At 61.0% G+C, this 849,187-nt stretch carries 809 protein-coding genes, 11 tRNA genes, 2 other RNA genes and 4 pseudogenes (1 of these 826 only partly in view); 364 read left to right on the top strand and 462 right to left on the bottom strand.

Going from position 1 to position 849,187, the window contains the following annotated elements; genetic code table 11:
* The first annotated feature begins 132 nt into the window (after positions 1-132).
* Positions 133-1,509 (top strand): annotated as a pseudogene (locus KX928_RS11370) (ISNCY family transposase).
* 18 nt (positions 1,510-1,527) lie between these two features.
* On the top strand, positions 1,528-1,887 hold the full coding sequence (locus KX928_RS11365; protein ID WP_257883666.1) for a 1-deoxy-D-xylulose-5-phosphate synthase: 360 nt from the start codon (positions 1,528-1,530) through the stop codon (positions 1,885-1,887).
* Between the two features lie 152 nt (positions 1,888-2,039).
* Here KX928_RS11365 and KX928_RS11360 read toward each other — a convergent pair whose 3' ends face one another.
* From KX928_RS11360 to KX928_RS11340, 5 genes are all read right to left on the bottom strand, one after another.
* Complete coding sequence (locus tag KX928_RS11360; protein WP_219502019.1) at positions 2,040-3,050, bottom strand: IS30 family transposase; 1,011 nt, start codon at positions 3,048-3,050, stop codon at positions 2,040-2,042.
* Positions 3,051-3,164: 114 nt separating this feature from the next.
* Positions 3,165-4,187, bottom strand: coding sequence for a LacI family DNA-binding transcriptional regulator (locus KX928_RS11355; protein ID WP_257883665.1), 1,023 nt, complete (start codon positions 4,185-4,187; stop codon positions 3,165-3,167).
* Positions 4,188-4,286: 99 nt separating this feature from the next.
* Positions 4,287-5,174, bottom strand: a complete 888-nt coding sequence (locus tag KX928_RS11350) for an NAD(P)-dependent oxidoreductase (RefSeq protein ID WP_219502017.1) — start codon at positions 5,172-5,174, stop codon at positions 4,287-4,289.
* The gene (locus tag KX928_RS11345) at positions 5,171-5,677 is read right to left on the bottom strand and encodes a gluconokinase (RefSeq protein ID WP_308342293.1); all 507 of its coding nucleotides are present in this window, start codon (positions 5,675-5,677) and stop codon (positions 5,171-5,173) included. The genes KX928_RS11350 and KX928_RS11345 overlap by 4 nt, the downstream gene beginning before the upstream one ends.
* Positions 5,674-6,432 (bottom strand): SDR family oxidoreductase, encoded by a 759-nt coding sequence (locus KX928_RS11340; protein WP_219502015.1) that lies wholly within the window; start codon positions 6,430-6,432, stop codon positions 5,674-5,676. Before KX928_RS11340 ends, KX928_RS11345 begins: the two co-directional genes overlap by 4 nt.
* A gap of 140 nt (positions 6,433-6,572) precedes the next feature.
* Here KX928_RS11340 and KX928_RS11335 point away from each other — a divergent pair, with 140 nt between their 5' ends.
* Entirely contained in the window at positions 6,573-7,604 is a 1,032-nt protein-coding gene (locus KX928_RS11335; protein WP_219502013.1) for an L-idonate 5-dehydrogenase, read from the top strand.
* 27 nt (positions 7,605-7,631) lie between these two features.
* Here KX928_RS11335 and KX928_RS11330 read toward each other — a convergent pair whose 3' ends face one another.
* Positions 7,632-8,054, bottom strand: a complete 423-nt coding sequence (locus KX928_RS11330; RefSeq protein ID WP_219502011.1) for a GlcG/HbpS family heme-binding protein — start codon at positions 8,052-8,054, stop codon at positions 7,632-7,634.
* A 74-nt stretch (positions 8,055-8,128) separates the two neighbouring features.
* On the opposite strand from KX928_RS11330, the gene KX928_RS11325 reads away from it, so the two are divergent.
* The 9 genes from KX928_RS11325 (at position 8,129) to KX928_RS11285 (ending at position 18,291) form a co-directional block, all read left to right on the top strand.
* The gene (locus KX928_RS11325) at positions 8,129-9,025 is read left to right on the top strand and encodes an SMP-30/gluconolactonase/LRE family protein (RefSeq protein WP_219502009.1); all 897 of its coding nucleotides are present in this window, start codon (positions 8,129-8,131) and stop codon (positions 9,023-9,025) included.
* Entirely contained in the window at positions 9,022-10,419 is a 1,398-nt protein-coding gene (gene gnd, locus KX928_RS11320; RefSeq protein ID WP_219502006.1) for an NADP-dependent phosphogluconate dehydrogenase, read from the top strand. Before KX928_RS11325 ends, gnd begins: the two co-directional genes overlap by 4 nt.
* 183 nt (positions 10,420-10,602) lie before the next feature.
* Positions 10,603-12,111: a sugar ABC transporter ATP-binding protein gene (locus KX928_RS11315; protein ID WP_219502004.1), complete on the top strand. Its 1,509-nt coding sequence runs from the start codon at positions 10,603-10,605 to the stop codon at positions 12,109-12,111.
* A 13-nt stretch (positions 12,112-12,124) separates the two neighbouring features.
* Positions 12,125-13,147 (top strand): ABC transporter permease, encoded by a 1,023-nt coding sequence (locus KX928_RS11310; protein WP_219502002.1) that lies wholly within the window; start codon positions 12,125-12,127, stop codon positions 13,145-13,147.
* A 29-nt stretch (positions 13,148-13,176) separates the two neighbouring features.
* Positions 13,177-14,265 (top strand): substrate-binding domain-containing protein, encoded by a 1,089-nt coding sequence (locus tag KX928_RS11305; RefSeq protein ID WP_219502000.1) that lies wholly within the window; start codon positions 13,177-13,179, stop codon positions 14,263-14,265.
* 124 nt (positions 14,266-14,389) lie between these two features.
* Entirely contained in the window at positions 14,390-15,028 is a 639-nt protein-coding gene (locus KX928_RS11300; protein ID WP_219501998.1) for a paraquat-inducible protein A, read from the top strand.
* Positions 14,995-15,645 (top strand): paraquat-inducible protein A, encoded by a 651-nt coding sequence (locus tag KX928_RS11295; RefSeq protein WP_219501996.1) that lies wholly within the window; start codon positions 14,995-14,997, stop codon positions 15,643-15,645. The genes KX928_RS11300 and KX928_RS11295 overlap by 34 nt, the downstream gene beginning before the upstream one ends.
* Positions 15,638-17,722 carry an MlaD family protein gene (locus KX928_RS11290; protein WP_219501994.1) on the top strand — a complete coding sequence of 695 codons (2,085 nt, stop codon included), beginning with the start codon at positions 15,638-15,640 and terminating at the stop codon, positions 17,720-17,722. The genes KX928_RS11295 and KX928_RS11290 overlap by 8 nt, the downstream gene beginning before the upstream one ends.
* A 2-nt stretch (positions 17,723-17,724) precedes the next feature.
* Positions 17,725-18,291 carry a PqiC family protein gene (locus KX928_RS11285; protein ID WP_219501992.1) on the top strand — a complete coding sequence of 189 codons (567 nt, stop codon included), beginning with the start codon at positions 17,725-17,727 and terminating at the stop codon, positions 18,289-18,291.
* Here the strand turns inward: KX928_RS11285 and KX928_RS11280 are convergent.
* Positions 18,288-19,421: a pyridoxal phosphate-dependent aminotransferase gene (locus KX928_RS11280; RefSeq protein ID WP_219501991.1), complete on the bottom strand. Its 1,134-nt coding sequence runs from the start codon at positions 19,419-19,421 to the stop codon at positions 18,288-18,290. The genes KX928_RS11285 and KX928_RS11280 overlap by 4 nt on opposite strands.
* Positions 19,422-19,472: 51 nt before the next feature.
* Here KX928_RS11280 and KX928_RS11275 point away from each other — a divergent pair, with 51 nt between their 5' ends.
* Positions 19,473-20,225: an MBL fold metallo-hydrolase gene (locus KX928_RS11275; protein ID WP_219501989.1), complete on the top strand. Its 753-nt coding sequence runs from the start codon at positions 19,473-19,475 to the stop codon at positions 20,223-20,225.
* Here the strand turns inward: KX928_RS11275 and KX928_RS11270 are convergent.
* The 13 genes from KX928_RS11270 to KX928_RS11210 all read right to left on the bottom strand — a co-directional run bounded on the left by KX928_RS11270 (position 20,222) and on the right by KX928_RS11210 (position 37,052).
* A complete protein-coding gene (locus KX928_RS11270) occupies positions 20,222-20,944 on the bottom strand; it encodes an SDR family NAD(P)-dependent oxidoreductase (RefSeq protein WP_219501987.1) in 723 nt (240 codons plus the stop codon). The genes KX928_RS11275 and KX928_RS11270 overlap by 4 nt on opposite strands.
* Before the next feature lie 46 nt (positions 20,945-20,990).
* Positions 20,991-22,244 (bottom strand): flavin-dependent oxidoreductase, encoded by a 1,254-nt coding sequence (locus KX928_RS11265; protein WP_219501985.1) that lies wholly within the window; start codon positions 22,242-22,244, stop codon positions 20,991-20,993.
* Positions 22,241-23,359 (bottom strand): CaiB/BaiF CoA transferase family protein, encoded by a 1,119-nt coding sequence (locus KX928_RS11260; protein ID WP_219501983.1) that lies wholly within the window; start codon positions 23,357-23,359, stop codon positions 22,241-22,243. The genes KX928_RS11265 and KX928_RS11260 overlap by 4 nt, the downstream gene beginning before the upstream one ends.
* On the bottom strand, positions 23,356-24,318 hold the full coding sequence (locus KX928_RS11255; protein ID WP_219501981.1) for an ABC transporter ATP-binding protein: 963 nt from the start codon (positions 24,316-24,318) through the stop codon (positions 23,356-23,358). Before KX928_RS11255 ends, KX928_RS11260 begins: the two co-directional genes overlap by 4 nt.
* The gene (locus KX928_RS11250) at positions 24,318-25,298 is read right to left on the bottom strand and encodes an ABC transporter ATP-binding protein (RefSeq protein WP_219501979.1); all 981 of its coding nucleotides are present in this window, start codon (positions 25,296-25,298) and stop codon (positions 24,318-24,320) included. Before KX928_RS11250 ends, KX928_RS11255 begins: the two co-directional genes overlap by 1 nt.
* Positions 25,298-26,248, bottom strand: a complete 951-nt coding sequence (locus KX928_RS11245; protein ID WP_219501977.1) for an ABC transporter permease — start codon at positions 26,246-26,248, stop codon at positions 25,298-25,300. Before KX928_RS11245 ends, KX928_RS11250 begins: the two co-directional genes overlap by 1 nt.
* Entirely contained in the window at positions 26,248-27,228 is a 981-nt protein-coding gene (locus KX928_RS11240; protein ID WP_219501975.1) for an ABC transporter permease, read from the bottom strand. The genes KX928_RS11245 and KX928_RS11240 overlap by 1 nt, the downstream gene beginning before the upstream one ends.
* 96 nt (positions 27,229-27,324) lie before the next feature.
* Positions 27,325-28,890: an ABC transporter substrate-binding protein gene (locus tag KX928_RS11235; RefSeq protein WP_219501973.1), complete on the bottom strand. Its 1,566-nt coding sequence runs from the start codon at positions 28,888-28,890 to the stop codon at positions 27,325-27,327.
* A 93-nt stretch (positions 28,891-28,983) separates the two neighbouring features.
* Positions 28,984-30,564, bottom strand: coding sequence for an ABC transporter substrate-binding protein (locus KX928_RS11230; protein ID WP_219501971.1), 1,581 nt, complete (start codon positions 30,562-30,564; stop codon positions 28,984-28,986).
* Positions 30,565-30,689: 125 nt separating this feature from the next.
* On the bottom strand, positions 30,690-31,661 hold the full coding sequence (locus KX928_RS11225) for a C45 family autoproteolytic acyltransferase/hydrolase (RefSeq protein ID WP_219501970.1): 972 nt from the start codon (positions 31,659-31,661) through the stop codon (positions 30,690-30,692).
* 21 nt (positions 31,662-31,682) lie between these two features.
* Positions 31,683-33,143 (bottom strand): biotin carboxylase, encoded by a 1,461-nt coding sequence (locus tag KX928_RS11220; RefSeq protein ID WP_219501969.1) that lies wholly within the window; start codon positions 33,141-33,143, stop codon positions 31,683-31,685.
* A 23-nt stretch (positions 33,144-33,166) separates the two neighbouring features.
* Complete coding sequence (locus KX928_RS11215) at positions 33,167-35,917, bottom strand: aminotransferase class I/II-fold pyridoxal phosphate-dependent enzyme (RefSeq protein ID WP_219501967.1); 2,751 nt, start codon at positions 35,915-35,917, stop codon at positions 33,167-33,169.
* 76 nt (positions 35,918-35,993) lie between these two features.
* Positions 35,994-37,052 carry a carbon-nitrogen hydrolase family protein gene (locus tag KX928_RS11210; protein WP_219501965.1) on the bottom strand — a complete coding sequence of 353 codons (1,059 nt, stop codon included), beginning with the start codon at positions 37,050-37,052 and terminating at the stop codon, positions 35,994-35,996.
* Positions 37,053-37,630: 578 nt separating this feature from the next.
* On the opposite strand from KX928_RS11210, the gene KX928_RS11205 reads away from it, so the two are divergent.
* A complete protein-coding gene (locus tag KX928_RS11205; protein ID WP_219501963.1) occupies positions 37,631-39,247 on the top strand; it encodes an FMN-binding glutamate synthase family protein in 1,617 nt (538 codons plus the stop codon).
* Between the two features lie 54 nt (positions 39,248-39,301).
* On the opposite strand, the gene gabT is transcribed toward KX928_RS11205, so the two are convergent.
* Entirely contained in the window at positions 39,302-40,708 is a 1,407-nt protein-coding gene (gene gabT / locus KX928_RS11200) for a 4-aminobutyrate--2-oxoglutarate transaminase (protein ID WP_219501962.1), read from the bottom strand.
* 198 nt (positions 40,709-40,906) lie between these two features.
* Between gabT and KX928_RS11195 the strand changes: the two genes are divergently transcribed.
* Positions 40,907-41,473: a cupin domain-containing protein gene (locus KX928_RS11195; protein WP_219501960.1), complete on the top strand. Its 567-nt coding sequence runs from the start codon at positions 40,907-40,909 to the stop codon at positions 41,471-41,473.
* Positions 41,474-41,781: 308 nt separating this feature from the next.
* Here the strand turns inward: KX928_RS11195 and KX928_RS11190 are convergent, their stop codons facing one another.
* The 3 genes from KX928_RS11190 to KX928_RS11180 are packed head-to-tail and all read right to left on the bottom strand — an operon-like array spanning position 41,782 to position 44,188.
* A complete protein-coding gene (locus tag KX928_RS11190) occupies positions 41,782-43,509 on the bottom strand; it encodes a sensor histidine kinase (RefSeq protein WP_219501959.1) in 1,728 nt (575 codons plus the stop codon).
* A 2-nt stretch (positions 43,510-43,511) separates the two neighbouring features.
* Positions 43,512-44,069, bottom strand: a complete 558-nt coding sequence (locus KX928_RS11185) for an RNA polymerase sigma factor (protein ID WP_219501957.1) — start codon at positions 44,067-44,069, stop codon at positions 43,512-43,514.
* Positions 44,066-44,188, bottom strand: a complete 123-nt coding sequence (locus KX928_RS11180) for a NepR family anti-sigma factor (protein WP_308342292.1) — start codon at positions 44,186-44,188, stop codon at positions 44,066-44,068. Before KX928_RS11180 ends, KX928_RS11185 begins: the two co-directional genes overlap by 4 nt.
* A 142-nt stretch (positions 44,189-44,330) precedes the next feature.
* Here KX928_RS11180 and KX928_RS11175 point away from each other — a divergent pair, with 142 nt between their 5' ends.
* Complete coding sequence (locus tag KX928_RS11175) at positions 44,331-45,140, top strand: response regulator (protein WP_219501953.1); 810 nt, start codon at positions 44,331-44,333, stop codon at positions 45,138-45,140.
* A 48-nt stretch (positions 45,141-45,188) separates the two neighbouring features.
* Here KX928_RS11175 and KX928_RS11170 read toward each other — a convergent pair whose 3' ends face one another.
* From KX928_RS11170 to KX928_RS11155, 4 genes are all read right to left on the bottom strand, one after another.
* Positions 45,189-45,686, bottom strand: a complete 498-nt coding sequence (locus tag KX928_RS11170; RefSeq protein ID WP_219501952.1) for a Dps family protein — start codon at positions 45,684-45,686, stop codon at positions 45,189-45,191.
* Positions 45,687-45,777: 91 nt separating this feature from the next.
* Positions 45,778-46,665 carry a YihY/virulence factor BrkB family protein gene (locus KX928_RS11165; RefSeq protein ID WP_219501951.1) on the bottom strand — a complete coding sequence of 296 codons (888 nt, stop codon included), beginning with the start codon at positions 46,663-46,665 and terminating at the stop codon, positions 45,778-45,780.
* A 17-nt stretch (positions 46,666-46,682) separates the two neighbouring features.
* The gene (locus tag KX928_RS11160) at positions 46,683-46,874 is read right to left on the bottom strand and encodes a PLDc N-terminal domain-containing protein (protein ID WP_219501950.1); all 192 of its coding nucleotides are present in this window, start codon (positions 46,872-46,874) and stop codon (positions 46,683-46,685) included.
* Between the two features lie 57 nt (positions 46,875-46,931).
* Complete coding sequence (locus KX928_RS11155) at positions 46,932-47,768, bottom strand: formate/nitrite transporter family protein (RefSeq protein WP_257883663.1); 837 nt, start codon at positions 47,766-47,768, stop codon at positions 46,932-46,934.
* 97 nt (positions 47,769-47,865) lie between these two features.
* Here KX928_RS11155 and KX928_RS11150 point away from each other — a divergent pair, with 97 nt between their 5' ends.
* Positions 47,866-49,119, top strand: coding sequence for an aminotransferase class V-fold PLP-dependent enzyme (locus KX928_RS11150; RefSeq protein WP_219501948.1), 1,254 nt, complete (start codon positions 47,866-47,868; stop codon positions 49,117-49,119).
* A gap of 66 nt (positions 49,120-49,185) precedes the next feature.
* Positions 49,186-50,466: an acetylornithine deacetylase/succinyl-diaminopimelate desuccinylase family protein gene (locus KX928_RS11145; RefSeq protein ID WP_219501947.1), complete on the top strand. Its 1,281-nt coding sequence runs from the start codon at positions 49,186-49,188 to the stop codon at positions 50,464-50,466.
* On the opposite strand, the gene panC is transcribed toward KX928_RS11145, so the two are convergent.
* Both panC and panB read right to left on the bottom strand, forming a co-directional pair.
* Positions 50,463-51,317: a pantoate--beta-alanine ligase gene (gene panC, locus KX928_RS11140; RefSeq protein WP_219501946.1), complete on the bottom strand. Its 855-nt coding sequence runs from the start codon at positions 51,315-51,317 to the stop codon at positions 50,463-50,465. The genes KX928_RS11145 and panC overlap by 4 nt on opposite strands.
* Positions 51,314-52,153 carry a 3-methyl-2-oxobutanoate hydroxymethyltransferase gene (gene panB / locus KX928_RS11135; protein WP_219501944.1) on the bottom strand — a complete coding sequence of 280 codons (840 nt, stop codon included), beginning with the start codon at positions 52,151-52,153 and terminating at the stop codon, positions 51,314-51,316. Before panB ends, panC begins: the two co-directional genes overlap by 4 nt.
* A gap of 163 nt (positions 52,154-52,316) precedes the next feature.
* Here panB and KX928_RS11130 point away from each other — a divergent pair, with 163 nt between their 5' ends.
* Both KX928_RS11130 and KX928_RS11125 read left to right on the top strand, forming a co-directional pair.
* Entirely contained in the window at positions 52,317-53,792 is a 1,476-nt protein-coding gene (locus KX928_RS11130; RefSeq protein ID WP_219501943.1) for an ABC transporter substrate-binding protein, read from the top strand.
* A 301-nt stretch (positions 53,793-54,093) separates the two neighbouring features.
* Positions 54,094-54,303, top strand: a complete 210-nt coding sequence (locus KX928_RS11125; RefSeq protein WP_219501941.1) for a hypothetical protein — start codon at positions 54,094-54,096, stop codon at positions 54,301-54,303.
* Positions 54,304-54,432: 129 nt separating this feature from the next.
* Here KX928_RS11125 and KX928_RS11120 read toward each other — a convergent pair whose 3' ends face one another.
* Positions 54,433-55,563 carry an acetoin utilization protein AcuC gene (locus tag KX928_RS11120; protein WP_219501939.1) on the bottom strand — a complete coding sequence of 377 codons (1,131 nt, stop codon included), beginning with the start codon at positions 55,561-55,563 and terminating at the stop codon, positions 54,433-54,435.
* 77 nt (positions 55,564-55,640) lie between these two features.
* Between KX928_RS11120 and KX928_RS11115 the strand changes: the two genes are divergently transcribed.
* The 7 genes from KX928_RS11115 to KX928_RS11085 all read left to right on the top strand — a co-directional run bounded on the left by KX928_RS11115 (position 55,641) and on the right by KX928_RS11085 (position 61,723).
* A complete protein-coding gene (locus KX928_RS11115; protein WP_219501934.1) occupies positions 55,641-56,588 on the top strand; it encodes an ABC transporter permease in 948 nt (315 codons plus the stop codon).
* On the top strand, positions 56,585-57,400 hold the full coding sequence (locus KX928_RS11110; protein WP_219501932.1) for an ABC transporter permease: 816 nt from the start codon (positions 56,585-56,587) through the stop codon (positions 57,398-57,400). Before KX928_RS11115 ends, KX928_RS11110 begins: the two co-directional genes overlap by 4 nt.
* Positions 57,397-59,010, top strand: a complete 1,614-nt coding sequence (locus tag KX928_RS11105) for an ABC transporter ATP-binding protein (RefSeq protein WP_219501931.1) — start codon at positions 57,397-57,399, stop codon at positions 59,008-59,010. Before KX928_RS11110 ends, KX928_RS11105 begins: the two co-directional genes overlap by 4 nt.
* A gap of 50 nt (positions 59,011-59,060) precedes the next feature.
* Positions 59,061-59,558, top strand: a complete 498-nt coding sequence (locus KX928_RS11100) for a GNAT family N-acetyltransferase (RefSeq protein WP_219501930.1) — start codon at positions 59,061-59,063, stop codon at positions 59,556-59,558.
* Positions 59,559-59,568: 10 nt separating this feature from the next.
* Positions 59,569-60,315 carry an SDR family oxidoreductase gene (locus KX928_RS11095; protein WP_219501929.1) on the top strand — a complete coding sequence of 249 codons (747 nt, stop codon included), beginning with the start codon at positions 59,569-59,571 and terminating at the stop codon, positions 60,313-60,315.
* Positions 60,312-60,662 (top strand): cupin domain-containing protein, encoded by a 351-nt coding sequence (locus tag KX928_RS11090; protein WP_219501928.1) that lies wholly within the window; start codon positions 60,312-60,314, stop codon positions 60,660-60,662. The genes KX928_RS11095 and KX928_RS11090 overlap by 4 nt, the downstream gene beginning before the upstream one ends.
* Positions 60,663-60,733: 71 nt before the next feature.
* Positions 60,734-61,723 carry a P1 family peptidase gene (locus KX928_RS11085; RefSeq protein WP_219502151.1) on the top strand — a complete coding sequence of 330 codons (990 nt, stop codon included), beginning with the start codon at positions 60,734-60,736 and terminating at the stop codon, positions 61,721-61,723.
* 19 nt (positions 61,724-61,742) lie between these two features.
* On the opposite strand, the gene dxs is transcribed toward KX928_RS11085, so the two are convergent.
* The 13 genes from dxs to KX928_RS11020 all read right to left on the bottom strand — a co-directional run bounded on the left by dxs (position 61,743) and on the right by KX928_RS11020 (position 75,286).
* On the bottom strand, positions 61,743-63,689 hold the full coding sequence (gene dxs, locus KX928_RS11080) for a 1-deoxy-D-xylulose-5-phosphate synthase (RefSeq protein WP_219501926.1): 1,947 nt from the start codon (positions 63,687-63,689) through the stop codon (positions 61,743-61,745).
* Positions 63,690-63,911: 222 nt separating this feature from the next.
* A complete protein-coding gene (pufC, locus tag KX928_RS11075) occupies positions 63,912-65,027 on the bottom strand; it encodes a photosynthetic reaction center cytochrome PufC (protein WP_219501925.1) in 1,116 nt (371 codons plus the stop codon).
* A 2-nt stretch (positions 65,028-65,029) separates the two neighbouring features.
* Positions 65,030-66,022, bottom strand: coding sequence for a photosynthetic reaction center subunit M (gene pufM, locus KX928_RS11070; protein WP_219501923.1), 993 nt, complete (start codon positions 66,020-66,022; stop codon positions 65,030-65,032).
* 2 nt (positions 66,023-66,024) lie between these two features.
* Entirely contained in the window at positions 66,025-66,873 is an 849-nt protein-coding gene (gene pufL / locus KX928_RS11065) for a photosynthetic reaction center subunit L (protein ID WP_219501922.1), read from the bottom strand.
* Between the two features lie 152 nt (positions 66,874-67,025).
* Entirely contained in the window at positions 67,026-67,184 is a 159-nt protein-coding gene (gene pufA, locus KX928_RS11060) for a light-harvesting antenna LH1, alpha subunit (RefSeq protein ID WP_013984575.1), read from the bottom strand.
* A gap of 12 nt (positions 67,185-67,196) precedes the next feature.
* A complete protein-coding gene (pufB, locus tag KX928_RS11055) occupies positions 67,197-67,346 on the bottom strand; it encodes a light-harvesting antenna LH1, beta subunit (RefSeq protein WP_072778079.1) in 150 nt (49 codons plus the stop codon).
* A gap of 221 nt (positions 67,347-67,567) precedes the next feature.
* The gene (pufQ, locus tag KX928_RS11050; protein WP_219501921.1) at positions 67,568-67,813 is read right to left on the bottom strand and encodes a cytochrome PufQ; all 246 of its coding nucleotides are present in this window, start codon (positions 67,811-67,813) and stop codon (positions 67,568-67,570) included.
* On the bottom strand, positions 67,810-69,285 hold the full coding sequence (gene bchZ / locus KX928_RS11045) for a chlorophyllide a reductase subunit Z (RefSeq protein WP_219501920.1): 1,476 nt from the start codon (positions 69,283-69,285) through the stop codon (positions 67,810-67,812). Before bchZ ends, pufQ begins: the two co-directional genes overlap by 4 nt.
* 160 nt (positions 69,286-69,445) lie before the next feature.
* A complete protein-coding gene (gene bchY, locus KX928_RS11040) occupies positions 69,446-71,026 on the bottom strand; it encodes a chlorophyllide a reductase subunit Y (protein WP_219501919.1) in 1,581 nt (526 codons plus the stop codon).
* Between the two features lie 156 nt (positions 71,027-71,182).
* Positions 71,183-72,217 carry a chlorophyllide a reductase iron protein subunit X gene (locus tag KX928_RS11035; protein ID WP_219501918.1) on the bottom strand — a complete coding sequence of 345 codons (1,035 nt, stop codon included), beginning with the start codon at positions 72,215-72,217 and terminating at the stop codon, positions 71,183-71,185.
* Positions 72,214-73,155, bottom strand: a complete 942-nt coding sequence (gene bchC / locus KX928_RS11030) for a chlorophyll synthesis pathway protein BchC (protein ID WP_219501917.1) — start codon at positions 73,153-73,155, stop codon at positions 72,214-72,216. The genes KX928_RS11035 and bchC overlap by 4 nt, the downstream gene beginning before the upstream one ends.
* Positions 73,156-73,284: 129 nt before the next feature.
* Positions 73,285-74,409: a methyltransferase gene (locus tag KX928_RS11025; protein WP_219501916.1), complete on the bottom strand. Its 1,125-nt coding sequence runs from the start codon at positions 74,407-74,409 to the stop codon at positions 73,285-73,287.
* Positions 74,402-75,286 (bottom strand): polyprenyl synthetase family protein, encoded by an 885-nt coding sequence (locus tag KX928_RS11020; RefSeq protein WP_219501915.1) that lies wholly within the window; start codon positions 75,284-75,286, stop codon positions 74,402-74,404. The genes KX928_RS11025 and KX928_RS11020 overlap by 8 nt, the downstream gene beginning before the upstream one ends.
* Before the next feature lie 93 nt (positions 75,287-75,379).
* Between KX928_RS11020 and crtD the strand changes: the two genes are divergently transcribed.
* Together crtD and crtC are read left to right on the top strand one after the other, a co-directional pair.
* Positions 75,380-76,930: a 1-hydroxycarotenoid 3,4-desaturase CrtD gene (gene crtD, locus KX928_RS11015; protein ID WP_219501913.1), complete on the top strand. Its 1,551-nt coding sequence runs from the start codon at positions 75,380-75,382 to the stop codon at positions 76,928-76,930.
* A 26-nt stretch (positions 76,931-76,956) separates the two neighbouring features.
* Positions 76,957-77,799: a carotenoid 1,2-hydratase gene (gene crtC / locus KX928_RS11010; RefSeq protein WP_219501911.1), complete on the top strand. Its 843-nt coding sequence runs from the start codon at positions 76,957-76,959 to the stop codon at positions 77,797-77,799.
* A 4-nt stretch (positions 77,800-77,803) separates the two neighbouring features.
* On the opposite strand, the gene tspO is transcribed toward crtC, so the two are convergent.
* The 3 genes from tspO to KX928_RS10995 are packed head-to-tail and all read right to left on the bottom strand — an operon-like array spanning position 77,804 to position 80,869.
* On the bottom strand, positions 77,804-78,286 hold the full coding sequence (tspO, locus tag KX928_RS11005) for a tryptophan-rich sensory protein TspO (RefSeq protein ID WP_219501910.1): 483 nt from the start codon (positions 78,284-78,286) through the stop codon (positions 77,804-77,806).
* 4 nt (positions 78,287-78,290) lie between these two features.
* Positions 78,291-79,328: a 15-cis-phytoene synthase gene (crtB, locus tag KX928_RS11000; protein WP_219501908.1), complete on the bottom strand. Its 1,038-nt coding sequence runs from the start codon at positions 79,326-79,328 to the stop codon at positions 78,291-78,293.
* A complete protein-coding gene (locus KX928_RS10995; RefSeq protein WP_219501906.1) occupies positions 79,325-80,869 on the bottom strand; it encodes a phytoene desaturase in 1,545 nt (514 codons plus the stop codon). Before KX928_RS10995 ends, crtB begins: the two co-directional genes overlap by 4 nt.
* Before the next feature lie 106 nt (positions 80,870-80,975).
* Here KX928_RS10995 and crtA point away from each other — a divergent pair, with 106 nt between their 5' ends.
* The 4 genes from crtA to bchO are packed head-to-tail and all read left to right on the top strand — an operon-like array spanning position 80,976 to position 85,208.
* Positions 80,976-81,692 (top strand): spheroidene monooxygenase, encoded by a 717-nt coding sequence (gene crtA, locus KX928_RS10990; protein ID WP_219501904.1) that lies wholly within the window; start codon positions 80,976-80,978, stop codon positions 81,690-81,692.
* Positions 81,689-82,693: a magnesium chelatase ATPase subunit I gene (gene bchI, locus KX928_RS10985; protein WP_219501902.1), complete on the top strand. Its 1,005-nt coding sequence runs from the start codon at positions 81,689-81,691 to the stop codon at positions 82,691-82,693. The genes crtA and bchI overlap by 4 nt, the downstream gene beginning before the upstream one ends.
* Positions 82,690-84,345: a magnesium chelatase subunit D gene (locus tag KX928_RS10980; RefSeq protein WP_219501901.1), complete on the top strand. Its 1,656-nt coding sequence runs from the start codon at positions 82,690-82,692 to the stop codon at positions 84,343-84,345. The genes bchI and KX928_RS10980 overlap by 4 nt, the downstream gene beginning before the upstream one ends.
* Positions 84,345-85,208 carry an alpha/beta fold hydrolase BchO gene (gene bchO, locus KX928_RS10975; protein WP_219501899.1) on the top strand — a complete coding sequence of 288 codons (864 nt, stop codon included), beginning with the start codon at positions 84,345-84,347 and terminating at the stop codon, positions 85,206-85,208. Before KX928_RS10980 ends, bchO begins: the two co-directional genes overlap by 1 nt.
* On the opposite strand, the gene KX928_RS10970 is transcribed toward bchO, so the two are convergent.
* Entirely contained in the window at positions 85,205-86,263 is a 1,059-nt protein-coding gene (locus KX928_RS10970; protein WP_219501897.1) for a ParB N-terminal domain-containing protein, read from the bottom strand. The two genes, bchO and KX928_RS10970, sit on opposite strands and share 4 nt — an antisense overlap.
* On the bottom strand, positions 86,260-87,564 hold the full coding sequence (locus KX928_RS10965) for an AAA family ATPase (protein ID WP_219501895.1): 1,305 nt from the start codon (positions 87,562-87,564) through the stop codon (positions 86,260-86,262). The genes KX928_RS10970 and KX928_RS10965 overlap by 4 nt, the downstream gene beginning before the upstream one ends.
* A gap of 518 nt (positions 87,565-88,082) precedes the next feature.
* Between KX928_RS10965 and KX928_RS10960 the strand changes: the two genes are divergently transcribed.
* A complete protein-coding gene (locus KX928_RS10960) occupies positions 88,083-88,763 on the top strand; it encodes a hypothetical protein (RefSeq protein ID WP_219501893.1) in 681 nt (226 codons plus the stop codon).
* A gap of 161 nt (positions 88,764-88,924) precedes the next feature.
* Positions 88,925-90,010 (top strand): Acg family FMN-binding oxidoreductase, encoded by a 1,086-nt coding sequence (locus tag KX928_RS10955; RefSeq protein WP_219501891.1) that lies wholly within the window; start codon positions 88,925-88,927, stop codon positions 90,008-90,010.
* 87 nt (positions 90,011-90,097) lie between these two features.
* On the opposite strand, the gene KX928_RS10950 is transcribed toward KX928_RS10955, so the two are convergent.
* The 15 genes from KX928_RS10950 to bchF all read right to left on the bottom strand — a co-directional run bounded on the left by KX928_RS10950 (position 90,098) and on the right by bchF (position 106,108).
* Entirely contained in the window at positions 90,098-90,523 is a 426-nt protein-coding gene (locus tag KX928_RS10950; protein WP_219501889.1) for a c-type cytochrome, read from the bottom strand.
* A 74-nt stretch (positions 90,524-90,597) separates the two neighbouring features.
* Complete coding sequence (gene hemA / locus KX928_RS10945; RefSeq protein ID WP_219501887.1) at positions 90,598-91,812, bottom strand: 5-aminolevulinate synthase; 1,215 nt, start codon at positions 91,810-91,812, stop codon at positions 90,598-90,600.
* Positions 91,802-92,623 (bottom strand): putative photosynthetic complex assembly protein PuhE, encoded by an 822-nt coding sequence (gene puhE / locus KX928_RS10940; RefSeq protein WP_219501885.1) that lies wholly within the window; start codon positions 92,621-92,623, stop codon positions 91,802-91,804. Before puhE ends, hemA begins: the two co-directional genes overlap by 11 nt.
* A complete protein-coding gene (gene acsF, locus KX928_RS10935; RefSeq protein WP_219501883.1) occupies positions 92,623-93,738 on the bottom strand; it encodes a magnesium-protoporphyrin IX monomethyl ester (oxidative) cyclase in 1,116 nt (371 codons plus the stop codon). The genes puhE and acsF overlap by 1 nt, the downstream gene beginning before the upstream one ends.
* The gene (locus tag KX928_RS10930) at positions 93,735-94,031 is read right to left on the bottom strand and encodes an O2-dependent cyclase accessory protein (protein WP_219501881.1); all 297 of its coding nucleotides are present in this window, start codon (positions 94,029-94,031) and stop codon (positions 93,735-93,737) included. Before KX928_RS10930 ends, acsF begins: the two co-directional genes overlap by 4 nt.
* A 13-nt stretch (positions 94,032-94,044) precedes the next feature.
* Entirely contained in the window at positions 94,045-94,518 is a 474-nt protein-coding gene (gene puhC / locus KX928_RS10925) for a photosynthetic complex assembly protein PuhC (RefSeq protein ID WP_219501880.1), read from the bottom strand.
* 5 nt (positions 94,519-94,523) lie between these two features.
* Entirely contained in the window at positions 94,524-95,159 is a 636-nt protein-coding gene (gene puhB, locus KX928_RS10920) for a photosynthetic complex putative assembly protein PuhB (RefSeq protein ID WP_219501878.1), read from the bottom strand.
* 72 nt (positions 95,160-95,231) lie between these two features.
* A complete protein-coding gene (gene puhA, locus KX928_RS10915) occupies positions 95,232-95,999 on the bottom strand; it encodes a photosynthetic reaction center subunit H (protein WP_219501876.1) in 768 nt (255 codons plus the stop codon).
* 22 nt (positions 96,000-96,021) lie between these two features.
* Positions 96,022-97,452, bottom strand: coding sequence for a PucC family protein (locus KX928_RS10910; RefSeq protein WP_219501874.1), 1,431 nt, complete (start codon positions 97,450-97,452; stop codon positions 96,022-96,024).
* Positions 97,449-98,192 (bottom strand): magnesium protoporphyrin IX methyltransferase, encoded by a 744-nt coding sequence (gene bchM / locus KX928_RS10905; protein ID WP_219501872.1) that lies wholly within the window; start codon positions 98,190-98,192, stop codon positions 97,449-97,451. The genes KX928_RS10910 and bchM overlap by 4 nt, the downstream gene beginning before the upstream one ends.
* The gene (gene bchL / locus KX928_RS10900; protein WP_219501870.1) at positions 98,192-99,091 is read right to left on the bottom strand and encodes a ferredoxin:protochlorophyllide reductase (ATP-dependent) iron-sulfur ATP-binding protein; all 900 of its coding nucleotides are present in this window, start codon (positions 99,089-99,091) and stop codon (positions 98,192-98,194) included. Before bchL ends, bchM begins: the two co-directional genes overlap by 1 nt.
* A 106-nt stretch (positions 99,092-99,197) precedes the next feature.
* Positions 99,198-102,770, bottom strand: a complete 3,573-nt coding sequence (locus KX928_RS10895; protein ID WP_219501868.1) for a magnesium chelatase subunit H — start codon at positions 102,768-102,770, stop codon at positions 99,198-99,200.
* A complete protein-coding gene (gene bchB / locus KX928_RS10890) occupies positions 102,760-104,316 on the bottom strand; it encodes a ferredoxin:protochlorophyllide reductase (ATP-dependent) subunit B (protein ID WP_219501866.1) in 1,557 nt (518 codons plus the stop codon). Before bchB ends, KX928_RS10895 begins: the two co-directional genes overlap by 11 nt.
* Entirely contained in the window at positions 104,313-105,599 is a 1,287-nt protein-coding gene (locus KX928_RS10885) for a ferredoxin:protochlorophyllide reductase (ATP-dependent) subunit N (protein ID WP_219501864.1), read from the bottom strand. The genes bchB and KX928_RS10885 overlap by 4 nt, the downstream gene beginning before the upstream one ends.
* Complete coding sequence (gene bchF, locus KX928_RS10880; protein WP_219501862.1) at positions 105,596-106,108, bottom strand: 2-vinyl bacteriochlorophyllide hydratase; 513 nt, start codon at positions 106,106-106,108, stop codon at positions 105,596-105,598. The genes KX928_RS10885 and bchF overlap by 4 nt, the downstream gene beginning before the upstream one ends.
* 310 nt (positions 106,109-106,418) lie before the next feature.
* On the opposite strand from bchF, the gene KX928_RS10875 reads away from it, so the two are divergent.
* The 6 genes from KX928_RS10875 to idi all read left to right on the top strand — a co-directional run bounded on the left by KX928_RS10875 (position 106,419) and on the right by idi (position 112,590).
* Positions 106,419-107,201, top strand: coding sequence for a cobalamin B12-binding domain-containing protein (locus KX928_RS10875; RefSeq protein WP_219501860.1), 783 nt, complete (start codon positions 106,419-106,421; stop codon positions 107,199-107,201).
* Positions 107,198-108,619 (top strand): transcriptional regulator PpsR, encoded by a 1,422-nt coding sequence (gene ppsR, locus KX928_RS10870; RefSeq protein ID WP_219501858.1) that lies wholly within the window; start codon positions 107,198-107,200, stop codon positions 108,617-108,619. The genes KX928_RS10875 and ppsR overlap by 4 nt, the downstream gene beginning before the upstream one ends.
* Before the next feature lie 61 nt (positions 108,620-108,680).
* Positions 108,681-109,589, top strand: a complete 909-nt coding sequence (gene chlG / locus KX928_RS10865; RefSeq protein ID WP_219501856.1) for a chlorophyll synthase ChlG — start codon at positions 108,681-108,683, stop codon at positions 109,587-109,589.
* Positions 109,586-110,872, top strand: coding sequence for a BCD family MFS transporter (locus KX928_RS10860; protein ID WP_219501854.1), 1,287 nt, complete (start codon positions 109,586-109,588; stop codon positions 110,870-110,872). Before chlG ends, KX928_RS10860 begins: the two co-directional genes overlap by 4 nt.
* Before the next feature lie 3 nt (positions 110,873-110,875).
* Positions 110,876-112,054, top strand: coding sequence for a geranylgeranyl diphosphate reductase (locus tag KX928_RS10855; protein ID WP_219501852.1), 1,179 nt, complete (start codon positions 110,876-110,878; stop codon positions 112,052-112,054).
* On the top strand, positions 112,051-112,590 hold the full coding sequence (gene idi / locus KX928_RS10850; protein WP_219501849.1) for an isopentenyl-diphosphate delta-isomerase: 540 nt from the start codon (positions 112,051-112,053) through the stop codon (positions 112,588-112,590). Before KX928_RS10855 ends, idi begins: the two co-directional genes overlap by 4 nt.
* Before the next feature lie 12 nt (positions 112,591-112,602).
* On the opposite strand, the gene gtdA is transcribed toward idi, so the two are convergent.
* On the bottom strand, positions 112,603-113,649 hold the full coding sequence (gtdA, locus tag KX928_RS10845) for a gentisate 1,2-dioxygenase (protein WP_219501847.1): 1,047 nt from the start codon (positions 113,647-113,649) through the stop codon (positions 112,603-112,605).
* A 727-nt stretch (positions 113,650-114,376) separates the two neighbouring features.
* On the opposite strand from gtdA, the pseudogene KX928_RS10840 reads away from it, so the two are divergent.
* The 3 genes and pseudogenes from KX928_RS10840 (at position 114,377) to aroQ (ending at position 118,084) form a co-directional block, all read left to right on the top strand.
* Positions 114,377-115,726, top strand: a pseudogene (locus KX928_RS10840) (ISNCY family transposase).
* Positions 115,727-116,355: 629 nt separating this feature from the next.
* A pseudogene (locus KX928_RS10835) lies at positions 116,356-117,034 on the top strand (IS30 family transposase); the annotation flags it as partial.
* 612 nt (positions 117,035-117,646) lie between these two features.
* The gene (aroQ, locus tag KX928_RS10830; RefSeq protein WP_219501845.1) at positions 117,647-118,084 is read left to right on the top strand and encodes a type II 3-dehydroquinate dehydratase; all 438 of its coding nucleotides are present in this window, start codon (positions 117,647-117,649) and stop codon (positions 118,082-118,084) included.
* Positions 118,085-118,167: 83 nt separating this feature from the next.
* Here aroQ and tsf read toward each other — a convergent pair whose 3' ends face one another.
* Both tsf and rpsB read right to left on the bottom strand, forming a co-directional pair.
* Positions 118,168-119,043, bottom strand: coding sequence for a translation elongation factor Ts (tsf, locus tag KX928_RS10825; protein ID WP_219501843.1), 876 nt, complete (start codon positions 119,041-119,043; stop codon positions 118,168-118,170).
* Positions 119,044-119,118: 75 nt separating this feature from the next.
* The gene (rpsB, locus tag KX928_RS10820; protein WP_219501841.1) at positions 119,119-119,991 is read right to left on the bottom strand and encodes a 30S ribosomal protein S2; all 873 of its coding nucleotides are present in this window, start codon (positions 119,989-119,991) and stop codon (positions 119,119-119,121) included.
* 295 nt (positions 119,992-120,286) lie between these two features.
* Here rpsB and KX928_RS10815 point away from each other — a divergent pair, with 295 nt between their 5' ends.
* Entirely contained in the window at positions 120,287-120,859 is a 573-nt protein-coding gene (locus tag KX928_RS10815; protein WP_219501839.1) for a PA14 domain-containing protein, read from the top strand.
* 33 nt (positions 120,860-120,892) lie between these two features.
* Here the strand turns inward: KX928_RS10815 and olsA are convergent, their stop codons facing one another.
* The 3 genes from olsA to KX928_RS10800 form a co-directional block, all read right to left on the bottom strand.
* Positions 120,893-121,714 carry a lyso-ornithine lipid O-acyltransferase gene (gene olsA / locus KX928_RS10810; RefSeq protein WP_219501837.1) on the bottom strand — a complete coding sequence of 274 codons (822 nt, stop codon included), beginning with the start codon at positions 121,712-121,714 and terminating at the stop codon, positions 120,893-120,895.
* Positions 121,711-122,475: an L-ornithine N(alpha)-acyltransferase gene (gene olsB, locus KX928_RS10805; RefSeq protein WP_219501834.1), complete on the bottom strand. Its 765-nt coding sequence runs from the start codon at positions 122,473-122,475 to the stop codon at positions 121,711-121,713. Before olsB ends, olsA begins: the two co-directional genes overlap by 4 nt.
* Before the next feature lie 127 nt (positions 122,476-122,602).
* Positions 122,603-122,785: a DUF3553 domain-containing protein gene (locus KX928_RS10800; RefSeq protein ID WP_219501832.1), complete on the bottom strand. Its 183-nt coding sequence runs from the start codon at positions 122,783-122,785 to the stop codon at positions 122,603-122,605.
* Between the two features lie 28 nt (positions 122,786-122,813).
* On the opposite strand from KX928_RS10800, the gene KX928_RS10795 reads away from it, so the two are divergent.
* On the top strand, positions 122,814-123,410 hold the full coding sequence (locus KX928_RS10795; RefSeq protein ID WP_219501830.1) for a histidine phosphotransferase family protein: 597 nt from the start codon (positions 122,814-122,816) through the stop codon (positions 123,408-123,410).
* Here KX928_RS10795 and KX928_RS10790 read toward each other — a convergent pair.
* The 10 genes from KX928_RS10790 to KX928_RS10745 all read right to left on the bottom strand — a co-directional run bounded on the left by KX928_RS10790 (position 123,407) and on the right by KX928_RS10745 (position 131,416).
* Complete coding sequence (locus KX928_RS10790) at positions 123,407-124,672, bottom strand: glutamate-5-semialdehyde dehydrogenase (RefSeq protein WP_219501828.1); 1,266 nt, start codon at positions 124,670-124,672, stop codon at positions 123,407-123,409. The two genes, KX928_RS10795 and KX928_RS10790, sit on opposite strands and share 4 nt — an antisense overlap.
* A 57-nt stretch (positions 124,673-124,729) precedes the next feature.
* Complete coding sequence (proB, locus tag KX928_RS10785; protein ID WP_219501826.1) at positions 124,730-125,836, bottom strand: glutamate 5-kinase; 1,107 nt, start codon at positions 125,834-125,836, stop codon at positions 124,730-124,732.
* Positions 125,824-126,858, bottom strand: coding sequence for a GTPase ObgE (gene obgE / locus KX928_RS10780; RefSeq protein ID WP_219501824.1), 1,035 nt, complete (start codon positions 126,856-126,858; stop codon positions 125,824-125,826). The genes proB and obgE overlap by 13 nt, the downstream gene beginning before the upstream one ends.
* 35 nt (positions 126,859-126,893) lie before the next feature.
* Positions 126,894-127,430: a GNAT family N-acetyltransferase gene (locus tag KX928_RS10775; protein WP_219501823.1), complete on the bottom strand. Its 537-nt coding sequence runs from the start codon at positions 127,428-127,430 to the stop codon at positions 126,894-126,896.
* Positions 127,431-127,432: 2 nt separating this feature from the next.
* The gene (locus KX928_RS10770; protein ID WP_219501821.1) at positions 127,433-128,035 is read right to left on the bottom strand and encodes a LysE family translocator; all 603 of its coding nucleotides are present in this window, start codon (positions 128,033-128,035) and stop codon (positions 127,433-127,435) included.
* A complete protein-coding gene (locus KX928_RS10765) occupies positions 128,032-128,532 on the bottom strand; it encodes a GNAT family N-acetyltransferase (protein WP_219501819.1) in 501 nt (166 codons plus the stop codon). Before KX928_RS10765 ends, KX928_RS10770 begins: the two co-directional genes overlap by 4 nt.
* Before the next feature lie 94 nt (positions 128,533-128,626).
* Positions 128,627-128,896 (bottom strand): 50S ribosomal protein L27, encoded by a 270-nt coding sequence (rpmA, locus tag KX928_RS10760; protein ID WP_195820307.1) that lies wholly within the window; start codon positions 128,894-128,896, stop codon positions 128,627-128,629.
* Between the two features lie 11 nt (positions 128,897-128,907).
* Entirely contained in the window at positions 128,908-129,576 is a 669-nt protein-coding gene (locus tag KX928_RS10755; RefSeq protein ID WP_219501816.1) for a 50S ribosomal protein L21, read from the bottom strand.
* Positions 129,577-129,764: 188 nt separating this feature from the next.
* Positions 129,765-130,574 (bottom strand): DUF2059 domain-containing protein, encoded by an 810-nt coding sequence (locus tag KX928_RS10750; protein ID WP_219501814.1) that lies wholly within the window; start codon positions 130,572-130,574, stop codon positions 129,765-129,767.
* Positions 130,575-130,576: 2 nt separating this feature from the next.
* On the bottom strand, positions 130,577-131,416 hold the full coding sequence (locus KX928_RS10745; RefSeq protein ID WP_219501811.1) for a DUF2059 domain-containing protein: 840 nt from the start codon (positions 131,414-131,416) through the stop codon (positions 130,577-130,579).
* 161 nt (positions 131,417-131,577) lie between these two features.
* Between KX928_RS10745 and KX928_RS10740 the strand changes: the two genes are divergently transcribed.
* From KX928_RS10740 to KX928_RS10730, 3 genes are all read left to right on the top strand, one after another.
* Positions 131,578-131,667: transfer RNA gene (locus KX928_RS10740), tRNA-Ser, on the top strand.
* Between the two features lie 142 nt (positions 131,668-131,809).
* The gene (locus KX928_RS10735; protein WP_219501809.1) at positions 131,810-133,078 is read left to right on the top strand and encodes a DUF6538 domain-containing protein; all 1,269 of its coding nucleotides are present in this window, start codon (positions 131,810-131,812) and stop codon (positions 133,076-133,078) included.
* A gap of 1,028 nt (positions 133,079-134,106) precedes the next feature.
* Complete coding sequence (locus KX928_RS10730) at positions 134,107-135,915, top strand: DUF3363 domain-containing protein (RefSeq protein ID WP_219501807.1); 1,809 nt, start codon at positions 134,107-134,109, stop codon at positions 135,913-135,915.
* Between the two features lie 212 nt (positions 135,916-136,127).
* Here the strand turns inward: KX928_RS10730 and KX928_RS10725 are convergent, their stop codons facing one another.
* The 8 genes from KX928_RS10725 to KX928_RS10690 all read right to left on the bottom strand — a co-directional run bounded on the left by KX928_RS10725 (position 136,128) and on the right by KX928_RS10690 (position 142,083).
* Complete coding sequence (locus KX928_RS10725; RefSeq protein WP_219501805.1) at positions 136,128-136,994, bottom strand: transglutaminase family protein; 867 nt, start codon at positions 136,992-136,994, stop codon at positions 136,128-136,130.
* A gap of 286 nt (positions 136,995-137,280) precedes the next feature.
* Positions 137,281-137,787, bottom strand: a complete 507-nt coding sequence (locus tag KX928_RS10720) for a hypothetical protein (RefSeq protein ID WP_219502150.1) — start codon at positions 137,785-137,787, stop codon at positions 137,281-137,283.
* A gap of 71 nt (positions 137,788-137,858) precedes the next feature.
* Positions 137,859-137,996, bottom strand: a complete 138-nt coding sequence (locus tag KX928_RS10715; RefSeq protein ID WP_219501803.1) for a hypothetical protein — start codon at positions 137,994-137,996, stop codon at positions 137,859-137,861.
* Between the two features lie 173 nt (positions 137,997-138,169).
* Complete coding sequence (locus tag KX928_RS10710) at positions 138,170-139,291, bottom strand: alanine/ornithine racemase family PLP-dependent enzyme (RefSeq protein WP_219501801.1); 1,122 nt, start codon at positions 139,289-139,291, stop codon at positions 138,170-138,172.
* Positions 139,288-140,487, bottom strand: coding sequence for an N-acetyltransferase DgcN family protein (locus tag KX928_RS10705; protein WP_257883661.1), 1,200 nt, complete (start codon positions 140,485-140,487; stop codon positions 139,288-139,290). The genes KX928_RS10710 and KX928_RS10705 overlap by 4 nt, the downstream gene beginning before the upstream one ends.
* A gap of 90 nt (positions 140,488-140,577) precedes the next feature.
* The gene (locus KX928_RS10700) at positions 140,578-141,345 is read right to left on the bottom strand and encodes a hypothetical protein (RefSeq protein WP_219501799.1); all 768 of its coding nucleotides are present in this window, start codon (positions 141,343-141,345) and stop codon (positions 140,578-140,580) included.
* A gap of 73 nt (positions 141,346-141,418) precedes the next feature.
* Positions 141,419-141,772, bottom strand: coding sequence for a hypothetical protein (locus KX928_RS10695; protein WP_219501798.1), 354 nt, complete (start codon positions 141,770-141,772; stop codon positions 141,419-141,421).
* The gene (locus KX928_RS10690; protein ID WP_219501797.1) at positions 141,769-142,083 is read right to left on the bottom strand and encodes a hypothetical protein; all 315 of its coding nucleotides are present in this window, start codon (positions 142,081-142,083) and stop codon (positions 141,769-141,771) included. Before KX928_RS10690 ends, KX928_RS10695 begins: the two co-directional genes overlap by 4 nt.
* 215 nt (positions 142,084-142,298) lie before the next feature.
* On the opposite strand from KX928_RS10690, the gene KX928_RS10685 reads away from it, so the two are divergent.
* A complete protein-coding gene (locus KX928_RS10685) occupies positions 142,299-142,715 on the top strand; it encodes a hypothetical protein (RefSeq protein ID WP_219501794.1) in 417 nt (138 codons plus the stop codon).
* Between the two features lie 170 nt (positions 142,716-142,885).
* Complete coding sequence (locus KX928_RS10680) at positions 142,886-143,086, top strand: hypothetical protein (RefSeq protein WP_219502162.1); 201 nt, start codon at positions 142,886-142,888, stop codon at positions 143,084-143,086.
* A gap of 62 nt (positions 143,087-143,148) precedes the next feature.
* Here KX928_RS10680 and KX928_RS10675 read toward each other — a convergent pair whose 3' ends face one another.
* Positions 143,149-143,883 carry a Crp/Fnr family transcriptional regulator gene (locus KX928_RS10675; RefSeq protein ID WP_219501793.1) on the bottom strand — a complete coding sequence of 245 codons (735 nt, stop codon included), beginning with the start codon at positions 143,881-143,883 and terminating at the stop codon, positions 143,149-143,151.
* 152 nt (positions 143,884-144,035) lie between these two features.
* On the opposite strand from KX928_RS10675, the gene KX928_RS10670 reads away from it, so the two are divergent.
* Positions 144,036-144,272, top strand: coding sequence for a hypothetical protein (locus KX928_RS10670; protein ID WP_219502146.1), 237 nt, complete (start codon positions 144,036-144,038; stop codon positions 144,270-144,272).
* Between the two features lie 54 nt (positions 144,273-144,326).
* Here KX928_RS10670 and KX928_RS10665 read toward each other — a convergent pair whose 3' ends face one another.
* A complete protein-coding gene (locus KX928_RS10665) occupies positions 144,327-144,578 on the bottom strand; it encodes a hypothetical protein (RefSeq protein ID WP_219501791.1) in 252 nt (83 codons plus the stop codon).
* Between the two features lie 145 nt (positions 144,579-144,723).
* Between KX928_RS10665 and KX928_RS10660 the strand changes: the two genes are divergently transcribed.
* From KX928_RS10660 to KX928_RS10645, 4 genes are all read left to right on the top strand, one after another.
* Positions 144,724-144,930 carry a cold-shock protein gene (locus KX928_RS10660; RefSeq protein ID WP_219501789.1) on the top strand — a complete coding sequence of 69 codons (207 nt, stop codon included), beginning with the start codon at positions 144,724-144,726 and terminating at the stop codon, positions 144,928-144,930.
* 201 nt (positions 144,931-145,131) lie between these two features.
* The gene (locus KX928_RS10655; RefSeq protein WP_219501787.1) at positions 145,132-145,800 is read left to right on the top strand and encodes a hypothetical protein; all 669 of its coding nucleotides are present in this window, start codon (positions 145,132-145,134) and stop codon (positions 145,798-145,800) included.
* A gap of 723 nt (positions 145,801-146,523) precedes the next feature.
* Positions 146,524-146,961, top strand: coding sequence for a universal stress protein (locus KX928_RS10650; protein WP_219501785.1), 438 nt, complete (start codon positions 146,524-146,526; stop codon positions 146,959-146,961).
* 14 nt (positions 146,962-146,975) lie between these two features.
* Positions 146,976-148,526, top strand: coding sequence for an alanine/glycine:cation symporter family protein (locus KX928_RS10645; protein ID WP_219501783.1), 1,551 nt, complete (start codon positions 146,976-146,978; stop codon positions 148,524-148,526).
* Positions 148,527-148,610: 84 nt separating this feature from the next.
* Here KX928_RS10645 and KX928_RS10640 read toward each other — a convergent pair whose 3' ends face one another.
* From KX928_RS10640 to KX928_RS10630, 3 genes are all read right to left on the bottom strand, one after another.
* A complete protein-coding gene (locus KX928_RS10640) occupies positions 148,611-151,196 on the bottom strand; it encodes a putative bifunctional diguanylate cyclase/phosphodiesterase (protein WP_219501781.1) in 2,586 nt (861 codons plus the stop codon).
* A complete protein-coding gene (locus KX928_RS10635) occupies positions 151,197-152,441 on the bottom strand; it encodes an ABC transporter substrate-binding protein (protein ID WP_219501780.1) in 1,245 nt (414 codons plus the stop codon). It lies immediately after the preceding gene.
* A gap of 223 nt (positions 152,442-152,664) precedes the next feature.
* Positions 152,665-155,586 (bottom strand): ABC transporter transmembrane domain-containing protein, encoded by a 2,922-nt coding sequence (locus tag KX928_RS10630; RefSeq protein ID WP_308342290.1) that lies wholly within the window; start codon positions 155,584-155,586, stop codon positions 152,665-152,667.
* 405 nt (positions 155,587-155,991) lie between these two features.
* Between KX928_RS10630 and KX928_RS10625 the strand changes: the two genes are divergently transcribed.
* Positions 155,992-156,174, top strand: a complete 183-nt coding sequence (locus KX928_RS10625) for a hypothetical protein (protein ID WP_219501776.1) — start codon at positions 155,992-155,994, stop codon at positions 156,172-156,174.
* 21 nt (positions 156,175-156,195) lie between these two features.
* Here the strand turns inward: KX928_RS10625 and KX928_RS10620 are convergent, their stop codons facing one another.
* From KX928_RS10620 to KX928_RS10610, 3 genes are all read right to left on the bottom strand, one after another.
* The gene (locus KX928_RS10620; RefSeq protein WP_219501774.1) at positions 156,196-156,768 is read right to left on the bottom strand and encodes a cache domain-containing protein; all 573 of its coding nucleotides are present in this window, start codon (positions 156,766-156,768) and stop codon (positions 156,196-156,198) included.
* A 92-nt stretch (positions 156,769-156,860) separates the two neighbouring features.
* Positions 156,861-157,583: an RlmE family RNA methyltransferase gene (locus tag KX928_RS10615; protein WP_219501772.1), complete on the bottom strand. Its 723-nt coding sequence runs from the start codon at positions 157,581-157,583 to the stop codon at positions 156,861-156,863.
* Positions 157,583-158,698 (bottom strand): Ppx/GppA phosphatase family protein, encoded by a 1,116-nt coding sequence (locus KX928_RS10610; RefSeq protein WP_219501771.1) that lies wholly within the window; start codon positions 158,696-158,698, stop codon positions 157,583-157,585. The genes KX928_RS10615 and KX928_RS10610 overlap by 1 nt, the downstream gene beginning before the upstream one ends.
* Before the next feature lie 321 nt (positions 158,699-159,019).
* Between KX928_RS10610 and KX928_RS10605 the strand changes: the two genes are divergently transcribed.
* The 11 genes and pseudogenes from KX928_RS10605 to KX928_RS10555 all read left to right on the top strand — a co-directional run bounded on the left by KX928_RS10605 (position 159,020) and on the right by KX928_RS10555 (position 167,932).
* Positions 159,020-159,316, top strand: coding sequence for a virulence factor (locus KX928_RS10605; protein ID WP_219501769.1), 297 nt, complete (start codon positions 159,020-159,022; stop codon positions 159,314-159,316).
* A gap of 47 nt (positions 159,317-159,363) precedes the next feature.
* Positions 159,364-160,290, top strand: coding sequence for a methylenetetrahydrofolate reductase (locus tag KX928_RS10600; protein WP_219501766.1), 927 nt, complete (start codon positions 159,364-159,366; stop codon positions 160,288-160,290).
* Positions 160,291-160,305: 15 nt separating this feature from the next.
* The gene (locus KX928_RS10595; RefSeq protein WP_219501764.1) at positions 160,306-161,388 is read left to right on the top strand and encodes a methyltetrahydrofolate cobalamin methyltransferase; all 1,083 of its coding nucleotides are present in this window, start codon (positions 160,306-160,308) and stop codon (positions 161,386-161,388) included.
* A gap of 238 nt (positions 161,389-161,626) precedes the next feature.
* The gene (locus KX928_RS10590) at positions 161,627-161,902 is read left to right on the top strand and encodes an STAS domain-containing protein (RefSeq protein ID WP_219501762.1); all 276 of its coding nucleotides are present in this window, start codon (positions 161,627-161,629) and stop codon (positions 161,900-161,902) included.
* Positions 161,899-162,264 carry a response regulator gene (locus KX928_RS10585; RefSeq protein WP_219501760.1) on the top strand — a complete coding sequence of 122 codons (366 nt, stop codon included), beginning with the start codon at positions 161,899-161,901 and terminating at the stop codon, positions 162,262-162,264. Before KX928_RS10590 ends, KX928_RS10585 begins: the two co-directional genes overlap by 4 nt.
* 9 nt (positions 162,265-162,273) lie before the next feature.
* On the top strand, positions 162,274-164,550 hold the full coding sequence (locus tag KX928_RS10580; RefSeq protein ID WP_219501759.1) for a chemotaxis protein CheA: 2,277 nt from the start codon (positions 162,274-162,276) through the stop codon (positions 164,548-164,550).
* Positions 164,547-165,005, top strand: a complete 459-nt coding sequence (locus KX928_RS10575; protein WP_219501758.1) for a chemotaxis protein CheW — start codon at positions 164,547-164,549, stop codon at positions 165,003-165,005. Before KX928_RS10580 ends, KX928_RS10575 begins: the two co-directional genes overlap by 4 nt.
* Positions 165,005-165,886: a CheR family methyltransferase gene (locus tag KX928_RS10570; RefSeq protein WP_219501757.1), complete on the top strand. Its 882-nt coding sequence runs from the start codon at positions 165,005-165,007 to the stop codon at positions 165,884-165,886. Before KX928_RS10575 ends, KX928_RS10570 begins: the two co-directional genes overlap by 1 nt.
* A gap of 1 nt (position 165,887) precedes the next feature.
* Entirely contained in the window at positions 165,888-166,274 is a 387-nt protein-coding gene (locus tag KX928_RS10565; RefSeq protein WP_219501756.1) for a response regulator, read from the top strand.
* On the top strand, positions 166,275-166,649 hold the full coding sequence (locus tag KX928_RS10560) for a DUF8776 family protein (RefSeq protein ID WP_219501755.1): 375 nt from the start codon (positions 166,275-166,277) through the stop codon (positions 166,647-166,649). It abuts the gene before it with no gap.
* A gap of 161 nt (positions 166,650-166,810) precedes the next feature.
* Positions 166,811-167,932, top strand: a pseudogene (locus tag KX928_RS10555) (IS3 family transposase).
* A gap of 420 nt (positions 167,933-168,352) precedes the next feature.
* Here KX928_RS10555 and KX928_RS10550 read toward each other — a convergent pair.
* From KX928_RS10550 to KX928_RS10515, 8 genes are all read right to left on the bottom strand, one after another.
* Positions 168,353-168,730: a chemotaxis protein CheD gene (locus tag KX928_RS10550; protein WP_257883660.1), complete on the bottom strand. Its 378-nt coding sequence runs from the start codon at positions 168,728-168,730 to the stop codon at positions 168,353-168,355.
* A gap of 140 nt (positions 168,731-168,870) precedes the next feature.
* Positions 168,871-170,004, bottom strand: coding sequence for a chemotaxis-specific protein-glutamate methyltransferase CheB (gene cheB, locus KX928_RS10545; RefSeq protein ID WP_308342289.1), 1,134 nt, complete (start codon positions 170,002-170,004; stop codon positions 168,871-168,873).
* 160 nt (positions 170,005-170,164) lie between these two features.
* Positions 170,165-171,313: an acyl-CoA dehydrogenase family protein gene (locus KX928_RS10540; protein ID WP_219501753.1), complete on the bottom strand. Its 1,149-nt coding sequence runs from the start codon at positions 171,311-171,313 to the stop codon at positions 170,165-170,167.
* Between the two features lie 101 nt (positions 171,314-171,414).
* Complete coding sequence (locus KX928_RS10535) at positions 171,415-173,655, bottom strand: xanthine dehydrogenase family protein molybdopterin-binding subunit (protein WP_219501752.1); 2,241 nt, start codon at positions 173,653-173,655, stop codon at positions 171,415-171,417.
* A gap of 104 nt (positions 173,656-173,759) precedes the next feature.
* A complete protein-coding gene (locus KX928_RS10530) occupies positions 173,760-174,809 on the bottom strand; it encodes a lipocalin-like domain-containing protein (protein WP_219501750.1) in 1,050 nt (349 codons plus the stop codon).
* Positions 174,799-177,183, bottom strand: a complete 2,385-nt coding sequence (locus KX928_RS10525) for an ABC transporter permease (RefSeq protein WP_219501748.1) — start codon at positions 177,181-177,183, stop codon at positions 174,799-174,801. Before KX928_RS10525 ends, KX928_RS10530 begins: the two co-directional genes overlap by 11 nt.
* Positions 177,180-177,863: an ABC transporter ATP-binding protein gene (locus KX928_RS10520; RefSeq protein ID WP_219502142.1), complete on the bottom strand. Its 684-nt coding sequence runs from the start codon at positions 177,861-177,863 to the stop codon at positions 177,180-177,182. Before KX928_RS10520 ends, KX928_RS10525 begins: the two co-directional genes overlap by 4 nt.
* A 94-nt stretch (positions 177,864-177,957) precedes the next feature.
* Complete coding sequence (locus tag KX928_RS10515) at positions 177,958-178,848, bottom strand: LysR family transcriptional regulator (RefSeq protein ID WP_219501747.1); 891 nt, start codon at positions 178,846-178,848, stop codon at positions 177,958-177,960.
* Between the two features lie 143 nt (positions 178,849-178,991).
* Between KX928_RS10515 and KX928_RS10510 the strand changes: the two genes are divergently transcribed.
* Entirely contained in the window at positions 178,992-179,612 is a 621-nt protein-coding gene (locus KX928_RS10510; protein ID WP_219501745.1) for a glutathione S-transferase family protein, read from the top strand.
* A 55-nt stretch (positions 179,613-179,667) separates the two neighbouring features.
* Positions 179,668-180,663 carry a pyridoxamine 5'-phosphate oxidase family protein gene (locus KX928_RS10505; protein WP_219501743.1) on the top strand — a complete coding sequence of 332 codons (996 nt, stop codon included), beginning with the start codon at positions 179,668-179,670 and terminating at the stop codon, positions 180,661-180,663.
* A 7-nt stretch (positions 180,664-180,670) separates the two neighbouring features.
* Here the strand turns inward: KX928_RS10505 and KX928_RS10500 are convergent, their stop codons facing one another.
* From KX928_RS10500 to KX928_RS10490, 3 genes are all read right to left on the bottom strand, one after another.
* Positions 180,671-181,648 carry a 2-dehydropantoate 2-reductase gene (locus tag KX928_RS10500; protein WP_219501741.1) on the bottom strand — a complete coding sequence of 326 codons (978 nt, stop codon included), beginning with the start codon at positions 181,646-181,648 and terminating at the stop codon, positions 180,671-180,673.
* 1 nt (position 181,649) lies between these two features.
* Positions 181,650-183,179, bottom strand: coding sequence for an acyl--CoA ligase (locus KX928_RS10495; RefSeq protein WP_219501739.1), 1,530 nt, complete (start codon positions 183,177-183,179; stop codon positions 181,650-181,652).
* 163 nt (positions 183,180-183,342) lie between these two features.
* Positions 183,343-183,525 carry a hypothetical protein gene (locus KX928_RS10490; protein WP_219501737.1) on the bottom strand — a complete coding sequence of 61 codons (183 nt, stop codon included), beginning with the start codon at positions 183,523-183,525 and terminating at the stop codon, positions 183,343-183,345.
* Between the two features lie 164 nt (positions 183,526-183,689).
* On the opposite strand from KX928_RS10490, the gene KX928_RS10485 reads away from it, so the two are divergent.
* Both KX928_RS10485 and KX928_RS10480 read left to right on the top strand, forming a co-directional pair.
* On the top strand, positions 183,690-184,376 hold the full coding sequence (locus KX928_RS10485; RefSeq protein ID WP_219501735.1) for a fumarylacetoacetate hydrolase family protein: 687 nt from the start codon (positions 183,690-183,692) through the stop codon (positions 184,374-184,376).
* A gap of 107 nt (positions 184,377-184,483) precedes the next feature.
* The gene (locus KX928_RS10480; protein ID WP_219501733.1) at positions 184,484-185,245 is read left to right on the top strand and encodes a sulfite exporter TauE/SafE family protein; all 762 of its coding nucleotides are present in this window, start codon (positions 184,484-184,486) and stop codon (positions 185,243-185,245) included.
* 12 nt (positions 185,246-185,257) lie between these two features.
* On the opposite strand, the gene KX928_RS10475 is transcribed toward KX928_RS10480, so the two are convergent.
* Positions 185,258-186,262: an NAD(P)/FAD-dependent oxidoreductase gene (locus KX928_RS10475; RefSeq protein WP_219501731.1), complete on the bottom strand. Its 1,005-nt coding sequence runs from the start codon at positions 186,260-186,262 to the stop codon at positions 185,258-185,260.
* A gap of 231 nt (positions 186,263-186,493) precedes the next feature.
* Between KX928_RS10475 and KX928_RS10470 the strand changes: the two genes are divergently transcribed.
* The 4 genes from KX928_RS10470 (at position 186,494) to KX928_RS10455 (ending at position 193,022) form a co-directional block, all read left to right on the top strand.
* A complete protein-coding gene (locus KX928_RS10470) occupies positions 186,494-188,323 on the top strand; it encodes a glycerophosphodiester phosphodiesterase (protein ID WP_219501728.1) in 1,830 nt (609 codons plus the stop codon).
* Positions 188,310-188,900, top strand: coding sequence for a hypothetical protein (locus tag KX928_RS10465; protein ID WP_257883659.1), 591 nt, complete (start codon positions 188,310-188,312; stop codon positions 188,898-188,900). The genes KX928_RS10470 and KX928_RS10465 overlap by 14 nt, the downstream gene beginning before the upstream one ends.
* A gap of 123 nt (positions 188,901-189,023) precedes the next feature.
* A complete protein-coding gene (locus tag KX928_RS10460) occupies positions 189,024-191,291 on the top strand; it encodes a mechanosensitive ion channel domain-containing protein (RefSeq protein WP_308342288.1) in 2,268 nt (755 codons plus the stop codon).
* 183 nt (positions 191,292-191,474) lie between these two features.
* A complete protein-coding gene (locus KX928_RS10455) occupies positions 191,475-193,022 on the top strand; it encodes an acetolactate synthase large subunit (protein ID WP_219501726.1) in 1,548 nt (515 codons plus the stop codon).
* A gap of 35 nt (positions 193,023-193,057) precedes the next feature.
* Here KX928_RS10455 and KX928_RS10450 read toward each other — a convergent pair whose 3' ends face one another.
* From KX928_RS10450 to KX928_RS10440, 3 genes are all read right to left on the bottom strand, one after another.
* Complete coding sequence (locus KX928_RS10450) at positions 193,058-193,360, bottom strand: DUF1653 domain-containing protein (protein WP_219501724.1); 303 nt, start codon at positions 193,358-193,360, stop codon at positions 193,058-193,060.
* A complete protein-coding gene (locus KX928_RS10445; RefSeq protein ID WP_219501722.1) occupies positions 193,357-195,081 on the bottom strand; it encodes an adenosylcobalamin-dependent ribonucleoside-diphosphate reductase in 1,725 nt (574 codons plus the stop codon). The genes KX928_RS10450 and KX928_RS10445 overlap by 4 nt, the downstream gene beginning before the upstream one ends.
* A gap of 278 nt (positions 195,082-195,359) precedes the next feature.
* Positions 195,360-196,184 (bottom strand): alpha/beta fold hydrolase, encoded by an 825-nt coding sequence (locus KX928_RS10440; protein ID WP_219501720.1) that lies wholly within the window; start codon positions 196,182-196,184, stop codon positions 195,360-195,362.
* A gap of 86 nt (positions 196,185-196,270) precedes the next feature.
* Between KX928_RS10440 and KX928_RS10435 the strand changes: the two genes are divergently transcribed.
* The 12 genes from KX928_RS10435 (at position 196,271) to KX928_RS10380 (ending at position 211,170) form a co-directional block, all read left to right on the top strand.
* On the top strand, positions 196,271-196,891 hold the full coding sequence (locus KX928_RS10435) for a CGNR zinc finger domain-containing protein (protein ID WP_219501718.1): 621 nt from the start codon (positions 196,271-196,273) through the stop codon (positions 196,889-196,891).
* Between the two features lie 82 nt (positions 196,892-196,973).
* Positions 196,974-197,615 (top strand): glutathione S-transferase, encoded by a 642-nt coding sequence (locus tag KX928_RS10430; RefSeq protein WP_219502136.1) that lies wholly within the window; start codon positions 196,974-196,976, stop codon positions 197,613-197,615.
* Positions 197,616-198,049: 434 nt separating this feature from the next.
* A complete protein-coding gene (gene acs / locus KX928_RS10425) occupies positions 198,050-200,029 on the top strand; it encodes an acetate--CoA ligase (RefSeq protein ID WP_219501716.1) in 1,980 nt (659 codons plus the stop codon).
* Positions 200,029-200,715: an adenylate kinase gene (locus tag KX928_RS10420; RefSeq protein ID WP_219501714.1), complete on the top strand. Its 687-nt coding sequence runs from the start codon at positions 200,029-200,031 to the stop codon at positions 200,713-200,715. The genes acs and KX928_RS10420 overlap by 1 nt, the downstream gene beginning before the upstream one ends.
* Before the next feature lie 69 nt (positions 200,716-200,784).
* Complete coding sequence (locus tag KX928_RS10415) at positions 200,785-201,072, top strand: DUF4212 domain-containing protein (RefSeq protein ID WP_219501712.1); 288 nt, start codon at positions 200,785-200,787, stop codon at positions 201,070-201,072.
* 4 nt (positions 201,073-201,076) lie between these two features.
* A complete protein-coding gene (locus KX928_RS10410; protein WP_219501711.1) occupies positions 201,077-202,876 on the top strand; it encodes a sodium:solute symporter family protein in 1,800 nt (599 codons plus the stop codon).
* 96 nt (positions 202,877-202,972) lie between these two features.
* A complete protein-coding gene (locus KX928_RS10405; protein ID WP_219501709.1) occupies positions 202,973-204,799 on the top strand; it encodes a DUF294 nucleotidyltransferase-like domain-containing protein in 1,827 nt (608 codons plus the stop codon).
* Between the two features lie 21 nt (positions 204,800-204,820).
* The gene (locus tag KX928_RS10400) at positions 204,821-205,342 is read left to right on the top strand and encodes a hypothetical protein (RefSeq protein WP_219501698.1); all 522 of its coding nucleotides are present in this window, start codon (positions 204,821-204,823) and stop codon (positions 205,340-205,342) included.
* 1 nt (position 205,343) lies between these two features.
* Positions 205,344-206,741: a 3'-5' exonuclease gene (locus KX928_RS10395; RefSeq protein ID WP_219501694.1), complete on the top strand. Its 1,398-nt coding sequence runs from the start codon at positions 205,344-205,346 to the stop codon at positions 206,739-206,741.
* A 216-nt stretch (positions 206,742-206,957) separates the two neighbouring features.
* Positions 206,958-209,423, top strand: coding sequence for a pyridoxal phosphate-dependent decarboxylase family protein (locus KX928_RS10390; protein WP_219501691.1), 2,466 nt, complete (start codon positions 206,958-206,960; stop codon positions 209,421-209,423).
* Between the two features lie 6 nt (positions 209,424-209,429).
* Positions 209,430-210,356, top strand: coding sequence for a hypothetical protein (locus tag KX928_RS10385; protein ID WP_219501689.1), 927 nt, complete (start codon positions 209,430-209,432; stop codon positions 210,354-210,356).
* A 13-nt stretch (positions 210,357-210,369) separates the two neighbouring features.
* The gene (locus tag KX928_RS10380; RefSeq protein WP_219501687.1) at positions 210,370-211,170 is read left to right on the top strand and encodes an adenylate/guanylate cyclase domain-containing protein; all 801 of its coding nucleotides are present in this window, start codon (positions 210,370-210,372) and stop codon (positions 211,168-211,170) included.
* 258 nt (positions 211,171-211,428) lie between these two features.
* Here the strand turns inward: KX928_RS10380 and urtE (KX928_RS10375) are convergent, their stop codons facing one another.
* The 9 genes from urtE (KX928_RS10375) to KX928_RS10335 all read right to left on the bottom strand — a co-directional run bounded on the left by urtE (KX928_RS10375) (position 211,429) and on the right by KX928_RS10335 (position 223,142).
* Positions 211,429-212,136 carry an urea ABC transporter ATP-binding subunit UrtE gene (gene urtE / locus KX928_RS10375; protein ID WP_219501686.1) on the bottom strand — a complete coding sequence of 236 codons (708 nt, stop codon included), beginning with the start codon at positions 212,134-212,136 and terminating at the stop codon, positions 211,429-211,431.
* Positions 212,126-212,866: an urea ABC transporter ATP-binding protein UrtD gene (urtD, locus tag KX928_RS10370; RefSeq protein WP_219501684.1), complete on the bottom strand. Its 741-nt coding sequence runs from the start codon at positions 212,864-212,866 to the stop codon at positions 212,126-212,128. The genes urtE (KX928_RS10375) and urtD (KX928_RS10370) overlap by 11 nt, the downstream gene beginning before the upstream one ends.
* Entirely contained in the window at positions 212,863-214,119 is a 1,257-nt protein-coding gene (urtC, locus tag KX928_RS10365) for an urea ABC transporter permease subunit UrtC (RefSeq protein ID WP_219501682.1), read from the bottom strand. Before urtC (KX928_RS10365) ends, urtD (KX928_RS10370) begins: the two co-directional genes overlap by 4 nt.
* A complete protein-coding gene (urtB, locus tag KX928_RS10360; protein WP_219501680.1) occupies positions 214,120-216,081 on the bottom strand; it encodes an urea ABC transporter permease subunit UrtB in 1,962 nt (653 codons plus the stop codon).
* 75 nt (positions 216,082-216,156) lie between these two features.
* Positions 216,157-217,431, bottom strand: a complete 1,275-nt coding sequence (gene urtA / locus KX928_RS10355) for an urea ABC transporter substrate-binding protein (protein WP_219501678.1) — start codon at positions 217,429-217,431, stop codon at positions 216,157-216,159.
* A gap of 289 nt (positions 217,432-217,720) precedes the next feature.
* Positions 217,721-218,104: a hypothetical protein gene (locus KX928_RS10350; protein WP_219501676.1), complete on the bottom strand. Its 384-nt coding sequence runs from the start codon at positions 218,102-218,104 to the stop codon at positions 217,721-217,723.
* A 355-nt stretch (positions 218,105-218,459) separates the two neighbouring features.
* Entirely contained in the window at positions 218,460-218,675 is a 216-nt protein-coding gene (locus KX928_RS24005; protein ID WP_257883658.1) for a cupin domain-containing protein, read from the bottom strand.
* Between the two features lie 224 nt (positions 218,676-218,899).
* On the bottom strand, positions 218,900-219,811 hold the full coding sequence (locus tag KX928_RS10340; protein ID WP_219501674.1) for a response regulator transcription factor: 912 nt from the start codon (positions 219,809-219,811) through the stop codon (positions 218,900-218,902).
* The gene (locus tag KX928_RS10335; protein WP_219501673.1) at positions 219,798-223,142 is read right to left on the bottom strand and encodes a hybrid sensor histidine kinase/response regulator; all 3,345 of its coding nucleotides are present in this window, start codon (positions 223,140-223,142) and stop codon (positions 219,798-219,800) included. Before KX928_RS10335 ends, KX928_RS10340 begins: the two co-directional genes overlap by 14 nt.
* Positions 223,143-223,373: 231 nt before the next feature.
* Here KX928_RS10335 and urtA (KX928_RS10330) point away from each other — a divergent pair, with 231 nt between their 5' ends.
* The 7 genes from urtA (KX928_RS10330) to KX928_RS10300 all read left to right on the top strand — a co-directional run bounded on the left by urtA (KX928_RS10330) (position 223,374) and on the right by KX928_RS10300 (position 229,912).
* Positions 223,374-224,645, top strand: coding sequence for an urea ABC transporter substrate-binding protein (gene urtA, locus KX928_RS10330; RefSeq protein WP_219501672.1), 1,272 nt, complete (start codon positions 223,374-223,376; stop codon positions 224,643-224,645).
* 75 nt (positions 224,646-224,720) lie between these two features.
* On the top strand, positions 224,721-225,647 hold the full coding sequence (urtB, locus tag KX928_RS10325; protein ID WP_219501670.1) for an urea ABC transporter permease subunit UrtB: 927 nt from the start codon (positions 224,721-224,723) through the stop codon (positions 225,645-225,647).
* Between the two features lie 12 nt (positions 225,648-225,659).
* Entirely contained in the window at positions 225,660-226,799 is a 1,140-nt protein-coding gene (gene urtC / locus KX928_RS10320; RefSeq protein ID WP_219501668.1) for an urea ABC transporter permease subunit UrtC, read from the top strand.
* A gap of 11 nt (positions 226,800-226,810) precedes the next feature.
* Positions 226,811-227,560 carry an urea ABC transporter ATP-binding protein UrtD gene (urtD, locus tag KX928_RS10315; protein ID WP_219501666.1) on the top strand — a complete coding sequence of 250 codons (750 nt, stop codon included), beginning with the start codon at positions 226,811-226,813 and terminating at the stop codon, positions 227,558-227,560.
* An 11-nt stretch (positions 227,561-227,571) separates the two neighbouring features.
* Positions 227,572-228,261: an urea ABC transporter ATP-binding subunit UrtE gene (gene urtE, locus KX928_RS10310; protein WP_219501664.1), complete on the top strand. Its 690-nt coding sequence runs from the start codon at positions 227,572-227,574 to the stop codon at positions 228,259-228,261.
* Between the two features lie 33 nt (positions 228,262-228,294).
* Entirely contained in the window at positions 228,295-229,524 is a 1,230-nt protein-coding gene (gene fmdA, locus KX928_RS10305; RefSeq protein WP_219501662.1) for a formamidase, read from the top strand.
* On the top strand, positions 229,460-229,912 hold the full coding sequence (locus KX928_RS10300; RefSeq protein WP_308342287.1) for an FmdB family zinc ribbon protein: 453 nt from the start codon (positions 229,460-229,462) through the stop codon (positions 229,910-229,912). Before fmdA ends, KX928_RS10300 begins: the two co-directional genes overlap by 65 nt.
* A 292-nt stretch (positions 229,913-230,204) precedes the next feature.
* Here KX928_RS10300 and KX928_RS10295 read toward each other — a convergent pair.
* From KX928_RS10295 to KX928_RS10255, 9 genes are all read right to left on the bottom strand, one after another.
* A tRNA-Ser gene (locus tag KX928_RS10295) sits at positions 230,205-230,294 on the bottom strand.
* Positions 230,295-230,364: 70 nt separating this feature from the next.
* Entirely contained in the window at positions 230,365-231,087 is a 723-nt protein-coding gene (locus tag KX928_RS10290) for an alanyl-tRNA editing protein (RefSeq protein WP_308342285.1), read from the bottom strand.
* On the bottom strand, positions 231,084-233,411 hold the full coding sequence (locus tag KX928_RS10285; protein ID WP_219501658.1) for a DUF3772 domain-containing protein: 2,328 nt from the start codon (positions 233,409-233,411) through the stop codon (positions 231,084-231,086). Before KX928_RS10285 ends, KX928_RS10290 begins: the two co-directional genes overlap by 4 nt.
* Positions 233,408-234,445: a cysteine synthase A gene (locus KX928_RS10280; protein ID WP_219501656.1), complete on the bottom strand. Its 1,038-nt coding sequence runs from the start codon at positions 234,443-234,445 to the stop codon at positions 233,408-233,410. Before KX928_RS10280 ends, KX928_RS10285 begins: the two co-directional genes overlap by 4 nt.
* A gap of 54 nt (positions 234,446-234,499) precedes the next feature.
* Entirely contained in the window at positions 234,500-235,612 is a 1,113-nt protein-coding gene (locus KX928_RS10275; protein WP_219501654.1) for an NUDIX domain-containing protein, read from the bottom strand.
* A 7-nt stretch (positions 235,613-235,619) separates the two neighbouring features.
* The gene (locus KX928_RS10270) at positions 235,620-236,060 is read right to left on the bottom strand and encodes a TrgA family protein (protein ID WP_219501652.1); all 441 of its coding nucleotides are present in this window, start codon (positions 236,058-236,060) and stop codon (positions 235,620-235,622) included.
* A gap of 32 nt (positions 236,061-236,092) precedes the next feature.
* Entirely contained in the window at positions 236,093-237,301 is a 1,209-nt protein-coding gene (locus tag KX928_RS10265; protein WP_219501651.1) for an SAM-dependent methyltransferase, read from the bottom strand.
* A gap of 73 nt (positions 237,302-237,374) precedes the next feature.
* Complete coding sequence (locus tag KX928_RS10260) at positions 237,375-238,793, bottom strand: cryptochrome/photolyase family protein (RefSeq protein WP_219501649.1); 1,419 nt, start codon at positions 238,791-238,793, stop codon at positions 237,375-237,377.
* A gap of 68 nt (positions 238,794-238,861) precedes the next feature.
* On the bottom strand, positions 238,862-240,085 hold the full coding sequence (locus KX928_RS10255) for an aminotransferase class V-fold PLP-dependent enzyme (RefSeq protein WP_219501647.1): 1,224 nt from the start codon (positions 240,083-240,085) through the stop codon (positions 238,862-238,864).
* 284 nt (positions 240,086-240,369) lie between these two features.
* Here KX928_RS10255 and KX928_RS10250 point away from each other — a divergent pair, with 284 nt between their 5' ends.
* The gene (locus KX928_RS10250; protein WP_219501644.1) at positions 240,370-242,214 is read left to right on the top strand and encodes a BCCT family transporter; all 1,845 of its coding nucleotides are present in this window, start codon (positions 240,370-240,372) and stop codon (positions 242,212-242,214) included.
* Positions 242,215-242,487: 273 nt separating this feature from the next.
* Here KX928_RS10250 and acuI read toward each other — a convergent pair whose 3' ends face one another.
* The 5 genes from acuI to KX928_RS10225 form a co-directional block, all read right to left on the bottom strand.
* Complete coding sequence (acuI, locus tag KX928_RS10245) at positions 242,488-243,480, bottom strand: acryloyl-CoA reductase (RefSeq protein WP_219501643.1); 993 nt, start codon at positions 243,478-243,480, stop codon at positions 242,488-242,490.
* A gap of 83 nt (positions 243,481-243,563) precedes the next feature.
* Positions 243,564-244,667: a dimethylsulfoniopropionate demethylase gene (locus KX928_RS10240; protein ID WP_219501641.1), complete on the bottom strand. Its 1,104-nt coding sequence runs from the start codon at positions 244,665-244,667 to the stop codon at positions 243,564-243,566.
* A gap of 1 nt (position 244,668) precedes the next feature.
* Complete coding sequence (locus KX928_RS10235; RefSeq protein ID WP_308342284.1) at positions 244,669-245,178, bottom strand: DinB family protein; 510 nt, start codon at positions 245,176-245,178, stop codon at positions 244,669-244,671.
* Positions 245,175-245,882: a DUF1326 domain-containing protein gene (locus KX928_RS10230; protein ID WP_219501639.1), complete on the bottom strand. Its 708-nt coding sequence runs from the start codon at positions 245,880-245,882 to the stop codon at positions 245,175-245,177. Before KX928_RS10230 ends, KX928_RS10235 begins: the two co-directional genes overlap by 4 nt.
* 4 nt (positions 245,883-245,886) lie before the next feature.
* Positions 245,887-246,666 (bottom strand): DUF2182 domain-containing protein, encoded by a 780-nt coding sequence (locus KX928_RS10225; protein ID WP_373274798.1) that lies wholly within the window; start codon positions 246,664-246,666, stop codon positions 245,887-245,889.
* Between the two features lie 86 nt (positions 246,667-246,752).
* Between KX928_RS10225 and KX928_RS10220 the strand changes: the two genes are divergently transcribed.
* Entirely contained in the window at positions 246,753-247,487 is a 735-nt protein-coding gene (locus KX928_RS10220) for a FadR/GntR family transcriptional regulator (RefSeq protein ID WP_219501636.1), read from the top strand.
* Positions 247,488-247,495: 8 nt separating this feature from the next.
* Here KX928_RS10220 and KX928_RS10215 read toward each other — a convergent pair whose 3' ends face one another.
* Together KX928_RS10215 and KX928_RS10210 are read right to left on the bottom strand one after the other, a co-directional pair.
* On the bottom strand, positions 247,496-247,816 hold the full coding sequence (locus KX928_RS10215; RefSeq protein ID WP_219501634.1) for a hypothetical protein: 321 nt from the start codon (positions 247,814-247,816) through the stop codon (positions 247,496-247,498).
* Between the two features lie 126 nt (positions 247,817-247,942).
* Complete coding sequence (locus tag KX928_RS10210) at positions 247,943-248,398, bottom strand: GAF domain-containing protein (RefSeq protein ID WP_219501632.1); 456 nt, start codon at positions 248,396-248,398, stop codon at positions 247,943-247,945.
* A gap of 536 nt (positions 248,399-248,934) precedes the next feature.
* Here KX928_RS10210 and KX928_RS10205 point away from each other — a divergent pair.
* The 5 genes from KX928_RS10205 (at position 248,935) to KX928_RS10185 (ending at position 252,614) form a co-directional block, all read left to right on the top strand.
* The gene (locus tag KX928_RS10205) at positions 248,935-249,288 is read left to right on the top strand and encodes a DUF4345 family protein (protein ID WP_219501630.1); all 354 of its coding nucleotides are present in this window, start codon (positions 248,935-248,937) and stop codon (positions 249,286-249,288) included.
* A 177-nt stretch (positions 249,289-249,465) separates the two neighbouring features.
* Positions 249,466-249,813: a transfer-messenger RNA gene (gene ssrA, locus KX928_RS10200) on the top strand.
* Positions 249,814-249,956: 143 nt separating this feature from the next.
* A complete protein-coding gene (locus tag KX928_RS10195; protein ID WP_219501628.1) occupies positions 249,957-250,763 on the top strand; it encodes a chromate resistance protein ChrB domain-containing protein in 807 nt (268 codons plus the stop codon).
* Entirely contained in the window at positions 250,760-252,007 is a 1,248-nt protein-coding gene (chrA, locus tag KX928_RS10190) for a chromate efflux transporter (RefSeq protein WP_219501626.1), read from the top strand. The genes KX928_RS10195 and chrA overlap by 4 nt, the downstream gene beginning before the upstream one ends.
* 91 nt (positions 252,008-252,098) lie before the next feature.
* Positions 252,099-252,614 carry an SspB family protein gene (locus tag KX928_RS10185; RefSeq protein WP_219501624.1) on the top strand — a complete coding sequence of 172 codons (516 nt, stop codon included), beginning with the start codon at positions 252,099-252,101 and terminating at the stop codon, positions 252,612-252,614.
* A gap of 3 nt (positions 252,615-252,617) precedes the next feature.
* Here KX928_RS10185 and KX928_RS10180 read toward each other — a convergent pair whose 3' ends face one another.
* A complete protein-coding gene (locus KX928_RS10180) occupies positions 252,618-253,172 on the bottom strand; it encodes a hypothetical protein (protein ID WP_219501622.1) in 555 nt (184 codons plus the stop codon).
* Positions 253,173-253,391: 219 nt separating this feature from the next.
* Between KX928_RS10180 and fumC the strand changes: the two genes are divergently transcribed.
* Genes fumC through KX928_RS10165 form a run of 3 tightly spaced genes read left to right on the top strand, consistent with a single transcriptional unit; the run spans position 253,392 to position 255,211 of the window.
* Entirely contained in the window at positions 253,392-254,783 is a 1,392-nt protein-coding gene (gene fumC / locus KX928_RS10175) for a class II fumarate hydratase (RefSeq protein ID WP_219501620.1), read from the top strand.
* Between the two features lie 9 nt (positions 254,784-254,792).
* The gene (locus KX928_RS10170) at positions 254,793-254,969 is read left to right on the top strand and encodes a DUF4169 family protein (protein WP_219501618.1); all 177 of its coding nucleotides are present in this window, start codon (positions 254,793-254,795) and stop codon (positions 254,967-254,969) included.
* The gene (locus tag KX928_RS10165; protein ID WP_219501616.1) at positions 254,966-255,211 is read left to right on the top strand and encodes a ribbon-helix-helix domain-containing protein; all 246 of its coding nucleotides are present in this window, start codon (positions 254,966-254,968) and stop codon (positions 255,209-255,211) included. Before KX928_RS10170 ends, KX928_RS10165 begins: the two co-directional genes overlap by 4 nt.
* Here the strand turns inward: KX928_RS10165 and KX928_RS10160 are convergent.
* The 4 genes from KX928_RS10160 to KX928_RS10145 all read right to left on the bottom strand — a co-directional run bounded on the left by KX928_RS10160 (position 255,190) and on the right by KX928_RS10145 (position 259,571).
* The gene (locus tag KX928_RS10160; protein ID WP_219501614.1) at positions 255,190-256,083 is read right to left on the bottom strand and encodes a fructose bisphosphate aldolase; all 894 of its coding nucleotides are present in this window, start codon (positions 256,081-256,083) and stop codon (positions 255,190-255,192) included. The two genes, KX928_RS10165 and KX928_RS10160, sit on opposite strands and share 22 nt — an antisense overlap.
* 66 nt (positions 256,084-256,149) lie before the next feature.
* The gene (locus KX928_RS10155; protein ID WP_219501613.1) at positions 256,150-257,502 is read right to left on the bottom strand and encodes a cytochrome P450; all 1,353 of its coding nucleotides are present in this window, start codon (positions 257,500-257,502) and stop codon (positions 256,150-256,152) included.
* On the bottom strand, positions 257,499-258,761 hold the full coding sequence (locus KX928_RS10150) for an ABC transporter ATP-binding protein (RefSeq protein WP_219501612.1): 1,263 nt from the start codon (positions 258,759-258,761) through the stop codon (positions 257,499-257,501). The genes KX928_RS10155 and KX928_RS10150 overlap by 4 nt, the downstream gene beginning before the upstream one ends.
* A gap of 57 nt (positions 258,762-258,818) precedes the next feature.
* Positions 258,819-259,571: a cytochrome c biogenesis CcdA family protein gene (locus KX928_RS10145; RefSeq protein WP_219501611.1), complete on the bottom strand. Its 753-nt coding sequence runs from the start codon at positions 259,569-259,571 to the stop codon at positions 258,819-258,821.
* A gap of 92 nt (positions 259,572-259,663) precedes the next feature.
* Here KX928_RS10145 and KX928_RS10140 point away from each other — a divergent pair, with 92 nt between their 5' ends.
* Positions 259,664-259,894 carry a sulfurtransferase TusA family protein gene (locus KX928_RS10140; RefSeq protein ID WP_219501610.1) on the top strand — a complete coding sequence of 77 codons (231 nt, stop codon included), beginning with the start codon at positions 259,664-259,666 and terminating at the stop codon, positions 259,892-259,894.
* Positions 259,895-259,952: 58 nt separating this feature from the next.
* Here KX928_RS10140 and KX928_RS10135 read toward each other — a convergent pair whose 3' ends face one another.
* From KX928_RS10135 to purC, 6 genes are all read right to left on the bottom strand, one after another.
* Entirely contained in the window at positions 259,953-262,673 is a 2,721-nt protein-coding gene (locus tag KX928_RS10135) for an Rne/Rng family ribonuclease (protein WP_219501609.1), read from the bottom strand.
* A 481-nt stretch (positions 262,674-263,154) separates the two neighbouring features.
* Positions 263,155-264,489, bottom strand: a complete 1,335-nt coding sequence (locus tag KX928_RS10130) for a sigma-54-dependent transcriptional regulator (RefSeq protein WP_219501608.1) — start codon at positions 264,487-264,489, stop codon at positions 263,155-263,157.
* A 3-nt stretch (positions 264,490-264,492) separates the two neighbouring features.
* Positions 264,493-266,253 (bottom strand): sensor histidine kinase, encoded by a 1,761-nt coding sequence (locus KX928_RS10125; protein WP_219501604.1) that lies wholly within the window; start codon positions 266,251-266,253, stop codon positions 264,493-264,495.
* A 37-nt stretch (positions 266,254-266,290) separates the two neighbouring features.
* Positions 266,291-266,959: a phosphoribosylformylglycinamidine synthase subunit PurQ gene (gene purQ, locus KX928_RS10120; protein WP_219501603.1), complete on the bottom strand. Its 669-nt coding sequence runs from the start codon at positions 266,957-266,959 to the stop codon at positions 266,291-266,293.
* Positions 266,959-267,189, bottom strand: a complete 231-nt coding sequence (gene purS, locus KX928_RS10115; RefSeq protein WP_219501602.1) for a phosphoribosylformylglycinamidine synthase subunit PurS — start codon at positions 267,187-267,189, stop codon at positions 266,959-266,961. The genes purQ and purS overlap by 1 nt, the downstream gene beginning before the upstream one ends.
* A 45-nt stretch (positions 267,190-267,234) precedes the next feature.
* Positions 267,235-267,996 (bottom strand): phosphoribosylaminoimidazolesuccinocarboxamide synthase, encoded by a 762-nt coding sequence (purC, locus tag KX928_RS10110; RefSeq protein ID WP_219501601.1) that lies wholly within the window; start codon positions 267,994-267,996, stop codon positions 267,235-267,237.
* Between the two features lie 156 nt (positions 267,997-268,152).
* Between purC and KX928_RS10105 the strand changes: the two genes are divergently transcribed.
* Complete coding sequence (locus KX928_RS10105; RefSeq protein WP_219501600.1) at positions 268,153-268,467, top strand: DUF1476 domain-containing protein; 315 nt, start codon at positions 268,153-268,155, stop codon at positions 268,465-268,467.
* Positions 268,468-268,622: 155 nt separating this feature from the next.
* A complete protein-coding gene (bmt, locus tag KX928_RS10100) occupies positions 268,623-269,645 on the top strand; it encodes a betaine--homocysteine S-methyltransferase (RefSeq protein WP_219502129.1) in 1,023 nt (340 codons plus the stop codon).
* A 6-nt stretch (positions 269,646-269,651) separates the two neighbouring features.
* On the opposite strand, the gene KX928_RS10095 is transcribed toward bmt, so the two are convergent.
* On the bottom strand, positions 269,652-270,281 hold the full coding sequence (locus KX928_RS10095) for a TetR/AcrR family transcriptional regulator (RefSeq protein WP_219501598.1): 630 nt from the start codon (positions 270,279-270,281) through the stop codon (positions 269,652-269,654).
* Positions 270,282-270,360: 79 nt separating this feature from the next.
* Here KX928_RS10095 and KX928_RS10090 point away from each other — a divergent pair, with 79 nt between their 5' ends.
* From KX928_RS10090 to KX928_RS10075, 4 genes are all read left to right on the top strand, one after another.
* Positions 270,361-271,521, top strand: a complete 1,161-nt coding sequence (locus KX928_RS10090; protein ID WP_219501597.1) for an efflux RND transporter periplasmic adaptor subunit — start codon at positions 270,361-270,363, stop codon at positions 271,519-271,521.
* Positions 271,521-274,670, top strand: a complete 3,150-nt coding sequence (locus tag KX928_RS10085; protein WP_219501595.1) for an efflux RND transporter permease subunit — start codon at positions 271,521-271,523, stop codon at positions 274,668-274,670. The genes KX928_RS10090 and KX928_RS10085 overlap by 1 nt, the downstream gene beginning before the upstream one ends.
* 213 nt (positions 274,671-274,883) lie before the next feature.
* The gene (locus KX928_RS10080) at positions 274,884-275,582 is read left to right on the top strand and encodes a cobalamin B12-binding domain-containing protein (protein WP_219501593.1); all 699 of its coding nucleotides are present in this window, start codon (positions 274,884-274,886) and stop codon (positions 275,580-275,582) included.
* 68 nt (positions 275,583-275,650) lie between these two features.
* Positions 275,651-276,289, top strand: coding sequence for a DUF1638 domain-containing protein (locus KX928_RS10075; protein ID WP_219501590.1), 639 nt, complete (start codon positions 275,651-275,653; stop codon positions 276,287-276,289).
* Positions 276,290-276,377: 88 nt separating this feature from the next.
* On the opposite strand, the gene KX928_RS10070 is transcribed toward KX928_RS10075, so the two are convergent.
* Positions 276,378-276,791, bottom strand: coding sequence for a SufE family protein (locus KX928_RS10070; RefSeq protein WP_219501588.1), 414 nt, complete (start codon positions 276,789-276,791; stop codon positions 276,378-276,380).
* A 124-nt stretch (positions 276,792-276,915) separates the two neighbouring features.
* Here KX928_RS10070 and KX928_RS10065 point away from each other — a divergent pair, with 124 nt between their 5' ends.
* Complete coding sequence (locus tag KX928_RS10065) at positions 276,916-277,428, top strand: hypothetical protein (RefSeq protein ID WP_219501587.1); 513 nt, start codon at positions 276,916-276,918, stop codon at positions 277,426-277,428.
* 10 nt (positions 277,429-277,438) lie between these two features.
* On the opposite strand, the gene rnd is transcribed toward KX928_RS10065, so the two are convergent.
* From rnd to purM, 3 genes are all read right to left on the bottom strand, one after another.
* Positions 277,439-278,599 (bottom strand): ribonuclease D, encoded by a 1,161-nt coding sequence (rnd, locus tag KX928_RS10060; RefSeq protein ID WP_219501585.1) that lies wholly within the window; start codon positions 278,597-278,599, stop codon positions 277,439-277,441.
* Positions 278,600-278,698: 99 nt separating this feature from the next.
* On the bottom strand, positions 278,699-279,292 hold the full coding sequence (purN, locus tag KX928_RS10055) for a phosphoribosylglycinamide formyltransferase (RefSeq protein ID WP_219501583.1): 594 nt from the start codon (positions 279,290-279,292) through the stop codon (positions 278,699-278,701).
* Positions 279,289-280,335, bottom strand: coding sequence for a phosphoribosylformylglycinamidine cyclo-ligase (gene purM / locus KX928_RS10050; protein WP_219501581.1), 1,047 nt, complete (start codon positions 280,333-280,335; stop codon positions 279,289-279,291). Before purM ends, purN begins: the two co-directional genes overlap by 4 nt.
* A 129-nt stretch (positions 280,336-280,464) precedes the next feature.
* On the opposite strand from purM, the gene KX928_RS10045 reads away from it, so the two are divergent.
* Positions 280,465-280,541: transfer RNA gene (locus KX928_RS10045), tRNA-Ile, on the top strand.
* Positions 280,542-280,643: 102 nt separating this feature from the next.
* On the opposite strand, the gene KX928_RS10040 is transcribed toward KX928_RS10045, so the two are convergent.
* Positions 280,644-281,969, bottom strand: a complete 1,326-nt coding sequence (locus KX928_RS10040; RefSeq protein WP_219501579.1) for an ATP-binding protein — start codon at positions 281,967-281,969, stop codon at positions 280,644-280,646.
* Between the two features lie 48 nt (positions 281,970-282,017).
* On the opposite strand from KX928_RS10040, the gene KX928_RS10035 reads away from it, so the two are divergent.
* From KX928_RS10035 to KX928_RS10025, 3 genes are all read left to right on the top strand, one after another.
* Positions 282,018-282,929 carry an MBL fold metallo-hydrolase gene (locus tag KX928_RS10035; RefSeq protein ID WP_219501577.1) on the top strand — a complete coding sequence of 304 codons (912 nt, stop codon included), beginning with the start codon at positions 282,018-282,020 and terminating at the stop codon, positions 282,927-282,929.
* A gap of 81 nt (positions 282,930-283,010) precedes the next feature.
* Positions 283,011-283,085: transfer RNA gene (locus KX928_RS10030), tRNA-Asn, on the top strand.
* A 228-nt stretch (positions 283,086-283,313) separates the two neighbouring features.
* A complete protein-coding gene (locus KX928_RS10025) occupies positions 283,314-284,315 on the top strand; it encodes an SDH family Clp fold serine proteinase (protein ID WP_219501575.1) in 1,002 nt (333 codons plus the stop codon).
* A gap of 220 nt (positions 284,316-284,535) precedes the next feature.
* On the opposite strand, the gene KX928_RS10020 is transcribed toward KX928_RS10025, so the two are convergent.
* The 10 genes from KX928_RS10020 to KX928_RS09975 all read right to left on the bottom strand — a co-directional run bounded on the left by KX928_RS10020 (position 284,536) and on the right by KX928_RS09975 (position 298,548).
* Positions 284,536-287,499, bottom strand: coding sequence for a type I restriction endonuclease subunit R (locus tag KX928_RS10020; RefSeq protein WP_219501573.1), 2,964 nt, complete (start codon positions 287,497-287,499; stop codon positions 284,536-284,538).
* Complete coding sequence (locus KX928_RS10015; protein WP_219501571.1) at positions 287,496-288,812, bottom strand: anti-phage deoxyguanosine triphosphatase; 1,317 nt, start codon at positions 288,810-288,812, stop codon at positions 287,496-287,498. Before KX928_RS10015 ends, KX928_RS10020 begins: the two co-directional genes overlap by 4 nt.
* Positions 288,813-288,856: 44 nt before the next feature.
* A complete protein-coding gene (locus tag KX928_RS10010) occupies positions 288,857-289,156 on the bottom strand; it encodes a DUF6381 family protein (RefSeq protein WP_219501568.1) in 300 nt (99 codons plus the stop codon).
* Complete coding sequence (locus KX928_RS10005) at positions 289,153-290,490, bottom strand: restriction endonuclease subunit S (protein ID WP_219501566.1); 1,338 nt, start codon at positions 290,488-290,490, stop codon at positions 289,153-289,155. The genes KX928_RS10010 and KX928_RS10005 overlap by 4 nt, the downstream gene beginning before the upstream one ends.
* A complete protein-coding gene (locus KX928_RS10000) occupies positions 290,487-292,505 on the bottom strand; it encodes a type I restriction-modification system subunit M (RefSeq protein WP_219501565.1) in 2,019 nt (672 codons plus the stop codon). Before KX928_RS10000 ends, KX928_RS10005 begins: the two co-directional genes overlap by 4 nt.
* A 541-nt stretch (positions 292,506-293,046) precedes the next feature.
* Positions 293,047-295,350, bottom strand: coding sequence for a VapE domain-containing protein (locus tag KX928_RS09995; protein ID WP_219501564.1), 2,304 nt, complete (start codon positions 295,348-295,350; stop codon positions 293,047-293,049).
* 109 nt (positions 295,351-295,459) lie between these two features.
* Positions 295,460-295,672 carry a helix-turn-helix transcriptional regulator gene (locus KX928_RS09990; protein WP_219501563.1) on the bottom strand — a complete coding sequence of 71 codons (213 nt, stop codon included), beginning with the start codon at positions 295,670-295,672 and terminating at the stop codon, positions 295,460-295,462.
* A gap of 79 nt (positions 295,673-295,751) precedes the next feature.
* The gene (locus tag KX928_RS09985; protein WP_219501562.1) at positions 295,752-296,435 is read right to left on the bottom strand and encodes a hypothetical protein; all 684 of its coding nucleotides are present in this window, start codon (positions 296,433-296,435) and stop codon (positions 295,752-295,754) included.
* Complete coding sequence (locus KX928_RS09980) at positions 296,432-297,796, bottom strand: tyrosine-type recombinase/integrase (protein ID WP_219501561.1); 1,365 nt, start codon at positions 297,794-297,796, stop codon at positions 296,432-296,434. Before KX928_RS09980 ends, KX928_RS09985 begins: the two co-directional genes overlap by 4 nt.
* 275 nt (positions 297,797-298,071) lie before the next feature.
* Complete coding sequence (locus tag KX928_RS09975; RefSeq protein WP_219501560.1) at positions 298,072-298,548, bottom strand: Lrp/AsnC family transcriptional regulator; 477 nt, start codon at positions 298,546-298,548, stop codon at positions 298,072-298,074.
* Positions 298,549-298,631: 83 nt separating this feature from the next.
* Between KX928_RS09975 and KX928_RS09970 the strand changes: the two genes are divergently transcribed.
* Positions 298,632-299,651, top strand: coding sequence for a pyridoxal-phosphate dependent enzyme (locus KX928_RS09970; protein ID WP_219501559.1), 1,020 nt, complete (start codon positions 298,632-298,634; stop codon positions 299,649-299,651).
* 29 nt (positions 299,652-299,680) lie between these two features.
* Here KX928_RS09970 and KX928_RS09965 read toward each other — a convergent pair whose 3' ends face one another.
* On the bottom strand, positions 299,681-300,088 hold the full coding sequence (locus tag KX928_RS09965; RefSeq protein ID WP_219501558.1) for a response regulator: 408 nt from the start codon (positions 300,086-300,088) through the stop codon (positions 299,681-299,683).
* Positions 300,089-300,264: 176 nt separating this feature from the next.
* Between KX928_RS09965 and KX928_RS09960 the strand changes: the two genes are divergently transcribed.
* The 4 genes from KX928_RS09960 (at position 300,265) to KX928_RS09945 (ending at position 306,270) form a co-directional block, all read left to right on the top strand.
* Positions 300,265-302,799, top strand: a complete 2,535-nt coding sequence (locus tag KX928_RS09960; RefSeq protein WP_219501556.1) for an HWE histidine kinase domain-containing protein — start codon at positions 300,265-300,267, stop codon at positions 302,797-302,799.
* The gene (locus tag KX928_RS09955) at positions 302,796-303,398 is read left to right on the top strand and encodes a heme oxygenase-like domain-containing protein (RefSeq protein WP_219501548.1); all 603 of its coding nucleotides are present in this window, start codon (positions 302,796-302,798) and stop codon (positions 303,396-303,398) included. The genes KX928_RS09960 and KX928_RS09955 overlap by 4 nt, the downstream gene beginning before the upstream one ends.
* Positions 303,399-303,563: 165 nt before the next feature.
* Positions 303,564-303,653 (top strand) — tRNA-Ser (locus KX928_RS09950).
* A gap of 2,005 nt (positions 303,654-305,658) precedes the next feature.
* Positions 305,659-306,270: a transglutaminase-like cysteine peptidase gene (locus KX928_RS09945; RefSeq protein ID WP_219501547.1), complete on the top strand. Its 612-nt coding sequence runs from the start codon at positions 305,659-305,661 to the stop codon at positions 306,268-306,270.
* Between the two features lie 172 nt (positions 306,271-306,442).
* Here the strand turns inward: KX928_RS09945 and KX928_RS09940 are convergent, their stop codons facing one another.
* Entirely contained in the window at positions 306,443-306,853 is a 411-nt protein-coding gene (locus KX928_RS09940) for a hypothetical protein (RefSeq protein ID WP_219501546.1), read from the bottom strand.
* Between the two features lie 104 nt (positions 306,854-306,957).
* Positions 306,958-307,716, bottom strand: coding sequence for a VPLPA-CTERM sorting domain-containing protein (locus KX928_RS09935; RefSeq protein WP_219502127.1), 759 nt, complete (start codon positions 307,714-307,716; stop codon positions 306,958-306,960).
* A 598-nt stretch (positions 307,717-308,314) separates the two neighbouring features.
* Here KX928_RS09935 and KX928_RS09930 point away from each other — a divergent pair.
* Positions 308,315-308,704 carry a c-type cytochrome gene (locus KX928_RS09930; RefSeq protein WP_219501545.1) on the top strand — a complete coding sequence of 130 codons (390 nt, stop codon included), beginning with the start codon at positions 308,315-308,317 and terminating at the stop codon, positions 308,702-308,704.
* Positions 308,705-308,712: 8 nt separating this feature from the next.
* Here the strand turns inward: KX928_RS09930 and choV are convergent, their stop codons facing one another.
* From choV to KX928_RS09910, 4 genes are all read right to left on the bottom strand, one after another.
* Entirely contained in the window at positions 308,713-309,744 is a 1,032-nt protein-coding gene (gene choV / locus KX928_RS09925; RefSeq protein WP_219501544.1) for a choline ABC transporter ATP-binding protein, read from the bottom strand.
* Entirely contained in the window at positions 309,741-310,574 is an 834-nt protein-coding gene (gene choW, locus KX928_RS09920; protein WP_219502126.1) for a choline ABC transporter permease subunit, read from the bottom strand. The genes choV and choW overlap by 4 nt, the downstream gene beginning before the upstream one ends.
* A 65-nt stretch (positions 310,575-310,639) precedes the next feature.
* Positions 310,640-311,566: a choline ABC transporter substrate-binding protein gene (locus tag KX928_RS09915; RefSeq protein ID WP_219501543.1), complete on the bottom strand. Its 927-nt coding sequence runs from the start codon at positions 311,564-311,566 to the stop codon at positions 310,640-310,642.
* Positions 311,567-311,681: 115 nt separating this feature from the next.
* A complete protein-coding gene (locus KX928_RS09910) occupies positions 311,682-314,918 on the bottom strand; it encodes a chemotaxis protein CheB (protein ID WP_219501542.1) in 3,237 nt (1,078 codons plus the stop codon).
* A gap of 245 nt (positions 314,919-315,163) precedes the next feature.
* Here KX928_RS09910 and KX928_RS09905 point away from each other — a divergent pair, with 245 nt between their 5' ends.
* From KX928_RS09905 to KX928_RS09895, 3 genes are all read left to right on the top strand, one after another.
* Complete coding sequence (locus tag KX928_RS09905) at positions 315,164-315,841, top strand: hypothetical protein (protein WP_219501541.1); 678 nt, start codon at positions 315,164-315,166, stop codon at positions 315,839-315,841.
* A gap of 80 nt (positions 315,842-315,921) precedes the next feature.
* The gene (locus KX928_RS09900; RefSeq protein ID WP_219501540.1) at positions 315,922-316,869 is read left to right on the top strand and encodes an aldose epimerase family protein; all 948 of its coding nucleotides are present in this window, start codon (positions 315,922-315,924) and stop codon (positions 316,867-316,869) included.
* Between the two features lie 260 nt (positions 316,870-317,129).
* On the top strand, positions 317,130-317,459 hold the full coding sequence (locus KX928_RS09895) for a TfoX/Sxy family DNA transformation protein (RefSeq protein ID WP_219501539.1): 330 nt from the start codon (positions 317,130-317,132) through the stop codon (positions 317,457-317,459).
* A gap of 58 nt (positions 317,460-317,517) precedes the next feature.
* Here KX928_RS09895 and ndk read toward each other — a convergent pair whose 3' ends face one another.
* On the bottom strand, positions 317,518-317,940 hold the full coding sequence (gene ndk, locus KX928_RS09890; RefSeq protein ID WP_219501538.1) for a nucleoside-diphosphate kinase: 423 nt from the start codon (positions 317,938-317,940) through the stop codon (positions 317,518-317,520).
* Between the two features lie 229 nt (positions 317,941-318,169).
* On the opposite strand from ndk, the gene KX928_RS09885 reads away from it, so the two are divergent.
* The 3 genes from KX928_RS09885 to KX928_RS09875 all read left to right on the top strand — a co-directional run bounded on the left by KX928_RS09885 (position 318,170) and on the right by KX928_RS09875 (position 321,359).
* Positions 318,170-320,032 carry an ABC-F family ATP-binding cassette domain-containing protein gene (locus KX928_RS09885; RefSeq protein WP_219501537.1) on the top strand — a complete coding sequence of 621 codons (1,863 nt, stop codon included), beginning with the start codon at positions 318,170-318,172 and terminating at the stop codon, positions 320,030-320,032.
* Positions 320,033-320,138: 106 nt separating this feature from the next.
* Positions 320,139-320,726, top strand: a complete 588-nt coding sequence (locus KX928_RS09880; RefSeq protein WP_373274794.1) for a MarC family protein — start codon at positions 320,139-320,141, stop codon at positions 320,724-320,726.
* A gap of 51 nt (positions 320,727-320,777) precedes the next feature.
* Entirely contained in the window at positions 320,778-321,359 is a 582-nt protein-coding gene (locus KX928_RS09875) for a retropepsin-like aspartic protease family protein (RefSeq protein WP_219501536.1), read from the top strand.
* Positions 321,360-321,404: 45 nt separating this feature from the next.
* Here KX928_RS09875 and KX928_RS09870 read toward each other — a convergent pair whose 3' ends face one another.
* Complete coding sequence (locus KX928_RS09870; protein WP_219501535.1) at positions 321,405-321,863, bottom strand: DNA polymerase III subunit chi; 459 nt, start codon at positions 321,861-321,863, stop codon at positions 321,405-321,407.
* A 141-nt stretch (positions 321,864-322,004) separates the two neighbouring features.
* On the opposite strand from KX928_RS09870, the gene lptF reads away from it, so the two are divergent.
* From lptF to rsmA, 6 genes are read left to right on the top strand one after another with little or no spacing between them, the layout of a single operon-like run.
* Complete coding sequence (lptF, locus tag KX928_RS09865) at positions 322,005-323,141, top strand: LPS export ABC transporter permease LptF (RefSeq protein ID WP_219501534.1); 1,137 nt, start codon at positions 322,005-322,007, stop codon at positions 323,139-323,141.
* The gene (gene lptG / locus KX928_RS09860) at positions 323,138-324,235 is read left to right on the top strand and encodes an LPS export ABC transporter permease LptG (protein ID WP_219501533.1); all 1,098 of its coding nucleotides are present in this window, start codon (positions 323,138-323,140) and stop codon (positions 324,233-324,235) included. The genes lptF and lptG overlap by 4 nt, the downstream gene beginning before the upstream one ends.
* 3 nt (positions 324,236-324,238) lie before the next feature.
* A complete protein-coding gene (locus KX928_RS09855; RefSeq protein WP_308342278.1) occupies positions 324,239-326,362 on the top strand; it encodes an LPS-assembly protein LptD in 2,124 nt (707 codons plus the stop codon).
* 5 nt (positions 326,363-326,367) lie between these two features.
* Entirely contained in the window at positions 326,368-327,588 is a 1,221-nt protein-coding gene (locus KX928_RS09850; protein WP_257883654.1) for a peptidylprolyl isomerase, read from the top strand.
* Entirely contained in the window at positions 327,585-328,559 is a 975-nt protein-coding gene (gene pdxA, locus KX928_RS09845) for a 4-hydroxythreonine-4-phosphate dehydrogenase PdxA (RefSeq protein WP_219501529.1), read from the top strand. The genes KX928_RS09850 and pdxA overlap by 4 nt, the downstream gene beginning before the upstream one ends.
* A gap of 3 nt (positions 328,560-328,562) precedes the next feature.
* Entirely contained in the window at positions 328,563-329,405 is an 843-nt protein-coding gene (gene rsmA / locus KX928_RS09840; RefSeq protein WP_219501528.1) for a 16S rRNA (adenine(1518)-N(6)/adenine(1519)-N(6))-dimethyltransferase RsmA, read from the top strand.
* 37 nt (positions 329,406-329,442) lie between these two features.
* Here rsmA and KX928_RS09835 read toward each other — a convergent pair whose 3' ends face one another.
* The 3 genes from KX928_RS09835 to prfA all read right to left on the bottom strand — a co-directional run bounded on the left by KX928_RS09835 (position 329,443) and on the right by prfA (position 332,102).
* Positions 329,443-329,994, bottom strand: coding sequence for a DUF4167 domain-containing protein (locus KX928_RS09835; protein WP_219501526.1), 552 nt, complete (start codon positions 329,992-329,994; stop codon positions 329,443-329,445).
* A gap of 222 nt (positions 329,995-330,216) precedes the next feature.
* A complete protein-coding gene (gene prmC, locus KX928_RS09830) occupies positions 330,217-331,032 on the bottom strand; it encodes a peptide chain release factor N(5)-glutamine methyltransferase (RefSeq protein WP_219502114.1) in 816 nt (271 codons plus the stop codon).
* A gap of 14 nt (positions 331,033-331,046) precedes the next feature.
* Complete coding sequence (prfA, locus tag KX928_RS09825; protein ID WP_219501524.1) at positions 331,047-332,102, bottom strand: peptide chain release factor 1; 1,056 nt, start codon at positions 332,100-332,102, stop codon at positions 331,047-331,049.
* A 61-nt stretch (positions 332,103-332,163) separates the two neighbouring features.
* On the opposite strand from prfA, the gene KX928_RS09820 reads away from it, so the two are divergent.
* Entirely contained in the window at positions 332,164-332,451 is a 288-nt protein-coding gene (locus KX928_RS09820) for a hypothetical protein (RefSeq protein ID WP_219501522.1), read from the top strand.
* Here the strand turns inward: KX928_RS09820 and KX928_RS09815 are convergent.
* Genes KX928_RS09815 through KX928_RS09800 form a run of 4 tightly spaced genes read right to left on the bottom strand, consistent with a single transcriptional unit; the run spans position 332,389 to position 335,944 of the window.
* A complete protein-coding gene (locus tag KX928_RS09815; RefSeq protein WP_219501520.1) occupies positions 332,389-332,796 on the bottom strand; it encodes a DUF1499 domain-containing protein in 408 nt (135 codons plus the stop codon). The genes KX928_RS09820 and KX928_RS09815 overlap by 63 nt on opposite strands.
* A 53-nt stretch (positions 332,797-332,849) precedes the next feature.
* Complete coding sequence (speB, locus tag KX928_RS09810) at positions 332,850-333,800, bottom strand: agmatinase (RefSeq protein ID WP_219501517.1); 951 nt, start codon at positions 333,798-333,800, stop codon at positions 332,850-332,852.
* The gene (gene speB / locus KX928_RS09805) at positions 333,797-334,771 is read right to left on the bottom strand and encodes an agmatinase (protein ID WP_219501515.1); all 975 of its coding nucleotides are present in this window, start codon (positions 334,769-334,771) and stop codon (positions 333,797-333,799) included. The genes speB (KX928_RS09810) and speB (KX928_RS09805) overlap by 4 nt, the downstream gene beginning before the upstream one ends.
* A 3-nt stretch (positions 334,772-334,774) precedes the next feature.
* A complete protein-coding gene (locus tag KX928_RS09800) occupies positions 334,775-335,944 on the bottom strand; it encodes a M20 aminoacylase family protein (protein WP_219501513.1) in 1,170 nt (389 codons plus the stop codon).
* A 63-nt stretch (positions 335,945-336,007) separates the two neighbouring features.
* Here KX928_RS09800 and mazG point away from each other — a divergent pair, with 63 nt between their 5' ends.
* Positions 336,008-336,826, top strand: a complete 819-nt coding sequence (gene mazG / locus KX928_RS09795) for a nucleoside triphosphate pyrophosphohydrolase (RefSeq protein WP_219501512.1) — start codon at positions 336,008-336,010, stop codon at positions 336,824-336,826.
* Here mazG and KX928_RS09790 read toward each other — a convergent pair.
* A complete protein-coding gene (locus tag KX928_RS09790) occupies positions 336,819-337,229 on the bottom strand; it encodes a hypothetical protein (protein ID WP_219501510.1) in 411 nt (136 codons plus the stop codon). The genes mazG and KX928_RS09790 overlap by 8 nt on opposite strands.
* 85 nt (positions 337,230-337,314) lie before the next feature.
* On the opposite strand from KX928_RS09790, the gene KX928_RS09785 reads away from it, so the two are divergent.
* The 3 genes from KX928_RS09785 (at position 337,315) to KX928_RS09775 (ending at position 340,235) form a co-directional block, all read left to right on the top strand.
* A complete protein-coding gene (locus tag KX928_RS09785; RefSeq protein WP_219501508.1) occupies positions 337,315-338,256 on the top strand; it encodes a nucleoside hydrolase in 942 nt (313 codons plus the stop codon).
* Entirely contained in the window at positions 338,253-338,702 is a 450-nt protein-coding gene (locus tag KX928_RS09780) for a GNAT family N-acetyltransferase (protein WP_219501507.1), read from the top strand. The genes KX928_RS09785 and KX928_RS09780 overlap by 4 nt, the downstream gene beginning before the upstream one ends.
* A 120-nt stretch (positions 338,703-338,822) precedes the next feature.
* The gene (locus tag KX928_RS09775) at positions 338,823-340,235 is read left to right on the top strand and encodes a protein adenylyltransferase SelO (RefSeq protein ID WP_219501504.1); all 1,413 of its coding nucleotides are present in this window, start codon (positions 338,823-338,825) and stop codon (positions 340,233-340,235) included.
* A gap of 3 nt (positions 340,236-340,238) precedes the next feature.
* On the opposite strand, the gene KX928_RS09770 is transcribed toward KX928_RS09775, so the two are convergent.
* Positions 340,239-341,126: a DMT family transporter gene (locus KX928_RS09770; protein ID WP_219501502.1), complete on the bottom strand. Its 888-nt coding sequence runs from the start codon at positions 341,124-341,126 to the stop codon at positions 340,239-340,241.
* Between the two features lie 172 nt (positions 341,127-341,298).
* Between KX928_RS09770 and KX928_RS09765 the strand changes: the two genes are divergently transcribed.
* Positions 341,299-342,111 carry a tellurite resistance TerB family protein gene (locus KX928_RS09765; RefSeq protein WP_257883652.1) on the top strand — a complete coding sequence of 271 codons (813 nt, stop codon included), beginning with the start codon at positions 341,299-341,301 and terminating at the stop codon, positions 342,109-342,111.
* A gap of 47 nt (positions 342,112-342,158) precedes the next feature.
* Here KX928_RS09765 and KX928_RS09760 read toward each other — a convergent pair whose 3' ends face one another.
* Positions 342,159-343,457, bottom strand: coding sequence for a DEAD/DEAH box helicase (locus tag KX928_RS09760; protein ID WP_219501498.1), 1,299 nt, complete (start codon positions 343,455-343,457; stop codon positions 342,159-342,161).
* A gap of 348 nt (positions 343,458-343,805) precedes the next feature.
* Between KX928_RS09760 and KX928_RS09755 the strand changes: the two genes are divergently transcribed.
* The 6 genes from KX928_RS09755 to KX928_RS09730 all read left to right on the top strand — a co-directional run bounded on the left by KX928_RS09755 (position 343,806) and on the right by KX928_RS09730 (position 348,979).
* Complete coding sequence (locus KX928_RS09755) at positions 343,806-344,219, top strand: Fur family transcriptional regulator (RefSeq protein WP_219501497.1); 414 nt, start codon at positions 343,806-343,808, stop codon at positions 344,217-344,219.
* Positions 344,220-344,237: 18 nt separating this feature from the next.
* On the top strand, positions 344,238-344,951 hold the full coding sequence (locus tag KX928_RS09750) for an NYN domain-containing protein (protein WP_219501495.1): 714 nt from the start codon (positions 344,238-344,240) through the stop codon (positions 344,949-344,951).
* 211 nt (positions 344,952-345,162) lie between these two features.
* On the top strand, positions 345,163-346,011 hold the full coding sequence (locus KX928_RS09745; RefSeq protein WP_219501493.1) for a universal stress protein: 849 nt from the start codon (positions 345,163-345,165) through the stop codon (positions 346,009-346,011).
* 247 nt (positions 346,012-346,258) lie between these two features.
* On the top strand, positions 346,259-347,131 hold the full coding sequence (locus KX928_RS09740; RefSeq protein WP_219501491.1) for a DMT family transporter: 873 nt from the start codon (positions 346,259-346,261) through the stop codon (positions 347,129-347,131).
* Between the two features lie 61 nt (positions 347,132-347,192).
* Complete coding sequence (gene eno / locus KX928_RS09735; RefSeq protein ID WP_219501489.1) at positions 347,193-348,467, top strand: phosphopyruvate hydratase; 1,275 nt, start codon at positions 347,193-347,195, stop codon at positions 348,465-348,467.
* The gene (locus tag KX928_RS09730) at positions 348,467-348,979 is read left to right on the top strand and encodes a GNAT family N-acetyltransferase (RefSeq protein WP_219501487.1); all 513 of its coding nucleotides are present in this window, start codon (positions 348,467-348,469) and stop codon (positions 348,977-348,979) included. The genes eno and KX928_RS09730 overlap by 1 nt, the downstream gene beginning before the upstream one ends.
* Here KX928_RS09730 and KX928_RS09725 read toward each other — a convergent pair.
* Positions 348,969-350,048: an NAD(P)/FAD-dependent oxidoreductase gene (locus tag KX928_RS09725; RefSeq protein WP_219501485.1), complete on the bottom strand. Its 1,080-nt coding sequence runs from the start codon at positions 350,046-350,048 to the stop codon at positions 348,969-348,971. The two genes, KX928_RS09730 and KX928_RS09725, sit on opposite strands and share 11 nt — an antisense overlap.
* A 47-nt stretch (positions 350,049-350,095) precedes the next feature.
* On the opposite strand from KX928_RS09725, the gene KX928_RS09720 reads away from it, so the two are divergent.
* Positions 350,096-350,515 carry a cupin domain-containing protein gene (locus tag KX928_RS09720; protein WP_219501483.1) on the top strand — a complete coding sequence of 140 codons (420 nt, stop codon included), beginning with the start codon at positions 350,096-350,098 and terminating at the stop codon, positions 350,513-350,515.
* Here KX928_RS09720 and KX928_RS09715 read toward each other — a convergent pair whose 3' ends face one another.
* Positions 350,516-351,640 carry an anhydro-N-acetylmuramic acid kinase gene (locus tag KX928_RS09715; RefSeq protein WP_219501481.1) on the bottom strand — a complete coding sequence of 375 codons (1,125 nt, stop codon included), beginning with the start codon at positions 351,638-351,640 and terminating at the stop codon, positions 350,516-350,518.
* 64 nt (positions 351,641-351,704) lie between these two features.
* Between KX928_RS09715 and tyrS the strand changes: the two genes are divergently transcribed.
* Complete coding sequence (gene tyrS / locus KX928_RS09710; RefSeq protein ID WP_219501479.1) at positions 351,705-352,955, top strand: tyrosine--tRNA ligase; 1,251 nt, start codon at positions 351,705-351,707, stop codon at positions 352,953-352,955.
* Here tyrS and KX928_RS24000 read toward each other — a convergent pair.
* A complete protein-coding gene (locus KX928_RS24000) occupies positions 352,952-353,083 on the bottom strand; it encodes a hypothetical protein (RefSeq protein WP_257883651.1) in 132 nt (43 codons plus the stop codon). The two genes, tyrS and KX928_RS24000, sit on opposite strands and share 4 nt — an antisense overlap.
* A 46-nt stretch (positions 353,084-353,129) precedes the next feature.
* On the opposite strand from KX928_RS24000, the gene KX928_RS09705 reads away from it, so the two are divergent.
* Together KX928_RS09705 and KX928_RS09700 are read left to right on the top strand one after the other, a co-directional pair.
* Positions 353,130-354,014, top strand: a complete 885-nt coding sequence (locus tag KX928_RS09705) for a GNAT family N-acetyltransferase (protein WP_219501478.1) — start codon at positions 353,130-353,132, stop codon at positions 354,012-354,014.
* 55 nt (positions 354,015-354,069) lie between these two features.
* Positions 354,070-354,825 carry an SDR family NAD(P)-dependent oxidoreductase gene (locus tag KX928_RS09700; RefSeq protein WP_219501476.1) on the top strand — a complete coding sequence of 252 codons (756 nt, stop codon included), beginning with the start codon at positions 354,070-354,072 and terminating at the stop codon, positions 354,823-354,825.
* A 2-nt stretch (positions 354,826-354,827) separates the two neighbouring features.
* Here KX928_RS09700 and KX928_RS09695 read toward each other — a convergent pair whose 3' ends face one another.
* The 3 genes from KX928_RS09695 to KX928_RS09685 form a co-directional block, all read right to left on the bottom strand.
* Positions 354,828-356,636, bottom strand: a complete 1,809-nt coding sequence (locus KX928_RS09695; protein ID WP_219501474.1) for an ABC-F family ATP-binding cassette domain-containing protein — start codon at positions 356,634-356,636, stop codon at positions 354,828-354,830.
* Between the two features lie 85 nt (positions 356,637-356,721).
* Positions 356,722-357,447 (bottom strand): GNAT family N-acetyltransferase, encoded by a 726-nt coding sequence (locus tag KX928_RS09690; RefSeq protein WP_219501472.1) that lies wholly within the window; start codon positions 357,445-357,447, stop codon positions 356,722-356,724.
* Positions 357,448-357,518: 71 nt separating this feature from the next.
* Positions 357,519-358,001, bottom strand: a complete 483-nt coding sequence (locus KX928_RS09685; protein WP_219501470.1) for an outer membrane protein assembly factor BamE — start codon at positions 357,999-358,001, stop codon at positions 357,519-357,521.
* Between the two features lie 87 nt (positions 358,002-358,088).
* Between KX928_RS09685 and KX928_RS09680 the strand changes: the two genes are divergently transcribed.
* From KX928_RS09680 to KX928_RS09645, 8 genes are all read left to right on the top strand, one after another.
* A complete protein-coding gene (locus KX928_RS09680) occupies positions 358,089-358,652 on the top strand; it encodes a YceD family protein (RefSeq protein WP_219501468.1) in 564 nt (187 codons plus the stop codon).
* Positions 358,653-358,858: 206 nt separating this feature from the next.
* On the top strand, positions 358,859-359,065 hold the full coding sequence (gene rpmF / locus KX928_RS09675) for a 50S ribosomal protein L32 (RefSeq protein ID WP_159979744.1): 207 nt from the start codon (positions 358,859-358,861) through the stop codon (positions 359,063-359,065).
* A 48-nt stretch (positions 359,066-359,113) separates the two neighbouring features.
* A complete protein-coding gene (gene plsX, locus KX928_RS09670) occupies positions 359,114-360,187 on the top strand; it encodes a phosphate acyltransferase PlsX (RefSeq protein ID WP_219501466.1) in 1,074 nt (357 codons plus the stop codon).
* Positions 360,184-361,155, top strand: a complete 972-nt coding sequence (locus tag KX928_RS09665) for a beta-ketoacyl-ACP synthase III (protein ID WP_219501463.1) — start codon at positions 360,184-360,186, stop codon at positions 361,153-361,155. Before plsX ends, KX928_RS09665 begins: the two co-directional genes overlap by 4 nt.
* Positions 361,156-361,253: 98 nt before the next feature.
* On the top strand, positions 361,254-361,556 hold the full coding sequence (ihfA, locus tag KX928_RS09660) for an integration host factor subunit alpha (RefSeq protein ID WP_219501461.1): 303 nt from the start codon (positions 361,254-361,256) through the stop codon (positions 361,554-361,556).
* 4 nt (positions 361,557-361,560) lie between these two features.
* The gene (locus tag KX928_RS09655; RefSeq protein WP_219501460.1) at positions 361,561-362,736 is read left to right on the top strand and encodes a MerR family transcriptional regulator; all 1,176 of its coding nucleotides are present in this window, start codon (positions 361,561-361,563) and stop codon (positions 362,734-362,736) included.
* A 57-nt stretch (positions 362,737-362,793) separates the two neighbouring features.
* Positions 362,794-362,870, top strand: a tRNA-Pro gene (locus KX928_RS09650).
* Positions 362,871-362,937: 67 nt separating this feature from the next.
* Entirely contained in the window at positions 362,938-364,014 is a 1,077-nt protein-coding gene (locus KX928_RS09645) for a 2'-deoxycytidine 5'-triphosphate deaminase (protein ID WP_219501458.1), read from the top strand.
* Between the two features lie 3 nt (positions 364,015-364,017).
* On the opposite strand, the gene KX928_RS09640 is transcribed toward KX928_RS09645, so the two are convergent.
* The 7 genes from KX928_RS09640 to KX928_RS09610 all read right to left on the bottom strand — a co-directional run bounded on the left by KX928_RS09640 (position 364,018) and on the right by KX928_RS09610 (position 371,000).
* A complete protein-coding gene (locus KX928_RS09640) occupies positions 364,018-364,242 on the bottom strand; it encodes a hypothetical protein (protein ID WP_219501456.1) in 225 nt (74 codons plus the stop codon).
* Positions 364,243-364,315: 73 nt separating this feature from the next.
* On the bottom strand, positions 364,316-364,903 hold the full coding sequence (scpB, locus tag KX928_RS09635; RefSeq protein WP_219502113.1) for an SMC-Scp complex subunit ScpB: 588 nt from the start codon (positions 364,901-364,903) through the stop codon (positions 364,316-364,318).
* 68 nt (positions 364,904-364,971) lie between these two features.
* Positions 364,972-365,763, bottom strand: a complete 792-nt coding sequence (locus tag KX928_RS09630; RefSeq protein ID WP_219501454.1) for a segregation and condensation protein A — start codon at positions 365,761-365,763, stop codon at positions 364,972-364,974.
* A gap of 14 nt (positions 365,764-365,777) precedes the next feature.
* A complete protein-coding gene (nagZ, locus tag KX928_RS09625) occupies positions 365,778-366,776 on the bottom strand; it encodes a beta-N-acetylhexosaminidase (RefSeq protein WP_219501452.1) in 999 nt (332 codons plus the stop codon).
* Complete coding sequence (locus tag KX928_RS09620; protein WP_219502112.1) at positions 366,773-367,780, bottom strand: SPOR domain-containing protein; 1,008 nt, start codon at positions 367,778-367,780, stop codon at positions 366,773-366,775. The genes nagZ and KX928_RS09620 overlap by 4 nt, the downstream gene beginning before the upstream one ends.
* A gap of 78 nt (positions 367,781-367,858) precedes the next feature.
* Entirely contained in the window at positions 367,859-369,601 is a 1,743-nt protein-coding gene (argS, locus tag KX928_RS09615; RefSeq protein WP_219501450.1) for an arginine--tRNA ligase, read from the bottom strand.
* Between the two features lie 256 nt (positions 369,602-369,857).
* Entirely contained in the window at positions 369,858-371,000 is a 1,143-nt protein-coding gene (locus KX928_RS09610) for a deoxyguanosinetriphosphate triphosphohydrolase (RefSeq protein WP_219501448.1), read from the bottom strand.
* 83 nt (positions 371,001-371,083) lie between these two features.
* Between KX928_RS09610 and KX928_RS09605 the strand changes: the two genes are divergently transcribed.
* Entirely contained in the window at positions 371,084-371,407 is a 324-nt protein-coding gene (locus tag KX928_RS09605; protein ID WP_219501446.1) for a HesB/IscA family protein, read from the top strand.
* A gap of 41 nt (positions 371,408-371,448) precedes the next feature.
* Here KX928_RS09605 and KX928_RS09600 read toward each other — a convergent pair whose 3' ends face one another.
* Entirely contained in the window at positions 371,449-372,498 is a 1,050-nt protein-coding gene (locus KX928_RS09600) for a DUF6902 family protein (protein ID WP_219501444.1), read from the bottom strand.
* Positions 372,499-372,589: 91 nt separating this feature from the next.
* Positions 372,590-372,871 (bottom strand): DUF6749 family protein, encoded by a 282-nt coding sequence (locus KX928_RS09595; protein WP_219501442.1) that lies wholly within the window; start codon positions 372,869-372,871, stop codon positions 372,590-372,592.
* Between the two features lie 353 nt (positions 372,872-373,224).
* Between KX928_RS09595 and xth the strand changes: the two genes are divergently transcribed.
* From xth to KX928_RS09580, 3 genes are all read left to right on the top strand, one after another.
* Positions 373,225-374,007, top strand: a complete 783-nt coding sequence (gene xth / locus KX928_RS09590) for an exodeoxyribonuclease III (RefSeq protein ID WP_219501439.1) — start codon at positions 373,225-373,227, stop codon at positions 374,005-374,007.
* Positions 374,008-374,099: 92 nt separating this feature from the next.
* On the top strand, positions 374,100-374,984 hold the full coding sequence (locus KX928_RS09585) for a hypothetical protein (protein ID WP_219501437.1): 885 nt from the start codon (positions 374,100-374,102) through the stop codon (positions 374,982-374,984).
* A gap of 7 nt (positions 374,985-374,991) precedes the next feature.
* Positions 374,992-375,393, top strand: coding sequence for a hypothetical protein (locus tag KX928_RS09580; RefSeq protein WP_219501435.1), 402 nt, complete (start codon positions 374,992-374,994; stop codon positions 375,391-375,393).
* 23 nt (positions 375,394-375,416) lie between these two features.
* On the opposite strand, the gene KX928_RS09575 is transcribed toward KX928_RS09580, so the two are convergent.
* Together KX928_RS09575 and KX928_RS09570 are read right to left on the bottom strand one after the other, a co-directional pair.
* A complete protein-coding gene (locus tag KX928_RS09575) occupies positions 375,417-376,001 on the bottom strand; it encodes an HNH endonuclease (protein WP_219501433.1) in 585 nt (194 codons plus the stop codon).
* Positions 376,002-376,223: 222 nt separating this feature from the next.
* On the bottom strand, positions 376,224-377,279 hold the full coding sequence (locus KX928_RS09570) for an alpha/beta hydrolase family protein (RefSeq protein ID WP_219501431.1): 1,056 nt from the start codon (positions 377,277-377,279) through the stop codon (positions 376,224-376,226).
* Between the two features lie 128 nt (positions 377,280-377,407).
* Between KX928_RS09570 and KX928_RS24235 the strand changes: the two genes are divergently transcribed.
* The gene (locus KX928_RS24235; protein WP_219501429.1) at positions 377,408-378,412 is read left to right on the top strand and encodes a helix-turn-helix domain-containing protein; all 1,005 of its coding nucleotides are present in this window, start codon (positions 377,408-377,410) and stop codon (positions 378,410-378,412) included.
* On the opposite strand, the gene KX928_RS09560 is transcribed toward KX928_RS24235, so the two are convergent.
* The 3 genes from KX928_RS09560 to KX928_RS09550 are packed head-to-tail and all read right to left on the bottom strand — an operon-like array spanning position 378,409 to position 380,416.
* Complete coding sequence (locus KX928_RS09560; protein ID WP_219501427.1) at positions 378,409-379,074, bottom strand: alpha/beta hydrolase; 666 nt, start codon at positions 379,072-379,074, stop codon at positions 378,409-378,411. The two genes, KX928_RS24235 and KX928_RS09560, sit on opposite strands and share 4 nt — an antisense overlap.
* Positions 379,071-379,718 (bottom strand): DNA-3-methyladenine glycosylase family protein, encoded by a 648-nt coding sequence (locus KX928_RS09555; protein ID WP_219501425.1) that lies wholly within the window; start codon positions 379,716-379,718, stop codon positions 379,071-379,073. Before KX928_RS09555 ends, KX928_RS09560 begins: the two co-directional genes overlap by 4 nt.
* Positions 379,700-380,416, bottom strand: a complete 717-nt coding sequence (locus KX928_RS09550) for a precorrin-6A/cobalt-precorrin-6A reductase (protein WP_257883649.1) — start codon at positions 380,414-380,416, stop codon at positions 379,700-379,702. Before KX928_RS09550 ends, KX928_RS09555 begins: the two co-directional genes overlap by 19 nt.
* A 102-nt stretch (positions 380,417-380,518) precedes the next feature.
* On the opposite strand from KX928_RS09550, the gene KX928_RS09545 reads away from it, so the two are divergent.
* Complete coding sequence (locus KX928_RS09545; protein WP_219501421.1) at positions 380,519-381,742, top strand: MFS transporter; 1,224 nt, start codon at positions 380,519-380,521, stop codon at positions 381,740-381,742.
* Between the two features lie 20 nt (positions 381,743-381,762).
* Here the strand turns inward: KX928_RS09545 and KX928_RS09540 are convergent, their stop codons facing one another.
* The 4 genes from KX928_RS09540 to cysS form a co-directional block, all read right to left on the bottom strand.
* On the bottom strand, positions 381,763-382,551 hold the full coding sequence (locus KX928_RS09540; RefSeq protein ID WP_219501419.1) for a squalene/phytoene synthase family protein: 789 nt from the start codon (positions 382,549-382,551) through the stop codon (positions 381,763-381,765).
* The gene (locus KX928_RS09535) at positions 382,541-383,269 is read right to left on the bottom strand and encodes a class I SAM-dependent methyltransferase (protein WP_219501417.1); all 729 of its coding nucleotides are present in this window, start codon (positions 383,267-383,269) and stop codon (positions 382,541-382,543) included. The genes KX928_RS09540 and KX928_RS09535 overlap by 11 nt, the downstream gene beginning before the upstream one ends.
* The gene (gene cimA, locus KX928_RS09530; RefSeq protein ID WP_219501416.1) at positions 383,266-384,888 is read right to left on the bottom strand and encodes a citramalate synthase; all 1,623 of its coding nucleotides are present in this window, start codon (positions 384,886-384,888) and stop codon (positions 383,266-383,268) included. Before cimA ends, KX928_RS09535 begins: the two co-directional genes overlap by 4 nt.
* A gap of 124 nt (positions 384,889-385,012) precedes the next feature.
* Positions 385,013-386,404: a cysteine--tRNA ligase gene (gene cysS / locus KX928_RS09525; RefSeq protein ID WP_219501407.1), complete on the bottom strand. Its 1,392-nt coding sequence runs from the start codon at positions 386,402-386,404 to the stop codon at positions 385,013-385,015.
* Between the two features lie 221 nt (positions 386,405-386,625).
* On the opposite strand from cysS, the gene KX928_RS09520 reads away from it, so the two are divergent.
* Positions 386,626-387,801: a pyridoxal phosphate-dependent aminotransferase gene (locus tag KX928_RS09520; RefSeq protein ID WP_219501406.1), complete on the top strand. Its 1,176-nt coding sequence runs from the start codon at positions 386,626-386,628 to the stop codon at positions 387,799-387,801.
* A gap of 52 nt (positions 387,802-387,853) precedes the next feature.
* Here the strand turns inward: KX928_RS09520 and KX928_RS09515 are convergent, their stop codons facing one another.
* A complete protein-coding gene (locus tag KX928_RS09515) occupies positions 387,854-388,471 on the bottom strand; it encodes an outer membrane protein (protein ID WP_219501405.1) in 618 nt (205 codons plus the stop codon).
* 403 nt (positions 388,472-388,874) lie between these two features.
* Between KX928_RS09515 and KX928_RS09510 the strand changes: the two genes are divergently transcribed.
* Positions 388,875-390,413, top strand: coding sequence for a trimethylamine methyltransferase family protein (locus tag KX928_RS09510; RefSeq protein WP_219501404.1), 1,539 nt, complete (start codon positions 388,875-388,877; stop codon positions 390,411-390,413).
* Between the two features lie 103 nt (positions 390,414-390,516).
* On the opposite strand, the gene KX928_RS09505 is transcribed toward KX928_RS09510, so the two are convergent.
* The gene (locus tag KX928_RS09505; protein ID WP_219501403.1) at positions 390,517-390,753 is read right to left on the bottom strand and encodes an EF-hand domain-containing protein; all 237 of its coding nucleotides are present in this window, start codon (positions 390,751-390,753) and stop codon (positions 390,517-390,519) included.
* 263 nt (positions 390,754-391,016) lie between these two features.
* On the opposite strand from KX928_RS09505, the gene KX928_RS09500 reads away from it, so the two are divergent.
* Positions 391,017-391,520: an RNA polymerase sigma factor gene (locus KX928_RS09500; RefSeq protein ID WP_219501402.1), complete on the top strand. Its 504-nt coding sequence runs from the start codon at positions 391,017-391,019 to the stop codon at positions 391,518-391,520.
* Positions 391,521-391,779: 259 nt separating this feature from the next.
* On the opposite strand, the gene KX928_RS09495 is transcribed toward KX928_RS09500, so the two are convergent.
* Entirely contained in the window at positions 391,780-395,433 is a 3,654-nt protein-coding gene (locus KX928_RS09495) for a vitamin B12-dependent ribonucleotide reductase (protein ID WP_219501401.1), read from the bottom strand.
* A 789-nt stretch (positions 395,434-396,222) separates the two neighbouring features.
* On the opposite strand from KX928_RS09495, the gene KX928_RS09490 reads away from it, so the two are divergent.
* The gene (locus KX928_RS09490) at positions 396,223-396,747 is read left to right on the top strand and encodes a hypothetical protein (protein WP_219501399.1); all 525 of its coding nucleotides are present in this window, start codon (positions 396,223-396,225) and stop codon (positions 396,745-396,747) included.
* Positions 396,748-396,789: 42 nt separating this feature from the next.
* On the opposite strand, the gene KX928_RS09485 is transcribed toward KX928_RS09490, so the two are convergent.
* From KX928_RS09485 to pdxH, 4 genes are all read right to left on the bottom strand, one after another.
* Positions 396,790-396,866 (bottom strand) — tRNA-Pro (locus tag KX928_RS09485).
* A 41-nt stretch (positions 396,867-396,907) separates the two neighbouring features.
* Complete coding sequence (locus KX928_RS09480; protein WP_219501398.1) at positions 396,908-397,369, bottom strand: DUF192 domain-containing protein; 462 nt, start codon at positions 397,367-397,369, stop codon at positions 396,908-396,910.
* Positions 397,366-397,902, bottom strand: coding sequence for a cold-shock protein (locus KX928_RS09475; protein ID WP_219501396.1), 537 nt, complete (start codon positions 397,900-397,902; stop codon positions 397,366-397,368). Before KX928_RS09475 ends, KX928_RS09480 begins: the two co-directional genes overlap by 4 nt.
* A gap of 281 nt (positions 397,903-398,183) precedes the next feature.
* Positions 398,184-398,789 (bottom strand): pyridoxamine 5'-phosphate oxidase, encoded by a 606-nt coding sequence (pdxH, locus tag KX928_RS09470; RefSeq protein WP_219501393.1) that lies wholly within the window; start codon positions 398,787-398,789, stop codon positions 398,184-398,186.
* 154 nt (positions 398,790-398,943) lie between these two features.
* Between pdxH and fabI the strand changes: the two genes are divergently transcribed.
* The 8 genes from fabI to KX928_RS09430 all read left to right on the top strand — a co-directional run bounded on the left by fabI (position 398,944) and on the right by KX928_RS09430 (position 408,908).
* On the top strand, positions 398,944-399,750 hold the full coding sequence (gene fabI / locus KX928_RS09465; protein ID WP_219501391.1) for an enoyl-ACP reductase FabI: 807 nt from the start codon (positions 398,944-398,946) through the stop codon (positions 399,748-399,750).
* A gap of 3 nt (positions 399,751-399,753) precedes the next feature.
* A complete protein-coding gene (locus tag KX928_RS09460; RefSeq protein WP_308342276.1) occupies positions 399,754-400,359 on the top strand; it encodes a LysE family translocator in 606 nt (201 codons plus the stop codon).
* A gap of 1 nt (position 400,360) precedes the next feature.
* Positions 400,361-400,873 carry a xanthine phosphoribosyltransferase gene (gene gpt, locus KX928_RS09455; protein WP_219501389.1) on the top strand — a complete coding sequence of 171 codons (513 nt, stop codon included), beginning with the start codon at positions 400,361-400,363 and terminating at the stop codon, positions 400,871-400,873.
* Between the two features lie 105 nt (positions 400,874-400,978).
* Complete coding sequence (locus tag KX928_RS09450) at positions 400,979-402,148, top strand: aminotransferase (RefSeq protein WP_219501387.1); 1,170 nt, start codon at positions 400,979-400,981, stop codon at positions 402,146-402,148.
* A gap of 100 nt (positions 402,149-402,248) precedes the next feature.
* On the top strand, positions 402,249-404,075 hold the full coding sequence (locus KX928_RS09445) for a peptidyl-prolyl cis-trans isomerase (protein WP_257883647.1): 1,827 nt from the start codon (positions 402,249-402,251) through the stop codon (positions 404,073-404,075).
* 4 nt (positions 404,076-404,079) lie between these two features.
* Positions 404,080-405,591 (top strand): anthranilate synthase component I, encoded by a 1,512-nt coding sequence (gene trpE, locus KX928_RS09440; RefSeq protein ID WP_219501383.1) that lies wholly within the window; start codon positions 404,080-404,082, stop codon positions 405,589-405,591.
* A 2-nt stretch (positions 405,592-405,593) separates the two neighbouring features.
* Complete coding sequence (locus KX928_RS09435) at positions 405,594-406,631, top strand: succinylglutamate desuccinylase/aspartoacylase family protein (protein WP_219501381.1); 1,038 nt, start codon at positions 405,594-405,596, stop codon at positions 406,629-406,631.
* A 207-nt stretch (positions 406,632-406,838) separates the two neighbouring features.
* Entirely contained in the window at positions 406,839-408,908 is a 2,070-nt protein-coding gene (locus tag KX928_RS09430) for a putative bifunctional diguanylate cyclase/phosphodiesterase (RefSeq protein WP_219501379.1), read from the top strand.
* A 13-nt stretch (positions 408,909-408,921) separates the two neighbouring features.
* Here KX928_RS09430 and KX928_RS23990 read toward each other — a convergent pair whose 3' ends face one another.
* The gene (locus KX928_RS23990) at positions 408,922-410,652 is read right to left on the bottom strand and encodes a divergent polysaccharide deacetylase family protein (protein WP_308342275.1); all 1,731 of its coding nucleotides are present in this window, start codon (positions 410,650-410,652) and stop codon (positions 408,922-408,924) included.
* A gap of 188 nt (positions 410,653-410,840) precedes the next feature.
* Here KX928_RS23990 and KX928_RS09420 point away from each other — a divergent pair, with 188 nt between their 5' ends.
* The 7 genes from KX928_RS09420 to lexA all read left to right on the top strand — a co-directional run bounded on the left by KX928_RS09420 (position 410,841) and on the right by lexA (position 416,346).
* Entirely contained in the window at positions 410,841-411,422 is a 582-nt protein-coding gene (locus KX928_RS09420; protein ID WP_219501377.1) for an anthranilate synthase component II, read from the top strand.
* Positions 411,419-412,438 (top strand): anthranilate phosphoribosyltransferase, encoded by a 1,020-nt coding sequence (trpD, locus tag KX928_RS09415; protein ID WP_219501375.1) that lies wholly within the window; start codon positions 411,419-411,421, stop codon positions 412,436-412,438. The genes KX928_RS09420 and trpD overlap by 4 nt, the downstream gene beginning before the upstream one ends.
* Positions 412,435-413,106, top strand: coding sequence for a uracil-DNA glycosylase (locus KX928_RS09410; RefSeq protein WP_219501374.1), 672 nt, complete (start codon positions 412,435-412,437; stop codon positions 413,104-413,106). The genes trpD and KX928_RS09410 overlap by 4 nt, the downstream gene beginning before the upstream one ends.
* Positions 413,103-413,915: an indole-3-glycerol phosphate synthase TrpC gene (trpC, locus tag KX928_RS09405; RefSeq protein ID WP_219501372.1), complete on the top strand. Its 813-nt coding sequence runs from the start codon at positions 413,103-413,105 to the stop codon at positions 413,913-413,915. Before KX928_RS09410 ends, trpC begins: the two co-directional genes overlap by 4 nt.
* A 1-nt stretch (position 413,916) precedes the next feature.
* On the top strand, positions 413,917-414,396 hold the full coding sequence (moaC, locus tag KX928_RS09400) for a cyclic pyranopterin monophosphate synthase MoaC (protein WP_219501371.1): 480 nt from the start codon (positions 413,917-413,919) through the stop codon (positions 414,394-414,396).
* Complete coding sequence (locus KX928_RS09395) at positions 414,393-415,565, top strand: molybdopterin molybdotransferase MoeA (RefSeq protein ID WP_219501369.1); 1,173 nt, start codon at positions 414,393-414,395, stop codon at positions 415,563-415,565. The genes moaC and KX928_RS09395 overlap by 4 nt, the downstream gene beginning before the upstream one ends.
* Before the next feature lie 79 nt (positions 415,566-415,644).
* Positions 415,645-416,346, top strand: coding sequence for a transcriptional repressor LexA (lexA, locus tag KX928_RS09390; protein ID WP_219501368.1), 702 nt, complete (start codon positions 415,645-415,647; stop codon positions 416,344-416,346).
* Between the two features lie 8 nt (positions 416,347-416,354).
* Here lexA and KX928_RS09385 read toward each other — a convergent pair whose 3' ends face one another.
* Positions 416,355-418,388, bottom strand: coding sequence for a ComEC/Rec2 family competence protein (locus KX928_RS09385; protein ID WP_219501366.1), 2,034 nt, complete (start codon positions 418,386-418,388; stop codon positions 416,355-416,357).
* A 90-nt stretch (positions 418,389-418,478) separates the two neighbouring features.
* On the opposite strand from KX928_RS09385, the gene gltX reads away from it, so the two are divergent.
* The 3 genes from gltX to KX928_RS09370 all read left to right on the top strand — a co-directional run bounded on the left by gltX (position 418,479) and on the right by KX928_RS09370 (position 422,006).
* Entirely contained in the window at positions 418,479-419,891 is a 1,413-nt protein-coding gene (gene gltX, locus KX928_RS09380) for a glutamate--tRNA ligase (protein ID WP_219501364.1), read from the top strand.
* A gap of 85 nt (positions 419,892-419,976) precedes the next feature.
* The gene (gene gltA, locus KX928_RS09375) at positions 419,977-421,272 is read left to right on the top strand and encodes a citrate synthase (protein WP_219501363.1); all 1,296 of its coding nucleotides are present in this window, start codon (positions 419,977-419,979) and stop codon (positions 421,270-421,272) included.
* Between the two features lie 476 nt (positions 421,273-421,748).
* Positions 421,749-422,006, top strand: coding sequence for a hypothetical protein (locus KX928_RS09370; RefSeq protein WP_219501361.1), 258 nt, complete (start codon positions 421,749-421,751; stop codon positions 422,004-422,006).
* Between the two features lie 3 nt (positions 422,007-422,009).
* Here the strand turns inward: KX928_RS09370 and KX928_RS09365 are convergent, their stop codons facing one another.
* The 10 genes from KX928_RS09365 to KX928_RS09320 all read right to left on the bottom strand — a co-directional run bounded on the left by KX928_RS09365 (position 422,010) and on the right by KX928_RS09320 (position 433,320).
* On the bottom strand, positions 422,010-422,786 hold the full coding sequence (locus KX928_RS09365; RefSeq protein WP_219501359.1) for an enoyl-CoA hydratase-related protein: 777 nt from the start codon (positions 422,784-422,786) through the stop codon (positions 422,010-422,012).
* Positions 422,787-422,855: 69 nt separating this feature from the next.
* The gene (locus tag KX928_RS09360) at positions 422,856-423,308 is read right to left on the bottom strand and encodes a cytochrome c-type biogenesis protein (RefSeq protein WP_219501357.1); all 453 of its coding nucleotides are present in this window, start codon (positions 423,306-423,308) and stop codon (positions 422,856-422,858) included.
* Positions 423,305-425,266: a heme lyase CcmF/NrfE family subunit gene (locus KX928_RS09355; RefSeq protein ID WP_219501355.1), complete on the bottom strand. Its 1,962-nt coding sequence runs from the start codon at positions 425,264-425,266 to the stop codon at positions 423,305-423,307. Before KX928_RS09355 ends, KX928_RS09360 begins: the two co-directional genes overlap by 4 nt.
* A 58-nt stretch (positions 425,267-425,324) precedes the next feature.
* Complete coding sequence (locus tag KX928_RS09350; protein ID WP_219501353.1) at positions 425,325-425,912, bottom strand: holin family protein; 588 nt, start codon at positions 425,910-425,912, stop codon at positions 425,325-425,327.
* Positions 425,903-426,514, bottom strand: coding sequence for a holin-associated N-acetylmuramidase (locus KX928_RS09345; RefSeq protein WP_219501351.1), 612 nt, complete (start codon positions 426,512-426,514; stop codon positions 425,903-425,905). Before KX928_RS09345 ends, KX928_RS09350 begins: the two co-directional genes overlap by 10 nt.
* An 80-nt stretch (positions 426,515-426,594) precedes the next feature.
* Positions 426,595-427,038 carry a cytochrome c maturation protein CcmE gene (ccmE, locus tag KX928_RS09340; protein WP_219501349.1) on the bottom strand — a complete coding sequence of 148 codons (444 nt, stop codon included), beginning with the start codon at positions 427,036-427,038 and terminating at the stop codon, positions 426,595-426,597.
* Positions 427,039-427,044: 6 nt separating this feature from the next.
* Positions 427,045-428,073 carry an N-acetyl-gamma-glutamyl-phosphate reductase gene (gene argC / locus KX928_RS09335; protein ID WP_219501348.1) on the bottom strand — a complete coding sequence of 343 codons (1,029 nt, stop codon included), beginning with the start codon at positions 428,071-428,073 and terminating at the stop codon, positions 427,045-427,047.
* 33 nt (positions 428,074-428,106) lie between these two features.
* A complete protein-coding gene (locus tag KX928_RS09330; RefSeq protein WP_219501346.1) occupies positions 428,107-428,916 on the bottom strand; it encodes a glutamate racemase in 810 nt (269 codons plus the stop codon).
* A 27-nt stretch (positions 428,917-428,943) separates the two neighbouring features.
* On the bottom strand, positions 428,944-429,825 hold the full coding sequence (locus KX928_RS09325; protein ID WP_219501343.1) for a lysophospholipid acyltransferase family protein: 882 nt from the start codon (positions 429,823-429,825) through the stop codon (positions 428,944-428,946).
* A gap of 78 nt (positions 429,826-429,903) precedes the next feature.
* Positions 429,904-433,320: an indolepyruvate ferredoxin oxidoreductase family protein gene (locus KX928_RS09320; protein WP_219501342.1), complete on the bottom strand. Its 3,417-nt coding sequence runs from the start codon at positions 433,318-433,320 to the stop codon at positions 429,904-429,906.
* 174 nt (positions 433,321-433,494) lie between these two features.
* Between KX928_RS09320 and KX928_RS09315 the strand changes: the two genes are divergently transcribed.
* A complete protein-coding gene (locus KX928_RS09315) occupies positions 433,495-434,400 on the top strand; it encodes a LysR family transcriptional regulator (RefSeq protein ID WP_219501341.1) in 906 nt (301 codons plus the stop codon).
* A gap of 309 nt (positions 434,401-434,709) precedes the next feature.
* A complete protein-coding gene (purL, locus tag KX928_RS09310) occupies positions 434,710-436,869 on the top strand; it encodes a phosphoribosylformylglycinamidine synthase subunit PurL (protein WP_219501340.1) in 2,160 nt (719 codons plus the stop codon).
* A 4-nt stretch (positions 436,870-436,873) separates the two neighbouring features.
* On the opposite strand, the gene KX928_RS09305 is transcribed toward purL, so the two are convergent.
* A complete protein-coding gene (locus KX928_RS09305) occupies positions 436,874-438,136 on the bottom strand; it encodes a vWA domain-containing protein (RefSeq protein ID WP_219501339.1) in 1,263 nt (420 codons plus the stop codon).
* A 66-nt stretch (positions 438,137-438,202) separates the two neighbouring features.
* Positions 438,203-439,111, bottom strand: a complete 909-nt coding sequence (locus KX928_RS09300; protein ID WP_219501338.1) for an AAA family ATPase — start codon at positions 439,109-439,111, stop codon at positions 438,203-438,205.
* Between the two features lie 223 nt (positions 439,112-439,334).
* Between KX928_RS09300 and KX928_RS09295 the strand changes: the two genes are divergently transcribed.
* The 8 genes from KX928_RS09295 (at position 439,335) to KX928_RS09260 (ending at position 449,011) form a co-directional block, all read left to right on the top strand.
* Entirely contained in the window at positions 439,335-440,366 is a 1,032-nt protein-coding gene (locus KX928_RS09295; protein ID WP_219501337.1) for a glycosyltransferase family 2 protein, read from the top strand.
* Positions 440,363-440,989, top strand: a complete 627-nt coding sequence (locus KX928_RS09290) for a sulfotransferase (RefSeq protein ID WP_219501336.1) — start codon at positions 440,363-440,365, stop codon at positions 440,987-440,989. Before KX928_RS09295 ends, KX928_RS09290 begins: the two co-directional genes overlap by 4 nt.
* A 1-nt stretch (position 440,990) precedes the next feature.
* Positions 440,991-443,330: a glycosyltransferase family 2 protein gene (locus tag KX928_RS09285; protein ID WP_219501334.1), complete on the top strand. Its 2,340-nt coding sequence runs from the start codon at positions 440,991-440,993 to the stop codon at positions 443,328-443,330.
* Positions 443,331-443,361: 31 nt separating this feature from the next.
* Complete coding sequence (locus KX928_RS09280; RefSeq protein ID WP_219501333.1) at positions 443,362-444,411, top strand: glycosyltransferase family 2 protein; 1,050 nt, start codon at positions 443,362-443,364, stop codon at positions 444,409-444,411.
* A 105-nt stretch (positions 444,412-444,516) separates the two neighbouring features.
* Positions 444,517-445,446, top strand: coding sequence for a phosphoadenosine phosphosulfate reductase (locus tag KX928_RS09275; RefSeq protein WP_257883646.1), 930 nt, complete (start codon positions 444,517-444,519; stop codon positions 445,444-445,446).
* A gap of 38 nt (positions 445,447-445,484) precedes the next feature.
* Positions 445,485-446,519 carry a dihydroorotase gene (gene pyrC / locus KX928_RS09270; protein ID WP_219501332.1) on the top strand — a complete coding sequence of 345 codons (1,035 nt, stop codon included), beginning with the start codon at positions 445,485-445,487 and terminating at the stop codon, positions 446,517-446,519.
* A gap of 73 nt (positions 446,520-446,592) precedes the next feature.
* Entirely contained in the window at positions 446,593-447,270 is a 678-nt protein-coding gene (locus tag KX928_RS09265) for an orotate phosphoribosyltransferase (protein ID WP_219501331.1), read from the top strand.
* A 247-nt stretch (positions 447,271-447,517) separates the two neighbouring features.
* Positions 447,518-449,011: a replicative DNA helicase gene (locus tag KX928_RS09260; RefSeq protein ID WP_219501330.1), complete on the top strand. Its 1,494-nt coding sequence runs from the start codon at positions 447,518-447,520 to the stop codon at positions 449,009-449,011.
* Positions 449,012-449,093: 82 nt separating this feature from the next.
* Here the strand turns inward: KX928_RS09260 and KX928_RS09255 are convergent, their stop codons facing one another.
* The 4 genes from KX928_RS09255 to pdxR are packed head-to-tail and all read right to left on the bottom strand — an operon-like array spanning position 449,094 to position 453,390.
* A complete protein-coding gene (locus tag KX928_RS09255; protein ID WP_219501329.1) occupies positions 449,094-450,587 on the bottom strand; it encodes an aldehyde dehydrogenase in 1,494 nt (497 codons plus the stop codon).
* A gap of 18 nt (positions 450,588-450,605) precedes the next feature.
* Positions 450,606-451,778, bottom strand: a complete 1,173-nt coding sequence (locus tag KX928_RS09250; RefSeq protein ID WP_219501328.1) for an epoxide hydrolase family protein — start codon at positions 451,776-451,778, stop codon at positions 450,606-450,608.
* The gene (locus KX928_RS09245; RefSeq protein ID WP_219501327.1) at positions 451,775-451,930 is read right to left on the bottom strand and encodes a hypothetical protein; all 156 of its coding nucleotides are present in this window, start codon (positions 451,928-451,930) and stop codon (positions 451,775-451,777) included. The genes KX928_RS09250 and KX928_RS09245 overlap by 4 nt, the downstream gene beginning before the upstream one ends.
* Positions 451,927-453,390 carry a MocR-like pyridoxine biosynthesis transcription factor PdxR gene (pdxR, locus tag KX928_RS09240; protein ID WP_219501324.1) on the bottom strand — a complete coding sequence of 488 codons (1,464 nt, stop codon included), beginning with the start codon at positions 453,388-453,390 and terminating at the stop codon, positions 451,927-451,929. The genes KX928_RS09245 and pdxR overlap by 4 nt, the downstream gene beginning before the upstream one ends.
* 175 nt (positions 453,391-453,565) lie before the next feature.
* On the opposite strand from pdxR, the gene KX928_RS09235 reads away from it, so the two are divergent.
* From KX928_RS09235 to KX928_RS09225, 3 genes are all read left to right on the top strand, one after another.
* Positions 453,566-454,606: a TRAP transporter substrate-binding protein gene (locus tag KX928_RS09235; RefSeq protein WP_219501323.1), complete on the top strand. Its 1,041-nt coding sequence runs from the start codon at positions 453,566-453,568 to the stop codon at positions 454,604-454,606.
* Positions 454,607-454,710: 104 nt separating this feature from the next.
* Entirely contained in the window at positions 454,711-456,000 is a 1,290-nt protein-coding gene (locus KX928_RS09230; protein ID WP_219501320.1) for a TRAP transporter large permease, read from the top strand.
* Between the two features lie 55 nt (positions 456,001-456,055).
* Positions 456,056-456,634 (top strand): TRAP transporter small permease, encoded by a 579-nt coding sequence (locus KX928_RS09225; RefSeq protein ID WP_219501319.1) that lies wholly within the window; start codon positions 456,056-456,058, stop codon positions 456,632-456,634.
* 95 nt (positions 456,635-456,729) lie between these two features.
* Here the strand turns inward: KX928_RS09225 and KX928_RS09220 are convergent, their stop codons facing one another.
* Positions 456,730-457,167, bottom strand: coding sequence for a MarR family winged helix-turn-helix transcriptional regulator (locus KX928_RS09220; protein ID WP_219501318.1), 438 nt, complete (start codon positions 457,165-457,167; stop codon positions 456,730-456,732).
* Between the two features lie 97 nt (positions 457,168-457,264).
* Here KX928_RS09220 and KX928_RS09215 point away from each other — a divergent pair, with 97 nt between their 5' ends.
* The 6 genes from KX928_RS09215 to KX928_RS09190 all read left to right on the top strand — a co-directional run bounded on the left by KX928_RS09215 (position 457,265) and on the right by KX928_RS09190 (position 461,996).
* Positions 457,265-457,948: a glutathione S-transferase family protein gene (locus KX928_RS09215; RefSeq protein WP_219501317.1), complete on the top strand. Its 684-nt coding sequence runs from the start codon at positions 457,265-457,267 to the stop codon at positions 457,946-457,948.
* Positions 457,949-458,040: 92 nt separating this feature from the next.
* On the top strand, positions 458,041-458,496 hold the full coding sequence (locus tag KX928_RS09210; RefSeq protein ID WP_219501316.1) for a GNAT family N-acetyltransferase: 456 nt from the start codon (positions 458,041-458,043) through the stop codon (positions 458,494-458,496).
* A gap of 82 nt (positions 458,497-458,578) precedes the next feature.
* Entirely contained in the window at positions 458,579-459,379 is an 801-nt protein-coding gene (locus tag KX928_RS09205) for a DUF1194 domain-containing protein (RefSeq protein WP_219501315.1), read from the top strand.
* A gap of 72 nt (positions 459,380-459,451) precedes the next feature.
* A complete protein-coding gene (alr, locus tag KX928_RS09200) occupies positions 459,452-460,483 on the top strand; it encodes an alanine racemase (RefSeq protein ID WP_219501314.1) in 1,032 nt (343 codons plus the stop codon).
* Positions 460,480-461,253, top strand: a complete 774-nt coding sequence (locus KX928_RS09195) for an MlaE family ABC transporter permease (protein ID WP_219501313.1) — start codon at positions 460,480-460,482, stop codon at positions 461,251-461,253. The genes alr and KX928_RS09195 overlap by 4 nt, the downstream gene beginning before the upstream one ends.
* Positions 461,250-461,996 (top strand): ABC transporter ATP-binding protein, encoded by a 747-nt coding sequence (locus KX928_RS09190; protein ID WP_219501311.1) that lies wholly within the window; start codon positions 461,250-461,252, stop codon positions 461,994-461,996. Before KX928_RS09195 ends, KX928_RS09190 begins: the two co-directional genes overlap by 4 nt.
* Before the next feature lie 70 nt (positions 461,997-462,066).
* On the opposite strand, the gene KX928_RS09185 is transcribed toward KX928_RS09190, so the two are convergent.
* Both KX928_RS09185 and KX928_RS09180 read right to left on the bottom strand, forming a co-directional pair.
* Positions 462,067-462,285, bottom strand: a complete 219-nt coding sequence (locus tag KX928_RS09185) for a GDCCVxC domain-containing (seleno)protein (protein WP_219501309.1) — start codon at positions 462,283-462,285, stop codon at positions 462,067-462,069.
* Positions 462,286-462,289: 4 nt separating this feature from the next.
* Entirely contained in the window at positions 462,290-462,613 is a 324-nt protein-coding gene (locus tag KX928_RS09180) for a hypothetical protein (protein WP_219501307.1), read from the bottom strand.
* A gap of 271 nt (positions 462,614-462,884) precedes the next feature.
* Here KX928_RS09180 and KX928_RS09175 point away from each other — a divergent pair, with 271 nt between their 5' ends.
* From KX928_RS09175 to KX928_RS09125, 11 genes are all read left to right on the top strand, one after another.
* Positions 462,885-463,271, top strand: coding sequence for a MerR family transcriptional regulator (locus KX928_RS09175; protein WP_219501305.1), 387 nt, complete (start codon positions 462,885-462,887; stop codon positions 463,269-463,271).
* Between the two features lie 296 nt (positions 463,272-463,567).
* Positions 463,568-464,929 (top strand): DNA repair protein RadA, encoded by a 1,362-nt coding sequence (gene radA / locus KX928_RS09170; protein WP_219501303.1) that lies wholly within the window; start codon positions 463,568-463,570, stop codon positions 464,927-464,929.
* A 27-nt stretch (positions 464,930-464,956) separates the two neighbouring features.
* On the top strand, positions 464,957-465,511 hold the full coding sequence (locus tag KX928_RS09165) for a CvpA family protein (protein ID WP_219501301.1): 555 nt from the start codon (positions 464,957-464,959) through the stop codon (positions 465,509-465,511).
* A gap of 104 nt (positions 465,512-465,615) precedes the next feature.
* Complete coding sequence (locus KX928_RS24230; RefSeq protein WP_219501297.1) at positions 465,616-466,722, top strand: PAS domain-containing sensor histidine kinase; 1,107 nt, start codon at positions 465,616-465,618, stop codon at positions 466,720-466,722.
* Between the two features lie 133 nt (positions 466,723-466,855).
* Positions 466,856-468,337 (top strand): amidophosphoribosyltransferase, encoded by a 1,482-nt coding sequence (gene purF / locus KX928_RS09155; protein ID WP_219502108.1) that lies wholly within the window; start codon positions 466,856-466,858, stop codon positions 468,335-468,337.
* Positions 468,338-468,382: 45 nt separating this feature from the next.
* On the top strand, positions 468,383-468,787 hold the full coding sequence (locus KX928_RS09150) for a DUF1801 domain-containing protein (RefSeq protein WP_219501295.1): 405 nt from the start codon (positions 468,383-468,385) through the stop codon (positions 468,785-468,787).
* A gap of 32 nt (positions 468,788-468,819) precedes the next feature.
* Positions 468,820-469,455 carry an SDR family NAD(P)-dependent oxidoreductase gene (locus KX928_RS09145; protein WP_219501293.1) on the top strand — a complete coding sequence of 212 codons (636 nt, stop codon included), beginning with the start codon at positions 468,820-468,822 and terminating at the stop codon, positions 469,453-469,455.
* 91 nt (positions 469,456-469,546) lie between these two features.
* The gene (gene surE / locus KX928_RS09140; RefSeq protein WP_219501291.1) at positions 469,547-470,332 is read left to right on the top strand and encodes a 5'/3'-nucleotidase SurE; all 786 of its coding nucleotides are present in this window, start codon (positions 469,547-469,549) and stop codon (positions 470,330-470,332) included.
* Positions 470,329-470,973, top strand: a complete 645-nt coding sequence (locus KX928_RS09135) for a protein-L-isoaspartate(D-aspartate) O-methyltransferase (RefSeq protein WP_219501289.1) — start codon at positions 470,329-470,331, stop codon at positions 470,971-470,973. Before surE ends, KX928_RS09135 begins: the two co-directional genes overlap by 4 nt.
* A 68-nt stretch (positions 470,974-471,041) precedes the next feature.
* Positions 471,042-472,238 carry a LysM peptidoglycan-binding domain-containing M23 family metallopeptidase gene (locus KX928_RS09130; protein ID WP_219501287.1) on the top strand — a complete coding sequence of 399 codons (1,197 nt, stop codon included), beginning with the start codon at positions 471,042-471,044 and terminating at the stop codon, positions 472,236-472,238.
* A gap of 155 nt (positions 472,239-472,393) precedes the next feature.
* A complete protein-coding gene (locus KX928_RS09125) occupies positions 472,394-473,422 on the top strand; it encodes a Hint domain-containing protein (RefSeq protein ID WP_219501285.1) in 1,029 nt (342 codons plus the stop codon).
* Between the two features lie 162 nt (positions 473,423-473,584).
* On the opposite strand, the gene KX928_RS09120 is transcribed toward KX928_RS09125, so the two are convergent.
* Genes KX928_RS09120 through tatA form a run of 4 tightly spaced genes read right to left on the bottom strand, consistent with a single transcriptional unit; the run spans position 473,585 to position 475,949 of the window.
* Positions 473,585-474,430 carry an ATP-binding protein gene (locus KX928_RS09120; RefSeq protein ID WP_219501283.1) on the bottom strand — a complete coding sequence of 282 codons (846 nt, stop codon included), beginning with the start codon at positions 474,428-474,430 and terminating at the stop codon, positions 473,585-473,587.
* Positions 474,427-475,275 carry a twin-arginine translocase subunit TatC gene (gene tatC / locus KX928_RS09115; RefSeq protein ID WP_219501281.1) on the bottom strand — a complete coding sequence of 283 codons (849 nt, stop codon included), beginning with the start codon at positions 475,273-475,275 and terminating at the stop codon, positions 474,427-474,429. Before tatC ends, KX928_RS09120 begins: the two co-directional genes overlap by 4 nt.
* On the bottom strand, positions 475,272-475,733 hold the full coding sequence (gene tatB / locus KX928_RS09110; RefSeq protein WP_219501279.1) for a Sec-independent protein translocase protein TatB: 462 nt from the start codon (positions 475,731-475,733) through the stop codon (positions 475,272-475,274). Before tatB ends, tatC begins: the two co-directional genes overlap by 4 nt.
* A gap of 3 nt (positions 475,734-475,736) precedes the next feature.
* A complete protein-coding gene (tatA, locus tag KX928_RS09105) occupies positions 475,737-475,949 on the bottom strand; it encodes a twin-arginine translocase TatA/TatE family subunit (RefSeq protein ID WP_219501277.1) in 213 nt (70 codons plus the stop codon).
* Between the two features lie 220 nt (positions 475,950-476,169).
* On the opposite strand from tatA, the gene KX928_RS09100 reads away from it, so the two are divergent.
* Both KX928_RS09100 and KX928_RS09095 read left to right on the top strand, forming a co-directional pair.
* Positions 476,170-476,544, top strand: a complete 375-nt coding sequence (locus tag KX928_RS09100) for a hypothetical protein (RefSeq protein ID WP_257883644.1) — start codon at positions 476,170-476,172, stop codon at positions 476,542-476,544.
* 27 nt (positions 476,545-476,571) lie between these two features.
* Complete coding sequence (locus KX928_RS09095; RefSeq protein ID WP_219501276.1) at positions 476,572-477,237, top strand: helix-turn-helix transcriptional regulator; 666 nt, start codon at positions 476,572-476,574, stop codon at positions 477,235-477,237.
* A 13-nt stretch (positions 477,238-477,250) separates the two neighbouring features.
* Here KX928_RS09095 and KX928_RS09090 read toward each other — a convergent pair whose 3' ends face one another.
* From KX928_RS09090 to KX928_RS09065, 6 genes are all read right to left on the bottom strand, one after another.
* Entirely contained in the window at positions 477,251-477,610 is a 360-nt protein-coding gene (locus KX928_RS09090) for a Lin0512 family protein (RefSeq protein WP_219501274.1), read from the bottom strand.
* The gene (locus tag KX928_RS09085) at positions 477,603-477,953 is read right to left on the bottom strand and encodes a Lin0512 family protein (protein WP_219501272.1); all 351 of its coding nucleotides are present in this window, start codon (positions 477,951-477,953) and stop codon (positions 477,603-477,605) included. The genes KX928_RS09090 and KX928_RS09085 overlap by 8 nt, the downstream gene beginning before the upstream one ends.
* Before the next feature lie 18 nt (positions 477,954-477,971).
* Positions 477,972-479,015, bottom strand: a complete 1,044-nt coding sequence (locus tag KX928_RS09080) for an ABC transporter ATP-binding protein (RefSeq protein WP_373274797.1) — start codon at positions 479,013-479,015, stop codon at positions 477,972-477,974.
* An 83-nt stretch (positions 479,016-479,098) separates the two neighbouring features.
* A complete protein-coding gene (locus KX928_RS09075) occupies positions 479,099-480,457 on the bottom strand; it encodes an SLC5/6 family protein (RefSeq protein ID WP_219501269.1) in 1,359 nt (452 codons plus the stop codon).
* A gap of 99 nt (positions 480,458-480,556) precedes the next feature.
* Positions 480,557-481,675, bottom strand: a complete 1,119-nt coding sequence (locus tag KX928_RS09070; RefSeq protein WP_219501267.1) for a YhaZ family DNA alkylation repair protein — start codon at positions 481,673-481,675, stop codon at positions 480,557-480,559.
* Between the two features lie 3 nt (positions 481,676-481,678).
* On the bottom strand, positions 481,679-482,458 hold the full coding sequence (locus KX928_RS09065) for an SDR family oxidoreductase (protein WP_219501265.1): 780 nt from the start codon (positions 482,456-482,458) through the stop codon (positions 481,679-481,681).
* A gap of 139 nt (positions 482,459-482,597) precedes the next feature.
* Between KX928_RS09065 and KX928_RS09060 the strand changes: the two genes are divergently transcribed.
* From KX928_RS09060 to KX928_RS09040, 5 genes are all read left to right on the top strand, one after another.
* Positions 482,598-483,602, top strand: coding sequence for a Hint domain-containing protein (locus KX928_RS09060; protein ID WP_219501263.1), 1,005 nt, complete (start codon positions 482,598-482,600; stop codon positions 483,600-483,602).
* A 41-nt stretch (positions 483,603-483,643) separates the two neighbouring features.
* The gene (locus tag KX928_RS09055; RefSeq protein ID WP_219501262.1) at positions 483,644-485,251 is read left to right on the top strand and encodes a peptide chain release factor 3; all 1,608 of its coding nucleotides are present in this window, start codon (positions 483,644-483,646) and stop codon (positions 485,249-485,251) included.
* Between the two features lie 12 nt (positions 485,252-485,263).
* The gene (locus tag KX928_RS09050; protein WP_219501259.1) at positions 485,264-486,004 is read left to right on the top strand and encodes a hypothetical protein; all 741 of its coding nucleotides are present in this window, start codon (positions 485,264-485,266) and stop codon (positions 486,002-486,004) included.
* A complete protein-coding gene (locus KX928_RS09045) occupies positions 486,001-486,963 on the top strand; it encodes a glycosyltransferase family 2 protein (RefSeq protein WP_219501257.1) in 963 nt (320 codons plus the stop codon). The genes KX928_RS09050 and KX928_RS09045 overlap by 4 nt, the downstream gene beginning before the upstream one ends.
* 135 nt (positions 486,964-487,098) lie before the next feature.
* On the top strand, positions 487,099-488,574 hold the full coding sequence (locus tag KX928_RS09040) for a DEAD/DEAH box helicase (RefSeq protein WP_219501253.1): 1,476 nt from the start codon (positions 487,099-487,101) through the stop codon (positions 488,572-488,574).
* Positions 488,575-488,580: 6 nt separating this feature from the next.
* Here the strand turns inward: KX928_RS09040 and KX928_RS09035 are convergent, their stop codons facing one another.
* The 38 genes from KX928_RS09035 to KX928_RS08850 form a co-directional block, all read right to left on the bottom strand.
* The gene (locus KX928_RS09035; RefSeq protein ID WP_219501250.1) at positions 488,581-490,248 is read right to left on the bottom strand and encodes a ribonuclease J; all 1,668 of its coding nucleotides are present in this window, start codon (positions 490,246-490,248) and stop codon (positions 488,581-488,583) included.
* A gap of 4 nt (positions 490,249-490,252) precedes the next feature.
* Complete coding sequence (locus KX928_RS09030) at positions 490,253-491,026, bottom strand: type III pantothenate kinase (RefSeq protein ID WP_219501247.1); 774 nt, start codon at positions 491,024-491,026, stop codon at positions 490,253-490,255.
* 12 nt (positions 491,027-491,038) lie between these two features.
* The gene (locus KX928_RS09025; protein ID WP_219501244.1) at positions 491,039-491,797 is read right to left on the bottom strand and encodes a biotin--[acetyl-CoA-carboxylase] ligase; all 759 of its coding nucleotides are present in this window, start codon (positions 491,795-491,797) and stop codon (positions 491,039-491,041) included.
* A gap of 63 nt (positions 491,798-491,860) precedes the next feature.
* The gene (nuoN, locus tag KX928_RS09020; protein ID WP_219501242.1) at positions 491,861-493,306 is read right to left on the bottom strand and encodes an NADH-quinone oxidoreductase subunit NuoN; all 1,446 of its coding nucleotides are present in this window, start codon (positions 493,304-493,306) and stop codon (positions 491,861-491,863) included.
* A gap of 12 nt (positions 493,307-493,318) precedes the next feature.
* Positions 493,319-494,860, bottom strand: a complete 1,542-nt coding sequence (locus tag KX928_RS09015; protein WP_219501240.1) for an NADH-quinone oxidoreductase subunit M — start codon at positions 494,858-494,860, stop codon at positions 493,319-493,321.
* On the bottom strand, positions 494,860-496,986 hold the full coding sequence (gene nuoL / locus KX928_RS09010; protein ID WP_219501238.1) for an NADH-quinone oxidoreductase subunit L: 2,127 nt from the start codon (positions 496,984-496,986) through the stop codon (positions 494,860-494,862). Before nuoL ends, KX928_RS09015 begins: the two co-directional genes overlap by 1 nt.
* 4 nt (positions 496,987-496,990) lie before the next feature.
* Entirely contained in the window at positions 496,991-497,296 is a 306-nt protein-coding gene (gene nuoK / locus KX928_RS09005; protein WP_011569388.1) for an NADH-quinone oxidoreductase subunit NuoK, read from the bottom strand.
* On the bottom strand, positions 497,293-497,562 hold the full coding sequence (locus tag KX928_RS09000) for a hypothetical protein (protein WP_219501235.1): 270 nt from the start codon (positions 497,560-497,562) through the stop codon (positions 497,293-497,295). Before KX928_RS09000 ends, nuoK begins: the two co-directional genes overlap by 4 nt.
* Position 497,563: 1 nt before the next feature.
* Positions 497,564-498,166 carry an NADH-quinone oxidoreductase subunit J gene (locus tag KX928_RS08995; RefSeq protein ID WP_219501232.1) on the bottom strand — a complete coding sequence of 201 codons (603 nt, stop codon included), beginning with the start codon at positions 498,164-498,166 and terminating at the stop codon, positions 497,564-497,566.
* Positions 498,163-498,582: a carboxymuconolactone decarboxylase family protein gene (locus tag KX928_RS08990; RefSeq protein ID WP_219501229.1), complete on the bottom strand. Its 420-nt coding sequence runs from the start codon at positions 498,580-498,582 to the stop codon at positions 498,163-498,165. The genes KX928_RS08995 and KX928_RS08990 overlap by 4 nt, the downstream gene beginning before the upstream one ends.
* Positions 498,579-498,962, bottom strand: a complete 384-nt coding sequence (locus KX928_RS08985) for a carboxymuconolactone decarboxylase family protein (RefSeq protein WP_219501226.1) — start codon at positions 498,960-498,962, stop codon at positions 498,579-498,581. Before KX928_RS08985 ends, KX928_RS08990 begins: the two co-directional genes overlap by 4 nt.
* On the bottom strand, positions 498,959-499,453 hold the full coding sequence (nuoI, locus tag KX928_RS08980; protein ID WP_219501222.1) for an NADH-quinone oxidoreductase subunit NuoI: 495 nt from the start codon (positions 499,451-499,453) through the stop codon (positions 498,959-498,961). The genes KX928_RS08985 and nuoI overlap by 4 nt, the downstream gene beginning before the upstream one ends.
* A gap of 1 nt (position 499,454) precedes the next feature.
* Positions 499,455-499,658, bottom strand: coding sequence for a hypothetical protein (locus KX928_RS08975; RefSeq protein WP_219501220.1), 204 nt, complete (start codon positions 499,656-499,658; stop codon positions 499,455-499,457).
* Positions 499,655-500,692, bottom strand: a complete 1,038-nt coding sequence (gene nuoH / locus KX928_RS08970) for an NADH-quinone oxidoreductase subunit NuoH (RefSeq protein WP_219501218.1) — start codon at positions 500,690-500,692, stop codon at positions 499,655-499,657. The genes KX928_RS08975 and nuoH overlap by 4 nt, the downstream gene beginning before the upstream one ends.
* 6 nt (positions 500,693-500,698) lie before the next feature.
* Positions 500,699-501,082 carry a YNQ4 family lipoprotein gene (locus KX928_RS08965; protein ID WP_219501216.1) on the bottom strand — a complete coding sequence of 128 codons (384 nt, stop codon included), beginning with the start codon at positions 501,080-501,082 and terminating at the stop codon, positions 500,699-500,701.
* Complete coding sequence (nuoG, locus tag KX928_RS08960) at positions 501,079-503,094, bottom strand: NADH-quinone oxidoreductase subunit NuoG (RefSeq protein WP_219501214.1); 2,016 nt, start codon at positions 503,092-503,094, stop codon at positions 501,079-501,081. Before nuoG ends, KX928_RS08965 begins: the two co-directional genes overlap by 4 nt.
* 66 nt (positions 503,095-503,160) lie before the next feature.
* The gene (locus tag KX928_RS08955) at positions 503,161-503,568 is read right to left on the bottom strand and encodes a DUF5333 domain-containing protein (protein WP_219501212.1); all 408 of its coding nucleotides are present in this window, start codon (positions 503,566-503,568) and stop codon (positions 503,161-503,163) included.
* Positions 503,569-503,687: 119 nt separating this feature from the next.
* On the bottom strand, positions 503,688-504,011 hold the full coding sequence (locus tag KX928_RS08950) for a hypothetical protein (RefSeq protein WP_219501209.1): 324 nt from the start codon (positions 504,009-504,011) through the stop codon (positions 503,688-503,690).
* A 5-nt stretch (positions 504,012-504,016) separates the two neighbouring features.
* Complete coding sequence (locus tag KX928_RS08945; protein ID WP_219501206.1) at positions 504,017-504,511, bottom strand: DUF3291 domain-containing protein; 495 nt, start codon at positions 504,509-504,511, stop codon at positions 504,017-504,019.
* Complete coding sequence (locus KX928_RS08940) at positions 504,508-504,993, bottom strand: DUF3291 domain-containing protein (RefSeq protein WP_219501202.1); 486 nt, start codon at positions 504,991-504,993, stop codon at positions 504,508-504,510. Before KX928_RS08940 ends, KX928_RS08945 begins: the two co-directional genes overlap by 4 nt.
* Positions 504,994-505,273: 280 nt before the next feature.
* Positions 505,274-506,569, bottom strand: a complete 1,296-nt coding sequence (gene nuoF / locus KX928_RS08935) for an NADH-quinone oxidoreductase subunit NuoF (protein WP_219501201.1) — start codon at positions 506,567-506,569, stop codon at positions 505,274-505,276.
* Between the two features lie 13 nt (positions 506,570-506,582).
* Entirely contained in the window at positions 506,583-506,831 is a 249-nt protein-coding gene (locus KX928_RS08930; RefSeq protein ID WP_219501198.1) for a DUF5337 domain-containing protein, read from the bottom strand.
* Positions 506,832-506,883: 52 nt separating this feature from the next.
* On the bottom strand, positions 506,884-507,561 hold the full coding sequence (locus KX928_RS08925; protein WP_219501195.1) for a helix-hairpin-helix domain-containing protein: 678 nt from the start codon (positions 507,559-507,561) through the stop codon (positions 506,884-506,886).
* A gap of 67 nt (positions 507,562-507,628) precedes the next feature.
* The gene (nuoE, locus tag KX928_RS08920; protein ID WP_219501192.1) at positions 507,629-508,663 is read right to left on the bottom strand and encodes an NADH-quinone oxidoreductase subunit NuoE; all 1,035 of its coding nucleotides are present in this window, start codon (positions 508,661-508,663) and stop codon (positions 507,629-507,631) included.
* Positions 508,664-508,742: 79 nt separating this feature from the next.
* On the bottom strand, positions 508,743-509,963 hold the full coding sequence (locus KX928_RS08915; protein ID WP_219502104.1) for an NADH-quinone oxidoreductase subunit D: 1,221 nt from the start codon (positions 509,961-509,963) through the stop codon (positions 508,743-508,745).
* The gene (locus KX928_RS08910; protein WP_219501188.1) at positions 509,963-510,304 is read right to left on the bottom strand and encodes a hypothetical protein; all 342 of its coding nucleotides are present in this window, start codon (positions 510,302-510,304) and stop codon (positions 509,963-509,965) included. Before KX928_RS08910 ends, KX928_RS08915 begins: the two co-directional genes overlap by 1 nt.
* Positions 510,304-510,477: a hypothetical protein gene (locus tag KX928_RS08905; protein WP_219501185.1), complete on the bottom strand. Its 174-nt coding sequence runs from the start codon at positions 510,475-510,477 to the stop codon at positions 510,304-510,306. Before KX928_RS08905 ends, KX928_RS08910 begins: the two co-directional genes overlap by 1 nt.
* On the bottom strand, positions 510,478-511,083 hold the full coding sequence (locus KX928_RS08900) for an NADH-quinone oxidoreductase subunit C (protein WP_219501182.1): 606 nt from the start codon (positions 511,081-511,083) through the stop codon (positions 510,478-510,480).
* Between the two features lie 12 nt (positions 511,084-511,095).
* Positions 511,096-511,629, bottom strand: coding sequence for a NuoB/complex I 20 kDa subunit family protein (locus KX928_RS08895; RefSeq protein WP_195820539.1), 534 nt, complete (start codon positions 511,627-511,629; stop codon positions 511,096-511,098).
* Positions 511,620-511,985, bottom strand: coding sequence for an NADH-quinone oxidoreductase subunit A (locus KX928_RS08890; protein WP_219501179.1), 366 nt, complete (start codon positions 511,983-511,985; stop codon positions 511,620-511,622). Before KX928_RS08890 ends, KX928_RS08895 begins: the two co-directional genes overlap by 10 nt.
* A gap of 326 nt (positions 511,986-512,311) precedes the next feature.
* Positions 512,312-513,094 carry a crotonase/enoyl-CoA hydratase family protein gene (locus tag KX928_RS08885; RefSeq protein ID WP_219501177.1) on the bottom strand — a complete coding sequence of 261 codons (783 nt, stop codon included), beginning with the start codon at positions 513,092-513,094 and terminating at the stop codon, positions 512,312-512,314.
* Positions 513,087-513,602, bottom strand: coding sequence for a DUF6653 family protein (locus KX928_RS08880; RefSeq protein ID WP_219501174.1), 516 nt, complete (start codon positions 513,600-513,602; stop codon positions 513,087-513,089). Before KX928_RS08880 ends, KX928_RS08885 begins: the two co-directional genes overlap by 8 nt.
* 14 nt (positions 513,603-513,616) lie before the next feature.
* The gene (locus KX928_RS08875; protein WP_219501171.1) at positions 513,617-514,474 is read right to left on the bottom strand and encodes a hydroxymethylglutaryl-CoA lyase; all 858 of its coding nucleotides are present in this window, start codon (positions 514,472-514,474) and stop codon (positions 513,617-513,619) included.
* Between the two features lie 31 nt (positions 514,475-514,505).
* Entirely contained in the window at positions 514,506-515,171 is a 666-nt protein-coding gene (locus KX928_RS08870) for a glutathione S-transferase family protein (RefSeq protein ID WP_219501168.1), read from the bottom strand.
* A complete protein-coding gene (locus tag KX928_RS08865) occupies positions 515,168-517,111 on the bottom strand; it encodes an acetyl/propionyl/methylcrotonyl-CoA carboxylase subunit alpha (RefSeq protein WP_219501164.1) in 1,944 nt (647 codons plus the stop codon). The genes KX928_RS08870 and KX928_RS08865 overlap by 4 nt, the downstream gene beginning before the upstream one ends.
* A 314-nt stretch (positions 517,112-517,425) precedes the next feature.
* Positions 517,426-519,030 (bottom strand): carboxyl transferase domain-containing protein, encoded by a 1,605-nt coding sequence (locus KX928_RS08860; protein WP_219501161.1) that lies wholly within the window; start codon positions 519,028-519,030, stop codon positions 517,426-517,428.
* A gap of 40 nt (positions 519,031-519,070) precedes the next feature.
* Entirely contained in the window at positions 519,071-519,418 is a 348-nt protein-coding gene (locus tag KX928_RS08855; RefSeq protein WP_219501158.1) for a hypothetical protein, read from the bottom strand.
* Positions 519,415-519,906, bottom strand: coding sequence for a lysozyme inhibitor LprI family protein (locus KX928_RS08850; RefSeq protein ID WP_219502102.1), 492 nt, complete (start codon positions 519,904-519,906; stop codon positions 519,415-519,417). Before KX928_RS08850 ends, KX928_RS08855 begins: the two co-directional genes overlap by 4 nt.
* Positions 519,907-520,088: 182 nt before the next feature.
* On the opposite strand from KX928_RS08850, the gene KX928_RS08845 reads away from it, so the two are divergent.
* Positions 520,089-520,694: an OmpW/AlkL family protein gene (locus KX928_RS08845; protein ID WP_219501154.1), complete on the top strand. Its 606-nt coding sequence runs from the start codon at positions 520,089-520,091 to the stop codon at positions 520,692-520,694.
* A 58-nt stretch (positions 520,695-520,752) separates the two neighbouring features.
* Here KX928_RS08845 and KX928_RS08840 read toward each other — a convergent pair whose 3' ends face one another.
* The 3 genes from KX928_RS08840 to KX928_RS08830 form a co-directional block, all read right to left on the bottom strand.
* Entirely contained in the window at positions 520,753-521,916 is a 1,164-nt protein-coding gene (locus tag KX928_RS08840; protein ID WP_219501151.1) for an isovaleryl-CoA dehydrogenase, read from the bottom strand.
* Between the two features lie 135 nt (positions 521,917-522,051).
* Positions 522,052-523,260, bottom strand: a complete 1,209-nt coding sequence (locus tag KX928_RS08835; protein WP_219501149.1) for a DegT/DnrJ/EryC1/StrS family aminotransferase — start codon at positions 523,258-523,260, stop codon at positions 522,052-522,054.
* Between the two features lie 46 nt (positions 523,261-523,306).
* Positions 523,307-523,972 (bottom strand): HAD-IA family hydrolase, encoded by a 666-nt coding sequence (locus tag KX928_RS08830; protein ID WP_219501147.1) that lies wholly within the window; start codon positions 523,970-523,972, stop codon positions 523,307-523,309.
* A 139-nt stretch (positions 523,973-524,111) separates the two neighbouring features.
* Between KX928_RS08830 and glmU the strand changes: the two genes are divergently transcribed.
* From glmU to KX928_RS08815, 3 genes are read left to right on the top strand one after another with little or no spacing between them, the layout of a single operon-like run.
* Positions 524,112-525,467, top strand: coding sequence for a bifunctional UDP-N-acetylglucosamine diphosphorylase/glucosamine-1-phosphate N-acetyltransferase GlmU (gene glmU / locus KX928_RS08825; protein ID WP_219501145.1), 1,356 nt, complete (start codon positions 524,112-524,114; stop codon positions 525,465-525,467).
* Position 525,468: 1 nt separating this feature from the next.
* On the top strand, positions 525,469-527,289 hold the full coding sequence (gene glmS, locus KX928_RS08820) for a glutamine--fructose-6-phosphate transaminase (isomerizing) (protein ID WP_219501143.1): 1,821 nt from the start codon (positions 525,469-525,471) through the stop codon (positions 527,287-527,289).
* A gap of 3 nt (positions 527,290-527,292) precedes the next feature.
* Positions 527,293-527,847, top strand: a complete 555-nt coding sequence (locus KX928_RS08815; protein ID WP_219501140.1) for a pyridoxamine 5'-phosphate oxidase family protein — start codon at positions 527,293-527,295, stop codon at positions 527,845-527,847.
* On the opposite strand, the gene KX928_RS08810 is transcribed toward KX928_RS08815, so the two are convergent.
* Entirely contained in the window at positions 527,844-528,314 is a 471-nt protein-coding gene (locus tag KX928_RS08810) for a hypothetical protein (protein WP_219501138.1), read from the bottom strand. The two genes, KX928_RS08815 and KX928_RS08810, sit on opposite strands and share 4 nt — an antisense overlap.
* Positions 528,315-528,398: 84 nt before the next feature.
* Between KX928_RS08810 and moaA the strand changes: the two genes are divergently transcribed.
* From moaA to KX928_RS08795, 3 genes are read left to right on the top strand one after another with little or no spacing between them, the layout of a single operon-like run.
* Complete coding sequence (gene moaA, locus KX928_RS08805; protein WP_219501135.1) at positions 528,399-529,406, top strand: GTP 3',8-cyclase MoaA; 1,008 nt, start codon at positions 528,399-528,401, stop codon at positions 529,404-529,406.
* An 8-nt stretch (positions 529,407-529,414) separates the two neighbouring features.
* Complete coding sequence (locus KX928_RS08800; RefSeq protein WP_219501133.1) at positions 529,415-530,713, top strand: 3-deoxy-D-manno-octulosonic acid transferase; 1,299 nt, start codon at positions 529,415-529,417, stop codon at positions 530,711-530,713.
* Positions 530,710-531,783, top strand: a complete 1,074-nt coding sequence (locus KX928_RS08795) for a glycosyltransferase family 4 protein (RefSeq protein WP_219501131.1) — start codon at positions 530,710-530,712, stop codon at positions 531,781-531,783. Before KX928_RS08800 ends, KX928_RS08795 begins: the two co-directional genes overlap by 4 nt.
* Here KX928_RS08795 and KX928_RS08790 read toward each other — a convergent pair.
* The 4 genes from KX928_RS08790 to KX928_RS08775 all read right to left on the bottom strand — a co-directional run bounded on the left by KX928_RS08790 (position 531,780) and on the right by KX928_RS08775 (position 537,575).
* Complete coding sequence (locus KX928_RS08790) at positions 531,780-532,946, bottom strand: M20 aminoacylase family protein (RefSeq protein WP_219501127.1); 1,167 nt, start codon at positions 532,944-532,946, stop codon at positions 531,780-531,782. The two genes, KX928_RS08795 and KX928_RS08790, sit on opposite strands and share 4 nt — an antisense overlap.
* 198 nt (positions 532,947-533,144) lie before the next feature.
* The gene (locus KX928_RS08785; protein WP_219502099.1) at positions 533,145-534,491 is read right to left on the bottom strand and encodes an NAD(P)/FAD-dependent oxidoreductase; all 1,347 of its coding nucleotides are present in this window, start codon (positions 534,489-534,491) and stop codon (positions 533,145-533,147) included.
* A 69-nt stretch (positions 534,492-534,560) separates the two neighbouring features.
* Complete coding sequence (gene argE / locus KX928_RS08780; protein ID WP_219501124.1) at positions 534,561-535,724, bottom strand: acetylornithine deacetylase; 1,164 nt, start codon at positions 535,722-535,724, stop codon at positions 534,561-534,563.
* A gap of 6 nt (positions 535,725-535,730) precedes the next feature.
* Positions 535,731-537,575 (bottom strand): ABC transporter ATP-binding protein, encoded by a 1,845-nt coding sequence (locus tag KX928_RS08775; protein WP_219501121.1) that lies wholly within the window; start codon positions 537,573-537,575, stop codon positions 535,731-535,733.
* A 276-nt stretch (positions 537,576-537,851) separates the two neighbouring features.
* Here KX928_RS08775 and KX928_RS08770 point away from each other — a divergent pair, with 276 nt between their 5' ends.
* The 3 genes from KX928_RS08770 (at position 537,852) to KX928_RS08760 (ending at position 541,708) form a co-directional block, all read left to right on the top strand.
* Entirely contained in the window at positions 537,852-539,573 is a 1,722-nt protein-coding gene (locus KX928_RS08770) for a peptide ABC transporter substrate-binding protein (protein ID WP_219501118.1), read from the top strand.
* Positions 539,574-539,691: 118 nt separating this feature from the next.
* Complete coding sequence (locus KX928_RS08765) at positions 539,692-540,729, top strand: ABC transporter permease (protein WP_219501115.1); 1,038 nt, start codon at positions 539,692-539,694, stop codon at positions 540,727-540,729.
* Positions 540,722-541,708 carry an ABC transporter permease gene (locus tag KX928_RS08760; protein ID WP_219501112.1) on the top strand — a complete coding sequence of 329 codons (987 nt, stop codon included), beginning with the start codon at positions 540,722-540,724 and terminating at the stop codon, positions 541,706-541,708. The genes KX928_RS08765 and KX928_RS08760 overlap by 8 nt, the downstream gene beginning before the upstream one ends.
* Positions 541,709-541,783: 75 nt before the next feature.
* On the opposite strand, the gene KX928_RS08755 is transcribed toward KX928_RS08760, so the two are convergent.
* Positions 541,784-543,067, bottom strand: a complete 1,284-nt coding sequence (locus KX928_RS08755) for a DUF3422 family protein (RefSeq protein WP_219501109.1) — start codon at positions 543,065-543,067, stop codon at positions 541,784-541,786.
* Positions 543,068-543,289: 222 nt separating this feature from the next.
* Between KX928_RS08755 and KX928_RS08750 the strand changes: the two genes are divergently transcribed.
* Positions 543,290-543,490, top strand: coding sequence for a hypothetical protein (locus KX928_RS08750; RefSeq protein ID WP_219501105.1), 201 nt, complete (start codon positions 543,290-543,292; stop codon positions 543,488-543,490).
* Here KX928_RS08750 and KX928_RS08745 read toward each other — a convergent pair.
* The 4 genes from KX928_RS08745 to KX928_RS08730 form a co-directional block, all read right to left on the bottom strand.
* Positions 543,439-544,872 (bottom strand): NAD(P)(+) transhydrogenase (Re/Si-specific) subunit beta, encoded by a 1,434-nt coding sequence (locus KX928_RS08745; RefSeq protein ID WP_219501101.1) that lies wholly within the window; start codon positions 544,870-544,872, stop codon positions 543,439-543,441. The two genes, KX928_RS08750 and KX928_RS08745, sit on opposite strands and share 52 nt — an antisense overlap.
* A 15-nt stretch (positions 544,873-544,887) precedes the next feature.
* Complete coding sequence (locus KX928_RS08740) at positions 544,888-546,462, bottom strand: Re/Si-specific NAD(P)(+) transhydrogenase subunit alpha (RefSeq protein ID WP_219501099.1); 1,575 nt, start codon at positions 546,460-546,462, stop codon at positions 544,888-544,890.
* A 126-nt stretch (positions 546,463-546,588) separates the two neighbouring features.
* The gene (locus KX928_RS08735; protein ID WP_219501096.1) at positions 546,589-547,038 is read right to left on the bottom strand and encodes a methyltransferase family protein; all 450 of its coding nucleotides are present in this window, start codon (positions 547,036-547,038) and stop codon (positions 546,589-546,591) included.
* Positions 547,035-547,415 carry a VOC family protein gene (locus tag KX928_RS08730; protein WP_219501094.1) on the bottom strand — a complete coding sequence of 127 codons (381 nt, stop codon included), beginning with the start codon at positions 547,413-547,415 and terminating at the stop codon, positions 547,035-547,037. The genes KX928_RS08735 and KX928_RS08730 overlap by 4 nt, the downstream gene beginning before the upstream one ends.
* Before the next feature lie 124 nt (positions 547,416-547,539).
* On the opposite strand from KX928_RS08730, the gene KX928_RS08725 reads away from it, so the two are divergent.
* Both KX928_RS08725 and KX928_RS08720 read left to right on the top strand, forming a co-directional pair.
* Positions 547,540-548,292: an SDR family NAD(P)-dependent oxidoreductase gene (locus KX928_RS08725; protein ID WP_219501092.1), complete on the top strand. Its 753-nt coding sequence runs from the start codon at positions 547,540-547,542 to the stop codon at positions 548,290-548,292.
* Between the two features lie 69 nt (positions 548,293-548,361).
* Complete coding sequence (locus tag KX928_RS08720) at positions 548,362-548,916, top strand: REP-associated tyrosine transposase (protein WP_219501090.1); 555 nt, start codon at positions 548,362-548,364, stop codon at positions 548,914-548,916.
* Between the two features lie 15 nt (positions 548,917-548,931).
* Here KX928_RS08720 and KX928_RS08715 read toward each other — a convergent pair whose 3' ends face one another.
* From KX928_RS08715 to KX928_RS08695, 5 genes are all read right to left on the bottom strand, one after another.
* A complete protein-coding gene (locus tag KX928_RS08715; RefSeq protein ID WP_219501086.1) occupies positions 548,932-549,708 on the bottom strand; it encodes a gamma-glutamyl-gamma-aminobutyrate hydrolase family protein in 777 nt (258 codons plus the stop codon).
* A gap of 128 nt (positions 549,709-549,836) precedes the next feature.
* On the bottom strand, positions 549,837-550,262 hold the full coding sequence (locus KX928_RS08710; protein ID WP_219501084.1) for a GlcG/HbpS family heme-binding protein: 426 nt from the start codon (positions 550,260-550,262) through the stop codon (positions 549,837-549,839).
* Between the two features lie 72 nt (positions 550,263-550,334).
* Positions 550,335-552,476: a malate synthase G gene (locus KX928_RS08705; RefSeq protein WP_219501081.1), complete on the bottom strand. Its 2,142-nt coding sequence runs from the start codon at positions 552,474-552,476 to the stop codon at positions 550,335-550,337.
* 84 nt (positions 552,477-552,560) lie between these two features.
* The gene (locus KX928_RS08700; protein WP_219501078.1) at positions 552,561-552,719 is read right to left on the bottom strand and encodes a DUF2256 domain-containing protein; all 159 of its coding nucleotides are present in this window, start codon (positions 552,717-552,719) and stop codon (positions 552,561-552,563) included.
* Between the two features lie 3 nt (positions 552,720-552,722).
* A complete protein-coding gene (locus tag KX928_RS08695; protein WP_219501075.1) occupies positions 552,723-552,890 on the bottom strand; it encodes a hypothetical protein in 168 nt (55 codons plus the stop codon).
* Between the two features lie 104 nt (positions 552,891-552,994).
* On the opposite strand from KX928_RS08695, the gene pepN reads away from it, so the two are divergent.
* Genes pepN through KX928_RS08680 form a run of 3 tightly spaced genes read left to right on the top strand, consistent with a single transcriptional unit; the run spans position 552,995 to position 556,714 of the window.
* Positions 552,995-555,550: an aminopeptidase N gene (gene pepN / locus KX928_RS08690; RefSeq protein WP_219501073.1), complete on the top strand. Its 2,556-nt coding sequence runs from the start codon at positions 552,995-552,997 to the stop codon at positions 555,548-555,550.
* Positions 555,547-556,287 carry an SDR family oxidoreductase gene (locus KX928_RS08685; protein ID WP_219501070.1) on the top strand — a complete coding sequence of 247 codons (741 nt, stop codon included), beginning with the start codon at positions 555,547-555,549 and terminating at the stop codon, positions 556,285-556,287. Before pepN ends, KX928_RS08685 begins: the two co-directional genes overlap by 4 nt.
* The gene (locus tag KX928_RS08680) at positions 556,277-556,714 is read left to right on the top strand and encodes a hypothetical protein (protein WP_219501067.1); all 438 of its coding nucleotides are present in this window, start codon (positions 556,277-556,279) and stop codon (positions 556,712-556,714) included. Before KX928_RS08685 ends, KX928_RS08680 begins: the two co-directional genes overlap by 11 nt.
* Here KX928_RS08680 and KX928_RS08675 read toward each other — a convergent pair.
* Entirely contained in the window at positions 556,700-557,362 is a 663-nt protein-coding gene (locus tag KX928_RS08675; RefSeq protein ID WP_219501064.1) for a transglycosylase SLT domain-containing protein, read from the bottom strand. The two genes, KX928_RS08680 and KX928_RS08675, sit on opposite strands and share 15 nt — an antisense overlap.
* Positions 557,363-557,742: 380 nt before the next feature.
* Between KX928_RS08675 and KX928_RS08670 the strand changes: the two genes are divergently transcribed.
* The 4 genes from KX928_RS08670 (at position 557,743) to KX928_RS08655 (ending at position 561,556) form a co-directional block, all read left to right on the top strand.
* Positions 557,743-558,882 carry a hypothetical protein gene (locus KX928_RS08670; RefSeq protein ID WP_257883640.1) on the top strand — a complete coding sequence of 380 codons (1,140 nt, stop codon included), beginning with the start codon at positions 557,743-557,745 and terminating at the stop codon, positions 558,880-558,882.
* 21 nt (positions 558,883-558,903) lie between these two features.
* Entirely contained in the window at positions 558,904-559,389 is a 486-nt protein-coding gene (locus tag KX928_RS08665) for a hypothetical protein (protein WP_219501061.1), read from the top strand.
* 85 nt (positions 559,390-559,474) lie between these two features.
* Positions 559,475-560,986 carry an Asp-tRNA(Asn)/Glu-tRNA(Gln) amidotransferase subunit GatB gene (gene gatB / locus KX928_RS08660; protein ID WP_219501058.1) on the top strand — a complete coding sequence of 504 codons (1,512 nt, stop codon included), beginning with the start codon at positions 559,475-559,477 and terminating at the stop codon, positions 560,984-560,986.
* A 117-nt stretch (positions 560,987-561,103) separates the two neighbouring features.
* The gene (locus KX928_RS08655; protein ID WP_219501056.1) at positions 561,104-561,556 is read left to right on the top strand and encodes a DUF4177 domain-containing protein; all 453 of its coding nucleotides are present in this window, start codon (positions 561,104-561,106) and stop codon (positions 561,554-561,556) included.
* Positions 561,557-561,565: 9 nt separating this feature from the next.
* On the opposite strand, the gene KX928_RS08650 is transcribed toward KX928_RS08655, so the two are convergent.
* Complete coding sequence (locus KX928_RS08650; RefSeq protein WP_219501054.1) at positions 561,566-561,823, bottom strand: BolA family protein; 258 nt, start codon at positions 561,821-561,823, stop codon at positions 561,566-561,568.
* A gap of 74 nt (positions 561,824-561,897) precedes the next feature.
* Between KX928_RS08650 and KX928_RS08645 the strand changes: the two genes are divergently transcribed.
* The 6 genes from KX928_RS08645 (at position 561,898) to KX928_RS08620 (ending at position 568,484) form a co-directional block, all read left to right on the top strand.
* Positions 561,898-562,524, top strand: a complete 627-nt coding sequence (locus KX928_RS08645; RefSeq protein WP_219501053.1) for a J domain-containing protein — start codon at positions 561,898-561,900, stop codon at positions 562,522-562,524.
* Between the two features lie 125 nt (positions 562,525-562,649).
* Positions 562,650-563,636, top strand: coding sequence for a cobaltochelatase subunit CobS (cobS, locus tag KX928_RS08640; protein WP_219501051.1), 987 nt, complete (start codon positions 562,650-562,652; stop codon positions 563,634-563,636).
* A 3-nt stretch (positions 563,637-563,639) separates the two neighbouring features.
* The gene (locus tag KX928_RS08635) at positions 563,640-564,338 is read left to right on the top strand and encodes an aspartate/glutamate racemase family protein (RefSeq protein ID WP_219501049.1); all 699 of its coding nucleotides are present in this window, start codon (positions 563,640-563,642) and stop codon (positions 564,336-564,338) included.
* A gap of 3 nt (positions 564,339-564,341) precedes the next feature.
* Complete coding sequence (cobT, locus tag KX928_RS08630) at positions 564,342-566,219, top strand: cobaltochelatase subunit CobT (RefSeq protein WP_219501039.1); 1,878 nt, start codon at positions 564,342-564,344, stop codon at positions 566,217-566,219.
* Between the two features lie 54 nt (positions 566,220-566,273).
* Entirely contained in the window at positions 566,274-568,064 is a 1,791-nt protein-coding gene (locus KX928_RS08625) for an aminopeptidase P family protein (RefSeq protein ID WP_219501038.1), read from the top strand.
* A gap of 75 nt (positions 568,065-568,139) precedes the next feature.
* A complete protein-coding gene (locus KX928_RS08620) occupies positions 568,140-568,484 on the top strand; it encodes a DUF427 domain-containing protein (protein WP_219501036.1) in 345 nt (114 codons plus the stop codon).
* 7 nt (positions 568,485-568,491) lie between these two features.
* Here KX928_RS08620 and KX928_RS08615 read toward each other — a convergent pair whose 3' ends face one another.
* The 14 genes from KX928_RS08615 to ftsW form a co-directional block, all read right to left on the bottom strand.
* On the bottom strand, positions 568,492-570,171 hold the full coding sequence (locus KX928_RS08615; protein ID WP_219501034.1) for a chloride channel protein: 1,680 nt from the start codon (positions 570,169-570,171) through the stop codon (positions 568,492-568,494).
* A 66-nt stretch (positions 570,172-570,237) separates the two neighbouring features.
* Positions 570,238-571,887 carry a DNA repair protein RecN gene (gene recN / locus KX928_RS08610; RefSeq protein ID WP_219501032.1) on the bottom strand — a complete coding sequence of 550 codons (1,650 nt, stop codon included), beginning with the start codon at positions 571,885-571,887 and terminating at the stop codon, positions 570,238-570,240.
* A 26-nt stretch (positions 571,888-571,913) separates the two neighbouring features.
* Entirely contained in the window at positions 571,914-572,783 is an 870-nt protein-coding gene (locus tag KX928_RS08605; protein ID WP_219501031.1) for an outer membrane protein assembly factor BamD, read from the bottom strand.
* Positions 572,784-572,955: 172 nt separating this feature from the next.
* The gene (lpxC, locus tag KX928_RS08600; RefSeq protein ID WP_219501029.1) at positions 572,956-573,879 is read right to left on the bottom strand and encodes a UDP-3-O-acyl-N-acetylglucosamine deacetylase; all 924 of its coding nucleotides are present in this window, start codon (positions 573,877-573,879) and stop codon (positions 572,956-572,958) included.
* Positions 573,880-574,084: 205 nt separating this feature from the next.
* The gene (gene ftsZ / locus KX928_RS08595) at positions 574,085-575,731 is read right to left on the bottom strand and encodes a cell division protein FtsZ (protein ID WP_219501028.1); all 1,647 of its coding nucleotides are present in this window, start codon (positions 575,729-575,731) and stop codon (positions 574,085-574,087) included.
* A gap of 362 nt (positions 575,732-576,093) precedes the next feature.
* Entirely contained in the window at positions 576,094-577,398 is a 1,305-nt protein-coding gene (ftsA, locus tag KX928_RS08590) for a cell division protein FtsA (RefSeq protein WP_219502096.1), read from the bottom strand.
* A gap of 32 nt (positions 577,399-577,430) precedes the next feature.
* A complete protein-coding gene (locus KX928_RS08585) occupies positions 577,431-578,306 on the bottom strand; it encodes a cell division protein FtsQ/DivIB (protein WP_219501027.1) in 876 nt (291 codons plus the stop codon).
* Complete coding sequence (locus KX928_RS08580; protein ID WP_219501017.1) at positions 578,294-579,238, bottom strand: D-alanine--D-alanine ligase; 945 nt, start codon at positions 579,236-579,238, stop codon at positions 578,294-578,296. The genes KX928_RS08585 and KX928_RS08580 overlap by 13 nt, the downstream gene beginning before the upstream one ends.
* 95 nt (positions 579,239-579,333) lie before the next feature.
* The gene (murB, locus tag KX928_RS08575; RefSeq protein WP_219501014.1) at positions 579,334-580,251 is read right to left on the bottom strand and encodes a UDP-N-acetylmuramate dehydrogenase; all 918 of its coding nucleotides are present in this window, start codon (positions 580,249-580,251) and stop codon (positions 579,334-579,336) included.
* A 10-nt stretch (positions 580,252-580,261) separates the two neighbouring features.
* A complete protein-coding gene (locus KX928_RS08570; RefSeq protein ID WP_219501012.1) occupies positions 580,262-580,510 on the bottom strand; it encodes a DUF2484 family protein in 249 nt (82 codons plus the stop codon).
* Complete coding sequence (locus KX928_RS08565) at positions 580,507-580,758, bottom strand: DUF2484 family protein (protein WP_219501010.1); 252 nt, start codon at positions 580,756-580,758, stop codon at positions 580,507-580,509. The genes KX928_RS08570 and KX928_RS08565 overlap by 4 nt, the downstream gene beginning before the upstream one ends.
* The gene (murC, locus tag KX928_RS08560) at positions 580,755-582,161 is read right to left on the bottom strand and encodes a UDP-N-acetylmuramate--L-alanine ligase (RefSeq protein WP_219501008.1); all 1,407 of its coding nucleotides are present in this window, start codon (positions 582,159-582,161) and stop codon (positions 580,755-580,757) included. The genes KX928_RS08565 and murC overlap by 4 nt, the downstream gene beginning before the upstream one ends.
* On the bottom strand, positions 582,158-583,261 hold the full coding sequence (murG, locus tag KX928_RS08555; RefSeq protein ID WP_308342272.1) for an undecaprenyldiphospho-muramoylpentapeptide beta-N-acetylglucosaminyltransferase: 1,104 nt from the start codon (positions 583,259-583,261) through the stop codon (positions 582,158-582,160). The genes murC and murG overlap by 4 nt, the downstream gene beginning before the upstream one ends.
* Positions 583,258-584,427, bottom strand: coding sequence for a putative lipid II flippase FtsW (ftsW, locus tag KX928_RS08550; RefSeq protein ID WP_219501006.1), 1,170 nt, complete (start codon positions 584,425-584,427; stop codon positions 583,258-583,260). The genes murG and ftsW overlap by 4 nt, the downstream gene beginning before the upstream one ends.
* A gap of 136 nt (positions 584,428-584,563) precedes the next feature.
* On the opposite strand from ftsW, the gene KX928_RS08545 reads away from it, so the two are divergent.
* Positions 584,564-585,739: a BaiN/RdsA family NAD(P)/FAD-dependent oxidoreductase gene (locus tag KX928_RS08545; protein WP_219502092.1), complete on the top strand. Its 1,176-nt coding sequence runs from the start codon at positions 584,564-584,566 to the stop codon at positions 585,737-585,739.
* A gap of 27 nt (positions 585,740-585,766) precedes the next feature.
* Here the strand turns inward: KX928_RS08545 and murD are convergent, their stop codons facing one another.
* The 9 genes from murD to mraZ are packed head-to-tail and all read right to left on the bottom strand — an operon-like array spanning position 585,767 to position 595,174.
* Positions 585,767-587,158 carry a UDP-N-acetylmuramoyl-L-alanine--D-glutamate ligase gene (gene murD / locus KX928_RS08540; protein ID WP_219501005.1) on the bottom strand — a complete coding sequence of 464 codons (1,392 nt, stop codon included), beginning with the start codon at positions 587,156-587,158 and terminating at the stop codon, positions 585,767-585,769.
* Between the two features lie 28 nt (positions 587,159-587,186).
* The gene (locus KX928_RS08535; RefSeq protein WP_219501003.1) at positions 587,187-587,516 is read right to left on the bottom strand and encodes a hypothetical protein; all 330 of its coding nucleotides are present in this window, start codon (positions 587,514-587,516) and stop codon (positions 587,187-587,189) included.
* Positions 587,516-588,598, bottom strand: coding sequence for a phospho-N-acetylmuramoyl-pentapeptide-transferase (gene mraY, locus KX928_RS08530; protein ID WP_219501001.1), 1,083 nt, complete (start codon positions 588,596-588,598; stop codon positions 587,516-587,518). The genes KX928_RS08535 and mraY overlap by 1 nt, the downstream gene beginning before the upstream one ends.
* A gap of 3 nt (positions 588,599-588,601) precedes the next feature.
* Complete coding sequence (locus tag KX928_RS08525) at positions 588,602-590,038, bottom strand: UDP-N-acetylmuramoyl-tripeptide--D-alanyl-D-alanine ligase (RefSeq protein WP_219500999.1); 1,437 nt, start codon at positions 590,036-590,038, stop codon at positions 588,602-588,604.
* Positions 590,035-591,516 carry a UDP-N-acetylmuramoyl-L-alanyl-D-glutamate--2,6-diaminopimelate ligase gene (locus KX928_RS08520; RefSeq protein ID WP_219500998.1) on the bottom strand — a complete coding sequence of 494 codons (1,482 nt, stop codon included), beginning with the start codon at positions 591,514-591,516 and terminating at the stop codon, positions 590,035-590,037. The genes KX928_RS08525 and KX928_RS08520 overlap by 4 nt, the downstream gene beginning before the upstream one ends.
* 18 nt (positions 591,517-591,534) lie before the next feature.
* On the bottom strand, positions 591,535-593,316 hold the full coding sequence (locus KX928_RS08515) for a peptidoglycan D,D-transpeptidase FtsI family protein (RefSeq protein WP_219500997.1): 1,782 nt from the start codon (positions 593,314-593,316) through the stop codon (positions 591,535-591,537).
* On the bottom strand, positions 593,313-593,675 hold the full coding sequence (ftsL, locus tag KX928_RS08510) for a cell division protein FtsL (RefSeq protein WP_219500996.1): 363 nt from the start codon (positions 593,673-593,675) through the stop codon (positions 593,313-593,315). Before ftsL ends, KX928_RS08515 begins: the two co-directional genes overlap by 4 nt.
* Positions 593,675-594,667, bottom strand: coding sequence for a 16S rRNA (cytosine(1402)-N(4))-methyltransferase RsmH (gene rsmH, locus KX928_RS08505; RefSeq protein ID WP_219500995.1), 993 nt, complete (start codon positions 594,665-594,667; stop codon positions 593,675-593,677). The genes ftsL and rsmH overlap by 1 nt, the downstream gene beginning before the upstream one ends.
* A gap of 3 nt (positions 594,668-594,670) precedes the next feature.
* Positions 594,671-595,174: a division/cell wall cluster transcriptional repressor MraZ gene (gene mraZ / locus KX928_RS08500; protein WP_219500994.1), complete on the bottom strand. Its 504-nt coding sequence runs from the start codon at positions 595,172-595,174 to the stop codon at positions 594,671-594,673.
* A 739-nt stretch (positions 595,175-595,913) separates the two neighbouring features.
* On the opposite strand from mraZ, the gene KX928_RS08495 reads away from it, so the two are divergent.
* Positions 595,914-596,681 (top strand): hypothetical protein, encoded by a 768-nt coding sequence (locus KX928_RS08495; RefSeq protein ID WP_219500988.1) that lies wholly within the window; start codon positions 595,914-595,916, stop codon positions 596,679-596,681.
* A 16-nt stretch (positions 596,682-596,697) separates the two neighbouring features.
* Here the strand turns inward: KX928_RS08495 and KX928_RS08490 are convergent, their stop codons facing one another.
* A complete protein-coding gene (locus KX928_RS08490; RefSeq protein WP_219500986.1) occupies positions 596,698-597,768 on the bottom strand; it encodes an Mrp/NBP35 family ATP-binding protein in 1,071 nt (356 codons plus the stop codon).
* Between the two features lie 224 nt (positions 597,769-597,992).
* Here KX928_RS08490 and KX928_RS08485 point away from each other — a divergent pair, with 224 nt between their 5' ends.
* Positions 597,993-598,229: a DUF1127 domain-containing protein gene (locus KX928_RS08485; RefSeq protein WP_219500983.1), complete on the top strand. Its 237-nt coding sequence runs from the start codon at positions 597,993-597,995 to the stop codon at positions 598,227-598,229.
* 573 nt (positions 598,230-598,802) lie between these two features.
* Here the strand turns inward: KX928_RS08485 and KX928_RS08480 are convergent.
* Together KX928_RS08480 and KX928_RS08475 are read right to left on the bottom strand one after the other, a co-directional pair.
* Positions 598,803-599,219: a VOC family protein gene (locus KX928_RS08480; RefSeq protein ID WP_219500981.1), complete on the bottom strand. Its 417-nt coding sequence runs from the start codon at positions 599,217-599,219 to the stop codon at positions 598,803-598,805.
* A 278-nt stretch (positions 599,220-599,497) separates the two neighbouring features.
* The gene (locus tag KX928_RS08475; RefSeq protein ID WP_219500978.1) at positions 599,498-601,840 is read right to left on the bottom strand and encodes an ATP-dependent helicase; all 2,343 of its coding nucleotides are present in this window, start codon (positions 601,838-601,840) and stop codon (positions 599,498-599,500) included.
* 309 nt (positions 601,841-602,149) lie between these two features.
* Between KX928_RS08475 and KX928_RS08470 the strand changes: the two genes are divergently transcribed.
* The 3 genes from KX928_RS08470 (at position 602,150) to KX928_RS08460 (ending at position 607,793) form a co-directional block, all read left to right on the top strand.
* Positions 602,150-602,983, top strand: coding sequence for a glycosyltransferase (locus tag KX928_RS08470; RefSeq protein ID WP_219500977.1), 834 nt, complete (start codon positions 602,150-602,152; stop codon positions 602,981-602,983).
* Positions 602,984-603,029: 46 nt separating this feature from the next.
* On the top strand, positions 603,030-604,169 hold the full coding sequence (locus KX928_RS08465) for an alpha-hydroxy acid oxidase (protein WP_219500975.1): 1,140 nt from the start codon (positions 603,030-603,032) through the stop codon (positions 604,167-604,169).
* 183 nt (positions 604,170-604,352) lie between these two features.
* On the top strand, positions 604,353-607,793 hold the full coding sequence (locus KX928_RS08460; RefSeq protein WP_219500973.1) for a pyruvate carboxylase: 3,441 nt from the start codon (positions 604,353-604,355) through the stop codon (positions 607,791-607,793).
* A 58-nt stretch (positions 607,794-607,851) separates the two neighbouring features.
* Here the strand turns inward: KX928_RS08460 and KX928_RS23975 are convergent, their stop codons facing one another.
* Positions 607,852-608,448, bottom strand: coding sequence for a VPLPA-CTERM sorting domain-containing protein (locus tag KX928_RS23975; protein ID WP_257883639.1), 597 nt, complete (start codon positions 608,446-608,448; stop codon positions 607,852-607,854).
* A 352-nt stretch (positions 608,449-608,800) separates the two neighbouring features.
* Between KX928_RS23975 and KX928_RS08450 the strand changes: the two genes are divergently transcribed.
* From KX928_RS08450 to KX928_RS08440, 3 genes are all read left to right on the top strand, one after another.
* A complete protein-coding gene (locus KX928_RS08450) occupies positions 608,801-609,220 on the top strand; it encodes a VOC family protein (protein WP_219500971.1) in 420 nt (139 codons plus the stop codon).
* 76 nt (positions 609,221-609,296) lie between these two features.
* Positions 609,297-609,371, top strand: a tRNA-Gly gene (locus KX928_RS08445).
* A 244-nt stretch (positions 609,372-609,615) separates the two neighbouring features.
* Entirely contained in the window at positions 609,616-610,692 is a 1,077-nt protein-coding gene (locus KX928_RS08440; protein WP_219500969.1) for a hypothetical protein, read from the top strand.
* Between the two features lie 30 nt (positions 610,693-610,722).
* On the opposite strand, the gene KX928_RS08435 is transcribed toward KX928_RS08440, so the two are convergent.
* Positions 610,723-611,322 (bottom strand): fatty acid desaturase CarF family protein, encoded by a 600-nt coding sequence (locus KX928_RS08435; protein WP_219500967.1) that lies wholly within the window; start codon positions 611,320-611,322, stop codon positions 610,723-610,725.
* A 391-nt stretch (positions 611,323-611,713) separates the two neighbouring features.
* Here KX928_RS08435 and KX928_RS08430 point away from each other — a divergent pair, with 391 nt between their 5' ends.
* Positions 611,714-612,340 (top strand): N-acetylmuramoyl-L-alanine amidase, encoded by a 627-nt coding sequence (locus KX928_RS08430; RefSeq protein ID WP_219500965.1) that lies wholly within the window; start codon positions 611,714-611,716, stop codon positions 612,338-612,340.
* A 22-nt stretch (positions 612,341-612,362) separates the two neighbouring features.
* Positions 612,363-612,731 carry a hypothetical protein gene (locus tag KX928_RS08425; RefSeq protein ID WP_219500964.1) on the top strand — a complete coding sequence of 123 codons (369 nt, stop codon included), beginning with the start codon at positions 612,363-612,365 and terminating at the stop codon, positions 612,729-612,731.
* A 24-nt stretch (positions 612,732-612,755) separates the two neighbouring features.
* Here KX928_RS08425 and KX928_RS08420 read toward each other — a convergent pair whose 3' ends face one another.
* The 3 genes from KX928_RS08420 to KX928_RS08410 all read right to left on the bottom strand — a co-directional run bounded on the left by KX928_RS08420 (position 612,756) and on the right by KX928_RS08410 (position 614,218).
* Entirely contained in the window at positions 612,756-613,523 is a 768-nt protein-coding gene (locus tag KX928_RS08420; RefSeq protein WP_219500963.1) for a hypothetical protein, read from the bottom strand.
* Between the two features lie 114 nt (positions 613,524-613,637).
* Positions 613,638-613,946, bottom strand: coding sequence for a hypothetical protein (locus KX928_RS08415; RefSeq protein ID WP_257883638.1), 309 nt, complete (start codon positions 613,944-613,946; stop codon positions 613,638-613,640).
* Between the two features lie 32 nt (positions 613,947-613,978).
* Positions 613,979-614,218, bottom strand: coding sequence for an Lrp/AsnC ligand binding domain-containing protein (locus KX928_RS08410; RefSeq protein WP_219500961.1), 240 nt, complete (start codon positions 614,216-614,218; stop codon positions 613,979-613,981).
* A 140-nt stretch (positions 614,219-614,358) separates the two neighbouring features.
* On the opposite strand from KX928_RS08410, the gene hisB reads away from it, so the two are divergent.
* Both hisB and hisH read left to right on the top strand, forming a co-directional pair.
* Positions 614,359-614,946 (top strand): imidazoleglycerol-phosphate dehydratase HisB, encoded by a 588-nt coding sequence (gene hisB, locus KX928_RS08405; RefSeq protein WP_219500960.1) that lies wholly within the window; start codon positions 614,359-614,361, stop codon positions 614,944-614,946.
* A gap of 1 nt (position 614,947) precedes the next feature.
* Complete coding sequence (gene hisH, locus KX928_RS08400; protein ID WP_219500959.1) at positions 614,948-615,586, top strand: imidazole glycerol phosphate synthase subunit HisH; 639 nt, start codon at positions 614,948-614,950, stop codon at positions 615,584-615,586.
* A 28-nt stretch (positions 615,587-615,614) separates the two neighbouring features.
* On the opposite strand, the gene KX928_RS08395 is transcribed toward hisH, so the two are convergent.
* Positions 615,615-616,088: a hypothetical protein gene (locus KX928_RS08395; RefSeq protein WP_219500958.1), complete on the bottom strand. Its 474-nt coding sequence runs from the start codon at positions 616,086-616,088 to the stop codon at positions 615,615-615,617.
* Between the two features lie 192 nt (positions 616,089-616,280).
* Positions 616,281-616,667 carry a DUF2147 domain-containing protein gene (locus KX928_RS08390; protein WP_219500957.1) on the bottom strand — a complete coding sequence of 129 codons (387 nt, stop codon included), beginning with the start codon at positions 616,665-616,667 and terminating at the stop codon, positions 616,281-616,283.
* Between the two features lie 142 nt (positions 616,668-616,809).
* On the opposite strand from KX928_RS08390, the gene hisA reads away from it, so the two are divergent.
* From hisA to KX928_RS08370, 4 genes are read left to right on the top strand one after another with little or no spacing between them, the layout of a single operon-like run.
* The gene (hisA, locus tag KX928_RS08385; protein ID WP_219500955.1) at positions 616,810-617,532 is read left to right on the top strand and encodes a 1-(5-phosphoribosyl)-5-[(5-phosphoribosylamino)methylideneamino]imidazole-4-carboxamide isomerase; all 723 of its coding nucleotides are present in this window, start codon (positions 616,810-616,812) and stop codon (positions 617,530-617,532) included.
* A gap of 5 nt (positions 617,533-617,537) precedes the next feature.
* Positions 617,538-618,029, top strand: coding sequence for a DUF2867 domain-containing protein (locus KX928_RS08380; RefSeq protein ID WP_219500953.1), 492 nt, complete (start codon positions 617,538-617,540; stop codon positions 618,027-618,029).
* A 7-nt stretch (positions 618,030-618,036) separates the two neighbouring features.
* The gene (gene hisF / locus KX928_RS08375) at positions 618,037-618,798 is read left to right on the top strand and encodes an imidazole glycerol phosphate synthase subunit HisF (RefSeq protein WP_219500951.1); all 762 of its coding nucleotides are present in this window, start codon (positions 618,037-618,039) and stop codon (positions 618,796-618,798) included.
* A complete protein-coding gene (locus KX928_RS08370) occupies positions 618,795-619,103 on the top strand; it encodes a phosphoribosyl-ATP diphosphatase (RefSeq protein ID WP_219500949.1) in 309 nt (102 codons plus the stop codon). Before hisF ends, KX928_RS08370 begins: the two co-directional genes overlap by 4 nt.
* Before the next feature lie 7 nt (positions 619,104-619,110).
* Here KX928_RS08370 and KX928_RS08365 read toward each other — a convergent pair whose 3' ends face one another.
* From KX928_RS08365 to rlmB, 3 genes are all read right to left on the bottom strand, one after another.
* A complete protein-coding gene (locus tag KX928_RS08365) occupies positions 619,111-619,578 on the bottom strand; it encodes a CoA-binding protein (RefSeq protein WP_219500945.1) in 468 nt (155 codons plus the stop codon).
* A 223-nt stretch (positions 619,579-619,801) separates the two neighbouring features.
* A complete protein-coding gene (locus tag KX928_RS08360; protein WP_219500943.1) occupies positions 619,802-620,116 on the bottom strand; it encodes a hypothetical protein in 315 nt (104 codons plus the stop codon).
* A 25-nt stretch (positions 620,117-620,141) separates the two neighbouring features.
* The gene (gene rlmB, locus KX928_RS08355) at positions 620,142-620,918 is read right to left on the bottom strand and encodes a 23S rRNA (guanosine(2251)-2'-O)-methyltransferase RlmB (RefSeq protein ID WP_219500941.1); all 777 of its coding nucleotides are present in this window, start codon (positions 620,916-620,918) and stop codon (positions 620,142-620,144) included.
* 110 nt (positions 620,919-621,028) lie between these two features.
* On the opposite strand from rlmB, the gene KX928_RS08350 reads away from it, so the two are divergent.
* From KX928_RS08350 to KX928_RS08340, 3 genes are all read left to right on the top strand, one after another.
* Positions 621,029-621,112: transfer RNA gene (locus KX928_RS08350), tRNA-Tyr, on the top strand.
* Between the two features lie 242 nt (positions 621,113-621,354).
* Complete coding sequence (locus tag KX928_RS08345) at positions 621,355-622,362, top strand: GT-B fold glycosyltransferase domain-containing protein (protein WP_219500938.1); 1,008 nt, start codon at positions 621,355-621,357, stop codon at positions 622,360-622,362.
* Positions 622,363-622,446: 84 nt separating this feature from the next.
* On the top strand, positions 622,447-623,739 hold the full coding sequence (locus tag KX928_RS08340) for an O-acetylhomoserine aminocarboxypropyltransferase/cysteine synthase family protein (RefSeq protein WP_219500936.1): 1,293 nt from the start codon (positions 622,447-622,449) through the stop codon (positions 623,737-623,739).
* Positions 623,740-623,793: 54 nt separating this feature from the next.
* On the opposite strand, the gene KX928_RS08335 is transcribed toward KX928_RS08340, so the two are convergent.
* The gene (locus KX928_RS08335; RefSeq protein ID WP_219500935.1) at positions 623,794-624,486 is read right to left on the bottom strand and encodes an SIMPL domain-containing protein; all 693 of its coding nucleotides are present in this window, start codon (positions 624,484-624,486) and stop codon (positions 623,794-623,796) included.
* A gap of 157 nt (positions 624,487-624,643) precedes the next feature.
* Between KX928_RS08335 and KX928_RS08330 the strand changes: the two genes are divergently transcribed.
* On the top strand, positions 624,644-626,962 hold the full coding sequence (locus KX928_RS08330) for a hypothetical protein (protein WP_219500933.1): 2,319 nt from the start codon (positions 624,644-624,646) through the stop codon (positions 626,960-626,962).
* 86 nt (positions 626,963-627,048) lie between these two features.
* Here the strand turns inward: KX928_RS08330 and hppD are convergent, their stop codons facing one another.
* Positions 627,049-628,143: a 4-hydroxyphenylpyruvate dioxygenase gene (gene hppD / locus KX928_RS08325; RefSeq protein ID WP_219500931.1), complete on the bottom strand. Its 1,095-nt coding sequence runs from the start codon at positions 628,141-628,143 to the stop codon at positions 627,049-627,051.
* 161 nt (positions 628,144-628,304) lie between these two features.
* Between hppD and KX928_RS08320 the strand changes: the two genes are divergently transcribed.
* Together KX928_RS08320 and KX928_RS08315 are read left to right on the top strand one after the other, a co-directional pair.
* Entirely contained in the window at positions 628,305-628,760 is a 456-nt protein-coding gene (locus tag KX928_RS08320; RefSeq protein WP_219502074.1) for an Lrp/AsnC family transcriptional regulator, read from the top strand.
* A 25-nt stretch (positions 628,761-628,785) separates the two neighbouring features.
* Entirely contained in the window at positions 628,786-630,660 is a 1,875-nt protein-coding gene (locus KX928_RS08315) for a monovalent cation:proton antiporter-2 (CPA2) family protein (protein WP_219500929.1), read from the top strand.
* 57 nt (positions 630,661-630,717) lie between these two features.
* On the opposite strand, the gene cobT (KX928_RS08310) is transcribed toward KX928_RS08315, so the two are convergent.
* On the bottom strand, positions 630,718-631,731 hold the full coding sequence (gene cobT, locus KX928_RS08310) for a nicotinate-nucleotide--dimethylbenzimidazole phosphoribosyltransferase (RefSeq protein ID WP_219500927.1): 1,014 nt from the start codon (positions 631,729-631,731) through the stop codon (positions 630,718-630,720).
* Between the two features lie 83 nt (positions 631,732-631,814).
* Between cobT (KX928_RS08310) and KX928_RS08305 the strand changes: the two genes are divergently transcribed.
* Positions 631,815-632,576: an adenosylcobinamide-GDP ribazoletransferase gene (locus tag KX928_RS08305; protein WP_219500926.1), complete on the top strand. Its 762-nt coding sequence runs from the start codon at positions 631,815-631,817 to the stop codon at positions 632,574-632,576.
* A gap of 51 nt (positions 632,577-632,627) precedes the next feature.
* Here KX928_RS08305 and KX928_RS08300 read toward each other — a convergent pair whose 3' ends face one another.
* The 5 genes from KX928_RS08300 to KX928_RS08280 form a co-directional block, all read right to left on the bottom strand.
* Positions 632,628-633,140: a CarD family transcriptional regulator gene (locus tag KX928_RS08300; RefSeq protein ID WP_195820682.1), complete on the bottom strand. Its 513-nt coding sequence runs from the start codon at positions 633,138-633,140 to the stop codon at positions 632,628-632,630.
* A gap of 293 nt (positions 633,141-633,433) precedes the next feature.
* Positions 633,434-633,772 carry a ferredoxin FdxA gene (gene fdxA, locus KX928_RS08295; protein ID WP_219500924.1) on the bottom strand — a complete coding sequence of 113 codons (339 nt, stop codon included), beginning with the start codon at positions 633,770-633,772 and terminating at the stop codon, positions 633,434-633,436.
* 51 nt (positions 633,773-633,823) lie between these two features.
* Positions 633,824-634,201: an RNA-binding S4 domain-containing protein gene (locus tag KX928_RS08290; protein WP_219500922.1), complete on the bottom strand. Its 378-nt coding sequence runs from the start codon at positions 634,199-634,201 to the stop codon at positions 633,824-633,826.
* The gene (locus tag KX928_RS08285; protein ID WP_308342268.1) at positions 634,202-637,027 is read right to left on the bottom strand and encodes a helicase-related protein; all 2,826 of its coding nucleotides are present in this window, start codon (positions 637,025-637,027) and stop codon (positions 634,202-634,204) included. It abuts the gene before it with no gap.
* Positions 637,028-637,054: 27 nt separating this feature from the next.
* Positions 637,055-637,612, bottom strand: a complete 558-nt coding sequence (locus KX928_RS08280; protein WP_219500920.1) for a tetratricopeptide repeat protein — start codon at positions 637,610-637,612, stop codon at positions 637,055-637,057.
* Between the two features lie 74 nt (positions 637,613-637,686).
* On the opposite strand from KX928_RS08280, the gene KX928_RS08275 reads away from it, so the two are divergent.
* From KX928_RS08275 to KX928_RS08250, 6 genes are all read left to right on the top strand, one after another.
* The gene (locus tag KX928_RS08275; protein WP_219500918.1) at positions 637,687-637,977 is read left to right on the top strand and encodes an SCP2 sterol-binding domain-containing protein; all 291 of its coding nucleotides are present in this window, start codon (positions 637,687-637,689) and stop codon (positions 637,975-637,977) included.
* Positions 637,977-638,924 carry an alpha/beta fold hydrolase gene (locus KX928_RS08270; protein ID WP_219500912.1) on the top strand — a complete coding sequence of 316 codons (948 nt, stop codon included), beginning with the start codon at positions 637,977-637,979 and terminating at the stop codon, positions 638,922-638,924. The genes KX928_RS08275 and KX928_RS08270 overlap by 1 nt, the downstream gene beginning before the upstream one ends.
* A gap of 39 nt (positions 638,925-638,963) precedes the next feature.
* Complete coding sequence (locus KX928_RS08265) at positions 638,964-639,977, top strand: ligase-associated DNA damage response exonuclease (RefSeq protein WP_219500906.1); 1,014 nt, start codon at positions 638,964-638,966, stop codon at positions 639,975-639,977.
* Entirely contained in the window at positions 639,974-641,572 is a 1,599-nt protein-coding gene (locus tag KX928_RS08260; RefSeq protein ID WP_219500904.1) for an ATP-dependent DNA ligase, read from the top strand. Before KX928_RS08265 ends, KX928_RS08260 begins: the two co-directional genes overlap by 4 nt.
* Positions 641,565-642,449 carry an amidohydrolase family protein gene (locus tag KX928_RS08255; protein WP_219500902.1) on the top strand — a complete coding sequence of 295 codons (885 nt, stop codon included), beginning with the start codon at positions 641,565-641,567 and terminating at the stop codon, positions 642,447-642,449. Before KX928_RS08260 ends, KX928_RS08255 begins: the two co-directional genes overlap by 8 nt.
* 69 nt (positions 642,450-642,518) lie before the next feature.
* Positions 642,519-644,339, top strand: a complete 1,821-nt coding sequence (locus KX928_RS08250; RefSeq protein ID WP_219500900.1) for a M3 family oligoendopeptidase — start codon at positions 642,519-642,521, stop codon at positions 644,337-644,339.
* 8 nt (positions 644,340-644,347) lie between these two features.
* Here the strand turns inward: KX928_RS08250 and KX928_RS08245 are convergent, their stop codons facing one another.
* The 3 genes from KX928_RS08245 to KX928_RS08235 form a co-directional block, all read right to left on the bottom strand.
* Positions 644,348-645,649, bottom strand: coding sequence for a methyltransferase family protein (locus tag KX928_RS08245; RefSeq protein WP_219500898.1), 1,302 nt, complete (start codon positions 645,647-645,649; stop codon positions 644,348-644,350).
* 199 nt (positions 645,650-645,848) lie between these two features.
* Complete coding sequence (gene rpoH, locus KX928_RS08240) at positions 645,849-646,745, bottom strand: RNA polymerase sigma factor RpoH (RefSeq protein WP_219500896.1); 897 nt, start codon at positions 646,743-646,745, stop codon at positions 645,849-645,851.
* A 176-nt stretch (positions 646,746-646,921) separates the two neighbouring features.
* Complete coding sequence (locus KX928_RS08235; RefSeq protein WP_219500894.1) at positions 646,922-647,956, bottom strand: RluA family pseudouridine synthase; 1,035 nt, start codon at positions 647,954-647,956, stop codon at positions 646,922-646,924.
* A 13-nt stretch (positions 647,957-647,969) separates the two neighbouring features.
* Here KX928_RS08235 and KX928_RS08230 point away from each other — a divergent pair, with 13 nt between their 5' ends.
* Entirely contained in the window at positions 647,970-648,263 is a 294-nt protein-coding gene (locus tag KX928_RS08230) for a DUF6476 family protein (protein ID WP_257883634.1), read from the top strand.
* Between the two features lie 28 nt (positions 648,264-648,291).
* Here KX928_RS08230 and KX928_RS08225 read toward each other — a convergent pair.
* Together KX928_RS08225 and KX928_RS08220 are read right to left on the bottom strand one after the other, a co-directional pair.
* Positions 648,292-648,368 (bottom strand) — tRNA-His (locus tag KX928_RS08225).
* Between the two features lie 43 nt (positions 648,369-648,411).
* The gene (locus KX928_RS08220; RefSeq protein ID WP_373274793.1) at positions 648,412-648,912 is read right to left on the bottom strand and encodes a GNAT family N-acetyltransferase; all 501 of its coding nucleotides are present in this window, start codon (positions 648,910-648,912) and stop codon (positions 648,412-648,414) included.
* Between the two features lie 62 nt (positions 648,913-648,974).
* On the opposite strand from KX928_RS08220, the gene KX928_RS08215 reads away from it, so the two are divergent.
* The gene (locus KX928_RS08215) at positions 648,975-649,172 is read left to right on the top strand and encodes a DUF6324 family protein (RefSeq protein ID WP_219500890.1); all 198 of its coding nucleotides are present in this window, start codon (positions 648,975-648,977) and stop codon (positions 649,170-649,172) included.
* On the opposite strand, the gene KX928_RS08210 is transcribed toward KX928_RS08215, so the two are convergent.
* Positions 649,169-649,627, bottom strand: a complete 459-nt coding sequence (locus KX928_RS08210) for an MmcB family DNA repair protein (protein WP_219500888.1) — start codon at positions 649,625-649,627, stop codon at positions 649,169-649,171. The two genes, KX928_RS08215 and KX928_RS08210, sit on opposite strands and share 4 nt — an antisense overlap.
* A 105-nt stretch (positions 649,628-649,732) precedes the next feature.
* On the opposite strand from KX928_RS08210, the gene ssrS reads away from it, so the two are divergent.
* A non-coding RNA gene (gene ssrS / locus KX928_RS08205) (6S RNA) lies at positions 649,733-649,887 on the top strand.
* 311 nt (positions 649,888-650,198) lie between these two features.
* On the opposite strand, the gene nusB is transcribed toward ssrS, so the two are convergent.
* The 4 genes from nusB to KX928_RS08185 form a co-directional block, all read right to left on the bottom strand.
* Positions 650,199-650,681, bottom strand: coding sequence for a transcription antitermination factor NusB (gene nusB, locus KX928_RS08200; RefSeq protein ID WP_219500886.1), 483 nt, complete (start codon positions 650,679-650,681; stop codon positions 650,199-650,201).
* On the bottom strand, positions 650,678-651,229 hold the full coding sequence (locus tag KX928_RS08195) for a 6,7-dimethyl-8-ribityllumazine synthase (RefSeq protein WP_219500884.1): 552 nt from the start codon (positions 651,227-651,229) through the stop codon (positions 650,678-650,680). Before KX928_RS08195 ends, nusB begins: the two co-directional genes overlap by 4 nt.
* Positions 651,230-651,232: 3 nt before the next feature.
* Complete coding sequence (gene ribB, locus KX928_RS08190) at positions 651,233-652,357, bottom strand: 3,4-dihydroxy-2-butanone-4-phosphate synthase (RefSeq protein WP_219500882.1); 1,125 nt, start codon at positions 652,355-652,357, stop codon at positions 651,233-651,235.
* A gap of 74 nt (positions 652,358-652,431) precedes the next feature.
* Positions 652,432-653,031: a riboflavin synthase gene (locus KX928_RS08185; protein ID WP_219502071.1), complete on the bottom strand. Its 600-nt coding sequence runs from the start codon at positions 653,029-653,031 to the stop codon at positions 652,432-652,434.
* Between the two features lie 179 nt (positions 653,032-653,210).
* On the opposite strand from KX928_RS08185, the gene KX928_RS08180 reads away from it, so the two are divergent.
* The 3 genes from KX928_RS08180 to KX928_RS08170 all read left to right on the top strand — a co-directional run bounded on the left by KX928_RS08180 (position 653,211) and on the right by KX928_RS08170 (position 657,753).
* Entirely contained in the window at positions 653,211-654,476 is a 1,266-nt protein-coding gene (locus tag KX928_RS08180; protein ID WP_308342267.1) for a capsule polysaccharide biogenesis protein, read from the top strand.
* A 116-nt stretch (positions 654,477-654,592) separates the two neighbouring features.
* The gene (locus tag KX928_RS08175) at positions 654,593-655,726 is read left to right on the top strand and encodes a polysaccharide biosynthesis/export family protein (protein ID WP_308342266.1); all 1,134 of its coding nucleotides are present in this window, start codon (positions 654,593-654,595) and stop codon (positions 655,724-655,726) included.
* An 8-nt stretch (positions 655,727-655,734) separates the two neighbouring features.
* Complete coding sequence (locus KX928_RS08170; protein WP_219500878.1) at positions 655,735-657,753, top strand: capsule polysaccharide biogenesis protein; 2,019 nt, start codon at positions 655,735-655,737, stop codon at positions 657,751-657,753.
* A 9-nt stretch (positions 657,754-657,762) separates the two neighbouring features.
* On the opposite strand, the gene ribD is transcribed toward KX928_RS08170, so the two are convergent.
* From ribD to KX928_RS08105, 13 genes are all read right to left on the bottom strand, one after another.
* The gene (ribD, locus tag KX928_RS08165) at positions 657,763-658,839 is read right to left on the bottom strand and encodes a bifunctional diaminohydroxyphosphoribosylaminopyrimidine deaminase/5-amino-6-(5-phosphoribosylamino)uracil reductase RibD (RefSeq protein WP_219500876.1); all 1,077 of its coding nucleotides are present in this window, start codon (positions 658,837-658,839) and stop codon (positions 657,763-657,765) included.
* A 17-nt stretch (positions 658,840-658,856) separates the two neighbouring features.
* Positions 658,857-659,324 (bottom strand): transcriptional regulator NrdR, encoded by a 468-nt coding sequence (nrdR, locus tag KX928_RS08160; protein WP_219500874.1) that lies wholly within the window; start codon positions 659,322-659,324, stop codon positions 658,857-658,859.
* Positions 659,325-659,457: 133 nt separating this feature from the next.
* Positions 659,458-659,877: a secondary thiamine-phosphate synthase enzyme YjbQ gene (locus KX928_RS08155; protein ID WP_219500872.1), complete on the bottom strand. Its 420-nt coding sequence runs from the start codon at positions 659,875-659,877 to the stop codon at positions 659,458-659,460.
* Positions 659,878-659,921: 44 nt separating this feature from the next.
* Positions 659,922-660,338, bottom strand: a complete 417-nt coding sequence (locus tag KX928_RS08150) for a hypothetical protein (protein WP_219500870.1) — start codon at positions 660,336-660,338, stop codon at positions 659,922-659,924.
* 221 nt (positions 660,339-660,559) lie between these two features.
* Positions 660,560-662,542 (bottom strand): RNA polymerase sigma factor RpoD, encoded by a 1,983-nt coding sequence (rpoD, locus tag KX928_RS08145; RefSeq protein ID WP_219500862.1) that lies wholly within the window; start codon positions 662,540-662,542, stop codon positions 660,560-660,562.
* Positions 662,543-662,665: 123 nt separating this feature from the next.
* On the bottom strand, positions 662,666-664,624 hold the full coding sequence (gene dnaG, locus KX928_RS08140) for a DNA primase (RefSeq protein WP_219500860.1): 1,959 nt from the start codon (positions 664,622-664,624) through the stop codon (positions 662,666-662,668).
* A gap of 99 nt (positions 664,625-664,723) precedes the next feature.
* On the bottom strand, positions 664,724-665,026 hold the full coding sequence (locus tag KX928_RS08135) for a hypothetical protein (RefSeq protein WP_219500858.1): 303 nt from the start codon (positions 665,024-665,026) through the stop codon (positions 664,724-664,726).
* A 34-nt stretch (positions 665,027-665,060) separates the two neighbouring features.
* Entirely contained in the window at positions 665,061-665,606 is a 546-nt protein-coding gene (locus tag KX928_RS08130; RefSeq protein ID WP_219500856.1) for a sarcosine oxidase subunit gamma, read from the bottom strand.
* Complete coding sequence (locus KX928_RS08125) at positions 665,599-668,535, bottom strand: sarcosine oxidase subunit alpha family protein (protein ID WP_219500854.1); 2,937 nt, start codon at positions 668,533-668,535, stop codon at positions 665,599-665,601. Before KX928_RS08125 ends, KX928_RS08130 begins: the two co-directional genes overlap by 8 nt.
* Entirely contained in the window at positions 668,532-668,804 is a 273-nt protein-coding gene (locus tag KX928_RS08120) for a sarcosine oxidase subunit delta (protein WP_219500852.1), read from the bottom strand. The genes KX928_RS08125 and KX928_RS08120 overlap by 4 nt, the downstream gene beginning before the upstream one ends.
* Before the next feature lie 65 nt (positions 668,805-668,869).
* Positions 668,870-670,123 (bottom strand): sarcosine oxidase subunit beta family protein, encoded by a 1,254-nt coding sequence (locus KX928_RS08115; protein ID WP_219500850.1) that lies wholly within the window; start codon positions 670,121-670,123, stop codon positions 668,870-668,872.
* Between the two features lie 109 nt (positions 670,124-670,232).
* Positions 670,233-670,823 (bottom strand): DUF6151 family protein, encoded by a 591-nt coding sequence (locus tag KX928_RS08110; RefSeq protein WP_219500848.1) that lies wholly within the window; start codon positions 670,821-670,823, stop codon positions 670,233-670,235.
* Positions 670,824-670,906: 83 nt separating this feature from the next.
* Positions 670,907-672,292: a Glu/Leu/Phe/Val family dehydrogenase gene (locus KX928_RS08105; protein ID WP_219502069.1), complete on the bottom strand. Its 1,386-nt coding sequence runs from the start codon at positions 672,290-672,292 to the stop codon at positions 670,907-670,909.
* Positions 672,293-672,670: 378 nt separating this feature from the next.
* On the opposite strand from KX928_RS08105, the gene KX928_RS08100 reads away from it, so the two are divergent.
* From KX928_RS08100 to KX928_RS08090, 3 genes are read left to right on the top strand one after another with little or no spacing between them, the layout of a single operon-like run.
* The gene (locus KX928_RS08100) at positions 672,671-674,245 is read left to right on the top strand and encodes a TadE/TadG family type IV pilus assembly protein (RefSeq protein WP_219500847.1); all 1,575 of its coding nucleotides are present in this window, start codon (positions 672,671-672,673) and stop codon (positions 674,243-674,245) included.
* 53 nt (positions 674,246-674,298) lie between these two features.
* Entirely contained in the window at positions 674,299-674,817 is a 519-nt protein-coding gene (locus KX928_RS08095; RefSeq protein WP_257883632.1) for a TadE/TadG family type IV pilus assembly protein, read from the top strand.
* Complete coding sequence (locus KX928_RS08090; protein WP_219500843.1) at positions 674,817-675,395, top strand: TadE/TadG family type IV pilus assembly protein; 579 nt, start codon at positions 674,817-674,819, stop codon at positions 675,393-675,395. The genes KX928_RS08095 and KX928_RS08090 overlap by 1 nt, the downstream gene beginning before the upstream one ends.
* On the opposite strand, the gene KX928_RS08085 is transcribed toward KX928_RS08090, so the two are convergent.
* Together KX928_RS08085 and KX928_RS08080 are read right to left on the bottom strand one after the other, a co-directional pair.
* Complete coding sequence (locus KX928_RS08085) at positions 675,396-675,884, bottom strand: hypothetical protein (protein ID WP_219502067.1); 489 nt, start codon at positions 675,882-675,884, stop codon at positions 675,396-675,398.
* Between the two features lie 81 nt (positions 675,885-675,965).
* Positions 675,966-677,096 (bottom strand): T6SS phospholipase effector Tle1-like catalytic domain-containing protein, encoded by a 1,131-nt coding sequence (locus KX928_RS08080; RefSeq protein WP_219500841.1) that lies wholly within the window; start codon positions 677,094-677,096, stop codon positions 675,966-675,968.
* A 116-nt stretch (positions 677,097-677,212) separates the two neighbouring features.
* Here KX928_RS08080 and KX928_RS08075 point away from each other — a divergent pair, with 116 nt between their 5' ends.
* The gene (locus tag KX928_RS08075; RefSeq protein WP_219500839.1) at positions 677,213-677,917 is read left to right on the top strand and encodes a TspO-related membrane protein; all 705 of its coding nucleotides are present in this window, start codon (positions 677,213-677,215) and stop codon (positions 677,915-677,917) included.
* On the opposite strand, the gene der is transcribed toward KX928_RS08075, so the two are convergent.
* Genes der through KX928_RS08060 form a run of 3 tightly spaced genes read right to left on the bottom strand, consistent with a single transcriptional unit; the run spans position 677,914 to position 681,516 of the window.
* The gene (der, locus tag KX928_RS08070) at positions 677,914-679,377 is read right to left on the bottom strand and encodes a ribosome biogenesis GTPase Der (protein WP_219500837.1); all 1,464 of its coding nucleotides are present in this window, start codon (positions 679,375-679,377) and stop codon (positions 677,914-677,916) included. The two genes, KX928_RS08075 and der, sit on opposite strands and share 4 nt — an antisense overlap.
* 51 nt (positions 679,378-679,428) lie before the next feature.
* Positions 679,429-680,778, bottom strand: a complete 1,350-nt coding sequence (locus tag KX928_RS08065) for a PQQ-like beta-propeller repeat protein (RefSeq protein ID WP_308342265.1) — start codon at positions 680,776-680,778, stop codon at positions 679,429-679,431.
* A gap of 60 nt (positions 680,779-680,838) precedes the next feature.
* Positions 680,839-681,516 (bottom strand): tetratricopeptide repeat protein, encoded by a 678-nt coding sequence (locus tag KX928_RS08060; protein ID WP_219500835.1) that lies wholly within the window; start codon positions 681,514-681,516, stop codon positions 680,839-680,841.
* A 218-nt stretch (positions 681,517-681,734) separates the two neighbouring features.
* Between KX928_RS08060 and KX928_RS08055 the strand changes: the two genes are divergently transcribed.
* The 3 genes from KX928_RS08055 (at position 681,735) to KX928_RS08045 (ending at position 687,357) form a co-directional block, all read left to right on the top strand.
* Positions 681,735-683,009 (top strand): efflux RND transporter periplasmic adaptor subunit, encoded by a 1,275-nt coding sequence (locus KX928_RS08055; protein WP_219500833.1) that lies wholly within the window; start codon positions 681,735-681,737, stop codon positions 683,007-683,009.
* The gene (locus KX928_RS08050) at positions 683,006-686,818 is read left to right on the top strand and encodes an efflux RND transporter permease subunit (protein ID WP_219500831.1); all 3,813 of its coding nucleotides are present in this window, start codon (positions 683,006-683,008) and stop codon (positions 686,816-686,818) included. Before KX928_RS08055 ends, KX928_RS08050 begins: the two co-directional genes overlap by 4 nt.
* An 80-nt stretch (positions 686,819-686,898) precedes the next feature.
* The gene (locus tag KX928_RS08045; protein WP_219500829.1) at positions 686,899-687,357 is read left to right on the top strand and encodes a DUF302 domain-containing protein; all 459 of its coding nucleotides are present in this window, start codon (positions 686,899-686,901) and stop codon (positions 687,355-687,357) included.
* 96 nt (positions 687,358-687,453) lie between these two features.
* Here the strand turns inward: KX928_RS08045 and KX928_RS08040 are convergent, their stop codons facing one another.
* Positions 687,454-689,295 carry an ABCB family ABC transporter ATP-binding protein/permease gene (locus tag KX928_RS08040; RefSeq protein ID WP_219500827.1) on the bottom strand — a complete coding sequence of 614 codons (1,842 nt, stop codon included), beginning with the start codon at positions 689,293-689,295 and terminating at the stop codon, positions 687,454-687,456.
* Positions 689,296-689,436: 141 nt separating this feature from the next.
* Positions 689,437-691,083 (bottom strand): LysM peptidoglycan-binding domain-containing protein, encoded by a 1,647-nt coding sequence (locus KX928_RS08035; RefSeq protein WP_219500825.1) that lies wholly within the window; start codon positions 691,081-691,083, stop codon positions 689,437-689,439.
* Between the two features lie 136 nt (positions 691,084-691,219).
* Between KX928_RS08035 and KX928_RS08030 the strand changes: the two genes are divergently transcribed.
* Positions 691,220-691,771: an LOG family protein gene (locus KX928_RS08030; protein ID WP_219500823.1), complete on the top strand. Its 552-nt coding sequence runs from the start codon at positions 691,220-691,222 to the stop codon at positions 691,769-691,771.
* Here KX928_RS08030 and rarD read toward each other — a convergent pair.
* The 9 genes from rarD to KX928_RS07985 form a co-directional block, all read right to left on the bottom strand.
* Positions 691,711-692,631 (bottom strand): EamA family transporter RarD, encoded by a 921-nt coding sequence (gene rarD / locus KX928_RS08025; RefSeq protein WP_308342264.1) that lies wholly within the window; start codon positions 692,629-692,631, stop codon positions 691,711-691,713. The two genes, KX928_RS08030 and rarD, sit on opposite strands and share 61 nt — an antisense overlap.
* A 102-nt stretch (positions 692,632-692,733) precedes the next feature.
* On the bottom strand, positions 692,734-693,333 hold the full coding sequence (locus tag KX928_RS08020) for a superoxide dismutase (protein WP_219500821.1): 600 nt from the start codon (positions 693,331-693,333) through the stop codon (positions 692,734-692,736).
* A gap of 101 nt (positions 693,334-693,434) precedes the next feature.
* Positions 693,435-693,848: a hypothetical protein gene (locus KX928_RS08015; protein ID WP_219500819.1), complete on the bottom strand. Its 414-nt coding sequence runs from the start codon at positions 693,846-693,848 to the stop codon at positions 693,435-693,437.
* A 51-nt stretch (positions 693,849-693,899) separates the two neighbouring features.
* Complete coding sequence (locus tag KX928_RS08010) at positions 693,900-694,328, bottom strand: hypothetical protein (protein WP_219500817.1); 429 nt, start codon at positions 694,326-694,328, stop codon at positions 693,900-693,902.
* A gap of 131 nt (positions 694,329-694,459) precedes the next feature.
* A complete protein-coding gene (locus KX928_RS08005; protein ID WP_219500816.1) occupies positions 694,460-695,035 on the bottom strand; it encodes a sarcosine oxidase subunit gamma in 576 nt (191 codons plus the stop codon).
* On the bottom strand, positions 695,028-698,042 hold the full coding sequence (locus tag KX928_RS08000; protein WP_219500814.1) for a sarcosine oxidase subunit alpha family protein: 3,015 nt from the start codon (positions 698,040-698,042) through the stop codon (positions 695,028-695,030). Before KX928_RS08000 ends, KX928_RS08005 begins: the two co-directional genes overlap by 8 nt.
* 79 nt (positions 698,043-698,121) lie before the next feature.
* Positions 698,122-698,451 (bottom strand): sarcosine oxidase subunit delta, encoded by a 330-nt coding sequence (locus KX928_RS07995; RefSeq protein ID WP_219500812.1) that lies wholly within the window; start codon positions 698,449-698,451, stop codon positions 698,122-698,124.
* A 90-nt stretch (positions 698,452-698,541) separates the two neighbouring features.
* Positions 698,542-698,745, bottom strand: coding sequence for a hypothetical protein (locus KX928_RS07990; protein WP_219500811.1), 204 nt, complete (start codon positions 698,743-698,745; stop codon positions 698,542-698,544).
* Between the two features lie 216 nt (positions 698,746-698,961).
* The gene (locus KX928_RS07985) at positions 698,962-699,138 is read right to left on the bottom strand and encodes a hypothetical protein (protein WP_219500810.1); all 177 of its coding nucleotides are present in this window, start codon (positions 699,136-699,138) and stop codon (positions 698,962-698,964) included.
* Positions 699,139-699,272: 134 nt separating this feature from the next.
* Between KX928_RS07985 and KX928_RS07980 the strand changes: the two genes are divergently transcribed.
* On the top strand, positions 699,273-699,467 hold the full coding sequence (locus tag KX928_RS07980) for a hypothetical protein (RefSeq protein WP_219500809.1): 195 nt from the start codon (positions 699,273-699,275) through the stop codon (positions 699,465-699,467).
* Positions 699,468-699,613: 146 nt separating this feature from the next.
* Here KX928_RS07980 and KX928_RS07975 read toward each other — a convergent pair whose 3' ends face one another.
* Entirely contained in the window at positions 699,614-700,858 is a 1,245-nt protein-coding gene (locus KX928_RS07975) for a sarcosine oxidase subunit beta family protein (protein WP_219500808.1), read from the bottom strand.
* 220 nt (positions 700,859-701,078) lie between these two features.
* Between KX928_RS07975 and ccmI the strand changes: the two genes are divergently transcribed.
* From ccmI to KX928_RS07955, 4 genes are all read left to right on the top strand, one after another.
* Positions 701,079-702,311 (top strand): c-type cytochrome biogenesis protein CcmI, encoded by a 1,233-nt coding sequence (gene ccmI / locus KX928_RS07970; RefSeq protein ID WP_219500807.1) that lies wholly within the window; start codon positions 701,079-701,081, stop codon positions 702,309-702,311.
* Positions 702,308-702,802, top strand: a complete 495-nt coding sequence (gene ruvX, locus KX928_RS07965; protein WP_219500806.1) for a Holliday junction resolvase RuvX — start codon at positions 702,308-702,310, stop codon at positions 702,800-702,802. Before ccmI ends, ruvX begins: the two co-directional genes overlap by 4 nt.
* Positions 702,799-703,029, top strand: a complete 231-nt coding sequence (locus KX928_RS07960) for a DUF1289 domain-containing protein (RefSeq protein ID WP_219500805.1) — start codon at positions 702,799-702,801, stop codon at positions 703,027-703,029. Before ruvX ends, KX928_RS07960 begins: the two co-directional genes overlap by 4 nt.
* Positions 703,030-703,258: 229 nt before the next feature.
* A complete protein-coding gene (locus KX928_RS07955; RefSeq protein ID WP_219500803.1) occupies positions 703,259-704,347 on the top strand; it encodes a hypothetical protein in 1,089 nt (362 codons plus the stop codon).
* A 148-nt stretch (positions 704,348-704,495) separates the two neighbouring features.
* Here KX928_RS07955 and KX928_RS07950 read toward each other — a convergent pair whose 3' ends face one another.
* The 4 genes from KX928_RS07950 to KX928_RS07935 form a co-directional block, all read right to left on the bottom strand.
* Complete coding sequence (locus KX928_RS07950; protein WP_219500802.1) at positions 704,496-704,741, bottom strand: HP1242/YdcH family protein; 246 nt, start codon at positions 704,739-704,741, stop codon at positions 704,496-704,498.
* A 12-nt stretch (positions 704,742-704,753) separates the two neighbouring features.
* Complete coding sequence (gene ppk2, locus KX928_RS07945; RefSeq protein WP_219500801.1) at positions 704,754-705,647, bottom strand: polyphosphate kinase 2; 894 nt, start codon at positions 705,645-705,647, stop codon at positions 704,754-704,756.
* Between the two features lie 106 nt (positions 705,648-705,753).
* A complete protein-coding gene (locus tag KX928_RS07940) occupies positions 705,754-706,848 on the bottom strand; it encodes a hypothetical protein (RefSeq protein ID WP_219500800.1) in 1,095 nt (364 codons plus the stop codon).
* Between the two features lie 83 nt (positions 706,849-706,931).
* Positions 706,932-707,837 carry a LysR family transcriptional regulator gene (locus KX928_RS07935; RefSeq protein WP_219500798.1) on the bottom strand — a complete coding sequence of 302 codons (906 nt, stop codon included), beginning with the start codon at positions 707,835-707,837 and terminating at the stop codon, positions 706,932-706,934.
* An 87-nt stretch (positions 707,838-707,924) separates the two neighbouring features.
* Here KX928_RS07935 and metF point away from each other — a divergent pair, with 87 nt between their 5' ends.
* The 3 genes from metF to KX928_RS07920 all read left to right on the top strand — a co-directional run bounded on the left by metF (position 707,925) and on the right by KX928_RS07920 (position 710,118).
* The gene (metF, locus tag KX928_RS07930) at positions 707,925-708,794 is read left to right on the top strand and encodes a methylenetetrahydrofolate reductase [NAD(P)H] (protein ID WP_219500796.1); all 870 of its coding nucleotides are present in this window, start codon (positions 707,925-707,927) and stop codon (positions 708,792-708,794) included.
* A 64-nt stretch (positions 708,795-708,858) separates the two neighbouring features.
* Entirely contained in the window at positions 708,859-709,338 is a 480-nt protein-coding gene (locus KX928_RS07925) for a PaaI family thioesterase (RefSeq protein WP_219500795.1), read from the top strand.
* Between the two features lie 126 nt (positions 709,339-709,464).
* The gene (locus KX928_RS07920; protein WP_219500793.1) at positions 709,465-710,118 is read left to right on the top strand and encodes a sulfotransferase family 2 domain-containing protein; all 654 of its coding nucleotides are present in this window, start codon (positions 709,465-709,467) and stop codon (positions 710,116-710,118) included.
* Between the two features lie 4 nt (positions 710,119-710,122).
* Here KX928_RS07920 and KX928_RS07915 read toward each other — a convergent pair whose 3' ends face one another.
* Positions 710,123-711,202 carry a T6SS phospholipase effector Tle1-like catalytic domain-containing protein gene (locus tag KX928_RS07915; protein ID WP_373274792.1) on the bottom strand — a complete coding sequence of 360 codons (1,080 nt, stop codon included), beginning with the start codon at positions 711,200-711,202 and terminating at the stop codon, positions 710,123-710,125.
* Positions 711,180-713,477, bottom strand: coding sequence for a xanthine dehydrogenase family protein molybdopterin-binding subunit (locus KX928_RS07910; RefSeq protein WP_219500788.1), 2,298 nt, complete (start codon positions 713,475-713,477; stop codon positions 711,180-711,182). The genes KX928_RS07915 and KX928_RS07910 overlap by 23 nt, the downstream gene beginning before the upstream one ends.
* 102 nt (positions 713,478-713,579) lie before the next feature.
* Between KX928_RS07910 and KX928_RS07905 the strand changes: the two genes are divergently transcribed.
* The 4 genes from KX928_RS07905 to KX928_RS07890 all read left to right on the top strand — a co-directional run bounded on the left by KX928_RS07905 (position 713,580) and on the right by KX928_RS07890 (position 719,030).
* Positions 713,580-714,722: a phytanoyl-CoA dioxygenase family protein gene (locus KX928_RS07905; RefSeq protein WP_257883631.1), complete on the top strand. Its 1,143-nt coding sequence runs from the start codon at positions 713,580-713,582 to the stop codon at positions 714,720-714,722.
* A gap of 11 nt (positions 714,723-714,733) precedes the next feature.
* A complete protein-coding gene (locus KX928_RS07900; RefSeq protein WP_219502059.1) occupies positions 714,734-715,336 on the top strand; it encodes an HD domain-containing protein in 603 nt (200 codons plus the stop codon).
* A 151-nt stretch (positions 715,337-715,487) separates the two neighbouring features.
* Positions 715,488-718,691 carry a valine--tRNA ligase gene (locus KX928_RS07895; protein WP_219500786.1) on the top strand — a complete coding sequence of 1,068 codons (3,204 nt, stop codon included), beginning with the start codon at positions 715,488-715,490 and terminating at the stop codon, positions 718,689-718,691.
* A 9-nt stretch (positions 718,692-718,700) separates the two neighbouring features.
* The gene (locus tag KX928_RS07890) at positions 718,701-719,030 is read left to right on the top strand and encodes a DnaJ family domain-containing protein (protein ID WP_219500784.1); all 330 of its coding nucleotides are present in this window, start codon (positions 718,701-718,703) and stop codon (positions 719,028-719,030) included.
* Positions 719,031-719,042: 12 nt separating this feature from the next.
* On the opposite strand, the gene KX928_RS07885 is transcribed toward KX928_RS07890, so the two are convergent.
* Entirely contained in the window at positions 719,043-719,831 is a 789-nt protein-coding gene (locus KX928_RS07885) for a crotonase/enoyl-CoA hydratase family protein (protein ID WP_219500782.1), read from the bottom strand.
* A 112-nt stretch (positions 719,832-719,943) separates the two neighbouring features.
* Here KX928_RS07885 and KX928_RS07880 point away from each other — a divergent pair, with 112 nt between their 5' ends.
* Both KX928_RS07880 and KX928_RS07875 read left to right on the top strand, forming a co-directional pair.
* On the top strand, positions 719,944-721,047 hold the full coding sequence (locus KX928_RS07880; RefSeq protein ID WP_219500780.1) for a pyridoxal phosphate-dependent aminotransferase: 1,104 nt from the start codon (positions 719,944-719,946) through the stop codon (positions 721,045-721,047).
* A gap of 54 nt (positions 721,048-721,101) precedes the next feature.
* On the top strand, positions 721,102-721,320 hold the full coding sequence (locus KX928_RS07875; RefSeq protein ID WP_219500778.1) for a hypothetical protein: 219 nt from the start codon (positions 721,102-721,104) through the stop codon (positions 721,318-721,320).
* Here KX928_RS07875 and KX928_RS07870 read toward each other — a convergent pair.
* Both KX928_RS07870 and KX928_RS07865 read right to left on the bottom strand, forming a co-directional pair.
* A complete protein-coding gene (locus KX928_RS07870; RefSeq protein WP_219500776.1) occupies positions 721,317-722,525 on the bottom strand; it encodes a pyridoxal-phosphate-dependent aminotransferase family protein in 1,209 nt (402 codons plus the stop codon). The genes KX928_RS07875 and KX928_RS07870 overlap by 4 nt on opposite strands.
* A 109-nt stretch (positions 722,526-722,634) precedes the next feature.
* Entirely contained in the window at positions 722,635-723,309 is a 675-nt protein-coding gene (locus KX928_RS07865; protein ID WP_219500774.1) for a TIGR04283 family arsenosugar biosynthesis glycosyltransferase, read from the bottom strand.
* Positions 723,310-723,377: 68 nt separating this feature from the next.
* Between KX928_RS07865 and ygfZ the strand changes: the two genes are divergently transcribed.
* Positions 723,378-724,118, top strand: coding sequence for a CAF17-like 4Fe-4S cluster assembly/insertion protein YgfZ (gene ygfZ / locus KX928_RS07860; protein ID WP_219500772.1), 741 nt, complete (start codon positions 723,378-723,380; stop codon positions 724,116-724,118).
* Positions 724,119-724,158: 40 nt separating this feature from the next.
* On the opposite strand, the gene efp is transcribed toward ygfZ, so the two are convergent.
* Positions 724,159-724,722: an elongation factor P gene (gene efp / locus KX928_RS07855; protein ID WP_219500771.1), complete on the bottom strand. Its 564-nt coding sequence runs from the start codon at positions 724,720-724,722 to the stop codon at positions 724,159-724,161.
* A gap of 220 nt (positions 724,723-724,942) precedes the next feature.
* On the opposite strand from efp, the gene KX928_RS07850 reads away from it, so the two are divergent.
* Complete coding sequence (locus KX928_RS07850) at positions 724,943-725,263, top strand: DUF6280 family protein (RefSeq protein WP_114885126.1); 321 nt, start codon at positions 724,943-724,945, stop codon at positions 725,261-725,263.
* Between the two features lie 57 nt (positions 725,264-725,320).
* Here the strand turns inward: KX928_RS07850 and KX928_RS07845 are convergent, their stop codons facing one another.
* The gene (locus tag KX928_RS07845; RefSeq protein ID WP_219500770.1) at positions 725,321-725,899 is read right to left on the bottom strand and encodes a cobalamin biosynthesis protein CobQ; all 579 of its coding nucleotides are present in this window, start codon (positions 725,897-725,899) and stop codon (positions 725,321-725,323) included.
* A gap of 62 nt (positions 725,900-725,961) precedes the next feature.
* On the opposite strand from KX928_RS07845, the gene KX928_RS07840 reads away from it, so the two are divergent.
* Positions 725,962-727,437, top strand: a complete 1,476-nt coding sequence (locus tag KX928_RS07840) for a cobyric acid synthase (RefSeq protein ID WP_308342263.1) — start codon at positions 725,962-725,964, stop codon at positions 727,435-727,437.
* A 31-nt stretch (positions 727,438-727,468) separates the two neighbouring features.
* Here KX928_RS07840 and KX928_RS07835 read toward each other — a convergent pair whose 3' ends face one another.
* The 3 genes from KX928_RS07835 to KX928_RS07825 all read right to left on the bottom strand — a co-directional run bounded on the left by KX928_RS07835 (position 727,469) and on the right by KX928_RS07825 (position 730,504).
* Positions 727,469-728,230, bottom strand: a complete 762-nt coding sequence (locus KX928_RS07835) for a hypothetical protein (RefSeq protein ID WP_219500769.1) — start codon at positions 728,228-728,230, stop codon at positions 727,469-727,471.
* Between the two features lie 130 nt (positions 728,231-728,360).
* Positions 728,361-729,803, bottom strand: coding sequence for a TolC family outer membrane protein (locus KX928_RS07830; protein WP_219502055.1), 1,443 nt, complete (start codon positions 729,801-729,803; stop codon positions 728,361-728,363).
* 47 nt (positions 729,804-729,850) lie between these two features.
* Positions 729,851-730,504, bottom strand: a complete 654-nt coding sequence (locus tag KX928_RS07825) for a protein-L-isoaspartate O-methyltransferase family protein (RefSeq protein WP_219500768.1) — start codon at positions 730,502-730,504, stop codon at positions 729,851-729,853.
* A gap of 146 nt (positions 730,505-730,650) precedes the next feature.
* On the opposite strand from KX928_RS07825, the gene KX928_RS07820 reads away from it, so the two are divergent.
* Positions 730,651-730,724: transfer RNA gene (locus tag KX928_RS07820), tRNA-Cys, on the top strand.
* 76 nt (positions 730,725-730,800) lie between these two features.
* Here KX928_RS07820 and ptsP read toward each other — a convergent pair.
* The 7 genes from ptsP to KX928_RS07785 form a co-directional block, all read right to left on the bottom strand.
* The gene (gene ptsP / locus KX928_RS07815) at positions 730,801-732,987 is read right to left on the bottom strand and encodes a phosphoenolpyruvate--protein phosphotransferase (RefSeq protein ID WP_257883690.1); all 2,187 of its coding nucleotides are present in this window, start codon (positions 732,985-732,987) and stop codon (positions 730,801-730,803) included.
* A gap of 104 nt (positions 732,988-733,091) precedes the next feature.
* Positions 733,092-734,330, bottom strand: a complete 1,239-nt coding sequence (locus tag KX928_RS07810; protein ID WP_219502053.1) for an aspartate kinase — start codon at positions 734,328-734,330, stop codon at positions 733,092-733,094.
* A 177-nt stretch (positions 734,331-734,507) separates the two neighbouring features.
* The gene (locus KX928_RS07805) at positions 734,508-735,146 is read right to left on the bottom strand and encodes an SDR family NAD(P)-dependent oxidoreductase (RefSeq protein WP_219500766.1); all 639 of its coding nucleotides are present in this window, start codon (positions 735,144-735,146) and stop codon (positions 734,508-734,510) included.
* Between the two features lie 4 nt (positions 735,147-735,150).
* Positions 735,151-735,576 (bottom strand): DUF1178 family protein, encoded by a 426-nt coding sequence (locus tag KX928_RS07800; protein ID WP_219502051.1) that lies wholly within the window; start codon positions 735,574-735,576, stop codon positions 735,151-735,153.
* Positions 735,577-735,649: 73 nt separating this feature from the next.
* Positions 735,650-736,111: an NUDIX hydrolase gene (locus KX928_RS07795; RefSeq protein ID WP_219500765.1), complete on the bottom strand. Its 462-nt coding sequence runs from the start codon at positions 736,109-736,111 to the stop codon at positions 735,650-735,652.
* Between the two features lie 141 nt (positions 736,112-736,252).
* Positions 736,253-737,020, bottom strand: a complete 768-nt coding sequence (locus KX928_RS07790) for an EcsC family protein (protein WP_219500764.1) — start codon at positions 737,018-737,020, stop codon at positions 736,253-736,255.
* 42 nt (positions 737,021-737,062) lie between these two features.
* On the bottom strand, positions 737,063-737,569 hold the full coding sequence (locus KX928_RS07785) for a GNAT family N-acetyltransferase (RefSeq protein ID WP_219500762.1): 507 nt from the start codon (positions 737,567-737,569) through the stop codon (positions 737,063-737,065).
* 86 nt (positions 737,570-737,655) lie between these two features.
* On the opposite strand from KX928_RS07785, the gene KX928_RS07780 reads away from it, so the two are divergent.
* Positions 737,656-738,261 carry a flavin reductase family protein gene (locus KX928_RS07780; protein ID WP_219500760.1) on the top strand — a complete coding sequence of 202 codons (606 nt, stop codon included), beginning with the start codon at positions 737,656-737,658 and terminating at the stop codon, positions 738,259-738,261.
* Positions 738,262-738,376: 115 nt separating this feature from the next.
* Complete coding sequence (locus KX928_RS07775; RefSeq protein ID WP_219500759.1) at positions 738,377-739,204, top strand: exonuclease/endonuclease/phosphatase family protein; 828 nt, start codon at positions 738,377-738,379, stop codon at positions 739,202-739,204.
* A 126-nt stretch (positions 739,205-739,330) separates the two neighbouring features.
* On the opposite strand, the gene KX928_RS07770 is transcribed toward KX928_RS07775, so the two are convergent.
* Positions 739,331-740,965, bottom strand: a complete 1,635-nt coding sequence (locus KX928_RS07770) for a SulP family inorganic anion transporter (protein ID WP_219500755.1) — start codon at positions 740,963-740,965, stop codon at positions 739,331-739,333.
* A gap of 386 nt (positions 740,966-741,351) precedes the next feature.
* Between KX928_RS07770 and KX928_RS07765 the strand changes: the two genes are divergently transcribed.
* From KX928_RS07765 to KX928_RS07755, 3 genes are all read left to right on the top strand, one after another.
* On the top strand, positions 741,352-741,654 hold the full coding sequence (locus KX928_RS07765) for a YjhX family toxin (protein ID WP_308342262.1): 303 nt from the start codon (positions 741,352-741,354) through the stop codon (positions 741,652-741,654).
* A 10-nt stretch (positions 741,655-741,664) separates the two neighbouring features.
* Positions 741,665-742,132 (top strand): GNAT family N-acetyltransferase, encoded by a 468-nt coding sequence (locus KX928_RS07760; protein ID WP_219500753.1) that lies wholly within the window; start codon positions 741,665-741,667, stop codon positions 742,130-742,132.
* Positions 742,133-742,982: 850 nt separating this feature from the next.
* Complete coding sequence (locus KX928_RS07755) at positions 742,983-743,858, top strand: S-methyl-5'-thioadenosine phosphorylase (RefSeq protein WP_219500751.1); 876 nt, start codon at positions 742,983-742,985, stop codon at positions 743,856-743,858.
* Between the two features lie 39 nt (positions 743,859-743,897).
* On the opposite strand, the gene KX928_RS07750 is transcribed toward KX928_RS07755, so the two are convergent.
* On the bottom strand, positions 743,898-744,593 hold the full coding sequence (locus tag KX928_RS07750; RefSeq protein ID WP_219500749.1) for a hypothetical protein: 696 nt from the start codon (positions 744,591-744,593) through the stop codon (positions 743,898-743,900).
* Positions 744,594-744,865: 272 nt separating this feature from the next.
* On the opposite strand from KX928_RS07750, the gene KX928_RS07745 reads away from it, so the two are divergent.
* Together KX928_RS07745 and KX928_RS07740 are read left to right on the top strand one after the other, a co-directional pair.
* Positions 744,866-745,486: a LysE family translocator gene (locus KX928_RS07745; RefSeq protein WP_219500747.1), complete on the top strand. Its 621-nt coding sequence runs from the start codon at positions 744,866-744,868 to the stop codon at positions 745,484-745,486.
* Between the two features lie 11 nt (positions 745,487-745,497).
* Positions 745,498-746,028, top strand: coding sequence for an adenine phosphoribosyltransferase (locus KX928_RS07740; RefSeq protein WP_219500746.1), 531 nt, complete (start codon positions 745,498-745,500; stop codon positions 746,026-746,028).
* A gap of 60 nt (positions 746,029-746,088) precedes the next feature.
* Here KX928_RS07740 and KX928_RS07735 read toward each other — a convergent pair whose 3' ends face one another.
* From KX928_RS07735 to coxB, 11 genes are all read right to left on the bottom strand, one after another.
* On the bottom strand, positions 746,089-747,504 hold the full coding sequence (locus KX928_RS07735) for an FAD-binding oxidoreductase (protein ID WP_219500745.1): 1,416 nt from the start codon (positions 747,502-747,504) through the stop codon (positions 746,089-746,091).
* A 41-nt stretch (positions 747,505-747,545) separates the two neighbouring features.
* The gene (locus tag KX928_RS07730; RefSeq protein ID WP_219500744.1) at positions 747,546-748,361 is read right to left on the bottom strand and encodes an MBL fold metallo-hydrolase; all 816 of its coding nucleotides are present in this window, start codon (positions 748,359-748,361) and stop codon (positions 747,546-747,548) included.
* Positions 748,362-748,549: 188 nt separating this feature from the next.
* A complete protein-coding gene (locus KX928_RS07725) occupies positions 748,550-749,134 on the bottom strand; it encodes a GNAT family N-acetyltransferase (RefSeq protein WP_219500743.1) in 585 nt (194 codons plus the stop codon).
* Positions 749,134-750,396 (bottom strand): M16 family metallopeptidase, encoded by a 1,263-nt coding sequence (locus KX928_RS07720; RefSeq protein ID WP_219500742.1) that lies wholly within the window; start codon positions 750,394-750,396, stop codon positions 749,134-749,136. The genes KX928_RS07725 and KX928_RS07720 overlap by 1 nt, the downstream gene beginning before the upstream one ends.
* Entirely contained in the window at positions 750,393-751,781 is a 1,389-nt protein-coding gene (thrC, locus tag KX928_RS07715) for a threonine synthase (protein WP_219500741.1), read from the bottom strand. The genes KX928_RS07720 and thrC overlap by 4 nt, the downstream gene beginning before the upstream one ends.
* Positions 751,782-751,786: 5 nt before the next feature.
* On the bottom strand, positions 751,787-752,467 hold the full coding sequence (locus tag KX928_RS07710) for an SURF1 family protein (RefSeq protein ID WP_219500740.1): 681 nt from the start codon (positions 752,465-752,467) through the stop codon (positions 751,787-751,789).
* A 67-nt stretch (positions 752,468-752,534) separates the two neighbouring features.
* A complete protein-coding gene (locus KX928_RS07705) occupies positions 752,535-753,356 on the bottom strand; it encodes a cytochrome c oxidase subunit 3 (RefSeq protein ID WP_219500739.1) in 822 nt (273 codons plus the stop codon).
* Positions 753,357-753,381: 25 nt separating this feature from the next.
* The gene (locus tag KX928_RS07700) at positions 753,382-753,966 is read right to left on the bottom strand and encodes a cytochrome c oxidase assembly protein (protein ID WP_219500737.1); all 585 of its coding nucleotides are present in this window, start codon (positions 753,964-753,966) and stop codon (positions 753,382-753,384) included.
* Entirely contained in the window at positions 753,966-754,130 is a 165-nt protein-coding gene (locus KX928_RS07695; RefSeq protein WP_219500734.1) for a cytochrome c oxidase system small membrane protein, read from the bottom strand. The genes KX928_RS07700 and KX928_RS07695 overlap by 1 nt, the downstream gene beginning before the upstream one ends.
* 3 nt (positions 754,131-754,133) lie before the next feature.
* Complete coding sequence (cyoE, locus tag KX928_RS07690; protein WP_219500733.1) at positions 754,134-755,072, bottom strand: heme o synthase; 939 nt, start codon at positions 755,070-755,072, stop codon at positions 754,134-754,136.
* Positions 755,073-755,125: 53 nt separating this feature from the next.
* Complete coding sequence (gene coxB / locus KX928_RS07685; protein ID WP_219500730.1) at positions 755,126-756,007, bottom strand: cytochrome c oxidase subunit II; 882 nt, start codon at positions 756,005-756,007, stop codon at positions 755,126-755,128.
* 178 nt (positions 756,008-756,185) lie between these two features.
* On the opposite strand from coxB, the gene tldD reads away from it, so the two are divergent.
* The 6 genes from tldD to KX928_RS07655 all read left to right on the top strand — a co-directional run bounded on the left by tldD (position 756,186) and on the right by KX928_RS07655 (position 763,560).
* Positions 756,186-757,607, top strand: a complete 1,422-nt coding sequence (tldD, locus tag KX928_RS07680) for a metalloprotease TldD (protein WP_219500728.1) — start codon at positions 756,186-756,188, stop codon at positions 757,605-757,607.
* Positions 757,608-757,709: 102 nt separating this feature from the next.
* Positions 757,710-758,873, top strand: coding sequence for a DNA-processing protein DprA (dprA, locus tag KX928_RS07675; protein ID WP_219500727.1), 1,164 nt, complete (start codon positions 757,710-757,712; stop codon positions 758,871-758,873).
* 237 nt (positions 758,874-759,110) lie between these two features.
* The gene (topA, locus tag KX928_RS07670) at positions 759,111-761,696 is read left to right on the top strand and encodes a type I DNA topoisomerase (RefSeq protein ID WP_219500725.1); all 2,586 of its coding nucleotides are present in this window, start codon (positions 759,111-759,113) and stop codon (positions 761,694-761,696) included.
* A gap of 178 nt (positions 761,697-761,874) precedes the next feature.
* A complete protein-coding gene (locus KX928_RS07665) occupies positions 761,875-762,054 on the top strand; it encodes a hypothetical protein (protein WP_219500723.1) in 180 nt (59 codons plus the stop codon).
* Positions 762,055-762,065: 11 nt separating this feature from the next.
* Entirely contained in the window at positions 762,066-763,091 is a 1,026-nt protein-coding gene (locus KX928_RS07660; protein WP_257883630.1) for a PAS domain-containing protein, read from the top strand.
* 175 nt (positions 763,092-763,266) lie between these two features.
* Positions 763,267-763,560 carry a GNAT family N-acetyltransferase gene (locus tag KX928_RS07655; protein ID WP_308342261.1) on the top strand — a complete coding sequence of 98 codons (294 nt, stop codon included), beginning with the start codon at positions 763,267-763,269 and terminating at the stop codon, positions 763,558-763,560.
* On the opposite strand, the gene KX928_RS07650 is transcribed toward KX928_RS07655, so the two are convergent.
* Positions 763,557-764,378: a lytic transglycosylase domain-containing protein gene (locus KX928_RS07650; protein ID WP_257883629.1), complete on the bottom strand. Its 822-nt coding sequence runs from the start codon at positions 764,376-764,378 to the stop codon at positions 763,557-763,559. The genes KX928_RS07655 and KX928_RS07650 overlap by 4 nt on opposite strands.
* Positions 764,379-764,734: 356 nt before the next feature.
* Between KX928_RS07650 and KX928_RS07645 the strand changes: the two genes are divergently transcribed.
* The 16 genes from KX928_RS07645 to KX928_RS07570 all read left to right on the top strand — a co-directional run bounded on the left by KX928_RS07645 (position 764,735) and on the right by KX928_RS07570 (position 781,907).
* A complete protein-coding gene (locus tag KX928_RS07645; protein WP_219502160.1) occupies positions 764,735-764,995 on the top strand; it encodes a Flp family type IVb pilin in 261 nt (86 codons plus the stop codon).
* A gap of 564 nt (positions 764,996-765,559) precedes the next feature.
* Complete coding sequence (cpaB, locus tag KX928_RS07640) at positions 765,560-766,408, top strand: Flp pilus assembly protein CpaB (protein WP_219500719.1); 849 nt, start codon at positions 765,560-765,562, stop codon at positions 766,406-766,408.
* 193 nt (positions 766,409-766,601) lie between these two features.
* Positions 766,602-768,026 carry a type II and III secretion system protein family protein gene (locus tag KX928_RS07635; RefSeq protein WP_219500717.1) on the top strand — a complete coding sequence of 475 codons (1,425 nt, stop codon included), beginning with the start codon at positions 766,602-766,604 and terminating at the stop codon, positions 768,024-768,026.
* A 4-nt stretch (positions 768,027-768,030) separates the two neighbouring features.
* Positions 768,031-768,423 (top strand): hypothetical protein, encoded by a 393-nt coding sequence (locus KX928_RS07630; protein ID WP_219500715.1) that lies wholly within the window; start codon positions 768,031-768,033, stop codon positions 768,421-768,423.
* Positions 768,424-768,663: 240 nt separating this feature from the next.
* On the top strand, positions 768,664-769,896 hold the full coding sequence (locus tag KX928_RS07625) for a CpaE/TadZ family protein (protein ID WP_257883627.1): 1,233 nt from the start codon (positions 768,664-768,666) through the stop codon (positions 769,894-769,896).
* A gap of 20 nt (positions 769,897-769,916) precedes the next feature.
* A complete protein-coding gene (locus KX928_RS07620) occupies positions 769,917-771,338 on the top strand; it encodes a TadA family conjugal transfer-associated ATPase (protein WP_219500714.1) in 1,422 nt (473 codons plus the stop codon).
* Between the two features lie 11 nt (positions 771,339-771,349).
* Positions 771,350-772,312 (top strand): type II secretion system F family protein, encoded by a 963-nt coding sequence (locus tag KX928_RS07615; RefSeq protein ID WP_219500712.1) that lies wholly within the window; start codon positions 771,350-771,352, stop codon positions 772,310-772,312.
* Positions 772,313-772,323: 11 nt separating this feature from the next.
* A complete protein-coding gene (locus KX928_RS07610; protein WP_219500702.1) occupies positions 772,324-773,310 on the top strand; it encodes a type II secretion system F family protein in 987 nt (328 codons plus the stop codon).
* On the top strand, positions 773,307-773,888 hold the full coding sequence (locus KX928_RS07605) for a tetratricopeptide repeat protein (RefSeq protein WP_219500700.1): 582 nt from the start codon (positions 773,307-773,309) through the stop codon (positions 773,886-773,888). The genes KX928_RS07610 and KX928_RS07605 overlap by 4 nt, the downstream gene beginning before the upstream one ends.
* A gap of 31 nt (positions 773,889-773,919) precedes the next feature.
* A complete protein-coding gene (locus KX928_RS07600) occupies positions 773,920-774,774 on the top strand; it encodes a tetratricopeptide repeat protein (RefSeq protein ID WP_219500697.1) in 855 nt (284 codons plus the stop codon).
* Positions 774,775-774,787: 13 nt separating this feature from the next.
* Positions 774,788-775,285: a prepilin peptidase gene (locus tag KX928_RS07595; protein WP_219500695.1), complete on the top strand. Its 498-nt coding sequence runs from the start codon at positions 774,788-774,790 to the stop codon at positions 775,283-775,285.
* Between the two features lie 82 nt (positions 775,286-775,367).
* Positions 775,368-776,675: a DUF8689 domain-containing protein gene (locus tag KX928_RS07590; RefSeq protein WP_219500693.1), complete on the top strand. Its 1,308-nt coding sequence runs from the start codon at positions 775,368-775,370 to the stop codon at positions 776,673-776,675.
* Positions 776,676-777,422: 747 nt separating this feature from the next.
* Positions 777,423-778,064 (top strand): NAD(P)-dependent oxidoreductase, encoded by a 642-nt coding sequence (locus tag KX928_RS07585; protein ID WP_219500692.1) that lies wholly within the window; start codon positions 777,423-777,425, stop codon positions 778,062-778,064.
* A 255-nt stretch (positions 778,065-778,319) separates the two neighbouring features.
* Positions 778,320-780,773 carry a ligase-associated DNA damage response DEXH box helicase gene (locus KX928_RS07580; protein WP_219500690.1) on the top strand — a complete coding sequence of 818 codons (2,454 nt, stop codon included), beginning with the start codon at positions 778,320-778,322 and terminating at the stop codon, positions 780,771-780,773.
* Positions 780,774-780,813: 40 nt separating this feature from the next.
* Entirely contained in the window at positions 780,814-781,482 is a 669-nt protein-coding gene (gene pdeM, locus KX928_RS07575; protein ID WP_219500686.1) for a ligase-associated DNA damage response endonuclease PdeM, read from the top strand.
* 5 nt (positions 781,483-781,487) lie between these two features.
* The gene (locus tag KX928_RS07570) at positions 781,488-781,907 is read left to right on the top strand and encodes a PaaI family thioesterase (protein ID WP_219500685.1); all 420 of its coding nucleotides are present in this window, start codon (positions 781,488-781,490) and stop codon (positions 781,905-781,907) included.
* Between the two features lie 2 nt (positions 781,908-781,909).
* On the opposite strand, the gene folD is transcribed toward KX928_RS07570, so the two are convergent.
* The 17 genes from folD to ruvC form a co-directional block, all read right to left on the bottom strand.
* A complete protein-coding gene (gene folD / locus KX928_RS07565) occupies positions 781,910-782,812 on the bottom strand; it encodes a bifunctional methylenetetrahydrofolate dehydrogenase/methenyltetrahydrofolate cyclohydrolase FolD (RefSeq protein ID WP_219500684.1) in 903 nt (300 codons plus the stop codon).
* A gap of 9 nt (positions 782,813-782,821) precedes the next feature.
* Positions 782,822-783,295, bottom strand: coding sequence for a hypothetical protein (locus tag KX928_RS07560; protein WP_219500683.1), 474 nt, complete (start codon positions 783,293-783,295; stop codon positions 782,822-782,824).
* Between the two features lie 102 nt (positions 783,296-783,397).
* The gene (locus KX928_RS07555) at positions 783,398-785,074 is read right to left on the bottom strand and encodes a formate--tetrahydrofolate ligase (RefSeq protein ID WP_219500680.1); all 1,677 of its coding nucleotides are present in this window, start codon (positions 785,072-785,074) and stop codon (positions 783,398-783,400) included.
* 147 nt (positions 785,075-785,221) lie between these two features.
* Complete coding sequence (locus KX928_RS07550; RefSeq protein WP_219500678.1) at positions 785,222-785,818, bottom strand: MOSC domain-containing protein; 597 nt, start codon at positions 785,816-785,818, stop codon at positions 785,222-785,224.
* 116 nt (positions 785,819-785,934) lie between these two features.
* Entirely contained in the window at positions 785,935-787,866 is a 1,932-nt protein-coding gene (ftsH, locus tag KX928_RS07545) for an ATP-dependent zinc metalloprotease FtsH (protein ID WP_219500676.1), read from the bottom strand.
* Between the two features lie 80 nt (positions 787,867-787,946).
* On the bottom strand, positions 787,947-789,194 hold the full coding sequence (gene tilS / locus KX928_RS07540; RefSeq protein ID WP_219500675.1) for a tRNA lysidine(34) synthetase TilS: 1,248 nt from the start codon (positions 789,192-789,194) through the stop codon (positions 787,947-787,949).
* Positions 789,195-789,198: 4 nt separating this feature from the next.
* Positions 789,199-790,035: a tol-pal system protein YbgF gene (gene ybgF, locus KX928_RS07535; RefSeq protein ID WP_219500666.1), complete on the bottom strand. Its 837-nt coding sequence runs from the start codon at positions 790,033-790,035 to the stop codon at positions 789,199-789,201.
* A gap of 4 nt (positions 790,036-790,039) precedes the next feature.
* On the bottom strand, positions 790,040-790,555 hold the full coding sequence (gene pal, locus KX928_RS07530; RefSeq protein WP_219500665.1) for a peptidoglycan-associated lipoprotein Pal: 516 nt from the start codon (positions 790,553-790,555) through the stop codon (positions 790,040-790,042).
* An 87-nt stretch (positions 790,556-790,642) separates the two neighbouring features.
* On the bottom strand, positions 790,643-791,974 hold the full coding sequence (tolB, locus tag KX928_RS07525; RefSeq protein WP_219500664.1) for a Tol-Pal system beta propeller repeat protein TolB: 1,332 nt from the start codon (positions 791,972-791,974) through the stop codon (positions 790,643-790,645).
* The gene (gene tolA, locus KX928_RS07520; RefSeq protein ID WP_219500663.1) at positions 791,971-793,086 is read right to left on the bottom strand and encodes a cell envelope integrity protein TolA; all 1,116 of its coding nucleotides are present in this window, start codon (positions 793,084-793,086) and stop codon (positions 791,971-791,973) included. The genes tolB and tolA overlap by 4 nt, the downstream gene beginning before the upstream one ends.
* 6 nt (positions 793,087-793,092) lie before the next feature.
* On the bottom strand, positions 793,093-793,590 hold the full coding sequence (gene tolR, locus KX928_RS07515) for a protein TolR (protein WP_219500662.1): 498 nt from the start codon (positions 793,588-793,590) through the stop codon (positions 793,093-793,095).
* A gap of 3 nt (positions 793,591-793,593) precedes the next feature.
* Positions 793,594-794,289 carry a protein TolQ gene (gene tolQ / locus KX928_RS07510; RefSeq protein ID WP_219500661.1) on the bottom strand — a complete coding sequence of 232 codons (696 nt, stop codon included), beginning with the start codon at positions 794,287-794,289 and terminating at the stop codon, positions 793,594-793,596.
* A gap of 99 nt (positions 794,290-794,388) precedes the next feature.
* A complete protein-coding gene (gene ybgC / locus KX928_RS07505; RefSeq protein WP_219502045.1) occupies positions 794,389-794,787 on the bottom strand; it encodes a tol-pal system-associated acyl-CoA thioesterase in 399 nt (132 codons plus the stop codon).
* Between the two features lie 327 nt (positions 794,788-795,114).
* Positions 795,115-795,741: a hypothetical protein gene (locus KX928_RS07495; RefSeq protein ID WP_219500660.1), complete on the bottom strand. Its 627-nt coding sequence runs from the start codon at positions 795,739-795,741 to the stop codon at positions 795,115-795,117.
* 49 nt (positions 795,742-795,790) lie between these two features.
* Positions 795,791-796,813, bottom strand: a complete 1,023-nt coding sequence (ruvB, locus tag KX928_RS07490; RefSeq protein WP_219500659.1) for a Holliday junction branch migration DNA helicase RuvB — start codon at positions 796,811-796,813, stop codon at positions 795,791-795,793.
* A 27-nt stretch (positions 796,814-796,840) separates the two neighbouring features.
* The gene (gene ruvA / locus KX928_RS07485) at positions 796,841-797,500 is read right to left on the bottom strand and encodes a Holliday junction branch migration protein RuvA (RefSeq protein ID WP_219500657.1); all 660 of its coding nucleotides are present in this window, start codon (positions 797,498-797,500) and stop codon (positions 796,841-796,843) included.
* The gene (gene ruvC / locus KX928_RS07480) at positions 797,497-798,003 is read right to left on the bottom strand and encodes a crossover junction endodeoxyribonuclease RuvC (RefSeq protein ID WP_219500655.1); all 507 of its coding nucleotides are present in this window, start codon (positions 798,001-798,003) and stop codon (positions 797,497-797,499) included. The genes ruvA and ruvC overlap by 4 nt, the downstream gene beginning before the upstream one ends.
* A 331-nt stretch (positions 798,004-798,334) precedes the next feature.
* Here ruvC and KX928_RS07475 point away from each other — a divergent pair, with 331 nt between their 5' ends.
* Entirely contained in the window at positions 798,335-798,553 is a 219-nt protein-coding gene (locus KX928_RS07475) for a DUF1127 domain-containing protein (protein WP_219500653.1), read from the top strand.
* Positions 798,554-798,693: 140 nt separating this feature from the next.
* Here the strand turns inward: KX928_RS07475 and KX928_RS07470 are convergent, their stop codons facing one another.
* From KX928_RS07470 to KX928_RS07450, 5 genes are all read right to left on the bottom strand, one after another.
* Positions 798,694-799,038 carry a hypothetical protein gene (locus KX928_RS07470; protein ID WP_219500651.1) on the bottom strand — a complete coding sequence of 115 codons (345 nt, stop codon included), beginning with the start codon at positions 799,036-799,038 and terminating at the stop codon, positions 798,694-798,696.
* A gap of 103 nt (positions 799,039-799,141) precedes the next feature.
* The gene (locus KX928_RS07465) at positions 799,142-800,017 is read right to left on the bottom strand and encodes a 50S ribosomal protein L11 methyltransferase (protein ID WP_219500649.1); all 876 of its coding nucleotides are present in this window, start codon (positions 800,015-800,017) and stop codon (positions 799,142-799,144) included.
* Entirely contained in the window at positions 800,017-801,408 is a 1,392-nt protein-coding gene (locus KX928_RS07460) for an MATE family efflux transporter (RefSeq protein ID WP_257883626.1), read from the bottom strand. Before KX928_RS07460 ends, KX928_RS07465 begins: the two co-directional genes overlap by 1 nt.
* On the bottom strand, positions 801,405-802,646 hold the full coding sequence (locus tag KX928_RS07455) for an MFS transporter (RefSeq protein WP_219500647.1): 1,242 nt from the start codon (positions 802,644-802,646) through the stop codon (positions 801,405-801,407). The genes KX928_RS07460 and KX928_RS07455 overlap by 4 nt, the downstream gene beginning before the upstream one ends.
* A gap of 103 nt (positions 802,647-802,749) precedes the next feature.
* On the bottom strand, positions 802,750-804,945 hold the full coding sequence (locus tag KX928_RS07450) for a primosomal protein N' (protein WP_219500645.1): 2,196 nt from the start codon (positions 804,943-804,945) through the stop codon (positions 802,750-802,752).
* A gap of 121 nt (positions 804,946-805,066) precedes the next feature.
* Between KX928_RS07450 and fsa the strand changes: the two genes are divergently transcribed.
* From fsa to KX928_RS07425, 5 genes are all read left to right on the top strand, one after another.
* Entirely contained in the window at positions 805,067-805,720 is a 654-nt protein-coding gene (gene fsa / locus KX928_RS07445) for a fructose-6-phosphate aldolase (protein WP_219500643.1), read from the top strand.
* A gap of 159 nt (positions 805,721-805,879) precedes the next feature.
* On the top strand, positions 805,880-806,587 hold the full coding sequence (locus tag KX928_RS07440) for a DUF484 family protein (RefSeq protein ID WP_219500642.1): 708 nt from the start codon (positions 805,880-805,882) through the stop codon (positions 806,585-806,587).
* Positions 806,584-807,504 carry a tyrosine recombinase XerC gene (locus KX928_RS07435; RefSeq protein ID WP_219500640.1) on the top strand — a complete coding sequence of 307 codons (921 nt, stop codon included), beginning with the start codon at positions 806,584-806,586 and terminating at the stop codon, positions 807,502-807,504. Before KX928_RS07440 ends, KX928_RS07435 begins: the two co-directional genes overlap by 4 nt.
* A gap of 110 nt (positions 807,505-807,614) precedes the next feature.
* Entirely contained in the window at positions 807,615-808,202 is a 588-nt protein-coding gene (locus KX928_RS07430) for a cytochrome P460 family protein (protein ID WP_219500637.1), read from the top strand.
* Positions 808,203-808,295: 93 nt separating this feature from the next.
* Entirely contained in the window at positions 808,296-808,994 is a 699-nt protein-coding gene (locus KX928_RS07425; RefSeq protein ID WP_219500635.1) for a CDP-alcohol phosphatidyltransferase family protein, read from the top strand.
* Between the two features lie 50 nt (positions 808,995-809,044).
* Here the strand turns inward: KX928_RS07425 and KX928_RS07420 are convergent, their stop codons facing one another.
* Complete coding sequence (locus tag KX928_RS07420; protein WP_219500626.1) at positions 809,045-809,500, bottom strand: methylated-DNA--[protein]-cysteine S-methyltransferase; 456 nt, start codon at positions 809,498-809,500, stop codon at positions 809,045-809,047.
* A gap of 144 nt (positions 809,501-809,644) precedes the next feature.
* Between KX928_RS07420 and KX928_RS07415 the strand changes: the two genes are divergently transcribed.
* Complete coding sequence (locus KX928_RS07415; protein WP_219500624.1) at positions 809,645-810,028, top strand: ester cyclase; 384 nt, start codon at positions 809,645-809,647, stop codon at positions 810,026-810,028.
* Between the two features lie 42 nt (positions 810,029-810,070).
* On the opposite strand, the gene ileS is transcribed toward KX928_RS07415, so the two are convergent.
* The 5 genes from ileS to KX928_RS07390 form a co-directional block, all read right to left on the bottom strand.
* Positions 810,071-812,992, bottom strand: a complete 2,922-nt coding sequence (gene ileS / locus KX928_RS07410) for an isoleucine--tRNA ligase (RefSeq protein WP_219500622.1) — start codon at positions 812,990-812,992, stop codon at positions 810,071-810,073.
* A gap of 199 nt (positions 812,993-813,191) precedes the next feature.
* Positions 813,192-814,808, bottom strand: coding sequence for an FAD-dependent oxidoreductase (locus tag KX928_RS07405; RefSeq protein WP_219500620.1), 1,617 nt, complete (start codon positions 814,806-814,808; stop codon positions 813,192-813,194).
* 42 nt (positions 814,809-814,850) lie between these two features.
* On the bottom strand, positions 814,851-815,855 hold the full coding sequence (locus tag KX928_RS07400) for a YcjF family protein (RefSeq protein WP_219500618.1): 1,005 nt from the start codon (positions 815,853-815,855) through the stop codon (positions 814,851-814,853).
* On the bottom strand, positions 815,855-816,304 hold the full coding sequence (locus KX928_RS07395; protein WP_219500617.1) for a GNAT family N-acetyltransferase: 450 nt from the start codon (positions 816,302-816,304) through the stop codon (positions 815,855-815,857). Before KX928_RS07395 ends, KX928_RS07400 begins: the two co-directional genes overlap by 1 nt.
* Positions 816,301-817,716 (bottom strand): YcjX family GTP-binding protein, encoded by a 1,416-nt coding sequence (locus tag KX928_RS07390; protein WP_219500615.1) that lies wholly within the window; start codon positions 817,714-817,716, stop codon positions 816,301-816,303. The genes KX928_RS07395 and KX928_RS07390 overlap by 4 nt, the downstream gene beginning before the upstream one ends.
* 113 nt (positions 817,717-817,829) lie before the next feature.
* Between KX928_RS07390 and truA the strand changes: the two genes are divergently transcribed.
* Positions 817,830-818,597, top strand: a complete 768-nt coding sequence (gene truA, locus KX928_RS07385) for a tRNA pseudouridine(38-40) synthase TruA (protein ID WP_219500605.1) — start codon at positions 817,830-817,832, stop codon at positions 818,595-818,597.
* A 34-nt stretch (positions 818,598-818,631) separates the two neighbouring features.
* On the opposite strand, the gene KX928_RS07380 is transcribed toward truA, so the two are convergent.
* The 4 genes from KX928_RS07380 to KX928_RS07365 form a co-directional block, all read right to left on the bottom strand.
* Positions 818,632-819,135, bottom strand: a complete 504-nt coding sequence (locus KX928_RS07380; RefSeq protein WP_219500602.1) for a hypothetical protein — start codon at positions 819,133-819,135, stop codon at positions 818,632-818,634.
* Positions 819,132-820,784, bottom strand: a complete 1,653-nt coding sequence (locus KX928_RS07375) for a hypothetical protein (RefSeq protein WP_219500600.1) — start codon at positions 820,782-820,784, stop codon at positions 819,132-819,134. The genes KX928_RS07380 and KX928_RS07375 overlap by 4 nt, the downstream gene beginning before the upstream one ends.
* Complete coding sequence (locus tag KX928_RS07370) at positions 820,781-821,761, bottom strand: membrane dipeptidase (RefSeq protein WP_219500598.1); 981 nt, start codon at positions 821,759-821,761, stop codon at positions 820,781-820,783. Before KX928_RS07370 ends, KX928_RS07375 begins: the two co-directional genes overlap by 4 nt.
* A 475-nt stretch (positions 821,762-822,236) precedes the next feature.
* Positions 822,237-823,472, bottom strand: a complete 1,236-nt coding sequence (locus tag KX928_RS07365; RefSeq protein WP_219500596.1) for an acyl-CoA dehydrogenase family protein — start codon at positions 823,470-823,472, stop codon at positions 822,237-822,239.
* 96 nt (positions 823,473-823,568) lie between these two features.
* On the opposite strand from KX928_RS07365, the gene KX928_RS07360 reads away from it, so the two are divergent.
* From KX928_RS07360 to KX928_RS07345, 4 genes are all read left to right on the top strand, one after another.
* Entirely contained in the window at positions 823,569-824,588 is a 1,020-nt protein-coding gene (locus tag KX928_RS07360) for a phosphotransferase (RefSeq protein WP_219500594.1), read from the top strand.
* A 4-nt stretch (positions 824,589-824,592) separates the two neighbouring features.
* Positions 824,593-825,204: a 2-hydroxychromene-2-carboxylate isomerase gene (locus KX928_RS07355; protein ID WP_219500592.1), complete on the top strand. Its 612-nt coding sequence runs from the start codon at positions 824,593-824,595 to the stop codon at positions 825,202-825,204.
* A gap of 69 nt (positions 825,205-825,273) precedes the next feature.
* A complete protein-coding gene (locus tag KX928_RS07350) occupies positions 825,274-826,467 on the top strand; it encodes an NAD(P)/FAD-dependent oxidoreductase (protein WP_219500590.1) in 1,194 nt (397 codons plus the stop codon).
* Positions 826,468-826,486: 19 nt separating this feature from the next.
* A complete protein-coding gene (locus KX928_RS07345) occupies positions 826,487-827,320 on the top strand; it encodes an NAD-dependent epimerase/dehydratase family protein (protein WP_219500584.1) in 834 nt (277 codons plus the stop codon).
* 4 nt (positions 827,321-827,324) lie between these two features.
* Here the strand turns inward: KX928_RS07345 and hutC are convergent, their stop codons facing one another.
* Both hutC and KX928_RS07335 read right to left on the bottom strand, forming a co-directional pair.
* A complete protein-coding gene (hutC, locus tag KX928_RS07340; protein WP_308342259.1) occupies positions 827,325-828,023 on the bottom strand; it encodes a histidine utilization transcriptional repressor HutC in 699 nt (232 codons plus the stop codon).
* Positions 828,020-829,384 (bottom strand): formimidoylglutamate deiminase, encoded by a 1,365-nt coding sequence (locus tag KX928_RS07335; RefSeq protein WP_257883623.1) that lies wholly within the window; start codon positions 829,382-829,384, stop codon positions 828,020-828,022. Before KX928_RS07335 ends, hutC begins: the two co-directional genes overlap by 4 nt.
* A gap of 105 nt (positions 829,385-829,489) precedes the next feature.
* Here KX928_RS07335 and hutI point away from each other — a divergent pair, with 105 nt between their 5' ends.
* Genes hutI through hutU form a run of 4 tightly spaced genes read left to right on the top strand, consistent with a single transcriptional unit; the run spans position 829,490 to position 834,657 of the window.
* Positions 829,490-830,662, top strand: a complete 1,173-nt coding sequence (gene hutI, locus KX928_RS07330; RefSeq protein WP_373274796.1) for an imidazolonepropionase — start codon at positions 829,490-829,492, stop codon at positions 830,660-830,662.
* Entirely contained in the window at positions 830,659-832,224 is a 1,566-nt protein-coding gene (hutH, locus tag KX928_RS07325; protein ID WP_219500579.1) for a histidine ammonia-lyase, read from the top strand. Before hutI ends, hutH begins: the two co-directional genes overlap by 4 nt.
* A complete protein-coding gene (hutG, locus tag KX928_RS07320) occupies positions 832,214-832,996 on the top strand; it encodes an N-formylglutamate deformylase (protein WP_219500577.1) in 783 nt (260 codons plus the stop codon). Before hutH ends, hutG begins: the two co-directional genes overlap by 11 nt.
* Positions 832,993-834,657, top strand: coding sequence for a urocanate hydratase (gene hutU / locus KX928_RS07315; RefSeq protein WP_219500575.1), 1,665 nt, complete (start codon positions 832,993-832,995; stop codon positions 834,655-834,657). The genes hutG and hutU overlap by 4 nt, the downstream gene beginning before the upstream one ends.
* Positions 834,658-834,660: 3 nt before the next feature.
* On the opposite strand, the gene KX928_RS07310 is transcribed toward hutU, so the two are convergent.
* Positions 834,661-835,926, bottom strand: a complete 1,266-nt coding sequence (locus tag KX928_RS07310) for a tetratricopeptide repeat protein (protein ID WP_219500573.1) — start codon at positions 835,924-835,926, stop codon at positions 834,661-834,663.
* 72 nt (positions 835,927-835,998) lie between these two features.
* On the bottom strand, positions 835,999-837,360 hold the full coding sequence (locus KX928_RS07305) for an MATE family efflux transporter (protein ID WP_219500571.1): 1,362 nt from the start codon (positions 837,358-837,360) through the stop codon (positions 835,999-836,001).
* Between the two features lie 281 nt (positions 837,361-837,641).
* On the opposite strand from KX928_RS07305, the gene KX928_RS07300 reads away from it, so the two are divergent.
* A complete protein-coding gene (locus KX928_RS07300; RefSeq protein ID WP_219500568.1) occupies positions 837,642-838,925 on the top strand; it encodes an alpha/beta hydrolase family protein in 1,284 nt (427 codons plus the stop codon).
* Positions 838,926-839,130: 205 nt separating this feature from the next.
* On the top strand, positions 839,131-839,823 hold the full coding sequence (locus tag KX928_RS07295; RefSeq protein WP_257883622.1) for a VPLPA-CTERM sorting domain-containing protein: 693 nt from the start codon (positions 839,131-839,133) through the stop codon (positions 839,821-839,823).
* Between the two features lie 61 nt (positions 839,824-839,884).
* On the opposite strand, the gene KX928_RS07290 is transcribed toward KX928_RS07295, so the two are convergent.
* Positions 839,885-840,493 (bottom strand): carboxymuconolactone decarboxylase family protein, encoded by a 609-nt coding sequence (locus tag KX928_RS07290; RefSeq protein WP_219500566.1) that lies wholly within the window; start codon positions 840,491-840,493, stop codon positions 839,885-839,887.
* Between the two features lie 722 nt (positions 840,494-841,215).
* On the opposite strand from KX928_RS07290, the gene parE reads away from it, so the two are divergent.
* The 4 genes from parE to KX928_RS07270 all read left to right on the top strand — a co-directional run bounded on the left by parE (position 841,216) and on the right by KX928_RS07270 (position 845,620).
* A complete protein-coding gene (gene parE, locus KX928_RS07285; protein ID WP_219500564.1) occupies positions 841,216-843,174 on the top strand; it encodes a DNA topoisomerase IV subunit B in 1,959 nt (652 codons plus the stop codon).
* A complete protein-coding gene (locus KX928_RS07280) occupies positions 843,167-843,682 on the top strand; it encodes a super-infection exclusion protein B (protein ID WP_219500562.1) in 516 nt (171 codons plus the stop codon). The genes parE and KX928_RS07280 overlap by 8 nt, the downstream gene beginning before the upstream one ends.
* Positions 843,683-844,211: 529 nt before the next feature.
* Complete coding sequence (locus tag KX928_RS07275; protein ID WP_219500561.1) at positions 844,212-844,784, top strand: hypothetical protein; 573 nt, start codon at positions 844,212-844,214, stop codon at positions 844,782-844,784.
* 146 nt (positions 844,785-844,930) lie between these two features.
* Positions 844,931-845,620 carry a hypothetical protein gene (locus KX928_RS07270; protein WP_219500559.1) on the top strand — a complete coding sequence of 230 codons (690 nt, stop codon included), beginning with the start codon at positions 844,931-844,933 and terminating at the stop codon, positions 845,618-845,620.
* Here the strand turns inward: KX928_RS07270 and KX928_RS07265 are convergent, their stop codons facing one another.
* Complete coding sequence (locus KX928_RS07265; protein WP_219500557.1) at positions 845,621-846,031, bottom strand: c-type cytochrome; 411 nt, start codon at positions 846,029-846,031, stop codon at positions 845,621-845,623.
* Between the two features lie 120 nt (positions 846,032-846,151).
* On the opposite strand from KX928_RS07265, the gene KX928_RS07260 reads away from it, so the two are divergent.
* Entirely contained in the window at positions 846,152-846,586 is a 435-nt protein-coding gene (locus tag KX928_RS07260; protein WP_219500556.1) for a DMT family transporter, read from the top strand.
* On the opposite strand, the gene KX928_RS07255 is transcribed toward KX928_RS07260, so the two are convergent.
* The 3 genes from KX928_RS07255 to KX928_RS07245 form a co-directional block, all read right to left on the bottom strand.
* Positions 846,583-847,569, bottom strand: a complete 987-nt coding sequence (locus KX928_RS07255; protein ID WP_219500554.1) for an Ldh family oxidoreductase — start codon at positions 847,567-847,569, stop codon at positions 846,583-846,585. The genes KX928_RS07260 and KX928_RS07255 overlap by 4 nt on opposite strands.
* 71 nt (positions 847,570-847,640) lie before the next feature.
* The gene (locus KX928_RS07250) at positions 847,641-848,324 is read right to left on the bottom strand and encodes an ABC transporter ATP-binding protein (RefSeq protein ID WP_219500552.1); all 684 of its coding nucleotides are present in this window, start codon (positions 848,322-848,324) and stop codon (positions 847,641-847,643) included.
* Positions 848,317-849,187, bottom strand: the 3' portion of a protein-coding gene (locus tag KX928_RS07245; protein ID WP_219500550.1) for a lipoprotein-releasing ABC transporter permease subunit. It continues 416 nt past the right edge of the window; only the last 871 of its 1,287 coding nucleotides appear in the window; its start codon lies beyond the right edge, outside the window; it ends in the stop codon at positions 848,317-848,319. The genes KX928_RS07250 and KX928_RS07245 overlap by 8 nt, the downstream gene beginning before the upstream one ends.

Raw genomic sequence — 849,187 nt, 5'->3', positions numbered from 1 at the left:
GAACCGATTGGAGTAAAAGGACACATCAGAAACTGCACTTCAGCGTGAGCTCACACCGCAACACGATAATGTCACCTATGAGCAAAGCAGAAATGTCACTCTGCCCGCAAAGCGCAATGAGGATGAGCAGACGTGGGATGGCTGATGATGAGCGAGCGCGAGTTGAACCGTATGGAAGTGCTGGCGCAGGTGGACGACGGTCGGCTGAGTGTCGACAACGCCGCCAATATGTTCAACCTGACGCGCAGATAAATCTTCAGGCTGTTGAAGTGCTATCGGCAGGATGGTGCGTCGGCCATCCGGCACAAGTCGCGCAGACGTGCGCCTATCAATCAGTTTCACCAAGCCAAGCGCGACTATGCGCTAGGCCTGATCAAGGAGAACTATCCCGACTTCGGGCCAACATTGGCGGCTGAGAAGCTTAAAGAAGATCACGGGCTGAAGGCCTCGCGCGAGACGCTGCGCAAATGGATGCAGGAAGGCGGCATCTGGTTGTCACGCAAGCAGCGGGCACATTCCATCAGCCGCGCTTGCGCCGGGAGTGCTTTGGCGAACGGATCCAAATCGACGGGTCGGATCACCGCTGGTTCGAGGATCGGGGCGATCCCTGCACCCTGCTCGTCTTCATCGACCAAGCAACCAGCACCTTGATGGAGCTGAGGTTCGTCAAATCGGAAAGCACCTTCAGCTGTTTCGAGGCACTTGAGAGTTACCTGCTCAAACACGGTCGCCCTGTCGCCTTCTATTCCGGCAAACACACGGTGTTTCGGGTGGCGAAAGAAGACGCCAAAGGCGGTGCGCGGATCACCCAGTTCGGGCGCGCGCTGAGCGAGTTGAACATCGAGATACTCTGCGCCAATTCGAGCCAGGCCAAAAGTCGTGTTGAACGCGCCGATAGCACGCTTCAGGACCGTCTGGTCAAAGGAACTACGGATCACAGGCATTTCTGACATGGAGGCTGGAAACGCCTGTTTGGAAGGTATCAAGGATCGACATAACGCGAAGTTCGCTAAGGCCCCGGCCAAGTCGGACAACCTGCACCGTGCCTTGAACATTGAACCGGATCGCCTCGCGGAGGTCTTCTGCCTGCGCGACAAACGCTATGTCACTAAGGACTTGACGCTGAAGTACGACCGCAAGCGCATCCGCTTGGAAGTCAATGATCTGACAGGTGGTTTGGTCGGCAAATACGTGGATACCTTTGCGTTTCCGAACGGGCGGCTGGAGATCAGGTGGAAGGGCATGTCGTTCCCCTACTCCGCTTGCGACATGGATCAGCGCGTCACCCACGCAGCCAACACTGAGAACAAGCGCCTCGGTGCAGTCCTGGCTCATATCAAAGAAGAGCAAGAGAAAGCAACTCAATCACCAGAGGTCAAACCCGAGAGTGCGAGGAACGGATACAAGAAGACCGGGTGCCGACCGAGGGACGCTCGTCAAAGATGGAAGCTTACTACGAGCGCAGGCGCGCGGAGCGAGCGGCTGCGGAGGGCTGACTTTAGAGACTAGTGCAATTATGCAGGCGGTATGAGACACGCCGATCATTGGATGGAAAAGCTTCAACTCGACGAGGAATCGCCCTCGCAATTTCGGCTGTCACGCTCGAAGATTATGTATATCGAGAGCAAGGCAGACGGGCTTGAAGGCCCTGCTGTGATTGGGCGTGTCTATTTTTCGAAGTCCGGAAAGACACTGTATTACAAGGGCCTAAAATTCCAGAGCCTGAAGGGTGCAGGCTTCAAAGCGAACTATTTCGAAACCGAGAGCGGCGATTGCTACTGGATTTCAGGACCTCGAAAAGACCAGAATGATCGACTGTACGGCGGCAACAGCGGCGTACAAATTGACGAAGACGTTCGCGACGAATACGCCAACCTGATCTCCTGATCCTACCCCGCAACGCTTTTCAGCCCTGCGATATTTGAGGTCTCCGGGCTGCTAAGCCTTGCTCTGTTGTGACACTTCTGCTTTGCTCACAGGTGACATTTTAGCTTTGCGGCTGTGAACTCACGCTGAAGTGCAATTTCTGATATGTCTTTTTATTCCGATCGGTGCTGGATTTCCATCAGCTTGGTTTCGAAGACTTCGGCTGGGGTGTAGTAGCCCAAGCACTTGCGCGGCGTTGCGTTGAGGCGATGGCAAATCGACCTCAAATATCGATTTGTCAGCGCCGTCGGTTTGGTTGAGCGAGTCAGATACTTCCGCAGCCGGTTGTTCGTGTTCTCGACAGTGCCTCTTTGGTACGGCGCTTGTGGGTCACAGAACCAGGCATCCGCACCGATCCCAGCTTTGAGGTGCTTCCAGGCCGAGAACTCGGTGCCCCGATCAAAGGTGATCGACTTGCGGGAATCTGCGGGCAGGGGAGACAGGCCTTGGATCAGGGATTCGATGATCGGTTTAGATTGGCGATCTTCGTTGCGCATCACGACTGCATAGCGGCTGGCTCGTTCAACCAGGGACGTGACGTTCACCTTTCCATGCTCCTTGCGGAACATCATCAAATCGCACTCCCAATGACCGAACTCGGATCGTTCTGCGATGCGCTCAGGCCTGTGGGACAGGCTTTGAACGTCGAAGATGTGGGTTCGGTTGTGCCTTCGATAGCCGCGCGGTCTGCGACGACGGCGATGTTCGGGAAGGTGACGGTAGAACTGCTTATCGCGGCCGTCTTTGGAATAGGCAAACCGATAGATCGTCTCGTGGCTCACGCGGATCGGATGGCGTTCAAGCCGCATCCGACCTGCGATCTGTTCGGGCGACCATCCAGCCTTGAGTCGGTCTTCAATGGCAACCTTCAGCTCAGGGTGGACGATCATCTTGCGATGGATTGCCCGACGCTTCTCGGACATGGCTTGAGCCGTTAATGCGTAATAGCCGTTCAGGTTTGGCAGTTCCTCGTCTGAATAGAAGTTCCGCTTCAACTCGCGGTAGATCGTAGATGGCGCGCGACCCAACCGATCTGCAATCTCTGGAACTGGCATTCTGGCTTCACGCCACTTGTCGATCTTACGGCGTTCTTCCAAACTCAGGTGAGGGTAGTAGCGTCCCATTCAAAAGACTCCGTACAACGTTCTGTTTTGATACAGAATTTGCACTTCGAACGTGAATCCACCGGTTGCAACACGCCTGTAGCTATAATGTGAATTATGTAAAATCCATGGTATTTACGTGCGTGTTGTCGACTCGCCGGGTCGCAGCATCGGCGTTATTTCCAGTCGTTGGGAGGCTTGGCCTGCACCGCCCTGTTCCAGCAAGCTGGAGATCAGGTGAGCGGTTTGTGATCCGATGTCTGCGGGGCGCGGGTCGACGGTCGTGATGGTCGGACAGGAAATGGCCGAGAGCTCGTAGCCGCCAAAACCGGCAACGGCCATATCGCCAGGGACGGCCAAACCACGTCGGATGCATTCTGTTGTGGCCCCGAATGCAGCAGGGTCCGACACGCAAACAACCGCCTCGGTGTCGGGATATTGCGCCAGAAGCTCCGCCATTGCGTCCGCGCCCTGACGCATCGATATGGGTGGCTTACCACCGGCGATGAACCGCGCCTGATCCAGCAACCCGTGACGTGTCATGCCGGCCACGAATCCGCGTCGGCGGTCGGCGCCCCGGGTGTCCCACACGGTATCGCCCCCGACAAAGGCAATGCGGCGATATCCTTGTTCGACAAGGTGATCGACCATCATCTCCATCGTTGACGCATTCGAAAACCCGACCACGTGATCGATCGGATCGGTGGGTAAATCCCACATCTCGACAACGGGTATGCCGGCCTGCCCCAACAGACGCCGGGTGCGTTCGGTGTGCCGCCCGCCGGTTACGACAATCGCCTCTGGACGTCGGCGCAGCAATTGCTCGATCAGTTCCTCTTCTTTTTCGATGCTGTAGTTGGAATAGCCCAACAGGATCTGCAGCCCCGCCCCATTGAGTTGCGCGGACAGCGATCCTACGGTGTCCGAAAAGTTGCCATTGTCGATGGTGGGAATCGTCACCGCCACAAAGCCCGATTTCTGGGACCGCAGATTGGCGGCTGTGCTGTCAAAAACATATCCCATCTGCTCGGCGATCTCGCGGACTTTCTCTCGCGTCTGCTGGCTGACGGAGCGATCACTTTTGAAGGCGCGGCTTACAGTCATAACCGACACACCTGCCGTGCGGGCGACATCTTTCATCGTGGGAGGTCTGTCCATCCATTACTCCAGTCACCGGCAACACCCGGCTCTTGTCAAACCATCAGAGCGCCTGCACCGCCGTCTTCTTGCGGGCGTCAAAAAAAGTACCGGCGCGGGTCACGAAAACGGCGCCTCTGTCGGGCCCTTGAAGAATTCCATCAGCGCCGCCTGATCCTCGCCACCCAGTCCGGCGGCCGTCAGCATGCGGTGCACTTCCAGACAGAGCGCCGTCAGGGGCATGGCCGTATTGCTGCGTCTTGCGAGGTCCTGCGCCCCGTTGAGATCCTTCACCATGTTGTCGATGCGCCCGGTGCGGCGATAGTCCCTGGTCGCAAAGCGCGGCATGTATTCCTGCAGGATCGCGCTGTCGGCGCGCCCTCCCCTAAGGGCCACCGGGACCTTTTCGGCGGTGACGCCCGCATCAAGCGCCAGTTGCGTGGCTTCGGCGACGGCCAGAAAGCCCAATCCACAGAGGACCTGATTGATCAGTTTCGTGGTCTGCCCCGCCCCCACGGGGCCCATGTGTGTATAATTGCTGGCCACATGTTTGAGAACGGTGTGGGCGTCATCAAAGTCTTTCTCCGTGCCACCCGCCATCAGGGTCAGTTCACCCATCAGGGCTTTTGGCGCACCTCCCGACAAGGGGCTGTCGACCCAGCGCAGGCCCGCCTCCGCCGCCCTGCTCGCAAGGGTTTTTGTCGCGTCGGGATCAATTGACGACATGTCGATGATCAAGGTTCCCGGGCGGGCTCCCTCGACAACACCGCCTGTCCCGAATACCGCGATATCGACTATTTTGGGACTGTTGAGGCTGGTGATCACATAGTCAGACGCCTGGGCCGCCGCCGCTGCACTGGGTGCCGCAACCGCCCCTTTTGCCACGAGGTCCGCTACCTTGTCAGGGTCCAGATCGAAGACGGTCAACCGGTTACCGGTCTCCAGTAAACGTGTCCCTATGGCGCCTCCCATAGCACCGGCACCGATCAACGCAACCTTGGCCGTCATATCTGCATTCCTTCGGTTTTTCGGACCAGTTCAGCAACAATGGCCGCGATGTCCTGATCAATATTCACGGTGATTGACAGCTCGTCCGATTGTGGCGGCTCAAGCGCGGCAAACTGGCTGTCGAGCAAAGACAGCGGCATGAAGTGGTCCTGCCGCGCCTGCATGCGTTCTGCAATCACCGCGCGGGTTCCGGCAAGATGAAGGAAAACAACCTGACCTCCGGCACCCTCCCGCAACCAGTTCCGATACTTGCGCCTCAGAGCGGAGCATCCGATAACCAGCGCGCCGCCATCCTGGCAAAACTGCGCGGCCACCTGTGACAGCCAGGGTGCCCGGTCGTCATCGTTCAGGGGTTCGCCCCGCGCCATCTTCGCTACATTCGCGGCGGGGTGAAGATCATCGCCGTCAATGAAACGCGCGCCGATTTCGCTGGCAAATGCCATCCCGATGGATGTCTTGCCGCAACCGGATACGCCCATGACGATGAAACGGTCCGGGGTCACAGTGATGCCGTGATGCCACCATCGACGAAGACGGTGGTGCCGTTCACAAAAGAGGATGCGTCAGAGGCAAGGAAGATGCAGGTGCCGACCAGTTCCTCGACTTTGCCCCACCTGCCTGCGGGCGTGCGCTTTTCAAGCCACGCGGAGAACTCGGGGTCAGCGACAAGGGCCGCGTTCAGCGGCGTGTCGAAGTACCCCGGTGCAAGACCGTTGCACTGCAACCCGTATTGCGCCCAATCGGTCGCCATGCCCTTGGTCAGGTTCGCGACCGCGCCCTTGGTCATCGTGTAGGGCGCGATGCCGGGCCGTGCAAGGGCGGTCTGGACAGACGCGATATTGATGATCTTGCCGCGCCCGCGCTTTATCATGTGGCGTGCGCAGGCCTGGCCGACGTGGAACACGCTTGCGATATTGGTCTGCATCAGGCGTTCAAAGGCATCCGCGGGAAAATCTTCGAGCGGCGTGCGGTGTTGCATGCCGGCATTGTTGACCAGAATGTCGATTGCACCCGTTTCGGCCTCGAACCCGTCCACCGCATTGCGCACCGCGTCGTGGTCGGTCGCATCAAACGCCAGAACGTCGACCGGGCCATCGAATTGGGCAGCTGCGGCGTCCAGTTTCGCGGTGTCCCGTCCGTTCAGTACAATCGCGGCTCCTGCGGTCTGCAAGCCTTTGGCCAGTGCGAAACCGATACCTTGCGAAGAGCCCGTAATCAGGGCGCGGCGACCGGTCAGATCAAAAAGGTTCAGGCTCATGGGGACTCTCTTTCCTCTCGACAATCGCGTTAACAACAGTTTATGTTATCGTTAACAAGACTTGTCAAGGGACCTCTAATTCTGCCGTGAATACGCAGTGATCCGGCTTCCGGAGGTGCTTGTTCAAAAAGGAACACGGAATGAAATCCATCGTAATTCATGGTCCACGCGATTTGCGCATCGAAGACGCGCGTGTTGATGCGCCGGGTGCGGGAGAGGTTCAGATCGCAGTTGCTGCCGGCGGCATCTGCGGTTCGGATCTGCATTACTATCAGCACGGCGGCTTTGGCACCATCCGCATCAGGGAGCCGATGATTCTGGGGCATGAGGTTTCAGGGCATATCGTTGCGCTCGGGCCGGATGTGACGGGTTTGCGCGTGGGTCAACTGGTGGCCGTGTCGCCGTCCCGTCCCTGCCTGTCCTGCAGGTATTGCGAGGAAGGATTGCATAATCACTGTCTGAACATGCGGTTCTACGGATCAGCGATGCCGTTCCCTCATATTCAGGGTGCGTTCCGGCAGATGCTGGTGGCTGATCAACGGCAATGCGCGCCCGCAGTCGGATTGAGCCCCGGCGAGGCGGCCATGGCGGAACCACTGGCCGTGTGTCTGCACGGCGCGCGTCAGGCAGGTGAATTGCTGGGCAAAAGAGTCCTGGTGACCGGATGCGGGCCTATCGGACTGCTGTGCATTCTGGCCGCCCGCCGGGCCGGTGCCGCAGAGATCGTCGCGACGGATCTGACGGATTTCACGTTGAAAATGGCGCAGGATAATGGTGCTGACCGGGTGATCAATTCCGGAGCGGACCCCGAGGCGCTCAGGGCTTACGAGGCGGACAAGGGCACGTTTGATGTCTTGTTCGAATGCACCGGAGTGGCCCCCGCCCTGGCAGGTGGTATCACCGCGATGCGCCCGCGCGGCACGATTGTGCAGCTTGGTCTGGGCGGTGACATGCAACTGCCGGTACAGGCGATCACCGCGAAAGAATTGCGCTTGTGCGGCTCTTTCCGCTTTCACGAGGAATTCTTTACCGGTGTCGAACTGATGCAAAAGGGATTGATCGACGTAAAGCCCTTGATCACGCAAACGCTGCCGCTGTCGGATGCTGTCGCGGCTTTTGAGGTGGCCAGCGACCGGACGCAGGCCATGAAGGCGCAAATCTCCTTTGCCTAGCCTCCCACACAACAGGGTCATGCTGACTTACGTATCAGCACCAATCGCTGCCAAAGCGCTCTGCGCGACCTCAATGTCCTGTGGGCCCGAGCCGGAGCCCACGCCAATTCCGCCCAGCAGAACGCCACCACGGCGGATCGGCAGCCCGCCCGGCAGTCCGGTCACATCGCCACCTGTCGCAAGGCCGATGCTCGTGCGCACGGCGTCGGGAACGCTGTCGCTCGGTGCGCCGATCGAGGCTGCTGTCCGCGCCTTGCTGAGGGCGCTCTTGCGGCTGAGGAACTTGGACCCAGTCATGCGGATCTCGCCCAGAACTTCGCCGCTGACATCCACGATGACGATGACCTGCGGCTGCGCCATTGCCTCAGCGGTTGAAATGCCCGCCGACAACATCGCCATCACACCTGCATGGGTCAGAGCTTCGGTGGTGGTGAAATACGGGTTCGCCATGGAACAGACCTTTCGATTTGACGCCTCTGGGTGTTATCGTTAACTCAATAAAAAGAAAAGTGGGAGGAACCCTCATGTCATTTTTCGAAATTCACGACCCGGTGTTTGGACAATACGTGATGGGGAACGCGCCGGTAAAGCAGATCGCCACCGGGTTTGACTGGGTCGAGGGACCGGTCTGGTTCGGGGATGCAGGTTGTCTGTTGTTTTCTGACATTCCAAACAATCGAATCCTGCGCTGGACACCGGAAGCCGGCGTCACGACGTACCGACACCCATCCAATTACGCCAACGGACATACCCGCGACCGGCAGGGGCGTCTGGTGTCCTGCGAGCATGGCTTGCGGCGCGTTACCCGCACGGAGCTTGATGGCCGGGTCACGGTCATTGCTGACAGCTACGATGGCAAGCCGCTGAATTCCCCTAATGATGTGGTCGTCAAGTCAGACGGCAGCATCTGGTTTTCCGACCCACACTACGGGATCATGACCAATTACGAAGGTTTCGCCAGCCCGCAGGAGAACCCCTGCGTGGTGTATCGCGCTGATCCTGAAACCGGGGCTCTCGACGTCATGGTCGGTGATATGAACTGTCCCAACGGACTGGCGTTTTCCCCCGATGAATCGTTGCTTTACGTTGCCGATACCGGGCGCATGTTCTCCGATGACGCGCAACATGTCCGCGTCTACGACGTGATCGGCGACGGTGTGGAGAATGGACGCCTGTTTCATAAGATCGATCCCGGTGTCGCGGATGGCATCCGCGTTGATACTGACGGGAACCTTTGGTCCTCGGCCGCAGATGGTGTGCATTGCATAGCACCTGATGGCCGATTGCTCGGCAAGATACTGGTGCCGGAACTGGTGTCCAACATCTGCTTTGGCGGTCGCGCCAAACACGAGCTTTACATCACGGCGACAACAAGCGTCTATCGCGTGACACTGAACAGAGCGGGAGTTCAATTTCCATGACAAGTGAAATCGGCCTGATTGGCCTGGGAACGATGGGGGCTGCCCTTGCCCTGAACATCGCGGAAAAGGGATTTGATATCGCGGTCTGGAACCGCACCACCCAGGTCACGCGTGATTTTCACGCCGATGCCGGAGACCTTGCCGCGAAAATCACGCCGACAGACAGCCTTGGCGATCTGGTTGCGGCCATCAAGCAACCCCGCGCGATCATCTTGATGGTGCCTGCGGGCGAGGCCGTCGATGCACAGATCGAGGCCTTGCGCCCCTTGCTTGGACCCGATGACCTGATCATCGATGCGGGCAATGCAAACTTTCACGACACCAACCGCCGCGCGCGCGAATCTACCGGCCCCATCATGGGGATCGGCGTGTCGGGTGGAGAAGAAGGTGCGCGCCACGGCCCCTCGATCATGGGGGGTGGCAAGCGGGAATACTGGGACCGGGTGTCCCATATTCTGATGGCCATCAGCGCAAAATATGAAGGCACGCCCTGTGCCACATGGATGGGCGAAGAAGGCGCGGGCCATTTCGTCAAGGCCGTGCACAATGGCATAGAATATGCCGACATGCAGATGATCGCGGAAGTGTACGGCATTCTGCGCGATGGCATGGGTTATGGCGCGCCCGCTATCGCGGATGTGTTTGATCGTTGGAACAACGGGCCGCTGCGCTCTTATCTTGTCGAGATTTCGGGAAAAGTCGCAGGGACAACAGATGCCGCAACGGGCAAGCCGCTGCTGGATGTGATCGTGGATGCGGCTGGCCAGAAAGGCACAGGGCGCTGGACGGTCATCGAGGCACAGCATCTTGCCGCCCCGATCCCGGCCATCGAGGCGGCAGTGGTCGCGCGCAATCTTTCGTCGCAGCGCGATGCGCGGGCGGCGGGCGAGGCGCTTTTCGGACCCGCCCCAAGGGCAATGGCTGACGGCACACTCAGCATCGAAGCGCTCGAACAAGCCATGATCGGCGGCAAGATCCTGTGCTACGCGCAAGGCTTTGCAATGATTTCCGCGGCATCCGACGCCTTTGGCTGGGCCTTGCCGTTGCCGGAGATCGCCCAGGTCTGGCGTGAAGGCTGCATTATCCGGTCTGACATGTTGAATGACATGGCGTCGGCGCTGTCGGATGATCCCGGGCGCAACCTGATGTTTGCGCCGTATTTCGCGGAGCACCTCAAGAATTGCCACGAGGCGTTGCGGCAGGTCGTCGCGCAAGCCGCGTTGCATGGTCTGCCAGCGCCTGCCCTTGGGTCGGGCCTCACCTACTTCGATGCCATGCGGACGCATAGAGGGACCGCGAATATGATCCAGGGCCAGCGTGATTATTTCGGCTGGCACGGATTTGCGCGGCTCGACGATGGCACAACCGGGCAGCACGGTCCCTGGGCGCAATAACTCCGAACACCACCGATGACGCGGTCACTTTCGTCATTATGAGCCGTGCTGAGGCCGGCTTGTAATCCTGTTCATCACAAAAAATGTTATCGTTAACTTTTTTGTTGACTCGCGTTATGCCCCGCCCGATGATCGCAAGTGTTATCGATAACTTCAACTGTCGGTAGCAAGGGGAGGAAACGCATGTCCCAGAGCGCATCATCGCAACCCAAAGGCCTGCGGTTTGATCACATCGTGAAGACTTTTGGCGGCACCCACGCCCTGCGCGGGGTCTCGTTGGATGTCGCGCGTGGTGAAATCGTTGCTCTTCTGGGTGAGAACGGCGCCGGAAAATCGACCTTGATCAAGGTTCTGGGTGGCATCCACACGCCGGACAGCGGCTCGGTCACCATAAACGGGGCACCTTACAAACACGTCGCTGGCGCGGTGAACGAGCGGCAGGCCGTTGCTTTCATTCACCAGGACCTGGGCCTCATCGAATGGATGAGCGTCGCCGAGAACATTGCGCTTGCTGTTGGGTATATCCGCCGGCGCGGGCGCGTTGACTGGCAGGCCACCGACAAAATTGCTTGCGAGGCCCTGTTGTTGGTCGATGCCGATTTCGCGCCGACAACACGGGTGTCCGATCTGTCGCGCACGGAGAAATCGCTGGTGGCCATCGCGCGCGCTCTGGCGGTGGAATGCGACTATCTCGTGCTTGATGAACCCACGGCCTCTCTGCCTGCGGACGAGGTTGAACGGTTGTTCGCCGCGCTCCGCCCGCTGCGCGACAAAGGTGTGGGGATGATCTACGTCTCCCATCGGTTGGACGAGATTTTCCAGATTGCAGATCGGGTGGCCGTCTTGCGAGATGGCGAGATGGTCGGATTGCGCGAGATCTCTGAAACCGACCCGGAGGATCTTGTGGGTCTGATCGTTGGTGGCAAAACGCGGGATATTGCAAGGCCGGACGCGCAGGCGGGGTCGGCGGTTCTCGATGTCAAAGGCCTCAGAACGGCTGCGGCGGGTCCTGCGGATTTCACCGTGCAAAGGGGTGAAATGCTGGGCCTTGTCGGGTTGCGCGGCGCCGGGCACGAGGATATCGGGCGGGCCCTTTTTGGTCTTATGCCGCATCAGGGGGCCGTGACACTGCTGGGTCGCCACCCCGATCTGTCATCGCCGATTGCGGCCGTGCAATCAGGTATCGGGTTCGTCGCGCGCGACAGGGTCGTGGAATCCATAGCCCCTGCCCTGACAATCCGCGAGAACGCCTACCTCAATCCCCTCACCCACGGGCGGAAACTCTTTTCTTTCATGGGCGCGCGCCCGGAAGACGGTCAGGCCCGCAAACTGGGACAGCGCGTTGGTTTGTCTCCCAATGATCCCACCCTTGCCATCGAGGCCTTGTCAGGTGGAAACCAGCAGAAGATCGTGGTGGGCCGATGGCTCGACACCGGTCGCAAATTCCTGATTGCCGAGGATCCGACGGCGGGTGTCGACGTTGGTGCCAAGGCAGAGATTTACCAGTTGCTTTACGAGGCGATGGCCGCGGGCATGGGGGTCCTCGTTGTCTCCACCGATTTCGAAGAGATTGCCAACATCTGTCACCGCGCCCTCGTTTTCAGCCGCGGCGTGCCCGTGACGGAAGTCTCCGGCGAGAAGTTGACAACACAAACACTCATTCAGGCCGCGTCGGCCGGTGAAGCGGCCTGAGGGAGGTCTCCACGTGAACTCGATCGAATCCGATGCATTAGAGCCAACTAAGGATCAATTGGCCGATATGACTCTTGCGCAAAAGCTCATCCGCCTGGCACCGGTCTACGGGCTTGTCATACTGATGTTCGGGCTTATCCTCCTGTTCTCGATCCTGCTGCCGAACACCTTTCCCACGATGCTAAATCTGCGGTCGATCGTATCCGACAAATCGATCATCGCATTGCTGTCCCTTGCGGCCATGATCCCGATGGTTGCGGGCCGCATCGACCTGACCGTGGGCTACGGCATCGTGCTGTGGCACATACTGGCGATCTCGCTGCAAACGCTCTACGGGTTTCCTTGGCCATTGGCGGTGATCACGGTCATCGGCCTTGGTGCGCTGACCGGGCTGGCAAACGGCTTTCTGGTGGAAATCGCGAAAATCGATGCATTCATTGCCACCTTGGGCACCGGCACCGTGCTCTATGCGCTGGCGCTCTGGCACACGGGCGGGCGGCAAGTCGTCGGGGTTCTGCCGGATGGGTTTTACGCGCTGAACGGCACCTTCGTGCTGGGCCTGCCGATCACCGGATTTTACGTTCTGGCGATTACTGTCGTGTTGTGGCTCATCCTGGAATACACGCCCATCGGGCGGTTTTTATACGCCATCGGGGCGAACCAGAAGGCCGCGGCGCTCAACGGTATTCCGACCCGGAAGTATGTTGTCGGGGCGTTCGTTGCATCCGGCACGCTGACCGCTGTCACTGGCGTGCTGCTTGCTTCGAAACTCCGGATTGGCCAGGCTTCTGTCGGTCTTGAGTTCCTGCTGCCGGCACTTGTGGGGGCCTTCCTTGGCTCTACGACCATCAAACCGGGTCGGGTGAACGTCTGGGGGACCATCGTGGGCGTTGTTATTCTGGCGGTGGGTATTTCCGGCATTCAGCAATTTGGCGGGTCGTTCTGGGTGGAGCCGATGTTCAACGGCCTCACTCTGCTCATCGCAATCGGCATCGCGGGCTATGCGCAACGCAAGAAAGGTGCTGGTCCGAAGTAATCAACCATATCTGAGAAAGGGAGGACACCATGCTCAGAAGAACACTAACTGCCTCACTATTGGCACTGGCCGTCGCAGGCCCCTCATTTGCCGATGCCGTGTCGGACGCCATGGCCGCCGTGAAACTGCACGCAGGACAGAAAACCGAGTGGGATGGCCCAACGTCGGGCCCGGTCGCTGCCGGTGCGGGCACCATTGTTGTCCTTGCGGGAGATCTGAAGAACGGCGGCATTTTGGGGGTGACCAATGGTGTTGAAGAGGCGGCAGCTGCCATTGGCTGGGACGTGCGCGTGCTCGATGGAGCCGGTTCCATTCAGGGGCGCACCGCGGCGTTTGGTCAGGCCTTGGCACTCAAACCTGCCGGGATCATCATCAACGGATTTGATTCCGTCGAACAACAGGCGGCATTGGAGCAGGCACAGAATGCCAATATTCCGATGGTGGCATGGCACTCCGGTCCGGTGATCGGATGCAACCCGGGCAACGGCATTTTCGCCAACGTCTCCACCGACGCCATGCAGGTGTCGGAAGCAGCCGCGCAATGGGCATTCGCAGATGCCGGGGGTGAACCCGGTGTGGTGATTTTCACCGACAGCACCTACCAGATTGCCATCGCCAAGGCGGATCGCATCAAGGAGACCATTGAAAAACTGGGCGGTACGGTTCTGGAATATGTCGATACGCCAATCGCGGATACCTCCAGCCGGATGCCAACGCTGACAACCGCACTGCTGCAACGGCATGGGGATAAGTGGACGCACAGCCTTGCGATCAATGACATCTACTTTGACTTCATGGGCCCAAGCCTCGCCTCTGCCGGTCTGGGCGGTGATCAGAAACCTCTGGCGGTTGCGGCAGGCGACGGGTCAGAGAGCGCCTACCAGCGCATCCGCTCCAACCAATATCAGGCCGTAACCGTGGCCGAACCGCTAAACCTGCAGGGATGGCAGCTGGTCGATGAGCTGAACCGGGCGATCCAGGGCGAAGCCTGTTCCGGTTACACGTCGCCGTTGCATGTGGTGACACAGGACAATGTCGCCTTTGACGGAGGTGAGAACAACATCTTCGACCCGGGCAACGGCTACCGTGAGGAATACAAGAAGATCTGGGGCAAGTAATTCCGGCCTGAGCAAATAAGGATGCCGACCGCCATTACCGGTGGTCGGCACCCGCCCGGTCTGGATGTTCCTCAAGGACGCTTGACCCATGTTCGTTTGCATTGAATGCGTTTAAAAGAAACGCATGACTGCAACCGCGCACCCGAATCCCCGCGAAGACCTGATAGTCTGCCCCAAATGCGATGCAGCCTATGCGCTTGTGCGGCCGGGTCCGGGAGAGCGCGCCGTCTGCCACAGGTGCCATACGGTGCTGATCACACCGCGCCGCAAGGCGGGCATGCAGATCATTGCCTTGTCGGTTGCTATTCTCGTGCTGATCGTTGCGGCTGCGATTTTTCCATTCCTGTCCATTTCTGTCGGCGGCGCGAAGAACACCGTGTCGGTTCTTGATGCTGCACTGGCCTTCAGCGACGGGCCAATGATCGTGTTGTCGCTGACCACGGCGGCGCTCATCATCTTCATTCCGCTGACCCGCGTGCTGCTGTCGCTTTACGTGCTTGTTCCTATCGTTCTGGACAAGCCGCCTGCTCGCAATGCGGCGCAGGCCTTCAGATTTGCAGAAGCGTTGCGACCGTGGTCGATGGCCGAAATTTTCGCCATCGGATGCGCCGTTGCACTGGTAAAGATCAGTGATCTGGCCGATGTCGGATTCGGCCCGGCGTTCTGGTTGTTCGTCTGCCTCGTGGTTCTATTCGTGGTGCAGGATAATTTTTTGTGCAGGTGGTCAGTATGGTACGCGCTCGGCAAGCCGGCAAAATCCTGAACGCCAAAGATCTTGGCGTTGTCGCCTGCACGCGCTGTGCACAGGTCTGGCCGCTTGGCGTGACCACCTGTGACCGCTGCGGTCATCGCGTCTACCGCCGTGATGTCAAAAGCCTGCAACGGGTTTGGGCGCTCTGGCTCATGGGGCTGATTTGCTACGTCCCGGCGAACCTCTACCCGATGCTGCGAACCCGCACGCTGCTCAGCGTTCAGGAAAGTACAATTGTCGGGGGCGCCATCGATCTGATCGAATACGGCAGCCTTGGCGTGGCGCTGATCATCCTGATCGCCAGCGTCGCGATTCCGCTGGGCAAATTCATGGCCATCGCCTTTCTTGCGATTTCCGTCACGCGTCCCTCGACGGTCTCGAAAAATCAACGACAGCTGCTCTATGAAGTGGTGGAGTACATAGGGCGCTGGTCCATGATCGACATCTTTGTGGTTGCGATCCTGTCGTCGCTGGTGCAACTCAATATTCTGGTGGCCATAAGCCCCGGTCCCGCCAGCCTGTTTTTTGCGTTATCGGTTATTTTCACTATGCTCTCAGCACAAGCTTTCGACAGTCGGATGATCTGGGACGCGCACCAGTGGCGCGAAGGACAAACCAAAGATGAGTGACGCCCCGGATCCAGTGCCCATTGACCCCGCGCGCGAGAGTTTCCTTGGCCGCGCGTCGATTGTCTGGGCTATCCCATTTATCGCACTTGTGCTGGCCCTCATGGTGGCTTGGCAGTCCTACAACGACCGCGGGCCGTTGATCTCCATCGAATTTGAAAACGGTGCTGGTATCGTTGCAGGCAGTACCGAAGTGCGCTTTCGGGATGTGACCGTGGGCGTGGTTGAGGACGTTACCTTCGCCGAAGGGCTGGAGGGCGTTGTCGTTCAGGTCAGGCTGGAAAAGGAAGTCGCCCGGTTTGTCGACGCGGGCGCATCCTTCTGGGTGGTCCGTCCGGAGTTGACCGTGCAAGGCGTGTCCGGTCTCGACACGGTCTTGAGCGGTATTTTCATCGAAGGCTCGTGGGACAGCGAGATCGGCCCGGCCCGCTTCACCTTCAAAGGGCTGGAAATCCCGCCGCTGTTTCGGCCGGGTCAGGAAGGTTTGCAGATTGCCTTGCGCACGACGTCGGGCGGCGCTCTTACCGACAACAGCCCGATCCTGTTCCGGGGCATCGAAATCGGTCGTGTCGGCCCTGCGCGTATCTCGCCTCAGGGCAATTTCGCCATCGCCGAAGCCATCATCTATGAACCGCATGGCCGCTTGGTCACCCGGAACTCAAGATTCTGGGATACATCGGGTTTCAGCGTATCCATTGGACCGTCCGGTGCGGAGGTTGACTTCTCCTCGCTCGCAACCCTTGTGGGAGGCGGCATAACGTTCAACACTTTCGTATCCGGTGGCGCCCAGGTCGCGGACGGGACAGTGTTCGAGGTTTTCGTGGACGAGGCAACGGCGCGAAACAGCGTCTTCAATACATCCGAAGCCGATTTGCTCGAATTGCGCGTGATCTTTGATGAAAACATCTCCGGTCTGGCGGTTGGTGCGCCGGTGGAACTCAGCGGTCTGCGCATCGGCTCTGTCGAAAGCCTTTCCGGGATCGTGGACCGGGAAGAATTCGGGGATGCGCGGGTGCGCCTGAACGTGATCATTGGTATTCAACCCACCCGGCTGGGGCTGTCCGGCGACATTGAACCGGAGGCGGCGGTGACCTTCCTGAATGCCCGTGTGCAGGAAGGCCTGCGCGCGCGTCTTGCGTCGGCGAGCTTGCTGACCGGCGGGTTGAAGGTGGAACTGGTGGAGATCGAGGACGCGCCTGCCGTTGGCCCGATCGCGCAGGGCGATGGCCCGCCGACGATACCATCCACCGATAGCGAGATTTCGGATGCGACGGCCACGGTCGAAGGGGTGTTCACCCGGATCAACAGCCTGCCGTTCGAAGAGTTGCTCAACAGCGCCATCGGCTTCATGCAAGGAGCGGAGGCATTCATCTCCAGCGACGATTTGCGGCAAACTCCGCAAGAGGTGCGGGCGCTGCTGAATGACGTCCGGATGATCGTGACGTCGCAGGACGTGCAGCAAATCCCCGCCTCGCTCAACGCGGCGATCCTGCGGGCCGAAACGCTGCTCTCTCAGGTCGAAGAAGGCCAGGCGGTAGACCGCGTGGTGGAGGCGATCAGCGCTGCAACCGAGGCTGCCAACTCCGTGAATGCCTCGGTCGCCGGAATTCCGGAGTTGATTGACGGGCTCAGCGGTGTTGCAGCCAAGGCCGAGGCCCTGCCGCTGGAAGAACTGACAGTACAGCTAACGGATCTTCTGGCCTCGGCTGACGCCATTCTCGGCAGGCCCGAAGCACAGGACCTGCCTGCGTCGCTTGGCGCTGCCCTCGATGAACTGAATGCCACGCTGACGGAACTGCGCGAGGGAGGTGCGGTGCGCAATGTCAATGCTACGCTCGATTCCGCCCGTGAAGCCGCCGATGCCGTTGCCTTATCAAGCAGGGATCTGCCGCAACTGGTGGAGCAGATCGCGGATGTTTTCGATCAGGCCAGTCGTACAATCGAGGGGTACAACAAGGGCGACGTGATCAGCCGGGATGCGCAGGCGGCATTGCGAGACATTTCCAAGGCGGCAAACGCGCTCACGGCGCTTGCGCGCCTGTTGGAGCGAAACCCAACAGCGCTCATTAGGGGACGATAGACATGGCACGCATCACATCAGCTTTCTGCGCCGTCGCATTTGGTCTTCTGGCGGCCTGTGCGCCCGCTCCCGACCGCTACGTGATCCCTGCGCCCGACGTCGCGGACCGTCAGCGCATTGCCTTTCAATCGGTCGAAATCCGGGAAATCTCGCTCCCCGCCTATGCGGCGTCGGATGAGATTTCAAGCCAGAGCGCTGACGGAAGGCTCACCAGCGATGGAGGCGTGTTATGGGCTGACACACCTGAGCGCGCCGTCGCCCTGGAGCTTGCGCGCCATCTCTCCCGCCTGAGTGGCGCGCGCGTGGCGTCCGCCCCCTGGCCGTTGGAAGCGCTGCCCGATGCCCGGCTGGAATTGCGGTTCGAGAGCCTTGTTGCACGCGATGACGGTCAGTTCCGGGCAAACGGGCAGTACTTCGTGGCGGTTGCGAACGGCGGGCGCGAAAGGTCCGGCCTTTTCGATCTGTCCCGCACGTTCGATCCGGCGGGTGGCCCGCAGGCAATTGCTGCCGCGCGCGGGCAAATCATTCTCGACCTTGCGCAATACATTGCGATCAATGGATTGCGCTAGATTTCATGTTGCCAGTCGGTGAGCGCTTGCGCCACGCGTGAAAGACCCTTCTCCAGGTTCACGTCGGCGCCACCACCGACCCCAAGCCGGATGTGGTTGGGCTGATCATAGGCACTGCCCGGCAACAGAAATGTCGAATAGGGAGGTTGTAACAACCGGCGGGCAAAATCGTCGCTGTTTATCCTGTCGGGCAGACGGCCAAGGCCGATCAGGCCCGCTTGCGGCGGAACCCAGGTCAAATGCGGCTGATCCTCAAGCCAGTCGGTCATCCGCGCAAGATTGCTGGCCCCTGCCATACGAGCCGTGTTTATCGCCGGGCCCAAACGATCCGGTCGCAGGGCGATTTCGGCAATGACTTCGCCCATGATGTTCATGATTTCAGACGAATTCTCTCGCAGCACCACTGCGTCCATGACCAGATCAGGGTCGGGGCAGATCAGCCAGCCGGTCCGCAACCCCTGTAATCCCAGCGCCTTGGAGACGGAGCCGGTTGTGATCCCCCGCGCGTACAGCCCGGCAACCGATGGGGCTCTGGGGCCATGCCATTCCAACCCGGCATAGACTTCATCGACAATCAGCCATGCGCCGATGCGATCAGCAATTTGCACAACATCCTGCAATTCCGCCCGCCCCAGAACCTGCCCGGTCGGGTTGTTCGGGTTGCTCAGAAAGATAATGCGCGTCTTCGGGGTCACCGCGTCCCGGAGCGCGTCGAGGGGTAACTGCCAGCCATCCCTTTCACAACGCGCAACCTTGACAACCGTTGCCCCTATCGCGCGGGCAAGCACCTCTGCCTGAGGCCATCCCGGCGTTTCGATCACGATCTCGTCGCCGGGCTGCAGCAGCTGCATGATCGCGAGGTAATTCGCTTCAGCAGCGCCCGCCGTGATCAGGACGTCCTGCCGTTTGCAGACACCCTGCAGACCTGCCTGCAACAGCACGTGGTCCCGCAGGTCCGGCAGGCCCTGAAAATCGCGATTGTTCCAGTCCAGCGGAAGCGAGGGGTCAAGCTCCTCCAGAAAGTCACCCAGGGTTGGCGACGCCGACAGGGAAAACCCGACGATTGCTTCGGGCTCTGAATCCGTTGTTTCCAGAAGGTATTGGAACAAGGTGTGTATCTTGACTTTCACAGGTGGCATCCCGTCTAGTTCACCCGCAACAAGAGAGGTCACCGGCAGGTTATGCAACCCCTTCTAAAAGGTCGCCCGCTGCGCATGGCCATTCTCGACTACGGCTTGTTTCAGGTGCATGCGAACAACCGGATCATTGGCATCTGTGGGTTCCTCATCCAGACCGACGCGGGAGAGACAGTGTTGATCGACACAGGGTTTCCAGAGAAATACGCCGAGGATGCCAACGCGGCGACAGCCGAGGATGATCTGGGCAGCTTTGGCCGCGTTCTGTCGATCACGTATCGCAATCTGGCCCCGGCACAATTGGCGCTTCTGGGGATATCCCCGGCGAACGTCGATTTGATGATCCAGAGCCACACACATATCGATCACGTGGGGTTCATGGATGGGTTTCCCGGTGTGCCCATTGTGATTGCGGCGGCGGAACGCGCCCTGCCCCGGCCACTCTACTGGGCCGGTAAGCAGGCAATGGAATGGCCGGACCGCGACTATATCGAAGTGACCGGAGACGTGACACTGGGTCCCGGTTTCGACGTGCTTTTCGTGCCCGGCCACGCGCCCGGCCAGTTGGCGTTCATGCTGGAGCTGCCGGTTACCGGGCCGGTCTTGCTGACGTCGGATGCCATCAGCCGCGCCGATGAAATAGAGGAAGCATTTGCCGGATCATGGGATGAAGAGCTGGCAATAGCACATGGCGCGCGGTTGATGCAGATGGCGGCGGACCGGCAGGCCAAAGTGATCTTTGGCCACTGCCCCGCGCAATGGCCAACGCTGCGCAAGGCGCCCGAATGGTATGATTAGCGCACGTCCCTTCCCTGGTTGAGGATGATCACATTGCCGCTGCAGATGTCACCTGCCGGTGAGATCAGAAATCCGACCCAAGCCGCAACTTCTGATGGTTGCATTGCGCGCCCGTGCGGCATTTGCGCAATCGCCCGGGCAAGAACTTCTTTGGTCACGACCTTGAAAAGCGGCGTTTCGGTCATTGCCGGCGCAAGAGAGTTCACCGCGATCCTGTCGCTTGCGAAGCGGCGCGCAAGATCCTTGGTCAAGGTGTCCATCGCGGCCTTTGACGCCCGATAGTGCGGCGGATCGAAGACATCGAAATTGTAAGCCCCGTTCGAGGAGATGTTCACGATCTTTCGCACGCCGTCCCGCCCCATCATTGCTTTCACGGCCTGTTGGCAGCAATGGAACGCGCTTGAGAAATTCAGCGCCATCTGACGCTCGAATTCATCTGCCGGAATATCCGGAAACTCTGACATCAGGCAGGTGCCGGCGTTGTTTACAAGGGCGTCCACGCCGCCGTGGCCTTCCCTGATGTCATCGAAGGCCGTTGCAATTGCGGTCGGGTCTGTCAGGTCAACGGATATCCCGTCGAAACCGGGGGTCGCCATGTCTGACAAACCTGCGGTATCCACATCAAGACCCATCACGTGAAACCCGTCTTTCAGCAACTGCGCGACGATGGCGCGCCCCATGCCCCCCGCGGCACCGGTCACAACAGCGATTTTCGACATATGATCCCTTCCTGATCCGAATGGTAACAAGCGTTTGCCAGTCCGGCTAGACGGGACCGATCAGTGGCGGCTGTGCATTCAGAGCATCAATATCGAACCCGGCAATGGATTTGTACCTTGCTGAATGCGCCGCCAGTTCGGCGCGCGGAATGACCTCTTCGATGGTCTCGAACGTACCGCCGCTGCGATCCTCCACCATCTGCAAAATCGCGTCCGGCCCGCTTCCCCGGTTGGTGAGGGTGACCTGCGTCGTTGGCGGCCGCAGGATGTTTTCGTAATGCTGCAAGGCGTCAGGCGACGGGCCATGCTCCAGCAGGCTTGCGCCCAGAGTTCGGGCATCCACGATCGCCTGGCTGGCGCCGTTTGACCCGACGGGGTAGGTTGGATGCGCTGCGTCCCCGATGAGCGTCGCGCGACCGAACGTCCATTGCGGGATTGGGTCGCGGTCGACCATGGGGTATTCAAAAACCGCCTCGGCGCCGCGGATCAGCGCCGGCACATCCAGCCAGTCAAACCGCCAGCTTTCGAAGGCGGGCAGGAAATCCGCCAGATCCGCCGCGCGGTTCCAGTCTTCGCGCCGCCATCCCTGGGCAGGGTCAACACGACGCTCGGCGATCCAGTTCAGCGTGGTCTGTCCGGTTGTGGAATCGACGGGCGTGATGGGATAGACAACCATCCGCTGCCTGTCATGCCCGGCCAGCACCATGTCTGCACCACCCAGAAACGGCGCGGCTTGCGTGGTACCGCGCCACAGGATCGCACCACCCCAGATAGGGGCACCTTCGTCAGGATACATCCGAGCCCTCAAGGCGGAATGGATGCCATCGGCGGCAATGACCAACGCGCCTGTGGCCACAGTCGGGCCGTCGGGAGTTTCCAGAGCCAGTTCCGCAGTGTCATCATGCGTTGCAAAGCCTGTGGCGCGGTGCGCTGGAACGACACTCTGCGCCCCTGCGCGCGCGATCAGAGTATCAAACAACAGCATCTGCAACTGCCCACGATGAATTGAGACCTGCGGCCATGCGTAGTCGGCGGCGGTTCCCCTGGGTTCCGTCCAGATTTCCTTACCGGTTTTGGTGTAGAACCCCAGGCTTTGAGTGGAGACGCCGATCTCGCGCAGGTTTTGCTCCAATCCCAGGTCAAACAGCTCCCGCACGGCATTGGGCTGCAGGTTGATCCCTACGCCAAGCGGTTTCAGGCTGCGGACCGATTCATAAATCCGAAAGGGCACACCGATCTGGTGCAATGTGAGACCCAAGGTCAGCCCCGCGATGCCAGCCCCGGCGATCAGCACAGTCATGTGACCTCTCCTTTCCGGCGCAGCTCGGCAATCTGCGCGGCGCTGTACCCAAGGTTTTGCAGAAGGGCATCGCCGTCGCCGCCGATCACTGTCGGGGGCTTGGGTTGCGGCACATGGCTGCGGCTGAAGCGCGGCGCCGGGTTGGCCTGTGTGACATTTTCGTTGTCAAAGAACACCCCCCTGTCCTTGTTTTGACGATGCTGTGGTGCCTCGCTGAAATCCAGGACCGGTGCGACACCGGCGTCCGATCCGTCAAACAGCGCGGCCCATTCATCGCGCGTTTTGGACATGAAGACGGTGGCCCATTCAGCTCGCGTTTCCGGCCAGAGCGATATGTCGTTCTGTGCGCTCAGATCCGCGAAAGGCAAATCTGCCTTTGCGACCAGCTCGGCAAAAAACCGAGGTTCGAGCGCCCCGACGGAGATGAATTTGCCGTCCGCACATTCGTAACAGCGGTAGAACGGCGCGCCGCCATCCAGCCAGTTCGCCTCTCGCTCCGTTCGCCATTTCCCCTGCGCCTGCATCCCGTGTATCATCCCCATCATGGCGGGCACGCCATCCACCATGGCAGTGTCCACGACCTGACCCTTGCCCGACACACCCCGCTCAATGAGAGCCGATAACAGACCCAACAGCAGGAACATCGTGCCACCGCCATAATCCGCAATCAGGTTGAGCGGCACGGGCGGCGGGCGATCTGGCGATCCCATCGCCTGCAATGCGCCGGTCATCGCCAGGTAGTTGATGTCGTGGCCCGCCGTTTGCGACCAGGGTCCTGTTTGCCCCCAGCCGGTCATGCGCGCGTAGACAAGCCTGTCAGGACAATCATCAGGGCCGAGCCCGAACCGCTCCATCACACCCGGCCGGAAGCCTTCGATCAAAACGTCGACCCGGTCAATCAGGGCTTTTGCGATGGCCAGCCCGCCCTGTGACTTGAGGTTGAGTGCGATGCTGCGCTTGCCGCGCCGGTTGATATCGGTTGGATCCGCAGGTCCCGAGGCGCGATCAACCGAGATTACCTCTGCGCCCAGATCGGCCAGCATCTGGCCTGCAAGCGGCGCCGGGCCGAGACCGGCGAACTCAACGACTTTGAGAGACGCCAGAGGCCCGGTCATTCTGCCAGATGACAAGCCACGCGCGCGCCGCGCAGATCACGCATTTCGGGCCGTTCCCGGCTGCATACCGGCTGTGCGATCGAACAGCGTGGATGAAACGCACACCCGGTTGGCGGATTGATCGGATCCGGGATTTCACCCGTGGGCGGCGGCACGTCGCGGCCGAAGTTGTCCAGTTGCGGTGCGGCGGACAGCAGCATCTGTGTATAGGGATGCTTGGGATCATCGAACAATGCGTCGGGGCCGGCCTCCTCCACGAGGCGCCCCAGGTACAGCACGCCGATCCGGTCTGCCATATGCTGCACGACGGTCAGATCATGGCTGATAAAGAGGTAGGTCAGTCCGAATTCATCCTTCAGATCGCTCATCAGATTGAGCACCTGCGCCTGGACGGAGACATCCAGTGCAGAGGTGGGCTCGTCACAAACAATCAGCTTGGGTTCCGAGGCCAGCGCCCGGGCGATACAAATCCGTTGCCGCTGACCGCCGGAAAACTCATGCGGGAACTTGCCCGCATCCCGCGCCGACAGGCCGACCTGTTCGAGCAGACGCTCGGCCATGCCCTCTGTTTCACCGCCGCGCGAGGCGACCGGTTCGACAATGATGTCCCGCACGCGCCAGCGGGGATTGAGCGAGGCGAAGGGGTCCTGAAAGATCATCTGAATATCGCGCCGAACGGCATCGACCTTTGCGGCGTCGGTCTCGCGGGCGAGGTCCGTACCGCGGATCTTCACAGCCCCTTCCGAGGGGGGCAGCAACCCCACCAGCATCTTACCAATTGTCGATTTACCCGAACCGCTCTCGCCCACCAAGGCGTAAACGCTCCGTTCCGCGACATCGAAACTGACGTCGGAAACCGCCGTGAGAAAGGCTTTCTTGCGGCGCTCGACCACGCGGTTCAGCCAGGGTTTCGACACATCAAAGATGCGGGTCAGATTTCGCACAGCCACAAGCGTCATCAGGCCACGGCCTCCCGTGTCATGGGGAACCAGCAGGCAACACCGCCTGCCCCGTCTTCAATGCGCGGACCCGGATTTTCCGCACATCGGTCCTGCGCGTGGGGGCACCGGGGATGAAATGCACATCCGGGCGGCAGAGCGTCGAGCCGGGGCATGGCACCGGGGATCTGATGCAGACGGTCCTTGCCGCGGGATGCCAAAGGGGTCGAACCCATCAACCCGTCCGTGTAGGGATGGCGCGGCCGTGTCAGCACCTCGCGCACCGAGCCCAGTTCCGCCAGCTGGCCTGCATACATCACCGCAACGCGGTCCGCGGCTTCGGCAATCACGCCCATGTCGTGAGTGATCAGCATGACCGCCGTGCCCCGCTCGCGGCAGAGCTTCTTGAGCAGGGAAATGATCTGGGCCTGTACGGATACATCCAGCGCCGTGGTCGGTTCATCCGCGATGATCAGAGAGGGCTCGGCACATAGGGCAAGGGCAATGACAACACGTTGCCGCATGCCGCCGGAAAACTCATGCGGGTAGCTGCCGACACGTTCCGCAGCACCGGGGATGCCAACTTCCTCCAGCGCGGCAACGGCGCGGGCCTCGGCCTCGCTGCGTGAAATATCGAGATGTGCCAGCATTGTTTCAGTCAACTGATCACCGATCCGCAGCAGTGGGTTCAGCGACGTGAGCGGGTCCTGAAACACCATGCCGATTTCCTTGCCCCGCAGGCGGCGCATCTGTTCGCCCGCAAGATGATCGACCCGTGTTCCGCCCACCCAGATTTCGCCCTCCGCGATATGGGCCGGAGGGCTGAGCAATCCGATCACCGCATTGCCCGCCATCGATTTGCCCGCCCCGGATTCGCCAACAACCCCCAGTATTTCACCGCGCCCGATATCATAGCTGACACCTTTGACAGGCGACAGAATACCGTGACGGGTGGGGATCTCGACCGTCAGATCGCGGATCGACAGAATTGGTTCGTTCATTACCGCAGCCTTGGATTTAGCGCATCGCGCAGCCAGTCACCCAGCAGATTGACAGAGAGCGCCAGCGCCAAAAGGGTCACCGCTGGAAACAGTAAAATCCACCACTCGCCCGAGAAGAGGAACCCTTGCCCGATGCGGATCAGGGTACCAAGCGATGGCTGCGTGGGTGGCGCTCCAACGCCGAGAAAGCTGAGCGTGGCCTCCGCGATGATGGCGAGAGCCAGAGAGATCGTTGCAATCACCAGGACCGGCGACAGCACGTTTGGCAGGATATGCTTGATCATGATTGCCCCCGGCCCGCGCCCGATAAGGCGGGCGGCCTGCACGTATTCCTTGTTCTTTTCTACCAGCGTCGCGCCGCGGACGACACGCGCGAACTGAACCCAGTCACTGAGGCCAATGGCAATGATCAGCACCCAGATCGCCATCTGGTCTCGGTATTCGACAGGGGTTATCCCCTTGGCAACGCCGAAGATCAGCATCGCGACGAGGATCGCCGGAAAGGTCAGTTGAACATCGGCGACACGCATGATGATCGTCTCGACCCAACCGCCCACATACCCGGCGATCAACCCCAGCGAAATGCCAAGAACCATCGCAAAAAGCACTGCCGCTGCGCCGACAAACAGAGAAATGCGCATGCCGTAAAGAATGGTGGAAAAGACGTCGCGCCCTTGATCGTCTGTGCCCAGCCAGAAGGTATCACCGGTAAAGGCGTTCGGCTCCATTGGCTTGGAAAACCCGTTCATCAGGTTCAGAGATGCTGGATCAAACGGATTATAGGGCGCGATCAGAGGGGCAAATACGGCGCAAAGGACCATGATCAGCACAGTGACCGCGGAGACGATGGCAACGGGCGATTTGCGGAACTGATAGGCGAAATCACTGTCAAGTGACACGCGCAGGCGTGACCGTTCCGAGGTGGGAGTATTCAAAGAGGTTTCAGCCATTAGTGTGCCGCCGTTCTATCGACGCGCAGACGCGGATCGATTGCAAAGTAAAGCAGATCAACGATCAGGTTGATGCCAACAAACATCACCGAAATCAGCATCAGGTAGGCGGCCATAACCGGGATATCGACGAATTGGATGGCGTTGATGAAAAGCAATCCAACGCCGGGCCATTGAAAAACGGTTTCGGTGATGATGGCAAACGCGATGATGGAGCCCAACTGCAACCCGGTGACCGTGATGACCGGGACCAGCGTGTTTTTCAGCGCATGCCGGAAGTTCACCGCGCGTTCGCGCAGACCCCGGGCGCGTGCAAATCGGATATAGTCTTGCCGGAGAACTTCCAGCATTTCCGATCTCACCAGCCGCATGATCAACGTCATCTGGTACAGGCCAAGGGTGATGGATGGCAGGATCAGCGCCTTGAGACCCGATTCCGTCAGAAAGCCAGTAGACCACCCGCCTATCTTCACCGTGTCGCCACGTCCGAAACTGGGCAGCCACCCCAGCTCCACCGAAAACAAATAGATCAACAGGATCCCGATCAGGAAGGTCGGCAGGGACACACCGATAAGAGAGACAGACATAATCGCATGCGCGGCAAAGCCGTTGCGCCTGATCGCGGTAAAGACGCCAAGGGCAATGCCGATGCTGATCGCCAAGAACCCCGAAACGGCGGCCAATTCCAGCGTTGCAGGCGCTCGTTCCACGAGGATGTCGGAGACAGGGCGCCCCTGCCGGTAGCTGACGCCAAAGTTGCCCTGCGCTGCGCCTGTCAGAAACTTGAAGTACTGCACCGGAAACGGCTGATCGAGTCCTAGCTGGGTGCGCAGCCTTTCGATATCCGCTTGGGTGCGCTCCTGACCGAGCATGTTGTCGACCGGGTCCCCCACGAACCGGAACATGGAGAAGGCGACAAGACCCACAACCAGCAAGACAATCGCCGATTGAAAAACGCGCTGGATCACGTAGGCGAGCATTGTATTCCTTCCTGTGGATCAGGCCATGTTGCAAGGGATCGACAGCGGGTCAAGTAACCTCGCCGCCGGAAAGCTGTGTTCCTGTGCGGCACGGGATCAATTGATCGTCACCCACCGCAGCAGAAAGAAGTTATCCGGGCGCTGGGTCAGGTCGATATTTGCCTGCGCCCCCCAGACCAATGGTTGCACATAAAGCGGTACATATGCCATTTCGTCCTGCAGGATTTTCGCACTTTCATCAAGCATGGCCTGTCGCTTGGCATCGTCGATCTCGGATTGGACCATTGGCAGCAACTCATCCACGCGGGCGTTGGAAAACCCGCCGAAATTCCACGACCCAAGCTTCCTTTCCTCGTTGGGTGTGCTGGCCAGAAAACGGATCGGGTGTTCCGCATCGAATGTGCCTGGCGACCAGCCAAGCAGATACATATCATAGTTGTCCGCGCGCAGCTCGGGCCAGTAATTCTGCACCGGCATGGCGTCCAGCGTTGCCCTGACCCCGACCTGAGCCAGCATGCCGGTGATCGCCTGGCAGACGGATTCGTCGTTCAGGTAGCGGTCATTGGGGCATTTCAGGCCAAAGGAAAACCCCTCGGGGTAACCGGCCTCCGCCAGCAGGGCGCGCGCCTTGTCGGGGTCAAAGGCAGGCCGCGCGGCGAGCGACGCGCTGAACCCGCGCATTGCCGGGCTGACCAATTGGCTGACCTCTTCCGCGTTGCCGCGCATGATGGTCTGCAAAATGGCGGGCACATTGATCGCATGGGCAACCGCCTGCCGGACCCGCACATCGGCAAAGGGATTCCTGTCAGTGGTTTCGGCGGAGTATTTCAGTGCCTCGGCCTCATGTGGAAAGCCCAGCATGATCACCCGCGCTTCGATGCCCTGAATGACCTTCACCTGATCATTCGCGGCCAGCCGGGCGGTGTCCTGAATGGGCACAGGGTTGATGAAATCGACATCGCCCGACAGCAGTGCGGCGACCGCCGTGGCCGGGTTCTGGATCGGGGTCAGCTCGGCCCGGGTGATGTTGTGCTCTGCCTCATCCCACCAGCCACCGAAGGGCTCCAGCACCGTGCGCAATCCCGGCTCTCGCGTCGTCAATTGGAAAGCACCGGTGCCATTGGCATTCAAAGTGGCGAAGTTGCCGTTGTCCTTGTCCGGGCGCGCCGCGTTATTCGCTTCGGCCCAGCCTGAATCCATCATCATCCAGTTGGCAATGCTGTCGGGGAAAATCGGGTTCGGCGCCGTGGTCATGATGTCGACCGTGTAGTCATCGACCACTTTGACGTCGGAGACCGGTGCGAACCAGCTGCGGGTATCGGAGGCTTCATCAGAGGCGCGCTGATACGAAAAGAGCACATCCTGCGCGTCAAACGTACTGCCATCGTGGAAGGTTACGCCCTGCCGGAGGGTGAAGCGCCAGCCTTCCCCGGCCCCGATGGGTTCCCACGCGGTGGCCAACGCCGGCTCGATAGTCATGTCCTTGCCGCGGCGCACCAGCCCTTCGTAAACGTTATTGAGAAACCCCAGGACGGCGGCGGAATTCACCGCATGCGGGTCCATCGTTTGCGGGTCGGTCGTCTCCGCCCATCGAAACTCCTCGGCCACAAGAGCGGAGGCGGAAACCATCAGGGCGGCGGCGAGTGAAATGGGACGAAGCATAAGAGGAACCCTTTCAGCAGGAGATGCGGGAAAGCGGTGGCGACGCGGCCCGGTGATCGGGCCACGCCGTTTTATGTCACAAGCGTCTCAGGCTCAGTTCAGCTTGAAGTACTTGATTTTGGGCGAATCTTCTGCTTCGACAACCGTGTCGACCCCGGATTTCATGCCCCAGTTCAGCACCTGGTGGTGAATGGGGATATAGATCTTCTCATCCTGCACCACCTGCCAGATCGCGGCTATATCGGCATCGCGCGCTTCCAGATCGGTGTTCGACGCGAGGCTCTGAATCTTGTCGTTCAGATCATCATTGGTGAAGCGCGTCGCATTCCACGACCCGTATTTGTCGTCACGACCGTGTACGAGGAAGTTGAAGATATATTCGGAATCGTAGGTCGGCACGCCCCAGCCCAGCATGTAGAAATCCGTCTCCAGGTTGCTGAGCAGCGGGAAGTGTTGCGCCTTGGGCTTGGCATCAAGGTTCACGTTGACCCCGATCTGCGCCAGCATGCCGACAGCCGCCTGACAGATCGCCTCATCGTTGATGTAGCGATCGTTCGGGCAATCAAGCTGGATCGAGAAGCCATCGCCGTACCCTGCGTCAGCCATTAGTGTCTTGGCCTTGTCGAGATCCGTGGTAGAGGACGCATCCATCGTCTGGTCCCAGCCGTTCACGAAGGGCGGCGCGATCATCCCGGCAGGTGCCGACTGGCCCCGCATCACCACCTGCTTGATGGCGTCGCGGTTGATGGCAAGGTTCATCGCTTCGCGTACCCGAACATCCGCCAGCGGGTTGGCGCCTTCAACGCTGTCATTGGCGAGGTCTTCATCGCCCACGTTCATGCCGAAGAAGATCACCCGGTTTTGCGGGGCCGTGCGTACATCAAGGCCATCGGTGCCCGCCACGCGATCAAGGTCCTGCACCGGCACGTCCTGGATGAAGTCAACTTCGCCCGAGAGCAAGGCCGCCACACGGGTCGCGGCGTTCTGGATAGGCGTGTAGATGATCTCGGTCACTTCGAGGGGGAATTCACCGATACCCCAGTAGTTTTCATTGGCCGCCAGTACGGTTTTCACGTCAGGTTCGCGGCTGATCAGCTTGTAAGGGCCCGTGCCGTTTGCGTTTTTAGCAGCGAAAGTGTCTTCGCCACCCTCGTAGTCCTGCACCTTCACGGCGTTGTTCGCCTCGGCCCATTCCTTGTCCATGATGAACATGTTGGTCAGGTTGTTGGGCATGATCGGATTTGGACCATTGGTCACGATTTCGATCGTGTAGGCATCGGGCGCGCGGATTTCCGACACGGAGGCCAGCAGTTCCTTGAAATCGGAGTCTTCCGTCATCGCGCGTTCGAGGCTGAATTTCACGTCCGAGCTGTCAAAGGCGGAGCCGTCGTGGAATGTCACCCCTTCGCGCAGGATGAAGGTCCAGACATTCGGGTCCGCTTCGGATGGCGCCCATTCGGTTGCCAGTGCGGGCACGATGGTGCCGGCATGATCGCGATGCACCAGCGGTTCCATGATCTGATGGTTCAGCGTCGTTGTCGGCCCTTCGTTCTGCGCATGCGGGTCCAGTGTCAGGCTGTCGCCCGCACGGGCCCACCGCAGCGTTTCAGCGCTGGCAAGGCATGTCGTTGACAGCAGCACCGCAGCCGACAGCAAAGTTGTTGTCTTTTTCATGGTAGTCTCCCCTATTTTTTTCTGACGACAATCTTTGGGACGCTGCACAATTTGGCAAGCCCCTTCTGCTATTTAAACGAGAATGAAATTGATTTTGTTGAGAAAAATAGTCATTCGCGCGAACCTCAGGCAGCACCCGGCAGCAGAATCTGACGTCGGCCTTCTTCGAAGGCTTTCATCGACAAGGGCCAGACCGTACCGGGCCAGCGCAGCTCCATCTGGCGACGTCTGGGCCGGTAAACAGCCGTGTAGAGCGTGCCAAACCCGGCGGTAAAAGCGGTTGAATAAAGAGGTGGCTTCAGGAAAGCGCTTATGAATTTCTCTTCCGGGTCACGGTGCAGTCTGAGCCGGTGCAACAGAAACCGCTCGCGTTCGACCGTCGCGGTGAAGCGCGCGTGACTGACCCATTCCACGTTTTCCTGATGGTTCGTCGCCACCGCGGCATGGGTGATCAGCGCGGGCCGATCAGGGGCCATCATCGCCGTCAGATAATGGCGCTTCTTGTCCAGCACGGTCACATTGTAACTCATGTGGGTCGGCACACGGGCCAGCACCTCGCCGGCTTCTTCCGCCGTGTCACAGGTCTGCAGAACATAGCGCAGGATCAGCGGCACACCGAAGCCGTCGCCAACAATTCTGCGCCCGCCGAAGGTCAGGGAAATTGCAAGACCAGCATCGTTCACCCCGTCAACCATGCCCCAGAGCCCGTCGGATGTGCCCATAACCTGCCGCCCCTGCCATTTTGTATTCAGCACGAGACTGTCAAATGCGTTCGGGTTATAGTCATAATTGCGCACCATGACCGGTTCCTTGCCGGTCCATATCGCCTGCGAACAGCCGGCCAGATACGGCGGCGGGCAATAGAACGACAAGAACCGCGCGGCGTGATCGCCACCGCCCGCCAAGGCGCATAATTCCTCGTAGAGCGGCAGGATTTCGGGCATATGTTCTTTCAGCGCCCGGTAGGATTCCGCATAGGTCGGGCGGGCGCTGTCGCCCTCCTTCAACCACCAGCGTTTGTAGTCCGGCCAGTATTCGGCGAAAAGCCCGGACCATTTCGGTCCGGGCGTTTCTTCACTTACGGCGCGCCATAACATTGGATGCGCGATCCTTTCGGGTCAGAGGATTTTGAACGCCGGATCCGCCAGTTCCGGACCAGCCGTGGCCGTTGGCAGCGGTTTGGCGGCCACGGATTGCTTGATGCCGTGAATCCACTTTTTCGCGCGCTCATTCAACTGGAAACTCTTGGTCATCGAACGGCCCCGCGTCACCAGGATGCCGATATCCGCACCTTCATAGCGATAATCGCCCGGCTGCAGGATGCGCAGGAAAAACGCCTCGTTCTCGGATTCGACCGCCCGGCGGTGATAATCGAAGCGGTCATAAACAACGCGGCCGTCCTCCAGCATCCGGTAGATGCCGGTTTCCGGGCTATCCGTACAGATATCGACACTGTCTTCGGTGTGCTTGATCACCATCTGCGACCAGCTGTCGATATTGGCGCTGTCGGCCCAGCGGGCGTTCAACTCGTCTACATCCAGATTGAACTTCTTCTTCGAAAACTCCAGCAGGTGGAACAGGAAGAGCGGCGCATCCGCATGGGCAAAGGCCGCGTGGTTGGTCATCGACGACGCGCCGGTGATGCGCGGGTTCAACTCGCCCAACCACAGATCGCCGGTTTTCTTGTCGATCAGGAAGTCGAGCTCGAAATACCCACGGTAGCCTTCCTTGCGCAGTTGCTCGCCGAACTTGAAGGTCAGATCGCGCGCCTGTTGCCGCACCTTCGGCGGGAAGGCGGTTGACAGGATTTCATTGCCACACCAGCCGCCGCGATAGGGTGTCAGTTCCTTGAACCCGACCAGTTCCGTCATCAGCGGGCCCACGATGGTGCCCTCTTTCGTCGCACAGGCTTCGATCGCCGAGCCCCGGCAATCGATGCGCTTCATGATCTTGATCTCGCCTTCGCCGATGATCTCGTGCTCGTGGCGGCGGAAATCGGCCTCGGACTTAATGAAGAACGTGGTATGACCGGAATCCCCAAAGGCCGATTGCAAAACGAGGTCATGCCCGATCCCGGCCTTCTCGCATGTCTTCTTCAGATCTTCGTAAGACGTCACCTCGGCCAGCACGTTCGGCACCGATGGCACGCCCGCCTTGTTGCCGATCCGCACGGTTTCAATCTTGTTGTCCATCGAGGTGCGCAGCTTGGCCTTGGGGAACCAGACATCCGCGCCCAGCTCCTTGGACAGCCGTTCCGTTTCCTCGTCAAACATCAGAAAGACAAACTTTGGCTTGCCGCCGCGCCGCTTGATGAAGTCGATGACCTCTTTGTGCTGCAACAGGTAGTTGTTGATGTCCTCGATGGATTGAAACTCTGCATGCGGTTGCTCGGAGGGGCAGAACACGTTCGGGTGCTTGCCGCCATAACAGTCGATGTAGCAGATGTATTTGAAGTTCTTCACCCATTCGTCCAACCCCAGCAGGTTGAAATTCGTGGCCGAGATGAAATAGACCGGGTCCTCGTTTCGGTGAAAATACCGGCGGATTTCCGAGATGTTCTTCAGAACCGTTGCGGGCATGTATTATGTCCTCTCTGTTGGGTTTATTCAGCCGCGGGGGCGAGCTTTGTGCCGGGTTTGGCATCGACGAGCGCTTGCAGCGCTTCTTGCGTGAAGACCCTCAGCCCCAGATCGGGCCGGTAGCCGTGAATTTCGCTGACATCCAAGGCCAGCATGAAAGCAAGGATTTCCTCGCTGACCACCTGCCCGGGGACGAGGATCGGAAACCCGGGCGGATAGGGAATGATAAAGCTGGCAGACACCACCTCTTCGCCTGCCTTCAGCGCGTCGCCGAGGGAGCCGTTGATATCAAGGTAGTCGCATTTTTCTTCATTGTAGGCGAGGAAGAAGGCAGAACGGATGTCGCCCTCTCCGGTCACTTCGCACTGGCGGAAGGCATCGTGGAACCGGCTGAAATCAGGCAGCGGCGGCAATTCCTCCATCAACCCTTTGACCCGACGGTCAAAAGACAGACGTTCCATCCGGCTGGCATCATCAAGCCGTTCATCGAGCGATTTGGCGATTTCGACCAGCACCTCGATCAGGTAGGCGACAGAGGATCGCGTCGTGCCGATGTTGGTCATGAACAGAACGGTGTTGCGTGATGTCTTGTTGATCTGGATCCCGTATTTATCCATCAGGATGTCGGTCTTGAAAGTGTCGCCGTCCCAGCCCGTACCGCCCACCGCGAGCGTCACCCGGGTCGCATCCAGCACGAAATCATCCTGCTCCCAGCAGTCCCACATATCGGTCCAGCCCTGTTCCGCGTCATAATAGCTGGTCACACCCGACTGGCGGTGATGATCCGGGATCATATCACCCGCCGTCAGCACCTTGAAATACTTGGACAACAGGGGATGCGTCATGATCGCGCGACGCATCGACATGGCCGCCTCGATCTGGCGCTGCACGAATTCGAACCCTTCCAGCTCAACCTGACGGCGCCCGACATCCAGGCTGGCGATGATCTGGTAATTCGGTGAGGTGGAGGTGTGCGTCATATAGGCTTCGTGAAAGGCCTGCTCGACCTCGCCTTTGAAATCCTGATCGTTGACATGAATCATCGACCCCTGTCGCAAGGATGTCAGCGTCTTATGCGTGGACTGGGTCGCGTAGGCCCTTACCCGCGCGTTGGGGGGCGGTATCAACCTCGTATCCAGAAGCTTTTCGTCGTCACATTCCTCCAGCATGGTTTTCTGCGCCTCATACATGCGCTGGTGCGTGTCCGTGCGGAGCTTTTGGCGCATATTGTTGGCGGCGGACATGGCCGTGCGCTGGCGATAGGTCGGGTTGAAACGGGCGAAAGCGAACCATGCTTCGTCCCACAGGAATATGAGGTCCGGCTTGATCGCCAGACATTCCTCCATAACCCGTTCGACGTTATAGACCAGCCCATCGAAGGTGCAGTTCGTCAAAAGCAGCATGCGCACCCGGTCAAGCTTGCCCTCGGCTTTCAGCTTCAGCAACTGATGCTTGATCTCACGCAGAGGTACGGCGCCGTACATCGAATACTGATTGAGCGGATAGCTGTCGAGGTAACAGACCTGCGCGCCCGCCAGTACCATGCCGTAGTGGTGCGACTTGTGACAATCGCGGTCGACCAGCACGATGTCCCCCGGACGCACAAGTGCCTGCACCACGATCTTGTTGCAGGTCGAGGTGCCATTGGTGGCAAAAAACGTCTGTTTCGATCCAAACGCGCGTGACGCCAGTTCCTGCGATTCCTTGATCGGGCCGTGCGGTTCCAGCAGGCTGTCCAGCCCGCCGGATGTGGCGGAGGTTTCGGCGAGAAAGATATTAGGGCCGTAAAAAGCGCCCATGTCCTGAATCCAGTGGCTCCGCGTAATCGATTTACCACGACTGATGGGCATCGCGTGAAAGACACCCGTCGGCTGCTTGGAATACTCCACCAGTGCCGTGAAAAACGGCGTTTTGTTGCGCGCCTGAACACCCCGCAGGATGTTGAGATGCAGTTCCATGAAATCTTCCTGATTGTAGAAGACGCGCCGGCAGATACCCAGATCCAGCCCAGCTATTTCCTCCACTGACCGCTCGGTAACCAGGTAGGCGTCCAGCTCGGGGCGCACCTTGGCCACCAGCCGGCAAAGTTCTGGCCCATAGTTCTCCGGCAGCATGTTGTCGATCTCTTCCTGGCCGCCTGCCCGGTTGAGATACCTGGCAACAATGCTCTGATCCATCTTGGACTTCAGAACGAGGCCGGGGCGCACGACAATCGCCTGAATATTGTGATTGAACAGCACTGCCACCAGCGCGTCCTCGAGGCTGGGCACGACAACAGCTTCGTAAACAAACGGATCTTCCGGGCGGCGCATGCGGGTCACATTGTTGCGCAGCCACCGTTCCTGATGCTCGTTCACATTATCAACGATCAGGACTTCGAAATACGGTTTGGCCAGTGCCCGTGCTTCCGGCGGCAACATCGCTTCGTCGTCGTGCTCTTCCTGATCGACACTGTCGCGTTCCAGCGGAATGTGCCGCCGCCTGTAGGCCCCGGTTGTCAGCGCACGGGTGACACGGCCCACGGCAAAGGCAAGATCATCGAAGGAGTTGTGTTCGAACTGACGCCGCATGTGATCAAAAGCCGACATGCCCGGAAACGCCCAGTAGGGCTCAATTACCGCCAGTGATTTAAACAGAGCCTCTGTTTTTGCCTGGAGCGCCGCCGCCTGCTTGGGTTTTGGGTCTCGCGTCAGCGCGCTGGTCGCTTCGCGCAGCGCACTCCACCGGTCGGAGCGCAATTGTATTGCCGAGGAGTAATCGTTCATCGCATGCATTAGTCGTTCTCCGCTGCGCGAGAAAACCACATGAATGCCTGCGAACGGAAATCACCGCTCCATCAGAACCAGTGACTTACCCGCTGGATTGTTTTTCGCTCCCCTGCGTTTCGACTTTGAGGGGTTGAGGGGTTGGTTCGGTTGTCGGTGCCAGCTGCGTGTTCATTGCCGGTTGCAGGGACGTGCCACCGGTCAGCGTGTCGAACGCCATGCCCTTGAAAGCGGGCTCTCCCTGAACTTTTTCTGCTGGCACATCCACGTGAAGTCCGGCGCGTGTCCCTTGTTGAGGTATTTCCAGAGGACCCAACGTTTTGAGGTAGTCGTCGGTTCCACTGTTCCGGTCATAAACTGAAAAATCGACCGAACGGTCACGGAAGCTCTTGAGCACCTGGCCAAGGCCCTTCATGCCGGTTTCGCGCTGGCGCCGCACAGTGGACAGATCCACCTCGATCGGGAACATGTCCTCCTGCCCGGCAGATTGGTGCAGCACGTGGGCGGACGGATCCACAACCAAAGACTTGCCGACACCGCCTGCCCCCAGACCATTGACGTCAAACACGTAGCATTGGAACTGCGCCGCCGTTGCGCGGGCAATCGCGAGCTCGGCGTCGCGGTCCGTCGTGCCGGTCAGGACCGGGTGCAACAGGACTTCGACACCCTGTGCCGTGAGTTGCCGCGTGGTTTCGGGGAACCAGATGTCGTAGCAGATCGACAAACCAAAACGACCCACGTCCGGCACATCGAACACACAGAATTCGGTGCCCGCCGCGATGCCTGTTTCATAGGGCCGGAACGGGAACATCTTGGCGTAACGCCGGATGATCTCCCCTTCGGGATTGATCACAACGGAGGTGTTGAAAACCATCCCGGTGTCGGGATCGCGCAGAAACATCGACCCAGGGATAAGCCAGACACGATGCTTGCGCGCCGCCTTGCAAAAGACATCCAGCGCTTCGTTCTGCGGTGCCTGTGCAAAACGGTCAAGCGGGCCATAGGGTGCCAGTTCAGAGAACAGCACCATCTGCGTCCACGGGAAGCGCGCCATCAGCACGTCAAGTCGGTGAATCATCCCTTCGACGTTGGATTGCAACGCATTTACATGCATTTGCACGCCGGCAATTGCGAATGGGGTCATAAAAAATCACTCCGTCGCGACGAAGTGGGCCGGTTTGGTCCAGAAACAGCTTCGCGCCGCACCGCCTTACGCCCATCGGGCGCAGGTTGGAACAGCAGAAAACGGGCTGCGGCGAAAACTTTCGTGATCGTGTTGAAACTGGCGAAAAAACAGGCGGAATTACGCATCTGAGGTGCGTGAGATTCCGCAGCTCATGAAGAGTATATTAAACATTTTCATCTCACCTCCCCTTGTTGATCCGGCGCGGATCGCCTCTTTTTTCGGCAAGGCAATCAACCGTTCCATCGCTCAGCCGCGGAAAAATGGCAGACTCCCATACATCTTGATGCCCTGTGCCAAGCTGTTTTGCGACTTGATTTTATCTATTTCTATTTGTTTTGACATCGATGCGTAAAGCGTACGAAGCTTTTCTGAGTTGATCAAGCACTATACGGGTGCTCGCAATACAATGGTCCGCCGTCAGGACGCTTGCACCGGCCATCACAATAAAAGATCATCAGGGAATGTTTAAAATATCGTGATGCTTTCCGCGCGCGCTCATGACGGATTTCAATCGGTAGAACTACAGGAATTAAGCTATGCCAGATTTCGGGTCCCTGAAACGCTTTACGACGTTCGGTGCTGTCGTTGTAATCAGTGTCATCTGTCTGATTGCCGCCCTTGTGTGGACAAGCTGGATGCTGCTCCCCTTCGCCTTCTTTGCATTTCTGTCGCTACTTGGGCTGCATGACGTGCGCCAGCCCAGCCATTCCATTCTGCGCAACTATCCGGTCCTGGGACATATGCGATTTCTCTTTGAAGGCATCCGTCCCGAAATTCGCCAATATCTTATCGAGTCCGATCAGGATGAAGAGCCGTTTTCGCGCGACGCGCGCAGCCTCGTGTACCAGCGTGCGAAGGGGCAGGAAGACAAACGCCCCTTTGGCACGCGGTTACGCGTATACGACGCGGGATATGCCTGGGTCACGCATTCCGTTATCCCAATACATATTGAAGACACTGATTTCAGAACAAAAATTGGCGGCGACGCCTGCAAGAAGCCCTACAGCGCCTCGCTTTACAATATCTCTGCGATGAGTTTCGGATCGCTGTCGGGAAATGCCATTGAGGCATTGAACACCGGGGCCCGGATCGGCGGGTTTGCACATGATACAGGCGAAGGGTCTGTCAGCCGATACCACAAGGCGGGCGGCGGTGATCTGATTTATCAGGTCGCGTCGGGGTATTTCGGATGTCGGGCTGAGGACGGGACTTTCGACCCCGGGAAATTCGAGGAAACCGCGTCGCTGGATCAGGTAAAGATGATCGAGCTCAAGCTCTCTCAGGGCGCCAAGCCCGGGCATGGCGGTATGTTGCCCGCCTCCAAGATCAGCCCCGAGATCGCAGAAGCACGCGGTGTTCCAATGGGAAAGGATTGCGTCTCTCCGGCGGCCCACTCGGCCTTCTCGACGCCAATCGAAATGATGGAGTTTATCGGTCAGCTGCGTGATCTGTCGGGCGGCAAGCCGGTCGGATTTAAACTTTGCATCGGACACCGGCGCGAATTCATGTGCATGGTCAAGGCGATGCTGGAAACGGGCATCATACCTGATTTCATCGTCGTGGACGGAACAGAAGGTGGCACGGGCGCTGCCCCGGTGGAGTTTTCAAACCATATCGGTATGCCGATGGTCGAGGGTCTTACCTTCGTACACAATACGCTGCGGGGCGCAGGCATTCGCGATCAGGTGAAAATCGGCGCCGCGGGAAAGGTCGTCTCTTCTTTCGACATCGCGCGGGCACTGGCTTTGGGTGCAGATTGGTGCAATTCGGCCCGCGGGTTCATGTTCGCGGTTGGTTGCATTCAGGCGCAGGCCTGCCACACCAATCATTGCCCGGTCGGCGTGGCCACCCAGGACCCGGTGCGGTCCCGTGCGCTCGATGTGGGATCGAAAAGCAAACGGGTGGCGCGTTTCCACGAAAACACCCTGAAAGCACTGGGCGAAATCACCGGCGCGGCGGGTCTCTCCCATCCGGGAGATTTCATGCCGCAGCACCTTATGGTGCGTTTGGGAGACAAGGAAATGGCCGAAGGCAGCGACGCCTATCCTTACCTGCCCGAGGGGTTCTTGCTGACCAAAAAGGGCGATGTCGGGCCCGATTACCGCAAACGCTGGGCACGCGCCAATTCAGCCAGCTTCGCCCCGCCCGCCTGACGCAGAAAGGGCACCCAGTGGATGCCCTTCCCGCTCACAGTCCGTCATTGCTGATCAGGTGGCTGGGTCGGCCAGCGCATCGGCAAGTGCCGCCTCGAAGATGGCAAGACCTTCGTTGATGATCTCATCAGACGCCGTCAGCGGCACCATGATGCGCAAGGCGTTGCCATGCATGCCACAGCCCAAGAGGATCAATCCGCGCTTCAGCGCATGCGCGCAAATGGATTTCACCAGCGCGGCATCCGGGGTTGCGGTGTCAAAATCCGTCACGAATTCCACTGCCAGCATCGCACCAAGGCCGCGGATGTCCCACATTCTGTAGGGGGCGACGCGCGCCCCGATTTCGGCGAAGCGAGTCCGGAAATGCGCACCCAGCGCCAGCGACCGTGCAAGAAGTCCTTCGCTTTCAATGGCTTCAATTGCCGCAAGCGCCGCCGCGCAAGCAACCGGGTTCCCCCCGTAAGTGCCGCCCAGACCGCCCGGTGCCATCGCGTCCATGACATCGGCACGCCCAATCACACCCGCGATCGGATAGCCGCCGGCCATGGATTTTGCGACGGTGATCAGGTCTGGCACAACGCCGGAATGTTCAATGGCGAACCACGTGCCGGTGCGGCCGAACCCCGCCTGAATTTCATCGGAAATCAGCAGGATGCCATGTTGATCGCAGATCTCGCGCAGCGCGCGCATCATCTCGAAGGGCACCGGCGTGTAGCCACCTTCGCCGAGCACAGGCTCGATGATGATGGCGGCGATGCGGTCGGGTTGCGCATCGGTCAGGAAAAGATTTTGCAGGCCGGTCAAGGCGTCTTCGACGGAGATGCCGTCACGCACGCTCGGAAATGGTGCGCGGAAGATATCTGACGGGAAGGGACCGACGTCTTTCTTGTAGGGGCTGATCTTGCCGGTCATGCCCAGCGTCAGCAAGGTACGGCCATGATAGCCCCCGGTGAAGGCGATAACCCCGGGCCGCCCCGTGGCCGCGCGCGCAATCTTGACAGCGTTTTCCACGGCTTCCGCACCGGTGGTCACAAGCAGGGATTTCTTGGCGTGATCGCCCGGGGCAAGGCTGTTCAGCTTTTCGGCCAGCGCCACGTAAGACTCGTAAGGGACCACCTGGAAAGACGTATGTGTAAACTTGTCCTCCTGTGCCTTGGCGGCGGCAATGACCGCCGGGTGACGATGGCCGGTATTCAAGACCGCGATACCGCCCGCGAAATCGATGTAGCGTTTGCCTTCGACGTCCCAGAGTTCGGCATTTTCGGCGTGGTCGGCAAAAACAGGCGCGGCAGAGGCGACGCCACGGGCAACGGCAGCTTCCCGGCGCGCCAGCAGGGCCGCGTTAGACTGCTCTTCTGGTGTCGTCGATACGACGGCGATCTTCCGCGGCTTCGTCGCGCGCGGCTTGCGCGGTTTTTTTGCCGCGGGTTTGGATGCTTTTTCTGTCGCAGGGGTGGCCATGGAGGGAATCCTTCGATTCAGGGACAAGGTGTTTAAAATCTCGATACGCCGTTTAATTTAATTGTCAATCGTGATTCTGCACCTACCAGAGTAACGTCTCGCTCGGGTCATCAGAAAAAGATTGTGACTTCTGTCTGCGTGCTGTCTAAAAACCCGAGTAAAACCAATACGTCACACGAACGACGAGGAAACGACCCCTTGGACATCGGACACAGACTGCGTGCAATTCGCAAAAAACGCGGACTTTCCCAGCGGGAACTTGCCACCCGCGCTGGCCTGACCAATGGCACTATTTCTCTGATCGAACAGAATAAGACAAGCCCATCGGTTGCGTCGCTCAAAAGCCTGCTGGATGCGATCCAGATCTCCATGGCAGAATTTTTTGCCACGATCGAGGAACCAACGCAGAGTAAATACTTCTATACCGCCAGCGAATTCACCGAGATCGCCCCGCCCGAACTGGAGGGCATGCCTGCCCAGCTTTTGTCGCTGCGGCAATTGGGGAATGCGCAGGATCATTCACTGCAGGTTTTGCACGAACGCTATGCTCCGGGGGCCGATACAGGGCCCGAACTGCTGATCCATGAAGCCGAAGAGGCCGGTGTCGTTATCCGGGGCCGGATCGAGATCACGGTCGATGACGAAGTCAGCACGTTGGGACCGGGCGATGGCTACCTGTTCAACAGCCGACTGCCGCACAGGTTTCGCAATATCGGTGACGAAGAATGCGAGATCATCAGCGCCTGCACACCGCCCAGTTTCTGACACCATAACCCCGGCCGCGTTATCGCAACCGGGGTCATGTGTCTCTTGGCTTCCATCCGCCTGGCAAGGCGGTATTCGGGCAACCGAAATGACCAACGATGGTCAGGCGATTACGGGCTTTCGTCAGTCACCATCATCGCCACGTTCGCCGTTGCGCTCCTTCGTCAGAATGAGAACAATCAGCGCAACCACAGTCAGAATGGAGAGCCCGAAAACAAACAGGTCAGTCGACATGCCGGGTTCCTTTCTTCAGTGTTCACGGGGGAAACGCCACCGCGGGGCGCATTGTTCCATAGAATCCTTGCGCTTTAGTAATCGTGAACGGACTTCACGCGGTGCGGCACCGGGAAGACCGTTTTCAGTGTATGCACATGATCATCCGCGCAGACCTCCACCGTGGCGTTCAATTGCCGCGCAAAGGCGTTGATGAGCTGACTGCCCAGTCCGGTGCCCTCTGCCTCGTCCAACGTCTTGCCAATACTGTTGGAAATCGTGAACACGGCCGTTTCCGCATCGCTTTGCTTTAGCGAAATCGACAAGTGCGCCTGGTCTTCAGGGTTTGAAACCCCAATGTATTTCATCGCGTTGGTAACGGTTTCCGACACCAGTAGCGTGAGCGGAGCGGCATCATCCGTATCCAGTTGCACGGCTTCATAGGACTGTTCAATCTTCACCGAGGACCCAGCTGGCAAGCCCACGACCAAAAGCTGCCCGACGATCTCTTCCACGAGAGCGCCGGCGTCCACGCGTTCCACTCCATCACTTTGATAGAGGTTCTTGTGAACGGTTGCGAGGCTGAGGATACGTTCCTGAAGGCGCTTAAGGACGAACCTTGCATCCTCCGACTGGGCGCGGCGGATCTGCATGTTCATGATCGATGAAATCAGTTGCAGGTTGTTCTTGACCCGGTGGTGCACTTCCTTGAGCAGGATGTTCTTTTCGCGCAGGGAGTCTTCGAGCGACGCTTCATCGCGAATGATCGATTCCGCCATACCCATGAAAACCCGCTGTATTTCAACGAACTCGCGCGGCACCCCCTGCCCCATGGTCGACTGTGGTATGGACCGGTTGTAGGCGAATATCCGCATCTGGCGCCCCAGCTTGCGGATGTAGCGGATCGCCAGGCGGTTAATGGCCCAGAAAGCCACGACAAGGCTGGCGAGCCACATCAACACAGGCAGAAAAACACTGAGCGTTCCGGTCTGGTGCACGCTGGCCAGTATTTCCTGCCGCTGCCAGATGCTCATCGCGTAGGCGACCCCCGGCACAATCGGAACCACGGAATAGACGCGCTCTTCTCCTTCCGTGTTCACGTCCTCGAACACAGCCGGTTTCGCGGTCGCCAGTGTTTTAAGACTGCGGTTTTGCGGCAGATCAGACTGCGTGACCAAGCGCGCCCTGTCGGACACGATCACCTCGCCGGCGGAGGTGAAGATCAGCAGATCCGAGGGGGTCAGTTCCACCGGCGGGTCACGTTGATCGCGCAGCACCGACAGGGGCACCGACAGGGTCATGAAACCTGCAAAGATGTCGCCATCGAAAAACGGGTGCGTCATCACCAGCACCGGTTGGCGGCTGACCGGACCTGTCCTGCTGAGCGTAACGGCGCGTTCAGGGGCATCCATGGCGTTGTCAAAATCCGGATAGGCGCTGAAATCGTATCGGCCACCATCGGAGGAGCAGGTCATCACGCCATCTGCAGGCAAAAAACCCACCAGTGAATACCTGTCGGAGGCGGTTTTATAGCTGCGCAAAAAGTTGACGCAGGCTTCTGTATCATCCCCGAACAATCGCACGATCGAACTGAGCGCCTCGGCGGCGCCAAATCCCTCCTGGATAACGGTACGCTCTGCACCCGAGGCTTGCTCGGTCAACCCGATCAGGGACAGTTCGGTCGTGACTTCGGCCTGCCGCGCGATTTCGCGGGTCTGAACAACCGCTATCAGGCCGAACGGCAGCAACGCGAGCGACAAAAAAATCAGGACGCGGAAGGCGAGACCCCGAAAGATGTCGCCGTCCAGAAAACCACCAGTCATGTTTAGAAGGACGCGGCCTTGGACGCTGTCAGCACCGACATGGTTGCATCATCCGTCATTTCCAGCGAATCGTCATCCTCTAGGTGCATCAGTTCAGACAGACGTTGCCGGGCCCTGTTGGTGCGGCTTTTGATCGTGCCAACCGCCACGCCACACATATCCGCAGCTTCCTCGTAGGAAAATCCGGAGGCCCCGACCAGCAAAAGCGCTTCGCGTTGCTCATCGCTCAACTGCGCGAACGCTTCTCGGAAATCCGTCATCTGCAGTCGGCCATCATGCGCCGGTTTTTCCGCGAGCGCCTCGGTATGAGTGCCGTCAACATCGGCCACTTCCCGCTTCGCTTTTCTTCTGGACGAATAATAGGTGTTGCGCAGGATCGTGAACAGCCATGCGCGCATGTTGGTGCCGACCTGGAATTTGTCGATGTTTGTCCAGGCCTTGACGAGGGTGTCCTGCACCATGTCATCCGCCGTCGCACCGTTACGCGTCAGGCTGATGGCGAAGGCACGCATCGCCGGAAGGTGCTCTACGAGGGCATCGCGAGGGTCAGGATCGCTCATTTCTGCGATCCTTTAGACTGCTCTTGCTGTTTCAATGCGTTCAGCAGCTCCTTGAACCGATCCGGGACACCTTCATCCAGCGCTTCCTCGTAAACGCGCTTTAAATTCTCATCAATCACGCTTTCGCGTTTCCTGTTCGCACTTGATTGAGCCATACTGCCGCTAATTCCCCGAGAAGGTTAAAAATATCCCACCTGCGTCGGAACCAAACTCGTAACCGGGGGTTTGGTTCCAAGAAAAGTGAAAAAAGGAAGATTTCTCATGTCGGATGCTACAGCAAACCGTGACATCAGCGCAGAGCTCGGAGACATTCTGCCGTTTCTGCGCCGCTTTGCACGTGCCATGACCGGCAGTCAGGACAGCGGTGACCGGTTCGCCGCTGCCGCATTGGAAGCAATTCTCGCCGACCGCTCCGTCCTGGATGGCGTGTCCGTGAAAACGGGCGTTTTCCGCGTGCTCTACGGTATCTGGTCCAGCGCGGGGGCCCCGATTGACGATGGCGAAAGCGGGCTCAAGGCGCGCGCTCAAAAGCATCTCGCGCGGTTGACTGCCAATAGCCGGGAAGCGCTCTTGCTGCACAGCATCGAGGGTTTCACCTTCGGAGAGATCGCCAGCATCATCGGCATCGATCAGGCCGAGGCGGAAGAGCTGGTGACAATTGCGCGGCGCGAAATGGCAGACGCTGTTTCCGGCTCCGTCATGATTATCGAGGACGAGGCGATCATCGCCATGGACATTGAGAACATCGTCTCCGAGATGGGGCACCGAGTAACCGGCGTCGCGCGCACGCGCGACGAGGCGGTGAAACTGGGCGCGGCGGACACGCCCGATCTAATTCTTGCGGATATTCAACTGGCCGACAATTCTTCGGGCATTGACGCTGTGAATGACCTGATGAGCAAGCTGGGCGACCGTCCGGTAATCTTTATCACCGCTTTCCCGGAGCGCCTTCTGACAGGCGACAAGCACGAACCCGCCTTCCTGATTTCAAAACCCTATACCGAGGATCAGGTCGTCTCCGCGGTTAGTCAGGCGATGTTCTTCTCCTCCACCGAAACGCTGAAGGCGTGATGCTGCAGAACGAAAAACCCCGCCGGATCGGCGGGGTTTGTCTTGCCATCAGGATTTGGCAATTGATCGCAGCATCCATGCCGCTTTTTCGTGGAAGGCGGCGCGCCCTGTCGCCAGATCTTCGGTCACCGGGTCGCCGTGTTCACCTGACAGTTTGATCAGAGCGTGCAGTCGGTGAGCAACGCGCTCGTGATCTGCCGCCAGGTCTTCGCACATCTCGCCCGTGGAGGCGGGCGCTTCTTCATCCTGAACCACGGAATTGGCGACGATGGACGACAGTGTCGACGGGGCCAGTTGACCCAGCGCGCGGATGCGCTCGGCAATCTCGTCAGCCGCTTCGAACAGGTTCTCGTATTGCTCTTCGGTCAGGTTGTGCACCGAGAAGAACAAGGGACCCTCAACATTCCAGTGAGCGGCATGTGTCTTGAAGATCAGGCGGTAGGTATCCGCCAGCGCGTTCTCCAAGCCCTTTGCCATCGCTTCGGCATCCTTGACGCCGGTACTGATGTCACTTGTTTCGGGGACGACATTTAAAGCGCTTGTCATGATATCTCTCCTATTTATTCAGCTGTAGGAGAAACAGCAGAGGCCCCGCATATGTTCCATATGTCACCGGGGGCGTGACGGTCTGCCGCAGTTACTCCGCCACCTCCGCAGTCTGCACATCGGTGATCACCGGGTCGGGCTGGCGCGCAGGCTCTGCGGCGCGCTGCTTTTCGATTTCCGCGTTCAGTGCTGCCCCCAGCAAAACGAGAAACGCGCTGATCCACAGCCAGATCAACATCGCGATGACCGCGCCGATGGATCCGTAGACTTCGTTATAATTCCCGAAATGCGCCACGTAATACGAAAAGGCGATGGAGAGGACGGCCCACGAGGTTCCGGCCATCACGGCGCCCGGGGTCAGCCAACCGATCCTGATGCCCTTGCGATTGGGTCCAAACCGGTAGAGCAAGCCAATACCTGCGAATATCACCACGATTGCAACGCTCCAGCGCAGGAACTCGATGATGATGCTGGTAATGCCACCCAAGGGGATAAACGACAACGCGATGGGCGCAACCACCACGGTCACCAGAGACACGACGCCCACGCCCAGCAGACAGACCGTGAGGATCAGGGCGCGCAGATAGTGTTTGAGCGTCGCCCTCCCCTTCTTGTCATACACCAGGTTAAGCCCGTGCATCATCGAGCCGACACCGGCCCGGGCAGACCATAACGCCACACCCAGCGATACCGCCCCTGCCCAGCCCAGAGTATCCGAACTGGTACTGACAAGACCGACGATCTGGGTATTGAGAATGTTGTAAACCGCGTCCGGCATCAGGCCCCGCACCTCCTCCAGCTGCACAATCACGACCGAAGGGTTGGCAATCAGGCTCAGAACAGCGATCAGCGCGGCCAGTGCCGGGAAAACGGAGAGCATGGAATAAAAAGCAACCCCGGCCGCAATCAGGCCGAGGTTGTTACGCGAAATATGCGCAAATGTTGCGATGCCGATCGATTTAACAGCGGAAAAGTTCATAGACCTTTCCTACCATATCATACGGCCGCTTTCGAGGATCGTGGCCCGATCAGCAACCAGATCACGAAGCCCACGATGGGCAGCACAAGTACGAGCAGAATCCACAGGACCTTCTTACCCGTGGTCACGCTGGCGCCTGCAATCGAAACAATGGCCCAGATATTCAGGGCCAGTACGATCAAGCCCCCGATTCCCGCATACTCAAACATGATGAACTCCTTTTTCTGTGTCAGGGAGCGAACGCGGTTGCCCCGCCATTTGTTCCACTACCCCCGTTGTTTTTCAGGCAGCTCGTCGCGGACCTGACCCCATGCCATCAGTGTGAAGATCGCTGTGCCGCCTATGATATTGCCGGCGAGAACGGGCAGGAAGAAGCCACCAATCGCACCGGTGGCGGTGATATCTCCCATCCATACCAAGACCGCCATTTCGACAGAGCCTGCCACGATGTGAGTAAAATCACCGGCTGCGATCAACCAAGTGAAAACCAGAATAAGAAGGAACTTTGCACTATCAGCCTGCGGCAGCATCCAGACGATAAGGGCCACGATCACTCCTGCCGGGATGGCGCGCCAGAAGGAAGCATTAGCACCCATGCCCGTCGCGTGGTGGGACAGGTCAACAACGGCGACCATCACCTCGGGCGCAATCGCCGGTGTGAACACGAAAAGGGCCGCCACGGCGAAGGCGCCTATCACGTTTGCGGTCATGACAATTGCCCAGAGGCGCATCATGCAGCCGAAAGCGTACCACGTACGCTCCACCATCACCGGCAGAACCGTGGTGATCGTGTTTTCGGTAAAAAGCTGCATACGGCCCATGATGACGGCTAGAAATCCAAGAGAATAGCCAAGATTTTCAATGAGATAACTGCTATTACTCGGGGGCAGATAGGTCCTGAAAATCGCCTCTCCCAATACCGAGAGGCTGATCATCACGCCCGCCGCGATGCCCGACCAGATCAGCGATCGTTTGGGGCGGGCCATCTCCTCCTCGCCTTCACGCCGGATCACCTCGTAGATCAGTTTCGGTGCCAGAGCGGTAGCTTCCTGAACGGAGGCTTCTTCCTTTTGCTCTTCTTGTATCGAAGTGGTCTTGTTCATAGTTCCTCCAGAAAACATCCCGAATGCCGACGCAGCTTGACACTCAACCCGGTTGCGCCTGAATGGGTTCCGAGATCATTTTACGAATGGAACACATATGCCAGCCTTTTCGTCTGACCAGATGTCAGATATCCGCGCCCGGTTTGCTCATGTGGAAAGCTGCCCGTTTCAGGGGCCGCGTATCTTTTTCGAAAACGCTGGTGGTGCCCTGACCCTGAAATCCGTGGTCGAAACCTCGGCGATGTTTGCCGCAATCCCGGATAATCAGGGGCGCGACAACCCCGCCGCCAATGCACTGGTTGACCTGATAAACCGCGCGAAAAAGGATATGGCCACCTTCTTCAACCCCGACGGCGGCCAGTTCTTTGTAGGGGAAAGCGGCACGGAACTGACGTTCAGATTGATCCGGACGGCGGTTATGGGGTCCGATCCGGTCGGCGCGGTCATCGGTTCCACGGTGGAGCATCCCGCCTCGCGCTCTGCCGCCACACACTGGGCCGCGATGGCGGGCAAGGAGTATATCTGCGTCCCGCATGATAATGCGGCAGGTTCTGTCAGCGCGGAGGCCTATGCGGCCCGGATGTCACCGGATGTGCGCGTTGCCACGATCCTGCATACCTCCCCCGTTTCCGGCATCGCGAACGATGTGGCCGCAATTTCCGCCGCCATCAGACTGGTAGCGCCCGACGCCTACATTTTCGTCGACGGAATCCAGCACGCAAGTCATGGGCACATCGACATTGGTGCCTATGATATCGATGGCTACGTCGTGTCACCCTACAAGGTGTTTTCGCGTCATGGCTATGGTGTGGCCTGGGTCTCTGAACGCATGACGGACCTGCCGTTGGAGCAATTGACAGACGGACCCCGCGCCAATTGGGAAATGGGCACACGCGACACCGGCGCTTATGCGACCTTTTCCGATGTGGTGAATTACCTTGACTGGCTTGGCACGCACCACAGCGACAGCCCGGACCCCCGCGCCCGTATCGAAGCCGCTGGCGCCGCAATCCACGCCCATGAACAGGAACTTGCCCAGGCGATGTTGTACGGCACAGGCAACCTGCCCGGTCTAGCGGAGCTGCCGGGTGTGACCATTCTGGGTGGCGCCGACAATCCGGCGCGCGAGGGTTTGGTTTGTTTCGCGCTGGAGCACATCGCCGCCGCTGACATCGTGTCAAGGCTGAACGCACAGTGCATTCGCACACATATTCGCAAGGCAGATCACTACTCCGGGAACATTCTGACACCACTGGGCCTAGGATCGGCCGTGCGCGTTTCCTTATGCCACTATAACAGCCTTGAGGAGGTCGGCGTGTTCCTCGCGGCCATGAAGGAAATTGCTGCCTGACATATAATTGCGCTGAATGCGTGGGGCGGCATTGCCATTCTGCGCATCTGCTTCAACACTGGTGCCATGACGACCTTGCTTCGAACCGCCATTGATGCCAAGCGCGATGACCTTGTCGCCCTTACCTGCGACCTGATCCGCATCCCGACGCTCAACCCGCCGGGTGAAAACTACCGCGACATCTGCGAGTATCTGGACAAGCGGCTGTCGGCGCATGGTTTTGAAACCCGGCTGATCCGGGCTTTCGGCACCCCGGGCGACAGCGATAAGTACCCACGCTGGAACATCGTCGCCCGGAGAGAAGGCCGGGCGCCCGGTGACTGCGTGCACTTCAACAGCCACACGGACGTCGTCGAAGTTGGCCGCGGCTGGACAGTGGACCCGTTCGGGGCCGTCGAGCAGGACGGGAAGATCTACGGGCGTGGGGCCTGCGACATGAAGGGCGGGCTTGCCGCCTCTATCATCGCGGTCGAGGCCTTTATCGAATCCCATGGCGATTTTACCGGCGCCATTGAAATCTCGGGAACCGCGGACGAGGAATCAGGTGGCTATGGCGGTGTCGCCTATCTGGCCGAGCAGGGATATTTCAATCCCGAGCGGGTCCAGCATGTCATCATTCCCGAACCGCTGAACAAGGATCGCATCTGTTTGGGTCACCGGGGCGGATGGTGGGCGGAGATTGAAACCAAGGGTGAAATCGCCCATGGCTCCATGCCTTTTCTCGGCGATTGCGCGGTGCGTCACATGGGCGCTGTTATCGGCGCGTTCGAAGACAAACTCTTCCCGGCGATGGCAGCGCGGCACACGGATATGCCCGTGGTGCCCGAAGGCGCGCGTCAATCCACGATGAACATCAACTCCATCCACGGCGGTCAGCCGGAACAGGCCGAAGACTTCACCGGCCTGCCGGCACATTGTGTGCCCGACAGCTGCCGCATTGTGATTGATCGCCGATTTCTTGTCGAAGAGCCGCTGGAGCAGGTACGAGACGAAGTCACGGCGCTGTTGGAAGAGCTGAAAGCGTCACGCGCCGATTTCGACTACGAGCTGACCGAGCTGAACAGCGTTCTGCCGTCCATGACCGACCGCGATGCACCGATTGTGCAGACGGTCGCCCGCGCGATCGAGGATGTGATGGGCAAAACGCCGGAATATGTCGCCTCGCCCGGTACTTACGACCAAAAGCACATCGACCGGATCGGCAGGCTGAAGAATTGCATCGCCTATGGGCCCGGCATTCTGGAACTGGCGCATAAACCGGATGAATACGTGGGCATCGACGACATGATGGACAGCGCGCAGGTGATGGGCCGCACTCTTGTGACACTGTTGACCGAGCAGGGCTAACCCGAGACCGGGATATCGATATTGTCGATCAGGCGCACCCCGGCCAGCCACGCCGCGGCAAAGAGCCGGGCCGGTTCCGTCGGACGCTCCAGCAGGGACAGCGTTGCACAGGAGCGCAGTTCGAAATAGTCGATATCGGTGAAGCCCGCCGCGTCCAGCGACGCCATTGCCTCCGCCTGCAAAGCTGAAAACTCCGCGCCTTGCCGCAGGCTGTCGGCGACCTGCTGCATGATCTCGTGCAGGCGCTGCGCCTTGATCCGCGCGCGGTCCGAAAGCAGCAGGTTGCGCGACGACATCGCCAGCCCGTCCTCCTCGCGGATTGTCGGGCATCCGACAACATCGACAGGAAGATCCAGATCACGCGCCACCCGGCGCACGACCATCAGTTGCTGGAAATCCTTCTCGCCGAAGAATGCCTTGTCTGCCGATGTCTGCGTGAAAAGCTTGGTGACCACGGTCGCGACACCGTCAAAATGCCCCGGCCGGTGCGCACCGCAGAGCACGTCGGTCATCGCCCCTACCGACACGTTCGTGGCAAACCCATCGGGATAGATTTGCGACACGTCAGGCACATAGATCGCATCGACCTCGAACCGCGCCAGCTTGCGCGCGTCTTCGGTTTCGGTGCGCGGGTAATTGTCGAGATCCGAAACCTGGTTGAACTGCCGGGGGTTCACAAAGATTGTGACGATCACACGATCACACGCGGCCTTGGCGGCGGCCACAAGGCTTAGGTGCCCGTCGTGCAGCGCGCCCATGGTCGGGACGACCCCAATGGTGTCATCCGAGCGGTGCCAGTCGCGTGTTGCCCTGCGCAGTTCCGCGAGTGTGCGCACAAAGGGCGCGGTCATTTGGTCGCTTTGCGCGCGGGTGCCTCATCCGCGAAAACATGCTCTGGCCCCGGAAACCGCCGGGCGCGCACGTCCTCGGCATAGGCCGCAACAGCCTCGGTACCTGCCGCGCCAAGATCGGCATAGCGTTTCACAAATTTGGCTTTGAATGCGGTGAACAGGCCAAGCATGTCATCGACCACCAGAATCTGCCCGTCACATCCGGCCGATGCCCCGATGCCAATGGTCGGGATATCGATCTGTGCCGTGATCCTGTCGGCCAGGCCCTGCGGCACTTTTTCAAGCACTATGGCAAAGGCTCCCGCCGCGGTCACGGCGGTCGCATCCTGCATCAGAATATCCGCCTGCGCGCCGCGGCCCTGAACCGTGTACCCCCCCAGCGTGTTGATCGATTGCGGCGTCAGCCCCACGTGCGCCATCACCGGAATCCCGCGCCTGACAAGAAAGTCGATTGTCGGCGCCATGTGCTGACCACCTTCAAGCTTGACGGCACCGGCGCTGGTCTCGCGCATCAGGCGCGCGGCGTTCTCAAAGGCCTGTGCTGGCCCCTGCTCGTAACTGCCAAACGGCATGTCGATGACCATCATGGCCTGTTGCAGGCCGCGCGCCACCGCCTGCCCGTGCAGGATCATCATGTCCATCGTCACTTCGAGGGTCGAGGGCAGACCGTGCAACACCATTCCCACGCTGTCCCCCACAAGCACGAAGTCACAATGCGCATCCATCATCTGTGCCATCGGTGTGGTGTAGGCTGTCAGACTGACCAGTGGCGCCCCGCCTTTGCGCGCCTTGATGTCGGTGGGCATCGGGGCTTTTTTCCTCGCGGTGGCGCTCATGTTCCACGGTCCTTTGGTCTGGTTTGCCAGCCAGATACCAACCAAACCGGTGAAAATCCATGCCAAACCTTGATCCCCGCCCTTGATTGCCCCGAGGTTTGTTGTGACACTTCCCCGACAGATGGCACCGCGCCGGTGCCGCGTCCGCAGACGGAGGATTTACATGTCGACGTTCAAAAATACCTTTCTGGCAGCTATCCTGACAACGCTTGGTGTCACGGCATCCGCGCAGACCGACATCACAGTCGCACTCCAGCTCGAACCTCCGCACCTCGACCCGACATCGGCGGCAGCCGGCGCAATCGACTCCGTCCTCTACGCAAACGTCTTCGAGGGGCTCACCCGGTTCATGGCTGATGGATCAGTTGTGCCCGGGCTGGCCAAAAGCTGGGAAATATCAGATGACGGGCTGACCTATACCTTCTCTCTGCAGGAGGGGGTCATGTTCCATGATGGCACCACGATGGATGCCGAGGACGTTAAGTTCTCGCTGGACCGAATTATTGCCGAAGACAGCGCGAACGCCCAAAAAGCGCTCTATACAGCCATTTCGAACGTCGAAGTTGTGGACCCCCTGACAGTCAGGATCACCCTGAGCGAACAGAACGGCAATATGCTGTTTAACCTTGCATGGGGTGACGCGGTGATCGTTGCGCCCGAAAGCATCGAAACGATCAAGCAGAAGCCCATCGGTACCGGAGCCTTCAAGTTCGTTGAATGGGTGCAAAGCGACAAGATCGAACTGGTCCGCAACGCCGACTACTGGGGCACACCGGCGAAACTGGAGGCGGCGACTTTCAAGTTCATCTCGGACCCGACCGCGGCCTTTGCGGCGCTGATGGCCGAGGATGTAGACTATTTTGCCTCCTTCCCCGCGCCCGAAAATCTGCCGCAGTTTGAGGCTGATCCGCGTTTTCAGGTGCTGGTCGGATCAACCGAAGGGGAGACGATCCTGTCCACCAACAACAAGCTGCCGCCCTTTGACAATCCGCTTGTCCGGCAGGCCGTGGCCCATGCCATCGATCGTCAGGCCATTATCGACGGTGCGATGTTTGGCTACGGCACCCCCATCGGGACGCATTTCGCGCCGCACAACCCGGCCTACAGGGACCTGACCGGCCAATCGGAGTACAACCCCGATAAGGCCAGGGCGCTGCTGGCGGAAGCGGGGCTTGCAGACGGGTTTGAAACGACCCTTTACCTGCCCCCGCCCTCCTATGCCCGTCGCGGCGGCGAGATTGTCGCGGCACAGCTGGCAGAGGTCGGCATCACCGCGAAAATAAACAACGTCGAATGGGCGCAATGGCTCGAATCGGTGTTTCGCGGCAAGGATTTCGGTCTGACCATCATCAGCCATACCGAGCCGATGGACATCGGCATTTACGCCAATCCGGACTATTACTTCCAATATGACAACCCGGATTTCCAAGCGCTCATCACCAAGCTGAACAGCACAACCGACCCGGACATACGGGGCCGGATGATGGGCGACGCGCAGCAGATGATCGCCGACGACTACGTGAACGGCTACCTGTTCCAGCTTGCATATCTCTCCGTGGCGAGGGCGAATCTGCAAGGCATCTGGACAAACGCACCGACGCAGGCGACGGACCTTACGGCGGTCAGCTGGGCCGAATAGCTGCGAATGAGATGCCTGTCGGAGGCGTCCGCATTTGTATCAGCCCGAGCAATGGCTGACCGGATTTAGACAATTCCGGTCCGGCAATGTGCGATTATATTGATCGCACAGTTTGTTCCCGATTTTCAGAGTGAGACAAAACTCGACCTGAGACGAATTATCGCGAAAGATCTGCTTAATTTCTGTGCAGTGTCTTGCAAACTTTCTACCTGAACGTGTATACTTCTTGGGTCGACCACTGAAATAGGCAAAGCTGCTAATAACTTCTGTCACTCGTTATTCTGCTCGAAAGGAGACTGCCTTGACCAACCTCGAACAGCGCGCCTCTCTACTGGAAAAACAGATCGAAACAGCCTCGCAGAAGGAACGTCTGGAACTCCAGCCTCAAATCGACCGGGTCATCGCAACACTGAGCGCCCATGGCAAGAGCGTTCCGCCACGCCTGCGACGCCTCAACAATGCGCTGAAAGAAGAAGCCTTCGAAGACATGTTCGACAATATGCCGGTGTGATCCGCTGATCGCGCCGGTTCGAAACAGGCGGAACACCTGACCTATCGAGCAGGTAGTGTGCCTCCCACGAGGGGAAAATTGACACGGGATCATGACGCCGTACCCACGTCACCTCAGCCGGTTTTCCCCTCACCTAATTGCGCCCCCGCCACGCCTCTGACGCAGAAGGAATCGCACCCGGTTCCTGATCTCATCGCGCACAGGTCCATCGCGCGGTGGGTCGCGCAGGGTGGTGAACCAATGCTCCGGCGGGTTCTTACCACGCCTATTGCCTTCAAATGTCAGCCCGCGCAGAACAGCCTCCGCCGCGGCCGGCAATCTTTGCGGAATTTCTTGCCGGTTGAGCGTCGCCCAGACACCTGTCCACAGACGTCCGACGGACCAGGGGTTGTACCCGCCGCCGCCCAGCACCAATAACCGTGGCGCAAGCCCCATCAAGGCACGCAGAACAGCCCAATGCGCGTTATTGGACAGGTTCAGATGCGCAAGCGGATCTTCTTCGACACCATCGGCACCGCACAGGAAGACAATCGCCTCCGGCTCGAACGCCGCAGCCTGCGGCACGACCAGCCGGTCGCGGATATAGGCCATTTCGCTATCGTTCAGACCGCGCGGCACGGGCAGGTTGATCGCCGATCCTCCGGCCGTGTCCTCCAGCGGGCCGGTTCGCGGCCACAGCCGTTCCTCATGCGTGGAAATCATCAGGCAATCAGGATCACCGTGAAAAGCGACTGCCACACCGTCACAATGATGTGCGTCGATATCAATGTAGACGATCCGACGAACACCGTTGCGACGCAGGCTCAGCATCGCCAGCACCGGGTCGTTGAGGTAGCAGAACCCGTTTGCCCGGTCCGGCATGCCGTGATGTGTGCCCCCCGGGGGATTGTAGATGACACCGCCGTCGCGCAACAATTCTCCCGCCAGCAACGAGCCCCCCGCCGCCGTGGCGGGGCGACGAAAGATCTCCGGATAAACCGGATTGGTGACCGACCCGAGGTCGTGACGGGTTGTGTCCTGTGGTGTCGCGATCTGGCTGGCTTCGACGCGCTGCAACGCATCGATGTAATCGGGCGTATGCCAGACCGTCAGCGCCTTGGGCTTGGCGCGCGGTGCGGTGATGAACTGGTCGGACGGCAGCCAGCCCAGGGCGCGTGACAGGTCCATGACCGTGCTGACACGGGGCACCCGCAGCGGATGCCAGCGCCCATAACTTGAGTGGCGAAAGATTTCGGCCCCGATGAAACGCGGTTTGTCCATGGCTTCTGACGTAAACCATTGCCCACAATCAACAACCCCTCTGGACCCGGCAGAAGGCACCGCCTAACCTCGCAGCAATGCTGCGTTACATGCTCAAACGTCTGGTCTCGCTTGTTCTCAGCCTTGCTGTTGCTTCGCTGATCATCTTTGCCGTGATCGAGATTGCACCGGGTGATCCCGCCTCCTTCATGCTCGGGATCAATGCCCAGCCCGAGACGCTGGCCGCGCTGCGTGCAGAACTCGGCTTGGATGTCTCCAAGGCTCAGCGCTACGTTGCGTGGGTCGGTGGTATGCTGACAGGCGACTTTGGCACCTCCTACACCTATCGCACGCCGGTTGCCGGGATGGTGGCGGACCGCATCGGCGTGTCCATTCCGCTTGCACTTTATGCCCTGGTCCTGTCTGTCGTGATCGCATTTCCCGCAGGGCTTTATGCGGCGGCGCGGCGCGGTCGCGCCGGTGATCTGGGTGTCATGGGGGCAACACAGCTCGGCGTGGCCGTGCCGAACTTCTGGTTCGCGATGATGCTTGTGCTGACTTTCGCGATCAACCTGCGCTGGTTTTCCGCAGGCGGCTTTCCGGGCTGGGACGATGGTGTTTTCGCCGCGCTCAAATCCCTTACCCTGCCCGCGATCGCACTGGCGCTGCCGCAGGCGGCGATCCTCACCCGGGTGATGCGGTCCGCCCTTCTCGATGTTCTGGGAGAGGATTTCATGCGGACCGCCCGCGCCAAAGGCTTGTCCGAGCGCCAGACACTCTGGCGGCACGGTTTGCGCAATGCGCTGATCCCGGTGCTAACGATCATCGGGCTGCAGTTCTCCTTCCTCTTTGCGGGCACCATTATCATCGAACAGGTGTTCTACCTGCCGGGGCTCGGGCGCCTGATCTTCCAGTCCATTTCGGCGCGCGACCTGATCGTTGTTGAATCGGTGGTGATGCTGGTGGTTTTCGGGGTGATCGTGATCAATTTCCTTGTCGATCTCGCCTATGCCGTCGTAGACCCCCGCCTGCGAGCACGCGCATGAGCAAAACCCTCATTCTCGGCGCCGGACTGTCCGCTCTGTTCATCCTGCTTGCGCTTGTGTCGCTGGTCTGGACGCCCTTTGATCACACGACCCTCGATATTCCCGGCAAACTGCAGACACCGGGCGGCACGCACCTTCTGGGAACCGATCACCTGGGGCGCGACATCTTCAGCATGATCATGGTGGGCGCCCGCACGTCAATTGCCGTGGCGCTCGTCGCGCTTGGCATTGGTTTGTGTTTTGGCATTCCACTGGGGCTGGTGGCCGCGATGCACCGGGGCGGCTGGCTGGATGAACTCATCATGCGCGGCAACGATATCGTGTTTGCCTTCCCCCTGCTGGTCATGGCGATCCTGATCACCGCAGTCTTCGGGCCGTCGGCGACCAACGCGATCATCGCATTCGGTATTTTCAACATCCCCGTATTTGCCCGCGTCACCCGCGGCGGCGCCCTGCCCTTGTGGGAACGCGAATTCATCCTCGCGGCGCGGGTTGCCGGGAAGACACGCGCGCATATCTCGGTCGAACACATCCTGCCCAACGTGCTGAACCTGCTGATCGTGCAGGGCACCATCCAGTTCGCGCTTGGCATTCAGGTCGAGGCCGCGCTGTCCTTCGTAGGTCTCGGTGTGCAGCCGCCGACACCCTCGCTGGGGCGCATGCTGGCGGACGCGCAGACAATGGTGGGATTTGCTCCTCATCTGGCGATCTTTCCGGGCCTGGCGATAATCGGGATCGTGCTGGGACTGAACCTGCTGGGCGACGGCCTGCGCGATGCGCTCGATCCGCGATTGCAGAGACGCCGCGGATGAAACTGCTAGAGGTCGAAAACCTGTCGCTGAAAATCCGCGACGCCGATATTCTCCGGGACGTGACCCTGTCACTCGATCAAAGTGACATCCTCGCCATCACCGGCGAAAGTGGCTCCGGTAAATCCATGACGGCGCTTGCGATCATGCGCCTGTTGCCACATGGGGCACAGGCGACCGGGCGGATACATCTGGCCGGTACGGATCTCGCGAGGCTGTCGGAAACCGACATGTGCGATTTGCGCGGCAATGACATCGGGATGATCTTTCAGGAACCGATGACCGCGCTCAACCCTGTGCACACCATCGGTCGCCAGGTGACCGAGACAATCCGCATTCACACCGGGGCATCGCCCGCCGAAGCAGAAACCCGCGCCAGGGAAGTAATGACCCGCGTCGGGCTTCCGCCCGACCGCTTTCCGCTCAGCCGCCATCCGCACGCGCTTTCCGGCGGACAACGCCAGCGTGTGGTGATCGCCATGGCCATTGCGCTGCGGCCGAAACTGCTGATCGCAGATGAACCGACGACCGCGCTGGATGTCACGACGCAGGCGCAGATCCTCGATCTGCTCAGGGACCTCGTCGCCGATTTCGGGATGGGGCTGATCATGATCACCCATGACCTTGCAGTTGTCGCCGATATGGCCAGCCATATCGCCGTGATGCGCGGCGGCGAAATCGTAGAGACCGGCCGCACCGCGGCTTTGCTGCGTGACATGCGCCACCCCTATACCCGGATGCTGTTCGAGGCGTCTTCGCACGAAGTTGCCTTGCCGGTGCCCCCGGCCCCGCAACCGCTGTTGACGGTGTCGGACGTGCACCGCAGCTACCGCCTGCCCCGCCGCAAACTCTTTGAACGACCCGAGACCTTCAAAGCCGTTGACGGCGTGAGCTTCACGCTGATGCGGGGTGAGCGGCTCGGCCTTGTGGGGGAAAGCGGCTGCGGAAAATCCACCCTGACCCGCACGATCCTGGGCCTTGACCCGCCGCAGGCGGGGACAATCCTGCTGGACGGCGCTCCGGTCACCATGCAGGGCCGCCCAAATCCGGACGTGCGCCGCCGCATACAGGTGGTGTTTCAGGATCCCTTTGGCAGCTTCAACCCGCGCCACCGCGTCGCCCGCCTGATCACCGAGCCGTTTCACCTGTTGGCCGACCCGCCGCAGGGGGCCGCACGACAGGATGCGATTGCGCAAGCTCTCACTGCCGTTGGCCTGCAACCCGACGACGCCACGCGGCACATTCACGAGTTTTCCGGCGGGCAGCGACAACGCATTGCCATTGCGCGGGCGCTGATCATTCGGCCCGAACTGATCCTGTTCGACGAGGCCGTCTCCGCGCTCGATGTCTCTGTCCGGGCGCAAATTCTCGATCTGATCGCCGCGCTGTGCCGCGTCTACGGCCTGACCTACCTTTTTGTATCGCACGACCTGAGCGTGGTACGCTCGGTTACCGATCGGGTCATGGTCATGCAGTCAGGCAGGATCGTTGAGGAGGGCCGCACCGAAGCCGTTTTTTCGGACCCGCAACATCCCTACACCCGGCAGCTTATCGCGGCCGCCCCGAAACTGCCCGACATCGAGGCGCTGCAAAGGGACGTCACCCATGCATGAGATAATGTACACGGCTGACAGGATCAGGCATCTGCCGAAAGAATTGGCCGATGTCTGAGATCGTCCTGCGCCCCATCAACAAAGCCGATCATGCCGAAGACGCCCTTGATCTTGCGCAACGCGCGGCGGATTACGTGATCCTTGAAGTCGGGCATGCCCCGGACGCGGCCTTTATCAACGACTTTTTCGACGCGGTACCGCCGGGACTGACCACGGCGGACCTTATGACCTTCGGCGTCATGCAGGAACAGGCGATGACGGGCATCGTCTGCATCGCCGAAGGCTACGAACTGCCGACCGACTGGTGGATCGGCCTGGTGCTGCTCGATCCCGCCTACCGTGGCAGCGGCATCGGCCGAACTGTGCTACACTTGATCAAGACGAAGGCCCGCAGGGCGCGGATGACGATGCTCAAGCTGGCCGTGTTGGAAGCAAACCCGCGCGCGATGCACTTCTGGACGCGGGAAGGCTTTGTCCCCCATCGTTATGCCCCCGCCACGCCGCAAAGCGATGGGCATAACCGGTGGGTTCTGAAATACCAGCTTTAGGGAGGCCATTGTGAGACTGACAGGTAAAACGGCAATCGTGACAGGCAGTGCTTCCGGCTTTGGCGCGGGTATCGCCCGCAAATTCACATCCGAAGGCGCCCGGGTCATGGTCGCCGATCTGAACGCTGACGGCGCGCAGAGCCTTGCCGAACAACTGGGCGATCACGCCCTTTCACACCATGTCGATGTCGCGGATGGCGCATCCGTGACCGCAATGACGGATGCTGCGCTGAAAAAATGGGGCCATGTCGATATCCTGGTCAACAACGCCGGTGTCACGCATTTGCCGACCGCGCTTGAGGACGTCACGGAAGCCGATTTCGACAGGGTCATGGCCGTGAACATGAAGTCGGTTTACCTGACGGCCCGTGCCCTCGTGCCGCACATGAAAGACGAAGCCGCCGGCGCAATATTGAACATCGCATCGACCGCCGGTGTTTGCCCCCGGCCCCGGCTGAACTGGTACAATGCCTCCAAGGGCTGGATGATCACCGCGACAAAGGCGATGGCGGTCGAGCTGGCCCCGCACGGCATCCGCGTCAACGCGCTGAACCCGGTGGCGGGCGAAACGCCACTGCTGAAATCGTTCATGGGTGAAGACACGCCGGAAATGCGCAAGAAATTCCTCGCCACGATACCGCTGGGGCGCTTTTCGACGCCTCAGGACATCGGCAATGCCGCTTGCTTTCTGTGCTCGGACGAGGCTTCTATGATCACCGGCACAGCTGTGGAAGTCGATGGAGGCCGCTGCATATGATCCCGGTAAACCTTGCTGAGAAGCTGGCTCAGTTCACGACGCATTGGGACCCTCATGTTGTCGCGGATTATAACGACAACGACGTCATGGTGGTACGGTTTCAGGGTGAATTCCCTTATCATCTGCATGACGACACCGATGATTTCTTTCTGGTGCTTGACGGCGAGATGATGATGGACCTCGAAGATGCCTCGCACTGGGTGAAAGCAGGCGAGCTGTTTGTCGTTCCCAAGGGGGTAACCCACAGGCCGCGTGCCTCCGCAGAATGCAAGGTGCTGCTGATTGAACCCAAGGGTGTGCCCAATACCGGCGATCCGGCCACCGCCGCCCCCAAGCCACGGATCTGAACGGTGTTGATCCCGACCGGCAAGGCACACCCCTTCTATCGGCTTTTCCGACCTGATCCGGACATCCGATGATGACACCCGGCCCGCGCAACCTGATCACCGATATTGATGGTCTCAAAGTTGGCAACGCGCAGGATGCGATGTTGAAATCCGGATGTACGGTGGTGACGGCGGACACCCCTTTTGTGGCGTCGGTGCACGTCATGGGCGGGGCCCCGGGCACACGGGAGACAGATTTGCTGGCGCCTGATAAGTCAGTCTCCGAAGTCGACGCGCTGGTGCTGTCCGGCGGGTCCGCCTACGGGCTCGATGCATGCTCTGGCGTGGTAGACGGGTTGCGCAAGCAGGGGCGTGGCTTTCGGGTCGGCTCCGCAATCGTGCCGATTGTTCCGGGCGCGATCCTCTTCGACCTCTTGAACGGTGGCCGGAAAGACTGGACTGACAATCCCTACCCGGCACTGGGCCGGGCAGCGCTGGCGACGGCTTCCGCCGACTTCGCCCTTGGATCGGTTGGCGCGGGCACGGGTGCCTTGACCGCCATGCTCAAGGGCGGTTTGGGGTCAGCCTCTTTGCAACTGGAAGATGGCACCATGGTGGGCGCCTTGGTGGCCGCCAACCCGCTTGGTTCTGTCACCACACCGGGGGATCGCTTCTTTTACGCGGCACCTTATGAAATTGGCAATGAATTTGGCGGGCTGGGACCGGACCCCGCAACCGGGCAGGGGCGCGATCTGACAAGCCGCAAGCGCGAACTCGTCGCCGCCAGCACCAACACCACTCTTGCCATCGTCGCGACCGATGCCCGGCTGACCAAAGCGCAGTGCCACCGGATGTCCGTTGCTGCCCATGATGGCATCGCGCGCGCTTGTGTTCCGGCCCATTCTCCCGGCGATGGCGATCTTGTCTTTGCGCTGTCAACCGGCGCGCAGCCAGTCGCCGATGCGGGCCTCGTGGGCCACGCCGCCGCCCTGTGCCTGACCCGGGCCATCGGGCGCGCCGTCTTTGAGGCAACGCGGGAGCCGGGCGATCTGATGCCAAGCTGGCAAACGCTCAACGGCTGACGACGGGCGCCCGGTCGGCTCAGTCACCCTGTCCGCGCATCGCGCGCAGGTCGATAATCTTGCGATCCTGTTGCAGGGCCGTCAACACGGTCGAGACAATCCCCTCCGCATCAACACCGGCATCGCGGTACATCTGTGCCGGTGCGGCCTGATCAATAAACCGGTCGGGCAGGCACAAAGTGCGAACACGACATCCGTGATCAAGCAGGCCATGTGCCGCCATCTCCTGCAGAACCATCGCGCCGAAACCGCCCCGCGCGCCCTGCTCGACCGTCACCAGCGCGCCGTGCGCCTCTGCCAGTTTCGTGATCAGATCCATGTCAAGCGGCTTGGCGAAGCGGGCGTCCGCAATGGTGGTGCTGATCCCTTCGGCGTCCAGCAGAGTCGCTGCCGCTTCGCATTCGCCCAGATGCGTGCCGAGCGACAGGAGCGCCACATCCCCCGTCCCCTCGCGGATCATCCGGCCCCTGCCGATCTCCAGCACCGTGCCGCGTTCGGGCAGTGCGGCACCGGTGCCGTTGCCACGTGGGTAGCGGAACGCGATGGGTCCGATGTCATGCGCGGCCGCCGTTTCAACCATATGGACAAGTTCCGCCTCATCCGCAGCCGCCATCACCACCATGCCCGGCAAGGCGCCGAGATACCCGATGTCGAAAGCGCCCGCATGGGTCGCCCCGTCCGCGCCGACCAGCCCGGCCCGGTCGATGGCAAAACGCACCGGGAGACCTTGCAGGGCCACATCGTGGACGACCTGGTCGTAGCCACGTTGCAGGAAGGTCGAATAAATGGCGCAGAACGGCTTCAGCCCGCTGGCGGCCATCCCGGCGGCGAATGTCACGCCATGTTGCTCCGCAATGCCCACATCGAAGACACGCGCCGGGAAGCGTTTGGCCATGCGGTCCACGCCGGTGCCGCCCGGCATCGCCGCGGTGACCGCCACGATCCTGGGGTCCCGCGCCGCCGCCTCGGTCAGCGCATCCCCGAAAACGCCGGTGTAGGAGGGTGCATTTGCCTTTGCCTTGGATTGCACCCCGGTGCCGACGTCAAACTTGCTGACACCATGGTATTTGTCGGCGGACCCCTCCGCCGGGGCATAGCCTTTGCCCTTTACCGTGCAGCAGTGGATCACCACCGGCCCGGTTGACCGCGCCCGCGCACTGCGCAGCACACTCAGCAACTGACCGATGTCATGACCATCGATGGGACCGATGTAGTCAAACCCCAGCTCTTCGAAAAACGTGCCCCGGCTTTCCAGCCCGGTGATCATTTCGCGCGCACGGCGGGCACCCTCGCGTACCGGCTTTGGTGCAAGTTGCTCCATGCCTTCGGCAACGGCGACCAAGCCGCCAAAGGGTCCCTTGCGTGACAGATCCGACAGGCTGGACAGATAGGAAGACATGGCGCCCACGGGCGGCGCAATCGACATCTCGTTGTCGTTGAGAATGACAAACATCCTGCGCCCTTCGGCACCGGCGTTGTTCAGCGCCTCATAGGCCATGCCCGCGCTGATGGAGCCGTCCCCGATCACCGCGATCGCATCACCGGTGGGTTCCCCCATGTCGCGCCCGATGGTGAAGCCAAGCGCCGCCGAGATCGACGTGCTGGAATGGGCCGCCCCGAAAGGGTCGTACTCGGATTCGGCTCGCTTGGTGAACCCGCTCAGGCCCCCGCCCTGCCGTAACGTGTGCATGCGATCGCGACGACCCGTCAGGATCTTGTGCGGGTAGCACTGGTGCCCCACGTCCCAGATCAGCTTGTCGCGCGGTGTGTCAAACGCCGCATGGATCGCCACGCTCAACTCGACCACGCCCAGGGAAGACCCCAGATGCCCCCCGGTCTGGCTGACCGCATCGATCACTTCCGCGCGCAATTCATGCGCAACGTCGCGCAGTTCCCGATCCGTCATCTGACGCAGATCGGACGGGCCCGCGACGCGGTCCAAGGTCGGTGTTTCTGGTTTGGTCATAGCGCACATCTCCGTTCTGGAGGGCGGCAGGTCCTTGCCAAAACCTGCAATCCACCCCCGGTAAAAGATAGGCGTCGCATCCGGGTTGAACCGGTTGCGACGCCAGGTTCCTGTAGCCAACAGGAAGGGAACCGGGGTGCTTAAGACCCCGTTGCCCGGACCCAGGAAGCCAAGGGTCCGTGCACGGCTGAGCGGCGGGCGACGACACGGCCGCCCACCGCTTCATTCATAGACAGGCGCCTCAGTCGTCGCGAGCTCGGGCCAGTCTGCAATTACATTCATCCCCTGCATTGGCTGCTGATACCCTTTGTGGCAGGTCTTGCAGGCCGCTTTGGGCGCATCGGCATAGATCGGGCCAAGGCGGTCTTCGGGATAGGTGTCCCGAAGCGGAACCAGATAGTCGGTATTCAGTTCCTGAACCATCAGGATGCCGAGGCTTGCCGTGCTCCACTGCGGTGTCACTTCGGCACCCTCATAGAAGGCACGCGAGTTGTGACAGAACACGCAGTTCACCCCGAGGCTGTTGGAGAAGTAATTCATCAGCGAATAGGTGCGTTCGGTATCCTGAATGGATGCGTATCCGTCGACACCCGGCATCCCGGCTTCGCGGCTTTCCAGTGAATGCACCGCAATGGTTTCACCCTCCAGCAGGTATTTCTCCAACGCATCGGACGGCAGGGAGGTCGACTGGCTGAGCGAGGTCGCCCGGTTCTGGTTGGCCGTCCAGCCTTCGGCCGATGCATTTACCGGCGTGATCCTGAACCAGACCTCCGATGGCACGTTCTGACCCCGGTGACAGGTGTAGCAGTTCACTCCGACCTGCGCATTCGCGTTCACATGGCCGTCCCAGCTTTCGTTGATGTTCTGGGTCATCTGGATCATCCGCCGCGAGACCACCTTGGTGTAAAGCGTGTCTTCGCCATAAGTTTCCAGATCACCGTCCCCATGGCAGTAAGCGCAGCCTGCTTCGGGAGACACCCATTGCGTCATGGCATTCATCACGCGGTTGAAGTTGTCTTCCGTCAGATCGCCCAGCACCTGCACGTTTTCATAGATGTCCTTCGCCAGATCTTCGCCACCCTCCGGAATATAGGGTTCCTCGGTGTAATAATCCTCGATCGTGGGGTCGGCAGCCCTGCGCACCACGTTGAACTCCGGCACCGACATGCCAGTGCCGCGCGGGCCCGTTTGCAGGGAGGCGGTCTGCGCCGGGTTACCCCAGGCGATGATCATGACAGCCGCAAAGACTGCCCCGCCAAGAACACCGATCAGGATCGCCGGCCCGAAGATATTCGTCGGGTTATCCGCGTTCCATTTGTCAAACCACTTAGGCAGCATGATCAGTTCTCCTTCCCGATAAAGGCCTCGTAGGAGCCGTAGTCAGCGTATCCGTAAGAGCCGTCATACATCGGCGCGAAGTTGTGTTCCTGCGCCCAGATGAACCAGTTGTCGACCACCGTGCCGGTCAGCAGAATGCCGATGCCGCCGGTGATCGGGGTCAGCACCGCGAACCACCAGGCCCAGCGGTGAATGCCCTCCATCGTGGCGTTGAAGCCCATGGTCCAGCGCCAGAAAAGCGCGGCGCGTTCGGTGGCGGTCCCGCGGTCATAGATCTGCTCCAGCTCGCGGTCGCCGCCGTATCGGGTGACCGCAAGGATCGTACCGCCGTGCATGCAGAACAGCAGCACAGAGCCATAGAGGAACACGATCGAGAGACAGTGGAACGGGTTGTAGTAGAGGTTGCCGTAGCGGATCGAGAATGCCGTGGTCCAGTCAAGATGCGGGAAAATGCCGTAAGGCACCGCCTCTGACCACGATCCCATCAGGATCGGACGGAAGAGGCCCAGCACGAGGAACAGCCAGACGGCAGCGGCAAAGCCCCAGAAGATATGTTTGCCCATCTTATGCTGCTCGGCCAGAAGGTAGGCCCTGAGCAGCCAGGTCATGACCGATATCAGCAGGAAGAAGCTGGCGATGATGTACCAGCCGCCATCGTTCAGCGGAGGCATGGTCAGGCCGTATTCAGGCGAGGGCGGCTCCAGCGCCAGCCAGAAGAGCTGCCGGATGAACTGCGGGATCGACCAGCCGACCTGCGCCAGCATGTTGAAGCCCACGATGAAGAACCACGCAAGCCCGGTGCCAAAAGCAACCATGCTGGTCCAACCCCAGTAGTAGGGACCGATCTGGCCGTTGCCGAAGAGACCGGCAAGCGTGTTGAAGAAGGGTTTGCCAACCCGTTCGTCCATCATGTTGTTGCCGGCGTCGTCCATGCCCCATTCAGGCGTGCCCTGAACCTGCACTTGCGTGAAAATATTCTGATACTCAGGTAACATGATCACATCCCTCCCACGGCGATGGGTTCACCCCAGATCGGCAGATCGAGCCACCAGTTCCACCACTCGGGCCAACCGGCCGTCCAGACCGGGCCGGAGATGATGATGCAGACCGCCGAGAAGAACACCGCGTTGATCGCCAGCAGATAGCCGAGACGGTGAATGCCCAGCGTGCCGATGGAATAGCCGATGAAATCGCGAAAGAACGTATCCTCGTGATCCGGTGTCTTGGCCTCTTCCCCCTTTTCCGGATTGGCCGCCGACAGGATCAGCCCGCCATGCAGCGCCAGCGCCAGTGTGGTGGTGAAGAAGAGCGTCACCGCAAGCATATGCGCCGGGTTGTAGTGGAAATGCAGGTAGGCGTAGCCGGTGTTGCTGACCCAGTCGAGGTGGCTGAAGATCCCGTAGGGAAAGCCGTGCCCCCAGGCACCCATCAGAAGCGGGCGAAAGATCACCAGCGTCATATAGGCGAGGATCGCGAAGGCGAAGCCCACGGGCACGTGATAGCCCATGCCCAGCTTGCGGCAGATCTCCACCTCGCGCAGCGCCCAGCTGATGAACGCGCCCGTGGCACAGATCGTGATGATCTGCCAGAGCCCGCCTTCCATCAGCGGTGCCAGCCCCAGCCCGTAGCTCAGATCGGGCGGCGCGATATTGATCAGCCAGGGATTGAACGTGCCCTGCTGGCTCGCGCCCCAGAATATCAGAATGGTCCCTAGCAGGGCGAAAAACGTCGTCGTCACTCCGAAGAAGCCCACGTAGAAAGGCCCCACCCAGAAGTCGAACAGATCGCCCCCGATCAGCGTCCCTCCACGGACACGATATTTTCTCTCGAAGCTGAGCAACGCCATCTTCATTCTCCGCGTGTGTGCGGCACGCCTAAGGTCAGGCGGAGGCCGTCAGATTGTTCATCTCGGGTTCGCTACGGGCAGTGGCGCACACAATTCCGCCCGCAGCATTTTCGTCGGTCCGCCCGGGGCGTGCCTTGCCGCACGCGTCCGAGTTACTGACCGCCAGCGGCTGCCGCCGCTTCGAACCAGTTCAGCCCGCTGCTCAGAACCACAAGGTGGATCATCGCAGCCAGCAGGAAGAGGAAAACGCCCTGCGCCACGAAAACGCGACGGGGGTCGAAGATCAGCCAGATCTTGTAGAACTTTGCCATCTCAATCTCTCCCTAGAACCACGGACGCCAGATGAAGGTCGCCAGATGTGCGACCACAGCCACTGCCGAGAACAGCCAGAGGCCGCTCATGTAGACAGAATGCAATTCCTGCGCCTGTTCGTCTGTGAGACCTGTAAAGGACAGGTCGGTATTATCAGCCATAAATATTCCTCCGGAACGTTATGCTGACGCCGCGCACCCCGCGGCGGGGTCTGCACACCTTGTAGAGAGGCGGACAGTCTTGGAACTCGACAGGCGCACGACGGTCGAGCAGTCGGGTCGCGCCGCTGGTCTTGCCAGCCCACTGCAGCGCGAGGTCGTTCATGCCGAAGAGATCATCACACCAACGGTGTGAACCTTCAGGCTTAGAGGGTCCTGGCGGCTCATGCCGAAAAGATCATCGGCGTGATGATACGCGCCTGTGTCCAGGCCCGGGCCATCGGCCCTTTCTCGGTAAAGCTGCGCGTGCGGATCGCCGACAGCGCCCAGGTCAGGGTCGCCAGCGGCAGAGTCGCCAGGAAAATGATGGCGAAATAGACCATGAACTCGGTCTTCACCGCCTTGCGGCTGGGTGCTTCGCTCGGCGTGTCCACCGCGGTTTCAATCATGTCAGATGTCATGTCACTCATGTCTGATCCTCCCGTTTCATACCGGCAAGTGCCGGATCCAGCGCACGGATAGTGTCCAGCACCACCCGTTCATCGCCCGCAGCCAGGGCTGCTTTCTCTGCCGCGTCTCTCAAGGTCTTCGCGGCGGAAATTCGTGTCAGTATCGGATGGGTCTCGACAATCCGGTCGAGCATCGCCTGCGCATCCGCGTCCCATGGGAAATCCCGGCGCAGCGGTGTGAGCGTTGCGTCGGTTGCATCCATGTCAGTGCCAAGCGGCAGAATGTGAAACAGCGCGTCAAAAAGTCCATTACAGACTTCCTGCACCAGGTAGGTCGCGCCCGCGTATCCCATGAAGGGCGTGCCCGTATGGCGCCGGATCGCGGCACCGGGAAAGCTCGCCGGAATGAACGCGGGGCTTGGCCCGTGCCCGCCCTTGAGTTCCGCCAGATACATCTTCTCGTTGATCGAGCCCATCACGATCAAGGGGCGTTTCTGCCCCATTAGGGCGCGCACTTCCTCGTTGTTGGTCTTTTGCCCGGCCACCCGTGCGACCGCAAAGGCGCAGGGCAGCCCCATGTCGTCTTCAAGGAACAGCCGGATACCACGGGCATAGGTTTCATTGGCCACGATCGCAAAACTGGCGGTGGCAAAGAAGTCCTGCGTGACGGAGCGCCAGAGATCCCAGACCGGTTTGATGGTCGAGTGCTTCTCACGGGCGATAAAAGGTTCGGGATCGAGGCCGACCAAGCTTCCCAGTGCGCGCAGAAATTTGGTCGTGCTCTCGATCCCTATCGGGGCTTGCAGATACGGCTTGGCAAGAAGCTCGCTCAACCCGCGCCCGAACTCGCGGTACATGCAGATGTTCACATCCGCATTCACCAGATCTCTCATTTCGGCCACATGGGCGCCCAAAGGCAGCACCATGTTGACCTCGCAGCCGATCCCCTCGACCAGCCTGCGAATTTCGGCCAGATCGGATGGCATGTTGAACGTGCCATACATCGGACCGAGGATATTCACGCGAGGACACGCACCTTCCTCGCGTTTCTTCTCGGGCGGCATCCGCCCCTTTGTCATGCCGAACTCGGTAAAGATCCAGGTCATGGCCCGGTCGGCCGCCTCCCACTGATCCTCGTCAATGGTCCGAGGCAGGAAGCGCTGAATGTTCGTGCCCTGCGGCGTGACGCCCCCGCCGATCATTTCGGCGATCGATCCTGTGACAACCACGGCAGGCAACGCCGGATCCAGCGTATCCCAGGCCCGCTTCATACTCTCTTCGGTGCCCGCGCCCATCTCGCCTTCCCCCAGGCCCGTCACCACGATCGGCAATTCATGCGGCGGCAGCGCATCGGTGTAATGCAGCACGGAGGTCACCGGCAGATTCTCACAGCCCACCGGGCCGTCGATCACCACCTGCAGACCCTTCACGGCGCAAAAGGCATAGACTGCCCCCCAGTAGCCGCCGGCGCGATCATGATCCGTCACCAGCATCAGCAGAGCCTCCCCTGCTTCTCTGGTTCAGAAATATCCCGGGGGAGCGCGCAGCGCGGGGGCAGCGCCCCCATCGCACCCAGCCCCGGGATGCACAGACGCGTCGCTGTCAAAGTGACCCACCGCACATTCGGCGCCAAATGTATCCTTTGCGCCCCGTTCATAGCATCTGCGCGGCCTTTGCCGCCCTTGCCATCTTGTCGAGTTTCTTTTGATGTTGCGCCCGGAAGTCCGGGCGCAGATTCGGACTGCCTTCCCAAACACCCGCGGTATCGCCTTCACCCACTTCTTCGAAGAAGGCTTTCATGCGGGTCATCCGCTCCCGGTTGCCTATCGCGGCATTGATCACCTCCGCCAACGACCCGGCCCCCGCCACGCCCATCAGGGGACGCGCGGAAATCAGGTTTGTGAAATAGAGGCCCGGAATGCCCAGTTGCTTCGCTTTCTGGACAACCGGCGTCGTCCCGATGGCCAGATCGGGCTGAACCGCTTCCATCGCGGCGCAATCGTCTTCGAGCGAGGCTCTGAATTGCACCTTAGTGCCTTTCGAAGCCAGCCACTCCGCGTCTGTTGCGGACCATGGCGACTTGGCACAGGCCGTGCCCACGTAAGGAACTGTCGCGCCGCTTTCGATCAGCAGCCGTGCGACCAGCAGTTCCGACCCTTCATAGCCCGACAGTGTGATCGTGCCTTCAATGGGCTTGGCCGCAAGCGCCCCCTTGATCGCCGGCAGAACTGCGTTTTGCGCCGCCGCAATTTTCTCAGGCGAAACGCCATAGGCCGCACCGATACCCGCCAACCAGGCCGCCGTGCCATCGTGGCCGACCGGGGCCGATCCGACAACCGTCCGGCCCGCCGCCTGGAACTGGCGCACGGCCTCGGTGTAGAACGGATGGATTGCCGCTACGACGCCGCAGTCAAGCGCGGCGTAGAGTTCTCGCCATTCACGGCAGGGCACAACCGGTCCCGCCGCCAACCCCATCGGGGCCAGCATCTGACCAATCATCATCGGATCCGCCGGGAACATCTCGCCCAGCATGGCAACCGTCGGGCGATCATGCTTGCCACCCTGCGGCCGCGCCACGGGTCCGGCCTCGATCTCCTTGCGGGCGTATTCCAGCATCGCGCCGGCCAAAACATCCTTGGCCTCTGCATGGGTCGGCACGCCGAACCCCGGCACATCGATGCCGACGATACGGACGCCGTTGATCTCGTCAGGCAGCAACCGCAGCGGCACCCCCGACGCGGTCGGCACACACAGGTTCGTTACCACGATGGCGTCATAGCGATCCGGGTCCGCCAGTTCATGCACGGCATCGCGGATGTCTTCAAACAGCTTGCCCGTCACCAGCGTTTCTGAATTGAAAGGTACGTAGCCAACAGACCGGCGGGCCCCGTAGAAATGGCTCACGAAGGTCAGCCCATAGACGCAGCAGGCCGAACCGGAGAGCATCGTCGCCACCCGTTTCATCCGCAAACCGACGCGCAGCGATCCGAAGGCCGGGCACATCGACTGCGGCTTGTCATGCGGTCCCATCGGGTAATCCGCCCTGAACTTGTCCAGAAGATCGGACTGGCCGGCACTACGCGCTGCCTCGGCCATCTTGTCGCCGGAATGACACCCCGCGCCATCCTGCGCAAACGCCGGCGCCTCTCCTGCCACACGCGAGATATCGCCATGCGGGTGACCCTTGATCACTTCCACATCGGCGGCATCGTCATATGTGACTTCCTGTTTCACTCAGGTTGATCCTCTGGGTCGGTAGATGGTTCAGACAGGTCGCTGACAAGATCGCGAGACTTGTCTATCGCGGCACGGCTTTCTTCGAACTTTTGCTTTGACTGCTTGCCCTTGTATTGACCACGTTCAATGGCACGCTGTGAGTCCGCGAAATGGCTACGCGTCGTCATAGACAACCTCCAGTGATGGTTTGGGCGCTGCATTCTTGCCGCGCATGTCCTGATCGGTCGCCGGTTCCAAGACGACGTCGCCACCGGTTTCCGAGGCATCGAAAAGCCCCAGCAGCCCATCCTGATCCAGGGGCGATGGCCGCATCGGCGGCGCATCGGCCACGTTCTCTCCCAGTTCCGCAAAGAGCGCGCCCCATTGCGACTGAGCCGTGCCGACAATCTGGTAGTTGGCGGATTTCTTGCGCAGGTCGTCATCCTGCGGGATTGCCGCGAGGATCGGAATATCGACGGCCTTGGCAAAGGCTGCGGCCTCGCCGGTACCATCATCCTTATTGATCACGAGGCCAGCGACCCCGACGTTGCCACCCAGCTTGCGGAAATACTCCACCGCGGAGCAGACGTTGTTTGCCACATACAGCGATTGCAGATCGTTTGAGGCGACCAGGATCACCTTCTGCGCCATGTCGCGGGCAATCGGCAGGCCAAACCCGCCACAGACCACGTCGCCCAGGAAATCCAGCAGCACATAATCGAAATCCCAATCATGGAAACCGAGCTTTTCCAGCAGCTCAAACCCGTGGATAATCCCGCGTCCGCCGCAGCCGCGGCCGACTTCCGGCCCGCCCAGTTCCATCGCGAACACACCACCGCGCTTGAAACACACATCACCGATCTTGACCTCTTCGCCCGCAAGCTTCTTGCGGGTCGAAGTGTCGATAATCGTTGGACAGGCCTTGCCCCCAAAGAGCAGCGACGTGGTATCCGACTTGGGATCGCAGCCGATCAGCAATACCCGCTTGCCCTGCTCTGCCATCATGTGACTGAGGTTTGCCAGGGTGAAGGATTTGCCGATCCCACCCTTGCCGTAAATCGCGATGATCTGGGTCTTGGACGTGGGGGCGCCCTGCGGCACTTCCAGCGATGGTTCCGCCGCGGCTTCGTCGCGCAGGCGTTTGTCGAAGTCCTTCAGGTTCGGCACATCGCCCGAGCCCGGGCGCTTTTCGTCAACACCATCTTTCATGCGGCGTCCCTCCAGTTCAGGATCATTTTCAGGCACGCCGGATCCGTGAATGCCCGCTCGTATGCGGCAGGCGCCGTTCTGGCATCCGCTTCATGGGTAATCAGACCGTCGAGGCTCAGTGTTCCGCTTTCGACCAATGCGCGGGTCGCGGCGAGATCATCATGCGTCCATTCGGCAGCGACCCGAAAACGGGCCTCTTTCATGAAGGCCGGGGGGAAGGCGAAGCTGATGGGCTCCTTGTAGAACCCCGCAAGAACGATCTCTCCACCCTTGCCGATGCAGGTCATCAGATCGCTGATCACCGCCACGCTGCCCGACGCATCATAGGCGGACATGTAATCCCGGCGGAGGTCATCCTCCGGCGCAATCACATCGTATCCCTGCGCACCGCTGCGTCGTGACGGGTCTATTTCCCACACGGTGGGGGCCGGCGCTCCGGCGGCGATGGTCAGCCGCGCCAGCAGGCGACCCAGAACACCGTGGCCGACGATCAGGTCGGGAACCGATTTGTTCAGCCCCGCCATCGTGTGGCGCGCGGTTGCGGCCAGCGCCAGCAAGACGCCGCGCGCACCATGGCTTGCGTCGATTCGCGTAACCCTGTCGGCAGCGGTCACCACCCGGGAAGACGCCCCCCCGAAAAGACCGAAGGCGCCATCATAACAATTGGCACCCGGTACAAAGACGTGATCGCCGGGCCGGTACCCGGTGGACAGCGGTGCCTCGATCACTTCGCCGACCGCTTCGTAGCCCGGAACAAGCGGATAGCCCATGCCGGGAAAGGGTGGCATCTCCCCCGACCAGAACAGTTTTTCGGTTCCCGTGGAAATGCCGGAATGGAGGATATCAACCACCAGATCGTCCGCGCCCGGCGCTGTGAGCGTCAGGTTTCCCACGTCCAGATCCCGGGGACCTTTCAGAAGAACGGCGGTGGTTTCCAAGTGTCTCTCCTTACCTGCGCTGACCGCTTTGATCTCCGTCGAAGACTCATCGCGCAGACTGTCGTCATTCTGTCAGTTTAAACTGACATTCAATTGTGTCAACTCAAATGGACACTTTGGCTGCGCCGGTCAGCCGGGCTTCTGCGCGGTCAGGACGCGCGTCACAAAACTGCGGGCCGGACGCGGGCATTTGATGTTCGTGAACCCGGCCGCCCGGCAGAGTGCGGAAATCTCCGCCGCGGAACGGGCGCGACCGGTTTGCATGGCCATCGTGTAAAAGGCGAAATAGACATCCCCCGCGACATCCGGAGAGGCCCCGCCGCCCATCGGCTCCGAAACAACCAGCCGTCCGCCAGCTGGCAAGGCGTCGAAGACGGCCCGCAACAGGGCCGCGACTGTATCATCCGCATGATCGTAGAGGACCCGGATCAAGGAGATCGCATCAGCTCCTTCCGGCAACGGGTCATCGCGAAAGGAACCGGGGCGAATCGTGACACGCGCCGCCATCCCGGCGGCCGCAAAACGCGTCTGTGCAGGCAACACGACCTGCGGCAGATCGAATAGCGTCATCTGCAACGACGGCGCGGCGCGGCCGACCGCCTCCAGGAAGGCGCCGGTCCCGCCGCCGATATCCAGCAGGTGCCGCGTCTGCCTGAACGACACGGCCCGCAGGGTATCTTCCGCCACCAGCTTCTGGCTTTGCGCCATCAGGTCCGAATAGGTCTCCGCAACGGCCGGGTCGATATCGCCGCGCGCGCCGAACACATAGGGCCAGAACTCCGACAGCTCGGTGCGCTCCGGTCCCCTCAGCAATTCAACCGGGTCTGCAAGATCCGCGTAAAACGCCCGGTGATGGCGGATCATCGCTTCAAGACCGGGCACCCCCATCAGCGCAGCCCCGCGGCGCGCCAGCACATACCGTCCGGTTCTGTCACGCTTCAGCAGCTGCAATGCCGCGGCCGCCTGAAGCAGAACCCGCATGCGGTCGGGTGGGATGTTCGTGGCGCGGCCCAGACCCTCGACCGACTGCGGCCCGCCGCGCAACCTGCGCAGAATGTCCAGCTCCACCAGGGCCATCAGCACCTGGCTTTGCACAAATCCCTGAACGATGTCGAAAAGCGCCGCGCCATCACGATGCGCCTGCCCTCTCGTCAACGGAAACCTGCTGGCCCAGCTTTGAAACCCCGGGCGGGCCACCAGCCGGTTCAGCCATCCGCCGCGCCAGCGCGGCAGGTCGCCACTGGCGTCAGACATTGCTGCGTGTTGCGCTCACGGTCGGCGCCACTGGCGTCAGCCGCTCCGCATAGGTGCGCACCATTGCAGCCAGCTGCGCTTCGCCGGGACAAGAGGGGATCGACGCAATCGCGCCGCCCAGAATATCCTTGAGCCGTGAAATCGCGCCCTGCACCCCGAGCAGGGAGACCGCATTCGGCCGGCCATGCAGGTCGTCCTGGCCCACCGGCTTGCCGAGCGTCTCGGCATCGTAAAGCGCATCGCGCAAATCATCCGCAACCTGAAATGCTTCACCGATCCGCGCGCCCAATTCAAACCATGGTTCGGATTCCTGCCCCGCGGCAACGGCTCCCATCTGCGTGGCCGCGATAAACAAAGCGCCCGTCTTGGCCTGATGGTAAGCGGAGAGGTCGATTTCCGCCTCGCTTTCCCATCCCTGCCCCGCGCAGATGCCGCCCGGCATACCCGTGCGTTGCGCAAGTGTCAGGATCATCTGCGCGACACGGTCCGGGGCCTGTGACGACTGTCGCGCCAAGGTCTCAAAGGCAAGCACGATCAGGCTGTCGCCGGTCAGCACCGCAAGGGGTTCGGAATAGGCCCGATGCACCGATGGCTTCCCGCGCCGCACGTCCGCGTCGTCGAAACACGGCAGGTCGTCATGCACGAGGCTGGCGCAGTGAATCATCTCCAGCGCGGCGGCGCCTGCATCCGTCAGCGCCGGACGGTCATCGCCGCATGCCAGCGCCACCGACGTCAATATCGTTGGCCGGATTCGCGCACCGCCAGGGGCGGTTGCATAGTCCAGCGCAGAGGCCAGCCGGGGTGGTACAGCCCCCTGCCCCTGCCCAACTGCCACTGCCGACGAAATTGCTGCTTCGATTCTGGAAGTCATGCCCATATGGGGTCCTTTCATCGGCAGAGTGTCATTATTATCCGACACTAAAGTGTAAATCATACTGGACACATTGACCCTGTGAGTCAACAATCCCCTATGGCTGTTCAAACCCCGTCGCATATCCCTCGAAAACCGACAGCGCTGGTGATTGGTGCCGGCATCGCTGGTCTCGCCACAGCGATACGGCTGACCGCGGGCGGTATGGCGGTAACCCTTCTGGAGCGCCATGCACATACCGGCGGCAAGATCAGAACCGTACCAAGCGACGCCGGGCCAGTGGACGCCGGCCCCACGGTTCTGACCTTACGACAGGTTTTTGACGAGCTCTTTGCCTCTGTTGGAGAGCAGCTCGAAGACCACGTCACCCTGATCCCGCAGCAGATCCTGGCACGGCACTTCTGGCCTGACGGCAGCCAACTCGACCTGCATGCCGACCCCGAAGCAAGCGCCACCGCCATATCGGAATTTGCCGGGCCCGGATCAGCGGAGGCCTTTCGGCAGTTCAACCAGCGCACCGCCGACCTCTTCAGCGCCTTCGATGCGCCAGTGATTCAGGCGCCTGAACCGACGCTGGCGCAGCTTGTCCCCTATGTCCTTTGCCGCCCTCAGCTGATCCGCGCCATGGCACCGCTGTGGACGCTGGGCCAGATGCTTGCACGTCAGTTCAGCGACCCGCGTCTGGCGCAACTCTTTGGTCGCTACGCCACTTACGTCGGGGGCGCGCCACATCTGAGCCCGGCAATCCTGTCGCTGATCTGGCAGGCCGAAGCCGCCGGTGTCTGGGCCGTCAAAGGGGGCATGCACAGGCTGACAGACGCCCTAACGGCGCTCGCCATCGACCGCGGTGTCGTCCTGCACCGCGCGCAGCACGTGGACCGCATCATCCTGCGAGACGGGGCGGCTGTCGGCGTCGACGTCGATGGCGGACACCAGATCGCGGCCGATGTGATCGTCTACACGGGCGACCCGCGCGCGCTGGCAACAGGTAGCATGGGTGACACCCTGCGCATCGTGGCGCCGCAAACCCTGACGTCGGCGCGTTCCTTCTCTGCCCGCGTGCACAGCTTTGCCGCTACACCCGACGGTCCGCAGCTTGCGCATCACAACATCTTCTTTGCCGACACCCCACAATCGGAATTCGACGACCTCGAAAAAGGCTGCGTTCCGCGCGACCCAACGCTATACATTTGTGCACAAGACCGTGGACAGGGCCTGCCTGTTCCCCCGCTTGAACGTTTTGAAATCATCGCCAACGCCCCGGCAACCGAAACCCTGAACCCTCCTGTGGACCTCGACATATGGCACCAACAGATCATGCAGCGACTGGCGGATTTCAACGTGACCATGTCACCGATGCCTTCCGCCGCGACGATAACGACACCGCAACGCTTCGCCGCGATGTTCCCCGAGACGCTGGGTGCGCTTTACGGGCAAAGCCCGCACGGGATGACAGCGGCGCTGCAGCGCCCCAGAGCGCGCACGAAAATCAGCGGCCTGTGGCTGGCGGGGGGCGGAACCCACCCGGGAGCGGGCGTGCCGATGGCAACCCTCTCCGCCCGGCACGCGGCAGAGGCGATCTTGAGCGCCCAAACTTCGACATCCCCGTCGGGCCAAACGGCTATGCGTGGTGGTATGTCGACGGCCTGAGCGATTGTGGCACCCGTGCTGTCTCCGTGATCGGGTTCATCGGGTCGGTGTTTTCCCCGTGGTACCGCTGGTCGGGGCGACGGCACCCACAGAACCATGTCTGCATCAATGTTGCCACTTATGGCCCCGGCGGGCGTTTCACCATGACCGATCGGGGGGTCTCGGCCCTCCGCCAGACAAACGCGCGTTTTGAAGTCGGCCCGTCGATGATGCGGTGGGAGAACACTCAGCTGATCATCGACATCAACGAAGTCTCGGGCCCGCCGCTGGTCAATCGCATTCGCGGGCAAATTCGCCTGACGCCATCGGCCATAACATCCGTCGAGATGCCGTTGACAGAGGACGGGGCGCATATCTGGCGACCCTTTGCTCCGGTTTCCCGCATCGAGGTCGACATTGACCGTCCGGGCTGGCAATGGGAAGGCGAAGGGTATTTCGACGCGAACTTCGGCAGCCGCGCGCTGGAGGAAGATTTCACCTACTGGACCTGGGGGCGCTTCCCGACACGGCAGGGGGCCACGTGTTTTTACGACGCCACCCGGCTGGACGGGTCGGAACTGGCCGCCGGGTTTCGCTTTGATCGCACCGGTCAGGCGGAGGCAACCCCCCTGCCCCCGAAAACGCATTTGCGGCGCAGTCTCTGGGGGGTCAGACGGGAAACCCGCGCGGATCAGGGCGGCCGCGCCCGGCAGGTTCTGAACATGCTGGACGCCCCGTTTTACTCCCGATCCGCCGTCGAGACCCAACTGAACGGGGAGCGCACCACGGGAGTTCACGAAGCGCTGGATCTGCGGCGCTTTCGCAGCCCGCTGCTCAAGCCGCTTCTGGCTGTGCGGGTGCCACGGCGCAAAACCTGGCAGTTCGACTAGGATATCAGGACGGTGCCGGTGGCGGATTGCGCGCGACCTCGGGGTTCAGCCGCCACACACCGGCATTCAGGGCCGCCGCAATGCTGACCCAGACCAGATAGGGCACAAACAGGACCCCCGCGATCACGTCCAACTGCCAGAGCGCCAGCAATCCGCATAACACGGTCACCCACAGAAGGGAGACCACGACCATACCCAGCCGTATGTTCTTGAGCCCGAAGAAGACCGGCGTCCACAATCCGTTGAACGCGATCTGCAATGCCCAGAAAGCCATGGCGATGCCATTGTTTTCCATCATGGCGGCGCGGGCGCCCGCAACGGCCATGCAGACGTAAAGCACCATCCACGTGACCGGAAACACCCAGTTGGGCGGCGTGAACCAAGGCTTGTTCAGCGCGCGGTACCAGGGCCCCGGCGCAAACAAGCCCCCGGTGATACCGGCCCCGAGACAGGCGGCGAAAAAGATGCAGAACAACAGCCAGAACATCAGGTCATGTTACTCCTGCGGACCGCCCGGTCAACCGCGCGCGTTGCTCCACGCGATGCTGTTCAAGGGTCGCCAGCACGGAAATCAGCGCATCGCTGCGCGACGCGTCACGATCACCCCGCGCGGCCGCATCCACGAGAAACTGCACCTCATCCAGCGGCCGGGCAAAGAGAACCGGCGAATGCGGCATCACCATGCTCACCCCACTCAACAGCATGGATTGCCCAAGCCATCCGATTTTCTGCACCTTGCCGGTGCGGGCTCTTGCAGAGATGGAATCAAACCCCATCGCCGCCAACCGGCCGCCAATACCAGCATAAATGAAACGGGCGCCGTAGATGCCCGGCCGGCAACCGCGCGGCAATGCCCCGATCCCGGCCTCCGACCGCATGTAGAGCCGGTTGGCTTCCATCACCAGACGTTTGACCATCCTTCGGAGTGCATCCGTGGGTTCGGGGTTTCGCAGAAAACCCTCTGGCGAGATACCCGCCTCCGCGAACCAGTCGAGCGGCAGGTAGATGCGGCGCTCCAATGCGTCCTCGCCCACGTCGCGCGCAATGTTGGTCAGCTGCATCGCCACCCCAAGATCGCAGGCGCGCGCCAGCGCATCCGCGTCGCGCACGCCCATCAGCACGCACATCATCGCGCCAACGGCCGACGCCACCCGCGCGGAATAATCCCTGACCCCCGACAAGGTGTTGTACCGCCGACCCGCCGCATCCCAGGCCAGGCCTTCCAGCAGGGCATCCGGCAAGGCGCGCGGCATCTCGAAATCCTCGACGATCGCCGCGAAGGCACGATCAGGTGCCGCATCCCGTGGCCGCCCGGCATAGACATCATCCAACCGGTCCCGCAGGCGCAGCACGGCGTCGACCTTCTCCGCCTTCAGATCAACCTCGTCATCAGCCAGACGGCAGAATGCGTAAAGCGCCAGCGCCGGGTCACGCACCTTTGCAGGCAATAGTTTTGATGCCGCGTGAAACGACAGCGACCCGTGGCGAATGGCCTCCCGGCAATGTTCGAGATCACCGGGCGCGATCACGTCACGACCTCCGCATCAGGCACCAGCTTGCTCAGCACTTCGGCAGTTGAAATCACGCCCGGCACCCCTGCCCCGGGATGCGTCCCGGCACCCACGAGATAGAGGCCCTTGACCTCTTCCGAGACGTTGTGCGGGCGGAACCAGGCGCTTTGCAGAATACGCGGCTCGATGGAGAATCCCGCGCCATGCGGGCTGAGGTAGCGGTCGCGGAATGTTTCCGGCGTGAAGATGACCTCGGTGCTGATCCGCTCGCCCACACCGGGCAAGAGCTGCTCTTCGAGAACCCTGAGCATCTTTGCCTTGTAGCGCGGCTCTTCTGCCGCCCAGTCCACCCCGTTTTCATGCCCCAGATGCGGCACCGGGCTGAGAACATAGAACGTGTCGTCCCCCTCCGGCGCGACGGTGGGGTCAGTCACCGACGGCCGGTGCACGTAAAGGCTCATGTCGTCGCAAAGCTTGCCCTTGACGAAGATGTCCTTGAGCAGACCGGTGTACCTCGGGCCGTTCAGAATGGTGTGGTGGCCAACGTCCTGCCAGTAGCCCACGGTGTCCCGGGTACCGAAATACCACACGAAAAGGCTCATCGAATACCGCGTCCGTGCCAGCCGCTTCGGGGTCCATCGGCGCCGTCGATGAGCGCGCAGGAGGCTGTTGTAGGTGTGCCCGGAATCCGCATTGGACACCACGATATCCGCGCCCATTTCAAGCCCGGAGGCCAGCCGCACCCCTGTAACCGCGTCGTTCCGCACCACGATCTCGTCAACTTCCGTGTCCATCAGCAACGTGCCGCCCTGATCCTCGATCACGTTGCCCATGGCGCGCGCCATCGCGGCCAGACCTCCCACCGCGTAATGCACCCCGAATTCCTTTTCGAGGTAGGCCACGAGGATATACATCGAGGTGACATGCAGCGGGTCTCCACCGATGAAGAGCGGATGAAAACTCAGCGCCATGCGCAGTTTTTCGTCTTTCACGCGACGGGCCGCATGGGCGTAAACCGACCGGTCCGCGCGCAGCCGCGCAAACGTCGGCAAAACCTTGATTAGCTCCCACAGCTGGTGCATCGACCGCCGCCCGAGATCTTCGAAGCCAAACCAGTAACGCTTTGCGCTGTCTTTCAGGAACCTGTCGAACCCCGCCAGATCGCCGGGTGCCAGCTGGGCGACCTCCGCCCGCAGTTTTTCGGTATCCTGCTGGGCAACGAACCGGGTGCCGTCCGGCCAGCGGATTTCGTAAAACGGGTCCAGCGCCTTGAGCGTTACATCCGCATCGAAATCACGCGCGCATGCCCGCCAGAGTTCGCGGTAAAGCTGCGGTACCGTCACGATTGTCGGCCCCAGATCGAACCGGTGCCCGTCCTGCCAGATCGCCGACCCGCGCCCCCCCGGAACGTCCAGCTTGTCGATCACCGTAACGCGATATCCCTTCGCGCCAAGCCGCATCGCCGCCGCCAAACCGCCAAGGCCCGCGCCGATCACGATTGCCCGGTTGCGGCGGCCTTCACGGGCCTCCGCGGATTCGATGGGGTTCACACGTGTCATCAATTTCGTACAGTAGATGTGTCTAGTTCACTTGACAATTGCGTTCTTCCCATCGGCGCGATTGCATGTCAGACTAAGTTGACACCTGGGAACGAAACCGCGCGCGATGACCGACACACCCATTGTATCTTTGAGCTTTTTTCGCTTTGCCCGCCCGACGGCACGGCTATGGGCCTTCGCGATGATGGCCTTTGCCCGGCGGGCGTTGCCGAAGGTGCCGGGGATCGGTTTCTGGAAACTATGCGGATCCGGCACCGGCGAAGGGTTCACACCGGTGCCCAACACGGCTGTCTACGCGATCCTTGCCAGCTGGCCGGACGAGGCGACGGCCCGCCGGCAGACCGCCAGGGCAGGCATTTTCACGCGCTACCGTACCCGCGCCGCCGAAGACTGGACGATCTTCCTTGAGACGACCTCCGCACGCGGCCTCTGGTCGGGAAGAATGCCCTTCGATGCAACCGAAAACGCGCCCGGCGGACCGCTCGCAGCCCTGACCCGCGCCACGATCAAACCCTCCGTCGCCCTGAAGTTCTGGCACCGTGTCCCCGACATCAGCAGGATGATCGGGGCGGATCGCAATGTCGCCTTCAAGATCGGGATCGGCGAAGTGCCCCTGCTGCACCAGATCACCTTTTCCATCTGGCCAGACGCCGCAGCCATGGCGGATTTCGCCCGCACCAACGGACCCCACGCCGCGGCCATTCGCGCGGTACGGGACGGCAACTGGTTCTCAGAAGAACTCTATGCCCGCTTCAGGATCCTGGGAGATGCGGGATCCTGGGATGGAACAAGCCCCCTGGACTCACTGGAACTGCAGGTATGAAGACCCCCTTCCCGTTTTCCGCCATCGTCGGACAATCCGCGATGAAACAGGCGATGATCCTCACGGCGGTGGACCCCGGGATCGGCGGGGTTCTGGTGTTCGGGGATCGTGGCACCGGCAAGTCCACTGCCGTTCGCGCACTGGCGGCACTGCTGCCACCCATCCGTGCCGTGGAAAGCTGCCCGGTCAATTCCCCCAGGTCCGCGGACTGCCCTGAATGGGCTGAATTAGGCTCTAAAAAGGTGGTATCCCGCCCCACGCCGGTCATTGACCTGCCTCTGGGCGCAACCGAAGACCGGGTGGTCGGCGCGCTCGATATCGAACGCGCGCTGACACGCGGCGAAAAAGCCTTCGAACCCGGCCTGCTGGCCCGGGCCAACCGCGGTTATCTCTATATCGACGAGGTCAATCTGCTCGAAGACCACATCGTTGATCTGCTGCTTGACGTCGCGCAATCGGGGGAAAACGTGGTAGAGCGCGAGGGGCTTTCGATCCGGCATCCGGCCCGCTTCGTGCTGGTCGGATCAGGCAACCCCGAAGAAGGTGAACTGCGCCCCCAGCTGCTGGACAGGTTTGGCCTGTCGGTGGAGGTCCGGTCGCCCGCTGACGTGGCCGAGCGGGTGGAGGTAATCAAGCGCCGGGACGCCTTTGAAACCGATCACGCGGCTTTTATGGCCGAATACGGCGCCGAAGATACCAAGATCAGAGAAGCAATCCTGAAGGCGCGCAGGAGAGTGGCAAAGATCATTACACCACCGGACATCATTGAAGATTGCGCCAAGCTTTGCATCGCGCTGGGGTCCGACGGCTTGCGCGGTGAACTGACCCTGCTGCGGGCCGCGCGGGCGCTTGCGGCATACCAGGGCAAACGAAAGCTCACACGGGCGCATTTACGTGACATTGCGCCCTCTGCCCTGTCCCACCGCTTGCGCCGCGACCCGCTTGACGAGGCAGGTTCCGGAACCCGCGTGATGCGCGTTGTCGAGGATGTGCTGGGGTGAGCGCGCAGGCCGACAGCTGGGATCGCGCGGCCCTCTCTGTTGGTCTGTTGTTGTTCGCGCCCAGATACCTTGCCGGTGCCGTCATAAGGATGCGGGCGAGCCCCGACCGCAATACCGTGCTTGACAGCCTTGCCAACCTCTCGACCAGAAGGCTCCACCCCGCCATCTCGGATGAGCAGCTGTTTGGCGGACTCGACCTCTCCGAAACCCTGAAACATGGTCAACTTATTGAAAATAATGGATTTTTCAACAATCCTTGTGCAATAATGCTGACCATGGCGGAACGATGTGGTCCCGAACTGGCCGCGAAACTGGCGCATCAGCTTGACCGCCACGCAGGGCATTGCTTTCTCGCACTCGACGAAGGGGCGGAGCCGGATGAGGCGGCGCCCCCTGCCCTGACCGAGCGGCTGCCCTTTCACATCGCACCCGAAGGCAAGGCCCCGGCAGGTTGGGCCCCTGTCCCCGCGGGGACAGCGCCTGTGCCGCCCCGCGAGGTGGCGTGCACGCAGGGTGATCTTGAAGCCCTCACCATGCTGGCAGCCCGGTTCGGCATTGACAGCCTGCGCGCGCCCCTTCTGGCCCTGCGCGTGGCGCGCGCGCATGCGGGCATGGCCGGTCGGAATAAACTGCATGCCGAGGATCTGGAGGCTGCCGCCTGCCTTGTTTTCCCGCAACGCGCCACCCGCATGCCCGCGCAGGAGGACGCGGAGGAAGATGCGCCCGCGCCGCCGGAGACGGAAACCGGGACGGATGCGGGCATGCAGAACACGTCCGACCTGCCGGATGGCGACATGCTTGTCGATGCGGTCAAGGCCCTGCTCCCGGCGGATCTGTTGGCCGGGCTTGTCCCCGCGGGGACATTGCGCAGTTCGCAGGGCGACGGAGCCGGACAAAAACGCAAGGGGAACCGGCGCGGACGCCCCCTGCCCTCGCGTCCCGGCAGACTGGATGGCCGCAGCCGGATCGATCTTGTCGCAACGCTGCGCGCTGCAGCCCCCTGGCAGCCGATGCGCCGCGCCGCACAGCCTTCGGCGGGCGGATTACTGATCCGCCCTTCCGACATCCGGTTGAAACGCTACCAGGAACAGTCTGACCGGCTGCTCATTTTCGCGGTTGACGCCTCGGGGTCCGCCGCGGTCTCGCGGCTCAACGAAGCCAAGGGCGCGGTGGAGCTGTTACTGGCCCAGGCTTATGCGGCCCGGGATCACGTGGCGCTGGTGTCTTTCCGTGGCACAGAGGGCGAGATTCTGCTGCCACCCACGCGGTCGCTGGTTCAGACCAAGCGCCGTCTGGCGAGCCTGCCGGGCGGCGGCGGCACCCCGTTGGCCACAGGGCTTCAACAAGCAGCGGCGCTGGCCACTCAAAGCCGCGGCAAGGGGCTGACCCCCACCATCGTTGTTCTGACCGACGGGCGCGCCAATATCGCGCTGGATGGCAGCGCCGATCGCACCCACGCAGCGGCAGATGCCGCGCGGATGGCGCGCGTGATATGTGCCCAGGGCATTCAAACTCTGACCATTGATGTGTCGAAGCGCCCGCAACCGGCGCTCAAAGCCCTTGCCGAGCAGCTGGGCGGCCCATACCTCGCGCTTCCAAGGGCAGATGCACGGACGCTCACAGGCGCCGTCAGCGCCGCTCTGGAAGCCTGATGCGGTGGCCACCCCCAGATGACTGGCCGAACGCGGGCTTCTCGCGCCAGGTGTTCAGCGCGCCGCATCGCTGGCATGTTCAGGAGACCGGCGCGGGCGAGACCCTGTTGCTGATCCATGGCGCAGGGGGCAGCACCCAGTCCTTCCGCGCCTTGTTTTCCCACCTGGCCCATACGCATCATGTGGTGGCAATAGACCTTCCCGGACAGGGCTTCACCCAGCTTGGCGCGCGCCACCGCTGCGGGCTGGAAGCGATGGCAGAGGACATTGGGCATCTGTGCGCGCAGCAAGGCTGGCAGCCCGTCGCCCTTGTCGGACATTCCGCGGGGGGAGCGATTGCCTTAAAACTCGCGCAATCGCTTTTGTCCCCGCGGGGACAGCCGCCGGCAGTGATCGGCATCAACCCCGCGCTGGACACGTTCGATGGCATTGCAGGGGTTCTGTTTCCGGCGATTGCCAAGATGCTGGCCGCCATTCCCTTCAGTGCGCGGATCTTCTCCGCAGCGTCCTCAACACCGAGCCGTATTCAGGCTCTGATCAGCGGTACAGGCTCTAAACTAGAGTCTGACGGACTGGCGCTGTATCGCATGCTCGTGGCCGATCGTGACCATGTGGACGCCACGCTTCTGATGATGGCGCAATGGTCGTTGGACCACCTGACGGAAGAGCTGCCAAGCCTGTCCGCGCGGACGCTTTTTATCACCGGCGATCAGGATGGCGCGGTGCCGCCCAAGGTGTCACATGCGGCGGCCGGGCGCATGCAGAACGCAACGGTCGTCGACATGGCGGGCTATGGCCATCTTGTTCACGAGGAAGCACCGGGCGAAGTGGCCCGCAACATCCTGCACTTTCTGGACAGTTAGTCTTTCAATCGATCCAGAAAAGCGCGCGCCGCAGCCTCCAGCCTACGCGGTTCAATCGCTCCGAAATCATGGTCCAACGCAACTTCGAACCGGCCCGATGACGCGGTCACCTTCGCAACACCCTCGGGTCGGTTCAGCTTGATCGTGGTGCGTGCGGATGTTCTCGACACGCTCGGTTTCGACGCCTTCGGTCGGGATTGGCCACCGGTCACGGCGCTCCGCAGCAGCGACAGTTCGAGCACGGCATCCCGGGCCGGCTGGCTGTTCAGTACCGCCCGCACCTGACCGGCAAAACGCGGGTTGTCCTCCAGCAGTTTGACGAGGCTCAGGCCGGTTGCGCGCGGAATCGCCTCGGGGAATTTCAGATCATTCCCGAGCACCGTGAGCAAATGCGCGAAATGGCGGATGTAGCTGCGCTTCTGACGCCCCGCAGAAGCGTAGAGCCCATCAATCGCGGCGGCCACGCTCTGCCCGCTGCGGCCTGCGTAAGACATCGCAAGCTGGGCCATCTCGGCGAAGGAAATATCGCGGCGCACGAGGTTTTCATCCACCATGCGGCGGTAAAGGACATCAAGCTGCGCGCCCCGCGCCTGCAGCGTCGCGGGGATGCTGTTGAAACGCGCCTCACCGGTTTCCGCCCGCAATTCGCGGAACGCGCTCAGCCGACGGAATCCCTGGATCAGCTCATATCCGGATTCGGTTTCTTCCACGTGAATGGGGTTCGACAGACCGACGGCAAGAATGGACGCTTTCAACTCATCAAGATCGGGGTCACGGTCCGCTGCCCGGTCGCGCACCAGCTTTGACATTTTCACATCGTCCAGCGGCACCAGCCCGACAATCTGGCCGTTTTTCTTGAGGGCCACGTATTCATGCGCCAACCGGTCGTTTTCCGCCCGGATTTCCGCCTCGGCGGCCTGCCGCACGCCAAGCGCTTCCGCGTTCTCCGAAATGGCCGCCGCCATCGGACCCCGGCGGGCAGGGGTCTCGTTATCTGTCCCCGCGGGGACAGCGGCTTCGTCGAAGTCGATGTCAAAGACGCGCCTTTTGCTCATGTCTCATCCTCCAGCTGGTCCCAGGCGGTACAGAGGTTCGTGCGAAACTCCGCATAGGCCTGATCAAAACTTGCCCGTGCCCGGCGCCAGGTTTCGCGTGTCATATCGCGGTAATCGATCTCGTAGATGGACGACAAAAAGCGCCCGGATTGTTCAACCGCGCGCGTCATCTCGATCGGATGCTCGGTGACCCTATCGCCAAAGACCTTCACAAAGGCCTGTTGCATCGCGCGGTGCAGGTCGTTGTTGGGTTCGAACCGGGTCAGAAGAAAACGCAGGTCAAGAAACACCTTGGGCAGGTTCATTGTCCCCGCGGGGACAAGCCCGTTGAAGCGGCTGAGATCTTCGAGCGCCTCGGCCAGCTGACCAATGAAGGAGGTGGTGGAATCATATTCCCAGTAGCCGGGCCCGGACGGGATGTAGAGCATATCGGCGGCGAAGACCGCGTTCATCGACTGGTAGCCAATGGCGGGCGGACAGTCGAACAGAATCAGATCATAGGCATCATCGGGCAGTTGATCGAGAAACCGCGACACGGCGGCAAAGAAGGACCATTCGGGGTTCATGTGGCGATACTGGGCGGAGGCAAATTCAACAAAAGCCGCGTTGGCGCAGGACGGCACGATATCGATTGTCGGCCAGTTCGTCGGCTTGATGAAATCCGCCGCACGCAGATCAGCCAGCCCCATGTCGGTGATGCTGCTGGGCAGGCGGCGCCGGGGCAGGGCGGTACCGCTCTCGGCACCCTGGGAGGCGCGGTTCATGCGCTCCGTCTCTGCCGCCAGATCACGCGCCATGATGCCCCACACGGTGTATTCCTCGGCCACGTCGCTGAGCCCCATGGAATGGCTGAGCGTTGCCTGCGGATCAAAATCGACACAGAGCACCCGATAGCCATCCAGCGCCGCCGCATGGGCAAAGTGCAGCGCGACGGTGGACTTACCCGCGCCACCCTTGAAGTTCGCGATCGCGGCGCGCATCGCGCGCTTGCCCGCAGGCCGATAAGGCATCAGCGACCGGCGGTTCACCTTCAGTCGGCGGCGCAGCTCGTTGATCTCCTCAAGGCTGTACCAATGCTGGCGACCATCCGCCTCGACCGTGCCCTGGGGCAGGGTGGGGTCCGCGGCCAACCGGCCCCGCATCGTGGACTGGTTGACCTTGAAGATCAGCTCCGCCACCTCCCAGCTGGAAAAGCGGCGCAGGGTCTTTTCATTCTGCGGGCTGTAGGTCTGCTGCCGAATGAAGCCCTGCATTTTGAGGGATTGCGCCTGAAGCCGCGCGAGATCTGTATGTGTAAACATGGGCCGCCTGTGGTCTGCCATGTCCCCGCGGGGACGCTAATTCTTGTTTTTTCCAGAATTACGCGGATTTGGAGAAAATTGCAAAAGAGAATATGCTTTGGATGCGATTATTCGCCGGAGCCGTTACACGCCACCGGCGTGGCGCAAAAGGGGTCTATGGGTGATTCTTCCCGGACCTGTCCGCGTGGAGACAGGATTTGACAGAGTGGCAAAATATAGGGGGACGATATTTTGCCATCCACATCCTATGGGGTGACAAACGTTGCTGAATAGGGGACATACAGCCTGACCCCCAATACCGTTTAACCGGAATATTTCCTTTTGGATGGGCGTCACGACGCGACCTCATCGACAGAAGACTTGACAGAATCGGGTAACCGGACGCAAATCAGGGTACAGAACTGAAAAACGGCTGGTTTCCAAGAAATCAGTGAAATGAGAGGCTGATCAGTCAGCCCGTTCACGAGGCAGCACCGACCTTTTTTGGCCGGGCATCACATACAACGAGGGCAGAACCAATGCTTTCCACGAAACCAGTTGGTCGTGGAGCGTCTGCGCGCAAATATGATCTGTTGACCGCCTTGGGGGCCTTTGCCCTCGCGCAGGGAAAATATGATCAACGCAGAGCACTACGACTGATCACACTGATAACCGCGCGCTATAACTGGGCGCGCGACGAGCTTGCCGTCGGGCAGCGGGAGATCGCGCGCCTGTGGTCTGTCGACGAGCGGACGGTCAAGCGGGAAATGGCTTTGCTGCGCGCGAAGGGATGGTTGGTTGTGAAGCGGCAGGGCGCGCGGGGCAGGGTGACGCAATACGGTTTGGGCATTGACCGCATTCTGATCGACAGTGAGCCGAACTGGGCCTGTGTCGGCTCTGATTTCGAAGTAAGGATGGGGCAGGGGGATATGCCACCGGCAGTTGTGCCGCTGCCTGTTCGCGGCACGGTTGCCGCGCCGGATGTGTCGGCGGGTACCGAGTGGGCGCTGGCCCGGGCGGTCCTGCATGCGGAGGATGCGGGGACCTACGCCAGTTGGATCGCGGCGCTGGAACGTGTCGACAGGGCAGGGGGGCGGTTGACGTTGCGCGCGCCCTCCAGGTTTCACGCAGCCTACGTGCAGACGCATCTGGAGCGGCGTGTGCTGGCGGCCTGCCAGGATATCGATGCAGAGGTGGCGGAGGTGCGGATCGCAACATAGCTTTGCCCGCCGGAGGGTGACCGGCTGGGCCCGAAGGTGACGCCCGCAGAGCGCTGTCCCGACGCAAGCCGCCAGCGCCTGGCGTGATTGACATTCATCAATGTTGACCGCGGCGATCCAGTGTACCGAAACGCGTTGGTCAACAAAAAGCTGAGACAGACATGGTTTCGCGTCGAACGGCAATTGCATCTGGATTATCGGTCGCAGCACTTGCAGCCATCGGATATGGTTTCTGGCCTCGGATGGATAGCTACCGCGCCGCGTTGGAGAGGCAGCGGCGTTTGATATCCGGCGATCCCACACTGCGCGAACTGGTGCGGCTGTCGACGCTGGCGGCAAACGGTCATAATACGCAGCCTTGGAAGTACCGGCTGGAGGAGGCGCAGGTCAGTATTCTTCCGGACCCTACGCGCAGGACGGAAGTGGTCGATCCTGACGATCACCACCTCTACGTGAGCCTGGGTTGCGCGGCAGAGAACTTGATCATTGCGGCACAGGCCCATGGGCGGCCTGCGGAGGTGATGATCGCGGATGGTCCCGCACCCGGGATAGCGGTTGCCCTTGGCAGTGGCCCGTCCGCGGACGACCCCCTCTACCAGGCGATCCCCCTGCGGCAATCAACCCGGTCGGTCTATGACGGTCAACCGGTCTCGACGACCGATCTTGAGCTGCTCACATCAGCGGCGACGGAAGATGGTGTGTCGGTGCAGCTGTTTACGGAAGCCGCAGACCGCGAAGCCATCCTTGAATTTGTTGTGGCAGGCAACAGCGCGCAGATGGACGACCCGGCCTTTGTGAAGGAGCTGCGCGACTGGCTGCGGTTCAGCCCCGATACGGCCGTGGCGACAGGGGACGGGCTGTTCAGCGCCTGCTCGGGCAACCCGGTCATGCCGGATTGGATAGGCGACCGCTTTTTCGATGCGTTTTTCACCAAGGATGCCGAGAACACCAAATATCGCGATCATATCCGATCCTCCGCCGGGGTTGCGGTCTTTACCGGCGATCGTGCGGACCCGGCGCATTGGATCAGGGTGGGGCGCAGTTATGAGCGGTTTGCCCTGCAGGCAACGGCGCTTGGGATTCGGAACGCACATATCAATCAACCGATCGAGGTGCCCTCGCTACGGTCCGAGTTTGCAGGCTGGCTTGGCACGCCGGATGTCAGGCCTGACCTCATTGTGCGTTTTGGACGTGCACCCGCCCTGCCGATGTCCTTGCGGCGCCCGGTCGAGGCTGTGCTGGCTTGAAGACGATCAGACCCCGGACAGAAGCCCCGCGCAGCAGAAAGCCGCCGCCGTGATGACCGGCGACGGCTTCTTTCGGATCACGATAGCTTAGCTTTGCGGGCCAACCGACGCGAGGTAGGCTGCGACGTCTTCGCCGCCTTTTCTCAGTTTGAACGACATCCGCGACTTGGCTTTGGAATCGTCCAGCGTCGTGCGCAGGAACTCACGTGGATCAGCGATATACTCGGCAAGGTTGGCTTCGTCCCAGACAAGGCCGGCGGCGCCCGCGGCAACAAGGTCGTCACCATATCTGAAATCAGCCGTACCCGCGGTGCGGCCAATCACGCCATAGAGGTTGGGGCCGGTTTTGCCGCCTTTGACGATCTCGGTACCGTCATCGGCGACGATCATGTGGCAGGATTTGCACTTGTTGAAAGTTTTCTCACCTTCTGCTGCATCGCCCGTGGAATGGCCGTCGGCGAAGGCGGGTGCCGCGAAGCTGATCGCAATGATGGCTGCAAAGGTACGTGTCATCGTTATCTCCTGAGTTGCTTGGCTTACAACGTAGGAGATAACTGCGAGAGTCAACAGTCACATTATCGCTATTTTCAGGCCACTGCGTGGGATATTGCGCATTGCTTCCAAAGCTCTTTGAGCGCATGCACCAGATGTTCGATATCCTCGATGCTGTGCAGAGGAGACGGGGTAAAGCGCAGTCGTTCGGTCCCCTTGGGCACGGTAGGATAATTGATCGGCTGCACGTAGATCCCGTATTGCTGCATCAGGTAATCCGCGATCATCCGGCATTTTACCGGGTCCTTGATCATCACGGGAATGATGTGGCTGGGGTTGTCGAGATGCGGGATGCCCTCCTGATCAAGCCGCTTGCGCAGATAGGCCACGCGCTCGCGCTGCAGCTTACGCTCAACGCCGGATGCTTTCAGGTGCTGGATCGAGGTTTGCGCCGCAGCGGCCACGGCAGGGGGCAGGGCGGTGGTGAAGATGAATCCGGAGGCAAAGGAGCGGATGAAGTCGCAAAGCGCCTCAGAACCCGTCACATAGCCCCCTACAACGCCGTAAGCCTTGCCAAGGGTACCTTCGATAAGCGTGATGCGGTCTGCGAGCCCCTCGCGTTCCGAAATGCCGCCGCCGCGCGGGCCGTAGAGGCCCACGGCGTGCACTTCGTCCAGATAGGTCATCGCGCCGTGCTTTTCGGCGACCTCGACGATCTCCTGCATCGGGCAGATGTCGCCATCCATGGAATAGACGCTCTCGAAGGCAACGATCTTCGGCGCGTTGGCGGGCAGGGCTGCAAGTTTGCGGTCGAGGTCTTCGGGGTCGTTGTGCCGCCACAGCACCTTGGTCGCGCGGGAGTGGCGAATGCCTTCGATCATCGAGGCGTGGTTCAGTTCATCGGAGAGGATAACACAGTCGGGGATGCGCGCGCCCAGGGTGCTCAGCGCTGCCCAGTTGGACACATATCCTGAGGTAAAGAGCAGCGCCTGCTCCTTGCCGTGCAGGTCCGCGAGTTCGGCCTCCAGCAGCTTGTGATTGTGATTGGTGCCGGAGATGTTGCGTGTACCGCCTGCACCCGCGCCACAGTTATCGATCGTTTCCTTCATCGAGCGGATCACGTCGGGGTGCTGACCCATGCCGAGATAATCGTTTGAACACCAGACGGTCACCTGGTCCGGGCTGTCATCATCATGGCATTTCGCCGCCGGAAAGGCGCCTGCCTTGCGTTCCAGCTCCGCGAAAATGCGGTAGTTTCCATCGTCCTTCAGCGCGTCGAGCTGGGATTGGAACAGTGCATCAAAGTCCATGATGTCCCCCTTGGTGGTGTTGTGTCGTTTTTTGGGTTGGTTTGGGCGCAGGAAGCATCCAGCGCCAGAGTTTCTCGTCCGGGATCGGCAGCACCATCATCCAGTGCTCCAGCAAGGCCAGAGCGGTGATGGCGCTCAGCAGGGTAAAGCCAACCTGCGCGCCGGCTGTCTCCGCCGCGTAAAGCCGCTCCAGCCAGCAGGCCGCTGCGAAAGTCAGCGCAGAGACCGATACCGGGAACAGCCAGTTCATCGTGCGATACCTGAAATGGCTGGGCAGATGCGACAGTGCTTCGGGCAGAAAATCGATGTTGATCTTCGGTACCCCCAGAAACAGGTTCAGCTTGGCCGAGATGCGCGCGAAAAACAGCACGGCAAAGGTCCAGGTGGCGAATTGATTGGTTGCGGCAAGGTTCCAGTCAATCAGGAACATGGCGATCAGGGTCGCGACAAGCAGCATCTCGTGATAGGCAAGCGTGCCCCATGCGCGGATGAACCGTTCCCATTCCGGTCTGTCCGCGGGGAGGGGAGCGCCATTGGGCCCGGTGATGACACCGGACAGAAACGCCAGTTCGATCCACCCCCAGATGGCCAGCGCCGCGAGGAACCCCGCGTAGGCGCCAACGACAGATGTGTCGTGCAGCGAGGCCCAGAAGCCCCAGATCCCCAGCCCCAGAAAGGGCACACCGAAGAGAACAGCGCGGTAACGCGCCGTCCCCCCGTTCCGGTCGGCCGATTTCACGACCCACAGGATCGCCCCGGTGGAAAACCACCAGACAAACAGGGCGAAAAGGGCAGGGGTCCAGAAGCTCATCAGTAAGCGGGCTCCAGTCTGGTGGAGGCGGGCACCTTATGCTTCCTGGCCGGGATCGTGATCAGCGACACGAAAGCGCTGACAGCCCGCACCTGCGCGCCGATCTTGGCAAGGAAACGCCCCTCCTCGGTGGCCTTCGCCAGATCAGCGTTCGCCTTTTGCATCCTTTCCAGCCCGCTTTGCCAGCGCGGGTGGTCGATATCGAGCGTGATCGGGAAGATCTGTTCGCTCAGCTTGCTGGTCTTGGTGAACACCTCGTGCGCGTACCAGTCCGGATCAACGCCCAGGGCCGCGTGAAAGGCTGGGCGCTGGTGGTCGCGCACATACATCGTGGAATAGACCGCCGTCAGGAAGAACTTGATCCAGTAGACGTTGAACCCGGAAGTCAGCTTGGGGTCGGTCTTCATCAGCAAGGCGAAGGCCTCGCCGTGGCTGAACTCGTCGTTGCACCATTCCTCGAACCATTTGAAAATCGGATGGAAGCGGTGCTCCGGGTGCTCCTGCAGGTGCCGGAAGATCGTGATGTAACGCGCGTAGCCGATCTTTTCGCTCAGATAGGTGGCGTAATAGATGAACTTGGGCCGGAAGTAGGTGTATTTCTTCTTCTGCGTCAGAAAGCCCAGGTTCACCGCCACACCCGCTTCGCGCAGCGCATCGTTGATGAAACCGGCATGCCGGGCCTCGTCCCGCGCCATCAGCTGGAAAAGCTGCGTGATGTCCTTGTTGTTGCCGCGCCGCTTCATCTCCTTGTAGAGCACGCAGCCCGAAAACTCGGCGGTGCAGGAGCTGATCAGGAAATCGATGAATTCCTTCTTCAGGCCGGGTTCCATATTCTCCCAATCCACGTGGTCCCAGTCTTCATTTTTCTTGAAGTGGCCCTTGTTAGGGTCTGATACCATCTGGGCGATCAGCTTGTCCCAGTCTTCGCGGACAGGCGTGACGTCGATGGCGTCCATCTCGTCGAAGTCCGTTGTATAGAAACGCGGCGTCAGCAGGGTGTTCTGCATCGCCACCTCGGTCGCGGATTTGCTGTCGAGGACGGATTGCGCCTCCTGTTGTGCGAGGGATTCCTCGGCATCGGTAATGTCGGATGTGTGTTTCAAAGGGGCATTCATAGCGTGACCTCCTCGGAAAAGGAAAATTCGCAGAGCTCCATGACCTCGAAATCGCCGGTCAGGCGGGTCCAGAGCTGTTCGAGCTTGCTGGCGCGGATGATCGTGGCCTCGCGGTCCTCGATGACAATCTCACCAAAGGGGGCCATGATCTCTTCGCCATGCACCTTGACCTCGTCGCCGGGGTAGATCACGGCGCCGTTGTTGAAGCGCACATGCGCGTGCAGGCTTTCGAATTTGTGGCTGATTTCGACGGTGCAAGGAGCCCGTTCAAAGTCTTTCGTCAGTAGTCCCATAGGTGGCTTCCTCCTAAGGTTTGGGTTGGTCCAGCAATCTGGCGAAGATGCGGGTGTTGGATGCGCCAAAGCCCATGAGCTCGGCGGACCATCCGGTGGCGGGATCGTAAAGCGACAGGCGATTGCCCGCGCGGAGTTGCAAAAGAACAGGGGCGGTCGGGCTGACACCGACCTTGGCGCGTTCGCGGGCAAGCACCCGCTCCACACCGGCGATAAAGCCGCCCTTGTCAGACGGAAAATCGGCAATCATCACGCCGTTCACGTCCAGAACACGGGCCGCGCCAGAGGCGTCCCCGGTCAGAACAATGGCGCGTTCGGCGATGATCCGGGCCATTGCGGGCGTGCTTTCCAGCGGGCGTCCGGTAAGGGTTGCAAGGCTGACGATCACCAGCACGCAGGCGACAAGGCCAAACATGATCCGTACCAGAATGCGCGGGACCAGATCGTCTGGCTTGGCGTGGATGCGGGGCTGAGTTTGCATGGTCATGACCCTTACTCCGCCGCCATTGCGTTCCGGGGCATCGCCCGGCTGACCTGCGGTACTGAGACTCGCGCCTCGGCGGCTTCTGCCAGCAGGGCGGCAACCCGTTCCGCATCCGGGATGCAGCGCAGGGCGGGCTGGGTCCGTTTCATGTGCCACGGGCGGACATGCGGCCAGCAAACAAGGTAGCTGAGCCGGGTATCGCCCATGGTTTCCAGCGCGATGGTGCCGGTGCCCCGTTTGCGCAGGTCCAGCATGGCGTTGCTGACCTGACGGTAGGGCAGGTTCAACGTGATCGTGAGCGCGGCCCCGATGCGCATGACGACACGTGCATCGGTGACCGTGTAGACCGTCGCCCGCGCCTGAACATAGGCGACTAGCATCAGCAGTCCGCAAACCACCATGCCCAGCAGACCGAACGGCACCGCGGACCCGATGGCCTGACCAATGGGCAGTAAATCCACCACCGACAGAAACCGCCACCCGGCGAGCACACCGAAATAGCCCGCCACCCACTTCAGGCTCAACGCCTCGATGCTGAGGGCCCACCAGTCCGGCCGGCCCTGCCACAGGATCTCTTCGCCCTTCGGCGGTTCGGCAGGCAGCCCCTCAACGGGCTCAATCTCGAAATCGTCGTGGTGAGACATGGCGAGTATCTCCTTTAGCGGTTTCAGGCAGTCGCGCGGGGCGGGTCACCGCCCGGCGCAGAGCGGTTCGGTTCAGAGCTTCGGTTCGGCGCGGTTACCGGCATAAAGCTTGCCGCCGCCGTAGTAGCCGGAGATTTTATCTTCCTCGAGCAGGGTCACCTGACGGGGGCTGGCAATGGTCGGGATCGTGGCGAAATGCTTGCCATAAAGCGCATGTACGGTGACCTTGTTCGACCGGATCTTGGCAAAAGTCATCGGCATCAGGCGGGTGCCCGAACCCCATTTGCTGTCCAGCTCCACTTCGAGATAGCGGACCAGCTGTTCGGGTTCATCCAGCCACATGTCGGTGATCTTGCCGACGATCTCTCCGTCGCCTGCCACCACCGGCAACCCGCGCGGGTCACGACCGGCGGCAACATGAAACCCCTCGGCGCCGGACATCGGCACAATTTTCGGATGACCGTGGCCGTCCAGTTCCGGCGCATCGCGGCGCGGCGCCCAGCTGGCGGGGCCGACGCCATCCAGCATCGGATCACCCGTCGGTTCCAGCGGAAAACCGTTTCCGGAACCCACCCGCTTCATCGCGATGTCGTCGCGTTCGGGTGTCTGCCCGCTGGGAACGGTCACTTCGCCGCGCCCGTGCGGCAATTTGAACGTCTTGTCCCGGGGCAGGGGCCACATGCTGGGATTGGAGGACTTGTTGCCCTCGTCATCCTCCAGTGGATAGCCTTCGCGCATGTTCTCGCGCTGGATGTAGATGATCAGGATCGCGAAAAACACATAGAAGAGCCAGAGCGACAGGCTCGCCAGATCAAATTCGCCAAAGAATGTTCCAGTCATGTTGTTTCCTCCTGAAACCGGGTCATGTTGGGAAATCCGCCAGACCCATGGGGCGCTGGCTGGTTTTCGTTGAGGTGAAGGAACCGCTTTGGCGCACGAGCGGTCCAAGGATTACGAGGGTGATGAACAGCAGTCCGATCTCGGAATGATAGACGAAGGAATACCCGGTGGCCGGGCTGTTGAGCGCATCGCCCAGCCGGCCGGAGGTGGCCGCATGGCCGACCCAGTCGCGCAACCCGCCGCCCAGGGCAATGGACAGGCCTGCGGCGGTGGCCTGCGCCGCGCCCCAGGCACCCAGCGCCAAGCCGCGCCCGGCAGTGCCGGTTGCCGGCATCGCCATCGCCGCAGTAAGCGTGGCGACAGCGAACAGCCCGCCGCCGAACCCGATAATGCCTGCCCCCGCGTAAAACAGCAGGTTAGAATGCATCGGCGCGGCAAAAATCACCAGAGAGAAGGCCCAGATGCCCGCCACGATGCCGGCCCCGGCCAGCCTGTAGGGGTTGGAGCCTTTTGACAGCTGTCTACCGGCAAGCGCGAACCCCAGCAGGGCACCGGCGGCCCAGAGAGCGGTCAGAAGAGTTGTGGCGGAAACCGACAACCCGAGTATTTCACCGCCATAGGGTTCCAGCAAAACGTCCTGCATGTTGAAAGCCATGGTGCCGACGAAAACGCAGACCAGAAGGCGACCGGCCCGACCGCCTGCCATGAAATCCCGCCAGGCCTCGGCAAAGGCAGGGCGCGGTTCGGCGCGCTCCTTGCGGCTCATTGGGCGCACATGTTCTTGTTTCCAAAGGGCAATCAGGGTGAGGCCAATGCCGACGACCGCCGCCCCCTGAACCACGCGGATCAGTTTCAGCGGTGTGAAGTCAGTGAGCAGAATGCCCATGATCACGGCAGAGACGCCCATGCCGACAAGGAACATAACATAAAGCAGCGCCACCACGCGCGGCCGGGTTTCATCGGTCGCGCGGTCCGAAGCGAGGGCGAGGCCCGCGGTCTGCGTCATGTGCAACCCCAGGCCCGTCATCAGAAAGGCGAGGGCAGCAAGAACCTCTCCGGCAAAGGGGATATCGTGCACCACGTCGCCCCCCAGCACCAGCAAGGCAAAGGGCATGACGGCGAGGCCGCCGAACTGCCACAACGAGCCGAACCAAAGATAGGGGATACGTTTCCAGCCAATGGCGGATTTATGGGTGTCCGATCGGAACCCCAGCAGCGCCCGGAAGGGGGCAATCAGGACGGGAAGGGCGATCATCAGCGCGACAATCATCGCGGGCACGCTTAACTCGACGATCATTACCCGGTTCAGGGTGCCCAGGAGCAGCACCGACGCCATCCCAACCGAGACCTGAAACAGCGACAGCCGCAAAAGCTGGCCCATCGGCAGCTCTGCGCTTGCGGCATCCGCGAAGGGCATGGCTTTGAGCGACAGGCTTTTGAGGCGCGCGCTCATGGGCGCACCTCCATCGCCTGAGAAATGTAGAAACCGGATGTCACGCGGTCCACCGGACGGAGCACGCCGCGCAGGCCCTGCGCCCTCGCGGCATGGGCAAGCGGCATATGGGCATGCGGGATCATCACGGGGCTGCGGTCCGACCGGGGAAAGAGTTTGCCTGCGTACCACATGGCCATCAGCATCCGGGTGCGTGGTGCAACGGTAAAGACAATGGTCCCGTCGGTGCGTTTTTCGAGCCCTGCAAGGGCCCCGCCGATGTCGCCCGCGCCATAATAGATCAAGCTGTCCATTGCGATCACGTGATTGAAGCGGCCCAACGTCGGGTTCAGCATGTCACCGGAGGTGAATGTCACCTGCGCGCGGTGTTCGGGCGGCAGGCGCAGCTCCGCGATATCCACCAGTTGCGGCGAAATGTCGATGGCCACGACATCGGCGCCACGCGCCGCCAGTTCCACCGTCATCTGCCCCGCGCCGCAGCCCGCGTCCAGCACGCGCTGGCCCGTCAGGTCAGCGGGCAGGCGGCTCAACATCAGCGCGCGCATCCGGTCGCGCCCCCGCCGCACGGTTTCGCGTATGCGGGACACCGGCGCGTCAGATGTCAGCCTTTCCCAGGTCTTCGTCGCGGTCTGGTCGAAATATGTCTCTACCCTGTCCAAGGTCGCGCCATAGCCGGACCGCGCGCTCTGCGCGGTTTCGGGCAGGCCCGCCGATTGCGAAAAGGGAGCGACGTCACGCATCAGTCAAATCCCAGCAGTTCAAAGATATCGCGGTCGGGCAGCGGAGCAGGGGCCAAAGGTTCTGTCCCGTTCCACAGCGTCTCGGCCAGGCGGATGTACTCCTTGCGCACCTGCACGACCTCCTCGTCGTCGGGCATCTCGAAGAGCGTCTTTTTCTTCAGACGCGACCGTCGGATCGCATCGAGATCGGGCATATGCGCAATCCGGTTGAAACCCACGGTGTCGCAATAACGATCCACCTCGTCAGTATCCTTGCTGCGATTGGCGACACAGCCCGCCAACCGGACCTTGTAATTCACCGACTTGGCCTGCACTGCCGCGATAATCCGGTTCATCGCATAGATGCTGTCGAAATCATTTGCCGTGACGATCAACGCACGGTCTGCATGTTGCAGGGGGGCCGCGAACCCGCCGCAGACCACGTCGCCCAGCACGTCGAAGATCACCACGTCGGTGTCTTCAAGCATGTGGTGCTGTTTCAAAAGCTTCACGGTCTGGCCCACCACGTAGCCGCCACAGCCGGTACCGGCAGGCGGCCCGCCAGCCTCGACACATTTGACACCATTGAACCCGTCAAAGACGAAATCCTCGGCGCGCAGCTCTTCGGGGTGAAAGTCCACTTCCTTGAGGATGTCGATCACCGTGGGCACAAGGCTGCCAGTCAGGGTAAACGTGCTGTCATGCTTGGGGTCGCAACCGATCTGCAACACCCGCTTTCCCAGCATCGAAAACGCCGCCGACAGATTGGACGAGGTGGTCGATTTGCCGATCCCACCCTTGCCATAGACGGAAAAGACCTTGGCGCCTTCGATCTTGGCCGTCTCATCCTGATGCACCTGCACCGAGCCTTCGCCATCCGCCCCGCGCAGGCTTGGCGGTGTTCTGTCCAATGGGCTCATATCGGTTTCCTCTCAAGGGCATGTCTTTGCCGCATTCTCTGGTTCACAAGTATCCCGGGGTCTGGGGCAGAGCCCCAGCCGGTTCCCAAGGGTGCCACCATCCTGATCATTGTGCCGCCACCCCTTCCAACTGGTCTTCCAAAGCATCCGCAGCCTCTTGCAGGGCAGCCAGCGTGTCCGCATCGGGGGACCAGTAATTACGATCATTGGCTTCCAGCAGGCGATTTGCCATGCGGCTGGACGCTGTAGGGTTCAGATCGGCAAGGCGCTGGCGCATCTCCGCATCCAGCACGAAGGTTTCCGAGAGGCGCTGGTAAACCCAGGCGTCGACCTGACCCGTCGTGGCCGACCATCCCAGCGTGTTGGTCACATGTGCCTCGATCTGGCGGACGCCTTCCGGCCCATGCTTGAGCAGCCCTTCGAAGAATTTCGGATTGAGGCTGCGCGCCCGGGTTTCCAGCGCCACCTGATCCCTGAGCGTACGGACCTTGCCGGCGCCCCGGGTCTGATCGCCAATGTAGACAGCCGCATCGGACCCCTTGGCGCGTTTCACCGCCCGGGCAATGCCGCCCAACGTGTCGAAGTAGTGATCAACGGTGGTCACGCCCAGCTCGACGGATTCCAGATTCTGATAGGCCACGTCCACCTCCGCCAGCGTCGCCTGCAGCAGGGCCGCATTGGCGGCAGCCTTGCCATCGGTGCCATAGGCGAAACTCTTGCGCGCCTCATAGGCGTCCGCCAATTCGTCCTCGTCACCAAAGGCAGAACTGTCCACCAGCCCGTTCACATTCGAGCCATAGGCGCCTTCGGCGTTCGAAAAAACCCGCAATGCGGCTTCTTCCATCGCGCAGCCGGTCTTCTCGACGTAAGCCAGCGCATGGGCGCGGATGTAATTCTGCTCGAGCGGTTCCTCGGCCGTGGCGCATCTCAGCGCGGCTTCAGCCAGCATCCGGGTCTGCAGGGGCAACAGGTCGCGGAAGATTCCCGACAGCGTCATGATCACGTCGACGCGCGGCCGTCCTAGCGTTTGCAGCGGGATCAGGTCCGCCCCGGAGATACGTCCGAAACTGTCGAACCGGGGAGCGCATCCCATCAGGGCCAGCGCCTGCGCAATGGGGCCGCCGTCAGACTTGATGTTGTCGCTGCCCCATAGAACCAATGCGACCGTTCGCGGCAGGCTGGCATGCGTGTCCAGCAAAAGCTGTGCCTGCCGCATCCCGTCCTGGCAGGCAAAGGCCGTGGGCATGCGGAACGGATCGAACGCATGAATATTGCGCCCCGTCGGCAGAATTTCCGGCGACCGGATCAGATCGCCCCCCGCGACCGGCGGGGTGAAATGCCCGGCAAGCGCTGCCATCAGCGCGTCGAGCTCGGTTTCCCGGGTCAACAGGTGATCCACGCGCGCCCGTGTCTCGTCATCCATATCCGGCAGCAGGCGCAGGTATTCGGCGCGCGCCGCGTCACTCAGCGGTTGGCCCACGACATGCAGCCCATCCGGGATCAAGGCGTCCTCGGTCTCCAGCAGGCGGATCCAGAGCGTGTCGGCAGGGACATCGGCCATATCGACGGCAGCCGCCTGCTCGGCAATCAGCGCTTCCAGTTCGGCGCGTTCCGGTGCGGCGGGATCGCTGGCTCGCCACCGGGTCAGGCTGTCCTTGAGTTCTGCCAGCCCTTTGTACAGCCCGGCGGTGGCCAGCGGGGGCGTCAGGTGACTGATGGTGACGGCATTGCTGCGGCGCTTGGCAAGGGTCGCCTCGGACGGGTTATTGGCGGCGTAAAGATAGATGTTCGGCATGTCGCCAATCAGGCGATCCGGCCAGTCGGCACCGCAGGGTCCGGCCTGTTTGCCGGGCATGAACTCCAGCGCGCCATGCATGCCGAAATGCAGCAGCACATCCGCCTTGAGGCTGTTCTTGAGCCACAGGTAGAAGGTCGCAAAAGCGTGTGTGGGGGCAAAGCCGCGTTCAAAGAGCAGCCGCATCGGATCACCCTCGTACCCGAACCCCGGTTGCAGCCCGACAAAGATCTTGCCGAACTGTTTACCCAGCACGAAGACGCCGCGCCCGTCCGACTGCACGCGCCCCGGCGCCGGACCCCACTGAGCTTCGATCTCGCCGAGCCACGGGGTGCCCGCCACGATCTCGTCGGCGCTGACATGGGCGGCGACATTCGCCTCCTGCCCGTATTGTGCCGCGGTACCCCCGAGGACTGCCGCGCGCAGCGCCTCGACGCTCGCGGGAACCTCGACATCGTAACCCTCGGAATCAAGGCGCGTTAACGTATTGAAAAGGCTTTCAAAAACACTAAGATAGGCGGCTGTGCCGGCAGCGCCCGCGTTCGGCGGAAACCCGAAAAGCACGATGCCGACCCTGCGCTCGAAGGTCGTGGATTTGCGCAGACGTGCCTGCCGCTCCGCCCGTGCAACAAGCGCCTCGATCCGCTCAGGGCAGGGGGCCATTGCCTTGGCCTGCGCGCTGGTTGTGCACGCCCTTTCGCACCCGCTGCACCCGGTATCGCCATGTCGCCCTGCAAAAACCGTGGGCGTGGTCGCACCGTCGAGTTCGGGCAGGGCGATCAGCATCGTGGTCTCGATGGGGCCAAGTCCCTGCGCGGAGGCGGACCATTGCTCCAGTGTCTGGAATTCCAGCGGATGCGCGGCGATATAGGGCACGTCCAGCGCCCTGAGCACTTCGATTGCCGCGGCATTGTCGTTATAGGCAGGGCCACCGACCAGCGAAAACCCGGTGAGCGAGACCAGCGCGTCGATTTTCACATCCTTGCCATCGCGAAAGTAGGCGTCGATGGCCGGTCGGCCATCGAGCCCCCCGGCGAAACCGGCCAGAACCCGGATTCCGCGCGCCTCGAACGCCCGGATGACCGCGTCATAATGCGCCGTATCCGATGACAGCACGTATGACCGCATCATCAGTAACCCGACGGTCATCGTGGCATCCTCTGGCGCGGGGATGGCCGCCGCATCGGTTGTGATGCGCCCGGGCAGGTCGGGATGATAGAGCCCCGCCTCCGGGTACTCGATGGGTGCGGCGGCTTCTTGCGCCAGATCCCAACCCGTATGCGTCGCATAACGATTGACGAGAAAGCGCACCATCGCCTCGACATTGTCGTCCGACCCTCCCAGCCAATACTGCATGGTCAGGAACCAGGCACGCAGATCCTGGCTCTTGCCGGGAATATACCTGAGGATCTTCGGCAACCGCCGCAGCAAAGCCATTTTTTGCGCGCCGGAAGAACTGGAAGGTTTCGAGGACCCGCGCAGACGCTTCATCAGCTTCATCGTACCCGACTGAGGCGCCATCATGTCCAGCGATCCCATGCGGGTCAGCTTTACGATGGCGGCATCGGCGATGACGCCAATCATCGCGTCACAGTGATCCCGACGGGCTTTCAGGGCGGGAAGAATACGCGTGATATGCTCTTCCAAAAACAACAGGTTGGCGATGATGATATCGCCGGTCTCAACGGCTTCCCGGGCGGCTTCGAAAGACCCGGGCGTTTCGCCCCATTCGGCGGCGGCATGGATCGACAGCGTCAGACCGGGGTAATCCTGAACCAGCCGGTCCATGGCCCGCATCGCGGGACCGGCGGCATGGCTGTCCAGCGTCAGGATCACGACACGGTAGCCGGGCAGACGCCCGTTTATGCCAAGATCATCGCGCATAGTGAGCCTTGGCCTCATACAGGGTTTCGACACTGATCCGCGCGACGCCCCGCTCACTGGCGAAGGTTTCGGTGTTGCGGCGGGCCTTGCCGCGGACAAAAAACGGGATCTTCTTCAACTCGCGTTCCGCATCCGCCAGCCAGATGATATCTGCCCCTGTCTTCTCTGGTTCCGAAATATCCCGGGGGGAAGGCGCAGCCTGGGGGGCTGGCCCCGCTGCCGCGCCCGGTCTTGGCGCATGGCCGCCGTGATGCGATGGTCCGGCGGCATCGTGGAATTCGAAATCGTCGCGGAACATGTGCAGCAGGTGCTCTTCCAGCCCCATGACCAGCGGATGGACCCAGGTGTCGAAGATCACATTGGCACCTTCGATCCCCATTTGCGGCGAATAGCGTGCCGGGAAATCCTGCACGTGCACCGGGGCGGAAATCACCGCGCAGGGAATGCCGAGCCGCTTGCCGATGTGGCGTTCCATCTGGGTGCCGAGGATCATTTCCGGTTGCAGGGCCTCGATCACGCGTTCGACTTCCAGGTAATCATCGGTGATGGTGGCCGCGACGCCATAGTCTTTGGCCAGGGCGCGGATGGGGCGGGCCATTTCGCGATTGTAGCACCCCATGCCGACCACCTCGAAGCCCATCTCGTCCCGGGCAATCCGGGCCGCGGCGGCCACATGTGTGCCATCGCCAAACAGAAACACGCGTTTGCCCGTCAGATAGGTACTGTCGACGGATTTCGAATACCACGGCAGGCGCAGGCGGCTGTCGTCCAGATACGGTGTGACGCCGGTGATCCCGGCGACTTCAGCCACGAAATCGCGCGTGGCACCGACACCGATGGGAACGATTGTGGTATAGGGCTGGTCCAGCTCCCGCGCCATCCAGCGTGCCGCCGTTTCGGCCGTTTCGGGATACATCAGCACGTTGAAATGTGCGGCCCCCATGCGGGCGATATCGGAAGGGCGCGCGGTCATCGGGGCCACGACATTCACGCTGACGCCCATGTCGGAAAGCAATGCCGTGATCTCGGTGATATCGTCGCGATGGCGGAAGCCCAGAGCGGTGGGACCGATCAGGTTACAGCTGATCCGGGCGGTGCGCGCCACCGGCTTTGCAAGCGTCCGTACGATCTGGAAGAAGGTCTCATCCGCGCCGAAGTTTTCCTTGCGCTGATAGCTTGGAAGCTCCAGCGGGATCACCGGTACCGGAATGTCCATGGTCTCGGCCATGCCACCGGGGTCGTCCTGAATAAGCTCCGCCGTGCAGGAGGCGCCGACGATCAGCGCTTCGGGCTGGAAGCGCGCATAGGCGTCCTGCAGCGACGTCTTGAAGAGATTGGCCGTGTCGGACCCCAGATCGCGCGCCTGAAACGTGGTGTAGGTCACCGGCGGGCGGTGGTTGCGCCGCTCGATCATGGTGAAGAGCAGATCCGCATAGGTATCGCCCTGCGGAGCATGCAGCACGTAATGCAGCCCCGTCATCCCGGTGGCGACGCGCATGGCCCCGACATGCGGCGGCCCTTCGTATGTCCACACCGTCAGCTTCACGCCGTGACCTCCAGATCGAGAAGCTCGGCGCGGCGCACCGGGCGGGAGAAGAGACCAGCCAGATCGCCCGCCTGTTCATAAAAATGTACCGGTGTGAATACGAGCTCGATCGCCCATTTTGTGGCAAGACCCTCGGCCTCCAGCGGATTGGCAAGGCCCAGCCCGCATACCGTCAGATCGGGGCGCGCATCGCGGCAACGATCAAGCTGCAGGTCGACATCCTGACCTTCGGACAGGGTCGGGCCCTGCGCAAGCATGTCGAGATCGGGCCCGACAATGCCCTTGTGAATGAAAGGCGCACCGACCTCGATGGCCTCCATCCCGCATTCGCGGGTCAGAAAGCGGGCCAGAGGGATCTCAAGCTGGCTGTCGGGAAAGAAGAAGATTGATTTACCGCGCAGGGCGTCCGAGGCCTGCGTGATCGCCTTGCGCGCCCGGGCACGGGGGGCTGCGGTGACACGCTCAAACGTGGCGTCATCCACGCCGAACTCATCCGCGATGGTGCGCAGCCAAGCGGTTGTGCCCTCCTCGCCAAAGGGAAACGGGGCGGGCAGGTGGCGCGCGCCACGACGTTCCAGCGCGGCGTGGGTGTCTCCCAGGAACGGCTGCGTCAGGGCAAACATCGTCTTGTCGCCAATACCCAGGCCGGTATCCGACCGCGGCGCGGGCAGAACCCTGATCGGGCCAATGCCCATATCCGCCAGCAGTGATATCGCCTGCTCTTCGACCACGTCCGGCAGGGCACCGACCAGCATCAACTGACGCTCATCTGTCTTCGGCAGAACCGGGACCATGGAGGCCAGGCAAGCATCTTCGCCTTGTGTGAAGGTTGTTTCGATACCCGAGCCGGAGAAATTCAGCACCCGCACCGAGGGCGCGTATCTTTCCGTCATCCGTTCGGCGGCGCGGCTGAGGTCGAGCTTGATCACTTCGGATGGGCAGGAACCAACAAGAAACAGCTGTTTGATGTCGGTGCGCCGCGCCAGCAGTTGATCCACGACCTTGTCGAGCTCTGACTGTGCGTCTGCCAGGCCGGCCAGGTCCGTTTCTTCGAGAATCGCCGTACCGAACCGGGGTTCGGCAAAAATCATCACCCCGGCGGCGGATTGCAGCAGATGAGCACAGGTCCGGCTGCCTACAACCAGAAAAAATGCGTCCTGCATCTTGCGATGCAGCCAGATGATGCCGGTCAGGCCGCAGAAAACCTCTCTTTGACCGCGCTGTTTCAGAATCGGTTCGTCGCGGCATCCGCCGGAGGTGGGTAGGCGCGGCAGCTCTGTCATGCCGGGGCCTCCCGTGGCGCATTCGGGGTGGCATTTGCCTGCAGCCGGGCGGCCCGCAACTTAAGCAGGAATTGCGCCGCATTGATCACGTAAGCGCCGTAGGCGGCGAGGGCGAGAATCATCAGCGAAACCGGATCAAGCGTATTGAAAATCAACGCCCAGAGATATGCCGTGTGCAGCGCGATCACCGCGAAGGAAAAGACGTCTTCCCAAAAGAAGGCGGGGGCGAAAAGATACTGACCGAAAACAACTTTTTCCCAGATCGCGCCGGTCACCATGATCAGATACAGCAGGCAGGTCTTGAGCACGATGGACGCGGTCGCAACCTCGTATCCTGAACCTGTCGCGAGGTATCGCAGAACCAGCGTCAGCGAGATCAGGAAAACCACGAATTGCAGGGGGGCCAGAATACCCTGAACGAGGGTCCAGATTGTTTGATCACGGCGCGCGCGTTCCTCGGCGGTATAAAGACCTGCCGGAGCCGATTTTCGAGCCTTTTGGCTGTACATCGCGCGGATAACCTCTCCCGATTTCTGTCATTGACGGTAGCGGCTATGGCTAAAAAGTGTCAACTGAAACTTACACACTTGCCCAGCCGAGTTGACACTCTGATCGGCGTTCTGGACCCCAATACAGGCCGAATATCTGCTGAAACACCTAGAATCTGGACTTACGGCCCTATTTTATGCCGCCTCTGCCGGGTGAATATGTCAATTTGATTTGACATTACGGCGGACTGGGCCGAGGCTTGGCGCATAAAACTGCATAGCGCGGGTTCCCGCCCGTCTGTCAAACCCAGCAATTTGCTCAGGTGGTGCCATGACGCAGCATGAACATTTGACGACACGCGGCCTTCAGCGTCATCGACCGGAACATGTCGATGCGTTTGCATCCACGGTAATCTCGGTGCTGCGTGACCGTCAGGTCGTCTGCAGCGATGGCGTGCGCCAGTTCGTTCTGGAGCATCTGGTGCGCGCAATTCTGGTGAGGGGTGAGTTCGACCCGCGCCTGGTCATGGAGGAGTTGCGCGGGCATCGGCTTTCAATTGACAAGATCATTGACCTGTATATTCCCAAGGCGGCCTGCGTTCTGGGCCAGAGCTGGGTGGATGACGATGTGTCATTTGCCGATGTCACCATTGGCGCGATGCGTTTGCAGTCGCTCCTTGGAGAGGCCTCCTCGCAGGGCGATCTGGACTTCGCCGCGGATGACCGTCGGTTGCACGCCCTTGTGGTTCTGCCGCAGTGCCAACAGCATTTTCTGGGCGTAAGCGTGGTTGCGGCGCAGCTGCGCCGTATCGGCTGCGAAGTCACCCAGTCTTTCGACGAGCCGCTGGGTGCGCTCAACGCCCGGTTGATGGAAGAGCGTCCTGACCTGATTTTGATCTCATGCGCCCGCCTGGAGACCCTTGAAACTGTCAGTGAGACAGTGCAAACCATTCGGGCAACCTTATCGACCGGCCCCGTTATCGCCCTGGGCGGCGGAGTTCTGGATGAAGTTGAGAATTTGAAAGAACGGACGGGCGTAGATATAGTGACCAATGACGCGAAAGATGTCGTATCCTTCTGTTCGAGGCGTAACAAGACGTTGCGACGATTATGACGACTGGCGGAAATAACTTCTGGAGCAGCGGGTCGGTTCCGCTCATCGAGCCAGAATTTTTAAGCAGCATTATCGGCGCTGCCTCCGACATCGCGCTTGTTGTTTCCGCCGAAGGCATCATTCTCAGCGTCGTTCTCAATGATCACAGTGAATCTTTTGGCAATCTCAAGCATTGGGAAGGTCGCCCGGTCGTGGATTTTCTCACGCGGGAAACAGCACCAAAATTCGAAAAGGCGCACGAGGCTTATCTGGCCGGAGAGGTGCCGAACAAATCGCTGGAACTGAACCACTACGATAACGCCGTCTGGCAGTATCCGGTACGTTACACGTTTCACCGGTTTGGTCAGGAGAACGCGGCGCTTTTGCTGGGCCGTGATCTGCGGCCGATTTCGGAGACGCAACAGCAGCTTGTTCAGGCGCAGATCGCCTTGGAGCAGGGGTATGAAACGCGGCGCGAGTTTGACGCCCGGTACCGCAGCCTTCTGGCCAGTGTTGATCAGGCGATTGTTTTCGTCTCGGTGCAGACCGGCCGCATCGAAGATGTGAATGAAGCCGCGGCATCTTTGCTTGGGATCAAGGCGGCGGCGCTGAAGGGCAGCGCCTTTGCGAATGCCTTTTCAGACCGCTCGACCGGAGAGTTGATCGAGAGCCTGATGAACGCCACCCTGTCGGAGGAGGACGGGCGCGTCACACTGCGCGCAACCCATTCCGGCCAATCCGTCGTTGTGAAACCCGTTGTTTTCCGGGCCGGGGGGCAGCGCATCTTACTGTGCCGTCTGGCGCAGGAGTCCGACATCGTCACCACCTCCGATGCTGCGGCGCTTCAGGCCCTGACCTTGTTCCGGTCGGGCAGCGACGCGATGGTGTTCATGACGGGCAAGGGCATTATCACCTCGGTCAACGAAAGCTTTCTGGACATCGTTGGCGCGGCTCACCTGTCGGACGTCGTGGGCCGCAGTTTTTCTGATTTTCTGGGGCGCGGGCGCATTGACCTTGATGTCCTGACCGATCAATCACAGCGTGTCGGGCCGATGCGTATTTACGCCACCAAACTCGTGAACGACCTCGGCGTACGGTTGTCGGTCGAGATCTCCGCCACGACTGTTTCGGATGCAGATGAGGTCGTCGTGGGCTGTGTTATCCGCGATGTCAGTCGTGTGGAATCCGCACGCGGCACATCGACTATTCCCAGTCATGCACCCTCCGAGCCCACGCGGAACGTGATGGATCTGGTGGGCTCGACATCGCTTAAGGATATCGTGGCCGAGACGACGGATGTTGTCGAAAAGATGTGTATCGAAACGGCGGTTGAACTGACCGGAAACAACCGTGTGGCCGCGGCAGAGATGCTGGGCCTGTCCCGTCAGAGCCTTTATGTGAAACTTCGCAAATACGGCTTGCTCAGCAAGAACAGCTGAAACGCGGGGGCCTTGAACGGTCCCTCTTGCACCGACTCAAAGTGTCAGCCATAGTTTACACATGTCTGTCACTCAGGTCATACAGTCGCGCCGTTTTCCTGAACCTGCAGCCGCGCTGCGACTTATCAAACCCATTACGTGGTTCCCGCCGATGTGGGCTTATCTCTGTGGCGCGATCTCCTCGGGGGCGGCGCCTTCTGGACATTGGTTCGTGGTCATTCTGGGTGTCATTCTGGCCGGACCGATCGTCTGCGGCATGAGTCAGGCCGCGAATGACTGGTGCGACAGACATGTGGACGCGATCAACGAGCCGGACCGGCCCATTCCCTCGGGCCGCATACCCGGTCGCTGGGGGCTGTGGATCGCCATCGCCATGACGGTATTATCCCTTGCTGTCGGGTGGCAGCTCGGACCCTGGGGGTTTGGTGCAACCATCCTCGGGGTGGTGGCCGCATGGGCCTATTCGGCGGAACCGGTCCGATTGAAACGCTCGGGTATCTGGGGTCCGGGGCTTGTGGGGCTGAGCTATGAAACCCTTCCCTGGTTCACCGGCGCGGCTGTTCTCAGCGCCGGGGCCCCGTCGATCGAGGTGGTGATGATTGCGCTGCTCTACGGTCTCGGAGCACATGGCATCATGACCCTCAATGATTTCAAGGCATTGGAAGGCGACCGGCAAACCGGGGTGAATTCCCTGCCCGTGGCGCTGGGGCCGGCCCGCGCGGCCCGCGTGGCGTGTACGGTCATGGCCGTGCCACAGGTGGCGGTAGTCGCGCTGCTGATGCTGTGGGACAGACCGCTGCACGCGGCGGCTGTGCTGGCTGTTCTCGGTGCGCAGGTCTGGGCGATGAGGGTCATGCTCAGGGACCCGAAAGCCAAGGCCCCGTGGTACAATGGCACAGGCGTTTTACTATATGTCAGCGGTATGATGATCGCGGCATTCGCATTGCGCGGGTTAGGGGGGTCGGGATGACCCTCAGCTGGTTGTCGATCATAAGGCTCGGCCTTGTCCAGATGTGTCTGGGCGCAATCGTCGTGCTGACCACCTCCACGCTAAACCGTCTGATGGTCGTGGAACTCGCGCTGCCAGCCGTGTTGCCGGGATTGCTGGTCGCGCTGCACTACGGCATTCAGATTACGCGTCCGAATTGGGGGTTCCTGTCAGATACCGGCGGCAACCGCACGCGGTGGATCATCGGCGGCATGGCGGCGCTGGCAGCAGGCGCGATGCTGGCAGCCTATGGCGTGATCGTGCTGGAAACAGGTTTCGTGGCCGGAATGGTCGTTTCGGTCATCGCATACGCCCTGATCGGTGTGGGCGTCGGGGCCTCGGGCACGTCGCTTCTGGCCCTGCTGGCCACCGCGACAGCCCCCGCCCGCCGGGCCGCCGCGGCGACAATAAGCTGGCTCATGATGATTGCGGGCATTGCAGTGACCGCCGGTGTCGTCGGCGCGCAGCTTGATCCTTACTCCGGCGCGTTGCTTCTGAAGATCGTGGCCATCGTCACCGGGGGCGCGCTGGCGCTGACCTGCCTGGCGATCTGGCGCATAGAAGCGGGCGTCGAGGCTCAGCCGCAGGCTGCGCAGATGCCGTTCCGCGAGGGCTTTTGGGAAATATGGGGCGAGCGCCACGCCCGCAACTTCACGCTTTTCGTGTTTTTGTCGATGACGGCGTATTTCATGCAGGAACTCATCCTGGAACCATACGCGGGGCTTGTGTTCGATTTCACGCCCGGGCAGTCGACCTCCCTGTCAGGGGCGCAAAACGGCGGCGTCTTCATGGGCATGGTTCTTGTTGGCGTGATGGCAACCGGCTTCAAGATCGGCAGCCTGCGCGCCTGGGTCGTCGGGGGCTGCGTCGGGTCGGCCGGCATGCTGGTCACACTTTCACTGATGGGACACCTCGGGGCAGGGGCGCCGCTAATGCCGGCGGTCGTGGGTCTGGGTTTCTTCAACGGAGTTTTCGCCGTGGCCGCGATCGGATCGATGATGGCGCTGGCCGGGCAGGGCAGGTCGTCCCGCGAGGGAACCCGCATGGGTCTGTGGGGCGCGGCGCAGGCGCTGGCCGCCGGATTCGGCGGGTTGGTGGGCGCGGCCATGGTGGACATCCTGCGCGCGGGCGCGACCAGCGACGCCGCCGCCTTCGGTTTTGTCTTTCTGATAGAGGCGGTGCTCTTTATCGCCGCCGCCGTTATGGCAATGCGGGTGATGGACCGGCCCGCCGTGCCGCATGAGATTTTGGTTCCGGGAGAATGAGACATGTATGATGTAGTCGTTGTCGGCGGTGGACCTTCTGGCGCCACGGCAGCCTTGGATCTTGTCAATTCTGGCCACAGCGTCGCGATGCTGGACAGGGACGGGCGGATCAAACCCTGCGGGGGTGCAATCCCGCCGCGGCTGATGCAGGACTTCGAGATCGGTGATGACCAGCTTGTGGCCAAGGTAAAAACCGCGCGGATGATTTCGCCAACCGGTCGGCACGTCGATATCCCGATTGAGAACGGTTTCGTCGGCATGGTCGACCGCAAGGATTTTGACCCCTTTCTGCGCACGCGTGCCAGCGCCGCCGGTGTCACATCGCTGACCGGTACCTTCCTTCGGATCGACCGGGAGGACGCGGGCACCTTCGTTGTCTACCGCGACAAGGCCACCGGCGAAGAGGCGCGTTTGCAGACAAAACTGGTGATTGGTGCCGATGGCGCACGTTCTAAAGTGGGGCGCGCGGAGGTGCCCGGCGGCGACAAGATTCCTTACGTGTTGGCCTATCACGAGATCATCAGGGCACCGGCCAAATCGGCCGTTTACGACCCTGTGCGTTGCGACGTGATTTACGATGGAGAGATTTCGCCGGATTTCTACGGCTGGATTTTCCCGCATGGCGACAGCGCCAGCGTGGGGATGGGGACCGAAGTATCCTCGGTCGATCTCAAGCAGGCGACCGCTGCCCTGCGCCAGTCCGCCGGGTTGACCGACTGTGAAACGTTGCGCCGCGAGGGGGCGCCGATCCCGCTCAGGCCGCTGGACCGCTGGGACAATGGCAAGGACGTGATACTCGCAGGCGATGCCGCCGGTGTCGTCGCCCCGTCGTCTGGTGAGGGCATTTATTACGCGATGGTCGGTGGCCGGGTTGCCGCAACGGCCTGTGCGGCCACGCTCGCATCCGGGCGAGCCAAGGATCTGCGGATCGCACGCGCGCTGTTCATGAAGGAACATAAAACCGTCTTTCGGGTGCTGGGGTCGATGCAGAACGCCTATTATCGCAGCGATGACCGGCGCGAACGTTTCGTGTCGCTTTGCCACGATATCGACGTTCAGCGCCTGACCTTCGAGGCGTATATGAACAAGAAGCTGGTCCGGGCCCGGCCCATGGCGCATCTGAAAATCGGCTTCAAGAACCTTGCACATCTGACCGGACTTGTGGCACCGACGCGCGTATGACGATCATGATCCCGGCCTGGGTGGATGGCACGCTGACACCGGTTGAAAAGCTTGAAGCGCATCTGAGAGGGCTGCGGCACAAGGCGGTGTCCGTGTTTGTGCTGCAGGGGGACGCCGTGCTGATGCAGCAGCGCGCGATGGGAAAATACCATACGCCTGGTCTCTGGACGAACACCTGCTGCACGCATCCGGCCTGGGACGAGCCACCTCTGGACTGTGCGGTGCGCCGTCTGGACGAAGAGATTGGCGTTACCGGGCTGCGCCCCGAGCATCGGCATCATCTTGAATACCGCGCAGATGTGGGCGGGGGTCTTACGGAACACGAAGTGGTCGATGTTTTCATAGCGGATGCCCCGGCCAAGCTGTCCATCACCCCCAATCCCGAAGAGGTGATGGCGGTGGAATGGGTGCGGTATGCGGACCTTCTGAAGCACGTGGCCCGGCAGCCGGAAATCTTCACGCCATGGCTCAGGATTTATCTCAGAGACCACGGCGAAACGATCTTTGGCGACCTCGCTACGGCGTCGGTTTCCTAGCCGGACCCGGCCTTACCGGTTGCCGCGCATGTCCCGGAACAGACCGAGTTTTTCCTGAATGGGGCGATCCGAATAGGAAAAGAGAACCGCGTCTTCATCTGTCTCATGACGGATTTCATGCCAGCTTGGAACAACAAACACGTCGCGCGGGCACCATTCGATCACCGTGTCGCGTATCTGTGTGCGACCGCAGCCCTCAACGCAGACATAGATCGTGGCGTCGGTCGATTTATAGGGCGCGCCGCAGAAGTCCTTGGGCAGCAGTTGCAGGCAGGTTCCGATTGTTGGCATGGCCCACCCACCGTCAACCGGATTGATATAGCGCATTTTCAGCCCGTGGGCGGGGTCCCATTCCTCGTGCTTGCGCATTTGCTCCAACGCTTCCCGCGACCGTGCATAGGGGTAGTTGAAGATGGGTGAGGTCGGGGTCACGCTTTCATATCCCATGGGCATCATGTTGGCGCCGTAACGGGCTGCGCTGTCGCCAGTGGGCTTGGTGATTGGCTGCTGATCGTCGCCATATCCTTCGGCAAAGCTCGCATCCAGAAACTGCACCACCGGAATATCCAATCCATCGAGCCAGAAGATCGGATCTTCTGTCGTGTTGCCATGGTCATGCCATTCCCAGTTGGGCGTGATCACGAAGTCTCCGAACTGCATTTCGGTCTTTTCGCCACCAACGGCGGTGAAGCCACCACTGCTTTCCAGAACGAACCGCAGGGCGGACTGGGTGTGACGATGAGCAGGGGCGACCTCGCCCGGCATGACACATTGCACGCCGCAATAGAGGCTGGTTGTGACTTTCGACGTGCCCTTCAGACCGGGGTTTTCAAGGATCAGAACGCGCCGTTCCGCTTCCTTGGCGGTAATCAGGCCCGCAGCTTCGATCAGGCGTGCCCGAACGGAAGCATAGCTCCATTTGAACGGGACGCAGTCGGATTTTGGTTCCGGCGTGATGATCCCCGACATGACCGACCATAGGGCACGCATCGACTCCGGTTCGATTGCCTCATAGAAAGCGGCGCGCTCTGCCGTGTTTTGGGGTTTTGTTTGGGCCATTGTGGATGTCCTTCGATCATGCAGGACAATCCTAGCGTTCAGGGCGACCATCTGTCAGCGGTAGATTTCTGCAAATCGCCTGAGAGTGTTGCAACCAGGTAGAAGTGTCACCCGACCTGCAACGCAGAAATATCACCGCAAGTGCGCAACCGGGCGCAAGGCTTAGCCGCCCGGAGACCTCAAGTATTGCAGCGCTGAGAAGACTTGCGGCAACCATGTCAGGAGATCAAAGCGGCTATTCTGATCTTTTCGTGGCTCAGAAATCCAACAATGATCGCCGCATTTGGTTTCGAAGTCGTTCGCTTTGAAACCTGCGCCCTTCAAGCTCTGGGATTTGAGACCCTTATCGTAGGGTTTTCCCTGGTTTCGGAAAGTAGATGCGCCCAATTACAGCGGGGTTTCAAGCCCTTCGGCTTTACTGTCGATGTACATGATCTTCGAGCGCGACAGCCGAGCGATGCCTGCCGATTTCGGCCGCGACCTTCCTCACGGGCATCTTCGCGCTCAATATATCCTCAATCGCGTGCCGTTAATGAAGTGAAAGTCGCGTTCAGACGGCTCCCATGAAATGCCTCCTGTTAGATAACTCATTGTTTTCTAATAGGAGTCGCACTTCTAAGTAGAGCGCACCCTGCTACGCAAGCGTGTAGCCGCAACACGATAATGTCACCTATGAGCAAAGCAGAAATGTCACTCTGCCCGCAAAGCGCAATGAGGATGAGCAGACGTGGGATGGCTGATGATGAGCGAGCGCGAGTTGAACCGTATGGAAGTGCTGGCGCAGGTGGACGACGGTCGGCTGAGTGTCGACAACGCCGCCAATATGTTCAACCTGACGCGCAGATAAATCTTCAGGCTGTTGAAGTGCTATCGGCAGGATGGTGCGTCGGCCATCCGGCACAAGTCGCGCAGACGTGCGCCTATCAATCAGTTTCACCAAGCCAAGCGCGACTATGCGCTAGGCCTGATCAAGGAGAACTATCCCGACTTCGGGCCAACATTGGCGGCTGAGAAGCTTAAAGAAGATCACGGGCTGAAGGCCTCGCGCGAGACGCTGCGCAAATGGATGCAGGAAGGCGGCATCTGGTTGTCACGCAAGCAGCGGGCACATTCCATCAGCCGCGCTTGCGCCGGGAGTGCTTTGGCGAACGGATCCAAATCGACGGGTCGGATCACCGCTGGTTCGAGGATCGGGGCGATCCCTGCACCCTGCTCGTCTTCATCGACCAAGCAACCAGCACCTTGATGGAGCTGAGGTTCGTCAAATCGGAAAGCACCTTCAGCTGTTTCGAGGCACTTGAGAGTTACCTGCTCAAACACGGTCGCCCTGTCGCCTTCTATTCCGGCAAACACACGGTGTTTCGGGTGGCGAAAGAAGACGCCAAAGGCGGTGCGCGGATCACCCAGTTCGGGCGCGCGCTGAGCGAGTTGAACATCGAGATACTCTGCGCCAATTCGAGCCAGGCCAAAAGTCGTGTTGAACGCGCCGATAGCACGCTTCAGGACCGTCTGGTCAAAGGAACTACGGATCACAGGCATTTCTGACATGGAGGCTGGAAACGCCTGTTTGGAAGGTATCAAGGATCGACATAACGCGAAGTTCGCTAAGGCCCCGGCCAAGTCGGACAACCTGCACCGTGCCTTGAACATTGAACCGGATCGCCTCGCGGAGGTCTTCTGCCTGCGCGACAAACGCTATGTCACTAAGGACTTGACGCTGAAGTACGACCGCAAGCGCATCCGCTTGGAAGTCAATGATCTGACAGGTGGTTTGGTCGGCAAATACGTGGATACCTTTGCGTTTCCGAACGGGCGGATCCAGGTACGCGCCAAAGGCGTCGCCCTGCCCTGTAGCATCTTCGATCCGCACCAGCAGCGCGTCACCCACGCGGCAATCACCGAGAACAAGCGCCTGAGCGCCGTTCTGGAACACATCAAAGAGATACAAGATTCAGCACCGCCAAAGCCGAAGGTTCGCACAGATTCTGAGGAGATGGGCTACAAACCGAATGGACGGCCACAAGGACGGCCATCGGGCTCGTGGGCCAAGAAGAAGACTGTACATGCGGCAGAATAGCCATAAAAAATAGATGCTATCGATGCTCAGAGTGGACAGGTAAGACGTTGGCAAATTAGCGCGAAGCGATCATCACAAAGTTGGACAATTGCTCTGGCTATGATGTCGATGTCGGCGACGGTTATATCATTGTCACCTGTCAAAATCCCGAAAGCTTTGACGTCTCGATCCACGCCGCTGGTGAGGAGTTTCAGGTCCGGTTTGACGGATGGCATGAGCACTTCCATTTAGAGGAAGACGCTGTGAACTGTTTCGCGTTTGGTCTGTCAAAAGACTGCCGCCTACAAGTGGTAAAACGCGGCAATATGGAATGCAGTTGGACGGCTCAAGCTTTGCAAGATGGTTCATGGGTAGATGACACCACGACCGGGTCGATCTTCATACCATTCTGGCGACCCAAGCAAATCGAATTTCGACACAACCTCATCAGCAAAAAGGACCGTTGACCCTTCTCCCTGCAAGGCTTTTCAGCCCTGCGATATCGGAAGTCTCCGGGCTGTTAATCCTTGCTACCGTTACACTCTGGGTGACACTTCTGAATGATGTTTAATGCCTGCGTACAGGTGCGCGCAACTTTAAAGTATGACTCCTATTAGAAAACAATGAGTTATCTAATAGGGGGACATGGCATGGGAGCCGTCTACACACAACTTTCACTGTCTGAGCTTCGTAAGATCGAGAACTGGTGGCATGCCAAGGTGCCAGTTCGTGAGATTGCAGAGGCGCCCGAACAGATCGCGGGACGCCTGCGGCTCGAACGTCATCCGGTCCGCCTGAGCCACGAGACGATCTACCGGTTCGCCTATTCCAAGGATGGTTATGACCACAACAGGTCTATGGCCATCTGCCTGAGCACTGTCGTCGTCGCAGGCTGCATGGCTATCGCAGGCACAACCGAGCTCAAATCTGCGACGCAAAAAACCTGTCACATAGGCCTGGCGGATCGCAGAGCGTGCCGCGTCCGGCCACTGGGAATGCGATCTGATGATGTTCCGCAAATAACATGGAAAGGTCAACGTGACCTCTCTGTTCGAACGCGTCAGCTTCTATGCCGTTGTCATGTGCAACGAGGATCGCCAGCCCAAACCGATCATGGAAGCGTTGATCCAGGGGCCTGCTCCCCTGCTCGCAGATGCGCGCCGGTCAATCACCTTTGATCGTGGCACCGAGCTCTCTGCCTGGCGGCATCTCAAGGCAGGGATCGGCGCTGACGCGTGGTTCTGCGATCCGCAGGCACCCTACCGGAAAGGTACTGTCGAGATTACCAACAACAGGCTCCGAAAGTACCTGTCTCGTTCAACCGAACCGATTGGAACACATTAACATATCAAGAACTGCGCTTCACCGTGAGTTCATAACGGCAAAGCGATGGTATCCTCTCAGAGAATAGCAGAAGTCTCACTGTCTTCGAAAGATGCAATGCGAGATTTAGCGTTGACGATGATCAAAGAATGATGCCGGAAGTGTTGGAGACCCAAAAACATGTCAAAAACCACCAATCGGCTTGCGCTTTTACTGAACGGAAAATCGATTTTTGCCGTCATGGTGCTGCCGCTTCACCAGTGACTACACAACCTCCCATCATTAGGTCAGGACGCCCCCCGTCGGAGGATAGTCTAACGGCGGCGACGACCACGACCATAGTGATGACCATGGATCAGACAGCGGGCACGCTGAGCGGACCGCGCGGTCGATCCTTGACGGGCCGCAACTTGAGGATGTCTTTGCCCGAATAGCAACAGGTTGGATGGCGGGTAGCCTCGCGATGCGCCTGTCATCGGCTGATGCAGGCCTGCCGCGCGGGCAGTTACTGCTTGCATGCAACACTGCGTGGCGCTGCGCCGCCCCCTTACCGCTGCGCGCTGGACAGGAACCGCGTCATACGGCTATGCATGCGAACCCTTTCAAAGTGAGCCCCTTATGACGTCCATTCTTGTCCTGAACGGTCCCAACCTGAACTTGCTGGGCACCCGCCAACCGGAGGTGTATGGGTCAACCACCCTCGCGGACATCGAGCAGATGTGTGGCGACTGGTCCGAGAAATCCAGATGTGGCGTGGTTTTTGAACAATCCAACCACGAGGGTGTTCTTGTGGATCATATCCATGCGGCCCGTGACAACCACAATGGGATCGTCCTGAACGCGGGCGCCTACACGCATACCTCCATCGCCTTGATGGATGCCATCGCTTCGGTTGAACTGCCCGCAATTGAACTGCATCTGAGCAACGTGCACGCGCGCGAGGAGTTTCGCCACAAATCCTTCATCGCCCGTGTTGCCGTGGGGATTGTCTCAGGCTTCGGCGCTTACGGGTACGTTCTGGCGCTCGATGCGATGAAACATCATCTTTCGCGTTAACGTACTGTCGTAAGGCACTTCCATTACACAAAAAAACGGCGCCTTTGCGGGCGCCGTTTCGTACCTGTTCGTGACAGGCCGGTTTAGCCTTTGGCAGCCTTCGCGACTTCGGCAGCGAAGTCTTCTTTCACGACTTCGATGCCTTCACCCACTTCAAGACGCACGAAACCGGTGATGCTGGCCCCTGCTTCTTTTGCCGCATCGCCGACGGTCAAATCCGGGTTGACCACGAAGGACTGGTTCAGGAGCGTGACTTCGGACATGTATTTTTTCATCCGGCCCACGATCATTTTCTCGATCACGGCTTCGGGCTTGCCGCTTTCGCGGGCGATGTCCATCTGGACCTGTTTCTCTTTTTCGACAACCGCCGGGTCCAGATCATCCTCTGACAGGGAGGCCGGGTTCACCGCTGCAATATGCATCGCGACCTGTTTGCCAAAGGCTTCATCGCCACCGGTCATCGCAACCAGAACGCCGATTTTTCCCATGCCGGGAGCCGCCGCATTATGCACGTAGGACACAACGCTATCGCCATCGATGGTCGACATGCGGCGCACCGACATGTTCTCCCCCACGGTGGCGATCTTGTCGGTCACGACGGTTGCGACGCTTTTGCCGCCCATGTCGGCGTCTTTCAGCGCGTCCACGTCGGCGACGGTCAGCGCGACATCCGCGATCCCTGCAACCATTTCCTGGAACTCGGCGTTCTTGCCCACAAAGTCGGTTTCGGAGTTCACCTCGACCGCCACACCGTGACCACCAGCCACCTTGACGGCAACCAGTCCTTCCGCCGCCGTGCGGCCGGACTTCTTGGCCGCTTTCGCAAGACCCTTAGTGCGCAGCCAGTCAACGGCGGCTTCCATGTCGCCACCGCTTTCGGTCAACGCTTTTTTCGCGTCCATCATGCCCGCGCCTGTGTTGTCGCGCAGTTCTTTCACCAGTGATGCTGTAATCGCCATCTCAGGTTCTCCTTTTAAGAATATGAATCATGAGGCAGGTCGTCCCTGCCCCACATGTCATGCGTATGACGCGGATCAGCTTGTCGCTTTTTCCACAGTCTCTTCCTTCGATTCGATGTCCAGCGGCGCATCCTTGGCCATCACATCGTCGGAAACGGTTTCTTCGGACGCGTTGCCGACTTCGACACCGGTGCTTTCCGCGACCGCTTCCTCGACGGGGGCTTCTTCCATCGCGCCAAGGTCGACGCCCGCCGCCCCCAGTTGCGCGGACATGCCGTCAAGTGCTGCGCGTGCCGCCAGATCGCAATAAAGCGCGATCGCGCGGGCAGCGTCGTCGTTGCCGGGGATGATGTAGTCGATGCCGTCGGGCGAGCAGTTGGTATCCACCACCGCCACAACCGGGATACCCAGCTTGTTGGCTTCGGCTACGGCCAGCGCTTCTTTTTTCACGTCGATGACGAAGATCAGGTCGGGACGGCCGCCCATTTCGCGGATACCGCCAAGCGACGCCTGAAGTTTGCCCTGGTCACGTTCCATGCCCAGACGCTCTTTCTTGGTCAGACCCTCAAAGCCACGCTCGGATTGCTCGTCGATGGATTTCAGGCGGTTGATCGACTGCGAAACGGTCTGCCAGTTGGTCAGCGTACCGCCCAGCCAGCGGTGGTTCATGTAGTATTGCGCGCATTTCTCTGCAGCATCCGCGATCGGCTGAGCCGCCTGACGCTTGGTGCCCACGAAAAGAATGCTGCCGCCTTTGGCGACGGTCTCACGGATCACGTTCAGGGCCTGGTCCAGCATCGGAACAGTCTGTGTAAGGTCCATGATGTGGATGCCGTTGCGCGCGCCGTATATGAACGGACCCATACGGGGGTTCCAGCGCTGCGTCTGGTGGCCGAAGTGTACGCCTGCTTCAAGCAACTGGCGCATGGTGAACTCTGGAAGAGCCATGTCGTTATACCTTTCCGGTTTTATCCTCGGCGGGGGCATGACACCATTTGGTGCCAACCGGCGGACCTTTGGGGATGTCTCCCCCAATAGGCCCAAACCCCGCCTGCGGGTTTCAATGCGCGCCGTATAGGCCAGCTCTTACCCTGCTGCAAGAGTGGATTGACGCAAATCGGGCAATATGTGACCGCATTTACCGCGCGTAGTGCTTGTCTCCGGGGGAAACGGTATTCTAAGGTCCCTTCAAGCGCCCGCACAGACGGGGGCAATGATCACAAGATCACAACTGGGAGTGACCATGACCAAATCCATCAAGGCCGCCGCGCTGGCGGTGATGTTCCTGTTGCCATCTGCCGGCATCGCCGATGTCCTCACGCTGACACCCGCTGACCCGCAACCTGCAGAAGACAGCCTGTCCACCGGGCTTGCGGTCGCGTATTCCGGCAAGTTCGGTGGCAGATCGCTTGAAGAAGTAAGATCAGACGTGAAAAAATGGACACCCGGCCCCGCGCTGGCAGGTTTGTCCTACGACACCGGAGAGGGCGACATGGTGTTGTCCTCCGACGTCTCGAGCAAGATCGCAGCACAGATCTCGGGCTACATCAAATTCGATGAGCCCGGCAGCTATGTGCTTGAGTTTCTCAGCAATGACGGGTTGGAGATTTCCATCGGGGACCAACCCGTGGGCCTCTATGATGGCGTGCATTCCTGCGGGTATGTGGGCGAGGTCGAAGTCGACGTGCCGTCCGCCGGGTACTACGCGCTGGAGGCAACCTATTTCCAGCGCAAGGGGTCGGCCTGCCTGCTGATGGAATGGGGTCCTGACAGCGACGGGCTGGTGCCCGTGCCCGACAGCGCTTTCTTCCATTGAACGGGTGGCGGTGGGGGCCATCGCCCCTGCCCTCTAGCGGTGCAGATGCGCTGCGCGCACCGCCTCTTCGCAGGCCAGGGCGAGCGCTTTGCGATCCTTGAAGTCCGCCACCTTGATCGGATCGTGATAGACCACCTTGACGGTGCCATGCCGCGGCGTCGCCAGCATCCACAGCATGTGACTGCCGAAATCCATATCCCCCCACCAGCCGTAAAACCTTGGATCGGCCCCATCGGGTGCCCGGTAAGTGACGGTCACCGGTTGCACGGACAGGGTGTCGCGCAATTCGGGCGCAAAAAATGCGTCGAAGAGGGATGTCTTGAAAGGCAGGACACGCCGTCCATCGCTGCTTGTTCCCTCGGGGAAAAGCAGCAGTTTGTGCCCGGCCTGTAGCCGGTCCCGGAACTGTCGCGATTGGGCGGCCGCTTTCGATCGGTTGCGCTCGATGAACAGCGTGCCGGTCGCGCGCGCCAGCCAGCCGATGCCGGGCCACCCCGCCACCTCGGATTTTGAGACGAAGTAGATCCGCTTGGCGGCGTTCAGCACAAAGATGTCCAGCCAGCTGGAATGATTGGCGACCACAGCGCCCTGCCCCGCTATGGGCCGCCCCACAGCGTAAAACCCAATGCCCATCAGACGCAGTGCGTTGCGGCACACGAATACCGTGATGTAGGGCGTGACCGGACGCGCCACACCAAACACCGGACGCTCGACGGCGCGGATCGTCAACAGCACGATCAGCCCGCCAAACACGAGCAGCCCCAAAGGTGCGCCGCGCAGCAGCACCAGCAACCAGCCCAAAGCATCGACACGCGCCCTGGGCGGGGGTGCATCCCCTTGCCACGTCGCGTTCATGCGGCAGGGCCCTGGTACAGGCGCGCCTGCCGTTCATTCATTCGCTGGGTGTCGAGAATCAGACAGACATCGGTGGTGTTGAAACCGTGGTCGATAAACGCGCCTTCGCCGACAAAGCCTCCAAGGCGCAGATAGGCCTTGATCAGTGCGGGCACCGCCAGCATCGCCGCGCGGGCATCCAGCTGGCTCTCCGGCACAATGTCCATTTTCTGGAAGGCTGCCGGTTGCGCACGCACCCGCAGATCCTCCGGCGCCAGATGGCGATGGTGCAACAGGGATAAGGGCGCAGACAACGAGGCGATGTCGGTGCCATGAAAACTGGCGACCCCGAACAACACCTCGATATCATGCTCAGAGATGTATCGCGCCAATCCGTTCCACAGGTGGAACATCGCCATCCCCCCGCGGTAGTCGGGATGCAGGCATGACCTGCCCAATTCCAGAACACGGCGATCCGAGCCCAGCAGCACCGACAGATCATATTCATCGGCCGAGTAAAACTGGCCCGCGGCGATCGCCTGATCCCGGCGCATCAAGCGATAAACCCCGACAACCTGCTGGCGGCGCTCATCTGTCAGCAGCAGATGGTCAAAATATGGATCGAACCGGTCTTTCTCCAACCTTGCGTGATGATCCACAAGGTCACCGCCGCCGCCCAACTCCTCCACGAAAACCGCATAGCGCAGGCGCTGCGCGGCCTGAAGCTCGTCTTCGGTGCCGGCGAGTTTCACCGAAAACGGATTCTGCTGTGTCTTGGTCATCGCTGCAGAACCTGCCCCCGTGCCGTCTCGATGTGCCCGCTGATAAAGCTATAGCCCATTTTGCGCAACGCGGCACTGTGACTGGTTTACAATCTGCATGGTATCGTTAACCTTTTGGCAATATTCTTCAGCCATCAAATACGGGGATCAGGGCAACGCGAGTGCTATCAATGACGACTTTTCCTTCGTCTCGAAAATTCACGGTGACGCGGGCATTTACATTACTTTGCACCTGTCCGGTACCCCACTCCGGTCGATCGGGGTGTTGCACCAGCATGCCGGGTGACAGGATCGCGTTCAAATCTTCCATGACACCCTTTTCGCGCAGGAGACACTAGATGGGCCATACCAATGTTAACCTTGCCGCACTGATCGGCAGCCGCATCTGTCATGACCTGATATCGCCAATCGGGGCCATCAACAATGGGCTGGAGCTGTTGGGCATGTCGGGGGGGACCCCCGGTCCGGAGATCGACCTCATCCAGGAAAGTGTTGGCAACGCCAGCGCGCGCATCCGGTTTTTTCGCATCGCCTTCGGGGCCGCCGGGGAACAGATGATGGGACGCGCGGAAGTGATTTCGATTCTGGATGACCTGATGGAGGCCAGCCGGCTGGACGTTGCATGGGGCCCGATGGATGCGCAGCCGCGCGCCAGCGTCAGAATGTCCTTTCTCGCGCTCCAATGCCTGGAAAACGCGATGCCTTATGGTGGTCGTATCGAGATCAGCCAGCACGAAGGCAGCTGGCTGCTGCACGGCCGGGCTGACAAGCTGAACATAGATCAGCCGCTGTGGGATATTCTCGCCACCAGGGAACCACCAAAGGATCTGCGCCCCGCACAGGTGCAATTTGCCCTGCTGCCGCTGATCGCCGGTGACGATGGCAGACGGGTTGTCACCGAGATCAATGACGACGAGGTTAAACTGCGCTTCTAGGCGCGTATTGTCCCCTCTCCGGTCACCAGATACTTGAAACTTGTCAGCTGGGTTGCCCCCACCGGGCCGCGGGCATGCATTTTACCTGTCGCAATACCGATTTCAGCCCCCATGCCGAACTCGCCACCATCGGCAAACTGGGTCGATGCGTTATGCATCAGGATGGCGGAATCCAGTTCCGTCATGAAACGGCGGGCGGCGCCCCGGTCTTCGGTGAGGATACAATCGGTGTGGTTCGACCCGTGGGTCCGAATATGAGCCATTGCCGCATCCAGATCAGGTACCACGCGGGCCGCAATGATCATGTCGAGAAATTCACGGCCCCAGTCGTCCTCGCTGGCGGGCACGGTCCCCTCGATCCCTGACAATGCGCGGTCGGCGCGCACCTCGACGCCGGTATCGATCAATGCCTTGATGACGTCGCGGCCGATGGTCTGCGCTACGTCCTGATGGATCAGCAGGCACTCTGCCGACCCGCAAATACCGGTGCGCCGGGTTTTCGCATTCAGCACCACTTTCAGAACCTTTTCAGGGTCAGCGGCAGCATCAATGTATATGTGAACAATGCCCTCCAGATGGGCAAACACGGGTACCCGCGCCTCGCGCTGCACCAATCCGACAAGGCCTTTGCCCCCCCGCGGCACAATCACGTCGATCGTATCGGTCATCGTCAGCATCTCGGACACGGCCGCCCGGTCCCGCGTGGGGACGAGTTGGATCGCCTCTTCCGGCAGGCCCGCGTCCTTCAATCCCTGCACTAGGCAAGCATGCAGCGCTGTCGAGGAATGAAAGCTTTCCGACCCGCCGCGCAAAATCACCGCATTGCCGGCCTTCAGGCAAAGCGCACCGGCATCAGCCGTCACATTCGGGCGGCTTTCGTAGACCACGCCAACAACCCCCAAAGGGGTGCGCACGCGCTGGATGTGCAACCCGCTGGGCTGGTCCCATTCGGCAATCACCTCGCCCACCGGATCGGTCTGCTCTGCCACTGACCGCAGCCCGTCGATGATACCGCGCAGCCTGTCTTCGTCCAGCGCCAGGCGGTCCATCATCGCACCCGACAGGCCCTTGTCACGGCCAAAGGCCAGATCCTTTTCATTAGCCTCAAGAATGGCGGCCCGGTGGTCCCACACATGTTCCGCCGCCGCAATCAGCGCCGCGTGTTTCCGCTCCGCAGTGGCAAATCCCAGCGTGGCTGCCGCCGCCTTGGCGCGCTTGCCGATTTCTGCCATCAACGCTGGAATATCTTCTAAATCTTTCATTACGTTACGCCCCATACTTGAAGTCGTTGCCGTGGCCTGGACAATGGCCGGCACAGATCAGAGTGCCATATCGTCACGATGAATCAAAGCCGCGCGCCCCGGGTACCCCAGCAGCGCCTCGATTTCCTGCGACTGACGGCCTTTTATGATACGTGTCTCATCGGCGGTATAGCGACACAGACCATGGCCCAGAACATGCCCCGATGCATCGGCGATTGCTACCGCATCGCCACGCTGAAAACGGCCATCAATCGCGGCAACACCCGCGGGCAGCAGGCTTTTGCCAGACATCAGGGCCTTTACGGCCCCTGTGTCCAATGTGACCGTTCCTTTGGGTTTCATCGCAGCAATCCAGCGTTTTCGGGCCGCGCGCGGGTCCGTATCTGCGGTAAACCACGTGGCGGGCGACCCGCTGTCAAGCAGCCTCAGAGGGTTGTTCGGCGACCCTTCGGTGATTGCCATCGCACAGCCTGCGGCTGTCGCCGTTTTGGCCGCCATCAGCTTGGTTTTCATCCCGCCCTTGGACAGGCCTGATCCCGCGTCCCCCGCCATCGCCTCGATCTGCGGTGTAATTTTTTCGATCACGTCAAAACGAGTGGCGTCCGGGTCGTCGACGGGATTGGCCGAATAAAAACCATCCACATCGGACAACAGGATCAACTGATCCGCCCCGACGGTCACGGCCACCTGCGCCGCGAGGCGATCATTATCGCCAAACCGGATTTCATCGGTGGCTATGGTATCGTTCTCGTTCACGATCGCCACAACGCCCAATGACAGCAGTTGTTCCAGCGTTGCACGGCTGTTCAGATAGCGGCGACGATCCGTGCTATCCTCCAGCGTGACGAGAACCTGTGCTGTGGTGATGTCATGTGGTGCAAGCGCCTCCTCGTAGGCGCGCGCCAGCCTGATCTGTCCCACGGCAGCTGCGGCCTGAGACTGCTCCAACGGCAATTCCGACGCGGGCAGTTTCAGGGCCTCACGTCCTAATGCAATGGACCCCGAAGAGACCAGCACGACATCCACACCGTGCGATTTCAACCAGGCCACGTCTGCTGCAAGCGAGGTCAGCCAGGCGGAGCGCAAGTGCCCGGTTGCGCGATCCACCAGCAGTGCCGAGCCGATCTTGACAACCACGCGGCGCGCTGTCGTCAGGGATGCCACGGCTCATCCTCCACCGCCGGGCGATGACGCAGGCGATCCTCGTCAATCTGCCCGCGCAAGGCGCGCAGCACCTCCGTGACACCTTCGCGCGCCACGCCAGACATCATCATGACCTGTCCACCGCTGGCTTTTTCCAATATAGCACGGCGGCTTACACGCTCTTCCTCATCCAGCGCATCGATCTTGTTCAACACTGTCACGCGCGGCTTTTCGGCCAGATCCCCGCCATAGGCTTCGATCTCGTCAATGATTGTTCTGTAATCCTCGGCCACGGTCTCCGAGGTGCCATCCACCAGATGCAGCAGCACCGAACAGCGTTCCACATGGCCCAGAAACAGATCACCCAAGCCGCGCCCTTCAGACGCGCCCTCGATCAGTCCCGGAATATCAGCGACGACAAATTCGGTATTGTCCACGCCCACAACGCCCAGGTTGGGGTGCAGGGTCGTAAAGGGATAATCGGCGATCTTCGGGCGCGCATTCGAAGTTGCCGCCAGAAACGTCGACTTGCCCGCGTTGGGCAGGCCCAGCAGGCCCACGTCCGCGATCAGTTTCAGGCGCAGCCACAGGGTGCGTTCCACCCCTTCCTGGCCCGGGTTGGCCCGGCGCGGCGCCTGATTGGTGGCAGATTTGAAGTGGAGGTTGCCAAACCCGCCGTTACCGCCCCGCGCCAGCTGTACGCGCTGGCCCACTTCGGTTAGGTCGGCAATCACGGTTTCCTGATCTTCGTCAAGGATTTCAGTGCCAACCGGAACACGCAGGACGATGTCGTCCCCGTCTTTACCGGTGCGCTGACGGCCCATCCCGGGCTGACCGTTCTTGGCAAAGAAATGCTGCTGGTAGCGAAAATCAATCAGCGTGTTCAGCCCCTCGACCGCCTCTGCCCAAACAGACCCGCCGGTGCCGCCATCCCCGCCATCGGGACCGCCGTATTCGATGTATTTCTCACGCCGGAAACTGACGCAGCCGCCACCACCCGCACCGGAACGGATGTATACTTTGCACAGATCGAGAAACTTCATGCTGGCTTCCTAGCCTTTAGGGGCGCTGCCCTCAATCACAGTTTTCGCAGATAGGTCCAGGTCGGCACGGTTGTGTCGCGCGCCACGCTGAAACTTTCCGCGTCCCCCAGATACTCAAAGCCGCAATGGGTCAGCACCCGCGCCGAAGCCGGATTGTCCTGAAAAACACTGGCAAACATGGTGCAGTTGTTCAGCGGATTGGCATCGACCAGCGCCTGAACGGCATCCGATGCAAGGCCGGTGTTCCAGTAAGGCGGTGCGACCCAGTAGCCGACCTCGGATTGCTCCCGGTCCATGCGTTCAAGGGAAATCAGCCCCATCACCTCGGACGCGCCGGATTTTGACCCATCCATCGCCCAGACGTCCTCGTCCCGTTCATCCGCCATGGCGCGCGCCACGAAGGCTTCGGTCATCCCCGGAGGAACAGGGTGCGGAATGGAGGTTGTCATCCGCGCAACACGCGCGTCCCCGCCATACAGTTCGATGAGGCCCATATCTGACTTGCGCAGCGGGCGCAGGTCAAAACGCTCCGTTTCCACCACGGGCTGTAATGCGATCTTTTTCATTTCCATCGTCATGTCCCTCCTCCGAACAGTACGAACAGGACCGAGGCGACGGTCAACGTCGCGAGGGTCCACATTAGATAGGGTTCATAAGCCGTGCCTGCTACCGTCCTCGCGATCGCATCACCAGCAAGTGTCCACAGTGGATGCAGAAAAACCTGGCACCCGAGCAAAACCAGCGCGATGGTCAGCGTCGCCTCCAGCGTTGCGGTTCCAGGGGCGACGAAGGCAGTGAAACCGCCGACAATCATCGCCCAGGCCTTTGGGTTGAGAGGATGCACGATCAGCCCCGCGAGGAAGCCCGGTGCCGATCCGGCTTCTCGGGTCGTTCCCAACCGCATGTTCGCCACCTTCCACGCCAGCCAGATGATGTAGGCGGCACTGATATATTTCAGCATCTCGAACACCCATGGCGCGCGCGCGGCCAGTTCCATCAGGCCATAGCCCACCGGCCAGATCACCAGCTGTTTGCCCAGGGCGACACCGGCCACGAAAGGCAGCGCCGCGCGAAACCCAAACCGCGCGCCCGTGGCCATCAGCGCCATGTTGGCGGGTCCGGGTGTACCGACCTGCGACGCTGCGAAGACCGCGAAACTGGCGACGGCGACACTCATGCCCTGCCCTCCCACGCGTCGCTGGTAAGCGCCATCTTCTGCACCGACACCGTTGTGCGCAACGCCGGGGACAGCACATCCTCACGGTGGGTCGGCGCGAAACCGAGCCCTGACAAAAGGCGGCAGGATGCGGTGTTTCCCACGATGTAGCCCGAGGTCAGCGGCGCTTTGCTTGTGGCGAAGTGTTTGTCGACCAACGCCTTGGCTGCTTCCGTGGCATATCCCTTTTGCCAATAGGGTTCCCCCAGCCAGTACCCAAGGTCGTCATCGACGCCACAGGCACCGATCACCTCATCGGCCCGCGTGATCGCAAAGGTCAGGTCATCGTCGGATTGGCGGGCAAAGAAGCTCAGCGCGTCCGCTTCGGTATAGGGATGGGGCACGCGCGTCAGCCAGCGCGATACCGACAGGTTGCCGATCAGGTCCGCTACCCGCGCTGCGTCCGTATCGCGAAAGCGACGGAGCACAAGCCTTGTGGTATGGATGCAAGTCGACATCGTCGAGACCTAACACTTTGGTATGGCAAAAATGAGAAAGGGGACCGGCGGTATCGCCGATCCCCCTGAATGTGTCATGTCCTTGAGGAAGGGCTTATTCAGCGGCCTCCGCCACCGGCAGGACCGAAATAAACGTACGGTTTTTCAGACCTTTGTGGAATGTCACGGCGCCATCGACAGTTGCAAAGATCGTGTGATCCTTGCCCATGCCAACGCCTTCGCCCGGCCAGAACTTGGTCCCGCGCTGACGCACGATGATATTGCCGGGGATAGCCGCCTGGCCACCGTAGAGTTTCACGCCAAGACGGCGGCCCGCTGAGTCGCGGCCGTTCCGGGATGAACCACCTGCTTTTTTATGTGCCATCTGGTCTCTCCTTAGCCTTTGCTGAGTTCTTTGGCCTGTTCGATCCAGCCTTCACGCTCGATCCGACCTTTGAACGACAGTTTCTCGTCCATAGCAGCTACGTCCTCATCGGTCCATGCTGCGATTTGTGCAAATGTCGTGACATCCGCTGCGTGCAGTTTCTTCTCCAGCGCAGGGCCCACGCCGCTGAGCTGCTTCAGATCGTCCGCGCCAGCGGCCTTGGCTTTCGGAGCCGCTTTGGCCTTCGGCGCCTCTGCTTTGGCCTCGGCCTTTTTCGGGGCTGCCTTCTTGGGAGCCGCTGCCTCAACCGCCTTCACCGAGACGGAACCCGCACCCATCGCCGCCTTGACGCCGGACTTACCGGCACCGGAGGCCAGAATATCGGTGACCTTGACGAGCGTCAGCTTCTGACGGTGGCCCTTCGTGCGCTTGGAAGAGTGCTTCCGGCGACGCTTGACGAAATTGATGACTTTCTCGCCCTTGATCTGATCGACGACCTCGGCCTGAACACCGGCGTCCTTGACGAAGGGTGCGCCGACAACAGTCTTGTCGCCTCCCAGCATCAGAATGTCATTGAATTGGATTTTTTCACCTGCGTCAGCAGCCAGTTTCTCAACGCGGAGCGTGTCGCCCGCCTGAACCTTGTACTGCTTGCCGCCGGTCTTGAGGACCGCGAACATGCGTCTTTCCTTTGCTCTACCGCGTCCTGTGGTCCCCGGTTCCGGGCGTTTTGGCCTGCTGGCCACCTCGAACAGCGCACCCGATTAAGAGTGATCGTGATATAAACCGACAAGGCCCGGCGAACCGGACCTTGCACATGAAGCTGCCATTTGCACCAGCTGCGTGCCCATGTCAAGCAGCATCAGGCCTAGATGTCATTGCCCGATGCGTTCAGAGCGACAGCACGGCCAAGGCCGTAGGCGACTTCGCGAAAAACATCCTCATAACCGGCAAACAAGGCCGCATTCAGCGCAACACCGGCGGGGCTGCGCGAAAAAGCCAGATATGCCTCCAGATCAGGCAGGTCCAAGGGTTGGTAGGCCAGCAGAAAATAGCCATTAATCCAGTCTTTCGACTCCTCCCGCAAACGGTTCTCCGACGCCCAGACGTCTTTCAGAATATCGCTTTCCGACATCTCCAGCAGGCGACCATCCGCAAGGCCCTGATAAAACTGGAAGCTGCTGCTCATCGTGATTGCGACGTTAAGCTCCAGCAGATCATTCGCTTCGACGAAAGCGGCGACAAGACCCGCGTGCGGATCCTTGTCTTTGGACAGTTCCCGGTATGTCTCCGCTGCGGCATCCTGGACAGCCTCGTCCAGCATGGCCTTCCGGGCCGCGATTTCCAATTCGGTGATGGTTTGACCGCGTTGCGTATCGAAGAACGCGACGCATCCATCCAGCGCGGCGTCATCGAGCCCCTGCTGCAAGGCAAGGTACAGCAGATCCTGCATCCGGGAGGGGTCATAAAGCCGTTCCACCTGGTTGTGCCACAGTGCACCGCCCTGCCCGGCCAGCATGTCGGCATTCAGACCCTCCGCATCCTGCAGCCCTTCCAACCGGATGACATCGGTTAGTTCGGGTATGCGCATGGCATCCATCAAAACGGTGATACGTGCGTCCGCCCAAGCGGGCATTGCTGCCCCGCACAGCACAATCACAAGCGCGAGGACACGCATGATCACAGGTCCTGACTGGGCTGCAGAGATTGCATCCGCTGGGCGACCGCCTCATACCGGTTGGCCATGATCTCGAACTGCACCGCGTTCATCAGCTCGTAGACCCGTTGCATCTTGGGGTGCTCCAACGCATCCGCGTAAGCCGTTATATCCGCGTGCGAAAACGCCTGATAGGTATAGGCGGACCCGGACAGGCCGGCCATCTGCATACCCCGGCGCAATTCGCCTTCCTGCGCTTTCAGGCTTTCGCGCAGGTCTGCTTCCTCCATCCGAAGCTCGATCACACCGGCCGAGGCCGCCGCCATCAGGAACCGCACCTGCACCTCCTGTATTGCGCGTACGGAGGCATCTTCGGACCCGGTCGCCTTGTTGAGACGCTTGAGTTCTTCAAGCCGGGGGGAGCCGATGCGCACCAGACCCGCCACAATCGCCTCGCCGCTTTCGGTCTTCAGGTCCTCGTCTTCCTTCATGTGAGAGGCGTTTTCCGCGACGACCAGCCTCTGACCCAGATCAGAGGCGTAGAAGTCCACCGCATGTGTCAGCAGATCATCGTCGAGCGTCTGAGACAGGATTTCAAGCGCCATCCCATGCATCTGTTCCGTGTCGAACACATCCTCCACAAGCCGCGTCCATTCCGAGCCGAAGTCATCCGCCTCAAGCCCGATCATGTTGGGCGCATTCTCCGCGCTCAACCGAATGCTCTCCAACGCCACGTCAAATCCCGTCACTTCAAGAAAGGCTTCAAGCCGGTCCAGATTGGCGGCCCGAGCGGGCGTCAGAAACACCAGCCCCACCAGGGCGGTCATCAAAAGAAAGGCGCTGTGACGGATCAGAGCGGTCATGGGTATCTCCTGCATCGTTTTGGCCTGTTTGCCAGTCGCCGCGAAGCTTAGGGCATTTGTACGAACGAGCAATGAAATTTCCCGTGTTCACCGAATGCAGGCTGATCCCCTCTTGTCACAGCCCGCAAAGCCTAATAAACGCCCATCCACCAGACCCCCGCGGAGAGGTGCCGGAGTGGTCGAACGGGGCGGTCTCGAAAACCGTTGTGGGTGCAAGCCTACCCAGGGTTCGAATCCCTGTCTCTCCGCCATTTTTGGCTAAGACAACTCACCTCAACACACTGATATCAGAGTAAGATTCGGCATTTTCGCGCTGACGGCGGTGTTTGGTCCGCTTGATTTGCTGCACATTTTGCACCACAATTTGCTGCACAAATGCGGAGATTTTCCGTCGTGAGCATTGCCAAGCGGGGTCGCACCTTTCACCTGAGACGTCGCGTTCCACGCCGGTATCGCGGGGTTGAGCCGCGCGAAACGGTCTGGATCAGCCTGCACACCGACTCTGAAATGCTTGCGAGGAGTAAGGCAGATCGCGCGTGGAGCCAGATGATAGAGGCCTGGGAGGCCCGTCTGGCCGGGAACAGCGAGGATGCGGAAGTCCGTTACGAAGCCGCCCGCGACCTCGCCCGGGCGCGGGGCTTCCGGTATCTGGACGCGGGCAGTGTGGCCAAACTGCCGGTCGAGGACGTTGTAGAACGCGTCGAGGCCATTCCGGCCCTCGCGAACCAGCCCGACCCCGTCGAGGCCGCCGCCCTTCTCGGCACTGTTCCCGAACCGCGCATCACGGTCACCAAGGCGCTGCAACTCTATTGGACGCTCGCGAGAGAGAAGACCTTCGGCAAGAGTGAGGACCAGCTGCGCCGCTGGGAAGCGCCACGCAAGAAGGCTGTGAAGAACTTCGTCGCGGTCGTTGGCAACAAGGAGATCGCCAACATCACCCGCGACGACATGCTGGACTTTCGCCAGCACTGGCTCGACCGGATCGAGGCGGGAGAGGTCACGGCGAACTCGGCCAACAAGGACCTCATCCACCTCGGCGACGTGCTGAAGACCGTGAACACGATGAAGCGACTTGGCCTGGAGCTGCCGCTCGGCGAGTTGTCCTTCAAGGAAGGTGAGAAGCTGACGCGGCCACCCTTCAGCGAGGACTGGATCAGGACACGCCTGCTCGCCCCCGGTGCGCTCGACGGGTTGAACGGTCAGGCGCGCGCTTTGCTCCTGGGGATGATCAACACCGGCTACCGCCCGTCCGAAGGGGCGGCGCTGACAGCAGACACGATCCGGTTGGACTGCGACGTGCCGCATATCTCCATCGAACCCGAGGGACGGCAGTTGAAGAGCCACTATGCGCGCCGCGTGATCCCGTTGACCGGTGTCTCTCTAGAAGCCCTCAAGCAGTACCCCGAGGGCTTTCCCCGCTACCGGAACCGCGCCACCCTGAGCGCGGTCGTAAACAAGTTCCTCCGCGCCAACGGCCTGCTCGAGACCCCGCGCCACTCGATGTACTCCCTGCGACATGCCTTTGAAGACCGGATGCTTGCCGCCGGGATCGACGACCGCATCCGCCGCGACCTTTTCGGTCACCGGCTCGACCGGGAACGATACGGCAAGGGCGCGTCGCTGGAACACGTCGCAGAACTCGTCGCGCGCATCGCCTTCTGAGCCAGCAGCGCCCGCGCACGGCGCTGCGCGTCCGACAGCTGCTCCTCCTTCTTCACGGCCGCGGCCAGTTCCACTTCCAGCCGCTCGAAGACTGGCGCGAAGGCCGGGTCGTTAGCGACCAGCACGGCGACCTTCACCAGCGCCGCCTCGATCCGCAAGGCATCGACTGGCTGGGCCGAACGCGTACGAGACGTTGAAGGGCGTGCTGACAGTGTCATGCGAGATAGCATGGGGCGGCGCGTGCGTCTTGTGCAGGGCATCAACCCGCGGCTCGCAAAACAGCTTGCCATAGCGTGCAGATCGGACAGTTGGATTGTCTGGCGCTTCGGCGTTTCGTGATGAATTCGACCGGCGACCGGCGCACCTCAGAGCGCTGCTGCCGTATTTCGAATCAAGCCGGTTCGGTCGGCAGCATTGGCTCGTTGGAATCATGCGAAAGATCGCCTGAACCGCCGCTTGGGAGAGCCGCCAGGGAGAACGGAAGGGGATGGCAAGATAAAGCGAGTTCCTCGCTGGCCGGGCCTGTGGCCCTAAGCTGTTGTCTGCACATTGTTTTTTGGCGCAACGCACGATGAATCGCACGGTGTCTTGCGGCAAGGTTTCCCCGTTTTATGAATGATTTCAATGCCCTGACGTGGCACGCCGCGCGGTGCCTTCACGCGATAGCCCGCTACGACTTCTCTTTGCACGCCATGCTTCGACACCCCTCAAACACCGCTTGATTGACCCGGAACAGGCGTTGATCGTGGCTGCATGACCCGCAACGAAAGCGACTTCCACATCCGCCCCGGCAAGGTCCGGGCCCGCACCCAGAGCGCCCCGCGCGTGCGGCGCCAGGCGCGGGGATTTCTGGCCGATGTACATCGTGCAATCCGCCGTGCGGGGGGCGATCCAAACCAGTTGGCCGGGAAGAGGAAGGCAGCGGACGGTTCAACGCCCGGGGTCGGGGTGCCAAGGTGGCGGCGGCGTTGAAGGGCCGGAATCCGTGGTCCCGCGGCCTGGACGGGACCCGAACGCGGGCCCGCCGGGTGACCGTGAAAGCGCGGATCGTGAAGCTGAACCCGCAGCGTGGCGCGACGCGTGGGCGCTCTTTCGTCAGCGCCAAGGCGGTTGAAGCCCATCTGCGGTATTTGGAGCGCGATGGCGTCACCCGCGACGGTGAGAAGGGACAGGTCTATTCCACAGATGCGGACATCGCCGACGGTCGGGACTTCCTCGACCGGGGTCGCGACGACCGGCACCAGTTCCGCTTCATCGTCTCGGCCGAGGATGGCGTTGATCTGTCCGACCTGCGCCAGACGACCCGCGATCTCATGACCCAGATGGAGGCCGATCTGCAGACGCGGCTCGATTGGATCGCTGTCGATCACTACAACACCGGGCATCCGCATAGCCATATCCTGGTCCGGGGCATGACCGATGACGGCAAGATCCTGAACATCGCTGGCGACTATATCGCGCATGGAATCCGCGAACGCGCGAGCGGGATATTGACGCTGGAACTGGGTCGCCAGACCGACCTTGAGGTCACCGATCAGTTGCGCCGCGAAGTAAACGCAGAGCGCTTTACCCGCCTCGACCGGATGCTGATGGCCGAGCAGCGGGCGAACAACGAGTTCGCCGATCTGCGACCGGACAAGGACATGCTGGAGACGATGAAGCGCAACCGGGCGCTGTTGATCGGGCGGGCACAGTATCTCGAAAAACTCGGACTTGCGCAGCAAATCGACCCGGGCGTCTGGCATCTGAATGACAGCGCGGAACCGACCCTGCGTGCGATGGGGGAGCGCGGTGATATCATCAAATCCATGTATCGCGCGTTGGAGGCCAACGACCTTGAAGGGCAACGCGGGACGGCGCAACTCACGATGCACAGAGACGGACTGCAGCAGCAGATTGTCGGTCGCCTGCTCGCCAAGGAACTCGCGGGCGACGGGTCTGGCGACCGGATGCAGCTGGTCATTGACGGCACCGACGGTCGGGTGCACCAGATCGAGCTCCGCGCTGACCAGTGTGACGGCATCGGACGCGGCATGATCGTGTCGGCGACACCTCCGCTAACCGAGCCACGGGCGGCTGATTGGAACATCCTCTCGGCCACTGAGAATGACGGCAACTATCGCCCGTCCCGGCACATCGAAATCGCAACGGAACAGGGGATCACGCCCGATCCGGACCGCTTCGTTGCGGCCCATGTGCGCCGCCTTGAGGCCCTGCGGCGAGCCGGGATCGTTGAGCGTCATGGCGATGATCACTGGTCGGTGCCACAAGACCTGCCGAAACGCGGGACGGCCTACGACCGCAAACGCCACGGACGCGGCCCGCGCATGGCGGTATTGTCACCCATCGGTCTGGACCAGCAGGTGACCCACGAAGGCGCGACCTGGCTCGACCGGGAACTGGTGGCGCAGCGGCGGGATTCAGTGAGGGAGACCGGCTTCGGCGCAGAGGCAGGCCGGGCGATGGACCGCCGCAAGCGCGTGCTGGTAGCGCGCGCGGACGCGGTCGACCTTGGGGAAGGACGCATCCGCGCGCCCAAGGACTTGATTCAACGCCTGGAGGGGCGTGAGGTCGACCGCGTTGGCCGCGCCATGGCAGCGGAACGCGGCCGCGACTGGACCCCTATCAAAACCGGCAGCCGCTTCGGAGGCGAACTGGTCGGCAGCACCCAACTCCCCAGCGGCCGCTTCGCCATGATCGACAACGGCCTCGGCTTCAGCCTCGTCCCATGGAACGGCGCGCTGGAACGACGGATGGGGCAGCAGATCGGAGGTGTTGGACTGCCGGGAGGCGGTGTGGACTGGGCGTTCGGCCGGAAGCGGGGGCTTGGGTTGTGAGCTTCCGCCCGTTCAGTTGCCTTGCGTCAGCAATCGCTGCGCATCTTGTTTGCCCAGACCGCCGACTCTGGCGGAATCTCCGCCCCCGGATCGGTGGGCAGGCATCCAAGTCAAGGCATCCGAAACAGGTCCATCCGGTCATCCCTCACATTTCGCGTCGGGACTGATCGATTGATCCGAACTGACCCGGGCGCCATCTGGCAGTGGCATAATCACCCTTCCTCGACGCTGACGACCACCTCCATGGCGGGGAGATCGGTATCTTCTCCCTGGAAGCTGCCGGCTACCGGAGCGATCTGGGACATGTTTCGCGCAACGGCCACCGGGATCAGGTTGGCCGATCCCAAGGACCTGTTGGTTGGGTCGAACGGGATCCAACCGGCCCCGGGAACGAAGACTTCGACCCATGCATGCGTGGAGCCCGCGTCAGCTGATCCAAGCCGGTCATGTGTGGGATCGTAGAGGTAGCCGGACACTATACGCGCTCCAAGACCCAACGTCCGGACGGCCTCGGCAAAGAGGACGGCGAAGTCGCGGCACGAGCCCCAGCCTCTGTCCAGAGTTTCCAGTGGCCCTTGCGTGCCTTCCGTCTCGCGGCTCTGATACGCGATCTGCGCTGTGATCCCGTTGCTGATATCCTTCAGGAGGGACAGCGTATCCGTGGGCCTGCCCATGACGAATTGCTCGACCCAGTTCAACAAGTGCCCGGCGTCGTCGGCGTATTGCGGCGTGGAGAGTGCCCCGAGATCTGTCCAGTCCTCGGCGGAATAAAGGAATGGGTACGACGCCGCGGAGGCTGCGATAGGGAAGACGGGCCAGTCAGGCGCGGTGAGAACGGCAATCGTGCGGGACCGGATCGAGAGCGTATCCGTTGTGACAGCAAAGTTGGCGATGGCGATGGCGTTTCCGAAAACATCGTGGGACCAGACGATACGAGCGGTCGGGGCTATCTCAAGGTCGAATTTTGTCAGGGTGAGGTCCCGCATCTCTCGGGGACGCAGCATCAGCCTGTGCGGACCAAGAACCACGGCGGAGCGATAGCGGTAGCTGGTCGTGTGTATGATCGCAATCGACGGCATGGGACGGGCCTAAGACGACAGACCGCCTGAGCGACGCCGACCTTGACCTGTGCCCTCCGGCATCGCCGCGCGCCAGGCCGAAGTGCTTTTGCAGCGGGCACAGATGCGCTGGCCGAACCCTTCGCTCCCAAAAGAAGCTCTACAGCGCAGGCAGGCCCGCTCCTGCGGTCCGTCACCAAGCGCACGTTTGGGTTGATCAATGATGATGTAATTTTCCTTCGTTGGCATCATTTTCTCGCAATCCCTTGTCTCATTGAAACACTTGCCCCACACCGTTCGGATAGAATCAAGTCCGCGGTCGGCACGGCATTCCTTCATTCTCAGCCTTGTGAACATCAAAGATCTCCCGCGGCACCGCTCGCGGTGCATGGTCGTCGGTTTTCGGGTCAAGGAGATCGATATCCTCCTGCGTCGTCCGCGATCCCGAGTAGAGATAGCGGAGTTGCGCCTCGGACACCCCGTCTGCTTGCATGACGAGTTGCACCATCGGATCAGCCAGCATTTGTTCGAGAAAGACCTGTGACAAGTCCTTTCCGGACAGTTTGTCTTTCGCGCGGGCGCGGTCGAGATCGACCAGCGAAACGGACAGGCTCCGTGTCAGTCCTGAATGGGAGTCGCGTGGGCGCAGTTGAGCAACGACCGAAGCCTTCCAGGCTTCGGGGTCCTTGTGATCAGGCGGTGTGGCGACATCTGTCTCGACATCATACTCACCGGCAGGAAGCGTTTCATCGAAGCCGGGAAGCTTGAAAGGCCGGCAAAAAATCGCGACGGTCTTGGCTCTTTGGTCGTCCATATCGGGCACTCCATTGAATTGAAGATCTGTTTCGCGCCGGCATGCCAAACCAGCCCACTTCAGCGCGGTCTTCAGGATTTCGTGGAATCCGGCGTACTCGACTTCGAACCGGCATCGGGCGCATTGATTTCCGGTTCCTTCTTCGACGGTTCTGCGGATTTGGGTTTCAGCAGGGCGGCAGCTCTTGTCGTCAGGTCTTTGAAAGACATTATCTTTTTCCTTTTCGGGTTTTCCGCTGGACGTTCCGTGCCTTGTACAGGCTCGAGTTCTCAAAAGCGGCTCATCGTTATGTGGGCATGGACCGGCCGTTCACCTGTGGCGCGGTGTCGGGCAAGGCGGCGGAACTTGACAACCGCAGGCTCGCCGGTCGGTCTTTTGGACATCACACCAGTGTCAGGACACGGTGGGGTTCCCGGTCCAGTGCAATTCCTTTCAACGATTGCTTGCCATGAACACTCTTTGCGACATCGGGAGCGCTCATTGCCCGCATGAGCGCGCTGTAGCTCAAGCCCATCTTCATCTCGGACCCGACGGGTAAGGTGATATGGGCGGTATCGACAACGGTGTGGTCGCTCGTCGCACCGATCAACCCAAACCCCGATGGAAGACACAGGCCACTTGCATTCGTATCCTGTTCCCCGATGGCAAGGACGGCTCGGTTTCCTTGACCGCCATCCGAAACCAGTTCGAGCTGCCCCTGTTTCGGGACACTCGGTCTCATCGATATTGAGCTCGGTTTGGGCCTTGCTTCGATTACTTCGGCAAAGAGAGCAAATGCATCTGTATGAAGACCATTGATCGGTTGCCCTGACACCGGGTCGATGCCCAACAGGATCGCCTCTCCCAGACGCAGATTGTTGATCCGCCCAGTCGCCCCTTTGCCGAGTGCCCATGCCAGATTGGCCGAGCCGCCGCCAGACACCAGCGCCACACACGGTCCGCATTCGCTTTCGACCTGGTCGGCCAGTCGCGAGAGCATGGCCATATCGCCAGGCGTCGGTGCAACGTTGCCCAAGCAGGCGAAGTTTGCGGCAATCCCCTTGAAGGCGACACCCTGCGTTGCAACAACCCGTGAGGCGAACTCGTTGAGGTTCTCCGCCATTATGCCTTCGCGCAAATCACCCATTTCCACCATCAGGATGATATCGTGTACGGCCCCCTGATCCTTTGCGGCAGCGCCGAGCTTCAGGATGGTATCAATCTCCGTATTGTAGCTTGCGTCACAGGAAAGAATGACGTCGTTCTTCTCATTCACCAATGGTGCGCGGATCATCGAGATTGAGCATGCGATCCCTGCTGCCCGCATCCGAATGACGTTGCTGACGCGCGCGTCGGCAAGGCCAACAACGCCACCGTCCAGCATGGCCATTGCAACGTCAGGATGGCCGCATACGGCCTTGGTCACACCGGTGACGGAGATTCCACGAGCAGCAAGTCGACGGACGAGGCATCGCGCGTTTTCCTGGATCTTGCCCAAATCAATCTCCACGCGCGGCGAGGTCATTCCGCGGCCACGAAAGGCATGGGCCGAAACTGTGGAAAGGCGGCAAGAACCATGTCGGTAAGACGCGCCTCCGGCCGCGTCAGCGCGTCCGTCACCGGGATGCTGAGATCGCGCGAAAGACGCTTCATTTCATGATCGACCTCGGCCTCGGTCATTGCCTCGTGGTTGAGTGTCAGACCGATCACCCGCGTTTCGGCAAAGGCTTCAATAAGGGCGATTTCGTCCCGAGGTTCCGGCATTGGCATGTCGGGGAAGTCGCAGCGATGGACCCGCTTGGGCGCATGTTGAAGAATGACGGCCTGTGGCTGGCTTCCGCGCAGGATGAAGGCCGATGTGCAAAAGGCCGGATGGCTGAGTGCGCCTTGGCCTTCGATCAGGATGATATCAGGCTCTTCGTGTTGAGACGCCTCAACAATCACCCGCTCGAGTTCGCCACAGCAAAATTGCGGCGGGACAGCATCCATGGCGACACCGTATTTCGCGCCTTGCATCAGCCCGGTCTGTCCGGTGCCGACGAGAACCGTCTTGATGCCAAGCGCATTCAGCGCCTTCGCCAGGACAGTTGCCGTCGTGCGCTTGCCGATGGCGCAATCGGTTCCCAGCACAGCGATGCGGATCGCCTTGACCTTGGACACGCTTCCGTCAAACAAACGCATGTCCTTGCTGGGCCTTGGTTTGCGGATATCACGGATCGTCACCTTGGCTGTTTCAGCGGCAGCCGAAATCTCGGGGTCATCGCCAAGGTATTCGTGCAGCCCTGCAACGATGTTCATCCCGAGCGCGATTGCATCGAGCACGATCTCGCGATCTGCAACCGATAGCTTTCCTGTCGAGGGCGCCATCCCGTAAATCAACGTGTCAGGGATATGCGCTTCACGCACAACCGCAGCCTCGAGGTCTCCAACGATGGGGATGCCATTGCTCACATTGTCCAGCACCTGCCCGCTGTCGCGCCCTTCAAGTCTGCCGTCGATGACCGAAAGAATTCGGTATGCTTGCGAGTGGCGGACAAGCCCATTCGCGGTCTTGCCGTCGATCTGTCCGAAGTTTCCCTCGCAATAGACCACCGCTGTGGGCGCGTCCTTGGATAGAACCTCGCGGGCATGAGGTAGATGTGATACGGGCACATACGGTGGGGCTTGCGGACCCATGGTTGACAGCCGTGTCTCCAGTTTTTGTTCATTGATCGGTTTCATGATGTTTCCTTTGCCAAGACGGCTCCGTGTCGGGCCGATCACATGACGCATTCGCGCCGAAGAGCCGTGTTTCAATCCGGATCGGGAGTATTACTCGTTGAGGATGCAGCGTCCCCGTGATCGCTGAAAGTTCCGGTGGCATTCCCATCTGTTTCCCGATCTGTCGAGATGCGCGTTGTCAGGAAGATCGATAAGCGTGCATCCAGTATCGGACGCGGCAAAGCCCCGGTCGCACTTCCACCCTGGCCCATGGCTCGCATCGTAAAAGAAGGCGTTTTCCGGAACTGCAACGGCTTCACACATATCGTCGTTTTCGAAGAACCCCCGCTCGCAGATCCAAGGCTGGCCGTAGCCTGCCCCATTCAGAAAGGCGTTTTCCGGAACTGCAATTTCGACGCAGGTGTCACCGTCGATCTCGTAGGTCCGATCACATTTCCATGCAGGCCCATACCCGCTATCCGCCAGATACGCGTTTGGCGGGAGAACGATCTCCAGGCAAAGATCGTCCACTTTCATGTAACCGCGAAGGCAGCTCCAACTCTTGCCCGATGGGTCGAGAAATCCGTCATCGGGAACCATGACCTCGAGACAGGTTGCATCATCGACCTCCTGAAACCCGTGTAAGCACTCCCAACCTGCGCCATAGGTTCGGTTCGTCGGGTAGGCATTCTCCGGAACGATGATGGCAATACACTCATCACCATCACGCCGAAACGACTGAGCGCATTCCCATCCATCGCCATAGCTTTTGGCCTGCGCATTTGGGGGCATCGGGGCAACCTGAGCCTGAACGGAAGAGGGCGATCCGAGTGCGATGAGCACGACGAAGGCGAGACCGAGGAGTCCTGCGGAGGCCATTGCGGAGCGACTTGGCCCCTTTGACAGCATATCTGCGATGCCCATAGACGAAACGGGCGTCAATTCGAGATACCTACGATGCATCAAGCTCGAGACCTTCGATACACGCCTGCGCCAGTTCGCGGTTGGGGCCATCTGATCCCGGCATCGTCGCCCAACCCGCTTCCATGACCGCGTCACGCCGCTTGAACGACGATGCCTCCCGGATCGTTGCGAGCTTTGCAATGCGTTCATTGTCGGTTCGGGACCTGTCGAGGCAGAAGGGCACAAGTGCTGCGATCACTTCGTCCTGTGCCATCTCGCTTGCCATCTTGTCCGCGCCGCCTCCGGTCATCCATCCGCCCCAGGAAAATCCAACGATGCCGACAAAGGCCGCGCCAAGGAGCGCGCCGTAGATGCCGGGTTTGAGCCATTCGGGTGTAGTCATGTCGTATCCTCCTGCGGAGAAAGCACCGCCTCGCTGTTTTTGGTGGTTTCAGAGAGGGTCCGATCACATGCAATTGCATACTCCAGATCCTCCTTGGTGATCATGTGCATTGCCGTTTTGCCGGCTTCACCGTCTGGCCCCCGGACCATCAGGTGGGTCGCGATACGTCGGTATGCTTCGAAGCTGAGACCCTGCAAGAGCTCTTCCTCGACAACGATTTCATATGTACCTGCAGGCATCTCCTGCAGGCTGTCTCCCATCGTGAAGACGTTGGCAAACGTCACCATCGATCTGGTCGAACGCGTGAGCATCCCGGGTCTCCATTGAATTGAATGCTGAACTTTCCGGCCCGGCCATTGCGCCACGCGTCGAAAAGAACGCCTCGTCGCAACAAGGCTATTGCACGCACACTAGCCGAACCTTCGGGGTACGATGCTGATCGAGGTTAGCCCTTTTCAGGTTTTTTGCTGTCAGGATGAAAGGGAATGCCGTTCTGCGGTTTCAAACACCAACCGAAAGGCACCCCATGTCCGCCTCAGACGTCCTCCACCCGGATGGCACCGATTACGATCCCTTCCTGTTCGCGGAAGTGGGCGAGGACAGAACCGGTGCCGCCGTGACAGTATTGTCGGCGTTTGCGCGCCTCGATCTCGAACCTTGGACCGAGGCGCGTGAACTTTCGCGTCTTGCTCGAGAGGCAGCACAAGTTCGACTGACAGCGCATCTTGAAGCGATCACCGACATTCCGACGCTTGCGCTTGCAAGCGAGGGAAGAGCGGCAAAGCTGATTGCATTGCTGCCAAAGCGTACGCCGCTTCTGACTTCAAGACCGCTTGAAGTGGACACGAAAATGGTTCCGCAAGGTTGGATCAACTGGACACAGTTAGCTCTTGTTGGCGTCGCGGTTCTGGCATTGATCCTCTATCTGGCCCAGACGGGCTAACCTCGATCAGTACGGAGAGGTGCCCGCATCGGATAGGTGATCTGTGTCCGCCGAATGTTTGGTGGAGAGTGTGTTTCGAGTACCGGGGAAGCGTGCAGGCGTGCCGATCCCAGAAGATCGGCAAGTCGGCACGCTTCTTGTTCTCGGACCGTCCATGAAAGGACATTTCCATGAATGAAGAAGATCAAAGCGAAGAAAACCACACAGTTAAACACATGGCCTCTGTAAAAACAGCCTGGGACAAAGCACCCGAGGGGCCCAAAAAGGCCACAGCCCTGAAGCATTATCAGGCCGCCGAAAAGGCGCATGCAGCTGACAACGATGAAGAAGCGCACAAAGAGCTCAAGGAGGCTGGCCGCGCACTGGCGTGACGTTGCAATTGCCAAATCTATGAGGTGTAGATCCGCCCTCAGCCAGTCTGAGGGCGGACCATTCAAGGCAATAAGGGGCGTGCCTGATCCAAATAGGCCGGATCAAAATCTGCCAGTTCAATGAGGCGGCCATAATCGTCAAATGTCACCAATCCGTCTCGGAAGGTGACCAACGCGTCTTCTCTGAGCTTACGCAGAACGCGGTTGACGTGGATAGCGCTTAGTCCCAATGCGTCGGCCAGATGGTACTGCGTAAGCGGACAGGCATATCCGGCTTTGCTGCCCATCCCGACGAGCGACAGCCTCGCACCAAGTTCCAGCAGGAAATGCGCCATTCGCGCGTCCGCATCGCGCCGCCCCAGCCCAACGAGATGCTCGACAACCATCGCCTCGTCGCGCGACACGGCCCACAGAATGGCGGTGGCGAGCCGCGGCGTCTCAGCGAAGGCTTGAAGAAGATCGCTTGCCATGACTTCCGCGGCTTCGATATCGACAAGCGGTTCGATGCCATGATCCGACGTGTGGAGCAGAACGCTTCGAAGCCCCAGAAAATCCCCCGGTATCTGAAAATCAACGATTTGCCGCGATCCGTCGGCCTGAATCTTGTAGGAGACGACCCAGCCCGATGCCAGGATGTATGCCGCCTGTTCGGATTGGCCCTGGTGAACCAGGTCGCGCCCTGCAGAGAAGGATTTCCGCCGCTGGTGCAAACGCTCCAGAACGGCCAGTTCCGTCTCCGACAGTGCGACGAACGCAGAGAGCTTTTTGGTGAGCGGACTGGCTGCGATGTTCATCATCGGTCCCTCCCGAACCGGCGAACACTCCAGGAAGAGTTCGGCACTGCGACTGATTTCGATTAGTACGTGGTACCGAATTCCTTGTGATGTTTGTCAAGACCGTCATGACCTCGCCAGGTCACAATGCAACAAACGCACAAGGAATGGCCGCGATGTCAGTTCAACGAGATCCTGCAGGCATGGCCGCCCTTTCGATTTGCGAGGCCCTCCTGCTTGCCTTGCACGACAGCGACCTGCTGCCTGAACGCGAGATCGTCGGTGTCCTCCGCGATGCCGCGGCGACCCATGAAAACGCCCACGGGCCTGAATCCGAACGGCAATTGCATACTGAAACCGCCAAACTCATCAACGACATCATTCTTGGCGGCATTCTTGTGCGACGCTCATAGCGCCAACCCGCGCCTGCCAAATACGGGCCCAACCTGTATGCTCAGACGCGCATCTCAGCTGATTGACGGATCACCCAATTCGGACTCCGACTCAGGGGCTTCATCGGTTCCGGTTTGCGATTTCGGATCTTCTTCTTGCGAGGCCTTCTTGTCGGCGGCCTCTTTTTTCGCCAGGTCGTTAAACGACATGCAGGCTTTCCTTTTCTGGCTGCCAGGGTATCCAGCAACTTGCGAGCCATACTGGATCGACGCACCTTTGGCAAAGAAAACATCGACAATCGGACGCTGACGGCCTGAACCTTGCAACGCTCCCGGGCAGCCACCATGTATGAACTGCTACTGACTTCCATTCGACCTTCTGTTTTCCTTCGCAGGCTCACAGCGCTCGACACTGTCGTGAGAAGCCGGGCCGCTACTTGTCGTGGGCGGCAATCAAACAAGGAAAATTCACATGGCCAATGGCACAGTGAAATGGTTCAACGCCACCAAAGGCTTCGGCTTTATTGCACCGGAGACGGGTGGGAAGGATGTGTTTCTTCACATCTCCTCCCTCGAGAAGGCGGGCATGACGACCGTGAACGACGATCAGAAGGTGACATTCGAAGTCGAGGCTGGCCGTGACGGTCGTGAAAGCGCGATCAACATCGCGCTCGCCTGAACATCGCAAGCGGGCGCTCCTACGGGGCGCCCCAGCGCCACGCCCACGCCTGTCAGCATGACCCGATCAGTGGGCAATGCCTCGCAGTAGAGATGGCTTGCCGATGGCCAGAGATCTCGCTCAACCAGCGAGAGCGGCGGCTTGCAGCGCAAGGTGGTCACAGCGAAACACGCAACTCCATAACAAGGGCGAGGATTTTCAATGCTACGTTCCGATGCCGCAAGCCGAGACCCTTTCAGGACACTGGCCACAAAACCCAAAACCAAAGACAGCAAGAAGAAGAAGGCGCCACCCCCGATACATGAGGGCGAATACGGCAGATACCAGATAAAGTCGGGTCTCCTTACGGGCAAATTCGTCGCGCGCGCATTCCCAAAACCGCCGTCGAAGGCACGCGGCCTGATCGCCGAAGCGAGCGGCGCGACCGAAGAGGCAGCGATCACCGCATTGCGCGACGTCATCGACACCCGCGAAAGCCAAATGGTCGAGAACCGCAGAACGGACCCGGGTACCGGCAAAGTCGTGGCGAGCACGGAAGAATATATCGAAGCACTCAACCATGTCGCGCTGACGCGCCCACAAAGTGCGATGCTGAAGGCGCTGTCCTTGGCGGATGCGGACGGCCTGACAGAGGCCCGAACGGCGAACGGTGCGGGCTACAAATCAACGCTATCGGCGAACAGGTCGCTCGCAAAAGCAGGCCAGTTGATCGCGGCCTATCTCTCGTTGAAGACAATCGCGGATGGTCCCTCGACCGATCTGGAGGGCAGCACGCTTCTCGGTTTTCGCGGTGAGCCCCAAGATGACAAGGATCCCGGAAACTGGATACTCCACCCCGAATTCCGCGATGCCGTTCGTGCAGCGCTATAAGGGAAAGCAACGGTCATTCAACGCGGCGGCCAGCTGCGGCTGCCATGCGAGCGCTCGGCGACAAGAGAGACAGGGAAGCATGTAGCGTCGTTGGAAACCGAGTAATTTGTGGTCTTCTTCCAACCAGGTTGGGTCGAAGGCGATACGTGCTGCACATTTTGCTACACAATCTGCAGCGCAATAAAACGCTCTTCTAAGCCAAATCAACAACTTATGGCATTAACAAAAGCCACTTTTCGGACTGTCGCTCCGCCACACTGCCCCCAGGACTACCGATCAACCCGCGAAGTACTGCGCGTCCAGTCGTTCGCCGGAGCTCCAATAGCCGGCCATTATCCAGGTATCAGGTGTCGGTTTATCATGGGTCGGGCCCATCGTGTTGCATCTTACGCACATCAACCGGCAGGCCAAAACCTGCTGTAGAACAGGTGCCGCACGCGGTCCGGTCAAACGCACTATAGTGCACCCCTGCTGTGTGAAGCCGCCAATACCGCGCGCCGGTCAACTTGTCACTTTTCCTGAAAATCCGCGCAATAAAGAGCGATTATCCGCAAATCATCGAAAAAAAGGCCCAAATCCTATTTAAATTCCCTAGTATCAGAGGTCACGCTACGGACAACGGCTGCCCAATCAGCAGTAACCAGGGTTTGCCAAAACACACGTATGCGTTGCAACTGGTTCGCACGGAAAGAGCCATCCAACTTGGGAACAAAGGGACAGAAAATGACCACAAAACTGGTGATTGGCTTGGACGGAGCGGGGTCGGGAGACCGGGCTTTGTCATTTGCCACGGATCTGGCGAAACGGATCGGAGACTGTGAGCTATTGGTCGCATATGTGATCGAATGGTCGCCGTACTCCTTCCAGACGGCAGAAGAAAATGCCCAACGCCACAAACGTCGCGAGGAGGAAATCTCTACCGCGATGGAACGGGTTGTCACGCCCGCTGTTGACGCGCTGAAGAAGGCCGGGATGAACGCCACCGGCATCGTCCGGCACGGAGATGTCGCGCACACGCTCAACAGCATCTGCGAAAAGGAAGGCGGACACCAGATCATCGTCTGCCGGTCTTCGGAAGGCGGCCTGACCCAACGCATTTTCGGCAGCTCCACGGCGAACCTCGTCATGAGCGCCTCCGTGCCCGTCACGGTCATTGGATGAAGAGGACGACGACAATGAAAATTATCAACAAAGCCCTGCTTGCAGCGGCAGCGACCGGCACGGCACTGCCCGCCTATGCGCAGGAAGCCATGACACTCGACGAAAAAGTGAACAGCATCTTTGCGCAATTCACCGGGCCTTTCGTGAGCCTGATCTTTGCGCCCCTGCCGGGCACCAGCTTTCCATGGATCGTGTTGTGGCTGGTTGTCGCCGCGTCGGTCTTCACCTTCTATTTCGCCTTCGTGCAACTGCGGTTCTTCGGTCACGCGGTCTCGCTGGTCAAAGGGGATTATTCAGACCCGGAGGACGCGGGCGAGGTCAGCCACTTTCAGGCACTTGCCACGGCCCTATCCGGCACGGTCGGCCTGGGGAACATCGCGGGTGTGGCCGTTGCGGTCGGCATCGGCGGTCCGGGGGCAACTTTCTGGATGATCCTTGCGGGCCTGCTGGGCATGGCCTCCAAGTTCACGGAATGTACGCTGGGGGTGAAATACCGCAACGAATATCCGGACGGAACCGTATCCGGCGGCCCGATGTATTACATCTCAAAGGGGTTTAAGGAACGCGGCCTTCCCGGTGGCGGTGCCCTGGCGATCCTCTTCTCCGTCTTTTGCATTCTCGGCGCGCTTGGCGGTGGTAACATGTTCCAGGCCAATCAGGCACATGCGCAGATTTCCGGCATCCTGGGCGATTATCCGGGCTGGATCACCGGGCTTGTATTTGCCGGTGTGGTGTTTGCCGTCATCGTCGGCGGCATCAAGTCCATTGCCAATGTGACCGAAAAAGTGGTGCCGTTCATGGGCATTCTCTATGTCGGTGCCGCGTTGGTCATCCTGCTGGTGAACTACGACAAGGTCGGCTGGGCCTTCGGCCAGATATTTGCGGGGGCCTTCACCGGTCTTGGCGTTGCCGGTGGTTTTGTCGGCGCCCTGATCCAGGGGTTCAAGCGCGCCGCCTTCTCCAATGAAGCGGGCGTCGGATCTGCCGCGATTGCGCACTCTGCCGTGCGGACCAAGGAGCCGATCACCGAAGGCTTCGTGTCCTTGCTGGAGCCGCTGATCGATACGGTCGTGATCTGCACGATGACAGCCCTTGTGATCACCATCTCCGGTCAGTTGATCTTCGATGCCGAAGCGGGCGTCTACATACTCAACGAAGCGGGCACTGCGATTGCAACCGAAGGCGGCGTTGGCGGCGTTGCGCTGACCTCCGCGGCATTCGGGTCCTCGATCAGCTGGTTCCCGTATGTGCTGGCAGTTGCCGTGGTGCTCTTCGCGTTCTCCACGATGATCTCTTGGTCTTACTACGGGCTGAAAAGCTGGACCTATCTTTTCGGGGAAGGCAAGACATCCGAGCTGACGTTCAAGATCATTTTCTGCATCTTCATCGTGATCGGTGCCGCCGCCAGTCTTGGCCCGGTTATCGACTTCTCCGATGCGGCGATCTTTGCAATGGCCGTGGTGAACATCACCGCCCTGTACTTCCTGATGTCCATCGTCCGTGAAGAACTGCGATCATACTCGGAGCGTTTGCAGTCCGGCGAAATCAAGAAGTTCGCACATTGACACATCCCCGGGGCGGCCCTTGTCGCCTCGGGACCTCCCCCTTCAGAGCGGGTTGTCCCGCCCATGACGGGCGGCGCTTTGCCTCTATACTTCCTGCCGTTGCGCCCGGTGGGTGCCGGCAATGTAGTGCTTCAGATCCTCAAAAGACATCGGTTCGGCAAAATGGAAGCCCTGCAGGGTGGCGCACCCCATCGACTGCATCATGTCAGCATGCATATAGGTTTCGACCCCTTCGGCGGTGACCGAAATCTGCAAGGATTCAGCGATGCCGATGATCGAACGCACCATGTTCTGACACACCTGAGTTTGCGGCGCACCGTAGACCAGCCGCTGATCGATCTTGAGCACATCGGGCCGCACCCGCATGAGGCTGATCATGGAGGCATGGCCGGAGCCGAAATCGTCGATCTCGATCAGCAGACCTTTTTCCCGCAGCAGATCCAGCGTGAAATCCAGATATTCCGGCTGATCATCCAGAAAGACCGACTCGAGAATTTCGAAGGAGACTTTGGTTTTCGTGAAATCTCTCTCGTCAATGGCGACAAGCAGATCGGGATCGGAGAGGCGCCCCGCGGTGACGTTGAAGGAGACTTTCGGCAGGGGTGTCCCCGCCCGCTCCAGTTCCGCCACGTTGTCCAGCGCCTTTTTCATTACCATTCTGTCAAGCAGGGTCAGCATCGACAGCTGTTCCGCCACCTCCAGAAAGCCCGAGGGCGGAATAACCGCCTTGTCCGGCTGTACCCAGCGGGCGAGGACTTCGACGCCCACAACATCATGCGTCTTCGCGTCAATTTGCGGTTGGTAGAAGGGCACGAATTCCCCGCGCTCAAGGCCAAGCCGAATGAGTTCGGCGGTATCGCGGACCGCGACGACCTTTTTATGCTCTTCAGCGCCGTAGGTGATCACCTGGTTCCGGCCCCGCTCCTTGGCGATGTAAAGCGCCGCGTCCGCCGCCCGCACCAGTTCTTCGGTCGCCACCAGATTGCACTCCGACGACGCGATACCGAAGCTTGCCCCTACCCGCAGAGATTTTCCCTCGTATTCAATGGGTTCTGACACACGCCTCAACATGTTTTGCGCCAGTTTCTGGGCGTTTTTCAGGGTCCCGTTTTTCCCAAGCAGGACAATGAATTCATCGCCCCCGATCCGCACCGGAATGTCGTCCTGGGAAATTTCGTCCCGCAGAACCTGAGATACCTGACACAACACTTTGTCACCCGCTTCATGACCCATCGTGTCATTGACATTCTTGAAGTGATCAAGATCGATACGGATGATCGCAAGGGGTGAGCTTGCGTCATATTCCGCGCAGAGTTTATCGAAGGTGCCATTGAAACAGCGACGGTTCGGCAACCCGGTCAGCTCATCGTGCAGCGCCTGCCATTCCATCGCCGAGGTTGTTGCAATCAGGTTCTTTTCATTGTGCTTCTGCTCGGAGACGTCGCTTGAAATGGCCATGAACCCATAGGCCTGCCCCTGATCGTCGAACAAGGTCGAAATACTGAGCCTGACCCAATATTCCTCCTCGTCGGAACGGTAATTGATCAGTTCAACTGAAATCGGCTCACGCGCTGCCAAGGCCGCCCGAATGTCCGCGCGGGTTTGTGGGTCCGTGTCCGGACCTTGCAGCAGGTCAGCTGGCAGTCTCCCCTTGATGGCGTCCGCCGAATGGCCGGATATGCGTTCGAAAGCCGGGTTATGCCAGACAATCCGCGTGTCGAGATCGGTGATGACGATGGCTTCCTCCGCCTTGCGCGCGATGGCGGCCAGTTCGCTCAGTTCTTTTTGTTGTTCCCTGAGTTTGTTGCGCGATCTTTCGACTTCGGCGTGAGGGCGCAGAATTGTCTGACGACCAAGCCACCCGAAAATCCCAAAGGGCAGCAACAGCGCGGCAGATACGGCCAGGATTGCCTTGGTCACCAGTTCCTGCCCGATCGTCTGGAACAGGCTTGACTGCGAGTTCAGAACCAGGGACAGCCCGGTCGATCCGATCGGCACGGTTATGGCGCTTTCGCCAGCGGTGTGTTGCGACCACGCGTCATTCACATTCACGATACGCGCGAGCGTTTCTATCTGCCCCCGTGCGGTGCGTTCCTGCCCGAGGTCGACACTGAGAACAGACGTCAGAACACCTTCGACAAACCCCCTGTTCAGGATTGGCGCCGCGATCAGAATGTCCTGTGACCGGGTTGCGGCATCTCGAAATCTGTCTACGGTGCGCGTGGTCACCTGCTGGGTCAGCAGGACTTCTGCCGCGAGATCGCGCACGGCGCTGGTTGTCTCCAGTGAATGGGTTCGCGATGACACCCGGTGAAAACTCATGGGCGTGCCTTCAAAGTCAAAAATGAAGAACTCCGAGACATTCTCGGGCACAACCACGCCCTCAAGCCTGTCAATGAAACCATCATCGTGATGGACATCGCCTATGACGTAAGAGACCAGAGAAGGTTCTGACGCCAGAAAGACAGTGAGGGACGCGCTGGGATCGAGAATGGAATACACCCGCGCGGCCTCCTGTTTGGCGCGGCTGATCACGGCACGCTTGTGGGTCTCCATCAGAAAGGGTTTGGCGGTCACCCACACGGCGGTCGCCGCAGTGGTCAGCGCTAAGGCAAAGCTGCAGGCGAGCAGCAACCAGAAAACCTTGTTTATGGAAACGGCGTGACGCATTCAGGAATCGTGATCCGCCATCTCCGACAAGACCAATCGCCCGGACTCCGCAAACGAGGCAACACACAGATCCTGACCGTTCAGCGCCTCATGCGCGTCGGGTGCGGAGTCTGAAAAAGGACCAAACGGACGGTTATATGTCTTGAGAATGCCTTCAACGGGGCGCGCAAGATCCTCCAGCGCGACGCGCAGCAGGTTGCGGCGTTCCGAGATGGAGCCGTGCTTCCACGCATCCGACCCGGAAGTCTGAGCGATTGCGGCCAAAAGGATCTTTACAAGATCATAGCTGTGAACAAAGCCGGTGGAGGCATGGACGTCCGACAACCGCTCAAACGGATGCGCCTGCGTGCTGGCGCTGCGCAGGGCTTGCGCGAGAACCGTACTTCCGTCGCGTTCAACCTTCAGACCGCATGTCTGCAAGACTTCGATTTGAAGATCAGACCGGACGGTGTGCGACACCATATCCCGGAAATCGCCCGACACGATTCCCCAATGGCTCACCAGCCTGATGTGCGGGGCAAGCTCGTGAAGCTCGTTGACCAAGAGAGCCCCCTCCTGTGCGTTTGACAACATGATCGCGCAATCAACGTCCATGCCCGCCACGTTTTCCGCCAGCGTCCGCGCGCTGGCGCTGCCAAGGGCGGTGGGAAACGTGAACACAACCGGTTCGTTCGCCTTGGCCTCCCGGAAAGCTTCGAGCATCGTCACGCGATTGGCACGCCCCCACCCGGTATCCACCAGTAAAAGCGCCGTGCGCTGGCACCGCCTGTTGTTCAGGACGTGGTTTACGAGAAAGGGCCCGGCCTTGGTGTCGTCCACAGACAGCCTGAAAATCCAGTTCACCTGGCCTGCTTCCGGGCGGGTAATCGGCCCCGCTGCGGACCACGGCAAAAGCAACAGGAGCCCACGGTCGTTTATGTGTTCCCGGTTGGTCAGATAGGGAGGGGAATGCACCCCCCCGATCACGGCCAGCGCCTGCGGATCGTTTTCGAACGCGCGCAGGTTCGCCATGGAGCGTTTCGAGTTGGCACGGTGATCCATCGGCACCACTTCCAGCTCGATGTCACCAATCGCATAATCAACCTCTGACAAGGCTGATCTCACACCAAGCTCGATTGCATCTGCCGCGGGTCGTGCAATGGAGTAATCGGCGTCAATGTATAGGCGCAGCCGTTCTGCGACGGCGGACTGGCCAAAACTGCAGCAAAGCATGGTCCAGGCTAAAATATGCAATGGTTTGTGCATCTTCGTCTCCCTCGGTGCAGCTTGTTAAGCTCTGAGAAGGATTACCAAGAAGACGCTCATTATTTGGTTAAAGACCGGGCATGCATTATGGTGCCAAGAGCCGTAATATGCGGACCGTTTTCTTCAATTTGTCGCGGTTCCCCCGACTGCACCTGATCACGGCGCCAAAGCGTATCGCGAGGGCACCGGGACCGGTCAGGTGAGCGGCCTGCCCCGTTCGGGTTTATGCGGTGTACCCGGCAACCACCTGCAACAGTTTGAAGGACGTGGCCGCATCGTTCTCGACAACCGCCAGAAATTCGTCCGCACCAAGACGCAGGGCCTCCACATCTGTTTCGGCCCGCATGGTCAGAGCGCGCGGCACATTCCGGATCAGGCCCAACTCGCCCACCAGCGTACCGGGTCCGACCATCGCGATGTGCTTTTCTTCCTGCCCGTCTCCGGGATCAAACAACTCGGCAGCTCCGGACAGGATCATATATGCACCATCGCGCGGATCATCATCCTTGTTAAAGATGACGTCTCCGGCCTGTGCAGAAAACCATTTCGCCCCGAAAGCGAGCAGCCGGAGCTGTTTCCGGCCCATGCCGGAGAAAAGAGTTGTTGACTCCAACGCCCTGACTTTGCGCAGTAAATCTGCACTCGCGGCACTGTCATCAGCATCCTCGGCGGCCTTGTCGGCGGATACCATGCGCCCCTGCCTGATCTCCAGGAAAGCATCGAACTGATCGGGGTTGTCGAAACCGTCACCCAGATAGATCATCGTGGTCTGCGGCAACAGCGCCCGGAGCCTGGCATTCACTTCCCGCCAGATTTTCGGATCGTAACCGGACAGCACCTGATCGAGGATCAGCACATCCGGCTGTTTGATGATCGCGCGACTGATCGCGAGGGGTTCGGTGAAAACCGCTGGCAGATTGCTGCCGCCCGACGCGAGGGCAAAGTCATACATCAACGCCATAACCTCGGGCTTTAACCCTTCACGCTCCAGAACCTCGGACACAAGCTTGCGCAGATCGTCGGCGCGCGCACCCGCACTGTCGGAAATCTTGCCAAAGAGCGCGTTTTCGAGAACCGAGAGGCCCGGCGCAATTTCCCCCGCATCGAGCGGCGCATAGAGATCGTTGAGCCCTTCGCGGAATTGCAACCCGTTTGCCGCCCGCAGACCGAGGATCGTTTCGCGCATCTCGTTGGAAAAGGCCGGGCCGATTTGCTCTGCCGAAATGCGCAACGGCACGGTCATCAGCATCGCCTTGTCGGCATCGCTCAGGGTGCCAGTGCGAGAGGTAAGAAGCTGGACCGACCGTTCGAACACCGCCGGATCAAGGCCCAGTTTCCGAAACAGCGGATGCTCCGTGCCATCGGTGCCGAAAATCTGGTTCAACAGCTCGATCACATCGCGCGACAGCTCCAGTAACCCCGCCTCCAGACCGAGATTCCGCATCAGGTCGAAGAGATCGGTCTGTGTCGCCAACTCCTGTTGCGTCACAGGGCGGCGCATCGTCGCGAAAAACAGGTTGCCGATCACCGGCAGCGCCGGATTGTAGAGCGCCGGGTCAAACCGGTGGACGTGGCGTGCAAGATCTGCCGCCACCACGGCCTCCCAGACCTTGGGCCGCGCGGCGATCAGGCGCCTGGCAAGGTCGGGCCGTGTTTCCAGGTCGATTTTCTGGTCCAGCGACCGGCGATACAACGCCCCTCCCGTGCCCATCGTGTCGAGCAGGCTCAGCCACCACGCCTGAACCTCCGCCCTGTCCTGCACCCCGGCCAAGGCCGGATCGAGCCACTCCGCCTCGACCGGGTCGGCACTGTTGCCAGCCGCCGCGGCCTCCTGCGCCGCGGCCTGCACTTCTGGCGTGACATCTCCCTGCGGGTTTTGCTTGAGCGGCATCATCGTGTTGTCGCCGAAAGTGCCCTGAAACAACATGGGGCGGGTGTCGGCGTGTCCGATGCGCGACGCAATAACCGACTGATGCAGGCCGGCCAGGGCATGCCCCGCGATCACGACCTGGCCGCTGGAGGGCATGACCTCGCGGGTCAGCACGTCAGCCAGTGCCTGCCGGTCCTCTTCGCTGGGCGCGTCCACCGCCACCACGCTCCCCTTGCCAAACTGGGCAGAGATGTTTTCTAGCACCGGGTTGCCATCGCTGTCGGTGACCGTAATGTCCTGCAACTCCACCGTGCCGGCAAGGCTTGGCACTTCCGCCGGCGCGCCGTCCATCAACCGCGCATCGATCACATTGCCGGGAGAGAATTTTTCGACCACTGTTTCCCAACGCAGGCTCATGTCCTGCGATTGGTTGTAATAGGCCAGTAACTCCTTCCAGGGTGAGCTGAGATCCTTGTAGGCCGCGAGCGCCGCCACCAGGGCGCCCAGCGAGACCGCCCCCTGGATCACCAGATAACCCCCTACGGAAAAGAAGAAAAATGGCGTAAGCTGGGTGATGAAGTTATTGATGAACTTCATGAAGAATTTCTTCTTGTAGATTTTCAGCCGGATGCCGAAGACCACGCCGAGCCGTGCGCTGATCATCGACAGGCGGTAGCGCCATCCGCCATGGATGCGCAGATCGCTTGCACCTTGCGCGCTTTCGCCGATGAGCGCTGCCAGTCGCCGGACCTCCTTGATCCGCTCCTTGTTCATGAGGTTGATCTGTCGCTGGAGCTTGGGGATCAACCACGCCTGCAACGGGATCAATGCAATGGCGGCAAGCCCGAACCACAGGCTTTGCAAGAAAAGAAACACCAGTATGGTGATCATCTGGCCCGCCTGCAGCACCGGCTGCGTCAGCGCATCCCCCATCAACCCGCCCATGGGCTCGGTCTCTCCGGTGATCATGGCGACGAGTTCGCCCTGTGAGGTCCTGCGAAAATACGGTTTGGGAAACCGCAGCATGCGCGAGATCAGGGTATAGCGCAGCCGTCGCAGCATCCGTTCGGACAGGATACCCTTCATGGTGTTGATCCGCATTTTCAGCAGGCCATGCACCAGCACGGACGTCAGGAAGGCGGCGCATAAAAGCGCCAGAAGACCGACCTGGCTGAACGTCACGCCGAAGACATCGACCTGCCCTGTTGCCGCGCCGATCGCGTCGTTGATGATCCGCTTGGGCAATTCCAGCGTCAGATACAGAAATGGAAACAAAGCACAGGTGAAGACCAAAAGGATCAGTTGGTCACGCTTCGAATACCTCCAAATGAATTGAAAGATCGTCTTTTCGATTTGCCGCACCCCCATGCGAGACGTCGAAGCGAATGCATCCGCGCCTTATGATGTTGAGGCAGCATAACCTAAGTAATATCTTTTGCGAAATCCGAACTTTAACGTGCATTCTGGTCCCCATGTCGGCGGGGCCCGAAGGTGCTGAGCGGATGGCAGGGCATGGTAATCCGCACAGGATGGCGGAAAAAATCACGACCCTCGCGACATTCGCCGGGAGTGACCGTGCGGGGCCCGTGGCCTCGTCGCTCTTACGCCCCGATCCTGCCCCATCACGGTCCCAGTTGGGTTTTAGAGTGCGGATACGTCCGCGACAAAACGGAAGTTCACATGACCCAATTGCACACCGAAAGCGATCCTCGTCACACCCGGCTCTTTGAGCTTATCAGACAGAAGAACCAGGCCGACACGACCGTGGCGCGCGTGAAGGGATTCACCCTGCGACAGGTCAGTGCCGACGAAGTCGCACAGCTGCAACTGGCCGCAACACGGTCGCTTCAGGCGCGCCACTGAGCGCGCCTGCGACAGCGTCTCCTAGAAAAAGGCCTCGGCGTTCAGACCCACTGTCATGGCGCCGATGATCTCCCCGCTGCTGGGGTCGGTGATCGTGAAAGACACCTGCCCCTGATAGGTCTGGGAGCTTTCGTCGAACTCCACTTCATCCACGAAGACAGCGCCTGCGCCCACGCCGTAGGATTTGGCGTATTTGTCTTCGTCACCCTGCCAGTAATCAGACGTCACGCCACTGGCCGCCACGTTCAACCCCAGCGCATCCATGACAAAAATCTCCGTGATGCGCCCACCGGACTCGGCCACCTGCTCTTTCAGGGTAGCAGAGAGCGGCCTGCCCATCACTTCATCAATCAGCGGTTGTGTCGCCTGCCCGACCTGCGCGCGCCACGCGGTGTCCCACTCTTCAATCTGGGTGATCGATGCGCCAGCCGTTTCGGCATTCTGAGCAATGATCGCATTCGTCACTTCGGCCGATTGCGCCCAGTTCATGATGTCGGTTTCGACAAAGGCCTTCATCGCGGGCGGGGCGTCGACAGCATATGCGACACTGGCCGCGATCATCAGCGGCGAAGAGAGAAGGAAGGTACGGATCATGGCGGGGGTTCCTTTTATAGCGAGGGCGCACCAAACCGGTGTCGCCGATGCCTGCACGCTACCCAGAACACTTTTAACGACAGGTAAAAGCCTCAGGCTTCGGCGCGAAAGCCTGTTGCCACAACGAATTTTTCCGAACTGTCCGCCCGTGATGACGGTGGTTTGATGTTCGCAACCCTTGAGAATCGCTGCTTGAGGAGTTTCTGCAGTTCCCCCTCGGCGCCCCCGGCCAGCACCTTGGCAACGAACGTCCCCCCCTCATCCAGCACATCAAAGGCGAAATAGGCCGCAGCCTCGCAGAGCGCGATAATGCGCAAATGATCGGTCTGCTTGTGCCCCGAACTGCTTGCCGCCATGTCGGACATCACAACATCGGCACGCCCGCCCAGCCATTCCTTGACCTTCAGGTCGGCGTCATCCGCCATGAAATCCAGCTGATACAGTTCGCACCCGGCGATCGGCTCCATCTCCTGCAGATCAATGCCCAGTATCGTGCCGACCGCCTTGCCGGATTTCTCTCCCAGCGCATTCACGCGTTTCACGGCCACCTGGCACCACCCCCCCGGTGCAGCGCCGAGATCCACAACCCGTGCACCCGGCACGAGGAAACGGTACTTGTCGTCCAGTTCCATGATCTTGAACGCAGCCCTGCCCCGGTAGCCCTCGGCCTTGGCGCGCTTGACGTAAGGATCGTTCAACTGCCGCTGCAGCCACCTGGTAGAGCTGAGCTTGCGCCCACGTGCGGATTTCACCTTGACCTTGAGCTCGCGCTGCCCGCGACCGGAGGTATTTTTCCCGCTGGGTGTCTTGGCCATCAGAAGTCTCCGTCTTCCAGCACGCCGTCCGCGCTCATCTGGGCGTATAGCAGGCCCTCTCGCAAACCGCGATCCGCAACCGACAGACGGTCGGTCGGCCAGCAGCGCATCAGCGCCTGGAGGATCGCCGCGCCCGACATGATCAGCGCCTGACGGTCCTGACCTATGCGCGGGTCCGCCCGGCGCCCCGCTGGTCCCAGTGCCAGATAAGACCGGATCACCCGGTCGATCTGCTCGGTGGTCATGTGCAGCCCGTCGACCTTGGTACGGTCGTATCGCTTGAGGCCCAGATGGCTGGCCGCCACGGTCGTAACCGTCCCCGATGTGCCGACGATCTGGAATTTCTCATGCGGCTGGGTGTCGTGATAGGGGGTGAAATCAGCCAGGTTTTCCTCGAAAAACCAGCTCATCAGGGCAAAACGGGCCGCATCATCCTCGACATCGTTGAACTGATCACGCAGCGTCGCGACCCCCAGGGGAACCGAGATCCAATCGACCACCCGCGCGGCCGGCAGATCGGAGAGGGTTTGCTTGAACCCGCTGTGCAGGCGCATGATCGACTGTGGCCTGTCGTGTTTGGGCACGTCTTTCAGATCGATCCATACCAGTTCGGTGGACCCGCCGCCAATATCGACGACCAGCAGGTTCTCTGTGGACCGCCCGACAAGCGGGGCGCAGGAAATCACCGCAAGCTGCGCCTCTTCCTGTGGCTTGATGATATCCAGCGTGAGGCCGGTTTCGCGATGTGCGCGCCTGATGAATTCTTGGGCGTTCAGCGCGCGGCGGCAGGCTTCGGTCGCGACCAGACGCATCCTGCGCACTTTGTTGCGCCGCAGTTTCTGCTGGCAAATCCGCAAGGCCTGAATGGTGCGTGTCATCGACCCGCGCGACAAGCGCCCGGTTTTCTCAAGCCCTGCCCCCAGTTGGACGGACTTCGAGAAGCTGTCCACCACATGAAAACCATTGCCGCGAGGCTGGGCAATCAACATGCGGCAGCTATTTGTGCCCAGATCAAGGGCGGCATATAGCTCTCCTGACCGGGGCGGAACTGGCGCGGGGCTCAGAGCCGTCTTCTGTTCGAGCGCGCCCGCACCTTTGGGACGCTGTGGCGCCATCTTTCGCGCCTTTCAATTCGAGTTGGCTTTACGCTAACGGCTCTGGCGTTTCGGCGCAAGCGGTCGTGACGGGGCGCGGTGCGTGCCGACATCGGCATCGGCACCGCGACATGGCCATGATGTACGCAGACGGGCGGATCCCAATATCACCCGCGCTCAGCATCATTATCAAGATTATGGGGATGCGCTGATCTCGCGGTTTTTATGGGATTGCGTTAGACCATGTCACGTCGCGGAAAGATGTTGTTCTGTCGAAAAACGGCATTGGTGAAAGTCTGAGTGCGATTAGACAGGCGGGAAGAGTTTGGGAGGAATCAGCACATGCCTGACGTCACGATTGTTTATTGGCGCGATATCCCGGCCCAGGTGATTGTGGGCAAGGGGCGCCGTGGGTCCAAGCGTCAGCTGCCCGAACGTTTCGAGCAGGCGATCGACCGTGCCGCCATGAAGGTTGGCGCTGAGGACACGGATGCTTATCTGGCAGAGTGGCGCAAGGCGGATCCCTTCGAAGTTGATGGCGATCCCGAAGCGGTTGCAGATGCCGAGGCAGCGCGGCTCGAGGCCGAGTACGACAAAGCGCGCATCAAGGCGCTGATCAACAACGACGGATGGGCCTGACCCTGACCGGATTTTTCGACACCCTTCTTTCCCGAAAGGACCGCCTGATGGCATTGTTGAACTTCAAAAAGAAAGAGGCCCCTGCGACCGATGCCTCAAATCCGCAGGTCGAAGCCTTTCTGCAGGATTACTCCATCGAAGTAATGCCGCGCACGGCCGAGAAGGTGGAGAACTTCCGAGATCTGCTGCCCGAAGGCACACGTGTTTACATCGCCCATATCGAGGGAACGCCCATCGAGGATATGGTGGCGACGGCCAAAAGGTTGCACGACGATGGCTTCCCGGTGATGCCGCACTTCCCGGCCCGCATCATCAGGGACAAGGCCACTCTTGCCGACTGGATTGCGCGCTATCAGGGTGAGGCGGATGTGAAGCAGGCGTTGCTGTTGGCGGGGGGCGTTGCCACGCCGCACGGCGAATTCGACAGCTCCATGCAGCTGATGGAAACAGGCCTCTTCGATGACGCCGGGTTCGAGCGGCTGCATGTGGCCGGCCACCCCGAAGGCAACCGCGACATCGACGCGGATGGGTCGATGACCAACGTGACGGCGGCGTTGCACTGGAAGAACGATTTCCAAAGCCGCACGGATGCACAAATGGCACTGGCCACGCAATTCGCCTTTGACGCCAAGCCGATCATCAGATGGGCCGACGATTTGGCGGCGCAGGGCATCACCCTGCCCGTGCACATCGGCATTGCCGGTCCGGCCAAGCTGCAAACGCTGATCAAATTCGCCATTGCCTGCGGGGTCGGTCCCTCACTCAAAGTGCTGCAAAAGCGGGCGATGGATGTCACCAAGCTGCTGCTGCCCTATGAACCCACCGACGTCGTTACCGAACTGGCCGCGCATAAAGCCGCCAACCCGGACTTCAACATCTCCCATGTGCATTTCTTCCCGCTCGGCGGCATTAAGACCAACGCCACGTGGGCCATCCACAATGGCGGCCCCGCTGCCGCCCCTGCAAACGCCTGATCCAAGGACAGCTTAATGACTCGCACAATCGTCGAATCCAAAACCAAGACCGCAATCATCGGCTTTGACCAGCCCTTCTGCGTGATCGGTGAACGGATCAACCCCACGGGCCGAAAGAAACTCGCGCTGGAACTGGAAGCGGGGGATTTCTCCACGGTCGAAGCGGACGCGGTTGCGCAGGTCGCAGCAGGCGCCACGGTGCTCGATATCAACTCCGGCGCCGTCTTCACCAACAAGATGGCGGAAGATACGCGCTACGCGGACAACAATTTCGTCGAACCACCGCTGATGAAGGAACTGGTCGCGCGGGTTCAGGCGATCGTCGATGTGCCGCTCTGCATCGACAGCTCGGTCCCCGGTGCTCTGGAATCCGGGCTGGCAGCCTGCGAAGGCCGCCCGCTGCTGAATTCGGTCACCGGTGAGGAAGAGCGGCTGGAGATCGTTCTGCCGCTGGTGAAAAAATACAACGTGCCGGTCGTGGCGATTTCGAACGATGATACCGGCATTTCAGAAGATCCCGACGTGCGGTTTGCCGTCGCGAAGAAAATCGTCGAACGGGCAGCCGATTTTGGCATACCGGCGAATGATATCGTGGTGGATCCGCTGGTCATGCCAATCGGCGCCATGGCCACCGCCGGACATCAGGTTTTCACGCTGGTCCGCCGCCTGCGGGAGGAATTGGGCGTGAACACGACCTGCGGTGCCTCCAACATTTCCTTTGGCCTTCCCAACCGTCACGGCATCAACAACGCCTTCCTGCCGATGGCGATGGAGGCCGGCATGACGTCCGCGATCATGAACCCGGTTGCACTGCCTGTTCCGGCCGCCAGGATCGAAGCCAAGAAGCTGGAACTGGCCGAGGCCGGCGTGATCTTCCCGGAGGATATGGACCTTGAGCTCTTCTGCCAGCTGACCGGACTTGGATCGACCAAACCCCGGCCCGGCAAGGAAATGGAAGCGATTCGTGCTGCCAACTTTCTGACCAACAACGATCCGCATGGCGGCGCGTGGATCGCGTTCAACAAGGAAGCGCCCAAGCCCGGGCATGAAGGCAGAGGGCGCGCCGGTCGCAGCGGTGGACGGCGGCGGCGCGCATAGCAGCGCAAAAAACCGACTTCAATGCAGGGCCCCGGTGTGGAAATACCGGGGTTTTTTCATTGCGTGACCCCTGTCCGCGCAGGCCTCCGGTGACGGTGCTTATGAATTCGGTGAAAAGTTTCAAAGGGAGTAACCCGGTCTTAACGGACTGCGCTCTACAACCGCTGACAACCAGTTAGTCAGCCGATGTGGAGAGAGCGATGCACCTGCAATATTCTTGCACCTTCAGGAGGGCTTCATGAGCGACCCTATTGCATTGTCTGCCCGCCTCGATTTGCCGGCAGCATCGGCCTTGATGGCAACAATCAAGGACCACGGCGACGCTGATCTGATTCTGGATCTGGCCGAGGTCAAACATCTCGGTGCTCTTTGTCTTCAGGTCATGTTGTCGGCCGCAACCAGCGCGGTTGCACAGGGGCGGTCCCTCTCACTTGTCAACGCGTCCGACCGCGTGATCGATCAACTGCGTGTCATGGGGATGACACCTGAAGCCATTTCCAGGGGGCGTCAATGACACTCGAAATCCTAGCCGTAGACGACAGCCGCACAATGCGGGACATGATCCGGCTGGCGCTTCTGCCCGCCGGGTTCAACGTTCACACAGCAGATGACGGGATGCATGGCATCGAGGTTCTCGAAGGGATTGAGCCCGACGCGATTATCACCGACATCAACATGCCGCGGCTGGATGGCTTCGGCTTCATCGACGCTGTCAGGGGGCAGGAGAAACACCGTGCCACTCCCATTTTGGTTCTGACGACGGAAGCAGCTCCGGAACTGAAAGCCCGCGCGCGGGGCGCTGGCGCGACTGGCTGGATCGTAAAACCTTTCGATCCGTCAAAGCTCATCAAAGCGCTGCAAATGGTCGCCGGGTAAGAGGGTACAATGTCTGATCCAAATGACCCAATGGCGGAAATTCGCGCGTCGTTTTTCATCGAATGCGAAGAATTGCTTGAAGCTTTGCAGGATGGTTTGCAATCGCTTGACGATGGTGACGAAGATACTGAAACCATCAACGTGGTTTTCCGCGCTGTTCACTCCATCAAGGGCGGTGCCGGGGCGTTTGGTCTCGAAGCTCTCGTGCGTTTTGCGCATCGGTTCGAAACCGTTCTGGACGAGGTACGCGCCGGGCGGATGACCCCCGACGCGGACGCGCTGAAAATCTTTTTTCAATGTGCCGATCATCTCTCAGACCTTGTTCGGGTCAGCCGCGATGACGGCGACTTGCCGGACGACAAGACGGCCGAGTTGTTGCAGCATCTGGACGACCTTCTGGGGGAAACCGGCGCACCCGAAGAAGAAGCAGAAGAAGAAATCGATTTTCAACCCGCGGTGCTGTCGCTCGATCTGGACTTCGGTGACGCCGAAGACGACGGCGATGTGGCGGAGCTTCCGTCTCTGGATGAGTTGCCGTCACCATTGACAAACACGTTCACGATCAAGTTCCGCCCCGAAAACGATCTTTTTGACACCGGCAATGAACCCTTTCACATGCTCAGATCTTTGGATGAGATGGGAGAGTGCAAGGTCACGTGTCACATGGACAGCCTGCCCGAATTTGCAGACCTGATCCCGGAGCAATCGTATCTGTATTGGACCGTCGAGCTTCAATCGGATGTCGACGAGGCCGAGATTTCAGCCGCTTTCGAATTCGTGGAAGGCCTTTGTACGTTGGAAATCTCGAAACAAGCGAGTGATGCTGTCACGGAGTACGAACTGCCAGATGACGCTGCGACCGACGTCGACGCAGACGCCGGGACGCCAGAGATGGACCAGACGGACGCGGCCATGCCATCCTTGCCCGAAATAAGCGAAGCTCCGGCGGTATCCGAGGTTCCGGATATCGCTGAAAGCGACGGTTCGCAGAAGGAAGATCAGGTCACCCCCACCGCCGCGGAAAAACCGGCGTCACCGGCAACGCCAAAATCACCGTCTCCAGCCGCAGCGGCCAAATCCGTTGTGCGCGTGGATCTCGACCGCATCGAACGATTGGTCAATCTTGTCGGCGAGCTTGTCATCAATCAGGCGATGCTGTCGCAAAGCCTTGAGAGTTCAGGCTTGTCGCCCCACTCCGATGCGATGAACGGGCTGGAAGAGTTCCAGCGTTTGACGCGTGACATTCAGGACAGTGTCATGATGATCCGCGCGCAACCCGTCAAATCGCTGTTCCAACGAATGTCTCGCATCGTTCGGGAAGCCTCCGCGGCCGTGGGAAAAGACGTTCGTCTCCACACAGAGGGTGAAAGCACCGAAGTCGACAAGACCGTCATCGAACGGCTTGCCGACCCGCTCACCCATATGATCAGGAACGCGGTTGATCACGGGCTGGAAAGCTCAGCGGACCGGATCGCGGCGGGCAAGCCTGAAGAGGGGCGCGTCAACCTCACTGCTGCACATCGATCTGGTCGGGTGGTGATCGAGGTTTCCGATGACGGTGGTGGCATCAACCGTCCGAAGGTGTTGCAGATCGCGATCGATAAGGGGTTGATCCCTGAAGACGCCAACTTGTCGGATTCGGAGATTGACAACCTTCTATTCTTGCCGGGCTTTTCCACCGCTACCGTGGTTTCAGATTTGTCCGGGCGCGGTGTCGGTATGGACGTCGTTCGGACCTCTATCCAGGCTTTGGGCGGTCGGATCACCATTACCTCCACCCCGGGTGTTGGCACAACTTTCTCAATTTCGCTACCGCTGACACTGGCAGTCCTCGATGGCATGGTCGTTCAGGTAGCCGACGAAACTCTGGTCCTGCCCTTGAACGTGGTCATCGAGACGTTGACGTTGACGAATGAGGACGTGGAAATGGTGCGACCCGGCGCGAATGTCGTGCGGGTGCGAAGCGGGTTCGTGCCGCTGTTCGATCTGGGTCAGGAGCTAGGATACCGTGCGCCCGTCGAGGATTACGAAGGGTCGGTTGTCTTGCTGATCGCGCATGAAGACGGGTCCCGTGCGGCCCTGATCATCGACAGCATTCAAGATCAAAGACAAGTGGTCATAAAGGGCCTGGACGACAGTTTCTATCGAGCCCCGGGCATTGCGGCGGCTACCATTCTGGGTGACGGGCAAATCGCGCTCATCTTAGATACTTCGGACATCATCACCAACGCAATCGGCGCGGCCGGATCCCCTTCGGCACAAAACCTAACAGGACTTTCAGCATGAGTGACAAGGAAACCTCCAACACAATTGAATTGCTGACTTTTCAATTGGCTGACCAGGAATACTCGCTTGATATCATGTCTGTCCGCGAAATTCGCGGCTGGACACGCACGACACCATTGCCTCACGCGCCGAGCTATATGAAAGGCGTCATCAATCTGAGGGGCACTGTCCTGCCGGTGATGGATCTGTCGGAAAGACTCGGTCTCAAACCTCAAAAACAGACCGAAAGGAACGTGATAATCGTCGTTAAACACGAAGATACCATGACGGGTCTTCTGGTAGACGCCGTGTCCGATATAATCGCCTTGACTTCTGAAGACTTGCAGCCACCCCCAGAAATGCAATCCGCGGACAGCGCAAGCGTCGTTAGTGCGCTGACACTTATAGACGAGCGGATGATCAGAGTTCTTGATTTAAGCTCAATCGTCACATCCGCACAAAGCAATGCAGCCTGATGAGCAAGGCCGCCCTCGAAATGACGATCGACACCGACAGCTTCAACGCGATTGCGGAGTTGGCATATCGCGAAAGCGGGTTGCAGCTCGCCGCCGAAAAGACGTCTATGATCCAGTCTCGACTGAGGCATCGCCTGAGAGCCCTCGGTCTTCAGGACTTTGCCAATTACAGTGCCTTTGTTTGTTCCGACGACGGGCGCGATGAACGTCGGCACATGATTTCCGCGCTCACGACAAATGTATCCCATTTTTTTAGGGAAAAGCATCACTTCGACGTGTTGAAAAAGCAGTTCGAAACAGTACTGCTGCCGAAACTGAAAGCGGGTGGCCGGGTTCGGATTTGGTCAGCAGGGTGTTCCAACGGTCAGGAAGCGCTCTCGATTGCAATGGTGTTGCTTGAAGTTGCCCCTGACGTAGCAAAACTGGACCTTCGCATCTTGGCGACCGACATTGATCCCGAAGTTGTTAATTTTGCCAAGCAGTCATCCTACCATGAACGGCTGGTTGGAGGCATTCCCCCGGAATTGCTGCACAAATATTTTCAGTGCGTGAAACAGAATGACGAGAAAATATACCAAGCTGGTGGTCAGCTTTTGAAAATCATAAGTTTCAGAGAACTGAATCTTCTCGCGAAATGGCCGATGCAGCAAAAAATGGACGTCATTTTCTGCAGGAATGTGGTGATCTATTTTGACTTGGACACGCAAAATCGGTTGTGGCCACGATTTCGCGACGTTTTGTCACCCAATGGCATTCTCTTTCTTGGACATTCTGAAAGGATATCCGATCCAGCGACATTTGGTTTCATTTCCGATGGTCCAACAACCTACCTGCCATCCACTGCCAGCGACGGCTCTTCGCCCTTGAGAAAGGAAAACTAAAATGTCCCTGCGTGACCAAATACGAATAATGGTGGTGGATGACATGTCCACAAGTCGCGGCCTGATCACGCAAGCTCTGGACGCGTTTGGAATTCGCAATGTTTCAACTGCGGAAAATGGTGTTGACGCACTGAAATCTCTGGCAACACATCCGGTACACCTGGTGATTTCCGACTACAATATGCCCCAAATGGATGGATTGAAGCTGCTCCATCACCTGCGATCATCGCCAAAAACCAAGGGTGTTGGCTTTATTCTGATTACGGGCAGAGCAGAACAGCAAATCGTTGATCATGGCAAGAAACTGGGGATGAATAATTATTTGAAGAAGCCGTTTGAGCAAGCCAGTTTGCGAAACTGCATTGAAGCCGTTGTAGGGCGCCTTTGAATGACAAGCGAAGCTTCTGAGGTTAATCCTTTGCCGGCCATTGTTGGGCGCCTTTCATGTTACTTGGACAAGCTGGCTGGCCAGGTTTTCGACATAGAAGAAACCATTGGTCAGGCATTAACGCATAGCACTGAGTCCAGCAAAAACACGATCACCGATCTTCAAGCCTTGGACTTTCTGCGGCAGTCCTTGGAAGATTTGGCGCTCATGACACTTCTCTTGAGCGATCGTAATGGGAAAGAACTAAACGCCAAATGCCTCCACGGAGTCAGTGACAAGCTTAAGTTAAAGACCACGCGTTCGCTGCTGGAAGGTAAAGAGCCTGGATTTTTTGGTGCCGAGGAAGACACGCTGGGGGACCTAGATCTTTTCTAAAGGTCTTTGACCGGCACCCGGAGTCTTTTGTAGACTAGCGAACTGGCACGCATCCCTTCGCGGTTAACAGTCCCTCAAATCAGAAGCGCCGGCGCGGCTCATATGATGTGCCTCTGGAATTTCAGACGCTTTGCGCCCAACTGTGAGGCAGGTAGGCCGACATGGGGACAATCAATTGCAGCGACGATTTTGAGCGCGATGCGGTACATCAGATCACGGTGCGGGGATATCCGGTTCGGGAGGTTTCCCAGCGTTTGGGCGCAAGCACCCATTCTCTTTACACGTGGATGAAGCCGTTCGCTGAACTGGTTTCAAAAGCGGGCGGCGAGGATCACGAGGCCGAGAACCGCCGGTTGAAGCGGGAACTGGCACGGGTCACCGAGGAGCGCGACATCCTAAGAAAGGCAACGGTGTACTTCGCGCGAGGGTCGCAATGAAGTACGCCTTCATCCGGGCGCATCACGAGGAGTTCAGCATCCGGGCCATATGCCGGGTGCTCAGTGTGCATTTCAGTGGCTTCTGCGCATGGCTTAAAGAACTGTTAAGCCATCGTGCGCAGGAAGGTTTGCGTCAGACCGAGCTGATCCGGCAGGCCTGGGCCAACAGCGGCAAGGTCTATGGCTACCGCAAGCTGACGGATGACCTGCGCGACCAAGGCGTGCGGATTTCGGAGGACCGCGTCGCCGGCCTGGCATCGTTGGCCGGGACCGCTGCACAGGTTGGAGCAGCGGTTCGTGGCCTCTCAGCCCGATCAGATCCGGGCGACCGACATCACCTACATAAAGACACATGAGGGCTGGATATATCTGTGCGTGGTCATCGACCTGTTCTCGCGCCGCGTGGTCGGTTGGTCTGCCCAATCACGCATGACCACTGACCTGACCCTGCAAGCCGTGCTCATGGCCATCTGGCCGCAAAAACCCGACGGCAAGGTCATGGTGCATTCCGATCAGGGGTCCTAATTCACTAGCCGTGAGTGGCAATCCTTCCTGCGCAACCACAGCCTGGAACCGAGCATCAGCCGACGCGGCAACGGTTTTGACAACGCCGTCGCGGAGAGCTTCTTTCAGTTGCAGAAACGGGAGCGGATCAGGCGCGGAACCTATCCAACAAGGGAAGACGCCAGACGAGACGTCTTCGAACAAATCGAGACGTTCTACAACCCTAAGCGCAAGCATACGAACAACGGCATGCTGCCGCCCGTTGACTTCGAAATCAGACAGCAGAAACTGAACAAGACAGGCATCACAAAATCTAGGGGCTGGTCACCTCAGAAGCGATGAAAAAGTAGACCGCATCAGCGGGTGAGGCACTTTGGTTCTGCTGTGCTTTCCACCCTTTGGCAGCAGGAAAGTGAGCTGAATGCGGTTTGGTTTCGACCGAGAGCACTGGCGAAAGTCAATCATTGAACACAGCCTGATCAAATGAGGCCGTCGCGCGCCACCAACGCACATTCTCTGGCACTTGCCGCCTTTGCTTTGCGATATCGGTGCCCGTCCAGGTCCGCGATGGTTCAATCAATCCGACTCGGGCGGGGGTGTTCAAAGGGAAGCTGCATTACGTTCAACAAAGCTGGTCTTGGTCAAGCTTTTGTAGCGGTTGCGAAGCGTTGGAGCCAGGCGGATATCTGGCAAGTTGCCGAGACAGCGGGGCATGCCGCGATGTTATCACGATATCAACGCATCGCTGCGCCAACACAGGCGTTAAAAGAGTTCAAGATCGTTACCGATCGCCGAAAGCTCCGGCAGATGTGTCAGCGCTTCCAACGGCGCGTCACCACGCACTTTTTGCATGACTTTTCCGGTCGCTGGCCAGAACTTAAGCTGCCGCGCAGTCTCGCCACCCAGCGAATGACCGTCACAGGAAATGCCTTCCTGTTCCAGAAACGCCAAGATGAATTCACTATTGTTTTTGCCGATGTCGCTCAGGCCCGACACCATCCGTGCGCCGCCAAAGGCTTTGGCACGGAGGCGATCTCGGCGCGCACCCTGCTTCAGAACGTCGTTGATCAACACTTCCATCGCATTGATGCCAGCAAGATTGCAGACGCCCGCGTCGCCGGTGTTTGTTGTCAGCAGCATATGGTTCATCCCACCTACGCCCGCGACAGGATCCCAGAGACAGCATGAAACGCATGATCCGAGCAGTGTGCTTATAACCATCTCCGGATCGGTGCCGATTGCATGTTCGCCCTGCGTGATATGCACCCACGGCCCGGACATTAGGTTCGCGCCCTCTGATCACGGTTGCCGGCCCGCCGCTTGGCCGAATGGCTGTCGCAGATTGCACGCCCGATCCGGTCCAGACCCACCTCATGTTGCACCGCACCGATCGCCTTGGCCGCCTTTGGCATGCCGTAAACGACGCAGGAATCCTCGTTCTGCCCGAACGTCGTGGCCCCCGCCTGGGCGAGCTTGAGCAAGCCTTCAGCGCCATCGCGGCCCAAACCGGTGAGCAATGCGGCGGAAACATGTTTGGCTTCTGCTTCGGCGGAGCTGAACAACACGTCCACAGAGGGGCAATGCAAGGCCACGGGTTCATTGGCAGAAAAGCGACAAAACCAACTGCCGTTGATCCGTTTTAATTCAGTATGTTGACCATTTCCCGGAGCGAGGACGATGTCGCCGCGCTGCAGGGCCTTGTTTTCCTGCGCCAGAAAAACCGTCTGGGGCAATTGCCGGTTCAACCTCTCCGAAAAGCTTTGCAGAAAATTGCCAGGCATGTGCTGTACGACAACCACCGGAGGCCCCTCAGGATCTAACATCGGCAGAACAGTTTCCAACGCGGCCACGCCGCCTGTCGAGGCTCCGATCAGAACAATCGCGCCGCGGCGACAGGGGCGACGAACACCCTTGTCGGCGATGTTTTGCATGATGTCCTGCGCGGTCTGCTCAGGCTGCGCAGGCCGCTGCAGTTGGGACGGTCTGGTAGAAGCTGCCTGGTACACGCGCTCGCAGATGTCCTGTGTCAATTCCTCGCCAAATCGCTTTGACGGTTTGACCATGCAGTCAATTGCGCCGCGAGAGAGCGCCTGAATAGCGGCATCGCTGCCCGCTGCCGTCAGACTGGACATCATGACGACGGGCATTGGCCGCGCGCGCATCAGCCGGGTCAGAAATTCCAGACCGCTCATGCCCGGCATCTCGATATCCAAGGTGACGACATCGGCTTTGTGAGCGCGCAGAAAGTCGCGGGCCTCGACCGCATTGCTGGCTTCTGCAACCACTTCGAGACGCGGGTCTGCAGAGAGCACGGCCCGTATCCAGGCGCGCATTGCCCTGGAATCGTCAACGACAAGGACTTTCTTGGGCGCGGGATTTCCGAATGGCGTCGCGGTAGAGCGTATTCCTGTCACGACAATTTCCTGTACAAAAACAATCAGAACGGCAGAATGCCGTGCGTCTGAACGCCTGTTTTGTATGGCAAAGACTTATGAAGCGAGCATTAACGGCCGCCGTTTTCCACCCTGCGGCCATGTTGGTCCTGCATCTGAACGGCAGCCGGCGAAGGGTCCGTCAGGCCCTGTGCTCAGCGATCAGCTGACGTGACACGATCATCCGCATGATCTCGTTCGTGCCCTCCAGAATCTGGTGAACCCTCAGGTCGCGCACAATTTTTTCCATACCGTAGTCCGAAAGGTAGCCATAGCCGCCGTGGATCTGCAGCGCATCATTCGCGACGTCAAAGGCGACATCGGTGACAAAGACTTTTGCCATTGCACAGAACTTTGTCGCATCCACCGCCTGTTGATCCAGTTTCCACGCGGCCTGTCGCAAGAAAACGCGCGCGGCCTGAAGTTTCACTTCCATATCCGCAAGCTTGAACTGCAACGCCTGAAACTGATTGATGGATTTGCCGAAAGCCTTGCGATCACCGGCGTAAGCAAGCGCTGCGTCGAGGGCCGACTGCGCGCCCCCCAGGGCCGAAGCCGCGATGTTCAGTCGTCCACCGTCCAACCCGGCCATGGCGTAGGTAAAGCCCCGCCCCTCTTCGCCGATCAGGTTGTCCGCCGGTACCGCGCAATCGTCGAATTGCACCTGAGCGGTCGGTTGTGCCCGCCAGCCCATCTTGCTTTCCAGACCACCAAAGGACAGCCCGTCCGACCCGTCCTCGATCACCATTGCCGAGATCCCCTTGGGACCCTCATCGCCGGTGCGCACCATGCTCAGGTAGGCATCCGAATAGCCGCCTCCGGAAATGAAAGCTTTGGTGCCGTTCAGACGGTAGCCTTCGTTGGTCCGCGTCGCGCGGGTGCGCAACGCCGCAGCGTCAGAGCCCGACCCCGGTTCGGTCAGGCAATAGGAGAAAACGGTCTTCATCGTGCACATCTGTGGCAGCCACTTGGCCTTGCTGTCTTCCGATCCGAACTTGTCGATCATGCCGCCACACATGTTGTGTATCGACAGGAACGACGCCACTGCCGGGCAGGACATGGACAGTGCCTCGAAAACCATGGTCGCGTCCAGCCTGCTGAGCCCGGACCCGCCGTATTCCTCGGACACGTAGATACCGCCTAGCCCCAGTTCGGCCACTTTGGGCCACAGGTCCTTGGGGATCGTGCCCTGCGTCTCCCATTCGCGCGCATGGGGCGCGATATGCTCCTGCCCAAAGGCATAGGCCATATCGAAAATTGCGATCTGTTCTTCTGAAGCGGCAAAATCCAAGAGAGGGCCCTTTCCCTGTGGCGCGCCTGCTGCGCGGCTGTTGTGTGATGCAGTTTGAGATATCATCAATCTGCCGGGCTGCAACAGGTCAGCCTGACGCGTCAGACAAAATCCAGATATCGGTTGAATGGCATCTCGCGCAGGCGCTGCCCGGTCGCGGCATAGATAGCATTGGCCAGCGCCGGTGCTGCCGGTGGCACCGGGGGTTCGCCGATACCTCTGATTTTCGCTGCGGTCTCAAGGCCGCGCACCCTGATTTCCGGCGTCTGGGAAAACCGCATCCCTTCGGCATCATAGTAGTTCGCCTGCGCCACCTGCCCGTCAGAAAATGTGATCTCTGAATTGATCGCGTGGCCCAGTGCCCAAATCACCCCACCCTGTACCTGGTTCTCGAAATTGTCCGGGTCGATGACCCGCCCCACGTCGGCGGCGACAAAAACCGTGTCGATCCTGATCCCGGCGGTGGTCTCGGCCACCTCCACAACCTCGGCGACCGGGACGCCGAAAGAGCTGACGAGGGCAAGGCCCCGCCCCCGTCCATCTGGCATGGCGCTGCCCCAGTCCGACATGTCGGCCACGGCCTCCAGCACGCCCCTGGCCACCGGATCGTTCACCAGGCGCAGGCGCTCAGTCATCGGATCGGCACCGGCTGCAAGGATCAGCTCATCCAGCGCGCATTCCGCAAAGAACCCGGCTGTCGATGCGCCAACGGACCGCCACGAACTGGTTGGCGCCAACTCCGGGGCGGCATAGGCCGCGACGCGCAGATCGGGAATGTCATAGGGCATGTTCCATGCGCCCGCAGCGATCTGCGTGTCAGGCCCCGGAACAGGCATACCGACCCGCCCCATCTGGCTGCGCACGGCAGAGGGGGTGGCGATTTCAAGGTTCAGGGCGGTGACCTGCCCGTCGCGCACCTTACCCGTGGCGCGCGCCATGCCGATCTGGCGCGGGTAGTCTTGCGCAAAGTCTTCTTCGCGGCTGAAGGTCAGCTTGACCGGCGTACCCTCCAGCTGCATGGCGATTTCGGTGGCGCGGTCGATATTGTCGAACTCAAGACGATGCCCGAAACTGCCCCCGGCAAACTGATTGTGAAACACGACCTGATCCGGCCGCAGACCGGTCCGCTCTGCCACGCGCTGCTGAACGAACCGAGGCATCTGGTGCGATGCCCAGACCTCCGCCCTGTCCTGCGTGACTTTCACGGTAGCGTTCAGCGGCTCCAGAGGTTGATGCGCCACATAGGGTGCTTTGTAGGTCACCGACATGTCGGGATCGCTTTTCAGTGCCGCAAGCGCATCCCCGTCGTCCCGCCAGACCTTGTCCAATGCGTCAGGGGAAAACGCGGCTGCTACCGCGGCCCAATGGTCCGCCTGTTCGGCCGGGTAAGGCGCTTCGCCCCAGTCATAGTCAATCGCATCAAGGGCCTGCATCGCATACCAGGTATTCTCTGCGATCACCGCCACCCCGCCGGTCACCCGCAGGATGCGCTGAACGCCGCGCAGAGAGGCCGCCGCCTGGGCCTCGAAACTCTTCAGCCCGCCGCCCTTGCGCGGATTGCACCTGACGGCGGCAAACACCATGCCGTCCAGTTGCAGATCAATACCGTAGGGCTGACGACCGGTGGACTTCGCGACAATATCTAGCCGCTGCATCTGCTGACCAATCAGGCGCCATTGGTCGGGGCTGCGCAGGTTGACATCTGTCACCGGATCCAGCGTGGCGGCGATTTCCGCGAGCTCGGTGTAGGGAATGCTCACGCCATCCGGCAGAACAACTGTACCGCCCCGCGTGCCGAGCGCCGGGACCGGTTGACCGGTCATTTCAGCCGCCGCCGCTTTCAGCGTTTCACGGGCAACAGCCCCCGCCCGCCGCAGCTTGTCGAAGCTGTCGGGCACCGAGGTTGACCCGCCGGTGACCTGAACCCCGGCAAGCTTCATCATCATGCCCATCGCCTCCCGCGTTGTTTCGGCCAGAACTCCGGTGTCCGTGGACATGAACGGCACCGCGTCATCCGCAAGGGCCGTGTTGAAATACGCAGGGTCAGGTTGGGCGAGCTCGGTCTCGAACTGACCAAACTCCAGATCCATTTCCTCGGCGATCAGCGCGGCCTGCATGGAGGCTGCCCCCTGCCCCAGATCAACATGGGGCGTGATCAGAGTAACACCCTGCGACGTGACCCGCACATAGGGGTTGAAACTGGCCTCGTCCGGCCCCAGCGACCTGCGCAAAGGGTTTGAATGCGGGGTCATCACACGGTAAGTGCCAAATGCCACGCCACCGGCGATTGCCGCTGATCCGATCAGCAAGCCGCGTCGTGTCATTGTGCCAATACGGGACATAAAAAGCTCCATTGCGCGAGTTCATCACACGCCTACAGGTGTATTTTTCGTCCGAAAACCCGGTCATCGGGTGTACGCAGAATAACCGAACGTCACCCACGCGCTCAATACCCGGTCATCTCCAGATACCCCCGGCCCGAATGGCTGCCGCTGATCGTCACTGGGCCTTCCCAATAGGGGATGGAAGTCGCCATCCACGCCTGCGGGTTCAGGGCCCGGATTGTGACATTTACACCCTTTTGCGGCAGCATTGCCCGCCACGTCGTGGGGATCATTCGCCCCGCGACAGCGCTCTTGGCCATTGGCAGGGCGCTGAATGCGCCGTCCGGAAACGCTGTGGCCTCGCCCTGCGGGCTGATCCATGTGGCCGCGGTATAATCATCACCCTCGGTGTCGCGCAGCGTGAACCCCATCAGCTTGGCACCGTCATCGAATGACATGGAGAACCAGTCCCAACTGACCTGCGACGCGCCCAGCGGTTGCGACGCCCATTCCCGGTCCATCCAGGCCTGGCCGGTGACGTCGATCTCGCCGTCGGGCAGTTTCAACGTGCCGGCGATGTCAAAGAATGGCTGCGAGTAGTAATAGCTTGCCCGGCCAGAGGCTGATTTCTGCGAAAAGCCATCTTCGCCATGGAACACCAAGGGCCCCTGTGCCGTCAAAGCCATGTCATACGAAAAGGTCGGCCCGGCCGCGCGCAGGCTCACGGCCTCCATGTCGGCCCCTGCCATCTGCCAGTCATCGATCCAGGCTTCAAAAGGCGACGCGGTCACGCCCGCCTGCCCGATCCCGCCCCGTGCCCGCCGTTCCGCGACGTGATGATGAGTTGGCGTGGTGACGGCCGCATGCCCCAGCCAAAGCTGCGGGCTGTCCCAGTCCGATGTGTCCTCGGGCGCAAGGGCACTTCGGAACAACGTCCACTGCAGGCCGTAGGGCGTGCCTTCGGCATCCTGCAGGTTCGCGGTGACGTACCACCATTCGATGCGATACGCCGGATGCGCGCCATGATCGGCGGGAAAGTCAAACGCGTAACCCCGGTGCGGAACAGCGAAGCCTTCCGCATCGCTGCCAAGACCCGCAAACCCCTGCGCAAACGCCGAACAGGCCAGCGACATCCACAGAAAAACAATCAGAACCAGCGGGTTACCGTTCATTGCTAAACACCCTCAACAACCTGTCCGGCGGCGTGCGCGCCAGCCGGATGGCAGGCCACAGGGCCGCCAGCAGCGCGGCGCACAGAGTCAGTATCCCCAGCTGCAGGTATTCTGCCGGGAAGAGGAACATTGGCAGACGCCAGCCAAAGGCCTCAACATTGACCACCGCCAGCAGAACCCATGCCAGCATCAGCCCAAGCGGCACCGCAAAAAGCCCGGTGATGGCAGCCAGACAGAGCGCGCGCAGCAGTTCCAGCAGCGCAAGGTGACGCCGTGTCAGGCCAAGCGCCCAGACGGGTGCAAGCTGCGGCAGCCTCAGGGTCGCAAGCGTCAAGAGGCTGATGAGAATGGCCAGCCCGGCGACAGAGAGCGTCAGCAGGTTCAACGCCGCCGTCACGGAAAATGTGCGTTCGAATACCGACAGGGAGAATGCCTTGAGTTGCGCCTGATCGATCAGCGCGTCCCCCTGCAGCCCGTAGGTCGCCCGGAGGTATTGCGCGACAGCCTCTGGATCATCAGCGCGCAGCCCAAAGCGCACGGCCCGCTTTTGCGGGTACCTGCGGGCGAACTCGGCCTCGGAAATGACGACCTGGCCTGCCGCGTTGCCATAGTCGCTGTATACGCCCAGGACAGGATCACCGGTGGGCAGCGCGTCGCCCGGCCCAAGGTCATTTCGCCGCGCCAGTTGCTCGTTGATCAACGCGCCCCTGTCCGCTGCGAGCTGGTCCCAGACGTCCGGCACGGCCGCCAGAATGGGCCAGTTTTCGCGGTATGTCGCGTGGTCGCGCACGCCGTAGATCTCGGCGGGCAGTCCGGCAATGCGGATCTCTTCAGAGATGATGGGCAGCACGGTCACCCCCCGGGTGACCAGATCGGAGGTAACGATTTCCGCCTGGTCCGCCGTGTCGAGACGCAGGTAAAGCTCTGACGACAGGCGTTGATCGAGGTACCCGGTGAACGTCAGCCGGAAACTCGATACCATGGTCGACACACCAATATTGGCCGCCATCGCCAAAAGCAACGCCATCAGGGCCATGGACAGCCCGGGCAGCTGTTGCCTGCTGTCCGCCCAGAACCACTCCGCCAGCGCGCCACGGCTGATCCGACCGGCGGCCTGCAGCGCCAGGGCCAACAGGGCGGGCAGGCAGAACGCGGCCCCCACCAGCAGGCAGGCCAGCAGGGCGAACCCGGCAAAGAGCCCTTCTCCCCAAAGGGCAAACGCAAACCCCGACACGAAAAGCAGGCAGGCCACCGCCGCCATCCAGCGCCCCGACGCGAGCGCGTGCATGCTCATGGCGCGCGGGTGATTGAACGACAAGAGCGGCAGGCGGGCAAGCTTGATCAGGGCCGCCGCCGCCGCAATCCCGGTGCCTGCAAAGGCCATGCCCAGGCCCGACAGCCACCATGCCGGGCGCAGCTGCAACTGACCGGTGATTTCGGCCCCGTAGAGACCGCGCAGCGTGGCCGCCACATCCGGCAGCAGAGCAGCGGCGATCAGGTACCCAAGGGCCACCCCGAGACCACCCGCAATCAACGAGAAGACACCAAGTTCCAGCGCCAGCAAGACCATCAGGCGCCGCACCGGCATCCCCAGCGCGCGCAGGGTCCGGAACACCCCGCGACGCTGCTCGAATGCCAGTCCGACGGCGCCATAGACGATAAAAATGCCGACAGCGAAGGACAAAAGCCCAAATGCGGTCAGGTTCAGATGAAAACTCCGGGTCAGCCGCGCCACATCGGTTTGCCCCGCGCCGCTCTCGATCCGGTAGGTCTCCGGTATCGGCGGCAGACCCATCGGCTGCACGGTATCCACGATCAGGCGCGTGATTTCATCCGGTTTGCGCAACAGCCCCTGCACCGTGGCGATATCCCCGAGCGCTGTGCCGACGGGTCGCTGCGCATTCAGGTGCAACGTCACGTTTTCCTCTGTGAAAGCCGCCGCGTCATCCGGATGCACAAAAAGCGCGCGCGCCTGCAACAGCGTGCCGTTGCCGCGCGCCGCCTCCGTGCCAGCGGTCTCCCGCTCCAAAAGGGATTGCGGCAGCGTCATCGGTTCTATGCCGACAAGCTGCACCACGTGATCGTTACGTTCAATGGTGCCTTCGATGACCGGGCTGACCTGCCATCCCATGCGGCGCAAGGCAACGTAATCCTGCGTGGAAAACGCCGATCCGTCGGCCTTGCGCATTGCATTGAAAGCGCCCGATGCCAACACGTCTGCCGCCTTATCGTAGCTTGCGCGCGCCTCGGCATTGATCGCCTGCACACCGCACCACAAGGCAGTGGCAAGCGCCAGCCCGGCAATCAGGGTCAACAGCTGCCACGGGTTGCGCCGCCAGTGTGACAGCAGGGCGATCAGGCCCAGGCGGGTCACGATGCGGCCACCGCGACACCTGCGCGCTGTACCCTGCCGCGTGACAGCGTCAGACGCCGCTGCATTCTCGCAGCCTGCCGGGGCGAATGGGTGACCATCAGGATCGCCGTGCCCGCCTCCGCCGCACTTTCCAGCATCAGGCCCAGGACCGTATCCGCCGTCGCCTCATCCAGGTTGCCGGTCGGTTCGTCCGCCAGCAGCAGCTTGGGGCGCGCCGCCAGCGCACGTGCGATCGCCACCCGCTGCTGCTGCCCGCCGGAAATCGCCTCGGGGTATTTCTGCAGGTGATCCTGCAGGCCGATCCGCGTTGCCAGATACTGCGCCCAGTCGGGATCATGCCGCCCGGCCAGCCGTGCGTGAAAGGCGATATTGCTTTGTACCGTCAGGCTGGGGATCAGGTTGAACTGCTGAAAAATCAGCCCCACCGTGTCTCGCCGCAATTGCGCGGTCCTGCCATCGGGCAGCGATGTGATGTCGATGCCATCAACCTCGATCAGGCCGCCACTCGCCCGGTCCAGCCCGCCGACCAGATGCAGCAGCGTGCTTTTGCCGCTGCCGGATTCACCTTCAAGGGCCAGCGTTTCAGTGCCATCGAGTTCAAAGCTTACATCCGTGAGCACCTCGACCGGTTCCGCACCCGTATCGTAGCGTTTCGACAGATGTTGTATGTTCAGCACCATGGGCTGTCCTGACAGTTGTGTTGTTACTGACATGGCGCATTTCACGGATTGCGCAAGCCCATCCGTGCCGACCTGTGGCATCAGACCACGGGTGCTACCACCGCCCGGCATAGCTGCCCACCAGATGATCGATCAGTGCCCGAACACGCGATGTTAGGTGCCGGTTCGGCGGGTATAATGCATAAAGCCCCATATCCTCGGTCTTGTAGTCCGCAAAGAGACGCAGCAGTTGCCCCGTGGCCAGCGCGGTTTCGACCGCGTACATGGGGCTCATCGCCACGCCAAGACCGCCCATCGCCATTTCAGCGATTGCCGCCGGTGCATTGGCGTGAAACCCACCCGACACATGTATCGCGTGACTGCGGCCATTCTTGAAAAACGGCCATGTTTCAGGGGCAAGGCGGCCGTCGTTGATCAGGCAGCTGTGGGTTGACAGGGCCGCGGGATGATCGGGTGTACCATGTGTGGCCAGATAGTCAGGCGATGCGCAAATGACCAGCGGCATGTCCGATAGTTTCCGCGCAACCAGCGTCGAATCCGGCAGCGCGCCGATCCGAATGGCAAGGTCCAGCCCTTCTTCGACAAGGGCAACCCGCGTGTCGGTCAGCCGCAGATCAAGGGTGACACCGGGATGTGTCTGCATGAAGTCCCGCAGCGGCGGAATAAGCTTGGTGCTGCCAAAACCCGTGGGGGCCGTCAGGCGGATCGGGCCGGACAGCGCGGTTTGCCGGTCCTGCACAAGGGCATCCAACTCGTCAAACTGTTCCAGCAGCGATTTACAGCGCTCAAGGTAGGCCTGACCGGAATCGGTCAGCGCGACGCTGCGTGTCGTGCGGTTGAACAATTGCACGGCCAGACGGTTTTCCAATTGCGCCACGTATTTGCTGACGAGCTTGGTGCTGACACCCAGCCTTTTTGCCGCAGCCGTGAAGCTTTTGTCCTGTGCGACGGCGGCAAAAGCGCGCATCGTTTCGATCTTGTCCATTGCGCAAGGTACATCCTGTAATTTATGTCCTTTTCGTACATAATAATTCGCGTAATTGATATATTATTCTCATTTCGGACGTTCCCTAGATTGCCCTCACGATACGGACCTCCCTGATCTGAAGACATCGAAAGGAACAGTTTATGCCCGCGCCCGTTCGCATTCACCGGTTTGCCAAATCCGGTCACAGTCACCGAGTTGAGCTTTTTGCCAGCCTGATCGGCATCGATTACGAGTTGATCGACGTCGATCTCGCCAATGGGGCTCACAAGGCCGAGCCCTTCCTGTCGCTGAACCCCGCAGGCCAGGTGCCGGTGCTGGAGGATGGCGACACCGTGATCACAGATTCCAACGCGATCCTCGTGTATCTGGCGCGCAAGTATGCGCCGGACTGGTTGCCTGCCTCACCGGTGATGGAGGCCCAAGTACAGCGTTTCCTGTCGCTGGCAGCGGGGGAAATTGCCAATGGTCCCGCCGCCGCCCGGCTGATCACCGTCTTCGGTGCTGCGCTGGATGCGGATCGTTGCAAGGCGGTGGCAACAATTGCCCTGAACCGGCTTGAACAGCATCTGCAGAACCGGGAGTGGCTGGTTGGCGCCCGCCCCAGCATCGCCGATGTCGCGATCTACAGCTACACAGCACATGCGCCGGAGGGCAACATCTCCCTTGAGGAGTATCCAAATGTGCGCGCCCTGCTGACCCGGATCGAACACCTGAAAGGTTTCGTGCCGATGCCCGCCACCAAGGCCGGTCTGGCCGCCTGATCTGGGCCGCGCGGCGCACCTGTGCCGCGCGCCTTATTCGAAGGGAAGAAGATCGATGCCCACAGACAGCGGATGGACCCAAAAAACCTCTCCCTTTCACAGGGGCGAGCGTGCCGCGCAGGAAAAATCCGGGGTGCGCGACAGGTTGGAAACACTGGGCCGACGTGCGGTGCGCGATTTCATGCCCGACCAGCACAGAGCTTTTTTCGCTGATCTCCCGATGATCTTCGTCGGACATGTGGATGACGCCGGCTGGCCATGGGCCTCGGTGCTTTATGGCGGTCCGGGTTTTATCACCACTCCGGACAGCCGCAGCCTGACACTCACGGCGCAGCCGCTTGCGGGCGACCCGCTGAACGACGCCCTGACACCGGGCAGATCCCTGGGGTTCGTGGGAATGGGTCTGAGCAACCGGCGGCGCAACCGTGTAAACGGGCACGTCGCGCAGGTGGGAGACCAGGGTTTCGAGGTTTCGGTGGATCAGTCGTTCGGCAACTGCCCGCAATACATCAAGACCCGCGACGCAGATCTCACGCACCACGCCAGAAGCGCGCCGGTCAAGGAAACGAGTGACACGCTGGATGATGCGGCGCGACAGATGATCCGCGCAGCCGAAACATTCTTTGTCGCCACAGCAACCCAACCTCATGCGGCCGGCGGTGGCGTGCATGGCGCGGATGTATCTCACCGCGGCGGTCGGCGCGGGTTTGTAAAGGTTGAGCGCGACACGCTCACCGTCCCGGACTTTTCCGGAAACAATTTCTTCAACACGCTCGGAAACATGATCGAGAACCCGCGCGCCGGCCTGCTATTCATTGATTACACGACAGGAGACCTGTTGATGGTCAGCGGTACGACCGACATCCACTGGGACCCGCAAGAGATTGCGGAATTTCGCGGGGCGACGCGGTTCTGGCAGTTGAAAGTGCGCCGGGTTCTTCGGCTGCGCGCCGCGCTGCCCGTAACCTGGACAGAGCAGGACGGCGCGCCCAACATCGAAAAGACCGGCACATGGGACGAGGTTGCGGCAGCGCTGGCAGCCCGCCGCTAAAACGCGCTCAGTAAAGCCCGGCGGTGCGGGCGCGCAACCGGATCAACGCGAGCACGGTGTCGACGGTCGGTGTCGGCGTGTCGGTTATTTGTCCCAACTCCTGCACGGCGGTGACCAACGCATCGATCTCCATCGGGCGTCCCGCATCCAGATCCTGCAGCATCGATGTTCGATGCGCACCAACCGCAGCCCCCCCGTCGATCCGGCGGTCGACGCTTACAGGAAACTTCACGCCGAGCTTTTCAGCAATGGTCTGGGCCTCCAGCATCATGCCGCGCGCCACCGCGCGGGTGCCTGCGTCGTTGCACAGCACATCCAGCGTCGCATGGGTGAGCGCGGAAATCGGATTGAACGACAGGTTGCCCCAGAGCTTGACCCATATTTCATCGCGCAACCTGGGACGCACCGGCGCTTTCAGACCTGCGGAAACAAGCACTTTCGACAGCGCCGTCGCCCGATCGGATTTCGACCCGTCCGGTTCGCCCAGCGAAAACCGGTTCCCCTCAATATGGCGAATGACACCGGGTTCGCTGACTTCGGCGGCGGGATAGACCACGCACCCCAGCACCCGCTCCGGACCCCATCCGTTCCACTGCACGTCATCCGGGTCGACACTGCGCAGGCGCGTGCCCTCCAGATCACCGCCGCTTTTGTAAAAATACCACCAGGGCACGCCGTTGACGCCGCTGACAATGGTGGTGCCGGGATGCATCAGGGGCTGAAGCTTCGGAACGACGGAGGGCACGGAATGCGCTTTCAGCGTCACGATGACGTAATCCTGCGGGCCGAGATCTTCGGGCTTTTCACGCGCGCGGACATCAACGGTTGTTCTGCCCGCTTCCGCATCGATCAGCGTGAGGCCTTTCTCCTGCATCGCGGCCAGATGCGGGCCGCGCGCGACAAGGCTCACGTCCGCGCCGGCCTGCGCCAGCTTGACCCCCATGTACCCACCAATGGCCCCGGCCCCGAATATGCAAATTCTCATGTCAGGCCTTTTCCACCAGTCCCAATTTCTCGGCGAGGCCGATGCGCTGCATCTTGCCTGTCGCGCCCTTGGGAATTTCATCCATGATGATGACTTTGCGCGGCACCTTGAAATCGGCCATGCGCGTGGCGGCAAAGCTGCGGATATCCTGTGCGCTGGCCTCTGCGCCTTCGCGCAGGACAACCGCGGCGGCGACCTCTTCGCCCAGCTTTGGATGGGGCAGCGCAAAGGTCACGACCTGCCCCACCGCCGGATGATCCAGCAACACGCCGTCCACTTCAAGCGGGCTGATCTTTTCACCGCCGCGGTTGATGATTTCCTTCAACCGTCCGGTCAGGACAAGATAACCATCCTCATCAAAGGCGCCCTGATCACCGGTGCGGAACCACCGATGGCCTTCTGCGTCAAAAAAGCTCTTCTCGTTGGCTTCCGGGTTGCCCTCGTACCCGGGGGTAACATTGGGTCCGGAAATCACGACCTCGCCGATATCGTCGATCAGGTGGTTCTCCGTTTCATGCGCGATACGCACCATAGGCCCGGCCTCGACACCCACCGATCCGGGTTTTTGCGCGCCGTCGTCCAGAGGATTGGAGGCCATCTGGTGCGCGGCCTCGGTCATCCCGTAACCTTCCACAACCGGCGCGCCGAACGTATCCCCGAGCGCCAGCATCACCTGGGCCGGCAGCGAGGCGGAAGAGGAGCGCAGGAACCGCAGGCGGGTGGCGTCAATGATCTCCTCATTGCGTGCCGCCCGGGCCAGGATCGCCTGATGCATCGTGGGCACGGCGGTGTACCATGTCGGCTTTGCCTCCTTCATCCAGCCAAAAAACTTCAGCGCGTCGAAGCCCGGCGCGCACCAGACAGAGGCACCGGCGGCCAGCGAAGCTGCAACAGCCGCGATCAGCCCGTGGATGTGGAAGAGCGGCATGACATTCAGGCACCGATCCTCCGGCGTCAGGTTCAGCGACATCCGCACGTGTTCCGCCGAGGCTGCAACATTAGACTGCAACAGCGGAACGATCTTGGGGCGCGACGTTGTGCCCGACGTATGCAGGATGAGCGCGACATCATCGGGCGAGACATCCTTTTTACCAACGATCCCTGAATGTTCCGAGCTGAGAGTGAAGTAGCCGGCCGGCGAGCCGACCGGAACGCGCAGGCGAATAACCATCATGCCCGCCTTTTCGGCGGCACCCAGCGCCGCGCCGTCGTAATCCTCTGCCACAACAAGGGCCTTGGCCTTCAGGTCCGACAGGTAAAAGGCATATTCCTCTTCGCGATAAGCCGGGTTCAGCGGCGCGGTTGTGGCCACCTGTGCAATGCTGACAAATGCCGCCGCCATCTCCGGCCCGTTGGGCAGCACGATCGCGACCCTGTCGCCCTTGCCGATCCCCATGCCGTGCAGCGCGTCGGCGACTTCGTGAGCCAGATCGCGCAGACACTCATAGGTCATCCAACCACGATCCGGTGCGCCGATCGCAAGGGCTGACCCGTCATGTTCGGAGAGCAATGATTGTATGGTTTTGTGCATGAGGATGTCCTTGCTTCGAGTGTATGGCATGCCAGCGACCGCTTGAAATCACTGCTAACTCAATTGCTTCCGGATGCCACGCGGAGAAATGCTCACCGGTCTTTAAAAAATCGCGCCGTGACCGAATTGATATGTTTCGCACGATGTTTTCTGATCCGCGCTATCACGGTGGTGACAGCCGGGCCGCAACCAAGCCCCGGGTGCGGATGGGGCTTTTCCCGCTGCGCCGGGTGATCACCGAAGCGCCACGCAGCAAGCTGTCGTGCGGCCCGGAGCGGCGCAGGTCACGGAGGGCCGCCCGCAGGTCGTCAGGGGCCGTATCACGTTCTGAGGGGGGTGGTTTCATCTGCGCGTTACGCTCCGACAGCAGCTCAGCAATTACAAGATTACGCCAATAATCGTGCCTCGCCATTCGAAATCAAGGGTAAAGCTTGAGTTTCAGCGGATTGGTTGCGATAGCTCGAGACAGTTATGCTGTTTGACAGCAGGTTCTTACGCACAGGAAAAACCATGCCGACATTCGTCATCGAAACACCTCCGGTCGTGACCTTGCCCGTTGTTGGCACGGAGGCGCTTTTCCCGGTGCGCCGGGTGTATTGTATTGGTCGAAACTACGCAGCACATGCCATTGAAATGGGTCACGATCCGGACCGTGAAGCGCCGTTTTTCTTTCAGAAGAACCCCGATAACCTCGATACCAGCGGCGCGTTTCCCTACCCGCCTCACACCTCCGATGTGCACCACGAGGCCGAGCTTGCCGTCATGCTGCGCAGCGGCGGCACCAATATCCCGGTGTCGACAGCGCTCGACCATGTCTTTGGATATGCGCTGGCGCTGGATATGACGCGCCGCGATCTGCAGGGCGATATGAAGAAAGCGGGGCGGCCCTGGGAGATCGGCAAGGCCTTCGAACGCTCCGCGCCTGTGGGGCCGGTGCACCCCGCCTCTACCGTTGGCCATTTGGATACAGGCGCCATCTCATTGACCGTGAACGGAGCGTTGCGACAGGAAGGCGACCTGAACCAGTTGATCTGGAAAGTGCCAGAAATGATCGCCTATCTTTCCGAGTACTTCGAACTGGCGGCGGGCGATGTGATCTTGTCGGGCACACCCTCCGGCGTGGGACCGGTGGTCAGGGGCGATACGATGGAGGTATCCATCGAAGGGTTGGGCAGGATGACGGTTGCGGTTGTGTGAGTGTTTCGACTGCAGGCTACCCGTCGTTCCCCTCGGCAGGGCAAACAAGCGGGCGCTGCGCGCTTGCGGCCCGCGACAGGGCGCACCCGCCAGGCGCGACCGCCTGAATGATCGCTGAGCTGTTGCATGCAGGTCTTGGCTGGCCCATCGCGATTGTGCTGATCGGCACAAGCTTTCTGGGCTCGCTGATCACGGCGGGTTTCGGCATCGGCGGGGGCGCTGTCATGCTGGCGGTGCTGGCAACCTTCGTTCCACCGGCGGCAATCGTGCCGGTGCACGGGCTGGTGCAGCTGGGGTCAAATGCCGGGCGATTTTTCCTGTTCAGAAAAAACGTCTACACCAGCATGATGACGCCCTTTGTGCTTGGCTCTCTCGCGGGGATCGCTGTCGGAGGTCTGTCCGTGGTTCAGCTGGATGCAGGGGCGCTGCAGATCGCGGTCGGCCTGTTTATCCTGTGGACAATCCTGTTCAGGCCGCCGGCGCTGATGCGCAAATCCGCGGCGGTGACCGGTGCGCTGTCCAGCTTCCTGACCATGTTCTTCGGGGGCACCGGCCCCTTCGTCGCAGCCTATATCAAGACACTTGAACTGGACCGGATAACACATGTCGCGACACATGCGGCGTGCATGACGCTTCAGCATCTTCTGAAAACCATCGTCTTCGGCCTGCTTGGTTTCGCCTTTTCACAATGGGCGGGTCTGATTGTCCTGCTGATCGTCTCGGGGTTTCTCGGCTCCGTCGCCGGGCGTCACCTGCTCTTTCGGATCAACGAGCGATTTTTCATACGCCTGCTCAACACCATCCTGACCATTCTGGCCCTCAGGCTGATCTATGCCGGGGCCACCGATATTTGGTTTCAAGCAGATTGACAGCCGGGGGTCTTACCCCTCGACCCGACGGTGCAGAAGCGGCAGCAGCGCCTCCGCCAAACCCGTGGCACTCTCGAAGGCGGCTTCGATTTTACCGGTACCGCACCAATCCCCTGCCGCCGCCAATCGGTGGGCCTTGTCCAGCAGAAACGGCTGGCCTGCGGGCGCGACAACATTCGCATAACGCCAGCGGTGTATCGTCACGGCGGCGGCTGTCGCGACACTCTGGCCCGTGATCTCTTCAAAGGCCGCGACAAGCACCGCACGGACCTCCCCCTGATCGCGCTCCATATGCGCCGCGGCCCATGAATTCGAAGACTGGGCAACGATGCACTGCGCATCGCCGCGCCCCGGTTTGGTGGCATTCACCGCGATCCACGCCAGCGGATCCTGTGCTACGTGCGCCGCATCCCACGACATCGGCAGCGGATGATCAAAGGCAAGCATCAGGCTGTAACAGCCCTGCATGATCGTGGCCTTCAGCGGCGCATGGCCGAAAAAATCCGCTGGTAGCAACCGGTCGGTCTGCGCGGCGGGCGCGGTGCTGATCACCCAGTCGAAGAGGCCCAGATCATGCCCGCCGGTGGTTGTCAGCCGCCATCTGCTGTCCTCGGCAGTCACCGCGCCGATTTCCGTTTCAAGCACAACGTCAAGGTCCCGGCCGAGCTGTTTGGCCAGACCATTCATGCCCGGCGTCGCCACATATCGCGGTGCCGTCCAGACCTGCGGATCACGACCGGCGTCATGCGGCAATACCGTCAGCCGCGGCTGCCACGCCTGAACCACACCGCTGCGAATGAAGGGGGCGAGAAACGTCTTGAAGGCTTCTCCCCGCGCGGCAAAATACTGAGCGCCGTGATCGAACCGGAAGGCACCCGCCCTGCGCGTGGCCATTCGGCCGCCCATGCCGCGTGATTTTTCAAAGATCCGCACCGCCGCCACGTCCTTGAGTCGATGCGCCAGACACAAGCCGCTAATGCCCGCACCGATGATCGCAATCTTGTTTTTCGTCGACATTTCAACCCTGCCCCTTGTCCTGCGCCAGACCACCTAGCGCGGGGTGGCAAAACAACAACGGGCCTGGGATAAATCGGTGCGACGGTTTGTCCGCGCGCGCTCCACCGGGCCGGTAGGGACCGCAGATTCAGCATGACGCGCGCCACCCGAGCGGCTAGGCTGCGGGTCGGGCCGCGTGCAGATCCGTGCCATGCAGGCCGCGCGAATACGTTAAGGGGATCGGGGAATGTCATGACCGTCGCGCAGGCCTATATCGACACCTGGGCGCGTCGCGGCGTGATCGTGCCGATCTTTCTGGCGGTGCGGCTACTCAGCCTTGCGGTCATTTTGCCCGTCACATCCGCAGTCATCACGCTGGCGATATCCCTCTCTGGCCAGGCCGCGCTGACGGATCAGGATATTGCGCGTTTCTTTATTTCCCCGCTTGGATTCCCGGTCTTTCTGGGAATTTCGGCGATCATTCTGATCGCATCCGTTCTGGGATTGGCGGCGATGACAGTCGCATTGCAGAACCACAGCAAGAGTAGCCTCAACGCGCTGCGCTTAACGCTGATCTTGCTGGGCCAGCGGTTCCGCGCGGTTGCCGGATACGCACTGCGCCTTGTGCTGCGGATTGTGCTGATCACCACGCCCTTCACCGGGGTCAGCCTGCTCATCGCGCAGAGCTATTTTGGCGCATATGACATCAACTACTACCTGACGGCGCGCCCGCCCGAGTTTCTGTCGGGTCTGGCGCTGATCGCCATGGTGATGGGCCTCATGACGGTGATTGTGACAATGAAGCTTTTACACTGGAGCGTGTCATTGCATCTGGTGCTGTTCGACGAGGTCCCGCCGCGCGATTGTTTTCGCGAAAGCGCGCGCATCATGGCGCACAAGCGGTGGCGACTGTTGCGCGGGCTGCTGGTATGGCTGGCAATACGCACGGCACTCGCCTTTGTTCTGGCCGTGGTCTTCGGATGGCTGATCCGTCACGCCGCTGACGGGTTCGGCACGGCATTTCGCGGGAAGCTGACCCTTGCCATGGGCTATGCCGCGCTCTGGTGGGTGTGTGGCATGATCATCAGCGCTGTGTCGCTGGGCGCGCTGGCGCGGCTGCTTTATGACCTGCACGAACACGAATGCCACCCAAAGCCGATTGTACCGCAGGATACACGGTCCCTGTTTGCACCGCGGCAGATGGTTTTCGCAGCCGCCCTTTTGGCCCTGTTCGGGCTTCTGGGCGGGGTGCTGCTGATCAACCGGGTGCAGAGCGCGCCGAATATCGAGATCATCGCCCACCGCGGTGCCGCTGGCACACGGCCGGAAAACACCCTCGCCTCGGTCCGCAAGGCGGTCGAGGACGGTGCAGACTGGGTGGAAATCGACGTGCAGGAAACCGCGGAGGGCGACGTGGTCGTGATGCACGACAGTGACTTCATGAAACTCGCCGGTGTCGATCTGAAGATCTGGGAGGCGACGGCAGAGGATCTCGCCGGCATCGACATCGGCAGCTGGTTCGATCCGCTTTATGCCGAAGAACGCATTCCCACCCTGAAACAGGTGCTGGACGTCACCCGTGACAGGGCGAAGCTGCTGATCGAACTGAAATACTATGGTCACGATCAGGATTTGGAGGCGCGCACCGTCAGCATTGTCGAAGCGGCGGGCATGGCGGCGCAGGTTGCAACCATGTCGCTGAAATATCCCGCCGTGCAGAAGATGAACGCGTTGCGGCCCGGCTGGCCAACCGGCGTTCTGGCCGCGACGGCTGTCGGCAACCTCGCCGCGCTCGATGCGGATTTCATTGCTGTCAGCACGTCGATGGCGGGGCCGCAGCTGGTACAGCGCGCAAGGGCACAGGGCAAAAAGCTCTACGTCTGGACAGTGAATGAACCGCTGACGATGTCCGCGCTGATGTCGCTGGGCGTCGATGGGATCATCACGGATGAACCGGCCCTGGCTCGGCAGGTGATGGAGACCCGGTCCGATCTGACCACCGCGGAACGCCTGTTCATTCTCTTCGCGGACCGCGCCGGGTTGACCTTCGACGAGAATGAGTACCGCAATGCTGATCCCTAGGGGCGGGTTTTGTGTATGCGTGGCGCTGCTGGCGACCGGACTGGATGCGCAGGAGGTATCTCGCTTCGAACAGCTGACCGAGCTTCCGGCCCACCGTGTGCTGATGCGCGAGATTAAAAAGACCTCTCCGGTCGCGTTCACGTCGGACGGATGCAGCGGGGGCATGTCCACAGTCTGGCGGTCGACACTGCGGCAGTTCCCGCAAATGGCCCGGGCACAGGGCGACGGGCCGCCATGGGAAGACTGTTGCGTGGCACACGACAGGCAGTATCACATCGCAGGGGGGGCATCTGATGCCAGCGAAAGCTACGCCGCGCGTCTGAAAGCCGATCAGGCATTGAAGAGCTGCGTATTGGCGCAGGGCGACCGCGACATGGCAACGCAATCCGAGGCTTACGGTATCGGCGAAAACACCCTGCGTGTCGCGTATCGCGGCATTGCACAGGCGATGTTCCTCGCGGTTCGGCTGGGCGGTGGGCCCTGCTCCGGCCTGTCCTGGCGCTGGGGGTATGGCTATCCCGATTGCTCGGCCGCGTTCGGCGAGGCCCCCGCACCACCGATTGCCACACATAACTGATAACTGACGCGCGTGCTCACCCCGCAGGGCGGCTTTTTCCCGCCGGTGGCAACTTCGGCTCTTCTCCTGATTGCGATTTCGTGCAAGCTCCGACACTAGAAAGCTTATTTTAAGGAGATTTTTGTGCGACAGGTTATTTGCCTTCTGCTGGCGCTGTGGACCACGTTCACTGTTGTATCTGCCTCTGACGCACAGGTGACCGGTGCTTCGACAGGCACGATGGCCACTCAAACCACCGTCGACCCGGAAAGCCCCGAGGCGGTTCGCGAACTGGTTGCGCGCATGTCCGACGATCAGGTGCGGGCCATGCTGCTGGAACGGCTGGACGCCGTCGCATTGGCAGAGACCGCAACCGCGGCGGCGCGCCCCACGCTCACCGAGATGTTCAACGCGACCTGGGCCGCTTTCTACACGCCCATCCTGGACGCCATCACCCATCTGCCGGTGCTGGTTGCAAAGCAGTCCGAAGCTGTCGGCAATTTCTTGGCCACCTTCGGACCGGGCGGAGTTTTATCGCTGGTCGGATTGACAGCGATTGCCCTGATCGCAGGCTACGCGGCCGAACGTCTGGTGCTGGCGCTTGTCCACCGCCGCGCCGACCGGAAGGACCCTGACACGGGTACATTGCCCGGCATGCTGAGCTTTCTGATCCGCCGCTTGTGGCGTGAAATTCTGGGGCTCATCGTGTTTTACGTGGTCGCCCGCACGGTTGGCCAGCTGTTGCTCACGCCCCAGCAAATCACCGTCGCAGCACCCGCGGTGAAGTATCTGGTATTGCTGCCTCGCCTCGCTGCCGCCCTGTCTCGATTTGCCATTGCGCCGAAACAGCCCGGCTACCGCCTGGTCAGCATCAACGACACATGGGCTGCGTATTTCCACCGTCATTTCGTTGGTCTTGCGCTGTTTATCGGCGTTGGTTTCTTTCTCATCGGTTTCAACATCCGCTTTGACGTGCCGCTCGCTGACACCCGTATCGGCTTCTGGCTGAGCATCGCGCTGCATATTTACATCATCGCGATCGCATGGTTCGGCAGGGAAGGTCTGACCGACATGATGCTTGGCACTGACCCGGACCGCACCGTCTTTGACGCACAGCTCGCCCGGTCTTATCCGTATTTCGCCATGGCGGCGGCGGCGGTGACCTGGATGGTCGCCAACATCGTCGCGGGCTACGGGTACTTCGGCCTGCTGGCGACCGCCCCCCACATCAAGACCATGTTCTGGCTGCTGATGACCCCGCTGATCGACACCGCCATCCGGGGGCTCGTGCGGCATTTGCAACCGACCATGATCGGCGAAGGCCCCGTGGCCGAACAGGCGTACAGGTCCAACAAGCGCAGCCTGATCCGTATCGGGCGCGTTCTGGCCATTGGGTTCATCGTTCTGATCATCGCCAATGCCTGGGACATTGACCTGCGCGGGGTCGCAACTGCCGGTGATGGGTCACAGGTCGCCGGAAACATCATCGAGTTCATCATCATCTGCGCGGTCGGCTATGTTGTTTACGAATTGACGTCGCTGTGGATTAACCGCCGGCTGACCCGAGAGCGCACCGCCGAGGTCACCACCGATCAGGCCGCGGGCGAAGGCGGCGGCGCAGGTGGCTCCCGTCTGGCCACGGTGCTGCCGTTGATCCTGATGGCGGCTCAGGTCGCCATTGCAACCATCTTCGGCCTGCTTGCCGTCGGCAGTCTCGGCATCGACATCACCCCGCTGCTTGCCGGTGCCGGTATCCTTGGTCTGGCCATCGGGTTTGGCGCCCAAAAACTGGTGACCGACATCGTGTCGGGCATTTTCTTCCTGATAGACGATGCGTTCCGCGTCGGTGAATATGTGGATGTCGGCGGCACGATGGGGTCGGTCGAAAAGATCTCGATACGCTCCATGCAGCTGCGCCACCACCGCGGCAATGTTCACACCATCCCCTACGGCAGCATCGACAAGGTGACCAATTTCAGCCGCGACTGGGTGATCATGAAGCTGATGTTCACGGTTCCTTTTGAAACCGACCCCAACAAGGTCAAGAAGATCTTCAAGAAGATCGGGGCCGAGATGATGGAAGATCCGCTGTTCAAAGACGACTTCCTTGAGCCGTTCAAAAGCCAGGGCGTGTTCCAGTTTGATGATGTGGGCATCGTCATGCGGGGGAAATTCATGGCGAAACCGGGCACCCAGTTCACCATCCGCAAGGAGATTTACAACCGCGTGCGCAACGAGTTCAAAGCCAACGGCATCGAGTTTGCGCGCCGCGAGGTGCGCGTCGAAATGCCCGGCGTCGATGACAATGAAAACCTGGATGACGCCGAAAAGGCCGCCGTCAAAGCGGCCGTGACCGGGGCCGTGGATGCCAACCTCAAGAGCGCCGAGGCCGCGGCGGCTGAAAGCAAGTAGCCCGCGATGACAGGCGCCAGAAGGAGGCGCCTGCCCGCCCTGCGCGGATCACGGGGAGGCCAAGGCTATGCCATCGCAGTGTGAGCGTTTTCCATCATCTGCGAAGCCGCAGGTGATTGTGCCTGCCCGCGCGGAATGCAATCTTCAACCCCGAACACACCACGCACTTGTATCGGAGACATGATGAACGGCGCTGAATCCCTCGTAAAGACGCTCTTGCAGAACGGGGTGGATACCGTGTTTGCGAACCCCGGCACCTCTGAGATGCATTTTGTTGCGGCGCTGGATTCCCACCCCGAGATGACCTGTGTTCTGTGCCTCTTCGAAGGCGGCACTTCCGGGGCCGCCGATGGGTATTTCCGCATGAAACGCGATGTTGCGGGGACGTTGCTTCATCTCGCGCCGGGGGTCGGGAATGCCTATGCCAACCTTCACAACGCGCGAAAGGCCACGTCCGGCATCGTCAGTATCGTCGGCGACCATGCCACCCATCACCTGCGCTACGAAAGCCCGCTCAAGGGGGATATCGTGGGCATCAGCCAGGCGGTCAGCCACTGGACGCGGGTGTCACCGGATGCAGCCTGCGTGGCCCATGACGGTGCCGAAGTCATCCGCGCGGCGCGGGCGGACAACGGACAGATCGCCACCCTGATCCTGCCAGCCAATACTGCCTGGGATCCGGCAACCGGACCCGCCGTCAGCCTGCCCCCCGCCGCCCTGACCCGCCCCTCCTCCGCCGAGGTAGCGGCGGCCGCAGCACGGTTGAAAACCGAAGGTGCAGCCCTGATGATCGGCGGGGAGGCGCTTTTTGGACCGCTGCGACAGCTGGCCGGTCAGATCGCCGCCGAAACCGGCTGTCGCCTGATGGTGGACACGCTGATCCCGCGCATATCCAAGGGCGCGGGCTCGGCAAAGATCGATCAGCTGGTCTACCCGGTTGATCCCAAGATCGCCCAGCTGGCGCATACCTCTTCGATCACCTTGGTGGGCACTGATCGTCCGGTCGCCTTTTTTGCCTATCCGGGCAAGCCGAGCGTGCCGGAGCCCGCTACATGTGTCATCGCAGATCTGTGCACGCCCAGGATGGACATAGAATGGACCTTGCAGGCATTGGCTGACGCCGTGGGCGTGAACGCGCAATCCCGGCCCCGGACGTATGCGCTGGACCTGCCCGATATCCCCACGGGTACTCTGACGCTGGACAAGGTCGGACGCGCCCTGGCCGCACTGCTGCCCGAGAACGCAATTCTGTGCAACGAATCCGTAACGTCGGGCTTTCATGTGATGCCACCCACTGCAACGGCGCGACCGCACGACCTGCTCAGTGGTACCGGTGGTGCGATCGGGCTTTGCATGCCCTGCGCCACGGGTGCCGCCACCGCCTGCCCGGATCAGAAAGTGATCGCGCTCGTCGGTGACGGATCGGCCATGTACACCTTGCAGTCCTTGTGGACGATGGCGCGCGAGAGCCTTGATGTCACGGTCATCGTCTTTGCCAACAAGGGCTACCAGATCCTGCGCGATGAGCTGACGAACGTGGGTGTCGAAAGCTACGGCCAGAACGCCCGGGCGATGTTCGACGTGGAGAACCCGACGCTTGACTGGGTGTCGCTGGCCAAGGGCCACGGCGTTCCCGCCAGTCGCACCGATGATATGGACAGCTTTGTGCGCGCCCTGAAAGCCGGTCTGGACAGTGACGGCCCGTCGCTGATCGAGGTGGTGTGCCCCTGATGCCGCGCCTTGCAGCGGCTCTTGGGGCGGGCGGCTCAGTTTGACGCGGGCTTTTCGGGGATAAATCGTCCATCCTCAAACTCACGGGCGCAGCGCACCCAGACCGTCCCGTCCGGGTCATCGTAAATGACCACATCGCTGCGGTCGCTTTCCAGTATGCCCCGCGCCAGCACGCGGTAAAGCCCGCCCTTCCTATGCCGGTGCGTCGCGGCCCAGTCCGGTGCCCGAAGGCCGCCCGGTCCTGTCATGGTCCGGGTCCGGCGGCCCGCTGCCATGAAAGGCACGCGCCACAATCGCCGGGCCGCAAGCAGGCGGTGGATGACTGACACACGCATCATGCTGCCAGCACCGACCCGGTCACCGCGTTCGGCCTGTACGTCGTGCAACCCTTGCATCCGGATCTATAGGCTTCCAGATACACGTTCTCGAAAGCGTCAAACCGAATAGTCTCAGGGCAGTTCACTGTCTTGGATATTCCGCTGTCGACCCAGCGTTGCGCCGCCGCCTGCATGCGCACATGATCGCTGGGTCGCAAATCCATCGCGGTGACAAACGCGTCGGTCAGCGGCGCATCTGCACCATGCATCTGACGATACAGCCATGCGGCATAATCCTGCACCTCTTCTTCGGTCTTGGTGCCGTCCGGCTGCGTCACCATGCGCCGGTAAGCGGTGGAGAACATGGGTTCGATCCCCGACGAAACATTGCCTGCCAGCATGGAAATCGTGCCGGTCGGCGCGATTGTCGTCAGCACGCCGTTACGCAACCCGTGTGCGGCAACCTGCTTCTGAACGGCCGCGTCGAGACGCTGGCACACAGGCTGGCCAAGGTGGTGCACAGCATCGTAAAGCGGGAACGCCCCCCGTTCCTTCGCAAGCTGTGCGGATGCCAGATAGGCCGCGTTCTGTATCGTGCGCATCCATGTGTCCACGAGGCGGACGGCCCTTGGAGAGCCATATCGCGCACCCGCCATCACCAGCGCATCCCCAACCCCGGTCACGCCGAGCCCGATGCGGCGTTTCTGCGTGGCTTCATGCAATTGCGCGCGCGTCGCGAAGCGCGAGACATCGATCACGTTATCCAACATGCGGACCGCGACCCCGGTCAGCTGACGCAACGCCGCCAGATCAAGCTCCGCCCCCGGCTCAAACGGGGTTTGTACAAGCCGCGCGAGGTTGATGGAAGCCAGAGGACATGTGCCGTTTGGCGGCAGGGGCTGCTCAGCACAGGAGTTGGTGGCCGACAGCACTTCCGTGTAATTCAGGGGGTTTTCAGCGTTGATCCGGTCAATGAACAACACGCCCGGTTCCGCCGCATCATAGGTCTGGCGCATGATCGCTTGCCACAGCTGTCGTGCCGCAACCTGGCGAACCACCTGACCGTTCCAGATCAGGTCCCACTCCGCATCGGCCTCCACGGCCTGCATGAACCTGTCCGTGATCATGACCGACATGTTGAAGTTGCGCAGGCGCGTGCGCGCCGATTTGGCGTGGATAAAGGCCTCGATGTCAGGATGGTCACACCGCAAGGTGGCCATCATCGCGCCCCGCCCCATGCCGGTCACCAGCATCCGGCAAACGGAATCGCAGATATCCATCGCAGCAAGTGGGCCCGCAGCGGGGCAGTCAAGCCCCTGCACCAATGTGCCCTGCGGTCGGATGGTGGAAAAATCGAACCCGATACCGCCTCCCATCTGCATTGTCAGGGCGGCTTCCTTCACCGTATCCATGATGCCGGCAACCGAATCCGGCAGCGTTCGCATGACAAATGTATTCGAGAGCGTCACATTGCGGGGCGTTCCGCAGCCCGAGAGGATTCGCCCCGCAGGCAGCAGTTTGAAATCCTCCATGGCCGCATAGAATGTATCGGCCACGTCTTGGCGCTGTGCCGCCTCTTCGGTCACCGCAAGACCGTCGGCCACCCGGCGCCACGTGTCCTGAACCGTGTGATCGACGTCACCGGAGACTGTTTTATACTGATATTTTGTACGCCATATCTGTTCAGCAATTGGCTGATCGAACAAAGAATGGGTCACGTCAGTCTTTGAATGGTCGAACATCGCCTCTCCCGGATTTTACGAAAAATTTTCCTTAATTTAGTATTAATTGCACTGTGCGAATCGGGCAATCTGAACCATGAACTATGGTTACCAGACTCCTGAAAATTAACGACTTTCCAGTGTTCCGCGTTAATAATTCTTAATTTTTCACGGTTGAAAATCACGCCCCCCAGGGTGTCTTGCGTGTCACAGCGACGCGAGGATGTCGGGTGTCAGAACGGGTTGGCCGCGCCGGGGCAGCGCACCGGATTTCGAAACCGGCAAACCTGCAAGAGCCGTCAACGGAAGGGTATCATCGCCCTGATCTTGGCGAGCACACTTGCGGGCGCTTCAAGCTGCGGCAAATGCCCGACGCCCGGTATCGTGTCGAATGACGCCTTGGGTATCAAAGCGCTCAGCGCCCTGCCCCGCTCCAGCGGGATCCAGGGATCGTCCTCGCCCCAAAGGATATGGGTAGGGCAACGGATGTGCCCGAATAGCGGTTCTATCTCGGCCGTGTATTTTTCGTCCGCCTGCGCAAACTGGCGATAAAAACTCAGCGCACCATCCTCGGTCAGCCAGGGTGCTGTTAATCTGTGTAAATCGTCCAGCGGCAATTGGTTAACAAGCGCACCCCGGACATAGGCGTTAACGATTGCCGCGTGAATATGAGGGGGCACCCCCTGAAAGACCTCGGCGTGTTTGCCCACGTGATCAAAGAATCCCGACCCCCAGGGACGCATCGCGACAACATTCATCAAAAGACATCTGTCGAATGCGCAGCCGTGCAGCAAATGAGCCCGCAAGGTTGTGGCGCCACCAAAGTCATGCGCGAGCACGACCGGTCGCGACAGCCCCCAGTGCTTCAACATCTCGGCAAAGACCTCGCCCTGAACATCAAGCGAGGTGCGCTGGTTTTCCCGCATCTCGGACTGGCCATAACCGGGCATATCATACCAATGCACGTGAAACTGCCGCGAAAGCGCCGGGATCAGACGATGCCACGCAAATGACGACCATGGCCAGCCATGGGCAAGGACCAGCGCAGGGCCTTTACCGCACCGCCCTGCTGCGACAGCCCCCGCGCGGGTCTTGTAGGTCTCGTCAAGCGCCCAGACATTCATGCCATTCCTCCAATCACACCATTTAATATAACATTAAAGGTAAGAAGAATACTTCCCACCGTCAAATGTTTGTTTTAAGGTGAGGTATGGATCACAACACGCCACCTGAATGGACCTCGGAAATGCTCATCGGGGGCCACCCTGCGCTTGATTTCGTCAATACCGCGGGCGGCAGCAGCAAGCTGCGGGACACTGAGCGCCTTTTGCACTTTGGGGACGTGCTAAAGTGGTCTGCGGCGGCACAGGTAGTGAGCAAGGCCGAGAGGAACGAGCTGCGTCCTCGCGGGTCCGGCGGCGATCATGCCCGTGAGGTCGATCACCTGCATCAGTTCCGTGAGGCGCTGCACACCTGCCTGATGGCGGAACAGGCTGGCACGGCATGGCCAGCGCAAGCGGCCTACCAGCTACACCGCGAGATCCGATGGTCGTTGGGTGGCAGCCTGCTGCAAAAAGCGGGGGCCCGGTTCAGCTGGCACGCCGGTGTTGAGGCCTTCGGATCAGCGCTTCCCAGAGCCCGGATCGCGCTTGCTACCGAAGCACTGCTCAGAAGCTGCGATCTGCCGCGTCTTCGGAACTGTGACCGGTGTTCATGGTTGTTCATCGACCGGGGACGCGGACGCCGCCGCCGATGGTGCAGCATGGCAACCTGTGGCAGCCGCGAAAAATCTGCCGCGTACTACCAACGTCGTAAGGCGGCGGGACAATGACCGTGCGACAAAGCCTATCAGACACCGCCCCCTCAAAGCCCAGCGCCCCAACCGGCGACGCAGACCTGTGACCAGCCATGCAATACCCCCGGTCCTGTATTCGTTCCGCAGGTGCCCCTATGCTATGCGGGCGCGACTGGCATTGTTCGTCAGTGGCATCGAGGTCGAATTGCGCGAGGTCATTTTGAGGGACAAGCCGGATGCCTTTCTCGCCACCTCGCCCAGCAAGACTGTCCCCTGTCTGGCCACGGCAACGGGTGTGATCGATGAAAGCCTCGACATCATGATATGGGCACTGCAGCAGCATGATCCGGAAGGCTGGCTCGACATGCCAGACGACGGAAAAGCGTGGATCGCCCGTGCCGACGGCCCGTTCAAACAGGCTCTGGACCGCACCAAATATGCATCGCGCTATCCGGGGTCTGATGCCGCGGCGCACCGAAAACTGGCGGCACAATTCCTTTCGGAACTGGATGATCAGATAGACGGGTGGATGTTCGGTCACCCGACACTGGCGGATTTCGCAATCCTGCCCTTCCTCCGGCAGTTCGCATTTATTGACAAGGCATGGTTCGACGCACACCCATGGCGCAATCTTCACCAGTGGCTTGAGGCGTTTTTGTGCTCCGAACCTTTTGCCTGCACGATGCAGAAATACCCGCAATGGAAAGAGGGCGCCCCGGCAATCCGCTTCCCGGACAGGTCCGGGCACCTGGCACCCTGACGCGGTGCGACCGCGCGTGCGGGTTTCCCTTGCCCAAGCCCCGGGGACACCCGCTGTGCACGCCGCGCCGGCGCATTCAGAGCGGCGATTCTTGAGCCGACGCCACAGGCACAGGGCCGTATTCGATTTCCGTCGCATAATGTTCGGCGATGGCTGTCCGTGACGCGAATTATTGTCCGGCGCTAACAGGAATTTCAGTGAACAACAGGTTAACACGTAAGGCACTGCACCCGCTGGCTTTTAGTGAAATCCAATATCAATAATTTACAAATTCAACTATCGGGAGAAAATATAATTACAAAAAAATATCTCTATAACAATAAGATAGTGACTTGTTTACACCAATTCCGTTAAACGAATTTACAGCGCGTTTTGGGGGATTGCCGCTTTCCAGTACCGAGCCCTCCCCGCGCGATCAGGCAGAGGAGGCCACTATGGACACCGTCGAAGAGACCATCACCCGCGCAAAAGACACATCAGACACAGGGCCGCAAACCACACGCACCCCGCATGTAAACGCAGCTCAATACCACTCTCTTTACGAAGCGTCGATCAGCGATCCGGAGGCCTTCTGGTCCAAGCAGGGCGAACGCCTCGACTGGATCACGCCGTTCACCAAGGTCAAGGACGTGAGCTTTGACCTCGGCAATGTGTCGATCAAGTGGTATGAAGACGGTGTGCTGAACGTGGCGGCCAATTGTATCGACCGCCATCTTGCAACCCGGGGGGACCAGACCGCAATTATCTGGGAGCCGGACGACCCGGCCGAGGCCGCGCTGCACATCACCTACAAGGACCTGCATCGTAACGTCTGCAAAATGGCGAACGTTCTGGAAGAGCTGGGTGTGCGCAAGGGGGACCGGGTCATCCTGTACCTGCCGATGATCCCCGAGGCGGCCTATGCCATGCTGGCCTGCGCCCGCATTGGTGCAATCCACTCCATCGTCTTTGCCGGTTTCTCTTCGGATGCTCTTGGCGCACGTATCAACGGTTGTGACGCCAAACTGGTGATCACCGCGGATGAAGCCCCGCGCGGCGGCCGCAAGACAGCGCTCAAATCCAACACCGATGCGGCGCTGCTGCACTGCAAGGACTCGGTGAAATGCCTCGTCGTCAAGCGCACTGGGGGTCAGACAACATGGACGGACCGAGATTACGACTACGCCGAAATGGCGCTGGAGGCGGATGATACCTGCGCGCCTGTCCCGATGAACGCCGAGGACCCGCTGTTCATTCTCTACACTTCCGGGTCGACCGGCCAACCCAAGGGGGTTGTGCATACCTCGGGGGGCTATCTGACGTATGCGGCGATGACACATGAAATCACCTTCGATTACCACGATGGAGATGTGTTCTGGTGCACGGCGGATGTCGGCTGGGTCACCGGCCACAGCTATATCGTCTACGGCCCGCTGGCCAATGGCGCGACAACAATCATGTTCGAGGGCGTACCCACCTACCCCGACGCGGGCCGCTTCTGGGCCGTCTGCGAAAAGCATAAAGTGAACCAGTTTTACACCGCGCCTACCGCGATCCGGGCTCTGATGGCGGCCGGTAACGAGCCGGTGGAACGCTATGACCTGTCCGATCTGAAAGTGCTTGGAACCGTCGGGGAGCCGATCAACCCCGAGGCCTGGAACTGGTACAACACGGTGGTTGGCAAGGGCAAATGCCCCATTGTCGACACCTGGTGGCAGACCGAAACGGGGGGGCATCTGTTGACGCCTCTGCCCGGTGCGACGGAGTTGAAACCCGGTTCTGCGCAGCAGCCGTTCTTTGGCATCCAACCCAAGGTGCTCGACCCGCAGTCGGGTGTTGAGATCACGACAACCGAGGCAGAAGGCGTGCTTGTGCTGGCTGACAGCTGGCCGGGCCAGATGCGCACGGTATGGGGTGATCACGAACGGTTCGAGAAGACGTATTTCTCCGACTACAAGGGCTATTACTTCACCGGGGACGGCTGCCGCCGGGATGCGGATGGCGATTACTGGATCACCGGCCGCGTTGATGACGTGATCAACGTTTCCGGGCACCGCATGGGCACCGCGGAGGTCGAAAGTGCCCTTGTCGCACACGCACGCGTCGCCGAGGCGGCCGTGGTGGGCTACCCGCATGATATCAAAGGCCAGGGCATCTACGCCTATGTCACGCTGATGAATGGCGAAACGCCCTCTCCGGAGCTGCGCAAGGAACTGGAAACCTGGGTCCGGACGGAGATCGGCCCGATTGCCAAACCGGACCTCATTCAATGGGCCCCGGGGCTGCCGAAGACACGGTCCGGCAAGATCATGCGGCGCATCCTGCGCAAGATCGCCGAGGATGATTATGCCTCGCTGGGCGATACCTCGACCTTGGCGGAACCGGCCGTGGTGGATGACCTGATCGAAAACCGCATGAACCGGAGGGACACCTGATGGATGGCTCGATCACGCCGCGGGTCGCGCCGGTTCTGATCCTGCTCGGCCCTCCGGGCGCGGGCAAGGGCACGCAGGCGCGGATGCTGGAAGAGCAGTTCGGCCTTGTGCAGCTGTCTACCGGAGATCTGTTGCGCGCCGCCGTCGCGGCGGGCACCGAGGCTGGCAAAGAAGCCAAGGCCGTCATGGAGGCAGGTGAACTGGTCAGTGACGGGATCGTTCTGGCGATCCTGCGCGACCGGCTGGCGGCAGCCGATTGCGCCCGGGGTGTGGTGCTTGACGGCTTCCCGCGCACAACAGGACAGGCCGAGGCGCTGGATCAGTTGCTCGCCTCCGGTGGCCAGAGGGTCAATGCCGCGGTCTCCCTCGAGGTGGATGACGTCAAGATGGTTGTCCGCATCACGGGGCGTTTCACCTGCGGTGCTTGTGGCGAGGGCTATCACGAGACCTTCAAGCCTCCCAGACGGGCCGAGACCTGCGATGCCTGCGGGGCTCAGGACATGAAGCGCCGGGCGGATGACAACGCCAAAACGGTGATGTCGCGGCTGGATGCCTATCACGCCCAGACCGAACCGCTGTTGCAGTATTACAGCGAGAAATCGGTGCTCAAATCGGTCGACGCAATGGCCGAGATCGACGTGATCGCCCGCCAGTTGGCACAGATCGCGGGACGGCTTGCTGTCTGAGAACGACGCGCCGGCGCCTGCGGTGCCGGCGCCGCAGAAGAAGACAATCATCACAGGAGGAACGCCACCATGGCGGATCAATCTACACATATCAAAGTCAAGGCCGCGGAGGATGGTGCGGGCTACTGGGCAGCCAACGTTCGCATCATCACCATCAGCCTGATCATCTGGGCGCTGGTGTCCTTCGGTTTCGGCATTCTGCTGCGCCCGCTGTTGGCAGGCATCGCCGTTGGCGGCACCGATCTGGGCTTCTGGTTTGCCCAGCAAGGCTCCATTCTCGTCTTCCTCGCGCTGATCTTTTTCTACGCCTGGCGGATGAACAAACTCGACCGTGAATACGGCGTAGAGGAGGACTGATCTGATGGACCAGTTTACGTTAAACCTGCTGTTTGTGGGGGCGTCTTTCGCGCTCTACATCGGCATCGCGGTGTGGGCCCGGGCGGGTTCCACATCTGAATTCTATGCCGCCGGTCGGGGGGTGCACCCCGTCACCAACGGCATGGCCACGGCAGCCGACTGGATGTCGGCAGCCTCCTTCATCTCGATGGCCGGTCTCATCGCCTTCACCGGCTATGACAACTCTTCCTTCCTGATGGGCTGGACCGGCGGCTACGTGCTGCTCGCCCTGCTGCTTGCGCCCTATCTGCGCAAGTTCGGCAAATTCACCGTCTCCGAATTCATCGGTGACCGTTTTTACTCCCCAACTGCACGCCTCGTCGCTGTGATCTGTCTTATCGTTGCGTCAACGACGTATGTGATCGGCCAGATGACAGGGGTGGGCGTGGCTTTTGGGCGGTTCCTGGAGATCTCCAACACCGCCGGTCTGCTGATCGGGGCCTGTGTGGTTTTCGCCTATGCGGTCTTTGGCGGCATGAAGGGCGTCACCTACACGCAGGTTGCACAATACGTCGTGCTGATCATGGCCTATACGATCCCGGCAGTGTTCATCTCGTTGCAACTGACGGGCATGCCGATCCCGGCACTTGGTCTCTTCTCTGAAACCACGGCCACCGGCGGTGAAGGTTCTGTCTACCTGTTGAGCAAGCTCGACCAGATCGTGACGGACCTTGGCTTTGCCAGCTACACAGAGGCGCATAAGGACAACCTCAACATGGTGCTCTTTACGCTGTCGCTGATGATCGGCACGGCCGGTCTGCCGCATGTCATCATGCGCTTCTTCACCGTGCCGAAAGTCTCCGACGCCCGCTGGTCTGCGGGCTGGGCGCTGGTCTTCATTGCGCTGCTCTATCTGACGGCACCGGCTGTGGGGGCGATGGCGCGGCTGAATATCACCGAGCTGATGTGGCCCGGTGGCACCAGCGGCGAGGCTGTATCGGTGGAAACCATCGAGACGGCGCCGGAGTATGACTGGATGCTGACATGGCAGAAAACCGGCCTTCTCGACTGGGAAGACAAGAACGGCGACGGCAAGATCCAGTACTATAACGACAAGTCCGATGCGATGACGGCCAAGGCTGCGGAAAACGGCTGGGAAGGCAATGAGCTGACCAACTTCAACCGCGACATCCTCGTGCTGGCCAACCCGGAGATCGCCAACCTGCCGGGCTGGGTGATCGGTCTGGTGGCAGCGGGCGGCCTTGCGGCGGCGCTGAGCACGGCGGCGGGTCTGCTGCTGGCAATTTCCTCGGCGGTGTCTCACGACCTGCTCAAGGGCCAGTTGACACCCAACATGTCGGAAAAAGCCGAGCTGATGTCGGCGCGGATCGCCATGGCCGTTGCCATCGGGGTGGCCACGATCCTCGGCCTCAACCCGCCGGGCTTTGCGGCGCAAACGGTTGCTCTGGCCTTTGGCCTCGCGGCTGCGTCAATCTTCCCGGCACTGATGATGGGCATCTTCTCCAAGCGGGTGAACAACATCGGCGCCGTGTCGGGGATGCTGGCCGGTCTGATCTTCACGCTGGTTTATATCTTCCTGCACAAGGGGTGGCTGTTCATCGCGGGCACCAACTCCTTCCCCGACACTGTCGACGGATCGCTCTTTGGCATCCAGTCAACGGCGATCGGGGCGGTGGGCGCGCTGATCAACTTCGGAGTGGCCTATACGGTCTCCGTGTTGACGACTGATACCCCGCAGGAGATCAAGGACCTTGTCGAAAGCGTGCGGGTGCCAGCCGGCGCCGGTGCCGCCGTCGACCACTAAACCGGTCGGGGCCAGCGGTGCAAAAAACGCTGGCCCCGATCTTCGACCCCTGCAATCCTGCGGCTGCCACAGCGCTCTGACCTACGGGACCAGCTCATGACCGAGACAGCCCACGCCTTTCTTTCACAGCTACATCCCTACAATCGGCTGCCCGACGCCGTACTGCGGGATGTCGCCGGTCAGATCACCTGCTGCGACTTCCCCGCGGGGGGCACTGTCTACACCCTGGGTGCAAAGATGGACGGGCTCTACATCATCGTTGACGGCGAGGTGTCGGTCAGCGATGGGCATGGCAAGGAAATCTCCCTGCTGCGACGCCAGAACTCGTTTGGAGAGCGCGGGCTCTTGCAGGACGGTCTGGCCGTCACCTCTGCCCATGCGACCGAGCCCAGCAGGCTGATCTGCCTGCCAGGCGATCTTTTTCACAAGCTGCGCGCCGAACATGAAGTATTTCACGGCTTCTTTGACCGCTCCCGCCCGGATGCGGCGGCGGATGCGCTGCGGGCCTTTGACCTGACCCGCGTCCGGGTCGAAACGCTGATGGTACCCGACCCTCAGACCTGCGGGCCGCAACTGACGATTCAGGCGGCTGCACAACTGATGCGCGACCGTCACATCTCCTGCCTTTGCGTTACCGAAAACGGCAGCCTTGTCGGCATTCTCACCCTGCGCGATCTCTCTGGCAAGGCGTTGGCGGAAGGGCTTGTGCATGACACACCTGTCAGTGCGATCATGACGCGGCACCCACGCACGCTGCCCCCCTCCGCCATCGGGTCCGACGTATTGCATCTGATGATGGAGCATCGGCTGGGTCACTTGCCGGTCGTCGCGGCAGACAAGGTGATCGGCATTGTCACACAGACCGATCTCACCCGGTTTCAGGCCGCCAACACCGCCGGCTTCGTGGCCGAAGCAGCCCGCGCCGAGACGGCCGAAGCCCTGTGCGACGTCACCAAACGCATTCCCAACCTGCTGGTGCAGCTGGTGGCCGCCGGCAACCGGCACGACGTTGTGACCCGCCTGATCACCGATATTGCCGATGTGGTCACACGCCGCCTGCTGCATCTGGCCGAAGAGACATTCGGGCCGCCGCCGGGGCGTTATGTCTGGCTGGCCTGTGGCTCGCAGGGCCGGCAGGAGCAGACAGGCGTGTCCGATCAGGACAATTGCCTGATCCTCGAGGGTGGTCTTGACGCTGACGCGCTGGCCTATTTCGGCCCCTTCGCAGAGTTCGTCAGCGACGGGCTGGATGCCTGCGGATACGTATACTGCCCCGGCGACATGATGGCGACGAACCCGCGATGGTGCCAGCCGGTTTCCGTCTGGCGCGACTATTTCCAGTCGTGGATCAAAAGCCCCAGCAAGGAAGCCCAGATGCTGGCGTCGGTTATGTTCGATCTGCGCCCCATCGGCGGCGATGCCACGCTCTTTGACGGGTTGCAGATGGAAACGCTGGAGGCGGCGGCGGCCAATTCGATCTTTACCGCGCACATGGCCAGCAACGCACTGACCCATGCAACGCCGCTTGGGCTTCTGAAAGGTCTTGCGACCATCCGGTCGGGCGAGCATCGTCACACTATCGATCTGAAACTCAACGGAGTTGTTCCGGTTGTCGATCTGGGGCGCATGTATGCGTTGCAGGGAAAGCTCGATGTGGTCAACACCCGCGCCCGGCTGGAAGCGGCGATGGCCAGCGATGTGCTCAGCCAAAGCGGTGGACGTGACCTGCTCGACGCCTATGATCTGGTTGCCCAGACCCGGCTGGACCATCAGGCAAGGCGGATCAAACAGGGCAAGCCGCCGAACAACTTCCTGCCACCGGCCACGCTTTCGGACTTTGAGCGCAGCCATCTGCGGGATGCCTTCGTGGTAATCAAGACGATGCAATCCGCCCTGATGCAGGGTCGCGGTGTTCTGGGCTAGAATGAGAGGAAGGGGAGGCACATGTTCTTTGAACTGATCGGCACCATCGTTGCAGGGGCTGCGGCGGCGCTCATCGTCTGGGCTCTGAACAGGACGCTCAAGGGCCGCCTGCCCAAGTGGCTGATACCGGCGGCTGCCGGGGCGGCGATGCTGCTTGCCACCATCTCCAGCGAATATGGCTGGTACGGGCGGACGACAGCCAACATGCCGAACGGGATGGTTGTCGCGCAAGCCATGGAAGAGCAGGCCTTCTACCGGCCCTGGACCTACGCGCGGCCCTTCGTGTCCCGCTTTGTCGCCGTTGACCGGGCCAGCCAGCGGACCCACCCGGCCCGACCCGACCAACGGATCGTCGATCTGGTTTTTTATGGCCGCTGGACGCGGACGGCCAAGGTGCCGATGCTGTTCGATTGCGCGGGCGCACGGCGGGCCGATGTGGTGGACGGTATTGACTTCGGGACGGACGGCGAAGTGCTGAATGCGGAGTGGCGGTCCCTGCAGCACAATGATCCCGTGCTGAAAGCCGCCTGCGAAGGAGCCTGACATGAAGGCGCTCAGTCTTCGGCTCCGGGTATTTTTGTTCTTCGGCCTGATTGCGATTGCCGGCGTTGCGATCGTGCTGGGCGCGCTTTGGTTCGGGTATCGCCGGCTTGGCGATCCTGATGCTTTGTCCGCCTTTTCGACCGTGGCGATCATCTCGACCTTTGGGCTGCTGGCCCTCGCCACCTTCGTGTGGCGCTTGTTTGACGAGAACCTTAGCAAACCCATTGAACATCTGGCGGCGCAGTTCCGCGTGCGCGCCCACGCGCAGGTCGAGAGCGCGTTTGATCCCGAGGCCGCGAAGTATCTCGGCGATCTTGCGCCCGCGGCCTGCGCCATTCAGGAAAAGCTCGGCGAAGCCGCCCAGGTCACAGCAGAGACCGTTGCCCAGAAAACCGCGCGGCTGGAGCACCAGCGCGCCCAGTTATTGCGCATTCTGTCTGATATTCCCGTCGCGGTGATTGTCGCATCGCCGGATCACCAGATCGTCCTCTACGATGGACAGGCAGCGGACCTGATGGCGCGGGAAGCGCCTCTGCGTCTCAACGGCTCCGTCTTCGACTACCTCGACGAGGCCGCCCTGCGCGACGTTCTGGCCAAGATGCACAGCGACGGGGCCGAGCGGCGCGCCGTGGCGATCAAGGGGCGGTCCGGTGCGATGTATTCAGGCCACCTGCGGCGGTTCGATGCGGGTGGTGGCTACACGCTGATGCTCGAACCGCTCGATCCCGATGCCGCCCGACCGCTGGTATACGACTTTGACCTGCTGGAAAAAGACCAGCCCGGCGAGCTCGACGCCACGAATCTGCGGGATCTGACCTACGTGGTGTTCGACAGCGAGACAACCGGGCTCGACCCCGACAGGGACGAGGTGGTGCAACTGGGCGCGGTCCGCGTGGTCAACGGCAAGGTCATCCCCGCCGAAACCTTTGATACGCTGGTCAACCCCGGCAGGCCGATCCCCCCCGGGGCCACCCGGGTTCACCGCATTACCGACGGGATGGTGGCCGGGGCTCCCCCCTGCCACAAGGCCTGCGCGGAGTTTCACGGCTTTGCGCAGGGCGCCGTTATCATGGCCCATAACGCGCCCTTCGATATGGCCTTTCTGCATCGCTATTCCGACGACTGCGGCGTCCGCTTCGACCACCCGGTGCTGGATACCGTGCATTTGTCGGCGATCGTTTTCGGCGGATCGGCGGAGCATACGCTGGACGCCATCTGCGACCGGCTCGAGGTGGAAATTCCCTCGGACCTGCGACACACGGCGCTTGGCGACGCGATGGCAACGGCCCGGGCCTTTGTGGCGATGCTGCCGATACTGGAAGCGCGGGGCCTGCGCAGCTTCCGCGACATCCGATGCGAAGCGCAAAAGCACAGCCGTATCCTGCAGGTTCATGGATAAAAGGCGGCGGCAACGCGAAGGCCACCCAATGGGCGGTGAGGGCGCTGCATCCCGTCGGTTGCATGGCTGAAAAATCGCAACCACAGCTGTGAACATCCGTTTGCACTGCTCCAGGAAAGATTTTTTCGTTGGAGAAATAGTTAATATATTGTTACCGTTAGCGGAAGGATGGCGTGATACGACAAACAATGCGCTTTCCGGTCGCGGGGGACATCTATGGTTATCAGTCGGCAACGCACCAAGCTGGTGCGGGATATCGAAGAGTTTCGACGCGACGCCTTTCAGGACAAGTTAAGTTTGGATCGCCCCGGGGGCAGTTTGCCGGCAGCCTGGTTTCTGGGGCCAAAGGCCGAGAACGAGGATTTCCTGCGCGAGATGATCACGCTGGCGATCGACGAAGCCGTGAAGGCCCGCCACGACTTCAAGCCGGACGACCCGGAAACATTCTCTGTCGAGGAGCTGGAAGCCGCGGGTTTCAACACCGGGCGGGACCTCTTCAAAAGCCGCTTTCAGGAGGTTCTTGGCTTTCTGCGTGGGTCCGTGCCGATGGCCAGCTACCGCAACCAGAGCCATATGTACTGGGACACCACGCTGCCCAGCGTCGTCGGCTACTTCGCGACGATGCTTTATAACCAGAACAATTGCACGCCCGAAGCCTCGCCGATCACCACCGCGCTCGAAATGGAAGTGGGCGACGATCTGTGCCGGATGCTGGGATACACCATCCCCGACCGCGAGGAGGTCAGGCACGGGGCGATCCGGCCCTGGGGTCACATCACCTGCGACGGCAGCGTCGCCAACATCGAAAGCATGTGGGCCGCGCGCAACATCAAATACCTGGCCGTGGGGCTGGCCGCCGCGATCCGGCACGATCCCGATATGGCACCGGCGCGCGACGTGACTGTCACCACCCTGAAGGGCAAGCGCCATCGCCTGCTCGATCTCGACAACTGGACCCTCCTGAACCTGCCGATAGATCAGGTGATCAAGCTGCCCATGCGCATCTCCAGGACCGCGGGAATCAGCGAAGACGTGCTGAAGGCGGCGCTGGCCGGGTATTCGATTCAGGATCTCGGGCTGTTGGAGTTTCACCGCAGGTTCCTGCCCGATACGCCCGCACCGGTTGTGATGACACCGGCCACCGCGCATTACTCGTGGATCAAGGCGGGGTCTCTTCTAGGTCTGGGTCGCGCGGCCGTACATGGCATCCGGGTTGATCTGGATGCCCGCACCGACCCGGTGCACCTGCGGCGGATGCTCGAAGACTGCCTGAAGGAGGGGCGCCCGGTCGTGCAGGTCGTTGCCGTCATTGGCACCACCGAAGAAAGTGCGGTCGACCCGCTGCATGAAATCGTCAAGATCCGCAACGAGTTCCGCGAGCGCGGGCTGGAGTTCTCGCTCCACGCCGACGCGGCCTGGGGCGGGTATTTTGCCTCCATGCTGCGCGAATCCAATCTGGATCGGCAACACGATGCCGCACGCTCCGACGAGGAGCGGGCCGAGATAGAACGCCAGATGGTGCGGGTATTCGGCGTCGACGACCCGGACGGCATCCCCGAGCCGCAGAAGCTGAAAGACTGGGCCGCGCATGCGATCTTTGATCGCCGTAACGCGATGTTCGCGCCCGGCCTGCATCTGAATGAATATGTACGCCGACAATACCGTGCCCTGAAACATTGCGACACGATAACGGTTGATCCGCACAAGGGGGGCTTTGTCGTCTATCCGGCTGGCGCCTTGTGCTACCGTAACGGTGGCCTGCGGCATCTGATCGCCTTCGCTTCGCCGGTCGTTCAGCATGGCGACATCGCGCAGTCGGTCGGGTTTTACGGTGTGGAAGGTTCCAAACCAGGCGCCGCGGCCACCGCCGTCTACCTGTCTCACAGCCTGATACCGGCGGACAGAACCGGCTACGGCGCGCTCCTCGGCAAGTGCATGTTCGCAAGCAAACGCTTCTACGCGGGGCTGGTCAGCATGGCGGGCTCGGATGACCCCTTCTACGTCACGACGTTTCAGCGCCTTCCCGCAGAGAAGGTGGGCGCCTCGCGCACCGACGTCCGCAAACAGATCGCCATGATCCGCGACAAGATCTTCGCGGCACCCGATGACGACCACCTGATGGCGGCATTGGCAAAGGATTTCGAATTGCGCGAACTGTTTTCCGAAATGGGGTCTGATCAATGCATCGTGGCCTATACGTTCAATTATCTCGACGGCTACGCGCAGAACCGCAAGATTTCCCGGCTCAATGAAATGAACGAGCGCATGTTCGAAGCGATGAGCATGCAGAAGTTCAGCGACGACGGGGTGCCGGAGGTTGATCTGCTGGTCACTTCATCCAGCTTCGATCCGGAGGTTTACGGGCAGGAGTTCGTCGATCACTATGCCCGCAGGATCGGCGTCAACCCGGAACCGGGCGTTGGCATCAAGTTTCTGATTTCGACCCAACAGAACCCCTGGCTGACCCAGACCAAGGATGGGGACTTCACCCCCAAGGTGATCGAAACGCTCGGCAATATCGCGCGTGACGCCGCCGCCTACGTTCTGGAGCAGCATAAATACGACCACGGGCGGGAGTATTATCGCGGGGCGTCATCGCCCTATCAGGGGCCCGACCTGCCCTCCCCGGCGCAGCCGCCAACCAATCCGCAGGCCATCGCCGCGAAGAATACCGGAGATTGAGGTCCCGTGCCGCACCACATGCATCACGAAGCCCCCGCCGCATCGGCTGCCGTTGAGCCACAGCATGCGAATGTGGTCGACAACCCGCCCCACCTGCATGCCTTTTCCCTGATGGGATATGAGCACGTCTTTGCCGTGCATATGACGCAATATCACCACGAAGTGCACAAGTATCAGATCGCCTACCGGGTAGACCTGCCGGAAGCCGTCTTGCAGGAATACCGCCAGGTCAGGCGGAACAATCCCGGCGACTTCATCGTGATGTGCAATCACGCCGAAGACCCGTTTATCATCCCGGCGATCCCGGCCGGAGAAAAACCGACCTTCCGGGCCAACATCTTTCAGGGCATGCCATCCTTTCCGCCCGAATACCTCGATGATCCGCATTTCTTTCCATGGGATCCGCAAAAGGTGGTTCTGCCGATCGCGGGGGATTTCACCGCAACCGTGGGGCGCATGGTCCTGTTCCGCCCCTTCGCGCATCATTACCAGCAACCCAAGGTCGCGACCTATCTGCTGTTTGGCGAAGACGGCGAGGCGCATATGACCAATCTCCAAACCGCGAGCCTTGCCAGCGGGCCCTTTGAGCCGGATGCCTTCGGTCCCGATTACGATCATCAGCTTACGCTCAAATCGGCACCCGATTGGCTTAGCCCGACACTTCTGAAAGCCGGGGTGGTGGTGACCGTGCCATCGGTGCGGCTGCGGGATGATGCGGGAACGCCGACAATTCCCTGCGCCAGCCCTTTCGCCAATGGCCAGACAATCGAGGTCATGTATCGTGGCATGGGACCGGCCCGGCAGGTGACGGTAGGCCACAGCGTGCTCTGTGCGACAGGGGTCTCAAACAGCGAAGCCGTGATGCCCTGCTCCGAAGAGGCGTCGATGAATATCTCACCCACTCCCGACCGTTTCCTCATCTCAAGTCAATAGAGCAAGGGCCACCATGCAGCATGATTATGAAAAGCAAGACGGGAACGAAGAGGTATGGAAACTTGTCCTGATTGAAGGACACCCGCTTTTGCTCTCGAAGAAAAAGAAGTTTGGTTTTCTGCCAAGTGACCCGCGCTGCAAACTCTGCACCGCGCCGTTCAACGGCGCTGGCGGCTGGTTTCTGAAGACGTTCAAGGGCATTCGTCAGTCGAAGCGGAACCCGCGTTTCTGCAATGCCTGTGACGAGTTTCTCAAAGCCTACCCCGGTGGGATCGAAACCCCCATGACGATGATGTTTGTGGACATCCGAAACTCGACCGGCCTGTCCTCACAGATGCCGTCCAGGGATTTCATGCAGCTGGTTTCGCAGCTTCGGAACCTTGCGCTGGATGCCATGGCAAAGACCGATGGTTCGGTTCTGGAATTCATCGGCGACGGCGTCATTGCCGTCTGGCCTCCCGGGATCGCAGGACCTGACCATGCCAAAAAGGGTATCGCCGCCGCCCGGCGCTTGCTGAATGACGTCAAAAAGCTCGGCCCACAGGGGATTGATCTTCCCATCGGGATCGGTGTGCATACCGGAGAGGCCTTCCTGGGCACCATCGCTGCCGCCAGCAACGATATTCAGGACATCAGCGCTTTTGGCCACGACGTCAATTTGGTTGCCCGCATCTCGGCGGCTGCCTCCGCGGGACAGGCCTTTGTCAGCAAGGCAACCTGCGACGCGGCAAATCACCCTTACGAGGAGGCTCAGTTCCAGCAGCCGGAAATGAAGGGGATCAAGGAGCCCACCTCGCTCCTTGCTTTGAACTAGCCCGGAAATCGGTGCGGCCTGACCCGGTCGAAAAGGGGCGCGTGGACCGCCAGATATTAAAACATCGCGCGTCACGTATCATTGTCAAGCGGCGCATGAAGCAAACGCACATCGGCATGACAGCCAGCGCGGGCACGGGCCTCAGCCCCCGGTGTCGAGCCTGCAAATGCGATGAAATTCGCAATGCTGCTCCTACACACCGCATGCCCCTTTGCGCGGTGGGGCGCTTTGCCTCGTTGCGCGTTGACGGGGAAACGCTCAGACTGACACAGCCGCGCGAAGATCGTGGCATTCAATCTCCTGCTTGGTACCTTGCATTTTGACCCGCCCACGGTCGAGCACGACAAATGTGTCGCCAAGCCCATAGGCAAAATCGAAAAACTGCTCGACGAGGATGATAGCCATGTCACCGCGGTCGCGCAGCAGCCGGATGACTTCCCCGATTTGCTTGATGATATTGGGCTGAATTCCCTCGGTCGGCTCATCGAGCAACAGCAGTTTTGGCCGCGTGATTAGCGCGCGTGCGATGGCGAGTTGCTGCTGTTGTCCGCCGGAAAGATCGCCGCCGCGACGGTTCAGGAAGTCTTTCAGGATCGGAAAGAGATCGAACACCTCATCCGGGATCACACGGTCGCTGCGGGGAAGACAGGCAAACCCCGTCTCCAGATTGTCGCGCACCGTCAGGAAAGGGAAAATCTCCCGGCCCTGAGGCACATAGGCCACGCCTTTTTGTGCAAGCGCGTGGGCGCTTGCAGTGCCAATGCGCTCACCTGCCAGTTCGTAGTCACCGCCACTGCGCGGATGTGTGCCGGAAATCGCCTTCAACAGGCTGGTTTTCCCGACACCGTTGGTGCCCATCACGCAGGTGACCTTGCCCGCGTCCGCCGACATCGAGATGCCGTTGAGGATTTGACTGCCGCTGTAGTGCAGCGTGAGGTTTTCAAGGGTGAGAGTGCTATCGGCCAAGGTAGACCTCGATCACTTTTTCATTTGCGGTAACATGATCAAGCGAGCCCTCGGCCAGCACCGAGCCTTCATGCAGGACCGTGACTTTGCAGTTCAGGCGACGCACGAACTCCATGTCGTGTTCCACGACCACAACGGCGCGGGTTTTAGCCGCTTCGACGAGGATCTCGGTGGTATGTTCGCGCTCGGCGGGCGTCATGCCTGCGGCGGGCTCATCCACCAGCAAAAGCCTGGGGTCCTGCGCCAGAAGCATGCCGAGTTCGAGCCATTGCTTCTGACCGTGAGACAACTCGCCGGACTTGCGATGCAGCGCCGCTGTCAGGCCGATCTGCTCGGCAAGGTCCGCGACCTTGGCGTGATCCTCCTCGCGGGGCCGAAACCGAAGCACCGCTAGCGGTGAGCGATTTTTCTTGAGCGCAAGCATCAGGTTGTCGGCGACTGTTTGGTCCTCGAAAATCGTCGGGCGCTGGAACTTGCGGCCGATACCCTCCTGTGCGATGCGGCTTTCGGACATGGACAGAAGCGAGATCGACTTTTCCCCCCAGAGCACGTGACCTTCATCGGGTTTGGTCTTGCCGGTGATGATGTCCATGAAGGTGGTCTTGCCGGCCCCGTTGGGCCCGATCACGGCGCGCATCTCGGCCGCGCCGATCTGGAAGGTCAGATTGTTGATCGCCTTGAACCCGTCAAACGACACCGAGACACCGGAAACTTCGAGAAGCGCGCTCATGCATCCGCCTCCTTTTCGCGCAATGCCCCGGCGTCCGGGCCAAGCGCCGCGCCATGGCGGTCGGGGCTGCGGCGTTCGGCGATCAGATCAAACAGACCGCCGATGCCGCGTGGCGCAAAAAGGGTGACCGCGACAAAGGAAAGTCCAAGCAGGATGGTCCACCAGTCCACCCATTGGATGGTGTAGACCCCAAGGTTGATATCCGGTGCCTGCCCTCCGGTGAACCATGAAGACAGCAGCGAGACAAATGCAGCACCGATCACCGCCCCGTACAGCTTGCCACGCCCCCCGATGGCCACCCAGACAGCAAGATAGATCGATGCGATGGGTGCGATTTCCGCCGGGTTTATGATGCCCGCCTGCGGGTAATAAAGCGCGCCCGCGATACCCGCGATCACAGCGGTGAAGGTGAAAATGAAGAGCTTGTAAGCCTCGACCGAATAGCCCAGGAAGCGCGCCCGCGCCTCATCATCGCGAATGGCGCGGATCACGGAGCCAAACTTGCCGGACACAACCCAGGCACAGACCAGGTAGCCCAGGCCAAGCGCAAAGGCAGAGGCCCAGAAGAAGACAATCGAGATGGTCGATTGCGGGATCGCATCCAGGCCGGGCAGGTTTTGCAACCCCGACAGGCCGTTGTTGCCACGCAATCCGCTGTCGTTCTGGAACAGGTAGAGCGACAGGGCCAGTGTCATGGCCTGTGTCAGGATGGACAGGTAAACCCCGGTGACCCGGCTTCGGAAGGCGAGCCACCCGAAGACCAGCGCCAGTACCCCGGGCACAAGCACCACTGCCGCGAGCTGCAGCGGCAATGAATGCGCGACAGACCATATTGGCGGAAACTCCGACGCCCCCACCACCCCGAAGATCTGTGTGGCGATCCCGTCGGAGATTTCCTGCGGTGTCGGGGGCAGCGGCGCCGCTGCAAGGCTCTCGATCACGATAAGCTCTGTGCGGGCATACATCAGCCACATGCCGATGGCGTATCCGCCGATGCCGAAAAACGCCATGTGCCCCAGCGAAAGGATGCCACAATAGCCCCAGACCAGATCCATCGCCAGGGCAACGAGACAAAGGCATAAGGTCTTGCCCAGCGTCTTGACGAAACTTGTTGAGATGAGGCCGATGCCGAAGCCTTCGGCCAGCACCGTCACGCCGACAGTGAAGAGCGCCAGAATGCCGAGGAAAATGGCGATTGACGGGTACCGCGCAACCAGCGGCCGCCGTCTCGGGGTGAGAGCAAGGTAAGCCATCTATGCCTCCGCCGCCCGACCTTTGAGCGCGATGATACCGCGTGGCCGGAACTGGATGAAGAGGATGATGAACAGGATCATATATGTCTGCGCCGCCAGCGTATTGGACGGGTTCAACCACTCGATACCCTTTTGCAGCGAACCAACCATGGTGGCCCCCAGAAGCGTGCCCCAGATATTGCCGACACCGCCCACCACAACCGTCATGAAGCTTTGCACGATATAGTCTGTGCCCATTTCGGACGTGACTTTCGCGTAAAGCCCGATGGCCACGCCCGCGATGCCCGCGATGCCGGAGCCAAAGCCAAAGGTCAGCATGTTGATACGGTCCGGGTTGATGCCCATGGAGGCCGCCATACGCGGGTTTTGCGTGACCGCACGCACCTCAAGACCCAGGCGCGTGCGGTTCATTACGAACAGAAAGAGCGCCAGGAAAAGAAGCGCCAGCGCGAAGATCGCGATCCGGATGTAGCTGATCGAAACGATGTCATTAAGAACCCACGACCCATCCAGCCACCCCGGCGCGGTCAGCGGCCGGGCCTGTGTGCCGAAGATGTTCTTGGCGAGTTGTTGCAGCGCGATGGAGACGCCGAAGGTCGCCAGCAGCGTTTCCAGCGGGCGGTGATAGAGCCAGCGGATCACCAGACGTTCGAGTGCAACGCCCGCGGCGAAGGTGACCGCGAATGCCAGCGGGATCGCAAGCAGGATTGACAGCGTATAGTCAGGCACGAACAGCTGGACGACATAGCCGGTGTACGCGCCCATCATGATGAACTCCCCATGCGCCATGTTGATGACGCCCATGACGCCGAAGGTGATTGCCAGACCAATCGCGGCGAGGAAATAGATTGAGGCCAGCGAGAGGGCATCCAGCACCAGATCGGCGGTCTGGTTCAGCGCGACGGTGGCTTCGATGTCGTCAAGCGTCGCCTGCGCGGCAAGCGCCACGGCCAAGGGCGCGGATGTGTAGGTTGCAAAGAACCGGAAACGCTCAAGCGAGGCCGTCACGTCCGCCTCGGTGACGAGTGGCGCGACGCGACCCTCCCCGGCCAGAAGCCCGTAGACATCGGCGCGCGCCTCGTCCGTAACCAGCGTTGCGACCTGAATGCCCGCAATCTGGTCATCCTTGATGTTGGCAACCAATGCGTCGCGCAGCGCGCCGGGCGAGACACGCGCGGGCGCATCATCCTGCGCCACGAGGATCGCATAGGCCGCATCGCGCGGCAGCGCATCCGACCCGACCTTCAAGGGCATGGCACCCTCCGGGACGTCCCGCGCCGCTTCAATTCGGGTGGCAACCAGCGGGTTCAATGCAGCGCGCACATCGACCCCAAGATCGCCCGCGAAACTCTTAATGGCGGCAATGCGCGTATCATCGTCTTCGGCGAAACGGATGGTCAACAGCCTCTCAAGACGGATTTTACGGGTTTTGAGGAAAGGATTTTCCTCGCTGTCGATGGCGCCGCGCAGCGCAGTGAGGTGAGACGCTTCCGCCTCCCGCTCGATGGCATTCAGCGCGGTGGCGCGCGTGAGCGGGTCCGGGCTGTTGAGCTGGAACTGGACAAGTGCCGCACCGATCATGCTGCGAATGCCTGAGTTGGGTTTCAACTGCTTGTAGGATTTCTTCGGCGCCGTGCCGATAGTGCCGCCCCCCGCCACATCGAACAAGGTCAGGGTCTTGTTGTCGGCTTTCTCGGCAAAGACGAAAAGGCCGGTTTCCTTGTCAAACCACATCTCTTTGTCCTGCCAGCGCTGCAAAACGGTTTGGGCATCATCCAACCCGCTGGCAGCCAGCGCGTCGATTGCAGGCCCAATGGTCTTGCGTGACGATTTTGCAATCGCCTCTGCGTGGGTCTGCAAAAGCGTCTGGATCGGCGCATCGGTATCTTGCGCAACCGCCGCAAGGCCTGAGGCCGCGACCATCAGAACGCCGGCGAGCAACCGTCGAAGGACGAAGAGCATGTGGGGGGTATCCCTTGGGAGTTTGCATCGGGACGCGGCGACAGACGCGCGCCCCGACAGTGTCATGCAGCCGGATCAGTAATTCGACTTGATCTGCACGCAGGAGCCTGTGTCGGTGTTGTACATACCGCAGCCGAGCTCTTTCCAATCGGATTTCAGGACCGCCGATTCCGGCAGGAAGTCCGTCCATGCATCACCGGCGACCTCTTTGGTCTGGGAGATGATGTCAAACTGCCCATCCTCCTGGATCTCGCCAATCAGCACCGGTTTCGCGAGGTGATGGTTCGGCAACATGACCGCCGTGCCGCCTGTCAGGTTCGGAAACTCCTGTCCATACATCGCCGCGCGGACCGCATCGACATCGGTTGTACCGGCGGCTGTTGCGGCATTCACCCACATGTTGAAGCCGATGTAATGCGCCTCCATCGGGTCATTGGTCACACGCTCATCACCCATGCGGGCTTTCCAGGCGTCGACCCACTCGACATTTGCATCGGACTCAGCGGACTGGAAGTAGTTCCACGCGGCCAGATGGCCAACAAGGTTGGCGGTATCGAGACCGGACAGCTCTTCCTCTCCAACGGAGAAGGCAACAACCGGGATATCATCGGCAGAGATACCGGCGGCCGCGAGTTCCTTGTAAAAGCCGACATTGGCATCGCCATTGATCGTGGAAATCACGCCCACCTTCTTGCCGTCAGCGCCAAGCGCCACGACATCTGCAACGATTTTCGACCAGTCCGAATGGCCAAAAGGCGTGTAGTTCACGAAGATATCCTCGGCGGGAATACCTTTCTGTTGCAGGTAGCTTTCCAGAATGTTGTTTGTCGTCCGCGGATAGACATAGTCGGTGCCAAGCAGCGCGAATTTCTCCACTTCCAGCTCTTCGAGGAAGTAATCGGTGGCCGGGATCGCCTGTTGGTTCGGCGCGGCACCGGTGTAAAAGACGTTTTTGGAGCTTTCCTCGCCCTCGTACTGCACAGGGTAGAAGAGAAGCCCGTTGAGTTCTTCGATCACGGGCAGCACGGATTTCCGGGACACCGATGTCCAGTTGCCGAAGATCACGTCAACCTCGTGCACGGTCAGCAGCTCACGCGCCTTTTCCGCAAACAGCGGCCAGTCGGATGCCGGATCCACAACCACTGCTTCCAGCTCACAGCCCAAAACGCCGCCCTTGGTATTCTGCTGTTCAATGAGCATCTCCATGGTGTCTTTCAGCGTTGTTTCTGAAATCGCCATCGTACCGGACAAGGAATGCAGCACCCCTACCTTCACCGGGCAATCCGCAAGCGCGGGCACCGCGCCGACAAGAACTGCCGCGGCAGTGGTGCAAAATAGTTTTCGTGACATCGTAAATCCTCTCTTACGACGCGCGGCGGTCTTGCGAAGCATGTGAAACTCCCCCATATGCCGCCTACGCAATTTATTGCGGCGTGCGATGGTGGTTGTGGTTGTCTAGGCCAGCACCGTCGCACGTGTCTCAATGGCCTTTTCAGCCCATGCTTTGGTTAGGTTGTTTTTCGGTGGTGCAGGAGTCGCCAGGGGGCGCGGCGCGGCTAAACTCCGCGCAGGTGCCTAAACTTGAGGCCATTCTCACAGAAGTGCCTAATAATTGGTCCGGTTTGCGCTCGAACCGGCCTTAGCTGTCCAGCAAAAGACGGCTGCAGTTCAGCAGATACAGATCCGCCAACTGACGCGCCGCGGCCGCATGGTCATCATCCTGGCCAAATGTGGCGGTCTGCAACAAAGCCGCATGCGCGAATTTCGCGTCTATTCTGTAGCTCAGCATCCTGCGCTGATCACCTTCATCAATCGTCGCCTCCAGAAGCGAGACAAAGGTGGCGCGCCGGTTTTGCAAATGATCCGCGCGATCACTGCCCGTCAACCATGCGTGCTCAGTCTCCGCAGAAAAGCGCCCGGCGCAGCCTGCAAAGGCGCGGCTCATATCCGAATGCGCCTGAAGCGAACCCGCGACCGAAGAGAAAAAGACGCCTGCCGCGACTACTGTTTTTATTCTGCTCACGAAATGAGCATTCCGCACAAGAAATCGCCTGTCAAGTCGGCGACCAGACTTCGCCGGTCACACCCAACCGCGGCTCAGGCCGCCCAACAGGTTCCCCCGATGCTGGCGTGATCAGTCACGCGGCATGACGCTGCCGTGCGGTCAGTAACCAATGCCACCTGATGCAGCTATGCTGTTCCAATCCAGCTCGCGCGGGGCGTTCTGCCGCCGGGCCACCAATGGCATCATCGACCGTATACCATGTTCAATATCGACCTTTGGCCTCGCGCAGACACCCGAGAGGGCGACCGGGATTTGCAAACCGGTGATCCGACGCGGGTGTCCGGATCAGTCGCTCCGGGCACTGCGCCTCCTGTCATGCTTTGATGGCATATCGGTCGAATTCCTCAAAAACGTCGATCACCCGCGTGCCAGCTTCGATCATCGCCCCGTGCTCGACCCCAGAGTGAATTGAGTAGCTGTCACCCTGTCTGTAAACCCTGACCTCTCCGCCAATGGTGAATTCGATCCCGCCTTCAACCACGGTACCCCATTGCGCCCCATGTGCATGGGGGAAGTTCCATCTCTTCATGGAATGTGAAGAACGCAACCAATCCGGCGTCCGATTTTTCAACTGCGGTTGTCACCACGTGGTCCGGAAAGGGTACCTCAATGGCGGGAAAAGCCGCGATGATATCCGGATAGGGCAATGTAGAACCCTTTGAAAAGCGGGTGTCGGGACCATCAGCGTAACCGTCACCTTGTCAGCACACCAATCTGTTTCAATTTGGACGCCCAGCTTGCTGCTGGCCCGATTTACAACTGGTTCATCGCCCGATCCGCTGAAACTGCGGCCGATGTCCGGTTGTCCACGCCCATTTTCTGGAATACCTGTTCCAGATGCTTGTTGATCGTTCGGCTGCTGAGCGACAGGATCTGTGCAATATCGCGGTTGGCCTTGCCCAGCGACAGCCAGTACAGCACCTCTGCCTCCCTCGGTGTCAGGCCAAAGACTTCTCCCAGATGCTGGTAGGGCCGCAGATGACCCTTTTGCTGAATCTTCAAAAACATCTCTCCGGACGGCGATGAGCCGATGAAATCCAGCACGAAGGTTTCATGGCAAAAGCTGCTGCTTTTCGAGGCGGGGCGTTGAGCGTTCGACGAAAGCCAGCTGAGGAACAACGGGGTGTCCAATGCCGTCGTCGCGTCGTCCTTTGCCGGTTCGGCCAGCAAACGAAGCGCCTTGGGGCTGCCCCAGAGCAGCGCGCCCGACGGGGCCACGGCGATGACCGAGCGCCCTGATGCATCAAGCGCCTGGCGAGCGCTTTGGATCGCCTGAGCGTTGATGATATGGGTGGTGATCCGTGCGATCAATTCGTCGATGACCGCAGGTTTCATCACGTAATCGACGCCACCAACCTGAAGGCCGCGGACAATATGTTCGGAATCGGTAAGCCCGGTCATGAAGATCACCGGAGCATAGGCCAGACGTTCGTCCGCCTTCAGCATCGCGCAGGTTTCAAACCCGTCGATTTCCGGCATCATCGCGTCGAGCAGAATGACATCCGGCAGAATGCGCCTGGCCAGATCGAGCGCCGCATGCCCGCTGGTGGCCACGACAGCGCTGATGCCGTTTTCCTCCAGCGCGGTGCTGATCATACTTAGCGTGTCCGGGCTGTCATCGACCACCAACGCGATGTGGCGCTCTGTGCTGTCAACGGGCGGCATCGGTCACCTCCTCGAGCACATCGGCAATTCCCGGCAGGTCGAAAACCGAGACCATCTTGTTGAGCCGCACCAGCATAGGACCCCGCAGGCACCCCCGTTCGGCCATTTCGGCAATGCGATCCGTCAGGGCCCGGGCCATTCCATTGCGTGCCAGAGTGATCAGGTCGCGGCGGTCTGCCTCCGACAACTCGGTGGTTTGTTTCGCCTTCAAATCCGGCGCTTCCTTATACGTGAGGTCCAGCCGCAGGATTTCCGCAATGCGCAGCAGAAGATCGTCCAGATTATACGGTTTCGCGATGAAGGCGTCGCATAGCGGTACCTCGGGCGTGGGAATATGACCGTCCATCGCGTGCCCGGAGATCATGATGATCGGAGAGGACCGATGCGCGCCCTGGCGCAGTTTTTCGGCCAGCGAGTAGCCATCCAGACCGGGCAGGTCGATGTCCAGTACAAACAGATCGGGCGTGATATCTTCCAACATGCCCATCGCCTGCTCGGCACTGGTGGCGGTCAGCACACCAAATCCCATGGGCGACAGGAAATTATCGACAAGGCTCAGATGGTTGAGGTCGTCGTCCACGATGAGCAATGTCTTTCGGGATCCCACGAAACCTGAAACCGCCACCGGTTCGGTTTCAACAGCCGTACCCGCAAGACTGTCCCCCGTGTCCATCGGCACGGCGGGCAGCATCACGCGCACCCGGAACAGGCTGCCCTTGCCTTCCACGCTTTCCATCTCGATCTCACCGCCCAGGATCTCCACCAACAGCTTGGTGATTGTCAGGCCGAGGCCGGATCCCTGTACCTGCGATCCCTTGCCACGCTCGAACGGCTCCCAGATCCGCGCGCGGTCCGCTTCGGGAATGCCGCACCCGGTATCGCTGACTTCAATCACCGCCACCTCGTTGCGATACTTGATCCGCATGGAGACTTCACCGGTATCCGTGTAGCGAATGGCATTCGACAGCAGGTTGATGATGATCTGTCGCAGGCGTTTTTCATCGAATGTGACCCAGACCGGCAGGACCTTGCTGGTTTCCATGTCGAAACTGAGGTTCTTCTCGCGCGCCGCTTCTTCGAAAATCGAGCTGACCTGCTGCAGGAACACCCGAAGGTTGATGCGGTCGCGGCTCAGTTTGAGTCTGCCCGCCTCAATCCTTGAGATGTCGAGAAGGCCCTCGATCAGACCCGCCAGGTGTTCGCTGCTGCGCCGGATCGTCGTGATTGCATTGAGCCTGCGCGCGGGCATGTCCTCGTCCCGTTCGAGGATCTGCGCGAAACCGTAAATGGAATTGAGCGGGGTGCGCAGTTCGTGGCTGAGCCCGGTCATGTATCGCGTCTTGGCCAGATTGGCCGCCTCCGCCTTTTCCTTGGCCTGCTGCAGTTCCTTGTCGGTGCGCTCATGCGCCCGCACTTCGAACAGCAGCCGCTCGGTCTGTTTTTCGGCTTCGTTGCGGGCCTGTCGCTGGCTTTCTGAAATCAGCAGGTACATCCAGACCGTGATGCCGCTCACGATAAGCACCATTGTGAAGACAACCCAGAGGATCGCGTCGAAGTTCTCCGCGTAGCGCAGGTCGCGCACGAACAGCAGAAGGCCGCCAAAGGCTGCACCAATGAAGGTGGTGCTCAGGACAAAGCGTGACATGCGCGACATCAGCGCCTGCGCGACCGGCGCGGGCAGCCGCCGGGTCAGCAGGCTTCGCGTGGCGTTGTCGAGGCGGGCGTGCGGTTTGCAACTGTCACGGCAGGCGCTGTCCAGCGTGCAGCACAGCGAACAGATCGGACCTGAGTGAAACGGGCAATGCGTCATGTCGGGCGGATCAAAACTGTAATCGCAGACGATGCAGGTGCGGGCCACGTCCACCGGCGCCGGCCGGGCGATATAGTAGCGCCCATCTGTGGCCCAGGCGATCACCGGGGCAAGCAGGAAAGAGCTGCCGAGGGCGACAAAGCTGGACAGGGCTTCGATCATTGGGCCGAACACCCCGCCGAAGGCGAGCAGGGACAACAGGCAGGCCGTGGCGGTCGAGACAATGCCAACCGGGTTGAAATCATAGAGGTGCGCGCGCCGGAATTCGATGCCCGGCGGGCTGAGACCCAGTGGCTTGTTGACGATCAGATCAGCCACCAGCGCGCCGATCCATGCCAGCGCGACATGCGAATAAAGCGCAAGTGTCGCTTCGAGCGCCCCGAAGACGCCAAGCTCCATCAGCATCAGCGCGATGCCCACGTTAAACACCAGCCAGACAACCCGGCCGGGATGGGCGTGGGTCAGACGGGAAAAAAAGTTCGACCATGCGATCGAGCCCGCGTAGGCATTGGTCACGTTGATCTTGAGCTGGCTGAGAATGACAAAGGTGCTTGTCAGCAACAGGACCGCCCAGGGCGACTGAAGCGCCATCTCAAACACTGTCTCGTACATGCGTGTCGGATCGGTGGCCTGTGCTTCGGGCACCCCGTTCGCGATGGCAATGACCACGAGGTAGGACCCGGCAAGCATCTTGAGCATGCCCAGAATTGACCAGCCCGGGCCGGCAACCAGCAGCGAGGCCCACCAGCGGCGTCGCTCCACCCGCGTGCGCGGCACAGGCAGAAACCGCAGGTAGTCCACTTGCTCGCCGACCTGCGCAATCAGGGAAAAGATGACGCCTGAGGCAGCGCCGAGCATGATCAGCTTGCTGCTGGTCGCCCCTTCAGGATCGGCATTGCCCTCGAAACTGGACCAGGCCGCGACATCGTAGCCCACCACGCCAAGAATGATAAATGGCGCGATGTGCAACAGAACCCAGAGCGGCTGTGTCCAGGCCTGAAACGCGGAAATCTTCGAGAAACCGTTAATGACAAGCGGGATCACGACAATCGCGCTGATCAAATAGCCGACAACCAGAGGAATCCCCAGACTGTAATCCAGGGCCAGCGCAAGAATGGCGGCTTCGAGCGCAAAAAAGATGAAGGTGAATGTCGCGTAGATCAGCGACGTGATGGTCGAGCCGATATAGCCAAAGCCCGCGCCGCGCGTCAGCAGGTCGATGTCAACGCCATAGCGGGCAGCATAATAGCTGATGGGCAGGGCGGTGAGGAAAAGAAAGGCACCCACCAGCATGATTGCAGTCACAGCGATATCGAAACCGTAAGACAACGTTATCGCGCCACCGATGGCTTCCAGCGCGAGAAAGGAGATCGAGCCGATGGCCGTGTTGGTCACGCGCGCGAACGACCAGCGACGCGCCCTGTGCGCGGTGAACCGTAGTGCGAAGTCTTCTTTAGTCTCGTTGGCAACCCAGCGGTTGTACTGTCTTTTTTCCTTTGTCGCGCGATACGTCGTCGCCATGAATATCCCCGGTCTTGTAGCCGTTATCCCATATCGGATGGTTGGCTGAAGACTTCAGCGCCCCGGGGCCTCCCTTCCCCGTCACATCCATTGTTGGGACATTGATACAGGGTAGTTACGCGCAGCGGCATACGTCAATCGACGTATTCGCGACGGGCATTGATTAACGGATGGTGAACGAAATCTGCACGGATTCTGACCAATCACCGTAATCAACCGAAAGGATTTTCCATGTCTGACAAAAAGATACCCGCAAAGATGGCAGGCCCGAGCCGTCGTGCATTCATGGCGGGTACAGCCGCCATGACCGCATCGCTGTTTCTGCCAAAGGGCTTGCGCGCCGCAGACTTTCCGACCGCCGAAGTGAATACCACCGGCCTGGCCGTGACCGATGATACCGTCACGATCGGCATCCTGCATTCGGTGACCGGGACCATGGCAATCTCCGAGACCGGATCGGTCCAGGCCGAGAAACTGGCGATTGACCAGATCAATGCGCAGGGCGGTATCCTCGGCCGCAAGATCGAATACATTCAGGAAGACGGCGCATCCGATTGGCCAACTTTTGCTGAAAAAGCCCGTAAGCTTCTGGTCAACGACAAGGTGGCCTCCGTCATGGGCTGCTGGACCTCGGCAAGCCGAAAGGCCGTGCTGCCTGTCTTTGAACAGCATAACGGTTTCCTCTACTACCCGACGTTCTACGAAGGGCTCGAACAGTCGCCCAACGTCATCTACACCGGTCAGGAAGCCACACAGCAGATCATAGCCGGCCTCGACTGGGTCTCCGAGACCAAGGGCGCCAAGACCTTCTATCTGCTCGGGTCCGACTACATCTGGCCCCGCACCTCGAACAAGATCGCGCGCAAGCATATTGAGAACTTCCTCGAAGGCTCCAAGGTCGTGGGCGAGGAATATTATCCGCTGGGTCACACGCAGTTCAACTCCGTCATCAACAAGATCCGCCTGCGCAAGCCCGATGTGATCTACGCGATCGTTGTCGGGGGCTCCAACGTGGCCTTCTACAAGCAACTGAAGGCTGCCGGTATCGACCCGACTGGCGAAAGCCCCTTGGTGCTGACCATTTCCGTGACCGAGGACGAAATCCGCGGCATAGGTGGCGAGAACATCGAAGGCACTTATGCATGCATGAAATACTTCCAAAGCCTTCAAAACGATAACAATCTCGAATTCGTCAAGGCTTTCAAAGAGATGTGGGGCGAGGACATCGTCATCGGCGACGTCACGCAGGCCGCGTATCTCGGCCCCTGGCTGTGGAAGGCAGCGGTCGAAAAAGCAGGATCTTTCGACATCAACAAAGTGCGCGAGGCGCAGATCGGTGTCGAACTGGACTCCGCCCCCGAAGGCTACGTGAAGGTGCACGAAAACCATCACCTGTGGTCGAAAACCCGCGTGGGCCGCGCACAGGCCGATGGCCAGTACGAGGTCGTGTTTGAGACCGCAGAGTTGGTGGAGCCTGATCCATTCCCGGAAGGTTACCAGTAAAGCGCCCCGGGCAAGGCGCGCTGCGACGCGCGCCTTCCTCCCTTCTTCAAACCCGACACCACACGGAGACAACCTATGTTTGCCGATTATTCAATGAGCGAACTCGGCGCTATTTTCGCCATGCAGGGTTTTGCAGGCCTGATCCTGTTTTCCGTCTTCGTGCTCATGGCTCTGGGCCTCGCGATCATCTTTGGGCAAATGGGCGTGATCAACATGGCGCACGGGGAATTCATGATCCTCGGCGCCTATATGACCTATCTGACCTCCACGCTGTTCGAAGCCTACCTTCCCGGCTTGTTCAGTATCTACTTTTTCATCGCCATGATTGTCGCCTTTTTCGCCTCGGGGCTTCTGGGCCTTTTTGTAGAATGGTCCATGATCAGGCATTTGTACAAACGCCCGCTGGACACCCTGCTTGCGACGTGGGGCCTGAGCCTTATCCTTCAGCAGGTCTACCGCAGCGTTTTCGGCGCGCGGGAAGTCGGCGTGAGCATTCCCGACTGGATGATGGGCTCCCTGCCCCTGACCGATCTGGTCGAGATACCGATCAACGGTATTTTTGTCATGGTGCTCGCGGTCGCGATCTCGCTGGCTGTCTACTATCTCATGTTCCGCTCGTCATGGGGTCTGCAGGTCCGCGCGATCAGTCAGAACCGCGTGATGGCCGATGCGGTCGGCATCAACACCGCCTGGACCGACCGGCTGACCTTTGGCATCGGTTGCGGGGTCGCGGGCGTTGCCGGGTCTGCCTTTACGATGATCGGATCCACCGGGCCTACCGCAGGGCAACTGTACATCGTCGACACGTTCCTTGTCGTGGTTTTTGGCGGCGCGGGCAGCTTGCTGGGCACCATCGCCAGCGCCTTCTCGATCAGTCAGGCCCAGTCGATCATGGAGTTTTTCCTCTCGGGCTCGATGGCCAAGGTGCTGACGCTGCTGGTGGTGGTCGGCATCCTGATGATCCGTCCGCAGGGTCTCTTCTCTCTCAAACTGCGCAAGTAAGGAACCTGACTGATGAGCATCGCGTCCAACCGCCTTTTCACCCGGCAGGATATCATCGGCTTCGCTGTCCTTGCCGCGGTGGTCTTCATCGTACTGCCGCTGACGCTGGACAGCTTCCGGCTGAACCTGTTCGGCAAGTACCTGACATATGCCTTCGTGGCCGTGGGCCTCGTGCTCTGCTGGGGTGCGGGTGGCATCCTCAGCCTCGGTCAGGGCGTGTTCTTCGGATTGGGTGGCTACTGCATGGCGATGTTTCTCAAGCTGGAAGCCTCGACACCCGAGAATACCGCTATCCAGTCCACGCCGGGCATTCCCGACTTCATGGACTGGAATCAGCTCACCGCCCTGCCCTGGTGGTGGGAGCCGTTCAACACGCTGACCTTCGCACTATTAGCCGTGGTCGCGGTCCCGGTTATGTTTGCCTTCATCATCGGTGTGGCCATGTTCCGGCGGCGCGTGGGTGGGGTCTACTTCGCAATTATCACGCAGGCCTTCGCCGCGATCCTGACGATCCTCATCATCGGCCAGCAGGGTTTCACCGGCGGCGTGAATGGCATCACCGACCTGCGCACGCTGCAAGGGTGGGACATTCGCACCGATGCGGCGAAGGAAACGCTCTATTATGTCAACGGCGTGCTCCTGTTTTCCTGCCTGTTGATTGCGCAATTCGTGCGGAAATCGAAACTGGGCCGTTTGCTCATCGCGATGCGGGATCAGGAGGATCGGGTGCGCTTCTCGGGCTACGATGTGGCGAGCTTCAAGATCTTCATCTTCTGCCTCGGGGCGGCCTTCGCGGGGATCGGTGGCGCGATGTTCACCCTGCAGGTTGGCTTCATGTCTCCCACGCTCGTCGGGATCGTGCCGTCGATTGAGATGGTGATCTTCTGCGCCGTCGGGGGCCGCCTGTCCATCATCGGCGCGGTCTACGGTGCGCTTCTGGTGAACTGGGCCAAGACGTCCCTGTCCGAAAGCTTCCCGGAGCTGTGGCTGTTCGGCCTCGGCGGCCTTTTCATCGCTGTCGTGATGCTCTTTCCCAACGGGCTGGCCGGGCTTTATGCCGATCACGTGGCGCCGCGCATCGACAGGCTTTTATCGCGAAAATCAGCTGATGTCGGTCCTGCCGACGACACCGCCCGCGCGGCAGCGGAATAGGAGGCAGACAGATGCTGGACCACAATCCCAATTTCGTCCTCTCCGTTGAAGGGCTGACCGTCTCCTTCGACGGGTTCAAGGCGGTCGATGACCTCAGCTTCTATGTCGAGCCCAACGAATGCCGCGTGATCATAGGCCCCAATGGCGCAGGCAAGACCACGGTTCTTGATCTCATCTGCGGACGCACCAGGGCCACGAGCGGCTCCGTCAATTTCAAGGGCAACGAGTTGCTGACCATGCGCGAGGACCAGATCGTACACGCCGGCGTGGGCCGCAAGTTCCAGACCCCCTCGGTTTACGAAGACCTCACCGTGTTCGAAAACCTCGAACTGTCGTACCCGCACGGCTACAGCGTCTTCGGCGCGCTGACATTCCGTCGCAACGACACGGTCAAACTGCGCATCCAGGAGATCGCCGAGACGATCTTCCTCGATACTCTGCTCGAGGAGAAGGCCGCGTACCTGAGCCACGGGCAAAAGCAATGGCTGGAAATCGGGATGCTGCTTATCCAGGATCCGGAGCTTTTGATGCTCGACGAACCTGTTGCGGGAATGTCGGTGGCAGAGCGCAGGAAAACCGCCGAACTGCTCAACAAGATCATCACCGACCGCTCGGTCATCGTGATCGAACATGACATGGGCTTTGTCGCCGATATCGCCACGCGCGTGACCGTCCTGCACCAGGGCAAGACCCTGTCCGAAGGCTCGATGGAGCGGGTGCAGAGCGATCCGAAAGTCATCGAAGTCTATCTTGGCCACTGAAAGGAACTGCTATGCTGTCTGTCCAGAACCTCCGCGCGGCCTACGGCGAGTCTGAAGTCCTGCATGGGATCAGCCTCGATGTAAAACCCGCCGAGATCGTGGCGATCATGGGCCGCAACGGCATGGGAAAAACCACGCTGATGAAAACCCTCATGGGCATCGTGCCGGAAAAGGGCGGCGATGCCTGGATCGGTGACACCTCGGTGCTGGGCATGAAACCGCACCAGCGCGTGGCCTCCGGTATCGCCTACGTGCCGCAGGGCCGCATGATCTTTTCCGCGATGACCGTGCGCGAAAACATCGAAACGGGTCTCACCACAACCGGCACCAAGACCGTGCCTGAGGACATCTACGAGTTGTTCCCTGTTCTGTTGGAGATGAAATCACGGCGCGGCGGCAACCTCTCCGGCGGACAGCAACAGCAACTCGCCATAGCGCGGGCGCTGGCGAGCGAACCGAAGGTGCTGCTGCTCGATGAACCTACCGAAGGTATCCAACCCTCGATCATCCGTGAAATGGCCCGCACGCTGCGCCGCATTCGCGATGAGAAGCGCCTCACGATCGTGGTCTCCGAACAGGTGTTGAGCTTCGCGCTCGATGTCGCGGACCGGGTGATCGTGATCGAGAATGGCACCTTTGTACACGACAGCCCGCGTGATGGCATCGACGAAGCCCGCGTGTCGAAATTTCTATCCGTTTGACTTCAAGACAGTAAGAGAGAGAGGACCTACCCCATGGCAGATACATTGATTTCGGTGGATCTCAGCGAAAGCCCGCATACCAACGAGAATATCCATAATCGCTGGCATCCCGACATCCCGATCAACATCTGGGTCGCCCCGGGTGACGATTTCAAGATCGAGACCTACGACTGGACGGGTGGGCAGATCAAGAACGACGATGACGCCTCTGACGTACGCGACGTGGAACTGGAGCAAGTGCACTATCTTTCCGGACCCATCGGTGTGAAGGGGGCCGAACCGGGCGACCTGCTGGTTGTCGACATTCTGGACATTGGCGCCAAGGAAGAGATGAACTGGGGCTTCAACGGGTTTTTCTCCAAGAACAACGGCGGCGGATTTCTGACGGATCATTTCCCGTCGGCGCAAAAGTCGATCTGGGATTTCGACGGTATGTTCACCAAATCCCGCCACGTGCCGGGCGTGAAGTACGCAGGTCTCATCCATCCCGGGCTGATCGGCTGCCTGCCTGACGCCAAGATGCTGGACATGTGGAACAGCCGCGAGACCAAGCTTTTCAATACCGACCCGGAGCGTGTGCCGCCGCTGGCTGCCCTGCCCAACACGCAAAGCGCGCATATGGGTGCAATGCAGGGTGAGGCGCGCGACAAGGCCGCGACAGAAGCCGCCCGCACGGTGCCGCCGCGTGAACATGGTGGCAACTGCGACATCAAGGATCTGAGCCGCGGCTGCAAGATCTATTTCCCCGTCTATGTGGATGGCGCTGGCCTGTCGATGGGCGATCTGCACTTCAGCCAGGGCGATGGGGAGATCACCTTCTGCGGTGCCATCGAAATGGCGGGATGGCTGCATCTGAAAGTCGATGTCATCAAGGGCGGCATGGAAAAATACGGGGTAAAGAACCCGATCTTCAAACCCTCGCCCATCAAACCCCAGTACGACGACTTCCTGATCTTCGAAGGTATCTCCGTGGACGAGAGCGGCGAGCAGCACTACCTCGACGTTCACATCGCCTACCGGCAGGCCTGTCTCAACGCCATCGAGTACCTCAAGAAGTTCGGCTATACGGGCGCGCAGGCCTATTCCATTCTCGGAACGGCGCCGGTGCAGGGACATATCTCGGGGGTGGTGGACATTCCCAACGCCTGCGCCACGCTCTGGCTGCCCAACGACATTTTCGAGTGGGACATGATGCCCAATGCGGACGGTCCGGCGACCTATCTCGACGGCTCTGTGGATATGCCGATCGCGCCTGACCTTTGACAGCGTATCGGGCGGCACGCTCTGCTGCCGCCCGCCCCTGACCAACACGGAGCACGCCATGCCTCTTTATGACTATCAGTGCGAGGGTTGCGGTCCCTTCACCGCTTTCGCCTCTCTCGACCACTTCAACGCGCCCTGCGAATGTCCGGAATGCGCGGCCAGCGCGCCACGCGTTTTGCGGCACGCGCCACGGCTTGCAGTCATGTCCGGTGGTACGCGCCGTGCACATGAAACAAACGAACGCAGCGCAGATAGCCCCAAACGCTCCAGCCACGGACCGGGCTGCTCGTGTTGCAGCGCGTCCAGCGCGCGCCCCTCTAAGACTCTGCATCATGCAAACGGCGCAAAATCCTTCCCCGCGAAACGACCTTGGATGATCTCGCACTGAGCGGTCCAAGAAGACGTCACTCCCTGCCGTGCTAGATGGACCACTCTGACGCCAGCACGTGGTCAGACCCTGAGCGCACAAGCGCGGGCGATGCCGAACCAGACCCGGGGTGAAGCGATAAGGGCGTGCAGTTCATCAGCACGCGTAAGAGGACGCCCAGGGCGACGATAGAACCGGCAAATCCGGGTGGTGGGGACAAGTGCAAACCCTGGACGCTCTCATCGTGTCTGCGAAACGAGGGCAGCGCCCTGCTGTGGTCCTGAGTTTGCCGGTCTTTCTTGCGAAAGCCCTGTGGCGGAGCGACAGGGATTCGAACCCTGGAGACGGTCTCCCGCCTACACACTTTCCAGGCGTGCGCCTTCGACCACTCGGCCACCGCTCCGTCGGGGCGGTGTAACGCGGCGGGTATCCGCTTTGCAAGAGTGAAAATGGCGTTTCAGGCGGCGGCGGGCCTAACTGTCCAGATGCAGGTAAATCCGGCGGTTCATCCTGCCTTTTTTCTCTGTCTTGCCAATGCGTAATGCTCCGATTTCCCCCAGCCGGGCCACATGCGTACCGCCGCAGGGTTGCAGATCCAGCGGGTCCGCGGCATCACCGATGCGGATAAGCCGGATGCGCCCGGCGCCACACGGCGGCTTTACGGACATCGTCTTGACCAGCTCGGGCTGTGCATCCAGTTCGGCGTCGCTGATCCACGTCTCGCTGACAACCGCGTCTGTCGCCACCATCTCCTGCAACAGCGCGTCGATTGCCGACTTGTCTTCCGGCGGTTCCGCCATGTCGAAATCCAGACGGCCATGCTGCGCGCTGATAGAGCCGCCTGTCACGCCGAAGGGCACCGCCACCGACAGCAGGTGCAAAGCCGTGTGCACGCGCATGTGACGGTGGCGCCTGTCCCAATCCAACTCCTGATGCACCTGCTGCCCAACCTCCGGCAAGGCCTGCGCGCGCGCCGGCACCAGAACGATTGTATCGTCGGGGCCCTTGAGCGTCGTTGCAACCGGCATGCTCGCATCCTGCCACCGCACCAGCCCGCTGTCGCCGGGCTGCCCGCCTCCCGTGGGATAAAACACCGTCCGGTCCAGTACCACGCCCCCCTCGTCCGTATGCGCCATCACGGTGGCGGCCGCCTCACGCAGATAGGGGTCGGCACGAAACAGCATCTCTGCACTCACGATTTCAGATCCTTGAGGGTTTCGGGGTTTCGCAACCAGATGTCACGCTGCGCGAAGGGCACCTCGATACCCTCCTTGGCGAAGCGTTCCGCGATGGCGTGATTGATGTCGTTCTTGACGCTCATGATCCAGTTCACATCGCGCAGGATCATACGCATTTCGAATTCCAGTGAATCTGCGCCGAAGTTGTTGAATAGGATCATCGGCTCCGGATTGGACAGAACCATCGGCTGGTCCTTAGCGATTTCCCGCAGGATGGCCTCGACGCGCCGCGTGTCGGTACCATAAGCCACGCCAACCGAGACAATCAGCCGTCCGACCTTGTTGCCGCGCGTATAGTTGGTCACCGTGCCTGAAACCAGATCAGCGTTCGGCACGATCACATCCGTCCGGTCAAAGGTTTCGATACGCGTGGCGCGGACCGAGATGTCGCGCACATATCCCATCTGTCCGCCAACCTCGATCCAGTCACCTTCAGAGATCGGACGCTCGATCAGAAGAATGATCCCGGATACGAAGTTCGACACGATTGTCTGCAGACCGAAACCGATGCCCACAGACAGGGCACCGGCGACAATGGCAAGCGAGGACAGATCAAGCCCGGCACCGGTCACCGCCAGAATGGCGGCCAGAAAGATCCCGACATAGCCAAGCCCGGAGACGATGGCATTCTGGCCACCAATGTCGATTTTCGTCTTGGGCAGCACGTTGATCCGTATCGTGCTCTGCACCAGACGGGTGATCGAATAGCCCACGACGAAGATCACCGCGAAAGTCACGAAATCGCCGGGAGAGATGCGGGTGTCACCGATCTGGAAACCCCGGCTGAAACTGGCCCAGATCTCGGTAAGCTCGGCAACACGTGCACCCCAGGCCAGGGCAAGCAGAGGCACGGACAACAGCACCAGCACAAAGCCCGCGATGACAGGCACCAGCGCTTCACGGGCCTCGGGGCCCTGTTTGGTCACAAGGCAATAGACGTCCGCGAAGAACCGTTGCAGCGTCAGCATGAAGCCAAGGATCAAAAGGCTGACGACGGTGGGATAGAGCAGCGCGTTGCCCGCCTCTCCGTAGCCCACAGCCGCCATGATCGGGGACACCAGCGACACGACGATCATCGCGGTGCCAAGGCCGCGCAACACCCGCGCAAGACCGCTGCCGCGCGGTCTTTCGTCACTGGCCTCCTCTGCCTCCACCACGTAGCCACGCAGGATACGCCCCATCGCGGCGAGGTTCAGGGAGATCAGCACGACAATCGGGAAGGACAGCACGGCTTCGGTCGCCGGGTCCACCACGTCGAAGTTCAACAACAGATCAATGAGCCCGCGCGAGACGAAAAAGATCGACAGCAACAGCATGTAAAACCGCTGCGCCGCGCGTTTGTCCTCGGGCAGAGGGATCAGTGCGATGTCATCAAACCGGGAGAATAGCCGCTCCGCCAGCCACCGGAACCACAGCAGGACGAAGCCGAACAGCGGCAGCGCCTTGAGGAACTGATCCATGGGGTCGCTGATCATCCCAGTGATCCTGATCGCATGGGTCAGGATCAGCAGACCGGTGAGCGGTATGAAAACCCGCAGGAGCGACACGAGAAATGCCCACACGCCGGTACCGCGCCCGCCCCATTTGCGCAGGTAGTTGAGGCCAACGCCGGCCCAGGCCCGCCCGCGTATGATCAATGCCAGTGCCAGCGCGACGAGGAACAGGATGAGAGGGAGCTTTTCTTTCAAGGCCTGTTGCCGGATCGGATCTTGGAACATCGCCGTCTCTTCGGCGTTCGGGCGCAGGATTTCGAACAGGTCCTCGATCGCGTCGGGCCAATGCGCCGGGTTGAGCGGCGACGGGCCCAGCGACAGCAGCCTGCGCGCCTGCCGGTCCCGGATGATCGTATCAATTTCCCGGATTAGACCATCCGCGCGCCGAAAGGCCTCCTCGGCCACACGCACGGGTTCCAGCAGCATCTCAAGGCGTTCATTCAGTTCGGTCCGGCGGGCCTTGATCTCGATCGATTCCTCGCCGCTTTCCGGCACCGGCCCGAGGGCTTCGATCTGGTTGCGCAATGTCGCGATACGGTCGGCGTTTACCTGGCTGGCGGCGGTAAAGTCCGACCGGTATTCCGCAATTTCCGCGCGCAGGCGCTCAAACCGTTCATTGCTTGCCACATCCCGGTCAATGGCCGCTTCCGCCAGCGCCGCCACATTTTCCCAGGACTTCAGCGTTGTCTGAATGTCGGTAGTGTTTGCCTCCTGCGCCGCAACGGGTGAGGAGACAAGCAGACCAAGGGCCAGAAGCCACGACGCCAGCGCTGCAACGACGCGGGTCATACGTCCTCGAAGACGCCGGGTATGCTCGCGGGTGCCTGCTCCAGCCATCCGGGGGTGGGCAGGCCCTTTTCGCGCAGGAACTCCGGGTTGAAGAGCTTGGACTGATAGCGTGTTCCGTAGTCGCACAGGACCGTCACGATGGTGTGGCCCGGCCCCAGATCCCGCGCCATCCGCATGGCCCCGGCTATGTTCACGCCGCTTGAGCCGCCCAAGCAGAGGCCTTCGTGCTCAAGCAGGTCGAAAACGATGGGCAAAGCCTCCGCATCGTGGATGTTGTAGCTGAAATCAGGCGTAAACCCTTCCAGATTTCTGGTAATGCGGATCTGACCGATACCTTCGTTGATCGAAGAGCCCTCGGACATCACCAATTCACCTTTGGTGTAATAATTATGGAGCGAGGCCCCATCCGGGTCGGCAAGGCCGATCTTGACGCCCTTGGGTTGCAACACATCCGCCACACCCGCCAGCGTGCCGCCGGAACCCACAGCACAGATGAAACCATCTACCTTGCCATCGGTCTGCGTCCAGATTTCCGGCCCTGTCGTCTCCACGTGCGCCCGCCGGTTGGCCGTATTGTCAAACTGGTTGGCCCAGATCACCCCTTCATTGGTGGTGCGGCCCAACTCTTTCGCCAAGCGTTCGGAATAGCGCACGAAATTGTTGGGGTTGCGGTACGGCGCGGCGGGCACCTGCACCAGTTCCGCGCCGGCGAGGCGCAGCATGTCCTTCTTTTCCTGACTTTGGGTTTCGGGAATGACAATGACCGTCTTGAATCCCATCGAAGCGCCAACCAGAGCGAGGCCGATACCGGTGTTGCCAGCCGTGCCCTCGACAATCGTCCCACCCGGCTTCAGAAGCCCCTTCTCAACCGCGTCCCGAATGATGAACAGCGCAGCGCGGTCCTTGACGGATTGACCGGGGTTCATGAACTCCGCCTTGCCGAGGATTTCACAGCCCGTGGCATCGCTTGCCTGCTTCAAACGGATCAGTGGTGTGTTTCCTATGGCCGCGGCCAGATCGCTTGCGACGTGCATCAACATGCCCCTTCTAAGTGCCTGCACCACACCTAGCGTCGCTCCGGCGTGACCTCAAGAGGCGGCGCGCAACCGCTCCCGGTGGCGGGACAGCCAATAGGCGGAGAGAACCAGGGGGGCATTGGCCGCGCGGCGGTCGTCGCAAAGGGTCATGAGTGCATCAAAGCTCAACAGATGGGCCCGGATGTCTTCATGCTCCGACGCAACACCGCCGACACCGGCCACCCCATCGGGCAACTCGGCAATACCAACGTAACAGTAGAAAAATTCCGAAGAGTTTCCGGGCGAGCAATAGGTTTCCGCCACCGGATGCAACGCGCCCAGCATCAACCCGGTCTCTTCCAGCGCCTCGCGCCGCGCGGCCGCCTCCGGCGCCTCGCCGGGGTCCAGGCGTCCGGCGATGGGTTCCAGCTGCCACATGGTGTCATCGCCCCGCGCCAAGGGACCCATGCGCATCTGTTCCACCACCATGACCCGGTCACGCCGCGGGTCATAGGGCAACACCAGGGCCGCATCCGGCGACAGGAAAACCGCACGCCTGACCGTCTCGGTCATGCTGCCATCGAACCGTTCGTGACGCAGTTCGTATTCATCCAGGGCAAAATACTGTGCGTAGGCCCGGTGCCATCTCTGCACGTCGACAGCGCCATGCAGGGTGGAGGCCCCGTGGCGGCTTCTGGCGGCATTCAGGCGCGACCAGGCGCGTGCCCGGATCATCGGAAAGATCGCGGCGATCTCCTGCGGGGGCCTATCGCCCTGATACCCCATCACTTCCCGGGCCGCCAGAACGCTCAACGGGCCCCAGTCGCGCACCCAGGCCTCCAATGACCAGGGACCGGACGTGGTCCACAGGCCGGGCTCCGGAATATACGCAAGCGTGTGGGTGCCATCGGTCAGCTCGACGGGTTGGCGGGTGTAGCCAAAGGCGCTCTCGTAATAGTCCAGATGCCCGATATCCTTGTCCGTCAACCCCTGCACCAGCACGCCCTGTGCCAAGGCACCGCTTTCCCGGACAATGGCCGGAAAGGGCCCCTCCGCAACGGACCTGACCGCGAAATCACGCGCCGACGCAGGTTCAGATGTGACGTGAGAGGCATCGCCAATCACCGCTTCGAGCAATGCAGGATACCGAAGGGTTCCGAATAAAAACAATAATTTGGCGGTCAATGCTTAACTACCGCCAAGTTCGCCAGGCATATTCGGTCGCGAGGCCAGACAGAACGCCACCGGCAATCAACGTGAATATCACCAGTGGGTTAATCATGATCAGCGCATATTCAGCCATGAACTTGATGATCGCCAGGAGCGCCTGAAACGCGCCGTTGTACCAGTTGGACATCGCCCGGTCGAACATCTGGTAGCTGGAGTGCACAAAGAGGCCCCACAGCACCAGCACCAGCACCCCGCCCAATCCGTTGTTGATCGCCGCTGTCACGCCGCGCCCGGCGCGTTTGCCCATCACGCGCCAGCCGACCACGACCCCGATGATCGCATTGACATAGGCGAAACTGCCGAAATCGGTGCTTTCCGGCATCAGGGGAATGATCTGGAAGGACACGATAAAACCCACGATGCCGATGCATAATGCGGCAAATAGTCTGGCGGCGTCGGGCATGTGGTCGTTCCTTGTTCGTCCTGCGGCCCTGTCTATCCCGGCCGCCTCACAGTTATCTGTGTTACATCACAGTTGGCACTTTCAAACGTCGCTGCACAAGAGGTCAGGTAGAAATTCCACATCCTGCGAAACCGCGCGTCAAAGCCCATCGCGTTAACCTGATCCCATTTTTCGTTAAAGCTATCGTGCCATCGGCGCAGAGTTACGGCATAACTGTGGCCAAATTCGATCGATCTTTCCACTGCCAGTCCCGCCCGCGCAATCTGGGTGCGCAAGACGGTGGGGCTGGGCAACATGCCTCCCGGAAAGACGTATTTCTGAATGAAATCAACCCCGCGACGGTAGACCTTCCACCGCCTGTCCGCGACGGTGATGATCTGCAGAGTCGCCGTCTTGCCCGGTTTGAGGCGCTCGCGCACGACGTCAAAGTAAATTGGCCAGTACTTCTCTCCGACCGCTTCGAACATCTCGATACTGGCAATCCCGTCATAGAGACCCGTTTCATCGCGGTAGTCCTGTAACTTGAAATCAACCTGTTCGGAAAGACCTGCTTTTTCAATGCGTTCCTGCGCATACTTGAACTGTTCTTCGGAAATGGTCAGCCCTGTGACGCGCAGGCCGCGCTCCTTGGCCGCGTATTCCGCGAACCCTCCCCAGCCGCAGCCTATTTCGAGGATGTGGTCCCCGGGTTGCGCACCCATTTCATCGACCATGGATTTGTATTTCGCAATCTGTGCATTCTCCATGCTTTCCTGACCGGTTTCGAACAGGGCCGAGGAATAGGTCATGGTATCGTCGAGCCACAGACCGTAGAACGCATTGCCCAGATCATAGTGATGGCTGATATTTTTACGCGCCTGGTTCTTGTGATTGCGCTGCAGCCAAAAGCGGAATTTTTCGAAATTGCGCAAAAAGAACATGCCCGGAAAACCGTCGTAAATATCCTCGTTGTCGGCATGCACCAGATCCATGAACGCCTGCAGGTCGGGTGTCGACCACCACTCGTCCAGATAGGCGTCACAGAACCCCAGATCCCCTTCGCGGATCAGGCGCGCAAACAGGTCGTTGTTGTGGATGTGCAGTTCCGCCACCGGCCCCGGATTTTTGCCTTCTGCACGAAATCGGCGGGCATCGGGCATCACGAATTCAACGCGGCCATTGTTCATCTTTTGCGCCATCGCGAAGACGTGAGTGAAGTAACGCGGCAGGTTGTCTTGGCGGTCGGTGGTCGTCAGGATCATGTATGTTTCGCTCGTTATGAAAGTCGGGCGCTAACCCAATGATAAGATAGACGCAAAGGCGCGATCAAGAGTTTCAGAAACCTTTGTTTTCATAGGCATCGAGTGCGACTTTTCGGCCCTCGTCCGCAGCTACAACCGGGGCGGGATATTTGTCATCCGCAGACAGTTTCCAGCTGCGCGGAATGGCGTCGAAATATGACAGCGCATCCGGTGACGGGTCGGTCTTCCCCTCGGCGATCCAGCGGTTGGCATAGGCGCGATTCCCATCGAACTTGTCGAGCTGCGTGACCGGGTTGAAAACGCGGAAATACGGTGTCGCATCCGGGCCGGAGCCTGCGGACCACTGCCAGCCCATCGCGTTGCTGGCCGGATCCCAGTCAATCAGGCACTGCTCGAACCATGCCTGCCCGATTTTCCAGTGGGTCAAGAGGTGTTTGGTCAGGTAGCTCGCAACGATCATGCGCCCACGGTTGTGCATTCGCCCGGTCACGTAAAGTTCCCGCATCGCGGCATCGACAAACGCGATGCCCGTGCGACCCTGCTTCCACGCGACGACGGCGGCGGCAGTGTCGTCGGTGTTCCACGGGAAGCCGTCCCAATCGGGTTTCCAGTTATCCGTGAGGATGCGCGGGGTATGATGCATGAGGTGATATGCGAATTCGCGCCAGACAAGTTCTTTCAGGAAGGTCTCGGCCCCCCGCTTGCCCTCCTCGCGCGCGCGCACTCCGGCATGCCAGCACTGGTGCGCGCTGATCTCGCCAAGGCTCAGGTTCTCGGACAGGCCCGAGGTCCCGTCCACGGCGGGCACATCGCGGGTACAGTCATAGGTGGCGACACTTTCGTCGATGAACCGGGCAAGCCGCGCCTGTGCCGCCGCCTCGCCCAGACGGACATGCGGGCGCACCACGGCAGCGCCGCGGTTCATCGCCACATCCATATGCCATGCGGCGAGGTCTTCGCTTGCCGGCCAGCTGTCCGGCGCGGGCAGCTTCGAAGGCGCGGTCAGCGGCGCATCCACCGCGCGGTTTTTCACCGCATTCCAGAAGGGCGTGTAGACCTTGTAGAAACTTCCGGTTTTGGTCTCGACCGTCCACGGTTCGAACATCAGGTGACCGCCAAACGACTTGGCCATGACACCCTGAGCTTTGAGCGCGGCCTTGACCTCGGTATCGCGCGCCACGCTGGCCGGATCATAAAGGCGCGACCAATAGACAGACGTAGCCCCGGTTTCGGCCACAAGCTCCCTGAGCTGATCCAACGCGGCCCCGCGTCGCAGGATCAACCGGCTGCCCAGTCCTTCAAGACGGTGTTGGAAATTCTCAAGAGCCAGACCCAAACGCCATTTCGGCGCAGCCCCAAGCGCATCAACCGGATCATCATGAATAAATACGGGAATGACCGGCGAGCCGGTGGCGCAGGCCGCATGTAGGGCCGGGTGATCGCTCAGGCGGAAATCCCTGCGAAGCCAGATCAGAACGGGTGGGTTGGTCACGCAGCAAGGTCTTCACGTTTCATATAAAATGCTACGTAGGACAGCGCCTTTTGGATCACGGCAAATCTTCACAAGACCACATCGAGGGCATCCAGCAGTTGTTGGACTTCCGCGTAGCTCGTGTAATGCGTGAAACTGAGGCGCAGAACCCCCAGATGCGGATCGACGCCCATCGCGTCCAGGGCACGCCCGGCATAAAAATCCCCGCCCCCGGCCATGATGCCATGCGCCGCCAGTTCCGCGGCCACGTCCTCGCCCGGCCGCGTCAACGCCAGCGCGACGGTCGGAGCCCTGAGCGCGGCGTCCGAGGGGCCGATCAGGCGCACGGAATTGCGCGCCTGCACGGCATCCAGCAGGGGTTGCAAAAGACGCACCTCGTGGTCGCGCATCAGGTCGTGAACGGCGCGGCCCCGGTCCGTCGGAGTTGCGTCATCCTGAAAGTGATGCGCGTACAGCGCGTCAATATAATCAACCATTCCCGCGCTGGCAGCGATCTGTGCATGATCCGGACCCGCTGGTGTGAACCGCTTGTAGAGGCTGTCGGCGTTGAAATAGTGCCCCTGGTTGGGCAGCAGTTCTCCAAGAGTACGCCGGAGGACCATGATGCCCTGATGCGGGCCATAGGTTTTATATGCTGAAAATAGATAGATATCCGGCCCCAGCGCGCCGATATCGGGAAATCCATGCGGCGCGTAGGACACACCGTCCACGCAGGTAAAGGCCCCGGCCGCATGCGCCAGCGCGGTGATTTCCGTGACCGGGTTGATCTCTCCCACGACATTTGAGCAATGCGGGAAGCAGACCAGCCTGACGCTCTCGTCGAGCAGAGCTTCGAGGTGCTCTGGATTCAGATGGCCGGTGTCCGGATCGACCTTCCATTCGCGGATTTCGATCCCGCGCGCGGCCAGCCTGCGCCATGGTCCGGAATTGGCCTCGTGATCCTGGTTTGTAACGACAATGGCCTCTCCCGGCGCCATCATTTCTGCAAAAGCCTGCGCCAGCACATAGGTGTTCTGCGTCGTGGAGGGTCCGAAGCTCAGCTCATCGGTTTCCACGCCCAGCAATGCGGCCAGCCGCATCCGTGCTTCATCCATCTCGGCACCGCCCAGACGGCTTGCGGGATAGGGCGCATAGGGCTGGACTTTGCGTTCGGTGTAAAACCGGGTGAGCCGGTCAATGACCGGGCTGCAGGCATAGGACCCGCCCGCATTCTCGAAAAAGGCCTGGCCCCTGAGAGCGGCAACCCCGAAAGCCGGGAACTGTGCGCGAACGAAATCAATGTCGAGTGTCATGGCTGCAACGTCACTCGCATCGCCCAGCACGTCAAGAACCCAATCGGGAACGCAACGTCACCCCACCGGGGTCAAGGGTCGTTTCTGCGCCTTATGTGTCGCCCTCATGCCACCCGCCCGAATTTAGTTTTGTAACAATCGCGCAACGGGTAGACTGAGCCCGTTACAGAAAGACCGGCGCCAATCGTAAAAAAACCCGGCGCATCCGGAGCCATCACGTGCTCCCGGTCAATAACAGGTCACGACCCGCGAAGACGGTCGGATCGCAACAGAGGGAACCGCTAATGTCTGTGAAACCGCCGTTTACGGATCTTGAGATCAATACTCAGGATGCCGGATTTTATGAGGGCTACAGCCTTCCGATCGCGCTGATCTCCAAGGTCAGCATGGTCCTACTGGTCCTTTGGGCTCTTGTTTTTCCTGCCGGTGCGGGGGCGATGCTGTCGTCCGTCAACAGCACTTTGCTTTTGTCCTTCAACACGTTCTATATCCTGTCTGTCGGCCTTTTCGCGTTCTTTCTCATCATCATCGCGCTGATCCCCTCGACGGGAAGCCGCGTGCTCGGCACGCCCGGTCAAAAACCGGAATTCACCAATTTCTCCTGGTTCTCGATGATGTTCGGCGCCGGTCTTGGCGTTGGCCTGATGACATTTGCCACGGCTGAGCCGCTGGGCCTATGGGGGTCCAACCCTGTAGTCGTGGAAGGCGATGTGGCGGGCAACACCCCCGAAGCCCTGAAATCGGCGTTCCGCTATACCTTCCTGCACTATGGCTTCCACGCCTGGGCCATCTACGTCGTCACCGGGCTCAGCCTTGCCTATTACGCCTATACCCGCGGAATGCCGCTGACGATCCGCTCGGCGCTCACGCCGCTGATCGGGCGGTTTGCCAATGGCTTCTTCGGCCACATCATTGACGTTCTGGGCGTTGTCGCCACGATCCTCGGTGTGTCGGTGACAATCGGTTTCGGCGTGAGCCAGCTGGTTGACGGCGTCTACTCGATCACCGGCGCGGCCTGGATGATGGACACCACGGGCGAGACCCCTGTCGCTACGAAAACCGGGCTTATCGCCGCGCTTGTCGTGATCATGGGTATGTCGATCGTGTCCGCTGTGTCCGGGGTCGGCCGCGGGGTGAAATACCTGTCAAATCTCAATCTCGTGCTGTCGGTGATCCTGCTGCTCACCTTTGTGATCTTTGGCTCATTCCTGTTCGCCATGACCACATACGCCACCGCATTGATCGACTATCTGATCAGCTTTGTGAGCCTCAGTTTCAACGCCTATTCGCCGCTCAGCCAGGAAGCATTCGCCGCTGCCGCGCCTGCATCTGTGCAAGCACTGCCGGCAGATGCGCTGAGCACGGTCTACGCGGGCGCCACGAACCCGTGGGGCAGCCTGTCCGGCTTCACCGGCGGGTTGGAAGGCGCTGCGGCGGCCCTGCCAGCGGCTGATCTGGAAGCCGCCTATGACACCGGTGATCAGGGTCGTCTCTTTGGCTGGCAGGCTGGTTGGACAACCTTCTACTGGGCGTGGTGGATCGCCTTCTCCCCCTTCGTGGGGTTGTTCCTTGCCCGCATCTCCAAGGGGCGCACCGTGCGTGAATTCGTTCTGGGTGCGGTGATCGCGCCGGCGCTTGTGTGTTTTGCCTGGATGACCATTCTGGGCGGCACAGCCATTGATCTTGAGATCAACGGCGCAGCAGACGGGGTGATCATCGGGGCGTCGAACTCCGCCAAGCTCTTCGTCACGCTGGAGAACATGCTGAGCGGTGGCTTCCTGCAAGGCATCATCATCATGTGCGTTGTGCTGATCATGACCTTCCTCGTGACCTCTGCGGACTCCGGTATTCTGGTGATGAACACGATCATGTCCGGCGGCGCGGAAGAAACCGGCGTCAAGCACCGGATCATCTGGGGTGTCATCCTGACACTTGTGATCGGCACGCTGCTGCTGGCGGGAGGCGGCGGTCTGAGTGCGCTCCAAAACGCCATGATCATCGGCGCCCTGCCCTTCACCATGGTGATGGTGGCAATGGTACTGTCCCTGATCAAGGCGCTCTTTAATGACGGCCGTCGTGAAAAGGCCGGCGTGGCGGTGGACAGCCCCGAAGGCCAACCGGCGGAGTAACAGGCCACTTCCAGGGGTAATTCAGGGGCGTTCGCGCATGCGGGCGCCCCTTTTTGCATTCCGGCGGTCCTTTTGCGCTGACGCCAGCCAGAGCCGGGTGCACCGGACCGAGCACGGTGCCCTACAACGCCCATTGCTGGCCCGCAGTTATGACGGCGGCGCGATATTCACCGCATGGCACCCAAGCCACCCTGCGGCTAAATCATGTCAATGCGCCTGGCGCAAATACCGTTTCATGCCGTCAGGTCCGGACGTCGGCACCCGCCCCGCCGGTCAGGCGTTCACATCGACAACCACGCGGCCCTTGACCTGCCCTTTCAGGATGTCACCGCCCAGTTTCGGCAGATCATCCAACGTTGCGGGCACGACCATCGCCTCAAGCTTGTCCATCGGCAAGTCGGCCGCGATACGCTGCCAGGCGCGCACCCGGTTGTCATAGGGCTGCATGACGGAATCGATCCCCAGAAGGTTCACGCCGCGCAGCAGAAATGGAATGACCGTCGCGGGCAGGCCCGCGCCTCCCGCCAGCCCCACAGCGGCCACCGAGGCACCGTATTTCATCTGGCCCAGCACCCGTGCCAGCATCGCGCCGCCCACGGCATCCACGCATCCGGCCCATTTTTCCGCTTCAAGCGGGCGTTTGACGGTCTCGTTGATCTCCTCGCGCGCAACGATCTGGCTGGCGCCAAGCCCTTCCAAGTAGGCCGCCGTCTCGGGCCGTCCGGTCACGCCGGCAACCTCGTGCCCCAGCGCCGCCAGCAAGGCCACCGCAACCGATCCCACGCCGCCCGCCGCCCCGGTCACGAGAACCGGGCCGGTGCCCGGTGTCAGGCCGTGATCTTCCAGCGCCATTACGGCCAGCATCGCGGTAAATCCGGCGGTGCCCACCGCCATCGCCGCGCGCGTGTCCAGCCCATCCGGCAAGGGCACCAGCCAGTCAGCCTTGACCCGCGCTTTCTGAGCATATCCGCCCCAATGCACCTCGCCCACGCGCCAGCCGGTCAGCACCACCTTGTCGCCGGGCTTGTAGCGGTCGTCATCCGAGCTGTCGACCGTACCGGCGAAATCGATGCCGGGCACATGCGGGTATTGCCGCACCAGACCGCCACCCGGCCCGATGCAGAGCCCGTCCTTGTAATTCACGGTTGAGTATTCGACCGCGACGGTCACATCACCGGCAGGCAGCTGATCAGCCGAAATCTGTTCCACCGCCGCGGACGTCTTGCCGCTGTCCTCATCCTTGTTCACTACAAGCGCCTTAAACATCCCTGTCTCCTTTCGGGCCGAAGCCCCGTTACGTCTTTCGATCAGTTTTCATGCCCTGCGGCGATGTCGCGAGCCGGATCGAGCTACAACCAAAACCCGGGCTGCACGACCGCACCGCGCATGCCGTCGGGTGTTTCGACTTCCAGCGCGGTACCACTGTCCCAGTGGGTCATGCGCACCATACCGATGGCCACGTTGGTGGCGTAATCCGGGCTCCACATGGCGGAGGTCACCTGACCAACACGGCGGCCATCGGCAAAGAGAGGCCACGCCCGGTCACAGGTCGGCACCGCGTCACCATCAATGGCAATCGCGCGGATCTGCTGGACCGGCCCTTCCTTGGCCACCCGCAACAAGGCATCCCGCCCGATACAACCGATGGCCGTCTGCGTATCGCAGAACCGGCCCAGCCCGCATTCATGCGGCGTGTTGTCATCCGTCATGTCATTGCCGTAGCTGAGCAGCCCGCCTTCGATCCGTTCGATCGCATTGGGGCACCCTGCCCGCACGTTCAAATCCGCGCCGGCAGCAAACAGCGTGTCCCACAGCGGCATGGCGATATCGCTGCCGGACACGTAGATCTCGTAACCGCCCTGTTTGGAATAGCCTGAGCGCGCGATCGCCAGATCGCGGCCCTCGAATTCAAAGATGCCAAACCGGAAAAACCGGATTTCACGCACCGCATCGCCGAACACGCGGGCGACCAGATCATCCGCTTTCGGACCCTGCACCGCCAGCGGCGAAACATCCGGTTCATCGACCAGAACATCGAGCCGGTAGCCGTTGGCGATCCCCTTGACCCAGAGCAGCAGGTCACTGTCCGCAATTGAAATCCACCAGCGATCCTCCGCCAGCTTCACCGCGACAGGATCGTTCAGCATGCCGCCCGTCTCATCCACGATGGGCACATAGAAACAGCGCCCCGGCAGCATGCCGCGCAGATCACGCGGTGTCAGCATCTGCATCAGCTTGGCGGCATCCGGCCCGCGCAGTTCAACCTGTCTTTCCACCGAGACATCCCAGACCTGCACATGGTTTTTCAGATGGTGATAATCGGCCTCGATGCTTTCAAAGACAGTAGGCAGCAGCATGTGGTTATAGACCGTGTATGCCTTAACGCCAGCTGCTTCGACACCCTGTGAAAAGGGCGTACGGCGCAGCCTGCGGGACGGGGAGATAAAGGCCATTTCAGGCTTCCTTCGGCATGATGAATAGATCGCTGACGGGTGCCTTTTGACCCGCCGCGGTGAGCATCGCGTGCAACTGGCCCCGATGGTGGGTCTGGTGATTGAAAAAATGCATGACCGTGGACGCCATGGGGGCCGTCACTTCCCTGCCCAATGCGCCGGAAAACCATGTCAGTTCACCTTTGAGATCAAGCGCGCGCAGCCCTTCCGCCCAGAACCGGATCTTGCCGTCCACGCGGAACCTGTCCGCCGCCCACGAGCTGATCGTGGGATGCAGATCGACACTCTCCGGTATGCCGCCCTCGGGTGCGGGCATTGACGGATCAAACCGGCTCAGCCAGATGGTATCTGCCCACAAAAGGTGGTTGGCCGTTGCCAGAAGACCGCCAAAAAATGCCCCCCGGTCCTTCGCCAGATCCCCGGGCGACATGGCTTCCAGTACCGGTTTCAGCTGATCGTTCTGCCACGCATTGTAGCGGGCCATGGTCACCACATAGGCGGGGTCGATCACGGTTTGGGGCCTTTCCAATCGATCGGGCAGATCTCTGCGGATTTTCCACCGAAGTCCCAGACGCGGCCGTAATCGCGCACCCGGCTTTTCAGCCCGGCCGCCGCGATGATGTCGGGCCCCATCCAGTATTTGGAATTGCTGACCATCACCGGATGCTCGGGGTCCTTGCCCGCCAGCATCTCGATCTCACCTTGTATTTTTCGACCGATCATGATCGACCGGCGGTTGCCGTCCCGCACGATCTCGACCGGCGCGCGCTCTGCCCCGATGATTTCGCTGACCAGCATGGTAAAGAGCCCCGTGGTCCCGCCAGCTGCGCCGCTGAAAATCTGAAGGATTCCGTTATAGGCCTTGCCGGTCGCACGCTCATCGACATAGGCGGCGACTTTCCAGTTGCCCTCGCCCATCCGTCCGGGAATATCGACCAGCAGCCCGATGTTCAGACCGCCAAGGTCTTCACCTTCAAAATGGCCCTCGTCAATGGCAATGGCCATCCAGGCGTGGCAATGGCCTTCCGTGGGCGGATGGGCCCCGAGGCTGACCACACAGGGGCAGAACACCGTGCAGGAGCAATTCAGGAACAATTCGCCCTTGATTGCCCATTCGGTCGGGCTGGACTGGCGCCGCTTGGGGTTGGGCATGCGCTGGTCAATACGCTGGCTGATTGGCAGTTTGTCAGCGTCGGCCCGTCTGTTTTTTGCCATGATGTTATCCTCCCGTCAAAATCGGCCAACCCATTACCGCGATGCCCGCGGCGCATAAGGCGAAGCCCATTGGTCTTGTTACATACTGCCCGATCTGCGGCAGTTTCTCGATCACCATGAAGAGCGTCGCCAGCCCCATCCATGCAAGGTTCATCACCCCGCCGACGAATCCCAGCGACATAAAGCCCCAGCAGCATCCCACGCAGAACGCGCCAAGCCCCAGTCCCATGCGCAGCCCGCCCGCGAAACCGATGCGCCAGTGGCCCAGGAAATACATCCCCGGTGCGTGGCAGACACCGTGGCAAACCTCCTTGATGCGCGTGAACTGAAAGAGCCCGACAGCGACAAGCAGCCCGCCTGCAACCCAGGGAGATCGCGCGATCCCCAGCATGTCGATGACGCCACCGAACAGTAACGTCAGCTGCGCGCCGGCGATCACCGCGGCAAAACCGACCCACACGAGGAAATAGCCCAGCAGCACACCAAGCCATCCGGCACGTGTGCCGTTGGCGCTGGTCATCAGGTCTTCGTAGGCGCGCAAAGTCGGGACCAGCGTCGGCAACATCATTGCCGCCATCATGATTGCCCACATCGCGAACAGTGGCCCGAAGGTGGCCATCGGCATGTACATCGGCATGCGCGGATCCATCGCCGCCATGCGCGCACCTGCTGCGCCGGGGCGGCCCAGCAGGTCCAGATCCATGTCCATGCTCATGCCATACATCACCGACCACGCCGCCAGGATGGCAGCAAAAAAGCCCAACCATAGAGTGGATCGCAACATGCCGTGCAAGGGGTGAGTCCTTATTCATTTCTTGCCAATCAAATGCCAGACAATTAGAAATCGAGCAAACATTAAATGTAAGACATATGAAAATTGATCCAGAGAACCCCGCCGATCTGTCGGCGCAGATCGCGGCGGCCATCCGCGATGCGATTGTCGACGGAACCCTCATCGTTGACGAGCGGTTGCCGTCGGAGGCGGAACTGGCGGAACAGTTCGCGGTCTCCCGCCCGACAGTGCGCGAAGCTCTGAAGCGTCTGGCGGCGCAATCCCTGATCCGGACCCAGCGTGGGGCGACCGGCGGCGCCTTCGTGAACCGGCTCAGCTTTGAAGCCGCTCAGCCCCAGCAGATCACCACCTCCACGCTTCTGCTCAGCATGAATGCCGTGAGCTTCGAGACCGCCTGCGAGGCGCGGTATGCGCTGGAAAGAGCCTGTGCGCCGCTGTCCGCTGAACGCCGTACCGCCGACCATCTGGCGACAATGCGCGCCGAAATCCACCGGCAGGGTCACCCCGGGCTGACGGACGAGGCATTCTGCGCCTCGGATGTGGCCTTCCACCGCGCGCTTGTCGATGGTGCCGGCAATCCCGTGCTGTCTTATCAGCTCGCAGGTGCTGTCGAGGCCATGCAGCCGCTGATGAACATGATCACCTTTACCGCCCGCTCACGTGGGAAAATCATCGAACTGCACACCAGCATCACCGATGCACTGGAACGGCAAAACGCGGCAGCAACCCAAAGCGCCCTGACCGCGCTGGAGACGGAAACGCAATCTCTCGCCCAAAGCGTTTTTGCAGAGCGCGCCAAGAAACCCGGCTGAAACCCGGTCTAGGATCCGCCCGCCTTGGAGGTTTCCGTGCGTGACGCCTGTTGCTGCGCCTTGGCATCCAGCGACGCATCGACCAGATACTGCAGAGCTCTCCAGATGCTCTTGATATGCTTTGCCGATTTTTCGTCGCTGTGTTTGTCGATCAACTGACCGATCTTGTGCTGCGTGAGGGAAACTGGCGGATCCTGGGAGATGTCAGTACGCACTTCCTTCATCACGGCATCGGCCAGATCGAAGAAAGCCCGCACGATCTGTGCCTTTTCAGCTTCCTCCAGTTCGTCTTTTTCCGTAAACAAAGGTGACTGGTTTGAGTGATCCATGCGCGTAACAGACCCGTTCCTTTTCCTCACGATTGCCCACTCACAAGCGTGCGAATTACACCCTGAGAGCACGACCTATAGTGGAGATTTTGCCTGGGATGATAGTCTAGGTAGAGCCTTTCGCTGTCAAGATCGCGGGGAGTGATTTCCGGTTGACGCAAAAACCCTGTCTGCAAAACTGGCGGCCCGCAGGATCAGCGAAATCTCCGACGCCTGCCAGCGATGGATGCTTCTCTTGAGAACACAAACCGCCCCGAACGGTTGCAGGTTGCCGTAGTGGGTCGGCGCGCCTGCATATGCTGCAATGCCGAGTTCGGTGACCGCGTCATTGTCCCGCAGCAGCGGATGGGTCAGTGCATTGTCGACGACAAGCGGGAAATCCATCGCTTTGACATGCTGGCAAATCGAGTACCTGATAGGCATCTCCAGCCGAAGAGCCTTGGGAAGGGGAACACCGCTGCTTGCAAGGTTCAACTGTCTGTCCGCCTGCGTCTGGGTGATGAGAACACTGCAATCGCCGATCTCGCCGTTCAGCCATTCGGCCAATGCGTCGAGCGAGTATATCCCATTATCCTTTTCCATAGCTCACCCACAGCGTAGTCACCCGCGCCACGCGCGGTACTACATCAGGTCAAGTGACAAGGTATTCTATTCGTCACACCCACATCGCGCCCAGGGGCGCAATGTTCTTCCTGGTATCGCTTCCCCAGTGCGGAAATCCCTCCGCACATGCGCGTAACCATGCGCAATACATATCTGTTGCCTCATAATTAGGGAGGCACTGTCTTAAATCATCCCACGTTTTGCTATCATACCTGAAGTGCCGCAGGAAGGGTCATTCGGTCGCGCGGCGCGTCTGCTCTGGCCCGACGTTGCGGCAACTCTTATCTGCAACTCGACGATCTGGCAGCAGAATGCAAAGCTTGGCCCAGCCTCAGCGCCTCCGGCAACGTACTGCCCGAAAGCGCGCCGGATGGCCGTGATCCAGGAGCCAAACACCGGACTCATGCGGTTAAATCGCGCCAAGGCCCCTGCGCGCACGGGGATGTCGCCTGCCGAATTGATCCATCATCTGCGTTGAGCCGTAGCAGTGTTCACAGATCACACCCGGAGACGTTATGACCGACATTTTGAACATCGCGGCAACGCTGCTTACAATTGGCTTTGGTCTCTTCGGGTTCCTGGCGCCGCGTTACACTGCATCCGCGCTTGATCTGGCCCCCACGGCCTCGACAATGGGGCTTAGCGAGATGCGCGCCTCCGTTGGCGGGCTCTTCGTCATTGCCGGGGCCGCCGCACTCTGGCTCAATGATCCGGTGGCCTACCTGATGCTGGGGTTTGCCTTTACCGGCGCGGCGCTAGGACGGGTCCTGTCGCTTGTTCTCGATCAGCCTCCGCTGGGCAAAGTTCTGATCTTCGGCACTATTGAGGCCATACTGGCTGCCGCATTCATCATCGCAAACCCCCTCTAGGAGGGGCGTGCAGATCCGCCCGGGCCCCATCAGCACCGGGGAAAGGCCACAAGTCAGATAAATCTGCCGCGCCGAACCAGGTGACAGATGGATTAAATAAAGACCATTAGTAATTGACTCTAAAACATATTTTATGGATCGAGCGCTATTTGAGCTGGATCATCGCTTCATGGCTTGCCTCTTGAGATTTCCGCACCACTCACCTATGTCTGAGATGTCCTTCGGGACTATGGACATAAACGCGCTCGTAATAAGCGGATCGGACCCGGGGGCGGTACCCGGCGGCTCCACCAACATCCTTCATTTGGGGATCATGGGGCCGAAACAGGATCGACGAACGTCTAAAGGGGTTTGCTTTGTCTCGGCTGTCTGCCACCGTTATCGGCGAAACATGTACAATTGCAAATGACAATCGTGCTCCAGTAGCAATGGCCGCGTAAGCGACCTGAGATACTGAAACCTAACTCCTTGCGTTTAGCGACGTAAGGCGGGGTTCGCAGGCACCTGGCAACAGAAGCCTGCACTTTCCCGGCCTATGGCGGTGACGACGTGCATTGACCTCACCCGCGAATTGGTGTGATCTGACGGACATGGGGATGCTGCGATCGCCCCGTGAGGCTCAGGCCCAAGTATCGCATCCTGTTGATATGACACAAGGATGCTCGGCTATGGCACAATTCGCCTCTATTTCCCCCAAATCGCTTATGCGCCTGATCGGCACGCCGGATGCTCCGGCGGCCATCGACGTGTGCATCGACGAGGATTTCAACGCGGATCCATTTCTGGTGCCGACGGCAATCCGCTGTCCTCACGCTGCAATTGACAATCTGGTGCCCGATGTGATCGGCCGCCCGGTTGTCGTGATATGTCAAAAGGGCCTCAAGCTCAGTCATGGCAGCGCCGCCGTTCTGCGCGCGCATGGTATTGCAGCCGAAGTCCTTGAAGGTGGCAATCACGCGTGGCGGGCCGCAGGTCTGCCCCGTATCCCTGCCGGGCATCTGCCCGGGTCCGGCCAACCCTCGCGCTGGGTGACCAAATGGCGGCCCAAGATCGACCGGATCGCCTGCCCGTGGCTGATCCGCCGATTTCTTGATCCCAAGGCGCAGTTCCTCTTTGTGCCCCCTGCCGAAGTGGCGGCGGTGTCGGAAAAATTCGAGGCGATGTCCTTTGATGTACCCGGTGCCCGCTGGACACATGACGGGCCGCGCTGCACCTTCGACATGATGCTCGCAGGCTTCGGGCTGGACACCCCGGCTTTGCAGAAAATGGCCGAGATCATCCGCGGCGCGGACACCAATCGTCACGACCTTGCACCGGAATGCGCCGGACTTCTGGCGCTGTCGGTCGGGCTGTCACGGGGCTGTCGCGATGATCTGGCACAGCTTGACGCAGGCATGGTTCTATACGACGCGCTCTATCGCTGGGCACGAGACGGTCAGAACGAAACGCACGACTGGCAGGAAGACGAAGGATGACCGCCCCGACAACGCGAGAGTTGATCAAGGTCTTCGGGCGGATCGGCATATTGTCTTTTGGCGGCCCTGCCGCCCAGATCGCGCTGATGCACCGCGAACTGGTGGAGACCCGCGACTGGCTGACGGAAGAGGGCTACCTGCGCGCGCTGTCGCTGTGCATGCTCTTGCCCGGCCCCGAAGCGATGCAACTGGCCACCTATGCCGGCTGGCGTCTGCGGGGCGTGCAGGGGGGCCTGATCGCCGGGCTGCTCTTTGTCATACCCGGCGCGCTGGTGATCCTGTGTCTTGCCCTGGGCTATGCGCTTTACGGACAGGTGCCCCTGGTTCAGGCCGCTTTCGAAGGCATCAAGGCCACCGTCATCGTCATCGTTCTGCAAGCGCTTCTGAAAGTGTCACGCAAAGCCCTGACACAGTCCAGCGCGCTGGTTCTGGCGGGGCTTGCCTTTATCGCGCTGTTCTTTGTCGGATTGCCGTTTCCTCTGATCATCATCGCCGCCGCGCTCTTTGGCCTTTTCTTTCGGAACGCGCCAAGCCCGGGGGCTGCGGTTTTACAGGCGCGCGCGCCTGACACGCTGCGTACGCTGGTCATCTGGACCGGGTTGTGGAGCGCGCCGGTTTTCGCCCTGTGGGCAACAGACCAGGTATTCCTTACGCAGATCGCCTTGTTTTTCTCCAAGCTCGCGGTTGTCACCTTCGGGGGCGCATATGCGGTTCTCGCCTACATGACCCAGACCGTCGTGCAGGATTTCGGGTGGATCACGACAGACGAAATGATCGACGCGCTGGGGCTCGCGGAAACGACACCTGGGCCGCTGATCCTTGTCACGGAATTCGTGGCGCTTCTGGCAGGCTTTGCCAAGGGGGGGATCGGGATGGCCGTCGCGGCGGGTGCGGTTGCGCTCTGGGTCACGTTTACACCCTGTTTCCTATGGATATTTCTGGCCGGTCCTTACCTTGATAAAATCGCGGCCCGCCCGCGCCTGTCGGCCGCGATGAATGCCATTACGGCCGCCGTGGTCGGGGTCATACTCAATCTTGCGATCTGGTTTGCCATCCATGTTCTCTTTGATCAAATCGGCGAACATGCGGTGCTCGCGGCCCCCGTGCCGGAGCTTACTTCGCTTGATGCATCCGCGCTGGCGCTCACGCTGGCGGCGGCCTGCCTCTTGCTGTGGCTGAAACGCGGGATGGTTGAAACCCTCGCGATCATGGCGGCTGCCGGGTTGGCACTGGCCGCCTTCTGAATGAGCGCCCCTTTCCGCATGCGACCTCTTTCTTCTGCGAGGGAATCGGTTATGCTTTGATCAATGAACCCCCATAGCTCTGAGGATCACGATGAGCCGCACCATTGATTATGGCAACCTGATGCATGAGGCCATGCGTGGCCTGATTCAAAAGGTGCTGCAGGACGTTGCTGAAAACGGGCTGCCCGGGGCGCATCACTTCTTCATCACCTTTGATACCAGCCACCCCGATGCCGAACTGGCCGATTGGCTGTCCGACCGGTATCCCGGCGAGATGACCGTGGTGATGCAGCATTGGTACGACAATCTGGACGTGGGCGATGACGGGTTCTCGATCACGCTGAATTTCGGCGATGCGCCGGAACCACTGTTCATTCCCTATGATGCCATCAAGACGTTCGTTGATCCGTCGGTGGAGTTTGGTCTGCGCTTTGAGACACAGGAAGACGAAGATGACAACGCCGCGACAGAGCTTGCGCCGCTGCCCACATCAAAGGTGCCGGCCGCCACACCGGCAGCCGCATCAAAGCAGGAAGATGTGCAGAGCGTCGACGAGGATCACGCGCAGGACGCCGAGATTGTCTCTCTCGACAGTTTTCGGAAATAGCCGTCAGTTTTTCGTAAGGAACGTCGACACGGTGCGTTGGATCACGCCATTCCGCACGCTCTGATAATCCAGTTTCAGGCCGCCTTCCGCCAGGGTCCTGTTGAATTGCTGGATTTCATAACCGCCGTCTTCGGCCACAAAAAGCGAATAGACACTGAGGGTATCGCCGTTGATGCGGCTCCAGACATAGGGTTCGCCCTTCATCGGGTCCAGTTGTACGTCATGACCAAAAACGTTCCGCTTCATGGCAGAGGCATAGACCTCGCCACGGTCTGAGGGAACGAATTCGATCGAATAGGATTTTTCCTTCGCGGTTCCGTCCGGCCGGTAGGTGGTGGAGGTCCAGCTGACCCTGAACCCTTCTTTTGTCTCGGAGATTTCCACGTCCATGTCACGGGGTTGTTTCGTCCCATCCGCAGACGTCACGTCCGCCGATCCGTAATAGGTGCCCACGAACCGCGAAATATCCGCCTGCGCCGCCGCGGCTGACAGCATCAAAGCGGCGATCAGGACGCCACGCATTACCCTGAACCAATGCGATTGTGGCAGTGTTTTCATGTCGGCGGCCCTTTTGTCGACGTCAGCAAGTGGATGATCTCGGCCCATCCCTCACCCTTTCTTAGATAACACTACACCACTTCTATTCAACGTACGATGACAGATCGTCGACACGAGAATTCCGCCCGTCGATGCAAAGACCCGCATTCGGGCAATGCTCAGTTGCACCGACTTCGCTGCAACGGTACACCGCAGGTATCTCAATAAACGGAGTACATCATGTCAGCGACCCGCACCGAAACCGATAGCTTTGGCCCTTTGGAAGTGCCCGCGGACAAATACTGGGGCGCCCAGACGCAGCGGTCGATCATGAATTTCCCCATCGGCTGGGAAAAACAGCCCGTCGCCCTGGTGCGCGCGCTCGGCGTGATCAAGAAAGCCTGTGCACAGGCGAATATCGCCCTTGGAAAGCTCGACACGGATCGCGGCAATGCCATCGTGCAGGCAGCGGGAGAAGTGATCGATGGTAAGTTCGATGACAATTTCCCCCTCGTCGTGTGGCAGACAGGCTCAGGCACGCAATCGAACATGAATGCCAACGAGGTCATCGCCAACCGTGCCATCGAACTTCTGGGGGGGGAAATCGGCTCCAAGACACCGGTGCACCCGAACGACCATTGCAACATGGGCCAGTCATCGAACGACACCTTCCCCACGGCGATGCATATTTCAACGGCAATGATGGCCCATAACGTGTTGCTGCCGGGGCTGGAGAAGCTGCACAGCGCCTTGCAGGCCAAGGTGGAAGAATTCGACGGCATCATCAAGATCGGCCGGACCCACACGCAGGATGCGACCCCGCTCACCCTGTCTCAGGAATTTTCCGGCTATACCCATCAGGTTGCCATGGGCATTCAGCGCATCAAGGATGCCCTGGGCCGCATCTATGAACTGGCACAGGGCGGCACCGCGGTGGGCACCGGCCTGAATACGACCAAGGGTTGGGACACAACCGTCGCGGCAAACATGGCTGAAATCACCGGCCTGCCGTTTGTCACGGCCCCCAACAAGTTCGAAGCGCTTGCGGCACATGACGCGATAGTGGAAATCTCCGGCGCGTTGAAAACGGTCGCTGCGTCGCTGTTCAAGATTGCCAATGACATTCGCCTGCTGGGATCAGGCCCGCGCTGCGGTCTGGGAGAACTGGTGTTGCCCGAGAACGAGCCCGGCTCCTCGATCATGCCGGGCAAGGTGAACCCGACGCAATGCGAGGCGCTGACGCAGGTCTGTGCGCATGTTTTTGGCAATGACGCCGCTGTCGGGTTTGCAGGCTCCCAAGGGCATTTCGAACTTAATGTCTACAAGCCCATGATGGCCTATAACGTATTGCAATCCATGCAGCTTTTAGGAGACGCGGCGTCGGCATTTACGGATAATCTGGTGGTCGGCCTGAAGGCGGACGCGGACCGCATTGAACGGCTGATGCGCGAATCTCTCATGCTGGTCACCGCACTGGCACCGGAAATCGGCTATGACAACGCCACCAAGGTTGCCAAGACTGCGCATAAAAACGGCACAACCCTCAAGGAGGAAGCGATTGCCCTCGGGTTCGTTGACGCCGAGACGTTCGAGCGCGTGGTGCGCCCGGAAAACATGATCGGCCCCAAGTAAGGAGTTTCAGTGAGCACACCCATCAATCTCAACAAGGCGCGCAAGGAGCGCAACCGGGCGTCGCGCAAGGCGCGCGCTGATGAAAACGCGGTGAGCTTCGGTCAGACGAAAGCGCAGAAGGCGCTGCTCAAGGCCAAGGCCGACAAGATCACACGTAATCTGGATGCGCATAAGCGCGCGACATGAGCGGGCGTCCGGTCAAACACTCGGTGACCCTGAAGGGTCACCGAACATCGATATCTCTTGAAGATGAATTCTGGCGCGCACTGCGCGGCCTGGCATCAGAAAAATCCAAACCAATCAACACATTGATCGCCGAAATTGATGTGGATCGTGGCGATCGGATGGGCCTGGCTTCGGCCATTCGGCTCTACGTTCTGCGTGATCTGCAAGCTCGCCTCGCGGGTCAGGACACGGACGCGCGATAGATTTTGTCGATGTTGCTGCCGAGGGCTGCGCCAAATTCGGCATCCGTCATCTTCACGTTCAACCCTTCTGTCAAGGCGCGGCTGAAACTGGCGATCATATGCTTGTGTTCCGCAAGCTTGGCAGAGGCCTCGTCCGTTGAATACCCGCCCGACAGCGCAACGACGCGCAACACGCGCGGATGCGCCGCAAGACGGTCGTAAAGCCCGGGCTGGTCCGGCAGCGTCAGTTTCAACATGATATCGACGCCTTCCTCCAGCCTATCCAGATGCCCCGCGATCTCGGCTTCCAGCATCGCTTCGGCCTCTGCCTTGGTGTCGGAATGGATGTTGACCTCCGGTTCGAGGATCGGCACGAGGCCCGCGTCCGCAACCCTGCGGCCCACCTCGAACTGTTGTGCTACAATCTCAGCGATGCCCTTGGCATTTGCCTCGTGAATCACCGATCTTTCCTTGGTGCCGAAAATGCCCTTTGATTTCGCCGTCGCCAGAACGTCTTTCAGCCCCGGCATCGGTTTCATCAGTTGAACGCCATCGGCCTGCTCTTCCAGCCCCTTGTCGATTTTCAGAAAGGGAACAACGCCCCGCGTCCGCCATAACAGCTCCGCCACCGGGGTGCCATTGATCGTGTCATGCATGGTGCGTTCAAACAGGATCGCACCGATCACTTTGTCCCTTGTGAAGTCATCGGCGAGAATGATGCGCGCGCGCATATCATGCATGGCGCGGAACATCTCCTCGTCTCCGGAATAATCAGATGGCTCGACACCGTAAAGGCTCAACGCTTTCGGGGTTGAGCCGCCCGACTGATCCAGCGCGGCAATAAATCCCGCGCCTGATTTCATCTGTTCGCTCATCGCACCTTGGTCTGACATCGTTATTTTCCTTCTGATTCCGCCCCTTGGCCTTCAATAGAACAGTCCGGCGCTGGATGGTACATGTTAGCGCCGGACAATGCGCAGCCAGATGCCGTCCCGGGATCTGACCGTCAGATGTGCCACCGGAACCGGGGGCGGATAATCCGTGAGCACGACGCGGAAATCCCGCAGGATATGCGCCAGCATCAGGACCCCCTCGATCATCGCAAATCCAGCCCCCGGACAGACCCGCGGGCCCGCACTGAACGGTACATAGGCGGCCTTGGCACTGGCCTGTCCGCTCTCTGTCTGCCATCGCGCCGGATCAAAGTCATCCGGCCTGTGCCAGAGACGATTATGACGATGCAGATGCCACTGGCTGAGCACCAGCTGCGCGCCACGTCGGGCGGTGCGTTTGCGCAGCGTTTCAGGTTTCACCGTCTCACGCACCATCATCGGCACCGGCGGATAAAGCCGCAGTGTTTCGCGAAAGACATCCCGCGTCACCCGTAAATTGGACAAAACGCCGAAATCGCATTTATCGACCGTCTGCGCCTCGGCCGCGACCCGATCCTGCCAATCAGGATAGAGCGCGAGAAGATAGAGCGCCCAGGCCAGCGATGACGCGCTGGTTTCATGTCCGGCAAGAAAGAAGATGGCGACCTGATCCACCATTTCATCAACACCAAAGATATCCCCGGTGATCGGGTCGGGCGTGGTCATGATCTTCGTCGCCAGATCCTGCGGCGCGTTTCCGGCATCGATTTGCGCCTGTCTTTCCCGGGTTAGGTGCAGGATCAGACCGCGAATACGGGCGGCACTTCGTTTCGTCGACCGGCGAAACCCGCGCGGCATCCAGCGCGGCAGCGGCAGGAAGGCCGCGAGGTTGAGAATGGGCTGGCTGCGCTGATACGTCTGAAATGCGTCATACACCTCCCGGGCGATGCGATGTTCGATCGGAATGGAGAACAGGGTGCGAAAGATCACGTCCGCGGCCGCGTGGCTGGCCTCCGGCTCCACGTCGATCTCCTGACCTTCCAGAGCCGCGATGCGCTCGGCCATCGCCTGGGCGGCGTCCCACATGGCCGGGAAGGTTTCGCGCAGACGGCCGCCTTCGAACGCGGGATCGATGATGCGCCGTTGTCGTTTCCATGTCTCGCCATTGGTCAGAAACACCGAATTGCCCAGCAGCGGACGCAGCCCCTCGCCCACCCGGTCGGACTTGGGAAAATCATCGGGGCGGTCCTTCAGCAGCAGCTTGATCAAGGTCGGATCGTTCGCCATGAAGCTGTGAAAGAACGGAGTGCGAAACTCGGCCATCCACGCCCCGTAAAGATGTTCCGGCTGGGCGGAAATGATGTCGCGCCGAAACAGCCGTGCATAACGCCAAAGCGGCACCTTCCTGCTGCGGCTTTCGGGTTTCGGTGGGCGTGTCATGGGCGAAGCGACGTGTATTTGCTGACGGTGTGATCAATGCGCGACCGTGACGCGGGCCGCCCGTCGTAGCGCGCGGCCAGGGTTTGCGGTCCTGCCGTGATCTGGAAGTAATCGTAGTCTTTCGGTTGATCGAACGCACACAGGTATTGGAAATGCAGACGAAAGAAGCGCCACCGCAGCGCGCGCCAGCGTTCCGGCGACAGGCTTTGCGTAAAAGCGGCGGAAAACACCAGCGGCCAGCGTTTCTGCGGGGTTGTCTGCCCGGACACGGCGACCGGGTCACACAGCGCAAAAGAGCACCCGTCGCCCGGCGCGGTGACATCAACCCATGTCAGCTCATCAGACGCCGACAGGTAGCGCAGGTCGGCACGCAGTTTGTACGCGGACGGCAGGAAGGAGACCATCGGCACCACCTGCCCCAGTGACAAGAGGCTAAGCGCCGGCGTTTTATCTGTGGCCTGTCCCGCGCGGATGAGATCTGACAGGATGGATACCGCCATATGCGCCCCCGACGAATGACCAACGACAAGGACTTCATCGACCTCGGTGGTCAGCGCCTTGGCAATGGTGTCACCGAAATCATCCAGCCGGGAGGCAATGTCGCCCGGATACGCGCCGTAGAGGGCTGCACTATGGGCAAAATCATGCATCAGATAGTAGGCAAAGAACCGGCCATCATGATCGCGAAACCAGTGCAGAACCCGGAGGCTCAGCACCGCCCCGATCACAATGGCACCCCAGGTGGTCAGGGTATCGATGGCGGCGGTCGTCTCCGCCCCGTGAAACAGCGCCGGGGGCACCCTGACCACGACCTGCCAGACACCCCAGCCAGCCAGCAGGGCCACCACCAGTTGCCCCAGCAACATGGCCACAGGATATAGCGCGGCGATCACCGGCCCCTTGCGCAGTTTCATCAGCCGCCAGAGCGCCCCGGTCGACATGTAGATCCAGGCGGTGCGCAGCAGGTACCCATACGTCAGGCTGATGGAGCGAACGCGGCTGTCCTGGACGATGTCCGACCAGACAAGCACTTCGATCTCGGCATCGGTCCTGTGCCCGTCGATCATGGTTTCCACCCGCCAGCCGAAAGCGTCGCCCTCCAGACCGCCGTTCATCGACAGGGCGTATCCGGAAATCGCTGCCTGCGCGGCACCCTGCTTGCGATAAAGCTCCCTGTAGCGCCGCGGCGGGAAGGGATCATACCCCGGAATGTAGAAGACTTTTCGACGTTTCACCGCGGTGTCGGATGGGCTGCCCATGACCAGACCTTTTTCGAGCCCGGCAGCATCGCAGGGGTTGGTCTTAGTCTAAGGCGATCAGCCCAGCGTTGCCAAGGCCGGGAAACGTTCCAGCAGCCACCACGAGAATGTCGTGAAGGCCCCTGTCACCAGTGCCAGACCAACCGCCACCAGCAGACCGCCCATCACCCGTTCAATCATCTTCATGTGACGTTTGAGCCGGTTCATCACGCCCACCGCGCGGGTGATGAACATGGCTGCCACCAGAAACGGGATGCCCAGGCCTGCCGCATAGATCCCCAGAAGCAGGGTTCCCCGGCTGACGGAGGCTTCGGAGGCGGCCAGCGACAGGATCGCGCCCAGTTGCGGGCCGATGCAGGGTGTCCAGCCAAAGGCGAAGGCAAGACCCAGCACGTAGGCGCCAAAGCTTGAACCACCCTTGTCGCCTGCATCCAGACGGGCCTCCTGATCCAGAAAGGGAATACGGATAAGGCCGAGGAAGTGAAGCCCGAAGACGATAACCACCAGACCGGCGGCTTGCGAAAACAGGACCTGATTCTGCAAGAAAAACGCCCCGAAGGCCGACGCGGTAAAGCCTAGGATCAGAAATACCGTACTCAGCCCCAGAACGAAGAAAAGCGCAGCAATCACCGCCCGGCGACGTGCCGCGGCCTCGCCTGTCATCTCGCCCAGGGAGACACCGCTCATATAGGCCAGGTAGGGGGGCACGATCGGCAGCACACAGGGGCTGAGAAAGCTGATGATTCCCGCCACAAGCGCTATGATCATGGCGGGAAGAAGCCCCGCGTCGATGATTTCAAATCCAAACATACCTCTCCCCTAGCGGATAAGCGGCAAGAGGTCACGCGGTGTGCAGTCACAACCTTGTGGACAGACTGAAACATCGCCCTTATCTGGGCATCATGACAGAGGATAAATCTCATTTGGATGCCACCGGGCTGCTGTGCCCCCTGCCCGTTCTGAAAGCGCGAAAACGCCTGCAGGCACTGGCGAGTGGTGAGACATTGACTGTCACGGCGGACGATCCCGCTGCGGTCATCGATGTCCCGCATTTCTGCGCCGAAGCCGGCCATGTCCTCGTTTCCTTGAACGATGACGGCCCGGTGCAAACCTATGTGATCCGAAAAGCATAAGGCAGATGAAAAAAGGCGCGCTCTGCAGCGCGCCTTTCTGTCAAGCTTTCCAACAGCTTTAGCCGCCCAGCGACCACCAGCCCTTGCGCTTCGGCTTGGCCGATGCGGGCTCGGGTGCCGGTTCCGGTGACGCGGCAACAGGTTCCGGTGCGGGTTCGGCCGGGGCAGCTGGCGCCGCCTCCGGCTGTTGCGTCGCCACGGCGGGTGGCTCTTCTGCGGGCGCATCTTCCACAACCGGATCCACCTTGGGGGTCTTGGCGCGGCTCGCACGTTTCCGTTTGGGTTTCGGCGCCTGTTCTTCTTGCGCCTCCACTTCCACTGCCGGGTCTGCGGCGGCAGGTGTCTCTTCAACCTCCGCCTTTTTGGCAGGGCTTTCCTTCGATTTTGACGGTCGCGAACGGCTCCTTGTCTTGGGTTTCGTGGGCTTCTCCTCCGCAGTCTCCGCCGGAGCGTCCGGCGCTTCCGCCGCCTCCACGGTCGCCTCGGGTGCCGCATCGGCCGCTTGCGCGCGCGCGGGCTCCTGTTCCGCCGGAGGCTCCTCCGTCTGCCCCTCGGCAGATGCATTGCCCTCGGCGTTTTGCGGCCCGTCAGCGGCTTGCGACTTGCTACGACTGCGACGACGGCGACGGCGGCGGCGTTTTGGCTTGCCTTCCCCGTCTTCGGGCGCAGTCGCACCGGGGGACGGTTCCGCCCCCTGGGCCGCCGGCGCTTCTTCGCTGTCGACCACATCGGTTTCGTCTGCATCGACCTGATCCATGAGCGAGGTGTCAACCGACACGACATGGGAGGCTACAGCCGTTACAACACGGGTCGCCGTTTTGAATTTTTCAAGGCTGAAGTCCGGGCTGACCAGTGTCGGATCCCCTTCGATCCGAACCGACAGACCATAGCGCCCTTCGATCTGCGCGATGTGCTCGCGCTTCTGGTTCATCAGGAAGTTCGCGATGCCAACGGGCGCGCGCACAAGAACCTCGCGGGAACGCTTGCGGGTGCCCTCTTCCTCGATCTGCCGCAGGATGGACAGCGCGAGGTTGTCATCTGACCGGATCAACCCGGTGCCATGGCAGGCCTGACACGGCTGGGTTGTCGCCTCGATCATGCCGGGGCGCAGACGCTGGCGTGACATTTCCATCAGGCCAAAGCCCGAGATGCGCCCCACCTGAATGCGGGCGCGGTCGGTTTTCAGCTTCTCCTTCATGCGCTTTTCGACGGCAGCGTTGTTCTTGCGCTCGTCCATGTCGATGAAGTCGATGACGATCAGCCCCGCAAGGTCGCGCAGACGCAGCTGGCGCGCCACCTCGTCGGCGGCCTCCAGATTGGTCTTGGTCGCCGTCTGCTCGATGGAGCCTTCCTTGGTGGCCCGGCCGGAGTTCACGTCGATGGCCACCAGCGCTTCTGTCACGCCGATCACGATGTAACCGCCAGAAGGCAGCTGCACCGTCGGGTTGAACATGGCCGCCAGATAGCTTTCCACCTGATAGCGCGCGAAAAGCGGCAAGCTTTCGGTATAGAGCTTCACGTTTTTCGCGTGGCTGGGCATGATCATCTTCATGAAATCCTTGGCGATGCGGTAGCCGCGCTCGCCCTCGACAAACACCTCGTCGATGTCACGATTGTAGAGGTCCCGGATCGAGCGTTTGATCAGGTCGCCCTCTTCGTAGATCTTCGCGGGTGCTATGGATTTCAGCGTCAGCTCGCGGATCTGTTCCCAAAGCCGCTGCAGATATTCGTAGTCGCGCTTGATCTCCGCCTTGGTGCGTTTCGCTCCGGCGGTGCGCACGATAAGGCCCGCGCCTTCCGGCACCTCGATCTCATTGGCGATTTCCTTGAGCTTCTTGCGGTCTGCGGCATTGGTGATCTTTCGGGAAATCCCGCCGCCGCGCGCGGTATTTGGCATCAGCACACAATAGCGACCTGCAAGCGACAGGTAAGTGGTCAGCGCAGCACCCTTATTGCCGCGTTCTTCCTTGACAACCTGAACCAGCAGGATCTGGCGCACCTTGATCACTTCCTGAATCTTATAGCGCCGAGGCCGTGGTTTGCGCGCGGGACGGATATCTTCCTGGTCGTCGTCATCGGCCACGGATTCGATGCTGTCATCCTTTGCCGAGGCATCCGCCTTGCGCACCGGGACATCGTCGTCATCCTCGTCGCCATCTTCGCCCGTGTCATCGCTGGCGGCAGCGGCCTCATCGGATGCCGATGCCCCGTCTGCCACTGCCTCCGCCGCGTCCAAGTTCTCCGCTTCCGGCGGATCAATGGGCTCTTCGACGGGCGTTTCGGCCACCCGCTCCATCGGAGACGAGCCTTCCTCATCATCGAGGTCGATCGTCTCCATGCCGCCGATCTGATCGGTATCGGCGTCCGCGTCGCGCGAGATGATCGCGTCATCGCTTGTCGTCTCGGCCGCCTTGGATTTCGACCGGCTGCGGCTGCGCGACCGGCGTTTGGGCTTCTCTTCCTCGTCTTCCTTGGCCTTTTGCGCCTCTGCATAGGCGCGTTCTTCTTCCATCAACGCCTGACGATCGGCGACCGGGATCTGGTAGTAATCGGGGTGGATTTCCGAAAACGCAAGGAACCCATGGCGGTTGCCGCCATAGTCCACGAACGCCGCCTGAAGCGACGGCTCGACCCGGGTTACTTTTGCGAGATAGATGTTGCCAGCAAGCTGGCGTTTGTTCTCGGATTCAAAGTCAAACTCCTCGACCTTGTTTCCGTCCACCACCACGACGCGGGTTTCTTCCGCGTGGGTGGCATCGATAAGCATTTTCTTAGCCATGTGTCCAAATTGCACAGCCGCAGCCGACCAGTGCCCGGGGGCGCCTGGCGGTGCGGAATATGTCTTGTCAGGGCGATCTGGGACGCGTGCAGGACCTGACCCGGTGGGGCCATGGAATTACTGCTCAATGCATCGGCGCGCGTCATCGCGTTTCTTCTCCGACACGGGCACGCTCTTGGCGGCCACGTATCCATTTATTTTACTGCGTGGCCCGGGGCGCTAGGCCTTCGGTCACGTCAGCGGTTCCTCGGCCGTTTCCGGCCTAATCGGTCTGCATTGGTGATGTGATACGTCCCACACCGTGCCCAAGGCAGCGAATCTCTCAGGAAGCGATGTGCCGTCGTGCGACACACTTCCATTCCTCTAAATAAGGCCAGAGCATGATAAAACACAATGGGCAATCTCAAGATAGACGCGCAAAGCGCATCTATCCCACGGTTATCATGTCGTTTTCCGAGCCATTTGCGTCTGCCCCCGGTGATCAGAGGTAGTCGGAGCGCTGCAAGCCGTACTTCGCCATCTTCTCGTTTAACGTGCGGCGCGGCAGGCATAATTCTTCCATCACGCTGGCGATGGACCCGCGATGCCGCCGCATGGTGTTATCGATCAACATCCGCTCAAAGGCCTCGACATATTCTTTCAGCGGCTTGCCCTCGGTTGTCATCACCGGCTGCATGTCTTCGTGATCGTTCATCAGCAGGGAGGCGATGGTGCCCGAGCCCCGGCGCGACTGCAGCACCGCGCGTTCAGCGACATTTATCAGCTGGCGCACGTTGCCCGGCCAGGGTGCCTGCAACAACTGTGCGGCTTCCTGCGCTGAGACCTGCGGCGCATCGCAGCCGTATTCATCGGAGAATTGCTCGCTGAGACGGGTGAAGAGCGTCAGGATATCCTCGCCACGCTGACGCAGTGGCGGCACCGTGATCCTCAGGGCGGCCAGACGGTAGAAGAGATCGGCACGCAGGGCGTCCTCCGAGGTGCGTCCCGCCTCCTGCAGGTTCGAAATGGCGACGATCCGGGTCTCTGCCGGGGCGCCCTGTTCGTTGATCACGCTCAAAAGTCGCGCCTGCATGGTCTCTGACAACGCTTCGATGTCTTCCAGCACCAAGGTGCCGCCGCGCGCCTCTTCGATCGCGGGCAATTGCGCGTCTTCCGGCATCATCGGGCCAAAGAGACGCTTGCTCAGGGCCTCTTCTTCATAGGCGCCGCAACTGACCAGCACGAATTTCTTGCCCGCGCGGCTGCCCACTGCATGTAAAGCGTGTGCCACCAACGTCTTACCGGTGCCGGTTTCCCCGTCGATCAGGACGTGGCCATCGGCCTGCCCCAGATCGAGGATGTCTTCGCGCAGGCGCTCCATTACCGGGCTCTGGCCAATGAGTTTCTTCATCAGCTGGCCGCCGTCCGACAGTTCCCGCCGCAGGGCGCGGTTGTCCATCACCAGACGTCGCGCCCCGGTGGCTTTCTTGGCCAGTTCATTCATCCGGTCGGGGTTGAAAGGTTTTTCGAGGAAGTCAAACGCGCCGACACGCATTGCCTCAACCGCCATTGGCACATCACCGTGCCCGGTGATCATGATCACCGGCAGCGCGGAATCATTGCCCATCAGTTTCTTCAGAAACTGCATGCCATCCATGCCGGGCATCTTGATGTCCGAGATCACGATGCCGGGGTAATCCGGCCCGAGGGTTTTCAACGCGTCTTCTGCGCTGGAAAATGTTTCAGTGTCGTAACCGGACAATGCCAGCCACTGGCTGATTGACTGCCGCATATCCTGTTCGTCGTCCACGATTGCGATTTTCATGGCTTGTGTCATGGTTTACTCCGCCGCTTGTGTGCCGTGTTCGCTGCCCAAAATCGGCAGCTGCATTTCGAAAACTGCGCCCCCCGCCTGTCCATTCCGTGCGGTGAGCCTTCCTCCCAAGTCGTTAACAATACCGGAGGAGATGGCAAGACCCAGCCCAACGCCATCGCCTGCCTGTTTTGTCGTGTAAAACGGTTCGAACAGCTGATCGAGGTCTTCGATCCCCGGCCCGTTGTCGCGCACCGTCAGTGTCGCTGTTTCCCCGGCGGACAACAAGATATCCACCTTGGGCAGTCTTTCAGATTTGGTGGCGTCGATGGCGTTGCGCAAGAGGTTCACCATCACCTGTTCGATGCGCAACCGGTCGCCCATCACCCGCACGGGGGTTTCGGGCACCAGCCGGGTGATCTGCACGTGCCGCTGGCGCAGCTGCGGCTCCATCATCGACAGGGCGGAGGCCAGCGCATCGCCCATGTCCACTGGGGAAAACGCTTCCTGACCCTTGCGCGCGTATGATTTCAGCTGTCGCGTGATACCGCCCATGCGTTCGATCAGATCGTCGATGCGCCCAAAGGACGACAGCGCCTCTTCCTGCCGGTTACGCCGCAACAGCAAGCGCGCCCCGGCGAGATAAGTCTTCATCGCCGCAAGCGGTTGGTTCAACTCGTGGCTGACCGCCGCCGACATCTCGCCCAGAGCCGCGAGTTTGCTGGATTGTTCGAGGGTCTGTTCCGCCACGGCGAGGGTTTCCTGAACCCGTTTCCGCTCGGCGATTTCCCGCTGCAAGGCCACGTTCAAGGCCCGCAGTTCGGCTGATTCCCGCTGAAACAGAGCCATGCGCAGGGCGGTTCGGCGGCTCAGCGCGTAAAAGCTGAGCGCGAGCAGAATCGCGAAACCCATGATTTCAAGCGCCAAAACGCCGTTTACACGCTCGCGCACCGAGGCATAGGTGGTGAAACTGGCCATGCGCCAGCCGCGAAACGGGATGCGCGTCTCCAGCCGCATGACGGCCTCGCCCTGCAGGTAGGCATCAGGTGGCAGCGCCGTCCAGTCGGCCGTCGCCTGAATGGCGCGCTGAATGGCGTTCTGCGGGGTGTGGCGCACCAGGGCCTCTTCTTCCGTCCGTCCGCGCCATCGCGGCTCTGTCGTCAGGATAATCGTGCCGGTGCTGTCCGTCACGATGACCGCATCGGAGATACCCGCCCAGGCGCGCCCGAATTTCTGCAGGTCGACCTCGACCGCGATCACACCCAGAACGTCAGACCCCGATTGGACGCGGCGGGAATAGAAAAAACCATATCCACCCGTTTCACGCTCAGCGACGGTGAATATGGTGGCATTCGACCGGATGGCATCCACGAAGTAGGGCTCGGCACGATGCGATGATCCCAACCTGTTCCGATCGGTCGCTGCCACCGTCCGCCCGTCAATATCGAGCAGCATCAGGGAGGCCGCGCCGATTTCTTCGACAAAGGAAATCAGTCGACGGGTCGAGGCCGTGTAATCGGCAGAGTTCAGCGCGCCGATCAGTTCCGCATCGCGCGCCAGCAACTGCGGCACAATCGCGTTCTGGCGCAACTCCGACAAAAGGTTACCACTGTAGAGCGCCAATCGCAGTTCCGCCCGGTTCCGCGTGCTTTCGGTAAACCTGTCCGTCAGCAAACTGTTCGTCACCGACACCACCGCGATGGCAAGCAGCAATAATATGCCGAGCGCCATGCGAACGCGCCAGCCGATTGTTCGCTCTTGGTTGTCAGGATTGACGCTTTTGTCCATCCGCTTAACTTACGCGAAAGCGCCCCGCAGGCTCAAGTCACGCTGTGATGAGCGCCCCCGCCAATGCGCGGAAGAGCGCCTGACCATCGGTACCGCCGTGGCCGACATCCGCCGCCCGTTCCGGATGCGGCATCATCCCCAGAACACGGCGGTTTTCAGACAGAATACCGGCAATGTCCGCCCGCGCGCCGTTTGGATTATCAGTATACGTAAAGGCAATACGGTCCTCGCCCTGAAGACGCGCAATCGTGTCGTCATCGGCATAGTAATTGCCATCGTGATGTGCGATCGGGATGTTGATGATATCCCCGGCATTGTAGCCTTTGGTATAGTCGGAAGCAGATGTTTCCACTTTGAGACCAACGGTTTGGCAGATGTACTTCAACCCGGCATTGCGCAACAGCGCGCCCGGCAGTAACCCTGTTTCGGTCAGGACCTGAAAGCCGTTGCAGATGCCCAGCACGTAACCACCCCGATCCGCATGTTGCGCCACGGACCTGCAAATCGGCGAATTGGCCGCGATGGCGCCGCAGCGCAGATAGTCGCCAAAGGAAAAGCCCCCCGGAATGCCGATGATATCGACACCATCAGGCAGCGCGCTGTCCTTATGCCAGACCATGCTTACTTTCGCGCCGGTTGCCTCAAAAGCAACCGCAAGGTCGCGGTCGCAGTTGGACCCCGGGAAAACGACAACTGCGGCATGCATCAGGCGATCTCCACCGAGTAGGATTCGATCACCGTGTTGGCCAGCAGTTTCTCGCACATCGCGGTGACGTCGGCCTCGGTTGCACCCTCGGCAAGATCGAGCTCGATCACCTTGCCTTGCCGAACGCCATTGACCCCTTCGAACCCCAAAGCCCCGAGCGCATGGCGCACGGCCTCGCCCTGAGGGTCTAATACACCGTTCTTCAGCATCACATGCACACGCGCTTTCATGCTTTGTCCTTCACCCTTTCTGGTCACGTCAATCAATCGCCCACGTCAGTTGATCAAAGTCGGCTTGGTCACGGGCGGCGCGTTCTTGGGCATCACGCCCAGCCGCCGCGCCACTTCGGTATAAGCATCCTTAAGATCGCCCAGATCGCGGCGGAACACATCCTTGTCCAGCTTCTGGCCGGTGTCGATGTCCCACAACCGGCAACTGTCCGGGCTGATCTCGTCAGCGACGATGAGACGGTGAAAATCCCCGTCGAACACCCGACCCACTTCGATTTTGAAATCCACCAACCGGATGCCGACCGCCATCATCACGCCGGACAGGAAATCATTGACCCTGAGCGCAAGGCTCAGAATGTCATCCATGTCCTGCTGGCTGGCCCAACCGAAGGCGGCGATATGTTCCTCTGTCACGAGGGGATCACCCAGCGCGTCGTCCTTGTAGCAGTATTCCACGATCGGCCTTGGCAGTTGCGTGCCCTCTTCGATGCCCAGGCGTTTGGACATTGTTCCGGCGGCATAATTGCGCACGATGATTTCAAGCGGCACGATCTCAACACTGCGGACCAGTTGTTCACGCATGTTCAGGCGTTTTATGAAATGGTTCGGAACACCGATCTGCGCCAAACCTGTCATGAAGAATTCGCTCAGTCGATTGTTCAGCACGCCCTTGCCTTCGATCACCGCTTTTTTCTCGGCGTTGAAGGCGGTGGCGTCATCTTTGAAATATTGGACGATCGTACCCGGCTCAGGACCTTCATAGAGAATTTTCGCTTTGCCTTCGTAGATTTTCTTGCGCCGGGCCATGGGCGTCCTTTCGCACTTTTGCCGCGAGGATCACGGCCTATGTTGCGCCCCTCTTAGTGCAAGGTCTGTGCTGCTGCAAGCCAGCGCCACTTGCGCAATGCACCGTTAGCCCGCATATCTGAGGTAACTGCTTACAGACCAACAGGAGACCGAGCCGTGACCACCTTCGATGAGCGCGAAAACGCATTTGAAAACAAATACGCCCATGACGCAGAAATGCAGTTCAAGGCCGAAGCCCGCCGCAACAAGCTGCTGGGTCTCTGGGCGGCCGAGCTTTTGGGAAAATCAGGAGACGACGCCGCAGCTTATGCGAAGGAAGTCGTGAAGTCCGATTTTGAAGAGCCGGGTGACGAAGATGTTTACCGCAAAGTGTCGGGCGACCTTGGCGACAGGGCGGACGAGCAAACCATTCGCACCAAGATGGTTGAACTGATGGCGGAGGCCAAGGCGCAGCTGATGCACGAACTCTGATCCTTCAATCGATGATTTTTCCGGCACAGCTCCTTCTCTGTGCCGGGACGCCCGACATCGCTGGCAGGCAAGCTCATAACGATGATGAGTATTATGAGTTTGCCATGCTGTGGCATCCGTGACAGATCAGGCCTCTGTTCTGTGCGAGGCCCATGATGACCAACCCTTTCCTGACATTGCTGAACGACAAGGGCACGCTGCTTGCGGACGGGGCGACGGGCACAAATCTGTTCAACATGGGGTTGATGTCCGGTGACGCGCCCGAGTTGTGGAACACCGATCAGCCGCAGAAAATCACGGCGCTCTATAAGGGTGCGGTTGACGCTGGCAGCGATCTCTTTCTGACCAATTCATTCGGCGCCAATGCATCGCGCATGAAACTTCACGGTGCCGAGAAACGTGTGCATGAACTGGCGCGTGTTTCGGCAGAGATCGGACGCGAGGTAGCCGATACGGCCGACCGCCCCGTGATCGTCGCGGGATCCGTCGGGCCAACGGGCGAGATCATGGAACCTGTCGGCACGCTCAGCCACGCTTTGGCGGTTGAAATGTTTCACGAAGCCGCAGACGGATTGAAAGCGGGTGGCGCAGATATCGGCTGGCTGGAAACCATCAGCGCGCCGGAGGAATATCGCGCCGCGGCAGAAGGTTTCGCGCTCGCAGGGTTGGAATGGGCCGGGACCATGAGTTTCGACACGGCGGGGCGCACGATGATGGGCCTGACAAGTTCGGACATGGTCAAGATGGTCGATGATCTGGATGAGTACGCTCCGCTCGCGTTCGGGGCCAATTGCGGCACCGGGGCATCGGATCTTTTGCGCACGATCCTCGGGTTTTCAGCACAGGGACCGGAAAGACCGCTGATCGCCAAGGGCAATGCCGGTATTCCGAAATATGTCGACGGTCACATTCACTATGACGGCACGCCGGCGTTGATGGCCGATTATGCAGTGATGGCCCGCGCCTGCGGTGCGCGGGTGATCGGCGGCTGTTGCGGCACGATGCCGGAGCATCTGCGCCACATGCGCGAAGCTCTTGACACCCGGACGATGACGCATCCGCCCGCGCTCGAAGAAATCGTGGATCGCCTTGGCGCCTTTTCGTCACAGAGCGATGGCACCGGCGAGGATGCGGCACCGGCACGCCGAACATCGCGGCGGCGGCGCGCGGCCAGCTGACGCCGGTCATCCCCGGGACGGGTTTCCCAGGATCCCGCTGCCAACGGCTATGAGGAAATCCCAGTCTTCCAGCGCCTTGAGTTCGGTGCTGTTCTTTCTGTCAATGCTCAGGAACGCGTGCCCGTGCACGGAGGTCCACAGCATGTACGCGCATCGCGCCGCGGCCAACTCACCCGCCTCAGGCCCAAGGTAGGCGGCACAGGCCCCGACGACGATCTGGAAACAGGCTTCGCCTTTCTCCTGAAGACAACTGTCCTCCTCATGCCCTTCGGTGAGGCCGAACATCAGCCGGAAGATCCCCGGCTCGTCCTTGGCGAACTCGATATATGCCTTGCCGATTCCCGCAACAGCCTCCAGAGAGCCCGGCGGATGCCTGTCCCGTTCCTGCGACATTCGCAGGCTCAGACGGTCCATCGCATCTGACACCAGCGCGTTCAGAAGGTCGGTCCTGTCCTTGAAATGCTTGTAGGGTGCGGCTGTGCTGACCCCCGCCCGGCGCGCCGCCTCGGCCACGGAAAATCCTTCCGGACCATGGGCTTCCACCAGTTCACGCACAACCGTCAACAGCTGCCCTCGCAGGTCTCCGTGGTGGTAAGAAGCACGACGCTCCTGAACGGTGTCGTCAGTATCTGCCAAAAAAACGCTCCTTCGCGCTTGATAAAGTTAGAGGTTATAACATATGTAAGTAACACTTACTTCGCAAGTGAGGTCACACATGACATCTGCCGCAGCCGACAAACCCCTCTGGCAACGACTAATACGACAATGGCTCACCTTAGTCTTTACCCTATTCATGATCGGCATCGCCATCGGGCTGATGATCCTGGGCCAAAGCGTGCTGGCCGAGCGGGCCGCTGCGGTCACCCCGCCACAGGCCGCACCCGCGATGCATGTCCAGACGGATCGCCTTGTCCTGTCGGAGGGTTACGAGGTCCCACGGCGGTTTCCCGGGCAGATCGAGGCGGCGCAACATACGGTGATGGCCTTCGAGCAGGGCGGCACGATTGCACATCTCGCCGTCGATGAAGGTGACAGGATGACCGCCGGCACCGTGATCGCGCGTCTCGACACTAGGTTGATCGACGCGGACAGAACACGCCTGATGGCGGCCCGTCGCGCACTGGAAGCGCAGGCCGAACTGGCAAAACGCACCACCAGGCGACAGACCGAGCTGAGCGAACGCGGCTTCGCATCCCTGCAGGCGGTCGACAATGTGGCGCTGCGTCTGGCGGAGCTTGAGGCGCGCATTGCTGAAATCGACGCCAGCCTCGTATCCGTGGATCTGCAACTTGAAAAATCCGAGCTGCGCGCACCGTTTGACGCCATGGTATCCACCCGGATGGTCGATACAGGCAGTGCCGTGGGCTCCGGCCAGCCCGTGTTCTCGCTCGTGCAAGCGAGCGGTCAGCAGTTCCGGGTCGGCCTCACCCCCGATGCGCTTGCCGCGCTCACATCCACAAACGACGTGGCCGCGATTTTCGGCAATAAACGCTACCCGCTGCGCCTGAACGCCGTTTTGCCGGAGCTTGACAGCGCAACCCGCACGCGCACGGTCCTGCTTGATTTTGTCGGCTCCGAACTTCCGCCGCTGCGCGACACTGGCGCGCTGGTCCTGACCCAGATGGTCACGGAGCGCGGCGCATGGGTGCCCCTTGCCGCGCTGCAGGATGCCCCGCGTGGCCTGTGGCGCCTGATGACGGTGACCGATGACGGGGGGCAAACGCAGGTCCAGGCCGAAGCCGTGGAAGTGCTGTTCTCGGATGCGGAACGCGCCTATGTCCGGGGCACGTTCAGGGAAGGTATGCGTTACATCACGGATGGCCCGCACCGGGTCGTTAGTGGCCAGACGGTTAGCCTCCTGCAAGAGGCAGGCTGATGGAGACGCTTACGTTCCGCGAGCCGCGCATCGTCGCCCTGGCGCTTCTGGTCATCATTGCGGCCGGATTGTCCGCCCTGCTGGCCATCGGCCGACAAGAAGACCCGACGATCACGAACCTTTTTGCGACGATAACAACCCCCTACCCCGGCGCGGACCCCGCCAGAGTGGAGACGCTGGTCACCGCGGAAATCGAGGATGTGTTGCGCGAAATCCCGGAAGTGGACGAGATCAACTCCACTTCAGCCACGGGCATCTCGATCGTTCAGGTCGATCTGTCGGACACGCTGGCAGATGCCCGCATCGAACAGGTATGGTCCGAAATCCGCGACGCTCTGAGTGATGCAGAGGCTGAGTTCCCGCAAGGTGTGCTGACGCCGGATTTCTCCTCCGAAGGCGCGGGCACATTTGGCGCGATCATCGCGCTGTCGGCCACGCATGACGATGTGCCCCTGTCGATCATGGGCCGCTACTCCGAAAGCCTCGCCGATGCGCTGCGCAGCCTGCCCGGGACAAAGAACGTCGAAACATTCGGCGCCCCCGAAGAAGAGGTGCTCGTCACCCTCGACCCTGACCGGGCGGCAGCGCTGGGTCTGACGGCGGATGACGTCTCCGCCGTCATCGCCCGTGCTGACAGCAAGGGACAGGCCGGGCGCGTGCGCGGCAGGACCAGTGAGATGATCATCGATATCGAGGGAGATATCACGGCGCTTGAGCGTGTGCGGGAGGTGATTGTCCGGGAAGGCCCGGACGGTCAGGTCACCCGGCTTGCCGACGTCGCCTCGATCAGTCGCGGACCCCGCCTGCCGCTGGCGGAACAGGCCTTGCACAACGGCGCACCTGCCGTGCTGGTGGCCGCAAAGCTCGAAGACGGGTTAAAGGTTGATGTCTGGATCGCGCGGGTCACCAAGGCGCTGGCCGGATTTCAGGCCCAGGCACCGGGCGGTATTTCCGTCGAGCTTATCTTTGACCAGAGCCGCTACACCGCTGAACGGCTGGCCGAAGTTGGTGGCAACATGGCCATTGGCGTCGCCCTTGTCGTAGGTGTCCTGCTGATCACCATGGGGGTTCGTGCGGCCCTGATCGTCGCGTTGATCCTGCCGGTCGTGTCCCTTGCGACGCTTGCCACGATGAACATCATCGGCCTCGCGATCCACCAGATGTCCGTGACCGGCCTGATCGTGGCGCTGGGTCTGCTGGTCGATGCGGGGATCGTGATGACGGATGAAGTCGGCCAGCGGATTGCGAGAGGTCAGCAACGAATTGCCGCCGTGCGCGGCGCCGTCCGGCGCCTTTTTGCGCCGCTTTTCGCCTCGACCGTCACGACAGCCCTGTCCTTTACTCCGATGATCCTTCTGCCCGGACCGGCGGGAGACTTCGTGGGATCCATCGCCATTGCCGTCGTGACCATGCTCATGTGGTCCTTTGTCATCGCCGTGACGCTCACTCCCGCCATCGCGGGCTGGGCGATGCCGTCGCAACACGCGGTCAGCACTCTGGCCTCGGGGTTGAAGCTGCCGCTTGTCTCCGCAGCTTTCGCCGGGTCCCTGCGGTGGGCAGTGCGCAACCCCGTGCGGTCCGTCGGTTTTGCACTGGTGCTGCCGGTTCTGGGGTTCATGTCGATGCCTTTGTTGACTGCCCAGTTCTTTCCCGGCGTGGACCGTGACCAGTTCCATATCGAGGTGGATTTGCGCCCCGGCGCAGCGCTTGCCCAGACTGAAAAGGTCGTGCACAGGCTGGACGCACTGCTGCGTGGCGCACCTGAAACCACCCAGGTGTCCTGGGTTCTCGGCAAATCGGCCCCGGCATTTTACTACAACATGGTCAGCGCCCGCGATAACGCCGCGCGGTTCGCACAGGCGCTGGTCACGACCCGGTCGCCAGAAGCAACCGAGGCATTGATCGCCCGGCTGGAACGAGAGATCGGCACCGCGGCACCCGAGGCGCAGGTGCTGGTGCGCGGTCTGGTTCAGGGCCCGCCCGTCGATGCCCCGGTGGAGTTGCGCGTGGTGGGCTCCGACCTCGATACGCTGCGTGAGATCGGCGCGGACATGCGCCGCATTGTTGCAAACGTCGACGCGGTCACCCTCGCGCGCGGCACCGTCACGACCGGCGCACCCCAGGTGAGCGTTGACATCAACGAGGCCAAGGCACGCCAGCTCGGCCTTGATCTCGCAACCGTGGCGCGCCAGCTCGAAGCCGGTCTTGAAGGCGTTGCGGGCGGCTCCCTGCTGGAAGGGCCGGAAGAATTGCCGGTGCGCGTGCGCTTCGGGGACGCAACCCGCAGCGACCTGACCGCCATCGCCGACATGACCATCCTGCCGCCATCGGCCGCTGCGCTCTCACGCGAGGGTGATCTGCCAAGTATCCCGCTCTCGGCCATTGCGACCCTCTCACTGACGCCAAGCGAGCCCATCATCACGCGGCGCAACGCTGAGCGCGTCAACACGGTTCAGGCTTTCATCCTGCGCGATGTGCTGCCCGAGGAAGCACTCGTCGAAGTCCAGAATGCCCTGGAGGCCGAGGGCTTCGCCTTGCCTGCGGGCTACCGGCTCGAGATCGGCGGCGACAGCGATGCACGCGCGGAAACCCTGGGGAACCTGTTGGCATCGCTCGGTCTTATCGTCACCCTGTCGATTGCAGCCATCGTGATGACGTTCAACTCCTTCCGCCTGACGGTAATTGCCCTGGTTGTGAGCGTGTTGTCCGCCGGTCTGAGCATTCTGTCGCTCGCGATCTTCCAGTATCCCTTCGGGATCAATGCGATCATCGGGGTGATCGGGTCCATCGGCGTTTCGATCAACGCCGCGATCATCATCATGACCGGCCTGCGGGACGACCCGGAAGCCCGGTCGGGAGATCCGGGTGCCATGGTGGACGTGCTGATGGGATCCAGCCGGCACATCATCAGCACGACCATCACCACCTTCGGAGGGTTCCTGCCGCTGATCCTTGCCGGCGGCGGTTTCTGGCCGCCTTTTGCGATGTCGGTAGCCGGTGGCGTTTTGCTGTCGACAGTTGTGTCGTTCTATTTCACACCCCCGATGTTTGCGCTGCTTTACGCCCGTCGCGGGCGGGCGCCGACGCAGGACAGCGCCGTGCGGAACGCCCCGCAACCACCGGTAGCACTGGTGCAGGCGGCCGAGTAAGCGCGGGCTCACCTGTACATGATTATGAGAAAGTTTCGAACGCCCCGCGTGTTCAAAAGCTTGTGCAGCCTTCTGTTGTCACGCTAAAATTCGCGTCACAGCGTCGCACATTGTTACCCTCGTGTCGCAATTTGAAAAGTCGCATGCAGACGTTCTGTCAAAAGAGTTCAGAGGTCGCACCCTGCTTTATGGTGCGGCAACAAAGGAAAGCCAATGTCGGACGAAGACGATATCATCCTCTCGGAGCTGGACGACGAAGAACTCGTTCAACAGATGTTTGACGACCTTTACGACGGTCTCAAGGAGGAAATCGAGGAAGGCGTGAACATCCTGCTGGAACGCGGATGGCAACCTTACGATGTGCTTACCAAGGCCCTTGTCGGCGGTATGACCATCGTCGGCCACGACTTCCGGGATGGCATTCTCTTTGTGCCAGAGGTCTTGCTGGCCGCGAACGCGATGAAGGGCGGCATGGCCATCCTCAAACCGCTGCTTGTCGAAACCGGTGCGCCGCGCGTCGGCAAGATGGTCATCGGCACCGTCAAGGGCGACATTCACGACATCGGCAAGAACCTCGTCGGCATGATGATGGAAGGCGCTGGTTTCGAAGTCGTCGATCTCGGCATCAACAATGCGGTCGAAGCCTACCTTGAAGCGATGGAAAAGGAAGGCCCCGACATCCTGGGCATGTCTGCACTGCTGACAACCACGATGCCCTATATGAAAGTTGTCATCGATACGATGGTCGAACAGGGCATCCGCGATGACTATATCGTACTGGTCGGAGGCGCGCCGCTGAACGAGGAATTCGGCCGGGCGATCGGTGCCGACGCCTATTGCCGGGACGCTGCGGTCGCGGTGGAAACCGCAAAGGAATGGGTTGGTCGCAAGCATAACCAGAAATCCGCCTGACCACCGTCACATGGAATGTGCGGCCTGTGTCGGATGCCCGGCGCAGGCCGTTTTCATGAAAGGGTGCCATGCAAGGTCTGAACGACAATAAGCTGACGGAGACCGGGCTGCCGCTGACCCAAAAGAGCGGCAGGGTTCTTCTCGTCGCCTGCGGCGCGCTGGCCCGCGAAATCATCGACCTGAAAAAGGCGAACGGCTGGGTGCATCTTGATCTCACCTGCCTGCCCGCGAAATACCACCTCTATCCCGATAAGATCACAGAGGCCGTCCGCGATACGGTGGCAAAACACGGCGATGCCTATGACACGATCTTCGTGGTCTACGCCGATTGCGGCACCGGTGGCCTGCTGGAGGCCGCCTGCAAGGAGCTTGGCGTGGAGATGATCGCAGGCCCGCATTGCTACTCGTTCTTCGAAGGTAACGACCGTTTCGCCAAGCAGGCAGAGACAGAGATCACAGCCTTCTACCTCACCGATTTTCTCGTGCGTCAGTTCGAGGCCTTCATCATCAAGCCGATGGGCCTCGACCGCCATCCCGAACTGCGCGACATGTACTTTGGCAATTATGAAAAACTGGTCTATCAGGCACAGACGGACGATCCGGCCCTCACCGCGAAAGCGCGCGATTGTGCAGACTTTCTGGGCTTGGCCTTCGAACGCCGCCTGACAGGGTATGGTGACCTTGCCACCGCCCTGGCGAAGCTTTGATGCGGCGATCTGCCGATAACCGCTCCACCACCACAATTTCCGGAGGAAATTAAAACATCGCGTGACGCCGAAGGCGTCGCCTTTCAGGTCACGCCGCGGCAGCGGCCGCGACAGAGCGGATGCGCTCGATCATTGCGCGCAACCCGTTGGAGCGCTGCGCCGACAGGTGATCATTGAGGCCCAGCCGTTCCATTTCGGCGCGTGCGTCCACGGAGATCACCTGTTCCAACGGCAGCCCGTTGTACAGTTTCCTCAGAACCGCGATCAGCCCGTTCACGATCATCGCGTCGCTTTCCCCGTCAAACTGCAGCACGCCGCCCTCCGTGAGCGCATGCAGCCATACCTGGCTGGCGCAGCCCTCAACCTTGGTCGCAGGCACTTTGAGCGCCTCCTCAAGGGGGGCCATCGCCTTGCCCTCTTCGATCACCAGCCGGTAGCGATCCTCCCAGTCTTCCAGAAACTGGAAGTCTTCCACCAATTCTTCAAAAGCAGCCTGCGCCATGCCGATCCTCATTTGTTGCGACTGAGGTAAGCCGTGACCTGCCAAAGGTCCAGCCCTGCCTTGACGCTTTTCAAAGGACATCAGATGCGCTAGTCCGAAGTACGAAAAACAATTGGCAGGCAGCATGCGCAAGACAGTTTCCGCCCTCGTGGTCTCGACCCTGGTCCTTTCGGCCTGCAGTACGCGGCTCAACCCTTTCAATTGGTTCGGCAATGGCGAGTCGGTGCCCGTCGCCACCGCCGCGTCCGAGGAAAAGAATCCGTTGCTGCCTGAACGCTCGGGCATTTTTCAGTCCCGACGTGACCGCGAAGCCATCTATCAGGGCACCCCGATCGAGACCATTGACGAGCTGATCATTGAACGGGTCCCCGGCGGCGCCATCATCCGGGCCACGGGCACCGCGGCGGTACAGGGGATTTACGACGTCCAGCTGACGCCCGCCAACAAGGATGAGCAAGCCGAGGACGGTGTTCTGACCTACCGGTTGGAAGGGCTGCGCCGTGACGGAAGCGTCGCGCGCGGTGCACCTGCGACGCGGCAGGTCACGGCGGCGCGTCGGGTCACCGACCGCACGCTGGCGGAGGCCAGAACCATTCGGGTGGAAGGTGTTCAGAACGCGCAGCAGGCACGCCGCTAGGGTCGCCTGTTCAGTCCAGCGACACGATGCGAACGTCAGAGTTATCCGCCGCCAGCGCAATCTTGCCGTCACACAATCGCAGCGCATCAGCACCGAACACCTCTTTGCGCCAGCCGGACAGCGCCGGCACGTCGCGCAGGCCAGCCGCGATACCATCCAGATCAGCGGCGGAAGCGATGAGCTTTGCAGCGACGCCGACGCTTTCGGTTTTCGCCTTGAGCAGCACCCTCAGCAGATCTGCCAGCGCCGGGTTGACCTGCAGCTTGTCGCGGGACCGGTCAGGTTGCGGCATCTTCTCCGGCGCACAGGCCACGCCCGCGGCCACGGCTTTCAGAATGCCCTCGGCGATATCGCCCCGTCGGGCCTCTCGCAAAAGCAGCCTTGCACGCCCCAGTTCCTCGGGGGTCTTGGGCTTGTTCGACGCCAGTTCTACCAGCGCGTCATCTTTGAACACCCGGTTGCGGGGCACGTTGCGCTCCTGCGCATAGATCTCGCGGAACGCCGCCAATTCACGCACGACGGCGAGGAACTTCGGTGAATTCGTGCGCGTTTTCACCCGGCGCCATGCCTCGGTGGGGGTCACCACATAGGTTTCGGGGCTTGTCAGCACGGTCAGCTCTTCCCTGACCCACCGGCTGCGCCCCGTTTCCTCCAGCTTATCGGCCAGAAATTCGTAGATGTCACGCAGGTGGGTCACATCAGCCAGCGCATAGGTCTTCTGGGCCTCGGTCAGCGGACGGCGTGACCAGTCGGTAAACCGCGAGGTCTTGTCCAGCTGCTGTTTCGCTATGCGCCGGACAAGCGTTTCATACCCCACCTGTTCGCCGAAACCACAGACCATCGCGGCGACCTGGGTATCGAACAGCGGCTCGGGAAAGACCTGCGCGTCAACGTAGAAAATCTCAAGATCCTGCCGTGCGGCATGAAACACCTTCACCACCGAAGTATCGCGGAAGAGATCGTAAAGCGGTTCGAGCGACAGCCCGTCAGCCAGGGGGTCCACCAGCACCGCACCGCTGTCGTCCTTGCCAGGCATCGCCAGCTGGATCAGGCACAGCTTGGAGTAGTAGGTGCGTTCGCGCAAAAACTCGGTATCCACCGTCACATAGTCAAAGGTGGCCGCTTCCGTACAAAAAGCAGCAAGTTCCGCAGTCGTTGTGAGTGTTTTCATTCGGGCTTTTCTTTTTCTTCGAGTTTGTAAAATTACCCAGTCTTGAAACTGTTACACGACGCCTGCGCCTTTGACCAGAACCCGCCCGGGCCCCGCCTGTCACCGCAGCATGATCGGACGTCGGTCACCAGCCGCAAAGCGCCTCAGCACCGCCGGGTAAAGGATATGTTCCTGTGCGAGAACGCGCGCGGCAAGGGTCGCCTCGGTATCATCAGGCAGGACGGGAACCTCCGCCTGCCCCAGTATCGGCCCGTCATCCAATGCGGCGGTGACTTCATGAACCGTGCAGCCGTGCATGGTGTCACCCGCGTCCAGCGCGCGGGCGTGGGTATGCAGACCCCTGTACTTTGGCAGCAGCGAGGGGTGGATGTTGAGCATATGTCCCCGCCACGGATCGACAAATCCAGCCGTCAGCTTCCGCATGAACCCGGCAAGGCAGATGATCTCGGGCGCATGGTGCGCAATGGCCCCGGTGATGGCATGTTCAAAAGCGACGCGATCCCCCTTGAACGGCTCGTGACGCACAACTTCCGTCGGCACACCGGCGGTTTCGGCGATCTCCAACCCACCTGCCTTCGGGTCATTCGACAAGACGACACAGGCCCGCGCCGGATGATCATCTGTCATGCTCTCCAGCAGCTTTTGCATGTTCGAGCCGCTGCCCGAAATGAAAATCGCAACGCGCTTGGTCACGAAAGGCTGCCTGTGTAGGCGACGCCCGGCTGATTGGTGACCGTTCCGATGCGAGTGACGTCTTCGCCAAGCTCGGACAGGATTTGCGTGATCTTATCCGCCTGATCGGGGGCCACGACTAGGATCATGCCGAGCCCGCAGTTGAAGGTCTTCAGCAACTCGCTTTCAGACATGCCGCCGGTCTGCGCCATCCACTGAAAGACCGGCGGCAAGACCCAGGTGTTCAGATCGATCTGCGCGCCCAGACCCTCGGGCAGAACCCGCGGCAGGTTCTCGGTCAGCCCGCCGCCGGTGATATGCGCAAGCGCATGCACACCCCCGGCCCGGATCGCCGCCAGTGCCTGCCGTACGTAAAGCCGCGTGGGCGTCAGAAGCTCGGCCCCCAGCGACTGGTCTGACCATGGGCAGGCGTCCTGCCATCCCAGACCGGAGAGCTCCACCAGTTTCCTCACAAGGCTGTAGCCGTTCGAATGTACACCGTCCGATGCCAGCCCCAGCAGGACGTCTCCCGACGCCACGTCGGCGGGCAGATCACGGCTCCGCTCCATCGCGCCGACGGAAAAGCCCGCAAGATCGAAATCACCCGCGGGGTACATGCCGGGCATCTCTGCGGTTTCTCCGCCGATGAGCGCACAGCCTGCACGCTCACAGCCCAGTGCGATGCCTTCGATGATCCGCGCGGCCTGATCTGTGTCCAGCGCGCCTGTCGCGAAATAGTCAAGGAAAAACAACGGCTCAGCGCCCTGACACACCAGATCGTTGACACACATGGCAACGAGGTCGACGCCCACACCATCAACATGGCCCGTGTCGATAGCGATGCGCAGCTTGGTCCCCACGCCATCCGTGGCGGCCACAAGGATCGGGTCGGTATAGCCGGCGGCCTTCAGATCGAACAGCGCGCCAAAACCGCCCAGACCGGCCATGACACCCGATCTGTTGGTGCGTCTGGCCGCCGGTTTGATCCGGTCCACAAGCGCATTGCCCGCGTCGATATCGACACCCGCATCCGCATAGGTGATCCCGTTTTTGGGCAGTGTCATGGTCCGGTCCCTCGCATCACAGATTTCTTGATCGCGGGTTAGAGCATTCACGGTCGGCATGCAATGTCCGCCAATGGTTTGCAGCCCCTTGACGCCAGCAGCGCCCCGGCTTACCCACGCATTCATGGCGGGCCTGTAGCTCAATTGGTTAGAGCAGAGCGCTCATAACGCTTTGGTTGCGGGTTCAAGTCCTGCCGGGCCTACCATAGTTTCCAACCGCTTGATGTGACGCGTGTTCCCGGACACCGGGGCGTGCCGGTCCGCGGTCCGGTCTGACCGTTTGGGGGCACGCCGGACCTGCCGGACATTCATCGCGCGATGACAATATCCGCCCGCAGCCCGCCCAACCGGTCCGACGTGCTGAGCCGCAAGACACCGCCATGCGCACGGGCGATATCGGTGGCGATCGCCAGCCCCAGACCGACGCTGCCGCCCTTGTCCTGATTGCGCGCCGGATCGAGCCGCGTGAAAGGTCGGGTCGCCTCGGCTCTGCGATCCTCGGGAATACCCGGGCCGTCGTCCTCCACCCGGATGCGCAGCGTTTTATCGCTCAGCATCACCGACACCTCGGCATGGGCGCCATAGCGCACCGCATTCGAGATCAGGTTGTCGAGGGCACGGCGCATCGTCGCGGCGTTCAGTTTCACCGTGCCCTCGCCATCGCCTTCGGAGGGGCGCAGCGTCACCTTGCGCCCGGCCCGGCGGGCGTCTTCAACCACGCTGGCGACAAGCGCATGTGGATCAACGGCCTCCGGTTCCCCCTCGCCGGCCCCTTTGACGAAATTCAGAAAGGCGTCCAGCATGTTCTGCATGTCATCGACGTCCTGCTCCAGCAGCGCACGCTCCTCGTCTTCAAGCATCGACAGGCTGAGCCGCATCCGGGTCAGCGGAGTGCGCAGGTCATGGCTTACCCCCGAGAGCATCAACGTGCGCTGTTCGATCTGGCGCTCGATCCGATTGCGCATGTCGAGGAACGCGTTACCGGCGGCGCGCACTTCCAGCGCGCCAGAGGGGGTGTAGGGTTCATGCCGACCGCGCCCGAATGCTTCGGAGGCGCGGGCCAGCCGCTTGATCGGCCGCAGCTGGTTGCGCAGGTACAAAATGGCGATGACGGTGATCAGCCCGCCAAAGAACAACATGTTGACGAAGAGCTGATGCGGGTTGGACGCCGAAATCCTGCGCCGGTCAAAGCTGATCTTCACAGGCCCGAACCGGGTATCGCAATAGACATTGACGCGGCGGTATTCGGTCAGGTCAATTGCCATGATCCGCATCCCTTCGCCCGGCAAGCGGGACACGATCACGCGCCCGGAAAAGTCAAACCAGTCGCGCATGTTTTCCGCCGGTACCGCCGCCCGATCAACCGGCGTCGCGGTGATGGCAAGTTGCGATGCCTGCTCGATCACACGCGTACCGACGGAGCCGCGATCCGGCGCCCTGTCGATGATATCGAGCACAAGCCGGAGTTCGCGGGCCACCGTATCGGTCATCTGCTGCGTGACATCTTCGAAATGCCGGGTCAGAAACAGAACGGTGACCACCAGTTGCAGGAACACGACGGGCAACAGCAGGATAAGCACGGCACGCGCATAAAGGCTGCGGGGCATATAATGTTTGAGCCAGACAAACGACATGCGCTAGACCCTAACGACGCCCCTGCCCTTTAGAAAGACCGAATGCCCATGCAGGCCCCCGACGAATTTGATCCCGAGATTGGCCGACCGACACCGCTGCGGCCGGGCCTGCGACGCATCGTGGCGCCCAACCCGTCGCCGATGACCTATCGTGGCACAAACACCTATCTTTTGGGCAGGGACGAGATTGCCGTAATCGATCCCGGGCCGGATGACAGGGACCACCTGGACGCCATTCTGGCGGCGATACCTCGGGGCAGCAGGATCACGCACATTCTTGTCAGCCATGCGCATCTCGATCACTCGCCGCTGGCGCGCAGGCTGCAGTCCGCCTGCGGAGCCCCGATCAGCGCCTTTGGCCCGGCAGAGGCGGGTCGCTCGGCCGTCATGGAGCGGTTGTTGCAGTCCGGCATGGCAGGCGGAGGTGAAGGGATCGATACATCGTTTTCGCCCGACATTCACCTGCGCGAGGGTGACAGGATTGCCAGCGCGGACTGGCGGCTCGATGTCATTCACACTCCCGGACATCTGGGCAACCACATTTGCTTTGCCTGGGGTGACAACTGCTTTACCGCGGATCACGTGATGGGTTGGGCCAGTTCTCTGGTGTCCCCCCCAGACGGGGACCTCACGGATTTCATGGCCTCCTGCGCACGCCTCCAGCAAAGAGACTGGGAGGCGTTTTTTCCCGGCCACGGCGAGGTGATCGGCGCACCCAACGCGCGGCTCGATTGGCTGGTCGCCCACCGCCTGGGTCGCGAGGTGCAAATCCTTGAGGCATTGCGCGCAGGCCCCGCCACGGCCGAGGCGCTCGCCCGCGCCATATACGTGGACACCCCCCCGGGCCTTCTTGGCGCTGCGAGCCGTAATGTTCTGGCCCATCTGATTGATCTTAAGGGGAAAAACCGGGTCATGGCGGGGGAGTATCTTCAGGCGACTACGGTCTTTGAATTGCGCTGAGAACATCGCGCTCAAATTTCCCGATTTCCTGCAATTCCCTCTGGACGCGCCAAAATACCGCTGCTATATCGCCCGAACCGTTCCGGCGTAGCTCAGCGGTAGAGCAGTTGACTGTTAATCAATTGGTCGTAGGTTCGATCCCTACCGCCGGAGCCATAATAAGCCCTTTAAGGTCAATGCCTTAGAGGGTTTTTTTGTTTTAGGTCATTTTCCACTGGCCGCTTGAATCGCCACGGAGTCGCCACCGCGAGGGCCTTAATCGATAATCCAAATACAAATGGCGTGGTTGGCTTGAGCAACTTTCCAAGACTCAAGTTTCATAATTTGACTTCCAAGCCATCCTATGGAAATGCTTGGCAAAAACGGATGGAGACAGAGTAGTTTATGGACTTCGCAACCCGAAAGCCCTTTTACGACAAGATTGAGCAAGAGCGCGAAACCAAAATCATTTCTTATGTGACCGGTGACAGGCAAAATGCCGAGGCTCAGATCGGGGCTGACTGCATAGACATATTTGTCGATTTGCTTGACGCTATCGGTCCGACCCAACGTATTTCTCTCTTGCTGCACACGAATGGGGGCAACACTGCTGCTGCGTGGCGTTTGGTTAACCTGATTAAAACGTTTTGCGATGAACTTGAGGTCTTGATTCCATATAAGGCTATGAGCGCAGGGACCTTAATTTCTCTTGGAGCGCAAAACATTGTGATGTCGAAACAAGCAGCACTTGGGCCTATCGATCCAAGTTTGACTCATCCACTTGGACCTCAAGCCCCCGGAGGCAACCAACTCGCTCGTCTACCTGTGAGTGTCGAAGCAGTCAGAGGTTACATGGACGCCGCAACTCAAGACCTTGGCATTAAGGATGACAAGGTTTTAGGTGACCTTCTCACTGATCTGTCAAATAAAGTTCATCCGTTGGTTCTTGGGGAGATATTTCGCTCAAGAGCGCAGATTCGCTTCTTGGCGGAGAAACTTTTGAAGGGGCACGTGAACGACACTGAGAAGGTGCAGGCCATCGTAGATTTTCTATGTGCGGACTCTGGAAGTCACGATTACACGATAAATCGGCGAGAAGCCGCTTCCTTGGGTCTTCCGGTAGAGAAGCCAAGTGTGGATTTTTATGATATACTAAAGTCTGTGCATCGTAGCTATAGTCAGCAAATGAAACTGGCAGAACCGTTCAACCTGCAAACAGTTGGCCCGCCAAATCAGGCTACGCAGTATCAATTGGTACGCGGAATAATTGAGAGTGTGGACGGTGGCTCTCATGGTTTCGTAACTGAGGGAACGATTATTCGATCTATGGTTCAGCCACCGCCGCCGAACCCACCGCAAGAGCAATTTCAAGACCAAAGGACGTTTGAAGGTTGGAGAACGTTATGACCACACACCGGAACGCAACTGACGCAAGCTACATTTATCGAGAAACATCGGCGCTTAGCACAATGCGAACCGACAATACTTCTGATACGGGTAACTTGCTGCAAGTCATCCGAGACTCGACACTGCTAGTTGGGCCGCAGTTGAATCCTCTGACACATGAGCAATCACCAGTCGCGCCCAATGGCGGCGTTCAGGCTGTGTCCAAAAACTGACTAACTAACTATCCAGTCTTTGCCTGCCGTTGCGCCCGATTGAAAAAATGGCGCGTGGCTTGCTCGCGTGCGTCTTTGTCTGTCATGACGATATTGCGCATCTCGTTATCCTGCTGAAACATCTTAACCATGCCTTGGAAGAACGCCTGTGAAAAAGCGTTGTAAACGACGTCCGCCGGGTTGTTACGAACCATCTCCGTCATCTCTTCATCCATGATCTCGCGCGTCACACGTTCAAAGCGCAGGAAGTCCTCGCGCGAAAACTGCGTACCGTGTCGTTCATTGAACGAGTCGATGATCTCCGAAAGCGACATCTCCTCTTCCTCGGTGTAGGGGTTTGCCCCAAACTCAGTGATTGGTTGCAATTCGGAAGTTTCGCCGGGAGACAGCGACGCGCTGCCCTCTTCGCCCTTTTGCAGCTTGAACGCGGACAAGTTCAGCATGTCGTCAGTGATGGTAATATCTGCGGGCACGTCACGAGATGGCAGCAGACGCGACAGCCACGAGGTGTAGGCGTAAAGTTTTTCGAGCCACGCGTCGTTCAACGAAACGACCTGCGCAACGAAGGCATAGAAGCGTTGGAAACTCTTGAGTAATTGCCGGAACTCTTCCTTCTGTGCCTCGTCCTCATCCAGATTGAATCGTTCGACAGCCAGTCGGACCGTGCCCTCCAAGGCAAGGCGATCTTGTGTCGTCAGATCGCCTTTAAAGAATTGGTCGGCGAAGCGTTCAACCTCGTCTTTGTGGATGTAGGTCGTGTTTGAGATGCGCTGTTCAAGGTCGTAGATTTGATTGAGATCGGTGCGTTCTTCGAGCGCAGTAGTCTCAAAGAACGGCGCGAAAGCCTCTTTGATCTCTTCCATTGTGTTTTGGAAGTCGAGGACGAAGGTGCGTGTTTTTCCCGCACGCGTTCGATTCAAGCGAGCAAGTGTCTGCACCGCCTGCAACCCGGCGAGTTTCTTATCAACATACATCGCGACCAGCTTTGGTTGGTCGAATCCTGTCTGGTATTTCTCTGCAACCACCAAAACTTGATATTCGTCTGTATCAAACTTCTTGGGCAACTCCGTTTCTGCAAAGCCGTTTGCAATGGCCTCTGTCCAGACATTACCATCCACATTCAAATCACCTGAGAAAGCAACAAGGGCTTTGAGGTCTGTGTATCCCTTGTCTTCGATATACCTTGTCAGTTGCTGCCAGTAGCGCAGCGCGTGTTCTCTGCTTTGGGAAACGATCATTGCTTTCGCCTGACCGCCCAGTTCCTTTGCGATGTGGCGGCGAAAGTGCTCAACGATGACCTCTACCTTCTGGTCAATTGCGGTCGGGTGCAGTGAAGCATACCGGGCCACCCTGCCCTGCGCTTTTCTACCGATGAACGCCGGGTCATCCTCAATTGTTTTTTCAAGTTGGTAGTATGCCTTGTAGGTCATGTAGTTCTGAAGCACGTCCAGAATAAACCCTTCTTCGATGGCCTGACGCATCGAATATAGGTGAAACGGATGCGGCTTAGCATCTGATTCAATGCGCCCGAACCGCTCAAGCGTTACGTTTCTGGGCGTAGCGGTAAACGCGAGGAATGAGATGTTTTTCTGAGGCCCGCGCGCCTTCTGAAACGCCAGCACCATATCCTCGATGTCATCAGAACTTGTTGCATTTCGGGTCAGCGCATCAGTCATTGCTTGTGCAGCCTTGCCCGATTGAGAGGAGTGCGCTTCGTCAATGATAACCGCGAAGTTTCTTCCTGCCTGTCCTGAGATCGCTGCCAGATGTTCGGTGCCGAATTTCTGGATCGTGGTGATGATGATGCGCGCGCCACCTACTATGGCCTCTTTGAGATCGCGAGACGTGCCATCGATCTTCTTCACGACGCCATCGGTCTGGGCAAACCCGCCAATGGTATTCTGCAGTTGACGATCCAGCACCAAACGGTCTGTCACGATAATCGCGGTGTCGAACAACGGTTGGTCGCTTTCGTCATGAAGATTGATGATCTGATGCGCGGTCCAAGCGATGGTATTTGACTTGCCCGACCCGGCACTGTGCTGGATCAGGTAGTTCTGTCCCGCACCTTTTAACTTGGCGTCTGCCAGCAGTTTGCGTACTGCATCGAATTGCTGGAAGCGTGGGAAGATCAGAACTTCTTTTCCGCCATCCCGTTCGAGGTGGATGAAGCGTCCGATCAGATCAAGCAGCACATCACGCGAGAACACTGCTTTCCCGTCCGGCAAGTTTTTATAGAGATAAGCAACACGGTTTTCGCCCGGCACATCCGGGTTCCCAGCACCGCCATCCCGTCCACGATTGAAAGGCAAGAAACGCGTTTTGCCGTTCATCAAGCGTGTTGTCATCGACACGTTGTCCTGATCTAGCGCGAAGTGGACGATGGCCCCCCGCTTGAAGGTCAGCAGCGGCTCACCGCCGGGGGAGCGGTCCTTCCGATACTGCTTTTCCGCGTGTTTGACATTTTGCCCTGTCAGCAGATTTTTCACCTCAAGCGTTGCTACTGGGATGCCGTTAACAAAAGTCGAGATGTCGATGGCGTTCTTGTTCTTGGCCGAATAGGTCACCTGCCGCATCACTGACAGGAGGTTGGCCTCATACAGTCGGTTCAGGTCTGGGTTCAGGTTCGACGCCGGATTAAAATAGCAGAGCGTGAAATGGATGTTTGGCACCAGCTTGATACCGTCGCGGAGCACCACATGGGTCGGGTTGTCCTTCAACGCTTTTTCGAGACGTTTCAGAACTTCGGCCTCAGCCTGCGCGCTATAATGATCTTCAAGCGTCTGCCAAGCCTCAGGTTGGGTGGTCTTCAGAAAACGGAACAGCAACTCGGTGTCAAGCGCATAGGCGACGCTGTAATGGGCCGCGCAGTCACGTTCGATGTATCCCTGCTCTGAGGTTAGACAGCCAACGATGTGCGTCTCAAAAACCTTCTCTTGATGAATGTCAGCCGTGGTGTGTGTTTCGGTCAAAGTTCGTCTCCACTACTGCCAAATCCGGGTTGAAACAGCCTTTTATAAAGCCTTTCCGCATAGGCATCGGTCATCCCTGCAACGTAGTCGCATACGCGGCGTTCTTTGCTGCTGTCGGTATCTCCATCCTCCCATGACTCAGAAGGTATGAGGGCTTTAGGGTCAGACACAAGTGCCTCAAAAAGTTTGGAAACCAACATCTGACCACGCCGCTCCAATTGCTGAACCTTCGCTTTTCGAATAATTAGATTGTAGGCCACATCATCTTTTAAATGCTTGAGAAGTTTTTCATGAGGATCAGGGAGGACAGCATTGAAGCCAAGCAAAGGATGCTCAAATCCTTCGTCACTTTTTTTGATGGTAACACTCGTGATGAACAAATTAACGAGGTTCGAAACCATCTGCTTTCGCTTGAAGCTGTTTTCAAAAAGACCTTCGCATACGGATTTGGCGTCAAAAGTTGAACCGCCGTGCTCGATCTGACCGCCAATGTATTCGAAAGCGCGCGCGATCTCTTGGCGAACCTCGTCTTTAGTCGCCAGACCACGTGCTACAATGTCTTCAATGTCATGAATCCCGTAAGCGATATCATCGGCGAGTTCCAATAAGCTGCAATCGAAACTGTGGTGCTTTGGCTTACCGTTTTTGGTTTCCTGAAACTTCTCGCGGTCCGCATCAGAGAACCCCTCAAGCACCCATTCCACCACCGGCCTTTCTTCATTGTGGTAGCATTTGGGTGGCTTGTTTATTTGGTTGTCCATATCAAACGCGCTCATGGCGCAAGGGTATTTGAGAACACTCAATAGAAGGCGTCTGGTAGGGTATATGCCCTTCCCGCGCTCTTTGTATTTCTCCAGCCGGGCCAAAATTCTAAGCGTCTGGCCGTTTCCTTCGAAACCACCGAACTCGAGCATAGAATAATGAAGTGCTTGTTCCCCTTTGTGCCCGAACGGCGGGTGGCCCAGATCATGCGCCAAACATGCTGCTTCAATAAGATCGCGGTTAGGAAACCAGTCTCTGATCTTCTCCGGAAAAAAAGCCGCTTTTTGTTGTAGGACTTCTAAGATGCCATAGCCGATCTGCGCGACTTCAATTGAATGGGTCAGCCGAGTGCGATGAAAGTCACCTTCACCAACCCCCATGACCTGTGTCTTGCCTTGCAGTCGCCTGAAGGCGGCAGAGTGCATTATGCGCGCCCGGTCACGCTGATATGGAGACCGTTTATCTTTCGGGCGATTAGGCTGGTCTTCGTGAAGGCGATGTTCAAAAAACTGATGGTTCAACTGATGACTTTCTAATCTTGGGTTTTTCATTTCTTGCTTTGGTAGCGATTCCTGCTTTCGTAAATTCTAGTCACCTACTTTTTTCGCATCGACCCGCCTTGAACGAAGCTGATCGGCACGCCCGCAAAACCGGGACGGTTGCTCGCACGGACCAGTGAATCGACCTGTTGCGGTTTTTTCTTTTGAGAGCGTCGCTTGCTCTTAGAAGGCTTTACTTGCTTCGTTATGGGGGACAAATACCCGGCCTGTTCTAGGTCCTTGCGCAATCGGGATGCCTTCTCCCCTAAGCGACCACGTTCGGTAGGGTCTGCACACTCAACCAACGCCGCTTCGAGAGACGCCAACATCTTTTTCAAAGGCATTGCTTTGCTCACGCGCCCATCTCCTCTTGGATGGCGTCGAGGCGGCGGTCGGGGGTGCCGGATTTGGCGTAGGTCTCCACGTCAATCTGGCCCGTGACAGCGGCAGTGATCAGGGCGGAGCGGTATTCTCTGAGGCGGTCGATAGAAGCAGTGATAGCTTCTGTGACACGCGAGTGTCGCCTTTCCAAATGAAGCAGCCGTCTAACAATTTGATCCTGTTCATCAAGCGGAGGCATCGGGATCACTAGTCGCCTCAGTCTGTCGAGTGTTATTTCCTTAAACGTCGCTCCCTTTGCCGATTCATCGAAGAAAGAAAGAGAGGGTTTCGATTTAAGTGCAAAATAGAGATAGTCGCGCCTGACCCTAGGCCCCGGCGAAATTTTGGCGGTGCCTTGAGTTAAGTTCGCACCCACCAGTTCATCAGGAACCCTTAAACATTTTCCGACAGTTGCGCGGATTGCCATTACGAGGTCGCCCCGCTCCAAGGCAGAGCGTGAATAGGATTTTGCGATCTCTGGTGACGTGTGGGGATAATCTGACAGAGGCAGTGCCTCTCCCTTCATGTCGCCCGTCCGAATGTACGGGATTCCGCCTTCATACTCCGGCCCCGCTTGAACGATGCCATACGTAATGACAGTGCCGGGTCGCACAACATGCTTCAGCTGAGCATCATTCCATAGAGCGGGGATACTTGAGATGAAGGCATTTCGAGATGGCTTTCGGTCACTATGTTCGCGCGTGTTTCCCGTGACCTCGTGCGTGATCCGAGCGTCTTTTTCTTCCTCCAATCGTTCTGCCAACCGCTGCTTTTTCTCGATCAGCAGGTCTATTCTTGCGGTCTCGCGGTCCAGAAAGTCGGCAATCTGGCGTTGGGTCGCGAGGTCAGGGAGCGGGACTTCGATGTTCGATAGCGTAGATGGGTTGATCGCCGGATAACTGACACCGGTGGATTGAGATACAACTTGTTCAACGAACGGATTTGATTGAACGACGCGATACAGGAAGCGAGCGTCGGTGCCTTCATTGGCGCGCAAAACGGCGAACCCAGTCGAGGCAACTTGTGGCGTATCCGCCGGTTCGATTGCGGCAATCGCTTTCAGGTAGGTGCGAACTGTCGATACGAGAATGTCGCCCTCACGAACCGGTTTGCGGGCACGACTAGGCGAAGCCGCGAAACGCATACGTTCTTTGTGCGTCACACCTTCCGCCAGTGAAACACTGCCAATGTCGATGTAAACGAACTCCCAGTCTGGGTCCGTCGTTTCCGGCAGCACTGCCGGATTCACGTGGCAACAGTGCTTGAGCGGACGCAATGACGACCGAACGCTCTCGTCCCAATAGTTCACTCAACCACCTCCTGCAGCAGACCTGCGATCTCTGCTTCCAGCGCCTTCAACTCGGCGTCGATCTCATCGAGCGGACGAGGCGGCACGTATTTATAGAAATAGCGGTTGAAGTTGATCTCATACCCGACACGCCCGACGCCGCCATCCTGCGCATCGGTGTGGGTTTCATCCACCCAGGAATCGGGGACGAAGGGCAGAACCTCGTGTTTCACATAGTCCCGCCAGTCCTCGTTCAGCGGTACCAGCTCGTGATCTCGCAGGCTCGTGTCCGGCTGCAAGTTGCCTTTCGAATCCTTCTGAACCTCCCCGTCCTCATCCGCAAACTCGGCACTTGCAGCGATCATCTTTATCAGCTTTGCATCCCGTTCGATGCCGTCCATGTCGAGAACCAGTTGCAGACGCTCCAAAAACTCGCCTCGATTTCGAAACTCGACCTCGTCGAACTTGTCACGGAGCGTATCCATGACCCGGTTCTGAAATCCCAAGTCGTATTTCTGGAAAGCCTTGGTGCCTTCCAAGGCCTGACGCTGTTCGTTATTTCCCTTGAAAACTATCCGCCGAGGACGCTCGACGCGGACTTCACGATACCCGAAATCGGTCGTATCGAAGATCTTCGAGACGTCCTCCCACCCTGCGTTGCCGTTCAGCATGTCGTGATAGATGTGGGCGATCTCCTTGGTGGCCTCCTCGGAGATTTCCCGGCGCTTCGACCCGAGCGACTTGCGCATGGACTTCCAGAAGCGCTCCCCGCTGGCTTCGATCAGTTGCACCTTGCCGCGCCGTGCAGTGTGCTTACGGTTGGTGAGCAGCCAGACGTAGGTCTGGATGCCAGTGTTGTAGAAGAGGTCCGTGGGCAGCGCGATGATTGCCTCGACCCAGTCGTTCTCAAGCATCCAGCGGCGTATTTCACTTTCGCCTGACCCGGCCCCACCGGTGAAGAGCGGCGAGCCGTTCATGACGATGCCGATGCGCGAGCCTTGCTCGTCATTTCGCATCTTGGAGATCATGTGCTGCAGGAAGAGCAGCTGCCCGTCCGAGATGCGTGGCAGACCCGCGCCAAAGCGACCGTCCATGCCCTGTTCCGCCGCCTCGTCCTTGATCGGGTCGGCGTATTTCTTCCATTCCACGCCATAGGGTGGATTGGAGAGCATGTAGTGAAAGCGTTTGCTGCTGTGCGCGTCCTGCGTGAGCGTGTTGCCGAAGGCGATGTTCTCGGGGTTGTGCCCGGTCACCAGCATGTCGGATTTACAGATCGCGAAGGACTCCGGGTTGAGTTCCTGCCCGAAGAGTTCGACGCGTATGCGGTCGTTGAGTGCCTTCATCTCCATCTCGGCAATCGCCAGCATCCCGCCTGTTCCTGCAGCGGGGTCATAGACCTGCCGAATGACTCCGGAACCGGTCAGTGCGTCCTTGTCATTTATAAGCAGCAGCGAGACGATCAGGCGAATGACCTCGCGCGGGGTGTAGTGTTCCCCTGCCGTCTCGTTCGAAATTTCTGAAAAGCGGCGGATGAGGTCTTCGAAGAGATACCCCATCTCAAGGTTGGAGATCGCGTTCGGGTGCAGGTCGATCTGGGTGAAGCGGTCGAACACCTGATAGAGTAGCCCGGCGTCATTCAGGCGTTTGAGTTGGTCGGTGAACAGGAATTTGTCGAGAAAGATGTCGCGGACGTTGCCTGAGAATTTGGTGATGTAGTCGAGCAGGTTTTTGTGGATGTCCTTGGCGTCCTGACCTTTAAGCGAAGCGAAGGTGAAGCGGGACAGGTTGTAAATGCGGATGTCCTGACCGACAGCGCCAGAGAGCAGCGTGTCGCGTGCCTCGTCATCCATGTCGTTAGGCAGAGATTCAGCCATGTCGAGCACGTTTTGTTTGCTCTCTTCAAGTATGCAGTCAAGGCGACGCAGCACGACGAAGGGCAGGATGACTTTTCCGTATTCGGATTGCTTGAAGTCACCACGGAGCAGTTCAGCAATAGACCAGACGAACGAACCAAGTGATTTGATGTCTGCGCTCATGATGTGTTGCCTGCCCTATCTCTGTGTTCTTATTCGGGAATCCCCCGCTCTAGCTTGGGTTGCACGCTAGCATACGAAATTGGACGTATCCAAGGCGGCTTGTGGAAAATGGTTCAAGGGACTTCCTCAAAATAGGTGTGTCGCCCCGAAATATCCCAAAAAACTCTGGAAACCCGAGGCTCAGCGCACCCCCCGGCACATCACCCTCACATGGAAGGACCCAAGCGACGCGCCGTGACAGAGATCAGTTAACCAGTGAGCGTTGGACACCCTCGTAATGGTGAAGAGGTTCAAAGAAATCGCGTCATCTGGTTCAGGTGGACCGTGGTGGACCGTGTGGACCGTCCACTCTCTATGTAGCCCCTGAGATACCAAGTCATTGACCTGCTACCGGTCGGTTCATCAGAGACTCTTTCTCCAGATTAGGGTCCACCACGGCCCACCAATGGAATTTCCGCATGAAACTAGGTACTTGGAGATGGGCCGCAGGGTCCACCCTACGGCCCACCACGGTCCACCAAAAAAATTGGCCCAGCGCGCCTTATTCCGGCCTCCGCCACTTGTTGCTGGTCTTGGTTTTTACTTTGATCCAGCCGATTTGGCGCAGCACACTTGCCACGCGCTTTTGGACGGGCTGCGTCTGGCGCTCGGTGGAGACATTTAGAGCGTCAGATAAAATTTCGGAAATTGTGACTTCCATCTTTACTTCGGACTGGTCGCCCTGCGGCTTGTCCAGCCACGGGGCCACGTCATCGACCCAGCTATCCGAAACATAAGCCGCCGCCTGCACAGGGGCCGCGTGTTTAGATTCGAACTCACGATCCAGCCACCATGATTCACCCTCCTTGAAGGCTGCAACAGCCTCGGCGAAAAGCTGATCCCGTTCGTCTGCCAGCGCATCTACATCAATGACCTTACGCACTGCCACTGGCCAGAACCGCCTCCCCCCTGTGGCATCACGCAAGAATTGGTCATCATTGGTGGTCCCGACAAAGACGCACTGACGAGGGAACGCTTCATCAAATTTGGCGTATGGCATCCGCACGCGGTCCACTGCACCAGACAGAAATGCTTTTAGGTCCTCAGCATCGCTTGTGCGTGATGGTGCTAGTTCAGCCAATTCCACCAGCCACTTTCCTTGAAGGTGACGAATGGCGTCGGTTTTGTCGCTCCGGATTGAGGGCAGTGTTTCGCTGAAATACTGTTCCCCGGCGAGAGCCTTGCACATCTTGCTCTTGTTCTGGCCTTGCTCCCCAGACAGGACAAGAGTGTGATCATGCTTGCACCCCGGATGCATGACCCGCGCAACCATGGCGATAAGAAACTTGCGTGATACTGTGCAGGTGTATGGGGTATCGTCTGCCCCCGCATAGCGCACCAGCCACGACTCCAGACGGGGAGCACCATCCCACCGCAGCGCGTTCAAATCGTTTCTGATCGGGTGATAGGCGCGTTTCAGCGCCACGGTCTTGGCAGCGTCCGCCACCAAATCCTTGCCGACAGTTTCAAGCCCGCGCTTTTCCAGAGCCATCCGGGCAATTGATATAGCCGCGTCTGTGAGTTGCCCGTCTTGCCATTCATCTCGACCGGTCATCTGGTTATGAGCTAGGCCCGGCAAGATGGCTTCGAGGTCGCGGCTGAGGTAGAGCGTTGTGTTGTGCAGGTTGATGACCAGTTTGTCGCCCCGCAAAATCGGCTTGCCTTCACTCGGCAGGACGGGCACGGCTTCTTTGCTGATCGGTCCGTACATCAATGCGAAGGCCTCAGCGTCAAGACTCAGTAAGTATTCTTGTTTCCGATCAGCTTCGCTCTCTTCAGCCGAGATATGTCTGATACGATCCAACTCTTCTGAGGTCCAACACTCGTCGATCAGCTTCATGCCCTCTTCGATGTGGCGTTCATGGGCGGCGGCATTGTGCCAGCCGTGGCGATATGCTTCCCGCAGGATCGTAGCAGCGGTAAGGCCATCTCCGCCGAAGGAGTTCCATGCATCGTCAGTTTTAGCAGCGTCATAGCTTGGATGTTGGGCGGACCACTCATGGAACAAGTCGCGCCCATCTTCGTCGCCGTCCGTCTCGTGGTGCAGCCCCATACCGATGTGCAGCCAAGAGTCACGGCTTTCCATATCCGGGTTCGAACCATCGTTTAAAATGGCCATTAGCGCCTCGGCCACCTCAGCGAAGGGCAACCCGGTCTTCTCGCCGTTGCTCTTCTTGCGCGGTTCAGGAGAGTCTTTGCGAGCCTTCATTACAATGGGGATCGGAGGCATAGTCTTCTCCTTCAGGGCTTTTACCAAACCCGCGATGTCACCCTTGACCCATTCATAGCATCCCCAAGGGGCGACGGTGCCGGGAGCCACGATGTAGCTGGGGGTTCCCGTTGCAGTTTCGCTTTTGACGTCTATACCGGGGGCGACCTTGCCATTTGAAGACAGGATGCCGGGGACGTAAGTGAAAATTCTATGCTCGCCGCCGCCAGCAGTGCGTGCCACGAAGTCTGACTCGCACTCGATTTTCAGGTCTACGAGCGCAGCGAAACCATCTTTCTCGCCGTGCCGGTCCAAATCGACGACGGCCAGTCCGGTACCGGGTCCGGTCAAAACCCCAACAAGCAAATCGGGTTCCTTGCCCCACACTCGCTCTATCCGTTTCAGATCGGTCGTAGCCTTCTTGGCATAGTTGGTCCAGCGCGGCGACTTTGCCTTTCGCTTTTCGCCATTCTTCAACGTTTCGTTTTTGTAACGGAGTGGCATCACAGAAAATCCGTGAGCCGCCCATGCTTTGGCGACGGCTAGATTGGCACCTTGCGCCACCTCTGCCGTCGCGGTATTATGATACCGTTCCATTTGCTGTTCCGATTGCAGTAAGTTGAATAATCTAGAAGTGTGCGCCCGATGCCTGCGACCGGGGCGTTGGGCGCTTAACTTAGGAAGAAGAGCACCGCGACATTCTGGCTCATCGGCCTTTTTCAAATGCGACCGTGCGTTCAGCGGCCCATTCGAGCAAGCTGGGCGTGTGGTAGCGGATGGAGGCGCGACCGAAGACGGCATAAGGCGGGCCGTTCGGGTCGCGGTAGAAGCGGTATTTCTCCAATGTAGAACGTGAAAGGCCCAACAACTTGGCCGCCATAGAAGTGTCCACGTAGAGGGGAAGGTTTTCGTATTGCATACGTGTCTCCGTGCTTTCATTTGCACGGGCTAAGAAGCACACAGATTCAAATTCTCATAATCAGCGCAAGCATTGATAGTCATTTAATGGATTTTTTTTTCGACCTGACTGCATCCTCTTTTATCTCTCGTGCCCAACGAAAAATGGTTGGTTCAGAAGGCCGCCTGTTCTCTGGCAAGTGACCATACTCATCGTCGAGTTGTCGTATTATCTCAGCAGGCTTTACACCTAATATGACCCGCTCTTTGACAATGGGGTAGAATTTAAGCCGCTTGGGATCAGTGTCTCGACGCGCATCTCCTCCTCGTTTCGCCATCTCTTTTCCGCTTAGCGGACTTGTGGGTATCTTATAGGCTGCGGCTTCAAGAGGCAGATATTTGCTTGTTGCCTCGTCATTGCACGCATACTCCAGCCACTCAGGCACAATATGAAGTTCCAAAGCTACTTTAATAAATCCTTGAGGCGTCTTCAGTGCTGTTTCTCCCAACTCTTTCAGAATTGTTTGCATTTCATCAATTCTATCTGCAACGAGTTCCCGAGCGGCCTTTTCTCCTTTTTCCCATCGTTTTTTTGGAGGTAGGTACCCTGCATAAGGGCGCTGATCATTTTCCCGCTCAGGCGGCAAATAGCCAACAAGCAAACAAGCCGCTTGTCGAATTGTAATGACGGGGCGCGAAAGCCAAGCCCGCAGTTCTCTTAACTGACGTTGGACCAGATTTGGGTCTGGATTTTGATCTCCCCACAATTCGTCATTGTCACTCATGAACGGGTCACCTTTGAGCCGAATTTAAAAGGCAAAACACTTGAACCCAAACCAAGCGCCGCGCTAATTTCGACACCAATCATATCTGCCGCGCGTCTTTGCGGATCGGTAGCAAGGTGAGCGTAGCGTTTCGTTGTGCTTGCCTGCGAGTGCCCAAGTAGCCCACCGATTTGGTGCAGAGACAATCCCGCACCTGCGCCAACAGCGGCATTTGAATGGCGTAGATCGTGCAGGCGAGTGCCTTCGATACCGGCTTCACGACGTACCGCACGCCACAGGCGGTTTACGTCCGCTTTCGGCTTCTCGTGCGCGGTGCCTGCTGAAGTAGATGCAATCACGAAACGACCAATCCGGGGTATTGCATCCAAAACAGACAACGCAGCTGCACCTAGCACGATAACTTTCGCGCCCGTTTTGGAGTCTGGCAAGCGCAACATTCCACGATCAAAATCGACATGCTGCCACTCCAAATCGAGAATTTCACGCACCCGTGCGCCTGTCAGCAAAAGCAGTCGAACGGCAGCGACAGAGTGGGCGTCAAACTGTGCCATACGCTTTTCCGGTGCTGGCAGATACTTCAAACTCGAACCAACTGCTTTGACCTGCCACGGCAAGCCCTGAGTTTCAGCGCGGGCAAGCGCATCACCTAGCCGCTGCATCTCTTCCGACGATAAGAACCGCTCCCGACCTTTCTCTTTGAAGGCTTCAATACTAGTAGCGGGGTTTGACGTACCCTCTGGCAACAAAGCTAGGTCAATCGCCCAAGAGAACATTGCCTTGAGAACCGCCAACGCGCGGTTTGCGATAATTGGGCCACCTCTTGTTTTTTTGGAAGCGGTTCGCTTGGCCCCCTCCTTTTTGGCGGATGTTGTCTTCCGGGCGATGGCACTATGCAGCTTCGCGACCTCGCTCCGCGTCAGTGTAGCAGCCTTTCGAGTGCCAATGGCAGGCAGAATATGCGTGTCCAGCACGGCACGATATAGCTTTGCCGTGGAGGGTTTGCGTTTAGGTTCAACGTGCCGGGTCAACCACTCGTCTGCGATCTCAGCGACGGTATCCGCCGCTCTTGCCTCCGCTCTTTCTGCTGCCGGGTCAGCGCCGAGACGAACTTTGGCCAACATATCTTTAGCCATTGCTCTTGCCTGCTCAGGTGTCACAGCATCCGGGCTGCCAAGTACTATGCGTTTCTTGGCTATGCCTCGCCCACCAGCCCCGGGGCGATATTCCAATATCCAAGAGCGTGAACCCGAAGGGCGTACCAACAGCCCGAAGCCTTTCAAGGTGTCGTCAAAATAGACTACCGGTTTGTCGGTGGCGTTGATTGCCGCAATGTTGCGACGGGCGATCTTAATTACAGGCATTGCACTCTCCATCCGATCCGTGGCGACTCCAAATAGGAATCGCCACCGAGTCGCCACCACCACTTGAAAGAGATAGATAAGCAATCTAGTGAAAAATGCAAATATGAAAGCAAAAACAGTAAGTTATTGAAAGAACGTGAAACTGCGTGAAAGCCTATGAAACCCGGCTTCTATAACTGTTAATCAATTGGTCGTAGGTTCGATCCCTACCGCCGGAGCCAAAGGATTCAAGGGCTTAGCGTCACACGCTAAGCCTTTTTTCTTGCGGCCCCTCATCAGGCGCGAAGGGCCACCGGGATTTGCAGCCCAACCTTTTTGCGTCCCATGACGACCGAGGTCCGAAAGCGTCGCACGTTTGAATCCTCGAAAAACAGGCGTTTTGTCAGTTCTTCGAAATCGTTCATGTCAGACGCCGTGCAGATCAGACAGAAATCCGCCTCGCCGGTGAGATAGTAGCACTGCTGTACCATCGAGTCCCTTTGCGCACGTCGGGTGAAAGCGTCGATCTGGTCGAGCCGTTCACGCTCCAACTCGACCATCACGACAAATGTCATGGGTGTGCCGACTTTGAGCGGGTCCACAAGGGCAATATCGCCGGTCAGAACGCCACGCTCCCGCAGCGATCTGACGCGCCGCTGGATCGTGGCGGGCGACAAACCTGTCCCGGCCGCCAGTTCATCCAGCGACTGCCGCGCGTTGCGCTGCAGCTCATTCAGAAGCGTAACGTCTGTTTCGTCGAGGTTTTCCCTCATTTTTTCACCATTTTCGCAAGATTTCCCCGGTAACTAGACAAATTTGTAAGTATCAGGTCAAGGGATTGCGCTAAACTCATCAGATGATGACAGACACTCCCCTCCTTGATCCAGCGCCGGCACGCGCGCTCTTGTCCGTGTGCCCCGCCTACGTGACCTCTCCCTTGATCCGGACTGAATTGGCGTCCATGCCCTTGTGGATAAAGGACGAGACCAACAGGATGGGACTTGGCGCCTTCAAGGCACTGGGCGGTGTCTATGCGGTTGCGCGGTTGATCGAACACCATCTTGAGCAGGATCTTGCCCCTGACATGTTTGTTTCGGATCACGTGCGCGCCCGGGCTGCAACGCTTACCTTCGTTTGCGCCAGTGCGGGGAACCACGGCATGGCAGTGGCCGCAGGGGCGCGGGTTTTCGGCGCGCGCTGTCGTATTCACCTGGCCGAAACCGTGCCCGAAGATTTCGCGACCCGCCTGAAGGCGAAAGGGGCCACCGTCGTGCGGTCCGGCAGCACCTATGAGCAAAGCGTTCAGGCCGCGATTGCAGATGCGGAGGAGACGGGCGCGCTCCATCTCGCCGACGGCTCCTGGCCCGGATATACCGAGCCGCCCCGGTTGGTGATGGAGGGGTACACGGTTCTGGCAGAAGAAATGCGCGAGAGTCTGGAAGCCTCGGGCGACTGGCCGTCTCATGTCTATCTGCAGGCCGGGGTTGGCGGTCTCGCTGCTGCCGTGGCGTATATGATCCGCCAGACATGGGCGCAGCAGCCCGAAATTGTGGTGGTGGAGCCTGACGCCGCACCCTGCCTGCGCGACAGTGTAGCGGCATCCCGGCTGGTCACCGTGGCCGGACCGGTGTCCAACATGGGGCGGTTGGATTGCAAAACGCCATCAATGCTGGCCTGTGACATCCTGTCCGGGGCGGCGGACCGCTTCGTGACGATCAGTGACCAACAGGCGCTGGACGGGGTGCGGGCTGCACATAAGCTGGGATGCGTCAGCACCCCGTCGGGCGCCGCGGGATTGAGCGCGCTGCTGCTGGAACAGGATCCTCCGCCGCACCCGCTTGTGATACTGTCGGAAGGCCCTGTGCAAACGGGCTGAGAGCCACCGCCGGCATCTTCGATGCTGATTTAGTCGGGCGCGCGCGCATCCTCGCTGCGGTTTTCGGCGGTAAGACAATCGATCGCTTTGAGGATCTCGCTTAAGACCACGGGTTTTTCGAATCCAATATCCGCCCCGATGTTTTTTGCTGTCGACAAAATGGTTTCCATGCCCGGGTACCTCGTGGTGCCGGAGATCGCGATGATCGGCATCCGGCTGAACCCGTGATGATGCCGGACCCAGGAGATCAACCCAATGCCCCCGTCCGGGATCGCACGCCCCTGTTCTTTCACAATAATATCCGTAATGAGAACGTCGTAGGATACCTCGCGCAGCTCAATGATCGCCTGCGAGGCAGACGCCTTGGCCTGCACCTGGTGCCCGGCTTTTCGCAAGTCAGCCATCAGCGAATAGCTCACGGTAAATTCGTCTTCCATCAGCAAAACCTTGACCAAGTTCATTCTCCTGTACAGTTATCGTGCGCCAACGAACGACCAAATCCATAATCGACAACGAAACCTTTCAACTAAACGTAAAAGGGCCGAACTCGCTGTTTGTACAATTTTCTCTCATAGATAGAATAGCAGAAGGGAATACAAGCCTGGGGGAAAAGATGGATCAGAGTGCACAGGCAGCGGAACTGGAAGCTGCAATCGAGAACTGTGCCGCCGAGCCGGTTCACATTCCGGGCACAGTTCAGCCATTCAGCTGTCTGGTGGCAAGCGACATGCGCTCAGGAACCGTCCTATATGCGAGCGAAAACTGCGCAGACCCCTTTGGAATGCCGCTGGAAAATATCCTTGGTGGCAGCCTGCAAGACATGCTGGGCCGGGAGTTCTGGCACGAACTGCGCAATACGATGTCCCGGTCGGACAGGCATACGGCGTCTTTGCCGGTCGGCACGTTCGAGCTGGGCGGCGAAACGTACGACGCAAGAGCCCATGAGACCGACGGCAAAACCGTGGTGGAACTTGAAACCGCAAGTGCCGCGACAATGGGCGGGGCGTCTGCATTGAAGTCCCTGAATTTCGTGATGACGCAGGTACAGGAATGCGACTCCGTCGGGGGTCTGTGTGATCTCACGGTGGATCTGATGCGCCACCTCACCGGATTTGATCGGGTGATGATCTACAAGTTCGATGCTGACTATAATGGTGAAGTCATCGCGGAAACCTGCCGGGCCTCTATGGAGCCCTGTCTGGGCCTGCGGTTTCCAAGCTGGGACATCCCCGCGCAGGCACGGGAGATCATGAAGCGCACGCGCGTTCGGCTGATCGGCGACGTTGACCAGGACCCCATTCCGGTGGTTGCCGCGCGCGCCACCCTGCCACCGCTCGATATGACGTTCGCCAACAGCCGGGGCGTGTCACCCGTCCATTTGCAATACCTGCGCAACATGGGGTGCAAGGCCTCCATGACGCTTAACATCGTGGTCGAAGACACGCTTTGGGGTATTATCTCCTTTCAGCACAGAAAACCGAAAATCTGCACATCCATGCTGCGCGAACTGCTCGAAAGCTTCGTGCCGATATTTGCGTCCAAGCTGTTGACCATCCGTCAGAAAGACACACTGCAGCGCATCAAAATTCTTGAAAACAGCATCACGTCGCAACCCGGTGTCGACACGGATCTGGATCATCTGTTGCCAGAAGTCGGCGCGGTCGTCCTCGACGTAGTTGGCGCCGATGGCATCACCACGCTGAGCACGTCGGCCTTGTCCACCTTCGGTGTCATTCCCAAAAGAGAGCTGCTGGATCAATTGCTTGCCCTGTCGCTGGAGCGCACCGAGGATGTCATTGCGATAGAGAGCCTCGCCGAACTCTTTCCACAGTATGAGGACCAGTTAAACGGCTGTGCCGGTGCTCTGGTCGCCACCATCCTTCCAGATCGCGCGATTTCTATTTTCCGGCTCGCCGTCAAACACAAGGTCAGCTGGGCAGGTAACCCTGAAAAGACGATCGAACTGGTTTCGGGGGTCAAGCGGCTGTCCCCAAGGGCCTCGTTTTCGCATTATCTCGAAGACGTGAAGGGGCGCAGCAAGGCGTGGACCGAGGATGATATCCACTTCATCCAGCATGTCCGCACCTTGCTCCACGCCTCCGAACGCCAAAGCCTGCTGAACACGATGAACCGGCAGCAAGCCCTGATGATCGACGAGTTGAACCATCGGGTGAGAAACATTCTGGCGCTGGTGCGCTCCGTCTCCCGCCAGGCCCGACGGCGCTACGGGTCTCTCAACAGTTATGCCGCCGCGATGGAAAACCGTATTCGCGCGCTTGCGGCATCCCATGATCTGAGTGCCGCATCGCTGTCGCATCCGGTGTCCATCAAGAGCCTGATCCTCAAGGAGTTCGAACCTTTCGGCACCGAAGCCGCTGCCCGGGCGACCGTGACAGGCAAAGACCGCAACATGCTGGCGGATGTGGCACCGATCTTTTCGCTGGTGATGCATGAACTGACCACGAATGCCGCCAAATACGGGGCGCTGACTGCGGAAAATGGCATGGTTGATATCACTTTGGAGTGGTTGCCGGACGCCACCCGGATCGTATGGAAGGAACAGGGCGGCCCGCCCGTCGTTGTCCCCAATGACACAGGGTTCGGCACCGCCATGATCGAACAGGCAGTGCCCCATGAATTCGGCGGGAAGGCCATCCTGACGCTGGAGCCCGACGGTGTGCGGGCAGAGCTGATCGTACCGGACCGGTTTTTCGATGATCGCTCGGAGCCGGCGGAGATCCTGCGATCCCACTACACACAAGTGCCCTTCGAGGCGGAGTTCTGTGCAAAGAGCATCAACGGCACTGTTTTGCTGGTGGAAGACAACTTCATCATCGCCAAGGAAATGAGCGATCAGCTGCGGGAGTTCGGCTTTTCCCAGGTCGCCCTTTTCGCAAACGCCGAAGACGCATTGGAGCACGTTGAAACCGAGGTGCCTGTCCTCGCGGTTCTGGACTACAATCTTGGGGGTCAGAAAAACAGCCTGCCGGTGGCCCAGAAGATGCTCGAACTGTCGGTCCCCGTCGTTTTCGTGACGGGCTATGGCGAGCATACGATCATCACACCCGAGTTGAAACATGTCCCGATGCTCATCAAACCTGTCGCGGCCTCGGAGCTGAAGGAACAGTTTGCGCGGATCTTCTCGTGACCGGATGTCCCCGCAGCGCCGCTGGGGCGACGGTTGCAGTATCCGCGCCGTCACAGCAGAAGCGTCGGTCGCGGACCGTTCTGCAAAACAACCGGCGATTTCTGCAACACGCAAGCCAGGCCGACCACAGGTCTGCCGAGGCGACATGGGTCACCCCCGCCGGGTTCAGAAACCGCGATCACTACAGGTTGTGGCTGCGTACCCTTTTGCGCGCCCATCTGATCATCGGGCGCGCTGCCGCGGCAACCTGCATGCCGGAGGACACGCAGGAAAAACAGCGCATCGACGCGATTTGTGCGGACCTGACCATTTGCCCGCCCACTCCTGAGAAGATAACCGTGGCCTCATCGGACTGGGCATGGGGCGCGTGCTACGCGCTGAATGGCTCGGCACTGGGCGCTTTCATGCTCCTCAAGTCGGGCGCGGTCGCGGCGCCCTGGCCGGTACGGTACCTCGACCACATGCGGAACTACGCCACATCCGGTCAGCTTGCGATGTTCTTTAAGTCATTGAACAATCAGTCGCTTTGCCGCGAAAACGCGGCACTGGGCGCGCGCGCGGTTTTCAGCCTAATCGCGGGATCCAAGCCACGGGTTTAGCCCAGCCTGCGCAGCCGCGATCACCACAGGCAGGTCGCGGGCGGCGATATTCGGCAGCGGGCGGCTGCCGCGTGGAGGGGCCGCCATTTCCCTTCCTCCAATCGCCCGCATTTCATGTCGTTTTCAGCTTGTAACTCCGAGGTTTGCACGGCTATACCCGTCGACGGAGACGTGGCCGAGTGGTCGAAGGCGCTCCCCTGCTAAGGGAGTAGGCCCGGAAGGGTCTCGAGGGTTCGAATCCCTTCGTCTCCGCCACAGGGCTTTCGCAAGAGAGACCGGCAAACTCATGAGCGGAACAGTGGACGGCGGTCGTTTCGCAGAAGCGATGAAAGTGTACGACGGTTGCGCTGTCGCCCGTCAGCTCTGGTATCTTCCCCGACATCACCTGGGTTAACCTTCCTTGTCAGGGCGAAACACAGCGTATTGGCAAAATCAGACGCGTTTGATCCGCTGGATCTTCTGCACAGCAGCCGAGTTTCTCCGGCATGAGCATCGCGGAAGAAGATCTGTCGACCATCTCCGCCGTTGCATCTCGTGTCGGTATCGGAGGGTTGAGCCGCATGAAATTACCTGGATGGGCCTGCACGCCGAATCCGAGCCGGTCCCACACAGCAAAGCAAACAGAGGTGGCCAGGCCACCAGCAGAGAACGTTGTCGATTACGGTACTCACAGGCGCTATTACGAGAGCCAGCAAATCCTCACGTCCGCAGATGTCCACTTGAGGCGCGAACAATTCACTCTGGAATACTGAGAAAGTGATCGGCCCCGGATGCGTGGTCCCTTTTGATTTCTAGCGCAAAACCAGCTTGCTCCATCGGGTAAATGGTTTCTGGTGCGGACGGACGATCATCACAATTGGGATGAAAGTACTGGACTGTTTCGCGGTCCAGTTCAGTAAATTCATTCGTCGTTACTCACTAAGTCCAAGAGGCAGGAAGCATCACTCAAAATGTCAACTAATACCTGTTTCTCTGAATAGGTTAAGGTGTGTTTCTGCGTGACCCCATCTTCTCTTATGTGCCGCAAGGTCATCACATATCTGTCCGAGATTGTGGTCAAGACGGCGTTTCTGGCTGCCAGAAAGTAAGCAACGGAAAAGAAAACATAATTTTCAATTCCAAATTGACCTTCAATTATTTCGTACTGTAACTGGTAACGTCGCGTCGTTATCTGAAGTGTGTTTCGTCATTGCGTTTTGCAAAATTCAAGCCGTGAGTTTCGGACATCCATGTCTGCGACTTTACTATCATTTGGGATGAACGACGCCTGATACGTGATCAGAAAACGGATGATGGCGGACCTTTCACCTTGTATTTCGCAATATTGAGTTTCGGCGGAGACGTTGGGGTGTCCAATAACGCCAACGAAAGCACGGAAATTAGCGGTACATGTCTCATTGGCGATGCACTGAAGACCAGCTTTGCTGGCTCTCTCCTTTGCTAGAAGGAAACCGCCAAGCCCGAGCACCGCCGAGCCTAGTCGACACCTATAGGCATACTGCATTCGCCCTCTGCCAAGGGCCCCTTTCATGCGTCGCGGTAGAAAGACGCGTCTCGAAAATCACAAAGGTATTCCATCAAGAGCTTATGGGTGCGTCTGAGTACACCCAAAGCATGCGCGGAGTGCTGGTGACAACGATTTCGTGAACGAACCGCTGAGAGCCTGATGCATGGTTAACGCACCAGACGTCTGGCAGACCCGGCTGCGGCAAAACTGTAACCCCCACGGACCGTCTTCCGATGCGGCTGCGAGCTGGTGACATAAGCTTTGACCGCACGCCCTTGCTTCGTCGCAGAAACCGGACGGACCACATGTAAGTCCCGCCGGAGACCCCAACTCTCGCACGAACTGAGCTCGGCATAATCTGGTATGACCGCGGAGTATCCACACGCGATGACAGCTATGGCGTCACCCGGTTTTCGTGGGGTTCAACCATTGCGCGCACGGCGGAAATGCGCGCAGTTGGCGCGCGCCGATGGAACTTCATTCATAATTTCGACAAATGATTTAAGTAATCTATTGTGCCTGCTCACATAACCGTAACACTCTTCCGCCGATAATCACATTCATGACACGACTTAGTCCCATTCTCCTGAAATGCTTCGCCAAGAGCGCGCAAGACATGGGGATGTACACGTGGCGATTTTGAAACCGGACACCGCAGGACCGTCGAAATTCTCATACGCTGAGAGAGCGAGCAGACGCTGCGAACCAATCCGCGCGCGCGCGCGCAAGGTGAGCCATAGCTGGATCGGTTGCATGTGTCGGGTCTGGGTGCTCTGCCTGACCGGCGTGACCCTGGCGGCTCTGTTGAGTGCCTCGCCGGTGCAGGCCGGAAGTAACAGTGCAAAATTTCTTCTGCCGCAACGCACGATATCAGCGCCTGCGGGTTTCGCCGGGCTTTGCGCAAAATACCGTTGGGTATGTGCCCCATCCGCCCGGTCAAACATCAGTGAAGACGCGACACTGCGTGCCGCCAAGGCGATCAACAATCGTGTAAACAGGCAAGTTCGGCAGATCGAAGATCAGGTGCAATATGGTCGCGAAGAGCTGTGGACACTGCCAACGGCGCGCGGCGGTGACTGCGAAGACCTGGTATTGCTGAAAAAGAAACTGTTGATTGAACACGGCATCCCATCGGAGAACCTTTTGATCGCCACCGTGCTCGACCGGAAGCTGAACAGCCACGCGGTATTGATCCTCAGGACGGCCGGTGGTGACCTTGTCCTCGACAGCCTGACCAACAAAATCATGCCGTGGAAACGCACGGGCCACACATTCCTGAAGCTGCAAAATCCCGATGCGCTGAACCAATGGCATGCAGTTTTGGCCGGGGGTGTCATCAAGGACCGCCCGACGGCCTCACGCTAAGCCGATCCCTCGGCACTCCATGCTGGAGGCGCATGACCACGTAAAAAATTCTTCAGCAAAAGAAGTCGCTGGCCGAATGCCGTTTGGACGAAAAAAGGGCGCTCAGTGAGCGCCCCTGTTCGGATCTGACTTCGAGCTGGCATATTAGCCAAGTGCTTGAAGGGCCCAGCTCTTACCCGGGCAAAACACCGCCACCGGGACCAGGGCCGTCATCGCCAGGGCCGTCATCGCCAGGGCCGTCATCGCCGGGGGTCTCGCCACCCGGTGTGCCACCGGATTGCGTTGGGCCGCTTGGATCCTTGCCGTCGTTCTTGCGTTCCGTTTCATCATCAAAGTTTTCATTGATCGATGCTGTTGCAGCCTCCGTCAAGGCCAGCGCGCTGTCAGGGCAATACTCGAACATGCGCGACAGGATATCCGCGAAATCCGCACGTTTTGTAATGCGCTTGCGAATGTGTTCCGGAATCGTCTCCAGCTGGCAGACGTTGTATTCCTTGGCGATGGATTGTGTCGGAACACCTGCGCCCAATGTGGCGATGCCCGCCGCGACAACAGTCAGTTTAATAAATGCAGAGTACTTCATGATGACTCCTAAAGTTGGTTTTACTGGTTACTGACAAAGGCAAAACTGCCTTCGTCCCTTTACACTTTTCACAATTCACCGGCTGTGCGACCGCGCAATCCGGCTCAGGCCGCTCTCTGGGAGCGGCGGCGCATCGCGACAAGCCCACCCAGACCACTCAGCAAAAGCCAGGCACCGGCAGGCAGCGGCACGGTGGAGATGTTGCCGTAGATGCTGATGGTGGACGTGCCACCCTCGACGTTCGTCCAATACCCGGTGCCGGCGTTGTAGGTACTGCCAACACCCTTGTCAGCATCTGCCAGACCAAACCCGATGGACGTCAGCCGCAAGCCGTTGCCAAGCGCAACCGGCACGCCGAACGCGCCGGTGTCCAGAAAAAAGCTGCTGATCATATCAGGATTATTGCCGGCGGCTTCGTTGGCACTTGTGTCGTAGTACACGTCAGGTGTGTTCGTGATCCCGAAGCCAACGGTCTGGTCCAGTTCAAGCACCGAGGGCAGAACGAAAGCAAGGCTTAGATTGACGTTGCTGCTCCAGCTTGCGCCGGCGTGGTAGTTGGACTGGTTGTTCCAGGTGATTGTGCCGAGCAGGACATCGCCTGCTTTCACATCACTATGGTCGTAGCTGAAATTGAGGCTATTGACCTTCAGAGAGCTGGAATCGCCAATGGAAACAGTCGAACTGCCGTGGCTTGGCGTTCCCCAATGGAGCTGATTCGTGCCGTCTCCGACGAATTCAATGGATTTTGTCGCGCCGGTCGGGGCCTCTACTGTGCCGCCGAAAGAGCCTGTTACGATACTGGCTTGGGCGATGCTGCCGATGCTCAGGCTGAGCACCCCGGCAAGGGTTGCGTATTTCATCATTTTAACACCTCGTACTATTTAAAAAACGCCTCTTATTTGATCATTTATACAGGTGGCCCTTCACAATCAAGCCAAGGATGCGCCGCATTTCTGCCTTTTTCTCAACTGTACGTTTCCCCTACCGAACCTATCAGATTTGACGCGGCACATTAGCGCCACAGCAGAAACGAACCGAACCTGAGCGTGCACATAATTCTGCCAGATTTCGGCCCGGACAACACGCCCGCGAAGAGAAAGGGACACGCCCTACGCCAATGAAAAGGAACAGCTTTTCCGAAGGAACGGCGCGGCCCGCGCAAGCGATTTCCTGCCGATCGGTCGGCAACGCCTTGACAGGTGAATGGTTAACGAACTTCCAGCAAAAAAGACGGGTTTCCGCGTTCACAATTTGTTGCGCAAATGCCACTTTCGACAGAATGATCACACATTAACCAGGAAGTTCCGGGGCAAACCGCGACCACTGACCGTTTATTGGAAACGGTGGGAGGCGACTCGCATCACACGAATACGTCGCGGCAGGCGCGAAAATTGATGTACATCAACGCCGACCGCGCGCAGGCCTGATAGCGTCACTTGAAACAACTTGAAGGGGTCGATCATGCGCTTTTTTCTCATTGCAGCTCTTTGTCTTGGACAGGCATCCGCCGCACAGGATCTAAGCGAAGGGAAAAAGCTTTTCCGTCTGCACTGCGCAACCTGTCATGGGGTATCGGCAGAGGGGAACGGTCCGATGGCGCCGGTTCTGCTGGTACAGCCTGCCGATTTGACCCAGCTCTCGGAAAAATCGGGGGGTCAATTCCCGACCTTCAGAGTAATACAACGGATTGACGGGCGCGATACGCTCGTCAGCCACGGCAGTGACATGCCGGTTTATGGTTGGTTTTTCGAAGGCAGCGATGTTGCCATTTCGACACCAAGTGGTCAGCCGATCATGACAAGCCAGCCCATTGTGGACCTTGTTGAGTGGCTCAAGAGCGTTCAGGAATAGGCGCGGGCTCAAGGCTCCTGGCGCGGGTCAAGGATGCGGGCGATCACACCGCTTTTCGTGACCTGCCCCACCAGATCACCGCCCTCTTTTACGCCCAGTGGGCCATCTGTTTCCAGCAGCTTCCGCATGACCTGTTCCACCTGCATGTCCGCGGGCACAGACTGGTCCGGAGCGCTGTCGGGCGGTTCCATCACATCACCGGCACGCAGCACGCCAAGAGGGTTCATATGGGCGACGAAATCGGCCACGTAGTCGTTGACGGGGTTTGAGAAGATATCCTGCGGCGTGCCGCATTGAACAATGCGCCCGCCTTCCATGATCGCGATCCGGTCCCCCAGCTTGAATGCCTCGTCCAGATCGTGGCTTACGAAAATGATCGTGCGCCTGAGATCGCGCTGCAGGTCCAGCAGCTCGTCCTGCAGGCGGGTGCGGATCAGCGGGTCCAATGCCGAGAATGGCTCGTCCATCAGAAGGATCGGCGCATCGGTTGCAAAGGCCCGCGCCAACCCCACGCGCTGTTGCATGCCCCCGGATAATTCGCCCACTTTTCGGTCCGCCCAGTCAGATAGCCCAACAAGGTCCAGTTGCTTGTCGGCCCGGGCGTAGCGTTCGTGTTTCGACACATTGGCCAGTTCCAGACCCAGGGCCACGTTCTCTCGGACGCTGCGCCAAGGCAGCAGGCCGAACTGCTGGAAGACCATGGAAACGCATTCACGTCGCACGCGACGCAAATCAGGGCCCGAACTATGGGTCACATCACACGACCAGTTACCGTCAAACACCCGCACGGCGCCGCGCACCACCGGGTTCAGCCCGTTCACCGCCCTCAGCAACGTGGATTTGCCGGAGCCTGAGAGCCCCATCAGCACCAGAATTTCTCCCGCCGACACGTCAAGCGAGCAGTTATGCACACCAAGCACCTGATTGGTGGTTTGCTGGATTTCCGCCCGGGATTTGCCGGCATCCATGTCCGGCAACGCTTTTCCGGGCGCGTCGCCGAAAACGATCGACACGTTGTCGAATTCGACCGCGTTTGTCATTGGCGATCCACCCGCAGCATCCGGTCGAGCATGATCGCAACCACCACGATGATAAACCCGCTTTCAAACCCAAGCGCGGTATTGACCTGGTTGAGCGCGCGCACCACGGGCACCCCCAGCCCATCCGCACCGACAAGGGCCGCAATGACAACCATGGACAGCGACAGCATGATGGTCTGGTTCAATCCTGCCATGATTTGCGGCAGCGCGTAGGGCAGTTCCACTTTCCACAACTTCTGCATGGGCGTCGCACCAAAGGCATCCGCCGCTTCAAGAAGCGGTTTCGGGGTGGTGCTGATCCCCAGGTGGGTCAATCGAATAGGCGCAGGAACCACGAAAATCACCGTGGCGATCAGGCCGGGCACCATACCGATGCCAAAGAACACGATGGCGGGAATAAGATAGACAAAGGTCGGCAGTGTCTGCATCAGATCAAGCACCGGGCGCATCGCCTGGAACAAGCGCGGCCGGTGCGCCGCCGCGATCCCGATGGGCACGCCGACGGACATGCACACCACGCAGGCCGACAGCACCAGCGTGATGCTTTCCGTCATCTCCTCCCAATAGTCCTGATTGAGAATGAAGAGAAAGCCCAAAGCAACAAGAACGCAGGTCTTCCAGCTTTTTTGCAGAAACCACGTCAATGCCACGAATATCGCGATGATCAGCAGCGGATGCGGCGTTTGCAGCAACCACAGGATGACGTCGATCATCCATTCCATCACCACCGCGAGCCCGTCGAAAAACCACTCGCCATTGGTTTGGAGCCAATCGAAGAATGCCGCTGCACCTTTGCCAACAGGTATTTTCGTCTCGGTCAGCCAGTCCAGCAAAACATGCCCCCTACCCCGGATCGGTTGACGCTCCGCCCGGTGTTACGGGCGGAGCGTGGGTCTCACAGGCCGAGGGCCGTTTTCACGGCGGCAACGCTGTCACCACCATCGACGGTTGTCACGCCATCGAGCCACGCCATGAATGCGTCCGGGTTGGCGGAAAGCCATGCTGTCGCGGCCTCCGAAGGGTCCGTGCCATCGTTGAGAATGGCGCCCATGATCTCGTTTTCCATGGCCAGCGTGAACTTCAGATTGCCGAGCAGTTTTCCGACGTTCGGACATTCGGCGCCGTAGCCCGCGCGGGTATTCGTGTAGACCGTGGCGCCCCCGAGGTCGGGGCCGAAGAAGTCATCTCCGCCGGTCAGATAGCCCATGTCGAAATTTGCATTCATCGGATGTGGTTCCCAGCCCAGAAAGACGATGGGTTCGTCTTTCTTTGACAGCCGCTCGACCTGCGCCAGCATTCCCTGCTCGGAGCTTTCCTTGACCTCGAAATCTTTCAGACCAAAGGCGTCCGCGTCGATCATCGACTGGATAAGGCGGTTGCCGTCGTTGCCCGGCTCGATGCCGTAGATCTGGCCGTCCAGCGCATCTGCATGTTTCGCGATATCCGCGAAGTCCTTGATGCCAAGGTCCGTCGCCGCCTTATTGACCGCCAGAGTGTATTTCGCCCCTTCGAGGTTTTCACGCACCGTGTCCACGGTGCCAGCGTCACGATAAGGCGCGATATCGCCTTCCATGGTTGGCATCCAGTTGCCGAGAAAGACGTCAACATCCCCCTGCGCCATGGAGGTATATGTGACCGGAACTGACAGAACCTTGATGTCCGTCTCGTATCCCAGCGCGTCCAGAACAACCGTCGTTGCAGCCGTCGTCGCCGTGATATCCGTCCAGCCGACATCCGAAAAGGTAACCTGCGTGCAGTCGGCGCTTGCCATACCTGCGACCGCGACAAATGCCAGAGTGCTTACCGTTGTCTTGAAATTCATCCTTGATCTCCCGTTTGGCTTTTTTTTCATAGATGCGCGGGTTTAACTGGGCGGTCAAGGCGAAACCCGCAGCATACCGGTCACTGAAAATGCAAAGCCAAACGGTTGCGATACGTTATCCCGCCTCGGACAGGGCGCGGAAGACACCGATGATCTTGGTGATTTCACCGGATTGATCGGCGCGCGCGAGGCCGAAGGATTCAACCTCGACCGTATCGCCGGCGCGGTTGACGATACGGTGCTCGAATTTGAAATCACCACCATTTTGAGCAACCCGCCCGATGTGCTTGCGCACCAGATCGCGATCTTCCGGATGGTAATACTTCAACCCCGCTTCAAGATCAGGCGGCGGCGATGACGGGTCTTCGCCATGAATGCGGTACACTTCCGAAGACCAGTGCAATTCGTCCGTCTTCAGATCCAGCGACCAGAAACCGATCTTTGCAAGTTCCTGCAGCAAGTGCAGCTGTGTGACCGCTTCCTCCGCCTCGTTCCGCGCCGCAACGACCTGTGTGATGTCCGTTCCGACGGAGTAAATCGACGAAGAACTCTGGGAGGGATCGGCGAAGATGAAATTCTCCGTGCTCATCCAGGCTGTCGCGCCATCGTCTTTGGAGATGACCGCGTTCACATGGCGCAACCGGCCCGATTTGCTGTCCATCAACAGGTTATCGCGTTCACGCACGGCCGTCGCAGTGGCCTTGTTGGCCAGCTTGAAGAAGTTCTTGCCTTCCGCGTCCTGGCGCGTGGTTCCCAGCAAGTTGGCCGATTTCTCACTGATCCGCAGGATGGTGCCGTCCAGCGTCCGGTTCAGCATGAAAATTTGAGCGTGATCGAGGATCAGGTCCATTTCCTGTGCCAGTCCCGGGAATTCGGAAACCACCATGGTAGAGCCCTTCATCTGGCCGCGCATGTCAAAGAACGGCGAACACGTCAGCTTGAAACGCGAACCTCTGGAGGTGAACTCCCGGGAAATCGGCTCCCCGAGCTTGAGGGTCTCGTTGCAGATCGGCGCCAGAGACGGGCAGTTCTCCGGCAGGATGCATTGGCTGATGTGCGGGTTCGACACCGGGCGCGACAGGCCAAACATTTCCGCGGCCGCGTTGGTCGCCTGCGAGATCTGCAACGCGGTATCCAGCACCATGATCGCCAGCGGCGCGGTTTCCAGAACGGACATCAGCTCGCCCGTGCGCCCGCTCAGTTCCGCCGCGGTCACCTGCAACTCCTCGTTGACGGTGATCAGTTCCTCGTTGGTTGATTGCAGTTCTTCGTTGGAGGTTTCCAACTCCTCGTTGGTGGCCTGCAGTTCCTCATTCGTCGATTGCAGCTCTTCGTTCAGCGACTGCAATTCCTCGTTGGAGGTTTCCAGCTCCTCAATCGTCTGTTGCAGCGCTTCACGCGTGGTCGCGACCTCATCCTCCAACAACCTGATCCGGTCACTCTCGAAGGTCTCGTCATCCGAGGACTCTTTGTTCTCGAAGCCCTTGGCCCGGTCGACCTGCACTTCGCTGAACACAACAAGCGCCGCGCGTTCGTTCAGATCCCGCGCGATGATCGGATACACATCCAGCCGAATTTCGGCGTCATCGTCCTCGGCCAGCAAATGGCGTACGCCCGAGCGATGCTCGCCGTTCTTGAGCGCCAGCGTCACCAGGCTGCGGGCTTCCTCGCGGAACGGTCTGCGCAACAGATCAATGTGCATTTTCAGGTTGCTCGACTCGTTCATCTCGATGAACGAACTGACATTGCCGTAAATGCGTACGATGGAATACTCATCCGTGACCAAAACGGAGTTTTTACCCAGCGCCAGCGCCAGAGCTTCGAACATCTGCCGGTCGGTCGAATATCCGGGCGGGGTCGGCGCGGTGGGTTTCACGCCACGCGATTGCGGCACGTTGCGCGCGTTGGAAAACGGCGTGTGTTCCGATCGCCTTATGGAGCGGCGGCGATAGATATGGGCCGACTGGCTGTCCTGGATAAACAGCTCATCCGACCCGGCAACGGTTTCAGCGGTGCCAAGAAACATCAGTGAGCTGTCTGTCAGCGCATAATGAAAGCGCGACATGACCTTGTGCTGAAGCGCGTTGCCAAAGTAGATCAGCAGGTTGCGGCAGCACAGCAGGTCGACCTTCTGGAACGGTGGGTCCTGACAGACGTTATGATCTGAGAAGAGAATGGCGGACCGCAGCGAGTCAATGACCCGGATGCCGTCGTTTTGCTGGATGAAATACCTGTCCGACAAATCCTTGGGAATGTCATTCAGCGCGGCCATGCCGTAAACGCCCTTGCGCGCGACCTCCAGAGCGTCCTTGTCGATGTCGGTGGCAAAGATTTGCACGTGGTCTTTCAGTTGCACCTTGGCGCCGCCCAGCGCCTCGCACAGCAGGATGGCGATGGAGTATGCCTCTTCGCCCGTCGCACAGCCGGCTATCCATACGCGAAATGGTGTGTTCGACTTCTTTTTCAACAGCGCCGGCAGCAGCTCCCTCAGCGCCTCGAACTCGCCTTTGTCTCGGAAAAAGCGGGTGACGGAGATCAGAAGATCCTTGAAGAGCGCGTCAACGGCGTTCGGATTGACGCGGCAGAACTGCGTGTAATCCTCGTGACTGTCGATGCCGAGGGCGACCATGCGCCGCTCGATCCGGCGGTTGATGGTGGTTTGTTTGTACTCGCGGAAATCAACCCGGGTGCGCGCCAGCAGGATCTGCAACAGATCAGAGGCCGGGCTTTTTTCCGAGGTTTCCTGCCGGAAAGCATCAAAATCACGCGGCGATGTCAGGATTTTCTGCAGGTGCGTACCTATCTCAAAGGGCCGCAGCACCAGATCGACACACCCGGTCTGCATGGCGGCCATCGGCATACCGTCGTATTTCGCACTTTCGGTGTCCTGCGCGATGGTGATGCCGCCCGCTTCGCGGATGGCCTGAACCCCGTAGGCCCCATCCGTGCCGGTTCCCGACAGAATGATCGCCATCGACTTTTCACCGTGAGTATCGGCAAGGCTCAGAAGGAACCGGTCAACCGATGGTTTGGGCGAGGCAACTTCGTGGCTTGGGTCGACAAGGCAGAGCTTGCCATCCTCGTAGACCACGTCGGTTTTGGGGGGGGTTACGTAAATCACATTGGGTTCTGGCTGCGAGCCGTCAACGACGTCACGTACCATCAGGCTCGTCTGGCGGGCGACCAGTTCCGTCATCAGGCTTTTGTGATGGGGTGACATGTGCTGAACAACGACATAGGCCACTTTCAGATCGGTGGGCAGTGTCGCGACCAGTTCGCGTATCGCTTCCAGCCCCCCGGCAGAGGAGCCAATGCCAATGATCGTCAGTTCTTCGTTGTCAGCCCCGTCCACACGCGTCACTCCCCGACTTGACAGCAATCCCAGATTGCGTCTGCAGTATGATACCCATCTTTAGCCTGTATTTGGCAACCCCTAGTTGCAAAATATTAACCTACCTGGTGCAGTTTCAACCACAAGCTACAGGGCCCTTAATTATTTTGTGCATGTTGCGCAACGGGTACCGTACGCACCGTTTACCTTTGACTACAAAAATGCAGGCATTGTGGGCGAAACATTTGAACCCACGGATAATATGCATGATGAGTCCCGATAGCGTTGTACCTTTGTCCTCGGATTTGTCCGAAAGAACACTCACCATCAACCTGATCCTCAAAGACGATCAGACAGTTACCGTGCGATCTTGCGAAGTGCTCGCGCGCGGGCTGCGCAATCGCGTATCCTTTCAGGACAAAAGCACGCTGGACACGATCTTCGTGGACAAGCTAGCGCATGCGGTACGCAAATGCCTCGCCACCATCCCCGATGGCGCGCATGTTCTGTCCGTGCCCGAATTTCTCGTGGAACTTCCGGGGATCGCCCTGTCCGGCGTGCACGTGCTGATCATGGAAGTGAAAGACGGGATGCGAAACGCGATTTTCCGGTTCAAGGAGTTTCTCGGCGCGTTGAACCTTGCCTTTCTGCCCGACATCGGATTCATGGAGCCCTACACAAACCACGCGGAAAAGCTTGCCACCAACGTGCTTGCTGATATCTGCCTGCCGCTCTTGAACATGTGCCGTGATCTTGAATACGCACAGGTCGACACGCGCGATCATCTGCCAAACGGGTTCGCCGACCGGGCGCGGGAGTTCGAGTTTCAGACTGAATTGCTCAAACGCTTCATTTTCAATGCGGGCATCGGGCACGCAGAACCGTCGCAAACCTATCTTGAGCACGAATTCCGCCCCAGACCGCTGACACTTCCGGGCGCCTAGCGCCACAGGTCAGCTTTGCGTTCCGGCGGACAGATGGCACAAGTCATTGTCCGTCATCGACTCGCCGAGGCCAAATATCCATGATCGTTCTGACCTCCGACATGCTGGAGGCGCATATTCTTCCACGCGGCGCGACCCTCGCGGGGCTCTGGATGAAAGGCATTCGCCACAGTCTGACCCTTGGTTTTGAGCAGGCCGCTTCTTTTGAAGCTTGCCCGATCTATGCCGGGGCGCTTGTTGGCCCCGTGGCAAACCGGGTCGCGGACGGGCGGGTCCAGATCGGCTCCCGGTGCTACCGGATGCCCGCAAACGAGGGGACAACATGCCTGCACAGTGGCGACCATGGCTTTCACGCACTGGAATGGAACGTCAGCCGCCAGTCGGCGCGCAGTGTGACCCTGCAACTGGAACTGCCCCATATGGCAAACGGATTGCCGGGGCGGCGCGTCATTGCTGCCCGGTATGACCTTCTGCCCGGCGCCACCCTCGCCCTGACGATCACCGCATCAAGCGATCGCGACACCGTCATGAACGTGGCCCATCATCCTTACTGGTGCCTGGACGGCCATCGGGATGTGTCGCGCCACCGGCTGCAAATCGACGCGGAGAGCTACCTGCCGGTCACAGGTGCAGGTCTGCCGACAGGTCAGATCACCCCCGTCGCCGGAACATCCTACGATTTCCGCACGCCCCGGTCCGTTCCGGTGGATCGGTCGCTCGATGCCAACCTGTGCCTGTCGCGCGCCGCCACCGCAGCACCGCGCCGTGCGGCGTCGCTGACCGGCTCGAACGGGCTGACACTCGGAATTGAGACCACCGAACCGGGACTACAGGTATACAATGGCAGCGGATTACCCGACGCGGCGCCAAAAGCGCTGCAGCGTCAGAAAATCGGCCCATTTGCAGGGATTGCACTGGAGCCCCAGGGCTGGCCCGACGCGCCGAACCACCCTGAATTTCCACGGATTTCACTGACCGCGGGTGCGCATTACAGTCAGGAAACGCTGTACCGGTTTACCAATAATTGAAGTCGAATGACATTTTCTCGTCACCGGGCTGCCCCGTAACCGGCAGAAAAGAAGGGCATATTAGGGTTTATCGCGTACGTCTGCCACGACGCGCAAAGGAAACCTGATATGTCTAAAGAGAAACCAAAACCTCCCAAAAACCCGCCAACGCAGGGCAGTAAACCCCCGCCGCCGCCCCCGCCGCCGATCACGGATTACGCAAGCCTTTAAAGCCAGCTTGCGGGTGACAACCACGCCCCGGACCGCCTATGGTCAGGGGCATGGCGACACCTGTTTCTTCCATCCGCAACCTCGGCCCGGCCTTTGAGGCCGCCTGCACCGCCGCAGGCATAAATTCGGCCGAAGAGCTGCGCGCCCTTGGTCCCGATGATGCCTATGCAAAGCTGCTGCGGGCAGGAACGAAACCCCATTTCATCGGATACTACGTCTTGGTGATGGGGCTGCAAAACCGCCCCTGGAACGATTGCAACGGCGTGGAAAAGGCCAAGCCGCGCGCCCGGTTCGACGCAATCAAGGCAAGCGCCTTTGATCAGGATCTCAATGCCTTCGAGCGCATGATGGACCAGATTGGCGTGAGGCCAACCTCCTGACAAAAAAAGGCCCGCCAGATGGCGGACCCTGTCATGTTTTACTCTGCGAAGCCGTGGCTTAACCCACAAGCTCCATGCCGGAGAAGAAATACGCGATCTCTACCGCAGCTGTTTCTGGCGCATCAGAGCCATGCACCGAATTCTCACCAACGCTTTCGGCAAATTCGGCGCGGATGGTGCCCGGTGCCGCGTCAGCAGGGTTCGTGGCGCCCATGACTTCGCGGTTCTTGGTGATGGCACTTTCGCCCTCAAGCACCTGCACAATCACCGGCGCGGAGGCCATGAACTCGCACAGCTCGTCGTAAAACGGACGCTCGGCATGGACCGCATAGAAAACGCCGGCCTGCTCCTTGGTCATGTGGATGCGTTTCTGAGCTACAATGCGCAGTCCCGCGTCTTCGAACTTGGCGTTGATCTTGCCAGTCAGGTTGCGGCGTGTTGCATCGGGTTTGATGATCGAGAATGTGCGCTCAAGGGCCATGGATGGTCTCCTGCAGGGGTTAATTTGCGGCGCGTCTAGCATGGGACATACCCCGGGGAAAGGCCTTTATTATCCCGGTCAGATGGTCAGTCGACAGAAAGATGCGGCACCATTTTTAACCACCTGCGGTCGTGGATTTTCCGATAACAGCCCCCAGCCCCGCGAAGAACCCGCAGATATCGCAAAGCGCGCATTGACATGTCCGCACCCGTGGTTCAGTGCAGCCGCCATGTTACGCATTTCTGACATAAGCTATTCCGTCGAGGGCAGGCCTCTGTTCGAAGGGGCAAGTGCCGTCATCCCCGATGGGCACAAGGTCGGACTGGTGGGCCGCAACGGTGCAGGCAAAACGACGCTCTTCCAGATCATCCGCGGCGAGCTCGGTCTCGACGGCGGCACGATCTCGTTGCCCAGCCGCGCCAGGATCGGCGGCGTGGCGCAAGAAGTGCCCTCGTCTGCGACCTCCCTGCTCGATACCGTGCTTGAGGCCGACACGGAACGCGCAGCGCTGATGCGCGAGGCCGAAACCGCCACGGACCCCGCCCGGATCTCCGAGGTGCAGACACGCCTTGCCGACATCGATGCATGGTCAGCCGAAGCCCGCGCGGCGACGATCCTCAAGGGGCTTGGGTTCGATGACGCCGAGCAGCAGATGCCATGCTCGGATTTTTCCGGCGGCTGGCGTATGCGCGTGGCGCTGGCGGCGGTGCTCTTTTCGCAGCCGGACCTGCTGTTGCTGGATGAACCGACCAACTACCTGGACCTCGAGGGCGCGCTGTGGCTGGAGGCCTACCTCGCGCGGTATCCGCATACCGTCATCATCATCAGCCACGACCGCGGCTTGCTGAACCGTGCCGTCGGCGCGATCCTGCATCTGGAGGAACGGCAGTTGACGTATTATCAGGGTCCCTATGATCAGTTCGCCCGTCAGCGCGCCGAACAACGCGCGGTCCAGGCCGCGATGGCGAAAAAGCAGCAGGCCCGGCGCGATCACATGCAGGCCTTCGTGGACCGGTTCAAGGCCAAGGCCTCCAAGGCCAAACAGGCACAGTCCCGTCTGAAGATGATCGAAAAGATGGATATGATCGCCAGCCCGGAACAGGTCGCCAGACGCGTCTTCACCTTTCCCGAGCCTGAAGAGCTTTCCCCGCCGATCATCTCCATCGAAGGCGGCGCCGTGGGCTATACCGATACGCCTGTGCTCAGCCGCCTGAACCTGCGCATCGATCAGGACGACCGCATCGCGCTTCTGGGCAAGAACGGCCAGGGCAAATCCACCCTCTCCAAGCTGCTCTCCGGACGTCTGAACCTCATGGCAGGCAAATCTGTCCGGTCCAACAAGCTGCGCATCGGCTTTTTCGCCCAGCATCAGGTCGAGGAACTGCATGTTGACGAGACCCCGCTGCAACACATGATCTCGGCCCGCCCGGGTGTCCTGCATTCGAAACTACGCGCGCAGCTCGCGGGTTTCGGGCTTGGCCCGGATCAGGCCGAAACCGAGGTGCGGCGGCTCTCCGGCGGGCAAAAGGCGCGGCTGTCGCTGCTTCTCGCGACGCTCCATGCACCGCATCTGCTGATCCTCGATGAACCGACAAACCACCTCGACATCGAAAGCCGCGAGGCGCTGGTCGAAGCGCTCACCGCCTACTCCGGCGCCGTGATCCTCGTCAGCCACGACATGCACCTCCTGTCGATGGTGGCTGACCGGCTCTGGCTTGTCTCGGATGGTACGGTCAAACCCTATGAGGATGACCTCGAAGCCTACCGCAAAATGCTGCTCACACCGGAGAAACCCGCCGGGAAGTCCGCCGCAAAGCCCCGGCCCGGCCCCGGAAAAAAACGCAGCACCCGCGAAGACTTGCTGTCGCTGAAGTCGGAAGCGCGCAAATCCGAGGCCCGGGTGGAAAAACTCAACGAGATGCGCGACAAGCTTGCAAAGAAGCTGGCGGATCCCGGACTCTACGAAGACACCAAGATGGGCGAGCTGGAAGTCTGGAACCGTAAGTACGCCGAGGTGATGGACGCGCTGGAACGGGCAGAAACACTGTGGATGACCGCCCTGGAAAAACTGGAGCAGGCAAGCGCCCCCTGACCGGTTTCTCTGGTTCATAAATATCCCGGGGTTTGGGGCAGAGCCCCAATGAGAAAGAACGGAACGACCCATCGATACTGCATTCTTCATTACCGCCTTCGTCACGATGTTCGTCGTGATCGACCCGATCGGTCTTGCCCCGCTGTTCGTGGCGCTGACCCAGGGCATGACCGATGCGGCACGCCGGCGCATTGCATGGCGGGCGACTGCCGTCGGCATCGCGATCCTGCTGGTCTTCGCTGCCTTCGGCGAAGCCATCCTGACCTTTGTCGGCATCTCCATGGCGGCCTTCCGCGTCGCGGGCGGCATCCTGCTCTTTCTTACCGCGCTCGACATGCTTTTTGAACGCCGCACCAAACGGCGCGAGGACCAGAGCGAAGAGGACCACAACGACCCTTCCGTCTTCCCGCTGGCGATCCCGCTGATCGCGGGCCCGGGCGCCATCGCCTCCATCATCCTGCTGATGGGGCAGCGCCCCGGGCTGGAAGGGGCCGCGGTGGTGCTTGGCGCAACGGGTATCGTGATGGTGATCGTCGTCGCCTTCTTCCTCGCCAGCGGCCCCATCGAACGGGCGCTTGGCAAGACCGGCGTCACGGTGGTCACCCGGCTTCTGGGGATGCTGCTGGCCGCTCTTTCGGTGCAGTTTGTTCTGGATGGCTTGAGCGCTTTCGGCTTTGGTCCGGCACAGGGCTGACAATCCCAAGATCGTGATTATGTTGGTTGCAACAATGCGCGAGGACACCACGTGGACAGCTTTGACACCGGCAGACTGATTTACCTGATCATCCTCGGCCTGATGGTCGTGGGCTGGTTTTTCACCCAATCCCGTCAATCGCTGAACAAATCGCTGCAGCAGGCGGCGCTGTGGGGGTTCATTTTTCTGGGGGCGATCGCAGCCTACGGTCTTTGGGACGACATCAGCCAGACGGTGCGGCCGCAACAGACCGTTTTTGCCGACGAGGGAAAAATCGTTGTCCCGCGCAGCGCCGACGGTCACTACTACATCGCCGCCGAGGTCAACGGCGCCCCGGTGCGCTTTGTCCTCGATACGGGCGCCACGGAAATGGTGCTTACCCGCGATGACGCCCTTGCTGCGGGGCTGAGCCCTGACCGTCTGAACTTCACCGGCCGCGCCATCACGGCCAATGGCGAGGTGCGCACCGCACCCGTGCGGCTGGACCGGGTGACCCTCGGCCCGGTAACCGATGAGAACCTCACGGCTGTGGTCAACGAGGCCGAGATGTCGCACAGTCTGCTGGGGATGACTTATCTGCAGCGCTGGGGCAAAATCGAAATCACCGGCGGTGAGCTCATCCTGACCCGGTAGGGCAGCACCGCCCGCAAGGCGCCCTCCGCAGGCCCCGCGCCTGTCTCAGGTCTCCGCCTTCTTTTCCCAGCGACCGGAGTCTTCGGACCAGTACTGGGCCGAGGCACCCGCATCCTTCAACGCCTTCCACTGGCTGCGGGCCTGATCCAGCGCCATCGCGTCATTGCCGTCAAAAAGCACGCAGACCCTGTCCATGGCCGCGACATCCTCAGCTGTCACCGGGGCACCATCCACCGTCATCAGGCACCGCGCGCCATTGACGGCCTCACCCTCGGTCGTGAGCAGAACCGGCTGCAAGGTGTCATGTGCGCCCCCCGCCAGACCGTGCGGCAGGAACCCGTCCTCCGCGCCCTGCCAGAGCTTTTCGTCAAGCCACGCCAAACGCCCCGGATCGGCACCGCGCACCACGACGCGCATGCCCGCGGCGGTCGCCTTGCCAAGCAGCATCGTCAGTGTCTCCTCCATCGGGCGACGTGTCAGATGGTAAAACAGCGCAGTCCCCAATGAACAAGCCTTCCAACGTGTCTTCAACTCTCCACGCAGAGGTACCGCGCGCATCCGCCAATGACCAGATAGCAGTTTTCGAGCGTCGTTTATTGGTTTATCGTTCCCTGACAGGCAACGGATAATCCAAAGGGGATCGAGGTGAGCAAAATCGACAGATACGTGCTGTCGCAACTGCTGATTCTGTTTGGGTTCTTCTCGCTGGTGCTGATCGCGATTTTCTGGATCAACCGGGCTGTTGTGCTGTTTGACCGTCTGATCAGCGATGGCCAGTCCGCGCTGGTGTTTCTGGAATTCACAGCGCTTGGCCTGCCCAAACTGATCACCACCGTCTTGCCCATCTCCGCATTCTGCGGGGCCGTTTACGTGACGAACAGGCTGAACAACGAAAGCGAGCTGACGGTCATGCAGGCGACCGGCTCCGGCCCGTTCCGGCTGGCACGCCCGTTTTTTCTTTTTGGGGTGATCGTCTTTGCGCTCGCCTCGGTCCTGAACCACCTCCTGCTGCCTATGGCGCTGGAACAGCTCAGCGAACGGGAGGCGGAGATCTCGCAAAACGCCACATCGCGGCTGTTGACGGAAGGCACATTCTTGCATCCGTCCACGTCGGTCACCTTCTACGCACGGGAGATCACCGAAGAAGGTGTGTTACGAGACGTGTTCCTGTCCGACAGGCGTAACCCCGACGAAGGCGTGATCTACACCGCCGCCGAAGCCTATCTGATCCGCAATCAGAACCTGACCACACTGATCATGGTCGACGGCACGGCCCAGCGACTGGACACTGCCGATGATCGGCTGTCGACGGCGGAGTTCAGGGATTTCTCTTTCGACATCAGCGCCCTGGTGCGCAGCGACACGGCGCAGGCCAGATCGGCGCGCAACATGATCACGTCCGAACTGCTGGTTCCCTGGAGCCAGGTGTCGGAGGCTACGAACCAGAGCCTTGGCGACATTGCCGAGGAATTCCATTCGCGCTTTGCCGAGCCCCTGTTCTGCATCGTCGCGGCCATGATCGGGTTTTCGACCTTGCTGATCGGCGGCTATTCGCGCTTCGGCGTCTGGCGTGAAGTGGTTGTCGCCTTCGCCCTTCTGCTTCTGATCAACGGCGCGCGATCGACGATGCAGAACCCGGTGCGCGACGACGCCCGTCTGTGGCCGCTGCTCTATGTGCCGGTTCTTGTCGGCGCGCTGCTGGCGTTTGGCATGCTGTGGTATGTCGCACGGCCAAACTGGTTGCGACGACGGCGCGCGCGACCGCAGGAGAGTGTTGCATGATCCTGCACTTCTATTTCGCGCGCCGCTTCGCGATGAGCTTTCTGATGCTGACGGTGGTTCTGTTTTCGCTCGTCACCCTGGTGGACCTCGTTGATCAGACCCGCGCTTTTGGTGATCTGGGCGTTACCTTTGGCCGCATCGTTGGCCTGTCCCTGCTGAACGCGCCGCAAACCTTGAATGAAATTCTGCCGCTGATCATGATCCTCGCCACGGTTGCGCTCTTTATCAGTCTTGCGCGTTCCTCTGAACTTATCGCGACGCGGGCGGCGGGTCGTTCCGCGCTGCGGGCGCTGGTCGCACCTGTTGTCGTCGCCCTGATGATCGGCGTTTTTGCCGTCACCATGCTGAACCCCATCGTGGCTGGTACCTCCAAACGCTTCAGCGAACTGGCAGAAAGCTACCGCACCGGGGGGGCGTCGACGCTGTCCATCTCCGGTGAAGGGTTGTGGTTGCGCCAGGGCGGAGAGGACGGCCAATCGGTGATCCGGGCCTGGCGCTCCAACGCGGACGCCTCGGTGCTATACGATGTCACCTTCCTGTCCTATGCGCCGGGTGGCGGGCCGGTGCAACGGGTTGCGGCGGAAAGTGCCTCGCTGCAAACCGGCGGCTGGCGGTTGCGCAACGCCAAGCTGTGGCCGCTGCGCCCCGGTGCAAATGCCGAAGCCCTTGCCGAGTACCACGACGAGTTGATCATACCGACCACGCTGACCCTTGAACGCATCCGGGAAAGCTTTGGCCGGCCCAGTTCCATTTCGATCTGGAAACTGCCTGAATTCATTCAGCAACTTGACCAAGCGGGCTTTTCATCGCGGTTGCACCGCGTGTGGTTCCAGACGGAACTTGCCCGCCCGTTGTTTCTGATGTCGATGGTTCTTGTTGCGAGCGCCTTTACCATGCGGCATACCCGGTTCGGGGGGACCGGCATCGCGGTGCTGGCCGCAGTTCTTTTGGGATTCGGTTTGTATTTTATTCGCAGCTTCGCGCAGATCCTCGGGGAAAACGGCCAAATTCCGATTTACCTCGCCGCCTGGATGCCGCCCGTTGCCGCCATTCTGCTGGCGCTCGGACTTCTGTTGCATGCAGAGGATGGCTGACACGTGAGACGCGCTCTAACCGTCTGTCTGATGCTGCTCTGGCCGGTTGCCGGTCTGGCGCAGGAGGATATCCCGGCGGAGCCCGCGGTTCTCATCGCCAATGAAATCTTCATCACCGCCGACCGGGTTCTGGTTGCGCGCGGCAATGTTGAAGCGTTTCAGGGAACAACCCGCCTGTCCGCCTCGGAAATCCGCTATGACCGCCGCAAGGGATCGCTGGAGGTTTCGGGCCCGATCACCATGCAGGACGGCGAGAGCATCACGGTTCTCGCCTCGGCGGCCGAATTGGACGCCACCCTCAAGACGGGCCTGCTGACCGGCGCACGGATGATCCTCGATGAGCAGCTGCAATTGGCAGCGGTGCAGATTCAGCGGACAAGCGAGCGTTACAGCCAGCTCTATAAGACAGCCGTCACCTCCTGCCAGATATGCGATGACGGCCGCCCGCCCCTGTGGCAAATCCGAGCCAAACGCATTGTGCACGACAAGGAGCAACGCCAGCTCTATTTCGAGGGCGCGCAGTTCCTGATCCGGAACACGCCGATCCTTTATATTCCGCAACTGCGGCTGCCGGACCCGACGGTGGACCGCGCAACCGGTTTCCTGATCCCGTCGCTGCGCACCACGTCGCGGCTCGGCACTGGCATCAAAGTGCCCTATTTCATCCGGCTTGCCGATGACCGGGACCTGACCCTGACCCCCTATCTCTCCACCCGCACCCGAACGCTGGAGTTTCGATACCGGCAGGCCTATGCCAAGGGCCGAATCCAAATAGACGGGGCGATCAGCCGTGACGATGTACGCCCGAGCGAAACCCGCGGGTATATCTTTGGCAACGGAGCGTTTGACCTGCGCAACGATTTCAAACTGAGATTCGATGTCGAAGTCACCACGGACGACGCCTATCTCGTGGACTACGGCTATTCAGGCAAGGACCGGCTCGACAGCGCGATCTCGATCAGCCGGGCTCGCCGGGACGAATACATCGGTGCCGGCCTGACCGCGTTCAAATCCCTGCGGGATGGCGAAATCAACGCAAACCTGCCGACGATTGTCGGCGACGCCATCTACCAGGTGCGTTACTTTCCAAAGGCGGTGGGCGGTGAGTTGCGCCTTGGCGCAAATGCCCACAGCCACTATCGCTACTCGGATGACGATATCATAGGGCGCGACGTATCGCGGTTCAGCACCGAGGCCGACTGGTTGCGAAGCTGGACCTTGCCCGGCGGGCTGCGCGCGGATGTCACGCTGGGGGCGACCGCAGATGTGTTCAACATCACCCAAGACAGCACCGTCCCGCAGACGCAAACCCAGCTTACGCCGCATGGCGCGGTGGCGCTGCGCTTTCCGATGACGCGGGGCGGCGCGGGGGATGTCACACAGTTTCTGGAGCCGATTGTCCAGATCGGCTGGGTTGGGGGCGATCGTCTGAACATCCCCAACGAGGAAAGCACGCGGGTCGAATTTGACGGCGGCAACCTTGTGTCGCTGTCCCGGTTTCCCGAACCGGACCGCCGCGAACGCGGGCGCACGGCAGCCATAGGTGTAAACTGGTCGCGATTTGACCCCGCGGGTTCCGAGACATCACTGACCTTCGGTCAGGTCCTGCGTGAAGATGCGGACGAGGCCTTTACCCTGACCTCCGGTCTGCAGGGCACCACGTCCAACTACCTTGTTGCCGGGCAGTACAAGTCGACAGGTGGGTGGGCGATCACGGCCAGAACGCTCTTCGATGACAGTTTTAACTTTGCTAAGGCGGAAATTCGGGGCGCTTACGGCAAGCGGCGGACGCGACTTGAGGGCAGCTACATCTGGCTGACCAAGGACCTTGAGGAAGAGCGTTCTGAAAACCTCGCCGAAATCGCGCTCGACGGGTCCTACCGCGTGGACCGCCACTGGACGGCAAATGCTGACTGGCGTTACGATCTGACGCTCGACCGGGCGGCCACGGCAGGGGTCGGGGTCACGTACAATAACGAATGCGTATCGGTCGCGTTTTCAGTGGATCGCCGGTATACAACCTCGGCAAGCCTTGCACCGTCGACAACTTTGGGCTTATCCATCGGGCTACGTGGCTTTTCGGCGCAAAAAGGCACTGACAGTTATAAAAGAACATGCGGGAAATGATCAAAATGAGCGCATCGAGCAAAATCGCAATCCTCTTCAGTGTGACACTGGGCCTTGCGCTGACCGGTCCGGTCACGGCGCAGGGGCTTTTCGACCCGGTGGTCGAGGTGAATGATGATGTCGTCACCGAGTACGAGGTGGAGCAGCGCGAAAGATTCCTGCGCCTGCTGAATGCGCCGGGGGCCAATCGCGAAGCCGTCATCGAAACGCTGGTCGACGAGCGGCTGCGGGCGCAGGCGGTGGAAGCATCGGGGCTGGAATTGACGCCCGAGGGAATTGAAGCGGGTATCACTGAATTCGCGGCGCGCACCAACCTCAGCGCCGAGGAATTCATCGCCGCGCTGGAAGACGGTGGTGTCTCCGAAGAAAGCTTCCGCGACTTTGTTGAAGTGGGCATCGCATGGCGGGATCTGATCGCGGCGCGCTACGGCGCGCGGGTGGAGATCTCCGAAAGGGAGATCGACAGTGCGCTGGGGTCCACCGGTGGTGCAAGCGGTATTCGCGTGCTGGTATCGGAGATCATCATTCCCGCGCCGCCGGAAAACCGCGAGGAAGTGCAGGAGATCGCCGAGCTGATTGCGGCATCGCAGTCCGAGGCGGAATTCTCCGAATATGCGCGGGAATATTCCGCCACCGCGTCGCGCGACGCCGGCGGACGGCTACCGTGGCAGGAGCTCACCAAATTGCCTCCCGTCCTGCGGCCCCTGCTGCTGGCGCTCGCCCCGGGAGAAGTGACCGACCCGCTTGCCATCCCCGATGCGGTCGCCCTCTTCCAGCTGCGCGCCATTGAAGAGACGGGCGCGCCGACCCGCGAGTATGCCGCGATCGAATATGCGGCCTATTACATCCCCGGCGGGCGATCGCAGGCAGGCCTGTCGAAGGCGGCGAGGCTGCGCGAAGAGATTGATGTCTGTGACGATCTCTATGGCGTGGCGCAGGGCCAGCCCGAAGAGGTTCTGGAACGCGGCAGCAAGCCGCCCTCCGAAATTCCGCAGGATATCGCCCTTGAGCTCAGCAAGCTGGATCCCAATGAAATCTCCACGGCGCTCACCCGCGCAAACGGAGAAACACTGGTCTTCCTGATGCTCTGCGGGCGCACGGCGGCGGTGAACGAGGAAGTTGCCCGCGAGGATGTCGCCAACGCGTTGCGGTCAGCCCGGATCAATGCCTATGCCGACAGCCTGCTGGACCAGCTGCGCGCCGACGCCCGTATCGTCACGCCATGACATCGGGCGCGGCGCCGGTTCTGATCAGCTGCGGAGAACCCGCCGGCATCGGCCCGGAGATCGCCGCGAAGGCCTGGGCACACCTCAGCGAGCAGATCCCGCTCGCCTGGATGGGTGACCCGCGCCACCTGACGCGCGACTGCCCTTACCAAGTGATAGCCAACCTGTCAGAGGCGGCAGATGTCACGCCGCATGCGCTGCCGGTTCTGGCCCATGCATTTCCCAAGGACGCAACCCCCGGCGCGCCGGACCCGGCGAATGCCCATGGTGTCATCGACGTGATCGCACAGGCCGTGGCGCTTGTTCAGAGTGGCGAGGCGGCCGCGCTGTGTACCGCGCCGATCCACAAGAAAGCGCTGATTGACGGGGCAGGTTTCGCCTACCCCGGCCATACCGAATACCTCGCCGCCCTCGCCGGTGGCGCGCGCGCGGTGATGATGCTGGCGTCTGACCAGTTGCGGGTTGTGCCCGCGACAATTCACATCGCCCTGCAGGATGTGCCGACGGCCCTGACGCCCGGGGTGCTGCGCGACACCATCGAGATCACCGCCCGGTCGCTGCGCGATCGCTTTGGCATCGAGACGCCCCGGCTGGCCATCGCCGGTCTGAACCCGCATGCCGGCGAAGGCGGGGCCATGGGCCGCGAAGAGCTGGATTGGATCACTGCGCTGATCGACCGGATGCGGGATGAAGGACTGGCCCTTCTGGGCCCCCTGCCCGCCGACACGATGTTTCATGCCGCCGCGCGAAAACGCTATGACGCGGCCATTGCCATGTACCACGATCAGGCGCTGATCCCGATCAAGACGCTGGATTTCGACAAGGGCGTGAATGTGACCCTTGGCCTGCCTTTCGTGCGCACCTCGCCGGATCACGGCACCGCGTTCGACATTGCGGGCAAGGGGATGGCAAACGCCACCAGTATGATCGAGGCCCTCAAACTGGCCGCGCGCATGAGTGAGCGGAGATAGCCGGTGGCCACTATCGACACATTGCCGCCGCTGCGCGAGGTCATCCGGACCCACGATCTGCAGGCCCGGAAATCGATGGGACAGAACTTTCTGCTGGACCTGAACCTCACGGCCAAGATTGCGCGGCAGGCCGGTGATCTGACCAGCTGCGATGTCCTTGAAATCGGCCCGGGGCCGGGTGGCCTCACGCGCGGGCTGCTGTCCGAAGGCGCCCGTCATGTATTGGCCATTGAAAAGGACGCGCGGTGCCTGCCGGCGCTGGCCGAAATCGCGGCCGCCTACCCGGGGAAGGTGACCGTTCTGGAAGGCGACGCCCTCAGGATCGACCCCCTTGCCCATCTCACCCCGCCGATCCGGGTGGCGGCCAACCTGCCCTATAATGTCGGCACCGAATTGCTGGTGCGCTGGCTGACCCCTCAGCACTGGCCGCCGTTCTGGCAAAGCCTGACGCTGATGTTCCAACGCGAGGTGGCCGAGCGTATCGTGGCGCAGCCGGGCAGCAAAGCATACGGGCGTCTGGCCATCCTTGCGCAATGGCGCGCAGATGCCCGGATCGTACTGCAGTTGCCGCCCGAAGCCTTCACCCCCCCGCCCAAAGTATCAAGCAGCGTGGTGCATCTGGCGGCACTGCCTGAACCGCGGTACCCCGCGGACGCTGCCGTTCTGAGCCGCGTGGTCGCAGCAGCCTTCAACCAAAGGCGCAAGATGCTGCGGGCCGCCTTGAAGGGCATCGCGCCGGATATCGAAGACAGGTTGCTGGCCGCGGGGTTGAAACCAACCGACCGGGCAGAACAAGTACCGCTCGAAGGTTTCTGCGCCCTCGCCCGCAGAATCGCGCAGACATGAAAAACCCCGCCGGGTGCGGGGTTCTTGAAAAGACTGTTTACTCTGCCGCTTTCGGAGCGTCCCCGCCGCCCGGCGAGGCCTCGCCCGAGGGCGCGTCGCCCGGGGTGTCCGGTTTGGGCCGCGGTTTGCGGCGCGGCGCGCGTTTCGGTTTCGGCTGGCTTTCCGGCGTTTCAACCAGATTGCTGTCACCTTCCTGCACCGGCATGTCGGACTGCGGTGGCTGTTCGGCGGCCTGAGTCGCTTCGCGTTCCTGTCGCTCTGCCCGCTCGCGATCCCGCTCCGCCTGACGCTCGCGGTTCTGCCGCTCCTGCTCTTCGCGCCGCGCTTCGATCTCACGCTGCGCCTCGCTCAGCAGGCGGGTGTAATGCTCCGCATGTTGCTGGAAGTTCTCCGCGGCGACGCGGTCGTTGCTCAGCTGCGCATCGCGGGCAAGCTGATTGTATTTCTCGATAATCTGTTGCGGCGTGCCGCGCACTTTACCTTCCGGGCCCGAACTGTCGAACACGCGGTTAACAACGTTGCCGCCTTGATTGCCTTGGGATCGGTTGCGGTTGCTCTTCGAGCGGGACCGGGATCTCGATGATTTCATGAGGTTCGCTCAGCCTTCGTGCTGTGGATCGTAAAACCGGATGCGTATTACGCCGTAATCATTCCGGGGTGTCGATATGTTGGGCTTAACGCCGCGCGGGACCACCCTTCGGGGTATCCACCGCTGCAACAAGACTGAATAAGCATGGCACGCGGCCTGCTGCAAGAGGTAATACCGGATTTTACGCAGTTTTGCTGATTTTTCGTGTGAATTCAGTCTGCGTCAGCCTGGTTTTGAGGCGGATACAACCCTGTCGTGTCCTCCCAGATCAGGAAGAATCGCGACCTCGCCCCAACCCTGCGCAAGGAATATCTCCTTGACGTCCTGCCCCTGTTTCCAGCCGACTTCAACCAGAACGCGACCCTGCGCATTCAGGTAGCCCTGCGCTTCGGCGGCGATCACCCGGTAGGCGGACAATCCATCCCCCTCATCGGTCAGCGCCACACGTGGTTCATGATCACGCAGTTCGGGCTGCACCTCGTACATTTCCGCAGCCCCCAGATACGGCGGGTTCGACACGATCAGATCAAACCGGCCCTCGACCGCCTCAAACCAGTCGGACAAAACCACCTTCGCCCGGTCCGCCACCACGTGACGCGCCGCGTTAGCGCTTGCATGCAGACAGGCGGCTTCGCTGATATCGATACCGACACCCTGCGCATCCCGACGTTCCGCCAGTAACGTCACCAGGATGCAGCCCGACCCGGTCCCCAGATCAAGCACCCGCTCGAACGGCTCCGACAGGGCCACTTCGATCAAGGCTTCGGTTTCCGGACGCGGGTCCAGAACATCGCGGCTGATGTCGAAGGAACGCCCGTAAAACTCCCGCGCGCCAATCAGCTGTGACACCGGGACACGCACCGCACGCAGGGCAATCAGGTTGTCGTATCTTTCCGCAATTTCCGGCGCGATGTCTTCGGGCGCGATCAACGTCACGCGGGCGGCATCGACCTTGGCGGCATGCGCCAGCAGCACCCGCGCATCGCGGGCCGGGTCCGGCACACCTGCCGCCCGCAGCCGCGCCATCGCAGCAACCATGGCCTCGGCAGCCGTCACTGGCCCATCTCCGCCATCTGTCGCGCCTGCGCATCCGCGGTCAGCGCATCCACGACCTCATCAAGATCCCCCTGCATCACAGCATCCAGGCGATAGAGCGTCAGGTTGATACGATGATCGGTCATGCGCCCTTGCGGGAAATTATACGTCCGGATGCGCTCGGAGCGATCGCCGGAGCCCACCTGCGACGCCCGGTCGGCTGAGCGTTCGCTGTCCACGCGCTGGCGCTCCGCATCGTAGAGCCGCGCCTTGAGCACCTGCATCGCGATCTCGCGGTTGCGGTGTTGCGATTTCTCCGAACTGGTGACCACGATGCCGGTAGGCACATGGGTGATGCGGACGGCGGAATCCGTTGTATTCACGTGCTGACCGCCCGCGCCGGAAGAGCGCATCGTATCAATGCGCAGATCATTCGCGTCGATCTGAATGTCGACATCTTCGGCCTCCGGCAACACGGCAACGGTTGCCGCCGAGGTGTGAATGCGCCCGCCGCTTTCCGTGCTGGGCACGCGCTGCACCCGGTGCACACCGCTTTCGTATTTCAAGCGGGCAAAGACATCCTGCCCCTTGACATGGGCCACAACCTCCTTGATGCCGCCAAGCTCGGTTTCCTGCAGCTCTATGATGTCGAACTGCCAGTTCTGGGCTTCCGCATAGCGCTGGTACATGCGCAGCAGATCACCGGCGAAGAGCGCCGCCTCATCCCCGCCCGTGCCGGGGCGGATCTCCAGCATGGCGGGTTTTGCATCGGCTTTGTCCTTCGGCAGCAACGCCAGCTGCAACGCGGCCTCGGCATCCGGCAAGGCGGATTTGATCCGCGGGATCTCCTCCCGTGCCAGTTCTGCCATATCCGGGTCCGACAGCATCTCCTGCGCCGCGTTCAGATCGCGCTGCAATTGCTGATAGGCAGCGATCTGTTCGACCACAGGCCGCAGATCCGAATACTCCTTGGCCAGCGCCGCGATGTCCGCCGCAGGATCGCCGGCCGCCATCGCCGCCTCAAGATACTCAAAGCGGGCCGTGATCTGTTCTAATCTGTCGCGCGGGATCATGCTGTTCTGTCCAATATTGAAAGCCATTGGTCAAGAGCAGCGACCATGCTATTCTGATGATATGAAACGCTTAAGCTTCGTTCTTGTATGGCTTGCCCTGCCCGCCGTGGCCGACGTGACCAGCCCCAGCGGCAAAACTGTCGAATGCTACTGCACCGATAAATCCGGGGATCGTGTGGAACTCGGACAGACCATTTGCCTTCAGGTCGACGGCCGGATGTTCATGGCGCAATGCCAGATGTCCCTGAACGTACCGATGTGGCGCGAAGTGCAGCAGGGGTGCCTGTCATCCTCCCTCGACGGCGGCGATCAGCCCCTCCAGTCGTTTGGCGTTGACGCCCAGATCTGACACACCGAACCGCAGCCGCGCATGCATCCTGACCTCACCGTCACGCCTTTCAATCGTGGTCAGATCGGGGAACCCGAAAAACACCGAGCGGGTGACATAAGTCACATGTCCCGCCTCCACGCTGCCCGCCAGAACCGTCGTGCGGGGCAAGCGGAGCGCCGCCGCGGCGATCTGCCGGAAAAGAGCCTCATCCCCCGCCACAATCCGCACGGCGCCGCCCGCGTGTTCTTCGTCTGACGTGGCCTCTACCGGACGATGCCACCGCGCTGTGTCCAGAGGCGACAAGCGCACATAGGCCATCAGGGCCACGACCACCATGGCCAGAAAGAGCAATCCCGTCAGCATCCTGCGTCCCGTTCTCTGGTTCAAAAATATCCCCCGCGGAGCGTCCCGAAATATCAGCGATAAGCGACGCCCGGCAGAACGCACAACAACTCAAACAGGATGTTCGCCCCCACAAGCGCCGTGTTGCCCGTCGTGTCATAGGGCGGCGAAACCTCCACCAGATCACAGCCCACGATGTTCAGTCCCTTGAGGGCACGGATCATCTCCATCGCCTGAGCGGTGGTCAATCCGCCGATTTCCGGCGTGCCGGTACCGGGGGCAAAGGCCGGGTCGAGACTGTCGATATCGTAAGACACATAGACCGGGGTATCCGGACCGATGTCGCGGCGCACCTCGCTGCCCAGTGTCGACAGGCTGCGGTGCCACAATTCCTGTGCCGGGAATTGCTGAAATCCCCAGCCCTGCGCTTCGGTGAAGTCTTCGGCGGTATACCCGGTGCCGCGCAGGCCGATCTGATAGGTTTTCTCGGGCAGGATCAGGCCTTCCTCATATGCGCGCCGGAAAACCGTCCCATGGGTTTCGCGCTCGCCGAACATATCGTCGTTCACATCCGCATGCGCATCCACATGCACCAGCGCCATGGGCCCGTGCCGCCGGTGCATCGCGCGCAAAATCGGCAGGGTGATCGAGTGATCACCACCGATCGCCACGGGCATTGCATCGTAATTCAGGATCGCATCATAGCTCTGCTCGACGATCTTGAGGCTTTCGGACAACGAGAATGTATTGATCGCCAGATCGCCGATATCAGCCACCTGCAGGCTGTCGAAAGGGGCCGCACCGGTGCCCATATGATACGGTCGGATCATCGCACTTTGCGCACGCACCTCCTTGGGGCCGAACCGCGTGCCCGACCGCCATGACGTACCGATATCCATCGGAATCCCCAGAAAGGCGACATCCAACCCCTTGAGGTCGTTGACATAAGGCAAACGCATGAAACTGCCGGGGCCGGAAAACCGGGCCAGATCGTTGCCGCTGATCGGCTGGTTCTTCTGTTTCATCCCTGTCCCTCTTCGCGCATCCGCCAGCCCAGCAGGCTCAGGATTTCGGTGGCCACATGCGCCCCTGCGATGGCCGTGGCCCCGGTGGTATCAAAGGGCGGTGAGACCTCGACAACATCGCCTCCCCGGATATTGATACCGGCCAGATCGCGCAGCATCGTCGCGGCCTGCGCCGAGGTCAGCCCGCCCCAGACGGGTGTTCCGGTGCCCGGCGCATAAGCGGGGTCCAATGCGTCGATGTCAAAGCTCAGATAGCAGGGCCGGTTGCCCAGCACCGACCTGATCTTGCGCACGGCGGCACCCGCCCCTTTCTCGTGCACCTCGCGGGCGTCGATGATCGTGACGCCCAGCGTGTCCGCATTGCTTGTCCGGATGCCCACCTGCACCGAGCTTGCCGGATCGACAACACCCGATTTCACCGCCTTGTAGAACATCGTGCCATGATCCACGCGGCTCATATCGTCATCGACCCATGTATCGGTATGCGCATCAAACTGCAGCAAGCTGATCGGCCCGAATTTTTCCGCATAGGCCTTGAGGATGGGAAAGCTGATATAATGATCGCCGCCCAGCACAACGCTGGCTGCACCGGCATCGAGGATACCCTTTACGTGGGCTGTCAGCGCCGCAGGAAAAGCAGGCACATTGGCATAGTCGAACGCAAGGTCTCCATAGTCGATAATGCTGCGTTCGCTCAGCACATCATAGGGCCAGCCATAAGGAGGATCGGGGGCCTGCAGGGCGGAGGCCTCGCGGATTGCCCGCGGTCCCAGCCGCGTACCCGGCCTGTTGGTGACCGCCTGATCAAAAGGAACGCCGGTCACCGCGATATCAACTCCCGTCAGATCCTTGGTATACTTGCGGCGCAGAAAGGACAGCGCCCCGCCAAAGGTCAGCTCGAAGCTCGGCCCTTTCAGATCATCCCGCGTAAAGGCATGATCCATCTGGTTTTTTGCATCTTCCAGGGCCATGGATCAGGCCCCTGCAACCGGTTGCGCGCGTTCCACGATACGGGCGAAAAACGACGCCCCGATCGGGGCAATTTCGTCGTTGAAATTATACTGCGGATGATGCACCCCCGCACCGTCCCCCTGACCCAGCATCAGGTATGCCCCGGGCCGCGCCTCCAGCATGTAAGAAAAATCCTCCGCCCCCATCACCGGGGTGACCCGGTCGTCCACGCCGGCAATACCGGCCACGTCTGCCGCCACTTCCGCCGCGAAGCCTGCCTTCTCTGCGTCATTGACCGTGGGCGGGTAGCCAAATTCATACTGCAACCGCGCCTCCAGCCCGAAAGACGCGGCCTGACCGGCGATGACTTCCTCCATGCGCCTGACGACCATCGCCTGCACCTCCTTGTCGAAGGTACGCACGGTGCCGTTGATATAGGCCGTCTCCGGGATCACGTTATCGGTCGTGCCGGTGTGGATCTGGGTCGTGGAAACCACCAGCGTGTCCTTGGTATTGTGGTTGCGGCTCACGATGGTCTGCAGCGCCTGCACAATCGAACAGGCCGCGACAACCGGATCAATCGTGTCATAGGGCCGTGCCGCGTGGCCGCCTTTGCCGGTGATATGAATGTGAAACGTATCCGCTGCGGCCATGATCGGCCCCGGGGTCGTGTGAAACTTGCCGAAATCCTTGCCCGGCGCGTTGTGGATGGCATAGACCTGACCGATCCCGAACCGGTCCATGATACCTTCCTGCACCATGACCTCGCCACCGCCGCCGAACTCTTCAGCCGGTTGAAAGATCAGCGCAACCTGGCCCGCGAAATTCCGCGTCTCTGCGAGGTACTTCGCAGCGCCCAGCAACATCGCGGTATGCCCATCGTGGCCGCAGGCATGCATCCTGCCGGGATGTGTCGAGGCATAGTCCAGCCCGGTCTCCTCGGTGATCGGCAAGCCGTCCATATCGGCACGCAACCCGATGGTGGGGCCGTCGCCGCGCCCTTCGATGATCGCCACGATGCCTGTTTTCGCAATGCCCTCATGCAGCGCATCCACACCGAATTCACGCAACCGGTCGGCCACGTAAGCGGCGGTCTGATGGCATTCGAGACCAAGCTCGGGAATTGAATGCAGATGGTGCCGCCATTCCGCCATCTCAGTGCTCATGTCGGCGATCCGATTAACCACGGGCATGGGGTGGACTCCTTGTCGATTTGTTTGTCAGGTGCATGTGACACGACAGATGGGCGACCTGCAATGGCTGAAGACCTGATCCATGACCGTAATGCGGGAATCGAGCGCCTGCTGGAAATCATGCGCCGGCTGCGCGATCCGGGCACCGGATGCCCCTGGGACATCGAGCAGACGTTCGACACGATCGCCCCCTATACCATTGAAGAAGCTTATGAAGTCGCCGATGCTATTGCGCGGCGCGACTGGCCCGAGTTGGAGGGGGAACTGGGCGATCTGCTGCTGCAGACAATCTACCATACCGCGATGGGAGAGGAAGCGGGTCACTTCTCCTTTCACTCCGTCGTTACGGCAATTTCGGACAAGATGGTGGCGCGTCATCCGCATGTGTTCGGCGATGCATCCCGGGATAAATCCGCCGACCAACAGACCGCCGACTGGGAGGCGATCAAGGCCGAGGAACGGGCCGGCAAGGCGCAGCAAGGCACGCTGGACGGTGTTGCGATCGGGCTGCCTGCCCTGCTGCGCGCCCTGAAACTGCAAAAACGCGCGGCCCGTGTCGGGTTTGACTGGCCCTCCACAACCGAGGTGCTGGACAAGATTCAGGAGGAAGCGGCGGAACTGGTCGAGGCGCGCGATACGCTCTCGCCGTCGGAGATCGCCGAGGAGTTTGGCGATCTGCTCTTCGTGATGGCCAACCTGGGGCGGCATCTGGGGTTGGACCCGGAGGCGGCCCTGCGCGCCGCGAACGCCAAATTCACCCGCAGGTTCGAAGCGGTGGAGGCCCGGCTGGCGGCGGATGGAAAGGCGCCCTCAGACAGTGATCTCGCCGAAATGGACGCCCTTTGGAATGATGTGAAATCAGCCGAAAAACGCGTCAGGTGATCTCGACCGGAATCCCGCGCTGATGCAGCGCCCGGACAAAGCTTGATCTGGGCGGAATGTCGCTGCTGATCGCCTGAATCACTTCGCCTGAGTGCAGGTGCACTTCCATGTCACTGCCGTCGCGCCAGTCAATGAACCTGATCTTGGCAATGTCCTGAAGCAGCAATGCCTGCGGGTTTCGCCAGGCCGACAAAAGCAGCATGTCATTTGTCAGGCGCAGCCCGCTGATCGGATTTTTCAGCAGTAAATAGAGCACCATAGCCATGGACGGCATCCAGACCAGCCAGATGTACCAGGACGCGACTTCAGACGCGACAACCGCGAGCAGCAGGCCAACAACGGCCAGCGTCATCCATACCGAGGCTCTGCGCCCCGGCAGGCGATATTCGTAGGTTTCCGACACAGGTCCTGTCTACATCAGGAATGTGGCGGCTCTTTGGCCGGATTGCGCTCTGGACAATCATGGGAACGGGCGGCAAACAGGCGCAATGGCACAGCGAAAAATCATCATCGACACCGACCCCGGTCAGGACGACGCCGTTGCAATCCTTCTGGCCCTCGCAAGCCCGGAGGATATCGAGGTTCTGGGTATCACCTGTGTTGCCGGCAACGTCCCCCTTGAGCTCACATCGAAAAATGCGCGCATTGTCTGTGAGTTAGCGGGCAAAACTGATGTACAGATCTTTGCCGGGTGTGACCGTCCGTTGGGCCGTGATCTGGTCACGGCGGAGCATGTACACGGGAAAACCGGGCTGAACGGGCCGGTGCTTCCGGACCCTCGCATGCCGCTGCAGGAAACCCATGCGGTCGACTTCATCGTCGAGACGTTGCGCGCCGAGCCGCCGGGCACCGTGACGCTGTGCCCGCTGGGGCCGCTGACCAACATCGCGACCGCTTTGCAAAGGGCGCCGGATATTGCCGACCGCATTCAGGAGATCGTTCTGATGGGCGGGGCATACTTTGAGGTTGGCAACATCACACCCACCGCGGAGTTTAACATTTACGTCGACCCGCAAGCCGCTGAAATAACGTTTAAATCCGGCGCTCCGATCGTCGTGATGTCTTTGGATGTGACGCATAAGGCGCTTGTCACCCCCGACCGGAACACCGCGTTTCGCAATCTGGGAACTCCGGTCGGCAAGGCCGTTGCCGAGATGACCGATTTCTTTGAACGGTTCGACAAGGAGAAATACGGGTCAGACGGGGCCCCGCTGCATGACCCTTGCGTGACCGCCTACCTCATCCGACCAGAGCTTTTTGGCGGGCGCCGCATCAACGTTGAGATCGAAACACAATCAGAATTGACAATGGGCATGACCGTCGCCGACTGGTGGGGCGTCACCGACCGGCCCGCCAATGCGCTTTTTATGCGAGATATCGATGCGGATGGGTTCTTTTCCTTGCTCACAGAACGTCTGGCACGGCTATGAGCGCCGCCCTGACCCTGGCCACTCCCGAGCATCTGGACCGTCTCGATGCGCTCATCACCGCCTGTCACCAGGAGATCGGCATTTCCCTGGCCCCCGAAGCGCGCCGTGCGGGCGTGTTGCCCCTGCTTGAAGGATCGCCCCACGGGGTTGTTTACCTGATCGGGCCGCCGCGGGCGCCCATCGGATATGTCGTGATCACTTTTGGCTGGTCGGTCGAGTTTGGCGGGTTGGATGGTTTCGTCGATGAATTCTACGTGCGTCCGGGCGTGCGCGGGCGCGGGATCGCCTCGGAGACGTTGCAAACCCTGCCCCGCGCCCTCGCGGCGGCCGGTCTCAAAGCGCTGCATCTCGAAGTTGATCGCGATGCCGATAAAACCCAACGTCTATATGCGCGCGCCGGGTTTGCCGCGCGGCCCAAATACATGCTGATGAGCCGAAGCTTCTAAAACTTTGCAAAGCTTTGCCAACCGATTTGCAAAGCACCTGAAGGCTTTGCATACACGTTCAATAACTTTGCAAAGCGGTGATCACTGGTATGCACGGCATCAAGCCTCTATATCTGCTTCATGACTTTTGCAGCCTCCTTCGACAACAGCTACGCGCGCCTGCCCGCAGCCTTTTACACGCGGCTTGATCCGGTTCCGGTTACGGCACCTAAACTTTTGGCCTACAACGAAAAATTAGGGGGAATACTCGGCTTGCCCCACGCCTCCGACGCAGAGCGGGCGGTCATATTCTCCGGATCCGCTGTCCCGGACGGGGCCGCGCCGCTTGCGCAGCTCTATGCGGGCCATCAGTTTGGCAGTTTCAATCCGCAACTGGGCGACGGGCGGGCGATCCTGTTGGGCGAAACTGTCGGAACGGACGGACACCGCAGGGATATTCAGCTGAAAGGCTCCGGGCCGACCCCCTATTCGCGTATGGGTGACGGGCGTGCCTGGCTGGGTCCGGTGCTGCGCGAATACGTGGTATCCGAGGCCATGCACGCGTTGGGCATCCCCACAACCCGCGCGCTCGCCGCGACGCTGACCGGAGAAGACGTGATCCGCGAAACGGTGCTCCCCGGCGCGGTTTTCACTCGTGTTGCCGCCAGCCATCTGCGGGTCGGCACTTTCCAGGTTTTTGCACATCGCGGTCAGAAGGCAGAATTAAAGCAGCTCACCGACTACGCCATCGACCGGCATTACCCGGATGCGCAAACCCCGATGGATTTGTTGGGCGCGGTCTGTGCCGCCCAGGCCGATCTGATCGCCGCCTGGATGTCCGTGGGCTTCATCCACGGCGTGATGAACACTGACAACTGCACGATTTCCGGCGAAACAATCGACTACGGGCCTTGCGCTTTTCTCGACGATTATCATGCGGATACGGTGTTCAGCTCAATCGATCAGACAGGCCGCTACGCCTATTCCAACCAGCCGCGCATCGTGGTGTGGAACATGGCGCAATTTGCCACGTCGTTGATCCAGCAATACGACGACCCTGCGGCCGCGATCGAGGAGGCAACAGAGATCGTGCACGCCATGCCGGGCCAGATTGAAAACGGATGGCGCAGAAAGTTCGGCGCGAAAATCGGCCTTGCCACCCCGCAACCGGACGACAGCAGGCTGATCGAAGACCTGCTTGGACTGATGCAGGCTGACGGAGCTGACTTCACCAACACCTTCGACGCTCTGGCCCGCGGTGCCGCGCGGGATCAGTTTGTCGACCGCGACGCTTTCGACGCCTGGGAAGAGACGTGGCGTGCCCGATTGCAAACGGAGCGCGCACCCGAAGAAGTTATGCAAACTGCCTCACCCCGGATCGTTCCGCGCAATCACCGCATCGAAGAGATGATCACTGCGGCAGTCGCGGGAGATTACGCGCCGTTTGACAGGCTGATTGCGGCCTTCTCCGACCCGTTCGGGACAGCTGACCTGGATCTCATGCGCCCGCCGACCAAGGCCCAGCGGGTCGCGGCGACCTTTTGCGGCACCTGACGCTCACACCGATCTGGGCCGACGGTTGATCAGGTAAATCCCGGCGGCGACCAGAAAAAGCGCCATCCAGACTTTGGGACCCACGTCTTCGTTCAGCAGCAACCACCCCAGAATCACCGCGAAGACCGGCGACAGGAAACTGAAGGAAGCCACGGAGGACGCAGGGTACATGGACAACAACCAGAACCACGCCAGAAATCCCAGGCTGGCCACGGCAATGATCTGAAACAACAAGCCCGCGATGTGCACGGGCTGCAGATCGCGAATGAAATCGCCCAGAACTGCGGCAGCCAGCAGCAACAGCGGTGCAGAGACGACAACCTGAAACATCAACTGCTGCGCCGGTGGCACCCGGTTCAGGGGTGTGATCTTGACACAAAGCGCGATGCCCGCCCAGCACAGCGCCGAGGTGAGCGCCAATATGTCACCCGCAAGGCTCGCGGTGGTGTCGCTGCGATCCAGCAGGGCCAGCGCCACGCCGCTCATCGCCAGGACAAGGCCCGCCATGCGCAGCCCCGTCATCCGGTCTGACGGGATCACGAAATGGCTCGCAATCGCCAGCCAGACGGGCATGGAATAGAAGATGACCGATGCACGGCTGACCGTGGTGAAGTCGAGAGCGGAGAAAAGGCACATGAATTCAAGGGCAAAGAGGGTGCCGCTAAAGATCCCGGCCGGGATGGCGTCCCGTGGCACGGTCAGGCTGACGCCGCGTAGCCGCATCCAGATCAGCAGCACCACCACGGCCCCCGTGGACCGCAACCCGGCTGCAAACACCGGGCCAAAGCCGCCGTTCGTCCACTTGATCACCACCTGATTGAACGCAAGATGCAGCGCGAAGGCGACGAGGGCGACGGCCCCGAAGGCATCCATGTGAGACTTGCGTTCCATGCCTCACTTGTGGATGCCGACCGGACATTGTCAATCGCCGGTCACCTCTTCTTTGGGCACGCATCCAGCGAAAAGGTGCCGTTCACGGATAATTCCCCTTACGCGGCGGGCAATTGATGCCACACTGCGCGAATATCAAGTGACCATGTGGGGGTATTTCGAAATGAGTTTGATGAAAACACTGGCAAAAGTCGCCATCGGCGTGGCCGTGGCCAAAGGCGCGCAGAGCATGATGAAGGGCAGCGGCGGCGGGTTGGGTGGCCTCGTGCGCGATGCCGCCGGGCGCGCGGGAAGCGGCCAGTCATTTGGCGGCCAGCAGTCGCGCCAAGGCGGCGCAGGGTTGCAGGAGATGCTGGGCGGTCTGCTCGGAGGCAGCACCGGGGCAGGATCAGCCGGCGGATCGCCCGCCGGTCTGGGCGGATTGCTGGAAAGCCTTGGTGGCGGCAAAGCCGGCGGCTTGCAGGACATGTTGTCCGGGCTGGCCAGCAGCGCCGGAGCGGGTGGGTTGCTTGGCGCGTTGAGCGGGCGCGCGCAGCAACGCCCACAGACCGGCAAAGCCAGCTTTGGCGAGGTCTTGAACTCTGCCTTCGACGCAACGCCGCAACCCGAGATCGAGCCCAGTGGAGATCAGGAAGCCGCCGCCGCGCTGATGCTGCGCGCCATGATCCAGGCGGCAAAATCCGATGGCACGCTTGACGATGCCGAACGCGAAAAACTGCTGGGGCACCTGGGGGATGATGTAGACGCCGAAGAAGCGGCGTTCGTGCAAAACGAACTCAGCGCGCCTGTCGATGTAGACGCCTTGGTCGCACAGACCCCGGCGGGCATGGAACAGCAGGTCTATGCCGTTTCCGTTCTTGGCATTGACCTGGACGCGCAATCCGAAGCCGAATACCTCCACAGGCTGGCCAAGGGCTACGGCATGGATGCGCAATCCGTGAACGATATTCACCAACAGCTCGGGGTGCCATCGCTGTATACCTGACGGGTCGGGGCAGAGCGTTGACGCCGCCCCGGATCTTCACCATGCCGTCAGGCGGCGCGCTGTCCGCCCGGTTTGCCACCGCGACGCCGGCGACGGCCACCACCGGACTTCTTGCCTTGTGGCGGGGTGCCGCCGGTGGCGTTGCCGCCCTGTGGGCGCCCGCTGCGGCCGCGACCACGGCCCTTAGGCTTGGTCCCTTCGGGTATGTCGATCGCTTCCCAGGGCCTGCCTGAGCCAACCGGGATGCTGATGCCCATGGTCTTCTGAATGGCTTTCAATTCACCCATTTCGTCCGGGGCGCAAAAAGCGATCGCAGCGCCATCCTTGCCCGCCCGCGCCGTCCGCCCGATGCGGTGCACATAGTTGTCCGGCACGTTGGGCAGATCGTAGTTGTAGACATGTTTCACGTCCGGAATATCCAGACCGCGCGCCGCCACATCCGTGGCCACCAGCACCTTGATCTCGCCGGATTTGAACGCGGCGATTGCCCGGTCGCGCTGACCCTGGCTCTTGTTGCCGTGGATTGACACGGCCGCATAGCCCGCCTTCACCAGCGTCTTCATCAGCTTTTCCGACCCGTGTTTGGTGCGGCCGAAGACCAGCGCCCGCTCGTCGCGATGCTTGTCCAGCATCTCGATCAGCAGGCCGGCCTTTTCCGATTTGGCAATGAAATGCACCTCCTGCGTCACCTTGTCCGCGGCCTTGCCGGGCGGCGAGACTTCGACCCGCACGGGGCTGCGCAGGTAGCTCTGGGCCAGTTCGTTCATCTGCTTGGGCATCGTGGCCGAAAACAGCATCGTCTGGCGCTCTTTCGGGATCACGCTCGCAATCTTGCGCAGATCGTGAATGAAGCCCATGTCGAGCATCTGGTCCGCCTCGTCGAGCACGAGGAACACCGCCTCTTCCAACCGCACAGCGCGCCGGTCCATCAGGTCGAGCAACCGACCCGGTGTCGCCACCAGCAGGTCCACACCGCGCTCCAGCCGCTTGATCTGGTTGTTGATGGATTGCCCGCCCACAACCATGGCGACCTTCACCGGCGTATTCTCGGCAAAGGCGCGCAGATTCACGCTGATCTGCGTGGCAAGCTCGCGGGTTGGCGCCAGTACGAGACCACGCACCGATCTGGGCGCAGGACGTCCCTCCAGCTCCAGCATCTGGGCCACCAGCGGCACGCCGAAGGCCGCGGTCTTGCCGGTGCCGGTCTGCGCCAGCCCCATCACGTCGCGGCCGTTCAGCGCATAGGGGATCGCCTGCTTCTGGATCGGGGTCGGGTCTTTCAGACCCATTGCATTCAGACGCGCCACCAGCTTGGTGGGCAGGTCCATCATATCAAAATCGCTCATTCATTTCTTTCCGGCGCACCGCACAGGGCACGCAAACATTCTTTGCCATGCCGCTGAGGGCACCGCTTGGGACACGCGAAACGGATCGCAAATGCCAAACCTGATGTCGGCATCTGTCCGCAGCGCTTGGACCCACGCGTGATTTTGGGAACATCGGCGGGCCTTTTTGAAACTGGCGCACCTGGCGGGGGTGTCCCCGGGCGCTCATCACTGCTCACGCGGCAGAAGGCTTCGCTTGAAGTGCACATGGGGCTTTATTGCCGGGAAGTCAACAGAAGCTTCAAAACGCGTCTGGCAGCGCTGCGGATTTGCCGCTACACCTGCAAGCCACGATTCACGGGTATGCGCATGAGCAATTCCATCATCAAACGCTGCGAGGACAAGGGCCTGCGCATGACGGGCCAGCGCCGTGTCATCGCCACCGTTCTCGAAGACAGCGCGGATCACCCGGATGTGGAAGAACTCTATGCGCGTGCCTCGGCCATCGACGCCGGCATTTCCATCGCAACGGTGTACCGGACGGTGAAACTGTTTGAAGAGGCGGGCATTCTCGACAAGCTGGAATTCGGCGACGGGCGTGCCAGATATGAAGACGCGGAGCGCGATCACCACGATCACCTCATCGACATGAATTCCGGCGAGGTCATCGAGTTCGTGGATGCCGAGATCGAGGAACTGCAGGACCGGATCGCGCGGAAACTGGGGTACGAGCTGCGCGGGCACCGGCTGGAGCTTTACGGCGTGCCCCTGAAAAAGGGCTGACGCCCGGACAGGATGACGATGACAACCCGCGACAGACCGCTGCTTGCCGTATTGGTGGACGCAGACAACGTGCCCGCAAAATACGCCGATGCCATTTTGAACGAGGTCAAGCTGATCGGGGAACCGGCGCTGCGGCGGGTCTACGGCGACTGGTCAAGCGGGCGGCTCAGCGACTGGGCGAAAAACATCAAGAACCTGGGGCTGGTAGCGCATCAGGAGACCGCGAATACCCGGGGAAAGAATGCCTCTGACATCGGGTTGGTCATCGACGCCATGGACATCCTGCACGCCCGCCGCTTCGACGGCTTCGTGCTGGTCTCCTCTGACAGCGATTTCACGGCACTCGCCAACCGCTTGCGCGAGGATGGCTTGATGGTTGTCGGCATCGGCGAGGAAAAAGCCCCCGAATCCCTGCGCAACGTCTGCAATCGTTTCATCCTGATCGAGAACCTGATGCGGGACCCGGAGGACAAGGGCGAGCGCCGCCCGAAGGTGCCAAAACAGGACCTCAATCACGCCTTCCGGCGGATCAGCGACGCGATGAAGCATATCGATCAGGACGACGACTGGTACAACCTCTCCCAGATCAAGAATGCGATCATGGATGCGCATTCCGATTTTGACCAGCGCAGCTACGGCCACACCAAGTTCAGCGGGCTGGTCAATGCGCTGTCCGACAGGCTGGAGACGAGGATGCAAGGCAAGACCGTTTTCGTGCGCCTGAAAACCTGAGCACCTTATCCGTGCCGGGGCTGTCTTACGTATCGCAGGGGTTATCCGCAAGCAGGCGCACGGGGTCACCTGCCCCGCCATTGCAGGTCACCGGTTGATATAAATCAACGCGGCCTATGCCCGCCCGACCTAGGGTGCGGAGCCAGGATCACCGGCACCGGCATGTCACGGTCTGCCCCCCGTGCACGCGCAACCCTTCGGAGCGATGTGAATGAAGAACATCCTTGTAGCCACGGATCTGTCGGAGCGTTCGGACCGGGCCGTGGATCGCGCGGCACTGATCGCAAAACAGATGAACGCGATGCTCCACATCGTCTACGTGGTGGATGACGAGGTCACATCGACAATCGCGCTGGCCTGCGAGGAAAACGCGACCCTCGAACTGCAACGGCAGATCAAGGAAGGCCCGCTGTTTCAGGGCGTGCAAACCAGCATTCATGTCGAATTCGGGCATACCTGGAAAATGATTACCAAGCTGGCCGAGGAACAAGAGGTGGATCTGGTGGTGCTGGGCACGCATCGTAATCGGGGCATCCGCGACCTCTTCACCGGCACGACCCTGCACCGGATCGCCAGAACCTGCCCTGCGCCTTTTCTCATTGCCGCGGAACGCGCCACGCATGCCTATGCGAATGTCTTTGTTGGCGTCGATTTCTCCGACTGCGCGCGCAACGCCACGCAGATTGCCGCCCGCATCGCGCCGGGTCAGCCCCTGACCCTCGTGCATGCCTATCACATTCCGTTCAAGGCGCTCACCATGCATGTGGATGAACATGGTGACATCGCGATCCGGGAACGACGCAGGATCGAAGCGGAAATTGACGAGCAGATGACCAGGTTCATCGCGTCGCTGGAAAACGTGCAACCAGCGCCGAATTTCATCGTCAAGGAAGGTGGCGCTGTCCCGGTTCTGCAGGCCGAGGTCACGGCGGGCAAGGCGGACCTCGTTTGCATTGGCTCACACAGCAAGCCGTGGCTTGTCGAGGCGCTGCTGGGCAATAACGCGATGGAAGTGATGTCACACCCGCCTTGTGACGTCCTCGTGGCGCCATTGCGCTGACCCATCCTTCTTGCGTAAACAACTTTGTTTCGATGCACGTCGCAGATGTCCGTGCCTGACGGGGTGCCTGGCCCTGGTGCCTGCCGCAACGGGAGCGAGCTGATTTCACCCATTGCCCATGCTGCGCGAGGGACCGGCGCGCGTGATCCCGCACCATTCAATCCACCCTGCCCGCCCTTGACCTTCAGTGTCGTATCTGGGAAGCGGAACAGACCACCTTTTGCGGCACCCCGAAGGACACCCTCACATGGAAAACCTGCGCGGCGCAGCCTTCATGGTGCTGGCGATGCTTGGCTTCGCGATCGAGGATATGCTGATCAAATTCATGGCCAGCGCGCTGCCGGTTGGTCAGATCATCGGAATGCTGGGGGTGGGCAGCGCGCTCATCGCGGCGGGTATTCTTGTTGCGCAGGGGCAGCGGCTCTTCGCCCGCGCGATGTGGACCCCGGTCATCTTGCTGCGCGCCCTGGGCGAGTTGATCGGCACCATGGGGTTCGTCACAGCCATCGCCCTGACCCCCTTGTCCTCCGCCTCCGCCATTCTTCAGGCCACGCCGCTTTTCGTGACGCTGGGCGCGGCCGTGTTTTTGCAAGAGGCAGTCGGCTGGCGTCGCTGGTCGGCAATTCTGGTTGGGTTCCTGGGTGTCGTGTTGATTATCCGCCCCGGCATGGAGGGTTTCAGCTGGCTGTCACTCTTCGCGCTTCAGGGCGTTGTGGGCCTTGGCATTCGCGATCTCGCCACCCGGCGTGTGTCGGCGGAAACATCCTCCATGCAATTGAGTTTCCTCGCCTTTCTTGTGCTGATCCCCGCAGCGGGATTGCTGACGTGGATCAACGGCACCTCGCTCGTGCCCCCGTCTGCGACACATTGGATCTATTTTTCCATCGCCCTCCTGATCGGGATCGCCGCCTATTACGGGATTGTCGTGGCGATGCGCATCGGCGACGTGAGTTTCGTGACCCCCTTCCGGTATTCCCGCATCATCTTTGCGCTTGTGGTTGGGGTTTTCGTCTTCGGTGAGGCCCCCGATGCGATGACCCTGCTCGGGGCCGCCATCATCATGATGTCGGGGCTTTACACCCTGTGGCGTGAAAGGAATGTTCGCGCTAACACCGCCTAAGGGTTCCCATAGGTCGCGCATGCCGCTATGACGCGGGCAACAGTGATCAAAGGAGCCTGACATGAGCACCATTATCGACATCCACGCCCGCGAAATTCTCGACAGCCGTGGCAACCCGACGGTCGAGGTCGATGTGATCCTCGAGGACGGCACAATGGGTCGGGCAGCCGTTCCCTCCGGCGCCTCCACCGGGGCTTACGAGGCCGTCGAGCGCCGCGATGGTGATAAATCCCGCTACATGGGCAAGGGTGTTCTGGAAGCCTGCGCGGCAGTCAACGGCGAAATCGCCGAGGCGCTGGTTGGCATAGATGCCACCGAACAGGTGGACATCGACACCACGATGATCGAACTGGACGGCACCGATAACAAGGGCCGGCTCGGCGCAAACGCGATCCTCGGTGTCTCTATGGCCGCCGCCAAGGCCGCGGCGGATTACTGCACGCAACCGCTTTATCGCTATGTCGGCGGTACCTCCGCCCGGGTGCTGCCGGTTCCGATGATGAACATCATCAACGGCGGTGAACATGCGGACAACCCGATCGATATTCAGGAATTCATGATTATGCCGGTTGCCGCCGACAACATCCGCGACGCGGTGCGCATGGGGTCGGAAGTGTTTCACACCCTGAAAAAAGAACTGTCGGCGGCAGGGCTTTCAACCGGTATCGGCGACGAGGGCGGCTTTGCTCCCAACATCAGCTCCACCCGGGACGCCCTTGATTTCATTTTGAAATCTGTCGAGAAAGCGGGCTACAGGCCGGGTGAGGACATTTATCTCGCGATGGATTGCGCGGCGACAGAATACTACAAGGATGGCACCTACGTGCTGTCCGGCGAAGGCAAGACCCTGAGCTCGGAGGAAAACGTCGATTACCTCAGGTCGCTGGTCGCGGACTATCCCATCATCTCCATCGAAGACGGCATGTCTGAAGACGACTGGGATGGCTGGAAAGCGCTGACCGATGCACTGGGCGACAAGGTGCAACTGGTCGGTGACGACCTCTTTGTCACCAACCCGGCCCGCCTGGCCATGGGCATTGAACGCGGGTCCGCAAACTCCATGCTGGTAAAAGTGAACCAGATAGGAAGCTTGACCGAAACTCTTAAAGCAGTTGATATGGCCCACCGCGCCGGGTTCACCAATGTGATGTCGCACCGGTCCGGTGAAACCGAAGACGCTACGATCGCGGATCTGGCCGTTGCAACGAATTGCGGTCAGATCAAGACCGGCTCGCTGGCGCGGTCCGACCGGCTGGCCAAGTACAACCAGTTGATCCGCATCGAAGAGGCCTTGGGCGAAACGGCGGAATACGCCGGACGGTCCATCCTGCGTTGATGGCTGGCTTGCGCGTCCGCGCGGCCGAAATGCCGCGCGATCTGCCTGTCGTTCAGGAGCTCTGCTGGGAATACCGTGACTACCTGCTGAATTTCAGCACGGAGATGAACCACTTGGTGGAGGCATTCTATCCCTATGATGCCTACGCTGCGCTGATGGCGGATTTGCCGACCAGGCATGCGCGTCCGCAGGGCATCATCCTACTTGCTGACCTCGAGGGTGTGGCAGTGGGCTGTGGCATGTACCACCCGCTGACCCCGTCGGATGCGGAAATCAAACGGGTGTTCGTCCGCGAGACGGCGCGCGGAACCGGGGCGGGGTTTCACCTGTCCCGGGCGCTCATCGAACAGGCGCGCGCGGATGGCTATAAACGTATCTTTCTGGACACGAACAAGGATTTCGTGGCCGCACGCAAGCTCTACGAAAAGCTGGGGTTCAGCAATCGGGGGCCTTATTCGGAGCTGCCGCCCGGCACCGCGGCGTTGATGGCGTTTTACGAAATCACCCTGTGAACCGCTGGGGCCGGTAGGGTGTCAGCAGCGCGGATTGCACGTTCGTCAGCGCAGCGCCCATGATTTCCGCCGCGGCCAGTTCCGCCGCCAGAGGCGCCAGCGTGGCACCCGAATGCATCGTCATGACGTAAAGCCCCGCAGGCCCGCAGGCGCCGATCACTGGCAAACCATCCGCGGGCACCGGGCGATAGGCGCGGGTGATCTCTTCCCAGCGCAGATCCCTGCCCAGCAGCGCGCGCAACCGGATCATCGCACGATCCGCAAGACGGTCAGGCGTTTGCGTGATCCGATCAGCCGTGTCGCCTTGGTGGTGCGCCGCGGTGGGCGCGAGGAAATGCCCGCGCGGTGTTTGACGCAGCTCCTGCCCGGGCGCGACCAGAACGTGACGCACCAGCGGCGGCATAGGATCCGACCGCAGGATCAGGCCCGGCCGGTCAAGCATGGGCACGTGCAGGCCGACATTCCGTAACAGTCCCTGGGTGGCGACGCCTGCGGCCACAACGACCTGATCTGCCGTCAACACGCCGGTATCCGTTTCCACTCCCGTCACGGCATTGCCTTGCGTGACAAACCCGCTGGCGGCAACCCCGGTGATCACCTGCACGTGACGGGCGGCGCAGGCGCGCAGGGCGTCGCGTGCCAAGGTCACAAGATCAACCGCGCCCTCGCTGGTGAAATGCAGCGCCCGCTCCGGCGCGGAGACATGTGGCTCCAGCGCCGCAAAGTCTTTCGCGTCGATCTCCTGCACCGCATACCCAAGCTCTTTCAGGGTGTTGCGCTGATCGTCAAAAGCATCCCCCTGCGCGTCCCAGCACAATGTGCCCGGCCATCGCACCGCCCGGCTGTCGAGGTCTGTCGCCAGACGCCGATGCGCATCGATCCCAGCGGCGCGCAGCCGAAAATGATCGGCATCCTCGAAGAAACTCGCATTGATCCATCCGAAGGACGCGCCCGAGGCAGCCGAGACCGGGTGCCCGGCCTCCAGCACCGTCACCGACGCACCGGCTGCCGCCAGACGATAGGCGGTCAGCGTGCCAACGATACCCGCGCCGATGACGATGATTTTCATGCCGGTTCCCTCTTGGCCCGCCCCTGCGCGCAGACTAGCCTGAAAGCATGACAGCACAAGATATCATCAAGCGCCTCAACCTGGCGCCGCATCCGGAGGGCGGGCACTACCGCCAGACGTGGGTGGCGGAGAATGACGGGCGTCCCAGCGGCACCTGCATTTATTTCCTTCTGGCGGCGGGAGAAACGAGCCACTGGCACAGGGTCGATGCCACCGAGATCTGGCTGTACCACGCGGGCGCGCCCCTGATCCTGTCGCTCGGCCCGGATGACGCCGGGCCCGCGACCGATCACATGCTGTCACCCGACCTGACACGGGGGGCCCCGCAAATCATTGTACCAGCGCACCATTGGCAAGCGGCGCGCAGCACCGGCGACTACACGTTGGTCAGCTGTACTGTCTCGCCCGGGTTTCAGTTCGACGGGTTTGAACTGGCCCCGGCAGGCTTCGACATCCCGCGCGGTTGATCAGACCGCCACATCCGTTTCCGACGGCCAGCTGAGCGTCCCGCCCCCGATCGCAGCCTTAACCCCCGTGGTCCCGGGGCAAGACGTCGGCAGACCGCGCGCGACACGCACGGCGAGATAGGCAAAGGCCTGCGCTTCCAGCATATCCCCGTTGAGCCCAACCGCTTCGACCGGCCGCACCGGACAGTCCAGCGACACCGCGAGCATCTGCATCAGCACCGGGTTGTGCCGCCCGCCGCCGGTCACCAACACCTGCGCCGGGGCCTGCGGGCAATGCTGGATACCCGCCGCCACACCGGCGGCGCACATCGCTGTCAGCGTCGCCGCCGCATCCGCATCGTTCAGCTCAGCCACAAGCGCTATCATTTCGGAAAAATCGTTCCGATCCAGTGATTTGGGCGGTATCCGGGCGAAATACGGCTCAGCCAGAAACAACTCCAGTGCACCCTGTTCCACTGTGCCGCGCCGTGCGGTCCGGCCACCCTCGTCGAAGGCCAGACCCAACCGGCTTTGCAAGAGGTCGTTCAGCGGCGCGTTGGCCGGCCCTGTGTCGAAGGCCAGCAAGGCGCCCGCCTCTTCCGGACGGGCCCGGGACGGGTCCACATATGTCAGGTTGCCCACTCCGCCCAGATTCAAAAAAGCCAGCGGTTCGGTCGCGCGGATGTGGCAGGCGCAGGCAAAGTGGAAGAAAGGCGCAAGCGGTGCGCCCTCGCCGCCCATTTCGACGTCCGTACGGCGGAAATCCCAGACCACCGGGCATCCCAGCGCCTGCGACAGCCAGGCCCCGTCACCAACCTGCAGAGTCCCGCGCGCGCGGGGGGCATGCGCCAGAGTCTGCCCGTGAAATCCAACCAGATCGTAGCCTGAAAAATCCTCGAACAGTGCCAGATGCGCCTGTTCGATGACATCCGTCGCGGCCTCCACGGCATCGCCTGCCCACTGGCCCAGTGCACCGCGCAATATTGCCTGTTCCGCCGGTGAATAGCCGCGGTAGGACGCAGGCCCGAACCCCTCGATCCGCTCGCCGTCGGTTCGCAGGATCGCGGCGTCAACCCCGTCCAGCGAAGTGCCGCTCATCGCGCCCAGGGCCGTGACAATGCCGGTTTTCTCAATGGCCCTTTTCAAAGCCTTTTCCTTTGCCTGCTCACCGCCTATAGAGTGGGCGCAATTCAAGCCGAGGGCAAGTACGATGACCTATCACCCCAAGTCCGATTTCCTGCGCGAACTGAGCAGCCGCGGTTTCATCGCCGACTGCACAAACCTGCAGGAACTCGACGAACGGATGGTATCCGGCGTTGTCACCGGCTACATCGGCTTCGATCTGACCGCGACCAGCCTGCACATCGGCAATCTGGTGCAGATCATGCTGCTGCGCTGGTTGCAAAAGACCGGGCACCGGCCGATCACGCTTATGGGTGGGGGCACCACCAAGGTGGGCGATCCCTCCGGCAAGGACGAGATGCGCAAAATCCTGTCGGTAGAGCAAATCAACAAGAATGCGGAGGGCATTCGCCAGGTCTTCTCGCGCTACATTTCCTACGGCGACGGGCCGCTGGATTCACCGCTGGTCAACAATGCCGAATGGCTTGATGAACTGAAATACATCGACTTTTTGCGCGATATCGGGCGGCATTTCACCATCAACCGCCTGCTGGCTTTCGACAGCGTGAAATCGCGGCTGGACCGGGAACAGGCGCTGTCCTTTATCGAATTCAACTACATGCTTCTGCAGTCCTACGACTTTCTGGAGCTGCACCGCCGCTACGACTGCCGCCTGCAAATGGGCGGCTCCGACCAATGGGGCAACATCGTCTCGGGCGCCGACCTGATACGACGCGTCGATGGCGAGGATGCCTTTGGACTCACCACGCCGCTGGTCACGCGCGCGGATGGCAAAAAGATGGGCAAATCCGCGGAAGGCGCCGTGTGGCTCAATGAAGACATGATGTCGTCTTACGAGTTCTGGCAATGGTGGCGCAATGTGGCCGATGCCGACGTCGGCAAGTTTCTCAAGCTTTTCACCGAACTGCCGGTGGATGAATGTGACCGGCTGGGTGCCTTGGACGGGGCGGAGATCAACGAGGCCAAGGTACGGCTCGCCAATGAGGTGACCGGCCTGCTGCACGGGACCGAGGCGGCGGCGGCGGCAGAAGCCACGGCGCGCGAGGTTTTCGAAAAAGGGGGTGTGGGGGATGATCTGCCCACCCTCACCCTCAGCGCAGATGATCTGGGCGATGGCATTTCCATCGTGCAACTGATCGTCAAATCCGGGCTGGCGGGGTCCGGCAAGGAAGCAAAGCGTCTGATCGCCGAGAACGGTGCCCGGCTGGACGATCAGCCGTTGACCAACGCGGGCCTGATGATTGATGCCGGCGCCTTGTCACACCCGATCAAGCTGAGCGCGGGCAAGAAGCGGCATGCCTTGGTGCAACTGGGTTAGAACCAGAGCCACTCGACCACGGTGAGAATGGCAAATACCGGAATGGACATGCCGGTCGCGATCAGGAATGCGGCGGTCTTGGTCATGCGGGGTGCGGGGGCGGATACGCCTTGGACAGTCTTTTTCATGCGCCTATTAACCATGAGTTAGGTTTCTGACGGGTTAATGCGGGTCATGTTTGATGCCGCGCCGCCGTGTGATCCCCAACCGCTCCAGCAGAGTGAAGCATTTGAGCGCGCCCTGCAGGCGATCGGCACGCCGACACAACGCCTGCCCGACGGCATGCTTGTCGTGCGCCGCAGCTTCGGGCCAACCACCGTCAGCATGATCACGCGTCCGCAGGCGACCTCGGCGCGGGCCCTGTGCACATCGGCCCGTGCTTTGGGCACGCGCGGTCCGGTGATCATTGCGCCGGACACCATCTTGCCTCTCCACACCATTGGCGCGCTGCCCCTGATAAGCCCGACATCCATCGCCACGCTTGATCTGCGCCATGATCTGGGCAGGTTACGTGCCGGACTGCATCAGAAGTGGCGCAACCGGCTGAAACACGCGGAGCGGCAAAACCTGCGGCTGACGCGGCAGAACATGCCCGATGATCCGCAGCACTGGCTGTTTCAGGCGGAGGCGCGCCAGCAGCGCCAGCGTCGATATCGGCACTGGCCCGGCGCCCTGACACTGGCCTACGCGCGGGAGAACCGGGGGCAGGCCAAACTCTTTTCGGCATATTGGGGCCGTGAACCGATTGCCGCGATGCTGATCCTGCGCCATGGCGCGACCGCCACCTATCACATCGGGCACACCCGTCCAGCCGGGCGCATCGCTTCCGCCCACACCCTGTTGCTATGGGCCGTGATCCGATGGGCGCAGACGAAGGGCGTTGCGCATCTGGAACTGGGATCAATCGACACCGAAGACGGCAAGGGCCTCGCGCGCTTTAAGCTCGGCACCGGCGCAGGGGTGCGCAGGCTGGGCGGGACCTGGGTCCGGTGGGCGCCCCTGACCCAGCTGATATCACCGCTCGCCCGCATGGATCGCAAACTGATGCTGCAAGACTAGACAGGCCACTTTCGCCGTGATTAACTGAACGTGCGTTCATATCAGGGAGAAAGCCATGCGTCTTGCCGACACCGCTGCCATCGTCACCGGCGGGGCGTCAGGCCTCGGAGAGGCCACCGCCCGCCACTTCGCCTCGCAGGGCGCGCAGGTCACGCTGCTGGACCGGGACAGCGCACGCGGTGCTGTCGTCGCGGCGGAAATCAACGGGTGTTTTGCCCAGACCGATGTCACCGACGAAGCGTCGGTGGCTGCGGCCATTGCCCTGGCGCGCGACAAAATGGGCAAGATCACCGCAGCGGTGAACTGCGCCGGAATAGCCGATGCCATCAAAACGGTCGGCCGCGACGGACCTCACCCGCTGGACGCCTTTCAGCGGACGATAGACATCAATCTGAATGGCACCTTCAATGTCGCCCGGCTGGCGGCGGAGGCAATGCAGGACAATACACCTGACGCCGATGGGGCGCGGGGTGTGATCATCAATACCGCCTCCATCGCAGCCTTTGACGGGCAAAAAGGCCAAACGGCCTACGCTGCTTCCAAGGGCGGCGTGGTGGGTTTGTGCCTGCCCATGGCGCGCGATCTGTCGAAACTCGGCATCCGCGTGATGACCATCGCGCCGGGCATTTTCATGACCCCGATGCTCGCTGGCCTTGGGGAGGAGGTGCAGGCGCAACTGGCAGCGGACGTGCCCTGCCCGCCGCGTTTGGGCGATCCGGCGGAATTCGCCGCACTGGCCGGTTTTATCGTGCAGGCCGGTTATCTGAACGGCGAAGTGATCCGCATCGACGGCGCCTTGCGCATGCGCTGACCTCAGGCCGACGCCTTGTCCTCCAGGGTCAGCCATTCTTCTTCGGCAGCCGCAAGCTTTGCCTGGCGCGCCACCAATGCGTCGGTCGCCTTTTGAAATTTCACCGGGTTGTCGGTGAATAGCGCCGGGTCGCCCAGCAGTTCCGCCAGCTTGGCGATTTCCGCTTCCAGACGGGCGATCTCTTCCGGCAGGGCATCAAGGCGGTGTTTCTCGGTAAAGCTCAGCCCCGGTTTCGCCGCTGCCCTGGGCTTATCCGGCGGGGCCGATGCCTTGGGTTTCGCGACACTGTCTGCAAAATCATCCTGACCACGCTGCCGGATGTAATCGCTCCATCCCCCGGCGTACACCGTGGCGTGACCGTCCCCCTCCATCGCAATGGTGGTTGCCGCCACCCGGTCCAGGAAATCACGGTCATGGCTGACCAGCAGAACCGTCCCGTCATAGGTGCCCAGAAGCTCCTGTATCAGGTCGAGCGTTTCCACGTCGAGATCATTGGTCGGTTCATCCAGCACCAGCAGATTGCTCGGGCGCGCCATGATCCTGGCCAGCAGCAACCGCGCCTTTTCCCCCCCAGACAGCGCGCGTACCGGTGCGCGCGCCTGGGCCTCGTCAAAGAGAAATTCCTTGAGATACCCCACGACATGCTTGGGCGCGCCCCGCACCATGACCTGATCGGCCTTGCCCGACACCCGCATCTCCGGATCGCCGGTCAGGCTGTCCCAAAGGCTCATATCCGGGTCCAGCTGCGCCCGCGCCTGATCGAACAATGCGATCTGGAGGTTCGTGCCCAGCTTCACGGTCCCGCTGTCAGGCGCCTCCCGACCGATCAACATGTTCAGAAGCGTTGTCTTGCCCACGCCGTTCGGGCCAACCAGCGCAATCCTGTCGCCCCTCTGCACGGTCAGGGAAAACGGTTTCAGGATCGCCTTGTCGCCGAAGCTCTTGGCAATCGCCGTCGCCTCGATCACCTTGCGGCCGGACTTTGGGCCGGCATCCAGCGCCATTGCCGCGGTACCCTGACGGGTGATCTGCGCGGCACGCGCGGCGCGCAGGTCCTGCAACGCCCGCACCCTGCCCTGGTTCCGCTTGCGCCGCGCGGAAATCCCCTCGACCGCCCATCGCGCCTCGGCCTTGATCTTGCGGTTGAGCTTGTGACGCTGGGTGTCTTCCTCTTCCCAGACCTGATCGCGCCAGACTTCGAAATCGGCAAACCCCTTCTCCTGCCTGCGCACGACGCCGCGATCCACCCATAGTGTCGCCCGCGTCAAGGCCCGCAGGAACGCCCGGTCATGGCTGATGATGATGTATCCCTTGCGGCTCTGGCTGAGCTCGCTTTCCAGCCAGGCGATGGCTTCGATGTCCAGATGGTTGGTGGGCTCGTCCAACAGCATCAGATCGGGGCTGCCCGCCATCAGCCGCGCCAGGGCCGCGCGCCGCCGCTCCCCGCCGCTGGCGGTCTCGACCGGACGGGCGGGATCGAACTTCAACCCCTCCCCGGCACGCTCCACCAGGTACATTTCCGAGGGCTCCAGACCATGCGCAGCAAAATCGCCCAGGGTCGCAAAGCCGGAGAGATCCGGATCCTGTTCCATGTATCCGACGGACACACCGGGACCGGAGACAACCTCGCCCGCGTCCGGTTCCACCAGACCGGCCATCACCTTCATCAGGGTCGATTTGCCTGACCCGTTGCGCCCGACCAACGCCACCCGGTCGCCGGGATGCACCACAAGGCTGAGGCCGTCAAACACCGGGTCACCCCCGAAGGTCAGCGAGATGTCATTGAGTTGTAATAGAGGTACGCGCGCCATGGATGCCAGCTATGCCGCCTCAGCGCCGGCGTCAATGTATCACGCTTCTCTGGTTCATAAATATCCCCGCCGGAGGCGAAAAACTCTATCCCAGCGCGCGCAGCAGACGCTTGCGTGCGGCGGGGATCGCGCCGATCTCCACACCGGTAAAGACGTGCAAGGTGTTCATCTGCCGATCCACCACGGCATGATCGCTGACCCAGCCGCCCATCATCAGGTAGGTGCGCAACAAAGGCGGCATATGTATCATGGCTTTTTTCAGGTCCGGCTTGCGCCGCAGCCGCGCGGCAAATCGAAACACATTCGGCGCCTTGACCCGCGGCAACCAGCGTTTCGGCGCGAGGTGACGCGCCTTCAGCACGGCAAAGGCATCAAGGTAATGGGCCGTTTCAGTCCCGGCAAAGGACGAACAGCCAAACAGCAGCTGCACGTCGTTGGCATCGACGTATTCGGTCATTGCGGCCCACGCGATCCGCAGGATGTCCGGGTCGCGCCGTTCGGGCGCGATGCAGAAACGCCCCATTTCCACCATGCGGCCGTCGAATGCCTCCAGCGCCGACAACTCGTAATACTGCGCCGAGTAGCTGCCCGAAATATCCGCCCCGGTCAGATCCAGCATGCGGAACGTACAGACCAGGCTGTCGCTTTGGCGGTCCAAAATCAGGATATGCGCACATCTGATGTCAAATGCATCGACATCGCGCAGCGCCTTCAGACCGAAGCAGCGCGCGCGCAACCGCTGTGCTGCGTCCAGCTCCCGTGGAGTTGAGGCGGTGCAGGCGCGGTAGCGACCTTTTTCCAATGCAATCATTGCGACCTCCAGCAGATCAACCTGCGCTGATTGCCCTCTATCACACTCTACTTAAACATGGTGTGACAGGCTTAAAGGTCCAGATCGCCGCCACCCGGCGTGAAGCGACCAATGTTGCCCAACAGCTGGCGCAGGAATGTTTTGTCACGCACGCCGGAATCAGTGACCCGCCGGGCCAGCGGCACAACCTGTCCACGCTCCAGCCCGAAGGTCTCGACGTTGGAAACGACACCGCCGGTGTCAAAGGTGATGGCCACCACCTTGCGTTCCACCACTTCCGGCGCGAGCATGGCGAAGGTGCGGACACGGCTGCGGACAAAATACATGCTGCTGTCATTGAGAACGGAACCGGACGCCGCCGATCCCAGTGTTTCTTCGACACTCGCGCGGGTATCGATCCCCACTACGATCTGGTCGAGGTCCTCCTGCGGCGGCACATACCCGTGATCGCGGTAGCGCCCGCCACAGGCGGCAAGGGTCAGGCACACAAGTACAATGGCACTCCATCGCGCGCTTGTGTGCAGGGGGCCGCTGCCCGCTTTGCTGTTGTGCATATAAACTGCCCTCTTGCCCTTGTGCATCATGGCTTTTATCCCGCTTACACCAAGGGACCGCCCTGGTTCAAGAAACGAAAGTGCAAGATGTCCAAGCAAACGCCACCGTCCCCCAGCGCCCTGCGCGTCGCCGAGCTCAAGCAAAACAGCGCCACGGCCTTCGCATTGCGCCCGGGCACAGAGCAGTTGAAGGCGATGGCCGCAGAGCTGGGACTGCTGGGGTTGCGGAAACTGTCCTTTGTCGGAGAGGTCGCCGCACAAGGAAACGCGGACTGGCATCTAAGCGCGACACTGGGCGCCACCGTCGTACAGCCCTGCAGCATCACGCTGGAACCTGTCACAACGCGCATCGACATGCCGGTCACCCGGAGATATGTCGAGGGCTACGCCGAAGACGACGCGCCGGAAGTCGAAATGCCCGAAGACGATACCGTCGAAGCCCTTGGGTCGTGGATCGACCCTGCGCAGGTGATGACCGAGGCGCTGCTTCTCGCCTTGCCGCTTTATCCGCGCAGCGACGGGGCCGAACTGGGCGAAATGGTCTATGCCGCGCCGGGCGTCACCCCGATGCGGGACGAGGACGCGCGGCCGTTTGCCGGTCTGGCAGCACTGCGAGACAAACTCGGCGAGACAGAGGAGGGTGACGGCTGACCGCCAAAGCGTCGCATCCCGCGGCCGGAAAAAACCGCTTGCAACATGTGTCAATGACAGTATTTTGCGCCGCTCCCCCCAATTAGGGTTGGACAAGCGCCCGGCTTGGGCCTAAACGCACGTCACACCCGAACCCTGGGAAAAGAATTGTAACACGGCCCCGCATATAGTTGTGCCCGGCCCCGAACGACAAAAGGCCCAAGACAATGGCTGTTCAACAGAACAAAGTCTCCAAATCGCGCCGCAACAACCGCCGTGCGCATGACGCGCTGGTTGCGGCGAACCCGAACGAATGTACCAACTGTGGCGAGCTGAAGCGCCCGCATCACGTCTGTGCCGCCTGTGGCCATTATGACGACAAAGAAGTTGTCGCTCTCACAGAAGAGATTGATCTGGAAGACGACGCGGCCTAAACCTTTCCCTTAAACAATAAGGGCAGAGGTTTTGGGGGCAGTCGCTCTATGACGGCGCAGACCGATCAGGCACACGCGCAGACCAGACGCATCATTTTGTCCATAGATGCGATGGGCGGGGATGAAGGCCCCGCCGCCGTTGTGGCGGGCTGCGATGTCTCTGCACGCAAGAATCCCGATATCCAGTTTATCCTGCATGGCCCGGAAGCCGAGCTTGCGGCCCTTGTGGAGCGCAGGCGCGCGCTCGACGACAGGGTGGAAATCCGCGACGCCTCCGATGTCGTGACAATGGATGACAAACCCAGCCAGGTCGTGCGCAACGGCAAGGAAACGTCGATGTGGTCGGCCATCGAGGCGGTGCGCGATGGCTCTGCAACCGTGGCCGTCTCCTGCGGCAACACCGGTGCGCTGATGGCGCTGTCGATGATCCGCCTGCGCAAACTGCCGGGTGTCAACCGCCCGGCGATTGCGGTGCTCTACCCCTCGTCCAACCCTCAGGGGTTCAACGTGATGCTGGACGTCGGCGCCGATGTACGCGCCGATGCGGACGATTTGCTGCGCTATGCCCTGATGGGCATGTCCTATGCCCGCAACGGTCTTGACCTGCCGCGCCCCCGGGTCGGCCTGCTGAACGTCGGGACCGAAGAGCACAAGGGACGCACCGAACTCAAAGAGGCCTACGAATTGATTCGCGACCAACGCGAGGAGGCCGGTTTTGAATTTGTCGGCTTCGTCGAAGGGGGCGATATCACCGGTGACATCTGCGATGTTATCGTGACGGATGGCTTTACCGGGAATGTGGCGATCAAAACCGGTGAAGGCACGGCGAGCCTGATCGGTGACCGGCTGCGCGAAGCCTTCAAGTTTTCGCCGCTGTCCAGGCTGGCATCGGTGCTGGCCTATACATCGCTGAACCGGCTGAAAAAGAAGATCGACCCGCGCCGCGTCAACGGTGGCGTGTTTCTGGGGCTGAACGGCACGGTGGTGAAATCGCACGGCTCCGCCGATGCAACCGGGGTATCAGCCGCGATCAAACTTGCAGCACAGCTCGCCGATATTAAGTTTACAGATAAACTGGCGGCCCGGGTGGCCGCCCTGCCCGCCGAGGAGAGCGAACAATGACCCTGCGTGCGGTTGTCAAAGGTGTCGGACATTACTTACCTGAACGGGTTGTGCCCAATGCCGAATTCGAGGCAACGCTTGACACAAATGACGAGTGGATCAGGGCGCGGTCCGGCATTGAACGCCGACATTTCGCCGCCGAAGGTGAAACGACCGCCTCGATGGCGGGCGCGGCGGCGCGTGCGGCTCTGAAAGACGCGGGTCTTGAGGCTTCGGACATTGATGCGATCGTACTGGCCACCTCAACGGCCGATCTGACCTTTCCCTCCGCCGCCACAATGGTGCAGGCCGAACTGGGCATGGAAAATGGCTTTGCCTTCGATGTGCAGGCGGTCTGTGCCGGTTTCATCTACGCGCTCAGCAATGCCAACGCGATGATCCTCTCGGGTCAGGCCCGTCGGGTGCTGGTCATCGGTGCGGAAACCTTCAGTCGCATCATGGACTGGACGGACCGGTCCACCTGCGTGCTCTTCGGCGATGGTGCCGGGGCGCTGGTGCTGGCGGCCGAGGAGGGAACCGGCACCGCCCGCGACCGGGGCATCCTCGCGACGGACCTGAATTCGGACGGCCGCCACAAGGATCTGCTGTACGTCGATGGCGGTGTGTCCACCGGCACGACCGGCTACCTGCGCATGCAAGGCAACCAGGTTTTTCGCCACGCGGTGGAAAAACTGGCCTCGACGGCTACAAAAGCCATGGCGCGCGCCGGCGTCGACCCGGAGGAGGTCGATTGGATCGTGCCGCATCAGGCCAATATCCGGATCATCCAGGGCACCGCGAAAAAGCTGGGACTGCCGATGGAAAACGTGGTTGTCACGGTGCAGGACCACGGCAACACCTCGGCGGCATCGATTCCCCTCGCCCTGTCCGTTGGCCGCGCGCGGGGGCAGATCAAGGACGGAGATCTGATCGTCACCGAGGCAATCGGCGGCGGACTGGCCTGGGGCGCGGTGGTGTTGCGCTGGTAAGGTGGTAATTGTTGCTCAAACGCCGCCCTGCAAGCCATTGATATTGACTCTGAAAATCCCTCTCCCCTATGGTTGCTGAAAACATAACGGGGGATGGTATGGCCGAAAAGACTTTGACACGCATGGATTTGAGTGAGGCCGTGTTCCGCGAAGTGGGTTTGTCCCGCAACGAGAGCGCGCAATTGGTCGAATCCGTTCTTGATCATCTCTCCGACGCGCTGGTGCGCGGCGAGCAGGTGAAAATCTCTTCTTTCGGCACCTTCTCGGTGCGTGATAAATCCGCCCGCATCGGCCGCAACCCCAAGACCGGCGAAGAAGTACCGATCAACCCGCGCCGGGTCCTGACGTTTCGCCCGTCACACCTGATGAAGGATCGCGTGGCCGACGGGAACAAGTCCTGATCTGATGCCCAAATCTCCCGATGCTTTTCGCACGATCTCGGAAGTCGCTGACTGGCTGGGCGTGCAGGCGCACGTGCTGCGCTTCTGGGAAAGCAAGTTCAGCCAGGTTAAACCGATCAAACGGGCCGGTGGCAGACGCTACTACCGCCCGGCTGATATGCTGTTGCTCGGGGGGATCAAGAAGCTGCTGCACGACGACGGCCTGACCATCAAGGGCGTGCAGAAAATCCTGCGCGAACAGGGTATGAGCCACGTCGCGGATCAAAGCCAGGCGCTTGATGACCTGACAATGGCAGTGATCGAGGGCAATGTGTCCGATGCGGCAGCCGAACCGGCGGCGCCATCACCTGACCCCGATCCCGCGCCGCCGGATGCGTCCGCGGACGACACATCGCCACCGGACGATGTGTCCACCGCTGCCGAAGACGTCCTCCCCCCGGTCGAGGCCGCTGACGTGTTGGCAGAGCCGTCGGAGGTCGGCGCACTGGATGACGGTAATGCCGCCGCGGACATTGACGGGACCGTTGAGGAAGTGGCGGGATCGGACGACGCCGAGGCGCCGCAGGACCCCGAACCGCAGCTCTCAATGGAAGACTCCCCGGAACCCGACGTGGTGGCTTCCGAACCTGAGGCAATCCCGGAAGCTGACATCGATCTGACCCCGGAGCTGCCCGACGCGGCAGATGAGGATGTGACCATCGACGCGGCAGCAGAGGCTCCCGAAGAGGCGGATACGCAGAGTGATGCAGATACGGGCGCGGCGCCGGAAACCGCCGCATCCCCCGAAACGGATGAGGTACCCGAGACCGCAGTTGCCGAAGAAAATCAGGCCTTGCCGAGTTTCTTACGGCACCCGTTGACCGACCCGGTGCCCGAGGCCGAACCAGAACCGACAGACCCTGCGCCGGAACCCGAGCCAACGGACACCGCGCCAGCGGCACCGGATATGGCGGTGGACGCAGACGGCGCGACAGACATACCGCCAAAACCGCGGGTCATTGATCTGCCACCATTGCCTGCGGAAGAAGACATGCCGGCGCAGCCCTCCGCACTCTCGGCGCTTGCGCGGATGAACGCACTGGCCCCGGAACAGCGGGACGCGGCCAAGCCGCTTCTGGCGCAATTGATCCGACTGCGCACCAGCATGGCCAAACCGCGCAAAGACGTCCGCAAAGACTGACGCCATGGCAATTCTCTCTTGCCTCGGCCCTCAGATCGGGTATGAAGCGCCTCATGTCGGGCTATGGCGCAGCCTGGTAGCGCGTCCGTCTGGGGGACGGAAGGTCGCAGGTTCGAGTCCTGCTAGCCCGACCAACATCCGACATATGCCAAGTGCCCGCGCAGGCCATGCGCGGGCACTTGCATTTCAGGGAGCGAACAGATGAGCGGCGTGCTGCCAAATCAACAGATCACCCGGATGATCGCCGACACGCAAATCGCCTCGACGCGCCCGATCAGCGAGGCGCAAATTCAACCGGCCAGTCTAGACCTTCGTTTGGGAACAACGGCTTACCGTGTCCGCGCCTCCTTTCTCGCGGGCCATGGCAAACGCGTTTCCGACCGGTTGAAAGAATTCGAGATGCACCGGGTCGATCTGACGGCGGGCGCGGTGCTGGAAAAGGGCTGCGTCTATGTTGTGCCCCTGATGGAATCGCTGGCCTTGCCCGACGACGTTCAGGCCGTCGCAAATGCAAAAAGCTCCACCGGACGGCTCGACCTGCTGACCCGCACCATCACCGACGGCGGCACCGAGTTCGACCGGATCGCGCCGGGGTATTGCGGCCCGCTATATGCCGAAATCTGCCCCCGCTCCTTCTCGGTGCTGGTGCGGCCCGGGATGCGGCTCAACCAGATCCGGTTCGGCGATGGCCAGGCGGTTCTGGACGACGCGGCCCTGCGCGCCCTGCACAGGCAAACGCCGCTTGTAGATGGGCCTGCGGTGATCGACGAGGGCCTGGGGTTTTCCGTCGACCTGCGCCTGCCGGACACCACATTGGTAGGCTACCGCGCGAAACCGCATACCGGCGTGATCGATCTCGATCTGGTCAACCACTACAGCCCGCGGGAATACTGGGAGGAAGTTCATACCGACAATGGGCAGATCATTCTGGATCCCGGCGCCTTCTATATTCTCGTCAGCCGTGAAGCCGTGACAATCCCGCCGGAATATGCTGCTGAAATGGCCCCGTTTCTCGCCATGGTGGGCGAATTCAGGGTGCATTACGCGGGCTTTTTCGACCCCGGGTTCGGCCATGCGTCAGCCGGGGGAGCGGGCTCCCGGGGGGTGCTGGAAGTCCGCTGTCATGAAGCGCCCTTTGTGCTGGAGCATGGGCAGGTTGTCGGGCGTCTCGTGTATGAAAAGATGCGGGAAGTACCGACGCAGCTCTACGGGGCCGGCATTGCCTCGAACTACCAGGGGCAGGGATTGAAGCTGTCCAAGCATTTTCGCACAGGCTGATCGCTAGCTTCGCGTTGTGCGCCGAACCAGTTTTGCCGCCTGTTTTGCCTGCCGCGCAGCTTTTCTGGCCTGACGGCGCTGCCTGATCTCGGCCTGTGTCTCGCCGCCGGACGGGTCCGGGGTTGGTGTGCGCCGCATCGTCGATGCCTTGGTGATCCCCGCGCTGATGCCCTTGTTGACCAGCCGCCGTGTGATCTGGCGCAGGATCATATTCAGTAGTCTGTCCATGTGTCTGCCCTCCGCAGCCTTGCCTCGCGCGCATCATACCGCAAATTGCGGCAATTTTCAGAACATCCCGCTCTCAGTCTTCGAAGAGTTCGCTTTGCCCTTCGGCACTTTCCTCTTCGTCCTCCTCCTCCGGACCGGGCATCATCGCGCTGGGGGGCGGGCGATTTTCAAGCAACCCGGCGGCGCGGAGTTCCTTCAAGCCCGGCAGATCGCGGGCATTCTCGAGCCCGAAATGATCCAGAAAACCTTCGGTGACCACAAAGGTCACCGGGCGCCCCGGTGTCATCTTGCGCCGACCGAACCGGACCCACTCCATCTCCAGCAACTGGTCCACGGTGCCACGGCTGACGGACACACCGCGAATTTCCTCGATCTCGGCCCGCGTGACCGGCTGGTGATAGGCGATGATCGCCAGAGTCTCGATCGCCGCGCGCGACAGCTTCCGCGTCTCAACCGTTTCACGCTGCATCAAAAACCCCAGATCAGGGGCCGTGCGCATGGCCCAGGCGTCGCCGATCTTGCACAGGTTCACGCCGCGCCCCTCGTAGCGCTTGCGCAGATGCACCAGCGCTTCGGCAGGATCGGACCCATGCGGCATCCGCGCCGCCAACTCGCGCAGCGAAACCGGCTCCGCCGTGGCAAAAAGGATTGCCTCCACCATCCGCTCCTGCTCCCCTATGGGCGGGGCTTCGAACAGGCTCTCTTCGGTCTCTTGCGGCGTGTCGTCGGTCACTGTGGGGTATCTCTCTTGCGCAGTTGAATGGGCGCGAATGTCCCGGACTGGCGGATTTCCAGATGCCCCTCTTTAACAAGCTCCAGAGAGGCCGCAAAGGTCGCCGCCGTGGCGGATCGTCTGCGAACGGGATCCATCTCCCATCCCTCGGGCAGGTAGCTTGAAATATCCGTCCATTCCCCGGCAAACCCGATCAGCCCGCGCATGCGGTCCAGGGCCTGTTCCATCGTGAACACCGCGTCGCGGTCCATCACGAAAGGCCGGAAATCGTCACGGGTGCGGATACGGGCGTAGCCCTGCATCAGATCCAGCAGCGTCGCGGTATACTCGATCTTGCGGGTGCGCGTGACCTCATGCGTCTGCCCCCGGCTGAAGAAATCCCGGCCCAGCCGGTCGCGCCCCATGAGCCGCGCTGCCGCGTCCCGCATTGCCTGCAGACGTTCCAGCTGGAAGGCCAGATGTGCCGCGAGTTCTTCGCCCGAGGGCCCGTCCTCCGAGGGGTCGGGCGGCAGCAGCAACCGTGACTTCAGAAAAGCCAGCCACGCGGCCATCACGAGGTAATCCGCCGCCAGTTCAAGGCGCAACGCCTTGGCCCGCTCGACAAAGGCGAGATATTGCTTTGCCAGCGCCAGCACCGAGATTTTGCGCAGATCGACCTTTTGCGTCCGGCTCAGCGTCAGCAGCAGGTCCAGGGGGCCTTCAAACCCGTCGACATCCACGATCAGCGCCTCGGCCGCCAGCCGGTCCGCTACCGATAGAGTGTCTTCTTCAAAGGGTACTTCAGCCATGCCCCATAACGATTTTACGCCCCGCTCAACAGCGTCTCAAGCTGCGCGCGTAAGGTGTCAATGTCAATATCGTCCGGGGTTTTGCGCGCAGCCAATGCGCGCTCCGCACGGATCTGCGCCGCCGCCGTCATCTCGCCCGCCGCCTCCGCCACCATCTGGCGTTCCCGCAGCGGCGCATTGCAGAACAGGATGACATCGCATCCGGCCGACACCGCGCGCGTGGCAACCTCGGCGCGCGAGCCCTGCAGCGCCTTCATGCCGATATCATCGGTCATGATCAGGTTGTCATAGCCGATATCCTCGCGGATCAGGCGCATCACCTGCGGCGACAGCGTCGCGGGCCTGTCATCCAGGGCGTCAAAGACAAGATGCGCTGTCATCCCCATGGGCACATCTTTCAATGCTGCAAATGGCGCAAAATCCTGGGCTGCCAGGGTCGGCAGATCGGCCCCGACATGGGGCAGATCATAGTGGCTGTCCAGGGTTGTGCGACCATGGCCGGGCATGTGCTTGATCACCGGCAGGACGCCACCCGCCAGCAACCCGTCGGCCACGGCCCGCCCCAGTGTCGCGACGGTTGCCGGGTCTGACCCGTAACAGCGGTTGGCAAGGAATTCATGCGTCTCCGGCCCCGCCAGATCAACCATCGGGGCGCAGTTGCTGTCGATCCCCAGGGCATGCAGTTCCGCCGCGATCAGCCGGTATCGCAGATACATCGCCTCTTCCGCCCGCGCGCCTGCCGCGCGCACGAAATCCAGAGGGGGCGTCCATTCCGTCCAGACCGGCGCCCGCAGCCGCTGAACCCGCCCGCCCTCCTGATCTATCGTGATCGGCGCCGCGCGACCAACGCATTCGCGCATCTCGTCGCACAGCTGCCGGACCTGATCCGGGGTGTCGATATTGCGCGCGAACAGGATGAATCCGAAGGGGTCGGCGTCACGAAAGAATGCCTTTTCCTCGACCGAGAGGGTCAGCCCATCGGCGTCCAGAATGGTCGCCCCGAAACGCGTCATTTACTGGCAACAGGAATGCAGTCCACCCCCTCGGCCTTGAAGGCCGAACAAAAGCGCCGCGCATCGCTGAGATCAACAAATCCCATCGCGCGCAGGCGGTAGAACGTCCGTCCGCCCGACTGGGCCATTTGCACAACCCGGGACTTGTCCTGCAGATACTCGCCGAAGCGGTCTTCGAGACGTTTCCATTCGCTGCGCGCCACCGCGGGGCTGTCAAAGGCCCCCAACTGCGCAAGCCGGGTGCCTGCGGGAATGTCGGCGGCGTCTATTTCGGATGTCGGCGTCTCCGCCACATAGGCGGCGGTTATCAGCGTAGGGCCGTTCGCAGGGCGCAATCTGGGGCGTTTCACGGTATGTCGGGGGGCGGCCTCTTCCGCCTGTGCCGCTGTGTCGGGGGCGATCACGACCTCTTCGGCAACAACCGACGAGCCCGGGAGTTCCTCGTCAGGCGCGTCCGATGTAGGCAGGTCCGCGGTCAATTCCGCAACCACCGCGTCAATCGCGCCGCTGTGCAGGTTCTCGGCCAGAGGGCGCGCGGGGGCCTCCGCCTGTTCGGCCGCCTCCCTGAGCGCCTCTGCTGCGGGAACGAGCGGCTGCGGCTGCTCTACCGGCGCAACTTTTGCGAGGGTTATCGGCTGGTCTTCCTGTGCCAGATCGGCAGCACGCGGGGCCAGCACAACCCGGTCCACCGGGCCTGCGGCGGCGCCTTCCGCTGCGACGGCGTTTACCGCCAAGCCCTGATGCCGGGCCACCTGACCGCCCGGGTCTTCCGGACGCACCCGCATCTCGCCCTCTGCGGCACGGACCACGGGGATGCCGCTGACATCGCGCACCATCAGCTTGTACCCCCAGACACCGATGCCCGCGATCAAGGCGAGAGACACCATAGCCCCGGCCACATTCGTCATCATTGTCAGGGAGTTGGGCGGCGCGTCGTCGCCGTGTGGAGCGTCGGAGTCGCGTCCGTAAGCTCCCATGCCATGGGAGAATTCAATGTCCGCCATCATTGCCTCGCTGCCACCAGGATACATGCCCCGGCGGTCTGTCTCATGCTTGCCTGCTCTGGCGAAGGGAGCGATTTGCTACCGCATTTCCTGCGCCGGTGTGACACCGAGAATACCAAGACCGGCTGCAATTACAACGCTCGTGGCGCGTGCAAGGGCGATTTTCGCCGCTGTGACTTTTGGGTCATCCTGAACAAAGCGCAAGGAAGGCAGATCATTGCCCTTGTTCCACAGCGCGTGGAAGGTCCCGGCCAGTTCATAAAGGTAGAACGCCACCCGGTGCGGCTCGTTGCTGCGCGCGGCGGTTTCAACAAGGCGCGGCCATTCGGCCAGCTTGGCCGCAAGCCCCAATTCGGCCTCATGATCAAGCAGGCCAAGATCGGCCGCCCGCAGGCTGGCGTCATCCACGGCAATGCCCGCTTCTGTCGCTTTGCGGATGACCGAGGCCACCCGCGCATGGGAATATTGCACGTAGAACACCGGGTTTTCGCGCGACTGTTCCATCACCTTGTCGAAATCGAAATCGAGGGTCGCATCGTTTTTACGCGTCAGCATCACGAACCGGGTGACGTCCGGGCCTACCTGGTCAACGACATCCCGCAGGGTCACAAAGGTCCCTGCGCGCTTGGACATCTTGAACGGCTCGCCGTTCTTGAAAAGCCGCACCAGTTGCGTGAGCTTGATATCAAGCGACACCTGACCATCGGACAGCGCGGAAACCGCCGCTTTCATCCGCTTGACGTACCCGCCGTGATCCGCGCCGAAGATGTCGATCAGCGCATCGAACCCCCGGCTCACCTTGTCGTAATGGTAGGCGATATCGGGCGCGAAATAGGTCCAGCTGCCATCCGATTTCTTCACCGGGCGATCCACGTCATCACCATGTTCGGTCGAGGCAAAAAGCGTCTGCTCACGCGGTTCCCAGTCTTCGGGTTTTTTGCCCTTGGGCGGTTCCAGCACACCTTCGTAAATCAGACCCTTGCCGCGCAGATCGTCAATGGCAGCTTCGATCCGCCCGGTGCCATAAAGCGATTTCTCGGAGTAAAAGACATCCATCTCCACCCCGAGCGCCTTGAGATCGGCGCGGATCAGATCCATCATCGCATCGGTCGCGAAATTGCGCACCTCTTCCAGCCAGACCTCTTCGCCCTTGTCGACATAGGCATCACCCACCTTGTCCTTCAGCGCTTCGCCCACGGCGATCAGGTAATCGCCGGGATAGGTGCCATCGGGGAAAGCGACCTCCTGCCCGTGGGCTTCGAGGTAGCGCAGATACACCGAGCGCGCCAACACATCGACCTGCGCACCACCGTCATTAATGTAGTACTCCCGCGTCACATCGAAGCCGGCAAAATCCAGCAGCGACGCCAGCGCATCGCCGAACACCGCGCCCCGCGTGTGCCCCACATGCAGCGGACCGGTGGGGTTGGCGGAGACATATTCGACGTTGACCTTCCTGCCCTGCCCCAATGTTCCCCGGCCGAAATCGGTCCCTTCTGTCAGCACGGCGGCAACCACTCCCTGCCAGACCGTGGGCGACAGGCGCAGGTTCAAAAAGCCGGGGCCCGCCACATCCGCGCTGGAAATCCGATCATCCGCGATCAGATGCGCCGCCAGCGTCCCGGCAATATCCCGTGGTTTTTGACCCGAGGGCTTCGCCAGCACCATGGCTGCATTCGTTGCCATGTCGCCATGGGCTGCATCGCGCGGCGGTTCGACCGTCACACTGTCCATGGTCAGACCGTCCGGCAGTTGCCCGGCCGCAACCATTTGCTGCAAACAGTCCAATACAAGCACGCGGATATCGGCGAAAAGGTTCATCTTTGGGTTCCTAACAGAAGCTTTGCGCGGTTTATCACGCCCAAAGGCCGGGTCAACCGCACATGCCCCGCAGCTGGATTGCAAAGCCGGATCATGGTGCGCGCGGCACGTGCCCGGAAAAAACCATCCTGCCACTTCCAAGGTCGAAACCGGATGCAATGAGCCTGCCGCCCTTGTGAAAGACGTGTCCGACACCAATCAGAAACACCCAATGGCGCCTCGCAACCTGGCGCGAGACGCGGGCGTTTGCATATCGCTACCTGCCGGCGATCAGACGCTCATGCTCCTGAAGGGCGAAGCGGTCGGTCATGCCTGCGATGTAATCGGAAACGATCCGCGCCAGCGCGGTTTCGCCCCGCGCCTCATCGACGTCCTTGCGCCACTGTTTCGGCAACTGGTCGGGATGCGCTATGAAATGGGGGAACAGGTCCGCCACGACACGGGTCACCCGTGCGCGCATTTCAATGACGCTTGGCGCGCGGTACATCCGGTCGAACAGAAAGGCGCGGATGACCTTCAGGTCTGCAAAGACATCGTCGCTGAACCGGATAATGGTGCGCCCTGCGCCCCGTATGTCGTCAACCGACTGCGGTTGCAGTTCCATCAGGCGTGCCTGTGCAAATCTGATGACATCCTCGACCAGAATACCAAAGAAGCGGCGCAATGCTTCATGCCGTCGGCGGTAATAGTTGAGGCCCGGATAGCGCCCGTCGACCTCTTCGAAGCAGGCATTCAGGATGGGCAATGCCGCCAATTCGTCGGTGGAGAACAATTCTGCCCGCAACCCGTCATGCAGATCATGATGATTATAGGCCACGTCATCGGCAATGGCGGCAACCTGTGCCTCAGCGCTGGCGAAAGTGTCCAGTTCCAGATCATGTTGCGCATTGTACTCTTGCAGCGCCCACGGGATATCGCCGGTGACGGGCCCATTGTGCTTGGCCAGGCCCTCCAGCGTTTCCCATGTGAGGTTCAATCCGTCGAAATCCGCATAGTGGCGCTCAAGGTTGGTGACGATCCGGATCGCCTGCGCATTGTGATCGAACCCGCCGTAGGGCGCCATCAGCTCCGACAGCGCATCCTCGCCCGTGTGGCCGAAGGGCGTGTGCCCCAGATCATGTGCCAGCGCGACCGCTTCCGTGAGTTCGGGGTTCAACTGAAGCGCACCGGCAATGGTGCGCGCCACTTGCGCCACCTCGATGGAATGGGTCAGCCGGGTCCGGTAATAGTCACCTTCATGCTCGATGAACACCTGGGTTTTGTGCTTGAGCCTGCGAAAGGCGCTTGCGTGAATAATCCTGTCCCGGTCACGCTGAAAACATGACCGAAACGTGCTTTCCTCCTCCCGCACGCGCCGTCCCCGGGCGCGCAACGGATCGGAGGCATAAAGAGCCGTCATTGCTGGCGTGTCCTTGTGGCCTGTCCTGTGAGTTTCTATATTGCACTCACATCGTTAATGAAACCGCTTGACGGAGCCCGCATATGCAAATGCCTCCCACAGTTACGCCCCGCGCCTTTGACCGGCTGGCCGAAATCGGTGCCGCAACCGACGGCAAAGCACTGCGGATTGCTGTGGAGGGCGGTGGATGTTCCGGATTCCAGTATGAAATCGCCCTGGACGAGCCGCGCGAGGATGACCTCGTGCTTGAGGGCGCCGGACAAAAGGTCGTGGTTGATTCCGTGTCCTTGCCCTTCCTGGGCGGGGCAACCATCGACTTTGCCGAGGAATTGATCGGCGCCCGATTTGTCATCAACAACCCGAATGCGTCAAGCTCCTGCGGGTGCGGCACCTCGTTTTCAATGTAACATTAAGTTTGCTCGGTATTTGCCTGTTTTAAAGTTGATTTTTAGATATCAGCTCTGGAAAACCCTTCGAAGAACGCGCTGAACTTATCCGATGACTGCTCCGCGCCCGTAAGAATTTCCACCCCGTCCGCCCCGACCGCGTCCGTCATGCCGCGCCGCATCTGCGACCAGTCTGCACTGCGGGCGGGTCCAAGGTGGAACATATATTCAGACATGGCCCGCAACGGCCCCTTGCGGCCCGTGTGACGGCAGATTTGCAATCCGCCCGCTTCCGGCACGCCCGGAAAGCCCGGCCTGTCAGCAAACTGCGCCCACCAACTGGCAACGAGGTATTCATGATAGCAATCGGAGCGGCCGTCGCCGCTGCCGTTCAGGACAAACCCACCCATTTCCTGCGCAATCCAGTCCTCCCAGATCGCACTGGGCTGCTGCCCTGCAAACCGCATGGCAACGCAGATCTCAGCCAACAGGTCAATATCCTGATCAAGGTAGGACAGCAGACCTGCAAATTCGAGACTGACAATGGCCGCATCGTCGAGCTCGGGATCCAGCTTGCCGTAGTCGGACAGATAGAAAACGATATGCGTCAGCTCGTAGGCGACCTTCTTGTTCGGCAAGGCGAAAGTATCCGAGCGGTTGATGAAAGTGCGCAGCCGCTGGTGCAGATCGGCACTTGGGGTGCCAACCTCGCGGCGCGCCAGCAGGCGATGTGCCTCCGCCCGTTGCAAATCCGACAGCTCCGCCTCAACCAATCCCATATCGGCCGCCCATCGGCATAGCTCGGCCCCCTTGCCGCCCGCCATGCCCAGATCTTCCAGATCCAGACAAATCGACAGAAGGAAGCGGTAATATTGCGGGAAAAAGCGCAAGCGCTCCTCAAGCCCTTCGTAGACACGTGCGTAGGGCGCCAGAGCCTTTTCTGTCAGACGGGCACCGCTGGTGGCGAGGATATTAAGAATTTCAGCGTTTTCCTTTAGCCAGAACACATCGTCCGGGCTGCGCCGGTTACAGGCAAAATTTTCGAGTAGAAGAGACTGGCGTTCTGCCAGCCCCGGTCTGCGCGGCAGACCCAAAGAGACGACGTTAGACATGGGGGTTCTTCCTTTGTCCTGAGGATCTGCCGCGCAAGGCTCATGGTCGAAGCGGGGCCAACATACCATTCGGCTTCGACCAGAAGATCAGTTACATGGACGTGGTGAACAGGCCGGTTGCCTCACCCGAGAACGCGTCACGGCCGGAGACCATGCTGGTGGTGAATTGGCCGGTTTCCGCGCCAGCGAAAGTGTCCGCCTGCGGACCCATGGACGTGGTGAACAATTCGGTACCCTGGCCGCTCATCATGTCGGTGCCGGCGGGGCCCATGCTTGTGGTGAAAAGCGCCGTGCCTGCGCCGCTGTGCAGGTCGGTCTCAGTGCCGAAAAACTCTTCGGAAATCAGTGGTGCGGCAAGTGTGTTGGTCTTCATATCGTATCCCTTTCAGATGAAGTTTGTATCGCCCTTTCACGCTTGCTCGTTTAAGGAGAGTTTCCAAGAATTTTTCACGTTAAGAATGTGTTAACCATTACTTATCCACACGAATTTCGCGTGTTAGCGCCAACCACTTTTGGAAGGTTCACGACGGTAATCTTGGTTAATTTTTTTTTATCCACAGAGGATAACTCTGGGGATATTAACCATTTAAGCCCGATTTGCGTTAACTATTAACAAGAATCACCCCTGACGCGGCGCGGGAATCGCAACGGCATTCCGGCGTCTGTGCCCTTGCTCTGGAGGCAAGCTTGCGCGATAGCAGAGAGAACCCGGGGAGAAGTGTCATCATGAAAATCGCCACGTTCAACATCAATGGTATCAAAGCGCGCATCGAGGCGCTGCCCGCGTGGCTGGACGAGGCGACCCCCGATGTTGCGATCTTGCAGGAGATCAAATCGGTCGATGAGGCTTTTCCCGCCGAAATCTTCGAGGAACGCGGCTACAACGTCGCGACACACGGGCAGAAAAGCTTCAACGGCGTTGCAATCCTGTCCAAGCGGCCGCTGGAGGATGTGACCCGCGGCCTGCCCGGCGATGATAGCGATGAACAGGCGCGCTGGATCGAAGCTACGGTGATGGGCGATACCCACCCCCTGCGCCTCTGCGGCCTCTACCTGCCGAACGGCAATCCCGCCCCCGGCCCCAAGTACGACTACAAGCTGGCGTGGATGGAGCGTTTGCTGAAGCGGGCGGAAACCCTGCTTGCAGAAGAAACGCCGTTTTTGATGGCCGGGGACTACAACATTATTCCGCAGGCCGAGGATGCGGCCAAACCGGACAGCTGGCGCGATGATGCGCTGTTCCGGCTCGAAAGCCGGACCGCTTTTCGCAAACTGATCAACCTTGGCCTGACCGAGGCCTTCCGGGCGCGGACACAAGGCCCCGGACACTATAGCTTTTGGGATTATCAGGCCGGTGCGTGGAATCGGAACAACGGCATTCGTATCGATCACTTCCTGCTTTGTCCTCAGGTTGCGGACATGCTGCAGGACTGTCAGATCGACATGGAGGTACGGGGCCGGGACAAACCGTCAGATCACGTGCCGGTCTGGGTGGAGCTTGCGGCCTGACCGCAAGATATCGCATGGCCGCCGCCGCCAAGCCATAAATTCGCTTGGATCACGGGCACATCCTGCTAACCTGTGGTTGAGGAGCTTGCCTGATGAGAACACATGCGCCGCCGGGACCGACCCCCGCGCCCGCGCCCACGGGGCAACAGGCGCGACTGGTTGCGTCGGCTGCCGGGCTGGCGACGCTTCAACAGCAGGCCGATGACAGTCAGGTTGTGGCGCGGCTGGCTGTGCTTCAAAGGAAAGCGGACCGGAAAGCCAGCGCGCCCGCGCCCTCGGACCCTCCCATTCAGCGCGAAAAGAACATCGGGCTGGGGTTCACCGATCTGGAGAATGACCGATACGGCGAAGATGCCTTCGGCAAATCCGCCAGTTCAAAGGGAAACCTGAGCAAATTTCGAACCGAGCTCGACGCGGAAGGTCCGGGCGCATTTGTCAAAGGTCTGGCCAGTCAGCGGCAGGGTGGCCAGATTCAGGGCATCTTCACCGGCGGCATCAAGAAAGCAATGGAACAATCCCTGACAATAAAACAGAACCTCGCGGGGTTCACCCAGGAACAGATCGACCACGCCCGGAACCACCCGCCGATGCTGAGCGAGGAAGAAACCCTTGCCGCGCAGGCAGCTGTTCCGATTTATGCCAGCATGCCCGGTACCTCCGCCGAGTTATGGAGCGCGATGAGCGATGTTGCCGGTCCGCTGGGCTTCAGCAAGGGGAATGCGGCCATTTCCGTATGGGAACTGAGCCATATGCTGCACAACCAGACGCTTTTCGCAAAGACCGAGTTTTATGACTACAATGCCTCCGATGACGTGCCGAACACCGTCCCGCTGACACCTGAGCAGCTGGAAGCCAAGGGCATCGAACTCAGCGAGGACGATCAGAAAACGCTGGCCGAACTGGGCATCGAGGCGCCGCAGGGCCGGTCGGGCGGAAACTGGTTCACCAATCTCTTTAAGTGTTGTTTTGGCGGGTGATCGAACGATGACGCAAGAGGCAACCCGACAGGTTCAGATCGAGATGCTGCGCGGCGACGCCCACGTCCTGTTTCTGCAGGCAACCGACGACGGTGCGTTTCAGCGTATGGGCACCAGGGAATTGCGCCAGTCAGACGGTGTGCTGGTGAAGGGCCAGTTGGACGAGGAGGCTGCCAACAGCCTTTTCAGCGCCATTCCGGATGATTTTGACGAAACCGCCGGGCATTACAACGATCCCGATGCCGAGGGCGACCGGATGGGGCTGAGCATTGTGGTGAAGCGCAATACCGACGAGCATGTATTCCAGATGGTCTACGGCAGCCAGTCTGCGGGCCCGACAGAGGATATCAGGGATTTTGTCCTGAGCGCCATTCGGCTGACCGAACCCGCGTATCAGGCACTGCGCTGAAATATCTCCGCCCGGCGGGCACGTCAGGCTTCGAGTTCCGCGTCCCAGTACAGGAAATCCATCCAGCTGTCATGCAAGTGATTGGGCGGAAACTTCCGCCCCATGTTGCGCAGCTCTTCAGCGCCCGGCTGTCGCGGCGGCTTGCGCAGGGACATACCTGTCCGGTGCAGCGGTTTAGAACCCTTTTTCAGATTGCAGGGGCTGCACGCGGCCACGACATTCTGCCAGCTGGTCACGCCGCCTGAGGCGCGGGGCACCACGTGGTCAAAGGTCAGTTCACCCTTTGCGCCGCAGTACTGACAGCGAAATTCATCCCTCAGAAATAAATTAAAGCGCGTGAAGGCCACGCGCTTTTGAGGTTTCACATAGTCTTTCAGGACAACCACCGAGGGGATCCTGATTTCGGTACTCGGGCTTCGGACAATGTCTTCGTATTCAGCCACGATATCCACCCGGTCGAGCCAGGCCGCCTTGACCGCCTCCTGCCACGGCCAGAGCGACAGCGGGTAATAACTGAGCGGTCGGTAATCGGCGTTCAGCACCAGGGCAGGACGGTGCCTGAGTGCCGCCGGTTTGCGCGTAAAATCTGTCCTGAAGTCGCCATCCATGTCCGGGCTAACCCTCTACCGCTTTTCCACAAGCCTCACGCCAACCGCGCCACCAGCGCACGAGTCATATTCAGACTATATATCGTGGTCCGAAGCTGACAAGCCCTCGTTTGACCACAACATCTCGCCATCGAGATAGGTGATTTCGGTAACGATAAAGTGACAGTTATCCACAGTATCGGTCCGGCGGCCTGCAAAAGCCGCCGAACCGCGGCTACCCTGCTATTGTGAGACGATCCCGGTGTCACGGAAATGATCCATGACAAGATCAAAGATACGGTCATGCTGTGCGGCCCGATGCTGCATGCCCTTGATACAGACCATCTCGTCCCCCGGTAATTCGCGGGCGAGAATCTCATACCCGCCTTCGACGCATTGGCCCATGAAGTCGAAGTGCCCCACCGTCGACAGTTCGATATGTGTGACCCTGTCGCGGGGCAATGCGGCGGCCAGCGCGCGGGATTCCACATCCTGCATCAGCATATCCTGCCGCCCCGAGCCCAGCACGAGGATCGGCATATCGATCTCGGCAAGGCTTTCAGGATCAAAGGTCTGGGTGCCACCGATATCCATGGCGATCGTGGTTCTGATCCGGGGATCGGAACGGTCGCTTTGCAGCATGTCCAGATCTGCCGGGTCCGTGCCGACCTGCCACGTATCCAGCGCTTCACAATCCGCGCGCATCGGCACAATTGCACAATAGTCGGCAAAACCCTCAGCATCGTGCCGGGCACCGCTGGCGGCCATCACCGTGTAGCCGCCAAGCGAATGACCGGCGGCCGCGATCCGCGTGCCGTCAATGTGGTCGGCAAAACGCGGGTCGGTCAGGACCTGGTCCAGGCTCACCGACAAATCCGTGGCGCGCAGCCAGAGCCGCCGTGCTTCGAATGCGTCACGGTCAAAGCTGGTCGTGCCGGGATGGTTGGGAAGGACCGAGATGATCCCCTCGGCGGCCAGCCGCTTTGCCAGCCACGCCTGGTTGACCGTATTGCCGTACATACCGTGCGAAATCAGCACCAGCGGAAAGACACCGGGAGCAATGCGGGCGTCCAGATGTCCGGTGATGTCACGCCAGACAGCGCTGCCGCGCAGAAGGCCCGGCGCGCCTTGCGCATGGGATGGGTACCAGACATGACCGGCAAGCGCGCGCTCTCCGCCGGGGTGTTCGGCTTTGAATTCAGCCACGGCCGGTGCGTATTCGGCCGCGTCGGTGGAGGCGGCGGTCAGCCCGAAGACAATGGCCGCGCCCAGACAGAGTTGACGAAGGTTCGTGTTCATTTTTGGACCTCACGAGGTTGGTGTTGCGATGATCCTCACTTGAGCAACTCGCCGATTTCAGGCAATGCCATGACTGTCCTGAAAGCTGTTTCAGGACAGCTGCGCGCAATGAAGGACAGGTCTGACCCGTGATTTCCGTCCCCCTGCCCCTTTTCCTGACCTTTCTGTCCGCCGTCATCGGCGCTCTCGTTCTGACGCGGACATGGCTTCCGGGACCGGCCAAAGCGTTCTTTGCCGCTCTGGCAGCGCTGATCGCGGTGGAGACGCTCTTTGTCGCGCTCAGGTTTGCCTATCAGATCGAAGATGTGCTGGTGGTGCAAAGGCTCCTGCCCTTCTGGATCGGGCCGTTGCTGTACCTCGGCTATGTCGCTCTTTCGGATCGTGCCGCGCGGTTGCAGCGGCACGTTCTGCGCCACCTCGGTATTGCGACGCTGCTCACGGTTGTTGTCGCGGCATCTCCGCCTGTGCGGATCGCGCTCGATCTGCTGATCGGTCTGAGCTATGCAGCCTATGCCGTGCTCCTGCTGCGGCTCTGGCGCGCGGGACCGGACCGCCTGTCGAAGCTGGCGCTGGCGCATATCGGCTTCATGCGCCGGATGAGCCTTGTGGGGGTTGTCCTGCTGACAGTGACCTGCGCCATGGATACGCTCATCGCCGTGGATTTCGCGCGCAACGCGGGTGCAAATGTCGCGCGGTTGCTGTCGGTGGCCAGCATCGTGCTGATCCTGCTGCTGATCGGGGCCGTCGTCTTCACCATGCGGCGATCATCGGGCGCGCCGCCCGCGCAATCGCAAAGCACACAGGACGCGGAGATCGCGGCACAGGCCCGGCGGTTTCTGACCGACAGCAGGCTTTATGTGGACCCGCAACTGTCCCTCACCCGCCTTGCCCGCCGGTTGGGCGTGACGGACCGTGCGCTGTCGGAGGCGGTGAACCGCTCCAGCGGCAAAAACGTCTCGCAGTTCATCAACGAGTTTCGGGTGGCGGAAGCCGCGGAATTGCTGCGCGCCACCACGGACCCGGTGGGCGCGGTTGGCGAAGCCGCCGGCTTTCTCACGCGTTCCAATTTCTATGCAGAGTTTCAGCGGGTGATGGGGCAAAGCCCCGGCGCCTATCGTAAAGGCGCAGGCTAAAGGCTCAGCTTGTCGCGCATGAAGGCCAGCGCCACAGACAGACCGTCGGGCGCGATACCGTGGCCGGTGCCCTTCATGATATGGGCAAAAACATCCTGCCAGCCGGCTTCCTGCAGCGCCTCGGCCGCCTGCGGCAGGGATTGCGGAGGCACCACATCATCCTGATCGCCATGCACCAGCAAAACCGGCGGGCGGACAACGACTTCGTCGCCGAGGGTTTCGGGACTGAGCAGACGGCCCGAAAAGGCAACGATCCCGGCAATTTCGTCCTCGCGGCGCGGCGCGACATGCAGCGCCATCATCGTGCCCTGGGAGAAGCCGAACAGCACCACCTGTTCGGGCAGCACGTCCTCGTCGACCATCAATGCGTCGAGAAAGGCATTCAGGTCGTCGATGGCCTGCAACATGCCGCGCATCGATTCCTCTTCGGACGATCCGTCGATCCATGGGATCGGGAACCACTGAAACCCCATGGGCGCCCCGGCGCAGGCTTCCGGCGCATCCGGTGCCACGAAGAGCGTGTCGGGCAAATGTTCGCCCAGCGGGTCGGCAAGGCCGAGCAGGTCAGCGCCATTCGCGCCATATCCATGCAGAAACACCACCACGGACCGCGTGTCGCCCGATACCGGCGCGCGACGCCCTGCATTCAAAACCCTTGTCATGTAATACCGTCCCTTTGTTTTGCGTGTCTGTAGTAGGCAAAGAGCAAACGTGCTGCAACCGACCGCCAGGGCGACCATGCCTCCGCCATCTTCCGCAATTCCCGTTCCCTGGGCCGCGCAGGCATGTCGTAGATAAGCCGCGCCGCCTCCCGCAATGCGAGATCGCCGGGCGCAAAGACATCCGCCCGGCCCAGACTGAACATCGCGTAGATTTCCGCGGTCCAGACCCCGATGCCGGTCACCGCGGTCAGTGTCCTGACCACCTCGTCGTCAGGAACACGCCGCAGACTATGATAGTCGATATCAGCCGCTGCCAGAGCATGGGCGTACCGGGCCTTCTGGCGGCTCAAGCCCAGACCCCGCAGTTCCGCTTCGGTCCGTGCCCGAACGGCATCCGGCGTCACCACCCCGGCTGTCTGCAGATTGGCCCACAAGGCCTGTGCGGAGGCGGTCGAGACCTGCTGGCTGACAATGGCGCTGAGCAACTCCGCGAACCCGTCCGGTTTCCGCCTGAGCGGCAGGGGCTGTGTGACACGCAAGGCACGGGCGAGGCGCTCATCTTGTGCGGCAAGCCAGGCGGCGCCCTCGGCAACATCCTCGTCTGTGTGGATAATCCGCCCCGGTGTCACGCGTTTGCTTCCCATGCCAAAGCCTCGGCAATGGTTTCCACCACCGGCATCGCCACCGGTGTCTGGGGCCGTTCGATCATCAGGACGCGAATGCCCAGACGCCGCGCCGCAAGCAGTTTGGACATGCTGGCCGCGCCCCCCACGTTACGGCAGATCAGGCGGGTGACGCGGAGCTCGCGAAATAGGGTCTCTTCGCTGCGTTGCGAATAGGGCGGCGTTCCGAAACTGTAGGTCACAAAGGGGTACGGTGGCGGCGTAGCGGGTTTGCGGGTTTGGCGCAGAAACAGAACCCGGCCCCGGAATTCGGCAAATTCCGGCAGCGACGCGCGCCCGGTATTGCTGAAGACGCGGGCACCGGGTGGTACCGTGTCCGAGGCCTGTTTTACCGAAGCGCAAACCGTCCAGCGATCCAGCCCGGTGGCATGCCACGGCGGCCGCAGGATGCGCAGATAGCTCAGGTGCTGGCGCGAACAGATCCTCGCGGTGCGCCGCGAAATCTTGGCGTCGAACGCGTGGCTGGCGTCAATGACACAACGGACCTCGTTGGCGGCAAACCATTCCTGCAACGCGCTCGCGTCGTGAAAAGGTCCGATGCGGGTGGGCACCGGCAAAGTATCGAAGGCACGCTCCGGTTCGGGCAGGCTGGCGATGACATCTCGCCCGCGAGAGACCAGCTTGGCGATCACGCCATGCGCTTCTCTGGCTCCGGCCATCACTAGAACTTTTCCACCTCTTACCATGGTTTGACTGTATGCGAGATCATGACTTAGGCAAGAGGGCTTGCTCCCGACCGGCAACAGGAATACGCAAGGCGCATGCAAGCCGTAGACGACAGCCGCGCCAAACGAAACGTGACCGTGTTGGTCATGGCGCAAGCGTTTCTGGGCAGTCAGATCACCATGATGTTCGTCGTCGCGGGGCTCGCCGGGCAACAGATGTCGACCAACCTCTGCCTTGCGACATTGCCGATTTCGATGATCGTGTTCGGATCGATGACCACCGCGCCCTGGCTGTCCGGGCTGATGCAGCGTTATGGCAGGCGGGCTGGTTTTGTCGTTGGTGCCGCGGGGGGGCTGATCGGCGCGTCCATCTGTGCCTATGCGCTGACGCTGTCCAACTTCTGGGTGTTTCTGGTGGGCAGCTACCTCACCGGTATCTACATGTCTTCACAGGGTTTTTTTCGTTTTGCCGCCGCCGATACCGCCTCTGACGGATTTCGGCCCAAGGCCATCTCCTACGTGATGGCAGGCGGATTGCTGTCGGCCGTCATCGGACCGCAACTGGTGGGATACCTGACCAGCACAAACCCCGACGCGACGGTCATGCGGTTTTTCCCGGTGTATCTGGCAGCGATGGCGCTGAACCTGATGGGCATGTTCCTCTTCATCTTCCTCGACATCCCCAAACCGGTGAAACGCACCGCCGATGCACCGCGTGGCCGGTCGCTGGGGGAGTTACTGAAAACGCCGCGCATCGCGGTCGCTGTAATCTGTGCGATGGTGTCTTACGCGCTGATGAACCTCGTGATGACCTCGACGCCGCTGGCGGTCGTGGGCTGTGGCTTTGCGGTTGCCGATGCCTCCAACGTCGTCACCGGCCACGTGCTGGCGATGTTCGCGCCGTCGTTTTTCACCGGGCATCTGATCGTCAGATTCGGCGTCGAGCGGATCATGGGTCTGGGCCTGCTGATACTGGGGGGCGCCGGGGCCGTGGCCCTGTCGGGCGTTGAACTGAGCCACTTCTTTGTCGCGCTGATCCTCCTGGGCCTTGGCTGGAATTTTGGTTTCATCGGCGCGACGACAATGCTCGCCGGCGCGCATGAACCGCACGAGCGCGGGCGCATGCAGGGGCTGAACGACCTGCTGGTCTTTGGTGGCGTGACGCTGGCATCGCTGTCGTCGGGCGGTTTGATGAACTGCTCGGGTGGAACGCCGCAGGAAGGCTGGGCGGCGGTGAACATCGCCATGGTGCCCTTCCTTGTCTTGGCCGGCGGTGCGCTGATCTGGCTCATGCTGCGCCCGAAACCGCAAACCGCGTAAGTTAACCGGACCTCGGGCTGTCAGACCCACCGCCACAGCGCGTAGGATCTGCGCAACGGCGACACCGCAAGCGTTCCCTGCGCCACGCGCTGCGGTGTGCGGACAACCTGCGTCAGGATGGATTTCGTCAGGAAGGCTTCGGTCAGCGCAGGTCGGGCCGGTCGCGCCAGCAACCGGCGATACACAGCGGGCGTTCCGCAATCGGCGAGGGCCGATCTTGCCAGGGCCGCAACGCCGTCGCTGCGCCCATCAACCAGCGGAATGCGCCCCTGGGCCTCAAGTGCGGGCACCGCCTGCAGGAACCGTGCAAGCCCCGTGGCATACCCGAGCCTGCGCACAGCTTTGCCACTTTCCTCCTCAGGGTCCGGCTGCGCCTGAGCCTGCGTCAGGGCGCGCATCGCCACCCACATCAGGCCCGCTGCCGTCTCGGTCAGGTAGGCTTTGAAATGCGCCGCATCCTCAAAAGCTTCCCTGTAGATGTCCCACCGGCGCGCCGCGATCAGCCGGTCCAGTGTCCGGGCTCCCTCTGCATCGAGTATGTCGGCAAGCGGCGAGACCACGGAGTGGCGGCGCACGGTCACCCCCGATCCGATCTCTTCCAGAGCGTCGCGCCACCACTGAAGCCGCATTTCGGCAATCATGGTCTCCTGCGTGACCCATGGCGCGCGCGACACTTCCACGTTGAACGCATAGAGCGGGAACAGTACGCGCCGCGCCGCCACCGGGCTGGCCATGGTCGCCGCGAACCGGTCCGGGTCGCCCTTTTCGACCAAGCTGGCGCAGGCGTTCAGATCGGCGTCAAATGTCATCCGGTGTTACCACACTCAGCAGATAGCCGAAGGCATCCCGGTGAGCGCGCCAGCTCGCGGCCTCGGCCTCCGCCTCGTCCAGCACCCGGGCCAGGGCCCCCTGCGCATCCGGTCGCAACGCGGCAATGCGGGTGTCCAGGGGTGCGTAGTAGTTTTCCCAGGCCGTTTGCGACAATCTGCGCGTGGCCACCGTGCTGTAGCCCGCCGCCTCTACCTGCCGCGCGATGCCATCGGCATCGGTCATCGCCGGGTATTCTGCCCAGAGCTGCGCTGCCGCCGCCGGGCGATCCTCCGTGAACCAGCACGGTTCGGAGAAAACGACCGCGCCACCGGGAGCCAGGGCCGCGCGCCACCGGCGCAGACCCTCGCTGACCCCGAGGAAGTAAAGCGCACCGGCACACCAGATCATGTCGTAGGGGCCGGTGATCCCGGCCATGTCCGATACCGACAGCGACACCCGCGGGTTCGCCCCGTGCGCGGCCCGGGCCTGATCCACAAATTGAGCAGTCTTATCCATCGCGTCGATGTGACCATCCGGAGCTGCCTGCAGCAGCGCCGGGATATCTGCACCCGGCCCGCAGGCCGCATCGCAGATCCGGGCGTCCTGCTGTAATCGGGCCACCCGGCAGGCCCATTCTACATCGGCGGGTTCTCCCGGACCTTCCCGCGGCAGGTCCCGGTGCAGCACGAAAAATGCGTCCCAATACGCATCGCTCATGAGGCCCTCGCGGTGTCGCGCAGCAGTTTCCAGCGGATCGCATCCAGAAGTGCTTCGAAAGACGCATCCACGATGTTCGCCGAAACGCCGACCGTCGACCAGCGGTGCCCCTGCGCATCTTCGCTGTCGATGATGACGCGGGTCACGGCCTCGGTGCCACCCTGCGTGATACGCACCTTGAAATCGACCAGCCGCATGTCGTCGATGATCCCCTGGTAGCGTCCGAGATCCTTGGCCAGGGCCTTGGCGAGTGCATTGACAGGCCCGCGGTCCGAGCCGGTCTCATCCATGGATTCACTGACCGACAGCTTCTTTTCGCCGTCCACCTTTACCACGACAACCGCCTCCGACAGGCTGATCATCTGGTCATATTTGTTCTTTCGCCGTTCCACGGTCACCCGGTAGCGCTTGACCTCGAAGAACTCCGGCATCTGCCCCAGCGCATCGCGCGCCAGCAGCTCGAAGCTGGCCTGCGCCGTGTCATAGGAATACCCGTCCGCCTCCCGCGTCTTGATCCGGTCGAGGATCAGGCCCAGTGCCGGGTCACCGCGCGCCACGGCAATCCCCGCGGCGGTCAGGCGTTCCCGCAGGTTCGACTGGCCCGCCTGATTGGACATCGGGATGATGCGGGCGTTTCCGACATCGCCGGGGTCGATGTGTTCATAGGTGCTGGGATCCTTGAGGATCGCGGAGGCATGCAGCCCGGCCTTGTGGGCAAAAGCCGACGAGCCCACGAAAGCCGCCTGCCGGAACGGCACCCGGTTGAGGATCTCGTCCAGCATCCGGCTGGTGCGCGTCAGCCCTTTGAGCGCCGCGGGTGTGACACGGGTCTGAAAGCGGCTGGCATAGGGCGCTTTCAGCAGCAATATCGGAATGATCGCTGTCAGATTGGCATTGCCGCAGCGTTCACCCAGACCATTCAGCGTGCCCTGAATTTGCCGCGCGCCCGCGTCCACGGCAGCCAGCGTGCAGGCAACGGCATTTTCCGTGTCGTTATGCGTGTGGATGCCCAGATGGTCGCCGGGAATACCAGCCCTGATGACCTCGGCGGTGACACGCCCGACCTCTTCGGGCAGTGTGCCGCCGTTGGTGTCGCAGAGCACGATCCAGCGCGCGCCCGCGTCATAGGCGGCCCTGATCGCTTCCAGCGCATGATCGGGATTGGCGCGGTAGCCATCAAAGAAATGCTCCGCATCAAAGAGCGCCTCGCGCCCGGCGGATTTGATATGCGCGATAGAGCGGGCGATGTTGTCGATGTTCTCTGCCAGAGAGATGCCCAGGGCGGCCTCAACATGAAAATCATGGGTCTTGCCCACGAGGCAGACGGCCTTGGTGCCCGCATTCATGACCGCAGCCAGCACATCGTCATTCTCTGCCGACATGCCTGCGCGCTTGGTCATGCCAAAGGCGGTCATACGCGCCTCGGTGGCCGGGGCCGTCTCGAAAAAGGCGCTGTCGGTGGGGTTCGCACCGGGCCAGCCGCCCTCGATGTAATCGACACCCAACTGATCCAGCGTCTCGGCGATGACGCGTTTTTCTTCGGTGGAGAACTGAACGCCCTGCGTCTGTTGCCCGTCCCGCAGAGTGGTGTCGTAAAGATAAAGGCGTTCGCGGGTCATCGGGCGCACCCCTGCTGACTTGCGTCATGTCCGGGCTGCAGGCCCGGACAGCCCCCGACCGCCCCCCCGGGCGGGGGCTTCACCCCCACCCGCGGTCGGGGGCTGTCCTTCGTTCGGCGCAACGTCATTTCACTACCTCCAGTTTAGAGGGGTCCGCTTTGCCGGTGGGCTCCAATATGGTTCCATCAGGAGAATTTCTTACCGAATATCCTGCTGCCATCGCACGGTTCCGCAAAGCATCCGCTGTCTCGAAATCTCTCGATGCCCGCGCCGCGTCGATTTGTTGCGCAAAAGATTCAGCAACTTCACCACCAGCCAAATCCATGATCAGTTTTTCTCGCTCGAACCAATTTGACAATTCTGGCGTCAGCAATCCCAGCAGATGCGCAGATGCAACGAAATCACCGGGATCGTCCAGTTTTCCGGCGGCGGCTCCATCTGCCAGGAAGTGCAAGCGGCGGATAGCTTCTGCACTGTTCAAATCATCTTTCAACGCGTCCAGAACAAGGTTAGTTGGGCTGGTGGGTTGAACATCCTGGCACAGTCTACGCCACTTCCGCAGCGTCTTTTCCGCCTCCGCCCGCTTCTTCTCTGTCCAGTCCATCGGCTTGCGGTAGTGGGTGCTCAGCATCACGAAGCGGATCACCTCGCCCGGGACGCCCTGATCGAGCAAATCGCGCACGGTGAAGAAATTGCCCAGCGACTTGGACATCTTCTTGCCTTCGACTTGCAGCATTTCGTTGTGCATCCAGACCTGCGCGAATTCGTGGCCTGCGCATTGTGACTGGGCAATTTCGTTTTCATGATGCGGGAATTGCAGGTCGATGCCGCCGCCGTGAATGTCGAACTTCTCTCCCAGCAGATCATGCGCCATGGCCGAGCATTCGATGTGCCAGCCCGGGCGCCCCCGCCCCCATGGGCTGTCCCAGCCCGGCAGATCATCGCTTGAGGGCTTCCACAGGACAAAATCCATCGGGTTGCGCTTGTAGGGCGCGACCTCGACCCGCGCCCCGGCGATCATGTCATCCACCGACCGGCCCGACAGCGCGCCGTATTCCGCGTAGCTGTCCACCGCAAAGAGCACATGGCCCTCCGCCTCATAAGCGTGCCCCCTGGCAATCAGATCCTCGATCATTGCCACCATCTGGCCGATGTACCGGGTTGCCCGCGGCATCCGGGTCGGTTCCAGCGCGCCCACCGCCGCCATATCATCAAGAAACCACCCGGTTGTCTCCGCCGTGATCTCGCCAATCGGGCGGCCACTCTCCGCGGCGCGCGCGTTGATCTTGTCATCGACGTCCGTGAAGTTGCGCACATAGGTCACGTGATCGGCGCCATAGACGTGGCGCAGCAGCCGGAACAACACATCAAAGACAATCACCGGGCGCGCGTTGCCAAGATGCGCGCGGTCATAGACGGTTGGCCCACAGACATACATCCGCACGTTTCGGGGATCGATCGGCTCGAAATCCTCCTTGGTCCGGGTCTTGGTGTTGTAGAGCTTCAGTGTCGTCATGACAGGCGTCCTTGCGCGGGTGTAGCGCGGGCATAGCAATCTGAGTTCAGGATGAAAACGACCTAAAACCGCCCGCAGGGTGCGATCAGCAAATAATACAGCAAATGAGCTTGGTCTCGGTCATGGCCCTTCTCTAGCGCGGCGGCGCGGGACCGGTCAAGGCTGATTGACGAATCGCACATCCTCTGCGCCCCTGCGCCAAGGCGACAAGGGAGACGGCCATGCAGCTTTCGACACGGATTACCGGCCTGACAGGGGGCGGTTCGGATGGGTGGGACGTCTTTTTGAAAGCGCGGCGCATGATCGCCGAGGGGACACCGGTGACCGAGCTGACGATCGGCGAGCATGACATCCGGACCGCGGCGCCCATCCTTCGGGACATGCACGCCTCGGCGATGGACGGGCACACCGGATATGCAGCGGTGCCCGGCACCGACAGCCTGCGCCGAACTGTCGCCGCGCGGGTTGAAGAGCGCACGGGCGTGCCGACAACGCTGGACAACGTCCTGATCACGCCCGGCGGTCAGGCTGCCCTTTTCGCCGCTCATATGGCGGCCTGCGACCCCGGTGACACGGCGCTTTACATCGATCCTTATTACGCGACCTACCCCGGCACGCTGCGGGGTGTGGGCGCTGTCCCGCAAGCGATCCTCACCCGCGCCGAGGATGCGTTTCAACCGCGCGCAGACGCCCTAAAGGCCCACGCCGGCGAGGCGCGCTCTTTGCTGATCAACTCGCCGAACAATCCCACGGGCGTTGTCTATTCGGACGGCACGCTGGACATGATCGCCACAATCTGCCGGGAAAACGATCTGTGGCTGATTTCCGACGAGGTCTATGAAACGCAGGTCTGGGAGGGACGCCACCTGTCCCCCCGCGCCCTGCCGGGGATGGCGGACCGGACCTTCGTTGTCGGCTCCATGTCGAAATCGCATGCGATGACCGGGTCGCGCTGCGGGTGGATCGTGGGCCCGGAGGAGGCCATCGCCGACCTGATCACGCTGGCGACGCATACCACCTATGGCGTGCCCGGCTTCATCCAGGACGCCGCCGGTTTCGCGCTTGGTCAAGGCTGGGATTTTGAGGCTGAGATTGCCGAACCGTTCAAACGTCGGCGTGCCCTGGCGACGCGGGTTCTGGCGGGCCAGAACACCGTTGGACTGGTCCCGTCTCAGGGGGCGATGTACCTGATGCTCGATATCCGCGGGACCGGCATGACGGGTGAGGCCTTTGCCTACGACCTGCTGGACACGCATCATATCGCGGTCATGCCCGGCGAAAGCTTCGGCAGTTCCGCCGCGGGTCACATTCGCGTTGCGATGACAATTGAGGACAGCGCCTTCGAGACGGCCCTGCAAACGCTGTGCAATCATGCGGAGATGCGCGCCGCCGCCTGACTGCGCAACCCCGGCGGCGGATACCCCCGGGGTTCACGGGCTATCGGGTGCGTCAGAACTGCCAGGACGCACGAATGGTGAATGTATCGGCATCTGCATCGAGGCCGGGTGTTCCACCAAGATCGTTGAAGCTGTGGGTCAGGTATTCTCCGCTGACGATGAACTGCTGGGTTGCCTTGTAGGCCACGCCGATGCCGTAGAAGTCACCGGTGTCACCGCCCACTGTGGTGTCCACATCGGCGAGGCCCGCGGTCGCGTATACCAGCGTGTTGCCAAAATCATAGCCACCCTTGAGCTTGGCGCGCCAGACGGAATCGACGGATTGACCAATCGGACCACCGGCATTTTCCAGATCGACGCTGGCATCGTCGTAATCCAGTTCACCGCCAATCACCCAGCTGCCGAAATCGTAGTTGTAGCCTGCATGCACACCAAACGTCGTGTCGTCACCGCCGACACCGGCGAGACCGCCTTGACCATCGACATCCAGATTACCGACCTGCGCACCGGCGTAAAACCCTGTCCAGTCGCCACCGGTGTAGATCGGTGCCGGGGGCGGCGCGGCAGGAACCGGTGCCGCGACCGGCGCGTCGAGGGATCCCGCGAATGCGGATGTCGTCATTATCGCCGTGGCGGAAATCGCTGCTGCTGCACACAGAATATTTTTCATTTTCATATCCTTACCTCGTTTGACAGGCACCACCATCGGCACCCTCACCGTGTAAACTGGTGAATGCGGCAAAGGGTTCAATACTGCGGCCATCAAGGAAAAGTGAACCGGCGGAAACGGGCTAAAACGTCCAGAATCCGCCCCTAATTCTGGGCGAAAACCCGCTGCGTTCCTACGCCGCAGTGGAATTGTCGGAAAACGACCATGCGTCGCAAACAGGCTTGACCGGTCTGACGGCTTCGCCGCAGGCTGACGTCAGGAGAGGAAGCCCGCATGCAAGGTGATCTGAGCAAGATAAATATCGTGATCCGCACAATCGGTGCGGAGCGTGGCCGCGCGGCCCGAGGACGTCCTGTCGCCCCCTAGCCGCGATCTCTGCCACTCTTCTTTCCAGGACCCTTCGATGACACAGAAAACCCAATCACGCAGCGGCGGCCGCTCCGCCCGACGTGCTGCCCGGGCAGCACCCCTCGCCGCCCACCTCCGCCCTGTACGGCCCGGATTGTCAGGCGGGCAATACCGCCCGCTGACGGCCGCCGACATGGACAACATTCATGCGGCAGCGCTCGACGCCCTTGAGCAGATCGGCCTTGCCGACGCTCCGCCCTCCGGCATCGCGCTGCTGACCGGTGCCGGTGCCGTGCTGGGCGGGGACGGGCGTATCCGGTTCCCGCGCGCTTTGGTCGAAGACACCATTGCCCGGGCCAACCGGTCTGTCACGCTGATGGGCCGCGACCCGGCCCATGACCTGCACCTGTCGGGCCATCGCGTGCATTACGGCACGGCGGGGGCAGCGGTGCATCTTGTCGAGGCAGAGGGCCGGAATTACCGCGAATGCGGCGTGCAGGACCTGCATGATGCCGCCCGCATTGCCGACGTGCTCGACAACATCCATTTTGTTCAGCGACCGATGGTATGCCGGGACATCACGGACAATCTGGAGATGGACCTCAATTCGATTTACGCGTGTTGCTCCGGCACGACAAAGCATGTCGGGGTGTCCTTCACCGACCCGCAATTCGTCCCGCATGCGGTCGAGATGCTGCATATGATCGCGGGGGGCGAAGACAAGTGGCGCGAACGCCCTTTCATCAGCAATACCAATTGCTTCGTTGTCCCGCCAATGAAATTCGCCACGGAATCCTGTCAGGTGATGGAGGCCTGCATTGCGGCCGGTATTCCGGTTCTGCTGCTGTCGGCAGGTATGGCCGGGGCCACGGCACCGTCGACCATCGCGGGCGCGATTGTTCAGGCATGTGCCGAATGCCTCGCCGGTCTTGTCTACGTCAACGCGGTCAAACCCGGCCACCCGGCCGTCTTCGGCACATGGCCATTCGGGCTGGACCTGCGGACCGGCGCGATGACCGGCGGGTCCGGCGAACAGGCCCTGCTGACCTCCGGCTGCGCCCAGATGCACAAGTATTACGATCTGCCCGGCGGCGCGGCGGCGGGCATTGCGGATTCCAAGCTGCCGGACATGCAGGCCGGGTGGGAGCAGATGTGCTCCAACGTCATGGCCGGGCTGTCCGGGCTGAATATGGTCTATGAGGCGGCGGGGATGCACGCGTCGCTGCTGGGTTTCTGTCACGAGTCGCTGATCCTCGGGGACGATCTGATCGGTCAGGCACTGCGCTGCGTGCGGGGGATCGAAGTGACGGACGAAACGCTGGCGCTGGAGCAGATACGCGAGGTCTGCATCGGCGGGCCGGGTCACTATCTTGGCACCGAGCAAACGCTGGGCCGGATGCAGGCGGATCACGTCTATCCGACATACGGAGACCGCACGTCGCCCAAGGAATGGGACGAGCTGGGCAAACCCGACCTCATCGCAAAGGCGACGGCGCGCAAAGAGGAGATCCTCGCGCAACGATCCGCCGCGCGGTTTGACCCCCAGCTCGATGCGCAGCTGCGCGCCCGGTTCAACATTCACCTCCCCGCGTAACCCTTTGGCAAAAAAGGAACCCGGCTCCTGGGGGAGGAGCCGGGCCCGGGCCTGTACGCCTGTAATCTTATGCGTGATCAGGCGCTGTCAGGCCTGCTGCGTGTCAGGCCGGCATCAGGCCAGCTTCTTGCGCGGATTGCACTTCGGCTTCGTCCAGTGCGCCATCCGCGTTCAGATCCATTGTGCTGAAAGTCTCTGCCGTGATGTCCGGATAGACAGCCTGCACCTCGTCGATTGTCAGAACGCCATCGCCATTCGCATCCGCCGCGAGTTGCGCCATCGCGGCAGAGGCCGACAGAACTGCAATCAGGGCGATGGTTGGTTTGGTGATCATTTTCATTTGGGTACTCCCATTATTAGGTTTGAACTTTCGTGTTCAAGGCGCTGCTCTGCGCCTCACCCTGTCAGATGCAGGAATGTCGACTTCCGTCCGCTTCCCGGGTAACGGCCGCCGCTGCGCGCCAATCCCCGCCGATCCATGCCCGGAAGGGTGGCGACGGGTCGCCGAAAAAGACCCTCCGCGCGCCATCGGCAAAAAGCCCCCATCTGGTAGCGCGCGAAAGACATGCCATGTTGAGTACATGCCTCACAAAGGAGCTTCACATGGAACATCTGCATGATATCCCGCCGTCGTTGAACGCCTTGCTGCCCCGCCTGATCACACGGGCGCGCCGGCTGGCCGACAACGCCAGCGATGCCGACGACCTTGTCCAGGAAACGACGCTCAAGCTTTGGCAAACCCTGCAAAAAGGGACCGACATTGACGACCTGGACCGCTATGCGATGACCATCCTGCGCAATCAGGCGCGACAGCGCTGGCGTTCGGACCGACCGACCGACCCGCTGGAAGAAGCCAGCGCCGCCGTACCGCCTGTCGCCCCCGCCCGCATCGCCTGTGCTGAACTGGCGGCGGCGGTCGAAAAACTGCCCGAGACGCAGTCTCAGCTGATCCACATGATCGCCGCGGGCGAGACGAGCCCGGCGGTGATCGCAGAACGCACCGGGCTGCCGGTGGGCACCGTCATGTCACGCCTCGCCCGCGCCCGCTCCAAGCTGCGCACAGCGATGGGTATTGCGCAACGCGCCCCGGTGTCGGAACTGTTCTGAGCGGGGAACTGACTGGCACGGCGCAGCACGCCGGAAAGAAAAAACGGAGAGCCGAAGCTCTCCGCCAAGTTTCGCCGTTCAGGCTCTGTATGTTAACCGCTCGGTATTTTTCTGCCTGCGGCCTGAACGTCGTCAAGGGCGAGCGCACCCGCCCCCTGTAAAGGTGGGAAGGAACAAAGCACCGTTCCCACCCTGTTCGTCGGGGTCCGGTCTGCTCGGGAGACCGTGACCCCTACACGTCCCCAGGGACGCGTTTGGCTTAGCTACACCCGGACGTTCCGCCGCAGGTGTTGCATTTCATGCAGGTGCCGTTGCGCACCAGCGTGTAGTTGCCGCATTCGCCGCAGGCCTCGCCCTCGTAGCCCTGCATTTTGGCCTTTGTGCGGGCGTCCATGCTGACCGATCCGCTGGCGACCGCCGTTGTCGCCATGGCGACCGCAACGCTGCCTTCGGCAACCGGGGCGAGCCCGTCGAAGGCGACCGCCTGTTCCGCAAAGCCCTGCTGGCCGCCCTGCAGCACCACCAGTTCCTGTGGCAGGCGTTTGCGCAGGTACCCGGTGGAGCTGATCTGTTTCAGCACCTCAAGCGATTTTGTGGCAGCGGTTTCAGAGAGTTCCGAGACATTGCTCACCCCCTCTTCCTCACCCCGGCCCAGATCGTCGAAGGTGTGACCCTCGGGCTGCACATGCGCCAGATCGGTGCGGTCGAGGTAGCTGACCGCCAGTTCCCGGAACACGTAATCGAGGATCGAAGTCGCGTTCTTGATCGTCTCATTGCCCTGCACCATGCCCGCGGGCTCGAATTTGGTGAAGGTGAAGGCATCGACGAACTCCTCCAGCGGCACGCCGTATTGCAGACCGACCGAGACCGCGATGGCGAAGTTGTTCATCATCGCCCGGAAACCAGCCCCTTCCTTGTGCATGTCGATGAAAATTTCACCCAGATTGCCGTCTTCATATTCGCCGGTGCGCAGATAGACCTTGTGGCCGCCGACGATGGCCTTTTGGGTGTAGCCCTTGCGCCGCTGCGGCATCTTCTCGCGGTGCGACTTGACAATTTCCTTGACGATCACCTTCTCGACGATCTTCTCGGCGAGCACGGTGGCTTTCTCCTGCGCCGAGCCGCTTTCGAGCACCTCCTGCGCGTCGTCGTCATCCTCGACCAGCGCAGCCGCGAGAGGTTGCGAAAGCTTGGAGCCATCGCGGTAGAGCGCGTTGGCCTTCACCCCCAGCGACCAGCTGAGTTCATAGGCTTTCTGGCAATCCTCGATGGTCGCATCGTTGGGCATATTGATGGTCTTGGAGATCGCGCCCGAGATGAAGCTTTGTGCCGCCGCCATCATGGTGATGTGGCTGTTGACCGACAGGAAGCGCTTGCCTTTCTTGCCGCAGGGGTTGGCGCAATCGAAGATGCTCAGATGCTCATCTTTCAGGAAGGGCGCGCCTTCCAGCGTCATGGTACCGCAGACGTGGTCATTCGCCGCGTCGATATCCGCCTTGGTGAACCCAAGGTGCCGCAGCAGGTCAAACGTTGGATCGTTCAGCTTTTCGGCAGGAATGCCAAGGACTTGCGTGCAGAACTCCTCTCCCAGTGTCCACTGGTTGAAGACGAACCGGATGTCGAAGGCCGAGGCCAGCGCCGCATCCACTTTCGCCAGCTCATTGGCGCCAAAGCCGTGGCCCGCGAGCGAGGTGTGGTTGATGCCCGGCGCATTGCCGATGGTACCGTGACCCACGGCGTAGGAGACGATCTCCTCGATCTGGGCCGAGCCGTAGCCGAGCTTCTCAAGCGCGGCCGGCACCGACTGGTTGATGATCTTGAAATACCCGCCGCCGGCGAGCTTCTTGAACTTGACCAGAGCAAAATCCGGTTCAATCCCCGTGGTGTCGCAATCCATCACCAGACCGATTGTCCCGGTCGGCGCGATCACAGAGACCTGCGCATTGCGGTAACCGTGCTTTTCGCCAAGCGCCAACGCCTCGTCCCAGGCGGAAATCGCGACCTCGATCAGCTTGGGATCCGGGCAGCCTGCGTGGTCCAGCGCAACCGGCTTGACTGCCAGCGCTTCGTACCCGTCAGTTTTGCCCTGCGCCGCCATGCGGTGATTGCGAATGACCCGCAGCATGTGCGCGCTGTTCTTGACGTAGCCCGGGAAGGCCCCAAGCTCGCCCGCCATCTCGGCAGAGGTGGCGTAGGACACACCGGTCATGATCGCGGTCAGCGCCCCGCACAGGGCACGACCTTCCGTGCTGTCATAGCTGTACCCCATGTTCATCAACAGGCCGCCGATGTTGGCATAACCCAGGCCGAGGGTGCGGAAGTCGTAGGAGCGTTGCGCGATCTCCTTGGAGGGGAACTGCGCCATCATAACAGAGATTTCCAGCGTCACGGTCCAGAGACGGGCAGCGTGGATGTAATCTTCGACCTGGAAGGTGCCCTCCTTGAGGAAGGTCAGCAGGTTCATCGACGCCAGGTTGCACGCCGTGTCATCAAGGAACATGTACTCCGAGCACGGGTTGGAGCCGCGGATCGCCCCGTCTTCGGGACAGGTGTGCCAGTCGTTCACCGTGTCGTGGTACTGGATGCCCGGATCGGCGCAGGCCCAGGCCGCGTGGCCAATCTGCTCCCACAAATCACGGGCCTTCACGGTCTTGGTGACCTTGCCATCGACGCGGTTGATCAGCTCCCAGTCCGCATCTTTTTCGACCGCGGTGAGGAAAGCGTTGGTGACGCGGATGGAGTTGTTGGAGTTCTGGCCGGAGACGGAGTTGTAGGCCTCAGAGTCCCAGTCGGTATCGTAGGTCGGGAACTCGATCGAGGTATGCCCCTGCTTGGCATAATCCAGCACACGCTTGACGTAAGTCTCGGGGATAGAGACTTTTTTCGCAGCACGGATCGCGGTTTTCAGCGCGTCATTCTTGGCCGGATCGTAGGCGTCGGCTTCTGCCCCGTCCCATGTCCTGATGGCTTCGAAAAGACCGTTGAGCTTCTGCTCGTGCATCTTGGAGCCTGCGACGATGCTCGCCACTTTCTGCTCTTCGATGACCTTCCAGTTGATGAAATCCTCAATGTCCGGGTGATCAGCATCGACGATCACCATCTTGGCCGCGCGGCGCGTGGTGCCGCCCGATTTGATCGCCCCCGCCGCCCGGTCGCCAATTTTCAGGAAGCCCATGAGTCCGGAAGAACGGCCACCGCCCGATAGGCTTTCCCCGGCTGCGCGCAGCGAGGAGAAGTTGGTGCCTGTACCAGAGCCGTACTTGAACAAACGGGCTTCCCGAACCCACAGATCCATGATGCCGCCGTCGTTTACGAGGTCGTCTGAGACTGACTGGATAAAGCAGGCATGGGGCTGCGGGTGTTCGTAGGATGATTTTGATTTGGTCAGCTTGCCGGTCTTGTAGTCGACATAGTGGTGACCCTGCGCCGGTCCATCGATGCCATATGCCCAGTGCAGACCAGTGTTGAACCACTGCGGGCTGTTTGGCGCGGCGCGCTGGCTGGCCAGCATGTGACGCATCTCGTCGAAATAGGCGCGGGCGTCCTCCTCGGTGGAGAAATAGCCGCCCTTCCAGCCCCAGTAGGCCCAGGCACCGGCCAACCGATCAAAGACCTGCTTGGAGGAGGTCTCGCCGCCCATTTCCGCGCCCTCGGCAGGTACCGAGCGCCACAGGAATTCCGGCACACCTTTCTCTTTGACCTTCTTGGTCTTCGACGGCACGCCCGCCTTGCGGAAGTATTTCTGCGCAATCACGTCGCTGGCGACCTGGCTCCACGCGTTGGGAACCTCCACCTCATCAAGGCGGAACACGACAGTGCCGTCGGGATTACGAATTTCAGATGCCGTAGTGACGAAATCCAGATCTGCGTAGGCGTCCTGATCTACTTTTGTGAATTTCCGTTCAATTTTCATTTTCGCTGCCTCATTTCCAGCATCTTCATTCAAGAAACGCTGCCGTCATTGCGGTGCGTCTCCAACCTGTTGCCACGGTCAGAAGCATGCAGACCTCTGTGCTGCGCCTCGCATTGCGGCGCCGCCGGTCTTGTCCAGATCGATAATTCAGATCGTCTGATTGCCCCTGTCCCGTCGATGCGCCCCTGAGCGTTTAACCACTACATGTTGTGGCACCATCGTCGGCCTCCACAAACTGACGTATTCACCCCTATTGGGTCAACGAAATTTTTGTAATTTTTTTGAAGTTTACCGACTTGACGGATGGCGAATTTTAGTCAGCGCTCACGGTGTCGTGATTCAACTTATTAACACGCGGTTAATATCCCCAGACCGTGCCTGAACCCCGGCTTTCAGCCGATCCATCAATAAGTGAATAGATTGGCTGATTTAGCTGCTCTATCTGATGCAGCACATGAATTTATCCACAGAGGCGCATGGGGAGGCGCTCAACCAAAGCGCTGGTTTTGCTGCGACGGCTGATTCATCATCCCTACTCACGGAGTGTTACAGTTTTGTGTCGATTTGGGCCGGGCCGACAATTTTGACCTCCCCAGATATGGTGAGGTCACGGCTATCCTGAGCAAATCTCCACAAGATGTAGTGTCAGACGCGCAAGGGGATAAATGCACGATAGTGCCGAAATCCAAAGCCGCGATACCCCTTGGCCCCGCATGATTCCTTTACGGGAGCCTGCGCGCACGTTTTTATGGGGTTCACAGCCAGCCCTTAAAACACGGGAGCATGCCAATGTCCGCATCTTCGTCCGATCTGGCGATGGCGCTGGAGCCTTGGGACCAGACGTCAGCGACCGACATCGCCGATATCTACCAGCGCTACCAACATCAGGAGGATTTTTTGCCCGCCTTGATCCGGTGCAGCCGCCGTGAAGAGTGCGAACGCGGTGCGACCTGGCTGATCAAGCATCACTGCGAGAAAGGCGGGGCATCATTTTCCGACGACGACCGCCATGCGTTTTATCGAGGGGTCGGCAGGCTGGTGCATTGGGAAGCCAAACTGCATGTGCTGCAGACGATGCCGGCCATCGCCGTCCCCCGAACCCTTCGGTCGGATGTGAAGGCCTTCGTGCTCAAGTCCCTCGCTGACAGCAACAAGCTCGTGATTGCCTGGGCCTATTTCGCGCTGGCGCTCCTTGCGGATCAGTTTCCGGAATACCGCGAAGAGGCGCTCGGGGTGCTTGCGCTTGCTGCGCCGGACTACCCCTCGGGGGCGATCGCCGTGCGCATCAGGAAAGCAAGGGCGCTGCTGGCCTGATGGCGCGCAGAGCCACCGGAACAAGACATGCGTGGTGAAAAGTGGTCGGAGCGAGAGGATTCGAACCTCCGACCCCCTGTACCCAAAACAGGTGCGCTACCAGGCTGCGCCACGCTCCGACTTGCGCCTCTTTAGACGGGGTCAAACGGATTGAAAACCCCTAACAGGACCATTTGGCATCCGTTTTCGAAAATGTTGGGTGCCGCAGGACGGTGCCGGGACTTATCCCCATCGCCCTGGCCAGACCACCGTTGATTTCCAGCACATGGGTCAGGTTATCGCCCCCGGGGATCGGCGTTTCATCCAGCGGTCGGGCGCGGTGATGAATGTGCTGAACGGTGCCCGTGGCATCGATGAACAGCAAATCCAGTTCGATCAGCGTATTGCGCATCCAGAACGACAGCCGCTGTGGTCGGTCATAGACAAAAAGCATGCCCGCAGCGCTCGGCAGGCTCTCGCGGTGCATCAGGCCCTGGGCACGCTCACGCGCGTCATCCGCGATTTCAACGGCAAACCGCGCCTGCCCCCAGTCACCTTTCAGAAAGACGGTATCGTCGCGACAGTCCTGCGCCCAGACGGGTTGCGCCAGAAGACATCCGAACAGCGCGGCGCGCAGGGTCATGAGCCCGAAGAATCCAATGCAGCTTCCCAGGCGAAGACTTCCGCGGCCATATGGCCGCGCTTGCCCTCGATCACCCGCAAGGCCAGGGCTTCGCCGGGCGCGAGGTCCGACAGGCCGGAGCGGCGCAGCACTTCCATGTGCAGAAAAATGTCGTCGCGCCGGCCAAAGACATTGGCAAAGCCGAAACCCTTGCCCTTGTCGAACCATTTGACGCGCGCAGGTTCCAGCGGGGCGGAGGCGACGATTTCCGGATCGAGCGCCGCGATATCCGACAGCCCCACCGACTCACCCGCCTGGGGCGGCAGCAAGGCCAGAACCTGCGTTGCCTGCACACCGCGTTCGGTGCGCTGCACTTCCAGTTCGACCCGGGCACCATCGGCAACCGAGCTTTGCCCGAAGTTGCGCAAAACGTTAACGTGCAACAGAATATCGGGACCGCCCGCGTCCGAGACAACGAAGCCGAACCCCTTTACCGGATCAAACCATTTAACCAACCCAGTTACGGGGGAAGATATTTCTTCGGTCTCGCTCACACAGTCTACTTTCGGTCGCAGTAACTTCTTTTAACACAGTCTTGCGCGATTTGGCTTTCTTGTTTCAAGTTGAAATACAAAAACTTCTGCTCGAAAAATGGCGGGTAATACTCAAAAACCCATCACGCAACCTTCACGCGGTCGTGAATTGGGACACATTTCCCGCTAAAATGGAAAACTGTCGCGTAAATCATTGTAATGTCGGTACGCCTCTCATCTACGCACAATTTATTGTGCGCTGACAAACACTATTTCTAGGCGTGTGATACCGACCTTGACACCTATGGGTTGAGGCGCGTGATCGACCAGGCATCACCCGGCGCCTCGCGTCGCCAGACAAACCGGTCATGCAGCCTGAAATCACCGTCGGCCCAGAACTCGATTTCATGCGGAAGGATCCGAAACCCGCCCCAGAACGGCGGTCGTTTCGGGTTTGTCCCGTGTTTGGCGGTCACTTTCGCAACTTCCGCCATCAGTGCCGCGCGACTGGCCAGCGGACGCGATTGCTGCGACGCCCAGGCGCCCAGCCTGCTTTTGAGTGACCGGGACGCAAAATACGCATCCGCCTTCGCGCCATCCTCTTTCTCGACGACGCCGCGCACCCTGATCTGCCGGCGCAGGCTTTTCCAATGCATCACGAAGGCCGCCTTGCCCGCGGCATCCAGTTCCCCGGCCTTGGCGCTTTCGTAGTTGGTGTAGAACACAAAGGCATCGGGCTCGATCGCTTTCAGCAGCACCATGCGGGCATTCGGCATGCCTGTGGCGTCAACGGTGCTCAGCGCAATGGCGTTGGGGTCATTCGGCTCGGTCTCTTCAGCCTCGGACAACCAGCGATCGGCAATTTCAAACGGGTTGTCGCCTGCAAATTTTCCGCTTCTGGTGTCCATATCGTCCTCATCTCCTGTGTCTGTCCAGCAATTGGACGAACCGCGCCAAAGGTCAAGGGTGCAGTGCCGGGCCAGCAACCAGCCTTGATGGGCCTCGCGCAATCGCCTAAAGGACACAGAGGGAAAAACTCCAACCGATAACTGAGGAACCTTCATGGGAAATGATCTTCTGGCGGGCAAGCGCGGCCTGATTATGGGCCTGGCCAACGATAAATCCATCGCCTGGGGCATTGCCAAAGCCTGTGCGGACGCGGGTGCAGAGCTTGCTTTCTCCTATCAGGGTGACGCGCTGAAGAAGCGGGTGGATCCGCTGGCCGCGCAATTGGGCAGCGACATCGTATTGCCCTGCGACGTGGGTGACGAGGCCTCGCTGGATGCGCTTTTCGACAACCTGAAGGAGCATTGGGACACGCTGGATTTCGTGGTGCACGCCATCGGGTTCTCGGACAAGAACGAACTGCGCGGCCGTTACGTGGACACAAGCCGCGGTAACTTCGCGCTGTCGATGGATATTTCGGTGTATTCCTTTACTGCGGTGGTGCAGCGGGCGGAGAAGATGATGTCGAAGGGCGGCTCCTGCCTGACCCTCACCTATTACGGCGCTGAAAAAGTCATGCCGCATTATAATGTGATGGGTGTTGCGAAGGCGGCGCTTGAAGCCTCGGTGCAATATCTGGCGGAAGACCTCGGCAAGGACGGCATCCGCGTCAACGCGATCTCCGCAGGTCCAATCAAGACGCTGGCCGCCTCCGGGATCGGCGATTTTCGCTACATCATGAAATGGAATGAATATAACTCTCCGTTGCGCCGGAATGTGACCACCGAAGACGTGGGCAAGGCGGCGCTCTTCCTGCTGTCTGATCTGGGCTCCGGGACAACGGGTGAAAACCTGCATGTGGATGCCGGGTACCACGTGGTGGGGATGAAGGCGGTGGACGCACCCGACATGAGCAGGGAGTAATCGGTGACTGTCGAGAGCCTGATCGCTTTCAACCTTGTGCTGATGGCGGCAATCGCCAGTCCGGGTGCCGCGCTGATCTACTTTATCAAGACCTGCGTGGCCGCGGGCCGCCGGGCGGCGCTCGCCACCGGGCTGGGCCTTGGCCTTGCCGCGGCAGGCTGGACACTGGCCGCTTTGCTGGGGCTGGAAAGCTTGTTTCGCCTCTTTCCTTGGGCCTACACGGTGCTCAAGATCGGCGGGGCGCTCTATCTGCTTTACATCGCGGTACAAACCTGGCGGCAGGCCCGGTCCCCGCTGCCGGACACCGCCCGCCCCGGCGGACGGGCATTCGCCTCGGGCCTGATGGTCAATATCGGCAACCCGAAATCCATGCTGTTCGCCGCCGCGGTGATACTCGTGGTATTCCCGCAGGGTCTGACGGCACCGGAAATCGCGCTGATCGTCACCAACCACCTTGTGCTGGAGATCGGCTTTTACAGTCTGTTTGCCGTTCTGCTGTCCAGCGCCCCCGCACGTCGCGGGTACCTGAGCGCGAAACCTGTATTTGACCGCATCGCCGCGACCCTCCTCGGGGCCCTGGGCCTGCGTCTGCTTGTCGAAAGGAACTGACATGAGCAATGATCCAAGCCGCCTGCCCCACGAGAAAGGCTTTCACATCAGCTGGGACCAGATTCACCGTGACAGCCGCGCGCTGGCGTGGCGGCTGGACGGTCAGGGGCCGGATAACGGCGGCTGGCGCGCGGTCGTGGCGATCACGCGCGGTGGCATGGCGCCGGCGATGATTGCCGCACGCGAGTTGGACATCCGCACCGTCGACACGATTTCGATCAAGTCCTACGATCACCAGAAACAATCCGAGGCCAAGATACTCAAGGCCCCGGACCCCGATCTGATGGGGGACGGGACCGGCATTCTCATCATCGACGATCTGGTCGACAGCGGCAAAACGCTCGAAGTGGTGCGGGCCAACTACCCCAAGGCCCATTTTGCGACCGTTTACGCAAAACCGAAGGGCCGCCCGCAGGTCGATACATTCATCACAGAAGTCAGCCAGGACACGTGGATCTTTTTCCCCTGGGACATGGCCCTGCAATACGTCGAACCCTACCGCGGGACCGATTGACAGAAGAACTTTCAGCCTCCGGCGGGGATATTTCCGAACCAGAGAAGCCAGCCCGGTGCGCGATGCGGCCCCAGAACGACCAGCAGACAGAGGAAAGGTGAGACCATGACTTTGCCCCGAACGGCGACGACCTTCGCCCCCCCGGTCATGGAGGCGCGCCGGTGGCTCGATGGCGTGACCTTTCCCGACGACCGCCCCCTGATGAATGTCAGCCAGGCGGCGCCTGTCGACCCCCCGCCGGATGCCCTGCGGCGGGTCATGGCGGATGTCGCCCTGACCCGTGACGATGCGCATCTCTACGGACCCGTTCTGGGGTTGCCTGACCTGCGCGCGGCATTGGCGGAACAAACCCGTACCCATTACAACGGCGCGGTTGTTGCCGGGCAAGTGGCCATCACCTCGGGCTGCAATCAGGCCTTTGCCGCGGCGATTGCCTCGCTCTGCGCCGACGGGGATGAAGTTATCCTGCCAACCCCATGGTATTTCAATCATAAAATGTGGCTCGATATGTCCGGGGTCACGACTGTACCGCTGAAGACCGGCCGCGATCTCTTGCCTGATCCGGACGTCGCGGAAGGGCTCATCACGCCGCGTACCCGGGCGATCGCGCTGGTCACCCCCAACAACCCGGCTGGTGTTGAGTATCCTTCGGGGCTCGTCCGCGCCTTCTTTGATCTTGCGCGCAGGAAGGGCATCGCGCTGATCGTGGATGAGACCTACCGCGATTTTCACAGTCAGAGCGGCGCACCGCATGATCTCTTCGAGGAGGCGCAGTGGGATGACACGCTGATCCATCTGTATTCCTTTTCCAAGGCATACCGCCTGACGGGACATCGCGTCGGGGCGATGGTGGCAGCATCCGCGCGGCTGGCGGAGGTGGAGAAGTTTCTCGACACCGTTGCCATCTGCCCTGGGCAGATCGGACAGCATGCGGCGCTTTGGGGGATGCAGAACCTTCAGCAATGGCTGGCCGGGGAACGGGCGGAAATCCTTGCCCGCCGCGCCGCCATTACCACAGGATTTCCCGAGCTTGCCGATCGGGGGTGGGAACTGCTGGGGCTGGGTGCCTATTTCGCCTATATGGCACACCCCTTTGACATCAGTTCTGCAGAACTGGCCCCGAAGCTGGTGCGGGACCAGGGCATTCTGTGCCTGCCCGGCACGATGTTCTGCCCCGAAGACGACGCAAGCGGCCGAAGTCAGCTGCGTATTGCATTTGCCAATCTTGACGCCCGCGGCATTGCCGCGCTCTTTGAGCGGCTCACAGGTGCATGAGCCGCTGTGACACCCCTTGCTCCCCACCTCTGCTGCGCATAGACAGAGCGCCAACAAAGGACAAACGTGCAGCGCACGAAGGGTAGTTATGGCCAAGGGCATGAGCATCTCGAAAACCGCCGTCTGGATCCTGCTGGGTCTGTTGATCCTGGGCCTTGGGGGTTTTGGCGCCACCAATCTCTCTGGTACGATCCGCACGATCGGCTCGGTCGGTGATATGCCGGTCTCTGTCGACAACTACGGGCGTCAGCTTCAGCAGGAAATCCGCGCGGTCGAACAGCAGACAGGGCAAGCTCTGCCATTTGCCCAGGCGCAGCAGATCGGGCTGGACCAGGCGGTTCTGCAACGGCTGGTCGCGACGCGCGCACTGGATCACGAAGCGGCGCAGATCGGCCTGTCGATTGGCGACACGAACCTGCGCGACCGCATTCTGGAGATTTCCGCCTTTCGTGGCATCGATGGTGAATTCGACCGCGAAGGCTATCGTTTTGCGCTGGAACAAAACGGTATGTCCGAAGCGCAGTTCGAAACCCAGCTGCGTGAAGAAGTGTCGCGCACGCTCCTGCAGGGGGCGATCGTCAGTGGCGTGGTGATGCCCGATGCCTATGTGGACACGCTGATCAACTATGTCGGTGAACGCCGCAGCTTCACATGGACCCGACTGGACGACACCAGCCTGACGGAAGCCATCGACACCCCCGATGATGCAACGCTGCGGGCCTACTACGACGAGAACATCGACGCCTTTACCCTGCCGGAAACCAAGCAGATCACCTACGCGCTGCTCAGCCCCGATGCGATGATCGATCAGGTGGAGATTGCAGAGGAGGATCTGCGGGAGGCCTATGATCTGCGGGAGGCGGAATTCAATCAGCCGGAACGGCGGCTCGTGGAACGGCTGGCGTATATCGATGAGGACTCTGCAAATCAGGCGGCCGCCGCGCTGCAGGTGGGCACCGCGTTTGACACACTGGTGCAAGAGCGTGGCCTGACGCTGGCGGATATTGATCTGGGGGATGTCACCCAGGCCGATCTGGACGCGGCGGGCGAGGCCGTATTTGCAGCCGAGGTCGGCGCGGTGGTTGGTCCCTTGCCCAGCAGCCTCGGCCCCGCCCTTTTCCGGGTCAACGCGGTGTTGCCGGCGCAGTTTACCTCTTTTGAAGACGCTCAGGCGATCCTGCGCCCGGAACTTTCCGCCGACCGTGCCCGCCGCCTAGTCGAAGCGCAGGCCGAAAATCTGGATGACCTGCTTGCCGGGGGCGCCACTCTGGAAGAGCTGGCGACGGACACCGATATGGTGCTCGACCGGATCGACTGGAGTTTCGAGACCACAGAGGGCATTGCCGCCTACGAAGCCTTCCGGCGTGCGGCCAGTGCCGTGACGGTCGAAGACTTCCCGGAAATCGATCAGCTGGATGATGGTGGTCTTTTTGCGATGCGACTTGATGCCGTGTTGCCGCCCCGCCCGGCACCCTTTGAGCAGGTGCGCGAAGACGTGCGTGCGCAATGGCAGGCAGGTCAGGTTCAGCACCGGCTTGTGGCTCAAACCGAAAGCCAGTTACCGCAACTGCAATCGGGGACGACCTTCGCGGAACTCGGATTTGACGCGGTGCGGGAAGAGAACCTGCTGCGCAGCGATTTCGTGGGAGGCACACCGCCCGACTTCATGTCAGCCGTCTTTGACATGACGACCGGCGATGTCGAGGTCCTTGAAGACGATGGCGCCATCGTCGTCGTGCGTCTGGATGCCATCGACGGCCCCGAAGAGAACGATGACTCCGCCGCCCTGCGGATGCAGCTGGCACAACAGGCCGAACAGGCTCTGGCACAGGATCTCTTTGATATCTACCGCGCGGATGTGACCCGTCGCGCAAACCCGCAGATCAACCCGCAGGCGTTGCAGGCGGTGCATGTGAATTTCCCCTGACGTCATGGCTTTGACCCCGGAATTCGACGCCTTTGATGCCGCTTATGCGGCCGGCCGCAACCAGATCGTCTACACCCGGCTGGCAGCAGATCTGGACACCCCGGTTTCCTTGATGCTCAAGCTCACGGGCGCTCAGAAAGACGCGTTTGTGCTGGAATCGGTGACGGGTGGCGAAGTGCGCGGGCGCTACTCCATCATCGGGATGAAACCTGACCTGATCTGGCGGTGCCGGGGCGCGTTGAGCGAGATCAATCGCGCCGCCCGCTACGATGCCGAGGCGTTCACGCCGCAGGAGGGCAATCCGCTCGATACCCTGCGCGCCTTGCTGGCCGAAAGCAGGATTGACCTGCCCGATGATCTGCCACAGGCCGCCGCGGGGCTTTTTGGGTACCTTGGCTACGACATGGTGCGGCTGGTCGAACATCTGCCGCATATCAATCCGGATCCGCTCGGCCTGCCCGACGCCGTTATGATGCGCCCGTCGGTTGTTGCGGTTCTGGACGGGGTCAAGGGCGAGGTCACCGTTGTGTCACCTGCCTGGGTGTCCGACGGGCAATCCGCCCGGGCCGCTTACGCGCAGGCGGCGGAACGGGTGATGGACGCGGTGCGCGATCTGGAACGGGCCATGCCCTCGGCCACCCGCGACCTCGGCGAGGCCGAAGCGCCCGGCGCACCGGTCAGCAACTTCACCCACGAGGGCTACAAGGCGGCCGTGGAGAAAGCGCGCGCGTACATTCGGGCGGGCGATATTTTTCAGGTCGTGCCCGCGCAACGCTGGGCCCAGGATTTCAAACAGGACCCCTTTGCGCTCTATCGCAGCCTGCGACGCACGAACCCCTCGCCTTTCATGTTCTATTTCAATTTCGGCGGGTTCCAGGTGGTCGGGGCGAGCCCGGAGATACTGGTCCGGGTGTTCGGCAACGAAGTGACCATCCGGCCCATCGCCGGGACCCGTCCCCGCGGCGCGACGCCCGAAGAAGACCGGGCGCTGGAAGCCGATCTGCTGGCCGATCAGAAGGAACTGGCGGAGCATCTGATGCTGCTGGACCTGGGCCGCAACGATGTCGGACGCGTGGCGAAAATCGGCACAGTCCGCCCGACGGAGGAATTCATCGTCGAGCGCTACAGCCACGTGATGCACATCGTGTCGAACGTGGTTGGCGAGTTGCAGCAGGACAAGGACGCGCTGGATGCATTCTTTGCCGGGATGCCCGCCGGGACGGTGTCGGGCGCACCCAAGGTCCGCGCGATGGAGATCATCGACGAGCTGGAACCCGATAAACGCGGCGTTTACGGCGGCGGCGTCGGATACTTCAGTGCCGGCGGCGACATGGACATGTGCATCGCCCTGCGCACGGCGGTCGTGCAGGATCAGACGCTCTATATTCAGGCGGGCGGCGGTGTGGTCTTTGACAGCGATCCCGAGGCCGAATTCCAGGAAACCGTGCACAAATCGAACGCCATCCGGCGTGCTGCCGCCGATGCGGCCCGGTTCTCGGGGCAGGGAAACAGCTGAAGATGCCGCGCCGACCGTTCGAAATTGCGGGGCGTCACATAGCACCGGGCGACGTGGCAACAGCGCATCTGCCGGTTTCCACCCTGCCGGATCACACACCGGTCAATCTGTCGGTGCAGGTTCATCATGGCAAACGCGAGGGACCGACGCTCTTTGTCTCCGCGGCCGTGCACGGCGACGAGGTGATCGGCGTTGAAATAGTGCGGCGCCTGCTGCGGGCACCGCAACTGAAAGCATTGCGCGGCACCCTGCTGGTTGTGCCGGTTGTCAATGCTTTCGGCTTTCTCAACCGGTCGCGATACCTGCCTGACCGGCGCGATCTGAACCGCTGCTTTCCCGGTCATCCCTCCGGGTCTCTGGGCTCGCGACTTGCGCATATCTTCCTGAACGAAGTGGTCATGCGCTGCGATGTCGGCATTGATCTGCACTCAGCCGCGATTCACCGCACTAACCTGCCGCAGATCCGGGTGTCACCGCGCGACGATATCACCCGGAAGATGGCGCTGGCCTTCGGTGCGCCCGTCATATTGACCTCGCCCCTGCGCGACGGATCCCTGCGTGGTGAAGCCGCCGAACGCGGCACCCCCGTGCTGCTTTACGAGGCGGGAGAAGGGCTGCGGTTCGATGAGATGGCGGTGCGCGCCGGGGTCGCAGGCATTCTGCGCGTCATGCGCAGCCTCGATATGCTGCCTGCAAAGGGCATCGCGAAAGCCAAGGCGGAACCGTACGTATGCGAACGCTCGACCTGGCTGAGGGCCCCTGTCGGCGGACTGCTGCGCACTTTCCGCGCAGAAGGCGAAACAGTGGAACCCGGCGACATACTGGCGACCATATCAGACCCTTTCGGCGGGCTTGAAACGGATTTGACAGCCCCCTCGCCCGGTATCCTGATCGGCCGCGCGATACTGCCCGTCGTGAACGAGGGGGACGCCGTTTTTCACCTCGCAGCACTCAGCCCGAAAGTGGCCGAGGCAACGGTCGAGGACCTAGCCACGCAGCTGGAAACCGACCCGCTTTTTGATGAAGACGAGATAATCTGACCGCCTCGGATCAGGACAGTTTTGTCGTAATTTCATTAAATTTCCCCGCATAAACAGAACCGTTTTCTCGCTGCATCTGCTCGGTGTTGAGACATTTGAAAGACCGTTCCCGCACAGTGGAACCTATTGAGCAGGGTGTGCTTTCGCTTGGTGGAGCGAGCGCGCGAAGACCCTGCATGAAGGCTCGACTGTCGGGGGACCCGTTTCATGGGTGTGTTTTCGAAGATTATTCGAAAGTTCCAGCGCCACGTTTGTATTACCGATCCACAATCCCTGTGGAAGCGGTATGCGGTCGGATTCGCCCTTGTCGTGGTGACGATTGGTGCCGCGCATTATGCCTCGATCCGGGCGATTTCCGCATCCGAGATGGATGCAAAGGCCAGCCATATCAGCACCCAGCAAATCATGCTGAGCCAACGTATCCTGTTTCTCATGCGGGAAAGCGACAGGAACCCGTCGCTGGAAACAGAAGCGCGCCTGGCGTCGGCCATTCGGCTCTTCGAATCCTCTCATGAATGGCTGACGACACGGCAGCAGCTGTCACCGGCCCTCAATCAGCTGTATTTCGAAAACGATGAATTCCCCCTGGACTATTTCTCCCGCCGGTTTGTCAAAACGGCGCGTTTCGCAATGGAAGCCCAGGGTCAGGTGCGTGCCAACATGGAAAACCAGCTTGTCGCACTTGGACAACAAAACCTGCTGTCTGCACTGAACACGGCATCGCGCCTGCATGAACAACGCTCGCGCGCGCAGACAAGATGGCTGCAGCGTCTTGAAGCGATTGCGCTTGGGGCCGCATTGATCGTGCTGTTTTTGGAGGCGGCCGTCATATTCATTCCGGCGCAGATATCGGTGTCGCGGGCCATCCGACGGCTGAAACGGCGGAGCAACCAGCTGACCGCATCCTACGAGACCCTGAAAAACCGCAATGAAGAGCTTGTCGCGGCGCGCAAGAACCTGACCCATGCGGCAAACCACGACGCATTGACCGGGCTGCTGAACCGGCGCGCGCTCTATGACTTTCTTACCAATCAGAAGCCCACGCCCGAAAGCGGCGATGTCGCGCTGAGCGTTTTGAAAATCGACCTCGACCGCTTCAAGTCGGTCAATGACACGCTCGGGCACAAGGTTGGCGACGACGTGCTGATTGCGGTCGCCAATATCCTTCTGTCTCAGGCGCGGTCAGACGATCTGGTGTCGCGGATCGGGGGCGATGAATTTGTCATTGTCGTCAAGGCACCGCGGTCGATGGACGCGTTGGAATCGCTCGGCACGCGTATTGTCGATGCAATCAGCAAACCAATGAAAATCGACGGGGCGACATGCAGGATCGGGGCCAGCGTCGGGTTCACCATGGCCACCTCTTCCGTGGCAACCCCGGACCAGTTGTTGATCGAGGCTGACCTGGCGCTCTACGAGGCCAAACGGGCAGGACGGGGGCAGGTTTTTTCTTATTCGGGGGATTTGCGGACGGAGATCGACACACGAGAGGCGCTGTTTGCCGAAATCACGCATGCGCTGGCGGAAGACCAGTTCGTGCCGCATCTGCAACCTCAGATTTTCACCGGATCAGGTAAAATCTACGGCTGCGAGATACTCGCAAGGTGGAACCATCCCACCCGTGGCATCATCGCCCCGGGAACCTTCCTTGCGGCGGCGGAAGAGGCGGGCATGATCCGCCAGATCGACCTGATCATGGTGGAAAAGGGTCTTGATTTGCTGGAGCAGTTCCGCGCGAGGGGCATGGAGGTGCCCTCGATCTCGATCAACGCCTCCCCCGACACGCTGCGGGATCCCAACCTGCCGGACCGGTTGCTTCAGGAGGTCCTCGCCCGCGGCCTCTCGCCGCAGGATCTGACGGTCGAAGTTCTGGAAAGCACATTGATCGAAAGCGAGGACGACGAGGCCATCCAGACCATTGAAAACCTGACCGGCAGCGGATTTGCGGTCGTGCTCGATGATTTCGGCACCGGCTATGCATCCATGTCCAACCTGTCGCGCCTGCGGTTTGACGGACTCAAGCTGGACCGCTCCCTGGTGGAGCCGGTTCCCAATGCCCGGGCCGAGAGCATCATCGGCGCCGTGGTCGCACTGTCGCGCAATCTCGGGATGCGGGTGGTGGCGGAAGGCGTGGAGAATGACGCGCATTACGAGCGTGTCAAAGCGCTGGGATGCGACGTTGTGCAAGGATACCGGCTGGGCTACCCGATGCCAGCGGAGGCGTTTGCCGACTGGTATGACACCTTCATGAAATCCACCCAGAAGCGTCAGGCGTAGGCGCCGGGGCGCCCTACTGGGTCGTCAGCGCGGCTGAAACAGGCACCAGAGCGACACGTTTCGCGCGGTCCTGCAGCGCCCATAACAAGAGCGCCGAAATCGTGTCTTCCCGCAAACGGCCCAACATGATCACACCGCCCTCGTTGTCGGCGCGAAACGCCGCCTGATCCAGAAACCGGCGGATCACGGTTGGCGTTTGCTGACTGCTGTCAAAATCGCGAAACACGACAGCCGAGGGCACGCCCGCCTTTGCCGCCAGTTTCTGCACCGTGTTCAACCCCTTGTTCTGAGTGACAAACCCGTGACCGGACGCGGCCAGGATCTCTGTCACCTGCCGCGCGGCGTCACGTGTTCCCTGAACCCCCTCGCCGACACCTTCCAGCACCCCGACCGCTTCGGGAATCGCTTCCAAGGCAACCGACATCGAGATTTCGGCGTCCCGCGCCCGCGCGCCCTGAGGCAGATCCACCATGGCCAGCACCTCGAAGCCTTCCGCGCGGTAGGCCGCCATACGGTCCTTCGCGTCGGGCAGGCTGGTGTCCACCGCAAAGCTCACCGGGTAGGGAAAGCTGCGCAACGCCGGCAGCCCGATTGTATCGGCGGAAAGATCCACACCGTCATCCATCAGGACAATCGCCATCACCGGCTTGCCGTCCGGATTTTCGTGTGGTGCGGCAAAGCGGACAACCGGCCGGTTCTCTGCGCCCGGATCCGGGGCCACCTCTTCGATGTCCTCAAGGGGCAACGGTTCGGGGGCTGCCTCGGGTTCCTCCCCAAGGGTTGGCAGACGATTGGTTTTCACCTCCGGCGCAAGATTGCCGAATGTACCCACCGGCGTTCCGATGCTTTCCAGCACCTCGCCTTCAGGTCCGGCACCGTCATCCGAGGCAATAACCTGCGGCGCGGGATCCGGGGCCGTCTCGGTGACGATCTCTTCGTCCTGCCCTGCTTCCAAGGGGGCATCGGAGATCACGCCCCCATCCTGTACAATCTCCACCTCCGGCGAGACTGTGTCAGCCGTGGCATCCGGCGACGCGGACGGCGTGCCGGTTTCCTGAGGCGCATCATCGGTCACCTGCGACGGTTCGGACGTATCGAATGCCTGCGCTTCTGCCGGAACCTCGGGCAGCGGCGGCTGATCCGGTTCGACGGAGATCGACGTCTCCACATCCACAGGTGGCGGGGCCTGATCCGTTGACGGCGATGCCAGTGCCACTGTGTCCGCCTCAACGGACGGCTGTCCCGGCTGTTCGGGGTCTTCGGACAGGGCGATGTCGTCGGAAACCTGCGGCGCCGGTGGCTGCGCCGGGTCCGTCGAAACTGACAGCGACGGCTCCGTGACCGGGGCCGCCAGCCCCGGTGTCTGCGGGTTGGACACAACCGGCGTTCCCACCTTCGAGGTGTCGATGCCACCCTGCGCATCCTCGGCGGACGGTCCGGACAGGGCAGAAGCGCCCCCCGTCTCGGGTAAAGCGGCGGGGGCGGTATCGCTGTCGCGCACAGCCAGCAGCGTATCGGGCTGCGGTGCCGGTGCTTTCGGCGCCTGCTGCCCGGTCACCGGCGCACGATCTCCCTGCGACTGTTGGGCGTTGGTCACCGCGGGTCGTGGGGCCGCATCCTTGGCAGGTGCCGCGGCGGTGACCACCGGCGCAACGGGGCCATCCGCCATGACCGATACAATGCCCGCCACGCACAAACTCGCAGCGCTGCCCCAAAGAGCCCCCCTCAGAAAACCACGTGCCACGCTCAGCCCACCTCTTTTCGTCTTCACCGGCTCTCGGCGCGATGCAAAGAACCCGTTTTCGCCTGCCCACCCAAGCCTGCTGCGTGACTCTGCGCCCCTTGACGCAGCCTTGCAAGCCTGAACATGTATGCACGAACTATACCGCGCTAGAGCCATCGGTCTCCAGCCCTGAAATCAAAGTTTTGGACATGTTGCTGCTGATCGACAATTACGACAGTTTCACCTACAACCTTTTGCACTATCTGGGCAGCCTCGGGGCGGATGTGGTGGTGCACCGCAACGATGCGCTGGACGTGCAGCAGGCCATGGCGCTGAATCCCGCTGGTATTTTGCTGTCGCCCGGTCCCTGTGATCCCGATCAGGCGGGAATTTGCCTTGCCCTCACGCAGGCGGCGGCGGAAACCCGCACACCCTTGATGGGGGTCTGCCTTGGGCATCAGACTATTGGCCAGGCTTTTGGCGGCAAAGTTGTTCAGGCCAGCGACATCGTGCACGGCAAACTCGGCCAGATCAGCCACGGCGGCACGGGGCTCTTTGCCGGTTTGCCAACACCCTTTGCCGCCACGCGGTATCACTCGCTGATCGTCGATCGCGAGAGCCTGCCCGACAGTCTTGAGGTCACGGCAGCATTGGAGGACGGCACGATCATGGGCCTGCAACACCGTGAACTGCCCATCCACGGCGTGCAGTTTCACCCGGAATCGATCCGGTCCGAGCACGGTCATGCGTTGCTGCAGAACTTTCTGAAAGAGATGAAGGTCGCGGCATGAGCGAGGCGCTGAAACCCCTGATCGGGGCGGCGGCGACCGGTCCGCTAACCAAGGAGCAGGCGGAGGCCGCGTTCGGCATCCTGTTCGACGGAGAAGCCACCCCCAGCCAGATCGGCGGCTTCCTGATGGCCCTGCGCACCCGCGGCGAGACGGTGGATGAATACGCCGCAGCCGCCGCGGTGATGCGCGACAAATGCAACGCCGTGCGGGCGCCCGAGGGGGCGATGGATATCGTCGGGACAGGTGGCGACGGCAAGGGGACATTGAACATCTCCACCGCGACGGCATTTGTCGTTGCGGGTGCGGGCGTTGTCGTGGCCAAGCATGGCAACCGCAATCTGAGTTCCAAGTCAGGGGCTGCGGATGCGCTGACGCAAATGGGCCTCAATGTCATGGTCGGCGCTGAAGTCGTTGAAAAAGCGCTCAGAGAGGCGGGCATCGGGTTCATGATGGCGCCAATGCATCACCCCGCGATCGCTCACGTGATGCCAACCCGTGCGGAACTGGGTACGCGCACCATTTTCAATATTCTGGGTCCGCTGACGAACCCCGCAGCTGTCAAACGCCAGCTGACCGGTGCTTTTTCGCGCGACCTGATCCGCCCCATGGCGGAAACACTCAAAACACTCGGTTCCGAGAAAGCCTGGCTTGTCCACGGCTCCGACGGCACGGATGAGCTTACCATCACCGGCGTCTCCTGGGTCAGCGCCCTGAGCACCGACGGGACCATCAGCGAACAGGAAGTTCATCCCGAGGATGCGGGCCTGCCGGTGCATCCTTTCGAGGATATCATCGGCGGCACGCCGGAAGACAACGCGCGGGATTTCAACGCCTTGCTGGATGGTCAGGCCTCTGCCTACCGCGACGCCGTCCTCCTGAATGCGGCGGCGGCCCTTGTCGTTGCGGATGCGGCCGCAGACCTGAAGGAGGGCGTCGCCAAGGCAGCTGCCTCCATTGACAGCGGCGCGGCACGCGACAAGATCACCGCCGTCGCCCGCATCACCCAACAGGCGTGAGCACCTACGATCTGACCCGGTTGGGCGCATGGCGCCGCCTGCCCTTTTTCGGCAGCAGCTGGGCAGAAACCGAGCGGAAACTGGAGGCCGACACACGCGAGATACTGCCCCCGTCGTTCTTGGTGTTCAGGGCGCTGGAATGCGTTCAACCTGAACAGGCCCGCGTGGTGATCCTTGGTCAGGATCCCTATCCGACGCCGGGGCATGCCCATGGTCTGGCCTTTTCAGCCGACGCGCATGTCACGCCCCTGCCGCGCTCTTTGTCGAATATCTTCAAGGAGATGGCGGATGATATCGGATCATGCCCGGCGAATGCCGATCTGGGGTTCTGGGCGGATCAGGGTGTCTTGTTGCTCAACACCGTGCTGACGGTCCCGGCAGGTGAGGCAAAAGGACACGACAGGATCGGGTGGCAAGACTTGACGCAACAGGTGTTGACGCATCTTGCAGCAACGCCGCGCGCCTATCTGCTCTGGGGCGCGCAGGCGCAAGAGGCCGCAGACCGGATCGATCCAAACGTAAATCTCAAGATCGAAACCGCGCATCCCTCGCCGCTGTCGGCGCGGCGCGGGTTTTTCGGCTCTCGTCCGTTCAGTCGGGTCAATGCGTGGTTGCAGGCCCGCGGCGAGCACGCCATAAACTGGGCCAACCCGCCGGAGGCCCCATGACCGACACCATTCTGGACAAGATCAAAGCCTATAAGCTGGAAGAAGTTGCCGCTGACAAGGCGGCAAGGCCGATGGCTGACATCGAAGCCGACGCGCGGGATGCGCCTCCTGTCCGTCCCTTTGCCGATGCGCTGCATCACGCCACGCTGGACGGGTACGGGCTGATTGCAGAGATCAAGAAGGCCAGCCCGTCCAAAGGCCTGATCCGGGAAGATTTCGATCCTGCGGCGCTGGCCAGAGCTTACACGGCGGGTGGGGCGGCCTGTCTTTCGGTCCTGACCGACACGCCAAGCTTCCAGGGGGCAAAGGACTACCTTGTTCAGGCGCGCGCCGCCTGCGACCTGCCGGTGCTGCGCAAGGATTTCATGTATGATCCCTATCAGGTGGCCGAAGCCCGCGCGCTGGGGGCGGATTGCATTCTGATCATCATGGCGTCTGTCAGCGATGCCCAGGCGCAGGAGCTTGAAGACACCGCGACGGAATGGGGCATGGACGCGTTGCTGGAAGTGCATGACAAGGCGGAACTGGACCGCGCCAGCCGCCTCAAAAGCCGGCTTATGGGCATCAATAATCGCAACCTGAAGACATTTGAAACCACGCTGGACACCACGCGGGAGTTGTCGCGCGACGTGCCCGAGGACAAGCTGATCGTTTCGGAATCCGGTCTCAGCACGCCGGAAGACCTCGCGGATATGGCCCGTTACGGCGCCCGCATCTTCCTGATCGGGGAAAGCCTGATGCGTCAGCAGGACGTCGAAACTGCTACGCGGCAGTTGCTGGCAAATCCGATGACTGGCGGAGTTATGTGACGTGACGGGAAAGCTGAGCCATTTCGATGCCAAGGGCGATGCACATATGGTGGACGTGGGGGACAAACCCGTCACGGATCGTGTTGCCGTGGCGCGATGCAACATTAAGATGCTTGCAGAAACCTTTGATATCATTTCGAAAGGACAGGCCAAAAAAGGGGACGTTCTGGGTGTTGCGAGGCTTGCGGGCATCATGGCCGCCAAGCGCACCTCCGACCTGATCCCACTGTGTCATCCCTTGCCGATCACCAAGGTTTCGGTTGACTTCGAAGCGGATGAAAGCCTGCCCGGGTACCACGTGGCAGCAACGGTCAAGACCACAGGACAGACCGGCGTTGAAATGGAGGCGCTGACAGCTGCCTCCGTCGCAGCGCTGACCGTCTACGATATGTGCAAAGCTGTCGATAAAGGCATGCAGGTCAATGACTTGCGCGTGGTGTTGAAAGACGGCGGCAAGTCCGGTCGCTTCGAGGCGACATGATCTCTGTCCACGAAGCGCTGGTGCATCTGTTTGCATTGGCCGATCCGCTTGGTGTCGAGACCGTCCCGCTCCGCCGCGCGGCCGGCCGTGTGCTGGCCCGGGATGTCGCCGCCACGAGGACGCAACCGCCCTTTGATGCCTCTTCGATGGATGGATACGCGCTGCGCCGCGCCGAAGTGGAGCCGGACGCCATGTTCAAGGTGGTGGGTGAAGCGGCGGCGGGGCACAGCTACGGTGGGCCCGTCGGCCCGGGCCAATGCGTGCGGATCTTTACCGGTGCGCCAATCCCGCCGGATACGGATTTCGTGGTCATTCAGGAAGATGTGACGCGGCGCGGCGATCTGATCACGCTGCATCTCGATATGGACGGCAAGGACAACGTGCGGCCCGCGGGTGGTGATTTCAGTGCCGGCGATGTCGTCGCCGCCCCACGGCTTCTTGGTGCTGCCGATGTTGCGCTTCTGGCCGCGATGAATCACCCCGAACTGCCCGTCGCCAGACGCCCCCGCGTGGCCATCATCGCCACCGGCGACGAACTGGTCATGCCGGGCGAAACCCCGTCGGCAGATCAGATCATTGCCTCCAACGCGTTTGGCCTTGCGGCGCAATTGGAAGCGGCTGGCGCAGAAACGCAGATGATGCCCATCGCGCGGGACACGACCGCCTCTCTCAAGACCGTTTTTGGCCTCGCATCCTCCGCCGATTTGATCGTCACCATTGGCGGCGCCTCTGTCGGCGATCATGATCTGGTCGCATCGGCGGCCGCGGATCTGGGGATGGAGCAGTCGTTCTACAAGGTCGCGATGCGCCCCGGTAAGCCGCTGATGGCGGGACGGCTTGCAGGTGTGCCGATGATCGGTCTGCCGGGCAACCCGGTGTCCGCACTGGTCTGCGGGATGGTATTTGTAGTCCCGGTCATCCGTGCAATGCTGGGCCTTGGCACCGACCCTGCCCCGCAAAGCACCGCACCGCTGGCGGCGCCGCTCACCCGAAACGGACCGCGCGAACACTATATGCGGGCACGTCTGACCGCAGCGGGGCTGGTCGCCTTCGGTCAGCAGGACAGTTCTTTGCTGGGCATACTGGCGCAGGCCGACGCCCTCCTGGTGCGCCCGCCGCATGATCCGGCGCGCGGCATTGGCGAGACGGTCTCGTACCTGCCGCTGTGACCGCCTGCCCGGAAACCGTTGACACAAAACGGGAACATCACTAGAACAAACGTGAAAACAGGCGTCGGAGGACCAAGAGATGCTCACCAAGAAGCAGTTGGATTTGCTGGAGTTCATTCACAAACGCGTCGGACGCGACGGCGTTCCCCCCAGTTTTGACGAAATGAAAGAAGCGCTCGACCTGCGCTCGAAATCCGGTATTCACAGGTTGATAACCGCGCTGGAAGAGCGTGGCTTTATCCGCAGGCTGGCACATCGCGCCCGCGCGATCGAAATTGTGAAGCTGCCTGAAAGCCTGGGCGGCGCCCCCACGTCGGGGTTCTCGCCACGGGTCATCGAGGGCGACAAGCCGGACGCCCCCATCCCCGCGAACGCACAGGCCGTCAGTGCCGCCTTCGCGAGCGAGGTACCCCTGATGGGCCGCATCGCGGCAGGCGTCCCGATTGAAGCGATCAATCAACCATCGCACTCCGTTGCTGTCCCCGGCCAGATGTTGTCCGGTTCGGGCGAGCACTATGCGCTGGAAGTCAAGGGCGACTCGATGATCGAAGCCGGGATCAACGATGGCGACGTCGTGGTGATCAAGGAAACCAGCGTGGCCGACAACGGAGATATTGTCGTGGCGCTGGTCGAGGACCATGAAGCGACCCTGAAACGCTACATGCGCAAAGGCAATGCCATCGCGCTTGAAGCGGCGAACCCGGCGTATGAAACCCGCATCTTCACTGAGGATAAGGTCAAGGTCCAGGGCAAGCTGGTCGGGCTGATCCGGACTTACTGACCGGCTGATCAGGGTCTGCGCCACGGCGACCAGAGCCTGTCTCCGGTCACATCACGGACCGACACCAGCCGGATGCCGTCCTTGCCGGTTCTGATCGCGACCGCCCCCATGTCACGCAGGCGTTTGGGGTCCAGCAGCACACAGGTCGATGACCGCACGGGCAAGTCCTGATTGGCGACGATGATTTGCCCGGTATCACAGCCGTCAAACCCCGCGACGGCTTTTTTACCAGCCAGGTGGGTGACACGCAGGCCGCCCGGCAGCGGCACCGCCTGCCCCGACGGCCAGCGCGATGCTGCTGTCAGTTGATCCGTTGCATCGCCGTCATTTTCCAGCCAGTTCCGGGCAACGAAACCGGCCCCCTTGCTTTTGCTGAGCGCGCGCCCATCTGCCGTCATTACCCCGACAAGGGCCCCGTTCTCTGCGATCAGACCGACAGGCCGATCGGCATTTTGCCACATCCAGAACGCCGCCAGAACAGGGGCCACCCCGATCAGACGGGTGCGCCCCTGCCAGAGGCAAAGCCACAGGAACCCCAGCGCGATCATCGGCAGAACGGCCATACCGGGACCGGCCACAAAAGATCGCGCGCCATCCAGATTGGCCACGAAACTGCCGACCTCGAGTATCCAGCGCAGCCCCAGCCCCATGATCCACAGGCCGATCCAATCCAGCCCCAAAGGCGCGAGACACAGTGCCAGAACAGCAGCCGGGATCACCACCATGCCCATCATCGGCACTGACGTCAGGTTGGCAAAAAGCCCGTAATGCGCGATGGCATTGAAGTGTGCAGCGCCGATGGGCGCGGTCGCCAGCCCCGCAACCCCAGAGGATATCAACACCGCCACGACGGGTTTGGCCCAGGTCGGTCCCATCGACAGGCGATGGTCCCGCATGTATCCGAAGACCGCAACAAGGGCAGTGGTCGCGGCGAAGGACATCTGGAACCCCGGTCCCAGCAACGCCTCGGGCCGCAGAAGAAGCACGATGGTCGCGGCGATGGCCACGGCCCTCAGACTGATCGCACGGCGGTTCAGCATCAAGGCGGTGAGCGCCACCGCCACCATGATAAAGGCCCGCTCCGTCGCGACATTGCCGCCGGAAAGGGCAAGGTAGCCGCTGGCGACCACGAGCGCACCGCCCGCGGCCAGCTTGCGGGCCGGAACCCGCAGCGCCAGCGGCGGCACCAGCGCGATGCACACGCGCAGCAGCGCAAAGACAAACCCGGTAAGCAACCCCATGTGCAAACCCGAGATGGCCAGCAAATGCGCGAGGTTGCTGGCGCGCAGATCGTCCAGCGCCTCCTGACTGATGGCGCTTCGTGCGCCGGTGGTCACGGCCACCGCAAAACCGCCCACATCGCCCGGCAGCACGTCGAGCATCCGGGCCGCGACCGCCATGCGGACGCGGAACACGAGCAGTCCCCATTCCCCGTCGGCAGGCGGCGCGATGGCCAGCAGCGGCACGCGAGAGTAGCCGACACCACCCAGTTGCCCGAACCATGCATGGCGTTGGAAATCAAATCCGCCCGGTTCAACCGGGCCTCCCGGCGGCGAGACATGCGCAGTCGTCATGACCCGCAGCCCGGGCGCCGGCGCGATGCTGTGCGACTGATCGCCGTGCAGGGAAATGCGCACGCGCGTCGGCGTCCTTTCCGGCGAAATCCGCTCCATCACCACCTGATCCAGCGTCACCCGCAATGCGTCCGACCCGCTGCGGTCGATATTGATCACCCGCCCTTCCACCGGGCCGTAATACCGCCACCCCAGGACGGGACTGGCAACATCATGGGCCCGGTAGGCGGCCAGAATGAACCCGCAGGCAACGAGGGCGGCAGCGATCGCCAGTGGGCTGAAGGCTTCGCCCAGCACCCGGTGACATAGCAAGAGGCCAAGTGCTGCCGCACAGGTGGCAACAAGAAAGCTGGTGGAGGGTTCAAAGCGCAGCAGGAAGTAGCAGCCAATACCAATGGCAAGGCACACGGGCACCCATTCAAACAGAGACCCGCGCTGCTGCAGCAAAACGGCCCTGATCCGTGTCATTCAGCACCTCCTTGCCCCCATTCACCGCACTGGATAGACAGACCTTCTATAAGTACGCCCCCCATGGTTACTGAAAGGTAAACACCGCCCATGTCAGCCCCTGTCGTCACCCGTTTCGCCCCCTCGCCCACAGGGTTCCTTCACATCGGGGGCGCGCGCACCGCGCTGTTCAACTGGCTCTATGCCCGGGGCCGCGGGGGCAGATTCCTGCTGCGGATCGAGGATACCGATCGCGCGCGGTCTACCCCGGAGGCGACGGAGGCGATCCTGCAGGGCATGGCGTGGCTGGGGCTGGACCATGACGGCGAGATCGTCAGCCAGTTCGAAAACGCCGACCGCCACGCGGCTGTGGCGCGCGAGCTTCTGGCCGCTGGCAAGGCCTACAAATGCTTCGCCACGCAAGACGACATCACCGCCTTCCGGGAGGCCGCCCGGGCCGAGGGTAAGAGCACGCTCTACCGGTCGCCGTGGCGCGACGCCGACCCTGCCAGCCATCCCGACGCACCTTTCGTCATCCGGATCAAGGCACCGCAGTCGGGCAATACCGTGATCCACGATGAGGTTCAGGGAGAGGTCACCATCCGCAATGACCAGCTGGATGACATGGTGCTGTTACGTTCGGATGGCACGCCCGTTTACATGTTGGCAGTGGTGGTAGATGACCATGACATGGGGGTGACCCATGTGATCCGGGGCGATGATCACCTCAACAACGCGGCACGCCAGATGATGATCTATCACGCGATGGGATGGGACGTTCCGGTCTGGGCGCATATTCCGCTGATCCACGGGCCCGACGGCAAGAAACTCTCCAAACGCCATGGCGCTTTGGGCGCGCAGGAATATCAGGCGATGGGATACCCTGCCGCGGGTATGCGCAACTACCTCGCGCGGCTCGGATGGAGCCATGGGGATGACGAGTTCTTCACCGATGCGCAGGCGCGCGCGTGGTTCGATTTGTCCGGCATCGGCAAGAGCCCGGCCCGGTTCGACCTCAAGAAACTGGAAAACCTGTCAGGGCTGCACATTGCGCAGTCCGATGACGCTGCGCTGCAGCAAGAAATCACGGGCTATCTTGCCGCAACCGGGGCACCCGCCTTGACCCGACGGCAGGCCGAGATGCTGTCCCGCGCCCTCTATTGCGTGAAGGATCGGGCCAAAACTTTGCCTGAACTCCTTGAAAAAGCTCACTTTGCGTTAACCTCTCGTCCGATAGAAACGGAGGAGAAAGCGGCAAAGAATCTTGATACGGTATCCCGTGGTATGCTGGGCGAATTGACGCCGCATCTGCAAACTGATAGCTGGGACAAGGAAAATCTGGAAGGTATCCTGAACCGCTTTGCGGAAAGCAAAGACACCAAGTTCGGGAAACTCGCCGGACCCTTGCGCGCAGCACTATCCGGTCGGGCGGTAACGCCCTCGGTATTCGACATGATGCTGGTTTTGGGGAAAGAGGAAACCCTCGCCCGCTTGACGGATGCAGCGCAGGACGCGGAGGCATGACTCTGCAGGAAAACTTGGCCGGATGCCCGTGGCGTCGAGAGCCGTAAGTCGGGTACGCCCGCATATATGACAGGAAGGACCACCCATGGCTGAAAGCACGAAATCCGCGAAGCTGAGCATTGACGGCAAGGACTACGAACTGCCCGTCTTTGCCCCGACCGCCGGGCCTGAAGTGGTCGACATCCGCAAACTTTACGCCCAGGCGGGTGTTTTTACCTATGACCCGGGCTTCACCTCCACCGCCAGCTGCGACAGCACCATCACCTTCATTGACGGCGATAAGGGTGAGCTGCTGCACCGCGGGTATCCGATCGATCAGCTTGCCAGCAAATCCCACTACCTCGAAGTCTGCTATCTGCTGCTATACGGTGAACTGCCGACACCGGCCGAGCTGGAGGATTTCGAAAGCCGCGTGACTAATCACACCATGCTGCACGAGCAGATGATGAATTTCTTCCGCGGGTTCAGGCGCGACGCGCACCCCATGGCCGTCATGACCGGCGTCGTGGGTGCCATGTCGGCCTTCTATCATGACAGCACCGATATCGCCGATCCGTGGCAGCGCGAGGTCGCCTCTATCCGCCTGATCGCGAAGATGCCGACGATTGCGGCGATGGCGTATAAATACACCATCGGCCAGCCCTTCGTGTATCCGCGCAACGATCTGGACTATGCCTCCAACTTCCTGCGCATGTGCTTTGCCGTGCCGGCCGAGGATTACGAGGTCAATCCGATCCTCAGCCGCGCGATGGACCGGATTTTCACGCTGCACGCGGATCATGAACAGAACGCCTCCACCTCGACGGTGCGGCTGGCGTCCTCCTCCGGCGCCAATCCCTTTGCCTGTATCGCGGCGGGTATCGCCTGTCTCTGGGGGCCGGCGCATGGCGGCGCGAACCAGGCCTGTCTGGAGATGCTCAACGAGATCGGCACGCCCGACCGCATCCCCGAATTCATCGCCCGCGCGAAAGACAAGAACGACCCCTTCCGACTGATGGGTTTTGGCCACCGCGTGTACAAGAACTTTGATCCCCGCGCCAAGGTCATGAAGGAAAGCGCTGACGAGGTGCTGGAGCTGCTGGGCGTGGACAACAACCCGATCCTGCAGGTGGCCAAGGAGCTGGAAACGGCGGCGCTGGCCGATCCCTATTTCGCGGACAAGAAGCTCTTCCCCAACGTGGACTTCTATTCCGGCATCATCCTCGAAGCGATGGGCTTCCCCACGTCGATGTTTACGCCGATCTTCGCGCTGAGCCGCACCGTCGGCTGGATTTCCCAGTGGAAGGAAATGATCGCCGATCCGCAAAACAAGATCGGCCGCCCGCGGCAGCTGTATCTTGGCAGCACCGCACGTGACTACGTGGATATCGAAAACCGCTGACCCTGCTTGCTGGCCGACCCGTAATCACCATCGGGTCGGCCAGCACGGCACCTCGATGCGGTGGATGACACGCTGCGAATCAGCCTGACACGATCCACCGAACAATCCCGCGATTTATGTGAGATTACCGACAGTTGCGCAGGCTACTGTCCACGCCCGACACGGCGAAATGTGTTCGAATTATGTCATTGTTTCCGACCGCCGCATAATCCGGGCGATTTCTTGACCGGTCGTTGCGACACCCCGTACAGTCCCGGCTCAAGGCGCTTTGAGCGCTTAAATACCCGGTGTGATCCTGTCCGTTACCTGTTTCCAGGCACTGTGAAAGGCCCGCGCTGGCAAGGGTAAATCTGGGTTTTGGGGCGCAGGACTGTCGCGGAAATCGCGCCATGACGCCTTCAGTACAGAGTGTGAGGTATAAGATGGTCCGGCAAGTCAATAATTCTCACGCCTGCGCCCAGGGGCTGGCAAAACGGATGCCACTGCCCGCCGACTGGAGCACTGGGCCCGAAGGCGCCCTGATCCCGGATGACGGCACGGCAGAAGACAAGATCGCGGTTGTCTATGACAAAGGTGAAGCCCCCCCCACGATCACCATTACCGACGTGTCCGGCAGCGTTCAGACCGTGCATGCAAACGGGATCGCCGTCGCAATCGTTGCCTGTGCGGATGGTCCCCGGCTGACCGTCGATGATGTGCTGCTGGTCGAGCGCTTCGTGAGCCGTCCGGCCTGAAGCTCAGCGCCCTTCGAACCGTGCCGGGCGCTTCTCCGTAAAGGCCAGAACACCTTCCTGAAAGTCGCGGGATTTGCCGCACGCGCCCTGTTGGCGTGCCTCCAGTGACAGCTGATCTTCCATCGAGTTGTTCCAGCTGCCGCGAATAACCGTCTTTATGGCCGCATAAGCCGCCGTGGGCCCCTGCGCAAGATGCGCGGCGCGCGCCTGCCAATGCTCTGCAAATGTGTCATCGGGAACGGCTTCCCAGATCATGCCCCAGTCATCCGCCTGCCGCGCCGTGATCTTGTCGGCAAAGAGAGCCGCCCCCATGGCCTTGGCGGTGCCCATGGTGCGGGGCAGAACATAGGTCCCGCCCGCATCGGGGATCAGACCGATACGCGCGAAGGCCTGCAGGAAATAGGCGCTTTCCGCCGCGATCACGACGTCCGCCGCAAGCGCAAGGTTGGCCCCGGCCCCGGCGGCAGGCCCGTTCACCGCCGCGATGGTCGGCACCGGGCAATCGACAATGGCGCGGAGCATCGGTGCGTATTCATCCCGCAGCGTCCGTTCAAGGTCGAGATTGGCAGCACTCACCCGGTCACCCAGATCCTGCCCGGAACAAAAGGCGCGCCCTGCTCCCGTCAGCACAACCACCCGCGCGCTCTTGCCCGCTTCAGTCACGGCATATGCGATCTCGGCGCGCATCTGCGTGCTCAGCGCATTCATCTTGTCTGGCCGGTTCAGGGTGATGGTGGCGACGCCGTCTTTCAGCGTGCAGGTCAGCGTTTGATAGTCCATTGGGCAATCCTTTTTCCGGGCCTGCCCTGTCATATCAAACTGATCGGTTCAGGGAAGAGCAACGAGGCGTCACTCTTTCAGGATTTCACGCAGGCGCGCCTCTTCGGCCTCACTCAGCTGCGCCTCCTGGGGTGCGGCCGTCCGTGCTCGCGACCTGATGTATCCAAATCCAACCGCCGCCGCCAACAGAACCATCAGGGGACCTGCCGCCCAAAGCACCCATGTCGAGCCGCTGGCGCGTGGCGACATCAGCACGAACTCTCCGTACCGCGCGACGAAAAAATCCATGATCTCGGCATCCGTGGCCCCGTCGGTGACAAGCTCGCGTACCGTGCGGCGGGCATCCTCCGCCCAGTTGGAATTGGAGAAGGCAACCGATTCCGACTGGCACACAACGCAGCGCAATTCGTGATCGATGGCGCGCGCGCGCGCCTCAAGGGCCGGGTCAGGCAGCATTTCAGACGGATCGAGCGCCCAGAGAGGGCTGGCCAGCAGGATCATCAGGAGCGCCACACGGATCATTCGGCAGGCACCGCCGCTGTCCTGCGCGCCCCGGCGGCCACGCGGAAACGCCGGTCCGACAGGCTGAGCAACCCGCCAAGCGCCATGAGGCCGCTGCCGATCCATATCCAGTTGGTGAGCGGCTTGATATAGGTCCGCACCGCCCATCCGCCAGCACCCTGGCGGTCGCCGATCACAACATAGACGTCGCGCGCCAGATCGTAGTCGATTGCCGCTTCCGTGGTTGGCATCTGGGCCACCGGGTAGATACGTTTCTCTGGCCGCAGTTGCGCGATTTCACGGCCATCCCTGGAAAGCGTGATGAACCCGGTTGTCGACAGGTAATTCGGGCCTTCGCTGTTGACCACGTCATCCAGGGTCAGCGTGTAGGCCCCCACATCAAAAGGCTCGCCAAACTGCGCAACGCGGATGTCCTCGTATTGCCATGCCATCAATCCCGAGACCCCCATCATGGTGATCCCGAGGCCGGAATGGGCGACCATCTTGCCCCAGTCCGCGCGCGGCAGACGCGTCAGGCGCGCCCACCTGCCCGGCCCGCGGCCCGTGCGCTGCATCAGGTCAACAATCGTTCCCGCGACAATCCACGCGGCAAGAAACATCCCGATGGGCCCCAGAAGGCTGCGGCCTGTCTGCATGGCATAGGCCAATCCGCCGACGGCCACCGCCAGCACGAAGACATATCTGAGGGGCCGCAGGGACCGCAGGATGCTTGCCCGCTTCCACGGCATCGCGGAGCCGATGGGCAGGATCAGCCCCAACACCAGCATGAAGGGCGAAAAGGCCATGTTGAAAAACGGCGGTCCGACGCTGAGCTTGCGGTCAAAGAACATCTCGGCCACCAAAGGCCACATCGTGCCCACGAACACCACGAAGCACGAGACGGCCAGCAACAGGTTGTTGGCCAGCAGCGCGCTTTCCCGGCTGACAACGCCGAAGACGCCGCGGGCCTCCATGGCCCCCGCGCGCAAGGCATAGAGAATAAGCGCCCCGCCCATAAAAAACGCCATGATCATCAGGATAAAGACACCGCGCTCAGGGTCATTGGCGAAGGCATGCACCGAGGTCAGCAGGCCCGACCGGACGATGAAGGTGCCGATCAGGGAGAACCCGAAGGCGAGGATGGCCAGCAAAATGGTCCAGCTTTTGAGCGCCTCGCGTTTCTCAACGACGATCGCCGAGTGCAGCAGCGCCGCCGCCAGCAGCCATGGCATGAAAGAGGCGTTCTCCACCGGGTCCCAGAACCAGAAACCGCCCCAGCCAAGCTCGTAATAGGCCCACCACGAGCCCAAAGCGATGCCGATGGTCAGAAACACCCATGCCGCAAGGGTCCAGGGCCGCACCCAGCGGCCCCAGGCCGCATCGACCCGTCCTTCGATCAAGGCGCCCACGGCGAAGCTGAAGGTCATGCTCAGCCCGACATAGCCGAGGTAAAGAAACGGCGGGTGAAACGCCAGACCGGGATCCTGCAACAGCGGGTTGAGGTCCTGCCCGTCGAACGGCGGGACGGCCAACCGCAGAAAGGGGTTGGAGGTAAAGAGAATAAAGGCAAAGAACGCAACCGCAATGGCTGATTGCACGGCCAGAACCCGCGCCCGCAGGGTGGGTGGCAGATTGCCCCCGAACCACGCGGCCATGGCGCCAAAGAGCGTGACAATGAGAACCCACAGCAGCATGGATCCCTCGTGGTTGCCCCATGTTCCGCTGATCTTGTACAGCATCGGCTTGGCCGAATGGCTGTTGAGCGTAACCAGCCTGAGGCTGAAATCAGAGGTGACGAAGGCGTACATCAACGCCCCGAAGGCGAAGGCGGTAAGCAGGAACTGCGCCGAGGCGGCGGGTTCCGCCACGGCCATCCATGCAGGCCAGCGCTTCTGCGCACCGATCAGCGGTACGATCATCTGAACAATGGCCACGATAAAGGCCAGGATCAGGGCGAAATGTCCAAATTCTGTGATCATGCCCGCAGTATAGGACGCGCCGGAAGCGCATCCAATGACAATCGCGCCGATCAGGTGATCACTTTGTCGCGGGGCGCTTATGCGCGCGCCAGTCTTCCAGCGCCGCATTGCCATCCGGAATGATGGACAGCGCCGACAAACGGGCATCCGGTCCGCTGTCCGCCAGCCCCGGGCTTGTCGATTTCAGCCCGTTCAGCGCGGTGATGTTTTCGACCACTTTCGGCGTGTATGCCATGGTTTTAGCAATAGACCTTTGAAATTGCTGACTTTTGATCTGGTGTCGCGCCCCGAAGTAAAACGACACGATCACGCCCAGCAACCACCACAAGGGTTCCGGCACAAGCGCAATGCCCTGCATCCGCTTGGAAAACCAGATCGGATCCACCATGGCCGCGACAAAAAGCCCCAAGGTGCCCAGGGCCAGCGCTGGCCGTGGAACACGGTTCACGCCGTCCATGATGCGGTCAAAGACGCTTTGATTGGACGATTCAAATTCGCGGGCAAACTGCTTCATCGCTTCGAGCCTGAGCTCTTGCGAGCGGGCCGCACCTTCCTCGGTGTTTTCGCGGAACACTTCGGCTGTATCGCTTATCACGTTGCGACCATTGCCAAAAATGACGTTCAAGATACCGGTGATCAAACCCATGCTGCGACCCTTTGCTGAAACTGTTTTTCCGTCATGTGATACCGCGCGGAAATGAAGTCTTCGGCGCGCCTGATCCAGCCACCCTTGCCACCGGCACGGGTGCGGGCGAATTTGCGGCTGGCGGCCCGGCGGTCGGCGATCCGAAAATAATAGTTACGCCGGGCGATTCCGTAGGCATCCGCTAGATGGCCCGGCGCCTGGACGTAGGCGGCCTGTGCCGCGGCGATGCTTTGTGGGCCAAGCGCCCCGTCCACCGCCACATCGTGCCCCATATCGTTCAGTAATCGCTGAAGAATCTTGACCGCATTTGCCCCGGCATTGACATACATATCAAAGACCGTCGCGTGCAGCGGAGGCGGTAACAAGGCGATCAAAGGCTTTTCGAAATAGTGTTTTTCGAAAATCTCGACCGCCTGGGCCTTTGTCAGCGCACGCACATCCGCAACCGTCACCGTACCATCCCGGTCCAGATCGAGCCCCAATGTGCGCATCGTGTGAATGGTAACGCCGAAGTTGGTTGCCCCGCCCGGATCATCCGGATCGTTCACAAAGCCGCCTTCACGCGCAACGATCTGTGTCGCGATCTCTCTGACCGTCTGCATCCTTGCCCCCATATGTTCGCTTTTGCGGGGAACAAAATGGGCTAGAAATGGTTAATTCGGTCTGAGAGCAGCGTACGCTGTTACCCTTCCGGCTCCTTGTAGACGCCTTGCTCTTTCAGCGCGTCGACAACTTCCTTTGGCATGTATGTTTCATCATGTTTTGCAAGTATTTCAGAAGCTTCAAAGACGCCGTTAATGTAACGACCGGTTCCGACCATGCCTTGGTTTTCCTCGAAAAGATCCGGCAGAACGCCCGTGTAGGTCACTGGCACGGTCGCGCCACCGTCGGTAACGCTGAACTGAATTGTCTTGCCCTGACCGCGAACCAGAGAGCCTTCGGTCACCAGCCCGCCGATGCGGAACACCTCGGATGGCGCGGGCGGTTCCGCCAACACCTGGGTTGGCGCACGAAAGAAATTGATGCCATCGCGCATCGCGTACCCGATCAGCACAGTCGATAACACCAAAGCCACCGCCGCGACGGCGATGACTTGGATACGGCGTTGTTTCTTAAGGCTTTTCATTGGTCCTCATGGAAAAAGCGGCGCCATCGTCAGCCCCTCTGTCTCCTCAATACCTAACATCAGGTTGGCGTTTTGCAACGCCTGCCCGCTGGATCCTTTCGTGAGGTTATCGAGCGCCCCTGTGATGATGGCACGGCCGGGCAACCGGTCGCGTGACACGCCGATATGGCAATAGTTTGAGCCGCGGACGTGATGTGTGCTTGGGGTTTCGCCAAACGGCAGAACCTCGATAAAGGGTTCATCCGCATAGGCGGCGCACAACGTCTCGTAAATCCGGTCAGGGTCGCCTTTCACATAGGTAGTCGCGAGGATACCACGATTGGCCGGAATGAGATGCGGCGTGAACTGGACCTGGACAGGCCGCCCCGCCAAGGCACTGAATTCCTGATCAAATTCACCCAGGTGCCGATGCGTGCCCCCCACGGCATAGGCGTGATACCCCTCGGAGAGCTCCGCGTGCAGCAGGTTTTCCTTCAGACTGCGACCTGCGCCGGATACCGCGCATTTCAGGTCGAGAATGATCTCGTCCAGGTCGATGATCCCGGCGACAACAAGCGGCCGCAGAACAAACTGGCCCGTGGCCGCGTTGCATCCCGTTCCGGCCACCAACCGGGCGGGGGCGATCTGTTCACGGTAGAACTCGGTCAGGCCGTAGACGGCTTCGTGTTGCTGGTCTACGGCGGCGTGCTCGTTGCCGTACCATTTTTTGTACGCATCGGGGTCGCGCAGCCGGAAATCCGCGCTCAGATCAACGATCTTCAAATCCGCGGGCAGCGCCGCGACAACCTGCTGGCTGGTCTTATGCGGCAGGGCACAGAAACACAGATCAATATTTGCAAAGTCAATCTGGTCAATTTGCAAAAGAGCTGGCAACTCAAGATGCCGCAGATGGGGAAAGACCTCTGCGATGGTTTTCCCTGCTTTGGAGTTTGCGCCAAGAGCGCTGATGGCAAGATGCGGGTGTCCGGCGATCAACCGGATCAGTTCTGCCCCGGTATAGCCAGAGGCCCCGAGGATGGCGATGGAGTAAGTCATGGATGAATTCCGTATCGAAGACGTTTGCAAAGCTCAGGCGGATTGAAAGGTAATCTGTCGTCGCAAGAACTGTGTCGCGCGGTCGGAGACCTTGCGGGGATCGCCCGTCGTCAGGAATGCGCTGTCTCCGGTCCCACCCATATCCGGATGACGGACCAGATAATCCGCAAGACTTTCAGCCACCAGCGAGGCCTGGCTGAACACCCGGACATCGCTGCCCAATGCATCCTGAAAATAGCCTTCCATCAGAGGGTAATGTGTGCAGCCCAATATCGCGGCATCCGGGTCAGGCATCTTCCGCTTCAGCGCATCGACATGGCTGCGCACCAGCGCTTCGGCCAATATCATGTCACCGTCCTCGATCGCGTCGACCACGCCGCCACAGGCTTGCGCCTCGACATCGACGCCGATCGCCCTGAAGGCGAGCTCTCGCTGAAAGGCGCGGCTCGCAACGGTTGCAGGCGTCGCAAACAGGGCCACATGTTTAACCGCAACCTCTCTCGGGGGCGAATTGTCGCCCCATTGCCGCTCCGTCATTGCTTCGATCAGTGGCACAAATACGCCCAAGACGCGCTTGTCGGCGGGAACCCACGATTCCTGCATGCGCCGAAGCGCTGCGGCCGACGCGGTATTGCAGGCCAGAATCACCAGATCGCATCCCGCCTCAAAAAGCCGCGTGACCGCGGAACATGTCAGGTCGAAGATATCGTCGGCTGTCCGCACACCGTAGGGCGCATGCGCGCTGTCGGCCAGATAAACAAACGGCACCTCAGGCAGCCGTTTTTCAACCGCATCCAGCACGGTCAGACCGCCCAATCCGCTATCAAAAATGCCTACCGCCATCGCGCCCGGTGCCCCAATGGCACCCCGTCAGGTCCGGTGCCGTTCCTCGAATTCATACCCCAGATCGAAAAACTTCCGAGGATCTGGTGACAGCTCATACGTTGCTTTTCGGAGGAAATCCATCATCGCTTTGCTATCTTTTGCGAGTGGGTCCAGAACGTCACGCCCAATCGGCGCGCCGACACACAGGCGAACCGGCGTATCCACCCGTTTGCCGAACTCCTTGATCAGCAACCCCATGCGCAGGGTGGCGTGCATGTGGCTGGCGATCTGAAACATCCGGCTGGTGTGGCCGTCAAAGAATAACGGCAGCACGGTCGCGTTGGATTTCGCGATCATCCGCGCGGTGAAGCTGCGCCAGCCGGGATCCATCGGGCGCGAGAAAGGTCGCGCCGCGGTGCTGACTGTCCCGCCCGGAAATATCCCGATGGCACCTTCATCCGCGAGGTATTTCAACGCCGTCCTACGCGTGGCGATATTAAGAGCCATCGCCTCCCTGGTATCGTCGAAACTGATGGGCAGGATGATGCGGTTCAGATCTTCGGCTTTGCGGAAAACCGAATTCGCAAGGATGCGGAAATCGCCCCGGGTATGCGCGAGGATGTGCCCCATGATCAGCCCGTCCAGGATGCCGTAGGGATGGTTGGCGATCAGGATCAGCGGGCCGGCGCACGGCACGTTCTCCAAGGCGCCGGAGACAATGTCGAGCGTCAGCCCGTAGCGCTCCACCATCACCTCGAAGAAGTCCCGGCCCGCAGCGACTTCGGATTCGTAGCCCTCAGCCCGCTTGATCAGGCGCAACCGTCCGGTGCTGTTTTCCATCAAGCGGATGAGGGCGCGCCCGCCCTTGGTTTCGGCCGAATAGGAATAGCTGATATCACGGGCGATATTCGGGCGCATCATCCCCATTGAAGTCTCCAAAAATCCGTGGCCGGCGACGGTTCTGGCAAAATGCGATACCCGGAAAATATGACGGTGCCATGACGCCTACTCGGCCGCTTTGGCGGTATCTGCCCCCCCGGCCTGTATCACTGCAAGCAATTCTTCGCGCCGTTTTGCCGCCTTGGCCTCGTTGAGCTGTTTGACGGGGCCGAACCCCTTGATCTGCATGGGCAATTCCGCAAGTGCCGCAATCGCTGGCCCCGTGCTCTCGGTCAGCAAAGGCAGCACAGTTGCCAGATCGCGTTCATATTGCCTGATCAGCGCGCGCTCCATACGGCGCTCGGCGGTATATCCAAAGGGATCGAACGGCGTGCCGCGCAGACGCTTGAATTTCGCGAGCACCCGCAGGGGTTTTTCGAGCCAGGGTCCGAAGGTGCGTTTCATCGGCCGTCCGTCCGGTCCTGTTTTGGACAGCATCGGCGGCGCCAGGTTGAAGGTCATCTTGAAATCACCGTCAAACTCAGCGGCAGCCTTTTCCCGACTGGTCAAAAGCAACCGCGCCACTTCGTATTCATCCTTGTAGGACAGCAGTTTATGATAACCTTCTGCCGCCGCCTGCCTGACCTCTTGATCCGGGATCGTATCAAGCAACCGGCGGTACCGTTTGGCCAGCCGCCTGCTTTGGTAGGCGGTCAGATGTGCCTCGCGGAAGGCAATTTTTTCCTCCGGCGTCTGCGGCAGCTTGATCACCCTGGGCTGCAACAGCGCCGCGGCCTCCGCGGGGTTCAGCACCGCCCACCGTCCGATCTCGAAGGCGCGCAGATTGCGCTCCACCGCGGCTCCGTTGAGCTTGATCGCCTCACTGATCGCATCAAACGACAGCGGCACCAGCCCCCGCTGCCACGCGGCGCCAAAAATCATCATGTTGGAAAAGATCGAATCGCCCAGCGTGGCCTTGGCAAGCTCGGAGGCATCGAAGAGGTCGACCCGGTCTTTCAGCCGCGCCTGCAACGCCAGTGACAGCCGTTCACTGGGGAGTCGGAATTCCGTGTCACGGGTGAAGTCGCCGGTAATGATCTCGTGGCTGTTCACAACCGCACCGGTGCGCCCCCCGCGCGTCAGGCCGAGGGTTTTCGCCCCTGCGGACACCACCAGATCGCCGCCGATCAGCGCGTCGGCCTCACCGGTCGCGACACGTATCGCAGTGATGTCGCCGGGTTTTTCCGCCAAGCGGCAGTGAATATGCACCGCGCCGCCCTTTTGCGCGAGGCCGGCCATCTCCATCATTCCCGCGCCCTTGCCGTCGATGTGCGCCGCCTGCGCCATCACCGCGCCGATAGTCACGACGCCGGTGCCCCCGACCCCGGTGATCACGACGTTCCAGGTGCCATCGATTGCCGGCAGCGCGGGCTGCGGCAGGTTCGGGATGTCCAGCGTGGTCGTGGGGTCCTTGCGCACCTTCGCGCCTTCCAGCGTCACAAACGATGGGCAGAAGCCTTTGAGGCAACTGAAATCCTTGTTGCAGGAGGATTGATCAATCGCCCGCTTGCGCCCCAGCTCCGTTTCCTGCGGCACGATTGAAACACAGTTGGATTGAACGCCACAATCGCCACAGCCTTCACACACGTCCGTGTTGATGAACACCCGCTTGTCAGGGTCCGGAAACAGCCCCCGCTTGCGACGCCGGCGTTTTTCGGCAGCACAGGTCTGGATGTAGACGATCGCGGACACGCCGGGGGTCTTTGCAAACCGCTCCTGCACCGTTTGCAAAGACGCTCTTTCGTGGACTTCGACCCCCTTGAAAGCAGACAGATCGACCGCCTCTTTCTCGTCGTAGACCACCGCGATATGGGGCACGCCCATGGCCTGCAATTCCCTGACGATCCGCGGCGCGTCCAAATCGCCCTCGTTGTGCTGACCGCCGGTCATGGCGACGGCATCATTGTAGAGGATCTTGTAGGTGATATTGGTTTTCGCGTTCAGCGCGGCCCGGATGGCCTGCACGCCGGAATGGTTGTAGGTGCCATCGCCGAGGTTCTGAAACACATGCTCGCGGGTGGAAAACGGCGCTTCGCCGATCCAGTTTGCGCCCTCGCCCCCCATATGCGTGAAGCCCGTGGTTTCGCGGTCCATCCACTGCACCATATAGTGGCAGCCGATGCCTGCATAGGCGCGCGACCCGTCGGGCAGCCGCGTCGAGGTATTGTGCGGACATCCCGAGCAGAAATAGGGCAAACGCGCCGCGATATCTTCCGCGTTGTCATTCCTGCGGGCGTCTTCGAGAACTTCAAGACCGGCACGTAACCTCTCGTTATCACGCCCTTCTTCGATCAGGATTTCTCCCAGCTTCTCCGCGATCATGATCGGGTCGAGCGCGCCGCGCGTCGGGAACAGCTCGTCGCGGTGCATGCCACCGGCCCCGCCTTTGTACCATCCGTAAACCCGGCGCCCGCGCCGGTCGTCAAAGATCGCCTCCTTGATCTGCACCTCGATCAGCTTGCGCTTTTCCTCAACCACGACGATCAGGTCGAGCCCTTCGGCCCAGTCGTGGAACCCCTCCATGTCGAGCGGGAAAGTCTGCCCCACCTTGTAGGTGGTGATGCCCAGACGGTCAGCCTCGGGCGCGTCGATGTTCAAAAGCGTCAGCGCGTGCTCAAGATCCAGCCAGTTCTTGCCGGCGGCCACGAACCCGATCTTGGCACCCGCCTTGCCCCATATGCGCTTGTCCATCTTGTTGGCATGGCTGAAGGCCTCGGCGGCAAAGCGCTTGTGGTCAATCATTCGCGCTTCTTGCTCGTGCGGGGTGTCGATCAGGCGGATGTTCAGCCCGCCTTCGGGCATCTTGAAGTCTGGCGTGACAAAGCTCAGCCGTGTCGGGTTTCCATCCACCACGGAGGTCGCCTCGACCGTGTCTTTCATGGTCTTCAGACCGACCCAGAGACCAGAGAACCGGCTGAGCGCAAAGCCGTAGAGCCCGTAATCCAGGATCTCCTGCACCCCGGCGGGGCTGACCACAGGCATATAGGCGTCCACCATCGCCCATTCAGACTGGTGCAGAACGGTCGAGCTTTCGCCGGTATGGTCATCGCCCATCGCCATCAACACACCGCCGTTCCGGGCGCTGCCCGCCATATTGGCGTGCCGCATCACGTCGCCGGAGCGGTCAACCCCCGGCCCCTTGCCGTACCAGAGGCCGAAAACGCCGTCATATTTTCCCTCGCCGCGCAGTTCGGCCTGCTGACTGCCCCAGAGGGCCGTCGCAGCAAGATCCTCGTTCAGGCCCGCCTGGAACGTGATGGCGTGTTCGGTCAGCGGTTTGAGGGCGCGTTGCATCTGCATATCGACCGCGCCCAGGGGGGATCCCCGGTAGCCGGTGACCAGACCGGCGGTATTCAGCCCGGCGGCGGTGTCGCGGACCTTCTGCATCATCATCAGGCGCACAAGGGCCTGCGTGCCGTTCAACAGCACCGTGTTCTTGTTCAGGTCATAACGGTCATTCAGCGATATTTTCTGAGTGCTCATCGATCGCCTCCCCAGCGCTCGGTCAGTGTTGCACAGATTTAGACCAATAATAGGTCATAAAAGCTGACCCGTATAGGGGTTATTTTGAAATTCCAGAGCTTTTGCGGCGCGCTCTACTGTATTTCAGCCCCGGATACCGCTACCACGGCGTTAACGATTTACATGGAATGCAATATGGATTGGGACAAGCTGAGAATTTTTCACGCGGTGGCGGATGCCGGGTCCCTGACGCATGCGGGTGACAAGCTGAACCTGTCGCAATCGGCGGTGAGCCGACAGATCAGAGGTCTTGAGGAATCCCTGAATGCGACGCTGTTTCACCGCCATGCGCGTGGCCTGATCCTGACCGAACAGGGCGAGTTGCTGTTCGATGCGACCTCCGCCATGTCCAAACGGCTGGACACCGCCTCCGCCCGGATTCGCGACAGCGAAGAAGAAGTGTTCGGCGAATTGCGCGTGACCACCACAACCGGGTTCGGCACGCTGTGGCTCGCGCCGCGACTGCCGAAGCTCTACGAGAACTACCCTGACCTCAAGGTCGACCTGATGCTGGAAGAACGCGTGCTGGATCTGCCGATGCGCGAAGCGGATGTGGCAATCCGCATGAAAGAGCCCAGCCAGGCCGATCTGATCCGCAAAAAGCTGATGATGATCCGCATGTGTCTCTACGCGACCCCGGATTACCTGGCGGAGAACGGCACACCGCGCGACATCGAAGACATCGAGGATCATCGGCTGATCTGCCAAAACATCGACAGCAATCAGGTTGGCGCCGGACGCAACCTCGTTCAACACCTCATGACCTATGAAATCCGGTCACTGCTCACGGTGAACAACTACTACGGTGTCCTGCAAAGCGTGCTGAACAACCTGGGAATCGGTGTGCTGCCGGACTACGTGACCGAGGATTTTCCCGACCTCGTACAGGTGCTTCCCGACCTTGAGTCGGCAGATGTGCCTGTTTTCCTCGCATATCCGGAGGAGTTGCGGCATTCTCAGCGTGTCTCCGCTTTCAAGGACTTCGTGCAGGAAGAGATCATAACCTACCGCAAACAGCTGAGAGAAAAGCAAAAGTCCTGATCCCCCGGCGAGCTATGCATTTATTGCATATCGGACATGCTGCCGGGCGTTAAGATTCAGCCTTGATCGTGTGCAGGTCGCTACTTATTTGATCTCTTGAAGGCGCGGATGCCCTGCATCTGCCTTCATACCTCCCTGTTGGACTTGGCCGAGCTTCGTGCTCGGCCTTTTTTTTCGCCGCCCGGAATGTGATCCGGCGCAGCGCATTTTCAACGGCGCGTTTTGCGCTGTCCGCACGGGCTTTGCCCCTTTTCCCCACAGGTCCCTTCCTCTAAAGACATCGCAACAATTGCGACTGGGGGCCACGCGATGACTGAACCTGCCATAACACCGGAATTGATTGCCAGCCACGGCCTGAGTCCGGATGAATATGAGCGCATTCTCGACATCGTCGGCCGTGAACCGAGTTTCACGGAGCTGGGCATTTTCTCGGCCATGTGGAACGAGCACTGTTCCTACAAATCCTCCAAGAAATGGCTGCGCACGCTGCCCACCTCCGGCCCGCAGGTCATTTGCGGCCCCGGTGAGAATGCCGGTGTGGTCGACATCGGCGACGGTCAGGCGGTCGTCTTCAAGATGGAAAGCCACAACCACCCCAGCTACATCGAACCCTACCAGGGCGCGGCCACCGGTGTGGGTGGCATTCTGCGCGACGTGTTTACCATGGGCGCACGGCCCATCGCGGCGATGAACTCGCTGAGTTTCGGCGACCCGTCGCACCCCAAGACCCGGCAACTGGTGAACGGGGTGGTCGAGGGTATCGGCGGTTACGGCAATTGCTTTGGCGTGCCCACCGTGGGCGGCGAAGTGCGCTTTGATCCGGCCTATAACGGCAATTGCCTGGTGAATGCTTTCGCCGCTGGTCTCGCGGATGCGGACAAGATTTTCTATTCGGCGGCTTCCGGGGTCGGCATGCCGGTCGTGTATCTGGGGGCCAAGACCGGGCGTGACGGCGTGGGCGGGGCCACCATGGCCTCTGCTGAATTTGACGACACCATCGAAGAGAAACGCCCCACCGTGCAGGTGGGTGACCCATTCACGGAAAAGCGCCTGATGGAAGCCACGCTGGAGCTGATGAAGACCGGCGCGGTGATTTCCATTCAGGATATGGGGGCGGCCGGGCTGACCTGCTCCGCCGTGGAGATGGGGGACAAGGGCAATCTCGGTGTGCGGCTTGATCTGGAAAACGTGCCGGTGCGCGAAGAAGAGATGACAGCCTATGAAATGATGCTGTCGGAGTCGCAGGAGCGGATGCTGATGGTATTGCGCCCGGACCTGGAAGCCGAGGCCAAGGCGGTTTTCGACAAATGGGACCTCGACTTTGCCATCGTCGGCGAAACCATTGCCGAAGACCGCTTCCTGATCGTGCATAAAGGTGAGGTCAAGGCAGATCTGCCGCTCAAGACACTCGCCGGCACAGCTCCCGAGTACGACCGCCCGTGGGAGCCAACGCCACCGGCGGCCCCGTTCAGCGAGACCCTGACAGTTGATCCCATCGAGGGGCTCAAGGCGCTGATCAGCAGCCCGAACTACGCTTCCAAGGCATGGGTGTACCGGCAGTACGATACCATGGTGATGGCAGATACCGTGCGCATTCCCGGGCTGGGCGCGGGCATCGTGCGGGTGCATGGCTCCGACAAGGCACTGGCCTTCACCTCCGACGTGACGCCGCGCTACGTCAAGGCCGATCCGGTCGAGGGCGGCAAGCAGGCGGTGGCCGAAGCCTATCGCAATCTGACGGCGGTGGGGGCGAAACCGCTGGCCACCACCGACAACATGAACTTCGGTAATCCGGAAAAGCCCCGGATCATGGGGCAGTTCGTGGGCGCAATCCAGGGCATCGGGGCGGCTGTCGATGCGCTGGATATGCCCATCGTGTCGGGCAATGTCTCGCTCTACAACGAGACCGACGGCGCGGCGATCCTGCCCACGCCGACCATTGGCGCCGTGGGCCTGATCGCCGATGTGGCCGAGATCATCGGCTGCGATGTGCGCGAGGGTCATGTGGCGCTGGTGCTGGGGGAAACCACCGGGCATCTGGGACAATCCGCCCTGCTGGCCGAGGTCTTCGACCGCGCCGAGGGCACAGCACCGCCCGTGGATCTGGCGACCGAGGCGGCGCACGGCGATTTCATCCGGGAAAACCGGGGCCTTGTCGCGGCCTGCACCGATCTCTCTGACGGAGGCATGGCGCTGGCCGCTTTCGAATTGTCCGAAAAGGCAGGCATCGGCGTCCAGCTTGAGACTGACGACACGAAAACGCTTTTTGGAGAGGACCAGGGCCGCTATCTGATCGCCTGCGCCCCGCCGGCGGCGGAGGCGCTGATGGCGGCGGCGCAGAGTGCCGGGGTGTCGCTGGCCGCCGTCGGCAGCTTCGGCGGCGATGCGGTGACCTTCGGGGCCGCCTCGGCGCCGCTGGATGGTCTTGCAACTCTTTACCGCGGGGCCTTTGCCTCGGTCTTTGCCTGAGCCGTCAGGCCCCCAGCAGCTGCATCAGGCGCTCTTTCTCACCCCGGTCGTCGCGCCGGGACAGCGATGTCGCGAGGTCTTCCAGCGAGGCGATCGAATGGCCCGCGCGAAAGCTGTCCACATGCGGCAACATCGCCGCGATCCCCTGCGCCCGGGGGGCAAACCCCTCCCAGCGCAGCAGCGGGTTCAGCCAGATCAGGCGGCGCGACGACAGGTGCAACCGTTCCATCTGCCGTGACAAGGCCTCCGGGTCATCGCGATCCAGCCCATCGGTGATCAGCAGCACCACCGCCCCCTGCCCCATGACGCGGCGCGACCAGTCGCGGTTGAAGCTCTCCAGACACTGGCCGATGCGCGTGCCACCCTCCCAATCCTGCGCCTCGGCACCGGCCGCGGCAAGCGCGGCATCGACATCCCGGTGCCGCAAGTGGCGGGTGATATTGGTCAGGCGGGTGCCGAAGGTGAAGGCGTGTACCTTTGCCCAGCCCGCCCCCTTGGCATTGGCCACCGCGTGCAGGAAATGCAGGACAACCCGGCTGTACTGGCTCATCGAGCCCGAGATATCGCAGAGCACAACGAGGTTGGGCCATCTCGGGGTCGGCTGCCTGAGCGCGATCCTGTGCATCTCTCCGCCCTGCCGCATCGCCGCCCGCAGCGTTCGCGCGGCATCGACCCGATTGCCGGTCAGGCTGGGTTTGGCGCGGCGCGACCGGATCGGCGGCACCGGCAGGTTGAGACGGGCGAGCATGCGCTTGGCCTGGGCCATTTCCGCGGTGCTCATCTGTTCGAAATCCAGCGTGCGCAGGCGCTCCTGCGCGGACATCGTCAGGCTTGCGTCAATCTCGATCTCGGTGGTCTCATCGTCATCCTCGGGACCCGCGCCAAGATCCGGGGCCTCGGCGCCGTCCAGCAGCGCTTCGGCCGCGCGCTTTTCCGCAGACTGCGCCTTGCGGTCCTCCTGAACCCCACGAATGGCCGGGATCATCATCGACATCATATGCTCCAGATACCGCGGGTCGCGCCAGTAGAGCCGGAAGACCTGGGAAAAGACGGTGCGATGTTCGGGGCGGTTTACAAAGCAGGCGTGCAGCGTCCAGTAGAAATCGCGTTTGTCCGTGAAACCTGCGGCCTGCACCGCGCGGATGGCGTCGATGACACGGCCCGGTCCGATCGGCAGGCCCGCGCGGCGCAGGGCGCGGGCGAAATGGGTGATATTGCCTGCCAGTTTCGGATCATCCGGCAGATCCAGCGGAAGGTAGTCAGGCATGGGCCGATTTGGGGCGCTGCCCCGGCGCTGCGCGCCTCCCCGGGATATTTATGAACCAGAGACGCTTCATGCCGGTTCCAGGGAGGCCCTGACCTGATCGAGAATGCGTTTGGCCTCCGAACCCTGCAGTTTCTGAATATCGTCCTGATACTTGAGGATCGCCCCGAGCGTATCGGCGATCACCTCGGGGCTGAGGTTGATCACGTCAAGGGCCAGCAGGCACTTGGCCCAGTCGATGGTTTCCGCGACACCGGGTTTCTTGAAGAGATCTTCGGTCCGCAATTGCTGCACGAAGGCCACGACTTCGCGGCTGAGCGCGTCGGAGGCTTCGGGCGCGCGGGCCTGCAGAATTTTCATTTCGCGGTCGAAATCCGGGTAATCGACCCAGTGGTAGAGACAGCGGCGCTTGAGCGCGTCGTGGACTTCGCGGGTCCTGTTCGAGGTGACGATCACGATGGGCGGTTCCGGTGCCCTGATCGTGCCCAGTTCCGGGATGGTGACCTGGAAATCGCTCAGCGCTTCGAGAAGGAAGGCCTCAAAAGGTTCATCGGTCCGGTCCAGTTCGTCGATCAGCAAAACGGGGGCGCCGTTCTCATCCGGGCGCATCGCTTCCAGCAGCGGGCGCTCGATCAGGTAGTCCTTGCTGAAAAGCTCCGCCTGCAGCGCCGGCCTGCTGGTGTCGCCGGCGGCTTCGGCCGTGCGGATCGCCACCATCTGCGCGGGGAAGTTCCATTCGTAGACAGCGCTCGCGGCGTCGAGACCTTCGTAGCATTGCAGGCGGATCAGACGCCGGTTCAGACCCGCGGAAAGCGCCTTGGCGATCTCGGTTTTGCCGACGCCGGCTTCGCCTTCGAGAAACAGCGGGCGGCCCAGTTGCAACGCGAGGAAAACAACCGTGCCGAGGGGGCGCCCGCAGACGTAGCCCTGTTCTGCAAGCATCTGCTGGACGGCATCGATCGTGGCTGGCTGTGTCATGTACGCTCCCCTGCTAGGCGATACCCTGCATTCAATCACCGGGGCGTCAAGCACTGATCGTCCGCGCCCCGGTGCCGACCCTTTCATTGACGCGATTCGGCGGACCTGTCATGTTCTGACCAACAATAAGGCGACAACGGGGACAAATCCCGTGTCAGAAGCGGACCACGGGCGGTTATGAGCATGGCGAGCACTGGTATTTGCAGCGGCGGAGCGGTCTGACATGCGCATCACCGCAGTGACCTGCGTGAAGAACGAAGGGCCGTTCCTGCTGGAGTGGATCGCCTTCAACAGGCTGATTGGTGTCACGGATTTCCTGTTCTATTCAAATGACTGCACGGATGGCACCGATGCGTTGCTGGACGTGCTTGCCGACAAGGGTATGGTCCACCATCTGCCCAACCCGGCGCAGGGCCGCACCTACCAGATGGCGGCGCTGAAGGATGCGTCCGGTCACCCCGTCGTGACGGCCGCCGATTGGGTCTGGGTCGCGGATGTCGATGAATTCCTGAACATCCACGCCGGGGATCACACGATCCCGGCGCTGGTGGCCGCCTGTGGCGATCCGATGGCCATCAGCGTCACCTTTCAGTTTTTTGCCAATAACGGCGTGGCAGACTACCTCGACCACCCGGTGATCGGGCAGTTTTCGCATTCGCATAACCCCGACCTGTGGTGCGGCGAAACAGCGATCGAGGTGAAAACCCTCATGCGCCGGGATTTCCCGCTGCAGTATTTCGGCGCCCACCGCCCGTTCTTCAAGAAGAAGTTGCCCGCGGATCAGCGCCCGCGCTGGACAGATGGTTCCGGCCGCCCTGTCCCACATCGTTTCCAGGTCGCGGCAAACTCCCGGCGCATCCGGCGCTACCCGGCCAGAGGCGCGCGGGATTTCGCAACGCTTAACCATTATGCGCTACGCAGTCTGGACAGTTATCTTGTCAAACACGACCGGGGCGATGTGAACCGCGCGCACAGGGCTTTCGATACCTCTTACTGGCAGGACCGCAATGATCCGGCGTGGCAGGACACCAGCATCATGCGCTATGCGCCTGCCCTTGACGCCGCGCTCCGGGAGCTGAAGGCCGACAAGACCATCAATGCGCAGCACGAGGCCTGTGTGCGGTCCCACAAGGCGAAATGCGCCGAGCTGATGGCGCGCCCGGACATGCGGGCGCTGCGCGCTGCGCTGCAGGACGCGCCGGCTCTGCCACCACAGGAAATCGCGCTTCTGGCCGCTCTGGGAGCGCCGGTGTGAGCTTGCTTGTCGTCAACCTCGGACTGCCCAAAAGCGGGACAACGACGCTGGCGCGCGCGCTCAGGCGCGCAGGCTACAAAGTGGCAGATCACCGCATTCGGCAAGGCCAGAGCGCCAATGATGCGCATAAGGGCAAATTTGTCGGCGCGATGATGTACCGCGGGTATTTCAACACGGGCGATCCGGGGGCCGAGTTCGATGATTTCGACGCGGTGACCGAGGTCAACCTGATCCAGCGGGGCCGGTCGCTGTGGCCCCAGACCGACTTTGGGCTGCTCGATGCCTTGCGCAAGCACCATCCCGAGGTGCGGTTTCTGGCCTCCAGCCGCGACCCGGCGGAGCTTTCCGCCTCGATGGCGGCATGGACGAATCTTGGCTCGCACCGCCTGCCACGTGCCGCCATTCCGGGGTTGCCAGCCGGATACGGCGAAACCGACGCCGAGCGCATCAAGTGGATAGAGGGTCATTACGCGCACCTCAGGGCCATTTTCGCCAACGATCCGGTGTTCCTGGAATTTGACGTCGCGGAGGAAGCGGCCCCGAAGAAAATCGCCAAACACCTGGGGCGCCCGCTGCCCTGGTGGGGGCGCGCCAATGCCAATGCAAAGCGCAAGGCGGGCTGACATGCGGATTTGCCTGCATATCGGCCTTTGCGGGTCGGATCGCATCCAGAACATCCTCGCGGACAAGCGGGGGCGGCTGTTGAAAGATCGCGTTCTTTTTGCCCAAAGCCCGGGCAACAAGAACCACACACGTCTCTTCATGGCGGTCACCGATCCTGGCCATGTCGATCCGCTCAGGTACAACCGGGGGCTGGAAACACCCGAAAAACAAGCGCTTATGGCCGAATCCCTGCGTGATCAGCTTGCCGCGGAAATCGACACCCACAAGCCGCACACGCTGATCCTGTCCTGCCGCCAATTGGCCGGCAGCCTGTGGCGGACCAGCGAGGTGGCGCGGCTGAAAGAGATGCTATCGCGCTTTTCCGATGACATCCGCATTGTCGCCTTCGTGGACGAACCGGCAACCATGCTGAGCGACCACTATGCGCATCAGGTGATTGCCGGACGCGCCGTATCGCTTGCACGTGACCTGGCGCTGGTCGAGGCGGCGGACTGGTGGCAATCCTGCCTGGACACAATGCCCCGGATCGACGCCGCAGCCGGTGTGTTCGAGGAAGTACAGGGCGCGCCATTCTGGTTGGACTTCAAGGCGCTGGTGTCCCATTGGGACGCCGTGTTCGGGGACGGGGCGACGCGGCTCCATCACCATTCCGCCGCTGATTTCGCCGCCGAACACGTGGGCGACGACATTGCCAGGGCCTTTGCCCTGACCACCAGCCTCGGCGCAATCGCGGCAACGCGCGGCCCGCCGCCGCCCCCCGACGCCACGCTGACCCGCGCCAGATTGCTGAATGAGCTTGTGCTGCGCCTTCTCCAAACCGGGGACCACGTATTGCCGCGGCAGGTTTGGCAGTCTTTCGTGCGCGATATCCATGTGGCGGGCCCGCCCATTGATCCGGCCCGGCTGTCGGCGGTTTCCAAACGCTTCCGGACAGCAAACCGGCAGCTCGTCAAGGCGCATGGCGGGCTGACTGATGCCACGTTCAAGGCCCCCCGTGCCAAATCGGCATGGCAGGAGGCGGAGCCGCTTTTTGGCTATCGCGCGTCGCAATACCTGCTGGCCTTCATGTGGAAGATCGAGAAAGCCACGCAGCAGGCCCGGCGGCCGGAGCGGCACGATCCCGACCAGATCAGCAAACCGCCGACCGGCCCGACGGATGCCGCGGCACCCAACCCGGTGTTGCCCCCCCTCGCCCTTCAGCAACTGGAGAAACTGCGCACCTCCCCGATGGCCCCTCACAACAGGCTTGGTGCCGTCAACGAGGCGGAACTCGCCGCCGCTTATTCCCCCGCGGCCCCGCGCCGGTTGGCGAAAGGATCCACCGGCAACGTCATCGTGGGCTGCATGAAAAATGAAGCGCCCTACATCGTCGAATGGGTGGCCTATCACCGCGCCATCGGCATCGACAATTTCCTGATTTACACGAATGACTGTTCCGACGGCACCTCCGAGATTCTGGACAGGCTCGACGCGATGGGCGTGCTCACGCACCGCAACAACGATAACTGGAAGGGCAATTCGCCCCAGCAATACGCGCTCAATCAGGCTCTCAAGGAACCGGTGATCAGGAACGCGGAGTGGATCGTGCACATTGACGTGGATGAGTTCATGAATATCCGGTGCGGCAACGGCACCGTGCAGGATTTCATCGACCGCGTCCCCGATGCCACGAATATCGCGATGACATGGCGCCTGTTCGGCCACAACGGGGTGAGCCGGTTGCGCGACGAACTGGTGATCGACCAGTTCGACACCTGCGCGCCCAAGTACTGCCCCAAGCCGCACACCGTCTGGGGGTTCAAGACGATGTTCCGCAACATCGGCGCTTACGAGAAAATCAGCTGCCACCGCCCGAACAAACTGTCCGAACCCTTTGAGGATAAAGTGAAATGGGTCAATGGCTCGGGCATGGACATGACCCGGGAAGTGGCCCGGAACGGGTGGCGCAGTTCGCGCAAATCCATCGGGTACGATCTCATTCAACTCAATCACTACGCGCTTCGGTCGGCCGAGAGTTTCCTGATCAAACGCCAGCGCGGGCGCGCGCTGCATGTCGACCGCTCGATCGGGCTGAACTACTGGATCCGGATGGACTGGTCCGACTTTCGCGACATCACGATCAAGCGGAACATCCCGCGGGTGCAGGCGGAACGCGCGCGTCTGATGGCCGACCCGCAGCTGAACAAACTGCATCGGGACGGGTTTGAATGGCATCAGGCCAAAGCCGCCGAACTGCAGGAGGTGCCGGAGTTCGCGGACCTTTACAAACAAGCCGTCGCGCTGAAACTCACCGAGACAGAGCGCGTGGCCTTTGCCCTCGCGCTCGATACTGAAAGCTGATGCGGGCGCCCCAATCCAAGGCGGAACGACCTTGAAGACCACAGCCATCCTCACCGTCAAAAACGAAGGCGCCTTTCTGCTGGAATGGCTGGCCCACCACCGGGCCGTGGGGGTCACCGACTTCGTGGTGTGCTCCAATGCGTGTTCAGACGGTACCGATACGATGCTGGACCGGTTGCAGGAAATGGGCTGGCTGTCGCATGTGCGCAACGATGGTCCTTACGGAAATCGCGGGATTCAGTTCACTGCATTGAAGCGGGTGGAAAGCCATCCGAACGTGCGCGCGGCGGACTGGCTGCTGCCGCTGGATGTTGATGAGTTCGTCAACGTGCATGTGGGCAACAACACCCTCGCGGATCTGGTTGATGCCCTGCCCGAGGCCACCGCCATCACGCTGACATGGCGGCTGTTTGGCAATGCGGGCGAGACGCGCTTCAAAGATGAACCCGTAACGGCAGTGTTCCGGCGGTGCGCGCCCGGCGTCATCCACTGGCCGTGGCGCGCGGCGATGTTCAAAACGCTGTACCGCAACGATGGTACCTACGGCAAACTCGGGGTGCACCGGCCCCGGGCGCCCGACGCGGCCCGGTTGTCACAGGCGCGCTGGTTTGACGGCGAAGGCCGGGAACTGGATGACACCTTCAGGAAAAGGCGTGTGTTTTCGGATTACGGACGGCCCAACCACCGCCTTGTTCAGCTCAACCATTATCCGCTGGGCGCGATGGAAAGCTACCTGCTCAAGGCGGATCGCGGACGCGCGGTGCACAGCGACGACCTGCTGGGTCTGGATTACTGGGTGGAGCGTAATTTCAACAGCGACGAGGACCGGTCGATCGAGGCGGTCTTCGCCCGCCGCGCACCGCTGATCGCGGAGCTGATGGCCGACGCCCGGATCGCCGCGCTGCACCGGTCCGCCGTGGCCTGGCGCCGCGAACGCTTCGACATCCTGATGCGCTCAGACCCGTTCCGGGCGCTGTTCGGGCGCCTGTTGATGACGCCCGGCTCTCGCCCGCTTGCGGGCAATGCGGCACGTTTTCTGCTCGATTATGCCCGCGAAAATCCCGAAAACAGAGACAATTAGCGAAAAATCCGCACTCTGTTTCCGCAATTTTGCCTCAAATCGCGCTTAGTTTACACTCAATGCGCCGCCGCCTATCAAAAATAGGCAGAGTTGAGGAACGCCATTATGCCGGACACGGCGTTTGATTTTGAATCGTCGCTCAAGAATATGAGCAAGAAGGAGTGGATCTCCGAAGTCACCGACCTGGTGGACGAACACGGCTACCTGACCCCTCTGGGACGACGCCACATCGCCACCTTCGTGGAGGACGGCAAAACGCTGCTGGTGTCGTTTGAAACACATCAGGGGATCCAGACGCTCTCGCCGCAGGTGCACCCGCTTGGCTGGGAAATGGTCAAGACACACCGCTGGTCGCATCTCGGCCTCATCAGCGATGGCGACACATGGTTCCGTGACCCGGCGGTCTACGCGTTTTTCGACCGGTTGGTCGATGACGGCTTCTTCGATGAATTCGAAGACGTGCTGTTTTACGGCGCAGGCCCCTGTGGCTACGCGGCAGCCGCGTTTTCCGTGGCCGCCCCGGGGGCGAAGGTGCTCGCCATCCAGCCACAGGCCACGCTCGACCCGCGCGTGACGGAATGGGACAAGCGGTTCACGGACATGCGGCGCACGAATTTCACCGACCGCTACGGCTATGCGCCGGACATGCTGGACGCCGCCGCCGAAACATTCGTGATCTACGATCCGGCGGAAACCGAAGATGCGATGCACGCGGCGCTCTTCACCCGCGCGGGTGTCACCAAACTGCGGCTGCCGCATATGGGCGCAAGCTTGCAGACCGATCTGCTGCAGCTGGATATCCTCTATCCGCTGCTGGCCGCGGCCAGCGAGAACCGCCTGACGCCCCGGCTCTTTGCCAGGCTGGCCCGCGCCCGCCGCGACCACCTGCCCTACCTGCGAAGACTGCTCGCACGACTGGAACAGGACGACCGCCCGGCACTTGTGGCGGCGCTGTGCCACAATGTCACCCAGCGCATGCGCGCGCCCCGTTTCGCCAGCCGCCTGAAACGGGCCAACGACCGGATGGCCGACTGACGCTGGCGCTGCACGAATAGCTGTGCTAGCGCAGGCGCATGAGCCAGACACTGACCCTCCGCCGACCCGATGATTGGCATCTGCACCTGCGCGACGGCGCCATGATGCGCGCAGTTCTGCCCGCCACGGCCGCCCATTTCGCAAGAGCCATCATCATGCCGAACCTCGTCCCGCCCGTGGTCACCGCCGCCCAGGCGCGCAGCTACCGCGACCGCATCATCGCCGCCCTGCCTGACGGGGCCGATTTCACCCCGCTGATGACCCTCTACCTGACCGAGGATACCGATCCGGCCGATGTCGCCGCCGCGCGGGCGTCCGGGCTTGTGCACGCGGTAAAGCTTTACCCCGCGGGCGCCACGACGAATTCGGCCAGCGGCGTGTCCGACTTCGACAAGGTCCGCCCGGTTCTGGAAAAAATGGCCGAGATCGGTCTGCCGCTTTGCGTGCATGGGGAAGTCACCGACCCGGACATCGATATTTTCGACCGCGAGGCAGTGTTCATTGACCGGGTTCTTGACCCGATCCGCCGCGCAACACCGGGGTTGCGCGTGGTGATGGAACATATCACCACCAAAGACGCGGTGGACTACGCCGGCGCACAAGATGCCACGCTGGGCGCCACGATCACCACCCACCATCTCGTGATCAACCGCAACCACATTCTGGCAGGCGGTATCAGGCCGCATTATTATTGCCTGCCCGTCGCCAAGCGCGAGCACCACCGCCTCGCCCTGCGCCGGGCGGCCACTTCGGGTGACGCGCGCTTTTTCCTGGGCACCGATTCCGCCCCCCATACCGATGCAAACAAGCTGCTGCCCTGCGGCTGCGCAGGCTGCTTTACCGCCCCAAACACCCTGTCCATCCTCGCGCAGGTCTTCGAAGAGGACGGCGCGCTGGACCGGCTCGAACCCTTTGCCTCCCTGAACGGACCGGCATTCTACCGGATGCCACCAAACACCGACACCCTCACGCTGGAAAAATCCGGCGCAAATTACCCCGGCCACATAGACACGGAAGACGGGCCGGTCACCGTTTTCGATCCCGGGTTTGATCTGACGTGGCGGGTGCTGTGATCTTCTCTGGTTCAAAAATATCCCCGCCGGAGGCAAGAAAATCCCGGCACCACGGCACAGGAAGGACGCAACGATGATCCCCACAGGTTACCCCGACCCCTCCGAAATCGCCCGCCTGACGGCGCGCATGCTGTTGGAAATAAAGGCCGTTCACTTCAATGCCAGCGACCCTTTCATCCTCGCCTCCGGCCTGCCCAGCCCCACGTATATCGATTGCCGCAAGCTCATCAGCCACCCGCGCATCCGGTCGACCCTGATGGATTTTCTGACCGTCACCGTGATGCGCAACGCGGGTTTTGAGGCTTTCGACAACATCGCGGGCGGCGAGACCGCGGGCATCCCCTTCGCCGCGATGGTGGCCGAGCGCATGGCGCTGCCAATGACTTACGTGCGCAAGAAGCCCAAGGGGTACGGCAAGGGTGCCCGCATCGAGGGCGACATGTCGGAAGGCCAGCGGGTGCTGCTGGTCGAAGACCTCACCACCGACGGCGGCTCCAAGCTCAGCTTCGTCGATGCGATTCGCGACACGGGCGCCACCTGCGGCCACACGGCGGTGATTTTCTACTACGGCATCTTCCCCGAGACCGAAAAAACGCTGGGCGATCATGGCGTGCAACTGCACGCGCTCTGCACCTGGTGGGATGTCCTGGCGGAAGCGAAAGTCGAGGCCGCCTTCGATGCCGAAACACTGGATCAGGTCGAGCAGTTCCTGAACGATCCGCGTAAGTGGCAGTCGGGCAACGCAAAATAAAACTTACTCACATCACGGTCGCAAAACTGTCATAGAATCGCCTGGTGCGACGCACATGTTGCGCGACACGGGCGTCATGATACACTATATGGTAAGAATTGACCGCGCTGATGTTATGCACAGCTTTTTCCTCAGCCTTCTCCACCAAGATATCATGATAGGGCATCGGGGAAAAATTCGGTAAGACAAGGGCAATAGCGACGCAGTTCAACAGACCAGAGCAGGGTGCGCGCGAACAGGGACAGTCATGAACGAAATAACGGCCTTCAATCCGACCGGCGTAGATGTGCAATCGCCAGAGACCATGCCGCATTCCATCGAGGCGGAGCAGCAGCTTCTGGGCGCGATTCTGACCAATAACGATATCTACGACCGGGTTGCCTCGATCATCGGGCCAAAACACTTCTATGATCCTGTTCACGCGCGCATGTTCGAGATTTCCGCCGCCCGGATCGCCAAGAACAACCTCGCCTCTCCGGTCACCCTCAAGGCTTTCATGGAAGACGATGAGGGCCTGAAGGAGCTGGGCGGTCCCGCCTATCTGGCGCGTCTGGCCGGGGCAGCGATCTCGGCCTATGCGGTGCGCGACTATGCGCAGATGATCTATGATCTGGCGGTGCGCCGGGACCTCATCCAGCTGGGCCGGGAGATCTCCGACAAGGCCGCAACGGTCGATATCGCCTCCGAGCCGCGCGAGCAGATCGTGGAAGCCGAACAGGCGCTTTACAAGCTGGCCGAACAGGGTCAGGTGGAAAGCGGTTTTCAAAGCTTTCTCAAGGCAGCAACGGATGCAGTTAATGTCGCCAACGCCGCCTACCAACGCGAGGGCGGGCTGGCCGGCGTCTCCACCGGCCTGATCGACATGGACAAGAAGCTGGGGGGCCTGCACCGGTCGGATTTGCTGATCCTCGCCGGTCGACCGTCCATGGGGAAGACCTCGCTTGCCACCAACATCGCCTTCAACGTCGCCAAGGCCTATAAACGCGGCCAGCTGCCCGATGGTACGGAGGGCGCCATAGATGGCGGCGTTGTCGGTTTTTATTCGCTTGAGATGAGTGCCGAGCAGCTCGCCGCGCGGATTCTGTCAGAGGCAGCAGAAGTGCCCAGCGAACAGATCCGTCGCGGCGATATGACCGAGGCCGAGTTCCGCCGCTTCGTCGATGCGGCCAAGGCGCTGGAGGCCTGCCCGCTCTACATCGACGACACGCCCGCCCTGCCGATCAGCCAGCTGGCGGCCCGCGCCCGGCGGCTCAAACGTACTTACGGGCTGGACGTGCTGATCGTGGACTACCTGCAACTGGTGCGTGGCACCGGCAAATCGGAAAACCGGGTGAACGAAATCTCCGAGATCACCATGGGCCTGAAAGCCATCGCCAAGGAACTGGACATCCCCGTCATCGCCCTGTCGCAGCTGTCACGTCAGGTGGAAAACCGCGAAGACAAACGCCCGCAACTCAGTGATCTGCGCGAATCCGGCTCGATCGAGCAGGATGCGGATGTGGTGATGTTCGTGTTCCGCGAGGAATACTACAAGGAGCGGGAAAAACCCGGCGATCACGATCTTGAGGCGATGGCCAAATGGCAGGAAGAGATGGAGCGCCTGCACGGCAAGGCCGAAGTTGTCATCGGCAAGCAGCGTCACGGCCCCATCGGCACGGTCGAGCTGAGCTTCGAGGGCCGCTTCACCCGCTTTGGCAACCTGGTGCAGCCGTGGCAGCAATCGGGCGAGCGCGACTTCTGATCCGGATGATACCTGGTCTGCAGGCACCGCCCCGCCCCGGCGGCCTGTCACGCGCACCGGCACCGCTGCCGCGATACCGCTGCTAACCGGTTTTCAGTTCAATCCATATCGTCTTGGTTTGCAGATACTGTTCCAGCGCTTCGGTGCCGTTGTCCCGCGCGAGCGAGCCGGACTGTTTGTAGCCGCCAAACGGGGTTTTGATGTCACCTTCGGAGAACCCGTTCACCGAAACGGTGCCGCATGGCAGGGCGCGGGCCATGTGCAGGGCGCGGTCGATATCCTGGGTGAACACGGTCGCGTGCAGCCCGTAGTCGGTGTCGCTGGCGATCGCCAGCGCTTCTTGCGGCGAGGCCACCGGCATGATGCCAAGAACCGGGCCGAATATCTCCTCCCGCGCGATCTTCATCTCAGGCGTGACGTGGTGAAAGACGGTTGGTTCGACGAAGTAGCCGGGCAGGTCACTGTCACCGCCCGTCACCATCTGCGCGCCCTCCTCGACACCGCTCCGGATGTAGTCCATCACCCTGGTTTTGTGGTCCTGCGTGATCATCGAGCCGATATCGGTCGCGGGGTCCAGCGGGTCCCCCAGTCTGAACGATTTCACCCGGTCCATGATGCGGGCGGTGAAATCCGCGACCAGCGGTTGCGCGATCAGCTGACGCATGTTCGCGGAACAGTTCTGCCCGCCGTTCCAGAAGGCCGACATCGCGGCATGCTCGATGAGCGCGTCATTCATGGCCGCGTCATCGAGCACGATGAACGGGCTTTTGCCCCCCATTTCCAGCCCCACGCCCTTGAGGTTGCTGTCGCCGGAATAGCGCATGAACATCCGCCCCACCTCGGTGGAGCCGGTGAAGGACACCGTGTCGATGTCGTTATGCAGGCCGATGGCCTTGCCCGCAGTGTCGCCATAGCCCGGCACGATGTTGATGACGCCGTCGGGCACACCGGCCTCCTGCATCAGCGCCGCGAGGCGTAGGGCCGAGAGCGGCGTCTGCTCCGCCGGTTTGATGACCGCCGAACAGCCCACGGCGAGCGAGGGGGCAATCTTCCATGCCGCCATCACCAGCGGGAAATTCCACGGCAACACGGCCCCCGCGATGCCTGCGGGTTCCCTGGTCACAAGGGCCAGCGCGCCGGGACCGGTCGGGGCGATCTTGCCAAAGGTCTTATCGGCAAGCTCCGCGTACCACTGGAAAAAATTGGGCACCTCGCCGCCGATCTCATCCATGCAGTCTCTGATCGTCTTGCCGGTATCGAGGCTTTCCAGAACCGCCAGCTCTTGCGCATTTTCGCGCACCAGCGCCGCGATTTTCAGCAACACCGCCTTGCGCTCTTCGGGTTCTGCGCGCGACCATGTGCCCGCGTTGAACACGCGGCGCGCCGCCGCCACCGCGCGGTCCACATCCGCGGCCTTGCAATGGGCGACCGAGGCCAGAACCTCCCCCGTCGCCGGGTTCACCGTTTCGAATTTGTCGCCATCGGCCGCATCGCAGAACGCCCCGTCGATAAAGGCCTGTCCGGTCGGGGTCAGCCGGGCGGCAATGGCCTGATACTGGGCGTGTGAAAGGGTCATGTGATCTCTCCGGGGTCGTTAGCCGCGCACTCGGCGCGCGAATTTGCGAATGTCGTTCAGGAGCCTCTCGGGTTCTTCCATCGCGGCGAAATGCCCGCCCCGCGGCATCTCCGTCCAGTGCTGGATATTGTAGATGCGCTCGGCATAGCTGCGCGGGGGCCAGTTCAGCATCTCGGCGGGAAACACCGCGCAGCCCGTCGGCACTTCCACGCGCTTGCCCTCCGGGGACAGGGTCCGCCCGCCTTCCTCGCGCCGTCCGTAGTAGATCCAAGAGGCGGTGTTGAAGGTGCGCGTGGTGATGTAGATCATGATGTTGGTCAGCAGCTCATCCTTGGAATGCGCGCTCTCGATCCCGCCGGTCTCCACATCCGACCAGTCGTGGAATTTCTCGATCAGCCAGGCGGCGATCCCGACCGGGCTGTCCATCATCGCGTAGCTCAGGGTTTGCGGGCGTGTGGCCTGTTGCGTGCGATAGCCGTCCTGCATGATCTGGTCGCGGGCAAACTGTTTTGCCCATGCCACTTCCTCCGGCGTTTGCGGGCCATCGGGGTGGCGCATGGTCAGCACGTTGATGTGGATGGCGGCGCAGGCCGGCGCATGGTCAAACCCCAGCCACGAACAGATCGCGCCGCCCCAGTCACCGCCCTGCGCCAGATAGCTGTCAAACCCCAGCGTGTCCGTCATCAGGCTGTTGATCAGCCCTGCCATTTTGCGCGGCCCGTAGGGCCGTGGCGGGCGCCCCGAGAAGCCGAACCCCGGCAGGGAGGGAACGATCACCGTAAAGGCATCCTCGACAGTGCCGCCAAAGCGTTCTGGGTGCGCCAGCGGTTCGATCAGGTCAAGGAATTCGACCACCGACCCCGGCCAGCCATGGCTGATCATCAGCGGCATCGGGCTCGCACCGCTGCCCTGTTCGTGGATGAAATGCATGTCGATCCCGTCGACCGTGGCCGTGTAGTTGGCAAAGGCGTTGATCCGCGCCTCCTGCAAGCGCCAGTCAAAGCCGTCGACCCAATAGGCGCACAGCTCCTGCAGATAGGCCATGTTGGTGCCGTAGTCCCAGCCGCCGTCATCGGGCATCTCGTGCCACGGGTAGTTGGCGACGCGCGCGCGTATCCTGTCCAGCGTGTCGTCAGGGACATGGAAACTGAAGGGGCGAACCTGCGGGTTGGAAAGGATGTGATCTTTCAAAAAGCCAATGTCCCGATCTGAATGGCGGCATCGCGGCGCAGCAAATCCCGGATGCCCTGCGCACCAGATACCTGAAATTCGCCCAGACCGGTGAGTGACAGGTGACGCCTTTCGACGGGACAGATGGCCCGCCCGGAGGTGCCGAAGGTCACAGCAGCGCTGTCACTTCGTCGGCGATGATGCGGACGCCGGCCTCCAGGTTGGATACCGGCACATAGGCGAAACCCAGACGAAAGCTGCGCTTGTCACCGTAATCGAGATAGTAGTCCTGCCCGCGGTCCACCAGCACGCCCCTGCCGCGCAGCCGTCGCGCCAGTTCGGTGGCGTCGAACCCCTCCGGCCCGGTCAGCCAGAACGAGGTGCCGCCCTCTGACCGGGTGTGCCTCAACATGCCCAGATGTTGCGTCAGCGCGTCATTCATCGCATGCCAGCGTTTCTTGTAGCGGCGCTCGATGTTGCGCAGATGCACGTCGTAATGGCCCAGCCGGAAGAACAGCGCCACGATTTCCTGCACGATGGTCGGGGGGTGGCGCATCATCACGCCACGGGCGATCCGCGCTTCGTGAATGATGTCCCGATGCGCGACAATGAAGCCCAGCCTGATCCCCGGCGACACGGTTTTGGACAGGCTGCCGACATAGATCACCCGACCCGACTTATCCATCGAGCGCAACGAGGGCGAGGACTTCGCGACATAGTTCATCTCGGCCTCGTAATCATCCTCGATGATCAGGAAATCCTGCCTGACCGCGGCCTCGATCAGCTCTTCACGGCGTGCCTGGCTCATCGTGACCATGGTGGGAAACTGATGGCTGGGGGTGGTGAATACCATCTGGCAGCCGGAGGGGATGGCCGCCGGGATCAGCCCGTCACCGTCAATGGGCACCCCGATCAGCTCGTTGCCTGACAGGCGAAACGCGTTGCGGGCGCCAAAGAAACCGGGGTCCTCCAGCGCAATCGGTTTGCCGGAGCGGGCGAATATCGTGCCCAGCACAAACAGGGCATTCTGCGACCCCAGCGTGATCAGGATCTCGTCTTCCTCGGCGTAGATGCCGCGTGTGTTCAACAGCCTTTGGCGCAATTGCTGCACCAGTTGCGGGCTGTCGCTTTCCACGGAATCGCTGGCCCAGGCAGGCATGTGCTTGCGCCCCAGCGCCTGCCGGGTGCATTCGCGCCACCCTTCGACCGGGAAGAGGTCCGGGTCGATCTGGTTGTAGATGAAGGGATAGGGATAGGCATTCCAGTCCAGCGGGTTGACCACCGGCATCAGATCGCTCTGGGGGAAGCTGACAGGACAGGGGGTTTCGTCCCGCCGGGAATGCGCGCCGTCATTGGCCCGCTGCTGCAACGACATCATCTGCGGATGCACGAAGTACCCCGACCGGTCCCGCGACACCAGAAGCTCCAGATCGACCAGCTGGTTATAGGCCGCAAACACCGTGTTTCGCGACACCCCGAACTGGTCAGCCAGCTCCCTGCAGGACGGCAGCGGGCGGTCACAGGCCAGCGACTGCGAGGTGATCGCCGCGCTGACCACCTCGCAAATCTGGTCCCGCAGGCTCAGGTTCGAGCTTTCGGGCAATTTCAGAAACTGTGGCGAGGTCGAACTCAACTGTCCCTCCGTTACGCTGGCCGTGGTGACCGTGCCAAATCTTAGTCAGGTGGGGGGCCTTCTGTCAGGTGCAATCCGATCTGTCCCCTTCATTCAAATCATCTGTCCCTTTCTTCGGCAAAGCGCGGCGTGAAAGATGTGGCCAAATATCGAGATGTCACAGGGAGACACAGTCATGAAACTGAAGGACGTTGGTAAAATCCTCTGCGTTGCCACCGCGATAGCCACGCTGGCTCAATCCGCCGCCGCCGAAAAAGTGCTGAAACTGGGAACCGTGGGCTTTTTGGGAATGCCGATCGGGGATGCGATCGATCAGGCCCTGATCCCGACGCTGGAAGAGGTGTCGGGCGGGCAACTGAAGATCGAGCCGCACTACAGAAAGTCGCTGTGCAGTGAACAATCCTGCGGTGAGCAGGCAAACCAGGGGCTGCTCGCGCTCTGGACCAGCTCAACCGCGAATTTCGGAAATTTCGGCACCGCGCTCGCCATCTTCGATCTGCCCTATATCTTCAAAAGCATCGAGGACGCGGACCGTATTTCCTCTGAATGGCTGGCCAAGAAGCAATGCGACATCGCGGCCGAGGAAGCAGGCCACGTCTGCCTGACTGTCTATTCCTCGGGCGGGTTCCGCCAGCTTGGCAACGCCCATGGTCCGGTCCATGTGCCATCCGATATGGCGGGGATCAAATGGCGGGTCACCAAGAGCCCGATCGAATACACCCTTGTGAAGAACTGGGGCGCGGTTCCGGTGCCCTATGACTGGTCGCAGCTGTATCAGGGTCTGCAGACCGGTGTCGTCTCCGGGCAATATGTGGCCACACCGTGGCAGCATGTCGCCAAGTTGCATGAGGTGGCGAAGTATTTCACCGAAATCGGCGGATCCTGGTCGGGCAACCAGCTGTCGATTGACAAACGCCAGTACGACGCGCTGAGCGATCAGGAAAAGGCGTGGCTGCATACCGCGGCGACAGCCTTTGGTCAGAAGGTGCAGGAGCTTGACCGCGCCTGGGTCGAAGCCGGGGAAGCCGAGATCAAGGCCTCGATCAACGAGTGGTATGTCCCGACAGAAGCGGAAATGACGCAGTGGCGCGCCGGGGCCATTGACGCCTGGCTGAACGCCAAGGGCAGCTTTGATCCGGCCACGGCCCGCCGCGTTCTGGAAGAACAGGGCATGACAGGATTCATCGCCCAGCTTGAAGACGCCGGCGCGCTCTAGGCGCTGACACCCCGTCAGACAGAAGGTGGCGCGGAGCAACTTCGCGCCACCTCGCACATCCAACAACCGATCCCGCGATCAGGAACCCGATAGGACCGCCCTGCATGGAAAGTGTGTTGCTTCTGATCATTCTGGTGGTGCTGATCATGCTCGGCGCACCCGTTGGCTTCACGATGATCCTGATCCCCGTGGTCTACATCCTGATCACCGATGCGGCGCCGATGATCCTGATCCCCAGCCAGATGTTCAGCGCCATCGACTCGGTGCCCCTGACAGCCATTCCGTTCTTCATGCTGACCGGCGAGCTGATGACCAGCGCCACCATCACCGACCGGCTGGTGGAGCTGAGCCAGCGCCTGATCGGGCGGATGCGGGGCAGCATGGCGCAGGCCAATGTGCTTGTCAGCATGTTCTTTGCAGGCATGAACGGCTCGGTCGTGGCCGACACGGCGACCGTCGGCTCCCTCATGGTGCCCGCGATGAAGAAGGCCGGATACCCGCCCGCCTTTGCGGCGGCGATCACGGCGGTCAGTTCCACCATCGGGGGCATCATTCCGCCGTCGATCATGATGATCGTTCTGGCCAATGCGGGGGGCATTTCGGTCGGTGCCCTGTTTGCCGGCGGCATCCTGCCCGGTCTGCTGATCGGCGCACTGCTGATGGTGATCAACTATATCATCGCGCGCCGACATGATTTTGAGCGCAGCGAGGACCGCTTCAGCCTGAAGGCGCTTGCCATCGTCGGCTATAAATCATCCTTCGCGCTGCTGATCCCCATCGTGCTCGTCGGGTCGGTTGTCTTCGGCATCGCCGGGGTGGTGGAAGCCGGGGCGCTGACCGCCACCATCGCGCTGTTTGTCGGCCTGTTCATCTACCGCACCATCACCTGGGACAATTGCAAGGGCGCCTTCGTCCGCGCCTTTCGCAACTCCGCAATGGTCTTCATCATCATCGCCGCATCCGGCCCGTTCAGCTGGCTGCTCACGTCACTCGGCGCGATCAGCCAGCTTGAGCAATGGCTGCTCAGCTACACGTATAACCCGCTGGTCTTCGCGCTGGTGCTGGTGGTGTTCATCTGCCTGCTGGGCATGGTGATGGATTCCGCCGCAAACATCATCGTCGCCGGGCCGGTGCTGGTCGATGTGATGGTCACCGCCGGTTACCCGAACGTTCAGGCCGCACTCGTGGTGGTGGTCGGTTTCCTGATCGGCTCGGTCACCCCACCGGTCGGCGTCGCTTTCTTCACCGCAGGCGCCATCGCCAAGGTGCGGCTGGAGAAGGTGGCGGTTGCGATGCTGCCCTATCTTCTGGCGCTCTTTGCCCTGCTCTTCGTCCTGATCATCGTGCCGGACATCACGATGTATCTGCCCCGCCTCTTCGGATTTGTGAACTGATGCCCCACGCCCGCCCCGATACGCCACGCATCCTCCCAGCCGGAAGGCCCCGAACGTGTTAGCCGCACTCAGAGTTTTCGATACCGCCGTGCGCAAGACGCTGACCGCCTTTTGCGCGGTCCTTCTTCTGATGATGGTGGCCTTTACGGTCTATTCCGTGGTCATGCGCTACGTCTTCGAAAATCCGCCGGTCTGGGGGGATCTGCTGACCGTTCTCAGCAACATCTGGCTGGTCTTTTTCGCACTGGCGCTGACCGTGCGCGACAAGGATCACATAGCCCTTGACCTGGTGTATTCCTACCTGCCGCTCAAGGCGTCTTTCGCCATTCAGCAATTCTGGTCGCTGGTGATCTGCGGGCTGGGCGTGGTGATGATCATCTACGGTCTGGAAGCCGTGGCCACCATGGGCGGGAAATACTGGGAGATGTGGTATTTCGCCTGGGAAGACGGCCGCCTCGTGTTCAAGCCCAATTACATGCCCAAGAAATACGCGGTCTCGATTGTGCCGATCTCGGGCGTGCTGGTCAGCCTTGCGGCGCTCGCCTCCATCGCCGAGGACAGCCTGCGCTGGCAGGCGGGCACTTACCGGCCAGACGGACACCCCGGTGATCTTGACAATCCGGCGGACAGGTGACCCCCGCGGGACCGGCATCAGCGCCGCGGGGTCCTGTTATCGCGGCGCACCCCGGGACACCATGACCTGAGCCGCGCCTGCTGCCCCGACCGGCGTCAGCTCCGGGACAGTTTCCTGAGCAGGCGCGTCAGCTCCACAACCTCCTCCTGCGTCAGCCGGTGCTCGACGCGGCGCATCATCGCCGCGGCATAGACCGGCCACATCTCGCGCCGGACCTGCCGGCCCTTTTGCGTCAGCCTGACGATCTGCCCCCGGCGATCACCCGCGACACCTTCTCGCGCCAAAAGCCCCGCCTTTGCCATCCGTTCCAAGAGCCGGGACATGCCGTATTGCGGCAGCAAAAGCCGGTCTTTCAACTCGAAGGGCCGGATGCCCTCGTCGCCCGCCCGCTCGATTTCCAGCAACGCATCATACCAGTCAAGGCGCGGCAACCCGGCCTGTTTGAGCGCGCTCTCGATGTGGTCCAGCACAACCCGGCCGGCAGTTACCAGCGAGGTCCATGCGGCGACGGTTTCAGGTTTCGGTTCTGTCATGCGGCGCAGTATACAGAAAGATGCACATGCATCAACATTGACAACCCGCCCATTCGCGCCCATATAAATGCAACTGCATCTACCAGAGGTACCCCCCATGACACTTCACCTGATCAGCCATGCGCTTTGCCCCTATGTTCAACGCGTTGCCATCTCGCTGACCGAAAAGAACGTCCCGTTCAACCGGACCACAATCGACCTTGCGAACAAGCCCGACTGGTTTCGCAAGATTTCTCCGCTGGGCAAGACGCCGGTCCTCCGTGCCGGGGATCAGGCGATTTTCGAATCCTCCGCCATCCTGGAATTCCTCGAAGAGACCCAGCCCGCGCCGCTGCACCCCCAAGACCCCGTTGCCCGCGCGCAGCATCGCGGCTGGATCGAATTCGGGTCGGCAACACTGACCGATATCGCCGGGTTCTACGCCGCGCCGGATGCACATGTCTTCGCCGCCAAGGTTGCCTCTCTCACGGCCAAATTCTCCGTGCTGGAAGACCATCTGAACGGCGGTCCCTATTTCGCCGGGGGCCGGTTCTCCCTCGTCGATGCGGTGTTTGGGCCGGTTTTTCGCTATTTTGACACGATCGAGCGGATTGACGATTTCGGCTTTCTCACCGGTCGGCCCAGGGTGCAGGCTTGGCGCAGGGCTTTGACGGAACGGCCATCCATCCGGGATGCGGTGTCAGAGAAATACCCCGAAATGCTCTGGACATTCCTGCTGAACCGGCAGTCACATCTCTCGGCGAAAATGGCGCATGCCCAGCAAGGAAATCCGGCAGCGTGACTCACCACGGCCTGCAACGCGTGCAGCCCGCCCCGGGGCGCAGCCTGACCGATGCGCCCGGCACAGGACCGATGACATGATGGAGGACGGTGATGCATCTGCGCGACGTTGAAAAAAAAGACCATGCGCAGATCCTGGCCTTGGCGAGGCAACTGGCCCTGCATGTCGATGATCCGCCGCCCGACTTCCCGGCCCCGCAGTTTCTTGATGAGCTGTTCGGAGAGTCGCCGTCCTGCGCGATGCTCGTGGTCGAAGACGCGGGCCGGCTTGTGGGATTTGCCGCGTTCGGCAGGCGTTTCGACGTCCACACAGCCTGCCCAAGCATCTTTTTGTCCGACCTCGTCGTGGACGCCGACATGCGCGGCAAGGGCATCGGCAAGCGGCTGCTGGAAGGCGTGCGCGAACACGCGCGCCGGACCGGCGCGCAGAAGATTTATTTTGAGCTGTGGGAGCGGAATGACAGCGCCCGCAGGTTTTACGCAGCACAAGGCGCCCTCAGGGTCGAGGACGTCGCGGTCTGCGCGCTCGACCCCGGGTCACGGCGATAGGGCCGCCGTGTCTGCCCTGCCGCGCGGATGTGCCACCCATTTGTGATTGGACAGGCCCGGCTTTCTCTGGCGCAATGTCACCATGCGCTATCTGCTTGCCCTCTTCCTGATCCTGCCCGGTATCCTGACCGCCCGGGACATGGAGGTTGATGTGGAATTGTTTCTCGCGGTGGATGTCTCGCGCTCGATGTCGCCCGCCGAGCTGGAAATCCAGCGGCGCGGCTATGCCGAGGCGCTGACCAGCCCGCAGGTGATGGCGGCAATCGAAAACGGTCTTCTGGGGCGCGTCGCCCTGACCTATGTCGAATGGGCGGGCGAATATTCGCACCGGGTGGTCGTGCCCTGGACCCTTCTGCAAACGCCGCAGGATGCCAGCGCCATTGCCCGCAAGATCACCGCCCGGTTCGACGAGGGCCTCAGGCGCACCTCGATCTCGGGCGCGCTGCACTATGCGGCGGGCGATTTTGACGGCAATGGGTTCACCGGGCTGCGCCGGGTGATCGATGTGTCGGGCGATGGCCCCAACAATCAGGGCCGCCCGGTGGAACGGGCCCGCGACGCGGCGCTGGACAAGGGGTTCGTGATCAATGGCCTGCCGCTGATGACGCAGGATCAGCTGAGCGAGATCTGGGGTATTCCCGATCTCGACGAGTATTACCGGCGCTGCGTGATCGGCGGCCCGGGGGCCTTCGTCATCCCGGTTCTGGCATGGGACCAGTTCGCCGCCGCCGTGAAACGCAAACTCGTGCTGGAGATCGCGCAGACGCCGGCGCCGATTGTCCCCGTGCATGTCCCCGTGCAGTTCCAGCCCGACATCCCCTACGACTGCCTGATCGGCGAAAAGATGTGGGAACAGAATCGCGCGTATTTCGACATCCCCTGACGCATGTGCCGATCCCGGCCCGCACCCCATTTTCCACTTGACGCTCGGCACATCCCTGTCAAAACCCGGCGCATGGCGACCGCGACCCTACGAATTGATCTTTCGGCTCTGTGCAACAACTGGCGCAGCCTGAATGCGCTGGCGCAGGGCAAGGCGGGTGCCGTCGTCAAGGCGGATGCTTACGGGCTGGGGCTGGCGCCGGTCGCCAAGGCGCTGGCGCGTGCCGGCGCGCGGTCGTTCTTCGTGGCGGTGGCCGAAGAAGGCGTCGCACTGCGCCGGATTCTGGGCAAGGGCCCTCAGATCAGCGTGTTCTCCGGGCATATGGCGGGTGACACCGGGCTGATCCGCGACGCCAGACTGACCCCGATGCTGAATTCCATCGACCAGATGCTGCGCCATGTGGAGGCGTTGCCCGGTCACCCCTTTGGCGTGCAACTGGATACCGGCATGAACCGACTGGGGATGGAAGAGGCTGAGTGGACCGCCCTGCGCGAGGTCGCACTGGACCAGCGCCCGACGCTGATCATGTCGCATCTCGCCTGCGCCGACGCCCCGGATCACGCGATGAACGCGCGCCAGCTTCAGGTTTTTCGCCAGATGACGGACGGGCTGAAAGTTCCCCGCTCGCTGGCGGCCACCGGTGGCACGCTGCTGGGGCCCGACTACCATTTCGACATGGTGCGCCCGGGCATCGGCCTTTACGGCGGGCTGCCTTACGTGGATGCGCGCCCCGTCGTGTCGCTCGACATTCCGGTCATCCAGATCCGCGATGTCGCGGTCGGTGAAACCGTGGGATACGCCAATGCATGGGTGGCGCGCGGTCCCTCGCGCGTCGCGACGATCTCTGCAGGATACGCCGATGGTATCATCCGCGCGATGGGCCCCAGGGCGCATCTGCACACCGGCAGTTCCGCGGTGCCGGTGATCGGCCGCATCTCTATGGACATGATCGGCGTGGACGTGACCGGGCTGGCGCAGGAACCCGAACAGCTTGAACTGATCGGGCCGCATCAATCGGTGGACACTGTCGCCGGATTTGCCGATACCATAGGCTACGAAATTCTGACGTCGCTGGGCGCCCGCCACAAGAGGATCTACGCATGAAGCTACTCGCCGCGCTCGGTGCCGTGGTCCTGGGTTTTCTCGCGGCCATCGGTCGTATCGCGCTGTTTGCGCTTGAGACACTGGCGCAGGCCCTGCGTCCGCCGTTCTATGGGCGCGAGTTCTTTGCCGCGCTTCTGAACATCGGCTGGCTGTCGCTGCCGGTGGTGGGGCTCACGGCGATCTTCACCGGGGGGGCGCTGGCGCTGCAGATCTACGCGGGCAGCGCGCGCTTCAATGCCGAGGCCGTGGTGCCGCAGATCGTGGCCATCGGCATGGTGCGCGAACTGGGGCCGGTGATGGTTGGCCTGATGATCGCGGCGCGCGTCACCTCCTCTATCGCGGCCGAGATCGCGACGATGAAAGTGACCGAGCAGCTCGATGCGCTTGTCACGCTCTCGACCAACCCGATGAAATACCTGACCGTCCCGCGGGTGCTGGCGGGCCTTCTCGTGGTGCCCGTGCTTGTGGGCGTCGGCGACGCGATCGGCGTGCTTGGCGGCTACGCGGTGGCAACCGGCACGCTCGGCTTCAACGGCGCCACCTATATCAAGAACACCGTCGAATTCCTCGAACCGCTGGATGTGATCTCATCCCTGACCAAGGGCGCGGTCTTCGGTTTGTCGGCAACGCTGATGGGCTGTTATTACGGGATGAACTCCGGCCGGGGTGCGATGGGCGTTGGCCGCGCCACGAAGGGCTCTGTCGAGGGTGCCGCCATCCTCATTCTGGCCGCGAATTTTCTGCTTACGGGAGTGTTCTTTTCGCTATGATCAGAATGACCGACATCCGGAAATCCTTTGGCACCAACGAGGTGCTGCGCGGCGTGGACCTCTATATCCCCAAGGGCACGTCGATGGTCATCATCGGCGGCTCGGGCACCGGGAAATCCATAGCACTCAAATGCATCCTCGGGTTGGTGCAGCCCGACAGCGGCACGATCACGGTCGACGGTCAGGATGCGGCAACCGGCGACCGGGATGCGTTCCTGGCGCGCTTTGGCATGCTGTTTCAGGGCGGCGCCCTCTTTGACAGCCTGCCGGTCTGGCAGAACGTGGCCTTCCGCCTGCTGCGCGGCTCGCTCAAGCGCCCGCGTGACGAAGCCCGCGCCATCGCCATCGAAAAACTGCGCCGGGTTGGCCTGAAATCCGACGTCGCCGACCGGTTCCCGGCGGAATTATCGGGCGGTATGCAAAAACGCGTAGGTCTTGCCCGCGCGATTGCCGCCGAACCCGAGATCATCTTCTTTGACGAGCCGACCACCGGGCTCGACCCGATCATGTCGGGCGTCATCAATGACCTGATCCGCGAGATCGTGGTGGAAATGGGAGCGACGGCGATGACCATCACCCACGACATGACCTCGGTGCGTGCCATTGCCGATAACATCGCGATGCTGCACGACGGGGTGATCCAGTGGACCGGCCCGGTCAGCGACATGGATCAGAGCGGCAACCCCTATCTCGATCAGTTCATTCACGGCAAGGCCGAAGGGCCAATTGAATCCGTGCGCTGAGACCCGCCTGCCCTCCGGGGCCCGGGCGTTCAGCCCCCCGCCCCTGGCGGCTGTCAGCGCCGTGCAGCCCCTATCCGCAGCAGCTGTTGCCTTCCTGAATCGGCGGGCAGGCAACCGTTCCATACGAGCAATAGACGCAACAGTCGCCGGGCAAGGGCTTCAGCACGACATGGCATGACGTGCATTCGTAAAACCACTGACAGGCATCGGTGGGCATGGTCTCAACCGCGGCATGGCCGCATTCGGGACAGGTGATTTCGCTTTCCAGCGTGATATTCAGATCATTCATGGTGTCACATCAGGGTAATGAGAAAGTCATTGATACGGGCTTCGTTGAAAACGATTCCCCATGCAAGCGCGGTCATGATGGTGCTTCCCAGCAACCACCCCTTCATATGCGCCAGAGAAGCGCGTCTGTAGCAGATGATCCCGGCAGCCAGCAGCAGCGCCGTCGCGATGGCTAGCACGTAAAAACTTGCCGCAGCAATTGTTCCGAAAACGGCCAGCCAACTGCCGCCAAGCCCCAAAAGCATCATGGCCATCGGCAGCACACAGCAGGTCGCCACGCCCAGCGCCGAGACCGATCCGATGTAACTTGCCCAGATGGATTTCATCATGGCCGTGTCGTCCCCTGCCGCGGGACCCTCATGCGCGGCGCGTCATGCGCCCGGCGCGGTACGGTTGCCGCCACCGGAAAGCCCGCTGTCATCGCAGACAGGATGGCGCGGCTGCACCGATGGCACGCGGCGCAGGCCCAACGCATCGAGAGGCGGTACCACCCCCGGGCAGGTCCGCCGCAGTGACGTTTGGATGACTGATCGTGTCTTGTGTCCATGCCCCTCGTTATGCATCCTGTAGTGACTACAGGATCAAGAAGGATGTGTTCACATGATCGCGATTGGAGAGGCGGCCCGCCAGAGTGGCGTGTCCATTGAAACAATCCGGTACTATGAACGCGAACGCGTTGTCCCGGCCCCGCGACGCGCCGCCAACGGGCGCAGGGTCTATTCGGACAAGGAGGTGGGGCGGCTGAGGTTCATCAGGCGGTGCCGCGATCTTGGTTTCTCGATCTCCGAAGCGAAGGGATTGTTGTCATTGTCCGAGGGCGAAAACAGCAACTGCGCGAAGGTGAAGGAAATTGGCACCGCGCATCTGAACGCCGTGCGGTGCAAGATCGCGGAATTGACCGCGCTGGAAGCCGCCCTCGAAGAGTTGACCGCAAACTGCCGGTCCGGCTCTGTCTCCTGCCAGATGCTTGAGGCTCTGGCGCGATAGTCCGGCGTGGATAGCTCGGATCGGTGAGGCGGCCGGAGACTCTGCCCTGTCTCGCCAAGCCGCCCTTTACCTTTTGGCAAGGAACCCCTGCGGGCGGTCTGTTCATCCGCTTGCCGGCGCATCAGCGGTGCACGGGCTGTGCACTGTCTGTGTACGGGGGGTGCACCGCGCAATGGCCTTGTTTTGCAGGCGTTAACCCCCGGCGCGGCCTCTGCGCCGCAGACGCGCGACCGCGCGTTGCGCATACCGTTGATTTAGCTGTTTGACGGGGCCGCGCTGAGCGGTCAAAACGGGCCATGGCCAAATCTCCCTCCTTCTCCTGTTCCGCCTGCGGCAATGTCACGACCAAATGGGCCGGGCGCTGCGAAACCTGCGGCGAGTGGAATACGATCTCCGAGGACGCGGGCATTTCCAAGGGGCCGGCAAAATCGCTGGGCGCGAAACGCGGCGCCGCGATCGTGCTGACCGACCTTGCCACCGAAGAAGCGCCACCGCCGCGCACGCAATCCGGCATTCAAGAGCTGGACCGCGTCCTGGGCGGTGGGCTTGTGCCCGCCTCCGCCCTTCTGGTCGGCGGCGACCCGGGCATCGGCAAATCCACCCTTTTGTTGCAGGCGGCCGCGCAATTCGCCCGCTCCGGTCTGAAAACGGTCTATGTGTCGGGTGAGGAAGCCTCCGCCCAGGTGCGGATGCGCGCCCAGCGCCTCGGTCTGGCCGATGCCCCGGTGAAACTCGCCGCAGAGACGAACCTGCGCGATATCCTCACCACGCTGGAGGCCGAGAAACCACAGCTGGCGATCATCGACTCCATCCAGACGATGTGGGCGGATAATGTGGAAAGTGCGCCGGGATCGGTCTCCCAGGTGCGGGCCGCCGCGCATGAGCTGACAAGCTTCGCCAAACGCAAGGGCATTTCCGTCGTTCTTGTCGGTCACGTCACCAAGGAGGGGCAGATCGCCGGGCCACGGGTTGTCGAACATATGGTCGATACCGTGCTTTATTTCGAAGGTGAACGCGGCCATCAGTTCCGCATCCTGCGCGCCGTGAAAAACCGCTTTGGCCCCGCCGACGAGATCGGTGTTTTTGAGATGACGGGTAAAGGGTTAGAGCAAGTTCTTAATCCTTCCGCGCTGTTTCTGAGCGAGCGCGGCGAGCCCTCACCCGGATCGGTGGTCTTTGCCGGGGTTGAAGGCACCCGGCCGGTGCTGGTCGAGTTCCAGGCCCTGGTCGCCCCCTCGCCACATGCGCAGGCCCGGCGCACGGTAGTCGGCTGGGACGGCGGGCGGCTGGCGATGATCCTCGCGGTGCTCGAGGCGCGCTGCGGCATCCCCTTCGCGGGCCTCGATGTCTACCTGAATGTGGCGGGCGGCATGAAGGTCACGGAGCCTGCCGCCGATCTGGCCGTGGCCGCCGCCCTGCTGAGCGCGCGGGAAGACGCCGCCCTGCCCGCCGATACCGTGGTTTTCGGTGAAATCAGCCTTTCCGGTGCGTTACGCCCCGCCTCTCAGACCGAAAACAGGTTGAAAGAGGCGCAAAAACTTGGTTTCACCTGCGCAATCGCCCCTGGCGGCGGCAAGCCCGTGGGTGTGAACGGCATATCCCTGAACACGATGGGGGATCTGACCGGCTTCGTGGGCGAAATATTTGGTGCCGGATAGGCATGAGGACGAAAGGCAGTTGGGACTATGGAAGGCTTTACCATCATTGACGGCGTTGTCGCGCTGATCATCGTTGTCTCGGCACTGCTGGCCTACGGGCGCGGCCTCGTCCGCGAAATCATGGCCATTGTTGGCTGGATCGCCGCAGCCGTGCTGGGCTTTCTCTTCGCGCCGCAGGTTGAACCTTTGGTGCGCGAAATCCCGGTGGTGGGCGAATTTCTGGCCGACAGCTGCGAGCTTTCCATCATCGGCGCCTTCGCCCTTGTCTTCGCGGTTGCCCTGATCATCGTGTCGCTCTTCACGCCGCTTTTCGCCTCCGTCGTTCAGCGCTCGGCGCTGGGTGGCATTGATCAGGGGTTCGGGTTCGTCTTTGGCGTCGCCCGCGGGGTCTTGCTCGTGGCGATCGCGTTCTTCGTCTATGACACCGTGGTCACCGGCCAGACCTACTCCGTGGTGGATGAAAGCCGCTCAGCGGTTGTTTTCTCGCAGGTTGCTGATCGCATCCAGAATTCCGAACCCGAGCAGGCGCTGGGATGGATCACCGGCCAATACGAGGCGCTGGTCGGCAACTGCGGCAGCTGAGATAACGCACGCGAACCCGCGGCGCCGAAACTGGCCCGTGTCTTAAGACGGTCTTAAGAGGGACGAGACTATTCTCAACGCGTTATCGCAGTTTTGAGGCGTCCGTGACCGATCCATTTTTTGCATGTTTTGATCACGTTGCAGCGCCCGTGTTCGTTCTGGAACCAGACACCGCAAACGTCCCGCGTTACGTGGGCTGGAACAGCTTTGCCGAAACCAGAAGCGGCCTCGCCCGCGAACAGGTCATCGGGAAGACGGCGCTCGAGGTCTACGCCGGTCGTATGGGCCAGACTGCCTATGACCGGCACGTTCATGCCATTCAGACCGGACAGGCGGCAACCTACGAGGTGGAACTGCCCATCGCCGGTCGGGAAATATGGGTGCGGACCACGCTGGATACGCTGTGCGACACCGACGGTAAGGTCTGCCGCATTGTCGGCACCAGCATCGATATCTCGGCGGAACAGGAGGCAAGCAAACTGAAAACCTCTCTGGTCACCGCAGCCTCGGAGATGGAACAATTCATCGCCATCGCAGCGCACGACCTGCGCACCCCGATGCGCAACATCCAGACCCTCGTCGAAATGCTGCGCGAGGATTTCGAGGATCACGGCGATGGCAAGATTGATCTGATAGATCTGCTCGACGAAGTGGCAATTAAATCCAGCCGGCTGATTTCTGACGTTCTGACGCATGCGCATGACGCCAACGTGCTGCCCGAACAACTGCCGTTCGACTTCGGCCTGATGTGCCAGACGGTCTGTGACGTGCTTGACCCCCAGGCCCTGCACGAGATTTGCTGGCCCGATACGGTCTTGCAGGGCGACAAGACCGCCTTTCAGATCGTGCTGAGGAACCTTCTGGACAACGCAATCAAACATGGTGGGAAACCGAAGCTGAAGATCGATATTTCAGTGCATCACGCCGCCGATAGCCAGATTTCCATCTGTGTGCGTGATGATGGAAAGGGGTTTGCCAATCCGGGCCGTGAATTCATCGACACCGGCACCTTCCGGCCAGACAGCGGTTACGGGCTGCTGGGTGTCCGGCGCCTGCTGACCGCGCGGGGCGGCGCTATCGAGGTGGAACAAAACCCGCATCTGATCGGCGGCGCGGTGACCTTCACGCTGCCCGGCGTCATCGTTGCGGAGACGGACGAGACTGCCGATCAGTCGAATATTCGCCCGCTCAAACGACGCGCCTCGCGCTAAGCGTGTCATAACCGTGGCTCTGGGGCGACAATCCTGATCCGCACCGTGATAGTTTCGTGACACCGGGGGCCTGACGCCCTACATACAGGGTGTCCCACCTACCGGATTCGGAGCTGCCCCGTTGTCCAAGATCATGCCCCCCTCTCACCCTTTCGATACGTCCTATCTGCGCGACGGCGACGATGAAGACAAACTCCGGGAGGAATGCGGGATTTTCGGTGTCATCGGCGTTGTGGATGCGGCGAACTTCGTGGCTCTGGGCCTGCATGCCCTGCAACACCGGGGTCAGGAAGCAGGTGGTATCGTCAGCCACGATGCCCAACAGGGGTTCCAGTCCGCCCGCCGGTTCGGATACGTCAGGGACAATTTCACCTCGCAAAAAGTGATGGAAACACTGCCAGGGCCGCTCGCCATTGGCCATGTGCGCTATTCCACAACGGGTTCCAAGGGTCAGACGGCGATCCGCGACGTGCAGCCCTTCTTCGGTGAATTCGCCATGGGCGGGGCTGCGATTGCCCATAACGGCAATATCACCAACGCCAATTCCCTGCGGCGCGAACTGATTGAGCGCGGGTCGATTTTTCAGTCTTCGTCCGACAGTGAATGCATTATCCACCTGATGGCCCGCAGCCTGCAACGCACCATCCCCGAGCGGATGGAAGACGCGCTGCGCCGGGTCGAGGGGGCATTTTCCGTTGTGGCCATGACACGCACCAAGCTGATCGGCGTGCGCGATCCCCTGGGTGTCCGGCCGCTCGTGCTCGGTCGGGTTGGCGACGGCTGGACCTTGAGTTCGGAGACCTGTGCGCTGGACATCATCGGCGCGGAGTTCATCCGAGAGATCGCTCCGGGTGAAATGGTCGTGATCACCGACAAGGGCGTGGAATCGCACTTTCCCTTCCGGCCTCAAAAACCACGGTTCTGCATCTTCGAGCATGTTTATTTCAGCCGCCCCGACAGTATTCTCGGTGGGCGCTCAGTATATGAAACCCGCGAGGCGATCGGCCGGGAACTGGCCAAGGAAGCACCGGTTGAGGCGGATCTGGTCTGCCCGGTGCCCGACAGCGGCACGCCCGCGGCGATCGGGTACTCGCTGCAATCGGGCATCCCCTATGCCATGGGCATCATCCGCAACCAGTACATGGGGCGGACGTTCATTGAACCGACAGAGCAGATCCGCAACATGGGCGTGCGTCTCAAGCTGAACGTCAACCGGGCGCTCATTCAGGGCAAACGCGTGATCCTGGTGGACGATTCGGTGGTACGCGGCACGACGTCCCGCAAAATCAAGGAGATGATCCTTGATGCGGGTGCGGCAGAAGTTCATTTCCGCATCGCCTCGCCGCCGACCGCCTGGCCTTGTTTTTATGGTGTCGACACGCCGCAACGTGAAAAACTGCTGGCCGCCACCATGTCCGAAGAGGAAATGCGCGAACACCTGCAAGTGGACAGCCTGCGGTTCATTTCACTGGATGGTCTCTACCGCGCGGTAGGCGAAGCCAAGGGACGCAATAGCAAGCAACCTCAATACTGTGACGCCTGCTTTTCGGGCGAATACCCGGTGGAGCCGGCCGATCAGATCGAAAGCGGTTTTGAGATGAAAGCCGCAGAGTAGCCGATGCTGACGGTTCTTGTCAGCGGCATGGCGTAGGCAAGGTCCATGAAGGACCTGCCGGCCGACATTCAGAGCGTGGTACGGGGATGGCCGCGCCCGGCGCAGTCCCGTTTTGAGGAAATCCGGGGTATCGTCCATGATGCGGCGCGGCGGGCGCGCATTGGGGATCTGGTCGAAACGACGAAATGGGCGCAGCCCGCGTGGTTGCCCGCAAGGCCCCGCATCGGCACAACACTGCGCTGTGACTGGCACGCCGGTCACCCAGATACGCTCGGCCTTTTTGTGCATTGCCAGACCAGCGTGGTGGAGACCATGAGAACCCTGTATCCCACAGCCTTTGTCTACGAGGGGAACCGCGCCTTGCGATTGTCCCTGACCGAGGAATTTCCGGCAGACGCGATTGACCACTGCGCGTTTCTGACGCTCACGTACCATCGCAAGAGCGCTTGACGCGCTCGGCAATCCCGCTCATCACCGCGCGTATGACAAAAACAGCTCTTATCACAGGCGCCTCCCGCGGGCTGGGCGCTGCTCTGGCGGAGGCTCTGGCCCCGACGCATCACATTATCGCCGTGGCCAAGACCACCGGCGCGCTCGAAGAACTGGACGACCGGATCCAGGCGAGAGGCGGCAGCGCGACCCTTGCGCCGATGGATGTCACCAATGCCGATGCGATGGCGACGCTCTGCCGGGGCATTTTCGAGCGCTGGAAGAAACTCGATCTGTGGTTGCACACGGCTGTTCACGCCGCCCCCCTGGCGCCGGCGGACCACATAGATGCCAAGGACTTCGCAAAATCCGTGGCCTGCAACGTCACCGCCACGGCCACCCTGATATCCTATATAGCCCCGCTGCTGGGCGCGCGCGGTCACGCGGTTTTCTTCGATGACCCCAATGCGGGAGAGAAGTTCTTTGGCAGTTATGGCGCGACAAAATCCGCTCAAATCGCGCTTGCACAAAGCTGGCAGGCCGAAACCCGCAAGACCGGCCCCGGGGTCAGCATCCTGACCCCGCCGCCCATGCCAACCGCCACGCGGGCGCGTTTCTTTCCCGGTGAAGACCGCGCGGCACTGGTGCAGCCCACCGACGCGGCCTCAAGGCTTCTGGAGCAGTTCTGAGCTGTCTTCGGTCTGAAAAATTCATCGCGACCGACCCGCGCCCTTGCCGCCTGCGCGACCCTCGCCTATCAAGGCAAAAAGGGTCCACTCCATGCGCATTCTCATCACAAACGACGACGGTATCAACGCACCGGGGTTGAAGGTACTGCATGCCATTGCCACCGAACTGGCCGGCGAGGATGGTGAGGTCTGGACAGTTGCCCCGGCATTTGAACAATCCGGCGTCGGCCATTGTATCAGCTACACCCATCCGATGATGATCAACGCGTTTGACGACAAGCGGTTCGCGGCCGAAGGGTCCCCTGCGGACTGCGTGCTGGCCGGGCTGCACGAGGTGATGCGCGACGCGCCGCCAGATCTTGTTTTGTCCGGCGTGAACCGCGGTAATAACTCCGCGGAAAACACGCTTTATTCGGGCACGATCGGCGGCGCAATGGAAGCGGCGTTGCAGGGCCTGCCCGCCATCGCTCTATCGCAATACTTCGGCCCGCAAAATGCCAAGACCGAAAACCCCTTCGAGGCCTCGGCCCAGCATGGTGTTGACGTCGTTCGGCGCATACTCGCTCATACGCCGGAGGAAAATGGCGGCTACCGGCTGTTTTACAACGTCAACTTTCCCCCCGTGACCGGCGCGGGCGTAAAGGGCATCAGACTGTCCCGGCAGGGCATGCGTCCCGGCACGGGCTTCAGCACGGAGCCGCATCTGTCGCCTTCCGGGCGCAGGTTTCTATGGATCAAGGGCGGCAATCAGCAGATCGCCACAGCCGCCGGGACCGATGCTGCCGACAATCTGGACGGATATGTTTCCGTCACCCCGATGCGCGCTGATCTCACGGCGCATGAGATGATGGACGATCTGGCGGGCATTGCCACATGACAGACGACGCCACCCGCAAGATGCAGTTTCTTTATGCCTTGCGGTCCAAGGGCGTAACCGACAAACGCGTCTTATCGGCGATGGAGGCGATAGATCGCGGCCCATTCATACGGGGTATTTTTGCCGAACGCGCCTATGAAGACATGCCCCTGCCCATTGCCTGCGGTCAGACCATCAGCCAGCCATCGGTGGTCGGGATGATGACACAGGCTTTGCACATCAGCCCGCGCGACAAGGTGCTCGAAGTGGGCACCGGCTCGGGCTACCAGGCGGCCATCCTCAGTAAACTTGCGCGCAGGGTCTACACCATCGACCGGCACAGCCGGCTGGTGCGCGAGGCCCGTGAACTGTTCGACGAGATGGACCTTACCAATATCACGGCCATCACCGGCGACGGCAGTTTTGGCCTGCCAGATCAGGCCCCCTTCGACCGCATCCTTGTCACCGCGGCAGCCGAAGACCCGCCGGGCACCCTGATGGATCAGCTCAAGGTGGGCGGCGTGATGGTGGTGCCGGTGGGCCAGTCGGATGCGGTTCAACACCTGATCGTGGTTCACAAGACGCCCGATGGCGTCGAGTATGAAGAATTGCGCCAGGTTCGCTTTGTGCCTTTGCTGGAAGGCTTGGGAAAGGACACATAAGCTGCTATAAAGGTCTCATAAAGCGTCGGACAAACCGATGCGACCATGGTCAGATTGAGGACAAGCAGATGACCCATATGATTTCGCGCAACCGGGTGCGCCTTTCAATGCTGTCGGCCAGTGCGCTGGTAGTGTTGGCCGCATGTGATCAGCCGCTGGACTTTGATCTGCGCGGCGGTGTTGGTGGCTTCAGCACGGCGGATGCTGCAACACAGGTCGTGACGGGCGCGCGTCCCAGCCCGGATGATCGCGGCGTGATTTCCTATCCCAATTATCAGGTTGCCGTGGCCGAAAGGGGCGACACCATCTCCTCCATCGCGACCCGTCTGGGTGTGAGCACGCCGGAGCTTGCCAGCTTCAACGGGATCGAGCCCAATGTGCCGCTCCGCAAAGGGGAAATCATCGCACTGCCGAAACGGGTTGCGGAGCCCTCGCCTGCCACAGGTGCAATCGGCACCGGACCGATCCAGCCGGGCGGCGTGGATATCGGAACACTTGCAGGGGATGCGATCAATCGCGCACCTGAGTCCACAGGTGTCCAGACAGCAGCCCTGCCCCCGGCAACAGCAGCGGCCCCGACCCCTCAGACGGGCGAGGAGCCGATCCGACACAAGGTTGAACGGGGCGAAACCGCCTACACCATTGCGCGGCTGTACCAGGTCCCCGTGAAATCCCTGGCCGAATGGAACGGTTTGGGCGCGGATTTCGCCATCCGCGAAGGTCAGTACTTGCTGATCCCGGTCGCAAAACAAGCCGCCCCGGTGGCGCAAACCGCCGCCGTTACCAAACCCGGCGCGGGATCCCCGACACCAACGCCGCCGAGCGCGACCAAACCCCTGCCCGACCCTGAAAAAACGGTTGTCGTGGATGAGACGCCCGTCGCCGATGTCGGCAGCCAGACCCAGACGTCATCGTCTGCGCGCATGGTATTCCCGGTCAGCGGATCGATCATTCGTGAATACGCAAAGGGCAAGAACGAGGGCATCAACATCAAATCCGATGCCGGAGCGCCGGTCAAAGCCGCAGATGAAGGCACCGTAGCGGCCATCACCAAAAGCGCCGATGGTGTGCCGATCATCGTTGTGCGGCATGACCCGGAACTGCTGACCGTCTATGCCAACGTCACGGATGTATCGGTGAAAAAGGGCACCAAGGTCAAACGGGGTCAGCAAATGGCGAAACTGCGCACGGGCAACGATGCATACGTGCATTTCGAAGTCCGCAAAGGCTTCGACAGCGTCGACCCGCTTCCGTACCTGCAATAGCTGCTGTCGTTAAACCTGCTACCGTAAGTTGGTAAAGCACTGAAATCACCCTTAAAATGCCCTTGGCCTGCCGCAATCTCGGGCCTTGGGTCACGTTGCTGCCGCGTTTCCCTTGCAGAAACAATCCAATTGTAACGAAACCATTGGATTACCTTATGCCCAGGTCTTACGGGTACACCTTTGCCATCTTCGGCACGCAGACCACCACTGACGGCGGCGCTTTGGTGGATTACCGCTTTGCCCCCTCCGGAACCTGGCGCTGGGAAGGCACCGACACATATTTCGTCATCGAAGAAGCCAGCAACGGGAACAGAACGTTCAACGGCGACCCGACGAATGAGACGATCAGCAGTGATATTCAGATTGGCGCCCGGCGCGCGCAAACGGTCGATATCGATGGCACAGACCGGCAGGTCATGTGGGACTACACATTCGAAGTTACGGACGGCACCACCACGTGGCGCGTCGGTGTCATTGACGTCGACCTGAACAATGACGACGACACGAACGATGCGTTGGAAGATGGGTATTTTCTGGTCTTCCCAGATGGCATGCCCCCGGAGGGGGTGGATCTGACGAGCGGGCCGGTCGTTGAAAATGACGATGGCACATCCCATGCGGGCCTCGGCGGCACGGTCGTGTGTTTCGCAGCTGGTACACTGATCGAAACCTCCACCGGACCGCGGCCCGTGGAATCCCTCGCGGCGGGCGACATGATCCTGACCCGCGATGCCGGCCTTCAGCCGCTGCGCTGGACCGGCAGTACGCAGGTTCCCGCGCTGGGTGATCTTGCTCCGATCGTGATCTCGGCCGGCGTTATGGGCAATGACAGTGATGTGATTGTTTCGCCCCAGCACGCGTTGCTGGTGGAAGACTGGCGCGCAGAATTGCTGTACGGGATGCCAGATGTTCTGGTGCGGGCAGTCGACCTCTTGACGCATGACGGCATCTACAGGCGGCCGGGCGGTATGGTTACATACTGCCATATTCTGTTTGACGCGCATCATTTGGTGCAGGCGTCCGGCCTGTGGTCAGAAAGCCTCTACCCCGGCGACATGACCCTGCAGACCGTCAACCCAGCAGCACGTCAGGAAATCGAAACCCTGTTTCCCGACCTGAAATCCTATGGGCCTAAAGCCGCACCCTGTCTGCGCCATTTTGAAGCCGCGTGTCTGACACCATGACAGCGCGCGACCTCAGATCCCCGCAGCCGGTGTTTGCGTCCTTTACCCTTGGGGGACGGCGCAGAGGCCCCTGTACGACACTGATGATTTCCTTGCAAAGCGGCCGGTCGTATTATCCGCGCAGACCCCGCGGCGCAGAGGTGATACGCCTGATGCAGCCGGTCAATCGGCAAGCGTCACGCCCCGGCGTCCCGCCAAATCGGTGAAATACTGCCAGGCGACACGGCCCGATCGGGAGCCACGCGTTGCCTGCCATTCGATGGCCTCCGCGCGCAGATCTTCGTCAGAAATCCGAACGCCGTACGCATCGCAATAGCGTCGGATCATCTCGAGATATTGATCCTGATCGCAGGGATGAAAACCCAGCCACAGCCCGAACCGATCAGAGAGAGAAACCTTTTCTTCCACCGCTTCGGACGGATTGATCGCGCTCCCGCGTTCGTTTTCGATCATGTCGCGGGGCATCAGGTGACGCCGGTTGGAGGTCGCGTAAAGCACTACGTTGTCCGGACGCCCTTCGATACCGCCGTCGAGCACTGCCTTGAGGCTTTTGTAATGGGCGTCGTCATGACCAAAGGACAGGTCATCGCAAAACAGGATGAAGCGATAGGGTTCATCGCGCAACATGTTCAGCAACCGCCCGACAGAGGGAAAATCCTCGCGGTGCAGCTCTACCAGGCGCAGAGCTTCATGTTTTGCCTGAACCTCGCCGTGTATTGATTTGACAAGACTTGATTTTCCCATGCCACGTGCCCCCCAGAGGAGTGCATTGTTGGCAGGCATGCCCCGGGCAAACTGATCGGTATTTGCCAACAGCGTGTCGCGTGACCGGTCCAGCCCGACCAGCAGCGACAACGCAATCCGCGCGACTTTCGTGACCGGTTGCAGCCTGTCGGGGTCAAGATGCCACACAAATACCGGGGCGGCAGAAAAATCCGGCCTCGCCTGAGGCGGCGGCGCCATGCGTTCCAGCGCCGCGGCAATACGCTCCATCGGGTCGGGGGTCACGTCAGGTCGTCCTCGTCATCATAATACCCCTCTGCGCGCAGGCGCGCCTCACGCTTGCCCTCCACGCGCCTGACGAGGAAAATCGAAACTTCGTAAAGACCGTAGACAACGACAAAGAGAATGACCTGGGTGATGACATCCGGCGGCGTCACCAGCGCGGCAAGAACGAGGATGGCAACAACCGCATATTTTCGCACGTTCCCAAGCCCTTCAGCACTGACAAGACCGGCCTTACCCATAAGGGTGAGAAGCACCGGCAGTTGAAAACACATGCCGAAGGCAACGATGAACTTGATGGTGAGGTTCAGATACTCCTGAGCCGACCCCTGAAACACCACGCTGAGCCCCGGTGCGACGGCGGGGTCGCCGACGACCGCTTCGCCTCCCTCGCCAAACTGTTGGAACCCAAGGAAGAAATCATACGCCAGCGGGGTCACGATGTAGAATGCGAAAGACGCGCCCAGGAGAAACATCACCGGAGAGGCGACAAGGAAGGGCAGAAATGCCCCCTTTTCGTTCTTGTAAAGCCCCGGGGCCACAAAGCGCCACATCTGATGCGCGATCACCGGGAACGACAGGATGAGCCCGCCCAGCAGCGAGACCTTGATCGCCACGAAGAAACCTTCCTGCGGGCTGATGAAAATCAGATCGCAATCCTGCCCGCGATCAGACAACACCGTGCACAAAGGATCGGTCAGAAAATTGAAAATCGGCGTCGCGACCGTGAAACACACGATCATGCCTACCAGAAAGGCGATGACCGACCGGATCAGCCGGGTCCGCAACTCCGCCAGATGTTCGATCAGCGGGGCGGCACTTTCGTCTATGTCGTCAGAAGCGCTCATGTATCACTCTTTGTGGCAGAACCGGTGGTGGTCTCGTCACGCGACGCTTCCAGTGCCGTGGCGTGGGCTTGTGCCTCTTCCGCTTCCTTCATCTTGCGGTCTGCGGCGGCGCGCGCGGTGGCTGCCTGTATCTTCTTGGTCTGCTCCGCCCGTTCGGCAGCCAGTTTACCCGTCTCGCTGTCAGGGTCGAATTTCCCCAGATCTGCCGCAGCCGATTTCACGCCGTCCATCGCGGAGTTGATCGGGTTGGTCGCCGTCTTCAGCCCCTTTGCCACGTCCTTCATGCCGGATTCGTCTGCCGCATCATTCATCGCCCGGCTGAATTCGCGGGCCATCCCCTTGGCTTTGCCGACGAACTGCCCCAACGTACGGAACAGCACCGGCAAATCCTTCGGGCCCACGACAATCAGCGCGACGATGCCGATAACCAGCATCTCCGTCCAGCCAATATCAAACATGTTTTAGACCTTGTCTTTTTCGGTCTCGGGCGTCACGTCCTTGGCTTCCTCGGACGCATTCGTGATCTCGTCCTGGCCTTCGCTGATGCCCTTCTTGAACGAGGTGATGCCCTTGCCCACTTCGCCCATCAGGCTGGAAATCTTGCCACGGCCAAACAGCACGAGCACCACAACGGCGATCAGCAGGAGGCCCGGCAGGCCAATATTGTTCAACATTTCAGTTCTCCCATTACTTTTGCCGCCCTTTCGATGGCGGCGTTGGTCGGCCTCCGTTGTAAGGACCTCCCGCGCTGGCTAAAAGCATCAAAGCCGGTCTGCCCCTGCTCGACGCGGCACAAATACCAAAATAGTCGCGTTGATCAAACTCAACTGACAGGTTTATGTCAGTTGTACCCTGTCATGTCCATGCCGACGCAAGACAATGAAAGGACAGATCATGCGCGCACACCCTTTACATCACACTCTGATCGCCCGGTCAGCACCCGATACTTCCCGCGGCTTGGGGGTTTCGGAGCCTGTTGCCGAAGTTGTCACCTTTCGCTTGGCGACAGGTGTGGCTCCGGAGGAATTCCTGAAAGCTGCCAATGGCATCGCGCCCTTCCTGCGGGCGTCCGGTGCCGTCATCTCGCGTACTTTGAGCGTGGACGCGGACGGGCTTTGGACCGATCATATCACCTGGACCTCCATGTCAGCGGCCAAGACGGCCGCTCAGGAGCTGATGCAGCGCCCTGAAGCAATGCCCATGCTCAAGGCCATCGAAGAAGGCAGCGCGACGATGCGCCATGCGCCGATTATGCTGACGATGGACTAAGCGACGTCAGGCTGGCACAACGGCAGCATGCGCCGCTCTGACCGCCTGTTCGACATCATCCAGATCCTGCGCGATGGTAAGCTGCACCGCGCGCAGGACATTGCGGACCGGCTCGAGGTTTCGACGCGGACGATCTATCGCGACATGGACACGCTGATGGCCTCCGGCATACCGGTGGAAGGCGAACGCGGCGTCGGATACATGATTACCGAGGCGATCACCCTGCCGCCGCTGACCCTGACCGTCGAGGAACTGGAAGCGCTGAACCTTGGCATGGCGATAGTCGGCGAGGCGGCGGACCCTGATCTCAAGGCCGCCGCACTGAGCCTTGCGGATAAAGTCGATGCCGTGCTGCCCACGCAGACAGTCGCTGACGCGGATGCGTGGAAATTCGCAGTCTATCCCTTCGCCGATGCCGCCCGCGGGTTTGCGCATATGCCGACGTTGCGTGCCGCCATTCGTGCAAAGCAAAAGATCAGGCTGACCTACACATCAAAGGAAAACCAGGTCACGACGCGCACCATTCGCCCACTCCATATGGAGTATTGGGGGCGCATCTGGACGATCACAGCATGGTGCGAAATGCGCAATGCCTTTCGCGTATTTCGCGTGGATCTGATCCAGACGGCGGAGGCCCTGCCGGAGATGTTCGTGGACGAACCCGGCAAAACCATTGCCGATTACGTCCCGTGATGCAGCCGCGGGCTTACTTCTTCAGTTTCCATTGGGTTTGCGGCGGCAGGAAGGCTTCGACACTGGCTTGTGCAATCACGATGGGGTCACCCGTTACCGTGGTCACGTTCAAACCGCCCTTGACCACGCGCACCTTGGCGCGGCCCCGTGGCAGTGTCGCAACAAGATCGCTGGCATCGACGGCATCAGGGTCCTGAACCCCCACGGTTACCTGAACCCGCATTTCTGCGTGATCCAATCCGATCGCACCAAAAAGCGGCAGGGAGGAATGACGGAACGCATCCTCGATCGCCCGTTTGGCGGCCTTGGTATAGTCCTGCCCGTGCAGATCATTGCCCATGCCCATCTCGATGATCACGCGTTGGTCAGTCATCCGCCCGCTCCATCTCGAAGCCAACGGTCAGCGCAACGTTGGCCATGATCGTCGGGTGCCCCTCGCCATCGGGACGCGGCGCATCCAGCCCGCCGTGATGCACGCGCACATCGGCATGTCCGTAGGGGAACACGGCACGCACCTTTTCGACATCCACCGCCTGCGGCTTTTGCACACCGATGTCGACAATGATCTGCATGTCCGTTTTCTCGAACCCGAAGAGCTCGGCCAGGTTGATCGAGTTGTGCCAGAGCGCGTCGCGCACACCGCGCACCGCCGCCTGCGTGTAGTCACCCCGCCTCAGGGATGTGCCCATTCCGAATTCCACCAATAGCTTCTGCATTGCGGTTCCCATCTGCCCTCAGGCGTCAAACACAAAACACTTGTCGCGCCGGATTGTCAGCCACATCACGGTGCCAACTTTCGGCAAAAAGACATTCGGAACGGTCGCGCGCAAGATGGAATCGTCGTAATCCATCACGAACTCCACAAGGCTTTCATTGCCCATGAACCGGGCCCGCTGCACAACGCCCCGCGCGGCTGTGCCATCGGTCGCGGTCGGTTTCGGCCCGGTTCCGCCGCGGTCGAAATCGATGCGCACGTGCTGCGGGCGAAAGACAATATCGACCATCGTCCCGTCCGGGTGCCCCGGCGCCAGAAACTGACCGAAAGGCGTCTGCGCCAGCGCCCCTTCCACCGTCGCATGCAGGACATTCGCATCCGAGAAAAACGCAAGGGCCGCCCTGTCCACCGGCCGGGTGTAGACATTGTAGGGCGCACCATGCTGTACGATCCGGCCATCGCGCATCAGGGCGATCTCATCGGCCATGCGCATGGCCTCTTCCGGCTCGTGGGTGACCAGCAATACGGCCGTGTCCTGCTCCTTGAGAATGTTGAGCGTCTCGTCGCGGATACCATCGCGCAGGCGGTTGTCGAGGCCCGAGAAAGGCTCGTCCATCAGCATGATCTTGGGTTTCGGGGCCAGCGCCCGGGCCAGGGCGACACGCTGCTGTTCGCCGCCTGATAATTGGTGCGGGTAGCCGTCGATGAACCGCATCAGGTCCACCCGCTCCAGCAGTTCTTCCACCCGTGCCCGCTTTTCCGCCTTCGAGCCCGATGTCAGGCCGAAGGCCACGTTATCGGCGACGCTGAGGTGCGGAAACAACGCGAAATCCTGGAACATCAGACCAATCTCCCGCCGTTCCGGCGGCAACCTGAAAATGGTGTCACAGACCAGCGCACCGTCCACGTAAATCTCTCCGCTGTCCTGCATCTCCACACCGGCGATCATGCGCAGGGTTGTGGATTTGCCGCATCCCGAAGGCCCTAAAAGACAGGTGACCTGACCGGGTTGGATGGCAAAGCTGATATCGTTGACCACCGTGCGCCCCTCGAAGGAGCGCATCAGGTTCTTGACTTCCAGCCTTGGGGGAACAGGTGTCACGCGGGTCTCGTCAAATCCGATAGAATTCATCGGATAACGGGCTATCAGCCCTTCCGGGCGCCCGCAAGCACTGCTGCAAAACCGATGCTTAATACCACGAGGCAGATAACCAGCAATTGTTCGTATTTATGACCTTCGGGCAACCACGCCGCCACGCCCTGCCACTCGCGGGCAAAATAGGCGAACGCCCCCCCGACCGCAGCCGCAAAGGCGACAAGATAGGACCAGAGCGGGATATCTCTGTCGCCGACCAGCCCGACCAGCAGAACCGGCGCAAGGAACATGGACGCGGTCCCGCTGACCGCCACGGCGTCAAAAAGCGTCGCGTTGCCCCATAGCGTCAAGGCGGCGCCAAGCCCCATAACGACAACCATGACCACCCGCCCCCCCAAAAGGCTGCGCGTCGCGAGACCAAGCTCCTCCACCGCGAGACGCGCCGATGACGCGAGAGCGGAATCAAGCGTGCTCATCGCGGAAACCAGCAGGGAGATAACCAGCAGCACGAAAACCCATGACGGGAACATCCCGGCCCAGGTGCCGATCAGCTGTCCTTCGTAGGGGGCACCGACAAGGCTCGCCTGAATGCCGAAAAACCCAAAGGCCAGAATGCACAGCATCGATATCCAGAAGGCGTGCAGGAAAGACCGGCGCGTTGTTTCCGTGTCCGCCAGAAAGCCGCGGTCCATCATCACCGGATCATGCGCCGGATAGGAAAAGACCTGTAACGCTGCAACCGCGAGCAGGATCCACCCGTTGTATGCCCCGGAGGCACCGGGCGCTGTCAGCACCGCGGACCACGAGAAACCCGGCGTCATGATCAGGGCGCCGAAGGCCAGTATCAGCGCCAGAAGGAACAACAGCATCTGAACGACGTCGGTACGCAGGGCGGCGCTCAACCCGCCCCATGCGGAATAGGCCAGTCCCAGCACCGATACGATGAGGATCGCGACGGTGCCGTTGCCACCGGCCAGCGCGTCGAAGATCAGCCCGACCACCAGCAGGTTGGCAAAGACCTCCGACAAAAGCCGCAGGCCGACCACCAGGTTATAGGCGCCCTGCCCGACTGCCCCGAACCGCACGCCCAGCCATTCCTGCATGGAACCAGCCCCCTGCGCGCGCAGGTGGCCGACGATGTAGCCACCCGTCAGGAAGGACCCGTAATAGACCGCATACGCCAGCGTACCCGCGATCCCGTAGTAATACCCCAGAATGGCGGCGTTCATCAGCGACCGCGCGAAAATCCACGTTGTCACCTGGCTCAGCACAAGCACCCACAGGCCGGGTGCCGCGCCACTTTCGGACTTGCCGCTGAAAAAGCCTTCGACACTCGCCCGGCGGGGTGCAGCCAGCAGACTGGCAATGACGATTGCGCCGAAGATAACGACAAGGATGGTGGTTTGCATCAATGGGGGCCTTTTGCCGCGTGTTTTCAGACCGGTATCGAAGCCGCGCCGCCGCCACCAGTACCGCGACGCCAATCTGTCGCGATTGTGAACCGGCGTTTACGTCAGCTCGAACGACGCTTCCGCCCGGTCCACTCCGTTGACCTGTACCGTCAACAGATGAGGACCGGGATGCAGCCGGAACGTCGTCGCATCTCCCTTGAGCTTGTGCGCCTTGCTGACCTCGAAGGGCTTCGTCGGGGTCGCTTTGCCCTGTTTGAGCTTAAAGACCTTTTGCCCTTGCCGCCCTTCGGGCCGGGAAAAAGTGATGCGGTAATCGACAAGCACCGGCAAATCCGCCGTTACGCTGACGCGACAGCCGAATTTCAACACATCGCCGATCGCGACCGTCGGGGTGTCGAGCATCAGGTCAACCGCAACCGGTGCTTCCGGGTCGTACCCAAGGGCCGACATAGCACCCGCGTGCCCCTGCTTGATCAGGCTGCGCAGCGCGTGCCGCGTCATCCAATCGAGCTCTTTGGGCTGCTGGCGCTTGGCCTCCCGCCACTTGCCCAGGTGATCCAGCACCAGATCAGGATGCGTTTTGGACAGATCGTTCAGGTGGTTCGACACGGAGCGGGTGACAAATCGGGTGCGGTCTCCGTGCAGCGCGTCAAGCAGCGGCAAGGTCTGCTCCGGCGTCAGTGATACAGCCTTGGCCCAGGGAAGCTTGGGACGCGTGCCTTCGCTGACCAGACGGCGCACGTGATAATTGCTGTCCGACGCCCAGATGCGCAGATCGGCAAGGGTATCCTCCGTCCAGGTGTTGAGGAAAGCACGGATGTAGAATTCCATTGAAAACCGCTGGGTCGCGCGGTGCAGCAGCGTCATCGCCCGTTCACGGTGCCGGTCAAGCCCGTGGCGGACCGCCAGAATACCCGGCACTGCGTGGATGAACTGACCAAAGTCGTCGTCCCGCAACGTCGGGTCGAGCGGTGCGGGCATGGCTGCTTCCAGCTGGTCCGCCATGGTGGAAAAATCACCGGCCAGTTGCGCCTCGACGCAATCGGCCAGCCAGTCCAGCCGCGCCAAAAGCTCCCGGTCGGCAAACCCGGCCAGCGCCTGTCGTTGGAATTCTGCGCCATCGAAGTCCGGGAGGGCGGCACCATACTCCTGCGCCAGTTGACCAACCGTTTGCCGGTTGAACAGATGATCCTTGAGTGAAAACCGTTCCGCCATGGATCAGATCGTGGCGTTTGTGGCACCGCCGTCCAGAAGGATATTCTGGCCCACCATAAAACCGGCATGCTGCGAGCATATGAAGGCACAGACAGCGCCAAATTCTTCGAGCGACCCGTATCTGCCTGCAGGGATCGTGGCAGACCGGCGCGCCCGGGCCTCTTCAAGGCTGATCCCATCGCGGGCGGCAACCGGGCCGTCGAGCGCTTCTGCGCGGTCGGTGGCATGAATGCCCGGCAGCAGGTTGTTGATCGTAACACCTGCACTTGCCACCTGGCGACTGGTGCCGGCAACATAGCCTGTCAATCCGGTACGGGCGGCATTGCTCAGACCCAGTTGCGGGATCGGCGCTTTGACGGATTGCGAGGTGATATTGACCACACGTCCCCATCCCCGATCCATCATGCCGGGCACCAGCGCCTTGATCATCGCAATGGGCGACAGCATGTTGGCATCAAGCGCCGCGATGAAATCGGCGCGGTCCCAATCGTGCCACATGCCCGGGGGTGGGCCTCCTGCATTGTTGACAAGGATGTCGGCCTGACCCGCAGCGGCCAGCACCTTTGCGCGCCCGTCATCGCCGGTGATATCGGCGGCGACCGTCTCAACCGAAACGCCGTGAGCCGTGCGGATGGTCTCCGCCGCGGCTTCCAGTGCCTCGGCACCCCTGGCGTTCATCACCAGATCACACCCGGCGGCTGCGAGGGCCTGCGCACAGCCCAGCCCCAATCCTTTCGAAGATGCGCAAACAACCGCGCGTTTCCCCTTGATACCCAAATCCATGTCATGCTCCCTAACGTTTCCACCAATGCCTAGCACCGCCACCGTGGCAGAGACCAGCAAAACACCGAAAAGTTGACCGCCCCTGGCCACAATTCTGAATTAACGCATTGAAAACCATGGTATGAGAAGGTCACGCCCTATGTCCCAGAGTTCCTCATACGGCCCCGGTCAGACGCTCGCAGTGCACTGTGCGGCGGACATGATCGTAAGCGCCGGTGCCAACGAAGGGGACGGGTTGAGCTTTGCCGAAGATCTTGAGCTGGGCGACGTCTACAGGCTGAAAGCCACTGCCCGGACGCACCGCCTGACGCTTGCGCGCGGGAAAAACCGAGGGTTCCGGATTACTGACAACAGCGAGGTTGGCACGCCCGGAGCCGAGATTCATCTGGACTGCGCGATGACACTGATGTCTCCCGATGCGCCCGTCACCGAGGTGATTGTCCTTGTGCAGCTCAACGATGCCGGTGCCGTTCGAGAGACGTTTGCGCTGCCGCTTGCGCCGCTGATACCGCAGGCGGACTACCAGCTGGTGGGCATAGATACCTCTCGTACCGCCGAAAAGATTGCCCAGATCGCCTGCGTCTCCTTTGCGCGCGGAACGCATATCACTATGGGTTCAGGCCGTCAGAAACGTATCGAGGAGCTGCAACCCGGTGACCCGGTTTTGACCCGCGACGATGGCGTTCAACAGGTTCGGTGGATCGGGCGCAGCACACAACGCGCCGTAGGAGATTTTGCACCCATAAGGATTCAGGCCGGCGTTCTGAACAACACCAACGATCTTATTGTCAGCCCCAACCACCGTCTCTTTATCTACCAGCGCACCGACCGGGTGGGCGCCGGACGCTCCGAGCTTCTGGTAAAAGCGCGCCACCTCGTGAACGGCCAGACAGTGACGGTCATGCAGGGCGGGTTTGTGGATTACCATCAACTGCTCTTTGACACGCATCAGATTATCTACGCGGAAGGGATTGCCGCGGAATCGATGCTGGCCGACGACCGTACGGCCCCCATGCTCTCGCCCGAGGCCAGTCAGCGCATCGGCCCGCACGACGCCTCAAGGCTGGACATCTTCGACGTCCCCGAAAGCCTGCTGGACCGGCCCGACATGGCAGCCCTCTTGCGCAAGGCGTCGCTGCGCTGACTGCGCTTGCCGCGCCCTGCTTGCGTCGCTATATGCGCTGCATGCTGGACTCACCTCAAAACCGCCCCGACTTACCGCCTGAGATTGCGCGCCGCCGTACCTTTGCGATCATCAGCCACCCTGACGCGGGCAAGACCACACTGACGGAAAAGTTTCTGCTGTTTGGCGGCGCCATCCAAATGGCCGGGCAGGTGCGCGCCAAGGGCGAAGCACGCCGAACGCGCTCGGACTTCATGGCGATGGAAAAAGATCGCGGCATCTCGGTCTCCGCCTCCGCAATGTCGTTTGACTTCAAAGAGTTCCGGTTCAATCTGGTTGATACCCCCGGCCACTCCGATTTCTCTGAAGACACTTACCGGACCCTCACCGCCGTGGACGCTGCGGTAATGGTGATTGACGGGGCAAAGGGTGTCGAAAGCCAGACCCAGAAACTGTTTGAAGTCTGCCGGATGCGCGATCTGCCGATCCTGACTTTCTGCAATAAGATGGATCGCGAAAGCCGGGACGTCTTTGAGATCATCGACGAGATCCAGGAAAACCTGGCCATCGACGTGACCCCGGCAAGCTGGCCCATCGGCGTCGGTCGGGATTTTCTGGGATGCTACGACATCCTGCGTGACCGGCTGGAACTGATGGACCGGGCAGACAGAAACCGGGTGGCCGACTCCATCGAGATCAACGGCCTCGACGACCCCAAGCTCGCAGAGCATGTGCCACCGGCGCTGCTGGAGAAATTGCGCGAGGACCTTGAAATGGCCCGCGAGTTGTTGCCGCCCCTCGATATCTCCGCGATGCACGAAGGGTCGCTGACCCCGATCTGGTTCGGATCGGCGATCAACTCCTTCGGCGTCAAGGAACTGATGGAGGGCATCGCCTCCTACGGGCCGCAACCGCAGATCCAGTCGGCAGAACCGCGCCAAATCCTGCCGGAGGAAAAGAAGGTCGCCGGGTTCGTGTTCAAGGTTCAGGCGAATATGGATCCCAAACACCGCGACCGGGTGGCCTTTGTTCGGCTGGCTTCCGGGCATTTCGAACGGGGCATGAAACTGACCCATGTCCGCACCAAGAAACCGATGGCGATCAGCAATCCCGTCATGTTTCTGGCCTCCGACCGGGAACTGGCCGAGGAAGCCTGGGCGGGCGACATTATCGGTATTCCCAACCACGGCCAGCTGCGCATCGGCGATACGCTGACCGAGGGCGAGGCGATCCGCGTCACCGGCATCCCGTCATTCGCCCCTGAACTGCTTCAGGGTGTGCGCGCTGGCGATCCGCTCAAGGCCAAGCATCTTGAAAAGGCGCTGATGCAATTTGCTGAAGAGGGGGCCGCAAAGGTGTTCAAACCGTCCATCGGTTCCGGTTTTGTCGTCGGGGTTGTCGGGCAGTTGCAATTTGAGGTGCTCGCCAGCCGGATTGAGCTGGAATATGGGTTGCCGGTACGATTTGACGCTTCGCAGTTCACCTCGGCGCGCTGGGTGAGCGGCGACAAACAAGCCGTTGAAAAATTTACCGAAAGCAATAAACAGCATATTGCCCATGACCACGATGGTGACATCGTCTACCTGACGCGCCTACAATGGGATATCGACCGGGTTGGCCGTGATTACCCGGATGTCACACTGACTGCCACCAAGGAGATGATGGTCTGAAGACCCCGCCCCATGATTGACAAAGAGGAAATTCATCAGGGCGGTTTTTTCAAACTGATGCGGGTGTTGGACCGGCGCCAGCGGCCTTTTGACAGGGTCGAGATCATGTTGCCGCCAACCGATGTGGATCTTCAAAGCCTGCATGCGGAAACGGTGCCCGCGCCGGAGATTGACTACCATGACACTCCGCGCTATTCCGCAGAACGCAAATGGGTTGAACTGCAAGCGCTTTTCGAAGGTCAGAGCGCCCTGCACATGGTGCATGCCGTATTGATCGCGGTGTTGCGGCGACGCGATCCCCCACAGGCGGCGCGCGAGGTGTTTTTTCGTATCTGGGCGGAACAGGGCGAACTTATGGCGCGTGAACTGCCGACACGCTGGCTCATTTCGGCGGCCACGACCTTTGCCGATGTTGGAGAAACCGGTGATCAACGTGCCTTGGGGATGGGTCTGTCGACGCTATTCGACCTGATCAAGCTGCACGACAGTGAGCGGCGCATCACCGGCCAGCCAGGCGATGTTCCCTTCGATGTGAAACGCAAGATCAAACGATCTCCCATGGCGTTTGACATGCAGCCTTATTCGCTGAAAGGCGGCGATCTGGATCGCGTGTTACTGGCCCGTTTGTGGCAACTGAGCGAACGCGATGCGACGATCCGGCCGCTGGCCACCCGCATGTTGCGCATGGCGATGACGGACCAGCGCAGTATTTTCGCGCGGGTTCAGAAGTTCAAACCCGAGAAAGACGCATGACATCCGCGGCACGCTGGGGGCTGTGTGCCACGGTGAAAGCTCCCGCCGCCGATGTGCTGCGTTTTGCCGCCTTTCATCTGAGCGCCGGTGCGCACCGCATCCATATCTGTCTCGACGCCCCCAATCCCGGGGCATTTGCCGCCCTGAAAGCGCATCCGAAATGCCGCGTGACGCAGTGCGACGACGCTTATTGGCAACAAGTCAAAGGGCACCGCCCGGCCAAACACCAGATACGTCAGTCCTTTAATGCAACACGAACCTACAGGCGCGTGCGCGATGTGGACTGGCTGATCCATATGGACGTCGACGAATTTTTGGTTTCAGAGCTGCCAGTGGCATCTGCGCTTGCCGCCCTGCCCCAAAATATCCAAAGCGCCCGCACAAGACCGATGGAAGCGCTTGCCCCCTCCGACGCCGCTACGTTTCCCGACGCTTTCAAGAAGTTCCTGCCAAACGGTCCGGCACGTCTGGAAACGGCAATGCGGCTCTACCCGACGTTTGGCGCCTATGTGAAGGGAGGCTTCGTCAGCCATGTGGCGGGCAAACTCTTTGTGCGGACCGGTTTGCCAGACATGAAAATACGCATTCACAATGCCCAGCAGAACGAACAGATGAACCCCCGAAGCACGGAGCTTGACCAGGTGGCGCTGGCGCATTGTCACGCCAGCAACTGGCAGGCATGGCGCGACGCGTATCAGTATCGTTTTGAAAAAGGCTCCTACCGGGCCAATCTTGCCCCCGCGATCCCGGAGGCGGACGGAGGGCTGACGCTGCACGCGCTTTTCAAAACGATTCGCGCCCATGAGGGAGAACACGGCCTGCGCACATTCTTCGACGAAGTCTGCGCCGATACGCCGGAGCATCGGTCACGATTGGAAAAAGAGCAGTTACTTGTCGTCCATGACCTGGCGCTTGAGACGCATCTAAAGACACATTTTCCTGATTTCACCAATGGATAGCACAACTAATTGACGCTGGCAGCACATGTTGATATGGACCCTCATCATGTCGCGGCGCAAAGCCGCCCCAGGGCCATGCGGGCCGACATGAACGCTGCTGCGGGCCAAGAAAGTGTCCGCCAAAATCGGACATTTATGACCAAGTTTACTGATCTGAATCTGAATCCCAAAGTTTTGAAAGCCGTTGAAGAGGCGGGCTATGAAACGCCCACGCCAATTCAGGCCGGGGCGATTCCGCCCGCGCTGGAAGGTAAGGACGTGCTCGGCATCGCACAAACCGGCACCGGCAAAACCGCCAGCTTCACGCTGCCGATGATCACGCTTCTGGCGCGAGGGCGCGCCCGTGCGCGGATGCCTCGCAGTCTGGTCCTGTGCCCGACCCGGGAACTGGCGGCACAGGTGGCGGAGAATTTCGACACCTATACCAAGCACCTGAAACTGACCAAGGCACTGCTGATCGGCGGTGTGTCCTTCAAGGAACAGGACAAGCTGATCGACAAGGGTGTTGACGTCCTGATTGCGACGCCCGGACGCTTGCTGGATCACTTCGAGCGCGGCAAGCTGTTGTTGACCGGTGTTCAGATCATGGTGGTGGACGAAGCGGACCGGATGCTCGACATGGGCTTCATCCCGGATATCGAACGCATTTTCTCGCTGACACCCTTCACCCGGCAGACGCTGTTTTTCTCGGCCACGATGGCGCCGGAAATCGAGCGGATCACCAACACCTTCCTGTCTGCGCCCGAACGCGTAGAAGTCGCTCGCCAGGCGACGACAGGCGAAAACATCGCTCAGGGTGTCGTGATGTTCAAAGGGTCGCGCAAGGATCGCGAGGCCTCGGAAAAGCGCAAGGTACTGCGCCACATAATCGACGCGGAAGGCGATAAATGCACCAATGCCATCGTCTTCTGTAACCGCAAGGTTGACGTGGATATCGTGGCAAAATCGCTCAAGAAATACGGCTATGATGCCGCCCCGATCCATGGCGATCTCGATCAGAGCCAGCGTACCCGGACACTGGACGGTTTCCGTGACGGCACGCTCCGGTTCCTTGTTGCGTCAGACGTCGCGGCGCGTGGTCTGGATGTGCCTTCGGTCAGCCATGTCTTCAACTTTGACGTGCCCAGCCACGCAGAGGATTACGTGCACCGGATAGGCCGCACGGGCCGCGCTGGCCGGGATGGCAAGGCGATCATGATCTGCGTGCCCCGCGACGAGCGGAACCTCGCGGATATCGAGCGGCTGGTTCAGCGTGAAATCCCGAGACTGGACAATCCCTTGGCCGCGCAGAAGGCGTCAGCTGAGCCGGTCAAGGCGGCAGAGACAACGGAACAGGAAGACAAGCCCAAGCGCAGCCGGTCGCGCAGTCGCAAGAATGACGAGGCCCCCCAACCCGAGAAGCCGCCGGTAACCGAAGCCGCCAACGATGCGGGCGACGCGCCGGTGCAGGACAAAAAGGCGCCGTCGGAAGAACCCAAACGCAGCAGTCGCAGCCGCTCTTCCAGCCGTGGCAAAGCAGGCGGTGATCGCGGTGGCAACAAGGTCGTGGGCCTGGGCGATCACACGCCTGAGTTCATCGGGTTGAGCTTCAAAGAGCGCAGCACCGGGTAAGCCAGCTCAGCTGAGCCGGCTTACAACGATCGTAACTTCCGGCTTGCGCCCGATTTCATCCAGAGATGTGTTGCGCACCGTGCGTTTGATACCCTCGTGCAGCTTGTCATCGTCGCGCAGGGTTTTCGCCCCTGCCCGCGCAAGCCATTGCGCCAGATCGGCCTCCAGCACATCGACAAGCGCCGCCTTGCTTGTGCCGGTTTCCGGCACCCCCTTGAGTTCACACCAGGGTTCACCCAGCGGCTCGTCTTCGTCATCCAGAATGACCGTGACCACCACATGGCCGTTCAGCGCCATGCGGATACGGTCCCGCACGACCCCGTCCATCGCACTGATCTGCACCGAGCCATCCAGATAAGTGCGCCCGGTGTCTATGTATTCGGCAATGGTCGGCTGATTGCCCGACAGATCCACCATCATGCCGTTCACAGCCAGAACACCGGTCATACCATTACGATTGGCAATCTTGACGTGTTCGCGCAGATGCCGGTGTTCGCCATGCATCGGGATCAGCACCTGCGGTTTCACGATGGCGGTCAGGCGTTCCAGATCGGGCCCGTTCGCGTGGCCGGAAACATGGTACAGCCCATTACTGTCATCCACCACGTCCACACCCTGTTCGGAAAAGGCGTTCATGATGCGGATCACACCTTTTTCGTTGCCCGGAATGGTTTTGGAGGAAAACAGGAACAGATCGCCTTCCTTCATCTCCATTCCCTGGTACTTGCCGCGGGACAGTTGCGCTGAGGCGGCACGGCGCTCTCCCTGACTGCCGGTGACCAGCAACATCAGGTTTTCGCGCGGGATCGACTTGGCATCTTCGGGCGGGACGATCCGCGGAAAATCGGTCAGCACGCCGGTTTCAACGGCCGCCTCGATCATCCGCTTCATGGCCCGTCCCATCAGTACGATGGATCGCCCCGCCCGCTCCCCCGCCTCGGCAAGTGTCTTCACCCGCGCGACATTGGAGGCAAAGGTGGTGGCCACGACCATGCCTTTTGCTTTCTCAACCAGCTTGGTGATCTCCGGACCAAGGCTCGCCTCGGACCGCCCGGGGCTGGGTGAAAATACATTTGTGCTGTCACAGATCAGCGCTTTCACGCCATCCTTGCTGACTTCCGCCCATACCTCCGGGTCGAATGGTTCGCCCACGAGCGGGGTTTCATCCAGTTTGAAATCGCCGGAATGGATGACACGGCCTTCCGGTGTGTCGATGATCAGCGACGAGCTTTCGGGGATGGAATGAGACACCGGCAGGAAACCGACGGCGAACGGACCGGCCTGAACCACTTCAGGCCACGCGGATACGGTGGTGATCGCCTCTTCGGGGTGGCCATGTTCCTCCATCTTGCGCCGCGCGATGTTCGAGGTGAAGGCGCGCGCATAAATCGGGGCCTTGAGCTGGTCATAGGTATGGGCGATGGCACCGACATGATCCTCATGCGCATGGGTGATGAACACCGCCTCGATCCGGTCGCGCCGCTCAACCAGCCACGCGATATCGGGCATGATCACATCCACGCCGGGGCTTGTTTCCATATCCGGGAAGGCGATGCCGAGGTCCACCACGATCAGGCGTTCCTTGCCCGGCCGGCCATAGCCGTACACATAGGCGTTCATGCCTATTTCGCCCGCCCCTCCAAGAGGCAGGTAAATCAGTCTGTCAGTGCTCATGAGGTTAAGCGTTGTCCTTGTTAAACTTGTGAATCACGGTCAGCCCGTGAATTGTCAGATCATCCTCGAAGGCGTCGAAAAGCGCCTCGGATTGCTGGAAAAGCGGGGCCAGCCCCCCCGTTGATATCACGCGCATCTCGCGTTCGCGTTCTGCCTTGATCCGGGCACATATCTCACGCACGAGCCCGACATAACCCCAAAAAACGCCGGACTGCATGCAGGTCACCGTATTTGTGCCGATCACCGCCTGCGGCTTGGAAATGTCGACATGCGGCAGGGCCGCCGCGGCCTGATGCAGCGCCTCAAGGCTGAGGTTCACGCCCGGCGCGATCACCCCGCCGATATAGGCGCCGTCGCTGTCCACGACATCGAAGGTGGTGGCGGTGCCGAAATCCACCATGATCAGGTCACCGCCATAAAGATCATGACCGGCCACCGTGTTTACCAACCGGTCCGGTCCGACCGCCGTGCCTTGATCGACCCTTACGTCGACGGGCAGCAGACAATCGGGCTTGCCGACAACCAGCGGGCGTGTGTTGAAATACCTGTCCGCAAGAACCCGCAGGTTGAACACCACCCGCGGCACCGTCGAAGAGATGATCATATCGGTGATCTGTGCCTCGATCCCCTGCAGGCGCATCAGCGTGCTCAGCCAGACGAAATACTGGTCCGCGGTACGCTGCCATTCGGTCGACGTACGCCACGAGGCGAGAAACTGTTCCCCGTCCCAGATCGCAAAGACCGTGTTCGTGTTCCCGCAGTCAATTGCCAGTAGCATGGCCACCCTCCCTCATGAGGTTTGGAAAAAGACGTCAGCCGCCGCAATCGACCGCACGCCACGCGATGTCCTCAGCATCAGGTTACCATCGCCGTCGATGTCCTCAAACGTGCCCGAGATGTCTTCGCGGCCCGTTCGCGCAATGACCGGTTGCCCAAGGCGCGCGGCATGCGCGAGCCACGCGGTTCTGATCGGCGCAAAACCAAAGGTGACAAACTGGCTCTCAAGCGCCGCATAATGATGTGCGAGAACGGTCAGGAACGCCTCGGCTGCAACCTTGCACCCGGCTTCGCCCATCAGCGACACCGGCCTTACCGCACCGGGCTCCACGTCTTCCGCGCCGGGTGCGTGCACAAGATTGACCCCCACACCAATCGCCAGCGGCCCCATCTTGCCGCCCTGGCCTGCGCTCTCCAACAGGATACCGGCAACCTTGCCGCTTCTGAGCAGGACATCGTTCGGCCATTTCAAAGTGAAGTCATCCGGGTTTCCGGTCACCTCGACGAAGGACCGATAAAGCGCCAGCGACATCACGAAGGACCGCAGCGCGGCGACCCCGGGTGTCTCTTCGGGGTGCAACAGCAAGGTCGCGGCAAAATTGCCGTCGTACATGGACCAGGGGCGCCCGCGCCTGCCACGCGCCGCGGTCTGAGCATGGGCAAAAACCCAGAACGCACCGGGTGTACCGGGGGCCATGCGCGCCGCTTCGTCAAGGGTTGAGCCGACGCTGTCCAGTACGAAACGGCCGTATCCCTCGGGCCAGCGTGTCATGGTTGCCTCGGGCGCGAGTTACCTGTGCCGAACGGCGGGCAGGACATGGTCACGACGCAGCGATCAGTTCACCAGTGTCGCCGCTGCCGCCGCTGCGGCAGATTCCACGCCAAACATGTTTGCGATGCCCAACACCATGACCGCCGCGGATGCCATCAGGAAGCCCCACAGCACCGTGTTTGAGCCGCCGCCATCCAGACCTTCCTGGCTTTCGTCGCCGAAATACATGTAAAAGACGATCCGCAGATAATAGTAGGCACCGATCACAGAGGCGATCACACCGGCCACGGCCAGCCACGCAAGGCCCGCCTCATATGCCGCGCGCAGGACGTAGAATTTGCCGAAGAAGCCCAGCATCGGCGGCACACCTGCAAGGCTGAAAAGCAGAACCAGCATCGCCAGCGCCTTGCCCGGTTCGCGCTTGGAGTACATGTTCAGAGCCGCGATATCGGTGACTGGCTGACCGTCCTTTTCCATCATCAGGATAAAGGCGAAGGTACCGACGTTCATGGTCACGTAAATCGCCATGTAGATCAGCATCGCCTGCACACCCAGCACCGTGCCTGCCGCCAGCCCCATCAGCGCATATCCCATATGGGCAATCGAGGAAAACGCCATCAGGCGCTTGATATTGCTCTGACCGATGGCCGCAACCGCCCCGAGGAACATCGAGAGCACCGAGAGCAGCGCCACGATCTGGCTCCAGTCGCTGACCGCATTGCCAAAGGCATCATGCAGCACGCGGGCGAAAAGACCCATCGCGGCGACCTTCGGGGCCGTTGCAAAGAAGGCGGTGACCGGGGTGGGCGAGCCTTCATAGACATCCGGCGTCCACATGTGGAACGGCACGGCGGAAACCTTGAAGGCCATCCCCGAAATCAGGAAGACGAGCCCGAAGAGCAGACCCAGAGACACGTCACCATGCTGAGCGGTTTCAATGATGCCGGAGAAGAGCGTGGTGCCCGCGTAGCCGTAAACCAGCGACGCGCCATAGAGCAGCAGCCCGGATGAGAGCGCGCCGAGTACGAAATACTTCAACCCGGCCTCGGTGGATTTCACAGAGTCCCGCCGCAGCGACGCCACGACATAGAGCGCCAGCGATTGCAGTTCCAACCCCATATAGAGCGCCATCAGGTCACCCGCGGATACCATGACCATCATGCCAACTGCACTCAGGGCCACCAGCAAGGGGTACTCGAACCGCAGCAGATCGCGCGATTTCATATAGGCCTCGGACATGATCAGAACGGCGGCGGCTGACAGCAGGATTGTCACCTTGGCAAAGCGCGCAAACCCGTCCAGCACCAGCATGCCGTTGAAGGCGGTGGTTGTCCCTTCACCGGTCGTGGCGATCCAGACACCAAGCGCTGCCATAACGGCCGCGGTCATCCACACCAGCGTCGACGCCAGACCGTCCTTTGTGGTGTAGACCGCCACCAGCAACATGCCCATGGCATAAATCGCCAACAGGATTTCCGGCAGCACAAGTGTCAAATCAGCGGATACCATGATGTCCGTCCTTTAATTCGAAGCCAGCTGCGACGCGGCTTCCGCCGCCGCCAAAGCCGTGTCATAGTTGCCAACCAGCGCCGCGACGGCGGGTCCGGTAATATCGAGCACCAGCGCGGGATAGACGCCAAGCAGGATCGTCATCACCACCAGCGGCGCAAATATCCAGCGTTCCCGGGGTGTCATGTCAGAGATCGAGCGCAGGCTTTCCTTAATCAGATCGCCCATCACCACCCGACGGTAGAGCCAGAGCGCGTATGCGGCAGAGAAGATCACCCCGGTGGTGGCCACGGCAGCGACCCAGGTATTGACCTGGAAGATCGCCATCAGTGTCAGGAATTCCCCGACAAATCCGGACGTCCCCGGCAGACCCACGTTCGCCATCGTGAAGAGCATGAAGATCAGCGCATAAGCCGGCATCCGGTTCACCAGACCGCCATAGGCGTCGATGTCGCGGGTGTGCATCCGGTCATAGATCACGCCGACGCACAGGAAGAGCGCGCCGGAGATAAACCCGTGGCTGACCATCTGGAAGATCGCGCCATCGACACCCTGCTGGTTCGCGGCGAAAATGCCCATGGTCACGAAACCCATGTGCGCGACTGATGAATAGGCGATCAGCTTTTTCATGTCTTCCTGCACGAGCGCCACCAGCGAGGTATACACGATGGCGATGGCCGACATCCACAACACCAGCGGCGTCATCACTTCCGAGCCCACGGGGAACATCGGCAGTGAGAAGCGCAGGAACCCGTAGCCACCCATCTTCAACAGGATCGCGGCCAGAACCACTGACCCCGCAGTGGGCGCCTGCACGTGCGCATCCGGCAACCAGGTGTGCACCGGCCACATCGGCATCTTGACCGCGAAGCTGGCGAAGAACGCAAGAAACAGCAGCGTCTGAAGACCGCCCACAACGGTGACGCCCGCAATCGAGAAAGTCTCGAAGGCGAACTGGTGGTTCAGCAGCACCTCGATATCCGTGGTGCCCGCGTCCGCGAACATGCCCACCATCGCCACCAGCATCAGGACAGAGCCGAGGAAAGTGTAGAGGAAGAACTTGAAGCTGGCGTAGATGCGGTTCGCCCCGCCCCAGATGCCGATGATCAGGAACATCGGGATCAGGCCGGCCTCAAAGAAGAGATAGAAGAGCACCAGATCGAGCGCCATGAAGACGCCCAGCATCAGCGTTTCCAGCATCAGGAAGGCGATCATGTATTCCTTGACGCGCTCGGTCACGTTCCAGGAGGCCGCGATCACCAGCGGCATCATGAAGGTGGTCAGCATCACGAAAAGCACGGAAATGCCATCGACGCCCATCTTGTATTGAAGCCCCAGAAGCCATGGCGCCTGTTCGACAAACTGGAAGCCGGTGTCATTGGGGTCGAATTCCGCGAGGATGAAGAGCGACACAAGGAAGGTCATCGACGTGGCGGCCATCGCCAACCACTTGGCGTTGCGGTTCGCCGAGGCATCGTCACCACGCAGGAAGACCGCGAGAATAAGCGCCGCCAGCGCCGGAATGAAGGTCACAATGGACAGAAGGTTATCCATCAGTTTGCTCCTCCGCTCATCGTCATCCACGTGACCAGCACCGCGATGCCGATCACCATGGCAAAGGCATAGGTGAAGATGTACCCCGATTGCGCGCGGCCCGCGAGCCGGGTGAAAAACGGAATGATCCCCATGGCCACGCCGTTCAGGCCGCCGTCAATCACATCGCCATCGCCGCGTTTCCACAGGAAACTCCCGATCCATTTGGCGGGCCCGACGAAGATCACGTCATAGAGCTCGTCAAAGTACCACTTGTTCTTGAGAAAGAGGTACAAAGGGCGCTGGTTCTCGGCCAGACGACCGGGCAGAGACGGGTTCTTGATGTAGAACCAATAGGCGGTCAGGAAGCCCAAAAGCATGGCCGCAAAGGGTGATGTCTTCACCCAATAGGGCACCTTGTGCGCGTCATCCAGCAGCGTGTTGTCCGGCGCGATATAGAGCGCGCCCTGCCCCGGCTGACCGGCAAAGGCGTAGTGGTGCTCGCCCTCCTTGCCCTTGGTCTCGCCGTGATCATCCTCTGGTTTGGCCTCACCGTGATCATCGCTGGCGCCCTCGTCGCCATGCGCAGCTTCTTCGGCATAGGGCACGCCGTAAAAGGCGGCGACCTTATCGGTGTGACCAAAGAAGGACCCGTACCACACCATGCCCGCAAAGATCGCCCCCAGCGCCAGTACACCCAGCGGGACAATCATCGTCATCGGGCTTTCATGCGCGTGGTCATGCGTGTGCTTGTCGCCGCGCGGCGTGCCATAGAAGGTCAGGAACATCAGCCGCCAGCTGTAGAAGCTGGTGAAAAGGGCCGCAATAACCAGCGCCCAGAAGCCATACATCGACCCTGCTGCAAAAGCGCTCTCGACAATCGCGTCCTTGGACTGGAACCCGGCAAAGCCGATGGGGATCTCGCCCAGGGTCAGGATCCACACAGGGATGCCCACGCCGGTGATGGCCAGCGTGCCGATCATCATTGCCCAGAAAGTATAGGGGATTTTCTTGCGCAGCCCGCCATAGTTCATCATGTCCTGCTCGTGGTGCATCGCGTGGATAACGGAACCTGCACCCAGAAACAGCATCGCCTTGAAAAAGGCGTGGGTGAAAAGATGGAACATCGCCGCCGAATACATGCCCACGCCGGCGGCCACGAACATGTAGCCGAGCTGAGAGCAGGTCGAATAGGCGATCACCCGTTTGATGTCGGTCTGCACCAGCCCCACGGTGGCCGCAAAGAAGGCGGTCGTGGCCCCGATTACCGTGACGAAGGTTGCCGCTTCGGGCGCAAATTCCATGATTGGCGACATGCGGCAGACAAGGAACACACCAGCCGTCACCATTGTCGCCGCATGGATCAGCGCCGATACCGGCGTCGGGCCTTCCATTGCATCCGGCAGCCAGGTGTGCAGCAGCAACTGCGCCGACTTGCCCATGGCGCCGATAAAGAGCAGGACCGCCACGAGGTTGGCCGCATTCCATTCACCCCAGAGGAATGTCAGCTGTGTCTCTGCCAGATCGGGGGCGGCGGCAAACACATCGTCGAACCGGATGCTGTCGGTCAGGAAGAACAGTGCAAAGATGCCAAGCGCAAAGCCGAAATCGCCCACGCGGTTGACCACAAAAGCCTTGATCGCGGCGGCATTGGCGGAGGGCTTGCGGTAATAGAACCCAATCAGCAGGTAGGAGGCGACGCCGACGCCCTCCCAGCCAAAGAACATCTGCACGAGGTTGTCGGCGGTCACCAGCATCAGCATCGCGAAGGTGAAGAAGCTCAGGTAGGCAAAGAACCGCGGCTTGTAGACCTCACCCTCGCGCCACTGCGGGTCGTTGTCCATGTAGCCAAAGGAATAGAGATGCACGAGGCTGGAGACGGTGGTGATCACAATCAGCATGATCGCGGTTAAACGGTCGAGCCGGATTGCCCAATCGGTGCTGAGCGTGCCGCTTTCGATCCAGCGCAGGATCTGGATCTGCTCGGTCACCCCGTCGAAGGTCAGGAAAACAAGCCAACTCAGGATCGCGGAGACAAAGAGCAGCGAGGTGGCGATCCACATCGCCGCGGTTTCGCCAAACAGACGCCAGCCGAACCCGCAAAGAAGCGCGCCCACGAGCGGGGCAAAGAGGATAATGGTTTCCATGTGCTCAGCCCTTCATCACGTTGACGTCTTCCACGGCGATTGTGCCGCGGTTGCGGAAGAAACAGACCAGAATGGCCAGACCAATCGCCGCCTCTGCCGCGGCCACGGTCAGCACGAAGAGCGTGAAGACCTGCCCCACCAGATCATCGAGAAAGCTGGAAAAGGCCACCAGATTGATGTTCACCGCCAAGAGCATCAGCTCGATGCTCATCAGCAGGATGATGATGTTCTTGCGGTTGAGAAACAGCCCGAAGATGCCAATGACAAAGAGCGTCGCCGCCACTGTCAGGTAATGTTCCAGTCCGATCATCCCAACTCTCTTTCCTTGTCGTAGGTCTTCAGCAATTCACCAGCAATATCAGCTTCGCTAACCAGCCACGCCCATCGATCATATTTAGCGGAGTCCTCTGCAGGCTCCGGATAATATTTTCCGATCAGATCTTGCCCAACGTATTCCCCCTGCAAGTGAGCGTGGCTGAAGAACCTATAAAGCCTTTCCTTATCCAGATAGTGGGGCTGGTTCCAATTCACGTTGCTTGTGAAGCTGGCCCAGAGATCCTCTAAATCCTTTTTCATGTCACAGCCCCTGCCCCGGTTTCACGTCCTTGAGTTCCATTGCAACGGCCGGATCGCGCATCATTTGCGCAACAACATCCTGCCGCTTTACATCCGAGCGGTGGCGCAGGGTCAGCACGATCGCCCCGATCATCGCCACCAACAGGATCAGGCCCGCCAGTTGGAAGAGCAGGAAATACTGATCATAAAGGATCAGTCCCAAGGCCTCGGTGTTGTGCCGATCCTCCGGGGTCACATTCGCGCGGAAGCCTTCCGCCGCCGCGTTGCTTTCCCAGGCACCGAAAGCCATGACGAACTGCATCAGGATCACCAATCCGATCAGCAAAGCCAACGGCATGTATTTCGCCATCTCCGCCTTGAGTTCAGCGAAATCCACGTCCAGCATCATCACCACAAAAAGAAACAGCACGGCCACAGCGCCGACGTAGACGATAATCAGCAGCATCGCCACGAACTCCGCGCCCAGCAGCACAAAAAGCCCCGCCGAGGACAAAAACGCGAGGATCAGCCAGAGCACGGAATGCACCGGGTTGCGGCTGATCACCGTGAAAAGCCCACCCGCGATCACGCTGATGGCAAAGAGATAAAAGGCAAAAACCGTCATTCCTTGTCCTTCTCTTGGTCCAACACCTGCTGCGCCAGTTCCAGCGCGCGGGTCATGGCGGGCAGGCCTGCGAACATCGACATCTGCCCGATCGTCTCGACGATATGCTGTTCGGTCGCTTCCGCCTCCAGCGCATGGCGCACCGCCTGACGAAAGGCCACGTCGTTCTGCGCGCCCTGCATGGTCAACCCGGCAAGGGTCAGCAACATCCGGGTGCGCGCATCCAGCCCGCCTTCGTTCAGCGCATTGCCGAACATCATTTCCATCATTTCCTTGGGCATCGTGCCCATCATTTTCTCAAACCCCTTGGGCGTGAACGCTTCCATCGCGGGGAAGTTTTTCGCCATCTCCTGCGCCTGCTCCATCATCGCGGCAAAAGGGTTTGCGCCTTCAAACGGGTTTTTCGGATCGCTCATGCGCTCTCCTCCTCAAAGACTTCAAGGGCGGCATTGAGCGCGTTGATCATCGCGGGGAACCCACCGTAAAGCGCCATCTGATTGATCACCTCGGCCACTTCGCGCTGCGTGGCGCCCGAGCGCAGCGCATTGCGGATGTGCACCTTGAGCTGCGGCGCGGTCTGTCCGCCCAAAGCGGTCAGCGCCGCCACGGTGGTCAGGTAGCGGGTTTTGTCGTCGAGCCCATCACGCGTGTAGTAATGACCGAAAGCCACCTCCATCATCGTGGTCGAGAACCCCGGCAGGATCGCGTCGTAACGGGCCGCCAGCGCCGCCTCGATCCCTGGGTTCGTGGCCTCCGCCATCGCCTTGCCGCGTCGATATGCGTCAGAGGTGGTCATCGGTAGGGCGCATCCAGTTCCAGATTGCGGGCAATCTCGGCTTCCCAGCGCTCGCCGTTGGCCAGCAGTTTCTCCTTGTCGTAGTAAAGCTCTTCGCGCGTTTCGGTGGAGAATTCGAAGTTCGGCCCCTCGACAATTGCATCCACCGGGCAGGCCTCCTGACAGAAGCCGCAGTAGATGCATTTGGTCATGTCGATGTCATAGCGCGTCGTACGGCGGCTGCCATCCTCGCGCGGCTCTGCATCAATGGTGATGGCCTGCGCCGGGCAGATCGCCTCGCACAGCTTGCAGGCGATGCAGCGTTCCTCGCCGTTGGGATAGCGGCGCAGCGCATGTTCGCCGCGAAACCGCGGGGAAAGCGGCCCCTTTTCATGCGGGTAGTTCAGCGTCGCCTTGGGCGCGAAGAAGTATTTCAGACCCAGTTTCATCCCGGTCCAGAAGTCCTGCAACAGGAAGTATTTCGCCGCGCGGGTATAGTCGATCTGTGTCATCTCAATCCTTTCCCACGGGTTTGCCACCGTGCAACGCAGCCCAGTCATGCAGGGCCATGACAATTCCATCCTCATCGACGTCCGCGCACGTGCCGGTCTCCGGGTCGAGGCTCTGAATCTCGAACTTCGACGTCAGAAACGCCGCAAGATCGACCAGTTGGCGGTGCGAGGCCTTCGACAGGGCATCAGCGAGGTCTTCGTTCATCCACCCATCCCCCAGCGTGCATAGGCGCCCCAGAACCAGTCGAATTTTGCGGCGAAGGCCACAAAGACAACCCAGGCGAGGCTGAAGGGCAGGAAGACCTTCCAGCCCAGGCGCATCAGCTGGTCGTAGCGGTAGCGCGGGGTGATCGCCTTGACCATGGCGAAGAGGAAGAAGAAGAAGGCCATCTTCGCCACCATCCAGAGCACCCCATCAGGCAGGCCGGGAATGGGCGAGAGCCAGCCACCAAAGAACAGCAACGAGGTCAGCGCGCACATCAGGAAGATGGCGATGTATTCGCCAGCCATAAAAAGCAGGAAGGGGGTGGAGGAATATTCCACCTGATAGCCCGCCACCAGTTCGGATTCCGCCTCCGGAAGGTCAAAAGGCGGGCGGTTGGTTTCCGCAAGACAGGAGATGAAGAACAAAAACACCATCGGGAAATGCGGCAGCCAGTACCAGCTGAAAAAGCCGTAATCGCCGTCCTGCGCCTGCACGATCCCGCCGAAATTCATCGACCCGGTCGAAATGATCACGCCGATGATGATCAGCCCCAGCGACACTTCGTAGGAAATCATCTGCGCCGCGGACCGCAGCGACCCGAGGAACGGATACTTGGAGTTTGACGCCCAGCCACCCATGATCACGCCGTAGACCTCAAGCGAGGAGACGGCGAAAACAAAGAGGATGGCCACGTTGATATCGCTGAGCACCCAAGTCTCGTTGAAGGGGATCACGGCCCAGGCGATCATCGCCAGCACGAAGGAGGTCAGCGGGGCGAGCATGAATACGGTCTTGTCGGCCCCCGCCGGCACCACCACCTCTTTGACGATGTATTTCAGCGCATCGGCCACCGTCTGCAGCAGCCCGAAGGTGCCCACCACGTTCGGTCCGCGCCGCATCTGCACCGCGGCCCAGATCTTGCGGTCACCGTAAACGAGGAACAACAGCGAGATCATCACGAAGGCCACAACCGCAAGCACCTGCGCCAGGATCAGGACGGCAATGCCGCCGGGAGTGGTAAAGAAGTCAGCCATAGGTCCTCACACCGTCGGTATTCCAGTTTCCTTACAGGCGGCAACGGTGACTTCGGCGTCAATCGTTGCAAGCCCGTCAGGCAGGGTTGGCGAGATGGTGTAAACAGCATCTGCGGCCCACACGCCACCCTCTTCCGTCACATTTGTACGCAAATGTCGCGCAAATCCGTATCCACGGATCAGCGCGTATTGCGCAGCGGCACATTCGGCATAGCGTTGCACGTTGGCAGCTTCGCGCGCCTTTGTCATGGCCACGTTGAATTGCACCAGATCCCCGTCCAGCAGTTTTGTCTCCACCCCGAGGTATTCGGGGATGAAATCCTCGGCCACAGGCACCGGCGGCGCGCAGGCGGCGAGCGCCAGAGGGGAGATCAGCGCAATACGCTTCATTCTGCGGCCATCGCCTCCTGTTTGCGCGCTTTCGCATTTGCCGATAGTTCAGCCATCAGTTGGCTGGCGCGCGCAATCGGATTGGTCAGGTAGAAATCTGCAATGGCCTGCTTGAACGCGCCACCCGACATGTCCCCCTGCGGTAATGGGCTAAGCGTTTGTTCCGCAACCACGTCAATCTTGCCAAGATGGGGCACCTCGTCGATCAGCATGTGGCGCAGCTGTGCAATGCTGTCGTAGGGTAGTTGCGCGCCCAGTTCGGCGGACAGCGCCCGCAGGATCGACCAGTTTTCCTTGGCCTGCCCCGGTGCGAACCCGGCGCGCAGGGCAAGCTGCGGACGTCCTTCCGTGTTAACGAAAAGACCCGGTTCCTCAGTATAGGCTGCGCCCGGTAGAATGATATCGGCGCGGTGTGCACCCCGGTCACCATGGCTGCCCTGGTAGATCACGAACGGTCCGGCCTCGATCTCGATCTCATCCGCGCCGAGATTATAGATCACCTCCGCCTTGGACACGACGGCCATGCCGCCATCGTTGGTAGCGCCCACATCCAGCGCGCCAACACGTGCCGCAGCGGTGTGCAGCACCATGAAGGAAGAGTTGGTCGCCTCCGCCAGTGCCATGGCCGCGGCAAGCACTGCGTCGCCATCGTCGCGTTGCAGCGCGGCCTGACCCACGACGACAACCGAAGGCTTATCCGCCACGTCTGTATGATCGCGCCCCAGAAGCTCGGTAAGCGTGTCGGGTCCGGTGCCCAGATGCTTGTATTCATAAGTTAAATCGACTGCTTCACCGATCACCCCCACGCTCGCGCCCTTGGTCCACGCCTTGCGGATGCGCGCGTTCAGCACCGGCGCCTCGATGGCGGGGTTCGAGCCAATCAGCATGATCGCCTTCGCAGTGTCGAGCTCTTCGATGGTGGCCGTTCCGACATAGGCCGAGCGGTTCCGAGCCGGAAGGCGCGCACCGTCGGTGCGGCACTCCACGACACCGCCGCGCCCTTCGATCATCTGCTTCAGCGCAAAGATCGCCTCGACCGGCGCAAGATCTCCGACAATCCCGGCAACGTCCTTGCCTTCCATCGCCTTGGCGGCAGCGGAGAGGGCTTCGGGCCATGTCGCCGGTCGCAGCTTGCCGTTCTCGCGAACATAGGGCTGATCGAGGCGTTGACGCCGCAGCCCGTCCCACACGAAACGGGTCTTGTCCGAAATCCATTCCTCGTTCACACCATCGTGGTTGCGCGGCAAAAACCGCATCACTTCGCGGCCCTTGGTGTCTACGCGGATGTTGGACCCCAAAGCATCCATGACGTCGATGGATTCCGTTTTTGTCAGCTCCCACGGCCGCGCCGTAAATGCGTAAGGCTTTGAAACCAAAGCACCAACGGGGCAGAGATCGATGATGTTGCCCTGCAGGTTGCTGTCGAGCGTCTGACCCAGATAGGAGGTGATTTCCGCATCCTCACCGCGTCCGGTCTGGCCCATCTGGTGTATGCCCGCCACTTCCGTGGTGAAGCGCACACAGCGGGTGCAGGAGATGCAGCGGGTCATATGCGTCTCGACGAGGGGACCGAGATCAAGGTCTTCGGTCGCGCGTTTGGGTTCACGATACCGGCTGAAATCAACGCCATATGCCATCGCCTGATCCTGCAGGTCGCACTCGCCGCCCTGGTCGCAGATCGGGCAGTCAAGCGGGTGGTTGATCAGCAGAAATTCCATCACGCCTTCGCGGGCCTTCTTGACCATGGGCGAGTTGGTTTTCACAACGGGCGGCTGACCCTCGGGACCGGGCCGCAGATCCCTCACCTGCATCGCACAGCTTGCCGCCGGTTTCGGGGGGCCGCCGACCACTTCAACCAGACACATCCGGCAATTGCCGGCGATGGTCAGACGCTCGTGATAACAAAAACGCGGAATTTCGATGCCCGCCACTTCGCAGGCCTGGATCAGCGTCATCGCGCCATCCACTTCGATTTCCTGACCATCAATAATGACTTTGCGTAAGTCGCTCATATCATTTGCCTTTGTTCATCATCGCGCACTCCGCGCATACGTATTCTCAGCACGCGGCGCCGCGCGTCACTGCTTTTCCCGCAGCAGCACGCCGACCGTACTGTTACGCGATATCTCTGCCTTGCCCAACGCGCAGTAACCCGCCTCGTCCGTCGTCAGATCACGCTCGGCCATGTAGGCGGCCGCCCGGGCGCGCAAACGATCTTTCTCGGCGTCCGAATCCACATGCGCATCGATTTCCTTCTTGGTGTACCCCAGCGCCATAGCCTGACTGTTCAAGTCCTGCAACGCGCCCACCGCGCGGAAGATACGCGCCGAGATCACAGGACAGTTTTTGCGGATCTGATCCGCCAGCCCGATGGCAAAGAGCCCGTCATCAATGGATTTCACCTCGCGCAAGGGCGGGTTCGCCGCCGCGGCACCGGTCACCAGTAACGCCACCACGGTCGACAGTGTCAGAAGTCTTTTGCTCATATCCAGTCTCCCAAAGAGGGCGGAATGCCCCATCTGCCTGTGGATATGGGAAGCGGGATCCGTGCTATTCAATAGCAAGCCCGCGATGGCGGCTGTCGCCCGATATGAGGCGGCGCGGATCACAGCGGGCAGGCCCCCTCCAACGTCAGTGTATCATCAGATATTGGCAGTGTCTCGTCCGGGTCATCCGGCCCCACAACCCATTGAATGGCAGAGCTTCCGTATTCATTCACGCAATAGACCGTGGCCTCGTAGCGCGCCGCTTCCTTTGCCCCGAGCAGCGAGGCCGATACCGGGCGCGCGGTCACCTGAAACTTGTGGCGTTCATCCAGATCGCTCAGGCGGGTGCGGTAGAAATGCCCGTCAAACCGGATCTCATCGGCATCACTGCTGCATCCAGCGATGATACCCGCGGCCAAGATCAAACAGATGTAATTCTTCATACCACTCACTCCGCCGCCAAAGGCGCGCATCTGCCCGCCCGCCACTGGCTTGCTTCCTTCAGATGCGACCAGCCAAAAGCCTGATCACTGTCGCCAAGGGCTTTGAGATGCTCCAGCCGGTCCAGCGCTTCTGAAAGCGTCGGCTGATGCCCCTCAGGCACCCACCACATGACGAAATGCATCTTTCCCAACACCTCGAACCACTCTGCCCGACGTTCATAAAACTGTTTGTGCAGCGTGCCCCAGACAAATGTTTCCAACTGCTCGACCGTTTCCCAGACCGTGAGATTGGCGACATGCTGCGGGTCATCCCCGATAGCGTTTTCCGTGTTTCCCGTACCGGGTTCACCGGACCCCTCCATCATCCACACGAATCCCGGCATCCGTTTGCCAAGGCCGTTGATGCGGTCGAGGTTGGTCATGAACTCCGCCACGCGCGGGTCGTCTGTTGGCGCAACAAGGCGGCCCACGTTGAGTTCGGCAAGGTGATATCCACTCATGCCGCAACCCCGCATTGTTTTTGTTTCCACAGCTCCGCGTCCGTCAGGTAAGACCAGCCGAATGCCTGTTGCGTGTCGCCATGCTGCTCCAGATGGCGGAACCGTGCCATGGCCTCGGCGATCGACGGTCTATGGCTTTCTGGCACCCACCACATCACCAGCCGCAGTGTCTCCACCGCGCCGTACCATTCTTCCTTGCGGTCATAGAACTGCTTGTGCACCGTGTTCCAGACAAAATTTTCCAGGCTCGTGACGTCCTCCCAGACAGACAGGGTCGAGGCCGTGCGCGGGTTCCCCCCGAGCGGACCGTCCGGGTCAGCCTGCGCCGCTTCCATCGCCTCGCCGTCCATCATCCAGACAAAGCCGGGACTGCGTTGCGCGATCCCATTCACAAGATCCAGCCCGTTCAGGAAATCCGCCACGCGGGGATCGTCCCAATCGTATTGGAGCGTGCCGATGTTGAATTCGGCGAGATGCATCATTTGCACCTCACCACAGAAGCGCAAACGCCGGACATCTTAGAGCAGTCGGCAGGCCACCGCGGGTTACGGAGACAAAAAGACACATGCCGCTCCGACGAACGCCAACACCACAACAAACCCAAGCCGAGAGGCCCGGGAACGCCGGCGTGGGCAAGTTGTTCTGATCTGTCCATCCTGTTCATAGCAATGCTCGTCCAGCCCGTTATCTAGCTTCGCCCATGTCTGGCATGCCCCGCAAAACTGTGGCGTCGACAGACGTTGAACCAAAAAAACCAAGCATTCACTCCGCCGCCAACGCTGATACGCGCCCGGTCCGCTTATGCTTGATGCGGTCCTCTATCTCGTCGCGGAAATGACGGATCAGACCCTGAATGGGCCAGGCCGCAGCATCTCCCAAGGCACAGATCGTGTGGCCCTCGACCTGCTTGGTCACATCGAGCAGCATGTCGATCTCTTCGGGTTCCGCCTCGCCGGTGACCAGACGATCCATCACCCGCATCATCCAGCCGGTGCCTTCGCGGCAAGGCGTGCATTGTCCGCAGCTTTCGTGCTTGTAGAACTTCGACAGCCGCCAGATCGCCTTGATCACATCCGTGGAATTATCCATCACGATCACCGCCGCCGTGCCGAGGCCCGACCGCTGTTCGCGCAGGTAGTCGAAATCCATGATGGCGTCTTTCATGTCCTTGCCGGGGATCATCGGTACCGAGGACCCGCCAGGAATAACCGCCTTGAGATTGTCCCAGCCGCCGCGAATGCCGCCGCAGTGGGTCTCGATCAGCTCCTCGAAGGTGATCGACATCGCCTCTTCGACCACGCAGGGGTTGTTCACATGACCACTGATCGCAAAGAGTTTTGTCCCGGCGTTGTTCGCGCGACCAAATCCCGCGAACCACTCCGGCCCGCGGCGCAGGATCGTCGGCACTACGGCAATGGATTCCACGTTGTTCACCGTGGTCGGGCAGCCGTAGAGCCCCGCGCCCGCTGGAAACGGCGGCTTCATGCGCGGCATGCCCTTCTTGCCCTCAAGGCTTTCCAGCAACGCTGTTTCTTCGCCGCAGATATAGGCCCCAGCCCCGTGGTGCAGGTAGAGATCGAAATCCCAGCCCGATCCGCAGGCATTCTTGCCGATCAGCCCCGCGTCATAGGCCTCGTCAATCGCGGCCTGCAGCGCTTCTTTCTCGCGGATGTATTCGCCGCGGATGTAGATGTAGCAGGCATGCGCGTTCATCGCGAATGACGCGATCAGGCAACCCTCAACCAGCGTATGCGGATCATGGCGCATGATCTCGCGGTCCTTGCAGGTACCCGGTTCGGATTCGTCGGCGTTGACCACCAGGTACGCAGGCCGCCCATCGCTCTCCTTGGGCATGAAGGACCATTTCAGACCCGTCGGGAAGCCGGCGCCGCCCCGGCCCCGCAGACCGGAAGCCTTCATCTGGTCCACGATCCAATCGCGGCCCTTCTTGATGATCTCCGCCGTTCCATCCCAATGGCCCCGGTCTTGCGCGCCTTTCAGCGTGCGGTCATGCATGCCGTAGATATTGGTAAAGATGCGATCCTTGTCCTGAAGCATGACGCTTCCCCTTTTACTCGTTGCCGCGCGCGCCCTTGCGCGCGCGCCGTATCTGTAAAGACACCACCAAGGCCCAGAAAAGCCCCGCAAGTGCTGCAAAATCGAACAGGAATGCATAGCGCCCCGGCATCCCGAGCTTTGGCCCCAGCCAGAGCGCCAGCAGCCAGAGCACCATCGTTCCGACAATCACGAGGCTGACCAGCCGACCCTTTGCGGCAAGGGCAGCTTCCTGTGTCCGGGGGTCTTGATGTTGCGCACTCATTGCGGTTTCCCGCCCTTCTCCTGGTTGTTCCACTTCCTGTCGGAAGACGCTCTTAGTCTCCCTTGGCCAGCTCTTTGGCCTGTCCGACCCAGTCATCGCGTTCGATGCGGCCCTTGAACCGCAGACGTTCATCAACCCAGGCAATGTCAGTTTTCGTGAGGCTGGCGACCTGATCGAAATGCCAGATGCCCAGGCTGTTCAAGGTCTCTTCCAGCTTCGGACCGACGCCGTTGATCCGCTTGAGATCATCCGCGCCGCCAGCCCGCGGGGCATCAGAGAAGGCTGCCGGTCGGCTGACTTCCCCCGCCTCCTTCGCTGCTGCCGCCTTTTTGGGCGCTGCTTTCTTGGCCGCCGGTTTTTTTGCGGCCGGCTTCTTGGCCGTGGTTTTTGCGGCAGCCGGTTTCGGCGCTGCCGCCGCCGGCGTTTCAGTTGCAGCGGGCGCCGCAGCGGCGACAGGTGCCGGTGCTGGTGTTTCCGCGCGCTTGGCGGGTTCCGGCGCATCGCCCGCAGCAGCCCTGGCGTTCAGTTCACCCGGCGCAGGCAGCGGGCGGGTCATGATCCAGCTGATCAGCGCACCGAAAACGACAAAGATGACGAAGCCGGCAAAAGCACCCTGCATGAAGCTCCAGCCTCCCAGCACCCACAGCAACACGGCCGCAAGCACGCCCCCGGCCAGTGCCACCAGCCAGCTGCCAAGTGCCATTCCGATCATTCCTTGATTATTGTCCATCCCAGTCTCTCTTTCCGGTCTTTGGGTGTTACGCTTGGTGCGCACCCGCTTCCACCGTTTCTGAAAATTATGTCGCCTCGTCTTCCGCAAGGTCTCTTGCTTGTTTTACCCAGTTGTCCCGACTAACGCGCCCTTTGAAGCCTTCCAGGTTATCATCCACCCAGGCGATCTCCTCCGCGGTCCATGCCGCCACCTGATCGAAGTGGAAAAATCCCATGCCATTCAGCATTTTTTCAAGCTTGGGGCCGATGCCTTTGATCTTCTTGAGATCGTCGGCACCAGAGTCACGGGCCTGTGCCAGTGTCTCGGGTTTCGTGCCCTCGCTTGCGACCGGTTGCGGAGCCGCGGTGGCTGTCGCCTTGGGCGGGCGCGGTCTGGCGGGCTTATTCGCAGGCTTTCCTTGCCATGGCATGACCAGCGGCACTTCGGTCCCGTCAATGCGTTTGACGGTGTCGCCAATGTCCACGGCCAGTTGCACGGAGGCATTGTATTGCGTCTTGCCGCTGTCGTAGTCGGTCAGAGAGGTCAGCCCCTTGAGCGGCTCCGCCGCGTAGCGGCCATTCTGCGGGCCGGGCACGGGCACCGAGCCTGCGGCCAGTTCGTCAATGATTTCACCCACCCGCTCTGCCGTGAGGTCCTCGTAGTAGTCCTTGCCGATCTGCGCCATCGGCGCGTTCGAGCAGGAGCCCAGGCATTCGACTTCTTCCCAGCTGAAATTGCCATCCGCCGACAGCGCGTGTGGCTCGGGTGCGATTTTCTCCTTGCAGACGGCGACAAGATCCTCGGCCCCGCAGATCATGCAGGAGGTTGTGCCGCAGACCTGAATATGAGCGATTTTTCCAACCGGTTGCAGTTGGAACATGAAGTAGAAGGTGGCGACTTCCAGCGCCCGGATGTAGCTTAGCCCCAGCATGTCCGCGACGGCCTCGATCGCGGGCTTGCTGAGCCAGCCTTCCTGCTCCTGCGCGCGCCACAGGATCGGAATGATGGCGCTGGCCTGACGGCCTTCGGGATACTTGGTGATCTGCCCTTCCGCCCAGGCCAGATTGTCCGGCGTGAAGGCGAATGTGTCGGGTTGATCAGGATGGAGACGGCGGAGCATTCAGTCGAACCTCAGTACTTGCGGAGGCTGCGGGAGCCTCCGGCGGGGATATTTAAGAACCAGAGAAAGGCGGACGGTTTCATCGGTCAATCTCTCCGAAGACCACGTCCATGGTGCCGATGATCGCGGCCACATCGGCCAGCTGGTGCCCCTTGGACATGTGGTCCATCGCCTGCAGATGCAAAAAGCCCGGCGCACGCAGCTTGGCGCGATAGGGTTTGTTGGTGCCATCGGCCACCAGATAGACGCCGAATTCGCCCTTCGGCGCCTCGACTGCGCAGTAGACCTCGCCCTCGGGCACGTGGAAGCCTTCGGTGTAGAGTTTGAAGTGGTGGATCAGGCTTTCCATCGAGGTTTTCATGTCAGAGCGGCTCGGCGGGGTGATCTTGCCGCGGGCGAGGATGTCGCCCTGCCCGTCCGGCGCGCGCAGTTTCTCGATGGCCTGATGGATGATCGAGACCGACTGGCGCATTTCTTCCATGCGCACAAGATAGCGGTCGTAGCAGTCGCCGTTCTTGCCCACGGGGATCTGGAAGTCGAACTCGTCGTAGCATTCGTAGGGCTGCGCGCGGCGTAAATCCCAGGCGAGGCCTGAGCCGCGCACCATCACGCCCGAGAAGCCGTATTCGAGGATATCTTCTTCGGTCACCACGCCGATGTCCGCGTTACGCTGTTTGAAGATGCGGTTTTCCGTGAGCAGCCCGTCGATGTCGGCCATCACCCGCGGGAATTCCTTGGCCCAGGTCTCGATATCGTCGATCAGCGCGTCGGGCAGGTCCTGATGCACACCGCCCGGGCGGAAATAGGCCGCGTGCAGCCGCGCGCCGCAGGCGCGTTCGTAGAAGACCATCAGCTTTTCACGTTCCTCAAAGCCCCAGAGCGGCGGGGTCAGCGCGCCCACATCCATGGCTTGGGTGGTGATGTTCAGCAGGTGGTTGAGCACCCGTCCGATCTCGCAGAAAAGCACGCGGATGAGGGATGCGCGGCGGGGCACTTCGACACCCGTCAGCTTCTCGATGGCCAGGCACCAGGCATGCTCCTGGTTCATCGGCGCCACATAGTCGAGCCGGTCGAAATAGGGCAGGTTCTGCAGGTAGGTCCGGCTTTCCATCAGCTTCTCGGTGCCACGGTGCAACAGCCCGATATGCGGGTCACAGCGCTCGACGATCTCGCCGTCAAGCTCCAGCACCAGCCGCAGCACGCCATGCGCCGCCGGGTGCTGCGGCCCGAAGTTGATGTTGAAGTTGCGGATCTTCTGCTCGCCCGTCAGGGCGTCTTCAAAGCCTTTGCTTCCGTCCATCATTTCTTGTCACCATATGTTAGGGAAATCATTAGCCAGCGACCAACGCGAAATCCCGAAAACTGTGCGGCTATCATTGCTGCAACCAGAGCCACCACAAAGGAAAGGTAGCGAAGAGTTGCCAATTCTTCGAAGACCACAGAAGATCCCTCAACTGCAAAAACCCCAACGAACGCAGGCCAAACCAAGATGCATGCCATCAATCCCAGAAGCACGCATGCCCAAAGCACAACCATCCTATGCCGACGAGGTAGACCGCGCGAGCCTCGAAGAAATCCTTCCATGAACGGCAGTACGAAGCCAACAACGACAAAACTGGTATTGCCTGAAACCGCAGCCATCACCGCTTCTCCAGTTCTTGCAGCTTCAGGCCCATCCACCACAGCAGCGCAATCGTGCCCAGCGGGATCAGGCAGGCCGCCGCCCAGTATTTGTTGATGCCGAAGAACGGCAGCAGCTTGATCATCGGGATCGCTGTCGCCGCCGAGAGGATGAGCCACCAGACGCCGCCCATCTACTTGGCCTCCTGCTTTTCATCTCCTGGCAGGATGTATTCCGCGCCTTCCCAGGGAGACATGAAATCGAACTGCCGGTATTCCTGTACAAGGCTCACGGGCTCGTAAACCACGCGCTTCTGCGCCTCGTCATAGCGCACTTCGGTGTAGCCGGTGGTCGGGAAATCCTTGCGCAGTGGGTAGCCGCGAAACCCGTAGTCCGTGAGGATGCGCCGCAGGTCCGGATGGCCCGTAAAGAGGATGCCGAACATGTCGAACACTTCGCGTTCGAACCAGTTGGCCGACGGATGCACATCGATGATCGACGGGACCATCTCGTCCTCGCGGATGCTGACGCGCAGGCGGATGCGGTGGTTCTGATACATCGACAGCAGGTGGTAAACAACGTCGAACCGCTTGGCACGCCCCGTGTAATCCACCGCCGTGATGTCGACGAGCGAAGAGAACTTGCACGTGACATCCGTCTTCAGAAACTCGACCAGTCCCGTGATGTTGGAGGGGGTCACGTCGAGGTTCAGCTCGCCATGGGTGACATCCCAGGCCAGCACGCAATCGGTGCGTTTGGCTTCGATATAGCCGCCAAGTTCTTTCAATGCGTCAGACATGGTCAGCCCCCGTTAGCGAACGATTGTGCCGGTGCGGCGGATTTTGCGTTGCAGCTGCATGATGCCGTAAAGCAGTGCCTCGGCGGTCGGCGGGCAGCCGGGCACATAGACATCGACCGGCACGATGCGGTCACAGCCGCGCACAACGGAATAGCTGTAGTGGTAGTAGCCGCCACCGTTGGCGCAGGACCCCATGGAGATCACGTAGCGCGGCTCGGGCATCTGGTCGTAGACCTTGCGCAGGGCGGGCGCCATCTTGTTGGTCAGCGTGCCGGCGACGATCATCAGATCCGACTGGCGCGGGCTGGCGCGCGGGGCTGTGCCAAAGCGTTCCAGATCGTATCGCGGCATGGAGGTGTGCATCATCTCCACCGCACAGCAGGCAAGACCGAATGTCATCCAGTGCAGCGAACCGGTGCGCGCCCAGTTGATAATGTCCTCGGTCGAGGTCAGCAGGAAGCCCTTGTCCTGCAATTCGCGGTTCAGGTCCTGCGTGGCGACGTCGCGGTCCACACCCGCAACGTTGGCTCCGGCGGCTACTGCCATTCCAGCGCTCCTTTTTTCCATTCGTAGGCAAAGCCGATCGTCAGCACGGCCAGGAACACCATCATTGACCAGAAACCTACGATGCTCACATCCTTGAAGGCGACGGCCCAGGGGAAGAGGAAAGCAATCTCCAGATCGAAGATGATGAAGAGGATCGAGACGAGGTAAAACCGCACGTCGAATTTCATCCGCGCATCGTCAAATGCATTGAACCCGCATTCATAGGCAGAGACCTTTTCGGGGTCCGGATTGCGCACCGCCACGATCACGGCAGCAAGGATCAGAACAAGGCCTAAGCCTATGGCCACAGCCAGAAACATGAGGATGGGAAGGTATTCCCGCAGCATCTCGTCCAAGACATGGCTCCTTTTGTCTGCTCAGGCGTGCGACAGGTCACGCTGCCCCGCAGCGTATGGGGCTGCAAAGGGTTTACGCGTGTGGCATGGCAGGGTCAACGGGCGGAAGGGTGTTTTCAAGGGTTCAAGTCCCGGAATTCGCCAAAAATTCCAAGTGCGCGCGTTTTTGATCAGGCGCCACAGCAAGGGCGGTTGGAGGCGCATTCGTCGGCGATATTCACATCGGCCGCCAGACCCTCGTGCCCGGTTCCTCCTGTCCGCCGGGTTGTGATGGGCACGGATTTCCCGGGGGCTTTGCCACGAGCGCTCTGGGTCCTTTCGAGGATTTACGGGGCCCAGGACGCTTTGCGTTTGTCAAAGAACGCGCCGATACCCTCTGTGGCCTCCGGGCTTTCCCATTGGGACGCGAGCGCGGCGATGGTGTGATCCACCACTTCCGTGTCAATGCGCGGGCCAAGATCGCGCGCCAGTTTCTTGGCCGCCGCAACCGCTCCGGGGGCACAGGACAGGTAGGGTGCAACCTCGCGTTCGATGGCGGCCGCGAGATCCTCCGCGGGCACACTCCGCGCCAGAATGCCCAAATCCACGGCTTCCCCGGCATCAAACAGCCGGGCCGACATGAACACCCGGCGCGCGCGCCCCTCGCCCATCCGGGCCAGCACGTAAGGCCCGATGGTGGCTGGGATCAGCCCAAGGCGGGTTTCCGTCAGGCCGAGTTTCGCGGTATCCACCCCAAGCGCAACGTCGCAGACGCAGGCCATCCCGATCCCGCCGCCGAAAGCATTGCCCTGCACCGCCCCGATCAACGGCTTGGGCAGCGTGTTCAGCGCGCCCAGCATCGTTGCCAGCTTGCGCGCCTCGGCGCTGCGGGTCTCGGCATCCATCGACATCTGGTCCCGCATCCACGCAAGATCGCCCCCCGCGCAAAAAGACTTTCCCGCCCCCGTCAGCACCACGACCCGTATCGCGTCATCGGCGGCGATCTTTGCCGCTGCATCGGTAAGGTCGGCCAGCATCTGTGCAGACATCGCATTGTGCTTGTCGGGCCGGTTGAGGGTCAGGGTCGCCACGCCGCGCGCGTCGGTTTCCAAGGTGATCGTCTCAAACATCCTGCTTCTCCAATCCGGGAATGGCGCGTCCTGCGCGCAGCCAGTCATCGTGCACCCACACCATCCGGTCCACGAACCAGATCTTTGGCAGCGCCGTCAAAATCATGCCAAAGACGGCACCTTCCCACCAAAATACCCATAATCCCCAGACCATGATCGCAGCACCCGGCAGGCTCAAGCCGCTCAGAACGACGGCCGCGCGACGATGATGCGGCGCGATCTCGTGGCGGTGGTTGAGGAAAACACGCTCCCCCAGAACCCCTTTGCTCATCCAGTTGTCGAGGCGCCTGGGAGGCGGAAACACACGCGGATTGGCCCAGATCCACACAAGGGCAAGCGTCACCGGGACCAGCGCCCATGCGCCTATCCACGCCCTGCTCCAGATTGCCAGAACCAGCAAAGGCAGACAGGTCATCATCCGCGTCCAGCCCGACAAGGGGTTCGCGTGGCGCAACCAGCTCCGGTCGTCCATCGTCATCATCCGCTCGGTGGCCTTGAACAGATCCATCGCCGTGCCGCCCGTCAGTCCGTTCTCATGGCCCGCGCCATCCCTGCTGCCTCTTCGATCACCTCAAGGTCCAGCCCGGTCTCATACCCCAGCGCGGCCAGGTGCCGGGCGACAGTTTCGGTCGCGACATTTCCGGCGGCACCCGGTGCATAGGGGCACCCGCCAAGGCCACCGACAGCTGCATCGAAGACGCGCAGCCCGAGGCTGAGGGAGGCATCGATATTGTCTATCGCCCTTCCCTGCGTGTCATGGTAATGGCCCGCCAGCCGGCCTGCGGGCACCACGTCCCGGACCGCAAGGAGCATGCGCGCGATGCTGTCCGGCGTACCCGCCCCGATGGTGTCACCGAGGCTGATCTCATAGCAGCCCATGCCAAAAAGCTTGTCGGCCACTTCGGCAACAGCCGACGGGGCGACCGTGCCGTCATACGGGCATTCAATGACGCAAGACACATATCCGCGCACCGGCAGGTCAATATGGCGCGCCTCTTCCAGAACAGGTGTGAAACGGTCAATGCTTTCAGCGATGCTGGCGTTGATATTCGCCTTGGAGAAGCCTTCCGACGCAGAGGCAAAAATCGCGATTTCATCCGCGCCGGCGGCTTTCGCATCCTCGAAGCCGCGCAGGTTGGGCGTCAGGGCGGCATATCGCACGCCTTCTGCCCGAGTGATCCCGGCAAGCACCGCCGCCGACCCCGCCATCTGAGGCACCCATTTCGGCGACACGAAACTTGCAGCTTCGATCCGGCGAAACCCCGCCCGGCTCAGCGTATCGATCAGGGCAAACTTTTCCGCCACCGGAATGTCGCGCGCCTCGTTCTGCAGCCCGTCACGCGGCCCCACCTCGAAAATCTCACATGGCCCCAGACTCATCGCGCATTCTCCCCTTTGGTCGCACTCACCATCACTCTAACGGCCACGGCGCGTAAAAGTCTCGGTCATAAATGCCATCGCCACACGGCAGGGACGCCGTGAAACCCTCGCGGGCGGTGATCCGAGCATACCAGTCGGCGGTGGCTGGGAAATCCTCCAGCCGGGCAAAGTGGCGCGCCATGTAAACAGCCTGTCCGACCGAGATATCGACAGCGGAAAATCCGGACGTGAGCAGATAGTCGCGTTTGCGCGCAGGCGGGTTCAGCCGTGCTTCGATCGCAGCATAGCATTTCGTGACGCGGGCGGCTTCGAGTTTCATCACGATAGGGCTGCGCATGTGATCCTCCCGCAGGGCCACATGCTGCTGGGTCAGGGCGGCGGTGTGCTGGCTCACCGTTTCGGAAAAGTGAAGCCAGACCAGCCACGACATCCGGTCCGGGCTGCCGGGCATCCGCCCCAGCCGGTCGGGGCTGAATCTTTCGCACAGATATTCTGTGATCGCACCGGTTTCAAACATCCGTTCCCCGTCGATTTCCAGCGCGGGCACCCGACCGGCAGGCGACAGGCTGAGGAATTCCGGCGCCCGCAGGGTTCTGTCAAACGGGTAGCTGCGCAGTTGGAACGGCATGCCAAGCTCGTTCAGCAGCCAGAGCGTTCGCATCGACCGGGTTTGCGGACAGTGGTGCAGCGTGATCACGGGGTATCGTCCTCCGGCTTCAGGCGGATCAGGGCCGCCCCCGCCTCGACCTGCTCCCCGGCCTGCGCCATGACCTCGGCGATCACCCCATCCCGCGCGGCAAGCAGCGCATGTTCCATTTTCATCGCTTCCAGCACGGCCAGCCGGTCCCCCTTGGCAACGGCCTGATCGACAGTGGCCGTGATGGTCTTTACCAGGCCAGGCATGGGAGCCTCGATCAGGTTGCCGTCGCCCGCCGCCCCGCTGGCCCGGTCCAGAGGATCGATGATATGAAACGCGAGCCCGTAGCCATCAAAGACCGTGACTACCCGCCCGGCAACAGCCACGGCGGGTGCCGGATGTCCGCCGATGTACCAAACCCTGCCCTGACGATGCGCGTCGACCGTCTCATCCGCAAGTTGCCAGCGTTGCCGGTCGGTGCTCAGCACCTCGACGCGCAGGTCGATTTCGTCATCCTGCCAGACCAGGTGCACGGACCGGCTGAGCGGTTGCCAGAGCGCAAATCCAGCTTGCACGCCGGGATCGAACAGGCCCAGGGCGGCCATTCCGGCTGCCACTTTGTGATGCGCCGCCGCCTCGGGTGCGACCGTCAGGCTGTCGATCTCGCGCCCGATCAGCCCGGTATCGACCTCGCCACGCCCAAAGCCCGCGTGCCCGGCAAGCGCGCCCAGAAAGGCAAGATTTGTCACCGTACCAGCCACCTGCGTGCCCGCAAGCCCGGTGGCAAGACGCGACAAGGCCACCGCGCGGTTTGGACCATGCACGACCAGCTTGGCGATCATCGGGTCGTAAAAGGGGCTGATCGTGTCACCGGCGCGGACGCCGCTGTCAGCGCGCAGATTGCCGGGAAACTCCAGATGGCTGAGTGTGCCAGTCGCGGGCAGGAATCCGGCGGGCACATCCTCGGCATAGAGCCGTGCTTCGAAGGCATGGCCGTCGATCTTGAGGTCCGCCTGCTCCCGTGGGAGGGGTTCACCAGCGGCCACACGCAGCTGCCATGCTACCAGATCAATGCCGGTGATCGCCTCCGTCACCGGGTGTTCGACCTGCAGGCGCGTGTTCATCTCCATGAAATAGAAGCCGTCGGGCGACAGACCCTGCGAGCTATCGACGATGAACTCCACCGTGCCCGCGCCGCTGTAGTTGATGGCTTCGGCAGCACGCACCGCCGCCGCCCCCATCGCGGTGCGCATCTCTGCGGTCATGTCGGGCGCAGGGGCCTCTTCGATGACTTTCTGGTGGCGGCGCTGTAGCGAACAGTCCCGCTCGAACAGATGCACTGCCCTGGCGCCATCACCAAAGACCTGCACTTCGATGTGCCGCGGTTGCGTGACGAATTTCTCCACCAGCACATCGGCGTTACCAAAGGCCGTCTTGGCTTCTGACCGGGCTGACACAAGTGCCGCCTCGAAATCACCCGGCGTCTCGACCAGTCGCATGCCCTTGCCACCGCCGCCCGCAACGGCCTTGATCAAGACCGGATAGCCGATCTTGTCTGCCTCGGCAGCCAGCAGCTTATCGTCCTGATCCGCCCCGTGATACCCTGGCACCACCGGCACGCCCGCCTTCACCATCAGGGCCTTGGCCGCGTCTTTCAGGCCCATCGCGCGAATGGCCGAGGCCGATGGCCCGATGAACACCAGCCCTGCCGCTTCCACCGCTTCCACGAAGTCGGGGTTTTCGCTGAGAAACCCGTAGCCGGGGTGGATCGCCTGCGCGCCGGTGTCGCGTGCGGCCTGAATAATCGCATCGCCGCGCAGATAGCTGTCTGCCGGGGCCGACCCACCGATATGCACCGCCCTGTCGGACATCGCGACGTGTTTGGCGGCAGCATCCGCGTCGGAGTAGACCGCCACGCACCGCACGCCCATCGCACGGGCGGTCTCCATGACCCGGCAGGCAATCTCACCACGGTTTGCAATCAGGATTGTGTCAAACATGCCCCGGCCCTTTCGTTTCATACTGCCCCGCGCTGCCGCCAGTCTGTCGCCGCAGGGCGTTCTTGAAAAACTGCTTCAGATTCATTTTCCGAAATCCCCGACCCCTTCGAAACGCCCCGCCAACATGTCCACCTGCCCAAAAGGGATGTGTGCGACCCCGACCGTTCGGATGCCGCGCGCCAACGGGCCACGCCACTTCGGCGCGATGTCGGTGTGTTTGGCGTAGGCGGGGACGAAGCGGCCCGCCGCACGCTCTGCGCTGGCAGGGCGGGAAAGACATGACGGGGTAACAGGCAAGGGGCGACATCGGCATATCACATACGGAAGACGCCGAAGCGCGTCTCTTCGATTGGGGCATTCAACGCTGCCGAAAGCGACAAGGCCAGCACATCGCGCGATTTGCGCGGGTCGACAATGCCATCATCCCACAGCCGGGCCGAGGCATAAAGCGGGTGGCTTTGCCGTTCGAACATATCGATTGTCGGCTGTTTGAACGCGGCCTCATCCTCAGCCGACCAGCTGTCCCCCGCGCGCTCGATGGCGTCGCGTTTGACGGTGGCCAGAACGCCCGCCGCCTGGGCCCCGCCCATCACCGAAATGCGGCTGTTGGGCCAGGTCCACATGAAGCGCGGCGAGTAGGCGCGCCCCGCCATGCCGTAATTGCCCGCCCCGAAAGAACCGCCGACCAGCATGGTGATCTTGGGCACATTGGTCGAGGCGACAGCCGTCACCATCTTGGCGCCGTGGCGCGCGATGCCTTCGTTCTCATACTTGCGGCCGACCATGAAGCCGGTGATGTTCTGTAGGAAAACCAGCGGGATACGACGTTGCGAACACAGTTCGACGAAATGCGCGCCCTTCTGGGCGGATTCCGAGAACAGCACGCCGTTGTTCGCGATGATCCCGATGGGACAGCCCTTCAGATGCGCAAATCCGGTGACCAGCGTCTCACCGAAACGTGGCTTGAATTCGTCAAAACGCGACCCGTCCACGAGCCGCGCGATCACCTCGCGAATGTCATACGGGGTGCGCAGATCGGCGGGCACAACGCCGAGGATTTCCTCGGGATCATACACCGGGTCTTCGGGCGTCTCCCATTGCACGGTTGATGGCTTGGCACGGTTCAGTGAGGCCACGGCCCGGCGTGCCAGCGCCAGCGCATGTGCATCATCCTCCGCCAGATAATCCGCCACGCCGCTGAGGCGTGTGTGCACATCGCCGCCGCCAAGGTCTTCGGCGCTGACCACCTCGCCCGTGGCCGCCTTGACCAGTGGCGGCCCGGCCAGAAAGATGGTGCCCTGATCGCGCACGATGATTGTTACGTCAGACATTGCAGGCACGTAGGCGCCACCGGCCGTGCAGGAACCCATGACCACCGCGATCTGGGGAATGCCCTGCGCGCTCATCCGGGCCTGATTGTAAAAGATGCGGCCAAAGTGATCGCGGTCGGGGAACACCTCATCCTGGTTGGGCAGATTGGCCCCGCCGCTATCCACCAGGTAGATGCAGGGCAGCCGGTTGTCCTGCGCGATCTCCTGTGCGCGCAGGTGCTTTTTGACCGTCATCGGATAGTAGGTGCCGCCCTTTACGGTGGCATCGTTGCACACCACCATGACCTCCTGGCCCTGGACCTGCCCGATGCCCGCAATCACCCCCGCGCAAGGCGCTGCGCCCTGGTAAAGACCGTGCGCGGCCGTCGCGCCCACTTCCAGAAACGGGCTGCCGGGATCGAGAAGGTTTGCCACCCGGTCGCGCGGCAGCATCTTGCCCCGGCTGATGTGGCGGGCACGGGATTTTTCGCCTCCGCCCAAGGCGGCGGCCTCTGCTGCGGCGGCAATCTCCGCCAATGCATCAAGATGGGCCGCGCGGTTTGCCTTGAAACTCTCCGAGCTCGGCAACGCCTGTGATGTCAGTTTCATCTGGTCTCCTTCACTCCGAAAACGGGTGCCTTGCGGCTCATCATGTCTGGGGCATCGCGGCACGTCCGGCTGGTGCACCCCGCGTCGACAGCCCGCCCGAAGCCACCAACCCGCCCAGCCGGTTGACGTGGTATTCGTATCTGCCGCCGGACCCGGACGGATCCGGCCCGCAGCGCACCACCAGCCAGACGCCCCGATCCCTGCCGGGATAGGCAACGCAGTCGGACAGCGCGGCCCCCGGACCTGCCGCCTCGAGATAGCGTTTCGCGTAAGTCGTGATCACATCCGTCTCCGTTATCGTTGCCGCAATCCACCCCAGTCGGAACCCCCAGACCGCAAGGCCCGTTATCAAAAGGACCAATGGTGCCCACCAAAGCCAACGGTTCATGGCCCAAAACGGGTCTCCAACCGGATCGCCTGCGCCGCAGTCAGCTCCATCATGCAGGCGACCGTCGCCGGGCCACCCCCGGTACCACCACCCCACAGGCTCCTTTCGTACGTGCAGGCAGCATCGCGGTAGGATATCCATGACCGTTGCATATTGCGCAGCGTCTCCGCCTCCTTCGCAACCGACTGACCATAGCCGACCGCTTCCTTGTCCCTGACCTTCGCCTCCGCCATCCGCGCCTGGTAGTTCTGGTTGAGCATAAGGTCCCAAAGCCGCCATTCACGGTCAAAGCAGTCCACCATGCCGACGGTTGTCTGCCCGCCCGGCGCATTGATGCAATTTCCGGCAGACAGCCCCGCACACATCAGACGCGCGGCATGATCTTCTGTTCGGGTCAGGCAGGCCAGTGTCGCATCGCCGCTAAAATGCACGTCCTGCGCCGACACCGACATCGGCAGCGCGAGGGTCAAAACAAGAAGAAATCGCATCACGCCCCACCTCCAGCCCGGCAGAAGCGGCCCACACATAATGGCAGCCCACGTTGGCGGCGTCTTTGCACCTGCGGCAATCTTGCACAGGCTGAATCGACCGCCTTTTGATCTGCATCAACACGGTTTTCCCGCAGCCGGCGCATCACCCTCCTGAACCACAAGAAGGAATGGAAACCACCATGAAAATCACGGCTAAAACTCTTCTCATGAGCAGCGCTCTGGCGCTTTTCGCTGCGCCGGCGCTGGCGCAGTCTCAGGGAGATTGGACAATCGGTCTGGGCCTCGCCACCATCAACCCGAAATCCGGCAATGGCACCCTCGCGGGGGGCGAAGCCGACATTGGCGACGACGAGAGCATTACTTTCACTTTCGAATACTTCATTCGCGATAACCTCGGTATCGAGCTTCTGGCGGCAACGCCCTTCGAACATGACATCTCGATTGCCGGGATCGGCGCCGCGGGCAGCACCAAGCACCTGCCGCCTACCCTGTCGCTGAACTATCACTTCCCGACGGCGACCGCGTGGAAGCCTTATGTCGGCGCGGGCATCAACTACACCACCTTCTTTGACGAGGAATCGCCATTGGGCACACTGGAACTGGATAACTCCTGGGGCTTTTCGGTGCAGGCAGGTGTCGATTACCAGATCAGCGACGCGGGCGCGGTGCGTCTGAATGTGCGCTGGTTCGACATCGACGCAGACGCCAGGCTCAACGGTGCCGCCATTGGTACGGCCGAGATCGACCCCTTCCTCTTCGGCATCGCCTACGTGCACCGCTTCTGAGCCTGCGGGCGCGCTGGAGGACGGGACAAGATTTGCTGACGCGGTGGATGTCATCGGGTCAGCTCATCGCTGTCATCATTTCGCGCCCCACAAGCATGCGCCGGATTTCCGACGTGCCGGCACCGATCTCCATCAGCTTGGCATCGCGGAAAATCCGCGCCACGGGACTGTCGTTAAGAAACCCCGCCCCGCCCATCGCCTGCACCGCCTGATGCGCCTGTTTCATCGCCTCCTCGGAGGCGTAGAGGCAACAGGCCGCGGCGTCCTGCCGGGTCACATCCCCGCGGTCGCAGGCCTTGGCCACTTCGTACACATAGGCGCGCGCTGAATTCATCGCGGTGTACATATCGGCGATCTTGCCCTGCATCAGCTGAAAACTCCCGATCGGCTGGCCGAACTGCTTGCGCTCGCTCAGGTACGGCATGATCGCGTCGAGACAGGCGGCCATGATGCCGGTGCCGATCCCGGCCAGCACGACGCGTTCGTAATCGAGGCCGGACATCAGCACCCGCACCCCCTTGCCTTCTTCGCCCAAAACATTCTCGAACGGGACTTCAACGTCCTCGAATATCAGCTCTGCAGTGTTGGAGCCGCGCATGCCCAGCTTGTCCAAATGGGGGGAGGTCGAGAAACCGGTCATCTCCTTTTCGATCAGAAAGGCGGTGATGCCCTTGCTGCCCGCGTCGGGGTCGGTCTTGGCATAGACAACCAGCGTGTCCGCATCCGGCCCGTTGGTGATCCAGTATTTCGTGCCATTCAGGCGGTAATGGTCGTTGCGCTTCTCGGCGCGCAGCTTCATCGAGACGACGTCGGAGCCTGCCCCCGCCTCTGACATTGCCAATGCACCGACGTGCGCACCCGAAATAAGACCGGGCAGGTATTTCTGCTTTTGCTCATCCGTCCCGTTGAGCTTGATCTGATTGACGCACAGGTTCGAATGCGCCCCGTAGGACAGGGACACGGATGCGCTCGCGCGGGCGATCTCCTCAATGGCCACGGTATGGGCGAGATACGACATGCCGGCGCCCCCGAACTCTTCCGGGACCGTGATGCCCAGCAACCCCAGCTCGCCCATCTCCGGCCAAAGCTCCGGCGGAAAGGTGTTTTTCGCGTCGATCTCGGCTGCCATCGGTTTCACGCGATCCTGCGCCCACCGGTGCACCATGTCGCGCAATGCGTTTACGTCTTCGCCCAGATCGAAAGCCATGGTTGCCATAAACATCGCGCAGCACTCCCCTCGGATTTTATTGAACGCATGTTCAAAAATGACATAGCCCTGTCCCTCGGTCAAGCTTTCAAACGGCGAACCGCAGAGGATCGGCTCAAGCGCCCCCTGCCAGGAGAAACCTCGACAGTGTCATTCGGCGGCGGTCGACTGATCCTGAAAGACAGCACTGACCTCGGCCCGGATGATCCGCGCGATCAAGGCGCAATCCTGCAGCGAGAAGGTCAGCGGCACACGCATGTCAACGATGCCCGCAAGCACCCGGTCGGTGTCGGGCATTGCGGGTGTATCCGCATACCGCCAGCTGTCATAGCGGCTGGTAAAGCCCACGGGCTTCGCCCCGCCAAACCACTTGAGTTCGACCCCGCGCGCGGCACAGCGCGCCACGACGTCACGCACATCCCTTGCGGGCCAGTCCAGCAGGAGAAACTGGATGGACGAGCCGACAATCGTCTCCTGCTCCGGGCGGTCGATCACGGTCAGGCCCGGCGTATCGCGCAGCCCCTGTTCCAGACAAGAATAGCGCTCGTTCCAGCGGGCGCATTGCGTGGCAAGATCGGCCACCTGCGGGCGCAGGATGGCCGCGCGCAGATTGTCCATCCGACCGGAAATGTTCGGGGTCTCATAGCGAATTTGCTCAAACGCCTCTTTCGGGGGCGCTGCCAGGTGGCGTTCAAAGAGCATGTATGACCCCGACAGGATCACCGCGCGTGCTGCGATCTCGGCAGCGTCGGTGACCAAAAACCCACCTTCGCCCGAATTGACGTGTTTATATGTCTGGCAGGAATAGCACCCGACAGCGCCGTGCCGGCCGGAAGGGACTTCGTTCCACGCCGCCCCCATCGTATGCGCGCAGTCTTCGATCACCGTGATGCCTGCCGCGTCACAGATCTGCATCAGCCGGTCCATGTCGCAGATATGTCCCCGCATGTGGCTGAGCAGCAGCACCTTTGCGGCATCCGCCTTTTGCGCCAGATCGTCCAGGTCTATCGTCAGCGCTTCCGTGACGCCGACAAAAACCGGCCTGCCCCCGACGGCGGCAATGGCCCCGGGCACGGGCGCCAGTGTGAAGGCGTTGGACAGCACCGGATCGCCCGGTTTGACTCCGACCGCGCGCAGGGCCGTGGCCATCGCGTACCCGCCCGAGGCCACCGCAAGGCAGTACTTGGCACCGACAGAGGCTGCAAATTCCTGTTCCAGAAGGGCTGTTTCGGAAATCTCTTCCGCGATTGTGTTGTACCGGTGCAACCGGCCATGGCGCAGCACGGCCAAGGCAGCGTCAATACCTGCTTCCGGGATCGGTTCCTGTTGGGTGAAACTACCTTTGAAAATCTCTGTCATATGCGCCCTCTCACGACTGGGACTGTGGGCGGACAACGCATCTTGGTCAAGCCAGCAAGCGGTCCACAAGATCGGGAAGATCGGCGTAATCCTGCAACAGCGCTTCGGGCTGAAGTGCGGCCATATCCCCGCCCGCAGGTCCGAAGGTCACCAGTATGCAGGGCACATTTGCGGCGCGCGCGGTGTTTCTGTCGGTGTCGGAATCCCCGATCAGAACGCATTTCATCGGGTCGCCGCCCGCGCGTCGCGCCGTCTCGTAAAGCGGTTCCGGATCAGGTTTGCGGACAGGCAGGGTATCCGCACCGATCAACGCGGCAAAGGCGTTGCGTACACCCAGGCGCTGCAACAGGGTGTCTGCCAGCGCTTCCGGCTTGTTGGTGCAGATGCCCACGCCGTATCCATTGGTTTTCAACCGGTCGACCGCCTCCATCGCGCGCGGGTAGAGCTGGGTATGCACGTCAATGGACGCGCCGTAAGCTTCCAGAAGCACGGGATAATAGCGGTCTATCGTGGCCAGTTCCTGCGCGCGACCCAGCCGACCCATCCCCAGGGTGAGCATCGCGCGGCCGCCGCGCAACGCGGTCCCCGCGTCCTGCGCCGGGTCCAGAACATCCCCGGCACCCATGTCGCGAAAACAGTAATTCGCCGCCGCGATCAGGTCGCCGCTGGTGTCGGCCAGCGTCCCGTCGAGATCGAAAATAACCGTTTTCATACCTGCTCCCCGGTCTGATCTGTGGGCGAAACATCGCCATAAGATGTTGCAAGCCGCAACCTTCTTTGATCTGCGCAGTGCTTGCACCGCCCCGCCAGACGGATAAACAGGGCCGAAGCAGAACACAAAGAGAAACACCATGAATATCGCTTTGGTCATCCTTGCCGCGGGCAAAGGCACCCGGATGAACTCGGACCTGCCGAAGGTCCTGCACCCGCTCGCGGGCGCGCCGCTTCTGGTTCATGCCATGCAGGCGGTCGGCAACCTTGCCCCAGAACGCACGGTGGTTGTGGCGGGCCACGGGGCCGAGCAGGTGCGCGCAGCGGCACTGGGCCATAACCCCACCGCGCAGGTAGTCATTCAGGACGAACAACTGGGAACCGCCCATGCGGTTGATCAGGCGCAGGCCGCTTTGCAGGGGTTTGACGGGGATGTTGTCGTCCTCTATGGCGATACCCCCTTCCTTCAGAGCGGTACGCTGGCGCGGATGCTGGCGGCGCGCGCCGACCACGACGTGGTAGTGCTGGGCTTTGACATCGCCGAACTGCAACCCCGCTACGGCCGCCTGATCATGGAGGGCGACCGGTTGACGCGGATCGTCGAATACAAGGACGCCACCAAAGACGAACGCGCGATCCGGTTCACCAACAGCGGGCTGATGGCATGTGACAAGGAAACACTGTTCGACCTGATCGCCGAGATCGGCAACGACAACGCGTCTGGCGAGTACTACCTGACGGACGTCGTTGCATTGGCGAATGCACGCGGGCTCTCGGTGACGGCGGTCAAATGCCCGGAAAGTGAAACTCTGGGCGTCGATTCCCGTCAGGATCTGGCCGATGCCGAGACGCTCTTTCAGAGCCGCGCCCGCGCCGAAGCCTTTGCTGATGGCGTGACGCTCACATCACCCGAAACGGTGCATTTTGCCTTCGACACCGTGATTGGCCGCGACGCCGTGATCGAACCGAACGTGGTTTTCGGCCCGGGCGTCACCGTTGAATCCGGCGCGACGATCAGAGCGTTTTCGCATCTTGAAGGCTGTCACGTGGCACGCGGAGCGATCGTGGGCCCCTACGCGCGATTGCGCCCCGGCACCGAGCTGAGCGAGAAGACCCGCGTCGGGAATTTCGTCGAAATCAAGAACGCGCTGATCGGCGAAGGCACCAAGATCAACCACCTGAGCTACATTGGCGATGCAACGCTGGGCCAACAGACGAACGTGGGCGCGGGCACGATCACCTGCAACTATGACGGCGTGATGAAACATCGCACGGAGATCGGCGACAACGTCTTTATCGGCTCCAACACGATGCTGGTGGCACCGGTTCATGTCGGCGATGGCGCGATGACGGGCAGCGGCTCTGTCATCACCTCGGATGTGGATGCGGACGCGCTGGCCATCGCGCGGGCGCCGCAGGTCGAAAAACCCGGCATGGCTGCAAAGCTGATGCAAATTCTAAAGGCAAAAAAAGCCAAACTGCAAAGAGGCAGCTGATATGTGTGGAATTGTAGGGGTTCTGGGCAGCCACGAGGCGGCGCCCATTCTTGTCGAGGCTCTCAAACGGCTGGAATACCGCGGTTACGACAGCGCCGGTATCGCGACGGTCAATGCCGGGGTGCTGGACCGACGGCGCGCGGTCGGCAAACTGGTTAACCTGTCAGACCTGCTGGTGCATGAGCCGCTGGCCGGAAAATCCGGTATCGGTCACACTCGCTGGGCGACGCATGGTGCCCCCACGGTCACCAACGCGCACCCGCATCAGGCAGGCCGCGTTGCTGTTGTGCACAACGGGATCATCGAAAACTTTCGCGAGCTGCGCGCCGAACTCGCCGACAAGGGGATCGAATTCGTCACCCAGACCGACACCGAAACCGTTGCCTTGCTGACAGAATACTACATCGCCCAGGGGGCGACCCCGGTGGAAGCCGCCAACAAGGCGCTGGATCGCCTGCAGGGGGCCTTCGCCCTCGCCTTCCTGTTCTCCGGCGAAGACGATCTGATCGTCGCGGCGCGCAAGGGGTCGCCCCTGGCGATCGGTCATGGAGAGGGCGAAATGTTCGTAGGCTCGGACGCGATTGCGCTGGCCCCGCTGACCGATCGCATCAGCTACCTTGAGGAAGGAGACCGCGCGGTGGTCACGCGCACATCCCTCGAAGTCCGCGACACCCACGGTGCGCTTGCCAATCGCGCGATCAAGACGGTTCAGGTCGGCGCCACGCGCATCGACAAGGCAGGCCACAAGCATTTCATGGCCAAGGAAATTGCCGAACAACCCACGGTGATTGCCGAAGCCCTTGGACACTATCTGAGTGCCGAAGGCGAGATCAGCCTGCCGGAACCTGGGCTTGATTTCACCTCGGTTGACAGGTTGACGATGGTGGCCTGCGGCACCGCCTATTATGCCTGTCTCACCGCCAAATACTGGTTCGAGCAGATCGCGCGCCTGCCCGTCGACGTCGATGTCGCCTCCGAATTCCGCTACCGGGAGCCACCGGTTCCGGCCCGGACGACGGCGCTTTTTGTCAGCCAGTCGGGGGAGACTGCAGACACTCTGGCTGCCCTGCGCTACTGCAACGGCAGGGCTGACCGCATCGTCTCGGTGGTGAATGTGCCCGAAAGCTCGATTGCGCGGGAAAGCGATCTGGTGCTGCCGATCCATGCCGGTGTCGAGGTTGGCGTCGCCTCAACCAAGGCGTTCACCTGTCAACTCAGCGTTCTGTTCATCCTCGCGCTCAAGGCGGCCTGCGACAGGGGCGAGATGGACGCGGCAACACTGGCCGATCACGTCAGCGCCCTGCGCAGCCTTCCCAGCGTGCTGAGCACGGCCCTGGAAGCCAATCAGGAGATGCAGAAGGCCGCGCTGAAACTGGCCGAGGCGCGCGACGTGCTGTTTCTCGGGCGCGGCCTGATGTACCCCCTCGCACATGAGGGCGCGCTTAAATTAAAGGAAATCAGTTATATACACGCAGAAGCTTATGCATCGGGTGAACTGAAGCATGGCCCCATCGCGCTTGTTGACAAGACGGTACCCGTGGTGGTCATGGCACCGCGCGACGCGCTCTTCGACAAGACGGTGAGCAATATGCAGGAAGTCATGGCGCGCAAGGGCCGGGTCATTCTCGTATCTGACAAGCAGGGACTGGCCGAGGCGGGTGACGGCGCATTTGCCACCATCGAACTGCCAACGGTGCCTGATGCAGTAACGCCCATCCTCTACGCGATCCCGGCGCAGCTGCTGGCCTATCATACCGCCGTGGCCAAGGGCACGGACGTCGATCAACCACGCAATCTGGCAAAATCCGTGACAGTGGAGTGAGATATGGCCACCCAGTTTGACTGCCTGAGTGACGCGCTGACCAAGTTCATCGAAGCACAGCACATTTTTTTCGTGGGATCCGCCGCCCCCGAAGGCCGCGTGAATATTTCGCCCAAGGGCATGGAGTCCCTGCGCGTGATGGGGCCTAACCGGATCGTGTGGCGCAATATGACCGGGTCGGGCAACGAAACCGCCGGTCACCTCGCGCAGTCCAACCGCATGACGTTGATGTGGTGCGGCTTTGAGGCCAAGCCGATGATCCTGCGCACCTACGGCAGCGCGCGCACGCTGCATCCCCGCGACGAAGGATTCGACGCGCTGAATTCCCACTTCCCGCCCTCTCATGGCGCCAGACAGATTTACGACATGTCACTGGAACTTGTGCAAACCAGCTGCGGTTACGCGGTGCCGTTCATGGCTTATGAAGGTGACCGGGATGTTCTCGCGAAGTGGACGCAGAACAAATCGCCCGCCGAAATCAAGACTTACTGGGAAACCCGCAACCAGCACACAATCGACGGCGCGCCAACCTTCGTCACCACATCGGACGATCATTAAAGGCTGACGTCGACGGTCACGAGATCGGTCAATCGGACCTCCAGCACCCGCATCGCGGCAAGCGACAGACGACTGCCGGCGGTCTGTGGTCCCGCAATCGGAATAAGCGTGACCGCAACGGATTTCCCGGTGGCGGGATTGCGCACTTTCCCCGGCGTTTGCTCGGCCACAAGCGGCGTTTTCAGCCAGAACCCCGGCTCTGTCGGGCTTCCCAGGGACACGACTGTCTGTCCCAGCGCGGGTCCGGCCGATCCGGCAGCAGCCGCCACCGAACGTTCCGCGGCGGTGGTCTGATCCAGCACGTCGGCAGTGTTGGTTGCCTTGGTTGGAATGGCCCCGGCCCCCGCGCCCTCCGGCACCTCGGGTAACGGCGCGAGAGAGGGCGCCAGCTGTCCCAGCTCCGCGCAGCCCGAAACCGCCAACGCACATGCCAGCACAAGGGATGACGGAGACCAAATATCTATCATGACCTGTCTAAAGCACAGACGCCATTCGTCATCAATGCCGTTAACCCCTTGCTGCGCTCCGACGGGCGCATTACCTATGGTGCCATGACAGCACCTCTGATTGATCCGTTCGCGCGCGCCATCACGTACCTGAGGGTTTCCGTGACAGACCGGTGCGATTTCCGCTGTGTCTATTGCATGTCGGAGAACATGACCTTTCTGCCCAAGAAAGAACTGCTGACGCTGGAGGAATTGGACCGCATGTGTTCCACCTTCATCGGGCTGGGTGTCGAAAAGCTGCGCATCACCGGGGGCGAACCTCTGGTGCGCAAGGGTATCATGACCTTTTTCGACGGCATGACGCGCCACCTCGACAGCGGCGCGCTGAAAGAGCTGACCCTGACGACCAATGGCAGCCAGCTGGAGCGTTTTGCCAAGGATCTTTACGCCGCCGGGGTACGCCGGGTGAATGTGTCGCTCGATACGCTGGACGAGAAAAAATTCGCCGAGATCACGCGCTGGGGCCGGTTGCCCCAGGTGCTGCGCGGAATCGATGCCGCTCAGGCCGCCGGAATGCGGGTGAAGCTGAATGCCGTGGCGCTGAAGGACTTCAACGAGGAAGAGCTGCCCTTCATCACACAGTGGTGCGCAGAGCGCGATATCGACCTGACATGGATCGAGGTCATGCCCATGGGCGATATCGGCAACGAGGATCGTCTGGGACAATACTGGTCGCTGAAGGATGTGCGTGCCCGCTACGCCGAGCATTATACCGTCACCGATCTGGCCGAACGCACGGGGGGGCCTGCCCGCTACGTGCGGCTGGAGGAAACCGGGCAGAAGATCGGATTCATCACGCCGCTGAGCCATAACTTCTGCGAAAGCTGCAACCGTGTACGGCTGACCTGCACCGGCGAAATATTCATGTGCCTCGGCCAGGAAGACGCCGCCGACCTACGCGCCCCGCTGCGGGCGCATCCGGATGACAACGCGCCACTGCAAGACGCCATCCGCGCCGCGATTGCCCGGAAGCCCAAGGGCCATGATTTCGACTATTCGCGCCAGCGGCTTGACGGCCAGATGCCCCGCCATATGAGCCATACAGGCGGCTGATCTTGCCCATGCGCGCGCCGCTGCTCTTTCGTGTCTATGTTGCCGCCACATCGCTGCTCATTCCCTTTGCCGCCTGGTCCGAAACCCGTAAACTGCGCAGGCAGGGTGTGCCGGTGCTGCGCGCCCATGAAAAGCTGGGCCATGCCAGCCAGCCAAGATCGGGCGGCGGCAAGCTGATCTGGTTTCACGCGGCCTCTGTCGGCGAAAGCCTCTCCGTTCTTGCACTGATCACCCGGATGGGCGAAATGCTGCCGCGGGCGCAGTTCCTGATCACCTCCGGCACGCCGACGTCCGCCAGGCTGGTGGCTGACCGGCTGCCGCCCCGCACGGTACACCAGTTCGCGCCATTGGATGCAGCCGGACCGGTGTCCCGGTTTTTGCACCACTGGCGCCCGGCGGCAGCGATATTCGTTGAAAGCGAACTTTGGCCGCAGATGCTGCGCATGACCCGGGCAACCGGCGCTGCGATGGCCTTGGTGAACGCCCGGCTCAGCGCCAAGTCCCGCGCGGCCTGGGCAAAAAAACCGGCGCTTGCCGCGTATGTTTTCGACGTCTTCGACCTGATCCTGACCCAGAACGACGACATGGCGCAGGCCATGGTCAACATGCATGCCCCTGCGGGCCGTGTGGCACGTGGTATCAACCTGAAATCCATGTCCGCACCCCTGCCCTCCGATCCGTCGGTGCTGGCGCCGGCGCGGGTCGCGATCAGGGATCGCCCGGTCTGGGTCGCGGCCTCAACCCACAAGGGCGAAGAAACCATCGTGCTTGACGCTCACAAAAAGCTGCTGGAGGCACATCCGGAACTGCTGCTGATCCTCGTGCCACGGCACCCCGATCGTAGTTCTGAGGTGGCGGGGATCGTCAACAGCGGCGGCTTCAGCTGCGCCATTCGCTCCCGCGGGGAGCAGCCCAAGAAAGGTGAAGCGGTCTACCTTGCCGACACCCTGGGAGAACTGGGCAACTGGTATGCCTTGTCGGACATCGTATTTCTCGGCGGCTCTCTTTTCCCGATCGGCGGTCATAACCCCTTTGAGGTCGTGCAGGCCGATGCGGCGGTGCTTTCCGGCCCGCATGTGATGAATTTTGCCGAAACTTTTGCGGATATGACTGAAACCGGTGCGGCGCGCATCACACCGGATGCAGAGGCGCTTGCAGAAGCGGTCGGAATGCTTTTGGAAGACAGCAGCCAACGTGACGCCGCGAAACAGGCAGCGCGCGATTACGTTCAGGGCAAATCAGATCAACTCAGCAGCATCGCAACCCGCCTGATCCGTATGCTCAAGCTGGAGGACGAAACCCTTTGACACCCCCTGCCGCACCGGTCCCCCCCTTGCGAGAGATCGAGGTGATCGCCCCCAATTTCAAAAAGCGCCATTCCGGGGTCACCTCAACGGTGATCCGGCTGGTGCCGCTGCAAGCGCGGCAGATTGCCATCACATCCTGCGCCCCCGACCTGCCGCCCGAGGTGCCCAACCTGCCCCCGCGCAGGCTGCTTCTTCTGCCACGCAGCGGTCCGTCCGGCGCCCGTGTCTGGCACGCCCGTCGCAATGTTGAAATGGTCGCCGGCTTGGCATTGAAATACCTTGCTGGCAAGCGGTTGAAACTGTTGTTCACCTCTGCCGCCCAGCGTCGTCACACCGGGTTCACGCGCTGGCTGATCCGGCAGATGGACGCGGTCATCGCGACCTCCTCCAAGTCGGCGAGTTACCTCGAACGCGAGGCGCAAGTGATCCGCCACGGCGTGGATTGCACGCAATTCCAACCTGTCGACGACCGCGCCGCTTTGCGGGCCGCGTTGAACCTGCCGACGGACGGTCCGCTGATCGGGTGCTTCGGCCGCATCCGCCACCAAAAAGGCAATGACCTCTTCGTGGCCGCCATGATCGAGGTCTTTGCCACCCATCCAACGGCCAGGGCGCTGATCATGGGCCGTGCCACGGCAGAACATCAGGATTTCCTAAAGCAACTCAAAAAGGATGTGGCGGAGGCCAGTTTATCAGATCGCATTCTCTTTCGCGACGAAGTGCCGATCGAAGATCTGGCCCGCCACTTTCAGGCTCTGGATCTCTACGTTGCCCCGCAACGCTGGGAGGGTTTTGGCCTGACGCCGCTCGAAGCCATGGCCTGCGGCGCCCCTGCCGTCGCGACAAAGGTCGGCGCATTCGAGGAACTGATCGTGGAGGGCGAAACCGGCCATCTGGTGGAAATCGAGGACGCGCGTGCTATTGCGGATGCCGTTACGCGCCTTCTGCATGACCCCTCAGCGCTCAGAGCGATGTCAAAAGCCGCGCGCGCACGTGCCGAAGGAAGCTTCCGGCTGGAACAGGAAGCTGCGGCCATCGTCAGTGTCTATCGCCGCTTGCTGGGCAGCTAGGGCGCGGCGGGCAAGCGCTGTTCGACGATTTCAGCCCACCAGCTGCACCCGGCCGGAATTGCATCGTCGTTGAAGTTGTACTCCGGGTGATGCACAGCTGCTCCCGGCCCGTTCCCTACCAGAATATAGGCTCCGGGGCGCTCTTCCAGCATGAAGGCAAAGTCTTCGCCCCCCATGACCAGCGGCGCTTCTTCACAGGCACCCGCGACTTTCTCTGCAACTTTCGCCGCAAATTCAGTCTGTTCGCCGTGGTTGACCATCACCGGGTAATTTCGCGTGTAATCGACGCGAGCCTCGGCGCCGAAGCTTGCCGCAATCCCCGTCGCCACCGCTTTCAGTCGCGTCTCTGCAAGGTCGCGCATTTCGTCGGACATTGTCCGCACCGTGCCTTTCAGCATCACCCGCTGCGGGATCACGTTGAACGCCTTTGACGACGTCTCGAAGGCGGTGACGGAGACGACGATCTGGTCTACCGGGTCGGCATTCCGGCTCGCAATGGTCTGCGCGGCAACGACGATATGGCTGGCGACAACTGTGGTATCCACCGTCTCATGCGGTTTCGCGGCATGCCCGCCGACGCCTTCGACCTCGATCTCGAAGATGTCCGTGGCGGCGAAAAATGCACCGGGTCGGATTGCAAAGCTGCCCAGCGGACGCCCCGGCCAGTTGTGCATGCCGTAGACTTCCTGAATGCCAAAGCGTTCCATCATCCCGTCATTGCACATCTCGCGCCCGCCGCCGCCGCCTTCTTCGGCAGGCTGAAAGATCACGACAGCGGTGCCATCGAAGTTGCGCGTCTCGGCCAGGTATTTGGCCGCCCCCAGAAGCATCGCGGTGTGCCCGTCATGGCCACAGGCATGCATCGCACCGGGCGTCTTGGACGCGTAGTCGACTCCGGTCTGTTCCTGGATGGGCAGCGCGTCCATGTCGGCGCGCAGGCCGATCACCTTGCCTGACTGGTCGGTTTTGCCCTTGATCACGCCGACCACGCCGGTGCGACCGATGCCCGTGACAACCTCGTCACAACCGAAGGCTGCCAGTTTCTCGGCCACCAGCGCGGATGTGCGATGCGTGTCAAACAGCAATTCGGGATGTTCATGCAAATCACGTCGCCATGCAGTGATTTCGTCATGCAATTCGGCAAAACGGTTTTTGACGGGCATTCGGGATCTCTCCTTGAAGTGTCACTGACATCGTGCGGGTCCTGAACTGCCATGGCAGCCAACCGCTTTGCATCAGGCTTTTGGACGTTGGTGCCTGCTCGGCACGGAAATACGGGCATGATTCTGACCGCTTGATGTTATCTTAAACCTCCCTGCCGCGGCTTCAACCTGATCCGAGGTCTATTTCGCGACAGCGCATCACAGGGCTGGTCCAAGGCGCATCGCACTGCCATCGGTAAACCGCGACAGGCGAAACCGCAACAGGTCATGACCGGGATCGTTGTGCTGCGCAAGGTCCGCCAGAATGCGCCCAATGGCAGGCCCGATGCCAAAGCCATGTCCGCTCATGCCCGTGCCAAGGGTCAGGCCGGGAAGGGCCGCAACCCTATCGACCACCGGAACAAGGTCGGGCATCGTGTCGATCATGCCCGCCCAGACCTGTGACAGCTCAAATGACGGCAATTCAGGGAACCGGCCGGCAAACTGGCGTTTGAGCCGGCTGGCGCGCCTTTTATTGGGGCGCGGATCAAGGATTCGCATCCTTTCAAAGGGGCTTTGCGCATCCGGTGACCACCGGCGCGGCGTTGTCCAGGCATCGGGATAACCGCGCGGTGCTGCCGGGTAGAACCTTGTGCCAAAGGGATGCGCGCGCAACTGGGTGAGGAACTTCGGCAGCGCGCGCACCGCGTCCCAGCCCACAAAAAGCTCGTGAAATCCGCCGGGCGCGAGCGTGTAGCCGCCGTCCGCCCGGTGGCGAAACGCCAATGTTTCGTCCGCAACGCCGCCGTCAGCCACCGCAGGCAGGGGAGTTGTGGCCGCCACGGTGGCGCGTACCGAAAGCTGTGGCAGGTCGATGCCGTGATGGCGCAACAAGAGGGTTGACCACGCGCCCCCCGCCAGCACAACTTCGGGCGCGCTGATCCGACCTTGTTCAGTAACCACGCCCGCGACCCGGCCCGCGGCCACATCCAGCGACCGAACCGCGCAGTTCTCAACGAGGGTGGCGCCTTCGCGGGCCGCGATCTCTGCCAGCGCGGGCACCGCCTGCCACGGCTCCGCTTTCATGTCCGAAGCGGTGTGAAGCGCGCCGGTATAGCGCCGTGCCGCCCCGGGAAGCAGCGCCGCGGTTTCCGCCGCGCTCATCAGACGCGTGTCGACCCCCTGTTCCCGCGCAATCGGAGCCCACGCCGCGTATCGCGCCATCTGCGCCCCGGAGGCTGCCAGATAGGTGACACCGGCCTGTCTCAACCCGATGTCCTGATGTGTCTCGGCCGAAAGCCCGCGCCACAAGCGGTTTGCTTCGACCATGATCGGCAATTCATCAGGATCGCGGCCCTGCTGCCTGATCCAGCCCCAGTTCCGGCCGGATTGTTCGGCGGCAATGCGGCCCTTTTCAAGAAGAACCGTTCTTCGACCTGCGCGTGCCAGGAACAGGGCGGTTGACACCCCGATCACACCGCCGCCGATCACCACCACATCGGCTTTTGCCGGTACCGGTCCGGAAAAGCGCACAGGCGTCGACAGTGAAATTGGAAAAGCATGCACGTCAGTCAGGTATCGCGCCAAGGACGCAGGCGCCAGCTGCGCCCGACCGGCACCATCTGGCGAGCGCAGTCATTCGGCCAATCGTGTCACGAGTTTCTGCATGAAGGTCTGCCCGGCCTCGAATTCAGCCACCGAGATGAATTCATTGGGTTGGTGCGCCTGCGCGATATCACCCGGGCCACAGATCACCGCGGAATATCCCGCCTGCTGGAACTGCCCGGCTTCGGTCCCATAGCTCACCACGTGGCTGGCGTTATCCCCGGTCAGCATGCGCGCAAGGGTCTCCGCCTCGCCATCGGTTTCAGGCTTCAGCGCCGGAACGTCGAAACGCGGTGAAATCTCGATCCTTGTGTCGGGGACAACCGACTGCATCAGCGTCTCGACTTCGGCCACCCGCGCCCGGTAGCGTTTTTCCCAGTCGGTCTTGTCCTCGCCGGGGACAACCCGGAAATCCATCGCGAAACGGCAGTCCTTGGCGGTGATGTTATGCGCGGTGCCGCCTTCGATCATGCCGACATGCACCGTGGTGAAAGGCGGATCGAACATCGCCGCCAGATCGCTTGACCTATCGGCCTGATTGGCGCTGTTCATCTCATTGGCCCACTCGATGAGCTTGGCCCCATACATGATGGCGTTGACGCCGCGGTCGAGAAGCGAACTGTGCACCTCGAAGCCCTGCACATGCGTGTCAAACCCGGTGCCGCCCTTGTGGCCGGACACCGCGCGCATCGACGAGGGCTCGCCGACGATGACCGCCGATCCCTTCGGCAGCACCGGTTGCATCGCCTCGATCATGGGCGGCGCGCCGGTACAGCCCACCTCCTCGTCAAAGCTCAGGGCGATCTGAAGCGGACGTCTGACCCCGGCGTGATGTGCCTCGACCAGCGCCCAGATTGCCAGGGCGTCAAACCCTTTCATGTCGCAGGTGCCACGGCCGAAATACTTGCCGTCCTTTTCCACAACGTCGAAAGGATCCGTGTCCCAGGGCTGGCCATCCACAGGCACAACATCGGTGTGGCCCGACAGGACTATCGCCCCTTCCTCCCACGGGCCGACATGCGCAAACAGCGCCGCCTTGGGCTGGTCGGGATCGGTATAGCGATGGGCCCTGATACCGTGGCTTTCGAGGTAGTCTTCCACCCAGTCGATGAGCGGCAGATTGGTGTCGCGGCTCACCGTCGGAAAGGCGACAAGGCGGCGCAGAATATCCAGCGGTGCAAGGCGATCAGCCATTCCCGGTCAGTATCCGCTGTCGGTTTCAAGCACGAGGTGCCCGGTTTCCACTTCGCGGTAACGCGATGGTTCGGGCACGTAACCCACCGGGTGAATGGGTGACGGGATCGGTTTGAAATTCAGATCCCTCTCATCCTTGCGCTGACGCGGGTCTGCAATGGGCACCGCTTTCATCAGCGCCTGCGTATAGGGGTGCTGCGGGTTCTCGAACACCCGCGCACGCGGCCCCATCTCGACGATGCGCCCCAGATACATGACGCCGACATGATGGCTGACACGTTCAACCACCGCCATATCGTGGCTGATGAACAGGAAGGACAGACCCAATTCCGCCTGCAATTCCATCATCAGGTTCAACACCTGCGCCTGCACCGACACATCCAGCGCCGACACGGCCTCGTCTGCGATGATCAGTTTCGGGTTGAGCGCCAGTGCCCGGGCGATGGCCACCCGCTGGCGTTGCCCGCCGGAAAGCTCATGCGGGAAGCGGCGCATGAAACTGCGCGGCAATTCCACCCGGTCAAACAGCATCGCCACCCTGTCCTGAATAGCGGCGCCCTTGAGGGTGCCGTAGTTGTGGATCGGCTCGGCCACCTGATCGCTCAGCTGCATCTGCGGATTGAGCGAGGCGAAGGGGTCCTGAAAGATCATTTGCATGTCCAGGCGCGCTTCGCGCAGCGCATTGTGATCCAGCGCCATGATATCGGTGCCATCAAGATCGACCTCGCCGGACATCGGATCGACCAGCCGCAGGATCGACCGCCCTGCCGTGGATTTGCCACAGCCGCTTTCGCCTACAAGGCTGAGCGTCTGACCCTTGTTGATGGTGAACGACAGGTCTTCGACCGCGTGCACATTGGCCACCGTCCGGCGGAAAAATCCGCCCTTGACCGGGAAGCGCGTGGTCAGGTTCCGAACGGTCAGCAGCACCTCGTCGGTCCCCGGGATCGGCCTGATCTCGTCATTCTTTGTGCCGAGCAGCTTCATCGGTTCGGGCAGCGGTTTGCCGGTCATCTCGCCAAGCTTGGGCACCGCCGCCAGCAAGGCCTTGGTGTAGGCGTGCTGCGGGTTCTCGAAAATCTCCTCGACCGGGCCTTCCTCGACCTTGTTGCCGCGGAACATCACCACCACCCGGTCAGCCATCTGCGCGACAACGGCCATGTCATGGGTGATGAACATCACCGCGGTGCCCGTTTCGCGCTTGAGGCGGTCCATCAGCGCCAGGATCTCCGCCTGAATGGTCACATCAAGCGCCGTGGTCGGTTCATCTGCGATCAACAGGCGCGGCTTGCAGGCAAGCGCCATGGCTATCACTACCCGCTGGCGCATCCCGCCGGACAGCTCGTGCGGATATTGCGTCAGGCGACGCTCCGGCTCGGGAATGCGCACTTCACGCAACAGTTCCAGCGCGCGGGCCTCCGCCTCGGCCCGCGTCATATCCTTGTGCAGGCGCAGTCCCTCGGTCAGTTGCCGCCCCACGGTGAAAACCGGGTTCAGCGCCGTCATCGGCTCCTGAAAGATCATCCCGATCTCGTTGCCACGGATCGCCCGCATGCTCTCCGGATCGGTTTTCGCCAGATCGACGTCATCCGCATCCGGACGGTCGAACCAGAGCTGCCCGCCGGTAATCTCGCCGCCGCCGAATTCGACCAGCCGCATCAGCGACAGGGAGGACACCGACTTGCCGGACCCGCTTTCACCCACCACGCAGACCGTCTCGCCCGGGTTGATGTCAAACGAGACATCCTCGACCCCGACCACCGGCCCGTCCTTGGTTTGAAATTCAACCCGCAGCCCCTTGATTTGCGCAATTGGATGCACTGCACCGGTTTGTTGTTCTTGATCCAGCATCGCCGCCCCTGATGTTCTTATTCAAAGACGCTAAAGCCAAGCGGCCGGTGGTGTCAAACCCGACCGGCACAGTTTCCTCAAGGTGACCTGTATCAAGGCTTGCTTTTTCCGAAAAAGATGCTTCGATGGGCGCATGCACCCGGGGGATCGGCTCAAAAACTGCGTCTTTTTGCAGCGTTAGGCCAGTGTTCTCACACCTTTCTCGGCAAGCAAGATAGCGCCCAGACTTGAATTGAGGCGCTCAACGGCACGAAAGTGTCCAACATGGAGTATGAAATGAAACTTAAAACCCTATTGATGGGAGCAATTGCGACAACAGCCTTGGCGCCCGTCGCATTCGCGGACGGCCATGAGGGCGAACGTGGAAGAGACGGTCAAGTCAATATCATCTACTGGCAGGCCCCGTCGATCCTGAACCCCTATCTGTCCGGTGGCACCAAGGACATCGAATCCGCCTCACTGGTGATCGAGCCGCTGGGCCGGTATGACGAAAACGGCGCGTTGGTGCCCTATCTGGTCGACGAAATCCCCACCGTTGAAAACGGCGGCGTGAGCGCGGACCTGAAATCCATCACATGGAAACTGTCCGAGGGCCTGATCTGGTCGGACGGCAGCCCGGTGACCTCCGCCGACGTGGCCTTCACGGCGGAATACTGCATGCACCCGGAAGGCGGCTGCGCCCAGGCGGCAAAATTTGACGGCGTCGACAGCGTTGAAATCATCGATGACCTGACGGTCAAGGTGACGTTCGTTGATGCCAAACCGAACCCCTATGGCCCCTTCATGGGCGGTCAGTCCCCGATTATTCAAAAAGCACAGTTCGCAGATTGCCTCGGAGCCAAGGCGCCCGAGTGCACCGAAGCCAATTTCAACCCGATCGGCACAGGCCCGTTCGTGGTTACCGATTTCCGTCCCAACGACGTGATCCAGATGGTGGCGAACGAGAATTTCCGCCACGAAGGCAAACCCGCGTTTGCTTCGCTGACCTTCAAGGGTGGTGGTGATGCCACGGCCGCGGGGCGTGCGGTTCTGGAAACCGGCGAATTCGACTACGCGTGGAACCTGCAACTTGCACCGGACGTTCTGGCCAAGATGGCAGAAGGTGGCAAGGGCGTTCCCGTCTCCGCGTTTGGCACATTGGTTGAACGTCTGGAAATGAACCTGACGAACCCATCGCCGGATCTGCCCGAAGGGGAGCGCTCCACCATTGCGCATCCGCACCCGTTCCTGTCAGATTTCAGCGTGCGCAAGGCGCTCTCCATGGCGATCGACCGTGAACTGCTGGTCGAGATCGGCTACGGTCAGGCGGGTCGTGCGACCTGCAACCTCGTGCCCGCGCCGGCGCTTTATGCCTCCGACAACACCGAGTGCCTGACGCAGGACATTGATGGCGCCAACGCGCTGCTGGATGAGGCCGGCTGGGTCGACAGCGATGGCGACGGCGTGCGTGACAAGGACGGCGTGAAACTGTCGATCCTGTACCAGACATCCACCAACGCCGTGCGCCAGGACTTCCAGGCGCTGATCAAGGACTGGTGGAACCAGATCGGTGTCGAAACCGAACTGCGCAACCTCGATGCCTCCGTGTTCTTCGGCGGTGACCCGGGCTCGCCCGATACCTTCCAGAAGTTTTACGCGGACGTGGAGATGTACGCCAACAACTTCGATGGCACCGACCCGCAGGCTTATCTCTCGGCCTATCGTTGCGGCAACGAGCCCAAGCCCGCGAGCCAGTGGCAGGGTGAGAACATCAACCGCTTCTGCAACGAAGAGTATGATGCGTTGCTGGATGAGTTGGCACGGACAGGTGAGCTCGACAAGCGCGGCGAGATTGCCAAACGCCTGAACGACATCATCACCCGCGAGACGATGACAATCGTACCGCTGGTGGATCGTGGTCGTGTGTCGGCACACTCCAACACGCTTGGTGGTGTGATCCTCAACACATGGGACAGCGAGCTGTGGAACGCGGCGGACTGGTACCGGATCGGCAACTGATGTGATATCGAACGGGGCGCGGACCATTCCGCGCCCCGCTTGGTTTTCGCATCTCTGGCCAGATCCGGTCCTGCCTCTTTTCCACCAATAACAAGACTAACGCATAAAGGCGTAGCACATGCTGACATACACCATCCGACGGCTGGTCCTGTCGATCCCGACGCTGCTTTTCATCAGCGTTGTGATCTTCCTGCTCTTGCAACTGGCCCCGGGTGACCCGATGGCACAGGTGCCCCTGACCGTTCCCCCCGAAGTCAAACAGAAAATGCGCGAAGCCCTCGGCCTCGGCGCGCCCATTCATATCCAGTACTGGAAATGGCTGGTGCAGTTTTTCTGGATCGAACCCCAGGTCTTTCTCGACTGGGCCACGCGGGAAAGCCTGCTGCTGGGATGGTTGCCCGACACCGCCTTTGCCGAAGGCAAGCTGCGGGTGATCTCATGGCAGACCCGGTCGCCGGTGATGGACATCGTGATGCAACGCATGCCGCAAACCCTCTGGGTCGTGGGCATGTCCTACATCGTGGGCATCCTGATCGCCCTGCCGATCGGGATCTATTCTGCCTACAAGCAATACTCCCTTTTCGATCAGGCGGGCACTTTCGTCTCGATGATCGGCTTCTCGGTGCCGCCGTTTTTCTCCGGGGTTCTGGTGATCGTGATCTTCTCGGTCAACCTTGGCTGGTTCCCGTCGATCTATGACACCACCCATGTGGTGACGGACTGGGCAAGCTTCAAAGTCCAGCTGCAACAGATGATCATGCCGGTGATGGTGCTGGCCTTGCAGACAACAGCCCAGATCAGCCGTTTTATGCGTGCCTCCATGCTCGACAATCTCAACCAGGACTACGTGCGCACCGCCAGGGCCAAGGGCCTGAAGGAAAGCGCCGTGGTTCTGGTTCACGTGCTGCGCAACTCGATGATCCCGATCATCACGGTGATCGCGCTTGGCATTCCGTCGATCTTCGGCGGTGCCATCATCACCGAGACGCTCTTCAAGGTGAACGGTATCGGGCAGCTGCTGTTGACCGCCCTTTTCGCCAATGACCTGCCGATGGTGATGACCCTGACGTTCATCTTTGCCATCCTCATCGTGCTCTTCAATCTGATCGCGGACGTGCTCTACGGCATTCTCGATCCGAGGATCCGCTATGACTGATCAGATCACCGACCCCTCCGAGATCGAACTTTACGGCGCGCTCAAGGACAAGGAGCCGCCCAAAGAACCGCGCAGCCAGTGGAAAGACGTCTGGGACCAGTTCCGCAAACACAAGGGCGCGATGATCGGCGGTGGGTTTTTGCTCTTCATCACGCTGGCAGTGCTGATCGGCCCGCTGGTCTGGGATGTGGATCCCAAGAAGCTGGATATCCGCAACAAGGACATGCGCCCCCTTTATACCCTGCTCTGGGACGGTGACGCGCGTACCAGCTGGGCCAAGCCACTGGGGTCGGACAACCTCGGTCGCGACATTCTGGCCACCCTCATCGCCGGCGGCCGAGCCTCCATGGCGGTGGGATGGACGGCGATGATCCTCGCGCTGTTGATCGGTACCGCGGTGGGCGTCTCCGCGGGCTATTTCAAACGGCTGGACGGGCCGCTGATGCGGCTTACGGACCTGTTCCTGTCGCTGCCCATCCTGCCGCTTCTTCTGGTGGCCGTAACCCTCTTCCGACAACCGCTCAGGGCCAACTTCGGGCCGGAAACCGGCATGTTCATCCTGATCGTCGGCGTTATCGGCATCACTTCGTGGATGCAGACGGCCCGCATCGTCCGCGGCGAAATCCTCGCGCTGAAAGAGCGGGAGTTCATCCTTGCGGCCCGGTCAATCGGCACCAAACCCTTCGCCATCATCCGGCGGCACCTGTTGCCGAATGTGGTCTCGCCGATCATGGTTTCCGCCACGCTGGGTCTGGCCACGGCCATCATCACCGAAAGCGCGCTCAGCTTTCTGGGGGTCGGCTTCCCCTCTGACTTCCCGACCTGGGGTAAGCTTCTGTCCGATGCCGTGCCGCGCATGGAGGAATTCCCGGAACGGGTCATGCTGCCCGGCATCCTGATCTCGCTGACCGTGTTGTCGGTGAACTACCTTGGAGACGGCCTGCGCGACGCCCTCGATCCGAGGATCAGAGGACGGTAGAGGCCCGCGCTGACAAAAGGGACGGTGGGCGGGGCGTCTTGACGCGACAGCGGCAAGCGCGTCGTCCCGGCGGCCCTATTCCACGGATTTCCGCAAGCGCCGGACCAGCGCCCAGACCAGCAGAACGACAGGGAGGGTTGCAAGGGCCGTCAACATCCCCTTGCTCAGCCCTGTCGCCTGCGTCAGCGGGTACATCAGATAACCCACCAGCGACACCGCGTAGTAGCTGATCGCCACCACTGACAGCCCTTCGACCGTCCGCTGCAGGCGCAATTGCAAATCCGAGCGCCGGTCCATGCTCTCCAGCAACGACTGGTTTTGTGCCGAGCGTTCCACATCCACCCGGGTCCGCAGCAGGTTCGAGGCGCGGATGGAGCGGCTCGACATCGCCTCCAGCCGGCGGGCCGCGGAATTGACCGTGCGCATGGCGGGCGCGTAGCGCCGCATCATGAACTCCGCGAAATGCTGCCGTCCCTGAAACCGATCCTCGCGCAGGGCCTCGATCCGCTGATTGACCAGCGCTTCATAAGCCCCCGTCGCCCCGAAGCGGAACGATGAGCGGGCCGACAGCGTTTCCAGCTCCGCCGAAATGGCCAGCAGATCATGCAGCGTCTCCTCGGCAGAGGCGCTCTCGTCGCTCATTGCGCCCATCAAGCCGGTCAGTTTCGTGTCGAGCTCGTTCAGCCCCGGCTGCATCGCCCTTACCCGCGCGAAACCAAGCATCGACATCGTCTTGTAGGTCTCAATCTCACACAGCCGCTGCACGATCCGCCCGATCCGCCGCGCGCCGGTCTGCGCATCCGCAAAGACTGCGAACCGCAGATGCCCGTTGAGATCGATACGAAAATCCCCCGCCACCACCGCCGCTTCATCCAGCACCGACGAGACCGCAAGGCTTTCGGACACGAACCAGTCCTCCAGCCTGCTGGTGATCTCATCGGCCTCACGCGGCTTCGGCACGATGTTCAACAGGACCGAGGTGATGCGCTGCCCCGGCGCCTGATCGAGCCAGTCGGCAGGAAAGACATCGAACTCCGCCGGATCGAAGGCCCGTCTCACCGGCCCGTCCGTAAAGGCGGTGTAGGTGACGAATTCGGTGTGCTGTTCCCACTTGAGCCAATGCTTCCCGATCTGACCATAGTAATGGGTCGCGCCGGGTTGCGGGTGCGGCGCACCATGCCGGTCGAGCAAGGCGGTCAGATGCACCAGATCCCCGGACCGGTCGCGACTGACAGCATCATTCGGTTGCTTGATGGCGATATACACAGCCGAACAGGGCGCGCTCATCGACGGGAAGGGGCGCGCATGCAGCTCGTTTGCCAATTTGTACCGCAAGGGGTGATCGGTGATAGGTGCCATAGTAACTTCCTGGGACTTTAGAAGGACTTAGTGCCGCACATACCATAAGTAAAGAAAAAATCCTTTTTATTCATTGTGTTAGCGGTACACATTGGCATACCGAGCAAAATGAGGCAGAAGTGGTCACCAATGTCTATCGCCTGCGATCACCTATTGCTCGTCGCGGCAACACACTTGGCCTGCAGAACTCATCGACCGGTCACAGTGAATGACATCGCACCAATGACGCCCGGGCTGCCAATCGTGGACAAGCCCGCACTGGACTGCCAGACGGACCTTGCGGGCCTTGCACGTTCGGAACCGGCCCAAAGCTGGTCGACCGCGCCCGGGGCGACCAGCTTTTCAGGCGCAGTGATCATCGCCGACGCGGCTCAGTCGATCATCGGCAAAAGCTTGTCGAGGCTGGCCTTCGCATCGCCGTAGAACATGCGCGTGTTCTCCTTGAAGAACAGCGGGTTCTCGATCCCGGAATAGCCCGTGCCCTGCCCGCGTTTGGACACGAAAACCTGCTTGGCCCTCCAGCACTCCAGCACCGGCATGCCGGCAATGGGTGAGTTCGGATCGTCCTGGGCTGCCGGGTTCACGATGTCATTGGAACCGATCACGATGGCCACGTCCGTCTCCGGGAAGTCCTCGTTGATCTCGTCCATCTCCATCACGATGTCATAGGGTACCTTGGCCTCGGCCAGCAGCACGTTCATATGGCCGGGCAACCGCCCCGCCACCGGATGGATCGCAAAGCGCACGTTCTTGCCCTTGGCGCGCAGTTTGCGCACCAGCTCGGCCACGCCCTGCTGGGCCTGCGCCACCGCCATGCCGTAGCCGGGTATGATGATGACGCTGTCGGCCTCATTCAGCGCTGTTGCAACGCCCTCGGCCTCGATCGCGACCTGCTCACCTTCCACGGCCATCTGCTCGCCCGCAGGGCCGCCAAAGCCCCCCAGGATCACGCTGATGAACGACCGGTTCATCGCCTTGCACATGATGTAGCTGAGGATCGCACCGGACGAGCCGACAAGCGCACCCACCACGATCAGCAGGTCATTGCCGAGGGAGAAGCCGATCGCCGCTGCCGCCCAGCCGGAATAGCTGTTCAGCATCGACACGACGACCGGCATATCCGCGCCGCCGATCCCCATGATCAGGTGATAGCCAATAAAAAGCGCCGCCAGCGTCATCACGAACAGCGGGAAAAAGCCGCCCGTGTTGAAATACCAGACAAGGCAGAGCAGCGACAGGCCCGCCGCCGCCGCGTTCAGGATATGCCCGCCGGGCAGTTTCTTGGCCGCGCTATCGACTTTGCCCGCGAGTTTTCCATAGGCGATGACGGAACCTGTGAAGGTGACAGCCCCGATGAACACCCCAAGGAACAGCTCCACCCGAAGGATGGCCACTTCGACAGCGTCCTTCTTGGCAAGCAGCGCTGCAAAGCCGTCCAGCGCCTTGGCGGACGCCTCGTCCATGGCCATGACCCGGCCCAGCTCAATATGCGCGATGTAGCCCACGAAAACCGCGGCCAGACCGACAAGCGAGTGCATCGCCGCAACGAGTTCCGGCATCTGGGTCATCTGCACGCGCATCGCCAGCTGGTAGCCGATGGCGCCACCCAGACCGATCAGGATGATCGACGCGGGCCAGAGCCCTGCCCCCGGGCCGATCAAGGTGGCCAGCACCGCAAGCGCCATGCCGACGATACCGTACCAGACCGCACGTTTCGCGCTTTCCTGTCCCGAGAGCCCCCCGAGCGACAGGATGAAGAGGATGGCTGCGACCACATAGGCCGCTGTTGTGAATCCGAAGTCCATTATCCCTGTCCCGCCTTATGATTTCTGGAACATGGCGAGCATGCGCCGTGTCACGAGAAAACCGCCAAATATGTTGATCCCGGCCATGAAGACCGAAACCGCCGCCAGCAATATCACCAGCAACGACCCCGATCCGATCTGCATCAGCGCGCCGAGGATGATGATCGAAGAGATCGCGTTGGTGATCGCCATCAGGGGCGTGTGCAGCGAGTGGGCGACACCCCAGATCACCTGGAAACCGACAAAGACTGCAAGGACGAATACGATGAAATGCTGCATGAAACTGGCCGGTGCAACAAGGCCGACACCGAGCAGCAGCGCTCCGCCAACTGCCAGCAGCGTGACCTGATTGCGGGTTTGCTGTTTGAAGGCCGCGATTTCAGCATCGCGTTTTTCTTCCGCGGTCAGCTCTTTGGGCGTCTCTTTCTTCGGAGCAGCCGCAATCGCGGCGACCTTGGGTGGTGGTGGCGGGAAGGTGACTTCCTTGGCATGTGCAATGGTTGCCCCGCGGATCACGTCATCTTCCATATCGTGGTCGATCACACCGTCTTTTTCCGGCGTGAGGTCCGTCATCATATGGCGAATGTTCGTGGCGTATAGGGTCGAGGCCTGTGCCGCCATCCGGCTCGGGAAATCGGTGTAACCGATGATCGTAACCCCATTATCCGTCACGATTTTCTCGTCCATGACGGTCAGCTTGCAATTCCCGCCCTTCTCCGCCGCCAGATCCACGATAACGGATCCGGGTTTCATGGATTTCACCATGTCCTCGGTCCAGAGCTCCGGCGCTTCGCGGTTGGGGATCAGCGCAGTGGTGATCACGATGTCCATATCGGGCGCCAGTTCGCGGAACTTGGCGAGCTGGGCGGCGGTGAATTCCGGGCTGGACACAGATGCATAGCCGCCGGTGGCAGACCCGTCCTGCTGCTCTTCGTCGAAATCGAGGAAGACGAACTCCGCTCCCATCGATTCCACCTGTTCGGCGACTTCCGGACGCACATCAAACGCATAGGTGATCGCGCCCAGCGAGGTGGAGGTGCCGATGGCGGCCAGACCCGCCACACCTGCGCCCACCACCAGAACTTTCGCCGGCGGCACCTTGCCCGCCGCCGTCACCTGCCCGGTGAAAAACCGGCCAAAGTTATTGCCGGCCTCGATCACGGCGCGGTAGCCGGCGATATTCGCCATCGAGGACAGCGCGTCCATTTTCTGGGCGCGCGAGATACGCGGGACCATGTCCATCGCGATGACGGTGGAGCCCTTTTTGGCGGCCGCTTCCATCAGATCCTTGTTACCCGCCGGGTTGAAGAAAGAGATCAGCGTCTGACCATCGCGCAGGCGTTTGACTTCGGTGTCCGAGGGCGCGCGCACCTTGGCGACAACGTCGGCCGCCTTCCAGAGCGCTGCGGCCGTTTTCGCGACCGTGACCCCTGCCTCTTTGTAATCTGCATCCGAGAACCCGGCAGCCTGCCCGGCCCCTGTTTCGATAACGCATTCATGGCCAAGTTTTTGCAAGTCCTTTGCCGAAGCAGGTGTCATTGCCACCCGCGCTTCGCCTTCAAAGGTCTCTTTTGGTGTCCCGATCTTCAATTGAAACTCCCCCATTCTGGTCGGTTTGGGCGCGCATTGATGCGCAAAGGTGACTTGTCCACTACCCCGCACTGCAGCGAGGTACAAGCACTTGCCGCCTGCCGTCGCGCAATAAATGCAAAGAATTCAGAGCCACCTGCGCACTTTTTGCTCATATCGTGCAAAGTCGGCCCTGAAGTGGCGCCGCATGCGGTTCTCTTCCGGGATAATGAACCTTTTTTCGAGCACCCACGCCAATACCGGGACCAACACCAGCGCAAGCACCGCGTCCCACCACAGGCAGAGCCCCGCCAGAATCAGAACGTCCGCGAGGTAGATGGGATTGCGCGACCGGGCGAAGATACCCGACTGGATGAGACTGTCCGGGGTTTCGTGCGGGATGATCGTGGTCTTGTGCCGTCGAAATTCCATCACGGCGAGAAGCGTCAGCACAATGCCGCCGCCCACAAGCACACCTGCGAGCAGCATCGTGACGGGATGTGCAAGACTGAGCCCGAAGGGGAACTGCGTGGCCTGCAGCCAGGCAATGACGGCGAACACCACCAGCCAGACCGGCGGCAGGTCGACCCACTTCATTCAGCGCCTTCAGGGTCTTTGGGCTGCCACAGCTCGATCGGGTTGCCTTCCGGGTCGTAGACCCGCGCAAAACTGCCGTTGGGCAGCTCCTCTGGGTGCTTTTCGACCGTAATACCTGCAGCTTGCAACTGGGCAATCATCGCGTCGAGATCATCGACCCGGAAGTTCAGCATCCACTGTTTATCCGCATCGCCGAAATACTTTGTGTCCTTGGCAAATGGCGCAAAAACCGTGGGCCCCTGATCTTGTGTCCAGACCGGTGTGACGTAATCCTTGGGCACTTCGGTGATCCCGAAGTGCTGCGCATACCACGCCGCCAATTGTTCCGGGTTCTCCGCGCGGAAGAAAAAGCCGCCAAACCCCGTGATGCGTTGCATGAACTCCCCCTTCGTGAGGTCACGGACAGAATAACGCCGGTGGAAAGGCATTTCAATCGACCGCACGTTCTTGCGCCCCAGCGCGTGCAGTTTACTCTGACCCTGACAATCAGGGGAGAACATCATGTCACTTGCAGGCAAACACGCGTTGGTCACCGGAGGCGGCACCGGCATTGGTCTGGCGATTGCCCGCGCCCTTGCCGCTGACGGCGCCGTAGTGACGATTACCGGGCGGCGTCAGGACGTGCTGGACGAGGTCAGTGGCGAGGGCCTTTTCGGCATGGCGATGGACGTGCGCGACGAGGCGGATGTGGTGGCGAAAATCGCTTCGGCAGTGGCAGCGCGCGGGCCAATCCAGATCTGTGTCGCCAACGCGGGTATCGCCGAGGGGCGCGCCCTGCATAAAACCGACCTCGCGTTCTGGCGCAACATGATGGCGACCAATCTGGACGGCGCTTTCCTGACGATCCGCGAATCCCTCGCCTCGATGCGGCAAACCGACTGGGGCCGGGTCATCGCGGTGTCTTCCATCGCCGGGCTGCGGGGTCTGCAGGGTGCTGCCTGCTACTCCGCCTCGAAACACGGGCTGATCGGGTTGATCCGCGCCCTGAGCGAAGACTACCTTGGCAAGCCAATTACCTTCAACGCGCTGTGCCCTGCCTATGTCGACACACCAATCGTGACGCGAAACACCGCCTCCATTGCCGAACGCGCGGGAGTGAGCGCGCAGGCTGCGCGCGACATGATGGTCTCCGCCAACCGCCACAACCGGCTGATCGCACCCGAAGAGGTTTCCGCGGCGGCGATGTGGTTGGTCTCTCCCGGGTCAGAAAGCGTGAACGGGCAAGCCGTGGAAATCGCGGGCGGCCAGATGTAATGCCCCCTTCCGCAACTTGACGTCCCGCTCTTCAGGATTCGTTAACCGTGGCAAGGCTAGCCTTCCGCCATGTCCGATACCACTCACTCAGAATTCTCCGGTGCCACCTATTTCTTCACCGCGCGTCTGGCGGATCAGCGCAGTTCGCTGCTGGTGGAGGAGGTTGTCCTGCTGCGGCAGGCGATGCGGGAAACGATCCGGCGCTACCCGTTTGAGATCGACGCGATCGTGGTGCTGCCCGCAGCCGTGCACACCATCTGGACACTGCCGCGGGGCGACACAGACTTCGCAACAAGATGGCGCTTTCTGAAAACCCGGTTCGCGCATGCGCTGCTTCAGAATGTGCCGCAGCGCGCCGAACAACTGGCGCCGCGCGGGCAAGGCATCTGGCAACGTCGGTTCTGGGACCACCGGATCCGCTCCGCGCATGATCTGGCGGTGCACCGGTCTTTGATCCATTCCGCACCGGTGCAATCCGGGCTTGTTCAGGACGCCAAGGACTGGGCATGGACATCCCTGCATCGCGACCATGCAGCAGCACACGCGCGCGTCAACAGGTCAGCGCCCCCGAAATTCAGCGAAATGGCGTTGAAGACAAAAAAGACTAAAGCGTCTGTGGCGTGACCCGCCCCAGCCCTTTCAGGCCACCTGTGCCGGGCGCAGCTTTCGTCCGTCAGCCCAGGCGTGAGTTGCCTCCCCAAAGGCGGCAAACAAGGGGCGCGACACCGGATCCTGCGCGGCTTCGTACTCCGGATGCCATTGCACCGCGAGCGTGAAGCCCGGTGCGCCGTCGATGTAGATCGCTTCGGGTGTGCCGTCCGGCGCCCTGCCATCGATCACCACACGCGACCCGGATGTCTTGATGCCCTGCCCGTGCAGGGTATTGGTCATCACTTCCTGTGCGCCCATCAACCGGTGAAACACGCCGCCATCGGTGAACGACACCGTGTGACGATGTTCAAATTTCTCTTCCAGAGTGCCATCCGGGGGCATCCGGTGGTTCATCCGCCCCGGCAGGTCGCGAATTTCCGGATGTAGCGAACCGCCCATCGCCACGTTGACTTCCTGAAAGCCGCGGCAGATGCCTAAAAACGGCTGTCCGCGCTCGACACAGGCACGCACCAATGCAAGTGCAATCGCGTCCCGCGCGCGGTCGAATTCGCCATGTGCATCAGTTTCATCTTCGCCGTATTCCTCCGGGTGCACATTGGGACGGCCGCCGGTGAACAGAAACCCGTCGCATGTTTCCAGCAGTTCCGTCACCGAAACATACTTGGGGTCGGTCGGGATCAGCATGGGAATACAGCCCGAGAGATCTGACACAGCTTCCGTATTCATGACGCCCCCTGCATGAACGGGGTACTCATCATTCAACAGGTAGTGATTGGTAATGATACCAACGATTGGGCGGGCCATCGGAACCTCATAATCATCTGTCTGCGCAACATATAACCTCGCACGACATTGGTTAACAGCCTATGACCGCGCAGACAAATGTGCACTTTTGCTTAACGGGTTGGCGGGCCGTCGGAGAATGGTCGGTATCAGACCTCAGCACTCAGACCCGCAGCGTCGATACCCGCCATGGCAGCGATGACGTCGTTATCAGATGTATCGCCCGTCACGCCGACCGCGCCCATCACGGCGCCATCGGCATCCCTGATGAGAATACCGCCCGGCACCGGCACAACCTGACCGCCGAATACCCCGTTCACGGCGGTCATGAAGTACGCCTGCGCATCGGCGCGCGCCATCTGCGCGGTGCCCGCCATGCCCAGCATGACCGACCCGTACGCCTTTCCGTGCGCAATGCCGAACCGCCCGGGCGAAGCGCCATCTTCCCGCTCAAAGGCCTGCACGTGCCCGCCCGCGTCCAGCACCACGACGGACAACGGTTTGAAATTCTCCGCCCGCCCTTTTTCGAGGGTTTTGCGGATGATCGTGCGCGCCTGGTCCAACGAGAGTGTCATGGGCTGTCCTTTTCCTTCCGTGTGATTTCTTTCAGAGCGATGCAGGGGCAAACGCGCGTGGCGATGCGGCAATCACTGCGCCGCTTTCAACTCCAACCGGCGGGCGTGCAGCACAGGTTCGGTGTATCCCGAGGGCTGCGTGCGGCCCTTGAACACCAGATCGCAGGCCGCCTGAAAGGCAATCCCGTCGTATCCCGGCGCCATTGGCCGATAGAGCGGATCAGAGGCGTTCTGCCCGTCCACCACCTCGGCCATTTTGCGCATGATCTTCATCACGTCTTGGGCATCTACCACACCGTGGTGCAACCAGTTGGCAATGTGCTGCGCCGATATGCGGCAGGTGGCGCGATCTTCCATCAGACCGACGTCGTTCATGTCGGGCACTTTCGAACACCCAACACCCTGATCAATCCAGCGCACGACGTACCCAAGGATACCCTGGGCGTTGTTTTCCACCTCCCGGGTTTTCTGGGCATCCGTCCACTTCTGGTACTCCGCCAGCGGGATATTGAGCACCGTATCGACATAGGCCCGGCGCCCGCCTTTCTTCAAGGCGGCCTGCACGGCGAAGACATCGAAACGATGATAGTGCAGCGCATGCAGGGTGGCCGCCGTGGGGCTGGGCACCCATGCGCAATTGGCGCCGGATTTCGGGTGCTCGATCTTCTGCTCCAGCATGGCCGCCATGAGGTCCGGCATCGCCCACATGCCCTTGCCGATCTGCGCCTTGCCGCTCAACCCGCATTCAAGGCCAATGTCCACGTTCTGGTTTTCATAGGCGCCGATCCACGCCTTGCGCTTGATGAAGTCCTTGCGGCTGAAGGGGCCTGCCTCCATAGAGGTGTGGATCTCGTCCCCCGTGCGGTCCAGAAACCCGGTGTTGATGAAGGCCACCCGCGAGCGCGCCGCGCGAATGCACTCTTTCAGATTGACGGACGTGCGGCGTTCTTCATCCATGATGCCCAGCTTGACGGTGTATTGCGGCAGGCCGAGCACTTTCTCAACCTGGCTGAAGGTGCGATCCGCGAACGCAACCTCGTCCGGGCCATGCATCTTGGGTTTGACCACGTAAACGGACCCGTGCAGCGAATTGCCGCCGTCCCGCTTGAGATCATGCATGGCGATGAGCGTAGTGATCATGGCATCCATGAGACCTTCGAACACTTCGTTGCCGTCGCGGTCCAGAATAGCCGGGTTGGTCATCAGGTGTCCCACGTTGCGCACCAGCATCAGCGCGCGCCCCTTGAGCGTGACCTTCATGCCGTCCGGGCCGGTATATTCGCGATCAGGGTTCAGCGCCCGCGTAACCGATTTGCCGCCCTTGTCGAAAGTGTCTTGCAGATCGCCCTTCATCAGGCCCAGCCAGTTGGCATAGGCCACCACCTTGTCCTCGGCATCGACACAGGCCACGGAATCCTCGCAGTCCATGATCGCGGAAACGGCGCTTTCCATCTGCACATCGGCCAGCCCCGCCTGATCGCGGCTGCCGATGGCGTGTGTCCGGTCGAACACCAGTTCCACATGCAGACCGTTGTTGCGCAGCACGACGCTGTCCGGTGATTTCGGGTGGCCGGTATAGCCGACGAATTTGTCAGGCTGCACCAGCGGCTGATCATCGACCAGCAGCGCGCCATTGTGCACGTAGTACCGCCGCGCGTCCGCATGACTGGTCTTCTGAATGGGAAAAGCCTCGTCGAGAAACACCCGTGCCCGCGCCACAACCCGCGCGCCGCGCCCCTGATCATAGCCCCCTGTGGGCGGCGCGCTGCCCATTGCATCGGTGCCATAGAAGCCGTCATAAAGACTGCCCCACCGGGCATTCGCGGCATTCAGCGCGTAACGCGCATTCGTGATCGGCACCACCAGTTGAGGCCCCGGGACACGTGCGATCTCGTCGTCCACGTTTGCTGTGTCAATCTCGAATGCATCGCCTTCGGGCAGCAGGTAGCCGATATCGCGCAGAAAGGCGCAATACGCTTCGTGATCATGCGGTTTTCCCCGCCGATCAACGTGCCAGCTGTCAATCTTGCTTTGAATGTCGTCGCGTTTTTGGAGCAGGGCGCGGTTCTCCGGCCCAAGGTCATGCACCAGCCCGGACAGGCCGGACCAGAAATCTGTCGCGCTGACATCCGTGCCCGGCAGCGCCTGCGTTTCGATGAAGTCAACCAGTTCTGCCGCCACCTGGAGGTCATCTTTTTTCACGAAACCGGCCATATGAAACACTCCCTGACGATGGCGCCTTGACTTGGCGCAAAGGTGTAGGAGGTTTGTTTCCGATAGGCAACAGATGTGGTAAGGTTACTTTACCAATCGCCCGACACCGCTGTGGCGGGCGCGGCGGCACCGGTCGGAGCAGTATCGCACCTCGGACCAGTTCTTTTCCCATTTCTTGCGCCACGTGAAAGGCCGCCGGCAGGCGGCGCAGGTCTTTTCGGGCAAGTCGGCCTTCTTCCGCACGTTCTACACGAGCTGGTGCAGCGAACCATAGGCGGCAGCTTCCTCGCCGCCCGTGAACCACACAATCGCAAGGACGAGGATCACGGCAAGGGCGAGGCCAAGCCAGAGACCCCAAAGTGCTGGCCTGTGGCGCTTTTTCTGTTTGCCGATATTGGTGTCGGGTGCTGACATGATCGTTCCTTTCGTCATTCGTGTCGAAGCCGGGTTGCGGCTTGTCTCTTGGAGACATAACGTCCCCCGCGTCATATCCGTTCCATTCAATCATGCAGGTGCCCATGCGCGACGCGACCCCTCAAACCATATATCTGAGCGATTACAAACCCTTTGGCTTTGATGTAACGTCAGTGGAGCTGACGTTCGATCTGGCGCCGAATTGCACCCGTGTGCGCTCTAAAATCGCGTTTGAACCCAAAGCGGATGCAGAGCGGACGTTCTTTCTGCACGGTAAGGAGCTAAAGCTGATATCCGCCAAGATCGACGGCACCGACGTATCGCCGGCGTTGTCGGACGACGGGTTGACCTGCACGGTACCGGATGCACCGTTCATCTGGGAGGCGGAGGTCGAGATCGACCCCGAGAACAACACCGCTCTGGATGGTCTTTACATGTCAAACGGCATGTATTGCACTCAATGCGAGGCGGAAGGGTTCCGCAAGATCACCTATTATCCGGACCGCCCGGATGTGATGAGCGTCTTCACGGTACGGATCAACGGCCCCCACCCCGTGCTGCTGTCCAACGGCAACCCCGTCTCGCAAACGGAAGGTCACGCTGAATGGCACGACCCATGGCCGAAACCGGCCTATCTCTTCGCGCTGGTGGCCGGGGAACTCGTTGCACATCCGGGGTCGTTCACCACCCGTTCCGGACGCGACGTTGCGCTCAACATCTACGTGCGACCCGGCGACGAAGGCAAATGCGCCTTCGGGATGCAGGCGCTCAAGGACAGTATGAAATGGGACGAAGACGTCTATGGCCGCGAGTATGACCTCGACATCTTCAACATCGTGGCGGTCGATGACTTCAACATGGGCGCGATGGAGAACAAGGGGCTGAACGTCTTCAACTCCTCTGCCGTGCTGGCATCGCAGGCGACCTCAACCGATGCAAACTTCGAGCGGATCGAGGCGATCATCGCGCATGAGTATTTCCACAACTGGACGGGCAACCGCATCACCTGTCGCGACTGGTTCCAACTGTGCCTCAAGGAAGGCCTCACGGTCTTCAGGGACGCCCAGTTTACCGCCGACATGCGCTCGGCCCCGGTCAAGCGCATAACGGATGTCATCGATCTCAGGGGGCGCCAGTTCGCCGAGGATCAAGGCCCGTTGTCCCATCCTGTCCGGCCGGAAAGCTTTCAGGAGATCAACAATTTCTATACTGCCACCGTCTACGAAAAGGGCGCTGAGGTGATCGGCATGCTGCGCCGGATCGTCGGCGCGCAGGCTTACGACAAGGCGCTGAGCCTTTATTTCGACCGCCACGATGGCCAGGCCTGCACAATCGAAGACTGGTTGAAGGTTTTCGAAGACGCGACAGGACGTGATCTGACGCAATTCAAACGCTGGTACTCACAGGCGGGAACGCCGCGGGTGACCGTGAAGGATGCTTGGTACGCAGGCACTTATATATTGACCTTCACGCAACACCTCAAGCCATCCGCGACCACACCCGACCCGCAACCCCAGGTGATCCCGATTGTGACCGGCTTGCTGTCGCCGTCGGGTCAGGAAGTGGTGTCCAGCCAGGTGCTGGAACTGACGGAAGAGTCGCAATCCTTCACCTTCGAAGGGCTGGCGGAGCGCCCGATCCCCTCGGTCCTGCGCGGTTTTTCCGCGCCGGTGGTTCTTGAAAGCGAGCTTGCGGAAAATCACGCGGCCTTTTTGCTGGCCCATGACACGGACCCTTTCAACCGCTGGGAGGCCGGACGCAGCCTTGCCAAGGCGAGCCTGCTCGACATGGTGCGGACCGATGCAGCGCCCGATACACAGTATCTTGACGGGTTGCGTGCCGTGATGTCGCAGGGCGATCTTGACCCCACCTTCCGTGCATTGATGCTGGGCCTGCCCAGCCAGTCCGATCTGGCGACAGCGCTTCACGACGCGGGTGACACCCCCGATCCGGATGTGATCTGGACCGCGTCGGAAAAGATGCGTGCCGCGCAGGCTGAACATCTCAAGGAGATTCTGCCGGGCCTTTTTGCCGATCATCAGGTGCCCGAACCCTACAAGCCAGACGCCGATCAGTCCGGGAGGCGCAGTCTGGCCAATGCCACCCTCTCCCTGCTGTGCCGGATGGAGGGCCCCGAGCGCGCGCAAAGACAATTCGACAAGGCCGATAACATGACGCAACAATTGGCCGGCCTGTCAGTCCTGCTGCGCGAAAAAGCCGGAGATGCGGCGCTCAAGGCATTCGAAGAACAATGGAAAGACGACCGCCTCGTGATGGACAAATGGTTCGGTCTGCAGGTCATGCAGGCCGATCCGGACCAGGCCGTCGCCACGGCGGCAGCCTTGACAGAGCACCCTGATTTCAAATGGAAAAACCCCAACCGTTTCCGGGCGGTCTTCGGGGCGCTGGCGGCTCATCACGCCGGTTTCCATGCAGCGGGTGGGTCGGGCTACAAACTGCTTGCGGACTGGTTGATCCGGCTTGACCCTGTCAACCCGCAGACCACCGCGCGCATGTGCGTCGCGTTCCAGACATGGCAACGCTATGATGCGCAGCGCCAGACGCTGGCAGCGGCAGAGCTTGACCGCATGCTGGCCACGCCGACCCTGTCGCGTAACGCATCCGAAATGCTCACCCGTATCCGAGGAACACAGTCATGAAACCTGTCCTTCTCATCACCGGCGGTTCCGCCGGTATCGGGGCCGCCTGCGCCCGCATCGCCGCTGGCAAAGGATACGATCTGGCGCTGAATTTCCGCACCGACAAGACCGGCGCGGAGGCCGTGGCCAAGTACTGCGAAGCTGCGGGGGCGAAGGTCATCCTGTGCCCCGGCGATGTTGCGGACCCGGACGCCATCGCGCGCATCTACGCACAGATTGATGCAAGCTTCGGACGGCTCGATGCGCTTATCAACAACGCCGGAGTGGTTGATCAGACGGCAAAAGTCACCGAGATGGATCACGCGCGTCTCAAGCGCATGTTCGACATCAATGTGATCGGCGCGATGCTGGTGGCCAAGGAGGCCGTGCTGCGCATGCAGGCGCAGGGTCAGGGCGGTGTGATCGTGAACATCTCTTCGGCGGCGGCGCGCTTGGGCTCTGGCAATCAATATGTTGATTATGCCGCGTCCAAGGCAGCAATCGACTGCTTCACCAAGGGGCTGTCGGACGAAGTGGCCGGGGACAATATTCGCGTCATGGCGGTGCGGCCGGGCCTGATCGAAACGGAACTGCATGCCAAGGGCGGCGAACCGGGGCGCGCGGATAGGCTTGCGCATATGGTCCCGATGAAACGCAAGGGCAGTGCCGAAGAAGTCGCGCAGGCCGTGGTCTGGCTGCTGACGGATGAGGCCAGCTACGTGACAGGGTCGACGCTGGACGTCACGGGTGGGCGCTGAGCCCTTTTCCTATCGCCGCGCGGGGCGCAACCGCGCGACGCTCTGGGTGGTTCTGGGCGTCTGGGCCGTTCTGATCCTGGCGATGACCCAGGTCGATGCCGCGCCATGGCTGATGGGGATCATCGCGCTGTTCACCCTCCCGGCCCTGTGGGACCTCATCGCAAACCCCGTCGCCGGGCTCGATTTCGATGATCGGGAACTGCGGTGGTTCAGCGGCAAACGGCAGGCGTCCCTGCGATGGTCAGAGGTGGATTTCATGCGCCTTGATACACGGCTCGACTTTTCCGTGCGTGTGACAGCGGTGCTGCAAACCGGCCGCAAGATCCGTCTGCCCTACGAAGCGACACCCCCCCATCAGAGCCTTGAGACGGCGCTGCACGCCATCGGCATCCGAACAGAGCGGCATCACTTTTCACTCGTTGGGTGATTGGTACCGACTTCTTTTCCGAACCGGCTTCGGCGGCGCATTGCAATAGGGCTGCTGGTTGAGCCATGTGGCCATGTCGCGCCGCTTGGTGGCACTGCGCATGGGGCCCCAATCGGCGGCGATGCCGCGCCATCTGCCCTCCCGCCCCGCAATCACCCCATCGCGCGGCACGGTCACGGCCATGATCCGAAGGGCGCAGCTCAGATTGTCCGCACCGTCTTTCAGCGCCTCGCCGCTGCCCGCGCGGCACTCGTACCCGCGCGCGGTGGCCGGTGCGATCTGCAACAGGCCAAACCATTTGCCGCCGCCACCCACGGCCCAGGGCTGGTAGGTGCTTTCGTGTTTTGCCAGCGCCGACATCAGGCCCACCCAGAATGCCTGACGTCCCGCCACATCGGCCTCGCGGTAATAAGGGCACCACTGGTCAATATCGGCAGGCACCATGCTGGTGAGGGGCTGCCCATGCGTTGCCAGCGCACGCAATGCGGCCTGGTTCCACAGGCGATGGTTCGGCATGTGGCTCCACCGCATCTGGGGCAGTTGCGTTGCGGTTGTCGGGGTCGCATCGGTCGGAGATTGCGCCAGTGCGCCGGCCGCGCTCAAGCCGGCACACAGCAGCGATATCATCAGGGCAAAAATGCGTTTCATGCAAATGCTATGCGCCAGCGACACGCCGCAACGCAAGTCAACACTTGGTCGCGATACGCGTATCTGCGCAACTTCGCTCAGCCGGAAGAGGTGTGTCCGCACCATCGTTATCCAATCCCGAACAAATTACATCAATTGTCTACGATCATGATCCCAATCAACGAGATATCTCCGCGCGGACGCCATGTTTCAGCCCCAAAGGACCGTCAGTTTCATTTTTGTTACCTGTATTTGGAATACTGTAAATGTCGCTGCTTTCTTTGCTCACCAAGCTTCCCATGGCGCCGTCTCGTTGGCGAACGACCGATGACTCAGACTCCCATGACCCCCTGTTACGACACGCCAGACAACGCACCTCGGTGCGCCCGGAAAACGCGCTTATGATCGCCTGCCCAAACCCTACCGAAGAGGAATCCTGCCGCGATTCCCACCAGGTGCGGGGACAGTTCCTCGCCCGGCAGGACCGGTGGGAAGATCTGGCACAGGACATCCGCATCGCGGAGGATGCGCGCCGCGCAACGCCCGGGCTGATGCCCGTCGCGGACCTGCTGAGCTATGGCGCGCGCGCCGATGTGGTGATGGCGGTTGAGCATGCTCTCTTCGATGGTCGGCCGGCTCGCGGAGCCCCCCTGCTGAACGGCGTCGAGGCGCTCGAAGTGATGCTGGCGGAGGCCGACAACGACATGACGCTGAGCACAATCGTCGCCCAGGCGCATATGGACATTGCCTGGGCATGGCGCGGGACGGGGTGGGACACTCAGGTTCCCAAACGCCACCGCGATGCCTTCGATGCGCATTTCGACCGCGCAAGGGATATTCTGGCGCCGTTCGAAATGCGCAGCTGCACGTCGCCGATACTTGCCGCCGCCAAATGCGCGCTGCACGGATCGGGCAAAAGCACCCCCAACCAGCTGGCGGCGGACTACGAGAAACTGATCGACCTCGAACCGCGCAACCCCGGCCCGATGCGCGCGATGGGCAACTACCTGTCGCCGCGCTGGTTCGGCACCCACGCGCAGCTTGAGCTTGAAGCGCGCCGCACCGCGTCACGTACGCAGCACATCTGGGGCGCGGGTGCCTATACATGGGTGATGTTCGACGCGTTGTCAGGTGACGATATCGCCTGCGCGGACCTCGACCTCGACTTCTTCGTGGAAGGCCTGCACGACATCCTCGACCGCAAACCGCATCAGTACACCGTCAATCTGCTTGCCGCGTATTGCGCCAATACGATCGGCAGCAATCTGACCGGGTATGACCCCGCCGATCAGACCCGCACCCGCATCGCAGGCTGCGCCGACTGGATCGTGCGCAAACATCTGACCGAACTGCACCCGCTCATCTGGGCCCATGCGGCCAATGGATTTGACAACAACCTGCGGGTGCGCTCCGCACGCGGTTTTGCCGCAGCCGGGCGCGCTGAAGCCCTGCGCATCATCGCTGATCTCTTTCGCCGCGAAATCGCACAGGGGCATCGCATCATATTCACCGCTGACGGCCCCGTGGCCGAACACAGTTAACTGACAAGGAAAGGACGCATCATGGGTTCGATACCAGCTGACGCCATCCACTGGGACAGTGGAGACTGGATTGAATGGCACCGCACCGCGGCACCCCCGGAAAATCCCCCGTGTTCGGCCCCATCCGAAGACCCGCAGGCGCGACTGCACACATTGCGCACCCGACTGTTGCAATGCGCGCGCGCCTATTTCGAAATGTCAGGCCAACACCTCCCGGTCTATGACAGTATTGCCAAGGTTCACGCCGCGCTCGCCTTTGACCTGCCGCTGGACCAGAACACCTGCGCGAACACGGATGGCACACCGCCGCAACTGATCGTGATCGCGCCCCATGGTCCGACGGATGTCGTCAGCGTGGACCTGTCCAAAGCATTTTGCTGTCTGATCGTTGTGCGCATCAGGGATAACTTCAAGGTCGAAGGGCGCATGATGCCGCGCGCGACCCTGCCGGACCGGACGGAAGGCCAGATCGATCTGCACTGGCGGGACCTGCCGACCAGCGACTGACATCGGCCTGCGCAGGGGCTTGCAGCACCGCGCGCGCTGGCCTAAGACCTCTCCCACGATCAGACCTGCCTGACGAGGGACCGCAATGCTTGATTTGACCTTTGAGACACCGACACCCAGGATCATTGCGGGTGCCAAGCACGATTGGGAACTGGTGATCGGCATGGAGGTGCATGCGCAGGTCACCTCAAAGGCGAAGCTCTTTTCCGCCGCCTCCACGCGGTTCGGCGCAGAACCCAACAGCAACGTGTCGTTCGTGGACGCGGCCATGCCCGGCATGCTGCCCACGATCAACGAATACTGCGTCGAGCAGGCAGTGCGCACCGGGCTGGGCCTGAAAGCGGAAATCCATCTGGAAAGCGCCTTCGACCGCAAGAACTACTTCTACCCGGACCTGCCGCAGGGCTACCAGATTTCGCAGCTCTACCACCCCATCGTGGGCGAAGGGGAAGTGCTGGTGGAAATGGGCGACGGCACCGCGAGACTGGTGCGCGTCGAACGCATTCATCTCGAACAGGATGCCGGGAAAAGCATCCATGACATGGACCCGAATATGTCCTTCGTGGACCTTAACCGGACCGGTGTCGCGCTGATGGAGATCGTTAGCCGCCCTGACATCCGTGGCCCCGAAGAGGCCGCCGCTTACCTGGGCAAACTGCGCCAGATCCTGCGCTATCTCGGCACCTGCGATGGCAATATGCAATCGGGCTCCATGCGCGCGGATGTCAATGTTTCAATCTGCCGCCCGGGCGATTATGAAAAGTATCAGGCGACGCAGGACTTCAGCCACCTGGGCACCCGCTGCGAGATCAAGAACATGAACTCCATGCGATTTATCCAGGCCGCTATCGAGGTTGAAGCCCGCCGCCAGATCGCCATCGTCGAAGGCGGCGGCAGCGTCGATCAGGAAACCCGTCTCTATGATCCGGACAAGAACGAAACCCGCTCGATGCGGTCGAAAGAGGAAGCGCATGATTACCGTTACTTCCCCGACCCCGACCTTTTGCCGCTGGTGATTGAACAGGCCTGGGTCGATGGCATCGCCGCGAACCTGCCGGAGCTGCCGGATGCCAAGAAGGCGCGGTTCATCAGTGATTTCGGATTGTCCGACTATGATGCCTCGGTGCTGACCGCGGATCTGGATTCAGCCGGCTATTTTGAAGCGGTTGCAGCGGGTCGCGACGGCAAGATCGCCGCGAACTGGGTGATCAACGAGCTTTTCGGGCGCCTCAAGAAGGACGACAGGGACATCACCGACAGCCCCGTCAGCCCCGCGCAATTGGGCGGCGTAATTGACCTCATCGCCTCGGATGCAATCTCCGGCAAGATCGCCAAGGACCTTTTCGAGATCGTGTATACCGAAGGCGGCGATCCTGCGGAAATCGTCGAGGCGCGCGGCATGAAACAAGTAACTGACACCGGCGCGATCGAAGCGGCGGTGGACGAGATCATCGCCGCCAATCCGGATCAGGTGGCAAAGGCGCAGGAAAACCCGAAGCTGGCGGGCTGGTTCGTGGGTCAGGTCATGAAGGCCACGGGCGGCAAGGCGAACCCCAAGACGGTCAACCAGCTTGTGGCGCAGAAACTGAAGGGCTGATCGGCGGGGAGTGGCCGGGGACGCTGCGGGCTGTGGCCTGCCCAACTGGCGCCCGGCCCATGTGGCCTGCACAGCCGGGTTTGCTAATAATGAACGTCACGGAGTTGGAGAGAGCGCATGCCACAGTACCAATATCGGGTGATCAGCGCACCCACGCGTGGTGTAAAAACCAAGGCGCTCAAAACGCCCGAAGACCGGTTCTCCCATGCGCTCGAAGAGGTGATGAACCAGATGGCGTCCGAGGGGTGGGAATATCAGCGGGCAGAGACGTTGCCATCCGTCGAACGCTCGGGCCTCACGTCGAGCACGACCAACTGGCGCAACGTGCTGGTGTTCCGCAAGTTGCTGCAAGCGCCCCGCGCCCAGACGGCCCCGGAGGCCGCCCCGACAGAGCGGCGCGAACCTGTCATCATACCCCCCAAAACACCCGACGATGATGCCTCCCAAAGCGAGGGCGCGAGCCGGATGCTCAGCGATAACGGTGTTGAGGAAGCGAGTGAGGTTTCCGGGATGACCAGCTCGCTGAAGCAACTGGCAGCAAGCAGAAACCCAGATAAACCAAAAGATTAGAGAACACTCCTAACCATCTGCATCTATCGCGAGGGCATGGATTTCCGACAGGAGCCGGGACCCGAGCGCGGCATGGATGGCACGATGCCGCGCCACACGGTTCATGCTCTTGAACTGCTCGGCGCGGATCGCCACGTTAAAGTGACTTTCACCACCTTCCGGATACCCCGCATGGCCACGGTGGCTTTCGCTGTCATCCACCACCTCCAGCTCCCGTGGCGCGAAAGCGTCGCGTAACCGATCTTCAATCTCTTGTCGTTTCGACATTTTTTTGCCCAGACCCCTTCACTCTTTCCGTGTGCAGTCTAAACTAAGCGGCCTCGACTCGTATAGGTGCCAATATGCCAAAGCCAGATCCATTTGGATTCGATATGTCTGTCTCTTCTTCCAAGAAGAAAAACCCGCGTGGACGGCGTGGTATGTCCGGCGCGTCGGAGACCTCGACCCGCGTCTGTGATCACGATGGCTGCGAGGAACCCGGCAAGTATCGTGCGCCCAAGGCACCGGACGTGCTGGATGATTTTTTCTGGTTCTGCCAGGCGCATGTGCGGGAATATAATCTGAAGTGGAATTTCTTTGACGGCACCACCGAGGCGGAACTGAACGCGCAGATGTCGAAAGACAAGGTGTGGGAACGCAACACCAAGCCGATGGGTGATCCGGAGGCGCGGGCCTGGGCGCGGCTGGGTATCGAAGACCCGCATCAGGTGCTTGGTGCAAACGCAACGCAGAACCCCGGGCGCGGGCCACAGGCAGGACGGCGCCTGCCACCGACCGAGCGCCGCGCGATCGAGATACTGGACGCCAAAGACACCTGGACCAAGCCCGAGGTGCGCAAGGCTTACAAGGCGCTGATCAAGGTGCTGCATCCTGACATGAACGGCGGCGACCGCAGCCAGGAAGAGCAGTTGCAGGAGGTCGTCTGGGCCTGGGATCAGATCAAGGGCAGCCGCAACTTCAAGGATTGATGGCGCTACCGATTTGGGCCAACTGGCACGCCCCTTCCCCTTGCACATGCGCGATATATGTTGCACCAGATGACCCGGGCCGCACACGTCCCGAATTCTTAGTCTTTCTACAAGGGTGAAACCTCATGGCCGACGGCGCACTGGACATCAACACGAAGCCCACCGAAGAGATCCACGTTCGCGACGTCTTTGGCATTGATAGCGATATGGTAGTCAAAGGGTTTGCGGACCGCAGCGACCGCGTGCCTGATCTGGACACCACGTATAAGTTTGACCCGGACACGACGCTGGCCATTCTGGCGGGCTTTGCACACAACCGGCGCGTGATGATCCAGGGCTATCACGGCACGGGTAAATCCACCCATATCGAACAGGTTGCCAGCCGACTGAACTGGCCTGCCGTGCGCGTGAACCTTGACAGCCACATCAGCCGCATCGATCTGATCGGCAAGGATGCGATCAAGCTGAAAGATGGCAAACAGGTCACCGATTTCCAGGAGGGTATCCTGCCATGGGCATTGCGAAACCCCACCGCGATCGTCTTTGACGAGTATGATGCGGGCCGGGCCGATGTGATGTTCGTCATTCAGCGCGTGCTGGAAGTGGACGGCAAGCTCACGCTGCTGGATCAGAACCAGGTGATCACGCCGCACCCCTACTTCCGCATCTTCTCCACCGCCAACACGGTGGGTCTGGGCGACACCACGGGCCTGTACCACGGCACCCAGCAGATCAACCAGGGCCAGATGGACCGGTGGTCGCTGGTGGCCACGCTGAATTACCTCAGCATCGACGCGGAGACCGCGATCGTCCTGTCGAAAAACCCGCATTACAACACCGAAAAAGGCCGCAAGATCGTCAAGCAGATGGTCACCGTGGCCGACCTGACGCGCACCGCTTTCATGAACGGCGATCTCAGCACGGTGATGTCGCCGCGCACGGTGATCGCCTGGGCGCAGAACGCCGAGATTTTTCGCAATGTCGGCTATGCTTTCCGCCTCAGCTTTCTCAACAAATGTGACGAGCTGGAACGCCAGACCGTGGCAGAATTCTATCAGCGTCTCTTTGACGAGGAGCTGCCGGAAAGTGCCGCCAGCGTGAGTTTAGGATAAGCCATGCACATCGGGTTGATCGGAGGCATCGGCCCGGCAGCCACGGTGGTTTACTATCAGCGGCTGACGGCCCTGATGCGGGAGCGCGGCAAGAAGCTGGACCTGACGATTGTGCAGGCGAGCGCCGATGAACTCATCGCCAATAATCTGGCGGATAATCGCAATGCACAGGCGGAGATTTACGCAGATCTTATTGGCCGGCTGAAAGCAGCAGGAGCCGAGTGCGCCGCGATCACCTCGCTGGGGGGGCATTTCTGCTATCCCGAAACGGAAGCCATCAGCCCCCTGCCCCTGGTCAGCGGAGTGACACCGCTTGATGCGTATTTCGTGGCGCAGGGTCTGGGAACCGTCGGGCTTCTGGGAACAGAGGTCGTGATGCGCACGCGGCTTTACGGGCAATTGCCCCACACCCGCGCGGTGGCGCCGGAGGGCAATCTGCAGGACGTCGGCAAAACCTATCTGGAGATGGCTGTCAGGGGTGCTGCGACGGATGCGGATCGCGCCTTTTTCTTCGAGGCCGGACACCGGATGACCGCCGATCAGGGGGCCGATGCAATCGTGCTCGCCGGGACCGATCTGGGACTGGCATTTGACGGGCATGATCCCGGCTATAAAGTGATCGACGCATTGGATGTACATGTTGCGCTGCTGGCCGATCTGGCCACGGGCAGGGCGACCTTGCCGCAGGGGACGAAGGGCTAAGCTATGAGCAAACAGTCAGACAATCCGGCCGATGCGTTCAAAAAAGCGCTGTCGGAGGCCACAAAGGTCATGGCGCATGACCCGGAGCTGACCGTCTCCTACTCTGTGGATCCTGCAGGTATGTCGGGCGATTCCATGCGATTGCCGCAGGTCAGTCGCCGCATGACACGCGACGAGGTGATGCTGGCGCGGGGCACCGCGGATGCTTTGGCGCTGAACCGGCGCTACCACAACGGCCAGACCCATGCCCGCTATCAGCCACAAGGGGACATGGCCAAAGACCTGTATGAAGCTATGGAAACCGCCCGCTGCGAGGCGATGGGTGCCCGCGACATGCCCGGAACGGCGGGAAATATCGACGCCAAGATCGCCCATGAGGCGATGCGCAAAGGGTACGATCAGATCACGCAGGCCGCCGATGCCCCGCTGGCAACGGCTGCGGGCTATCTGATCCGGCATCTGGCGACCGGGCGCGATCTGCCGTCGGGCGCGCAGAACGTGATGGAGCTGTGGCGCGGTTTTATCGAAGACCAATGCGGCGGCACGCTGGAAAACCTCGATGACACGCTCAGCGATCAGGCGGCCTTTGCCAAGTTCGCGCGGCAGCTGATCTGCGATCTTGGATATGGTGACCAGCTGGGCGACGACCCGGACCAGATCGACGAGGATCAGGAAGACGAAGCCGAAGAAGGGGCCGAAGAGGATTCCGATCCCGACAGCACAGGTCAAGACGATCAGGAAGACGAAGAGTCCGAAGGCTCGCCCGAGCAATCCCAGGAGGAGCAACAGGACGCGGCGCAGGCGCAGGTCTCCATGGATGACATGGCCGATCAGGAAATGGGCGATGAGGCGGACATGCCAGAGGGGGAGGCCCCGATGGAGCCGCCTGCCCCGCCCCCTGCATCGGATGCGGACCCGAATTACCTTGTGTACCTGAATGACCATGATGAAGAGATCGGAGCCGAAGAGCTTGCCGAGCCCGTCGAGTTGGAACGGCTGCGGGCCTATCTCGATCAGCAGTTGGAGCCTTTGAAAGGCGCCGTGAGCCGATTGGCCAACAAGTTGCAACGCCGGTTGCAGGCACAGCAGAACCGCTCCTGGGAATTTGATCTGGAAGAGGGCATGCTGGATGCCGGACGTCTGGCGCGGGTGGTGGCCAACCCGACGACGCCCCTGTCGTTCAAAGTGGAGAAGGACACTGATTTCCGCGATACGGTCGTGACGCTGCTGCTCGACAACTCCGGGTCGATGCGCGGGCGCCCGATCTCCATCGCGGCCATCTGCGCGGATGTATTGGCGCGGACGCTGGAGCGCTGCAATGTGAAGGTCGAAATTCTGGGCTTCACCACGCGCGCCTGGAAAGGCGGTCAGGCACGCGAAGCCTGGCTGAACGACGGGCGGCCACAGCAGCCGGGGCGTCTGAACGACCTGCGGCACATCATCTATAAATCCGCGGATGCACCTTGGCGGCGCACGCGGCCAAACCTCGGTTTGATGATGAAAGAAGGCTTGCTGAAGGAAAACATCGATGGCGAGGCGCTGGAATGGGCACACCGCCGGATGCTGATGCGGCACGAGGTCCGCAAGATCCTGATGGTGATCTCGGACGGGGCGCCGGTGGATGACAGCACCCTGTCGGTCAACCCTGCCAATTACCTCGAAAAACACCTGCGTGACGTAATCGAGATGGTGGAAAAACGCCGCGCCGTCGAACTGCTGGCCATCGGGATCGGGCATGATGTGACGCGGTACTACGACCGCGCGGTGACGATCACGGATGTGGATCAGCTGGCCGGCGCGATGACAGAGCAGCTGGCAGCCCTTTTCGACAGCGACCCGCGCGCCCGCGCCCGCATCATGGGCATAAAACGGGCCAGTTAACTGGCCCGTGCCTCCGGCGGGGATATTTATCAACCAGAGAAACGAGGACGCAGGATGTTTCAGACCTTCGAGGTGACGGCTCGGCCGGAACAGGGACCGCCAAGGCTTGCCGCGCTGCGCGACGCGATGAAGGCCGGGGGTCTGGATGGCTTTCTGGTCCCCCGTGCCGATGCCCACCAGGGGGAATATGTTGCGGCACATGACGAGCGTCTAGCCTGGCTGACGGGGTTCACAGGCTCTGCGGGATTCTGCGCGGTACTTCACGACATTGCAGGGGTTTTCATCGACGGACGTTATCGCACACAGGTCAAGGCGCAGGTCGCCGAAGAGTTCACACCCGTGCCCTGGCCCGATGTTTCATTAGGCGACTGGCTGACGGAGCAATTGCCGCAGGGCGGCGTTGTCGGCTTCGACCCGTGGCTGCACAGCGCGGGGCAGATCGAGACGCTGGAGAAGACCCTCAAAGGCACCGGCGTCGATTTGCGCGCCTGTGATAATCCGGTCGATCAGATCTGGCAGGATCAGCCGGCGCCGCCGGTGCAGCCCGCCAAGGTGCACCCTTTGGAGTTTGCGGGCGAAAGCCATGCTGACAAGCGCCAGCGGATGGCGCGGGAGCTCTGCGATGACGGCCAGAACGCGGCGCTGATCACCCTACCGGATTCGCTGTGCTGGCTGCTGAACATTCGCGGCGCGGATATCCCGCGCAACCCCATTGCCCAGGGCTTTGCTGTTTTGCATGACACCGGCGCGGTTGATCTGTTCATGGCGGCCGGGAAACTGCATGAGGTTGCCGACCATCTTGGCGCGGAGGTGACACAGCATGATCCGCAGGCGCTGGTGCCGTTTCTGGACGGGTTGAAAGGGTCAGTCCGTGTCGACAAGGGCACCGTTCCGGTTGTGCTGTCGCGGCTGCTGGGGGACCGTGCCGCCTATGCCGGTGATCCCTGCGCCCTGCCCAAGGCGCGCAAAAACAGTGCCGAGATCGAAGGCGCAGCCGCCGCGCATCTGCGCGACGGGGCGGCGATCGTCGAAATGCTGGCCTGGCTCGATGCACAGCCCGCAGGCGCGTTGCGCGAGACGCAGGTCGTCGGCAAGCTCGAGGGGTTTCGACGCAACGACAACGCGCTTCAGGACATCAGTTTTGAAACCATTGCAGGCACCGGACCCAACGGCGCGATCATGCACTACCGGGTGACTGAAGAGACCGACAGCCTGTTGGAAGAGGGTCAGTTGATCGTGCTGGACAGCGGTGGTCAGTATCTTGACGGCACGACCGATATCACCCGGACGATCGCCATCGGGTTGCCGCCCCGGGAGGCTGCAGAAGCTTTTACCCGTGTGCTGCAGGGAATGATCGCGATGAGCCGTCTGCGCTGGCCCGAAGGTCTGGCCGGGCGCGACATCGAGGCGATCGGGCGGATGCCGCTATGGCTTGCGGGGCAGGATTTCGACCATGGTCTGGGCCACGGCGTCGGGGCTTATCTCAGTGTGCACGAAGGGCCGCAAAGGCTGAGCAGGATCAGCCATGTGCCGTTGGAAGCGGGGATGATCCTGTCCAACGAGCCGGGGTACTACCGGGAAGGCGCGTTTGGCATCCGCCTTGAAAACCTTATTGTCGTGCAGGAGGCCCCGGCCCTGCCCGGCGGTGATGCTCATCGCAAGATGTTGCACTGGCGCACCCTGACCTTCGCGCCCATCGACAGGCGCCTTATCGTCACCGGGATGCTGACGGCGGTGGAACGCGACTGGCTTAATGCCTATCACGCTGAAGTTGCAGAAAAGATTGCGCCCCGCCTATCGCCCGGTGCGAAAACGTGGTTGGATGCTGCGACTGCGCCGATCTGACACCTGATATTGCGTCATGGTTTTGTTACGAAGCTCGCGCAATAGCATCTGTGAGACGAAGGGGAGACGTTCAACATGGCAGACCACATCACCATCCGGAAGGCGGACGGCACATGGAGCGTACGCGCGGGTGGCGCCGTCTTGGGCGAAAGCGCAGATGCTCTGGAACTGGTCGAAGGGGATTACCCGCCAGTCATCTATTTTCCGCGCGGCGATATCGCCATGGCGTTTCTCGACCAGACCCACAAGTCGACCCATTGCCCTTACAAAGGGGATGCGACCTATTTTTCCGTTGTGACCAAAAGCACGACGCTGGCTGATGTTGCATGGTCTTACGAGACACCGAAAGACGGCGTGGCCCGGATCAAGGATCATCTGGCCTTTTACACCAACGGTGACGTGACCGTCGAACAGATCTGAGCGCCGGTCAGGAATGCTCTTCGGCGGCGGTTGCTGCCAGTGCGCGGTTGTAGACCTTCAGGGCGTCGACATGGAACAGCGCGCCCAGCAGCTCAGGCGGCGCGGCATCCGCGCTCAGCGTCACGACGGGGATGAAGTTGACACCGGTCTCAAAGATCGGCATTGCCGCCTCCAGGGTCGCGTTTGCGTCGATATAGACACCCTCACCGATCATTTCCCAGCAGCGGTCTTCATCTGCGGCACCCTGATCGGCGGGCGTGCGCATCACCCCGTTGACCCTCAGCATTGCCAGCAGATAGGCCTGTGGTCCGGCTGCAAGGTGAATATCCCGGCGCTCAAGCTGGGTCAGGAAGAAGCTGCGGTCCACCAGCCGCGACGCGAGGGCCGTTGACATCGACACCGCCACCATCACCGCCAACCCGGTCTGCCAGTCGCCGGTCAGCTCGAACACGATCAACGTGGTTGAAATCGGTGCACCCAGAACAGCTGCCGCAACCGCCCCCATGCCCGTCAGCGCATAGAGCGTGAGCGAGCTGGAGACATCCGGGAAAACGCCTGTCGCAATCAACCCGAAGCTTAACCCCGTCAGCGCGCCCACCATCAGGGATGGAGAGAAGATGCCGCCGCCCATGCGACCGGCCATGGTGATGGCCACCGCTGCTGTCTTCAGAACCGCAAAGACGATGGCATTCCAAAGGCCCAGTTGCCCGGTCAGGGCCAGCGATGTGGTTTCATAACCAACGCCGATGATATGGGGATAGTAAATCGCCAGACCGCCGAGCATGGCCCCCGCGACCGCCGGGCGCAGCCATCGCGGCAGGCGGGTTTTATGTTGAACGAAGGTGCCGAAATCATCTGCCCAGAACACCGCTTTCATCAGGGCGACCGCAACCAGGCCGGACATCAGGCCCAAGAGCAGATAGGCAGGCATCTCCTGGTAGAATTGCACGGCCCCCGTGGTTGCGAGGGTGAATTCGGTCACATCGCCAAACTCCAGCCGGTTGATCACGGTGCCCGCCGCGCTGGCAATGACGATAGGGGCAAAAGCGTGCACGGCGAAGTGCCGCAGCACCACCTCCAACGCGAAAAGCGCCCCGGCAATGGGCGCGTTGAAGCTGGCCGAGACAGCGGCGGCCACGGCACATCCCAACAGATCGCGCCCGGTTACACCATCCGCCAGAATACGACGGTTCACCCAGGTTGAGATCACTGCGGCCAAGTGCACAACGGGGCCCTCCCGGCCGGTCGATCCGCCGGTGCTCAACGTGATCATCGAGGCCAGTGCGGAGGCCAGTCCAGCGCGCGTTTCCACCCGGCCATCATGCATCGCAGCGCCGTGGATCACATCGGCCACAGAGCGCGCCCTGCCATCACGGGTAAAGGTATTCAGGATGATCCCCACCGCCAGCCCACCGAGGATCGGAATAATCAGGATCATGTACCACGGTAGCGATTCCGCAAAGCTGTGCAGCAGGCGGACGTCTTCTGTTCCGTAGAAATAGGTTTGCAGGGCATTGACACCCTTGCGAAAAAACAGCGCGGCAAACCCCGCCGCGATCCCGATGGCCAGAGCGATGAACCAGAACTGAATCTGGTTGGGGCCGCGGTGGCGCAACACTCGCAATCCATCCCGACAAGTGTTCAGCGCATAGTCGAGTTGCTGGGATAAATGGGATCGCTTGGACATCAATTCGTACTCTGGCTGATCCCTGTCTAGGCCAAGCGGACCATAGGGGGAAGCCTTTTGGCGGATTTATCCCGCCAACAGCGCACGGGCCGCTCCCCGTGCTTCTTCGGTGATCGTATCGCCCGACAGCATCCGGGCGATTTCGTCCACCCGGTCGGGGTCTGGCAACGCCGTAACGGTGGAGGTTGTCATCCCTGCGCGCACGTGTTTTTCCACCCGCCAGTGATGCGCACCAAGTGCGGCGACCTGCGGTGAATGGGTGACCACGAGCACCTGACCGCCCGCCGCGAGCGCGGCTAGCCTGCGCCCCACCGCGTCGGCGGTTGCGCCACCCACGCCCCTGTCGATCTCGTCGAAGATCATGGTCAACCCCGATTGTCCGCGTGTCAGACACACCTTGAGCGCCAGCAGAAACCGGCTGAGCTCACCCCCGGATGCAATGCGGTTCAGCGGACCGGAGGGCGCGCCCGGGTTGGTGGCGACGGTGAATGCAACCGCGTCAACCCCGTCTGGTCCCGGTGTCTCTGGGGTGATCTGCGTCTTGAAAACAGCGCGTTCCATCTTGAGAGGCGCCAATTCACCCGTGACCGCCTTGTCGAGGGCCGTGGCCGCTTTGCACCGGGCCCTCGTCAACGCGTCGGCGGCCGCGCCATAGGCTGTCTCCGCTGCCCCCATCTCCCGGCGCAGGCGCGACAGGTCGGCGTCGCCTGCTTCCAGCGTTGCGAGTTTGTCACGCAAGGTGTCGGCAAAGCCAGACAGGTCATCTGCCAGCACTTCGTGTTTGCGGGCCAGAGCGCGGATGGCAAACAGTCTTTCTTCCGTATCCTCCAGTTCCGCCGGGTTGAAAGACAGCCCTTCGATGGCACCGACGATACCGTCCATCGCCTCGTCCAGTTCGACCATCGCGCGGGACAGCGATGCCATGGGCGCTTCAAGGGCGCCTTCGGCCTTCTCTGCCGCACCATCCAGCCATCTGAGCGCGTCGCCCAGTGCGGCTTCGGCACCCTGTTGCCCAAGGATTTCATGTGCCCGAACCACATCGCTGCGAATTTTTTCCGCGCCCTGCATCATGCGGCGGCGCGCATCCAGTGTTGCCTCTTCCCCCGGATCGGGCGCAAGCGCATCAAGTTCGGCAACCGCGTGCCGCAGGAACTCCTCTTCGTCGCGGATGGCCGCCATCGCGGCCTCTGCGGCGGCCAGAGCCTTTGCAGCCTTGCCCTTTGCGGCCCAGGCCGCCCTGCACTTCGATCTGGGCCCGTCAAGCCCTGCGAATTCGTCCAGAATGATCCGGTGACCCCGTGGGTTCAGCAGGCCCCGGTCGTCATGTTGCCCGTGTAGTTCCACCAGTGTATCCGAGAGCTGCCGTAACACCTCGCCGGAACAGCGCCGGTCGTTTACCCATGCCGTCTTGCGCCCGTCAGCGGTGTTTATGCGGCGCAGGATCAGCTCATCACCCTGAGGCAGGCCCGCCTCTCGCAGTACCGCATGAGCCGGATGATCGGCGGCAAGATCAAACCATGCCGACACCTCGCCCTGCTTGGCCCCCTGGCGCACCAGATCGGCCCGCCCGCGCCAGCCAAGCACAAACCCCAGCGAATCCAGCAAGATGGACTTACCTGCCCCGGTTTCTCCAGTCAGAACGTTCAGACCCGGCTGAAAGCTCAATTCCAGCCGGTCGATGATCAGCATGTCCGAGATATCAAGCCCGCGCAGCATTGGCCCTACCCGTCAAATGTGCCGGATCAGAGCCATTCGCCCTTGATCGTCTGGCGATAGACCTGCCGCAGCCAGCTGTCGCCCGCCGCCTCCAGCGTCAACCCCTGCCCCGTCAACAAGGCGTAGCTGTCTTCATACCAGTCCGTTGACTGGTAGTTGTAGCCCAGAATGGCGCCGGCGGTTTGCGCCTCGTTGGTCAGCCCCAGCGACAGATACGCTTCGACCAGCCGGTGCAATGCTTCCGGCGTATGGGTTGTGGTCTGGAAATCCTCGACCACGACGCGAAAGCGGTTAATGGCTGCCGTATAATGGTCGCGGCGCAGGTAATACCGGCCAATCTCCATTTCCTTGCCCGCGAGGTGATCGAATGCGAGGTCGAATTTGAGAATGGCCGCACGTGCATATTCACTGTCCGGGTAACGTTCGATCACGTCGCGCAGAGATTGCAGTGCCTGGAACGTCAACCCCTGATCCCGACCGACTTCGTCAATCTGGTCGTAGTAACTGAGCGCCAGCAGATACTGCGCATAGGCCGCGTCGTCATCATCGGGGTAAAAGTCGATGAACCGCTGGGCGGCGGAACGGCTGTTGGGGTAATCCTGATCGCGGTGATAGGAAAACGCCTGCATGATCAGGGCCCGGCGCGCCCAGTCGGAATAGGGATAGAGGCGCTCAATTTCCGAAAAATAGAAGGCGGCATCCTCGGGGCGGCTGCGGGTCAGCTCGAACTCGCCGCGTTCGAAAATCTGCTCAGCCGAATAGGTCTCCAGCGGGATCTCTTCGGGATTGAAAAAGCTGCCGGTACGACGTCCGGTATCTCTGTCACCGCATGCAACAAGCGTCGCCGTCACCAGCACCGCGGCTATAATCCGCTTGTGCGACCCAAGCCTACTCATGCTTTGCCACCTTTATTCTGCACCACTACCCGCCTTGATCCACGCGGCCCCTGTGAGGTCGTAGCACAGAAATTTCCCGTGCAAAACGCTCATTGCACCCTTTGTGAAGGCAGTTGTCATAAAGCACGTAAAGGTGATTTTGCCGCAAGACGCAAGTGGCCGCAGCATCGGCTTATGCGACGGCGGGAATTTCATCCCAGATCAGGCCGTACCCCGGCAGACGGGCCGCCATACTCTCGTCGCAGACGACCATGCGCACGGCACCGGGCGTCGCAAAGAGATTGCGCAGCAACGTGTTGGTCATCGAGTGCCCGGCACGCACCCCTGTGTAATGGCCGATCAGCGGTGCCCCCGCCAGCGCCAGATCACCGAGCGCATCCAGCATCTTGTGCCGCACAGGCTCGTCGCTATGGCGCAGGCCGCCGGGGCTCAGCACGCGGTCGCCGTCAAAAACCACCGCGTTTTCGCCGGGCTCGCCACCCAGGGCCAGACCGTTCGCGCGCATTGCGTCCACGTCCGCCTGACGGCAGAAGGTGCGGCTGTCGCAAAGCTCGCGGGCAAAGCTGCCATTGTTCATGACCAGCGATTTCTGCTGGTGACCAATCGCGGAATCGGCGAAATCGATTTCGAAGTCGATGCGCAGCGTATCGGCGGGCGCCAGGGTGGCCGACGCCATGCCATCTGACACGGAAACGGTTTTCAGAACCTCGAAAGCACGCACCGGAGCCGCCAGCTTGCGCAGGCCCCGTTGCATGATGCCGCGCACGAAAGGCACGGCTGATCCGTCCAGAATGGGCACTTCCGGTCCGTCGATCTCCACCAGCGCGTTGTGCACGCCACATCCGGCAAGCGCCGCCATGATGTGTTCGACAGTGGACACCTGAAGGCCAGCAGCATTTTCGATCTTGGTGCACAGCGGAGAGCGCAGAACCACATCCCAGCGCGCAGGGATCAGGCGATCCCCCACGGCCACGTCAGTGCGCGAGAACCAAATACCATGCTCGGCAGTGGCGGGACGAATCGTAACCGTCGCCGTGCGGCCCGTATGAAGACCACAGCCGGGAAAGCTGATCGGTGATTTGATCGTTGTCTGCACAATAGCCCCACAAAATTCTCGGACCTTTGGCCCGGTTGCGATGTAACTAGGGGCTGAGCCGGGAAGCCTCAACTCAATCTTTGCAACGGACTGAAACACATCTGTTACATTTGAGCACAAAGGCGCTTGTGCCCATTCAAGCCCCTGACATTAAAAGAAAAAGGGCCGCGAATTCGCAGCCCTTTCGTGCTATTTCGTGATCTCTTCAGTTGGCTTGACGGCGCAGAAACGCGGGGATTTCAATGCGTTCCTGATCCGGGTCGGCCTGTTCCTGCGGCATTGGCGCCGGTTCTGCGGCGCGCTGCTGTACGGGCGGCTGCTGACGTGGTGCGGATTGTGCGCCACCTTCGCCATGCCCCGTCATCCGGTTGATCAGTGAGTTGATACCGAAACGCGGACGCTCCGCCGCGGATGCATCATCGGCGGTTGCGGGCTGTCTGCGCGGATCCTGCGGGGCCGCTTTTTGTGCAGCGGCCCGCAGGCGCGCCATTGCTTCCGGCGACGGCGTGCCCGGTGTCGGGGCCTGCGGCGCCACGAAGCTTTCCGCGTCCACGTTCTTGACATCACGGTTAGGCTCAAAGGCGGCGACTTCCGGGCGGTACGCGGGCGGCGGCAGATCATCGTCCGCCTGTGGCTGCATCTCTTCCGCAAAAATATCCTCGGCCATGTCTTCGGCTGCCACCTGTTGCGCGTCCAGCGTCTCGAAGAGGGAGGGTTCCTCGGCTGCTTCGGCAACCATCGCTTCGCGTGGTTCTGGCATGCTGTTTGCAACGGTCGCCACGGCTGGCGCTTCGATTGGCTCGGCCGCGTCTTCTTCTACAGAAACCGACGGTTTCAAGGGCTGAGACAGCGACCGGCGCGGCACCGGCATTTCGGTGTTCACATCCGTGGCGTCGATGCCGGTGGCAACAACGCTGACCCGCATCAGCCCACCCATGTCGGTATCGAGCGTCGAGCCGACAATGATGTTTGCTTCCGGGTCCACTTCTTCGCGGATCCGGTTTGCAGCCTCGTCCAGTTCAAACAGGGTCAGGTCATGACCGCCGGTGATATTGATCAACACGCCCTTGGCACCACGCAGGCTGATCTCGTCGAGCAGCGGGTTGGCGATGGCTTTCTCGGCCGCCTGAATGGCACGATCTTCGCCGTCGGATTCGCCCGTACCCATCATCGCCTTGCCCATCTCGTCCATCACAGCGCGGACATCGGCAAAGTCGAGGTTGATCAGCCCCGGACGGACCATCAGGTCCGTCACGCCCTTCACCCCCTGATAAAGCACATCGTCCGCCATGGAGAAGGCTTCGGTGAAGGTGGTTTTTTCGTTCGCCAGACGGAAGAGGTTCTGGTTGGGAATGATGATCAGCGTATCCACGACCTTTTGCAGCGCCTCGACGCCGTCCTCGGCCTGACGCATCCGCTTGGCCCCTTCGAACTGGAAGGGCTTGGTGACCACTCCAACGGTCAGCACACCCAGCTCGCGCGCAGCCTGCGCGATGATCGGTGCGGCCCCGGTGCCGGTGCCCCCGCCCATACCGGCGGTGATGAAACACATATGCGCGCCAGCCAGATGATCGACGATCTGTTCGATGCTCTCTTCCGCCGCCGCAGCACCGACGGTTGCACGCGCACCGGCACCCAGGCCTTCGGTGACCTTGATGCCCAACTGCACCCGGTTGTCTGATTTGGCTTGCTGCAGCGCCTGCGCGTCGGTGTTAGCGACCACGAACTCGACCCCGTCGAGCTCTTTCTCGATCATGTTGTTGACCGCATTCCCGCCTGCGCCACCAACACCGAAGACGGTGATACGAGGTCTGAGATCTGCCTGTCCGGGCATCGAGAGAGTAAGGGTCATGGTTAAATCCGCCTGTGCTGCTGACCCGTATTCACGGGTGTTTTTGGTGCCTATTCAGGGCTGACCCTACCCTTTGAGAGCCTCAGGGTCACGTAAAAAACGCAATTTCGACACAAAATATGGGTCCAATCGGCCTCATATCCCCAGCTTGCAGGGAGGATCGGCAAGATGTTGCGCAATTTACGAAATCAGACGCTAGAGCACGCGCAACAGATTCGCCCGGATGCGCCGCACCCGCTTCGGGCCGAAGCCCCGGTTTCACAATGTTCGGACGACTGCTCGGTCGCCATGGGGCCTCTGACGGGCCTTGTCGAAATCATATCATGGCGCGCCGGCGACGTCACCGTGATTCGATTGCGCGCTTACCAGTTATCGCGAAACCAACGCACCGCGCGCTTGAGGGACCGGTGGGGGTAGCTTTCCGCCGGGATGTCGAAATCCCACCACTCGTCCTGCGGATGGGCCGCAAACAGCGACAGACCGACAACCGAGGCGAAGGCAGGACCCGTCGCCGCCTGCGGCAGCCCGTGCACGCGCAATGGCCGCCCCAGCCGGACCTGCTGGCCCAGTATCTTGCTGGCCAGACCGTCCATCCCCGGAATCTGGCTGCCACCGCCCGTCAGCACGATCTGCTGGCTGGGCAGATGATCAAATCCGGCAGCATCCAGCCGGGCACGCACTTCTTCCAGAATTTCCTCGACCCTTGGACGCATGATGCCGATGACCTCCGCCCGGCTGGCCGTCCGGCGATCATGCTCGAAATCGCCGGTGTCGCCGCCGATCTCGATCATCTCGCGGTCATCCATGCCGGTTGCATGCACGCCGCCGTGCATGGTCTTGATGCGCTCCGCCATGGTCATCGGAACCTGCAGACCCATGGAGATATCGCCGGAGACATGATCGCCCCCCATCCGCACCGAATCCGCGTAGATCATGTGTTTCTTGATGAAGATCGACACCCCGGTAGAGCCGCCGCCCAGATCGATACAGGCGGCCCCCAGTTCCTGCTCATCCTCCACCAGCGCCGCGATGCCGCTTGTATAGGCCGAGGACGCAATCCCGGCGAGTTCAAGGTCGCAGCGCTTGATGCAATGCGCCAGGTGCTGAACGGCAGAGCCATCGACCGTCAGCATGTGCATGTCCACGGAGAGGGAGTTGCCCAACTGCCCACGTGGATCGCCGAGACCAGAGCGGTGATCGATGGCGAAATTGACCGGTTGCGCGTGCAGCACTTCGCGCCCGGAGCCATAGTCCGGCACGTCGCAGGCAGCCAGCACGCGGGCGACATCCTGCTCGTCCACCGCCTCGCCTTCCAGCGCGATCTGCGCGTCCAGCCCGTAAGAGCGCGGCTCCGCCCCGGCAAAGCAGGCAATCACGTGATCGACGCGGATGCCCGCCATTTTCTGGGCGCCCTGCAGCGCGGTGCGAATGGCGCGTTCGGTTTCCTGCATGGCGCAGATCTCGCCAAAACGCACACCCCGGGACCGGGTTGTCGCCGCCCCGATGACGCGGAAGCCGGACTGGCCGGCCAGCGAGCCGATCTCCCCTTCGTCGCCAAGATCGCCCGTGCCGTCGAACCGCAGAACAAGGCAGGAGATCTTGGAGCTACCCACGTCCAGAATGGCCACCACACCGCGGTGCATGGCGGCTTTGCGCATGTTGCGCATCTGGCGCTGGCTGTCGTATAAATCCATCGTTGTTACTGCCCCGACCCTTGTTTTATTTCCCACCACAATGCTGTGGCCTGTTCGCTCATCTGCACCGTCGGGCGTGCGCCGAGGCGCAGGTCGACCCGCACCACATCACGCGCAAGAATATCCTGCGCACCATCCAGGGCGATCACCCGTTCCAGCGCCTGCACCGCGCCGGCTTCCGGCAGCAAGATGCGCTGCTCCCGGTCCAGCACGACATCCCAGCGCCGCTCGCCCATCCGTACAATCCCGCGCAGCCGCGACCCCAGGGGAGCGGCCGCACGATAAAGGTCGAGCGCGTCCTTGACATGCGCCTGCGCGCCCTCTCCCGCGATCACCATAAGGTCGGGCCTGTCCATGCGCTGGTGCAGGGTGCCAACATGCGCGCCGGTGACATCCACCAGCACGAGGCCTTCGCGCCCGCGCCAGATGGCGACAGGCGTGCGCGGGGTCACGTCGATCTGCAAGATGCCGCCGGGCCGGATGCGCACCGAGACCGTCTGGACGGGCGGCAGATCTGCGATCGTCGCGCGAATTTCCCTGAGGTCGAGGTCAAAAGAGCTGGTGGGGAAATCAATCGGCACAACCTCGCGGATGTCCTCGGCCAGGTCGCCCGCAACACCGTCAATGGCCATCAGCTGCACCATGAACTCGGGGCGGGTTTCAAAACTGGCGCGCGCCTCGGCCACGGTGTCTTGGATCGCCAGACGCCGCGCTTCATCCGACAGGTACAAGCCGCCGGCGGCAAAGGTCAGCGCCATCGGGACACCCGCGCGCAACAGCACCAGAAAGGTTGGCGTCAGCATCAGGCGCTGCATTCGCCACGCCCAGCGGGAGGGTGCCGGATCGCACGCATTCCGTCTGCGCAAGATCAGCGATCGCATGACGCGTCCTCCACCATCCACGCGCAAAGCTGGCCCAAGCTCATCCCGCAGGTCTGGGCCTGCTCGGGCGTCAGTGATGTTGCCGTCATGCCGGGTTGCGTATTTGTTTCCAGCAGGATCAGGCCGTCCTCGCCTCTCGCCTCGTCCCAGCGAAAATCGGTCCGGCTGACACCGCGACAGCCCAAAGCGCGATGCGCGCGCAGCGCATAGTCCATGCAGAGGTCGAATATATCCGCGGGCAGATCGGCAGGCACAACATGGCGCGACCCGCCGGGTTTGTACTTGGCATCGTAATCGTACCAGCCATCCGTAAGAATGTCGGTCACCGTCAGCGCGCGATCGCCAATGACCGTGGTCGTCAGTTCGCGACCGGGCGCATAGGTTTCCACCATTACCTCGTCGGGCATGTCCGATGACAGCTGCGGCGGTCCGTTGCTCGCTTCGTGCACGAGGTAGACACCGACAGACGAGCCTTCGCAATTCGGCTTCACCACATAGGGCGGGCGCATCACGTGGCGCGTGCGCACCTCGGCGGCCGGGGCAAGAACGCTGCCCACAACCGGCAGACCCGCTGCCGCGAAAGCCGCCTTGCTGCGCTGTTTGTCCATCGCCAGGGCGGACGCGAGCACGCCGGAATGCGTATAGGGCATGCCCATCCATTCCAGCAGGCCCTGCACACAGCCGTCCTCGCCCCAGCGACCGTGCAGGCAGTTCAAAACGGCTTCCGGAGATATCTTGTGCAGAACGGAACAAAGGTCGCGGTCCGCATCGACCTCGATCACTTCAAATCCTTCTCCCCGTAGGGCGGCAGCGCAGGCTTGCCCGCTGGACAGGGACACTTCGCGCTCTGCCGAAGGGCCTCCCATCAATACCGCCACACGCCGGGGTGTCCTGCTCGACTGACCCACTGTGGTGCCTCTGTGTCGGGCCATTTCGGCCCGTTTTTAATTGTGTTTATCCGGCTTTTGCGCCGGTTCACCGTCTCGTCTTATGCATGCAGTCTGGCGGCTATCTGGTTAACGAGCCATTAATTTTCGCCAATGCGCATGATTTCCCATTCTAGCGTGATACCGCTTTGTGCGTAAACCTTTTTTCGCACCTCTTCGCCCAATCCCTCAAGATCGGCGGCGGTCGCATCACCGGTGTTGATCAGAAAGTTGGAGTGCTTCTCGCTCATCTGCGCGCCGCCCTGCCGCGCGCCGCGCATGCCGGCATCGTCGATGACCTTCCATGCCTTGAGATCATGCACGTCGTCGTCCCGCCCGGTGGAGGAAAACCCGGCCGGGTTCCGGAACGTTGATCCGGCGCTCCGATCCCGCGTGGGTTGTGTTGCATCTCGTCTGGCAAGCTGGTCACCCATGCGCGCATGCAGCGCCTGCGCATCCCCGCGCGGCGCCTCAAAGGTGGCTTGCGTCAGAACGCAACCCTCCGGCAGCTGGGTTTGACGGTAGTCAAATTGCAAGTCCTGCGGTGTGAGGGTGATGCATTTCCCCGCGCGCGTGACGGCCTGTGCCTCGACCAGCACATCCGCCGTGTAGGTGCCATAACAACCCGCATTCATGCGCACAGCGCCGCCGATGCTGCCCGGGATCGTGCGCAGAAAGGTCAGATCAAGCCCCGCGTCGGCCGCCTTTTTGGCCACATGCGCATCCAGGGCAGCCGCGCCGGCGATCACCCGCGTTCCTTCGGTTTCGATGCTGTTGAAACCCCGTCCAAGGCGGACCACGACAGCGCGCAAACCCCCATCCCGGACAATCAGGTTGGACCCGACGCCCATGGGAAACACGGCAACATCTTGGGGCAAAGCGGCCAGAAAAGCGCTCAGATCATCCAGATCGGCAGGTTGGAAAAGCCAGTCGGCCGGACCGCCAACCCGCAGCCAGGTCAGATCGCTCAGGGGGCGGTCCGGTGTCAGGCGGCCGCGTACATCGGGCATATCCGTCATGTAACCGAGCCTATCTCAGGGTGCGCCGTTTTATCCATCGGCCCAGATATATGACGGGCCAGCGCAGAACGGAAACGCCCGCCGCCAGCACAAGCAGGCCAACCCAGGGGCCGTGCTGCCACGTCACGTAGCCGACGATCGGAATGCCGATGGCGATCAGGGCATAGGCGTTGCGCCAGTGGTGGTCCTTGCTGGGGGTCATGGCCAACACGTTGGCGACCAGCGCCCAGATGGCCGCAATCGTCAGGGACAGGCTCATTTCGGGATCTCCGGTGTCTCACCGCGCGCCCGCGCCAGAAAATAGCGCAGCGGATTGCGAAACATCGACACGACAGCAAACAGCGCCAAAGCCGCAGCCCACCACGCCACTTCCTGACCGATCCAGAAAATCAACACAGGGGCGGCGATCAGCAGAACGACGCCGGGAACATACTGAAGACGCATAGGCAACATGGCCACTGCAACAGAGGCAAATACCCATAGCAGACAGGCCCACAACAGCATCATGCAGCTCCTTTGCGCAGCCGTGCCGGCAGCCCGTTGGCCCAGGCGCTGATGGTACCTGCCCCAAGACAAACCACCATGTCGCCGGGCCGCGCCTGCTCCCGAACCAGTCGCTCCAGGTCATCCTCGCCAACCACTGCACGGGCATGACGGTGTCCATGGCGGATCAGCCCGGCCACCAGATCATCGCGGCTTGCACCTTCGATCGGATCTTCGCCCGCGGCGTATACATCGGCGATGCCCACCACGTCCGCATCGTTGAAACAGGCGCAGAATTCATCGAAGAGGTCGGACAGACGTGTGTAGCGGTGCGGTTGGTGCACAGCGATAACACGGCCCTCGGTGGCCTGCCGCGCTGCTTTCAGCACGGCCGTAATTTCAACCGGGTGGTGGCCATAGTCATCAATGATCGTCACGCCATCAATCTCGCCGACGCGGGTAAAGCGCCTGTTAACGCCGCCAAACTTGGCTAACGCATCACGAATCTGGTCGCCCTTCATGCCCAGGTGCCGCGCCGCCGCGATGGCCGACAAGGCGTTGGAGACATTGTGATCACCCGGCATCGGCAGCGAACACCCTTCGATCATGATGCCCTCGGCCTGCAGGGCCACGTCGAAATGCGCGATCCCGTTGTCATAGCGCAGGTTGACCGCGCGCACATCCGCCTGAGCGTTGAACCCGTAGGTCACCACGCGACGGTCGGTGATCCTGCCGACCAGCGACTGCACTTCCGGATGATCGGTATTGCAGACCGCCACGCCATAGAAGGGAATGTTGGACACGAAATCGAGGAAGCCCTGACGCAGCGTGTCGAAATCCCCCCAGTGTTCCATGTGTTCAGGGTCGATGTTGGTCACAATTGCAATCGTCGCGGGCAACCGGTTGAAGGTGCCGTCGCTCTCATCGGCTTCGACCACCATCCATTCGCCTTCACCGGCACGGGCATTCGACCCGTAGGCGTGAATGATCCCGCCATTCACGACCGTGGGGTCGAAATCGCCCGCATCCAGAAGCGTCGCTACCATTGTCGTGGTCGTGGTTTTGCCGTGCGTCCCCGCGACCGCGATGTTGGATTTCAGACGCATCAGTTCGGCCAGCATCTCCGCCCGGCGCACGATCGGCAGGCCCATCGTGCGGGCCGCATCCAGCTCGGCGTTCCCGGGTTTGATCGCGCTGGAAATCACGACGACCTCGGCGTTAGTGACGTTGTCCGCGTTCTGGCCTTCGAAGATATGAGCCCCGAGTTCGGCCAGACGCCTTGTGATCGGCGTGGCTTTCAGATCGGACCCCTGAACCGTGTAGCCGTGGTTCAGCAGAACCTCCGCGATCCCCGACATGCCGATACCGCCGATCCCAACGAAATGGATCGGTCCCACGTCTCCCGGCAGTTTTGTTGCTGCGCTCATATCTCTTGTCCTTTGCCCGCAAGCCCCTCGACCATCTCAACCAACAGCTCCGTTGCCTCCGGTTTACCAAATTTCGCGGCTGAGCGGGCCATTTGCATCGCGCCGTCCGGATTGTCCAGTACCGACGCGATCTGTTCCGCGAGGGCGTCAACGCTGGCCTGGCTTTCCGGCACCATGATCGCGCCCCCCGCGGCCACCAGACCACGCGCGTTGGCGGTTTGATGATCCCCCGCCGCCGCCGCATAGGGGATCAGGATCGACGGGCGCCCGATCACCGACAGATCCGCCACGGACGACGCGCCGGACCGGCTGATGACAAGCTGCGCCTCGGTCATGCGGCGCGGCACATCGTGAAAAAACGGCTGAACATCCGCGGTAATCCCGTTGTCCGCGTAGAACTTCGCCACCCGCTCCTGATCCTCTTCGCGCGCCTGATGGCTGACCCGGATGTTGCGCAATATCTTCATCGGCAGCGCGGCAATCGCCGGTGGCACGACATCGCTGAGGATCCGCGCGCCCTGTGATCCGCCGATCACCAGCATTTCCATCGGGTAGTCCCCCGGTGAGATATAGCCCGCCTCGGCCCGTTCCAAGATGGCGCTGCGCACCGGGTTGCCGGTATGCACCCCCTCGACGCCTTCCGGCAGCTCCGCAGGCCAGGTGCCGCAGGCCACGGCATCGACGCGCGGTGCAAAGAACGCATTCACCTTGCCCAACACACCATTCTGTTCGTGAATCATGCGGGGCAGCTTCAGCAGCTGTGCGGCAGCCATCGCGGGAATTGCCGGATACCCTCCAAACCCAACAACCACGGCGGGCCTGTCGCGCCACAAGCCTGCCAGGGCCCCCAGAACCCCCAACCCGAGCTTGAAGGGCGCGGTCACTTTCTCAACCAATCCGCCGCGGGCAAAAGTTGCGCTGCGTATCTGTTCGATTTCCGTGGAATGCGGAAACCCGCCAGTGTACCGGGCGCCCCGTTCATCGGTTGACAGCTTTACCCGCCACCCCCTGGCCAGCATTGCCTCGGCCAGCGCCTGCGCCGGGAACATGTGACCGCCCGTTCCGCCTGCGGCAATAACCAGGAGAGGTTGTCCGCTCACCGGACTCTCCCGCGCGACAGCAGATCACTGATTTCGCCCTGTGGGCGCGTGCGGGTAAACGCCAGCAGCATGCCTACCGCAATCCCGCTGGCAATCACCGAGGAGCCGCCGTAGCTGACAAAGGGCAGCGTCATCCCCTTGGCGGGCAGCAGGCGGACCGCCACGCCCATATTGATCATCGCCTGAACGCCCAGCGTACAGGCCAGACCGGTTCCGGCGAGGCGGATGAACGGGTCACGCTCCCGCACCAGGCGCAGCAACGAGCGCACCACGACCGTGGTGTACAGCGCGATAATGACCAGCACCAGAACAAGGCCGTATTCCTCTGCGGCCACCGCGATGATGAAATCCGTATGGGCATCCGGCAAGGACCATTTCACCTGCCCCTCGCCCACGCCGACACCGAAAAAACCCCCCTCCTGGATCGCGTTGGTTGCATATCCAAGCTGGGTACGCGGATCGACATCGGGGTTCAGAAACCCGTCAATCCGCCGCGCAAAGTGTTCTGAATTCGAATAGGCGATGGTACCACCGAAGACGACCAGCAACGCCATCCCGACCAGCAAGGCCATTGGTGCGCCTGCAACGAAATACATAACACCCCATGAAAACAGCACCAGGCAGCCCTGTCCGAAGTCCGGCTGCATCACCAGCATCAGGACAATCGCGATGCACAGGGCGAACGACCATGTTTTACCGGGCGGGCCATTCAGATCGGACGCGGCCGCCATCATCCACGCGGCGACCACGACAAACCCCGGCTTGAGGAATTCGGATGGCTGGAGTGACGCGAAACCCAAACCGTACCAGCGCACAGCGCCCTTGCCGAAATCGGTGCCGAAGAACGGCAGCAGCGCCAGCGCTATGAAAGACACGATGAACCCCAGCACCGCGAGGCGCCGCACCAGAACGGGCGACATCATCGAGGTCATCAACATCGCCACGAGAGCCAGACCACCGAAAGCCGCCTGTCGCTGCACGTAATGAAAGGGTTCAAATCCGTTCTTGGCTGCCAGGGGGGGTGAAGCTGCGAGGCCCAGCAACAACCCAACCGCAAAGAGCATCAGGATGCAGGACATTGCCCATTTGTCGATCGTGCGCCACCATTTGGGGAGGATCGGTTCGCCATCGCGTACCGGAACTGCGCCATAGACCATTTCTGTCATGGGTGCCTGCCTTGAACTGTTTACACTGCCTCGATGCGCCCCTTTGCGGGGTCTGATGGGGTATAGTAGCGTGAAATCATCCACAGCGCTAGCCCGAAGGCTTGCCATTTGCCCCAAATCACGCCAGTTGGCCAGCATGCAGGTTGACACGGCGATAATCGGCGCAGGGGCCGCGGGGATGATGTGCGCCGCCCATGCACGGGGCCGCATTCTGCTTGTGGATCATGCCCGCGCGCCGGGAGAGAAAATTCGCATCTCCGGCGGCGGTCGGTGCAATTTCACCAACCTGCATGCCGATGCCGGCGCGTTTATCTCCGGCAACCCGCATTTCGCCAAATCGGCGCTGGCCCGTTACACACAGTGGGATTTCATCGATCTTGTCGACCGCCACCGGATCGCCTGGCATGAAAAGACCCTTGGCCAGCTCTTCTGCGACACCTCCGCCAAGCAGATCATCGCGATGCTGCGGGGGCTGATGCAGCAAAACGGCGTCGATCTGCGCCTGCAGTCAACCGCGCATGATATCGAAAGAACCGCGGACGGGTTCTCGTTTGCCCTGTCGCAGGACGGGCGGCGCACAACCGTGCGGGCGCGGACGCTGGTCATCTGCACCGGGGGCAAATCCATTCCGAAAATGGGGGCGACGGGCATGGCCTACGAGGTGGCCGCACAGTTCGGCCTGAAGGTGACGCAGACACGCCCTGCATTGGTACCCTTCACCTTCGCCAAGGAGCGCTTTGCCGGCCTTGCCGGCGTTTCGACACAGGCGCGCGTCACGGCGGGCGGGCAGAGCTTTGAGGAGGCGTTGCTCTTCACCCACCGGGGTCTGTCCGGTCCTGCCGTCCTGCAGGCATCCTCTTATTGGCGTGACGGTGAAGAGATCTCGGTAAACCTGTCGCCGGATCACGATCTCTATGCGGCGCTGCGCGAGAAACGCACGCGGACCGGGCGACGCAACCTGACAACGGTATTGGCGGAGCACCTGCCGGCACGACTGGTTGAGCACCTTGCGCGTAAGACGGACCTGACCGGCAACCTTGCAGACCAGTCTGACGCTAAACTGCGCGACATGACACAGGCCCTCGGCCACTGGACAATGGCACCCACCGGGACGGAAGGGTATCGCACCGCAGAGGTGACACTCGGGGGGATCGACACGGACGAGCTGTCGGCCAAAACGATGGAGACCAACAAGGTTCCCGGCCTCTTTTTCATCGGCGAGGCCGTGGACGTCACCGGGTGGCTGGGTGGGTATAATTTCCAGTGGGCGTGGTCATCGGCCATGGCCGCAGCACGCGCCCTATCGCGGTAGATGCCTTCGCTGAGGCACCGCACCACGTTACAGATACTTCTTGACCTCGGCCACGAAGGCATCGCCGCGCTTTTCGAAATTGTCGTATTGGTCAAAACTCGCCGCCGCAGGCGCCAACAGCACCACGTCGCCCGGTTCAGCCTCTGCAACCGCTTGTGCCACGGCCTTTTCCATCGTGGTGCAGACTTCGGCCTCAACAGGCAACTGCATGGCAAAACCGGCGGCTTCGCGGCCAATGACATAGGCTTTGCGCACCGTGGGCGCATCGCCAAGCGCGCCCAGCCCGCCCTCTTTTTCCAGGCCACCGCAAATCCAGCGCACCCGATCAAAGGCGGAAAGCGCCTTGGCCGCGGCATCGACGTTCGTGGCCTTGCTGTCGTTCACGAACTTCACACCGTCCTTTTCTCCAACCAGCTGGCTGCGGTGCGGAAGCCCTGCGAAACTGTGAAACGCCTTTTCAATGACCTTGGGGGCCAGTCCGAGAGACCGGCATGCCGCGTAGGCCGCGCAGGCGTTCTGATGGTTATGCGCCCCCGGCAGGCCCGGCACATGTCGCAGGTCGATGGAGGCCGTCTGCTTGCCCTTGCGATATTCCGACAGATACCCCTTGCGGGCAAAGACCTGCCAGCCCGGGCCGGTTAGCCTGGCCTCGACCGAGACGCGGATGACACGGTCATCCGACGGTCCTTCGGAGAGTTGCCCGGCTAGATAGCGGCCTTCCGGCTCATCCACGCCAATCACCGCCCTGTCCGGTCCACCCTCGGCAAACAACCGGCGCTTGGCGGCGAAATAGCCCCCCATGCCCGCATGACGGTCCAGATGATCCGGGCTGAGGTTTGTAAAGACGGCAATGTCCGGTGTCAGGCTGCGCGCAAGGTCCGTCTGGTAGCTTGACAGTTCCAGCACAACGACTTCCCCGTCATGCGGGGCGTCTATGTCCAGAACCCCGCGCCCGATGTTGCCCGCCAGCTGACACGGGCGGCCCACATCTGTGAGGATATGGTGGATCAACGCCGATGTGGTCGATTTGCCGTTCGAGCCCGTCACCGCAACGACCCGCGGCGCGACGTCGAAGCTGTGCCAGGCCGACGTGGCAAAAGACTGAAAGAAGAGGCCGATGTCATTGTCCACCGGAACGCCCGCCAGATACGCGGCCGCAACCACGGGATTGGGCGCAGGATAGAGGTGTGGAATGCCGGGGCTGACAATCAGGCGCGCAATGCCATCAAAGTCACGGGCATCGCGAAAGGGCTGACACTGGAACCCTTCGGCTTCGGCGCGCTCGCGGGCCGACGGCGTGTCATCCCAACACAGGGGCACAGCCCCCCCTTCGGCAAGTGCGCGCGCCGCGCTGAGCCCGGATCGCCCCAACCCGAGCACCGCGACACGCGCACCGGCCAGACCCTGCACCGCGATCATCGATAGGGCTTTCGCTGCACGCCTTGCATCACGCCACCTCGTGGCGGTTCGTGACGTAATGGCCATCCGAATAGTCGAGCCTGAACGAGAAAAAGCAGCTTTGAGGGATATGTGCTTTCACCGCAGCCTCCAGATCCGCCATCAGGGAGGCGGTGAAGGCGGCATCCCTGTGCGGCTTTTTCAGCAGCGTCAAGGCCAGCAGAAGATGCGTGTGATGAGAGAACGCGGCGGGATATGCACGCCCCTTGCACGCGCCCGCTTCGGGGTCATGGCGCAGGATCACCTCCTCGATCTCTGCCAGAACGGCAGGCGCATCGAGGGTCAGATCATCTGAATATCGGATTTCGGCATGGGGCATCAGCGCACCTTTAGCGTGGCCAGACCGATCATCGCGAGGATCAGGGAAATAATCCAGAACCGGATGACGATGGTCGATTCTGCCCATCCTTTTTTCTCATAGTGATGGTGGATCGGCGCCATCAGGAACACGCGCTTGCCGGTTCGCTTGAAATAGAGCACCTGGATGATCACGCTCATCGCTTCGACCACGAAGAGGCCGCCGACAATCGCCAGCACGATCTCGTGTTTGGTGGAGACGGCGATTGCGCCCAATGCGCCACCAAGGGCAAGGCTGCCCGTATCTCCCATGAAGACAGCAGCGGGCGGCGCATTGTACCAAAGAAAGCCCAGCCCGCCACCGAATATCCCGGCTGTGAAGATCAGAATCTCCCCGGTACCGGCGACGTAATGCACGTCCAGATACTCGGTGAAGTCGACCCGGCCGACCGCGTAGGAGATCACGCCAAGCGTTCCCGCAGCGATCATCACCGGCATGATGGCCAGACCGTCCAGACCGTCCGTGAGATTCACCGCATTGGCGGACCCCACAATGACGATGATCGCGAAGGGTACGAACATGTAGCCAAGGTTCAGCAGCGTGTCTTTGAAGACAGGCAGTGCGAGGCGGTTTTGCAGGGCGTCGGGGTGGTGCTGCGCCGCCCAGTAGGCCGCGATGGCCGCAATGGCAAAGCCAAGCAGCAGGCGCACACGCCCCGGCACACCGGCGCTCGTCTGTTTGGAGACCTTGGCGTAATCATCCATGAACCCGATGGCGGCAAAGGACATCGTCACGAAAAGCACGATCCAGATGAACGGATTGTCCAGCCGCGCCCACAGAAGCGTTGATGTCAGCAAGGCGCCCACGATCAGCAGCCCGCCCATCGTCGGGGTTCCGGCCTTGGCAAAATGCCCCTCCGGCCCATCGTCGCGGATGGGCTGGCCCTTGCCCTGACGCCGGCGCAGCACTGCGATAAGCGGCCTTCCGAAGAGAAACCCAAAGACGAGCGCGGTCAGGAAGGCGCCACCAGCGCGGAACGTAATGTAGCGGAAAAGGTTAAAGACATCCCCTCCGTCCGACAGCAGCGTGAGCCAATACAGCATCGATTATCCTTCTTCCTCGTCCAGCGGGGCATGTCCCATTTTGCGAATGGCGTCAACGATCAGCCCGAGTTTCATGCTCAGCGATCCCTTCGCCAGCACCACGTCGCCGCTGTCGAGATGGCGTTTCAGTCTGGGCAGCACCGCGTCGGAGGTTTCGTACCAGCCGCCGCGTTGCGCATCGGGCAGCAAGTCGTGAAGCGCCCGCATCAGGGGTCCGATGCAATGAATGACGTCGAGGGATTGCGTGGCGGGCAGATGCGCCAGCCCGGCGTGCAGGGCGACCTCGTCAGGGCCCAGTTCCTTCATATCGCCCAGATAGGCAATTCGCCGACCCTTGGAAACGCGCCCCGTGTCGTTGGTCACCGGCGCGGCGGCCAGCACCTCCAGCGCGGCAGCCATCGAGGTCGGATTGGCGTTGTAGCTGTCATCGATCAGGTCGAGCGACAAGCGTGTATCAACCGCATCCAGGTATATCCTTTCGCGCTGACCCCGGCCCTTATAAGGCTTCCACCGCCCGAGCGACCCGACCGCGAGGGCAATGTCGCCGCCCAACGCGGCCACAACCGCCAGCGCCCCCAGCGCATTCATCGCGAAATGCCGCCCCGGCGAGGCGATCTTGAACAACAGCGGCGCATCGCCCATCCGGGCCTGCACAACCGTCGTTTCATCACGCAGATCGGCACGGATTAGTTTGAAATCATACCCTTCCGCGCCGAAGCTGATGTCGCGCAGCTTGCAATCAAGCGCCTTGGCCATGACAATTGCCGCGGTGTCCATATCCGCGTTCAGGACCGCCACCCCGCCCGGCTCAACCCCTTCGAAGATCGACGCCTTCTCAACCGCGATCCCGGTGATGTCGTCGAATGCTTCCAGATGAGCGGCCGCGACGATCGTCACCAGCGCCACGTGCGGTCGCGCCATCCGGGCCAGCGGGGCGATTTCACCGGGATGGTTCATGCCGATCTCGATCACGGCAAAGTCGGTATCCTGCGGCATGCGCGCCAGGGTCAGCGGTACACCCCAATGGTTATTGTAGCTTGCAACAGAGGCATGGGCGCGCCCCTGCGCCGACAGCATCTCCGCCAGCATTTCCTTGGTGGAGGTCTTGCCGACGCTGCCGGTGACCGCGGCAACCTTGCCGGTCATCCGGGCCCGTGCGGCGCGGCCCAGATCGTCCAAGGCGGTCAGCACATCCGGGACAATCAGCAGCGGTGCGTCGGCGGCGACCCCTTCGGGCACGTGATCGACCAGCGCTGCCGCGGCCCCCTTGTCCAGCGCCTGCGCCACGAATTCATGACCGTCCCGCTGATCTTTGAGGGCCACGAACAGATCCCCCGGCTGCAGGGTACGCGTGTCAATGGAAACACCTGTTGCAACCCAGCCCCCCTGCGTCTTGCCGTGCGTCGCGGTTGCGGCGGCCTGCGCTGTCCACAAGCTCATGGAATCCTCCCATCGAGGGCCGCCACGGCGACACTGGCCTGTTCGGCATCGTCGAAGGGTAATACATCGTCCCCCACCGTCTGACCGGTTTCATGCCCTTTGCCGGCGATCAGCAGAGCATCGCCCGGCCCCAGCGCATCCACCCCCCGCAGGATCGCTTCGGCCCGGTCACCCACCTCCTGCGCATCCGGCGTGCCCAGCAAGACCTCTGCCCGGATCATTTCGGGGTCCTCGCTGCGTGGGTTGTCATCCGTGACAATCACCATATCCGCGTTTTCCGAGGCCGCCTGCCCCATCAGCGGCCGCTTGGTGGCATCCCTGTCACCACCGGCACCAATGATGACGATCAGACGCCCGAGAACATGCGGGCGCAGGGCTTTCAGGGCGGTGGCGATGGCATCCGGCGTATGAGCGTAGTCGACAAAGACAGTCGCCCCGTTGTCGCGCTTGGCGACCAGTTGCATGCGTCCGCGCACGGTTTTGAGATCTTCGAAGGTATCGAAGACGTTGTTGGGCTTTTCCCCGCAGGCAATGACCAGCGCTGCGGCCAGCATCACGTTTTCCGCCTGAAAATCGCCGATCAGGTTCAACCGCCGCACGTAGGATTTGCCCAGGTGCAGGAACCGCACGGTTTGTCCGGTCGCGTCCACCTGAATGTTGCCGAGGTGAAAGTCTCCGATGTCGCGCCCGACGCTCACCACCGGACAGCCGCGGGCTGTTGCAATGGCGGCCATATCGACACCGCGTTCTTCCTCGATGTTGATGACGGCCTTGGCATCCTCAGGCAACACCCGGGCAAAGAGCCCGGCCTTGGCATCGAAATAGGCCTCGAAGCTCTCGTGGTAATCCAGATGATCCTGCGAGAAGTTGGTGAATCCCGCCGCTTTCAGCGTGACCCCGTCCAGCCGCCGCTGGTCCAGCCCGTGGCTGGAGGCTTCCATCGCCGCGTGGGTAACGCCGTTCTCTGCCGCCTGGGCCAGCGCCCGGTGCAGGGTGATCGGTTCAGGGGTTGTGTGCATCAGCGGCGCGGTCCATGCGCCTTCCACGCCGGTGGTGCCGAGATTGATGGCCGCGTGCCCCAACAGGGTCCAGATCTGGCGCACGAAGGTACTGACCGAGGTTTTTCCGTTGGTGCCGGTGACGGCCACCATGACAGGGGGCTGGCGCCCAAACCAAAGCGATGCGGCACGCGCCAATGCCTCGCGCGGGGCGGGTGTCACGACGACGGCGGCATCGCTGCGTGCCAGATCGTCCTGCGCGATCCGGGCACCTTCCGCATCGGTCAGAATGGCCGCAGCCCCCATGCGCAGGGCATATTGAATAAACTCTGCCCCGTGCAGTTTGACACCGGGCATCGCGGCGAAGAGAAACCCCTCCTCCACATCCCGGCTGTCCACGGCCAGACCGGTCACATCCGGGTTGCGGCCCGCTTTGGCCGTCAGGCCCAAGGATGAAAGTGTCTTTACCTGTACGCTCATCGCCCCCGCCTTTTCGGCTTAATTCTTGGTGAGCTTTATATCTGTCAATTCCCGAGGTTCAACGGTTGGCCGCAATCCCAGCAGCGGCGCAACACGCTTGATCATCTCGGCGGCCACCGGAACCGCTGTCCAGCCCGCGGTGCGGCGTGGCTTGTCGCCGATGGTGTCCACCGGCTCGTCCAGCGTGACTATAAGAACATAGCGCGGATCATGCGCCGGGAAAATCGACGCGAATGTCGCGATGACCTTGTCATCGTAGTAGCCACCCTGCGGGCGCGGTTTGTCCGCCGTGCCGGTTTTGCCCCCCACGGCGTAGCCTGCCACGTCCCCGAAAGAGGCGGTGCCGTCCGTGACCACCTTGCGCAGCATCCGCCGCGCGGCGGCAGACGAACGTTCAGAAAAGACCCGCTCGCCCAATTGTGGACCGCTCTGCCTGAGAATGGTGGGCTGAACCTTAAACCCACCATTCGCGATGGCGGCGTAGCCCGCTGCCAGATGCATGGGCGACGTCGACAGGCCATGGCCGTAGGATATCGTCATCGTGCTCAGCTCCGACCACTTTTTCGGCAGGAGAGGTTTGCCCGTCGCCGCCTCCACGATCTCGAAATCCGTGGCCTCCAGCATGCCCAGTTCCTGCAGAAACGCGCGCTGACGATCAGTACCGATCTGCATGGCCAGCCGCGCGGTGCCGATGTTCGAGCTTTTTTCGATGATCTTCGAAACGGTCAGCGTGTCGCCATAATTGCGGAAGTCGCGGATCCGGAATTTGCCCCAGCGCAGCGGCCCCTTGGTGTCTATGACGGTCTCGGGGTTCACCAGCCCCAGATCCATTGCCTGTGCGACGGTAAAGATCTTGAAGGTCGATCCGAGCTCATACACCCCCTGCACGGAGCGGTTGAACAAGGGGCTGTCGGATTGGTCGCCGGTGGTGGCTGGCCGGGGGCGATTATTCGGGTCAAAGGTCGGCAGCGATACCACGCTGATCACTTCACCGGTATGCACATCCATCAGAATGGATGTCGCGCCCTTGGCATTCATCAGTTTCATGCCGCCGTAAAGCACCCGTTCTGCCGCGGCCTGAACGGTCAGATCCAATGACAGTGCCAGCGGTTTGTTGCCGTTGGCCGGATCGCGCAGGTGGTCGTCAAAATACTTTTCGACACCGGCCACGCCGATGACCTCTGCGGCATGAACGCCCTCGCGGCCATAGCTCGCCCCGCCCAGCACATGCGCCGCCAGCCGCCCGTTAGGGTAAAGGCGCATGTCGCGCGATCCGAACAGCAGGCCCGGATCGCCAATCTCATGCACTGCCTGCATCTGCTCCGGACTGATTTTCCGCTTGATCCAGATGAATTTGCGCGGCCCGGTGAAATCCGCCAGCAGTTCGTTCTCGTCAAGGTCCGGGAAAACGGCGGCCAACGCCCGCGCCGAATGGGCCGGGTCGATCATCTGCGGGGGCTGGGCATAAAGAGAATGGGTTTCGAAGTTGGTCGCAAGCAGCCGCCCATGCCGGTCGACGATATCAGCGCGCGAGGCGTGTATGCGACTGCCCGGCGCTTCCACCTGCGGCTCGGTCGGCTCCGCAGTGGCCAGCAAGCCCATCCGGGTGCCCACAACGCTGAAGGCGACGACGAAAAACAGCCCCAGCACCAAAAGCCGCCCCTCGGCACGCTGGCGCGCCTGATCGCGCATCTGTTCATGACGGATACGAATATTCTCCCGCTCAATCGCATCAGGGTTTTCACCCTTGGCACGGGCGTCCAGAATACGGGCCAGCGGGCGGAGCGGCGTGCGGATCATGGGCGGGCCTCACCTGTCGTCTCTTCGGTCAGATTGATGACATCCACCGGGTTTGTGATCGGGACCAGCGGGTCTGGTGGATAGGCAACCTGATCGACATATCCAAACTGTTCGGGATGCAGTTCGAGCAATCCCATCCGGTCGAAATTGATCTCTGCCAGATCCCGCAAACGGTCCGGACGGTTCAGATATGCCCATTCCGCACGCAGTACGGCAAGACGTTCATGGGCCTCGCGGATGTCCTGACGCAGCGCGTTCGTCTCTGACAGAGCCGCCTGGGTCGCATAGTTTTCACGGTAGGCCCAGAATGCCAGTCCGATGACGCTGAGTGTTGTCAGGATATAGAAAAACGTCCGCATCAGATGACCTCTTTAAGCATCGGCATGCCGATGGCCCTTGCTTCAATGTCCTTGGCTGGCGCCTCTGTCCGGACAGCCACACGCAACTTGGCCGAGCGCGCCCGCGGATTGGCCGCGATTTCCGATGCGTCGGCAACAATCGCTTTACGCGATTTCAGGATGAAACCCGGCGGTTCCTGCGCCGCCTCCGGCGCGTAACGGTTGGCATTGCCGCCAGCCCCGGCGCGCGCCGTCAGAAAGCGTTTTACCATGCGGTCTTCGACAGAGTGGAAGGTGACAACCGCGAGATATCCGCCCGACTTAAGCGCGCGTTCAGCAGCCATAAGCCCTTGGAAAAGCTCGCCATATTCGTTGTTCACCGCAATTCTCAGAGCCTGGAAGCTGCGGGTTGCAGGGTGCGACTGACCGGGCTTGGAACGGGGAAGGCAGCTTTCGATGATGGCGGCCAGCCGCAGGGTTGTCGTGATCTTTTCCTGAGCGCGCTCGCGCACAATGGCCTTGGCGATGCGGCGGCTGGCCCGCTCCTCTCCATAAAGAAACAGGATGTTGGCAATGGTCTCCTCGGGGGCGTCGTTGACGATATCCGCCGCCGACATGCCCTCCTGGCTCATGCGCATGTCGAGCGGGCCGTCGCGCATGAATGAAAACCCGCGCGCCGCCAGATCAAGCTGCATGGAGGAAACGCCCAGATCCAGAACCACGCCATCCAGTTCCGTCGCATAGTCATCCATTTTTGAGAACACGCCCTGCTGTTGCACAAGGCGATCCCCGTAGGTGTCCGCCCATGTGGCCGCCATGTCAAAGGCCAGCGGATCCCGGTCCACCGCGATCACCCGATCAGCGCCCGCGTCCAGCAGCCCGCGCGTGTATCCACCGGCACCGAAGGTACCGTCCAGCCAGGTTCCGGTGACGGGTTCGACAGCCCTGAGGATGGCGGACAACAGAACCGGAATATGCGGGGCAGACGTGTCAGAGGAGGCCGCAGCAGCCATGACTTACTCCCCTTGCTTACCATCCAGAAAGACCAGCGGGTCAAAATCATCCGGCAACTCATCCAGCCACGCTTCTGTCCTGGCGTTTTCCTCGGCATCGTAGGTTTCCGGTTGCCAGATCTGGAAAGTGTCACCGGCGGCAATGAAAAACGCTTCCTTGTCCAGACCGATCTTCTGCCGCAGCTTGGCCGGCAGCACCAGGCGCCCGGTCTCATCCACCGAGGTTGGAAAGGATTGCCCGTGGAAAAGACGCTGGAGCATCTTTCGCTCCATCGACCCCCGGGGCAGCGCGTCGATCTTGTCGTCAACCTCGTTGATCGCTTCCATTGTATAGCATTCAAGATAATTGCGGCGGTGATCGCCGTAGACGATAACCAGTTCGGGGGCGTCGCCCGAGGTCCAGTTGGGATCAGCGGCCTCGATCACACGCCGAAAAGAGGCTGGGATAGAGACCCGCCCCTTTGCATCGACCTTGTGATGGCTTTCGCCTCTGAACCTGCGGCTCACTGCCTTATCCCAATCTTCCGCGCCCCGCTGAGGTTGACGCCTATCCCCCTGTCGTGAAATGGAAACGGCGGGTTGATCTGCTGCCACTGATCAACCCGCCGCCCTCGTCCCGCATCTGCGGGGAAGTCCAGCTGCGCGCGCCACCTGGGGGGATGTCTGCTCGCTCGCGCGCCGGATCTCTTGGTCAGCTGAAAGCGAGGTGCCTGTATGAAACCTGCTAGAGTTTTTTGTTTTGCGTGGGGTCGTTTGGTGCCCCGGCTCGTTCTCATCTGATGTCATAAGGTATAACGTGGGAAATCATGGTACAGCAAGGGATTTTTGGTTACGAATTCCCTAATCCTCGCCATTAACCTTAACGAAGATTAGTGTTTTGGTCAAAATTTGCTGGATATGGACAATAAATTGTATTGAAATGAGATATCGCCACAACATATTGATTCGTGAAATTCCCCCTATTTGCTCCCCTGAATTCCCAACTTTTTCCAGATACGGCCTTACTCACTCCAATTGTTCATATTTTGTTCTTATTCCGAACTACGGAAAATCGCCCTTAAACACGGTTTCAAAAGGTAAATTGATTCGTTCAGCGCTGCGCGACGCCGGATCACGCAGCCTCGCAATCAGATCGTCCCATCAATTCCCATAGCCTTGCGACTGGCGAAATTCACGCCGCGGTGTTCCTGCCAGCGCCATCACGCGATAGAGACGAGACCAGCACACAATTGAAAGTGACAGTCCCTTGAGTACACCTATCAACATCTTCAACCGCACCTTTGCTTTGATCTTCGCGGAACCCGGACAAACTCTGAAAGTCATCTCCCCCGGGGTGATTGCCTGCACCGTCGCAGCAATTCTGACCGGCGCAAGTGTTACCGGTTTGGACGCGACGGACCTGGCCGTTCCATCGGTTACAAATCCGCTGCTCTTCATCTGCGCGCTGGTGATCGGCGCGTTCGGCATCATCGCTTTTGCAGTTCTCTGGCACCGGCACGCGCTTTTGACTGATGACGCAAGGGCGGAGGTTATGCGCCCATCGGCAGGCGTGTTCGGTCAATACCTGCTGGGTGCGATCATCATTTTCGGCATCACCTTCGTTGCGAGCATCCCGGGAGGGTTCGTCATCGGCCTTCTGGCGGCGATCTTCCCGCAGACAGCGAGCGCCAGTTACCTGATTGGCGTGGCCCTCGGCGCGATGCTCGGCATTTTCCTCAGCTGGATCGCCCTGCGGGTCAGTCTGATCCTGCCGGCCGCGGCGATTGGTCAGAAACTGAAGTTGTCCGAAAGCTGGCGCGCCACTGGTACGATCTCGCGCGATGTGTTCTGGACGGCGGTCTTGCTGGGCGTACTGAACTTTGTCATTGCGGAGCTATCGGGCGGCATTGCTGCGATGCTGCCCGGGCTGTCTATTGCCGTCGGCAGTATCCAGATCGTCATTCAATCGCTGATTTACGTCAGCGTGCTCAGCACATTGTACGGTCACTTGATACAAGGGCGACCACTTACCTGATCCGCCCGGGGCGGCATCATGCCATGCCGCCCTTGATCAACCCCTCCGCAATCTGCGCATAAGCCTGCGCCATTGCGCTGTCGCCTGCCGCGATCGGGGTGCCACCATCGCCGGCCAGACGGGTGTCCAGATCAATCGGCAGCGCCCCCAGCAACGGCACGCCCAGCTTCTGCGCCTCGGCAGCGACACCGCCTTGCCCGAATATCTGGTGCTCCGCTCCGCAGTCCGGACAGACAAACATCGACATGTTCTCGATCAGCCCCAGCACCGGTGTCTTCAGCGTATCGAACATATCAAGCGCTTTGCGCGCATCGATCAGGGCCACATCCTGCGGCGTGGACACGACGATGGCGCCCGTCAGCTCCGACTTGGTGCAAAGTGTCAGTTGCACATCACCAGTGCCCGGCGGCAGATCGACAAGCAATATGTCCAGCTCCCCCCACTCTACCTGACCCAGCATCTGTTGCAGGGCGCCCATCAGCATCGGCCCGCGCCACACAACTGCCTTGCCTTCTTCCAGCATGAAGCCGATCGACATAAGCGTGACGCCATGGGCGTGCAGCGGGATAATCGTTTTACCGTCGGGGGACGCCGGACGCTTGCTGACCCCCATCATGCGCGGCTGGGACGGCCCGTAGATGTCGGCGTCCAGCAGCCCCACTTTCCGACCCGCCCGCGCCAGGGCAACCGCGAGGTTCGAGGCGACGGTGGATTTGCCGACCCCTCCCTTGCCGGATCCAATTGCCAGAATGCGTTTTACACCGCTCGGTTTGGTTGGACCCGCCTGCGGCTTTGGATGCCCGCCGATCTTCAGGCTGGGTGCTGCCGGTTTTTCCGCCGGCCCATGCGCCGTCAGCGCGACAGAGACACGCGACACCCCCGGCAACTCTGACACAAGCTTTTCAGCAGCGTCCCGCAATGGTCCCATCTGGCGGGCCACCTCGGGCGTCGGCGCTTCGATAACAAAGCGTACAGAACCGCCATCAACCGCGAGGGCACGAATCAAATCATGCGCCAAAAGGCTTTTCCCGTCGGGAAGTGCGATGCGCTCCAGCGCCGCCTCTATTTCAGCTTTCGTCACAGACATGCTCATTTTCTCCTCACGTGCGCCGCTTTTGCCAGCACCTGTTTCCGCTAACGGGATGTAAGCTCTCCAACTGCCTAACCCTATAGCGGCACGCATAAATTTACGCTAGGTCGCCCATGCAATTGCTGCATAGCAGCATTGTCGAGCTGTCTATTGTGCAAGTGCAGCATAAGCATACATAACGGTCACAACACGAAGATGAACAAGAACACGAGGCAAACATCATGGCCTATTACACACATACGAACACAGCGACCGCCAGCCTGATTGAACGGGGCCTGGCCGCCACCGCATCCCTGCTGAATGCAGCAGCACAACGTTATGCACGCTACCGTGTCTACCGTCAGACATACAATGAGCTCGCAGGTCTGAACGACCGCGAACTGAACGATCTGGGCCTCAGCCGGTCCATGATCAGAGGTCTGGCATACGAAGCGGCACAATCGCACACAGGCAAGTAAGCCTGTTCGGGATCACGCGCCCATCTCCTCCCTAGGACGCGTGACACTTCGCGGCGACATCTCCTCCTCCCCTGATGTCGTCGCACGAATTCCAGCTCGCGGGATGACGTGAGCACCTGCTTCAGACCCTTCTTTCGGGTCCGGCAGGGAACCAAGATCAGGCGCGCCTTTCCTCCTCCCTGGGGCGTCTGCGTAAGGCGGTGGCATCTATCCTCCTCCCAGATGTCACCGTCCCTTTTTATTCGGGCCGCAAGGCCTGCCGCGATACGTCCAAGAAGCTTCCTCCTCCCTGCTTCTTGAGGCGGATACGAGAAGGCGGCTCCCACCTCCCGGGAGTCGCCTTTTTTTTACGGAAGGGCGAGATTTCAAAGGCCGCTGTGACCCCTTTCCTGACCTTCTGAAAGGTGGCGAATGGCTGCTATTATGCGCAAGCGGAAAAACCTTCAACAGCGGCTTTGGGTTTGGACGAGGATCGTAGCCGCGCGAAACAAGATCGGTCCGCTGCGCCCCATAGCGCGCGGTCTTCGGGTCGGGCACGCGAAAAATGCGCAGTCGTCTCCTGCGAAACCCGCGTTATCCGTCTCGTCCGGGTTCGTCCGGATTGCTGGAGAACAGGGCGATCTTGTTGCCTTGAGGGTCGCGAAGGTAGCCAACATAAAAATGCGGGCCGTACGACGCGCGGAAGCCCGGCTGGCCTTCGTCAAGGCCGCCTGCGGCAAGGGCTGCGGCGTGGAGATCGCGTACCTGCTGCTGATTGCGCGCCTCGAAGGCAACCATGGTACCATTCCCAGCCGAGGCCGGACTTCCGTCGAAGGGTGATTTAACATAGAAATCCGGCAGAACGGGTGACTGGCCCGGTTGTACGGGCAGTGCGAAACTCAGGTCCCCATGCACCTCATCCAGCCCGTAACCGAGGGCTGGCAGGAACGCAGAGTAAAACCGCTTGGCGAGAGCGATGTCATCGGCACCGACGGTGACGTAGGCAATCATGCTGCGTATTCCTTTTCGGAAGTCTGGCCACCCACACAAATTCACCATGCTTTTGGCACGCCAAGACAACTCGGATCAATAGCCGCAGCACGGAACCGCCCATGATCGACTGTCCGGGCATATTGCGGCCAGGGGTTTGATGCAGATATTCAGCAACACTGAGACCGACCGTTCGCTGAACGGCTCCTCCACAGTCGAATTCAGCGCAATGCCGCGAAAGCCGCGATGCCCCGATAGCGGACGTCAAAACGATAAAGGTATCGCCGAAGCGCCGGATTTCAGAATGGAATATCGTCACAGCCGGTCACGAATTTCGCGACGACTTTTTTGAGACCGGCCTTTTCGAATGCGATCTCAAGTTTGTCACCCTCGATGCCCTGAATAGCGCCATAGCCGAACTTTTGATGGAAAACCCGCTCTCCCACAACAAAGCTCGACACGGCGGACATGTCGATCACCGTGTTTTTTGACTCGCGCGGCTGGCTGACCGGGCGCTCCTGACTGCGCGCCTGCAGCCGCCGCCACCCCGGCGAGTTGTAGACATTTGCCTCGGCTGCAGCGTCGTGCAGGTTAGATGTCGGCGCGGCGGCGCCGTATCCTCCTCCGTAAAGGCCGGGCGGGGTCAGAACCTCAACGTGATCCTGCGGCAATTCGTCGATGAATCGCGAAGGCATTGAACTCTGCCACTGACCGAAAACGCGCCGGTTCGCCGCAAAGGAGATCGTGCAGACCTCTTCGGCCCGCGTGATACCCACGTAGGCAAGCCTGCGCTCCTCCTCCAGACCCTTGAGCCCGCTTTCATCCATCGACCGTTGAGAGGGGAAAAGCCCATCTTCCCAACCCGGCAGGAACACCACCGGAAACTCCAGCCCCTTGGCCGCGTGCAGTGTCATGATGGAGACTTTTTCCCCGCCATCGTCGCTTTCGTTGTCCATGATCAGGCTGACATGTTCGAGAAAACCCTGCAGGTTGTCGAATTGCTCCAGCGCCTTGACGAGTTCCTTGAGGTTTTCGAGCCGCCCGGGGGCTTCCGGTGTCTTGTCATTCTGCCAATGGGCGGTGTAGCCGCTCTCATCCAGGATGATTTCGGCCAGTTCCATATGGCTGAGGTCCTTGTCTCCCGCCATGTGGCCCCAACGATCAATCCCACTGATCAGCTTGGCCAGTTCCACCCCGCCCTTGCCGCCAACCGCCTTGGTGTCAACCACAAGCCGGGCGCCTTCCACAAGGCTGACGCCGTTTTCGCGCGCGGTGCGCTGGATCGTCTGACGTGCCTTGTCGCCCAATCCGCGTTTTGGCGTATTGACGATCCGCTCAAAGGCGAGATCGTCATCCGGGCTGACCACCACGCGGAAATAGGCCATGGCATCGCGGATCTCCATCCGCTCGTAAAACCTTGGCCCGCCGATCACGCGGTAGGGCAGCCCGATGGTCAGGAACCGGTCCTCGAAGGCCCGCATCTGGTGCGACGCACGCACCAGAATGGCCATCTGGTCAAGGCCGAATTTCGCCAGTCCCCGCGTGCCACGTTGTGCCGCTTCCACTTCTTCACCGATCCAGCGGGCCTCTTCCTCGCCGTCCCAGTGGCCGATCAGGCGCACTTTCTCACCCTCGGTGAGCTCAGTGAACAGCGTTTTGCCCAGACGTCCCTGGTTGCCTTCGATGACACCCGAGGCGGCCGCGAGGATATGCGGGGTGGAGCGGTAGTTCTGCTCCAGCCGCACCACATGCGCGCCCGGAAAATCCTTTTCGAACCGCAGGATATTGCCCACTTCGGCCCCGCGCCAGCCATAGATTGACTGGTCATCGTCGCCCACGCAGCAGATGTTCTTATGCCCGCCCGCCAGAAGCCGCAGCCAGAGATATTGCGCGACGTTGGTGTCCTGATACTCGTCCACCAGAATGTACGCGAACCAGCGCTGGTACTGCGCCAGGACATCGCCGTGCGTTTGAAAGATCGTCACCATGTGCAGCAACAGATCACCGAAATCCGTCGCGTTGAGTTCTTTTAACCGTTCCTGGTACTGCGCATAAAGCACCACGCCGCGATGGTTGTAAGCACCCCCGTCACTGGCCGGGACCTTATCGGGCGTCAGCGCCCGGTTCTTCCATCCGTCAATGATATTTGCCAGCTGCCGCGCAGGCCAGCGCTTGTCGTCAATGCCATCCGCCGCCACCAGTTGTTTGAGCAGGCGCAGTTGATCGTCGGTATCCAGAATGGTGAAATTCGACTTGAGCCCGACCAGTTCCGCATGGCGGCGCAGCAGTTTCACGCAGATCGCATGGAAGGTGCCCAGCCACGGCATTCCCTCGATCTGCTGCCCCAGCATCTGGCCCACGCGGTTTTTCATCTCCCGCGCGGCCTTGTTGGTGAAGGTCACCGCCAGTACCTCATTCGGACGCGCGCGGCCTGTGTTCAGCAAATGCACGATGCGCGCCGTGAGGGCACGGGTTTTCCCGGTGCCGGCGCCCGCCAGCATCAAAACCGGACCCTCCAGCTGTTCAACGGCGGCACGCTGTGCCGGGTTCAGACCGTCCAGATAAGGTTGTGGCCGTGCCGCCATCGCGCGGGCGGAGAGAGAGGCCCCGTCGAAGGCGTCCATTTCGTCATAGCTGCTCATGCCGGGAGCATAGCTTTGGCGCGCAGGAAAGAAAAGGCATGTTCGGCTTCTGTTCCGCCTTCGTGGCCGGTATTTCTGTCAGGAGCGTGAGAGCCGCGGGTCGGCCGTCCTGATTGTCGCCTGCGACGATCCTGGGCGGGCATAGGTTCATGCGGACCCGCAGATCCCGAAGGTGAGGACAGCGCCGGCCTTCGAGGCAGCGTCACCTCAAGGCATCACCTGTGGCGGCACTGCTGACAGGAGCTTGCGCGCGCAGAGTGACCCGCCTAGGATTCCCCGACAGACGAGCAGCAAAACGGTAGCGTGATCATGTCCAGCAGCCTGCAGGCGGTTTTCCAGACCCGGTATTCGTTTTTCGGGCAATCTGGGTGGCGCTCGGATACCAGCAAGGCACAGGAGCTGTTGTTTGACCCTGAGAGGCTGAACAAGCGGCTCGACCTGTTTCTCAAGATGAACCTTGCCTGCCTGCGCGACCAGTCCGATCCCGATTTCAAGCTGGTGGTGCTGACCTCCTCTCTCCTGCCCCAGGATCATCTCAAGCTGCTCACCGAAGCCTGTCACGACGTGATCGGCAAAAAACGGGCGCATGTGATTGCCCGGGCGCCGGGCAGCGCCGGACGCTGGCTGCAGAAATTCACCCAGAGGCGATTGAACACCCATAGCCACTCCGCGCAGATCGTTCTGGACGACGATGATGCGGTATCGGTTGATTTCGTGGAATCCTGCAAGCGCGAGGGAGAGTTCGCGCTTAGCCGGTTTCGCGACGATCAGGACTGTGTTTACCTGTCCTATGCAACGGGTATGACAGCGCGTTTTGAAGATGACGGGATTACCCTGATGCCGCGGGTGGTGCCGTTCACCAATCTGGGCCTTGCGCTTGTCGCTCCGACAGACACAAGCAAGAACCCCTATATGCTGGCTCACAAGAAAGTCGCACGGCGCCACGCGGTACGGGTGAACTACGATCAGCGTCCCTATTACATCCGCGCAGTGCATGATTCCAACGACAGCCGTGCCATGCACGATGATGTCGCGCTCTCCGCCGAGGCGATTGAGAAGGCAATGCCCTATTTCCCGCTGCTGAAGGACCTGACTGTCAAGGTGCCCGCCGAAGCGGAAGCCTCCCCCTCCTCCGCCGCGTGATGGGTCAGCTGCACTGTCAAAACACAAGGCTTGGGGGCGGGACCTGATGAACCCTCATGCACGATACCCGGCCATCAGCGACCTGCGGACAGCGGCGCGTCGGCGGATTCCCCGGTTCGTCTGGGAATATCTGGATTCCGCAACCGGCACCGAGGCCACGAAACGCCGCAACCGTGCAGCGCTGGACCGGGTCGGGCTGATGCCTTCCATTCTGCACGGCGAAGGCGATGCGGATTTGCGCACGCGGTTGATGGGTCGTGATCTGCCCCTGCCCTTTGGCATCGCGCCGGTAGGCATGTCGGGTCTGATGTGGCCGGATGCCGAAGGCCATCTTGCCCGCGCGGCCGCCAAAGCGGGCATACCCTATTCGCTCTCAACCGTTGCCAGCCAGTCGCCGGAAGAGCTTGCGCCACACATTGGCCCCGAGGCGTGGTTCCAGATGTACCCGCCCCGGGACGAGGAAATTCGCAAGGACATGCTGGCGCGCGCCCGCACCGCAGGATTTCACACGCTTATCCTGACCGTCGACGTTCCCGTGGCGTCGCGCCGGGAACGCCAGACGCGCTCGGGCCTGACGCAGCCGCCGCGCCTGACCCGGCGCCTGCTTGCGCAGGTGGCAACCTGCCCGGCATGGGCGATGGGCATGGCGCGGCGCGGCATGCCGCGGATGCGTGGATTGGATAAATACACGACCAAAACCGCGACCGCCCTGTCGTCCACGCAACACGCAGGGTACCTGCTGCGCACGTCGCCCGACTGGAGTTACGTGCAATGGCTGCGCGATGAATGGCCGGACGCCTTTGTGATCAAGGGCGTGTTGCGACCGGAAGACGCGCCGAAACTCGAAGCCATCGGGGTCGATGCGCTGTGGGTGTCCAATCATGCCGGACGCCAGTTCGATGCAGCCCCCGCCGCGATAGAGGCCTTGCCCGCGGTCAGGGCGGCGACAGAGCTGCCGCTGATCTTCGATTCCGGTGTCGAGGGCGGGTTGGACATACTGCGCGCGCTCGCTTCGGGTGCCGATTTCGTGATGCTGGGCCGCGCCTTCCATTTCGCACTGGCGGCGCTTGGTCCCTCCGGAATTGACCATCTGATCGACTTACTGACGAAGGATCTCGAGGCCAACATGGGCCAGATCGGCGCCACGTCTCTGCAAGGGCTGCCAGCGCCCTTCCGTCTGGATTGATCTTCCCGGGGATGTCCCCGCTGCCGTAATTCGCCCTAAATATGCCGCTGGGTCACTTTACATTTCCGTCGCAAAATGCTGCGGTGCGGCAGAAGGCTGGGAAACCTACCCAATACTACGCGTTTACGCAGAGCAATATTGTTTCTACACAGACGCAACTGCCAACAGTGACGAGGCCCCTCCATGACCGAATTTCGCAAGATCCTGATCGCCAACCGGGGTGAGATCGCCATCCGCATCATGCGCGCGGCCAATGAGATGGGCAAGAAGACGGTCGCGGTTTACGCCGAAGAGGACAAGCTGGGGCTGCATCGGTTCAAGGCAGATGAAGCCTACCGCATCGGCGAGGGGCTCGGGCCGGTCGCCGCGTATCTGTCGATTGACGAGATGATCAGGGTGGCGAAGGCTTCGGGCGCGGATGCGATCCATCCGGGCTACGGGCTGCTGTCGGAAAACCCCGATTTCGTGGACGCCTGTGAAAAGAACGGCATCACCTTTATCGGCCCCAGGGCCGAGACCATGCGCGCGCTCGGCGACAAGGCCTCTGCGCGGCGCGTGGCGATGGCGGCCGGCGTGCCGGTGATCCCCGCCACAGAAGTGCTGGGCGATGACATGAAGGCGATCAAGGCGGAAGCCATGGACATCGGCTATCCGCTGATGCTCAAGGCCTCCTGGGGCGGCGGCGGGCGTGGAATGCGGCCCATTCAGGCTGAAGGCGAACTCGAAGAAAAGGTGCTGGAGGGCCGCCGCGAAGCCGAGGCCGCCTTTGGCAATGGCGAGGGCTATCTGGAAAAGATGATCCTGAAAGCCCGGCATGTCGAGGTTCAGATCCTTGGCGACAAGCACGGTGGCATGTATCACCTGTACGAGCGGGACTGCTCGGTGCAGCGGCGCAACCAGAAGGTCGTGGAACGCGCGCCCGCCCCCTACCTCACCGATCTGCAGCGGCGCGAGATCTGCGAGCTGGGCTACAAGATCTGTAAACACGTGAACTACGAATGTGCGGGCACGGTCGAGTTCCTGATGGATATGGAAACCGAGCAGTTCTACTTCATCGAGGTCAACCCGCGCGTGCAGGTCGAACATACGGTGACGGAGGAAGTCACCGGCATCGACATCGTACAGGCACAAATTCTGATCGCTGAAGGCAAGACCATTGCCGAGGCCACGGGCAAGCCGACCCAGGATGACGTGACGCTGACTGGCCACGCCCTGCAGACGCGGATCACCACGGAAGACCCGCAGAACAACTTCATCCCCGACTATGGCCGCATCACCGCCTTTCGCGAAGCAACCGGCATGGGCATTCGGCTCGACGGCGGCACCGCCTATTCCGGTGGCGTGATCACGCGATACTATGACAGCCTGCTGGTGAAAGTGACGGCGAAGGCGCAGACCCCCGAAGCAGCGATTGCACGGATGGACCGCGCACTGCGCGAATTCCGCATTCGCGGCGTTTCCACCAACATCGCCTTTGTCGAGAACCTGCTCAAGCACCCGACGTTCCTCGACAATACCTATCACACCAAGTTCATCGACGAGACGCCGGACCTCTTCCAGTTCTCCAAGCGCCGAGACCGGGGCACCAAGGTGCTGACCTACATCGCCGATATCACGGTGAACGGGCACCCAGAAACCAAGGAGCACCCGCGCCCCGGCGCCCATGTGAAAGATCCCAAACCGCCCGCGCTCAAAGCCGAGCCGATGATGGGCACGCGCAATCTGCTGGAGCAGAAAGGCCCGCAGGCGGTCGCCGACTGGATGGGGCAGCAGCGCCCTTTGCTGATCACCGACACCACGATGCGGGATGGTCACCAATCGCTTCTGGCCACACGGATGCGCAGCCATGACATGATCAAGGTCGCGCCGAGCTACGCGGCGAACCTGCCGCAGCTCTTCTCGGTTGAGTGCTGGGGCGGGGCGACCTTCGACGTGGCCTACCGTTTCCTGCAGGAGTGTCCGTGGCAGCGGTTGCGCGACCTGCGCGCGGCGATGCCCAACGTGATGACGCAGATGCTGCTGCGCGCCTCCAACGGCGTGGGCTATACCAACTACCCCGACAACGTGGTGCAGGAATTCGTGCGCGTCGCGGCCAAGACGGGCGTTGATGTCTTCCGCGTCTTCGACAGCCTCAACTGGGTGGAGAATATGCGCGTCGCGATGGATGCGGTGATCGAAAACGGCAAGATCTGCGAAGGGGCGATCTGCTACACCGGCGACATCAACGACCCGGACCGCGCCAAGTACAATCTGAAGTATTACGTTGATATGGGCAAGGAACTGCGGGACGCAGGCGCGCATGTGCTGGGGCTCAAGGACATGGCGGGCCTGCTGAAACCCGCAGCCGCGCGTCAGCTGTTCAGGGCGCTGAAAAGCGAGGTGGGCCTGCCCATTCACTTCCACACCCATGATACCGCAGGCGTGGCCTCCGCCACGATCCTTGCCGCCTCCGAGGCGGGAGTGGATGCGGTGGACTGCGCGATGGATGCGCTCTCGGGCAATACCTCTCAGGCGACGCTGGGCTCGGTGGTCGAGGCCTTGAAACACACCGACAGGGACACCGGTTTGTCGATGCAGGCGGTACGCGAAATATCGGATTACTGGGAAGAGGTGCGCGGCCATTACGCCGCCTTTGAGACCGGCATGCAGGCGCCCTCCTCCGAGGTCTATCTGCATGAGATGCCGGGCGGGCAGTTCACCAACCTCAAGGCACAGGCCGCGTCTCTGGGGCTGGAGGACCGCTGGCCGGAGGTGGCGCGGACCTATGCGGACGTGAACCAGATGTTCGGCGATATCGTGAAGGTCACGCCCTCGTCCAAGGTGGTGGGCGACATGGCGTTGATGATGGTGGCACAGGGCCTGACACGGGCGGAGGTCGAGGACGTGGATACCGAGGTATCCTTCCCTGACAGCGTGGTGGACATGATGCGCGGCAACCTTGGCCAGCCACCCGGCGGGTTTCCGAAGTCCATCGTCAAGAAAGTGCTCAAGGACGAGAAACCCAATACCGAACGGCCCGGCAAGCACCTGCCCCCCGCCGATCTCGAAGCGCTGCGGCGTGAAGCCTCCGACGCGATGGAGGGGCGCGAGGTCGATGACGAGGACCTCAGCGGATACCTGATGTATCCCAAGGTCTTTCTCGACTACATGGGGCGTCACCGAATCTACGGGCCGGTGCGGGCGCTGCCGACCAAGACCTTTTTCTACGGCATGGAGCCGGGCGAGGAAATCTCTGCCGAGATCGACCCCGGCAAGACACTGGAGATCAGGTTGCAGGCGGTCGGCGATACCAACGAGGACGGCGAGGTCAAGGTGTTCTTTGAACTCAACGGCCAGCCCCGGGTCATCCGGGTGCCGAACCGGCTGGTCAAGGCGTCCACGGCGCAGCGGCCCAAGGCCGAGGTCGGCAACCCCAATCACATCGGCGCGCCCATGCCGGGTGTTGTCGCCTCCGTGGCGGCAAGCACCGGCAGCAAGGTCAAGGCCGGTGATCTGCTGCTGACCATCGAAGCGATGAAGATGGAAACCGGCATCCACGCCGAACGGGACGCGGTGATCAAGGCGGTGCATGTCAGCGCCGGTGGTCAGATCGATGCCAAGGACCTGCTGGTGGAGCTGGACTGACGGCCAAAGAAAAGCGGCCCCGCCGGGGGCCGCTTTCAAAACCAGAACCGGGTTGCGATCAGGACTTGCGAAGGCGCCGCATGGCGCCTAGACCGCCCAGACCTGCCAGCAACATCCACCCTGCTGCCGGCAGCGGTACCGGTGTCGCGTCGCCCAGCTTGTACCAAATATCCACGTGCGAGTAGTCGTTCTTGGTCTCGTAACAGCCCAGCTTGTCACATCCGTTCTTGTTGTACTTCGAAATGTCCCATGTGCCGGACGTTCCCGATACCAGGAAAGCCGCGTATCCGTTGGATTGTTTGAACAACAGAATTACGCTTTCAACCAGAGCCGGTACATTCAGAGACCAATCGTTGTCGGCCGCGTTGTTGTCGAGCAGCGAGTTGGAGAAGGTCACGTAGCTGTCAGCCTTGTCGGACCCGTCTGATTTGTAGCTCAGCTGGTACTCCATATCGAAGAAAAAGCGCTTCCCGGTGTTGTAGCTTGGATTGCCGGCGCTGCATTCCACATGGTTTGCATCGTTCGCCGCGACATACCCGACCGTTATGCGCGTATCGCCAAGATTGCAGACGCCATCAACGACCGCCGCTTCCGCATCCGTGCTGACACCCAGCGCCAATACGCCCGCAGTACACACCCTTAAAATCCAATTCATTCGGTCCTCCAATCCCCTCGCCGCTGCCTGAATAAGGCACAGCGCTCATATCGGCGCATCAGCACGCCAAAAAATCTCCGCTCAATGTAAAAATGCTAGTGGAAACCGCAGGTATTGGAAACGAATTACGCCGATTTCGGGGTACGGTTCCCGCAGGGGATGAATTCATTCAAGCATGGCGAGAAAGCTGGTGTATCAGAACACCCCCAGATACCCATGACTTCGGATCTTGCGCAAAATCACAAGGGGGGTTGCTTGCGCGCCGTGGCTCTGTAGACGGCAGATTCGGCGAGCCATAACCCCGTTGAAAATGCGGGTAGGCCTTTCCTGCCACCTTTGGCATAAGCGCACCATGAAACTTGCAGCGCTGTCTCTCATCGTGCCCGACTATGACATCGGGATCACCTTTTTCTGCGACACCCTGGGGTTTGATCTGATCGAAGATATCCCGCAGGGCCATAAGCGGTGGGTGACCGTCTCCGCCCCCGGCAGTCCGGTGAGGATCGTGCTGGCCCGCGCCGAGAACGACCGTCAAAGGGCCGCGATCGGCGATCAGGGCGCCGGACGTGTCTGGCTGTTTCTGGACACCGACGATTTCGCCCGGGATCACGCTCGGTTGCTGGCGAAGGGGATCGTGTTCGAAGAAGAGCCGCGCACCGAAACCTATGGAACCGTGGCCGTTTTTCGCGATCCTTTCGGCAATCGCTGGGACCTCATCCAGAAAGCCGCACGACCCGGCAGGCGCGCCCAACCTGCCCGTGCGAACGGCTGAACATTTTTGGATCAAACGCTGATTTTTCGCTTGCAGGAGGCGTTCAGCGCGGGTATTTCACGCCTCACCCAAGGAAGCGGGCGTAGCTCAGGGGTAGAGCATAACCTTGCCAAGGTTAGGGTCGGGCGTTCGAATCGCCTCGCCCGCTCCAATGGGTCTTTCAAAACAGGCGTCGCAACATGGGTTGTGACGCCTGTTTTGTTTGATCCATCCCGTTAGTCCCCTGCCCACGAGCACGCTTTATCGGCACGGTGCATCCGTTCTGACCGCCGTCCAGACAGTGGCTGCGGCAGGTCAGGCGTCAGTTTTTGTTGACCAAAACGCTTGTCCATACAATCATCGGCTGCATTGGCTTTTGAATTTTATCTCAATTTCAACAGGCATCAGGGTTAATTATGAACCAAGATGATCGTCCGGCCTCCGGGCATTCCACCGTCAGGGAACCAGAACGAACCGGCAAATGGCTGATGTTCCTGATCGGAACCCTGCCGCTGGTTTTCTATGCTACCACGGAGCTGCTCACATACCGGCTGAACAATCCCGTTATCAACGGTCTCACGCCCACGTTCGAAACAGAGAGCACCTATTACGATAACGCCACGCGCTTCACCTTGCAGGCGGCCCTGATCTTTTACTTCTGGCTGGTCGTCGGTGCCGTCTGCCTGTTTCTCAAGGAAGTCCTGGCCGGTGTCGGCCTCCAACTGTTTTCAATGCGGAAAATTCAGGGGCCTCGGGCGGAAAAACGGTTCGGCGCGTGGGAAGAAATCCTGTTCTTCCTGTTTCTCATCAGCGTGACCATCGGGATCGCATTAATGTTTGGCAGCGTTGCGGGCGAAAACCGCAACTACAAGAACCTTGGGAGCGAGCTTTTCATCAGCATCCTGAACCATTGTCACGAAGTGCACGCGCAGGATGCCGATTGTACCTTCGGCGCATACAGCGCCGGTAATCCCCCCAGTGGTTTCAACCTGTATCTGGACCTGATCACCTATCTGGCGGCCATCGGATTGGCGGCCTGTTCGCTGGGAACGGCCCGCGCAGTCTGCATCTCGCGGGTCGAGTTGATGACCTGGACGCGCGCGCAGGTGTTCCGACTGCCAAACCTCTTTCTCTATGTTTCCTCGGTGCTGTTCACGGGGGCGATGCTGTGCGTCTACACATGGTCAGGCTGGCCAGCACAGTTTCTGGAGGGCGATCAGCAAACCGCGTTTCGGACATTGCAGAACTCCATCGCGTTGTTCTGGGGTACGTCTTTCACCCTCGTCATCCTGTCTTTTTACCTGCCCACCGTTTTGTACCTGAACGCCAAGATATCCGGCCTGGAACATGCCAAATCCGGCGAGCTGACCGAAGACAGCATGCCGCGCCAGATCGTGAAGATACTGGAAAAGGCGCTTGCGGTTCTGGCACCGATCATCACGGCGCTGATCTCGGCCGCCGCGGCCAAGTTGCTGGAAGGGAACGGTGCGTGAGGTCGCGTGAAGGATGTGGCTTGGACCGTATCAGCCGCAGCCCGGCCCGCGCCTGAGCTCGGCAGGATGGTACCAGGGTTCGCCCCTGAGATCATCGCGGCGGGGCGCACCACATATCGGCACCAGCAGGCGTTCTGCCAGACGCCAGAACCCGATTTTGTCCAGCACTGGGTTAAGCATTGGCGACATTACGCAATAATGCGTTGTGTGGGGCGCCTTGTGGTGGCGCCAGTGATGTGCGGCGTCCTGAAGCACGCCCCAACGCTGCAACGCGATGACCCATGACGGCAGGGACAGGCGTGGCGCATGCGCAAAGCGGTGCACCTGTTGGTTGAGACCGGCCAGAATGGCAAAGGCGCACAGCTGCCATGTCAGCACGGCGCCGGCATAGGCCCCCAGGATCACCAGGGCCGACGCGCCAAAAGACGACGCGTTGTTTTTCAACCAGTGAATGCGGTTCATCGCTGTCGGATCGTTATGATGAATGACATTACTGGCGACAACATGCCGACCCCACAGCGGGGTGTTCTCATCCCCCAGCGTATCCTCCGCCCAGTGGAAGACCCCGCCCAGAAGGTCCGCCGCGAGATAGATCAGAAAGAATTGAAGAGCGTACAATAAAATATCCATTTTTTCCTCAAATGCATTTCGGTCCTGCCTGCACATGTCAGAAAAATTGACGCAGGGCGCTGTCGCGCGCAAAGACTGGAAAACCAATGCCCTCCAGTAAAGCAGCGGATTTTTCTTACGGCAAGTCCCCCGGTGGTGACGCCGACAGTCGGGACACGGCAGACGGATGATTGCGGGGCGGTGGCAACTGCGCGCGCCAGAGCGCGCACTGTGGTTTTCAGATGCGATGACCTGAGCAGTATTCGTGACCGAGCGCGCACGGGTTCACCGTCGAAATCAGTTCCCGCAGGCCAGAAGATCAGAGGGAATACCGCCTCGAAAAACAACCCAAACTTGATTTTTTGAGCAAATTTCGCCAATAATTGGCTATTTTTTAAAGGAGAAATTTACCATGGCCAGATTTGAAATTGTCCCGCATCTGAATTTTTTCAGCCGGAAAGAATGGGTTACCAACACCGTCCTGCCGCGTTTGGGGGGGCGGGTGGACCGCAGCGATCGGACACATGTCTTCATACACCATACGGTCACGCCGGACTCTGACAGCACGCCGAACATCTGGGAAAACGAAGAGGAGACCTTTGCCAGAATGCGCCAGTTGCAGGTCATTCGCCCGGAACTCGGCCTTGATGTCGCGTATAATTTCGTTGCCTTCATCATGGCCAACGGCGATCTGAACATTTGCGAAGGCCGCGGCGAAGACCGCACCGGCGCGCATACGAAAGGTCACAACACCAGGGCGATTGCCGTTTCGTTCGCAGGCAATTTTGAAGACCTGTCGGTCGACGGTGCTGACCTCAAGGGCAAGATGAAACTGCTGTCATATTTTCTCGGCTGGCTGAAATTCGACCCCAGCCATCCCGATTACGGGCAATTCAGGGAAATGAAGAACCTTGGCTCTCTTGCCCCCAGCGGCAGAAAGGTATTTGCTCATGGGGATGTGAAAGCAACGGCGTGTCCCGGCAGGAAAATCGTGCGCCATCTTGACGAGGTAGACTTTCTTGATCCCAAAGACGCGTAAACTATTGACCGGCCTGGCCTGCATGGCTGCATTGGCACTTCCGTCCGGCGCGATGGCCGATACCCATCTGCTGGAAGGGTATCGCGCCATTGAGCTGCCCAAGATCGATCTGTCCAGTCAGACGCCCTTTGCACTGGCGGATGATTTTCTGAGCCTTGTGGGTGCCACTGTCGGCGACAGCAAGATCTCACTCATTGTGGAGCAGACGGCACAGGGCTACGTGTTTGATTTCAAGCTACGGGAGTATCTGGACGACAGCCTTGCGGGCGAGAACTACCGGGTCATCGTGCAGCAGCACGGCGCGCGGTACTATGTCTCTGACGCGGGCGTGCAGTACCTCTGCGCCCGGGGCAAGAACACCACGACGCCGCAGGCAGAGTATTGCCCCTAGGCCTGCCCGACCCTTGACGTGGCTTCAGCGCAGGCTGCGCAGGGCATCCGCGAGATTATCCGCGGGTTCAACCACCCTGTTGAACTGCATGCGCGGATTGCCCTCGACGTATTGCGGATCGAAAATCGCGACGTTGAAGAAACAGGCCGGCAAAGTCCCAGACGCCGAACCCTGCGGGTTGGAACATGACGTGCTGCTGCCCGCCCGCACATTGAAGGACACGCCGGACCCCACGTCGACCGCGACAACACTGTTGGGGTCGGTGGCGTCCGTCCCCCCGATGCGCAACTCCGAATCCTCGGCGCGAATGACGGATCTGACAAGCACCAGCCGGAATCCGGGGTCGCGGGGTCGCAACGCAAGATCCGGGTCGGTCCCTTCGGCAACCATTTCGCCGACGTAATTGGCCAGGGCCGTTACAAGGTTCTTGTAGTCCTCGCGCAAGGCAGATTTCGCGGTGAAGGCCGCCTGCGCGCCGACCCGCGCGCGCACCAGATCATTGTTGCTGCCGACAGGCACGCCACTGATCTCAATCGCCGAAACATTCGATGAGGTGATATTGGCGGGCGCTGGCGATCCGCCCACAGGTGTCAGATCCAGCACGTCGAGAAAGCTCAACTCGTTGGTCTGGGTGTTCCACAAAAACAGCGACCCCGGCTCAAAAAGACCGGCGTTCTGTGTCCCGAGACTGCCCGCATTCGAGTACTGGAAATTCGCCGTCACGCGTTCCGCAGTGGGACCACAGGCGGCAAGCGCAACAAAAAACACGCAATAGCGCAGATACATAAACATGAATAATTCCCCCTAAAATAGAATAATCTTAGGGTACAATTCTCGCGTGTGTCCAGAAAAACCGCAAAATCAAGCGGGATCGGACCAAATGGCGAGACGGCTAAAACCGGGGTATCAGTTGATCGGAAACTGCACCAGACACTGATTCGCGTAGCGCTCGAAGTCTTCCAGCGTCTCGAAAACATCGCGGCGGTCGCGCACGATCCGCAGCGCGGCTTTCTTCTGGCGCCATGTGCCGCTGACATGCAGGTCAAGGATGCGAACGGTAATGTTCAGCATGACCTCTTTTTCAGCCGCACCCAGACGCCCCGTGGATTCCAGCGCCACGGCAGTAAAGGCCATCGTGTTGGCGCACCGCAGGGCAGCCGCCTCTTCACCGGAATAGATACGTTGCTGGGCTTGGGCAGGAACCGCCACAATCATCGCCATCGCCACCCAGGGGAACAGGAACCGCCTCAAAAGACTTTGAACGTCATTGTGGTCAATGATCGCTCAATTCCGTCGATGTCCAGCAGCTTGTCGTTGATGTATTTTCCCACGTCAGCCTCTTTGGGAATGTAGAGCTTCATCAGAAGGTCGAAATCGCCACTCGTTGAATAGAGCTCGGAGTGAATTTCGCGCAGCGCGATTTCTTCCGCGACGCGATACGTCTTGCCGGGTGTGCAACGGATCTGGATGAAGACGCAGGTGGCCATGAATGCTCCTTGATCGGGCATCGCGCCCTGCCCCTAAGCTGACATATCCGGCACAGGGGCCGCAATCCCGAATGTCGCGTCTTGGCCTGCCTTCACAGCCTGTTATAAGAGCGCGCGATACCATTGGCCCGGAGGCCCTTATGCGCAGCCATACCCTGACCCGCTCGACCGCTGAAACAGAGATCACCGTCACCATCGATCTCGATGGCGCGGGCGCTTACGACAATCAGACGGGTGTCGGGTTTTTCGACCATATGCTGGACCAGTTGGCGCGCCACTCGCTGATCGATATGACGGTCCGTGCCACGGGCGATCTGCACGTCGATGACCACCACACCGTTGAAGATACCGGCATCGCACTGGGGCAGGCGCTGAGCGCGGCTTTGGGGGACAAACGCGGCATCCGGCGCTATGGCGCGTGTCTGCTGCCGATGGATGATGCCTTGGTTCGCTGCGCGCTTGACCTTTCAGCGCGGCCTTTCCTGATCTGGAATGTTGATCTGCCGACATCGAAGATCGGCAGTTTTGACTGTGAACTGGTGCGCGAATTCTTTCAGGCCCTGAGCACGCATGGAGGCATCACCCTGCATGTCGATATGCTGCACGGGCTGAACAGCCACCACATCGCCGAGGCGGCCTTCAAATCGGTCGCGCGCGCCTTGCGGGACGCGGTTGAAGTAGACCCGCGCAAGACGGATGCCATTCCATCGACCAAGGGCGCGCTGTGACGTGTTAACGGCAATCATCGACTACGAGAGCGGCAACCTGCACTCCGCCCATAAGGCGTTCGAGCGCATGGCGATGGAAACCGGCGGCGGCGACATCGTTGTCACCGGCGATGCGGAAGTAGTGGCGAATGCCGACCGCATCGTGCTGCCCGGTGATGGGGCTTTTCCGGCCTGCATGGCCGCACTCAAGGGGCATTCGGGGCTGTATGCCGCCATGACCGAAGCTATCGAGGAGAAGGGCCGCCCTTTCATGGGCATCTGCGTGGGCATGCAACTTATGGCGACTTGGGGACGAGAGTACCAAGACACCCGTGGCCTTGACTGGGTAGCGGGCGAGGTTGTGAAAATTGAACCTCGGGATCCGACGCTGAAAGTGCCTCACATGGGCTGGAATGACCTGATCCTGGATGACGATCACCCGGTGTTCGCGGGAATAAAAACCGGTGACCATGCCTATTTCGTGCACAGTTACCACATGGCGGTTTCCGATGCCGCGCAACGGCTTGCGCATGTTGACTATGGCGGTGAGGTCACGGCCGTTGTCGGCACAGGCACGATGATCGGCCTGCAGTTTCACCCGGAAAAAAGTCAATCGGCAGGGTTGCGGATGATCGCAAATTTTCTCAGCTGGCGGCCCTGACGCCGGGCGGGCCGCGGGATGTCAACGGCTAGTCGGCCACCCGCGAGGGTGTGACCGCCGGTGGCACACCAAAGGAAACCGATGTGCCGTTTTCGTCGCGAAGAGACCACCGGGCCGCAAACAGATTGAAACTCCGGGTTTCCCATCCGGTCTGGTCGCGTTTGAACCGCGGGCGCCATGCCCCCTCAACCATGATCGGCAGCCGGACAAAGTCGATGTCAGGTGTCGGCTCCCCCACCTTCGCTGCAACACTCAGCGCATGCGCCCGCAGGGAACGCAGCTGGGCCTCCAACGGGCCGATTTCTTTCGTACGGCGGCCCGCGAAGACAACTTCGATCTCGATGTTGCCGTTTACGAAGCCGCGCACCACGAGGTCCTGGCGCGAATTGCGGGTCATCTGCGGCACCAATTCGACGGCAATCTGGCCGACCTTGTTTTTGAACAAGCCCGCGTCTTCGTATTCTGGCGTCACTTCGGAGGCTGGTTTGCGTCGATGCGGCATGTATTGGCCCGGTACGAAATCTGGACAGAATGAACCCGCCACCCGGTAAAGGGTGGTGGAGCTTGGTCTCTGTTTTAATCCACCACCTCTTAATGAAGCGTTGAACCCAACGCCCCCCATGCGACCAAGTCTAACCTATCACCCCGCCTCCAAAGCCTGTCCTTGATGCACCAAAACCCACGCGAAACCGGCTTACTTCACGCGTGCCCATGTCTGCTTTGAGCAGATCAGGCCGCCGGCAACACAGCCCGACAGTTTCATGCTATCGCCGTTCAACGCGATCTTGCCGATGTAAATCTTGTCGTTGGACGGCCGCCATACCTTGCCATTGTACTTGCCACCGCCCCGGGCGGCCATGTCGATCACCAGTGTCTTGCCGATGTTGGGGGATGCATATTCGCCGTCGGCGTTGAAGGTGCGGTCGATCTTGCCACAGAAATTCGGGCCACAAGGCGCGATTTTCACCAGTGCAAATGCACCGTCGTCCTTCTGTGTCTGCCATGTGCCCTCAATGGGATCAGCCATGGCAGCCCCACCCATCACACCGCAAAGGGCGGCAGTTGCGATCAGTTTTTTCATGATGTTTCCTCCTGTTGATCGGGAGCTTTGTCCGGCGGTGCAGCCGTGCGCAAGTATGACCCTGCGTCGCGTTGCAAATGCGTCGCTTTGCGTGCATGAAGCGCAAAAGGCCATCTGGCGCGCTATTCGACTGGAATGAATGATGATCCTCTACCCCGCCATTGATCTCAAGGACGGTCAGGCCGTGCGGCTCGTACATGGTGACATGAACAAGGCAACCGTGTTCAACGACGACCCCGCCGCGCAGGCCAGGGCCTTTGTCGCCGCGGGCTGCGCGTGGTTGCATCTGGTAGACCTTAATGGCGCCTTTGCTGGTACACCGGTCAATGCCGCCCCGGTGGAGGCCATTCTGAAGGCCTGCCGGGTGCCCACCCAACTGGGTGGCGGCATCCGCGACCTCGACACGATCGAGACGTGGCTCGGCAAGGGGTTGTCCCGCGTCATTCTGGGTACCGTGGCCGTCGAAAACCCCGAGCTTGTACATGAAGCGGCACGGGAATTTCCCGGGCAGGTCGCCGTGGGGATCGATGCCCGCAACGGCTATGTCGCGACCAAGGGCTGGGCACAGGAAACAGATGTTCAGGTTACCGATCTGGCCAGGTCTTTCGAAGACGCAGGTGTCGCCGCGATCATCTACACCGATATTCTGCGGGACGGGGCGATGGGCGGCCCCAACATCGACGCCACGGCCGCTCTGGCCCGCGCGGTGTCGATCCCGGTGATCGCTTCGGGCGGTGTCTCATCGCTGGAGGATCTGCTGGCCCTGCGTGATTGTGGCGCAGATTTGAACGGCGCAATTTCCGGTCGGGCGCTCTATGATGGGGCGATTGATCTTAAGGAGGCGCTTGCTGCTCTGGCAGCGTAAACCCAATGAAGCCACGTGTAGAAAAGACACAACTTCCCACGGACAGCCAGTTGCATGCCCGCGTCGCGGGCGGTGATTTCCTCGACTGCTACAAGGTGACCAGCACTATGACGGCCCCCGATGCCGCCGTGATCATTGTTGATTTTCCAGGCTGGGCGCAGGGGTTGGTCGCGTTACGCAACATCCTGACTGTACCCTTTGGGCTGAAGAAAGACGGGCCTGCGGCGAAAGAGAAACTCGGCCTTTTCCCGGTCGAGATGTCATCGCCGCAGGAGGTGATTGCCGGGTTCAACGACCGGCACCTTGATTTTCGGGTGAGCGTCTTCAGCGCAGCCGGTGAGATTTATCTTGCCACGTGGGTTCATCCGCACAACATCGGTGGCAGGCTCTATCTCGCGACGATCCTGCCCTTCCATATCCTGATCGCCCGGAATGCGCTTGCGCGGGTTGCGACGGGGGCCGCGCCAGATCAGCAGGCCCCTCCTCTGCCAGAATGACCGCATCATGTTGAAAACCCGCATTATTCCCTGTCTCGACGTCGCCGACGGGCGTGTTGTCAAAGGTGTGAATTTCGTCGACCTGCGCGATGCAGGCGATCCGGTGGATGCCGCCGTCGCCTATGATGCGGCTGGCGCCGACGAGCTGTGTTTCCTCGACATTCATGCAACCCACGAGAACCGGGGCACGATGTTTGACGTGGTCACTCGTACGGCCGAGCATTGCTACATTCCACTCACCGTGGGCGGTGGCGTACGCACATCTGCGGACGTGCGCGCGCTGTTGTTGGCGGGTGCTGATAAGGTGTCCTTCAACTCGGCCGCCGTGGCCAACCCCGACGTTGTGGCCGAAGCGGCCGATCAGTTTGGCAGCCAGTGCATCGTCGTGGCCATCGACGCCAAGACCGTCAGCCCCGGAAAATGGGAAATCTTTACCCACGGCGGGCGCAAACCCACCGGCATTGACGCGGTTGAATTCGCACAAACCGTCACGCGCAGGGGCGCAGGGGAGATCCTGCTCACCTCGATGGACCGTGACGGCACGAGGGCCGGATTCAACCTCCCGCTGACCCGCGCGATATCCGATGCCGTATCCGTTCCGGTCATCGCATCGGGCGGCGTCGGTACGCTCGACCATCTGGTCGAAGGCGTGACGAAAGGCGGTGCTTCCGCCGTACTCGCCGCTTCGATCTTTCACTTCGGCGATTTCACGATCGCCGAGGCCAAGGCCCATATGGCCGCTGCTGGCATTCCGATGAGGCTGACATGACGTTGCAAGACTTGTACGAGACACTTCAGACCCGCAAATCCGCAGACCCATCAGACAGCTGGACGGCGCAGTTGCTGGCAAAAGGCCCCGAAAAATGCGCCGAGAAATTCGGTGAAGAGGCGATTGAGGCCATTGTCGAGGCGGTCAGGGGTGACAAGGCAGCGCTGACAACGGAGGCCGCAGATGTGCTCTACCACCTGCTGGTCATGCTGGTCGCCCGCGACGTCTCTCTGGATGATGTGATGAGCGAGCTCGCGCGGCGGCAGTCGCAATCGGGCGTCGCGGAAAAGGCCGCACGCTCTTAGGCCTCGTTCATAGCTTCGACGAAATGACCCCGGTGGCAAATCCGCCCATCCGCAACTCGCCGAACAGCCGCTGATACTCGATCTTGGGACAGCGGTTCTGAATGACCGTCACGCCGCGCGCTTCGGCCATGGCCGCGGCCTCGGGATGTTGTACACCTATCTGCATCCAGATCGTTTGCAGGTTTGGGAACACCGCCAGGGCTTCCTCGACAATCGCGGGCACTGCGTCCGAGCGTCGAAAAATGTCGACCATGTCCACCTCCCCGGCAATCTCCTTCAGACTGCTCACCACGGTTTGCCCAAAGAGAACCTTGCCCACATGACCGGGGTTTACGGGGACAACTTCATACCCCTTGAGCGTCAGATACCGCGCGACGTAGTAACTGGGCCGCACCGGGTTCATGGACACACCGACGACCGCGATCCGGCGCGTTTTGGTCAGCACGTCTTTCAGAAAAGCATCTGCATACGTCATGGACTTACCCTAACACCATGTCATCACGGAAAAAAAGAGCGCCCAATGCTAAGAAGCACGGGGCGCACAAAGGTACGGAACGAGGGACAGTCTTGAAAATCGACGAGCGTTCCGGGCCCATCGATATGAAACGTAAGTAAGTACGCAACCGCGTATATCCAGACCTTCTCGCAAATCTGTGAACGATCCGTTAATCGGAGGCCGCGAAAACACGCCGGTGAAGCTAGTCAAAAATATCCTCGATCACGTCAAATGCCTCTTCCAGCATATGTTTCACAAAGCTTTTGCGGCGTTTGTAGGGCTTCGGCCTTGGTTTATATTTTTTGTATTTTTTCTTCTCAGGGCGCGATGTCGTGTGCCGCACGGCGGAGGGTTTCACCAACTCCGTCTTGCCCGGATGCTCCTGCGGCAGGCGCTTGAGTTCATGCAGCGGTGCACCGCAGCTTGAACACGACAGCTCATGCCGGTTCTTTCCCAGGACGAGAGCGGCGCGGGTTCCACAGTAACAACAGGTGGCAATCTTGGTCGAATACCGCATTCGGCGTCCTTCTTGGTCGCGCGCCCTAGCCTGACGCTCTGGTAGCATATAGGGCAATTGCGGCGGCATTTGAGACGTTGAGCGAGCCAAACCGGCCTGCCGCGTCAATACGCACCAGCGCATCCACGGTTTCCTTGGTTTTTTCGCGTAACCCCGGTCCTTCCGCGCCCAGCACCAGCGCCACGGGACGTGTGCGCTTGCCCTCCATCGCGGCGTCGATTGACTGCGTCGCCTCACCATCGAGCCCCAGCACCAGATACCCCATGTCCTGCAGCGCCCGGATGGCATCCGCGAGGTTGCGCACCCGCAGGTAAGGCTGCCGTTCCAGGGCGCCGCTTGCCGTCTTGGCAAGCGCGCCGGTTTCCGGGGCGGAATGATGCCGCGTGCCAATCACCGCGGACGCACCAAGCACTTCGGCAGAGCGCAGGATCGCTCCCACGTTGTGCGGGTCGGTCACCCGGTCCAGCAAGATAACCCGCGGCGAAGCCGGTCCGATGCAGACATCTTCCAGACGGCCCCACTCCAGCGGCTTCACTTCGAGCGCCGCCCCCTGATGCACCGATCCGGGATCCAGTGGCGCGTTGAACTTTCTGGGGTCCACAACTTCCGGCGTGATGCCCGCTGCTGCTATGGCATCCGCGAGCTTGTTCTGCGCATTCAGCGTCACGATCAGCCGCAGCTTTTCACGGCGCGGATTCGACAGCGCATCGCGCACCGCGTGCAACCCGAACAGCCACAGGGTTTCGCGGGTCTGGGCTTTTTTGCCCTGTTCTTTCTGCACCACCCACTTTGGTTTTTTCATCTGCCCGATCCCGATGCTGCCCGCGTCAAAAAGGTTCTGATTTCGCCTTGACGCCTCATGGCACCGCTTGTAATCACGCCTTCACCGTTCATGCAATGCAAGAGCGGCGTGGGCGACAGGCCGCAAGGTGTGGCAGGGGACTGTAACTCCCTCGCGGAGACGCACGCCTGGTTCGATTCCAGGGTCGCCCACCATTTCCCCGACGTACAACTTATCGCAACGCAAGACACCCGGGTGTCTCCTTGACCGATGTCGCGATGCAGCATTAGACAACTCAAGGCCAGCGAAGCGCCCTCCAAGGGAATTGGACCGGCTTGTCTGCTTGAGATGCTCCACGATTTGACAGTCTGCCACCGACGTCCTTCACGCAAACCGCTTTAGTCGGATGTGACTTGCCCTTATAGTCGGCGAAAACACCCTTGCGGGACGGGCACCTATGGCCGGATCGGCTGACACCCCAGGATCAGACTTCAACATTGTGATCGTGGCCCAGCAGGGGCGGCTCACCTATGAGGCTTTGCTTTTTGCCGCCTCTTTACGCCACGCCAGCCCGGGTTTCGCCGGGCGCCTGATGATCATGGAACCGCAACCGGGACCCTTATGGCCCAAGGATCCGCGCATCTCGGACCGCGGTGTGCGGGAGATGCTGGGAGTGCTTGGCGCACAGATCCTTCCCTTCAAGAGCCGTCATTTCGGCGCGCAATATCCCTATGGCAACAAGATCGAGATGCTGCACGCGCTGCCGGAAAAGGAACCCTTTGTCTTTTTCGACACCGACACGCTGATCACCGGCGAGCTGATGACGGTGCCGTTTGATTTCAACCGCCCCAGCGCCTCGCTCCGACGCGAAGGCACATGGCCGAAGCCGGAACTCTACGGGCCTGGCTACGGCGGGCTCTGGCGGTCGCTCTACGACAAGTTCGGGTTGGATTTCGAAAGCTCGCTCGATCTCGAACAACCAGACGAGTACTGGCAACGATATCTCTATTTCAACGCGGGGTATTTCTATTACAAGTGCCCCCGCGCCTTCGGCAAACGGTTCGAGGAATACGCGCTGGCGATCCGCGACACACCGCCCGAGGCGCTTTGTGCACAGGAAGTGTTTCCCTGGCTTGATCAGATAGCGCTTCCGCTGGTTATCCACGCCTTGCGGGGCGGTCGCCACACCCTGCCAGCGGGTCTGCTGGATGGGGTGGTCAGTTGTCATTATCGCACGTTTCCGCTGCTCTATGCCCGCGAAAGCGATCACGTTATCAAGGTGCTCCATGAGGTTGCCGCACCCAACAAGATCAAGAAGTTGCTCAAGGCGCATGCCGCGATCAAGCGCACGGTCTACCAGGGACGTGGAGCGAAAGTCCGCGCGCTGTTTGATCAAAACAATTTGCCGCGCCGCGAAGCCGCAATCCGCAACAGGATCAAATCTGCCGGGTTCTGGATGCGCTGACCCGGACGATCCCGCGCCCTGCCCTTGTGTGCCTTGGCCCCTTGGCCTAACGATGTGCGCAATGAAGTCCTCAGGAGGAACCCCATGACAGACGGCCCCAGCTACGGCTTTGACACCTTGCAAATTCACGCGGGCGCCCGCCCCGACCCGGCAACCGGTGCACGCCAGACGCCGATCTACCAGACCACGGCCTATGTGTTCCGGGATGCGGACCATGCGGCAGCGCTTTTCAACCTTCAGGAAGTGGGTTTCATCTACTCGCGCCTGACCAACCCGACCGTCGCCGTGCTGCAGGAACGTATCGCCACACTCGAAGGCGGCGTGGGCGCCGCCTGCTGTTCGTCGGGGCATGCCGCTCAGATCATGGCGCTTTTCCCGCTGATGGGGCCGGGTAAGAACATCGTCGTGTCGACCCGGCTTTACGGTGGCACGGTCACCCAGTTTTCACACACCATCAACCGCTTTGGCTGGGAGGCGACCTTTGTCGACTTCGATGATCTCGACGCGGTCAAGGCGGCGATCAACGACGACACGCGCGCGGTATTCTGCGAATCCATTGCCAACCCCGGCGGCTACATCACGGATCTGGATGCAATCTCCAAGATTTCAGACGCGGCAGGCCTTCCGCTGATCGTGGACAACACTTCGGCCACGCCCTTTCTCTGCCGTCCCATTGAGCACGGCGCGACGCTGGTTGTGCATTCAACCACCAAATACCTTACCGGCAACGGGACGGTGACAGGCGGCTGTATCGTGGATTCCGGCAAATTCGACTGGTCCGCGAACGACAAGTTCCCATCGCTCAGCCAGCCCGAACCCGCGTATCACGGTCTGAAGTTCCACGAGACCTTCGGCCCGCTCGCCTTCACCTTTCACTCCATCGCCATCGGTCTGCGTGATCTGGGCATGACGATGAACCCGCAAGCGGCGCATTACACGCTGATGGGCACCGAAACCCTGTCCCTGCGGATGGAACGTCACGTTGAGAACGCCGAGAAACTTGCAACCTGGCTGGAGAATGACCCACGTGTCGACTACGTGACATACGCCGGGTTGAAATCCTCCCCCTATAATGACCGGGTCAAGAAGATCTGCCCGAAAGGCGCTGGCGGGCTTTTCACTTTCGCCATCAAGGGCGGCTACGATTCCTGCGTGAAATTCGTGAACGCGCTGGAGATTTTCAGCCACGTTGCGAACCTGGGCGACACCCGCAGCCTGGTGATCCATTCCGCCTCGACCACGCACCGTCAGCTGACGGCGGAACAGCAGGAAGCGGCCGGTGCCGGCCCCGGTGTCGTGCGGGTATCAATCGGGATCGAGAGCGCCGATGACCTGATCGCCGATCTAGATCAGGCTCTGGCCAAGGCGACAAGCTGATACAAAAAAAGGGCGCTATCACCGAGCGCCCTTTCACGTCGGGTCGCTGGGGGGCTAGTCGTCCTCGATGGCGAAGACGATGTGAACCTGCGCCTCAACCGTCAGTTCACCCGCCGCGATGGGGGCATCCATCTGGCGCGCGGCGGCCATCTCCATCATCTGCGGGCGCGGCATTGCGCCACTTTCGGTGATTGACTGGATGGGACCCAGAGCCAACCCGGCGGCCTCGGCCAACTGTTGCGCCCGGTCGATCGCATCCCGCACGGCCTCTGCCCGGGCCGCATCCGCGGCTGGCTTCGGCTCCTGCAGGCCAAACGACAAGCCATTGAAAGTATTGGCCCCATCGCTAACCACCAGATCAAGAATGCCGCCCAGCGTGTCGAGATCCCGTACCCGGACGGTCAATGAATTGCTCGCGACGAACCCGGTGATTTTGGGGGGCGCGGTGGACGTCGACCCGCGACCTGACCAGACCGGCTGCAACGAGACACTGTCCGTCTGCATATCCCGCGCAGCGACCCCCGCCTCTGTCAGCCGGGACAACACTGCACCGACCCCTTGCGATGTGGCGGTCATCGCGTCGGCGGCCTGCCGGGCTTCATGCGTGACGCCTAGCCGCAGCGTCGCCATATCCGGCGCGGCTTCCACGGCACCGTGACCGGTCGTGCTGATGACCCTAAGCTGGTCCGCGGACGCGGCACCAGCGCAACAGATCATGACCATCAACACGCTTAAAACCTGTCTCATCACTATCCTCCAAAATACCGCTTCAGCAGACACCGCTGCTCTGCCAAGGGCAAGCGATTAAGACCGCATTTACTTTTTCTCGGCAAAGACCTGCTATATCATCTGGAAAGAATTTTACCTTCTGTCCAAGTTCACAAGGGACTGTTAAACCCTACGCATGAAACCAAACTTTGCGCTTTCTCTGTCCGTTGAAGGTGTTCGCCTGCTGCTCCGTGCCGCAGGGGGGTGGCGGCTGGTCGGCGAAGTTATGCCGGGCGATCCGGGCCTTGCCGGTGAACTGGCCGTGCTGCGCAAGACCGCCACGGCGCTGGCTCCCGACGGGCTGCGCTGCAAATTGGTTATTCCCAACGAACAGATACGCTACCTCAGCATCGACACGCCGGGCATGGACACGCTTGCGCGGCGGGATGCCGCGCGCGCCGCCCTGGATGGCGCGACACCCTATCCGGTCGATGAACTGGCCTTCGACATCTCCGAAGATGGCGACAGAACCCATATTGCGGCTGTTGCATATGAAACGCTTGACGAAGCCGAGGCCTTTGCCGAAGAACATCGGTTCCACCCGGTCAGCTTTGTTGCGATTCCGGGTGACAACACCTACCTCGGCGAACCATTCTTCGGCCCGTCGAAGGCGGCGAGAACGTTGCTTGGCCCGGGCCAGAGTGTTGAGCCCGATGGCGTGGCAATCGTGATGATCGGCGAGGCCGAGCGGCCCGATATATCGCTTGCCGAGCGGGATGCCGGCATTCCCAAGGCCCCGGTCGCAATAGCCGAAACCCAGCCAGCGCCGACCGTCAAAACCGCCCCCGCCGATGATGCTTCCGAACGTGACCGCCTCGGCGATGCGCTGGCGAGCTTTCGCAGAAGCGAGCAGCCCATACCCGAGATTGCGGACCCAGAGGTCCCGCCGCGCGACGTAATCTCGCAGACCGCGGCCTTCAGCAGTCGCCGTAAACCACGACGCGCGGCGTCGGAAACCACCTTTCCGCAAGCAGCGGCACCCGAACCGGTGCAGGGCTTTGCCGAACCGGCCGTGCCGACGCTGGTCGCACCGAAACCGCGCTCTGTCCGTGTGCCGCCGGTCTCTGTTCCGCGCCCCAGCAAAGGCCCGAAGGTCGACGCCGAGCGGCTGACGGTCTTTGGCGCACGCGAGGCCAAAACCCGCCAGGGTGCCCCGTGGTATGTAGCTTTCGCGCTGACGGTTGCGCTTCTTGTCGTGCTGGCGGGTATTGCCGCGTGGGCTTCCGGCTTCGTGCAGGACGGGCTGGCCGGTTTCTTTGACAGCAAGGGCAAGGCCAGCATTGAAACTCAGGCCGTACAGGTATCACCGCCGTTACTGGAGCCTGCGCCCCCCGGAGATGACAGCCCTGAACTGGCTTCTCTTGATCCCAACCTCTCCGACGAGGATGCGGCGGTGCTGGACGCGCTGCGCACCCCACTGATTGACGACGATACCGAGGCAGCGTCCATCGCGACAGACGAGGACCACCGCGCCAGCTACGCGGTAACGGGGATCTGGCCGCACGCGCCCGAGGTGCCGCAGCCGCCGGCCCTCGTGGATATCGAAGATCTATACGTGACCAGCATCGATCCGATCGAGCCTGCGTTTGACGCCGTGGCCCTGCCACCGGCATCCGGTTTCGAAGGTGACATCACGCTCGAAGACCCCGGAACGCCTGCCGCCGCGGGAACAGTATTTGCGCTTGATCAGCGCGGGCTTGTGACCGCCAGCCCCGAGGGGACAATCAGCCCTGACGGCATCAAGATATTTGCAGGCGCTCCGCCCGCCCGCCCCGCAACCTTTCCACAGCGCGACACGCCCGCTGCCCTGCTCAGCCCCGTGCAAACGGAGCTGGCGGCCTTTCGCCCGCGCCCACGCCCCGGCGATCTCAAAGAAACGACGGAGCGGGCGACACTGGATGGGTTAACGCGATTGGAATTGGCGCAGTACCGCCCGCCGGTCCGGCCGGTCTCCGCCGTTGAAACGGCAACGGCCGCGGCGGCAGCAAGTCTTGTACCACTCGAAGATGCCTCAGCCGCCCCGGCCGCGCAGGAAACACCGACCGTTCAGGCCAGTGACAGCCGTCTGGCGCTGGCGGCGTCCTTGCGACCCGGCGCACGCCCAAGCAATTTCAACCAGATCGTGGCGCGCGCGCAGAAAACCGCGGCCAGCGCTGCGTCCGTCGGCGCGGCCAGCATCGCCCCCCGCACGGTCACACCGAAGATACCCACAAGCGCATCCGTCGCGCGGGAAGCAACCGTGCGCAACGCAATCAACCTGCGCAAGGTGAACCTGATTGGCGTTTACGGCACCCCGTCTGACCGCCGGGCGCTCGTGCGCCTCTCCAATGGCCGCTACAAGAAGGTGCAGGTCGGCGACCGCATAGATGGCGGGCGCATCTCCGCCATCGGTGACAGCGAATTGCGATACCAAAAGAGCGGCCGCAACCTCGTGTTGAAGATGCCGAAAGGGTAACCTGCCCGGGCTTCGCCGGTGGCCCGCAACCTCACGACGTCAGATCACAGCCCTGTGCCCCGGCGATTGAGAGAGGTGAGCCGCCGTTATTCAGCGGCCAGTTCACCGTTGTCGATCTGCTCTTGCTCAATGCTCTCGAACAATGCCTTGAAGTTGCCCTCGCCGAAGCCGTCGTCGCCCTTGCGCTGAATGAATTCGAAAAAGATCGGCCCGATAACCGTCTTCGAAAAAATCTGCAACAGGATCTTGGTTTCCCCGCCATCCACGACACCTTCGCCGTCGATCAGAATGCCGTGCTTTTTCATCCGGTCGATGGGTTCTTCATGGCCGCTCACCCGGTCACGGCTCATGGCGTAGTAAGTCTCGGGCGGGCCCGGCATGAATTTGAGGCCCCGCGCGGCGATCTCGTCTGTACTGTCGTAGATGTTGCTCGATCCAACGGCGATGTGCTGAATGCCCTCACCTTTGTATTTCTTCAGATAGGCGACAATCTGGCCGGTTTCACCCCGATCCTCGTTGATCGGAATGCGAATGCGGCCGCAGGGCGATGTCAGGGCACGGCTCAGCAGGCCGGTGAATTTCCCTTCGATGTCGAAAAACCGGATTTCCTTGAAGTTGAACAGGTCGCCGTAGAACTTAAACCACTTATCCATGTTGCCCTTGTGAACGTTGTGGGTCAGGTGATCGAGGTAGTAAAATCCGACACCCGCGGGCTTGGACTGTTCGATCCAGTCGAACTCGGTGTTATAGGGGCTCGTGTCGTAATACTGATCCACGAAGTACAGCAGCGACCCGCCGATCCCGACAATCGCGGGAACATCGAGCGCCTTGCCCGCGCCCTCGTAGGGTGTGGCCCCCTTCGACACTGCGTGATCGAAGGCATGCTGCGCATCGACGACACGCCACCCCATGGACGGTGCACAGGGGCCGTGTTCTTCAACAAAGCGCGCGGCAAAACTGTCCGGGTCCGCATTCAGCACATACGTAATGTCACCCTGCTGCCACAGCTCGATTTTCTTGGACTTGTGGTTTGCCACATGCGCATACCCCATCCGCGCAAACAGATCGCGCAGCTCCTGAGGGTCCGGATGTGCAAATTCAACGAATTCGAAACCGTCCGTACCGGCAGGGTTCTCTGCCGTGATAGTGGATTTGGGTGCGTCATGCGGGAAAGGACCCATGCTGGTGCTCCTTGAAAAACGGGTGAGTCGCGCCAATCTGCGCAAGTTACAGGCAGGATAGCGCCAAACATGCGCGTTTTCCGCGCATTGTGACTGTCTACCCTAGCTGTTTGCGCAAAAATCACGCATAGTTTTGATGAATTCCGAAAAAGGTACGCATGATGCTGGACACCATGGACACACGGTTGTTGGCCGCGCTCCAGAAAAACGCGCATCTGACGGCACAGCAACTGGGCGAAATGCTCAACCTGTCGCCCAGTCAGGCGGGCCGCAGGCGCCAGAGACTGGAAACCGAAGGCTACATCCAGGCCTATGTCGCCCGGCTCGATCCCGCGCGTCTTGGCCTGCATGTACAGGGCTTTGTCCAGGTTCACCTCGGCACCCACGGGCCCGATCATTCCAAGAGCTTCGCGCGGCTCGTAAACGCCCGTCAGGAGATCACCAGCGCATGGACAATGACCGGCGATGCGGACTATCTATTACGGGTGTACTGCGCTGACTTGCCGGCATTAAATGCATTGATTCACGACGTATTGCTGCCCCATCCCGCTGTGGCCCGTGTGCACAGCCAGATCGTGATGGACCAACTCAAAACCGACGGGCCCCTGCCCACCTGACGCCCCCGAAGGAGACCGCGCCCCCATGGAAAGCTTCCTTTTCCAAGCTTCGATTTACCTGGCTGCTGCTGTGATCGCGGTACCGATTGCCGCGCGCCTCGGGCTGGGATCGGTGCTGGGCTACCTCGCGGCTGGCATCATCATCGGCCCTGTCCTGGGTCTCGTCGGCGCGGAAACCGAGGACCTGCAGCATTTTGCGGAATTCGGCGTGGTGATGATGCTGTTCCTGATCGGCCTCGAACTGGAGCCCCGCGCCCTGTGGGACATGCGTCACCGGCTGATCGGCCTCGGCGGCTTGCAGATCACGCTCAGCACGCTGGCGATCATGGGCATCGCCATGGCCTACCACCAGCCCTGGGGCGTGGCGCTGGCCATCGGCCTGACCCTGTCGCTGAGTTCCACTGCGATCGTTCTGCAGACCCTGTCGGAAAAGGGCCTGATGCAGACAAGCGGCGGGCGGTCGGTGTTTTCGGTTCTTCTGACACAGGACATCGCGGTCATCCCGATCCTCGCATTCTTGCCGCTGCTGGTGGCGACCGTGCCGATGCAGATGTCCGATGACGGCTCCATCCTGCGGGCGGGTGAAGAAGCACATGGCAAGGCCCATCACAGCCTGTCACTGGTAGAGGGCCTGCCGGGCTGGGGGGTCACACTGGTTACCATCGCCGCCATTGCCGCCGTGGTGCTGGCCGGTGTTTTCCTGACCCGGCCGTTGTTTCGCTACATCCATTCCGCCCGCCTACGCGAGATGTACACAGCACTTGCACTGCTGATCGTCGTTGGCATTTCCTTCCTGATGACACTGGTTGGCCTGTCTCCGGCCCTCGGCGCTTTTCTCGCGGGCGTGGTTCTGGCCAGCTCCGAATTCCGCCACGAGCTGGAAACCGACCTCGAACCTTTCAAAGGCCTGTTGCTCGGCTTGTTTTTCATCACTGTGGGCGCCGGCATCAATTTTGTCCTGCTCTTTGAGAACTGGCCGGCGATTATTGCGATGGCGTTGCTGGTGATCATCGTCAAGGGGCTGATCCTTTACATCCTCGGGCGCGCCTTCAAACTCAAACGCAAGGACCAGTGGCTTTTTGCGCTTGCCCTCGCGCAGGCCGGTGAGTTCGGATTTGTGCTGGTCTCCTTCTCCGTTGTGCAGGGGGTCATCCCGGTGGATGTTGCAGAGACGCTGCTGCTGGTGATTTCCATGACAATGCTGATCACGCCCTTGCTGTTCATTCTCTATGACACCCTGTCGAAACGCGCCAAGGACACGCAGGAACCGCAGCCCGAAGATGAGATCGACATCGAAGGCCCGATAATCATTGCCGGCATCGGCCGCTTCGGTCAGATCGTGAACCGGCTGGTGCAGGCAAACGGTTTCAATACGGTTGTGCTCGACCATGATATGGAGACGATCGCGGTGATGCGACGGTTCGGCTTCAAGGGATTTCTCGGTGACCCGACACGTCCCGATATCCTGCGCGCCGCCGGGTTGGATTCGGCACGGGTTCTGGTCGTTGCGCTCGATGACAAGGAAGCTGCAATCAAACTGGTTCAATACGCCCGCAAACTGCGCCCGGATCTGCACATCGTGGCGCGGGCGCGGGACAGAACCCATGTCTACCGCCTGTATCAGGCAGGTGCCGATGACATCGTGCGCGAACTCTTCGACAGCTCATTGCGGGCGGGCCGCTACGTGCTGGAGAACATGGGCCTCAGCGAATACGAGGCGGCCGAGGCCGAAAGGATCTTCTACCACCACGACCGCCATTCCGTTCAGGAATTGGCTCAACTGTGGGATCCTGCCGTGCCCGCAAGCCAGAACCCCGCTTATCTGGAACGCGCGAAAGAGCTGCAAAAAGAGTTGGAAACGGCCTTCCTGAGCCGCGACAGCGAACAGAAGCGCGCCTGACGCTGAGGGGCCGCAAGCCCGCGCTAAAGGGGCTAAAGGGCTTGCGGCACTCACTGTTCAGCTGTCGGAAACGCCTGCTTCGGCAAAGGTCGCCATCCCGCTGAGGCAGGCCACAGCCGCCTTGAGAACCCCCAGGGACAACGCCCCGCCGGAGGCCTCGCCCAACCGCAGCCCCAATGACAAAAGAGGCTTCTTGTCCAGCGCCTGCAACATGCGCACATGGGCGCCTTCGGCACTCAGGTGCCCGGCGACACAGTGATCCAATGCGCCCCCGGTGGTTTTTTCAAGACACGCCGCCGCCGCACAGCAGATAAATCCATCGAGCAGGACCGGAATACGCAGGGTGCGCGCCCGGGCAATCGCCCCGGCCATCCCTGCCAGTTCACGCCCGCCCAGTCGCCGCAGCGTTTCAAGACCATCACCCTGCGCCCCGTGCAGGGCGACACCTTCGGCGACCACCCGTGTTTTATTGACCAGTCCGGCATCATCCACACCGGTACCGCGCCCGGTCCAGTCTTCTGCGTCACCGCCGAATAATGCCGTCGCAAGCGCTGCTGCCGGTGTCGTGTTCCCGATGCCCATCTCTCCGGTCACCAGCACGTCGGCGCTCTCGTCGACCGCGTTCCAGCCAACCAAAAGCGCTTCGGTCAGCTCCGCCGCGCTCATTGCCGGCCCTTGGGTGAAATCAGCGGTCGGCTGATCAAGCGACAGGGCGTGAACGTCGAGACGCGCGCCGAAGGTCGCCGCCAGCTGGTTGATCGCCGCGCCGCCATGTTCGAAATTCAAGACCATCTGTTCCGTTACTTCGGGCGGAAAGGCAGACACACCCTGTGCAGCGACCCCGTGGTTGCCGGCAAAAACGATGACTTGCGGCTGTTTGATCTCCGGCCGATCCACCCCGCGCCATCCCGCGTACCAGATGGCAAGATCCTCAAGCCGCCCGAGGGCAGCCGGTGGCTTGGTCAACTGACCGTTTCGCGCGGTCGCGGCAGACACCGCGTCAGCATCCTGGCCGGGCTGCGCGGATAATATGGAACGAAACCCATCCAGATCGGAAAAAGCCGCTGTCATTTTAGTCACCTCAGTTGCAACATGTCCTGCATCTCATTACGCAATGCAGACGGACCGGCAAGACGCGAAAAGGCCCCTTTGTCATGAAAACCGACAGATTGCCGATTTGGCTGATGGACGTGCTGCTGGCAGGCACGCTTTTGTCTCGCCTGCCACTACCGAGGGTGCCGGAAGACTCCTTTGCCCGCATGGCCAAGGCTGTCTGGGCCTATCCGATCGTGGGGACGGTTCTGGCCGTCATCGCGGGGTCTTTTGCACTGCTGCTGCTTGGACTTGGGGTGCCCGCCCCATTTGCGGCAGGTGGCCTGCTTGCCGCGCTCATGCTGCTGACCGGGGCCATGCACGAAGACGGGCTGGCAGATTCCGCCGACGGTTTCTGGGGCGGCTACGAAGCCGCGCGGCGTCTGGAGATCATGAAGGACAGTCATCTCGGCACCTACGGATTGCTGGCGCTGCTGATGGTGACCGGTCTGCGCTGGAGCGCTTATGCGCTGCTCTTGCCGCTGGGTCTGGCGCCGGTGATCGCCGCCGCCTCGCTGTCGCGGGGCGTGATGCCCGGCGTGATGGCGACCCTTCCGCATGCGCGCGAGACCGGGTTATCGCGCAGTGTCGGCAGACCGGAGACAACCACAGCCATCTGGGGCCTCGGCCTGTCGCTGGCGATAGCCGGGATTTGCGTCGGCGCGGTGGCGGTGCTGTGCCTGATCGTGGCGCTGGGTGTCGCTCTTGCCCTTGGCGCGCTTGCAAAGGCTAAAATCGCCGGACAAACCGGTGATGTGCTGGGGACCACGCAACAGCTGTCCGAGGTTGCAATTCTCGCCGTACTGCTGGTGCATCTGACGTGAAAAAACCGCGCCCGGTCAGGCGCGGTTTCAAAATCCAGGAAAAGAACGGGCTCAGGCTGCGACGCGGCTTTCCAGAACGTCCCCAACCTGCTTGGCCGCAGCCAGTTCGTCACCGCCGCTCACGGCCGCGACTTCGCGGGTCAGACGCTCCAGGGCGGCTTCGTAAAGCTGCCGCTCGGAATAGCTCTGCTCGCGCTGGTCATCGGTGCGGTGCAGGTCGCGCACCACCTCGGCGATGGCGATCAGATCGCCCGAGTTGATCTTTTGCTCATACTCCTGCGCCCGGCGCGACCACATGGCCCGTTTGACCTTGGCCTTGCCTTTCAGCGTCTTCATCGCATGGGTGATCACGTCCGGCGAGCTCAGCGCGCGCATCCCGATCTCTGTCGCCTTATGCGTCGGCACCCGCAGCGTCATCTTGTCCTTCTCGAAGGAAATGACGAAGAGTTCCAGGGAAATTCCAGCCACTTCCTGTTCTTCGATCGACAGGATCTGACCCACGCCATGTGCGGGGTAGACAACGAATTCGTTGGGGCGGAAATCAAGTTTCTTCGATTTGGTCATTCAGTGTTCCTTAGAAAACGGCGTTGCCAGGTCTGAAATCCGACAGTCAAAATCACACTGAGCGGAGACCGTTAGGCCACGCGTCCAAGTGTGAACATGCCGATTTTCCAGTGCCCGCCTCCGATAAGAGTGACAGGCGATTGCGTCGTCCGTTATTACTTTGCAACAGGAATATAACACAAAAAGCTGCTGCAAAAAAGCTGCCGCAACGTAACGTCAGAAAAATCTGCGCGAAATGAGCTGTTTACCCGTATGCGATTGCCATTTTTCCGGCTCGAATCGGGATTTTGGCCTCACCCGCCCTCGCCGGGTGCTTCGGAGAAGTATTTCTCCAGTTTGCCGGTTTCGCCGTCGCGCTCATCCGCATCGGGCAACGGGTCTTTCTTGGTGATGATCACCGGCCACATCTCGGAGTATTTGCGGTTGAACTCCACCCATTTTTCCATGTCCGGCTCGGTGTCCGGACGGATTGCATCAGCGGGGCATTCGGGCTCGCAGACGCCGCAGTCGATGCACTCGTCCGGGTGAATAACCAGCATGTTCTCGCCCTCGTAAAAGCAATCCACCGGGCACACTTCGACGCAGTCGGTGTATTTGCAGGCAATGCAGCTGTCATTCACGATGTAGGTCATCGGACCCTCTTTTCGGCTTGTGTCAGAGGGTAGCTAAATCAGCGGGTCCGATCATTCAAGAGAGCGCGCCTTAGAAAGATCAAGGATGCGACGATCACGCTTGGTTGGGCGACCTTTTCCCTCGAAGGCGGGGTTTACCGGTTCGGATTTCCTCGGTTTGGGGTCAGCAGGGGACAAATCCGTGTAAAGCGCCTGCGCTTCGGATGCCGGCCCCCGTCGCTGGCCAATTGCCTCGATCCGGATCACGCGCACCTGATCGCCCTGCGCGAAGGTCAGAACGTCCTCAGGGCCGACCATCTGGCTGCGCTTTTCCGTGCGGTCCCCATTCACCCGCACATCCCCCGCAGCGACGCGGGTCGCGGCAAGCGACCGGGTTTTGAAAAACCGCGCGTGCCACAACCATTTGTCCAGACGGAGTTTCTCGGCCAACTACTTGGTGTCCTTAAGCCCCATGAGGGCCGCGGCAAACGGGTTATCCGGGTCGATTTTCTTTTCCGGTTTCGGTGGCCGGGCAGAGAATTTCTGGGGGCCCTGCCCCTTGTTGCCACGCGGACCGCCGCGCTTGCCTTTGCCGCCCGGCTTGCCCTTGCCCTTACCTTGCGGGCGGTCATCGCCGGACCGTCGATTTGTTGCGCCCGCGTTGCGGGCCGGACGCCCCCAGGTGAACGTATAAAATACCTCCATCTCCGGTGTTGCGTCGGCGGCATCGGCCGCATCGGCGGCACCTTCCGTTGTCGGTTCCGTTTCGCTCGCGGGTGCAGCCGGTGCCTCAGCCTTCGGCGTATCGGTCGCCACCGCGGTGGTCCCATGGACAGGCGCGGCAGGCGCATCCTCGGCAGGAGCGTCTGTGTCGGGCTTGGCGTCCTGAGATGCGGCCTTGATCTTGACCCTCTCGGCTTTTTCGGCCTTGTAGCCCAGCCCCTGCATCAGGTCCGCGAATTGCTCCAGCGTCATGCCGGTAATGGACAGCATGTCGGCCGTCGCCTCGAAACCCGCACGCGAATTCTCTGCGCGCAGCATGTCGGCCAGACGCTCCAGCATATCGATCCGGATCGCCCGCTCACCCGCGATGCGGTAGCCGGACATGGTGTCGGCACCGGTCGGCGCGGAGGTATCGGCCGGAATGGTGACCAGACCGGGCGGCGGGGATTCCGGGAAGTTCTGCACGCCCTGCGCCAGGGACCAAAGCACAAGCCGCAACCGTGTCGGCGCGGGCTTCAGCAGCAGCGGCATGAAAATCGTGAACTGACCGAAGCGAATGCCATGTTTGCGCAACGCGCCACGCGCATCCTGATCCAGCGCCTTGACATCGTCCGCCACGCTGGCACGCGGCAGAACGCCAAGGCCCTCCACCATCTGGAACGCAAAACCGCGTGCCAGACCTTCGAGCGTTTCGTCACGGCTGAGGTTGAGCAGCGGCTCGAAAAGGGCCGCGACCTTGCGGTCAATGAAGTGCTGCAACCGGCGTTGAACTTTCTGGGCGACCTCGGGGCCGGCCACGTCATCCACGAAAACCTCGACCTGCGGCTTCAGTGCGTCGGCCCCGGCGACAAGCTTGCCAACCGCGTCCTTGCCCCACATCAGGCCGCCCTGTTCGGTGAAATCAATCTCCGTGTCCGGCGCGTTGTAAAAACGATCCGCCCGCAGGTGGAATTGCGGCGCGAGCGCCTGAAGCGCCGCCGTCTTGATCGTCTTCGTCTCAGCGTCCCCGGTGCCCCTGTCCTGCGAGAACCGGAAACCTTCCAGCCGCCCCACAAATTCGCCTTCGACGGTTACTTCGCCGGTATTCGATACTTCTGCCACCATGGCTTCCTTCTGGCCGAGCCGGCGCAAAAGCACGGATGTGCGCCGGTCTACGAATCTTTGCGTCAGACACTCGTGCAGCGCGTCCGACAATCGGTCTTCTACAGAACGCGCTTGGCCGCGCCAATGACATTCGTCAATCGTCCAGCCTTTGCGCTGCGCGACATACGTCCATGTGCGGATAAACGCCAGTCTCTTGGATAACGCATCAATGTCCCCATCGGTTCGATCAATTCTTTTGATTTGTTGCGCCAGCCAGTCATCCGGGATTTTCCCCAGTTCGTGCAGGTAGTTGAAAATCGTCTCCAGCAGGTCGGCATGTTCGGCATGGCTGATGCCCCGGAAATCCGGGATGCGGCATACGTCCCACAGCAGTTTGACCGATGGTCCGTCGGTGCAGCGGGCAACAACCTCTGCCACCTGACCCAACGCTTTCAGCGCACCCAGATCGTCGGCTTCGCGGGCACGGGTCAGCATTTCGTGCCCGGGCATTACCTCCAGCGTGGCGATCAGCCGGTCGATGGAGCCGAATTGCAGCGCATGGTTACGCCAGTTCAGCTTTTTCAGCGGCGTGAAACGATGATCCATGATCGCCTGTGCAACACCGTCCTCCAAGGCAGGGGCGTCGCCGGTGACCCCGAAGGTACCGTCCTTCATCCCGCGCCCGGCGCGGCCCGCGATCTGCGCCAGCTCATTAGGCGCCAAAGGCCGCATGCGCCGCCCGTCGAACTTGGTGAGGCTGGAAAACGCAACATGGTCGACGTCGAGGTTGAGACCCATGCCAATCGCGTCAGTCGCAACCAGAAAATCAACGTCACCGTTCTGGTACATCTCGACCTGTGCATTGCGGGTGCGCGGCGACAAGGCCCCCATGACCACAGCCGCGCCGCCTTTCTGACGACGGATCAGTTCGGCGATCGCATAGACATTCTCGACCGAGAACCCGACGATCGCCGAGCGGGGCCGCATCCGGCTTATTTTCTTGGGCCCGAGGTATGTCAACGTCGACATCCGCTCGCGTTGAATGAACTGCGCCTGGGGGACCAGTTCGCGAATGGTGCCGCGCATCGTGTCGGCCCCCAGAAACAGCGTTTCGTGCAGCCCGCGGGCACGCAGCAGCCTGTCCGTGAACACATGGCCGCGTTCGGGATCGGCACAAAGCTGAATTTCATCGACGGCAAGAAAGTCGCACCCCATGCCCTGCGGCATCGCCTCGACCGTGCAGACCCAATACTGCGTGCGTGGCGGAACGATCCGCTCTTCACCGGTCACCAGCGCCACCACTGATGGGCCGCGCGCGGCAACGATACGGTCGTAAACCTCCCGCGCCAGCAACCGCAGCGGCAAGCCGATGATTCCGGTCCGGTGACCAAGCATGCGTTCGACGGCATAGGTGGTTTTGCCTGTGTTGGTGGGGCCCAGTACGGCCACCACCCGGGTGTCACCTGTCACGGCGATGTCCTTGCTTTTCAGATGCTGTCAGAGGGTGCGACCGATGCCGCTGCGTTTCAGCTGCTCCATCGCCGTTTTCGCGTTCTCGTGATGCGGATGCAAGGCCAGAACACGACCGAAGGCTTCTGCAGCGCGTTCCAGATCGCCGAACTCCTGAAACATCACACCCAGCCCGAAAATAGCATTGTAGTTATGCGGGTTCAGCGCCAATGCGCGTTCCAGATCATCCAGCGCCGGACCGTAAAGGCCGGCCTGGTAGAAGGCGGTCGCGCGCGCGTGCCAGCCTTCCGCGAAGTCCGGGGCATGATCGGTCAGCGCGGTCAGGTGATCGATCGCCTTGCCGGTATCCTCCGCCTCCATCGCGTCACGGCCACGCTTCAGCAACAGATCCATCGCGGCCGAGCCGGACCGCGCCCAGATCAGGCTCAACTCCCGGTCCAACCGCGCCGCTTCTGATTCGGGCGCAACACGCAACTGTTCCAGCAGCTGCTGCTCCACGTCATCTGCGTGCAACGGAGCAACAAAAAGTGCAAGGAATGCAAATGCCGTAACGACACGTTTGAGAATGCATGATTTGATAGCCATAACACCTGTGAATGTAACAGGCGTGCCGGGCAATTCCAGTACCCGCAGGCGCCGCAAGACAAAAGGTCCTGATAATGAGCGATATTGTGAACGAAGCTGTAACGGTGCTGAACGAGAAACTGGCGGGAACAGACTTTGGCGGCACGGCGAAATTCGACATCGCGGGCGAAGGCGCGGTGATGATGGACAGTTCCGGCGCACGCGCGGGCGACGAGGCGGCGGATGTCACGTTGAGCGCGGACGCCGAAACGTTCAAATCCATTCTCGACGGCGACACCAATCCGACCAGCGCCTTCATGTCCGGCAAGCTCAGCGTCGATGGCGACATGGGCATGGCGATGCAGCTTGCGTCCGCACTTGCCTGATGGCGCTGTCCCCCGCCCCGTTCCTGAGCGACATCGCTTTTGGTCTTAAGGGCGGGGCAGCGCATTGGGCACAGACGTCCGACGACGTCCGCATACGCATCGGACATTGGACACAACCCGGAGCCAAGGGCACTGTCCTGATCTTTCCCGGGCGCACCGAATTTATCGAAAAATACAGCGGGGTCGCTGGTGCGCTGGCGCAGCGCGGCCTGGCCGCCATGGCCATCGACTGGCGCGGTCAGGGGCTGGCGGACAGGCTGCTCGAAAACCCGCTCATCGGTCATGTAGACCACTTTCCGGATTACCAGAAAGACGTTGACCGCCTGGTGCGCGCAGCCCGTGACCTGAACATGCCACGGCCCTTCTTTCTGCTCGGTCACTCCATGGGGGGCGCGATCGGCCTGCGGGCGGCCATGGAAGGTCTGCCGGTACAAGCGACCGCTTTCACCGGGCCGATGTGGGGCATCTATCTCGCACCGCACTTGCGCCCCGTGGCCTGGATCAGCAGCCAGTTGATGCCGCGTGTCGGTCAGGGCCACCGGTTGCCGCCCGGCACGAAAGTCGAACATCACGTGCTCGTCGACGGTTTCGAGGGAAACCTGCTGACCCGCGACACCACGCAATTTGCGCAGATGAAAACCCAGCTTGAAAAGCATCCCGAACTGGCGCTTGGCGGCCCCAGCTTTGTCTGGCTGCGCGAGGCGCTGACCGAAACCCGGCATCTGGCGGGCCGACCGGCCCCGAACCTGCCTTGTGTGACTTTCTTGGGCACCAACGAACGCATCGTTGATGTCTCGGCGATCCATCGACGGATGGAAGGGTGGAAACGCGGCGCATTGGAGCTTGTCGAAGAGGGCGAACACGAAGTGCTGATGGAAAGCGACGCGGTTGCAGGTCCGCTTTTCGATCGGATGACCGCGCTTTTTCTCAGCGGCGGGCACGGCTAGGGGCTGGGCAATCTGCGGGCGTCCTCTAGATTGAGGCTCATGAACAACAACCCCGCCCTGACTTTCACCGACCGCGGCATCTATTGTGCGGCAGGTGACTTCTATATCGATCCGTGGCGGCCGGTGGATAAGGCCCTGATCACGCACGGGCATGCAGACCATGCCCGCAGCGGTCACCGCTCGTATCTCGCAACCCACGCCGCCCTGCCCGTCATGCGGCACCGGTTGGGTGAGATCACGGCACAGGGCGTGTCCTTTGGCGAAACCCTTGCCATCGGCGGTGCCTTGGTTTCCTTTCACCCGGCTGGACATGTGCCCGGGTCCGCGCAAATACGGGTGGAGGTGGCGGGCGAGGTCTGGGTCGCTTCGGGGGATTACAAAACCGAAAATGACGGGCTGACCGAGGCCTTCGAGCCGCAGCGCTGCCATCACTTCATCACCGAATCCACTTTCGGCCTGCCGGTGTTTCACTGGCAGCCGCAGTCAGCTGTGGCGGCTGATGTCAACAGATGGTGGTCGGCCTGCGCGGCAGCGGGCAAGACGGCCTTTCTCGGCGCGTATGCCTTGGGCAAAGCGCAACGGTTGATGCACATGCTGGACCCGGAAATCGGCCCGATCCTGACCCATGGCGCGGTGGAAGCCACGAATGTCGTTCTGCGCGGACAAGGTATGGATTTACCCGACACCATTCCCGTTACCCCGCAGACCGACCCCAAGGCGTATGCAGGCGCCCTGGTCTTGGCGCCGCCCTCTGCCCTGGGCAGCAAATGGGCGCGCAAATTCGGTCCGCAGGAAAGCGCATTCGCCAGCGGGTGGATGCAGTTGCGCGGCGTCCGGCGAAGGCGTGCGGGTGATCGTGGCTTCGTGATCTCGGACCACGCCGATTGGAACGGCCTGCTGGATACAATCAAACTCACTGAGGCTGAAAACATATATGTAACACATGGTTACACGGATATATTCACGCGTTACCTGAATGAAAACGGTTGGAATGCACAGGTTGTCCCGACGGAATTCGAGGGCGAAACCCTGGACACGGAGGGCATCGAATGAATCGGTTTGCCCGGCTGTTCAACGCCATTGACCAAAGCACGAAGACCAACGTCAAAGTCGCCGCATTGGCCGAGTACTTCCAGACAGCCCGCGATGAGGACCGCATGTGGACGATGGCGCTGTTTTCCGGTCGGCGGCCAAAGCGGGTTGTGACCACGACAAAACTGCGCGAATGGGCGGCGGAAGCGGCCGAGATTCCGCTGTGGCTGTTCGAGGAATGTTATCCCATCGTGGGCGATCTTGCCGAAACGATTGCCCTTGTACTGCCGCCGGCTGATACGTCCAACGATTTGAGTTTATCTCATTGGATCAATGCACTTCGCGATCTTTCTCAAGTTGGAGAAGAGGCGCGGAAGGAGTTTGTGTTAACCGCGTGGTCGCAGCTGGGCGGAACCGAGAGGTTCGTTTTCAACAAGCTGATCACCGGCGGCTTTCGCATGGGTGTGAGCCAAAAACTGATGACGCGGGCGCTGGCACGTGCCACCGGCAAACCGGAGGCCGAGCTTGCGCATCGGCTGATGGGCAACTGGCACCCCGACGACACCACGTGGGAAGCGCTGATCGAGGCGGAAGACGCCTCTGCCGACGCGTCACGGCCCTATCCCTTCTACCTCGCCTATGCCCTTGACGGCAGCCCGGAAAGCCTCGGAGAAACAGCGGCTTGGCGGGCGGAGTGGAAGTGGGATGGCATTCGCGGGCAGCTCATCCTGAGAGATGGCGGGCACTTTGTATGGTCCCGCGGTGAAGAGTTGATGACGGACCGCTTTCCGGAATTGGCGCGCGCGGTGGATTTTCTGCCCCCCGGCACCGTTTTGGATGGCGAACTGCTCGTCTGGCACGCGGCCTCCGACGGCCCTGCCAGCTTCAATGTTCTGCAAAAGCGCATCGGTCGCAAAACCGTGCCGAAAAAATTACTGGCCGAAGCACCGGTTGTCCTGCATGCCTATGACCTTCTGGAGTGGCAGGGAGAAGACATCCGCCAGACCCCCTTTGCCACTCGCCGCAGGTTGCTGGAGCAGGCCTGCCGGACCTTGCCAGCCGATGCGCCGGTCAGATTGTCACCGCAACTGGCTTTTGACGAATGGGAGGACCTGGCGGAACTACGCTCCGTCGCGCGTGACGAGAACGCGGAGGGGCTCATGCTGAAACGCGCCGACAGCCCCTATCTTGTCGGCAGGAAAAAGGGCGACTGGTGGAAATGGAAGCTTGATCCGCTGACCATTGACGCGGTCATGATCTACGCACAGGCCGGGCACGGGCGCCGTGCCAACCTGTTTACTGATTTCACGTTCGCGGTCTGGCACGGCAATGACCTCGTCCCTTTCACCAAGGCCTATTCCGGCCTGACGGATGCGGAATTTCGCGACATCACAAGATGGGTGCGTAAGAATACTCTGCAGCGTTTCGGCCCGGTACGTCAGGTGACACCGCACCACGTTTTCGAGATCGCATTCGAAGGAATTCAGGCCAGCCCGCGCCACAAATCCGGCGTCGCCCTGCGCTTTCCGCGCATGTCACGCTGGCGGCAGGACAAGCCACTTCAGGAAGCCAACACGCTGGATGATTTGAACGATATGCTGAGGATTTATGGATAAGCCGGACGCGCGCATGCCACCCGCGCCGCAAAAGCCCGCCAGACGGGCACCGCAGGGCGCCTGTGACGCCCATGTGCACCTTGTTGCGGGCGCCAATGAGTATCCCTTGTGGCACGGGCGCGCAGAGAACCCGGCCCCCGGCCCTGATCTCGAAGGCTGGCTGGACAAGTTTCGCGCGCAACTGGGCACGCTGGGGTTTGCGCGCGGTATCATTGTGCATTCGATCCTCTATGGCACGGACAACAGCGTGACCGTCGAAGCGGTGCGCCGGATGGGCCATGGGTTCAAAGGCGTGGGTCTGCTGCCGGACGGTGCGAATGACAAACAACTGGACCAGTTTGTTGACTGGAACATGACCGCCGTGCGGCTCAACTACGTGCATGGTGGCGTCCTGAGCTGGGAGGGCGCCAGGGCAATGGCACCGGCGCTCGCCGAGCGCGGGCTGCACATCCAGATGCTCTGTCACGCCGACCAGCATATGGGCGCGCTTGCAGACGATATTCGGGATCTGGCTGTTCCCGTGGTTTTTGACCACATCGGTTGGCCACGCGACGCGCTGACTGCAAAGAGCGCGGGGTTCGAAACACTCTGCGCCCTGCTGTCCGAAGGTAAGGTGTGGGTCAAGCTCTCCGCACTGTACCGGATGTGCGCGGCCCCCTACGGCGATGCCGACCCCCTTGTGGCCGCCCTGATCGCTGCCAATCCGGAACGTTGTCTTTGGGGATCGGACTGGCCGCATCTGATGCTGGCGGATGCACAGATGCCGCAAGCAGCCGATCTGCTGAACGCCTTTGACCGCGTGGTCACCGATGACGCGACGCGGCATCGCATCCTTGTCGACAATCCCGCTGAAATTTTCGGGTTCAGCACCGGATAAGGCACGGGGTCCGGCTTGTTCCCGCTGCACGCCCGCCCTAGGTATAGCCAAACACATATGAGGTCCTTGATGTTTCAGCTCCCCTTCCCGCTTCACGATGCCAATGCCACCGGTGCCGCCGCCCCGCTTGGCGACTTGCCGGAGTGGAACCTTGATGATCTCTATACCGGCGAGGACGCGGCCGAACTGAAGCGCGACCTCGACTGGCTGGAACAGGCCTGCGCCAGTTTCGCCACGGATTACGAGGGTAAACTGGCCGAGCTCGACGCACCCGGATTTCTGGACTGCGTGTTGCGCAACGAAAAGATCAACCAGATTGCCGGCCGCATCATGTCCTTTGCCGGCTTGCGCTACTACCAGCTGACAACCGACGCAGACCGCGCGAAATTCATGTCCGACTTGCAGGAGAAGATCACCAACTTCACCACGCCGCTTGTGTTTTTCACGCTCGAGATCAACAGGCTGGCCGACGACCATCTGGATGGCCTGTATGCGCAGAACGCCGATCTGGCACGGTACAAGCCCGTGTTTGACCGCATCCGCGCGATGAAGCCCTACCAACTGAGCGATGAGCTGGAAAAATTCCTCCATGACCTTGGGGTTGTGGGCGATGCCTGGGAGCGCCTGTTCGATGAGACCATCGCAGGGCTGTCCTTCGAGGTGGATGGCGAGACGCTGAATATCGAAGGCACGCTCAACCTGCTGACCGATCCTGATCGCGAGAAACGTGAGGCCGCAAGCCGCGAGTTGGCGGATGTCTTTGCCGAAAACATCAAAACCTTCGCACGTGTGCACAACACGCAGGCCAAGGAAAAGGAGATCATCGACCGTTGGCGCGGCATGGAAAGCGCGCAACTGGGCCGACACCTCAGCAACCAGGTGGAGCCGGAAGTTGTCGAGGCGCTGCGCGACGCGGTCGTCGCCGCCTACCCCAGGCTCAGCCATCGCTACTACGAGCTGAAACGCAAGTGGCTGGGCCTCGACAGGATGCAGGTCTGGGACCGTAACGCGCCGCTGCCCATGGAAGACACCCGCATCGTGGAGTGGGAGCAGGCCGAGAAGACCGTGATGGAGGCCTATAACGCCTTTGATCCGCGCATGGGCCAGATTGCCGAGCCGTTCTTTCGCAAGGGATGGATCGATGCGGCGGTAAAGCCGGGCAAGGCGCCTGGTGCTTTCGCGCATCCGACAGTCACCAACGTGCACCCCTACGTGATGCTGAACTACCTTGGAAAGCCGCGCGACGTTATGACCCTGGCCCATGAGCTGGGCCACGGGGTGCATCAGGTGCTGGCCGCCGAGCAGGGCGAAATGCTGTCATCGACGCCCCTGACGCTGGCTGAAACCGCGAGCGTGTTCGGTGAGATGCTCACTTTCCGCAAAATGCTCGACAAGGCCAGGGACGATGCGCAGCGCAAGGTGCTTCTGGCGGGCAAGGTCGAGGATATGATCAACACGGTCGTGCGCCAGATCGCGTTTTACGACTTTGAATGCAAGCTTCACGCCGCGCGACGCGGCGGCGAGCTGACACCCGATGACATCAATGCGCTGTGGATGTCCGTTCAGGCGGAAAGCCTCGGGCCTGCCTTCGACTTCATGGACGGGTATGAGACCTTCTGGGCCTATATCCCGCATTTCGTGCATTCGCCCTTTTACGTCTACGCCTATGCCTTCGGCGATGGGCTGGTGAATGCGCTCTACGCGGTCTATACGGAAGGTGACGCGGGCTTTGAAGACAAATACTTCGACATGCTTAAGGCGGGCGGGTCGAAGCACCACAAGGAGCTTCTGGCGCCATTTGGGCTGGATGCATCTGACCCCTCCTTCTGGGACAAGGGCTTGTCGATGATCTCCGTACTTATTGACGAACTGGAAGCGATGGAAAACTAGGTCAGCGCTTACTCAGCCGGGTGGGCCAGCCCACCTGGGTGCTCTGGTTCAAGACCGTTGCGCCCATCCGGGGCTGTGTAAATGAGGTAAGGTACCCACCGCGCCAAGGGTCGAAAGATGCTGCGGCGGTTCATTTCCAACGCGTAGGCCACGTAGTCGGGGTCTTCGGAAAGATGCTTTTCCTCCATCCTGGCGCGTCCGAAATAGACAAGGTTGGTCACAACGAGAGCAAGAGTCGCCGTAATTGCTGTCCAAGCCGTGACGGCAGTGAGAAAGGGCGCAGCCGTTAACCAGAAGAAGGTGCTTTTGGCGACGTAGTCAGGGTGTTTAGACAAGGCATATGGGCCATTTGTTATGATTCCCCGATGGGTCAGATTGGACCAGCGCAGCCCGAAGATCGCAGTCGACCACATCCAGACAAAGAAGGAGGCGATAATGAGGACCAGCCACGGCCAGAAAAGCAGTTGGTAGTCACCGATGACATCGCTCCATGATTGCCCGGTATGCCGGGCGTAAATGCGCCCCGACGTAACCTTGTTGAACGGTTCATAGCAGATCATCGTGACAACCCACGCAGCGAGATACCCGTTTGGCGAGCGAATATGAGCGTCGAAGAGGCGCGCAGTCATGGTATAGCCGACGACCACGATGGTCAGTTCCATGACCACCATGACCTTGGCCAAGTAGGCTACCGCCATCACCGGACCTTCGGTCATCTGCCCAGCACGGGCGCTCAAGCCAGGCATGTTGGCCGCGAGATAGGCGAACATAACTGGCAAAAAGAATCCTTTAATCACCCAGCCCAGTACGAAATTCTTCATCAAAGGCCAGTCGGGATCACGATTGCGTCCTACGATCCACGCACCCATATGCCAATAGCCATCGCGAGGAGACACCATGCGGCGATCCACATGCCAGAAGTACAGAACGATCATCGGAATGACGAAAGGCGCAAGCATAATCATCGCGACCATGGGGTCCATCAATCGGCGCACGGAATAGATGCGAAAGACCGAGTGAATGGCCATTATGGCTGCGATGACCGCGACAAACCCGAGAAGCTTCAGCGCAACGCGCCCCGGATCACCCGCGCGTGGTTTCGACCAATCCAAGCCGGTTGAAGCGCGTTTATGCACTTTCAACACCAGCGTTTCGTAGAGCGCGACGGGAATGACATAACAGAAAACAAGAAACAATGCCGCCGCAACCTTCGTCTCTGAGGGATTCCCAATCTGAATGATTACGCCGGTCGTCAGTGCCAGGACTCCGATGACTGTTGAGACATTGCTCGCGACCGAGGTTGGTTTCATGACCTGCTTTTGCCTTTGTGTTAAGGGCCGACGTTTACGTTTTTGTCGTCGTTCCGCGGATAGACTGTTTCCACAAATCCCAAAGGAAAGCGGCAAAGTTAGGGCATGTGACAGGCAAGATTTTGGAAGGCGATTTCTCTGAGAACAAAAAAACCCGCGCCTTTCGGCACGGGGATTCTCCTTCAGCCATGTATCAAGTTCAGGCGCTGGCGAGCATGCCTTTTTCCTTGGCCAGGTCGCGCATCTTTTTCTGCAGCTTCTCAAAAGCGCGCACCTCGATCTGGCGGATACGTTCGCGGCTCACGTCATATTCCGAGCTTAAGTCTTCCAGCGTCACCGTTTTGTCCGACAGGCGGCGCTGGGTCAGGATATCCTTCTCGCGGTCGTTCAGAACGCTCATCGCCTCGCCCAGAAGTTCGCGCCGCGCCTCCAGCTCGTTGCGCGCCTCGTAGTCCCCGGCCTGGTCGGCGTCCTCGTCTTCCAGCCAGTCCTGCCACTGCATGGCGCCCTCGCCATCGGACCCGACCGTCGCGTTCAGCGACGCATCGCCACCGGACATGCGCCGGTTCATCGAGATCACCTCGTCTTCTGTCACGCCAAGATCTGTCGCAATCCGAGTCACGTTCTCCGGGCGCAGATCGCCTTCTTCCAACGCGCCGATGCGGTTTTTGGCCTTGCGCAGGTTAAAGAAAAGCTTCTTCTGTCCGGAGGTCGTGCCTAGTTTCACGAGGCTCCAGCTGCGCAGGATATACTCCTGAATCGACGCTCTGATCCACCACATCGCATAGGTGGCAAGGCGGAAACCCTTTTCCGGATCAAACCGCTTTACCGCCTGCATCAGGCCGACGTTTGCCTCGGAAATGACCTCAGCCTGTGGCAAGCCGTATCCGCGGTACCCCATCGCGATCTTCGCCGCCAGACGCAGGTGCGATGTCACCATTTTATGAGCAGCTTCAGTATCTTGCTCCTCAACCCAGCGTTTTGCCAGCATGTACTCCTCTTCCGGCTCCAGCAACGGAAATTTCCGGATTTCCTGCATGTAGCGGTTCAGTCCGCCTTCCGGTGTCGGGGCCGGTAGATTTGCATAATTAGCCATGAGCGCCTCCCAATGTTTAAGGGCTTAACATGAATATGGGGTCTAAACTGATCGGTTCAAGTCAGCAAAGCCAGAATTGTTAACAGAACCACTACAATCTTTGGATTAATGAAATACTGACACAAAGCGCCAGTGTTAACACCTCACATGTCAGTGCGTTCACGCAGGCTTGCTGTTTATGTCAGACCGGAACGCAATACCGTGAGCAACTGCGCCATATCGTCAGGCAAAGGCGCCTCAAAACGCATCTTTTCGCCCGTGACCGGATGATCAAACCCCAACACCGCCGCATGCAGTGCCTGTCGCGCAAAGGCCTTAATTGCGTCGCCTGCGGCCTCAGGCAGGGCTGCACGTGCCAGCGTGCGCCTGCCGCCGTAAGTCGGATCGCCGACCAACCCGTGACCGGCATGCGCCAGATGGACCCTGATCTGGTGGGTGCGACCCGTCTCCAGCCAGCATTCCATCAGCGCCAGCGCCGGCGGCGTGCCAAAACGCTCGATCGTGCGGGCCCGTGTGACCGCGTGCCGCCCGCCATCGAATAATACTGCCTGCCGCTGGCGATCGGTCCGGTGACGCGCCAGTTGCGTGGTGATCTTGAGAATATTACCCGGCTCGAAACTGGTGCCTCTCACCCCCCGGAGCCGCGGGTCGTTCGCGTCCGGCACGCCGTAAACTAACGCCTGATAATAGCGCTCGACCGAATGCGCCTCGAACTGGGCCGCGAGGCCGTGATGCGCGGCATCCGACTTCGCAACAACCAAGAGACCGGAGGTTTCCTTGTCGATCCGGTGCACGATACCGGGGCGTTTCATCCCCCCGACACCCGACAAATCATCGCCGCAATGTGCCAACAGGGCATTCACTAGTGTACCCGTGGGCGTTCCTGGTGCCGGATGCACCACCATGCCGGCCAGCTTGTTCACAACGATGAGGTGTGCGTCCTCAAACACGATGTCCAAAGGGATGGGTTCCGGCAGGATGTGGCTTTCGCGTGCCTCTTCCACCTCGATTGTCACATCCGCCCCCGCTGCGACTTTCGCCTTGGGGTCGGTGACCGTTGTTCCGTCCACGGTCACGGCGCCGCTTTCAATCAACCGGCCCAGACGGGTGCGTGACAGAGCAGCCGCCACTGGCACATCGCGGGCAAGCGCCTTATCAAGGCGCTGCGGCGGTGTAGCGTCGATGAAGAACTGTATCTGGCGGAGCGGCATGGAAAATCCCGATATGAGACCCGAAGAAGAAGTGGCAGAGCCCGCGAACCTGCGGTTTCTGCGGCGGCTGGTGACGGTGCTGACAGCAACGATGATCGGCGGTCTTCTATTGATCATTGCGCTGATTGTCACCCGCTTCAATGACGCGCCCCCCGACTTACCCGCCGAGATTGCCCTGCCAGGTGGTGCCAAGGCGATTTCTTTCACCCAGGGGCCGGGCTGGTTTGCCGTGGTCACCGATGCGGATGAGATCCTAATCTACGACCGCATCACCGGGCAGTTGCGCCAAAGCATTACAATCAACTAGCGCGCTGTGATGTCGGCGTTGCGTGGGGTGGTACCACCTCCTGGGCTCGAACCAGGGACCTCCTGATCCACAATCAGGCGCTCTAACCTACTGAGCTAAGGCGGCACTGGCTTGGATTTATCCGTCCGGTATGCAGATTGCAAGAGGCTTAAAAGCGATAGATCCAGCTCTGTTCCACCAGATCCTGTCCAAAGGAATGAACCGGTTTGCTGCTGACCATCTGCCAGCCGGCTGATCTGTAAAGGCCGCATGCCGCGGCGTGACTTTCGTGGGTCCAGAGCTGCATATCCGTGTAACCATTGCCTTTTGCAAAATCCATGCAGGTCCTCAGCAACTGCTTTCCCAAACCCCTACCACGCGCTTGCGGAACCAGAAGAAACAACCGCAGCTTCGCCGTTGTCTCTGTCAGCTTCACGCAAAAAATCGACCCAAGCCTGTGCCCGTCTTCTTCGGCGATCCACCCGGCCTCGCGGGCAGGGTCGTGGCCTGACAGGAAAGCGTCCAGAATCTCTGCGACAAGCGCTCCGAAGCTGTCGTCAAACCCCTCGCCTTGCGCATATAGCGTCCCGTGCTGATCGACCAGCCAGTCGCGGTCACCGGACGTAAAGTTGCGTATCTTAACCTGTTCCATTGCCGCAGAAGACCGCATGCCAGCTTGCGTTTCAAGCCCGTGCACGCTAGCGATGCATCCACTTCACTCAGGAGACCACAATGGGCATCGACACTGAACGCGACATTGAAGCAAATCTGCAGATCGGCCCCACCGACAAGGGTATGGTGCGCATTTACGTCGAAGCGGACGGCGTTGAAATTCCAATGGATTTCGCACCTGACGATGCCGATGAAATTGCCGAGGAGATTGCTGCGGCCGCCAACCGTGCCCGTGCAATGAAGCCGGCCCGGCGTTAACCCCAGTCCGCGCCCGCCTCCGGGTCGCGCAAGAAAAGCAGGCGGCGTGCCGCGGTGATCGCCAGCTTTTGCACCATGGATTTGCGCCGCGCGGCAGCAAGCTTGTCTTCCGGCCCCATGCGAATGATTTCCGCCCCATAGGCATCGCCGATCATCAGGCCGGTTTCCTCCGGCAGCAGATCAGTCGGGAAATGCTCATCGACCGCCCAGAAAAACCGGTCACACCATTCCAGATACCCCTGCCACTTGTGATCGGACTGATAGTCGGCGCGGCTTGATTTGCACTCAACGATCCAGATTTCACCTTTTGGCCCAAGCGCCATCAGGTCGACACGCAGGCCGCGCGAGGGGATCAACTCCTCAACACTCACAAACCCGTAGCTGGTGAGCAGCCGCGCCGCACCACGCGCGAGAAGCTGCCCGGGTTGAAAAGTCACGAGGTCATCATGCACCATGCCGCAAATATGAACATATCAAGAACATCTGACAAGGGTAATCACGCAGGTGATGCAGTTTGCCCCTTGTCCGCGCGGCCTAGTGAGCCTAAGTGCTTGAGCTGATGGGTGCTGCTCTGCGCGTGACTGGTTACATTCCAGTGGCCTTAAGCAAATCCGAGGGAGCTGGCTCTGTCCTGGCCCTGGCCTGGTTACCTGGCGCCCACCTGTATATACAGGTCCTCGGGAATAAATACCAAAACGGCTGTAGCGGGCCCATCACTTTGAACCCGCTTTTCCACAAGATTTTCAAGATTTTGCGCAGCGACCCTAAGGTTACTTACGGCGCTCCGTCAGCTTGCGCTTGCGCGTGGCTCGGACAGGGATCAGCTGGGGCTGCGGGCGAACGCCCGGAAAGACGGTGCGAATGATACTTTCGATCAGGTCAAGCATTGGTCTTCTCCTCTGTTCTCAAGATGGCATTTTATTCGACAGAGTCCAGTGCCAGACCCGGGAAAAACGGCAAAATCTGACAAAACCGCGCAAATTTCCCTGTGCCGACCGGCATAACGTTGCGGCAATCGAAACAGTGTCAGAAAGCTTCGGGCTGCGTTTCACGTGCCATATGGTCCAGCACGGCATTTACGAATTGTGGCTCCTTGCCATCCGCGAAGAATGCCCGCGCCACATCAACATATTCGGTGATCACCACCTTCGGCGGCGTCTGCCGTGCGCTCAGCTCCGCACCTGCCGCGCGAAACAACGCTCTGAGCGTTGGATCGATCCGTCCCAGTGGCCATCTTGCGACAAGGGCGCGGTCTGTCATCTGATCAATCGGCGCCTGGAGGTTCACGGCGCCCTCAAGCACGCCTTCGAACAATTCGATATCGCCGTCCAGCATTTCTTCGCCATCATAGACCGCGCCGAACCGGTGATCGAGAAACTCCGCGCGCACGGCTTCCACGGTCTGGGCCGAATGCTCCATCTGGAACAGCGCCTGCACGGCATAGAGGCGCGCCGCCGATTTCATCTTGCGACGCTGGTTGCCGGAAAGGTTGCCGTGAAGCGTTGTCATGCGGTTGGGGATCCATCGTTTGAACCGGCAATCAGAATGTCCTGCCCTGCTGGCTTGAACCCGATGCCCTTGGATTGGGACGCCCACTTACGGGCCATTGCGATCAGATGCAAGGCCGCTGCCGCCGCCCCGCCCCCTTTGTTCTGCCCCGCCACCTCGGCGCGAACCTCTGCCTGCGCCCGGGTTTCCACGGTCAGGATGCCGTTGCCGATGCAGAGCCCCTGAAGCCCCAGCAACTGCAAAGCGCGGGAACTGTCATTGCAGACCGTTTCGTAATGCGTGGTCTCCCCCCGGATCACGCAGCCGAGCGCCACATATCCGTCGAAATTGCTGCGCCGATCGGAAATTCCGATCGCCGTCGGCACTTCAAGCGCGCCGGGCATCTCCACCAGCTCCCATGTGGCGCCCGCGGCTTCGATCTCCGCTTTTGCGCCAGCCACCAGATTATCCGCGATGTCCTTGTAGTAGGGCGCCACGACAATCAGGACCTTGACCGGCTTGTCGAAGGTCGGGCGCGGCAGGACGTAATGCTGTTCATTAGCCGCCATGATTCACTCCTTGGTGATGGGGCGCGTGCCCACGATGGACAGGTTGTAGGCGTCAAGCCCAAGATATTTGGTTTGCGGGCTGTCCGTCAGCAGGATCAGATCGCTTAGCCCAAGTGTGGACATGATCTGCGCGCCGACGCCCGTTCGCTTGATGGTCCGCGGGCCATCGTCGTCGTCTTCGTCGAGCCGCAGTTTGGGATGCGGCTCGCGGAACAGCAGAACAGCGCCGCGCCCCTCTTCGGCGATGATCTCCATTGCGCGCGGCAATTCATCGGCCGGGCTGGGCCCCAGCCCCAGAACGTCTTCGAGCGCGTTGAGCGCATGCGTGCGTACCAGTACCGGTTCCGCGGAAGAAATGTCCCCCTTCGACAGCATCACGTGGTCGGTGCCCGTGATCTCATCGGCGAACACACGCATGTGCCATTCGCCCCCATAGGCCGAGGACACCTTGCGCTCGTCGCGCAGGCGCAGAAGATTGTCGTGTTTGTGGCGATACGCAATCAGATCACTGATGGTACCGATCTTCAGCCCGTGGTCTGCCGCGAAGGTTACCAGATCCGGCAGGCGCGCCATCTCGCCATCGGGTTTCATGATCTCGCAGATCACGCCGGAAGGGTGCAGCCCGGCGAGCCGGCTGATATCCACGGCGGCCTCCGTATGGCCAGCGCGCACCAGGACGCCGCCCTGCCGCGCGCGTAGCGGGAAGACGTGGCCCGGTGTGGCGATATCCGCCTGGCCGCGGCTCTCGTCAATGGCCACGGCAACGGTCAATGCACGATCCGCCGCGGAAATGCCTGTGCTGACGCCCTCGCGCGCCTCGATGGACACAGTAAAGGCGGTTTCATGGCGCGAGGAGTTGTTGACCGCCATCATCGGCAGCCCCAGCGTCTCGATCCGCTCGGCGGTCAGCGGCATGCAGATCAGGCCACGCCCGTGGGTGGCCATGAAATTGATCGCCGCCGCATCGGCGAATTGTGCCGGGATCACCAGGTCTCCTTCATTCTCACGGTCTTCATGATCCACGAGGATGAACATCCGGCCCTGCCGCGCATCCTCGATAATCTTTTCAATCGGCGAGATGCTGCTGCGCAGATCTGTCTCAACCGGTCCGGGCGTTTCAAAACTCATGGCGCGCGTGCCTTTCATTCAGCTTGGCAGGCTCTTAGCCCAGCGACAGCGCCTTGACCAGACGCGCCACACGGTCAGGCCGCAGGCATTTCAGCCAGTCGCGCAACGTAACGCGCCAGGGTGTCGATCTCCAGATTGACCATATCGCCCACGGCGACCTCGCCCCACGTGGTGGCTGTCTTTGTGTGGGGAATAAAATTGACCCCGAAATCGGTACCGGTCACCTCGTTCACGGTCAGCGACGTGCCATTCAGCGCAACCGACCCCTTGGGCGCGATGAAGCGGGCCAGACCCTCGGGCGCGCGCAGGATCACGCGGGTGCTGTCCCCTTCGTCCTCGACGGCGATCACTTCGGCCACGCCATCCACATGCCCTGATACGATATGGCCTCCCAATTCGTCTCCCACCCGCAGCGCGCGTTCGAGATTGACGCGTTTTCCAACTGCCCAGTTGTTGCGCCCGATATTGGTTTTCTGGACCGTCTCCGCGCTGATCTGCACCTCGTACCAATCCGGACCCAGATCCACGACAGTGAGGCAGACGCCGTCGGAGGCGATAGAGGCTCCCATATCGATCGTCTGCGTATCGTAGCTGGTTTTGATGCGTGCCCGCAGATCGCCTTCCTGCTCAAGCGAGGTAATGGTGCCAATGTCGGTAATGATGCCGGTGAACATCGCGTGCCTTTCGATCAATCGTGTCCCTGACCTAGCTGTGCGGCTTTGCGCTGACAAGACCCCCACCTTGCCGCAACGGGGATATCCTGCCATATTTGTGGCGGGTTTGTTTGGTGGAAGTGACGCAAGACTTGTGAGAGGCTCCGACGTTGACACCTGCGCCTGATTCCGGCCAACGCGTGTTCTTGTTTCTGCAGGGACCTCACGGCCCGTTTTTCTATCAACTGGGCCATCAACTGCGCCTTGCCGGTGCGCAGGTCTGGCGGGTGGGATTCAATGCAGGTGACCGCGCGTTTTGGCCCCGTCGGGCATCCTATCTGCCGTTTCGCGCGCCGCGGGACAGGTGGCAACCCTTCCTGCAAGAGGTTTTTGCCGGGAAAGGCGTGACCGACGTGGTGCTTTACGGCGACACGCGATGGATGCATGCCGAGGCCGTCGCGGAAGCCAAAGCGCAGAACATCCGCGTTCATGTGTTCGAAGAGGGATACCTGCGCCCCTATTGGGTAAGCTACGAGCTTGGCGGCGCCAACGGCCACTCCGCCCTGATGGACATGCCGCTAAGCGCGATGCGGGACGCCCGCGAACAGGCCGACCCCGAACCGCCCGTCCCCCCCGGTCACTGGGGAGACATGCGTCAGCACGTGTTCTATGGGGCACTTTATCATTGGTTCGTAATGTGTTGTAACCAAAGGTATAAACAGTTTCACCCCCATCGTGACCTGAACGTCGGGCAGGAGTTTCGTCTCTACCTCCGTCGGCTTTTCTTGATGCCCTTCCAGGCTTTGGAAAGGCGGGTCGCTACCTTTCGGCTCAGGCAGGGCGGCTTTCCCTACCACATCGCTCTTTTGCAGCTGGAACATGACAGCGCCTTTCAGACGCACGCGCCATTTGCGGATCAGTCCGAGTTTCTGGATCTGGTCATCTCGCAGTTTGCGCAGGGCGCACCGCAACACCACCACCTCGTCTTCAAGGCGCACCCGCTTGAAGACGGCCGCGCCCCGCTGCGCCGCGACATCCGGCGGTTTGCCCGCGCGCATGGCATTGGGCACCGCGTCCACTATCAGCGCGGCGGCAAGCTTGCCGGTATCCTCGCGGAAGCGCGCAGCGCGGTCACCGTCAATTCAACTTCAGGTCAGCAAGCCCTGTGGCGCGGCATTCCCCTGAAGACCTTTGGCGACGCGGTGTACGGCAAGCCGGAGCTCGTCTCCAGTCAGCCGCTGGCCGAGTTTTACGCCAACCCGGCCCGGGCCGACATCGAAGCCTACCGCGATTTCAGGCAGTTTTTGTTGGAAACCAGCCAGTTGCCCGGCAGCTTTTACGCCGGACGGGGACGACGGCAATTGCTGCGTCAAGTGGTCGATCTGATGCTGGCAGGCTCGGATCCTTACGAAATCGTCAACCGCAAAACCGCGGCCATCGCGCAACAGTTGCGGGTCGTGCAATGATCTACCTGTATGCAAACAGTAGATTTTTGGAAGAATAGCCGATAGGTTAACACAAAATACGCCACGAAAAGCTGGCGATACGAGGCAGATTTCGAATAGGTCGAGGAGACCGAGCAGTGATTACTTCCGGCTTTCGATGGGCAAGGCCCATCGCTCTCGTGACGGCTCTGGCCGTTTTGACGTCATGTGGCTTGCCCAACGTCGGCCCCAACAAAAGGCAGATCTACGCAGGCTCCGTCCAGAAGGAAGGCGATGCTTTCGTCATAACGGTGAATGACCGCGTGACCCGCGCCATTGCGGTGGTCCCGGCGCTCGGTTTCTCCGAGACGTTCAAGAACTCCGCCAGGATCGGATCGGACACCATTCAGCCCGGGGACGTTCTGGGCCTGACGATCTGGGAAAACGTTGACGATGGCCTGCTGGCAAGCGAAGCCAGCAATGCCACCCTGCTTGAAACCGTTCAGGTCGATGGCGACGGCTTTATCTTCGTGCCCTATGCCGGGCGTATCCGGGCGGCGGGAAATTCGCCCGAAGCCATCCGCCGGATCATCACCTCCAAGCTTGAACAACAGACCCCCGACCCGCAGGTCGAAGTCCGCAGACAAGCGGGCGACGGCTCGACCGTATCCCTCATCGGGTCTGTGGGCGGACAAGGGGTCTATGCCATTGAACGCCCCACCCGCACGCTGTCGACCATGCTGGCGCGGGCCGGGGGCGTGACCATCGAACCCGAGGTTGCACAGATCACCGTGATTCGCGGCAACCAGCGCAGCCGCATCTGGTTCCAGGATCTCTACAATCACCCCGAACTTGACATCGCCCTCCGGGGCGGCGACCGCATTCTGGTCGAGGAAGACACCCGGTCCTTCGTCTCGCTCGGTGCGACGGGCGCCCAGGCACGCGTTCCCTTCCGGTCTCAGAACCTGTCGGCGCTTGAAGCGATCGCACAGGTTGGTGGTCTGGTATCGGCAACCTCCGACGCAACCGGCGTTTTCATCTTCCGCAACGAGCCACCCGAAGTGGCAGCGCAGGTACTGGGGCGTGACGACCTGATCGGCGCACAGCGCATGATCTACCTGCTGGACCTCACCAAACCCAACGGCATGTTCGTTGCGCGCGACTTTGTTATTCGCGACGGGGACACCCTATATGTCACCGAAGCACCGCTCGCACAGTGGAACAAGGCCGTGTCGGCCGTATTCGGATCTCTCGTCGGACCGGCAGCCTCCATCGACCAATTGGCGAACTGACACCCTCCATGGCCACATCACGTGACCTAGACACCGCCGGACAGGAAACTGCCCGGCGGCTTTACGTTTACAACGGCGGTTTCCTGACACAAAAACGCATTCGGCGCATCCTGACGCTCAGCGGTTACGACGTGAAAATCGGTGCGCCCGGCCCTGACGATCTGGTTGGGGTCTGGGGCAACAGCCCGACATCGCACAGGGGTGAAGCCGTGGCAGGCTTCAAGGGCGCGGGCCTTGTCCGGGTTGAAGATGCATGGCTGCGGTCCCTGCATCCGGGACGTTCCGGTGAGCCGCCCCTGGGGCTGCTGATCGATCACGCGGGGGTTCACTACGACCCGGCGAGACCCTCTGATCTCGAAACGCTGCTCAGCACCCATCCGCTGGACGACACGGCTTTGCTCGACCGGGCCCGAAACGCCATTGAACGCCTGCAAGAGGCACATCTGACAAAATTCAGCGCGGTCGATCCCGATATGCCGCCCCTGCCACCCGGGTACGTTCTGGTCCTGGATCAGACCCTTGGGGACGCATCGGTTGCGGCCTGCGGCGCCGACCGCAACCGCTTTCTGGAGATGCTCTTTGTCGCACAGGAAGAGCATCCCGGCGCGCCCATCCTCATCAAGACCCATCCGGAAACCGTTGCCGGGTTCCGCAAGGGATACTTTGACGCGCAGGATGTCTCCGACCGCGTCAGTTTCGTTACTGATCCGATCAGCCCATGGGTGTTGTTCGAAGGGGCTGTCGGTGTCTACACGGTCTCCTCGCAACTCGGGTTCGAAGCGATATTCGCCGGTCACAGACCGCGTGTTTTCGGACAACCCTTTTATGCCGGGTGGGGCCTGTCCGATGACGAGTTTCCGGTGCAACGACGCCAACGCCGGCTGACCCGCGCTCAGATGTTCGCTGCCGCCATGATGCTCTATCCCAAATGGTACGATCCGTTTCACGACAGGCTGTGCGATTTCCAGACCGCCGTGGAAATCATCGCGGCGCAGGCCCGTGCGTGGCGCGAGGATCGTTTCGGGTGGGTGGCCTCGGGCATGAGCCTGTGGAAACGTCCCCATTTGCAACAGTTTTTCGGCCAGCATGACGCCGTCATTTTCGAGGAAAACCCGGCCACAGCCCGCACAACCGGGCGCCCGTGGATGGTCTGGGCCAGCAAGGCGACCGTGGGCCAGTCGGATGCCATCCGTGTTGAAGACGGCTTTCTGCGGTCGCGCGGTCTGGGAGCGGCGCTTGTGCCTGCCCTGTCCCTGGTTACCGACGATGTGGGGATCTACTACGATCCGACCAGGGCCAGCCGCCTCGAACATCTGATTGCCGACCGCGAGGACCTGCGCCCGGATCAGGAACAGCGCGCGCAGGCCGTGATGACGCAAATAGTGCGCCAGCGCATCACCAAGTACAACATCGGCGGCGACCGACCTGCCCTGCCCGAAGGCCACCGCATTCTGGTTGCGGGCCAGGTGGAGGATGACGCGTCGCTGACATCAGGAGGTGGCGCCGTGCGGCGCAATCTCGATCTGCTCCGGGCGGCGAGAGATGCAAACCCTAAGGCGATACTGATCTACAAACCGCATCCCGACGTCGAGGCAGGTTTGCGTGACGGGGCCTGCGAGACCACGGATCTGGCAGACCATGTGGCAAAAAACGCCGACGCGCTGGCCCTTCTGGATCAGGTTCAGGAGGTCTGGACCATGACATCGCTTCTGGGGTTCGAAGCGCTTCTGCGCGGCATACCAGTGACTACGCTGGGCGTGCCGTTCTATGCCGGGTGGGGCCTCACCACCGATCTTGCCGACGTGCCGCCACGCCGCCGCGCCCGGCCCGGCCTTGCAGGTCTCGTTCACGCGGTCCTGATAGACTACGCGCGCTATCTCGACCCGCAGACCGGCTTGCCCTGCCCTGCCGAGGTTGCCGTTCACCGGCTGGCACAGGAGGACGCCCCGCGTCGCACCAGCGGCAACCGCCTGCTGTCCAGACTCCAGATACTGTTCTCGGGTCGGGCAAGGTTCTGGCGGCGGTAGCGAGGGGGTTCAGCGCGGCACGGAGCGCCAGACATGCACCACGTCGTTACCCAGTCTGTGTGTCTCCTGCAGGGCGAACCTGGGGGCGATTTCGAGATGACTGAGCCCGAGCGCGCCAACCGACGGCAAGCCTTCCGCGCCGATGGTCAGACCGGCGGTGAAGCCGACGAGGTCATCCACGAGACCGGCCTCGATCAGGCTGGCCGCAAGGGCGCTGCCACCTTCACAAAACACCCGCGTCAGCCCGTGCTCTGCCAGTTGGCGCATGACATCGCGCGCGTCGAGTTGCCCGTTGGACGCTTCACAAGTCAGCAGATCCGCACCCAGGTCACGCCATGTCTGCATCAGTGTCGGGTCGGCGTCACGCCCGTGGCACAGGATTACGGGGGTCTCTTTTGCCGTCCGCGCAAGCGTGCTGATCAGCGGCAGGTCAAGGCGGCGACTGACAACAACACGCACCGGCTGCCGCTCGATACCCAGATCGCGCACCGTCAGGCTTGGATCATCCTTGCGCGCTGTCCCGCCGCCGACAATTACCGCATCGTGCCGCGCGCGCATGGCATGCACGAAGCGGCGCGCACCCGGCCCGGTGATCCACTTGCTTTCACCCGTCGCCGTGGCGATCCGACCATCGAAGCTACTGGCAAGTTTCAGCGTCACAAAGGGGCGATCATGCGCCAGCCGGGTGAAAAAACCGGCGTTGTCATAAAGCGTCTCCTCTTCCAGCATGCCAACTTCGACTGCAATGCCCGCATCGCTCAGCATCCGCGACCCTTTGCCACCGACGCGCGGGTCGATATCCGGCACCGCGATGATGACCCGGGCGACTTTGGCATCAATCAGTGCCTGCGCACAGGGCGGGGTCTCACCGTGGTGCGCGCAGGGTTCCAAAGACACGTAGACATCTGCGCCGGCGGCGGCACTGCCGGCTTGCGCCAGAGCTTCGGTTTCCGCATGTGGTCGGCCGCCCGGCTGGGTCCACCCGCGCCCGACGATGCGCCCGTCTTTCACGATCACGCAGCCCACGGCGGGGTTCGGCCACGTCCTGCCCTGCCCGCGCCGCCCCAGGGACAGCGCCAGCGACATGTACCGCGACGCCCCGGTCACTCTTCTGTTGGAACGTCGGGCCGCAGTTCACTGACGAATTTGTCGAAATCATCCGCGGCCTGGAAATTCTTGTAAACGCTGGCAAATCGCACGTAAGCAACTGTATCGATCCGCGCCAGGGCCTCCATCACGATCTCGCCGATCTGCTTGGAACCGATGTCCGTCTCACCCATGCTTTCCAAACGCCGCACGATGCCGGAGATCATCTGGTCAATGCGCTCAGGGTCGATCGGGCGTTTCTGCATCGAAATGCGGATGGACCGTTCCAGCTTGTCCCGGTCGAAGTCTTCACGTTTGCCGTTGGATTTGATCACCACCAGATCGCGCAGCTGCACGCGCTCATACGTGGTGAACCGCCCTCCACAAGCCGGGCAAAAGCGACGACGCCGGATGGATACGTGGTCCTCGGCGGGTCGGCTGTCTTTTACCTGAGTGTCAATGTTTCCGCAAAACGGGCAGCGCATGGGCCGTCCCCCTCTTTCAGTTCTCTGCCTCATTTGTGGGATCGCCGCCCCACTTATCCACACTTATAGGGGAGAGGCTAGGTTTTGGGTAGGGGGGAAATGCGCACCCACATCTGGTATGTTCATTCGCGGCTTAGCGAGTACCCAGAAACGACACCGCCACGCGGCGCCGGTGCGGTTGCGCGCGATGTTCGAACAGGTACACCCCCTGCCATGTGCCCAGGGCAGCCCGCCCCTCCTGCACCGGAATCGACAGGCTGACAGGCATCATGGCGGCCTTGATATGCGCAGGCATATCGTCGGGGCCTTCGTAGGTGTGGCGCAGGTAGGCCATGTCCGGATGGTCGGAGGGCGGCACCAGCCGGTCGAAAAATGCCCTCAGATCGGTCTGAACGTCAGCATCGGCGTTTTCCTGAACAAGCAACGAGGCAGAGGTATGACGCACCAGCAGGACCACCACGCCATCCCCTTTGCCGCGCAGCCATCCCTGCAAGCTGTCCGTAAATTCGTAGAGCCCGGCCCCGGAGGTCGAGATGCTGAGTTCGGTGTTCATATGCCCGCCCGTTTGCTTGCCCGACCGTCCATCCCGATCACCAATCAGAAACGATCGAACAGATCGTCGATAATCGCATCGCAGAACAGATAGGCATGCCCCACTGGCAGGTTCTCCCCCTTGCGGTTCACGGAAACGGAGTAGGAACTCGGTGTGTTGCGCAGCCTTTCATCCGGGTTCAGCGTGAAAACGACCCCGTTGCGGCCCGGTACGGTTTTCGACGGGCGGCGCGGCTCAAGAATGTACATACGTTTGCGCGGACCGTCGCGGCCGGCGGATTTGGTGTAATCGGATGCCGCGCACCAAATGCCACGCGCCCCGGCCCCGCGGTCCTCAATGACTTCGAATGTATCCGCCGTCAGCGGATAGACATAGAGCCGGTTGACGGCGCGAAACGGTTGCGCCGCAAGGGTCGGGAGCGCGACGATGACGCTGAGAACGAGGGGGACGAACAATCGCATTGGGAATCTCCGGAACAATCACCATCGCGGCGATCATAGTCCGGGAACCATGCGAACCAAAATCACGCATGGCGGCCCCGTTCTCAAACGCCCTTCACCGCGACACAATTGCAACGGGCATTTGCCGGACCGGTATCGGCCCGACCAGCGTGCTGCGGATGAAAAAATCGGGCGTTGAGTCCCTCACGACACCAATGATCGCGAGGGCAACAGCAAAAGCGCTATTGGTCGAGGAAAGACCGCAGTTTGCGCGACCGGCTTGGGTGCTTGAGTTTGCGCAGTGCCTTTGCTTCGATCTGACGGATACGTTCGCGTGTGACCGAGAACTGCTGACCGACCTCTTCCAGCGTGTGGTCTGTGTTCATGCCGATACCAAAACGCATCCGCAGCACACGTTCCTCGCGCGGGGTCAGCGAGGCCAGCACGCGGGTCGTGGTTTCCTTGAGGTTCTCCTGAATGGCGCTGTCCAGCGGCAGAACGGCATTCTTGTCCTCGATGAAATCACCCAGCTGGCTGTCTTCCTCGTCACCGATGGGGGTTTCGAGCGAAATCGGCTCCTTGGCGATCTTCATCACCTTGCGGACCTTCTCAAGCGGCATCTGCAGCTTTTCAGCCAGCTCTTCCGGCGTCGGTTCGCGGCCGATTTCATGCAGCATCTGGCGGCCCGTACGGACCAGTTTGTTGATCGTTTCGATCATATGCACCGGAATACGGATCGTGCGCGCCTGATCCGCGATGGACCGGGTGATTGCCTGACGAATCCACCACGTCGCATAGGTCGAGAACTTGTAACCCCGGCGGTATTCGAACTTGTCCACGGCCTTCATCAGGCCGATGTTACCTTCCTGAATGAGATCAAGGAATTGCAACCCGCGGTTGGTGTATTTCTTGGCAATTGAAATCACCAGACGCAGGTTCGCTTCGACCATTTCCTTCTTGGCCTGGCGGGCTTCTTTCTCGCCCTTTTGCACCTGCTGAACGATGCGGCGGAATTCGGAGATATCAAGGCCGACGTATTGGCCGACCTGCGCCATGTCAGCGCGCAACTCCTCAACCTTGTCGGTCGAGCGTTCGATGAACATCTGCCAGCCCCGGCCGGATTTCTCGGCCATCCGCTCCATCCAGTTCGGGTCCAACTCGTAGCCACGATATTCGTCGACGAACTCGCGGCGGTTGATACGCGCCTGGTCCGCCAGTTTCACCATGGCTGAATCGATCTGCATGATGCGCCGGTTAATACCGTAAAGCTGGTCGATCAAGGCCTCGATACGGTTGTTGTGCAGGTGCAATTCATTGACCAGCAAAACAATCTCCGCCCGCAGCTTCTGATACAGATCCTCGTCTGCGGTGGTAAAAGTACCGTCTTCGTTCAGCGTCGCTGAAATACGGCTGTCCTGCATCTCGGACAGTTTGACGTAATCATCGGCAATGATGTCCAGCGCTTCGAGCACCTGAGGCTTCAGCGCCGCTTCCATCGCCGCAAGGCTCATGTTGGCCTGATCATCTTCATCGTCATCGTCGTCCTGAGCGATCGGATTGCCATCCGCGTCCAGTTCGGGGCTTTCGTCTTCCTTCTTGGCCGTGCTGCCATCGGCAGCAACGACGGGTTCATCCACCGCGCCGTCTTCGTCCATCTGGTTGCCGAAGGTGGCCTCAAGGTCAATCACATCGCGCAGCAGGATTTCTTCGGACAGAAGTTCGTCGCGCCAGATGGTGATGGCCTGGAAGGTCAGCGGGCTTTCGCACAGACCCGCGATCATGGTGTTGCGACCGGCCTCGATGCGTTTGGCGATCGCAATCTCGCCTTCACGGCTCAACAGTTCGACCGATCCCATCTCGCGCAGGTACATGCGGACAGGGTCATCCGTACGGTCCAGTTTCTCAGCCGTGCCCGAGCCCAGCGTGACCTCGCGTGTACCTTCCGTGGTCGTCAGCTCGGTGGAGCCCTTGGCCTCTTCTTCCTCGGCGTCCTCGTCTTCGATGATGTTGATCCCCATCTCCGACAGCATGGACATCACGTCCTCGATCTGTTCGGAGCTGACCTGATCAGGCGGCAGAACCGTGTTCAGCTGGTCGTAGGTGATATAGCCTTTCTCACGCGCCTCGCCGATCATCTTCTTGACGGCGGCCTGGCTCATGTCGAGCGAGTGACCCGATTCCTGATCGTCTGATTTTGCGTCTTCGTTGGTATCTTTCGCGGCCATGCACTGCTCCTCAGCGGTCCCATTGATTCGCTCGCCCGAATCACTTGGGAATCATCTAGCGTTTTTGGGTGATTCGGCCACCCGTTTACCTTCTTTTTCTGCGGGTTTCCCGTTCAAAAATGGTTAACCGCGCGGTTTCTGATGCTTAATGGCATCAAGTAACGCGTCCAGAGCGCTGCGCTCATCCCGACTGATTCGCGCGCCGTTTTCGCCCAGATCGTATTCTGCCTTGTCCTCCTGGCCGCTGCGTCGCGCAAGGTCCGCGGCTTTTGCCGCCTCGGACAATCGCCATGTCAGGCCTTCGTCAGCAACACCATCGAGGTCTTCGACGGCCTCGGCAATCTCCGCATCCAGCCCTCGGGCGCTATGTAGTTTTGCTAGTTCTTCGGCAACTGTCATGCGTGCCTTGTCCTGATCACCCGGCGCGCGAATACAGGGCACAATCGCGACATGGCGCTGCGACAGCAGGTTTTCAAGTGCTTCTGCGCCCAAAGCATCGGAAAGACGGGTTTTCAGCCCGTCTGCATCAATATGCATGTTCTGCAGCAAAAGCCGGCGTAAATCGCTGTGGAACGGGTCGGTGCAGCGCATTTGCTCGATACCGGACTCAAAACCCTCGATCACATCCGGACAGGTCACCAGCGCTGCAAGAATGACCGCTTCGCGCAGATGTTCCGCGCTTCCGGCGCTATCCGTGCTCGCCAGCAGCGACGATTTGGTCGTTGGCAGTGCCGACGCCGGCGCCTTTTGCCACCGCCCCTGTCCGCCCGATCGCGCCGGGCGACCCGGCGTGCGTTGCGGTCGGAACAGCTGCCAGCGCAGATCCTTGATCTCCTGTCCGTAGTGGCTTCGAATTGACGCATCCCTGATCGTCATGATCTTGTCGCGCAGTGTTTTGTCCAAGGCCGCCTTGCGCTCCGGGCTGTCAAAGACCCGGCCTTCGGTCTCGCGCTGCCAGAGCAACCGCACCATTGGCATGGCGTCATCCAGCAGCTTCTGCAGCGCCGCTGCACCCTGTTCGCGCAGCAGGTCATCAGGGTCCTTTCCGGCGGGCATGATCGCGAACCGCAGGGACTGTCCCGCCTCCAGCAACGGCAAGGCCAGATCGATCAGCCGCATGGCGGCGCGCAGACCGGCAGTATCGCCATCCAGCGCGATGATCGGTTCCGGCGCGATGCGCCACAGCATCTGCAGCTGGTTTTCGGTGATGGCGGTGCCCAGCGGGGCGACGCTTGCTTCGAATCCGGCCGAGGCCAGCGCGATCACGTCCATGTAACCCTCGGCCACGATCAGCGGCTTGCCCTTGCCCGCAGCAGTCCGCGCAGGTCCCTGATTGTAAAGGCTGCGCCCCTTGTCAAAAAGCTCGGTTTCCGGCGAATTCAGATACTTGGCGTTGTCATTGGGGTCCATCGCACGGCCCCCGAAGGCAATCGCCCGCCCCCGTGCATCGCGGATCGGGTACATGATCCGCCCGCGAAAAGTATCATAGGGTTTGCCACCCTTGCTGGATGGCTTGGCCAAACCGGCCTCGAGGATCAGCTGGTCTTCCACGTTCTTTGCTTTGAGGTGGTCCCAAAGCGCCTGCCACTGGTCGGGGGCAAAGCCGATCTCCCAACGCTCCAGCGCCGCGGCATCCAGGCCCCGGCGCTCGAGATATCCACGGGCATCGACGGCAGCACCCGTATTCAACTGCAGGCGAAAAAACCTGACCGCCTGTTCCATGACCTCGGCCAACTGGCTGCGTTTGTCCGCCTTCTGCTGCGCCTGCGGATCGCGCTCCGGCATTGGCATGCCTGCTTCGCGCGCAAGGATTTCCACCGCCTCCATGAACCCCACGTTTTCGGTTTCCCGGACAAAGGAAATCGCATCACCCTTCGCATGACAGCCAAAGCAGTAATAAAATCCCTTGCGGTCATCGACATGGAAGCTGGCGGATTTTTCCTGATGGAAGGGGCATGGTGCCCACATGTCGCCCTTGCCCTGATTGGATTTGCGCTGGTCCCACATGACCTTGCGCCCAACCACCTGAGACAGGCTGCTTCGGGTGCGCAATTCGTCAAGAAATCCGGGTGGCAGGCTCATGTTCTATATATCGGCGCGCACCTGCACAGAGTCCATAGCCGAGCGCAAGCTTCACATCCGGCAACGGCAACGCCGGTGTCCGCGGCGGCGTGCCTGTTGCTATTTCAGCGCCATACATTGTTCGCGCCACCATGTGGCAAGGTCTTCTTCGCGCAGGTCGCTGCGCTTCTTTTCGTAAATGGATGGTGCAATGATCGGGATGATGTTGTTGTACTTCTCCGGCCACGTCGCATTTTGCGCCAGCACCTCCGGCAGCTTGCGTTCAGCAACCCGGTCAAGACGCGCCTGTTTGATGGCCTCGACCACGTCGGCCTGATACCCGCAGCTCACCTCTTTTTCAGATTGTGCCACCGCGGGCACGGCGATAACGGCAAGGGCAACGGTCAGAACAAAACGCAACATCCGGATACTCCACCTGGGACGACTCGGAGGCATCTTACCCGCGGGCTGCAACACCTTCCATAGCCTGTTTCAGATCGTGCACCAGCGTTGCGGCCATGGCGCGAAACGCGAGGATCAGAAAGCTTTCCGCCCCAATGCGGGTGATCGACCCGTTCATGTGCATGATCTGAGTGCGCACCGTGTGACCACGTTTGAAATGCGCCGCGCGCATGTCGACCGGCACGAGACGGGCAAGAACATCTTCCGCCGGACGGCCCGCCAGCGTCACACAGGCCCACGCGTCCGACTGGTCCGTCAGGGCGGCGGTCCTGGTCAGGGACGTATCCGGCAAGGGCCCGGCCAGAAGCGCCATGTCGCGCCCGAACCAGATAGCGCGGGCCTGTTCCCTGCCCGTCGCGCGGTTGGGTGCGGGCAACGCCATGCCATGCGCTTCTTTCAGCGCCTCGGACGCCGCCTTTCGCTGGCCCTTGAAGGGCGCGACAGATGTCAAAACACCCAGGTCGACCTCGCTCAGCGTGACCTCGCCCACGGTCATCGGTAGAAGGCCCGCACAGGGGCTTTTGGCAACCAGCTCAACCACGGGTACGTCCTCCATCGGGGTCCACGAATACCGGCGCGCAGATCTCCACATCCGTTTCGATATCACGCAGGTGATCGACCACGCGCATCACGTCGCCCAGCCGTTCCGGCCCGCCGCGCACAAAAGCCAGACCGATGGAATGGCCGAGGGTCGGCGAAAACGCCACCGATGTCACATATCCCCGATCGTTTTCCCGGATCGCTGCTGCACCCCTTTCAAACACATGTGCGCCCGCTGTCAGCTGTTTGACCGGCCCCACCGGTTTCAACCCCACCAACCGCTCTCGCATGGGGTCTACCATCCCTTCGCGGGCCGCCATCGTCTTGCCGATGCAATCCTTCTTGGTGCTGATCATCCGTGCAAAACCGATGTCGAACGCGGTGGTCCGGCCATGGATTTCAGCGTGGGTGATGTGCCCTTTCTCGATCCGAAGCACGTTCAGGGCTTCCATACCGTATGCCCCGCCGCTCAGGCTCTCAGCCCGTTTAACCAAGAGCCGGAACAAACTTTCGCCATATCGCGACGGCAGTGCCACTTCATAGGCGTGCTCCCCCGAAAAGGATATCCGGAAGAGACGTCCAGCAATACCCGCGACCGATGTTTCGCCGCAGGCCATGAATGGCCAGCTGTCCTTGTCAATGGGCGCATCAAGGATATCGTTGAGCAACTCGCGAGACCTCGGACCGGCTACCGCAAACTGCGCCCATTGTTCGGTCACCGAGGTAAACCGGACATCGAATTCCGGGCGCAGGACCTGGTGCACGAATTCCAGGTGCCGCATGACATTGCCCGCCGCCGCTGTGGTCGTGGTCATCACGAAGTGCTGTTCGCCCAGCCGTGCCGTGGTGCCGTCGTCCATCACGTGGCCGTCTTCGCGCAGCATCAACCCGTACCGGACCCGCCCGACTTTCAGCGTGGAAAACGTGTTGGTGTAGACGAAATCCAGAAACGCGGCCGCATCCGGTCCCTGAATGTCGATCTTTCCAAGGGTGGAGACATCGCAGACACCCACCGCTTCTCGCACATATTCAACCTCCCGGTCGCAGGCCTGCCGCCACGTGGTTTCACCCTTGCGGGGGAAGTAGCCGGGGCGATACCACAGGCCTGCCTCGATCATCGGCGCCCCCATTTCCACGCTGACGGCATGGGACGTGGTATAGCGTTGCGGTGCAAATCCGGCCCCCTGCGCGCCTGCCCCCATCGCAGCGATGGAGACCGGCGTATAGGGCGGCCGGAAGGTGGTTGTCCCCGTCTCGGGAATGGCCCGACCGGTGGCATCCGCAAGCACTGCCAGCGCCGCGACATTTGAATTCTTGCCCTGATCGGTTGCCATGCCCTGGGTGGTGTATCTTTTCATGTGCTCGACAGACCGGAAGTTCTCGGTCGCCGCCTGCTTCACATCCTTGACGGTCACGTCATTCTGGAAATCCAGCCACGCGCGTCCCTTGCCCGGTACCGCCCAAAGCGGCGCGATCTGATAGGCCTTGTCTTCCGCATCGGGCAGGCTCACGCGGGTCGTTTTGCCACCAAGGTCCTTCACCACCGCCTTCGCCGCCGCAGACCCCGCTGCCAGGCAGGCCGCGGTGCTGAAGTCTCCGTTGCAGGCCCCGGCCGCCACCAGGCCCGGCACCGAACCGGGTGTCGGCACGAAACCTGCAATATCCTCGCGCCATGTCGGCCTGCCATTCATATGGCACGTCAGATGCACGGTCGGGTTCCACCCGCCGGACATCGCCAGACAATCAGCCTCGACCCTGTGATGGCCATTCGGACCCTGCACGGCAATTCCCGTCAGCCCATGACGTCCGGTGCTGCCCGCCACCACCGAGCTCGTATACACCGGAAAGCCGGTACCCGTGACCTGCGCCCCGGGGCGGCTGTCGATCAGGCCGGCAACCTCGACGCCGGCCTCCACCAGATCCGTCGCCGTGCGATGCGCGTCATCGTTATTGCCAAAGACCGCCACCCGCTGCCCCGGGGCAACACCCCACCGGTTGAGGTAGGCCCGCACGGCCCCCGCCATCATGATGCCGGGCCGGTCGTTATCCGCAAAGGCAACCGGGCGCTCCAGCGCGCCGGAGGCAAGGATCGCGCGCCTGGCGACAATGCGCCAGAAGGTCTCCAGCGGGGCGCCATCGGCGCGCTCCGGCAGATGCGAACTCACCCGCTCCAGCGCCGCATAGGTGCCCTGATCGTAGGCACCTGTCACCGTTGTGCGTGTCATCAGCCTGACATTGGCCATGCCCTGCAATTCCGCCACCACGGCAGCCGCCCAGGCGCTGCCCGGCTCAGCGTCGATCACGTAGGTTTCGGCGTTGAGCCTGCCGCCCATGACCCGATCCTCGTCCACCACGAGCACATCGACACCGGCGCGCCCGGCCACAAGTGCGGCCATCAGCCCGGCGGGGCCTGCGCCGATGATCAGCAGATCACAGAACGCATAAGCGCGCTCATACTTGTCCCGGTTGTGACGACCACTCAGCGCACCAAGCCCCGCCGCACGGCGAATGACCGGCTCATACAGCTTTTCCCAAAAGGCTTTCGGCCACATGAAGGTCTTGTAATAAAAGCCTGCCCCCAAAAACGGCCATGCCAGATCGTTAAGGCTCATCACATCCGTCTTGAGCGACGGCCAGGCGTTCTGCGACCGCACGTCCAACCCGCTATGGATTTCCTGCACCGTTGCACGCACGTTAGGCTCCTGCGCGGCACCGCGGCCGACGGTCACCAGGGCATTGGGTTCTTCGCTGCCGGCCGTCAGAACCCCGCGCGGCCGGTGGTACTTGAACGACCGGCCCATCAGCCTCTGGCCGTTTGCCAGAAGCGCCGAGGCGACCGTGTCCCCTTCAAATCCCGAATAACCGATGGTGTCGAATTGGAAACGCACCGGTCTCGACCGGTCGATCAGACCTTTGTCATCGACCCTCATATGCGCGCCCCTGCCGCGGGACCGGCAAGCGCCGTACCGAGCACCTCATGCGTAACCGTGTTCCGCGTCACGACGATCCACGCACCACAGCCACCCTCGTGCTGCCACATATCCCGGGTCTCACCGGCGGGATTGTCGCGCAAATGCACATAGTCGTCCCAGGCATCGACCCCCGCCTCCGGCGATGGCCGGTTCAGGGACACGGCGTCCCCCTGATAGTAAAACTCGCGGCGATCCCGCTCACCGCACAGCGGACAGGTCAGCCGCATGGCGCCACCTCTTGTGTCTCTGGTTCATAAATATCCCCGCCGGAGGCATCCATCATCCGCCCCCCTCAGTGCAGGTTGTGCTGAGAGCCTGTGCCCTCTTCGTCGATGATCCCGCGTCCGGTGCGGAAGCGGTCAAGGCGGAACCCTGCCGCGATCTCGTGGCTTTGCCCCGTCGCCATCAGGTGGGCCAAGGCGACGCCTGAGGCCGGCACCGCCTTGAAACCGCCATAACACCAGCCGCAATCGATGAACAATCCCTCAGTATCTGTCCTGTCGATGATCGGGGAGCCGTCCGGGGTCATATCCATGATGCCGCCCCAGCTGCGCAGAACCTTCGCCTTGCCGATCATCGGCATGAGGGTCATGCCCGCCTCCATCACATGTTCGGCCATGGGCAGGTTGCCGCGCTGTGCATATGACGCATAGAAGTCTAGGTCACCGCCAAAGACCAGCCCCCCCTTGTCGGATTGGCTGATGTAGAAATGCCCCATGCCAAAGCTCACCACATGATCAATCACGGGCTTTAACCCCTCGGTCACAAAGGCTTGCAGCACATGGCTCTCGATCGGCAGGCGCATGCCGGCCATCGCCGCCACCTGACCAGACCGCCCGGCGGTGACAATCGCCACTTTCCGGGCCCTGATCGCGCCGCGCGTGGTCTGAACCCCCTTGACGACGCCCCGCTCGATGTCGATGCCCGTCACTTCACAGTTCTGCACCAGGTCGACGCCCCGCTGATCGGCTCCCCGCGCATATCCCCATGCCACGGCGTCGTGGCGCGCAGAGCCGCCGCGCGGATGCAGCAGGCCGCCATAAACCGGAAAGCGCAGGTTGTCGAAGTCCAGATACGGCAGGTATTTTCGCACCCCCTCCCGGTCGAGCAACACCGCGTCATCGCCCTGATTGAGCATCGCGTTGCCGCGCCGCACAAAGGCATCCCGCTGACCGTCGGAATGGAACAGGTTGATCAGCCCGCGCCGCGAATGCATCACGTTATAGTTCAGGTCCTGTTCCAGACCTTCCCAGAGCTTCAGTGAATGGCTGTAGAATTCGGAATTGCCGGGCAAAAAGTAGTTGGCCCGCACGATCGTTGTGTTGCGTCCGATGTTGCCGCTGCCGATGTATCCTTTTTCAAGAACCGCGATGTTGGTCATGCCGTGGTTGCTGGCAAGGTAGTAAGCCGTGGCCAGACCATGCCCGCCGCCGCCGATGATCACCGCGTCATATTCTGCCTTGGGTTCAGGATCACGCCAATGCGGAGTCCAGCCCCTGTTGCCTGTCAGCCCTTCCTTGAGGACGCGTAGGCCTGAGAATTTCACGTGGGATACTCCGTGCTGTTCCCGCGCAGACTATCAACACAAAGAACCCGCCGCCACGACAGAAACCGACCAATAGTGTCGCAGCACGACCATCCGCAACGTCAGGCCTTCACTCGCGATAAGCGGCTTCCCGTTCCGCCAGCGATATGATTCGTGGTTCGGCCACCGGCTGGCCCGCCTGATCAAAGAAAGGACTGATGCGGGCAGTGCCCGACAAGTAGGCGGCAAGCGTTCTCTTCAGCAGACCACCCAGCATGCGCGCCAGTCCCTTGTCTTTGCGCGGCGCGCCGGTCACGGGCAGCGCAAACTTGGTGAAACCATGGGTCACCACCGGCCCAAGGGCTTCCGTGTCGGCAAAGTTCGGGCGCCACATACCCGCCAAAGGCATTTTGGATGTGCCCACAGTATTGGCCAGGGGCGTCCGGCAACATGTGGCGTACCAGCGGTACAATCCTTTGGGCGACAGGCGAAGACAGGCGATCTGATCCGCGCCCTGCGTGATCTCGATCCGATTCGGCAGAACCTGCACCAGCGGGCTGCCCCCTCCCGGCTCCAGCGCTTCCATCTGTCCCATGTGGCGGGCAAAGGCCCTGCAATCCTTGCAATAGCAGATCAGATGGCATCCGGACGCGGGGGCGACATCATGCAGCACGCCTTTGAGCGTGCCGCACTGGCAGGAGAAACTGACCTCGCTGGACATGTCGCGTGGTACCTCCGATCAGGGTCGCCGCCAACCGCCAGACCACCCGGCAGCGTGATGCGATATCTGTCCGGTCAAAGACGTCAGAGGCCCTTGGCGCGATAGCTTGCGGCCACTTTGTCAATCGCAACCAGATAGGCCGCGGTGCGCAGATCATCGACGTCGTCCCGGGAATGCCAGACATCCGCCATCGATTGATACGCGATGCGCATGGTATCGTCGAGGCCGGAACGCACCAGCTCCAGCTCACCGGCGCCACGCAGGTATTTTTCCTTGAAATCGGGGCTCAGTTCCCAGTTCAGTTCCTTGTCCCGCGACAGGCGCTCCAATTCGTTGATGATCAGCTGGTGCCGCGATTCTTCCTGACGCCGCCCCATGCGACCAAATCGGATGTGGCTCAGGTTCTTGACCCATTCAAAGTAGCTGACTGTCACACCGCCGGCGTTGGCATACATATCGGGTATCATCACAACCCCTTTTTCACGCAGGATCTGGTCCGCACCCGCGGTGACCGGGCCATTCGCCGCTTCGATGATCAAAGGCGCTTTGATCTGGCCGGCATTCTGCAGGTTGATCACACCTTCCAGCGCCGCCGGGATCAGGATGTCGCAATCTTCTTCCAGCACCTTTGCACCGTTTTTCACGTGGTGCATATCCGAATAGCCGGAAATGCCGCCGTGTTTCGCGATCCAGTCCCGCACCCGCTCGACATCAAGACCATCGGGATTAAACAGCGCGCCATCGCGTTCAATGATGCCGGTGATGATGCTGCCATCTTCCTGCGCCAGAAATTTCGCCGCGTGATAGCCCACGTTGCCCAGCCCCTGCACAATGACCCGCTTGCCCTCCAGATCACCGGTCATCCCGGCTTTCTTCAGGCCTTCCGCATCACGGAAGAAGGCGCGCAGCGCATATTGCACACCGCGACCCGTTGCCTCGACCCGGCCCGCGATGCCACCGGCATTGGGCGGCTTGCCGGTCACGCAGGCGTTGCCATTGATATCCGTGGTATGCATGCGCTTGTACTGATCGGCGATCCAGGCCATTTCACGCTCGCCCGTGCCCATATCTGGGGCGGGTACGTTCTGGCTCGGATTGATCAGGTCACGCTTGATCAGCTCATAGGCAAAACGCCGGGTGATCTGTTCCAGCTCGTGTTCGTCATATTCACGCGGGTCAACACACAGCCCCCCCTTTGAACCGCCAAACGGGGCTTCGACGAGAGCACATTTGTATGTCATCAGGGCCGCAAGGGCTTCGACCTCATCCTGATTGACGCCCAGGGAAAAGCGGATACCGCCCTTGACCGGCTCCATATGTTCGGAATGAACGGAACGATAACCGGTGAAGGTCTGGATTTTGCCCCGCAGGCGCACACCGAACCGCACGGTATAGGTCGCGTTACAGACACGGATCTTTTCTTCCAGCCCCGGCGACAGGTCCATCAGGCTGACGGCCCGATTGAACATCTGGTCAACGCTTTCTCTGAAGCTCGGTTCGCTAGTGTGCTGGTTCAATGTCTTTCTCCTATTGGCAGTTCAGTGTTCTGCTATTGACAACAATGTCACCCTAAGACGGTGAGTCGTTCATTGCCAGTTTTTTGGGCAGACCGTGAACAGCTGATGAAACCGGTTTGCGCGTCCTTAGTCCCGCAAATCGAAACAGTGGCATGCCACAGCGTGCATCGTTTCCATTATCGCGTTTAAGTTCCTGTTTTTAACTTAAAAATTTAACCTTTTTTGGCACCCCGGCGCGTTTCCGCCCGTTTTCTGCCACAAACCGCGTTCATAAACGGAAGCTAGTTTTCCATGCCGCAAGGCAGATTAATTGCACGAGTTGGTAGTATCATGACACGCATTTCGCCGGAGAAACCCGAAGAGCAATCGACGTCAGCGCCTTCGATGGCCCAATTTGCACGTGAAGAAGACGGGGTTGTCACGATCTTCACGATCTTCATCCTTCTCATGATGTTGATGGTCGCCGGTATCGGTGTCGATCTGATGCAAAATGAAATGCGGCGCACCTCGCTTCAGAACACGATGGACCGCGCGGTTCTGGCGGCGGCCGACCTGGACCAGACCCTGCCCCCAACGGCAGTGGTGGAAGACTATTTTGACAAGGCGGGCTTGGGCGAATACCTGACAAGCGTTGTTCCGGCCCAAGGCCTCAATTACCGCACCGTGACCGCCGAAGCCTTCATGCGAACAAACACGCAGTTCATGTCCATTCTCGGTGTCGACTCACTGCCCGTGCCCGCATCCAGCAGCGCGATCGAGGATGTCCCGAATGTGGAAATCTCACTCGTGCTCGACATCTCCGGCTCCATGCGGTTTTCCAACCGCATGAAGAACCTGCGTCCCGCGGCAAAGAATTTCGTGGATATCGTGTTGCTTGGTCCTGCGGCCAACACCACCTCCATCAACCTCATTCCCTATGCCGGACAGACCAATCCCGGCACCTTCATGTTCAACCGGCTGGGTGGTGTGCGCTATCCCGCGCAGGCCCTGGACGAGGATGACGGCGGCATCAACGAAGCGTTCAACAACAACACCATTCCCGAGGGTGAAGCCGGTGGAACAGGTGATGATGCAGGTGTGCGGTACGTCTACCCCAACGTGTCTTCCTGCCTTGAAATCGACAATAGCGACTTTCTCGACGACGAGCTTCCGGGCGACGGAACATATGACCAGACCGCGCACTTCATGAACTGGAAGATCGCAAGCGAGATCGTCACCGATGAAAACGGTGACCCGGTCCAGTTCGACGAGGACGGTAACGTGGTTGAATCCGGCGGTGTCACACGCTCCGTGATGGATTGGGGTTGGTGCCCACAGGATCAGACATCGATCATCTACGCGTCCAACAGCGCGACCGAGTTGAAAACCCGGATCGACACGATGCGCATGCATGACGGGACGGGCACGCATTACGCGATGAAATGGGCGCTGGCCCTGCTGAACCCGACGTCGCAACCTGATTTTGAACAAATGGCCAAGCCCGCGAACGGTCTCGTGCCGCCTCAGTTCAGTGATCGGCCACTGCCGTTCAACGACCCGGAGACAGTCAAATACATCGTGCTGATGACCGACGGTCAGATCACCGAACAGTTGCGCCCAAAGGAAACCATGCACGCGTTGAACCCGACAAGCCACCTGACATCGCGCAAGACGGATCGCAAGACCACCACATCGAAATCAACGAACGTGGCAAGCTTCAAGGCGCAATGCGACCTGGCCAAGACAAGCGCGCGCAACGTTGTGATCTACACCATCGCTTTCGAAGCCCCGGGCACTCCAGAGGCACAGATGCAGTATTGTGCCTCCAGCGACTCTCATTTCTTCCGCGCCAGCGGCAAGGATGAGATCGACGCGGCCTTTTCGACCATTGCACGCCAAATCAATGAACTGAGGTTGACCCAATGATCCGCCGCATTTCTTCTTGCTTCAAACGCTTCCGCAAGGACGAAGAAGGGCACATGATCATCGAATTCGCGATCATCGTGCCAGCCATCTTCAGTATGTTCCTCGCATCTGTCGAGTTTGGTATCTACTCGATGCGCCAGATGTTCCTTGACCGCGGGCTGGACGTGACCGTGCGGGCCATCCGCCTCAATACAGGGGCTGATCTCGATGGCGACGGGGTTAACGATTACAACCACGACACCGTAAAACAGATGATCTGCGACAATTCCGGGTTCCTGAACACGGGTATCGAGAACAACTGCGACAACACGCTGCGCCTTGAGATGGAGCCGATCGACCCCTTCAATTACGTCGCTCTGAACCCCGATGCAGACTGCGTCGACGTGTCAGAGCCCATCAACCCGCCGCGTGGTTTCACGAATGGTGCGGAACACGAGCTGATGATCATGCGCGCCTGCGTCAAGTTTAACCCGGTCTTTCCAACGACCGGTCTCGGCTTCGCCTTCGAAACGGATGGTGCCGGCAAGGCCCGCATGCTGTCCATGTCAGCCTTCGTTCAGGAGCCTGAATAATGTCACAGCCCCTGCACAAGCGTTGCCGCCGTGTACTCCGCACTTTCGCCCGGCGCGAAGACGGCAACATCGCTTTGGAAACCCTGATCATCGTGCCGATCTTGTTCTGGGCCTATCTGGCTCTCTTCGTTATCTTTGACGCCTACCGCCAGCACAGCATCAACCAGAAAGCCGCCTATACGATCGGCGACATGGTGTCGCGTGAAGACCGCGCGCTGACCCCCGCCTACATGACCGGGACCCGCAACCTGTTTGACAGTCTGGCTCGTTCGGCGACCCCGTCCAGCGTCCGCGTTACGTCGGTGTGGTTTGATGCGGCGAACAACCTGTACGTTTGTGATTGGTCGGAATCCATTGGCACGGTCGTCGATGCATCGATCACTCAGGTCGAAAACTGGGACACGATTCTGCCCGTGATGCCGAATTTCGAGCGGATCACAGTCGTGGAGACCTGGACGCGCTATGAGGCGCCTTTCAATATCGGCATTGCGGATCACGACATTCACAATTTCATTTTCACACGCCCAAGACGTGCACCCGCGATCACATGGGAAGACGCGAGCGCCAACTGTGCCTGATCAGTCGGTCTCGCGCTCGGCCAGCATGACGGCAATGATCTCGGCCATATATTTCGTCTGACGCCCCGGCGTCATGCCGCCAATGCCAATCCGGCGCCCGAACCGCCACCACAGCCCCGGACGCCACATGCGCGCGCCGGGGCTTTTTGTGCGCAACAGAAACCCGTTCGACGGCTTGAAGGCAAAGGTTCCGCGGTCAATGGATGCAATGTCGTCGACATAGGCAATGACCACCCCGCCGCTGTCGCGCAGTTCCGTTCCGGTCAGCTCCAGCTTGTGGGCGGTCGACCGCCGCATCGTGTCCGCGATCATCAGCGCCACGGCACCCAGGACCAGCAGGAACATCTGCCATCCGAAACCGGGCGGCGTCACGAAGGCGACATAGATGACCAGCACGCCCAGCACGGCCAGCAGCCCGATCCCCAGGATCCGGCGGCCCGTCGATGCCGCGACCGTTGCCAGCACATCCTCATCCTGCCCGTCATGCATGTGATCACCCTTCACTGATGTCACATGCCACCTAGCCTGCGCGCGCAGGCGGTCACAAGAGCAAAGGTGAACGGATCGACCCTATTGCGGGTGCGACAGCCCCGGCATCAGGGCGCGCAGGCTGCCCGGGCGATAAGTCTGCACGCTGGCCAGACGCAAGCGTACGGTATCATGCAGATCAATGGCGCGGGTCGGACCGGCGCGCCAGCGCAGGAGCCATGGGGTCAGCCGGTAGATCGGACTTGGATCATCGATTTCATTGGTTTGTACGCACGGGTCGACAGACACCATCGGAATTTCCACACCCGGTTTCAGCTGCAAACCCTGGGCCCGGGCGCCCTGCCAGACCCACGCGAGGGTAATCTCGCTCAGCGCACGTGTTTCCGCCGAGCCACCGACAATGCCATGATCGCCCACAAACCAAACCTGCTGGTAGGGGCGCTTCGCTGTTTCATCCCCGAGGTTGAGCCCGGGCACCGCATCCCGGCTTTCGAGATTGTCCCACAGGCTGGGTTCGTAAAGACTGCGACGTTCATCCAATGCGACGGCGTGCCGGGCGGCTTCCACGAGATGGGACAGGGTTGTGTCATGAAACTTGTACCGTGCATTCCACCAGTCCGCGGCCCTTCCGAAAATGCTGGCCGGAATGCCCAGTGCGCCAACCGTATCCCAGACCCCCAGATACGATATGCGCACCAGACAACTGTCATCCGCCCGCGCCATCACATCCGCCTGGCTGGTCGCGAAGTCCGGCGACAGCCTTTGGCGCGCGGTGATGATATGTGGCGCATCGGGTTTGTTGTGATCGCCCCGCATCCGGTAGAGCCGGAACGCCCGGCGCAGATTGGCCCGGGTCGGATCCGACAGAATACCGCATTTGCGGATCATCCCGACAAGCGACCGCGCGGTGTACGCGCCCCTCGAAAACCCGAATATCATGATTTTATCACCGGGCTGATACACCTGACAGAGCGCCAGATATGCCGCCCGGATATTCCGGTTCAGCCCCCATCCAAAGAGGCCACCGCCAATCTTGCTCAGGCTGCGGCCGAACTGGCTCATCATGCCTGTGCCAGTGCCAACGCCTTCGAAATACATCACTTTTTGTCGCTGGCTGCGGGCGCAGGCGTTCGACAGCCGCAACACATGCGTTGCCGAGCCGGTTTCAGCGCTGTTCCACGTGCCGTCACAGAAAATCGCGATATGTGCCATTTGCCAATCCCCTTTTGCACACTACACATGACAGATGGATCATCGCAGAGACTTAAGCCTGCGCGCGCTGGCTTAACACGCGGAACGATCCTGCAGATGAAAGGACACAGGTGACGATGCCCCCGAGAATGACTGCCCTGCTTGCCGTGTTTCTGGCGGTGACTTTTGCCGTGTCTCCGATACTGGTGTCAGACTTCAATGGCTTCGATCCCGATCAGTTCCCGGTACCGCAGGACAACCCGGCCGTGCAGCCGGCGGGCTATGCTTTCGCGATCTGGGGGGTCATCTACCTGTGGCTTATTGCCGGTATGGGCTTTGGCGCTTTGCGGCGCGCCGATGATGCGGGTTGGCACGCCATGCGCGGCCCGCTCTGCCTGTCGCTGGCCATCGGGACGGTCTGGCTTGCGGTCGCCGTGCGCAGCCCCGTCTGGGCCTCGGTCCTGATCTGGGCCATGTTGATCACCGCGGTGGTCGCCCTGTTTCGCGCGCCCGGCCGCGACACCCTGTGGGCAGCCCTGCCGGTCGGGCTTTATGCCGGGTGGCTGAGTGCGGCCAGTTCGGTCTCGCTCGGTCTGCTGGCGGCAGGATACGGCTGGCTGGATGAACAAACAGCGGCACTGGTCTTTATCTTCCTTGCCCTCGTTCTGGCATCTGCGGTGCAATCCACCGTGAAACGTGCGCCCACATACGGGCTGGCCGCGATCTGGGCGCTGGTCGCGATCGTCGTTCAGAACATCGGCAGCGACCCGACGGTTGCCGCGCTTGCAGGCGGTGGCGCGGCCGCGCTGACGATACCAACCTACAAGGCCATCCGCGCCTAATCCCGGCGGCGGCCTTCGGTGTGTTTGCGCAGCTTGGAGGGCGGGGCTTTCTTGCGGCCCTTATACGGATTGGCATCATTCTGACCCCGCATCCACAACCGGATCGGTGTGCCCGGCATGTCGAAATCCACGCGCAACCCGTTGACCAGATAGCGGCTGTAGCTTTCTGGCACCTTATCGGGATGAGAGCACATCACCACAAACCCCGGCGGCCGCGTCTTGGCCTGTGTCATGTACCGAAGTTTGATGCGTTTGCCCTGTGGGGCGGGGGGCGGATGCGCCTCGACCATACCAGCCAGCCACCGGTTGAGCTGGGCCGTCGTGACCCGCCGGTTCCACACCTCGTAGGCGCGCATGATCGCGGCCTGCAACCGGTCCAGCCCGCGGCCCGTCTTGGCAGAGACGGTAATCAGCGGCGCGCCCCGCAATTGCGGCAACAGGCGTTCGAAGCTTTCGCGCAGCTCTTTCAGCTTGCCCTGCCGATCCTCCTCGATGTCCCATTTGTTGACCGCCAGAACAACCGCGCGGCCTTCCCGTTCTGCCAGATCGGCGATGCGCAGGTCCTGTTGCTCAAAGGGGATCGCCGCGTCGAGCAAGACAACCACCACCTCGGCGAACTTGACCGCCCGCAGGCCATCCCCGACGGAGAGTTTTTCCAGCTTTTCCTGCACCTTGGCCTTCTTTCGCATGCCGGCGGTGTCGAATATCCGCATCGGCACGCCACCCCAATCGGTGCGCAGGGAAATCGCATCACGCGTGATCCCGGCCTCCGGACCGGTCAGCAGCCGGTCTTCGCCCAGTATCTGGTTGATCAACGTGGATTTACCGGCATTCGGACGCCCGACAACGGCCACCTGCAGGGGTTTTTTCGCCGTGGGAACAGGGACGTCAGCCTCCATATCCCCCTCTTCTTCGTCCAGGGTCACATCCGTTTCGGGGGCATCTTCCACCGCGCGTTCGGCAAATTGATCCGCCAGAGGCATCAGGTGCAGGTAGAGGTCATTCAGCCCTTCGCCATGCTCCGCCGACATGCGGATGGGCTCCCCCAGACCAAGGGAATACGCCTCGATCACACCGGCGTCGGCGGCGGCACCTTCGGCTTTGTTGGCTGCGAGAATAACATGCGCCGAGCGCTTGCGCAGGATATCCGCGAAGACCAGATCAGACGGTGTTATCCCGACACGCGCATCGATCATGAACAGGCAGATGTCGGCCATGTCCACCGCACGCTCGGTCAGGCGACGCATGCGGCCCTGCAGGCTGTCGTCTGTCACCTCTTCCAGCCCGGCTGTATCGATCACGGTAAATCGCAGGTCGGCAAGACGTGCCGCCCCCTCGCGCAAATCGCGCGTCACGCCGGGCTGATCGTCCACCAGCGCAAGGCGTTTGCCGACAAGTCGGTTGAACAATGTGGATTTGCCCACGTTCGGGCGCCCCACAATGGCGAGGGTAAAGGACATGTCAAAGGCTCCAGAAGCCGGGATAAAGACGCGCTTTACCCTACCTTTGTGTCAACGGAAAGCATGCAATTTGCCGCTGGTCGACACAACGTAGAGAACACCCGCCGCGACAACCGGCGCGGTGGTGGCACCCCCCGGGATATCGACAGACGCCAGCAGATCACCGTTCGCGGGATCAAAGCCGCGCAACGCGCCATCGTTGGAGGCGACATAGATGCGGCCACCGGCAAGGATCGGACCGTGATGGGCAATCACCTCAGACCGGCGGCGCGGTCTCGATTTCACGAAGTTGGGCATTTGCACACCCCAGATGCGGGAGCCGTCGGATGCGTCCAGCCGGAGCAGTTCGCCCAGTTCGTTCACCACGAAGACGCTGTCGCCCGCAGGCACCACCGGCCCCACGGCGCCCTCCTGAGCGGTCCAGATCCGCGCCCCGGACTCAAGGTTCAGAGCGACGATCCGGCCGGATTGGTTGCCCACGTAAACCGTATTGCCCGAGATGACGGGGGCACCCGTCACATCGCCGACAGCCCCAAGCGCGCGGCCAAAGCGTTCACCGAAGGCGGAGGCGTCCCAGCGGCGCAATCCGCCCTGCCTGAACACTGCCTGAAGCTCCCCCGAGCCAAATCCGAAAATCGCCAGATCCCCGGCTACGGCAGGTGCGGGCCCACCCAAAACATTGTTCTCGTCCGGCGAGGCGACAAGCTGCCATTCGATCCGCCCGTCGGAGGCGCGCAGCCCCCAGCCGGTATCATCGCCGGAAGTGACATAGACCAGCTTGTCAAATGCCGTGGGTGTGCTGACCCCGACGCCGTCCAGCCGCTGCCGCCAGATTTCACCGCCGGTTTTTGCGTCCACCGCCGCAATCGATCCGTAGCCGAGCGATACAAACAGGGTGCCGTCCTTATACGCCAGCCCGCCGCCCGTCGCCGCGTTTGCGTCATCTCGCAAGGGTTGCAGATCCGTGCGCCACGCGACAGCACCCGCCACAGTTGTTGCGGTGACCTGCGACTCGGAATCCAGAGTAAAGACAAGGCCTTCCGCGACCACAGGGTCCGCTGTGATCCGCTGCCTGCGCCCGTCACCTGCCCCGATGCCCACGCTCCAGACCTGTTGCAAGGCCGAGCCAAGCGCCGGATGCGCAACCCGGGACGCGGGCGTACCAAGCGCCTGTGTCCAGTTGGCATTGGACTGCACCGGCGGCAGAGAGATCGCGCGCGCCTCGTTTTCAACAACAGCGGCTGGTTCGGCCGCGCTGTCCTCCTGCACCACCGACCGGATGTTTTCGCGTTTGCCGGGCAGGATGACGTCAGGCTCCGAACAGGCTGTCAGAAAGGTCGCGGCAGCCAGCACCCCAAGGGCGATGCCCCGCTGCGCGGATGATTTCCAGTATTGCATCATGCTCTGCTCGCTTCGCCTGTCATTCTACCCGCCACCCGTCTCGCGTGCCCTGTCAGCAGGTCAGTTCCCCACTGCGGGCAGGTTTTCCAGATCGGGCGTGCCTCCCAGCGCCACAATCACCTGTAAGGCGCGTTGTTGCAAGTCCGAGGTCACGGCAGCGTCCTGCAGAATGGTTTGATAGCGTTCTATCGCCGCCTCGGTTGCGCCTTCGGCGACGTCGATCAATGCGATCTGTTCAAGGGCCAGCAGGCGCAGCGGCGAGCCGGCATTGGCCAGAGCCTCGAACTGCTGCTTGCGGGTCTCCGCGTCCAGCGTGTCACCCTGCAAGGTCAGCGCCTTGAAGCCCGCGATCTGGCGGTACACTTCCGGGACATCCCCATCCACGGCGATGGCCGTCAATTCGGCCACGGCCTGGGCCGTTTTCTCGTTTTCCTGCGCGGTGGAGGCCGTCAACATGGCAACAACCGCCCTCGCCGCCGGGCTTTCAGGGGCCAGTTGTTCCAACGCGTCAAGACGCTCGGCCGCATCGCTATCACTGAGCGCCGCCAGCATGCCATCGCCCAGGGCCTCGGCCTCGGCGCGGATCGAGGCTTTGCGGTACTCGTTCCACGCGGCCCCGCCGACAATCAGAATGACCGCGAGGACCCCGATCCAGCCGTATTTCTTGAGCAAACCAAACAGGCGGTCGCGGCGGACCTCCTCGTTGACTTCATTGATAAAGCTGTCTGTGTCGCTCATGATCACCCGCTGGCTTGAATTTCCGCCTCTCTTAACGCGGGTCGGCAGGCAAGCCAAGACCTCGCGTGGCCTGTGACCGGGCGGGCAATTGCACATGCGGCAATAAAATTCTAATCTGAACTGGTCAGTTCAGTGTATCTGTCGTATGGGTTCCGCGCCGCGCTTCGGTGCATTTGCCTGCGGGCGGGGCTCAGAAAGGTCAGTGCGAGGCGATCGACATGCGTTTCTTTTCAATAATTGCTGCCATTTTGGTATCGGCGGTTCTGGCGTTGTTCATTCTGGACCGCCCCCGGCTCACTGCGCTGCTGGGCCGGGACAACCCCGAAGCGGAGGACAGGTCAGAGACCACTGAAATCTCCGCTGACACCCAAGGCGGTGCTGAACTCGTCAAAGTGGTGGTTCAGAAATCAGTGGCGCGCCAGATCGACACCGCGGTTATCCTGCGCGGCGAAACCAAGGCCGCGCGTGAAGTCGACGTCCGGGCGGAAACGTCTGCGGTCGTGGTATCGGAACCGCTGCGCAAGGGCGCGCGCGTGGAGACCGGTCAGGCGCTTTGCAGACTGGACGAAGGCACCCGCGGCACCGCCCTGGCCCTCGCACAGGCACAGCTGGACGAGGCGCGCGCGCGGGTTCCCGAGGCCGAAGCGCGTCTGGATCAGGCGCTTGCACAGCTCGACGAAGCGCTGATCAACCAGAATGCTTCGGCGAAACTGAGCCAGGGCGGCTTTGCCTCCACAACCCGTGTCGCCAATTCCGAAGCCGCGGTGGCCACGGCGCAGGCCGGCGTTGAAAGTGCGCGCGCCGGGCTTCAGGCCTCTCAGTCCGGCATCCAGAGCGCGCAGGCCAATGTGGCCACGGCGCGGAAAGAAATTGAGCGGCTGACGATCACGGCGCCGTTCTCAGGGTTGCTGGAAAGCGACACGGCAGAGCTTGGCGCTTTGCTGCAACCGGGTGATCTGTGCGCCACCATCATCCAGCTGGACCCGATCAAGCTGGTCGCCTACGTTCCGGAAACCGAAGTGGCGCGCGTGACCGAGGGGGCAACGGCCGTTGCTCGGCTCGTGTCCGGCATCGGCGCGATCAACACCAATGCCCCCGCGAACAGGGGGCAGGACGTCCGTGGTCAGGTGACCTTCCTGTCCCGCTCGGCGGATGAGACAACACGCACGTTTCGCGTCGAAATCGAAGTGCCCAACTCCAATAACAACATCCGCGACGGGCAGACCGCTGAAATCCAGATCTCGGCAGAGGGTGCAACCGCGCATCTGCTGCCCCAGTCGGCGCTGACCCTGAACGATGAGGGCACGTTGGGCGTCCGTACCATCGATGACAACGCGATAGTCGAATTTCACCCGGTGACACTGATGCGGGACACGGTTGAGGGCATCTGGATCACCGGTCTGGACCAGACCGCAAACGTGATCGTGCTGGGTCAGGAATACGTCGTTGCGGGCGTTCAGGTCGCGCCGACCTACAAGGAACTCAGCCAATGACCGGTATCGTCGACTGGGCCGCCAGCCGCGCACGCATGGTGATGGCCTTCATCCTGCTGTCGCTGGTCGTCGGCGGGTACTCCTACACCACCCTGCCAAAGGAGGGAGAGCCGGACATCGAAATCCCCGCGCTCTTTGTCTCCGTCCCCTTCCCCGGCATCTCGGCCGCCGACAGCGAGACGCTGCTGGTGCAACCGATGGAAACGGAACTGGCCGATCTCGATGGTCTGAAATCGATGAGCGGCACCGCCGCCGAAAACTATGCAGGCGTCGCGCTGGAATTCGAATTCGGTTGGGACAAGACCAAAATCCTCGCTGACGTTCGCGATGCGATGGGCAAGGCGGAGGCCGATTTTCCCGAAGGGGCCGAGCAGTATTCGATCAACGAGATCAATTTCTCCGAGTTCCCGATCATCATCGTCAACCTGACCGGCCCGGTGCCGGAACGCACGATGATCCGCGTGGCGAAAGATCTGCAGGACGATCTGGAAGCGGTGGATGCCATTCTGGAAGCGGGCATTGCAGGCAGCCGCGACGAACTGCTCGAAGTACTGATCGATCCGCTGCGGCTGGAAGCCTATAACGTCACGGCGAGTGAGCTGATCAACACCGTCAAAAACAACAACCAGCTGATTGCGGCGGGCGAGGTCGATACCGCCCAGGGTACGTTTTCGGTGAAGATCCCGTCGTCCTTCGACGATGCGCGCGACGTCTATAACCTGCCGGTCAAGACCAACGGCGACCGCGTCGTCACGCTGGGCGATCTGGCGCAGATCAATCCGACCTTCGAAGACCGTTCCGGCACCGCCCGTTTCAACGGGGAAAACTCGGTCGCGCTGCAGGTCGTGAAACGCAAGGGGTTCAACCTGATCGATACTGCCGCCCTCGTTAAATCAATGGTGGCCGAGAACAGCGCCAAATGGCCCGAGGGGCTGCAGGCCGCGGTCGAGGTGGGCACGTCGAACGACCAGTCGCGCATCGTCAACAGCATGGTTCAGCAATTGCTGGGGTCGGTGTTCACCGCGATTGCCCTCGTGATGATCGTGGTGCTGGCCGCCCTTGGTATCCGCGCCGCCCTGCTGGTCGGCTTTGCGATCCCCACATCTTTCCTGCTGTGCTTCGCCTTTCTGGCCCTGATGGGCATCTCGATCTCCAACATCGTGATGTTCGGGCTGATCCTCGCGGTGGGGATGCTGGTCGATGGCGCCATCGTGGTGGTGGAATACGCCGACAAGCGCCAGCAGGAGGGCGTGGGCCCGATGCAGGCCTATGTGGACGCCGCCAAGCGCATGTTCTGGCCGATCATCTCCTCCACCGCCACCACGCTCTGCGCCTTCCTGCCGATGCTCTTCTGGCCCGGTGTGCCGGGGGAATTCATGGGGATGCTGCCGGTCACGCTGATCTTCGTGCTCTCGGCCTCGCTGGTCGTGGCGCTGATCTACCTGCCGGTGATGGGCGGGGTGACGGGCCGTCTGGAACGCTGGATGGCCGACTACATGACCGCGATTGCCACGCTGCGCTGGTACCTGCACCTTGCACTGTTCCCGACAGCCATCGCCATGATCGCCGTGTCGGGCCTGATGGGTCCGATCTTTGGCCTGATCGAGCTGCGCTTTGCCGCGATGAACAGCCTTGAAATCATCTCCTCGGTAATCCCGACGCTGCTGGTGGTCTTCCTGCTTGTTCTGGCCGCCACCGCCTGTCTCTTCGTGGCCATGGGTGGTTTCCTGCTGCTTCTTGTGTCGCTCTTTGCGGTGCTGACGCGGATGGGCCGTCTCGGCAAACACATCGCAAGCCGGATGTTCCGGGCGGAGCCGAAAGAGATCAGCGCCGGCTACCGGCGCTCCGGCTTCGGACATGTGATCGCGATTATCGCGGGCAACCCGGTGATGCCACTGGTGATGGCCGGTGTTGTCTTTGTCTTCGTCGGCAGCATCCTGATGTTTTTCTCCAACAACAACAACGGCGTGGAATTCTTCGTCGAATCCGAACCGGAACAGGGCATCGTCTACGTGCTGGCGCGCGGGAACCTGTCGCTGGAAGAGAAAGACGCGCTGGTGCGTCAGGCAGAGGACATCGTGCTTGCGCATCCCGGCATCAGCAACGCGTTCTCCTTCGCGGGCGAAGGGGGGCTGAACACCGACACCTCCGGCGGCGCGACGCCCAAGGACCTGATCGGGCAGGTCCAGTTCGAGACGATTCCCTGGGAGGAACGCGCCGACCGTCCCGATCTTGACGGCAATATCGTGATCGCGGAATTGTCGGAACAGCTCGACCGGCTGCCCGGCATCAAGGTCGAAGTGCTTGAGGTTGCGGATGGCCCGGCCTCCGGCAAGCCCGTGCACCTGCGGCTCAAGGCTGATGACTTCGCAACCCTGGCAGAAGCCGCGGCCATCGCGCGCGCCGAATTCGAGCGCACCGCCGGCCTGACCCTGATCGAAGATACCCGCCCCCTGCCCGGCATCGACTGGCAGATCGACGTCGATGTTGAAAAGGCCGGGCGTTACGGCGCGGATGTGGCCACCGTCGGCGCGATGGTGCAGCTGGTCACGCGCGGCCTGATGCTGGACACCATGCGGGTCGACTCATCTGACGAGGAGATCGAGATCCGCGTGCGGCTGCCGGAGGAAAACAGGGTGCTGTCCACGCTCGACACGCTCAAGGTGCGCACCGTGGACGGGCTGGTGCCACTGTCGAACTTCATTACACGCACCCCGGTTCCGAAACTCGCTGAAGTTAACCGGATCGACCAGAAACGCTACTTCGACGTCAAGGCGGACGTGGCGCCCGGCATGATGAAGATCGTCGAGACGCGCCGCGAAAACGGCGTGGACGTGGATGAAACGCTGGCGATGTTGCGACCGGCCGCGGCCGATGCGGACCTTATCGCGCCCGACCGGACGCGCTACAAGGTGACTGACCGGATGGTTGATGCTGATCGCGATTTGCAAGCGGAGGTCTCGGGCGGCGCGCTGCGGCTTGTCCCGGTCAACCCCAACGAACGTATTGGCGTTCTGACCGAATGGCTGGAAACCGGCCCCCTGCCCGACGGGATCGAATACGAATGGACGGGCGATCAGGAAGAGCAGGCCGAGAGCCAGGCGTTTCTTTCGTCCGCCTTCACCGCGGCCCTCGGCCTGATGTTCATCATTCTGCTGGCGCAGTTCAACAGCTTCTACAACGCGATACTGGTGCTGCTGGCGGTGGTTCTGTCCACGACCGGGGTGCTGATCGGCATGCTGGTGATGGATCAGACCTTCTCTATCATCATGACGGGCACCGGCATTGTGGCGCTTGCGGGTATTGTCGTGAACAACAACATCATCCTGATCGACACCTACCAGGAATACAGCCAGTATATGCCGCGGATCGAGGCGATCATCCGCACCGCGCAGGCCCGTATCCGACCCGTCCTGCTGACCACCATCACCACGATGGCAGGCCTGGCCCCGATGATGTTCGGCCTCAGCCTGAACTTTGCCGAGGGCGGCTACACCATTGGCAGCCCGACCGCGCTGTGGTGGAAACAGCTGGCAACAGCCGTTGTCTGGGGGCTGGGGGTTGCAACCGTCCTGACGCTGGTCGTCACCCCGTCAATGCTGGCGATCCGGGTCTGGGCAACCACCTACATTCGCTGGATCGCGCGGCTGCTGGCGAAAATGTCCATGGGCCGGGCTTCGCGCGCCGCGCAGGACTGGGCCCTGCAAAAGGACGCCAGCCGCGTCGGCTCGGGAGAGATCATCTGGGAGGAAACCGGTCTTTATGCCACGCCCGACCGCCCAGCGGGTGCGTTGAAAGCCGCCGAGTGACAGCGGCACACAGCGTTGTGATCTGACCTCGCGGCGCAATTTGCTACGGTTGTGCATATATTCCGCAACAGGAGCGCACGATGATACGGTCCCTCTCCACCGGGCTTGCCCTTGGCATGACCCTTTTCGCGACATCAGCACTGGCAGACGACATGATCAAGATCACCAGCCCCCATTCCGTCTCCGAGACGCTGGACCGGCTCGAACAGGCTGTGACCGGCGCCGGTGCCACCGTCTTTGCCCGGATCGATCACGCCGCAGGCGCTGCCAAGATCGACGCCGAACTGCGCCCGACGCAATTGCTGATTTTCGGCAACCCCAGGATCGGAACGCCCGCCATGCAGGCCGTGCAATCCACCGGCCTCGATCTGCCGCTGCGTGTCCTGGCCTACGAGAATGAAGCGGGGGAAACCATCGTTGCCTATCATGCGCCCGCAGCCATGGCCGACGCCCACGGGATCGACACCACTGCGCCGTATATTCAACAGATGGCAGGCGCGCTCAACAAGCTGACGTCGAAAGCCACCGCCGCCGAGTAAATCCGTCGCCTTGATGGCCCGTCGCCGACGGCGGGATCGCAATTGAAAGTCTTTGCGCGCCGCCGCTCCGCACCCCATGCGCCCGGCGCGCGCTGTCTAGATCGTGTCGTCCGATTGCTGGCGATGCCAGAGCTGTGCGTAGCGCCCGTCTTTGCTCAGCAACGCATCATGCGTGCCCTGTTCGACCACGTGGCCGGCTTCCAGAACGACGATCCGGTCCGCCTCGGCAATGGTCGACAGCCGGTGCGCGATTGTCAGAACGGTACGCCCGCGACCGGCCTGCATCAGCGCCTCCTTGATCTCCTGCTCGGTCTCGGAATCGAGCGCTGAGGTCGCCTCGTCCAGCAACAGGATCGGCGGGTCTTTCAGCAGGGTCCGTGCGATGCCAACACGCTGTTTTTCACCGCCTGAAAGCTTCAGGCCGCGCTCCCCGACGGTTGTATCGTAGCCGTCGGGCAATTGCGCGATGAAATCATGTATCTGCGCTGCCTTCGCTGCCGCCTCGATCTCGGCCTGGCTTGCGCCGTCGCGCCCATAGCCGATGTTGTACCGGATCGTGTCGTTGAACAGCACCGTATCCTGCGGCACGACACCGATGGCCGCGTGCAGACTGTCTTGCGTCACAAAGCGGACATCCTGCCCGTCAATGCGCAGGGCACCGCCCCCCACGTCATAGAAGCGGAACAGCAACCGCCCGATGGTCGACTTTCCGGACCCGGTGGAGCCCACGATCGCAACCATTTCGCCGGGTTCCGCGGTGATCGACACACCCTTGAGGATCGCCCGCTCGCTATCATACCCGAACCGGACGTTGTCGAGCTCGATCCGGCCCCCCGCCACCACCAGTGGCTTGGCGTCCGGGGCATCCGTGACCTCCGCAGGCTGTTCCAGAAGGTCGAACATTTCGCCCATATCCACCAGCGCCTGCCGGATTTCACGGTAGACCGTGCCCAGAAAGTTCAGCGGTATGGTGATCTGGATCATATAGGCGTTGACCATGACGAAATCGCCCACGGTCAATGTGCCGTTCTGCACCCCGATGGCCGCCATCACCATGACCGCGATCAACCCGCTGGTGATCAGCAGCGACTGGCCGAAGTTCAGAAACGCAAGGCTGTAGTTGGTCTTGATCGCCGCCGCTTCATAGCCTTCCATCGCCGCATCATACCGCCGCGCCTCGCGGTCTTCGGCGCCGAAATACTTGACGGTCTCGAAATTCAGCAGGCTGTCGATGGCCTTTTGATTGGCATCGGTGTCCTGGTCGTTCATCTCGCGCCGCAGCTTTACGCGCCACTCCGTCACCGCAAAGGTGAACCAGACATACAGCCCGATCGTCACCGCGACGACGAGCAGATAGTAGATGTCGAACACCACCGCGAGGATGATCCCCACAAGCAGCAGTTCCAGCATCAGCGGACCAATGGAAAACAGCAGGAACCGCAGCAGGAAATCCACACCCTTGACGCCACGCTCGATGATGCGGGACAAGCCGCCCGTCTTGCGCGTGATGTGATAGCGCATGCTGAGCTTGTGAATATGCTGGAAGGTTTCCAGCGCCAGCATCCGCAGGGCGCGCTGCCCGACACGCGCGAACACCGCGTCGCGCAGTTGCTGGAACCCCACTGTCATCAGGCGGGCAACGCCATAGGCAACCGTCAGACCCACGGCACCCAGGGCCAGCATGGGCACGCCTTCCTGCGCCAGCGCATCCACCGCTCCCTTGTAAAAGAAGGGCGTGGCCACGGAAATCAGCTTGGACAGCAGCAACATCGCCATGGCCAGGATCACCCGGCGTTTCACCCACTCGGGGTCTTTCGGCCACAGATATGGCGCGACCTTGCGGATGGTGCGCAGCCCCGACTGGCGGTCACGCAGTTCGTCTTGTTTGGCACCCGCATCCGCGTTGCCATCGGGATCGACAGTGGTTTCGGCTGACATTACTGGTCCTGATTGTTCTCAGACCTGCTACGTAAGGCACCAACCGCTTGTTTGCCAGCCTCACAGGACAATAAATGAAAATACGCCCGCCCGGTGAAAACCGTCACGCGCACGGCATGGCACTGCGGGAACAACAGCGCGTCAGTCCCCCGGCAGGTCGAATATCTGGCCGGGGTAGATCAGATCGGGATCGCGGATCGCCCCCCGGTTGGCCTCGAACACGCGCACGTAAAGCAGACCTTCGCCGTAGCGGTCCCGTGCAATAGCCCAGAGGGTGTCTCCGGTCTGTACGGTCACGGCTGTGACCGGCCCACCGTTGCTGTCTGTCGCGGCGGCGAGAATGGCAGGCTCTTCGCGTTTGAACGGCGTTTCAAGGCGGCTGGTCACTTCTCCGGCGAAATTGACCTCGTCCACGCGCAACGTGTAGATACCCGCCTCCACCTGCTCGACCGACCCGCGCCAACCGCCGTCCAGCTCTGCCGGGATCGATGCGACGATGCGATTGTCGAGATAGACCCTGACTTCGGACGTACCGGCCACTGCGCGCCCGGCCAGCTGCACGTCACCGGTATCCGAATACCCGATGGTGTCGATCGCGATGTTGCTCGTGTCCTCCTGCTGGGCGGGCTGCAAAAGCTCGACCCCTTCGGAGGTGGATTTCAGGACAGCAACCCCCTGGGACGCCGGTACCCGGGGTTCAGGTGTCGCGGTCGCCCCGGGCGCGTCAGACGCCTCAAGGGCTGCCGTGTCGGTGTCATCCGCCCCCTGCAATGGCTCGGCTGCCTCCGTTGCATCAGGCGTCTTCTGGATGGAAGGCGCGTCACCATCCGGCACCTCGGCCGTCGCACCAACCTGACCGCCGCCGCCATCACCCGGCGGCGTCTCAACATCCGGTGCAGCCGCGCCCGCAATGACCACGGTATCCTGTTGCACCGGTGCGTCCGCCACGCCCGCCGGGGTGTCATCTGGCGCAACGGTCGTATTGCCCTCACCACGCGCTCCGGCGGCTTCACTGTTGCTGTCTTCCACAGGCGTATTGCTCTGTGCGGCCGGTTCCTCCGCCGCTTGCGCCACGACGGTTGCGCCTGACGCATCCTCCGTTCGCGCTGCAAGACGCGGCGTGTCATCTGGGTCGGACCCGGTTGTGTCACCACCGGCATCTGCGGTCGGTACCGGCAAGGGGGCAAGGATGATCTCGTCAACCGAGGCGACAACCGCATTGCCACCTTCAGCCTTCAGGGTCAGCACCTGCGCCTTGTCGCTTGGCGCCACAACACCAACGGCGGCAAAGGCCCCGCGGGTGTCGGCGATGGCGGTGGCGATTTCGACCCCATCCACCAGCACCGATACGCGGGAGCCGGGTTCAGCCCGCCCGGCGATAACGGCCAGACCATCCTCTTCCAGCCGCACTTCGTCGACGCTGGGGACAATCCCGGCCACGGTCTGCCCGCCCAAGTCTTCCGGCGTCTTGGCGGCGCTGGTGTCTGCTGTGTCCGCGGCGTCATCGCCCGCGGCTGCCCCAGGGGTCTCGTCGGCCGGCGCAGCGGGGCTTGCGGCCTGCGGTGTTTGCGCCGCAGGTACCGGCACGGCGGGCGCCGGTGCCGCTTGTTGATCCGGCGCTGGCACCGAGGCATCGGGCGCAACGACAGTGGCAAGCTCTTCCTGGCTGGGTGTCGTGTTGTCTTGCAACCCCATGTAGGTGCCCGCCGCGATCACCAGCGCGATCACGATCCCGGCCGTCAGCAGCCCCGTACCGCCAGATTTGTTGGCAGCGCCATCTTCGTGCATAACCGTCTCTTCTTCTTATTTGAACGCCGGTCTCGAGCAGACGGACAGGCGTTGAGCCTACATAACAACTGCTCTATCACCGGTCAAAACCCAGAGCGTCACATTTCCTTTAATAACAACAGCAAGAGATAGCCACATGAGACCGAAATCCGTTTGCGTATATTGCGGGTCCCGCGCCGGTGCTGACCCTGCCTACCTCAAGGACGCCCGGGATCTGGGGCGCGGGCTGGCGCAGGAGGGCTGGCGGCTTGTCTATGGCGCGGGTGACGTGGGGCTGATGGGCGCGGTCGCCAGAGAAGCGCAAAACGCGGGCGGCGAGACCTTCGGCGTGATCCCGCAGCACCTTGTCGCATGGGAGGTCGGCAAGACCGATCTGACCTCATATGTGGTCACCGAAACGATGCACGAGCGCAAGAAGGTCATGTTCATGAACTGCGATGCGGTCGTCGTGCTACCGGGCGGAGCAGGCTCGCTGGATGAGCTCTTTGAAGTGCTGACATGGCGCCAGCTCGGCCTGCATGAAAAGCCTGTTTTCCTCGTGAATACAAATGGCTATTGGGATCCGCTCATCCTGCTCTTGCAACATGTGACGCAACAGGGCTTTGCGGAGAATTCTCTGCATTCCTACTACAGCACCGTCCCCGATGCCGCTGCCGCGCGGACCGCCCTGCGTCGGGCGCTGTCCTGACGCAGCGCCGATACCGAGTAAAACGCCAGCGCCGTCCAGATCAGCACAAACGCCACCAGATGCCACTGCCCGAAGGGTTCTGAAAAAACGAAAACGGCGCAGGCGAATTGCAGGGTCGGGTTGATGTACTGCAGCAATCCGATCGTCGTCATCGCCAGCCTGCGCGCCGCGAAACTGAACAGGATCAGCGGCACCGCGGTGATCGGCCCGGCAAAGATCAGCAGCGCCATCGTGCGCATATCTTCACCAAAGACGGTCCCGGTATTGTGATAGGTTTGCAACAGAATGAAGCCGGCGACGGGAACCAGCAGCAGCACTTCCGCCGTCACGGAGACAACCGGCCCCACGTCCAGTTGTTTCTTGATCATCCCGTAAAGCCCGAATGTCAGCGCCAGAATTAGCGCAATCCACGGCGCGGTGCCCAGCCCCAGCGTCAGAACCATCACCGCCACCGTTGCAAGGCAGACCGCCGTCCATTGTACGGCCCCCAGCCTTTCGCCGAAGACCAGCCGCCCGATCACCACGGCAACCAGCGGATAGATGTAATAGCCCAGCGATGTCTGCGTCGTGCGCCCGGTCTGCACCGACCAGATAAAGAGCGCCCAGTTTGCCGCGATCATCAGCGATGCCACGGCGACCAGCCCGAAACTGCGGGACGTGTTCATGGAGCGCGTCACCTCGCGCAGACGCCCCTGCGCGGCCAGAACCACGCCGAAAAACGCCAGCGACCAGATCATCCGATGCGACAGCACCTCCATGGCAGGCACATGCGACAGCATCTTGTAGTACATCGGTGAGAGGCCCCAGATGGTGCAGGCCGCCACCATCGCCGCCACCCCCCTGGCCGCCCCGCTCATCATCGCCGCACTCCTTCTTGGTGCGGTTGTGGTCCGAAATCGGCGGGCCAACAAGCAAAAAGGCCCCGCCAAAGGGCAGGGCCTTGAAATTCAGGCGCGCGACGGTCAGAGCCGCGAGGCGACGTTCTCCCAGTTCACCAGATTGTTCAGGAAGTTTTCCAGATACGCGGGGCGCTTGTTGCGGAAATCGATGTAGTAGGAATGTTCCCACACATCGCAGCCCAGAAGCGCTGTCTGGCCAAAGCACACCGGGTTCACGCCGTTTTCGGTCTTGGTGACCTTCAGGCTTCCGTCGGTATCCTTGACCAGCCACGCCCAGCCAGAGCCGAACTGACCGGCACCGGCAGCGGAGAAATCCGCCTTGAACTGGTCGACCGAGCCAAAGCTTTCGGTGATCGCTTTTTCCAGCTCGCCAGGCATCGCGCTGTCGCCCGGCCCCATCATCTCCCAGAACTGGTTGTGGTTCCACAGCTGGCTGATGTTGTTGAAGATCCCGTTCTGCGCCACAGCGGACGCGTCATAGGTGCCCTTGATGATCTCTTCGAGGGATTTGCCGTCCCACTCGGTCCCCTCAATCGCCTTGTTGCCGTTCGTCACATACGCGTTGTGGTGCAGGTCGTGGTGATACTCCAGCGTCTCTGCGGACATGCCTTTTGCGGCCAGTGCATCATGGGCATATGGAAGATCAGGTAGTTCAAAAGCCATTTGGGGCCCCCTTTGGTGATTGAGATGGGTATGAGGTGACATGAAGCTCACCCGCTTATAAGTTCAAGTGTTAACGGGTGCAAAAAGTTCCTGCGGGGCCATTATTGTGTGCGCGGGGTGCATTTTCCTTTGCCCGAGAACCGATTGGGGTAATTCTCCGGCCGGGCATAGAGCGCGAACTTGTTGTTCTTCTTGTTGATCGTGGCGGAATAGTCGAAATAGGGAACCCGCTGATTGGCATCGTCTTTCGCATTCCTGATCGTCCAGCGAATGTCCAGCTTGTCCTTGGTATTGCGCACAACCTTCGCCTGCATCGGTTTCTGGTGGAAATACAGGATAACGGCGTCGATCACGGTCACCTGACCGTTCGCCTTGACCACGATACCGACCTTGTCGGATATCCAGTCCAGGTCCTTGCGTTTCTGGGTGATATCGCAGTCATAAAGCACTCCCTGCGCCAGCGCGGCCTGCGCGAAAAATGTCAGTGCAAGTGCGAGAATGGAGGTGCGTAGCATAAAGTATCCCAGTTTGAGTACGTGGTGCCGGTCAGTCGGCGCGTTTCGTGATTATTCCGTGCGTGTTGTGCAGGTGCCGGTGCCTGAAAAGCGGTCCGAATAGCCATCCGGCCGTGCGTGGACGGAAATCTTTCCGTTGGTTTTGATGGTTGCCTGATAGTCGAAGTAGCTGGTGCGCTGGTTGTGCCCGTTCACCAGACCTTTCACCGTCCAGTGGACAACGATTTTGCGATCCGTCCTGCGCACCCTGTCTGCCGCGATCGGCACCGAGTTGACGTGCAGAATGACGGCGTCACTTACCGTCGCGGTCCCGTCCGGCAGGATCACAACGGCAATCTTTTGCGAGATATAGCCGCCGCCCCTCTTGGTCTGTGTCATATCACAGTCGTAGAGAACCCCGTTCACCGCAGTCGCGCCCGCCTGCATGCCGACAGCACCTGCCAGCACAAGCAACACGGTTGTAAAAAAGCCTTTGGTCATCCGTCATCCGCAACATGCCATGCGCCTTTGCAACCGGACAGACCATCAGCCATGGCCGGGTGACGCATAATGCCACGCGCACGTGGCATTTCTCGGACGTTCTTGGCATTGACGCTAACTGGCGTCAACTCTCACGCGTGATAAAGGTGAACTTCTGATCCGGGCTGCGCCGAAATTTTCAGCAAATCAAAGACATACCGGGCCTGAGATCGAAAGCAGATGATCTGGAACGTATCCGCGTTCCGCATCCAGAAAGCCGCGGGAACCTGTGCCATGCGGGTGCGCCGGAACATGCCCGGCGTGAACGCCCCCGGGGACAGGTCGACGGGGCACAGCTTGGCCAGCACTTCGCGGGCGCGCGGGCCGCCAAGGCGGAAGGACGCGCGCGCATCCGATACATTCGCAACAAGCGCATGCTGGATCCCCAGCGTCTGTTGCATCTTCTCGATATTGGCCGCAACGGTCTCATAGGGGCAGAGCACCAGCAACTCGTCCGGGCTCATCCAGCAGATGCCCCGGTTTTCGACGCAATTGGCCTCTCCCTGCCCCGGCATGTCCACCGCAGCCACCCCTGTGGCCGCGTTCTTGACAGCGGCGGCAGACAGATCGCCCCGCAGTGTGATCATGCCCTGAAGCGGCACTCCGGTGATCGTGGCGATGCCACTGTCGGATGAAACGCCGTTCAGCGCGGTGACGGGATCAGACATTCCCCTTCTCCCCTTGCGTGTCGTAGAACACCGGATCGACGATCCGAGCCTTGTAGGTTGCCCCGTTGGTGCCCGGGAACTCGATGACATCACCCATCCGGTCAGGCCCATGCAGCACAAGGCCCATCGCGATCCCTTTGTCGAGATTGGGCGAATAATAACTGGAGGTCACGCGCCCGATCATGTTCTTCTGGCCATTGGCGTTTTCGCCATCGCCCACCGCATAGGCCCCATCCGGCAACACGGCACCGGAGAGGGTTTCCAGCCCGACCAGTTTCCAGCGGTCCGGGTCCGTCATGTGAGAGCGTTCCTGCGCGCGCTTGCCGAGGAAATCCTCTTTCTTCTTGGAGATCGCCCAGTGCAGCCCCAGATCCTGCGGAATCACCGTGCCGTCGGTTTCATCCCCGATCATGATAAAGCCCTTCTCGGCGCGCAGGATGTGCAGGGCTTCGGTGCCATAGGGCATCACGCCCAGATCGTGGCCCACCACCATCAGCGCATCCCAGAAGGCCTGCCCCTGGCCTGCATCCACGGCGATCTCGTAGCTCAACTCACCGGAGAAGGAGATACGGTAGACGCGGACCCTGAAGCCACCCAGTTCCCCATCGGCCCATTCCATGAACCCCAGCGCATCTTTGGAGACATCCATGCCCCCCAGCTTTTCCAGCGCCTTGCGCGCATTCGGCCCGACGACCGCGATCTGCGCATATTGCTCGGTCACATTGGCCACATAGACCTGCCAGTCCCACCATTCGGTTTGCAGCCACTCTTCCATATGGCCGTGAATACGCTCGGCGCCGCCCGTCGTGGTGTGGCAGAGGAAGGTGTCTTCGTCGATCCGCGCCACCACGCCATCGTCAATCAGGAAGCCGTTTTCCGAACACATCAGCCCGTAGCGGCATTTGCCGGGCTTCAGCGTGCTCATCATGTTGGTGTAGAGCATGTCGAGAAACTTGCCCGCGTCCGGCCCCTTGACGATCAGCTTGCCCAGGGTCGAGGCATCCAGCAGGCCGAGGTTTTCCCGCGCGTTCTTCGTCTCGCGCATGACCGCGTCGTTCACGCTCTCGCCCGCGCGCTGATAGCAGTAAGGTCTGCGCCAATGGCCCACCGGCTCCCAGTCGGCCCCGTTGGCGTCATGCCAGTCGTGCATCGGTGTGCGCCGCAGCGGCTGGAACACGGCATCGCGCGCCTCCCCGGCAATCGACCCCATGGAAATCGGTGTATAGGGCGGGCGGAACGTTGTGGTGCCGACCTGCGGAATGGAGGCATTCAGCGCGCCTGCAAGCGTCGCCAGCCCGTTGATGTTGCTCAGTTTGCCCTGGTCGGTCGCCATGCCGAGGGTGGTGTACCGCTTGGCATGTTCAACGCTCTCAAAGCCTTCCTGCGCGGCCAACTGCACATCCGACACTTTGACATCGTTCTGGTAATCGAGCCACGCCTTGCTGCGCAGTTCGACACCGGCACCCTGCGGCATCAGCCACACCGGCACCATCGGGGCCTCCTGCGTGCTCTCGCCCACCGGACAGGCGGTCTGTTTGACCTTGAACCCGGCAGCCGAGGCGGCAAGCTTGCCCGCCTGATCGCCGTCTCCCAGCACGTCGCCCAGCCGCAAGCTGCCGTTGGCCGCGCCCGCGGCGGTGACAAAGGGCTGTCCGTCCGCCCCCGTGGGCGCTTTGTCCACATCCGGCCGGAAATGCGCCTGCGCGTCGTCCCAGACCAGTTTGCCCCCGCAATGCGACCACAGGTGAACAACCGGCGACCAGCCCCCCGACATGGCAACCGCATCGCAGGCGATTTCCTCCAGCACGGCACCGGCGCCAGCCTGGCTGCAGATCGCGACCCCGGTGACCCGCTTGGTCCCCTGAACCTTGGCAAGGCCATGTCCCATGATCACCCGGATGCCCAGGGCCTTGGCCTGCTCCATCGCCGGGCTGTCTTCGGGCAGCACGCGGGCATCGACGATGACGGGCACGTTCAATCCTGCATATTTAAGGGCAAAAGCGGTCAGATAAGCGTCGTCGTTGTTAGTGACCACTACCGTCCGGTCGCCGGCAGCAACACCGTAATTGACCACGTAATCGCGCACCGCCGAGGCCAGCATGACGCCCGGAACATCGTTCCCGGCAAAGGGCAAGGGGCGCTCGATCGCGCCGGTGGCCGTGACAATGTGGGCCGCGCGAATGCGCCATAACCGGTGGCGTGGCCCCGGTTTTTCCGGCGCGTGGTCGCGCAGTTGTTCATAGCCCAGCACATAGCCGTGGTCGTAGACGCCCGCCCCCATCAACCGCTTGCGCAGGATGACATTGGGCATTGTTTCCAGTTCAGAAACGGTTTGGTCCACAAAGTTTTCCACAGGCACGCCATCAACAGTGCCGCCATCCACCGGTGCCCGCCCGCCCCAATGCGCGGTCTGTTCGACCAGCAGGACCTTCGCCCCGGTCGCCGCCGCGGATTTCGCCGCCTGCAACCCGGCAACGCCACCGCCGATCACCATCACGTCGCAGAAAAAGTGAAAATGCTCGTAGGTATCGGCATCCCGCGCCTTGGGCGCACGCCCCAGCCCCGCCGACTGGCGGATGATTGGCTCATAGACATGTTTCCACAGCGGTCGCGGGTGGATGAACATCTTGTAATAGAACCCAGCGGGCAGAAACCGGCTGAGGTGCGTGTTGATCGCGCCCACGTCGAATTCAAGGCTGGGCCAGTGGTTCTGGCTCTGGGCGCTCAGGCCTTCGAACAGCTCGGTCGTGGTGACCCGCTGGTTCGGTTCGAACTTGCCCTCGGCGCCAAGATTGACGAGACCATTGGGTTCTTCGGCCCCCGAGGCGACAACACCGCGCGGGCGGTGATACTTGAAGGAACGCCCCACAAGCATCTGGTCATTCGCCAGCAGCGCGGAGGCCAGCGTATCCCCCTCGTATCCGCGCAACCGCTTGCCATTGAAAGAAAAATTCAGCGCTTTTTGCTTGTTCAGCAGGCGACCGCCTGTGGCGAGACGAGTGCTCATATGTCGGACCTCACGGAACGCGGGGACACCATGTGCCCCGGGCAGAAATAACTCTTGTCGGCAGAAACGAGACCACGGCTCATTTAAAGAGCCTCCATGACCAGCCCGGCCGCTCGCCGGTGATCTTGTCGCAGATCTCCTTGGGGGGCTCGTAGGTCTGCGCGGCATAGGTCCCGAAGACCTGAAGCGTCGTGGTGCAGCGCGCGGCATGGAACCATTTGCCGCAGCCGTAGGCATGGCGCCAGCGTTCGAAATGAACGCCCCGCGGGTTTTCCCGCATGAACAGGTAATCCTCGAAGTCATCGTCGGAGGCCCCCGGGCCGAACCGCTTCAGGTGCGCCTCCCCGCCGCCATGGAATTCGGTTTCCTCCGCGGTCACGCCGCAGACAGGACAGGTGAGGGTCAACATGAGTTCTCTCCGGCGATCCGGGCTGGACACACCAAAAAGGCGGGCGCCGCAAGACGCCCGCCTCTGGCGGTCCGCACAATGAAGTGGGAGTTATTCGACGACAGCCGGTGCTGTTTCAGCAGGGGCTGCTGGCGCGGACTCGATGGCCGCAGGGTCACCTGCGGCTTCGGGATCGGTTGGGACGGTTCCGGTGCCAAGCACTGCCAGCAGGAAGACAAATGCGCCAATAACCACCAGCGCGATGAAGATGCCTTTACCACTGACGCCGTCGTTGTGGGTCGTATAGTCAGCCATTGTTCTGTCTCCTTGTTACGGGAGGCCAGTTTGGAAGGCCGGTGCGCAGTCGCAAGGGCGGCGGAAAACCCCGGTGGTTTTCGGCAAGCCCAAGCCGCCCGGGCGCGAATGCGGCGGCCAAAAGACGCCGATTTCGCCGATCCGGGCCCCAGACATGCAAAACCGTCCGGACGCCGCGGCATCCGGACGGTTTCACAATGGCCCGAAACGGGCGGGTCAGTTACCGGAAATGGCCTCGGCAGCACCTTCGATGGCCGTATCAGGGCCTTCGACGGACAGGCCTTCTCCGCCCGAAAGCATGATATAGGCCAGAATGCCGACAACGACGACAAGCCCACCCACGATGAAGGCAATGCCGGTATTCCCGGATTTCGATTGTGATTGTTCGGACATTGTGTTGCTCCTTTTCGCTTTACGATTGAAAAGACAACAAAAAGCGGGCGCAAAAGGTTCCGATCTGATTTTCGGGCGGCCCTGTCGCCAAACCCGTTTACTGCCGCTACACTTGGATGCGAAAGGAGCGTCACATGAGCAAGGAAATGGGGGCTGTTCTGGTTTTCGGCGCGATTGCAGTGATTGCCATCGTCATGCTGGTGTTGGAGCGGCGCGCCGTTGCCGCGCGCAAGGCCGCCCGCGGAGGGCGCGAGGTGGATGTGAGCAGCCTGATCGCCTTCGGTTCGGCGGCAGGCGAAGGCAGCAAAACCCGCGCCGACGACACGTAAGCTGTGGGCGATACGTTTTATCTGATTGCCCTGGCCGGACTGATGTTGCTGGTTGTCTGGGTCGTTTTGCGCGGCATGAGCCGCAAACCCGACGGGAGCAACAACAAGCGCAATATCGGAGGCGGCCCCGGATCCGATCCCTGACATCAGTGCGCCACCCCGGCGGCGACGCTTTCGTCGATAAAGCGGCCTTCGCCGAAACGCTCCAGCCCGAAGGCATCCGTCAGCGGCCCATGGCCTCTGGCGATCAGTTCCGCCATCGCCCAGCCCGACCCGGGTGTTGCCTTGAACCCGCCGGTGCCCCAGCCGCAGTTGATAAAGACATTCTCCACCGGGGTTTTCGACAGGATCGGCGAACGGTCCCCGGTGATGTCCACGATCCCGCCCCATTGGCGCAGCATCTTCAGGCGGCTGACCATCGGGAAGGTTTCGACCAGCGCGCGCACGGTTTCCTCGATGTGGTGAAACGATCCGCGCTGGGTGTAGTTGTTGTAGCCATCCGTGCCGCCACCGATGACCATCTCGCCCTTGTCGGACTGGCTCATGTAGCCATGCACGGTGTTGGCCATCACCACCACATCCATGCAGGGTTTGATCGGCTCCGACACAAGCGCCTGAAGCGCCACGGATTCAATCGGCAGCCGAAAGCCCGCCAGCCCCGCCACATGGCCCGAATTGCCGGCCACGACAATGCCCAGCTTGTCGCAGTCAATCGCGCCCTTGGAGGTGTCGACGCCCACGACGCGGCCGTCCTCGCGACGAATGCCCGTGACCTCGCATTGCTGGATCACATCCATGCCCATGTCCGAGCAGGCCCGCGCATAGCCCCAGGCCACCGCATCGTGCCGCGCCGTGCCGCCGCGCGCCTGCCAGAGACCGCCCAGCACCGGGTAGCGCGGCCCGTCGATGTTGATGATCGGCACCAGCTCCTTCACGCGGGTCGGATTGATGAACTCGGTTTTGACGCCCTGCAACGCATTGGCATGGGCGGTGCGCTGGTACCCCCGCACCTCGTGATGGGTCTGGGCCAGCATGATCACGCCGCGCGGGCTGAACATCACGTTGTAGTTCAGGTCCTGACTCATGGTTTCGTAGAGCGACCGTGCCTTTTCATAAAGCGCCGCAGACGGGTCCTGCAGGTAATTGCTGCGGATAATCGTGGTGTTGCGCCCGGTGTTGCCACCGCCCAGCCAGCCTTTTTCAAGGATCGCCACGTTCTTGATGCCAAAGCGCTTGCCAAGATAATAGGCCGTGGCCAGACCATGCCCGCCTGCCCCGATGATGATCACTTCGTATTTGGCCTTCGGCTCGGCCTTGCGCCACGCCCGTTCCCAGCCCGTGTGGTACCGCGCAGCTTCCCGCGCCACGGCAAAGACGGAATATCGTTTCATGGCAAGACCACCCCAAGACGAAGGAACCGGATTCGCGCCGGCATTCAGATTGACACTGTTCTGCGTTACTCGCTGAAAAAGAGGATACTGAGCGCGTCGCTTTCTAACAAGTTTGCGACACCTTGCGCAATTGCGACAGTTGCACGCGCAGGCGTGATCATTTGTCTCTTTTGCCCCGGCGCTTTGACGGATACATCAGGGACGGAGGGAGCGTGCGATCATGACGATTTTCTGGATCATTGCAGGCGGCTTGGCGTTGATGGTGGCGCTGGCACTGGCGGCGGGTCTGCGGGCGCCGCGCAAGGGGCTGGTTGACCCTGCCGCAGCTTACGATCTGCGGGTCTACCGTGACCAACTGCGCGAAGTCGACAAGGACCTTGCGCGCGGCGTTGTCAGTGCGGCGGATGCCGAACGCGTCCGCGCCGAGGTCTCGCGCCGCATCCTCGCGGCTGACGCGGCGCTGGGGGCCGATACCATCTCCGCCGATGCCGGCAAGGGGGCGCCGGGTATCGTCGCCGCTGTGCTGGCGGTCGTGCTGATGGGCGGCAGCATCGCTCTTTACACGCAACTGGGCGCGCCCGGATACGGCGATCTGGCGCTGCAAAACCGCATCGAGATGGCCACGCAAGCGCGCGAAAACCGGCCCAGCCAGGACGCCGCCGAAGCCAGCCTTCCGGCAGCACAGGTGCCCCCCGCCGCAAGCCCCGATTACGTCGCTCTCGTCCAGCAGCTGCGCGAAACGGTTGCCCGCCGCCCGGACGATCTGCAGGGACATATCCTGCTGGCCCAGAACGAAGCGAACCTCGGCAATTTCGCCGCCGCCGCGCGCGCGCAATCCCACGTGCTGCGCATCAAGGGCGACAACAGTTCCGCCTCCGACTACGTGGATTACGCCGATATGCTGGTGCTGGCTGCCGGCGGCTATGTCTCTCCGGAAGCGGAAACCGCGCTGACCGCCGCGCTCAATCTGGACCGGACCAATGGTTCAGCACGCTATTACCTTGGCCTGATGATGGCGCAGACCGGTCGCCCGGATACCGCCTTCCGCCTGTGGGACGCCCTGTTGCGCGAGGGACCGGAAGACGCGCCGTGGATCGCACCCATCGTCGCCCAGATCGAAGAGATGGCAGAGCGGGCGGGTGTGAACTACCAGTTGCCCGAAATCGGTGACGGGCGCGGCCCCACCGCCGCCGATGTCGAAGCAGCCCAGGACCTCAGCCCCGCGGAACGGCTGGAGATGATCCAGAGCATGGTAACCGGCCTGTCGGAACGGCTGGCCACCGAGGGCGGCACGGTGCAGGACTGGGCGCAGCTGATCAGCGCGCTCGGCGTTCTGGGCCAACGCGCGCAGGCGCTCGCAGTGTATGAGAACGCGGTCGAGGTGTTTGCCGGGGATACCCGCGCACTGGACCTGTTGTTGCGGGCCGGGCAGCGCGCGCAGGTCGCCGAATGATCTATGACGAGATTTCCGGCTTCGTAGCAGCCCTTGCCCCGATGCGCAGCCTGGCGGGGCTGGACCTGGGCACCGTGACCATCGGCGTGGCCGTGTCGGACACGTTTCTGTCCGTCGCCACGCCGCTTGAGACCATCAAGCGGCGCAAGTTCACGCTCGATGCGGCACGGCTGGCCGAGATCATCAGCGAGCGGAACATCGGCGGGCTGGTTCTGGGCCTGCCGCGCAACATGGACGGCACCGAGGGGCCGCGCTGCCAGTCCACCCGTGCCTTTGCCCGCAACCTCGACCGGGCCGATGGCATCGGGGTGCCGATCACCTTCTGGGACGAACGCCTGTCGACGGTGGCCGCTGAACGCGCCCTTCTGGAGGCGGATACGTCGCGAAAACGTCGCGCGCAGGTTATTGATCACGTGGCGGCCGGGTATATCTTGCAGGGAGCTTTGGACCGTATCCGGGTGATCCGGATGACTGCGGAAGGACACGCATGACCGACGATATCTGGCGCCGCGACGAGGTCGAAAGCCCTTGCATCAAGGTCTGCGTGGTGCATCCGGAGGCGCGCATCTGCACCGGCTGCCTGCGGTCGATCGATGAAATCACGCAATGGTCGCGCATGAGCCCCGAGGCGCGCCGCGCGATCATGACCGAACTGCCCACCCGCACCGGCCTGATCACCAAACGAAGGGGCGGCCGCGCCGCCCGTTTGGCGCGCTGATCTGGGCGTCAGGTCGCGCCTTTGGCATCAAATCGCTGCTTTCGGCGGGATTACCCGTATTCCCGCGACAATCGGGCCAGTGTCTGATCAAAGACTTCTGAAAAGCTCCGGAACCGTGGCGGCATACCGCGCAATTGCCGCAAATTAGACGTATTGCGCCTGTAGCGAAATGGCGACGAAAGTGAACAGCGCGCCCCAGCGCGCGCACCAGAAAGGAAAGCTGCCTGTGTTGACATATCTGAAAATCGGCGCCTCTGCCTTTGCGATCTCGGCTTTTGTGCTGGCGCCTGCTGTCGTGGTTGTCACCGCCGAGCCCGGTTATGCCAAAAGCGAAAACGCCGGCGGCAATGGTAATGGCGGCGGCAACGGCGGCGGCAACAAGGGGGGCGGCCAAAAGGGCAGCGACGGCAATAAAGGCAAAAGCGTCGGCAAGGGCGGCGACAAATCCCGCGGCAAAAGCGCCGCGCGCGGCAGCTTCAAATCCGACGTGAAGGCGCTCGGCCGCGATATCAGCCGCGGCTTCGGGCTTTTCGGGGACAAATCGACCAAATCGGCCACCAGAAAACCCGGTAAATCCGTGCGGGCCCCGGCGACGTCGCCCAAGCCTCCCAGCAGACCGGACAAGACCCGCACCGCTGACGCGCAGACCAAGGGCGCCCTGCACCCCAGCAACCTGGGCAAACTCAACGGTGCGATCAACGCCAGCCCGAACGCCAAGGCCGCGCATATCGCCAATGGCAATTTCAACGGCCCCGTCGGCATCGCGGCGGCGCTGGCGCTGGCGGATTACAATCTTGACGCAGCCACCGGCGCATATGCGGCGGCGCAAGACGCTCTGGACCTCGCCGAGGCGCTGACGCAAGCGCAGGCGCTGATCGACAACGCGCCGACCGCGCAAGAGACCGAGGCGGCAAAGGAGATCCTTGCCGATCCCTCCGCCACACAGGCAGAGATCGCGGCTGCCACCGAAACCCTGGCCTATCCCGACACCACCGAGGCTGCGGCATTGATCGCGGGCACCCCTCGTCCCGATGACGAGGCATTGGCCGAGGCACAGGCGATCGTGCACGCGGGTCCGCCCGACGCAGACGGCGTGATCACCGCAGAGACGGCTGTTCTGGACGCCTACAAAGGCACGCTCACCGAAGAGGACGCGGCGAAAGTTCTGGACGCGGTGCGCGCCGCCAATCCCACCGATGATGCCATCGCCGCCGCGCTTGCCAAGGGCGAACCCACCAAAGACGGCGCGGGTGAAACGGACGTACCGCAAGATACCGACAGCGCCATGGCCAAGGATACGCCGCCCGACCAGGGGTGACGTGACGGTCCACCGCCACAGTGCGATCAGATCGCGGCCCGTTGAGGGAAATGCGCCTGTAGGTCCCCAAAAATGATCCCGACCGCTTGCCGCCTGCGCCCGCAGAGATGCCCCGCGCGTGCAGGCAGACAGTGGGGGCTGAACCCGCTCAGGCGTCGCTGCGCGCCAGATAGGCCCTGATTTCATCCTTCAGGCGCATGCGCTGCTTGCGCATGTCCGTCAGATGATCGTCGGCAGTCGGTTCCACGTTGGTTTCGGCCCGGTGCACATCGCGATTGATCGCGTGATAGGCATCCGCCAGCCGCGCGAAATGCGCATCGTTCTGACGCAGGGCTGCGATCTGGTCAGCCGCGTCGGGAAAGTCTTCGGCCAGTTCATGTGGGGTATGGGTCATATAATCGCCTTGTTACTTCTTGCGGATTTTCGGGTGAAGGGAAGTGGCCAGAATATGGTCCGCCGCATGCACGACGGTCTCGGCCTGGTGAACGATCTTGGGGTCGGGCTGCCGGGCCACGCTCTCGTCCTTGTCGGGATAGTCAAGGCAGGACAGGAAGTGGCGCATGCAGTTGAGCCGCGCGCGCTTCTTGTCGTTGGACCGGATGACCGTCCAGGGGGCATCGGCGGTGTTGGTGTAAAAGAACATCGCCTCCTTGGCCTCCGTGTAATCGTCCCACTTATCAAGGCTCGCCCGGTCGATGGGCGACAGTTTCCACCGTTTCAACGGATCGGTTTCGCGCGCGGCAAAGCGTTTGCGCTGCTCGTCCTGCGTAACCGAGAACCAGTACTTGAAAAGCCGTGTCCCGCTGCGCACCAGCATCCGTTCGAACTCCGGCGTCTGGCGCATGAATTCGAGGTATTCATTGGGCTCGCAGAAATCCATCACCCGCTCGACGCCCGCCCGGTTGTACCAGGACCGGTCATAGAGTACGATTTCACCATTGGTCGGCAAGTGTTTGACATAGCGCTGAAAAAACCACTGACCGCGTTCTTCCTCGGTGGGTTTGTTAAGCGCCACGACCCGCGCGGCCCGTGGGTTCAGATGCTCCATGAAGCGCTTGATGGTGCCGCCCTTGCCCGCCGCATCGCGCCCCTCGAAAAGCATCACGAACTTCTGGTCGGTCTCCTGCACCCAGTGCTGGACTTTCAGCAGTTCAACCTGCAAGGCCGCCTTCTCCGCCTCGTAGTCGACGCGTTTCATGCGCTCGGCATAGGGGTACTCCCCCTGCTCAAAGCCCAGAATTTCCGCGCCCTCGGCCTGATGGGGTTTTACCGCTGCGGGTATGTCGATGTGTTGTGCCATAGTGCCTCCGTTCCGGTCATCGGAATTAGACACCTTTTGAACGCCTGCGTCCTTGATCTCGGTCAACCTGAGGGCGCGCGTGTCACGCTCCGGTCTGCCGCCCGGATCAGAGCTTTTTGATCAGGCTGGGCAGCCTGCGATAATCCAATATGATGATCAGACTGGGGCCTACCGGGTTCTGATCGTCCATCAGCACGCCTTCGTAGGCCTCCAGCGCAGTTTTCGCGCCCTCGGTATCGCCCAGCATATCAGGTGTCATCATCGCGTTTATCTGCTCATCGGTCAGCTGTTTATTCTGTTCGGGATCGCGCAAGATATCCTGATTTTCCTGGCTGATCGGGCCGCCCTTATACCCGATCTCCAGACCTTTGGTGCCGCGCAGGGATTTCAGGAAATGCATATGTTCGGGCACGATGTCCCGGTCCATCTTGCCCGCCAGATTGTTGCGGTCCACCCCGCTTTTCTGCGCCGCTGCCTTGCGCATCTTCTGCGCGGCCAGACCCTGCGCCCAGTGATACCAGCCGCCCAGGCTCGCGCCCAGCAGCTCGACGATCTGCTTGGTCACCACCGCCCCGGTCGGGTGCCATTCCAGCACACCCGGCACGCCGGAAAACTTGTGATGGCCCAGCATAAGTCGATAAAGATCCTCGAAATAGGCCTTGAGGTCATCGGGATTGGCCGGTTGACCAATCTCGCCGGTGACATGAAGATCCGCCCAATTGCGGTTAGGGCCGGTTTCGATCGAGCCGGTAAAGACGCCCTGCTTCAAGGGTGTTTTGTGAAACTCCACGTCGTCCGGCGGGGGGTGGTCCTCGACAATCTGCGGCTCCGCCACAGCCCCGGCACCGGCATCGACGTCCAGATCAAGGTCGGTCCGCGCCACGGTCACTGGCCCGTCGCTGCCTTCAAACTCGACGCTGTAGCTGTCTGTGGCATTGTTATCCGACACCACGATACGCCCCCGCCGCCCAGTGCCATCCCGCACCCGGGTGCCGGGCTCCAGCCCCGCGCCCACAACGCGCTGAACCGGCATGAGGGATCCCGCGCGCGCATCCGCCCGACGTTGCAGCGCGCCCAGCGCCGCGGTGCTTGGGCTGGCCTTGGCTTTCCGGGCCAATGTCTGCAACGGGGTGCCGCCCGGCCGGGTCACCGACACCGTTGCCGTGTCAGCCTGCGTCGCGCGCGCCTTGTCAGCCTTCATCCTGCCACACCTTCCCTGCCCGTCTCAGCCATTGCGTCACCCTATCCTGGATGCCTGCGCCGCCAAAGCCCTCTCGCACCGCCTTACCGCGCCTGAAGTTTCCGGGCTTCCTCCCCGGCCAGTTTCAGCAGCTGTTTCATGAAGGGCTTGTCCAGATCGTCCTGACGAACCGCGGCATACAGCCGGCGCGTGATACCCTCCCGGGTCAGCGGCCGGGTGATGTAATCGGAGGAGTATTTCACCTCGCGCACCACCCAGTCGGGCAACACCGACACGCCGCGGTTCGACGCCACGAGCAGTAGGATCACCGCCGTCAGTTCCACCTGCCGAATCGCAGCCGGTTCGACCTTCGCCGGGATCAGAAGCTGGCTGAACACGTCCAGCCGCGTGCGCTCCACCGGGTAGGTGATCAGGGTCTCTCCCCGAAAATCCGCCGCGTCCACATAGGGTTTCTGGGCCAGCGGATGTGTGCTCGCGGCAACGAAAACAGGCGCATAATCAAAGAGTTCTACAAATTCAACGCCGGGCAGATCCTCCGGATCGGAGGACACCACCAGATCGACTTCTTCCTTCAGCAGCGCGGGCAGCGCATCAAAGGCCAGCCCCGGGCGGATATCGACATCCACGTCCGCCCAGTTCTTGCGAAACTTCTCCAGCACCGGGAACAGCCATTCGAAACACGCGTGGCACTCGATCGCGATGTGCATCCGGCCGGTGCTGCCCGCGCGCAGACCGGTGAACTCATCCTGCAGGGCCTGCACCTGGGGCAGAACCTGCTGTGCGAGCTTCAGCAACCGCATCCCGGCGGGGGACAGTTTCAGCGGTTTCGAGCGGCGCACGAAAAGCTCGACCCCGGCCTGATCCTCCAGCCCCTTGACCTGATGGCTCAGCGCCGACTGCGTAATGTGCAACTGATCCGCCGCGCGCGCCAGCCCGCCGGCCTCGTGTATGGCCTGAATCGTGCGCAGGTGCCGGAACTCGATATGCATATGATCCTCATGTTAAAGATGAGAGTTATGAATTTGTCTCACGATCCGGGGTGTGGCACAAGGGAGGAAATCAAGAGGAAACCACCGATGCCCACGCCATCCGTTTCGTTCGAAGTCTTCCCGCCCCGCTCGATTGATGCGTCTTTCAAGCTGTGGGAGACCGCGCAGGCGCTGGCCCCGCTGAACCCCCGGTTCTTTTCGGTGACCTATGGCGCGGGCGGCAGCACCCGAGATCTGACCCATGATGCGGCCTATACGCTGCGCAAATCCTCCGGGCTGCCGGTGGCCGCGCATCTGACCTGCGTCGGGGCCTCAAAGGCCGAAACCATGGCAACCGCGCAGCGTTTCGCCAAGGCCGGTGTGACGGATATCGTCGCGCTGCGCGGTGACGCCCCCGAGGGCCAGGACCGTTTCCAACCGCACCCCGATGGCTTTGCGAATTCCTGCGAGTTAATCGAAGCGCTGGCGCAAACCGGGCAGTTTACCCTGCGCGTCGGCGCCTACCCCGAAAAGCACCCTGACGCGGCCAGCCAGCAGGCCAATATCGACTGGCTCAAAGCCAAGGTCGACGCGGGCGCGGACGAGGCCATCACGCAGTTCTTTTTCGAAACGGAGACGTTTTTGCGCTTCCGCGATGCCTGCGCCAGGGCGGGAATCACTGCCCCGATCACCCCGGGCATCCTGCCGGTGATCAACTGGACCAACGCGCGCAAGTTTGCGCTGCGCTGTGGCGCATCGATTCCCGCGTGGCTTGATCAGGCCTTTGACGCGGCGATCCGTGACAACCGGCACGACCTTCTGGCCAAAGCCATATGCGCCGAGATGTGTTCCGATCTGGTGGACGAAGGTGTGGAGAACCTGCATTTCTACACATTGAACCGCCCGGAGCTTACCCGGGAAATCTGCCATGCCCTTGGCGTCACCCAGGCGGTGACAGGCGTACGGGACGTCGCGTAACCCTTGTGAGCGAAAGAAGAAAAGGCCTAGCCTTCGGGACAAGATACCTGTCTCGGAGAACGCCATGCCCATCGCCAGAAGCCCCGCGGACCTGCCGCCGCCACAGATGATCCTGAAGCGATCGGGGCTGGAATTCATGCAGGCCATCCTGTCGGGAGAGGAATGCGGGCCACCGATTGGTGAGACGATGGGATTCACCCTGACGGAGGTTTCCGAGGGCCGGGCGGTTTTTTCCGGCACACCGGAGTTCAACGTGACGAACCCGATGGGGACGGTACATGGCGGGTGGTACGGTGCCTTGCTGGACAGCGCGCTGGGATGTTCGGTGATGACCTGCGTGCCGCGCGGGTCGGTCTATACAACCCTCGAATACAAGGTGAATATCCTGCGGAACATCCCGATTGGCACTGCTGTTGTCTGCACGGCAGACGTCGATCATGCGGGGCGATCCACCGGGGTCGCTCATGGCGAGATACGCGGGCGCGATGACGGCCGGCTCTACGCCACGGGGTCAACAACCTGCATCATCATGAAAATGACCTGACAGCCCGGCGTCATTTCAGGCCAAGGGTTGCACTTTCCCATGAGTTCTCCTGTTATGCGGGCACAGGCCTGCGGCAGCCTCCCCAAGGGGACGGGTGCACAGCAATAACAAAAATGCGGTATGCCCATGGTAATTGCAGTTTCAGCCCATAAGATCGCCTATATGGCGGTGCCGAAGGCTGCCTGCACCTCGGTGAAGGCGGCACTTGCGTCCATCGATCCGGGTGCGCCGGTCACCCTTGAGCAGGTCGCGCAGGATCATGATCTGATTCACAAGGCCTACCACACCCGGCGTTTTCGGCCGCACAGGTGGCGCAAATACAGCGACTGGTGGCGCTTTACCGTGGTACGCGATCCGCTGAAACGGCTTCTGGCGGTTTATTCCGACCGGGTGGATGGCCGCAAAGACCTGCTGAAGAGCCCCAGGATCCGGCGGCAAAGCGACGTCACGGATGACCCGGATCCGGATTTCTTCTTTCAGAACATCGAAACCTACATGCAGCTGTCTTCGGTGATAAAGCATCACGCCTTGCCGACGCGGCTGTTTGTCGGGGTGCAGCCGCTGGATTTCGACGCGGTCTATACGGTGGCGCGCATACCGGACCTGCAGAAGGATCTGTCGGCACGGGTTGGACATCCCGTCACTGTCCCGCGCTTCAATTCCAGCAAACGCCCGCTGCGGCTCGACGATCTGACCCCCCGGACGCAGGCGGTGATCGGCACCTTCCTGCAACCGGAATACGAGCATCTGGCCGCCTATTACGACAATCCGTTCACCTGAGCGGTCAGGCGCGTTTCAGGCCGCGCATGATCCTGCGTGGCGTTGGCAAGGCCGCCGCCCGTATCGCCACGCTGTCATGCAGACGCTCGGACCCGTCGGTCCCCACTTTTCTGGCCCGGCGGGAAATGAACCATTTGCCATACCCCCGGAAGGTCCCGGTTGAGGGCGCCGTGGCATCCTGCGCAAACCGCCGGGCCCATCCGTCCGGCAGCGGCAGGCCGCGGATCTGCGCCCGTTCCAGCATCCACACCAGCGGGATGTTCGCGAGGCTGCGGGCGACCTCGTAGCCGCCCAACTGTCCACCGACATCGCCATGCGTGCCGGGAAACCACATCTGCTCCACATGACCCTCGAACGCATCGGGCGAGGACCACATGACCGGCGCGTAGACCACGCGGGTCTCGTCCAGCGCCAGCGCATGATACCCGGCCTTGACGTTATGGCTGAGGTGATGGTTGTGGAAAGCATGGCGTTTTTCGCTCAGACGCCACAGCACCGGCGCATTGAAACCCAGCGATTTGACCGTATCCCACACCCCGATCATCTCGATCTCCACCCCGGTCAGACAATGGGCCGAAACGAAACTTCGGGCGCTGGTACTGTCGGGATCCCCTTCATAGTGGCGGTAGACATCGCGGATGTTGCGCTCCGTCGCTCCCTCCGCGCGCAGCAGCCCCATCCGGTCGATCACCCCCGCGAGACTGCGCACCGCATAGGCGCCGCGCGAATAGCCCATCAGGAAAATCTTGTCGCCAGGCCGGTACCGCGAGGCAAGATAGCCATAGGCGCGGCGTATCTGACGGTTGATCCCCCGACCCTGCATCACATCCACGGCGGACCGCCAGTTGCTCCATTGCAGGCCGGGTTCGTAGTAGATCGACAGCGGGCTGCCCACTTCGCGGCACAGGTGATACGCGCGCCCGGCGTTGGTTTCGCACCCTGGTTTCAGCGACGACATGGTGCCATCGAGGATCACGACATGAACAACCGGGCCGCGTCTTGGGCCGAAATCGCTGTCGGGCCGGCGCCAGAACCTGCTGCGCAGCCAGCCGAGCCATCTGTTATTCCGCCGCGAGGACCTCACTGTGCAACAGCTCCCAAACTCTATGCGGGGTAAACGGCATGTCGGCCTGCCGCACGCCCCGCTCCCAAAGCGCATCCTGTACCGCGTTGGCAACAGCGGCCAGCGCGCCAACGGTGCCCGCTTCGCCACATCCCTTCATTCCCATGATGTTGGCCGTGGATGGCACCGGTTCCGATGTAAAACTAATAGTGGGCACGTCGTCGGCACGCGGCAAGGCGTAGTCCATGAACGATGCCGTGAGCAACTGGCCGTCTTCATCAAAGACAACATGCTCGGTAATCGCTTGCCCGATGCCCTGAACCACCCCGCCATGCACCTGACCTTCGGCCAGCATGGGGTTGATAAGATTGCCAAAATCATCAACAACAGTATAGCGGTCCACGGTTACTCTCCCGGTCTCCGGGTCCACCACTACCTCTGAAACATGGCAACCGTTGGGAAAGCTTCGGGCAGGCAGCGTGGCGCGGGCCTCATGCGTCAGCAGATCGTCACGACCGGCCGCGCGGGCCATCTCCGCAACCTCCAGCATCGTCGGCGTCAGGTTCGACCCATCGGCGCGAAACCGTTCATCGTCAAAGCTGATCTCGGACGCAGGCACGCCCATTTCATCCGACAGGAAGGCGGTGAATTTCTCCGTCATCTCGGCAACCGCCGCCAGTGTCGCGTTGTTCTGCACGGTGACGGAGCGGGACCCGCCGGTACCGCCGCCCGTGGCGATCAGGTCGCTGTCGCCCTGCACCACGGTGATCATTTCTGCCGGGATTCCGGTCTGATCGGCCAGGAAAGACGCATAAACCGTCTCATGTCCCTGCCCTGTGGATTGCGTGCCCACGTAAATCGTCACCGTACCATCCTCATTAAATGTCACCTTCGCGCCTTCCGAAGGATCACCCAAAATACTTTCAATATAGTAACACAAACCGACGCCCCTGAGCAGTCCCCGCGCCGCATCGGCTTTTTTGCGCGCATCAAACCCGGACAGATCGGCCTCCGCGACGCCGCGGTCCATCACCTTGTCAAAGTCGCCGACATCGTAGGTTTCGCCCACGGTGGTGGCATAGGGGAACTGGTCGGGCTTGATGAAATTGCGCCGCCGCAACGCGATCGGGTCCACCCCCAGCTCGCGCGCCGCACGGTCCATCAGGCGTTCCAGCACGTAAATCGCCTCGGGTCGTCCCGCACCCCGGTAGGCATCGACATAGGTGGTGTTGGTATAGAACCCCTCGACCCGCAGCCACGTGTTCGGCACATCGTAAACGCCCGACAGCACCCGGCTGAACAACTGGCTCTGAATGTACTGCGCGAAATGGCTGTTGTAAGCGCCCATGTTGCAGCGTGTGTGCACGCGGTAGCCGGTAATCCTGTGGTTTTCGTCAAAGGCAAACTCGGCGGTCGAGGTCAGATCGCGGCCCGCGTTGTCCGACAGCATCGCCTCGGTGCGCTCCGACATCCACCGCACCGGCCTGCCCACGGCGCGCGCGGCCTGCGCGGCAAGCGCATATTCGGGATAGGGAAACCCCTTCATCCCGAACCCGCCGCCAACATCCGGCGTGGTCACCCGGACCCGCTCTTCGGGCAGCGCCAGCGCCCTGGCGATGAATTCCTTCTGCCCCCAGACACCCTGGCCGCCCAGAGAGACATGCACCCTGTCGCCCTCCCACTCGGCAAAGCAGCCGCGCGGTTCCAGCGAGTTCACGATGATCCGGTTGTCGCCAACCTCCAGGCTGACCGTTCTGGCCGCCGCCCTGAAGGCCGCGTCGGTGGCCGCTTCATCACCAAGGCCCCAGTCGAACGCCCGGTTGTCCGGCGCCTCGTCATGCACCGCTGTGCCGCCGGTGGCCAGATCCATCTTGGCCGGCAGATCCTCGTAGTCCAGTTCGATCATTTCCGCCGCATCGCGGGCCTGGTCGAGCGTGTCGGCCACGATAAACGCAACCGGCTCGCCGACAAACCGCATCTTGTCTTTCGCCAGCAACGGGCGCTTGGGGGCGGCACCGGCGGAACCATCGCGATTTTTCACCGTCGCCCCGAACATATTGATGTCCATGCCCGCCGCTTCGAGATCGGCGACCGTCAGCACCGCGTGAACGCCATCGGCATCCCGTGCCGCATCGACGTTCAGACCCGTGATCGTGGCATGCGCAACCGGCGCCCGGAAGACGAAGGCCCGCAGCGCGTTCTCCGGGGCGATATCATCGACATAGCGGCCATGTCCGGTCAGGAAACGCAGGTCTTCCACACGTGTGATTGATTGTGATTTGCCAAACTTTTCCATGGAAGGCTCCTTTTATGCCGGGTGCGATCCCGCGGACACTAGCGGCCCAAGCGCGCTTGTCCAGTGGTCGCCAATGCTACGGGGACGAATGCCGCCTGCGGGATGCAGACGCGCGCCTCACTGCCTCCCGACGACTTAGGAACCCGGCGGCACAACGGCAAGTGGGTGATCCGCGATCATGACCATTCGGCGCGGTGGCAGCCCTTCGCCCTGCGCGACGACCGCCGCGCGAAGGCCCCGACCCGCCATAGCGCGATGACAGCCGCAGCCGCGGAACCGTCCGAATCCGACCCCGCACCGGGTCGCAAACAACAAAGCGGTGGTGGCGCGCCTGCGCAAACATCACTGCGAAACCCGGAGGACATAATGCCACCCCCCCTGACCCTCGTGAATGGCCGTCTCAGCGACGCGCAAAAGACATCCTATTGGGACGATGGCTATCTCTTCCCGATCCCGGTCCTGCCCGCCACGGAAGCACGCACCCTGCGCGCCGAGCTTGAGGACATCGAAAGCACCTGGCGCGACGCCGGGCTGCCGCTGCCGCTCAATACCTACAAACGCGTCAACGCGCATTGCGTGATGCCGCTGGCCTACCGCATCGGGTCGGACCCGCGCATTCTCGACGTGGTTGAAGGGATTCTCGGGCCGGATATCATGATCTACGCAGTGGAATTCTTCATCAAGGAGCCGCAGACCCGCCACAGGGTCTCCATGCATCAGGACCTGACCTACTGGGGTCTGGGCGCGATCGACGGGCTGGTCACCGCATGGCTGTCCCTGTCGCCCGCAACCCCCGCCTCGGGCTGCATGGATTTCGTGAAAGGCTCCCACAAGAACCCGATCCTGCCGCACAGGGACACCTTCGCGGAGGACAACCTGCTCAGCCGCGGGCAGGAGGTCAGGGTGGATGTCACCGACGACCAGAAAACCCCCATCGAAATCCATCCCGGTCAGATATCGCTGCACCACGGCCTGACGATCCACGGCTCCGGCCCCAATACGACGGATGACCGCCGCATCGCCGCCGTGATCCGCTACTGCACGCCGGCGGTGACACAGAATGTCGGCGACACCGATTACGCGCTGCTGGCCCGGGGCACGGACAGGCACGGCCATTTCCGGCAGTTCGACCCGCCGAGCGCGCTCTTTGCGCCCGAAGCGCTGGCCATCTACGACGAAATCCGGCAGGCTCAGGCCAAGGTGATGATGGCCGGAACCGACAGCGCCAGGGGGCTTTACGGATGACCTCGAAAAACATGAAACACGTGGGCTTTACCCAGATGAAGGACGGCTCCGCCGAGGATTACGCCTTTCTGACCGAGCACGAAGTGGCCTACACGCGCGGCACCGCCGCACGTCTGCTCAAGGCGCTGGTGGCGCTGGATGAAAGCCTGTCGGGCTATCAGGTCACCCGGCTCGGCCATTCGCTGCAATCGGCCACGCGGGCCTGGCGCGACGGGGCCGATACCGACTGGGTGGCATCGGCGCTGCTGCATGACATCGGGGATATCTACGCGCCCTACAACCACGATGAATACGCCGCGACCATCCTGCGCCCCTTCGTGCGCGAACAATGCACATGGGTCGTTGAAAAACACGGCGATTTCCAGATGGTCTACTACGGGCATCACGTCGGTGCCGACCCCCACAAACGCGACAAATACACAGGCCACCCCTATTTCGACGATTGCGCGGCATTTTGTGAACGCTGGGATCAGGCGAGTTTCGATCCCGGCTATGACACGCTGCCGCTGGACCACTTTGCCCCGATGGTCGAAGAGGTCTTCGACCGCACCCCTTACGATCCGGCGGTTCTGCGAAAAGGCCAGCGTGAACCGCTCGTCACCACGCCGCGCTGATCACGCCGGGGGACCTGCCCGATCATCCTTCTGCACCGGGCCACGGGCCGCGCAGCAAGCCCGCTTGGGGTGAAGAATTCAGCGCCAGCCACCTTCCCCTTTTCCACATCCTCGGGTAGACCGCGCGGGCAAAGTGACAAAGGATGCGACCATGGCGCTGAACAAGACATTTGACGCGAAAGAGGCCGAAGCCCGCCTCTATGCCGCCTGGGAAAAATCAGGAGCCTTCAAGGCCGGGGCCAACGCCACGCGGGACGAGACGTTTTCGATCATGATCCCGCCGCCCAATGTCACCGGCTCGCTGCACATGGGCCACGCCTTCAACAACACGCTGCAGGACATCCTTGTCCGCTGGCACCGGATGCGCGGCTTCGATACGCTCTGGCAGCCCGGCACCGACCACGCGGGCATTGCCACGCAGATGGTCACCGAACGCGAGATGGCCGCCAACCAGGAACCCTCGCGCCGCGAGATGGGCCGCGAGCAATTCCTCGAACGGGTCTGGCAGCAGAAGGTCAAGTCGCGCGGCACGATCATCGGCCAGCTGAAAAGCCTGGGCGCCTCCTGCGACTGGTCGCGCGAAGCCTTCACCATGGGCGGCGCGCCCGGTGATCCGGAGGCCGGTAAAGGCCCGAATTTCCACGACGCCGTGATCAAGGTCTTTGTCGACATGTACAACAAGGGCCTCATCTACCGCGGCAAGCGGCTGGTCAACTGGGACCCGCATTTCGAGACCGCGATTTCCGATCTGGAGGTGGAGAACCTCGAAGTCAACGGTCACATGTGGCACTTCAAGTACCCGCTCGCGGCCGATCCTGACACCGGGAAACCTGCAACCTACCAATACGTCGAAAAGGACGCGGACGGCAACGAGACGCTGCGCGAGACCCGCGATTATATCTCCATCGCCACCACGCGCCCTGAAACCATGCTGGGCGACGGGGCGGTCGCAGTTCATCCATCAGATGAACGTTACGCGCCAATTGTCGGAAAACTTTGTGAAATCCCGGTAGGCCCAAAAGAGCATCGCCGCCTGATCCCGATCATCACCGACGCCTATCCGGACCCCGATTTCGGCTCGGGTGCGGTGAAGATCACCGGCGCGCACGACTTCAACGACTACGCCGTCGCCAAGCGCGGCAACATCCCGCTCTACCGGCTGATGGACACCAAGGGCGCGATGCGCGACGATGGTGCGCCCTATGCCGAAGCGGCGGGCATTGCCATGGCCGTGGCCAAGGGGGAGCGGGAGCTATCGGAGGCCGAGGCCGATACGGTCAATCTGGTGCCAGACGATCTGCGCGGCCTCGACCGCTTTGAGGCCCGCAAGGCGGTTGTGAAACAGATCACCGTCGAAGGGCTTGCAGTGATGGTGCCCGTCACCTCCCCCGACCCAAGCGACACTTTCGACGAAAGCGACGTGCCGCTGATGATGCCTTTCGTCGAGGCGAAGAAGATCATGCAGCCTTTCGGTGACCGGTCCAAGGTGGTCATCGAACCAATGCTGACCGACCAGTGGTTCGTGGACACCGCCCAGATCGTCCAGCCCGCCATCAACGCGGTCCGCTCGGGCGAGGTGGAGATTTTCCCCGAGCAGGACAAGAAGGTCTACTTCAACTGGTTGGAAAACATCGAACCCTGGTGCATCTCGCGCCAGCTCTGGTGGGGGCATCAGATACCGGTCTGGTACGGGCCGGACATCACCCCCGCGGGCGTCGAAAATATCGTTACAGTGATGCGGGATAGCGGCAGATCACATGAAACCTTGTTTGGTGCTGGCAAGACTTTTTGCGCAGCCTCAGACGCTGCCCTGATTGAGCAGGCACAGCGCTTTTATGGCCCGCATGCGAAAATCATTCCGGTTAATCATGATCCGACCAAGTCTATGCATGAGCAATGCAAGATTCACTTTGAAATCAACAGAGTTGACGCTCGGGTTGAAGGTCAGGATGGCAAACTTGAAGATAACGATACGCTTACTGTTGAAATCGTTCGCGACCCGGACGTCCTCGACACATGGTTCTCCTCTGGCCTTTGGCCCATCGGCACGCTGGGCTGGACCGGGTACGCGGAACAGGATGCGCAGAACGAGGCGCTGCAGAAATACTTCCCCACCTCCGTGCTGATCACCGGCTTCGACATCATCTTCTTCTGGGTCGCCCGGATGATGATGATGCAATACGCCGTCGTCGGCCAGAAACCCTTCGACACGGTCTATGTGCACGCCCTTGTCCGCGACGAGACCGGCAAGAAGATGTCCAAGAGCTTGGGCAACGTGCTCGACCCGCTCGACATGATCGACGAATACGGTGCCGATGCCGTGCGCTTTACCCTGACGGCGATGGCCGCGATGGGCCGCGATCTGAAACTCTCCACCCAGCGCATCGCCGGCTACCGCAATTTCGGCACCAAGCTCTGGAACGCCTGCCGCTTTGCCGAGATGAACGGCGTCTTCGAGGCGCGTGCATCGGCGGTGCACAGCCCGTGCACAGATGGTGCATGCCCTGTGACCCCCACCGCCGCGGTCAACAAGTGGATCATCGGCGAGACCGCCAAAGTGCGCGAAGAGATCGACGCGGCCCTCGATAATTACCGCTTCAACGACGCCGCGAATGCCGCCTACAGCTTTGTCTGGGGCAAGGTCTGCGACTGGTATGTGGAGCTCAGCAAACCGCTGTTGCAGGATGCGGCCAACGCCCCTCTGGCCCCCGAGACCCGCGAGACCATGGCATGGGTGCTGGACCAGTGCATGATCCTGCTGCACCCGGTCATGCCCTTTATCACCGAAGAGCTGTGGGGGGCCACCGGAACCCGCGACAAGATGCTGGTGCACGCTGACTGGCCGACCTACACGGCGGCAGATCTGATCGACGAGGCCGCTGACCGGGAACTGAACTGGGTGGTCAGCCTGATCGAGGCGATCCGCTCAGTGCGCGCGCAGATGCACGTGCCCGCCGGGGCCTACGTGCCGCTTGTCGTCACCGATCTTGAAGATCAGGCACGGGCGGCCTTCGAGGCCAATGAAGCGATGATCAAACGGCTGGCACGGGTAGAGCAGATGCGCGAAGCGGAGGCCTTTCCCAAGGGGTCGGCAACGCTGGCGGTGACCGGCGGCAACTTCGGCCTGCCTTTGGCGGATGTCATTGACGTGGCAGAAGAAAAAGCCCGGCTGCAAAAGACACTCGACAAGCTGGCAAAGGAACTGGGCGGGCTGCGCGGACGGTTGAACAACCCCAAGTTCGCCGCCTCCGCCCCCGCCGAAGTGGTCGAAGAAACCCGCGCAAATCTTGCCCTGCGCGAGGAAGAGGACAGCAAGCTGAGAGAGGCGCTCGCGCGTCTGGCCGAATTGGGGTAACATGCCGCCATGCGCAGCTTTCGCTCTCTTATCGAACGCCAGATCGCCAAGGCGCGGGCCGCCGGGGGCCTCAGCGGGCTGAAGGGCGAGGGCAAACCGCTGCCCGACCGCCCGGTTGAAAACGCACAGGAGGCATCGATGTCCGCCGGCATGCGGATCATGGCCGAGGCGGGCGTCGTGCCGGAGGAGTTTGGCCTGAAGAAGCAATTGGACGCGGCGCGCAAGGCCTATGCAGACTGCCGGACCGACGCGGCGCGCAAAGAAGCCATGGCGCGGTTGGCTGACCTTGAGCTGCGCTATGAAATCGCCCGGGAGGCGCGGCGCAAATTCATGACGTGAGCGCCCGTCGGATCATTCAAAGACAGGCGCTCGTTTGGCGAATTGCGCAGCGATGACCTCCATCTGCTCCGGCTTGCCCAGCAATGTCCCCTGAAGGCGGGATTCAGCCAGCAGAACCTCCGTGGCGTCCTCGTTTTCCGCGATATCTATCAGTGACTTGGCAGCCCGGATCGCCCTGGGGCTCTGGCCCGCAATCTGCCCGGCCAGGGCAAAGGCGCGCGTGATCGGATCAGGGGCAATCTCAGTGACCAGCCCCCACCGTTCTGCCTGTTGCGCAGAGACCGGCGCCGCCGTGTAGATCAACTGGCGCATCACGTCAGAGCGCACCAGTCGCGGCAGCAGCACCATCCCGCCCATGTCGGGAATAATGCCCCATTTCATCTCCATCACGGCAAGCTGGGTGTCCGGGTCCGCGATCCGGATATCGGCCCCCAGCGCAATCTGCATCCCGGCCCCGAAGGCCACCCCGTGCAGAGCGGCAATAACCGGAATGCCCAGACGGTGCCACACCAGTGCCGCCTCCTGCCACTGGTTCGTGGTGCCCTCCCCGTGGGTGCGATCCATGATCTGCGTGGCGATGTCCTTGCCCAGCATGGCCCCAAGGCTGCCGATGTCGATCCCTGCACAGAACACCGCGCCCTGCCCCGACAGGACCACGACCCGCGCTTCCGAGGCCGCGACCTGCTGACCTGCCTCGATCAGCGCGGTAAACATCTCCTGATCCACCGCGTTGCGCTTGTCCGGGCGGCTGAGCTGCACATGCGCGATATGGTCGGAAATGGTGACGAGAACACGGGGCATTGATATCTCCTGCTGGTGCCGCCATCAGACCGCAGCAGCAAGTTTTTGACCAGCGAAACGTTGGGGCAATCGGGGTCTTGCTCAGCACCTGCCCGGCGTTTTAAGAGACGCCATGACCCAGTTTCGACTAACACCGCTCGCGCAATCGCTTCCCGCAACCGTTCCCTTTGTGGGGCCAGAATCGCAGGAGCGCGCCCGGTCGCGTCTCTTCGATGCGCGGCTGGGGGCGAACGAGAATGTTTTCGGCCCGTCGCCGGTTGCGACCCGCGCGATGGCGGAAACGGCGCAATGGATGTACGGTGACCCGGAAAGCTTCGAATTGCGCGAGGCGCTCGCGGGCCATTACGGCATCACGCCGGACATGATCATGGTGGGCGAAGGGATAGACGGGTTGCTGGGCTATCTGGTGCGGCTGATGGTGGGTCCCGGTGATGCTGTGGTGACCTCCGACGGGGCCTATCCGACATTCAATTACCACGTGGCGGGATATGGCGGGGTGCTGCACAAGGTGCCCTACAAGAAGGATTTCGAAGACCCCGAGGCGCTTTTCGCCAAGGCGGCGGACGTCGACGCCAAGCTGGTCTACCTGGCAAATCCCGACAATCCGATGGGCACCGCGCATCCCGGCAAGGACATTGTCGCGGCAATGGAAAAGCTGCCTGAGGGAACCTTGCTGGTGCTGGATGAAGCCTACATCGAATGTGCGCCGCAGGGCACGCCGCTGCCGTTGCCGATGGACGACCCCCGGGTGATCCGGCTGCGCACCTTCTCGAAGGTCTACGGGCTGGCGGGCGCACGGGTGGGATACGCGCTTGGGCACCCTGACCTGATCGCCGCCTTCAACAAGGTCCGCAATCACTTTGGCATGAACCGCGCGGCCCAGGCCGGTGCCCTGGCGGCGCTGGAAGACCAGACATGGCTGCGCTCGGTTCAGGCGCGCATTGCCGCCGCGCGCAACCGGATATGGGACATCGCGCGCTCCACCGGGCTCAAGCCCCTGCCATCCGCCGCGAATTTTGTCGCCGTCGACTGCAACCGTGATGCCGAGTTCGCCAAGGCCGTCCTGCACGAGATGGTGGCGCGGGGCGTGTTCATCCGGATGCCGATGGCGGCTCCGCAAAATCGCTGTATCCGCATCAGCTGCGGCACCCCCGCCAATCTGGACATTCTGGCCGAGGTTCTGCCGGTAGCCCTCAGAGCCGCAGAAAATTGCTGACGACGGTATCTGGTTGGATATAGTTGCGGCATCACTCTGGCCGCGAGGTGCGGGATGGAACGCCACAAGCTGGGCCGTGCGCCCAATTACACCAATGCCTGTATCGTCATGTTCGGGGTCAACCTCGCCTGGGTCCTGTTGTTTCTCTTTGCGATCTGGGGGCTGATTGCCGCCGTATTTCTGAGCCTTGCGATCAATCACTGGCTGAACTGGCTGGACTTCCGGCGGCGCATCGCCGAAGCGCGTTTCGCCCCGCGCCAGCCGAACGACTAGGCGCCGCCAATCACCTCCGCCGCGGCGGATAATGCGCCACCACCATGGGCAATGCCAAGGGCTTTGAAACCGGCCTCTATTCCGCCCAGAAGGCCCATGATCATATGCCCGTTGACATGTCCCATGTGGCCCAGCCTGAAAAACCCGTGCCATGCGGGATCACCAGGGGCGGCCATGCCCAACCCGATCCCAAGCGTCAGACCGACCTGCTGGGCGGTCCAGTCGCGCAACGCCGTCGCCTGAGGGGCCTCCAGCCGCAGGGCGGTCACCGCGTGGCTGCGCTGCCCGGGATCGGCGATGTTCACCCGCAGCGAGCCCTTGGTGGCCCATGCGTCGCACGCCGCCCAGATCGCACGGGCAAGCGTCGCGTGACGTGCCCAGACCGCCTCGATACCCTCTGCGTGAATCATGTCGAGCGCCGTGCGCAGCCCGTAGACGTGATGGGTGGGCGCCGTGCCATCCCAGTACTGGTAGAAGTCCTGCGGATTGGCGCGGCGGGTCCAGTCCCAGTACTCGCTGACACGCGGCATGGCCGCGCGCATCTCCGCCGCCTTGTCGTTAAAAAACACAAAGCCCATGCCCGGCGGCACCATCAGCCCCTTCTGGCAGGCGGTCACCATCACATCGACACCCCAGGCATCCATTTCGAACACATCGCACCCCAGCGACGCGATGCAATCGGCCATCAGCAGCGCCGGGTGCCCCACATCATCCAGCGTCGCCCGCAGGGCCGCGATATCATTGCGCACCGAACTTGACGTATCCACATGCACGGCCAGCACGGCCTTGATCTGATGGGCGGTGTCCGCCATCAGCGCATCGGCGATCTGCGCCATGTCCATTCCTGCCGCCTTGCCAAAGTCGATCACCTGCGCCTCGGCCCCGAGACCGCGCGCAATGCCAGCCCAGCCCTGCCCGAAATGCCCGGTTGACGGCACGAGAACCTTGTCGCCGGGGCCAATCACGTTGGACAATGCCGCCTCCCAGACACCGTGCCCGTTGGCGATGTAGAGCGCCACCTCACCATCGGTGCGGGCAACCCGTTTCAGATCCGCGACAATCCCCGGCATCATCTCCGGCAACTCGCCCGCATAGATGTTGGGCGCGGGCCGATGCATCGCGTTCAGTACGGCCTCGGGCATCACGGAGGGGCCGGGAATGGCCAGATAGCCAACGCCGGAGGACAAATTCGGTTTTTGGGGCATAAGTGCTGTCCTTTTGTTCTCGGGCAACACTAGCTGACGGATCGCGAGGGTCAATTACACCTTTTCGTGCATAACTGTTGTCCCACCGGCAGGCACCTGTCCGAAGCCGTCAGCGGCGGTAGCTTTCGGCAAGGGAATGCGGTGACACGCCGCTGAAATATCGCATCAAAGTCCACAGGTTCCGCGTCCCCCGGCGAAACCAGCCCTGACGACGATATCTTGCAGCGCTGGTCTCCGCCACCGCGTCAACCGGATGCAGGTGTCCCCTGAGCGCGCCGGCGATGGCCACGTCTTCCATCAACGGCTGATCGGAATAGCCGCCGATTTCCGCGTAAAGCGCACGCGGGATCAGCAGCCCCTGGTCACCGTAGGGCAACCCCAACCGGCTGCGCAGGTTGGCCCAACCGGCCACGATACGCCCCGCGACACCGCCTTTTTCAAAGGCCAGTCGGAACCATCCCGCGCGGCGCGTTTCAAGATGTCGGATGACCGGCCCCACCCATCCCGGGCGCAACACGGTATCGGCATGCAGAACCAGCAGCCAGCTACCCTGCGCCTGCGCACATCCCCGCGCCAATTGCCCGCCGCGCGAGGCTGGCCCCTGCACCACTTCGGCACCCCAGGCTTTTGCAATAGCCACCGTCGCATCCTGCGATCCGCCATCCGTGACAATCAATTCGCGGATCAGCCCGGCCTCCAGCCCCGGCATCAGTGCCGTCAGGCATGCGCCAAGATGTGGCTCGGCATTCAATGTCGGCACGACCACCGAAATAGGTGCACGCATAGGTTATGCCCCTTCTTCTTTGCGGCGCAGCGTTTATATGTCATGCAACACCCAAAGAGGAACCCCCCATGACCAAACGTCGCATATTGCAGCTATCCGGCTCCGATGCCCGGGACTTCCTGCAAGGGTTGATCACCAATGACATCGCGGGCATTGACACCGGGTTGGTCTATGCCGCCATTCTGACCCCGCAAGGCAAGTATATTGCCGATTTCTTCCTGTCTGCCGCCCCCGATGGCATATATCTGGACGTCGACGACAGCCTCGCCGACATGCTGGTGCAGCGGTTGACCATGTATAAGCTGCGCGCGGATGTGACGATCGCGCCCACCAACCTGCACCTGCACCGTGGTCTTGGCCCGGTGCCCGAAGACGGGTTTGCCGATCCGCGTCACGACGCGCTTGGATGGCGCGCCTATCGCGACAGCGCGCAGACGGATGACACCACGGACTGGACGGCGGTGCGGGTCGCCCATCTGATCCCGGAAACCGGCATCGAACTGACACCTGACACCTTCATTCTCGAGGTTGGGTTCGAACGTCTTTCCGGTGTCGATTTCCGCAAGGGATGCTATGTCGGGCAGGAAGTCACCGCCCGGATGAAGCACAAGACCGAGCTGCGCAAAGGGCTGGCCAAAGTCGCCGTCTCCGGGCCCGCAGAAACCGGCAGCGACATCACGGCGAATGGCAAACCGGCGGGCACCCTGCTGAGCCGTACCGAGGACACCGCCATCGCCTACCTGCGCTTTGACCGCGCCAAGGGGGATCTGCAGGCCGGGGAAGCCACCGTCACCCGCCTGGACCCGTAAAGCCACCCGCGCGCGGCGCGCCGGCGGCTCTGCAAGGCCGTTACGCGCGTTCGGCGTATTCCATGGTTTCGGTGTTTACGATGATATCTTCATCCTGACCGACAAACGGCGGCACCATCACCTTGACGCCATTGTCCAGCACGGCCGGTTTGAACGAATTGGCCGCCGTCTGGCCTTTGACCACCGGCTCCGTTTCCACGATCCGGCAGGTGACCTTCTGCGGCAGGGTCGCGTTCAGCGCTTCCTCCTCGTAGAATTCGACGACGATGGTCATACCGTCCTGCAGGAACGGCCGCCGCTCGCCCAGCAATTCCGCGGGCAGTTGCACCTGCTCGTAGGTTTCAGTGTCCATCACGATCAGCATGCCGGCATCTTCATAGAGAAACTGCTGGTCCTTTTGCTCCAGACGCACCCGCTCGACCTTGTCGGCGCTGCGGAACCGTTCGTTCAGCTTGGAACCGTTGCGCAGGTTGCGCATTTCCACCTGCGCGAAAGCACCGCCCTTGCCGGGCTTCACGTGATCGACTTTAACAGCCGCCCATAAACCGCCGTTATGCTCCAGAACATTCCCGGGGCGGATCTCGTTTCCGTTAATTTTAGGCATATGACCGAACCATGGCAAAAGGTTGATGAATTGTTGACGCACCCTATATCTGGCGGGATGTGTGGTGACAAGACAACGATATCTCGTGCTGCAGGCGCAAAAAGCTATGCACGAATTGCAAGCATGCTATGCAAAAACGGGGTATCCGAATCGACTAAAGTCCTTCATAAGGAACGTCACGCCGAAAACACAAGAGCAAGAATAATTGAAAGGACGACGAATGAAGGATTTCGTTGACGGCACGGCCTTTAACAACGAGCAAGGCAACCGTGCACGCAAACTTTTCGCAGCCGTGGTACTGGCTGCACTGGACGACGCCATCGCGGACGACAAGAAGTATGGCAATGGTCCTGAGCAAATCGCACGCTGGGCGCGCTCGCGCGACGGCCGCGAAGTGCTGAGCTGTGCCGGGATCGACCCCAACGAGCGGGTTGTATCGGGATTGATGGATTTCGTGGGCAAAGGGGTACGGACTTCCGTGGCACTGTCGCGTGAAGAATCCGAGCGCCGCAACGCCGCCCAGCAGGCAGAAGCAGCCTGACAAATCGTTGATTTTAAAAACAAAAGCGCGCCCCACCCCGGGCGTGCTTTTGTGTTTTCAGCTGTCCACGAAGATGAAGAGCCACTGGCGCACCACCCAGAGTTCGGCCATTACCAGCACGCCGACCGGGACGAGCACACGCCAGCCAAACTGCCGTTTCCACAGCAACATCGCCGCGCCCACGGCCACGAAAGCCTCCAGCGGCGCAATCCACATTGCCCCGTGGTCCCGGTCCCAGTAGCTGACCGGACTTTCGAAAACCCACCCGGTCAAGGGCCAGAAATGCGCGCGCCCATCATCATGGTGCAGCGGAAAATCGAGCAACAGATGCAACAGGGCCGCGCCGGTCAGCGCGATTGCCCAGGGGACACGCCGCCAGATCGCCACACCGACCAACAGCCCCCACAGGACAATTGAATTGTCGATGGCGAAGACAATCTGCCACGTGGTTGAAAAATATAGCTCATTGAACACAATGGATGGTGCGATATCGAACAGGTACAGCGCCCCGCCAGCCAGCAGGTAAAGCGACAGATCCGGCAACAGCGCTCCCACCATCGCCGCCCACACCAGAGCAGCGTCGCCTTTGTGCCCCAGCGCGGCCGCGCCGATCAGTAAATGTGCCGGAGTGTTCATGATTGCTCCTTTTCCTCGGGCCGATCATGCGGCAGGTTGCGGCAAACAGGAAGGGACGAGCCGTGGCGCGCGCGATAATGATCCAAGGCACCGGCAGCAATGTCGGAAAATCCATCATCGTGGCGGGGCTTGCACGCGCTTATACGCGGCGCGGCCTGTCGGTGCGGCCGTTCAAGCCGCAGAATATGTCGAACAACGCCGCTGTGACGGTGGACGGTGGCGAGATCGGGCGCGCCCAGGCGCTGCAGGCACGAGCCGCTGGCGTGATGCCGCACACGGATATGAACCCGGTGTTGCTCAAGCCGCAATCCAGTACGGGCGCGCAGATCGTTGTGCAGGGACAGGTGCGCGGGGTTCAGGAAGCCGGCGATTTCGGGGCGCGCAAGGACGCGCTGATGCCCTTCGTTCTGGAAAGCTTCGAGCGCATCACGCGCCAATGCGATCTGGTCCTGGTGGAAGGCGCGGGCAGCCCGGCAGAGACAAATCTGCGTGCGCGCGACATCGCGAACATGGGGTTTGCCAGCCAAACGGGCGTTCCCGTCCTGCTGATGGGTGACATAGACAGAGGGGGTGTGATCGCCCAGATCGTCGGCACCCGAGCGGTGTTGAGTGATGCAGACAACGGGATGATAAAAGGGTTTTCCATCAACAAGTTCCGCGGCGACGTGCGCCTGTTCGACAAGGGCCGCGACGATATCTGCACCCGCACCGGATGGCCCTGTCTTGGCGTTATCCCCTGGTTCCCGCAGGCACACAGGTTGCCCGCAGAGGACGTGGCGGACCTGCCCGCGCGTGCCCGCTCAGGCGGGTCCGGCCTCAGGATCGTTGTGCCGCATCTGCCGCGCATTTCGAACTTTGACGACCTTGATCCGCTGGCGGCGGAGCCCTCGGTCGATCTCAGCATCGTTCCGCCCGACCAGCCCCTGCCCGCGGACGCCGATGTCGTAATGCTGATCGGCAGCAAGGCGACGCTGGCCGATCTTGCCGCTCTGAAGGCAGCCGGGTGGGACATCGACATCGCGGCGCATCTTCGGCGCGGCGGGCATGTGTTGGGCCTTTGCGGCGGATACCAGATGTTGGGCCGGTCCGTTTCCGATCCTGATGGCCTTGAGGGCACTCCCGGCACGGCGACGGGACTGGGCCACCTTGACGTTGACACCGTTTTGACGCCGCGCAAAACGCTGACGATCAGCAAGGGCAGCCATCTTGCCAGCGGTGCCCCCCTGAACGGGTACGAAATTCACATGGGGCGCACCACGGGACCCGATTGCGCCCGCCCCTGGCTGTCGCTGGATGGCATCCCCCAAGGCGCAGCATCTGTGAGCGGACAGGTGCAGGGATGCTACCTGCACGGTATTTTCAGTTCAGACGCCTTCCGCGCTGCCTGGATGGCGCAGTTTGGGAAAACTGCCCGAATTGCACATGATCAACTGGTCGAGGAGACGCTGGACAGGCTGGCGGATCACCTCGAAACGCATCTCGATCTGGATTTGCTGCTGCAACTGGCCGATGAACCGGCAGGTGCGTTCGCGCGCTGAGCATCGCCCCGCAACACCCTGATGCCGAAGCTTATTCCAGTTCCTTCGCCGCCAGCGCCCGGTGGATTTCCCGCCGCACCAGCTTGCGGACATTGCGGGTGATGCGTTCTCCCAACGCCCCCTGCAATTCGGAGCGGACGATTTCGGACACGAGATCACGCAGCGCGATCTCATCCAGTATCTGCTCATCCGTCAGTGCATCCACCGCCGCGCGTGCCTCCGTTTTATCTGATGGCTGGCTGTCGGTCGTCTGTTCCACGGGAACGCCGGTTGCATCCAGGTCGACACTGTCCTGCCACGTCATGCCCTTGGACTGCGTCCCAGAGTATGCGTCGCGGCTATCGCCATCCGGTTCCCACTGGTCCGATGTCCGCGCAATGGCGGTTTCCAACGCGGCGATCTTGGCGGTCAGTTCCTCCACCCGGGATGCTTTGCCGGGCGTGGCCTCGCCCGGGATCGCGGCGGGTGTATCCCGCAGCCCGGCGGGCATGTCGCCTGCCTCACCAGAGGCTGGGCCTGCATCCGGCGCGAATGCCTGCGGTTCTGTCCCGTTCACACGGCTATCTTCCCGCGCCGCTCTCGGCTCAGATGCCTCCGGCGCGCCGCTGTCCCCACTGTCAGCGACATGCGGCGGCTCTTCGAATTCATCCCAGTTTTCGCTTGTATCTACTGCATTTTCGGGCTGCAACCGAAGGACATCTCTGGATTCAACCCGTAGCTGCGGCGACAGGATAAACCGGTCTGTCGGCTCTGATCTGGCGGGGTCTGCGCCCGCGCGCTTGTTATCACTCACCAAGCGGCGGATAGACGATAACACGTCCTCCACATCTGAATTTGAAACCGGTTTCGACATATTACTACCACTCTTGCCCGCATCTCAGTCTAACGCCCGGGTCTGCGTCGCACAATGGGCGGCCGCACCCTTATTGTTTTTGCAGTGACCTCAGCACCCGGTCCAGTTTTTGCCCCTGCGCCGAGGAGGGTACAGGCGCATCCTTGACCAAATCATAATACGCGTTCGGATCGTAGATCTGCACCCCCAGCGACAGATCCCTCGCGGTCAGCCGTCCTGTCGCCTGCAGCACCGTGTAGGCTGCCACATAGACATTCGACTGCGCCGAGATACGCGAGGTTTCAGCGTCCAGAAGCTCCTGTTCCGCATCCAGAACGTCCAGGGTTGTCCGGGCACCAAGGGTTGCCTCCTCGCGCACCCCTTCAAAGGCGATCCGCGCGGCCCGAATACGCTCTTCGCTGGCCTGCAGGCTGGCGCGTTGCGCGGTCAGCGCGGCATAGGCGTTGCCCACATTCTGCGAAACGGTTCTGCGCACTTCCAGGAGATTGCCGCGCTGTGCATCGCGCGACGCCATGGCCGACCGGATGGCGGATGACAAGGCGCCGCCGCGGTAAATCGGCCCGGTGAGTTCAATCCCAACAGTACCGGAGCGCGTAAAATTGCTGCTGCCGAAATCCTCGGTCACGTTCAACGACCCGACCGCCGACAGGGTCGGGTTCAGGGCCGCCTTGGCGCGCAGGATATTCAGCTCTGCCACCGCCACCTGATGCTGGGCGGCGCGCAGATCGGGGTGGGTCTGGACCGCCACGGCGCGCGCGTTTTCGACATTGGCGTCAATGCGCGGCAGGGACGGCGGCGGCGACAACTGTCCCGGTGTCCGCCCGACCACGTTGCGGTATTCCTCAATGGCCTGCTGGAGATCGCCCTGTGCCGTCGCCAGCCCGCTGCGAGCTTCGGCAAGGCTCGCTTCGGCCTGCGCCACGTCCGTCCGGGTCACTTCGCCGACCTCGAAACGGTCCTGCGCGGCCCTCAGTTCCTGCGTCAGCAGACGCAGGTTGTTCTGCCGCAAGGCGACAAACTCACGGGTCGACACCACGTTCAGATAGGCCGACACCGCGCGCAGCAGCACGGATTGTTCGATGCTGATCAGTTGCTGGCGCGTGGCCAGCACCGTTTCCTTGGCGGCCTCGGTGCCGAGCTTTGTTGCGCCGCCATCATACAGCAGCAAGGATGCCGCCAAGCCAAGCGTGCCGGTGGTGGATTCCAGGTTCGTGGTGGTGGGCAAGCCGGTTGATTGCACGGACCGGCGGTCGCCGAAATCGCGCCCCACGCTTGCACTATAGTTCAGGATCGGACGCAGCGCCGCAACGGCAGAGGCCACATCTTCGTCCGCGGCCCGCAAAAGCGCGCGGTTCTGGTCCAGCAACCCGCTGGTTTTATAGGCGCCGACCAGCGCGTCGGCAAGCGTCTCCGCCCGGACGCCCTGCCCCGCGAAAACGACGGCAAACCCCGCGGACATCGCAACGCCCCGCAACAGCCGTCGAAGTCCAGATTTCTTGTTCATCGCGGCCATCATCGCTCGCCTCTTTTTTGGTCGCCTCGATACTCCGGGCGAAATTTTTAAAACTCGAATACGTCTTCGCGTCTGAAGTCGGGCAGCAGCGGGGCGCTGGCGTTAAATGCCATGCGCCAGGAAATCGCGCCCTCCCGCTTGTAGCCGATGCGCACCTCACCCAGCGCGCCCTCCATGAACAGACAGGCCACGCGGCCGCCGTCTTTGATCTGGTTCTGCAGAGCGAGCGGCAGATGTTCGATGCCGCCCTGCACGATCATCACGTCATAGGGGCCATGCTGGGGCGCCCCTTCGGACAGGGCCGCAGTGTGCACGATAACATTGTCGATCCCGGCGTCGCTCAGGGCATCCTGCGCTTCGGCGGCCATGCTGCCATCTTCTTCGACAGCCACCACCGCTTCGGCCATATGCGCGATGACGGCCGCGGAATACCCCATGGCGGCACCGATATCGATCACCATTTCAGCGCCGGAAATATCCAGTGCGTCCAGCATTTTGGCCAATGTGCGCGGTTCCAGCAGCACCCTGCCCCCGCCCAATTCAAGGTTCTCCCCCATGTAGGCGGCTTCCCGTTTCGCCGCGGGTACAAAGTTCTCACGTTGCACCTTCAGCATCGCATCAATGATCGGAAACTTGGTGACGTCAGAGGGCCTGACCTGGGTGTCTACCATCATCGTACGGCGGGCGGCGAAATTGGTCATGCGGCTAAACTCATCCGTTCAGTTATGTTTCCATCAGATGTGCCACATTCATCTGCCTGCGGCAACGCTCATGCGTGGTATTTTGCCAATCTATGGCTCTTGCAGCACTCAGGTTTATCAGATAGCACTCCGTTCACACCATGGGCGGCGAGTTGGCGGAGTGGTGACGCAGCGGATTGCAAATCCGTGTACACCGGTTCGATTCCGGTACTCGCCTCCAAAACCGGATCCGAAAATCGCGTAATTTCCGCAGGCCAGCCAATGCTTTGGGATACGAGTTGCGGGCAGGTGCGCGTTCACGTCTGCTCGCGCAGCCACTCCATGATCGACGGGCGCACCGACATCTCGCCACGGTGACGCGCGTCTGCGATGACCTTGCGCACCTCCGCCAGATTGCTGCGTCGCAACAGGTTTTTCACCGGGCCGATGGAGGCCGGACGCATCGACAGGCTGCGCAGGCCGATGGCCGCAAGGCAAAGCGCTTCGACCGGCCGTCCTGCATCCTCGCCGCAAAAGGACAGGGCGGTTCCGGTTGCATGGCAGCGTTCAACGATGCCTTCCAGAAAGCTGAGGAACGACACGTTCAGTGTGTCATACCGCCGGCGCACCCGCTCGTTCTCCCGGTCGGCGGCAAAAAAGAACTGCTTGAGATCGTTGCCGCCAATCGACAGAAAGTCCACCTCTTCGAAGAATTTCACCGGGGCAAAGGCAAGGCTGGGCGTTTCCAGCATCGCGCCGATTTCGATGGATGCGGGCATCACGTGGCCCAGCCGTTCCTCGGCCGCCAGGGTCTTTTCCATCAGCTTGCGCGCTTCGCGGTACTCCTCGAACTGGGCGACGAAGGGGAACATGACCGTCAGCGGCCGCCCGTCCGCAGCCCGGATCAACGCCTGCAGCTGCATCCGCATGATGCCGGGTTTGTCCAGACCAACCCGAATGGCGCGCCAGCCTAACGCGGGGTTGGGCTCGTCGTTGGGTTTCATGTAGGGCAGCACCTTGTCGGACCCGATGTCGAGCGTGCGGAACACCACGCGCTTGCCCTGCGCCGCGTCCAGCACCCGCGCATAGAGCGCGACCAGCTCCGAGCGCCGGGGCATCTGGTTGCGCACCAGGAACTGCAACTCGGTGCGGAACAGCCCGACCCCCTCGGCGCCCGAGTTGGGCAAGGACGGCAAATCCGCCATCAGGCCCGCGTTCATCTGCAAGGACAATACCGCGCCGTCCCGGGTTTCCGCAGGTTTGTCGCGGATCGAGGCATAGCGTTCCTGTGCGGCGGCAAGCATCGCGATCTTGTCGCGGAAGGCGGTGACCACGTTGTCGTCGGGGCGCAGGTGCACAACACCCTGCTCACCGTCGACCATGATGTGATCGCCGTTCAGCGCCTCGGTGGTGATCCGGTTGGCATGCACCACCAGCGGAATGGCCAGCGCGCGCGCAACAATCGCCGCGTGGCTGCCGACGGACCCCTGTTCGAGAATGATGCCCTTGAGGCTGCGACCGTAATCCAGCAGCTCCGCCGGGCCGATGTTACGTGCGATCAGGATCGGATCGGCAGGCATCTCCGCACCGGTATCGGCACCCTGTCCGGTCAGGATCCGCAGCAGCCGGTTGCTCAGGTCATCCAGATCGCTCAGCCGTTCGCGCAGGTAGTTATCCGTGACCTTCCCCATCCGCGCGCGCGCCAGCGACTGTTCTTTTTCGACCGCCGCCTCGGCGGACAGCCCGTTGGAGATGTCTTCCTCCATGCGCCGCATCCACCCCTTGGAATTGGCAAACATCCGATAGGCTTCCAGCACCTGCCGCTGGTCATTGTCCTGTTGCCCCGCCAGTTCCAGCATCTTGTCGACACCGACCCGCAACTGCTCGACCGCCTCGCGCAGACGCTCCATTTCGCGGTGCGGGTCATCGGCAATCGGGTTGGTGACCACGACCCGGGGCTCATGCAGCCAGACATGGCCTTCCGCCGCGCCCTCCTGACCGATGGTGCCCTTGAACATGACCGGTTGCGAATGTCGCGCCGACATCGCGGCGCCTTCACCGACAAAGGCCCCCAGCTCGGTCATCTCCGCCAGAACCATGGCCACGACTTCCAGCGCATAGACCTCATCCGCCGAATAGGCCCGCGACGATTTGGACTGGACCACCAGAACCCCCAGGACTTCGCCCAGCCGCTGCACCGGCACGCCCAGAAAGCTCGAAAAAATCTCCTCTCCGGTTTCCGGCATATAGCGGAAACCCTTGGCCTGCGGCGCATCGGCCGCATTCACGACCTGGCGGTCCCGCGCCACCATCCCCACCAGTCCCTCGCCCAGTTTCATGCGGGTCTGGTGCACCGCGTCCTTGTTCAGCCCTTCCGTGGCGCACAGCTCCAGCGTGTCCTCATCCCGGAACAGGTAGATGGAGCAGACCTCACAGCCCATGCTGTCGCCGATCAGGTGGGTGATCTTGTCAAGCCGCGCCTGCCCTTCGACATCGCTGGCCATGGCATCGCGCAGCCGCCCCAGCAGCTTGCGCGATCCGGTCTCCAGACGTTCAGCCACGCGTGCGTCCCTCCCAAGAAAACCACTTGTCCCGCAAGACGCAGGGATCAGGCAGCTTTTTCCAGCTCGAAGGCATCATGCAGCGCCTGTACCGCAAGTTCCATGTATTTCCGGTCGATCAGCACCGAAATTTTGATTTCCGAGGTGGTAATCACCTTGATGTTGATCCCTTCGGCACTCAGCACGTCGAACATCTTCGCCGCCACGCCGGTGTGGCTGCGCATGCCGATCCCCACCACCGACACCTTGGCCACATCGGTGTCCGCGATCACCTCGTGATAATTGATGATGCCGTCCGACTTGGCGTCTTCGACGGCCTTTTGCGCCCGGGCGACCTGATCGGTCGGGCAGGACCAGGTCATATCGGTGCGGCCTTCCTCGGCGATGTTCTGAACGATCATGTCGACATTCACCCCGCCTTCGCTCAGCGCCGTGAAAATACGGGCCGCGATCCCGGGCCGGTCCGCGACGCTGACGAGGGTCATCTTCGCCTCATCGCGCGAAAAGGCCACACCGGCCACCACATTGCTTTCCATGATTTCCTCCTCGTCGCAGACCAGCGTGCCCGCGTCATCAGATTGCTCCTCGAAACTGCTCAGCACCCGCAGTTTCACCTTGTACCGCATCGCCAGCTCGACCGACCGCGTCTGCAAAACCTTCGCGCCCAGAGAGGCCAGCTCCAGCATCTCTTCAAAGGCGATCCTGTCAAGTTTGCGCGCCTTGGCGGAAACGCGCGGATCGGTGGTATAGACACCGTCCACATCCGTGTAGATATCACAGCGCTCCGCATCGAAAGCGGCAGCAAAAGCCACCGCGGTCGTGTCGGAGCCGCCCCGGCCCAGCGTCGTGATCCGGCCCTCGGGGCTGACCCCCTGGAAGCCCGCGACAATGGCCACCTTCATGCCTTCGTCGAATTTCGCCCTGATGTTGTCCGGCGGGATGTCTTCGATACGCGCGGCGGAATGGGCCGAGGTGGTCTTCACCGGCACCTGCCAGCCCTGCCAGCTGCGCGCGGGAACATCCATTTCCTGCAGCGTCAGCGCCATCAGCCCGGCGGTGACATTCTCGCCCGAAGAGACAACAGCATCGTACTCGCGCGCGTCAAACAGCGGCGATGTTTCGGCGACCCAGCCCACCAGCTCGTTGGTTTTGCCGGACATGGCGGAGACGATGACGATGACATCATAGCCCTTGGCAACCTCGACACCGACCCTCTTGGCCGCGCGGCGAATCCGGTCCAGCGTGGCCACGGAAGTTCCACCAAATTTCATCACCAGAACAGGCATATTCATGTCCCTCGCATCAATCGCGGCGGGTGTACGCGCTGTTGCGGTGAACCACAAGCCACCGAAACCGGAACAAATTGTGAAACAACGGGCAAGGATGCGCCAGGCCAGCCGCGGGACGCGGCTGAAAACATCGTGTGGCGGCGTCAGCCGCCTCCGGTCTTGAGGACCCCGGCGCTAGTAGGGGTGCACCCGCCCGTCCCAGGTTTTGAAGACGCCGCTGTCGGCCAAGGACAACTCGTCGAACCGCCGCGTCAACCCGGCCACCGCTTCCGCGACCGGGATATCGGCCCCCGGTCCGCCCATATCGGTCTCCACCCATCCCGGGTGATAAATCCCCACCGCGATCCCCTCGCCCCGCAGATCGCTCGCAAGATTGCGCCCCAGGTTCAGCACCGCCGCCTTCGAGGCGCGGTAGATATAGCTGCCGCCCGGTGCCCGCTCATGTGACGCCATCTGTGACGAGAGTATCGCGATCCGGGCGGACCGGGCGGCGCGCAACTGCGGCAGCAGGGACTGGATGGTCAGGAAGACGCCGGTGACATTGGTGGCAAAGCTCTCGGCCCAGAGATCCGCGGCATAGCCCGTCTCCAGCCGATGCCCCTTGTCAAGGTAGACACCGGCATTGCACACCAGCAGATCGACCGGCGCACTTCCGAGGCCGGCGGCAAAAGCGCGCTGGCTCTCAGGCGATGTGACATCCAGCGCATGGGGTCCCTGACGGGACGTGCCGACCACCTCGTCGCCCCGCGCCGCATAGGCCCGTGCCAGTCCCGCGCCAATACCGCGGCTGGTGCCGGTAATCACCACTTTCATCAGATCAGTTCGCCTTTCGGTTGGGCAGGAACGGCAAGGGGGCCACCGGCACACCATCTTCGATCAGGGCCTTCGCTTCGGCCTGGTTGGCCTCTCCGTAGATGGCGCGCTCCGGCGTGGCCCCAAGATACATGGACCGCGCCTCCTCGGCGAATTTGGGACCAACGTAAACGGCGTTTTCCTCGACGTGACGCCGGATATCCGCAAGCGCTTGTTCCTGCGCCGTCTTCGCGCCGGTCAACGGTTTCGCGTTCTCGGCGTCGGGCGCCGTTGACACCCGCGGCGCCATGATCGCCTTGGTAACATCGGCACTGCCACAGACCGTACAGGCCAGATGTCCGGCCTTTTTCAACCCGTCGAAAGCGGATGCCGACTGGAACCAGCTTTCGAAGGAATGTCCGTTTTCACATTTGAGCGCGTAGTGGATCATGGCGCGCAAGCTACTCCGGTGTCGTTACCATTCATTTACCAGATGGGGCGATATCGCGGCTGCGTCAAGCAGATCAGGTGGGTATGCGCGGATCGAAATCCAGCAAAATGCGCGCCAATTCAGGCTCATCGACCACTTTCGCCGCCTTTTTGCGCGACATCCACTTGCGGTGACGCTGTCCCATTTCGGGGAAGTCGGAGGCCAGTTCCTGCACCTGAACCGCATAGACCATCACCAGGCACGGAAAGGCGCCATTATCATCGGTTTCCTTGTTGTAGGAGAAGATACCGAGACACCGGCCATCCGATTTTCCGCGCACCCCTGCCTCTTCCCAGGCTTCCTGCGCGGCGGAATCCGCCGGCGTCATGCCATCCATCGGCCAGCCCTTCGGCACGATCCACCGCCTCGACCCGCGGGAGGTGATCATCAGCACCTGCACCTTCTTGTGATGGATACGGTAGCACAGGGCCGCAAACTGCGTGCGCACATCGCTTTTGCGCGCACCGGAAATGGAGATGGGAAGTTGCTTGATCATAGCTCGTTCACGCGCGTTTACGGCCCGCCGGTACAGACAGGCACCCATGTCTTGAAATTATGCCCTATATTTGCACCCTTGCCAACAAATGATGCCCATAATCTTTCGCGGCGACACATGATGTAGTGGTTGCGGGCCTTGTCAGGACGTCAGGTCACCCCGCACCGGCATGCGCTCGCGCAGCCGCGCCACCAGCGTTTCGATCGGCACATCCGCGTCGATCGCCAGTTTGCGCAGGCCGAAATGCACATGCGCCATTTCCTGGTAGTAGTTGGTATAGGCGTAATTGGTCGCGGCCCCGGCAACGGCCCCCAGAACCGGCACGGTTTGCGCCGCCAGTTTCTGGCCGAGCGCTGTCGCCAGCCGGGGGGCCACGCGCGCGATGATGCCCTGCACGGCCACCCCGCTCAGGGTGACACGGGCGGACAGAAAGCCAAGATCGGCACCATCGTCCTGCGACAGCGGACCGGCGGAGGCAAACACCTCGATACAATCGAACTGCACGTTCTGCGCGGTCGGGTCAAAATCGTAATCGACCGCAACCCCCTGAATGATCCGCAACAGCAGGGTCGTGGTCACCGGCAGCTCCGCAAGGGCGGTTGGCAGGCCGCCCGCACCACCCACCGCCCCCATTGCGGTGCCCACGGCGGTGTTCATCCAGCGTTTCTGGTCCGGTACGATGTCGCGGCTGGAATGCGCGGCCTTCATCGCCTGCTCCAGGGCGCGGCGTGTCGCGTCTTGCAGACCGGCACGCGCCGCGTCGGGCAGTTTGTCCAGAAGCCCCTCTGCCTTCCCGCCAAAAAGGTTCAGCAGTTCAATGGCCCCGCCGCCGGCACGCCGGTAACGATGGGCCAGATCGTCGAGCTGACCGTCCACGTCTACGGGCTGGATATGCGTGATGTCATTCATGTCGGCCCCCTTTCCTTCAAGATGGGCACCGCGTGGCGCATTTCAATCCACGCCGCGCCCCGGTCCGGTCCAGCGGGTCACCTCGCCCGCGACGCCGTCCCACGCCCCCGCCACCAGCGCCTGCCCCAAAACCCGCTCCGGATTGGTGGGGGGCGGCATCACCACATGCTCCAGCCGCGCAAAGCCGAACCGTGCGTAATAGGGGGCGTCTCCGACCAGCATCACCCGGTCCCAGTCCTGCGATGCCGCAAGCTGCAGGGTATCCCGGATCAGCTGCGCCGCCAGACCCTCGCCCTGACGGGTCGGGTGCACGGCAACCGGCCCCAGCAGCAGCGCGTCCGCCGCGCCGATGTGCACCGGCCAGAACCGGATGGCCCCGGCCAGAATGCCCGCCGCGTCCCGCGCCACCTGGTTCAGCGTGGCCACCGACGGCACGTCATCGCGTAACCGGTACGACGACAGCGCTTCCCGCCCGGGCGCAAAGCACAGGTCGAAAAGGGCTTCGACCTCATATACATCCTGCGCGGTTTCGACACTCAAATTATACACGGGCGACGCAGAATCTCAGCTTGGGTTTCGGGTGGTCCGGCCCTAGCACATGCGCTACATGGCCTGCAAACGATCAGGAGAAAACGATGTTCTATCGCCCACAGGACGGCCACGGCCTGCCGCACAATCCCTTCAATGCCATCGTGACGCCGCGGCCCATCGGCTGGATTTCGACGCGCGACGTGCAGGGCCGGAACAACCTCGCGCCCTATTCCTTTTTCAACGGCGTCGCCTATACGCCGCCACAGGTAATGTTCGCCTCCACCAGCAACAAGGACGATCAGGGGGATACCAAGGATTCCGTCGCCAATATCCGCGAGACCGGGGTGTTCTGCGTGAACATCGTCGAATATGCGATGCGCGAGGCGATGAACGCTTCCTCCGCGACGCTGCCGAAAGACACGGACGAATTCGCCGCCGCGGGCGTGCAGATCGCCGAATGCACCGAAATCGACTGTGCCCGTGTTGCCGATGCGCCCGCCGCACTGGAATGCCGGATGACCCAGATCGTCGCGATAGAAGGCGTCAGCAACTTCGTGGTCTTCGGCGAGGTCGTGGGCGTGCACATCCGCAATGACACCCTTGTCGACGGGCGGTTCGACGTGCGCACCTATCACCCGCTCAGCCGCCTTGGCTACCGCGATTACACCCGCGTGACAGAGCTCTTCGAGCTGGCCCGCCCGGACGACTGATCGTCGCTGGATGTGCGGCATGCGCAACACCGTCCCAACCTGTGCTAGACTGCCCCGCACGCGGGCGTGATCAGCGTATTGCCACGGTCCGCGATTGTTTTTGCGGAGGGGCATTATGACCAATTTCAACCATTCCATTATTCGCGCGGCCGTCTGGAACCTTGCGGGCTTTACCCGCCCGGGGCAGCCGGTGGGCATTTCAGCGCGCTCCAAAAAGGCGGAGAAACAGGCCGAAGGTCTCGCCCTGCTCGACGCGGAATTCGTCACGCTCGTCGAAGTGTCACCGGTAACCTACATAGAGACTCTGGTCGCCAGGCTGAAAAATTACGGGGTCGACTACAACTACACGATCCTGCCGCAGCACAGTGGCAACATCCACATCGGTTTCTTGCACAAGCCCGGGATCGAGGTGACCAACCCGCGTTTCATCCCCGGTTCCGAAGGCGCCTATTCCCGCGGGCGGCAGGCTTTTGCGGTAGATGTGAAAATCGCCAAGCTCAGGGCCATCGTGATCGGTGTGCATCTGAAATCGGGACGCGACCGGCAGGAACAGAAGATGCGCGACAGCCAGTGCAAGGTCATCGGCGAATATATCGCGCAGGTGCACCAGACCCCCGGCTCAATGCGGCGGGCGATCTTCCTGATGGGGGATTTCAACATGATCCCCGGTCAGGATGTGTCGAACTTCCACCACCTCGGCGGTGACGATACGATGGATTTCGTCTCCAGCTGGGACCTGCAGGACCGGTTTTCGCATATTCTCGAAAAAGGCCGCGCCAACCTGCTCGACGGTTTCGCCGTCAGCCGCAATTACTCCACCGATTACATCAAGGGCAGCCTGAGGCTGTTTCCGATGCACTGGACCATGGACATGGGGCGCGAATCCTTCCGCAAGAACGTGTCCGACCATTTGCCCTTCGTCGCCAGCTTCAAGATTTACTGAGGTCGCCCGGACAAGGGGGGTGCACAGCGCACCCGCACGCCCGCACCCGGTTGCGGCAGGGCGCTCCGCCCCGATGGGACGGCGGGCGGGGCGCCTTGGCCGCAAGGCCAACAGCGCCGTGCGGCGTCAGTGCCCGCCCAGGCTCCCGGTGCGCACCGAATAATCCACCGCCAGCGCATAATCGGGGTCGTCGTCGCTGTCGATCATCAGCTGCCCGGCTTTCTGCAGCAACCGGTGACAATCACGGCTCAGGTGGCGCAGCATCACGGTCTTGCCCGCCTCCTCGTATTTGGCGGCAAGCGCTTCGATGGCCTGCAGCGCCGACTGATCGACCACGCGGCTCTCGGCGAAATCCACGATCACCTTGTCCGGGTCCCCCGCCACGTCGAAAAGCTCCATGAACCCGTCCGAGGAGCCAAAGAACAGCGGCCCGTTGATCTCATAGACCTTCGCGCCTTTCTCTGTTTGCGATTCCCGGGTGGTCGCGTAGATGCGCCGGGCATTGTTCCACGCATAGGCCAGCGCACTCACGATCACGCCAACAACCACCGCCACCGCAAGGTCTTCATAGACGGTCACCACCGTCACCAGCAGGATCACGAAAGCATCTGTCAGCGGCACCTTGCGCAGAATCGTCAGGCTGTTCCACGCGAAGGTCCCGATCACCACCATGAACATCACCCCCACCAGCGCGGCCAGCGGAATAAGCTCGATGATCGGCGACCCCACAAGGATGAACAGCAGCAAAAACACCGCCGCCGCGATCCCCGCGACCCGCGTCCGGCCACCCGATTTCACGTTGATCATCGACTGCCCGATCATCGCGCAGCCGCCCATGCCGCCAAAAAACCCGGTCACCGTATTGGCCACGCCTTGTGCGATGCACTCCTGGCTCGCCCCCCCGCGCTGGTTGGTCATGTCGCCCACCAGGTTCAGCGTCAGCAGGCTCTCGATCAGCCCGATCGCCGCGAGGATCACCGCGTAGGGCAGGATGATCTCGAGGGTCTCCCAGGTCAGCGGCACCATCGGAATATGCAAGCTCGGCAAGCCGCCCTGGATGGAGGCCAGATCCCCCACCCGCGGCACCTCCAGCCCGAAGCCGATCACCACCGCCGCGACAATCCCGATCCCCGCCAGCGGTGCGGGAATGGTGCGCGTGATGCGCGGCATCACCCAGATGATCGCCATCGTCGCCGCCACCAGCGTCAGCATCAGAAACAGCGGCTGGCCGGACAGCCATTCGCCCCCGCCCATGCCGTGCCCGGTGTCGACCATCGTGCCGGGCACCTTGAACTGGCTCAGCTGCGCGAGGAAAATCACGATCGCAAGGCCGTTGACGAAGCCCAGCATCACCGGATGCGGCACCAGCCGGATGAACTTGCCCCATTGCATCACGCCGGCAAAGACCTGCAACAGCCCCATCAGCACCACCGTCGCGAAAAGATATTCCACCCCGTGCTGCGCCACCAGCGCCACCATGACCACGGCCAGAGCCCCCGTCGCCCCGGAAATCATCCCCGGCCGCCCGCCGATGAGTGCGGTGATCAGCCCGACCAGAAAGGCCGCGTAAAGCCCCACCAGCGGATGCACCCCGGCGACAAAGGCAAAGGCCACCGCTTCCGGCACCAGCGCCAGCGCCACGGTCAGGCCCGACAGCAGCTCGATCCGCAGCCGCGCGGGCGAGAACCCGTCCTCCGGCATCCAGCGCAGATCTGTCACGTCCAAATTCTTGGTAAAGTCGCGGAACGTCGTACGCGCCATGTCGCTATCCTAATGTCGGGTCAAGGGGCGGACCGGTTCCAGCCGGATCCTCTTGGCCCGCTCCCTAGACCCTTTCGCGTGGAATGAAAACCCCGCCGTGCCGCCGCCCCTGGCCAAGCCCGGCGGACAAAATCTTAACACCGGGCCGCGTCGCGGACCTGTTCCAGCCAATTGCGGCCCCCGTACCGAACCGCCCAAGGACGGGCGTAAGCCGCCATCAGTCCTTGTGGGTTGAATGTCCGCTTGCCTGATACTCAAGCATGGTTTATCTGACCGCTACGTCCCACACCCAAAGCGGGACGATGGAGATTTTATGTCGACGATTGTGGCCCGCCGCTAAGGTTCACAAGACTGAACCGTTCTGAACAAAGAGACTTCCGCGCGCGATGCCGGGAGCCTTTTCGAGCGACATAAACTCAAGAGACAATCCGTTGAATATCTCAAAACGCGAACAGCGTGTTTTGCACGTTCTGGCGCAGGGTGGAGCGATCCATTTCAAGCGCCTGCCGAACGGCAAAATATGTAACATCCGCTGCTTTACCCGCGAAGGCCATGTTCTGGCCGATTGCGACTTGCAGCTATTCGACCGCCTGAAAAAGCGGCGATTCATCAAATCAGTGAGCGGACAGCCCTATCGCGCCACGCGGCTGGGGATCAGCTCTGTCAACTCTCAACAGGACAATCGTTAAGGACACAACCATGACAAAACCAGCGATCAAACCAACCACCAAAGACGACATTCCGGCGCTGCGGCGTGTGCTGGATCAGACCGAGCTGTTCCCGGGGGACCTGCTGCCGGAAATGCTTTCACCATCCCTGCACGGCGCGACCGACGCGTTCTGGCTCACGTGCCATCTGGACGGAACCGCCGCAGGCCTCTGCTACACGGTGCCGGAAGACCTGACCGATGGCACCTGGAACATGCGCGCGCTCGCCGTTCGGCCCGATCTTCAGGGCAAGGGACTGGGCACCGCGCTGGTGGGCGCTGCCGAAGAATACCTGCGGCGCACCGGCCAGCGGATACTTGTCGTCGATACATCCGGAACAGATGATTTCGCGTCGACACGCAAGTTCTATGCGCGAAACGGCTACGCAGAAGAAGCCCGTATCCGTGACTTCTGGTCGGCGGGCGACGACAAAGTGATCTTCAGAAAAGCTCTGCGATAAAGCAAAGCCCTTCTCCACGCAGGTGGAGGAGGGCTTTGCCGCCGAGGTTCATACAAGGTGCGGCATTGGTCGCTCCGGGATCAAAGCGGTCCCCCGCAGGGATGCGCCAAACAGGCCATCCATGAAGGTCGTCAGCTTGCCTCTCAACTTGGGCCTTGGCCCGAGGCGCGATGGGATGATGCCTTGAACAAGCGAGCAGGACGGGCGCTGCATTGCTGATTTCGGGGCGATTTGCCATCTGCGCAACGACAGGAACGTCAGCATCCATAGCGGGTGCATTCAGCAGATCGACCGCACCTGCGCTCACACGCACTGGACAGATCAGCGGCCATTTCTTCTGCGGGTTTCCGGCAAGCCTCGTGAAACCGGGTTCTTGGATCAAATCTGCCCTCCCGCGAAGGCTTGGCATATACCATTACAGCGGGCGGTGTTTTCCATGGCCAGTGCATGACACGCGCCGGGATGCCCGAAGGGTAAGACTTCACCTGAGGGCAAGCGGATCGCATTTTCGGGATGGCGCTACAGACCACCGCGATACCGCGTCGCCGGCAGAATTTTCAGAACCTCCTCTCAGGTCGAAACGCCGCCGGTGGCGCCCCGAGCCCACCACCTTGTTGCCGAGCCGTATCAGACTGCGTTTCGCCATATATCTGATCCACGGGCTGCCGGTCTTGTCACGCAGCAAATCTCCAATTGAGGCCACCAGATTGGTTCAGCGGTCAGCGCCCGCTCGTATGCAATTCGGTGCACGGCCGGTGCACAGTCCGTGCACATATGTCATACGCTTGATTTCCCCTCGAAACCTCGCCACCATTCGCGCGATACGCGCAATTTCGGAGCCTCCCCAGACATGACCAGAACAAAGATCGCCGTGATCGGCGGATCCGGACTTTACGACATCGACGGCCTGCAAGACGCCCGCTGGACGGAGGTGAAAACGCCCTGGGGCGCGCCCTCGGATGCTCTTCTGACCGGCGTGCTGGACGGCGTCGATATGGTCTTCCTGCCGCGTCACGGGCGCGGTCATGTGCACAGCCCCTCCACCGTGCCTTACCGTGCCAACATCGACGCGCTCAAACGGCTGGGCTGCACGGATGTGGTGTCTGTTTCCGCCTGCGGATCGTTCCGCGAGGATATGGCGCCGGGCGATTTTGTGCTTGTGGATCAGTTCATTGACCGCACTTTCGCGCGCGAGAAATCCTTCTTCGGGACGGGCTGTGTGGCCCATGTCTCGGTGGCGCATCCGACCTGCCCACGCTTGACCGAAGCCTGTTACAAGGCCGCAACGGACGCCGGGATCAGCGTGCACCAGGGCGGCACATACCTCGCGATGGAAGGTCCGCAATTCTCGACGCTGGCCGAATCCCGGATGTACCGTGAAAGCTGGGGGGCGGATGTGATCGGCATGACCAATATGCCCGAAGCCAAACTCGCCCGCGAAGCCGAGCTCTGCTATGCCTCCGTCGCGATGATCACCGACTATGACAGCTGGCATCCCGATCATGGCGAGGTGGATGTGCCTGAAATCATTAGGACTTTGACGGGGAACGCCGACAAGGGCCGCGATCTGGTGCGCCGTCTGCCAGCCCTGCTGGGGGCAGAGCGAAACCCCTGCCCGCACGGCTGCGACCGGGCGCTGGAGTTTGCCATCCTCACGGCACCCGAGGCGCGCGATGCTGACATGGTCGGGAAACTGGACGCGGTCGCCGGGCGCGTGCTCACGTAGGGAGAGAGGCTCCCCCTACGTACGCGTCATCACCGGACGCTAGTTGATCGTGACGATGTTCAGCTTGGCTTTCAGGCGGGTGAAAGGGTCAACCTGAACGATATCGCGCAGCGTTTTAGGCTGCGGGCAATCGCTGCAGGTCGCCGGATCGATCATCAGCGGGTTTGCAAACCGCACCCATTTCGCCTGACCCGTTGTGTCCTGCACCTCGTAGATCGAATCCACCACGAAGGGCGTCAGGTTCGGGTTCGTCGATGCCGCCACGACAGTCTGCAGGCACGAGGGTTCCATCGGTGCATTGACCGCCGTGCGATGCCTCTTGAAGTAGGTCCAGCTTTTTTCGGGGCTTTGCACGGTCACCCAGCTGGCGATTTTCTGCGGGACGTAGTCGCCAACCGTCGCAAGCGTATCGTTCACGCTGCTGCCCCACAGATTTGACGCAGACAGCCTGTCTTCGATCGGGGGTAACTCGGGCGAGAAAGTTTGCAAGGAACAGAATCTGCTGTCCTCAAACCGCTCGTTTTGATGATTGAAAACAAAGACATCACCGGGCAGCGGGTTGGATATCTTGTTGGCCGGCACGATCAGCCGGGCATAGCTGATGTCTGCCTCATCGGCATCCAGCAGAACCCGCTCGGTGACGTTGAACACCAAAACGGTGAGGACCATGATCGCGATGGTCCAGAACTTGTAATCGATCCTTTCGGACAGCTTGGATTTTTCCGCTTGTTCCATGACGGTCACTGCGGGCAGCAAAGGTTACTACCGCAGTTGTAGTAGCCGGGTGGACAGGCAGCATAGGCTGCGGCGGAGGAAATAAAAAAAGCAGCAATTGCCAGAGCAAAAATAGCACGCATGACTATTCTCCATTTGAGTGAAATTTTGGATAATGCAGTGATGATTCCACGCATGCGGGAATTTGTCTGTGAACAAGATCACATGCGCGCGCTTGATGTTTACGGCGCGAACTGGAACTAATGTGTTGATGTAACAGAAGGAACATTCGCATGCCCCTCGATCTCTGGCTGACTTTCGTTGCGGCATCGACCGCCCTGTTGCTGATCCCCGGGCCGACGGTTTTACTTGTGCTGAGCTACGCGCTCTCCAAGGGCAGGTCGGTGGCGGTTGCATCCGCCGCCGGTGTAGCCTTCGGAGACCTGATCGCCATGTCAGCCTCCCTCGCCGGTCTTGGGGCACTTGTTCTGGCCTCTGCAACCTTCTTTACCCTGCTCAAGTGGGTCGGCGCGGTCTACCTGATCTGGCTGGGTGTCAAACTGATCCGCTCGGCACCGCGCGAAGGACTGCGCCCCCTCGCGGAGGTCGATGCGCGCGGCGTTTTTGGTCACGCAACCGCGGTAACTGCACTCAATCCCAAATCCATCGCCTTTTTCATCGCCTTCGTGCCGCAGTTCCTGCGCCCCGAAGCACCGTTGATCCCGCAGTTCGGCATTCTCATTGCAACATTCGTGGGTCTGGCAGCCCTGAACGCACTGGCCTACGCCTTGATCGCGGACCGTCTGCGCCGCGTCATTTCGAGACCTTCGATACTGGCCTGGATCACCCGCGCCGGTGGCGCCACCCTGATCGGCATGGGGCTCCTTACTGCCACGCTGCGCCGCGCAACTTAAAGGTCATGTCAATGAAAAATGTTCAGGACTACATCCGCACAATCGTGGATTTCCCGCATGAAGGCATCATGTTTCGCGATGTCACGACGCTGTTCGCGGATGCGCGCGGTTTCCGGGTGGCCATTGATCAGATGCTGCATCCCTACGCCGGTCTGCAAATCGACAAGGTGGTGGGCTTGGAGGCTCGTGGCTTCATCCTTGGCGGCGCCATCGCGCACCAGTTGTCGGTGGGCTTCGTGCCCATCCGCAAGAAGGGCAAGCTTCCCGGCACCACGATCAGCCAGGATTACAAGCTCGAATATGGCGAGGCGATTGTCGAAATTCACGACGACGCGATTCAACCCGGTGAGAAAATCCTCGTTGTCGACGACCTTCTGGCCACCGGCGGCACTGCCGAGGCGGGTATCAAGCTGATTGAAAGACTGGGCGGCGAAATCATTTCCTGCGCCTTCATCATCGACCTGCCGGACTTGGGCGGGCGACACCGACTTGAAGCCCTGGGAATGGACGTGCACGCGCTCTGCGCGTTCGACGGGCTGTAAGGCGGCCCGAAAACCAAATCCTGGAAGGATTTGAAAAGCATCACTTGGCGCGGCAGCGCCTCATGTTCTGAGCACCGCGCCGGGGTTCATAATCCCCAGCGGATCGAGGGCCGATTTGATCGCCCGCATCGCCGCAAGCTTTGCGGGATCCCCGTATCGTTCGAGATCCGCCACCTTCAGCCGTCCGACGCCGTGTTCCGCGCTCACCGAGCCACCCAGAGCATGTGCGAGGTCATGCACCGCCCTTTGAAGTGCCGCACGTTGATTGGCGTGATCGGACGACGTCCCGCCCGGCAGGGGAAATACGTTGTAGTGCAGGTTACCGTCGCCGACGTGGCCAAAACAGTTGATGCGAAACTCTCCGATCTCGGAAATCACCTGCTTTCCCTTGGTGATGAAGTCCGGAAGGCTGCCCAGAGGCACCGACACGTCACTTGAAATCACCGCGCCAACCCGCTTGTTCGCTTCGGGGATATGTTCTCGGACAGACCAGAAGTCCTGCGACTGTTGTTGGGATTGCGCAATCACCCCGTCAAGCACCATCCCGCGATCCGCTGCCTCTGCAAACAGTGTCTCCAGTTCGGTTTGCGCATTCATGCCGTGCGCCAGCCCCACTTCCATCAACACCGACCATTCGGGCGCCGCGTCAAATGGCTGGCGGATATCCGGCAGCACCTCGGACAGGAAGGCCAGCCCCTGCCCGTTGATCAACTCGAACCCGCTGACCATCTCACCAAGCTGTTGCTGCGCCAGGGCCAGCAGGGACAAGGCGGCGTCCGGGGTCGGCACGACGAAAACCGCCGTGCCAGTCGCCACAGGTTGCGGGCAAAGCTTCAGGGACGCGGCGGTGATCACGCCCAGCGTACCTTCCGAACCGATCAGCAGATGGCGCAGATCGTAGCCGGTATTGTCTTTGCGCAACCGTTTCAGGCCATGCCATATCTGGCCGTCCGGCAGTACCGCTTCCAATCCCAGGCACAGGTCGCGCATGTTGCCGTAGCGCAGCACGGCCGTGCCACCCGCATTCGTCGCCAGATTGCCGCCGATACTGGCAGAGCCTTCTGACGCAAGAGACAGCGGGAACAGACGCCCGGCCGCCGCTGCCGCCGTCTGCACGCTGGCCAGCACCGCGCCCGCTTCGCAGATCAGCACGTTTTCCTCCGGATAGACGCCGCGCAGCGCCGTCATGCGCTCCAGCGACAGCAGCAGCGGCACCGGGCCCTCGGGTGATATCTGCCCCCCGACCAGACCGGTGCCCCCGCCATAAGGCACGATACCGACACGCTCCTGCGCCGCCAGGCGCACGACCTCGGCCACCTCTTCAGCTGTCTTCGGGACCACCACGGTGGTGGGTCGTCCGTGATACCGCCCCCGCGGCTCTTCAAGATAGCGTGGCTCCGCCGGGCGGACGCTCCCGTCGGGTAATCGCTGCTGCAGGAGATCGTGAAAATCGGAATCGGCGGCGTTCAAGGTCATGGCCCTTGATCCCCCGCGCCGATCACGGATGCAAGCGCCGTCTAATCCGCGCTGAGCCAGGCGGGACGCAAAACCATGATCGTCGGTCGGCCCGGCAGCCTGTCCAGGGACACATCCAGCGCGGGGCCGCCAACCTCCACAATCGCAAATTCGTCCGACATGCCGGCCAGAAAATCATCGAGGGCAAACAGCGAAAACCAATGCATCGGGATGACAATAGAAGACTTCAGGCGTTTGAGCACGCGGGTCATTGTGGGCAAATCCAGCGTGTAACCTCCGTCAACCGGCGCCATCACCACATCCAACCGTCCCAGCGCCGCGTATTGCGCGGCATCCGGTTCGTGATGCAGGTGCCCCAGGTGGCCAATACACAGTCCGGCCATCTCGAAGACGAAAATGGAATTGCCTTCCGTTTCAATGCCCGAAAATTGCGAACGGATGTCAGTCGACACATTCCGGATCAGGATTTCTCCAAGATCGAGCCGGTGGTCGATCCCTTCGCCGAAGGGCCCCCACCCGGTCAATACATGGGGAATTGCCGGATCCGGGTTTGCTGTCCAATGCGTGTCGTGAGCGTGGTTCATCGTCACCACGTCCGGGATCAGTGGGGCCGAGCCTGTGAAACCGGTGTAATCGGTGACAATATTCAAGCCGCCGTGGCTGCGGATCAGGAAACTGGCGTGCGAGACGTAATGAATACGCACTGTCTCCGCTGCCACCGGGCCAAGGCTCGCGGGCACAATGTAGTCGATCCCCGGTGCAGCATCCGCCAGCGCAATGCAATGGCTTGGCGTGCGCTCCTGGGCGAGTGCGCCCTGTGCAAGGATGAGAAACAGAACAGCCAGTCTGATCAGCATGATTTCCTCCCTGCCACAGATATTAGCGCATCGTTGATGTCTTTCCGCCGGAATTCGTCACTTCGCCGGAATTTTCCGGGTCACCGCCGAAATATGCAGCAGGCCGGTTTGGGGTGTCGCGCCGGTTCAGGCGCCCAACGCGCCTTTCGGAGAAAGGCGCAAACGTCGTGTGCGGCGCAGCCGCGCCTTTAACCAGCGCCGGTTTTGCCACGGCGATCGCCGCGCAGGGCGGCGTATAAGACATGCGTGCGCCAACGACCGTCGATCTGCAGATAGCTTTGCGCCACGCCCTCGTATTTGAAGCCGGAGGTCTCCAGCAACCCCCGGGATGCTGTATTCTCGGGCAGACAGGCCGCTTCGATGCGGCTCAGGTCAAGCCGCGTGAACGCATGATGCACCAGCGCCTTGATCGCCTCCTGCATGTATCCCTGACGTGCAAAGGGTTGCCCCGTCCAGTAGCCCAGTGTCCCTGCCTGCGCCGGGCCTCGCCGGATATTGTCGAGCGTGATGGCCCCCAAAAGCGCATCGTCATGACGCCGGATCAGGAAGAGCGGGACCGCCGTGCCGCTGGAAACTGATCGTTGCGCCCAATACACCCGATTGGTGAAGGCTTTGCGGGTCAGGTGGTCTTTGGCCCAACTGGGTTCCCACGGTGTCAGGTACTCATTGCTCTGGGCCCGCAAGCTCGCCCAGGGGCGAAAGTCCGAATGTATCGGCGGCCGCAGGGTCATGCGTTCCGTCTCGATCCGAAGCTTGCGAAACCCGCGCAGCATCAGGCAGCCCGACGCTCCTGCAACTGGGCCAGGCTGGGCGCCGTCTCGATAGGTCCGTAAAGCGCCAGGGCCGCGGGCGCTGCCGAGGCCATGCTCTGCGCGAATTCGCGCACGTCCCCGGTTGTGACCGCGTCAATCATCGCAACCGTTTCTTCCAGCGGCGGCACCCTGTCCCATATCTGGACCAGTCGGGCCAGCCGTTCCGCCCGGTTGGAGGGACTCTCCAGCCCCATCAGCAGACCTGCCTTCATCTGGGCACGCGCGCGGGCCACCTCCGCCGGTGTCATGTCAGCCGCGGCACGTTTCATCTCGTCAATGGTGATCTCGGCCAGCTGCGGCAACTGCTCGGCACTGGTACCTGCGTAGATCGTAGTCATGCCCGTATCCGCATAGGCGCCCGCCTGCGCGAAGATTGAGTAGCACAACCCCCGGTTTTCCCGGATTTCCTGGAACAGCCGGCTCGACATGCCGCCCCCCAGGGCCGAGGCGTAAATCTGCGCGGTGTAGATGCTGTCGTCGCGGTAGCCCGGGCTTTCGAAGGCCAGCGCGAAATGCGCCTGCTCCAACGCTTTGGGCTGGCGGCGTTCGCCACCGAGAAAACGCGCAGCGTGCACGTCAAAGGCCGGTTTGGCTTCCATGTCACCAAAGAGGCTTTCTGCGAGCGCCACGATCGCTTCGTGATCAACCGCTCCGGCAGCGGACAGGATCATCTGCCCCGGCCCGTAGTGCTCCGCGATGAAGCCCTGCAGATCGCTGCGGTTGAAACTGGCTACGCGCTCGCTTGGTCCCAGAATAGTGCGGCCCATCGGGTGATCGGGATAGGCCTCCTCCTGCAACCAGTCGAAGATCACGTCATCCGGCGTGTCCAGCGCCTGCCCGATCTCCTGCAGGATCACGCCGCGCTCAATCTCGATTTCCGCTTCATCCAGCGTCGGGTTCAGCAGGATATCCGCGATCACGTCGAGCGCCAGCGGCACGTCATTCTGCAGCACCCGCGCATAGTAGGCCGTGACCTCGCGCGAGGTGTAGGCATTGATATAGCCCCCCACGTCCTCGATGCTTTCAGCAATCTGAAGGGCTGTGCGGCGCTTGGTGCCCTTGAAGGCCATGTGCTCAAGGAAATGGGCGATGCCATTCTGTTCCGGCGTCTCGTGGCGCGCGCCGGCCGTGACCCACACGCCGACCGAGGCGGAGGCAAGGCCGGGCATTTCTTCGGTTACAATACGAAAGCCGTTTGGCAGGCGGTGTTGGTTCAGTGTCACGCAGCTCTGTGCCCTTTGATATGCGCGGTGAGAGCTGCCAGATCGTTCGGCACCCGGCTCACCCGTTCGGCGCGTTCATACAGGTCCGCCATGCGCGGAGGCAAGGGGGGGTGTCGCCCGGCGGCCTCTTCCACTGCGTCAGGAAACTTCGCAGGATGCGCCGTGGCCAGCGTGATCATCGGCGTGCCGGTCACGCGATGCGCCTCTGCCACCTTCACCCCCACCGCCGTATGCGGGCAGAGCAGCTCGCCGGTGGTCTTCAGCGCGCCAGCAATCGTCGCCATTGTCTCCTCCTCAGAGGCGCGCCCTGAAAGGTAATGTGATTGCAACACCTGCATCGCGCCCTGGCTTACGGTGAAGCCACCCGCCTTCAATTCGTCCATCAACTGCACGATGGCTTTGGCATCACGGTCATAGGCATCAAAAAGTGCACGCTCAAAATTGGAACTGACCTGAATATCCATCGACGGGCTGATCGATGGCACCGTCTCGCCCTTATGATACCCCTGCCCGCTCAGGCAGCGGTGCAGGATATCGTTCTGGTTTGTGGCAACCACCAGCTTGTCGATCGGCAGCCCCATGCGCTTGGCGATATAGCCAGCGAAGATATCACCGAAGTTGCCTGTTGGCACAGTGAAACTCACCGGACGATGCGGCGCGCCAAGCGACACGGCCGCCGAAAAGTAGTAGACCACCTGCGCCAACACCCTGCCCCAGTTGATCGAGTTGACCCCCGCCAGCTTCACCTCGTCCCGGAAGTCGAAGTCATTGAACATATCCTTAAGCCGCGCCTGGCAGTCGTCGAAATCGCCATCCATCGCCAAGGCATGCACATTGGCTTCTTTGGGCGTTGTCATCTGCCGCCGTTGCACCTCGGAGATGCGACCATGCGGGTAGAGGATGAACACATCCACATTGTCCAGTCCCCGAAAAGCCTCGATGGCGGCGGAGCCGGTGTCCCCGCTGGTCGCGCCGACAATGGTCACGCGTTCGCCCTTGCGCCCCAGGGCGGTCTGGAACATCTGCCCGATGAGCTGCATCGCGAAATCCTTGAACGCCAGTGTCGGCCCGTGGAACAGCTCCAGCAGGAAATGCCCCTGATCCAGCTGCACCAGCGGCGCGCGCGCCGCGTGCCCAAACCCGGTATAGGCCCGCGCGATGATCCCTTCGAATTCTTCGTCGGTGAAGACCTCGCCCACGAAGGGCCGCATCACCCGATAGGCGATCGCCTCGTAGCTCAACCCTTCGAGCTTCGCGATTTCCGACGCTGTCATTTGCGGGATCGCTTCGGGCACATACAGACCGCCATCGCGTGCAAGGCCGGTCAGCATCGCTTCTTCAAAGTTCAAGACGGGCGCGGTGCCCCGGGTAGAGATGTAACGCATGGGTCTCAGCTTTTGTTGGCACCGGGTTTGCGGCGCAGAAAAACGGCTGTCATTGCCAGCCAGATCGCCGACAATGAGAACCAGGTAATGGCGTATTGCAAGTGATCGTTCGGAATGGCCGCCGTGTCTACCGGCATTGGCGTCACCGGGCTGCCTGATTGCGGCGCATCCCGGCGCACGACCAGTACCGGATTCGTTTCGAGCACCCGTGCCATCGCTCCGACGTCGCGCGCAAACCAGATGTTTTCTTTCATGTCCGGTGCCGGTGTGAAGCCGTCGGTTTCCTGAGGCCATTGCAGGTTCCCCACAAGGGTCACGGCCGGGCCTTCGTCAAACTTCAGGGCATCCGCCTCCGCCACGGGGACAAAGCCCATGTCAATCATGATGGCTCCCTCGTCGCGCAGCATCGGGCGGATGATGCGGTACCCGGCGCCGATTTGCTTTTGCGACACAAGCACCCGCAAGTGACGCGCGCCAAGAACGCCGGTGACCTCAACCGGCAGATAGGCGTCGCGCGCGGGCTCCGGTGTTTCGGGCAAGGCAACCGGCGTGGCCGCGATCCGGCTTTCGATATCGGCGATCACACCCTCTTTCCAGGCCAGTCGCTGCACTTGCCATATGCCGAGGCTGATCAGGATGGCACCGCCCCCCAACCCGAATATCACCAGAAACGCCAGTCGTCGCATGACCGCTCCGCACCAAAGAAAAACGCGCGAGAGCCGCGCGCTTTAGACTTGAAACCTGTGGCGGCGCTTAATGCGCGCCGGGCATCTGCCCCACGCCCCAGATGTAGACGGCGAAGAAGAGAAACAGCCACACCACGTCAACGAAGTGCCAATACCAGGCGGCCGCCTCGAAGCCTACGTGTTTTTCCGGCGTGAAATGCCCCTTCAGCGCCCGAACCAGACAGACCGTCAGAAAGATCGTCCCGATGATCACATGCGCGCCGTGAAATCCTGTCGCCATGAAGAAGTTGGAGTAAAACTTGTCTCCGCCGAACTCCCAGCCCTTGTAGAGCAGGTAAGAGTATTCGTAGGCCTGCAGCGCGGTGAAGAGCACGCCGAGGATGATGGAGATCGTGAGACCCCAGATCAGGTCCTTGCGGTTGTTCTCATGCACCAGCGCGTGGTGCGCCCATGTCACCGCGCAGCCCGACAACAGCAGGATCAGCGTGTTGATCAGCGGCAGGTGGAAGGCATCCACGTGGTAGATTTCCGGCTGAACATATTCCGTGCCGACGTAGCCGCTCATCGGATAGATGGCGTTCTTGAAGAAAGACCAGAACCACGCCGCGAAGAACATGACTTCGGACATGATGAACAGAATGAAACCGTAGCGCAAGCCGATGCGAACGACAGGTGTGTGGTCACCGATGCGGCTTTCATGCACGACCTCGGTCCACCAGCCGAACATGACATAGAGCACGCCTGCCAGGCCCGCAAGGAAGAGGAACGGCGTGATGTCCTGCATCCACAGGACTGCGCCAAAAAGCATCGCGAAACCGCTTACAGCGCCCAGAAGGGGCCAGACTGAGGGGTTCAGAATGTGATAATCGTGGTTCTTTTCATGGGCCATGTCTTCGTCCCTTGCCTTATCCTGGTCAGTTCAGACTTGTGTCTGAGGTTGGTTCCATGTCCTGCGCGGCGGCATAACCTTCGGGCAGATCAATTTCGTAGAATGTATAGGAGAGCGTGATGGTATGCACATATTTTCCATCGCGGTCCTCGACGATTTCCGGGTCCACGTAGAAGGTCACCGGCATCTGCACCCGTTCGCCGGGCTGCAGCACCTGCTCTTCAAAGCAGAAACACTGGATCTTGTTGAAGAAGCCACCCGCCTGATAGGGGGTGACGTTATAGCTGGCAGATCCCGCAATCGGACGGTTCGTCGGGTTGTAGGCCTCATAAAATGCCAGCCCCGTCTCGCCGATGCGGACGTCCATCTCCCGCACAACCGGTTTGAAGCTCCATGGCATCTGGCTGTGCAGCGATCCGTCAAAGCGGACCGTAATCGTCTGGTCGAGCACGTTATCCGGTGCAACATCAGACACGCCGGTGACACCACCAAAACCTGTCACCCGGCAGAACCAGTCGTAAAACGGCACGGACGCCCATGCCAGCGCGCCCATGACGATCACAAGGCTGACGGTCTGTGCAACGGTTTTCGCGGGGCCGGAGAGTGCCATCAGTCCGCAACCTCCCCGGCTTTGGGCAGTTCGAAATCGCCGCTGGTCACCTTGGTGAACGTCAGGGCCAGAACAAGCACGACAAACGCGGCCAGCATCAGCCCGACACCAATGTTGCGACCCTTGCGGCGCTTGTGCAGTTCATGTTCCGGGCGAAAGGTCATGGATTACCAGCCCCCCAATCCGACCGGGCGTAGCATCGCCTCGACAAGGATCATCCCGAAATGCGCAAAAAGATACCACAGCGACAGGCGGAAAAACTTCTTCTCGACCTTGTAGCCATCCGCTTCGGCCGCCATTTCGTCACGCCGCGAGATATCCACGGCGCCCTTCAGAAACAGCGCGTTGAGAACAACGGCGGTTGCAAGGTAAAACGGTCCGCCAATCGCGGTGAACCCGGTACCTACCGCAAGCAATGTGAGCAATATGGTGTAGACGATGACATGCACCCGGGTGGCCCGGCGCCCGTGGGTCACCGTCAGCATGGGCACGTCCGCGTCATCGTAGTCAGACTTCATGAACAGCGCCAGCGCCCAGAAATGCGGCGGCGTCCACATGAAGATCAGAGCAAACATCAACCACGCTTCGACAGAAAAACTGCCCGTCGCGATCACCCAGCCGATGACCGGTGGGAAAGCCCCGGCGGCACCGCCAATGACGATATTCTGCGGCGTGGAACGCTTGAGCCACATTGAATAGATCACCGCATAGAAGAAAATCGTAAAGGCCAGAAGCCCGGCAGCCAGCAGGTTTGCGGACAGCGCCAGCATCATCACCGACAGACCAGAGAGCGCGAGCCCCAGCGACAATGCTTCGCCCGCCGGCACCCGGCCGGACGGGATCGGCCGTTTGGCCGTGCGCCGCATCACCGCGTCGATGTCGGCATCCCACCACATGTTCAGCGCACCGGAGGCTCCTGCCCCGATGGCGACGAAAAGGATGGACGCAAAGGCAATCACCGGGTGCACGGACTGCGGTGCAGCGAGCAGGCCCACCAGCGCCGTGAACACGACCAGAGACATGACGCGTGGCTTCAGCAGGGCAAAGTAATCGCCCAGTTGCGTGTCATATTCCCCGGCGGGTGTTGTGTAGCTTGCATCAGCCATTCAGGCGCCTCGCTGACAGTCTCGGGTCGGCGCGGCCGCGGGGCCGCCCCTGCTCATTTCGACGCGATCACACGTGTTTGCGGGATGCCCGCATATTCTTCGCGCGCGCCTTCCAGCCATTCCGCATAGGCTTCTTCGGACACAACTTTCACGGTGATCGGCATATAGGCGTGGTTCAGCCCGCACAGTTCGGAACATTGACCGAAATAGACGCCTTCCTGTTCGGCTTTGAACCACAGTTCAGCCAAACGGCCGGGCACAGCGTCCTGCTTGACGCCAAAGGCCGGGATCGTCCACGCGTGGATCACGTCGCCCCCGGTCACCTGCATCACGATGGTCTGGTTCACCGGCACAACAACGGAGGTGTCCGTCGCCAGAAGAAACTCCGCTTCGGAATACCCGGCTTCTTCCAGTTGCGCGATCACCTCTGGTGATTTGGCATTGTTGCCTCCGGTCGCAGGCGCGCCGATCATGTAAGAAGAGAACTCGAAGCCTTCGTCGACATACTCGTAGTCCCAGTACCACTGGTATCCGGTGACCTTGATCGTCACATCCGCTTCAGGAATTTCCTGCTGTTTGAACAGAATGGGCAGGGAGAAGGCACCAATGAACACGAGTATCACGATGGGAATGACCGTCCAGGCGATCTCAACCGGCGTATTATGCGTGAAACTGGCCGACTCCGGGTTCCGTTTGGCGTTGTACCGGATCGCCACCCAGAGAATCAGCGCCGTGACGAACAACGAAATCACCGTGATGATCACCAGTAACATACCGTCCAGCCAGTGGATGTCTGATGCCAGCTCGGTCGCGGCAGGCTGAAACCCCATTTTGCCATCAACCGGCACGCCGATGATTTCAAGGTTGTCCTGTGCCTGAGCCGTCGTCGCCGCAAAGGCGGCCAAAACACCTGGGAGTGTGAAAAAACGTTTCATGTGTCGTCCTGATCTTGGGATCGATGTTGCGCACGCAGAACAGGATCACGCGTCGCCGACACCCTGTCCGTTGTAATTCCTGCTCTTACAATCATATTCTGATCGCGAGATAAAGACTTGAGCTTGCGTCAAACAGACGCTGAGTGCACTTTTACGCCCCCATTTAAGGATATCACGAATGACCGACGCTCCTTTCAAGCCGTTTGACGATGCGCTGGACCGCGATGAAGCCCTGGATGTGCTGCGCGACGCCACCAGCGGTGCAGATGATGGGGAGCTGTTTCTGGAGCGTCGGCGCTCGGAAGCCCTGGTCTTTGACGACGGCAGACTCAAGACCGCCAATTACAATGCGTCGGAAGGATTTGGCTTGCGCGCGGTCTGCGGAGAGGTAGCAGGTTATGCGCATTCGACGGATGTCTCGGCAAGTGCCTTGCGCCGCGCGGCCGAGACCGCGCGTCTGGCTGTCGGTGACGGCGGCGGGACCTGGGCCGATGCACCGACCCCAACGAATACACGCCTATACACCGACGCAGATCCGATTGCCGGCGCAAGCTTTCCGGTCAAGGTGGAAACCCTTCGCGAAATCGACGGGTATGCGCGCGGACTTGATGCACGTGTCGTTCAGGTCTCCGCCACCATCGCCGCCAGCCTGCAGGAGGTGGAGATATTGCGGCCTGACGGACGATCGCTGCGCGATGTGCGGCCGATGACGCGCGTCAATGTCTCGGTCATCGTCGAGCAGAACGGGCGGCGCGAATCCGGCTCTGCCGGTGGCGGCGGCCGCGTGGGTCTTGCTGGTCTGCTGGACCCGACCGACTGGCAGTCGAAGACCAAGGAAGCGCTGCGTATCGCCTGTGTGAACCTCGAGGCCGTGCCGGCTCCTGCGGGCGTGATGGACGTTGTGCTGGGGCCAGGCTGGCCCGGTATTCTGCTGCATGAGGCCATCGGCCATGGGCTGGAAGGTGATTTCAATCGAAAAGGGTCTTCTGCCTTTGCCGGTCTGATGGGGCAGCGGATCGCCAGCAAGGGCGTCACGGTTCTGGATGACGGCACGATCCCGGACAGGCGCGGGTCCATCACGATCGATGACGAAGGTACGCCGTCGGGCAAGAACGTTCTGATCGAGGACGGTATTCTCGTAGGTTACATGCAGGATCGTCAGAATGCGCGTCTGATGGGGGTCGCACCGACGGGCAACGGACGCCGCGAAAGCTATGCCCATGCGCCGATGCCCCGGATGACAAACACCTACATGCTGGGCGGTGCAACCGATCCACAGGATATTGTTGCCGATCTCGAGGACGGGATTTACGCGGTCGGGTTCGGCGGTGGCCAGGTCGACATCACCAACGGCAAGTTCGTGTTCAGTTGTACCGAGGCCTACAGGGTCGAAAACGGCAAGGTGGGCGCGCCCGTCAAAGGTGCAACACTGATCGGTGACGGGGCAACGGCCTTGCAGCATATCCGGGCGATCGGAAACGATATGGCGCTTGACCCGGGCATGGGGAACTGTGGCAAGGCCGGGCAATGGGTGCCGGTCGGCGTGGGTCAGCCCACCTTGATGATCGGCGGTCTGACTGTCGGCGGATCAGCCTCGTAGCGCGATTCCTCCCCAAAAATAGCGAGGGCGTCAGACCAGCTTGATTCATGCGTTGTTAACCAACTCGGCTTAAACCTGATTCTGCAACGGACGGAGACGAGGATGACTGATAAGGACTACAATCCTTCTTCCACTCACCCCCCACTCCCACCCACCTCGGAAGCTGAACAGTTCTCCCGTCTCCGTCTGCTGCGATCCCGCCGGGTTGGCGTAACGACGTATAAACGACTGCTAACTGAACACGGCACTGCGCAGAACGCGCTGGCCGCGCTACCTGAGGTAGCGCGTGCCGCCGGCGTTCAGAAATACGAAGTCTGCCCAGAAGCGGTCGTACAGGCGGAGCTGAATACCGCACGCGATGCAGGCGCGCGCCTGATCATGCAGGGCACGTCCGCGTATCCCGAACATCTCAACGACATCGACGACGCACCACCGTTTTTATGGGTGCTGGGCGATGCGAGCTTGCTGAAGCGCCCCATGATCTCGCTTGTCGGGGCGCGCAACGCGTCGTCTCTGGGCACGCGGATGGCGAGGGCGCTGGCCCGCGATCTGGGCGCGGCAGGCTATGTCATCGTCTCCGGCCTGGCGCGCGGCGTCGATGCGGCAGCACATCTGGCAGCGCTCCCGACCGGTACCGTGGCCGTACAGGCTGGCGGTGTCGATGTGATCTACCCTGCCGAAAACACCGAACTTGCGCTGGATCTGGCAAAATCCGGCCTGCGCCTGTCGGAACAGCCCATGGGTCTGCAACCCATCGCCCGTCATTTCCCCAGCCGAAACCGCATTATCTCAGGTCTCAGCCAGGCCACGATCGTAGTAGAAGCCGCGGCCAAGTCAGGCAGTCTCATCACGGCGCGCGACGCGCTTGATCAGGGACGCGACGTGCTGGCGGTGCCTGGAAACCCTTTTGACGCCCGGGCCGCGGGCTGCAATCAGCTTATCCGGGACGGCGCCACCCTGGTGCGTTCCGCCGATGATGTTCTGGAAGCGCTCACGCCCCTGCATGGTAACGCGCCGGAACTGCCGCTGGCGCCGCCAAAAGCGAAACCGGCCCCTCCCAAAGCCAGACACTCGATCCGCGATGCAGCCGCATTGCACCGCAAGATCCTGTCCCGTCTCAGCCCGTCACCCGTGGCTGAAGACCAGCTTATCCGCGATCTCGCCATCGCCCCGGCCGATGCGGCGCCCGCGTTGCTGGATCTGGAGATGGAGGGGCGCATCACACGTCGATCTGGTGGCCTTTTGTCGCGTACCGAACGCGCCTGACCCACAATTATCGGCTTCTTGTCATACACTTATCATGCCACAGCACCACGTGGAGATGCGGCACCGTCAGCCCAGCCCTCGGCTATGATTTTTGCGGCACCGAGCGCAACTGGCAAATATCCGCAAACGTCACGGAACTGGTGCGACAAACTCTAGCGGATTGACAAAATCCGCTTGCACAGCACATCTGGCTTGAGCATAGACACAAAACGTTTTTACCCAGAGGTGCCGCAGTACATGCCAGTAGTTGTTGTCGAATCGCCCGCCAAAGCCAAGACGATCAACACCTATTTGGGGGACAACTACACCGTTTTAGCGTCGTATGGGCACGTGCGCGACCTGCCTCCGAAGGATGGATCGGTCGACCCCGAGCAAGAATTTGAGATGCTGTGGGAGGTCGCCAGCGACAGCAAAAAACATGTCAAAGCGATTGCCGATGCGCTGAAAGAGGATAATGAACTCATTCTCGCAACCGACCCCGACCGCGAAGGCGAGGCGATCAGCTGGCACCTGCAGGAAGCACTGACCAAACGCAAGTCGATCAAGAAGGATACGCCGGTCAGCCGCGTGGTCTTCAACCAGATCACGAAAAAGGCGGTGACAGAGGCAATGGCGAACCCGCGCGAGGTCGACATGCCGCTGGTGGAGGCATATCTTGCCCGCCGCGCGCTGGATTATCTCGTGGGGTTCAACCTCAGCCCGGTGCTCTGGCGCAAACTGCCCGGGGCGCGGTCTGCCGGGCGGGTGCAATCGGTGACCCTGCGCCTCATTGTCGAACGCGAGATGGAAATCGAGGCGTTTCGCAACCGCGAATACTGGTCGGTTAAGGCGATGCTTGCGACCCCGCGGGGTCAGGAGTTCGAGGCACGGCTTACCGTTCTGGCGGGCAAGAAGCTCGACAAGTTCGACATCGAGAATCAGACACAGGCCGAAATGGCGGTGCAGGCGATCAGCAGCCGCGACCTGAGCGTCACGTCGGTGGAGGCCAAACCGGCGAACCGCAATCCCTCCGCCCCCTTCATGACCTCGACGCTGCAGCAGGAAGCCAGCCGCAAGTTCGGCATGGGCGCGCGCCAGACCATGTCCACAGCACAGCGGCTTTATGAGGCAGGCTACATTACGTATATGCGGACCGACGGCATCGACATGGCGCCCGAGGCGGTGCAGGCCGCCCGCGACGCGATCGAGACGCTTTATGGCAAGGACTACGTGCCCGGCAGCCCGCGGATGTACAAGAACAAGGCCAAGAACGCGCAGGAGGCCCACGAATGCGTGCGCCCCACCGATATGATGACCAAGGCGGAGGATCTGAAGACCTCCGACGCGGATCAGCGCAAGCTCTACGACCTGATCTGGAAACGCACGCTGGCCTGCCAGATGGAAGCCGCGCGGATGGAACGGACGACCGTGGATGTGGGCAGCACAGATGGCCAGGTCATTCTGCGCGCCACCGGTCAGGTGGTGCTCTTTGATGGGTTCCTGCGGGTTTATGAGGAGGGCCGCGACGATGTGGTGGATGAGGACGACAAGCGCCTGCCCCAGATCGACCAAGGTGACAAGATGGACAAGCGCGCCGTCACGCCGGAGCAGCATTTCACCCAGCCCCCGCCCCGCTACACGGAGGCCACGCTGGTCAAGAAGATGGAGGAACTCGGGATCGGGCGGCCTTCCACCTATGCCTCTATCGTCACCACGATTCAGGACCGCGAGTATGTGCGCAAGGACAAGAACCGCCTGATCCCCGAAGACAAGGGACGCTTGGTCACGGCGTTTCTGGAGAACTACTTCCGCAAATACGTGGGCTATGGCTTTACCGCGGATCTGGAAGACCAGCTCGATGATGTGAGCGCGGGGGACGCCAACTACAAAGAGGTGCTGCGGCGTTTCTGGCGCGACTTCTCGGCAGCCGTCGCCGAGACCGCCGATCTGCGGATCACCGAAGTGCTGGAAAAAATCAACGAAGTGCTGGAGCCGCACCTGTTCCCGCCCAATGAAGACGGAACCGACCCGCGCCTTTGTCCCAACTGTGGCGCTGGCCGGCTCTCCATGCGCACGGCCCGGTCGGGTGGGGCCTTCATCGGCTGCTCAAACTACCCCGAATGCCGCTACACCCGCCCGTTTGGCCCGCCGGACCCGGAGGCCGAGGCCAGCGCGATTCCACCCGAAGGAAAGCTGCTTGGCGAAGATGCAGGCGACAAGATATGGGTGCACAAGGGCCGCTTTGGTCCATATGTTCAGCGCGGCGAAGTCACTGAGGACAACAAAAAGCCACCGCGGCAATCGATTCCAAAGGAATGGCCCCCCGAGGATGTGGATCTGCCGCAAGCCGTCAGACTGCTGTCTCTACCCCGCGAACTGGGCCCGCATCCGGAAGATGGTGTCATGGTCTGGTCCAATATCGGTCGCTACGGCCCCTACCTCAAACACGCTGCCAGCACATCGGAACGCGGCGGCACCAACGCTAATCTTGAAAGCATTGAAGAGGTCTTCACCGTCGGCATGAACCGCGCTGTGCAGCTTCTCGCCGAAAAGGTCGCAAGCCGCGGCGGCCGTGGAACCGCGGCAAAAACCCTTCGTGAACTGGGCGAACATCCCGATCAGGGAGGGGCTGTCAGCATCATGGAAGGCAAATACGGGCCTTACGTAAAATGGGACAAGGTCAATGCCACGCTGCCCAAGGAAACTTCGCCGGAAGATCTTACCCTGGACGCCGCCGTTCTGCTGATCGAAGAAAAGGCCGCGAAGAAGGGCACTGGGCGCCGCAAGGCACCTGCAAAGAAAAAAGCGCCCGCCAAGAAGAAGGCCACCGCAAAAAAAGCCTGATCTCCTCCCATTTGTGCAGAATAGTGCAGCTTGGGACTATTCTTTTTCGAACTGGTTTGACCAACAACTTTTGCGACCTATAAATTAATCGTGAACGTGGACAGTCGGACCAATCATTCCAACCGATTGAGTACGCTAGGGGAGATTCCGGTGAGCCGACCGGATCTGAGGAAGCTGTATGATAAAGAATTTCGGACCCGCGTCCGATATGCCGGGTGGCGTGTTGCGCAACGGCATGGTGACCCCGACGCGCAGTGGCGCGCCGGTTGGCACTCACCCCGCCGTGGGCCCGATGCACCCGTTGATCCAGGAAACTCGTGACAGTCGTATCGAACAGCGCAGTGCGCGCGCCGCTTGAGGGAGGCAATGATGGCAGATTCGATCCAGGAAATTCTCAAGGAAGATACGTCCTTTGACGGGTTTGCCAAAACCCAGTTGCCGATGGTCGTGACCAACCCGAATTTGGAAGACAATCCTATCGTCTATGTGAATCATGCATTTACGCAACAGACTGGCTACGCCCGCAGTTCCGTAATCGGGCGGAATTGCCGCTTTCTGCAAGGTGAAGGTTCCGACAAGCTCGCTGTAGACAGGCTGCGTGACGGTATCTCACGGCGCGAGTCGGTCTCGGTCGATATTCTGAATTACCGCGCGAACGGTGAACCATTCATGAACCGGCTGCTGGTTGCACCGCTCGCCGACGAAGGTGGTCACCTGACGTATTTCGTCGGGATCCAGAAGGAGCTCAAGTCCGGTCAAATGGGCGCGGCGGCGGAAGAAATAGACGCCCAACTTGTGGAAATACAAGACCGCGTTGAAACCGATATGTCGATAATCATCAGCATGATCCGACAGCAATCGAACTCGACTTCACTGCCGGAGGAATACGAAGCACTCACGCGCCGGATTGAAACCCTGCAACTGCTCTACGAGGAAATGAAGCTGTCGGATGTGCAATCCAATCGCGACATCATCCACTTGGCCAGCTATCTGTCCCGGCTCTGCTGCGCCATTGGGCATGCATATGGGCGATCCGGCATTCGGTTGAACCTTCAGATCGATCCAGTGGATGTGCCGATCGAAACGGCCTCCCGCGTGGGGCTTGTCGCGTCCGAGCTTTTGGCCAATGCCTATCAGCATGCCTTTGACCGTATCGAGACCGGCCTGATTGAGGTGCGCATGTCGCAGCTGAGCGCGGGCGGTTTGCGCCTGACCGTCTCCGACGACGGTCTGGGCATTCCCAGCTTCATGAGATGGCCGGACACCGGTTCGGTGGGCGGGCGCATGATCAGTGGGCTGATTGAAGGTCTGGAAGGGACGCTGCAACTGAGCCGCGGCGCTGCGGGCAGTTTCATCGCAATCGACGTGCCCGCAGGTGCGTCGCTCGCGGAGTAGCGCGGCCGTGTCGTGGATCCGAAACCCGGTGACCCTGATGCCGCGCCAGCGACTGCTTCCTGCGTTCCGGACAGGTTTGTTATGAAGCCCGGCGCGCCGAATGCTGTGCCAGGCGAACGGGGGATCGCTCATCAGGTCTCCCGGTCGGGCCTGCGGACCGCCGCCGGGACAAGACGTGTCTGCTGATGCCGAGATCACCCGCCACGTCGACGGATCGAAAGGCCGTTACCTGCTGAAAAGGGACGGGCAGGAAGCGGAGCTGACCTATTCGATCCTCTCCCCCACCAGCATCATCGCCGATCACACCGGGGTGCCGGAGGCGCTGCGCTCCACGGGTGCGGGCCTCGCCCTTGTCACAAGACTGGTGGAGGATGCGCGGGCCGAAGGTGTGCGGATTGTCCCGCTCTGCCCCTTTGTAAATGCACAGCGGCAGCGGCACCCGGAATGGGCAGATGTGTTCAACGTTTAGTTCAACGCGGCGAACACGCACCCATCGGTAATGAGCTCCGGCGGGGTCAGGCACAGGCCACGCGCCACCTGAAATGCCGCCAGCACCTTGGGCACGTAATCCCGGGTTTCCGCGAAAGGTGGCACGCCCGCGTAGGTCCTAACCGAGCCTTCACCCGCGTTGTATCCGGCCAGAACCAACACCGGGTCGCCGCCAAATTCGCTCATCAGCCAGTCAAGGTACTTTACGCCACCTGCGATATTCTCTGACGCGGCAAGGCTGTCTTCCACGCCGAAGCGGTCCGCCGTATCCGGCATGAGCTGCATCAGACCCTGAGCCCCCGCCTGGCTTACCGCGTCAGCCTTCCCGGCAGATTCGATCGTAATCACCGCCAGCACCAGGGCCGGTGACACCTGTGTGCCAATCGTGGACTTCAGGATATCCACCCCGTTCGCCTGCGCGATGTTCTGCATGTGCTGCAAACGCGGTACCGGCACATCGCGCGCACCGATGATGACATCCATGACCCCTTGGAACCGGCCCGGGCCGGAATCGAATATCGAAGGCGAAACCTTGTCCCAGAACCACGCGTACCGCCCAACAGGCTTTTCAGGCGACACGTCAGATGTATCCGGGATCTTGGGTGTGGGTTTGGGCAAAGCCGCCAAGGCCGCCTCCTGCGCCTTTGGGTCGATCTGCACGCGGATGCGCTTCTGACCTGCCTTCGGAACGGAAATCCGCTTCGCTGCAAACGTCGGATAGGGGTCTGGCTCATCCGCGGCTGCCGATGCCATGGCAACTACCGCGGACATCAGCCCGGCTGCTAGAATGGAACGCATTATTACTGCTCGTCGCTTTGATTACTGCGTTATTTCCCTGCAGCATCGCAGAGAAATCGCTCCCAGACCAGCTATTCCGGGTCTTGATCGCGGCGATTTTGCCACATTCGGGGGTCACTTTAATGAAATGTAAACGGCAGAGAATTTTTTTTCTCATTGATAACAGCTCATTACGATTTTTCTGCCGATTTTCCGGGGGAAGACGCCAAAAGTCACAATTGCCGCCAAAATCATGCCCCAATCCCTTGGCTATATGGCTGCATACCAAGTCGGACGGACCCAAACGAGAGAAACGGTCACTGAGGACGGCAAGGTTAGTAAGTGAAAATCTAAGTGATCCTTTGGAGGGACATACAATGATGAAATTTATCAAGAACTTCCGTAAAGACGAAGACGGTGCCGTGACCGTTGACTGGGTTGTGCTGACAGCTGCTGTTGTTGGCCTGGCGATTGCCGCATACCAGTCGATCGAAGATGGCGCGACCGGCCTGACAGAAGCAACTGAGACTTTCCTCGGTGAGCAGACTGTTGGTTCGATCGGCAGTGGCGGCACTGGCGACGGCACAGGCGACGGCACTGGCACCGGCGACGGCACAGGCGACGGCACAGGCTCCTAATACTTCCACCTGATGCTTTGAAGTCAGGGCCGCTTTCATTCGCTGAAATGCGGCCCTTTTTTCCCGGACCGAACCAAGGTTCCTCAAATGAAAGTTCACACATGCTGCGCGCTTTTAGAAATTTCAAAGACGATGAGGCCGGGGCTGTTACTGTTGACTGGGTAGTCTTAACTGCCGCTGTTGTAGGTTTGTCGACAGCGTTGGTGATCGAACTTCGGGGTGGATCTTCCGATCTAACGGACCGCACAGAAGATTTCCTGAACACGCAAGTGGTCGGTGAAATCGGCGCATCTGAGTAGTATCAATCCACTTTGCAAACACTCGAGCTGTCCTCGTTCTGCCGGGGGCAGCTCATTCCGTTTCATCAGGCGAAGGTTGTTGACAGCCACCGACCGAACTACGCCTGCAGCACCTTCCCGAAGGAAGTTCCAATTGTTGCGATATCAGAGAAAAAGTCGCGCTCTGGCCATGTGTTAATCGTCAAATTGCCACAATCGGCTGACATCAAGGCTGGGAATTAGCGCGCTCTTCCATTGGGGCTGATAGGAACAACGAGGTGACAACATGCGTACTGTATTCGGATTGGTGCTCTTGGCCGGCTTAGCGCTTGCTGGCGGCGCCGTTTACATGGCCAAGAACTACATCGGACAGTACCAGGCCGAACTGGCCCGGGCGAAAGCCAATGAAAGCGCGATCGTGCCAACGCAAACGGTCTACGTGGCATCCCGCAGCTTGAAATACGGCGACGTTCTGAAGAAAAAAGATGTGCGCGCGGTGAAATGGCCCAAGACGGCCATTCCGGAGGGTACGTTTGGCGACATCGCGGTTCTCTTCCCCGAAGGTGTCGAAGAGGAACGCCTCATCGTGCGTCCGATGGAAAAAGACGAAGCGCTTCTTAAGGTGAAGATCACTGAACCGGGTGAAGACATCGGCCTGACCACACGGCTGGAAAAAGGTATGCGCGCCTTTGCGATCCGTGTGGACGTGGCGACCGGGGTTTCGGGCTTCCTGCGTCCTGGTGACCGCGTCGACATCTACTGGTCGGGCGCAATCAATGTGGGCGAAGGCCGCGAAGACGTCACCAAGCTGATCGAATCCGCCGTGCGCCTGATCGCGGTTGACCAGAACGACGAAACGATCAATGGCGCGCGCATCGCCCGTACGGTGACAGTTGCAGTAGATCCCGAGCAGGTTGCCGCACTCGCCCAGGCACAATCGACGGGCAGTTTGTCTTTGTCGCTGGTTGGCGCGGGGGACGACACGGTTCTGTCTGAAATCGAAGTCGATCAGGTCTCGTTGCTCGGTCTGGAACAGGCGGCACCTCGTGCCGTCGCCAAGAAACGCCGCGTTTGCACCATCAGAACGCGCCGGGGCGCCGAGATCGTGGCCGTGCCAATTCCCTGCACAAACTAAACAAAACCAACACATTACAAAGGCGTCGCGGATCTCGCGACGCCTTTCCCTATTTCAGCCTGTTGCCATTTATCCACATAAACGCAAGAGCAGAAGTCATTGATTCTTGCAAAAAAATCAAAACCAACGCAAACTGCGGCGCATGCGGGCACTAAGACCCGGAACCGAGGCGTGATCAAAAAGGGCAGGTCACATGAAAATTGATGGAATGTTGAAGGCGGCCCTCTTGGGGCTGACACTTAGCGCGTCGCCGCTGGCTGTGTTTACGCCGGTAACGGCGCAGGCAGAAACCTTGCGTGTGGTCACCAAGGGCACAAATCGAACACTCGCGGTTCCAATGAACCGCGCGGTTGTCGTTGAAAGCGAAATCCCCTTTGCCGAGTTGAGCATTGCCAATCCCGGCATCGCGGATATCTCGTCACTGTCGGATCGCAGCATCTACGTTCTGGGCAAGACCCCCGGGATGACAACGTTGACACTGCTCGACGCAACCGGGCAGTTGATCACAAATGTGGAAGTCCGCGTTGCACCGGATGTTACCGAGTTCAAAGAGCGCCTCGGGCAAATCCTGCCGGGCGAGAATGTTGAAGTGCGTACGGCGAACGACGGTATCGTGCTTTCCGGCACGGTGTCCAGCAGTCAGAAACTCCAGAAAGCACTGGATCTGGCGCAACGCTACGCCCCTGACCGGGTGTCCAACCTCATGAGCGTCGGCGGCATCCAGCAGGTAATGCTGAAAGTGCGTTTTGCCGAAATGAACCGCACGGTTTCCAAATCCCTGAGCAGTTCGCTCGCAATTGGCAGCACGGACGTAACAGCGGGCACCGGCGCGGGCGCAACCAGCCCGAATAACGGCCTGCTTCTTGGCGGTGCGCTCCCAAGCGTCTCGGAAGCCGCGGGCACGGCCAACATTGGCTTCAGCCTTGGATCCGTCCAGATCGGTCTGCTGCTGGAGGCGCTTGAAACAAAAGGCGCTGTGCGCACGCTGGCGGAACCCAACCTAGTGGCCCTTTCCGGTCAGGAAGCAAACTTCCTCGCTGGCGGCGAGTACCCGGTTCCGGTTGCTCAGGACAACGATACGATCAGCGTTGAATTCAAACCGTTTGGGGTTGAACTGAACTTCGTCCCCCGCGTTGTCGACAGCAACATCATCAACCTGCAGCTTTCCGCAGCGGTATCGGCGATCGACCCATCGAACGGCGTCAGCCTTGGCGGCGGCTTTTTTCTGGACGCGTTCTCGCGCCGGGAAGCATCAACCACCGTCGAGATGCGGGACGGCGAAAGCTTTGCAATTGCAGGACTTTTGCAGGATGACTTCACTGACCAGGCAACGCAGCTGCCATGGATCGGCGATGTGCCGGTTTTGGGCGCTCTCTTCCGCAGCGCCGATTACCAGCGCAGCCAGACAGAGCTTGTGATCATCATCACGGCTCATCTGGTGACACCGACCCGGGGCGAAGCGCTGGCCTTGCCCACGGATCGGATCAAACCGCCAACCGAACAGGATCTCTTCCTGTTTGGCCGCACAGTTAGAAATGCCAATGCGCCCCGCAAAGGTGCAGCCGGCGAAGTCGCGAAACAGGACTTCAGCGGTTCCTACGGCTATGTGATGGAGTGATAGGATGCAAAGCCTTACAACACGGACCACACGCACACTCGCCCTGACGGTAGGCCTCACGGCGCTTGCAGCCTGCGGTGAACAAGGCAGCGGCGGCCAGTGGTTTCGCGAAGCCGGTATCCAGATCGATTCTGGCGAATTCGGCAATGCAACCATGATCAACATGATGGCGCAGGTCTGCAACCCCAGCGGTGTTGCAGGCGCGGGCGGCAGCAAGGTCGGCGGATCACCCTCCGACCCGCTTGTTGTGCTCGACCCTGCCAGCACTGTGGCGCAACCGGTATTCCGGGTGCATTGCGATGGCCGCCTGGACGGAAAATACGCGCGTATCATCTATCGTGACTACGTTGGCAGCGCGTCCCAGAAGACAACTGTAGAAGAAGCAACCGCCGAGTAGAGCCGTCAGGCTCTACTCTACAAATCCGCCCCTAAACACGGTTATTGTGTCGAGATACCCAACAATTGGGCGGATTAAGCCCTAATCTCGCCCAAGTTCACTGCGACTTTCCCTTTAATGGGACATTTATGTCCGGCCAAAGCTGCCGGGCATGGGCGGTCGCAGGGGACGCCGGGGTATCAAAACAAAACAGACCTCGCCTGCTCTGCTTCGCCCTTGAACAAAAAGGAAGACGAGGCAATGAGCACCATGCCGCAACCAGATACATCACTTATCGTCGCCTGCACGGTCAGTCGCGATGTTCAGAACTTTGATCTGCTGATCGAAGACATGGAGCTCGCCCTGGGCGAGAGCTGGGGTGATCTCGGGTTTGCCGAAGCCTTGGCGTTTTTTGAACAGCCTGAATCGCAGGCACTTGAATTCATTGCTCTTGCGATCGACGAATCCGATGAAGACAACCTCGCGCTGATGGGAGAGATCATAACCCAGGCCAAGGCGCGCAACATCAAGGTAATTCTGATCGCAGAAGACGTCACGCCGGCGTCCCTGCATTCTCTTCTGCGGCAGGGCGCGGACGAATTCGTGCCCTACCCGCTTCCGGAAAATGAACTGGGCGAAGCCATTGAGCGTGTGCGCGCGGCGGATGCCGCCCTGCCCGCCGCGTCGGCCGCCCCGACACTGCAGTCTGACAGCCAGAAGGAAGGCGCGGTAATCGTTGTGCACGGATTGGCCGGCGGCACCGGCGCAACCACGCTTGGCGTCAACCTTGCGTGGGAACTGGCAACCGCCGGGAAAGAGGACAGCCCGAGCGTGTGCATGCTGGATCTCGACTTTCAGTATGGCGCGGTTGCAACCTTCCTTGATCTGCCCCGCCGCGAAGTCGTTTATGACATGTTGTCGGATACCGAAGGGATGGACGACGAGATTTTTGGCCAGTGTCTGCTGACGTTTCAGGAAAATCTGCAGGTTCTGACCGCCCCGATGGAAATGCTGCCGCTGGACATCATCGGCGCAGAGGACGTCAACCGCATTCTTGAAATGGCGCGACGCCATTTCGACTATGTTGTTATCGACATGCCATCCACGCTGGTCAGCTGGTCCGAGGCCGTGCTGAATGCCGCACATGTCTACTTCGCGACCGTAGAGCTCGACATGCGCTGCGCGCAGAACACCCTGCGCTTCAAGCGTGCCTTGCAATCCGAAGAGTTACCCGTCGAAAAGCTGCGCTACGTGATGAACCGGGCGCCCAAGTTCACCGACCTTAATGGAAAAAGCCGCGTCAAACGCATGGCGGAAAGCCTTGGCATCTCGATTGACGTGCACATGCCGGATGGTGGCAAGCCCATCACGCAAGGCGCAGACCACGGTCTGCCGCTGGCAATATCTGCCCCCAAGAACCCGCTGAGGCGCGAGATCGCGAAGCTGGCGAATTCCATTCACGAGTTAAACACCAACGACGTTAAAGCGGCCTGATCCGGCAAAGGAAAGAGCGCATGTTCTCCAAGTACAAGAAACCATCAGCCAAGCCGCCAGCAGAGGCCGCTAAGGCGACCCCCGCCGCGCCCGCAGCACCTTCTGTGACGCGAAAAGCGCCGCAGAAAGCTGCAGCCCAGGTGACGCCAATGGATAAGGAGCGCAAGCGCAAGGAACGGATGGGCGAGATCAAGCTCGATCTGCACCGCGTGCTGCTCGACAACCTCAACCTCTCCGCGCTGGAACATGCAACGGAGCAGGATCTGCGTCAGGAAATCAGCGCAATTTCCAGCGAATTTCTTGAAGAACGCAGCATTGTTCTGAACCGCGAAGACCGCCAGAACCTGACGTCGGAGCTCTATGACGAGGTGACCGGCCTGGGCCCGCTGGAGACCTTGCTGAAAGACGAAACCGTCAACGATATTCTGGTGAACGGACCGCAACAGATCTTTGTAGAACGGTCGGGCAAGCTGGAACTGACGGACATCACGTTCAAGGATGAACGCCACCTGTTGAGGATCATCGACAAGATCGTATCCGCCGTAGGACGCCGTGTTGATGAATCCAACCCCTATGTTGACGCCCGGCTAAAAGACGGGTCGCGCTTTAACGCGATGGTCCCGCCGGTAGCTGTGGATGGATCGCTTGTTTCTATCCGAAAGTTTAAAAAAGACAAGCTGGGTATTGATGATCTGGTGCAATTCGGCGCATTTACCGAAGAGATGGCTGCATATTTGCAAGCGGCCGTCGCGACGCGTCTGAATATCATCGTCTCAGGTGGTACCGGTTCGGGCAAGACAACCACCCTCAATGCGCTGTCATCCTTCATCGACAACGCCGAACGGATCCTGACGATCGAGGACACGGCGGAACTCCAACTGCAGCAGACGCATGTGGGCCGGATGGAAAGCCGCCCGCCCAACGTTGAGGGCAAAGGGGAAGTATCCCCGCGCGACTGCCTAAAAAACGCTCTGCGGATGCGTCCTGACCGGATCATCGTCGGGGAGACCCGCGGCGAAGAAGTGATCGACATGCTGCAGGCGATGAACACCGGACACGACGGATCGATGACCACGATCCACGCCAACTCTGCCCGCGATGGCGTGTCACGTCTGGAAAACATGATTGCCATGGCTGGGATCGAGATGCCGCTGAAGGCGGTACGGTCGCAGATCTCAAGCGCTGTAAACCTGATCGTTCAGGCGTCTCGCCTTCAGGACGGCTCTCGCCGGATGACCTCGATCACGGAAATCACCGGTATGGAGGGTGAAGTCATCTCCATGCAGGAAGTCTTTCGCTACCAGCGGGTCGGCCTGACGCCCGAGAACAAGATCATCGGTCACTTTACCGCGACAGGCGTCCGGTCTGCCTACGCGGAGCGTTTCCGCATGTGGGGCTATGACCTGCCACCATCCATCTACGAGCCGATTGCGGCTGAATAAGGATCAGTGAAATGAGTGCAGAACCAATTATTTACGGCTTGATCTTCATAGGCGTGCTTGTGCTGGTGGAGGGCTTGTATCTCGTCACTTTCGGCAAATCTATCAGCCTCAACAGCCGCGTGAACCGCCGGTTGGAAATGCTCGACAAGGGCAATGGTCGCGAAGAAGTGCTTGAAAAGCTGCGCAAGGAAATGCAGCAGCACATGAAAAGCAAGTCTATCCCGCTCTACTCGCTTCTGGGCGAGAAGGCGCAGAAGGCAGCCATCGCATTCACGCCAAAACAACTGATCATGATCATGGCCTTGCTCGCCGGTGTGGCCTTTCTTGGCCTTACCGTTGGCGCCGAAACAGAAGTTGGCGTACGGGCTTTGCTGTCCGTGGGTATCGGTGTCGGCGCGGTCTACATGTGGGTGTCCGCAAAGGCGAACAAGCGCATGTCGATGATCGAGGAACAATTGCCCGACGCTGTTGAGCTCATGGTGCGCTCCCTGCGCGTTGGTCACCCGTTCACGTCCGCGATCCAGATCGTCGCCAAGGAAGTTCAGGATCCGCTGGCGTCCGAATTCGGGATGATTTCGGACGAAGCAGCCTATGGCCGCGATGTCGGTGATGCGCTTAAGGAAATGGCGGAGCGCCTGGACATGCAGGATTTGCGCTTTCTCGCGGTTGCGGTGACCATTCAGCAGACATCGGGTGGTAACCTTGCCGAGATTCTCGCCGGTCTGGCCAAGGTGATCCGCGCCCGGTTCCGCCTGTTCCGCCGGGTGAAAGCGATCACGGCGGAAGCAAAGTGGTCCGGCAAGTTCCTGTCTGCTTTCCCCGTCGTTGCACTGATCGTGATCAACGTGACAGACCCGCATTACTACGATGAAGTGCGCGATCACGCGATGTTCATTCCCGCCTGTTTCACCGTGGGCATTCTGCTGGCGCTGAACCTGCTGGTGATGCGCATTCTGACCGACATCAAGGTGTAAGGACCCTCCTCATGGAATTCATTAGCTCTCTGAACGCCACGCTTGTCGATCTGATAGGTCCGCTTGGACCAATGATCATTCTGGGCACAGTCGGGGTTATCATGATCGTGATCACGGTCACCTTGATCCTGCAACAGCCCGAAGACCCGATGGCGAAGCTGAAAAAGTCGGTCCAGTCGCCCTCCTCTTCCAAGGAACCCCAGCAGCGTCTGCGCCAGGGCGAACGCAATGAACAGTTGCAGAAGTTCGCAAGCTTTCTGGAACCCAAGGACGTCGCAACCCTGAGCAAGAAGCAACTGCAGCTGCGTCAGGCTGGCTATCAAAGCAAGGATGCGGTGCGCATCTTTCACTTCGCCCAGTTTGCATTGGGTATTCTGGGACTGATCGCCGCTTTCGTGTATCTTGTTCTGCTTGGCGGCGGCGAAGGCTTCAGCAGTAACAAGATGATGATCTATTTCATCGTGCCCGGTGCAATCGGATACTACCTTCCCACCTACTGGGTGACTCGCCGCGTCGAGATGCGCAAAGAAGAAATCACAAGCGGTTTTCCCGACAGTCTCGACATGATGCTTGTCTGTGTCGAAGCCGGTCAATCACTCGACCAGAGCATTGTGCGCGTCGCCAGAGAGCTTCATGCCTCCTATCCGGCGCTGGCGCAGGAATTTGACATGGTGGCCTACGAAATGAAGGCCGGTAAGGACAAGGTGACGGTTCTGAACGACATGGGTGAGCGCTGCGGCGTGCAGGATGTATCGTCCTTTGTCACGGTTCTGGTCCAGTCGGCCACCTTTGGTACCTCGATCGCGGATGCGCTGCGGGTCTACGCGGCCGAAATGCGTGACAAACGCGTGATGCGCGCCGAAGAGGCAGCAAACAAGTTGCCAACGAAGATGACCCTTGCCACTATGATGCTGACGGTGCCGCCGTTGTTGATCATCCTGGTTGGCCCTTCGGTACACAGCATCACCCAACTGGGGAACATGGGCGTTAACAGATGAACCAAAGGCTTTGGCGGCCGCTTGCGTCCGCTGCCTTCCTCGTCACACTTACCGGTCTTGCCGCCTGTACCACAGGCGGCGTTTCCGTTCCCGAAGGCCAGATTGATGCACCGGGCGTCGATTTGCGCGGCGATGCTGTGGACGGCGTCGCGGTTGGGCACAGGCTGATAGCGGCGGGCGAATACGAACTGGCCATCAAGGCCTTCAACCGGGCCGCGCTGGATCGCGGCAAGATCGATGCAGAAATCCTCGCAGGTCTTGGCAGCGCCAGCCTTGGTCTGGGGCGTTTGGGGCAAGCCGAGGGGTATCTGCGTCGCGCCATAGAAACCGAGGACGCGCAGCCCGAAGACTGGAACAACCTGGGTGTGGTCCTCATGGAGGCCGGCAAAACGGTCGAAGCCGAGCAGATTTTCCGTCGCGCCTTTGCGCTTGATAATGGCGAAAGTGTCGCAATCCGGGATAACTTGCGCTTAGCACTCGCAAAATCCGAAAATTCTGCTACAGAGGGTATAGAAACCGACGACTACAAGTTGGTTCGGCGCGGCAGCAGTACTTTCCTGATACGTCCGACGCCATAATTGAGGTAAGAGCAGCAAAAGGACGCACAACATGCGCCATCCTAATCTCCTGTCCGCCTGTCTTGCAGGTGCAGTACTTCTTGCAGGCTGCGCCGAAAAAGACGGCGATGAAACCGTTGAACGGGCCTTTCAGGACGTTAATGTCGTAGATGAATCCAATCTGAATGATGTCATGCTGACCGTGGCGGACCCCAACGAAGCGGTAAAGCACTTCACACGCTCAACAGCCGAAAAACCTGACCGCATCGACTTGCAGCGCGGGCTGGCCTATTCGCTTGTGCGTGCCAAACGCTTTGCCGAAGCCGCACCTGCATGGGAAAAGGTCACAACGATGGAAGGCGCGAAAGCCGAAGACAGCGTAGCGCTGGCGGATGCGCTGATCCGGACCGGTGATTGGGCAAAAGCGGAGGCGACGCTGGATGCGCTGCCACCGACGCACGAAACCTTCAACCGCTACCGGCTGGAGGCCATGCTGGCAGACAGTAACGAAGAATGGACGAAATCCGACAGCTTTTACGAAATCGCAACGGGATTGACGACCAAACCTTCGGGTGTCCTGAACAACTGGGGCTACTCCAAACTGTCACGTGGCGATTACAAAGAGGCTGAACGCCTGTTTGGCGAAGCGATCCGGCAGGATCCCTCGCTGTTTACCGCCAAGAACAATCTCGTGCTGGCCCGGGGCGCACAGGGCGACTACACCCTTCCTGTGATACCGATGGATCAAACCGAACGGGCGCAACTGCTGCACACCATGGCGCTGTCGGCGATCAAACAGGGGGATGTGACCGTGGGTAAGAGCCTCCTGCGCGATGCGATCGATACGCACCCTCAGCACTTTGAAGCTGCGGTACGTGCTCTGGAAGCGCTCAACACAAAGACCTGAGGGCTGATCAGTCATGGCGATCACAGCCTACTCCGCCTGGTGGTTTTTGCCCTTCGTGCTGCCGCTTTGTTTCTACGTGGCCTTCACGGATCTGTCGCGCATGAAGATCACCAACCAGACGGTTTTGGTATTGGCGGCAGTCTTTGTCTTGGTCGGTCCGGTTGCCCTGCCCAGCCTTGATGTTTACCTGTGGCGGCTGGTGCAGCTGGCCATCATGCTGGTGTTTGGGATCATGCTGAACGCAGCCGGTGCCATGGGAGCCGGAGACGCGAAATTCATCGCTGCAGCAGCACCTTACGTCGCCTTAGGTGATTTACGACTGGTGCTGGCGCTGTTGGCCGCTTCGCTCTTGGCGGCCTTCGTCACACACCGTATCGCCCGCTACAGCCCCTTGCATAAACTGGCACCGGATTGGAAAAGCTGGAGCCAGGGGAAGAAGTTCCCCATGGGGCTGGCCCTTGGCATGGCACTTTCGCTCTATCTGATCCTTGGTGCCCTTAAAGGTGCCTGATTTACGCCATTTTCACCCGCTAACGTCATTCTAAACGGGCGTTCCACGCCTGATGAAACATGTCGTTATTGAGGGTCGACCAATGAACATGCAAACCGCCAATGTCATGGCACCACCTCCGCCACGCACGCTGGAGGATATGAAGCTTTCCACCGTCATGATGCGCGATATCGTGCTGAAAACGATGTTCCGCAAGAATGTCGACATGGTAAGCGATCTCAGCAAGGCCATTTGCCTGCCTATTCCCGTCACGCAGGAACTGGTCGATATGGCGCGCGAACAGCGCCTGCTGGAAGCGACAGGGACCCTGAACGCCAACAATGGCAACGAAATGGGCTACCAGCTGACGGAACAGGGCAAGGCGCGCGCCCTCGATGCCCTTGCCCAATCCGAATACTTCGGCGCGATGCCCGTACCGCTTGATGTGTACCGTGATCAGGTGAAACGCCAGTCCGTCCGCAACATGCAGATCACCCGGGATCAGCTGACCGGTGCCATGGGCCATCTGGTGCTGCCCGACATGCTGCTGGACCAGTTGGGACCGGCCGTCTCCGCCGGTCGGTCGATCCTGATGTACGGTCCCCCGGGCAATGGTAAATCGTCTATCTCCAATGGTATCCGTGACGCCTTGGGCGACAATGTCTTCGTGCCGCGCGCCATTGAATATGCCGGTCAGGTTATCACGGTCTATGATCCCATCGTTCACGCCGCCGTACCGATCGAGGAAGACGACCCCAATTCCCTGCGCCGCGCGACAAAATTCGACATGCGCTACGTGAAGTGTGAACGCCCTACCGTGATCACCGGCGGTGAATTGTCGCTTGATATGCTCGATCTGGTGTATAATCCGACCGCGCGGACCTATCAGGCGCCGCTGCAGTTGAAATCCACCGGCGGTATCTTCATCGTAGACGACCTTGGCCGTCAGGCTGAACCGCCACAAAGCCTTGTGAACCGCTGGATCGTTCCGCTGGAGGAAAGCAAGGATATCCTTGCCCTGCAATCCGGTGAGAAATTCGAAGTGCCCTTCGACACGCTGGTGATCTTCTCCACAAACTTCCACCCGAACGAGATTTTTGACCAGGCGGCCCTGCGGCGGATCTTCTTCAAGATCAAGATCGATGGCCCCAATCAGGAAAACTTCCTCAAGATTTTCGCGATGGTTGCCAAGAAGCGGAAAATGCCTCTGGACGAAGCCACGCTGGTGCATCTGCTGAAGGTGAAGTACCCGGAAATTGACAACATCTACGCCAACTACCAGCCGATCTTCCTGATCGATCAGATGATCTCGATTTGCGACTTCGAAGGCATCCCGTACCAGATGACACCCGATCTGGTAGACCGCGCCTGGGCAAACATGTTCGTGAAGGACGAGCATATCGTGAAGTGAGCGGCAGGGTGAATAACCTGCCCTTTGCCTTCGTCGGTCGCCAAGCCGGACTGTGATGGCATCACGTTGAGCCCCGCGTCCGATGAACGCCCCCAAAACTGACACCTGCGGTGTGTCCTCCGCGCGCGCCACCATATGCCGCCCTTCAGTCGTGCCCGCACTTTTACAACCGAGGTGCGGGCAGCCTCTCGGCCATTGTGCGCGAGAAAGCTGAGGCGATCACGCCCTCGCATATGTCGGGAACCATCCCACTTACCGGACATCACCCGTTCCAGCCCATGACACCTGCGCGCGATGGCCAAACCGACAATCGGTTTTAATGACCGTGCAGGAATCAGAATAGCTCAGCCAAGTCTGACGGCGTGCTGGGCACATGGCATGTGCAGCGGTCAACTCAATGTCCGGAAAGGTGACCTTCACCCCACCCCCAGACCATCGGCGCGCCATATGATCGCCTTTCTGCGCACTGTTTCGGCAGAAGATGCAGGCCGCCGATCGATGCGAAATTTAACGCAACTTAAACAATAGGATCTAGAAGCGTCACCGATATATCTTGACATCAAGCTAAAAGTCTTTATCTTGATGTCAAGTTAAATACCAACTTTTAGAGATCCGCATGGCTGAGGCTTCGCCCCCGGCGCAGGCGATCCCAACATTCGAAAACGGGACATCACCCGCCTGACCGGAGCCACGATTGCGCGGACATCCCCGCGATCCACAAGAACTCAAATGAAAGGAAAGCTTGGAATGAAGATCATAGTGTTTGGAGCAAGAGGAGATGTCGGCAGCCGTGTTGTGAAAGAGGCACTGTCGCGGCACCACGCAGTTACGGGTGTCGTCCGGAATGAACGGCAGGTGTCCACCCTGCCCGACGGTGCAACACCGCAGGTAGCTGACGCTGCGGCCACAGCTGTCATCAGAGAGATGATGGCAGAACATGATGTCGCGATCAGCGCGATCCGCCCACCGGACGGCCAGGAGGATGCACTTGTTCCCCTCACCCGGTCGATCCTTGACGCGGCGGCCAACGCGGCCAAGCGCGTCGTGATTGTTGGCGGTGCCGCAAGCCTGAAAATGCCCGACAACAGCGGAAACACCGTTTTGACAGCGCCCGATTTTCTGCCTGATAGCGTCGTGCCAATCGCACGGGCGTGCCAGGCGCAATATGAGCTTTGTCTGTCAGAAGGGCGTGCGGCGTGGGCCTATCTCTGTCCGCCCGCAATGCTGACACCCGGGGTGCGAACCGGTCACTACAGGCGCGGAAACGATGCTCTTCTGGTCAGCCCGGAGGGCACCTCCGCCATATCCATGGAGGATTTTGCCGTCGCATTGATTGACGAGGTCGAAACCCCGCTGCACGTTCGGGCGCGCTTTACCGTTGCGGCCTGAGCTCCGCGACATCTGGACAATTGGCCCCTCACCAGCATCCGATGCCGGTCGCCGCTGACATGCTGAGGCGACATGGCGCAACCGGTCGGTCACGCTACATCCGCCAACCTGTAGCCGTTCGTCACTTCCGGGGTGACGGGCGGCCCAACCTCCCTCGCTCTCGATAGCCTTCGCCGACAGGGTGTGGTTGCACTCGCACCTCCATATGTCCCATTTGGCACTGGCTGTCGGCACAGGCTGCGCTACACTCACCGCATGCGCGCACTTCCAGAGCTTTTTCACAACTGGTTTGCTGAAAAGGGCTGGTCCATCCATCCCCATCAGCAGCAGATGCTGGACCGCGCCGACGCCCCCGCGCTGTTGCTTATTGCGCCCACGGGTGGCGGCAAGACGCTGGCGGCGTTTCTGCCAACGCTGGTTGATCTCGCGGCGCATCCGCACGACGGGTTGCACACCCTTTACATCTCGCCGCTTAAGGCTCTGGCCGCTGACATAAAGCGCAACCTGACGACACCCGTGACCGAGATGGGCCTGCCGATCCGTATCGAAGACCGCACGGGCGACACGCCCGCCAGCCGCAAAAAACGACAACGCGCGGATCCGCCCCACATCCTGCTGACGACGCCGGAAAGCCTCGCGTTGCTGACGTCTTACGAAGATGCGCCGCGCATGTTCAAAGGCCTCAAGCGGGTGGTCGTGGACGAGATACATGCCCTCGCGGAATCCAAGCGCGGTGACCAGTTGATGCTGGCGCTCGGGCGGTTGCAAAGCCTGTGCCCGCAGATGCACCGTGTCGGGCTGTCGGCAACGGTCGAAGACCCTCAAGCCATCGCCCACCTGCTGGCGCGCCACCCCGACCCCTGCTCAATTCTTCTGGCCGATCCGGGGCCCGCACCTGACATCTCGATGCTGACAACGCGCGAGGCACCGCCATGGGCGGGTGGAAATGCCGCCTACTCCATCCCCGCCGTCCTGGCGGAGGTGCGCAAACACAAGACAACGCTGATCTTTCACAACACCCGCGCGCAGGCGGAAATTTTCTTTCATAACCTGTGGCTTGCCAATGATGACAGCCTGCCCATCGGCATCCATCACGGCTCTTTGGACCGACAACAGCGTGAGCGGGTCGAGGGTGCGATGGTGCGCGGCGAACTGCGGGCCATCGTCTGCACCGGCAGTCTGGATCTGGGCATCGACTGGGGCGATGTGGACCTCGTCATCCAGATCGGCGCGCCGAAGAACGTCAAACGGCTCGTGCAGCGGATCGGACGCGCCAACCACCGCTACAATGCCCCCTCCAAGGCGCTGCTGGTGCCAGCTAACCGTTTCGAGGTTGTGGAATGCGTCGCCGCGCTGGAAGCGGTGCGCGCGGGCGCGTTGGATGGCGAGCCCCGGGGGCCGGGACCGCGGGATGTTCTGTGCCAGCATATCCTGATCACCGCTGCGGCCGGCCCCTTCGACGCTGGTGACCTCTACCGGGAGGTCACAACTGTCGGCGCTTATGCGCAGCTGTCCCGCGCGGCCTTTGATGCCTGTCTGGAATTCTGCGCCACTGGCGGATACGCCTTGCGCGCCTATGATCAATGGCAGCGGCTACAGCAGCGACCCGACGGCCTGTGGCAGCTGCGCGATCCGCGCGCCAGCCAGAAAATCCGCATGAATATCGGCACGATTCAGGACACCGACACGCTGAAGGTCCGGCTGAAACGAAACCGGGGCGGCAAACCGCTGGGCGAGATCGAGGAAGGCTTTGCCGCCTCGCTCACACCGGGCGATACGTTTTTGATCGGTGGCCAGATCGTGCGCTACGAGGGCTTGCGTGACATGACCGTGGAAGTCAGCCGGAACGCCGCCAAAAAACCCAAGGTGGCAACCTTCATGGGTACGAAATTCGCGACCTCGACCCAGCTGAGCGCACGTGTCGTCGAGATGTTTCAGCAGGACGGCTGGCCGCAACTTCCCGCCCATACCGCCGACTGGCTTGCCCAGCAGCGCCGCGTCAGCCAATTGCCGCAACCCGGCCGTTTGCTGATCGAAAGCTTTCCGCATGATGGTCGGGAACAGACGGTGATCTACGGGTTCGCGGGGCGCAACGGCCAGCAAACGCTGGGTCTGCTGTTGACAAAACGCATGGACGAAATGGGCCTGAACCCGATGGGTTTCGTGGCAACGGATTATGCAACGCTGATCTGGGGGTTGAATCGGGTCGACACCCCGGCGCCGCTCTTTGAACTCGACGCGCTGCAGGACGGGCTGGAGACGTGGCTGGCGGGGAACGCCGTAATGAAGCGCACATTTCGGGCCAGCGCCACCATAGCCGGCCTCATTCAGCGCAACACACCGTCGGCGCGGAAATCGGGACGTCAGGCGACATTCAGCTCAGATATTCTCTACGACACTTTGCACAAGTATGACCCCGATCATCTCCTACTGGACATCACGCGCGAAGAGGCGCTGCGCGGGCTGGTCGATTTTGGCCGGATCGAGGAAATGGTGAACCGCATCGAAGGCCGCATCGATCACCTTGTGCTGACGCGCGTCAGCCCCCTGGCTGCGCCTATGTTCCTAGAGATGGGGCGCGTGCCGGTGAAAGGCACGGCAGAGGAAAAGCTGCTGGCCGACGAGGCCGCACGCCTCATGGACAGCGCGGGCATTGCGGACATCACGCCACAACAGCCGGGCAACCCGCGCTGGCGCATGGGGTATTGAACCGCTTGATCTTGTCCTTTGGATGGGCGATGAACAAATCATGAACTCTCATGACTTTTCCTTCGCTGGCGCATCCCTCAAGGCACTGGGTTCGGGGGCTTTGTGGTGGCCGGATGAAGCGTTGCTGTGTGTCTCGGACCTGCATCTGGGAAAGTCCGAGCGGGTCGCCCGCCGCAGCGGGCAATCCCTGCCGCCCTATGAAACCCGCGACACGCTCAACCGGTTGTCCGCGGATCTGGCCGCGACAAATGCCCGTGTGGTGATCTGCCTTGGCGACAGTTTTGATGACCTGGCCGCAGCCAGTGCCCTGCCAGAGGAGGAACGGTTGTGGATCACCCGGTTGCAAGCCGGACGCCGCTGGATCTGGATCGAGGGCAATCACGACCCCGGCCCCATCGGATTTGGTGGTGACCACGTGCAGGACACCGTGATCGGACCACTGACCTTTCGGCATATCTCACATCCGGCAGCCACGGCCGAGGTATCTGGCCACTACCACCCCAAAGCGCATGTGCAGGCGCGTGGCAGGCGCATCTCGAGACCTGCTTTTCTATGTGACGACAGCCGGTTGATCTTGCCGGCCTTTGGCACGTACACGGGCGGCCTGCGGAGCGACGATGCAGCCTTGGCACGCTTGATGGACCCAAAAGCGCTTGCCATTTTGACCGGACCAGTGCCCACTTGCGTGCCAATGCCACGACAGAAATGACCGACATGGATGACATCGTCAGGACGCGAATTCGCGACAGTTTCAGCGCACAAAGCATGATGACCACGCTGGGGGCGCAGCTCGACAGTATCGCGGCGGGCGAGATCGTGATCACCGCACCCATCCTGCCCGGCGTCCGTCAACAGCAGGGGTTCGGCCACGCCGGGCTGACCTTTTCCATTGGTGACAGTGCCGCGGGTTATGCCGCGCTGACCACTCTGCCCATCGAAAACGAGGTCGTCACGGCGGAGATCAAGATCAATCTGCTCGCGCCCGCCCAGGGTGACAGGTTGCGCGCGACCGGGCGGGTGGTCAAACCCGGTCGTCGGCTGATTGTCGTGAGCGCGGAGGTTCACGCCCTGAAAGACGGCAACGCCACGCTGATTGCCATCCTGCAGGGAACAATGGTGCCAGTGTCCATCTGACGTCAGGCTGTCAGGCCTTCGGGTTCAGACAGACTGTTGGCGCGGCAACAGGCGGTGACCGTGTTGGCCAGAAGGCACGCGATGGTCATCGGACCGACGCCCCCGGGGACGGGCGTAATCGCGCCGGCGACCGCGGCGCAACTCTCGTAATCGACGTCACCCACAAGCAGGGTTTTACCCTCGCCCTTTTCCGGTGCATCCAGACGGTTGATGCCAACGTCGATGACGGTTGCGCCGGGTTTGATCCAGTCGCCCGGCACCATTTCAGGACGCCCGACAGCCGCAACGACGATATCGGCGCGGCGCACGACTTCCGGCAGATCTTTCGTACGGCTATGCGCGATGGTCACGGTGCAGCTGTCCCCCAGCAGCAGCTGCGCCATCGGTTTGCCAACGATATTCGAGCGACCGATCACCACCGCCTCCATGCCGCTGAGCGAGCCATGATGATCCCGCAGCATCATCAGGCAACCCAGCGGCGTACAGGGCACCATGGATTTCTGTCCGGTGCCCAGCAGCCCGACATTCGAGATGTGAAACCCATCCACGTCCTTTTCCGGCGCAATCGAGTTGATCACCAGATCCTCGTCGAGATGGCCGGGCAGCGGCAGTTGCACCAGAATGCCGTGGATCTCAGGATCCTTGTTCAACCGGTCGATCACTGCCAGCAGATCAGCCTCGGATGTCTGCGCATCGAGCTTGTGCTCCACCGATTTCATGCCCACCTCGACAGTCTGCTTGCCCTTCGAGCGCACGTAGACCTGGCTGGCCGGATCTTCCCCCACCAGCACAACCGCCAGCCCGGGCGTGATCCCGTGGTCCTGTTTAAGCCGGGTCACATGCCCCGCAACCTGCGTGCGGACGCGGGCGGCAAAGGCTTTTCCGTCGATGATCGTGGCTGGCATCTTGTCTTCCTACTGTCGTTTGAAATTGACCCTGTGGGCCCATGATTGTCCGTCGCTGATCACCAGTTCGTCAAACTGCATCAATTGCAGCAGATCGTAGAAGGTGGCGACATATTGCAGCTCTTCCTGCCGGAAGAAGCCACCGCGCCGAACACTGACGGTCAACTGCGCCAAGAGGGCGCGCGCGCGATAGAGCGTCGAGAAAACCTCATCATCAAGCGCCACCAGAACCAGCGTTTTCGAGCCTTCCCCCTTTGCGAAGAATACAAAGCGCGGGCTCTCCGGTGCTTCGAGCTGCGCGGCCGTCAGAACGTTCACGAAGTCGATGCGAACGGCTTTTCCGGCCCCCTGACTGGCCCTTACGACGCGGTCGAAGTCCTCTTCCGACGTCACTTCCGGGTAGTAATATCCGACGTAGCGGTCCTCGGCGGCAACGGCCCCTGCAAACAGCAAGGCGAACAGCACAGCAATCAATCTGGTCATCATGGTCTCCTTAAATGTCATGACGCTCAGCTTGGCGGGGTGATGGACGGGGGGCAACTGATTTTCTGCGCCCCCGCCGGACATCGTTGTGGCAGACTGGCCTCAGAACAGGCCTTCGACGTCACCATCAGCGTTCAGCCTGATGTTTTCGGCAGACGGCACCCGTGGCAGGCCGGGCATTGTCATGATCTCACCGCAGATCGCCACGACAAAGCCCGCACCGGCGCTCAGGCGCACTTCACGCACCGGGATGTCAAACCCTGTGGGTGCCCCCCGTTCATTCGGATCGGTGGTGAAGCTGTACTGGGTTTTGGCCATGCAGACCGGCAGGTTACCGTATCCCTGATCCTCCCAATCCTTGAGCTGGGTGAGAATTTTCTGATCCATCTGGGCGCTGTCGGCACGGTAAATCTTCGTGGCAATGGTGTTGATCTTATCCGCAAGGGTCATGTCATCCGGGTAGATCGGCGCAAAATTCGCCTCGCCCGCGTCGATGACTTCGGCCACCTTGGTTGCGAGATCGGCAGAGCCCTCGGAGCCCAGTTCCCAGTGCCGCGACAGGACCGCCTCGGCCCCCTGGCTGGCAACATAATCCTTGACCGCCTGCACTTCCGCATCGGTATCGGTGACGAAGTGGTTGATCGCCACGACCACCGGGACGCCAAAGGATTTGACGTTCTCGATATGACGCCCGAGGTTGGCACAGCCATTGTTCACGGCGTCCACGTTCTCGGCCCCCAAATCCGCCTTGGCCACACCTCCGTTCATCTTCATCGCACGCACGGTGGCCACGACGACCACACAGGAAGGCGACAGGCCCGCCTTACGGCATTTGATGTTGAGGAATTTTTCCGCCCCAAGATCAGCGCCGAAACCGGCCTCCGTCACAACGTAATCGGCAAGCTTCAACGCGGTTGTCGTCGCGATGACCGAGTTGCAGCCGTGCGCGATGTTGGCGAAGGGGCCACCGTGCACGAAGGCCGGGTTGTTTTCCAGCGTCTGCACAAGGTTCGGCTGCATCGCATCCTTCAGCAGAACGGTCATTGCCCCATCCGCCTTGATGTCGCGGGCAAAGACAGGCGACCGGTCGCGGCGGTAGGCAACGATCATGTCGCCCAGGCGTTTTTGCAGGTCATCGAGGTTTTTCGACAGGCAGAGGATCGCCATGACTTCGGACGCCACGGTGATGTCGAAACCGGCTTCGCGCGGGAACCCGTTGGCCACACCGCCAAGCGACGTGGTGATCTGGCGCAACGCCCGATCATTCATATCCACCACGCGCCGCCAGACGACACGGCGGGTGTCGATCTCCAGTTCGTTACCCCAGTAGATGTGGTTGTCGATCATCGCCGAGAGCAGCGAATGCGCGGAGGTGATCGCGTGGAAGTCGCCGGTAAAATGCAGGTTCATCTCTTCCATCGGCACGATCTGTGCATAGCCGCCACCTGCGGCCCCGCCCTTCATGCCGAAGTTGGGCCCAAGCGACGCTTCGCGAATGCACACGGCGGCTTTCTTGCCGATGCGGTTCAGACCGTCACCCAGACCGACGGTTGTGGTGGTCTTGCCTTCGCCCGCCGGCGTCGGATTGATCGCGGTCACAAGGATCAGCTTGCCATCGGGGCGGTCCTGAACAGAATTGATAAAAGACTGGCTTACCTTTGCCTTGTCATGGCCGTATGGCAGCAGGTCGTCGCTGGCGATACCCAGCTTCGCACCGATCTCCTGGATTGGTTTTTTCGACGCCTCGCGCGCGATTTCGATGTCGGTTTTGTGAGCCATGTGAGAATCCCCATTGAAGCGCCGCGCACGGCGAAGTTGCCAGCCAATGCATACGAGTGCTGCGCCCTCCGCAGAAGCGTGATTCCGACATTTCCAAGACTTGTTGCGGCGGCAAGGACAACAATCGTTTCTTTTCGGAAACGAATGTTACGTACGTGCCTCGCCAAAATGTGCCCAGACCGGCTGGTCAGGAATGTGCAGCGTGACGGCATCACCAACCGCAACCGGCCCCTCGCGTTCGACCCATGCCGTCACCCCGCGCCGGTCTTTTGCTGCGGTTTTGAAGGCGGCGCCGCTGCCGGATTTTTCGTTTTCAATCACCCGACCGGGCAACACGCAGGGGCGGTTTTCCATGTCCACGGTGATGGTGGCACCACTGGGCATCTGCAATCGGGAAGACGGGGGCACATGGGTGAAATCAGGGATGCCGCGTATTACCATCGACGCGCCAACCCAGGCCGGGTCAAACTCGCTCAAGCCCATCCGGTCCGCGATCTGCGCCAGTTCTTCAAAAGACAAAACGGACAGTTGCCGCACGTTGCGAATTTCGGTGCCCCGCGCATATTGCGCCTTTGTCCGTACGCAGGAGGGTCGGGTCAACCCGCCGTGGCATTCGCCCTCGATCCCGGTGAACGTCAAATCCGCGCTGCGCAGCGGCTCTGCGCGCAGCGTCTTGTCGCTGTCGATCACACGCCCCAGCCAGGTGATTTCTCCGGTGTAACTGGTGGGCATCAGAGCGGGCACGGTGGTCTCTCCTGTCAACGGTTGCAGCCCCTCAGACCAAAGTGCCGCTCAAAAGAAAAGGCCCTGCCGCAGCAGGACCTCATGATATTTTGTGACGCAGGTATCAGGCTGCGTGATCAGGTGGAGGGTTCGGGCTCCAGCCCGTCATCCGACGGCGGCGCTTTCTTTGCCTTGGCTTTCGCCTTCGCCTTTGGAATGCCCGTCACACTGGGGGCCGAGCCGCTGTCGGGTTTGTCCGCTTCATCCGCGGGCGGTACCGGCGGGTCACCGTTCATCACGCGCTTGATCTCATCGCCGGTGAGCGTTTCGTATTCCAGCAGACCCTGCGCCAGACGCTCAAACTCCGACTCGTTTTCCTTTATGATTTTCAGCGCCCATTCGTAACCGTCCTGAATGAAGCGCTGGACTTCTTCCTCGATCAGTTCCTTGGTGTTGGCCGACACGGAGAAGCCGGCCGTGTTGCCGGAGTAGCCTTCGGCGGCTTCGGAGTAGTCGATATTGCCAACCTTGTCGGACATCCCCCAGCGCAGCACCATCGCCCGCGCCAAAGCGGAGGCTTGCATGATGTCGCCCGCCGGGCCGTTGGAGACCGAGTCAGGCCCGTACTTGTGAATCTCCGCTGCCTTGCCGGCCATCATCATGGCCAACCGCTGGTGGCATTCATCCTTGAACATGTTGAGGCGGTCCATCTCCGGCAGGCTCATCACCATACCAAGAGCTCCGCCACGCGGAATGATCGTGGCTTTGTAAACCGGATCGCATTTCGGCAGCATCATCCCCACCAGCGCGTGGCCGGATTCGTGATAGGCCGTCATCTCCTTCTGTTCGGGCGTCATCACCATGGAGCGCCGTTCGGCACCCATCATGATCTTGTCCTTTGCGCTTTCGAAATCCGCCATCGCAACAAAACGCCGACCAACACGGGCCGCCCCCAATGCCGCCTCGTTCACCAGATTGGCAAGATCCGCACCGGAAAAACCGGGTGTACCGCGCGCGATGATCCGCAGGTCCACGTCCGGGCCCAGCGGCGTCTTGCGGGCATGCACGCCGAGGATCTTCTCGCGGCCCTTGATGTCCGGATTACCGACGGTAACCTGGCGGTCAAATCGTCCCGGGCGCAGCAACGCGGGGTCGAGAACGTCCTTGCGGTTCGTGGCCGCGATGATGATCACGCCCTCATTGGCCTCGAAACCGTCCATCTCCACCAGCAACTGGTTGAGGGTCTGTTCGCGCTCGTCGTTACCGCCACCGTAACCGGCACCCCGATGACGACCAACGGCATCGATCTCATCGATAAAGACGATGCAGGGCGCATTTTTCTTCGCCTGCTCGAACATGTCGCGCACACGGCTTGCACCGACACCGACAAACATTTCGACAAAATCCGATCCCGAGATTGTGAAGAAGGGGACACCCGCCTCGCCCGCAATGGCGCGCGCCAGCAGTGTCTTACCGGTCCCGGGAGGGCCTTCAAGCAGCGCCCCTTTCGGAATTTTCCCGCCCAAACGACTAAATTTTTGCGGATTTCGCAGGAACTCAACGATTTCTTCCAGTTCTTCCTTGGCCTCGTCGATGCCGGCAACGTCGTCAAACGTCACGCGCCCGTGCTTCTCGGTCAGCATCTTGGCCTTGGATTTGCCAAAGCCCATCGCACCGCCTTTGCCGCCCCCCTGCATCCGGTTCATGAAATAGACCCAGACGCCAATGAGCAACAGGAAGGGGAGAAGCGACATCAGGAAGGTCTGGAAACCGGACTGCTGTTGTTGCTCGGCACGCACCGGGATGTTGTTTTCAATCAAAAGCTGCGTGATTTCAGCGTCTTCTGGCTTGATCGCCACGTAGTCCACCCCGTCGGCCTGACGAAAGCGCACTTGCTCACCATCGAGCGTCACGTTGCTGACTTCGCCGGATTCGACCGCATTCACAAATTCAGAGTAGCTGATCTCTCTGCTTTGCAATGTGCTGCCGGGACCACTGAACAGATTAAACAGTGCCAGGATCAGAAGGAACAAAACGACCCAAAAGGCGATGTTGCGTGCGTTACCCAACGAATTTCTCCCAAATATGCGCGTGGTGCGAACCGTAATGATACCACCACCCGACTAAGATAGACACTGTACCGTCAGGTTCAATGCGATAAAAGCGCGGCAAAATAGGCTTTTTCGTCTTTCACGAGAGTTGCCCGCCACCCATTGGTGTAGCCAGCCAGCGGTGCCGCGACCAGAACCTGCCCATTCCAGACGGCTGGCGTTGCCAGAAGGACCTCTCTCATGTGGCCGGTTGCGCGCCAGTCTGGTACCTGACGCAACCCGTCTTCCCCCAAGGCACCGACATGCACTTGATCCGGGCATTTTTCCGCATCAACCCGCCACCGATTGTCCCATACGCCGGAAACCGCGCAGGTGACGGCGCGCACAGGATTGTACTCGCGGTAGATCCACAAACTGTCATCGCGACGGCGGGCGCGGCATCCATCCAAGGTGCCACTATCTCCGGCCTTCAGCGCTGCCATCAGCCGCAGCACGGCACGGCTGCGGGGCGGGTAATCCGCGCCGCTGATCCAGCTCAGAGCACGCAGAAAGATGCGGCGGGCCGTCTCTTCAGGCAATGCGTCGAACCCCTGCCAGTCAATCCTGAACGCGCCTGCCTCGACCGAGACGATGCCCTTTGCGGCGGCGGCTGCATGGGCGTTCAGCGCCTCACGTGCCCGCGCCATGTTCTCGGCAACCTGTGCGAGCGCGGGAGCATCGACGCCCAGAGGCTCCAGAACATCCAGCGCCTGTCGCATCTTGATCCGCTCGAAACCGGCATCATCGTTGCTGGGATCGTCCCGCCAGCTGAGGCCCCGCGCGTTCAGTTCCTGTCGCAATTCGACGCGGGATACATGCAGAAGCGGGCGCATCCAAGTCACGCCATCCACCTGGCGGCGCGGCGTCATCGCGGTCAGCCCGTCCACGCCGGACCCGCGGGCCAGTCGCATCAAGACGGTTTCCGCCTGATCATCCACCGTATGCCCCAACGCGATGTGAGATACGCCATGCGCCTTTGCCCAAGCCGTGATCAGCCGGTACCGTGCCTTGCGCGCCTCGTTCTGAAGGTTGCCCTGCCGGTCCCATTCATCCCAATGCAACACACTATGCGTCACGTTCAGGCTGGCGCAGGTCTTTGCAACAAAGGCAACCTCTTCCGCCGCCTCCGGACGCAGGCCATGGTTCACGGTCACAGCACGCAGCGCAATGGAATGATGCTGGCAAAAATCGTGCAGAAGGTGCAGCAGTGCCATTGAATCCCCCCCGCCCGACACGGCGACGCCCAGTGCAGAGGGGGGATCGGGCAGCAGGAATTTATCGACTTCACCGCCCAGATCACGACGCATTACATCACGCACAACCCAGTGATTGCATTTCCGCCCGCGCCTGTTCGACAACCGGGTCTGTCGGAAAACGCACGCCGACTTCACCAAGGGTCACGCAGGCCTCCTGCGTCTGACCCAGGCCACCCAGCGATTTGCCCAGGCGGTAGAGCGATTGCGCGGCCACAGGCCCGGTCGGGTCCACGCTGAAGCTGTTCAGGTAGGCGCGCGCCGCTTCGCGGGTATCGCCAAGCCCTTCCAGCGCCTCGCCACGACCCAGATCCGCACCCGCTGCGAGAGGACCACCGGGATACGTCTGGGTGAACGTCGCGAAAAGTTCCGCCGCCTGCTGGTAGTTTCCTTCCGCCAGCGCGGCCTGCGCCTTTTTGAAGTCTTCCTCTTCACCCATCGCCAGCTGCGTGCCATTGCCCTGGGTCAGGGCCGGTGCGGCCGCAGGTGCCGTTGCGGTGCCGGCTGTGGGCGCAGGCACATCACCGCCAAGTGTCGTGGTTTCCCCCAAAGCGGCAATATCCCCGCCCTCAAGCTCTACAAGACGAAACTCCAGATCACCGATCCGATTGGTGCCGTCCTCGACAATCCGATTGATCCTGAACTCCAGCTCTTCCGTCTTGGACGTCAGCCGCCGCATTTCGGTTTCGATCACATTTATACGGTCGAGCACCGACCCGCCGGTTGTTTCGACGGAGGCCGCGCCCGTTGTCGACAACTCACGCCGAAGCCGCTGTATCTCGACATACAGAACGGTCATCTCCTGCCGGATGTCCGCAAGCGTCTGCTGATCTTGGGCAGCCGCGCTTGTCGGCGATAACAGAACAAGGGTGGCGAAAACGGCCAGAATACGCATCGGATCAGCCTGTCAAACCACCGGCCAGCACAGTCACCGCGCGGCGGTTCTTGGCATAGCAGGCTTCGTTGGAACAGATCTCGATCGGGCGCTCCTTACCGTAGCTCACGGTGCGCAGCCGATTGCCGGCCACACCCTTGGAAACAAGGTACTCCATGACCGAATTCGCGCGGCGCGCGCCGAGCGCCACGTTGTATTCACGGGTGCCCTGCTCGTCCGCGTGCCCCTCGATGATCGCCGTGAAATCCGTGTTGGTCAGCAGCCAGTTCGCCTGTCCGTCCAGAACGACCCGGCCTTCATCGGTCAGGTTGGATTGATCCACGGCAAACAGGACCCGGTCGCCGATGGTCTGGTTGAAATATGCCGCCGAGGTGGGGTCATTGGCGCTGCCCGGGACGATTGCGCCGCCACCCGCGCCGATCCCGCCGGCTGTTCCGTCGGCGCCAAAGCGGCCCGGGTTGGTACAGGCGGCGAGAGCCAGCCCGGCGACGAGGAGAATGATTTTTGCTGTCGGTTTCATGTATACTGCCTCATGTATCCTGAGTGGGTGTTATTGTTTTGGTGACTTTTTACCACAGGCACGTGCTTATGGAAACGATTTCAAAGGCTATTTCTGCAAAGGCGACCACGACGGATCGGACCCGCCATCGGGGGTGCGCACGGGTCGGAGGTTGCGTCCGGAGATATCCACCGAGTACAGCGACGAACGTCCGCCCGCCCCCTGGCTTTCGCGGGTGAACATGATGACGCGCCCATTAGGCGCCCAGGTCGGCCCCTCGTCCAGAAAAGACGCCGTCAGTAGGCGCTCCTCGGCCCCATCGGTGCGCATCACCCCAATGTGGAACCGTCCGCTGTTCTGCTTGGTAAAGGCAATCAGATCGCCGCGCGGCGACCAGACCGGTGTGCCGTAACGGCCCGGTCCAAAGGAAATCCGCCGTGCCTCTCCTCCCGATGCCGGCATGATGTAGAGCTGCTGGGAACCGGAGCGGTCGCTTTCAAAGACGATCTGGCTGCCATCGGGCGAGAAACTGGGGGCGGTTTCAATCGAGGGTGCCGATGTCAGGCGGGTTGCACCGCCCCCGGCGACATTCATGGCGAAAATATCGGTGTTGCCACCCTGGCTCAGCGAAAACACGATGTTCTGACCATCCGGCGCGAACCGAGGCGCAAAGCTCATCGTGCCGTCCTGACTTTCGAGAACGCGGCGCTGGACGGAGCCCACGTCAAGCACGTAGATGCGGGGGAACCCGGTTTCATAGCTGGTGTACAGCACCCGGTCACCGCTTGGCGAAAAGCGCGGCGCGAGCACGATGGCGCTGCTATCTGTGAGGTATTGTACGTTCGCGCCATCGTAATCCATGATGGCCAGTCGCTTCTGGCGCGCATCTTTGTTCCCGGTTTCCGACACGAAGACCACGCGGCTGTCAAAGTATCCGCCCTCACCGGTGATCCGGCTATAGACCGCATCCGCGACTTTATGGGCCATGCGCCGCCAGCCGTCGGGCGTGCCGGTGAATTGCAGGCCTGAGCCCATTTCAGCGCCTGAGAACACATCGTAGAGGCGGAATTTCACCGTCAGCTGGTTGCCCTGCACGGCCACTGCCCCCGTGATCAGCGCCTGCGCATTGATCGCTTTCCAGTCAGCGTATTGGACCGGGTCGGCAAAATTGCTGACGGTGCTGATGAAGGCCGTTGCGGGGATTTCCCGGAACAGCCCGGTACCCGACAGATCAGCCGACACAACCTGACTGATCTGGGCCGCAAGGCCCGGCGCATCGGCAGTCTCCGCCTGAAAGACCGGCAGCGCGAAGGGCAACGGTTCGATGACACCCTCGGTGATCTCAATCCGCAGCGGACCGTCGCCCTGAGCCTGCGCTGATCCGGCGGACGGGGACACACATCCCAGCGTCACGGCAAGTACCATTCCCAGAAGTCTCATTTGATCCGCATCCTTTCGGGATTGAAGGTCATCTCAATATCCTGCCACTGGCCGTATTTTTCCACCGGCAAATCGAACCCTTTTGCGCCACATCTGATGATTGCGCGGCGGGCCGCCTCAAATGCCCGGCGCGCCGCCTGTTCGGACCCGCCAGAGCTTGACGCCATGCGGATCGAGGAGGTCACGGGTCGGGCATCCTGCGTCATCGACACGCTTACCACCACGGTGGTGTTCAGCGCGTCGGTCGACAGCGACCCCACGTTCCAGCAGCTGGACACCGCCACGCGCAAGGCATCCTTCTCGCCGGCCGACAGCGGCGGCCCCTGCGGCACCGCCGGAGCGGAGGAGTCTGCGGCCAGCGCTTCGGCGAGTGCCGAGGCGACAGCGTCTTCCGTGGTGTCCTCGGCTGGCGCGGCAGGTTCGGCCGCTTCCACTGGTTGCGCGGCCTGTTGCACCGGCGGGTCCGGGCGGCGCGCAGGCGGGCGCGCCGATTGCAGCGGCACGGCACTTGGCTGCTCGGCTTCGGTCACGATCTCGGTGGCGGCCGCTTCGGGTGCCGTTGCCTCCGCGGGGTCCTGCTGTGTCTCGCCCGACGCATTGGGCGTGACCGCCTCCTGTTCCACCGGATCGGGCCTTGCTTCGGGGTCGGGTTGCGCAATGGCCTCCGGCGCTACCCGCTCTGCCGCTTGCGGCACCGGCCTGTCGCTGACCTCCGGCACCAAAACGGCGACATCGGCGGGCGGATCGGGCAGAACCGGCGCCTGATCGCTGACATCTGCCTGCGGTAAAGCCGCGAGGTCGGAGACATCCGGCGCATCTTCGGTTGCAGGGGTCTGCGCCTGCTCGGGTGGTGTCTGCCCGGCTACCGGGTCCTCGGTTGCGGCAATCTCAGGGGCGTCGGGCGTTACCTCGGGACTGGAGGGCTGTGCCACTTCCGTTGTCGATTGCGGCGCCCTGCCAGCCGCGACCATAGCCGCGAATTCACTGCCTGAAATCACCGACACGGTGGTCGCTTCGAACGGCAAAGGTTCCGCAGCAAAAACGTCGCCAAAAATCAGCCATCCGATCAGAGCCACATGGCCCACGCCCGAGATATAGTGACCGGTGTGCACCGCGCCCTACCGATCTGCCCCACCGGCAGCACCATCCCGGCCGTCCAGTGTCGGGCCACCGATATCCGTCACCAACCCGATGTCGGAGAACCCGCCAGCATTGAGCGCGCCCATGACTTCCATGACCCGCGCATAGGGCACCGCGCCGTCGGCCCGCAGGAACACCTGATCGCTTGTGCGTTCCGCCGCAATGGCGCGAAGTTTCGGGATCAACTCACCACGCGCCGTCTCGGTTGTCTGGATCTGCAGGCCGCCAGCCGCGGTAATGGTAATCGTCAGCGGTTCTTCCTGATCCGCAGGCAAGGCGCCCGCCGCTGTTTTGGGCAGCTCGACAGGCACCCCGACCGTCAACAACGGGGCCGCAACCATGAAGATGATCAGCAACACCAGCATGACGTCGACGAAGGGGGTGACGTTGATCTCCGACATCGGCTGCGCCTTGGCGCGCCCGCGCCGCCGCCGGCGGGTACCTTCGCCCTGGGTCTGTATGACGCCCGCACCCATCGTTCAGCTATCCAGCTGGCGGCTGAGGATGGTTGCGAATTCGTCGGCAAAGGCCTCGTAGCCCGACAGGATCTTGTCGCAGTCCGCGCTCAGCTTGTTATAGTAAATCACCGCCGGGATCGCCGCCAGAAGACCCAGCCCGGTCGCCAGCAGCGCCTCTGCAATGCCCGGGGCCACAACCGCCAGGTTGGTGTTCTGCTGCTCGGCAATCTCGATGAAGGCATTCATAATGCCCACGACCGTCCCGAAAAGTCCGATGAACGGAGCCGAGGACCCGACCGTTGCCAAAACCGTCAGGCCGCCCCGCAGGTAATCTGCTTCCTTGTTGATGGCGACATCCATCGACCGGTCGATGCGCGATGTCGCCCCTGCGATCAGCCCGCCGTCATCCCGATGCGACCGACGCCATTCCGTCATGCCGGAGGCGAAAATCTTCTCCGAACTGCCGGAGGGCGCGGGGCCTACTGCTTCGAACAACCCATCCAATGGTTCGCCCGACCAAAAGGCCTGATCGAACTCCGCGGCCTCTGCACGGGCGCGGCGATAGATGATCAGCTTCATGACGATGATCGACCAGGACCAGAAAGAAGCCACGATCAGCATGATCATGACCAGTTTGACGATAAGGGTCGCGCGGGCAAACAGCCCCCAGAAGGAGAAATCAATCTCCTGCGCCAATGCTAGCGTTTCTGCTTCCATGATGCCTGCTCTTTACGTTTCACCGCTCCGGGCCGTTTTCCCGGCCTCGATTTCACGCGATTCTAACGAAGAACAACGGGGATTGCTATCACTATGCTGTCATGAGGCAACAGATATCGGCATTAAGCGGAGTTCTGCTGGCAATCGCACGGGCTTTCCACCCGCGCCGATGCAGGCAATCGTTACCACCGCGGCAAAGAGCACATCGCCATCACGAGACACGGTCTGCGCCATGACCATACGTGCCGGCGTCAGCTGCGTGAGCGTGGTCACCACGTCCAGTTCGTCATCGAAACGCGCTGGCTGAAGGTAATCCGCCTCAATGCGCCGCACGGCAAAGACAATGCCCCGCGCCTTCATGGCCTGCTGGTCGATGCCGATTTCGCGCACCCAGTCGCTGCGCGCGCGTTCGATATAGCGCAGGTAATTGGCATAATAGACGATGCCCGCCATGTCGGTGTCTTCGTAATAAACGCGAAGGGGAAAGCGGTGCATCAGCGCCCCTCCGGCCGGTGGCAGGCCGCGGCCCGCACGACCAGACCGCCTGTGTCGAAATACATCGTTTCAGCTGCCAGAACGCCATGGTGGTTCAGATAGGTGATCACCATCATCTCGTGTCCCTCAAAAACATCGGTAACCTCGAAGGCGAGGTTGGGCTGCGGCGCAACGCGGCTCGGCCGTCAATCTGCCCCGTCCCCACCCGCGCGACCGCCTTGCGCGAGCAAAAGACCACGTCATCGCGGTAATGCAACAAAATGCGGTCGAGGTCATGGCTGTTCCAGCCCGCCTGCCACTCGCGCGCGAATTGCTGATAGTTGACCTGCGTCATTGCATCTGCCCCACCCGTGCTGCAAGACGCAGGGCGTGGCTCGGATCCTGTGCGACAGCAGGCATGACCGGATCGTAAGCCGCGCGGATGAGTGCCGCGATGTCCGGTCGCAAGATCGTTTTCTCACCCGCAACGGCCAGGGCGGATCTTGATCGGAACGCAGTGTCCGACCACAGCAACACCGATTGCACGGTCTGGCTGAGGGCAAGGGTTTCAGCCGGAACAGCACTTAAGTCGGCGTCCATACGCAGGAAGACGAAACAGGCCTTGATCGCGCCCTCGGGGTCAAAGTGGAACACCCGGTACTGATTGGCCTCCACCGACGTCAACCGGGCAACCAGCGAGGCAAGTTCAGGGATCAGCCGGTCCAGGCCGGGTACATCGCGCAATTCGTCCCAGTCGCGAAAAAAGAACATCATGAGATTGCTGCCCAGTTCGGGATCGGTCTCCGCCATCCTGTGGCCGGACAGAACCATCACAGCCTCCAGCGCGCCCTTGACCACCGAAAGCGTGTCATCGGTGACGCCAAAGACAATCGGCGCAATCGGCCGGCCCCAACGGGCAAAGGCAAACGCCCCATCCTCCCGCGTGAAGAGCGCCTCGATTTCAGTGGCGTCCAACATCAGTTTCTCTGGTTCATAAATATCCCCGCCGGAGGCATAAAACTGCCCGCTATGCGCCAAAAAGATCGCTCTGGCTCTTGGGTGGCCGCATGCCCAGATGCGCCCATCCCTTGTGTGCCAGCATCCGCCCGCGCGGCGTGCGCTGGATCAACCCCTGTTGCAGCAAAAAAGGTTCGATGACTTCTTCCAGCGCGTCACGGCTTTCGCTGAGCGCCGCACTCAGCGTCTCGATACCGACAGGACCACCGCCGTAGTTCTCCGCGATCAGGCCCAGATAGCGCCGGTCCGCGCCATCCAGTCCCAGATGATCCACCCCCAGACGCGTCAGCGCCATGTCCGCCAAATCTCGGGTGACGGTACCATCGCCATCCACAAGGGCAAAATCCACCACGCGCCGCAGCAATCGCCCGGCAATCCGGGGGGTGCCGCGCGCCCGCCGCGCGATCTCCCGCGCGCCGGCTTCATCGGCAGGCGCCCCAAGCTTGCGGGCATTACGCTCGACGATAATGAACAGCTCGTCCTCGGTGTAGAATTGCAACCGCGTCGGGATGCCGAAACGGTCGCGCAGCGGCGTTGTCAGCAATCCCATCCGCGTGGTGGCCCCCACCAGCGTAAACGGCTGCAATTCGATCCGCACGGTGCGCGCCGCGGGGCCTTCTCCAATGATCAGATCCAGTTCGAAATCTTCCAGCGCAGGATAGAGCACCTCTTCCACCGCCGGGTTGAGCCTGTGTATCTCGTCGATGAACAAGACATCGCGCGCCTCGAGGTTCGTGAGAATGGCGGCCAGATCACCGGCTTTTGCCAGAACCGGCCCGCTGGTCATACGAAAGCCCACGCCGAGTTCACGCGCCATAATCTGCGCCAGGGTGGTCTTGCCAAGGCCGGGCGGGCCGTGAAACAGGGTGTGATCCATCGCCTCGCCCCGCTGCCGCGCCGATTGTATGAAGACGCGCAGATTTGCGCGCGCCTCCGCCTGACCCACGAATTCACCCAGCATCTGCGGGCGCAACGCGCGGTCGGTATCCTCGGGCAAGGGTTCTGGCCGAACGGTGGGGTCGATATCGCTCATCTGCACTCCTGCAAGGCTCCGCTCACCCTAGCCCTTCGGGGCCAGCAGTTTCAACGCCGCCCGGATCAGCGCAGGCGTCTCTGCGTCGGGTGCGTCACCCGCAGCCTGCGCCACCGCCCCGGCCGCATCACCGGGCGCGTAACCCAGATTTGCCAGCGCCGACAAGGCGTCGGCCTGCGCCGAGGACGCACCGGTTGGTGTCGATGACCGCGCGACCTGTGTCTCGACCATCTGCGCGGCTGTCTCCCCCGTTGCATCGGCAACCGTCCCGCCCATCGCCATGACACCCGGCGCCTTGTCCTTGAGGTCCAGCACGACCCGCTGTGCGATTTTCGGGCCCACGCCCTTGGCGGCCTTGACCGCATTCCAGTCTCCCAGGGCGATTGCGCGGCTCACCCCATCAGGCCCCAGCGTGCCAAGGATCGCCAACGAGGCCTTTGCGCCGACACCCTGCACGGAGGTCAGAAGCCGGTGCCATTCCTTTTCAACCAACGTGGTGAACCCGAAAAGCTGCAAAAGGTCCTCGCGCACCAGCAGATCGGTAAAGAGCGCAACTGTTTCACCGACCCCGGGCAGGGCCGCCATCGTGCGCTCCGAGCAATAAACCAGGTATCCGATGCCCTGCACGTCGATCAGCAGGTGATCCGCGGCCCGGTAGTCAATCCTGCCGGTAATCTTGCCGATCACGCCCGCGCCCTTTCGATAGCGGCGCTCAGTCCGCCCGCACCGCTGTGATGCGCGTGACAGATCGCGATGGCCAGTGCGTCGGCGGCATCCGGTCCGGCAATTTCGGCCCCGGGCAATTGCATGCGCACCATATGAAGCACCTGTGTCTTATCGGCATGACCAACGCCCACCACCGCCTTCTTGACCGTGTTGGGCGCATATTCTCCCACCGTGATACCGGCTTGTGCCGGCACCAGCATGGCAATGCCCCGCGCCTGGCCCAGCTTCAGGGTGGCCGAGCCATCCTTGTTGACGAAGGTCTGCTCCACCGCCGCCTGATGCGGGGCGAACTCCGATATCACGTTGGAAAGCTGTGTATGCAGGGACAACAGGCGCTGTGCCAGATCATCGCCGGTCGAGATACAGGTGCCGTTGGCCACGTGGCTCACCCGGCTTCCCGCGACGTCGATGACCCCCCAACCGAGGTTTCGCAACCCCGGATCGATGCCGATAACCCGTATCATAGGCCCTGCCCTGACAATTTGTTTCTTTTTTTACGCATTAGCACGAAAGGCGAACATGGGCCAAGGACTTCCTTTTTTCGACGTGCCAACAGCTCAGATGCACCGCAAGCCTGGCTCATGTGTCAAAAACGTCGAAAGCAGGTCTGTTTTCGACACATCAAAACACTGTTATTCTTTTTATTTACCGTGGGTTAACCAACAACCCGACCCATGCATTGCGTGCATATCAAACATGCAATTTCACATCTTGCTCAAAAATCGGGCAAGTCCTATCTGCCAGCTATCACACACCGGCATGACCGGTTCACAACCTTGATAAAGGACGGCTACAATGGCTATTTTTGACACCACCCGCACCACATACGGCACTGCAACTGTTGTAAGCCGTTTCTTCGGCCTCGTGAACAACGCAATCGCGTCCATCGTTGCATGGAACGACGCCCGCGTGACCCGCAACGCCCTGACATCCCTGTCTGACCGCGAACTGCTGGACATCGGACTCAACCGCGCTGACATCGACTATGTCGCGGAAAGCAACATCATCCGCTAAGCAGCTGCCTTTCTCACAGCTGCGCGACAAGAAAAAGCCGCTTCCCCAATTTCGGAGAAGCGGCTTTTTTACCAGTTGAACATCGTTGGAGGGACGTTCGTTCACACACCCAAACGGCGGCTGAAGCCGTTCGTACAAATTCAGGGCAACATCTTCACGATGTTTTCGGCCATGTAGCGCGAGACAGGATCCGCCTGCATCACCCAGGCTGCGCCGGTCTCGAAAACCGTGCCGGAGGACAGCGCCTCTATTCTGCTCTCATAGATACCCAGGCCGGTTGTCACGATCATCAGCGCTTTGAAAATGAGGACACCCGCAACAGCGGCAACGACCGCACGAGGGCGGATCGGAAATTTCGCGCGCTTTGGTTCAACTGTAATCAGGCCGTCTTTACCGATCCGGGCAACATAACCGCGCGCAAGCTTTCTGTGCTTGTCACTGACCACGGCAACGCGTTTTTCGAACTGAGCGTATGTATCGGACATCACACTCTCCTGACAATCAGGCCCCCACCGGATTGCCACAAAAATGCTTAGAAAATGCGTAAAATTCAAGGAAATTTGGCTAAATGTGGCGAAAATTGGGCGATTAAGGCACATCTCTACCCAGGGTAAGCGTCGTCCAGTCAACAATCTCTTCGCGGTGAATGAGATTGATGCCGACCCCGGCATAAACGGCGATAATCTCATCGGCCTGTTCATTTAGTATCCCGGATAGAATCGCATATCCGCCCGGTGTGAGATGCCTGGCCATTTCAGGTGCCAGGGCAATCAGCGGGCCTTTCAGGATATTGGCGAAAACCAGATCGAACGGGCCGGCCGCCAGCAGGTCGGGATGATCAAAACCCGCCGCTTCAACGCAGGTCACACGCCCCTCAAGACCATTCGCCTTCACATTCGTACGAGCCACCTCGACCGCCACTTCATCGATGTCGCTGGCCAGAACCGGATGCGGCCACAGGCGGGCCGCAGCCATGGCCAGAACGGCCGTGCCACATCCGATGTCCACGACGTTGCGACCAACAAAGCCCGTGTCCGCCAGCCTGTCCAGCGCCTGCAGACACCCAAGGGTCGTGCCATGATGCCCGGTGCCAAAGGCCATTGCCGCTTCGATCAACAGCGGCGCCACACCGTCCGGCACTCTGTGGGCATCATGGCTGCCATAGACATAAAAACGCCCCGCCGCGACCGGCGCGAGTTCCCGCCGCACATGGGCAACCCAGTCGGTTTCCGGCAACTCCGACACGACAAATGGTCTGGCACCCGTGGCAGCCGCCAGAAGCGCAAGGGCCGTTTCATCCGGCGTTTGCGCGAAGTAACCGCCCACTTCCCACAGGCCGGAGCCGTCCTCCACCTCGAACACGCCGATACCCGTGGGTTCCGGCTCCAGGTTTTCCAGCGCATCCCCCAGCTTCTCGGCCGCAGCCTTGCCAGACAGGGTTGTGAGGGCGGTGAAGGTCGGCATCAGCGTCTCCGGTATCGGTCGGGGTTCGGGTAGGGCCGTGGCGGTGGAAGGTCAAGCGCTTCCGGGGCGATGGGCCGCAAGGCCCGCACGAACCGCCAGCCCCAGAACGCGGAGACCAGCCCGATCAGGGCGCTAGCGGCGGCTTGTCCGTAGATCACGCCCGGTGCGCCGTAGAGCGTCGCGAGAAAGGCCGCCGTGGGCCAGCTGAGCACGCCGTCCTTCAGCCAGTTCACAAGTGTCGAGCGTCCCGGTTTTCCCAGATTGTTGAATGCCGCGTTAGAGACAAAGAGCGCACCAACGAAAATGAACCCGCCAACGCCAATGGTAGAGAACGCATACACCACCTCGGCCCCCTGCCCGGTCAGTCCGAACGCGGCGACCACGTAGGGCGTTGCCAGCAGCAATATCGCCCAGGTTGCCAGCGTGTAGATCAGGCAGAATATCAGCGCGTCGCGATAGGTGGTGCGCAGCCTGTCGCACTGGCCCGCGCCGAAATTCTGGCCGAAGATTCCGCCGATGGCGCCGGACAGGGCGAAAATGCCGCCAAAAGCCACCACGGTCAGCCGCCCGATCACGGCCCAGGCCGCTACGGCGTCATCGCCAAAGGGGGCCATGACGATGGTCAGGAAGTAGTTGCCCGCAGGCGTTGCCAGTTGTGTGGCAATAGCCGGGATCGCCACCAGCATGTAAGGGCGCAGAACCCGCAGGAGCGACCGACGATCAGGCAGCGCGATCAGGCGATGCTGATAGGCCGCGAAATAGAGGCCCAGCACCATAAGGGCGATACGAAAGGCAAAAAGCCCGATGGCCGCACCGTCCAGCCCCCACCGCAGCCAGAAGATCAGGATCGGGTCCAGCACCATCAGCAACGCACCGGACAGCAACGTGACATACATCGCCTTGGCCCCCAGGCCTTCCGCCCGCAAGGCACCCGACGCGATCATGCCCACCGCCATGAAGACAAGCGAGGGCATGGTGATCCCCAGATACCGGGCCGCCAGGGCCGCTGTCTCGCCGGATGCCCCGGCCAGATGCACAAGGTCATGCCGAAACACCACCACCAGGGCCGCAATACCCGCCTGAATGCAGGCCGCAATAGCCGCCGCGGCACCCGCCTGCTGGCGCGCCGCGGCCCGGTCACCCGAACCGATGCTGCGCGAGATCAGCGCGGTTGCCGCAATCATCAGACCCACGCCGGAGGAGACGGAGAAGAACTGGATTGCAAAGGCAAAACCAATTGCCGCCACAAGGGTCTGATCGCCCAGTTGCGATATCCAGAGCAGGTTTGCGGCATCCACCAGAAAGACGAACGTAATGCCCATCGCGCCAGTGGCCGTCATGCGCATCACATGCCCCATGGTGGAGCCCGTCAGAAACCGCGCGTCGTTCATTCCGCCGCTGCCGTCACCGCCCGCGAAAAGATGGTTTCGTGGCCCTTTTGAGGGTGTCGCGGGATCATTGTGGCCAGTGTCAGCGAAACACCGGCCATTGCCGCGGCCAGCAGGAAGACGACCGCCGGAGATACCAGCCACAACAGCCCCAGAAGGACGGGCAGAAAGACCGCAGCAATGTGGTTTATCGTAAAGGCCACAGCCGCTGTGGGGGCAATATCACCCGGGTCACCGATCTTCTGGAAATAGGTTTTCATCGCCAGCGCGAGACCAAAGAACATGTGGTCGATCACATATAGAAACGCCGCGACGTGAAAGCTCCAGTCAAAGAAATAAACGCCGCCGTAGGCCAGAAACACGCAGACCAGACCGGTATATTCGAACACCAGCGCATTGCGTTCGCCAAAGCGCGCGACAATCTTGCCCAGAAACGGGGCCACGCACATGTTGATCACCAGATTGACCAGATAAAGGCCCACGACTTCGTGCACTTCGAACCCGAATTTCTCGACCATCATGAACCCGGCGAACACCATGAAAATCTGCCGCCGCGCGCCCGACATGAACTGCAGCGCATAGTAAAGCCAGTAGCGCCTGCGCAGCACCATCCTCTTGATCTGCGGGTGCGGTGCCTCGAATTGCGGATAGACCAGAAGCGCGAAAAGCGCGATGGCGCAGGTGAGGCCACCCCCGACCATGAAGACGATGTTGTAGGTCAGCCCCAGCGTCTCCCACAGAACCATAATGACGAAATAGACGATGAACGTAGCCGCCGATCCCGCAGCGAGAAGCCAGCCGAGAATTTGCGGCGCCTGGTCCTTGGGAAGCCATTGCAGTTGCAAGGACTGATTGACCGTTTCGTAGTAGTGAAACCCGACCGAACTGAGAAAGGTCAGCAACAGGATGCCGCTCAGTTGCGGGAATTGTGCCGTCAGGGCCGTCGCCGCACCCAGCAGCATCAGGGATACCAGCCCCAGTATCTGCTCGCGCACGAAGATAATGACCGCGATCACCCCAACCGCCAGAAAACCCGGGACCTCGCGAATGGTATGCAGCAGCCCGATGTCCGCGCCGTCAAAAGACGCCACTTCCTTCACGAAGTTATTGAGCAGCGCATACCATGTAAAAAAGGCAATCGGCATTGCAAATGCCATCAGGAACAGCAGCGTTATCGGGCGTCGCCACAGCGGCAGGCCCATGGCACTGTCCAGAGACATGATGTTGCGGAGCTGAGACATACCGCAGCCATATGCCTTTTGCAGACCTTTGGCGAGGCACAAAAACGCACAGCAACTGTCCGCAGTCTGCGCCCCCCGCGACAAGCGCGTCCTGCCTCGCCGTTCAGTAAAAGCTCTGCGGATCGATATCGACGGCGAGGCGCAGGTCGCCTTTCAGTCGGACCTGTGCAACCCAGCGGGCGAGAGCCTCCTGCAAGGGCGCGGATTTTTCTGCCTTGACCAACAGCCGCACGCGATGACGACCGCGAACCCGCGCAATCGGGGCCGGTGCCGGGCCAAAGACCTGCGCACCGATGGCGCGCAACGGCGCGTCCTTGCGGGCCAGCAGATTGCCCGCATCAAAGACGGCGGCCACGTCCGGTCCGCTCAGGATGATGCCCGCCATCCGGCCGTAGGGCGGGACACCTGCGGCCTCCCGCTCACGCGCCTCGGCGGCCCAGAACCGGTCTTCGTCGCCTGCCAGAATGGCGCGGATCACGGGGTGCTCCGGCTGGTAGGTCTGCAACAGCGCCGCGCCGGGCTTTTCCGCGCGTCCGGCCCTGCCCGCAACCTGCCGCATCAGTTGGAATGTCCGCTCCGCCGCACGCAAGTCCGAACCCTGCAAGCCGAGATCGGCGTCAATGACCCCGACCAGCGTCAGCTTGGGAAAGTTGTGGCCCTTGGCGACCAACTGGGTGCCGATGATGATATCGGCAGCGCCGTCGGCGATCGAGGCGATCTCGGCCTTGAGCGCACGTGCGGACCCGTACATGTCGGAACTCAATGTTGCGATCCGGGCGTCGGGAAACAGGGCCGCCGCTTCTTCTCCCAGGCGTTCGACACCCGGGCCGACCGGGGCCAGCCGCCCTTCTGCACCGCATGACGGGCAGTCCTGCGGCATCGGCTTGGTCTCGCCGCACTGGTGGCATACCAGCCGCTTGAGAAACCGGTGCTCGACCATGCGTGCATCGCAATGATCACAGCCGATCTGGTGACCGCAGGCGCGGCACAGGGTGATGGGCGCATAGCCGCGACGGTTAATGAAGAGCAACGATTGCTCACCTGCTGCAAGCCGCGCGTCGACTTCTGCTTTCAGTTGCTCGGATATCCAGCGATCCGATGGCAACCCTTCGGCGCGCATGTCCAGCGCCCGCATCTCCGGCATCACCGCAGGGCCGAAGCGGGAGGTCAGTTCCAACCGTTGATACTTGCCTGCCTGCGCATTGGCCCAGCTTTCGAGACTGGGCGTGGCCGACGCCAGAACCACCTGCGCACCGCAGATGGACGCCCGCAGCACCGCCATGTCCCGCGCATTGTAGAGCACGCCTTCTTCCTGCTTGTAGGAGGTATCGTGCTCTTCATCGACCACGATCAGCCCGAGGTTCTGAAAGGGCAGGAACAGGGCCGAGCGCGCGCCAATCACAAGCTGCGCATTGCCTTGGCCAACCATGCGCCAGATGCGTCTGCGCTCGGTCATCGTGGCGCCGGAATGCCATTCCGCCGGTTTTGCGCCAAAGCGTTCCTCGACGCGGGTCAGGAATTCAGCGGTCAGCGCGATTTCAGGCAACAACACCAGAGCCTGGCGACCGGCCCGCAAGGCGGCAGCCACCGCTTCAAGGTAGACCTCGGTCTTGCCCGACCCGGTGACGCCACGCAGCAGGGTTGTTCCGTATCTCTCCGATTTGACAGCCTGCGCCAGTTGCGCGGCACCTGCGGCCTGATCTGCAGTCAGGTCCTTGCCGGGCAGCGCCGGGTCCAACCGCGGAAACGGCAGATCGCGCGGGCTGTCTTCTTCCACCACGGCACCCTGAGCCACCAACCCCTTGACCACGGACGTCCCGACCCCGGCCATCTCGGCAAGCTCTCTGAGGGTAAACGCAAGATCGCCGTACGCACCCAACGCGTCCAGAACCTTGCGCCGCGCACTGGTCATCTTGTCCGGCTCAGCGGTGCCGCGCCGGTAGATCTTGCGCATCGACGGCGGATCGCCCAGCCCGGGTGCGCGGGTGGTCAGACGCAGCATCGCAGGCATCGGCGTCAACGTGTATTCGGCGGCGCGCTCCAGAAAAGCACGCAATTCGGCACGCATGGGTGCTGCATCCAGCACCCGGATCACGGACCGGATTTTTGCCGGATCGAAATCGCCCTGACCCGCCCCCCAGACGACGCCCAATACTTTGCGCGGGCCCAACGGCACCTCGACAAAAGCCCCCAGATGACAACCGCCTTCGGGTGCGCGATAATCCAGCGCACGGCCCAATGGCTGCGTTGTAAGCACTCCGATCAGGTCACCAGAATCGTAGAAATGCGGCTGACTCAACGAGAGTGCTCCGAAAAAGTTGGGCAATTGAGGGTTTAAGCATCGCAGATCATGCGGTAAAGCCAAGCGCAAGAATGAAACATGTTAGCGTTCACATCCATCTTCGAAAGGAACTGCACCGATGAAATTCTTTGTCGACACAGCCGACACTCAGGCGATCAGCGAGCTTAATGATCTGGGCATGGTGGACGGGGTGACGACCAACCCTTCCCTGATCCTGAAATCGGGCCGCGACATTCTGGAAGTCACCAAAGAGATTTGCGACATCGTGGAAGGCCCTGTCAGCGCCGAGGTTGTCGCGATGGAAGCCGAAGCAATGATCGCCGAGGGGCGCAAGCTGGCCGAGATCGCTCCAAATATCACCGTCAAGCTGCCGCTCACATGGGACGGGCTGAAAGCCTGCAAAGTGTTGTCGAGCGAGGGCAAAATGGTGAATGTGACACTCTGCTTCTCAGCCAATCAGGCACTTTTGGCCGCCAAGGCCGGCGCGACCTTCATCAGCCCGTTCATTGGCCGGCTTGATGATATCAACCTTGACGGCATGGATCTTATTCAGGACATCCGCACCATCTACGACAACTACGGGTTCGAAACGGAGATACTCGCGGCCTCGATCCGGTCGGTCAATCATGTACAGGAAGCTGCGTTGATCGGTGCCGATGTGATCACGGCGCCGCCGGAAGTGATCAAGAAACTGGCGGCCCATCCGTTGACGGACAAAGGCTTGGAACAGTTCTTGGCTGATTGGGCCAAGACAGGCCAGAACATTCTCTGACAAACAGTCTGCTGGCGACAGGACGGGGTCTCTGCCAACATCCTGCGGGGTGTTGGCACCCATCGGCAACACCCTGCGCCAATGCGCGGATTTCACAAAATTCATGGCAGATTTTGCATGAAGGTCGTGTTATAAACCTTCAAAAATAAAGAGCATGTCATGAGCAGCAATCCAAAAATTGAAGACGCTCTGCGAGAGGCGATCATCTCGCAACCCGACGTTATCCTGAACGACAAGGACCTGATGAACGCGCTGGTTGCTGCCAACGAACGTTCCATGGGGGCGAATATTGTCGATTTACGTGGCATCGCCATGGAGCGTATGGAAACGCGGCTGGACCGGCTGGAAGACACGCACCGGTCGGTCATCGCCGCCGCGTATGAAAATCTTGCAGGCACCAACCAGATCCATCGCGCGATCCTGCGGATGCTCGACCCGGTGGAGTTCGAAAGCTTTCTTCAGAACCTCAGCGGCGAAGTGGCGGAGATTTTGCGTGTCGATGCTGTCAGGCTGGTGCTGGAATCCACGCAGGACGATCTGGAACTGGTCCTCAACTCGCTGGGCGACGTGCTGAAGATCGCGGCCCCGGGATTTGTCGATGACTATATCACACTGAACCGCGCGGGCGGCCCGCGACAGGTCACCCTGCGGCAGGTTCAGGACGGCCCTGACGAGATTTACGGCAAAAAATCCGCATGGATCAGATCCGAGGCCTGTCTCCGGCTGGATTTCGGCGCGGGACGCCTGCCCGGCCTGTTGGTCCTGGGCGCGGAAGACCCGCATATGTTCGGACCGCAACAAGGCACCGACCTTCTGGTGTTTTTCACCGGCGTATTTGAAAGGGTGATGCGCCGCTGGCTGTCATGACCCTGATCAGCGCCGCCGCGCGCGATGCCCTGCAGACGTGGTTGAGCCACCAGCGTGCGCTGAAAGGCGCGTCGGAAAACACCGTGACGGCCTATCAGGGCGACGTGTCGGAGTTTCTGGCCTTCATTACGGAGCATAAGGCGGAGCCGCAGGGGCTGCGCGCCCTCGCCCGCATCACCGTAACGGACATGCGGGCATGGATGGCGCAGGCGCGCGGCACGGGCATCGGTGCGCGGTCGCTGGCCCGGAAACTATCTGCGGTCAAAGCGTTTTACCGGTGGCTGTCCGAGCGTGAGGGGTTTGAGCCAACGGCGGTTTTGTCGACGCGCGCCCCGAAATTCCAGAAGAAACTGCCCCGCCCGCTGGCAGAAGATGCCGCGCGCGACCTGATTGACGCCGTGGAAATGCAATCCGACAAGCCATGGGTATCGGCGCGCGACGTGGCGGTGGTGACGCTGCTGTGGGGCTGCGGCCTGCGGATATCCGAAGCCCTCGCCTTGACTGGCGGCGACGCCCCGCTGCCTGACGTCCTGCGTATCGTCGGCAAAGGCGGCAAGGAACGTATCGTGCCGGTTGTCGCGGCGGCCCAGACAGCCGTGGACGATTATCTGAAGCTCTGCCCCTACCCGATGGGGGAACAGGCGCCGCTTTTCCGCGCCGTTCGCGGGGGGCCGTTGGCGCCCGGCGCGATCCAAAAGGTCATGGCACGGGCACGCATGCAGCTTGGCCTGCCCGCCACCGCCACACCACACGCGATGCGCCACAGTTTCGCGACCCACCTTCTGGACGCCGGCGGCGATCTGCGGGCGATACAGGAACTATTGGGCCATGCATCCCTGTCTACCACGCAGGCCTATACGGCCGTTGACACCGCCCGGCTGATGGAGGTCTACGAACGGGCGCATCCAAAGGCGTAACGGTTATCACAGCTTTGTGCTCTAAGGTGTACTGCATCGAAACCCCCATTCGTGCCACTGTGCGACTGAGGCATTCTGCCGCACATACCAACAAGACCCGAGGGAATTAGATGACACGTTTGAGCCTCGCCATATCAGCCATGGCACTGTCAATGACCACCACTGCCGTTTACGCCGAAAGCTGTGCCGAGGTGGATGTCGAAAGCACTTTCGATCTGGATGAGGCGCAAGTCGTCGCGCTCTATGATTGCCTCAAGGACAAGATGGCGGCAGGCTATGCGAAAGAAGGCGACGCGGTGGGCAGCAACTACCGCAACTGGACAGTGACGTCGACGCGGCCGGCGGTTGCCGGGCCACATGGCGAACGCCTGCTGCAGACCTTCGCCAATGACATCGCCGCAGAACAATACCTCAAGTTCGCCGAGGAAGGCGTTCAGATGCCGGTAGGCTCCGTCCTCGCCAAGGAGAGTGTGTCCTTCAGCAAGAAGAAAAAGACCGCGCGCCCCGGGCCGCTGTTCATCATGACCAAACTGGACGCCGGCGGGGCGCCTGAAACGGATGACTGGCTTTATGGCGGGTTGCAGCCAAACGGAAAGCCGATGAAGTTCAAACAGGCCTTCTGCCATGATTGCCATGCCGCGTGGGAAGATCAGGATTCCCTCGCTTACCCCCTTGAAGAAGTGCGCATCAGTAACTGATTTCGCAGCGTTCCCTGCATTTACGGGCTCATCGCTCCGCGCGGTGGGCCTTTTCCTTTTGCATCCGATCCCGGCATACGGCAAGAACGGGGCATGACACTACGACTACGCGCGCTCGGCGTGCATCTTCTTACCGCCACGGGTGCTGTATTTGCGATGCTGGCGATGCTGGCCGCCGTGGACGCCAAATGGGATCTTATGTTCTTGTGGCTGGTCGTGGCGTTTTTCGTGGATGGCATTGATGGCCCGCTGGCGCGTCACTATCACGTCAAGGCTAACGCACCCGAGTTTGACGGCGTCCTGCTGGATCTGATCATCGACTACCTCACTTATGTGTTCATCCCTGCATTCGCGCTGTTCAAGTCAGGGCTGATGGATGGGTGGACAGGCTGGTTCGCGATCATCGTGATCACCTTTACATCCGCCTTGTACTTTGCCGACACCCGCATGAAGACAAAGGATAATTCCTTTTCCGGCTTTCCCGGCTGCTGGAACATGCTGGTCCTCGTCATATTTGCGCTGCAGCCGAATTTCTGGGTGTCGTTGTCCATGGTGACCGTGCTGGCGATCGCGATGTTCGTACCCTTGAAATTCGTCCATCCGGTCCGCACGGAGCGGTGGCGGGTGGTGACGCTGCCGATGGCGCTGGCGTGGACATTCTTTGCGGGCTGGGCTGCCTGGGTCGACTTTCATCCGCAAAGCTGGGCGCACTGGGGCCTTGTCACGACGTCGATCTACCTTGTGCTCGCCGGCATCGCGCAACAGCTCATTCCGACCACACGCCGCATCTGATCCCCGGTGCTCGGGCAGCCAACTGCCTGTCGGCAGACCCGGCGCAGGTGTCAGATCAGCAATCCGGCTGCCTTTTCATGGCGCAGCAACGCGACTTTGGTTTCGACACCGCCCGCCCCGGAAAAGCCGGTCAGACCCTTTGCACCCATCACACGGTGGCACGGGATGATGATCGGAATGGGATTGCCCCCACAGGCCTGGCCAACCGATTGCGCCGGTACGTTCAGCGCCTTGGCGATATCGCCATAGGTGCAGGTATCGCCAAAGGGGATGGCGTAAATCGCATCGCAAACATCGCGCTGGAGCCTCGATCCCTCAACGCGCAGCGGTAACTCAAAGGCTTCGCGGGTTCCGGCGTCATACTCTGCGATCTGGCGCACCGCATCGGTCAGCAGCGGCGTCGTATCATCACGGGCAGATCTGCCCCACCGCACACCGACAATGGTGGCGTCTTTCTCGATCACGATCAGTGATCCGAACTGTGTATGCACCATCTTCTCGAACATGGCGTAACCCTGACCCAAGGCTGCGGACAGAACAACCCGCTTCCTGCACAACCGGCCGGTTCATAATTTGCTGGTCAGAAGACCGTGCACGCGGCACCATGCGGGGATTGATGCGTGAAAGACATAGTTTAAAGGACACCACGGATGACACTCGATGACAAAGCGACACAATACACTGCCGCCTGGAATTCCGGCGACCCCGCGGCCGTCGCCGGACACTTCGCCCCGGATGCCCAGATCGTCATCAACCGCGGTGACCCCCACAAGGGTGCGCAGGCGCTTCGTGACATGGCCGCGGGGTTCCATGCGGAGTTTCCCGATCTGCATCTGACCTGCGATGCGGTGCGGGGCAACGGGGACCACGCTGTCTATCTCTGGACCTTGCGCGGCCACCATTCAGAGACAAAGAACGCTGTCACCCTATCCGGATGGGAGGAGTGGGACCTCAACGAGGATTCAACGATTGCCGCCTCCAAGGGCTGGTTTGACGCCGAGGATTACCAGCGGCAGATCGATGGCAACACGTGACTGAAAGTCGGGAAGGCAGTCACACCGCCTTCCCGAAGATCATCATCCGATTGCCGCGTCGCAACGCCCGCAGACACCGGCATGGCTATGCTGTCCCACATCGGGCAGCACCTTCCAGCAACGGGCACATTTCTCTCCGTCGGCTTTGGCGAACTGAACCGCAACACCCGCGATGTCTGGCAGCGTGAAGGCACCCTCGGGCGGCGTCTCACCGCTGATGGAAATCTGCGATGTAATGCAGACATCCTCGAAGGGCACCGCCTCCAGCGCCGCGCGCAGCTCCGCCTCTGCGACATAGACAACGGGAGCCGCTTCGAGCGACGCACCGATCACCTTGTTGGTGCGCTCCACCTCCAGGGCCGCCGTGACAACACGCCGGACCCCGCGCACGCCAGCCCATTTCGCGGCCAGTTCCGCGGCCAGCCAGTCACCCGGTGTCACCGGAAAATCCTGCAGGTGGATCGAACTGCCCGAACCGGGAAACCGCTCCAGCCACACTTCTTCCATTGTGAAGACGAGCACCGGTGCCAGCCAGGACGTCAGGCGGTGGAACAGCAGATCCAGTACCGTGCGCGCTGACCGGCGTGCAACCGTATCGCCATCACAGTACAGCGCGTCCTTGCGCACGTCGAAGTAGAACGCCGAGAGATCGACGGTCGCAAAGGTAAAGACCGCCTGGAATACACCCTGAAAGTCGTACGCCTCGTACCCCTGGCGAACGGTCTGGTCCAGCTCCGCGAGGCGGTGCAGCACCCAACGCTCCAGCTCCGGCATATCCGCAGGGTCGGTACGATCGGCCTCGCTGAAGTCATTCAGCGACCCCAGCATGTACCGCATCGTGTTGCGCAGGCGGCGGTAGCTGTCAGAGACCCCCTTGAGGATTTCCGGCCCGATCCGCTGGTCCAGCGTGTAGTCTGTCTGCGCCACCCAGAGCCGCAGGATATCCGCGCCATACTGCTGCACAATCTTTTCGGGCACGATAGTATTGCCGATGGATTTGGACATCTTGTAGCCCTTCTCATCCAGCGTCATCCCGTGTGTCACCACGTTGCGATAGGGTGCCCTGCCCGTGGTGCCAACCGATTGCAGCAACGACGAGTGGAACCAGCCACGGTGCTGGTCGGTGCCTTCCATGTAGACATCGGCGATGCCATCCGCCGTGCCGTCTTCGCGGTCCCGCAGGGTGAAGGCGTGAGTGGACCCGCTGTCAAACCACACATCCAGAATGTCCGTGACTTGGTTGTAGTCCTCCGGGTTGTAATCATTGCCCAGAAAACGCTCCTTGGCACCGTCTTCGTACCACGCGTCCGCGCCTTCCGCCTCGAAAGCATCGACGATCCGCTTGTTAACTGCAGCATCCCGCAGCAGATAATCGTCATCGCTTGGCTGCGCGCCTTTCCTGGTGAAACAGGTCAGCGGAACCCCCCAGGCGCGCTGCCGCGACAACACCCAGTCGGGCCGCGCTTCCATCATGGAATACAAGCGGTTGCGCCCGGACTTCGGCGTCCAGTTCACGTTGTCGATCTCGGTCAGCGCCCGCTCCCGGATTGTCTTGCCGTGCATGTCGAGCCCGTCGCCGACGGGCTTGTCGATGGCCGCAAACCATTGTGGACGATTGAGACGGATGATCGGAGCTTTCGACCGCCATGAGTGCGCATCCGAGATCGTAAGCCGTTTCATCGCGATCAGGCTGCCACGCTCTTTCAGCTTTTCGATCACGGCCTTGCTGGCCCCGCCCGGCTTGCCGTTCGGGCGGATCACATGCTCGCCGCCAAAGAACGGCAGGTCGGCGCGGAACGCGCTGTCATCGGAGATGTTGTAGGTCATTTCCAACCCGTGCTTCACACCGATCGCATAGTCGTCATCCCCATGGCTGGGCGCTGTATGCACAAACCCGGTGCCCGCGTCATCCGTCACGTGATCCCCCGGCAGAAGCGGCACGTCGTAGTCCCACTCTCCAGCGGCGCCATCTGCCCCACGCAGCGGATGTGCACAGGTCAGGCCCTGCAAATCCTCGACCGAGACATCCGTGAGACGCCGGACCATCTGATCCCCGCCCAGACGCGCTTGCTCAAAGATCTGCTCGGCCAGCGCATCGGCGACAACCACCCGTTCGCCGATCGTCGCCCAGCACTCCTTGGGCCGTCCATAGACCTCGTACAACCCGTATGAAATGCCCGGCCCAAAGCAGATGGCGCGGTTTTGCGGGATCGTCCACGGCGTGGTCGTCCAAATCAGAACGGAGGTATTGCCATTGTTGAAGACAGCGTCCCCCGCCACAACCGGGAAACGCACCCAGATCGCATCGGTCTGGCGATCATGGTATTCCACCTCCGCCTCGGCCAGAGCGGTTTTTTCCACCGGCGACCACATCACGGGCTTGGACCCCTGGTAGAGCGTGCCGTTCATCAGGAATTTCATGAATTCCTCGGCGATCACCCGCTCTGCATGGAAATCCATCGTCAGATATGGCTGTGGCCAATTGCCGGTCACACCAAGGCGTTTGAACTCCTCGCGCTGGATATTCACCCAGTGGTCAGCGAATTTCCGGCACTCGGCGCGGAAATCGTTGATCGGCACTTCATCCTTGTTCTGGCCCTTCTGGCGGTACTGTTCCTCGATCTTCCACTCGATCGGCAGACCGTGGCAATCCCATCCCGGAATGTAGCGCGCATCGAAGCCCATCATCTGGTGGCTGCGCACGATCATGTCCTTGATCGTCTTGTTCAATGCGTGCCCGATGTGCAAATGGCCATTGGCGTAAGGCGGGCCGTCGTGCAGCGTGAAGGGCGCGCGCCCTTGCTTTTCGCGCAGCCGGTCATAGACACCGATCTCTTCCCACCGCGCCAGCCAGCCGGGTTCGCGTTTGGGCAGACCTGCACGCATCGGAAAATCCGTCTTCGGCAGGTTCAGTGTTGATTTATAGTCAGGTTTGTCGGGGGTCTCAGTCATGTCGGCGCACATTGCGGGCGTCCTTCGGGTGGATCGTGGAACAGGAAAAAGCGGTCGGTGCGAGTGGCTCAAACACCTTGGCCCGGCGTCTCAACTCTCAGAGCGCCGGGGATATAATTCGAATAATGATCGCGCAGACGTAGGTCATGCGCGCCTTATAAGCAGAGGTTTCGGAACGAACAAGTACCAAGACGCGCCCCCGCGCAGGCGGTCAGCCGTTCACATGCGCCCAGGCCGCAGACATGACGACCGAGCCTTCACCCACCGCGGATGCCACCCGCTTGACCGACCCCGCCCGCACGTCCCCGACCGCAAAGACACCCGGGCAGGAGGTTTCGTATTGTGACCGGCCGCCAGCGTCCGTGCCCGTCAGCACAAACCCTTTGTCATCAAGATCGATCAACCCCGACAACCACTCGGTATTGGGCGCTGCCCCGACCATCACGAAAAGGGCCGCGGTGCGCAGTTCCCAGTTCTGGCCCGAGGCTTTGTCACAGATGGTGATGTTTTCCAAAGTCTCCTCACCGTGCAGTTCCACCACTTCGGTCCTTGTGTGGATGGTGATGCGCGGGTGCGTGTTCAGTCGCTGAAGCAAGTAGTCCGACATCGACGCGGCAAGCGAGTCGCCGCGGATCAGCACGTGCACATGCCGCGTTGTACGCGCCAAAAACATTGCCGCCTGTCCGGCGGAGTTGCCCCCACCGATCACGGCCACTTCGGCATCGCGGCAATAGCGGGCTTCGACTTCGGTCGCGGCGTAGTAAACGCCCGCCCCTTCAAGCCGTTCAAGACCCTCCAGCGGCAGGCGGCGGTATTGCACACCTGTTGCGACGATCAGCGCCTTCGCGCTCACTTCCTGCCCGTCATCGAGGGTGGCGTGGAAATACTTCTCGCTGCACTGTTGCAGCGCAGCGGCCCTGCGGGGCACCGAAAAACGGGTGCCGAATTTCATTGCCTGCACTTCACCGCGCCCGACCAGATCACCACCCGATATTCCCGTGGGAAAGCCCATGTAATTCTCGATCCGGCTGGAGGTGCCCGCCTGCCCACCGATGGCCATGTCTTCCAGCACAAGCGCGCTGAGCCCCTCGGCCCCGGCGTAAACACCTGCCGCCACCCCCGCGGGTCCGCCGCCGACGATCAAGACATCGAAGGTGTGTTCATTGGCGACCTCAAGATGCAGCCCCAGAGCCTTTGCCACGCCCCGGGGGGTTGGCGGATCAATCTTTCGCTCGCGGCCGAAAATCACACCCGGGTTGGCTTTTTCGATGCCGCATTGTGCGGCCAGCGCCATGGCCTCGTCCGAGGTTACCTCGATCTCGCGAAAGGGGATCCGGTTGCGCGCGGCGAAACTGGCGACGTGACGAATGTCGCGGCTGATCTCCGACCCGATCAGGGTCAGCGCGGAATCCGATTGCTCAACCGCACGCCTGCGTCGCGCAGCAAGCACGGTGACAATGATATCGCTCATCTCCGGCGTGTCCGACATCAATTGCAGCATGTCTGCCCGCGGCACGCACAGCACCTGGCTGTCCACGCAGGCGCGCGCCCCGGCCAGGGAAACGCCCCCGGACAGAAACTGCAAATCGCCAAAAAACTGCCCCGGCCCCAAAGTGGCATTGCCCAGACGGCCCAGTGTACTGGGGTCGACGGCTTCCAGTTCTCCCTCCAACAGGTAATGGAAGAGGTCAGTCGCCGTGCCCGGCTCCTGCACGAAATCACCCTGTTTGAAATCGACCAGCGTGCCGAACTTGCGCATCGCGGCAACATGCTCCGGCTCCAGCGGCCGGCGCACCATCGTAGCCAGATCAGCGGCAAAACTCTCCATGACAAACTCTCCTGCCAGCACAGGTGGGCAGCCGGCGTTGCTTCAGCGTTTTGACGTCGCAAACAATCCGCCAAGGCTGCTTTTGATGATATCGCGCACTTTCGGCCTTTTTCCAGTCGGAAAAGGTAATGGCCTGCAGACTTCCATCGCCGCGACCCCGACACGCGCCGTCAGCGCCCCGTTCACCAGCCCTTCGCCAAAGCGGCGCGACAGTTTGCCAAGGATCGACCCGCCTAAAACCGGCTCCAGAAGGTCATCGCCGACAGCGACCGCCCCCGTGGCCACAAGATGTGCCATCACCGCGCGGGTCAGGCGCCAGCCGCCCAGAACCCCGGACCGGCCGCCATACACTTCGGCAATGCGCCGGATCATGCGCAGGTTTGCCGTAAGCGCCGCCGCGACATCCGCCAGTGCCAGCGGCACCAGCGCGGTGACGGTTGCTACCTGGCGGGCCGCGGCTTCGACTTCGCGCGCGGCGGCACGGTCCAGCGGACCGAGAATTTCGGTATCAGCCAGCACCAACAGACTGGCGGCATCCATCTGATCGCCGCGCAATTCCGCCAGCCGGTCGCGGCCCCAGCGGGTATCTTCACGCCCCCTGTAAAGCGCCAACAGCCGGTCTGTGACCTCTCGCGCAGCCTTCAGATCATCTGCGGCCAGCGCCGTATCGGCAGCACGGCGCAAGCCGTCCAACCGCCCCAGGCGTCCCAAGGCTGCAACTTCGCGCAAAGAGATCGCCAGCACGGTAAGCAGAAAGGCTGCGGTCAGCCCGGCAACGCCCCATCCCAGAACAGGATTGCGCGTCACCAGCCCGGTCACGAAATCCCACGCCGCGATGGATGCGACCGTGCCCACGAGGGCCGCCGCCAGCGACCAGAACCAACGGACCAGCCGCGACGGCTTCCGGCTCGCCAGACCCGCGGCAACCTGCATCGCCTGACCGGTCGGCAGAGCACTGTCGTCATCGGGCACCGGGGGCGCATCGGTAACCGTTACCTGAGCTGGGTCATCCGCCTCGATTTCAATGAGAACCGGACCTTTGCCCATCAGAATGCGCCTTTGGCCCACTCAAAACGGATATCTGGCAGGCCCACGTCATTTTCGCTGCCATCGGTGCGCGCGGTTTCGATGAACCCGCGCAGGCCGTAAAACCGGGTCGCTGGTGAGTTGGCCTGATAACTCCATAGCGCGAGGAACTCGTACTCCGACTTTGCATCATCCAGCAGGGCCGTGCCGACCCCTTTATCCTGTGCTTCCGGCAGGACATAGAGCGCGTGGATATCGCTCTCCCAGCGGGCAATGAACCCCACGACCTTGCCATCCATCTTGGCCACACGAACCCAGCCAGCGTCGATCATGTCACCGGCGTACATGATTTCCTCGGCGGCGGAATGCAGCCGGGGCAACCAGGGCATAGCCTCGTTGGAGGCTGACAAAATATGGCCCACGGCGCCAGCATCAAGACTGCGGGCGGGGGTAATGGTGATCGTGGTCATAGCCTATCCCCTAAAAGGAATTGGGCTGCCTTATCAAGCCGGATATGCGGCGGACCATCGCCGGGCCGCAAAGTAAGTGGCTGTGGTGCGAAATTCATCACACGGTAATCCTGATCGAGCCATGTTTCAGCGCCCTGTTGTGCCGGTCCCAGCAGATGGCCCGGATCGTCCGGCAGGTCACCGGGATAAAAGGCCGCCTGCTTGTCAGACTGCAGCAACCTGCCCCGGACAACATTGAGCGTCTGGCCCTCGTGGGTCACCGTTTCTTCGGTCGTGGCGCGCAGCGATGCGATGGCCATCGCGGCTGTTTCCGCCCCGGCAAAGCGCGCCCGATCCGTCGCGCCGCGCAACAGCGCCTGCATGATCGCGGTCAGTTTACCGTGTTGGCTGTGGTGCAGATGGTCCGCCTTGGTCGCGGCGAACAGGATCTTCTCGACCCGCCTGCCCTGGAACAACTGGGTCAGAAAGGCGTTCCGCCCGGGCCGGAAGGCAGACAGAATGTCAGACATCGCGCCGCGCATGTCCTCCACGGCGCGCGGCCCCCTGTGGATCGCCCCCAGGGCATCGACCAGCACGACCTGCCGGTCAATCCGCGCGAAATGGTCCCGAAAGAACGGCCGCACAACCTCGCGTTTATAGGCTTCATACCGGCGGTTCATTTCGCGCAGCAAAGACCCGCGCGGCCCGGTTCCGTCGCCGGCAAGCGGCGCAAATGTCAACACCGGAGACCCCGCCAGATCTCCCGGCAACAAAAACCGCCCCGGCGTGCAGTCGTAGAACCCCGCATACCGGGCGGCGCCAAGATACGTGGTGAATGCATCCGCAAGAGCCTTGGCCCGTGGCTCTTCCAGCTTGGCATGCGCATCCGTTGCTGCGGCGAGATCACGATACGCCTCCGCCTCCCTGCGGTCAGACACGCGGGCCAGCACATCCTTTGACCACTGCGCATAGGACTTGTCGAGCAGCGCCAGATCCAGCAGCCACTCACCAGGGTAATCCACGATATCCACATGAATCGTCCGCGGGCCCTGCAGCCCCGCCAGAAGACCCGCACGCTGCACCCGCAAGGACAGCCGCAGCTCGGAAACGGCGCGGGTACTGTCAGGCCAACGCGGGTCACGCGCCGTCAGCTGTGACAAATGTGTTTCGAAATCGAACCGGGGCACCGTGTCGTCGGGTTGCGGTTGCAGGAAGGCCGCCTCCACCCGGTTTTCCGCCGCCGCAACCAGATGCGGCATCCGCCCGCGATCCATCAGATTGGCAACCAGCGAGGTGATGAACACCGTCTTGCCCGATCGCGCCAGCCCGGTCACCCCGATACGGATCACCGGCTCGAACAGGGTCTCGGTGACCGTATCCTGCACCGTCTCGATCTGGCGCAGCACCGTGTCGGCGAGTGTAGAAATGACCAATGCCTGACTGCCCCTGCGATTTCTTTGGCAGATACATAAAGCGTGCGCGGCTGGCATGCCAGACCCAAGAAAGCCATTTGACGCAAAGCCCGGCACAGGCTAGGGCCAGCGCCATGCCACGCTACGCCCTGAAAGTCGAATACCATGGCGCGCCCTTCGCCGGTTGGCAGCGTCAGAAAGATCAGGCCACGGTTCAGGGCAGGATCGAGGCTGCGCTGGCAAAGCTGGAACCCCGCGAGCACACCATCGCCGCGGCCGGACGCACCGACGCCGGTGTACATGCCCTTGGACAGGTCGCGCATTGCGATATGGACGGCACATGGGAGCCTTTCCGGCTCTGCGAAGCCCTGAACTACCACCTGAAACCGGCCCCGGTCGCCATTGTCGGCTGTGCAGCGGTGGCAGATGACTGGCACGCGCGTTTTTCCGCATTGCAACGCCAGTACCTGTTTCGCATCCTGATGCGCCGCGCGCCCGCAACCCATCAGGATGGCCTCGTCTGGCAGGTCAAACACGACCTCGACATCGGCGCGATGCAGGCCGCGGCCGCACATCTCGTCGGGCGGCACGACTTCACGACATTCCGGTCAACGATCTGCCAGGCCGACAGCCCGGTGAAGACCCTCGACCGGCTCGACATAACGCGGGTCGACACCCGGCATGGCCCCGAGATGCATTTCGATGTGCGGGCGCGGTCCTTTCTGCACAATCAGGTGCGCAGTTTCGTCGGCACGCTGGAGCGTGTCGGCGCCGGATCGTGGACAGCCGAACAAGTGGCCGGGGCGCTTGCGGCACGCGATCGCGGCGCCTGCGGACCCGTGTGCCCGCCGCAGGGCCTTTATCTGGCCCACGTAACGTATGAAGGTGACCCCTTCGGCTGAACTGTCGACATCGGGGGCCCCGGCTGGCGGCAAGTCAGTCGTTGTCGGTCAGCCCCGCACCTGCCCCCCCAAGACGGGAGGCGGCGCTTTCCGGCACGAACGTGCGCGCCGCAAGCGTCGTCATCACCGCGATACAACGGTCACAGTCCGACAGGCGCACCGGCGGGACGGAAGTGCCGGTTGCCGCTGCAGTGACCGAGATATCGAAGGCATCCGTGTCCACCCGTTCGATCACGATGCCATGGGGCGAGGCTTCGAGATAGCTTTGCACCAGCGCCGGGTGGCCCCGGGCTTCCACGCGCGCGCCTGCTGGATCGTCCGCCAGCGATGACAGCGCCCGATCGACCGCGAGAGGCGCCCATAGAATGACCCCGCCCGGCAGCGCGTCGAGCGCATCTGTCAGCATCTCCACCGCGCGGTTCTGAGCAAGATGCACTACGCTGGCACGCCCGAACCGTGCCGCCTGCTCGGGCGGTGCCCCGGCACCGCGCGCGGCTTTGGTCGCAAGAGCGGAGATTTCGGCCGCCGAGTAGCTCATTGCCCGAACACCGGCAGCCACCAGTCATCAGCCCGCTCGTGCAACTCGTCCGCCAGCGGCGCGCCCTGACAGAGCGTGATCCGCGTCCAGCGGTCTGACTTCGGATCGAACTTGGACGCCCCGAAGAACGATAGCTTGCAGCGCAGCATATCAATGGGCAGGCATGTCTCGGAAATCAGGTTGTCCTGAATTTCGGCGTAGGGAAAATGCACCGAGAGCGCCACCCGGCTGACCGCAAGCATATGCTGGGGATAAGCCTCCAGAAAATCGCAGATATCTATGTCGCTCTCGGGCAGGTCACAGTGTAACGCCTTGATACGACGCGCAATATCCAACGGGCTTTCGAGATCGGCCCCCGCCTCCCCGAACCTGTCGCCAAGGCGCGGCTCTTGTTTGGCCTCGCTCACGTACCAGAATTGGCGGCACTGTTCCTGTGCCGCGTAATCAGGCTCCAGCGCCCAGCCAAAGGCAGCCTCCAGCGCCGCCCTGACCGCCTGCATGTCGCTGAGCATCGCGCCTCTGAGCCCCACCGGATCCGCCATACAGTCGGTCAGACCATCCACCAGCTCCGAAAATGGCTCGATGACCAAAGCTACCAGAAGTTCCTGAACATCCACGCTTTGATCCCGCGACCAATCGAGCAAGGCGGCAATCGCATACTCCCCGGACAGGGTGTCGGGGGTCATCCAGTCACACACCGCATCCCACGCGGTGCACAGCGCCGTGATCCGCACCTGATGCGCGGGGTCGGGAACATGCCATTCGCGCAAGTGATGCTGGGCCCGGTCACCCAGTGCGATCAGCCGTTGACACTGCTCCGGTTCCAGCTTCGCCACAGCCCGGACGCGGGCCAGCGCCGTTTCGCGCGCCAGCATCCAATTGTTCATTAAAATCGGGTGGTTGACCAGAAACGGCGCCATCCCCAATCCTGTCGAATTACCGATCCCCAAATGACGTTTCAGGCGTCGGTCAAGCCGTCCCTGCCCGACGTGCTCTACCAGATCATGCGTGAAATGACGGATCAGCCAGACCGTCAGCATCTCTGCCATGAAAGGGCCGGACAGCCCGGGGCGGGTGTCGATGCAGGCGCGGTCGGCGATCCCGAATTTGCCGTTGCCGTAGACGGCGGTCGTGCGCATCAGGTAGCCGATGTCGCGTATCATCTGTGCGTCCGGTTGCGCCCCCGCGCGCAGCCGCGTCACGACATGGGAAAACAACCTGACGGATTTGTTGGCCCGGCTTAACACCAGATCACGGTCGGTGAACCGCGCGGCTTCCTGTTGCGGGGCGGTGGCGCAAATCCGTGCAATTTCATCATCATCCGGCACGCCGTCGTACAGCACATATGCCGTGTCCCACGCGGTCGCGATCACCCGGTCCGTGCGATCTTCGGGCGCCAGTTGCGTCGATACGGCAACCAGCGAGTAGGTATAGCCCCCAAGGCTTATGCAATAGACCGCATGGCCGTATCCCTCCGGACACATCCGCCAGGCGTGGCATGTAACTTTCGCCTTCTCCGCGGCCAGAAACCGCGTGAGCGTGCGCAGGAAGGACAGCCGCGTCGGAAACATCGAGCCCATCCGTGACAGGCGCATCACCTCGGCCGGTGGGCGCAGCGGCGCCTGAGGAATGGGCTTGAAATCCTTCATAGCGGGGCAAAACTCTCGGAATAAAACCGGTGCCAGTTGCCGCCCATGATACCGTCAACCTCGGCTGTGCTCAAACCCTGTTCCGTCAAGCCTGTGCGGATGTTGGAGAAATCACGGTTATCGACAAACCAGCTCGGCATCGGGGGGAACCCGGCATTCGACGCAGACCCTTCGCCGTAGTCGATGACCTTGGACCACCGCCCGACCCGCATCCACTCCACGACACTATCGGGCTGATCCTGACAGAGATCCGATCCGATCCCGAGGTTCTGCGCGCCGTAACGCCGCGCGGCCTCGGCGATCATCGCGCAGAAACTTTCCAGCGTGCAAGCGCCGCCGCCCGCCAGATGATGCGGGTACATCGAAAAGCCCAGCATGCCACCTGCCTGCGTCAGGGCCGACAAGACCGTATCCGACTTGTTGCGCAAGGCAGCGTGCCACCAATGCGGGTTGGCATGGGTGATCGCGATGGGGCGGCTAGAGTGCTCTATAGCTTCCAGGGTCGAGCGTTCGGCTGAATGCGACATGTCAACAACCATGCCAACGCGGTTCATCTCGGTCACCACCTGCTTGCCCATGCGGGTCAGGCCAGTGTCTTCCTCCTCGTAACACCCCGTCGCGAGCAATGACTGGTTGTTGTAGGTCAGCTGCATGAAACGGATACCCAGCTGGTGACAAATCTCCACCAGACCGATGTCGTCTTCGATGGGGCTGGGGTTTTGGAAGCCGAAGAAGATGGCCGTACGGTTGGTTTCCTGCGCGCGGGTTACATCCGCGCTGGTCGTGCCCCTGATGATCAGATCGGGATGATCTTCGAACCAACGGTTCCACCTTTCCAGGTTGAGCACCATCTCGCGAAAGGATTCGTGATAGGCGATCGTGACATGGACCGCGTCAACGCCTCCCTCGCGCATCTGGGCAAAGATCCGGGGCGAGAAATTGGCGTATTGCAGATTGTCGATGAGAGGAGTGCGCATGGCCGGCACCATGAAAGACATTGCCCGGCCGCTCAATTCAAAAAACGACTCGTTGGGGCGGTTTCTGACATTATCGATGCTGTGCCGACCAAACACACGCTTGTCTTTATGCATCAATAACACCATTATTCTCGCATTATCATGCTCAAATTTTGATTAATGACGACTATTCACCAAAGATTCACGTACTTTCGCGGCGAACAGCGATGAAATCGCCACGCGGCGCGCCTGCCCTCCCCGCGCCCCAGATACCTGTACAGCGGCGTTTCGGAATCGGTTCCGTCCAAGGCTGCTAGGTGCCCTTTTTTGTCAGCCCACGGCGTTCGTCTGAAAGTCATCGTCGTCGGTACAAGAGCCTTAGGACCGTCCACATTGGTATAGGCGCGCCAGCCAAGCCACCGGCAGGCCTTGCGTCTGCGCGGGGCCGCGAGCAAGCGACGCTACAGCAATATCGCGACCGGGCGTCAGCAAGCGGTCACACTTTCTCCTGCGTGTGTTTGCGTAATTCCGCACGCGCGACCTGCCTGCGGTGCACCGCGTCCGGGCCATCGGCAAACCGCAAGGCACGCTGCCATGTCCATGCCATGGCCAGGGGCGTATCCTGGCTGATGCCTTGCCCGCCATACATCTGCATTGCCTCGTCGATCACCTTCAGCGCCATGCGCGGCGCCACCACCTTGATCTGCGAAATCCACGGGGCGGCTGCACGCGGGTCGCCCTGGTCCATCATCCAGGCGGCCTTGAGACACAACAGCCGCGCCTGCTCGATTTCGATCCGCGCCTCGGCGATAATGTCGTAGTTAGCGCCCAATTGGGCCAGCGGCTTGCCAAAAGCCTCCTTTTGCAGCGACCGGCGGCACATCAGCTCCAGCGCCGCTTCCGCCTGCCCGACCGATCGCATGCAATGGTGAATCCGTCCCGGCCCAAGCCTTCCCTGCGCGATTTCAAAACCGCGTCCCTCGCCAAGCAGCATGTTGTCTGCCGGAACGCGCACATCAGAAAAGCGGATGTGCATATGCCCGTGCGGCGCATCATCGTGACCAAAGACATGCATCGGGCGCAGGATTTCGATGCCGGGCGTGGCCGCATCGACCACGATCATGGAATGGCGTTGGTGTTTCGGCGCGGTGTCAGCGCCGGTGCGCACCATCACGATATAGACGGCACAGCGCGGATCGCCCGCGCCGGACGCCCAGTATTTCTCGCCATTCAGAACATAGGTGTCTCCATCGCGCACGCATGCCATCGCAATGTTGGTCGCGTCGGACGACGCGACCTCCGGTTCCGTCATCAGATAGGCTGAGCGGATGTCGCCCGCCAGCAGCCGCGCCAGCCATTGATCCTTCATCGCCTGCGAGCCGTAGCGCTCGAACACCTCCATGTTGCCGGTATCGGGGGCCGAGCAGTTGAACACTTCTGCCGCCAGGGGCGTTTTTCCCATCTCTTCGGCGAAATAGGCATATTCCACGGTGGTCAGTCCGAATCCCTTTTCGGAATCGGTCAGCCAGAAATTCCACAGACCCGCCGCCTTGGCCTTGGCCTTCAGCCCTTCGAGGATCTCCGCCTGCCGCTCGGTATATTGCCAGCGGTCGCCCTGATCGATTTCCGCGTGATACTCTGCCTCCATCGGCATGACCTCGTCCCGGATCATTGCCGCCACGCGCTCCAGAAGGTCACGGTTCTTCTCCGTCATGCCAAAATTCATATCCACGCCGTAAATCTCCCTGATGGCAATCGGGGCTTTCCCCGCCGCTGCAGACTTGCTTAGATCACCGGGAATTGTCCATGGGCCGGGAAGGAATTCGCCATGCACGAGTATGATCGGGGCGCGCTTGAATCCTATCTGGCGCGACACGTGGCGGGCTTTGGCACGCTTGATGACATCACCAAGTTCACCGACGGCCAATCCAACCCGACCTACAAGATCACCAGCGGTGCGCGGTCCTATGTCTTGCGGGCGAAACCCCCGGGCAAACTGCTGAAATCCGCCCATGCGGTTGATCGTGAATACCGGGTGATGACAGCTCTTGCGGGAACCAGTGTCCCGGTGCCGGAAACCTGTCACCTGTCAGGAGATGACACACCGATGGGCACACAGTTCATGGTCATGCAAATGGTTGAAGGGCGCATTTTCTGGGACCCGGCGCTGCCGGAACTGGATCGCGGGGCGCGCAGCCGCATCTATGACGCGATGAACGCTGTATTGGCCGCGCTGCACGACGTTGACCCCGCAACCGTAGGTCTGGCGGACTTCGGCAGGCCCGGGAATTACTTTGCCCGGCAGGTCGCCCGCTGGTCTGGTCAGTATCGCGACACGGCGACGGATACCCTGCCAGACGCCGAGTGGCTGATGGAGTGGCTGGCCAAACACATGGTGGAGGACGATGGCGCCGGCAGTATCGTACACGGCGATTTTCGTATCGATAACATGATCTTTGCCCCGGATCGCGAAGAGGTTGTAGCGGTGCTGGACTGGGAGCTCAGCACGCTGGGTCATCCGCTCGCGGACCTTGCGTATCAATGCATGCATTGGCGTTTGCCGCACGCGGGGCACTTCCGGGGTCTCGGCGGTGTGAACCGCGCAGCGCAGGGTCTGCCGGACGAAGACAGTTATGTAGCCGCCTACTGTGACCGCCGCGGCATCCCGAAACCGGACAACTGGAATTTCTATGTTGTGTTCTCCTACTTCCGTCTGCTGGCGATTTTGCAAGGGGTGTTGCGGCGCGGGCTGGAAGGGAACGCGTCAAACCCGAAAGATACAGGTCGCTTGCGTGACGTCATTGCCCTGATGGCCAAGGACGCGCGCGCGCTGGCACAGGAAGGATGAGCCATTGAAAACCATTGAGTATTTCTACGCCTGCCACTCCGTCTTTGCGTATCTGGGCGCGGGGCGGCTGGCGGAAATCGCTGCCGAGAAAGGTGCCACGGTCATCCACCGACCGTTCGATCTCGACCCGGTGATGGTCGCGGCGGGCAGCACGCCTTTCAAACAGCGGTCCAAGGCGCACAAAGCCTATTACTTTGGCCGCGAGATCATGCGGTGGGCAGAATACCGCGATCTTCCGTGGATCAAAAGACGCCCGCGGTATCATGACAGTCCGCTCGCGCTGGGGAACGGTGCGATCATTGCCGCACAGTCGTCCGGGCTTGACGCCGACGCATTGTCTCGGACGATACTACAGGCCCATTGGCGTGACGATGCGGATCAGGCCGATCCAGAAACCCTCTCGGACATCGCAACGGACCTTGGCATGGATGGTGCCGCGCTGCTGGAGATGGCCCGCAGCCCGGAGATTCAGCAAATGCATGACGCCAACACCGCAGACGCCATTCGCCGGAATGTCCTGGGCTCCCCCACCTATTTCGTTGAGGGGGATATGTTCTACGGTCAGGACAGGCTGGAAATGGTCGCCCGCGCGCTGGATCAGCCCTTCGCGACCTGAGCGATCACAAGGCTTGACGAAGCCGTATCGGCCATGTTCCAGAAGCAAGACCACTTGGGCGGGGATGTCATGACACACCAACACGATTCATATGATGTCGTCATCATCGGCGGGGCGATCTATGGCTCCAGCGTGGCGTGGTGGCTGACGCAGATGCCCGGCTTTGACGGCCGCGTGCTGGTGGTCGAAAAAGACCCCACGTATGAATTCGCCGGTACCAGCCATACCAACAGCTGCATCCGCCAGCAGTTTTCCAACGCGGTGAACATTGGCGTGTCGCAGTTTGGCGCGGAATTCATAAAGAATTTCAGACACTTTATGGGTGATGATCCTGACGTGCCGCACCTGATGCTGCAAAGCTACGGCTACATGTACATGGCCGATACCCCGGAATTCGCCCAGACCCTGCGGGACAGCCAGAAAGTGCAGGCCAGTTTGGGGGCCGGAACCCGATTCATGACCGCTGATGACATCGCCGCAGATTATCCCTTCTACATGCTCGATGATATTCTGGGCGCAAACCACAACCTGATCGACGAGGGCTATTTCGACGGCGGCACGATGTTTGACTGGTTCAAGCGTATGGCGCGGAAAAACGGCGTGGAATACGTGGCCGACGAAGTTGTGGGGCTCACCCGCGCAGGCAACCGGATCACCGGGGTCACCCTGAAGACGGGCGGCACGGTCACCTGCGGAGTTGTTGTCAATGCGACGGGCACACGCGGGGCGCTGACCGCGCGGATGGCTGGCCTCGATATCCCCATCGAGCCACGCAAGCGCTACACCTACATCTTCGACGCCGCGCATCCGCTGGACCGCGACCTGCCGCTGACCATCGACCCGTCGGGGGTGCACATGCGTACCGATGGGCGGTACTACCTTGCCGGTGGCCCGCCGGACGATGACCCGGCCGTGGCGCATGACGATTTCATGGCCGATCATGGCTTGTGGGAAAACAAGTTCTGGCCGATCATCGCCACCCGCATCCCGCAGTTCGAAAAAATCAGGCTGATCAACATGTGGGTGGGGCATTACGACTACAACACGCTCGATCAGAACGCGATTGTCGGCCCGCACCCGGACGTGGAAAACTTCATGTTCGTCAATGGGTTTTCCGGTCACGGGTTGCAGCAATCGCCTGCACTGGGGCGCGGTCTGGCCGAACGGATCGCCTATGGCGAATACCGTACGCTGGACCTGTCACCCTTTTATGTGGACCGGGTGCTGCGGGGCGAAAAATTCTTGGAAAAAGCCGTCATCTAGAGCGGCAGGAAGGACACTTATGAAACTGGTTTTGACAGGGGCCGCAGGCCGTTTGGGCTCATATCTGCGGGAACCGCTGGCCGCGATGTGCGATGAGTTGGTCAGCACGGATATCGCCGATGACATCGGCAAACTCTACGCGGGCGAAAGCTACATTCGGGCCGATCTCGCCGATATGAAGCAGATCGCGCCGGTGCTTGAAGGCGCCGACATGGTCATCCACTTCGGCGCTATCGTCGATGAAAAACCGTTCGAAGAACTGCTGGGTCCGAATTTCGTGGGCTCCTACAACATCTGGGAAGCAGGTTATCAGGCGGGAGTGAAGCGCATCGTTTATGCCTCGTCGATCCATGCGGTCGGGATGCACCTGAAATCCGATTTCATCGGCACCGACGCGGAGCATCGGCCCGACACCTTCTACGGTCTGGCCAAATGCTTCACCGAAGATCTGGGGCGCATGTATTGGGACAAGCGCGGGCTGGAATCGGTGCATCTGCGCATCCTCAGCTGCGCGCAGGTCACCAATGCCCGGGCGCTCGGGTCATGGCTCAGCTATGACGACCTGATCCAACTGGTCACCCGCGCCATCGACACGCCCTCCGTGGGTTTCGGCATCGTTTATGGCGTGTCCAACAACGACCGCGCGCCCGTGGACAATGTCAAGGCTTCCTTCCTCGGTTACCGCCCGAAGGACAACGCCGAGCAATTCGCCGAAAAAATCCTCGCCGAAGAAGGGCCGGTTGACCTCAAGGACCCTGGTCAGATGTGCCACGGCGGGCCGTTTTCCTCCGTTGATCTGGGGCAGAGCGGCCTTGCGCAAATGAATATCGTCAACGACCGGAAAGAGACCTGACCGGTCAGATTTCAGTCTGCATCCGGTAACCGGGCGCAAAACTCAGCCGCACAAAGGTGACAGAACGGGTCTCGACCCACGTGGTGCGCTCGGTCACGAACAGCGGATGCCCGACCTGCGTGTGCAGAATGTCGGCCATGTCGGGGGTGGCGGCCTGCGCAGAAAAGGCAATATCGGCCCGCGAAAACGGGGCATGCTGCAGCAGCCACTCGTTTGCGCTGACCGTGAGAAAATCCTGAGCGGCCGCCGCGGGCACCGTTGCGAGGTTGATCCAACGGTCCTCTGCCACGAAGGGAACATCGTCCTGCAGGTGCCGGGCGACAAGATGCAGGAATGCGCCACGCGCGCTGTTCATCTGCGATGCAACCTTGGGCGGCGGAGCGACGGCGTGTCTGGACAGCAGTTGGTAGCCGTAGGTGTGCCCCGCGTCCTCGACCTGTTGCCGGATCATCGGAATTTCAAGCGTTGCGCGCCGGACCGGGTGCAGGGCCACCCGCGTGCCGGCCTTGCGGCGTCGTTCCAGCAGGCCCGCGTCCGACAAGGCCCTGAGCGCGCGATTGACCGTAACGCGCGCACAGCCCAGTTCTTCGGCCAGATCGGCCTCGTTCGGGATCATTTCACCCGGTTTCCAGATGCGGGTCTGTAGCCGGCGCAATACCTCCTCACGAACCGCCTGCCAGCTGTTGATCGCCGGGGTGGTCACAATGCGCCCCGCAGCGTGGCGAGGGTATCGATATACCGGCTGCGGATCTGCTCGTGACGAATGTGCCGACCGTCCCGCACCAGATGTCGTCCGGCGGACCATACCTCCCGCACCATGCGCCGATCACCGGCAAAGATGAAACTGTCGAGGAGAGTATCCCCCGTGCGCCCGGCCAGATCCGGTGCCTGTCCATCCAGTGCCAGCAGATCGGCCCACGCCCCCGCTTGCAGCCCCCCCGGACCACGCCCGGCCGCCCGTGCCCCACCGGAGACAACCGCATCGAAGATGACCCGCCCGGTGGAATGGTCGCGGGTGGCCAGTATCGCCCTGCCACGATCGCGCAGCCGTTGCGAGTATTCCAGGGTGCGCAGCTCTTCGACCAGTGAAATCCGGATGTTGCTGTCAGATCCCACGGCAAGCGCGCCACCCGCCGCCTGCCAGCCGACCCCCTCGAAAACTCCGTCCCCCAGACTGCTCTCGGTGATCGGACACACGCCCGCAACCGCGCCCGTTGCGGCCAGACGCACGGTTTCCCGCGGGGTCATCTGAGTACAGTGGATCAGGCACCACTGTGCGGTGACATCGACAGTCTCCAACAACCATTCCGTCGGGCGCGCGCCCCGGGCCGCCTGCACCTCTTCCACCTCCGCAAGCTGTTCGGCCAGATGCATGTGGATCGGACCGTCACCCGCTAGGGCTGCGAGCCCGCCTAGATCGCGGCCTGCCACGGCGCGCAGCGAATGCGGAGCCACGCCCATCACCGCATCGCCGGGCAATGCTGCAAGGGCCTCGCGCGCGTCCTGCCAAAGCCGTTCGAAACGGTCCCGGTCATTACCAAACCGGACCTGCCCGGCCCCCAACGCACGTTTGTCACAGCCGCCATACTGATAATGCACCGGCAACAGGGTCAGACCGATACCGCTGAGCTTCGCGGCCTCGACAATCTGCCGGGACATTTCCGCCAGGGCGTCATAGGGCACGCCGCCCGGCTGATGGTGCAGATAGTGAAATTCGGCTGAGGTGCCGAAGCCCGCCTCCAGCATTTCCATCTGCACGAAGGCGGTGATTGCCGCCACATCCTCGGGTGTGAGCTGATCGAGAAACCGGAACATCAACTGCCGCCATGTCCAGAAGCTGTCACGTGGATCAGGGCCGCGCCGCTCCGACAGCCCGGCCATTGCACGCTGAAACGCGTGGCTGTGCGCATTCGCCGGCGCGGGCAGCAATATGTCAACGCAGGTTCCCTGCGCAGGCTGGTCCGGCTTGACCGTCGCGATGCGTCCGTCGGTGGCAACTTCCACAAGCACGTCCTGCGCCCAACCCCGCGGCGTCAGCGCATGTTTCGACCAGATCACTGACAAGGGTCCCTCCATCTTGACAGAATTATGTATGCACATAATAATCCGATCACCGCTTTCCGCAAGAGGTTCCTGCGCATGATTCTGTCCAATATGGCTCTCGTGGCGATGACCGACGGGGCAGCTTTACTGCCGGATGCGGTTGTTGTGATCCGTGACGCACGGATCGCCTGGACCGGTCCGCGTACTGAACTGCCGGTTGCCTACCACGCCGACGAACACACCGATCTGGGCGGGCGTCTGGTCACGCCGGGGCTGATCGACTGTCACACCCACGTTGTTTTTGGCGGCAATCGCGCGGCGGAGTTCGAAATGCGTCTGGAAGGCGCCAGTTACGAAGAGATCGCACGCGCCGGTGGCGGCATCATGTCGACAGTGAGCGCCACGCGGGACACCTCGCAGGACGCGCTTGTCGAAAACGCCCTGCCCCGCGTCGACGCCATGATCGCCGAAGGTGTAACCCTGCTGGAGATCAAATCGGGCTACGGTCTCGACCGGGACACGGAACTGCGGATGCTGCGTGCTGCCCGCGCCCTTGGCGTGCAGCGCCGGGTTGCCGTGCACACCAGCTTTCTGGGCGCACATGCCATTCCGCCCGAATACGCTGGCAACGCGGACGCCTATATTGACGAGATCTGCATCCCGACGCTGCAAGCGGCCCATGCGGAGGGTCTGGTCGATGCCGTTGATGGGTTCTGCGAAGGCATCGCCTTCGATACCTCCCAGATCGCACGCGTGTTCGACGCCGCCCATACGCTCGGCCTGCCGATCAGACTGCACGCCGAACAGCTGTCCCATCAGGGGGGCGTCGCGCTGGCCGCAGCACACGGCGCCCTGTCGGCAGATCACCTCGAATATGCAACCGAAAAGGACGCCAAGGCGATGGCCGCCGCGGGCATGGTGGCGGTGATCCTGCCCGGCGCGTTCTACACGTTGCGTGAAACCAGAATGCCGCCCATCGACGCCCTGCGTGCCGCTGGCGTTCCAATGGCGATCAGCACTGACTGCAACCCCGGATCCTCCCCGATGACATCCCTGCTGCTGGCAATGAACATGGGGTGCACTCTGTTCCGGATGACCCCCGCCGAGGCACTTGCCGGTGTCACGAACCATGCGGCACGCGCCCTTGGGGTTGCGGATGCAGGGCAGATCGCAGCGGGAATGCGCGCGGACCTGGCAATCTGGGATGTAACGCATCCGGCAGAACTGTCGTACCGGATCGGGTTCAACCCGCTTTACGCCCGCGTCTTCGCAGGTACTTTGGAAAGGCAGCACGAGTGACACGCACCCTGCTTCCCGGGGCAACGACCCTCAGCGATTTACAGGCGGTCTGGGCCGGGTCCTGCGCGGTTGTCCTGCCGGACAGCGCGCGTGCCGGTATCGACGCTGCCGCGGCACTTGTTGCCCGCGCAGCCCAAGGTGATGCGGCCGTCTACGGCGTCAACACCGGTTTTGGCAAACTCGCCAACATCAAGATCGCCGCCACCGATACGGCCAGCCTGCAGCGCAACCTCGTCCTGTCCCATTGCTGCGGTGTCGGCGCGCCCCTCGAAGCGGACACAACGCGTCTGATGATGGCGCTCAAACTTCTGTCACTGGGGCGTGGAGCCTCCGGCGTGCGGTGGGAAACCGTTGCACTTATTCAGGACCTGCTGGCCACGGGCGTCACCCCGGTTGTGCCGGTCCAGGGGTCCGTTGGCGCGTCCGGTGATCTGGCCCCGCTGGCGCATATGGCCGCTGTTCTGATCGGCGCGGGAGAGGCCTTTTTCGGCGGCGAACGGATGGCTGGTGCCAAGGCCCTCGCCGCTGCGGGCCTGCGACCTGTGACGCTGGACGCCAAGGAAGGCCTCGCGCTGATCAACGGCACCCAGTTCTCGACCGCCTGCGCGCTGGCCAGCCTGTTTGACGCCTGGCAGAATGCCACCGCAAGTATCGTCACCGCAGCGCTCTCGACCGATGCAATCATGGGGTCGACCGCTCCGCTGATGCCCGAAATACACCACTTGCGCGGCCATGCCGGACAGATCGCGGTGGCCAGCGCCCAACGCGCGTTGATGCAGGGATCCGAAATTCGCGACAGTCACCGCGACGGTGACACCCGCGTTCAGGACCCTTATTGCATCCGCTGCCAGCCGCAGGTGACGGGGGCAGCGCTTGATCTGCTGCGCATGGCCGCCACCACGCTGGAAACCGAGGCAAACGCGGTCACCGACAATCCGCTGGTGCTTGTGGATACGGCCCACCCCGAGGGAGGTCAGATCGTTTCAGGGGGCAATTTTCACGCCGAACCCGTGGCCTTTGCCGCCGACCAGATCGCCGTCGCACTGGCCGAGATCGGCGCGATTTCCCAGCGACGGGTCGCGCTGATGGTCGATCCTACGCTCAGTTTCGATCTGCCGCCCTTTCTGACGCCCGATCCGGGCCTTAACTCAGGCCTGATGATCGCCGAAGTCACCACGGCGGCGCTGATGAGCGAAAACAAGCATCTGGCCAATCCCTGTGCGACCGACAGCACGCCCACCTCGGCCAATCAGGAAGACCACGTCAGCATGGCGGCGCATGCGGCACGACGTCTGCGCAGGATGAACGCCAACCTGAGCGTGATCCTTGGTGTCGAAGCAATTTGCGCCGCTCAGGGTATCGCGTTCCGCGCGCCACTTAAAACCAGCGACACCCTGCAACAGATCATTGCGCGCCTGCGCCACCGGATTGCGCCTGTTGATCAGGATCGGTACCTCGCCCCCGATCTCGACGTGGCGGCGCGCATGATATCTGGTGGAGAGCTGACGCAAGGCCTTGATCTGCCGTCCCTTTATACGGGGAGAACGCCTGATGCCGGTTGATGTCACGCTTGGCGACAGCCCCCTGATCCTCGCCATTCCGCATGCCGGTACCGACCTCGTGGACAGCCTTCGGAACCGGCTGAACGGCTCCGGACAGGCGCTCAAGGACACTGATTGGCATGTCGATCGCCTGTACCGGGACCTGGTCGCGGATACCACGACGGTCCGGGCGCGTGTCCATCGCTACGCGTCGGATGCGAACCGGGACCCTTCGGGCGCCAGCCTGTATCCCGGTCAGAACACCACCGGCCTGATCCCGATGACAGATTTCGACGGCAAGGAAATCTGGAACCTGCCACCCACCACGCGGGAGCAATCCACCTGGTGCGCTGCTTTTCATACGCCCTATCACGCGGCACTGGCGGCGCAGATTGCCCGGGTGCGGGCGCAGCACGGTTTTGCCATTCTCTACGACTGCCATTCGATCCGCTCCGAAATCCCGCATCTTTTCGACGGCACACTGCCTGATCTGAACATCGGCACCTTCATGGGCGCGTCTTGTGATCCGCAACTGGCGGACCATGTTGCGACGCTCTGCCGAAACACCCCGGGCTACAGCACCGTTGTCAACGGGCGCTTCAAAGGCGGCTGGACAACGCGACACTACGGGCGTCCCGCAACAGGCGTGCATGCCCTCCAGATGGAACTGGCACAAAGCACGTATCTGACCGAGGAAGCAGAACCGTGGCTCTACAACCCTGACAAGGCGGCCCCGCTGCGCGCCCTGCTCCGGGACATTCTGACCTATCTGCAAAGCTGGAGGCCCGCATGAGCGATCCGCGCAAAAACACCCGCGACATCTTTCCCGCAACCGGACCGGAGATCACCGCAAAGAGCTGGCTGACGGAAGCGCCGATGCGGATGCTCATGAACAACCTGCACCCCGACGTGGCCGAGAACCCGCATGAACTCGTGGTCTATGGCGGCATCGGTCGCGCGGCACGCACATGGACTGATTTCGACCACATTGTCGCCAGCCTCAAGATACTGGAGGATGATCAGACTCTGCTTGTGCAATCGGGCAAACCGGTCGGTGTCTTTCAGACCCATAAGGACGCGCCACGGGTTCTGATCGCAAACAGCAATCTGGTGCCACACTGGGCCACGTGGGACCATTTCAACGACCTCGACAGGAAAGGACTGGCGATGTACGGCCAGATGACAGCCGGGTCGTGGATCTATATCGGGTCCCAGGGCATCGTGCAGGGAACGTATGAGACCTTCGTCGAGGCAGGCCGCCAGCACTACGATGGCAACCTGACCGGGCGCTGGATACTCACAGCGGGTCTGGGCGGCATGGGGGGCGCGCAACCGCTCGCCGCGGCCATGGCCGGCGCGTGTTGTCTGGCGGTTGAGTGCAATCCAGACAGCATCGATTTTCGGCTACGCACCAATTACTTGGACGAGAAAGCTGAGACATTGGATGAAGCGCTGGCGCGCATCGATGCATGGACCTCCGCGGGGGAGGCAAAATCGATCGGCCTGTTGGGCAATGCCGCTGATATCTTTCCCGAACTGGTGCGGCGCGGGGTCAGACCGGACATCGTCACTGACCAGACCAGCGCGCACGACCCGATCAACGGCTACCTTCCACAGGGCTGGAGCCTGGGCGAATGGAAAGCCAGACGCGAGAGTGATCCAAAGGCGGTTGAGGCGGCGGCACGGGCCAGCATGAAAGTGCATGTGACGGCCATGGTCGATTTCTGGAATGCGGGCGTGCCTACGCTCGATTACGGCAACAACATCCGGCAGATGGCGCTCGAGGAAGGGCTGGAAGATGCCTTTGCCTTCCCCGGTTTCGTGCCCGCTTACATCCGACCGCTGTTTTGCCGTGGCATCGGGCCCTTCCGCTGGTGCGCCCTGTCGGGAGACCCTGAGGATATCTACAAAACAGACAGGAAAGTCAAAGAGCTGATCGACGATCCTCATCTTCATAACTGGCTGGACATGGCGCGGGATCGGATCCGGTTTCAGGGCTTGCCGGCACGCATCTGCTGGGTGGGTCTGGGCCTGCGCCACAAGCTGGGTCTCGCGTTCAACGAGATGGTGCGCACGGGTGAACTGTCGGCCCCGGTGGTGATCGGCCGCGACCATCTGGATTCAGGCTCCGTGGCGTCACCGAACCGCGAAACCGAGGCCATGAAGGACGGCTCGGACGCGGTGAGCGACTGGCCATTGCTCAACGCATTGCTCAATACTGCCAGCGGGGCCACATGGGTATCGCTGCACCACGGGGGCGGTGTCGGCATGGGCTTCAGTCAGCATTCCGGCGTGGTGATCTGTTGCGACGGGACGGAGGATGCTGACCGGCGCCTTGGCCGAGTGCTCTGGAACGACCCGGCCACCGGCGTGATGCGCCACGCGGATGCGGGGTATGAAGACGCCATCGCATGCGCCCGCGAAAACGGGTTGACGCTGCCCGGGATACTTTAGGTATCAGGTATAAGCCTCTGCAATCACAGGACGCCTCATGGCCGCAAGGTCATGGGCGTGGGCCGTTTCGCCCTGCCGCATGAGGCAGGCGAGCAGGCTGTGTTCCACCAGATCGCGCTGTGCACGGCTGCCGCCGATCCGCGCCGTATCGGCCATCGCGCGCTTCAGGTGGCGGGCGGCCTCGCCCCAGTTGGCATGCGCCATCTGCTGAAAGCCCGATGCGATATCGGGCACCAGATCCGCCGCCGGGCCCGCTGGTTGCGAGATGATCCGGGACAGCGCCTCGGCGTCCCCCGCCATCGCATGAGCCACCGCCGCGTGCATGTCGACAAAGGCATTACCGGTCTTTGGAAAAGCCTTAGCGGCAAAGCGGCTGATCGCAGCCCAACGGTCGCGCGGCACCTCCACACCGGCCATCTCCGCCCGGTGGAGCAGCGACGCCGTGTCCACCAGAACGCTCAACGGCGCACCACATTCTGCCGCTTCCGGCGTCACCGCGTCATCAAGCAGTGCCCACATGCCCGCCACGTCGCCGGTCTGCAGCATCCACAGCGCCTGATGCCAGCTCAGGTGACCGTGCATCACACCCGCCCGGCTGTACCCGCGCAGCCAGTCCCTGAGAAAGGTGATGCCATTGGCAACATCGCCTGCCTCGTAGGACACGTGACTTCTGACATGGACGGCATGGGCGTTGTCGGGATTCGTCGCGAGCGATGCGTCGATCATGGCCTCCGCCCGTGCAAGCTGGCCGGTTTCGCACAGCGCAAAGGCATATTGGCTCAAAAACCACCAGTCATCGCCCAGTCCGGGTGCCAGGCGCGACAGGAAGGCCAGCATCTGCGCCTCGCGCCCGGCCTGACCTGAAAACCCGATCAGACCGTAGATCGACGAGCTGGTCTGTGCGACCACCACGTCGCGAGGGTACTGATCCATATGCGCGTAGACTGCCTCCAGCGCCTCGGCGCCCTTGCCGCCGATCATCAGCGACAACATGTGGATCTGCGACGTTTCACGCGCGGTCACGCCGCCAGCCACTTCCCGCGCTGCAGCAATGGCCTGCTGCGCCCCGGCCATATCCCCCACCGTCTGGCGCGCCCTTGCAAGACCCGCGTGGGCCGCTGCAAATCCGGGATCGGCCTCCAGCGCCTGGTGAAAGGGCGCGTCCATGTCGGCCTGCCCGGCCAGAAGCCGGTCGAGCCCCCGCTGGTACATCTGCGCCGCTCGCTCGGAACCGGTGGTCAAAGGATTGTCGTATCGGTCAGTGAACATGGTGCCCCCCGGGAATGCCTCAAATACCGGCCACGCTAGGTCAGCACGCCCCGCGAAACAAGCGGGCGGCGATCATGCGGCAGACTTTAACTTGCGCAAGGCCACGCCCCAGAAGCGGGCGGTCAGCAACAGCCCGGCCAGCCCCAACCCCAGCACCAGCCCCAGCCAAACGCCGATTCCCTCGTATCCCAGCACGAAGCCGAAGAGATAGGAGCAGGGGATGCCGACAACCCAGTAACTCAACGCCGCGCAGATCATCGGCACGCGGGTATCCTGCACCCCGCGCAACAGGCCAAGGGCAATCACCTGCGCCCCGTCGACCAGCTGGAACAGGGCCGCCATCGCCAGAAGCCCGGTGCCGATCAGCAGGATTTCGGCCCGGTGCGGTTCATCCTCCTGCATGAAGATCGAGATCAGCGGCTCGGGCAAGCTGAGGAACGCGATGACCGTCAGGGTGGCCATCACCAGCGACATCATCGTGACCACCCACGCGCCTTTCTCCATATGATCGGAGTCGTGCCGACCATAGGCATTACCTGCCCGGATCGTGGCGACATTGCTCAACCCCATATGCACCATGAAGGTGATGGAGGCGAGCTGGACGGCGATCCCGTGGGCCGCAAGCGGCACGGTGCCCAGCCAGCCCATCATCATCGCGGAGGCCGCGAACAGCCCCACTTCGCTCAGACCGGTCAGGCCGATGGGCCATCCCAGACGAAACACCTTGGCCAGCATCTGCCAGTCCGCCCGCCACAGCCGCTGGAACAACGCATGCTCCGGCAGGACGGCGCGGGCATATATCGTTACGCCGATCAGGGACACCAGTTGGGTCGCCACCGACGCAATGGCCGCCCCGGTGATACCAAGCTCCGGCGCGCCCCAGTTCCCGAAAATCAGAGCATAGTTCACCAACGCGTTCGTAATCGCCCCCAGCACGGTGATCCACAGCACCACCTGCGTCCGCTCAAGCGCGGCAAGGTAGGATTTGAGCACCATCACCAACAACGCCGGCACGATGCCCAGACCGGCCACGCGCAGGTAGCTGCTGGCCATGCCAGCGAGGGCTTCGCTTTGTCCCACGGCGATCAGCAAGGGCTCCGACCAGACCATCACGACAAGCGACAGCAACGCAAAACCAAAGCTCAGCCACAGACCCATACGCGTCGCCCGACGCAGGCCGATCTCGTCGCCTTCCGCGTCGAAAGAGGCGACCATTGGCATCACCGCCCAGGCAAAACCGGAACCAAAGATGAAGAGCACAAAGAAGAAAGTGGAACCAAGCGTCACCGCCGCAAGCGCTTCGACGCTGTACCAGCCCAGCATAACGGTATCGGTCACGCCGATCGCCATCTGCGCCAGGTGCCCGCCAATCAGCGGCAGCCCCAAGGTCACAATCGCCCGACCATGTTCCGGATATGTCATCACTTTGCGCATGCCTGAGCCTTACGCTCAGGGCGCGCCGGGTGGAAGAGGTCTCGCACGTCGAATGCTGAAAAAATATGCAGCAACTCAGGGGCTGGCACGCGGCGCAAATCTGACGAATCCGGAAGACCCCTGAAGCATGCGCCGCAAAATTGCCCCAGCATGTGTAAACATTTGTGCAGACACATAACCACTATTGACACAAATTGCGGCCCATAAGTACTTGAACGGCAGGGAAAACCTGTCACTCTACCATTACGGGAATCTGCGGTTGTCCCGCGCGGAGTAAGTCGATGAACCACAAACGCCCACTGGCGGCCCTGGCAGCTGTATTGGCGGCGCCAGCACTGGCCAACCCGATTGACCTGGTGCGCCCGGACGCGCCCGAACTGGCCGATTATGGCACTTTGCCGATTGGTGTGCGCACGCTGGCGCTGGTCAATCCGGGCCAGATCGACATTGTCAGCACCCAGGACGATGATCAACCCCTGTACGACCGCCCGCTGACTGTGGAAATCTGGTACCCGGCGGCGGATGGCACCCCCCCCGGCGGAACATACGAGGCCACGCTGCGCGACGGCAAGACGAAGGTAACCCTGACGGGCCGTGCGGCGCGCGACGCAGCGCCCGCAACCGGCAACAGCTTTCCACTGATCGTGATCAGCCACGGCTATCCCGGCAACCGCTTCCTGATGTCTCATCTTGGCGAGAACCTTGCCTCAAAGGGATATGTCACCGTGTCCATCGACCACACGGACAGCACGTACTCAGACCAGGAGGTTTTTGGCTCCACCCTTTTCAACCGCCCGATTGACCAGCGCTTCGTTATTGACCAGATGGCCGCGCTGGATGGCGATCTGGCCGGCATCATCGACACGAACGCGGTGGGCGTCATCGGCTATTCCATGGGCGGGTACGGGGCGCTGATCTTTGGCGGCGCGGGTGTCACGCAAGCCGCCACCGAATACAGCTGGGGTACGCCCAACGGCCTGCTGGCCCGCCACCTTGCAGGCTCGGAAAGCCACGAGGCGCTGATCGACCCGCGGGTCCGCGCGCTGATCGCCATTGGCCCGTGGGGCCGAAACGCGGGCTTCTGGGACGCAAACGGCATGGCCGGTCTGCGGGTACCGACCCTGTTCATGGCCGGCGGTTCGGATGACGTCTCGGTCTATGACGCGATCCGCACGATTTTCGAAGAAGCCAACGGCACCGATCGCCACCTGCTGACCTTCGACCATGCCAATCACAATGCCGCGGCCCCCATCCCGGCGCCGATCGAAGCATGGGAACCTGTTGACGAGCTGGATTTCGTCCCCTTCGAACACTACGCAGACGCGGTGTGGGATACGACGCGCATGAACAATATCGCCCAGCATTTCGCGACCGCTTTCATGGATCTGCACCTGAAGGGGGATGTGGGCAAGCGCCCCTATCTCGACCTGATTGAAGATGCGGAAGCGGGTATTCTGGCGCTGGATGAAGAGGCGAACCCGACCGAGGACCACACCTATTGGACGGGCTTCGCGCCCCGGACAGCCAAAGGCCTGCGGTTTGAAACCCTGCTCAAAGGGGAATGACACTCTCCCCGGAGGCCGCGTTTTGATTCGATTTATTCGTGCGGCAATCGTGCCCGAACCGGATGATTGCGCGTGACACGAGAACAATTTTCGCGCACCAATTGAATAAGCGGGAAATTGCCTAAAATTCCTTGAAAACGCGACAGACCGGGCCGTAGTCTCTGATCCTGGGGGGCAAAGTGCTCTTTGCGTAATGAGGAATCCAATGAATAACGTTCTGAAAAAACTGGTACAGACCGGTGCGGCGGCAACAGTCGCCATGGTTGCGATCAGCGGTTCTTCCGCCATGGCAGCAACATACAAATACAAGCTTCTTGACCATCCGGAACGGGCCACGAAAACCCATGAATACGGGCTGCGCGTGGATGCTTATAGCAAATACTTCTCGTTCGAGAACGGCGGCCATGCCATTCTGACCTACAACGACGAAACCTTCGAGGTGTCGATCAAAGGCCAGATGCGCGAAAACGCGGCAGGTGCTGGCAACTTCGTCAGCCCTGGTCTGTGGGATGTGCATTACAGCATCTCCAATGTCTATGATCTGGGCGGTGGCTTCTTCCAGTCGCGAACCGATAAAGGCTCTGCCGACGGAGGATCCGGCGGCAATGGCAGCGGATACATCCAGTACGGTGACAACGCGCCACTGGCGCTCGGCCAGAAAAACGCGGGCAGCATCTATTTCGAACTGGATGATGATGGCCACCGCCTCGCCGACAAGACGGCGATTGTCGGACGTGGCTGGGTCAACCCATGGTTCCAGGGCGTTCAGACAACCAGTACGAACGATTTCCTGTTCACGGCAGAACTGATCCCGACACCGCTACCGGCGGCGGGCTGGCTGTTGCTGGCAGGCTTCGGCGGCCTTGGCGTGATGAAGCGCCGCAGAAAGAAGGCGTAATTTCAGAAGTTATTTCCATAACCAATGAGATTTGAAGAACCCGGCCTCTGGCCGGGTTTTTTCATCTGTGCGCCCAGTCTTCAGGATTATCCGAGTTGCCCGGCGACAGGCCGATGATGTCCCCCTGGGTTGAGCATCCCAAACCCAAGACGGTCCGGTTGGCATATGAAAAATAGCTGACCACCTGATTGATCTCCAGTATCTGGCCATCGTCATAGCCCGCACGCCTTAGAGCGATCACATCGGCCTCGACCATCTCTCCCGGTGACAGGGTCAGCTTTTGCGCATAGCGCAGGGCTTCGATCTGCGGCGGCTCCAGCGGTGCGGCAGCGATGTCTGCACCGGCCAGCGCCGCGCGGATCGCCTCGGCGCGCGGATCGTCCCGCAACAGCCGTTTCATGCCCGTAAAATGGTGGGTCTCGCAATAGGCGCAGTTGTTCAGTCCTGATACCCAGACGCCAAGTACTTCCAGGAACCACTTGGGCAGGGTGTTTCCCGAATGGTGCAGGACATGTTTGTAGATGGCCATGTGGCCTTCCATCGTATGCGGTCGCAGGCTGTGCGCCATCATGATGTTATCGACATTGTTGCCCGGCCCGGCAATGCGCGCGTAAAGCTGGCGCAGCTTGCCGGTGGCCTTGTCGAAAGGAACGGTGGTGATCCAGGTCATTGGAAAAGGACTCCTGCTTTGACAGCGACCCTAATCACCGCCGCCGGGTGATTGAAGGGAATACTTATGTTGCAAGCTCCATCACTAGGCCCGGACCAGGACACATATCCGGGGAGCCTGCGGCTTGGGGCTCGACAGGATTGGCCAGCATGTCGAAGGCTATGCCCTCCGGCTGGAGAACGGCGGCTGCAACCTTCGTTGCCCTCAGCTCTAAGGATCAGGTGACAGCCAGACCGTTACCGTGCAAGCCCACCCGTGAGACACGTTGAACGGACACGTCCTGACCCACCGTGACCCACTCCAGATGTTTCCGGATACCACGCCCGCGCGCCAAGCAGAAATCACTGTCAGGCTGGGGCAGACCGGATAACGACGGGTGCGCCAAAAAGCTGTCTCTGGTCAATCGCAGGCTTTTGCCGCCACAGGGTGTGCTGACATCCACCAATCTGCACGATATTGAAGGGGTCCTGCAAAATCATGCGTGCAAGCACCACAGCACGATGATCGCCGCGTTCGACCTGGCTATCCCCCACCCTGCGAAGGCGATGAGAGAGCTGCGTATGATGGGTATCACCGCCGCTGCGCTTTCCCCCGGCTTGGATGGCATCTGCGATGACAGGAGGTGCGTGGTCTTTTTGGGGCCAAGGTGATCTCCCTCCCTTCCCCCGCTCTGCCTGCTCTGCCATAATCGCGCTCAATCATAATAATGAGGTTCGAGCCCCATGCCCAACGATCTGCTGTCCAACACGGGCGCGCCCGCATACGATGCCGCCTCCATCGAAGTCCTTGAAGGGCTGGAGCCTGTGCGCAAGCGCCCCGGCATGTACATCGGCGGCACCGACGAACGCGCGCTGCATCACCTTGTGGCCGAGGTACTCGACAACTCCATGGACGAGGCCGTCGCGGGCCACGCCAACCGCATCGAGGTGGAACTGCACGAGGATTACGCCGTCACCATCCGCGACAATGGCCGCGGCATCCCCATTGACCCGCACCCCAAGTTCCCCGATAAATCCGCGCTCGAAGTGATCCTCTGCACCCTCCACGCGGGCGGCAAGTTTTCCGGCAAGGCCTACGAGACATCGGGCGGGTTGCACGGCGTCGGTGCCTCCGTGGTCAATGCGCTCAGCGACAGCATGGTTGTGCAGGTGGCCCGCAACAAGGAAATCCACGAGCAGCGCTTCTCGCGCGGCATCCCGCTGGGACCGGTTGAAAAGGTCGGCGCAGCCCCCAATCGTCGCGGCACGACCGTGACCTTCCACGCGGATGCGGAAATCTTCGGCCATCACCGCTTCAAGCCCGCGCGGCTGTTCAAATCCATCCGCTCCAAGGCATATCTTTTCTCCGGCGTCGAAATCCGCTGGAAATCCGCGATCTCGGACGGTGAAACCCCGCAGGAGGCCACCTTCCACTTTCCCGGCGGCCTCTCCGATTACCTGCGCGAAACGCTGGGCACGGCCACCACCTACGCGGATCACCCGTTTTCCGGCACCGTCGACTTCCGCGAAAAGTTCGGCGAACCCGGCAAGGTCGAATGGGCGATCAACTGGACCCCCTCACGAGATGGCTTTATCCAGTCCTACTGCAACACCGTGCCCACGCCCGAAGGCGGGACCCATGTTGCCGGTTTCTGGGCCGCGATCCTCAAGGGCATCAAGGCTTACGGTGAGCTCAGCAACACTAAGAAGGCCGCGCAGATCACCCGCGACGATCTGATCTCGGGCGGCTGCGCGCTGGTCTCCTGTTTCATCCGCGAGCCTGCTTTCGTCGGTCAGACCAAGGACCGTCTTTCCACCGAGGCCGCCCAGAAGATGACCGAAGGCGCTGTGCGCGATCACTTCGACAACTGGCTGGCGGCGGATACCAAATCCGCTGGCGCTATCCTGGATTTCCTCGTGCTGCGGGCCGAGGAACGTCTGCGCCGCCGTCAGGAAAAGGAAACCGCGCGGAAATCCGCGACGAAGAAACTCCGCCTGCCGGGCAAGCTGACCGACTGCACCTCCAAGGACCGCAGCGGCACGGAATTGTTCATCGTCGAGGGCGATTCTGCGGGCGGTTCCGGCAAGGGCGCGCGCAACCGCAACACGCAGGCCCTGCTGCCGCTCAAGGGCAAGATCCTCAACGTGCTGGGCGCGGCCTCGTCCAAACTGGGCTCCAACGCCGAGATCAACGACCTCTGCGAGGCCTTGGGCTGCGGTATGGGCACCAAGTTCAACCTCGACGACCTGCGCTATGACAAGATCATCATCATGACTGATGCCGATGTGGATGGCGCCCATATCGCCGCCCTGCTGATGACCTTCTTCTTCACCCAGATGCGCCCGCTGATCGACGCGGGGCATCTGTATCTCGCCTGTCCGCCGCTCTTCCGCCTCACGCAAGGGGCGCGGCGCGTTTATTGTCTAGACGAGGCGGAAAAAAACGACTGGCTGGAGAGAGGTCTGGGCGGCAAGGGCAAGATCGACGTGAGCCGCTTCAAGGGCCTGGGTGAAATGGACGCCAAGGATCTGAAAGAAACCACCATGGACCCGAAAACCCGCAAATTGATCAGGGTGTCGATTGACGAAGACATGCCGGGTGAAACCGGAGACTTGGTCGAAAGGTTGATGGGCAAAAAGCCCGAACTGCGGTTCCAGTACATTCAGGAAAACGCGAAGTTTGTGGAGGAGTTGGATGTTTGAGGGTTTGCTGACAAGCTTGTCGCAGCTGCGACCGTTGGCTTGGCGGCTGGCACTCGGACTGTTCTTTTTCTCTTGCTTGTTATTGGCTACCCCGCAAAACATTCTAAAATTGCTCAGCCTCGACAGCTTAGTAGAAGCTTTCCGCACTGAAACTGCGTTGACACTATTTTTTTCACTTTCATTTTTGACCGTTGAAGTTTTTGATGTTGCGCAGAAGTATTTCAAAAACAGATACAAAAATTGGGTCTATCGACGCAACGCGCGGCAATTTATTTTGGAACTATCTGGCGACGAAAAAACAGTTTTAAAGAGATTTTTGGAAGACGATCAATCTACAATAATTTTGTCTTATTCAGATGGTACTGCGAACATGCTCGAGGGGAAAAATCTAATAACCCGCTCATCTTCGCTGGGCATACCCGGTGGCGGGGACCGATTTGCATACTCCATTCAACCCGTAGCCCTCCGAATTATTAAGTCCGAACCTACGCTGTTGGAAAGCGGCTAGCAGATAACTGTAATTGCCCGGGGCCGCGCCCGACCTCCCCCCAGGGAGGGCGCACTGCGTGCCCCCTGATGCTCCCGCATCCCTCCGGGCTCAATCCTTCCACTGGAAGGATTGCAAGACGCCCTCCGGCCCGAGGTCAGGCGCTGCCCTGTCCAGCCGTCTCGAAGAGTCTTTCTTGCACCACGTCCGGCGTTGCGCCCGTTTGAATCTGAAACCGTCCCCAAGGGAAGGCGCACAGCACGCAACAACCGCTTCTCGTAGCGGTCGTAATGCATGGATCATCATCATTTGACCCGGGCCGTCACAAGCCTGAATTCCGCCGCCAGAGCCGTCGCAGCCCCGGCCGGGCAGGGGCGCAATTTGATTTGCTCCCGCCTCACGCGTACACTCGACCGCAGCATTTGACCAAAAATCATTTCCAAGCCCGTGAATGGCGGCAGTAGATTGTTCAAACGTTTTCACCGGTCATCTGCCCGACATACAGGCCAACGACCCCGAGCAGCATTACCCTGTGAAGGAGGAAACACCTATGTCGAAGACCCGGACACTTGATCAAAAAGACGACGGCCTGCGCCCATGCGATATGGACGATGACCGCTACACATTAGTTGAAAATGCCGACACCATCGTTGAATCGATCGGCGAGAAGTTCATCGAAGAGAGGTTTGCCGCGAGCTGCCCCCTGCCCGGTTTTGAATCGGCGCGGCTGGAACGGTTCACGCGCACGAGGTTCCCCAGGATACTGGTTGAGTTCGACTGTTTCGACACCTCCAGCCTCTCCGTGTCCAGTCTCAAGGCCGATCTGAAACGTCTCGGCTCTATTGCGTCCGACAACCCGGAGAAGCTGGCGCAGTTGCTGGATAATCTGGACGATCCGGACGGTTTTCGTGATCTGGCCTGCGATCTTGGGTTGAGCGAAGAGGCATTCATCGAAGCGGGCGGTGGCCTGATCGGATGGATCATCGTGATTGCCGCCGCCGTGGTGCTGACCGGCTGCGGTGACCCCAGATGCGGCGTCAGGCACAAACTGGACAGCGCGCCCTGTCGCCTCAAACAGGGCCATTCCGGCAAGCATCGCGACAATCCCGGCCACCGCTGGTAAGCCGCCTCAATGTCTGCCGGGCGACGTCGCACCCGTCCGGCCACCGTATAACAGCGCGACATCCGGCGGCGCGGCTCGCTGAAAAATGATCGGTCGCGGTCGCATTCCCTCTTGATCCGCCGCGCGGTTTCAGGCCCACTCGCGTCATGCGTGCAGTGGTTATGTGTCTTGTTGTCTCGTCCATTATCCTGTCGGCCTGCGGGCGTCGCCTGACAGAACGGGAGGCCGCATTTGCGCAAACAATTCACGGGCGCACGCTGGACCTCGACCGGGTGCGCATTGTCGAGGGGGCACCGACGCGCGCTGTCACATTCCGCCGTCCGCCGCGACCGCGTACCACCTGCCGCGAGCGTATCCTGCCGCCGATCACCGATGAGATCATCACCTCCAAACCCGCCGCCGTTGCGGTCTATAACCACATCCTGTTTGACCGCGACTGGTATCTCGACGACTACCTGCCGGATTACCCTGATCAGATTAACTTAGTCGCGGCAATGCTTTACGCGCATGAGCTGTTGCATGTATGGCAATGGCAAAACCGCAGGGAGACAGGGTACACACCGCTGCGCGCAGCATTCGAACACGACGGCGCTCGTGACCCTTATCTCTTTGATCTGAATGCCGAGCCGAAATTCGATGACTTCGGCTACGAACAGCAGGGGGCCATCGTGGAGGAGTTCGTGTGCTGCCGTGCGCTGGACCCGGGCGCCCCCCGCACAAAACGGCTGCATGCGTTGATGTCCCAGGCAATGCCCGTCGCCCCGCTGCCGCAATCACGCGCCTATGATGTCGCCCTGCCGTGGGACGGTGTCGAGATTGACGGGATCTGCAGGTGATCAGGGCCTCTGCACATCCCTGAGATACTGCATCAGGTCTGCCAAAGGTCTCGCAACCCGTGCCCTTCCCCTTTCCAGACGCACCCGCCTTTTATCGTCACTTGCCAGATCGTTGAAGGGCACCATCTGGCGACCCCGTAATCCGCCATCAGCATAGCCTTCAAGCGTCGCCAGTGTCTCGCCCAAGGGAAATTCACCACCGTTGTCTGCCGCCAGCACGGTCAGATCCGGCGGTGTCTTGCTCAGCCCGGCCACACCGGCACCGCCGCCGCCACGCGCATCCGCCCCGTGGCAGACCGCACAGTTTTCCGAGAACAGTACGGCACCTTTGGCCGACCGGTCGCCAAAGGCGCGGTCACATGCCCCGACGCTGGCCGTGACCACCATTGCTATCGTCAAAAACCGGACCATCCTGCCTGACCTTCGTGATTTGACGATCACGCGAAAATTGATGCGCAATCCATCTTGCCCAATGCGGCTTGCGACGCCATGGTCGCACCACGCGATGCGGAGCATAAAGGAGATGTATGAATGGCCCATTACGCAGTGATCATGTTGCTGGCGGGAATTGGCATCCCCTTGCTTGCCGCGCTGAACGCAGCCCTGGGAGTGCGCATCGGCTCCCCGGCGGTTGCCGCCACTGTCTTGTTTTCAATAGCCTTCCTGGCATGTGTCATCGTTATGCTGCTCACCGGACCGCAGGCGCTGACGAAGGTGGTGCAAGCCCCGCGTCACCTGTTTCTGGCAGGTGTCCTGATCGCTTTCTATGTCCTGACGGTCACATATATCGCGCCGCATTTCGGCGTCGGCAATGCCGTATTCTTCGTGCTTATGGGGCAACTGATCAGTACGGCGCTCATTGATCACTTCGGGCTGTTCGGCGCACGGATCACACCAATGGGTGGCACCCGTGCATTTGGCATCGCCCTGATGGCTGCTGGTGTCTTTGTGACGCAAAGAGCTTAGGACGGCCCCTCCGCAAGCTCGATCAGGCGCGCCCAGACTGCATCGACAACTTCGACCTGTTCCTGAACGTGCCGGAACTGGCCGGGCATGCGGGCACCCTCATCCACGCTGGCCGCCTGCGCCAGGGCCGCTACGCGCGAGTCGAATTCAGGCGCGGCACTGGGGTCGATAATAATATAGAACTGTCCCAGATCATGCGGCGGGCCGGAGGGGGCCTTCAGCGGCCTGACGTTCCGCGACAGGACCGAGCCGGTCATGCCCGCCGCCAGGATTTCCGCCATCAGCCCAAAACCCCATCCCTTGTGCCCCCCCATCGACACGAGAGACCCCTGAAGGGCCGCGTCGGGGTCCGTCGTGGGCTCGCCATGTACATCAAGCGCCCAGCCCAACGGGATTTCCTGCCCCAGCGCCTTGGCCATGGTGATCTTTCCCAGGGCAACCGCCGTTGTCGACTGGTCGAACTGCATGGCCAGTCCGCCCTGGCCATCGGGCACCGAAAAGGCGATAGGGTTGGTGCCGATAACCCGTTGCTTTCCACCCGGAGCGGCGACAATTGGCGAGGCATTCGTGAAACCAATCCCGATACATCCCGCGGCGGCGATTTGTTCGGTGAAGTACCCCAGCGAGGTGCAGGTGTGCGCGTGCCCCACGGCAAGCGTCGCGGTCCCGTACTGGCGGGCCGCGTCAAGCGCCGGTATCAGGCCATGAGAAAAGGCTGGCTGAGCAAATCCGAACCCGGCATCGACATAGACCGCCGCGGGCCGGGGGGTGCTGACCGTGGGCACCGCGGTGCCCTTAACGCGCCCTGTTTCCAATTGCAGGCAATAGCTCTCAACGTAGTAGAGCCCGCATATCTTGTTTCCAAACCCCTCTGCCACACGAACGGCGCGCGCAACCTCCGACGCCGCAAAGGGCGATGCGCCATAGGCCAGCAAGGCTTTCTTGGTCAGCGTTTCGATCTCATCCAGAGAATGATGGGTCATAAAATTTCTTTCTCAAAGCAAGCTCCGCCCAAGTTGCTCGAAAGATCAATAACGCGTCAAGCATTGTGACATCAGCCTGGTGCAAGCCGCCCGGCCTCCAGACGAATCTGCCGGTCCATGCGCGCCGCAAGTTCGAGGTTATGCGTGGCGATGAGGGCGGAAAGCCCGGTAGCCCGGACCAATGTCATCAGGGCTGCGAAGACCTGATCGGATGTCGCAGGGTCCAGATTGCCGGTCGGTTCATCCGCGAGCAGCAGCTTCGGCGTATTCGCCAGCGCCCGGCAGAAGGCAACGCGCTGTTGTTCCCCCCCGGACAGGGCGGCCGGGCGGTGATCCGCCCGCCCGGCGATGCCGACGCTGCCCAGCAGCTCCTGGGCCCGGGCCCGCGCTGCCGTCTGCGACACGCCGTTGGCGAGTTGTGGCAGCACGATGTTTTCCAATGCGGAAAACTCCGGAAGCAGATGGTGAAACTGATAGACAAAGCCCACGTCAGCCCGGCGCGCGGCTGTACGGCGATTGTCCGACAACTCTGTCAGGTCTTCGCCCTCGATTGCCACCCGTCCACGATCTGCGGTGTCCAGCAACCCCGCGATATGCAGCAGGGTTGATTTACCGGCCCCCGAAGGGGCCACGAGCGCCACGACCTCGCCGCGCGCGATGGACAGGTCAATTCCCCGCAGAACACGCACTTCGCCCGGCAGGCCGAGGTTGTAGGATTTTTCGATCCCGCTCAGCGTCAGGACCCCATCACTCATATCGCAGCGCCTCGACCGGATTCATGCGTGCCGCGCGCCGCGCCGGAAAAATAGTGACCGCGAAAGACAACCCCAGCGACAGCGCGATGGCGGAAAGAACATCATCAAGATGCAGTTCGGCCGGCAGCGCGTAGATGCCCCGGATCGACGGGTCCCACACCCCGCCGCCCATCATCACGTTCACGAAGGAGAAGATCGGGTCGATGTACAGCGCAAAAAGCGATCCGAGGATTACGCCGCAGATGGTCCCGAGAATACCGGTGAACGCGCCGCAGATGAAAAAGACCCGCATGATCGATCCCTGTGTCAGCCCCATGGTCCGTAGGATGCCGATGTCGCCGCCCTTGTTTTTCACCAGCATGATCAGGCCGGACACAATGTTCATCGCCGCGATCAAAACGAGGATGGACAGGATGATGAACATTACGTTGTCTTCGACCTCCAACGCGCGCAGGAAGCTGCCGGAGGCGTCCCGCCATGTCCATATTTGCCCGCGGTCGCCAGCGGCCTGAAAGAGGGCGGGTGCCAGTTTCTCAACCTCTTCCGCGCGTTCAACCATCACTTCAATTTCATCTGCCAACCCTTCTCGATTAAAGAAAGTTTGCGCGTCAGAAATCGGAAGGTACACGCGCGTGCGGTCAATGTCGTAGCGCCCGGCGGTAAAGATGTAGGTGACCTCATAGGCGTTCACCCGCGGCGAGGTTCCAAAGGCCGTTTTGACCCCATTGGGCGAGATCAGCTTGACCTTGTCCCCCACGCCGACACCAAGTTCCCGCGCAATGCCCGATCCCAATGCGACCCCGTCACCGAACCGGGACACATCGCCGATGGAGGCTTCCGGGTTCGCAATGCGCGGCAATGTC

The sequence above is a fragment of the Roseobacter insulae genome (genome assembly GCF_019375555.1).
Taxonomy (GTDB): domain Bacteria; phylum Pseudomonadota; class Alphaproteobacteria; order Rhodobacterales; family Rhodobacteraceae; genus Roseobacter; species Roseobacter insulae.
This window is presented reverse-complemented; position numbering and strand designations above follow the sequence as displayed.

Coding starts and splice junctions, on each gene's coding strand:
- KX928_RS07900 (WP_219502059.1), top strand. CDS start 714,734: ATGAAACACGTGGGCTTTACCCAGATGAAGGACGGCTCCGCCGAGGAT.
- KX928_RS07405 (WP_219500620.1), bottom strand. CDS start 814,808: ATGGAGAGTTTTGCCGCTGATCTGGCTACGATGGTGCGCCGGCCGCTG.
- KX928_RS09180 (WP_219501307.1), bottom strand. CDS start 462,613: ATGATGAAATCCATCTGGGCAAGTTACATCGGATCGGTCTCGGCGCTG.
- murB (WP_219501014.1), bottom strand. CDS start 580,251: ATGACGGATATGCCCGATGTACGCGGCCGCCTGACACCGGACCGCCCC.
- KX928_RS09550 (WP_257883649.1), bottom strand. CDS start 380,416: ATGGCCGGAGCCAGAGAAGCGCATGGCGTGATCGCCAAGCTGGTCTCT.
- KX928_RS08480 (WP_219500981.1), bottom strand. CDS start 599,219: ATGATTGCCTACGTCACCGTCGGTGCCGATGACATCGCTCTCGCCAAG.
- rnd (WP_219501585.1), bottom strand. CDS start 278,599: ATGAAAACACTCACAACGACTGCGGAACTTGCTGCTTTTTGTACGGAA.
- idi (WP_219501849.1), top strand. CDS start 112,051: ATGACGATCATGATCCCGGCCTGGGTGGATGGCACGCTGACACCGGTT.
- KX928_RS10490 (WP_219501737.1), bottom strand. CDS start 183,525: ATGAAACCACCCCCCTCAGAACGTGATACGGCCCCTGACGACCTGCGG.
- KX928_RS09130 (WP_219501287.1), top strand. CDS start 471,042: ATGACCCATATGATTTCGCGCAACCGGGTGCGCCTTTCAATGCTGTCG.
- olsB (WP_219501834.1), bottom strand. CDS start 122,475: ATGACCAAGACACAGCAGAATCCGTTTTCGGTGAAACTCGCCGGCACC.
- KX928_RS07800 (WP_219502051.1), bottom strand. CDS start 735,576: ATGATCCACTACGCGCTCAAATGTGAAAACGGACATTCCTTCGAAAGC.
- KX928_RS07560 (WP_219500683.1), bottom strand. CDS start 783,295: ATGACCAGATTGATTGCTGTGCTGTTCGCCTTGCTGTTTGCAGGGGCC.
- acs (WP_219501716.1), top strand. CDS start 198,050: ATGGACACCGTCGAAGAGACCATCACCCGCGCAAAAGACACATCAGAC.
- tilS (WP_219500675.1), bottom strand. CDS start 789,194: ATGCGTCGTGATCTGGGCGGTGAAGTCGATAAATTCCTGCTGCCCGAT.
- KX928_RS08865 (WP_219501164.1), bottom strand. CDS start 517,111: ATGTTTGACACAATCCTGATTGCAAACCGTGGTGAGATTGCCTGCCGG.
- KX928_RS09220 (WP_219501318.1), bottom strand. CDS start 457,167: ATGACAGAACCGAAACCTGAAACCGTCGCCGCATGGACCTCGCTGGTA.
- KX928_RS08950 (WP_219501209.1), bottom strand. CDS start 504,011: ATGAAGAATTACATCTGTTTGATCTTGGCCGCGGGTATCATCGCTGGA.
- KX928_RS10885 (WP_219501864.1), bottom strand. CDS start 105,599: ATGACAGAGCTGCCGCGCCTACCCACCTCCGGCGGATGCCGCGACGAA.
- KX928_RS10605 (WP_219501769.1), top strand. CDS start 159,020: ATGCCTGACGTCACGATTGTTTATTGGCGCGATATCCCGGCCCAGGTG.
- KX928_RS08135 (WP_219500858.1), bottom strand. CDS start 665,026: ATGTTGCGTTTTGTTCTGACCGTTGCCCTTGCCGTTATCGCCGTGCCC.
- KX928_RS08650 (WP_219501054.1), bottom strand. CDS start 561,823: ATGTCGAAACGACAAGAGATTGAAGATCGGTTACGCGACGCTTTCGCG.
- KX928_RS11340 (WP_219502015.1), bottom strand. CDS start 6,432: ATGAGCCTGAACCTTTTTGATCTGACCGGTCGCCGCGCCCTGATTACG.
- KX928_RS09495 (WP_219501401.1), bottom strand. CDS start 395,433: ATGAAAATTGAACGGAAATTCACAAAAGTAGATCAGGACGCCTACGCA.
- KX928_RS10040 (WP_219501579.1), bottom strand. CDS start 281,969: ATGTCGTTTGTCTGGCTCAAACATTATATGCCCCGCAGCCTTTATGCG.
- KX928_RS11365 (WP_257883666.1), top strand. CDS start 1,528: ATGAGACACGCCGATCATTGGATGGAAAAGCTTCAACTCGACGAGGAA.
- KX928_RS09570 (WP_219501431.1), bottom strand. CDS start 377,279: ATGAACACGAACCTTCGTCAACTCTGTCTGGGCGCGGCCATTGTCTTC.
- KX928_RS07825 (WP_219500768.1), bottom strand. CDS start 730,504: ATGACCAATTTCGCCGCCCGCCGTACGATGATGGTAGACACCCAGGTC.
- KX928_RS08300 (WP_195820682.1), bottom strand. CDS start 633,140: ATGACCAAATCGAAGAAACTTGATTTCCGCCCCAACGAATTCGTTGTC.
- urtC (WP_219501668.1), top strand. CDS start 225,660: ATGAGCATCGCGTCCAACCGCCTTTTCACCCGGCAGGATATCATCGGC.
- KX928_RS09190 (WP_219501311.1), top strand. CDS start 461,250: ATGATCAGAATGACCGACATCCGGAAATCCTTTGGCACCAACGAGGTG.
- pufA (WP_013984575.1), bottom strand. CDS start 67,184: ATGGCAAAGTTCTACAAGATCTGGCTGATCTTCGACCCCCGTCGCGTT.
- KX928_RS08005 (WP_219500816.1), bottom strand. CDS start 695,035: ATGTCTGATCCCGTCACCGCGCTGAACGGCGTTTCATCCGACAGTGGC.
- KX928_RS10075 (WP_219501590.1), top strand. CDS start 275,651: ATGCAAGGTCTGAACGACAATAAGCTGACGGAGACCGGGCTGCCGCTG.
- tatC (WP_219501281.1), bottom strand. CDS start 475,275: ATGAGCGCTTCTGACGACATAGACGAAAGTGCCGCCCCGCTGATCGAA.
- KX928_RS09545 (WP_219501421.1), top strand. CDS start 380,519: ATGCAAGCCGTAGACGACAGCCGCGCCAAACGAAACGTGACCGTGTTG.
- KX928_RS07980 (WP_219500809.1), top strand. CDS start 699,273: ATGAGCAAGGAAATGGGGGCTGTTCTGGTTTTCGGCGCGATTGCAGTG.
- KX928_RS09540 (WP_219501419.1), bottom strand. CDS start 382,551: ATGACATTTGACGCCGATCTGAACGCCTGCGCCAGCTTGGTCGAAAAG.
- urtD (WP_219501684.1), bottom strand. CDS start 212,866: ATGAGCGCGCTTCTCGAAGTTTCCGGTGTCTCGGTGTCGTTTGACGGG.
- pdxH (WP_219501393.1), bottom strand. CDS start 398,789: ATGGACACCAGAAGCGGAAAATTTGCAGGCGACAACCCGTTTGAAATT.
- KX928_RS07775 (WP_219500759.1), top strand. CDS start 738,377: ATGACCAATTTCAACCATTCCATTATTCGCGCGGCCGTCTGGAACCTT.
- KX928_RS07360 (WP_219500594.1), top strand. CDS start 823,569: ATGCACGAGTATGATCGGGGCGCGCTTGAATCCTATCTGGCGCGACAC.
- KX928_RS09535 (WP_219501417.1), bottom strand. CDS start 383,269: ATGAGCGATGCGTATTGGGACGCATTTTTCGTGCTGCACCGGGACCTG.
- KX928_RS10515 (WP_219501747.1), bottom strand. CDS start 178,848: ATGGACAAGATCGAAACGATGCGCGCTTTTGCCGCCGTCGCACAGGAC.
- KX928_RS09260 (WP_219501330.1), top strand. CDS start 447,518: ATGAACGAAATAACGGCCTTCAATCCGACCGGCGTAGATGTGCAATCG.
- KX928_RS08060 (WP_219500835.1), bottom strand. CDS start 681,516: ATGAGCGACACAGACAGCTTTATCAATGAAGTCAACGAGGAGGTCCGC.
- hisA (WP_219500955.1), top strand. CDS start 616,810: ATGATCCTCTACCCCGCCATTGATCTCAAGGACGGTCAGGCCGTGCGG.
- scpB (WP_219502113.1), bottom strand. CDS start 364,903: ATGGTGGAGGCAATCCTTTTTGCCACGGCGGAGCCGGTTTCGCTGCGC.
- KX928_RS07880 (WP_219500780.1), top strand. CDS start 719,944: ATGACCCAGTTTCGACTAACACCGCTCGCGCAATCGCTTCCCGCAACC.
- tatA (WP_219501277.1), bottom strand. CDS start 475,949: ATGTTGAACAATATTGGCCTGCCGGGCCTCCTGCTGATCGCCGTTGTG.
- KX928_RS10390 (WP_219501691.1), top strand. CDS start 206,958: ATGGTTATCAGTCGGCAACGCACCAAGCTGGTGCGGGATATCGAAGAG.
- KX928_RS09135 (WP_219501289.1), top strand. CDS start 470,329: ATGACAGACGACGCCACCCGCAAGATGCAGTTTCTTTATGCCTTGCGG.
- KX928_RS08235 (WP_219500894.1), bottom strand. CDS start 647,956: ATGCCGCTCCGCCAGATACAGTTCTTCATCGACGCTACACCGCCGCAG.
- KX928_RS07625 (WP_257883627.1), top strand. CDS start 768,664: ATGAGCACCATGCCGCAACCAGATACATCACTTATCGTCGCCTGCACG.
- KX928_RS10600 (WP_219501766.1), top strand. CDS start 159,364: ATGGCATTGTTGAACTTCAAAAAGAAAGAGGCCCCTGCGACCGATGCC.
- KX928_RS07635 (WP_219500717.1), top strand. CDS start 766,602: ATGAAAATTGATGGAATGTTGAAGGCGGCCCTCTTGGGGCTGACACTT.
- KX928_RS07265 (WP_219500557.1), bottom strand. CDS start 846,031: ATGGTCCGGTTTTTGACGATAGCAATGGTGGTCACGGCCAGCGTCGGG.
- KX928_RS08185 (WP_219502071.1), bottom strand. CDS start 653,031: ATGTTCACCGGCATCATTACCGACATTGGCACCATTACCTCGCTTGAG.
- KX928_RS07755 (WP_219500751.1), top strand. CDS start 742,983: ATGACCAGAACAAAGATCGCCGTGATCGGCGGATCCGGACTTTACGAC.
- KX928_RS07435 (WP_219500640.1), top strand. CDS start 806,584: ATGACCCTGATCAGCGCCGCCGCGCGCGATGCCCTGCAGACGTGGTTG.
- KX928_RS09050 (WP_219501259.1), top strand. CDS start 485,264: ATGATTGACAAAGAGGAAATTCATCAGGGCGGTTTTTTCAAACTGATG.
- KX928_RS07375 (WP_219500600.1), bottom strand. CDS start 820,784: ATGAAGGATTTCAAGCCCATTCCTCAGGCGCCGCTGCGCCCACCGGCC.
- KX928_RS09295 (WP_219501337.1), top strand. CDS start 439,335: ATGCGCATCACCGCAGTGACCTGCGTGAAGAACGAAGGGCCGTTCCTG.
- KX928_RS10620 (WP_219501774.1), bottom strand. CDS start 156,768: ATGATCCGTACCTTCCTTCTCTCTTCGCCGCTGATGATCGCGGCCAGT.
- pufQ (WP_219501921.1), bottom strand. CDS start 67,813: ATGAGTGACATGACATCTGACATGATTGAAACCGCGGTGGACACGCCG.
- KX928_RS10480 (WP_219501733.1), top strand. CDS start 184,484: ATGATCGCTGAGCTGTTGCATGCAGGTCTTGGCTGGCCCATCGCGATT.
- KX928_RS11190 (WP_219501959.1), bottom strand. CDS start 43,509: ATGACTGGTGGTTTTCTGGACGGCGACATCTTTCGGGGTCTCGCCTTC.
- KX928_RS08220 (WP_373274793.1), bottom strand. CDS start 648,912: ATGCGGTCTTCTGCGGCAATGGAACAGGTTAAGATACGCAACTTTACG.
- KX928_RS10185 (WP_219501624.1), top strand. CDS start 252,099: ATGAGCCGCACCATTGATTATGGCAACCTGATGCATGAGGCCATGCGT.
- KX928_RS09690 (WP_219501472.1), bottom strand. CDS start 357,447: ATGATTGCATTGGAAAAAGGTCGCTACCGCGCCTGCACCGCCTCAACT.
- KX928_RS11110 (WP_219501932.1), top strand. CDS start 56,585: ATGAGCAAAACCCTCATTCTCGGCGCCGGACTGTCCGCTCTGTTCATC.
- KX928_RS11285 (WP_219501992.1), top strand. CDS start 17,725: ATGGCACGCATCACATCAGCTTTCTGCGCCGTCGCATTTGGTCTTCTG.
- KX928_RS09720 (WP_219501483.1), top strand. CDS start 350,096: ATGACAGCACAAGATATCATCAAGCGCCTCAACCTGGCGCCGCATCCG.
- KX928_RS09600 (WP_219501444.1), bottom strand. CDS start 372,498: ATGTCTAACGTCGTCTCTTTGGGTCTGCCGCGCAGACCGGGGCTGGCA.
- KX928_RS08460 (WP_219500973.1), top strand. CDS start 604,353: ATGACCGAATTTCGCAAGATCCTGATCGCCAACCGGGGTGAGATCGCC.
- KX928_RS07645 (WP_219502160.1), top strand. CDS start 764,735: ATGATGAAATTTATCAAGAACTTCCGTAAAGACGAAGACGGTGCCGTG.
- KX928_RS10130 (WP_219501608.1), bottom strand. CDS start 264,489: ATGACACAAGCCATGAAAATCGCAATCGTGGACGACGAACAGGATATG.
- KX928_RS11330 (WP_219502011.1), bottom strand. CDS start 8,054: ATGGCGAACCCGTATTTCACCACCACCGAAGCTCTGACCCATGCAGGT.
- crtA (WP_219501904.1), top strand. CDS start 80,976: ATGACCGACACACCCATTGTATCTTTGAGCTTTTTTCGCTTTGCCCGC.
- KX928_RS07905 (WP_257883631.1), top strand. CDS start 713,580: ATGCAGACGCGCGCCTCACTGCCTCCCGACGACTTAGGAACCCGGCGG.
- KX928_RS09165 (WP_219501301.1), top strand. CDS start 464,957: ATGGAAGGCTTTACCATCATTGACGGCGTTGTCGCGCTGATCATCGTT.
- KX928_RS10410 (WP_219501711.1), top strand. CDS start 201,077: ATGGACCAGTTTACGTTAAACCTGCTGTTTGTGGGGGCGTCTTTCGCG.
- KX928_RS08110 (WP_219500848.1), bottom strand. CDS start 670,823: ATGTCCAGCGAGGTCAGTTTCTCCTGCCAGTGCGGCACGCTCAAAGGC.
- KX928_RS11090 (WP_219501928.1), top strand. CDS start 60,312: ATGATCCCGGTAAACCTTGCTGAGAAGCTGGCTCAGTTCACGACGCAT.
- rpoH (WP_219500896.1), bottom strand. CDS start 646,745: ATGGCTAATTATGCAAATCTACCGGCCCCGACACCGGAAGGCGGACTG.
- KX928_RS11165 (WP_219501951.1), bottom strand. CDS start 46,665: ATGAACTTTTCCGCTGTTAAATCGATCGGCATCGCAACATTTGCGCAT.
- KX928_RS08515 (WP_219500997.1), bottom strand. CDS start 593,316: ATGATCCGCACGCCGCTCCGCCCGCTGGCCCGTATTCTGGACGCCCGT.
- KX928_RS10610 (WP_219501771.1), bottom strand. CDS start 158,698: ATGGCGCCACAGCGTCCCAAAGGTGCGGGCGCGCTCGAACAGAAGACG.
- ygfZ (WP_219500772.1), top strand. CDS start 723,378: ATGACCAAACGTCGCATATTGCAGCTATCCGGCTCCGATGCCCGGGAC.
- KX928_RS09760 (WP_219501498.1), bottom strand. CDS start 343,457: ATGAGCGATTTTGATATGATGGACCTGCCCACCAAGCTGGTGGCGCGT.
- KX928_RS10240 (WP_219501641.1), bottom strand. CDS start 244,667: ATGGCCTTTATCTCCCCGTCCCGCAGGCTGCGCCGTACGCCCTTTTCA.
- KX928_RS09085 (WP_219501272.1), bottom strand. CDS start 477,953: ATGCAGAAGCTATTGGTGGAATTCGGAATGGGCACATCCCTGAGGCGG.
- KX928_RS08340 (WP_219500936.1), top strand. CDS start 622,447: ATGACAGACGGCCCCAGCTACGGCTTTGACACCTTGCAAATTCACGCG.
- KX928_RS11255 (WP_219501981.1), bottom strand. CDS start 24,318: ATGACGCTTGTGGCTGTGCGAAATCTGACCCGCATCTTTGATGTGTCG.
- KX928_RS08210 (WP_219500888.1), bottom strand. CDS start 649,627: ATGGTGCATGATGACCTCGTGACTTTTCAACCCGGGCAGCTTCTCGCG.
- KX928_RS07600 (WP_219500697.1), top strand. CDS start 773,920: ATGCGCCATCCTAATCTCCTGTCCGCCTGTCTTGCAGGTGCAGTACTT.
- KX928_RS07665 (WP_219500723.1), top strand. CDS start 761,875: ATGATAAAGAATTTCGGACCCGCGTCCGATATGCCGGGTGGCGTGTTG.
- nagZ (WP_219501452.1), bottom strand. CDS start 366,776: ATGACGCGTTTCGGGGCGACCATTCTGGACGCCGATGGGCTGACCCTC.
- nusB (WP_219500886.1), bottom strand. CDS start 650,681: ATGACAACGCTTCACGGCAACCTTTCCGGCAACCAGCGTCGCAAGATG.
- KX928_RS08710 (WP_219501084.1), bottom strand. CDS start 550,262: ATGACACTCTCGTTGGACCAGGCGCGCACGATCATCCGCAAAACCCTC.
- KX928_RS09355 (WP_219501355.1), bottom strand. CDS start 425,266: ATGATCACAGAATTTGGACATTTCGCCCTGATCCTGGCCTTTATCGTG.
- KX928_RS10250 (WP_219501644.1), top strand. CDS start 240,370: ATGTCTGTGAAACCGCCGTTTACGGATCTTGAGATCAATACTCAGGAT.
- KX928_RS10590 (WP_219501762.1), top strand. CDS start 161,627: ATGAGCGACCCTATTGCATTGTCTGCCCGCCTCGATTTGCCGGCAGCA.
- KX928_RS10280 (WP_219501656.1), bottom strand. CDS start 234,445: ATGCACGTCGCAAGCGATCTGGCCGCGGCCATAGGAAACACACCACTG.
- KX928_RS07495 (WP_219500660.1), bottom strand. CDS start 795,741: ATGTTGGACGCCACTGAAATCGAGGCGCTCTTCACGCGGGAGGATGGG.
- KX928_RS11185 (WP_219501957.1), bottom strand. CDS start 44,069: ATGAGCGATCCTGACCCTCGCGATGCCCTCGTAGAGCACCTTCCGGCG.
- ccmI (WP_219500807.1), top strand. CDS start 701,079: ATGACGATTTTCTGGATCATTGCAGGCGGCTTGGCGTTGATGGTGGCG.
- KX928_RS10595 (WP_219501764.1), top strand. CDS start 160,306: ATGACTCGCACAATCGTCGAATCCAAAACCAAGACCGCAATCATCGGC.
- KX928_RS09640 (WP_219501456.1), bottom strand. CDS start 364,242: ATGGACAGACTACTGAATATGATCCTGCGCCAGATCACACGGCGGCTG.
- KX928_RS08380 (WP_219500953.1), top strand. CDS start 617,538: ATGAAGCCACGTGTAGAAAAGACACAACTTCCCACGGACAGCCAGTTG.
- KX928_RS08000 (WP_219500814.1), bottom strand. CDS start 698,042: ATGAGCACTCGTCTCGCCACAGGCGGTCGCCTGCTGAACAAGCAAAAA.
- rarD (WP_308342264.1), bottom strand. CDS start 692,631: ATGATGAGCGGGGCGGCCAGGGGGGTGGCGGCGATGGTGGCGGCCTGC.
- KX928_RS10155 (WP_219501613.1), bottom strand. CDS start 257,502: ATGACACGCCCACCGAAACCCGAAAGCCGCAGCAGGAAGGTGCCGCTT.
- hppD (WP_219500931.1), bottom strand. CDS start 628,143: ATGGGTCCTTTCCCGCATGACGCACCCAAATCCACTATCACGGCAGAG.
- KX928_RS09080 (WP_373274797.1), bottom strand. CDS start 479,015: ATGCGCTCCTTCGAGGGGCGCACGGTGGTCAACGATATCAGCTTTGCC.
- rpoD (WP_219500862.1), bottom strand. CDS start 662,542: ATGGCCGCGAAAGATACCAACGAAGACGCAAAATCAGACGATCAGGAA.
- KX928_RS08915 (WP_219502104.1), bottom strand. CDS start 509,963: ATGGACGGAAGCAAAGGCTTTGAAGACGCCCTGACGGGCGAGCAGAAG.
- KX928_RS10645 (WP_219501783.1), top strand. CDS start 146,976: ATGAAAATTATCAACAAAGCCCTGCTTGCAGCGGCAGCGACCGGCACG.
- mraY (WP_219501001.1), bottom strand. CDS start 588,598: ATGCTGTATTGGCTCACGCTGCTGTCGGACGGAGGGGATGTCTTTAAC.
- KX928_RS10455 (WP_219501726.1), top strand. CDS start 191,475: ATGAACGGCGCTGAATCCCTCGTAAAGACGCTCTTGCAGAACGGGGTG.
- cimA (WP_219501416.1), bottom strand. CDS start 384,888: ATGACCCGCGAACGCCTTTATCTTTACGACACCACTCTGCGGGACGGG.
- KX928_RS10285 (WP_219501658.1), bottom strand. CDS start 233,411: ATGACCCGCGTCGTTGCAGCGCTGGCGTCGTGGCTTCTGGCCCTTGGT.
- KX928_RS09930 (WP_219501545.1), top strand. CDS start 308,315: ATGCGCTTTTTTCTCATTGCAGCTCTTTGTCTTGGACAGGCATCCGCC.
- KX928_RS07280 (WP_219500562.1), top strand. CDS start 843,167: ATGTTTGAGGGTTTGCTGACAAGCTTGTCGCAGCTGCGACCGTTGGCT.
- urtC (WP_219501682.1), bottom strand. CDS start 214,119: ATGGCTTACCTTGCTCTCACCCCGAGACGGCGGCCGCTGGTTGCGCGG.
- KX928_RS07890 (WP_219500784.1), top strand. CDS start 718,701: ATGCGCAGCTTTCGCTCTCTTATCGAACGCCAGATCGCCAAGGCGCGG.
- KX928_RS08995 (WP_219501232.1), bottom strand. CDS start 498,166: ATGACGGTTTTTGCCTTTTATCTCTTTGCCATCAGCGTGATCGCGGGT.
- urtD (WP_219501666.1), top strand. CDS start 226,811: ATGCTGGACCACAATCCCAATTTCGTCCTCTCCGTTGAAGGGCTGACC.
- KX928_RS11260 (WP_219501983.1), bottom strand. CDS start 23,359: ATGACCGGGCCTCTGGCGTCTCTCAAAGTCGTTGAGTTCGCCGGTCTC.
- KX928_RS08695 (WP_219501075.1), bottom strand. CDS start 552,890: ATGTCAGCACCCGACACCAATATCGGCAAACAGAAAAAGCGCCACAGG.
- KX928_RS10535 (WP_219501752.1), bottom strand. CDS start 173,655: ATGTCCCGTATTGGCACAATGACACGACGCGGCTTGCTGATCGGATCA.
- cpaB (WP_219500719.1), top strand. CDS start 765,560: ATGCGTACTGTATTCGGATTGGTGCTCTTGGCCGGCTTAGCGCTTGCT.
- KX928_RS07790 (WP_219500764.1), bottom strand. CDS start 737,020: ATGAATGACATCACGCATATCCAGCCCGTAGACGTGGACGGTCAGCTC.
- KX928_RS11265 (WP_219501985.1), bottom strand. CDS start 22,244: ATGACTGTGCTGATCGCCGGGGCTGGCATCGCGGGGCTGACCTTGGGT.
- KX928_RS10955 (WP_219501891.1), top strand. CDS start 88,925: ATGGTTTCGCGTCGAACGGCAATTGCATCTGGATTATCGGTCGCAGCA.
- KX928_RS09100 (WP_257883644.1), top strand. CDS start 476,170: ATGCGCGCACACCCTTTACATCACACTCTGATCGCCCGGTCAGCACCC.
- KX928_RS08895 (WP_195820539.1), bottom strand. CDS start 511,629: ATGGCAGTAGCCGCCGGAGCCAACGTTGCGGGTGTGGACCGCGACGTC.
- moaA (WP_219501135.1), top strand. CDS start 528,399: ATGACAGCACCTCTGATTGATCCGTTCGCGCGCGCCATCACGTACCTG.
- KX928_RS09060 (WP_219501263.1), top strand. CDS start 482,598: ATGTCCCAGAGTTCCTCATACGGCCCCGGTCAGACGCTCGCAGTGCAC.
- KX928_RS07805 (WP_219500766.1), bottom strand. CDS start 735,146: ATGAAAGTGGTGATTACCGGCACCAGCCGCGGTATTGGCGCGGGACTG.
- KX928_RS08485 (WP_219500983.1), top strand. CDS start 597,993: ATGGCCTATTACACACATACGAACACAGCGACCGCCAGCCTGATTGAA.
- cobT (WP_219500927.1), bottom strand. CDS start 631,731: ATGACAGCGGCTTTTTCCGATCTGGATGGGTTTCGTTCCATATTATCC.
- rpmF (WP_159979744.1), top strand. CDS start 358,859: ATGGCTGTTCAACAGAACAAAGTCTCCAAATCGCGCCGCAACAACCGC.
- KX928_RS09510 (WP_219501404.1), top strand. CDS start 388,875: ATGACACAGAAAACCCAATCACGCAGCGGCGGCCGCTCCGCCCGACGT.
- KX928_RS09420 (WP_219501377.1), top strand. CDS start 410,841: ATGTTGCTGCTGATCGACAATTACGACAGTTTCACCTACAACCTTTTG.
- KX928_RS09610 (WP_219501448.1), bottom strand. CDS start 371,000: ATGACGGCTCTTTATGCCTCCGATCCGTTGCGCGCCCGGGGACGGCGC.
- KX928_RS07430 (WP_219500637.1), top strand. CDS start 807,615: ATGACACGTTTGAGCCTCGCCATATCAGCCATGGCACTGTCAATGACC.
- KX928_RS07990 (WP_219500811.1), bottom strand. CDS start 698,745: ATGGCTGACTATACGACCCACAACGACGGCGTCAGTGGTAAAGGCATC.
- KX928_RS08585 (WP_219501027.1), bottom strand. CDS start 578,306: ATGCGATCGCTGATCTTGCGCAGACGGAATGCGTGCGATCCGGCACCC.
- KX928_RS07370 (WP_219500598.1), bottom strand. CDS start 821,761: ATGCGCACTCCTCTCATCGACAATCTGCAATACGCCAATTTCTCGCCC.
- KX928_RS10270 (WP_219501652.1), bottom strand. CDS start 236,060: ATGCCCGACGCCGCCAGACTATTTGCCGCATTATGCATCGGCATCGTG.
- KX928_RS10765 (WP_219501819.1), bottom strand. CDS start 128,532: ATGTCGACTTGCATCCATACCACAAGGCTTGTGCTCCGTCGCTTTCGC.
- KX928_RS07710 (WP_219500740.1), bottom strand. CDS start 752,467: ATGCGACGACTGGCGTTTCTGGTGATATTCGGGTTGGGGGGCGGTGCC.
- KX928_RS10695 (WP_219501798.1), bottom strand. CDS start 141,772: ATGACTACACCCGAATGGCTCAAACCCGGCATCTACGGCGCGCTCCTT.
- KX928_RS09970 (WP_219501559.1), top strand. CDS start 298,632: ATGATGACAGACACTCCCCTCCTTGATCCAGCGCCGGCACGCGCGCTC.
- KX928_RS09350 (WP_219501353.1), bottom strand. CDS start 425,912: ATGGGTTTGATCACCGGTATCTTGAACGTCATTTTTGGCAATGGTCGC.
- KX928_RS09070 (WP_219501267.1), bottom strand. CDS start 481,675: ATGGCGGAACGGTTTTCACTCAAGGATCATCTGTTCAACCGGCAAACG.
- KX928_RS09325 (WP_219501343.1), bottom strand. CDS start 429,825: ATGGGGATGATGCGCCCGAATATCGCCCGTGATATCAGCTATTCCTAT.
- KX928_RS11205 (WP_219501963.1), top strand. CDS start 37,631: ATGCCAGATTTCGGGTCCCTGAAACGCTTTACGACGTTCGGTGCTGTC.
- KX928_RS09620 (WP_219502112.1), bottom strand. CDS start 367,780: ATGGCGGACATTGAATTCTCCCATGGCATGGGAGCTTACGGACGCGAC.
- KX928_RS10775 (WP_219501823.1), bottom strand. CDS start 127,430: ATGGAAATGAAAAAGATCGCATTACAGCCCGTGGTGGAAACGGAGCGT.
- gtdA (WP_219501847.1), bottom strand. CDS start 113,649: ATGGCCCAAACAAAACCCCAAAACACGGCAGAGCGCGCCGCTTTCTAT.
- KX928_RS10265 (WP_219501651.1), bottom strand. CDS start 237,301: ATGATCCTGACGACCACCGACCGCCAAGACAACCTGCCGCGTTACTTC.
- KX928_RS08625 (WP_219501038.1), top strand. CDS start 566,274: ATGTTTCAGACCTTCGAGGTGACGGCTCGGCCGGAACAGGGACCGCCA.
- KX928_RS10795 (WP_219501830.1), top strand. CDS start 122,814: ATGGGCCATACCAATGTTAACCTTGCCGCACTGATCGGCAGCCGCATC.
- KX928_RS10400 (WP_219501698.1), top strand. CDS start 204,821: ATGTTCTTTGAACTGATCGGCACCATCGTTGCAGGGGCTGCGGCGGCG.
- KX928_RS09285 (WP_219501334.1), top strand. CDS start 440,991: ATGCGGATTTGCCTGCATATCGGCCTTTGCGGGTCGGATCGCATCCAG.
- KX928_RS10860 (WP_219501854.1), top strand. CDS start 109,586: ATGACCCTCAGCTGGTTGTCGATCATAAGGCTCGGCCTTGTCCAGATG.
- KX928_RS08050 (WP_219500831.1), top strand. CDS start 683,006: ATGACCGGTATCGTCGACTGGGCCGCCAGCCGCGCACGCATGGTGATG.
- KX928_RS09480 (WP_219501398.1), bottom strand. CDS start 397,369: ATGACCCTGCGCGCCGCGCTGTTCGGATGTCTTCTGGCGCAACCCGTC.
- KX928_RS07910 (WP_219500788.1), bottom strand. CDS start 713,477: ATGGAAAAGTTTGGCAAATCACAATCAATCACACGTGTGGAAGACCTG.
- KX928_RS08265 (WP_219500906.1), top strand. CDS start 638,964: ATGAACAACAACCCCGCCCTGACTTTCACCGACCGCGGCATCTATTGT.
- KX928_RS07765 (WP_308342262.1), top strand. CDS start 741,352: ATGCCGGGAGCCTTTTCGAGCGACATAAACTCAAGAGACAATCCGTTG.
- urtB (WP_219501680.1), bottom strand. CDS start 216,081: ATGCTCTTCGTCCTTCGACGGTTGCTCGCCGGCGTTCTGATGGTCGCG.
- KX928_RS07920 (WP_219500793.1), top strand. CDS start 709,465: ATGGTAATTGCAGTTTCAGCCCATAAGATCGCCTATATGGCGGTGCCG.
- KX928_RS09445 (WP_257883647.1), top strand. CDS start 402,249: ATGAGCATCTCGAAAACCGCCGTCTGGATCCTGCTGGGTCTGTTGATC.
- KX928_RS09770 (WP_219501502.1), bottom strand. CDS start 341,126: ATGGAACGCAAGTCTCACATGGATGCCTTCGGGGCCGTCGCCCTCGTC.
- KX928_RS11100 (WP_219501930.1), top strand. CDS start 59,061: ATGTCTGAGATCGTCCTGCGCCCCATCAACAAAGCCGATCATGCCGAA.
- KX928_RS07455 (WP_219500647.1), bottom strand. CDS start 802,646: ATGTCTCAGCTCCGCAACATCATGTCTCTGGACAGTGCCATGGGCCTG.
- KX928_RS10340 (WP_219501674.1), bottom strand. CDS start 219,811: ATGCCGCCCGTTGACAGCACAGAGCGCCACATCGCGTTGGTGGTCGAT.
- fsa (WP_219500643.1), top strand. CDS start 805,067: ATGAAATTCTTTGTCGACACAGCCGACACTCAGGCGATCAGCGAGCTT.
- lptG (WP_219501533.1), top strand. CDS start 323,138: ATGATCCTGCACTTCTATTTCGCGCGCCGCTTCGCGATGAGCTTTCTG.
- KX928_RS09185 (WP_219501309.1), bottom strand. CDS start 462,285: ATGAATGATCTGAATATCACGCTGGAAAGCGAAATCACCTGTCCCGAA.
- KX928_RS09385 (WP_219501366.1), bottom strand. CDS start 418,388: ATGACACGGATCAGGGCCGTTTTGCTGCAGCAGCGCGGGTCTCTGTTT.
- KX928_RS11155 (WP_257883663.1), bottom strand. CDS start 47,768: ATGAACAAGACCACTTCGATACAAGAAGAGCAAAAGGAAGAAGCCTCC.
- KX928_RS09315 (WP_219501341.1), top strand. CDS start 433,495: ATGGATTGGGACAAGCTGAGAATTTTTCACGCGGTGGCGGATGCCGGG.
- KX928_RS07460 (WP_257883626.1), bottom strand. CDS start 801,408: ATGAACGACGCGCGGTTTCTGACGGGCTCCACCATGGGGCATGTGATG.
- KX928_RS07705 (WP_219500739.1), bottom strand. CDS start 753,356: ATGGCCCATGAAAAGAACCACGATTATCACATTCTGAACCCCTCAGTC.
- rsmH (WP_219500995.1), bottom strand. CDS start 594,667: ATGGCTGCTGCGGCCTCCTCTGACACGTCTGCCCCGCATATTCCGGTT.
- KX928_RS08910 (WP_219501188.1), bottom strand. CDS start 510,304: ATGGCTGCGGTTTCAGGCAATACCAGTTTTGTCGTTGTTGGCTTCGTA.
- KX928_RS08580 (WP_219501017.1), bottom strand. CDS start 579,238: ATGGCCCGACACAGAGGCACCACAGTGGGTCAGTCGAGCAGGACACCC.
- KX928_RS10035 (WP_219501577.1), top strand. CDS start 282,018: ATGCAGGCCCCCGACGAATTTGATCCCGAGATTGGCCGACCGACACCG.
- KX928_RS10070 (WP_219501588.1), bottom strand. CDS start 276,791: ATGGCGCAGGCTGCTTTTGAAGAATTGGTGGAAGACTTCCAGTTTCTG.
- KX928_RS10625 (WP_219501776.1), top strand. CDS start 155,992: ATGACCCAATTGCACACCGAAAGCGATCCTCGTCACACCCGGCTCTTT.
- tatB (WP_219501279.1), bottom strand. CDS start 475,733: ATGTTTGATATTGGCTGGACGGAGATGCTGGTTATCGGCATCGTCGCG.
- puhB (WP_219501878.1), bottom strand. CDS start 95,159: ATGTCTCACCACGACGATTTCGAGATTGAGCCCGTTGAGGGGCTGCCT.
- KX928_RS08370 (WP_219500949.1), top strand. CDS start 618,795: ATGACGTTGCAAGACTTGTACGAGACACTTCAGACCCGCAAATCCGCA.
- KX928_RS09935 (WP_219502127.1), bottom strand. CDS start 307,716: ATGATGAAATACGCAACCCTTGCCGGGGTGCTCAGCCTGAGCATCGGC.
- KX928_RS09320 (WP_219501342.1), bottom strand. CDS start 433,320: ATGAGCACTCAGAAAATATCGCTGAATGACCGTTATGACCTGAACAAG.
- KX928_RS07260 (WP_219500556.1), top strand. CDS start 846,152: ATGGCCCATTACGCAGTGATCATGTTGCTGGCGGGAATTGGCATCCCC.
- KX928_RS08635 (WP_219501049.1), top strand. CDS start 563,640: ATGCACATCGGGTTGATCGGAGGCATCGGCCCGGCAGCCACGGTGGTT.
- KX928_RS10220 (WP_219501636.1), top strand. CDS start 246,753: ATGAAAATTGATCCAGAGAACCCCGCCGATCTGTCGGCGCAGATCGCG.
- KX928_RS09560 (WP_219501427.1), bottom strand. CDS start 379,074: ATGACAAGGGTTTTGAATGCAGGGCGTCGCGCGCCGGTATCGGGCGAC.
- KX928_RS11085 (WP_219502151.1), top strand. CDS start 60,734: ATGACACCCGGCCCGCGCAACCTGATCACCGATATTGATGGTCTCAAA.
- KX928_RS08730 (WP_219501094.1), bottom strand. CDS start 547,415: ATGCAACGCATCACGGGGTTTGGCGGCTTTTTCTTCCGCGCGGAGAAC.
- KX928_RS08435 (WP_219500967.1), bottom strand. CDS start 611,322: ATGGATATTTTATTGTACGCTCTTCAATTCTTTCTGATCTATCTCGCG.
- KX928_RS08965 (WP_219501216.1), bottom strand. CDS start 501,082: ATGAAGCGTATTGCGCTGATCTCCCCTCTGGCGCTCGCCGCCTGCGCG.
- ileS (WP_219500622.1), bottom strand. CDS start 812,992: ATGTGCGCCGACATGACTGAGACCCCCGACAAACCTGACTATAAATCA.
- KX928_RS09740 (WP_219501491.1), top strand. CDS start 346,259: ATGGAAAACCTGCGCGGCGCAGCCTTCATGGTGCTGGCGATGCTTGGC.
- KX928_RS07985 (WP_219500810.1), bottom strand. CDS start 699,138: ATGTCCGAACAATCACAATCGAAATCCGGGAATACCGGCATTGCCTTC.
- KX928_RS07735 (WP_219500745.1), bottom strand. CDS start 747,504: ATGACCTTGAACGCCGCCGATTCCGATTTTCACGATCTCCTGCAGCAG.
- KX928_RS07870 (WP_219500776.1), bottom strand. CDS start 722,525: ATGCCCCAAAAACCGAATTTGTCCTCCGGCGTTGGCTATCTGGCCATT.
- KX928_RS09900 (WP_219501540.1), top strand. CDS start 315,922: ATGATCGTTCTGACCTCCGACATGCTGGAGGCGCATATTCTTCCACGC.
- KX928_RS09915 (WP_219501543.1), bottom strand. CDS start 311,566: ATGAATTTCAAGACAACGGTAAGCACTCTGGCATTTGTCGCGGTCGCA.
- glmS (WP_219501143.1), top strand. CDS start 525,469: ATGTGTGGAATTGTAGGGGTTCTGGGCAGCCACGAGGCGGCGCCCATT.
- KX928_RS10205 (WP_219501630.1), top strand. CDS start 248,935: ATGACCGACATTTTGAACATCGCGGCAACGCTGCTTACAATTGGCTTT.
- KX928_RS08465 (WP_219500975.1), top strand. CDS start 603,030: ATGAACCCTCATGCACGATACCCGGCCATCAGCGACCTGCGGACAGCG.
- chrA (WP_219501626.1), top strand. CDS start 250,760: ATGACCGCCCCGACAACGCGAGAGTTGATCAAGGTCTTCGGGCGGATC.
- KX928_RS10255 (WP_219501647.1), bottom strand. CDS start 240,085: ATGACACTCGACATTGATTTCGTTCGCGCACAGTTCCCGGCTTTCGGG.
- KX928_RS08545 (WP_219502092.1), top strand. CDS start 584,564: ATGCAGGTTGACACGGCGATAATCGGCGCAGGGGCCGCGGGGATGATG.
- KX928_RS07300 (WP_219500568.1), top strand. CDS start 837,642: ATGAACCACAAACGCCCACTGGCGGCCCTGGCAGCTGTATTGGCGGCG.
- KX928_RS09345 (WP_219501351.1), bottom strand. CDS start 426,514: ATGCAGACGGTCAGAGAGATCGCGACACAGATCGTTGCGCGTGAAGGC.
- KX928_RS08015 (WP_219500819.1), bottom strand. CDS start 693,848: ATGCTACGCACCTCCATTCTCGCACTTGCACTGACATTTTTCGCGCAG.
- KX928_RS08105 (WP_219502069.1), bottom strand. CDS start 672,292: ATGTTCAATCGGGCCGTCAGCCTGATGGACCTGTCGCCGGGGCTGGAA.
- KX928_RS11315 (WP_219502004.1), top strand. CDS start 10,603: ATGTCCCAGAGCGCATCATCGCAACCCAAAGGCCTGCGGTTTGATCAC.
- KX928_RS11035 (WP_219501918.1), bottom strand. CDS start 72,217: ATGAAAGATGGTGTTGACGAAAAGCGCCCGGGCTCGGGCGATGTGCCG.
- KX928_RS10965 (WP_219501895.1), bottom strand. CDS start 87,564: ATGTTTACACATACAGATCTCGCGCGGCTTCAGGCGCAATCCCTCAAA.
- KX928_RS08420 (WP_219500963.1), bottom strand. CDS start 613,523: ATGTTTATGTATCTGCGCTATTGCGTGTTTTTTGTTGCGCTTGCCGCC.
- purF (WP_219502108.1), top strand. CDS start 466,856: ATGCCCCCCTCTCACCCTTTCGATACGTCCTATCTGCGCGACGGCGAC.
- KX928_RS11250 (WP_219501979.1), bottom strand. CDS start 25,298: ATGAACGAACCAATTCTGTCGATCCGCGATCTGACGGTCGAGATCCCC.
- topA (WP_219500725.1), top strand. CDS start 759,111: ATGCCAGTAGTTGTTGTCGAATCGCCCGCCAAAGCCAAGACGATCAAC.
- KX928_RS10405 (WP_219501709.1), top strand. CDS start 202,973: ATGACCGAGACAGCCCACGCCTTTCTTTCACAGCTACATCCCTACAAT.
- KX928_RS09230 (WP_219501320.1), top strand. CDS start 454,711: ATGGAAAGTGTGTTGCTTCTGATCATTCTGGTGGTGCTGATCATGCTC.
- KX928_RS10495 (WP_219501739.1), bottom strand. CDS start 183,179: ATGCACAAAACCATACAATCATTGCTCTCCGAACATGACGGGTCAGCC.
- KX928_RS08615 (WP_219501034.1), bottom strand. CDS start 570,171: ATGTCCAAGCGATCCCATTTATCCCAGCAACTCGACTATGCGCTGAAC.
- KX928_RS07275 (WP_219500561.1), top strand. CDS start 844,212: ATGTCGAAGACCCGGACACTTGATCAAAAAGACGACGGCCTGCGCCCA.
- KX928_RS09630 (WP_219501454.1), bottom strand. CDS start 365,763: ATGGCTGAAGTACCCTTTGAAGAAGACACTCTATCGGTAGCGGACCGG.
- KX928_RS07960 (WP_219500805.1), top strand. CDS start 702,799: ATGACCGACGATATCTGGCGCCGCGACGAGGTCGAAAGCCCTTGCATC.
- KX928_RS08430 (WP_219500965.1), top strand. CDS start 611,714: ATGGCCAGATTTGAAATTGTCCCGCATCTGAATTTTTTCAGCCGGAAA.
- KX928_RS07270 (WP_219500559.1), top strand. CDS start 844,931: ATGCGTGCAGTGGTTATGTGTCTTGTTGTCTCGTCCATTATCCTGTCG.
- KX928_RS07895 (WP_219500786.1), top strand. CDS start 715,488: ATGGCGCTGAACAAGACATTTGACGCGAAAGAGGCCGAAGCCCGCCTC.
- ihfA (WP_219501461.1), top strand. CDS start 361,254: ATGGCCGAAAAGACTTTGACACGCATGGATTTGAGTGAGGCCGTGTTC.
- pufL (WP_219501922.1), bottom strand. CDS start 66,873: ATGGCGTTGCTCAGCTTCGAGAGAAAATATCGTGTCCGTGGAGGGACG.
- KX928_RS10080 (WP_219501593.1), top strand. CDS start 274,884: ATGTCGGACGAAGACGATATCATCCTCTCGGAGCTGGACGACGAAGAA.
- radA (WP_219501303.1), top strand. CDS start 463,568: ATGGCCAAATCTCCCTCCTTCTCCTGTTCCGCCTGCGGCAATGTCACG.
- KX928_RS08040 (WP_219500827.1), bottom strand. CDS start 689,295: ATGTCAGCCGAAACCACTGTCGATCCCGATGGCAACGCGGATGCGGGT.
- KX928_RS09305 (WP_219501339.1), bottom strand. CDS start 438,136: ATGCCTGACTACCTTCCGCTGGATCTGCCGGATGATCCGAAACTGGCA.
- KX928_RS07605 (WP_219500700.1), top strand. CDS start 773,307: ATGAACCAAAGGCTTTGGCGGCCGCTTGCGTCCGCTGCCTTCCTCGTC.
- KX928_RS10500 (WP_219501741.1), bottom strand. CDS start 181,648: ATGAGAATTTGCATATTCGGGGCCGGGGCCATTGGTGGGTACATGGGG.
- trpD (WP_219501375.1), top strand. CDS start 411,419: ATGAGCGAGGCGCTGAAACCCCTGATCGGGGCGGCGGCGACCGGTCCG.
- KX928_RS08955 (WP_219501212.1), bottom strand. CDS start 503,568: ATGAGCAAAAGACTTCTGACACTGTCGACCGTGGTGGCGTTACTGGTG.
- hisB (WP_219500960.1), top strand. CDS start 614,359: ATGCGCAGCCATACCCTGACCCGCTCGACCGCTGAAACAGAGATCACC.
- tsf (WP_219501843.1), bottom strand. CDS start 119,043: ATGGCGATTACAGCATCACTGGTGAAAGAACTGCGCGACAACACAGGC.
- KX928_RS09360 (WP_219501357.1), bottom strand. CDS start 423,308: ATGATCCGTGTGGCGCTCCTGATGATCCTGCTGGCCAGCCCTCTCTGG.
- KX928_RS10705 (WP_257883661.1), bottom strand. CDS start 140,487: ATGAAACCGATCAATGAACAAAAACTGGAGACACGGCTGTCAACCATG.
- fdxA (WP_219500924.1), bottom strand. CDS start 633,772: ATGACCTACATCGTGAATGACAGCTGCATTGCCTGCAAATACACCGAC.
- dprA (WP_219500727.1), top strand. CDS start 757,710: ATGACTGATAAGGACTACAATCCTTCTTCCACTCACCCCCCACTCCCA.
- bchI (WP_219501902.1), top strand. CDS start 81,689: ATGAAGACCCCCTTCCCGTTTTCCGCCATCGTCGGACAATCCGCGATG.
- trpC (WP_219501372.1), top strand. CDS start 413,103: ATGACCGACACCATTCTGGACAAGATCAAAGCCTATAAGCTGGAAGAA.
- pufC (WP_219501925.1), bottom strand. CDS start 65,027: ATGCTGCCTAAGTGGTTTGACAAATGGAACGCGGATAACCCGACGAAT.
- KX928_RS07615 (WP_219500712.1), top strand. CDS start 771,350: ATGAGTGCAGAACCAATTATTTACGGCTTGATCTTCATAGGCGTGCTT.
- KX928_RS09985 (WP_219501562.1), bottom strand. CDS start 296,435: ATGAGTGACAATGACGAATTGTGGGGAGATCAAAATCCAGACCCAAAT.
- eno (WP_219501489.1), top strand. CDS start 347,193: ATGAGCACCATTATCGACATCCACGCCCGCGAAATTCTCGACAGCCGT.
- KX928_RS09330 (WP_219501346.1), bottom strand. CDS start 428,916: ATGGCGGTAGGCATTTTTGATAGCGGATTGGGCGGTCTGACCGTGCTG.
- KX928_RS08010 (WP_219500817.1), bottom strand. CDS start 694,328: ATGACCAAAGGCTTTTTTACAACCGTGTTGCTTGTGCTGGCAGGTGCT.
- KX928_RS11355 (WP_257883665.1), bottom strand. CDS start 4,187: ATGGACAGACCTCCCACGATGAAAGATGTCGCCCGCACGGCAGGTGTG.
- KX928_RS08410 (WP_219500961.1), bottom strand. CDS start 614,218: ATGGCCACCTGCGTCTTCATCCAGATCCGTTGCACACCCGGCAAGACG.
- KX928_RS09490 (WP_219501399.1), top strand. CDS start 396,223: ATGTCCGCATCTTCGTCCGATCTGGCGATGGCGCTGGAGCCTTGGGAC.
- gpt (WP_219501389.1), top strand. CDS start 400,361: ATGAGCAATGATCCAAGCCGCCTGCCCCACGAGAAAGGCTTTCACATC.
- KX928_RS09575 (WP_219501433.1), bottom strand. CDS start 376,001: ATGGATGGCGACTTCAGGACAGATTTTACGCGCAAACCGGCGGCACTC.
- KX928_RS08055 (WP_219500833.1), top strand. CDS start 681,735: ATGCGTTTCTTTTCAATAATTGCTGCCATTTTGGTATCGGCGGTTCTG.
- KX928_RS10065 (WP_219501587.1), top strand. CDS start 276,916: ATGCGCAAGACAGTTTCCGCCCTCGTGGTCTCGACCCTGGTCCTTTCG.
- KX928_RS08940 (WP_219501202.1), bottom strand. CDS start 504,993: ATGATGCATCTCGCCGAATTCAACATCGGCACGCTCCAATACGATTGG.
- KX928_RS07310 (WP_219500573.1), bottom strand. CDS start 835,926: ATGTTCACTGACCGATACGACAATCCTTTGACCACCGGTTCCGAGCGA.
- KX928_RS10770 (WP_219501821.1), bottom strand. CDS start 128,035: ATGAGTGTCGCCGTCGCCAGTTTCGCGGTCTTCGCAGCGTCGCAGGTC.
- bchM (WP_219501872.1), bottom strand. CDS start 98,192: ATGCGTGACGTCGCTCCCTTTTCGCAATCGGCGGGCCTGCCCGAAACC.
- KX928_RS08065 (WP_308342265.1), bottom strand. CDS start 680,778: ATGATGCAATACTGGAAATCATCCGCGCAGCGGGGCATCGCCCTTGGG.
- KX928_RS10150 (WP_219501612.1), bottom strand. CDS start 258,761: ATGGGCAGCCCATCCGACACCGCGGTGAAACGTCGAAAAGTCTTCTAC.
- KX928_RS10700 (WP_219501799.1), bottom strand. CDS start 141,345: ATGGCCTCCGCAGGACTCCTCGGTCTCGCCTTCGTCGTGCTCATCGCA.
- KX928_RS10165 (WP_219501616.1), top strand. CDS start 254,966: ATGAGCGGGCGTCCGGTCAAACACTCGGTGACCCTGAAGGGTCACCGA.
- KX928_RS07415 (WP_219500624.1), top strand. CDS start 809,645: ATGACACTCGATGACAAAGCGACACAATACACTGCCGCCTGGAATTCC.
- KX928_RS10675 (WP_219501793.1), bottom strand. CDS start 143,883: ATGATGAACATCGCAGCCAGTCCGCTCACCAAAAAGCTCTCTGCGTTC.
- ruvC (WP_219500655.1), bottom strand. CDS start 798,003: ATGATACGGGTTATCGGCATCGATCCGGGGTTGCGAAACCTCGGTTGG.
- KX928_RS07395 (WP_219500617.1), bottom strand. CDS start 816,304: ATGACCACGATCACCATTACCCCCGCCCGCAGTCTTGATGCTGGCGCC.
- KX928_RS08860 (WP_219501161.1), bottom strand. CDS start 519,030: ATGAAACTGACATCACAGGCGTTGCCGAGCTCGGAGAGTTTCAAGGCA.
- KX928_RS10470 (WP_219501728.1), top strand. CDS start 186,494: ATGACCGTCGCGCAGGCCTATATCGACACCTGGGCGCGTCGCGGCGTG.
- KX928_RS10560 (WP_219501755.1), top strand. CDS start 166,275: ATGACAAGCGAAGCTTCTGAGGTTAATCCTTTGCCGGCCATTGTTGGG.
- KX928_RS07295 (WP_257883622.1), top strand. CDS start 839,131: ATGAATAACGTTCTGAAAAAACTGGTACAGACCGGTGCGGCGGCAACA.
- KX928_RS10435 (WP_219501718.1), top strand. CDS start 196,271: ATGGATCACAACACGCCACCTGAATGGACCTCGGAAATGCTCATCGGG.
- KX928_RS09095 (WP_219501276.1), top strand. CDS start 476,572: ATGCGCCGCTCTGACCGCCTGTTCGACATCATCCAGATCCTGCGCGAT.
- KX928_RS10910 (WP_219501874.1), bottom strand. CDS start 97,452: ATGAGCGCGCGCCTCAAAAGCCTGTCGCTCAAAGCCATGCCCTTCGCG.
- KX928_RS08335 (WP_219500935.1), bottom strand. CDS start 624,486: ATGAGACAGGTTTTAAGCGTGTTGATGGTCATGATCTGTTGCGCTGGT.
- KX928_RS07975 (WP_219500808.1), bottom strand. CDS start 700,858: ATGAAACGATATTCCGTCTTTGCCGTGGCGCGGGAAGCTGCGCGGTAC.
- tspO (WP_219501910.1), bottom strand. CDS start 78,286: ATGTTCTGGCTGTTGTTCTGCATCTTTTTCGCCGCCTGTCTCGGGGCC.
- KX928_RS10815 (WP_219501839.1), top strand. CDS start 120,287: ATGACCAAATCCATCAAGGCCGCCGCGCTGGCGGTGATGTTCCTGTTG.
- KX928_RS10745 (WP_219501811.1), bottom strand. CDS start 131,416: ATGACCGCTCTGATCCGTCACAGCGCCTTTCTTTTGATGACCGCCCTG.
- KX928_RS07380 (WP_219500602.1), bottom strand. CDS start 819,135: ATGAGCTACTCGGCGGCCGAAATCTCCGCTCTTGCGACCAAAGCCGCG.
- KX928_RS07875 (WP_219500778.1), top strand. CDS start 721,102: ATGGAACGCCACAAGCTGGGCCGTGCGCCCAATTACACCAATGCCTGT.
- ribD (WP_219500876.1), bottom strand. CDS start 658,839: ATGTCGCTGGCGCTGTCCCTGGGGCGGCGCGGGCAGGGCAGGACGTGG.
- urtE (WP_219501664.1), top strand. CDS start 227,572: ATGCTGTCTGTCCAGAACCTCCGCGCGGCCTACGGCGAGTCTGAAGTC.
- KX928_RS08155 (WP_219500872.1), bottom strand. CDS start 659,877: ATGAACACCGAACTCAGCATCTCGACCTCCGGGGCCGGGCTCTACGAA.
- obgE (WP_219501824.1), bottom strand. CDS start 126,858: ATGAAGTTTCTCGATCTGTGCAAAGTATACATCCGTTCCGGTGCGGGT.
- KX928_RS10335 (WP_219501673.1), bottom strand. CDS start 223,142: ATGGCGACGACGTATCGCGCGACAAAGGAAAAAAGACAGTACAACCGC.
- gatB (WP_219501058.1), top strand. CDS start 559,475: ATGCTTGATTTGACCTTTGAGACACCGACACCCAGGATCATTGCGGGT.
- KX928_RS23975 (WP_257883639.1), bottom strand. CDS start 608,448: ATGAATTGGATTTTAAGGGTGTGTACTGCGGGCGTATTGGCGCTGGGT.
- KX928_RS11170 (WP_219501952.1), bottom strand. CDS start 45,686: ATGACAAGCGCTTTAAATGTCGTCCCCGAAACAAGTGACATCAGTACC.
- KX928_RS09605 (WP_219501446.1), top strand. CDS start 371,084: ATGCAAATGCCTCCCACAGTTACGCCCCGCGCCTTTGACCGGCTGGCC.
- fmdA (WP_219501662.1), top strand. CDS start 228,295: ATGGCAGATACATTGATTTCGGTGGATCTCAGCGAAAGCCCGCATACC.
- KX928_RS08925 (WP_219501195.1), bottom strand. CDS start 507,561: ATGGACAATAATCAAGGAATGATCGGAATGGCACTTGGCAGCTGGCTG.
- ptsP (WP_257883690.1), bottom strand. CDS start 732,987: ATGGCCAGCGATGTCGAAGGGCAGGCGCGGCTTGACAAGATCACCCAC.
- KX928_RS10145 (WP_219501611.1), bottom strand. CDS start 259,571: ATGTTTGGATTTGAAATCATCGACGCGGGGCTTCTTCCCGCCATGATC.
- KX928_RS09785 (WP_219501508.1), top strand. CDS start 337,315: ATGGCACAGCGAAAAATCATCATCGACACCGACCCCGGTCAGGACGAC.
- tolQ (WP_219500661.1), bottom strand. CDS start 794,289: ATGGAAGCAGAAACGCTAGCATTGGCGCAGGAGATTGATTTCTCCTTC.
- KX928_RS08230 (WP_257883634.1), top strand. CDS start 647,970: ATGAGACCCGAAGAAGAAGTGGCAGAGCCCGCGAACCTGCGGTTTCTG.
- cyoE (WP_219500733.1), bottom strand. CDS start 755,072: ATGGCTGATGCAAGCTACACAACACCCGCCGGGGAATATGACACGCAA.
- KX928_RS08365 (WP_219500945.1), bottom strand. CDS start 619,578: ATGACGTATGCAGATGCTTTTCTGAAAGACGTGCTGACCAAAACGCGC.
- murC (WP_219501008.1), bottom strand. CDS start 582,161: ATGAGCGCAGCAACAAAACTGCCGGGAGACGTGGGACCGATCCATTTC.
- KX928_RS11210 (WP_219501965.1), bottom strand. CDS start 37,052: ATGACCCCATTCGCAATTGCCGGCGTGCAAATGCATGTAAATGCGTTG.
- KX928_RS08030 (WP_219500823.1), top strand. CDS start 691,220: ATGAGACCGAAATCCGTTTGCGTATATTGCGGGTCCCGCGCCGGTGCT.
- KX928_RS08330 (WP_219500933.1), top strand. CDS start 624,644: ATGAAACCAAACTTTGCGCTTTCTCTGTCCGTTGAAGGTGTTCGCCTG.
- KX928_RS08670 (WP_257883640.1), top strand. CDS start 557,743: ATGATCGCCTGCCCAAACCCTACCGAAGAGGAATCCTGCCGCGATTCC.
- KX928_RS11220 (WP_219501969.1), bottom strand. CDS start 33,143: ATGCCCGCAACGGTTCTGAAGAACATCTCGGAAATCCGCCGGTATTTT.
- KX928_RS07630 (WP_219500715.1), top strand. CDS start 768,031: ATGCAAAGCCTTACAACACGGACCACACGCACACTCGCCCTGACGGTA.
- KX928_RS09035 (WP_219501250.1), bottom strand. CDS start 490,248: ATGAGCACTGACAGACTGATTTACCTGCCTCTTGGAGGGGCGGGCGAA.
- KX928_RS10715 (WP_219501803.1), bottom strand. CDS start 137,996: ATGTCTTTCAAAGACCTGACGACAAGAGCTGCCGCCCTGCTGAAACCC.
- nuoN (WP_219501242.1), bottom strand. CDS start 493,306: ATGGTATCCGCTGATTTGACACTTGTGCTGCCGGAAATCCTGTTGGCG.
- KX928_RS08770 (WP_219501118.1), top strand. CDS start 537,852: ATGAAACTTAAAACCCTATTGATGGGAGCAATTGCGACAACAGCCTTG.
- KX928_RS08725 (WP_219501092.1), top strand. CDS start 547,540: ATGTCACTTGCAGGCAAACACGCGTTGGTCACCGGAGGCGGCACCGGC.
- KX928_RS08735 (WP_219501096.1), bottom strand. CDS start 547,038: ATGAAGTGGGTCGACCTGCCGCCGGTCTGGCTGGTGGTGTTCGCCGTC.
- KX928_RS10395 (WP_219501694.1), top strand. CDS start 205,344: ATGAAGGCGCTCAGTCTTCGGCTCCGGGTATTTTTGTTCTTCGGCCTG.
- KX928_RS08565 (WP_219501010.1), bottom strand. CDS start 580,758: ATGATGCTGTTGTGGGCCTGTCTGCTATGGGTATTTGCCTCTGTTGCA.
- KX928_RS10650 (WP_219501785.1), top strand. CDS start 146,524: ATGACCACAAAACTGGTGATTGGCTTGGACGGAGCGGGGTCGGGAGAC.
- KX928_RS08570 (WP_219501012.1), bottom strand. CDS start 580,510: ATGAGCCTGTCCCTGACGATTGCGGCCATCTGGGCGCTGGTCGCCAAC.
- KX928_RS08450 (WP_219500971.1), top strand. CDS start 608,801: ATGAAACTTGCAGCGCTGTCTCTCATCGTGCCCGACTATGACATCGGG.
- KX928_RS09730 (WP_219501487.1), top strand. CDS start 348,467: ATGGCTGGCTTGCGCGTCCGCGCGGCCGAAATGCCGCGCGATCTGCCT.
- KX928_RS07760 (WP_219500753.1), top strand. CDS start 741,665: ATGACAAAACCAGCGATCAAACCAACCACCAAAGACGACATTCCGGCG.
- KX928_RS08075 (WP_219500839.1), top strand. CDS start 677,213: ATGCCCCCGAGAATGACTGCCCTGCTTGCCGTGTTTCTGGCGGTGACT.
- KX928_RS09725 (WP_219501485.1), bottom strand. CDS start 350,048: ATGAAAATCATCGTCATCGGCGCGGGTATCGTTGGCACGCTGACCGCC.
- KX928_RS10125 (WP_219501604.1), bottom strand. CDS start 266,253: ATGGACAAAAGCGTCAATCCTGACAACCAAGAGCGAACAATCGGCTGG.
- KX928_RS10530 (WP_219501750.1), bottom strand. CDS start 174,809: ATGAACGGTAACCCGCTGGTTCTGATTGTTTTTCTGTGGATGTCGCTG.
- KX928_RS09705 (WP_219501478.1), top strand. CDS start 353,130: ATGTTTGATGCCGCGCCGCCGTGTGATCCCCAACCGCTCCAGCAGAGT.
- metF (WP_219500796.1), top strand. CDS start 707,925: ATGCCCACGCCATCCGTTTCGTTCGAAGTCTTCCCGCCCCGCTCGATT.
- KX928_RS11270 (WP_219501987.1), bottom strand. CDS start 20,944: ATGTCGAAAATCGCTGTTGTGACCGGTGCCGCGGGGGGCATGGGGCGC.
- KX928_RS09030 (WP_219501247.1), bottom strand. CDS start 491,026: ATGCTACTGGCAATTGACTGCGGGAACACGAACACGGTCTTTGCGATC.
- KX928_RS07580 (WP_219500690.1), top strand. CDS start 778,320: ATGCGCGCACTTCCAGAGCTTTTTCACAACTGGTTTGCTGAAAAGGGC.
- KX928_RS10995 (WP_219501906.1), bottom strand. CDS start 80,869: ATGACACGTGTGAACCCCATCGAATCCGCGGAGGCCCGTGAAGGCCGC.
- recN (WP_219501032.1), bottom strand. CDS start 571,887: ATGCTGCGCGGGCTTGATATCTCGGACATGCTGATCATCGACCGGCTG.
- KX928_RS08215 (WP_219500890.1), top strand. CDS start 648,975: ATGGGCATCGACACTGAACGCGACATTGAAGCAAATCTGCAGATCGGC.
- murD (WP_219501005.1), bottom strand. CDS start 587,158: ATGATCGCGGTGCAGGGTCTGGCCGGTGCGCGTGTCGCGGTGCTCGGG.
- KX928_RS10475 (WP_219501731.1), bottom strand. CDS start 186,262: ATGTCGACGAAAAACAAGATTGCGATCATCGGTGCGGGCATTAGCGGC.
- KX928_RS07570 (WP_219500685.1), top strand. CDS start 781,488: ATGGATGACATCGTCAGGACGCGAATTCGCGACAGTTTCAGCGCACAA.
- KX928_RS07850 (WP_114885126.1), top strand. CDS start 724,943: ATGAAGGATTTCGTTGACGGCACGGCCTTTAACAACGAGCAAGGCAAC.
- KX928_RS11325 (WP_219502009.1), top strand. CDS start 8,129: ATGTCATTTTTCGAAATTCACGACCCGGTGTTTGGACAATACGTGATG.
- KX928_RS10465 (WP_257883659.1), top strand. CDS start 188,310: ATGCTGATCCCTAGGGGCGGGTTTTGTGTATGCGTGGCGCTGCTGGCG.
- olsA (WP_219501837.1), bottom strand. CDS start 121,714: ATGAACGCGACGTGGCAAGGGGATGCACCCCCGCCCAGGGCGCGTGTC.
- KX928_RS09235 (WP_219501323.1), top strand. CDS start 453,566: ATGAAACTGAAGGACGTTGGTAAAATCCTCTGCGTTGCCACCGCGATA.
- acuI (WP_219501643.1), bottom strand. CDS start 243,480: ATGTTTAAGGCGCTTGTAGTGAACAAGGATGAGGACAGCGGCAAGACG.
- KX928_RS11290 (WP_219501994.1), top strand. CDS start 15,638: ATGAGTGACGCCCCGGATCCAGTGCCCATTGACCCCGCGCGCGAGAGT.
- KX928_RS11245 (WP_219501977.1), bottom strand. CDS start 26,248: ATGGCTGAAACCTCTTTGAATACTCCCACCTCGGAACGGTCACGCCTG.
- puhC (WP_219501880.1), bottom strand. CDS start 94,518: ATGACCATGCAAACTCAGCCCCGCATCCACGCCAAGCCAGACGATCTG.
- KX928_RS11295 (WP_219501996.1), top strand. CDS start 14,995: ATGGTACGCGCTCGGCAAGCCGGCAAAATCCTGAACGCCAAAGATCTT.
- ybgF (WP_219500666.1), bottom strand. CDS start 790,035: ATGCGTATTCTGGCCGTTTTCGCCACCCTTGTTCTGTTATCGCCGACA.
- KX928_RS10750 (WP_219501814.1), bottom strand. CDS start 130,574: ATGCGTGTCCTCGCGCTTGTGATTGTGCTGTGCGGGGCAGCAATGCCC.
- nuoF (WP_219501201.1), bottom strand. CDS start 506,569: ATGCTTCAGGACAAGGATCGCATCTTTACCAATATCTACGGCATGCAT.
- KX928_RS08835 (WP_219501149.1), bottom strand. CDS start 523,260: ATGACAGAGATTTTCAAAGGTAGTTTCACCCAACAGGAACCGATCCCG.
- argC (WP_219501348.1), bottom strand. CDS start 428,073: ATGACTTACTCCATCGCCATCCTCGGGGCCTCTGGCTATACCGGGGCA.
- KX928_RS08790 (WP_219501127.1), bottom strand. CDS start 532,946: ATGCCCGTCAAAAACCGTTTTGCCGAATTGCATGACGAAATCACTGCA.
- hisF (WP_219500951.1), top strand. CDS start 618,037: ATGTTGAAAACCCGCATTATTCCCTGTCTCGACGTCGCCGACGGGCGT.
- KX928_RS07750 (WP_219500749.1), bottom strand. CDS start 744,593: ATGGAACAAGCGGAAAAATCCAAGCTGTCCGAAAGGATCGATTACAAG.
- KX928_RS07925 (WP_219500795.1), top strand. CDS start 708,859: ATGCCCATCGCCAGAAGCCCCGCGGACCTGCCGCCGCCACAGATGATC.
- KX928_RS10420 (WP_219501714.1), top strand. CDS start 200,029: ATGGATGGCTCGATCACGCCGCGGGTCGCGCCGGTTCTGATCCTGCTC.
- der (WP_219500837.1), bottom strand. CDS start 679,377: ATGTCCTTTACCCTCGCCATTGTGGGGCGCCCGAACGTGGGCAAATCC.
- KX928_RS10670 (WP_219502146.1), top strand. CDS start 144,036: ATGTCAGTTCAACGAGATCCTGCAGGCATGGCCGCCCTTTCGATTTGC.
- KX928_RS08760 (WP_219501112.1), top strand. CDS start 540,722: ATGACTGATCAGATCACCGACCCCTCCGAGATCGAACTTTACGGCGCG.
- KX928_RS07845 (WP_219500770.1), bottom strand. CDS start 725,899: ATGAACACTCCGGCACATTTACTGATCGGCGCGGCCGCGCTGGGGCAC.
- KX928_RS09125 (WP_219501285.1), top strand. CDS start 472,394: ATGCCCAGGTCTTACGGGTACACCTTTGCCATCTTCGGCACGCAGACC.
- purQ (WP_219501603.1), bottom strand. CDS start 266,959: ATGCATGCCGCAGTTGTCGTTTTCCCGGGGTCCAACTGCGACCGCGAC.
- glmU (WP_219501145.1), top strand. CDS start 524,112: ATGAATATCGCTTTGGTCATCCTTGCCGCGGGCAAAGGCACCCGGATG.
- KX928_RS08525 (WP_219500999.1), bottom strand. CDS start 590,038: ATGAGCTTGTGGACAGCGCAGGCCGCCGCAACCGCGACGCACGGCAAG.
- argE (WP_219501124.1), bottom strand. CDS start 535,724: ATGGCTGATCGCCTTGCACCGCTGGATATTCTGCGCCGCCTTGTCGCC.
- KX928_RS09820 (WP_219501522.1), top strand. CDS start 332,164: ATGAAACGCTTAAGCTTCGTTCTTGTATGGCTTGCCCTGCCCGCCGTG.
- KX928_RS09940 (WP_219501546.1), bottom strand. CDS start 306,853: ATGAAGTACTCTGCATTTATTAAACTGACTGTTGTCGCGGCGGGCATC.
- KX928_RS08390 (WP_219500957.1), bottom strand. CDS start 616,667: ATGAAAAAACTGATCGCAACTGCCGCCCTTTGCGGTGTGATGGGTGGG.
- KX928_RS08320 (WP_219502074.1), top strand. CDS start 628,305: ATGCTGGACACCATGGACACACGGTTGTTGGCCGCGCTCCAGAAAAAC.
- KX928_RS07595 (WP_219500695.1), top strand. CDS start 774,788: ATGGCGATCACAGCCTACTCCGCCTGGTGGTTTTTGCCCTTCGTGCTG.
- nuoH (WP_219501218.1), bottom strand. CDS start 500,692: ATGGCTGACTTCTTTACCACTCCCGGCGGCATTGCCGTCCTGATCCTG.
- KX928_RS07255 (WP_219500554.1), bottom strand. CDS start 847,569: ATGACCCATCATTCTCTGGATGAGATCGAAACGCTGACCAAGAAAGCC.
- hutI (WP_373274796.1), top strand. CDS start 829,490: ATGACCGACGGGGCAGCTTTACTGCCGGATGCGGTTGTTGTGATCCGT.
- KX928_RS08900 (WP_219501182.1), bottom strand. CDS start 511,083: ATGTCTGACGCATTGAAAGAACTTGGCGGCTATATCGAAGCCAAACGC.
- KX928_RS10570 (WP_219501757.1), top strand. CDS start 165,005: ATGAGCAAGGCCGCCCTCGAAATGACGATCGACACCGACAGCTTCAAC.
- KX928_RS11025 (WP_219501916.1), bottom strand. CDS start 74,409: ATGTCTGACGCCAGTGGCGACCTGCCGCGCTGGCGCGGCGGATGGCTG.
- KX928_RS10585 (WP_219501760.1), top strand. CDS start 161,899: ATGACACTCGAAATCCTAGCCGTAGACGACAGCCGCACAATGCGGGAC.
- KX928_RS09645 (WP_219501458.1), top strand. CDS start 362,938: ATGAGCGGCGTGCTGCCAAATCAACAGATCACCCGGATGATCGCCGAC.
- ftsZ (WP_219501028.1), bottom strand. CDS start 575,731: ATGACCCTTACTCTCTCGATGCCCGGACAGGCAGATCTCAGACCTCGT.
- KX928_RS07780 (WP_219500760.1), top strand. CDS start 737,656: ATGTTCTATCGCCCACAGGACGGCCACGGCCTGCCGCACAATCCCTTC.
- KX928_RS08045 (WP_219500829.1), top strand. CDS start 686,899: ATGATACGGTCCCTCTCCACCGGGCTTGCCCTTGGCATGACCCTTTTC.
- KX928_RS09435 (WP_219501381.1), top strand. CDS start 405,594: ATGCCGCGCCGACCGTTCGAAATTGCGGGGCGTCACATAGCACCGGGC.
- KX928_RS07650 (WP_257883629.1), bottom strand. CDS start 764,378: ATGCGTTCCATTCTAGCAGCCGGGCTGATGTCCGCGGTAGTTGCCATG.
- KX928_RS10505 (WP_219501743.1), top strand. CDS start 179,668: ATGCCCACAGACAGCGGATGGACCCAAAAAACCTCTCCCTTTCACAGG.
- KX928_RS07740 (WP_219500746.1), top strand. CDS start 745,498: ATGAAAAATGTTCAGGACTACATCCGCACAATCGTGGATTTCCCGCAT.
- KX928_RS08090 (WP_219500843.1), top strand. CDS start 674,817: ATGTCACAGCCCCTGCACAAGCGTTGCCGCCGTGTACTCCGCACTTTC.
- hemA (WP_219501887.1), bottom strand. CDS start 91,812: ATGGACTTTGATGCACTGTTCCAATCCCAGCTCGACGCGCTGAAGGAC.
- KX928_RS08850 (WP_219502102.1), bottom strand. CDS start 519,906: ATGCGATTTCTTCTTGTTTTGACCCTCGCGCTGCCGATGTCGGTGTCG.
- KX928_RS07865 (WP_219500774.1), bottom strand. CDS start 723,309: ATGCGTGCACCTATTTCGGTGGTCGTGCCGACATTGAATGCCGAGCCA.
- crtD (WP_219501913.1), top strand. CDS start 75,380: ATGGCTGTTCAAACCCCGTCGCATATCCCTCGAAAACCGACAGCGCTG.
- KX928_RS09895 (WP_219501539.1), top strand. CDS start 317,130: ATGGCGACACCTGTTTCTTCCATCCGCAACCTCGGCCCGGCCTTTGAG.
- KX928_RS08715 (WP_219501086.1), bottom strand. CDS start 549,708: ATGGCCCGCCCAATCGTTGGTATCATTACCAATCACTACCTGTTGAAT.
- KX928_RS10875 (WP_219501860.1), top strand. CDS start 106,419: ATGACGCAGCATGAACATTTGACGACACGCGGCCTTCAGCGTCATCGA.
- KX928_RS10440 (WP_219501720.1), bottom strand. CDS start 196,184: ATGAATGTCTGGGCGCTTGACGAGACCTACAAGACCCGCGCGGGGGCT.
- KX928_RS09835 (WP_219501526.1), bottom strand. CDS start 329,994: ATGAAATCATCGAGATCCCGGTCCCGCTCGAAGAGCAACCGCAACCGA.
- KX928_RS08975 (WP_219501220.1), bottom strand. CDS start 499,658: ATGAACGAAGACCTCGCTGATGCCCTGTCGAAGGCCTCGCACCGCCAA.
- KX928_RS08315 (WP_219500929.1), top strand. CDS start 628,786: ATGGAAAGCTTCCTTTTCCAAGCTTCGATTTACCTGGCTGCTGCTGTG.
- KX928_RS08085 (WP_219502067.1), bottom strand. CDS start 675,884: ATGCATGACGGGCAGGATGAGGATGTGCTGGCAACGGTCGCGGCATCG.
- gltX (WP_219501364.1), top strand. CDS start 418,479: ATGTCAGCCCCTGTCGTCACCCGTTTCGCCCCCTCGCCCACAGGGTTC.
- KX928_RS10380 (WP_219501687.1), top strand. CDS start 210,370: ATGCAGCATGATTATGAAAAGCAAGACGGGAACGAAGAGGTATGGAAA.
- bchF (WP_219501862.1), bottom strand. CDS start 106,108: ATGTACAGCCAAAAGGCTCGAAAATCGGCTCCGGCAGGTCTTTATACC.
- aroQ (WP_219501845.1), top strand. CDS start 117,647: ATGACGTCCATTCTTGTCCTGAACGGTCCCAACCTGAACTTGCTGGGC.
- KX928_RS08810 (WP_219501138.1), bottom strand. CDS start 528,314: ATGATAGATATTTGGTCTCCGTCATCCCTTGTGCTGGCATGTGCGTTG.
- KX928_RS08170 (WP_219500878.1), top strand. CDS start 655,735: ATGGCCACATCACGTGACCTAGACACCGCCGGACAGGAAACTGCCCGG.
- purL (WP_219501340.1), top strand. CDS start 434,710: ATGACTGAACCTGCCATAACACCGGAATTGATTGCCAGCCACGGCCTG.
- pdeM (WP_219500686.1), top strand. CDS start 780,814: ATGAACTCTCATGACTTTTCCTTCGCTGGCGCATCCCTCAAGGCACTG.
- KX928_RS10025 (WP_219501575.1), top strand. CDS start 283,314: ATGGACTTCGCAACCCGAAAGCCCTTTTACGACAAGATTGAGCAAGAG.
- KX928_RS10180 (WP_219501622.1), bottom strand. CDS start 253,172: ATGAAAACACTGCCACAATCGCATTGGTTCAGGGTAATGCGTGGCGTC.
- KX928_RS07935 (WP_219500798.1), bottom strand. CDS start 707,837: ATGCATATCGAGTTCCGGCACCTGCGCACGATTCAGGCCATACACGAG.
- KX928_RS09995 (WP_219501564.1), bottom strand. CDS start 295,350: ATGGAACGGTATCATAATACCGCGACGGCAGAGGTGGCGCAAGGTGCC.
- KX928_RS09505 (WP_219501403.1), bottom strand. CDS start 390,753: ATGAAAATGATCACCAAACCAACCATCGCCCTGATTGCAGTTCTGTCG.
- KX928_RS07400 (WP_219500618.1), bottom strand. CDS start 815,855: ATGGGCAAAGGTCCGGTTCTCATTGAAATCGAGGCGGATGACCCAGCT.
- gltA (WP_219501363.1), top strand. CDS start 419,977: ATGGCTGAAAGCACGAAATCCGCGAAGCTGAGCATTGACGGCAAGGAC.
- KX928_RS10895 (WP_219501868.1), bottom strand. CDS start 102,770: ATGCGCGATGATCTTGGCATAAACGGGCGTCTGCCCGGCTACCGTGTC.
- KX928_RS10655 (WP_219501787.1), top strand. CDS start 145,132: ATGCTACGTTCCGATGCCGCAAGCCGAGACCCTTTCAGGACACTGGCC.
- pufB (WP_072778079.1), bottom strand. CDS start 67,346: ATGGCTGATAATACCGACCTGTCCTTTACAGGTCTCACAGACGAACAG.
- mazG (WP_219501512.1), top strand. CDS start 336,008: ATGGCTGAAGACCTGATCCATGACCGTAATGCGGGAATCGAGCGCCTG.
- prmC (WP_219502114.1), bottom strand. CDS start 331,032: ATGGTTGCTGCGATGGCGCGGCTGCGGGCGGCAGGTGTGCCGGACCCG.
- KX928_RS08125 (WP_219500854.1), bottom strand. CDS start 668,535: ATGAGGGTCGATGACAAAGGTCTGATCGACCGGTCGAGACCGGTGCGT.
- KX928_RS10160 (WP_219501614.1), bottom strand. CDS start 256,083: ATGTCAGACCAAGGTGCGATGAGCGAACAGATGAAATCAGGCGCGGGA.
- KX928_RS09275 (WP_257883646.1), top strand. CDS start 444,517: ATGCCGGACACGGCGTTTGATTTTGAATCGTCGCTCAAGAATATGAGC.
- KX928_RS09975 (WP_219501560.1), bottom strand. CDS start 298,548: ATGAGGGAAAACCTCGACGAAACAGACGTTACGCTTCTGAATGAGCTG.
- KX928_RS07610 (WP_219500702.1), top strand. CDS start 772,324: ATGGAATTCATTAGCTCTCTGAACGCCACGCTTGTCGATCTGATAGGT.
- hutG (WP_219500577.1), top strand. CDS start 832,214: ATGCCGGTTGATGTCACGCTTGGCGACAGCCCCCTGATCCTCGCCATT.
- KX928_RS09680 (WP_219501468.1), top strand. CDS start 358,089: ATGTCCAAGCAAACGCCACCGTCCCCCAGCGCCCTGCGCGTCGCCGAG.
- KX928_RS08305 (WP_219500926.1), top strand. CDS start 631,815: ATGAAAACCGACAGATTGCCGATTTGGCTGATGGACGTGCTGCTGGCA.
- thrC (WP_219500741.1), bottom strand. CDS start 751,781: ATGCGTTACATCTCTACCCGGGGCACCGCGCCCGTCTTGAACTTTGAA.
- KX928_RS07725 (WP_219500743.1), bottom strand. CDS start 749,134: ATGCTGCGCGGGTTTCGCAAGCTTCGGATCGAGACGGAACGCATGACC.
- KX928_RS09685 (WP_219501470.1), bottom strand. CDS start 358,001: ATGCACAACAGCAAAGCGGGCAGCGGCCCCCTGCACACAAGCGCGCGA.
- KX928_RS09000 (WP_219501235.1), bottom strand. CDS start 497,562: ATGAAAAAGGATTTAGAGGATCTCTGGGCCAGCTTCACAAGCAACGTG.
- KX928_RS09145 (WP_219501293.1), top strand. CDS start 468,820: ATGACAAAAACAGCTCTTATCACAGGCGCCTCCCGCGGGCTGGGCGCT.
- ppsR (WP_219501858.1), top strand. CDS start 107,198: ATGACGACTGGCGGAAATAACTTCTGGAGCAGCGGGTCGGTTCCGCTC.
- chlG (WP_219501856.1), top strand. CDS start 108,681: ATGTCTGTCACTCAGGTCATACAGTCGCGCCGTTTTCCTGAACCTGCA.
- KX928_RS08765 (WP_219501115.1), top strand. CDS start 539,692: ATGCTGACATACACCATCCGACGGCTGGTCCTGTCGATCCCGACGCTG.
- bmt (WP_219502129.1), top strand. CDS start 268,623: ATGACCAACCCTTTCCTGACATTGCTGAACGACAAGGGCACGCTGCTT.
- KX928_RS10720 (WP_219502150.1), bottom strand. CDS start 137,787: ATGGACGACCAAAGAGCCAAGACCGTCGCGATTTTTTGCCGGCCTTTC.
- KX928_RS07250 (WP_219500552.1), bottom strand. CDS start 848,324: ATGAGTGATGGGGTCCTGACGCTGAGCGGGATCGAAAAATCCTACAAC.
- rpmA (WP_195820307.1), bottom strand. CDS start 128,896: ATGGCACATAAAAAAGCAGGTGGTTCATCCCGGAACGGCCGCGACTCA.
- KX928_RS11350 (WP_219502017.1), bottom strand. CDS start 5,174: ATGACGGCCAAGGTTGCGTTGATCGGTGCCGGTGCTATGGGAGGCGCC.
- purC (WP_219501601.1), bottom strand. CDS start 267,996: ATGGCCCGGCGCAAGAAAATCTACGAAGGCAAAGCGAAAATTCTCTAT.
- KX928_RS07465 (WP_219500649.1), bottom strand. CDS start 800,017: ATGCCGACCTTCACCGCCCTCACAACCCTGTCTGGCAAGGCTGCGGCC.
- KX928_RS09980 (WP_219501561.1), bottom strand. CDS start 297,796: ATGCCTGTAATTAAGATCGCCCGTCGCAACATTGCGGCAATCAACGCC.
- KX928_RS10800 (WP_219501832.1), bottom strand. CDS start 122,785: ATGGAAGATTTGAACGCGATCCTGTCACCCGGCATGCTGGTGCAACAC.
- pufM (WP_219501923.1), bottom strand. CDS start 66,022: ATGTTACCTGAGTATCAGAATATTTTCACGCAAGTGCAGGTTCAGGGC.
- KX928_RS08645 (WP_219501053.1), top strand. CDS start 561,898: ATGCCAAAGCCAGATCCATTTGGATTCGATATGTCTGTCTCTTCTTCC.
- bchZ (WP_219501920.1), bottom strand. CDS start 69,285: ATGCTGGTGACGGATCATGATCGCGCCGGCGGCTACTGGGGGGCAGTC.
- KX928_RS09025 (WP_219501244.1), bottom strand. CDS start 491,797: ATGACACGCTGGCCCGAGGGATACGGCCGTTTCGTACTGGACAGCGTC.
- purM (WP_219501581.1), bottom strand. CDS start 280,335: ATGACACTGCCCAAAAACGGGATCACCTATGCGGATGCGGGTGTCGAT.
- gnd (WP_219502006.1), top strand. CDS start 9,022: ATGACAAGTGAAATCGGCCTGATTGGCCTGGGAACGATGGGGGCTGCC.
- KX928_RS11230 (WP_219501971.1), bottom strand. CDS start 30,564: ATGAAAAAGACAACAACTTTGCTGTCGGCTGCGGTGCTGCTGTCAACG.
- cobS (WP_219501051.1), top strand. CDS start 562,650: ATGGCCGACGGCGCACTGGACATCAACACGAAGCCCACCGAAGAGATC.
- KX928_RS07695 (WP_219500734.1), bottom strand. CDS start 754,130: ATGACCTTTCGCCCGGAACATGAACTGCACAAGCGCCGCAAGGGTCGC.
- KX928_RS08885 (WP_219501177.1), bottom strand. CDS start 513,094: ATGTTTGAGACGATCACCTTGGAAACCGACGCGCGCGGCGTGGCGACC.
- KX928_RS09175 (WP_219501305.1), top strand. CDS start 462,885: ATGATCGCGATTGGAGAGGCGGCCCGCCAGAGTGGCGTGTCCATTGAA.
- KX928_RS10445 (WP_219501722.1), bottom strand. CDS start 195,081: ATGTTCGACCATTCAAAGACTGACGTGACCCATTCTTTGTTCGATCAG.
- KX928_RS08440 (WP_219500969.1), top strand. CDS start 609,616: ATGAACCAAGATGATCGTCCGGCCTCCGGGCATTCCACCGTCAGGGAA.
- KX928_RS09775 (WP_219501504.1), top strand. CDS start 338,823: ATGACTTTTGCAGCCTCCTTCGACAACAGCTACGCGCGCCTGCCCGCA.
- cysS (WP_219501407.1), bottom strand. CDS start 386,404: ATGACGACACTGAAGCTCTACAACACCAAGACCCGGACCAAGGAGGAT.
- tolB (WP_219500664.1), bottom strand. CDS start 791,974: ATGAGACTTCTGGGAATGGTACTTGCCGTGACGCTGGGATGTGTGTCC.
- KX928_RS09695 (WP_219501474.1), bottom strand. CDS start 356,636: ATGGCGCGCGTACCTCTATTACAACTCAATGACATCTCGCTGACCTTC.
- KX928_RS09205 (WP_219501315.1), top strand. CDS start 458,579: ATGCGCTATCTGCTTGCCCTCTTCCTGATCCTGCCCGGTATCCTGACC.
- nuoK (WP_011569388.1), bottom strand. CDS start 497,296: ATGATCGGACTGGAACATTACCTGACAGTGGCGGCGACGCTCTTTGTC.
- KX928_RS09065 (WP_219501265.1), bottom strand. CDS start 482,458: ATGGATTTGGGTATCAAGGGGAAACGCGCGGTTGTTTGCGCATCTTCG.
- KX928_RS10725 (WP_219501805.1), bottom strand. CDS start 136,994: ATGCCGTCGATTGCGATCATACACACGACCAGCTACCGCTATCGCTCC.
- KX928_RS11275 (WP_219501989.1), top strand. CDS start 19,473: ATGCAACCCCTTCTAAAAGGTCGCCCGCTGCGCATGGCCATTCTCGAC.
- KX928_RS09755 (WP_219501497.1), top strand. CDS start 343,806: ATGAGCAATTCCATCATCAAACGCTGCGAGGACAAGGGCCTGCGCATG.
- KX928_RS09700 (WP_219501476.1), top strand. CDS start 354,070: ATGCGTCTTGCCGACACCGCTGCCATCGTCACCGGCGGGGCGTCAGGC.
- KX928_RS10580 (WP_219501759.1), top strand. CDS start 162,274: ATGTCTGATCCAAATGACCCAATGGCGGAAATTCGCGCGTCGTTTTTC.
- KX928_RS08755 (WP_219501109.1), bottom strand. CDS start 543,067: ATGGCACCTATCACCGATCACCCCTTGCGGTACAAATTGGCAAACGAG.
- KX928_RS09800 (WP_219501513.1), bottom strand. CDS start 335,944: ATGCCCGTGGTTAATCGGATCGCCGACATGAGCACTGAGATGGCGGAA.
- KX928_RS08675 (WP_219501064.1), bottom strand. CDS start 557,362: ATGAAACGCATTTTTGCCCTGATGATATCGCTGCTGTGTGCCGGCTTG.
- KX928_RS09745 (WP_219501493.1), top strand. CDS start 345,163: ATGAAGAACATCCTTGTAGCCACGGATCTGTCGGAGCGTTCGGACCGG.
- KX928_RS10135 (WP_219501609.1), bottom strand. CDS start 262,673: ATGGCTAAGAAAATGCTTATCGATGCCACCCACGCGGAAGAAACCCGC.
- KX928_RS08800 (WP_219501133.1), top strand. CDS start 529,415: ATGCGCGCGCCGCTGCTCTTTCGTGTCTATGTTGCCGCCACATCGCTG.
- KX928_RS09040 (WP_219501253.1), top strand. CDS start 487,099: ATGACCAAGTTTACTGATCTGAATCTGAATCCCAAAGTTTTGAAAGCC.
- KX928_RS09850 (WP_257883654.1), top strand. CDS start 326,368: ATGAGCGCATCGAGCAAAATCGCAATCCTCTTCAGTGTGACACTGGGC.
- pepN (WP_219501073.1), top strand. CDS start 552,995: ATGCGCGACGCGACCCCTCAAACCATATATCTGAGCGATTACAAACCC.
- KX928_RS10510 (WP_219501745.1), top strand. CDS start 178,992: ATGCCCGCGCCCGTTCGCATTCACCGGTTTGCCAAATCCGGTCACAGT.
- KX928_RS09055 (WP_219501262.1), top strand. CDS start 483,644: ATGCTGGACTCACCTCAAAACCGCCCCGACTTACCGCCTGAGATTGCG.
- pal (WP_219500665.1), bottom strand. CDS start 790,555: ATGAAACCGACAGCAAAAATCATTCTCCTCGTCGCCGGGCTGGCTCTC.
- KX928_RS08775 (WP_219501121.1), bottom strand. CDS start 537,575: ATGCTGGATCAAGAACAACAAACCGGTGCAGTGCATCCAATTGCGCAA.
- ribB (WP_219500882.1), bottom strand. CDS start 652,357: ATGAGTTTTGAAACGCCCGGACCGGTTGAGACAGATCTGCGCAGCAGC.
- KX928_RS11150 (WP_219501948.1), top strand. CDS start 47,866: ATGCCAGCCTTTTCGTCTGACCAGATGTCAGATATCCGCGCCCGGTTT.
- KX928_RS07475 (WP_219500653.1), top strand. CDS start 798,335: ATGGCTATTTTTGACACCACCCGCACCACATACGGCACTGCAACTGTT.
- folD (WP_219500684.1), bottom strand. CDS start 782,812: ATGCCAGCCACGATCATCGACGGAAAAGCCTTTGCCGCCCGCGTCCGC.
- KX928_RS09015 (WP_219501240.1), bottom strand. CDS start 494,860: ATGGATAACCTTCTGTCCATTGTGACCTTCATTCCGGCGCTGGCGGCG.
- ftsL (WP_219500996.1), bottom strand. CDS start 593,675: ATGCGGACGTTTTTCTATATCCTGACAACACTCAGCGTCATCGGACTG.
- KX928_RS07585 (WP_219500692.1), top strand. CDS start 777,423: ATGAAGATCATAGTGTTTGGAGCAAGAGGAGATGTCGGCAGCCGTGTT.
- parE (WP_219500564.1), top strand. CDS start 841,216: ATGCCCAACGATCTGCTGTCCAACACGGGCGCGCCCGCATACGATGCC.
- KX928_RS07350 (WP_219500590.1), top strand. CDS start 825,274: ATGACACACCAACACGATTCATATGATGTCGTCATCATCGGCGGGGCG.
- KX928_RS10485 (WP_219501735.1), top strand. CDS start 183,690: ATGCCGACATTCGTCATCGAAACACCTCCGGTCGTGACCTTGCCCGTT.
- puhA (WP_219501876.1), bottom strand. CDS start 95,999: ATGACTGGAACATTCTTTGGCGAATTTGATCTGGCGAGCCTGTCGCTC.
- KX928_RS08415 (WP_257883638.1), bottom strand. CDS start 613,946: ATGATTGTGGCGGTTCCTGCCCAAGCCCAGCAACGTATCTATTCCGGT.
- KX928_RS08990 (WP_219501229.1), bottom strand. CDS start 498,582: ATGAGCGATCCGAAAAACCCGTTTGAAGGCGCAAACCCTTTTGCCGCG.
- prfA (WP_219501524.1), bottom strand. CDS start 332,102: ATGATCCCGCGCGACAGATTAGAACAGATCACGGCCCGCTTTGAGTAT.
- KX928_RS08195 (WP_219500884.1), bottom strand. CDS start 651,229: ATGGCGGCTAATGAACAGCATTACGTCCTGCCGCGCCCGACCTTCGAC.
- KX928_RS10300 (WP_308342287.1), top strand. CDS start 229,460: ATGCGGACGGTCCGGCGACCTATCTCGACGGCTCTGTGGATATGCCGA.
- KX928_RS10550 (WP_257883660.1), bottom strand. CDS start 168,730: ATGCTGCTGACAACAAACACCGGCGACGCGGGCGTCTGCAATCTTGCT.
- KX928_RS08020 (WP_219500821.1), bottom strand. CDS start 693,333: ATGGCTTTTGAACTACCTGATCTTCCATATGCCCATGATGCACTGGCC.
- KX928_RS08470 (WP_219500977.1), top strand. CDS start 602,150: ATGTCCAGCAGCCTGCAGGCGGTTTTCCAGACCCGGTATTCGTTTTTC.
- KX928_RS07730 (WP_219500744.1), bottom strand. CDS start 748,361: ATGCTGATCAGACTGGCTGTTCTGTTTCTCATCCTTGCACAGGGCGCA.
- ftsA (WP_219502096.1), bottom strand. CDS start 577,398: ATGCGCAACATGCGCAAAGCCGCCATGCACCGCGGTGTGGTGGCCATT.
- rlmB (WP_219500941.1), bottom strand. CDS start 620,918: ATGAAAAAACCAAAGTGGGTGGTGCAGAAAGAACAGGGCAAAAAAGCC.
- KX928_RS11120 (WP_219501939.1), bottom strand. CDS start 55,563: ATGGACAAACCGCGTTTCATCGGGGCCGAAATCTTTCGCCACTCAAGT.
- KX928_RS07420 (WP_219500626.1), bottom strand. CDS start 809,500: ATGTTCGAGAAGATGGTGCATACACAGTTCGGATCACTGATCGTGATC.
- KX928_RS08395 (WP_219500958.1), bottom strand. CDS start 616,088: ATGCCGCATCGACGCAAACCAGCCTCCGAAGTGACGCCAGAATACGAA.
- KX928_RS09430 (WP_219501379.1), top strand. CDS start 406,839: ATGGGTGTGTTTTCGAAGATTATTCGAAAGTTCCAGCGCCACGTTTGT.
- fabI (WP_219501391.1), top strand. CDS start 398,944: ATGGGAAATGATCTTCTGGCGGGCAAGCGCGGCCTGATTATGGGCCTG.
- KX928_RS10690 (WP_219501797.1), bottom strand. CDS start 142,083: ATGCTCACGCGTTCGACCAGATCGATGGTGACGTTTGCCAACGTCTTC.
- KX928_RS08720 (WP_219501090.1), top strand. CDS start 548,362: ATGTCCGATACCACTCACTCAGAATTCTCCGGTGCCACCTATTTCTTC.
- KX928_RS09365 (WP_219501359.1), bottom strand. CDS start 422,786: ATGGACTATCAAACGCTGACCTGCACGCTGAAAGACGGCGTCGCCACC.
- KX928_RS08345 (WP_219500938.1), top strand. CDS start 621,355: ATGGCCGGATCGGCTGACACCCCAGGATCAGACTTCAACATTGTGATC.
- KX928_RS08360 (WP_219500943.1), bottom strand. CDS start 620,116: ATGCGGTATTCGACCAAGATTGCCACCTGTTGTTACTGTGGAACCCGC.
- dxs (WP_219501926.1), bottom strand. CDS start 63,689: ATGACCAAACCAGAAACACCGACCTTGGACCGCGTCGCGGGCCCGTCC.
- KX928_RS07470 (WP_219500651.1), bottom strand. CDS start 799,038: ATGTCCGATACATACGCTCAGTTCGAAAAACGCGTTGCCGTGGTCAGT.
- KX928_RS09665 (WP_219501463.1), top strand. CDS start 360,184: ATGACCCTGCGTGCGGTTGTCAAAGGTGTCGGACATTACTTACCTGAA.
- KX928_RS07995 (WP_219500812.1), bottom strand. CDS start 698,451: ATGTTGACCCTCACCTGTCCTGTCTGCGGCGTGACCGCGGAGGAAACC.
- efp (WP_219500771.1), bottom strand. CDS start 724,722: ATGCCTAAAATTAACGGAAACGAGATCCGCCCCGGGAATGTTCTGGAG.
- ndk (WP_219501538.1), bottom strand. CDS start 317,940: ATGGCCCTTGAGCGCACATTCTCGATCATCAAACCCGATGCAACACGC.
- xth (WP_219501439.1), top strand. CDS start 373,225: ATGAAAATCGCCACGTTCAACATCAATGGTATCAAAGCGCGCATCGAG.
- KX928_RS08815 (WP_219501140.1), top strand. CDS start 527,293: ATGGCCACCCAGTTTGACTGCCTGAGTGACGCGCTGACCAAGTTCATC.
- KX928_RS07885 (WP_219500782.1), bottom strand. CDS start 719,831: ATGCCCCGTGTTCTCGTCACCATTTCCGACCATATCGCGCATGTGCAG.
- KX928_RS09500 (WP_219501402.1), top strand. CDS start 391,017: ATGGAACATCTGCATGATATCCCGCCGTCGTTGAACGCCTTGCTGCCC.
- KX928_RS09965 (WP_219501558.1), bottom strand. CDS start 300,088: ATGGAAGACGAATTTACCGTGAGCTATTCGCTGATGGCTGACTTGCGA.
- KX928_RS08685 (WP_219501070.1), top strand. CDS start 555,547: ATGAAACCTGTCCTTCTCATCACCGGCGGTTCCGCCGGTATCGGGGCC.
- KX928_RS10685 (WP_219501794.1), top strand. CDS start 142,299: ATGTCCGCCTCAGACGTCCTCCACCCGGATGGCACCGATTACGATCCC.
- KX928_RS08985 (WP_219501226.1), bottom strand. CDS start 498,962: ATGACCACCTCTGACGCATATCGACGCGGCAAGGCGATGGCGGAGGCC.
- KX928_RS09300 (WP_219501338.1), bottom strand. CDS start 439,111: ATGACACAGCCAGCCACGATCGATGCCGTCCAGCAGATGCTTGCAGAA.
- KX928_RS08655 (WP_219501056.1), top strand. CDS start 561,104: ATGCCACAGTACCAATATCGGGTGATCAGCGCACCCACGCGTGGTGTA.
- KX928_RS08705 (WP_219501081.1), bottom strand. CDS start 552,476: ATGGCCGGTTTCGTGAAAAAAGATGACCTCCAGGTGGCGGCAGAACTG.
- KX928_RS11235 (WP_219501973.1), bottom strand. CDS start 28,890: ATGCTTCGTCCCATTTCACTCGCCGCCGCCCTGATGGTTTCCGCCTCC.
- KX928_RS08750 (WP_219501105.1), top strand. CDS start 543,290: ATGACGCCCGGGCTGCCAATCGTGGACAAGCCCGCACTGGACTGCCAG.
- cobT (WP_219501039.1), top strand. CDS start 564,342: ATGAGCAAACAGTCAGACAATCCGGCCGATGCGTTCAAAAAAGCGCTG.
- KX928_RS07345 (WP_219500584.1), top strand. CDS start 826,487: ATGAAACTGGTTTTGACAGGGGCCGCAGGCCGTTTGGGCTCATATCTG.
- acsF (WP_219501883.1), bottom strand. CDS start 93,738: ATGAATGCCCCTTTGAAACACACATCCGACATTACCGATGCCGAGGAA.
- KX928_RS11300 (WP_219501998.1), top strand. CDS start 14,390: ATGACTGCAACCGCGCACCCGAATCCCCGCGAAGACCTGATAGTCTGC.
- ruvX (WP_219500806.1), top strand. CDS start 702,308: ATGATCTATGACGAGATTTCCGGCTTCGTAGCAGCCCTTGCCCCGATG.
- KX928_RS07425 (WP_219500635.1), top strand. CDS start 808,296: ATGACACTACGACTACGCGCGCTCGGCGTGCATCTTCTTACCGCCACG.
- bchL (WP_219501870.1), bottom strand. CDS start 99,091: ATGAGCCCATTGGACAGAACACCGCCAAGCCTGCGCGGGGCGGATGGC.
- KX928_RS09090 (WP_219501274.1), bottom strand. CDS start 477,610: ATGACTGACCAACGCGTGATCATCGAGATGGGCATGGGCAATGATCTG.
- KX928_RS10755 (WP_219501816.1), bottom strand. CDS start 129,576: ATGTTCGCGGTCCTCAAGACCGGCGGCAAGCAGTACAAGGTTCAGGCG.
- KX928_RS08260 (WP_219500904.1), top strand. CDS start 639,974: ATGAATCGGTTTGCCCGGCTGTTCAACGCCATTGACCAAAGCACGAAG.
- KX928_RS11360 (WP_219502019.1), bottom strand. CDS start 3,050: ATGGGACGCTACTACCCTCACCTGAGTTTGGAAGAACGCCGTAAGATC.
- KX928_RS11175 (WP_219501953.1), top strand. CDS start 44,331: ATGTCGGATGCTACAGCAAACCGTGACATCAGCGCAGAGCTCGGAGAC.
- KX928_RS09265 (WP_219501331.1), top strand. CDS start 446,593: ATGATCCCCACAGGTTACCCCGACCCCTCCGAAATCGCCCGCCTGACG.
- KX928_RS07940 (WP_219500800.1), bottom strand. CDS start 706,848: ATGAAGGCTGACAAGGCGCGCGCGACGCAGGCTGACACGGCAACGGTG.
- argS (WP_219501450.1), bottom strand. CDS start 369,601: ATGAACCTTTTCGCCGATATCCGCGTGCTTGTATTGGACTGTTTGCAG.
- KX928_RS11240 (WP_219501975.1), bottom strand. CDS start 27,228: ATGCTCGCCTACGTGATCCAGCGCGTTTTTCAATCGGCGATTGTCTTG.
- KX928_RS09880 (WP_373274794.1), top strand. CDS start 320,139: ATGTTCGTCGTGATCGACCCGATCGGTCTTGCCCCGCTGTTCGTGGCG.
- KX928_RS07305 (WP_219500571.1), bottom strand. CDS start 837,360: ATGCGCAAAGTGATGACATATCCGGAACATGGTCGGGCGATTGTGACC.
- tldD (WP_219500728.1), top strand. CDS start 756,186: ATGACCGACGCTCCTTTCAAGCCGTTTGACGATGCGCTGGACCGCGAT.
- KX928_RS10660 (WP_219501789.1), top strand. CDS start 144,724: ATGGCCAATGGCACAGTGAAATGGTTCAACGCCACCAAAGGCTTCGGC.
- KX928_RS08490 (WP_219500986.1), bottom strand. CDS start 597,768: ATGTCTGTGACGAAAGCTGAAATAGAGGCGGCGCTGGAGCGCATCGCA.
- KX928_RS09555 (WP_219501425.1), bottom strand. CDS start 379,718: ATGGGAAGCAAACGCGTGACACCGGGGCGGATTATCCACACAGACGAG.
- KX928_RS08665 (WP_219501061.1), top strand. CDS start 558,904: ATGGGTTCGATACCAGCTGACGCCATCCACTGGGACAGTGGAGACTGG.
- ftsW (WP_219501006.1), bottom strand. CDS start 584,427: ATGACAGAAATGGTCTATGGCGCAGTTCCGGTACGCGATGGCGAACCG.
- KX928_RS09045 (WP_219501257.1), top strand. CDS start 486,001: ATGACATCCGCGGCACGCTGGGGGCTGTGTGCCACGGTGAAAGCTCCC.
- KX928_RS08830 (WP_219501147.1), bottom strand. CDS start 523,972: ATGAAAACGGTTATTTTCGATCTCGACGGGACGCTGGCCGACACCAGC.
- KX928_RS08845 (WP_219501154.1), top strand. CDS start 520,089: ATGAAAATCACGGCTAAAACTCTTCTCATGAGCAGCGCTCTGGCGCTT.
- speB (WP_219501515.1), bottom strand. CDS start 334,771: ATGGCCCTGGAAGATGCAAAAAACCAGATGGATCATGCCTTTACGCGG.
- KX928_RS08150 (WP_219500870.1), bottom strand. CDS start 660,338: ATGCGATTGTTCGTCCCCCTCGTTCTCAGCGTCATCGTCGCGCTCCCG.
- KX928_RS09990 (WP_219501563.1), bottom strand. CDS start 295,672: ATGCAATACGAAAACCTTCCCCTCTACGTGGACACTTCTATGGCGGCC.
- KX928_RS07795 (WP_219500765.1), bottom strand. CDS start 736,111: ATGATCAAGCAACTTCCCATCTCCATTTCCGGTGCGCGCAAAAGCGAT.
- KX928_RS08080 (WP_219500841.1), bottom strand. CDS start 677,096: ATGGCACATATCGCGATTTTCTGTGACGGCACGTGGAACAGCGCTGAA.
- KX928_RS09960 (WP_219501556.1), top strand. CDS start 300,265: ATGGATCAGAGTGCACAGGCAGCGGAACTGGAAGCTGCAATCGAGAAC.
- choV (WP_219501544.1), bottom strand. CDS start 309,744: ATGACAAACGCGGTCGAATTCGACAACGTGTCGATCGTTTTCGGCGAC.
- ccmE (WP_219501349.1), bottom strand. CDS start 427,038: ATGAAAAGCCTTAAGAAACAACGCCGTATCCAAGTCATCGCCGTCGCG.
- KX928_RS10210 (WP_219501632.1), bottom strand. CDS start 248,398: ATGGAAAAGGATAATGGGATATACTCGCTCGACGCATTGGCCGAATGG.
- tyrS (WP_219501479.1), top strand. CDS start 351,705: ATGACCTATCACCCCAAGTCCGATTTCCTGCGCGAACTGAGCAGCCGC.
- KX928_RS11020 (WP_219501915.1), bottom strand. CDS start 75,286: ATGGGCATGACTTCCAGAATCGAAGCAGCAATTTCGTCGGCAGTGGCA.
- nuoI (WP_219501222.1), bottom strand. CDS start 499,453: ATGACACAGATCGACTATACCCGCGCGGCGAAATACTTCCTGTTGCAG.
- KX928_RS11105 (WP_219501931.1), top strand. CDS start 57,397: ATGAAACTGCTAGAGGTCGAAAACCTGTCGCTGAAAATCCGCGACGCC.
- KX928_RS08280 (WP_219500920.1), bottom strand. CDS start 637,612: ATGGCTATCAAATCATGCATTCTCAAACGTGTCGTTACGGCATTTGCA.
- KX928_RS09815 (WP_219501520.1), bottom strand. CDS start 332,796: ATGCTGACGGGATTGCTCTTTCTGGCCATGGTGGTCGTGGCCCTGATG.
- KX928_RS24005 (WP_257883658.1), bottom strand. CDS start 218,675: ATGAAGAGATGGAACTTCCCCCATGCACATGGGGCGCAATGGGGTACC.
- nuoE (WP_219501192.1), bottom strand. CDS start 508,663: ATGCTCCGCCGTCTCCATCCTGATCAACCCGACACATTCGCCTTCACG.
- KX928_RS08270 (WP_219500912.1), top strand. CDS start 637,977: ATGGCGCTGTCCCCCGCCCCGTTCCTGAGCGACATCGCTTTTGGTCTT.
- dnaG (WP_219500860.1), bottom strand. CDS start 664,624: ATGAGCCTGCCACCCGGATTTCTTGACGAATTGCGCACCCGAAGCAGC.
- KX928_RS11215 (WP_219501967.1), bottom strand. CDS start 35,917: ATGCATGCGATGAACGATTACTCCTCGGCAATACAATTGCGCTCCGAC.
- KX928_RS07810 (WP_219502053.1), bottom strand. CDS start 734,330: ATGCCTGTTCTGGTGATGAAATTTGGTGGAACTTCCGTGGCCACGCTG.
- bchO (WP_219501899.1), top strand. CDS start 84,345: ATGCGGTGGCCACCCCCAGATGACTGGCCGAACGCGGGCTTCTCGCGC.
- KX928_RS11115 (WP_219501934.1), top strand. CDS start 55,641: ATGCTGCGTTACATGCTCAAACGTCTGGTCTCGCTTGTTCTCAGCCTT.
- KX928_RS08880 (WP_219501174.1), bottom strand. CDS start 513,602: ATGGATCTGTTCAAGGCCACCGAGCGGATGATGACGATGGACGACCGG.
- tolR (WP_219500662.1), bottom strand. CDS start 793,590: ATGGGTGCGGGCGTCATACAGACCCAGGGCGAAGGTACCCGCCGGCGG.
- KX928_RS09585 (WP_219501437.1), top strand. CDS start 374,100: ATGAGAACACATGCGCCGCCGGGACCGACCCCCGCGCCCGCGCCCACG.
- coxB (WP_219500730.1), bottom strand. CDS start 756,007: ATGAAACGTTTTTTCACACTCCCAGGTGTTTTGGCCGCCTTTGCGGCG.
- KX928_RS10520 (WP_219502142.1), bottom strand. CDS start 177,863: ATGGTGCTGAACATACAACATCTGTCGAAACGCTACGATACGGGTGCG.
- KX928_RS08100 (WP_219500847.1), top strand. CDS start 672,671: ATGACACGCATTTCGCCGGAGAAACCCGAAGAGCAATCGACGTCAGCG.
- hutU (WP_219500575.1), top strand. CDS start 832,993: ATGAGCGATCCGCGCAAAAACACCCGCGACATCTTTCCCGCAACCGGA.
- KX928_RS10195 (WP_219501628.1), top strand. CDS start 249,957: ATGGCACAATTCGCCTCTATTTCCCCCAAATCGCTTATGCGCCTGATC.
- KX928_RS09520 (WP_219501406.1), top strand. CDS start 386,626: ATGCAGCTTTCGACACGGATTACCGGCCTGACAGGGGGCGGTTCGGAT.
- fumC (WP_219501620.1), top strand. CDS start 253,392: ATGTCAGCGACCCGCACCGAAACCGATAGCTTTGGCCCTTTGGAAGTG.
- panB (WP_219501944.1), bottom strand. CDS start 52,153: ATGAGCGCCACCGCGAGGAAAAAAGCCCCGATGCCCACCGACATCAAG.
- KX928_RS08535 (WP_219501003.1), bottom strand. CDS start 587,516: ATGCCCCATGCCGAAATCCGATATTCAGATGATCTGACCCTCGATGCG.
- KX928_RS08930 (WP_219501198.1), bottom strand. CDS start 506,831: ATGAGTGCGCAACATCAAGACCCCCGGACACAGGAAGCTGCCCTTGCC.
- KX928_RS10680 (WP_219502162.1), top strand. CDS start 142,886: ATGAATGAAGAAGATCAAAGCGAAGAAAACCACACAGTTAAACACATG.
- KX928_RS11335 (WP_219502013.1), top strand. CDS start 6,573: ATGAAATCCATCGTAATTCATGGTCCACGCGATTTGCGCATCGAAGAC.
- KX928_RS10090 (WP_219501597.1), top strand. CDS start 270,361: ATGACATCTGCCGCAGCCGACAAACCCCTCTGGCAACGACTAATACGA.
- KX928_RS07555 (WP_219500680.1), bottom strand. CDS start 785,074: ATGGCTCACAAAACCGACATCGAAATCGCGCGCGAGGCGTCGAAAAAA.
- KX928_RS09395 (WP_219501369.1), top strand. CDS start 414,393: ATGATCTCTGTCCACGAAGCGCTGGTGCATCTGTTTGCATTGGCCGAT.
- KX928_RS10225 (WP_373274798.1), bottom strand. CDS start 246,666: ATGTTGCGATCCACTCTATGGTTGGGCTTTTTTGCTGCCATCCTGGCG.
- KX928_RS08255 (WP_219500902.1), top strand. CDS start 641,565: ATGGATAAGCCGGACGCGCGCATGCCACCCGCGCCGCAAAAGCCCGCC.
- trpE (WP_219501383.1), top strand. CDS start 404,080: ATGGCTTTGACCCCGGAATTCGACGCCTTTGATGCCGCTTATGCGGCC.
- truA (WP_219500605.1), top strand. CDS start 817,830: ATGCCACGCTACGCCCTGAAAGTCGAATACCATGGCGCGCCCTTCGCC.
- KX928_RS08120 (WP_219500852.1), bottom strand. CDS start 668,804: ATGCGGCTGACCTGTCCGCTGTGCGGTGAGCGGGATCGCCGCGAGTTT.
- KX928_RS09750 (WP_219501495.1), top strand. CDS start 344,238: ATGACAACCCGCGACAGACCGCTGCTTGCCGTATTGGTGGACGCAGAC.
- KX928_RS09945 (WP_219501547.1), top strand. CDS start 305,659: ATGTGTCGGGTCTGGGTGCTCTGCCTGACCGGCGTGACCCTGGCGGCT.
- KX928_RS10565 (WP_219501756.1), top strand. CDS start 165,888: ATGTCCCTGCGTGACCAAATACGAATAATGGTGGTGGATGACATGTCC.
- rpsB (WP_219501841.1), bottom strand. CDS start 119,991: ATGGCTCTTCCAGAGTTCACCATGCGCCAGTTGCTTGAAGCAGGCGTA.
- nuoG (WP_219501214.1), bottom strand. CDS start 503,094: ATGAGCGACTTACGCAAAGTCATTATTGATGGTCAGGAAATCGAAGTG.
- KX928_RS10710 (WP_219501801.1), bottom strand. CDS start 139,291: ATGACCTCGCCGCGCGTGGAGATTGATTTGGGCAAGATCCAGGAAAAC.
- KX928_RS09515 (WP_219501405.1), bottom strand. CDS start 388,471: ATGAAAAATATTCTGTGTGCAGCAGCAGCGATTTCCGCCACGGCGATA.
- KX928_RS10930 (WP_219501881.1), bottom strand. CDS start 94,031: ATGGGACTACTGACGAAAGACTTTGAACGGGCTCCTTGCACCGTCGAA.
- KX928_RS09150 (WP_219501295.1), top strand. CDS start 468,383: ATGAAGGACCTGCCGGCCGACATTCAGAGCGTGGTACGGGGATGGCCG.
- KX928_RS07620 (WP_219500714.1), top strand. CDS start 769,917: ATGTTCTCCAAGTACAAGAAACCATCAGCCAAGCCGCCAGCAGAGGCC.
- KX928_RS08245 (WP_219500898.1), bottom strand. CDS start 645,649: ATGAAACCAACCTCGGTCGCGAGCAATGTCTCAACAGTCATCGGAGTC.
- KX928_RS08745 (WP_219501101.1), bottom strand. CDS start 544,872: ATGGACTTCGGATTCACAACAGCGGCCTATGTGGTCGCAGCCATCCTC.
- KX928_RS08875 (WP_219501171.1), bottom strand. CDS start 514,474: ATGAGTCTGGGGCCATGTGAGATTTTCGAGGTGGGGCCGCGTGACGGG.
- KX928_RS24000 (WP_257883651.1), bottom strand. CDS start 353,083: ATGAAAAAGACTGTCCAAGGCGTATCCGCCCCCGCACCCCGCATGACC.
- KX928_RS10640 (WP_219501781.1), bottom strand. CDS start 151,196: ATGCGTCACGCCGTTTCCATAAACAAGGTTTTCTGGTTGCTGCTCGCC.
- urtA (WP_219501672.1), top strand. CDS start 223,374: ATGTCTGACAAAAAGATACCCGCAAAGATGGCAGGCCCGAGCCGTCGT.
- KX928_RS10790 (WP_219501828.1), bottom strand. CDS start 124,672: ATGAAAGATTTAGAAGATATTCCAGCGTTGATGGCAGAAATCGGCAAG.
- KX928_RS08945 (WP_219501206.1), bottom strand. CDS start 504,511: ATGAGTGGATATCACCTTGCCGAACTCAACGTGGGCCGCCTTGTTGCG.
- KX928_RS09595 (WP_219501442.1), bottom strand. CDS start 372,871: ATGAAGACCAACACACTTGCCGCACCACTGATTTCCGAAGAGTTTTTC.
- KX928_RS11225 (WP_219501970.1), bottom strand. CDS start 31,661: ATGTTATGGCGCGCCGTAAGTGAAGAAACGCCCGGACCGAAATGGTCC.
- KX928_RS07700 (WP_219500737.1), bottom strand. CDS start 753,966: ATGGCACTCTCCGGCCCCGCGAAAACCGTTGCACAGACCGTCAGCCTT.
- KX928_RS10615 (WP_219501772.1), bottom strand. CDS start 157,583: ATGGCCAAGACACCCAGCGGGAAAAATACCTCCGGTCGCGGGCAGCGC.
- KX928_RS09210 (WP_219501316.1), top strand. CDS start 458,041: ATGCATCTGCGCGACGTTGAAAAAAAAGACCATGCGCAGATCCTGGCC.
- KX928_RS09655 (WP_219501460.1), top strand. CDS start 361,561: ATGCCCAAATCTCCCGATGCTTTTCGCACGATCTCGGAAGTCGCTGAC.
- KX928_RS08855 (WP_219501158.1), bottom strand. CDS start 519,418: ATGAACCGTTGGCTTTGGTGGGCACCATTGGTCCTTTTGATAACGGGC.
- KX928_RS10950 (WP_219501889.1), bottom strand. CDS start 90,523: ATGACACGTACCTTTGCAGCCATCATTGCGATCAGCTTCGCGGCACCC.
- ruvB (WP_219500659.1), bottom strand. CDS start 796,813: ATGAGCGATATCGACCCCACCGTTCGGCCAGAACCCTTGCCCGAGGAT.
- KX928_RS11145 (WP_219501947.1), top strand. CDS start 49,186: ATGACGACCTTGCTTCGAACCGCCATTGATGCCAAGCGCGATGACCTT.
- KX928_RS08035 (WP_219500825.1), bottom strand. CDS start 691,083: ATGCACGAAGATGGCGCTGCCAACAAATCTGGCGGTACGGGGCTGCTG.
- KX928_RS08275 (WP_219500918.1), top strand. CDS start 637,687: ATGAGCGATATTGTGAACGAAGCTGTAACGGTGCTGAACGAGAAACTG.
- puhE (WP_219501885.1), bottom strand. CDS start 92,623: ATGAGCTTCTGGACCCCTGCCCTTTTCGCCCTGTTTGTCTGGTGGTTT.
- KX928_RS09765 (WP_257883652.1), top strand. CDS start 341,299: ATGAAAACACTGGCAAAAGTCGCCATCGGCGTGGCCGTGGCCAAAGGC.
- surE (WP_219501291.1), top strand. CDS start 469,547: ATGCGCATTCTCATCACAAACGACGACGGTATCAACGCACCGGGGTTG.
- KX928_RS07950 (WP_219500802.1), bottom strand. CDS start 704,741: ATGACCCATACCCCACATGAACTGGCCGAAGACTTTCCCGACGCGGCT.
- KX928_RS09195 (WP_219501313.1), top strand. CDS start 460,480: ATGAAGCTACTCGCCGCGCTCGGTGCCGTGGTCCTGGGTTTTCTCGCG.
- KX928_RS10000 (WP_219501565.1), bottom strand. CDS start 292,505: ATGAGCGCAGACATCAAATCACTTGGTTCGTTCGTCTGGTCTATTGCT.
- KX928_RS08425 (WP_219500964.1), top strand. CDS start 612,363: ATGGCTGCATTGGCACTTCCGTCCGGCGCGATGGCCGATACCCATCTG.
- KX928_RS09450 (WP_219501387.1), top strand. CDS start 400,979: ATGACTTTGCCCCGAACGGCGACGACCTTCGCCCCCCCGGTCATGGAG.
- KX928_RS10450 (WP_219501724.1), bottom strand. CDS start 193,360: ATGATGCGTGTGTCAGTCATCCACCGCCTGCTTGCGGCCCGGCGATTG.
- KX928_RS08905 (WP_219501185.1), bottom strand. CDS start 510,477: ATGGGCGGCGTCTGGTGGCTCATCCTCTCGGCGGCGACAGCGATCCCG.
- KX928_RS08475 (WP_219500978.1), bottom strand. CDS start 601,840: ATGAGCAGCTATGACGAAATGGACGCCTTCGACGGGGCCTCTCTCTCC.
- pyrC (WP_219501332.1), top strand. CDS start 445,485: ATGAGCCAGACACTGACCCTCCGCCGACCCGATGATTGGCATCTGCAC.
- KX928_RS09780 (WP_219501507.1), top strand. CDS start 338,253: ATGAGCGCCGCCCTGACCCTGGCCACTCCCGAGCATCTGGACCGTCTC.
- urtA (WP_219501678.1), bottom strand. CDS start 217,431: ATGTCACGAAAACTATTTTGCACCACTGCCGCGGCAGTTCTTGTCGGC.
- KX928_RS11160 (WP_219501950.1), bottom strand. CDS start 46,874: ATGTTTGAGTATGCGGGAATCGGGGGCTTGATCGTACTGGCCCTGAAT.
- KX928_RS10085 (WP_219501595.1), top strand. CDS start 271,521: ATGGAGACGCTTACGTTCCGCGAGCCGCGCATCGTCGCCCTGGCGCTT.
- KX928_RS10575 (WP_219501758.1), top strand. CDS start 164,547: ATGAGTGACAAGGAAACCTCCAACACAATTGAATTGCTGACTTTTCAA.
- KX928_RS08620 (WP_219501036.1), top strand. CDS start 568,140: ATGGCAGACCACATCACCATCCGGAAGGCGGACGGCACATGGAGCGTA.
- KX928_RS09885 (WP_219501537.1), top strand. CDS start 318,170: ATGTTACGCATTTCTGACATAAGCTATTCCGTCGAGGGCAGGCCTCTG.
- KX928_RS10415 (WP_219501712.1), top strand. CDS start 200,785: ATGGCGGATCAATCTACACATATCAAAGTCAAGGCCGCGGAGGATGGT.
- KX928_RS10015 (WP_219501571.1), bottom strand. CDS start 288,812: ATGAAAAACCCAAGATTAGAAAGTCATCAGTTGAACCATCAGTTTTTT.
- KX928_RS09255 (WP_219501329.1), bottom strand. CDS start 450,587: ATGACCCTTTCACACGCCCAGTATCAGGCCATTGCCGCCCGGCTGACC.
- speB (WP_219501517.1), bottom strand. CDS start 333,800: ATGAAACAGAAGAACCAGCCGATCAGCGGCAACGATCTGGCCCGGTTT.
- KX928_RS09075 (WP_219501269.1), bottom strand. CDS start 480,457: ATGCAAACCACCATCCTTGTCGTTATCTTCGGCGCAATCGTCATTGCC.
- purS (WP_219501602.1), bottom strand. CDS start 267,189: ATGAAAGCGCGTGTGCATGTGATGCTGAAGAACGGTGTATTAGACCCT.
- KX928_RS09215 (WP_219501317.1), top strand. CDS start 457,265: ATGACACTTCACCTGATCAGCCATGCGCTTTGCCCCTATGTTCAACGC.
- KX928_RS07830 (WP_219502055.1), bottom strand. CDS start 729,803: ATGGCCGCGATGAACAAGAAATCTGGACTTCGACGGCTGTTGCGGGGC.
- KX928_RS08250 (WP_219500900.1), top strand. CDS start 642,519: ATGTTTCAGCTCCCCTTCCCGCTTCACGATGCCAATGCCACCGGTGCC.
- KX928_RS11130 (WP_219501943.1), top strand. CDS start 52,317: ATGTCGACGTTCAAAAATACCTTTCTGGCAGCTATCCTGACAACGCTT.
- panC (WP_219501946.1), bottom strand. CDS start 51,317: ATGACCGCGCCCTTTGTGCGCACACTCGCGGAACTGCGCAGGGCAACA.
- gabT (WP_219501962.1), bottom strand. CDS start 40,708: ATGGCCACCCCTGCGACAGAAAAAGCATCCAAACCCGCGGCAAAAAAA.
- KX928_RS08095 (WP_257883632.1), top strand. CDS start 674,299: ATGATCATCGAATTCGCGATCATCGTGCCAGCCATCTTCAGTATGTTC.
- pdxA (WP_219501529.1), top strand. CDS start 327,585: ATGACATCGGGCGCGGCGCCGGTTCTGATCAGCTGCGGAGAACCCGCC.
- KX928_RS11305 (WP_219502000.1), top strand. CDS start 13,177: ATGCTCAGAAGAACACTAACTGCCTCACTATTGGCACTGGCCGTCGCA.
- nrdR (WP_219500874.1), bottom strand. CDS start 659,324: ATGCGCTGCCCGTTTTGCGGAAACATTGACACTCAGGTAAAAGACAGC.
- KX928_RS09580 (WP_219501435.1), top strand. CDS start 374,992: ATGACGCAAGAGGCAACCCGACAGGTTCAGATCGAGATGCTGCGCGGC.
- KX928_RS10230 (WP_219501639.1), bottom strand. CDS start 245,882: ATGGCAAAAAACAGACGGGCCGACGCTGACAAACTGCCAATCAGCCAG.
- KX928_RS08840 (WP_219501151.1), bottom strand. CDS start 521,916: ATGTTTATGGCAACCATGGCTTTCGATCTGGGCGAAGACGTAAACGCA.
- KX928_RS07660 (WP_257883630.1), top strand. CDS start 762,066: ATGGCAGATTCGATCCAGGAAATTCTCAAGGAAGATACGTCCTTTGAC.
- alr (WP_219501314.1), top strand. CDS start 459,452: ATGGCGACCGCGACCCTACGAATTGATCTTTCGGCTCTGTGCAACAAC.
- KX928_RS10635 (WP_219501780.1), bottom strand. CDS start 152,441: ATGCACAAACCATTGCATATTTTAGCCTGGACCATGCTTTGCTGCAGT.
- KX928_RS07290 (WP_219500566.1), bottom strand. CDS start 840,493: ATGACCTGGATCACCACCGTTCCTTTCGACAAGGCCACCGGCAAGCTG.
- KX928_RS08605 (WP_219501031.1), bottom strand. CDS start 572,783: ATGAGTAGGCTTGGGTCGCACAAGCGGATTATAGCCGCGGTGCTGGTG.
- KX928_RS07745 (WP_219500747.1), top strand. CDS start 744,866: ATGCCCCTCGATCTCTGGCTGACTTTCGTTGCGGCATCGACCGCCCTG.
- KX928_RS07770 (WP_219500755.1), bottom strand. CDS start 740,965: ATGGCGCGTACGACGTTCCGCGACTTTACCAAGAATTTGGACGTGACA.
- KX928_RS10140 (WP_219501610.1), top strand. CDS start 259,664: ATGACAGAGGATAAATCTCATTTGGATGCCACCGGGCTGCTGTGCCCC.
- KX928_RS08520 (WP_219500998.1), bottom strand. CDS start 591,516: ATGAGCGTACAGGTAAAGACACTTTCATCCTTGGGCCTGACGGCCAAA.
- KX928_RS09370 (WP_219501361.1), top strand. CDS start 421,749: ATGCCACTGCCCGCCGACTGGAGCACTGGGCCCGAAGGCGCCCTGATC.
- KX928_RS09905 (WP_219501541.1), top strand. CDS start 315,164: ATGATGAGTCCCGATAGCGTTGTACCTTTGTCCTCGGATTTGTCCGAA.
- urtB (WP_219501670.1), top strand. CDS start 224,721: ATGTTTGCCGATTATTCAATGAGCGAACTCGGCGCTATTTTCGCCATG.
- KX928_RS10960 (WP_219501893.1), top strand. CDS start 88,083: ATGCTTTCCACGAAACCAGTTGGTCGTGGAGCGTCTGCGCGCAAATAT.
- lexA (WP_219501368.1), top strand. CDS start 415,645: ATGCTCACCAAGAAGCAGTTGGATTTGCTGGAGTTCATTCACAAACGC.
- KX928_RS10215 (WP_219501634.1), bottom strand. CDS start 247,816: ATGGATCACTCAAACCAGTCACCTTTGTTTACGGAAAAAGACGAACTG.
- KX928_RS07590 (WP_219500693.1), top strand. CDS start 775,368: ATGAACATGCAAACCGCCAATGTCATGGCACCACCTCCGCCACGCACG.
- KX928_RS10855 (WP_219501852.1), top strand. CDS start 110,876: ATGTATGATGTAGTCGTTGTCGGCGGTGGACCTTCTGGCGCCACGGCA.
- KX928_RS10970 (WP_219501897.1), bottom strand. CDS start 86,263: ATGAGCAAAAGGCGCGTCTTTGACATCGACTTCGACGAAGCCGCTGTC.
- ppk2 (WP_219500801.1), bottom strand. CDS start 705,647: ATGGCACAACACATCGACATACCCGCAGCGGTAAAACCCCATCAGGCC.
- KX928_RS07440 (WP_219500642.1), top strand. CDS start 805,880: ATGAGCAGCAATCCAAAAATTGAAGACGCTCTGCGAGAGGCGATCATC.
- plsX (WP_219501466.1), top strand. CDS start 359,114: ATGACGGCGCAGACCGATCAGGCACACGCGCAGACCAGACGCATCATT.
- nuoL (WP_219501238.1), bottom strand. CDS start 496,986: ATGGAAACCATTATCCTCTTTGCCCCGCTCGTGGGCGCGCTTCTTTGC.